The sequence below is a fragment of the Aeromicrobium choanae genome (genome assembly GCF_900167475.1).
Taxonomy (GTDB): Bacteria; Actinomycetota; Actinomycetes; order Propionibacteriales; family Nocardioidaceae; genus Aeromicrobium; species Aeromicrobium choanae.
This window is the reverse complement of sequence record NZ_LT796768.1, coordinates 1-904,732: the sequence shown is the minus strand read 5'-3', so window position 1 is coordinate 904,732 and position 904,732 is coordinate 1. Positions and strand designations below refer to the sequence as shown.

The 904,732-nt window shown below is 71.0% G+C and carries 873 protein-coding genes, 14 tRNA genes, 3 pseudogenes and 2 riboswitches (1 of these 892 cut by a window edge); of the genes and pseudogenes, 569 read left to right on the top strand and 321 right to left on the bottom strand.

Going from position 1 to position 904,732, the window contains the following annotated elements:
• Window positions 1–572, top strand: partial view of an SDR family NAD(P)-dependent oxidoreductase gene (locus B5D60_RS04420; RefSeq protein ID WP_172806253.1) — the 3' portion only. Its footprint begins 391 nt before the window's first position; the window shows 572 of its 963 coding nt (coding positions 392–963); its start codon lies beyond the left edge, outside the window; it ends in the stop codon at window positions 570–572.
• Between the two features lie 207 nt (window positions 573–779).
• On the opposite strand, the gene B5D60_RS04415 is transcribed toward B5D60_RS04420, so the two are convergent.
• Window positions 780–1,166 (bottom strand): nuclear transport factor 2 family protein, encoded by a 387-nt coding sequence (locus B5D60_RS04415; protein ID WP_078699023.1) that lies wholly within the window; start codon window positions 1,164–1,166, stop codon window positions 780–782.
• 8 nt (window positions 1,167–1,174) lie between these two features.
• Window positions 1,175–2,896, bottom strand: a complete 1,722-nt coding sequence (locus B5D60_RS04410; RefSeq protein ID WP_078699022.1) for a class I adenylate-forming enzyme family protein — start codon at window positions 2,894–2,896, stop codon at window positions 1,175–1,177.
• A gap of 133 nt (window positions 2,897–3,029) precedes the next feature.
• Between B5D60_RS04410 and B5D60_RS04405 the strand changes: the two genes are divergently transcribed.
• Both B5D60_RS04405 and B5D60_RS04400 read left to right on the top strand, forming a co-directional pair.
• A complete protein-coding gene (locus B5D60_RS04405; protein ID WP_078701282.1) occupies window positions 3,030–3,800 on the top strand; it encodes an SDR family oxidoreductase in 771 nt (256 codons plus the stop codon).
• Window positions 3,797–5,386, top strand: coding sequence for a long-chain-fatty-acid--CoA ligase (locus B5D60_RS04400; RefSeq protein ID WP_078699021.1), 1,590 nt, complete (start codon window positions 3,797–3,799; stop codon window positions 5,384–5,386). Before B5D60_RS04405 ends, B5D60_RS04400 begins: the two co-directional genes overlap by 4 nt.
• Before the next feature lie 54 nt (window positions 5,387–5,440).
• On the opposite strand, the gene B5D60_RS04395 is transcribed toward B5D60_RS04400, so the two are convergent.
• The 3 genes from B5D60_RS04395 to B5D60_RS04385 are packed head-to-tail and all read right to left on the bottom strand — an operon-like array spanning window position 5,441 to window position 8,678.
• On the bottom strand, window positions 5,441–6,160 hold the full coding sequence (locus B5D60_RS04395) for a VOC family protein (protein WP_078699020.1): 720 nt from the start codon (window positions 6,158–6,160) through the stop codon (window positions 5,441–5,443).
• Window positions 6,157–7,716: a long-chain-fatty-acid--CoA ligase gene (locus B5D60_RS04390; RefSeq protein ID WP_078699019.1), complete on the bottom strand. Its 1,560-nt coding sequence runs from the start codon at window positions 7,714–7,716 to the stop codon at window positions 6,157–6,159. The genes B5D60_RS04395 and B5D60_RS04390 overlap by 4 nt, the downstream gene beginning before the upstream one ends.
• Window positions 7,713–8,678, bottom strand: coding sequence for a winged helix-turn-helix transcriptional regulator (locus B5D60_RS04385; protein ID WP_078699018.1), 966 nt, complete (start codon window positions 8,676–8,678; stop codon window positions 7,713–7,715). Before B5D60_RS04385 ends, B5D60_RS04390 begins: the two co-directional genes overlap by 4 nt.
• A 104-nt stretch (window positions 8,679–8,782) precedes the next feature.
• On the opposite strand from B5D60_RS04385, the gene B5D60_RS04380 reads away from it, so the two are divergent.
• From B5D60_RS04380 to B5D60_RS04365, 4 genes are read left to right on the top strand one after another with little or no spacing between them, the layout of a single operon-like run.
• Window positions 8,783–9,688: an SDR family NAD(P)-dependent oxidoreductase gene (locus tag B5D60_RS04380; protein ID WP_078699017.1), complete on the top strand. Its 906-nt coding sequence runs from the start codon at window positions 8,783–8,785 to the stop codon at window positions 9,686–9,688.
• 11 nt (window positions 9,689–9,699) lie between these two features.
• The gene (locus B5D60_RS04375) at window positions 9,700–10,530 is read left to right on the top strand and encodes a DUF1295 domain-containing protein (protein ID WP_078699016.1); all 831 of its coding nucleotides are present in this window, start codon (window positions 9,700–9,702) and stop codon (window positions 10,528–10,530) included.
• Window positions 10,527–11,384 (top strand): acyl-CoA thioesterase, encoded by an 858-nt coding sequence (locus B5D60_RS04370; protein ID WP_078699015.1) that lies wholly within the window; start codon window positions 10,527–10,529, stop codon window positions 11,382–11,384. Before B5D60_RS04375 ends, B5D60_RS04370 begins: the two co-directional genes overlap by 4 nt.
• On the top strand, window positions 11,374–12,204 hold the full coding sequence (locus B5D60_RS04365; RefSeq protein ID WP_078699014.1) for a thioesterase family protein: 831 nt from the start codon (window positions 11,374–11,376) through the stop codon (window positions 12,202–12,204). Before B5D60_RS04370 ends, B5D60_RS04365 begins: the two co-directional genes overlap by 11 nt.
• Before the next feature lie 69 nt (window positions 12,205–12,273).
• Here the strand turns inward: B5D60_RS04365 and B5D60_RS04360 are convergent, their stop codons facing one another.
• Window positions 12,274–13,569 (bottom strand): citrate synthase, encoded by a 1,296-nt coding sequence (locus B5D60_RS04360; protein WP_078699013.1) that lies wholly within the window; start codon window positions 13,567–13,569, stop codon window positions 12,274–12,276.
• Window positions 13,570–13,804: 235 nt separating this feature from the next.
• Here B5D60_RS04360 and rplM point away from each other — a divergent pair, with 235 nt between their 5' ends.
• From rplM to B5D60_RS04335, 5 genes are read left to right on the top strand one after another with little or no spacing between them, the layout of a single operon-like run.
• Window positions 13,805–14,248: a 50S ribosomal protein L13 gene (rplM, locus tag B5D60_RS04355; protein WP_078699012.1), complete on the top strand. Its 444-nt coding sequence runs from the start codon at window positions 13,805–13,807 to the stop codon at window positions 14,246–14,248.
• Window positions 14,249–14,266: 18 nt separating this feature from the next.
• Complete coding sequence (gene rpsI / locus B5D60_RS04350; protein WP_078699011.1) at window positions 14,267–14,764, top strand: 30S ribosomal protein S9; 498 nt, start codon at window positions 14,267–14,269, stop codon at window positions 14,762–14,764.
• 13 nt (window positions 14,765–14,777) lie between these two features.
• Window positions 14,778–16,124 (top strand): phosphoglucosamine mutase, encoded by a 1,347-nt coding sequence (gene glmM / locus B5D60_RS04345; protein WP_078699010.1) that lies wholly within the window; start codon window positions 14,778–14,780, stop codon window positions 16,122–16,124.
• A gap of 2 nt (window positions 16,125–16,126) precedes the next feature.
• Window positions 16,127–16,585 (top strand): GNAT family N-acetyltransferase, encoded by a 459-nt coding sequence (locus tag B5D60_RS04340; RefSeq protein ID WP_231948970.1) that lies wholly within the window; start codon window positions 16,127–16,129, stop codon window positions 16,583–16,585.
• Window positions 16,586–16,623: 38 nt separating this feature from the next.
• The gene (locus B5D60_RS04335) at window positions 16,624–17,595 is read left to right on the top strand and encodes a GNAT family N-acetyltransferase (RefSeq protein ID WP_078699009.1); all 972 of its coding nucleotides are present in this window, start codon (window positions 16,624–16,626) and stop codon (window positions 17,593–17,595) included.
• A 12-nt stretch (window positions 17,596–17,607) separates the two neighbouring features.
• Here B5D60_RS04335 and coaA read toward each other — a convergent pair whose 3' ends face one another.
• Window positions 17,608–18,558: a type I pantothenate kinase gene (gene coaA / locus B5D60_RS04330; RefSeq protein ID WP_078699008.1), complete on the bottom strand. Its 951-nt coding sequence runs from the start codon at window positions 18,556–18,558 to the stop codon at window positions 17,608–17,610.
• A 45-nt stretch (window positions 18,559–18,603) separates the two neighbouring features.
• Between coaA and glmS the strand changes: the two genes are divergently transcribed.
• The 11 genes from glmS (at window position 18,604) to tsaD (ending at window position 29,012) form a co-directional block, all read left to right on the top strand.
• Window positions 18,604–20,448 carry a glutamine--fructose-6-phosphate transaminase (isomerizing) gene (gene glmS / locus B5D60_RS04325; protein WP_078699007.1) on the top strand — a complete coding sequence of 615 codons (1,845 nt, stop codon included), beginning with the start codon at window positions 18,604–18,606 and terminating at the stop codon, window positions 20,446–20,448.
• Window positions 20,449–20,452: 4 nt separating this feature from the next.
• A complete protein-coding gene (locus B5D60_RS04320) occupies window positions 20,453–21,901 on the top strand; it encodes an NAD(P)H-hydrate epimerase (protein WP_078699006.1) in 1,449 nt (482 codons plus the stop codon).
• Complete coding sequence (gene alr / locus B5D60_RS04315) at window positions 21,898–23,007, top strand: alanine racemase (RefSeq protein WP_078699005.1); 1,110 nt, start codon at window positions 21,898–21,900, stop codon at window positions 23,005–23,007. The genes B5D60_RS04320 and alr overlap by 4 nt, the downstream gene beginning before the upstream one ends.
• The gene (locus B5D60_RS04310) at window positions 23,004–23,987 is read left to right on the top strand and encodes an alpha/beta fold hydrolase (RefSeq protein ID WP_078699004.1); all 984 of its coding nucleotides are present in this window, start codon (window positions 23,004–23,006) and stop codon (window positions 23,985–23,987) included. The genes alr and B5D60_RS04310 overlap by 4 nt, the downstream gene beginning before the upstream one ends.
• A 25-nt stretch (window positions 23,988–24,012) precedes the next feature.
• The gene (tsaE, locus tag B5D60_RS04305) at window positions 24,013–24,975 is read left to right on the top strand and encodes a tRNA (adenosine(37)-N6)-threonylcarbamoyltransferase complex ATPase subunit type 1 TsaE (protein WP_078699003.1); all 963 of its coding nucleotides are present in this window, start codon (window positions 24,013–24,015) and stop codon (window positions 24,973–24,975) included.
• A gap of 56 nt (window positions 24,976–25,031) precedes the next feature.
• Window positions 25,032–25,670, top strand: a complete 639-nt coding sequence (tsaB, locus tag B5D60_RS04300; RefSeq protein ID WP_078699002.1) for a tRNA (adenosine(37)-N6)-threonylcarbamoyltransferase complex dimerization subunit type 1 TsaB — start codon at window positions 25,032–25,034, stop codon at window positions 25,668–25,670.
• Window positions 25,667–26,098, top strand: coding sequence for a ribosomal protein S18-alanine N-acetyltransferase (rimI, locus tag B5D60_RS04295; protein ID WP_078699001.1), 432 nt, complete (start codon window positions 25,667–25,669; stop codon window positions 26,096–26,098). The genes tsaB and rimI overlap by 4 nt, the downstream gene beginning before the upstream one ends.
• Before the next feature lie 76 nt (window positions 26,099–26,174).
• Entirely contained in the window at window positions 26,175–26,657 is a 483-nt protein-coding gene (locus B5D60_RS04290; protein ID WP_172806252.1) for a DedA family protein, read from the top strand.
• A 46-nt stretch (window positions 26,658–26,703) separates the two neighbouring features.
• Window positions 26,704–27,117, top strand: coding sequence for a DUF5709 domain-containing protein (locus B5D60_RS04285; RefSeq protein WP_078699000.1), 414 nt, complete (start codon window positions 26,704–26,706; stop codon window positions 27,115–27,117).
• Between the two features lie 43 nt (window positions 27,118–27,160).
• Complete coding sequence (locus B5D60_RS04280) at window positions 27,161–27,916, top strand: lysophospholipid acyltransferase family protein (protein WP_078698999.1); 756 nt, start codon at window positions 27,161–27,163, stop codon at window positions 27,914–27,916.
• A gap of 49 nt (window positions 27,917–27,965) precedes the next feature.
• Window positions 27,966–29,012, top strand: coding sequence for a tRNA (adenosine(37)-N6)-threonylcarbamoyltransferase complex transferase subunit TsaD (gene tsaD, locus B5D60_RS04275; RefSeq protein WP_197684401.1), 1,047 nt, complete (start codon window positions 27,966–27,968; stop codon window positions 29,010–29,012).
• A 61-nt stretch (window positions 29,013–29,073) separates the two neighbouring features.
• On the opposite strand, the gene B5D60_RS04270 is transcribed toward tsaD, so the two are convergent.
• From B5D60_RS04270 to B5D60_RS04255, 4 genes are all read right to left on the bottom strand, one after another.
• Window positions 29,074–29,928, bottom strand: a complete 855-nt coding sequence (locus tag B5D60_RS04270) for a 5-oxoprolinase subunit C family protein (protein ID WP_078698998.1) — start codon at window positions 29,926–29,928, stop codon at window positions 29,074–29,076.
• Entirely contained in the window at window positions 29,925–30,506 is a 582-nt protein-coding gene (locus tag B5D60_RS04265) for a 5-oxoprolinase subunit B family protein (protein ID WP_078698997.1), read from the bottom strand. The genes B5D60_RS04270 and B5D60_RS04265 overlap by 4 nt, the downstream gene beginning before the upstream one ends.
• Window position 30,507: 1 nt before the next feature.
• Window positions 30,508–31,227 carry a LamB/YcsF family protein gene (locus B5D60_RS04260; RefSeq protein WP_078698996.1) on the bottom strand — a complete coding sequence of 240 codons (720 nt, stop codon included), beginning with the start codon at window positions 31,225–31,227 and terminating at the stop codon, window positions 30,508–30,510.
• 86 nt (window positions 31,228–31,313) lie between these two features.
• On the bottom strand, window positions 31,314–32,474 hold the full coding sequence (locus B5D60_RS04255; protein WP_078698995.1) for a class I SAM-dependent methyltransferase: 1,161 nt from the start codon (window positions 32,472–32,474) through the stop codon (window positions 31,314–31,316).
• A 147-nt stretch (window positions 32,475–32,621) separates the two neighbouring features.
• Here B5D60_RS04255 and groES point away from each other — a divergent pair, with 147 nt between their 5' ends.
• From groES to B5D60_RS04235, 4 genes are all read left to right on the top strand, one after another.
• On the top strand, window positions 32,622–32,915 hold the full coding sequence (groES, locus tag B5D60_RS04250; RefSeq protein ID WP_078698994.1) for a co-chaperone GroES: 294 nt from the start codon (window positions 32,622–32,624) through the stop codon (window positions 32,913–32,915).
• Window positions 32,916–32,945: 30 nt separating this feature from the next.
• Window positions 32,946–34,547 carry a chaperonin GroEL gene (gene groL, locus B5D60_RS04245; RefSeq protein ID WP_078698993.1) on the top strand — a complete coding sequence of 534 codons (1,602 nt, stop codon included), beginning with the start codon at window positions 32,946–32,948 and terminating at the stop codon, window positions 34,545–34,547.
• Window positions 34,548–34,643: 96 nt separating this feature from the next.
• Window positions 34,644–37,022: an AAA family ATPase gene (locus tag B5D60_RS04240; protein ID WP_078698992.1), complete on the top strand. Its 2,379-nt coding sequence runs from the start codon at window positions 34,644–34,646 to the stop codon at window positions 37,020–37,022.
• Window positions 37,023–37,124: 102 nt separating this feature from the next.
• A complete protein-coding gene (locus tag B5D60_RS04235) occupies window positions 37,125–37,445 on the top strand; it encodes a hypothetical protein (protein ID WP_078698991.1) in 321 nt (106 codons plus the stop codon).
• On the opposite strand, the gene B5D60_RS04230 is transcribed toward B5D60_RS04235, so the two are convergent.
• The gene (locus B5D60_RS04230) at window positions 37,423–37,716 is read right to left on the bottom strand and encodes a helix-turn-helix transcriptional regulator (RefSeq protein WP_197684400.1); all 294 of its coding nucleotides are present in this window, start codon (window positions 37,714–37,716) and stop codon (window positions 37,423–37,425) included. The two genes, B5D60_RS04235 and B5D60_RS04230, sit on opposite strands and share 23 nt — an antisense overlap.
• Window positions 37,717–37,898: 182 nt before the next feature.
• Here B5D60_RS04230 and B5D60_RS04225 point away from each other — a divergent pair, with 182 nt between their 5' ends.
• From B5D60_RS04225 to B5D60_RS04190, 8 genes are all read left to right on the top strand, one after another.
• Window positions 37,899–38,819, top strand: a complete 921-nt coding sequence (locus B5D60_RS04225; protein ID WP_078698989.1) for an AurF N-oxygenase family protein — start codon at window positions 37,899–37,901, stop codon at window positions 38,817–38,819.
• Between the two features lie 38 nt (window positions 38,820–38,857).
• Window positions 38,858–40,498 carry a 4Fe-4S binding protein gene (locus tag B5D60_RS04220; RefSeq protein WP_078698988.1) on the top strand — a complete coding sequence of 547 codons (1,641 nt, stop codon included), beginning with the start codon at window positions 38,858–38,860 and terminating at the stop codon, window positions 40,496–40,498.
• A 59-nt stretch (window positions 40,499–40,557) separates the two neighbouring features.
• Window positions 40,558–42,063 (top strand): IMP dehydrogenase, encoded by a 1,506-nt coding sequence (guaB, locus tag B5D60_RS04215; protein WP_078698987.1) that lies wholly within the window; start codon window positions 40,558–40,560, stop codon window positions 42,061–42,063.
• A gap of 34 nt (window positions 42,064–42,097) precedes the next feature.
• The gene (locus tag B5D60_RS04210) at window positions 42,098–43,195 is read left to right on the top strand and encodes a GuaB3 family IMP dehydrogenase-related protein (RefSeq protein ID WP_197684441.1); all 1,098 of its coding nucleotides are present in this window, start codon (window positions 42,098–42,100) and stop codon (window positions 43,193–43,195) included.
• Window positions 43,192–43,962, top strand: coding sequence for a carbon-nitrogen hydrolase family protein (locus B5D60_RS04205; protein WP_078698985.1), 771 nt, complete (start codon window positions 43,192–43,194; stop codon window positions 43,960–43,962). The genes B5D60_RS04210 and B5D60_RS04205 overlap by 4 nt, the downstream gene beginning before the upstream one ends.
• The gene (locus B5D60_RS04200) at window positions 43,959–44,426 is read left to right on the top strand and encodes a GNAT family N-acetyltransferase (protein ID WP_078698984.1); all 468 of its coding nucleotides are present in this window, start codon (window positions 43,959–43,961) and stop codon (window positions 44,424–44,426) included. The genes B5D60_RS04205 and B5D60_RS04200 overlap by 4 nt, the downstream gene beginning before the upstream one ends.
• A gap of 65 nt (window positions 44,427–44,491) precedes the next feature.
• Entirely contained in the window at window positions 44,492–46,051 is a 1,560-nt protein-coding gene (locus B5D60_RS04195) for a succinic semialdehyde dehydrogenase (RefSeq protein WP_078701278.1), read from the top strand.
• A 16-nt stretch (window positions 46,052–46,067) separates the two neighbouring features.
• Window positions 46,068–47,765, top strand: coding sequence for a GMC family oxidoreductase (locus B5D60_RS04190; RefSeq protein WP_078698983.1), 1,698 nt, complete (start codon window positions 46,068–46,070; stop codon window positions 47,763–47,765).
• Between the two features lie 24 nt (window positions 47,766–47,789).
• On the opposite strand, the gene B5D60_RS04185 is transcribed toward B5D60_RS04190, so the two are convergent.
• On the bottom strand, window positions 47,790–48,371 hold the full coding sequence (locus tag B5D60_RS04185; RefSeq protein ID WP_231948969.1) for a 5-formyltetrahydrofolate cyclo-ligase: 582 nt from the start codon (window positions 48,369–48,371) through the stop codon (window positions 47,790–47,792).
• 18 nt (window positions 48,372–48,389) lie between these two features.
• Here B5D60_RS04185 and B5D60_RS04180 point away from each other — a divergent pair, with 18 nt between their 5' ends.
• The 8 genes from B5D60_RS04180 (at window position 48,390) to B5D60_RS04145 (ending at window position 55,057) form a co-directional block, all read left to right on the top strand.
• Window positions 48,390–49,766, top strand: a complete 1,377-nt coding sequence (locus B5D60_RS04180; RefSeq protein ID WP_078698981.1) for a UTP--glucose-1-phosphate uridylyltransferase — start codon at window positions 48,390–48,392, stop codon at window positions 49,764–49,766.
• A gap of 27 nt (window positions 49,767–49,793) precedes the next feature.
• Window positions 49,794–51,068 carry a molybdopterin molybdotransferase MoeA gene (locus tag B5D60_RS04175; RefSeq protein WP_078698980.1) on the top strand — a complete coding sequence of 425 codons (1,275 nt, stop codon included), beginning with the start codon at window positions 49,794–49,796 and terminating at the stop codon, window positions 51,066–51,068.
• Window positions 51,068–51,670 (top strand): GNAT family N-acetyltransferase, encoded by a 603-nt coding sequence (locus tag B5D60_RS04170; RefSeq protein ID WP_078698979.1) that lies wholly within the window; start codon window positions 51,068–51,070, stop codon window positions 51,668–51,670. The genes B5D60_RS04175 and B5D60_RS04170 overlap by 1 nt, the downstream gene beginning before the upstream one ends.
• Window positions 51,671–51,755: 85 nt before the next feature.
• The gene (sepX, locus tag B5D60_RS04165) at window positions 51,756–52,727 is read left to right on the top strand and encodes a divisome protein SepX/GlpR (RefSeq protein ID WP_153302870.1); all 972 of its coding nucleotides are present in this window, start codon (window positions 51,756–51,758) and stop codon (window positions 52,725–52,727) included.
• Between the two features lie 63 nt (window positions 52,728–52,790).
• A tRNA-Ala gene (locus B5D60_RS04160) sits at window positions 52,791–52,863 on the top strand.
• A 157-nt stretch (window positions 52,864–53,020) separates the two neighbouring features.
• Window positions 53,021–54,139 carry a hypothetical protein gene (locus B5D60_RS04155; protein WP_078698977.1) on the top strand — a complete coding sequence of 373 codons (1,119 nt, stop codon included), beginning with the start codon at window positions 53,021–53,023 and terminating at the stop codon, window positions 54,137–54,139.
• Between the two features lie 112 nt (window positions 54,140–54,251).
• A complete protein-coding gene (locus B5D60_RS04150) occupies window positions 54,252–54,704 on the top strand; it encodes a fluoride efflux transporter FluC (protein ID WP_231948968.1) in 453 nt (150 codons plus the stop codon).
• Window positions 54,701–55,057, top strand: a complete 357-nt coding sequence (locus B5D60_RS04145; protein ID WP_078698976.1) for a fluoride efflux transporter FluC — start codon at window positions 54,701–54,703, stop codon at window positions 55,055–55,057. Before B5D60_RS04150 ends, B5D60_RS04145 begins: the two co-directional genes overlap by 4 nt.
• 9 nt (window positions 55,058–55,066) lie before the next feature.
• Here the strand turns inward: B5D60_RS04145 and B5D60_RS04140 are convergent, their stop codons facing one another.
• From B5D60_RS04140 to B5D60_RS04125, 4 genes are all read right to left on the bottom strand, one after another.
• Window positions 55,067–56,107: an LLM class F420-dependent oxidoreductase gene (locus B5D60_RS04140; protein ID WP_078698975.1), complete on the bottom strand. Its 1,041-nt coding sequence runs from the start codon at window positions 56,105–56,107 to the stop codon at window positions 55,067–55,069.
• A 129-nt stretch (window positions 56,108–56,236) separates the two neighbouring features.
• Window positions 56,237–57,211, bottom strand: coding sequence for a DUF4349 domain-containing protein (locus B5D60_RS04135; RefSeq protein ID WP_078698974.1), 975 nt, complete (start codon window positions 57,209–57,211; stop codon window positions 56,237–56,239).
• A complete protein-coding gene (locus B5D60_RS04130; protein ID WP_078698973.1) occupies window positions 57,211–57,786 on the bottom strand; it encodes an RNA polymerase sigma factor in 576 nt (191 codons plus the stop codon). Before B5D60_RS04130 ends, B5D60_RS04135 begins: the two co-directional genes overlap by 1 nt.
• Before the next feature lie 52 nt (window positions 57,787–57,838).
• Window positions 57,839–59,353: a dolichyl-phosphate-mannose--protein mannosyltransferase gene (locus B5D60_RS04125; protein WP_172806251.1), complete on the bottom strand. Its 1,515-nt coding sequence runs from the start codon at window positions 59,351–59,353 to the stop codon at window positions 57,839–57,841.
• A 113-nt stretch (window positions 59,354–59,466) separates the two neighbouring features.
• Between B5D60_RS04125 and rsmI the strand changes: the two genes are divergently transcribed.
• Together rsmI and fgd are read left to right on the top strand one after the other, a co-directional pair.
• The gene (gene rsmI / locus B5D60_RS04120; RefSeq protein ID WP_078698971.1) at window positions 59,467–60,309 is read left to right on the top strand and encodes a 16S rRNA (cytidine(1402)-2'-O)-methyltransferase; all 843 of its coding nucleotides are present in this window, start codon (window positions 59,467–59,469) and stop codon (window positions 60,307–60,309) included.
• Window positions 60,306–61,334, top strand: a complete 1,029-nt coding sequence (gene fgd / locus B5D60_RS04115; protein WP_078698970.1) for a glucose-6-phosphate dehydrogenase (coenzyme-F420) — start codon at window positions 60,306–60,308, stop codon at window positions 61,332–61,334. The genes rsmI and fgd overlap by 4 nt, the downstream gene beginning before the upstream one ends.
• Window positions 61,335–61,340: 6 nt before the next feature.
• On the opposite strand, the gene B5D60_RS04110 is transcribed toward fgd, so the two are convergent.
• Together B5D60_RS04110 and B5D60_RS04105 are read right to left on the bottom strand one after the other, a co-directional pair.
• Window positions 61,341–63,320 (bottom strand): YhgE/Pip domain-containing protein, encoded by a 1,980-nt coding sequence (locus tag B5D60_RS04110; protein ID WP_078698969.1) that lies wholly within the window; start codon window positions 63,318–63,320, stop codon window positions 61,341–61,343.
• Complete coding sequence (locus B5D60_RS04105) at window positions 63,317–63,934, bottom strand: ATP-binding cassette domain-containing protein (protein WP_078698968.1); 618 nt, start codon at window positions 63,932–63,934, stop codon at window positions 63,317–63,319. The genes B5D60_RS04110 and B5D60_RS04105 overlap by 4 nt, the downstream gene beginning before the upstream one ends.
• Window positions 63,935–64,079: 145 nt before the next feature.
• On the opposite strand from B5D60_RS04105, the gene metG reads away from it, so the two are divergent.
• The 6 genes from metG (at window position 64,080) to B5D60_RS04075 (ending at window position 71,321) form a co-directional block, all read left to right on the top strand.
• Window positions 64,080–65,660: a methionine--tRNA ligase gene (gene metG, locus B5D60_RS04100; RefSeq protein WP_078698967.1), complete on the top strand. Its 1,581-nt coding sequence runs from the start codon at window positions 64,080–64,082 to the stop codon at window positions 65,658–65,660.
• Window positions 65,661–65,670: 10 nt separating this feature from the next.
• Window positions 65,671–66,522, top strand: coding sequence for a TatD family hydrolase (locus B5D60_RS04095; RefSeq protein WP_078701276.1), 852 nt, complete (start codon window positions 65,671–65,673; stop codon window positions 66,520–66,522).
• Between the two features lie 127 nt (window positions 66,523–66,649).
• Window positions 66,650–67,702 (top strand): resuscitation-promoting factor, encoded by a 1,053-nt coding sequence (locus B5D60_RS04090; protein ID WP_172806250.1) that lies wholly within the window; start codon window positions 66,650–66,652, stop codon window positions 67,700–67,702.
• On the top strand, window positions 67,675–68,565 hold the full coding sequence (rsmA, locus tag B5D60_RS04085; protein ID WP_231949012.1) for a 16S rRNA (adenine(1518)-N(6)/adenine(1519)-N(6))-dimethyltransferase RsmA: 891 nt from the start codon (window positions 67,675–67,677) through the stop codon (window positions 68,563–68,565). The genes B5D60_RS04090 and rsmA overlap by 28 nt, the downstream gene beginning before the upstream one ends.
• 72 nt (window positions 68,566–68,637) lie before the next feature.
• Window positions 68,638–69,555: a 4-(cytidine 5'-diphospho)-2-C-methyl-D-erythritol kinase gene (locus tag B5D60_RS04080; protein ID WP_331712496.1), complete on the top strand. Its 918-nt coding sequence runs from the start codon at window positions 68,638–68,640 to the stop codon at window positions 69,553–69,555.
• Window positions 69,555–71,321, top strand: a complete 1,767-nt coding sequence (locus tag B5D60_RS04075; protein WP_078698964.1) for an ABC-F family ATP-binding cassette domain-containing protein — start codon at window positions 69,555–69,557, stop codon at window positions 71,319–71,321. Before B5D60_RS04080 ends, B5D60_RS04075 begins: the two co-directional genes overlap by 1 nt.
• A 113-nt stretch (window positions 71,322–71,434) precedes the next feature.
• Here B5D60_RS04075 and B5D60_RS04070 read toward each other — a convergent pair whose 3' ends face one another.
• Window positions 71,435–71,920 (bottom strand): MarR family winged helix-turn-helix transcriptional regulator, encoded by a 486-nt coding sequence (locus B5D60_RS04070; protein ID WP_078701274.1) that lies wholly within the window; start codon window positions 71,918–71,920, stop codon window positions 71,435–71,437.
• Between the two features lie 104 nt (window positions 71,921–72,024).
• On the opposite strand from B5D60_RS04070, the gene B5D60_RS04065 reads away from it, so the two are divergent.
• A tRNA-Gln gene (locus B5D60_RS04065) sits at window positions 72,025–72,103 on the top strand.
• Window positions 72,104–72,108: 5 nt separating this feature from the next.
• On the opposite strand, the gene B5D60_RS04060 is transcribed toward B5D60_RS04065, so the two are convergent.
• The gene (locus B5D60_RS04060; RefSeq protein ID WP_078698963.1) at window positions 72,109–72,588 is read right to left on the bottom strand and encodes an SRPBCC domain-containing protein; all 480 of its coding nucleotides are present in this window, start codon (window positions 72,586–72,588) and stop codon (window positions 72,109–72,111) included.
• Between the two features lie 30 nt (window positions 72,589–72,618).
• On the opposite strand from B5D60_RS04060, the gene B5D60_RS04055 reads away from it, so the two are divergent.
• The 6 genes from B5D60_RS04055 (at window position 72,619) to pth (ending at window position 77,163) form a co-directional block, all read left to right on the top strand.
• Entirely contained in the window at window positions 72,619–72,930 is a 312-nt protein-coding gene (locus B5D60_RS04055) for an ArsR/SmtB family transcription factor (RefSeq protein ID WP_231948967.1), read from the top strand.
• Window positions 72,931–72,986: 56 nt separating this feature from the next.
• Window positions 72,987–74,438, top strand: a complete 1,452-nt coding sequence (glmU, locus tag B5D60_RS04050; RefSeq protein ID WP_078698961.1) for a bifunctional UDP-N-acetylglucosamine diphosphorylase/glucosamine-1-phosphate N-acetyltransferase GlmU — start codon at window positions 72,987–72,989, stop codon at window positions 74,436–74,438.
• 22 nt (window positions 74,439–74,460) lie between these two features.
• On the top strand, window positions 74,461–75,399 hold the full coding sequence (locus B5D60_RS04045; RefSeq protein ID WP_078701273.1) for a ribose-phosphate diphosphokinase: 939 nt from the start codon (window positions 74,461–74,463) through the stop codon (window positions 75,397–75,399).
• A gap of 7 nt (window positions 75,400–75,406) precedes the next feature.
• Window positions 75,407–75,775, top strand: coding sequence for a hypothetical protein (locus B5D60_RS04040; protein ID WP_078698960.1), 369 nt, complete (start codon window positions 75,407–75,409; stop codon window positions 75,773–75,775).
• A 171-nt stretch (window positions 75,776–75,946) separates the two neighbouring features.
• The gene (locus B5D60_RS04035; RefSeq protein WP_078698959.1) at window positions 75,947–76,597 is read left to right on the top strand and encodes a 50S ribosomal protein L25/general stress protein Ctc; all 651 of its coding nucleotides are present in this window, start codon (window positions 75,947–75,949) and stop codon (window positions 76,595–76,597) included.
• Complete coding sequence (gene pth, locus B5D60_RS04030; protein WP_078698958.1) at window positions 76,597–77,163, top strand: aminoacyl-tRNA hydrolase; 567 nt, start codon at window positions 76,597–76,599, stop codon at window positions 77,161–77,163. Before B5D60_RS04035 ends, pth begins: the two co-directional genes overlap by 1 nt.
• A gap of 12 nt (window positions 77,164–77,175) precedes the next feature.
• On the opposite strand, the gene B5D60_RS04025 is transcribed toward pth, so the two are convergent.
• Entirely contained in the window at window positions 77,176–77,928 is a 753-nt protein-coding gene (locus tag B5D60_RS04025) for a hypothetical protein (protein ID WP_078698957.1), read from the bottom strand.
• Between the two features lie 348 nt (window positions 77,929–78,276).
• On the opposite strand from B5D60_RS04025, the gene B5D60_RS17030 reads away from it, so the two are divergent.
• The 7 genes from B5D60_RS17030 to B5D60_RS03985 are packed head-to-tail and all read left to right on the top strand — an operon-like array spanning window position 78,277 to window position 88,289.
• A complete protein-coding gene (locus B5D60_RS17030) occupies window positions 78,277–82,299 on the top strand; it encodes a beta-xylosidase family glycoside hydrolase (RefSeq protein WP_197684399.1) in 4,023 nt (1,340 codons plus the stop codon).
• A 3-nt stretch (window positions 82,300–82,302) separates the two neighbouring features.
• Entirely contained in the window at window positions 82,303–83,349 is a 1,047-nt protein-coding gene (locus B5D60_RS04010) for an FAD-dependent oxidoreductase (protein WP_078698955.1), read from the top strand.
• Window positions 83,346–83,810, top strand: coding sequence for an acyltransferase (locus tag B5D60_RS04005; protein ID WP_078698954.1), 465 nt, complete (start codon window positions 83,346–83,348; stop codon window positions 83,808–83,810). Before B5D60_RS04010 ends, B5D60_RS04005 begins: the two co-directional genes overlap by 4 nt.
• Window positions 83,807–84,922 carry a DegT/DnrJ/EryC1/StrS family aminotransferase gene (locus B5D60_RS04000; protein WP_078698953.1) on the top strand — a complete coding sequence of 372 codons (1,116 nt, stop codon included), beginning with the start codon at window positions 83,807–83,809 and terminating at the stop codon, window positions 84,920–84,922. Before B5D60_RS04005 ends, B5D60_RS04000 begins: the two co-directional genes overlap by 4 nt.
• Window positions 84,919–85,983 carry a glycosyltransferase family 2 protein gene (locus tag B5D60_RS03995; RefSeq protein WP_078698952.1) on the top strand — a complete coding sequence of 355 codons (1,065 nt, stop codon included), beginning with the start codon at window positions 84,919–84,921 and terminating at the stop codon, window positions 85,981–85,983. Before B5D60_RS04000 ends, B5D60_RS03995 begins: the two co-directional genes overlap by 4 nt.
• A 4-nt stretch (window positions 85,984–85,987) precedes the next feature.
• Window positions 85,988–87,214 carry a lipase family protein gene (locus B5D60_RS03990; RefSeq protein ID WP_078698951.1) on the top strand — a complete coding sequence of 409 codons (1,227 nt, stop codon included), beginning with the start codon at window positions 85,988–85,990 and terminating at the stop codon, window positions 87,212–87,214.
• 10 nt (window positions 87,215–87,224) lie between these two features.
• The gene (locus B5D60_RS03985) at window positions 87,225–88,289 is read left to right on the top strand and encodes a glycosyltransferase family 2 protein (RefSeq protein ID WP_078698950.1); all 1,065 of its coding nucleotides are present in this window, start codon (window positions 87,225–87,227) and stop codon (window positions 88,287–88,289) included.
• Here B5D60_RS03985 and B5D60_RS03980 read toward each other — a convergent pair.
• The 4 genes from B5D60_RS03980 to B5D60_RS03965 are packed head-to-tail and all read right to left on the bottom strand — an operon-like array spanning window position 88,273 to window position 92,010.
• Entirely contained in the window at window positions 88,273–89,709 is a 1,437-nt protein-coding gene (locus B5D60_RS03980; protein WP_078698949.1) for a DUF4082 domain-containing protein, read from the bottom strand. The genes B5D60_RS03985 and B5D60_RS03980 overlap by 17 nt on opposite strands.
• Window positions 89,709–90,557 (bottom strand): glycosyltransferase, encoded by an 849-nt coding sequence (locus B5D60_RS03975; RefSeq protein WP_078698948.1) that lies wholly within the window; start codon window positions 90,555–90,557, stop codon window positions 89,709–89,711. Before B5D60_RS03975 ends, B5D60_RS03980 begins: the two co-directional genes overlap by 1 nt.
• Window positions 90,554–91,477, bottom strand: a complete 924-nt coding sequence (locus tag B5D60_RS03970; protein WP_078698947.1) for a glycosyltransferase family 2 protein — start codon at window positions 91,475–91,477, stop codon at window positions 90,554–90,556. The genes B5D60_RS03975 and B5D60_RS03970 overlap by 4 nt, the downstream gene beginning before the upstream one ends.
• On the bottom strand, window positions 91,474–92,010 hold the full coding sequence (locus B5D60_RS03965) for an acyltransferase (protein WP_231948965.1): 537 nt from the start codon (window positions 92,008–92,010) through the stop codon (window positions 91,474–91,476). The genes B5D60_RS03970 and B5D60_RS03965 overlap by 4 nt, the downstream gene beginning before the upstream one ends.
• 151 nt (window positions 92,011–92,161) lie before the next feature.
• Between B5D60_RS03965 and B5D60_RS03960 the strand changes: the two genes are divergently transcribed.
• Window positions 92,162–93,673 carry a lipopolysaccharide biosynthesis protein gene (locus tag B5D60_RS03960; protein WP_172806249.1) on the top strand — a complete coding sequence of 504 codons (1,512 nt, stop codon included), beginning with the start codon at window positions 92,162–92,164 and terminating at the stop codon, window positions 93,671–93,673.
• Between the two features lie 2 nt (window positions 93,674–93,675).
• Here B5D60_RS03960 and B5D60_RS03955 read toward each other — a convergent pair whose 3' ends face one another.
• The gene (locus tag B5D60_RS03955; RefSeq protein ID WP_197684397.1) at window positions 93,676–94,878 is read right to left on the bottom strand and encodes a glycosyltransferase family 4 protein; all 1,203 of its coding nucleotides are present in this window, start codon (window positions 94,876–94,878) and stop codon (window positions 93,676–93,678) included.
• Between the two features lie 140 nt (window positions 94,879–95,018).
• Between B5D60_RS03955 and B5D60_RS03950 the strand changes: the two genes are divergently transcribed.
• Window positions 95,019–96,284: a hypothetical protein gene (locus B5D60_RS03950; protein ID WP_153302868.1), complete on the top strand. Its 1,266-nt coding sequence runs from the start codon at window positions 95,019–95,021 to the stop codon at window positions 96,282–96,284.
• A gap of 4 nt (window positions 96,285–96,288) precedes the next feature.
• Here B5D60_RS03950 and B5D60_RS03945 read toward each other — a convergent pair whose 3' ends face one another.
• Together B5D60_RS03945 and B5D60_RS03940 are read right to left on the bottom strand one after the other, a co-directional pair.
• Window positions 96,289–97,659: an O-antigen ligase family protein gene (locus B5D60_RS03945; RefSeq protein WP_078698942.1), complete on the bottom strand. Its 1,371-nt coding sequence runs from the start codon at window positions 97,657–97,659 to the stop codon at window positions 96,289–96,291.
• A complete protein-coding gene (locus B5D60_RS03940; protein ID WP_078698941.1) occupies window positions 97,656–98,435 on the bottom strand; it encodes a YveK family protein in 780 nt (259 codons plus the stop codon). Before B5D60_RS03940 ends, B5D60_RS03945 begins: the two co-directional genes overlap by 4 nt.
• A gap of 200 nt (window positions 98,436–98,635) precedes the next feature.
• Here B5D60_RS03940 and B5D60_RS03935 point away from each other — a divergent pair, with 200 nt between their 5' ends.
• Together B5D60_RS03935 and B5D60_RS17330 are read left to right on the top strand one after the other, a co-directional pair.
• The gene (locus B5D60_RS03935) at window positions 98,636–99,319 is read left to right on the top strand and encodes a hypothetical protein (protein WP_078698940.1); all 684 of its coding nucleotides are present in this window, start codon (window positions 98,636–98,638) and stop codon (window positions 99,317–99,319) included.
• A gap of 607 nt (window positions 99,320–99,926) precedes the next feature.
• Entirely contained in the window at window positions 99,927–100,430 is a 504-nt protein-coding gene (locus B5D60_RS17330; protein WP_172806404.1) for a YMGG-like glycine zipper-containing protein, read from the top strand.
• Window positions 100,431–100,432: 2 nt separating this feature from the next.
• Here B5D60_RS17330 and B5D60_RS17325 read toward each other — a convergent pair.
• Window positions 100,433–100,933, bottom strand: a pseudogene (locus tag B5D60_RS17325) (DUF4082 domain-containing protein); the annotation flags it as partial.
• Between the two features lie 195 nt (window positions 100,934–101,128).
• Window positions 101,129–102,442 (bottom strand): glycosyltransferase family 4 protein, encoded by a 1,314-nt coding sequence (locus tag B5D60_RS03925; RefSeq protein ID WP_078698938.1) that lies wholly within the window; start codon window positions 102,440–102,442, stop codon window positions 101,129–101,131.
• Window positions 102,443–102,554: 112 nt separating this feature from the next.
• Here B5D60_RS03925 and B5D60_RS03920 point away from each other — a divergent pair, with 112 nt between their 5' ends.
• A complete protein-coding gene (locus B5D60_RS03920) occupies window positions 102,555–103,160 on the top strand; it encodes a serine O-acetyltransferase (protein WP_172806248.1) in 606 nt (201 codons plus the stop codon).
• Window positions 103,157–104,560: a class I adenylate-forming enzyme family protein gene (locus tag B5D60_RS03915; RefSeq protein ID WP_078698936.1), complete on the top strand. Its 1,404-nt coding sequence runs from the start codon at window positions 103,157–103,159 to the stop codon at window positions 104,558–104,560. The genes B5D60_RS03920 and B5D60_RS03915 overlap by 4 nt, the downstream gene beginning before the upstream one ends.
• Window positions 104,561–104,563: 3 nt before the next feature.
• Here the strand turns inward: B5D60_RS03915 and nadE are convergent, their stop codons facing one another.
• The 3 genes from nadE to B5D60_RS03900 are packed head-to-tail and all read right to left on the bottom strand — an operon-like array spanning window position 104,564 to window position 107,733.
• The gene (nadE, locus tag B5D60_RS03910) at window positions 104,564–105,529 is read right to left on the bottom strand and encodes an NAD(+) synthase (protein ID WP_078698935.1); all 966 of its coding nucleotides are present in this window, start codon (window positions 105,527–105,529) and stop codon (window positions 104,564–104,566) included.
• The gene (gene asnB / locus B5D60_RS03905) at window positions 105,526–107,466 is read right to left on the bottom strand and encodes an asparagine synthase (glutamine-hydrolyzing) (RefSeq protein ID WP_078698934.1); all 1,941 of its coding nucleotides are present in this window, start codon (window positions 107,464–107,466) and stop codon (window positions 105,526–105,528) included. Before asnB ends, nadE begins: the two co-directional genes overlap by 4 nt.
• Before the next feature lie 18 nt (window positions 107,467–107,484).
• Window positions 107,485–107,733, bottom strand: a complete 249-nt coding sequence (locus B5D60_RS03900) for an acyl carrier protein (RefSeq protein ID WP_078698933.1) — start codon at window positions 107,731–107,733, stop codon at window positions 107,485–107,487.
• Window positions 107,734–107,935: 202 nt separating this feature from the next.
• Here B5D60_RS03900 and B5D60_RS03895 point away from each other — a divergent pair, with 202 nt between their 5' ends.
• The 6 genes from B5D60_RS03895 (at window position 107,936) to B5D60_RS03870 (ending at window position 114,999) form a co-directional block, all read left to right on the top strand.
• On the top strand, window positions 107,936–108,775 hold the full coding sequence (locus tag B5D60_RS03895) for an SGNH/GDSL hydrolase family protein (RefSeq protein WP_078698932.1): 840 nt from the start codon (window positions 107,936–107,938) through the stop codon (window positions 108,773–108,775).
• Window positions 108,772–109,158 (top strand): holo-ACP synthase, encoded by a 387-nt coding sequence (gene acpS, locus B5D60_RS03890; protein ID WP_078698931.1) that lies wholly within the window; start codon window positions 108,772–108,774, stop codon window positions 109,156–109,158. Before B5D60_RS03895 ends, acpS begins: the two co-directional genes overlap by 4 nt.
• 50 nt (window positions 109,159–109,208) lie before the next feature.
• Window positions 109,209–112,688: a transcription-repair coupling factor gene (mfd, locus tag B5D60_RS03885; protein ID WP_078698930.1), complete on the top strand. Its 3,480-nt coding sequence runs from the start codon at window positions 109,209–109,211 to the stop codon at window positions 112,686–112,688.
• Window positions 112,689–112,759: 71 nt separating this feature from the next.
• The gene (locus B5D60_RS03880; protein WP_078698929.1) at window positions 112,760–113,779 is read left to right on the top strand and encodes an LCP family protein; all 1,020 of its coding nucleotides are present in this window, start codon (window positions 112,760–112,762) and stop codon (window positions 113,777–113,779) included.
• Between the two features lie 25 nt (window positions 113,780–113,804).
• On the top strand, window positions 113,805–114,428 hold the full coding sequence (locus B5D60_RS03875) for a SurA N-terminal domain-containing protein (protein WP_078698928.1): 624 nt from the start codon (window positions 113,805–113,807) through the stop codon (window positions 114,426–114,428).
• A gap of 1 nt (window position 114,429) precedes the next feature.
• Window positions 114,430–114,999, top strand: a complete 570-nt coding sequence (locus B5D60_RS03870; RefSeq protein WP_078698927.1) for a MazG family protein — start codon at window positions 114,430–114,432, stop codon at window positions 114,997–114,999.
• Window positions 115,000–115,178: 179 nt separating this feature from the next.
• Here the strand turns inward: B5D60_RS03870 and B5D60_RS03865 are convergent, their stop codons facing one another.
• Window positions 115,179–115,697 carry a cysteine hydrolase family protein gene (locus B5D60_RS03865; protein WP_078698926.1) on the bottom strand — a complete coding sequence of 173 codons (519 nt, stop codon included), beginning with the start codon at window positions 115,695–115,697 and terminating at the stop codon, window positions 115,179–115,181.
• On the bottom strand, window positions 115,694–117,196 hold the full coding sequence (locus B5D60_RS03860; RefSeq protein WP_078698925.1) for a purine-cytosine permease family protein: 1,503 nt from the start codon (window positions 117,194–117,196) through the stop codon (window positions 115,694–115,696). The genes B5D60_RS03865 and B5D60_RS03860 overlap by 4 nt, the downstream gene beginning before the upstream one ends.
• A gap of 194 nt (window positions 117,197–117,390) precedes the next feature.
• Here B5D60_RS03860 and eno point away from each other — a divergent pair, with 194 nt between their 5' ends.
• From eno to B5D60_RS03830, 6 genes are all read left to right on the top strand, one after another.
• Window positions 117,391–118,665: a phosphopyruvate hydratase gene (gene eno, locus B5D60_RS03855; protein ID WP_078698924.1), complete on the top strand. Its 1,275-nt coding sequence runs from the start codon at window positions 117,391–117,393 to the stop codon at window positions 118,663–118,665.
• A 3-nt stretch (window positions 118,666–118,668) separates the two neighbouring features.
• Window positions 118,669–119,220, top strand: coding sequence for an FtsB family cell division protein (locus B5D60_RS03850; protein ID WP_078698923.1), 552 nt, complete (start codon window positions 118,669–118,671; stop codon window positions 119,218–119,220).
• Window positions 119,217–119,711, top strand: a complete 495-nt coding sequence (locus B5D60_RS03845) for a DUF501 domain-containing protein (RefSeq protein ID WP_078698922.1) — start codon at window positions 119,217–119,219, stop codon at window positions 119,709–119,711. The genes B5D60_RS03850 and B5D60_RS03845 overlap by 4 nt, the downstream gene beginning before the upstream one ends.
• A 58-nt stretch (window positions 119,712–119,769) precedes the next feature.
• A complete protein-coding gene (locus B5D60_RS03840) occupies window positions 119,770–120,693 on the top strand; it encodes a Ppx/GppA phosphatase family protein (protein ID WP_197684395.1) in 924 nt (307 codons plus the stop codon).
• Entirely contained in the window at window positions 120,693–121,610 is a 918-nt protein-coding gene (locus B5D60_RS03835; protein ID WP_078698921.1) for an NAD(P)-dependent oxidoreductase, read from the top strand. The genes B5D60_RS03840 and B5D60_RS03835 overlap by 1 nt, the downstream gene beginning before the upstream one ends.
• Window positions 121,611–121,620: 10 nt before the next feature.
• Window positions 121,621–121,693 (top strand) — tRNA-Leu (locus B5D60_RS03830).
• 3 nt (window positions 121,694–121,696) lie between these two features.
• Here the strand turns inward: B5D60_RS03830 and B5D60_RS03825 are convergent.
• Complete coding sequence (locus B5D60_RS03825; protein ID WP_078698920.1) at window positions 121,697–122,146, bottom strand: hypothetical protein; 450 nt, start codon at window positions 122,144–122,146, stop codon at window positions 121,697–121,699.
• On the bottom strand, window positions 122,143–122,886 hold the full coding sequence (gene trmB, locus B5D60_RS03820; protein ID WP_078698919.1) for a tRNA (guanosine(46)-N7)-methyltransferase TrmB: 744 nt from the start codon (window positions 122,884–122,886) through the stop codon (window positions 122,143–122,145). Before trmB ends, B5D60_RS03825 begins: the two co-directional genes overlap by 4 nt.
• 35 nt (window positions 122,887–122,921) lie before the next feature.
• Between trmB and B5D60_RS03815 the strand changes: the two genes are divergently transcribed.
• The 4 genes from B5D60_RS03815 (at window position 122,922) to B5D60_RS03800 (ending at window position 125,817) form a co-directional block, all read left to right on the top strand.
• Window positions 122,922–123,428, top strand: a complete 507-nt coding sequence (locus B5D60_RS03815; RefSeq protein ID WP_078701271.1) for a DinB family protein — start codon at window positions 122,922–122,924, stop codon at window positions 123,426–123,428.
• 83 nt (window positions 123,429–123,511) lie between these two features.
• Window positions 123,512–123,838: a PadR family transcriptional regulator gene (locus tag B5D60_RS03810; RefSeq protein ID WP_078698918.1), complete on the top strand. Its 327-nt coding sequence runs from the start codon at window positions 123,512–123,514 to the stop codon at window positions 123,836–123,838.
• Entirely contained in the window at window positions 123,835–124,884 is a 1,050-nt protein-coding gene (locus tag B5D60_RS03805) for a hypothetical protein (protein WP_153302867.1), read from the top strand. The genes B5D60_RS03810 and B5D60_RS03805 overlap by 4 nt, the downstream gene beginning before the upstream one ends.
• Window positions 124,885–124,965: 81 nt before the next feature.
• Window positions 124,966–125,817 carry a Bax inhibitor-1/YccA family protein gene (locus B5D60_RS03800; RefSeq protein WP_078698916.1) on the top strand — a complete coding sequence of 284 codons (852 nt, stop codon included), beginning with the start codon at window positions 124,966–124,968 and terminating at the stop codon, window positions 125,815–125,817.
• Between the two features lie 67 nt (window positions 125,818–125,884).
• On the opposite strand, the gene B5D60_RS03795 is transcribed toward B5D60_RS03800, so the two are convergent.
• Window positions 125,885–126,796, bottom strand: a complete 912-nt coding sequence (locus B5D60_RS03795; RefSeq protein WP_078698915.1) for an SGNH/GDSL hydrolase family protein — start codon at window positions 126,794–126,796, stop codon at window positions 125,885–125,887.
• A gap of 56 nt (window positions 126,797–126,852) precedes the next feature.
• On the opposite strand from B5D60_RS03795, the gene B5D60_RS03790 reads away from it, so the two are divergent.
• Genes B5D60_RS03790 through B5D60_RS03775 form a run of 4 tightly spaced genes read left to right on the top strand, consistent with a single transcriptional unit; the run spans window position 126,853 to window position 130,794 of the window.
• Window positions 126,853–127,536, top strand: a complete 684-nt coding sequence (locus B5D60_RS03790; protein ID WP_078698914.1) for a tyrosine-protein phosphatase — start codon at window positions 126,853–126,855, stop codon at window positions 127,534–127,536.
• Window positions 127,533–128,447: a pirin family protein gene (locus B5D60_RS03785; RefSeq protein WP_197684394.1), complete on the top strand. Its 915-nt coding sequence runs from the start codon at window positions 127,533–127,535 to the stop codon at window positions 128,445–128,447. Before B5D60_RS03790 ends, B5D60_RS03785 begins: the two co-directional genes overlap by 4 nt.
• 38 nt (window positions 128,448–128,485) lie before the next feature.
• A complete protein-coding gene (locus B5D60_RS03780) occupies window positions 128,486–129,304 on the top strand; it encodes an SDR family NAD(P)-dependent oxidoreductase (protein ID WP_078698912.1) in 819 nt (272 codons plus the stop codon).
• Window positions 129,305–129,309: 5 nt separating this feature from the next.
• Window positions 129,310–130,794, top strand: coding sequence for a cytochrome P450 (locus B5D60_RS03775; RefSeq protein ID WP_078701270.1), 1,485 nt, complete (start codon window positions 129,310–129,312; stop codon window positions 130,792–130,794).
• Between the two features lie 10 nt (window positions 130,795–130,804).
• Here B5D60_RS03775 and B5D60_RS03770 read toward each other — a convergent pair whose 3' ends face one another.
• Window positions 130,805–131,227, bottom strand: coding sequence for a VOC family protein (locus B5D60_RS03770; RefSeq protein ID WP_078698911.1), 423 nt, complete (start codon window positions 131,225–131,227; stop codon window positions 130,805–130,807).
• Window positions 131,228–131,401: 174 nt separating this feature from the next.
• Here B5D60_RS03770 and B5D60_RS17280 point away from each other — a divergent pair, with 174 nt between their 5' ends.
• Window positions 131,402–132,673: a phage tail protein gene (locus B5D60_RS17280; protein ID WP_197684393.1), complete on the top strand. Its 1,272-nt coding sequence runs from the start codon at window positions 131,402–131,404 to the stop codon at window positions 132,671–132,673.
• Window positions 132,674–132,683: 10 nt separating this feature from the next.
• Here B5D60_RS17280 and B5D60_RS03760 read toward each other — a convergent pair whose 3' ends face one another.
• Both B5D60_RS03760 and msrA read right to left on the bottom strand, forming a co-directional pair.
• Complete coding sequence (locus tag B5D60_RS03760) at window positions 132,684–133,232, bottom strand: mismatch-specific DNA-glycosylase (protein ID WP_078698909.1); 549 nt, start codon at window positions 133,230–133,232, stop codon at window positions 132,684–132,686.
• A 4-nt stretch (window positions 133,233–133,236) separates the two neighbouring features.
• Complete coding sequence (msrA, locus tag B5D60_RS03755) at window positions 133,237–133,872, bottom strand: peptide-methionine (S)-S-oxide reductase MsrA (protein ID WP_078698908.1); 636 nt, start codon at window positions 133,870–133,872, stop codon at window positions 133,237–133,239.
• Window positions 133,873–133,933: 61 nt separating this feature from the next.
• Here msrA and B5D60_RS03750 point away from each other — a divergent pair, with 61 nt between their 5' ends.
• Window positions 133,934–135,070, top strand: a complete 1,137-nt coding sequence (locus B5D60_RS03750) for an AI-2E family transporter (protein WP_078698907.1) — start codon at window positions 133,934–133,936, stop codon at window positions 135,068–135,070.
• 9 nt (window positions 135,071–135,079) lie between these two features.
• Window positions 135,080–136,270 (top strand): threonine ammonia-lyase, encoded by a 1,191-nt coding sequence (gene ilvA, locus B5D60_RS03745; RefSeq protein ID WP_078698906.1) that lies wholly within the window; start codon window positions 135,080–135,082, stop codon window positions 136,268–136,270.
• A 72-nt stretch (window positions 136,271–136,342) separates the two neighbouring features.
• Here ilvA and greA read toward each other — a convergent pair whose 3' ends face one another.
• Window positions 136,343–136,834 (bottom strand): transcription elongation factor GreA, encoded by a 492-nt coding sequence (greA, locus tag B5D60_RS03740; RefSeq protein ID WP_078698905.1) that lies wholly within the window; start codon window positions 136,832–136,834, stop codon window positions 136,343–136,345.
• Window positions 136,835–136,899: 65 nt separating this feature from the next.
• Complete coding sequence (locus B5D60_RS03735; protein WP_172806247.1) at window positions 136,900–137,283, bottom strand: DUF4307 domain-containing protein; 384 nt, start codon at window positions 137,281–137,283, stop codon at window positions 136,900–136,902.
• A 74-nt stretch (window positions 137,284–137,357) separates the two neighbouring features.
• On the opposite strand from B5D60_RS03735, the gene mca reads away from it, so the two are divergent.
• Window positions 137,358–138,209, top strand: a complete 852-nt coding sequence (mca, locus tag B5D60_RS03730; protein ID WP_078701269.1) for a mycothiol conjugate amidase Mca — start codon at window positions 137,358–137,360, stop codon at window positions 138,207–138,209.
• Between the two features lie 7 nt (window positions 138,210–138,216).
• Here the strand turns inward: mca and B5D60_RS03725 are convergent, their stop codons facing one another.
• Both B5D60_RS03725 and B5D60_RS03720 read right to left on the bottom strand, forming a co-directional pair.
• On the bottom strand, window positions 138,217–139,833 hold the full coding sequence (locus B5D60_RS03725; RefSeq protein WP_078698903.1) for a phytoene desaturase family protein: 1,617 nt from the start codon (window positions 139,831–139,833) through the stop codon (window positions 138,217–138,219).
• A 73-nt stretch (window positions 139,834–139,906) separates the two neighbouring features.
• Entirely contained in the window at window positions 139,907–140,353 is a 447-nt protein-coding gene (locus tag B5D60_RS03720; RefSeq protein WP_078698902.1) for an SRPBCC family protein, read from the bottom strand.
• Between the two features lie 115 nt (window positions 140,354–140,468).
• On the opposite strand from B5D60_RS03720, the gene B5D60_RS17275 reads away from it, so the two are divergent.
• Genes B5D60_RS17275 through B5D60_RS03705 form a run of 4 tightly spaced genes read left to right on the top strand, consistent with a single transcriptional unit; the run spans window position 140,469 to window position 141,813 of the window.
• Window positions 140,469–140,591 (top strand): hypothetical protein, encoded by a 123-nt coding sequence (locus B5D60_RS17275; RefSeq protein ID WP_269456870.1) that lies wholly within the window; start codon window positions 140,469–140,471, stop codon window positions 140,589–140,591.
• 9 nt (window positions 140,592–140,600) lie between these two features.
• Window positions 140,601–140,819 carry a hypothetical protein gene (locus B5D60_RS03715; protein ID WP_078698901.1) on the top strand — a complete coding sequence of 73 codons (219 nt, stop codon included), beginning with the start codon at window positions 140,601–140,603 and terminating at the stop codon, window positions 140,817–140,819.
• Window positions 140,816–141,259 (top strand): ASCH domain-containing protein, encoded by a 444-nt coding sequence (locus B5D60_RS03710; RefSeq protein WP_153302866.1) that lies wholly within the window; start codon window positions 140,816–140,818, stop codon window positions 141,257–141,259. Before B5D60_RS03715 ends, B5D60_RS03710 begins: the two co-directional genes overlap by 4 nt.
• Window positions 141,260–141,270: 11 nt before the next feature.
• Window positions 141,271–141,813, top strand: a complete 543-nt coding sequence (locus B5D60_RS03705; RefSeq protein ID WP_197684392.1) for a GNAT family N-acetyltransferase — start codon at window positions 141,271–141,273, stop codon at window positions 141,811–141,813.
• Window positions 141,814–141,820: 7 nt separating this feature from the next.
• On the opposite strand, the gene B5D60_RS03700 is transcribed toward B5D60_RS03705, so the two are convergent.
• Window positions 141,821–143,566 carry a DUF2075 domain-containing protein gene (locus tag B5D60_RS03700; RefSeq protein WP_078698900.1) on the bottom strand — a complete coding sequence of 582 codons (1,746 nt, stop codon included), beginning with the start codon at window positions 143,564–143,566 and terminating at the stop codon, window positions 141,821–141,823.
• Entirely contained in the window at window positions 143,541–143,873 is a 333-nt protein-coding gene (locus B5D60_RS03695) for a nucleotide pyrophosphohydrolase (RefSeq protein WP_078698899.1), read from the bottom strand. Before B5D60_RS03695 ends, B5D60_RS03700 begins: the two co-directional genes overlap by 26 nt.
• A 111-nt stretch (window positions 143,874–143,984) precedes the next feature.
• On the opposite strand from B5D60_RS03695, the gene B5D60_RS03690 reads away from it, so the two are divergent.
• The gene (locus tag B5D60_RS03690) at window positions 143,985–145,979 is read left to right on the top strand and encodes a thioredoxin domain-containing protein (protein ID WP_078698898.1); all 1,995 of its coding nucleotides are present in this window, start codon (window positions 143,985–143,987) and stop codon (window positions 145,977–145,979) included.
• Between the two features lie 145 nt (window positions 145,980–146,124).
• Here B5D60_RS03690 and trhA read toward each other — a convergent pair whose 3' ends face one another.
• Entirely contained in the window at window positions 146,125–146,826 is a 702-nt protein-coding gene (gene trhA / locus B5D60_RS03685) for a PAQR family membrane homeostasis protein TrhA (RefSeq protein ID WP_078698897.1), read from the bottom strand.
• Between the two features lie 93 nt (window positions 146,827–146,919).
• Here trhA and B5D60_RS03680 point away from each other — a divergent pair, with 93 nt between their 5' ends.
• Window positions 146,920–147,681: an isoprenyl transferase gene (locus B5D60_RS03680; protein ID WP_078698896.1), complete on the top strand. Its 762-nt coding sequence runs from the start codon at window positions 146,920–146,922 to the stop codon at window positions 147,679–147,681.
• Between the two features lie 194 nt (window positions 147,682–147,875).
• Window positions 147,876–149,198 (top strand): PhoH family protein, encoded by a 1,323-nt coding sequence (locus tag B5D60_RS03675; protein ID WP_407922763.1) that lies wholly within the window; start codon window positions 147,876–147,878, stop codon window positions 149,196–149,198.
• A 169-nt stretch (window positions 149,199–149,367) separates the two neighbouring features.
• Here the strand turns inward: B5D60_RS03675 and pepN are convergent, their stop codons facing one another.
• The gene (gene pepN / locus B5D60_RS03670) at window positions 149,368–151,887 is read right to left on the bottom strand and encodes an aminopeptidase N (RefSeq protein ID WP_078698894.1); all 2,520 of its coding nucleotides are present in this window, start codon (window positions 151,885–151,887) and stop codon (window positions 149,368–149,370) included.
• 115 nt (window positions 151,888–152,002) lie between these two features.
• Between pepN and B5D60_RS03665 the strand changes: the two genes are divergently transcribed.
• The 7 genes from B5D60_RS03665 to B5D60_RS03635 all read left to right on the top strand — a co-directional run bounded on the left by B5D60_RS03665 (window position 152,003) and on the right by B5D60_RS03635 (window position 158,189).
• A complete protein-coding gene (locus tag B5D60_RS03665; RefSeq protein ID WP_078698893.1) occupies window positions 152,003–153,154 on the top strand; it encodes a glutamate--cysteine ligase in 1,152 nt (383 codons plus the stop codon).
• Window positions 153,151–153,759 carry a mycothiol-dependent nitroreductase Rv2466c family protein gene (locus tag B5D60_RS03660; RefSeq protein WP_078698892.1) on the top strand — a complete coding sequence of 203 codons (609 nt, stop codon included), beginning with the start codon at window positions 153,151–153,153 and terminating at the stop codon, window positions 153,757–153,759. Before B5D60_RS03665 ends, B5D60_RS03660 begins: the two co-directional genes overlap by 4 nt.
• A gap of 180 nt (window positions 153,760–153,939) precedes the next feature.
• Window positions 153,940–155,544, top strand: coding sequence for a CDP-glycerol glycerophosphotransferase family protein (locus tag B5D60_RS03655; protein ID WP_153302865.1), 1,605 nt, complete (start codon window positions 153,940–153,942; stop codon window positions 155,542–155,544).
• Between the two features lie 22 nt (window positions 155,545–155,566).
• Complete coding sequence (locus B5D60_RS03650) at window positions 155,567–156,025, top strand: ribose-5-phosphate isomerase (protein ID WP_078698890.1); 459 nt, start codon at window positions 155,567–155,569, stop codon at window positions 156,023–156,025.
• Entirely contained in the window at window positions 156,018–156,830 is an 813-nt protein-coding gene (locus tag B5D60_RS03645) for an Fpg/Nei family DNA glycosylase (RefSeq protein WP_078698889.1), read from the top strand. The genes B5D60_RS03650 and B5D60_RS03645 overlap by 8 nt, the downstream gene beginning before the upstream one ends.
• Window positions 156,831–156,839: 9 nt before the next feature.
• Window positions 156,840–157,955, top strand: a complete 1,116-nt coding sequence (locus B5D60_RS03640; RefSeq protein ID WP_153302864.1) for a PP2C family protein-serine/threonine phosphatase — start codon at window positions 156,840–156,842, stop codon at window positions 157,953–157,955.
• 33 nt (window positions 157,956–157,988) lie between these two features.
• Window positions 157,989–158,189, top strand: a complete 201-nt coding sequence (locus tag B5D60_RS03635; protein ID WP_078698887.1) for a hypothetical protein — start codon at window positions 157,989–157,991, stop codon at window positions 158,187–158,189.
• A gap of 12 nt (window positions 158,190–158,201) precedes the next feature.
• On the opposite strand, the gene B5D60_RS03630 is transcribed toward B5D60_RS03635, so the two are convergent.
• Window positions 158,202–158,277 (bottom strand) — tRNA-Gly (locus tag B5D60_RS03630).
• Window positions 158,278–158,323: 46 nt separating this feature from the next.
• Window positions 158,324–158,872, bottom strand: a complete 549-nt coding sequence (locus B5D60_RS03625; RefSeq protein ID WP_197684391.1) for a nucleoside/nucleotide kinase family protein — start codon at window positions 158,870–158,872, stop codon at window positions 158,324–158,326.
• Between the two features lie 61 nt (window positions 158,873–158,933).
• Between B5D60_RS03625 and B5D60_RS03620 the strand changes: the two genes are divergently transcribed.
• Complete coding sequence (locus B5D60_RS03620; protein WP_078698886.1) at window positions 158,934–159,176, top strand: MoaD/ThiS family protein; 243 nt, start codon at window positions 158,934–158,936, stop codon at window positions 159,174–159,176.
• A 10-nt stretch (window positions 159,177–159,186) separates the two neighbouring features.
• Here the strand turns inward: B5D60_RS03620 and moaA are convergent, their stop codons facing one another.
• The 3 genes from moaA to B5D60_RS03605 all read right to left on the bottom strand — a co-directional run bounded on the left by moaA (window position 159,187) and on the right by B5D60_RS03605 (window position 160,733).
• A complete protein-coding gene (gene moaA / locus B5D60_RS03615) occupies window positions 159,187–160,164 on the bottom strand; it encodes a GTP 3',8-cyclase MoaA (protein ID WP_197684390.1) in 978 nt (325 codons plus the stop codon).
• The gene (locus B5D60_RS03610; RefSeq protein WP_078698884.1) at window positions 160,161–160,601 is read right to left on the bottom strand and encodes a molybdenum cofactor biosynthesis protein MoaE; all 441 of its coding nucleotides are present in this window, start codon (window positions 160,599–160,601) and stop codon (window positions 160,161–160,163) included. The genes moaA and B5D60_RS03610 overlap by 4 nt, the downstream gene beginning before the upstream one ends.
• A gap of 55 nt (window positions 160,602–160,656) precedes the next feature.
• Window positions 160,657–160,733, bottom strand: a tRNA-Pro gene (locus tag B5D60_RS03605).
• Between the two features lie 134 nt (window positions 160,734–160,867).
• Here B5D60_RS03605 and tig point away from each other — a divergent pair.
• The 9 genes from tig (at window position 160,868) to B5D60_RS03560 (ending at window position 169,910) form a co-directional block, all read left to right on the top strand.
• On the top strand, window positions 160,868–162,247 hold the full coding sequence (tig, locus tag B5D60_RS03600) for a trigger factor (RefSeq protein WP_078698883.1): 1,380 nt from the start codon (window positions 160,868–160,870) through the stop codon (window positions 162,245–162,247).
• Window positions 162,248–162,464: 217 nt separating this feature from the next.
• The gene (locus B5D60_RS03595) at window positions 162,465–163,682 is read left to right on the top strand and encodes a lipase family protein (protein WP_078698882.1); all 1,218 of its coding nucleotides are present in this window, start codon (window positions 162,465–162,467) and stop codon (window positions 163,680–163,682) included.
• Window positions 163,683–163,798: 116 nt separating this feature from the next.
• The gene (locus B5D60_RS03590) at window positions 163,799–165,037 is read left to right on the top strand and encodes an esterase/lipase family protein (RefSeq protein WP_078698881.1); all 1,239 of its coding nucleotides are present in this window, start codon (window positions 163,799–163,801) and stop codon (window positions 165,035–165,037) included.
• A 104-nt stretch (window positions 165,038–165,141) separates the two neighbouring features.
• Window positions 165,142–165,624, top strand: a complete 483-nt coding sequence (locus B5D60_RS03585; RefSeq protein ID WP_078698880.1) for an SRPBCC family protein — start codon at window positions 165,142–165,144, stop codon at window positions 165,622–165,624.
• Window positions 165,621–166,097 carry an SRPBCC family protein gene (locus B5D60_RS03580; RefSeq protein WP_078698879.1) on the top strand — a complete coding sequence of 159 codons (477 nt, stop codon included), beginning with the start codon at window positions 165,621–165,623 and terminating at the stop codon, window positions 166,095–166,097. The genes B5D60_RS03585 and B5D60_RS03580 overlap by 4 nt, the downstream gene beginning before the upstream one ends.
• Before the next feature lie 96 nt (window positions 166,098–166,193).
• Window positions 166,194–166,769: an ATP-dependent Clp protease proteolytic subunit gene (locus tag B5D60_RS03575; RefSeq protein ID WP_078698878.1), complete on the top strand. Its 576-nt coding sequence runs from the start codon at window positions 166,194–166,196 to the stop codon at window positions 166,767–166,769.
• Window positions 166,766–167,365, top strand: coding sequence for an ATP-dependent Clp protease proteolytic subunit (locus B5D60_RS03570; RefSeq protein WP_078698877.1), 600 nt, complete (start codon window positions 166,766–166,768; stop codon window positions 167,363–167,365). The genes B5D60_RS03575 and B5D60_RS03570 overlap by 4 nt, the downstream gene beginning before the upstream one ends.
• Before the next feature lie 98 nt (window positions 167,366–167,463).
• Window positions 167,464–168,732, top strand: coding sequence for an ATP-dependent Clp protease ATP-binding subunit ClpX (clpX, locus tag B5D60_RS03565; RefSeq protein ID WP_078698876.1), 1,269 nt, complete (start codon window positions 167,464–167,466; stop codon window positions 168,730–168,732).
• A 20-nt stretch (window positions 168,733–168,752) separates the two neighbouring features.
• On the top strand, window positions 168,753–169,910 hold the full coding sequence (locus B5D60_RS03560) for a saccharopine dehydrogenase family protein (RefSeq protein WP_078698875.1): 1,158 nt from the start codon (window positions 168,753–168,755) through the stop codon (window positions 169,908–169,910).
• Between the two features lie 3 nt (window positions 169,911–169,913).
• On the opposite strand, the gene B5D60_RS03555 is transcribed toward B5D60_RS03560, so the two are convergent.
• The 3 genes from B5D60_RS03555 to B5D60_RS03545 are packed head-to-tail and all read right to left on the bottom strand — an operon-like array spanning window position 169,914 to window position 174,744.
• Window positions 169,914–170,681 (bottom strand): DeoR/GlpR family DNA-binding transcription regulator, encoded by a 768-nt coding sequence (locus B5D60_RS03555; RefSeq protein ID WP_078698874.1) that lies wholly within the window; start codon window positions 170,679–170,681, stop codon window positions 169,914–169,916.
• Window positions 170,682–170,736: 55 nt separating this feature from the next.
• Window positions 170,737–173,313: a valine--tRNA ligase gene (gene valS / locus B5D60_RS03550; RefSeq protein ID WP_078698873.1), complete on the bottom strand. Its 2,577-nt coding sequence runs from the start codon at window positions 173,311–173,313 to the stop codon at window positions 170,737–170,739.
• A 51-nt stretch (window positions 173,314–173,364) separates the two neighbouring features.
• Window positions 173,365–174,744 carry an FAD-binding oxidoreductase gene (locus B5D60_RS03545; protein WP_078698872.1) on the bottom strand — a complete coding sequence of 460 codons (1,380 nt, stop codon included), beginning with the start codon at window positions 174,742–174,744 and terminating at the stop codon, window positions 173,365–173,367.
• 148 nt (window positions 174,745–174,892) lie between these two features.
• On the opposite strand from B5D60_RS03545, the gene B5D60_RS17020 reads away from it, so the two are divergent.
• Complete coding sequence (locus tag B5D60_RS17020; RefSeq protein ID WP_197684389.1) at window positions 174,893–175,873, top strand: GNAT family N-acetyltransferase; 981 nt, start codon at window positions 174,893–174,895, stop codon at window positions 175,871–175,873.
• Here the strand turns inward: B5D60_RS17020 and B5D60_RS03535 are convergent.
• Entirely contained in the window at window positions 175,837–177,963 is a 2,127-nt protein-coding gene (locus B5D60_RS03535) for an MMPL family transporter (RefSeq protein ID WP_078698870.1), read from the bottom strand. The genes B5D60_RS17020 and B5D60_RS03535 overlap by 37 nt on opposite strands.
• Before the next feature lie 160 nt (window positions 177,964–178,123).
• Between B5D60_RS03535 and B5D60_RS03530 the strand changes: the two genes are divergently transcribed.
• The 4 genes from B5D60_RS03530 to B5D60_RS03515 are packed head-to-tail and all read left to right on the top strand — an operon-like array spanning window position 178,124 to window position 181,377.
• Window positions 178,124–179,467: a bifunctional folylpolyglutamate synthase/dihydrofolate synthase gene (locus tag B5D60_RS03530; protein WP_078698869.1), complete on the top strand. Its 1,344-nt coding sequence runs from the start codon at window positions 178,124–178,126 to the stop codon at window positions 179,465–179,467.
• Between the two features lie 5 nt (window positions 179,468–179,472).
• Window positions 179,473–179,799 (top strand): DUF4233 domain-containing protein, encoded by a 327-nt coding sequence (locus B5D60_RS03525; RefSeq protein ID WP_078698868.1) that lies wholly within the window; start codon window positions 179,473–179,475, stop codon window positions 179,797–179,799.
• Between the two features lie 53 nt (window positions 179,800–179,852).
• Entirely contained in the window at window positions 179,853–180,524 is a 672-nt protein-coding gene (locus B5D60_RS03520) for a metallophosphoesterase family protein (RefSeq protein WP_078698867.1), read from the top strand.
• The gene (locus B5D60_RS03515; protein WP_078698866.1) at window positions 180,517–181,377 is read left to right on the top strand and encodes a ParB N-terminal domain-containing protein; all 861 of its coding nucleotides are present in this window, start codon (window positions 180,517–180,519) and stop codon (window positions 181,375–181,377) included. Before B5D60_RS03520 ends, B5D60_RS03515 begins: the two co-directional genes overlap by 8 nt.
• A gap of 24 nt (window positions 181,378–181,401) precedes the next feature.
• Here B5D60_RS03515 and B5D60_RS03510 read toward each other — a convergent pair whose 3' ends face one another.
• The 5 genes from B5D60_RS03510 to B5D60_RS03490 all read right to left on the bottom strand — a co-directional run bounded on the left by B5D60_RS03510 (window position 181,402) and on the right by B5D60_RS03490 (window position 187,447).
• On the bottom strand, window positions 181,402–182,565 hold the full coding sequence (locus B5D60_RS03510) for an ABC transporter ATP-binding protein (RefSeq protein ID WP_078698865.1): 1,164 nt from the start codon (window positions 182,563–182,565) through the stop codon (window positions 181,402–181,404).
• A gap of 26 nt (window positions 182,566–182,591) precedes the next feature.
• Window positions 182,592–183,431, bottom strand: coding sequence for a carbohydrate ABC transporter permease (locus B5D60_RS03505; protein WP_078701265.1), 840 nt, complete (start codon window positions 183,429–183,431; stop codon window positions 182,592–182,594).
• Between the two features lie 2 nt (window positions 183,432–183,433).
• Window positions 183,434–184,369 (bottom strand): carbohydrate ABC transporter permease, encoded by a 936-nt coding sequence (locus B5D60_RS03500; protein ID WP_153302862.1) that lies wholly within the window; start codon window positions 184,367–184,369, stop codon window positions 183,434–183,436.
• A complete protein-coding gene (locus tag B5D60_RS03495; RefSeq protein WP_197684388.1) occupies window positions 184,366–185,652 on the bottom strand; it encodes an ABC transporter substrate-binding protein in 1,287 nt (428 codons plus the stop codon). The genes B5D60_RS03500 and B5D60_RS03495 overlap by 4 nt, the downstream gene beginning before the upstream one ends.
• Window positions 185,653–185,770: 118 nt before the next feature.
• Entirely contained in the window at window positions 185,771–187,447 is a 1,677-nt protein-coding gene (locus B5D60_RS03490) for a glycoside hydrolase family 13 protein (RefSeq protein ID WP_078698863.1), read from the bottom strand.
• Between the two features lie 38 nt (window positions 187,448–187,485).
• Here B5D60_RS03490 and ndk point away from each other — a divergent pair, with 38 nt between their 5' ends.
• Complete coding sequence (gene ndk, locus B5D60_RS03485; RefSeq protein ID WP_078698862.1) at window positions 187,486–187,893, top strand: nucleoside-diphosphate kinase; 408 nt, start codon at window positions 187,486–187,488, stop codon at window positions 187,891–187,893.
• A gap of 4 nt (window positions 187,894–187,897) precedes the next feature.
• A complete protein-coding gene (locus B5D60_RS03480; protein WP_078698861.1) occupies window positions 187,898–188,674 on the top strand; it encodes a 3-keto-5-aminohexanoate cleavage protein in 777 nt (258 codons plus the stop codon).
• On the opposite strand, the gene B5D60_RS03475 is transcribed toward B5D60_RS03480, so the two are convergent.
• Window positions 188,663–190,105, bottom strand: coding sequence for a CotH kinase family protein (locus B5D60_RS03475; protein ID WP_078698860.1), 1,443 nt, complete (start codon window positions 190,103–190,105; stop codon window positions 188,663–188,665). The two genes, B5D60_RS03480 and B5D60_RS03475, sit on opposite strands and share 12 nt — an antisense overlap.
• A gap of 110 nt (window positions 190,106–190,215) precedes the next feature.
• Between B5D60_RS03475 and B5D60_RS03470 the strand changes: the two genes are divergently transcribed.
• Window positions 190,216–191,523: a DUF2079 domain-containing protein gene (locus B5D60_RS03470; RefSeq protein WP_153302861.1), complete on the top strand. Its 1,308-nt coding sequence runs from the start codon at window positions 190,216–190,218 to the stop codon at window positions 191,521–191,523.
• A 167-nt stretch (window positions 191,524–191,690) separates the two neighbouring features.
• Here B5D60_RS03470 and B5D60_RS03465 read toward each other — a convergent pair whose 3' ends face one another.
• Genes B5D60_RS03465 through glpX form a run of 3 tightly spaced genes read right to left on the bottom strand, consistent with a single transcriptional unit; the run spans window position 191,691 to window position 195,072 of the window.
• On the bottom strand, window positions 191,691–193,085 hold the full coding sequence (locus tag B5D60_RS03465) for a class II fumarate hydratase (RefSeq protein ID WP_078698858.1): 1,395 nt from the start codon (window positions 193,083–193,085) through the stop codon (window positions 191,691–191,693).
• Between the two features lie 51 nt (window positions 193,086–193,136).
• On the bottom strand, window positions 193,137–194,060 hold the full coding sequence (locus tag B5D60_RS03460; protein WP_078698857.1) for an alpha/beta fold hydrolase: 924 nt from the start codon (window positions 194,058–194,060) through the stop codon (window positions 193,137–193,139).
• A gap of 4 nt (window positions 194,061–194,064) precedes the next feature.
• Window positions 194,065–195,072: a class II fructose-bisphosphatase gene (gene glpX, locus B5D60_RS03455; protein ID WP_078698856.1), complete on the bottom strand. Its 1,008-nt coding sequence runs from the start codon at window positions 195,070–195,072 to the stop codon at window positions 194,065–194,067.
• A gap of 75 nt (window positions 195,073–195,147) precedes the next feature.
• On the opposite strand from glpX, the gene B5D60_RS03450 reads away from it, so the two are divergent.
• Entirely contained in the window at window positions 195,148–195,681 is a 534-nt protein-coding gene (locus tag B5D60_RS03450) for a DUF4245 domain-containing protein (RefSeq protein WP_078698855.1), read from the top strand.
• Here B5D60_RS03450 and B5D60_RS03445 read toward each other — a convergent pair.
• Window positions 195,648–195,878 carry an exodeoxyribonuclease VII small subunit gene (locus tag B5D60_RS03445; RefSeq protein WP_078698854.1) on the bottom strand — a complete coding sequence of 77 codons (231 nt, stop codon included), beginning with the start codon at window positions 195,876–195,878 and terminating at the stop codon, window positions 195,648–195,650. The genes B5D60_RS03450 and B5D60_RS03445 overlap by 34 nt on opposite strands.
• On the bottom strand, window positions 195,871–197,094 hold the full coding sequence (xseA, locus tag B5D60_RS03440; protein WP_078698853.1) for an exodeoxyribonuclease VII large subunit: 1,224 nt from the start codon (window positions 197,092–197,094) through the stop codon (window positions 195,871–195,873). Before xseA ends, B5D60_RS03445 begins: the two co-directional genes overlap by 8 nt.
• Before the next feature lie 65 nt (window positions 197,095–197,159).
• Here xseA and B5D60_RS03435 point away from each other — a divergent pair, with 65 nt between their 5' ends.
• Window positions 197,160–198,149: a 4-hydroxy-3-methylbut-2-enyl diphosphate reductase gene (locus B5D60_RS03435; RefSeq protein WP_078698852.1), complete on the top strand. Its 990-nt coding sequence runs from the start codon at window positions 197,160–197,162 to the stop codon at window positions 198,147–198,149.
• A 3-nt stretch (window positions 198,150–198,152) separates the two neighbouring features.
• Here B5D60_RS03435 and ggt read toward each other — a convergent pair whose 3' ends face one another.
• Window positions 198,153–199,982 (bottom strand): gamma-glutamyltransferase, encoded by a 1,830-nt coding sequence (gene ggt, locus B5D60_RS03430; RefSeq protein ID WP_078698851.1) that lies wholly within the window; start codon window positions 199,980–199,982, stop codon window positions 198,153–198,155.
• 124 nt (window positions 199,983–200,106) lie between these two features.
• Here ggt and B5D60_RS03425 point away from each other — a divergent pair, with 124 nt between their 5' ends.
• On the top strand, window positions 200,107–200,511 hold the full coding sequence (locus B5D60_RS03425) for a hypothetical protein (RefSeq protein WP_078698850.1): 405 nt from the start codon (window positions 200,107–200,109) through the stop codon (window positions 200,509–200,511).
• On the opposite strand, the gene B5D60_RS03420 is transcribed toward B5D60_RS03425, so the two are convergent.
• The gene (locus B5D60_RS03420) at window positions 200,495–200,935 is read right to left on the bottom strand and encodes a DUF6542 domain-containing protein (protein WP_078698849.1); all 441 of its coding nucleotides are present in this window, start codon (window positions 200,933–200,935) and stop codon (window positions 200,495–200,497) included. The genes B5D60_RS03425 and B5D60_RS03420 overlap by 17 nt on opposite strands.
• A gap of 2 nt (window positions 200,936–200,937) precedes the next feature.
• Window positions 200,938–202,014, bottom strand: a complete 1,077-nt coding sequence (locus B5D60_RS03415) for a DNA recombination protein RmuC (protein WP_078698848.1) — start codon at window positions 202,012–202,014, stop codon at window positions 200,938–200,940.
• Window positions 202,015–202,124: 110 nt separating this feature from the next.
• On the opposite strand from B5D60_RS03415, the gene B5D60_RS03410 reads away from it, so the two are divergent.
• Window positions 202,125–202,574 (top strand): YdeI/OmpD-associated family protein, encoded by a 450-nt coding sequence (locus tag B5D60_RS03410; RefSeq protein ID WP_197684387.1) that lies wholly within the window; start codon window positions 202,125–202,127, stop codon window positions 202,572–202,574.
• A gap of 4 nt (window positions 202,575–202,578) precedes the next feature.
• Here the strand turns inward: B5D60_RS03410 and B5D60_RS03405 are convergent, their stop codons facing one another.
• Genes B5D60_RS03405 through B5D60_RS03395 form a run of 3 tightly spaced genes read right to left on the bottom strand, consistent with a single transcriptional unit; the run spans window position 202,579 to window position 204,984 of the window.
• Window positions 202,579–202,914 carry an antibiotic biosynthesis monooxygenase family protein gene (locus tag B5D60_RS03405; protein WP_194956247.1) on the bottom strand — a complete coding sequence of 112 codons (336 nt, stop codon included), beginning with the start codon at window positions 202,912–202,914 and terminating at the stop codon, window positions 202,579–202,581.
• Entirely contained in the window at window positions 202,902–203,660 is a 759-nt protein-coding gene (locus B5D60_RS03400) for a 50S ribosomal protein L11 methyltransferase (RefSeq protein WP_172806246.1), read from the bottom strand. The genes B5D60_RS03405 and B5D60_RS03400 overlap by 13 nt, the downstream gene beginning before the upstream one ends.
• A 37-nt stretch (window positions 203,661–203,697) precedes the next feature.
• Window positions 203,698–204,984 (bottom strand): lipase family protein, encoded by a 1,287-nt coding sequence (locus B5D60_RS03395; protein WP_078698846.1) that lies wholly within the window; start codon window positions 204,982–204,984, stop codon window positions 203,698–203,700.
• A 111-nt stretch (window positions 204,985–205,095) separates the two neighbouring features.
• Here B5D60_RS03395 and ychF point away from each other — a divergent pair, with 111 nt between their 5' ends.
• From ychF to B5D60_RS03375, 4 genes are all read left to right on the top strand, one after another.
• The gene (gene ychF, locus B5D60_RS03390; RefSeq protein ID WP_078698845.1) at window positions 205,096–206,184 is read left to right on the top strand and encodes a redox-regulated ATPase YchF; all 1,089 of its coding nucleotides are present in this window, start codon (window positions 205,096–205,098) and stop codon (window positions 206,182–206,184) included.
• Window positions 206,185–206,273: 89 nt separating this feature from the next.
• Window positions 206,274–207,893, top strand: coding sequence for an ABC-F family ATP-binding cassette domain-containing protein (locus B5D60_RS03385; protein ID WP_078698844.1), 1,620 nt, complete (start codon window positions 206,274–206,276; stop codon window positions 207,891–207,893).
• A gap of 58 nt (window positions 207,894–207,951) precedes the next feature.
• Window positions 207,952–209,646 carry an ABC-F family ATP-binding cassette domain-containing protein gene (locus tag B5D60_RS17270; protein ID WP_078698843.1) on the top strand — a complete coding sequence of 565 codons (1,695 nt, stop codon included), beginning with the start codon at window positions 207,952–207,954 and terminating at the stop codon, window positions 209,644–209,646.
• A gap of 39 nt (window positions 209,647–209,685) precedes the next feature.
• A complete protein-coding gene (locus tag B5D60_RS03375; protein WP_231948962.1) occupies window positions 209,686–211,179 on the top strand; it encodes a Ppx/GppA phosphatase family protein in 1,494 nt (497 codons plus the stop codon).
• Here the strand turns inward: B5D60_RS03375 and B5D60_RS03370 are convergent.
• A complete protein-coding gene (locus B5D60_RS03370; protein WP_153302860.1) occupies window positions 211,176–211,955 on the bottom strand; it encodes an adenylate cyclase in 780 nt (259 codons plus the stop codon). The genes B5D60_RS03375 and B5D60_RS03370 overlap by 4 nt on opposite strands.
• A 336-nt stretch (window positions 211,956–212,291) precedes the next feature.
• Between B5D60_RS03370 and B5D60_RS17315 the strand changes: the two are divergent.
• Window positions 212,292–212,396, top strand: a pseudogene (locus B5D60_RS17315) (DUF933 domain-containing protein); the annotation flags it as partial.
• Here B5D60_RS17315 and B5D60_RS17155 read toward each other — a convergent pair.
• The 3 genes from B5D60_RS17155 to B5D60_RS03355 form a co-directional block, all read right to left on the bottom strand.
• On the bottom strand, window positions 212,360–212,653 hold the full coding sequence (locus tag B5D60_RS17155) for a hypothetical protein (protein ID WP_172806201.1): 294 nt from the start codon (window positions 212,651–212,653) through the stop codon (window positions 212,360–212,362). The pseudogene B5D60_RS17315 and the gene B5D60_RS17155 sit on opposite strands and share 37 nt — an antisense overlap.
• A 263-nt stretch (window positions 212,654–212,916) precedes the next feature.
• Window positions 212,917–213,339, bottom strand: a complete 423-nt coding sequence (locus B5D60_RS03360; protein ID WP_197684386.1) for a hypothetical protein — start codon at window positions 213,337–213,339, stop codon at window positions 212,917–212,919.
• A 4-nt stretch (window positions 213,340–213,343) separates the two neighbouring features.
• On the bottom strand, window positions 213,344–213,667 hold the full coding sequence (locus B5D60_RS03355) for a hypothetical protein (protein WP_078698841.1): 324 nt from the start codon (window positions 213,665–213,667) through the stop codon (window positions 213,344–213,346).
• Between the two features lie 39 nt (window positions 213,668–213,706).
• Here B5D60_RS03355 and B5D60_RS03350 point away from each other — a divergent pair, with 39 nt between their 5' ends.
• Window positions 213,707–214,096: an SRPBCC family protein gene (locus B5D60_RS03350; RefSeq protein WP_078701259.1), complete on the top strand. Its 390-nt coding sequence runs from the start codon at window positions 213,707–213,709 to the stop codon at window positions 214,094–214,096.
• A gap of 3 nt (window positions 214,097–214,099) precedes the next feature.
• Here B5D60_RS03350 and B5D60_RS03345 read toward each other — a convergent pair.
• Window positions 214,100–214,522: pseudogene (locus B5D60_RS03345) on the bottom strand (flavin reductase family protein); the annotation flags it as partial.
• Between the two features lie 193 nt (window positions 214,523–214,715).
• Between B5D60_RS03345 and B5D60_RS03340 the strand changes: the two are divergent.
• Window positions 214,716–215,078 (top strand): SdpI family protein, encoded by a 363-nt coding sequence (locus tag B5D60_RS03340; protein ID WP_078698840.1) that lies wholly within the window; start codon window positions 214,716–214,718, stop codon window positions 215,076–215,078.
• Window positions 215,079–215,080: 2 nt separating this feature from the next.
• Here the strand turns inward: B5D60_RS03340 and B5D60_RS03335 are convergent, their stop codons facing one another.
• Window positions 215,081–216,568 (bottom strand): carotenoid oxygenase family protein, encoded by a 1,488-nt coding sequence (locus B5D60_RS03335; RefSeq protein ID WP_078698839.1) that lies wholly within the window; start codon window positions 216,566–216,568, stop codon window positions 215,081–215,083.
• A gap of 82 nt (window positions 216,569–216,650) precedes the next feature.
• Here B5D60_RS03335 and B5D60_RS03330 point away from each other — a divergent pair, with 82 nt between their 5' ends.
• Window positions 216,651–217,250, top strand: a complete 600-nt coding sequence (locus tag B5D60_RS03330) for a TetR/AcrR family transcriptional regulator (protein WP_172806245.1) — start codon at window positions 216,651–216,653, stop codon at window positions 217,248–217,250.
• A gap of 4 nt (window positions 217,251–217,254) precedes the next feature.
• On the opposite strand, the gene B5D60_RS03325 is transcribed toward B5D60_RS03330, so the two are convergent.
• On the bottom strand, window positions 217,255–217,590 hold the full coding sequence (locus B5D60_RS03325; protein ID WP_078701258.1) for a YnfA family protein: 336 nt from the start codon (window positions 217,588–217,590) through the stop codon (window positions 217,255–217,257).
• Between the two features lie 46 nt (window positions 217,591–217,636).
• On the opposite strand from B5D60_RS03325, the gene B5D60_RS03320 reads away from it, so the two are divergent.
• From B5D60_RS03320 to B5D60_RS03305, 4 genes are read left to right on the top strand one after another with little or no spacing between them, the layout of a single operon-like run.
• A complete protein-coding gene (locus tag B5D60_RS03320; protein ID WP_231948961.1) occupies window positions 217,637–217,951 on the top strand; it encodes a YchJ family protein in 315 nt (104 codons plus the stop codon).
• Window positions 217,948–218,175: a helix-hairpin-helix domain-containing protein gene (locus B5D60_RS03315; protein WP_078698837.1), complete on the top strand. Its 228-nt coding sequence runs from the start codon at window positions 217,948–217,950 to the stop codon at window positions 218,173–218,175. The genes B5D60_RS03320 and B5D60_RS03315 overlap by 4 nt, the downstream gene beginning before the upstream one ends.
• Before the next feature lie 14 nt (window positions 218,176–218,189).
• Window positions 218,190–218,399, top strand: coding sequence for a DUF4287 domain-containing protein (locus B5D60_RS03310; RefSeq protein ID WP_078698836.1), 210 nt, complete (start codon window positions 218,190–218,192; stop codon window positions 218,397–218,399).
• Complete coding sequence (locus B5D60_RS03305) at window positions 218,400–219,266, top strand: ATP-grasp domain-containing protein (protein WP_078698835.1); 867 nt, start codon at window positions 218,400–218,402, stop codon at window positions 219,264–219,266. It abuts the gene before it with no gap.
• A gap of 21 nt (window positions 219,267–219,287) precedes the next feature.
• Here B5D60_RS03305 and B5D60_RS03300 read toward each other — a convergent pair whose 3' ends face one another.
• On the bottom strand, window positions 219,288–220,499 hold the full coding sequence (locus tag B5D60_RS03300; RefSeq protein WP_078698834.1) for a YibE/F family protein: 1,212 nt from the start codon (window positions 220,497–220,499) through the stop codon (window positions 219,288–219,290).
• 9 nt (window positions 220,500–220,508) lie between these two features.
• Between B5D60_RS03300 and B5D60_RS03295 the strand changes: the two genes are divergently transcribed.
• The 5 genes from B5D60_RS03295 to B5D60_RS03275 all read left to right on the top strand — a co-directional run bounded on the left by B5D60_RS03295 (window position 220,509) and on the right by B5D60_RS03275 (window position 223,676).
• Complete coding sequence (locus B5D60_RS03295; RefSeq protein ID WP_231948960.1) at window positions 220,509–221,270, top strand: phosphotransferase; 762 nt, start codon at window positions 220,509–220,511, stop codon at window positions 221,268–221,270.
• 41 nt (window positions 221,271–221,311) lie between these two features.
• Window positions 221,312–222,202 carry a bile acid:sodium symporter family protein gene (locus tag B5D60_RS03290; RefSeq protein WP_078698832.1) on the top strand — a complete coding sequence of 297 codons (891 nt, stop codon included), beginning with the start codon at window positions 221,312–221,314 and terminating at the stop codon, window positions 222,200–222,202.
• A complete protein-coding gene (locus B5D60_RS03285; RefSeq protein WP_197684384.1) occupies window positions 222,195–222,476 on the top strand; it encodes a hypothetical protein in 282 nt (93 codons plus the stop codon). Before B5D60_RS03290 ends, B5D60_RS03285 begins: the two co-directional genes overlap by 8 nt.
• 83 nt (window positions 222,477–222,559) lie before the next feature.
• On the top strand, window positions 222,560–223,000 hold the full coding sequence (locus B5D60_RS03280) for a VOC family protein (protein WP_078698831.1): 441 nt from the start codon (window positions 222,560–222,562) through the stop codon (window positions 222,998–223,000).
• A 4-nt stretch (window positions 223,001–223,004) separates the two neighbouring features.
• Window positions 223,005–223,676: a winged helix-turn-helix transcriptional regulator gene (locus tag B5D60_RS03275; RefSeq protein WP_078698830.1), complete on the top strand. Its 672-nt coding sequence runs from the start codon at window positions 223,005–223,007 to the stop codon at window positions 223,674–223,676.
• On the opposite strand, the gene B5D60_RS16680 is transcribed toward B5D60_RS03275, so the two are convergent.
• Window positions 223,636–224,286 carry a TetR/AcrR family transcriptional regulator gene (locus B5D60_RS16680; protein WP_197684383.1) on the bottom strand — a complete coding sequence of 217 codons (651 nt, stop codon included), beginning with the start codon at window positions 224,284–224,286 and terminating at the stop codon, window positions 223,636–223,638. The genes B5D60_RS03275 and B5D60_RS16680 overlap by 41 nt on opposite strands.
• Before the next feature lie 230 nt (window positions 224,287–224,516).
• Between B5D60_RS16680 and B5D60_RS03265 the strand changes: the two genes are divergently transcribed.
• On the top strand, window positions 224,517–225,536 hold the full coding sequence (locus B5D60_RS03265; protein ID WP_078698829.1) for an alpha/beta hydrolase fold domain-containing protein: 1,020 nt from the start codon (window positions 224,517–224,519) through the stop codon (window positions 225,534–225,536).
• Here the strand turns inward: B5D60_RS03265 and B5D60_RS03260 are convergent.
• On the bottom strand, window positions 225,499–227,580 hold the full coding sequence (locus B5D60_RS03260) for a S9 family peptidase (RefSeq protein WP_153302859.1): 2,082 nt from the start codon (window positions 227,578–227,580) through the stop codon (window positions 225,499–225,501). The genes B5D60_RS03265 and B5D60_RS03260 overlap by 38 nt on opposite strands.
• A 52-nt stretch (window positions 227,581–227,632) precedes the next feature.
• On the opposite strand from B5D60_RS03260, the gene mshB reads away from it, so the two are divergent.
• From mshB to B5D60_RS03245, 3 genes are read left to right on the top strand one after another with little or no spacing between them, the layout of a single operon-like run.
• Entirely contained in the window at window positions 227,633–228,538 is a 906-nt protein-coding gene (gene mshB / locus B5D60_RS03255; protein ID WP_078698827.1) for an N-acetyl-1-D-myo-inositol-2-amino-2-deoxy-alpha-D-glucopyranoside deacetylase, read from the top strand.
• 47 nt (window positions 228,539–228,585) lie between these two features.
• Entirely contained in the window at window positions 228,586–229,119 is a 534-nt protein-coding gene (locus tag B5D60_RS03250; protein WP_078698826.1) for a flavin reductase family protein, read from the top strand.
• Window positions 229,116–230,813 (top strand): VanW family protein, encoded by a 1,698-nt coding sequence (locus B5D60_RS03245; RefSeq protein WP_078698825.1) that lies wholly within the window; start codon window positions 229,116–229,118, stop codon window positions 230,811–230,813. The genes B5D60_RS03250 and B5D60_RS03245 overlap by 4 nt, the downstream gene beginning before the upstream one ends.
• A 112-nt stretch (window positions 230,814–230,925) precedes the next feature.
• Here B5D60_RS03245 and B5D60_RS03240 read toward each other — a convergent pair whose 3' ends face one another.
• Window positions 230,926–231,831, bottom strand: a complete 906-nt coding sequence (locus B5D60_RS03240; protein WP_078698824.1) for a GNAT family N-acetyltransferase — start codon at window positions 231,829–231,831, stop codon at window positions 230,926–230,928.
• An 85-nt stretch (window positions 231,832–231,916) separates the two neighbouring features.
• Here B5D60_RS03240 and fdxA point away from each other — a divergent pair, with 85 nt between their 5' ends.
• Window positions 231,917–232,240: a ferredoxin gene (fdxA, locus tag B5D60_RS03235; protein WP_078698823.1), complete on the top strand. Its 324-nt coding sequence runs from the start codon at window positions 231,917–231,919 to the stop codon at window positions 232,238–232,240.
• Between the two features lie 17 nt (window positions 232,241–232,257).
• Window positions 232,258–233,343: a succinyldiaminopimelate transaminase gene (gene dapC / locus B5D60_RS03230; RefSeq protein ID WP_231948958.1), complete on the top strand. Its 1,086-nt coding sequence runs from the start codon at window positions 232,258–232,260 to the stop codon at window positions 233,341–233,343.
• On the opposite strand, the gene B5D60_RS03225 is transcribed toward dapC, so the two are convergent.
• Window positions 233,344–234,492, bottom strand: coding sequence for an ROK family transcriptional regulator (locus tag B5D60_RS03225; protein WP_078698821.1), 1,149 nt, complete (start codon window positions 234,490–234,492; stop codon window positions 233,344–233,346).
• A gap of 190 nt (window positions 234,493–234,682) precedes the next feature.
• On the opposite strand from B5D60_RS03225, the gene B5D60_RS03220 reads away from it, so the two are divergent.
• The 5 genes from B5D60_RS03220 to B5D60_RS03200 all read left to right on the top strand — a co-directional run bounded on the left by B5D60_RS03220 (window position 234,683) and on the right by B5D60_RS03200 (window position 239,789).
• Window positions 234,683–235,717, top strand: coding sequence for a substrate-binding domain-containing protein (locus tag B5D60_RS03220; protein WP_078701255.1), 1,035 nt, complete (start codon window positions 234,683–234,685; stop codon window positions 235,715–235,717).
• 76 nt (window positions 235,718–235,793) lie between these two features.
• Window positions 235,794–236,609 carry an ATP-binding cassette domain-containing protein gene (locus B5D60_RS03215; protein WP_078698820.1) on the top strand — a complete coding sequence of 272 codons (816 nt, stop codon included), beginning with the start codon at window positions 235,794–235,796 and terminating at the stop codon, window positions 236,607–236,609.
• Window positions 236,606–237,832, top strand: coding sequence for a sugar ABC transporter permease (locus B5D60_RS03210; RefSeq protein ID WP_078698819.1), 1,227 nt, complete (start codon window positions 236,606–236,608; stop codon window positions 237,830–237,832). Before B5D60_RS03215 ends, B5D60_RS03210 begins: the two co-directional genes overlap by 4 nt.
• Before the next feature lie 150 nt (window positions 237,833–237,982).
• Window positions 237,983–238,909, top strand: coding sequence for an ATP-binding cassette domain-containing protein (locus B5D60_RS03205; RefSeq protein ID WP_078698818.1), 927 nt, complete (start codon window positions 237,983–237,985; stop codon window positions 238,907–238,909).
• Between the two features lie 76 nt (window positions 238,910–238,985).
• Window positions 238,986–239,789 carry an ABC transporter permease subunit gene (locus tag B5D60_RS03200; protein ID WP_078698817.1) on the top strand — a complete coding sequence of 268 codons (804 nt, stop codon included), beginning with the start codon at window positions 238,986–238,988 and terminating at the stop codon, window positions 239,787–239,789.
• A 123-nt stretch (window positions 239,790–239,912) separates the two neighbouring features.
• Here B5D60_RS03200 and B5D60_RS03195 read toward each other — a convergent pair whose 3' ends face one another.
• From B5D60_RS03195 to B5D60_RS03165, 7 genes are all read right to left on the bottom strand, one after another.
• Window positions 239,913–240,737 (bottom strand): hypothetical protein, encoded by an 825-nt coding sequence (locus tag B5D60_RS03195; protein WP_078698816.1) that lies wholly within the window; start codon window positions 240,735–240,737, stop codon window positions 239,913–239,915.
• Window positions 240,737–241,678, bottom strand: coding sequence for a 2,3,4,5-tetrahydropyridine-2,6-dicarboxylate N-succinyltransferase (gene dapD, locus B5D60_RS03190; protein ID WP_078698815.1), 942 nt, complete (start codon window positions 241,676–241,678; stop codon window positions 240,737–240,739). Before dapD ends, B5D60_RS03195 begins: the two co-directional genes overlap by 1 nt.
• Before the next feature lie 10 nt (window positions 241,679–241,688).
• Window positions 241,689–242,345 carry a (2Fe-2S) ferredoxin domain-containing protein gene (locus tag B5D60_RS03185; protein WP_231948957.1) on the bottom strand — a complete coding sequence of 219 codons (657 nt, stop codon included), beginning with the start codon at window positions 242,343–242,345 and terminating at the stop codon, window positions 241,689–241,691.
• Complete coding sequence (locus B5D60_RS03180; RefSeq protein ID WP_078698813.1) at window positions 242,342–243,112, bottom strand: ABC transporter ATP-binding protein; 771 nt, start codon at window positions 243,110–243,112, stop codon at window positions 242,342–242,344. The genes B5D60_RS03185 and B5D60_RS03180 overlap by 4 nt, the downstream gene beginning before the upstream one ends.
• Window positions 243,109–244,077 (bottom strand): FecCD family ABC transporter permease, encoded by a 969-nt coding sequence (locus B5D60_RS03175; RefSeq protein ID WP_078701254.1) that lies wholly within the window; start codon window positions 244,075–244,077, stop codon window positions 243,109–243,111. The genes B5D60_RS03180 and B5D60_RS03175 overlap by 4 nt, the downstream gene beginning before the upstream one ends.
• 85 nt (window positions 244,078–244,162) lie before the next feature.
• Entirely contained in the window at window positions 244,163–245,173 is a 1,011-nt protein-coding gene (locus B5D60_RS03170) for an ABC transporter substrate-binding protein (protein WP_078698812.1), read from the bottom strand.
• A 58-nt stretch (window positions 245,174–245,231) separates the two neighbouring features.
• Window positions 245,232–245,411: riboswitch (cobalamin riboswitch) on the bottom strand.
• A gap of 31 nt (window positions 245,412–245,442) precedes the next feature.
• Entirely contained in the window at window positions 245,443–245,904 is a 462-nt protein-coding gene (locus tag B5D60_RS03165; protein WP_078698811.1) for a tRNA (cytidine(34)-2'-O)-methyltransferase, read from the bottom strand.
• A gap of 152 nt (window positions 245,905–246,056) precedes the next feature.
• On the opposite strand from B5D60_RS03165, the gene B5D60_RS03160 reads away from it, so the two are divergent.
• From B5D60_RS03160 to B5D60_RS03145, 4 genes are all read left to right on the top strand, one after another.
• Window positions 246,057–246,989: a MetQ/NlpA family ABC transporter substrate-binding protein gene (locus B5D60_RS03160; protein WP_078698810.1), complete on the top strand. Its 933-nt coding sequence runs from the start codon at window positions 246,057–246,059 to the stop codon at window positions 246,987–246,989.
• 1 nt (window position 246,990) lies between these two features.
• On the top strand, window positions 246,991–248,010 hold the full coding sequence (locus B5D60_RS03155; RefSeq protein WP_078698809.1) for a methionine ABC transporter ATP-binding protein: 1,020 nt from the start codon (window positions 246,991–246,993) through the stop codon (window positions 248,008–248,010).
• Entirely contained in the window at window positions 248,007–248,678 is a 672-nt protein-coding gene (locus B5D60_RS03150; RefSeq protein ID WP_078698808.1) for a methionine ABC transporter permease, read from the top strand. The genes B5D60_RS03155 and B5D60_RS03150 overlap by 4 nt, the downstream gene beginning before the upstream one ends.
• A gap of 133 nt (window positions 248,679–248,811) precedes the next feature.
• On the top strand, window positions 248,812–249,210 hold the full coding sequence (locus B5D60_RS03145; protein ID WP_153302858.1) for a hypothetical protein: 399 nt from the start codon (window positions 248,812–248,814) through the stop codon (window positions 249,208–249,210).
• A gap of 14 nt (window positions 249,211–249,224) precedes the next feature.
• Here the strand turns inward: B5D60_RS03145 and B5D60_RS03140 are convergent, their stop codons facing one another.
• From B5D60_RS03140 to B5D60_RS03130, 3 genes are all read right to left on the bottom strand, one after another.
• Complete coding sequence (locus B5D60_RS03140; RefSeq protein ID WP_153302857.1) at window positions 249,225–249,794, bottom strand: NYN domain-containing protein; 570 nt, start codon at window positions 249,792–249,794, stop codon at window positions 249,225–249,227.
• A 178-nt stretch (window positions 249,795–249,972) separates the two neighbouring features.
• The gene (gene katG / locus B5D60_RS03135; protein WP_078698806.1) at window positions 249,973–252,180 is read right to left on the bottom strand and encodes a catalase/peroxidase HPI; all 2,208 of its coding nucleotides are present in this window, start codon (window positions 252,178–252,180) and stop codon (window positions 249,973–249,975) included.
• Window positions 252,181–252,200: 20 nt separating this feature from the next.
• Window positions 252,201–252,629, bottom strand: coding sequence for a Fur family transcriptional regulator (locus B5D60_RS03130; protein ID WP_078698805.1), 429 nt, complete (start codon window positions 252,627–252,629; stop codon window positions 252,201–252,203).
• A gap of 86 nt (window positions 252,630–252,715) precedes the next feature.
• On the opposite strand from B5D60_RS03130, the gene B5D60_RS03125 reads away from it, so the two are divergent.
• Window positions 252,716–253,153, top strand: coding sequence for a nitroreductase family deazaflavin-dependent oxidoreductase (locus B5D60_RS03125; RefSeq protein ID WP_078698804.1), 438 nt, complete (start codon window positions 252,716–252,718; stop codon window positions 253,151–253,153).
• On the opposite strand, the gene B5D60_RS03120 is transcribed toward B5D60_RS03125, so the two are convergent.
• The 8 genes from B5D60_RS03120 to bcp form a co-directional block, all read right to left on the bottom strand.
• Window positions 253,087–253,698, bottom strand: coding sequence for a 4'-phosphopantetheinyl transferase family protein (locus B5D60_RS03120; protein ID WP_078698803.1), 612 nt, complete (start codon window positions 253,696–253,698; stop codon window positions 253,087–253,089). The two genes, B5D60_RS03125 and B5D60_RS03120, sit on opposite strands and share 67 nt — an antisense overlap.
• On the bottom strand, window positions 253,691–257,476 hold the full coding sequence (locus B5D60_RS03115) for a non-ribosomal peptide synthetase (RefSeq protein ID WP_153302856.1): 3,786 nt from the start codon (window positions 257,474–257,476) through the stop codon (window positions 253,691–253,693). The genes B5D60_RS03120 and B5D60_RS03115 overlap by 8 nt, the downstream gene beginning before the upstream one ends.
• Complete coding sequence (locus tag B5D60_RS03110; RefSeq protein WP_078698801.1) at window positions 257,473–258,363, bottom strand: isochorismatase family protein; 891 nt, start codon at window positions 258,361–258,363, stop codon at window positions 257,473–257,475. The genes B5D60_RS03115 and B5D60_RS03110 overlap by 4 nt, the downstream gene beginning before the upstream one ends.
• 15 nt (window positions 258,364–258,378) lie before the next feature.
• Entirely contained in the window at window positions 258,379–259,962 is a 1,584-nt protein-coding gene (locus B5D60_RS03105; RefSeq protein ID WP_078698800.1) for a (2,3-dihydroxybenzoyl)adenylate synthase, read from the bottom strand.
• Window positions 259,959–261,077, bottom strand: coding sequence for an isochorismate synthase (locus B5D60_RS03100; protein WP_078698799.1), 1,119 nt, complete (start codon window positions 261,075–261,077; stop codon window positions 259,959–259,961). Before B5D60_RS03100 ends, B5D60_RS03105 begins: the two co-directional genes overlap by 4 nt.
• Entirely contained in the window at window positions 261,074–261,832 is a 759-nt protein-coding gene (locus tag B5D60_RS03095) for an SDR family oxidoreductase (protein ID WP_078698798.1), read from the bottom strand. The genes B5D60_RS03100 and B5D60_RS03095 overlap by 4 nt, the downstream gene beginning before the upstream one ends.
• Before the next feature lie 54 nt (window positions 261,833–261,886).
• A tRNA-Leu gene (locus B5D60_RS03090) sits at window positions 261,887–261,969 on the bottom strand.
• A 36-nt stretch (window positions 261,970–262,005) separates the two neighbouring features.
• Window positions 262,006–262,482 (bottom strand): thioredoxin-dependent thiol peroxidase, encoded by a 477-nt coding sequence (gene bcp / locus B5D60_RS03085; protein ID WP_078698797.1) that lies wholly within the window; start codon window positions 262,480–262,482, stop codon window positions 262,006–262,008.
• Window positions 262,483–262,528: 46 nt separating this feature from the next.
• On the opposite strand from bcp, the gene B5D60_RS03080 reads away from it, so the two are divergent.
• The 4 genes from B5D60_RS03080 (at window position 262,529) to B5D60_RS03065 (ending at window position 264,827) form a co-directional block, all read left to right on the top strand.
• Window positions 262,529–262,798 (top strand): DUF3618 domain-containing protein, encoded by a 270-nt coding sequence (locus tag B5D60_RS03080; protein WP_172806244.1) that lies wholly within the window; start codon window positions 262,529–262,531, stop codon window positions 262,796–262,798.
• Window positions 262,798–263,118: a GroES family chaperonin gene (locus B5D60_RS03075; protein WP_078698795.1), complete on the top strand. Its 321-nt coding sequence runs from the start codon at window positions 262,798–262,800 to the stop codon at window positions 263,116–263,118. The genes B5D60_RS03080 and B5D60_RS03075 overlap by 1 nt, the downstream gene beginning before the upstream one ends.
• On the top strand, window positions 263,115–264,233 hold the full coding sequence (locus B5D60_RS03070; protein WP_078698794.1) for an FUSC family protein: 1,119 nt from the start codon (window positions 263,115–263,117) through the stop codon (window positions 264,231–264,233). Before B5D60_RS03075 ends, B5D60_RS03070 begins: the two co-directional genes overlap by 4 nt.
• Before the next feature lie 333 nt (window positions 264,234–264,566).
• Window positions 264,567–264,827, top strand: a complete 261-nt coding sequence (locus tag B5D60_RS03065; protein ID WP_078698793.1) for a hypothetical protein — start codon at window positions 264,567–264,569, stop codon at window positions 264,825–264,827.
• Between the two features lie 106 nt (window positions 264,828–264,933).
• Here the strand turns inward: B5D60_RS03065 and B5D60_RS03060 are convergent, their stop codons facing one another.
• Both B5D60_RS03060 and B5D60_RS03055 read right to left on the bottom strand, forming a co-directional pair.
• Complete coding sequence (locus B5D60_RS03060; protein WP_078698792.1) at window positions 264,934–265,803, bottom strand: HpcH/HpaI aldolase/citrate lyase family protein; 870 nt, start codon at window positions 265,801–265,803, stop codon at window positions 264,934–264,936.
• A gap of 10 nt (window positions 265,804–265,813) precedes the next feature.
• The gene (locus tag B5D60_RS03055) at window positions 265,814–266,863 is read right to left on the bottom strand and encodes an HpcH/HpaI aldolase/citrate lyase family protein (protein ID WP_078698791.1); all 1,050 of its coding nucleotides are present in this window, start codon (window positions 266,861–266,863) and stop codon (window positions 265,814–265,816) included.
• A gap of 156 nt (window positions 266,864–267,019) precedes the next feature.
• Between B5D60_RS03055 and B5D60_RS03050 the strand changes: the two genes are divergently transcribed.
• Window positions 267,020–268,294 carry an HNH endonuclease signature motif containing protein gene (locus tag B5D60_RS03050; RefSeq protein ID WP_153302855.1) on the top strand — a complete coding sequence of 425 codons (1,275 nt, stop codon included), beginning with the start codon at window positions 267,020–267,022 and terminating at the stop codon, window positions 268,292–268,294.
• A gap of 2 nt (window positions 268,295–268,296) precedes the next feature.
• On the opposite strand, the gene arsC is transcribed toward B5D60_RS03050, so the two are convergent.
• From arsC to mobA, 4 genes are read right to left on the bottom strand one after another with little or no spacing between them, the layout of a single operon-like run.
• Window positions 268,297–268,638, bottom strand: coding sequence for an arsenate reductase (glutaredoxin) (arsC, locus tag B5D60_RS03045; RefSeq protein WP_078698789.1), 342 nt, complete (start codon window positions 268,636–268,638; stop codon window positions 268,297–268,299).
• A gap of 14 nt (window positions 268,639–268,652) precedes the next feature.
• Window positions 268,653–269,783: a molybdopterin molybdotransferase MoeA gene (locus B5D60_RS03040; RefSeq protein ID WP_153302854.1), complete on the bottom strand. Its 1,131-nt coding sequence runs from the start codon at window positions 269,781–269,783 to the stop codon at window positions 268,653–268,655.
• Window positions 269,780–270,025, bottom strand: coding sequence for a DUF6457 domain-containing protein (locus B5D60_RS17010; protein ID WP_153302853.1), 246 nt, complete (start codon window positions 270,023–270,025; stop codon window positions 269,780–269,782). Before B5D60_RS17010 ends, B5D60_RS03040 begins: the two co-directional genes overlap by 4 nt.
• Complete coding sequence (gene mobA, locus B5D60_RS03035; protein ID WP_078698787.1) at window positions 270,012–270,575, bottom strand: molybdenum cofactor guanylyltransferase; 564 nt, start codon at window positions 270,573–270,575, stop codon at window positions 270,012–270,014. Before mobA ends, B5D60_RS17010 begins: the two co-directional genes overlap by 14 nt.
• Before the next feature lie 66 nt (window positions 270,576–270,641).
• Here mobA and B5D60_RS03030 point away from each other — a divergent pair, with 66 nt between their 5' ends.
• The 5 genes from B5D60_RS03030 (at window position 270,642) to B5D60_RS03010 (ending at window position 278,682) form a co-directional block, all read left to right on the top strand.
• Window positions 270,642–274,343, top strand: coding sequence for a nitrate reductase subunit alpha (locus B5D60_RS03030; protein ID WP_078698786.1), 3,702 nt, complete (start codon window positions 270,642–270,644; stop codon window positions 274,341–274,343).
• 73 nt (window positions 274,344–274,416) lie between these two features.
• The gene (gene narH, locus B5D60_RS03025) at window positions 274,417–276,081 is read left to right on the top strand and encodes a nitrate reductase subunit beta (RefSeq protein ID WP_078698785.1); all 1,665 of its coding nucleotides are present in this window, start codon (window positions 274,417–274,419) and stop codon (window positions 276,079–276,081) included.
• Window positions 276,078–276,707, top strand: a complete 630-nt coding sequence (gene narJ / locus B5D60_RS03020; protein ID WP_078698784.1) for a nitrate reductase molybdenum cofactor assembly chaperone — start codon at window positions 276,078–276,080, stop codon at window positions 276,705–276,707. The genes narH and narJ overlap by 4 nt, the downstream gene beginning before the upstream one ends.
• Window positions 276,707–277,468: a respiratory nitrate reductase subunit gamma gene (narI, locus tag B5D60_RS03015; RefSeq protein ID WP_078698783.1), complete on the top strand. Its 762-nt coding sequence runs from the start codon at window positions 276,707–276,709 to the stop codon at window positions 277,466–277,468. The genes narJ and narI overlap by 1 nt, the downstream gene beginning before the upstream one ends.
• Window positions 277,465–278,682, top strand: coding sequence for an MFS transporter (locus B5D60_RS03010; RefSeq protein WP_269456869.1), 1,218 nt, complete (start codon window positions 277,465–277,467; stop codon window positions 278,680–278,682). Before narI ends, B5D60_RS03010 begins: the two co-directional genes overlap by 4 nt.
• Here the strand turns inward: B5D60_RS03010 and B5D60_RS03005 are convergent.
• Together B5D60_RS03005 and B5D60_RS03000 are read right to left on the bottom strand one after the other, a co-directional pair.
• Window positions 278,654–280,228 carry an SLC13 family permease gene (locus B5D60_RS03005; protein ID WP_078698781.1) on the bottom strand — a complete coding sequence of 525 codons (1,575 nt, stop codon included), beginning with the start codon at window positions 280,226–280,228 and terminating at the stop codon, window positions 278,654–278,656. The genes B5D60_RS03010 and B5D60_RS03005 overlap by 29 nt on opposite strands.
• 74 nt (window positions 280,229–280,302) lie before the next feature.
• Window positions 280,303–280,623 carry a DUF503 domain-containing protein gene (locus B5D60_RS03000; RefSeq protein WP_231948955.1) on the bottom strand — a complete coding sequence of 107 codons (321 nt, stop codon included), beginning with the start codon at window positions 280,621–280,623 and terminating at the stop codon, window positions 280,303–280,305.
• 123 nt (window positions 280,624–280,746) lie between these two features.
• Here B5D60_RS03000 and B5D60_RS02995 point away from each other — a divergent pair, with 123 nt between their 5' ends.
• Window positions 280,747–281,547, top strand: a complete 801-nt coding sequence (locus B5D60_RS02995) for a crotonase/enoyl-CoA hydratase family protein (protein WP_078698779.1) — start codon at window positions 280,747–280,749, stop codon at window positions 281,545–281,547.
• Window positions 281,548–281,644: 97 nt separating this feature from the next.
• Window positions 281,645–282,430, top strand: a complete 786-nt coding sequence (locus B5D60_RS02990) for a crotonase/enoyl-CoA hydratase family protein (RefSeq protein WP_078698778.1) — start codon at window positions 281,645–281,647, stop codon at window positions 282,428–282,430.
• A 43-nt stretch (window positions 282,431–282,473) separates the two neighbouring features.
• On the opposite strand, the gene B5D60_RS02985 is transcribed toward B5D60_RS02990, so the two are convergent.
• Both B5D60_RS02985 and B5D60_RS02980 read right to left on the bottom strand, forming a co-directional pair.
• The gene (locus B5D60_RS02985) at window positions 282,474–282,965 is read right to left on the bottom strand and encodes a PaaI family thioesterase (protein ID WP_078698777.1); all 492 of its coding nucleotides are present in this window, start codon (window positions 282,963–282,965) and stop codon (window positions 282,474–282,476) included.
• Between the two features lie 161 nt (window positions 282,966–283,126).
• The gene (locus B5D60_RS02980) at window positions 283,127–284,944 is read right to left on the bottom strand and encodes an AMP-dependent synthetase/ligase (protein ID WP_172806243.1); all 1,818 of its coding nucleotides are present in this window, start codon (window positions 284,942–284,944) and stop codon (window positions 283,127–283,129) included.
• 394 nt (window positions 284,945–285,338) lie between these two features.
• Here B5D60_RS02980 and B5D60_RS02975 point away from each other — a divergent pair, with 394 nt between their 5' ends.
• The 13 genes from B5D60_RS02975 (at window position 285,339) to B5D60_RS02915 (ending at window position 298,108) form a co-directional block, all read left to right on the top strand.
• A complete protein-coding gene (locus B5D60_RS02975; protein ID WP_231948954.1) occupies window positions 285,339–286,097 on the top strand; it encodes an ABC transporter ATP-binding protein in 759 nt (252 codons plus the stop codon).
• A gap of 76 nt (window positions 286,098–286,173) precedes the next feature.
• The gene (locus B5D60_RS02970) at window positions 286,174–286,902 is read left to right on the top strand and encodes an ABC transporter ATP-binding protein (RefSeq protein ID WP_231948953.1); all 729 of its coding nucleotides are present in this window, start codon (window positions 286,174–286,176) and stop codon (window positions 286,900–286,902) included.
• Window positions 286,899–287,789, top strand: a complete 891-nt coding sequence (locus B5D60_RS02965; RefSeq protein WP_078698773.1) for a branched-chain amino acid ABC transporter permease — start codon at window positions 286,899–286,901, stop codon at window positions 287,787–287,789. Before B5D60_RS02970 ends, B5D60_RS02965 begins: the two co-directional genes overlap by 4 nt.
• On the top strand, window positions 287,782–288,903 hold the full coding sequence (locus tag B5D60_RS02960) for a branched-chain amino acid ABC transporter permease (RefSeq protein WP_078698772.1): 1,122 nt from the start codon (window positions 287,782–287,784) through the stop codon (window positions 288,901–288,903). The genes B5D60_RS02965 and B5D60_RS02960 overlap by 8 nt, the downstream gene beginning before the upstream one ends.
• A gap of 36 nt (window positions 288,904–288,939) precedes the next feature.
• Window positions 288,940–290,163: an ABC transporter substrate-binding protein gene (locus tag B5D60_RS02955; protein ID WP_078698771.1), complete on the top strand. Its 1,224-nt coding sequence runs from the start codon at window positions 288,940–288,942 to the stop codon at window positions 290,161–290,163.
• A gap of 133 nt (window positions 290,164–290,296) precedes the next feature.
• Window positions 290,297–291,076, top strand: coding sequence for an SDR family oxidoreductase (locus tag B5D60_RS02950; protein WP_078698770.1), 780 nt, complete (start codon window positions 290,297–290,299; stop codon window positions 291,074–291,076).
• Complete coding sequence (locus tag B5D60_RS02945) at window positions 291,077–292,795, top strand: acyl-CoA dehydrogenase (RefSeq protein ID WP_197684381.1); 1,719 nt, start codon at window positions 291,077–291,079, stop codon at window positions 292,793–292,795.
• On the top strand, window positions 292,792–293,628 hold the full coding sequence (locus tag B5D60_RS02940) for an MBL fold metallo-hydrolase (RefSeq protein ID WP_078698769.1): 837 nt from the start codon (window positions 292,792–292,794) through the stop codon (window positions 293,626–293,628). Before B5D60_RS02945 ends, B5D60_RS02940 begins: the two co-directional genes overlap by 4 nt.
• Window positions 293,621–294,841, top strand: coding sequence for an acetyl-CoA C-acetyltransferase (locus B5D60_RS02935; RefSeq protein WP_078698768.1), 1,221 nt, complete (start codon window positions 293,621–293,623; stop codon window positions 294,839–294,841). Before B5D60_RS02940 ends, B5D60_RS02935 begins: the two co-directional genes overlap by 8 nt.
• Window positions 294,841–295,578, top strand: a complete 738-nt coding sequence (locus tag B5D60_RS02930; RefSeq protein WP_078698767.1) for an SDR family NAD(P)-dependent oxidoreductase — start codon at window positions 294,841–294,843, stop codon at window positions 295,576–295,578. The genes B5D60_RS02935 and B5D60_RS02930 overlap by 1 nt, the downstream gene beginning before the upstream one ends.
• A complete protein-coding gene (locus B5D60_RS02925) occupies window positions 295,575–296,027 on the top strand; it encodes a MaoC family dehydratase (RefSeq protein ID WP_078698766.1) in 453 nt (150 codons plus the stop codon). Before B5D60_RS02930 ends, B5D60_RS02925 begins: the two co-directional genes overlap by 4 nt.
• A gap of 18 nt (window positions 296,028–296,045) precedes the next feature.
• Window positions 296,046–297,029 carry an NAD(P)H-dependent flavin oxidoreductase gene (locus tag B5D60_RS02920; RefSeq protein ID WP_078698765.1) on the top strand — a complete coding sequence of 328 codons (984 nt, stop codon included), beginning with the start codon at window positions 296,046–296,048 and terminating at the stop codon, window positions 297,027–297,029.
• A gap of 65 nt (window positions 297,030–297,094) precedes the next feature.
• Complete coding sequence (locus B5D60_RS02915; RefSeq protein ID WP_197684380.1) at window positions 297,095–298,108, top strand: MDR family oxidoreductase; 1,014 nt, start codon at window positions 297,095–297,097, stop codon at window positions 298,106–298,108.
• 6 nt (window positions 298,109–298,114) lie between these two features.
• Here the strand turns inward: B5D60_RS02915 and B5D60_RS02910 are convergent, their stop codons facing one another.
• Both B5D60_RS02910 and B5D60_RS02905 read right to left on the bottom strand, forming a co-directional pair.
• Window positions 298,115–298,711 (bottom strand): TetR/AcrR family transcriptional regulator, encoded by a 597-nt coding sequence (locus tag B5D60_RS02910; RefSeq protein WP_197684379.1) that lies wholly within the window; start codon window positions 298,709–298,711, stop codon window positions 298,115–298,117.
• Window positions 298,708–299,310 (bottom strand): TetR/AcrR family transcriptional regulator, encoded by a 603-nt coding sequence (locus B5D60_RS02905; protein ID WP_078701248.1) that lies wholly within the window; start codon window positions 299,308–299,310, stop codon window positions 298,708–298,710. Before B5D60_RS02905 ends, B5D60_RS02910 begins: the two co-directional genes overlap by 4 nt.
• A gap of 226 nt (window positions 299,311–299,536) precedes the next feature.
• On the opposite strand from B5D60_RS02905, the gene nhaA reads away from it, so the two are divergent.
• Window positions 299,537–300,787 (top strand): Na+/H+ antiporter NhaA, encoded by a 1,251-nt coding sequence (nhaA, locus tag B5D60_RS02900; protein ID WP_078698764.1) that lies wholly within the window; start codon window positions 299,537–299,539, stop codon window positions 300,785–300,787.
• A 1-nt stretch (window position 300,788) separates the two neighbouring features.
• On the opposite strand, the gene B5D60_RS02895 is transcribed toward nhaA, so the two are convergent.
• Both B5D60_RS02895 and B5D60_RS02890 read right to left on the bottom strand, forming a co-directional pair.
• Entirely contained in the window at window positions 300,789–301,094 is a 306-nt protein-coding gene (locus tag B5D60_RS02895; RefSeq protein ID WP_078698763.1) for a hypothetical protein, read from the bottom strand.
• The gene (locus tag B5D60_RS02890) at window positions 301,091–301,549 is read right to left on the bottom strand and encodes a MarR family winged helix-turn-helix transcriptional regulator (protein ID WP_078698762.1); all 459 of its coding nucleotides are present in this window, start codon (window positions 301,547–301,549) and stop codon (window positions 301,091–301,093) included. The genes B5D60_RS02895 and B5D60_RS02890 overlap by 4 nt, the downstream gene beginning before the upstream one ends.
• Before the next feature lie 77 nt (window positions 301,550–301,626).
• Between B5D60_RS02890 and B5D60_RS02885 the strand changes: the two genes are divergently transcribed.
• Both B5D60_RS02885 and B5D60_RS02880 read left to right on the top strand, forming a co-directional pair.
• Complete coding sequence (locus tag B5D60_RS02885; RefSeq protein ID WP_078698761.1) at window positions 301,627–301,869, top strand: helix-turn-helix domain-containing protein; 243 nt, start codon at window positions 301,627–301,629, stop codon at window positions 301,867–301,869.
• Window position 301,870: 1 nt separating this feature from the next.
• On the top strand, window positions 301,871–302,131 hold the full coding sequence (locus B5D60_RS02880) for an acylphosphatase (protein ID WP_078698760.1): 261 nt from the start codon (window positions 301,871–301,873) through the stop codon (window positions 302,129–302,131).
• Between the two features lie 44 nt (window positions 302,132–302,175).
• Here B5D60_RS02880 and B5D60_RS02875 read toward each other — a convergent pair.
• Window positions 302,176–302,251, bottom strand: a tRNA-Lys gene (locus tag B5D60_RS02875).
• Between the two features lie 72 nt (window positions 302,252–302,323).
• Between B5D60_RS02875 and B5D60_RS02870 the strand changes: the two genes are divergently transcribed.
• Window positions 302,324–303,052: a dienelactone hydrolase family protein gene (locus tag B5D60_RS02870; RefSeq protein WP_078698759.1), complete on the top strand. Its 729-nt coding sequence runs from the start codon at window positions 302,324–302,326 to the stop codon at window positions 303,050–303,052.
• On the opposite strand, the gene B5D60_RS02865 is transcribed toward B5D60_RS02870, so the two are convergent.
• Window positions 303,049–304,557, bottom strand: a complete 1,509-nt coding sequence (locus B5D60_RS02865) for a phytoene desaturase family protein (protein WP_078698758.1) — start codon at window positions 304,555–304,557, stop codon at window positions 303,049–303,051. The genes B5D60_RS02870 and B5D60_RS02865 overlap by 4 nt on opposite strands.
• 35 nt (window positions 304,558–304,592) lie before the next feature.
• Window positions 304,593–305,540 carry a PDDEXK family nuclease gene (locus B5D60_RS02860; RefSeq protein ID WP_153302852.1) on the bottom strand — a complete coding sequence of 316 codons (948 nt, stop codon included), beginning with the start codon at window positions 305,538–305,540 and terminating at the stop codon, window positions 304,593–304,595.
• 136 nt (window positions 305,541–305,676) lie between these two features.
• Between B5D60_RS02860 and glpK the strand changes: the two genes are divergently transcribed.
• From glpK to B5D60_RS02840, 4 genes are read left to right on the top strand one after another with little or no spacing between them, the layout of a single operon-like run.
• A complete protein-coding gene (glpK, locus tag B5D60_RS02855; protein ID WP_078698757.1) occupies window positions 305,677–307,185 on the top strand; it encodes a glycerol kinase GlpK in 1,509 nt (502 codons plus the stop codon).
• Window positions 307,182–308,240, top strand: a complete 1,059-nt coding sequence (locus B5D60_RS02850; protein WP_197684378.1) for an alpha/beta hydrolase — start codon at window positions 307,182–307,184, stop codon at window positions 308,238–308,240. Before glpK ends, B5D60_RS02850 begins: the two co-directional genes overlap by 4 nt.
• Window positions 308,241–308,259: 19 nt before the next feature.
• The gene (locus B5D60_RS02845; RefSeq protein ID WP_078698755.1) at window positions 308,260–309,987 is read left to right on the top strand and encodes a glycerol-3-phosphate dehydrogenase/oxidase; all 1,728 of its coding nucleotides are present in this window, start codon (window positions 308,260–308,262) and stop codon (window positions 309,985–309,987) included.
• Window positions 309,984–310,538: a nucleosidase gene (locus tag B5D60_RS02840; protein WP_078698754.1), complete on the top strand. Its 555-nt coding sequence runs from the start codon at window positions 309,984–309,986 to the stop codon at window positions 310,536–310,538. Before B5D60_RS02845 ends, B5D60_RS02840 begins: the two co-directional genes overlap by 4 nt.
• 2 nt (window positions 310,539–310,540) lie before the next feature.
• On the opposite strand, the gene B5D60_RS02835 is transcribed toward B5D60_RS02840, so the two are convergent.
• The 3 genes from B5D60_RS02835 to orn form a co-directional block, all read right to left on the bottom strand.
• On the bottom strand, window positions 310,541–310,963 hold the full coding sequence (locus B5D60_RS02835; RefSeq protein WP_078698753.1) for a DUF1801 domain-containing protein: 423 nt from the start codon (window positions 310,961–310,963) through the stop codon (window positions 310,541–310,543).
• A gap of 48 nt (window positions 310,964–311,011) precedes the next feature.
• A tRNA-His gene (locus B5D60_RS02830) sits at window positions 311,012–311,087 on the bottom strand.
• Between the two features lie 54 nt (window positions 311,088–311,141).
• Window positions 311,142–311,750: an oligoribonuclease gene (gene orn, locus B5D60_RS02825; RefSeq protein ID WP_078698752.1), complete on the bottom strand. Its 609-nt coding sequence runs from the start codon at window positions 311,748–311,750 to the stop codon at window positions 311,142–311,144.
• 87 nt (window positions 311,751–311,837) lie between these two features.
• Between orn and B5D60_RS02820 the strand changes: the two genes are divergently transcribed.
• Entirely contained in the window at window positions 311,838–312,593 is a 756-nt protein-coding gene (locus B5D60_RS02820; RefSeq protein WP_078698751.1) for a DsbA family protein, read from the top strand.
• Window position 312,594: 1 nt separating this feature from the next.
• Window positions 312,595–313,332 carry a DsbA family protein gene (locus B5D60_RS02815; protein ID WP_078698750.1) on the top strand — a complete coding sequence of 246 codons (738 nt, stop codon included), beginning with the start codon at window positions 312,595–312,597 and terminating at the stop codon, window positions 313,330–313,332.
• An 11-nt stretch (window positions 313,333–313,343) separates the two neighbouring features.
• On the opposite strand, the gene B5D60_RS02810 is transcribed toward B5D60_RS02815, so the two are convergent.
• Complete coding sequence (locus B5D60_RS02810; RefSeq protein WP_078698749.1) at window positions 313,344–313,562, bottom strand: amphi-Trp domain-containing protein; 219 nt, start codon at window positions 313,560–313,562, stop codon at window positions 313,344–313,346.
• A 21-nt stretch (window positions 313,563–313,583) separates the two neighbouring features.
• Window positions 313,584–313,660, bottom strand: a tRNA-Arg gene (locus B5D60_RS02805).
• Between the two features lie 58 nt (window positions 313,661–313,718).
• On the opposite strand from B5D60_RS02805, the gene B5D60_RS02800 reads away from it, so the two are divergent.
• From B5D60_RS02800 to secA, 10 genes are all read left to right on the top strand, one after another.
• A complete protein-coding gene (locus tag B5D60_RS02800) occupies window positions 313,719–314,879 on the top strand; it encodes a PrsW family intramembrane metalloprotease (RefSeq protein WP_078698748.1) in 1,161 nt (386 codons plus the stop codon).
• 44 nt (window positions 314,880–314,923) lie between these two features.
• Window positions 314,924–316,357 (top strand): adenosylhomocysteinase, encoded by a 1,434-nt coding sequence (gene ahcY / locus B5D60_RS02795; RefSeq protein ID WP_078698747.1) that lies wholly within the window; start codon window positions 314,924–314,926, stop codon window positions 316,355–316,357.
• Between the two features lie 2 nt (window positions 316,358–316,359).
• Window positions 316,360–317,061, top strand: coding sequence for an MtrAB system response regulator MtrA (gene mtrA, locus B5D60_RS02790; protein WP_078698746.1), 702 nt, complete (start codon window positions 316,360–316,362; stop codon window positions 317,059–317,061).
• Complete coding sequence (gene mtrB / locus B5D60_RS02785; RefSeq protein WP_078698745.1) at window positions 317,061–318,590, top strand: MtrAB system histidine kinase MtrB; 1,530 nt, start codon at window positions 317,061–317,063, stop codon at window positions 318,588–318,590. The genes mtrA and mtrB overlap by 1 nt, the downstream gene beginning before the upstream one ends.
• Window positions 318,587–320,239, top strand: a complete 1,653-nt coding sequence (locus B5D60_RS02780; RefSeq protein ID WP_078698744.1) for an LpqB family beta-propeller domain-containing protein — start codon at window positions 318,587–318,589, stop codon at window positions 320,237–320,239. The genes mtrB and B5D60_RS02780 overlap by 4 nt, the downstream gene beginning before the upstream one ends.
• Before the next feature lie 61 nt (window positions 320,240–320,300).
• Window positions 320,301–320,993 carry a ComF family protein gene (locus B5D60_RS02775; protein ID WP_153302851.1) on the top strand — a complete coding sequence of 231 codons (693 nt, stop codon included), beginning with the start codon at window positions 320,301–320,303 and terminating at the stop codon, window positions 320,991–320,993.
• A 41-nt stretch (window positions 320,994–321,034) separates the two neighbouring features.
• On the top strand, window positions 321,035–321,658 hold the full coding sequence (gene hpf / locus B5D60_RS02770; protein ID WP_078698742.1) for a ribosome hibernation-promoting factor, HPF/YfiA family: 624 nt from the start codon (window positions 321,035–321,037) through the stop codon (window positions 321,656–321,658).
• A gap of 28 nt (window positions 321,659–321,686) precedes the next feature.
• Window positions 321,687–322,349, top strand: a complete 663-nt coding sequence (locus B5D60_RS02765; RefSeq protein ID WP_231948952.1) for a response regulator — start codon at window positions 321,687–321,689, stop codon at window positions 322,347–322,349.
• Window positions 322,346–323,560, top strand: coding sequence for a winged helix-turn-helix domain-containing protein (locus B5D60_RS02760; protein ID WP_078698740.1), 1,215 nt, complete (start codon window positions 322,346–322,348; stop codon window positions 323,558–323,560). The genes B5D60_RS02765 and B5D60_RS02760 overlap by 4 nt, the downstream gene beginning before the upstream one ends.
• Window positions 323,561–323,569: 9 nt before the next feature.
• Complete coding sequence (gene secA, locus B5D60_RS02755; RefSeq protein WP_172806241.1) at window positions 323,570–326,311, top strand: preprotein translocase subunit SecA; 2,742 nt, start codon at window positions 323,570–323,572, stop codon at window positions 326,309–326,311.
• A 43-nt stretch (window positions 326,312–326,354) separates the two neighbouring features.
• Here the strand turns inward: secA and B5D60_RS02750 are convergent, their stop codons facing one another.
• The 3 genes from B5D60_RS02750 to B5D60_RS02740 form a co-directional block, all read right to left on the bottom strand.
• Window positions 326,355–326,798: an Rv3235 family protein gene (locus B5D60_RS02750; protein ID WP_078698739.1), complete on the bottom strand. Its 444-nt coding sequence runs from the start codon at window positions 326,796–326,798 to the stop codon at window positions 326,355–326,357.
• Window positions 326,795–327,277: a LysM peptidoglycan-binding domain-containing protein gene (locus B5D60_RS02745; protein WP_078698738.1), complete on the bottom strand. Its 483-nt coding sequence runs from the start codon at window positions 327,275–327,277 to the stop codon at window positions 326,795–326,797. Before B5D60_RS02745 ends, B5D60_RS02750 begins: the two co-directional genes overlap by 4 nt.
• 131 nt (window positions 327,278–327,408) lie before the next feature.
• Window positions 327,409–327,705 carry a MerR family transcriptional regulator gene (locus B5D60_RS02740; RefSeq protein ID WP_078698737.1) on the bottom strand — a complete coding sequence of 99 codons (297 nt, stop codon included), beginning with the start codon at window positions 327,703–327,705 and terminating at the stop codon, window positions 327,409–327,411.
• 69 nt (window positions 327,706–327,774) lie between these two features.
• Here B5D60_RS02740 and B5D60_RS02735 point away from each other — a divergent pair, with 69 nt between their 5' ends.
• Together B5D60_RS02735 and B5D60_RS02730 are read left to right on the top strand one after the other, a co-directional pair.
• Complete coding sequence (locus B5D60_RS02735) at window positions 327,775–328,239, top strand: Hsp20/alpha crystallin family protein (RefSeq protein ID WP_456236405.1); 465 nt, start codon at window positions 327,775–327,777, stop codon at window positions 328,237–328,239.
• Window positions 328,240–328,286: 47 nt separating this feature from the next.
• Window positions 328,287–328,778 (top strand): hypothetical protein, encoded by a 492-nt coding sequence (locus B5D60_RS02730; RefSeq protein ID WP_078698736.1) that lies wholly within the window; start codon window positions 328,287–328,289, stop codon window positions 328,776–328,778.
• On the opposite strand, the gene B5D60_RS02725 is transcribed toward B5D60_RS02730, so the two are convergent.
• Window positions 328,735–328,980 (bottom strand): helix-turn-helix domain-containing protein, encoded by a 246-nt coding sequence (locus B5D60_RS02725; RefSeq protein ID WP_078698735.1) that lies wholly within the window; start codon window positions 328,978–328,980, stop codon window positions 328,735–328,737. The genes B5D60_RS02730 and B5D60_RS02725 overlap by 44 nt on opposite strands.
• Window positions 328,981–329,082: 102 nt before the next feature.
• Here B5D60_RS02725 and B5D60_RS02720 point away from each other — a divergent pair, with 102 nt between their 5' ends.
• Window positions 329,083–329,715 (top strand): hypothetical protein, encoded by a 633-nt coding sequence (locus tag B5D60_RS02720; protein ID WP_078698734.1) that lies wholly within the window; start codon window positions 329,083–329,085, stop codon window positions 329,713–329,715.
• Window positions 329,712–330,827, top strand: coding sequence for an AAA family ATPase (locus B5D60_RS02715; RefSeq protein WP_078698733.1), 1,116 nt, complete (start codon window positions 329,712–329,714; stop codon window positions 330,825–330,827). Before B5D60_RS02720 ends, B5D60_RS02715 begins: the two co-directional genes overlap by 4 nt.
• An 8-nt stretch (window positions 330,828–330,835) precedes the next feature.
• On the opposite strand, the gene B5D60_RS02710 is transcribed toward B5D60_RS02715, so the two are convergent.
• Window positions 330,836–331,558: a hypothetical protein gene (locus B5D60_RS02710; RefSeq protein ID WP_078698732.1), complete on the bottom strand. Its 723-nt coding sequence runs from the start codon at window positions 331,556–331,558 to the stop codon at window positions 330,836–330,838.
• Between the two features lie 158 nt (window positions 331,559–331,716).
• On the opposite strand from B5D60_RS02710, the gene B5D60_RS02705 reads away from it, so the two are divergent.
• Together B5D60_RS02705 and B5D60_RS02700 are read left to right on the top strand one after the other, a co-directional pair.
• The gene (locus tag B5D60_RS02705; RefSeq protein WP_078698731.1) at window positions 331,717–333,123 is read left to right on the top strand and encodes a wax ester/triacylglycerol synthase family O-acyltransferase; all 1,407 of its coding nucleotides are present in this window, start codon (window positions 331,717–331,719) and stop codon (window positions 333,121–333,123) included.
• Window positions 333,120–333,422: a hypothetical protein gene (locus B5D60_RS02700; protein ID WP_078698728.1), complete on the top strand. Its 303-nt coding sequence runs from the start codon at window positions 333,120–333,122 to the stop codon at window positions 333,420–333,422. Before B5D60_RS02705 ends, B5D60_RS02700 begins: the two co-directional genes overlap by 4 nt.
• Before the next feature lie 3 nt (window positions 333,423–333,425).
• Here B5D60_RS02700 and B5D60_RS02695 read toward each other — a convergent pair whose 3' ends face one another.
• Genes B5D60_RS02695 through B5D60_RS02680 form a run of 4 tightly spaced genes read right to left on the bottom strand, consistent with a single transcriptional unit; the run spans window position 333,426 to window position 336,837 of the window.
• Entirely contained in the window at window positions 333,426–333,908 is a 483-nt protein-coding gene (locus B5D60_RS02695) for a DUF2505 domain-containing protein (RefSeq protein WP_078698726.1), read from the bottom strand.
• The gene (locus tag B5D60_RS02690) at window positions 333,905–334,651 is read right to left on the bottom strand and encodes a PspA/IM30 family protein (protein ID WP_078698725.1); all 747 of its coding nucleotides are present in this window, start codon (window positions 334,649–334,651) and stop codon (window positions 333,905–333,907) included. Before B5D60_RS02690 ends, B5D60_RS02695 begins: the two co-directional genes overlap by 4 nt.
• Window positions 334,652–334,687: 36 nt before the next feature.
• A complete protein-coding gene (locus B5D60_RS02685; RefSeq protein ID WP_078698724.1) occupies window positions 334,688–336,106 on the bottom strand; it encodes a sensor histidine kinase in 1,419 nt (472 codons plus the stop codon).
• Window positions 336,106–336,837 (bottom strand): response regulator transcription factor, encoded by a 732-nt coding sequence (locus B5D60_RS02680; RefSeq protein WP_153302850.1) that lies wholly within the window; start codon window positions 336,835–336,837, stop codon window positions 336,106–336,108. The genes B5D60_RS02685 and B5D60_RS02680 overlap by 1 nt, the downstream gene beginning before the upstream one ends.
• A 153-nt stretch (window positions 336,838–336,990) precedes the next feature.
• Between B5D60_RS02680 and B5D60_RS02675 the strand changes: the two genes are divergently transcribed.
• Genes B5D60_RS02675 through B5D60_RS02665 form a run of 3 tightly spaced genes read left to right on the top strand, consistent with a single transcriptional unit; the run spans window position 336,991 to window position 341,100 of the window.
• Window positions 336,991–338,730 carry an Ig-like domain repeat protein gene (locus B5D60_RS02675; RefSeq protein ID WP_078698718.1) on the top strand — a complete coding sequence of 580 codons (1,740 nt, stop codon included), beginning with the start codon at window positions 336,991–336,993 and terminating at the stop codon, window positions 338,728–338,730.
• A gap of 38 nt (window positions 338,731–338,768) precedes the next feature.
• The gene (locus tag B5D60_RS02670; RefSeq protein WP_078698717.1) at window positions 338,769–340,700 is read left to right on the top strand and encodes a TIGR03960 family B12-binding radical SAM protein; all 1,932 of its coding nucleotides are present in this window, start codon (window positions 338,769–338,771) and stop codon (window positions 340,698–340,700) included.
• A gap of 1 nt (window position 340,701) precedes the next feature.
• Window positions 340,702–341,100 carry a hypothetical protein gene (locus tag B5D60_RS02665; protein WP_078698716.1) on the top strand — a complete coding sequence of 133 codons (399 nt, stop codon included), beginning with the start codon at window positions 340,702–340,704 and terminating at the stop codon, window positions 341,098–341,100.
• A 7-nt stretch (window positions 341,101–341,107) separates the two neighbouring features.
• On the opposite strand, the gene B5D60_RS02660 is transcribed toward B5D60_RS02665, so the two are convergent.
• Together B5D60_RS02660 and B5D60_RS17005 are read right to left on the bottom strand one after the other, a co-directional pair.
• A complete protein-coding gene (locus B5D60_RS02660) occupies window positions 341,108–342,307 on the bottom strand; it encodes an MFS transporter (protein ID WP_172806240.1) in 1,200 nt (399 codons plus the stop codon).
• 2 nt (window positions 342,308–342,309) lie between these two features.
• Window positions 342,310–343,122: a CAP domain-containing protein gene (locus B5D60_RS17005; RefSeq protein ID WP_197684377.1), complete on the bottom strand. Its 813-nt coding sequence runs from the start codon at window positions 343,120–343,122 to the stop codon at window positions 342,310–342,312.
• A 64-nt stretch (window positions 343,123–343,186) separates the two neighbouring features.
• Here B5D60_RS17005 and B5D60_RS02655 point away from each other — a divergent pair, with 64 nt between their 5' ends.
• The 9 genes from B5D60_RS02655 (at window position 343,187) to B5D60_RS02615 (ending at window position 354,667) form a co-directional block, all read left to right on the top strand.
• Entirely contained in the window at window positions 343,187–343,963 is a 777-nt protein-coding gene (locus B5D60_RS02655; protein WP_231948951.1) for a TIGR03936 family radical SAM-associated protein, read from the top strand.
• A gap of 134 nt (window positions 343,964–344,097) precedes the next feature.
• Entirely contained in the window at window positions 344,098–346,443 is a 2,346-nt protein-coding gene (locus tag B5D60_RS02650) for an Rne/Rng family ribonuclease (protein ID WP_078698713.1), read from the top strand.
• Between the two features lie 96 nt (window positions 346,444–346,539).
• A complete protein-coding gene (gene rplU / locus B5D60_RS02645; RefSeq protein ID WP_078701245.1) occupies window positions 346,540–346,845 on the top strand; it encodes a 50S ribosomal protein L21 in 306 nt (101 codons plus the stop codon).
• A 12-nt stretch (window positions 346,846–346,857) separates the two neighbouring features.
• Window positions 346,858–347,112 (top strand): 50S ribosomal protein L27, encoded by a 255-nt coding sequence (gene rpmA / locus B5D60_RS02640; protein ID WP_078698712.1) that lies wholly within the window; start codon window positions 346,858–346,860, stop codon window positions 347,110–347,112.
• Window positions 347,113–347,192: 80 nt separating this feature from the next.
• A complete protein-coding gene (gene obgE / locus B5D60_RS02635; RefSeq protein WP_172806239.1) occupies window positions 347,193–348,773 on the top strand; it encodes a GTPase ObgE in 1,581 nt (526 codons plus the stop codon).
• Window positions 348,770–349,855, top strand: a complete 1,086-nt coding sequence (gene proB / locus B5D60_RS02630; RefSeq protein WP_078698711.1) for a glutamate 5-kinase — start codon at window positions 348,770–348,772, stop codon at window positions 349,853–349,855. The genes obgE and proB overlap by 4 nt, the downstream gene beginning before the upstream one ends.
• Before the next feature lie 69 nt (window positions 349,856–349,924).
• Window positions 349,925–352,915 (top strand): hypothetical protein, encoded by a 2,991-nt coding sequence (locus B5D60_RS02625; RefSeq protein ID WP_078698710.1) that lies wholly within the window; start codon window positions 349,925–349,927, stop codon window positions 352,913–352,915.
• A 56-nt stretch (window positions 352,916–352,971) separates the two neighbouring features.
• Window positions 352,972–353,511: a QsdR family transcriptional regulator gene (locus tag B5D60_RS02620; RefSeq protein WP_153302849.1), complete on the top strand. Its 540-nt coding sequence runs from the start codon at window positions 352,972–352,974 to the stop codon at window positions 353,509–353,511.
• 19 nt (window positions 353,512–353,530) lie between these two features.
• Window positions 353,531–354,667: a serine hydrolase domain-containing protein gene (locus tag B5D60_RS02615; protein WP_078698708.1), complete on the top strand. Its 1,137-nt coding sequence runs from the start codon at window positions 353,531–353,533 to the stop codon at window positions 354,665–354,667.
• Here the strand turns inward: B5D60_RS02615 and B5D60_RS02610 are convergent.
• On the bottom strand, window positions 354,639–355,691 hold the full coding sequence (locus B5D60_RS02610; protein WP_078698707.1) for an FUSC family protein: 1,053 nt from the start codon (window positions 355,689–355,691) through the stop codon (window positions 354,639–354,641). The genes B5D60_RS02615 and B5D60_RS02610 overlap by 29 nt on opposite strands.
• Window positions 355,692–355,726: 35 nt before the next feature.
• Between B5D60_RS02610 and B5D60_RS02605 the strand changes: the two genes are divergently transcribed.
• The 6 genes from B5D60_RS02605 (at window position 355,727) to B5D60_RS02585 (ending at window position 358,915) form a co-directional block, all read left to right on the top strand.
• Window positions 355,727–356,971 (top strand): glutamate-5-semialdehyde dehydrogenase, encoded by a 1,245-nt coding sequence (locus B5D60_RS02605; protein ID WP_078698706.1) that lies wholly within the window; start codon window positions 355,727–355,729, stop codon window positions 356,969–356,971.
• 13 nt (window positions 356,972–356,984) lie between these two features.
• Window positions 356,985–357,134: a hypothetical protein gene (locus B5D60_RS16880; protein ID WP_172806238.1), complete on the top strand. Its 150-nt coding sequence runs from the start codon at window positions 356,985–356,987 to the stop codon at window positions 357,132–357,134.
• A 2-nt stretch (window positions 357,135–357,136) separates the two neighbouring features.
• Window positions 357,137–357,763, top strand: a complete 627-nt coding sequence (gene nadD, locus B5D60_RS02600; protein ID WP_078698705.1) for a nicotinate-nucleotide adenylyltransferase — start codon at window positions 357,137–357,139, stop codon at window positions 357,761–357,763.
• Entirely contained in the window at window positions 357,760–358,119 is a 360-nt protein-coding gene (rsfS, locus tag B5D60_RS02595; RefSeq protein WP_078698704.1) for a ribosome silencing factor, read from the top strand. The genes nadD and rsfS overlap by 4 nt, the downstream gene beginning before the upstream one ends.
• Window positions 358,116–358,823: a histidine phosphatase family protein gene (locus B5D60_RS02590; protein ID WP_172806237.1), complete on the top strand. Its 708-nt coding sequence runs from the start codon at window positions 358,116–358,118 to the stop codon at window positions 358,821–358,823. Before rsfS ends, B5D60_RS02590 begins: the two co-directional genes overlap by 4 nt.
• Window positions 358,824–358,842: 19 nt before the next feature.
• Window positions 358,843–358,915 (top strand) — tRNA-Ala (locus tag B5D60_RS02585).
• A gap of 53 nt (window positions 358,916–358,968) precedes the next feature.
• Here the strand turns inward: B5D60_RS02585 and B5D60_RS02580 are convergent.
• Window positions 358,969–360,456: a helix-turn-helix domain-containing protein gene (locus B5D60_RS02580; RefSeq protein ID WP_078698703.1), complete on the bottom strand. Its 1,488-nt coding sequence runs from the start codon at window positions 360,454–360,456 to the stop codon at window positions 358,969–358,971.
• Window positions 360,457–360,564: 108 nt separating this feature from the next.
• Here B5D60_RS02580 and B5D60_RS02575 point away from each other — a divergent pair, with 108 nt between their 5' ends.
• The 10 genes from B5D60_RS02575 to B5D60_RS02530 all read left to right on the top strand — a co-directional run bounded on the left by B5D60_RS02575 (window position 360,565) and on the right by B5D60_RS02530 (window position 371,700).
• Complete coding sequence (locus B5D60_RS02575) at window positions 360,565–361,575, top strand: ABC transporter substrate-binding protein (RefSeq protein WP_078698702.1); 1,011 nt, start codon at window positions 360,565–360,567, stop codon at window positions 361,573–361,575.
• The gene (locus tag B5D60_RS02570; protein WP_172806236.1) at window positions 361,565–362,584 is read left to right on the top strand and encodes a FecCD family ABC transporter permease; all 1,020 of its coding nucleotides are present in this window, start codon (window positions 361,565–361,567) and stop codon (window positions 362,582–362,584) included. Before B5D60_RS02575 ends, B5D60_RS02570 begins: the two co-directional genes overlap by 11 nt.
• A gap of 11 nt (window positions 362,585–362,595) precedes the next feature.
• Window positions 362,596–363,630, top strand: coding sequence for a FecCD family ABC transporter permease (locus B5D60_RS02565; protein WP_197684376.1), 1,035 nt, complete (start codon window positions 362,596–362,598; stop codon window positions 363,628–363,630).
• A 33-nt stretch (window positions 363,631–363,663) separates the two neighbouring features.
• A complete protein-coding gene (locus tag B5D60_RS02560) occupies window positions 363,664–364,494 on the top strand; it encodes an ABC transporter ATP-binding protein (protein ID WP_078698700.1) in 831 nt (276 codons plus the stop codon).
• A 14-nt stretch (window positions 364,495–364,508) separates the two neighbouring features.
• Complete coding sequence (locus tag B5D60_RS02555; RefSeq protein WP_078698699.1) at window positions 364,509–365,450, top strand: quinone oxidoreductase family protein; 942 nt, start codon at window positions 364,509–364,511, stop codon at window positions 365,448–365,450.
• A gap of 78 nt (window positions 365,451–365,528) precedes the next feature.
• Window positions 365,529–366,077 carry a DUF4956 domain-containing protein gene (locus tag B5D60_RS02550; protein WP_078698698.1) on the top strand — a complete coding sequence of 183 codons (549 nt, stop codon included), beginning with the start codon at window positions 365,529–365,531 and terminating at the stop codon, window positions 366,075–366,077.
• Complete coding sequence (locus B5D60_RS02545) at window positions 366,074–366,829, top strand: polyphosphate polymerase domain-containing protein (RefSeq protein ID WP_078698697.1); 756 nt, start codon at window positions 366,074–366,076, stop codon at window positions 366,827–366,829. The genes B5D60_RS02550 and B5D60_RS02545 overlap by 4 nt, the downstream gene beginning before the upstream one ends.
• Window positions 366,826–368,448 carry a carbohydrate-binding domain-containing protein gene (locus B5D60_RS02540; RefSeq protein WP_078698696.1) on the top strand — a complete coding sequence of 541 codons (1,623 nt, stop codon included), beginning with the start codon at window positions 366,826–366,828 and terminating at the stop codon, window positions 368,446–368,448. Before B5D60_RS02545 ends, B5D60_RS02540 begins: the two co-directional genes overlap by 4 nt.
• A 62-nt stretch (window positions 368,449–368,510) precedes the next feature.
• Window positions 368,511–371,309 (top strand): esterase-like activity of phytase family protein, encoded by a 2,799-nt coding sequence (locus tag B5D60_RS02535; protein ID WP_197684375.1) that lies wholly within the window; start codon window positions 368,511–368,513, stop codon window positions 371,307–371,309.
• A 31-nt stretch (window positions 371,310–371,340) separates the two neighbouring features.
• The gene (locus B5D60_RS02530; protein ID WP_078698694.1) at window positions 371,341–371,700 is read left to right on the top strand and encodes a hypothetical protein; all 360 of its coding nucleotides are present in this window, start codon (window positions 371,341–371,343) and stop codon (window positions 371,698–371,700) included.
• A gap of 12 nt (window positions 371,701–371,712) precedes the next feature.
• Here the strand turns inward: B5D60_RS02530 and B5D60_RS02525 are convergent, their stop codons facing one another.
• From B5D60_RS02525 to B5D60_RS02505, 5 genes are read right to left on the bottom strand one after another with little or no spacing between them, the layout of a single operon-like run.
• The gene (locus tag B5D60_RS02525; protein ID WP_078698693.1) at window positions 371,713–372,282 is read right to left on the bottom strand and encodes a GNAT family N-acetyltransferase; all 570 of its coding nucleotides are present in this window, start codon (window positions 372,280–372,282) and stop codon (window positions 371,713–371,715) included.
• 12 nt (window positions 372,283–372,294) lie between these two features.
• Complete coding sequence (locus B5D60_RS02520) at window positions 372,295–373,647, bottom strand: TrpB-like pyridoxal phosphate-dependent enzyme (protein WP_078698692.1); 1,353 nt, start codon at window positions 373,645–373,647, stop codon at window positions 372,295–372,297.
• A 28-nt stretch (window positions 373,648–373,675) separates the two neighbouring features.
• A complete protein-coding gene (locus B5D60_RS02515) occupies window positions 373,676–374,860 on the bottom strand; it encodes an HNH endonuclease (protein ID WP_172806235.1) in 1,185 nt (394 codons plus the stop codon).
• 56 nt (window positions 374,861–374,916) lie between these two features.
• Complete coding sequence (locus tag B5D60_RS02510; protein ID WP_078698690.1) at window positions 374,917–376,125, bottom strand: MFS transporter; 1,209 nt, start codon at window positions 376,123–376,125, stop codon at window positions 374,917–374,919.
• A gap of 1 nt (window position 376,126) precedes the next feature.
• Entirely contained in the window at window positions 376,127–378,079 is a 1,953-nt protein-coding gene (locus B5D60_RS02505) for a M13 family metallopeptidase (protein ID WP_078698689.1), read from the bottom strand.
• Between the two features lie 19 nt (window positions 378,080–378,098).
• Between B5D60_RS02505 and B5D60_RS02500 the strand changes: the two genes are divergently transcribed.
• From B5D60_RS02500 to B5D60_RS02480, 5 genes are all read left to right on the top strand, one after another.
• Window positions 378,099–378,863 (top strand): siderophore-interacting protein, encoded by a 765-nt coding sequence (locus tag B5D60_RS02500; protein WP_078698688.1) that lies wholly within the window; start codon window positions 378,099–378,101, stop codon window positions 378,861–378,863.
• A 123-nt stretch (window positions 378,864–378,986) separates the two neighbouring features.
• The gene (locus B5D60_RS02495; RefSeq protein WP_078698687.1) at window positions 378,987–380,408 is read left to right on the top strand and encodes a bifunctional cytidylyltransferase/SDR family oxidoreductase; all 1,422 of its coding nucleotides are present in this window, start codon (window positions 378,987–378,989) and stop codon (window positions 380,406–380,408) included.
• 6 nt (window positions 380,409–380,414) lie between these two features.
• Window positions 380,415–380,888, top strand: coding sequence for an SRPBCC family protein (locus B5D60_RS02490; RefSeq protein ID WP_078698686.1), 474 nt, complete (start codon window positions 380,415–380,417; stop codon window positions 380,886–380,888).
• Between the two features lie 31 nt (window positions 380,889–380,919).
• Entirely contained in the window at window positions 380,920–381,861 is a 942-nt protein-coding gene (locus B5D60_RS02485; protein WP_197684374.1) for a threonine/serine dehydratase, read from the top strand.
• 55 nt (window positions 381,862–381,916) lie between these two features.
• Entirely contained in the window at window positions 381,917–382,747 is an 831-nt protein-coding gene (locus B5D60_RS02480; RefSeq protein ID WP_197684373.1) for an alpha/beta hydrolase, read from the top strand.
• 7 nt (window positions 382,748–382,754) lie between these two features.
• On the opposite strand, the gene B5D60_RS02475 is transcribed toward B5D60_RS02480, so the two are convergent.
• The gene (locus tag B5D60_RS02475) at window positions 382,755–383,381 is read right to left on the bottom strand and encodes a maleylpyruvate isomerase family mycothiol-dependent enzyme (RefSeq protein WP_078698684.1); all 627 of its coding nucleotides are present in this window, start codon (window positions 383,379–383,381) and stop codon (window positions 382,755–382,757) included.
• A 41-nt stretch (window positions 383,382–383,422) separates the two neighbouring features.
• Between B5D60_RS02475 and B5D60_RS02470 the strand changes: the two genes are divergently transcribed.
• The 4 genes from B5D60_RS02470 (at window position 383,423) to B5D60_RS02455 (ending at window position 387,243) form a co-directional block, all read left to right on the top strand.
• Window positions 383,423–384,430 carry an NAD(P)-dependent alcohol dehydrogenase gene (locus B5D60_RS02470; RefSeq protein WP_078698683.1) on the top strand — a complete coding sequence of 336 codons (1,008 nt, stop codon included), beginning with the start codon at window positions 383,423–383,425 and terminating at the stop codon, window positions 384,428–384,430.
• 39 nt (window positions 384,431–384,469) lie between these two features.
• Window positions 384,470–385,261 carry a PIG-L deacetylase family protein gene (locus tag B5D60_RS02465; protein ID WP_078698682.1) on the top strand — a complete coding sequence of 264 codons (792 nt, stop codon included), beginning with the start codon at window positions 384,470–384,472 and terminating at the stop codon, window positions 385,259–385,261.
• A 114-nt stretch (window positions 385,262–385,375) separates the two neighbouring features.
• Window positions 385,376–386,023 (top strand): hypothetical protein, encoded by a 648-nt coding sequence (locus tag B5D60_RS02460; RefSeq protein WP_153302848.1) that lies wholly within the window; start codon window positions 385,376–385,378, stop codon window positions 386,021–386,023.
• A complete protein-coding gene (locus B5D60_RS02455) occupies window positions 386,020–387,243 on the top strand; it encodes a PrsW family intramembrane metalloprotease (RefSeq protein WP_078698680.1) in 1,224 nt (407 codons plus the stop codon). Before B5D60_RS02460 ends, B5D60_RS02455 begins: the two co-directional genes overlap by 4 nt.
• A gap of 7 nt (window positions 387,244–387,250) precedes the next feature.
• Here the strand turns inward: B5D60_RS02455 and B5D60_RS02450 are convergent, their stop codons facing one another.
• A complete protein-coding gene (locus B5D60_RS02450; RefSeq protein WP_078698679.1) occupies window positions 387,251–387,670 on the bottom strand; it encodes a methyltransferase domain-containing protein in 420 nt (139 codons plus the stop codon).
• 83 nt (window positions 387,671–387,753) lie between these two features.
• On the opposite strand from B5D60_RS02450, the gene B5D60_RS02445 reads away from it, so the two are divergent.
• Window positions 387,754–388,350, top strand: coding sequence for a malonic semialdehyde reductase (locus B5D60_RS02445; RefSeq protein WP_078698678.1), 597 nt, complete (start codon window positions 387,754–387,756; stop codon window positions 388,348–388,350).
• A gap of 4 nt (window positions 388,351–388,354) precedes the next feature.
• On the opposite strand, the gene B5D60_RS02440 is transcribed toward B5D60_RS02445, so the two are convergent.
• Window positions 388,355–389,422 carry a tocopherol cyclase family protein gene (locus tag B5D60_RS02440; protein ID WP_078698677.1) on the bottom strand — a complete coding sequence of 356 codons (1,068 nt, stop codon included), beginning with the start codon at window positions 389,420–389,422 and terminating at the stop codon, window positions 388,355–388,357.
• Between the two features lie 264 nt (window positions 389,423–389,686).
• On the bottom strand, window positions 389,687–391,717 hold the full coding sequence (locus tag B5D60_RS02435) for an AAA family ATPase (protein ID WP_153302847.1): 2,031 nt from the start codon (window positions 391,715–391,717) through the stop codon (window positions 389,687–389,689).
• A gap of 229 nt (window positions 391,718–391,946) precedes the next feature.
• Between B5D60_RS02435 and B5D60_RS02430 the strand changes: the two genes are divergently transcribed.
• A complete protein-coding gene (locus tag B5D60_RS02430) occupies window positions 391,947–392,585 on the top strand; it encodes a hypothetical protein (protein WP_153302846.1) in 639 nt (212 codons plus the stop codon).
• 71 nt (window positions 392,586–392,656) lie between these two features.
• Here the strand turns inward: B5D60_RS02430 and B5D60_RS02425 are convergent, their stop codons facing one another.
• Window positions 392,657–393,430, bottom strand: a complete 774-nt coding sequence (locus tag B5D60_RS02425; RefSeq protein WP_078698674.1) for a trypsin-like peptidase domain-containing protein — start codon at window positions 393,428–393,430, stop codon at window positions 392,657–392,659.
• A gap of 151 nt (window positions 393,431–393,581) precedes the next feature.
• Between B5D60_RS02425 and B5D60_RS02420 the strand changes: the two genes are divergently transcribed.
• From B5D60_RS02420 to B5D60_RS02405, 3 genes are all read left to right on the top strand, one after another.
• Entirely contained in the window at window positions 393,582–394,202 is a 621-nt protein-coding gene (locus B5D60_RS02420) for a DUF6308 family protein (RefSeq protein ID WP_078698673.1), read from the top strand.
• A gap of 194 nt (window positions 394,203–394,396) precedes the next feature.
• Entirely contained in the window at window positions 394,397–394,855 is a 459-nt protein-coding gene (locus B5D60_RS02415) for a hypothetical protein (protein WP_172806234.1), read from the top strand.
• 1,198 nt (window positions 394,856–396,053) lie between these two features.
• On the top strand, window positions 396,054–396,350 hold the full coding sequence (locus B5D60_RS02405) for a DUF2277 domain-containing protein (protein ID WP_078698670.1): 297 nt from the start codon (window positions 396,054–396,056) through the stop codon (window positions 396,348–396,350).
• Here the strand turns inward: B5D60_RS02405 and B5D60_RS02400 are convergent.
• Entirely contained in the window at window positions 396,347–396,826 is a 480-nt protein-coding gene (locus B5D60_RS02400; RefSeq protein ID WP_078698669.1) for a hypothetical protein, read from the bottom strand. The genes B5D60_RS02405 and B5D60_RS02400 overlap by 4 nt on opposite strands.
• 278 nt (window positions 396,827–397,104) lie before the next feature.
• On the bottom strand, window positions 397,105–397,518 hold the full coding sequence (locus tag B5D60_RS02395) for a hypothetical protein (RefSeq protein WP_078698668.1): 414 nt from the start codon (window positions 397,516–397,518) through the stop codon (window positions 397,105–397,107).
• 77 nt (window positions 397,519–397,595) lie between these two features.
• On the opposite strand from B5D60_RS02395, the gene B5D60_RS02390 reads away from it, so the two are divergent.
• On the top strand, window positions 397,596–398,201 hold the full coding sequence (locus B5D60_RS02390; RefSeq protein WP_078698667.1) for a MerR family transcriptional regulator: 606 nt from the start codon (window positions 397,596–397,598) through the stop codon (window positions 398,199–398,201).
• A gap of 4 nt (window positions 398,202–398,205) precedes the next feature.
• Here the strand turns inward: B5D60_RS02390 and B5D60_RS02385 are convergent, their stop codons facing one another.
• A complete protein-coding gene (locus B5D60_RS02385; protein WP_078698666.1) occupies window positions 398,206–398,961 on the bottom strand; it encodes a glycoside hydrolase family 16 protein in 756 nt (251 codons plus the stop codon).
• A 38-nt stretch (window positions 398,962–398,999) separates the two neighbouring features.
• Between B5D60_RS02385 and B5D60_RS02380 the strand changes: the two genes are divergently transcribed.
• Window positions 399,000–399,644: a M23 family metallopeptidase gene (locus B5D60_RS02380; RefSeq protein ID WP_078698665.1), complete on the top strand. Its 645-nt coding sequence runs from the start codon at window positions 399,000–399,002 to the stop codon at window positions 399,642–399,644.
• Window positions 399,645–399,657: 13 nt separating this feature from the next.
• Here the strand turns inward: B5D60_RS02380 and B5D60_RS02375 are convergent, their stop codons facing one another.
• The 5 genes from B5D60_RS02375 to B5D60_RS02355 all read right to left on the bottom strand — a co-directional run bounded on the left by B5D60_RS02375 (window position 399,658) and on the right by B5D60_RS02355 (window position 403,768).
• The gene (locus B5D60_RS02375; RefSeq protein WP_078698664.1) at window positions 399,658–399,894 is read right to left on the bottom strand and encodes a hypothetical protein; all 237 of its coding nucleotides are present in this window, start codon (window positions 399,892–399,894) and stop codon (window positions 399,658–399,660) included.
• Between the two features lie 61 nt (window positions 399,895–399,955).
• Window positions 399,956–400,792 (bottom strand): sigma-70 family RNA polymerase sigma factor, encoded by an 837-nt coding sequence (locus tag B5D60_RS02370; RefSeq protein WP_153302844.1) that lies wholly within the window; start codon window positions 400,790–400,792, stop codon window positions 399,956–399,958.
• Window positions 400,793–400,857: 65 nt separating this feature from the next.
• Window positions 400,858–401,235 (bottom strand): nitroreductase/quinone reductase family protein, encoded by a 378-nt coding sequence (locus tag B5D60_RS02365; RefSeq protein ID WP_078698662.1) that lies wholly within the window; start codon window positions 401,233–401,235, stop codon window positions 400,858–400,860.
• An 11-nt stretch (window positions 401,236–401,246) separates the two neighbouring features.
• The gene (locus B5D60_RS02360) at window positions 401,247–402,854 is read right to left on the bottom strand and encodes an ABC transporter permease (RefSeq protein WP_078698661.1); all 1,608 of its coding nucleotides are present in this window, start codon (window positions 402,852–402,854) and stop codon (window positions 401,247–401,249) included.
• Window positions 402,851–403,768: an ABC transporter ATP-binding protein gene (locus B5D60_RS02355; RefSeq protein WP_078698660.1), complete on the bottom strand. Its 918-nt coding sequence runs from the start codon at window positions 403,766–403,768 to the stop codon at window positions 402,851–402,853. The genes B5D60_RS02360 and B5D60_RS02355 overlap by 4 nt, the downstream gene beginning before the upstream one ends.
• Window positions 403,769–403,886: 118 nt before the next feature.
• Between B5D60_RS02355 and B5D60_RS02350 the strand changes: the two genes are divergently transcribed.
• A complete protein-coding gene (locus B5D60_RS02350) occupies window positions 403,887–405,104 on the top strand; it encodes a DUF6544 family protein (RefSeq protein ID WP_153302843.1) in 1,218 nt (405 codons plus the stop codon).
• Here B5D60_RS02350 and B5D60_RS02345 read toward each other — a convergent pair.
• Window positions 404,995–405,336: a YciI family protein gene (locus B5D60_RS02345; RefSeq protein WP_078698658.1), complete on the bottom strand. Its 342-nt coding sequence runs from the start codon at window positions 405,334–405,336 to the stop codon at window positions 404,995–404,997. The two genes, B5D60_RS02350 and B5D60_RS02345, sit on opposite strands and share 110 nt — an antisense overlap.
• Before the next feature lie 107 nt (window positions 405,337–405,443).
• On the opposite strand from B5D60_RS02345, the gene B5D60_RS02340 reads away from it, so the two are divergent.
• Window positions 405,444–405,920, top strand: coding sequence for a nucleoside deaminase (locus tag B5D60_RS02340; protein ID WP_078698657.1), 477 nt, complete (start codon window positions 405,444–405,446; stop codon window positions 405,918–405,920).
• A 13-nt stretch (window positions 405,921–405,933) separates the two neighbouring features.
• On the opposite strand, the gene B5D60_RS02335 is transcribed toward B5D60_RS02340, so the two are convergent.
• Genes B5D60_RS02335 through B5D60_RS02325 form a run of 3 tightly spaced genes read right to left on the bottom strand, consistent with a single transcriptional unit; the run spans window position 405,934 to window position 410,075 of the window.
• The gene (locus B5D60_RS02335) at window positions 405,934–407,298 is read right to left on the bottom strand and encodes an NAD(P)-binding protein (RefSeq protein ID WP_078698656.1); all 1,365 of its coding nucleotides are present in this window, start codon (window positions 407,296–407,298) and stop codon (window positions 405,934–405,936) included.
• 42 nt (window positions 407,299–407,340) lie between these two features.
• Window positions 407,341–408,591: a hypothetical protein gene (locus tag B5D60_RS02330; protein WP_078698655.1), complete on the bottom strand. Its 1,251-nt coding sequence runs from the start codon at window positions 408,589–408,591 to the stop codon at window positions 407,341–407,343.
• A 26-nt stretch (window positions 408,592–408,617) separates the two neighbouring features.
• Window positions 408,618–410,075: an MFS transporter gene (locus B5D60_RS02325; protein ID WP_078698654.1), complete on the bottom strand. Its 1,458-nt coding sequence runs from the start codon at window positions 410,073–410,075 to the stop codon at window positions 408,618–408,620.
• A 112-nt stretch (window positions 410,076–410,187) separates the two neighbouring features.
• On the opposite strand from B5D60_RS02325, the gene B5D60_RS02320 reads away from it, so the two are divergent.
• Entirely contained in the window at window positions 410,188–410,889 is a 702-nt protein-coding gene (locus tag B5D60_RS02320; protein WP_078701239.1) for a TetR/AcrR family transcriptional regulator, read from the top strand.
• A 10-nt stretch (window positions 410,890–410,899) separates the two neighbouring features.
• On the opposite strand, the gene B5D60_RS02315 is transcribed toward B5D60_RS02320, so the two are convergent.
• Together B5D60_RS02315 and B5D60_RS02310 are read right to left on the bottom strand one after the other, a co-directional pair.
• Entirely contained in the window at window positions 410,900–411,670 is a 771-nt protein-coding gene (locus tag B5D60_RS02315) for an acyl-CoA thioesterase (RefSeq protein ID WP_078698653.1), read from the bottom strand.
• Window positions 411,667–413,028: an MFS transporter gene (locus B5D60_RS02310; protein ID WP_197684372.1), complete on the bottom strand. Its 1,362-nt coding sequence runs from the start codon at window positions 413,026–413,028 to the stop codon at window positions 411,667–411,669. The genes B5D60_RS02315 and B5D60_RS02310 overlap by 4 nt, the downstream gene beginning before the upstream one ends.
• A gap of 54 nt (window positions 413,029–413,082) precedes the next feature.
• Between B5D60_RS02310 and B5D60_RS02305 the strand changes: the two genes are divergently transcribed.
• From B5D60_RS02305 to B5D60_RS02295, 3 genes are all read left to right on the top strand, one after another.
• A complete protein-coding gene (locus tag B5D60_RS02305) occupies window positions 413,083–413,580 on the top strand; it encodes a winged helix-turn-helix transcriptional regulator (RefSeq protein WP_078698651.1) in 498 nt (165 codons plus the stop codon).
• Between the two features lie 109 nt (window positions 413,581–413,689).
• Window positions 413,690–414,352, top strand: a complete 663-nt coding sequence (locus B5D60_RS02300) for a histidine phosphatase family protein (protein ID WP_078698650.1) — start codon at window positions 413,690–413,692, stop codon at window positions 414,350–414,352.
• A 59-nt stretch (window positions 414,353–414,411) separates the two neighbouring features.
• Window positions 414,412–415,989, top strand: a complete 1,578-nt coding sequence (locus tag B5D60_RS02295) for an FMN-binding glutamate synthase family protein (RefSeq protein ID WP_078698649.1) — start codon at window positions 414,412–414,414, stop codon at window positions 415,987–415,989.
• A 138-nt stretch (window positions 415,990–416,127) separates the two neighbouring features.
• On the opposite strand, the gene B5D60_RS02290 is transcribed toward B5D60_RS02295, so the two are convergent.
• On the bottom strand, window positions 416,128–417,801 hold the full coding sequence (locus B5D60_RS02290; RefSeq protein WP_172806233.1) for a sigma-70 family RNA polymerase sigma factor: 1,674 nt from the start codon (window positions 417,799–417,801) through the stop codon (window positions 416,128–416,130).
• A gap of 215 nt (window positions 417,802–418,016) precedes the next feature.
• On the opposite strand from B5D60_RS02290, the gene B5D60_RS02285 reads away from it, so the two are divergent.
• Entirely contained in the window at window positions 418,017–421,535 is a 3,519-nt protein-coding gene (locus tag B5D60_RS02285) for an SdrD B-like domain-containing protein (protein WP_078698647.1), read from the top strand.
• Window positions 421,536–421,690: 155 nt separating this feature from the next.
• Here B5D60_RS02285 and B5D60_RS02280 read toward each other — a convergent pair whose 3' ends face one another.
• Both B5D60_RS02280 and B5D60_RS02275 read right to left on the bottom strand, forming a co-directional pair.
• The gene (locus tag B5D60_RS02280) at window positions 421,691–422,104 is read right to left on the bottom strand and encodes an ASCH domain-containing protein (protein ID WP_231948950.1); all 414 of its coding nucleotides are present in this window, start codon (window positions 422,102–422,104) and stop codon (window positions 421,691–421,693) included.
• Window positions 422,101–422,457 (bottom strand): TraR/DksA family transcriptional regulator, encoded by a 357-nt coding sequence (locus tag B5D60_RS02275; RefSeq protein ID WP_078698646.1) that lies wholly within the window; start codon window positions 422,455–422,457, stop codon window positions 422,101–422,103. The genes B5D60_RS02280 and B5D60_RS02275 overlap by 4 nt, the downstream gene beginning before the upstream one ends.
• Window positions 422,458–422,561: 104 nt before the next feature.
• Between B5D60_RS02275 and B5D60_RS02270 the strand changes: the two genes are divergently transcribed.
• Entirely contained in the window at window positions 422,562–423,143 is a 582-nt protein-coding gene (locus B5D60_RS02270; protein WP_078698645.1) for a TIGR03086 family metal-binding protein, read from the top strand.
• Window positions 423,144–423,147: 4 nt separating this feature from the next.
• Here the strand turns inward: B5D60_RS02270 and B5D60_RS02265 are convergent, their stop codons facing one another.
• Together B5D60_RS02265 and B5D60_RS02260 are read right to left on the bottom strand one after the other, a co-directional pair.
• A complete protein-coding gene (locus B5D60_RS02265; protein WP_078698644.1) occupies window positions 423,148–423,489 on the bottom strand; it encodes a DUF2200 domain-containing protein in 342 nt (113 codons plus the stop codon).
• A 20-nt stretch (window positions 423,490–423,509) separates the two neighbouring features.
• Window positions 423,510–423,953 carry a MarR family transcriptional regulator gene (locus B5D60_RS02260; RefSeq protein ID WP_078698643.1) on the bottom strand — a complete coding sequence of 148 codons (444 nt, stop codon included), beginning with the start codon at window positions 423,951–423,953 and terminating at the stop codon, window positions 423,510–423,512.
• A 93-nt stretch (window positions 423,954–424,046) separates the two neighbouring features.
• Between B5D60_RS02260 and B5D60_RS02255 the strand changes: the two genes are divergently transcribed.
• Complete coding sequence (locus tag B5D60_RS02255) at window positions 424,047–425,465, top strand: MFS transporter (RefSeq protein ID WP_078698642.1); 1,419 nt, start codon at window positions 424,047–424,049, stop codon at window positions 425,463–425,465.
• Between the two features lie 28 nt (window positions 425,466–425,493).
• On the opposite strand, the gene arr is transcribed toward B5D60_RS02255, so the two are convergent.
• The 4 genes from arr to B5D60_RS02235 form a co-directional block, all read right to left on the bottom strand.
• Window positions 425,494–425,913: an NAD(+)--rifampin ADP-ribosyltransferase gene (arr, locus tag B5D60_RS02250; protein WP_078698641.1), complete on the bottom strand. Its 420-nt coding sequence runs from the start codon at window positions 425,911–425,913 to the stop codon at window positions 425,494–425,496.
• Between the two features lie 81 nt (window positions 425,914–425,994).
• Window positions 425,995–427,197 carry a CDP-glycerol glycerophosphotransferase family protein gene (locus B5D60_RS02245; RefSeq protein WP_078698640.1) on the bottom strand — a complete coding sequence of 401 codons (1,203 nt, stop codon included), beginning with the start codon at window positions 427,195–427,197 and terminating at the stop codon, window positions 425,995–425,997.
• Window positions 427,190–428,359 (bottom strand): UDP-galactopyranose mutase, encoded by a 1,170-nt coding sequence (glf, locus tag B5D60_RS02240; protein ID WP_078698639.1) that lies wholly within the window; start codon window positions 428,357–428,359, stop codon window positions 427,190–427,192. Before glf ends, B5D60_RS02245 begins: the two co-directional genes overlap by 8 nt.
• Entirely contained in the window at window positions 428,352–429,314 is a 963-nt protein-coding gene (locus tag B5D60_RS02235) for a glycosyltransferase family 2 protein (protein WP_197684371.1), read from the bottom strand. Before B5D60_RS02235 ends, glf begins: the two co-directional genes overlap by 8 nt.
• A 71-nt stretch (window positions 429,315–429,385) precedes the next feature.
• On the opposite strand from B5D60_RS02235, the gene B5D60_RS17265 reads away from it, so the two are divergent.
• A complete protein-coding gene (locus tag B5D60_RS17265; protein ID WP_172806232.1) occupies window positions 429,386–430,906 on the top strand; it encodes a choice-of-anchor A family protein in 1,521 nt (506 codons plus the stop codon).
• Here the strand turns inward: B5D60_RS17265 and B5D60_RS02225 are convergent.
• Window positions 430,857–432,602 (bottom strand): CDP-glycerol glycerophosphotransferase family protein, encoded by a 1,746-nt coding sequence (locus tag B5D60_RS02225; RefSeq protein WP_153302841.1) that lies wholly within the window; start codon window positions 432,600–432,602, stop codon window positions 430,857–430,859. The genes B5D60_RS17265 and B5D60_RS02225 overlap by 50 nt on opposite strands.
• A 122-nt stretch (window positions 432,603–432,724) precedes the next feature.
• Here B5D60_RS02225 and B5D60_RS02220 point away from each other — a divergent pair, with 122 nt between their 5' ends.
• The 6 genes from B5D60_RS02220 (at window position 432,725) to B5D60_RS02195 (ending at window position 440,801) form a co-directional block, all read left to right on the top strand.
• Window positions 432,725–434,032 (top strand): TrkH family potassium uptake protein, encoded by a 1,308-nt coding sequence (locus B5D60_RS02220; RefSeq protein ID WP_231948949.1) that lies wholly within the window; start codon window positions 432,725–432,727, stop codon window positions 434,030–434,032.
• Entirely contained in the window at window positions 434,025–434,699 is a 675-nt protein-coding gene (locus tag B5D60_RS02215) for a potassium channel family protein (RefSeq protein WP_078698635.1), read from the top strand. The genes B5D60_RS02220 and B5D60_RS02215 overlap by 8 nt, the downstream gene beginning before the upstream one ends.
• Before the next feature lie 29 nt (window positions 434,700–434,728).
• Window positions 434,729–435,391 (top strand): DNA alkylation repair protein, encoded by a 663-nt coding sequence (locus B5D60_RS02210; protein ID WP_172806231.1) that lies wholly within the window; start codon window positions 434,729–434,731, stop codon window positions 435,389–435,391.
• A gap of 74 nt (window positions 435,392–435,465) precedes the next feature.
• On the top strand, window positions 435,466–438,276 hold the full coding sequence (gene leuS, locus B5D60_RS02205; protein ID WP_078698634.1) for a leucine--tRNA ligase: 2,811 nt from the start codon (window positions 435,466–435,468) through the stop codon (window positions 438,274–438,276).
• A 39-nt stretch (window positions 438,277–438,315) separates the two neighbouring features.
• A complete protein-coding gene (locus tag B5D60_RS02200) occupies window positions 438,316–439,206 on the top strand; it encodes an ABC transporter ATP-binding protein (RefSeq protein ID WP_078698633.1) in 891 nt (296 codons plus the stop codon).
• Window positions 439,203–440,801, top strand: coding sequence for an ABC transporter permease (locus B5D60_RS02195; RefSeq protein WP_078698632.1), 1,599 nt, complete (start codon window positions 439,203–439,205; stop codon window positions 440,799–440,801). The genes B5D60_RS02200 and B5D60_RS02195 overlap by 4 nt, the downstream gene beginning before the upstream one ends.
• A gap of 10 nt (window positions 440,802–440,811) precedes the next feature.
• On the opposite strand, the gene B5D60_RS02190 is transcribed toward B5D60_RS02195, so the two are convergent.
• Window positions 440,812–442,137, bottom strand: coding sequence for an MFS transporter (locus B5D60_RS02190; RefSeq protein ID WP_078698631.1), 1,326 nt, complete (start codon window positions 442,135–442,137; stop codon window positions 440,812–440,814).
• Window positions 442,138–442,326: 189 nt separating this feature from the next.
• On the opposite strand from B5D60_RS02190, the gene nirB reads away from it, so the two are divergent.
• The 9 genes from nirB to holA all read left to right on the top strand — a co-directional run bounded on the left by nirB (window position 442,327) and on the right by holA (window position 456,005).
• Complete coding sequence (gene nirB / locus B5D60_RS02185) at window positions 442,327–444,888, top strand: nitrite reductase large subunit NirB (RefSeq protein ID WP_078698630.1); 2,562 nt, start codon at window positions 442,327–442,329, stop codon at window positions 444,886–444,888.
• Window positions 444,885–445,247: a nitrite reductase small subunit NirD gene (nirD, locus tag B5D60_RS02180; RefSeq protein WP_231948948.1), complete on the top strand. Its 363-nt coding sequence runs from the start codon at window positions 444,885–444,887 to the stop codon at window positions 445,245–445,247. The genes nirB and nirD overlap by 4 nt, the downstream gene beginning before the upstream one ends.
• Window positions 445,244–446,371: a uroporphyrinogen-III synthase gene (locus B5D60_RS02175; protein WP_231948947.1), complete on the top strand. Its 1,128-nt coding sequence runs from the start codon at window positions 445,244–445,246 to the stop codon at window positions 446,369–446,371. The genes nirD and B5D60_RS02175 overlap by 4 nt, the downstream gene beginning before the upstream one ends.
• Window positions 446,372–446,527: 156 nt before the next feature.
• The gene (locus B5D60_RS02170) at window positions 446,528–447,244 is read left to right on the top strand and encodes a sirohydrochlorin chelatase (RefSeq protein WP_078698628.1); all 717 of its coding nucleotides are present in this window, start codon (window positions 446,528–446,530) and stop codon (window positions 447,242–447,244) included.
• Between the two features lie 2 nt (window positions 447,245–447,246).
• Entirely contained in the window at window positions 447,247–451,122 is a 3,876-nt protein-coding gene (locus tag B5D60_RS02165; protein ID WP_078698627.1) for a bifunctional nitrate reductase/sulfite reductase flavoprotein subunit alpha, read from the top strand.
• A gap of 35 nt (window positions 451,123–451,157) precedes the next feature.
• Window positions 451,158–452,000, top strand: coding sequence for a DegV family protein (locus B5D60_RS02160; RefSeq protein ID WP_078698626.1), 843 nt, complete (start codon window positions 451,158–451,160; stop codon window positions 451,998–452,000).
• Window positions 452,001–452,090: 90 nt separating this feature from the next.
• Window positions 452,091–452,816 (top strand): helix-hairpin-helix domain-containing protein, encoded by a 726-nt coding sequence (locus B5D60_RS02155; protein ID WP_078698625.1) that lies wholly within the window; start codon window positions 452,091–452,093, stop codon window positions 452,814–452,816.
• A complete protein-coding gene (locus tag B5D60_RS02150; protein WP_078698624.1) occupies window positions 452,797–455,013 on the top strand; it encodes a ComEC/Rec2 family competence protein in 2,217 nt (738 codons plus the stop codon). The genes B5D60_RS02155 and B5D60_RS02150 overlap by 20 nt, the downstream gene beginning before the upstream one ends.
• A 14-nt stretch (window positions 455,014–455,027) precedes the next feature.
• On the top strand, window positions 455,028–456,005 hold the full coding sequence (gene holA / locus B5D60_RS16670) for a DNA polymerase III subunit delta (protein ID WP_231948946.1): 978 nt from the start codon (window positions 455,028–455,030) through the stop codon (window positions 456,003–456,005).
• Window positions 456,006–456,055: 50 nt separating this feature from the next.
• Here holA and rpsT read toward each other — a convergent pair whose 3' ends face one another.
• Complete coding sequence (gene rpsT / locus B5D60_RS02140) at window positions 456,056–456,316, bottom strand: 30S ribosomal protein S20 (RefSeq protein WP_078698622.1); 261 nt, start codon at window positions 456,314–456,316, stop codon at window positions 456,056–456,058.
• 145 nt (window positions 456,317–456,461) lie between these two features.
• Here rpsT and B5D60_RS02135 point away from each other — a divergent pair, with 145 nt between their 5' ends.
• Both B5D60_RS02135 and lepA read left to right on the top strand, forming a co-directional pair.
• Window positions 456,462–456,803, top strand: a complete 342-nt coding sequence (locus B5D60_RS02135; RefSeq protein ID WP_078698621.1) for a hypothetical protein — start codon at window positions 456,462–456,464, stop codon at window positions 456,801–456,803.
• Window positions 456,804–456,849: 46 nt separating this feature from the next.
• A complete protein-coding gene (lepA, locus tag B5D60_RS02130; protein ID WP_153302839.1) occupies window positions 456,850–458,709 on the top strand; it encodes a translation elongation factor 4 in 1,860 nt (619 codons plus the stop codon).
• 123 nt (window positions 458,710–458,832) lie between these two features.
• Here lepA and B5D60_RS02125 read toward each other — a convergent pair whose 3' ends face one another.
• The gene (locus B5D60_RS02125; RefSeq protein WP_078698619.1) at window positions 458,833–459,768 is read right to left on the bottom strand and encodes a hypothetical protein; all 936 of its coding nucleotides are present in this window, start codon (window positions 459,766–459,768) and stop codon (window positions 458,833–458,835) included.
• A 292-nt stretch (window positions 459,769–460,060) separates the two neighbouring features.
• Here B5D60_RS02125 and B5D60_RS02120 point away from each other — a divergent pair, with 292 nt between their 5' ends.
• Genes B5D60_RS02120 through B5D60_RS02100 form a run of 5 tightly spaced genes read left to right on the top strand, consistent with a single transcriptional unit; the run spans window position 460,061 to window position 466,811 of the window.
• Window positions 460,061–461,896 carry an AMP-dependent synthetase/ligase gene (locus tag B5D60_RS02120; protein WP_078698618.1) on the top strand — a complete coding sequence of 612 codons (1,836 nt, stop codon included), beginning with the start codon at window positions 460,061–460,063 and terminating at the stop codon, window positions 461,894–461,896.
• Window positions 461,897–461,924: 28 nt separating this feature from the next.
• On the top strand, window positions 461,925–463,040 hold the full coding sequence (gene hemW / locus B5D60_RS02115; protein WP_078698617.1) for a radical SAM family heme chaperone HemW: 1,116 nt from the start codon (window positions 461,925–461,927) through the stop codon (window positions 463,038–463,040).
• A 40-nt stretch (window positions 463,041–463,080) separates the two neighbouring features.
• Entirely contained in the window at window positions 463,081–464,532 is a 1,452-nt protein-coding gene (locus B5D60_RS02110; RefSeq protein ID WP_078698616.1) for a basic amino acid/polyamine antiporter, read from the top strand.
• Between the two features lie 22 nt (window positions 464,533–464,554).
• Entirely contained in the window at window positions 464,555–465,805 is a 1,251-nt protein-coding gene (locus B5D60_RS02105) for an arginine deiminase (protein WP_078698615.1), read from the top strand.
• Window positions 465,798–466,811 carry a lysylphosphatidylglycerol synthase domain-containing protein gene (locus tag B5D60_RS02100; RefSeq protein ID WP_078698614.1) on the top strand — a complete coding sequence of 338 codons (1,014 nt, stop codon included), beginning with the start codon at window positions 465,798–465,800 and terminating at the stop codon, window positions 466,809–466,811. Before B5D60_RS02105 ends, B5D60_RS02100 begins: the two co-directional genes overlap by 8 nt.
• Here B5D60_RS02100 and B5D60_RS02095 read toward each other — a convergent pair.
• Both B5D60_RS02095 and B5D60_RS16665 read right to left on the bottom strand, forming a co-directional pair.
• The gene (locus B5D60_RS02095) at window positions 466,798–467,631 is read right to left on the bottom strand and encodes a DUF3097 domain-containing protein (RefSeq protein WP_078698613.1); all 834 of its coding nucleotides are present in this window, start codon (window positions 467,629–467,631) and stop codon (window positions 466,798–466,800) included. The genes B5D60_RS02100 and B5D60_RS02095 overlap by 14 nt on opposite strands.
• Window positions 467,624–468,052 carry a hypothetical protein gene (locus tag B5D60_RS16665; protein ID WP_153302838.1) on the bottom strand — a complete coding sequence of 143 codons (429 nt, stop codon included), beginning with the start codon at window positions 468,050–468,052 and terminating at the stop codon, window positions 467,624–467,626. The genes B5D60_RS02095 and B5D60_RS16665 overlap by 8 nt, the downstream gene beginning before the upstream one ends.
• 113 nt (window positions 468,053–468,165) lie before the next feature.
• Here B5D60_RS16665 and hrcA point away from each other — a divergent pair, with 113 nt between their 5' ends.
• From hrcA to era, 8 genes are read left to right on the top strand one after another with little or no spacing between them, the layout of a single operon-like run.
• Window positions 468,166–469,182 (top strand): heat-inducible transcriptional repressor HrcA, encoded by a 1,017-nt coding sequence (gene hrcA, locus B5D60_RS02090; RefSeq protein ID WP_078701234.1) that lies wholly within the window; start codon window positions 468,166–468,168, stop codon window positions 469,180–469,182.
• Between the two features lie 36 nt (window positions 469,183–469,218).
• Entirely contained in the window at window positions 469,219–470,367 is a 1,149-nt protein-coding gene (dnaJ, locus tag B5D60_RS02085) for a molecular chaperone DnaJ (protein WP_153302837.1), read from the top strand.
• 21 nt (window positions 470,368–470,388) lie between these two features.
• Window positions 470,389–470,733 carry a histidine triad nucleotide-binding protein gene (locus tag B5D60_RS02080; RefSeq protein ID WP_078698611.1) on the top strand — a complete coding sequence of 115 codons (345 nt, stop codon included), beginning with the start codon at window positions 470,389–470,391 and terminating at the stop codon, window positions 470,731–470,733.
• Window positions 470,734–470,750: 17 nt separating this feature from the next.
• Complete coding sequence (locus B5D60_RS02075) at window positions 470,751–471,773, top strand: PhoH family protein (protein WP_172806230.1); 1,023 nt, start codon at window positions 470,751–470,753, stop codon at window positions 471,771–471,773.
• Complete coding sequence (ybeY, locus tag B5D60_RS02070; protein ID WP_078698609.1) at window positions 471,751–472,215, top strand: rRNA maturation RNase YbeY; 465 nt, start codon at window positions 471,751–471,753, stop codon at window positions 472,213–472,215. The genes B5D60_RS02075 and ybeY overlap by 23 nt, the downstream gene beginning before the upstream one ends.
• Window positions 472,216–472,222: 7 nt before the next feature.
• A complete protein-coding gene (locus tag B5D60_RS02065; RefSeq protein ID WP_078698608.1) occupies window positions 472,223–473,503 on the top strand; it encodes a hemolysin family protein in 1,281 nt (426 codons plus the stop codon).
• A 22-nt stretch (window positions 473,504–473,525) separates the two neighbouring features.
• Window positions 473,526–473,858: a cytidine/deoxycytidylate deaminase family protein gene (locus tag B5D60_RS02060; protein ID WP_078698607.1), complete on the top strand. Its 333-nt coding sequence runs from the start codon at window positions 473,526–473,528 to the stop codon at window positions 473,856–473,858.
• A complete protein-coding gene (gene era / locus B5D60_RS02055; protein WP_078698606.1) occupies window positions 473,855–474,781 on the top strand; it encodes a GTPase Era in 927 nt (308 codons plus the stop codon). The genes B5D60_RS02060 and era overlap by 4 nt, the downstream gene beginning before the upstream one ends.
• A 16-nt stretch (window positions 474,782–474,797) precedes the next feature.
• Here the strand turns inward: era and B5D60_RS02050 are convergent, their stop codons facing one another.
• Window positions 474,798–475,679, bottom strand: a complete 882-nt coding sequence (locus B5D60_RS02050) for a LysR family transcriptional regulator ArgP (protein WP_078698605.1) — start codon at window positions 475,677–475,679, stop codon at window positions 474,798–474,800.
• A gap of 40 nt (window positions 475,680–475,719) precedes the next feature.
• On the opposite strand from B5D60_RS02050, the gene B5D60_RS02045 reads away from it, so the two are divergent.
• Window positions 475,720–476,319 (top strand): LysE/ArgO family amino acid transporter, encoded by a 600-nt coding sequence (locus tag B5D60_RS02045; RefSeq protein WP_231948945.1) that lies wholly within the window; start codon window positions 475,720–475,722, stop codon window positions 476,317–476,319.
• Between the two features lie 29 nt (window positions 476,320–476,348).
• On the top strand, window positions 476,349–477,362 hold the full coding sequence (locus B5D60_RS02040) for a PHP domain-containing protein (protein WP_078698604.1): 1,014 nt from the start codon (window positions 476,349–476,351) through the stop codon (window positions 477,360–477,362).
• Between the two features lie 99 nt (window positions 477,363–477,461).
• On the opposite strand, the gene B5D60_RS02035 is transcribed toward B5D60_RS02040, so the two are convergent.
• The gene (locus tag B5D60_RS02035) at window positions 477,462–477,908 is read right to left on the bottom strand and encodes a flavodoxin family protein (protein WP_078698603.1); all 447 of its coding nucleotides are present in this window, start codon (window positions 477,906–477,908) and stop codon (window positions 477,462–477,464) included.
• Between the two features lie 69 nt (window positions 477,909–477,977).
• On the opposite strand from B5D60_RS02035, the gene B5D60_RS02030 reads away from it, so the two are divergent.
• The 3 genes from B5D60_RS02030 to B5D60_RS02020 are packed head-to-tail and all read left to right on the top strand — an operon-like array spanning window position 477,978 to window position 482,157.
• Window positions 477,978–478,892, top strand: coding sequence for an AAA family ATPase (locus B5D60_RS02030; protein ID WP_078698602.1), 915 nt, complete (start codon window positions 477,978–477,980; stop codon window positions 478,890–478,892).
• A gap of 47 nt (window positions 478,893–478,939) precedes the next feature.
• Window positions 478,940–480,034, top strand: a complete 1,095-nt coding sequence (locus B5D60_RS02025) for a DUF58 domain-containing protein (RefSeq protein WP_153302836.1) — start codon at window positions 478,940–478,942, stop codon at window positions 480,032–480,034.
• The gene (locus tag B5D60_RS02020) at window positions 480,031–482,157 is read left to right on the top strand and encodes a transglutaminase family protein (RefSeq protein WP_078698600.1); all 2,127 of its coding nucleotides are present in this window, start codon (window positions 480,031–480,033) and stop codon (window positions 482,155–482,157) included. The genes B5D60_RS02025 and B5D60_RS02020 overlap by 4 nt, the downstream gene beginning before the upstream one ends.
• A gap of 3 nt (window positions 482,158–482,160) precedes the next feature.
• Here B5D60_RS02020 and B5D60_RS02015 read toward each other — a convergent pair whose 3' ends face one another.
• Window positions 482,161–483,138, bottom strand: a complete 978-nt coding sequence (locus B5D60_RS02015) for a glutathione S-transferase C-terminal domain-containing protein (protein ID WP_078698599.1) — start codon at window positions 483,136–483,138, stop codon at window positions 482,161–482,163.
• Window positions 483,139–483,328: 190 nt separating this feature from the next.
• Between B5D60_RS02015 and leuA the strand changes: the two genes are divergently transcribed.
• From leuA to B5D60_RS16660, 3 genes are read left to right on the top strand one after another with little or no spacing between them, the layout of a single operon-like run.
• Entirely contained in the window at window positions 483,329–485,062 is a 1,734-nt protein-coding gene (gene leuA, locus B5D60_RS02010; protein ID WP_078698598.1) for a 2-isopropylmalate synthase, read from the top strand.
• Between the two features lie 45 nt (window positions 485,063–485,107).
• A complete protein-coding gene (locus B5D60_RS02005; RefSeq protein ID WP_078698597.1) occupies window positions 485,108–485,758 on the top strand; it encodes a GntR family transcriptional regulator in 651 nt (216 codons plus the stop codon).
• Window positions 485,755–487,062 (top strand): ankyrin repeat domain-containing protein, encoded by a 1,308-nt coding sequence (locus B5D60_RS16660; RefSeq protein ID WP_231948944.1) that lies wholly within the window; start codon window positions 485,755–485,757, stop codon window positions 487,060–487,062. The genes B5D60_RS02005 and B5D60_RS16660 overlap by 4 nt, the downstream gene beginning before the upstream one ends.
• 115 nt (window positions 487,063–487,177) lie before the next feature.
• Here the strand turns inward: B5D60_RS16660 and B5D60_RS01995 are convergent, their stop codons facing one another.
• Window positions 487,178–488,065, bottom strand: a complete 888-nt coding sequence (locus B5D60_RS01995; RefSeq protein ID WP_078698596.1) for a LysR family transcriptional regulator — start codon at window positions 488,063–488,065, stop codon at window positions 487,178–487,180.
• A gap of 71 nt (window positions 488,066–488,136) precedes the next feature.
• Here B5D60_RS01995 and B5D60_RS01990 point away from each other — a divergent pair, with 71 nt between their 5' ends.
• The gene (locus B5D60_RS01990) at window positions 488,137–489,219 is read left to right on the top strand and encodes a saccharopine dehydrogenase family protein (protein ID WP_153302835.1); all 1,083 of its coding nucleotides are present in this window, start codon (window positions 488,137–488,139) and stop codon (window positions 489,217–489,219) included.
• Window positions 489,216–490,718 (top strand): L-piperidine-6-carboxylate dehydrogenase, encoded by a 1,503-nt coding sequence (amaB, locus tag B5D60_RS01985; RefSeq protein WP_078698594.1) that lies wholly within the window; start codon window positions 489,216–489,218, stop codon window positions 490,716–490,718. Before B5D60_RS01990 ends, amaB begins: the two co-directional genes overlap by 4 nt.
• Before the next feature lie 3 nt (window positions 490,719–490,721).
• Here the strand turns inward: amaB and B5D60_RS01980 are convergent, their stop codons facing one another.
• Window positions 490,722–491,654, bottom strand: coding sequence for a 1-aminocyclopropane-1-carboxylate deaminase/D-cysteine desulfhydrase (locus B5D60_RS01980; RefSeq protein ID WP_078698593.1), 933 nt, complete (start codon window positions 491,652–491,654; stop codon window positions 490,722–490,724).
• Window positions 491,655–491,707: 53 nt separating this feature from the next.
• On the opposite strand from B5D60_RS01980, the gene recO reads away from it, so the two are divergent.
• Both recO and B5D60_RS01970 read left to right on the top strand, forming a co-directional pair.
• Window positions 491,708–492,436, top strand: coding sequence for a DNA repair protein RecO (recO, locus tag B5D60_RS01975; RefSeq protein WP_078698592.1), 729 nt, complete (start codon window positions 491,708–491,710; stop codon window positions 492,434–492,436).
• Entirely contained in the window at window positions 492,436–493,191 is a 756-nt protein-coding gene (locus B5D60_RS01970; RefSeq protein WP_078698591.1) for an isoprenyl transferase, read from the top strand. The genes recO and B5D60_RS01970 overlap by 1 nt, the downstream gene beginning before the upstream one ends.
• A gap of 23 nt (window positions 493,192–493,214) precedes the next feature.
• Here B5D60_RS01970 and B5D60_RS01965 read toward each other — a convergent pair whose 3' ends face one another.
• Complete coding sequence (locus tag B5D60_RS01965) at window positions 493,215–493,658, bottom strand: MerR family transcriptional regulator (protein ID WP_231948943.1); 444 nt, start codon at window positions 493,656–493,658, stop codon at window positions 493,215–493,217.
• Window positions 493,659–493,693: 35 nt separating this feature from the next.
• On the opposite strand from B5D60_RS01965, the gene B5D60_RS01960 reads away from it, so the two are divergent.
• From B5D60_RS01960 to gltX, 3 genes are read left to right on the top strand one after another with little or no spacing between them, the layout of a single operon-like run.
• Complete coding sequence (locus B5D60_RS01960) at window positions 493,694–494,551, top strand: NAD(P)/FAD-dependent oxidoreductase (RefSeq protein WP_078698589.1); 858 nt, start codon at window positions 493,694–493,696, stop codon at window positions 494,549–494,551.
• Between the two features lie 10 nt (window positions 494,552–494,561).
• On the top strand, window positions 494,562–495,341 hold the full coding sequence (locus tag B5D60_RS01955; protein WP_078698588.1) for a fumarylacetoacetate hydrolase family protein: 780 nt from the start codon (window positions 494,562–494,564) through the stop codon (window positions 495,339–495,341).
• The gene (gene gltX / locus B5D60_RS01950; RefSeq protein ID WP_078698587.1) at window positions 495,334–496,803 is read left to right on the top strand and encodes a glutamate--tRNA ligase; all 1,470 of its coding nucleotides are present in this window, start codon (window positions 495,334–495,336) and stop codon (window positions 496,801–496,803) included. Before B5D60_RS01955 ends, gltX begins: the two co-directional genes overlap by 8 nt.
• Before the next feature lie 67 nt (window positions 496,804–496,870).
• On the opposite strand, the gene B5D60_RS01945 is transcribed toward gltX, so the two are convergent.
• From B5D60_RS01945 to B5D60_RS01935, 3 genes are all read right to left on the bottom strand, one after another.
• Window positions 496,871–498,202 (bottom strand): MFS transporter, encoded by a 1,332-nt coding sequence (locus tag B5D60_RS01945; RefSeq protein WP_078698586.1) that lies wholly within the window; start codon window positions 498,200–498,202, stop codon window positions 496,871–496,873.
• A 67-nt stretch (window positions 498,203–498,269) separates the two neighbouring features.
• Complete coding sequence (locus B5D60_RS01940; protein WP_078698585.1) at window positions 498,270–499,928, bottom strand: class I adenylate-forming enzyme family protein; 1,659 nt, start codon at window positions 499,926–499,928, stop codon at window positions 498,270–498,272.
• A 179-nt stretch (window positions 499,929–500,107) separates the two neighbouring features.
• Complete coding sequence (locus tag B5D60_RS01935; RefSeq protein WP_172806229.1) at window positions 500,108–500,935, bottom strand: TetR family transcriptional regulator; 828 nt, start codon at window positions 500,933–500,935, stop codon at window positions 500,108–500,110.
• Between the two features lie 57 nt (window positions 500,936–500,992).
• On the opposite strand from B5D60_RS01935, the gene B5D60_RS01925 reads away from it, so the two are divergent.
• The 3 genes from B5D60_RS01925 (at window position 500,993) to B5D60_RS01915 (ending at window position 502,910) form a co-directional block, all read left to right on the top strand.
• Window positions 500,993–502,609: a class I adenylate-forming enzyme family protein gene (locus B5D60_RS01925; protein WP_078698583.1), complete on the top strand. Its 1,617-nt coding sequence runs from the start codon at window positions 500,993–500,995 to the stop codon at window positions 502,607–502,609.
• A 111-nt stretch (window positions 502,610–502,720) separates the two neighbouring features.
• A tRNA-Gln gene (locus B5D60_RS01920) sits at window positions 502,721–502,792 on the top strand.
• A 42-nt stretch (window positions 502,793–502,834) separates the two neighbouring features.
• Window positions 502,835–502,910 (top strand) — tRNA-Glu (locus B5D60_RS01915).
• 157 nt (window positions 502,911–503,067) lie between these two features.
• On the opposite strand, the gene B5D60_RS01910 is transcribed toward B5D60_RS01915, so the two are convergent.
• From B5D60_RS01910 to B5D60_RS01900, 3 genes are all read right to left on the bottom strand, one after another.
• A complete protein-coding gene (locus tag B5D60_RS01910; protein ID WP_078698582.1) occupies window positions 503,068–503,778 on the bottom strand; it encodes a hypothetical protein in 711 nt (236 codons plus the stop codon).
• A complete protein-coding gene (locus B5D60_RS01905) occupies window positions 503,775–504,614 on the bottom strand; it encodes a hypothetical protein (RefSeq protein ID WP_197684370.1) in 840 nt (279 codons plus the stop codon). The genes B5D60_RS01910 and B5D60_RS01905 overlap by 4 nt, the downstream gene beginning before the upstream one ends.
• 218 nt (window positions 504,615–504,832) lie before the next feature.
• Window positions 504,833–505,423, bottom strand: coding sequence for a DUF1269 domain-containing protein (locus B5D60_RS01900; RefSeq protein WP_078698580.1), 591 nt, complete (start codon window positions 505,421–505,423; stop codon window positions 504,833–504,835).
• Window positions 505,424–505,635: 212 nt separating this feature from the next.
• On the opposite strand from B5D60_RS01900, the gene B5D60_RS01895 reads away from it, so the two are divergent.
• A complete protein-coding gene (locus B5D60_RS01895) occupies window positions 505,636–506,724 on the top strand; it encodes a peptidoglycan-binding domain-containing protein (protein WP_153302833.1) in 1,089 nt (362 codons plus the stop codon).
• A gap of 91 nt (window positions 506,725–506,815) precedes the next feature.
• Here the strand turns inward: B5D60_RS01895 and B5D60_RS01890 are convergent, their stop codons facing one another.
• Window positions 506,816–507,331 (bottom strand): MarR family winged helix-turn-helix transcriptional regulator, encoded by a 516-nt coding sequence (locus B5D60_RS01890; RefSeq protein WP_197684369.1) that lies wholly within the window; start codon window positions 507,329–507,331, stop codon window positions 506,816–506,818.
• 83 nt (window positions 507,332–507,414) lie between these two features.
• Between B5D60_RS01890 and B5D60_RS01885 the strand changes: the two genes are divergently transcribed.
• Window positions 507,415–508,053, top strand: a complete 639-nt coding sequence (locus tag B5D60_RS01885) for an FMN-dependent NADH-azoreductase (protein ID WP_078698578.1) — start codon at window positions 507,415–507,417, stop codon at window positions 508,051–508,053.
• 9 nt (window positions 508,054–508,062) lie between these two features.
• Here the strand turns inward: B5D60_RS01885 and B5D60_RS01880 are convergent, their stop codons facing one another.
• Window positions 508,063–508,410, bottom strand: a complete 348-nt coding sequence (locus B5D60_RS01880) for an ArsR/SmtB family transcription factor (protein WP_078698577.1) — start codon at window positions 508,408–508,410, stop codon at window positions 508,063–508,065.
• 105 nt (window positions 508,411–508,515) lie between these two features.
• Between B5D60_RS01880 and arsM the strand changes: the two genes are divergently transcribed.
• Genes arsM through B5D60_RS01865 form a run of 3 tightly spaced genes read left to right on the top strand, consistent with a single transcriptional unit; the run spans window position 508,516 to window position 510,790 of the window.
• Window positions 508,516–509,283: an arsenite methyltransferase gene (arsM, locus tag B5D60_RS01875; RefSeq protein ID WP_078698576.1), complete on the top strand. Its 768-nt coding sequence runs from the start codon at window positions 508,516–508,518 to the stop codon at window positions 509,281–509,283.
• Window positions 509,280–510,350: an ACR3 family arsenite efflux transporter gene (arsB, locus tag B5D60_RS01870; protein WP_078698575.1), complete on the top strand. Its 1,071-nt coding sequence runs from the start codon at window positions 509,280–509,282 to the stop codon at window positions 510,348–510,350. Before arsM ends, arsB begins: the two co-directional genes overlap by 4 nt.
• The gene (locus tag B5D60_RS01865) at window positions 510,347–510,790 is read left to right on the top strand and encodes an arsenate-mycothiol transferase ArsC (protein WP_078698574.1); all 444 of its coding nucleotides are present in this window, start codon (window positions 510,347–510,349) and stop codon (window positions 510,788–510,790) included. The genes arsB and B5D60_RS01865 overlap by 4 nt, the downstream gene beginning before the upstream one ends.
• A gap of 9 nt (window positions 510,791–510,799) precedes the next feature.
• On the opposite strand, the gene B5D60_RS01860 is transcribed toward B5D60_RS01865, so the two are convergent.
• Window positions 510,800–512,176 (bottom strand): MFS transporter, encoded by a 1,377-nt coding sequence (locus tag B5D60_RS01860; protein ID WP_078698573.1) that lies wholly within the window; start codon window positions 512,174–512,176, stop codon window positions 510,800–510,802.
• A gap of 110 nt (window positions 512,177–512,286) precedes the next feature.
• On the opposite strand from B5D60_RS01860, the gene B5D60_RS01855 reads away from it, so the two are divergent.
• On the top strand, window positions 512,287–512,745 hold the full coding sequence (locus B5D60_RS01855) for a winged helix-turn-helix transcriptional regulator (RefSeq protein WP_197684367.1): 459 nt from the start codon (window positions 512,287–512,289) through the stop codon (window positions 512,743–512,745).
• A gap of 73 nt (window positions 512,746–512,818) precedes the next feature.
• On the opposite strand, the gene B5D60_RS01850 is transcribed toward B5D60_RS01855, so the two are convergent.
• The 3 genes from B5D60_RS01850 to B5D60_RS01840 all read right to left on the bottom strand — a co-directional run bounded on the left by B5D60_RS01850 (window position 512,819) and on the right by B5D60_RS01840 (window position 518,367).
• A complete protein-coding gene (locus B5D60_RS01850) occupies window positions 512,819–515,521 on the bottom strand; it encodes an Ig-like domain-containing protein (RefSeq protein WP_078698571.1) in 2,703 nt (900 codons plus the stop codon).
• Window positions 515,522–515,655: 134 nt separating this feature from the next.
• Window positions 515,656–516,873: a fibronectin type III domain-containing protein gene (locus tag B5D60_RS01845; RefSeq protein ID WP_078698570.1), complete on the bottom strand. Its 1,218-nt coding sequence runs from the start codon at window positions 516,871–516,873 to the stop codon at window positions 515,656–515,658.
• Between the two features lie 36 nt (window positions 516,874–516,909).
• The gene (locus B5D60_RS01840) at window positions 516,910–518,367 is read right to left on the bottom strand and encodes a dicarboxylate/amino acid:cation symporter (protein ID WP_172806228.1); all 1,458 of its coding nucleotides are present in this window, start codon (window positions 518,365–518,367) and stop codon (window positions 516,910–516,912) included.
• A 159-nt stretch (window positions 518,368–518,526) separates the two neighbouring features.
• Window positions 518,527–518,648, top strand: a riboswitch (SAM riboswitch).
• A 15-nt stretch (window positions 518,649–518,663) separates the two neighbouring features.
• On the opposite strand from B5D60_RS01840, the gene B5D60_RS01835 reads away from it, so the two are divergent.
• The 3 genes from B5D60_RS01835 (at window position 518,664) to B5D60_RS01825 (ending at window position 523,697) form a co-directional block, all read left to right on the top strand.
• Window positions 518,664–520,013, top strand: coding sequence for an aminotransferase class V-fold PLP-dependent enzyme (locus B5D60_RS01835; RefSeq protein WP_078698568.1), 1,350 nt, complete (start codon window positions 518,664–518,666; stop codon window positions 520,011–520,013).
• Between the two features lie 116 nt (window positions 520,014–520,129).
• Window positions 520,130–522,019, top strand: coding sequence for an alkyl/aryl-sulfatase (locus tag B5D60_RS01830; RefSeq protein ID WP_078698567.1), 1,890 nt, complete (start codon window positions 520,130–520,132; stop codon window positions 522,017–522,019).
• A 4-nt stretch (window positions 522,020–522,023) separates the two neighbouring features.
• Window positions 522,024–523,697, top strand: a complete 1,674-nt coding sequence (locus B5D60_RS01825; RefSeq protein ID WP_078698566.1) for a SulP family inorganic anion transporter — start codon at window positions 522,024–522,026, stop codon at window positions 523,695–523,697.
• Here the strand turns inward: B5D60_RS01825 and B5D60_RS01820 are convergent.
• On the bottom strand, window positions 523,689–524,543 hold the full coding sequence (locus B5D60_RS01820) for a bile acid:sodium symporter family protein (protein ID WP_078698565.1): 855 nt from the start codon (window positions 524,541–524,543) through the stop codon (window positions 523,689–523,691). The two genes, B5D60_RS01825 and B5D60_RS01820, sit on opposite strands and share 9 nt — an antisense overlap.
• 148 nt (window positions 524,544–524,691) lie before the next feature.
• Between B5D60_RS01820 and B5D60_RS01815 the strand changes: the two genes are divergently transcribed.
• From B5D60_RS01815 to B5D60_RS01805, 3 genes are read left to right on the top strand one after another with little or no spacing between them, the layout of a single operon-like run.
• Window positions 524,692–525,069 (top strand): SHOCT domain-containing protein, encoded by a 378-nt coding sequence (locus tag B5D60_RS01815; RefSeq protein ID WP_078698564.1) that lies wholly within the window; start codon window positions 524,692–524,694, stop codon window positions 525,067–525,069.
• 55 nt (window positions 525,070–525,124) lie between these two features.
• The gene (locus B5D60_RS01810) at window positions 525,125–525,934 is read left to right on the top strand and encodes a tyrosine-protein phosphatase (protein ID WP_078701229.1); all 810 of its coding nucleotides are present in this window, start codon (window positions 525,125–525,127) and stop codon (window positions 525,932–525,934) included.
• A gap of 3 nt (window positions 525,935–525,937) precedes the next feature.
• Window positions 525,938–526,357 carry a DUF7144 family membrane protein gene (locus B5D60_RS01805; RefSeq protein WP_078698563.1) on the top strand — a complete coding sequence of 140 codons (420 nt, stop codon included), beginning with the start codon at window positions 525,938–525,940 and terminating at the stop codon, window positions 526,355–526,357.
• A gap of 27 nt (window positions 526,358–526,384) precedes the next feature.
• Here B5D60_RS01805 and B5D60_RS01800 read toward each other — a convergent pair whose 3' ends face one another.
• The 5 genes from B5D60_RS01800 to B5D60_RS01780 are packed head-to-tail and all read right to left on the bottom strand — an operon-like array spanning window position 526,385 to window position 530,764.
• Window positions 526,385–526,858, bottom strand: coding sequence for a GNAT family N-acetyltransferase (locus B5D60_RS01800; RefSeq protein WP_078698562.1), 474 nt, complete (start codon window positions 526,856–526,858; stop codon window positions 526,385–526,387).
• A 57-nt stretch (window positions 526,859–526,915) separates the two neighbouring features.
• Window positions 526,916–527,704 carry an ABC transporter ATP-binding protein gene (locus B5D60_RS01795; protein WP_078698561.1) on the bottom strand — a complete coding sequence of 263 codons (789 nt, stop codon included), beginning with the start codon at window positions 527,702–527,704 and terminating at the stop codon, window positions 526,916–526,918.
• Window positions 527,701–528,759, bottom strand: coding sequence for a taurine ABC transporter substrate-binding protein (locus B5D60_RS01790; protein WP_078698560.1), 1,059 nt, complete (start codon window positions 528,757–528,759; stop codon window positions 527,701–527,703). Before B5D60_RS01790 ends, B5D60_RS01795 begins: the two co-directional genes overlap by 4 nt.
• A gap of 2 nt (window positions 528,760–528,761) precedes the next feature.
• Window positions 528,762–529,628 carry an ABC transporter permease gene (locus B5D60_RS01785; protein WP_078698559.1) on the bottom strand — a complete coding sequence of 289 codons (867 nt, stop codon included), beginning with the start codon at window positions 529,626–529,628 and terminating at the stop codon, window positions 528,762–528,764.
• Window positions 529,625–530,764, bottom strand: a complete 1,140-nt coding sequence (locus B5D60_RS01780; RefSeq protein ID WP_078698558.1) for an LLM class flavin-dependent oxidoreductase — start codon at window positions 530,762–530,764, stop codon at window positions 529,625–529,627. The genes B5D60_RS01785 and B5D60_RS01780 overlap by 4 nt, the downstream gene beginning before the upstream one ends.
• A 165-nt stretch (window positions 530,765–530,929) precedes the next feature.
• Between B5D60_RS01780 and B5D60_RS01775 the strand changes: the two genes are divergently transcribed.
• The gene (locus B5D60_RS01775; protein ID WP_078698557.1) at window positions 530,930–532,138 is read left to right on the top strand and encodes a Bcr/CflA family efflux MFS transporter; all 1,209 of its coding nucleotides are present in this window, start codon (window positions 530,930–530,932) and stop codon (window positions 532,136–532,138) included.
• Here the strand turns inward: B5D60_RS01775 and B5D60_RS01770 are convergent.
• The gene (locus B5D60_RS01770) at window positions 532,122–533,033 is read right to left on the bottom strand and encodes a LysR family transcriptional regulator (RefSeq protein ID WP_172806227.1); all 912 of its coding nucleotides are present in this window, start codon (window positions 533,031–533,033) and stop codon (window positions 532,122–532,124) included. The two genes, B5D60_RS01775 and B5D60_RS01770, sit on opposite strands and share 17 nt — an antisense overlap.
• A gap of 148 nt (window positions 533,034–533,181) precedes the next feature.
• Here B5D60_RS01770 and B5D60_RS01765 point away from each other — a divergent pair, with 148 nt between their 5' ends.
• From B5D60_RS01765 to B5D60_RS01740, 6 genes are read left to right on the top strand one after another with little or no spacing between them, the layout of a single operon-like run.
• Complete coding sequence (locus B5D60_RS01765; RefSeq protein ID WP_078698555.1) at window positions 533,182–534,213, top strand: ABC transporter substrate-binding protein; 1,032 nt, start codon at window positions 533,182–533,184, stop codon at window positions 534,211–534,213.
• A gap of 10 nt (window positions 534,214–534,223) precedes the next feature.
• The gene (locus B5D60_RS01760) at window positions 534,224–535,036 is read left to right on the top strand and encodes an ABC transporter ATP-binding protein (RefSeq protein ID WP_078698554.1); all 813 of its coding nucleotides are present in this window, start codon (window positions 534,224–534,226) and stop codon (window positions 535,034–535,036) included.
• Entirely contained in the window at window positions 535,029–535,871 is an 843-nt protein-coding gene (locus B5D60_RS01755) for an ABC transporter permease (protein WP_153302832.1), read from the top strand. The genes B5D60_RS01760 and B5D60_RS01755 overlap by 8 nt, the downstream gene beginning before the upstream one ends.
• A gap of 19 nt (window positions 535,872–535,890) precedes the next feature.
• On the top strand, window positions 535,891–537,243 hold the full coding sequence (locus B5D60_RS01750; RefSeq protein ID WP_078698553.1) for an LLM class flavin-dependent oxidoreductase: 1,353 nt from the start codon (window positions 535,891–535,893) through the stop codon (window positions 537,241–537,243).
• On the top strand, window positions 537,236–537,757 hold the full coding sequence (locus tag B5D60_RS01745) for an NAD(P)H-dependent oxidoreductase (protein ID WP_197684366.1): 522 nt from the start codon (window positions 537,236–537,238) through the stop codon (window positions 537,755–537,757). The genes B5D60_RS01750 and B5D60_RS01745 overlap by 8 nt, the downstream gene beginning before the upstream one ends.
• Entirely contained in the window at window positions 537,754–538,260 is a 507-nt protein-coding gene (locus tag B5D60_RS01740; RefSeq protein ID WP_078698551.1) for a flavin reductase family protein, read from the top strand. The genes B5D60_RS01745 and B5D60_RS01740 overlap by 4 nt, the downstream gene beginning before the upstream one ends.
• Window positions 538,261–538,264: 4 nt before the next feature.
• Here B5D60_RS01740 and B5D60_RS01735 read toward each other — a convergent pair whose 3' ends face one another.
• The 3 genes from B5D60_RS01735 to B5D60_RS01725 form a co-directional block, all read right to left on the bottom strand.
• The gene (locus B5D60_RS01735; protein WP_078698550.1) at window positions 538,265–539,182 is read right to left on the bottom strand and encodes a DMT family transporter; all 918 of its coding nucleotides are present in this window, start codon (window positions 539,180–539,182) and stop codon (window positions 538,265–538,267) included.
• A gap of 169 nt (window positions 539,183–539,351) precedes the next feature.
• Entirely contained in the window at window positions 539,352–539,957 is a 606-nt protein-coding gene (locus tag B5D60_RS01730; protein WP_078698549.1) for an MBL fold metallo-hydrolase, read from the bottom strand.
• Complete coding sequence (locus tag B5D60_RS01725) at window positions 539,957–541,057, bottom strand: S-(hydroxymethyl)mycothiol dehydrogenase (RefSeq protein WP_078698548.1); 1,101 nt, start codon at window positions 541,055–541,057, stop codon at window positions 539,957–539,959. The genes B5D60_RS01730 and B5D60_RS01725 overlap by 1 nt, the downstream gene beginning before the upstream one ends.
• Window positions 541,058–541,217: 160 nt before the next feature.
• On the opposite strand from B5D60_RS01725, the gene B5D60_RS01720 reads away from it, so the two are divergent.
• The 4 genes from B5D60_RS01720 to B5D60_RS01700 all read left to right on the top strand — a co-directional run bounded on the left by B5D60_RS01720 (window position 541,218) and on the right by B5D60_RS01700 (window position 546,488).
• Entirely contained in the window at window positions 541,218–542,471 is a 1,254-nt protein-coding gene (locus B5D60_RS01720; RefSeq protein ID WP_078698547.1) for an HNH endonuclease, read from the top strand.
• Window positions 542,458–543,666, top strand: coding sequence for an AAA family ATPase (locus B5D60_RS01715; RefSeq protein ID WP_078698546.1), 1,209 nt, complete (start codon window positions 542,458–542,460; stop codon window positions 543,664–543,666). The genes B5D60_RS01720 and B5D60_RS01715 overlap by 14 nt, the downstream gene beginning before the upstream one ends.
• A gap of 939 nt (window positions 543,667–544,605) precedes the next feature.
• Window positions 544,606–546,030: an AlkA N-terminal domain-containing protein gene (locus tag B5D60_RS01705; protein WP_078698544.1), complete on the top strand. Its 1,425-nt coding sequence runs from the start codon at window positions 544,606–544,608 to the stop codon at window positions 546,028–546,030.
• On the top strand, window positions 546,027–546,488 hold the full coding sequence (locus B5D60_RS01700; RefSeq protein WP_078698543.1) for a methylated-DNA--[protein]-cysteine S-methyltransferase: 462 nt from the start codon (window positions 546,027–546,029) through the stop codon (window positions 546,486–546,488). The genes B5D60_RS01705 and B5D60_RS01700 overlap by 4 nt, the downstream gene beginning before the upstream one ends.
• 4 nt (window positions 546,489–546,492) lie before the next feature.
• Here B5D60_RS01700 and B5D60_RS01695 read toward each other — a convergent pair whose 3' ends face one another.
• Window positions 546,493–547,203 carry an IclR family transcriptional regulator gene (locus B5D60_RS01695; protein ID WP_078698542.1) on the bottom strand — a complete coding sequence of 237 codons (711 nt, stop codon included), beginning with the start codon at window positions 547,201–547,203 and terminating at the stop codon, window positions 546,493–546,495.
• Window positions 547,204–547,259: 56 nt separating this feature from the next.
• Here B5D60_RS01695 and leuC point away from each other — a divergent pair, with 56 nt between their 5' ends.
• Genes leuC through B5D60_RS01675 form a run of 4 tightly spaced genes read left to right on the top strand, consistent with a single transcriptional unit; the run spans window position 547,260 to window position 551,046 of the window.
• The gene (leuC, locus tag B5D60_RS01690; protein WP_078698541.1) at window positions 547,260–548,657 is read left to right on the top strand and encodes a 3-isopropylmalate dehydratase large subunit; all 1,398 of its coding nucleotides are present in this window, start codon (window positions 547,260–547,262) and stop codon (window positions 548,655–548,657) included.
• A gap of 11 nt (window positions 548,658–548,668) precedes the next feature.
• Window positions 548,669–549,268, top strand: coding sequence for a 3-isopropylmalate dehydratase small subunit (gene leuD, locus B5D60_RS01685; protein WP_078698540.1), 600 nt, complete (start codon window positions 548,669–548,671; stop codon window positions 549,266–549,268).
• A gap of 42 nt (window positions 549,269–549,310) precedes the next feature.
• Window positions 549,311–550,045 (top strand): lysophospholipid acyltransferase family protein, encoded by a 735-nt coding sequence (locus B5D60_RS01680; protein ID WP_078698539.1) that lies wholly within the window; start codon window positions 549,311–549,313, stop codon window positions 550,043–550,045.
• Window positions 550,045–551,046, top strand: coding sequence for an NAD(P)H-dependent glycerol-3-phosphate dehydrogenase (locus B5D60_RS01675; RefSeq protein WP_078698538.1), 1,002 nt, complete (start codon window positions 550,045–550,047; stop codon window positions 551,044–551,046). Before B5D60_RS01680 ends, B5D60_RS01675 begins: the two co-directional genes overlap by 1 nt.
• A gap of 15 nt (window positions 551,047–551,061) precedes the next feature.
• Here the strand turns inward: B5D60_RS01675 and B5D60_RS01670 are convergent, their stop codons facing one another.
• Window positions 551,062–552,090 (bottom strand): trans-sulfuration enzyme family protein, encoded by a 1,029-nt coding sequence (locus B5D60_RS01670; protein ID WP_078698537.1) that lies wholly within the window; start codon window positions 552,088–552,090, stop codon window positions 551,062–551,064.
• 34 nt (window positions 552,091–552,124) lie between these two features.
• On the opposite strand from B5D60_RS01670, the gene B5D60_RS01665 reads away from it, so the two are divergent.
• Window positions 552,125–553,177: a D-alanine--D-alanine ligase family protein gene (locus B5D60_RS01665; RefSeq protein WP_172806226.1), complete on the top strand. Its 1,053-nt coding sequence runs from the start codon at window positions 552,125–552,127 to the stop codon at window positions 553,175–553,177.
• 36 nt (window positions 553,178–553,213) lie between these two features.
• On the opposite strand, the gene B5D60_RS01660 is transcribed toward B5D60_RS01665, so the two are convergent.
• On the bottom strand, window positions 553,214–557,767 hold the full coding sequence (locus B5D60_RS01660) for an FtsK/SpoIIIE domain-containing protein (protein WP_078698536.1): 4,554 nt from the start codon (window positions 557,765–557,767) through the stop codon (window positions 553,214–553,216).
• 201 nt (window positions 557,768–557,968) lie between these two features.
• Between B5D60_RS01660 and B5D60_RS01655 the strand changes: the two genes are divergently transcribed.
• The 13 genes from B5D60_RS01655 (at window position 557,969) to B5D60_RS01595 (ending at window position 570,463) form a co-directional block, all read left to right on the top strand.
• Window positions 557,969–558,736 (top strand): SAF domain-containing protein, encoded by a 768-nt coding sequence (locus tag B5D60_RS01655; RefSeq protein WP_172806225.1) that lies wholly within the window; start codon window positions 557,969–557,971, stop codon window positions 558,734–558,736.
• A gap of 79 nt (window positions 558,737–558,815) precedes the next feature.
• Complete coding sequence (locus tag B5D60_RS01650) at window positions 558,816–559,595, top strand: hypothetical protein (RefSeq protein WP_078698534.1); 780 nt, start codon at window positions 558,816–558,818, stop codon at window positions 559,593–559,595.
• The gene (locus B5D60_RS01645; RefSeq protein WP_078698533.1) at window positions 559,595–560,902 is read left to right on the top strand and encodes a CpaF family protein; all 1,308 of its coding nucleotides are present in this window, start codon (window positions 559,595–559,597) and stop codon (window positions 560,900–560,902) included. The genes B5D60_RS01650 and B5D60_RS01645 overlap by 1 nt, the downstream gene beginning before the upstream one ends.
• Window positions 560,902–561,756: a type II secretion system F family protein gene (locus B5D60_RS01640; RefSeq protein WP_078698532.1), complete on the top strand. Its 855-nt coding sequence runs from the start codon at window positions 560,902–560,904 to the stop codon at window positions 561,754–561,756. Before B5D60_RS01645 ends, B5D60_RS01640 begins: the two co-directional genes overlap by 1 nt.
• Complete coding sequence (locus B5D60_RS01635) at window positions 561,753–562,658, top strand: type II secretion system F family protein (protein ID WP_078698531.1); 906 nt, start codon at window positions 561,753–561,755, stop codon at window positions 562,656–562,658. Before B5D60_RS01640 ends, B5D60_RS01635 begins: the two co-directional genes overlap by 4 nt.
• 25 nt (window positions 562,659–562,683) lie before the next feature.
• Window positions 562,684–562,887 carry a Flp family type IVb pilin gene (locus tag B5D60_RS01630; protein WP_078698530.1) on the top strand — a complete coding sequence of 68 codons (204 nt, stop codon included), beginning with the start codon at window positions 562,684–562,686 and terminating at the stop codon, window positions 562,885–562,887.
• Between the two features lie 4 nt (window positions 562,888–562,891).
• Entirely contained in the window at window positions 562,892–563,281 is a 390-nt protein-coding gene (locus B5D60_RS01625) for a TadE/TadG family type IV pilus assembly protein (RefSeq protein WP_078698529.1), read from the top strand.
• On the top strand, window positions 563,278–563,694 hold the full coding sequence (locus tag B5D60_RS01620) for a TadE/TadG family type IV pilus assembly protein (RefSeq protein ID WP_231948942.1): 417 nt from the start codon (window positions 563,278–563,280) through the stop codon (window positions 563,692–563,694). Before B5D60_RS01625 ends, B5D60_RS01620 begins: the two co-directional genes overlap by 4 nt.
• A complete protein-coding gene (locus B5D60_RS01615) occupies window positions 563,691–564,095 on the top strand; it encodes a Tad domain-containing protein (protein WP_078698528.1) in 405 nt (134 codons plus the stop codon). Before B5D60_RS01620 ends, B5D60_RS01615 begins: the two co-directional genes overlap by 4 nt.
• 19 nt (window positions 564,096–564,114) lie before the next feature.
• Window positions 564,115–566,766, top strand: a complete 2,652-nt coding sequence (locus tag B5D60_RS01610; protein ID WP_078698527.1) for a BTAD domain-containing putative transcriptional regulator — start codon at window positions 564,115–564,117, stop codon at window positions 566,764–566,766.
• Window positions 566,767–567,058: 292 nt separating this feature from the next.
• A complete protein-coding gene (locus B5D60_RS01605) occupies window positions 567,059–568,267 on the top strand; it encodes a cysteine desulfurase family protein (RefSeq protein ID WP_078698526.1) in 1,209 nt (402 codons plus the stop codon).
• Window positions 568,264–569,361, top strand: a complete 1,098-nt coding sequence (mnmA, locus tag B5D60_RS01600) for a tRNA 2-thiouridine(34) synthase MnmA (protein ID WP_078698525.1) — start codon at window positions 568,264–568,266, stop codon at window positions 569,359–569,361. The genes B5D60_RS01605 and mnmA overlap by 4 nt, the downstream gene beginning before the upstream one ends.
• Before the next feature lie 37 nt (window positions 569,362–569,398).
• Window positions 569,399–570,463, top strand: coding sequence for an NAD(P)-binding domain-containing protein (locus B5D60_RS01595; protein WP_231948941.1), 1,065 nt, complete (start codon window positions 569,399–569,401; stop codon window positions 570,461–570,463).
• Here the strand turns inward: B5D60_RS01595 and B5D60_RS01590 are convergent.
• On the bottom strand, window positions 570,451–570,981 hold the full coding sequence (locus tag B5D60_RS01590) for a GNAT family N-acetyltransferase (protein WP_078698524.1): 531 nt from the start codon (window positions 570,979–570,981) through the stop codon (window positions 570,451–570,453). The two genes, B5D60_RS01595 and B5D60_RS01590, sit on opposite strands and share 13 nt — an antisense overlap.
• A gap of 41 nt (window positions 570,982–571,022) precedes the next feature.
• On the opposite strand from B5D60_RS01590, the gene B5D60_RS01585 reads away from it, so the two are divergent.
• Window positions 571,023–571,955, top strand: coding sequence for a uroporphyrinogen decarboxylase/cobalamine-independent methonine synthase family protein (locus B5D60_RS01585; protein ID WP_153303088.1), 933 nt, complete (start codon window positions 571,023–571,025; stop codon window positions 571,953–571,955).
• A gap of 138 nt (window positions 571,956–572,093) precedes the next feature.
• Here the strand turns inward: B5D60_RS01585 and B5D60_RS01580 are convergent, their stop codons facing one another.
• The gene (locus B5D60_RS01580) at window positions 572,094–573,095 is read right to left on the bottom strand and encodes a DNA topoisomerase IB (RefSeq protein ID WP_078698522.1); all 1,002 of its coding nucleotides are present in this window, start codon (window positions 573,093–573,095) and stop codon (window positions 572,094–572,096) included.
• Between the two features lie 95 nt (window positions 573,096–573,190).
• On the opposite strand from B5D60_RS01580, the gene ligA reads away from it, so the two are divergent.
• A complete protein-coding gene (gene ligA / locus B5D60_RS01575) occupies window positions 573,191–575,482 on the top strand; it encodes an NAD-dependent DNA ligase LigA (protein WP_078698521.1) in 2,292 nt (763 codons plus the stop codon).
• An 82-nt stretch (window positions 575,483–575,564) separates the two neighbouring features.
• Here ligA and B5D60_RS01570 read toward each other — a convergent pair whose 3' ends face one another.
• Complete coding sequence (locus B5D60_RS01570) at window positions 575,565–576,278, bottom strand: cutinase family protein (protein ID WP_172806224.1); 714 nt, start codon at window positions 576,276–576,278, stop codon at window positions 575,565–575,567.
• Window positions 576,279–576,344: 66 nt separating this feature from the next.
• On the opposite strand from B5D60_RS01570, the gene gatC reads away from it, so the two are divergent.
• From gatC to B5D60_RS01535, 7 genes are all read left to right on the top strand, one after another.
• Entirely contained in the window at window positions 576,345–576,647 is a 303-nt protein-coding gene (gene gatC, locus B5D60_RS01565) for an Asp-tRNA(Asn)/Glu-tRNA(Gln) amidotransferase subunit GatC (protein ID WP_078698519.1), read from the top strand.
• Complete coding sequence (gatA, locus tag B5D60_RS01560) at window positions 576,644–578,149, top strand: Asp-tRNA(Asn)/Glu-tRNA(Gln) amidotransferase subunit GatA (RefSeq protein ID WP_078698518.1); 1,506 nt, start codon at window positions 576,644–576,646, stop codon at window positions 578,147–578,149. The genes gatC and gatA overlap by 4 nt, the downstream gene beginning before the upstream one ends.
• On the top strand, window positions 578,146–579,648 hold the full coding sequence (gatB, locus tag B5D60_RS01555) for an Asp-tRNA(Asn)/Glu-tRNA(Gln) amidotransferase subunit GatB (protein ID WP_078698517.1): 1,503 nt from the start codon (window positions 578,146–578,148) through the stop codon (window positions 579,646–579,648). The genes gatA and gatB overlap by 4 nt, the downstream gene beginning before the upstream one ends.
• 166 nt (window positions 579,649–579,814) lie before the next feature.
• Entirely contained in the window at window positions 579,815–580,105 is a 291-nt protein-coding gene (locus tag B5D60_RS01550) for a DUF1540 domain-containing protein (protein WP_078698516.1), read from the top strand.
• A 55-nt stretch (window positions 580,106–580,160) separates the two neighbouring features.
• Window positions 580,161–580,643, top strand: coding sequence for a pyridoxamine 5'-phosphate oxidase family protein (locus B5D60_RS01545; RefSeq protein WP_078698515.1), 483 nt, complete (start codon window positions 580,161–580,163; stop codon window positions 580,641–580,643).
• A 72-nt stretch (window positions 580,644–580,715) separates the two neighbouring features.
• Window positions 580,716–580,967: a type II toxin-antitoxin system Phd/YefM family antitoxin gene (locus tag B5D60_RS01540; RefSeq protein ID WP_078698514.1), complete on the top strand. Its 252-nt coding sequence runs from the start codon at window positions 580,716–580,718 to the stop codon at window positions 580,965–580,967.
• On the top strand, window positions 580,964–581,224 hold the full coding sequence (locus tag B5D60_RS01535) for a Txe/YoeB family addiction module toxin (RefSeq protein ID WP_078698513.1): 261 nt from the start codon (window positions 580,964–580,966) through the stop codon (window positions 581,222–581,224). The genes B5D60_RS01540 and B5D60_RS01535 overlap by 4 nt, the downstream gene beginning before the upstream one ends.
• Before the next feature lie 43 nt (window positions 581,225–581,267).
• On the opposite strand, the gene B5D60_RS01530 is transcribed toward B5D60_RS01535, so the two are convergent.
• The 3 genes from B5D60_RS01530 to B5D60_RS01520 form a co-directional block, all read right to left on the bottom strand.
• Window positions 581,268–581,654 (bottom strand): hypothetical protein, encoded by a 387-nt coding sequence (locus B5D60_RS01530; RefSeq protein WP_153302830.1) that lies wholly within the window; start codon window positions 581,652–581,654, stop codon window positions 581,268–581,270.
• 166 nt (window positions 581,655–581,820) lie between these two features.
• Window positions 581,821–582,402, bottom strand: a complete 582-nt coding sequence (locus B5D60_RS01525; RefSeq protein WP_078698511.1) for a dihydrofolate reductase family protein — start codon at window positions 582,400–582,402, stop codon at window positions 581,821–581,823.
• A gap of 48 nt (window positions 582,403–582,450) precedes the next feature.
• Window positions 582,451–582,684 (bottom strand): hypothetical protein, encoded by a 234-nt coding sequence (locus B5D60_RS01520; RefSeq protein ID WP_078698510.1) that lies wholly within the window; start codon window positions 582,682–582,684, stop codon window positions 582,451–582,453.
• Between the two features lie 111 nt (window positions 582,685–582,795).
• Between B5D60_RS01520 and B5D60_RS01515 the strand changes: the two genes are divergently transcribed.
• Window positions 582,796–583,176 (top strand): hypothetical protein, encoded by a 381-nt coding sequence (locus tag B5D60_RS01515; RefSeq protein ID WP_153302829.1) that lies wholly within the window; start codon window positions 582,796–582,798, stop codon window positions 583,174–583,176.
• A 196-nt stretch (window positions 583,177–583,372) separates the two neighbouring features.
• Here B5D60_RS01515 and B5D60_RS01510 read toward each other — a convergent pair whose 3' ends face one another.
• Window positions 583,373–583,696, bottom strand: a complete 324-nt coding sequence (locus B5D60_RS01510) for a hypothetical protein (protein WP_153302828.1) — start codon at window positions 583,694–583,696, stop codon at window positions 583,373–583,375.
• Window positions 583,697–583,861: 165 nt separating this feature from the next.
• On the opposite strand from B5D60_RS01510, the gene B5D60_RS01505 reads away from it, so the two are divergent.
• Complete coding sequence (locus tag B5D60_RS01505) at window positions 583,862–584,044, top strand: hypothetical protein (protein ID WP_078698507.1); 183 nt, start codon at window positions 583,862–583,864, stop codon at window positions 584,042–584,044.
• 264 nt (window positions 584,045–584,308) lie between these two features.
• On the opposite strand, the gene B5D60_RS01500 is transcribed toward B5D60_RS01505, so the two are convergent.
• Window positions 584,309–586,429, bottom strand: a complete 2,121-nt coding sequence (locus B5D60_RS01500) for an MMPL family transporter (protein ID WP_078698506.1) — start codon at window positions 586,427–586,429, stop codon at window positions 584,309–584,311.
• Between the two features lie 132 nt (window positions 586,430–586,561).
• On the opposite strand from B5D60_RS01500, the gene B5D60_RS01495 reads away from it, so the two are divergent.
• Window positions 586,562–587,692, top strand: coding sequence for a sensor histidine kinase (locus B5D60_RS01495; protein WP_078698505.1), 1,131 nt, complete (start codon window positions 586,562–586,564; stop codon window positions 587,690–587,692).
• A complete protein-coding gene (locus B5D60_RS01490) occupies window positions 587,692–588,357 on the top strand; it encodes a response regulator (RefSeq protein ID WP_197684436.1) in 666 nt (221 codons plus the stop codon). The genes B5D60_RS01495 and B5D60_RS01490 overlap by 1 nt, the downstream gene beginning before the upstream one ends.
• A 27-nt stretch (window positions 588,358–588,384) precedes the next feature.
• On the opposite strand, the gene B5D60_RS01485 is transcribed toward B5D60_RS01490, so the two are convergent.
• Genes B5D60_RS01485 through hrpB form a run of 3 tightly spaced genes read right to left on the bottom strand, consistent with a single transcriptional unit; the run spans window position 588,385 to window position 591,735 of the window.
• Window positions 588,385–588,738 (bottom strand): hypothetical protein, encoded by a 354-nt coding sequence (locus tag B5D60_RS01485; RefSeq protein ID WP_078698503.1) that lies wholly within the window; start codon window positions 588,736–588,738, stop codon window positions 588,385–588,387.
• A gap of 38 nt (window positions 588,739–588,776) precedes the next feature.
• Window positions 588,777–589,127, bottom strand: a complete 351-nt coding sequence (locus B5D60_RS01480) for a nuclear transport factor 2 family protein (protein ID WP_078698502.1) — start codon at window positions 589,125–589,127, stop codon at window positions 588,777–588,779.
• Window positions 589,128–589,149: 22 nt separating this feature from the next.
• Window positions 589,150–591,735: an ATP-dependent helicase HrpB gene (gene hrpB / locus B5D60_RS01475; RefSeq protein WP_078698501.1), complete on the bottom strand. Its 2,586-nt coding sequence runs from the start codon at window positions 591,733–591,735 to the stop codon at window positions 589,150–589,152.
• A gap of 30 nt (window positions 591,736–591,765) precedes the next feature.
• Here hrpB and B5D60_RS01470 point away from each other — a divergent pair, with 30 nt between their 5' ends.
• Window positions 591,766–592,140, top strand: a complete 375-nt coding sequence (locus tag B5D60_RS01470; protein WP_078698500.1) for a PaaI family thioesterase — start codon at window positions 591,766–591,768, stop codon at window positions 592,138–592,140.
• Window positions 592,141–592,160: 20 nt separating this feature from the next.
• Here B5D60_RS01470 and B5D60_RS01465 read toward each other — a convergent pair whose 3' ends face one another.
• A complete protein-coding gene (locus B5D60_RS01465) occupies window positions 592,161–592,706 on the bottom strand; it encodes a hypothetical protein (RefSeq protein ID WP_078698499.1) in 546 nt (181 codons plus the stop codon).
• A gap of 167 nt (window positions 592,707–592,873) precedes the next feature.
• Here B5D60_RS01465 and B5D60_RS01460 point away from each other — a divergent pair, with 167 nt between their 5' ends.
• The gene (locus B5D60_RS01460) at window positions 592,874–593,263 is read left to right on the top strand and encodes a hypothetical protein (RefSeq protein ID WP_078698498.1); all 390 of its coding nucleotides are present in this window, start codon (window positions 592,874–592,876) and stop codon (window positions 593,261–593,263) included.
• 644 nt (window positions 593,264–593,907) lie between these two features.
• Here B5D60_RS01460 and B5D60_RS01450 read toward each other — a convergent pair.
• Window positions 593,908–594,246, bottom strand: coding sequence for a hypothetical protein (locus B5D60_RS01450; RefSeq protein ID WP_078698497.1), 339 nt, complete (start codon window positions 594,244–594,246; stop codon window positions 593,908–593,910).
• Between the two features lie 134 nt (window positions 594,247–594,380).
• On the opposite strand from B5D60_RS01450, the gene B5D60_RS01445 reads away from it, so the two are divergent.
• The 3 genes from B5D60_RS01445 (at window position 594,381) to B5D60_RS16995 (ending at window position 596,823) form a co-directional block, all read left to right on the top strand.
• Window positions 594,381–595,361 carry a TIGR03557 family F420-dependent LLM class oxidoreductase gene (locus B5D60_RS01445; protein WP_078698496.1) on the top strand — a complete coding sequence of 327 codons (981 nt, stop codon included), beginning with the start codon at window positions 594,381–594,383 and terminating at the stop codon, window positions 595,359–595,361.
• Between the two features lie 432 nt (window positions 595,362–595,793).
• Window positions 595,794–596,390 carry an IS110 family transposase gene (locus B5D60_RS17000; RefSeq protein ID WP_197684364.1) on the top strand — a complete coding sequence of 199 codons (597 nt, stop codon included), beginning with the start codon at window positions 595,794–595,796 and terminating at the stop codon, window positions 596,388–596,390.
• Complete coding sequence (locus tag B5D60_RS16995) at window positions 596,341–596,823, top strand: IS110 family transposase (protein ID WP_231949077.1); 483 nt, start codon at window positions 596,341–596,343, stop codon at window positions 596,821–596,823. Before B5D60_RS17000 ends, B5D60_RS16995 begins: the two co-directional genes overlap by 50 nt.
• A 690-nt stretch (window positions 596,824–597,513) precedes the next feature.
• Here the strand turns inward: B5D60_RS16995 and B5D60_RS01430 are convergent.
• Window positions 597,514–597,933: a very short patch repair endonuclease gene (locus tag B5D60_RS01430; protein WP_078698494.1), complete on the bottom strand. Its 420-nt coding sequence runs from the start codon at window positions 597,931–597,933 to the stop codon at window positions 597,514–597,516.
• Between the two features lie 151 nt (window positions 597,934–598,084).
• Here B5D60_RS01430 and B5D60_RS01425 point away from each other — a divergent pair, with 151 nt between their 5' ends.
• Window positions 598,085–599,065, top strand: coding sequence for a DNA cytosine methyltransferase (locus tag B5D60_RS01425; RefSeq protein WP_078698493.1), 981 nt, complete (start codon window positions 598,085–598,087; stop codon window positions 599,063–599,065).
• Here B5D60_RS01425 and B5D60_RS16655 read toward each other — a convergent pair.
• Window positions 599,051–599,881 (bottom strand): HNH endonuclease, encoded by an 831-nt coding sequence (locus tag B5D60_RS16655; RefSeq protein WP_153302826.1) that lies wholly within the window; start codon window positions 599,879–599,881, stop codon window positions 599,051–599,053. The two genes, B5D60_RS01425 and B5D60_RS16655, sit on opposite strands and share 15 nt — an antisense overlap.
• A gap of 64 nt (window positions 599,882–599,945) precedes the next feature.
• Here B5D60_RS16655 and B5D60_RS01420 point away from each other — a divergent pair, with 64 nt between their 5' ends.
• The 12 genes from B5D60_RS01420 to ilvC all read left to right on the top strand — a co-directional run bounded on the left by B5D60_RS01420 (window position 599,946) and on the right by ilvC (window position 613,127).
• Window positions 599,946–600,905 (top strand): NaeI family type II restriction endonuclease, encoded by a 960-nt coding sequence (locus tag B5D60_RS01420; protein WP_197684362.1) that lies wholly within the window; start codon window positions 599,946–599,948, stop codon window positions 600,903–600,905.
• Window positions 600,906–600,943: 38 nt separating this feature from the next.
• Window positions 600,944–602,104, top strand: a complete 1,161-nt coding sequence (locus tag B5D60_RS01415; protein WP_078698492.1) for a DUF262 domain-containing protein — start codon at window positions 600,944–600,946, stop codon at window positions 602,102–602,104.
• Window position 602,105: 1 nt separating this feature from the next.
• Window positions 602,106–602,654 (top strand): hypothetical protein, encoded by a 549-nt coding sequence (locus B5D60_RS01410; protein WP_197684361.1) that lies wholly within the window; start codon window positions 602,106–602,108, stop codon window positions 602,652–602,654.
• 539 nt (window positions 602,655–603,193) lie between these two features.
• Window positions 603,194–604,228, top strand: coding sequence for a patatin-like phospholipase family protein (locus B5D60_RS01405; RefSeq protein ID WP_078698491.1), 1,035 nt, complete (start codon window positions 603,194–603,196; stop codon window positions 604,226–604,228).
• 46 nt (window positions 604,229–604,274) lie between these two features.
• Window positions 604,275–604,895, top strand: a complete 621-nt coding sequence (locus B5D60_RS01400) for a SatD family protein (protein WP_172806223.1) — start codon at window positions 604,275–604,277, stop codon at window positions 604,893–604,895.
• Window positions 604,895–605,578, top strand: coding sequence for a hypothetical protein (locus B5D60_RS01395; RefSeq protein ID WP_078698489.1), 684 nt, complete (start codon window positions 604,895–604,897; stop codon window positions 605,576–605,578). Before B5D60_RS01400 ends, B5D60_RS01395 begins: the two co-directional genes overlap by 1 nt.
• Before the next feature lie 42 nt (window positions 605,579–605,620).
• The gene (gene ilvD / locus B5D60_RS01390; protein ID WP_078698488.1) at window positions 605,621–607,315 is read left to right on the top strand and encodes a dihydroxy-acid dehydratase; all 1,695 of its coding nucleotides are present in this window, start codon (window positions 605,621–605,623) and stop codon (window positions 607,313–607,315) included.
• 180 nt (window positions 607,316–607,495) lie between these two features.
• The gene (locus B5D60_RS01385) at window positions 607,496–608,923 is read left to right on the top strand and encodes an SDR family NAD(P)-dependent oxidoreductase (protein WP_078698487.1); all 1,428 of its coding nucleotides are present in this window, start codon (window positions 607,496–607,498) and stop codon (window positions 608,921–608,923) included.
• A 4-nt stretch (window positions 608,924–608,927) separates the two neighbouring features.
• Window positions 608,928–609,470, top strand: a complete 543-nt coding sequence (locus tag B5D60_RS01380) for a GNAT family N-acetyltransferase (RefSeq protein WP_078698486.1) — start codon at window positions 608,928–608,930, stop codon at window positions 609,468–609,470.
• A gap of 258 nt (window positions 609,471–609,728) precedes the next feature.
• Complete coding sequence (locus B5D60_RS01375) at window positions 609,729–611,504, top strand: acetolactate synthase large subunit (RefSeq protein WP_078698485.1); 1,776 nt, start codon at window positions 609,729–609,731, stop codon at window positions 611,502–611,504.
• Window positions 611,504–612,034: an acetolactate synthase small subunit gene (gene ilvN / locus B5D60_RS01370; RefSeq protein ID WP_078698484.1), complete on the top strand. Its 531-nt coding sequence runs from the start codon at window positions 611,504–611,506 to the stop codon at window positions 612,032–612,034. The genes B5D60_RS01375 and ilvN overlap by 1 nt, the downstream gene beginning before the upstream one ends.
• 67 nt (window positions 612,035–612,101) lie before the next feature.
• Window positions 612,102–613,127, top strand: a complete 1,026-nt coding sequence (gene ilvC / locus B5D60_RS01365) for a ketol-acid reductoisomerase (RefSeq protein WP_078698483.1) — start codon at window positions 612,102–612,104, stop codon at window positions 613,125–613,127.
• Window positions 613,128–613,203: 76 nt separating this feature from the next.
• Here ilvC and B5D60_RS01360 read toward each other — a convergent pair whose 3' ends face one another.
• From B5D60_RS01360 to yczR, 3 genes are all read right to left on the bottom strand, one after another.
• Window positions 613,204–614,100 carry a universal stress protein gene (locus B5D60_RS01360; RefSeq protein WP_078698482.1) on the bottom strand — a complete coding sequence of 299 codons (897 nt, stop codon included), beginning with the start codon at window positions 614,098–614,100 and terminating at the stop codon, window positions 613,204–613,206.
• On the bottom strand, window positions 614,097–615,584 hold the full coding sequence (locus tag B5D60_RS01355) for an APC family permease (RefSeq protein ID WP_078698481.1): 1,488 nt from the start codon (window positions 615,582–615,584) through the stop codon (window positions 614,097–614,099). The genes B5D60_RS01360 and B5D60_RS01355 overlap by 4 nt, the downstream gene beginning before the upstream one ends.
• Window positions 615,585–615,679: 95 nt before the next feature.
• Entirely contained in the window at window positions 615,680–617,125 is a 1,446-nt protein-coding gene (yczR, locus tag B5D60_RS01350) for a MocR-like transcription factor YczR (protein ID WP_078698480.1), read from the bottom strand.
• Window positions 617,126–617,185: 60 nt separating this feature from the next.
• Between yczR and B5D60_RS17260 the strand changes: the two genes are divergently transcribed.
• A complete protein-coding gene (locus tag B5D60_RS17260) occupies window positions 617,186–617,317 on the top strand; it encodes a hypothetical protein (protein WP_269456868.1) in 132 nt (43 codons plus the stop codon).
• Window positions 617,314–617,916, top strand: a complete 603-nt coding sequence (gene yczE / locus B5D60_RS01345) for a membrane protein YczE (RefSeq protein WP_078698479.1) — start codon at window positions 617,314–617,316, stop codon at window positions 617,914–617,916. The genes B5D60_RS17260 and yczE overlap by 4 nt, the downstream gene beginning before the upstream one ends.
• Before the next feature lie 7 nt (window positions 617,917–617,923).
• Here yczE and B5D60_RS01340 read toward each other — a convergent pair whose 3' ends face one another.
• Complete coding sequence (locus B5D60_RS01340) at window positions 617,924–618,364, bottom strand: aromatic ring-opening dioxygenase LigA (RefSeq protein WP_078698478.1); 441 nt, start codon at window positions 618,362–618,364, stop codon at window positions 617,924–617,926.
• An 81-nt stretch (window positions 618,365–618,445) separates the two neighbouring features.
• Window positions 618,446–619,009, bottom strand: a complete 564-nt coding sequence (locus B5D60_RS01335) for an O-methyltransferase (RefSeq protein WP_153302825.1) — start codon at window positions 619,007–619,009, stop codon at window positions 618,446–618,448.
• A 483-nt stretch (window positions 619,010–619,492) separates the two neighbouring features.
• On the opposite strand from B5D60_RS01335, the gene B5D60_RS01330 reads away from it, so the two are divergent.
• Window positions 619,493–620,551 carry a 3-isopropylmalate dehydrogenase gene (locus B5D60_RS01330; protein ID WP_078698476.1) on the top strand — a complete coding sequence of 353 codons (1,059 nt, stop codon included), beginning with the start codon at window positions 619,493–619,495 and terminating at the stop codon, window positions 620,549–620,551.
• Between the two features lie 41 nt (window positions 620,552–620,592).
• Window positions 620,593–621,687 carry a branched-chain amino acid aminotransferase gene (locus B5D60_RS01325; protein ID WP_078698475.1) on the top strand — a complete coding sequence of 365 codons (1,095 nt, stop codon included), beginning with the start codon at window positions 620,593–620,595 and terminating at the stop codon, window positions 621,685–621,687.
• A gap of 148 nt (window positions 621,688–621,835) precedes the next feature.
• On the opposite strand, the gene B5D60_RS01320 is transcribed toward B5D60_RS01325, so the two are convergent.
• Together B5D60_RS01320 and B5D60_RS01315 are read right to left on the bottom strand one after the other, a co-directional pair.
• A complete protein-coding gene (locus tag B5D60_RS01320) occupies window positions 621,836–622,393 on the bottom strand; it encodes a LemA family protein (RefSeq protein WP_172806221.1) in 558 nt (185 codons plus the stop codon).
• Window positions 622,394–622,466: 73 nt separating this feature from the next.
• Entirely contained in the window at window positions 622,467–624,269 is a 1,803-nt protein-coding gene (locus B5D60_RS01315; RefSeq protein WP_078698474.1) for a DUF2207 domain-containing protein, read from the bottom strand.
• Window positions 624,270–624,340: 71 nt separating this feature from the next.
• Here B5D60_RS01315 and argG point away from each other — a divergent pair, with 71 nt between their 5' ends.
• The 8 genes from argG to argH all read left to right on the top strand — a co-directional run bounded on the left by argG (window position 624,341) and on the right by argH (window position 633,216).
• The gene (argG, locus tag B5D60_RS01310) at window positions 624,341–625,771 is read left to right on the top strand and encodes an argininosuccinate synthase (RefSeq protein WP_078701223.1); all 1,431 of its coding nucleotides are present in this window, start codon (window positions 624,341–624,343) and stop codon (window positions 625,769–625,771) included.
• Between the two features lie 5 nt (window positions 625,772–625,776).
• Entirely contained in the window at window positions 625,777–626,817 is a 1,041-nt protein-coding gene (argC, locus tag B5D60_RS01305; RefSeq protein ID WP_078698473.1) for an N-acetyl-gamma-glutamyl-phosphate reductase, read from the top strand.
• On the top strand, window positions 626,814–627,965 hold the full coding sequence (gene argJ, locus B5D60_RS01300) for a bifunctional glutamate N-acetyltransferase/amino-acid acetyltransferase ArgJ (protein ID WP_078698472.1): 1,152 nt from the start codon (window positions 626,814–626,816) through the stop codon (window positions 627,963–627,965). Before argC ends, argJ begins: the two co-directional genes overlap by 4 nt.
• 8 nt (window positions 627,966–627,973) lie before the next feature.
• On the top strand, window positions 627,974–628,936 hold the full coding sequence (gene argB / locus B5D60_RS01295) for an acetylglutamate kinase (RefSeq protein WP_078698471.1): 963 nt from the start codon (window positions 627,974–627,976) through the stop codon (window positions 628,934–628,936).
• A 2-nt stretch (window positions 628,937–628,938) separates the two neighbouring features.
• Entirely contained in the window at window positions 628,939–630,147 is a 1,209-nt protein-coding gene (locus B5D60_RS01290; RefSeq protein WP_269456885.1) for an acetylornithine transaminase, read from the top strand.
• Window positions 630,148–630,223: 76 nt separating this feature from the next.
• Window positions 630,224–631,147: an ornithine carbamoyltransferase gene (argF, locus tag B5D60_RS01285; protein WP_078698470.1), complete on the top strand. Its 924-nt coding sequence runs from the start codon at window positions 630,224–630,226 to the stop codon at window positions 631,145–631,147.
• 115 nt (window positions 631,148–631,262) lie between these two features.
• Window positions 631,263–631,772, top strand: coding sequence for an arginine repressor (locus B5D60_RS01280; protein ID WP_078698469.1), 510 nt, complete (start codon window positions 631,263–631,265; stop codon window positions 631,770–631,772).
• Entirely contained in the window at window positions 631,765–633,216 is a 1,452-nt protein-coding gene (gene argH, locus B5D60_RS01275) for an argininosuccinate lyase (protein ID WP_078698468.1), read from the top strand. The genes B5D60_RS01280 and argH overlap by 8 nt, the downstream gene beginning before the upstream one ends.
• 119 nt (window positions 633,217–633,335) lie before the next feature.
• Here the strand turns inward: argH and B5D60_RS01270 are convergent, their stop codons facing one another.
• Window positions 633,336–634,292 carry a DUF2804 domain-containing protein gene (locus B5D60_RS01270; protein WP_078698467.1) on the bottom strand — a complete coding sequence of 319 codons (957 nt, stop codon included), beginning with the start codon at window positions 634,290–634,292 and terminating at the stop codon, window positions 633,336–633,338.
• 128 nt (window positions 634,293–634,420) lie between these two features.
• Here B5D60_RS01270 and pyrH point away from each other — a divergent pair, with 128 nt between their 5' ends.
• The 7 genes from pyrH (at window position 634,421) to rlmN (ending at window position 642,159) form a co-directional block, all read left to right on the top strand.
• A complete protein-coding gene (gene pyrH, locus B5D60_RS01265; protein WP_172806220.1) occupies window positions 634,421–635,125 on the top strand; it encodes a UMP kinase in 705 nt (234 codons plus the stop codon).
• A gap of 38 nt (window positions 635,126–635,163) precedes the next feature.
• Window positions 635,164–635,718: a ribosome recycling factor gene (gene frr, locus B5D60_RS01260; RefSeq protein ID WP_197684435.1), complete on the top strand. Its 555-nt coding sequence runs from the start codon at window positions 635,164–635,166 to the stop codon at window positions 635,716–635,718.
• A complete protein-coding gene (locus B5D60_RS01255) occupies window positions 635,708–636,556 on the top strand; it encodes a phosphatidate cytidylyltransferase (protein WP_078698465.1) in 849 nt (282 codons plus the stop codon). Before frr ends, B5D60_RS01255 begins: the two co-directional genes overlap by 11 nt.
• A 3-nt stretch (window positions 636,557–636,559) precedes the next feature.
• A complete protein-coding gene (locus B5D60_RS01250) occupies window positions 636,560–639,034 on the top strand; it encodes a circularly permuted type 2 ATP-grasp protein (protein ID WP_078698464.1) in 2,475 nt (824 codons plus the stop codon).
• Window positions 639,031–639,906 carry a transglutaminase family protein gene (locus B5D60_RS01245; RefSeq protein ID WP_078698463.1) on the top strand — a complete coding sequence of 292 codons (876 nt, stop codon included), beginning with the start codon at window positions 639,031–639,033 and terminating at the stop codon, window positions 639,904–639,906. Before B5D60_RS01250 ends, B5D60_RS01245 begins: the two co-directional genes overlap by 4 nt.
• Before the next feature lie 61 nt (window positions 639,907–639,967).
• Window positions 639,968–640,960 (top strand): zinc-binding metallopeptidase family protein, encoded by a 993-nt coding sequence (locus B5D60_RS01240; RefSeq protein ID WP_078698462.1) that lies wholly within the window; start codon window positions 639,968–639,970, stop codon window positions 640,958–640,960.
• A 53-nt stretch (window positions 640,961–641,013) separates the two neighbouring features.
• Window positions 641,014–642,159 carry a 23S rRNA (adenine(2503)-C(2))-methyltransferase RlmN gene (rlmN, locus tag B5D60_RS01235; protein ID WP_078698461.1) on the top strand — a complete coding sequence of 382 codons (1,146 nt, stop codon included), beginning with the start codon at window positions 641,014–641,016 and terminating at the stop codon, window positions 642,157–642,159.
• Window positions 642,160–642,389: 230 nt separating this feature from the next.
• Here rlmN and B5D60_RS01230 read toward each other — a convergent pair whose 3' ends face one another.
• From B5D60_RS01230 to B5D60_RS01220, 3 genes are all read right to left on the bottom strand, one after another.
• Complete coding sequence (locus B5D60_RS01230) at window positions 642,390–642,707, bottom strand: hypothetical protein (protein ID WP_153302824.1); 318 nt, start codon at window positions 642,705–642,707, stop codon at window positions 642,390–642,392.
• A 283-nt stretch (window positions 642,708–642,990) separates the two neighbouring features.
• Window positions 642,991–643,650, bottom strand: a complete 660-nt coding sequence (locus tag B5D60_RS01225) for a response regulator (protein ID WP_331712495.1) — start codon at window positions 643,648–643,650, stop codon at window positions 642,991–642,993.
• On the bottom strand, window positions 643,638–644,789 hold the full coding sequence (locus B5D60_RS01220; RefSeq protein WP_231948938.1) for a sensor histidine kinase: 1,152 nt from the start codon (window positions 644,787–644,789) through the stop codon (window positions 643,638–643,640). The genes B5D60_RS01225 and B5D60_RS01220 overlap by 13 nt, the downstream gene beginning before the upstream one ends.
• Before the next feature lie 129 nt (window positions 644,790–644,918).
• Here B5D60_RS01220 and B5D60_RS01215 point away from each other — a divergent pair, with 129 nt between their 5' ends.
• The 11 genes from B5D60_RS01215 (at window position 644,919) to B5D60_RS01165 (ending at window position 655,321) form a co-directional block, all read left to right on the top strand.
• A complete protein-coding gene (locus B5D60_RS01215) occupies window positions 644,919–645,830 on the top strand; it encodes an ABC transporter ATP-binding protein (protein ID WP_078698458.1) in 912 nt (303 codons plus the stop codon).
• Entirely contained in the window at window positions 645,827–646,654 is an 828-nt protein-coding gene (locus tag B5D60_RS01210) for a hypothetical protein (protein WP_078698457.1), read from the top strand. Before B5D60_RS01215 ends, B5D60_RS01210 begins: the two co-directional genes overlap by 4 nt.
• 43 nt (window positions 646,655–646,697) lie before the next feature.
• The gene (locus B5D60_RS01205) at window positions 646,698–647,426 is read left to right on the top strand and encodes an enoyl-CoA hydratase (RefSeq protein ID WP_078698456.1); all 729 of its coding nucleotides are present in this window, start codon (window positions 646,698–646,700) and stop codon (window positions 647,424–647,426) included.
• On the top strand, window positions 647,426–647,884 hold the full coding sequence (locus B5D60_RS01200) for an AMP-binding protein (protein WP_078698455.1): 459 nt from the start codon (window positions 647,426–647,428) through the stop codon (window positions 647,882–647,884). The genes B5D60_RS01205 and B5D60_RS01200 overlap by 1 nt, the downstream gene beginning before the upstream one ends.
• Window positions 647,885–647,937: 53 nt before the next feature.
• Window positions 647,938–649,158 carry a 1-deoxy-D-xylulose-5-phosphate reductoisomerase gene (dxr, locus tag B5D60_RS01195; RefSeq protein ID WP_197684360.1) on the top strand — a complete coding sequence of 407 codons (1,221 nt, stop codon included), beginning with the start codon at window positions 647,938–647,940 and terminating at the stop codon, window positions 649,156–649,158.
• Entirely contained in the window at window positions 649,155–650,456 is a 1,302-nt protein-coding gene (locus B5D60_RS01190; protein WP_078698453.1) for a M50 family metallopeptidase, read from the top strand. The genes dxr and B5D60_RS01190 overlap by 4 nt, the downstream gene beginning before the upstream one ends.
• A gap of 17 nt (window positions 650,457–650,473) precedes the next feature.
• The gene (gene ispG / locus B5D60_RS01185; RefSeq protein WP_078701219.1) at window positions 650,474–651,604 is read left to right on the top strand and encodes a flavodoxin-dependent (E)-4-hydroxy-3-methylbut-2-enyl-diphosphate synthase; all 1,131 of its coding nucleotides are present in this window, start codon (window positions 650,474–650,476) and stop codon (window positions 651,602–651,604) included.
• A 42-nt stretch (window positions 651,605–651,646) separates the two neighbouring features.
• Window positions 651,647–652,513: a GNAT family N-acetyltransferase gene (locus B5D60_RS01180; RefSeq protein ID WP_078698452.1), complete on the top strand. Its 867-nt coding sequence runs from the start codon at window positions 651,647–651,649 to the stop codon at window positions 652,511–652,513.
• Window positions 652,514–652,521: 8 nt separating this feature from the next.
• Window positions 652,522–652,899 carry a DoxX family protein gene (locus B5D60_RS01175; protein WP_078698451.1) on the top strand — a complete coding sequence of 126 codons (378 nt, stop codon included), beginning with the start codon at window positions 652,522–652,524 and terminating at the stop codon, window positions 652,897–652,899.
• A gap of 70 nt (window positions 652,900–652,969) precedes the next feature.
• Window positions 652,970–653,494 carry an HNH endonuclease gene (locus B5D60_RS16650; protein WP_153302823.1) on the top strand — a complete coding sequence of 175 codons (525 nt, stop codon included), beginning with the start codon at window positions 652,970–652,972 and terminating at the stop codon, window positions 653,492–653,494.
• An 84-nt stretch (window positions 653,495–653,578) separates the two neighbouring features.
• Window positions 653,579–655,321, top strand: a complete 1,743-nt coding sequence (locus tag B5D60_RS01165) for a proline--tRNA ligase (RefSeq protein ID WP_172806400.1) — start codon at window positions 653,579–653,581, stop codon at window positions 655,319–655,321.
• 22 nt (window positions 655,322–655,343) lie between these two features.
• Here the strand turns inward: B5D60_RS01165 and B5D60_RS01160 are convergent, their stop codons facing one another.
• A complete protein-coding gene (locus B5D60_RS01160) occupies window positions 655,344–655,754 on the bottom strand; it encodes a DUF4439 domain-containing protein (RefSeq protein ID WP_078698448.1) in 411 nt (136 codons plus the stop codon).
• The gene (locus B5D60_RS01155; protein WP_078698447.1) at window positions 655,751–656,164 is read right to left on the bottom strand and encodes a hypothetical protein; all 414 of its coding nucleotides are present in this window, start codon (window positions 656,162–656,164) and stop codon (window positions 655,751–655,753) included. Before B5D60_RS01155 ends, B5D60_RS01160 begins: the two co-directional genes overlap by 4 nt.
• Before the next feature lie 73 nt (window positions 656,165–656,237).
• On the opposite strand from B5D60_RS01155, the gene rimP reads away from it, so the two are divergent.
• The 7 genes from rimP to B5D60_RS01120 all read left to right on the top strand — a co-directional run bounded on the left by rimP (window position 656,238) and on the right by B5D60_RS01120 (window position 663,610).
• Entirely contained in the window at window positions 656,238–656,702 is a 465-nt protein-coding gene (gene rimP / locus B5D60_RS01150) for a ribosome maturation factor RimP (protein ID WP_078698446.1), read from the top strand.
• Window positions 656,702–657,730, top strand: coding sequence for a transcription termination factor NusA (nusA, locus tag B5D60_RS01145; protein WP_078698445.1), 1,029 nt, complete (start codon window positions 656,702–656,704; stop codon window positions 657,728–657,730). Before rimP ends, nusA begins: the two co-directional genes overlap by 1 nt.
• Before the next feature lie 17 nt (window positions 657,731–657,747).
• A complete protein-coding gene (locus B5D60_RS01140; RefSeq protein ID WP_078698444.1) occupies window positions 657,748–658,020 on the top strand; it encodes a YlxR family protein in 273 nt (90 codons plus the stop codon).
• 158 nt (window positions 658,021–658,178) lie between these two features.
• Window positions 658,179–660,983: a translation initiation factor IF-2 gene (gene infB / locus B5D60_RS01135; protein WP_078698443.1), complete on the top strand. Its 2,805-nt coding sequence runs from the start codon at window positions 658,179–658,181 to the stop codon at window positions 660,981–660,983.
• Complete coding sequence (rbfA, locus tag B5D60_RS01130) at window positions 660,980–661,426, top strand: 30S ribosome-binding factor RbfA (RefSeq protein ID WP_197684433.1); 447 nt, start codon at window positions 660,980–660,982, stop codon at window positions 661,424–661,426. Before infB ends, rbfA begins: the two co-directional genes overlap by 4 nt.
• Window positions 661,427–661,535: 109 nt before the next feature.
• Window positions 661,536–662,348, top strand: a complete 813-nt coding sequence (gene truB / locus B5D60_RS01125; RefSeq protein ID WP_231948936.1) for a tRNA pseudouridine(55) synthase TruB — start codon at window positions 661,536–661,538, stop codon at window positions 662,346–662,348.
• 20 nt (window positions 662,349–662,368) lie between these two features.
• The gene (locus tag B5D60_RS01120) at window positions 662,369–663,610 is read left to right on the top strand and encodes a phospholipase D-like domain-containing protein (protein WP_078698441.1); all 1,242 of its coding nucleotides are present in this window, start codon (window positions 662,369–662,371) and stop codon (window positions 663,608–663,610) included.
• Window positions 663,611–663,688: 78 nt separating this feature from the next.
• On the opposite strand, the gene B5D60_RS01115 is transcribed toward B5D60_RS01120, so the two are convergent.
• A complete protein-coding gene (locus tag B5D60_RS01115) occupies window positions 663,689–664,666 on the bottom strand; it encodes a type IV toxin-antitoxin system AbiEi family antitoxin domain-containing protein (protein ID WP_078698440.1) in 978 nt (325 codons plus the stop codon).
• 256 nt (window positions 664,667–664,922) lie between these two features.
• On the opposite strand from B5D60_RS01115, the gene B5D60_RS01110 reads away from it, so the two are divergent.
• Both B5D60_RS01110 and B5D60_RS01105 read left to right on the top strand, forming a co-directional pair.
• A complete protein-coding gene (locus B5D60_RS01110) occupies window positions 664,923–665,333 on the top strand; it encodes a hypothetical protein (RefSeq protein WP_078698439.1) in 411 nt (136 codons plus the stop codon).
• The gene (locus tag B5D60_RS01105; protein ID WP_078698438.1) at window positions 665,333–666,193 is read left to right on the top strand and encodes a serine/threonine-protein kinase; all 861 of its coding nucleotides are present in this window, start codon (window positions 665,333–665,335) and stop codon (window positions 666,191–666,193) included. Before B5D60_RS01110 ends, B5D60_RS01105 begins: the two co-directional genes overlap by 1 nt.
• A gap of 1 nt (window position 666,194) precedes the next feature.
• On the opposite strand, the gene B5D60_RS01100 is transcribed toward B5D60_RS01105, so the two are convergent.
• Genes B5D60_RS01100 through B5D60_RS01085 form a run of 4 tightly spaced genes read right to left on the bottom strand, consistent with a single transcriptional unit; the run spans window position 666,195 to window position 669,120 of the window.
• Window positions 666,195–666,854 (bottom strand): response regulator transcription factor, encoded by a 660-nt coding sequence (locus B5D60_RS01100; RefSeq protein ID WP_078698437.1) that lies wholly within the window; start codon window positions 666,852–666,854, stop codon window positions 666,195–666,197.
• A gap of 1 nt (window position 666,855) precedes the next feature.
• Window positions 666,856–668,235 (bottom strand): sensor histidine kinase, encoded by a 1,380-nt coding sequence (locus B5D60_RS01095; protein WP_172806219.1) that lies wholly within the window; start codon window positions 668,233–668,235, stop codon window positions 666,856–666,858.
• 24 nt (window positions 668,236–668,259) lie between these two features.
• Window positions 668,260–668,571, bottom strand: a complete 312-nt coding sequence (locus B5D60_RS01090; RefSeq protein ID WP_078698435.1) for a hypothetical protein — start codon at window positions 668,569–668,571, stop codon at window positions 668,260–668,262.
• Window positions 668,572–668,628: 57 nt separating this feature from the next.
• Window positions 668,629–669,120, bottom strand: coding sequence for an Lrp/AsnC family transcriptional regulator (locus tag B5D60_RS01085; RefSeq protein WP_078698434.1), 492 nt, complete (start codon window positions 669,118–669,120; stop codon window positions 668,629–668,631).
• A gap of 118 nt (window positions 669,121–669,238) precedes the next feature.
• Here B5D60_RS01085 and hppD point away from each other — a divergent pair, with 118 nt between their 5' ends.
• From hppD to dapB, 15 genes are all read left to right on the top strand, one after another.
• The gene (hppD, locus tag B5D60_RS01080; protein WP_078698433.1) at window positions 669,239–670,438 is read left to right on the top strand and encodes a 4-hydroxyphenylpyruvate dioxygenase; all 1,200 of its coding nucleotides are present in this window, start codon (window positions 669,239–669,241) and stop codon (window positions 670,436–670,438) included.
• Between the two features lie 11 nt (window positions 670,439–670,449).
• Window positions 670,450–671,628, top strand: a complete 1,179-nt coding sequence (locus B5D60_RS01075) for a homogentisate 1,2-dioxygenase (protein WP_078698432.1) — start codon at window positions 670,450–670,452, stop codon at window positions 671,626–671,628.
• On the top strand, window positions 671,625–672,329 hold the full coding sequence (locus B5D60_RS01070; RefSeq protein WP_078698431.1) for a hypothetical protein: 705 nt from the start codon (window positions 671,625–671,627) through the stop codon (window positions 672,327–672,329). Before B5D60_RS01075 ends, B5D60_RS01070 begins: the two co-directional genes overlap by 4 nt.
• Window positions 672,326–673,474, top strand: coding sequence for a fumarylacetoacetase (fahA, locus tag B5D60_RS01065; protein ID WP_078698430.1), 1,149 nt, complete (start codon window positions 672,326–672,328; stop codon window positions 673,472–673,474). The genes B5D60_RS01070 and fahA overlap by 4 nt, the downstream gene beginning before the upstream one ends.
• Window positions 673,475–673,494: 20 nt before the next feature.
• Complete coding sequence (locus tag B5D60_RS01060; protein ID WP_078698429.1) at window positions 673,495–674,379, top strand: phenylalanine 4-monooxygenase; 885 nt, start codon at window positions 673,495–673,497, stop codon at window positions 674,377–674,379.
• Between the two features lie 33 nt (window positions 674,380–674,412).
• Window positions 674,413–675,345 carry a bifunctional riboflavin kinase/FAD synthetase gene (locus B5D60_RS01055; protein ID WP_231948935.1) on the top strand — a complete coding sequence of 311 codons (933 nt, stop codon included), beginning with the start codon at window positions 674,413–674,415 and terminating at the stop codon, window positions 675,343–675,345.
• Window positions 675,346–675,501: 156 nt separating this feature from the next.
• The gene (rpsO, locus tag B5D60_RS01050; RefSeq protein WP_153303087.1) at window positions 675,502–675,765 is read left to right on the top strand and encodes a 30S ribosomal protein S15; all 264 of its coding nucleotides are present in this window, start codon (window positions 675,502–675,504) and stop codon (window positions 675,763–675,765) included.
• Between the two features lie 272 nt (window positions 675,766–676,037).
• Window positions 676,038–678,254 (top strand): polyribonucleotide nucleotidyltransferase, encoded by a 2,217-nt coding sequence (locus B5D60_RS01045; protein ID WP_078698426.1) that lies wholly within the window; start codon window positions 676,038–676,040, stop codon window positions 678,252–678,254.
• A gap of 167 nt (window positions 678,255–678,421) precedes the next feature.
• Window positions 678,422–679,705 (top strand): ABC transporter substrate-binding protein, encoded by a 1,284-nt coding sequence (locus B5D60_RS01040; RefSeq protein ID WP_078698425.1) that lies wholly within the window; start codon window positions 678,422–678,424, stop codon window positions 679,703–679,705.
• A 93-nt stretch (window positions 679,706–679,798) separates the two neighbouring features.
• Window positions 679,799–680,701 (top strand): carbohydrate ABC transporter permease, encoded by a 903-nt coding sequence (locus B5D60_RS01035; protein ID WP_078698424.1) that lies wholly within the window; start codon window positions 679,799–679,801, stop codon window positions 680,699–680,701.
• Between the two features lies 1 nt (window position 680,702).
• Window positions 680,703–681,542 carry a carbohydrate ABC transporter permease gene (locus tag B5D60_RS01030; RefSeq protein ID WP_078698423.1) on the top strand — a complete coding sequence of 280 codons (840 nt, stop codon included), beginning with the start codon at window positions 680,703–680,705 and terminating at the stop codon, window positions 681,540–681,542.
• Entirely contained in the window at window positions 681,539–682,897 is a 1,359-nt protein-coding gene (locus tag B5D60_RS01025; protein ID WP_078698422.1) for a GH1 family beta-glucosidase, read from the top strand. Before B5D60_RS01030 ends, B5D60_RS01025 begins: the two co-directional genes overlap by 4 nt.
• Complete coding sequence (locus B5D60_RS01020) at window positions 682,894–683,898, top strand: LacI family DNA-binding transcriptional regulator (protein ID WP_078698421.1); 1,005 nt, start codon at window positions 682,894–682,896, stop codon at window positions 683,896–683,898. The genes B5D60_RS01025 and B5D60_RS01020 overlap by 4 nt, the downstream gene beginning before the upstream one ends.
• Window positions 683,895–684,968 (top strand): ABC transporter ATP-binding protein, encoded by a 1,074-nt coding sequence (locus B5D60_RS01015; protein WP_078698420.1) that lies wholly within the window; start codon window positions 683,895–683,897, stop codon window positions 684,966–684,968. The genes B5D60_RS01020 and B5D60_RS01015 overlap by 4 nt, the downstream gene beginning before the upstream one ends.
• Before the next feature lie 10 nt (window positions 684,969–684,978).
• A complete protein-coding gene (dapB, locus tag B5D60_RS01010) occupies window positions 684,979–685,725 on the top strand; it encodes a 4-hydroxy-tetrahydrodipicolinate reductase (protein ID WP_078698419.1) in 747 nt (248 codons plus the stop codon).
• Window positions 685,726–685,731: 6 nt separating this feature from the next.
• Here the strand turns inward: dapB and B5D60_RS01005 are convergent, their stop codons facing one another.
• The 4 genes from B5D60_RS01005 to B5D60_RS00990 are packed head-to-tail and all read right to left on the bottom strand — an operon-like array spanning window position 685,732 to window position 687,707.
• On the bottom strand, window positions 685,732–686,043 hold the full coding sequence (locus B5D60_RS01005) for an AzlD domain-containing protein (RefSeq protein ID WP_078701217.1): 312 nt from the start codon (window positions 686,041–686,043) through the stop codon (window positions 685,732–685,734).
• Window positions 686,036–686,728 carry an AzlC family ABC transporter permease gene (locus B5D60_RS01000; RefSeq protein ID WP_078698418.1) on the bottom strand — a complete coding sequence of 231 codons (693 nt, stop codon included), beginning with the start codon at window positions 686,726–686,728 and terminating at the stop codon, window positions 686,036–686,038. Before B5D60_RS01000 ends, B5D60_RS01005 begins: the two co-directional genes overlap by 8 nt.
• On the bottom strand, window positions 686,725–687,255 hold the full coding sequence (locus tag B5D60_RS00995) for a GNAT family N-acetyltransferase (RefSeq protein WP_078698417.1): 531 nt from the start codon (window positions 687,253–687,255) through the stop codon (window positions 686,725–686,727). Before B5D60_RS00995 ends, B5D60_RS01000 begins: the two co-directional genes overlap by 4 nt.
• Window positions 687,252–687,707, bottom strand: coding sequence for a hypothetical protein (locus B5D60_RS00990; RefSeq protein ID WP_078698416.1), 456 nt, complete (start codon window positions 687,705–687,707; stop codon window positions 687,252–687,254). Before B5D60_RS00990 ends, B5D60_RS00995 begins: the two co-directional genes overlap by 4 nt.
• Window positions 687,708–687,801: 94 nt before the next feature.
• On the opposite strand from B5D60_RS00990, the gene B5D60_RS00985 reads away from it, so the two are divergent.
• The 3 genes from B5D60_RS00985 to B5D60_RS00975 are packed head-to-tail and all read left to right on the top strand — an operon-like array spanning window position 687,802 to window position 689,514.
• Window positions 687,802–688,596 carry a thymidylate synthase gene (locus B5D60_RS00985; protein ID WP_078698415.1) on the top strand — a complete coding sequence of 265 codons (795 nt, stop codon included), beginning with the start codon at window positions 687,802–687,804 and terminating at the stop codon, window positions 688,594–688,596.
• A gap of 3 nt (window positions 688,597–688,599) precedes the next feature.
• The gene (locus B5D60_RS00980; protein ID WP_078698414.1) at window positions 688,600–689,088 is read left to right on the top strand and encodes a dihydrofolate reductase; all 489 of its coding nucleotides are present in this window, start codon (window positions 688,600–688,602) and stop codon (window positions 689,086–689,088) included.
• A gap of 57 nt (window positions 689,089–689,145) precedes the next feature.
• Window positions 689,146–689,514 (top strand): VOC family protein, encoded by a 369-nt coding sequence (locus B5D60_RS00975; RefSeq protein WP_078698413.1) that lies wholly within the window; start codon window positions 689,146–689,148, stop codon window positions 689,512–689,514.
• A 4-nt stretch (window positions 689,515–689,518) separates the two neighbouring features.
• Here B5D60_RS00975 and B5D60_RS00970 read toward each other — a convergent pair whose 3' ends face one another.
• Entirely contained in the window at window positions 689,519–690,304 is a 786-nt protein-coding gene (locus tag B5D60_RS00970) for a thioesterase family protein (RefSeq protein WP_172806218.1), read from the bottom strand.
• Window positions 690,305–690,354: 50 nt separating this feature from the next.
• Here B5D60_RS00970 and dapA point away from each other — a divergent pair, with 50 nt between their 5' ends.
• From dapA to B5D60_RS00895, 15 genes are all read left to right on the top strand, one after another.
• The gene (gene dapA, locus B5D60_RS00965) at window positions 690,355–691,266 is read left to right on the top strand and encodes a 4-hydroxy-tetrahydrodipicolinate synthase (RefSeq protein WP_078698411.1); all 912 of its coding nucleotides are present in this window, start codon (window positions 690,355–690,357) and stop codon (window positions 691,264–691,266) included.
• Window positions 691,263–692,942, top strand: coding sequence for a ribonuclease J (locus B5D60_RS00960; protein ID WP_153302821.1), 1,680 nt, complete (start codon window positions 691,263–691,265; stop codon window positions 692,940–692,942). Before dapA ends, B5D60_RS00960 begins: the two co-directional genes overlap by 4 nt.
• A gap of 78 nt (window positions 692,943–693,020) precedes the next feature.
• Entirely contained in the window at window positions 693,021–693,725 is a 705-nt protein-coding gene (locus tag B5D60_RS00955) for a sirohydrochlorin chelatase (protein WP_078698409.1), read from the top strand.
• Between the two features lie 66 nt (window positions 693,726–693,791).
• Window positions 693,792–696,227: an FtsK/SpoIIIE family DNA translocase gene (locus B5D60_RS00950; protein WP_153302820.1), complete on the top strand. Its 2,436-nt coding sequence runs from the start codon at window positions 693,792–693,794 to the stop codon at window positions 696,225–696,227.
• Between the two features lie 81 nt (window positions 696,228–696,308).
• The gene (locus B5D60_RS00945; protein ID WP_078698407.1) at window positions 696,309–696,620 is read left to right on the top strand and encodes a CD225/dispanin family protein; all 312 of its coding nucleotides are present in this window, start codon (window positions 696,309–696,311) and stop codon (window positions 696,618–696,620) included.
• A gap of 115 nt (window positions 696,621–696,735) precedes the next feature.
• Window positions 696,736–697,062 carry a DUF2752 domain-containing protein gene (locus tag B5D60_RS16990; RefSeq protein ID WP_269456867.1) on the top strand — a complete coding sequence of 109 codons (327 nt, stop codon included), beginning with the start codon at window positions 696,736–696,738 and terminating at the stop codon, window positions 697,060–697,062.
• A gap of 15 nt (window positions 697,063–697,077) precedes the next feature.
• Window positions 697,078–697,713 carry a CDP-alcohol phosphatidyltransferase family protein gene (locus tag B5D60_RS00935; protein WP_078698405.1) on the top strand — a complete coding sequence of 212 codons (636 nt, stop codon included), beginning with the start codon at window positions 697,078–697,080 and terminating at the stop codon, window positions 697,711–697,713.
• On the top strand, window positions 697,710–698,225 hold the full coding sequence (locus tag B5D60_RS00930; protein ID WP_078698404.1) for a CinA family protein: 516 nt from the start codon (window positions 697,710–697,712) through the stop codon (window positions 698,223–698,225). The genes B5D60_RS00935 and B5D60_RS00930 overlap by 4 nt, the downstream gene beginning before the upstream one ends.
• A gap of 5 nt (window positions 698,226–698,230) precedes the next feature.
• A complete protein-coding gene (locus B5D60_RS00925) occupies window positions 698,231–698,527 on the top strand; it encodes a helix-turn-helix domain-containing protein (protein WP_078701216.1) in 297 nt (98 codons plus the stop codon).
• Window positions 698,524–698,718: a DUF3046 domain-containing protein gene (locus B5D60_RS00920; protein WP_078698403.1), complete on the top strand. Its 195-nt coding sequence runs from the start codon at window positions 698,524–698,526 to the stop codon at window positions 698,716–698,718. Before B5D60_RS00925 ends, B5D60_RS00920 begins: the two co-directional genes overlap by 4 nt.
• A gap of 14 nt (window positions 698,719–698,732) precedes the next feature.
• Window positions 698,733–699,281 carry a type 1 glutamine amidotransferase domain-containing protein gene (locus tag B5D60_RS00915; protein ID WP_078698402.1) on the top strand — a complete coding sequence of 183 codons (549 nt, stop codon included), beginning with the start codon at window positions 698,733–698,735 and terminating at the stop codon, window positions 699,279–699,281.
• A 283-nt stretch (window positions 699,282–699,564) separates the two neighbouring features.
• Window positions 699,565–700,677: a recombinase RecA gene (recA, locus tag B5D60_RS00910; RefSeq protein WP_078698401.1), complete on the top strand. Its 1,113-nt coding sequence runs from the start codon at window positions 699,565–699,567 to the stop codon at window positions 700,675–700,677.
• Window positions 700,677–701,195 carry a regulatory protein RecX gene (locus B5D60_RS00905; protein WP_197684358.1) on the top strand — a complete coding sequence of 173 codons (519 nt, stop codon included), beginning with the start codon at window positions 700,677–700,679 and terminating at the stop codon, window positions 701,193–701,195. The genes recA and B5D60_RS00905 overlap by 1 nt, the downstream gene beginning before the upstream one ends.
• Before the next feature lie 25 nt (window positions 701,196–701,220).
• Window positions 701,221–701,754: a GNAT family N-acetyltransferase gene (locus tag B5D60_RS00900; RefSeq protein ID WP_172806217.1), complete on the top strand. Its 534-nt coding sequence runs from the start codon at window positions 701,221–701,223 to the stop codon at window positions 701,752–701,754.
• Between the two features lie 10 nt (window positions 701,755–701,764).
• Window positions 701,765–702,223 carry a hotdog fold domain-containing protein gene (locus B5D60_RS00895; RefSeq protein WP_078701214.1) on the top strand — a complete coding sequence of 153 codons (459 nt, stop codon included), beginning with the start codon at window positions 701,765–701,767 and terminating at the stop codon, window positions 702,221–702,223.
• A 1-nt stretch (window position 702,224) separates the two neighbouring features.
• On the opposite strand, the gene B5D60_RS00890 is transcribed toward B5D60_RS00895, so the two are convergent.
• The 5 genes from B5D60_RS00890 to B5D60_RS00870 form a co-directional block, all read right to left on the bottom strand.
• A complete protein-coding gene (locus B5D60_RS00890) occupies window positions 702,225–703,730 on the bottom strand; it encodes an amidohydrolase (protein ID WP_197684357.1) in 1,506 nt (501 codons plus the stop codon).
• Between the two features lie 31 nt (window positions 703,731–703,761).
• Window positions 703,762–704,616, bottom strand: a complete 855-nt coding sequence (locus B5D60_RS00885; RefSeq protein WP_078698398.1) for an amino acid ABC transporter permease — start codon at window positions 704,614–704,616, stop codon at window positions 703,762–703,764.
• Window positions 704,613–705,269 carry an amino acid ABC transporter permease gene (locus B5D60_RS00880; RefSeq protein WP_078698397.1) on the bottom strand — a complete coding sequence of 219 codons (657 nt, stop codon included), beginning with the start codon at window positions 705,267–705,269 and terminating at the stop codon, window positions 704,613–704,615. Before B5D60_RS00880 ends, B5D60_RS00885 begins: the two co-directional genes overlap by 4 nt.
• 76 nt (window positions 705,270–705,345) lie before the next feature.
• On the bottom strand, window positions 705,346–706,233 hold the full coding sequence (locus tag B5D60_RS00875; RefSeq protein ID WP_078698396.1) for a glutamate ABC transporter substrate-binding protein: 888 nt from the start codon (window positions 706,231–706,233) through the stop codon (window positions 705,346–705,348).
• 37 nt (window positions 706,234–706,270) lie between these two features.
• A complete protein-coding gene (locus B5D60_RS00870; RefSeq protein ID WP_153303086.1) occupies window positions 706,271–706,999 on the bottom strand; it encodes an amino acid ABC transporter ATP-binding protein in 729 nt (242 codons plus the stop codon).
• 272 nt (window positions 707,000–707,271) lie between these two features.
• Here B5D60_RS00870 and B5D60_RS00865 point away from each other — a divergent pair, with 272 nt between their 5' ends.
• Both B5D60_RS00865 and B5D60_RS00860 read left to right on the top strand, forming a co-directional pair.
• Complete coding sequence (locus B5D60_RS00865) at window positions 707,272–709,692, top strand: Ig-like domain repeat protein (protein ID WP_078698394.1); 2,421 nt, start codon at window positions 707,272–707,274, stop codon at window positions 709,690–709,692.
• Window positions 709,689–710,324 (top strand): DUF305 domain-containing protein, encoded by a 636-nt coding sequence (locus B5D60_RS00860; protein WP_153302818.1) that lies wholly within the window; start codon window positions 709,689–709,691, stop codon window positions 710,322–710,324. The genes B5D60_RS00865 and B5D60_RS00860 overlap by 4 nt, the downstream gene beginning before the upstream one ends.
• A gap of 5 nt (window positions 710,325–710,329) precedes the next feature.
• Here the strand turns inward: B5D60_RS00860 and B5D60_RS00855 are convergent, their stop codons facing one another.
• Window positions 710,330–710,749, bottom strand: coding sequence for a DUF6924 domain-containing protein (locus tag B5D60_RS00855; RefSeq protein WP_078698392.1), 420 nt, complete (start codon window positions 710,747–710,749; stop codon window positions 710,330–710,332).
• 79 nt (window positions 710,750–710,828) lie between these two features.
• On the opposite strand from B5D60_RS00855, the gene miaB reads away from it, so the two are divergent.
• From miaB to pyk, 4 genes are all read left to right on the top strand, one after another.
• Window positions 710,829–712,313, top strand: coding sequence for a tRNA (N6-isopentenyl adenosine(37)-C2)-methylthiotransferase MiaB (gene miaB / locus B5D60_RS00850; RefSeq protein WP_078698391.1), 1,485 nt, complete (start codon window positions 710,829–710,831; stop codon window positions 712,311–712,313).
• 117 nt (window positions 712,314–712,430) lie between these two features.
• Complete coding sequence (gene gltB / locus B5D60_RS00845; RefSeq protein ID WP_078698390.1) at window positions 712,431–716,969, top strand: glutamate synthase large subunit; 4,539 nt, start codon at window positions 712,431–712,433, stop codon at window positions 716,967–716,969.
• Window positions 716,962–718,428, top strand: a complete 1,467-nt coding sequence (locus B5D60_RS00840; protein ID WP_078698389.1) for a glutamate synthase subunit beta — start codon at window positions 716,962–716,964, stop codon at window positions 718,426–718,428. Before gltB ends, B5D60_RS00840 begins: the two co-directional genes overlap by 8 nt.
• 64 nt (window positions 718,429–718,492) lie before the next feature.
• On the top strand, window positions 718,493–719,959 hold the full coding sequence (gene pyk, locus B5D60_RS00835; protein WP_078698388.1) for a pyruvate kinase: 1,467 nt from the start codon (window positions 718,493–718,495) through the stop codon (window positions 719,957–719,959).
• A 94-nt stretch (window positions 719,960–720,053) separates the two neighbouring features.
• Here pyk and B5D60_RS00830 read toward each other — a convergent pair whose 3' ends face one another.
• Together B5D60_RS00830 and B5D60_RS00825 are read right to left on the bottom strand one after the other, a co-directional pair.
• On the bottom strand, window positions 720,054–720,905 hold the full coding sequence (locus B5D60_RS00830; protein WP_078698387.1) for a hypothetical protein: 852 nt from the start codon (window positions 720,903–720,905) through the stop codon (window positions 720,054–720,056).
• A gap of 182 nt (window positions 720,906–721,087) precedes the next feature.
• Window positions 721,088–721,170: transfer RNA gene (locus tag B5D60_RS00825), tRNA-Leu, on the bottom strand.
• Window positions 721,171–721,198: 28 nt separating this feature from the next.
• On the opposite strand from B5D60_RS00825, the gene B5D60_RS00820 reads away from it, so the two are divergent.
• Together B5D60_RS00820 and B5D60_RS00815 are read left to right on the top strand one after the other, a co-directional pair.
• On the top strand, window positions 721,199–721,807 hold the full coding sequence (locus B5D60_RS00820) for an ANTAR domain-containing response regulator (RefSeq protein WP_197684356.1): 609 nt from the start codon (window positions 721,199–721,201) through the stop codon (window positions 721,805–721,807).
• 149 nt (window positions 721,808–721,956) lie between these two features.
• Complete coding sequence (locus B5D60_RS00815) at window positions 721,957–723,216, top strand: ABC transporter substrate-binding protein (RefSeq protein WP_078698386.1); 1,260 nt, start codon at window positions 721,957–721,959, stop codon at window positions 723,214–723,216.
• A gap of 150 nt (window positions 723,217–723,366) precedes the next feature.
• On the opposite strand, the gene B5D60_RS00810 is transcribed toward B5D60_RS00815, so the two are convergent.
• Genes B5D60_RS00810 through B5D60_RS00795 form a run of 4 tightly spaced genes read right to left on the bottom strand, consistent with a single transcriptional unit; the run spans window position 723,367 to window position 727,393 of the window.
• Window positions 723,367–724,161, bottom strand: coding sequence for an ABC transporter ATP-binding protein (locus B5D60_RS00810; protein ID WP_078698385.1), 795 nt, complete (start codon window positions 724,159–724,161; stop codon window positions 723,367–723,369).
• On the bottom strand, window positions 724,158–725,069 hold the full coding sequence (locus B5D60_RS00805) for an ABC transporter ATP-binding protein (protein WP_078698384.1): 912 nt from the start codon (window positions 725,067–725,069) through the stop codon (window positions 724,158–724,160). The genes B5D60_RS00810 and B5D60_RS00805 overlap by 4 nt, the downstream gene beginning before the upstream one ends.
• Complete coding sequence (locus B5D60_RS00800; protein ID WP_078698383.1) at window positions 725,059–726,054, bottom strand: branched-chain amino acid ABC transporter permease; 996 nt, start codon at window positions 726,052–726,054, stop codon at window positions 725,059–725,061. Before B5D60_RS00800 ends, B5D60_RS00805 begins: the two co-directional genes overlap by 11 nt.
• A 1-nt stretch (window position 726,055) precedes the next feature.
• A complete protein-coding gene (locus tag B5D60_RS00795) occupies window positions 726,056–727,393 on the bottom strand; it encodes a branched-chain amino acid ABC transporter permease (RefSeq protein WP_078698382.1) in 1,338 nt (445 codons plus the stop codon).
• A gap of 219 nt (window positions 727,394–727,612) precedes the next feature.
• Here B5D60_RS00795 and B5D60_RS00790 point away from each other — a divergent pair, with 219 nt between their 5' ends.
• Both B5D60_RS00790 and polA read left to right on the top strand, forming a co-directional pair.
• Window positions 727,613–728,212: a GNAT family N-acetyltransferase gene (locus B5D60_RS00790; protein WP_078698381.1), complete on the top strand. Its 600-nt coding sequence runs from the start codon at window positions 727,613–727,615 to the stop codon at window positions 728,210–728,212.
• A 30-nt stretch (window positions 728,213–728,242) separates the two neighbouring features.
• A complete protein-coding gene (gene polA, locus B5D60_RS00785) occupies window positions 728,243–730,903 on the top strand; it encodes a DNA polymerase I (protein WP_078698380.1) in 2,661 nt (886 codons plus the stop codon).
• Here polA and B5D60_RS00780 read toward each other — a convergent pair.
• The 3 genes from B5D60_RS00780 to B5D60_RS00770 are packed head-to-tail and all read right to left on the bottom strand — an operon-like array spanning window position 730,844 to window position 734,583.
• Window positions 730,844–732,169 (bottom strand): lipopolysaccharide biosynthesis protein, encoded by a 1,326-nt coding sequence (locus tag B5D60_RS00780; protein WP_078698379.1) that lies wholly within the window; start codon window positions 732,167–732,169, stop codon window positions 730,844–730,846. The two genes, polA and B5D60_RS00780, sit on opposite strands and share 60 nt — an antisense overlap.
• Complete coding sequence (locus B5D60_RS00775; RefSeq protein WP_078698378.1) at window positions 732,166–734,106, bottom strand: acyltransferase family protein; 1,941 nt, start codon at window positions 734,104–734,106, stop codon at window positions 732,166–732,168. Before B5D60_RS00775 ends, B5D60_RS00780 begins: the two co-directional genes overlap by 4 nt.
• 33 nt (window positions 734,107–734,139) lie before the next feature.
• Window positions 734,140–734,583: a hypothetical protein gene (locus B5D60_RS00770; protein ID WP_153302817.1), complete on the bottom strand. Its 444-nt coding sequence runs from the start codon at window positions 734,581–734,583 to the stop codon at window positions 734,140–734,142.
• 78 nt (window positions 734,584–734,661) lie between these two features.
• On the opposite strand from B5D60_RS00770, the gene B5D60_RS00765 reads away from it, so the two are divergent.
• The 4 genes from B5D60_RS00765 to B5D60_RS00750 are packed head-to-tail and all read left to right on the top strand — an operon-like array spanning window position 734,662 to window position 740,170.
• Complete coding sequence (locus tag B5D60_RS00765; RefSeq protein WP_078698376.1) at window positions 734,662–735,369, top strand: nucleotidyltransferase family protein; 708 nt, start codon at window positions 734,662–734,664, stop codon at window positions 735,367–735,369.
• Entirely contained in the window at window positions 735,360–737,309 is a 1,950-nt protein-coding gene (locus B5D60_RS00760; protein WP_078698375.1) for an acyltransferase family protein, read from the top strand. The genes B5D60_RS00765 and B5D60_RS00760 overlap by 10 nt, the downstream gene beginning before the upstream one ends.
• Window positions 737,306–739,291, top strand: coding sequence for an acyltransferase family protein (locus B5D60_RS00755; protein WP_172806216.1), 1,986 nt, complete (start codon window positions 737,306–737,308; stop codon window positions 739,289–739,291). Before B5D60_RS00760 ends, B5D60_RS00755 begins: the two co-directional genes overlap by 4 nt.
• A 45-nt stretch (window positions 739,292–739,336) precedes the next feature.
• Window positions 739,337–740,170, top strand: coding sequence for a class I SAM-dependent methyltransferase (locus B5D60_RS00750; protein ID WP_078698373.1), 834 nt, complete (start codon window positions 739,337–739,339; stop codon window positions 740,168–740,170).
• A gap of 44 nt (window positions 740,171–740,214) precedes the next feature.
• Here B5D60_RS00750 and B5D60_RS00745 read toward each other — a convergent pair whose 3' ends face one another.
• Window positions 740,215–741,402: a polysaccharide biosynthesis protein gene (locus B5D60_RS00745; RefSeq protein ID WP_153302815.1), complete on the bottom strand. Its 1,188-nt coding sequence runs from the start codon at window positions 741,400–741,402 to the stop codon at window positions 740,215–740,217.
• A gap of 113 nt (window positions 741,403–741,515) precedes the next feature.
• Here B5D60_RS00745 and B5D60_RS00740 point away from each other — a divergent pair, with 113 nt between their 5' ends.
• The 6 genes from B5D60_RS00740 (at window position 741,516) to B5D60_RS00720 (ending at window position 753,387) form a co-directional block, all read left to right on the top strand.
• Window positions 741,516–745,604 (top strand): alpha-(1->3)-arabinofuranosyltransferase domain-containing protein, encoded by a 4,089-nt coding sequence (locus tag B5D60_RS00740; RefSeq protein WP_153302814.1) that lies wholly within the window; start codon window positions 741,516–741,518, stop codon window positions 745,602–745,604.
• A complete protein-coding gene (locus tag B5D60_RS00735; protein ID WP_078698370.1) occupies window positions 745,597–746,412 on the top strand; it encodes a glycosyltransferase family 2 protein in 816 nt (271 codons plus the stop codon). The genes B5D60_RS00740 and B5D60_RS00735 overlap by 8 nt, the downstream gene beginning before the upstream one ends.
• Before the next feature lie 10 nt (window positions 746,413–746,422).
• The gene (locus B5D60_RS00730; protein ID WP_078701212.1) at window positions 746,423–747,529 is read left to right on the top strand and encodes a glycosyltransferase family 4 protein; all 1,107 of its coding nucleotides are present in this window, start codon (window positions 746,423–746,425) and stop codon (window positions 747,527–747,529) included.
• Window positions 747,529–749,253 carry a hypothetical protein gene (locus B5D60_RS00725; protein WP_078698369.1) on the top strand — a complete coding sequence of 575 codons (1,725 nt, stop codon included), beginning with the start codon at window positions 747,529–747,531 and terminating at the stop codon, window positions 749,251–749,253. The genes B5D60_RS00730 and B5D60_RS00725 overlap by 1 nt, the downstream gene beginning before the upstream one ends.
• A 98-nt stretch (window positions 749,254–749,351) precedes the next feature.
• Complete coding sequence (locus B5D60_RS16645) at window positions 749,352–749,498, top strand: hypothetical protein (RefSeq protein ID WP_153302813.1); 147 nt, start codon at window positions 749,352–749,354, stop codon at window positions 749,496–749,498.
• A 91-nt stretch (window positions 749,499–749,589) separates the two neighbouring features.
• Window positions 749,590–753,387, top strand: a complete 3,798-nt coding sequence (locus B5D60_RS00720; protein ID WP_153302812.1) for an alpha-(1->3)-arabinofuranosyltransferase domain-containing protein — start codon at window positions 749,590–749,592, stop codon at window positions 753,385–753,387.
• On the opposite strand, the gene B5D60_RS00715 is transcribed toward B5D60_RS00720, so the two are convergent.
• Window positions 753,287–754,540 carry an acyltransferase family protein gene (locus B5D60_RS00715; RefSeq protein ID WP_153302811.1) on the bottom strand — a complete coding sequence of 418 codons (1,254 nt, stop codon included), beginning with the start codon at window positions 754,538–754,540 and terminating at the stop codon, window positions 753,287–753,289. The two genes, B5D60_RS00720 and B5D60_RS00715, sit on opposite strands and share 101 nt — an antisense overlap.
• An 18-nt stretch (window positions 754,541–754,558) precedes the next feature.
• Here B5D60_RS00715 and B5D60_RS00710 point away from each other — a divergent pair, with 18 nt between their 5' ends.
• The 4 genes from B5D60_RS00710 to B5D60_RS00695 all read left to right on the top strand — a co-directional run bounded on the left by B5D60_RS00710 (window position 754,559) and on the right by B5D60_RS00695 (window position 757,908).
• Entirely contained in the window at window positions 754,559–755,641 is a 1,083-nt protein-coding gene (locus tag B5D60_RS00710; RefSeq protein WP_231948934.1) for a GHMP family kinase ATP-binding protein, read from the top strand.
• Window positions 755,638–756,270, top strand: a complete 633-nt coding sequence (locus B5D60_RS00705; protein WP_197684355.1) for a D-sedoheptulose-7-phosphate isomerase — start codon at window positions 755,638–755,640, stop codon at window positions 756,268–756,270. Before B5D60_RS00710 ends, B5D60_RS00705 begins: the two co-directional genes overlap by 4 nt.
• Window positions 756,271–756,272: 2 nt before the next feature.
• Window positions 756,273–756,872: a D-glycero-alpha-D-manno-heptose-1,7-bisphosphate 7-phosphatase gene (locus tag B5D60_RS00700; protein ID WP_078698365.1), complete on the top strand. Its 600-nt coding sequence runs from the start codon at window positions 756,273–756,275 to the stop codon at window positions 756,870–756,872.
• 64 nt (window positions 756,873–756,936) lie between these two features.
• On the top strand, window positions 756,937–757,908 hold the full coding sequence (locus B5D60_RS00695; RefSeq protein WP_172806215.1) for a DUF3068 domain-containing protein: 972 nt from the start codon (window positions 756,937–756,939) through the stop codon (window positions 757,906–757,908).
• A 70-nt stretch (window positions 757,909–757,978) separates the two neighbouring features.
• On the opposite strand, the gene B5D60_RS00690 is transcribed toward B5D60_RS00695, so the two are convergent.
• Complete coding sequence (locus B5D60_RS00690) at window positions 757,979–759,082, bottom strand: glycosyltransferase family 4 protein (protein WP_078698363.1); 1,104 nt, start codon at window positions 759,080–759,082, stop codon at window positions 757,979–757,981.
• 212 nt (window positions 759,083–759,294) lie between these two features.
• Here B5D60_RS00690 and B5D60_RS00685 point away from each other — a divergent pair, with 212 nt between their 5' ends.
• The 6 genes from B5D60_RS00685 to rpsA all read left to right on the top strand — a co-directional run bounded on the left by B5D60_RS00685 (window position 759,295) and on the right by rpsA (window position 766,593).
• Window positions 759,295–759,987, top strand: a complete 693-nt coding sequence (locus B5D60_RS00685) for a class I SAM-dependent methyltransferase (RefSeq protein ID WP_197684354.1) — start codon at window positions 759,295–759,297, stop codon at window positions 759,985–759,987.
• Window positions 759,984–760,718, top strand: a complete 735-nt coding sequence (locus tag B5D60_RS00680; protein ID WP_078698361.1) for a class I SAM-dependent methyltransferase — start codon at window positions 759,984–759,986, stop codon at window positions 760,716–760,718. Before B5D60_RS00685 ends, B5D60_RS00680 begins: the two co-directional genes overlap by 4 nt.
• A 74-nt stretch (window positions 760,719–760,792) precedes the next feature.
• Window positions 760,793–761,725, top strand: a complete 933-nt coding sequence (locus B5D60_RS00675) for an NAD-dependent epimerase/dehydratase family protein (RefSeq protein ID WP_078698360.1) — start codon at window positions 760,793–760,795, stop codon at window positions 761,723–761,725.
• A gap of 9 nt (window positions 761,726–761,734) precedes the next feature.
• Window positions 761,735–762,985, top strand: coding sequence for a M18 family aminopeptidase (locus tag B5D60_RS00670; RefSeq protein WP_078698359.1), 1,251 nt, complete (start codon window positions 761,735–761,737; stop codon window positions 762,983–762,985).
• 14 nt (window positions 762,986–762,999) lie between these two features.
• The gene (locus B5D60_RS00665) at window positions 763,000–765,009 is read left to right on the top strand and encodes a CotH kinase family protein (RefSeq protein WP_153302810.1); all 2,010 of its coding nucleotides are present in this window, start codon (window positions 763,000–763,002) and stop codon (window positions 765,007–765,009) included.
• A 123-nt stretch (window positions 765,010–765,132) separates the two neighbouring features.
• Window positions 765,133–766,593: a 30S ribosomal protein S1 gene (gene rpsA / locus B5D60_RS00660; RefSeq protein WP_078701210.1), complete on the top strand. Its 1,461-nt coding sequence runs from the start codon at window positions 765,133–765,135 to the stop codon at window positions 766,591–766,593.
• Between the two features lie 75 nt (window positions 766,594–766,668).
• Here rpsA and B5D60_RS16875 read toward each other — a convergent pair whose 3' ends face one another.
• On the bottom strand, window positions 766,669–766,815 hold the full coding sequence (locus B5D60_RS16875; protein WP_172806214.1) for a hypothetical protein: 147 nt from the start codon (window positions 766,813–766,815) through the stop codon (window positions 766,669–766,671).
• Between the two features lie 81 nt (window positions 766,816–766,896).
• On the opposite strand from B5D60_RS16875, the gene B5D60_RS00655 reads away from it, so the two are divergent.
• Window positions 766,897–767,853, top strand: a complete 957-nt coding sequence (locus tag B5D60_RS00655; RefSeq protein WP_078698357.1) for a helix-turn-helix domain-containing protein — start codon at window positions 766,897–766,899, stop codon at window positions 767,851–767,853.
• A 6-nt stretch (window positions 767,854–767,859) separates the two neighbouring features.
• Here B5D60_RS00655 and B5D60_RS00650 read toward each other — a convergent pair whose 3' ends face one another.
• Window positions 767,860–769,185 carry a class I adenylate-forming enzyme family protein gene (locus B5D60_RS00650; RefSeq protein WP_078698356.1) on the bottom strand — a complete coding sequence of 442 codons (1,326 nt, stop codon included), beginning with the start codon at window positions 769,183–769,185 and terminating at the stop codon, window positions 767,860–767,862.
• A gap of 101 nt (window positions 769,186–769,286) precedes the next feature.
• Between B5D60_RS00650 and B5D60_RS00645 the strand changes: the two genes are divergently transcribed.
• Together B5D60_RS00645 and coaE are read left to right on the top strand one after the other, a co-directional pair.
• Window positions 769,287–770,180 (top strand): SH3 domain-containing protein, encoded by an 894-nt coding sequence (locus B5D60_RS00645; protein ID WP_078698355.1) that lies wholly within the window; start codon window positions 769,287–769,289, stop codon window positions 770,178–770,180.
• Window positions 770,181–770,190: 10 nt separating this feature from the next.
• Window positions 770,191–770,799, top strand: a complete 609-nt coding sequence (gene coaE, locus B5D60_RS00640) for a dephospho-CoA kinase (RefSeq protein ID WP_078698354.1) — start codon at window positions 770,191–770,193, stop codon at window positions 770,797–770,799.
• Between the two features lie 33 nt (window positions 770,800–770,832).
• On the opposite strand, the gene B5D60_RS00635 is transcribed toward coaE, so the two are convergent.
• The 3 genes from B5D60_RS00635 to B5D60_RS00625 all read right to left on the bottom strand — a co-directional run bounded on the left by B5D60_RS00635 (window position 770,833) and on the right by B5D60_RS00625 (window position 775,301).
• Window positions 770,833–771,729 (bottom strand): sigma-70 family RNA polymerase sigma factor, encoded by an 897-nt coding sequence (locus B5D60_RS00635; protein ID WP_078701209.1) that lies wholly within the window; start codon window positions 771,727–771,729, stop codon window positions 770,833–770,835.
• Window positions 771,730–771,831: 102 nt separating this feature from the next.
• Window positions 771,832–773,964 carry a S9 family peptidase gene (locus B5D60_RS00630; protein WP_078698353.1) on the bottom strand — a complete coding sequence of 711 codons (2,133 nt, stop codon included), beginning with the start codon at window positions 773,962–773,964 and terminating at the stop codon, window positions 771,832–771,834.
• A complete protein-coding gene (locus B5D60_RS00625) occupies window positions 773,961–775,301 on the bottom strand; it encodes a DNA polymerase IV (protein ID WP_078698352.1) in 1,341 nt (446 codons plus the stop codon). The genes B5D60_RS00630 and B5D60_RS00625 overlap by 4 nt, the downstream gene beginning before the upstream one ends.
• A 100-nt stretch (window positions 775,302–775,401) precedes the next feature.
• Here B5D60_RS00625 and B5D60_RS00620 point away from each other — a divergent pair, with 100 nt between their 5' ends.
• Window positions 775,402–776,886 (top strand): APC family permease, encoded by a 1,485-nt coding sequence (locus B5D60_RS00620; RefSeq protein ID WP_078698351.1) that lies wholly within the window; start codon window positions 775,402–775,404, stop codon window positions 776,884–776,886.
• On the top strand, window positions 776,883–777,182 hold the full coding sequence (locus tag B5D60_RS00615) for a helix-turn-helix domain-containing protein (RefSeq protein WP_078698350.1): 300 nt from the start codon (window positions 776,883–776,885) through the stop codon (window positions 777,180–777,182). Before B5D60_RS00620 ends, B5D60_RS00615 begins: the two co-directional genes overlap by 4 nt.
• Before the next feature lie 12 nt (window positions 777,183–777,194).
• On the opposite strand, the gene lepB is transcribed toward B5D60_RS00615, so the two are convergent.
• The 5 genes from lepB to B5D60_RS00590 form a co-directional block, all read right to left on the bottom strand.
• Window positions 777,195–777,764, bottom strand: a complete 570-nt coding sequence (gene lepB, locus B5D60_RS00610) for a signal peptidase I (RefSeq protein WP_172806213.1) — start codon at window positions 777,762–777,764, stop codon at window positions 777,195–777,197.
• Entirely contained in the window at window positions 777,761–778,453 is a 693-nt protein-coding gene (locus B5D60_RS00605) for a DUF305 domain-containing protein (RefSeq protein ID WP_078698348.1), read from the bottom strand. The genes lepB and B5D60_RS00605 overlap by 4 nt, the downstream gene beginning before the upstream one ends.
• 109 nt (window positions 778,454–778,562) lie before the next feature.
• Complete coding sequence (locus tag B5D60_RS00600; RefSeq protein WP_172806212.1) at window positions 778,563–780,647, bottom strand: copper amine oxidase; 2,085 nt, start codon at window positions 780,645–780,647, stop codon at window positions 778,563–778,565.
• Window positions 780,648–780,670: 23 nt separating this feature from the next.
• The gene (locus B5D60_RS00595; protein WP_078698346.1) at window positions 780,671–781,333 is read right to left on the bottom strand and encodes a hypothetical protein; all 663 of its coding nucleotides are present in this window, start codon (window positions 781,331–781,333) and stop codon (window positions 780,671–780,673) included.
• 228 nt (window positions 781,334–781,561) lie between these two features.
• Window positions 781,562–783,046 (bottom strand): hypothetical protein, encoded by a 1,485-nt coding sequence (locus B5D60_RS00590; RefSeq protein ID WP_078698345.1) that lies wholly within the window; start codon window positions 783,044–783,046, stop codon window positions 781,562–781,564.
• A 297-nt stretch (window positions 783,047–783,343) separates the two neighbouring features.
• Between B5D60_RS00590 and B5D60_RS00585 the strand changes: the two genes are divergently transcribed.
• The 7 genes from B5D60_RS00585 to B5D60_RS00555 all read left to right on the top strand — a co-directional run bounded on the left by B5D60_RS00585 (window position 783,344) and on the right by B5D60_RS00555 (window position 790,781).
• Window positions 783,344–783,886 (top strand): hypothetical protein, encoded by a 543-nt coding sequence (locus tag B5D60_RS00585; RefSeq protein ID WP_153302807.1) that lies wholly within the window; start codon window positions 783,344–783,346, stop codon window positions 783,884–783,886.
• A 49-nt stretch (window positions 783,887–783,935) separates the two neighbouring features.
• On the top strand, window positions 783,936–784,625 hold the full coding sequence (locus tag B5D60_RS00580) for a YcnI family copper-binding membrane protein (protein WP_078698343.1): 690 nt from the start codon (window positions 783,936–783,938) through the stop codon (window positions 784,623–784,625).
• On the top strand, window positions 784,622–786,271 hold the full coding sequence (locus tag B5D60_RS00575; protein ID WP_078698342.1) for a copper resistance CopC family protein: 1,650 nt from the start codon (window positions 784,622–784,624) through the stop codon (window positions 786,269–786,271). Before B5D60_RS00580 ends, B5D60_RS00575 begins: the two co-directional genes overlap by 4 nt.
• Window positions 786,268–786,849, top strand: coding sequence for a hypothetical protein (locus tag B5D60_RS00570; RefSeq protein WP_153302806.1), 582 nt, complete (start codon window positions 786,268–786,270; stop codon window positions 786,847–786,849). Before B5D60_RS00575 ends, B5D60_RS00570 begins: the two co-directional genes overlap by 4 nt.
• Before the next feature lie 109 nt (window positions 786,850–786,958).
• Window positions 786,959–787,927 carry a DUF4192 domain-containing protein gene (locus B5D60_RS00565; protein WP_078698340.1) on the top strand — a complete coding sequence of 323 codons (969 nt, stop codon included), beginning with the start codon at window positions 786,959–786,961 and terminating at the stop codon, window positions 787,925–787,927.
• Window positions 787,928–787,946: 19 nt separating this feature from the next.
• Window positions 787,947–789,422 (top strand): glutamate-cysteine ligase family protein, encoded by a 1,476-nt coding sequence (locus tag B5D60_RS00560; protein ID WP_078698339.1) that lies wholly within the window; start codon window positions 787,947–787,949, stop codon window positions 789,420–789,422.
• 102 nt (window positions 789,423–789,524) lie between these two features.
• On the top strand, window positions 789,525–790,781 hold the full coding sequence (locus B5D60_RS00555) for an RNA polymerase sigma factor (protein WP_172806211.1): 1,257 nt from the start codon (window positions 789,525–789,527) through the stop codon (window positions 790,779–790,781).
• A gap of 169 nt (window positions 790,782–790,950) precedes the next feature.
• Here the strand turns inward: B5D60_RS00555 and B5D60_RS00550 are convergent, their stop codons facing one another.
• Complete coding sequence (locus B5D60_RS00550; protein ID WP_172806210.1) at window positions 790,951–792,192, bottom strand: polysaccharide pyruvyl transferase family protein; 1,242 nt, start codon at window positions 792,190–792,192, stop codon at window positions 790,951–790,953.
• Between the two features lie 107 nt (window positions 792,193–792,299).
• Between B5D60_RS00550 and B5D60_RS00540 the strand changes: the two genes are divergently transcribed.
• Window positions 792,300–793,832 (top strand): phospholipase D-like domain-containing protein, encoded by a 1,533-nt coding sequence (locus tag B5D60_RS00540; protein ID WP_153302805.1) that lies wholly within the window; start codon window positions 792,300–792,302, stop codon window positions 793,830–793,832.
• Window positions 793,833–793,899: 67 nt separating this feature from the next.
• On the opposite strand, the gene B5D60_RS00535 is transcribed toward B5D60_RS00540, so the two are convergent.
• The gene (locus B5D60_RS00535) at window positions 793,900–794,130 is read right to left on the bottom strand and encodes a DUF7455 domain-containing protein (protein WP_153303084.1); all 231 of its coding nucleotides are present in this window, start codon (window positions 794,128–794,130) and stop codon (window positions 793,900–793,902) included.
• Between the two features lie 125 nt (window positions 794,131–794,255).
• Here B5D60_RS00535 and B5D60_RS00530 point away from each other — a divergent pair, with 125 nt between their 5' ends.
• Entirely contained in the window at window positions 794,256–796,310 is a 2,055-nt protein-coding gene (locus B5D60_RS00530; RefSeq protein WP_231949074.1) for a DNA gyrase/topoisomerase IV subunit B, read from the top strand.
• 60 nt (window positions 796,311–796,370) lie between these two features.
• Here the strand turns inward: B5D60_RS00530 and B5D60_RS00525 are convergent, their stop codons facing one another.
• Genes B5D60_RS00525 through B5D60_RS00510 form a run of 4 tightly spaced genes read right to left on the bottom strand, consistent with a single transcriptional unit; the run spans window position 796,371 to window position 801,748 of the window.
• Window positions 796,371–796,865: a beta-class carbonic anhydrase gene (locus tag B5D60_RS00525; protein ID WP_078698334.1), complete on the bottom strand. Its 495-nt coding sequence runs from the start codon at window positions 796,863–796,865 to the stop codon at window positions 796,371–796,373.
• Window positions 796,862–798,568, bottom strand: a complete 1,707-nt coding sequence (locus B5D60_RS00520; protein WP_078698333.1) for an MFS transporter — start codon at window positions 798,566–798,568, stop codon at window positions 796,862–796,864. Before B5D60_RS00520 ends, B5D60_RS00525 begins: the two co-directional genes overlap by 4 nt.
• 10 nt (window positions 798,569–798,578) lie before the next feature.
• On the bottom strand, window positions 798,579–799,265 hold the full coding sequence (locus B5D60_RS00515; RefSeq protein ID WP_172806209.1) for an LppX_LprAFG lipoprotein: 687 nt from the start codon (window positions 799,263–799,265) through the stop codon (window positions 798,579–798,581).
• A gap of 5 nt (window positions 799,266–799,270) precedes the next feature.
• Window positions 799,271–801,748 carry a DNA gyrase/topoisomerase IV subunit A gene (locus tag B5D60_RS00510; protein ID WP_078698331.1) on the bottom strand — a complete coding sequence of 826 codons (2,478 nt, stop codon included), beginning with the start codon at window positions 801,746–801,748 and terminating at the stop codon, window positions 799,271–799,273.
• Window positions 801,749–801,810: 62 nt separating this feature from the next.
• On the opposite strand from B5D60_RS00510, the gene B5D60_RS00505 reads away from it, so the two are divergent.
• Genes B5D60_RS00505 through B5D60_RS00490 form a run of 4 tightly spaced genes read left to right on the top strand, consistent with a single transcriptional unit; the run spans window position 801,811 to window position 806,852 of the window.
• The gene (locus tag B5D60_RS00505) at window positions 801,811–804,534 is read left to right on the top strand and encodes a bifunctional acetate--CoA ligase family protein/GNAT family N-acetyltransferase (protein WP_231948933.1); all 2,724 of its coding nucleotides are present in this window, start codon (window positions 801,811–801,813) and stop codon (window positions 804,532–804,534) included.
• Entirely contained in the window at window positions 804,531–805,106 is a 576-nt protein-coding gene (locus tag B5D60_RS00500) for a DUF5998 family protein (RefSeq protein WP_078698330.1), read from the top strand. Before B5D60_RS00505 ends, B5D60_RS00500 begins: the two co-directional genes overlap by 4 nt.
• Entirely contained in the window at window positions 805,103–806,194 is a 1,092-nt protein-coding gene (locus tag B5D60_RS00495; protein ID WP_078698329.1) for an alkaline phosphatase family protein, read from the top strand. The genes B5D60_RS00500 and B5D60_RS00495 overlap by 4 nt, the downstream gene beginning before the upstream one ends.
• A gap of 4 nt (window positions 806,195–806,198) precedes the next feature.
• On the top strand, window positions 806,199–806,852 hold the full coding sequence (locus tag B5D60_RS00490; RefSeq protein WP_078698328.1) for a thymidine kinase: 654 nt from the start codon (window positions 806,199–806,201) through the stop codon (window positions 806,850–806,852).
• A gap of 76 nt (window positions 806,853–806,928) precedes the next feature.
• On the opposite strand, the gene sepH is transcribed toward B5D60_RS00490, so the two are convergent.
• Together sepH and B5D60_RS00480 are read right to left on the bottom strand one after the other, a co-directional pair.
• On the bottom strand, window positions 806,929–807,807 hold the full coding sequence (gene sepH / locus B5D60_RS00485; RefSeq protein ID WP_078698327.1) for a septation protein SepH: 879 nt from the start codon (window positions 807,805–807,807) through the stop codon (window positions 806,929–806,931).
• A gap of 109 nt (window positions 807,808–807,916) precedes the next feature.
• Window positions 807,917–809,104, bottom strand: coding sequence for an MFS transporter (locus tag B5D60_RS00480; RefSeq protein ID WP_172806208.1), 1,188 nt, complete (start codon window positions 809,102–809,104; stop codon window positions 807,917–807,919).
• Window positions 809,105–809,206: 102 nt separating this feature from the next.
• Between B5D60_RS00480 and B5D60_RS00475 the strand changes: the two genes are divergently transcribed.
• From B5D60_RS00475 to B5D60_RS00465, 3 genes are all read left to right on the top strand, one after another.
• The gene (locus B5D60_RS00475) at window positions 809,207–810,247 is read left to right on the top strand and encodes a ferrochelatase (RefSeq protein WP_078698325.1); all 1,041 of its coding nucleotides are present in this window, start codon (window positions 809,207–809,209) and stop codon (window positions 810,245–810,247) included.
• Window positions 810,244–811,032: an inositol monophosphatase family protein gene (locus tag B5D60_RS00470; RefSeq protein ID WP_078698324.1), complete on the top strand. Its 789-nt coding sequence runs from the start codon at window positions 810,244–810,246 to the stop codon at window positions 811,030–811,032. The genes B5D60_RS00475 and B5D60_RS00470 overlap by 4 nt, the downstream gene beginning before the upstream one ends.
• A 162-nt stretch (window positions 811,033–811,194) precedes the next feature.
• Window positions 811,195–811,494 carry a DUF4193 domain-containing protein gene (locus B5D60_RS00465; RefSeq protein ID WP_078698323.1) on the top strand — a complete coding sequence of 100 codons (300 nt, stop codon included), beginning with the start codon at window positions 811,195–811,197 and terminating at the stop codon, window positions 811,492–811,494.
• Between the two features lie 64 nt (window positions 811,495–811,558).
• Here the strand turns inward: B5D60_RS00465 and B5D60_RS00460 are convergent, their stop codons facing one another.
• A complete protein-coding gene (locus B5D60_RS00460) occupies window positions 811,559–811,927 on the bottom strand; it encodes a DUF4235 domain-containing protein (protein ID WP_078698322.1) in 369 nt (122 codons plus the stop codon).
• Window positions 811,893–812,405 (bottom strand): DUF3093 domain-containing protein, encoded by a 513-nt coding sequence (locus tag B5D60_RS00455; RefSeq protein ID WP_172806207.1) that lies wholly within the window; start codon window positions 812,403–812,405, stop codon window positions 811,893–811,895. The genes B5D60_RS00460 and B5D60_RS00455 overlap by 35 nt, the downstream gene beginning before the upstream one ends.
• 46 nt (window positions 812,406–812,451) lie before the next feature.
• On the opposite strand from B5D60_RS00455, the gene dut reads away from it, so the two are divergent.
• The 4 genes from dut to B5D60_RS00435 are packed head-to-tail and all read left to right on the top strand — an operon-like array spanning window position 812,452 to window position 814,579.
• A complete protein-coding gene (gene dut / locus B5D60_RS00450; RefSeq protein ID WP_231948932.1) occupies window positions 812,452–812,922 on the top strand; it encodes a dUTP diphosphatase in 471 nt (156 codons plus the stop codon).
• On the top strand, window positions 812,922–813,551 hold the full coding sequence (locus B5D60_RS00445; protein ID WP_078698320.1) for a DUF3710 domain-containing protein: 630 nt from the start codon (window positions 812,922–812,924) through the stop codon (window positions 813,549–813,551). The genes dut and B5D60_RS00445 overlap by 1 nt, the downstream gene beginning before the upstream one ends.
• A 6-nt stretch (window positions 813,552–813,557) precedes the next feature.
• On the top strand, window positions 813,558–813,911 hold the full coding sequence (locus B5D60_RS00440; protein WP_078698319.1) for an OB-fold nucleic acid binding domain-containing protein: 354 nt from the start codon (window positions 813,558–813,560) through the stop codon (window positions 813,909–813,911).
• Between the two features lie 2 nt (window positions 813,912–813,913).
• Entirely contained in the window at window positions 813,914–814,579 is a 666-nt protein-coding gene (locus tag B5D60_RS00435) for a DUF3159 domain-containing protein (protein WP_078698318.1), read from the top strand.
• A gap of 10 nt (window positions 814,580–814,589) precedes the next feature.
• On the opposite strand, the gene B5D60_RS00430 is transcribed toward B5D60_RS00435, so the two are convergent.
• Entirely contained in the window at window positions 814,590–815,255 is a 666-nt protein-coding gene (locus tag B5D60_RS00430; protein WP_078698317.1) for a potassium channel family protein, read from the bottom strand.
• Window positions 815,255–815,920, bottom strand: a complete 666-nt coding sequence (locus tag B5D60_RS00425; protein WP_078698316.1) for a potassium channel family protein — start codon at window positions 815,918–815,920, stop codon at window positions 815,255–815,257. Before B5D60_RS00425 ends, B5D60_RS00430 begins: the two co-directional genes overlap by 1 nt.
• A 44-nt stretch (window positions 815,921–815,964) precedes the next feature.
• On the opposite strand from B5D60_RS00425, the gene B5D60_RS00420 reads away from it, so the two are divergent.
• The 8 genes from B5D60_RS00420 to B5D60_RS00385 all read left to right on the top strand — a co-directional run bounded on the left by B5D60_RS00420 (window position 815,965) and on the right by B5D60_RS00385 (window position 829,219).
• The gene (locus B5D60_RS00420) at window positions 815,965–817,974 is read left to right on the top strand and encodes an APC family permease (RefSeq protein ID WP_407922762.1); all 2,010 of its coding nucleotides are present in this window, start codon (window positions 815,965–815,967) and stop codon (window positions 817,972–817,974) included.
• Window positions 817,971–819,173 carry a class I SAM-dependent RNA methyltransferase gene (locus B5D60_RS00415; protein ID WP_078698315.1) on the top strand — a complete coding sequence of 401 codons (1,203 nt, stop codon included), beginning with the start codon at window positions 817,971–817,973 and terminating at the stop codon, window positions 819,171–819,173. Before B5D60_RS00420 ends, B5D60_RS00415 begins: the two co-directional genes overlap by 4 nt.
• Window positions 819,174–819,195: 22 nt before the next feature.
• A complete protein-coding gene (locus B5D60_RS00410) occupies window positions 819,196–821,697 on the top strand; it encodes an SCO7613 C-terminal domain-containing membrane protein (protein WP_153302804.1) in 2,502 nt (833 codons plus the stop codon).
• Window positions 821,698–821,838: 141 nt separating this feature from the next.
• Window positions 821,839–824,640: an aconitate hydratase AcnA gene (acnA, locus tag B5D60_RS00405; protein WP_078698313.1), complete on the top strand. Its 2,802-nt coding sequence runs from the start codon at window positions 821,839–821,841 to the stop codon at window positions 824,638–824,640.
• A gap of 93 nt (window positions 824,641–824,733) precedes the next feature.
• A complete protein-coding gene (locus B5D60_RS00400; RefSeq protein ID WP_172806206.1) occupies window positions 824,734–825,240 on the top strand; it encodes a flavin reductase in 507 nt (168 codons plus the stop codon).
• A 47-nt stretch (window positions 825,241–825,287) separates the two neighbouring features.
• Window positions 825,288–827,177 (top strand): 1-deoxy-D-xylulose-5-phosphate synthase, encoded by a 1,890-nt coding sequence (gene dxs / locus B5D60_RS00395; RefSeq protein WP_078698311.1) that lies wholly within the window; start codon window positions 825,288–825,290, stop codon window positions 827,175–827,177.
• On the top strand, window positions 827,174–828,070 hold the full coding sequence (locus B5D60_RS00390) for a proteasome assembly chaperone family protein (RefSeq protein WP_078698310.1): 897 nt from the start codon (window positions 827,174–827,176) through the stop codon (window positions 828,068–828,070). Before dxs ends, B5D60_RS00390 begins: the two co-directional genes overlap by 4 nt.
• 270 nt (window positions 828,071–828,340) lie before the next feature.
• On the top strand, window positions 828,341–829,219 hold the full coding sequence (locus B5D60_RS00385; protein WP_078701203.1) for an acyl-CoA thioesterase: 879 nt from the start codon (window positions 828,341–828,343) through the stop codon (window positions 829,217–829,219).
• 50 nt (window positions 829,220–829,269) lie between these two features.
• Here B5D60_RS00385 and B5D60_RS00380 read toward each other — a convergent pair whose 3' ends face one another.
• Together B5D60_RS00380 and B5D60_RS00375 are read right to left on the bottom strand one after the other, a co-directional pair.
• On the bottom strand, window positions 829,270–830,148 hold the full coding sequence (locus B5D60_RS00380) for a MaoC family dehydratase (protein ID WP_153302803.1): 879 nt from the start codon (window positions 830,146–830,148) through the stop codon (window positions 829,270–829,272).
• A gap of 1 nt (window position 830,149) precedes the next feature.
• On the bottom strand, window positions 830,150–831,481 hold the full coding sequence (locus B5D60_RS00375; protein ID WP_078698309.1) for a 3-oxoacyl-ACP reductase: 1,332 nt from the start codon (window positions 831,479–831,481) through the stop codon (window positions 830,150–830,152).
• A gap of 120 nt (window positions 831,482–831,601) precedes the next feature.
• On the opposite strand from B5D60_RS00375, the gene B5D60_RS00370 reads away from it, so the two are divergent.
• Window positions 831,602–832,951 (top strand): acetyl-CoA C-acetyltransferase, encoded by a 1,350-nt coding sequence (locus B5D60_RS00370; protein WP_153302802.1) that lies wholly within the window; start codon window positions 831,602–831,604, stop codon window positions 832,949–832,951.
• Between the two features lie 71 nt (window positions 832,952–833,022).
• On the opposite strand, the gene B5D60_RS00365 is transcribed toward B5D60_RS00370, so the two are convergent.
• Window positions 833,023–833,676 (bottom strand): TetR/AcrR family transcriptional regulator, encoded by a 654-nt coding sequence (locus B5D60_RS00365; protein WP_078698307.1) that lies wholly within the window; start codon window positions 833,674–833,676, stop codon window positions 833,023–833,025.
• A 93-nt stretch (window positions 833,677–833,769) separates the two neighbouring features.
• Between B5D60_RS00365 and B5D60_RS00360 the strand changes: the two genes are divergently transcribed.
• The 5 genes from B5D60_RS00360 (at window position 833,770) to B5D60_RS00340 (ending at window position 839,116) form a co-directional block, all read left to right on the top strand.
• Window positions 833,770–834,636, top strand: a complete 867-nt coding sequence (locus tag B5D60_RS00360) for an SDR family oxidoreductase (protein ID WP_078698306.1) — start codon at window positions 833,770–833,772, stop codon at window positions 834,634–834,636.
• Window positions 834,633–835,172 carry a carboxymuconolactone decarboxylase family protein gene (locus B5D60_RS00355; RefSeq protein WP_078698305.1) on the top strand — a complete coding sequence of 180 codons (540 nt, stop codon included), beginning with the start codon at window positions 834,633–834,635 and terminating at the stop codon, window positions 835,170–835,172. The genes B5D60_RS00360 and B5D60_RS00355 overlap by 4 nt, the downstream gene beginning before the upstream one ends.
• Window positions 835,173–835,215: 43 nt before the next feature.
• Window positions 835,216–835,788, top strand: a complete 573-nt coding sequence (locus tag B5D60_RS00350) for a dihydrofolate reductase family protein (RefSeq protein ID WP_078698304.1) — start codon at window positions 835,216–835,218, stop codon at window positions 835,786–835,788.
• A 57-nt stretch (window positions 835,789–835,845) separates the two neighbouring features.
• Complete coding sequence (gene uvrB / locus B5D60_RS00345) at window positions 835,846–837,930, top strand: excinuclease ABC subunit UvrB (RefSeq protein ID WP_078698303.1); 2,085 nt, start codon at window positions 835,846–835,848, stop codon at window positions 837,928–837,930.
• A 184-nt stretch (window positions 837,931–838,114) separates the two neighbouring features.
• Window positions 838,115–839,116: a TerC family protein gene (locus B5D60_RS00340; RefSeq protein WP_078698302.1), complete on the top strand. Its 1,002-nt coding sequence runs from the start codon at window positions 838,115–838,117 to the stop codon at window positions 839,114–839,116.
• Between the two features lie 16 nt (window positions 839,117–839,132).
• On the opposite strand, the gene B5D60_RS00335 is transcribed toward B5D60_RS00340, so the two are convergent.
• Window positions 839,133–840,539: an APC family permease gene (locus B5D60_RS00335; protein WP_078698301.1), complete on the bottom strand. Its 1,407-nt coding sequence runs from the start codon at window positions 840,537–840,539 to the stop codon at window positions 839,133–839,135.
• A 93-nt stretch (window positions 840,540–840,632) separates the two neighbouring features.
• Here B5D60_RS00335 and B5D60_RS00330 point away from each other — a divergent pair, with 93 nt between their 5' ends.
• A complete protein-coding gene (locus tag B5D60_RS00330) occupies window positions 840,633–841,916 on the top strand; it encodes a cytochrome P450 (RefSeq protein WP_231948931.1) in 1,284 nt (427 codons plus the stop codon).
• Between the two features lie 10 nt (window positions 841,917–841,926).
• Here the strand turns inward: B5D60_RS00330 and B5D60_RS00325 are convergent, their stop codons facing one another.
• Window positions 841,927–842,580 carry an MBL fold metallo-hydrolase gene (locus B5D60_RS00325; protein WP_078698300.1) on the bottom strand — a complete coding sequence of 218 codons (654 nt, stop codon included), beginning with the start codon at window positions 842,578–842,580 and terminating at the stop codon, window positions 841,927–841,929.
• 57 nt (window positions 842,581–842,637) lie between these two features.
• On the opposite strand from B5D60_RS00325, the gene uvrA reads away from it, so the two are divergent.
• From uvrA to B5D60_RS00275, 10 genes are all read left to right on the top strand, one after another.
• On the top strand, window positions 842,638–845,496 hold the full coding sequence (uvrA, locus tag B5D60_RS00320) for an excinuclease ABC subunit UvrA (RefSeq protein ID WP_078698299.1): 2,859 nt from the start codon (window positions 842,638–842,640) through the stop codon (window positions 845,494–845,496).
• An 18-nt stretch (window positions 845,497–845,514) separates the two neighbouring features.
• Window positions 845,515–847,458: an excinuclease ABC subunit UvrC gene (uvrC, locus tag B5D60_RS00315; RefSeq protein ID WP_078698298.1), complete on the top strand. Its 1,944-nt coding sequence runs from the start codon at window positions 845,515–845,517 to the stop codon at window positions 847,456–847,458.
• An 8-nt stretch (window positions 847,459–847,466) separates the two neighbouring features.
• Window positions 847,467–848,330 (top strand): RNase adapter RapZ, encoded by an 864-nt coding sequence (gene rapZ, locus B5D60_RS00310; RefSeq protein ID WP_078698297.1) that lies wholly within the window; start codon window positions 847,467–847,469, stop codon window positions 848,328–848,330.
• The gene (locus B5D60_RS00305; protein ID WP_078698296.1) at window positions 848,327–849,292 is read left to right on the top strand and encodes a gluconeogenesis factor YvcK family protein; all 966 of its coding nucleotides are present in this window, start codon (window positions 848,327–848,329) and stop codon (window positions 849,290–849,292) included. The genes rapZ and B5D60_RS00305 overlap by 4 nt, the downstream gene beginning before the upstream one ends.
• Window positions 849,293–849,343: 51 nt before the next feature.
• A complete protein-coding gene (gene whiA, locus B5D60_RS00300) occupies window positions 849,344–850,327 on the top strand; it encodes a DNA-binding protein WhiA (protein ID WP_078698295.1) in 984 nt (327 codons plus the stop codon).
• Between the two features lie 95 nt (window positions 850,328–850,422).
• The gene (gene gap / locus B5D60_RS00295) at window positions 850,423–851,421 is read left to right on the top strand and encodes a type I glyceraldehyde-3-phosphate dehydrogenase (protein ID WP_078698294.1); all 999 of its coding nucleotides are present in this window, start codon (window positions 850,423–850,425) and stop codon (window positions 851,419–851,421) included.
• Window positions 851,422–851,429: 8 nt separating this feature from the next.
• Window positions 851,430–852,626 (top strand): phosphoglycerate kinase, encoded by a 1,197-nt coding sequence (locus B5D60_RS00290; protein WP_078698293.1) that lies wholly within the window; start codon window positions 851,430–851,432, stop codon window positions 852,624–852,626.
• Window positions 852,627–852,702: 76 nt separating this feature from the next.
• Window positions 852,703–853,500 (top strand): triose-phosphate isomerase, encoded by a 798-nt coding sequence (gene tpiA, locus B5D60_RS00285; RefSeq protein WP_078698292.1) that lies wholly within the window; start codon window positions 852,703–852,705, stop codon window positions 853,498–853,500.
• Between the two features lie 14 nt (window positions 853,501–853,514).
• Window positions 853,515–853,751: a preprotein translocase subunit SecG gene (gene secG, locus B5D60_RS00280; RefSeq protein WP_078698291.1), complete on the top strand. Its 237-nt coding sequence runs from the start codon at window positions 853,515–853,517 to the stop codon at window positions 853,749–853,751.
• Entirely contained in the window at window positions 853,748–854,104 is a 357-nt protein-coding gene (locus B5D60_RS00275) for an RNA polymerase-binding protein RbpA (protein ID WP_407922770.1), read from the top strand. Before secG ends, B5D60_RS00275 begins: the two co-directional genes overlap by 4 nt.
• 72 nt (window positions 854,105–854,176) lie before the next feature.
• On the opposite strand, the gene pgl is transcribed toward B5D60_RS00275, so the two are convergent.
• From pgl to tkt, 6 genes are read right to left on the bottom strand one after another with little or no spacing between them, the layout of a single operon-like run.
• Complete coding sequence (pgl, locus tag B5D60_RS00270) at window positions 854,177–854,878, bottom strand: 6-phosphogluconolactonase (protein ID WP_078698289.1); 702 nt, start codon at window positions 854,876–854,878, stop codon at window positions 854,177–854,179.
• 2 nt (window positions 854,879–854,880) lie between these two features.
• Window positions 854,881–855,789 carry a glucose-6-phosphate dehydrogenase assembly protein OpcA gene (locus B5D60_RS00265; protein WP_078698288.1) on the bottom strand — a complete coding sequence of 303 codons (909 nt, stop codon included), beginning with the start codon at window positions 855,787–855,789 and terminating at the stop codon, window positions 854,881–854,883.
• Window positions 855,789–857,306 (bottom strand): glucose-6-phosphate dehydrogenase, encoded by a 1,518-nt coding sequence (gene zwf, locus B5D60_RS00260; RefSeq protein WP_078698287.1) that lies wholly within the window; start codon window positions 857,304–857,306, stop codon window positions 855,789–855,791. The genes B5D60_RS00265 and zwf overlap by 1 nt, the downstream gene beginning before the upstream one ends.
• Window positions 857,303–858,862 (bottom strand): glucose-6-phosphate isomerase, encoded by a 1,560-nt coding sequence (locus B5D60_RS00255; RefSeq protein WP_078698286.1) that lies wholly within the window; start codon window positions 858,860–858,862, stop codon window positions 857,303–857,305. Before B5D60_RS00255 ends, zwf begins: the two co-directional genes overlap by 4 nt.
• Before the next feature lie 2 nt (window positions 858,863–858,864).
• Window positions 858,865–859,953, bottom strand: a complete 1,089-nt coding sequence (gene tal / locus B5D60_RS00250; RefSeq protein ID WP_078701200.1) for a transaldolase — start codon at window positions 859,951–859,953, stop codon at window positions 858,865–858,867.
• 23 nt (window positions 859,954–859,976) lie between these two features.
• The gene (tkt, locus tag B5D60_RS00245; protein ID WP_078698285.1) at window positions 859,977–862,160 is read right to left on the bottom strand and encodes a transketolase; all 2,184 of its coding nucleotides are present in this window, start codon (window positions 862,158–862,160) and stop codon (window positions 859,977–859,979) included.
• 82 nt (window positions 862,161–862,242) lie between these two features.
• Between tkt and B5D60_RS00240 the strand changes: the two genes are divergently transcribed.
• From B5D60_RS00240 to B5D60_RS00235, 3 genes are read left to right on the top strand one after another with little or no spacing between them, the layout of a single operon-like run.
• Window positions 862,243–863,178, top strand: coding sequence for a heme o synthase (locus B5D60_RS00240; protein WP_231948930.1), 936 nt, complete (start codon window positions 862,243–862,245; stop codon window positions 863,176–863,178).
• Window positions 863,179–863,205: 27 nt separating this feature from the next.
• Window positions 863,206–863,571 carry a hypothetical protein gene (locus B5D60_RS16870; protein ID WP_172806205.1) on the top strand — a complete coding sequence of 122 codons (366 nt, stop codon included), beginning with the start codon at window positions 863,206–863,208 and terminating at the stop codon, window positions 863,569–863,571.
• A complete protein-coding gene (locus B5D60_RS00235; protein WP_172806204.1) occupies window positions 863,568–864,107 on the top strand; it encodes a GNAT family N-acetyltransferase in 540 nt (179 codons plus the stop codon). Before B5D60_RS16870 ends, B5D60_RS00235 begins: the two co-directional genes overlap by 4 nt.
• Here the strand turns inward: B5D60_RS00235 and B5D60_RS00230 are convergent.
• From B5D60_RS00230 to B5D60_RS00220, 3 genes are read right to left on the bottom strand one after another with little or no spacing between them, the layout of a single operon-like run.
• Window positions 864,001–864,873 (bottom strand): COX15/CtaA family protein, encoded by an 873-nt coding sequence (locus tag B5D60_RS00230; RefSeq protein ID WP_078698282.1) that lies wholly within the window; start codon window positions 864,871–864,873, stop codon window positions 864,001–864,003. The genes B5D60_RS00235 and B5D60_RS00230 overlap by 107 nt on opposite strands.
• Window positions 864,864–865,634, bottom strand: a complete 771-nt coding sequence (locus B5D60_RS00225) for an ABC transporter permease (RefSeq protein ID WP_078698281.1) — start codon at window positions 865,632–865,634, stop codon at window positions 864,864–864,866. Before B5D60_RS00225 ends, B5D60_RS00230 begins: the two co-directional genes overlap by 10 nt.
• Entirely contained in the window at window positions 865,631–866,575 is a 945-nt protein-coding gene (locus B5D60_RS00220; RefSeq protein WP_231948929.1) for an ABC transporter ATP-binding protein, read from the bottom strand. The genes B5D60_RS00225 and B5D60_RS00220 overlap by 4 nt, the downstream gene beginning before the upstream one ends.
• A gap of 31 nt (window positions 866,576–866,606) precedes the next feature.
• Between B5D60_RS00220 and B5D60_RS00215 the strand changes: the two genes are divergently transcribed.
• Window positions 866,607–867,695: an ATP-dependent DNA ligase gene (locus tag B5D60_RS00215; RefSeq protein WP_078698280.1), complete on the top strand. Its 1,089-nt coding sequence runs from the start codon at window positions 866,607–866,609 to the stop codon at window positions 867,693–867,695.
• A gap of 1 nt (window position 867,696) precedes the next feature.
• On the opposite strand, the gene B5D60_RS00210 is transcribed toward B5D60_RS00215, so the two are convergent.
• From B5D60_RS00210 to B5D60_RS00195, 4 genes are all read right to left on the bottom strand, one after another.
• Window positions 867,697–868,071, bottom strand: coding sequence for a DUF2510 domain-containing protein (locus B5D60_RS00210; protein WP_078698279.1), 375 nt, complete (start codon window positions 868,069–868,071; stop codon window positions 867,697–867,699).
• 105 nt (window positions 868,072–868,176) lie between these two features.
• A complete protein-coding gene (locus B5D60_RS00205) occupies window positions 868,177–869,241 on the bottom strand; it encodes a DNA polymerase domain-containing protein (RefSeq protein ID WP_078698278.1) in 1,065 nt (354 codons plus the stop codon).
• Window positions 869,242–869,256: 15 nt separating this feature from the next.
• Entirely contained in the window at window positions 869,257–870,144 is an 888-nt protein-coding gene (locus B5D60_RS00200) for a hypothetical protein (RefSeq protein ID WP_078698277.1), read from the bottom strand.
• Complete coding sequence (locus B5D60_RS00195) at window positions 870,138–870,656, bottom strand: hypothetical protein (RefSeq protein WP_153302801.1); 519 nt, start codon at window positions 870,654–870,656, stop codon at window positions 870,138–870,140. The genes B5D60_RS00200 and B5D60_RS00195 overlap by 7 nt, the downstream gene beginning before the upstream one ends.
• 126 nt (window positions 870,657–870,782) lie before the next feature.
• Between B5D60_RS00195 and B5D60_RS00190 the strand changes: the two genes are divergently transcribed.
• From B5D60_RS00190 to B5D60_RS00150, 9 genes are all read left to right on the top strand, one after another.
• Window positions 870,783–871,499 carry a helix-turn-helix transcriptional regulator gene (locus B5D60_RS00190; protein ID WP_407922761.1) on the top strand — a complete coding sequence of 239 codons (717 nt, stop codon included), beginning with the start codon at window positions 870,783–870,785 and terminating at the stop codon, window positions 871,497–871,499.
• A complete protein-coding gene (sufB, locus tag B5D60_RS00185) occupies window positions 871,496–872,932 on the top strand; it encodes a Fe-S cluster assembly protein SufB (protein WP_078698275.1) in 1,437 nt (478 codons plus the stop codon). Before B5D60_RS00190 ends, sufB begins: the two co-directional genes overlap by 4 nt.
• Window positions 872,929–874,119, top strand: a complete 1,191-nt coding sequence (gene sufD, locus B5D60_RS00180; protein ID WP_231948927.1) for a Fe-S cluster assembly protein SufD — start codon at window positions 872,929–872,931, stop codon at window positions 874,117–874,119. The genes sufB and sufD overlap by 4 nt, the downstream gene beginning before the upstream one ends.
• Window positions 874,116–874,442: a Rieske (2Fe-2S) protein gene (locus B5D60_RS00175; RefSeq protein WP_078698274.1), complete on the top strand. Its 327-nt coding sequence runs from the start codon at window positions 874,116–874,118 to the stop codon at window positions 874,440–874,442. The genes sufD and B5D60_RS00175 overlap by 4 nt, the downstream gene beginning before the upstream one ends.
• Entirely contained in the window at window positions 874,439–875,197 is a 759-nt protein-coding gene (gene sufC / locus B5D60_RS00170; RefSeq protein WP_078698273.1) for a Fe-S cluster assembly ATPase SufC, read from the top strand. The genes B5D60_RS00175 and sufC overlap by 4 nt, the downstream gene beginning before the upstream one ends.
• Before the next feature lie 2 nt (window positions 875,198–875,199).
• Window positions 875,200–876,432, top strand: coding sequence for a cysteine desulfurase (locus B5D60_RS00165; protein WP_078698272.1), 1,233 nt, complete (start codon window positions 875,200–875,202; stop codon window positions 876,430–876,432).
• A 1-nt stretch (window position 876,433) separates the two neighbouring features.
• Window positions 876,434–876,889, top strand: a complete 456-nt coding sequence (gene sufU, locus B5D60_RS00160; protein ID WP_078698271.1) for a Fe-S cluster assembly sulfur transfer protein SufU — start codon at window positions 876,434–876,436, stop codon at window positions 876,887–876,889.
• Window positions 876,886–877,245 carry a metal-sulfur cluster assembly factor gene (locus B5D60_RS00155; RefSeq protein WP_078698270.1) on the top strand — a complete coding sequence of 120 codons (360 nt, stop codon included), beginning with the start codon at window positions 876,886–876,888 and terminating at the stop codon, window positions 877,243–877,245. The genes sufU and B5D60_RS00155 overlap by 4 nt, the downstream gene beginning before the upstream one ends.
• A 227-nt stretch (window positions 877,246–877,472) precedes the next feature.
• Window positions 877,473–879,074 carry an ABC-F family ATP-binding cassette domain-containing protein gene (locus B5D60_RS00150; RefSeq protein ID WP_078698269.1) on the top strand — a complete coding sequence of 534 codons (1,602 nt, stop codon included), beginning with the start codon at window positions 877,473–877,475 and terminating at the stop codon, window positions 879,072–879,074.
• On the opposite strand, the gene B5D60_RS00145 is transcribed toward B5D60_RS00150, so the two are convergent.
• Complete coding sequence (locus B5D60_RS00145; RefSeq protein WP_078698268.1) at window positions 879,061–879,804, bottom strand: SURF1 family cytochrome oxidase biogenesis protein; 744 nt, start codon at window positions 879,802–879,804, stop codon at window positions 879,061–879,063. The two genes, B5D60_RS00150 and B5D60_RS00145, sit on opposite strands and share 14 nt — an antisense overlap.
• Window positions 879,805–880,086, bottom strand: a complete 282-nt coding sequence (locus B5D60_RS00140; protein ID WP_078698267.1) for a DUF3099 domain-containing protein — start codon at window positions 880,084–880,086, stop codon at window positions 879,805–879,807.
• 60 nt (window positions 880,087–880,146) lie between these two features.
• Here B5D60_RS00140 and B5D60_RS00135 point away from each other — a divergent pair, with 60 nt between their 5' ends.
• On the top strand, window positions 880,147–880,362 hold the full coding sequence (locus B5D60_RS00135; RefSeq protein WP_078698266.1) for a dodecin: 216 nt from the start codon (window positions 880,147–880,149) through the stop codon (window positions 880,360–880,362).
• Window positions 880,363–880,370: 8 nt separating this feature from the next.
• Here the strand turns inward: B5D60_RS00135 and serB are convergent, their stop codons facing one another.
• Complete coding sequence (gene serB / locus B5D60_RS00130) at window positions 880,371–881,603, bottom strand: phosphoserine phosphatase SerB (RefSeq protein WP_078698265.1); 1,233 nt, start codon at window positions 881,601–881,603, stop codon at window positions 880,371–880,373.
• A 50-nt stretch (window positions 881,604–881,653) separates the two neighbouring features.
• On the opposite strand from serB, the gene B5D60_RS00125 reads away from it, so the two are divergent.
• The 4 genes from B5D60_RS00125 to B5D60_RS00110 are packed head-to-tail and all read left to right on the top strand — an operon-like array spanning window position 881,654 to window position 884,722.
• Window positions 881,654–882,457 carry an ABC transporter ATP-binding protein gene (locus B5D60_RS00125; protein WP_078698264.1) on the top strand — a complete coding sequence of 268 codons (804 nt, stop codon included), beginning with the start codon at window positions 881,654–881,656 and terminating at the stop codon, window positions 882,455–882,457.
• 10 nt (window positions 882,458–882,467) lie between these two features.
• Window positions 882,468–882,917, top strand: a complete 450-nt coding sequence (locus tag B5D60_RS00120) for an NfeD family protein (protein ID WP_078698263.1) — start codon at window positions 882,468–882,470, stop codon at window positions 882,915–882,917.
• Window positions 882,918–884,003 (top strand): SPFH domain-containing protein, encoded by a 1,086-nt coding sequence (locus B5D60_RS00115; RefSeq protein WP_078698262.1) that lies wholly within the window; start codon window positions 882,918–882,920, stop codon window positions 884,001–884,003. It abuts the gene before it with no gap.
• Window positions 884,004–884,008: 5 nt separating this feature from the next.
• A complete protein-coding gene (locus B5D60_RS00110; RefSeq protein WP_078698261.1) occupies window positions 884,009–884,722 on the top strand; it encodes a lytic transglycosylase domain-containing protein in 714 nt (237 codons plus the stop codon).
• A gap of 2 nt (window positions 884,723–884,724) precedes the next feature.
• On the opposite strand, the gene B5D60_RS00105 is transcribed toward B5D60_RS00110, so the two are convergent.
• The gene (locus B5D60_RS00105) at window positions 884,725–885,252 is read right to left on the bottom strand and encodes a YbhB/YbcL family Raf kinase inhibitor-like protein (protein ID WP_078698260.1); all 528 of its coding nucleotides are present in this window, start codon (window positions 885,250–885,252) and stop codon (window positions 884,725–884,727) included.
• Window positions 885,253–885,270: 18 nt separating this feature from the next.
• Here B5D60_RS00105 and B5D60_RS00100 point away from each other — a divergent pair, with 18 nt between their 5' ends.
• A complete protein-coding gene (locus B5D60_RS00100) occupies window positions 885,271–886,071 on the top strand; it encodes a TrmH family RNA methyltransferase (protein ID WP_078698259.1) in 801 nt (266 codons plus the stop codon).
• Between the two features lies 1 nt (window position 886,072).
• Here the strand turns inward: B5D60_RS00100 and def are convergent, their stop codons facing one another.
• Window positions 886,073–886,678 carry a peptide deformylase gene (def, locus tag B5D60_RS00095; RefSeq protein WP_269456866.1) on the bottom strand — a complete coding sequence of 202 codons (606 nt, stop codon included), beginning with the start codon at window positions 886,676–886,678 and terminating at the stop codon, window positions 886,073–886,075.
• Between the two features lie 116 nt (window positions 886,679–886,794).
• Here def and B5D60_RS00090 point away from each other — a divergent pair, with 116 nt between their 5' ends.
• Complete coding sequence (locus B5D60_RS00090) at window positions 886,795–888,102, top strand: acyl-CoA dehydrogenase family protein (protein WP_231948926.1); 1,308 nt, start codon at window positions 886,795–886,797, stop codon at window positions 888,100–888,102.
• A gap of 14 nt (window positions 888,103–888,116) precedes the next feature.
• Entirely contained in the window at window positions 888,117–889,331 is a 1,215-nt protein-coding gene (locus B5D60_RS00085) for an acyl-CoA dehydrogenase family protein (RefSeq protein ID WP_078698257.1), read from the top strand.
• 30 nt (window positions 889,332–889,361) lie between these two features.
• Here the strand turns inward: B5D60_RS00085 and B5D60_RS00080 are convergent, their stop codons facing one another.
• On the bottom strand, window positions 889,362–890,381 hold the full coding sequence (locus B5D60_RS00080) for a zinc-dependent alcohol dehydrogenase family protein (protein WP_078698256.1): 1,020 nt from the start codon (window positions 890,379–890,381) through the stop codon (window positions 889,362–889,364).
• Between the two features lie 19 nt (window positions 890,382–890,400).
• Between B5D60_RS00080 and B5D60_RS00075 the strand changes: the two genes are divergently transcribed.
• Complete coding sequence (locus B5D60_RS00075; protein WP_078698255.1) at window positions 890,401–890,763, top strand: FKBP-type peptidyl-prolyl cis-trans isomerase; 363 nt, start codon at window positions 890,401–890,403, stop codon at window positions 890,761–890,763.
• 13 nt (window positions 890,764–890,776) lie between these two features.
• Here the strand turns inward: B5D60_RS00075 and hrpA are convergent, their stop codons facing one another.
• Genes hrpA through B5D60_RS00055 form a run of 4 tightly spaced genes read right to left on the bottom strand, consistent with a single transcriptional unit; the run spans window position 890,777 to window position 896,582 of the window.
• A complete protein-coding gene (gene hrpA, locus B5D60_RS00070) occupies window positions 890,777–894,367 on the bottom strand; it encodes an ATP-dependent RNA helicase HrpA (RefSeq protein WP_078701195.1) in 3,591 nt (1,196 codons plus the stop codon).
• An 11-nt stretch (window positions 894,368–894,378) separates the two neighbouring features.
• Window positions 894,379–895,119 (bottom strand): CPBP family intramembrane glutamic endopeptidase, encoded by a 741-nt coding sequence (locus B5D60_RS00065; protein ID WP_078698254.1) that lies wholly within the window; start codon window positions 895,117–895,119, stop codon window positions 894,379–894,381.
• 4 nt (window positions 895,120–895,123) lie between these two features.
• Window positions 895,124–896,023, bottom strand: a complete 900-nt coding sequence (gene ypfJ, locus B5D60_RS00060) for a KPN_02809 family neutral zinc metallopeptidase (RefSeq protein ID WP_078698253.1) — start codon at window positions 896,021–896,023, stop codon at window positions 895,124–895,126.
• Between the two features lie 19 nt (window positions 896,024–896,042).
• On the bottom strand, window positions 896,043–896,582 hold the full coding sequence (locus B5D60_RS00055) for a DUF937 domain-containing protein (RefSeq protein WP_078698252.1): 540 nt from the start codon (window positions 896,580–896,582) through the stop codon (window positions 896,043–896,045).
• Between the two features lie 82 nt (window positions 896,583–896,664).
• Between B5D60_RS00055 and B5D60_RS00050 the strand changes: the two genes are divergently transcribed.
• The 3 genes from B5D60_RS00050 (at window position 896,665) to B5D60_RS00040 (ending at window position 899,175) form a co-directional block, all read left to right on the top strand.
• On the top strand, window positions 896,665–897,927 hold the full coding sequence (locus tag B5D60_RS00050) for a DUF445 domain-containing protein (RefSeq protein WP_078698251.1): 1,263 nt from the start codon (window positions 896,665–896,667) through the stop codon (window positions 897,925–897,927).
• 379 nt (window positions 897,928–898,306) lie between these two features.
• A tRNA-Leu gene (locus B5D60_RS00045) sits at window positions 898,307–898,392 on the top strand.
• A gap of 129 nt (window positions 898,393–898,521) precedes the next feature.
• Window positions 898,522–899,175 (top strand): Type 1 glutamine amidotransferase-like domain-containing protein, encoded by a 654-nt coding sequence (locus B5D60_RS00040; protein WP_078698250.1) that lies wholly within the window; start codon window positions 898,522–898,524, stop codon window positions 899,173–899,175.
• 114 nt (window positions 899,176–899,289) lie between these two features.
• Here B5D60_RS00040 and B5D60_RS00035 read toward each other — a convergent pair whose 3' ends face one another.
• Complete coding sequence (locus tag B5D60_RS00035; protein WP_078698249.1) at window positions 899,290–899,553, bottom strand: GlsB/YeaQ/YmgE family stress response membrane protein; 264 nt, start codon at window positions 899,551–899,553, stop codon at window positions 899,290–899,292.
• Here B5D60_RS00035 and B5D60_RS00030 point away from each other — a divergent pair.
• Window positions 899,552–899,962: a hypothetical protein gene (locus B5D60_RS00030; RefSeq protein WP_078698248.1), complete on the top strand. Its 411-nt coding sequence runs from the start codon at window positions 899,552–899,554 to the stop codon at window positions 899,960–899,962. The two genes, B5D60_RS00035 and B5D60_RS00030, sit on opposite strands and share 2 nt — an antisense overlap.
• A gap of 411 nt (window positions 899,963–900,373) precedes the next feature.
• A complete protein-coding gene (locus B5D60_RS00025) occupies window positions 900,374–902,383 on the top strand; it encodes a DEAD/DEAH box helicase (RefSeq protein WP_331712494.1) in 2,010 nt (669 codons plus the stop codon).
• A gap of 7 nt (window positions 902,384–902,390) precedes the next feature.
• On the opposite strand, the gene B5D60_RS00020 is transcribed toward B5D60_RS00025, so the two are convergent.
• Together B5D60_RS00020 and B5D60_RS00015 are read right to left on the bottom strand one after the other, a co-directional pair.
• Window positions 902,391–902,999, bottom strand: a complete 609-nt coding sequence (locus B5D60_RS00020) for a TetR/AcrR family transcriptional regulator (protein WP_078698246.1) — start codon at window positions 902,997–902,999, stop codon at window positions 902,391–902,393.
• A gap of 2 nt (window positions 903,000–903,001) precedes the next feature.
• Complete coding sequence (locus B5D60_RS00015; RefSeq protein WP_197684352.1) at window positions 903,002–903,667, bottom strand: enoyl-CoA hydratase/isomerase family protein; 666 nt, start codon at window positions 903,665–903,667, stop codon at window positions 903,002–903,004.
• Between the two features lie 505 nt (window positions 903,668–904,172).
• Between B5D60_RS00015 and B5D60_RS00010 the strand changes: the two genes are divergently transcribed.
• On the top strand, window positions 904,173–904,409 hold the full coding sequence (locus tag B5D60_RS00010) for a hypothetical protein (RefSeq protein WP_078698245.1): 237 nt from the start codon (window positions 904,173–904,175) through the stop codon (window positions 904,407–904,409).
• A gap of 18 nt (window positions 904,410–904,427) precedes the next feature.
• On the opposite strand, the gene B5D60_RS00005 is transcribed toward B5D60_RS00010, so the two are convergent.
• The gene (locus B5D60_RS00005) at window positions 904,428–904,697 is read right to left on the bottom strand and encodes an HNH endonuclease signature motif containing protein (protein ID WP_153303080.1); all 270 of its coding nucleotides are present in this window, start codon (window positions 904,695–904,697) and stop codon (window positions 904,428–904,430) included.
• Window positions 904,698–904,732: the final 35 nt, after the last annotated feature.

Below are 904,732 nucleotides of genomic sequence, written 5' to 3'. Positions count from 1 at the left end.
GGGACACGTGGGAGACCTCGGCCGACGGCATCGAGATGAGCTGGGCGACGAACGTCGTCGGTCCCTACCTGCTCACCGAGCTGCTGCTGGAGCGCCTCGGCGAGTCGGCTCCCGCACGCATCATCGAGATGACCTCCGGCGGGGCCTACAGCCAGCGCCTCACCCTGGGCGAGCTGCGCGGCGAGGAGGAGGCGTTCGACCCGAAGGCGACGTACTCGCGCACCAAGCGGGCGCAGATCGTGCTGACCGAGCTGCGCGGGGCCGAGCTGGCCGACCGGGGGATCGTCGCGCACGTGACGCACCCGGGCTGGACGGACTCGCCGGGCCTGCGCGGGTCCGGTGCGATGCAGGGCTTCATCCGCCGCTTCGAGTCCGACTTCCGCACGCCCGAGCAGGGCGCCGACACCGCTGTGTGGCTGGCCGCCGCCCGTGAGCCCGCAACGACCACCGGCCTGTTCTGGCACGACCGCCGCCCCCGCGAGACCCACCGCACCGACGCCACGCGCGAGACCGAGCAGGACCGTCGCGAGCTCGTCGAGCTCCTCCGCCGGGCCACGGGCCTCGCCGGCTGACCTCGCGCGCCCCGGAACCACCACCGCCCCGCCCTGCCGCGTTCTAGCACCCGCCCCCCACTTTTGTGACGCGGTTCGGGTCGCGGCGAGCCCTCCGGCCGACTCGCGTCACAAAAGTGGGGCGTGGGCTGGGCGGGCGGGAGCGCCGCGGGCCCGGAACACCACCGCCCCGGACCCTGAGGGTCCGGGGCGGTGCTGGGTCCGCGGTCAGCTGCTGAAGCGCGTCGCCTCGGCGGAGTCGATGTACTCGTCGAGGCGCTGGATCAGGCCGTCCTCGCCGACGGTGACGACCACGCAGGCGTGCAGCGTGACGGGCTCGCCCGTGCGGACGTTGGTGCCGCGCAGGACGTGCTGCTGCACGACGCCGCCCTCGAACAGCTGGATCCGGCGGTCGGTGTACTCGCGGTCGGTGACGCGCTCGGAGATCCGGCGCAGCACCTTGGCGTTCTGCTCGACCGTCTGCTCGACGCCGTCGTGGTTGTGCCAGATGACGGCGTCGGGCGCGTAGACGTTGAACAGGTCGGCGGGGTCGCCGGCCTGGGCGGCCGCGATGATGCGGTCGAGCAGCTGGACGTACGGGTGTCGGTCGTTCATGGGTCTCCTCAGGGGTTGACGGGTCGGCGGAGCTCGCGCTTGAGCACCTTGCCCACGGGGTTCCGCGGCAGCTCGTCGCGGATCTCGAGCCGCTCGGGCAGCTTGTAGGAGGCGATCCTCGCCTCGCGCAGGAAGGCGACGAGCTCCTCCAGGGTCAGTGCGGCGCCCGGGTTCAGGGTCACGACCGCCGCGACGCGCTCGCCCATCTGCTCGTCGGGATCGCCCACCACGGCGACGTCCGCCACCGCGGGGTGCTCGCCGATGAGCGCCTCCATCTCGGCGGGGGCGATGTTCATGCCACCGCGGATGACCAGGTCCTTCGCGCGGTCCAGGTAGTGCAGGAACTGGTGGCGGTCGCCGGCGATCTCGAAGATGTCGCCCGTCATGAGCAGGCCCTCCTCGTCGAAGGGGTTCGCACGGGTCTCCGGGTTCAGGTAGCCGGCGAAGATCGTCGGCCCGCCGATGCGCAGCTCCCCGGGCACGCCGGGCTCGGTCACCTCCTTGCCGGTGGCGGGATCGACCAGCTTGATCCGCACCCACTCGGAGATCCGGGAGGACCACGTCACGCCGGGGGCGCCGTACCTCGGGAAGAACTGGGCCCGGTCGTCGGGGTCGGGGAAGTCCTCGACGCTGGACAGCAGGCCGATGCCCTCGTTCGAGCCGAAGAAGTTGATGACGCCGATGCCCAGCTTCTCCTGCCAGCCGCGGACCATGACCGGCTGCAGCGGCGCGGAGCCCGAGCCGATGCGGGTGAGGCTCGACAGGTCGATCTGTCCCAGCAGGTCGTCGTTGTGCAGCAGCATCCACAGCAGGGCGGGCGGGGCCACGGTGTAGGTGGCGCGCTCCACCGCGATCTGGCCCAGGAAGGTCTTCAGGTCGAAGGGATGGTGCTGCACGAGGACGCCGCCGGTGCGCAGCCACGGCAGGAACATGCCGTTGATGCCGGCCATGTTGACCATGGGGAACGGGTTGAGCAGGACGTCGTCCGCCGTCACCTGCGGGGCGTCGACGGTCGCGGTGCTGATGGCGGCCCACTCGAGGTGGGCGCGCGGCACGCCCTTCGGCTCGCTCTCGGTGCCCGAGGTCCAGCAGATCGTCGCGCAGTCGTTCGCGTCGTTCGGGTCGGCGGCGCGACGGGCCTCGACGCGGGCCCGCTGGTCGGCGGTGGCGTTCGTGGGCGACCACGCGATGAGCGCCGCGTCGAGACCCTCCAACTCCGACGCGTCGCCGAACGCGATGACGTGCTCCAGGGTGGGCACGCGGTCACGCAGCGCAGCGGCCTCCTCGGCCGGACTCCGGCCCGCGAAGGCCGGCGCGCCGACGAACGCGCGGAAGCCGGCCTGGTTCGCCATGCCGACGATCTCGTGCTCGCGGTACTGCATGGGAAGTGGCGACACGACGATGCCGAGCAGCCAGGCACCGAGGTAGACCTGCGCCAGCTCGATGGTGTTCGGCAGCTGCACGCCGAGCACGTCGCCGCGCTGGAGACCGAGGTCGTCGAGGCGGGCGGCCACCGTGAGGACCTCGGCGTCGAGCTCGCTCCACGTGAGACGGCGCGCGGCCGATCCCAGCAGGTCGGACCGGTTCGCCGGGTCGACGATGGCCAGGTGGTCGGCCCGTTCGGCGACCTGCTGGAGGTAGAAGCCGTCGAGGGTCTCCTCGGTCCACCATCCCTTCGCCTGGTACTCCCGGACCTTCGCCTGCGGATGCAGGCCCCTCGCGATCGCCATGGTCGCTCCTCGTGACACTTCAGTTGACAGTGTGATACAGATTACTACATTAAACGTAGTGAGTGCACCAAGGAAAGAGGAGTGCCATGACATCGACTTCCGAGCGTCCGGGGACGTCGCCGTGGAGGGCTCGATGAGCCGCGGCCGCAGGACCCCGGTCGCGGGCAGCACGGTCGTGGTGACCGGGGCCAACCGCGGCATCGGTCTGGCCTTCGTCCAGGAGGCGCTCGCCGCGGGCGCGGCCAAGGTCTACGCAGGCGTCCGCGACCTCGGCGACATCACACCCGAGCTCGCCGCGAGCGGTGCCGAGCCGGTCGCCCTGGAGGTGACCGACCCCGAGCAGGTGCGAGAGGCGGCGCGCCACTGCGCCGACGCCACGGTCGTGGTGAACAACGCCGGACTCCACGCGGGCGACCGCCTCGTCCAGGCCGCCGATCCCGGCGCCGCGCGCCGCGAGATGGAGGTCAACTACTTCGGCCCGCTCGAGATGACCCGAGCGTTCGCCCCGGTGATCGCGGGCAACGGCGGGGGAGCGATCGTCAACGTCCTGTCCGTCGCGGCCATCGCGCCGACCGCATTCATGGGCGGCTACTCGGCCTCGAAGGCCGCGGCCCTCTACCTGGGTGGCATCGCGCGGGCCGAGCTCGAGCCGCTCGACATCGGCGTGACCTCGCTCATCGTCGGCTCGGTCGACACGCGCATGGCGGCCCACGTCGACGGCGACAAGGAGGACCCGCGTGACGTCGCGCGGACCGGCCTGGCCGCCATGGCGCGCGGCGACTGGACCTGCGACACCGATCGGATGGCGATCGAGTCGCGCGCCCGCATGGCCCGCGACCCCATCCGCTACGAGCGTGGTCTCGGCCGGCTGCTCTTCGTCGACCAGCTCAGGACGAAGGGATGACCCTGTCCGGGTTCACCTGGAGCACCCACGGCGACGGCTCGGACTTCCGGCGGCTCGAGGACGTCCTGCGGCGCAGTGCCGCCGCGACGCCGGACGCGATCGCCGTGATCGAGCCCGGTGGCGCCACGACCTTCGCGCACCTGGACGAGGCCGTGAACCGCTTCGCCGCGGCGCTCGTGGCCGAGGGCGTCCAGCCGGGCGATCGGGTCTGCTACCTCGGCGAGAACTCGACGACCTTCTTCGAGGTGCTGCACGGCGCCGCGAAGGCGGGGGCGATCCCGGTGCCGCTGAACTTCCGGCTCGCGGCGCCCGAGATCGCCCACATCGTGGAGGACGCGGCGCCGCGCGTGGCCGTGCTGGGTCCCGGCATGGAGATCCACGCCGAGACGATCGCGGGAACGGGCGTGGAGTGTGTCCTCACGGAGGTCCCGCACCCCGGCTTCGCCGTCCTCGACGCGTGGCGCGCTGGGCATCCCGCGGTGGATCCGGGTCACGCCCGCGACCCCGAGGACACCGCGCTGATGTTCTACACGTCCGGGACGACCGGGCGCCCCAAGGGCATCGAGCTGAGCGGCCGGAACCTCAGCTCGGCCCTCGCCGGGCCGCTCGCCGTGGTCGGGTTCGACGCCGACAGCGTGGCCCTCGCACCCGTCCCGTTCTTCCACGTCACGGGCTTCGGGCTCGCGCTCATGGCGCACCTGAAGGGCGCGACCCTGCTCATGCTGAACCCCGACGGCCCCGCGGACCTGTGCCGGATCCTGCGGGAGCACCGGGTGAGCCACGCGGTGATGGTGCCGACCGTGATCCAGTTCCTGCTGGGCCTGCCGGAGGTGCGCGACGCCCACTGGGGCACCCTCAGCTGGATCATGTACGGCGGCGCCCCCATGCCCGAGCCGGTGCTGCGCGACGCGACCGAGGTGTTCGGCTGCGGCTTCTACCAGGGCTACGGGCTCACCGAGTCAACCGGCGGCGTCGCCCTGCTGGGGCCGCAGGACCATCGGCCGACTCCCGCGACCGTGCACCGACTGCGGTCGGTGGGACGGGTCGAGGGCAACAACGAGGTGCGCATCGTCGACCCCGCCACGGGGGCTGACCTGCCGCCGGGCGAGCGCGGCGAGGTCATCGTGCGCGGCGGCAACGTGATGAAGGGCTACTGGAGGCGCCCCGAGGACACCGCGGCCGCGATCGACGCGGACGGGTGGCTGCACACCGGCGACGGGGGATCGATGGACGCCGACGGCTACCTGTACCTGCACGACCGGCTGAAGGACATGATCGTGACCGGCGGCGAGAACGTGTACCCCGCCGAGGTCGAGAGCGTCCTGACCGGCCACCCGGGCGTCGCCCAGGTGGCGGTGATCGGAGTCCCGTCGCAGCGGTGGGGCGAGTCGCCCCTCGCGATCGTCGTGCGCGCCGCGGGAGCCGACGGCGAGGCGCTGACCGCCGAGTCGCTGATCGAGTGGGCGCGCGAGCACCTGGCGCACTTCAAGTGCCCCACCGACGTGGCGTTCGTCGAGGCGCTGCCGCTCAACGCGAGCGGCAAGCTGCAGAAGGTGCGGCTGCGCGAGGAGTTCGCGGGCCGCTGAGGACGTGCGAAGGGGCGGGACCGGATGCGGTCCCGCCCCTTCGTCCGGTCCCGCTCAGTCCCGCAGGACCCGCAGCGTGACGCGGCCGAGTTCGATGGCCTCGGGCAGGCCGGCGCCGGCGGGGGTCGCCCGCACGTCGATGGCGCTCATCCGCGGTGCCTCGTCCTGGACGAAGCGCACGGTCCGCGTGCCGAGCTCGATGACCGGGTGCCCGTCCTTCTCCAGCACGGGCACCCGGAACACCGCGGCCCAACGCTCGGCCCGGCCCTGCGGGTCGGGCGTGGCCAGGTCGATCCCCACCACGTCGTCGATCCACGGGTCGGGCGACGGCGGGTGCTCGAGGTGGTCCCAGAACCACTCGTCAGCGTCGGGGATCTCGTCGAGCTCGACCAGCAGTCCCATGTCGCCGGGATGCAGCTGGACGATCCGGCGCCCGTAGGCCTCGGCCTGGATGGCCAGGCGCACGCCGGCGGCCTCGATCGCCGCGAGGTGCGGATCGAGATCGGGGACCTGGACCGAGATGCAGTACCCCGACGTCCCGCCGACACGGTCCAGCCAGGCGTTGATGGAGGCGCGGTCGCTCAGCGGACCGACCAGCTCCAGGTGGGCCTCGGGCCCGACGGGGATGGTCTCGTCCGCGAGGTGCATCTCCTCCAGGAGCGGATCGGCGAAGCCGGGCTCGAGGTGGAAGGTCTCGCGCAGCTCGCGGCTGGTCGCCTCGAGGTCACGGGCGCCGATGACGACCTGGCGCAGGATCGGGAAGGGGCTGGTCATCCGATGGTCCTTTCTGCGGCGGCCCAGTGGGGCGCGCGCAGCTCTCGCTTGAGGATCTTCCCCGAGGGATTACGGGGAAGCATCTCGATCACCTCGACGGAGGTGGGGCACTTGAAGTGGGCCAGGTGCTCGCGCGTGAACGCGATGAGCTCCTCGGGCGTGACGGACTCGCCCTGCCGCGTCACCACGACGGCGTGCGGCGTCTCGCCCCAGCGCTGCGACGGGATGCCGATGACGGCGACCTCCTGCACGGCGGGGTGCGCCATGAGGACGTTCTCGACCTCGGCGGGGTACACGTTCTCCCCGCCGGTGACGATCATGTCCTTCAGCCGGTCCTTGAGGAACAGGTAGCCGTCGGCGTCCAGGTAGCCGGCGTCCCCGGTGCGGAACCAGTCGCCGTCGAAGAACGAGGCCTCCGTGGCGTCGGGCCGGCGCCAGTACGAGCGGGTCACCATGGCGCCGCGGACGACGACCTCGCCGACCTCGCCCGTGGGGACGTCCTTGCCCTCGCCGTCGACGGTCCGGATCTCGATGCCGGGCACGGCGCGACCGGCGGACTGCAGCTTGCTCTCGGGGCCGGTGACGTGGTCCTCGGGACGCAGGATCGTGGTCACGCCGATGGTCTCGGTGAGGCCGTAGCTCTGCGAGAGCTTGGCGTCGAAGATCTCCTGCGTGCCGAGCATGACGGTCTCCGAGATCGGGGAGCCGCCGTAGACCAGGTGCTCGACGCTGGAGTAGTCCGCCGCGGCGGCCTGGGGGTTGGAGATCACCATCTGCATGACGGTCGGGACCATGATCACGTGCGTCGCGCGATGGCCGACGAGCAGGCCCAGCATGCTCTGCGGCGTCACCTCGATGAACTGGATGATCCGGCCGCCGTGGGCCAGCGAGATGAGCGACCAGCCGCCCGCGGCGATGTGGTAGTACGGCGTCGGCACGAGGCTCACCGTGTCGGGCCCGACCTCGAACTGCGCGGCGAACGCGGCGACCGCGGCCAGCATCGCGTCGGACGTGGTGGTGACGCCCTTCGGCTTGCCCGTGGTGCCGGAGGAGTACATGAGCGACAGCAGGTCGTCGCCGCTCACGTCCTGCGCCGGGTCGGTCGTGGACTGCTGCGCGAGCCACTGCTCGTACGCGACCCAGCCCTGCGGGACGGTCGGCTCGCCCTCCTGGCTGAAGACCAGGCGCAGCCCGTCGAAGTCGGCCGGCACGAGGTCGGTGAGGTGGTCCTCCACGACGAGGACCGACGGCTCCGCGTCCGACAGGATCCAGGCGATCTCGTCGGCGGACAGGCGGAAGTTCAGCGGCACCACGGCGGGGCCGGACTTCGCCGTGCCGAAGAAGAGCTCCCAGAACTCCGTGCCGTTGCGGGCGAGGTAAGCGACGCGGTCGCCGCGCCCGAGGCCGTGGGCCCGCAGGCCTGACGCGACCTGGTTGGTGCGGGTGTCGAGTTCGCCGTAGGTGACGGTCCGTCCCTCTCCGACGATCGCGGACGAGTCGCGGTACGACCGGCTGCTCGCGCGGAGGAGGTCCGCGACGGTGCGTGCTCCGTTCATGCTGTTCCTTCATGTGTGGTCCGGTCCTCGATGACCGGGACGATCGTGATGGTGCCCGTGCGCAACGGCTGCCGGCACTGGTCGCAGGCCAGGTGCGCGAGGAAGTCCTGCCCGCACGCCGCGTGGGTCTGGACGAGCGCCGGTCCCTCGGGCGAGACGAACCACTTCTGGGCCCAGTGCAGGGACAGGGCCGTGATGGGGAAGAAGGCCCGTCCCTTGTCGGTCAGGTGGTACTCGGGGCGCCCGGGGTGGCGGGCGTGCTGGCGGGACTCCAGCACGCCGAGGGCGCAGAACGCGCGCAGTCGCTCGGCGATCAGCGTGGGGGGAGCGCCGAGGGCGGACTCGAACTCGCTGAACCGGACCATGCCGCGGAACGCCGCGCCGATCAGGGCCGAGGACCACCGGTTCCCGAAGATCTCCAGGGTCTGGGGGTACTGCGGGGAGACGGTGACCGAGTCCGGTCGCCGGCGCGTGGAGGACGCGGGAACCGATCGCTCCCAGCCGCCGCTGGGTCCCCAGGCCGCGCGGATGTCGCGGGCCTCGACCGGGGCGCCGCACGCTCGGCACGTCAGCAGGGGAGCGAACTCGGCGCCGCACGTGTCGTGGCGGCGACGGGGGAGGGCCTCGCCGGCGGGTCCGGTCCAGCGGCGCTCCCACTCCCAGATGGCCAGCATCATGGGCCACAGCGTGCGGCTGCGGGCGGTCGGCAGGTATTCGGCACGCAGTGGGTTGGTCCGGTAGATGCGCCGATCGAGCAGGCCGTGCTCGGCCAGCTGGGTCAGTCGGTGGGTCAGCACGGAGTTCGAGATCGGCATGGCGCGGCGGAACTCGCCGTACCTGGTCAGCCCGCGGGACGAGTGGCCCAGGAGCAGCAGTGACCACTCGTCGCCGAGGATGCCCAGCATGCGTCCGACGGCGTTCGTGCCGCCCGGCTCGAGCAGCGTGGGTCCCCCGTCGGTCATCGGCCGTTCCTCGAAGTCGTGCGGCTCCCCGCGTGGGGACTTGTCATCTGCGTCACACCGTACTACAACTAACGGAGTATCTCTATCAGTCGAAGTGAGGATTCATGAGTCGAGTTCTGGACGGCCGGGTCGCCGTGGTCACCGGTGGCGGCAAGGGCCTGGGGCGGGCGTTCGCCCTGGACCTGGCCCGCGCGGGAGCGGCCGTCGTGGTCAACAACCGCAACCGGCAGGTCGACGCCGACGGGCTGGGCCCGGCCGACCACGTGGTCGCCGAGATCCAGGCCCTGGGTGGACGCGCCGTGGCCAACCACGACGACGTGGCCGACCCCGCCATCGGCGAGCGCCTCGTGGCCACCGCGCTCGAGAGCTTCGGCCGGCTCGACGTGCTCGTGACCAGTGCCGCCGTCAGCGCGCCGCAGATGGCGCACAAGACCACCGCCGAGAGCTTCGGCCAGGTGCTCGACATCAACGTGACCGGCACGGTGCTGCCCGCCGCCGCGGCGATGGCGCACATGCGCGGCGCCGGGTTCGGACGGCTCGTGCTGATCGCCTCCACCGCCGGCCTGCACGGCGAGACCACGGTGTCGGCCTACGCCGCCAGCAAGGGCGCCGTGATCGCCTTCGGCCGCACGGCCGCCGTCGAGGGGGCCGGCAAGAACGTGCTCACCAACGTCGTGCTTCCGTACGCCACGACCCAGATGACCGAGGCCGGGATGGATCCGCGCCATGCCGACCGCATGCGCTCCGACCTCGTCGCCCCGCTCGTGACCGCCCTGGCCTCGCCGGAGAGCACGATCAACGGCCAGGTCGTCGTCGCCGCCGGCTCCGCGCTGCGCGCCGCCGACGCCGTCGAGTGGGGGACCGTCGGCTACGACGCCTCCGAGTCCCTCGACCCGGCCACCCTCGAGCGGCTGCTCGCCGACTCCCGCGCGAGGGACCCGCACACGTTCACCCACGCCCAGGACGCCTTCCAGAGCCTCGCCGCGGATCTCGCCGCGAGCACCCACTAAGAAGAGGACCGATGTACGACTACCCCTGGGGCGACTTCGCCCTCAACCTGCTGGTCACGGCCGTGGCCGTCGTGGTGTTCTTCGCGATCGTCATGGCGATCGCCCAGCGCGTGAACGACCACTCCATCATCGACATCACGTGGGGCCCGGCGTTCGTCGTGATCGCCGTGGTGTCCTGGCTGATGTCGGCCGGCTCCGACGGCGACGACACCCGACGTCTCATCGTGGTGCTGTTGACCGCGATCTGGGGACTGCGCCTGGGTCTCTACATCGGCAGGCGGAACATCGGCAAGGGCGAGGACCCGCGCTACACGGCGCTGCTGCGCTCCCGCAAGGGCCGCCCGCTGATCCCGTTCCTCGTCAAGAAGATCTACGGCATGCAGGCCGTGCTCGCGTGGGTCGTCTCGATCCCCGTGCAGTTCGCGGTCTACGTGTCGCGCGGCGTCGACGCCCTCGTGGTCGTCGCCATCGCCATCTGGACGATCGGCTTCCTCTTCGAGGCCGTCGGCGACTGGCAGCTCTCACGCTTCAAGGCCGACCCGGCGAACGCCGGCAAGCTGATGGACCGGGGCCTGTGGGCCTGGACCCGTCACCCGAACTACTTCGGTGACGCGTGCGTGTGGGTGGGCCTGTTCCTGCTGACGCTCGGCTCCCCGTGGGGCGTGCTGACGGTGTTCTCGCCGATCCTCATGACGTGGCTGCTCACCACCTTCAGCGGCGCGAAGCTCACCGAGAAGGGGATGCGCCGCAAGCGCGGCCCGGAGTTCGACGCCTACGTCGCGCGCACCAGCGGGTTCTTCCCCCGCCCGCCGCGCAAGGTGGCGTCGGAGCCGAAGGGGTGACCACGTCGGTGGCCTCGCTCGGGTCGATCCTCGACCTGGGCGGGGCGGGTGACGACGTCTGGATCGGCCACGGCGACGGCGTGCCGCTGCCGCAGCTCTACGGCGGCCAGCTGGTCGCCCAGTCGATCATCGCGGCGGGCCGCTCCGTCGACGAGGGCCGGCTCGTGAACTCCCTCCACACCACCTTCCTGCGACCGGGCCGCTCCGACCGGCCGATCCGCTTCGAGGTGGAGCGGCTGCGCGACGGGCGCCAGTTCTCCACGCGCGTCGTCGATGCCGTGCAGGACGACCGCCTGGTGTGCCGCTCGACGATCTCCCTCGTGGAGCCGCGTGACGGGCTCGCACACTCCCGCAGGCCCCCGCTCAGTGCGGCCGCCGAGGCCAGCACCGACCTGCGGGTGCTCGCGGAGCACGACGGCGGGCTGGGGGAGTACTGGGAGGGATTCAGCACGGTCGAGGTGCGGGTCGCGCCGGAGGACCCCGTCGCGCCGCCGCACTCGGCGGCCCCGGTCCAGAACATCTGGATGCGCGTCACCGAGGACCTGGGCGACGACCCGCTCCTGCACCAGGCCGCCATCGGCTACGTCAGCGACCTCATGCTGATGTCGATGGCCGTCGCCCCGCACGGCCACCGCGCCGGTCACGAGCGCTCCCTGGCCGAACGGTGGAGCGCGGTCTCCCTCGACCACACGCTGTGGTTCCACCGCCCGGCCCGCGCCGACGAGTGGCTGCTGTTCGAGCACGCCAGTCCCACGGCCCACGACGGCCGCGCCCTGGTCGAGGCGGCCGTGTTCGGCGACGCCGACGCCCAGGTGTGCCACGTCGTGCAGGAGGCTCTGGTCCGTGAGAACTGACGACGTCCCGGTCGGGTGCTACGAGCTCGCCGACCGCGGGCAGGACGAGCACGGCCGGGTGCGGGAGGTCTTCGCGCCCACGGCGGCCGCGGGCAGCCCGTGGAGCGACGACCTCCAGCACGGCGGCCCGGTCGGCGCGGTCCTGACGCGGTCGATGCGGCGGCTGCCGCAGTCCGTTCCCGGTCGCATCGCCCGGACCACGGTCGAGATCCTCGGCCCGGTCCTGATGGCCCCGATCGAGGTCTCGGCGTCGATCGCGCGGCCCGGCCGGAAGATCTCCCTGCTGTCGGCGGTCGCATCGCAAGGAGGGCGGCCGGTGGCGCAGGCCTCCGCCTGGTGGTTGCGCACCGCCGACTCCACCGATGTCGTTCACGTGCCGGAGGCGCCGATCGCCGCGCCGACGCAGCAGGAGCTGGATCACGGCGAGCTCGGAGTGCCGGCCAGCTGGCGCCGCGGCTTCGTGGGCTCGCTGGAGTGGGCCGTGCGCACGCAGATCGGCCGGATCGACGGTCCTGCCGTGGCGTGGGCCTCGATGCCCTACCCGCTCGTCGCGGGCGAGGACGACGACGAGCTCGAGCGGTCCATCGCGATCGCCGACGCGGCCAGCGGCGTCGGCTCGAGGCTGGACCCGCGGGACTGGGTCTTCATGAACACCGAGCTGACGGTGCACCTCGCCGATCGGCCCGCCGGGGTCTGGACCGGGCTCGTGGCCGAGTCGTCGATCGGGCGCGACGGCGTGGGCCTGAGCTCCGCCGTGCTCCACGACCTCACCGGACCCGTGGGACGTGTCGCCCAGTCGCTGCTGCTCGAGCGCCTCTGATCCACCCGCAGGAACGGCGAAGGCCGCGAACCCCGAGGGGCTCGCGGCCTTCGCCGTTGCTGCTTCAGCTCACTTCCAGCGCTCGCTGGCCGGGACGAAGTCCAGCTGGCGCCCGCCGGTGTAGATCTGCTTGGGACGGGCGATCTTCTGCTCCGGGTCGTCGACGAGCTCGAGCCACTGCGCCAGCCAGCCCGACGTGCGGGGGATGGCGAACAGCACCGTGAACATCTCCGGCGGGAACTGCAGCGCCTCGTAGATCAGGCCGGAGTAGAAGTCGACGTTCGGGTAGAGCTTGCGCTTGACGAAGTACTCGTCCTCGAGCGCGATCTTCTCCAGCTCCTGGGCGACCTCGAGCAGCGGGTTGACGCCGGTGACCTCGAAGACGTCGTCGCACGCCTTCTTGATGATCGTGGCGCGCGGGTCGTAGTTCTTGTAGACCCGGTGGCCGAAGCCCATGAGGCGCTCGTCGCCGTTCTTGACGCCCTCGATGAACGCCGGGACGTTCTCCTTGGTCTTGATGCGCTTGAGCATCTTCAGGACGGCCTCGTTGGCGCCACCGTGCAGCGGGCCGTACAGGGCCGCGATGCCGGCGGTGACGGCCGAGTACGGGTCGACCTGGCTGGAGCCCACCGAGCGCACCGCGTTGGTGGAGGCGTTCTGCTCGTGATCGGCGTGCAGGATGAACAGCACCTCGAGGGCCTTGGCCAGGCGCGGGTCCGGGTCGTACTTCGGCTCGCTCATCCGGAACAGCATCGAGAGGAAGTTCTCGGTGTACGACAGGTCGTTGTCGGGGTAGACGTACGGCTTGCCCTGCGCGTGGCGGAAGGACCAGGCACCGAGCGTCGGCATCTTCGCGATCATGCGCACGATCTGCTCGTGGCGGATCTGCGGGTCCTTGATGTTGCGGGCCTCGGGGTAGAACGTCGACAGGGCGCCGACGCTCGACAGCAGCATGCCCATGGGGTGCGCGTCGTAGCGGAAGCCCTGCAGCTGGCTCTTGAGGTTCTCGTGCACGAACGTGTGGAAGGTGATCTCGTGCACCCACTGGTCGTGCTGCTCCTTCGTGGGCAGCTCGCCGTGGATGAGCAGGTAGGCGACCTCCAGGTAGGTGGAGGACTCCGCGAGCTGCTCGATGGGGTAGCCCCGGTACTCGAGGATGCCCTTCTCGCCGTCGATGTAGGTGACGGCGCTGCGCGTGGAGGCGGTGTTGGTGAAGCCCGGATCGTAGACGGCCAGGCCCGGGTCGTCGTCGGACTTGCCGATCTTGCCCAGGTCCGCGGCGCGGATGCTGCCGTCGGTGATCTCGACCTCGTAGTCCTCGCCGGAGCGGTTGTCACGAATGGTCAGCGTCTGCTTGTCGGTCACGATTCGGGTCTCCTGTGACGTCAGAGAAGTAACGGCCGCGGGGGTGAGCGACCCACTCCAACCTAGTGTCCCCCGGACTCTCGCGCGAGAGCAGGGTCACGTTCTGGTGACCCGTTTTGACCCGCGCGGGTCCGGGCGGGTAATCTGGGCAGTCGTTGTGTTGCGGCATGTCACCGTGCCCGACAACGCGAGTCCCGACTTCACAGATTTCGATTTGCAGCGAGAAGGTCACGCCGTGCGTACGTACAGCCCGAAGCCTGCTGACATCACCCGTCAGTGGCACGTCATCGATGCCCAGGACATTGTCCTGGGCCGTCTCTCGGTTGCCGCGGCGACCCTTCTGCGTGGCAAGCACAAGCCCACCTACGCGCCCCATGTCGACGGTGGTGACTTCGTCATCATCATCAACGCCGACAAGGTCGCGCTGTCGGGCAACAAGCGCACCGACAAGAACGTCTACCGCCACAGCGGTTACCCGGGCGGCCTGAAGCAGATCGCCTACGGCGACCTGCTCGACAAGGACGCCCGCAAGGCGATCGAGAAGTCGGTGCGTGGCATGCTCCCCAAGAACCGCCTCGGCCGTCAGCTCATCACGAAGCTGAAGGTCTACGCCGGCCCGGATCACCCGCATGCCGCCCAGAAGCCCCAGCCGTTCGAGATCACGCAGATCTCCCAGTAAGCGAGAAGCAGGTTCATCGTGGCTGAGACCACCACCGAAGAGACCGAGTACACCACCAACTCCGAGGGTGTCGCCTACACGTCGGAGTCCTCCGGCGCTGCCGCGGCCGGCGAGATCAAGTCGATCATCGCCCCCGGGTCGGCGACCGGCCGTCGCAAGGAGGCCGTGGCCCGGGTTCGCATCGTTCCCGGCACCGGCGTCTGGACCGTCAACGGCAAGCCGCTCGAGGAGCACCTGCCGAACAAGCTGCACCAGCAGATCGCCAAGGAGGCGCTGGCCGTCACCGGCCTGCTGGACTCCTTCGACGTGATCGCTCGCGTCAGCGGTGGCGGCATGACCGGCCAGGCCGGCGCGCTGCGCCTCGGTGTGGCCCGTTCGCTCAACGCGATCGACGTCGACGTCAACCGACCCACCTTGAAGAAGGCCGGCCTCCTGACCCGCGACTCGCGGATCAAGGAGCGCAAGAAGGCTGGACTCAAGAAGGCCCGCAAGGCGCCGCAGTACAGCAAGCGCTGATCTGCCGGCGCGTATGGGCCGGATCTTCGGTACCGATGGCGTTCGGGGTCTGGCCAATCGGGACCTGACCGCCGAGCTCGCGGTCGACCTCTCGGTCGCCGCGGCCCACGTCCTCGGCGAGGCCGGTGCCTTCGCCGACCAGCGCCCCACGGCAGTCGTCGCCCGCGACACCCGCGCCTCCGGAGAATTCCTGGAGGCCGCGGTGGTCGCGGGTTTGGCGTCTGCGGGGGTCGACGTCCACCGCCTCGGCGTGGTGCCCACCCCCGGTGCGGCCTACCTGACCGCGTTCCTCGAGGCCGACATGGGCGTCATGATCTCCGCCAGCCACAACCCGATGCCCGACAACGGCATCAAGTTCCTGGCACGCGGCGGGGTCAAGCTCGACGACGCGATCGAGGCCGCCATCGAGCAGCGCCTCGAGGAGCCGTGGGACCGGCCCACGGGCGCCGACGTGGGTCGCGTCGGTGACAGCCACGCCGGACTCGGCGCCTACGTCCGCCACCTGCTCGACACCCTGCCCACCCGCCTCGACGGGATGCGTGTCGTCCTCGACTGCGCGAACGGCGCCACCCACGAGGCGGCCCCCGACGCCTTCGCCCGGGCGGGCGCCGAGGTCATCGCGATCCACGCCGAGCCCGACGGTCTCAACATCAACGAGCGCTGCGGCTCCACGCACCTGGACGACCTGCGTCGCGTGGTCGTGGAGCGCAGGGCCGACGTCGGCTTCGCGTTCGACGGCGACGCCGACCGCTGCCTGGCAGTCGACCAGTTCGGCGAGGTCGTCGACGGCGACCAGATCCTCGCCATCCTGGCCCTGCGCGGCAAGCGCGAGGGCCTGCTGGTCGACGACACGGTCGTGGCCACGGTGATGAGCAACGTCGGCTTCACCCGCGCGATGGATGCTGCCGGCATCACCGTCCTGCGCACGGCGGTCGGCGACCGCTACGTGCTCGAGGAGATGCGCGCCGGGGGCTACACGCTGGGCGGCGAGCAGTCCGGCCACGTCATCATGAGCCGCTACGCCACCACCGGCGACGGCACCCTCACCGCGCTCCAGCTGGCCGCCGAGATGGCCTCCACGGGCCGCACGATGTCCGAGCTGGCCTCGGCGATGCAGCGGCTGCCGCAGGTGCTCCTCAACGTCGGTGGCGTCGACCGCGACGGTGCGGCCAGCCACGAGGGCCTGCTGGCCGAGGTCGCGGCCGCCGAGGCGAAGCTGGGCGACTCCGGACGCGTGCTGCTGCGTCCCTCGGGCACCGAGCCGCTCGTGCGCGTGATGGTCGAGGCGCCCACCGCCGAGGAGGCCCAGGAGATCGCCGACCACCTCGCCGGCGTCGTCCGCACGACCCTCGCACTCTGACCGTGGTCACCGTGGAGCCGGGCGGGCTCGAACGCGACGACGTCCGGGCGTTGCTGTCCGAGCACCTCACCGACATGTTCGCCACCAGTCCCGCCGAGAGCGTGCACGCCCTCGACCTCGACGCGCTGCGCCACGAGGCGATCAGCTTCTGGACCGCTCGCGAGGAGGGCCGGCTGCTGGGCTGCGGAGCGCTCAAGGACCTCGGGTCCGGGCACGGCGAGATCAAGTCGATGCGCACCTCGGCGCTCGCCCGCGGCCGTGGTGTCGCCACCACGCTGCTCGAGCACCTCGTGCGGGCGTCCCGCGACCGCGGCTTCACCCGGCTGAGTCTCGAGACCGGGACCCAGCCGTACTTCGCGCCCGCCCGGCGCCTCTACGTCCGGCACGGGTTCGAGCCGTGCGAGCCGTTCGCCGACTACGCGCTCGACCCGAACAGCGTCTTCCTCACCCGCGCGATCTGAGGCTGTCCGCGCTCGTGCTTCGGTGCGAGAATGCCCGAATGAGCGTGACCATCGACGTGCTCGATCCCACCGACCACGGCAGCTTCGTGGAGTTCCACGACGTCTACCTGCGGTCCAACGAGCGCTACATCGACCAGCCGTGGTCGGCCGACGAGCTGCGGGTGCTGCTCATCGGCGACGCGTACACCCGCTGCGACTCCCTGCTGCTGCGCGACGGTGAGACCGTCGTCGCGGTGGCGCTGGCCGAGCTGCCCGAGCGTGACAACGCCACCACCGCGTTCGCGGAGGTGTGGGTCCCGCCCGAGCTGCGCCGGCGGGGCCACGGCACCGCCCTGCTGGAGCGCCTCGAGCTGCGCGTGGCGGAGGACGGCCGCGACCAGGTCCTCACCGAGACGCTGCGTCCGATCGAGGACGAGACCGGGTCCGGTCGTGAGTTCATGCTGGCTCGTGGCTACCGGTTCGACACGCAGCTGGTCCAGCGCGAGCTGGCCCTGCCGGCCGACGTGCCGCCCGCCGAACCGCGGGACGGGTACACCCTGACCGCGTGGCGGGGCGCCCCGCCGCAGCAGTGGCTCGAGCAGTACGCGCACCTGCGCGCGCTGCTCAACCAGGAGGCCCCGTCCGGCGAGACGCAGCTGGAGAACGAGTACTGGGACCCCGACCGCCTGCTGCACGAGGTCGACCAGTGGAAGCGCCAGCACCGGGTCGCCCAGACCGTGGTGGCGGTCGCGCCCGACGGCACGCTCGCCGGCCACACGCAGCTGCTGTTCCCGCACGGGACGCCCGAGGTCTACCAGTGGGACACGCTCGTGCTGCCCGAGCACCGAGGCCACGGGCTCGGCTTCTCGCTCAAGCAGCAGGCCATGCGCGAGGCCAGCGACCAGATGGCCGGCCGCCGCCGCGTCGTGACCTGGAACGACGCCCAGAACGACCACATGATCGCCGTCAACGAGGACCTCGGCTACCGCGCCAGCGCGTGGGCCGACCAGTGGGTCAAGCACCTCGGCTGACCCAGGGGGCGGTCAGAGCTTGCGGAGCCGGACCCACTCGACGGTGTGATCGGCCGACTTGCGCAGCACGAGGTCGGCGCGGCCGCGGGTGGTGGCCACGTTCTCGCGCAGGTTCGGCCAGTTGATCGTGTCCCAGAGCTCCTCGGCGCGCATGACGGCCTCGGAGTCGGTCAGGGTGCTGTAGCGGTGGAAGTACGACGCGGGATCGGCGAAGGCGGTCTCGCGCAGCCGCAGGAAGCGGCTGATGTACCAGCGCCGGATGTCGCGGCTGTTGGCGTCGACGTAGACCGAGAAGTCGAAGAAGTCGCTGATCGCCAGCCCGGGCGAGCCGTCGCCGCGGGTCCGTGGGGGAGCGAGGACGTTGAGGCCCTCGACGATGAGGATGTCGGGGCGCTTCAACGAGACGGTCTCGTCGGTGCGGTCGTAGGTGAGGTGGTCGTAGACCGGAGCCTCGATGTGCTCGGCGCCGCTCTTGGCCTGCATCACGAAGCGCAGCAGCGCCTTGCGGTCGTACGACTCGGGGAAGCCCTTGCGGTGCATGATGCCGCGCCGCTCGAGCTCGGCGTTCGGCAGCAGGAAGCCGTCGGTGGTCACGAGGGCGACGTGCGCGTGGTCGTCGTGCTGGGCCAGCAGGTCGCGCAGCAGGCGCGCGGTGGTGGACTTGCCCACCGCGACCGATCCGGCCAGGCCGATGATGAACGGCACGCGGTCGGGCTGGGGGTCGCCGAGGAACCGCTCGGTGGCCCGGTAGAGCGCCTCGGCCAGCCGCACGCGCAGGCTGATCAGCTGCGTCAGGGGCACGTAGACCTGCTGCACCTCTTCGAGATCGAGCTCCTCGCCCAGGCCTCGGACGCGCTCGATCTCCTCGCGGGACATCGGCTGGACGGCATCGCGTGCGAGCTCGGCCCACGCCGAGCGCTCGAGCTCCACGTAGGGGGACGGGTCCCGTGACATACCGACCATTGTTGCCAGCGACCTCGCCCACCGCTCAGTCGGTACCCTGAACCCATGTGTGGAATCGTCGGATACGTGGGCCATCGTCAGGCGTTGGACGTCGTGATGGGCGGTCTGCGACGGCTGGAATACCGCGGCTACGACTCCACCGGAGTCGGCGTCGTCGACGGTGACAAGATCGCCTGGGCGAAGAAGGCGGGCAAGCTCGCGAACCTCGACGCCGAGCTGTCCGAGCACCCGCTGCCGGCCTCCACCACCGGCATCGGCCACACCCGCTGGGCCACCCACGGCGGCCCCACCGACGCGAACGCCCACCCTCACCTCGACCCGGGCGAGCGGGTCGCCGTCGTGCACAACGGCATCATCGAGAACTTCATGGTCCTGCGCGACGAACTCGAGGGCGCCGGCTACGAGTTCGCGTCCGAGACCGACACCGAGGTCGTCGCCCACCTCCTGCACCGCGAGCTGCAGCAGACCGCAGACCTCCCCGACGCCGTGCGCGCCGTGTGCCGGCAGCTGCAGGGCGCGTTCACCCTCGTGTTCGCCGACGCCCTGAACCCCGGCGTCGTCGTGGGCGCCCGCCGCAACTCCCCGCTCGTGGTCGGTCGGGGTGACGGGGAGAACTTCCTCGGCTCCGACGTGGCCGCGTTCATCGACTACACGGCCGAGGCCATCGAGCTGGGCCAGGACCAGGTCGTCACGATCACCGCCGACTCGATCGAGGTCACCGACTTCGACGGCCACGAGGCCCCCACCACCGCCTACACCGTCGACTGGGACGTCACCGCCGCCGAGAAGGGCGGCTACGAGTGGTTCATGGCCAAGGAGATCGACGAGCAGCCCAAGGCGGTCGCGGACACCCTCCTCGGCCGCGTCGGCACCGACGGCCGCCTCCAGCTCGACGAGATGCGCCTCTCCGACGACGAGCTGCGCGAGATCGACAAGATCATCGTCATCGCGTGCGGCACGGCCTCCTACGCCGGCCTCGTGGCCAAGTACGCGATCGAGCACTGGACCCGCATCCCGTGCGAGGTCGAGCTCGCGTCGGAGTTCCGCTACCGCGACCCGATCATCGACCGCTCCACGCTGGTCGTGGCGATCAGCCAGTCGGGCGAGACCATGGACACCCTGATGGCCATCCGGTACGCGCGCCAGCAGCGCGCCCGGGTGCTGTCGATCTGCAACACCAACGGCTCCACGATCCCGCGCGAGTCCGACGCGGTGATCTACACGCACGCGGGTCCCGAGATCGCGGTCGCCTCCACCAAGGGCTTCCTGTCGCAGATGGTCGCCTGCTACCTGCTCGGTCTCTACCTCGCGCAGGTCAAGGGCGCGAAGTACGGCGACGAGATCAGCCACGTCATCGACGAGCTGCACGCGATTCCCGCGAAGGTGCAGCGGATGCTCGACGAGGGCGACCAGGTGCGCAAGCTCGCCGCCGACCTCGTCGACCGGCGCTCGTTCCTGTTCCTGGGCCGTCACGTGGGCTACCCCGTGGCGCTCGAGGGCGCGCTGAAGCTCAAGGAGCTGGCCTACGTGCACGCGGAGGGCTTCGCGGCCGGCGAGCTCAAGCACGGTCCGATCGCCCTGGTCGAGAAGGGCCTGCCGATGTTCGTCGTCGTGCCGCCCCGGGCCCGCGACCAGCTGCAGGAGAAGATCGTCAGCAACATCCAGGAGGTGCGGGCCCGCGGTGCCTACACGATCGTCCTGGTCGAGGACGGCGACGACTCGGTCGTGCCCTTCGCGGACGTGGTGATCCGGCTGCCGAGGACGCCCACCCTGCTCCAGCCCCTCGTGGCCACCGTGCCGCTGCAGATCTTCGCCGGCGAGCTGGCCGAGCTGCTGGGTCACGACGTCGACCAGCCGCGCAACCTGGCCAAGTCCGTCACGGTCGAGTGATCCGATGCTGACCGCCCACACCGTCGCGCAGGTGCGCGCGGCGGAGGAGGTCGCCGCCGCCCAGCAGGGCTGGGACGCCCTCATGCAGCACGCCGCCACGGCACTGGCGCACCGGGTGGCGCAGGTCGTGCCCGCCCACGAGCCGCTCGTCGTCCTGGTCGGCCCGGGCAACAACGGCGGCGACGCGCTGTTCGCCGCCGCGCACTGGTGCCGCGAGGGCCGGCGGGTCAACCTGTGCCTGCTCGACCCGTCGGCGGTCCACGCAGCCGGGCTGGAGGCCGCGCGCGAGGCCGGCGCCCGCGTGGTCGAGGGTCCCGAGGGCCACCGCTTCGTCGTCGACGCGATCTTCGGCATCGGCGCGCGCCCCGGGCTCGAGGGCACGGCGGCGGCGTGGGCGCAGTGGATCGAGCGCGAGCGGCCCTTCGTGGTGGCCGTCGACGTGCCGTCGGGCATCGGCGTCGACGACGGCCGGCTCGACGGGCCCGCGGTCCGTGCCGACGTCACGGTCACCTTCGCCACCGCCAAGTACGGCCTGCTGGCCGGTCCGGCGGCCGACCTGGCCGGCGACGTGCGGGTCGTCGACATCGGACTCGACCTCGCCGCGGAGCCCGCCCTCGAGTCACTCGGGCCGGGCGACGGTGCCCGGTTCCGCGATGCGATCGTGCCGGGCCGCGACGCCCACAAGTACACGCGTGGCGTGCTCGGAGTCCGCGCCGGCTCCCCGCAGTACGCCGGTGCCGCCCACCTGTGCGTCGCGGGTGCCCAGGCCGGTCCGGCGGGCATGATCCGCTTCGTCGGCGCGCAGGAGCTCGCGCGCCGCGTCGTCGACCGCGCGCCCGAGATCGTCGCCCGCCGCGGCCGGGTCCAGGCCTGGGTGGTCGGGTCGGGCGGCGAGGACACCCCCGCGCCCCTGGCCGCCGCGCTCGGCGACGGCGTGCCGGTGGTCGTGGACGCGACGGCGCTGCACCACCTGCCCGACTCCTTCGAGGTCGACGCCCTCCTGACGCCGCACGCCGGCGAGCTCGCCGCGGTCCTCGGCACCGACCGAGAGGCCGTCGAGGCCGACCCGCTGCGCCACGCCCGCGAGGCGGCCGCACGGTGGAACGCCACGGTGCTGCTCAAGGGGCCGCGCACGGTCATCGCCGCTCCCGACGGGCGCCTGCGGGTGAACCTCACCGGCACCCCATGGCTGGGCACGGCCGGCTCGGGCGACGTGCTGGCGGGGTTCATCGGCTCGCTGCTCGCCACCGGGCTCGACTCCTTCGACGCCGGCTCGGTGGGCGCGCTGCTGCACGGGCTCGCCGCCGAGCGCCTCGGCGGCCCTCTCGTGGCCTCCGACGTCGCGCGCGAGCTCCGGCCCGTCCTCCACGACTTCTGTGACAGTGTTCGCCCGGATCGGGCCCGCCAGACCGAATCCCGTCACGAAGGTCGAGCGGGAGGTGATCTTTCGTGAGCGCCAACGCCGAGCTCGTCGTCGACCTCGACCAGTACCGCTCCAACCTCGCGGCGCTGCGGGCCCACGCGCCCGGAGCGCTGCAGATGGCCGTGGTGAAGGCGAACGCGTACGGACACGGGATGGTTCCCGTCGCGCGCGCGGCCCGGCAGGCCCCGGTGGACTGGCTCGGCGTCGCCACCCCGGCCGAGGCGCTCGAGCTGCGTGCCGCCGGCGACCGCGGCCCGCTGCTGTGCTGGCTCGCGGTGCCAGGTGCGCCGTTCGCCGAGCTGATCGCTGCTGACGTGGAGGTCACCGCGTCCGGCGTCGACCAGCTCGAGGCCATCGCCGCTGCAGGCGACCGTCCGCGCGTCCAGGTCAAGGTCGACACCGGGCTGTCGCGCAACGGCGCCTTCGGCCCCCAGTGGGACGACCTCGTGGCCGCGGCCGCGCGGCTCCAGTCCGCGGGCCGGATCGAGGTCACGGGCGTCTGGTCGCACTTCGCCAGCGCCGACGAGCCCGACCACCCCGCGAACGACCAGCAGGAGGCCGTGTTCCGGGCCGCCGTCGACCAGCTGGCCGCGGCGGGCGTCGATCCGGCCCTGCGGCACCTCGCGAACTCCGCCGCCGCCGTGACGCGTCCGTCCTCGCACTTCGACCTCGTCCGCCTCGGCATCGCCAGCTACGGCATCGCCCCGGACCCCGCGGTGCCCGTGCCGGACGTGCGCCCGATCCTCACCGCGCGCACCGTGCTGGCGAACGTCAAACGGGTCCCCGCGGGCAGCTCCGTGTCCTACGGATGGCGCTGGAGCGCCGACCGAGAAACCACCCTCGGCCTCGTTCCGGTCGGCTACGGCGAGGGCATCCACCGCACCGCGTCGAACCGGGCGGAGGTGGGGTTCGCGGGCGGCCGCGCGCCCGTCCGTGGGACGATCTGCATGGACCAGCTGGTCGTCGACCTGGGCGACCGGCCCGCCCGGATCGGCGATCCGGTCACGGTGTTCGGGCCCGGCGACGACGGCGAGCCCACCGCGCAAGACTGGGCGGACGCCGCCGGAACGATCGCCTACGAGATCGTCACGCGCCTCGCCGGGCGCTGGTCCCGCACCTACCGAGGAGAGCGATGACATCGGTCGCAGGACGTGTCGCAGCCACCGCAGGCGCCTTCGCGGCGGCGGGGGTGGCCGGTGCCGCCGCGACGATCCTCAACAAGCGCAAGACCGAGCAGCGCCGTCTCCAACGTGGCGAGGAGGTCGCGTTCGGCACGGTCCGCGGCGACTCCTCCTACGTCTCGGCCGCCGACGACGTCCCGATCCACGTCGAGGTCGACGACGGCCCGGCGCCGACGATCGTCTTCGTGCACGGCTGGATGTGCGACCTCGACACCTGGCACTTCCAGCGCCTGGCCCTGCGCGACCACGCCCGCCTCGTCTTCATGGAGCAGCGGTCGCACGGACGCTCCGGACGCAGCGGGCCGCGCAACTCCTCGCTCCACGACATGGCCGACGACCTGCGCCGCGTGCTCGACGAGCACGCGGCCGAGGGCCCCGTGGTCATCGTCGGCCACTCGATGGGCGGCATGGCCGTCATGCAGCTGGCCCAGCTCGAGCCCGAGCTGTTCGACGACCGGGTGAAGGGCGTCGTGCTGATCAGCACGAGCGCCGGCAAGCTCATGCGCGGCAGCCCGGGCCTGCGCTTCGTCGTGCCGTTGGTGAAGGCCGCCACCCCGCTGCTGGACTGGGGCCGCGAGTTCAACAGCTACTCGATCATCCGCCGCTGGGCTTTCGGGCCTCACGCCGAGCCGTCGGTCGTCGACATGGCCGACGAGATGATCCTGCGCGCCCCCACCACGGTGGTGCTGAACTTCTACGACAACTTCGTCGAGCTCGACCTCGGGGCCGGACTGGACGCGATCTCGCGCTGCCGCACCTCGGTGGTGTGCGGGACGAAGGACGTGATGACGCCGTTCAGCCACAGCCGCTGGCTCGCGCGCCACATCGCCGGAGCCGAGCTCGTGCCGGTCAACGACGCAGGCCACATGGTGATGCTGGAGGAGCACGAGCAGGTGACGGAGGCGATCGAGCGCGTCCTCAAGGACATCGCATGAGTGAACGCGCCATGGAGGTGGCGGCATGAGGAACGAGCTCGACGTCACGCTGGTCGGCCCCGACCGCGCCGCCGAGGTCGTCGGGGTCATCCACCGTGCCTTCGCGGCGCGCCCGCCCCTCGATCCGCCCGCCACGGCCGGCGACGAGACGGTCGAGACGGTGGCCGCCTCGCTCGAGCGCGACGGCGGCCTGCTGGCCACCCGGCGTGGCCACCCGATGGGCGCGATCCTGTTCGACCGCTCCCGCCCGGGGATGCTCGGCCTGAAGCGCGTCAGCGTCGACCCCCTGGGGCGCGACCGCGGGGTCGCGTCCGTCATGGTCGGTGTCGCCGAGGACGTGGCCGAGGAGCAGGGGATGGACGGCATCTGGCTCACCGTGCGCGAGGAGCTGCCCGCCAACTACCGGTTCTGGAACCACCGGCTGTACCTGCCGGTGCGCCAGGACGGGCCCACGATCGAGATGGGCAAGACCCTGTGGCTGGCGCGCGAGGTGCCCGACGCCGACGCCATGCGCGACCTCGCGGCGCGCGTCGCCGGGCTGCTGGGGGCCGGTGACCTGCTCGTGCTGACCGGCGGCCTCGGTGCCGGCAAGACCACGTTCACGCAGGGTCTCGGCGAGGCCCTCGGCGTCCGCGGGCCCGTGACGTCCCCGACCTTCGTCATCGCGCGCACCCACCCGAGCGAGGTGGGCGGCCCGCCGCTCGTGCACGTCGACGCCTACCGCCTCGGCGACGCCGCCGAGATCGACGACATCGACCTCGACGCCACCACGGACGAGTCCGTGACGGTCGTGGAGTGGGGCGAGGGGATGGCCGAGCAGCTGTCCGACAGCTGGCTGTCGATCTCGATCGAGACCCGCGCGGCCAGTCCCGGGGACCCGCTCGGCACGGCCTGCGGCATCCCGTCGGACGAGATGCGCGTGGTCTCGATCCGCCCCCACGGCCGCCGCTGGCTCGAGGTCCCGCTGCGCAGCGCCCTGCTCGGCTGAGACCGGCGCGCCGAGCGCGTTCGGACCCAGCGACGTCCCGCAACTAGGCTGGCCCCGTGCTTCTGCTCGCGTTCGACACCGCCGCCCCGGCGATCTCCGTCGCCCTCCATGACGGCTCGTCCGTCGTCGCCGAGGCCACGGGGGAGGGCGCCATGGCCCACGGCGAGCTGCTGGCGCCCGCGATCCGCACGGTGCTGGAGCGAGCCGGGGCGGCTCCCGCCGACCTCACTGACGTCGCGGTCGGCGTCGGTCCCGGGCCCTTCACCGGGCTGCGTGTCGGGGTCGTCACCGCGCTCTCGCTGGGTCAGACCCTCGGCCTGGCCACGCACGGCGTGTGCTCGCTGGACATCCTCGCCGCCGAGGTCGCGGGCCGCTTCGACACCGACTTCGTCGTGGCCACGGACGCTCGACGCAAGGAGGTCTACTGGGGCCGCTTCCGCGCCGACGGCGTGCGCATCACCGGACCCGACGTCGACTACCCCGACACCGTCGCCGCGCTCGGGCTGCCCGTGGTGGGCCGCGGGGGAGTGCTGTACGCCGACCGGCTCGCGGCGGTCGAGGGTGCGCCGCTCGACCCGTCGGCCGCGGCCCTGGCCGGCCTCGTCGCCGGCGGGATGGCCGCCGAGCTCCCTCTCGAGCCGCTGTACCTGCGCCGACCCGACGCGATGCCTCAGGTCGCGCCCAAGCTGGCATGATCCGGTCCGCGGGCCTGCGTGACCTCGACACGCTGGAGTCGATCGAGAACGCGAGCTTCGGCCGCGACGCGTGGTCGTCCGCCCAGGTCCGCGACGAGCTGGTGGGCGACCGGATCGTCCTGGCGCTCGTCGACGAGTTCGGCGTCCGCGGCTACGCCTCGATCCGGATGTTCGCCCCCGACGCCGAGCTCATGCGCATCGCCGTGGGCCTGGGATCGCGACGGCAGGGCGTGGGCTCGCAGCTGCTCGAGGCCGTGCAGGACGCCGCCCGCGCGCGCGGCGCCGAGCGGCTCCTGCTCGAGGTCGCCAACGACAACGAGGCCGCGCTCGCGCTCTACCGGCGCGCCGGGTACCACGAGACCGGCCGCCGACGCGGCTACTACCGCTCGGGTGCGGACGCCGTGCTCATGGAGCGGAGTCTCATGTGAGCGAGCGCCAGCGAGCGAACGAGGGACGCCTCACGGCGTCGCCGTCGGATCGTCGTTTCTCCTCGGCGGTGACGCCGTGAGCGAGGTGCTCGACTCCATCCGCGCGTGGCCGTGGTTCTGGGCGTGGCTGACGTTCTTCGTCATCGTGCTGCTGCGCGCCGGCGCCACCTACGGGATCGGGCGCGCGATCGCCGCCGGGATGCTGCGCGAGCGTGAGCCCGGACCCCGCGTCCTGGCCGCCATGCGCCAGGTCGAGCGGTGGGGTCCTCCGGCCGTCACCGTGAGCTTCTTCACGGTCGGCGCGCAGACCGCCGTGAACCTCGGAGCGGGCCTCGCGCGCATGTCGTTCCCGCGCTACCTGACCGGTCTGGTGCCCGGCGCGGTGATCTGGGCGACCATCTGGTCGACGATCGGGATGAGTGCGTTCCTCGCTGTCTTCACGGGCGGATCCGAGCGTCTCGCGTGGCTGTTCGTGCTGCTCGTCGTGGTGGTCGTGGCGGTCCTGCTGAGGCGCTCGGTGAGCCAGTCCAACCCCGCTCGCGAGCCCGGCGCGGACTGAGCCGGCACGAACGGCGCGTGCTCCAGGTGCGTGGCAAGGTGGAGGCATGACTGATCCGCGCAACCAGCCCCCGGCCCCTTCCCAGTACCTGAGCCAGGACCAGGACCAGGACACGCTGCTCGGTCGCGAGACCCATGACCCGCTCGACGAGGGGCTGACCGCCCCCGAGCGCTGGTCGGCCGGCGAGGGATTCGGCACGACGGTCGACGAGCAGATCCAGGGCGAGTCGTTCGAGCAGCGCCTCTCGCAGGAGGAGCCTGACCTCGACCCCGACTCCGAGTGGAGCGAGGAGGACCTCGACGACGGCGAGGTCGGAGGTCGTCGCTCGGGCCGCCTCGTCGATCCCGAGGGCGGCAACGGCGTCGACCACGTGTCCGAGCTCGTCGGTGACGACGTCGGCATCGACGGCGCCGGTGCGAGTGCCGAGGAGGCCGCGGTCCACGTCGTCGAGGAGGAGTGACGAGGAGCCGCATCGGTGAACGCGCGTGCACTAGGGTTCACGCATGCGCGACGTGACGTACCCGCCCATCATCGGCACGGCCAAGACGCTCTTTCGGGTCCTGGGCATCAGCTTCCAGACGTCCGGCACCGAGCACGTCCCGCGTGAGGGCGGCGCCATCCTGGCCTCCAACCACGTCAGCTACGTCGACTTCATCTTCAACGGTCTGGCCGCCCAGCCCGCGGGGCGGCTCGTGCGCTTCATGGCCAAGAAGGAGGCGTTCGAGCACAAGGTCTCCGGACCGCTCATGCGCTCGATGCACCACATCCCGGTCGACCGGGCCCAGGGCGAGGCGTCGCTGCACGAGGCCGCCGAGTACGCCCGGCGCGGCGAGATCGTCGGCATCTTCCCCGAGGCCACGATCAGCCGGTCGATGGAGGTCAAGGAGATCAAGACCGGAGCGGTTCGCGCCGCCGCGGAGGGCGGTGTGCCGCTCATCCCGATGGTCGTGTGGGGCACTCAGCTGCTCAAGACGAAGGACCACGAGGCCGACCTGTGGGGCCGCGGCAAGACGATCGCGCTCCACGTCGGTGAGCCGATCCCGGTGACGGGCGAGGACCCGGTCGCCGAGACGGCCCTGCTGCACGAGTCGCTGACCGCCCTGCTCGACCGGGCGATCCGCGAGTACCCCGTGTCGCCCGAGGGTCAGTGGTGGGCGCCGGCCCGCTACGGCGGCACCGCGCCCACCCCCGACGAGGCCCGCCGCCTCGACCTCGAGGAGAGGGCCGCCCGCGACGCCAAGCGCGCGGCACGCGACTGAGCCCGCGGCCGACGGCACGGCGCTTCCTCGCCCACGGCACAATGGACCGGTGAGCGAACCGCTGGTGCTGGGCATCGAGTCCTCCTGCGACGAGACCGGTGTCGGCATCGTGCGAGGCACCACCCTGCTGGCGCACGCGGTCGCGTCCAGCGTCGAGGAGCACGTGCGCTTCGGAGGGGTCGTCCCCGAGGTCGCCAGCCGGGCGCACCTGGAGGCGATGGTCCCCACGCTCGAGCAGGCCTACGAGCAGGCCGGCGTCGACGTGCGCGACGTCGACGCGATCGCGGTCACGAGCGGTCCGGGCCTCACCGGCGCGCTGCTCGTCGGGGTCGCCGCGGCGAAGGCTCTCGCGCTGGCACACGACAAGCCGCTCTACGGGGTCAACCACCTGGCGGCGCACGTCGCGGTGGACCAGCTCGAGCACGGCCGGTACACCGAGCCGTCGATCGCGCTGCTGGTCAGCGGCGGCCACACCGAGCTGCTGCTGGTCAACGACATCGCCACCGACATCACGCTGCTCGGCGGCACGATCGACGACGCGGCCGGCGAGGCCTTCGACAAGGTCGCCCGGCTGCTCGGCCTGCCGTACCCCGGCGGCCCCGAGATCGACAAGGTGGCGCGCGACGGCGACCCCACCGCGATCCCGTTCCCGCGCGGCCTGACCACCGGGCGCGACCTCGAGCGGTACCGCTGGGACTTCTCCTTCTCCGGCCTCAAGAGCGCGGTCGCGCGCCACGTGCAGCACGAGCAGCGGATGCAGCGGCCGGTCGCCGTGGCCGACGTGGCGGCCTCGTTCCAGGACGCCGTCTGCGACGTGCTGAGCCGCAAGGCGATCAAGGCGTGCCTCGAGCACGACGTCCCCCGGCTGATCCTGGGCGGGGGCGTGGCCGCGAACGGCCGCCTGCGCCACTTCGTCCTCGAGCGCGCCGAGAAGGCCGGCGTCGAGGTCCGGATCCCGAAGGCCTCGCTGTGCACCGACAACGGCGCGATGGTGGCGGCGCTCGGCGCCGAGGTCGTCCGCCGCGGCATCGCCCCGTCCTCGCTCGACCTCGCCGTCGACTCCAGCCTGCCGGTCACCCGCATCGTCGCCGCCTGACCGCCCGACCCCGGTTTGCGCCACTCGGCGGACGGCGGGGCCAGCGACGGGCGGGCGGGCGTCAGGCGCGGTGGCGCCGGAAGCGCAGCGTGTCACCCGGCCGCAGCTGCGCGAGCACGTCGGTGTCGGCGTCGAGGACCACGCCGATCACGGGGTAGCCGCCGGTGACAGGATGGTCCGGGCCGAGCACCACCGGACGTCCCGAGGTGGTCACCTGGATGCTGCCGCGCACCACCGGCTCGCTCTCCAACTCCCCGTCGCGCGCACGGTCGAGCGCGGGCCCTTCGAGCCTCACGCCGATGCGGTCCGAGACCGGGTCGACGCCCCACCCGGTCGAGAGCAGCGTCGCGACGGCCGCGGGGGTGAACCAGTCGTCGCGCGGGCCCAGCACGACCCGGACCACCACCTCGCCGGTGGGCAGGAAGGGCGGCAGGCTCTCGAGCGAGACGGCGCCGGCGGGAGGACCCACCGCGAGCTCGTCGCCGGCCGCCAGGGCCGCCGGACCCAGCGAGGCGAGCGTGTCGTGGGAGCGGCTGCGCAGGACCGAAGGCACCGCGACCCCGCCCGCTACGGCGACCGTCCAGCGCAGGCCGGCGACCGGCGCACCGAGCCGGAGCACGTCGCCGCGCTTCAGGGCGAGCGGACGACCCGAGTCGACGGGCCGGCCGTCGACGGTCAGCGGGCCGGCCGCGCCCGTCACCGCGACCACGTGCGCCGCGCTGGCGACGAGCGCGAGGCCGCCGCCGAGGGCCTCCACCACGGCCGCGTCGCCGGGGTTTCCGACGAGGTGGTTCGCGGTGCGCAGGGCGCGACGGTCGAACGCCCCCGACGGGCCCACGCCGAGGTCGCCCAGCCCGGGGCGTCCGAGGTCCTGCACCAGGCTCAGCGCGCCCGGCTCCAGCACGCGCAGGCTCATCGCGACACCTCGACGAACCGGACGGTGTCGCCCGGGTGCAGCAGTGCCGGGTCGGCGCGCTCGAGGTCCCACAGCGGCGCGTCGGTGCGGCCGATGAGCCGCCAGCCGCCCGGGGACGCCCGCGGGTAGACGCCGCTGAACCGGCCGGCCAGGCCCACCGAGCCCGGCTCCACCCGGGGCCGGGGCCGGTCGAGCCGCGGGACCTCGAGGCGGGGGTCGCCCCCGGTCAGGTAGGCGAAGCCGGGTGCGAAGCCGGCGAACGCCACCGTCCACGGCGACGCGCCGTGACGGCGCACGACCTCGGCCGGGTCGAGTCCGCAGTGCCGCGCGACGGCCTCGAGGTCGGGTCCATCGTAGACGACCGGGATCTCCACCGCGGCCCCGGCGACGGCGGCCAGGTCGGCAGGGGTCGTGGCGCCGACGAGCGAGCGCAGCTCCTCGGGCCGTCCTCGCAGCAGCACGGTGGTCGCGCCGAGCGTCGCGCCGCGGTCGCGCAGCGCGGCATGCCAGCGGCGGGCCTCGTCGGCGTCCGCGCAGTCGAGCAGCACGGCGCGATCGCCGCAGGGCAGGATCCTCATCTCAGTGGAAGGGCTCGATCTCGACGCGGTGCTCCACGAGGACGCCGCGCACGTGACGCAGGAGGCGCTCGGCACCCGGGCTGTCGCTGTGCACGCACAGCGAGTCCACCGATCCCACGAGCCCGAGGGCCTGGGCGGCCGCCTCCGCGGGATCCGTCAGCACGGCACCCGGCTGATCGCGCGGCACGAGGCCGCCCTCGGAGGTGTACGCGCGATCGGCGAAGCCCTCGTGCACCACGTGGATGCCGGAGTCCGCGGCCATCTCGAGCGCGATCGACCCGGGCATGCCCACGAGGGGCAGGGGCGTCCCGTCGGCCAGCAGTGCCTCGACGACGGCCTCGGCCTGGTGGGGATCGTGACCGATCCGGTGGTAGAGCGCGCCATGGGGCTTCAGGTAGGTGACCAGCCCACCGGCGCGGTCCGCGAGCTCGCGCAGGTGGTCGAGCTGGCGCCGGACCTCGTCCACGAGGTCACGGGGCGGCAGGTCCACGAACCGGCGGCCGAATCCCTCGCGGTCGCGGTAGCCCACCTGCGCCCCGATCGCGACGCCGTGCTCGACCGCGGCCTCGCACGTCGCACGGATCAGGTCGTCGTCGCCGGCGTACGCGCCGCAGCAGACGTTCGCACTCGTCACGAGGGGGAGCAGTCGCTCGTCCTCGCCGGACGCCCACCGCTCGGGCGACTCGCCGAGGTCGACGTTGAGGTCCACGCGCCCTGCCATGGCCCGACGCTACCGCGCGCCGGGGCATCGCTGGCAGTGACGTTCCCGGGGTGCTCGCCGGCGTGTCGACGCCGCGAACGTCACGCTCAGCGCTGCCGCTCCACCAGGAAGGCGCGGGCCTCGTCGGCCACGCGGGTCAGCACGACCGTGGCGGTGCGGGACCCGGTGAGCTTGAGGCGGGCCACGAGCCGCTCGGGCACGACGTCGACGCCGCGCTTCTTGATCGTGAGGGTCCCGATGTCGCGCTCGCGCAGGGCGGCGCGCAGCTGCTTCTCGCGGAAGGGCAGTTCCTCGACGACGCGGAACGCGCGACCGAACGGTGCAGCGTCGGGGGAGTCCGTGGTGATCCACGCGATGCGGGGGTCGAGGAGGTGGCCGTCGAGATCCTCGGCGAGCTCGGCCACGAGACCGGCCCGGATCACGGCGTCGTCCGGCTCGACGAGGTGGGAGAGGACCTCGCCGACCAAGGCCTCGGCGCCGCGGCCCACGAGCGTGTCGCCGCTCGGGAGCACGGTGGCGCGGCGGGCGGAGTCCTGGTCGAACCCGGCGCCCCACAGGCTCGCCTCGACGAGGTCGCCGCCGTGCGAGACCCACTCGGCCTGCACGCCCGGCGGGACGGCGTCGTGGGCGATGCCCGGCATCACCTTGGCCACCGCGCGACCCTCGAGCAGGCCCGTGACGAAGTCCCAGGCCGGCACGAGCGCGTCGAGCCGGAACGTGCGGCCGGCGCCGTCGCGTCGCGCGGGATCGACGAACGCGACCTCGTCGACGGCGATGGGCGTCGTCGTGGCATCGCCCACCTCGACCGTCCCGGCGAGGCCGAGGGCCGCCAGGTTGGCCCGCGCGATCGCGGCGCGCACGGGGTCGAGCTCGACGCCGCGCACCTCGAGGCCGGCCCGGGCCCCGGCGATCAGGTCGCCGCCGATGCCGCAGCCGAGGTCGACCACGCGACGCGCCCCGAGAGCGGCCAGCCGGGCGGCCCGGTGCGCGGCCACGGGTGCACGCGTGGACTGCTCGAGGGCGTCGGGGGTGAAGTAGAGGAGCTCGGCGTCCGCCCCGAACTTCGTGACCGCGCGCCGTCGGAGGTGGTGCTGGGTGACGGCCGCCGCGACGAGCTCGGCCGGGTGGTCGCGCCGCAGCCGCGTGCCGAGCGCGAGATCGGACTCGCGCCCCGCAGCCTGCGCCACCTGTGCCAGCAGCGCCTGCCCGGCGGGGGCCTTCAGTTCGGCGAAGGTCTGCGCATCCACGCGCCAGAGTCTGCCACCGGGCGTCGCCCCACCCTCGGGTCTGGCACTCCGTTTGGTCGAGTGCCAGCCGGTGCTAGGCTGACAACTGGCACTCCCACTGAGTGAGTGCCAACCGAACGTTACTCATCCGAAAGGGGAGGTCGACCAGTGTCGGTCACCATCAAGCCGCTCGAAGATCGCATCGTCATCAAGGCCGGAGAGGCCGAGCAGACCACCGCGTCGGGTCTCGTCATCCCCGACACCGCCAAGGAGAAGCCGCAGGAGGGCGAGGTCGTGGCCGTCGGCCCCGGTCGCGTCAGCGACAGCGGCGAGCGCATCCCCGTCGACGTGGCCGTCGGCGACAAGGTGCTCTTCAGCAAGTACGGCGGCACCGAGGTCAAGCACGGCGGCGAGGAGTTCCTCATCCTCAACGCCCGCGACGTCCTCGCCGTCATCGCCTGAGTCCACCCAGCCAACCGTTAGGGAGCACTCGTGCCCAAGATTCTGGAATTCGACGAGGACGCACGCCGCGCCCTCGAACGCGGTGTCGACAAGCTCGCCGACACCGTCAAGGTCACCCTCGGCCCCAAGGGCCGTTACGTCGTCCTGGACAAGAAGTGGGGCGCCCCCACGATCACGAACGACGGCGTGTCCGTCGCGCGTGAGATCGAGCTGGACGACCCGTTCGAGAACCTCGGCGCCCAGCTGGCCAAGGAAGTCGCCACCAAGACGAACGACGTCGCCGGTGACGGCACGACGACCGCCACGGTGCTGGCCCAGGCCATGGTCCACGAGGGCCTGCGTGCCGTCGCGGCCGGCTCGAACCCGGTCGGCCTGAAGAAGGGCATCGAGGCTGCCGTCGAGGCGGTCACGAACGAGCTGCACTCGCGCGCCCGCGCCGTCGACTCGGTCAAGGACATGTCGGCCGTCGCCACGGTCTCGAGCCGCGACTCGGTCATCGGCGAGCTCATCGCCGAGGCGTTCGACAAGGTCGGCAAGGACGGTGTCATCACCGTCGAGGAGTCCAACACCATGGGCACCGACCTCGAGTTCACCGAGGGCATGCAGTTCGACAAGGGCTACCTGTCGCCCTACATGGTCACCGACACCGAGCGCATGGAGTCTGTCCTCGACGACCCCTACATCCTCGTGAACCAGGGCAAGATCTCGGCCGTCGCCGACCTCCTGCCGCTGCTGGAGAAGGTCGTCCAGTCGGGCAAGAGCCTGTTCATCATCGCCGAGGACATCGAGGGCGAGGCCCTGTCCACGATCGTGGTGAACAAGATCCGCGGCACGTTCACGTCCGTCGCGGTCAAGGCGCCGGCCTTCGGTGATCGCCGCAAGGCGATGCTGCAGGACATCGCGACCCTCACGGGCGCGACGGTCGTCACCACCGACGTCGGCCTCAAGCTCGACCAGGTCGGCCTGGAGGTCCTCGGCACCGCGCGTCGCGTCGTCGTCACGAAGGACGACACGACGATCATCGACGGCGGCGGCGAGCAGGCCGAGGTCGAGGGCCGCGTGGCCCAGATCAAGGCCGAGTTCGAGCAGACCGACTCCGAGTGGGATCGCGAGAAGCTCCAGGAGCGTCTCGCCAAGCTGTCCGGTGGCGTCTGCGTCATCCGTGTCGGCGCGGCCACCGAGGTCGAGCTCAAGGAGAAGAAGCACCGCATCGAGGACGCCGTCTCGGCGACCCGCGCGGCCATCGAGGAGGGCATCGTCCCCGGCGGTGGCTCGGCGCTGGTCCACGCGGTCGGCGTGCTGGACCAGGACCTGAACCTGTCCGGCGACGAGGCCATCGGCGTGCGCATCGTCCGCAAGGGCGCTGACGCTCCGCTGGAGTGGATTGCCCGCAACGGCGGCGTCTCCGGCGAGGTCGTGGTGTCGAAGGTCCGCGAGTCCGGTGAGGGCTACAACGCGGCCACCGACCAGTACGGCGACCTGCTCGCGCAGGGCATCCTCGACCCGGTCAAGGTCACGCGTTCGGCGCTCGCCAACGCGGCCTCGATCGCGGCCATGCTGCTCACCACCGAGACCCTCGTGGTGGACAAGCCGGCCGACGAGGCCGACGATCACGCTGGCCACAACCACTGATCGGTCCCTGCTGACGATCTCGTCAACACGAAGGCCCCGGGCACTCGCCCGGGGCCTTCGTCGTCGGTCGTGACCCTGTCGTAGCCTGCGAGCACCATGACGATCACGATCACCGAGGACCTCGCGCGCGCCCTCGAGATCTTGGAGTCGGGCGGGAATCTCTTCCTGACCGGCAAGGCCGGCACCGGCAAGTCCACGCTCATCCGGCACTTCATGGAGCACACGGATCGACGGGTCGTCGTCGCGGCGCCCACGGGCATCGCGGCGCTGAACGTCGGCGGGCACACGATCCACCGTCTGTTCGGCCTCCTCAGCACCACGACGATCGAGGACATTCGCTCGGGCCGTCACCGGGCGGGCCGCTTCGCGCGCACGCTCAAGTCCTTGCAGACCTTGATCATCGACGAGGCGTCGATGGTGCGCGCCGACCTGTTCGACCAGGTCGCCGCCGCGCTCGAGCGGTACGGGCCCCACCCCGAGCGGCCGTTCGGCGGGGTCCAGGTCGTCCTGGTGGGAGACCTCCTGCAGCTGCCGCCCGTGGTGCCGGACTCGCTGGACGTCTACTTCGCGACGAGGTACGAGACGCCCTACTTCTTCTCCGCCGACTCCTTCGACGCCGACGTCTTCCCGACGGTCGCGCTCACGACGGTGTTCCGCCAGCTCGGCGACGACCGCCTGACCTCGCTGCTCAACGCCGTGCGCGAGGGCGTGCTGCTCGACGAGGCCCGGGCCGAGCTCAACAGCAGGGTCGACCCCGACTTCGAGCCGCCCGAGGATGAGCTGTGGCTCACGCTCGCGCCGTCCAACCGGATCGTCAGCGCTCGGAACCGACAGCGCCTCGACCTGCTGCCGGGGGAGGAGTTCCGCAGCGTCGCGAGCGAGGTGGGCGACCTCTCGCTCTTTGATCCGCCGACCGATCGTGTGCTGTCGTTCAAGGTCGGCGCCCAGGTCATGATGCTGACGAACGATCCCTTCGACCGGTGGGCCAACGGCACGCTCGGGCGCATCGTCGAGGTCAGGGCCGAGGGCGAAGGGCACGAAGCCGTCGTCGAGCTCTCGGACGGCTCGCGGGCCGAGGTGGGCCGGTTCGCCTGGGAGGTGCTGCGGCCCGTGGTCGAGGACGGGCGGCTCAGCAGCGAGGTCGTGGGGGTGTTCACGCAGCTGCCGTTCAAGCTGGCGTGGGCCATCACGATCCACAAGAGCCAGGGCCAGACGCTGGACCGCCTCGTCGTCGATCTCTCGGGCGGGGTGTTCGCCACGGGGCAGGTCTACGTCGCGCTGAGCAGGGCCACCTCCCTGGCCGGGCTCGTGCTGAAGCGGCCCATCGAGCCGCGGCACCTGCGGACCGACCGGCGGATCCTGCGGCACCTGCACCGGTCGACGGTGCGCGGTCCGGCCCAGCACTGCGCCATCGCCGTCTGCCTCGTCGGGGACGAGGGCACCTTCTCGCGCCCCCGTCCCGTCGAGCTCGCGGTCGCCTTCGAGGACGGCACGGCCATCACGACGCTGATCAACCCCGAGCGCGACCTCGCCGGGGCCCGGACGGCCTATGGCATCAGCGCCGACGACGTCCTGCTGGCGCCCCACCTCGCGCAGGCCTGGGCGACGATCGCGCCGTTGCTCGAAGGTCTCGTGCCGGTGGGGATCGGCGTCGACGACACCCTGGGGACGATCGACTTCGAGCTGAAGCGTCTGCAGCGCACCTACCCGATGCCGATCGGGGTGGAGGTGCGTGGGGCGGACCTGACCGAGGAGGAGCGTCGTGGCGCCCGCTCCGGTCGCGCCCTCGACCGGGCGACGGCCGCGTTGCAGGCCCACCGGCGGCTCGGGGCCCCGGATCCGGGTTCGCCGTTCGAGCACGCCGTCCTGGTCGAGGACGAGCCGAGCCACCTGCTCAGCCGCGACCGGGATGTCCCGGTGCCCCGGTCGGGGGCGATGGCGACGCTGTCGGCGATCGTCGAGGTCAGCCGGGTGCTGGGCCACGCGGTGCTCGAGGGGACGCACTCCGGCGACCCCGTGCCGGTCGACGATGCCGCCCGGATCGCGGCCGGTTCGGTCGTGGCCGACCGGCTCGCCGCTGCGGCGGCACGAGCCTCACGGCTGTCACCTGAGCTGGTGCGACGCCTGCAGATCGTCGAGACGCTACTGGGCGTCGAGTTCGTCGAGCGGGTCGTGGACGCAGTCGCCGCGGCGGCCCCGCCGATCGACGAGGTGCTGGTCGCGGGGACGCGGGTCTGCTTCTCCGGCAGTGCGCTGGGCCGGCACGGCCGCGTCGTCTCGCGCGACGACATGAGCGAGCTGGCGTCCCGCCTCGGTCTCCTCCCGGTGGCCACCGTCACCAAGACGCGCTGCGACGTCCTCGTGGTCGCGGAGGCCGGGACCCAGTCCGGCAAGGCGCGCAAGGCCCGCGCGTACGGCACTCCCGTGCTGACGGCCGCCGAGTTCCTGGCGTGGGCCGACGACGACGCACTCTGAGTCTCCCGGCGACGTCGCGTGAGACGAGGGGAGGACAAGGCGCGTCGGGCCCAATAACCTAGGGGTCGCCCCGGTGTCCGCACCCGTTGATAGGACTGCCCCATGACGACGCCATCGACCACCTGCCCGTGGTGGTGCACCGACCACCGCTCCGGCGAGACGGCTGAGGACGAGCAGCACGCGCGGGTGTTCCCGGTGCCCGGGGGCGCCTGGGTGGCCATCCTGCACGGGACCCTGCCCGGCGACCGGATCGAGCTGGCCTACGGCGCCGAGGCGTACGCCGCGTCCGCGGGCGAGGGTCGCGCCTTCGCGGCGGCCCTGCAGCACGCGGCCGACGTGTTCGACCGGATCGTCGCCGACCTCGAACGGGCCGCCGGGCTGGCCGGCGACCGCAGGAGGGTCAGCGCTCGGCGGAGTCCATGAACTCGCGCACCTCGACCAGCAGCTCGCCCAGGGCCAGCCCGAAGGCCGCCTCGAGTGCCAGCAGCGTGTCCAGGCTCGGGTTGGCCGACGACCGTCCGGTGGCGTTGTTGTTGCGGTTGTTCTCCAGGTTCTGCACCTGGTTGCGGCTCAGGCCCGCGCGGTGCGCGAGGTCCTCCTGGGTCATGCCCGCCCCCTCGCGCCGGCGGCGCAACCAGGAGGCGAAGGCGCTGGCGACCTCGGCGGTGTGGGCCGTCGGTGTGCGTTTGGGCATGCACAACAGCATGGGCCCAATGGGCAGTCGGTGCAGCCCAATACGATGGTGCCCCTGGGTGGGCCGGCAGTGCCCGTGCGCGGTTCCCGCGGGCTGGCGGACAGCGAGCGAGAAACCTCGTGACGTGACTCACAACCTATGTTACATTCACAATGTCACATACCGCTGACCGAGGAGATCGCATGACCGTCACCGACGATCGCGCCGCTGTCGAGTTCCGCCAGTCCATCGACATGGACACCGAGCTGGAGCGACTGCTGGAGTCCGCCGCCGTCCTGTCGTACGACCCCGACCAGGAGATCGACTGGGCCAAGCCCCTCGACCCGACCAAGTACGGCCTGAACCCGGAGTGGTCCACCCTCTACGGCACGCCGCTGTGGGACTCCATGACCGAGCAGCAGCGCATCGACCTCACGCGCCACGAGGTCGGCTCCATCATGAGCACCGGCATCTGGTTCGAGACGATGCTGCAGTCGATGGTGCTGCGCTCGCAGTACTCCGCCGACTACGGCGACCCGGAGTTCCGCTTCGCCCTCACCGAGATCGCCGACGAGTGCCGGCACTCGCTCATGTTCAGCAAGACCTGCAGCAAGATGGGCGTCCCGCACTACCGCCCGCGCCGGCTCTTCCACGAGCTCGCCCGCGTGTTCCGCACCACCGCCAACGGCGAGATGTCCTACGCGTCCATCCTGGTCGCCGAGGAGGTCCTCGACGTCATGCAGCGCGACTGGATGCGCGGGGAGAACGTGCTCGAGGAGGTGCGCACCTCGAGCAAGATCCACGTGGTGGAGGAGGCGCGCCACATGAAGTTCGCGCGCATGGAGATCAAGGAGTACCTCGAGGGGATTTCCAAGCCGCGGCGTCACCTCGCGGCCTTCGTCATCTCGGTCGTCGCGGCGATCATCGTGGACTCGCTGGTCAACGACGATGTCTACGCCAACGTGGGCCTGGACCCCGAACAGGCCAAGGCGGCCGTGAAGGCCAACACGCACCACCAGAACCTCATGCGGATGAGCTGCGTCCACCTCATGGACTTCCTGTCCGAGGTCGGCCTGCTCACCCCGGCCGCGATGCGGATGTACCGCACCGTCCACATGCTCTGACCCGGCCCGGCCGACCCTCGAACCCGAAAGCACCCGCCGTGGCCTACGCGATCACCCAGTCCTGCTGCAAGGACGCCTCGTGCGTCTCGGTCTGCCCCGTGGACTGCATCCATCCCACTCCCGACGAGCCCGACTTCGGCACGACCGACATCCTCTACGTCGATCCGAAGGCGTGCATCGACTGCGGCGCGTGCGCCGACGCGTGCCCCGTGGCCGCGCCGAAGGCGATCGACCTGCTGCGCGGTGCCGAGGCGGTCTTCGCCGACCTGAACGCCGAGTTCTTCGAGCGACGTCCGCCTCGCGAGAAGCCCAAGACCCACACGTGGGACGAGATGGGCGGCGACCTCGAGCGCTCGCTGTCGATCGCGATCGTGGGCACCGGCCCGGCGGCCGCCTACACGGCGCGCCAGCTGCTGCTGTCCACCGACGCGAAGATCACGATGATCGACAAGCTGCCCGTGCCGGGCGGCCTGGTGCGCGGCGGGGTGGCGCCCGACCACACCGACACCAAGAAGTTCGCCGACCTCTTCCACTGGGCCTACCGCCATCCCCGCACGAAGATGGTGATGAACGTCGAGGTCGGCCGGGACATCTCCCACGCGGACGTGCTGCAGCACCACGACGTCGTGATCTACGGCGTCGGCGCCCGTCGCGACCGCGAGCTCGGCGTGCCGGGGGAGGACCTGCCCGGCGTGTACCCGGCGCCCGAGGTGGTCGGCTGGTACAACGGCGCGCTCGACGTGGCACCCGACGGGGTCGTGCTGTCCGGCGACCGCGTGGTGGTGGTGGGCAACGGCAACGTGGCCCTCGACCTCGCCCGCCTGCTGCTGCACGACCCCGAGGTGCTGGCCCGCACCGACATGCCCGACCACGCCGTCGCCGCCTTCCGGGGCCTCGACGTGCGCGAGGTCGTCCTGCTCGGTCGGCGGGGTCCCTCGGCCGCGGCGTTCACCCGGCCCGAGCTGCTGATGATGCCTCCGGGCATCGACGTGGTCGTGGCGCGCGACGAGTTCACCGAGGGCGAGCTGGCCGAGGCCGAGGCCGAGCCCGAGTCGAACGCTGCGGTGCTCGCGGCCCTGCCCCTGGTCGACGTCGACCTCACCGCACCGCCCGGCGACCGTCGCCGGCTGGTGTTCTCGTTCGGCCGCCAGGTCGTCTCGGTCGAGGGCGACGAGCGCGTCGAGGCCGTGCAGGTGGCTCCGTCCGGAGTGCCCGAGCAGGCCGAGAAGGTCCCGTGCGGCACCCTCATCCGCGCCACGGGTCACCGTGGCACCCCGGTCGCCGGGCTGCCGTTCGACGAGGCCACCGCCACCGTGCCGAACGAGCACGGGCGCGTGGTCGACCCGGCCACGGGCGAGGCCGTCCCGGGCACCTACGTCGTCGGCTGGATCAAGCGCGGTGCCACGGGTGGCATCGGCACGAACCGCACGTGCGCCCACGAGACGATCGCCACGATCGTCGCCGACGCGAACGCCGGGCTGATCCCGCCGGCGCCGAAGCGACGGCTCACCTTCGGGCCGTTCGTGCGCACCCGGGTCGACCGCGTCGTCGGCCGCCGGCGGATGCTCGCGATCGAGAAGGCCGAGGAGACGCGAGGCCACCGCGAGGGGCGCCCGCGCGTGAAGTTCGAGTCGGTCGACGAGATGCTCCGGGTCAGTCCCGCCACGAGCCTGCACTGACGGCTCAGATCACATCCCGCGCGTTCGGGAGCGGGGTCGGGCGCGGGTAGACTCGGCTCATGGTGGGCATCCCCGACAAGTTCTCCTCCCTCGGCCTCACGTACGACGACGTCCTGCTGCTTCCCGGCGAGACCGACGTCATCCCCAGTGAGGTCGACACCACGACCCGGCTGACGCGCGAGATCTCGCTGCGGATCCCGCTGCTGTCCAGTGCGATGGACACGGTCACCGAGTCGCGCATGGCCATCGCGATGGCGCGCGAGGGTGGCATCGGCATCCTGCACCGCAACCTCTCGATCGACGACCAGGCGTACCAGGTCGACCTCGTGAAGCGCACGCAGACGGGCATGATCCCCAACCCCGTCACGATCGGCCCGAAGGCCACGCTCGAGGAGCTCGACGAGCGCTGCGGCGAGTACCGCGTCTCCGGCCTCCCGGTCGTCGACGAGGACAACACCCTCCTGGGCATCGTCACCAACCGCGACCTGCGCTTCACGCCCGTCGCCGAGTGGGCCAGCACGCTCGTCCACGACGTGATGACCCACATGCCGCTGATCACCGGCCCGGTCGGCATCAGCCGCGAGGACGCCTCCGCCCTGCTGCGCCAGCACAAGCGCGAGCGCCTGCCGATCGTCGACGACCAGGGCAAGCTCGCCGGCCTGATCACCGTCAAGGACTTCGTGAAGTCCGAGCAGTTCCCGATGGCCAGCAAGGACGCCGAGGGCCGCCTGCTGGTCGGCGCCGCCGTCGGCTTCTTCGGCGACTCCTACGAGCGCGCCACCCGCCTCATGGAGGCCGGCGTCGACGTGCTCGTGGTCGACACGGCCCACGGTCACGCCCGCGCCCTGCTCGACATGGTGCGCAAGCTCAAGGCCGACCCGGCCTTCGGCGACGTGCAGATCATCGGCGGCAACGTGGCCACGCGCGAGGGTGCGCAGGCCCTGGTCGACGCGGGCGTCGACGCGGTGAAGGTCGGCGTCGGGCCCGGCTCCATCTGCACCACGCGCGTCGTCGCGGGCGTCGGCGTGCCCCAGATCTCCGCGGTGTACGAGGCCTCGCTGGCGGCCGAGCCCGCCGGCATCCCCGTGATCGCCGATGGCGGCCTGCAGTACTCCGGTGACATCGCCAAGGCCCTCGTCGCCGGCGCCGAGAGCGTCATGGTGGGCTCGCTGCTGGCTGGCTGCGAGGAGAGCCCCGGCGAGCTGATCTTCGTCGCGGGCAAGCAGTACAAGGCCTATCGCGGCATGGGCTCGGTCGGCGCGATGGCCTCGCGCGGCAAGAAGTCCTACTCCAAGGACCGCTACTTCCAGGCCGACGTCACGAACGACGAGAAGATCGTCCCCGAGGGCATCGAGGGCCGCGTCGCCTACCGAGGTCCGCTCTCCTCGGTCGCGCACCAGCTGGTCGGCGGCCTGCACCAGTCGATGTTCTACGTGGGCTCGCACACGATCCCCGAGCTGCGCGAGCGCGGCCGCTTCGTGCGCATCACGTCGGCGGGGCTCAAGGAGAGCCACCCGCACGACATCCAGATGACCGTCGAGGCACCGAACTACACGATCCTCTGACGCGATCGGCGCCCGATAGGCTGGGCCCGTGAGCATCGACATCGGACTGGCCAAGCGCGGCCGGCAGGGGTACCACTTCGACGACATCGCCATCGTGCCGAGTCGCCGCACGCGCGACCCGCAGGAGGTGTCGACGCACTGGCAGATCGACGCCTACCGCTTCGACCTGCCGATCGTCGCCGCGCCGATGGACTCGGTGATGAGCCCCGAGACCGCGATCGCTCTCGGCAAGTTCGGCGGCCTCGGCGTGCTCAACCTCGAGGGCCTGTGGACCCGGTACGAGGACCCGCGCCCGCTGCTGGAGGAGATCGCCCGGATCGAGCCCGCCCAGGTCACCCCGCGGCTGCAGCAGATCTACGCCGAGCCGATCAAGGCCGAGCTGATCACCGCCCGCCTGCAGGAGATCCGTGACGCCGGCGTCACCGTCGCCGGCTCCCTCTCGCCGGGCCACACCAAGCAGTTCGCCGACGCGGTCGTCAAGGCCGGCGTCGATCTCTTCGTCATCCGCGGCACCACCGTCTCGGCCGAGCACGTCTCGGGCAACGCCGAGCCGCTGAACCTCAAGGAGTTCATCTACGAGCTCGACGTGCCGGTGATCGTGGGCGGCTGCGCCACGCACCAGGCCGCGCTGCACCTGATGCGCACGGGCGCCGCGGGCGTGCTGGTGGGCTTCGGCGGCGGCGCCACCCACACCACGCGCAGCGTGCTGGGCGTCGCGGTGCCGATGGCCTCCGCGGTCTCCGACGTGGCCGCGGCGCGCCGCGACTACCTCGACGAGTCCGGCGGCCGCTACGTGCACGTCATCGCCGACGGGTCCATCGGCCGCAGCGGCGACCTCGCCAAGGCGTTCGCCTGCGGTGCCGACGCCGTCATGATCGGCTCGCCGTTCGCGCGCGCCACCGACGCGCCCGGCCAGGGCTTCCACTGGGGCGCCGAGGCCTGGCACGACGACCTGCCGCGCGGCGAGCGCGTCGAGATCGGCACGGTCGGCTCGCTCGAGCAGGTCCTGTTCGGCCCGTCGCACGTGCCCGACGGCACGATGAACCTCGTCGGGGCGCTGCGCCGCGCGATGGCCACCACCGGCTACACGGACCTCAAGGAGTTCCAGCGCATCGAGGTCGTCCTCGGGTGACGCTGCGGGTCGCAGCCGGCCAGTACGCCTCGGCCGGCGACGTCGAGGCCGACATCGCCACGGTGGTCCGGGCGATCGAGGCCGCGGGCGCCGACCTGCTGGTGATGCCCGAGCTCTTCCTGGGCGGCTACCGGATGCCCCCGATCGTGGTGGGCGAGACCGACCCGCGGCTGCGGCCGATCGCCGATGCCGCCGCGGCGGCCGGCACGGTGGCCCTCGTCGGCGCCTGCCTCGACGGGCCCGACGGCTTCACGATCTCCACGCTGGCGTTCGGTCTGGGTGACGACCCGGCGGGCCGGCGGATCTACGACAAGCAGAACCCCTGCGGTGACGAGGGCGACCACGTCGTGGCAGGCGCCCACAGCGTCGTCATCGACGTGAAGGGCTGGGCCGTGGGCCTGTCGATCTGCTACGACGGCTGCTTCCCCGAGCACGCCCGCGCGTTGGCGCTTGCGGGTGCCGAGGTGTACGCGGCCTCGGTGGCGTACTTCGCCGGCAGCGCCCACCGTCGCGAGGTCTACTACCGGGCGCGCGCGGTCGAGAACGGGATGTTCGTGGTGGTCAGCGGGCTCAGCGGCTCGGTGGCCGGTGCGCAGTTCGACGGCGGCAGCGCCGTGTACGACCCCGAGGGACGCGTCATCGCCGAGGTCCGGGAGGTCGAGGGGCTCGCCGTCGCCACGCTCGACCGGCCCCTGCTGAAGGCGACCCGCGCCACCCACACGATGCTGGCCGACGTGCGCGAGCCCGGCCCCGTGGTCCGCCGGTGACCGCGAGGATCGTCGAGGTCGACTTCCTCGACCCGCGGGCCGTCGCGCTGCGCAGCCGCATGGCCGAGGAGATGGCCGAGCTCTACGGCGAGGCCCGCCACGGCACCGGCGCCGAGGGGATCGACCCCGACTCGGTGCTGGCCTGCCTGCTCGTCCTCGACGGCGACGACCCCGTCGGCACCGTGAGCCTGCGCCGGCTGCGCGACCTCGTCGAGATCAAGCGGATGTACCTGATGCCGTCCACGCGCGGCACGGGACTGGCGGCGCGCCTGCTTGCCGAGATCGAGGCACGCGCGGGCGCGGTCACCGACCGCGTCGTGCTGCACACGGGGGAGCGGCAGCGCGCGGCGATCGCCCTCTACGCGCGGTCGGGCTACGAGCCCATCGAGGTCTACCCGCCGTACGACCGGGTCCCCGAGTCGGTCTGCTTCGCCAAGCACCTCGACGGCACCGACTCGGTGTAACCGTCGTTGACATGATGTGACAGACGCGGTGTCACATCATGCCGTTCCGGGGTATCGTCCTCTTCATGCCTGATGTCGCCCAGATCACAGTCGCGCCCGCGCGCACCGCCGAGCTCACCGCCCTGATCCGGGCCACGGGCACCGAGACCCGCACCACCGTCTCGCCGCTGACCGGCGCCGACGTCGCCACCGTCCCGGTCTCCACCGACCAGGACGTCCTCGACGCCTTCGCCGCGGCTCGCGTGGCCCAGCTCGACTGGGCTCGCACGCCAGTGCGCCGCCGCAAGAAGGCGCTGCTGCGCCTCCACGACCTCGTGCTCAAGCACCAGGCCGAGCTGCTCGACCTGATCCAGCTGGAGTCGGGCAAGGCCCGCTCCCACGCCTTCGACGAGGTGCTGCACTCCGCCCTGACCGGCCGCTACTACGGGCGCAGGCTCTCGCGGATCCTCGGCCCCCACCGCCGCAGCGGGGTGTACCCCGTCATCACGTCGGTCCGCCAGCACCACCAGCCGAAGGGCGTCGTCGGCCTGATCACGCCGTGGAACTACCCGCTCTCGATGGCGCTCGTCGACGGCCTCGCCGCGGTGGCCGCGGGCAACGCGGTGGTGCACAAGCCCGACAGCCAGTCGCCCCTCACGGCGCTGGCGATCATCGAGCTCATGCACCGCGCCGGCTTCCCGAAGGACCTCTGGCAGGTCGTCAGCGGTGCCGGCTCGGTCATCGGCTCTGTGATCATCGACCACGCCGACTACATCTGCTTCACCGGCTCCACGGCCACCGGCAAGCGCATCGCCGCGCAGTGCTCGCAGCGGCTCATCGGCTGCTCGCTCGAGCTGGGCGGCAAGAACCCGATGATCGTCCTGCCGGGCGCCGACGTCGAGAAGGCCGTCGAGGGCACCGTGACGGCGGCGTTCAGCTCGGCGGGCCAGCTGTGCGTCTCCATCGAGCGCGTCTACGTGCACGACTCGATCTACGACCGCTACCGCGACGGCCTGGCCGGGCGCCTCGCCCAAATGGCCTACGGGGCGAACGCCGACTGGGAGGTCGAGATGGGCACCCTCGTCTCGCCGTCGCAGCTGGCCACCACCCAGAAGCACGTGGCCGACGCGCTCGACCACGGGGCGACCCTCGTCTCGGGTGGCCACGCGCGTCCCGACATCGCGCCGTGGTTCCACGAGCCCACCGTGCTGGAGGACGTGCCCGAGTCGGCGCTGTGCTTCGCCGAGGAGACCTTCGGCCCGGTCGTCTCGCTCTACCGGTACCGCAGCATCGGCGAGGCGGTGCAGGCGGCGAACGACACCCCCTACGGGCTGAACGCCAGCGTCTGGGGCCCGTCGCGCCGGGCGCGCCAGGTCGCCACCCGGATCAAGGCCGGCACGGTCAACGTCAACGAGGGCTTCGCCGCCACGTTCGGCAGCATCGGTGCGCCGATGGGCGGGATGAAGGAGTCGGGCACCGGCCGCCGCCAGGGCGCCGAGGGACTGCTGCGCTTCACCGAGACCCAGTCGATCGGCGTCCAGCGGGTGATCCCCGTGGGAGGACCGTCGTTCCTGTCCAAGCGCACCTTCGGTGCCCTCCTGACCGTCGGCCTCATCGGCCTGCGTCGCTTCACCCGCCGGGCCTGAGAGAAGGAAGACGAGCATGAGCGAGTTCGACTACGACGTCGTCATCGTGGGATCGGGGTTCGGCGGCAGCGTCTCGGCGCTGCGGCTGACCGAGAAGGGCTACAAGGTCCTGGTCGTGGAGGCGGGCCGACGCTTCGCCGACCACGAGTTCGCGAAGAACTCCTGGCACCTGCGCGAGTACCTGTGGGCCCCGAAGCTGGGGTGCTACGGCATCCAGCGGATCAACCTGCTGCGCAACTCGCTCGTGCTGGCCGGCGCGGGCGTCGGCGGCGGGTCGCTGGTCTACGCCAACACCCTCTACGAGCCGCTCGACCCGTTCTACGAGGATCCGGCGTGGAGCCACATCACCGACTGGAAGAGCGAGCTGGCCCCCTACTACGACCAGGCCAAGCGCATGCTCGGCGTCAACCCGGTCACGCAGATGAGCCCGGCCGACACGGTGGTGAAGAACACCGCCGAGCGCCTCGGCTACGGCGACAGCTTCCACTTCGCGCCCGTCGGCGTGCTGTTCGGCGACGACGAGGGACGCGACGTGGGCGATCCGTACTTCGGTGGCGTCGGCCCGGCCCGCCGCACCTGCATCAACTGCGGCGAGTGCATGTCGGGCTGCCGCCACAACGCGAAGAACACGCTCGTGAAGAACTACCTCTACCTGGCCGAGCAGGCCGGCGCGGAGGTGCGCGACCTCACCACCGTGGTCGACGTCCGACCGGCGGGTGGCGGCTACGAGGTGCACACGCGCTCCACCCGGAAGTGGCGCGGGAAGCAGCCGGTCATCCGCGCCGAGCAGGTCGTCTTCGCCGCCGCCTCGCTGGGCACCCAGCGGCTGCTGCACCAGCTGCGCGACTCGGGCAGCCTGCCGAAGGTCTCCGACCGGCTCGGACTGCTCACCCGCACGAACTCCGAGGCCCTCATGGGTTCGGTGTCGATGCACCGCGACGTCGACTACACCCGGGGCGTCGCCATCACGTCCTCGATCCACCCGAACGACACGACCCACATCGAGCCCGTCCGCTACGGCAAGGGCTCGAACGTGATGATGTTCGTGCAGATGGTGCTGTCCACCGACGGCAGCGGGAACGGCAAGCCGAGCGTGCTGACGGTGCTCAAGAACATCGTGAAGATCGCGCCGCGGCTGCCCAAGCTCTACGACGCGTTCCACTGGTCGGAGCGCACCGTGATCGCCCTCGTGATGCAGGCGCGCGACAACTCGATCACCACCTACACGAAGCGGCGGCTGCTCGGCGGCCGCAAGATGACCACGAAGCAGGGGTCGGGGGAGCCGAACCCCACCTACATCCCCGAGGCGCACCGCGCGGTGTCGGAGATGGCCGACTACATGGACGGCGTGGCCGGCGGCATCGTCACCGAGCCGATCGGCATCCCCATGACGGCGCACTTCCTGGGCGGCTGCGCGATCGGCGACTCGCCCGAGACCGGCGTGATCGACCCGTACCAGCGCCTCTACGGCCACGAGGGACTCCACGTCATCGACGGCTCCGCGATCAGCGCGAACCTGGGCGTGAACCCCTCGCTGACGATCACCGCGCAGGCCGAGCGGGCGGTGGCGCTGTGGCCCAACCGCGGCGAGCGCGACGAGCGCCCCCCGCTGGGCCGGCCCTACGTCCGGCTGGAGCCGGTGATGCCGAAGAACCCCGTCGTCCCCGAGTCGGCGCCGGCCGCCTACCGCCTCCCGATCGTCCACGTCTCCTGACGCTCGCCCCGAACGGCTACGGGTCTACGTCCGTTCGGGGCGGAAGGTGCCCGAGGGCGTGAGGACGAGGTCCACGGGACGGTCGTGCGGCTCGCTCGGCACGTGCGGCAGCAGCTCGTCCTCGAACACCACGGCGCAGGTGACGCCGGTGAAGTCCGCCAGGGCGCGGTCGTAGTACCCGGCGCCGCGGCCGAGACGAGTCCCCGCGTGGTCCACGGCCAGGCCCGGCACCAGCGCCACGTCGCACGTGGCGAGGGCCTCGCGGCCGAGTGGGGGGCCCGTGGGCGCGGGCACGCCGAGCGCGCCCGCGACCACGTCGCCCGGCTCGTACGCGGCCCAGTCCAGCGACCGGTCGGGCAGGCTCACGGGCACCAGCACCTCGACGCCCCGTCCCACGAGCATCTCGAGCAACGGCTCGGTGCCGGGCTCGCTGGGCATCGACAGGTAGGCCGCCACGCGCCGCGCCCGCACGAGGGCGGGCAGGGCGGCGGCGTGCAGGGCGATCGCCTCGGCCGCGAGGGCTCGCTCCGGAGCCGTCCGGGCTCGTCGACGTGAGGTGATCGCTTTGCGGAGGTTCGACTTCTCATCCGCCATGGATGTCGACATGGCGCTAGCCTAGGGCCGATGAATGCACTGGCAGCCGCACAGGAGAAGATGCGCTCGGACGGACTGCCCGAGCAGGCCATCGACGTCTTCACGGCGTTCTACCACCAGCTCCACGAGGGCGCGTCCGGGCTCATCCCGGAGTCCGAGGTCGAGCCGCTGAAGGACGTCGCCAGCATCGAGTCGCTCGACTTCGACGCCGAGACCCTGCGCCGCGCGGCCGCCGAGACCGTGGTCATCAAGCTCAACGGCGGGCTGGGCACCACGATGGGGATGACGCAGGCGAAGTCCCTGCTGCCGATCAAGCACCGGCTCAGCTTCCTGGACCTCATCGTCGACCAGGTCTGGCACGTGCGCTCCACCTTGGGCGTCGACCTGCCGCTGCTGTTCATGAACAGCTTCCGCACCCGTGACGACACGCTCGCGACGCTGGCGCGGTACAAGGAGCTCCGGGTCGGCGACCTGCCGCTGGACTTCCTGCAGAACCGCGAGCCGCGCCTGGACGCCGAGACGCTCGAGCCCGTCGACTGGCCGGACGACCCGGCGCTCGAGTGGTGCCCGCCCGGCCACGCCGACCTCTACACGGCGCTCGACTCCTCCGGTGTCCTCGATCAGCTGATCGAGGCCGGCTACCGCTACGCCTCGATCTCCAACGCCGACAACCTCGGTGCCGTGCCCGATCCCGCGATGATGGCGTGGTTCGCCCAGACCGGGGCACCGTACGCGGCCGAGGTCTGCCGCCGCACCCCCGCCGACGTGAAGGGCGGCCACCTCGTGGTGCGCCGCTCCGACGGCCGGCTCATCCTGCGCGAGACCGCCCAGATCGCCGAGGAGGACCGCGAGGCCGCGGCCGACCTGTCGGTCCACCGGTACTTCCACACGAACAACCTGTGGTTCGACCTGGCGGCCCTGCGTGCCGAGCTCGACCGGGCGAACGGCGTGCTCGACCTGCCGCTGATCCGCAACCAGAAGAACGTCGACCCGACCGACCCCGACAGCCCGCAGGTGATCCAGATCGAGTCGGCCATGGGCGCTGCGATCTCGGTGTTCGAGGGCGCCACGGCGATCGAGGTCGACCGGGCTCGCTTCCTGCCGGTGAAGACCACCGACGACCTGATGCTGCTGCGGTCCGACGTGTACGACGTGGGTCCGGACTACCAGATGCGCGCGCGGGTGGACGAGGTCCCGGCGATCTCCCTGGACAAGCGCTACTTCGGCGCGATCAGCGAGTTCGACAAGCGGGTGCCGTTCTCGGTGGGTCTGCTGTACGCCTCGTCCCTCACCGTGCGCGGCGACTGGAGCTTCGGCGAGGGCGTGGTCGTGCGCGGCGACGTGGTGCTCGAGGACGAGGGCCGACCGCGCCACGTGGCCTCCGGAACGGTGCTGTCCGGGATCTGAGGCGGAACGGCCGTTAGGCTGGCACGCATGTCGTCAGGTCAGCTGCCTCCGCGGACGCGTCCCGTCAGCGTCGCCCCCGGGCGCCTGACGGTCGAGGACCATCTCGAGACGATCCTGCGGGGCGTCGGACCGCTCGCGGCCTACGATCAGCCCGTCGTGGAGTCGCTCGGCCTGACCCTGCACGAGGACGTCATCAGCAACGAGGACCTCCCGCGCTTCTCCTCCGCCGCGGTCGACGGGTACGCCGTCAACGCGACCGACGTCGTCGGGGCCCGCCCCGGCGACCCCGTCGAGCTGCCGGTCGTCGCGGAGATCGTGCCCGGCCTCGGCAAGCCCTTCGCCATCAGCGGTGGCTCGTGCGTGCGGATCATGGCCGGCGCGCCGCTCCCGCGCGGTGCCGACGCCGTCGTCGCGGCCGACTCCACCGACGGTGGCCGCACCCGCGTCGCCATCAGCCGTGCCGTCCTGGCCGGCTCGGGCGTGCGCCACGCGGCCGGCGACCTCTCCCGCGGCGGCGTCGCGCTACCCGAGGGCGCCGTCCTCGGCCCGCGCGAGATCGGCCTGCTGGCGGCCATCGGACGCGACCGCGTGCGCGCCCGGCCCCGCCCGCGCGTGGTGGTGATGTCCACCGGCCGCGAGCTGCGCGAGCCCGGGGCCCACCTCGACGCCGACTCGGTCCACGACGCGAACTCCTCGATGCTCGCGGCCGCCGTGCGCGACCTGGGTGCGATCGCCTACCGGGTGGGCGTCGTCGACGACGACCCCACACACTTCAAGCGCGTGCTGTCCGACCAGCTGGTGCGCGCCGACCTCGTGATCACCACCGGGGGCATCACCGGCGACGAGCGCGCGCTGGTCAAGAGCACGCTCACCGAGATCGGCGAGGTCACCTTCTCCGACATCGCCATCAGCCCGGGACGCACCCACGGCTTCGGTCGCGTCTTCGACGAGCAGACCCCGGTCATCACGCTCCCGGGCGAGCCCGTGGCGGCCTACGTCGGCTTCGAGGTCTTCGTGGTGCCGGCGATCCGTCGCATGCTCGGCCGCACGCCCTACCGGCGTCCGCAGGTGCACGCGGTGCTGGCCGAGGACCTGACCTCCGACACCGGCGTCCGCGAGTACCGCCCCGCGTTCTTCGAGGTCACGCACCGCGGTGCGAAGGTCACGCCGTTGCCGCACACCGGGCCTCATCTCGTGGGGGCGCTGGCCAAGGCCAACGCCCTGATCGTGGTGGGTGAGGACGAGAGCGCGCTGCACCTGGGCGACACCGTCCGCACCCTCGTGCTGGACCGCAACTTCTGATGGCGCGCGGCTGGCCGGCGACGCTCTCCGACGGCTTGATCGGGGTGCGACCCCTCACGCGGCGCGACGCCTCCACGTGGGCCCGGCTGCGCGCGGAGAACCTCGAGTGGCTGTCGCCGTGGGAGGCCACGCTGCCGCGCGGCGAGGGCACCGTCCCCGACTCGTACGGCGCCACGATCGCGGCGCTGCGGCGCAAGGCCCGCGAGGGCCTGGCCATGCCGTTCGCCGTCACGTGGGCCGGCGACATGGTCGGCCAGGTCACCGTCAGCGGGATCACCCGCGGCTCCGCCCTGTGGGCGAGCATCGGCTACTGGGTGGCCCGCAGCCATGCCGGCAAGGGCGTCACGCCCACCGCGGTGGCGCTCGTGTGCGACCACCTGTTCACCAAGGCGGGCCTGCACCGGATCGAGATCTCCATCCGCCCCGAGAACGCGGCGAGCCTGCGCGTCGTGGAGAAGCTGGGCTTCACCGAGTTCGGTCTGGCGCCGCGCTACCTGCACATCGCGGGGGACTGGCGCGACCATCGCGTCTTCCAGCTGCTCAAGGAGGACGTGCCCCACGGGGTGCTCGATCGGCTGCGCCAGGAGCGTCCTCCGGCCTGAGCCGGACGGGGCCGGCGTGAACTCTGGTGCGACACACCCGCCTCGCTCCCACGGATCGAGCGCCGCACGACCTACGGTTTCAAGCGTGGGTTCCAGCGGATTGATCGTCGCGTTCGTCGTCGCACTGTGGGCGGCGTACTTCGTGCCGCTCGTCCTGCGTCGCTACGACGAGGCGAGCAAGAACTCCTCGTTGGACCAGGACGGTCCGACCCGCCGCGTCGTCGAGCCCCGCCGGGTCTCCGTCGCCGCCGAGGAGCGTTCCGTGGACACTCTCGCCGTGGAGAAGAGCCCCGTGGTGCAGCAGCGCTCCGAGCCGGCTCCCACGCCTACGACTTCCCCTCGTGTCGACCGGACTTCTCCGGCGGTCGACACGCAGCGTCCGCGCGTCACGCGCGACGCCGCCCGGATCGCGGCCCGACGCCGTCGCAACGTGTTGCTGACGCTCGTGGCCGTGCTGGCGGCTCTCTCGGGCCTGGCCGTCGGCCGGCTCGTCCCGGTCTGGACCCCGGCCATCGGGGTGGGCCTCATCATCGGCTGGCTGGTCCTGTGCCGGGTCATGGTGCGCCAGGAGCGCGGCATCGCCCGCCGCTCCTCGCAGGGCCGTGTCCTGCGCGGGCTGCGCGCCGTGCCGGCCGCCACGGGCCGGGTCCTCGGCTGGGCCTCCGGCCGGGTGAGCGACCGCAGCTCGACCGCCGTGGGTGGCTCCGCCGCCGACGAGGAGATGACCGTCGTCGTCTCCGACCAGGTCGAGGATCTCGATCCCGACCGCCGCAACGTGATGGAGATGGACGCGCCCCTGGGTGCCGACGCCCTCGACGAGCAGCTGCAGATCGCCGTGCCCAGCGTCTCGGCCACCAACGGCGAGCCGCTGTGGGACCCGCTGCCGATCACGGTGCCCACCTACGTCAGCAAGCCCCGCGCGGGCCGCACGGTCCGCACCATCGAGTTCGGCCAGCCGGGTGCGTGGACCTCGGGTCACGTCGAGGGCGAGCAGACCGAGCTGCCCGGCGTGGACGAGGGCGACGCCGGCACCGACCAGCACGCCGTCGGGCACTGACCGACTCACCGACCCCGCGGGAGTGACTCCCTCGACGGTCTTGCTATCCTGAATCACGACCTTGGGGCATTGGCGCAGTTGGTAGCGCGCTTCGTTCGCATCGAAGAGGTCAGGAGTTCGAATCTCCTATGCTCCACGTCTGATCGACGCCCCCGGACCAGTTCCGGGGGCGTCGTCGTCTGTCCGGGGACCGTGGACCGTGAGGGCTCACCAGGCCGCATCGCGTGGTTCCTTGGTACTACGTTGGGACGAAAGTCCTCCCAGCAGTCACATGCGCCCCTAGGCTCACGCGCATGACCTCCCCGAAGAACCAGTACCGAGTCCTGTCCGGACTCCTCACCGGCGCCCTCGTCACGGGCGCCCTCGCGTTCGCCGCGCCCGTCGCGACGGCCGCTCCCGTCCCGCCGAAGCCCGGCGCCAAGATCGCCCTGCTCAACGACCCGAGCTTCGTCGACACCATCGACCTGGCCGACGTGGCCGAGAACGAGAGCCACGAGGCGGCCAACATGATCGTGGGCCTGCGCGCCGACGGCCACACGGTGACGCCGTTCACCGGCACGAGCGCCGCGGCCGTCAGCTCCGCGCTCAAGGGCCAGGACACCCTCGTCGTCCCCGAGCTCGAGCAGGGCGCGTGGGTGCCCGCGCTGGAGCCGGCCGCGAAGTCCGCCATCGTCTCCTGGGTCCGCGCCGGCGGCGCCATCGTCGTGGCCGCCGACTACGACACGACGCTCAACGGACTGTTCGGCTACGAGGTCGAGACCACCGGTGACTCCGAGTGGCTCAACGTCGCCCCCGCCGGCAGCCCCTTCCGCGGTGGCCCGGCGACGCTGCCGGACAACGACGGCTCGAGCTCGTACCGGGTGTCCACGCTGCCCGCGGGCGCCGTGACCCAGTACATCGACTCCGACAACGACAACGCCGGCGTCTTCACGACCCGTGAGGGCAAGGGCACCACGGTGGCGCTGGCCTGGGACTGGTACCACGCGAGCCCCGCGCAGGCCGACGGCCAGGACGGCGGCTGGCGCTCCGTCCTCGACACCGCGGTGCGCACGGGCATCAAGGCTCCCGTCGCCGTCGCGCCGGCGCCGAGCAACGCGTTCACGCTGCCCAAGGCCTCGGCCTACTCCCGGGCCGCTGCGGTCAAGCTGAAGATCCAGCTGCCGGGTGCCGGCCGGCTGACGGTCGGGTCGTCCAGGAAGGGCGCGCTCAAGACGGTCACGAAGAAGGTCGGCACGTCCGGCAAGGCCGCCGTCTGGGTCAAGCCGTCCCGGTCGACGATCAAGAAGCTCAAGAAGCAGCTCAAGAAGAAGGGCGTCGCCTCGACGAAGATCCGCGTCAAGGCCACGTACACCCCGACGGGCGGCAAGCCGCGCACCGTCACGAAGGTCTACGTCTTCAAGATGAAGCGCTAGTCCCTCCCCCCTCGCGCGGTGGATCGTGGCTCCGGCCACGGTCCACCGCGCTGTCGTTCCCGGGAGCGTAGGCTCGGCGCGCACCCGTGCCGTCATTACCGAGAGGACTCCCGTGCGCGCTGACGACGCCCTCGCGCGACCGCTCTTCCTGCAGCCCGCGGTGCTCGCGCTCGTGATGCTCGGCGGCGCGGTCGGCACGGCCGCTCGTGCCGTGCTCGCCGACGCCTTCCCCGTGTCCGACGGGGCCTGGCCGTGGGCGACCTTCGGGGTGAACGTGGCCGGGTCGTTCCTGCTCGGGCTGCTCGTGGCGCTGGTCGCGGTCCGTGGCGGCCGTTCGGGAGCGTGGCGGCTCGTGCGGCCGGCCCTGGGCGCCGGCGTGCTCGGCGGCTTCACGACCTACAGCGCGTTCGCGGTCGAGGTCGACCGGCTGCTGGGCGGCGGCTCGGTGGGACTGGGGCTCGCGTACGCAGGAGCGAGCGTCGTCGGGGGAGTCCTCGCGGCGGCGCTCGGAGTGCTCGCGGGCGGCGGCGTCCCCGCGCCGCGATCCGGGGAGGCCGGCTCATGATCGCGCTGATCGCCCTCGCCGGAGGCCTCGGCGCCGTTCTGCGCTTCGTCGTCGATGGCGCGGTCGCGCGGTGGGTCCGCTCGTCGGTTCCGCTGGGCACGTTCGTCGTGAACCTCAGCGGCTCCTTCGTGCTCGGCCTGGTCGTGGCGTCCACCGCGACGGGCTCCGACGTGCGCGCCGTCGTCGGCACGGGCCTGCTCGGCGGCTACACGACCTTCTCGGCCGCCAGCGTGGAGTCGGTGCTGCTGGCCCGCGCGGGCGGCGCCCGCGCCGTCACCGTGGCCGCCCTCCACGCCGCGGCGATGCTCGCCGCCGGCCTCGCCGCCGCCGCCCTGGGGCTCTGGGCGGGTTGACCGACAGCCTCAGAGCACCAGCTCGGCCATCATCCGCAGCGTGTCGGCGTCGCCGCCGACCATGAGGGTCGTGACGACGGACTCCTTCCACACGGCGAGGTCGTCGCGGATCTTCTCCTTCGGCCCGATCAGGGCGATCTTCTCGACGAGCTCCAGCGGGACCGCCGCGGTGGCCTCGTCCTTGCGTCCCTCGAGGTAGAGGTCCTGGATCTTCGCGCAGACCTCCTCGTAGCCCAGGCGCGCGACGGCGTCGAAGTGGAAGTTCGCGCCCTTCGCGCCCATGCCGCCCACGTAGAGCGCGATGAACGGGCGGATCCAGTCGGCCGCGGCCTCGAGGTCGTCCGAGACGATCACCTGCACGGGGCAGGCGATCTCGAACTGATCGCGGGGGAGGCGCTCGGGTGCGCGCCGGGCGAAGCCCTCCTCCAGCGCGGTGTGCGCGAAGTCGGCGTCCCAGGGGGAGTAGAAGAACGGCAGCCAGCCGTCGGCGATCTCGGCCGACAGGGCGATGTTCTTCGGGCCCTCGGCTGCGAGCAGCAGGGGGATCTGGTCGCGCACCGGGTGCAGGGTCGAGCGCAGCGCCTTGCCCAGGCCGGTGGACTTCATCCCGTACTTGTCGACGTAGGGGATCTGGATCTGCGCGCCGTCGTGTTCCACCCGCTCGCGGGCGATGGTCTGGCGCAGCACCTCGAAGTACTCACGGGTGCGGGCGAGCGGCCGCGGGTACGGCTGGCCGTACCAGCCCTCGACGACCTGCGGCCCCGAGACGCCCAGACCCAGCAGCACGCGACCGCCCGAGAGGTGGTCGAGGGTCATCGCGGCCATGGCCGTGGCGGTGGGCGTGCGCGCCGACATCTGCACGATGCCGGTGCCCAGCTTGATGCGGGAGGTGGAGGCACCGAGCCACGCGAGCGGTGTCAGCGCGTCGGAGCCGTACGCCTCCGCGGTCCACACCGAGTCGTAGCCGAGCTCCTCGGCCAGGGCCAGCTGTTCGGCCTGGCCCGGCGGCTGTCCCTTGCCCCAGTAGCCGAGGCTGAGTCCGAGCTTCATGCGCACCTCCGTGGTCCGGGCGGACGTCGCCCGTGTCGAGGCTCACGCTGCCACATCGAGGGGCGTCCCGTCCCAGGGGTGGTCAGACGAACCTTGATGCGTTCGGGCACCCGAGCGGGGCGGAATGCCTCATCGTTCGTCGCGCCGGGCCCGCCACCGCCGGAACGCCAGCGCGACGGCGGCCACGAGCCCCACCGGGAGCAGCCACGGCACGGCCACGCCGACAACGGTGACGAGGGCATCGACCGTGTCGACCAGCGCGTTCCAGCCGCGGGTGAGCCCTCCGACGAAGCCGTCGCCGGGATCGACCGACCGTGCGGTGTCGGCCGCGACGACCGACACGTCGATCGTGGCCAACGAGGTCTCGTCGCGCAGGGCCCGCCGCTGGGCCTGCAGGGACTCCAGCTCGCCCTGGCGCTGGGTCAGCTGCGCCTCGGCGTCGAGGAGATCGCGGGTGGTGGAGGAGTCCGCGATGATCGCGCGCAGCCGCCGGATGGAGGTCTCCAGCGACTCGATGCGGGCGTCGACGTCGGCGATCACGGTGGTCTCGTCGGAGCGCTCCAGGAAGACGCCGGAGAGGTCGCCGAGCTCGTCGAGCTCGCGACGCAGCGACTCGACCTCACCGGCCGGGACCCGCACCACGAGGCTCGCGCTCGAGCCCTCGAGGCTCTCGGAGTCGATCCGTCCGCCCGTGCCGCCGACGAAGGTGCGCAGCGAGGCGACCGCGTCGTCCACCTCGTCGACCTCGACCGACATCGACCCCCGCGTCACGACCGTCGTGAGGAAAGGCGCCTCCGCGTCGTCGGCCTCCGCGTCGTCGGCCTCCGCGCCGCCGGCGCTCGATCGGGAGCCCGACCCGGCGTCACTCGACTCCTCGGCGATCATCGAGTCCGATCCGCCGGTGGGCCCGCCGAGGCCACTCAGCCCGGCGCCCACGCCACCCACGACCACGACGGCCGCGGCAGCCGCCCCGGCCAGGGCGCCGCGCACCCGGCGGCGACGGCGTCGTGCCGCAGCGTCGTGCTCCGCGACGGCGTCCATGACGCCCGTCCTCATCCGCTCGATCCGCTCCGGCTCCAGCACCGGCAGGTCCGTTCCGGTCATCACGCACGCTCCTCACGCAGGTCGCCGCGCAGTCGGGTCCGCAGCCGCGACACGCGGTTGCGGACGGCGCCGTGGGTCACGCCCAGCTCGGCGGCCGCCTGCTCGTAGGTCAGGTCGCCGTCGACGCACAGCTCGAAGAGCCGGCGGTCGACGGCCGAGAGGCGGGCGACGGCCGCCTCGATCGCGGCCGCGACGGCGGCCTCCTCCACGTGGCCGGCCGGGTCGGCTCCCGCGTCGGCCGGGTCGTGATCCAGCGCCACGGCGCGCAGTCGCGCCCGCTTGCGGCCCGCGTTGAGTGCCGTGTAGCGGGCGGTGACCATGAGCCAAGGCAGGATCGAGCGGTCGACGATCGTGATGTCGCCGATCCGCCGCCACGCCGTGACGAAGGTGTCCTGGCAGACGTCCTCGGCCTCGTCGGCGTCGCCGACCACGCGGTGCGCCTGCCAGTAGACGGCACTGACGTGCCGGTCGAACAGGGCCGCGAACGCCCAGGTGTCACCGCGCTGGGCGCGAGCCAGCAGCGCGGCGTCGCTCACCGGCGCGTCGGTCGACGCGGGCTCGGCCGGTCCGGCCATCGTCTCGATCCTTGCCTCCACGACCTCACATGTCGCGGATGCGGTGATCGTCTCAGATCCAGCGGTCCCACCACATGCGTTCGCGCCACTGGTCGTACGTGATGATCCGGTTGGCCAGGATCGGGTAGAAGTACCAGAACGAGACGACGACGACGCCGAGGTAGGCACCCACGGCCGGCCACCACAGCCGGTCGGGGACGCGGCGGCGGATGGCGTTCAGCACGAGACACAGCGCCACGATCATGAACGGCACGATCGCCACGGCGTAGAAGGTGAAGATCGGGCGGCCCGAGGTGATCCACCACGGGGCCCACGTGGCGAGCACGCCCACGAGGGGCAGGCTCCAGCGCCACGTGGGGTTGCGGATCCAGGCCACCAGTGCGGTGACCAGGCCGAGCGTGCCGACCCACCACAGCGCGGGGTTGCCCAGCGTCAGGACCTGGCGGACGCACTTGGACTCGGCCGCCGCCCCGCAGACGTCGGCGGCGATGTCGAAGTTGGACGAGACGTTCGTGGGTCGCCACTGGATGAGCCAGCCGAAGGCGTTGGACTGGTAGGGGTGGGTCTTGGTGGCGAGGTAGTCGCCCGTGTGGAAGTCCAGCGTCATCACGTGGAACGCCCACAGTGAGCGGAACGCGTCGATCACGCCGCCCAGCGGGCCGCGCGTGGGATCGGAGACGCTGCCCCAGACGGGCTCCTCGCCGTAGCCGTGGCCGAACCGGGCCTCGAAGACGTCGTGGTGCAGCAGCCAGCCCGTCCAGGTCAGCAGGTAGACGACGAATCCCACGCCGACGAGCCAGCCGAACGCGGGCAGTCCGACACGCAGGACGCGGGTGGCGGCCTCCTGCCACGTGGTGACGCTGCCGCGGGCCCAGACCTCCCAGATGACCACGGTGACGCCGAACGCGGCGAGGACGTAGAGGCCACTCCACTTGGTGGCGACGGCCATGCCGAAGCAGACGCCGGCGGCCAGCTGCCACGGCCGCCACGCGTAGTAGCGCCGGTCGACGGCCAGTCGCTCGCCGAGCCAGTCGCGGTCGGCCGCGAGGCACGCGACGGCGCACAGGATCCAGAACGCCAGGAAGATGTCGAGCAGCGCGATCCGCGACAGCGTGAAGTGCAGGCCGTCGAGGGTCAGCAGCAGGCCGGCGATGCACCCGAGGGCGAGCGAGCCCGTGAGGCGCAGCACGAGCCGAGCCAGCACGAGCACCATGAGCGAGCCGACGACGACCGCCGCGAACCGCCAGCCCAGGGGCGTCAGGCCGTAGATCTTCTCGCCGATCGCGATCAGCCACTTGCCGCCGTCGGGGTGCACGATCCACGTGGGGTCCTGCGTGAAGACGTCGGTCTCGCCGTTGATGATGCGGCCGTTGGCGTCGTCCATGGCGTCGCGCGCGTAGCCGCCGTGGATCAGCCCCCAGGCGTCCTTGGCGTAGTAGGTCTCGTCGAAGGTGAGCGCATTGGGGCTGCCGACCTTCCAGATCCGCAGCGCGAACGCCACGAGGGCGATGGCGATCGGTCCGATCCATTCCCACGCGCGCAGGCTGATCCTGTCCAGCAGAGTCACTCGCACACCCTAGCCAGACCGGGCGCTCGGCGGGAGAGTCTGGCGAACTCGGAGTTACATTTCTCTCCCGCCGCCGGACCTGCGCCGCAGGGCCGCCGTGGCAGGATCGAGGGGTGCTGATCCTCGCCGCGACGCCCATCGGAACCGTGGCGGACGCGTCCGGACGCCTCGCCGTCGCGCTGGCCGAGGCCGACGTGGTGGCCGCCGAGGACACGCGGCGCTTCCGCCGGCTCGCCTCCGACCTGGGGGTCGAGGTGCCCGGGAAGGTGGTCTCGTACTTCGAGGGGAACGAGCAGCAGCGCACGGGCGAGCTGCTCGAGCACCTGCGCGACGGCGCCACGGTGGTGCTGGTCACCGACGCCGGGATGCCGAGCGTCTCCGACCCCGGCTACCGGATCGTGGCCGCTGCGGTGGCCGAGGACCTGCCCGTCACCGCGATCCCCGGACCCTCGGCCGTCCTCACGGCCCTGGCCGTGTCGGGGCTGCCGGTCGACCGGTTCTGCTTCGAGGGATTCCCGCCGCGCAAGCCCGGCGAGCGGGCCCGCGTCCTGGGCGCCCTCGGCTCCGACGAGCGCACGATGGTGTTCTTCGAGTCCCCGCACCGCACGGCCGCCACGCTCGAGGCGATGGCCGAGGCCTTCGGCCCGGACCGCCGTGCCGCGGTGTGCCGCGAGCTGACCAAGACCCACGAGGAGGTCGTGCGCGGGCCACTGTCCGAGCTGGCCGCGTGGGCCGGCGACGGCGAGCGCGTGCGCGGCGAGATCACGATCGTCGTCTCCGGCGCCGAGCCGCAGGCGCCCGCCGACCTCGCCGAGACCGACCTCGCCGCGATGGTGGCCGAGGTCCGCGCCGAGGGACTCAGCACGAAGGACGCCATCGCCGACGTCGCGCGGCGCACCGGAATCTCCCGCAAGGTGGTCTATGCCGCCGCCCACGCCCCGAAGGAGCCCTCATGAACGAGCGCCAGCCGCTGAAGTTGGGATACAAGGCCTCGGCCGAGCAGTTCGGTCCGCGCGACCTCGTCGAGTTCGCGGTGTCCGCCGAGTCCCACGGCATGGAGTCGGTCTGGACCAGCGACCACTTCCAGCCCTGGCGGCACACGGGTGGGCACGCACCGTTCTCGCTCGCGTGGATGACCGCGGTGGGGGAGCGGACCGAGTCGGTCGTCATCGGCACCTCGGTCATGACGCCGACGTTCCGCTACAACCCGGCCGTCCTCGCGCAGGCGTTCGCCACGATGGGCTGCCTGTACCCGGGACGGATCGTCCTGGGCGTCGGCACGGGTGAGGCGCTCAACGAGATCGCCACCGGCTTCCGTGGCGCCGGCGAGCAGGACTGGCCGCCGTTCAAGGAGCGCTTCGCGCGGCTGCGTGAGGCCGTGCGCCTCATGCGCGAGCTGTGGTCGGACGAGCGCGTCTCCTTCGAGGGCGAGTACTACTCCACGCACGACGCCTCGATCTACGACCGGCCCGACGAGCCCGTCCAGGTCTACGTGGCCGCGGGCGGCCCCGTCGTGGCCAAGTACGCCGGGCGGATGGGCGACGGGTCGATCTGCACCTCGGGCAAGGGTGCCGAGCTCTACACCGAGAAGCTGCTGCCGGCGTTCCGCGAGGGAGCCGAGGTGGCGGGGCGCGACCCCGAGGCCGCCGACCGGATGATCGAGATCAAGCTCTCCTACGACACCGACCACGACGCCGCGCTGGAGAACACGCGGTTCTGGTCCCCGCTGTCGCTGACTCCCGAGCAGAAGCACTCCATCACCGACCCGGTCGAGATGGAGGCCGCGGCCGACGCGCTGCCGATCGAGCAGATCGCGAAGCGCTGGATCGTGGGCTCGGATCCCGACGAGGTCGCCGCGATGATCGGCCAGTACGTCGACTGGGGCTTCAACCACCTCGTCTTCCACGCCCCCGGTCACGACCAGGAGCGCTTCCTCGAGCTGTTCGAGCGCGACCTCGCCCCGCGCCTGCGCGACCGCTGAGCCGCGTCAGAGCGCGATCTCGGGCTTGATCTGCGAGACGCGCCAGACCCGGCGGCGGTAGGCGGCGCCCGCGGAGACCGCGATGCCTCCCACCACGTAGGCGGCCAGCACCGCGATGTCGCGCGGCAGCGAGTCCAGGTTCGCCCCGTACATGAGGTGCCGGATCCCGTCGATCGCGTAGGTCATCGGCAGGACGTGATGGATCGACTGCAGCGTGGGCGGCAGCGTCTGCCACGGGAAGGTGCCGCCCGCGCTGGCCAGCTGCAGCACGAGCAGCACGAGCCCGAGCAGCTGTCCCACGGGACCGAGCCACGCGTTGAGCGCGTGCACGATCGCGACGAACGCCGCTCCCACCAGCAGCAGGAAGAACGCCACCTGGGTCGCGCGCAGGACGTCGATGCCGACGACCGACATCACCACGGCGAGCATGATCAGCACCTGAGCCCCGGCGAGCGCGGCGGGAGTGAGCCATCCGCCCAGTGCCGTGCGCCACGGGGACTGCCGCGCGGCGATGGCGCGGTTCGACAGCGGGCGGACCAGCAGGAACATGACGTAGCCGCCCACCCACGCGCCGATCGCGAGGAAGAACGGGGCCAGGCCGGCACCGTAGCTGTCGGCCGAGGCCTGGGCCACGTCCTCGGTCCGGATCGGCGAGGCGATCGTGCGGGCCGTCTCGTCGCGGCGCTGCTCGGAGAGGTCGGGGATCGACCGTACGCCGTCGGCCAGGCCGTCGGCCAGCTCACGGGACCCGTCGCGCGCGCTCTCGAGACCGGAGGCGAGCGTGCCCGCTCCATCGGCCAGCTGGTCGGCGCCGTCCTTGGCCTCGGTCTGACCCGCGAGCAGCTCGGCGTTGCCGTCGCGCGCGGTCTGCAGGCCGTCACGCAGCGTGCCGGCGCCGTCCGCGAGGCGGGTGGCGCCCGAACGGAGCTCGCCCGCACCGGACGCCACGCGGTCCGCCCCGTCGGCCAGCTCGTCGATCTGACCGGTGGTGGTCTGCACCCGGTCGTCGAGGTCGTCCAGGGGCTGGCGCAGGTCGTCGAGCGACGCGAGGATCGCCTCCTGCTCGGCCGGGTCCAGGCCGGAGGCGGCCAGCCGCTCGGCGATGTCGGCGCGCGCCTGGTCGAGATCACCGTTGGCCCGGGCGGACGCCTCCGCGATGCGGTCGGCGACGGTGGCCAGCTCGGCGTTGCCGTCGGCGACCTTCCGGGCACCGGAGGCGAGCTCACCGGCGCCGTCGGACAGGGTGTCGGCCCCGGAGGCCAGCGTGCCGGCTCCGGTCACGGCGTCGTCCAGGCCTGCGCCCAGGGCGCGCTGGCCCTCCACGAGCCTGGCCTCGCCCGCGGCCAGTTCGGTGGCGCCGGTGCTGAGCCGCTGGGCGCCGTCGTGCGCGTCGACGAGGCCGTCGGCGAGCGTCTCGGCGCCCTCGCCGGCCTCCTTCAGCTGGTCGTGCAGGGTCGAGAAGCCGAGCAGGAAGGAGGAGGCGGCCCGCTCGCTGACGTTCTCGGCGATGGACGAGCTGACCTTCGTCAGCACCTGCTCGGCGATGGTCGAGGAGAGGTAGTTGTTGGCCTCGTTGGTCGTGAGGATGAGCGTGCCCTGCGCCGGGTCGAAGTCCGCGGTCGACGCGAGGGCGGTGGAGAACCCGCGGGGGATCGTGAGGGCGAACAGGTAGGTGCCGTCCTCGACCCCGGCCGCTGCCTCGTCGGCACCGACCTGCTGCCAGTCGAACGAGCCGTCCTCGACGAGGTCGTGGGCCACGTCCCGCCCCGCGTGCACGGTGCCGCTCTGGGCGCTCTCGGCGGGCACGTCCTCGACGACGAGCGCCGCCTGCACGGAGGCGAGCTTGCCGTACGGGTCGTGGTTGGCCCACAGGTAGAGCGAGGCGTACATCGTCGGGATGAGCACGATCGCCAGCACGGCCAGCCGCGGCATCCGCCCCGCGGTGAGGCGGCGCAGTTCGCTCAGGGCGAGTCTCAGCGCGGTCATCGGGCACCTCCGAGGGTCGCGTGCGAGTCCCTGACGTTCCGCAGCGAGTTGGTCATCAGCTGGAGGCACACCGCGAGCCCGCGGTCGGCCAGCTCGCGCGCCACTCCGAGCGCCGCGTGGGGATCGGCGCCGTACCGGTCGGGACAGCACAGGACCAGGGCCGTCACGCCGGGGCGCCGGGCCGCGACGTCGGCCAGGAGAGCGAGCCGCACGTCGGCCGGCACGTCCTCCATCCGGGTGCGCCGCCACTCCAGCGCGCCGCGCTCCTCGAGCCACTCGCGCACGTCGTGGCGACCTGCGGGCCTGCGCGCCATCGCCAGCTCCTCGCCCATCGTGGTGGCCAGCGAGACCACGTCATCGGGCTCGGACACGTCGGGAACGTCCACCAGAGCCACCTCGTCGCGCAGTCGCTGCCCGTCGGCCTCGCCGTCGATGGTGACGTGTCCCGACGAGGGGACCAGGCGTCCGCCGATCAGCAGGCTGAAGGCCGTGTGGCCGGTGCCGGGCGGGCCGTCGACGACGGTCACCCCGCCGGACTCGATGGTGGCCGAGGTCGGCTCGAGCACCGCGGAGTGCGGGCCGTCGACCGACGTGGCGATCGCTTCGATTCTCATGGTTCTCGCTCTCGGGGCCGGGGAGGTGGCCCGACCTTCCAGTCTCCAGCGTCACCCGGGGTTGCCCCAGAGGCGAGGCGGGTGATTCCCGTTACCCACGCCGGGCGGTCCGGAAGGCGTCGGCGGGATCACTAGACTCGGACTCGTGCCCGAACCCACCTTCTACGCCACGACGCCGATCTACTACGTCAACGATGCACCCCACATCGGTCACGGCTACACGACCACGATCGGCGACGTCATCACGCGGTGGCACCGCCAGCGCGGCGAGCGGGTCCACTACCTGACCGGTGTGGACGAGCACGGCCAGAAGGTGCTGCGCAAGGCCGAGGCCAACGGCGTCTCGCCCCAGGCGTGGGTGGACCGCCTCGTGGAGAACGAGTGGCTGCCGATGCTGCGCACGATCGACGCGGCCAACGATGACTTCATCCGCACCACCGAGCCCCGTCACGAGAAGGGCGCCCAGGCGTTCTGGCAGGACCTCAACGAGCGCGGCGAGGTCTACCGGGGCGAGTTCTCCGGCTGGTACAGCGTCGGCTCGGAGGAGTTCGTGGCCGACGATTACGTCGCGGACGGCGAGGGCGAGGACGAGGGCTTCAAGGTCTCCACCCTCGACGGCAGCCGGCTCGAGCACGTCACCGAGGAGAACTACTTCTTCCCGCTCAGCCAGTACGCCGAGCGGCTGCTCGCGCTGTACGAGGAGCGCCCCGACTTCGTCCAGCCCGAGTCCGCGCGCAACGAGGTCATCGCGTTCGTGCGCGGCGGGCTCAAGGACCTGTCGATCTCGCGCTCCACGTTCGACTGGGGCATCCCGCTGCCGTGGGACGACTCGCACGTCATGTACGTGTGGATCGAGGCGCTGCTCAACTACGTCACGGCCGCCGGGTACGGGGTCGACGACGAGCGCTTCGAGGACCTGTGGCCCGCGAACGTGCACTTCGTCGGCAAGGACATCGTCCGCTTCCACGCGGTGATCTGGCCCGCGCTGCTGATGGCCGCCGGGCTGCCCGTGCCGCACCGCGTCTTCGCGCACGGCTGGCTGCTGGTCGGCGGCCAGAAGATGAGCAAGAGCAAGGCCAACGGCATCCACCCCACCGAGATCGTCGGCACGTTCGGCTCGGACGCCTACCGCTACTACTTCACCCGCGCCCTCACGTTCGGCAGCGACGGCTCGATCTCGTGGGAGGACATCGGCGCGCGCTACCACGCCGAGCTCGCCAACGGCTTCGGCAACCTCGCGTCGCGCGTGGCCGCCATGATCGGCAAGTACTTCGACGGCGAGCTGCCGCCGGCCGGCCCGCTGGGCGATGCCGAGCAGCACATCGTCGACACCGTGGCCGCCGCGGTGGCCGAGGCCGACGAGGCGATGGAGCGCATCGCGCCGCAGGACGCGCTCACCGCGATCTGGCGCATCGTCGACGCGCTGAACCTCTACATCACCGAGTCCGAGCCGTGGGCCGTCGCGAAGGACGAGTCCCAGCGCGAGCGCCTCGGCACGATCCTCAACACCGCCGCCGAGGGCCTGCGGGTCCTGGCCGTCACGCTGCACCCCGTGATGCCGAAGGCCACCGCCTCGCTGTGGGAGTCGCTCGGCGCCGAGCCCGGCCTGGGCGCGCTGGCCGACCAGCGCATCGACGAGGCCGCGCAGTGGGGTCGCCTGCTGCCGGGCGCCACCATCACCAAGGTGCCGTCGCTGTTCCCGCGCATCGACCTCGCCGAGGCCTGAGCCGGTGACGCTGACCGAGGGCTGGCCCGCCGCACCCGAGGCGCTCCCGCGCCCGGTCGTGGACAACCACTGCCACCTCGACACCCGCATCCGCGGTGGCGCGCTCATTCCCGTCGACGAGGCGCTCGACCGGGCCGCCGCAGTCGGGGTCACCCGCACGGTGCAGGTCGGCTGCGACCTGGAGGGCTCACGCTGGGCGGTCGAGGTCGCCCGGACCCACCCCAGCGTGGTGGCCGCCGTCGCGATGCACCCCAACGACGCGGCCCGCAGCGACACCCTCGAGGCCGACCTCGCCGAGATCGACCGGCTCGCCGCCGACCCCGTGGTGCGCGCCGTGGGGGAGACCGGACTCGACTACTTCCGCACCGGTCCCGAGCTGCGTCCCCTCCAGCACCACAGCTTCCGCGAGCACATCCGGATCGCGAAGCGTCACGACCGCTCGCTGGTGATCCACGACCGCGACGCCCACGACGACGTGCTCGCGATCCTCGACGACGAGGGCGTCCCCGAGCGCGTGATCATGCACTGCTTCAGCGGGGATGCCGAGTTCGCGCGGCAGTGCGTCGACCGCGGCGCGTACCTCTCGTTCGCCGGTACGGTCACGTTCAAGAACGCCGAGAACCTGCGCGAGGCACTGCGTGTCACGCCGCGCGACCGCATCCTCGTGGAGACCGACGCGCCCTTCCTCACGCCCATGCCGCACCGGGGCGAGCCGAACGCGTCCTTCCTCATCCCGCACACCGTGCGCTTCATGGCCGACGTGCTCGAGGCCGACGTCGCGGAGCTCTGCGAGGCCATCGACGAGAACACCGATCGGGCGTTCGGCGGACACTGGCCCGAGCGTTTCGCTACAGTCACTTGAGTCACAGGATTTGAAATTGCGGCCACCAACACGCATGGTGGAAAGGTTGTATCTCCAACCCCTGAGGTAGTTTGTGCCCCGTTTGTTGCCTGAAGTCACCCCCCGGAACACCGTCACGATGGCCCTGGTGGCCGTCGGTCTGGCCGTAGCCGTCGGCGGCGTCGTCCACGCCTCGACCTACGACGACCTCGTCCGCTTCGACGTCGATGGCGTCGTCACCGAGGTCCGCACCGAGAGCGAGACCGTCAGCGAGCTCCTCGCGGAGAAGAACGTCTCCCTGGATCCCGCCGACCAGGTCAGCCCCGCGCCGGCCACCGACCTCGACGACGGCGACGTCGTGAAGGTCCGCCGCGCGAAGGCCGTCACCCTCGTGGTCGACGGGAAGATCAGCCAGCGCACCGTGCACGACGTCGACGTCGCCAGCGCACTGGAGACCCTCGGCGTCCAGCCGAAGGAGGGCGCCGCGTTCTCGATGGCCCCCGACGAGCGCCTCGGCCTCGAGGGCAACAGCGTCGTCGTGAGCAACCCCAAGCCCGTCGTCCTCAAGGTCGACGGCAAGAAGCAGAGGCTCGTCACCGCCGCCCCCACCGTGCAGTCGCTGCTCCAGCAGCGCGGCGTGAAGGTCGGCGAGCTCGACGAGGTCAAGCCCGGACTCGGGTCGTACCTCAAGCCGCGGCAGTCGCTGCGCGTCGTGCGGATCGAGAAGGTCACCCGCAACGAGAAGATCGAGGTCGACCACACGGTCAAGTTCACTGACGACTCCTCGCTGTTCGAGGGTGACACCGAGGTCCTCAAGGAGGGCCGCGACGGCCTCGACCGCGCGAAGGTCGAGCTGATCCTGGCCGACGGCGAGGTCCGTGAGCGCCGCGTCATCTCGCGCAGCACGGTCCGCCCGCCGATCGCCGAGGTGCAGAAGCGCGGCACGAAGAACCCCGACACTGTCGACGGTGGCGTCTGGGACCGCATCGCCAAGTGCGAGTCCGGCGGCAACTGGAGCATCAACACCGGCAACGGCTACTACGGCGGGCTGCAGTTCTCGGCCGCCACGTGGCACAGCGTCGGCGGCCCCGGGCTCCCGCACCAGCACAGCAAGGCCACCCAGATCAAGTACGCCAAGATCCTGCAGGCGCGCTCCGGCTGGGGCCAGTGGTCCTGCGCGGCGAAGGTCGGCGTCAGCTGAGCGAGTCCGGAGCCGACAGCTCCGTCCGCCTCCTCGGCGCCGCCGACATCCGTCGGCTGGCGACCGAGGCCGGCGTGCGCCCCACGAAGCAGAAGGGGCAGAACTTCGTCATCGACGGCAACACGGTCCGCCGCATCGTCGACGTCTCCGGCGTGGGCCCCGACGACGTCGTGGTCGAGATCGGGCCCGGCCTGGGCTCGCTGACGCTGGCGCTGCTCGATCGCGCCAGTCACGTCACGGCCGTCGAGATCGACGACGTGCTGGCGGGCCGGCTGCCGGCCACGGTGGAGGAGTTCGCTCCCGGCGCCGCCGACCGCTTCGACCTCGTGGTCGCCGACGCGATGCACGTCCGCGAGCTGCCGGGGCCGCCGCCCACGGCGCTCGTGGCCAACCTGCCGTACAACGTGTCGGTGCCGGTGCTGCTGCACTTCCTCGAGACGTTCCCGTCGCTGCGCACCGTCCTCGTGATGGTGCAGGCCGAGGTCGCGCACCGGCTGGCCGCCGGGCCCGGCTCGCGCACCTACGGCATCCCCAGCGTGAAGGCCGCCTGGTACGCCGACGTGCGCCTGGCCGGCAACATCGGCCGCAACGTGTTCTGGCCGGCGCCCAACGTGGACTCGGCCCTGGTGGCGCTGACCCGGCGTGAGCCCCCGGCGGGCGATCGCAAGACCGTGTTCGCCGTGGTCGACGCCGCGTTCGCCCAGCGCCGCAAGACGCTCCGAGCCGCCCTGTCGGGCTACGCCGGCGGTGGCGACGCGGCCGAGCGCGCCCTCCTCGCGGCGGGCATCGACCCCCGCACCCGAGGCGAGCAGCTCACCGTCGAGCAGTTCGCCGCCGTCGCCGACGCGCTGCCCCCGCGCTGAGCCGAGTCCCTCGCGCGCGGAGTCGCGTCACCGCCCACGGTGCCGGTGGGACCGCCCGTTAGGTTGGTGCCCGTGGTGACGAGGGTGACCGTGCGCGTTCCGGCCAAGATCAACCTGTGCTTGGGCGTGGGACGCGTGCGCCCTGACGGGTTCCACCCGCTGGCCACCGTCTACCAGGCCGTGGACCTCCACGACGAGCTGCGCATCACGGCGCGCGAGGACGGCGAGCTGAGCGTCGCCGTGCACACCGAGTTCGACCTTCCCGAGGGCATGAGCGTCCCCGAGGGACCCGACAACATCGCGGTCCGCGCGGCGCAGCTGCTGCGCGAGCGGCTCGGCGACCCGGACCTCGGCGCGGACATCGCGATCCGCAAGGTCATCCCGGTGGCCGGCGGCATGGCCGGTGGCTCCGCCGACGCGGCCGCGGCCCTCGTGGGCTGCAACGAGCTGTGGGGAGGCGGGCTGGGCCGCGCCGACCTCGAGCCGCTGGCCGCCGAGCTGGGCAGCGACGTCCCGTTCCTGCTGCACGGCGGCAACGCCGTCGGCGGCGGCCGCGGCGAGACCGTCAGCCCCGTCCTGGCGCGCGGCAGCTACCACTGGGTGTTCGCCACGTCGTCCGAAGGACTCTCGACCGCCGCGGTCTACGCCGAGTTCGACCGGCTCAGCCCGGACGCGCCCGCCGAGCCCGAGGTGCCCGACGAGCTGATCAACGCCCTGCGCGCCGGCGATGCCCACGCTCTCGGGCGCGCCCTCTCCAACGACCTCACGGACGCCTCGCTGTCGCTGCGTCCCGAGCTGGCCGACACCCTCGAGGTCGGCCTCGAGGCCGGTGCGCTCGGCGCCGTGATCTCGGGCTCCGGTCCCACCACCGCCTTCCTGGCCGCCTCCGAGGAGCACGCGCTCGACCTCGCGATGGCGCTCGCCAGCACGGGGTCGGCGGCCGACGTCATCCAGTCCCGCGGGCCCGTTTCCGGGGCGCGGCTCGTCTGATGCCGCCCCTCGTCGTCGGCGAGCGCATCGCGCAGTCCTTCCCGTCCGGCACCGTCCTGTCCGACGTCACGATCGGCGTCGGCGACGGCGACCGGATCGGCGTCGTGGGCCGCAACGGCGACGGCAAGTCCACCCTGCTGCGCATCCTGGCCAAGCGGCTCGAGCCCGACTCCGGCCGCGTCACGTGGCGCCGCGACCTGCGCGTCGGCGTGGTCGAGCAGGACGACGTCCTCGACCCCGGCCTGACCGCGATCGGCTCCGTCGTGGGCGACCGGCCCGAGCACGAGTGGGCGTCCGACCCGGCGGTCCGTGACGTGCTCTCCGGGCTGATGGGCGACGTGGACCACCACGCGGAGGTCGGCACCCTCAGCGGCGGGCAGCGGCGCCGCGTCGCGCTGGCGCGCACGCTGGTGCGGCGCTGGGACCTACTGATCCTCGACGAGCCCACCAACCACCTCGACCTCGAGGGCGTCACCTGGCTCGCCGACCACGTGCGGCGGCGCAGCGAGGCGCTCCTCGTGGTGACCCACGACCGCTGGTTCCTCGACGAGGTCTGCACGCTGACGTGGGAGGTCCACGACGCGCGCGTTGACGCCTACGAGGGCGGCTACGCGGCCTACGTGCTGCAGCGCGTGGAGCGCGACCGGCAGGCCGCCGCGAGCGAGGAGCGGCGCCAGAACCTCATGCGCAAGGAGCTCGCCTGGCTGCGACGCGGTGCGCCCGCCCGGACGTCGAAGCCCAAGTTCCGCATCGACGCGGCGAACGAGCTGATCGAGCGCGAGCCGCCCGTGCGCGACTCGGTCTCCCTGTCCAAGCTCGCGACGGCACGGCTGGGCAAGGACGTCGTCGACATCCTCGACGTCTCGGTCTCCTACGACGACCGTCCCGTCCTGCGCGACGTGGAGTGGCGGATCGGCCCGGGCGACCGGGTCGGCATCCTCGGCCCGAACGGCGCGGGCAAGAGCACCCTGCTCGGCCTGGTGACGGGTGAGGTGACGGCCACCTCCGGCCGCGTCAAGCGCGGCAAGACGGTCAAGATCTCGGCCCTCACGCAGCACCTGGCCGACCTGGACGCCGTGGCCGACGATCGCGTCAGCGAGGTCGTCGGGCGCAGGCGCACGTCCTACGAGACCGAGGGCAAGGAGATGACGCCGGGCCAGCTGCTGGAGCGGCTGGGCTTCACGTCGGCCCAGCTGTCCACGCCGGTGCGCGACCTCTCGGGCGGCCAGAAGCGACGCCTGCAGCTCATGCTGATCCTGCTCGACGAGCCGAACGTGTTGATCCTCGACGAGCCGACGAACGACATGGACACCGACATGCTCGCGGCCATCGAGGACCTCCTCGACACGTGGCCCGGCACGCTGCTGGTGGTGTCGCACGACCGCTACCTGCTCGAGCGCGTCACCGACCACCAGTTCGCCGTCCTCGACTCGCATCTGCGCCACCTGCCTGGCGGGGTGGACGAGTACCTCCGGCTCCGGGCCGCCCAGCCCGCCGCCGCGGCCGAGGCGCCCGCGAAGCCGGCGGCGTCCGTGTCGCAGCGCGGCGGTCAGAACGAGCGCCAGCTGAAGAAGGACGTCATCCGGATGGAGCGCCAGATCGAGCGGCTCACCGAGCGGATCGCGGACCTCGACCGGGCGATGGTCGATGCCTCGAGCCAGCCCTCGCGCCTCATGGAGCTCGACGCGGAGCGCCGGCCGCTGGCCGAGGAGCTCGAGGCCACCGAGGAGGCCTGGCTCGAGGCCTCGGCCGAGCTCGAGTCCTGACGCGCGCCTGCCGTCCTCCGTCGCCACTTTTGGAACGCGTTGCACCCTTTCCCACTGCGGAACGGTGCAACGCGTTCCAAAAGTGGAGAGGGGGCGCGGATCCGCCGCGCGGGTCAGGCGCTGAAGTGGGCCGTGAGGGTGCGCAGCGCGTCGGCGACGTGGTCGCGCTCGGACTCCGGGAGGTTCTCCAGGATCGTGGTCTCCAGGGCCAGCAGCGTGTCGAGCGCGCCGTCGACGCGACGGCGGCCCTCCGGCGTCAGCCGCACCAGCACGCCGCGCCGGTCGGAGGGGGCGGGGCGCCGCTGCACCAGCCCGCGCTGGACGAGCCGGTCGACGCGGTTGGTCATGGTGCCGCTCGTGACCATCGTGGCCGCGACGAGCTGACCGGGGGAGAGCTCGTACGGCTCGCCCGAGCGGCGCAGCGCCGAGAGCACGTCCCACTCCCACACCTCGAGCTCGTGCGTGGTGAAGGCCTGCTTGCGCAGCCGCTCGAGGTGCTTGGCCAGCCGCATCAGCCGGCTGAAGACCTCCAGCGGGGAGACCTCGACGTCCGGGCGCTCGCGGCGCCACGCCGCGACGATCTCGTCGACCTCGTCCATGTCGCCACGGTAGACCATCAAGAATCTTGACGTAGAGATAGTTCCCGCGGAGCCCTCGCGGGGCGTCGGGAGCCCGAACGGCTCCGGTAGCCTGAGGCCACCGATCCCCGGTTGGTCTGCCGGCAGGGCCCGCCTGACTTTGAATCAGGACTAGCGACGTAGGTTCGACTCCTACCCGGGGAGCGAACTCAGCGGTAGAAGCCCTCGCGCAGGTTGATCCCGTGCTCGACCCACACCTTGAGGGCCGCGAGCATTCCCGTCCAGCCCTCGCAGTTGCCGAACGCGTTCCTGGCGCCTTCGGGCGTCACGGTCCACGACTGCTCGGTAATGGTCACGAGGGTGCGGCTCTCGTCGCCCTCGACGGGCTCGAGCTCGAAGGTCGTCCGCGTCGTGCCGGTGTCGCCCGTCGTCGCGCTGCCCTCCCACTCGATGACGAGGCGGCGGGGCGGGTCGGCCTCGACGACGGTCACGGGGAAGCGGCCGGGGTAGTCGTGGAAGTCCCAGCTCACCTCGGCGCCGGGTTCGAGGCGGCCGCGTGCGCCTCCCGTCGTGAAGTACCGCGAGAGCTGCTCGGGGTCGGCGATGGCCTCGTACACCTCGACACAGGGTCGGGCGATGCGGCCGGAGACGGTGAACGACAGGGTGTCGAGATCATCAGATGGGCTCATGTGTTGTAAATTTACAACATGAAGGCCGCCGTGAACAGGAGTGACGACGACCTCGTCTTCAAGGCCCTGGCCAACCCCGTGCGCCGCCGGATGCTCGACGCGCTGCGCGAGGAGCCCCTCACGACGGGCGCCCTGTGCGCGGTGTTCGACACCCTCGACCGCACCACCGTCCTGCAGCACCTGCGCGTGCTCGAGCGCGCCGAGCTCGTCACCGGTCGCAAGGTCGGCCGCGAGCGCCACCTCGCCCTCGCGCCGCTGCCGATCAAGCGCATCCACGACCGCTGGATCAGCGACTACGCCCGGGCGGCGGTCGACCTCATGGAGCGTCTCGACGGCGACTGACCCGCCGCGTGTCCGGGGGACACCTACACTCGGAAGGTCGTCAACCGAGGAGTGCCGTGAGCGAGCAGGTCACCGCGATCGTCCTGGCCGCAGGGGCCGGGACACGCATGAAGTCACGTCGGGCGAAGGTGCTGCACGAGATCGCCGGGCGTCCCATGCTGGGCCATGCGCTCGATGCCGTGCGGGCCGCCGGGATCGACCGGGTCGTCACCGTGGTGGGCCACGACCGCGAGCAGGTCGAGGCCGCCGTCGCCGCACTCGACCCCTCCGCCACGATCGCCGTCCAGACCGAGCAGCGCGGCACGGGCGACGCCGTGCGGGTGGCGCTCGACGCCGCGGGCGCGGACGCCGCCGCCTACCTCGTGACCTATGCCGACGTGCCGCTGCTGTCGGCCGACACCCTGCGCGCGCTCGTCGACGAGCACCGCGCGAACGGTCGCGCCGTCACGATCCTCACGTCCGAGCCCGAGGACCCCACCGGCTACGGGCGCATCCTGCGCGACGAGAGCGGCGCCGTCGTGGCGATCCGCGAGCACAAGGACGCGACCGACGCCGAGCGCGCGACCCGCGAGGTCAACAGCGGCATCCTCGTCGTCGACGGACCGTTCCTCGACCGCGCCGTGCGCGCCCTCAGCACCGACAACGCCCAGGCCGAGCTGTACCTCACCGACATCGTCGGCCAGGCCGTCACGGAAGGGCTGCCCGTCGGGGCCCACGTCCTGGAGGACGTCTGGCAGACCGAGGGCGTCAACGACCGCCGGCAGCTGGTCCGCCTCGGCCGCGAGCTGAACGCGCGGATCGTGAACCACTGGCTCGCCGAGGGCGTCACGATCCTCGACCCCGGGACCACGTGGATCGACACCGGCGTCACGATCGGCCGCGACACCACGATCCTGCCCGGCACGCAGCTGCTGGGCGCCACCACGATCGGCGAGGGCGCCACGATCGGCCCGGACACCACCGTGCGCAACCTGGAGATCGGCGACGACGCCTCGGTGGTGCGCACCCACGGCTCGGACTCCGTCGTCGGGCCCCGCGCCATGGTCGGCCCGTTCGCCTACCTGCGCCCCGGCACGGTCATCGACGAGGACGGCAAGGTGGGCACGTTCGTCGAGGTCAAGAACAGCCACATCGGCGCGGGCGCGAAGGTGCCGCACCTGTCCTACATCGGCGACGCCGAGGTGGGGGAGCGGAGCAACCTCGGCGCCGGCGCGATCACCGCGAACTACGACGGGGTGAACAAGCACCGCACCACCATCGGTGCCCACGTCAAGACCGGCTGCCACAACGTGTTCGTGGCACCCGTCGCCCTCGGTGACGGAGCGCACACGGGTGCGGGAACGGTCGTGCGCGAGGACGTGGCGCCGGGGGCGCTGGCCGTCCCCGCCGCCGGACAGAGGACAATCGAGGGGTGGGTCGCGAGCCGGCGACCGGGTACGCCTTCCGCGCTTGCCGCGGACCAGACCACGCAGGAGACCAGCGGTGGCCACGAACAAGAGCCTCAGTAAGCGCACGCCCACGAACAACCTCATGTTGTTCTCGGGCCGCGCGCACCCCACGCTGGCGAAGGAGGTCGCCGAGCTGCTCGAGGTCGACTGCGTTCCGACCACGGCCTACGACTTCGCGAACGGCGAGATCTACGTCCGCTTCGACGAGTCGGTCCGCGGCTGCGACGCCTTCGTGATCCAGAGCCACGCGGCGCCGATCAACGAGTCGATCATGGAGCAGCTCATCATGATCGACGCGCTCAAGCGCGCGTCCGCCAAGCGCATCACCGTGGTGCTGCCGTTCTACGGCTACGCCCGCCAGGACAAGAAGCACCTGGGCCGTGAGCCGATCAGCGCCCGCCTCATGGCCGACCTGTTCCTGGCCGCCGGCGCCGACCGCCTCATGACGGTCGACCTGCACACCGCGCAGATCCAGGGCTTCTTCGACGGCCCGGTCGACCACCTCCTGGCGATGCCGATCCTGACCCGCCAGGTCCGCAAGCGCTACGGCAAGAAGCCGCTCGCGGTCGTGTCGCCCGACGCCGGCCGCATCAAGGTGGCCGAGCAGTGGGCGCGCCAGTTCGACAACGCGCCGCTGGCCTTCATCCACAAGACCCGCGACGTCTCCAAGGCGAACGTCACCAAGGCCAACCGCGTCGTGGGCGAGGTCGCCGGCCGCACGTGCATCCTGGTCGACGACCTCATCGACACCGGCGGCACGATCTGCCAGGCCGCCGAGGCTCTCATGAACGACGGGGCGGCCGAGGTCGTCATCGCCGCCACCCACGCCGTGTTCTCGGGCGAGGCCATCGACAAGCTGAAGAACTCCGTCGCCACCGAGGTCATCGTCACGAACACGCTGCCGCTCGCCGACGAGCACCGCTTCGACAAGCTCACCGTCCTGTCGATCGCGCCGCTGCTCGCGCAGGCCGTCTCCGCCGTGTTCGAGGACGGATCGGTCACGAGCCTCTTCTCGGAGTGAGGACGAGGTGACCACGGGACAGGTGCTGCGCGCCGCTGCGCAGCTGGGCCTGCTCTACGCCGCGATCGGCGTCGCCGCCACGCTGCTGCTGGCGCTCGTGGGCGGCGGCCTCGACGGGACGCTGCTGCTGCCGCTGGTGGTGCTGGCCGTCGCGCTGTTCGTGGCCGCCACCTTCATCGTGCTGCTCGCCCGGCTGGCCGCGGGCTGGCTGCAGGGACGCGTGGGCGAGCCCGTCGCCGGCGCGATCATGATCGCGTCCGCGGTCGTGCTGCTCAGCGGAGCGCTCACGGTGCGGTCGCTCGGGGTCCTCGCGCTGGCCGTCTCGGCCCTGATGGCGCTCGCCACGCACCTCGTGCTGACCCGCCGCTGGGCCTGATCGCGGGCCCGCAGCCGATTTCGGCTCCTGCGCGGCGGTGGGTTAGACTCGTGGGGTTGCCTCGGCGAGGGTCCACCCGACCGTGATCGACAGGGCGCTCCACAGGAGTGCTGTGTCGAGCGCCGAGACCAAAGACTTCAGACTGAAATCCCCTCCAAGGAGAGAATCCCCGTGGCCGAGATCAAGCTTTCCGCCGAGCAGCGCACCGAGTTCGGCAAGGGTGCCGCCCGCCGCATCCGTCGCGACGACAAGATCCCCGCCGTCCTCTACGGACACGGCTCCGACCCCATCCACGTCACGCTGCCCGGTCACGACACGATGCTGGCGCTCAAGACCGCCAACGCGCTGCTCGCGATCGACCTGGGCTCGGACAACCACCTGGCCATCCCGAAGCAGGTCCAGCGCGACCCGCTCAAGGGCTTCATCGAGCACGTCGACCTGCTCATCGTCAAGAGCGGCGAGAAGGTCACCGTCGACGTCGCGATCACCGTCGTCGGCGAGCCCGAGCCGGGCGTCCTGCTCGTCACCGAGAACACCACCGTCTCCCTCGAGGTCGAGGCCACGCACATCCCCACCGACATCGAGGTGCCCGTCGCCGGCCTCGAGGTCGGCAGCCAGGTGCTCGCCTCGGACCTCGCCCTGCCCGAGGGCGCTTCCCTCGCGGTGGAGGACGACCTGCTGATCCTCAACCTGACCCACGCGCCCACCGCGGCCGAGGTCGACGCCGAGCTCGAGAGCGCCGAGGCCGATGCCGGCATCGAGCACGACCAGCCCGAGACGACCGCCGAGGCCGCCGCCGAGCCGGAGTCCTCCGAGGGCTGATGACCTGGTTGGTCGTCGGGCTGGGCAATCCCGGCCCGTCCTATGCCGCCACCCGGCACAACGTCGGGTATCACGTGACCGATGAGCTGGCCGCCCGCATGGGCGGCCGGTTCTCGTCTCTGAAGGCGGCCCGCGCCGACATCGTCTCCGGATTGCTCGCCGGCGAGCGCACGGTCCTGGGCCGGTCGCGCGCGTACATGAACGAGAGCGGCGGAGCCGTCTCGTCGCTGATGAAGTACTACGACGTCACGCCCGAGCGCCTCATCGTCATCCACGACGAGCTCGACCTTCCGCTGGGCTCACTGCGCTGCAAGTCCGGCGGCGGCGACAACGGGCACAACGGCCTCAAGTCGATCCGCCAGTCGATCGGCACGGGCGACTTCCTGCGCGTGCGGTTCGGGATCGGCCGCCCGCCGGGCCAGCAGCCGGTGCACGACTTCGTGCTCAAGCCGTTCGCCAAGACCGAGCGCACCGAGGCCGACATCGTCACGCAGGAGGCCGCCGACGCGGTCGAGAGCCTGATCTCGGTGGGCCTGGAGAAGACGCAGAGCGCCTTCAACTCCTGAGCGGGGAGGGCGTCAGAGGCGCTTGAGCTGGACGAGCTCGCCCTCGGCGAAGACGCCCACGTAGCGCGTCGCGACACCGCAGGCCGCGAACTCGCGCTCCTGGATCGAGCGCACGCCCTTCGCCGCGAGGCGACGCAGCGGCGCCAGCTCGGCGTTCGCCTGGGCCATCACGTTCGGGTCTCCCGCGTACAGCTCGGAGAGACGCGACGAGTGCTGGAGCACCTGCGACACGTCGACCCGCTCGAGGGCGCCCGGCGAGCGCATGAGCCGCTGGGCCTGGGCCAGCGAGGTGCCCTTCACGGAGGGCGAGTACGCCGCGTCCACCTTGAGCGCGCGCACGTCGGGCGCGGTGGCGCACGCGTTCTGGCGCACGACGAGCCGCAGGGAGCGGCGCGTGGTGCTGGTCCGTCCCTTGGCCTTCGACCTCACCTTGATGACGAGGCGGTAGGTGCCCGGCCGCAGGCTCACGGCTCGACGGTTCGCCTGGCGCAGCTTGCCGCCGCGGTAGACGTGGATCCGCTTCGAGACGACCTTGACTCCGGCCCCCTTGCTCACCAGCGGGGTGACCCGGACCGATCCGGACCAGCCGACCACGCGCTGGGTGGGGTTGGTGATCTTGACCTTGCCCTTCGGCACCTTCGCCGCAGCGGTGACGGTCCGCGGGGCGGGGGCGCTCGCCTTGGCGGACGTGATCGCACCGGCCACGAGCACAGCGGTCGCGACGGTCGCCACGAGCGATCCCAGAGCCCAGGTCTTGGTGTTCACCCCTGCAGTATGGGGCACATGGGACTCGCGTGACCACTGATATGCCAGATACGGATTGTTACTCGTGGTAAAGCAGAGGCTCGAAAGGAGTATCACGCGGGTCACGCAGGGCTCATGGGCAGCAAGATCGAACCGCCCGGAACGACGTTTCGAACCACATCCGTCGCACTGGTCACAACATTCGTGAAGGCGCCAAAGCGCAGTCGTTCCAGTCGTTAGGCTGCCTGTCACGGGGGGTGCTCGCGGTCGGGGACGTTCATGACGCGCCGCGCGGCAACAGTGTGAAGATTCGGGTCTCATGCGTCGCACAGGGCGGGAGTTGCAGAGGCCATCGGTAAGGACGGCGTGATGCTCCATCTCAACCCTCCCGGGCGACGCACGGCTGCCATCGCCGCCGCGCTGGTCGTCCTGACGGCGGCGCTCCAGGGCCCCGCCGCGGCGGAGACGGAGAGCCCCGGCCCCACCACGGCACCGACCTCCGCCCCCACCAGCACGCCGACCTCGCCGGCCCCGACCACGGCACCGTCCACGGCACCGACCACGGCACCGACCCCCGCCCCCACCAGCACGCCGACGCAGACCCCGCCCGCCTCCGCACTGACCGTCGCCGACTACAGCCGCTCCGTGCTCGACACGTCGCCGTCCCAGCTCGCTTTCGGCACCCGCCACACGGCGCAGTGCGAGGGCGCCCAGACCGTCTCGGTGGTCACCTGGACCGGCGACGACCTGCCGTGGGTCGCCTCGGCCGACGCGCCGTGGGTCACCCTGTCGGCCACCTCCGGGGTCAGTCCGGCCCAGTTCACGGTCACCACCGACTGCGACGACCTCGCCGTGGGCGTGCACTCCGCCCGGGTCACCGTGCGCGACGACGTGCCCGGTGTCGACCAGAGCCAGACCGTCGACGTGCGCGTCGTGGTCAATCCGTCCGGGCCCGTCGGCATCTCCACGTGGAAGGACGGCCACCGCGGCGCGTTCAGCTCCTCGACCGACGACAGCTTCTCCTCGGGCTACCCCGAGCTCAAGGCAGCTGGCATCACGGGCACCTTCGTGATGAACGGCGCCACGCCGCCGGCGGACTACCCGCAGATGTACGCCGACGGGATGGAGCTCGGGTCGCACCTGCTCTACCACCTGTGCACGCTGGTCAGCCGCACGAGCCTGATCTCGCACATGACCGGAAGCATCAGCGGCGTCGCCCAGGCGACCGGCTCGGCCGACGAGGTCTCCACCCTGGTGTGGCCCTGCGGCTTCCGGAACATCGAGTACGGCGTGATCGCCGCGGACCACTTCCTCTCGGCGCGTGGCTACAACTGGAACGCGCTGGAGGAGACCACGCCGACCGACTTCATGGACATGAAGAGCTTCAACTCCCACGAGCACGCGCCCACGCCGCCGGCCGACCTGAAGACGATCGTCGACCAGGCCCAGAGTCAGGGCAAGTGGGCCAATCTCGTGCTGCACGACATGACCAACGACGACGGCGCGATCGCCTACGCAGCCACGAAGGACGTGTGGAGCGCGCCCATCGGCACCGTCGTGAAGTACATCCACCAGCGCAACCGCACCGTGATCGACGACGTCGTCGACGGTGAGGACGCACTCGACTTCACGATCCGGCGCCTGGGTCTGCCCGAGGTGCCGCAGCGCGATGCCGAGGCGTTCGTCAAGTCCCGCGACAAGCTGACCTTCACGGTCGACGTCACGGGCGTGCCGCACGTCTCGGGCGTGCGCGTCGCCGGCGCCGCGGTGCCGTTCCGCATTCGCACCGACGGCGGCACGTCGACGCTGTACTTCTCCTCGGCGGTCACCGCCACCAAGCAGTCCGTGAAGGTGCTGAAGTCCGAGACGGTCCCGCCGATCCTCGACGCCGACGACGCGCCACTGAACCTCGCGGCCGCCGAGGGCGGCGCCCCCGTCGAGAAGTCGCTCGGTGTCCGCAACGCGGGCGAGGGCGCCTTGGAGTGGACCGCCGAGGTCCTCTCGGGCGAGTCCTGGCTCTCGGTGTCGCCGGCCTCCGGCACCGGCAACGGCTCGTTCACCGTCCGGGCCACGCCCGGCACGCTCGCCGCGGGATCGCACACGGGCTCGATCAAGGTCCACGCCGCGGGTGCCGCGGGCAGCCCCGTCACCATCCCCGTGACGCTCAAGGTCACGCCGCGCGGTGAGGCGAGATATGCGCTGACCTACCCCGACCGCCAGGCGCTGCTGGCCGACGGCTGGGACTTCCGGGCGAAGACCGCCGCGGGAGCCGTGCGCGACACCGAGCGCACGAGTGGTTCGGTCGTGGCCTACTCGGCCTCGGGGCTGCGCCTGCCCGTGGACACCGGCGACATCTGGTCGTCCATGAACAACTCGCGCAACTCGCTGCTGCGCGACCTGCCGGCCGGGTGGAACCGCGTCGAGCTGAACGTCTCGTCGTTCGCCCCGACGCGGAACTACCAGTCCGCCGGCATCGGCGTCTACGACGACGACGACAACTACGTGCTGCTGACCCGAAGCTTCAACGTGGGGCAGCGCGTCTCGCTGGTCAACGAGGTCGCCGGCAACGCCCAGATCGTCCTGGCCCAGACCTCGACCGCCACGAGCCTGAGGCTGCGCCTGACTCGTTCCGGGAACACGATCACGGCGGCGATGTCCACCAACGGCGGCTCCACCTGGACCCCCGCCGGGTCGGTCACGTCGACGCGGGCCTTCTCGCGCCTCGTCCTGCTGACCGGGGCCGATGCGCAGTCCACGTCGCAGCCGACCGCGCTCTACGACGAGGTCGTCGTCGCCTCCGCCGACGAGTCGACGCAGCCCACGACCCAGCCCACGACCCAGCCCACGACGCAGCCCACGACGCAGCCCACGACGACGCCGACCACGGTGCCGACGACGGAGCCCACGCCCACGACGCCGACGCCGACCCCGCCGGCGCCGAGCGCGGGCACGTTCTCGCTGGGCTACCCGAACCGCGCCGCCCTCGTGGCCGACGGCTGGGACTTCCGGGGCCGTACCGGCGCGGGTGTCGCCCGCGACACCGAGCGCACCTCCGGCGGCACGGTGACCTACTCAGCGCAGGGACTGGGCCTGCCCACCACGACGGGTGACCTGTGGTCGACGTCGAACAACTCCGACAACACGATCCTGCGTGACCTGCCCGGCAACTGGAGCTCGGTGCGGGTGCGCCTCTCGGCCGCGCCGGTCGCCAACTACCAGCACGCGGGCATCGCGATCTACGACAACGACGACAACTACCTCGAGCTCGCGCGCTCGTACCACTCCACCGCGGGCGGCCAGATCGTCATGGCGGTCAACGAGACGGCGGGCACCCCGGCGGCGCAGGCCGTCGCGGGCGTGGCGGCCACCGACCTGGAGCTGCGCTTCGAGCGCAACGCCTCGACGGGTCAGGTCGTCTCCTCGTTCTCCACGGACGCCGGGGCCACGTGGCGCACCGTCAGCACGGTGACCCGCCAGTTCACGTCACCGCGGCTGGCCCTGAACGCCGGTGGAGCCACGGCGGCCCAGATCACCGCGACGTTCCGCGAGGCGACGGTCCAGGTGCCCACGACGGTGGCCCCGAGCGAGCCCACGCCGTCGCCGACGACGCCCACCCCGACGCCGTCGCCGACGACCCCCACCCCGTCGCCGACGACGCCCACCCCGTCGCCGACGACGCCCACCCCGTCGCCGACGACGCCCACCCCGACGCCGACGCCGACGACCCCCACGCCGTCGCCGACGCCGTCGGCCCCGGCCGAGACGACGGACACCCACGTGCTCGACCACACGTCGCGCTCGGCACTGCTGGCGGCGGGCTGGGACTTCGCGGCGCGCACGGCGGCCGGAGCGGCGCGCAGCACCGAGAGCGCCACGTTCGCCCCCACCTACGCAGCGAACGGACTCGGCCTGGCCACCGGCCAGGGCGACCTGTGGCAGGCGATGAACAACACCACCAACACGGTGTTCCGCGACCTCCCGGCCTCCTGGACGAGTGTCACCGCCACGATGGCGTACGCGCCGACGGCGAACTACCAGCACGGCGGCATCGTGCTGTACGTCGACGACGACAACTACATCGAGCTGACCCGGGCCTACAACTCGGGCGCGAGCGGGCACACCGTGGCCCTCATCGACGAGCGCTCGGGCACCCCGATCGTGCAGCGTGTGCCCACCACCGCCACATCCCTGAGGCTGCGGTTCACCCGCGACCCGGTCACCCAGGTGATCACCGCGGCCTTCTCGGCCGATGGTGGCTCAAACTGGAGCGAAGTCGGTCGCGTCACACGTACGCTGACCAACGTGCGCATCGGACTCAACGCAGGCGGAGCCGTCTCGGGTGCGCCCGTGGCGCGGTTCGAGCGCGTCGTCGTCGGCCGGACCGCGAGCTGATCCATGCGCGTCGGAATCATCGGGGGCGGCTTCTTCGGCTTCCACATCGCCCAGCAGATCGAACGGCGCTTCGGCGACGTCCGGGTCGAGATCTTCGAGCGTGAGCCCACGCCGCTGATCGGCGCCGGCACGACCAACCAGTGCCGGCTGCACATGGGGTTCCACTACCCCCGGTCGGGCTACACGATCTACCAGTCGATCATGGGCTTCGACCGCTTCACCGCCGAGTACTCCGAGTTCCTCAGCGACGTCGACGAGAACCTCTACGCCGTGCACCACGACGGCCTCGTCTCGGTCGAGGAGTACCTCGCGGTGATGAGCTCGTTCCACCTCAAGTACGAGGTGCTGCCGATCACGGGGGAGCTGCTGCGCCGTCCCGACGACTACGGGCTGCTCATCAAGGTGCTGGAGAAGTCGATCGACGTGAAGGCCCTGCGCGAGCGGCTCGTGCGGCGATTCGACGGCGTGCTGCACGTGGACACGCCCGTCGACGAGGTCGACGCCGCGGCCGGCATGATCCGCAGCGGCACCCGCGAGTTCGGGCCGTTCGACTACGTCATCAACGCCAGTTACACCGACCCCAACATGGGCCTGCCGGCCGACAAGCACTTCCGGATCAAGTGGGAGCTGGCGGCCCTCGTGCTGGCCAAGACCTCGCTGCACTCGAGCATGGCCGTCACGATCATGGACGGCGACTACGTCTCGGTGTACCCGGCGTACGACGGCCTGCACACGCTGTCGTCGGTGGCCTACACGCCGATGCGACGCTACGACACCCACGCCGAGCTGATGGCCGACTACCCCCACCGTCACGAGATCGCCGAGCGCGAGCGCGTCGCGGCGAAGATCGCGCAGGACGTGGGGGAGTACCTGCACGTCGAGCACGACCAGAAGGAGCTGTGGGTCACCGCGAAGACCAAGCTGGCCACGGACATGGGCGACTCCCGGGTCACCGAGGTCCGCCACCACGACCGGCTCTTCTCGGTGCTCTGCGGCAAGATCGACGCCGTCTTCGAGGCCTCCGACGCCATCTTGCGAGAGATGCGGTGAGCGAGCCACGGCGGCTGTCGATCGGCATCCGCGACTCGACGTTCGGCGACGACTGCGTCGTGGCCGAGTGCGTCAACGTCTACGAGGCCACGTTCGGTGACAGATGCTTCGTGGGCCCCTTCGTCGAGGTCCAGAACGACGTCGTCTGCGGCACGAACGTGCGCATCCAGTCCCACACCCTCGTCTGCGAGGGGATGCGGATCGGTGACGACGTGTTCATCGGGCACGGCGTGATGACCGCGAACTCCCGGTACCCGCAGGCCGGTGCTGCGGAGTGGGCGTGCGAGCCGCCGGTCGTGGGCGACCGCGTCTCGATCGGCTCCAACGCCACGATCCTGCCCGGCGTCACGATCGGCGACGACGCCGTGATCGGGTCCGGCGCCGTGGTATCGCGCGACGTCGCGGCAGGCACCATCGTGGTGGGTACCAACCGTGTCCTCGAGAAGCCGGAGCGCGCATGACCGTCCCCTTCCTCGATCTCGCCGCCCAGCAGGCCGAGATCGCCGACGAGGTGCTGCCGCTGTGGCACGAGGTCTTCGCGTCCTCGGAGTTCATCGGCGGACCGCACGTCGAGGCGTTCGAGCGGGAGTACGCCGCCTACGTGGGCGTCGACCACTGCATCGCCGTCGCCAACGGCACCGACGCGATCGAGCTGGCGCTGCGCGCCGTGGGCGTCGTGGCGCAGGACGAGGTCGTGCTCCCGGCGAACACCTTCGTGGCCACCGCCGGCGCGGTCGCGAGGATGGGAGCGGTTCCCGTCCTCGTCGACGTGGATCCCGACCACCTGCTCATCGACCCGTCCGCCGTGCCCGCCGTGATCACCGACCGCACGCGGGCGATCGTCCCGGTCCACCTGTTCGGCCAGACCGCGCCCGTCGAGCTGCTGCCGCGCGTGATCGAGGGCCGCGGCATCGCGATCGTGGAGGACACGGCGCAGGCCCAGGGCGCCCGCTCGGCGGCCGGCACGGCGGGGGCCCTCGGCGACGCCTCCTCCACGAGCTTCTACCCGGGCAAGAACCTGGGCGCGGCCGGCGACGCCGGTGCGGTCCTCACCCACGACCCGGTCCTGGCCGAGGTGGTGCGCAGCACCGCGAACCACGGCAGCACGGTCAAGTACGTGCACGACCGGGTCGGCATCAACTCGCGCCTCGACGCCGTGCACGCGATCGTGCTGAGCGCGAAGCTGCGCCGCCTGGAGGTCTGGAACCAGGCCCGTCGTGCCGCCGCCCGGCGGTACACCGAGCTGCTCGACACGGTTCCCGGCGTCCGCACGCCACGCACCCGCCCCGGCAACGAGGACGTCTGGCACCTCTACGTGGTGCAGGTCGACGACCGCGACCGCGTCCTCGCGCGCCTGCACGAGGAGGGCATCGGGGCGGCGATCCACTACCCGACGCCCGTGCACCTCACCGACGCGTACGCGCACCTCGGCTACGGGCCCGGCAGCTTCCCGGTCGCCGAGGAGGCCTCCGGCCGGATACTGTCGCTGCCCATGCACCCGCACCTGAGCGCCACCGACCAGGACCGCGTCGTCGACGCGCTCGCTCGCATCGTGGGGGAGGGAGCCGCGTGAAGGTGCGCTGGCCGAGCCGCCCCACGGTCGGGCGACTGCCCCACGTCGAGGTCGTCGTGCCCTGCTACAACTACGGCCACTACCTGCCCGGCGCCGTCGAGGCGATCGTGCGGCAGCCGGGGGTCACCACCACCGTCACGATCCTCGACGACAAGTCCACCGACGACTCCGCCGAGGTCGCCGAGCGGCTGACCGAGCAGCACCCGAACGTGCGCCTCATCCGCAACGAGCAGAACCTGGGTGCCGTCCCCACGTTCAACAAGGGCGTCTCGCAGGCCGACTCCGACTACGTCGTCCTCATCTCGTCGGACGACCAGCTGGCGCCCGGCGCGCTGGGCCGCGCCACGGCGCTGATGGAGACCCACCCGAGCATCGGCCTGGTCTACGGCAAGACGCAGAAGTTCCTCACCGACCCGGTGCAGCGGCCCACGCGGCCCGCGGTCACCTGGACCACGTGGGACGGCGACGACTGGATCCGCATGCAGCTGCGCCGGTCGTGGAGCAACATCGCCTCGCCCGAGGCCGTCGTGCGCACCTCGGTCCAGCACGCGATCGGTCCCTACGACGAGGACCTGCCGTTCACGCACGACGCGCTGATGTGGCTCAAGATCGCGGCGATCGCCGACGTCGGTCACGTCAACGGCGTCGACCAGGCCTACTACCGCCGCCACCCGAGCAGCATGTCGATGCAGGTCGGCCTCGCACGTGACGCGTGGGAGCGCTGGCGGGCCTACGACCGCTTCCTCTCCTCGTGGCCGAACCGCGCCAGCGCCGAGCGCCTGCATCCACGCGTGCGCCGGCGGCTGGCCGACGAGGTCCTGCTCACCGCACTGCTCCTCGGCGCGGAGTCCCCGCTGACGGACGAGGCGTTCGACGAGGCGTTCGACACCGCTCGCCGGATCGACCCCGACGTCGTCGGCCGGGCCCAGTGGTCGGACCTCGAGGCCCTGCGCGACGGCCACCCCGCCGAGGGGCTGCCGGCGCACGCCCGGTCGGCGGCCCGGACGGCCGCCCTCAAGTCCCGCTGGCAGCGCTGGCACCGCTACCGCTACTTCGGGTAGGACGATGAGCTCCCTGCGGTCGCGGCTGTCGCGTCCGGTGGTCCTCGTGGCGATCGCGCTGTCGGTCGTCCTCGTCGCGGTCGCGGTGGTGGCGGTCCTGGCCACCCGCGGCGATCCCGGCGACGGCCAGCGGTCGACGGCGCCGCTGCCGCAGGAGAGCGGCGTGCTCCTGGAGGAGACACCCGTCGAGGGCGCGCCCGAGGGCAGCCGCGTCTGGCGCATCCTCTACACGACCACCGACCGCGAGGGCGCCACGATCGAGGCCACGGCCGCGGTCTACGCCCCCGCCGACACGTCCCTCACCGATCTGCCGGTCGTCGCGTGGGGCCACGGCACGTCCGGCTTCGCGCGCGCGTGCTCGCCCAGCCTCCAGGCCGACCCGATGGCCGCCGGCTCGATGTACGTGGCCGAGGAGGTGCTCGACCGCGGCTGGGTGCTCGTCTCGCCCGACTTCCCCGGGGTGGGCGACGACGGCGAGCAGCCCTACCTCATCGGCGAGGGCGCGGGCCGGGCCCTGCTCGACGCGGCGCGTGCGGTGCGCGGCCTCGACGACCTGGACACGTCGCCGAAGACGGTGGTGTGGGGCTTCTCCCAGGGTGGTCATGCTGCGCTGTGGGCCGGTGGGCTCCAGCCGACCTACGCCCCCGACGCCGAGCTGGCCGGCGTCGCCGCCCTCGCGCCGGCCACCTTCCTGCGCGAGACGTTCGACCGGCTCCCGGCGCAGGACCGGCTCTTCGCCGCCTACACGATGGCCTCGTACGACGCGGCCTACGACGACGTGCGGTGGAGCGACTACGCGACCGAGGACGGTGAGTCCTTCGGCCGCGAGGTGGCCGCCGAGTGCCTGCCGGACCCGCAGGCCTACTCCGAGCTGGCGACGGAGGTGATGTCCTTCCAGGACGGCGCGCTGTTCGACCGGTACTTCGCCAGTGGCGCGATGGGCAAGCGGCTGGCCGAGAACGAGCCGGAGCTGCCGGTCGAGGCGCCGCTGCTGATGGCGCAGGGCTCGGCCGACACCGTGGTCCTGCCCGAGCGGCAGGCCGAGTTCGCCACGCGGGCGTGCTCGCGCGGCCAGGTCCTGGAGTACGTCACGGTCGAGGGCCGTGACCACCTCGGCCTCGTGCTGGAGGACTCGCCCCTGTTCCCCGACCTGTTCGCCTGGACCGAGGCCCGCTTCGGCGGGACCGCGGGTCCTGCCGAATGCGTCCGGCGCACGGCCGGCCGCGGGTAGGCTCGGCGCGATGCTCGACTACGCCATCGTGGTGGCCACCCGGAACCGGCTCGACATGCTGCGCGTCTCGCTGCCGCTGTTCGTGGCGCAGACCCGGCCCGCCGCCCGGATCGTGGTGGTCGACCGCAGCGACGACCACGAGGCGGTGCGCGCCTACTGCGAGGCGGTGGCGCAGGAGACCGACATCCCCCTGATCGTGCGGTACGGCGACCAGGCGAACCTGCCGGCCCAGCGCAACCAGGGCCTCGACCTGGTGACCGAGCCGGTCACGATGTACCCCGACGACGACTCGCTGTGGTTCCCCGACACCGCCGAGCACCTCATGGCGGTCTACGAGGCCGACCGCAACCGCCGCTACGGCGCGATCTCGGCCACGCCGGTGGCCGCGGCCCCGCCGGGCGTCGACGTGCCGATCGCGCCCACCCGGCGGCTGACGAACGTGCCCGTCGTGATGGCGATCAGGAACCGCGTCGAGCGGCTGCTGGTGCCCGCCCCGTTCGTGCTCTTCGGCGCCGAGCGCACGAAGGCGCTGCGGTCCGGCGCCGTGCAGGACGGGCTCGACCACCCGCTCGTTCCCACCATCGGCGGCTACCGGATGACGTTCCGCACCGAGGTGCTGCGTGAGCTGCGCTTCGATCCCACGCTGGGCTCGCGCGTCGGGTACGCCACCCACGAGGACATCGACATCGGCCTGCGCGTCCTGGCCTCGGGATCCCTCGTCGCCGCGGCGCCGCGGTCGCTGGTGTTCCACTGCGTCGCCCCCGGAGCACGGGCGGCCGGGTTCGACTACGGGTTCTTCCACGTCCTGAACTACCTGTACATCTGCGCGAAGGTGATGCCCGAGCGGTCGCTCGCGCGGCGCCGGCTGCGGCGGTACCTGCGCTACAAGCTGTTCCTCTACGCGGCCAAGCGGCGCGACCAGTACGGGCGCGAGGTGCACCAGGGCGCGAAGGCGGCGTACGCCCGGTTCGACGAGATCATGGCGGCCGACCCGGCCGCGCTCGCCGTACTCTACGGGCAGGTCGCCGACGCCGAGCGCACGGCGTACGCCGCGTCGCTCACCGCCCGCAGCTGAGGGGCCCGACGGCGCTGACCTCGCCGCCCTCGGAGACCGACACGATCTCGTTGCCCGCGCCCCACGTGGTGCGGTCGCACGTGGTGACGTGCGAGGGCCCGTACTCCCACGAGTCGGCGATGACCTTCAGGCCCGAGACGCTGCCCGGGGTGCCGAGGCGGAACGCGAAGCCACCACCGCCGACGAGCACGTCCTCGACCGTAAGGCGCTCGTTGCCGGAGTTCTCGGGATGGAAGATCGCGCCGTTGCCGAGGCACCCCTCGTCGTGGTTCAGCAGGATCGTCGTGTCGCGGATCGTGACCGGCGCGGCGCTGTTGGCCTGGAACCCGTCGCCGTGCCAGTCGACGTCGGGGCAGCCGTCCGCCGGGGCGATGCTGAGGTAGGAGTCGTCGACCACGACGGGACCGCAGCCGTGCTCGGCGCCGCCGGCCCGCAGCCCCTCGGAGAGGCCGATGACCTTGACGCGGGTGGCCGTGTAGCCGCCGAACTGGACGGCCGGCTGGAACAGCTCGGTGTCGCCGCGGACGAAGCTGGAGTCCTCGATCACGAGGTCGTTGTTGCAGGCGTTCGCGTGCAGGTTGTCGATGCGGGAGCCGACGAACTCGACGCGCCGGATCGTGACGTCGGGGGCCCGTACGTGCAGCACGCCGTTGACGATCCGCACGTCCTCCAGCACGGTGCCCGGCTCGTCGATGTCCAGGTCGCCGGTGTACGTCTGCTGGGGCTCCCAGTCCTTCGGGACGCCGGTGTCGGCCGACGTGGGGAAGCCGGAGGCCTTGAAGTCGTCGGTGTCGACGATCTTCGGCACGGAGGGGGCCGCGGCCTCGGGCACCTCGCCGGCCGGCATGAACAGCGGGTCGACCCAGTACTGGCTGGACTCCCACGACTTCGTCGGGAAGGTGCTCTCGGCACCCTCGGCGTAGACGCCGCTCTTGCCCGGCTCCACCTCGAGCGCGCCGGAGAACGACTGGCCGGAGAAGCCGACCGTCTGGGCGAAGTGGCCCTGCGGCGCGTGGTAGGACACGACGTAGCGCTCGCCCTGGTCGATCTCGACGGGCTGGTCGAACCACGCGGTGCGCCACCCCTCCTGGCCACCGGCCTCGCCGAAGTCGACGGTGGCGAGCCGCTCGCCGTCGGGCGACCACAGGCTGGCCACGTGGGGCCCTGCGTTGCGCGGCGTCCACCAGAAGCGCACGCCGGCGACCGCGCCCTCGACCTTGCTGGTGAAGGCCGTGCCCAGCTCCACGGGATCTTCGTCGTTCACCACGTCGACGTGCGCCGGAGGGACCTCGGGCCACAGCGAGACGACATCGCCCGAGGGGGCACCGTCGTCGAACGGGTCGATCACGAGGAACGCGACGACGGCGAGCGCGACGAGGGCCGCGATGACCCCGAGGCTGATCAGCAGGAGCTTGCGCATCAGCGACCCGCTCCCGCGTCGACGGGTCCGCGCGAGGTCTCGTCGCGGTTCCACGCCCGCGTCGACCGCACCCGCGCGTGCAGGCGGGCGGCGACGGTGACCGCCACGTAGACGACGGCGGCGGGCAGCAGGCGCGGCTCCTCGCGGACGACGTCGCGCCACGTGGGCCGCGGTGCCTGCACCCGGTGGCCGAGGTGGGCCAGCTCCTGGTTGCCGGCGACGATGCGCACCTGGCGGCGGTACAGCGAGCGCAGCGTGCGCGGGGGGTGCACGGTGAAGGTGGCGCCGTCGGGGTTGTGGCGCTCGGCGTGCTCGAAGTGGGCGTAGACGAACCCGTCGTCGGCGATCACGTCGGGGAAGGCGCCGAAGCGCGCGCGGCCCTGCTCCGAGAGGGCGTAGACCCCGGCGCCGATCACGTGGTGGCGGACGTAGCCGAGCCGCGAGCGGATCGCGTAGTAGGCCCGGCACGGCAGCGAGAGGCCCGTCGTGTCGAACACCGGCCGCGGTGCCGCCGCGAGGTGCCCGGACTCGAGCGCGCCGACGACCGCCTCGAGGGCGCCCGGCGACAGCACGACGTCGGCGTCGAGGTAGACGCGTGGGAACGCCGAGACGGCCGCGTCGCCGGCGTTCAGGGCCGCGGTCTTGGAGGCGGTGGGGATCTCGACGACCCGGACCCCGTCGTACGCCGCCGCCACCTGCGCGGTGGCGTCGGTGGTGGCGTTGCAGACCACGACGGTCTCGAAGGCGGCCGGGTCGAGCCCGGCGAGCGCCGCCTCGATCGTGCGGCCGATGACGCGCTCCTCGTCGTGGGCGGGGATCACGATGCTCGCGCGGAGACCGGTGCTCATCGGGCCTCCCCGGGGAAGCCGTTCCACCACTCGTCGCGGCGACGCCACGTGGCGAGCCACTTCGCGCCGCGGCCGGTGAGCCGCGAGCCGAGGGCGCGCAGGCCCACTCCGGCCCGCAGCAGCCCGACGCCGAGGACGGCGCCCCGACCGTGGTGGGTGCGAGCGTAGGTGATCTTGCCGGCCAGCAGGAGGGGCTTGCTGCCCGCCGTGCCCTCGGACGAGCGACCGACGGCGTGGACGACCTCGACCGCGGGATCGATGACGGGCCGGGCGCCGAGTGCGCGGGCGCGGGCACTGAGGTCCGCGTCCTCGCCGTAGACGAAGTAGCGCTCGTCGAAGCCGCCCAGGCGGTTCCACAGCCCGCGCTCGACCAGGAGCAGGCAGCCGGTGATCATGCCGACCTCGCGCACGGTGTCGCGCGGCCAGCGGCCGAGCGACTCGGGGTCGAAGAGGGTCGAGTGGCCGAAGGCGGTGGACAGGCCCGACGCGAAGCAGAACGTGCTCCACAGGCTCGGCAGCCCCCAGCACGAGGAGGGCTCGAGATCGCCCTCGGTGGTGAGGGTGCGGCCGCCGTACATGCCGTGCTCGGGGTGGCGGCGGGCGAAGTCGACGAGCTCGGCGAGCGAGCCGGGGCGGGCGTCCATGTCGGGGTTGAGCATCAGCACCCACGGTGCCGCGCTGGCGGCGGCACCCTGGTTGACGGCGCGGGCGAAGCCCACGTTGGCGTCGTTGCGCAGGAGCCGGGCGTGCGGAGCGTGACGCTCCACGACCTCGGCGCTGCCGTCGGCCGACGCGTTGTCGACCACGACGAGCTCGGCCGTCAGGTCGCCGAGCGCCGCCGGGAGCGAGTCCAGGCAGCGGCCCACCCAGTCGGCGCTGTTGTAGGTGACGATGACGATCGCCAGGTCGGCCGTGCTCACGTCGCGGCACCGCGGCGGCGCACGACCTTGGCGGGGACGCCGGCCGCCACGGAGTCGGGCGGCAGGTCGCGGGTGACCACCGCGCCGGCGGCCACGATGGTGCCGTCGCCGATCGTGACGCCCGGCAGCACGACGACCCGCGTGCCCAGCCACGTGTTCGCCCCGATCACGACGTCGGCCTCCCGCTTCGGCAGGTCCATGACAGGACCCGGCCCCGCGTCGAAGTCGTAGTTCGAGGCGGTGATGAAGACGTCGGGGCCGAGGAGGGCGTGGTCGCCCAGGGTGATGCGGCCGCTGGAGTCGCCGGCCCACAGGCAGCTGCCCTGGCCGATGTGCGAGCCTTCCCCGATCGTGACGCGGCTGCCGTTGCGCACCGAGACGGTGGGGGAGAGGCGCACCCCGGCGCCGATCGTGGCGTCGTCGATCGAGGCGCCGTCGTAGCCGGCGAAGTTCGCCATCCGCGCCCAGCGACGCCACGTGCGGGGGCGCAGGACGCGTCGCGCCGCACTCGAACCCGGTCGACCGTCGCTCATGAATCGGTCCTCTCGACGTCGCCCGCGAGGTGCGGGCGGTCTGCGCATTCGGCCTCTGACGGACAGTGCCGCGCAGTACAGTGTATTGCGGTCGGCCGCTGCCTTTCCGCGGTTTGGGGCGATGGACCGAGGTCCGTGCGATGGGGTGGGAATGAGCGACGACACCGGACTCGCCCGGCACACCTCCATCAGTGTCCTGTGGATGACCGCGCAGCGCTGGATCACCCGCCTCGGCGGCTTCCTGACGATCATCATCCTCACCCGGATCCTGTCGCCCGAGGACTTCGGCGTCGCCGCCACTGCCACGACGCTGCTCCCGCTGATCTACGTCCTGGCCGATGCCGGCTTCTCGGCGTACCTCGTCCAGGCCGACGAGGTGGACGAGCGCACGCTCGCGACCGCCTTCTGGTTCTCGCTCGTCTCCGGTGCGGCACTGGCCGGGGCGATCGCGGTCGCGGCGCCGTTCATCGGCGCGGCGCTCGACGTGCCCGAGGCCGCCCCGCTGCTGCAGGTCATGGGACTGTCCGTGCTCGCCGTCGCCGTCGGGTCCGTGCCGATGGCGCTGCTGCGCCGGGCGATGGAGTTCCGCAAGCTTGCGCTGATCGAGGCCAACGCGGCCATCATCGCCCAGGTCGTGGCGATCACCGTCGCGGTCACCGGCGGGGGCGCCTGGGCGCTGGTCCTGCAGGTCCTGTGCGGCCAGGTGATCGTGCTGGTCTCGGTGTGGATCGTGGCGCGCTGGCGGCCGCGCCCCGGCTTCTCGCTCGCACGGTTCAAGGTGATGGTGGCGTTCGGCTCGCACGTCGTCGGCAGCGGGCTCGTGTACGCGCTGCGCGTCTGGGCCGAGACGGCGATCGTCGTCGCGGGGCTCGGCGTGCGCGAGATGGGATTCCTCTCGATCGCCCAGCGACTGGTGCAGACCGCCCAGGACCTCTCGATCTCGGCGCTGCTGCCCGTCTCGATGGCCGCGTTCGCGAAGATCCGCGACTCCGTCGACCGCCTGCGCGGCTTCTACCTGCGCGCGTCGGCGGTCGCGTACGCCGTGATCACGCCGCTGATGGTCTTCCTCGCGGTCGCGGCGCCCGAGGTGGTGGAGCTGCTGTTCGGTGCCGACAAGTCCGAGAGCGCGCTCGTCGTCCCGGCGCTGGCGATCATGGCGATCGCCGGCGTGGGCTGGGCCGTCGACCAGGCGCTCCTGGTGGGAACGGGTCACCCGGGCCGCTGGTTCGCCTTCATCGCGGTGATCTACAGCCTCGCGCTGCTGGTCTCGCTGTACCTCGTCCAGTTCGGGCTGATCGCGGTCGTCACCGGGTGGGCGGCCATCGCGATCGCGGAGGCCCTGCTGCGCTCGATCCCCGTGGCGCCGATCATCGGCGCGACGCGGTGGCAGGTCATCGCGCCGTTCGTCAGCGTCGTGCCCACCGCCGTGCTGGCGGGGGCGGCCGGCTGGGGCGTGCTGTGGCTGGCCGACCCGCTGCCGCTCCTCGTCGAGATCTTCCTGGGCGGGATGGCGGTCGTCGTCACGTACCTCGTGGGGATGGCCCTGCTGAAGCCCGCGACGACGGCCACGGTGCTGTCGGTGCTCCCCGGCCGCATCGCCGGTCCGATCCGATCCGTGCTCGGCCGTCGCCTCCGGGTCGGCGACGAGGCTCCCGGCGCCTGAGGTCAGCGACCGTCGAGGGCCCGGCGGTAGAGCGACTCCATGTGCTCGATGCGGCTGTCCCAGAGCGAGACCTCCGCGCTGCGCTCCCGCGCTCCCGCGGCGAGGCGGGCCCGGAGGCCGGGATCGGCGCAGAGCCGGACGAGGGCGTCGGCCAGGTCGCGGGCCAGCTGCTCGGGATCGGTGACGGGCACCCGGATGCCGCAGTCGTCGGTCACCGTGCTCGACGGGCCGCCGCGGTCGCACGCCACCACCGGCAGCCCGTGCGAGAGCGCCTCGATCACGACGATGCCTCCGGCCTCGCGATAGCTGGGGAACACGAAGACGTCGGCGGCTGCGTAGAAGTCGTCGACCGCCTCGTGGGGCACGCGGCCGTGGAAGCGGACCAGGTCGGCGATGCCGAGCTCGGCGGCCAGAGCCTCGCAGGCGGCCCGGTCGTACCCGTCGCCGACGACGTCGAGGGTGGCGGTGCCGCGGGGGAGCAGGTGCAGGGCGCGGACGGCGTCGCGCACCCCCTTCGTGCGGATGACGCGCCCCACGTACAGCAGCCGCACGCCCTCGGTGCGGTCGGAGCCGGGGGCGGCCGGGGGCAGGACCTCGATGCCGGTGTCGCTCATCGTGGTGAAGTCGCGCACGGCGATGTCGCCCAGCTGGTCGCGGACGTAGTCGGCGATGCCCACGACGAGCGAGGCGTTCGCGAAGGTGGCGCGCAGGGCGGGGCTGTGCCGCAGGCGGAACCGGTCGAGCCGGCGCAGCCCGGTGAACCACGGGGCGCCACCCTCCTGGTCGGCGAAGGCCGGCGGCGACTCCAGGCTGCCGCCGACGGGCCCGATCACGTACGGGATGCCCGCGTCCCGCAGCGGCGAGGCGAAGCGCAGCGACACGGGCGTGACCTGGTGGGCGAGGTCGAATCGCTCGCCGCGGGCGAGCGCCCGGCGGATCCAGCGGCGTGCCCGCCACGCGAAGGGGTAGTAGCCGGGGTTCAGCATCGCCTTGAAGCGCTCGTGGCGCCCGATCAGCGGAGGCTCGTCCCACTCGACGATGCGCGCGCCCTCGACCGTGCCGGTCAGCGGCAGGCCGGCCCGCTGGCGGTAGCACAGGACGGTGACGTCGTGGCGCTCCGCGAGGCGCCGGATCCACTGGTGGGCGATCCACGCCTCGCCGACGGACTCGGGGTGCGCCGTGGAGACGACCAGCAGGAGCCTCACGCGCCGCTCCCCGCGTGGACGGGGGCGAGGAGGACCTCGGGATCGGACATCGCAGCGCTCACCTCGGCGTCGGGGACGGTGGGCCACATCGTATCGGCGAGACGCCCTCGGGAGGGCGAATCCGCGACTAGGCTCGGGCCATGGCAGATCCATCGCGGCTGGTGCCGATCGCCGGGATCGACCGGCTCCTGGGCGGCTCGCGCATCCGCCAGTCCTTCAGTCCTCTCGACGTGCCACCGCTGGAGCTGCTGGGTGACGCGCTCGTGCGGCTGGCCGCCCATGGCCCGCACACCCGGGCCGGCTTCGTGAAGGCCGACGACGAGCACTGGCGCTACCTCGGTGCGGGCATCGCCGAGCGGCTGCCCGAGATCTTCCGCGTCGTGCCCGAGGGCACGGCCGAGTCGGCCCAGGACTGGCTCGCGGCCCACCTCGTCGACGACCTCCCGCTGCAGTTCGCCGTCAAGGGGGACGAGCTCGCCACCGCCTTCGACCACGTGCTGCTCGACGCCCCGCTCGCCTCCAGCCTGCCGACCATCCTCGTGACGATGGCCGGCGGAGCGCCGGTCCCGGCACTGTTCGACACGGTCACCGAGCGGCCCGTGACGCGCGCGCTGTGGAACACCTTCGGTCGCCACCCCGGCAACGCCCTGGCGCTCGTGCGCAGCCGCGGCTCGGCCCCCGTGGCCGCGCTCCCCGCCGGCCCGGCCGAGAACGAGGACGATCGCATCCCCCTCGTCGATCCCGGGCACCTGACCCATCGCCTCCACCGCACGTGCGACGTCGGTCAGATGGCCGGGGTTCGCGAGTGGGGCGCGGCCCACGGCCTGGGGATCAGTCCCACGATGCTCCTGCTGGCCGCCGCGGCCACGGAGCAGGCCGGCATCCCCATCGAGCCCCAGGGCGACCTGGTGGTCGACCTGCGCCGCTACCTGCCGAAGGGCGTGACGACCGGCGGGAACTTCATCACCGGAGTGTCGGTCCCCGTGTGGGGCGAGGGCTTCGAGCCGCCGATGCTCGGCGGGCGGCTCAGCGCGATCCTCGACTCCGGCCGGCCGCTGGCGGCGGTGGCCGCGCGGCTGCTGCGGGCGAGGCGACGTCCGCCCGCGACCCCCACCTCCACCGACTCGGTGGCGCGTCCGGTGCGCGCCCGGACCTCCGTCAGCAATCCGGGCGTCCTGAGCATCTACGAGGCACTCCCGTGGAAGGTGCCGCCGGCCGAGCGCCGGGTCGTGCACGGCACCGACGGCATCGCGCCGAACGCGATCGGGTGGATCAGCTCGACCGACGCCGGACAGTTCCGCGTGTCGGTGTCGTTCCGCGCCGACGTGTTCGACCCCGAGCTCGTCGACCGGGCCGCCACGCTCATGTTCAGCGATCCCGCGGGCGTGCTCGACGCGATGGTCTGACGCCTCAGCGCGCGCGACGCAGCCGCCGGCGCACGGCACCCACCCAGCGCCGCGGGTGCGGGACGGCAGGCCTGGTCTGCGCCAGCGCCGCGGGACGACGTGGCTCGAGCACGACGATCCGGTGCACCGCACCGGCCATGCCCAGTAACAGGAAGTACGTGCCCATCGTCATCGGGAACGCGAACGAGTCGAACAGCGCCATGCCCGTGGCGCCGGCGGCGATGGCGGCCAGCAGGGACAGGCCCAGGTCGCGCGTGTCCTCGTCCTCGGCCAGCAGGCGCACCCGCAGCGACACCCAGAGCCCGGCCACGGCGAGCAGCAGGAAGGCGAGCGTGCCGACCAGTCCGATGCTGACCATGAGCAGCAGGTACTGGTTGTCGAAGATCCGGTACTTGGGCAGGAACGAGCCGAGGCCGCGGCCGAAGAACGGCGACTGCGCGATGTACGCCCACGCGATCTCGTAGCTGTCGGTGCGCGACGTGATGCTCGGATCGGTGCCGACGTTGCGAAACAGCGACTGGATCGTGCCGAACAGCCGCGGCACGGCGGCGAACAGCACCACGGCCATCGCGAAGGCGCCGGCGAGGAACAGCCGGCGGCGCTCGCGCGGCCAGCCGATCACCAGCACCGCCGCGGCGACGGCGGCGCTGACGTACGCGGAGCGCGAGAAGGTCAGGGCGATCGTGACGCCCACCATGAGCGTGGGGATCCACTGCAGCAGCCGTCGCCCGTGCGTGGTGTGGAACGCCGCGTGCAGCGTGAACGGCAGCATCATCGCCATGATCACGCCGAACTCGATCGGGTGCGTCGCGGTGGCCGAGGGCCGGATGGTCTCGCCGCGCGTGAACACCTCGAACTGCGCGGCGGACAGGCCCGGGATGGAGATCCGGTTGATGATGGGGTCGCTCGTGACGACCTGCAGGATGCCCAGGAACGCCATCAGGCCGCCGGCCCAGGCCAGGCCCGTCGCCAGGGTGCGTGCGCGCTCCATCGAGGAGATGCCGTCGTGGGCGACCAGCAGCGTGCCCGACCACGAGAGCACGACCGCCATCGCGACGTTCACGGGGCTGATCTCGTCGAAGTCGATCGGCCGGGACATCGCCACGACGTAGGTGATCGCGACGCAGGCCACGAAGCCGAACAGGGCGCGCCGGACGGGCAGCACCTCGCGCGCGTGACTCTGGCTGGTGGTGCGCCCCACCTGGTAGAGCGCCCAGCCGCCGAGGCTGATCAGGCCGACCAGCATCGACGGCGATCCGGCGCTGCCGAGCGCGGGGACGACCAGCCGCGACGGGATCGCGTACAGGATGGTCAGGTAGAGCAGGAGCCAGGTGACCGAGTCCATCCGCGCCGGAGACCGGACGGACGAGCTCATGGCGGGGTGAGGCTCCGGGGGCTCTGGGCGGCGAGCTCCTCCTCCGGGGGCTCCCACGTCTGCTCGTTGCCGGGCGCGTCGGTGCCTCCGTCGGTGTCGGTCGAGTCGGAGGTGACCGCACCCTCGGACGCGTCGGCCGGCGCGGCCTCGGCCTCGGCCTGACGGCGACGTCGCGCGCGCAGGCGACGGGCGATCGCGTCGACGCCGGCGGTGGCGCCGGCGGTCAGCGCCAGGCCCACGGCGACCGCCGCCACGACGGCTCGCGTGGTGGCGCGGGTGACTGCCGTGGCCTCGAGGTCGGCGGCGAGCTGCATGGAGGTGATGGAGTCACCCTTCGGCACGTCCTGCTGACGCTGCAGGTCCGCCAGCGCGGTCGGCGCGGCGGCCAGGACCTGCTCGAGGGTGTCCACGGTGGCCTTGGCGCTCTGCGCCGAGACCTGGACCAGGACCACGGGTCCACGCATCGTCGGGTCGGTGGTGACCTCGTAGAGCGCGCCCGGCTGGTCCTCGAGGATCTGCTCGCGGACCTCGTCGCCGTTGAGACGGGCCACCACGAGCGACGTCGGCACGTCGAGGTTGTTCAGCTGCAGGAAGGGGTTCTTGATGCCCTCTCCGCTGACCTGGTCCTCGGGCGGCAGCAGCAGCACCGTGCCGCTCGCCTCGTAGACCGGGGGAGTGGACGAGTACGCCGCGTAGCCCAGGACTCCCGTGAGCAGCAGGCCCGCCACGACGACGTACCAGCGCCGCAGCACCGTCTTGATGACTTCTACCAGCATCGATTCCCCAGTGGATCTCGTTCCCCGACTCCCGCGCGATGACCCTGTGCCGGCCGTCGTGGTCCCATCGTAACGAGGGGATCGCGATGTCGGGGGCTTTCGGCTCCGCGGTGGAACACCGCGATCGGCCCGGAACGACGGGTGTGCGTGACAGACTGGAGGGCGAACGCGGACGCTCGGGCCGCCGGAGGAGGAGTGACGTGGTCTTCTGGGACGTGCTGGTCGCCGCCTTCCGGCGCTGGTACGTCGTCGTCCTGGGGCTCGCGGTCACGTACGTCGCGGTCGCGGCGGTCGACACGGCCCCCGACGTGTACTACCTGCGAGGCCAGGCCGTCTTCGTCGCGCCGGCCAGCCAGGTCTACCCGAACAAGCTGCGCGTCAACGCCGCCGACCTGATCACGGTGGCCGGGGTCGTCGGCAAGCGGATCAACGGCATGGACGCCCTGCCCAAGACGGCGTCGTCGGCCGCGACGATGGTGGGCCGCGGCGTGCGCGACGGCGTGCTGATCACGCTGCCCGACAACGGCGTCCAGTGGGCGCCGTACTTCGACACCCGCGCCCTCTACATCGAGGTGGCCGCGCCCGATCCCGAGACCGCGCGAGCCCGGCACCGCGAGGCGCTCACCGAGATCTCCACGGAGCTGCAGACCCTGCAGGACGAGCAGGACGTCGCCGCGAACGAGCGCGTGACGATCGCGCCCTCGCCGGAGTCGCCGGCCGTCGTGCGCCTCGGCGGGCAGCCGATGCTGGCCAAGATCATGGTCCTCGCCCTCGGCGGAGGTGCGACCCTGGGGGCCGTGGCTGCGCTCGAGCGTCGCGCCCAGCGTCGTCGCGACCGTGAGCCGGTGGCTCCCGACGACGACCGCGAGCTCGCTCGGGTCTGACCCCTCGCACACGGACGAAGCCCCGCGCACCGGATCGGTGCGCGGGGCTTCGTCGTCACGACGGGCGGTGCGGGGTCAGCCGCGGAAGCCCAGGCACGAGAGCGGGCGACTGGACGACCAGGCGCCGGTGCCCTCGTTGTAGTTCACGTACTCGTTCCCCGCGCCCCAGGTGATCCCGGCGCCGCAGGCCTGGTTGTGGCTGGGCCCGTAGATCCAGGAGTCCTCGGCCACCTTGAGGTTGGTGACCTGGCCCGGGGTGTCGAGCCGGAAGACGAAGCCGCCGCCGGACACGAGCACGTCGTCGATCACGGCGCTGGTGTTGCCCTGGGTGGGGTAGAAGAACGCCGAGTTGCCGATGCAGTACGGCGTCGGGTTCAGCTTGAGCACCGAGTGCCGCACGGTGACCTTCGCGCCGTTGTAGCCCTGGAGCGCGTCGCCGTGCCAGTCGATGCCGCTGCCGGCACGCTCGCAGCCGGCGTAGGCGTTCACGCTGACGAACGAGTCCTCGACCCGGACCTCGCCACAGCCGTAGTCCTTGCCGCCGACGCGCAGGCCCTCGGACGGACCGTCGATCTTGACCCGTCGGGCCGTGTAGCCGCCGAACTGGATGGCCGGCTGGCCGATGTCGTTCGCACCGCGCAGGATCGTCGTGTCCTCGATGACCAGCCCGTTGGAGCACTGGCGGCTGAAGACGTTGTTGATCTGCCCGCTGCTGATCTCGACCCGCCGCACGGTGACGTTCGCCGCGCGGATGTTGAGGTTGCCGTTCACGATGCGCAGGTTCTCCACCACCGCGCCGGCCGTGGTGACGTTGTGGTCACCGTTGATCGTCCGGGTGGGGGTCCAGCCCGACGGGGTGCCCGTGTTGGCGCGCGTCGGGAAGTTGCGGCTTCCCGGAGGCGTCGTCGGAGCAGTCGTCGGGGCCGTGGTGGGTGCCGTCGTCGGGGCCGTGGTGGGTCCCGTGGTCGGGGCGCTCGTGGGCGCGGTCGTCGGGGCCGTGGTGGGCGCCGTCGTGGTGGGCTCCGAGGTCGGAGCCGTGGTCGGCGTCGTGGTCGGCGGGGGCGTCGTGGGTCCGGCGTCGCCCGTGGAGACCACCACGTCGACGTGGTAGTTCGAGGCGCGGTACGTCCGCGTGGGGTAGTTGCCGAGGCGGCCGCTGTAGACGCCAGCGTCCGGGGCGGCCCGCAGCACGCCGTTGCTCACCGCGCGGGTGAACTGGCGCTGGTCCTGGGGCTGGCGGCCCTGGGGCGCCGAGTAGGACACGACGTAGTTCTCACCGGGCTCGAGCAGCACAGGGGAGTCGAGGTCCACCGTCTGCAGGCCGGTCTGGCCCGACGCCGGGAAGGTCGCGGTCGACAGCGGCGAGCCGGTGGGCGACCACAGGGTCGCGATCGTGCCGCGGCTGAGGGTCTGGCTCCGGTACACCTGGATCGACTCGGCGTACGCCGGGCGGGTGACCTGGAACTTCAGCCCCACCTCCCATGGACGGGAGTCGCCGAGCGCGCGGGGGCGCAGATCGTCGGGGAGGAGGCTCTGGGTCTCCGCAGCGGCGGAGGTGCGCTCCGTGGCGGCGAACAGGGCCGGGGTGGTCAGTGTGACGGCGAGCAGCGCCATGACGAGGCTGCGTCGCGAGAAGGAGAGTTTCCGCTTGGCCGAGATCCTGCGGTGCTTTCGGGGGGGACGTGGGGTCAACGGCATGGAGATAGGCCTTGATGTAGAGGCGTGAACCCGCCAACCCTCGCACGCCCCGACACGGCGATGCAAGCGAAATGGCAGGGAGAACCGGCCCTCGGGTGAGGGTGGAGTGACTCAGGATGCAGGCGGGATCGGGCCCCGGGAGAGCACGAAGCGCTCGAGCTCCTCCGGTGTGACCAAGTCCACATAGTCCTTTCTGACCGGGCCGGCATCGACCGTCCCACCGAGCAGGGACCTCCAGACGCCGACGTAAGCCTCCGACTGCGGTTTCCAGTCCAAGTGGGTCGCCACCCGTTCCCGGGCCTCACGGGCGAGCCTGACGCGTAGTTTCGGGTCGTCGAGCAGGCCCTCGACGGCATCGGTGAACGCCGCGATGTCGCCCGATTCGACGAAGAGGCATGTCTCACCAGCCGAGACCCGGGTCTCCACGAGGTCGAACGAGACGGTGGGCAGCGCGTACGCCATGTACTCCATCGTCTTGTTCATCGTGGAGACGTCGTTGAGCGGCGTCTTGAGGTCGGGGCACAGGCCCACCGTGGCGGCGCTGAGGTGCCGAGCGATCTCGGGCGGCCCGACCCGACCGGTGAAGGTGACGACGTCGTCCAGCCCCAGCTCGGTGGACCGCCGGCGCAGGTCCTCGTAGCAGTCGCCGAAGCCCATGAGGACGGCGTCGACATCGGTGCGTCCACGCCGGTGCACCAGCTCGTCCATGACGTCCAGCACGGTCTCGACCCCGTCCTGCGGGCCCATGATCCCGAGGTAGGCCAGCGTGTGCCGGGTCGGCGCGGGAGCGTCGGGGTCGTGGATCGGCCGCATCGTCGAGGTGTCGGGTCCGCTGCGCACCACGGTGACGTCCTCGGGGCTGAACCCGCCGCGCTCGATGGCGATCCGCTTGTACGACTCGTTCGTGGAGATGACGTGGTCCGCGGTGGCGTACGTGCGGCGCTCGAGCCACTTCAGGAAGGCGAACTGCAGCCGCTGCATGAGCGAGTCGGGCTCGCCGAAGCGCGAGAGGAACAGCTCGGGATTGAGGTCGTGCTGGTCGAACACGAACGCCACGCCGCGCCGCCGCCACAGCCGGGCCAGAGCCCAATAGGTGTCGGGCGGGTTGCAGGCCTGGATGGCCTGGAAGGGGCGCTCGCGCCACACGCGCAGCGACAGCCACGCGGTGCGCAGCCACGAGTAGACGAACTCGACCAGGTAGCCCAGGGCGCCCGAGGCCTGGGGCGCGGGCCGGTACTTGTGGATGCGGACCCCGTCGAGGGTCTCCGCGGACGGATCACCGGGGCCCTTCGGGCAGATCACGCTGACGTCGAATCCGGCGGCGATCAGCGCCCGGCACTCCAGCCAGACGCGGCGATCCAGGGGGACGGGCAGGTTCTGGACGATCACGAGGACGTGCGGCCGGGATGCGGGCGCGTTCGACATGGGCACCAGCGTAGGCAGTCCGCCCGGCCGTCGTGGCGAAACCGCGAGTCTGTCCCACCGGGCGCGATTCGGGGCTCGACCCGCGGCCCCCGTCCGGTGCCATACTCCTGCCATGACGACAGACCAGGAGCCCGCGAAGCCGACGGCGCCGGTCGTCACCGCACCCACGGAATGGGACATGTCGACGTGGCAGGGACTGCTCGACATCGTTCACGAGGACATGGCCTCGCACGCGCCCGGCTGGCTCGTCCCCGCCAAGCACATGCTCGCGGTGCACCGCTTCGGCGAGTGGGTCCACGCTCCCGGGCGGGGCGTCCTCGTGCGCCGCCTCGGCCGGGTGCTCTACAAGTTCGTCAACGCCGCCTACGTGCGGAACGTGCTGGGGTTCGAGGTCAGCCACGACACGGCGATCGGCCATCGGGTGGTCTTCGTCCACCAGAACGGCGTGGTGCTGCAGCCCGGTGCCGTCATCGGCGACGACTGCATGATCTATCACGGCGTCACCCTCGGCCGGCGGTGGGAGCCCGACCACGCGGAGTCCTACTACGCGCCGCCGCGGATCGGTCGTGGCGTCCACCTCGGCGTGGGCAGCGTCGTCATCGGAGCGGTGCGCGTCGGCGACGGCGCGAAGGTCGGTCCGAACGCGGTCGTCGTCACCGACGTCCCGGCCGGCGGCAGCGTGGTGTCGCCCCCCGCCCGGTCGCTGAGGCTGCGATGACGGGTGCCTCGTTCGCCGACCTGCTGAGGTGGACCGACGACCCGCAGCGCGTCGCGGTGATCGACGGCGAGACCACCCTCACCCGGGGCGAGCTGTTCACGCGGGCCTTCGAACGGGCCGAGCACATCGCGGCCACCGTGCCCGCGGACGAGCGGGTCGCCCTGTCGGGCGCGGGGCACGAGGCCGTCGTCGACATCGTCGCGGTGCTGCTGTCGGGCCGCTCGCTCGTCATGCTGCCGCGCCCCACCCCCGAGCGCACCCGCGAGCTCGCGGCGCGGTCGCGGTGCCGCTTCGACCTTTCCGCCGGCGCCCTCGAGCCGTTCGGCGTCGAGCCGTCGGCCGACCCGCGCCACCATCCCGCTGATGGCATCGAGGTCGTGGGCTCGCCCGAGGCGCTGCTCCTGTTCACCTCCGGCACCACGAGCGAGCCCAAGGGCGTGCGGCTGTCGTCGCGCAACGTGGCCTGCAACGTCACGGCGGTGAACCAGGTCGTGCAGCCGTGGGACCCGGACGAGGACGTCCTCGGCTTCATCCTCGACCCGACGCACTCCTACGGGTTCTCGATGGTGCTGCTGGCGCTGATGCGCTCGGTGCCCCTGCTCATGACCGCGGGCACCCTGCCGTCGCGACCGCTCGCCGAGCTCCTCGACCACCACGGCGTGACGATCCTGCCGTGCGTCCCGTACTACCTGCGCCTCGTCGCGCGACGCTTCTCGCTCGGCGAGGACTTCGCGCCCGCCCTGCGCATGCTCCTGCTGGCCGGTGGCGGGGTGTCTGACGCCTCGCTCGCCGAGCTGACGCCGGGGTTCCACGGCGGCACGCACCTCATGTACGGGCTCACCGAGGCCACCGCCCGGGTGGCCGTGCGGCCGCTGGGCAGCACCGCCCCGGCCGACTCGGTGGGGCTGCCCCTGCCGGGCACCACGGTCGACCTCGTCGACGCCGACGGTCGCGTCACGGTGGGCGGGGAGGGACGCCTTCGCGTCACCGGGCCCTCGGTCTTCATGGGCTACCTCGGTGACCCGGTCCGCGAGCCCGGCACGCCGCTGGTCACCACCGACCTCGGCCGGATGGACGCCCACGGCCACCTCACCGTGACCGGCCGGCTCGCGGAGATGATCAACTTCCGCGGGAACCGCGTCTCGGCCGTGGCGGTGGAGGCCGAGGTCGCCCGCGTGGACGGCGTGGCCGGCGCGCTGCTGCTGGCCGACGACACGGTCGAGGACGCGCAGTGCTCGCTGTTCGTCGAGCTGGCGCCCGACGCCGATCGCGAAGGGCTCACCCGGCGCGTGCTGGCCGCGGTCGACCCGCGCGGGCTCGTGCGTGAGGTGGTGGTGGTCGACCGTCTCCAGACCACGCGCACCGGCAAGCTGGTCAGGCGCCGCCCGGCCGGCGCCTGAGGGTCACAGCGACGTCAGCAGGTACTCCGCGTACAGCGCCCGGCGCGTGTAGAGCTCGAAGAACTTCTCCACGTCCGAGGTGCGCAGGCCGAGGCGGTCGGCGGTGGCCGCCGGGTCCTCCTCCTGGTCCCAGGCCAGCCACAGCTCGTCGTTGGTGCGCACCGACGTGCCGTAGAAGTACTCCTCCTGGCTCTGGGGCGCGCTGAACGTGTCGGTCGTGGGCGGCCTCTTCTGCACCGACTCGGGCACGCCGATGTGGGCGGCGACCTCGTACACGTGGGACTTCAGCAGGTGGCGCAGCGGGAAGACCTCGCCGCAGCCGTCGCCGTGCTTGACGTAGAAGCCCTGGTCGAGCTCGAGGCGGTTGGACGTGCCCACGACGATCTGGTTGCGCTCGTCGGCGATGCGGTAGGTGGAGAGCATCCGGATCCGCTGCTTCTGGTTGGTCGCGGCCATGATCGTCAGGAAGTCGCGGCCGCCGAGGCGGTGCATCGTCTGCTCGCCGCCGCGGATCACGTTGAGACGGAAGGACTGGAGCTGCTCGTCGTTGCCCAGGGCGGGATCGAACTCCACCGAGTAGCGGTCTCCGGCGTCGGCGTCGAACTCCGGCACGATCCGCTGGACCACGGCGAGGCGGTCGTCGTAGCAGCCGAGGGCGTCCAGCGGGGCGGTGATGTCGCGGTGCAGCAGCTCGACGCCGAACGCGTCGGCGACCTCCTGGGCGTAGCCGACGGTCTCGCCCGAGCTCTCCTTGTCGGGCAGCGTCAGCGCCACGACGCGCTTCGCGCCCAGCGCGCGCACGGCCAGGCCCAGGCAGGCGGAGGAGTCGATGCCGCCGCTGAGCGCGACGATGGCCCCGGTGCGACGGAAGTGCCGCGCGGTGTCGCGGATGGACGCGACGAGCAGGTCGGTGGTGGCGCCCACGTCCTCGAGGTCGATCCGGCGGCTCAGTTCCTGGATGTCGGTCATGCGGTTCCCCTTCGAAGGTCGGCGTCCGCGTCCGCGAAGCCGTAGGTCTGGACGAGCATCGTGGTGCTGAGGATCCACACGAGCGCGAGGTCGTCGTGGAAGCTCGTGCGGCTGCGATGCGTCTTGTCGATGAGCCAGGCCACGCGCCGGGGGTCGAAGACCCCGGTGTCGGCCACGGCGTCGGGCGAGAGGTAGCGGTCGAGCAGCGCGCGGCCGGTGGGCGAGCGGAAGACGCCGCCCTCGGGCGCGGTGTACGGCTGCTTGACCCGCTCGGTGACCGCGGGCGGGAGGTGGGCGCGCACCGCCTCCTTGAGCACGAGCTTCTCGTTGAGGTCGTGCAGCTTCGAGGCCTCGGGCAGCGTCAGGGCGAAGTCGATGACGTCCTCGTCGAGGAACGGGTACCGGCACTCCACGCTCTGGGCCATGAACGGCCGGTCGCACTGGGTGGCCAGCAGCGAGGTGCCCAGGAAGTAGGTGGCCTCGAGATACTGCGCCCGCTCGACCGTGGACCAGCCGTGGAAGGCGTCGGGCAGCCGGTCGCGGACGCGCCCGAGAGTCCCCTCGAGCGAGGTCTGCTCACGCAGCGGCTCGGCGAGGTACTGGGTGATCCGGAACGCCGCCGACCAGCGGTGCAGGTGGGAGAACACCGGGTCGTCGTGCTGCTCGAGCCCGCGCTCGTAGAACGCCGCACTCGCTCCGCGCCCCAGCTGCGCCTGGTGGGCCAGCGCCTTCTCGAGCAGCCGGGCGAACGCGGGGGAGTCGGGGTCGGCGGCCCACGCGTCGCGGATGGACGCCACCTTGAACACGTCGTAGCCGCAGAACAGCTCGTCGGCGCCTTCGCCACTGAGCACGGCACGCGAGCCGCTGTGCTTGATCCGCTCGGCCAGTGCGATCGAGGACCCCGGCGCCGTACGCATGAGCGGCAGCTCGGCATGGCGCGTGATCAGCTCGAGGGCCGAGGCGACGGACTCGTCGTCGCACACGATCGCGTCGTGGTGGGTGCCGAAGTGATCGGAGACGAGGGCCTGGAAGGGAGCCTCGTTGAGCCCTTCCTGCGCGAACTGGATCGAGAAGCTGTCGATCGTCTGGTCGGGCCGGATCGAGCGCAGGGCCGCGAGGACGGCGCTGGAGTCCAGGCCGCCCGACAGCAGCACGGCGGGGTCGCCGTACTGGGGGACCCGGCGCTCGACCGCGGCGGTGAGCAGACCGAGCAGCTCCTTGGCCTGGTCGTCGACGCTGCGGTCGTCACGCTGCTCGGCGAACTCGAAGCGCCAGTACCGCGAGGTGCTCTCGCGGCCGTCGTGGGACTCGACGAAGCCACCGGCCGGGACGGACGAGACGCCGTGGAACGCGGTGCGGCCCGGGTGCAGGCCCCACAGCACCCCGGCGTCGACGATGTCGTGAAGCGACATGGGCGTGCGCAGGCCGGCGTCGGCGAAGGCCTTGACCTCGGAGGCGAAGACCAGCTCGTCGGCCGGCGTCCGCGTCCAGAAGAGCGGGACGATGCCGAGCCGGTCGCGCGCCAGCAGCAGCCGGCGACGGTCGGCGTCCCAGAACGCGATCGCGAACTGGCCGCGGAATCGGGCGAACGCGTCGCTGCCCCATTCCATCAGGGCGTGCAGGACGACCTCGGTGTCACCGGCGGTGCGGAACGTGTGGCCGGCCCCTTCCAGCGCGGACCGCAGCTCGGCGAAGTTGTAGACCTCGCCGTTGAACGACAGGAGGTAGCGCCCCGCGTCGTCGGCCATCGGCTGGCGGGACGTGGGCTTGTCGACCAGCGCGAGCCGGACCGTGCCGAAGTGCGCGGCGCCCGAGCTGGTGGAGAGGCTCTCGTCCGGGCCGCGGTGCGCGATGCTGGCCAGCATCCGCTCCACCGACCGGAGTCGGTGGGCGTCGTCGTGGGACGCCGCTGCGACGATCCCCGCAATTCCGCACATGGCCGGTCCGGTGAGGTCTCAGCCGTGCTTGACGATGAAGTCGACCACGGAGTCCACGGACGCGAAGGTGGCCCGGGTCTCCTCCTCGGCGGCGAGCGGCCGCCCGATGTGCTCCTCGACGAACACGGCGACCTCGGCGATGCCGAGCGAGTCCAGGACGTCGTCCACGAGGGGGGAGTCGTCCTTCAGCTCCTCGGGATCCAGGGGGATGAGCTCCCCGAGGATCAGCTCGCGCAGCTCGGTCACCAGCTCTTCTCGCGTGGCCATGGGCACTCCTTTATCTTCTGTCACACCTGCCGATGCCAGCCCGGGTTCGACCGACCCGGTGTCCGGACACTACCAGTCGAATTACGGCGAATTCGCGGGTTCCGGGCAACGGTGGGACGGTACGATCGGGGCACCGGATCACGTATCTCCCACGAGTCCCGCGCCTCCTTGGTGATACCGCCCCGACGAGAGGAGTTCGACGATGCGCAAGGCCTGGGTCATCCTGGTGGCGCTGCTGGCCGCCGTCGCTCTTGCCGCCGGCGTGGGAATCGCCGTGGCGGCCGATGTCGACGAGGTCGCCGGCGAACCCTTCACCCCGGTCGAGGCGAGCGAGGCCGACATGGAATCACTGGGAACCACCAAGGTCTTCTTCGCGCACCAGTCGGTGGGCGACGACGTCCTGCGGGGCATCGGACTCATCCACGAGCAGGAGGGCCTGCCCGCACCCGAGGTCACCGAGGCCACCAGCGTGGCCGGCCCGGGGATCACGCACATGCACGTGGGCACCAACGGCGATCCGCTGGGCAAGATCGAGGAGTTCGACTCGGTGGTCCGTGCCGGCGTCGGCGATCAGGCCGACGTCGTCGTGTTCAAGCTCTGCTACGTCGACCTGTGGGCGTCCTCCGACCTCGACGAGGTCTTCACGGCCTACCGCGAGACGTTGCGCTCGCTGCAGGAGGCCTACCCCGAGACCACCTTCATCGCCACCACCGAGCCGGTCACCACGCGGCGCGGCTGGAAGGGCTGGGTGAAGAAGGCGATCGGGCGCGACGACGGCCTCGCGAACGAGAACAACATCGCCCGCGAGCGCTACAACCAGATGATCCGCGCGGAGTTCTCCGAGCCCGGCGAGCTGTGGGACGTGGCCGCGATGCAGTCCACCACCCCCTCGGGCGAGCGGGTCGCCGCCTCCGAGGACGGCCAGACCTTCTACTCCCTGTACGACGGCTACGCCCGCGATCCCGGCCACCTGAACGAGGCCGGCAGCATCGTCGCCGCCCACAGCTTCCTGGCCACCGTGGCGGCGGCGAACCGGTCGTGACCCCCGGCGTCGCCTGCGGGGTCGACATCGTGTCGGTCGACCGCATCCGGGCCGCCGTGGAGCGCTCGGGCCCGCGGTTCCTGGAAAAGTACTGGACCCAGGACGAGCTCGCCTACTGCGCGGGACGGCCCGAGCGGCTGGCGGCCCGGTGGGCGGCGAAGGAGGCCGCGATGAAGGTCCTCGAGGGCGGCTTCGACCGGTTCGACCCGCTCTCGATCGAGGTGCGCCGCGACGCCGGGGGAGTGCCCCGGCTCGAGCTCGCGGCCGACGCCGCCGACCACGCGCGCGAGGTCGGCCTCGCGTCGTGGTCCCTCTCGCTCTCGCACGAGCGCGAGCACGCGGTCGCGATGGTCACGGCGCTGCGCTGGCCCACGTCGTCCTGAGGCTCGCCCGGCGGGTCCCGTGCGGCGCCTGCCCGTAGTCTTGACAGGCCATGGCACAACCTGAATTGACCGCGGCGGTCGCCGCCGAGCCCCATCTCGTCGAGTTCGCCTCCGCCCTGCGCGGAGGCGCCGCGACGGCGCAGCTGACGGCTCCTCCCGCGTTCCACCCGTTCGTCGCCGCGGCCCTGTCCGGCGACGAGTCCGTCGTCGTGGCCGTGACCGCCACCGAGCGCGAGGCCGACGACCTGGCCGCCGCGGTCGGTGCCCTGATCGGCCCCGAGCTGGTCGCGTCGTTCCCCGCGTGGGAGACGCTGCCGCACGAGCGGCTGTCGCCGCGCTCCGACACGGTGGGTCGCCGGCTCGCCGTGCTGCGTCGCGTCGTCCACGGGGGCGACGAGCGCCCGCGCGTCGTGGTGGCGCCGATCCGGTCGATCCTGCAGCCGCAGGTCAAGGGCCTGGCCGACCTCGAGCCGGTCGAGCTGCGTGCTGGCCAGGACGTCGAGCTCGACGACATCGTCGCCCGCCTGGCCGCGGCCGCCTACACCCGCGTCGACCTGGTCGAGCGGCGCGGCGAGTTCGCCGTCCGCGGCGGCATCGTCGACGTCTTCCCGCCCACCGAGGACCACCCGCTGCGAGTGGAGTTCTGGGGCGACACGGTCGACGAGGTCCGCCGGTTCGCCGTGGCCGACCAGCGCACCCTCGAGCCCGTCGACCGCCTGTGGGCGCCGCCGTGCCGCGAGCTGCTGCTCACCGACGAGGTCCGCGCCGCCGCCGCGCGGTACGCCGTGAGCCACCCGTCGCTGGGCGAGCTCTTCACGAAGCTCTCCGAGGGTCACGCCGTCGAGGGCATGGAGTCGCTCGCACCCGTGTTGGCGGGGGAGATGGAGCTCTTCGTCGACCTGCTGCCGCCGGGGTCGACCATCGTGACGTCCGAGCCCGAGCGGATCAAGGCGCGCGCCGCCGACCTGTTCGCCACCAGCGAGGAGTTCCTCGCCGCGTCGTGGGCCACCGCGGCCGGCGGCGGAGAGAGCCCGATCGACCTCGGCTCGGCGGGATTCCACGAGCTCGACGACGTCCGGCAGCACGCCGCGAAGCTCGGGCTGGGCTGGGGCGAGGTCTCGTCCTTCGCCCTCGACGAGTCGCACGTCGTCCAGGCCGAGCCGGCCCCGCAGTACCGCGGCGACACCGACGCGGCGTTCGCCGACATCGTGAAGTGGCGGTCCGAGGGTCGCCACCTCGTGCTCGTGGCCCCGGCGCACGGGCAGGCCCAGCGCACCGTGGAGTGGCTCGCCGAGCACGACGTCCCCGGCGCGATCGTCGACCGCGCCGACGGCACCGACGGCATCGAGCGCGGCGTCGTCCAGGTGATCTGCGCCGAGATCGGGCACGGGTTCGTCTCGGACTCGCTCGGCCTCGTCCTGCTGACCCGCGACGACCTCGTGGGCCAGCGCGCCGCCGAGCGCACGACGAAGTCGATGCCCGCGCGGCGCCGGCGGCAGATCGACCCCCTCGAGCTCAAGCCGGGCGACGCGGTCGTGCACGAGCAGCACGGCGTCGCCCGCTACGTCGAGCTGGTCAACCGCGTCGTCCACGGCGCGGCCCGCGAGTACCTCGTGCTCGAGTACGCGCCCAGCAAGCGCGGCCAGCCGGCCGACCGGTTGTTCGTCCCGATGGACCAGCTCGACCAGGTCAGCCGCTACATCGGCGGCGAGTCGCCGTCGCTCGACCGCCTCGGCGGCGGCGACTGGTCGAACCGCAAGTCCAAGGCCCGCAAGGCGGTGCGCCAGATCGCCGACGAGCTGATCAAGCTCTACGCGGCACGCCAGTCCACGAAGGGCCACGCGTTCGGTCCCGACACCCCGTGGCAGGCCGAGCTCGAGGACGCGTTCGCGCACGTCGAGACGCCCGACCAGCTGGCCACGATCGACGAGGTCAAGCGCGACATGGAGCGCACCGTCCCGATGGACCGCCTCGTCTGCGGCGACGTCGGCTACGGCAAGACCGAGATCGCCGTGCGGGCGGCGTTCAAGGCGATCCAGGACGGCAAGCAGGTCATCCTCCTGGTGCCCACGACGCTGCTCGTGCAGCAGCACTACGCCACCTTCGCCGAGCGCTTCGGCCAGTTCCCGGTCACGATCCGGCCGCTCTCGCGGTTCCAGACCGACAAGGAGTCCAAGGCCACCCTCGAGGGGCTGGCCGACGGCTCGGTCGACCTCGTCATCGGCACGCACCGGCTGCTCCAGCCCGGCGTGCGGATCAAGGACCTCGGCCTCGTGATCGTCGACGAGGAGCAGCGCTTCGGCGTCGAGCACAAGGAGGCGCTCAAGCACCTGCGCGCGGCCGTGGACGTGCTGAGCATGTCGGCCACGCCGATCCCGCGGACGCTCGAGATGGCCGTCACCGGCATCCGCGAGATGAGCACGATCGCCACCCCGCCGGAGGAGCGCCACCCGGTGCTGTCCTTCGTCGGGCCGTACGACGACAAGCAGGTCACGGCGGCGATCCGGCGCGAGCTGCTGCGCGAGGGTCAGGTCTTCTACCTGCACAACCGCGTGCAGAGCATGGACAAGACGGCCGCCCACATCCGCGAGCTCGTGCCCGAGGCCCGCGTGGCCGTGGCCCACGGCAAGATGGGCGAGCACCAGCTCGAGGAGGTCATGGTCGCCTTCTGGGAGAAGCGCTTCGACGTCCTGGTCTGCACCACGATCGTCGAGTCGGGTCTGGACGTGTCCAACGCGAACACGATGCTCATCGAGCGGGCCGACACGCTCGGCCTCTCGCAGCTGCACCAGCTCCGTGGCCGCGTCGGCCGTGGCCGCGAGCGCGCGTACGCCTACTTCCTCTACCCGCCGGACAAGCCGCTCACCGAGACGGCCCACGACCGGCTGGTCACGATCGCGCAGCACTCCGAGCTCGGCGGCGGCATGGCCGTGGCGATGAAGGACCTCGAGATCCGCGGAGCGGGCAACCTGCTCGGCGGCGAGCAGTCCGGGCACATCGCCGACGTCGGCTTCGACCTCTACATCCGGCTCGTCGGCGAGGCGGTCGCGGAGTTCCGTGGCGACGCGGCGCCCGAGAAGGAGGTCAAGCTCGAGCTGCCCGTCGAGGCGCACCTGCCGCACGACTACGTGCCCAGCGAGCGACTGCGCCTGGAGATGTACAAGCGGCTCGCCGACGTGCGGGCCACCGCCGACATCGACGAGCTGCGCACCGAGCTGCAGGACCGCTACGGCAAGCTGCCCGACTCCGTGGAGGCGCTGCTCGACGTGGCGGCGCTGCGGGTGAAGGTGCGGGCGGCGGGCCTCACCGAGGTGACCTCGGCCGGGTCGAACATCCGGTTCAACCCCGTCACGCTCCCCGAGTCCGCGAAGCTGCGCATCAACCGGATCTACCCCAAGAGCCTGTACAAGGAGGCCGTCAAGGTCCTGCTCGTGCCGGCCCCGCGAGAGCCCGGGATCGGCGGCAGGCCGCTGCGCGGACGCGAGCTGCTCGACTGGGTGGCGCGAGTCGTCGACACCATCGTCGGCTGACTCCGGCGCAGCCTCCTGAGAGGTTGCTGAATCCGCGGAAACACCGGCGGATTCTCGGTTACTGTCAGGCGGTGACCGACACCGAAGCCCCCGTCGCCGCGGCGCCCAAGCCGCGCTGGCGGCGCGTGCTGCGGAGCCTGGTGATCGTCACGACGATCGTCGTCACCGTCGCGGTCCTCGCGGCCCTCGGCGCCGGCGTGTGGGTCCAGAGCCGGCTGGGCGGCCAGGTCGAGCACCTGCCCTCGGCGATGCCGGTGGGGGAGCGTCCCGCGGAGTCCGCCGGGGACTCGATGAACATCCTGCTGATGGGCAGCGACAAGCGCGTCGACGGCTCCGTCGCCGGCCAGCGCAGCGACACGATGATGGTGGTGCACGTCCCGTCCGACCGCAGTGGCGTCGGCGTCGTCGGCATCCCGCGCGACTCCTGGGTGCAGGTGCCCGGACACGGGCCGGCCAAGATCAATGCCGCGTTCGCCTGGGGCGGCCCGGCACTCGCGGTCGAGACGGTCGAGAACCTCACCGACGTCCGCATCGACCACGTGGCGGTCATCGACTGGGAGGGCTTCAAGGCCCTCACCGACGCGATGGGCGGGGTTGAGATCACGGTGCCGGCCACCGTCACCGACGGGTACTCCGGCCGCACGTGGCAGGCCGGCACGCAGCGCATGGACGGCGCGACCGCGCTGGACTACGTGCGTCAGCGGGCCGGGCTCGCCGGCGGCGACTTCGACCGCATCAAGCGCCAGCAGAACTTCCTGCGCGCGCTGATGGCCCAGGTGCTGTCCACGCGAACCTTCGCCAACCCCTTCCGCCTGTACGACGCCCTCGACGCGGTCACCGCGAACCTCACCGTGGACGAGGGCTGGAGCACCGGGGACCTGCGCGACTTCGCGTGGTCGCTGCGGTCGATCCGTGCCGAGGACGTGGCGTTCACGACCGTGCCCGTGAAGGGCACGGGCATGGAGGGGGACCAGAGCGTCGTCTACCTCGACCGCCAGGCCGGCGAGGAGATGTGGCAGGCCGTCCGCGAGGACGCGGTGGCCGAGTGGATCGCCGAGACCGGCGCGGGCCTGCCGGCTGACGTGAACTGAATCACGGTCCCGGTACGCTGACGCCATGTCGAAGACCCGCCTGGCCGTCCTCGGGCTCGCCGCGCTGCTGATGGCGGGCTGTGGCCCCGTCAACCCCGGTGCCGCGGCCGTCGTGGACGGCACCCGGATCCCCATGTCCGACGTCGAGGACGTCGCCGACGTGTACTGCACCGCCTCCCTCTCGGGCCAGAGCGGCAGCGCCGCCGGCATCGACTCGGCCGCCCTGCGCCGCCAGTCGGTCGCCGACCTGGTCTCGGGCGAGGTCGCCGACCAGGTCGCGAAGGACCGCGGCTACGACGTCACCGTGCCGTCGCTGGGCTCCGCCGAGCAGGCGCAGCTGGAGCAGATGTTCGGTGACGAGCTCCCGGCCGCCCTGGACCTGATCGAGCGCAACCAGCGCACCGGCGTGATCGCCCAGGAGATGGCGCGCGAGGCCGACGCCTCGATCCCGGAGGGCGAGCAGCTGCTCCAGGCCGGCCAGCAGCTGCTGGCCCGGGCCACCGCCGAGGCCGACATCTCGGTCGACCCGCGCTTCGGCCTCGACGAGACCATCCAGCAGATCGCCGAGACCGGATCGCTGTCGGTGTTCGGCGGCGAGCTGGACGCCACGGCCACCGAGGACCGGCCCGCGGCGCTCCAGTGCTCCTGACGTGAGCCGGGAGTTCGACCGCCTCATCGAGGTGATGCGCCGGCTGCGGACGGAATGTCCGTGGACCCGTGAGCAGACCCACGCGTCGCTGCGTCGCTACGTCATCGAGGAGGCCTACGAGACCGCCGAGGCGATCGACCTCGCCGGCTCGGGGCACCTGCGCGAGGAGCTGGGCGACCTGCTGATGCAGGTCGTCATCCACGCCGCCATCGCCGAGTCCGACGACGAGGGCTGGACCACCGACGACGTGGTGCGCGAGATCGCGGACAAGCTGGTGCACCGCAACCCCCACGTGTTCGGTGACGTCACGGTGACGTCCGCGGCCGAGGTCGACGCCAACTGGCAGCGCCTCAAGGCCGAGCGCAAGCAGCGCACCCATCCCACCGAGGGCATCCCCGCCGACCTCCCGGCGCTCATGGCCGCCGACAAGGTGCTGGGCCGCGTCGACCGCCCGGTCGAGGGCGACGACCTCGGCGCGCAGCTGCTGAGGCTGGTGGAGCAGGCCCGGGCCGCGGGCCTGGACCCGGAGGCCGAGCTGAGGCGAGCCACCCGGCGCCACGCCGACGGCTGACCACCGGGCTGCGATCTCGATACACCGTCTCGCTGCGCTCGCCGGCACTCGATCGCCGGGCCGCTCGGTGGTCGAGCGGGCGTATCGAGACCATGCGTGCCGGTACCGGATCGCCGGGCCAGTCGGTGGTCGAGTAGCTCCGCGAGGAACGAGCGGGCGTATCGAGACCACGCTCGGCCTCAGACGACGGTGATCTGCGGACCGTAGAGCGCCATGACGTCGAGAGCCTTGGCGTGGTTCTCCGGCGTCGACCCGGCGCAGGCCTGCGCGACGACACGGATCGTGGCGCCCGCGTCCGCGGCGGCCAGCGCCGTCGAGATGACGCAGCAGTCGGTGGCCACCCCGGCCAGCACCAGCTCGGGCGCTGGCCCCGTGACACTCTCGAGCGCCGGCCACTTGCCGAAGGTGGTGGCGTCGACGGTGCCGCCGGCGGCCAGGTCGGCCACCTCGGGCACGAGGTCGAACAGGGCGTCCTCGGGCGGGCGGTCGGCGAAGGGCCACGCCTCGAAGTACGCGTTCCAGCCGCCCACCCGCTCGTCGCCCGCCGCCGGAACCCACCGGGTCACGATCGTGCGGTGCCGCGCCGCGAGCTCGCGCACCGGCTCGACGATCGACCCGAACAGGGGCGAGCCCCACGGCGAGTCCGGCGCCGCGAAGACCCGCTGCGGGTCGATCACGACGAGCCAGGGCTCGCTCACGCGCGCTCCTCCTGGCGGGCCACCCGCCCGCGCTGCAGCAGCAGGGTGGCGAGGAAGCCGATGGCGAAGGCCAGCAGGACGCCGAGGTTGGCGTAGGCCCAGTTGCCGTCCCAGTACGACCCGTCCTCGACCCACGTGCCCAGGCCGAGCGGCTCGATGAGGTACCCCTGCCAGTTGTTCCAGGACGCGTCCTGGGCGAAGTTGTTCACGACCAGGCCCCAGCCCACCACCGACGCGACCGCCATCGTCGCGACGGCGACCCAGTTGACCGAGCCGTACCGGCCCCGGCTGTCGAACAGGTCGACGTCGTCGTAGTCCCGTTGGCGCAGGGCGATGTCGGCGATCATGATGCCCGCCCACGCCGCGATCGGGACGCCGAGCGTGATGAGGAAGCTCTGGAACGGCGCCAGGAAGCTCTCGGCGAAGAACACGACGTAGATCGTGCCGAGCGTCAGGATCACGCCGTCGACGAAGGCGGCGGTGGGCCGCGGGATCTTCACGCCGAGGCTCAGCAGGGTCAGCCCGGAGGAGTAGATGCCCAGGACGGCGCCGCTCACCAGCGCCAGCACGGAAGCGACCAGGAAGGGCACGAGGTACCAGGTCGGCAGGACCGTGGCGAGCGTGCCGATCGGATCGATCGCGATCCCCTCGGAGAGCTCGGGGGAGGAGCCGGCGAGCAGGATGCCGTAGAGCACCAGGATCACGGGTGCGAGTGCCCCGGCGAGGGTGTTCCACGCGACGATCTGCGCGCCGGGGGTCTCGCGACGCTGGTAGCGCGACCAGTCGGCGGCGATGTTGATCCAGCCGAAGCCGAAGCCCGTCATGACCATGACGAACGCGCCGATCACGGCCTGGCCCGAGCCGTTGGGCAGGGAGGTGACGGCGTCGAGGTCGACCTCGTCGAGCGTGAGCGCGATGTAGCCGATCGTGGCGAGGCCGGTCAGCCAGGTCAGGACCGACTGCATGCGCATGATGATGTGGTAGCCCGCCACGGAGGCGGCCACGATGAGCGCTGCGACGACGATCATCGCGATGATCTTCACCGCGTCGCCACTGCTCCAGCCGAGCTCGCGGAACACCGTGGCGGTGGCGAGCGTGGCCATGATCGCCAGGAAGGTCTCCCAGCCGATCGAGATCAGCCAGCTGAACACGCCCGGGATCTTCTGCCCGGTGACGCCGAACGGCGCCCGCGACAGGATCATCGTGGGCGCGGAGCCGCGCTTTCCGGCGATCGCGACGAGGCCGCAGGCGGCGAACGAGACCACGATGCCGAGCACCGCGACGAGGCTGGCCTGCCACAGGGAGATGCCGAATCCCAGGACGAAGCTGCCGTAGGAGATGCCGAAGACCGACACGTTGGCCGCGAACCACGGCCAGAACAGGTCGGAGGGCTTGGCGGTGCGCTCGCTCTCGTCGATGATCTCGATGCCGGTGGTCTCGATGCCCGCGCGGCGGACCGCCTCGAGACCGCCGCCGGGCCCCTCGCTGTGAATCGTCATGTCCGTCCTCCTGCCGATGCCTGGGCTCACTGTCCCACGCAGGGGACGGAGGATGAGGCATTCGGCCCCGCTGCGGTACCCGAATGCATCATCGTGCGTCCGGCGGGCGCGGGGTCACCCCGGCAGCGGTGCTCACGGCGCTACGCTGGGGCTGCTCGACTCCCACACTTCCGCCACCCACCGAGGAGCCTGCCGTGGCCATCATTCATGACGTCGCCGCCCGAGAGATCCTGGACTCCCGGGGCAACCCGACCGTCGAGGTCGAGGTCGTCCTGGACGACGGCACGCTGGGCCGCGCGGCGGTCCCCTCGGGCGCGTCCACCGGCCAGTTCGAGGCCGTCGAGCTGCGCGACGGCGGCGACCGCTACCTCGGCAAGGGCGTGCTCAAGGCCGTCGAGGCCGTCAACGGCCCCCTGGCCGAGCTCCTCGTCGGCTTCGACGCCGACGACCAGCGCGCGATCGACGAGGCGATGCTCGACCTCGACGGCACGCCCAACAAGGGCCAGTACGGCGCGAACGCGATCCTGGGCATCTCGCTCGCCGTGGCCCACGCGGCCGCCGAGTCGGCCGGCCTGCCGCTGTTCCGCTACGTCGGCGGCCCCAACGCCCACGTGCTGCCCGTGCCGATGATGAACATCGTCAACGGCGGCGCCCACGCCGACTCCAACGTCGACGTGCAGGAGTTCATGATCGCGCCGATCGGCGCCGAGAGCTTCGCCGAGTCGCTGCGCTGGGGTGCCGAGGTCTACCACGCGCTCAAGGGCGTCCTGCACGACCGCGGCCTGTCCACCGGACTGGGCGACGAGGGTGGCTTCGCGCCCAACCTCGAGAGCAACCGCGCCGCGCTCGACCTCATCGCGGTCGCGGTGGAGAAGGCCGGGTTCACGCTGGGCTCCGACATCGCGCTGGCGATGGACGTCGCCGCCAGCGAGTTCCACGGCGATGCCGGCTACACGTTCGAGGGCGTGGCCAAGTCGACCGACGAGATGATCACCTACTACAGCGAGCTCGTCGCGTCCTACCCGATCGTGTCGATCGAGGACCCGCTGGACGAGGAGGACTGGGCCGGCTGGACCGCCATCACCGCGGCCCTCGGCGACAAGACGCAACTCGTCGGCGACGACCTGTTCGTCACGAACGTCGAGCGACTGGGCCGCGGCATCGCCGAGAAGGCCGGCAACGCGATGCTGGTGAAGGTCAACCAGATCGGCTCGCTGTCGGAGACCCTCGACGCCGTCGACCTCGCGCACCGCGCCGGCTTCCACAACATGATGAGCCACCGCTCGGGCGAGACCGAGGACGTCACGATCGCCGACCTCGCCGTCGCCACGAACTGCGGCCAGATCAAGACCGGCGCTCCGGCCCGCTCGGACCGTGTCGCCAAGTACAACCAGCTGCTGCGCATCGAGGAGCTGCTCGGCCCCGCCGCCAGCTACGCGGGCGCGAAGGCCTTCCCGAGGTTCGCCTGAGTCATGGCCGGACGCGGATCGTCCCCGTCGTCGCGCCGACCCACGGGTCGGCGTGACGGTCGGTCGACCCCGCGCACCACGTCACGCCCCACCACCGCACCGGTCGTCGCGGCGGCGCCCGGCGGCTCGGGCACGAAGTTCACCACCCGGGCGCTGATCCTGCTGGGCGTGGCGGTCATGCTGATCGCCTCGTACACGGCCTCGGTGCACGCGTGGTGGCAGCAGCGGTCCGAGATCGCCGCGCTCGAGGCGCAGAACCGTCAGACCAGCGCCGAGATCGAGCAGCTCGAGGACCAGCAGCGGCGTTGGAGCGACCCGGCCTACATCCGCCAGCAGGCGCGCGAGCGCTTCGGATGGGTCATGCCCGGCGAGATCGGCTACCGCGTCATCGGCGTCGACGGTGAGCTGAAGGGCCAGTCCTCGCGGCTCGAGGAGCCCGAGGTCGCGCCGCGCCGCCCGTGGGTCGAGCGGCTGTGGGGGTCGGTCGAGGCGGCCGGCACCCCCGAGCAGGAGTCCGCGCCGCAGGGCGATCCCGAACTGGAGACCGACGAATGATCGACCCCGCCGACATCGCCGCGATCACCGAGCAGCTCGGCCGGCCGCCCCGCGGGATGATCGAGATCTCCTCGCGCTGCCCGTCCGGGCACCCGAACGGCGTGAAGACCGAGCCGCGGCTGCCCGACGGCACGCCGTTCCCCACGCTCTACTACCTGACGTGCCCGCGGCTGACCGGCGCGATCGGCACGCTCGAGGCCTCGGGGCTGATGGCCGAGATGACCCAGCGGCTTTCCGAGGACGCCGAGCTCGCCGCGGCCTACCGCGCCGCCCACGAGTCGTACCTGGCCGAGCGCGAGGCGATCGGGCACGTCGAGGAGATCGACGGCATCAGCGCCGGTGGCATGCCCGACCGCGTCAAGTGCCTCCACGTCCTGGTCGGTCACTCGCTGGCGAAGGGCCCGGGCGTGAACCCCCTCGGCGACGAGGCGGTCCGCCTGCTCGGCGACTACTGGGGCCACTCGGCCTGCGCCCCCGCCGATCCCGCCTGAGCCCGATCCGCCCGCACCGGCGGGGAGCCGGGCGGCGGCGCCCCGATAGCCTGACGGCATGGCTGTGAGCACGGTGGCGGCGATCGACTGCGGGACCAACTCCATCCGACTGCTGGTCGCGCAGATCGATGGCGGCACCAAGACCGACCTGCTGCGTGAGATGCGCGTGGTGCGACTGGGGCAGGGCGTCGACGAGTCCGGGACCCTCGCGCCCGAGGCCGTCGAGCGCACGCTCGAGGCCTGCCGCGAGTACGGGCGGGTCATCGAGGCCATGGGCGTCGACGTCGTCTCGTTCGCGGCCACCTCGGCGGTGCGCGACGCCGACAACGCCACCGAGTTCTCCGACCGGGTCGCTGAGATCCTCGGGGTGCGACCCCGCGTGCTGAGCGGCCAGGAGGAGGCCCGCGCCTCCTTCGAGGGCGCCACCGGCGACATCGCCGAGGCCCTCACGGCCGTGATCGATCTCGGCGGAGGCTCGACGGAGGTCGTCCAGGGGCTCGGCGCGCCGTCGTTCTCGCACTCCTTCGACCTCGGCTCGGTGCGCATGACCGAGCGGTTCCTGTTCACGGACCCGCCGTCCGTGGGCGAGGTCACCGCCTGCATGAGCCACCTCGACGCCGTGCTCGCCCCGGTGCTCGGCTCGCTGCCGCCCTCGGACGAGATCGTCGGGGTCGCCGGCACGATCACCACGATCGCCGCCCACTCCTTGGCGCTGCCCTCCTACGACAGCGAGAGGATCCACCAGGCACGCATCCACGTCGACGACGTGCGAGCGGCCTGCGGCAACCTCATGCAGATGCCCGTGGCCGACCGCCGCGCACTCCCGTACATGCACCCCGGACGGGCCGACGTGATCGCCGGGGGAGCCCTGATCCTCGACCGCGTCCTCGAGCACCTGCCGCGCCACACCGACGAGCTGGTCGTCAGCGAGCAGGACATCCTCGACGGCATCGCCTGGGCCGCCGCGAGGGAGGTCGCCTGATGCGCGTCTCCGTCCCCGACGAGTCCTGGCAGGACGTCCTGGCCGACCTCCCGGTCGACGTGATCGTGTGGGACGGTCGCGCGCCCCAGCCCGAGGGCCGCATCGACCTCGCCGTCTGGCCCTACACGCTCGACCCCTCCGACATGGCGGCTGTCGACGCCTCGCGCATCGGCCTCATCCAGGGGCAGTCGCTGGGCTACGACGGCGTCGCGTCGGTGCTGTCGGCAGGCGGCCGCTACGCCAACGCGGTGGACGTGCACGAGGACTCCACCGCGGAGCTGGCGGTGGCGCTGCTCCTGGCGGCGGTGCGCAGCCTCGACGTCTTCGGGGCCCAGCAGGCGCAGGGCCGCTGGAGCAAGAGCTGGACCACCAGTCTGCTCGACCGACGCGTGATGCTGCTCGGCGTCGGCGGCATCGGCCGCCGGGTCGCCGCACGCCTCGACGGCTTCGGCTGCGAGATCGTCCGCGTCGGCTCGCGGGCCCGCGACGACGAGCACGGTCACGTGCACGGCACCGGCGAGCTCGCCGACCTGCTGCCCACGGTGGACGCCGTCGTCGTGGCGGTGCCGCTCACCCCCGACACCGAGGGGATCGTCGACGCCGGGTTCCTCGCGCGGCTGCGCGACGGCGCGATCGTCGTCAACGTGGCGCGCGGCCGCACCGCCGTCACCGATGCCGTCCTGGTCGAGGCGGGACGCGTGCGCTACGCCTCCGACGTGTTCGACCCCGAGCCGCTGCCCGAGGGCCACCCGCTGTGGTCGGCGCCCGGCGTGATCATCACGCCCCACATCGGCGGCATGACGTCGGCGATGGCTCCGCGCATCCAGGCCGTCGTGCGCGGCCAGGTGGAGCGGCTGCTCGCCGGCCAGGAGCCGGCCGACGTCGTCGTGGACCACCGGGACGCAGCGGGATCGTAGGCTGGGCCAGGCTCCCGTAGCCCAACGGCAGAGGCAGACGGCTTAAACCCGTTTCAGTGCGGGTTCGAATCCCGCCGGGAGCACCCTCAGGACTGCGCGAGCTGCACCGCGGACCACGTCTCGTCCAGGGCGGTGGGCTCGGTGGTGGTCCAGCCGTACTCGTCCACGCCGGTGCGCAGGATCGGCAGGGGCAGGGCGTCGGTGGGGTAGAGCACCCAGACCCGCCCGATCGAGCCGAGTCGCGGCAGCACGTCGTCGAGCCGCATGTGGAACTCCTGGGTGTTCGACACGGCGATGAGCGCGGTGTCGATGCCCGAGGGCTTGTCACGCTCGGCGGGCTCCTCCTGGTTCTCCGCGCCGGTCCAGGTGTCGTCGAACCAGCGCTCGCTCTGCTCGGGCTCCTCGTCCTGGTAGGTCTCGACACCGTCGGGGAGGGGGTCGAGCAGCGCGGTCTCCTCGATGGAGTCGCCCACGATCCAGACCAGGGTGCCCGGCTCGATCCCCAGCAGGTCGGCCGTCGTCTGCTCCTGCGTCATGCGGTCATCCTAGTGGCGCTCAGATCCCGGATCGTGCGTCCCTTCGCCGTGCCCTTGGCCTCGAAGCGGGTGACGGGGCGTCCCGCGAAGCGCTCGGCCCAGTCGCCGGAGGTGGTGAAGCCCTCGGCACGGCCCAGCACCTCGAGCATCTGGTCGGCGTAGTCCTGCCAGTCGGTGGCCAGGCGCCACGTGCCACCCGGCCTCAGGACGCGGCGCACGAGGGGGACGAAGTCGTCGGTGACCATGCGGCGCTTGTGGTGGCGCGTCTTGTGCCACGGGTCGGGGAACCACACCCGCAGCTCCTCGAGGCACTGCTCGGGCAGCATCCGGGTGAGGGCGGGAACAGCGTCCACCACCGCCAGTCGCACGTTCTCCACGCCTGCGTGTCGCAGCCCGATGAGCGTCTGCGCGACGCCCGGCACGTAGACCTCGAGGCCGAGGAAGTCGGTGCCGGGGTTCTCCCTGGCGGCGTGCACGAGGGACTCGCCGCGCCCGCTGCCGATCTCGAGCACGAGCGGCGCGCTGCGGCCGAACAGCTCGGACGGGTCCAGCGTGAAGCCCTCCGCGACCGAGGTGCTCGTGCGCCCCCGGGGCACGTCGACGACGAACCGCTCGGCAACGTCGTCCCAGGCGTCCTGCTGCCGCTCGGAGAGGCGACCTCCCCGCCGGGTGAACGACACGATCTCGCGCCGGAAGGGCTCTTCGTCTCGATCCGTGCGGTCTTCGGCGGTTTCGGGCATGGTCCGAACCTATCGAGCCTGCCATCGTGGCCGGCATGGCGATCATCCCTGACACCAAGGACTGGACGTGGGTGCTGGAGCGGACCTGTGAGGAGTGCGGCTTCGACCCGGCCGCCGTCGACCCGCCTCGGGCGGGGGAGGAGGTCGCGGCGATGGTGCCGCGGTGGCGCGCGGCGCTCGAGCGGCCCGACGTGTGGAAGCGGCCCGACGACGCCACGTGGTCGGTGCTGGAGTACGCGTGCCACGTGCGCGACGTGCTCCTGCTGTTCGCCGAGCGCCTGGAGCTGATGCGCGAGCACGACGGCCCGGAGTTCGCGAACTGGGACCAGGACGCGAGCGCGGTGGGGTACGCCGGCGAGTCCCCGGCCGCCGTCGCCGCCGAGCTGGCCCCGGCCGCCGACGCCTTCGCGGCGCAGATCGAGGCCGTCACCGACTGGGCGCGCCCGGGGTACCGCTCCAACGGCTCGGCCTTCACCACCGACACCCTGACCCGGTACGCGCTGCACGACCTCGTGCACCACCTGTACGACGTCCGGGCCTGACGGGAAGCCTCCGTCGGTCGCGACACGCCACGCCGGTGTCGTGTCGTGCACACTAATGCGGATTGCGTGGTACTGTCCGACGCATGGATGCGACCCAGCTGCTCAAGGGAGTGCTCGACGTGGCCGTGCTGGCCGTGGTCGAGGGCGAGGACGGCTACGGCTACGACGTGGTCCGCCGGCTGCGCGCCGCCGGACTCGAGGAGGTCGGCGACGCCTCGGTGTATGGCACGCTCCGGCGGCTGTACTCGGCCGGCGCCCTGACCTCGTACGTGGTGCCCAGCGAAGAGGGCCCGCACCGCAAGTACTACGGCATCACCGACCAGGGTCGGTCGATGCTCGCCGCGCAACGCAAGACGTGGGCCGAGTTCGCCCGCACCATGGACCGCATGCTCGAAGGGAACGCCGCATGAACGCCACCACCCTGCCCGCCGAGATCATCGCGTTCGCGGCCGCAGTCCGCACCGCTCTCGCCGACCTGCCGGCCGACGAGGTCGAGGAGCTCACCGACGGGCTCGAGGCCGACCTGGCCGAGGCCTACGCCGAGGACCTGGCGCGCGAGCTGCCCGATCCGGCGGCCTACGCCAACGAGCTGCGCGGCGCCGCCGGCCTGCCGACACCGGTCGTCGAGCGCGGCAGCCGCCTCCGCGCCGTCGTGGAGCCCTTCTCCGAGATCGTCCGCGACCTCGACCGCAACCTGCGGCGCAGCCCGGCGATGGCCGCCGTGCTCGACTTCCTGGTGACCCTGCGCCCGGCGTGGTGGATCGTGCGCGGCTGGGCCGCCTACCAGTGCGTCGGCGCCTTCTTCGGGTTCGAGGGCGACCTGCTCCCCTCCGGTGCCCACTGGCTCGTGCTCGCCGTGCTGGTCGCAGGAAGCGTGGGCGTCGGCCTGGGCCAGTGGCCCGGCTGGGTCCGGGTGCTCATCGCGATCGGCAACGCGATCGCCGTCGTGGCCACCGTGGTGGGTCTCGCCCAGGTGCCGTCGAGCGAGGACGTGAATCGCGCCTGGTCGTACGCCGACTCCGCCTACGAGAACGACAGCGCGATCGTGGGCCCCGACGGCACCGGCATCTGGCTCAACGGCACCGAGGTGACGAACATCTTCGCCTACGACGCGAAGGGCCAGGTGCTCGAGGGCGTCCAGCTGTTCGACCAGGACGGCAAGCCGCTGGCCACGTCGGTCCCCGGCGGCAACGGCTGCCTCGCCAAGGACGAGTGGGAGGAGTGCACCACCCCGGGCGCGTGGGTTCCGACGCAGCTCGAGACCGGCGCGACCGCCTGGAACGTCTATCCGATGCGGATGGCCGAGTCCAGCTTCGAGGACCCCACCACGCCGCTCTCCGGCGCCGTGCCGCAGGACCGTCCGGCGCCGTTCGTCAAGGTCCCGGCCCTCATGACGGTCGCCCCCGCGGCGCAGGAGCCCGAAGCCGAGGGGAAGTCACCCGCACGGGAACAGTGAACGTGCTGGATGGGTTGGATAGTGTAGGAACACCGACCCCGCCACCACCGGCGCGCGGGGCCAGATTCTCCGGAGGAGATCATGAGGAGCAGCAACCCCGTCTTCGCCAGAAGCGAAGAGTTCAACGGTCGCAACACGACCCAGTACGCCGACCCGTCGCAGTGGAAGATCGATCTGTCCGGCTCGGGTGACGGCTCGCAGGCAGCGGGTCTGCAGGCTCCCACGTCCCCTGGACGCATGACCCTCGACACCGTCGTGGAGAAGACCGCCATCACGCTCGGCCTCGTCGTGCTCGGTGCCGCGGTCGCGTGGTTCCTGATCGGCGACATCGACTCCGACGCCGCGCTGGCCACCGCGTGGACGTTCTCCATGGGCGGCGCCCTCATCGGCTTCGTCCTGGCGATGGTGAACTCGTTCAAGAAGGTCATCAGCCCCGCGCTGGTCATGGTCTACGCGCTCGTCGAGGGCGTCTTCGTCGGCGCCTTCTCCAAGATCGTCTCCACGTGGGTCGGCGACGCCGGGATCGTCTTCCAGGCCGTCCTCGCCACCTTTGTGGCTGCCGGTGCCACCTTGGCCGCCTACAAGTTCTTCAACATCCAGGTCACCCCGAAGTTCCGCCGCGTCGTCATGATCTCGCTCTTCGCGTTCATGGGCGTCATGGTGCTCAACCTGGTGCTGAGCCTGTTCGGCGTGTTCCCCAACGGCGGCCTGCGCAGCATGGACAACCCGATGCTGGCGATCCTCGTCGGTGGCGTGGCCATCGTGCTGGGCGTCCTGTGCCTGATCATGGACTTCGACTTCGTCGAGCGCGGTGTCGCGGCGGGCCTGCCCGAGCGCGAGTCCTGGCGCGCGGCGTTCGGCCTGACCGTCACGCTGGTCTGGCTCTACCTCGAGATCCTGCGCCTCCTCGCCATCTTGCGCGGGGACAGCTGATCCACTCCGCACGAAGGCCCGTCACCGTGAGGTGGCGGGCCTTCGTCGTGCCGGTCGGGTAGAGCGCTCAGCGGCGGCGCAGGACGGCGGCCCAGCGGCGGCCGCGCGGCGCGGGCGCCACCTCGGTGCCGCCGTGCTCGGAGGCCCATTCGGCCGCCTCGCCGAGCGGCATCTGCTCGACGGTCCCGACCTCGACCGGCTGCTCCTCGCGGGAGCGCCACTGCGCCGCGCCCGCCGCGACGAGGAAGCCGCACACGGTGGAGTAGCCGTCGGCGCTGGGATGGAAGCGGTCGTCGCCGAAGAGGGCGTCGCCCTTGACCAGCAGCAGCGGCTCCAGCACGTCGGCCAGCGACACCACGCGCGCGCCGGCCTCGACGGCCGCCACCGTCTGGCGCCGCGCGAGATGGCGGCTCCAGTAGCGGCACACGGTGCGCAGCGGGTCGGGCAGCGGCTTGATCGTGCCGAAGTCTGGCACCGACCCCACGACGACCTCGGCCCCGAGGGAGCGCAGCCGCGAGACGGCCGCGGCGAGGCGCCGGGCCGAGCGCTTCGCGGGCACCTGGTGGGTGATGTCGTTGGCGCCGATGAGGATGAACGCCAGGTCGGGCCGCTGCTCGTCGGAGGCCGTGATCTGGTGCATGAGGTCGCGCGATCGTGCGCCCACGGTGGACTCGTTGCGGATCCTCACCGGACGGTCCAGCAGGTGCGACAGTCCGGTGCCGACGAGGGCCGACGGGGTGTGCGCGAGGTCCTTCACCCCGTAGCCCACCATCGTGGAGTCGCCCAGCAGCAGGCAGTGGAGCGGCTCGCCCGCGAGCTCGTCGCCGTAGAGCCCGTTGCCCGAGGGCGGACGGTCGGCGGTGGTGCCGATCCGCTTGCGTGCCAGGAGCGCCTGGGCGACCAGGATCGCGTAGGTGCCGAGGCTGACGCCAGCCGTCCTCGCGGCGGCCTTGGCGGTGGTCCTCGCTGGGCTGGGCACGCATCCAGTGTAGGAACTCGCGCCAGAGGGTCGGACCCGGTTCCTAGGATGGGGGAGTGAACGAGACCGTCCCCAACCTTCGCGACCTCGGTGGAACCCCCGTCGAGGGCGGCGTGATCCGCCCGGGTCGCCTGCTGCGCAGCGCCCTGCCCCTGCACGACGACGTCGCCCCGCCCGAGATCGAGTGGCCGCCGTCGGTGGTGATCGACCTGCGCTCGCTCGCCGAGACCGAGCCCGAGCACCCCTTGGCCGCGCCGGGGGTCACGGTGCTCAACTTCCCGCTGCTCAGCGCGCTGCGGCCGGGGGTGGCGCCGCCGGAGTCGCTCGCCGAGCTCTACCAGCTGATGCTGCGCACCACGGCCGATCACCTGGTCGACGTGGTCGACGCGGTCGCCTCGGCCCAGGACGCCACCACGCTGGTCCACTGCGCCGCGGGCAAGGACCGCACGGGCGTCAGCATCGCGATGGTGCTGGCGCTGCTGGGGGCCAAGCGCGACGACATCGTCGAGGACTACCTCGCCACGGCCCAGCACGAGGAGGAGATCCAGGCGCGCTTCCGCCGGCTCTACGGCGAGCGCCGCGCCGAGCTGCCGGTGGCCTACATCGCCGCGCCGGTCGAGGCGATCAGCGGCGTCCTCGACACGTGGGACGAGCACCCCGGCGGGGCGATCGGCTGGTTCCATCGCTGGGGCGGCAGGCCCGAGACGATCGACCGCCTCCGCACTACTCTGATGGAATGAGTGCTGGTGCTGGTGCGATGAGTCCCGACCGGACGATCGAGCCGCGTGAGGTCCCTCTCGGCGGCCTTCGCGGACTGCTCGTCCACCGCACCCTGCCGAGCAAGGAGATCCCGCTCATCGGAGCGTGGTGCTTCCTCGACCACTTCGGGCCCACCGACCATCGGATGCAGGTGCTCCCGCATCCGCACACCGGCCTCCAGACGGTCACCTGGCCACTCGTGGGGCGGATCCGCCACCGCGACAGCCTCGGCAGCGACCTCGTGCTCGAGCCGGGCGAGCTCAACCTGATGACCTCGGGCGACGGGGTGTCGCACTCGGAGTTCAGCGAGGGCGAGCCCGGCCCGATGCACGGCCTCCAGCTGTGGGTGGCGCTGCCCGACCACCGGCGCGGTGGGCCGGCCGCGTTCGAGCACCATCCCGACCTGCCCGAGGTCGAAGGGCCGGGCTGGAGCGGCGTCGTCCTCGCGGGCTCGTTCGCCGGCGCCACGTCGAAGGCCACGGTCCACACGCCACTGGTCGGTGTCGAGCTGCGGCTGGAGCCCGGGCGCCACGAGTTCGACCTCGATCCGGCGTTCGAGCACGGCGTGCTGGCCGTCGACGACGCCGTCACGGTGGCGGGCCGGTCCGTGCCGCACCGGTCCTTGCAGTACCTGGCGCCCGGCCGCGCGCGGCTGGCGCTCGAGGTCGAGCGGCCCACGATCGTGCTCCTGATCGGCGGTGAGCCGTTCGAGGAGGAGATCGTCATGTGGTGGAACTTCATCGGCCGCAGCCACGAGGAGATCACCGCGGCGCGCGAGGACTGGGAGGCCCACGAGCCTCGCTACGGGCACGTCGACGGGCACGACGGTCAGGTCATCCCGGCGCCTCCGATGCCCCACGTGAGACTGCGTCCGCGCGTTCGTCGCGCTTGAGACCGATTTTCGGATACTCTCGGTATCCGGAGGTGGGTATGACGTACTTCACAGGCAAGGTCGCGGTCGTCACCGGCGCGGGATCGGGCATCGGCAGGGCCCTCGCGATGGGGCTGGCCAAGCGCGGCGCCCGGGTGGCGATCAGCGACGTGGACGCCACGGGTCTGGCCGAGACGGCCCATGCCCTCGATGCCCTCGGGGCCACCGTCCGGGCCGATCACCTCGACGTGTCCGAGCGCGAGCGCGTGCTGGCCTACGCCGACGAGATCGCCGGGCACTTCGGCGTCGTCCACCAGGTCTACAACAACGCCGGCATCGCCTTCACCGGCGACATCGAGGCGATGGACTTCAAGCACCTCGAGCAGGTGATGGACGTCGACTACTGGGGCGTGGTCAACGGCTCCAAGGCCTTCCTGCCCCACCTGATCGCGTCCGGCGACGGGCACGTCGTCAACATCTCGAGCGTCTTCGGGATCATCTCGGTGCCTACGCAAGGGGCGTACAACGCGGCCAAGTTCGCCGTGCGCGGCTTCACCGAGGCGCTGCGCATGGAGATGGTGGCGCGCGGACGCCCGGTGAAGGTGACGTGCGTGCACCCGGGCGGCATCAAGACCAACGTGGCCCGCAACGCCGGCCAGGTGGACGGGCTCGACCACGACTCGCTGGCCTCGTCCTTCGACCGGGTCGCGCGCACCACGCCCGACCAGGCCGCCGACGCGATCCTGCGCGGCGTGGAGAAGGGCAAGGCGCGCGTCCTCATCGGCGCCGACGCCCGCGTGATCGACCTGCTGGCCCGGGTGACCGGCCCGCACTACCAGCGCCTCGTGGCGCGCTTCGCCGGGAAGGCCGGACTGTGAGCCTGATGACCGTCAAGAACAGCTGGGGTGGCCAGCGGTTCCCGCACCCGCCCGGCCGTCGACCGATCGCGTACGACGCGCTCACGATGCGCACCGGCACGCCGCTGGCCAACGTCATGCGCGTCGGCAAGGACCTCGGGCCGCTGTTCGAGGTGCGTGTGTTCGGGCAGAAGTTCGTGTTCGTCACCGGCGCCGAGCTGGCCGCCGAGATGTGCGACGAGACCCGGTTCCACAAGAACCTGCCGCCGGCGCTGGTGGCGCTGCGCGAGTTCGTGGGCGACGCGCTGTTCACCGCGTTCGACCACGAGCCGAACTGGCAGACGGCTCACGGCGTGCTGATGCCGGCGTTCTCGAAGGCCGCGATGCGCGGCTACCACGGCACGATGCTCGAGACCGCGGCCGAGATGTTCGCCGTGTGGGACGACCTCGAGGGGCCGATCGACGTCACGGCCGACATGACGAAGCTGACGATGGAGACGATCAGCCGGTGCGCGTTCAGCCGCGACTTCGGCTCCTTCACCTCGCGGGAGCGGCACCCGTTCGTCGACGCCATGATCGCGGCGCTGATGACCGGGATGCAGAAGTCGTCGCTCGACTCGATCCCCGGCGGGAAGCGGATCGCCCGGCGCATCGACGAGCAGAACGCCGAGCACCGCGCGTACGTCGACGAGCTGGTCGACGCGATGGTGCGCGAGCGGCGCGCCTCGGGGGAGCGGCGCGACGACCTGCTCGACCGCATGCTCTACGAGGCCCATCCCGAGACGGGCGTCCGGCTCGACGACCAGAACATCCGCGAGCAGATCCTCACCTTCCTGGTCGCGGGTCACGAGACGACCTCGGGCGCGCTGAGCTTCGTGCTGTACTACCTGTCGCGCGACCCGGAGCTCCTCGCGAAGGCCCAGGCCGAGACGGATGCCCTGCTGGGCGACGACCCCGAGGTGGAGCCCACGTTCGAGCAGGTGCCGCGGTTCCGCTACCTGCGCCGCTGCCTCGATGAAGGGCTGCGCCTGTGGCCGACGGCCCCGGCGTTCGCGCGCTCGCCCCGCGAGACCACGACCATCGCCGCGGGGACCGACCACGAGGCCGTCATGACGCCCGACGACTGGGCGATCGTGGTGCTGCCGATGATGCAGCGCGACCCGGCGGCCTGGGGGCCGACGGCGGAGGAGTTCGACCCCGACCGCTTCCTGCCGGAGAACTCCAAGGGCCGGATGAAGAACGTCTACAAGCCGTTCGGCACCGGCGACCGCGCCTGCATCGGGCGCCAGTTCGCCCTCCACGAGGCGATCCTCGTCCTGGCTCGGCTGCTGCACCGGTACGACATCACCGGCGACCCGGACTACGAGCTGCGGATCGACGAGCGCCTCACGATCGTGCCGAAGGGCTTCGAGGTGACGCTGACGCGGCGCACGCCGGGGGCACGGCCCGAGATCGAGCCGGCCGACGCGGGCCCCGCAGAGGTCGTGTCGGGCTGCCCGGTGGCCCACTAGGGCCCATCGCTCAGCGCAGCGTCGTGCGCCCGTCCTCGTGCACGGTCCAGAACGGGTTGTGCGCGATCTCCCACAGGTGGCCGTCGGGGTCGGCGACGTAGCCCGAGTAGCCGCCCCACTCGGCCTCCCGGGCGGGCTTGAGCACGCGCGCTCCGGCGGTGCGCGCCTGCTCGATGACGGCATCGACCTCGTCGGGTGAGCCCACGTTCTGGGCGAGGGTGATGCCACTGAAGGCGGCGCCCGTGTCCTCGACGGCCGCGTCGGCCGCCAGCCCCTCTCGGGTCCACAGCGCGAGGACCAGCCCGGGCAGCTGGTAGAACACGATGTCGTCCTCGTCGTTGTCCTTCGTGAACCCGAGCCCCTCCTCGTAGAAGGCGCGGGCGCGCCCGAGGTCGGCGACGCCGAGGGTGATGAGGCTGAGTCGTTGGTCCATGTCGCTCACGCTAGCCGCCGCCTCGGACACCTCGCGGCCGCTCCGCCGACGAGATCACACGAGCAACTTCTGCAACAGGGGCACCCTGTCGTCACATCGTCGGTAACCTCCGACCCGGGTACGCCGAACCGATCGGCCATGCTGCTGTGCCCGAAGAGCGAGTGGAGGGCGAGGATGAGCTCCTTGCGGACGGTGTTGGCGTGCGGTGCGGTGTCGGCGGTGATCGGAGCCGGATCGGCCCTGGTCGTCACCACGACCTCGAGCGACGACGCGGTACGGGTCAGCTCGCCGATGTACGGCTGCATGGACGTCGCTGAGGGATCGCTCTACCTGTCGGACGCGTCGGACTCGTGCGCGGACGACCTGGTCCCCGTCACGTGGCAGGGCTCGGAGGAGGCCGCCGACGGTTCCGACGGCCAGGACGGCTCCGACGGTGAGGACGGCTCCGACGGCCTCGATGGCGCCGATGGTGCTGCGGGCGACGACGGCGGCTCCGGTGCGAAGGGTGCCGATGGCCAGGACGGCGCCGCGGGCGACGAGGGCGCGAAGGGTGACGATGGCGCCACCGGCGCGAAGGGCGACAAGGGTGACCCCGGCGCTGCGGGTGCGGCCGGCGCCAAGGGTGACGACGGCGCGACCGGCGCGGCAGGTGCTAAGGGAGACAAGGGTGACAAGGGCGACGACGGTGCTGCGGGTGCGGCCGGCGCCAAGGGTGACGACGGCGCGACGGGTGCCAAGGGCGACAAGGGCGGCGACGGTGCCGCGGGTGCGACCGGCGCGAAGGGCGACCAGGGCGACGACGGAGTCGTCCCGTGGAGTGCCGTGTCCACGTGGAGTGCCTCGACCGCCTACAGCGCAGGCCCGCCGGCCTCGGTGGTGACCCGCGGGGGCAGCACCTACGTGGCCGCCCGGTCCTCGATCGCGGCCGACCCGGCCACCTCGCCCGCGGATTGGATCCTCGTCGCGGCAGCCGGCGCCAAGGGCGACAAGGGCGACCAGGGTGAGAAGGGTGTCGATGGCGCGGCGGGCGCGACCGGCGCCGCAGGCGCCGAGGGAGCGACCGGGCCCGCCGGCCCGGTCGGCCCTGCGGGCGATAGCGGTCCTGCCGGACCGACCGGTCCGATGGGACCCGCCGGACCGCAGGGCCCCGCCGGCAATTCCCTGCTCTCCGGGCAGTTCAACCAGTGGCAGGGCTCCGGTCGCGCGTTCCGCAATGACTACGACTGCACGATGGGCAGCATCGTCCTCGGCGTCGGTTCGCGCGGCATCCCGGCCGACGGTCGGCTGCTGGCGATCGCGCAGAACTCGGCGCTGTTCTCCCTCATGGGCACCACGTTCGGCGGGGACGGCGTCAACACATTCGCGGTTCCGGATCTGCGCGCCGTGACCCCCAACGGACTGCGCTACAGCGTCTGCTCGATCGGCATCTATCCGTCTTCGGAGTGACGGACGCGCCTCACACGAGCAGCTGCGCGGCCTGCGCCGCCTCACGGTAGGCGCGGGCCAGTGACTCCACGGTCTCGTGGGCGTTCAGGCCGCTCGGGTTCGGCACGACCCAGACCTGCGCGCCCGCGAGGTCCTCAGGCTGGCGTCCGGGGCGCGCGCCGCGCACGCCGAACGCGGTGCGGTACGACGTGATCCCCGCGATCGCGACCACGCGAGGCCGTCGCGACAGCACGAGCTCGGTCAGGTGAGCGCGGCCCTCGACCAGCTCCGCCGGGTCGAGCTCGTCGGCGCGCGCCGACGCCCGTGCCACCAGGTTGGTGATGCCGACGCCCCGGGCGCGCAGCTGGTCGGCTGCGGCCGCGGGATCGTCGGTGTCCACCAGCCCGGCGCGCACGAGCGCCGGGTAGAAGCGGTTGCCGCGACGGGCGAAGTGAAGGCCTGTCGCGGCACTCACCAGCCCCGGGTTGATGCCGACGAACAGCAGTCGCAGGTCGTCGGGCATCAGGTCCGGGATCGTGCTCCCGGCGAACGACTCCAGCTCGGCGCGGCTCCAGCCCACGCGATCAGGCGTAGCTGACGCCGGTGGCGTGCAGCGGGCAGTAGCCGTACGGGTTCTTCACCAGGTACTGCTGGTGCGGCTCCTCGGCGTAGTAGTACGCGTCGAGGGGTCGGATCTGTGTGGTGATCTGTCCGTAGCCATGGGCCGTCATCTGCTGCTGGTAGGCGTCGCGGGACGCCTCGGCCTCGGTCTGCTGCTCGGCGCTCGTGGTGAGCACGATCGAGCGGTACTGCGAGCCGCGGTCGTTGCCCTGGCGCATGCCCTGCGTCGGGTCGTGGTTCTCCCAGAACACCTTCAGCAGGTCGGCGTAGCTGGTGACCGAGGGGTCGAAGATGACCTTCACGACCTCGGAGTGACCCGTGCGACCGGTGCACACCTCCTCGTACGTGGGGTTCGGCGTGTGGCCGCCGGCGTAGCCCACCGAGGTGGACCAGACGCCGGGCTGCTCCCAGAACGTCTTCTCCTCGCCCCAGAAGCAGCCGAGGCCGAAGACGGCGACGCCGAAGCCCTCGGGTCCGTCGGTCTCGATGGGGTTGCCCGTGACGAGGTGGCGGTCGCCGACCTCGAAGGGGCGGGTGTCGCGGCCGGGCAGGGCCGCGTCGGCCGTGGGCAGCGTGGACTTGTCGAATCCGAATCTCATGGAACCTCCTGTGTCGTCGTCAACACCATGCAGCTTCCGCGTGTTCCCGTAGCCTCGAATCGTGAGTGACGAGACGCCACGCGGTTCCGGGCGATACGAGGTTCCCATCGGCGTCGAGATCGCCGCGGCGTGGGCGTGGCGGATCGTCGTGATCGGCTTGGCGCTCTACGTCCTGGCCATGGGACTCGGGCACTTCTCCGAGGTCACGATTCCCATCGCCGTGGCGATCCTGCTCGCGGCACTGACGGTCGGAGGCGTCGACTGGCTGGTGCGTCACGGGGTGCCACGCCTGCTCGCCTCCCTGGGGGTCGTGCTCGCGCTCGTGCTGGCGCTGGTGGGCATGCTCGGACTCGTCGGGCAGCAGCTCTCCACGCAGTTCGACGACCTGCGCGACAGCGTCGTCGAGGGCATCTCCCAGCTCCAGGACTGGGCGCGCACCGGTCCGCTGAACCTGTCCGACCGCCAGCTCGCCGACTGGATCGACCGGATCCAGAGCGCGATCTCGGAGAGCGACTCGTCGGTGGTCACCCAGGCCACCGAGGTCGGCACCCAGATCGGCCACTTCGTCACCGGGTTCTTCATCGCCCTGTTCGCGCTGTTCTTCTTCCTCTACGAGGGTGCCCGCATCTGGTCGTGGGTCGTCACGCTGTTCCCGCGTGGTTCGCGGCCCCGGGTGAGGTCGTCGGGCCGGGCGGCCTGGGGCTCGCTGACCGCGTTCGTGCGGGCCACCGTGCTCGTGGCGCTCGTCGACGCGATCGGCATCGCCGGCGTCGCGCTGATCCTGCAGGTGCCGCTGGCTGCTGCCATCGGCGTCCTGGTGTTCCTCGGCGCCTTCGTCCCCATCGTCGGTGCGCTCCTGTCGGGGATGGTCGCCGTCCTCGTCGCGCTCGTCGCCCAGGGCCCGGTCACGGCCCTGTTCATGCTGGCCGGGGTGATCGCGGTGCAGCAGCTGGAGTCCCATGTGCTCCAGCCGTTCCTGATGGGCGCGATCGTGGCGCTGCACCCGCTGGCGATCCTGCTGGCGATCGCCACCGGCCTCGTCGTCGCGGGAATCGTCGGTGCCCTGCTCTCGGTCCCGTTCGCGGCGTGCCTCAACAGCGTGGTGAGACACCTCGCCTCGGGGGAGCCACCCGACACCGACGGCATGCTGGGGGAGGAGTCCCGAGACCTCGGCGACCCGCCTCCGGCCACGGCCTAGGGTGGATCCGTGGACCTCGACGATGCGCGCGCGGCGCGCGAGCTGCTGGACGGGGTCAGTGAGGTCACTCCGCTGACCCACTCGCGCTGGCTGCACTCGCTCACCGGCCGCGACGTCCGGCTCAAGTGCGAGAACCTGCAGCGCGCGGGATCCTTCAAGATCCGTGGCGCCTACACCCGGATCGCCCGCCTCTCGGAGGAGGAGCGCTCGCGCGGCGTCGTGGCGGCCAGCGCCGGCAACCACGCCCAGGGCGTCGCGCTCGGCGCCGCCCAGCTCGGCGCGCACGCCACGATCTTCATGCCTCACGGGGCCGCGCTGCCCAAGGTGGCGGCCACCCGCGGCTACGGCGCCGACCTCCGCTTCCACGGCACCGGCGTCACCGAGTCGCTCGTCGCGGCCGAGGAGTTCGCGGCGGAGACCGGCGCCACGCTGATCCACCCGTTCGACCACCGCGACATCGTCGCCGGCCAGGCCACCGTGGGCCTCGAGATCATCGAGCAACTGCCCGAGGTCGCCACGATCCTGGTGCCGCTCGGCGGTGGCGGCCTGGCCGCCGGCATCGGGCTGGTCAAGACCGAGCGTCCCGACATCCGGGTGATCGGCGTGCAGGCGGAGGCCGCCGCGGCCTATCCCGACTCGCTCGCCGAGGGCATGCCGGTCCAGGCCGAGCTCGGCGCCACGATGGCCGACGGCATCGCGGTCGCCCGCCCCGGCGAGGTGCCCTTCGGGCTGATCCGTGAACACCTCGACGACGTCGTCACCGTCTCGGAGGAGTCGATGAGCCAGGCGCTCATCGGCCTGCTCGAGCGGGCGAAGCTGCTCGTGGAGCCGGCGGGCGCCGTGGGCGTGGCCGCCCTGCTGGAGCACCCCGACCGGTTCGAGGGACCGATCGTGCCGGTGCTCTCGGGCGGCAACCTCGACGCGCTCCTGCTGATGGAGGTCATCCGCCACGGCCTGGCGTCCGGCGGGCGCTTCCTCATGTTCCGCGTGCGGATCTCCGACCGACCCGGCGAGCTCATGCGCCTGCTGACCGCGCTGGCCGAGATGGACGTGAACATCCTCAACGTGCACCACGACCGCGGGTCCGAGGCCCTCGGCGTGCGCGAGGTGGAGGTGGCCCTGCAGGTCGCCACCCGTGGCCTCGACCACCGCGCCGAGGTCTGGCAGCGGCTCGAGGAGCTCGGGTACGACCCGATCTGAGCGCCCGCACACGACAACGCCCGCCACTCGAGGAGTGGCGGGCGTTCGTGCACCGCAGGGGCGGCGCGGGGATCAGAAGGGCTTGGCCTCGACGATCTCGACGGTGATCTTCTTGCCGTTGGGCGCCTCGTAGGTGGCGGTGTCGCCGGCGGACTTGCCCATGATGGCCTCGCCCAGGGGCGAGGTGGGGGAGTACACGTCGAGGTCGACGGAGGAGTCCATGCTCAGCAGCTCGCGCGAGCCGAGCAGGAACGTCTCGGTGTCGGTGTCGCCCTCGAAGCGGATCGTGACCTTCATGCCGGCCTCGACGAGACCGTCGTCGGCCGGGACCTCGCCGACCTCGGCCCGGCGGAGCCGGTCCTCGAGCTGGCGGATCTGCGCGTCGGTCTTGCCCTGCTCCTCGCGAGCGGCGTGGTAGCCGCCGTTCTCCTTCAGGTCACCCTCTTCGCGCGCGTTGGCGATCTTCTGGGTGATGTCGGGCAGGACCTCGTTCTTGAGGCGGTTGAGCTCGGCGACGAGTCGGTCGTAGGCCTCCTGCGTGACCCAGATGGTCTCAGTCGACATGGCTGTTCTCCTCACTACGTACGACACCCCGGGACCTCCCGGGGTGAAACCTCGAGTCTACAGCATCAACGTGCTTCGCAGGAGTCCAAGACGGCGGTCACGGCCCGCCGTTCCGTGCGGATCTCCGCGACCACGCGGACCTGGGCGGCGTCCGAGGCGGGCACCTCGATCGTCTTCTCGCCGACCACGACCTTGTCCTGACTCTGCGCGAAGACGCGGCACGACAGGGCCACCGGCTCGTCGCGGAAGATCTCCAGGTCGACCTTGGTGGTGCGGGCGTCGACGACCTCGTAGGAGTGGACGCGCGCCTGGTGGACGGGGACGTCGGTCCAGGACGCCCACGCGGCCCACGCCACGCCGAGGGTGATGCCGACGGCGGCGACGACGGGCCACAGCCAGCGCGGAGTCGTGCGGCGGTGGCGTCCGTAGCGTGCGTCGAGGTCGGTCACGACATCCATTGTCTCAGGGGCGTGGAACACTAAGGGACGTGGTCGAGAACGCCGAAGCCGGCACCCTGCGTCTGATGCACGTGCACGCCCATCCCGACGACGAGTCGAGCAAGGGCGCCGCGTCCACCGCCAAGTACGTCGCCGAAGGGGTCGACGTCCACGTCGTCACCTGCACCGGTGGCGAGCGAGGATCGATCCTCAACCCGGCGTTCGAGCATCCGGGGATCCTCGAGAACCCCGAGCTCATCGCCGAGATCCGCCGCGAGGAGATGGACAAGGCCCGCGAGATCCTGGGTGTCACCCAGGACTGGCTCGGCTTCGTCGACTCCGGATGGCCCGAGGGCAACCCCAAGCCGCCGCTGGAGGAGGGCTGCTTCGCGCTGGTGCCGATCGAGGAGGCCGCCGCCCCGCTCGTGCGGCTCATCCGCTCGTTCCGTCCCCACGTGCTCACCACGTACGACGAGAACGGCGGCTACCCGCACCCCGACCACATCAAGTGCCACGAGGTCAGCGTGTACGCGTTCGAGGCGGCCGCCGACCCCGAGCGCTACCCCGAGCTGGGCGAGCCCTGGCAGGTCAAGAAGCTCTACTACCACCACGGCTGGTCGCGGGCGCGGATCGAGGCGATCAACTCCGCGATGGAGCGTCACGGCCTCGAGTCGCCCTACAAGGACTGGCTGGACGAGCGCGAGCTCGACCCCGAGCGCGAGAAGCGGATGACCACGCGCGTCCCCTGCTCCGAGTACTTCGACGTGCGCGACCGCGCGCTCATCGCGCACGCCACCCAGATCGACCCGAACGGGTTCTGGTTCGCGGTCCCGCGCGAGGTGCAGGCCGAGGCGTGGCCCACCGAGGACTACGAGCTGGTCACGTCGTTCGTCGACTCGCACGTCCCCGAGGACGACCTCTTCGCCGGACTGCGCTGAGTCCCGCTCAGCGGCCCAGCGCCCGGCGCGCGAGACCGCGCACCGGAGCGAGCGCCGTGCCGATGCGTCCGTGGGCCAGCGCGGCGCGCGCCGCGTTCATCCCCGGGGCGCCGTGCACCCCGCCGCCGGGGTGGGCCGACGCCGAGCCGAGGTAGAGCCCGCCGATCGGCGTCTCGGCCCGCCCCAGGCCAGGGGTGGGCCGGAAGAACAGCTGCTGGTGCAGCTGCGCCGTGCCGCCGTTGATCGCCCCGCCGACGAGGTTCGCGTCGCGAGCCTCGAGCTCGCGCGGACCCAGCACACGGCGCGTCATGATGCGCGACCCGAAGCCGGGCGCCAGCGCCTCGATCCGGGCCTGCATGCGGTCGGCGAACCGCTCGACGTCGTCGTGGTCCCACGTGCCGCGGATCGACCCGTCGCCCGCGTCGGCCACGGTCCTCTGCGGCACGTGCGTGTACGCCCAGACCGACTCGGTGCCCGCCGGTGAGCGGGTGGGGTCGGTCGTGGTCATCTGCCCGGCCAGCAGGAACGGGTGAGCGGGCACACGGCCGGCGTGCACCTGCTGGAGTGCCTGGGTCATCTCGAATCGCGAGTCGGCGACGTGGAAGGTGCCCGGGGCGTACTGCGGTGGCGCGGCCCACGGGATCGGCCCGTCGAGAGCCCAGTCCACCTTGACCGTGCCGGGATCGAGCTGGAAGTCCTCGAGCCGCCGGTGCACGCGAGCGGGCACGTCGGAGGGGTCGAGCAGGTCGCCGTAGAGCTGCGTGGCGATGACGTCGGCGATCACGGCGCGGGTGGCGGTGTGGTTCTCCCCGTCGGCCGTGCGCACCCCGGTGGCCCGGCCGCCGGCGACGTCTATGTGGGCCACGCGGGTCGACGTCTCGATGCGTCCGCCGAGCGACTCGAACCGGCGCGCCATCGCCTGCGTCAGCATCCCGGCACCACCCTCGGGGACGGGGAATCCCACGGTCTGGCCCAGCATCGTCATCATCAGGCCCATCAGCCCGGAGCCGGGGGCGTCCAGCGGGATGTCGGCGTGTCCGGCGTTGCCCGCCAGCAGGAGCGCGGGCGAGGGGCCGCGGAAACGAGTGTCGGCCAGGCCGATCACGGGGCTGAGGAGCGTCTTGACGAAGTCGAGGCCGCCGACCCGGGGCAGCTTCGCGAGGGCGCCGAGGCCGCCGCGCACGGGTGGGAACGGGGTCAGCAGCGATGTGATGAGCGCGTCGCCGATCGTGTCCCAGGTGGCGCACAGCTCGAGCCACGCGTCGCCGTCGCCGGGCTGCTGCTGCTCCATGAGAGCCGCAGTGATCGAGCGGTCGCGGTGCAGCATCGCCCACTGGCCGTCGGGGGAGGGGTGACCCAGAACCGCGGGGGCGTGACGCCAGACCAGCCCGTGCTCCTCGAGGTGGAATCCCTGGATCGTCCGTGACGCCGCTGCCAGCGGGTAGAAGGTGCTGAACGTGTCGTGGACGAAGCCCGGGTGGACGTCGTCGGCGCTGCGCACCGCTCCGCCGACCGTGTCCTGCTCCTCCAGCACGAGCACCGACCAGCCGGCGTCGATGAGGTGGTTCGCGGCGACCAGGCCGTTCGGCCCGGCGCCGATGACGATCGCGTCGTACGTGCTCATCGGTGGTCCACCTCTCGCAGCAACGACTCGAGCCTATCCGCCGCACGCGCGGCGGCGAGCACGACGGGAGGCGTCATGAAGTCGGCAGCTCGCGCCGCTCGGCGATGAAGGCGAGACGCCGCAGCGACTCGGAGTTGCGCCAGCGCAGCGACAGGCCGCGCACCGGCTGCGGGATCAGCGTGGCGGGTCCGCTGACCGGCTCCTCCTCGATCGTCACCAGCGTGCCGGCGCCCTGGGGCGAGAGGGTGATGACCACCTCGGCCGCTCCGGCGGGCCATCCGCGGGCGTGCAGCTTGATCCGGCGACCGGGGTCGGCCTCGAGCACGCTGGTGCTGTCGTCGATGAGGGCCGGCCACACGCCCACCGAGTGGTGCAGCTCGGCTCCGACCTGGGGCCACTGGCTGTCGACGTCGCGCATGCGTGAGGCGCCCACGACCCACAGCGGGTACAGCCAGCCGTCCGAGAGGACCTCCCAGACGCGCTCGGGGGTGGTCTCGACGAGTCGGGTGTTGGTGCTCATGCCTCGCAGGTACCCACCGGCGCGCGCCGCACACGCCGCCGCGGTGGCCGCCCGGTTGCCGGAATCGCCTACGCTGCGTGATGACAACAGTTTTCGACAGTGAGGATGCGAGCCCATGTGCTCTCCGGTCCCGTGCAGGCAGTGCGGCAAGACGACGTGGCGAGGATGCGGCGAGCACGTCGACCAGGTCCGTGCGGCGATCCCGGCCGACCAGTGGTGCGGTCACGAGCAGGACTAGGCTGATCCGGTGACCATGCTGGATCTCGCGGTGCTCGCCGCTCAGGAGATCGACCCCAAGGGCAACCAGTCGATCGGCTGGCTGGCCGGCCTCTACACGCTCGGGCTGTTCATCGTGATCGGCCTGCTGCTGTGGTCGTTCACCAAGATGGCCAGGAAGGCCCGCGAGCCGTGGGAGGGCGAGGACACCGACGCCCGCCGGCCCGAGGACGATCCGCCGGCGCCGTGACCGACCTGCCCCGCCTCTGGCACGAGTTCGTCGAGGCGCACCCCGAGTTCGCCGGCGAGCGCCCGGAGGTCGAGCCGTTCGGCGACACCCCCGAGATGGCCGACCGCCTCGGGCAACTGGTCCTGGCCGGGACGAAGCGCGCGACCGCCGGACCCGTCGAGGAGGGCGTGCCCCCGGACGGCGCGCACTGGGTGCTGCTCGACGGTCGTGGCGAGGCTGTGGCCGTCATCCGCACCACCGAGATCCGCATCGGCCGGCTCGACTCGGTGGACGACGCGTTCGCCTGGGACGAGGGCGAGGGCGACCGCACCCGCGACTGGTGGCTCGACGCCCACCGCGGCTACTTCCGTCGCCGCCTGCCCCACGTGACCGACTTCGACGCGCTGCCGACCGTGTTCGAGCGGTTCACCGTCGTCTGGCCGCCCGCCCTGGCCGACTGATCGGGGGCTTCGTGACCGAGCTGACGACCGAGCGCCTGACGTTGCGCCCGTGGACGCCCGCCGACCGCGAGCCGTTCGCCGAGCTCAACGCCGACCCCGAGGTGATGGAGTACTTCCCGTCCACGCTGGACCGCGAGGCCAGCGATGCCCTCGCCGATCGGATCGAGACCCGCATGGCGCACCAGGGCTGGGGCCTGTGGGTCGTGGAGGCCCCCGACGGCCGCTTCGCCGGGATCGCTGGGCTCAATCCGGTGCCGCCGGATGTCCGTTCCCTGCTGCGCGGCACGCCCCCGGTCGAGGTCGGCTGGCGCTTCGCCCGCTGGGCCTGGGGCCACGGCTGGGCCACCGAGGCCGCCACCGCCGCCGTGAGCCATGGCTTCGACATGCTCGGCCTGGTCGAGATCGTCTCGTTCACCGCGACCGGCAACCTGCGCTCGCGGGCGGTCATGGAGCGCCTCGGCATGACCCGCGACGAGGCCGACGACTTCGACCACCCGGCGCTGCCGGACGACAGCCACCTGCGTCGGCACGTGCTGTATCGCCTGTCCCGCTGAGGGGGGGTCATGGGTGGAGCAGCGGATGCGGCGGCGACGGGAAGAACCTGCGCAGCTTCTCCCGCAGGGCTGGATCGCAGACGTAGATGTAGGTGCCGCGGATTCCACGCGTGAGCAGGACGCGGTAGACGTTGACCACGTAGTCGAGCAGGTCGTCATCGGTGTAGCTCTGACCGAGCGCGACGTTGTTCTTGGCACCGTTTCGGTCGTGGTAGTTCTGTCGGACGAACACCACGCTCTGTCTGGTCTCATCCCAACTGAGCTCTGGGCCGATGATGACTCCTGCATAGTTCAGGTCGTAGCCCTGACTCGTGTGGATGCAACCCACCTCCTCCAATGCCGTCGGCGAATTGATCCAGTCCTTGTCGGTGCGATTCCAGAACATCGAGAGGCCGTCGATGCTGATGTCGGGTGTGTGCTTCTGCTTCTTGCTCACCCACGGCCAGGCGAACCCCGCCAACATTCGCGACAGACCGACTTCGGCATCGCGTTCGAAGATGTCCTGACGCATTCTGTGAATGTCGTCGTAGAAGCGCAGGTCGTAGTCGACGAACTCGATTCGATGGTCCTGATGCAAGGTCAACGCGTTCACGACGTAGTCGACGTACTCGTCGCCTGCCAGGCTGCGCATCTGAGTCCACAAGCGGATGAAGCGCTCCTGGACGCGGGCCTCGTCGATCAGGTCTGCCACGACGGAGGCTGGCAGGTCCGCCATCGGGCGCACGGACTGCTTGGCGTCGAGCAACAGGATGGGGAATCGGCTCTTCGCGCGGATCCAATCGAGCTGGGTGTGGACAGTGCCCTCGAGGTCATCGGGGAAGAGTTCGCGGTTGATCCTGCGGAACCGGCTGCTGTTGGTCTGTAGGGCGCCGGAGAACTGCTGAAGTCGATGAGCCTCATCGACGAGGAGCACGTCGAAGCCGGCTTCGTCCTCAGCAGCTTCGAAGGCCGTGATCACCGGCACCGAGTCGAGCGCGGGGATTCCTTCGAAGACCTTCTTCAAGGTGTTCCGCAGCGACTGTTGAGGTACGACGAATCCGATCCGCAGGGTTCTCACCGCGGCTGGTGCCACCGCGTCCGTGTCCTCGGCAAACGTCTCTTCATCAAGTGCGGGGTCGAACGTGTCATGCAGGTCAGCCAGCAGCTTGGCCAAGAACACACCCACCACGGTCTTGCCCGTCCCCGGATCGCCCTGCACGACGATCGGCTCGGAGATGTTCGTGCTCGTGCTTTCCTGGACGATGGCGAGAATCGCTTCGACGGCTACTGCCTGGGTCTGCGTGAGGGAGACGAAGGGCGAGAGTTTGAAGAGGTTGCTGTTCTCCAGCTCGTCGAGTCGCTTCGTGTCGAAAAGGCCCTGATCGCGTAAAGCCTCGAATATCGCGGTGAACCGCGTTCGATATTGCGCACGGTCGTAGTAGTTGCTGTTGCGGGAGTTCGTCTGCTTGTTCAGCACTGTGAACCGCTGGTCGGCGGCAAACAGACGGATGAGGTAGGTCTCGAGGTCCAGGCAGACGGACTTGTTGAACGTGTCGTCGAGCACGACGTGGAACCTGTCGAGCAGGTGTGCCTTGGGCGAGTCGAGGTGCTGCCGCATGCGGGTTGCCGCGTTGACGGACTCGCCGATGTAGACGTGGTCGGACCCATCGATGGCGTACACGACGGGCCAGTCGTCGTGGGCGACCTCCAACTTCGCCCAGTGAGCGACCGCATCGTGGGAGAACCGGTCACGCTTGATCTTGAAGCCGGTCATACTTCTCGCTCGTGCCGCGTGCCAATTCCGGGGGGTACTTCTCGCGCGTCTTGGCCAACTTGTTCATGACGATCTCGTTCACGTCAGCGTCGAGTCGGTCGGCCAAGAGCACGGCGTAGGTCAGGACATCGGCCAGCTCGTCCAGGACTTCGTCACGGTCGAACGAGTCGTCCCACTGGAAATGTTCGAGCATCTCCGCGCTTTCGATCACGATGCTCTTGGCCAGGTTCGCAGGGGTGTGGAACTGGCTCCAATCTCGTTCCGCCACGAACTGGCGAAGCTGTTCGACGACGTCCGGCCTGACCATGCCGTCACCCTATCCACGGTGAAGGCAAGGGACTGTAGAACAGCAGGAAGTTGAGGAAGTCCGGCTCCTCGCTGGCGAGTGGGCGCTGGGTTTCGCCGGTAGCGTGACGAAATGGCCAATCGACTCGCTCAGTCCCAGTCGCCGTACCTGCTGCAGCACGCGGACAACCCCGTCGACTGGTGGGAGTGGGGGCCCGAGGCGCTGGCGGAGGCCGAGCGGCTCGACCGGCCGATCCTGCTGAGCGTCGGGTACGCCGCATGCCACTGGTGCCACGTGATGGCGCACGAGTCGTTCGAGGATGCTTCGACCGCCGCGTACATGAACGAGCACTTCGTCAACGTGAAGGTCGACCGCGAGGAGCGGCCCGACATCGACGCCGTCTACATGCGCGCCACGCAGGCCATGACGGGCCAGGGCGGCTGGCCGATGACGTGCATCCTGACCCCGACCGGCGAGCCGTTCTTCGCCGGCACCTACTTCCCGCCGGAGCCGACCGCGGGGCACCCGGCGTTCAGCCAGATCCTGCAGGCGCTGGCCGACGCGTGGGAGAACCGGCGCGATGAGGTGATGGAGTCCGCTGGCCAGGTGCGCGACTTCCTGGGCGCCGAGGACGACCTCGGCGGCGACCCACTGAGCTCGGCCGACCTCGACGAGGCAGCCACGGCGCTGCTGCGCCAGTTCGACGCGGAGGCCGGCGGCTTCGGCGCCGCGCCCAAGTTCCCGCCCTCGATGGTGCTGGAGTTCCTGCTCCGTCAGCACACGCGCAGCGGCGACGAGCAGGTGTGGACCGCCGTCGGCCGGACCTTCGAGGCGATGGCGCGCGGCGGCATGTACGACCAGCTCGGTGGCGGCTTCGCGCGCTACAGCGTCGACCGGAACTGGCGCGTGCCGCACTTCGAGAAGATGCTCTACGACAACGCGCTGCTTCTGCGTGCCTACCTGCACTTGTTCCGCGCCCTGCGGGCCCAAGGTGAGGGTGGCGCGGACGTGGCGCTGGCCGAGCGCGTGTGCCACGAGACCGCCGACTTCATGCTGCGTGAGCTGCACACCGACGAGGGCGGCTTCGCGTCCGCGCTCGACGCCGACAGCGACGGCCACGAGGGCACCTACTACGTCTGGAACCCGCACCAGCTGATGAAGGCACTCGGCACGGGCGACGCGGCGTGGGCGGTCCAGCTGCTCTCGGTCACCGGCGGCGGCACCTTCGAGCGCGGCCTGTCGACCCTGCAGCTGCTGCAGGACCCCGACGACCCCGAGCGCTGGGCGCGGGTGCGCGAGCGCCTGCTCGAGGTGCGCGCCGAGCGCACCCGGCCCGCCCGCGACGACAAGGTCGTCTCCGCCTGGAACGCCTACGCGATCACCGCCCTGGCCGAGACCGGGATTCTGCTCGAGCGGCCCGATCTGGTGGAAGCGGCCACCGCGGCCGCCACCCTGCTGTGGGACCTCCACATCGAGCCCGGCTTCGTCCGGACCTCCCTGGGAGGCGTGCGCTCGGGCCATGCTGCCGTGCTCGAGGACCACGGCGCCGTGATCGAGGCGTTCGTCGCGGTCCTCGGGGCCACGGACGACGATCGCTGGCTCGACCGCGCCCGCCACGTCGCCGAGCGCGCGATCGCGCACTTCCGCGCGGAGGACGGCGGCTGGTACGACACGGCCGATGACACCGAGGCACTCCTCGTCCGGCCGCGCGACGCTGCGGACAACGCGCACCCGTCGGGGGCATCGGCGTTGGCGCACGGACTGCTCGCGCTCGCGGCGGTCACCGGCGACCACGAGATCCGCGCCGCCGCGACCTCCTGCGTGGAGTCGGCCTCGGCCCTGGCCACGGGCGCGCCGCGGTTCGCCGGCTGGACGCTGGCCGCGGGGGAGGCCCTGCTCGACGGTCCCGCCGAGGTGGCTGTGGTCGGCGAGGTCGGTGGTCCGATGCACCGTGCCGCACTCGGGCTGCTCGCGCCGGGTGCCGTGGTGGTGGCGACCCGCAAGGGATCCTCGCTGCCGCTGTTCGAGGGGCGCGAGGCCATCGACGGGAAGGCGACCGCCTTCGTGTGCCGCGACTTCGTGTGCGCGCTGCCGGTCACCGATCCGGAGGCGCTGGCGCGTCGGTGACGCTCAGTGCCTCGCTCCCGCCCGACTTTTTGTGACGCGGTTCGCCCTCTGGAGACCGAGCGGGCCGAACGGCGTCACAAAAGTTGAGTCGGGGCAGGCGAGGGGGACGCTCGCACACCCGGCCATGGCCAACGCGCGCTGAGGGTCAGGACTGGCCGTAGACCAGGAAGCTGACGCCGATGTAGTGGACGATGAACGCCGCGATCGTGAAGACGTGGAAGACCTCGTGGTAGCCGAACCAGCGCGGGCTGGGGTTCGGCCACTGGAAGGCGTAGACGAGGGCGCCGAGGGTGTAGAGCAGGCCGCCGACGCAGAGCATCACGAACACCACGGTGGACGCGGCCGCGTAGAAGTCGGGCAGGTAGATCAGCGCGGCCCAGCCCAGGGCCATGTAGAGCGGGACGTAGACCCATCGCGGGGCCGACATCCAGAAGATCTTGAACAGCACGCCGAGCAGGGCGCCGCCCCACACGAGCGAGAGCAGCGTGAGCATGTCCTTGCGGTCCAGCAGCAGCAGGGAGAAGGGCGTGTACGACCCCGCGATCATCACGAAGATGTTCGAGTGGTCGAGGCGGCGCAGGGTCTGCTTGGCCCGCTCGCGCCACGGGACCGTGTGGTAGACGGCGCTGACACCGAACAGCAGCAGCGCGCTCAGCATGAACACGGCGGCGCCGAGGCGTGCGGCCCGGCTGTCGGCCAGCACGAGCAGCACCAGGAACGAGATCAGGGCGAGGGGAGCGGTCGCGGCGTGGAGCCATCCGCGCAGCTTGGGCTTGATCTCCTCGACGGTTCCTCGGAGCCGTTCACCGACCTCGTCCGCGAGGGAATCCTGCTGGGGGGCCGCCATGCGCCGATTCTAGTCCCTGCTGGGAAGCAGGCGAGTCGGACGAACGCGTGATGGTCGTCCCATCACCCGACGGCAGCCGCGTACTCTGGCCGCATGCCGGTCAGCGATCTCCTCTACGGCGCGTACGAACGTCGTCTCGCCAAGGGGCTCGATCCCGCCAACCTCCCGCGACACGTCGGTGCGATCGTCGACGGCAACCGCCGCTGGGCCAAGGGCGCGGGTGCCCGCGTCGACCTCGGCTACCAGGCCGGCGCCGACAAGATCACCGAGTTCCTGGGCTGGTGCGACGAGCTCGGCGTCGAGATCGTCACCCTGTGGCTGCTGTCGACCGACAACCTGCGCCGCCCGGCCGACGAGCTCTCGGCGCTGCTGGTCGTGATCGAGCGACTCGTGGAGGACCTCGCCGCCCTGGGCTACCGGATCCGCCTGATCGGCAACCTCGACATGCTGCCGGCGGAGTCGGCCTCGCGGATGAAGCGCGCCGCCGACCTGACGGCCGACCAGGACTCCAGCCTCTCGGTCAACGTGTGCGTGGGGTACGGCGGACGCCAGGAGCTGACCGACGCGATGCGCTCGCTGCTGCTGGAGCAGGCCGCCGCGGGCAAGAGCCTGCAGGAGGTGGCCTCCACCCTCGAGGTCGACGACATCGCCGAGCACCTCTACACGAAGGGCCAGCCCGATCCCGACCTGGTGATCCGCACCTCGGGCGAGCAGCGGTTGAGCGGCTTCCTCCTGTGGCAGAGCGTGCACTCGGAGTTCTACTTCTGCGACGCGATGTGGCCCGCCTTCCGGCGCGTGGACTTCCTGCGCGCGATGCGCTCCTACGCCGGGCGCGAGCGCCGCTTCGGCACCTGACGCGACGCGCCGGGAGTTCACGCAATCGTCACGAAGACACGCGGTGAGCCTTCCCGGATCCGATGGCTCACGGTCGTACTTTCGGGGTGTGCCCAAGCTCGATCCCGAGCCCTTCGTCCCCCGACAGGCTCAGGCCCCCACCCACTAGTGAGGGCTGGGCGCCGGGCGCGCGCATGGCTCTCGAGGAGATTGCCGTGGCTGCTTCGAAGAGCGTGACCCTCCGCCCCGATCACCGCACCTACGTCCTCGACACGAGCGTCCTGCTGGCCGACCCGGCCGCGATGCAGCGCTTCGGCGAGCACGAGGTGGTCATCCCGATCGTGGTCATCACGGAGCTGGAGGCCAAGCGCGCCCACCCCGAGCTCGGGTACTTCGCCCGCAACGCCCTGCGTTTCCTCGACGACCTGCGTGTCCAGCACGGCACGATCGACGTCCCGATGTCGATCGGCGACGAGGGCGGCACCCTGCGGGTCGAGCTGAACCACACCGACGCCGGCTCGCTGCCGTCCGGGTTCCGCCTGGGCGACAACGACACCCGGATCCTCTCGGTGGCCCGCAATCTCGCGAACGAGGGCAACGACGTGGTCCTGGTGTCCAAGGACCTCCCGATGCGCGTGAAGGCCTCGGCCGTCGGGCTGACCGCCGAGGAGTACCGCGCGGAGTGGGCGCTGGAGACCGGCTGGACGGGGATGACCGAGATCGACGTCGAGAGCGCCGACCTCGACGACCTCTACGAGCACGGCACGATCGACCTCGAGTCCGCTCGCGATCTGCCGTGCCACACCGGGATGGTGCTGCTGTCGGACAAGGGCAGCGCGCTCGGCCGCGTCACCCCCGACAAGCAGGTGCGCCTCGTCCGCGGCGACCGCGACGCCTTCGGGTTGCGCGGCCGCTCCGCCGAGCAGCGCGTGGCGCTCGACCTGCTGCTCGATCCCGAGGTGGGGATCGTGTCGCTCGGCGGTCGCGCCGGCACGGGCAAGTCGGCCCTGGCGATCTGCGCGGGCCTCGAGGCGGTGATGGAGCGCCAGCAGCACCAGAAGGTCATCGTGTTCCGGCCTCTCTACGCCGTGGGGGGCCAGGAGCTCGGGTACCTGCCCGGCAGCTCCGACGAGAAGATGGGCCCGTGGGCGCAGGCCGTGTTCGACACGCTCGGCGCGGTCGCCTCGCCGCACGTGGTCGAGGAGATCATCGACCGCCAGATGCTCGAGGTGCTGCCGCTGACGCACATCCGCGGGCGCTCGCTGCACGACGCGTTCGTCATCGTCGACGAGGCCCAGTCGCTCGAGCGCAACGTGCTGCTGACGGTGCTGTCGCGCATCGGCGCCAACTCCAAGGTGGTGCTGACGCACGACGTCGCTCAGCGCGACAACCTGCGGGTGGGCCGCTACGACGGCATCGTCGCCGTGGTCGAGAAGCTCAAGGGCCATCCGCTGTTCTCGCACGTGACCCTGACCCGGTCGGAGCGGTCGCCCGTGGCGGCGCTCGTGACCGAGATGCTGGAGGACGTGACCCTCTAGCGGGGTGATCTCGATACGCCGGCTCGTTCCTCGCCGCGCTACTCGATCACCGGACAGCGGGGGTGATCTCGATACGCCGGCTCGTTCCTCGCCGCGCTACTCGATCACCGGGTGACGGGCCCGGTGATCGAGTGCAGGCGAGCGAAGCGAGACGGTGTATCGAGATCGATCAGTTGACGGCGCGGGCCGCGAGGGCGCGGCGCAGGTCGTCGCGGCCCTCCAGCACGTAGCGCCGCGCGGCGGCGGGTGCCTTGGTGCACTCGAGCCAGGCGTCGACCTTGTCGAGGGCGCCCTGCGTCGGGTTGGCCAGCGGGAACAGGTGGATCAGCGCGTTCTGCCCGATCCACACGCCCATCTCGTCGATGACGGTGTCGGCCATCGTGAGGTAGCGGTCGACGTAGGGCTCCAGCAGCTCGGCCTGACCGGGCACCTGGAAGCCCTCCGCGATCTGGCGGCGCGTCTCGTTGGGCGTGGAGGCGTCCTCCACGACCTTGCGCCACGCCTCGGCCTTCGCCTCCGCGACGGGACGACGGGCGCGCGCACCGGCCGCGTTCTCGCGGCCCTGGTTCGTGTCGTCGCGCGCCAGCTCGGCGTCGATCTCGGCCTCGTCGGCATCGCCCAGACGCGCGAGGCCGCGGATGTACGTCCACCGCAGGTCGGCATCGAGCTCGAGTCCCTCGACCGACCCGCCCAGCACCTGGCGCAGGAGATCCGCGGAGGTGGCCGCCGAGGCCAGCGCTCGCGCGAAGGCCAGCTGGTGGTCGCTGCCCGCCTCGGCGGAGGACAACAGCTCGGCCACGCCCTGCTCCCAGTGCCGCGCGAGCGCGGGACGGTTCTCGTCCGAGGTGAACAGGTTGATCGCCGAGTGGCCCTGGCGCAGCAGCGACGACACGGCCGTGAGGTCGGACTCGGTGCCGACGCCCGCCAGCACGAGATCGACGAACCGTGCCGACGGCAGCTCCGCGTCACGCGTCATGTCCCACGCCGAGCCCCAGCACAGCGCCCGCGGCAGCGACTCGGCGAAGTTCCCGATGCCCGCGAGCAGCGTGTCGAACGACCCTTCGTCGAGGCGGATCTTGGCGTACGTCAGGTCGTCGTCGTTGAGCAGGATGAGGTCGGGACGGCGCTGGTCCACGAGCTCGGTGATCGTCGTGCGCTCGTCGCGGACGTCGGTCTCGATGCGCTCGGTGCGCACGAGGCGGCCGTCGTCCCCACGGTCGTACAGGCCGATCGCGATGCGGTGGCGGCGCAGCGTGGGGTACTCGTCCGTGGCCGTCTGCACCACGTCGAAGCGCGTGAAGCGGCCGTCGTCGTCGACGTCGAAGTCCGCGCGGAGCGTGTTGACGCCCGAGGTCTGGAGCCACTCGGCGGCCCAGCTGTCGAGCTCGCGGCCCGACGCCTCGGACAGCTCGACGAGCAGGTCCTTGAGCTCGGTGTTCCCGTACGCGTGCTTCGTGAAGTAGGCGCGCAGACCGGCGAAGAAGTCGTCCTCGCCCACCCAGGCGACCAGCTGCTTCAGGGCGGAGGCGCCCTTGGCGTAGGTGATGCCGTCGAAGTTCGCCTCGACCGCGTGCAGGTCGTAGTTGTCCGCGGCGATCGGGTGCGTGGTGGGCAGCTGGTCCTGGCGGTAGGCCCAGTTCTTGCGGCTGTTGGTGAAGCCGGTCCACGCCTCGGTGAACCGGGTGGCCTTCACCGAGGAGTGGTGCGCCGCGAACTCGGCGAACGACTCGTTCAGCCACAGGTCGTCCCACCACTTCATCGTCACGAGGTCGCCGAACCACATGTGGGCCATCTCGTGCAGGATCGTGTTCGCGCGCTGCTCGTAGGCCGAGACCGTCTGACGACTGCGGAAGATCATCTCGTCGCGGAAGGTCACCGCGCCGGCGTTCTCCATCGCGCCCATGTTGTACTCCGGCACGAACAGCTGGTCGTACTTGCCGAACGGGTAGCCCATCTCGAAGGCGCCCTCGAAGAAGTCGAAGCCCTGCTTCGTGATCGCGAAGATGTCGTCGGCGTCGAGGAACGGCACGAGCGACTGGCGGCAGAAGACGCCGAGCGGGATCTCGCCGTACGCGCCGGCGTAGGTGTCGCGCACCTCGTGGTAGTCGCCGGCGACGAGCGCCGTGATGTAGGTGCTCATCGTATTGGTGGGCTCGAAGTTCCACACGGCGCTGCCGCCGTCGAGCGTGATGGGCTCGGGCGTGGGGGAGTTGGAGACGACCTTCCAGTGCGCGGGCGCCGTCACGTGGAACGTGAACTGCGCCTTGAGGTCGGGCTGCTCGAAGGTGGCGAACACGCGGCGGGCGTCGGGCACCTCGAACTGGGTGTAGAGGTAGACGCGGTCGTCGGTGGGGTCGACGAAGCGGTGCAGGCCCTCGCCCGAGTGGGAGAAGAGGCACGTGCCCGTGACCACGAGCTCGTTGCTGGCCTCGAGGCCGTCGATCGCGATCCGGCTGTCGGCGTAGGCCGACAGGTCCAGCTCGCGGCCGTTGAGGGTGACCGAGGTCAGCTCGCCGTCGACCAGGTCGACGAAGGTGGAGGCGCCGGGCTGCGCGGCGAAGGTCAGGGTGGTGACCGAGCCGAATCGCTCGCCGTCGAGGGTCAGGTCGAGCGCCACGTCGTAGGACGCGTCCGAGACGACGGCTGCGCGCTGGCGGGCTTCTTCACGGGTGAGGTTGGTACCGGGCATGCGCCCCACTCTTCCACCCGCCACCCACGAATGTCACAGCCAGCATCCGCACGATGTGGGTCACACCGGCGCCTTTCGTCGCGGCATGGTGCGACGGGTCGGGCAGGATGGGGGAATGCACATCCCGTTCGCGGCTTCCGAGCGCTCGACGATCGGCATCGAGTGGGAGCTGGCGCTGGTCGACCAGGACTCCGGCGACCTGCGACAGGTGGCCCAGACCGTGCTCGACGCGGTGGCGCCCGCGGACGGCGGGGAGCACCCGCACATCAAGCAGGAGCTGCTGCTCAACACGGTCGAGGTCGTCAGCGGCGTGTGCCACACCGTGCGCGAGGCCACCGACGACCTGGGCCGCAGCATCGAGCAGCTGCGCGGGGTCATCGATCCGCTCCGGGTCGAGCTGATGTGCGCGGGCACGCACCCGTTCGCGCGCTGGACCCAGCAGAAGGTCACCGACAAGGAGCGCTACGCCACCTTGATCGACCGCACGCAGTGGTGGGGCCGGCAGATGCTGATCTACGGCGTCCACGTGCACGTGGGCATCGAGGACCGCGACAAGGTGCTGCCGATCAGCCGGGCGATGCTGACGCACTACGGCCACTTCCTCGCACTCAGCGCGTCCAGCCCGTTCTGGGGCGGCCAGGACACCGGCTACGCCTCGAACCGCGCGCTGATGTTCCAGCAGCTGCCCACGGCCGGGCTGCCGTTCCAGTTCGACCACTGGCACGAGCTCGAGCAGTACGTCGACGACATGATGCACACCGGCGTGATCGACCACTTCGACGAGATCCGCTGGGACATCCGACCCTCGCCGAAGTTCGGCACGCTGGAGATGCGCATCTGCGACGGCATCCCCTCGATGTCGGAGCTGGCCAGCATCGCCGCGCTCACGCACTGCCTGGTCGAGCACCACTCGCGTGAGCTCGACGCCGGCCGCGAGCTGCCGTCGATCCCGTCGTGGTTCGTCCAGGAGAACAAGTGGCGCGCCGCCCGCTACGGCATGGACGCGATCCTCATCCTCGACCGCGAGGCCCGCGAGGAGCTCGTCACCGACGACCTCGAGCGGCTGCTCGTCCAGCTCGAGCCCGTGGCCGAGGACCTCGCCTGCGCCGAGGAGCTGCAGGGGATCCGCGAGATCATGCGGGCCGGCGGCGCCTCCTACCAGCGCCAGCGTGCCGTGGCCGCGCAGAACGGCGGCGAGCTCGATGCGGTGGTCGCGGCGCTCGTGGAGGAAATGCGGGTGGGTCATCCGGTGTTGGACCGGACATGACCACCACCGAGACCGTCGACCTCTGGTTCGACCCGCTCTGCCCCTGGGCCTGGATGACCTCCCGCTGGATGCTCGAGGTCGAGCAGGTCCGCCCGGTGCGGACGTCCTTCCACGTGATGAGCCTGTCCGTCCTCAACGAGGACAAGGACGTGCCGGACGAGTACAAGGAGATGATCGAGCGCGGCTGGGGTCCGGTGCGGCTGTGCATCGCCGCCGAGCAGCAGCACGGCACCGAGGTGCTGCGCGACCTGTACACGGCGCTCGGCACCCGCCACCACGTCGAGGGCCGCGACTTCGACCGCGCGCTCTACGAGGAGTCCCTCGCCGAGGCCGGCCTGCCCATCGAGCTGGCTGACGCCGCCGACGACACCTCGCTCGACGACGCCGTGCGTGCCTCGCACACCGACGGCATCTCGCGCGTGGGCGAGGAGGTCGGCACCCCGGTCATCGCGATCGGCGACACCGCCTTCTTCGGCCCCGTCGTCTCGCCCGCCCCCAAGGGCGAGCAGGCCGGCACCGTGTTCGACGGCGCCCGCGCGCTGGCGTCCTACGACGGCTTCTTCGAGCTCAAGCGCACCCGCACGCGCGAGCCGATCTTCGACTGATCCCTCCGTTCGCGGAGCGTGATCTCGATACGACCGTCTCGCTCCGCTCGCCGATCACTCGATCACCGAGTTCAGCCGCCCGGTGATCGAGTGCCGGGGCGAGCGCAGCGAGCTCCCGGTGTATCGAGATCACGCGGCGCTCCACGGGCCCGCGAGTCCCAACCGCTAGGTTGGAGGGCGATGTCGACATTGCTGGAGCGGGTGCGCGGACACCTCGACCGCCGGAAGCACCGGATGCAGCACCGCTTCCGCACCGACGTCGCCAGCCGCAACCGGATCCTCGCGTGGTCGACGGCCGCCCTGGTCGCCGTCGCCGCTCTCGCGCTCCTGGTTCGGCTGCTCCTCGAGCTGCCGATGCTGGCCGGTGTCGTGGCCGCCGTGATCGGCGTGCTGGTCGTCCGGGCGGCGATGCTCCGACCGGCTGCGCCGCCCCACGTCCACGGCCTGCCCGGCGTTCCGGAGCCGAAGGTCTGTCCCGCACCCGAGCCGGCCGACCGCGGCCCGTTCGTCGTCGCCGTCCGGTGGCTCGGGGCAGTGGCGGCGCTGACCGTCGCCCTCGCGCCGCCGCTCGTCGTGGGCCTCGCCGTCCTCCTGCTCGTGGCGGCGGCCGCACCGGTCATCGCCGACAAGGTCGTGCTGTGGCGGGCCCGCCTGACGCTGCGGCGGGCGCTGAAGGCCTACGAGCCGCGCTTCGTCCTCGGCTACGGCGGCTACGGCGGCGGTCCCATCCACGTGGGCATGTGGGAGCCCCACCTGCTGGCCTCGGGCGACCGGGGCGTCATCGTCGGCCTGCGCAGCCACTACTGCGCCGAGCTGCGCGCCGCCATCCGTCCGTCGATGCCGTGGATCTCCGCCGGGTCCGACGTGCTGGGCGACATGCGCGTCCTCACGGTGCCGAGCGTCACCACCTTCTTCTACGTCCACAACGCTCCCGGACACCTCAAGCTCATGGGCATCCGCTCGGTGCGCCACGTGTGGCTCGGCCACGGCGACTCCGACAAGGCCGGGAGTCACCACACGCGCCACCTGCGCTACGACGTCCTGGTGGCGTCGGGCGAGGCCGCGATCGACCGCTACACCCGCCACGGCGTGCAGATCCCGCGCGAGCGGTTCGTGCTGCTGGGCCGGCCCCAGTCGGGCGACGTGCTGCCCGCCGCCGTGCCCGTCACCGAGGTCGCCCGGCCGACCGTGCTCTACGCGCCCACGTGGACCGGCAACGGCAAGATGACCGACTTCTCGTCGATGCGGGTCGCCGACCGCATCCTGCAGGCCCTGCTCGACGCGGGCACGGACGTGGTCTTCCGCCCTCATCCCGTGTTCCTGCGTGACGCGTACTGGTCCGGGCGGCTGGAGGAGCTCAACGCCATCCTCGCCGCCGACCACGAGGACCCCGCCACGCCGGGTCGTCACGTGTGGGGCGAGGAGGCCGTACGGGGCTGGTCGGTGGCCGAGTGCATGAACCACGCCGACGCCCTCGTGTCGGACGTCTCCAGCGTCGTCTCGGACTGGCTGGCCTCGGGCAAGCCCTACCTCATGGTGAGCATGGTTCACGACCTCGACGAGTTCGCCGAGGCCGTGCCCGTGGCCGCCGGCGGCTACATGGTCGACCGTGATCTCACCGGCCTGCCCGACGTGCTCGCGCGGATGCTGCACGAGGATCCGCTGGCCGCGCGTCGGCGCGAGCTGAAGGTGCACGTGCTGGGCGAGTTCGAGGGCGACGCGTCCGCCCGGGCGTTCGCGGAGTGGGTCCACGAGATGGCCCACACGCCGATGGTCCGCGGCTGATCCCACCTGCGAGAATGGCCGCATGCGCGTCCACCTCGGTGCCGATCACGCCGGCTACGAACTCAAGAACCACCTCGTCACCTGGCTGCGGGAGAACGGCCACGAGCCGATCGACCACGGCGCCCACGCCTACGACGAGCTCGACGACTACCCGCCCTTCTGCATCGACGCGGCCCAGGGCGTCGTCGACGACCCGGGCTCGCTCGGCATCGTCATCGGCGGCTCGGGCAACGGCGAGCAGATCGCCGCGAACAAGGTGCCCGGCATCCGGTGCGCGCTGACGTGGAGCGTCGAGACCGCCCAGCTCGCCCGTCAGCACAACAACGCCCAAGTCATGGGCATCGGCGCGCGCATGCACTCGGTCGAGGAGGTCGAGTCGATCGTCGAGGCGTTCCTCACCACGCCGTGGAGCGAGGCCGACCGTCACCAGCGTCGGATCGACCTGCTGGCCGAGTACGAGGAGAAGGGCACTCTTGCCTGAGGGACACACCCTCCACCGGCTCGCGCTCGACCTGACCGGCACGTTCGGCGGCAAGCGCGTCCGTTCGTCCAGCCCTCAGGGCCGGTTCGAGTCGGCCGCCGGCTTCGACGGCCGTGAGCTGCTCGAGGCCACCGCCCACGGCAAGCACCTGTTCGTCGCCTTCGCGGGCACCGAGGAGCAGGTGCACGTGCATCTCGGCCTGTACGGGTCCTTCAACCTCGTCGACGACCCCGCGCCTCCGGTCGTGGGGCAGGTGCGCTGGCGGCTCGCCTCCGACCGGGCCAGCGCCGACCTGCGCGGCCCCACGGCCTGCGAGGCGCTGGGCCCCGACGAGGTCGATGCCGTGCTGGCGCGGCTCGGCGAGGACCCGCTCGACCCCGAGGCCGACGTGGAGCGGGCGGCCGCGCTGGTGGCGCGGTCGCGCGCCCCCATCGCGACCCTCCTGATGGACCAGCGCATCGTCGCGGGCGTCGGCAACGTCTACCGGGCCGAGGTGCTGTTCCGGCACCGCATCGATCCCAGGACGGCCGGACGCGACCTGCGCCCTGTGACGTTCCTCACACTGTGGTCCGACCTCGTCGACCTGATGGGGGAGGGTGTGCGCACGGGACGGATCGACACGGTGCGCGCCGAGCACGAGCCCGAGGCCATGGGCCGCCCGCCACGGGTGGACGATCACGGCGGCGAGGTCTACGTCTACCGCCGCGCCGGACAGCCCTGTCACGTCTGCGGGACGAAGGTGCGCACCGAGGTCGTCGCGGCGAGAAATCTGTTCTGGTGCCCGCGCTGCCAGCGGCGCCGATAGGGTCAGTCCGTGAGCACGGCGCGAGGGGTGAGACGCGACCCGGTCGGTCGCTACCTGTCGTCCAACGCCCGCGAGTGGCGCTCGGGGTCCAAGGACGGCCAGATGGCCGTCCTGGCGGCACTGCTCCTGGTCACCGTGGTGATGTTCATCATCAGCCTGACCTGGTACGCGATCATGCCGGCCTCGATGTTCATCGTGCCGATCATCGTGGGCGGCATGCTGCTCCAGTGGTGGCCGCAGGCCTCCCTCACGTGCATCGTCCTGTTCGCCGCCACCGTCTCGTCGCTGGTCTACACGCTCGACAACGGGTGGAACGCCGCCCGGCCGGCATCGCTGCTCTCGGTCTACATCGGCGGCGCGATCCTGCTCTACAGCGCGTCCCGCACCCGGTCGGGCCTGCCGGCCGCCCTCGGCGAGGCGATGCTGATGGAGCTGCGCGACCGTCTCCAGACCCAGGGCGCCGTGCCGAGGCTCCCGCAGGGCTGGGTCAGCGAGTCGGCGATGGAGTCGGCCGGATCGGCCAAGTTCGCCGGCGACTTCCTCGTGGCGAACCTCTCCAAGGACGAGAAGTACCTCGAGATGGTGCTGGTCGACGTCTGCGGCAAGGGCGTGGCCGCGGGCACCCAGTCGCTCCAGCTGGCCGGCGCGCTCGGCGGCCTGATCGGCTCGCTGCCCCCGATGGGGCTCTTCGCGGCCGGCAACGACTACCTCCTGCGTCAGTCCTGGGACGAGGGCTTCGCCACGGCGGTGCACGTCTTGGTGAACCTCGAGACCGGTGGCTACGAGGTGCTCAACGCCGGGCACCCGCCGGCGATGCACTGGAAGCCCGACGAGGACGAGTGGGTCGTCTCGGGCGCCCGTGGCCTGGCGCTGGGCATCATCGACCGCCCCGAGTTCCGCGGCGCCTCCGGCGTGATCGCGCCCGGTGAGGCGCTGATGTTCTACACCGACGGCGTCGTCGAGACGCGCACGCTCGACCTCGCCGTGGGCATCGAGTGGCTGCGGGGTGCCGCGAAGATCGCGATCAGTCACGGCATGGACGGTGCGCCGCGCCGCATCCTCGACCAGACCGAGCCCGGCGAGGACGACCGCGCGGTGCTCATCCTGCACCGCCTTCCCGACTGACCCGCACGGCTCGGCCGTCGTAGAGTCCGGGGCATGGACGACTCGCCGCGCGGACTCGCCGACCAGTGGCCGCTGCTCGCCACCGCGGCGGGAGTCGTGCTGATGGGGGTCTTCATCCTGACCAGCACGAGCGACCCCGACAAGGGCTGGATCTTCGTGGTGTTCGGCGCGGCCTGGATCGCGGTGACCGTGGGGCGCAGCCTGATCGATCGCGCGCGGGGCAGGCGCCCCTGAGGCGCCGGTGCGTGGAGCGGACGACGAGATTCGAACTCGCAACATCCTGCTTGGAAGGCAGGGACTCTAGCCATTGAGTTACGTCCGCGTGGCGCCGAGGCGCCGCCTCCATGATGCCACAACCGCGCGAGGAGTCAGGACCCCGTCGACACGATCAGGTCGGCTGCCTCGGGCGTGTGGTCGGTGGCGATGTACTGCTCCTCCTGCGCGGCCCACACGTCCCACCACGGGGCGTAGGTGTCGCCGTCGCGGGCGAGGGCCCGTCGGCGCCGTTCCTCCTCGGGCGCCTCGAGCCACACGAGGTGGCTCAGGAACGGGCGCAGGGCCGTGGCGCCGGCCCCCACTCCCTCGATGATGAGGTCGTTCGTCGGTCGCACGGTCAGCCACCGGCCGGGTGCGTCGCTCGCCCAGTCCCACTGGCGGGCGCGGCCCTTCTCGCCGATCGCCAGGTCGGCCAGGAGGGCACGGACGATCGCGGGCGTCCTGGCCAGGCCGTGCCAGCCGGGGTAGAGACGGTCAAGGTGCAGGATGGGTGCGCCGATCTGGTCGGCGAGGTCCAGCGCGAGCGCCGTCTTGCCCGATCCGCTGCGACCGTCGATCGCGATGACGCGGGTGCCTCCGCAGGCCGGAGCGCGGCCGCGCACGCGCGCGGCGAGGAGCTCGGGAAGGCTGGAGGGGTCCACCGGGTCGACGCTACCCGTTCGTCGGATCGTGGCCAGACCGCGTGGACGATAGTTTGGCTGCATGCAGCCCGTGCGAGTGCGACTCTTCGCCGCCGCCCGTGAGGCGGCGGGCACGTCCGAGACGACGGTCGAGGCCGCCACGGTCGGCGACGTCCTGGACGCGTTGACCGCGAGGTTCGAGGACCTCGGGCCGGTGCTGACGCGCTGCTCGGTCCTGGTGGACGGCACCCGCACGACCGACCGGTCGGCGCCCGTCCCGGCCGGCGGCCCCGTCGACGTGCTGCCGCCCTACGCCGGCGGCTGACCCGCGCGGCTCAGCCGCCGATGGCGCTCATGGGGCGGTCGGGCTGCACGAAGGTGGGGGAGTCGATCCCGTGGCCTGCGCGCTTGGCGGCGATCGAGCCGCTGATGATCCGCACCAGGTCCTCGTCGCTGCCGCCGCCGCGCAGGACCGGCACGAGGTCTGACTCGTCACGCGCGAAGAGGCAGTTGCGCACGTGCCCGTCGGCGGTGATCCGGATCCGGTCGCAGGCGGCGCAGAACGGCGCCGTGACCGAGGCGATGACGCCGACCGAGCCGGGGCCGCCGTCGAGCGTCCACGTGTCGGCGGGGGAGGAGCCCCGGCCGGGGATCGGCTCCAGCCGGAAGCGCGTGCGCAGCCGCTCGAGGATCTCGTCGCCGGTGAGCATCGCGGCGCGGTCCCACGTGTGACCCGCGTCGAGCGGCATCTGCTCGATGAACCGCAGCTGCGCACCCTGGCCCACGGCGAACTCCACCAGGTCGACCAGCTCGTCCTCGTTCACGCCGCGCATCGCGACGGCGTTGAGCTTGAGTGGCGTGAATCCGGCGACGCGCGCCGCCTCGATGCCCGCCAGCACGTCGTCCAGCCGGTCGCGGCGGGTGAGCTGGGCGAACCGCTCGCGGTCGAGGGTGTCGATCGAGATGTTGAGCCGCGCCAGCCCGGCCTCGCGCAGGGGCTGGGCGAGCTCGGCGAGGCGCAGGCCGTTGGTGGTCATCGAGACCTCGGGACCGAGCGCGGCGAGACGGCGGACGACCTCGACGGCGTCCTTGCGCACGAGCGGCTCGCCGCCGGTCAGCCGGATGCTCGTGACCCCGAGATCGACGCACACGCGCGCGATCCGCTCCAGCTCGTCGGTCGTGAGGATGCTGTCGCGCTCGATCCACGGGACGCCCTCGGCGGGCATGCAGTAGGTGCAGCGCAGCGAGCACTTGTCGGTGAGGGAGATCCGCAGGTCGCGGTGCACGCGGCCGAAGCCGTCGACGAGGGTCACAGGCCGACCCAGTCCGACCGGCCCTCGGTGTCGGTCTGACGCTTCCAGATCGGGACCTCGGTCTTGATCAGCTCGATCAGCGCGCGGGTGGACTCGAGGGCCTCCCGGCGGTGGGGGGCGGCGCTGGCGATCACCACGGCGACGTCGCCGACGCCGAGCGAGCCGTGCCGGTGCGAGACGGCGACGGTGGCGCCGGTGTTCAGCGCGACCTTGCCGGCCAGCGCGGCCAGCATGCCCTCGGCGTCAGGGTGCGCCTCGTACTCGAGGCGCGCCACGGCGCCGGCGACGTCGGGGTCGTGGTCGCGGATGGTGCCGACGAACACGTCGGTGGCGCCGGTCGCGGGTCCGGTGACGGCGGCCAGGTGCTCGGCCACGTCGAGCGGCTCGTCGACCACGCGGGCGTGGACGACCCGTCCGGTCACCGCGTCGGTCGTCATGCAGACAGCCTAGGTGCCCGCACCGAGATCGGCCGGGCTCGTCCCGTTCGGGACCTGGTCGGGATGACAGGATTTGAACCTGCGGCCCCCTGCTCCCAAAGCAGGTGCGCTACCAAGCTGCGCCACATCCCGTGGGCACGGATCAGTGTAGGCCGCCCGGCGGCAGCCCGTTTGACCCGCCACCACGGGCGCCCCGTAGACTGGACGCTGGCCTGCGTGAGGACTCCGTGGGCTTGCCACGAGCCCAACGACGCAGGAGTCATCACGTGAAGAGCAGCACCGAATCGCTGAGCCCCACCCGGGTCAAGCTGACCATCGAGGTGCCGTTCGAGGAGTTCAAGCCGAACCTCGACAAGGCCTACAAGACCATCGGTGCGCAGATCCAGGTCCCCGGATTCCGCAAGGGCAAGGTCCCCTCGGCGATCATCGACCAGCGCGTCGGCCGCGGTGCCGTCCTCGACGAGGCCCTGAACTCGGCCCTCCAGGGCTGGTACGCGCAGGCCCTGCAGGAGACCAAGACCACGCCGCTCGGCCAGCCCGAGATCGACCTGACCAAGTTCGAGGACGGCGAGACCATCGAGGTCACCGCCGAGCTCGACGTGCGTCCCCAGCTCGAGATCCCCGACGCGTCCGAGATCGCCGTGACGGTCGAGGACATCGAGGTCGGCGACGACGACGTCGCCGAGCAGCTCGACCAGCTCCGTGAGCGCTTCGCCACGTTCAGCGAGGTCGACCGCCCGGCCGCCGACGGTGACTCGATCACCATCGACCTGTCGGCCGCGCGCAAGGACGGCTCGCTCATCGACGAGGCCCAGGCCGAGGGCCTGCCCTACGTCATCGGCAAGGCCACCATGCTCGACGGCCTCGACGAGGCCGTCACCGGCCTGTCGAAGGGCGAGTCGGCGACCTTCTCCACCACGCTGGTCGGCGGCGACCTCGCCGGCGAGGAGGTGGACGTCACCGTCAAGCTGCAGGACGTGCGCCAGACCGAGCTGCCCGAGCTCGACGACGAGTTCGCCCAGATGGCGTCGGACTTCGACACGATGGACGAGTTCCGTGCCGACCTCGTCGAGCGCCTGACCCGCGGCAAGCGGATCGAGCAGGCCGCCGAGGCCCGCGACCTCGTCCTCGAGGAGCTCGTCAGCAAGATCGACGCCCCGATGCCCGAGGGCCTCGCCGAGGGCGAGCTGACCAACCGTCGCCAGCAGATGGACCAGCAGCTCGCGATGGCCGGCCTGACCCTGGAGGACTACCTCACCGACCAAGAGGACGGCAAGACCGTCGAGGAGTTCGAGGCCGAGCTCGAGCGCGACGTCCGCGAGTCGATCGTGGCGCAGTTCGTCCTGGACCAGCTGGTCGAGGAGAACGAGTACCCGCTCGACAACGACGAGCTGAGCCAGCACATCATGCGCCGTGCCCAGCAGTCCGGCGAGGACCCGAACTCCTACATCCAGCACATCATGGAGCACAACCACGTGCCCGAGATGATCAGCGAGGTGCTGCGCGGCAAGGCGCTCGCCGCGCTGGTGGAGTCGGCGAAGGTCACCGACAAGTCCGGCAACGGCGTCGACCTGGCCAACCTGCGCGCCGACGGCACGATCGGTGGCGACGAGGACGAGACCGAGTCCGAGTCCGACTCGCAGTGATCGTCGGTGGGCTCGTCCCACCGCCCGGAAGAACCGGTACCCCGCTGGGGTGCCGGTTCTTCTCATTTCCGGGCGTTCTCGCGGGGCGTGTCCACCCACGGGGACAGGGGCTTGACGTGAGCCACCTCACACGGAACTGTAACTCCTTGTTACATGTAACTAGAAGTTACAGGTCGTTCCTCCCCTCGGCGGCGACCAAGGACCCTCAGGAGAGAATGTGAAGAATCCACGCCCCCTTGCCGCGACCTTCGCGGCGACCGTCGTCGTCACGCTCGCGGTGACGACCATGTCCTCACCCGCGCACGCCGCCGAGGACGTCTACACCCCGCCGGCCACCGTCTCCGGCGCCCCCGGCGCGATCCTCAAGCAGGCACCCGGCACGTACGCCTTCGACAACCTCGGCCTGAACAAGGCCGATGCCACGGTCACGAAGGTCCAGTACGTCTCCACCGGCGCCCGCGGAGCCAAGACCGCCGTCACGGGCACGGTCATCGTCCCGAAGGCAGCCTGGACCAAGGGTGGTGAGCGTCCGATCATCTCGCTGAGCCCCGGCACGCAGGGGCTCAACGACAAGTGCGCCCCGAGCAAGCTGATCGAGACGGCCCGGCTGTACGACGGGAACTGGCTCAAGCAGTTCTACGACGCCGGCTACGCCGTCGCGATGACCGACTACGAGGGCCTCGGCACGCCGGGCACCCACCCGTACGCCAACAACATCGCGCTGGGCCAGAACGCGCTCGACGTCGTGCGTGCCGCGCAGAACCTCGGCTATTCCAAGACCGCTCCGGTCTTCCTCCAGGGCTTCTCCGAGGGCGGCGGCGCCACGGCGGGCGCCCTGGAGCTGGCCCCGACCTATGCGCCCGAGCTGAAGATCAAGGGTGGCCACGCCACGGCGCCCACGGTCGACCTGGGTGCGGTCGCGAGGAACATCGAGCACAGCGCCTACCAGACGTTCATGCTGTTCGCGGTCAAGATGCTCGACGTCACGTACCCCGAGCTGGGCATTCGCGCCCTGACGAACGAGGCGGGACAGAAGCTGCTCGACGGCGCGGACACCGCCTACGGCTGCCTGCCCGAGAGCCTGCCCAGCGGATGGCTCGACACCAAGACGCTGACCAAGGAGGGCAAGACGATCACGTCCTACCTGTCGCGGGCCGACATCGCGAGCCGCCTCAGCCAGCTGAAGCTCGGTTCGAAGAAGATCGGCGTCCCGTTCAAGGTCACGTCCTCGTGGGCCGACGACGTCATCCCGAACTCGACGGTGAAGCAGGCCTCCAAGGACTGGTGCGCCAAGGGCTCGAAGATCTCCTACAGCACCCTGTTCGCCCCCACCCACGTGGCCTCCGGCTACGAGGGCAGCGGCCAGGCCGTCGGGTTCTTCAACGACATCGTCGCCGGAAAGGCCTTCGCCTCGAACTGCGGCTGGATCTTCTGAGGTCCGTCCGTCCACGGTGCGACACCGCCCCCGCGAGCTCCGGCTCGCGGGGGCGGCTGCGTTCACGGGACGAGATCGCGCGCCTGCGATGCGAGGGCGTACGGCACCATGGGTCCATGTCCTCCACGGCGCGCACCACCGATGTCGCCGCGCTGGCCCTCGAGTATGGCGACCGGCTCGTCCTCGGCACGGTGCGCGAGGTCCACGGAGCGATCGCCCGCCGTGCCTTCCGGGCGACGCGCCTGGTCGGAAGCCGGGTGCCCGAGTCCGTGCACGACGCGGTCGCGGGCTCGATCTACGGTGGCATCTCCGGCGCCCTGCGGCTCTCCGGTGGGGCCGCCCGCGCGCTGGCCGCCCGCGGCGTGGGCGCGCCGGTCGACGACTCCCGGCTCGGACGTCAGGTGCGATCCGCCGTCAACGGGCTGGTGGGCGACGAGCTGCGGCTGCTGGGCGACCCGCAGGCGATCACGATGTCGCTGCGCCACGACGGCACGGACATCCCCGCCACGCCCTGGAAGCTGCGCCAGGCGTACCCCGATGCCACGGGTCACCTCGTGGTCTTCGTGCACGGCCTGTGCGAGAACGACGAGTCCTGGTCGCGCAGCAGCCGCGAACGGCCCACGTACGCCGACCGCGTCGCCGCCGACACCGACGCGACCCCGGTGCTCCTGCGCTACAACACCGGCCTGCACGTCTCGGAGAACGGCCAGCACCTCGACGAGCTGCTGGAGCAGCTCGTCGAGGCGTGGCCGGTGGCGGTCCACCGCATCACGCTCGTGGGTCACTCGATGGGCGGACTGGTCGTCCGCGCCGCCACCAACCGCGCCACGGTGTCCGGGCACCAGTGGGCCCACCGCGTGAGCGACGTGGTCTGCCTCGGGACGCCGCACGCCGGCGCGAACCTGGAGAAGGCCGCGCACCTCGGCTCGCGCATCCTGCGGATCTGGCCGCAGTCCACGCCGTTCGGCGCGATCCTGGACTCGCGCTCGGCCGGCATCGTCGACCTGCGCCACGGCTACATCACCGCCGACGAGTGGGAGGGCCAGGACCTCACGGCCCGGTGGGGCCTCGACCGGATCGCCGCCGCGCCGCTGGCGCACGCGGAGTACCACTTCGTGGCCGCCACCATCGGGGCCACACAGCGTCACCTCCTCAGCACGGTGCTGGGCGACATGATCGTGCACTTCTCCTCCTCGGCCGGCATCGGCCGCAGGGGCCCGGTCGTGGCGCACGCCCGGCTCGAGTACCTGCCCTCGACCCACCACCAGGCGCTGCTGAACCATCCGCGGATCGCGGACTGGCTCGTCACGTGGGTGACCTCGCGTCCGCGGCGCACGCGGGCGCTGGAGTCCTGAGCGGCATCGCTCACACTGTGAGCGGGATCACCCCCATGTGACAGTTCTGGTGTCACGGTCGACTAGGCTCGCGCCGAGCAGTGACCGCGACGAAGGAGAGCAGCATGGCCAACCGTGACGAGATCTCGGCGACCATCGACATCGAGGCACCCCCCGAGCGCGTGTGGGAGCTGGTGAGCAACCCGGACCACATGCCCCGGTGGAGTCCGCAGTGCCGCAAGATGATCGTCCGCGGCAAGGGACCCGTCGGCGTGGGCACCACCACGATCAACGTGAACCGGCGGGGCCCGCTGTTCTGGCCCACGCGCTCGAAGGTCAAGGAGTTCGTGCCCGGGAAGCGGTTCGCGTTCAAGATCGCCGAGAACGGCACGATCTGGTCCTACGACCTCGAGGCCACCGCCACGGGCACCCGCCTCACCGAGAGTCGTCACGCGCCCCACGGCGTCTCGTCGCTGTCCAACTTCCTCACCCGGCGCGTCCTGGGCGGCACCGAGAACTTCGAGGACGAGCTCGAGGCGGGCATCCGCCAGACCCTCGAGCGCATCAAGGCCGCGGCCGAGGGCAGTGACCTCGTGGGAAAAGCCTGAGCGGGGGAGTCCCGCCCCTCGAGACGTCCCTGCTCGTCGCCGGCCCGCCCGAGAAGGTCTGGGACGTGCTGAAGGACCAGCGGCGCATGCGTCGCTGGAGCCCCGAGACGTGGCGGCAGTTCTTCTACCCCCGCCGGCTCAGCCACAACCAGGTCTCGCTCAACCTCAACAAGCGCAAGGCGTTCGTCTGGCCCACCGTGAGCCGCTATGTCGACGTGGTGCGCCCGCAGCGGCTGGCGTTCCAGGTCTACGGCCCGGCCGCGCGCTGGAGCTACCGCCTCGACCCCGAGGACGGTGGCACCCGCCTGACCCTGCGACGCGACCTGGCAGGGGGCCGACGCAGCCTGGTCAGCCGCCTCGTGGCCACGCTGGCACTCGGCGGGATCGAGAGTCACGACGAGGAGCTGCTCGCCGGCATGGACCGCACGCTCGCGGCCATCTCGGCCGAGGTCGACGCGCACGTGGCCCACTGACCCTGTACGCCGATGGCGAACACGGGGGTCGGGCGCGTGTCTGCGTCGGTTCCGCGGTCTAGGGTCAATGACGTGAACGCACCCATGAGCCCCCAGATGGCCGTCGAGGCGGGTCCCTCCGATCTCGACGGGCACATCTACAACCGTCTGCTGAAGGAACGCATCGTCTTCCTCGGTTCGGAGGTCCGCGACCAGAACGCGAACGCGATCTGCGCGCAGCTGCTGCTGCTCAACGCCGAGGACCCCGAGGCCGACATCTACTTCTACATCAACAGCCCCGGCGGCTCCGTCGACGCGGGCATGGCGATGTACGACACGATGCAGTTCATCTCCAATGACATCGTCACCGTCGGCATGGGCCTGGCCGCCTCCATGGGCCAGTTCCTGCTCGCCGCCGGCACCGCGGGCAAGCGCTACGCGCTGCCCCACACGCGGATCATGATGCACCAGCCCTCGGGCGGCATCGGCGGCTCCGCGTCCGACGTCAAGATCCAGGCCGAGCAGTCGATCCTGCTGAAGAAGCAGCTCAACCAGCTGCAGGCCCAGCACACCGGCCAGAGCGTCGAGCAGATCGAGGCCGACGCCGACCGCGACCGCTGGTTCACGCCCGCGCAGGCCAAGGAGTACGGATTGATCGACGAGATCGTCAACACGGCAGGAGACGTGCGATGAGCTATTACATGCCGCAGTGGGAAGAGCGCACGTCCTACGGCTTCCGCCGCATCGACCCGTACACGAAACTGTTCGAGGATCGCATCATCTTCCTCGGCACCCCGATCAGCGACGACGTCGCCAACGCGGTCACGGCCCAGCTGCTGTGCCTGCAGTCGATGGACCCCGACCGGGACATCAGCATCTACATCAACAGCCCGGGCGGCTCCTTCACGGCGCTCACGGCGATCTACGACACGATGCGCTACATCAAGCCCGACGTGCAGACGTTCTGCCTGGGCCAGGCCGCCTCGGCCGCCGCGGTGCTGCTGGCCGCGGGCACGCCGGGCAAGCGCTTCGCGCTGCCGAACAGCCGGATCCTCATCCACCAGCCCTACACCGAGGGCACGGGCGGCCAGATCTCCGACCTCGAGATCCAGGCCAACGAGATCATCCGGATGCGCGAGCTGCTGGAGAAGATGCTCGCCGAGGCCTCGAACAAGACCGCCGAGGAGGTCAGCCGCGACGTCGAGCGCGACAAGATCCTGACGGCCGCCGGTGCTGTCGAGTACGGGATCATCGACCAGGTGCTCGACACCCTCAAGCTCCCGGTCTGAGCGACACGGCCCGACTCAAACGCCGGTGACGGGTCCCCCACGATGAGCAGGTGTGGCATCGTGGGGGGACCGTTCGGAAACGACAGGAAACTACTCGCATGGCACGCATTGGTGAGACCGCCGACCTTCTGAAGTGCTCCTTCTGTGGCAAGAGTCAGAAGCAGGTCAAGAAGCTGATCGCCGGACCCGGCGTCTACATCTGCGACGAGTGCATCGACCTGTGCAACGAGATCATCGAGGAGGAGCTGGCCGAGGGCGCCGAGGTCAGCCTCGGCGAGCTCCCGAAGCCGGCCGAGATCTACGAGTTCCTCAACACCTACGTCGTGGGCCAGGAGGGCGCCAAGAAGTCGCTCGCCGTGGCGGTCTACAACCACTACAAGCGCGTGCAGGCGCAGGCCTCGGGCCGGATCAACAAGGACGAGACGGTCGAGCTGGCCAAGTCGAACATCCTCATGGTCGGCCCCACGGGCTGCGGCAAGACCTATCTCGCCCAGACGCTGGCGCGCATGCTCAACGTCCCGTTCGCGATCGCCGACGCCACGGCCCTCACCGAGGCCGGCTACGTCGGCGAGGACGTCGAGAACATCCTGCTGAAGCTCATCCAGGCCGCCGACTACGACGTCAAGAAGGCCGAGACGGGCATCATCTACATCGACGAGATCGACAAGATCAGCCGCAAGAGCGAGAACCCCTCCATCACCCGCGACGTGTCGGGCGAGGGCGTGCAGCAGGCGCTGCTGAAGATCCTCGAGGGCACCACGGCCTCGGTGCCGCCGCAGGGTGGGCGCAAGCACCCGCACCAGGAGTTCATCCAGATCGACACCACCAACGTGCTGTTCATCGTCGGTGGCGCCTTCGCCGGGCTCGACCAGATCATCGAGCAGCGCAGCGGCAAGAAGACCCTCGGGTTCAACTCCGACATCGCTCCGGTCGTCGACGAGAACGACATGCAGAAGCTGTCGAAGGTCGTGCCGACCGATCTGCTGAAGTTCGGCCTGATCCCCGAGTTCATCGGCCGCCTGCCGGTCATCGCCGCGGTCAACAAGCTCGACAAGCCGGCCCTGATCTCGATCCTCACCGAGCCGCGCAACGCGCTCACCAAGCAGTACATCCGGCTGTTCGCCATCGACGACGTCGAGCTGGAGTTCACCGAGGACGCGTGCGAGGCGATGGCCGACCTGGCGCTCGAGCGCGACACCGGTGCGCGAGGCCTGCGGTCCATCGTCGAGGACGCCCTGCAGGACGTCATGTACGAGATCCCCAGCCGCGAGGACGTCGCGAAGGTGATCGTCACGGCCGACACCGTGCGCCACCACACGCCGCCGCGTGTGCTCACGCATGACGAGGCCGACAAGAAGGCGAGCTGACCCCGGTATAGCGTCGACCCATGGTCGATCTCACGCTCTTCGGGGCCACCGGGTTCACCGGCGGTCTCACCGCCGACTACCTCGCCGTCCACCTGCCCGCCGACGCCACGTGGGCGATCGCGGGCCGCTCGCGCGCGAAGCTCGAGCAGGTGGCGGCGCGCATCGCGGCCACCGGGCGTGAGGCCCCCGCGATCGTCGTCGCCGATCTGGCCGACGATGCCTCGATGGCGACGATGGCCGCCGGCACGCGTGTCCTCATCAGCACCGTCGGGCCCTACCTCGAGCACGGCGAGCCGGCGGTCAAGGCCGCGGCGGAGGCCGGCATCGACTACGTCGACCTGACGGGCGAGCCGCAGTTCGTCGACGAGATGTACCTGAAGTACCACGAGACCGCGGTGGCCTCCGGCGCCCGGCTCGTGCACGCCTGTGGCTTCGACTCGATCCCGTACGACCTGGGCGTCTTCCACACGGTGCAGCAGCTCCCCGCCGACGCCCCCATCACCATCAAGGGCTACATCCGCGCGAAGGCGTCGTTCTCGGCGGGCACCTACCACTCGGCGCTGGGGCAGATCGGCCAGTTCCGCGGCTCCAAGGCCGCCGCCAAGCAGCGCCGCGCCCGCGAGGGACGGCCCACGGGCCGCCGGGTGCGCGGCGGCGGACGCGTCGGTCGCGCCGAGCCGCCGGTCAAGGGGTTCGGGGTGCCACTGCCGACGATCGACCCGCAGATCGTGCTGCGGTCGGCACGGGCGCTCGAGCGCTACGGCCCGGAGTTCACCTACGAGCACCACGCCCACTTCAGGACCCGCCGGATGATGGCGCTGGCCGCCCCCGTGCTCGGCGCGGTGGCGGTGGGCGCGCAGATCCCGCCGGTGCGGGCCCTGCTGGTCAAGCTCAAGGCGGCCGGCGACGGTCCGAGCGAGGAGCAGCGCGCCAAGTCGTGGTTCACTCTCACCCTGGTGGGACTCAGCGGCGACACCAAGGTGGTCACCACGGTCCGCGGCGGCGATCCGGGCTACACCGAGACCGCCAAGATGCTCGCCGAGTCGGCGATGTCCCTGGCCTACGACGACCTGCCCGAGGTCTCCGGCCAGACCACCACCGCCGTCGCGATGGGCGCCGCGCTGGTCAACCGCCTGCAGAACTCCGGCATCGACTTCGCCACCCAGCCCGCCGAGTAGCGGTCAGGCGACGACGACCTCGACGCCGGCGTCCTCGAGCATCGCGCGGTCGCGCCCGGTGATGCCGTCGTCGGTGACCACGGCGGAGGCGTCGCCGAGCTCGGCGAAGGAGAACACGCGGTGCGGGCCGAACTTCGTGGAGTCGGCGAGCACGACGCGGGTGCGGGCCGATCCGAAGAGGGCGCGCTTGACGGCGGCCTCCTCCGAGTCGGGCGTGCTGAAGCCGTGGTCGGCGGCGATCCCGTTCGTGCCGATGAAGGCCACGTCGGCGCGCGTGCCGCGCAGCGCCTCCACGGTGGTCTGGCCCACGGCCACCCCGGTGACCTCGCGCACCCGACCGCCCAGCGTGTGCAGCGCGATCCCGTCATGGCCGACTAGCAGGTGGGCGATGGCGACGCTGTGCGTCAGCACCGTCAGGTGGCGATCGGCCGGCAGGACCTCGGCCAGGTGCGCCACCGTGCTGCCGCCGTCCAGCAGGATGCTGCCGCCGGTGCCGGGCAGGAACTCCAGGGCGGCCGCCGCGATGCGCGACTTCAGCTCGGGCCGCTCGCCCGTGCGCTGGGCGAGGCTGGCCTCGATCCGGGCGTACGCCGTCGAGAGCACCGCGCCCCCGTGCACGCGCGTGGCGGTCCCGGCGCGCTCCAGGACATCGAGGTCGCGACGGATGGTCTCGGTGGACACCGACAGCTCCGCGGCCACCTCGTTCACCGAGAGCCGCCCGTGGCGGCTGAGGCGCTCGGCCAGCAGCACCTGACGTTCAGCGGCGTACACGTGACCTCCCGACCTGCGTGTGGGACTCTGTGGCTTTCGCTGGGAGTTTACGCGGTCAGGACTCCGCCAGCGTGGCGTCGACCTTCAGCGAGCCCTCGCCGGCGGTGGTGACGACCTCGCCGACGACGCGACCGGCCGCCCGCACGTCGGGCAGCGCCCCGGCGAGCAGGTCGAGCGTGGCGGCGTCGCCGGAGATCTCCACCTGCGTGACCTCGGTGCGCTGGCTGACCTTCGCCGTGGACTTCGCGCCACGGATGCCGGCCAGCGCCTCGCCCGCGATCGCGAGCAGGCGGGCGTCGAAGACCTCGATCGCGAGGTCGTCGGCGGTCGGCCACGCGGAGCGGTGGATCGACCCCTCCTGCCACCACGACCAGACCTCTTCGGTGACGTAGGGCAGGAACGGCGCGAGCAGGCGCAGCTGCACCGAGAGCGCCAGCACGAAGGTGGCCTTGGCCGAGGTGCCGGAGGCGTCCTCGGCGCGGGCGCGCTCCTTCACGAGCTCGAGGTAGTCGTCGCAGAAGTCCCAGAAGAACTTCTCGGTGACCTCGAGCGCCGAGGCGTAGTCGTAGGCCTCGAAGTGCGCGGTGGCGGTCTCCACGACGTCGCGCAGGCCCGTGAGCAGTGCCCGGTCGAGCGGCTCGGTGACGAGGGAGGGGTCGAGCAGGGAGGCGTCGGCGCCGAGGCCGTACTGCTCGACCGGGGCGACGACGAACTTGCTGGCGTTGAGCACCTTCATCGCGAGCCGGCGACCGACCTTCATCTGCGTCTCGTCGAAGGGCGAGTCCGCACCCGGGCGGGCGCCCGCGGCTCGCCAGCGCACCGCGTCGGCGCCGAACTTCTCGAGGATCTCGTCCGGGACGACCACGTTGCCCTTGGACTTGCTCATCTTCTTGCGATCGGGATCGACCACGAAGCCCGAGAGGGCGGCGTGCTTCCACGGCACGGTGCCGAACTCCTGGTTGGAGCGGACCACGGAGGAGAAGAGCCACGTGCGGATGATGTCGTGGCCCTGCGGGCGCAGGTCCATCGGGAAGGTGCGCTCGAACAGGTCGAGGTCGCGCTCCCACCCGCACACGAGCTGGGGGCTCAGGGACGACGTGGCCCACGTGTCGAGCACGTCGGGATCGGCGATGAAGCCGCCCGGCTGGCCGCGCTGGGACTCGTCGAAGCCGGCCGGGGCCTGCGACGCGGGATCCACCGGCAGGTCGTACTCGGGCGCGAGGATCGGGTTGTCGTGGTCGGGCTCGCCGTCCTCGTCGAGCAGGTACCAGACGGGGAACGGGATGCCGAAGAAGCGCTGGCGGCTGACCAGCCAGTCGCCGTTGAGTCCCTCGATCCAGTTCGCGTAGCGCGACTGCATGTAGCCGGGGTGCCAGTCGATGTCGTCACCGAGCGCGACCAGGTGCTGGCGCAGCTCGGCGTCGCGGCCGCCGTTCTTGATGTACCACTGGCGGGTCGAGACGATCTCGAGCGGCTTGTCGCCACGCTCGTAGAAGTTCGCCATGCGCTGGGTGGGCGTGGGCTCGCCCTCGAGGTCGCCCGACTCCGCGAGCGCGGCCGCGATGGCCTCGCGCGCGCTGAAGGTGGTCTTCCCGGCCAGCTCGGCGTAGACGCTCTCGCCCGGACCGCCGGCGATCCACTCGGGAACCTCGCGCAGGATGCGGCCGTCGCGCCCGATGACCGTGCGGTTGGGCAGGTCGAACTCGCGCCACCACTGCACGTCGGTGAGATCGCCGAAGGTGCAGCAGTGGACGATGCCCGAGCCCTTCTCGGGATCGGCCAGCGTGTGCGCCAGGACGGGCACCTCGACGCCGAAGAGCGGCGAGTGGGCGGTCGTGCCGAACAGGTGCTGGTAGCGCTCGTCGTCGGGGTGCGCGATGAGCGCCACGGCGGCCGGGGTCAGCTCGGGACGGGTGGTCTCGATGAACACCTTCTGGCCGTCGGCGAGGTGGTAGGCCACGCGGTAGTAGTGGCCGGGGTAGTCGCGTGCCTCGAGCTCGGCCTGGGCCACCGCGGTCTGGTAGGTGACGTCCCACATGGTCGGCGCGTCCTGGCTGTAGGCCTCGCCGCGCGACAGGTTGCGCAGGAACGCGCGCTGGCTGGTGACCTGGGCGTCGTGGCCGATGGTCGTGTACGTCTGCGACCAGTCCACCGAGAGACCGAGCGTGCGCCACAGCTTCTCGAAGACCTGCTCGTCGCGCACGACCAGCTCGTTGCACAGCTCGATGAAGTTGCGCCGGCTGATCGGGATCTGCTTCTTCGGGTCGGGCTTGGCCGGGGGAGTGAAGTCGGGCTCGTACGGCAGCGAGGGATCGCAGCGCACGCCGTAGTAGTTCTGCACGCGGCGCTCGGTGGGCAGGCCGTTGTCGTCCCAGCCCATCGGGTAGAACACCTCGAGGCCACGCATGCGCTTGAAGCGCGCCATGAGATCGGTGTGGGTGTAGCTGAAGACGTGACCCACGTGCAGCGAGCCCGAGACGGTGGGCGGCGGGGTGTCGATCGAGTACACCTCGTCGCGCGTCTTGGTGCGGTCGAACGCGTACGTCCCCTGCTCGGCCCATACGTCCACCCACTTCTCCTCGAGGCCTTCGAGGACGGGCTTCTCCGGGACGCGGTTCTGTGCAGTGGTCACGGTCGTCGATTCTACGTGGCATCGCCGGTGACATCCGCCGCGGGAGCACGGTCAGGCGATCGGGCTCCACGGCTCGGGGATCGCGATTCCGGGGTTGAGGATGCCGTCCGGGTCGAACGCCTGCTTGACGAGGCGGTGGGCGCGCGCGGCGGAGGCGTCGAGCTCGGTCCCGAGCCAGGCCCGCTTGAGGGTTCCGACGCCGTGCTCGCCGGTGATCGTCCCGCCCAGCTCGAGGGCGCGTGCGGTGATCTGGTCGAAGGCGCGGAGCGCGGCGGCGCGGCTGTCGGGTCGACCCTCGTCGTAGATGATCGTCGGATGCATGTTCCCGTCCCCGGCATGGCCGAAGACGCCGATCACCAGGTCCTCACGCGCGGCGATGTCCTCGACGGAGGTGATGAGGTCGACGATGCGGGTCCGGGGCACGCAGACGTCGTCCAGCAGCCAGTCGCCGAGCCGCTCCAGTGCCGGGAGTGCCAGCCGTCGCGCCTGGAGGAGCAGGTCTGCCTCGCGGCCGTCGTCGCTGACGACCGCGTCCTCGGCGCCTGAGGCACGGCAGACGTCAGCGGCGAGGGCCGCGATCGAGGCGCTGTCGGGGTCGTCGCTCTGGGCGAGCAGGATCGCGGCGGTGCCGGTGTCGAAGCCGAGCGGGCTCATCGACTCGATGGCGCTCAGCGTGGTGCGGTCCATGATCTCCAGCAGCGACAGCCGCACGCCCGCCCTGGTCAGCTGCTGGACCGCGGCCCCGGCCGCGGCGAGCGTGCTGAACGTGGCCAGCACGGTGGTGGGGGGCGCGGGCCGCGGCACGAGTCGCACGGTGATCTCGGTGATCACGCCGAGCGTGCCCTCCGAGCCGACCAGCAACGAGGTGAGGTCGTAGCCGGCGACGCCCTTGGCGGTCCGGCGGCCGGTCCGCATGATCGAGCCGTCGGCCAGGACCACCTCCAGCCCACGGACGAAGTCGCGCGTGACGCCGTACTTGACGCAGCACATGCCACCGGCGTTCGTGGCGACGTTCCCCCCGATGGTGCAGCTGTCGACGCTGCCCGGGTCCGGCGGGTAGAAGAGGCCGTGCTCCGCCACCGCGGCGCGTAGGTGGCCGGTGACGACGCCCGGCTGGACCACGGCGATCTGCTCGTCGGGGTCGATGGAGACGATGGAGTCGAGCCGGTGGGTCGAGAGCACGATCGATCCGCGCTGGGCGTTGGCCGCGCCGCTGAGACCAGTTCCAGCGCCGCGGGTCACGACCGCCAGCCCCCGTCGAGCGGCCTCGCGCAGGACCTCGGCGACCTCCTCGGTGCTCGCGGGCGCGAGGACGGCCTCCGGCAGCGCGTGCTCGGTAAACCGGGACTGGTCCCGCGAGTAGCTCGCCATGACATCGGGATCCGTCGACACGAGCGCGGGTCCCCAGCTCCGGAGGTCGGCGTCGTCCATGGGTCGATCCCTCCCTCGCTCCGGGTCGCGGGCGGCTCCGCAGCCGCACGAGTGTCAACCTAGCCAACCCGCGGCGGGTGCGTCCTGGGCCGGTCGGGTGACCGGCCCCGGCCCGTGGTCGAGCAGGATGGGGACCGGAGGCGATCAGATGAGGGAGGACGACAGGCCGACGATCCACGTGGTCGCGGCGTTCACCACCGACGCGCAGGGGCGGATCCTCATGGTCCGCAAGCGTGGCTCGGAGGTGTTCATGCAGCCCGGTGGCAAGCCCGAGCCGGGCGAGGACGCAGTGCCGGCGCTCGTGCGCGAGCTGGCCGAGGAGCTGCTCGTCGAGGTCGCCCCGGACGACCTCACGGCGTGGGGCCGGTTCGAGGCAGACGCCGCGAACGAGCCGGGTCACCACCTCGTGGCGGAGGTGTTCGCGCTGCGCCTCGACGGCGAGGTCACGGCGGCGGCCGAGATCGCGGAGGCGCGCTGGTTCACCCGCGACGAGGCCCGGGCGCTCGGCGAGCGCCTGGCCCCGCTGGCGCGGCGCATGCTCGAGGTGCCCGAGGTCCGCTCGCACTTCCGGCCCTTCCGCTTCACCGAGCCGATCGAGACGGCGCGGCTGCGGCTGCGGCCGATCACGTTGGACGACGTGGACGCCTTCCACGCCTACCAGTCCCGCGAGGACGTCGCTCGCTTCATGCTGTTCGAGCCGCGCAGCCGCGAGGAGATGGCCGCCAAGGTGGCGGAGTGGTCGGCGCACACCGATCTGGAGCGGGACGGCGACTACCTGGAGATCCCCGTCGAGCTCCGCAGCGACGGACGCATGATCGGGCATCTCTACCTGAGCCTGCGCAGCGTCGACCACCTCACCGCCGAGATCGGGTGGGGTCTCCATCCGGACTTCCAGGGGCTGGGGTTCGCCGAGGAGGGCGCCCGCGCACTGCTCGAGCTCGCCTTCGAACGGATGCGCCTGCACCGCGTCATCGCCGAGCTCGACCCCCGCAACGACGCCTCGGTGGCCCTGTGCCGGCGCCTGGGCCTGCGGGAGGAGGCGTTCTTCCGTCAGGACATGTGGTTCAAGGGCGCCTGGGCCGACACCGGCGTCTACGCGATGCTCGCGGGGGACTTCTCCTCGCGCTGAGGCTCCGGCGGCTCGGCGCCGTCGGTCCGGCCGAGCCGGCTGGGCCACCAGATCGACTTGCCGATGTCGAGGTTCAGCGCCGTGACCAGCACCGAGCGGACGATGATCGTGTCGAGCAGGACGCCGATCGCGACGGCGAAGCCCAGCTCGGCCAGGAACACGATCGGCAGGGTGGCCAGCGCGGCGAACGTGCCCGCCAGCACGAGGCCGGCCGAGGTGATCACGCCACCGGTGGCCGCGAGCCCGATCAGCGCACCTCGGCGCGTCCCGTGCAGCAGCGCCTCCTCGCGCACGCGGGTCATCAGGAAGATGTTGTAGTCGATGCCCAGCGCCACCAGGAACACGAACGCGAAGAGGGGGAACGACGAGTCGGCCCCCGCGAAGTCGAACACGTAGTGGAACACCAGCGCGCTGATGCCCATGGCCGCCGCGAACGACAGCACGACCGTCAGCAGCAGGATCAATGGCGCGGCGATGGACCGCAGCAGGAGCATGAGGACCAGCAGCACGACGAGCAGGATGATCGGGATGATCAGCCGGTTGTCGGCCGACGACGCCTCCTGGACGTCGAGGTTGAGTGCGGTGTTGCCGCCGACGAGCGCATCGGCGCCCTCCACGTCGTCGAGCGCCGTGCGCGTGTCCTGCACGGCGGTCTTCGCCGCGTCGGAGTCGCTCGGGACGCTCAGGGTGGCCTCGAAGTACGCCAGGCCGTCCGCGACCTGCGGCTCGGTGACCGTGGCAGGGTCCACGCCCTCGACCCCGGCGACGACCTCGCGAACCTCGGCGACCTGGTCGGCGTTGGAGATGATCTGGAGCGGGTCGCCCGCCCCCGCCGGGAAGTGCTCGGCGATGCGCTCCTCGGCGACCACCGAGGGCTGGGTGGTGGTGAACGCCTCGGCGTTGCTCAGGCCCGTCGCGTCGAGCTTCACGATGCCGAACGACAGCGCCACGAGGACGAGGCTGGTCACGACCCAGACCGCGCGGGGCGCCCGGGCGATCCGCGTGCCGACCTTCGCCCAGAAGCCGGTGTCGGTGCGCTCCGGGTCGCCGAAGTGCGGGACGAAGGGCCAGAACACCCAGCGGCCGAAGATCACCAGCAGCGCGGGCAGCAGGACCAGCATGGCCAGCAGGGCCACGGCGATGCCCGCGGCGCCCACCGGGCCGAGCCCGGCGGTGGAGTTCATCTGCGCGAAGAGCAGGCACAGCAGGCCGATGATCACGGTGCTGCCGCTGGCGAACACGGCGGGCGCGGCCCGGTGCAGGGCGTGCGCCATCGCCTCGTGGCGGTCCTCGTAGCGACGGAGCTCCTCGCGGTACCGCGCCACGATCAGCAGCGCGTAGTCGATGCCCGCGCCCAGCACGAGCACGCTGAGGATGCCGGCGCTCTGGCCGTTCACCGTCAGGCCGCCGTACTTGGCCAGCAGGTAGACCAGCCCCTGCGAGGCGAAGACGCTCATCAGGCCGCAGAACAACGGGATCAGCCACAGGATCGGGCTGCGGTACGTCAGCAGCAGCATCACGACGACGACGCCCACAGCGGCCGCCAGGAGGATCCCGTCGATGCCGGCGAACGCCTCGGCCTGGTCGGCGCCGAGCGCGGCCGGGCCGCCCACGTCGACCCGCAGGTCGGTGCCCTCGACCGCGTCCTCCGTCGCCTCGGTCACGTCGTCGATCCAGTCGGGCAGCTCCTCCCAGCCCTCCTCGTCGAGGGTGATGGGCACGATCAGCTGCGCGGCCACCCCGTCCTCGCTGGGGATCGGCCCCGCGACCTCGCCGACCGGCACGTCCTCGAGCGCGCCGATCGCGGTGGCGGCCTCCTGGGCGGCGGCCAGGTCGGCCGGGGTCAGCGGCTCGTCCGACGTCAGCAGCACGATCGCGGGCGCCATGTTCTCGTCGTAGAAGGAGCCCGCCTGCTGGATCACCTGGGTCGACTCGGCCTCGTCGGGCAGCCACGAGGCGATGTCGTTGTCCTGCACGCTCGTGAGCTTGGCCCCGAACGAGCCGAGGCCGCCGAGGATGACCAGCATGAGGGCCAGCACGACCCACTTGACCCAGCGATGGGTGATCCAGCCCGCGATCTGACGGTTCATTCGTTCAGTCTGTGACCGTCCGGCGGTGCCTGACCATGGGGGAAGACCCCGATTCTCGAAACCGTTCCAACCACGCGTCACTGCAGGCCCGGGAGCCCCAGCAGTGACGCGACAAACGCCTGTGGCGCCGCGCGATGCCCGGGCTGGGATACTGGGGACGATGAGGCCCACCTACCCCGATGTCGAGCTCGCCCTGCTGTCCCGCTGGCCCGAGACGCGGCTCGAGCCGTCGCTCGACCGGATCCGCGCCATCTGCGAGCTGATGGGCGATCCGCAGAGCGCCCAGCCGGTGATCCAGCTGACCGGGACCAACGGCAAGACCTCGACCAGCCGCATGATCGACGCCCTGCTGCGCGCCCTCGACCTGCGCACGGGCCGCTTCACGAGCCCGCACCTGCAGCGCATCAACGAGCGGATCTGCGTGGACGGCGAGCCGCTCTCGGACGAACTCTTCGTCGACGCCTACGCCGACGTGGCGATCTACGCCGACCTCGTCGACCAGGGCCAGCCGCACCCCTTGAGCTTCTTCGAGATGCTCGTGGCGATGGGCTACGCGGCGTTCGCCGACGCGCCCGTCGACGTCGCCGTCGTCGAGGTCGGCATGGGCGGCGCGTGGGACGCCACGAGCGTCGCCGACGCGTCGGTCGCCGTGATCACTCCGATCGACGTCGACCACGCCTCCTTCCTGGGCGACACGCCCGCCGACATCGCGGTGGAGAAGGCGGGGATCATCAAGCCCGGCTCGCGCACCGTGCTCGCCTCGCAGCCCGAGGAGGTCCTCGAGGTCATCATGGGCCGCGCCAACGAGGTCGGCTCGATGCTCGTGCTCGAGGGTGCCGACTTCGGGGTCGAGTCCCGCACGGCCGCCGTCGGCGGCCAGGTGCTCACGATCCAGGGCGTCAAGGGCCGGTACGAGGACATCCTGCTGCCCCTGCACGGGGCGTTCCAGGCCCGCAACGCCGCGCTCGCGCTGGCCGCCGTCGAGGTCTTCACCGGCGACGCCGAGCTCGATCCCGACCTGATCCGCACGGGCTTCGGCGCCGTCACCTCCCCGGGCCGGCTCGAGGTCGTGCGCCGCAGTCCCACCGTCGTCCTGGACGCGGCCCACAACCCGCACGGTGTGCGGGCCATGGTCGAGTCGATCAGCGAGGAGTTCGCGTTCAGCCCGCTCATCGGCGTCGTCGGCATCATGGCCGACAAGGACGCCGAGGAGATCCTGCGCGAGCTCGAGCCCGTGGTGGCCCACCTCGTCTGCACGCAGAACAGCACCGAGCGGTCGCTCGCGGCCGCCGACCTCGCCGAGGTCGCGAGCGGGGTCTTCGGGCCCGAGCGGATCACCGTCGTGCCGCGGCTCGACGACGCGCTCGAGCGGGCCATCGGCCTCGCTGACGCGTCCGGGGAGGACTTCGGCGACTCGATCGGCTCCGGCGGCGTGATCGTCACGGGGTCGGTCGTCACGGTGGGCGAGGCCCGCACCCTCCTGCGTGGCGGTGAGTCGCAGTGAGGCACATGTGCGCGGCGATGCTGTCGCTCCAGGCGATCATCCTGGGCCTGTCCATCCCCGTGATGATCGCGGTGGAGGACGTCTCGGCGCCGCTGGCCTCGCTGATCGGTGGCGGCCTGGCCGTGCTGTGCCTCGTCGTGGCGGGGCTGCTGCGGCACCCGTGGGCCTACTGGGTCGGTCACGGGATCCAGGTGGCCACGATCCTCACGGGGTTCCTCGTGCCGATCATGTTCTTCATCGGCCTGATGTTCGCCGCGCTGTGGCTCGGCGCGTTCTTCCTCGGCCGCAAGATCGCGGCCGACAAGGCCCGCTGGGCCGCCGCGGAGGAGTAGGACGAGTCTCGCGATGTGACCTGGCTCACCATGTTCCCCGGTACGGTGGAGCCATGGTGCGCGTGCTCGTGGTCGCTGACGAGATCTCGCCGGTGATCCACGATGCCGGCGTCCGTCGGCTGCGCCCCGACGTCGTGCTCGGCGCGGGCGACCTTCCCTGGGACTACCTGGAGTTCCTGTCCTCGATGCTCGACGTGCCCGTCGTGTTCGTCCCGGGCAACCACGACCCCGCGGTGGAGGCGCCGCTCTCGGGATTCCGCGGCTGGCTGACCAGCAACGGCCTGCCCCAGGAGGATCCGCGCCCCCTCGGCGGCGTCAACGCCGACGAGTCGGTGGTCGACGTGGCCGGCCTGCGCGTCGCGGGCCTCGGCGGCAGCATCCGCTACAACGAAGGCCCCAACCAGTACACCCAGGACGAGTTCGCCAAGCGGGCCAAGCGCCTGATGAAGGTGGCCGCCAAGCGCGGGGGAGGGGTCGACGTCCTGCTCACCCACTCGCCGCCGCGCGGGCTCGGCGACGGCGACGACCCGCCCCACCACGGCTTCGAGGCGCTGCACGAGGTGATCGAGACGCTACGGCCCACGTGGCACCTGCACGGGCACATCCACCCGTTCGGCCAGCCCCAGCCCGACCGTCTCGTCGGCGGCACCACGATCCGCAACGTCGTGCCGTACAAGCTCCTCGAGATCGAGTCGGTGCTCGACCCGGTGGGCGGTCATGGCTGAGTCCGGCTCTCCCCGGATCGACGCCGAGAGCGACTTCCTGCGGGCCCGGCGCCTGCAGACGCTGTCCGCCCTGGCCGCGCGCCTGCGTGGCGAGGGGGGCGAGGGCACTCGCGCGCTCTCGTTCGACGAGGTGGTCGACGCGCTCGGCCGGCGCGGCGAGCGCAGGATCGGGCTGCACCTGATCCCGCTCGACGCAATCATCGGCTCGGTCGACAAGGTGCGCGACTTCGACCGGCGGTTCCGGCCCACCTCGGACAAGAGCCGGGCGCGCTGGGAGCGGATCGCGCGCGCCAGCCGGATCGGTGAGGAGATCCCGCCGATCGACGTCTACAAGCTGGGCGACTACTACTTCGTGCGCGACGGCCACCATCGCGTGTCGGTGGCGCGCGCCCTGCGGCTGCGCCTCATCGAGGCCGAGGTCACCGAGGTGCAGACCCTGCTGGAGCCGCGCGACATCGGCCGCCGCGAGGACCTCGAGCTGAAGCACTGGCGCAAGATCTTCCTGCAGCGCGTCCCGCTGCCCACCGGGGTGCGCGACAAGGTCCGCGTGACCAAGCCCCACGGCTACGGCGTGCTGGCCGAGATGGTGGAGGCGTGGGCCGCGCGGACGATGCAGGCCGAGGCCCAGCTGATGGACAAGAAGACCATGGCGCAGCGCTGGATGGACGAGGAGTTCGTCCCGGTGCTCGAGCTCATCGCGGAGGCCGGCCTCAAGGGCGAGGACGAGACCGAGGGCGACGCCTACATGCGCGTGGCGGGGGAGCGGTACCGGCTGATCCGCGAGCACGCGTGGGACCGCGACATCATGAAGCAGGTGGCCGCGGGCAAGCGGCGGCGGCGCAAGTCCCGCTGACCTGCGCCGCGCCCGCCCCGGGTCTCAGTGGGCGATGTTCTCGCCGGACTGGGCGTCGAACACCTGGATCTTGCTGGAGTCGACGAACAGCTCGGCGTTCTGGCCGCCGGCGACCTTCGACTCGGCGCTGAGCCGGGCGTTGACCTGCGTGCCCTCGCCCGCCATGTCCTGGCCGGTGTCCTTGGCCAGGTCGTCGAGATCGGCGTTCGCCGCGCCGCCCTGCACCGTGAAGTAGGCGTACACGTCCGAGCCCATCTGCTCCACGAGGTCGACGTTCACGTCGACCCGCGCACCGGCCACGTCCGACGCCACGAGCGAGGCGTCCTCGAAGTGCTCGGGCCGGATGCCGACGATGACGTCGCGGCTCGCGCTGCCCGAGCGCAGGGCCGGACGGTAGGCGTCGGGGATCGGCAGCTCGCCGATGGAGGTCGACAGCGACTCGCCCTCGATCGTGGCCGGCAGGAAGTTCATCGACGGGCTGCCGATGAAGCCCGCGACGAACAGGTTGTTCGGGTTGTCGTAGAGGTCGGTCGGCGAGCCCACCTGCTGGATCTTGCCGGCGCGCATCACCACGACCCGGTCGCCGAGCGTCATGGCCTCGGTCTGGTCGTGCGTGACGTAGACCGTGGTGGTGGCGAGGGTCTTCTGGATCCGGGCGACCTGCGTGCGCATCTGCACGCGCAGCTTGGCGTCGAGGTTCGACAGCGGCTCGTCCATGAGGAACGCCTTCGGGCTGCGCACGATCGCGCGACCCATGGCGACGCGCTGACGCTGGCCGCCCGACAGGTTGGACGGCTTGCGGTCGAGGTGCTGCTCCAGCTCGAGCATCCGCGCGGCCTCGCCGACCTTCTCCTTGATCGTGGACTTGTCCACGCCGGCCAGGGTCAGCGGGAACGCCATGTTCTCGTAGACGGTCATGTGCGGATACAGCGCGTAGGACTGGAACACCATGGCGATGTCGCGGTCCTTCGGCGCCTTGTCGTTGACGACCGTGCCGTCGATCTTGAGGTCACCGGTGGTGATGTCCTCCAGCCCCGCGATCATGTTCAGGGTGGTGGACTTGCCGCAGCCGGACGGGCCCACGAGGATGATGAACTCGCCGTCGGCGATCTCGAGGTTGAAGTCCTCCACGGCGAGGGCTCCGTCGGGGTACCGCTTGACCACGTGGTCCAGAACGATTTCAGCCATGATGTTTCCCTTCTGAAACGGTGGAGTCAGCCCTTGACGGCGCCGCTGGTGAGGCCGGCAACGATCCGGCGCTGGAAGAAGAGGACGAAGATGACGATCGGGATGGTGATGACCACTGCTGCTGCGGCGATCGCCTGGGTCGGCTTCTCGAACGTCGTGGCGCCGGTGAAGTAGCTCAGGGCCGCCGGCACGGTGCGAGAGCGCTCACTGGAGGTCAGCGAGATGGCGAACAGGAAGTCGTTCCAGCAGGAGATGAAGACCAGGATGGCCGTGGTGAAGACGCCGGGCATCGCCAGCGGAGCGATCACCTTGCGGAACGCCTGGTAGGGCGTCGCGCCGTCCATCTTGGCCGCCTTCTCCAGCTCCCAGGGGATCTCGCGGAAGAAGGCGCTCAGGGTGTAGATCGCCAGCGGGAGGGCGAACGTGATGTAGGGGATGATCAGGCCGAGCCAGGTGTCGAACAGCCCGATGCCGGTGAGGATCTTGAACAGCGGCGTCACCAGGGCGATCTGCGGGAACATCGCGATCATCAGCGAGGCACCCACGACGAACTTCTTGCCCGGGAAGTCCAGGCGGGCCACGGCGTAGGCCGCCATCGTGCCCACGACGATCGCGATGAACGTCGAGATCAGGCAGATGCCGATCGAGTTGATCAGGGCGCGGGTGAAGCTGTCGTTCTGGAAGATCGCCTCGTAGTGCTCCCCGGTGTACTGGCTCGGGAAGAAGCTGCCGTCGTTGAGGATGGCGTCGGGCTTGACCGACAGCGAGATGATCCACAGGACCGGGATGAACGCGTAGATCAGGACGATCGCATTGACGCCCCACCAGATCGCCTTGCGCTTCGGGGTCTCCACTGCCGTGCTCATCGTCATCGCCTCCCTTCATCGGAGCCCGGCGCCGCGGCGCCGAACAGCTTCACGAAGATCACCGCGATGATCGCGATGGTGATGAAGATCAGCACCGACATCGTGGAGCCGATGCCCAGGTTCAGGCCTCGGATCAGGTTGTTGTACGCCACGATCGACACACTCGAGGTGTCGTTGGCTCCGCTGGTCAGCACATAGATGTTGTCGAAGACGCGGAAGGCGTCCAGCGTGCGGAACAGCACCGCGACCAGGATCGACGGCTTGATGAGCGGCACCGTCACCTTCCAGAACCGCTGCCACGGGGAGGCGCCGTCGATCGAGGCCGCCTTGAGCAGGTCCTCGGGAACGAGCGCCAGCCCGGCCATCAGCAGCAGTGCCATGAAGGGGATGGTCTTCCAGACCTCGGCCAGCACGATGATCCAGAACGAGGACCAGTGGCCGGTGAGGGGCGCGCTGTCCCCGGCCAGCCAGCCGATGTCCTGGCTCCAGGCGAAGCGCCAGCTGAACGCCGCGACGACCGTGACGATCGCGTAGGGCACCAGGGCCGAGGTGCGGATCAGGCCGCGGCCGACGATCGTCCGGTGCATCACGAGGGCCAGCCCCATGCCCAGGATGAGCTCGAAGACCACGCTGACCACGGTCAGCAGGAGGGTGAACCCGAAGGCGCTCCACCAGATGTCGCTGGTGAGGACCGTGACGTAGTTGTCCAGCCCGACGAACTTGTTGTCGTCGGGAGTGCGCAGGTCGGCGCGGAACAGCGACAGCCAGATCGCGTAGCCGATCGGGTACGCCGTCACGGCCACCATGAGGATCACGGCGGGCGCCACGAGCATCAGGCCCAGCCGGCGCTCGGCCTTCTTGCCCTCGCTGTAGCGCTGGCGCGCGATCTCGGCGCTGTCGTCGTCCGTGCCGGTCCCGACCGGTGCGGTCGTGGTCATGGCAGGATCCCCTTCCCCTCGATGGCGTCGTTGATCGCGGTGTCGAGCTCCTCGGCGGTGTTCTCGCCGTCGATGCTCGACGGGGGCGAGAGCGTGGAGGAGATGATCGTCGAGATGTTCTGGTAGACCGGCGAGATCGGTCGCGAGCTGGCCGACTCGAGCGAGTCCAGCAGCACCTGACCCTGCGGGTAGGCCTCCTTGAACTCCGCCTCCTCGAACACCGACTCGATGACGGGCGGCTCACCGGCCGTCAGCGAGTGCTTCAGCTGGTTCTCGGGGGAGCGCAGGCACATGGCCGCCTCGAACGACTCCTCCGGGTGCTCGCTGAACTTGCTGATCGCGAAGTTCATGCCGCCGACCGTGACCTTGGACGGCTGGCCCTCGACCGTGGCCGGGAACGGCGCGAACGCGAGGTCCTCGGCGATCTCGGGGCTGGCCTCGCGCATGGCACTGAGGACGTAGGGCCAGTTGAGGCTGAACGCGGAGGCGCCGTTCTGGAGCTGGGCGAAGACCTCGGGCTCCTGCGAGTTCGACAGCGACGCGTTCGACAGGCCCGACGTCGCGAGCTTGTTCAGGAGGTCCAGCGCCTGCACGGTCTTGTCGTCGATCGTGGTCTCGGTGCTGTCCTCGTTGACGATCGTGCCGCCGAACGAGGAGAGGATCGTGTTGAACCCGACGACCAGGCCCTCGTAGCGGGCGCCGGTGAAGCCGATCTCATACGGATCGCCCTCGGCCTTGAGCTTCTCGGCCATGGCGAACATCTCGTCCCACGTCTTCGGCGGCTCGCCGTTGCCCACCTTGTCGACGAGCGACTTGCGGTACCACATGAGCTGCGCGTTGGTGTGCTTCGGGATCGCGTAGAGCTTGTCCTTCCACGTGGCCGTCTCGAGCGGCACGGCGAGCGTGCCCTCGGACGCCTCGGCCCGCTGCTCGTCGGTGAGGGGGAGGATCCAGCCGGCCTCGGCGAACTCGGCGGTCCAGACGACGTCCATGCCGATCACGTCCATGCCGGCGTCACCTGCGGCGAGGCGCCGGACCATCTGCTCGCGCTGGCCGTCGGCGTCGCTGGGGACGAGGTTGCCCTCGATCTTCCACTTCCCGTCGGCCTGCTCGTTGCAGCCGTCGATCAGGTCCTGGAAACCGGTGGCGGACGCGCCGCCGAACAGGTTGATGGTGGGGACGCCGCCCTCGTCACCGCCGCCGCAGGCAGCCAGGGTCGCCATGAGGGTCGCGGCCGCAGCCAGACCGACTCCTCGGCGCGTGTTCTTCGATCGTCTCGTCACGTGCACCACCCGACCTTCCCCCGAGAGCCCGCGGCGTGCGACTCGTGGAAATGTGACGCCGCTCACACGAAACTACGGCGGGCGGAAGAACGCCGCAAGTCGGCGTACGGGGCGGAGGTCAGCCGGGCGCGATCCAGGCCGTGGTGTCCGTCGGCAGGCGGTGCCCGTCGAGGGGACCGCTCACCGCGAGCAGCTCGCCGTGGGGCAGGTCGAGCGGCGCCTCGCCGAAGTTCGTCACCACCTGCACCCGGCGACCGCCGGAGCCGGCCACCGTGAACGCCAGGAGGTCGTCGGAGCCCTCCTGCCAGTGCAGCTCGCCACGCCCGAGGCCGTACTTGCGGCGCACGGTGAGCAGGCGCCGGTAGAACTCCAGCGTGCTGCCCGCGACGCCGTCCTGGCGGTTGGGCGCGAGGTCGCCGTAGACCTCCGGCTGCGGCAGCCAGCTGCGGCCGGAGGGGGAGAACCCGAACGCGGGCTGGTCGGCGTGCCACGGCACGGGAACGCGGCAGCCGTCGCGGCCGACGTCCTTGCCGTTCGTGCGCACGAAGGTCGGGTCCTGGCGGACGTCGTCGGGCAGGGTCGTGGCCTCGGGCAGGCCGAGCTCCTCGCCCTGGTAGAGGTAGGCCGATCCCGGCAGCGCGAGCATGACTCCCGTGGCGGCCCGCGCGCGGCGCAGGCCGAGCTCGGCGTCGGGCTGCGGATCGTCGGGACCGATGCCCAGCACGCGGGTCGCGCGCTCGATGTCGTACGAGAGTCGTGACGCGTGACGCGGCACGTCGTGGTTCGACAGCACCCACGTCTGAGGCGCGCCGACGGCCGCGGTGGCCTCGAGCGCGGAGGTGATGGCCTCTCGCTGGTGCTGCGCCCTCCACGGAGTCATGAGGTAGCCGAAGTTGAACGACTGGTGCAGCTCGTCCGGCCGGACGTACTTCGCCAGCGACTCGGGCGGGACGACCCACGCCTCGGCCACCAGGATGCGGTCGGCGTCCTGGCCCTCGACGCGGTACTCGTCGACGAGGCGGCGCCAGTCGCGGTACACCTCGTGGACCGCGGGCTTGTCCCACATGGGCTGAGCCGAGGTCGGGTGGTTCGCGAGGTCGTAGTCCTCCGGCGCGTCCGGCAGGCCGGGCTCCTTGTGCAGGCCGTGGGCCACGTCGATGCGGAAGCCGTCGACGCCGCGGTCGAGCCAGAAGCGCAGGATCGAGCGGAACTCCTCCTGGACCTCGGGGTTGTTCCAGTCGAAGTCGGGCTGGCTCGGGTCGAACAGGTGCAGGTACCACTGGCCGGGCGTGCCGTCGGGCTTCTGCAGGCGGGTCCAGGCCGGGCCGCCGAAGTTGCTCTCCCAGTTGTTCGGCGGGAGGTCGCCGTTCTCGCCGAGGCCGTCGTGGAAGATGTAGCGCGCGCGCTCGGGGCTGCCGGGCTCGGCTGCCAGCGCCGCCTGGAACCAGGCGTGCTGGTCGGACGAGTGGTTGGGGACCAGGTCGACGATGACGCGCAGGCCCAGGTCGTGGGCGCGGGCGGCCAGCGCGTCGAAGTCGGCGAGCGTGCCGAACAGCGGATCGACGTCGCGGTAGTCGGCCACGTCGTAGCCGGCATCGTTCTGCGGGCTCGTGTAGAACGGCGACAGCCAGACGGCGTCGACGCCGAGCGCGACGAGGTGGTCCAGGCGTGCCGTGATGCCCGGCAGGTCGCCGATGCCGTCGCCGTCGGAGTCCGCCCACGAGCGGGGGTAGACCTGGTAGATCACGGCGTCCCGCCACCAGGCGGGGGTGGTGGTGTGGGTGCTGTCGACCATGGGAACTCCTTGGCGAGCGCGGAGGATAGGTTGGGCACATGACGCAGCGCACGCTTGTTCTCATCAAACCCGATGCCGTGGCCCGGGGCCTCGTGGGGGCCGTGCTCTCACGGTACGAGGCCAAGGGACTGCGCATCGTGGCGATGGAGCACCGGGCGATCGACGCCGAGATGGCCGACGCCCACTACGCCGAGCACACCGAGCAGCCCTGGTACCCGCCGCTGCGGGACTTCGCGGTCTCCGGGCCCCTCGTGGCCCTCGTGCTCGAGGGCGACGAGGCGATCGAGGTCGTGCGTGCCCTCAACGGCGTCACCGACGGCCGCAAGGCGGCGCCCGGCACGATCCGGGGCGACCTGTCGCTGTCGAACCGCGAGAACCTCGTGCACGCGTCGGACTCCGAGGAGTCCGCGGCGCGCGAGACGAGCCTGTGGTTCCCGGGGTTGTGACCCCATGGGCCCGCCGTTGATCCAGGCCTGCATCAACGGCGCGCGTCCACCCGCCGCTCATCCGGCACTTCCCGTCACGCCGGTCGAGATCGCCTCGGACATCGCGGCGGTGCTGCGTGCCGGAGCCGACGGCGTCCACCTGCACCCCAAGGACGTCGACGGTCTCGACACCCTCGATCCCGATGCCGTCGACGCGGTGATCACCGCGGCCCGGTTCGTCCTCCCCTCGAGGCCGATCGGCGTCACCACCGGCGCGTGGGCGCTGCGCGACCCCGCCGCACGGGTGGCGGCGGTCCGCCGCTGGAGCGTCCTGCCCGACCTGGCCTCGGTCAACTGGCACGAGTCGGGGTCCGAGGCGGTGACCGCGGCGCTGCTCGAGCGAGGCATCGCCGTCGAGGCCGGCCTGTGGACGGTCGAGGACGTCCGGGAGTGGGCCGTGTCGCCCCTGCGTGACCATGCCGTGCGGGTCCTGCTCGAGCTGCCCGAGGGGATCGGCGACGCGCAGGTCGTCATCCTCGCCCAGGAGATGCTCGACCGGGTGCGCGCGGTCGCGCCCGACATTCCGGTGCTCCTGCACGGCGAGGCGCACTCCGCCTGGCCGGCGCTGCGACATGCCCTGCGGCTCGGCCTGCAGGCCCGCATCGGGCTGGAGGACACCCTGCGGCTGCCGGACGGCTCGGTCACCCCGGACAACGCCGCCCTGGTCCGGGCGGCGCGGTCGATCGCCGACCAGCAGGCGGTCGACGTGGGCCTGCCCGAGCAGGACGACTCAGCGTCCTGAGGGAGCCTGCTCCGCGAACTCCCCGTCGAGCCACGCGACCCGGCGCTCCAGCCAGCGTCGCAGCAGGTCGACCTCGTTCCGCCAGCCCTCGCGTACGTCGACGGCCGGGTCGGAGTTGGCGAACACGTACACCTCGGGGTCGTCGTCGAGGGCACCGGCGGCCACGGGCAGACCGGGCCCGTCGACCTCCGGCGGGCTGAAGTTGTCGACCGCGTCGTCGGCGATCACGGTCGCGCGCTCGTCGACGAAGTCGCCGATGGTGGACAGGTCGTCGGAGACCTCGGACCACCGCTGCGCCACCCGGCCGGCGAAGTCGGGATCGGACATCAGCACGTTGAAGTAGTGACCCTCGCGCTCGTTCCAGACCTGCGTGGGCGAGAACGCGCGACGCCACGCGGGGTCGTCGCTGATGGCGTACCAGGACCGCTGGAGCCACCATCCCTTCGGATGGTCGAGGCGCCACGACCCGTTCCTGCGGTTGCCCTGCGAGGCCGAGAAGTCCCACGGCGGCCCCATCGCCAGGGTGCCGTCGCCGCGCAGCACGAAGTACACGTCGTCGTAGAGCGGGCTGCCCAGGTTCTTGGTCACCTCGTTCAGCAGGTACCAGTCCACGAACGAGTCGACGTCGATGCGGTCGCGGTAGCCGTTGTCGGGGAAGGCCGGGTCGTAGAGCAGGTCCTCGACGGCCTGGAATTCGGCGGCGACGTCCTGCGGGTCGGCTGCCTCCGGCTCGACGACGTGGACCTGCAGGCCCCGCTCGGTGCGGAAGCGCGGACCCTCGAGGTCACGCGCGTCGGCCAGCAGCAGGACGTCGTCGTCGGCGAGATCGGCGCGACCCTCCTGCGCGGTGGGGAGCTCGCCGAACGAGTAGAGACCGCAGGGCGTGCCGTTGATCTCGAGGTTCGCCGGGACGAGCCGCGGCACCCAGTCGATCCCCAGGCGCCGGGCGATCTCCATCGCGGAGGTCGTGCGCAGAAGGGACCGGTCGGCGAACTCGTCGAGCAGCGCCCAGTCGCGCGAGGCGGGGAGCCCGAGCACGGAGGCGGGGTCGGCCAGCTCGAGGGTGTAGGGGCGCTTGAGGCCGTTGAACGGGTTGGCCGTGGGGGAGACCCGGACCTCGGCGTCGAGTCCCTGCACGGCGCCGTCGGCGCCGGTGACGGCCAGCTCGACGGACTGGGGGTCGTCGGTGCTCGTGACGAGGTCGCTGCACGGGGCCGCGGGCTCGGTGGCGAAGTCGTCGGTGGGGACGGTGAGCCGCATGGTGGCGACTCCGTCGACCGCCACCTGCGGCTGTTCGCCGGTGGCCTCCTCGGTGGCCTCCGGGGCAGTGGTCTCGGGCGCCGAGCGGACGTTCACCACGATGACGAGCGCGAGCAGCGCCAGGGCCAGCAGCGAGGCCAGCGCCATCGTGATCATCCGGGTCCGGCTCATGGCCCCGACGATACGTCCCACGTGTCACGGGAGCACTCAGGAGCCCCCGCTGGCGAGACGGACGGCGAACGAGCCGCAACCAAGGGTTACCGACCGGTACGGTGTCGAGCGTGAACCGATGGATGCCTTGGGCGTGGGCCGCGGTCGTCGGCCTGCTCTACAGCCTGGTCTCGCTGCTGTCGTGGCGGCGCCTGACCGTGAACTCGTGGGACAACGCGATCTTCGAGCAGGCCGTCAAGGCCTACTCGCGGTTCGAGGCGCCGATCGTGCCGGTGAAGGGCCCGGGCTACAACATCCTGGGCGACCACTTCTCGCCGATCGACGCCCTGCTCGCGCCGGCGTACTGGCTGTTCCCGTACGGCCAGACACTGCTCGTCGCGCAAGGACTGCTGATCGGCCTGTCGGTGGTGCCGATCACGCGCCTCGCGGTCGACCGGCTCGGCACCCGCGTCGGTTGGACCATCGCGCTGATGTACGGGCTGGCCTTCGGCTTCGGCAACGCCGTGGTGGCCGACTTCCACGAGGTCGCGTTCGCGGTGCCGATCCTGGCGATGGCGGGCGTGGCGTTCGTGGAGCAGCGGTACAGCGCCGTCATCTGGTGGTCGCTGCCGCTGCTGCTGGTCAAGGAGGACATGGGCGTCACGGTCGCCGCCGTGGGTGTGGCCCTGTGGCTCGCCGGCGAGCGGAGGCGCGGACTGCTGCTCGCCCTGGGCGGCGCCGTCGCGCTCGTGCTGGTCGTGTGGGTGATCATCCCGGCCTTCAACACCGGCGGCGGCTACGACTACACCGGAAACCTGGGCGGCGAGGTGGGGGTCTGGGAGACGCTCACCACCGAGGCCGACCGCAAGCTGCTGACGCTGCTGCTGACCTTCGGCGTCACGGGCTTCGCGGCGCTGTGGTCGCCGTGGGCCGTGGTCGCGGCGCCCACGTTCCTGTGGCGATTCCTCGGCGACGTCGAGTACTACTGGGGCACCGAGTGGCACTACTCGATCGTCATCATGCCCATCGTGTTCGTCGCGATGATCGACGCGATCGGCAAGCGCCCCCGGCTGGAGTGGCCGGGCGTCGTGCTGGGCGCCGCGGTCAGCGGATACCTGCTGGCCGGCGGGCCCGTGGTCAAGCTGCTCGAGCCCGAGACGTGGGAGGCGTCGCCGCGCCGCGAGGCGATGCAGGAGGCGATCCGCACGATCCCCGAGGACGCCGTCGTCGAGACCGACATCGCGGTCCTGAAGTACCTCACCGGCAGCCACGACGAGGCCTACTGGCTCGGCACGATCGGCGACGTCGTGCCCGACTACATCATCTTCGACCGCAACCTCACCCAGACCGACCCGATCCAGCACGGCGCCGAGCACGGCGCCTCGTACGAGGTCGTCTTCGAGCGCGACAACTACGTCGTCGCCCGCAAGGTCGGCTGAGGCCCGTCCCCGGCAGTGGTCTCGATACGCCGCTCGTTCCTCGCGAGCTACTCGATCACCCGGTGATCGAGTAGCTGGCGAGCGCAGCGAGATATCGAGATCACGCCCACGAACGACGAACGCCGCCCGCTCCAGCAGGAGCAGGCGGCGTTGTCGGGCTCAGGCCGTCACGGGTGAGTCATGCTCATGACGTCGAGGGCGGCGTCGAGGTCGGCCTCGCTGAGGTCGCCGCGCTCGACGTAGCCCTCCTCGATCACGACCTGGCGGATCGTCTTGCGCTCCTTGACCGACTTCTTGGCGATCGCGGCGGCGTTCTCGTAGCCGATGTGGCGGTTGAGCGGCGTCACGACCGACGGGCTCGACTCGGCCAGCTCGAGGCAGCGCTCGACGTCGGCGGTGATGCCGTCGATGCAGCGGTCGGCCAGCGTGGTGGAGGCGTTGGCCAGCAGGCGCATCGACTCCAGGATGTTGCGGCCGATCACCGGCAGCATCACGTTGAGCTCGAACGAGCCCGAGGCACCGGCGAACGCGATCGCGGCGTCGTTGCCGATGACCTGGGCGCACACCATGAGCGTGGCCTCGGGCAGCACCGGGTTGACCTTGCCCGGCATGATGCTCGAGCCGGGCTGCAGGTCGGGCAGGTGGATCTCGCCGAGACCCGTGCGAGGGCCCGAGCCCATCCAGCGCAGGTCGTTGTTGATCTTGACCAGGCTCACCGCGATCGTGCGCAGCTGACCCGACATCTCGACCAGGCCGTCGCGGGCGCCCTGCGCCTCGAAGTGGTCGCGCGCCTCGGTCAGGGGCAGGCCGGTGCGCTCGGCGAGGATCTCGATGACGCGCTGCGGGAAGCCCTTCGGGGTGTTGATGCCCGTGCCCACGGCGGTGCCGCCGAGGGGGACCTCGGCGGTGCGGGGCAGCGAGGCCTCGACGCGCTCGATGCCGCGGCGGATCTGCGCGGCGTACCCGGCGAACTCCTGGCCGAGGGTGACCGGCGTGGCGTCCATGAGGTGCGTGCGGCCGGACTTGACGACCTCGGCGAACTCGGTGGCCTTGGCCTCGAGGCTCTTCGCGAGGTGGTCGAGCGCGGGGATGAGCACCGTGAGGGCCGACTCGGTCGCGGCGACGTGGATGGACGTGGGGAACACGTCGTTGCTCGACTGCGAGGCGTTGACGTGGTCGTTCGGGTGGACCTCGATGCCCGAGTTCCTCGTCGCGAGGGTCGCGATGACCTCGTTCGTGTTCATGTTGCTCGACGTGCCCGAGCCGGTCTGGAAGACGTCGATCGGGAAGTGCGCGTCGTGGGCGCCGGTGGCGACCTCGTCGGCGGCGGCGACGATCGCGTCGGCCATCGCCTGGTCGAGGATGCCGAGCTCGGCGTTCGCGGTCGCGCAGGCGGCCTTGATCTGGGCCAGCGCGCGGATCTGCGCCGACTCGATGGGCGTTCCGGAGATCGGGAAGTTCTCGACGGCGCGCTGCGTCTGGGCGCGATAGAGGGCGTCGGCGGGGACCTTGACCTCGCCCATGGTGTCGTGCTCGATGCGCCACTGAGTGTTGTCGGTCATGCCTCGCACCTTAGTGGGCCGACCTCGTCACGACGAGGAGAGGTCGGGGGCTCAGCGGGCGCGGGCGGCGGTGGCCGCGATGGCGTCGACGAAGGTCCCGTACAGCTGGGCCGGCAGGTCGTGGCCCATGCCGGCGATCTCGAGCAGCTCGGCGCCGTCGATGGCCGCGGCGGTGGCCCGGCCGCCCGAGCGGTGCACGAGCAGGTCCTTCGAGCCGTGGATCACCTGGGTGGGCACCGTGACCGCGCCGAGGCGCTCGGTGCGGTCGGGCTGGGTGAGCACGGCGAGCATGTGGCGCGAGACGCCGCTGGCGATCCAGCCCCGGTCGTAGGTCTCCAGGGCGCGGGCGTGGGCCACGTCGTCGGGGGTCGGGAACGCGGGCGAGGCCACGGCCTTGCCGTTCCTGACCGAGAGCTCGGCGTACTCGGGACGGGTGCGGCCGGCCGGCGCGAGCATCGTGCGCATGACGAGCGGGTGGATCCAACCGACCCGACGGCGACCCGTGGTGGACATGATCGACGTGAGCGAGCGGACGCGGTCGGCATGCTCCACGGCGAGGGTCTGCGCGATCATGCCGCCCATCGAGACGCCCACGACGTGGGCCGAGTCGATGCCCAGGTGGTCCAGCAGCGCCGCGGCGTCGTCGGCGAGGTCGTCGAGTCCGTACGGAGCCGAGCCGCGGCCGAGGTAGGCCTTGACGATGTCGGTCCGGGACACCCGGTGGTGGCGCAGCTTGGTGGAGCGGCCGGTGTCGCGGTTGTCGAACCGGATCACGTGGAAGCCGCGGGCGGCGAGCTGCACGCAGAACGCCTCGGGCCACCACGTCATCGGGCCGCCGAGGCCCATGACCAGCAGGACCGGCTCGTCCTCGGGGTGCCCGAAGGTCTGGTGGCACAGGTCGAGTCCGCTGGGCAGGTGCGCGAACGACTCCTCGGAGACCGCGACGGACTCCTCGCGCGCCGGCCCGGGACCCATCGGCTCAGTGCTCGTAGTCGATGGAGGAGAAGGCCATCAGCTTCTGCAGGCGGTGCTCGCTGCGGATCGTGCGGATCGTGCCCGAGCGGGACCGCATGACGATGGACTCGGTGGTGGCGCTGCCGGCGCCGTAGCGCACGCCACGCAGCAGGTTGCCCGTGGTGATGCCGGTGGCCACGAAGAAGCAGTCGTCGGCGGTGACGAGGTCCTCGGTGGACAGGATCCGATCGAGGTCGTGGCCGGCGTCGATGGCGCGCTGGCGCTCCTCGTCGTCCACGGGGGTGAGGCGGCCCTGGATGACGCCGCCGAGGCACTTCATCGCGACCGCGGTGATGATGCCCTCGGGGGTGCCGCCGATGCCCAGCAGCAGATCGACGCCGGAGCCGGGCCGGGCGGCCGTGATGCCGCCGGCGATGTCGCCGTCGACGATGAACTTGATGCGCGCGCCGGTCTCGCGGATCTCCTGGACGAGCGCGTCGTGGCGGGGGCGGTCGAGCACGCAGACCGTGACGTCCTCCACGTCGAGGCCCTTGGCCTTGGCGACGATGCGGATGTTCTCCGCGGCGGGCAGGCGGATGTCGACCTTGTCGGCGGCCTCGGGGCCGGCGATGAGCTTCTCCATGTAGAAGACGGCGGAGGGGTCGTACATCGAGCCGCGCGGCGCGACGGCCATGACCGAGATGGCGTTGGGCAGGCTCTTGGCCGTGAGGGTGGTGCCGTCGATCGGGTCGACCGCGACGTCGCATTCCGGGCCCGTGCCGTCGCCGACGCGCTCGCCGTTGTAGAGCATGGGCGCGTCGTCCTTCTCGCCCTCGCCGATCACCACGACGCCGTCCATCTCGACGGTGTTGATCATCGACCGCATCGCGTTGACCGCGACCCCGTCGGCTCCGTTCTTGTCGCCTCGCCCGACCCAACGGCCGGCGGCCATGGCCCCGGCTTCGGTCACCCGGACGAGGTCCAGGGCGAGGTTGCGGTCGGGGGCGGCCTCAGCGGGCTTCAGTCGGTCCACGCGGTCATCCTATCGGGCTCGAAGGCTAGGCTGGCCAGCGCGACCGAACGGTCCTTCCGGCACGACAGGAGCACGATGAGCGGGTATTCGCGCGGCAATCCGGCGATGGGCGACGTGGTGCGCTCGGTGCTCGTGCTCGGTGCCATCGTGCTGGGCCTGTGGCTGGTCGGGCGGCTGTTCACCGAGACGCCCGACAACCCCACCTCCGAGGTCGACTGGCGCGGTGCCGCGTCGGGCGTGGAGGTGCGCGCCGGGTTCGTGCCCCTCGTGCCCACTGAGCTGCCCGAGCGTTGGCGCGCCACGCGGGCGGAGCTCATCGACGACCGCTGGCAGCTGAACGTGGTCACGGACGAGGGCGAGTACGTGGGCCTGACGCAGCGGATCGGCGAGGCCGACGACCTGCCCCGGCTCGTGGAGGACCGCGCGGCCGGCAGCAAGCCCGACGGCGAGCAGAAGATCGCCGGCACCACGTGGCAGGTGTTCTCCGGCCCCGACGACGCCGTCACCTTCGGCGCGGTGGTGGGCACGGACCTCGTGGTGGTGACCAGCGGTGCCGAGCGCCCCGTGGTGGAGGACTACGTGGCGTCGCTGGAGCCCTTCGCGTCCTGACCCGGCTCCACCCGGGCGCGCGCGCCGTCGAGCCAGCGCTGGCACGCCTCCGCGAGCGCCTCGCCGCGCTCCCACAGCGCCAGCGACTCCTCGAGGGTGGTGCCCCCGGTCTCGAGACGCTGGACGATCGAGACCAGCTCGTCGCGGGCCTGCTCGTACGAGAGCTCGGACGGGTCGGTGGGCGTGGGTTCACTCATGCGGGTGCTCCTGCAGGTCGGTGACGCGGACGGTGGCGTGACCGTCGGTGAGGTGGAGGACGAGGTCGTCGCCGGGGGTGAGCGACTCCATGGACGTGACCGCACGGCCCGACGGGTCGAGCGCGACGGCGTAGCCGCGCTGCATCGTGGCCAGGGGCGAGAGGGCGCGGACGCGGGCCAGGTGGTGGCCGACCTCGTCGTGGGCCCGGTTCAGCCGGGCGCGCATCGCCAGCCGGGCACGCTCGCGCTGGGCGGAGACCACGTCCTGCTGGGCGTCGACGAAGGCCGCGGGGGAGCGGAGCACGGGACGGCTGCGCAGGGCGGCGAGCCCCGCCGCCTCACGGTGCAGGTGCGCGGAGACCGCCTGCCTGGCTCGTTCGCGCGTGGCGGCCAGCCCGGCCAGCTCGTCGCCCACGTGGGGCACGACGCGCTTCGCGGCGTCGGTGGGCGTGGAGGCGCGCAGGTCGGCGACGAGGTCGAGCAGGGGGACGTCGGGCTCGTGCCCGATCGCGCTGACGACGGGAGTGGTGGCGCCGTGGACGGCCCGCACGAGCGCCTCGTCGGAGAACGGGAGCAGGTCCTCGAGCGAGCCTCCGCCGCGGGCGATGACGATGACGTCGACGTGCTCGGCCGCGTCGAGCTCGCGCAGGGCCCCGATGACGGCCATCGCCGACTGCGACCCCTGCATCAGTGCGTGGCGCACCACGATCGAGGCGCCCGGCCAGCGGTCGTGCACGTTCTGCAGGACGTCGCGCTCGGCGGCCGAGCCCTTGCCGGTGACCAGCCCGATGGAGCGCGGCAGCAGCGGCAGCGGGCGCTTCCAACGGGCCTCGAACAGGCCCTCGGCGGCCAGCAGCTGACGGCGCCGCTCGAGCTGCGCGAGCAGCTCGCCCTCGCCGGTGGGGCGGATCTCCAGCACCTTGAGCGAGAGGCGGCCGTTCGGGGAGTAGAACTCCGGCTTGGCGTGCACGATCACGCGGGTGCCGTCGGTGACGGGGGTGGCGCTGGACTCGATCACGCCGCGGAACGCGATGGCGCTGATGCTCATCGTGGCCGTGAGGTCGCGCAGGGTGAGGTAGTACGTGTTGCCGCTCAGCTTCGGCTGCACGACCTCGGCCTCGACCCACACCGCGCCGAGGCGCGCGATCCAGCCTTGCAGCGCCAACGAGATGGAGCGCAGGGGAGCCGGGTTGTCCGCGCTCGTCTCCAGGGCCATGCGCCCACCCTATGAGGCGGCGCCGACGCTGCGGTCGTCATCGGCGGGTCGGTAGGCTGGGCGTCATGTCCACTCAGGTCAATCTCGGCATGCCCGGAACGTCGGGCCAGGTTCTGTTGGCCGACCCGCGCGGTTACTGCGCGGGCGTCGACCGAGCGGTCATCACCGTCGAGAAGGCGCTCGACCTCTACGGCGCCCCGGTCTACGTCCGCAAGCAGATCGTGCACAACAAGCACGTGGTCAACGACCTTGCGGCGCGCGGCGCGATCTTCGTGGAGGAGCTCGACGAGGTGCCGCACGGCGCCACGGTCGTCTTCAGCGCCCACGGTGTCTCGCCGGCCGTCCACGCCGAGGCGTCCGAGCGCAGCCTCAAGACGATCGACGCCACCTGCCCGCTGGTGACCAAGGTGCACCACGAGGCACGCCGCTTCGCCTCCGACGGCTACCGCATCCTGCTGATCGGCCACGCCGGTCACGAGGAGGTCGAGGGCACCGCGGGCGAGGCCCCCGAGCACATCACCCTGGTCGAGCACCCCGACGACGTGGCCGCGCTGGAGTTCCCCGAGGGCACCCGGCTGAGCTGGCTGAGCCAGACCACCCTGAGCGTCGACGAGACCATGGAGACCGTCCGCCGGCTGCGCGAGAAGTTCCCGCAGCTGGAGGATCCGCCCAGCGACGACATCTGCTACGCCACCCAGAACCGCCAGGTCGCGGTGAAGGAGATCGCCAAGGACGCCGATCTGGTGATCGTCGTGGGCTCGGCGAACTCCTCGAACTCGGTGCGCCTCGTCGAGGTCGCCCTCGAGGCCGGCGCCAAGGCGTCCTACCGCATCGACGACATCACCGAGATCGACGAGGCGTGGCTCGAGGGCGTCAGCACGGTGGGCGTCACCTCCGGCGCGTCCGTCCCCGACGACCTCGTGCAGGACGTGCTCGGCTACCTCGGCGATCGCGGCATCGGCAACGCCAGGGCCGTCCGCACCGCCGACGAGTCGCTCATCTTCGCGCTGCCGCCCGAGCTGCGCCGCGACATGAAGGCCGCGGCGCAGGCCTGAGCGTCAGCGACGACGGACCGGCTTCACCACCAGGGCCGTGCCGCCCCCGCGGCGCTGCGGCTCGGCCGCCGCGGTGATGAGGCCTCGGCGATCCACCTCGATCGTGGCTGCCGCGCCGATCTCCGCGGCCGACGTGAACGTGTCACCTGAGGGCACGAGCCGCTGACCGAACGGCGCGAGGTCGTCCTCGTACTGCTCGATGAACGCCGGCTCGGCCGGGGTCGTGGCCGCATTGCGCTGCGACGCCCTCGGAGCCGCGACCGCCTCGGGCAGGGTCATGCCGAGGTCGATCCGGTTCATCAGGATCTGCAGCACGGTCGTGATGATCGTGGCGCCGCCGGGCGAGCCCACCACGAACCGCACCTGGCCGTTCTTCGTCACGATCGTGGGCGACATCGAGGAGCGAGGGCGCTTGCCCGGCTCGATCCGGTTCGGGTCGATCGCGACGTACGTGGTGCTGAAGTCGGTGAGCTCGTTGTTCAGCAGGAACCCGCGACCGGGGACGGTGATGCCCGATCCGCCGGTCTGCTCGATCGTGAGCGTGTACGCCACCGCGTTGCCCCACCGGTCGACCACGGAGAGGTGCGTGGTGGAGACGTTCTCGGTGTCGCGCATCTCCTCGAAGGACGCCGTGGCGCAGCCGGAGCCGTCGAGCGCGCCCGCCGGGACCGGACGGGTGGACGCCTGGTTCGGATCGATCGTGCAGTCGCGCGAGTCGGCGAACCGCTGGCTCAGCAGCGTGCGCGTGGGCACGTCGACGAACGCCGGGTCGCCGAGGTAGGCGGCACGGTCGGCGAAGGCCCGTGCCGACGCCTCGAGGTAGAGGTGCAGGCTCTGGCCGATCCGGGAGCCGCCGCCGAGACGGTGGTTCTCCAGGATGTTGAGCGCCTCACCGACGGCGATGCCGCCGGACGACGAGGGCGCCATCCCGTAGACGTCGTACCCCCGGTAGTTCACCTTCGTGGGCTTCTGCAGGCGTACGGAGTAGCCGGCGAGGTCGCGCGTGGTCATCGACCCGGGCGGCACCGGCAGCGTGGTGTCGGGGCTCTTGGGCGGAGCCTGGACGGTCCGGGCGATGTCCTCGGCGAGCGCGCCGCGGTAGAACGCCTGCGGCCCGCGCCGCGCGATGAGGGAGTAGGTCCGCGCGAGATCAGGGTTGCGGAAGCGTGAGCCCACGACCGGCAGCTGGCCACCCGGCAGGAACAGCCGCGCGGTCTCCGGGAATGCAGCGAAGCGCGTCGCGTTGTCCTTGGTCTGGTTCTGGAACGTCTGGTCGACCGTGAAGCCGCGGGCGGCCAGCGACGTGGCCGGCGCGAGGTTCCGCTTGAGGGAGCGCTTGCCGAACAGCCGGGTCGCCTTGTCCCACGTGGCCACGGTGCCGGGGACGCCGACGGAGACGCCCGAGGAGACCAGGTCGGCGAACGGGCGCGGCTGGTTGGTGGCCGGGTCGTAGAACGTGGTGGGGGTGACGCCCGCGGGAGCGGTCTCGCGGCCGTCGATCGTCGAGACCTTGCCGGTGCGTCCGTCGCGGAACACGAAGTAGCCGCCTCCGCCGACGCCGGCGCTGTAGGGCTCGGTGACCCCGAGTGCGGCGGCGGTGGCCACCGCGGCGTCGGCCGCGTTGCCGCCGGACTTCAGGACGGAGAGTCCGACCTGGCTGGCGTCACGATCGACCGAGCTGACGGCACCGCCGTAGCCGTGGGCCGTCGGGCCGGCCGCGGTGGGGCGATCGGGGTGGTGACCCCCGCGGGCCTGGGCGGGAGACTGCAGGGCCACCGCGCCGGCGGCCAGGGTGAGGGCCGACAGGGCGGCGACGGAACGGCGAACGAGCATGATTTCCCCCCGGGAAAGTGGTCGTCCTGCCACGGTAGGTCTGGTCCGGCAGCCGGGCAACCGGGTCGTAGGGTGGGGGCCGCCTCGGGGAGAGGCGAGCCGGTACCGAGCGAAGGGGAGTTCCATGCGCCGCGAGCAGACGCTGCTGCTGACCAAGGTGATCTCGTGCGTGGTGGCCGCGGGAGTGCTGCTGTACCTGCCGATCCTCATCGACGAGTCCGATGATCCCGAGTCCGGCCTGCTCTTCCTCACGCTGCTGATGTCCGGCATGGTCGCCGGCGTTCCGGTGCTGGTCAGCGCGGTCGTTCACGGGTGGGCGGGTCGCGCCGACACGTGGACGCCGCTGGTGGCGTCGGCGGCCACGGTGGCCGCGACGATCATCCTGCTGTCGAAGGGCGGTCGGCCCGGGAACCTGGTCCCCACGGCGTTCGTCCTCATCGCGATCTTCACCGCGCTGATGTTCGTCGGAGTGTGGGTCGCCCGCCGGGTGTCGGGCGGCGGAGCGAGAGGGATCAGCGCCGGGCGCTGAGGATCCGCGCCACGATCACCGCGATGGCTAGGGCGTGCCCGATCAACAGGGGCACGCCGTGGGCGATCGTGGCGTTCAGCGTCAGGCCGAACACGCCGGTGGCCTCGGGCAGCCCCTCGATCACGATCGCGTCGGGGACGGTGGAGGCGAGCAGCAGCAGGGCGCCGACCAGCAGCACCGGCGGCAGGACGCCGACGGTGAACAGCCCGCGCTCCTGCACCGCGGCCGCGGCGGTGAGGACCACCAGGACGAAGCCGACGGCGAAGGCAGGGCCGAGGCGCCCGTCGATGAGGTCGAGCCCGGTGACGGCGGCGAGGGTGAGCACGGCGCAGACGACCGTGGCACGCGGCGTCAGGTCGTACCTGGAGGCCGCGGCCGGAGTCCTGGCCAGGGCCATGACGGCGCCGGCTGCCGGCGAGCTCATGGTCATGAACTTAGTTCATCGAGCAGCTCGGGCGCCGTCATGACGCGGGGTGTCGCCTCGATCACACGCGGGTGGAACGGCGGGGCGTCGTCGACCTTCAGGTCGTGCAGCCGGCGGGCGCTGACGAGCAGGCGGGACTCCACCGAGGCGACCGTGTCGTTGTACGACCGCACGGCGCGCTCGAGCGAGGAGCCCAGCTTGTCGACGTGCCCGGCGACGGTGCCCAGCCGCTCGTAGAGCTCGCTGGCGACGCGGTGGATCTCGCGGGCGTTCTCGGCGAGCGACTCCTGCGTCCACGCCAGGGCGACCGTGCGCAGCAGGGCCACGAGCGTGGTGGGCGAGGCCAGCACGACCTGCCGCTCGGCGGCGTGCTCCAGCAGCCCCGTGTCAGCCTCGAGGGCCGCCGAGAGGAAGGACTCGCCGGGCACGAACAGCACCACGAACTGGGGCGCCGCGTCGAACTGACGCCAGTAGGACTTGGCCGCGAGCTGGTCGACGTGGGCGCGCAGCTGGCGGGCGTGCCGGTCGAGGTGGGCCTCGCGGACGTCGGGATCGTCGCTGGCGGTGGCGTCGAGGAAGGCGTCGAGCGGGACCTTCGCGTCGACGACGATGTCGCGTCCGCCGACCAGCCGGACGACCATGTCGGGCCGGAGGCGGCCGTCATCGGTGGTGACCTGCAGGTCGAAGTCGCAGTGCTGCGTCATGCCGGCGAGCTCGGCGGTGCGACGCAGGTGCATCTCGCCCCAGCGGCCCCGCACCTCGGGCCGGCGCAGGGCCGTGGACAGCGAGGCGGTCTCGCGGCGCAGTGCCTCGCCCGTGACGCGCACCGACTCGACCTGCTCGCGCAGCTGGGCGTGCCACTCGATGCGGCTGGACTCGAGGTCGCGCAGGCGCGAGTCGAAGCGGTCGAGGCTCTCGCGGACGGGCGCGACGGCGCGGGAGGTGGCGGCGGTGGCGATCTCGACGTCGTGCGCCGACGCGGTGCGCGTGCGGGTGCCGAGGAGGTAGCCGAGCGCACCGGCGAGGCCGGCGACCAGGAGCAGGACGAGCAGCGCGGTCAGGCTGGGGAAGGTGGCCATGCGGCCATGGTGGCGAGGAGCACCGACAGTTCCGGCTCGTGGGGACGGAGGGTGGACACCGCGCGGTGCCGCGCGGAACGATCGAGGCACCAGCCCACCCAGGAGGCACCATGCCGAAGATGACACTCGCGATCAGCACGACGCTGGAGCCCCGCGGGCCCGCGGCGGCCGTGATCCTCACCGACGAGCAGGTGGCCTCGTTCGGCGCCGGGAAGTCGTTCCCCGTGCGGATCACGATCGGCTCGGTCACCGAGCCGGCGCGACTCGCACGGATGGGCGACGAGAACCTGATCGGCCTCAGCAGGGCCAAGCGCGAGGCGCTGGGCGTGCAGATCGGTGACGAGGTGGACGTGCGGATCGAGCTGGACGACGCGCCCCGCGAGGTGGACGTGCCTGACGTGCTCGCGGAGGCGCTCGCCGCCGCGGGGCTGCGCGAGGCCTTCGAGGCGCTGGCCTACTCGCGCCGCAAGGAGCTCGCCCTCTCGGTCGCCGAGGCGAAGAAGGACGACACGCGGGAGCGCCGGGTCCAGAAGGTCCTCGACGCCCTGCGCGAGTCGTGAGGGCTCAGCCCTGCGAGAGGTCGGCCACCTCGTAGCTCCAGACCTCGCTGTGGGTGGACACCGGCTTCGGGGCCTCGCCGCCGGACCGCTCGGACTCCGAGCGGTGCCCGTGGCCGAACGCGGGCGAGCTCAGCCACGCCTGGAACGACTCCTCGTCGCGCCAGCGGGTGACGACGAGCCACTGCTCGCGGTCGTCGGTGGGCTTGAGGAGCTCGAACCCCTCGAAGCCCTCCTGTCCGTCGACGGCTCCGGCGCGCTTGGCGAAGCGGTGGGCGAGCTCGTCGCCGGCGGACGTGGGCACGGTGATGGCGTTGATCTTGATGACGGTCACGCCAGCCATGATCCCACCGACTCCGGATCGAGGACCAGCACGGCGTCCTCGTCGTCCTGCCACGCGATGCGGCCGGGGACGTGCGCGGCCTGCTCGACCGACAGCAGGGTGACGAAGGCGCCGCCGGGCGCGAGCCAGGCGGCGAGCGGCGCGACGACGGCGCGGAGGTGGTCGAGGCCGTCCCCGCCGCCGTCCACGGTCGATCGCGGCTCGTGGGCGCGGAAGTCGGGGTGGATGCCGTCGACGCGGGCGCTCGGGACGTGGGGGAGGTAGCCGACCGCGAGGTCGACCCGTCCGCGCAGGCTGCGCGGGAGCCCGGCCCACCAGGAGCCGTGGTGGGCGGTGAAGCCGAACCGTCGGCCGTTGGCGCGGGCGACCACCACCGCGGTGGGGTCGAGGTCGACGGCGTGGACCTGGGTGGCAGGCAGCAGGCGGGTCATCGCCGCGGCCAGCGCCCCGGATCCGCAGCCGAGGTCGACGACGATGCGGGCGTCGGGCCGGTGGGCGGCTGCCGCCTCGGGGATCGCCTCGGCCCGGCGGCGCGGGACGAACACCCCCTCGGCGACCGCGACGGTGACGCCGTCGAACTCGGCCACGCCCACGGCCTGCTCGAGCGGGACGCCGGCGACGCGGGCCGTGACCGCGCGCTCGACGTCACCGGGATCGACGAGGTGGCGGCGCACGAAGGCGGCCTCGCGCTCGGCGAACACACAGCCCGCTGCGCGCAGCCGGGCGATGATCGGGTCGCTCTCCACGACTCGATCATCGCCCGGTCGGCTCATCGGGCTGCCGTCAGGGCAGCAGCCACAGGGAGCTGCAGTTCGACCTCACGGTCTTGCCCGTCAGACGGTCGGCGAGCCAGTCGTGGGTCTGACCCAGGCGGGTGATCGCCGGACCGAGGTGGTTGAGGGCCGTGCCGCCGGTGCCGACGAGCTGCACCACGGGGGTGTAGGTGACGTTCACGCCCTTCGCGCACCAGTCCTTCGCCAGTTGCTTGGCCTGCGCGTGGTCGACGATGTCGTCCTTGGTGCCCGTCAGCACCTGCACCGGCACGTTGGGCTTGAGCCGGCCGATGCGCTGGGCGTCGACCGGGGCGCGCAGGGCGGGGTCGGCCTTGAGGATGTCGTAGAGCGACTGGCCCGTGGTGGTCCACTTCGAGGTCTTCTGGAACCCGTACGAGAACAGCGTGCCGCCGATGCACTGGGTCTTGACCTTCTCCAGCGCCTCCTTGCCGGCCGGCGTCGCGAGCGTGTCGAGCGCACCCTGCAGCTCGGGGTGGTAGGGCGTGATGCCGTTGATCGCGTACGCGATGACGCCCGTGAGGTCGGTGCCGTCAGCGGACTTCAGCACCTCGACCAGGTTCGCCGGGGGAGCTCCGGCGTAGGCGCCCTTGAGGTTCAGCTCGGGAGCGTAGGTGGGAGCGAGCTCGGCCGCGGAGCCGGCCGCGCCGCCACCCTGGGAGTAGCCGTAGAGGCCGATCGGCGAGGACGTCGTGACCGACGTGTCGGGCAGCTTCAGCGCGGCGCGGGCGGCGTCGAGCAGGGCCTGACCCATGTCGAGGCGGTTCGTGTAGGTGTGCACGCGGTCGGTGGTGCCCAGGCCGATGTAGTCGGTCAGCACGACGGCCATGCCGCGGTTGAGGAAGTCGTGGATGCTCGGGATCTCGTAGCCGATGCCGAACTCGTCGCCCTCGACGTTGAGGAAGGTCTCCAGCGACTTGGAGGGCGCGCACGCGTCGCCCTGGCCCTGGGTGCCGGCGGCGACCGCGACGAGCGGGCGGGGGCCGGTGCCGGTCCACTTCTTCGTCGGCTCGATGTACGCGCCGCTCACGGCGGCGGGCGCGCCGGCCTCGTCGGTGGAGGTGTACATGATCCGCGTGGCCTTGCCCGGGAGGTAGAGGCCGTTGAAGGTCAGCGCGAGCTTCATCGGCTCGGTGCGGATGACCGTGCCCTTGCCGGCCGGGAGGTCCGAGGGCGGGTCGTAGAAGGTGGGCGCGGCGGTGGCCTGCGGGGCCGCGGCGAGGCCGGCGACGAGGGCGCCGGCGGCTGCGAGGCCGAGGAATCTTGCGGAACGGAACACGGGGTACTCCCAAGTAATGTGACGCTGGTCACGCGAAAGGTATCACGGAGTTACACCTGAGCGACATGGGGATTCCTCCGCCTTGGACTCGCGGCAGTAGGCTGGTTCCCCGTGGCCCTCACCATCGGAATCGTCGGACTTCCCAACGCCGGCAAGTCGACGCTCTTCAACGCCCTGACCAAGAACGACGTCCTCGCGGCGAACTACCCGTTCGCGACGATCGAGCCGAACGTCGGAGTGGTCGGCGTCCCCGACTCCCGCCTGGAGAAGCTGGCCGAGATCTTCGGCTCCGAGCGGATCCTGCCGGCCACGGTCGAGTTCGTGGACATCGCCGGCATCGTGCGCGGTGCGTCCGAGGGCGAGGGCATGGGCAACAAGTTCCTGTCCCACATCCGCGACTCCGACGCGATCTGCCAGGTGACCCGCGTGTTCCGCGACGAGGACGTCACGCACGTCGACGGCGACGTGAACCCCGCGAGCGACATCGAGACGATCGCGATCGAGCTGATCCTGGCCGACCTCCAGACCGTCGACAAGGCGCTGCCGCGCCTCGACAAGGAGTCGCGCAAGGACAAGTCCCTCGTGGCGCAGTTCGAGGAGGCGAAGAAGGCCAAGGAGGCCCTCGAGGCCGGCACCGGCGTGCGCAACGCCGGACTCGACCTCGAGGCCCTGCGCGACCTGCACCTGCTCACCGCGAAGCGCTTCCTCTACGTGTTCAACTGCGACATCGACGAGCTGTCCGACGAGGACCTCAAGGCGAAGATGCGCGAGATCGTCGCGCCCGCCGAGGCCGTCTTCCTCGACGCCAAGAGCGAGGCCGAGCTGGTCGAGCTGGGCGACGACGAGGAGGCCGAGCAGATGCGCGCCGAGATGCTCGCCGACCTCGGCATCGAGGAGCCGGGCCTCGACCAGCTGGCGCGCGTCGGCTTCGACACCCTCGGCCTGCAGACCTACCTCACCGCGGGCCCCAAGGAGTCGCGCGCCTGGACGATCAAGAAGGGCGCCACCGCCCCCGAGGCCGCCGGCGTCATCCACACCGACTTCCAAAAGGGCTTCATCAAGGCCGAGATCGTGTCCTTCGACGACCTGGTCGCCGCCGGCTCGATGAACGACGCCAAGGCCGCCGGCAAGGTCCGGATGGAGGGCAAGGACTACGTCATGGCCGACGGCGACGTGGTGGAGTTCCGCTTCAACGTCTAGAACCTCTGGCAGCCGCCCTCGGCTGATGACGGAGCTGATGCTCGCGGACCCGTGGGCTGAGGGGTGAGCCAGCCTGACAGGCTTCTGTCATGGGTCACGTCGACGTCGCACACCTGGAATACGTCCTGCCGGACGGGCGGTTGCTGCTCGGTGACGTGTCGTTCCGCGTGGGGGAGGGGTCCGTCGTGGCGCTGGTCGGCCCGAACGGGGCCGGCAAGTCGACGCTGCTCAGGCTGATCGACGGCTCCCTGAGGCCCGACTCGGGCACCGTGAATGTCTCCGGTGGCCTGGCCGTGATGCCGCAGTTCGTCGGCACGGTTCGTGACGGGTCGACGGTGCGTGACCTGCTGGTGAGTGTGGCGCCCGACCGGATCCGCAACGCCGCGCGGGCGGTCGACGCCGCCGAGGCCGCGCTGGCCTCGAACGACGACGAGGCCACGCAGATGGCCTACGCCCAAGCGCTCTCGGACTGGGCCGAGGCCGACGGCTACGACTACGAGAACACCTGGGACATGTGCACGATCGAAGCACTGGGTGCCTCGTACTACTCCGTCATGGACCGCGAGGCCGTGACGCTGTCGGGCGGCGAGCAGAAGCGGGTCGTGCTGGAGGCGTTGCTGCGCGGGCCGGCCGAGGTGCTGCTGCTCGACGAGCCCGACAACTACCTCGACGTGCCCTCCAAGCGCCGGCTGGAGCAGCAGCTGCGCGAGACCCGCAAGACCGTGCTGCTGGTCTCGCACGACCGTGAACTGCTGTCGGAGGCCGCTGACAAGATCCTGTCGGTCGAGCCGTCGCCGGCCGGGGCCGACGTGTGGGTGCACGGAGGCGGTTTCGCGTCCTTCCACGAGGCCCGCACGCAGCGCTTCGCGCGGTTCGAGGAGCTGCGCAAACGGTGGGACGAGCAGCACGCTCGCTTGAGGAAGCTGGTGGTGAGCCTGCAGCAGGCTGCCGCCGTCAGCCATGCGATGGCGTCGCGGTACGCCGCGGCGCAGACCCGGCTGAGGAAGTTCGAGGAGATCGGGCCACCCCCTGAGCCGCCGCGCGATCAGGACATCACGATGCGCCTGAAGGGCGGCCGCACCGGCGTGCGGGCGATCACCATCGAGAAGCTGGAGCTGACGGGCCTGATGATGCCGTTCGACCTCGAGGTGTTCCAGGGCGAGCGGGTGGCCGTGCTCGGCTCGAACGGCTCGGGCAAGTCGCACTTCCTGCGCCTGCTGGCGGGCCAGCCGGTCGACCACTCGGGTACGTGGAAGCTCGGCGCGAGGGTCGTGCCGGGTCACTTCGGACAGACCCACGCCTACCCCGAGCTCGAGGGCCGCACGCTCCTGGACATCCTGTGGGCCGAGCATGCGCTGCAGCGCGGGCCGGCGATGTCGTCACTGCGTCGCTACGAGCTGGAGCAGCAGGCCGAGACCACGTACGAGCGGCTCTCGGGAGGGCAGAGGGCGCGGGTGCAGATCCTGCGCCTCGAGCTCGGCGGAGCGACGTCGCTGCTGCTCGACGAGCCCACCGACAACCTCGACCTGGAGTCGGCCGAGGCGCTGCAGTCCGCGCTCGAGTCATACGAGGGCACCGTCCTGGCCGTGACCCACGACCGTTGGTTCGCCAAGACCTTCGACCGATTCCTGGTCTTCGGGGCCGACGGCGTGGTGCGCGAGAGCTCGGAGCCCGTGTGGGACGAGGGACGCGTGCAGCGCGACCGCTGAGAAACTGGACTGTCCGGAACCGCTGCCCACACGCCGCTCGACTCCAGAGGAACACCGCATGACCGCAACACTCGTCGCCACCGGACTGGCCGGTGGCCACGCGCACCGGACGCTCTTCGACGACCTCGACCTGACGGTCGCGCCGGGCGACGTCGTCGGCGTGGTGGGTGTCAACGGGGCTGGAAAGTCGACCTTGTTGCGCATCCTGGCCGGAGACCTGGAGCCGCAGGCCGGCACGGTGCAGCTCGCGCCGGCCGACGCGTTCGTGGGAAGTCTGCTGCAGGAGCACGAGCGGGTCCCGGGCGAGACGATTGCGCAGTTCGTCGCGCGCCGCACCGGCTGTGCCGCCGCGACCACCGACATGGACGCCGCGGCCGTGGCGCTGGGCGACACCGAACCTCCCGCTCCTGACGCGCCCGACCCCGCCGACGTCTACCAGGCGGCGCTCGACCGCTGGATGGCCAGCGGCGCTGCCGACCTGGAGGACCGACTCCCGGCCGTGCTCGCCGAGTTGGGGCTCGTGCTGGAGGACTCAGCCGACCCGAACGCCGGTGCGCTCTCGCCCGACAGCCTGATGACGTCGCTGTCCGGCGGCCAGGCCGCGCGCGTGGGCCTGGCCGCGCTGCTGCTGTCGCGGTTCGACATCGTGATGCTCGACGAGCCCACGAATGACCTGGACCTGGACGGCCTCGAACGCCTGGAGAAGTTCGTGCAGGGCCTGCGCGGCGGCGTCGTGCTGGTGAGCCACGACCGCGAGTTCCTGGCGCGCTGCGTGACCCGCGTCCTCGAGCTCGACCTCGCCCAGCACAGGAATCGGGTGTTCGGTGGCGGCTACGAGTCGTACCTGGAGGAACGCGAGATCGCCCGCCAGCACCAGCGCGACGAGTACGAGGAGTTCGCGGCCAGGAAGGCAGACCTGGTCGGGCGCGCCCGCGTGCAGCGCGAGTGGTCCAGCCAGGGCGTGCGCAATGCGATGAAGAAGAACCCGGACAACGACAAGATTCGCCGCAAGGCCGCGTCGGAGTCGAGCGAGAAGCAGGCGCAGAAGGTGCGGCAGATGGAGAGCCGCATCAGCCGGCTCGAGGAGGTCGAGGAGCCGCGCAAGGAGTGGAAGCTGGAGTTCACGATCGGCGCAGCGCCGCGCTCGAGTTCCGTGGTGTCCACGCTCAACCACGCCACGGTGCGGCAGGGGGAGTTCACGCTCGGCCCGGTCTCGGTGCAGCTCAACGCCGGCGAGCGCATCGGCATCACCGGCCCGAACGGTGCCGGCAAGTCAACGCTGCTGCGGGCGCTGCTGGGTCGGCAGGAGCTGACGAGCGGAACGGTCGGGCTGGGTGCGTCCGTCGCGATCGGCGAGGTGGACCAGGCGCGCTCGTTGTTCACCGGAGCGGCCACGCTGACCGACGTGTTCGAGAGGCTCGTGCCCGACATGTCGCCGGCCGACGTGCGCACCCTGCTGGCGAAGTTCGGGCTGAAGGCCGATCATGTGACCCGACCCGTCGGCGAGCTGTCGCCCGGCGAGCGCACCCGCGCCGGACTCGCGCTGCTGCAGGGCCGCGGCGTCAACGTGCTGGTGCTCGACGAGCCCACCAACCACCTCGACCTGCCCGCGATCGAGCAGCTGGAGCAGGCGCTCGAGACGTATGAGGGCGCGCTGCTGCTGGTGACCCACGACCGTCGCATGCTGAGCACGGTGCGTCTCGACCGTCGCTGGCACGTCGAGGCCGGGCGGGTCACCGAGCTCACGGCGTAGTCTGGCGTCGAGCGTCCCCAGTCGGAGGTGGTCCTGATCGTGACCGAGACGACCCCGCGATGGGAGTGGCGCAGCTTCGCCGCCTCAGCCGTCGACATCGGGTCGGCGCAGATGCTCTCGCCTCCCGACCGGATTCAGGAGAGCGACGAGCTCTACCTGCTGTCGGCCGAGGGAACCGACACCGTCAAGATCCGCGACGACCTGATGGACGTCAAGCACCTCGTCGCCGTGGACGAGCGTGGGCTCCAGCAGTGGTCCCCGGTGATGAAGGCTGGCTTCCCCCTGTCCTCGGCCGACGTCGGCACCGTCATCGCCGCTCTGGGCGTCGTGTCGCCGCCTCTGGCACGGGACATGTACACGCTGGGCCAGTTCATGGACGAACTGGTGCACCCCCACCCCGACGTGGTCGCGGCCGACGTGCACAAGAGGCGGGAACGCCACACCATCGGAGGTTGTCTGGCCGAGCTGACCGAAGTGGGCAGCGGGGAGGGATCGACCCGCACCATCGCGATCGAGTCCGAGGACCCGGCCATGGTGATGGCCGCACTCCGCGAGCTCGGGTTGCCACCGATGCCCAACGTGAGCTTCCCGCGCGGTCTCAAGTCGCTCCTGCGACTCGGCACGGAGCGCTATGGCGTCATCGACGTGGGCACCAACTCGGTCAAGTTCCACCTCGGCGAACGAGACGCTGACGGACGCTGGCGGACGGTCGCCGACCGCGCACGGGTCACGCGGCTCGGGGAAGGCCTGCACGAGACCGACCGACTCAGCCCGGACCCCATGGGACGGACGGTGGAGGCCATCGTCGCCATGGCGGACGAGGCCGCACAGGCAGGCGCCGCGGAAACAGTCGCGGTGGGCACCGCCGGCATGCGGATCGCCTCGAACAGCGAGGACCTCATCGCCGCCGTCCGCAACAGGTGTGGTCTGACGATCGAGGTCGTCTCAGGGGACGAGGAGGCGCGACTGGCCTATGTCGGGACGAGAGCAGGGATCGGACCGGCACCGGGTTCCCTCGTGGTCTTCGAGACCGGCGGCGGGAGTTCGCAGTTCACGTTCGGGCACGGTGACCAGGTCGACGAGCGGTTCAGCGTGGACGTGGGCGCTGTTCGGTACACGGAGGCACACGGCCTCGCCGCGGCAGTCTCTGAAGACGCCCTGGCCGAGGCGTTCGCAGCGATCGCTGCGGACCTCCGCCGGCTCGACGACCGGCCGACACCGAACCTGCTCGTGGCGATGGGTGGCGCTGTCACCAACATGGCCGCCGTCATGCACGCCCTGGGGGAGTACGACGCCGACATCGTCCACGGCACGGTGCTCGACAGGACCGAGATCGACCGGCAGATCGAGCTCTACCGCACGCGCTCCAGTGACGAGCGTCGTTCGATCATCGGCTTGCAGCCCCAACGGGCCGACATCATCCTCGCGGGTGCGTGCATCGTGCGAACGGTGCTCGCCGCGTTCGGCAAGGAGTCGCTCACGGTCAGCGATCGCGGCTTGCGACACGGCCTGCTGGTCGAGAGATTCGGCTAGTCACTCCCCGAAAGCTGGGCGGAGAAGTACTCGAGCGCCGTCTTCGTCTTCGTCTGCTGCTCGGTCGACAGGTCAAGACCTTTCATGGCCAGGAAGGCCCTCAGCTCGGCCGCGGCCTGAAAGGTCTCCGCCGGCGGGCACTTGGCCGAGAGCTCGAGGATCCGAGAGCCATCTGGGTAGAGCCAGAGCTCCGCGACGAGACGCATGCGCAGCTCGGGTGGATGCAGCTTCAGCTTGAGCACGGTGATGGGGCCGAGGATCGACAGGTCGTCCAGTTCGACACCATCGGGCGCATGGGCCGTGAAGAACGATCGTTGCTCCTTGGAGTACGCCTTGTGGATCGCCTTCGCGCCTGAGGCGACCTCCTTCACCAGGGTCGGTTCCCACGTGGCTTTCATGGACGCCGAGCAGACGAAGCCCCCGGGCATCGCGTCGACCTCCACCCCGAGGTTGTCCGAGGCCCACGCCTCCTGGATGTGAGCCGGCGCCACGGGCCTCAGCTTGACCACCGAGTCGTCTCCCCGCCGCTGCGCTCGGCGGGCCCGGACGACGACACCGTGCTCGTCGAGCCTCAGGTCAGGAGTGTCGAAGAAGTACACCTGGCGAATCTGGGCATCGAGCGCATCCATCCCCAGGGCCACCACGGCAGCGCGTCGATCCGAGTCCGGCACGGTCATCTTGAGCTCGACGCTGTCCACGTCCCTGGTCAGCGCGAGCAGCTCGGCGACCTGCGCATCCGAGAGTCGGCCCTGCGATTGATCGGTCACGTTCGGCACCTGTGCCTTCCGGACGGTGGAGGTCGCGCCGTTGCGACACCGCACCCCCGTCAGCCACTGTGCCGCGTGGCGAAGAGCAGGACATCACCCACCGCAGGTGAGGGGCGGCCCGGCCTGCCCGCGATGGCCGTTGGCGCCGGCGGCAGGCGCAGGCGCTGCTGGAGCTCTTCGTCGCGACCTAGGCTGGCGCCGTGACGGACACGACGGGCATCCCCGGCGAGTTCCTGCAGTGACGGTCAGCGAGCGGCCTCCGACGTTCGAGCCGTACGGCAGCGTTCCCCAGAAGGCGACGCCGCTGGCCGCGTGACGGATCGGGCCGGGAATCGTGTCCTTCGGGACCTGGTCGCTGCCAGCTCGATGAACGACGCGAAGGCCGCCGGCAAGGTGCGCATGGAGGGCAAGGACTACGTCATGGTTGACGGCGACGTGGTGGAGTTCCGCCTCAAATGTGTGAGTTGCCGCTCCGGTCGCCTGCCGCCGTCGACGGCCACCCGGACCAACGTGGTGCCGACGAGCAGATTCAGGGGCACCAGCAGGAGGTAGGGCAGGATCACGCTGGGAAACTCGTTCGACTCGCCAGCGCCGGTGTGGAAGGTCGAGGTGTAGAACAGCACCCCGGCGACGACCGCGCACACCTTGAACCACTGACGGCGTGTCGGCGCGAGGAAGGTGCCGATGAGGCAGCAGGCCGTGGCCACCCCGAGTGACCACTCCGGGCCGACAGTGCCGAAGGGGAGTCACCGGATGTCGAACGGCAGCTCCACCTCGTGGTAGTCGATGGTCGCTGAGACCACGGCGACGAGCGCGAGCGCGGCGAGAGCGATCGACCAGCGTCACGAGACGGTGAGCATGCCTGATCGTGCCACGCGGGCCGCCTGGTGCGTCGCGGTTCGCGATCTTGTGCCGTTGACGCCCACATTTGGGCTCAATCGACACAAGATCGGGCCAGTCGGGCGGAGATTCAGCGCTGGTCGGGCAGGGTGCCGAAGCTGTTGTGGTACTCCCGGCCGGGCTTCGGGTGCGTGAAGCGCAGCGCGCTCCAGGTGGCGTCGACGGACAGGCACGTGCTCTCCACGAGGCCGTGGTCGTAGCCGATCTCGATCACGGTCGGCAGGGTCAGGTCGGTCCCGAGCCGGCGGCCCTTCGGCCACGACAGCCAGAGCTTGCCCTGCGGCGCGAGGTGGGGGACGAGTCGCGGGAACTCGTCACGCATCTGCTGCTGGGTCGTGACGAAGAGGTGGAGGTAGTCGACCTCGCCGCTGAGCGCGACCAGCTCGAGGTCGGGGAGACCCATCGACTCCGGCACGCCGTCGGGAGCGTTCACGAAGTGGGCCGTCCAGCCCGCTCGCAGGCCCATCTTCTCGGCGACGCTCCGCGTGCTCACGCGCTCAGCCCGGACCCAGGTCGAGGTCGGCGCCGGTGACCTCCCAGTGGTCCACGTGGAGGTCCTTCTCAACGAGCAGCTCGTCGTCGCCGGGGTAGAACACGGCGACCTCGGGCTGCTCGCCGGCGAACCGGCGGACGTCGTCCATCGAGTCCCAGAGCGAGAGCGTGACCACCTCGACGAGGTTGCCGAGCGGCCTTCGCAGCACGAAGACCCCGCGGTTGCCCGGGGTGGCGCGGTACTCGCGTACGCCGGTGTCGTCCTGGTGGGCGAGGTAGGCGTCAGCGTCGTCCGCCCTGACCGCACCCCGCCACCGCCGCATGATCACGGGTCCATTCTTCTCCCAGTCGGTGGCATGCTGCACGGTATGGAGTCTCGCCACGTCAGCCGGGTCATCGCCGCTTCGCCGCAGGACGTGTACGAGTTCGCGGTCGCCCCCGCCAACTTGCCGCGCTGGGCCTCCGGGCTTGCGGAAGCGGACGTCGAGGTGAAGGACGACCACCTCGTGGTGCAGTCGCCGATGGGGGAGGTGCGCGTGCGCTTCGTCCCGCGGAACTCCTTCGGCATCCTCGACCACGACGTGACGCTGCCGTCCGGCGCGACGGTCACGAATCCGCTCCGGGTCCTCGCCCACCCCGACGGCGCCGAGGTGGTCTTCACCGTCCGTCAGCTCGACCTCTCGGACGAGGAGTTTGAGCAGGACGCCCGCACGATCGCGAAGGACCTCGACGCGCTGGCGGCCCTGCTGGAGTCCTGACGGTCAGGGGTGCACGGCGCGGCTCTCGGCCGGGTGGCCGGGCTCGAGGTGGTCGGCCGCCGACACGCGCAGCGGCGTGAACGGGTCGCCCGCGTGGGCCGACACGACGCGCGACGCCAGGCACACGTGATCGCCGCCGTCGTCGAGCAGGGCGATCCGCTCGAGCACGATGCGGTTGGGGCAGTCGCGCAGCAGCGGGACCCCGTGCTCGTCGGTGTCCACGTCGAGGCCGTCGAACTTGTCGGTCTCGGCACTGCAGGTGGTGCCGAACCGCTCGGCCAGCGCGAGGTCGCGGTCGGTGAGGAAGTGCACGGCGAAGTGGGTCGCGCGCAGGCCGGTGCGGTAGGTGTGGTTCGCCTTGGACAGCCACACGCTGTAGTGCTCGGAGTCGATGCTGGACTGCGCGTGGAACCCGACGAGGCATCCCGCGCTCGTCCTCGGCGGCTGTCGTCACCACCACGAGCGGCTGGTCCACCGAGGCCATCAGCGTCTCGAACGCGTCGTCGTCCACGCGACGACCCTACGTCCGCGCGGCCCAGCCCGCAGGGGACGAACGATGAGGCATTCGGGTACCTGAGCGGGGCGAAAGGCATCATCGTTCGTCGCCTACGGTGGACGGGTGACCGAGGAGATGTTGGGCCGGGCCGTGGTCGGCCTCGTGATGCTCGGCGTCGCCGCCCTGCTGTGGTGGATGGCGCGCGCCGCAGCCGCGGGACGACTGGAGCGCAACGCCCTCGTCGGCATCCGCACGCCGAGCACCATGGCGAGCGACGAGGCGTGGCTGGCCGCTCACCAGCGGGCCGAGCGACCGACCAAGGCAGCGGCGATCACCTCCGCGGCCGTCGCCGCGGCATGCCTCCTCCCGATGCCGGAGGCAGCACTGATCACGGTGGTGCTCGGCGGGTGCGCCGCCATCCTCGGGCTCGCGATCCACGCCGCCGTGGTCGGCGGTCGGGCCGCCCGAGCCACGTCGGCCGACTGACCTCACACGTCCGCGAGGTCGGCGCCCTCCGGGGCCCAGTTCCCGTGGAAGCCGGCCGGCACCCGGCCGGGCAGGTGCACGGTGGCCACGTCGTCGAGCGTCGCTGCGTCGAGCACCCGCAGCTGGCTGCGCCCCTCCGCGCGGTCGTGCACGTAGCCCATCAGCACGCCGTCGTCCTCGGCCGTGCCGTCGGGGTTCGGCACGAAGCAGAACTCGCTCGCCTCCAGGCCCGCGCCGAGGCGGCGCGACTCCGTGGAGCCGGTGTCGAGGTCGTGACGCAGCAGCGTGTCGCCCGGCGCGCCGTCCTCGAAGCCGACCGCCCAGCCATAACGGTGCCGCCGTCCCGTGAGCCGCTCGTCGTGCCGCGGGAACTCCTGCGAGCGCTGGTCGATGCCGGTCTCGCGGGCCTGTCCCGTCCGCAGGTCGAGGGTGAACCGGGTGAGGACCGCGGGTCCCTCGTTCGGCCCGTTCAGCACGGTCGCGAACATCGTCGGGTGGCGGATCACGTCGACCACCACGGTGTCGCCGTCGTCGTACGCGTTGAGGGTGTGGAACACGTAGCAGGGCGCGATCTCGAACCAGCGGACGGAGGCGCTGTCGCCGTCGCGCGGCATGATCCCGATCCTCGCCGGGTAGTCGGGGTTCCAGCGGTAGGGGAGGGAGACCGCGTCGCCGCCGCGGGCGATCCGCGCGATCACCGGCTCGGGCAGCGGGTTGCGCCCGATGACGCGGTTGAGCAGCCCGCGCACGAGGGGCCGGACGAGGCGCGGCACGTCCTCGGTGGCCGTGGCGATGTCGAACGTGACGGGCAGGTCGAGGATCACGACGTGACGCTCGGTGAGGGCGAAGTCGTGCATCATCGGGCTGCCGTGCACCTCGACGTCGACGCTCCGCCTGATGCGACCGTCGTTCCCGAGCACCGAGTAGGCCACGCGATTTCCGGCCGTCCAGTTGTAGGAGAGGGCGTGCAGCTCGCCGGTGCCCGGGTCGCGGTGGGGGTGCGCGGCGTAGCCCGGGCGGCCGGGGATGCTCGGCAGGGTGCCGCCGAAGTCGCACGGCCCGACCGTGTCGAGGTCGTGGGTCAGCTCGTAGGGAGGTGCCCCGGCCTCGACGAGCGCCAGGGTGCGGCCGTGGTGCTCCAGCACGTTCGTGTTCGCGGCGAAGTCGCGCTCGCCGGGCGTCCCACGGTGCGGCTCGCCCAGGCTGTCGGCGACGGCGGCCGAGCGCACCCAGCGGTTGCGGTACCACTCGGCGTGCCCGTCTCGGATCCGCACGCCGTGCACCATGCCCTCGCCGAGGAACCAGTGGTGCTGGTCGCCGGGGTCGTCGAGCGGGTTGGGGCCGATGCGCAGGTAGCGGCCGTCGAGGTGGTCGGGCAGGCGACCGGTGACGGTGAGGTCGGTGGCGGTGAGCTCCTCGCGCACCGGCGCGAAGTTGTCGCGGAGGTACCGGTTGGCGGACTCGGTGGTGGGGTGGATGGTCTCGGTCATGACGTCTCTCCTGGTGACGCGCGCCCGAGCCGCATAACACTGTTATCGACGACCATAACGCTGTTATGTCATGCTGTCGAGTATGAGTTCTGTACCGGGCCCGGAGGCGCCTGCCGTCCGTGCGCGGCTCCTTGAGGAGGCGGCGCGGATCCTCGACGAGGAGGGACCCTCGGCGCTGTCGACCCGCCGGCTGGCCAACGGCGCGGGTACGTCCACGATGGCCGTCTACACGCACTTCGGGAGCATGGGCGGGGTGGTCGACGCTGTCGCGACCGAGGGATTCCGTCGCCTCATCGACCGGGTGGGTGCCGTCGACAGGACCGACGACCCCGCGGCCGATCTGCTGGCGGCCGCAGTGGCCTACCGCGAGAACGCCCTCCAGAACCCTCATCTCTACGCGGTGATGTTCGGGGCGATCAGCGTGCGGGGTCTCGGCGGCCAGGGGCCCGACGCGGACGTGGCGTACGCGGCGTTCCGGCAGCTGGTGACCTTCGTGGAGCGGGCGATGGACGCAGGCCGACTGCGCCCCGACGACCCGAAGGCGGTGGCGGCGCAGTGGTGGAGCGCGCTCCACGGCTACATGATGCTGGAGCTCGCGGGAATGGATCAGGTGGTGAAGGACCCCGAGCACCACGTGCTGTGGGAGCTCATGGGGAACCTGCTCCGCTCGCTCTCGGTCTGACGCGTCAGGCGCTGCGCGGCGCGTACATGATCACGGCCACGCCAGCCAGGCAGATCGCGGCGCCGGCAAGGTCCCAGCGGTCCGGCCGGAAGCCGTCGAACAGCATCCCCCAGGCCAGCGACCCCGCCACGAAGACGCCGCCGTAGGCGGCCAGGATGCGGCCGAAGTTCGCGTCGGGCTGCAGCGTGGCCACGAACCCGTAGAGCCCGAGCGCGACGACGCCCAGTCCCATCCACATCACGCCGCGGTGCTCGCGGACGCCCTGCCAGATCAGCCATGCGCCGCCGATCTCGGCGACCGCGGCCACGGCGAACAGGCTGATCGAGCGCATCACGTCCATGCCGCGATTGTGCCGTGCGAGGTTGGAGCCGTGCGAGGCTGGAGTCGTGACGGACCAGCCACAGACCGCCGAGGCGCTCATGCGCTCGCGGTTCGAGGCGTTCAGGCGCGCCGACCGCGACTGGCTGCTCGCCACCTGGCACCCCTCGACCCGTCCCGCCGAGCTGGACCTCTCCGACAACCCGCGCTGGCGCGGGCTCCAGATCGTGGACACCGACGCCGGCGAACCGCAGGACGACAGGGGAGTCGTGGAGTTCCGCGCGACCTACATCGCCGACGGCGAGCTCGAGATCCTGCACGAGCGGTCGACGTTCGTGCGCGAGGACGATCGTTGGTACTACCTGGACGGAGAGGTCAGATGACGAACCCCGATGCACCCCGACCCAGCGGTCTTCCCGCGTCGATCGGGCGCCCCGCGACGAACGCTCTCGCCGCGCAGGGCATCACCTCGCTGGAGCAGGTCGCCGGGCTCACCGAGTCCGAGCTCCTGGCCCTGCACGGCGTGGGTCCGAAGGCCGTGCGCCTGCTCGGCGAGGCGCTCGCCGCCCAGGGGCTGGAGTTCGGATCCCGGAGCACGGGGGACTGACTAGGCTCGGGGCCATGAGTGAGGACGTGAAGGGCCCCGCCTCCTACTTCCCGGCGATCGAGAAGAAGTACGGCGAGCCCATCGAGCACTGGATGCGCCAGTTGGAGTCGGTCGTGACCGCCAAGCACATGGAGCAGGTCGCGTTCCTGAAGAACGACTTCGGGTTCGGGCATGGGCATGCCAATGCAGTGGTCGCGGTGTTCCGCAAGGAACGGGGCCTCTGAGTGGCACGCATCGCCTTCGCCACCTGCGACAGACTCGCTGACGGGTTCGAGGACGACCACGAGGCCGCGCGCCTCGTGGGCGCGGAGTTCGTCGTCTGGAACGACCCCGACGTCGACTGGTCGGCCTACGACCACGTCGTCATCCGGTCGGCCTGGGACTACACGATCCAGCGCGAGGCGTTCGTCGTGTGGGTGCGCTCGCTCGGCGACCGTGTCTCGAATGCCCCCGACCTGGTCGCCTTCAACTCGGACAAGGCCTACCTCGGCGCGCTCGGTGTGCCCACGGTGCCCACCGCGTACGTGGTGCCCGGGGCCGAGGCGCCGCAGCTGCGTGGCGAGGTCGTCGTGAAGCCCACGGTCTCGGCCGGCGGGCGCGACACGGGCCGCTTCGACCCCGATCACCACGACGACGCGCGTGAGCTGATCTCGCAGATCAACGCGTCGGGTCGCGTCGCGATGGTCCAGCCGTACGTCGAGGGTGTCGACGCCGCGGGCGAGACGGCCGTGGTCTTCATCGGCGGCGAGGTCTCGCACGTGCTGCACAAGAAGCCGGTCCTGCGCGAGCAGGGCACGGCCGCGCTGCTCGACCCCGACGACCCGGCCTCCGAGGCCGCGATCATGCACGACGAGGACCTCGTCACCGCCGGCGATGCGGCACCGGAGTACCTCGACCTGGCGAACGCCGCCCACGGCGAGCTGGCCGCGCGCTTCGGCCTGCCGCTCTACGTGCGCGTCGACCTGGTGCCGGGCCCGGCAGGCCCGGTGGTCATGGAGATCGAGGCCGTCGAGCCGTGCCTCTACCTCGACCTCGTCCCGGGTGCGGCGGAGCGCTTCGCCGCCGCGATCAGGGCGCGTCTGGAGCGCTGAGCGTGACGTTCGCGGGGTGCTTCACGGCGTGTTGACCCCGGAAAGGTCACGCTCAGCGATGCGGGCGGGCGCGAGCCACACGGCGATCACCGTGGTGATGGGCACGGCCAGCACGAGGCCGATCGCGCCCACGAGGGTGCGCACCACCTCCTGCGCGATCCCCTCGGTGACGGCGACCTCGAGCAGCGGGCGCTGGTAGGCCGAGATCAGCAGCAGCGTGGTCATCGCCGTTCCGGCGTACGCGAAGACGAGCGTGTAGACGCTCGAGGCGATGTGGTCGCGGCCGATGCGCATGGCCGAGCCGAACAGCTCGGCGCGGCCGGCCGTGGGCTTGAGGGCCCGCATCTCCCACACCGCGCTCGCCTGCGTGACGGTGACGTCGTTGAGCACGCCGAGTCCGGCGATCACCATCGACGCCGCGACGACACCCGCCAGACTCATCTGCGGCGCCGTGGCGAGCAGCAGGTGGTCGTCCTCGGACCCGACCCCGGTCAGGTGGGCCCAGTCCGTCGACATCGCGCCGACGAGGGCCGTGAAGCCGATGCCGAACAGGGTGCCGAACAGGGCGGCGGTGGTGCGGATCGACACGCCGTGGGCCAGGTAGAGCACGGCCAGCATGATGACGGTCGAGCCCGCCACCGCCACCGCGATCGGCGGCTGGTCGGCCAGCAGTGCCGGCAGCACGAACCGCAGCAGCACGAGCAGGGTGATGCCGATGCCGACGAGGGCGAACAGTCCGCGCCAACGGCCCACCACGGCGACGAGGATCGCGAACACGATCGCCAGGATCATCAGCTGGGGACCGCGCTGGTGGTCGTAGAACTCGTACGTGGGCTGCTGGCCGTCGGGGGCGACCTCGATGACGCGGATGTCGTCGCCCTCCTGCACCGCTCCGCCGACGTAGCGCGTCGGATCGAGGGTGAACACCGCCGACGTCCCGCGCTCGGTCTCGGCCGTGACGTTCGCGCACGAGCCCTCGACCATGGGGATGTTGTCGGGGCCCGTGCCCGTGCTGTTGCAGTCGAACGGGGTGACCTCGGTGACGGTGGCGTCGAGGATCGCGACCGCGCCGTACGGGTCGGCGCCCTGCGGGACGTCGTCGGGGTCGGGCCACAGGGCGGCCACGGCGCCGAAGGCCACGAGGGCCACGGCGAGCACCGCGGCGGTCAGCGACCACGCGAGGCGGGGTCGGGGCGGTCCCTCGGCAGGCTCGATCGCGTGGTGGTGTGTCACGATGCCAGCGTGGCACGTGGTGAAGAGATCCCCGAACACCTCCCCGGTGGCTCCGGCGGCGTGTGGCGCGTGGGCCGCACCGTCCGGCGCCCCACGGGACCCTGGACGCCTGCCGTCCACGAGCTGCTGGGCTGGCTCGCCGACGAGGGCCTCGGCGGCATCCCGCACGTCTCAGGACTGGACGAGGACGACCGCGAGATCGTCTCGTACATCGAGGGTCGCGGCGTGCCCGTCGACGACGAGGTGGTGCTGGACACGGTGCTCGTCGAGGCGGTGGCGTGGCTGCGCGACTTCCACGACATCGTCGAGGAGTTTCGCCCCGACGGCCCGCGCACGTGGCGCCAGGCCGGTGAGGTCGAGCTGGGCGATGACGAGATCATCTGCCACAACGATCCCGGCGCCTACAACTGGATCATCCAGAGCGGGCACTTCGTGGCGATGATCGACTGGGACCTGGCCGGGCCGGGGCAGCGCATCGACGACCTCGCCTTCCTGTGCTGGACGGCGATCCCGCTCTACCGCGAGATCCCGCTCGAGGACGTCGTCCGGCGACTGGACCTCGTGGTCGACACGTACGCCGAGTGGGGACCGATGGCGCTGCTGGACGCGGTGGTCGCCCGGATGACCACCGCCACCGAGCGCATCGCCGCCGGCATCGAGCGGGGTGACCCCGGCATGCTCAACCTCGCGCGCAAGGGCGAGCCGCAGCGCACGCGCGACCGGCTGGCCGCCTTCGAGGCCCGCCTGCCGGCCATCCGCGCCGCACTCTGAACCGACCCGGAATGTGACACCCGTCACGTAGGGTGTCGGCCATGGATTCGATGCTGTCGACCGTGGGCCTGCCGATCGCCCTCGGGATCATCATGTTCGGTCTCGGGCTGTCGCTGACCGTCGCGGACTTCGCGCGGGTGCGGAGGTCGCCGAAGGCCGTCGCGATCGCCCTGCTGTGCCAGCTCGTGCTGCTGCCGGTCGTGTGCTTCGGGCTCGTGCTGGCGCTCGACCTGCCGCCCGTGCTCGCGGTGGGCATGCTGCTCCTGGCCGCCTCGCCCGGCGGCAGCACCGCGAACCTGTTCAGCCACCTCTTCCGCGGCGATGTCGCCCTGAACATCACGCTGACCGCCATCAACTCGGTCGTCGCGATCGTCTCACTGCCGATCGTCACGAACCTGGCGATGGCCTACTTCGACCTCGGGGACGAGGTCACCCTGCAGTACCGCAAGGTGGTCGAGGTCTTCGCCATCGTGCTCATCCCGGTCGTGCTCGGCATGTGGGTGCGGGCCAAGAGCCCGGACTTCGCCGACCGCATGGACAAGCCCGTCCGGATCGGCTCCGCGCTGGTGCTGTTCATCATCATCGTGGGCATCGTCGTCGACCAGCGCTCGAACGTGGGGGACTACGCGGCCTCGGTCGGCCTGGCGGTCGCGATCTTCTGCGCCGCGAGCCTGGTCATCGGGTTCGTGGTGCCCGCCTGGGCGGGCGTCACCGAGCGACAGGCGGTGGCGTGCTCGTTCGAGATCGGCGTGCACAACGCCACGCTGGCGATCTACGTGGCGGTCGAGGTGCTCGACAGTGTGGAGCTCTCGGTGCCGGCGGCCGTCTACGGCCTGGTGATGTTCGTGATGGCGGCGCTGTGGGGCCTCGCGCTCACCCGGTGGATCCTGCCGCGGACGGAGGCCCGGACGCTACCGTCGCACCATGGCTGACGTGCACTTCGACGAACGCGACGACGCCGAGGCCTTCGCCTCCGTGCTCGGGGCCGAGGGCATCGCCTGCCGGCTCCACCGCGACGAGTTCGCGGGCGAGGACGACTTCGAGGACGCCGCCTGGCTCGTCGAGGTCGCCGACTCCGTGCCGGCCCTGGCGCACCGTGCCGAGGAGGCCGGGGGATGGGTCGTCGTCGCGCCGGAGCCGCCCTCCGCCGCGCCGGCGCCGCTGCCCGCCGAACCTCGGCGCATCAAGCGATCGCAGCACCATTGACGAGTTGCTTGTTTTTTGCAAGTGTGGGATCACGGCACTCCGCAGACGGCGCTGGGCCGCTCGTCATCGACTGGAGTTCGATCATGACCGACATCTTCGTGAACCTGCCCACCTCCGACCTCGACCGCGCGAAGGCGTTCTACACGGCGCTGGGCGCCAGCCTCAAGCCGGAGTTCACCGACGACAACGCCGCGTGCGTCGTGTGGGACGAGCACATCTACTTCATGGTGCTGACCCGGGAGTTCTTCTCGACCTTCACCGACAAGCAGGTGGCCGACCCGGCCACCACCGCCCTGGTCTCGACGGCCTTCAGCCGCACGTCCCGCGAGGAGGTGGACCGCGTCGTCGAGGCCGGTCTCGCCGCCGGGGGCTCCGAGCCGCGCGAGGTGCAGGACTACGGGTTCATGTACAGCCGTGACCTGGACGACCCGGACGGGAACAGCCTGAGCTTCCTGTACATGGATCCGGTGGCCGCCGAGCAGGGTCCCGAGGCGTACCTCGCCGAGCAGGGGCAGCAGGCCTGACACGGTGGTGGCTCGCAGCTACGACCAGTACGACGGGGTCACCGCCGCGGTCGAGGTGATCGGCGAGCGGTGGGCGCTGCTCATCGTGCGCGACCTGCTGGTCGGCGCGCGGCGCTACACCGACCTCAAGCAGGGACTGCCGCGGATCCCGACCAACATCCTCTCGGCGCGCCTCAAGGACCTGCAGGAGGGCGGCGTCGTCCAGCGGGTGCCGCTGCGCCACTGCGGGCTCGTCTACGAGCTCACCGAGGTCGGACGGAGCCTCGAGCCGATCGTGCTCGCCCTGAGCCGGTGGGGTGTCGAGCGGCTGGGGGAGCCGGGCGCCGAGGACCTCACGACCGCGGACGGGCTCACGGTGGCGCTCCGGGCGGCGTTCCGGCCCGAGATCGCGGCGTCGGCGACCCCGACCGACTACGAGCTGCGGGTCGAGGCGGTCGTGCTGCGGGTGGGGGTGGGCGACGGGAGCCTGGTGATCCACCAGGTCGCCCCGCCGGCACCGCCGGTGGCGGGGACCGTTCCCGAGGGCGAACCGGACGTCGTCCTGGTCGCGGGGCGCGACCTCCTGCGCGGCGAGCTGCCGCGGGTGGCGGCGGGCGACCCGGAGCTGGCCCAGCGGTTCGCCGGGAGCTTCGCGCTCAGGTGGGGACCGCGGTCTCCTCTTCCGGCAGTTGGATGATGCCCTCGAAGATCGTCACCATCATCTGGTCGAGCACGGTCTCGCGGTCGAACGGCCGCTCGGTCCACCGGGCCATCTCCGCGGTGAACCACAGCGCGCCGAAGACCTTCTCCATGCCCAGCCGGACGTCGATGTCGTCGCGCATGAGATCGGGGATGCCGCTGACGGTGATCGCCGTGGCCACCTCGAAGAGTGCGTCCAGGCGCTCGATCAGCTTCGTGCGGACCGGCGACTCCGGGCCGAAGCCGGTGGCGCCGATGAGCGGGCCGAGGTCGACGGCGAGGTCGAGCAGGTCGGTGAAGAACTTCCGGATGCCGTCCTCGATGTCGGTGGCCGAGCCGGCGAGGTCGCGGCTGATGCCCCGGGCGTTCTCCGTGGCTCGCACCATCGCCGCGTCGATCGACTCGAGCACGGACGCCTCGAAGAGCTCCTCCTTGGAGGGGAAGTGGCGGTAGAGCATCGCCTCGTTGATGCCGGCCTCGGCCGCGATCTCTCGCGTGCGGGTGGCGGCGAACCCCTTCTGGGCGAACACGTGACGCGCCGAGTCGATGATCTGGGCACGGCGTCGCTCCGCGCTCATCCGCCGCTTGGGGCCTCGTTCAACGGTCACGGCTGAAACCGTAGGACACGCACCCGCACCAGGGGAGTGGAGCACTGATACCAATGGGGGACATGTGACCAATGTGACTGGATTGACGAAGAAATGTCGCCGGAATCACAAATTCTCAGGTTTCGATTGCACGTGGCGTCATCGCCGCCCTAATCTGGCGTCACTTGCTTGAAGTCAATACCTACTTACTTAGGTCGGATGCTGCCCCGACCTTCGCGAAGGAGAAAGACATGAGCGTTCCGAAGCCGCTCGTCCGTACCCGCCTACTGCTGGCGCGACCCGTGATGCACTCCACCCGCGTCAGCCTCGGTGCCAAGCGCACCATGGCCGACTCGATCGCCTCTGCTGCCCGTGCCCCTGAGGGCGCGATCTACGACTTCGACGTGATCGCCGGACTGCCCGTGCAGTTCGTCACCGTCGAGGGCACCGGTCCGGCCACCGGCCGCGCCACCATGATCTACCTGCACGGCGGCGGTCACGTCGTCGGCAGCTCGCGTGCCTACCGTGCCTTCGCCGCCCACGTGGCGATGCACGCCGGCATGGACGTCCTGCTGCCCGAGTACCCGCTCGCTCCCGAGAGCCCCTACCCGGCCGCGCTGGACATGCTCATCGCGCTCTACCGGGCGCTCCCGTCCTACGGCGTCGACCCGAGCACCGTCGTCCTCGCGGGCGACGACGCCGGCGCCGGCCTGGCCCTGGCCATGGCGCTCGAGATCCGCGACCTCGGCCTGCCGATGCCCGCGGCGATCGGCATGATCAGCCCCTGGCTCGACATGAACGCCGACATCGAGCGCTCGCGCCCCTCGGCCTCGGACCCGTGGTTCACCCCGGCCCTGGCCACCCGCTGGGCCCGCACGTACCTGGGCGGCGCCGATCCGCTCGATCCCGGCGTCTCGCCGCTGCACGGCGATTTCGACGGGCTGCCGCCGATCGTCGTCCACTACAGCGGCCTCGACCCGCTGCGCACGGACTCCGAGGCGTTCCTGCAGAAGGTGACGCTGAAGTCCGACAGTCCCCGCGTCATCGCCCGGGAGTACCCCGAGATGTGGCAGTCCTTCCACCTGCAGGCCGGCCGCCTCGACGCGGCCGACCAGGCGGTCGAGGAGTTCGGCAAGGCGATGGCCTCACTCGTCGAGGTCCCCGGCGGTCACGGCGACGTGGTGCCGATCAACCGTCCGGTCGCCGGCCAAGGTGGCCGTCGCCTGCGGCTGGTCAAGCCAGCTGCTGCCGCAGGAACTCCATCTGTATGAGCTTGAGGTTCTCCGCGACCTCCTCCTGAGGCGTCATGTGGGTGACCCCCGACAACGGCAGGACCGTGTGGGGGCGCCCCGCCGCCAGCAGGGCTGACGACAGCCGAAGCGTGTGCGCCGCGACCACGTTGTCGTCGGCCAGGCCGTGGATGAGCATGAGCGGACGCTCCAGCCGCGGCGCCAGCGGCAGCAGCGAGTTGGCGTCGTAGACGTCGGGCTGCTCGTCGGGGTGTCCGAGGTAGCGCTCGGTGTAGCAGGTGTCGTACAGCCGCCACTCGGTGACGGGAGCGCCGGCGACCGCCGCGTGGAAGACGTCGGGACGGGCCATCACGGCCAGCGCCGCCAGGTACCCGCCGTAGGACCACCCGGTGATGCCGACGCGCTCGGGATCGATGTCGTCGGGGAACCGCGCGGCGACCGCGGCGACGGCGTCGACCTGGTCCTGCAGCGTGACCTCGGCGAAGCGGTCGCGGATCTCGCGCTCCCACGCGGAGCCGCGCCCCGGCGTGCCGCGCCCGTCGGCCACGACCACGCAGAAGCCCTGGTCGGCCATCCACTGGGCCTCGAGGAACATCCGTCCCGAGGCCAGCACGCGCTGGGCGTGCGGGCCGCCGTACGGATCCATCAGCAGCGGGAGGCGCCGCGACCCGCGCACGTGGTCGCGGGGGAAGAGCACCGCGGCCCGGAGGTCGCGCTCGCCCAGGTGGACGATCTCGACCTCGGGAGTGAAGGGTGCGGGCTCGGCGAGGACGCGGATCGCGCCCGTGGCGTCGCCGGCGTGGACGGAGATCGTGGCGGACGAGGAGTCGAGGCCGTGACGCACCACGACGGTGGTGCCGCCCTCGGCGACGGCACCGTGCACGGCCGCGCCCTCGGTCAGCACCTCGGCGGAGCCGTCGGCCCCGAAGCGCACGAGCTGGACCTCGGTGGGCTCGGCCGAGGCGGTGGTGAGGATGCCCGCCTCGTCGATCGTGACGATCGAGCGCACCTGCCACTCGTCGCCGCTGACGGGGGAGCCGTCGAGGCACACCCGCCGGCGGTCGGCGACGTCCTCGAGCGTGACGAGGCGGCCCTGCGCGTCACGGCGGGGTGCCGAGGACAGCTCGACCCAGGCGTCGTCGGTCAGCTCGCGCAGGGTGCGGGTGGCGCCGGTGGCGGGATCGGCCTCGAGGACGAGGCTGCTGCGCTGGTCGCGGCTGATCACCTGCAGGACGGGGTCGTGGCCCTGCGACCAGTCGACCCGCGCGAGGTACTCGAAGGCCTCGTGGTCCCACACGATCTCGGTGGGCGCCTCGCCGTCGAGGCCGACGTGCCAGAGGGTGACCGTGCTGTTCGTCGTGCCGGCGGCGGGGTAGCGCTGCTCCACGGCGGGCTGGTCGGGGTTCGCCGGATCGGCGATGTGCCACACCTGGACGTCGGCGTCGTCGTACCGCTCCACCAGCAGCGATCGACCGTCGGGCGCCCACCAGAAGCCGCGGAAGCGGTCCATCTCCTCGGCGGCGATGAACTCGGCCCGGCCCCAGGCCTGCGTGGCGGAGTCGGGGCTGACCAGGGCGCGGTCGTCGGTCCCGGCCACGCCCACCACGCGCAGCTCGCCCGCGGCGTTGGCGTACGCGACGTGCCGGCCCGTGGGATCGAGGCGCGGGTCGATGACGGCGCCGGACGCCGGCAGCTCGCGCACGGCGCCAGCGCCGAGGTGGATCGCGAAGAGCCGTCCCGACAAGGGGAAGCAGGCCCAGCGGCCCGTGCCGTCGACGTCGTAGGAGACGAGGCCACCGGCGCCCTCGCGGCTGCGCTCGCGGCGGGCGCGCTCCTCGGGGGAGAGGTCCTCGTCGGCGCCGCCGAGCACGTCGACCGGGTCGGCCAGGAGGGACTCCTCGCCGGTGGCGACGTCGTACTCCCAGAGCGCGCCCGAGCGCGTGACGCCGTCGGGCGTGCGGATGAAGCGCACGGTGGCGCCGTCCGGCGAGACCGTCAGGTTGCGGGGGATGCCGAGGGTGAAGCGCAGCGTGCGTGCGGCCAGTCGGGGGTAGGACTCCGTCATGCCTCCCATCCTGTCAGGGCGGGCTGTCACCGTCGGCCCCTACATTGGGGGCATGTCCGATCGCCGACTGCTCCTCGTGCACGCCCACCCCGACGACGAGTCCATCCAATCGGGCCTCACGATGGCCAGGTACGTCGCCGAGGGGGCCCACGTCACGCTCGTGAGCTGCACCCTGGGCGAGCACGGGGAGGTCCTCGTCCCCGAGCTGGAGCACCTCGCCGCCGAGCAGGAGGACCGGCTCGGTCCCCAGCGGCTCATCGAGCTCAGCGACGCGATGGCCCAGTTGGGCGTCACCGACTTCCGCCGGCTCGGCGGCGACGGCACGTATCGCGACTCCGGCATGGTCTGGGACGAGAACGGCAACGCCGCCGCGATGGAGGAGATCGACCCGCGCGCCTTCTGGCGCGCCGACCTCCTCGAGGCCGCGAACCACCTCGTGGCGGTGATCCGCGAGCTGCGCCCCCACGTGCTGGTCACGTACGACGAGTTCGGCAACTACGGCCACCCCGACCACATCCAGGCGCACCGCGTGGCGCACTACGCCGCGGCGCTGGCGGCCGTCGAGTCGCACCGGCGCGACCTTGGCCCGGCGTGGGACGTGCCCAAGATCTACTGGACCGCCGAGTCCGCCTCCCGCATGCGCGAGGGCGCCAGGATGATGGCCGACGCCGGCCAGCCCCCGCCGTTCGAGATCGACCCGGAGAACCTCCCGCCGATGTTCATCGAGGACGAGGACCTCAGCACGGCCGTCTCGTCCACCCCCGAGCACGTCACCGCCAAGCTCGACGCGATGCGGGCGCACGCCACGCAGATCACCCCCGACGGGGTCTTCTTCGCGATGGGCATCGACCTCGCGGCGATCGCCTGGGGCACCGAGTACTACCGGTTGGCGAAGGGTCGCCGGGGCCCCGTCGGCGAGTCGGGATTCGAGGAGGATCTGTTCGCCGGTCTTGACTGACGGTCGGGCCGAACTGCCGCTTGGGCCGCAGCCCGTAGGCTTGGCGGGTGGAGAAGTCCGTCGATCAAGCTGCTTTCCGGGGTGCGCTGTCGCGATTCGCCAGCGGAGTGACCGTCGTGTCCACCCAGCACGACGGCATCGATCACGCCATGACCGCGAGCGCGTTCACGTCCGTGTCCCTCATTCCCCCGCTCGTCCTGGTGTGCTCGAACAAGGGCAGTCGCTTCCACGACGCCGTCCGCGAGTCGCGCCGGTGGGGCGTCTCGATCCTGTCCGAGCACGGCCGTGAGACCTCGGCCTGGTTCGCCCATCGTGGCCGCCCGCTCGACACGCAGTTCGCCGGCATCGAGCATCACCGCAGCCCGGGTGGCCTGCCGTTGCTCGACGACGCCCTGGCCTGGCTCGAGTGCGAGACCGAGGCCGAGCACGACGGCGGCGACCACCTGATCCTCATCGGGCGCGTCACGTGGGCGCAGTACCAGGACGAGACCGACGACCCGCTGCTGTACTACCGCTCGCACTACGGCTCGATCATCCGCCAGGACGACTCCGAGAAGACCGTCTACCGAGGGGGCGCATGAGTCGCCGTCGCGGGCTGATCGCCCTCGGCGCCGTCGTGTCCGTGCTCGCGATCGCCTACGTTGCCGGCTACGTGATGACCGGCCAGCGCCTGCCCGCCGACACCTCGATCGCCGGGGTGGACGTCGGCGGCATGAGCCCCGACGCCGCGGAGGACGCCCTCACGCAGGGTCTGGCCGATCGCGTCGACGAGCCGATCGTCGCCACGTTCGAGGATCGCGAGATCGAGATCCAGCCCACGCAGGCCGGTCTCGCGGTGGACGTCCCCGCCAGCGTCAAGTCCGCCGGTGGCCGGTCGTGGGACCCGCGCGACATGATCGCCCTCGTCGCCGGCGGCTCCGCCCACGATCCCGTGCTCGACGTGGACACCGCGAAGCTCTCCGCAGCCGTCGCGTCGATCGCCGAGACGGTCGACCAGCCGGTCGTGGAGGCGCAGATCACCTTTCCCGACGCGAAGCCCAAGGCGCGCCGACCGAAGGCCGGCAACGAGGTCCCGCAGGACGAGTTCGCCGCGGAGATCCGGGACGCGTGGCTGACCACCGACGAGCCCGTCGAGGTCCCCGTGGAGTCCGTCGCCCCGGCCGTCGACGTGGCCGGACTGCGCCAGGCCCTGCGCGACATCGCTGAGCCGGCCGTCGCCGGCCCCGTGGCGCTGAAGGTGGGCGACTCCACGGTCGACCTGCCCGTCACCGCCTATGCGCCCGCACTGTCGGTGGTGGTCAGCGACGGGACGATGGTCCCGGTCGTCGACGCGAAGGACCTGGCGAAGCCGCTCACCAGCTCCACCACGGGCATCGGCAAGCGCGCGGTCGACGCCTCGTTCCGCTTCGAGGGCGGCAAGGCCGTGGTCGTGCCCAGCAAGGCCGGCGTCGGCCTGGATCCCGACACCATGGCGAAGCAGCTGGTTCCGGTGCTGACGAAGACCGGCGCCGCTCGCTCGATCACGGTCGAGGCCAGCGCGGTGCAGCCCGAGTTCACCACGAAGGACGCCCAGGCCCTCGGCATCAAGGAGAAGATCGGCAGCTTCACCACCGAGTACCCGCACGCCGACTACCGCAACACCAACCAGGCCGAGGCCGCCCGCCGCATCGACGGCGTCATCCTCGAGCCGGGCGAGACCTTCAGCTTCAACGACATCGTCGGCGAGCGGACGGCGGCCAACGGGTTCGTCGCGGGCTTCGTCATCAACGGGGGAGTGTTCCGCGAGGAGCTGGGCGGTGGCGTCTCGCAGGTCGCCACCACGGCGTACAACGCGGCGTTCTTCTCCGGCCTCGACGACATCGAGCACCATCCGCACGCCTTCTACATCGACCGCTACCCGGTGGGCCGCGAGGCGACGATCTACTACGGCAGCCTCGACCTGCGGTTCCGCAACCCCTACAAGACCGGCGTCGTCATCCGCGCCTGGGTCGACAAGAGCACCCCGGGCACGGTCGGCCGGATGAACGTGGAGATGTACGGCACGAAGGTCTACACGGTGAAGTCGCGCTCGAGCGAGCGCTACAACTTCCGCGAGCCCGGCACGCAGTACGACGACACCGACGCGTGCGTCAGCCAGGCCCCGGTCACCGGCTTCGACATCGACATCCACCGCGACTTCTACCAGGGCGGCAAGCGCGTCAAGACCGAGAAGGACACCGCCTACTACCAGGCGGCCGATCGCGTCATCTGCGGCAAGAAGCCCAAGGCCGACTGACCTCGCGCAGACGGTGATCTCGATACACCGTCTCGCAAGCTCGCCGGCACTCGATCACCGGTGGTTGAGTAGCACGGCGAGGAACGAGCCGGCATATCGAAACCACCGCGGGTCAGCCGGGTGTGAGGTAGCGGTACGCGTGGTGCGTCGTGAAGCCGTAGGGCTCGTAGAGCGCGAGGGCGGGGGCGTTGTCGCGCATCGTCTGCAGGTAGGCCTTGTCGGCGCCGTGGGCGACGGCCCAGGCCAGCGAGGTCTCGACGATGCGCCGGGCCAGTCCGCGGCGCCGGTGGGCGGGGTTGACCTCCACGGCGGCCAGCCCGGCCCACTCGCCGGTCACCACCACGCGCCCGATCGCCACGTCGCCGATCGACACGAACCCCACGGTCGCGGGCCCCTCCATCACGGCGCGCGCGGCGGCGGGATCGCGAACGCGCCCGTAGAGCGCCAACCACGCGTCGGTGGCGTGATCGCGGACGACTGCCTCGGGGTCCGGCTCGGGTGCCGAGCGCAGGTCGGCCACCTGCACGATCGCGCCCGGGGGCTGGTCGACCACACCGGTCCAGCCCGCCGCCACGAACCGCCGGTGCCAGGGCGAGTCCTCGACCAGCTGCACGAGCGGCCGCAGGCCGCGCGTCGTGTAGAAGTCGATGACCGCGCCGAACGGATCCTCCACGCCGGAGTCGCCGTGCACGGCTGCGGAGTTCGCCCGGCCGGTGAACCCGTCCGACGCCCGCAGCTCCCAGTCGCCCAGCGGCGCGGACTCGACGGCGGGCCAGCCGCGCGACGTGATCCGGGTGAGGTCCTCGGGGGAGACGGCGGTGGCAGGACGGGTGCGCACGGGCCGATCCGGGACCACGCGCATCGCCAGGACCGTGCCCGCGGGAACGAACGCGAGGTCGCCGTCGCGCCGCTCGATGCGCAGCCCGTCGGGGTCGGCGCTGAGCACGCGGCCGACGACGTCGCGCACCCCACCCGCCGCACGATGCCGCACGGAGACGCGGCGTCCGACCAGATCCACGACGCCACGATCTCATGAGGCGAACCCGCCCAGCGCGACTCGGGTCGGGCACGCGATACTGGAGCAGAACCGAAGGAGCAAGCCCGTGACGTATGTGATCGCCCAGCCGTGTGTCGACATCAAGGACCGTGCCTGTGTGGACGAGTGCCCGGTCGACTGCATCTATGAGGGCAACCGCATGCTCTACATCCAGCCCGACGAGTGCGTGGACTGCGGCGCCTGCGAGCCGGTCTGCCCGGTCGAGGCGATCTTCTACGAGGACGACACCCCGGACGAGTGGAAGGACTACTACGACGCGAACGTGCACTTCTTCGACGACCTCGGCTCGCCCGGCGGCGCGGCGAAGATGGGCGTGATCGACGACGACCACCCGCTCATCAAGGCGCTGCCCCCGCAGAACCAGGAGTGACGGTGCCAGGCGTCCGGGTGTCGGAACGGTTCCCCGACTTCCCCTGGGACACGATCGCCGCCGCCAAGGCCCGCGCGGCCGAGCACCCCGACGGACTCGTCGACCTCTCGATCGGCACCCCGGTCGACCCGACCCCCGAGGTCGCGCGGCAGGCCCTGATCGCCGCCGCCGACTCGCCGGGGTACCCCACGGTCCTGGGGCCTGAATCGCTGCGCCGCGCGGTCGTCGACTGGCTCGAGCGCCGCTTCGCGATCACGGGGGTGGGCACTGAGAACGTGCTCGCCACGATCGGCAGCAAGGAGCTCATCGCCAACCTGTGCGTGCAGCTCGGCGTCAGTCCCGGCGACGTCGTCGGACTCCCGGAGACGGCCTACCCGACCTACGCCGTGAGCGCCGCGTACGCGGGCGCCACCGCGATCCCCACGGACTCGCGCGTCGCGTTCGGTCCGCAGCGGCCGAAGCTGGTCTTCATCAACTTCCCCGCGAACCCGCACGGTCGCGTCGTGGGGCGCGAGCACCTCAAGGCGTGGGTGGACTTCTGCCGCGAGTCAGGCGCGCTGCTCGTGAGCGACGAGTGCTACCTGGAGTTCGTCTGGGAGGGCGAGCCGGTCTCGGTGCTCGACCCCGAGGTCAACGGCGGGTCGCTCGACGGCATCATCGCGCTGCACTCGCTCTCGAAGCGGTCCAACATGGCCGGCTACCGCGACGCGTTCGTCGTGGGCGACAGGTCGGTGGTCGCCGAACTGCTGGCCGTGCGCAAGCACCTGGGCTTCATGCTGCCCACGCCGGTGGCCGCCGCGATGCAGGCCGCCCTGGGCGACGACGTCCACGTCGACGAGCAGCGCGAGCGGTACCTCGCGCGCCGCTCCACGCTGCGCGCCGCGCTGGAGGGCGCGGGCTTCCGCATCGACCACTCGCAGGGGTCGCTCTACCTGTGGGCCACCCGCGGGGAGCCGTGCCGCGAGACGGTGGACTGGCTCGCCGATCGCGGCATCCTCGTCGCACCGGGTGACTTCTACGGGGCCACGGGCTCGCACCACGTGCGGTTCGCGTTCACGGCCACCGACGAGCGCATCGCCGCCGCGGCGGCCCGGCTGGCCTGATCAGCCCGGCAGCTCGACGGCCTCGAGGGCCATCAGCACGCTGCCCACGCACGAGGGGCGCCCGGTCAGTTCCGAGCCGGTGACCCGCACCTCGCGGGCGACCGGGGTCAGGGCGTGGCGGCGCATCGAGGCCCGGACCTCGTCCAGCAGCAGGTCGCCGGCGGCCGCCAGGTCGCCTCCGATCACGACGACCTCGGGGCCCAGCAGGTTCGCGACCGCCGCGACGGCCTCACCGAGGTGGCGGCCGGCGTCCTCGATCAGTCGGCGGGCGCCCTGGTCGCCGCGCAGGGCCCGCTCGACGAACCCCGGAACGTCCAGCTCTCCGCCGGTGGGGGCGTACTGGGCGATGAGGGCCGCGCCGCCGACATAGGCCTCGAGGCAGCCGCGGCTGCCGCACCGGCACAGGGGACCGGACTCGTCAATAGTCAGGTGACCGAGTTCGCCGGCGGTGCCGAGGCCCCCGTGGTGGATCCGGCCGTCCAGGACGAGCCCGCAGCCGACGCCCGACGCGATCTTGATGTAGACGAGGTCCTGATGACCGCGCCCGGCGCCCAGCCTCCACTCGGCCAGGGCGCTGAGGTTGGCGTCGTTGTCGACGACGGTGGTGCGCTCGAAGACCTTCTCGGCGGCGGCGCGGGCCTCCACGCCGACCCACCCGGGCAGGATCGAGCCGGAGTCGATGATCCCGTCGCGACCGATCGGGGCGGGGATCGCCATGCCCACCGCGCGCAGGCTGTCGTGGCCGAGGCCGGCCGACCCGAGCAGGTCGTCGATCATCGTGCGGGCCAGGGCCAACGAGCCGTCGCTCGGGGCGTCCGGCGCGAGGGGGGCCAGGCGCGAGTCGCTGATCTCGCCGCCGAGATCGGCCAGCGCGACCTGCAGGTGGGCGTGGCCGAAGTCCACGCCCGCCACGACGCCGGCACCGCGCGAGACCGTGACGGTCGCGCCACGGCGCCCGGCACCGCCTTCGGACTGCAGGAAGCCGGCGGCCACGAGCTCGCGGATGATGCCCGACACGGTGGCCGGGGCCAGTTGCGTCCGGCGGGCGATCTGGGCCTGGCTGAGGCCACCGGCCTCGCGTACCGCCTGTACGACCCGACTCTGGTTGGAGGCGCGCAGGGCGGCGGTCGAGCCGGGGCTGGTGGACATGGCGTCCACTGTGACTGACGTCGCAGTTGTCGTCAAGACCTGAAGGCAACGTCATGCCTTACGGTGTAGCGACCGGATTTGCGTTCATCTCTTGACGTCAAAGTTGTGACGTAGTTCACTGGTCATGCCCCACGCCGACGTGGGGTCGACATTTCTTGGAGGAACTGTGAACACCATCTCCCGTGTCGCCATGGTGACGGCGACCCTGACGATCGGCCTCGGCAGCCTCGCTGCTTGCGGCTCCAACGACGACGGCGACAGCGGCTCGGACGAGGGCAAGACCATCGCTCTCCTGCTTCCCGAGACCAAGACCACCCGTTACGAGAGCTTCGACAAGCCGCTCTTCGAGGCCAAGGTCAAGGAGCTGTGCGACGACTGCAAGGTCGACTACCTCAACGCCGACCAGGACGCGTCCAAGCAGCAGCAGCAGGCCCAGTCCGCGATCACCAACGGCGCGTCCGTGCTGGTGCTCGACCCGGTCGACGGCAAGGCCGCGACCACGATCGTCAAGTCCGCCCAGGGCTCCGACGTGCCGGTCGTCGCGTACGACCGCTTCATCGAGGGCGCCGACTACTACATCTCCTTCGACAACGAGCGAGTCGGCCAGATGCAGGGCGAGGCCCTCGTGGAGGCCACCGGCGACAAGGGCGACATCCTCATGCTGAACGGCTCGCCCACCGACCCGAACGCCGCGCAGTTCAAGAAGGGCGCGCACTCGGTGCTCGACGCCAGCGGCCTGAACATCGTGGCCGAGTACGACAACCCCGACTGGAGCCCGGACAACGCCCAGAAGTTCACCAGCTCGCAGTTCAACAAGGTCGACCCGGGCGACCTGGCCGGGGTGTACGCCGCCAACGACGGCCAGGCCGGTGGCGTGTTCGCCGCGTTCAAATCCGCCGGCGCCGGCGACGTCCCGCCGATCACCGGGCAGGACGCCGAGCTCGCCGCGATCCAGCGCATCATCGCCGGTCAGCAGTTCATGACCGTCTACAAGCCGATCAAGGCCGAGGCCGAGCAGGCCGCCGAGCTGGCCGTCGACCTCGTCAACGGCGAGGACATCAGCGGCACCGAGGACTTCCAGGGCGTGCCCTCGTTCATCCTCGACCCGATCTCGGTCAAGCAGGACAACGTGGGCGACACGGTCGTCAAGGACGAGTTCTACACCGTCGACCAGATCTGCACCGCCGAGTACGCCGACGCGTGCACGAAGGCCGGTCTGTCCTGAGTGAGCCACGGTGGGGCCGGCCCGGCCGGCCCCACCGTGCTTCCTCTTCCTCACTCGTCCGACCCCAGGAATTCCCATGACCACACCCGTGCTTTCCCTGCGCGGCGTCGGCAAGCGGTTCGGTGCCGTCCAGGCGCTCACCGATGTCGACTTCGACGTGCGACCCGGCGAGGTGGTGGCGCTCGTCGGAGACAACGGCGCCGGCAAGTCCACGCTCGTCAAGATCATCTCCGGCGTCTACTCCGCCGACTCCGGCGCGATCGAGGTGGAGGGCCGCGAGGTCCAGATCCACGGTCCGAAGTCGGCCCAGGCCCTCGGCATCGCCACGGTCTTCCAGGACCTGGCCCTGGCCGACAACCTCGACGTCGTGGCCAACCTGTTCCTCGGCCAGGAGGCGACCTCCGCCGGCGTCCTCGACGAGGAGACGATGGAGTCGCGCAGCTGGGAGCTGCTGCGCCAGCTCTCCGCCAAGATCCCGTCGGTGCGCATCCCCATCGCCGCCCTGTCCGGCGGTCAGCGCCAGACCGTGGCCATCGCCCGCAGCCTGGTGGGCGAGCCGAAGATCGTCATGCTCGACGAGCCGACCGCCGCCCTCGGCGTCGCCCAGACCGCCGAGGTGCTCAACCTCATCGAGCGGCTGCGCGAGTCGGGGCTCGGCGTCGTGGTGATCTCGCACAACATGGCCGACGTGCAGGCCGTGGCCGACCGGATCTACGTCCTGCGACTGGGCCGCAACGCGGCCGAGTTCACCATCGACGAGGTCACCACCGACCAGCTGGTCGCGGCGATCACCGGCGCCTCGGACAACGTCGTGGCCGCCCGCCGCGCGCGTGCCGAGGGAGCCGACGTGTCCCCGATCCCGCAGGTCGACCTCCCCGAGGAGCAGTCATGAGTTTTGCGGACCGCGCCGACGAGCGCCTCGTCCAGGACACGTCGCCGAAGGCCCTGCTCGGCAACCTGAGCCGGCGCCTGCGATCGGGCGACCTCGGGATGATCCCCGTGATCGTCGGACTGGTCGTCATCTGGATCGTCTTCTACGCGATGAACCCGCGGTTCCTGTCGTCGCGCAACCTGGTCGAGCTGAGCCTGGACTCCGCCACGATCGGCATGATCTCGGTGGGCATCGTGCTGGTGCTGCTGCTCGGCGAGATCGACCTGTCGGTCGGATCGGTGTCGGGTCTCTCGGGATCGATCCTCGCGGTGCTGCTGGTCTACCAGGGCTGGCCGCTGCTCGGCTCGATCCTGGCTGCGCTGTGCGCGGGCCTGCTGATCGGTGTCTTCTACGGAGTGCTCTACACCCGCTTCGGCGTGCCGAGCTTCGTCATCACCCTGGCGGGACTGCTGGCCTTCCTGGGAGCCCAGCTCCAGGTGCTCGGCTCGAACGGCACGGTGAACCTGCCCGGCGACTCGGCGCTGATCGATTTCGCCAACTTCACGTTCCTGCCGCCGTGGCTCTCGTACGTCCTGGCGGGCGTCGTGGGCCTGGCGTACCTGCTCGCGCGGGTGCGGACGATCCGCCGCCGGTCCGCGGCGAACCTCTCGACCCCGGGCCTGCAGTCGGTGGTGGTGAAGGCCGTGCTGATCACGGCGGCCGTCGCCGGCGTCGCCTGGTACCTCAACATCGACCGTGGCATCGGCGCGATGCCGCTGCTGTGGGTGGGCGTCATCATCGGGATGGACTTCCTGCTGCGCCGCACCACGTGGGGCCGGCACGTGTTCTCCGTCGGCGGCAACGAGGAGGCCTCGCGTCGCGCCGGCATCGGTGTGGACCGCGTGTACATCTCGGTCTTCGCGCTGTGCTCGATGTTCGCCGCCTTCGGTGGCGTGCTGGCGGCCGGACGCCTGCAGGCCGTGAGCCAGACCAGCGGCGGCACGGACACCAACCTGATGGCGATCGCCGCCGCGGTGATCGGCGGCACCAGCCTCTTCGGCGGTCGCGGCTCGGTGTACTCGGCGCTGTTCGGGATGCTCGTGCTGCAGTCGATCACCAGCGGCCTGAACCTCGTCGGCGTCGACGCCTACGTGCGCTACATGGTCACGGGTGCCGTGCTGCTGCTGGCCGTCACCATCGACTCGCTGTCTCGCCAGGCGCGCAAGAGCAGCGGTAGCGGCTGAGCCGTCGCCGCCGCCCTGCGTCGTCCCCCCGGCACGGCGAGCGGCGCAGAATCGCCCGTCACTCACGCGGTGGCGGGCTTTTCTGCGCCACTCGCGACACGGGCTTGCACCGCTCTCGGACCAAACTGAACCTGACGTTAGGGTCGAGACATGCGAACCGAGACCGACATCGTCGTCGATCACCTGACCAAGCAGTTCGGTTCCGTCAAGGCCGTCGATGACCTGAGCTTCACCGTCCGCCCCGGCGCGGTGACCGGATTCCTCGGCCCCAACGGTGCCGGCAAGACCACCACCCTGCGCATGCTGCTGGGGCTCGTGAAGCCCACCGGCGGCCACGCCCTCATCGGCGGGAAGCGCTACGAGGAGATCCACCAGCCCGGATCCACGGTCGGCGCCGCGCTGGAGGCCTCGAGCTTCCACCCCGGCCGCACGGGCCTGGACCACCTGCGCGTCTACGCGCCCCAGGTCGGTGCCACCGACGCGCGCTGCCACGAGCTGCTGGAGCTGGTCGGCATGACCGACGCGGCCAAGCGCCGCGTCGGCGGCTACTCGATGGGCATGCGCCAGCGCCTCGGCCTGGCCTACGCGCTGCTCGGCGATCCCGAGGTGATCCTCCTCGACGAGCCGGCCAACGGTCTCGACCCGCAGGGCATCGTCTGGCTGCGTCACCTGCTGCGCGCCTTCGCCGCCGAGGGCCGCACCGTGCTGGTGTCGAGCCACGTGCTCAGCGAGGTGCAGCACACTGTCGACGACGTCGTCATCATCGCCGGCGGGCGCCTCGTGCACGCCTCGCCGCTCCAGGGCCTGCACGCCCTCGTGGAGTCCCGCGTGCGCCTGGCCGGGCCCGCGCCCGACCGCATCGAGGCGCTCGCCGCCGAGCGGAGCTGGCGCCGTGAGCCCGTGGCCGGCGGCGTGGACATCATCGACGTCCCCGCGGCCGAGGTCGGCGCCGCCGCCTTCGGCGCGGGCATCGAGGTGCACCAGCTGGCCGACGTGGGCGTCGGCCTCGAGGACGTCTTCCTGCGCCTGACCTCCAGTCCCGACGCCCCGGCGTCGCGAGGGGGTGTCGCGGCATGAGCGAGCGACAGCGAGTGAACCAAGGAGATCTCATGCCGGCGCCGACGTACTGTGCCTTTTCAAGGGAGGTGACGGCATGAGCACGGCGATCAAGGCAGAGGTGAGGAAGCTCTTCAGTACGCGTCTCTGGTGGCTGCTGGCGCTCGTGCTGGTGGCGTACCTCGTGTTCATCGGCGTCGTGATGGCGTTCTCGTTCACGGTGGACATGGGCGAGGACATGACCGGTGGCGCTGCCCTGGCGGAGGGGGAGGAGCTGGCGAAGCAGATCTACTCCCTGACCAGCCCGATCGGCTACGTCTTCCCGCTCATCATCGGCAGCCTGCTGTTCACGGGCGAGTTCCGGCACAAGACGATCACGGCGTCCCTGCTGGCCCAGCCGAACCGCTCGGTGCTGATGGCGGCGAAGCTGGTCGCCGGCCTCGTCGTCGGCGTGGTCTACGGCGTCATCGGCACGCTCTCCACGGTGCTCGGTGCGGCGCCCGTCCTGGCGTGGCGCGGCGACGGGGCGTACCTCGGCTCGAGCGACGTGCTCGTACTGCTCGGCATGTCCGTGGTCGTCATGACGATCTGGGCCATCCTGGGCACCGCGGTCGGCAGCGTGCTGACCAACCAGGTCGCCGCGATCATCGTGATCCTGGCGTTCACGCAGTTCATCGAGCCGATCGCCCGAGTGGCTCTCGGCGCGTGGGACGCCACCTCCGAGGTGGCCAAGTTCCTGCCCGGCGCGGCGGCCGACGCCGTCATGGGCTCGAGCTTCTTCGCGTCCGACGCGTCCGCCGACCTGCTGTCGCGGGGCGCAGGCGCCGCCGTGCTGCTGGGATACGTCGTGGTGTTCGTCCTGCTCGGACGCTTCATCACGCTGCGTCGCGACGTCGGCTGACCCGACTCCCGCGGCGTCCCCGGCCACTTTTGGAAACGGATGCACCTTCTTGCTCAGGCAGAAGGTGCATCCGTTTCCAAAAGTGCGGCCAGGGGGCGAGGGGGCACCCGCGCGGCGCCGGGGTCAGCGACGGACGAAGCGCACCTCGGTGCGGCTGGCGTCCTCCGTGGGCTCCCAGCCGGGCTCGCTCTGGCCGGCCTCCCAGCGCATGTCGTCGAAGGTGACCTCGCTGATGCGGAACTCGGTCGAGTTCGCGACGAGGAACTGCGCCAGCGCCCAGCCGCGCGAGTCCACGTCCTCGCCCGTGAGCGCGATCGCGCTCTGCCCCGACGAGGGGTCCGAGTCCACGCGCACGCGGCCGAACGCAGCATTGAGGTAGTCCTCGAGGTCCGCGGACGTGCTCGACTCGGTCGTCAGATCGGTCGAGCAGGCGAACGCGGCGGGGGAGAAGCCGCGCAGCGAGGAGGCGAGCACGCGCGCATCGGCCTCGTGGTCGGCGTACGCCTCGGGGAAGCCCGAGCGCTGCACGGCCTGGGCCGCGTCGGTGATCTCCATCGACTCGTAGTCGTCGAGCTTCTCCAGCGCGTCGTAGAACTTCGTGATCGAGTATTGCGGGTCGAGGATCTGCTCGACGGTGCCCCAGCCCTGCGAGGGCCGCTGCTGGAACAGGCCCACCGAGTCGCGGTCGCCGTAGTCGATGTTGCGGATCTTCGACTCCTGGTAGGCCGTCGCGATGGCGATCGTGGTGGCCCGCGGCGGCAGGCCGCGTTGCTGGGCCTTGGCCGCCATGAGGGCCGCCCACTTCGCCTGCTCGAGGTCGACCTCGACCGTGCGGTCGCCGACCGTGGCGACACAGAAGCCGCGCGCGTCGGAGCCGCTCTCGAAGACCTTGAAGACGACGAGCACGAGCGCCACCGTCGCGACGACGGTGGCGACGATCCAGCGCATCAGTTGGCGTGCAGGTCGGCGTTCAGCTCGACGCCGGTGCGGCCCCCGCGGGGACGCGCCTCGATGGCGCCGGTCTGGCTGTTGGTCAGGAAGAGGATGCCGTCCGAGCCCGACAGCTCGGCCGCCTTCACCACGGTGCCGTCGGGCAGCGTGACCTTGGAGCCGGCGGTGACATAGGTGCCCGCGGCGACGACGCAGTCGTTGCCCAGCGAGATGCCGATGCCCGCGTTGGCGCCGATGAGGCAGTTCTCGCCGACGCTGACGACCTCCTTGCCGCCGCCGGACAGGGTGCCCATGATCGAGGCGCCGCCGCCGACGTCGGACCCGTGGCCCACGACGACGCCGGCCGAGATGCGGCCCTCGACCATCGCGTGCCCGAGCGTGCCGGCGTTGAAGTTGACGAAGCCCTCGTGCATGACGGTGGTGCCCTCGGCCAGGTGCGCCCCGAGGCGCACGCGGTCCGCGTCACCGATGCGCACGCCGGTGGGCACGACGTAGTCGGTCATGCGCGGGAACTTGTCCACGCTGGTGACCGCGACGGTGAGCCCGGCGGCGCGGGCATGGGCGCGCACGTCCTCGAAGGCCTCCACCGGGCACGGGCCGATGGTGGTCCAGACGACGTTGCTGAGCAGTCCGAAGACGCCGTCGAGGTTCTGCCCGTGCGGCTGCACGAGGCGGTGCGACAGCAGGTGCAGGCGCAGGTAGACGTCGTACGCGTCGGTGGGCGCGGCGTCCAGGTCGGCGATCTCGGTGTGCACCACGCGGGTCTCGACCCCGCGGATCGCGTCCTCGCGAGCGGCGGCCACCAGGGCGGACGGCTCGGTGGTGGTCTCCGGGGCGGAGCCGAGCAGGGGCTGCGGGTACCAGACGTCCAGGACGGTGCCGTCGGGCGTGACGGTGGCCAGGCCCCAGGCGTGGGCGGATCGGGGGGAGTCGCTCATGTGCCCAAGGCTATCGAGCCACCTCGCGCGGCAGGACTCCCGGCAGCACGGTGCCGGCCAGGAGATGGTCATCCACGAGCTGCCGGGCGCGCTCGTGGTCGACCTGCCCGTACCAGGTGTCATCGGGATGGACGACGACCACGGGTGCGTGGTTGCACGGGAACAGGCAGCCGGTCTGGGTCACCAGGACCTCGTCGTCACCCAGTCCTCGCTCGGCGAGCGTGTCGGCCAGGGCCGATGCCGTCTGCGCCGCGCCTCGGGCGGTGCAGCGAGGTCCGCGGCACACGAGGACGTGGTGGCGATGCGCGGGCACGCTCTCCCACGCAGGCGACTGCAGGGGCGCCTCACGGCCGGTGACGGCTCGTCCCGCGACGAGCACCTCGGTTCCCGGCCGCTCGCGCACCCAGTGTGCTGCGACCCGGCGCAGCCACGACCGTGCCGGCGTCGTGGCACCCACGGGTGCGCGCACCAGACGGATGCGCGAGACGCCCCCGTCGGCGAGGCGGTCGAGCTCGTCGACCAGTGCCGGAGCCCCCTGCTGCAGGTAGGCGACGGTCGCGCCGATGGCGGCGCCGAGCTCGTCGAGCTGTGCGGCGTGGCCGTGGGCGTCGACGCCCATCGCGACGAGCATTAGGGCCTCCGTGGGCATGGCGTTCGCGTCGTTCATGCCTGGGTCCCGATCCACGTGACGCGAAGGCGGTCGGCCACGGCGTGCCGGTCCACCGCGGCCCGCACCCCGTAGACCGATGCCAGCAGCGCAGGCGTGAGGACGGTGTGCGGATCACCTCCGGCGACGACGCGACCACGCTCCATCACGACGACCTGGTCGCAGAATGCCGCCGCGAGATCGAGGTCGTGCAACGCCGCGACGGCGGTGATGCCGAGTCCACGCACGAGCTCCATGAAGCCGATCTGGTGGCCCAGGTCGAGATGATTCGTCGGCTCGTCCAGCACGAGCACGGACGGCTCCTGGGCGAGCGCCCGCGCCAGCTGGACACGCTGACGCTCTCCACCCGAGAGCGTCGACCACCGTCGATCGGCCAAGGCCTCGACCTCGCCGACCCGCATCGCCCGGGTCAGGGCGGCGTCGGTGCCGGGACGCGCCGATGGCCAGCGTCCGCGGTGCGGGATGCGCCCCAGCTCCACGACCTGCCGGACGGTCAGGTCCAGGCCGGTGTCGGCGTGCTGCTCGACCACGGCCAGGTGACGGGCTCGCTCGCGACGACGCAGCTCGTGCATGCCGCGACCGTCGAGGGTCACCGTTCCCTCGTCGGGGACCTGGGTGCCGGTCAGCAGGCGGAGCAGGGAGGTCTTGCCCGAGCCGTTGGGACCGAGCAGGCCGGTGAACGTGCCGGGCGCACACTCGATGTCGACGCCGTCGACGATGCGACGTCCGCCGGCCGACCACGCGAGTCCGTGACCTCGGAGCCTCATCGCTGCCTCCTCAGCAGGATCGCGAAGACCGGAGCCCCGACCAGTGCCGTGACGGCTCCGACCGGTACTTCGGTGCCCTCGACGATCGTGCGTGCGATCAGGTCGGCGCCGACCGCGAGGATGGCGCCGATCACCGCCGTGGCGGGCAGCAGGCGCAGGTGCAGCGGGCCGATCGCGAGACGGGCGATGTGCGGCACGACCAGCCCGATGAAGCCGATGGCGCCGACGTTGGCGACGAGCGCCGCGACGAGCAGTGACGTCAGGATCAGCAGGATCCAGCGGACGAGGACGACGTTGACGCCCAGCGAGTCCGCCGCGTGCTCGCCGAACGCGAACGCGTCGAGGTCGGACGCCATGAACATCAGGGCGACCGCGACCACGGTCGTCACGATCACGAGGAAGACCGCGGTGCTCCACCGCACGCCGCCGAAGGAGCCCAGGGTCCAGGCCAGGACGCGATGAGCGGCATTGGGCTGATCGCTCACGATCACGACGAACGCCGTGAAGGCGGCACACACCTGGGCCACCGCGACGCCGGCCAGGATCGTCCGAGCCGGCGGCAGACCTCCGGTGGGGTCGGTGGCGAGCGCCAGCACGGCCAGCAGGGCCGCGATGGCCCCGGCGAAGGCGGCGACCGTGAGCATCGCCGTGCCTCCGAGGCCGGCGACCGCGAACCCGAGGACGATCACGAGGACCGCCCCGACGGTCGCACCGGAGGAGACGCCCAGCAGGTAGGGATCGGCCAGGGCGTTGCGGGTCAGCGACTGCAGCACCACTCCGCTCATGGCCAGGCCCGCACCGGTCGCGGCGGCACCGAGCACGCGCGGCAGGCGCAGCTGCCAGACGATCTGGTCGTCCCGCAGGCTCACCTGCGAGCCCTCGATGAGCCCGAGTCGCCGGCCGATCACCGCGATGACGTCCCCGAGGGGGACATGGATCGCCCCGACGGCCAGCGCCGTCAGCATCGTCGCGACCAGGGCGACCAGCGCGACGCCGAGGAACGTCGGCGCCCCGACCCGGCGCAGGGCCGGGGCGTCCGCGACGACGGCCTCAGCGGTCAAGATCGAGCGCTTCGAGCTGCTCGGACATGTGCTGCGCGCCGTCGACCACGCGCACGCCGGGCGTCGTCTCGGAGAAGGGCAGCGTGACGAAGGCGCCCGAGCGCACCGCCGTGAGGCGACTCAGCGCCGGGTCCTTCCTGAGGAAGTCGATCTTCTCCTTCGCGGTGGACCACTCGGCATCGGCCAGCACGATCACGTCGGGATCGGCGTCGACGACGTCCTCCCACGGCACGTAGTCCCACGTGCCCTTGACGTCGGCGAACGCATTCGTGGCCCCGACCGTCTCGATGATGAGCTGAGGCGCTCCGGTGCCCGCACCGGTGTAGGGGGACTTGGTCTCGGAGTCGTACCAGAAGACCGTCAGGCCCTCGCCGGCCTGCTCGGCCGAGATGTCGGCGATCCGCTTCTTCTCGTCGGCGATGTAGCTGCGCGCCGCCTTCTCGGCGTCGAAGATCGTCGCGATGTCGCCGACCTCCTTCCAGATCTTGTCGAAGGAGGCGGGTGTCTGGTCCTTGCGCTCGATGCAGCTGGACTCCGAGACGTAGCTGGCGACGCCGAGATCCTTGAGCTCATCGCGATCACCGGCCTTGTCGGCGTCGAACGCGCTGATGTAGGAGGCGTAGGCGAAGTCGGACTCGTGCTTGAGCAGCTCCTCGCGTGACAGGGCGCCGTCGCCGAGGACGTCGATCGCGTCGTACGGCTCCTTCCACCGGTCGGCGACGGCGTCGTCGAGGCCCGTCGTGCCGATCATGTGGTCCTGCAGCCCGAGCGACAGCATCACCTCGGTGGCGCCCTGGAAGATGCTGACGGCGCGCGACGGTGCCGCGTCGTAGGTGATCTGGACGCCACAGTTCTCGACCGTGACGGGGTAGTGGTCGCTCGCGGCAGCAGCCGAGGCGTCGCTCTCGGGGGCTCCGGCGCAGGCGGCCAGGGCCACCGACGACAGCAGGAGCGTGGCCAGCACGCGGGTGGGCAGGGTGGTGCGACGGAATGGGGACATGGACCCCTCGTTTCTGTCCTGGCTCTTGTCGCGGAGCCTGATGGCGGATGTGACGCGGGGTGGAACCCCACGGCCAGCAGGTCTTCGGACTCGGGATCATCCGGACGAGGCACCTTCCCGGACACGAAGTCCAGTGGCGTGTTGCCCCGCCCGTCACCCTTACCGCTGCGCGTCAGTCCCGGGTTCGCACCGGGTTCCCTGGCTCACGAGGAGCGCGACTGGCAACCGCACCGTATCAGCGGCCGATGCGTGCCGGTCCGAGACCTTCGTCACACGCCGCCGGCGAACCCGTGCTGCCGCCACGCCTCGTAGACCGCGATCGAGGCGCAGTTGGCCAGGTTCATCGACCGGCGCGACGGCAGCATCGGCAGCCGCAGCCGGTCGGTCACGCGGTCGTCGGCGAGGACGTCCTCGGGCAGGCCGGTCGGCTCGGGCCCGAACAGCAGCACGTCGCCGGGCTCGTAGGCGACGTCGGCGTACCCCGTGGTGGCGGCTGTCGTGAACGCGAACACCCGGGCCGGCAGCAGGGCCTCGTAGGCCTGCTCCAGCGTCTCGTGCACCGTGACGACGGCGAGGTCGTGGTAGTCCAGACCGGCGCGGCGCAGCTTGCTGTCCTCGAAGTCGAAGAGCGGATCCACGAGGTGCAGGTGGCTCCCGGTGGCGGCGGCCAGCCGGATCGCGTTGCCGGTGTTGCCCGCGATCCGCGGCTCGAAGAACAGGATCCGGAACACGAACCCACAGTAGGCGCTATCACTTCGGCGACCGTGCGGACGTCCGTTCTTGATGGGTGAGACGTGGTCGCAGGGGTGTGGGGGACCTGCCTACGGTCTTCGTGGCTCCCCCCACAAGGACCGGGGCCGTCGCACCATCGAAAGGAACCACCGTGTCCGACCAGAACTCCCCCCTCATCGAGGCCCCCAAGCGCCGCGGACCCGCGATCGCGCTGGCGGTCGTCGTGATCGCCGTCATCGGGGCCCTGATCGCCTTCGCCCTCACCCGGGGCGGCGACAGCGCCGGCGGCGACCTGACCAAGGTCAAGCTGGGCACCGTGGGCGCGAGCGACCCCTACTGGAAGACGCTCACCGAGGAGGCCGAGAAGGAGGGCATCGACCTCGAGGTCGTCGACTTCGCCGACTACGCCCAGCCCAACCCGGCGCTGACCGAGGGCGAGATCGACATCAACCAGTTCCAGCACATCGTCTACCTCGCGGACTACAACGTCGCCAACGACCAGGATCTCGTCCCGGTCGGCGCCACCGCGATCTACCCGCTGGGCCTGTACTCGCAGAAGGTCGACTCGGTCGAGGAGATCAAGGCCGGCGACACCGTCGTCGTGCCCGACGACGACAGCAACCAGGCCCGTGGCCTGCTGATCCTGCAGTCGGCCGGTCTGATCAAGCTCAAGGACGGCGGCTCGATCTTCTCCACGCTCGCCGACGTCGACAAGGACGCCTCCAAGGTGAAGGTCAAGGCCCTCAAGGCCGACCTGACGCCCACCTCGCTGCCCGACGTGGCCGCCGCGATCGTCAACAACGACTTCGTCGAGAAGGCCGGTCTGAAGTTCTCCGACGCCATCGCGCAGGACGACCCGTCCGACCCGAACGCCGTCCCGTACATCAACGTCTTCGCCGTCCGCGCCGAGGACAAGGACAACGAGACGTACAAGAAGCTGATCGAGATCTACCAGAACAGCCAGCCCGTCCTCGACGGGGTCCAGGAGGTCTCGGGCGGTACCGCGCAGCTGCTGAAGACGCCGGCCGCCGACCTCCAGGCGTCGCTGGCCGACGTCGAGGCGGACACCCGCGCGCAGGGCTGACATGGCACTGGTCGAGCTGCGCGACGTCCACAAGACGTTCGCGCCGACGAAGAAGGGCGGCGCCCCGATCGAGGCGATCCGGGGCGTCGACCTCGACGTCGAGGCCGGGGAGATCCACGCGATCGTCGGCTACTCCGGTGCGGGCAAGTCCACCCTGGTGCGACTCGTCAACGCGCTGGAGCAGCCGACCTCCGGCAGCGTCACGGTGGACGGGACGCGGCTCGACCAGCTGGGCGAGCGCGACATCCGCCGGGTGCGGCAGGGCATCGGGATGATCTTCCAGCAGTTCAACCTCATGCGGTCGCGCACCGTGTGGGGGAATCTGGAGTTCCCGCTGAAGCTCGCCGGGGTCGACCAGGCGGAGCGGCAGCGGCGGATCTCCGAGCTGCTGCACTTCGTCGGTCTCGCCGACAAGGCGCACGCCTACCCCGAGCAGCTCTCGGGCGGGCAGAAGCAGCGCGTCGGCATCGCCCGGGCGCTGGCGACGAACCCGTCGATCCTGCTGGCCGACGAGTCGACCAGCGCTCTCGACCCCGACACCACGCGTGAGGTGCTGTCGCTGCTGCGCAAGGTGAACGAGGACCTGGGCATCACGATCATCGTCATCACCCACGAGATGGACGTGGTCCGCACGCTGGCCCACCGGGTCAGCGTCATGGAGCACGGGCGCGTCGTGGAGTCCGGCGACGTCGCGGAGGTCTTCGCGCGCCCGCGCGAGCAGGTGACGCGCCGCTTCGTCGCGACGCTCGTCGACGAGGTGCCACAGGGCGCCGAGCTCGAGGCGCTCCGCGAGCGCTTCGGCGGCCGGCTGCTCGTGGTGGACGTCGAGGGCCACACCAGCCAGGCGGAGGTCTTCGCGGCACTGGCCGCGCGTGGCGTCTCGGTCGAGGTCGTCCAGGGCGGCGTGAACCGCGTCGGCTCGTCCGTCTTCGGGCACGTGACGCTGTCGGTGCACGGTGAGGACGTCGACGCCGTGGTCGCCCAGGTGGGCCGCCTCGACGGCGTGGAGGTGCTCGCATGATCGCGCAGGACACCAACCTTCCCGAGCTCTGGCCGCTCATCGGCGAGGCCACGTGGGAGACCGTCTACATGGTCGCGATCACGGTCGCGATCGGCGGCGTCCTCGGCCTGGCTGTGGGGCTCGCGCTCTACGCCACCCGGTCGGGCGGGCTGTTCGCGAACCGTGTCGCGTTCACGGTGCTGAACGTCGTGGTGAACTTCTTCCGCCCGATCCCGTTCGTCATCTTCATCGCGGCGGTCCAGCCGCTGGCGCGCGTCGTGGTGGGGATCGGCATCGGCAACAAGGCGATCATCTTCGCGATGACGCTGGCGGCGATGTTCGGCATCGCGCGCATCGTCGAGCAGAACCTCGTCACCGTGGAGCCCGGCGTGATCGAGGCGGCACGGTCGATGGGCGCGAGCCGGCTGCGGATCCTGACGACCGTCGTCGTCCCCGAGGCCCTCGGGCCGCTGATCCTGGGCTACACGTTCGCCTTCGTGGCCATCGTCGACATGAGCGCCATCGCGGGCGCGATCGGCGCCGGCGGACTGGGCGCGTTCGCGCAGCAGTACGGCTACCGCCAGTTCGACACCGTGGTGACCTGGACGGTCGTCCTGATCATCGTGGCCTTCGTCCAGGTGGGGCAGTTCTTCGGCAACACGCTGGCCCGCAAGGTCCTGCGCCGCTGACCACCCCGTGGGCTGCCCGGTGAGTGGGGTTGGCTATCACCCGATCGACCACATCCTGAGATGGTCCGTCGCGTTTGGTTGTACATGAATGACTGAAGTCCCATTCACGAGCACCCGTCCGGAGGTGACCGTCATGACCGAGCCGATCCGACGCCCGGTGTCGCAGCTGCGCGCCGGCGACCTGATCGCCCTGGATGACGAAGGGACCGCCCTGGTGGTGTGTGCCGTGTCGCAGCCGCTCGGCGCGAGCCGGCGCGTGGAGCTGGCCGAGGCGAGCACCGGGCGGCCGGTGCCGTGGGTGCGGCTCGACCTGCACGAGGCGGTGCTGACGCTGCCGGGCCGCGCGCGGTGGGTCGTCGCCACGGACGCGCAGGGTCACGCCGAGCAGCTGGTCGCCGGGGACGACTTCCAGGCCTCGGCCGGCGACGGCCGGTCGTACGCGTGGTGGCCGGTCGAGGTCGATCCGCTCAGCCGGCCGGGCTGGGAGGAGCTGCGCCGGGGTCCCCGCCGGGACGAGGCCTCGGCCGCCTGACCGGCGGCGCACGCTCAGAGGAAGTCGAGCGGGTCGAACTCGTCGATCGGGATGATCTTGATGCGCGGCAGCGGCACCGTGAAGGCGTCCACGTCGTGCTCGAGGTCGAAGCACTCGAGGCCCCGGGGGACGAGGGCGGCGAAGCGGGAGTTGCGGAACTCCTCGAACCCGAGCACCGCCACGCGGCGCGAGCCGCTGACCAGCGCCTCCACCTGCGGGACGAAGTCGCCGTCGTTGCTGGCCAGCATGACGTCGGCGTCGCGGCGGGCGATCTCCTCCAGCGTGCGCTGGATGGCCAGGTCGACGACCTTCTGGTCGGGCGTGCCCGACAGTGGCACCGGCCGGTAGCCGATCGAGGTCAGTGCCTGCACGAACGGCATCGGCAGCTCGGTGTCGACGGCCAGGAAGAACAGGCCGTGGACGGGCTGCTCCCAGATGTCCTCGGCAAAGCGCAGCAGGCGGTCCCAGCGCGGTCGCTCCTGCGGCTGCGGCCGCCGCCCCAGGATCGACATGCCGAGGGTCGCGTCGATGTTCTCGCCGTCGACCAGGAGGTAGGTCTGGCCGCCGGGGGCGCTGTTGGTCACGGCACGACCCTACGCGGCCGTCCGGGTCCCGTGGCCGCGCGCTCCCGCCACTTTTGGAAACCGTTGCACGTCAATCGACTCCGGCGAGGTGAAACCGTTTCCAAAAGTGGAGAGGGGGCGGCGGGGCGAGACGCACGACGCCCCCGGGGGATCCCGGGGGCGTCGTGGCGGACGTGCCTCAGACGAGGTCGTAGCGGTCCAGGTCTACGACCTTGGTCCACGCGGCGACGAAGTCCTTCACGAACTTCTCCTTCGCGTCGGCGCTGGCGTAGACCTCGGCCAGCGCGCGCAGCTCGGAGTTCGAGCCGAACACCAGGTCGGCGCGGGTGCCGGTCCAGCGGCCGTCCTTCGTGGCGAACTGCGTGCTCGTCTCGTCGGTGGCGGTCCACTCGGTGTCGATGTCGAGCAGGTTGACGAAGAAGTCGTTCGTCAGCGCGCCGACACGGTCGGTGAGGACACCGAGGTCCGAGCCGTCGTAGTTCGCACCCAGGACGCGCAGGCCACCCACCAGCACGGTGGTCTCCGGAGCGGTCAGGGTCAGCAGGTTCGCGCGGTCGATGAGCTCGTACTCGGCCGGCATGCCGCCCTTGCCCTGGTAGTTGCGGAACCCGTCGTGACGCGGCTCGAGGTAGCCGAAGGACTCGACGTCGGTCTCCTCGGCGCTCGCGTCGACGCGGCCCACGGTGACCGGCACCGTGATCTCCACGCCGCCCTCACGCGCGGCCTGCTCGATCGCGGCAGCACCGGCGATCGCGATGACGTCGGCCAGCGAGACCTTCGTGTCGTAGCCGTCGGCGATGCCCTGCAGGACCGAGATGACCTTCGCGAGCTGCGCCGGGTTGTTGACGGCCCAGCCGTTCTGCGGCGCGAGGCGGATGCGGGCGCCGTTGAGGCCACCGCGCTTGTCGCTGCCACGGAAGGACGACGCGGCCGCCCAGGTGGTGGCGACGAGCTCGGAGACGGTCAGGCCGGTCTCGAGGACCTTCGCCTTGAGCGCGGCCACGTCGGCGTCGCCGATGACCTCGCCCTCCCCCGCCGGCAGCGGGTCCTGCCACAGCAGGTCCTCCTGCGGGACCTCGGGACCGAGGTACCGGGCCTTGGGGCCCATGTCGCGGTGCGTCAGCTTGAACCAGGCGCGGGCGAACGCATCGCCGAAGGCCACGGGGTCGTTCTTGAACCGCAGGGAGATCTCGCGGTAGGCGGGATCCTCGCGCAGCGCGATGTCCGACGTCAGCATGCGGGGCTCGCGGCGGCCGGAGCCGTGCGCCTCGGGGACCATGTCCTCGCCCATGCCGTTGACCGGACGCCACTGGTGCGCACCGGCGGGGGACGTGAACAGCTCCCACTCGTAGGCGAACAGGATGTGGAAGAACTCGTTGTCCCAGCGCGTCGGGTGGTAGGTCCAGGTGACCTCGAGGCCCGACGTGATGGTGTCGGCGCCGTGGCCGGTGCCGTGGGTGTTCTTCCAGCCCAGGCCCAGCTGCTCGATGGGCGCGCCCTCGGGCTCGGGCTGCAGGTGGTCGGCCTCGGCCGCACCGTGCGTCTTGCCGAAGGTGTGGCCGCCGGCGATCAGGGCGACGGTCTCCTCGTCGTTCATCGCCATGCGGCCGAACGTCTCGCGGATGTCGCGCGCGGAGGCCACGGGGTCGGGGTGACCGGCGGGGCCCTCGGGGTTGACGTAGATCAGGCCCATCTGCACCGCGGCGAGCGGGTTCTCGAGGTCACGGTCGCCGCTGTAGCGATGCTCGTCGCCCAGCCACTCGGTCTCGGCGCCCCAGTACACGTCCTGGTCGGCCTCCCACACGTCCTCACGACCGCCGGCGAAGCCGAAGGTGGCGAAGCCCATGGTCTCCAGCGAGACGTTGCCCGCGAGGATCATCAGGTCGGCCCAGCTGATCTTCTGGCCGTACTTCTGCTTGACGGGCCACAGCAGGCGGCGGGCCTTGTCGAGGTTGACGTTGTCCGGCCAGGAGTTGAGCGGGGCGAACCGCTGCTGACCGGCGCCCGCGCCGCCGCGACCGTCGGTCACGCGGTAGGTGCCGGCGCTGTGCCAGGCCATGCGGATCATGAGCGGGCCGTAGTTCCCGAAGTCGGCCGGCCACCAGTCCTTGGAGTCGGTCAGGACGGCGGCGATGTCGGCCTTGACGGCCGCGAGGTCCAGCGACGAGAACTCCGCGCGGTAGTCGAAGTCGTCGTCCAGCGGGTTCCGGACCGGCGCGTTCTTGGCCAGGATCTGCAGGTTGAGGCGCTCGGGCCACCACTTGCGGTTGGCGTCACCGACCGTGGGGGCCGGCAGCTGGTTGTGGACGACGGGGCACTTGCCCTTCGCCTCGTCCGGGTCGTTGACCTCGGCGAGAATCGCGTCGTCGTGGTTCTTGTCAGACATGCTGGTCCTTTCGGGGTTCTTCAGGCGTTCGTGGAGGAGCAGGAGGGGCACAGGCCCCAGAAGACGACCTCGGCCTCGTCGATCACGAAGCCGTGGTCCTCGGCGGGGGTGAGGCACGGCGCGGCACCGACCGTGCAGTCGATGTCGACGATCCGGCCGCAGGACCGGCACACCAGGTGATGGTGGTTGTCGCCCGTGCGCGACTCGTAGCGGGCCACGGAGCCGGCAGGCTCGATGCACCGCACGAGTCCCGCGTCGGTCAGTGCCTTCAGCGCGTCGTACACGGCCTGGTGGGAGAGCTCGGGGATCGACTCGCGTGCGTGGTCGATGATCGCCGAGGTCTCCGCGTGAGGGTTGGCCGCGACGGCCTCGAGGACCGCCGTGCGCTGACGCGTGACCCGCAGCCCGGCGTCGCGCAGCGACTGCTCGGGAGCGGGGGAGAGGGGCATGCCTCCACCCTAGTGAGTTTTCTTGAATGGATCAAGAAAACTGCGAGGGTGTCGCGCCGCGGGGCTCGCGCGGGCAGACTGGCCTCATGCCACTGACCGGAGAATACGAACCGAGCACGTCCGAGTGGGCGCGCACCCAGGCCGAGACCTTCGAGGCGACCGACGGCCGCGAGGCCAACACGCTCCAGGGGGTGCCGATCATCGTGCTGACGAGCGTCGGCGCGAAGTCGGGCAAGCTGCGCAAGACCGCGCTCATGCGGGTGGAGCACGACGGCGACTACGCGGTCGTCGCCTCCAAGGGCGGCCATCCCGAGCAGCCGAACTGGTACTGGAACATCAAGGCGAACTCGCACGTCGAGCTGCAGGACGGCGCGGAGAAGAAGGACTACCGCGCCCGCGAGCTGGAGGGCGACGAGTACGAGACCTGGTGGGAGCGCTCTGTGGCCGTGTGGCCCGACTACGCCGAGTACCAGAAGAAGACCGACCGGAAGATTCCCGTGTTCGTGCTCGAACCCATCGGCTGAGTCGTGCTCGAACCCATCGGCTGAGTCGTGCTCGAACCCATCGGCTGAGTCGCGGTCGACACGGTCGCCGCACCGTCGCGCCACGTCCGCAGGTCGAGGCCGCGCACGGTGCCGGCGAGCACGTCGAGCGAGCCCGCCTCGTCGAGGTCGGCGACCCCGGCCTTGACGAGGGCCTCCTTGCGCGTCCACAGGTGGGCGAAGTCGCCGCCAGCGGCGAGCCACGCGGCCTCGGCGTCCGTCAGTGCGCGGCGCGGCGGCTTCCCGGTCACGGGTGGCTCCACGTCGATCCCGCACGGGCCGTGGGCGGCCAGCGCGACGACGTGCCCGCGCGCGTGTGACCAGCTGACCCCGACCTCGGGATGGTCGACGACGGAGGGGCGCCCGTGATCGTCCTCGTCACACGTGGGGCACCGCTGGGCCAGTCGCACGCGCGACACGGGGATCGCGAGGAGTTCGCCCACGCACGCCCGCGCCAGGTCGCGGGCCGCAGTGAAGGCGGCCCGGTCGACGGGGTCGACCAGCCGGTCCCGGCGCGCGCTACGCATCGCCCACCAGCGCGGCGATGATCCCGCCCACCTCGTGCGCGACCGGCGCCCGCACCAGGTCGCCGTGGGAGGCGTCCACGGTCACCGAGCGGAGGTCGCCGCTCACGTACGGGCGCCACCCCTCGGCCCAGAGCCAGTCCTCGGGGCGAGGCCGCGCCGCGACCACCACGGTGGCGTCGCCTTCGAGCACGGCGTGCTGCGAGGTCCGCGTGACGCGGGCCGCCTCCGCCACCGAGGCCAGGCAGCCGGCAAGGGTGCGCTCGGGCAACCGGCCCACGGCGCTGCCCGACTCGCGCAGCATCCGCACCGCCGTCTCGCGGTCGAGGTCGGTGCCGTCCGGCGACTCCAGCCCGCCGAGCCGCAGGACGCCGCGCAGCGCCTCCGCCTCGGTGGGATCGGGGAGGTGCCGCCACTGGTCGGCGGGGTAGGCGTCGAGCAGCACGACCGCGCCGACCTCCTGACCGTCGGCACGGGCCTGCGCCGCCACGGTGTGGGCCGCCATCCCGCCGAGCGACCAGCCGGCGACGTGGAACGGTCCCGTCCCGACGATCTCGCGGATCGCGGCCAGCTGGCGCTTCGCGAGGGACTCCAGGTCGTCCACCGGCTCCGGCACACCCTGCTCGAGGCCGGGGGCCTGGATCGTGTGCACGCCGAGCCCCGGCGGGAGCGCGGGCAGCAACGAGGCGTAGCACCAGCCGAGGCCGCCGGCGGGCGGCAGCAGGATCAGGGGCGCCTCGTCCGGCGCGCCCCGCCGCAGCGTCAGGATCTCGCCGGTCTCGGCGGCCGGCCCGCCGGCGGCGACACGGCGCGCGAGGCGAGCCGGGGTGGGTGCGTCGAACACGTCGGCCAGCCGTAGCTCGACCCCGAGGTCGGCCTCGATCCGGTCGAGCAGCCGCAGGACGCGCAGTGAGTCGCCGCCGAGCGCGAAGAAGTCGCGATCGGCGCCCACCCGCGGCAGTCCGAGGACGTCGGCGAAGGCGCCGCAGACGCGCTGCTCCAGCAGCCCGGACGGCGAGTCGCCCCCGGCGTCGGCGGGCGGCTCCCACGACCGGACGAGTGCTCCCCGGTCGACCTTCCCGCTTGTCGTGAGTGGGACCGACGGCACCCGAATCCAGTGGTGCGGCAGCACGGAGGCGGGCAGCACCGCGGCGGCGCGCTCGCGCAGGTCGTCCACCTTCACCGCGTTCGGCGCCACGAACCACACCACCAGCAGGTCGCCGACCATCGCGGCGGCACAGGCGTCGACCTGCTCCGCCACGGCCGCCTCGACCTCGCCGAGCTCGATGCGCTGGCCCCGGACCTTGACCTGGTCGTCCACGCGTCCGAGGTAGGTCAGCGCACCGTCCGATCGCCACGCGGCGAGGTCGCCGGTGCGGTAGAGCCGGTCGCCGTGCGTGCGCAGCTCAGCGGGTGCCTCGACGAACCGGCCGGCCGTGAGGTCGGGGCGCCCCACGTAGCCGTCGGCGAGCTGCACGCCCGCGAGCCAGAGCTCACCGGTGGCACCCACGGGACGCGGGCGCATCCGGTCGTCGAGCACGAAGCACGCCGTGTTCCACACGGGCCGTCCGATCGGCACGGTGACCTCGTCCGGCGCGCACTCCCAGTGCGTGACGTCGATCGCGGCCTCGGTGGGCCCGTAGAGGTTCACCGGCGGCACGCCGAACACGTCGGCGCAGCCAGCGACCAGGCCGGGAGTGAGCGCCTCTCCACTGGTGACCACGTGCCGCACCGACGGGGTGGCCGCCGCTGCGACCCGGTCGGCCAGGTGGGCTCGCAGCATCGACGGCACGAAGTGCAGCACGTCCACCTCGTGCCGATCGACGAGCTCGGCGATCGCGCGCGGGTCGCGATGGGCACCCGGCGGGGCGATGACGAGCGTCGCCCCGGTCTGCAGCGGCCAGAAAAGCTCCCACACGGACACGTCGAACGAGATCGGCGTCTTGTGCAGGACACGATCGCCGGGCCCGATCGGCAGCCGGTGCTGCATCCAGGCGAGACGGTTGTCGATGGCCCGGTGGCCCACGAGCACGCCCTTCGGGCGTCCCGTGGAGCCCGAGGTGAAGAGCAGGTAGGCCGGCGCGTCGGGGTCGTCCGGCGGCGTCGGCGTGGTGGGGGAGTCGGCCGTGAGGAGGTCGGCCGGTCCGACGACGACGGCGCCGGCATCCTCGACCATCGACGCGATGCGCGCCTCGGGGAGGTCGGGATCGAGCGGGAGGTACACGGCGCCGATCAGCGCGATCGCGTGGACCGCCTCGATCAGCCCGGCGGAGCGCTCGAGCGCGACGCCGACGACGTCGCCCGGGCCGACCCCCCGCCCTCGCAGGTCGGTGGCGAGGGCCCCGGCGCGCCGGGCCAGCTCCGCGTAGGTGCGGGTGGTCTCGCCGTCGACGACCGCCACCGCGTCGGGAGTGCGGGCCGCCTGGTCGAGGAAGCGCCGACCGAGGGTGGATGACGACCGGTCCACGTGGGTGGCGTTGAACCGGTGCACGACCGCGTCGAGCTCGTCCGGGGTCGTCAGCGCCAGGTCCGTCACGAGGGCGTCGCCCGGTGCCGCCGCCCACGTCTCGAGCCACGCCGCGATCCGCTCGAGGTGGCGGTGGGCCTCGTCCGGCCCGTAGAGCCGCGGGTTCGCGTCGATCTCCAGGCGGACCGAGCGCCGCCGGCCCGGCGTGCCGCGCAGGCAGACGGTCATGTCCTCCACGGGCCCGGCCGTGAGGTTGCGGACGGAACCTCGCGCGTCGCCGAACCGCAGCGACAGGCCGAACGGCACGAGGTTCGCCTGGACGCCGAAGAGCTGGCGCCCGTCCGTGCGCAGGACGCGGGCGAGGTCCTCCTGCCGGTGCAGCGGGTGGGCGCGGACCTCGGCGTGGTCCTGCGCCGTCGCGCGGACGGTCTCGGCCACGGTGCCGTCCGCCGGCACGCGCACGGGGAGCACGTTCATCGCGGTGCAGGCGGTCGTGGCGGCCGGGAGCACACCGGCACCCGGCCGGGTGCGGTTCATCAGCGGGACCCCGAGCCGCGTCTCGTCGGTCCCCATGAAGCGGGCGACGTAGGCGCCGAGGGCCGCGACGAAGACGTCCGGCCAGGACTCGCCGAGCCGCGCGGCCGCCTCGACCAGCCGGGCCTGTGCCGCGTCGTCGAGCGCTCGGCTCGCGCGCAGGGCCCGCGGAGCCGCCGATGCCTCGCGTCCGGCGGGGGAGACGACGCCGGTCATCTCGTCGAGCCGAGCGTGCCAGAAGTCGTCGGACGCGACGGCCTCCTGGTCGATCCGGTTGGCCTCGACGAGATCGGTGAGGGGGACCGGCGGTACGGGTGCCGCGCCGTCGTACAGGTCGGCCACCCGACGCAGCAGCTGCTGGGCGCCGTAGCCGTCGAGGACGACGTGGTGCGCCGCGTGGTACCACCAGCAGCGCCCGTCGGGCAGGGTCAGCAGCGCGGTGCGGCAGGGGCCGGTCCCCAGGTCGAGCGGGCGCGCGAGGTCCGCGTCGAGCCACGCCTGCGCGGCCGCGTCGTCGGGCACGTCGACGACCTCGAGGACGTTCGCGGTCGTCACCACACGTTGCTCGGGCCCGGCCGGGGTGAGGCGGAAGACCGTGCGCAGCTGCTCGAACTCGGCATGGGCCGCCTCGACCGCCGCAGCCAGCCGGACCGGGTCGACGGGTGCGTCGAGCTCGACGACCTCCGCGGTGGTGTGGCAGGGGTTCGCGGGATCGAGGTGATGGGCGAAGAACAGGCCGCGCTGCGCGGAGGTCAGCGGCAGCCAGCCGGCGTCGGTCACCGCTGCGCCGGCATCCGGCCCTGCTCCAGCAGGAACGCCAGCGTGGGCCGGCGGACCAGCTCGCCGAAGTCGATGTCCACCCCCGCGTCGGCGAGGTCGTCGAGCAGCTCGAAGGCCTTCAGCGACGACAGCCCGACCGCGAAGAGGTCGGCCTCGGGATCGGCCAGCGCCGAGGTCAGGGCCGCGGCGGGAAGCGCCCGGGTGAGCGCGTCGCGCACGACGGCCTCCCAGCCCGACTCCTCGGCGACCGGGGCGAGCCGACCGACCACGGCATCCGTGAGGGTCACGACGCCGCACGAGTCGGCGACGATGTCGAGGGCCCTGACGTGCTGGTCGTGGGTGAACGCGGCGATCGCGTCGGCGGGCACGAAGGGGTGCACCTCGCGCTGGAACGCGTCGAGGGCCGTCGCCGTGATGCCGATGTGCGCGTACACGCCCGTGATGACGAGCTGGTCGCGCCCGGCCGCCGCCAGCTGCTCGGCCAGGTCGGTCTTGGCGAACGCGCTGTAGCGACGCTTCGTGACGAGGCGGTCGCCCGGTGCGGGCGCGACCTCGGGGACGATCGCGGTGTCCGACGCGACGGCGCGCATCCCCGGACCCCAGAGGTCGCCCTGCAGGCCGCGGTCGGAGTGGTCGCCGTCCTGGGCCGTGTAGAACACCGGCACCCCGGCGGCGCGGGCCGCCGCGAGGATGCGCGCGGTGCCGTCGAGGGTCGTCGTCAGGGCCGGGCACGCGCGGTCGAACGGGCGCAGGAAGTACTCCTGCAGGTCGTGCACGAGCACCGCGGCGCGCGAGGGATCAAGGTCCCAGCGCGCCTTGCTGTCCGGCAGCACGCGGGCGGGCGGCAGGGGCGCCGCGTAGTCGATGAGGGTGGGCAGAGCGGTCATCGAGGTCTCCTGGGGTCAGGCCGACCAGCGCCGGGCGAGCACCCGGCGCAGGTCGCGGCGGCTGTTCTTGCCGACGTGGGTTTCGGGCAGGGCGTCGAGGAAGCGGAACTCGTCGGGAAGCTTGTGGGTGGCCAGGCCGGCGGCGCGCAGGTGGTCCGCGAGGTCGGTGGGCTCGGGGCGCCCGGGCTCGATCCGCAGAGCGACGCAGAGACGCTCGCCGAGCAGGTCGTCAGGAACGCCGACGGCCACGGCGTCGAGGACGTCGGGATGCGCCAGCAGCGGGGTCTCGATCTCGTCGGGACCGATCTTCTCGCCGCCTCGGTTGATCTGGTCCTTCTCACGCCCGGTCACCACGAGGTGCCCGGTCGGGAGCCGGCGCACGAGGTCGCCCGTGCAGTAGAAGCCGTCGTCGGTGAAGCTGTCGCGGTCGGCCGCCTCGGCACGGTAGTAGCCGCGGATCGTGTACGGACCCCGGGTCTGCAGCCGGCCCTCGCCGTCGACCCGCACCTCGTCGTGGTCCGACATCGGCCGGCCCTGCGTGGTGAGGACGAGCTCGTCGGGATCGTCGGGGCGGGTGTAGTTGACCAGCCCCTCGGCCATGCCGAACACCTGCTGCAGGCGGCCGTGCAGGACGGGCTGCACCTGCGCGGCGACGGCGTCGCTCAGCCGGGCGCCGCCGATCTGCACGAGGCGCAGGCTCGACAGGTCGGGCTCGCGCCGCCGGGCCGCCGAGATCCAGGCCTGGGCCAGAGGCGGCACGAGGGGCACGATGTCGACGCGCTCGCGCTCGATGAGCGTGAAGGCGGTGCGCGGGCTGGGATCGCGGGCGAGGACGACGGTGCCGCCGGCGTGCCAGACGCCGAGCACCCCCGGCGAGCTCATCGAGAAGTTGTGCGAGACGGGCAGCGGCACGAGCATCACGGTGGTCTCGTCGAGCTCGCAGATCGTCGCGGACCGTCGCACGGAGTAGAGGTAGTCGGCCGCGGTCCGCGGGATCAGCTTCGAGAGGCCCGTGGTGCCGCCGGAGAGCTGCAGGAAGGCCACGTCCTCGGCGCTCGTGTGCTCCGGTGCGGCGGGCTCTGCCTCCTCGGCGAGGTCCCATCCCGCCACGTCGACGAGGGCGGGCGGCGCGACGCTCACGTGGGCCGAGACCTTGTCGTGCAGGTCGGTCGGGTCGGCGTCGGTGCCGCACAGCACGAGGGCGGCGGCGTCCGCGACGTCGCAGAAGTGCGAGAGCTCGGTCTCGCGGTGGGTGGGCAGCGCGAACACGGGCAGGGCCGCCATGCGGAACAGCCCGAGGACCACGGCCGCGTACTCGACGACGTTCGGCAGCGCCACGACGACGCGATCGCCGGGCGCGACCCCCGCGCGACGCAGCCGGTGGGCCGCCGTGTTCGCCTGCCGGCCCAGCTCGGCGTAGGTCCACCGGAGCTCGGTGCCGTGGGCGTCGCGACCCACGACGGCGGTGCGGTCGGCGAACCGGGTGGTGCGGTCGGCGACGAAGTCCGCAAACGTCTCGTCGGTCCACAGCCCGAGGTCGCGGTAGCGCTGGCGGGCCTCCTCCGGCCAGGAGCGGACTGGCGCGAGCGGCGACCTCACAGGCCCACCGCCCGCGTCATCGTGCTGAGCTTGGCGGCGGTCTCGTCGGCCTCGGCCAGCGGATCCGACCCGGCGACGATGCCGGCGCCGGCGAAGAGCCGCAGCCGCTCGCCGTCGAGCACCCCGGCGCGGATCGTCACGGCGAGCTCGCCGTCGCCGTCGGCGTCCATCCAGCCGACGAACCCGCCGAACGGCCCGCGCAGGTCGGGCCCCTCGAGCTCGTCGATGAGCTCGGTGGCCGTCGGCGTGGGGACGCCGCCCACCGCGGGGGTGGGGTGGAGCAGCTGCGCCAGGTCGAGCGCCGTGAGGTCCTCCGGCGCGCGCAGACGGCCGCGGATCGGACTGGCGAGGTGCCACATGGAGTCGGTGGCGAGCACCTCCGGAACGGCCGGGACCTCGAGCCACTCGCACACGGGCGACAGTGCCGCGGCGATGTGGTCGACGACGAAGGCGTGCTCGGCGAGGTCCTTCGCCGAGTCGGCCAGGGCGGCCGCGCGGCGGGAGTCCTCGTCCGGGTCGGGGGAGCGGGGCACGGACCCGGCCAGCGGGGTGCTGGCCAGCTCGGCACCACGGCGCCGCACCAGCAGCTCGGGGCTGGCGCCCACGAGCCACCGCGCGTCGGGGCGGTCGTCGAGCGGCAGGCAGAAGACGTAGCGGCCGGGCCGGCGGTCGAGCAGGGTGGCGGTGACCTCGGCGGGCGACAGGGCGGGGCTGCTGTGCACCTCGAGGCACCGGCCCAGCACGACCTTGGCGACGTCCGTGCCCTCGATGCGGTCCAGCGCCGTGGCGACGAGGTCGACGTAGGCCGAGCGGGCTGGCTCCGGCACGACGTCGTGCACGCGCGCCTCGACGGGGGACGGCTCGGCGTGCTCGAGTTCCCGCGGGGTCACGAAGTGGGCCACGACGGGCCCGTCGGCGCGGAACGCGGCGCTCACGACGGCACGCTCGCCGGGCTCGAGCGCTCTCAGGACGCGGCACGCCAGGTCGGGATCGCCGGTGCGCGCGTGCAGCGTGCGACGCACCTCGTCGGCCGCGAACGGATCGGATCCCGCGAACACGAGGGGCGAGCGGCGCAGCGCGGACGCCGAGCGGGTGGGCTCGAGGGTGGGGTTCACAGGGAGGCGCCTCCGTCGACGAGGATCTGCTGGAGCGTGATGTGGCGGGCGTCGGGCGAGACGAGGAACGCCACGAGGGCGGCGACGTCGTCGGGGTCGGCGATGCGTCGCAGCGGGATGCCCACGCGGTAGGTGCCCGGATCGCCATCGAGGGCGGCCCGCCGGCCGGCCTCGGGGTCGGGCCACAGGTCGCGCTGCATGGCCGTGTCGGTGGAGCCGGGCTCGACGACGTTGCAGCGGATCCCGCGCGCGGCGAGCTCGAGTCCGGCGGCGCGCACGAGGGCCGCGGTGGCCGCCTTCGACGCCGAGTACGCGAGCATGCCGGTGCGCGGCACGCGGGCCGCGTTCGAGCCCACCACCGCGACGGCGCCGCCGTCGTTCAGGTGCGGCTCCGCTGCCTGCAGGCAGTGCAGGACGCCCGTGGTGTTGACGTCGAAGTGTCGCTGCCAGTCGGCGGCGGTCGTGTCGCGCAGGCCACCCGGGACGAGCACGCCGGCGGCGCACGCCAGCGCGTCCAGCGGGCCGAGAGCGTCGGTGATCGCCGTGACGGCGCGACCCACCTCGTCGGCCGAGCGGACGTCGGCCACCTCGGCGTGGGCCGCGTCCAGGCCGGCGGTCGTCCGGGCGAGACCTTCGGCGTCGAGGTCGATCAGCCCGAGCGTCCAGCCGGCGGAGTCGAGCCGCTCGGCGACGGCGCGTCCGATGCCCGACGCGGCGCCCGTGACGAGGGCGGTCCGCCCCCCGGTGGATTTCATACGACGATGGTAAGGCAAGCCTTAACTACGTCGTCAACGGGGACGTCCGCTCCGTGCCGGTGACAGGACTTGAACCTGCACGCCCGTGAGGACACCAGGACCTAAACCTGGCGCGTCTACCATTCCGCCACACCGGCAACTGGCCCCAGCGTAGGGCCGGGGCGGGCGACGCCTCAGGCGGCGTCGAGACCCAGGTCGCGTCGCAGCTTCGCGACGTGCCCGGTGGCCTTGACGTTGTACTGCGCCACCTCGACGACGCCCTCGGCATCGATCACGAAGGTCGAGCGGATGACGCCCTGGACGACCTTGCCGTAGAGCTTCTTCTCGCCGAACGCCCCGTACGCACCGAGCACCTGCTTGTCCGGGTCGGACAGCAGCGTGATGCCCAGGCCGTCGCGCTCGCGGAACTTCGCCAGCTTCTCGGGCTGGTCGGGGCTGATGCCCAGGACCTCGAAGCCCTCGGCCTGCAGGCGGTCGATCGAGTCGCTGAAGTCACAGGCCTGCTTCGTGCATCCCGGCGTCATCGCGGCGGGGTAGAAGTAGACGATCACGCGACGTCCGCGCAGGTCGGAGAGGGTCACCGACCTCCCGTCATCGGTGGGGAGGGTGAAATCGGGTGCCGGATCGCCGGGCTGCAGTCGCGTCGTCATGGGCACTATCCTGACAAGGCATCCCGCACCGATCGAGAGGACTCCCGTGGCACGAGGAAATCCGGACCCCGCCCAGACGTCCCCCGACGTGATCGTCGATGAGCTCGAGGTGCTGCTCACGCGGTTGAGCGGCAACATCGACGAGCTCGTCGACCGGGTCAAGCCCGGCAACGTCGCCAAGCGACAGGTGCAGCGCGTCAAGGAGTACTTCGTCGACGAGCAGACCGGACCGCGATTCGAGCACATCGTCCCGGTGGTCGTCGGCACGGTCGGCACGATCGCCGGCTTCGCGTTGCTGCGTCGACTCCTGAAGTGATGGACGCCAAGCTCCCGATCCGCATGCTGCACGACCGGCTCCTGGTCGCGCTCGACACGGAGGCCGGCGACCGCCGCTCGTCCGGCGGCATCGTCATCCCCGCCACCGCGGCGATGGGTCGCCGGCTCGGGTGGGCCCGCGTCGAGGCCGTCGGGTCCCAGGTCCGCGCGGTCGAGGTCGGCGACCGGGTGCTGTTCGACCCGGAGGACCGTGCCGAGGTCGAGGTCCGCGGCGAGAGCTTCATCCTGCTGCGCGAGCGCGACCTGCACGCCGTCGCGTCCCCGCGCATCGACGAGGGCCAGACCGGCCTGTACCTGTGACCACCAGCGACCGGCTCCCGTTCCGCCGGTTGCGCCTGCCCCACTCCGACGTCTCGGTGCGCGACCGCCTCGAGCGCGTCCGTCACAGCTGGCGGCTGCTGCTGCGTCTCGCGGTGGCCACCGGCGGGTCCTACGCGATCGCCACCTACGCCTTCGGGCACACGCAGGCATTCTTCGCCCCGATCGCCGCCGTCATCGCGATGACGGCCGGAGCCGGGCGACGCCAGCGCGTGGTCTTCGAGCTGGTGCTCGGAGTCGCCTTCGGCGTGCTCGTCGGGGAGCTGCTGATCCTGGCCATCGGTCGCGGCACCTGGCAGATCGCGCTCGTCGCCTCGCTGACCGCGGTGGTCGCGATGCTGTTCAACCTCACCGGGATGGCGCTCACGCAGGCGATCAACTCCGGCCTCCTGCTCGCGGCGGTGGTCCCGTTGGCCGGCGCGTCGAACCCGGCCATGACGCGCTTCATCGACGCCCTCGTCGGCGGCCTGTGCGGGTTCGCGATGATGCTCGCGCTGCCGCGCAACACGAAGCGCGACATCGACGAGAGCCTGCAGAAGCTGCTGGCCGGACTGGCCGAGGTGCTGGCGCACGTCGGCGACGCGATGCGCACGCACGACGTCGCGGTCGCCGAGAAGGCACTCACCGAGGCTCGCGAGACCCAGCCCGTCATCGAGTCGCTGCAGGCCACGGCCACGAATGTCAGCGAGATCGCCCGCCTCGCACCCATGCGCTGGAACCAGCGCGCCGACGTCGCTCGCTACGCCGGAAGCGTCAACGACCTGGACAACGCCCTGCGCGACGCGCGGGTGCTGGCTCGCCGCGTCGCCTCCATGCTGCGCCACGGGGAGCGGGCGCCCGAGCGTCTGACCGAATCCGTGGAGACCCTCGTGACCGCCGTGCGGATCTACGCCGACGAGTTCGCCTCGGCCGTGGACCTGGAGCGGGCGAACGAGCGGCTGGTCCACGCCTCCGACCTGGCGATGCACGCGATGGGCGACCGGCTCACGGTCAACACCGCCTCGATCGCCGCCCAGGTCCGGTCGCTGGCAGCCGATCTGCTGATGGCCGGGGGAGTGCCGCGCAGCGCCCTGGATGACCTCCTGGACGTGGACTGATGGAGCCGCGCCACCTGCTCGAGGAGCTGCGTCGACGTCTCGGACTACTCAGTCCGGAAGAAGATTCGCAGAAACACGCCGAAGAGACCTCGACAGAGGACGACTGAGTCCACTATCTTCGATGAGTCGCTTCGATCGGAGTGACACAGCACACAGCAGGAGGTGAGCCCCGATGACCAAGTTCTTCGCGCTCACGAACGCCCCCGGGCGTCGCTCCGTTGTGTTGCTGACCTAGTCGATTCTGTCGACACGTATCACCAGCCGCTTCGGACGCTCGTCCGGAGCGGCTCTTCTTTTGCCCACCCATCCCACGAATCAGAAAGGAGGCGCGTCATGACCACGACTCTCACCCACCTCATGCCCGCGAACACCACTGCCCCGACCACAGTCCCGAACCCCGGGACCGTCCACGCGGAGGCGACCACGGGAGAGGAGGTGACCTCCATGTCGTTGTTCGAGTTCAAGAGTCAGCCGCGACCGCGCGCCGACCTCGATCGAATCGTGGTCCTGGAACGGATCAGGCAGCGCCGACGCGCTGAGCGCCAGGCGTCAGCCGTCTACAGCCAAGTCTGGGGCATTCGCGCGAACCGGTGAAAACCGCCGGTCGAGTAGCTGGCGAGCGCAGCGAGCGGCGTATCGAGACCACGTCACGTGATCTCGATACGCCGCCTCGCAGGCTCGGCGGCTACTCGATCACGTCTCAGCGACCCTGCAAGGCCTCGGCGTAGGCCAGGATCCGCTTCGCGTCGCGGATGTGCAGCTCCTCGATCATCTTGCCGTTGTACGTGGCGACGCCCTTGTTCTCGGCGGCGGCCTCGTCGAAGGCGGCGATCATGCCCTCGGCGCGCTCGACGTCGGCCGCGCTCGGCGCGAACGCCTCGTTGGCCGGCTCGACCTGCGAAGGGTGGATGAGCGTCTTGCCGTCGAAGCCCATCTCGCGGCCCTGGCGGGCCTCGGCGGCGAAGCCCTCGGCGTCCTTGACGTCGTTGTAGACGCCGTCGATGACGACCTTGCCCGCGGCGCGGACGGCCAGCAGCGTCCACGCGAGGGACGTGAGGACGAGGGCGTTGCGCCCGGGCACGTGCAGGCCGTACGTCTCGTTGACGATGTCGTTCGTGCCCATGACGATCACCGTGAGGCGCTCGTGCGCGGCGGCGATCTCCTCGGCGTGCAGTAGCGCCTTCGGCGTCTCGATCATGGCCCACAGCTGCGTGGACTCCGGCGCGCCGGCGGCCTCGATGGCGGCGACGAGTTCGCGCACCTGCTCGGCCGACTCGACCTTGGGCACCAGGATCGCGTCCGGGCCGGCCTTGGCGGCGGCGGCGATGTCGTCGTCGTGCCACTGCGTGCCGATCGAGTTCACCCGGATGGCGAGCTCACGGTGGCCGTACTCGCCCGAGGTCACGGCGGCGCACACGTTGGCGCGGCCGGTGTCCTTCGCGTCGGGCGAGACCGAGTCCTCGAGATCGAGGATCAGCGCGTCGGCGTCGATCGACTTGGCCTTCTCCAGTGCGCGCTCGTTGGCGCCCGGCATGTAGAGGACGGAACGGCGGGGGCGGATCTGCGTCATCTCAGGCTCCTCAGAGGTCGTAGGCCGTGGCCAGGTCGGGATCGCGCTCGGCCAGGGACCGGGCCAGGTCGAGCATGACGAGGCACTGCTTGCAGGAGGCGTCGTCCTCCATCTTCCCGTCGATCATCACGGCACCGGAGCCGTCGCCCATCGCCTCGACGACGCGCTTCGCGTGCGCGACGTCCTCGGGGCTGGGGGAGAAGACCTTCTTGGCGATGTCGATCTGCACGGGGTGCAGGCTCCACGCGCCGACGCAGCCGAGCAGGAAGGCGTTGCGGAACTGGTCCTCGCACGCGACGACGTCCTTGATGTCACCGAACGGGCCGTAGAACGGGAGGATGTCGTTCATCGCGCAGGCGTCGACCATGCGCGCGATCGTGTAGTGCCACAGGTCCTGCTGGTACGTGGTGCGGCCGACGGTGAGGTCCTCGCCGGTCGGGTCCTGGCGCACGATGTAGCCGGGGTGCCCGCCGCCGACGCGGGTGGTCTTCATGCGGCGGCTGGCGGCCAGGTCGGCCGGGCCGAGGCTGATGCCCTGCATGCGCGGGCTGGCCGCGGCGATCTCCTCGACGTTGGCGACGCCCTCGGCGGTCTCGAGGATGGCGTGCACGAGGATCTGGTGGTCGAGGCCGGCGCGGGCCTCGAGCTGGGCCAGCAGGCGATCGACGTAGTGGATGTCCTGGGCGCCCTCGACCTTCGGCACCATGATGACGTCGAGCTTGTCGCCGATCTCGGTGACGAGGGTGATGATGTCGTCGAGGACCCACGGGGAGTCGAGGCTGTTCACGCGAGTCCACAGCTGGGTGTCGCCGAACTCGGTCGCCTTCGCGATGTCGACCAGGCCCTGGCGCGCGGCTTCCTTCTTCTCGGTCTTCACTGCGTCCTCGAGGTTGCCGAGGATGATGTCGACCTTCTTCGCGATGTCCGGCACCTTCGCGGCCATCTTCTCGTTGCTCGGGTCGAAGAAGTGGATCATCCGGCTCGGGCGGAACGGGACGTCGGAGCTGGGCTTCGGGGCGCCGACGGCGAGCGGACGCAGGAAGGCACGGGGATTGCGCACGGGAACTCACTTCCGTGGGAGTCAGGGTCGGGGCCAGTATGGCGCGCCGGCTCCGAAGCGGCGCGACGGGTCCGGAATCGGTGGCACCCGATGCTTGTTATGTTGGGCCCAATACGCTAGACTTGGCACATCAGTTCGAAACGGATCGGGGGATGCGTGGACGTCGTCGGTGGGCTCAGATCGGGGCAGCGGTTCCTGGCTGAAGCGCGCTCGCGCGACCTGGGTTCGCTGAGTCCCGAACAGTTGGCGGCCGAGACGGTTGCCCTCCACTCCCTCGAGCGCGAGGTCGGTGCGCTCAGGATGGCGCTGCTCGCTGCGGCGGACCAGAGGGATGCCCACCGCGCCACGGACGCACCGAACCTGACCGCGCTCGTGGCCACGGGGTCTGGTGTCACGCGGCGCGAGGCGGCGCGGGAGATTCGTCTGGCGCATCGGATCGAGGCGGCGCCCCGGGTGAAGGACGCGATGGCGGCGCCGGGCATGTCGACGGCCAAGGCCGCGATCGTGACCGACGCGCTCGACACGTTGCCTACCGGACTGACGGCGCAGCAACGCGATCAGGTCGAGCAGGACATGGTCGCCGCGGCGCAAGTGATGACCGCGGAGCAACTCCGCCGCAAGGCCCGCCGGGCCGTCGAGGTGGTCGACGTCGAACGCGCCGACCGGATCGAGAACAGCCAACTCCAGAGGGACGAGTCCGCCCAGCGTCAGCTGCGGGAGTTCTGGATCGGCCGGCCCGACGAGACCACCGGCCTGGTCCCGTTCGGCGGGAAGACGGACGCGGTCACCGCGGACATGCTGCGCGCCGTGGTCGAGTCCAAGACCAGCCCGCGCCGCCGCGCCCTCACCGAGACCGGCGTCGAGGACCCGCACCTGGAGCCGCGCGAGAAAGCCGGCGAGGCGTTCGCCGAGATCGTGCGCCACCTGCCGCGCGAGGGGTACGGCAACCACGGAGGCGTCGCCGCCACGCTCGTGGTCACGGTCGACGAGAAGACCCTGCGCGGTGAGACCGACCGGGCCGGCGTCACCGAGTTCGGCACCACGGTCAGCGCGGGCCAGCTCCGCAATCTCGCCTGCGGCGCCGGGATCCTCCCGGTCGTGATGAACGGGGCCAGCCAGGTGCTCGACGAGGGCCGAGTCAAACGCCACCACACGGCGGCCCAAAGGATCGCCCTCGCGCAACGCGACCAGGGCTGCGCATTCCCGCAGTGCGACCGGCCACCGGGCTGGACCGAGGCCCACCACGCGATCCCCTGGAGCGAACACGGCCAGACGAACCTCGACACCGGGGTCCTGCTCTGCTCACACCACCATCACCGCGTCCACGACGCCCACATCGCGATCAGGTTCAGCACCGACGACGGCACTCCCGAGTTCAGGCTGCACGGCCAGTGGCAGCGCAACCGCCGCTACCGACGCGTGGCCGCATGACGTCAGAGGATCTCGTCGACCGACTCGATCGGTCGGGCCAGACGTGTGCCCTTGTCGGTGACGACGAAGGGCCGCTCGACGAGCACGGGATGCTCCACCATCGCCGCGAGGATCTGCTCGTCGGTGGCGTCGGCGAGGCCGAGCTCGGCGTAGTGCGGGTCGCGCTTGCGGACGGCCTGGGCCGGGGTGAGCCCGGCGGCGGCGAACAGGTCGCGCAGCTGCTGCTCGGTCCAGCCCTCGTCCACGTACTTCACGATGGTCGGCTCGATCCCGGCCTCGCGGATCCGATCGAGCGTCTTGCGTGAGGTCGTGCAGCGGGGATGGTGATAGATCGTCGCGTCCACGACTCCGACGGTACTCACCAAACGCGGGGCAGCACGTCCAGCCGCTCGCCGGGTGCGATGCCCGAGCGTGGCACGACGGCGACGACGTCGGCCTCGGCCAAGCCGCGCAGCATGTGCGGTCGGCTGGTCCCGGCCGGGACGACACCGTCCGGGGTGCGCACGGCGGGGACGAGAGTGGTGCCGGCCCGGCCCTCGAAAGCCGCTCCCGCGACGGCCGCTTCGGGCTCGGGAAGGGCGCCTCCCGTGAATCCGGCGACCAGTGCCGGCACGAACGAGAGTGCCGTCAGCGCCGCGGCCAGGGGATTGCCGGGCAGGGCCAGCCAGGGTCGCCCGTCCGGCAGGACCGCCAGGGAGACGGGGTGCCCCGGCCGCACGTCGACGCCACGGAAGCGCACGTCGGCGCCGAGGGCCGACCAGGCGCCCTCGATCGGGTCGGCCGAGGAGTGACCGGTGCCGCCGGCGCTGACCAGGAGGTCCGCGTCGCTCGACCGCGCGGTGCGGGCCACGGCCGTCGCCTGGTCGTGGACGTGCTCGTGGTGCGCGGTCTTGGCGCCGAGTGCGGCGAGCAACGGGGGCAGCATCGGCGTCATCACGTCGCGCACCTGACCCGGCTGGGGGAGGCCCGATCCGACGAGCTCGTCGCCGGTGACGAGCAGGTGCACGAGCGGCGCGCGGCGGACCCCCACGTGGTCGTGGCCCGTGGCGGCCAGCACGGCGAGGCGCGCCGGGGTCAGCATCGACCCCGCGGGGACGATCACGTCGCCGAGCGCGGCCTCCTCGCCCGCGGGTCGCAGGTGCCGGCCGGGCGAGGGAGCTTCGCCGTGGAGCAGGTCGCCCTCGACCCGGCCGAGCTCGGAGGGCAGCACGGCGTCGGCGCCCTCGGGGGGAACGCCTCCCGTCACGATCGACCGGGCGCCACCGGGCGCGAGAGGGCCGTCGGACGTGTCGAGACGCCACGGTCCGTGACCGACGACGGCCCACCCGTCCATCGCCGAGGTGGTCGCGTGGGGAACGGGCCCGAGGGCGCACAGATCCTCGACGGCCGTGGTGCCCAGCGCCTCGGTGACGAGGAGCTCGATCACCTCACCCGGGCGGATCGAGGCCCTGGCGATCTCGCGGGCCTCGGTCCAGGACGGGTGGGTCACGCGAAGTCCTCGGCGGCGCGCTCGGCGCGGGCGATCAGGTCGGCGAGCCCGTCCCGGTCGGCGTCGGCCAGGCCGGCGGCGTAGCCGACGAGGAACGTGGTCAGCGGCGCGGCGGGTCGCACGACGGAGTGGGCCGCCGTGCCGGCGAGGTCCAGCAGGGCCTCGGGGTCGGCGTCGGGCGAGATGCCCAGCTCGGTCGTCAGGGCCTGCCACCAGCGTGCGAGCGTCTCATCGGTCGTCATCGGCGTACTCCTCCAGGTCGTCGGGGGTGTCGACGTCGGCGCCGGCCTCGGTGCTGACGGGGACGTCAGCCGGGTCGAGCCGGCCGATCAAGGATCGCAGGGAGAGACCTTCGGTGGGCTGCGACGCGACCGCGGCAGCCAGGTCGCTCGCGATGACCCGGCTCGCTGCCCACTGCCGACGACCCGAGGGGTCGACGGCCACCCGGTTGCCGGTGCCGTCGCGCAGGGCCGCCACGAGGAGGTCGGGCCGGACGTGATCGGCAGCGAGGACGAGCACCTCGTCGTCCTCGCCCGGAGCCAGCGCGGCCAGGCCGGCGGCCACCGCATGTGCGGGACCCGCGAACGGTGGGTCCTCCCGCACCCAGACGACCTCGCGGCCGAGATCGAGGTCGCGTCGTGGGCCCACGACGGCGATGGCCCCCGCGCCCGCGACGGCGTCGATCGCCCGCGCCAGCAACGGCCTTCCGTCCACGGGGACCAGGACCTTGTCGATCCCGCCCAGCCGGCTCGCCCGCCCGCCGGCCAGGACGATCGCGTGGAAGCGGGGCATGGCCTCATCGTGCCCCAGGTGACACGAGGGTTGCGTGTGACCCACCCCAGCGTCTTGGTTGGAGTCATGGCGAAGCCTCCCGATGGCCCCGCAAGCGCTGCACTGCTGCGAACCGGCCGCTTCTTCACGCGCTGGGACGAGACGGACGACGGAAGGGCGGTGTTCCGCGAGGGCGGACGCCGCGGCGACGTCTTCTACCGCGACCGCTGGAGCCACGACAAGGTCGTGCGATCCACCCACGGGGTGAACTGCACGGGATCGTGCTCCTGGAAGATCTACGTCAAGGACGGGATCATCACGTGGGAGGCCCAGCAGACCGACTACCCCTCCGTCGGACCCGATCGCCCCGAGTACGAGCCGCGCGGCTGTCCTCGGGGCGCTGCCTTCTCCTGGTACACCTACTCGCCGACCCGCGTCCGCTACCCGTACTCGCGCGGCGTGCTCCTCGAGATGTACCGCGAGGCCAAGGAGCGCCTGGGCGATCCGGTGCTCGCGTGGGCCGACGTGGTCGGCGACCCGGAGCGCCGCCGCCGCTACCAGCAGGCCCGCGGCAAGGGCGGCTTCGTCCGCACCAACTGGACCGAGGCCGTCGAGATGGTCGCCGCCGCACAGGTGCACACCATCAAGGAGCACGGCCCCGACCGGATCGCGACCTTCAGCCCCATCCCGGCGATGTCGATGGTGTCGCACGCCGTGGGCGCCCGCTTCACCCACCTCCTCGGCGGCGCGATGACGTCCTTCTACGACTGGTACGCCGACCTCCCCGTGGCGAGCCCGCAGGTGTTCGGCGACCAGACCGACGTGCCCGAGTCGGGCGACTGGTGGGACTCGACCTACCTGATGATGTGGGGCTCGAACGTGCCCGTCACCCGCACGCCGGACGCGCACTGGATGGCCGAGGTCCGCTACCGCGGCACGAAGGTCGTCACGATCAGCCCCGACTTCGCGGACAACACGAAGTTCGCCGACGAGTGGCTGCCCGCGCAGGCCGGCACCGACGGCGCGCTCGCGATGGCGATGACCCACGTCATCCTCAAGGAGTTCTTCGTCGAGCGCCGCGTGCCGTTCTTCGTCGACTACGTCCGCCAGTACACCGACCTGCCGTTCCTCATCACGCTCACGCCGAACGAGGAGCACGGCGGACTGGTGCCCGGGAAGTTCCTCACCGCGCGGGACCTCGGCGACGAGGCGCCCGAGGGTGCGTGGAAGACGGTGCTGATCGACGCCGCCACGGGCGAGACCGTCGTGCCGAAGGGCTCCCTGGGTCACCGGTACTCCGAGTCGGGGGAGGGCAACTGGAACCTCGACCTCGAGGGCGTCACCCCCGCGCTGTCCCTGCGCGACGCGAAGCTCGAGCCGGAGGTGGCCGAGGTGCTGCTGCCCTCGTTCGCCGGCCTCGACGGCGAAGGAGAGGTGCTGCGTCGCGGCGTGCCGGTCACGCGCATCGGCGACCGGCTCGTCACCACGGTGTTCGACCTGATGCTGGCCCAGCACGGGGTCGGCCGCCCCGACCTGCCCGGCCAGTGGCCGGCCGGGTACGAGGACGCCGAGTCCCCGTACACGCCCGCGTGGCAGGCCGAGATCACGAGCGTCCCCGCGGAGGCGTGCCTGCGCATCGCGCGCGAGTTCGCCACGAACGCCGAGGAGTCGGGCGGCCGTTCGATGATCATCCTCGGCGCGGGCGTGTGCCAGTGGTTCCACGCCGACGCCACGTACCGGTCGATCCTCTCGATGCTGCTCCTGACGGGTTGCATGGGCCGCAACGGCGGCGGCTGGGCGCACTACGTCGGCCAGGAGAAGTGCCGTCCGATCACGGGCTGGATCTCGCTGGCGAACAACCTCGACTGGAGCCGGCCGCCGCGCACCATGACGGGTACCTCGTACTGGTACATGCACACCGACCAGTGGCGCACCGACGGCTACCGGGCGGACGCGCTCGCGTCGCCGCTGGCCGAGGGGCACCTCTCCGGCATGCACACCGCCGACACGATCGCCCAGTCGGCGCGGATGGGGTGGATGCCGTTCTACCCGCAGTTCGACCGGAACCCGCTCGATCTCGCCGACGAGGCCCAGGCGGCGGTCGACGCCGGCACTGCCGCGGACGTCAACGACTACGTGGTGCAGCGGCTCAAGGACGGATCCCTCAAGTTCGCGATCGAGGACGTCGACGCCCCCGAGAACTGGCCGCGCACGCTCATGCTGTGGCGGTCGAACCTGTTCGGCTCGTCGGCGAAGGGCAACGAGTACTTCCTCAAGCACCTGCTGGGCACGCACTCGAACGCCGTGGCCGTCGACGGCGAGCCGGCCGTCCGCCCGAAGGACGTGGTCTGGCGCGACCAGGCGCCCGAGGGCAAGCTCGACCTGCTCGTCTCGGCGGACTTCCGCATGACGTCCACGACCTTGCTCTCGGACGTCGTGTTCCCGGCCGCGACCTGGTACGAGAAGCACGACCTGTCCTCCACGGACATGCACCCGTTCGTGCACGCCTTCACCCCGGCGATCGATCCGCCGTGGGAGTCCAAGACGGACTTCGACCTGTTCCACCACGTCGCCCGCAAGTTCTCCGAGCTCGCCAGGACCCACCTGGGCGTGCGCAAGGACATCGTCGCCGTGCCGATGCAGCACGACACCCCGGGAGAGACGGCGCAGCCCGGGGGCGTGGTGCTGGACTGGAAGCGCGGCGACGTCGAGCCGATCCCCGGACGGACGATGCCGGCGCTGCACGTCATCGAGCGCGACTACACGGCGGTGGCCGACAAGCTCAAGGCGATCGGTCCCCTGGCCGACCGGCTGGGCTTCGGCGTCAAGAACGTCACGTTCGACCTGTCGAAGGCGCTCGACATCCTCGCGAGGTCCGGTGGCGTGTTCGACTCGGGTCCCGCGGCCGGCCGGCCCGCGATCGACACGGACTCCAAGATGGCCGAGGCGATCCTGACCCTGTCGGGCACGACGAACGGCGAGCTGGCCACGCAGGGCTTCCACACGCTGGAGAAGCGGGTCGGCAAGAAGCTCGCCGACCTCGCCGAGGGGTCGGAGGAGAAGCGGATCACCTTCGCGCAGACCCAGGCGGCGCCCGTGCCGGTCATCACCTCCCCGGAGTGGTCGGGCTCCGAGACCGGCGGCCGGCGGTACGCGCCCTTCACCGTCAACGTCGAGCGGCTCAAGCCGTGGCACACGCTCACCGGGCGGATGCACTTCTTCCTCGACCACGACTGGATGCGCGACCTCGGCGAGGCGATGCCGATCTACCGGCCACCCCTGGACATGAGCCGACTGTTCGGCGGGCCGCGCCTGGGCGACAACGGCGAGCGCGAGATCACGGTGCGCTACCTGACGCCGCACTCGAAGTGGTCGATCCACTCCGAGTACCAGGACAACCTGCTGATGCTGTCGCTCTCGCGCGGTGGCCCGACCGCGTGGCTCAGCCGGGAGGACGCCGCCGCGATCGGGGTCAGCGACAACGACTGGATCGAGTGCTCGAACGCGAACGGCGTGTTCGTGTGCCGGGCGATCGTGACGCACCGCCTGCCGGAAGGCGTCACCTTCGTCCACCACGCGCAGGAGCGCACGATCGACGTGCCGAAGTCGGAGTTCTCCGGCCGCCGCGGCGGCATCCACAACAGCGTGACCCGGGTGCTGGTCAAGCCGACGCACCTCATCGGCGGCTACGCGCAGCTGTCCTACGCGTTCAACTACCTGGGTCCGACCGGCAACCAGCGGGACATCATCGCGACGATCCGTCGCCGTTCGCAGGAGGTGACGTACTGATGTCCGAGCGCAGCGAGGAGGTAGAGCAGGTCGCTCTGCGACCGCGTCGAAACTACGAATGCGAGGGACGAGCATGAGAGTCATGGCCCAGATGGGCATGGTGATGAACCTCGACAAGTGCATCGGCTGCCACACGTGCTCCGTCACGTGCAAGCAGGCGTGGACGAATCGCGCGGGCACCGAGTACGTGTGGTTCAACAACGTGGAGACGCGGCCCGGCCAGGGCTATCCGCGGCGCTACGAGGACCAGGAGCAGTGGAAGGGCGGCTGGGAGCTGAACGGCCGCGGCAACCTCGTGCTCAAGGCCGGCGGTCGCCTGCGCAAGCTGTTCGGCATCTTCGCCAGCCCGGTCCAGCCCGAGCTGAGCGACTACTACGAGCCGTGGACGTACGACTACTCCACGCTCATCGACGCGCCGCTCGGCGACGACTTCCCGGTGGCGCGGCCGAAGTCGCTCATCACGGGCGAGGACACCAAGATCTCGTGGTCGGCCAACTGGGACGACAACCTCGGCGGCACGAGCGAGATGGGGCACCTCGACCCGATCGTGGAGAAGGTCCGGCGCGAGAGCGAGGACAAGATCCAGTTCGAGTTCGAGCAGACCTTCATGTTCTACCTGCCGCGGATCTGCGAGCACTGCCTCAACCCGTCGTGCATGGCGTCGTGCCCGTCGGGCGCGATCTACAAGCGCGAGGAGGACGGGATCGTCCTGGTGGACCAGGACCGCTGCCGCGGCTGGCGCCAGTGCATCACCGGCTGCCCGTACAAGAAGATCTACTTCAACCACAAGTCCGGCAAGGCCGAGAAGTGCACGTTCTGCTACCCGCGGATCGAGGTCGGCCTGCCCACGGTGTGCGCCGAGACGTGCGTGGGCCGGCTCCGGTACCTCGGGCTGTTCCTGTACGACGCGGACGCCGTCACCGACGCCGCGTCCACGCCCGATCCGCAGGACCTGTACGAGGCGCAGCTCGACCTCATGCTCGACCCGGACGACCCCGAGGTGGCGCGTGCGGCCCGCGAGCAGGGCATCCCCGAGGACTGGATCGCCGCCGCCCGCCGCTCGCCGGTGTACGCGCTGGCCAAGAAGTACCGCGTCGCGCTGCCCCTGCATCCGGAGTACCGCACGATGCCGATGGTCTGGTACGTCCCGCCGCTGTCGCCGATCGTCGACCTCCTGCGCGAGCAGGGCCACGATGCCGAGGCGCCCGCGACGCTGTTCGGGGCGATCGACGCGCTGCGGATCCCGGTGGAGTACCTCGCCGAGCTGTTCACCGCGGGTGACACCCAGGTCATCACCGAGGTCCTGAACAAGCTCGCGGCCATGCGGTCGTACATGCGCGACGTCAGCCTCGGCCGCGAGGGCGACGCGTCGATCCCCGAGGCCGTCGGGATGACCGAGGAGTCGATGTACGAGATGTACCGGCTGATGGCCATCGCGAAGTACGAGGATCGCTACGTCATCCCGAAGGCGCACGCCGAGCAGGCGCACGACCTCGAGGAGCTCGGCTGCTCGCTGGACTTCGACGAGGGGCCCGGCATGGGCGGCTCGGGCCCGTTCGGCGAGGCCAGCGGTGGTCCCGTGCCGGTCGCGGTCGAGACCTTCCACGCGCTCAAGGACCGGCAGGAGGGCGACTCGCTCGCGAGCGACGAGCAGCTGAGGGGCCGGGTCAACCTGCTGAACTGGGACGGCAACGGGACGCCGGCCGGGATGTTCCCCGATCGGGGCGCCGACTCGTGAGCGCGCGCATCGTCCACCAGGTCGCCTCGTGGGTGCTGTCGTACCCGCACGACGACGTCGTCGACGCGCTGCCCGGACTGGCCGACGCCCTGCGCGAGCAGCGCCGGCCCACGGAGGCCGTGCGCGAGCTGCTCGCGGTCGTCGAGGCGCTCCAGCAGATCCCCCCTGAGACGCTGCGGCACGACTACGTCGAGACGTTCGACCTGACCCGGCGGCACGCGCTGCACCTGTCCTACTGGACCGAGGGCGACACGCGTCGCCGCGGTGAGGTGCTGGCCGCGTTCAAGCAGGTCTACCGCGACAGCGGCCAGGTGGTCCGGCTCGACGGCGAGTTGCCCGACCACCTGCCGGTGGTCCTGGAGTTCGCGGCCGTCGTCGACCCGGAGACGGGCACCGCCCTGCTGCAGAAGTACCGCGCGAGCCTGGAGCTGCTGCGCATCGAGCTCGAGGACGACGCGTCGCCGTGGGCCGGTGCGGTTCGCGCCGTCTGCGCGACGCTGCCGGGGGCGTCACCGCGCACGAGGACCGAGGCGATGGCGCTGGCCGGCCCGGTCCAGCCGGTCGAGTCGGTGGGGCTGGAGCCGTACGACCCACGGCTCCTGCCGTTGGCGGAAGGAGCGCGCTGATGGACGTCCTGCTGTGGGGAGTGCTGCCCTACGTGATGCTCGCCGTGCTCGTCGGCGGCACGATCTGGCGCTACCGCTACGACAAGTTCGGCTGGACGACGCGCTCGTCACAGCTCTACGAGTCGAGGCTGCTGCGGATCGGCTCGCCGCTGTTCCACTTCGGCATCCTCATGGTCGCGGTCGGGCACTTCGGCGGCCTCGTGATCCCCAAGAACTGGACCGAGGCGCTCGGCGTCTCGCAGGACCTCTACCACTTCAACGCACTGTTCTTCGGCTCGATCGCGGGCGTCGCGACGCTCGCCGGCATCGTGCTGCTGATCTACCGCCGCCGCACCACCGGGCCGGTCTTCATGGCCACGACGACGAACGACAAGGTCATGTACGTCGTGCTGGTCTCGGCCATCGTGCTGGGACTGTGGACCACGCTCGTGTCGGTCGGTGCCGGGCACGACGCCCACGACTACCGCGAGACGGTCTCGCCGTGGTTCCGCTCGATCTTCCGGCTCCAGCCGGACGTCGAGGCGATGGCCGCGGCCCCGTACCAGTTCCACATCCACGTCCTGGTCGGGATGCTGCTGTTCACGGTCTGGCCGTTCACCCGGCTGGTCCACGCGTTCACGGCACCCCTGCACTACCTGTTCCGTCCCTACATCGTCTACCGCAGTCGCGATGTTCCGCGCGGCGCCGGGGCCCGCGCCCCGCGGGCGGGATGGGACCCCGTCGGCACGCGCGACAACGCGCGCGGAAGGAGATCACGGTGACCGATCTGCAGCACGAGCTCGAGGCTGGCCGGGGCAGGAACCTCGCCCTGGCCACCCTCGCCTTCGCGATCAGCTTCTGGGCGTGGAACGTCATCGGGCCGCTGGGCGTGCGCTACGCCGAGCAGCTCGACCTGTCGGCGGGGCAGAAGTCCCTGCTCGTGGCCACTCCCGTGCTGGTGGGGTCGCTCGGGCGGATCCTGGCCGGAGCGCTGACGGACCGCTTCGGCGGCCGGCTCATGTTCCCCGTCCTGATGGTCCTGTCGGCGCCCTTCGTCCTGCTCGTCGCCTTCGCGGGCGACCGGGGCTCCTACCCACTGCTGCTGGTGTTCGGGTTCTTCCTCGGCATCGCGGGCACGACGTTCGCGGTCGGCATCCCGTTCGTGAACGCGTGGTTCGAGAAGCCGCGGCGGGGCTTCGCCACGGGCGTCTTCGGCGCCGGCATGGGCGGCACGGCGCTCTCGTCGTTCTTCACGCCACGCATGGTGGAGTGGTTCGGCTACGGGCTCACGCACGTGCTGATCGCGGCGGCGCTGGTCGCGGTCGCGGTGCTGTCGTGGGTGATGATGCGCGACTCGCCCGCGTGGACCTCCAACACCGACCCGGTCGCGCCGAAGCTGGTCGCCGCCCTGAAGCTGCCGATCACGTGGCAGATGTCGTTCCTCTACGCCGTGACGTTCGGCGGCTTCGTCGCCTTCTCGACCTACCTGCCGACCTACCTGAAGGACGTGTACGACTTCGACCTGGCCGCCGCGGGCACGCGCACCGCCGGGTTCGCGCTGGCCGCCGTGGCCGCGCGCCCGCTCGGCGGCACCCTGTCGGACAAGCTCGGCCCGAAGGTCATCACGGGCGTCTCGCTCGTGGGCACCGTGGTGATGGCCGGTGTGGTGGCCCTGCAGCCGGTGCCGGAGATCCCCGCCGGCGCCTCGTTCATCCTGCTGGCGCTCTTCCTCGGCCTCGGCACCGGCGCCGTGTTCGCGTGGGTCGCGCAGCTGGCACCGCCCGAGCGGGTCGGCAGCGTGACCGGGATCGTCGGCGCCGCCGGCGGCCTGGGCGGGTTCTTCCCACCGCTGGTGATGGGCGCGACGTACGACGCCCAGGACCACAGCTACACCGTCGGGCTGGTGCTGCTCATGGCCGTGGCCCTGGCCGCGTTCGTGTTCTCCCAGTGGGGGATCCGGAAGCGGGTCAGCCGATCCCCAGCAGGTTCGCCATGACGGTGACGCCCGTGACGATGATGACGATGCCGATGATGTCGAACACCAGGCCCGAGCGCAGCATCTTGGTGATCGGGACCATGCCGGTGCCGTAGACGATCGCGTTCGGGGGCGTCGAGACCGGCAGCATGAACCCGAACGACGCGCCGAAGATCGCGGCGAGCACGGGGATCGCCGGGTTGACGTCGGCGGCCAGCGCCAGTTGGGCGGCGATCGGCGCGACCACCACGACGCTGGCGGTGTTGCTCGTCGTCTCGCTGATGATCACGGCGATGACCGTGGCCAGGATGGTGATGCCGACGAGCGTCTCGGTGCCCAGCAGGTCGCCCAGCGAGGTGCCCATCGTCTCGGCCAGGCCCGTGGACGACAGCAGCCCGCCGAGGGCGATGCCGCTGCCGAACAGGATGATCGTGCCCCAGTCGATCTTGACCGCGTCGTTCCAGTTCATCGTGAACTCGCGGCGGCCCCAGTTCAACGGCAGCAGGAAGAGCAGCGAGGCCGCGAAGATCGCGACGGCACCCTCGTCGAGGTGCTCCAGCAGCCAGTCGTAGGTCGCGGACTCGCCGCCCGTGACCAGGCCGACCGCACCCGGCAGCACCCACAGGGTGACCGCGACACCGAACGCGATGAGGGTGTTGCGCCCGCCGGTGCCCATCGAGCCGAGCTTCTCGCGCTCCTCGGTGATGTAGCCCTCGACGCCCTCCACGTGCTTGAGCTCGGGCTTGTTGAGTCGCATCAGCAGGACGCACAGGACGAGGAACATCACCAGGACGAGCGGGAACGCCAAGACCATCCACTGGAAGAACGGGATGGTGATGTCGAGCTCCTTCTCCAGGTAGGCCCGGCCGATGAGGTTGGGCGGGCTGCCCACCGGCGTGAGCAGGCCGCCGACGCTGGCGCTGTAGGCGACCATCAGCATCAGGGCGGTGGCGAACCGCAGGCGCTGGGGGTTCACGTCGACGTCTCCGTCCCCGCTGCGTCGCATCGCCGAGGCCATGAAGCCGACGATGCCGGCGGCGATCGGCATCATCATCGCGGCGGTGGCCGTGTTGGAGACGAAGCCGCTGAGCACCGCGGTGATCGCGCCGAAGGCCACGACGATCCGTGTCGTGGAGCTGGCGATGCCGGGCAGGCTCAGGATGCCGAACGCGAAGCGCCGGTCCAGCCCGTGCTTGCTCATCGACTCGGCCAGGATGAAGCCGCCGATGAACACGAAGATCGTGCTGTTGCCGAACGAGCCGAAGACGTCGTCGGCGGGCGCGATGCCCAGCGCGATGACGGCGGCCATCGCCAGCATCGCCGTCACGGGGATCGGGATGGCCTCGCAGATCCAGTAGACGGCCACCCAGGCCAGGACGCCCGCCAGCCGCTGGGCCGGCTCGTCGAGCGAGCTGCATGCGAGGTAGGCCACGATGCCCAGGACGGGCCCGGCGAACAGTCCGGTCGTGCGGCGGATGCGCTCGAACCGCTGCTCTGCCGGACTCAGGGTCTCCTGGACCTCGTCGAACGTGCGGTAGGTGGTCGGTCGTTCCTCGGCCGTGCTCATCGCGCCCCCTGGTAGGTGGTGATCGGAGTCACATCAGCCTAGGGAGGCCCACCGGATTGCGCGAACGGAGCGGCTCAGCCGAAGGGGAGCTCGCCCTGGTCGTCCTCGTCGTCGGCGCTGCTGGCCAGGTGGCGGTGGGCCTGGAGGATCTCGACCTCGGGCCGGTCGGCCATCCAGCGCTCGACGGCGTCCAGCACCTCCACCACGTGAGAGCGGTCGATCGACACGAGCGAGCCGCCGATCCCGGCGCGGCGGTACAGGTCGAGGGAGTCCGTCTCGGCCGTGGACACCGAGAACCGGCGCCGCAGCTCGTTGACGATGGGTCGCACGATCGCGCGCTTCTCCTTGAGGGAGTGCACGTCACCGAGTCGCAGATCGAATTCGATCCATCCCACCCACACAGGCTCAGTCTGGCAGGTCGTCAGGCCTGAGCCGCGCTGGGAGACGCCACGCGCGCGAGCCGACTAGACGATACAGTCTAGTCACTGCCACCCGTTCCACGTCCCCGAGGAGATCCCATGAGCACCGAAGAGAACCGTCCCGATGGCGTCGTCAGGACCGAGGTGCGAAGCAACGTTCTCGTCATCACCCTGTCCCGTCCGGAGAAGCTCAATGCGCTCAACGCGAACCTGTTCGATGGGATCTCGGCTGCGTACGCGCGGTACGAGGCGGACCCGGATCTGCGTTGTGCGCTGTTGCGTGCCGACGGCTCCTCGTTCTCGGTGGGGGCGGACCTGACGGTTCTCCCGGCGATGGTCGAAGCCGGCGACGAAGCCGCCGACCCGGATCGGTTCGACCCGTTCGGCCTGGAGGGCCGACGACTGAGCAAGCCCGTCGTCGCGGCGGTCCACGGGATGTGCCTCGCCGGAGGTCTGGAGATCGCTCTGGCGGCCGACATCATCGTCGCCGCCGAGGGCACGAGGCTCGGACAGCCCGAACCCGTGCGCGGGCTCTTCGCCTTCGGGGGAGCGGTGATCCGCTGGCAGCAGCGCGTCGGCTGGGGCAACGCGCAGCGCTACCTGCTCACCGGTGACCTGCTCGGCGTGGACGAGGGTCACCGCATCGGCCTGGTTCAGGAGGTCGTGCCCGAGGACCAGCTCTTCGACACCGCTTTCGGGATCGCCCAGCGCATCGCCGATGCGGCACCTCTGGGAGTCCGGTACGGGCTCGAGGTGAGCCGGGCCGCAGCGGACCAGGGCTTCGAGGCCGCCGTGCACCTCCTGGTGGCGCGCCGTGCCGAGATCGTGCGGACGCAGGACGTCGCCGAAGGGCTGCAGTCGTTCATGGAGCGTAGGCCGGGACGCTATGTCGGTCGCTGACGCGGGCGGGAAGCACGAAAGGTTTGACGGCGTCGTCTAGACGATCTAGTCTAATCTTACGAACCGCGCCGAGTTCCCTCGGCCAGAAGGAGAGAACATGAGCCCCGACACTGCTCCCGGCGAGGTCACCCTGCGCACCGAGGGCCACATCGCCATCATCACCGTCGCGAACGAGGCGAAGAAGAACAGCTACTCGCCGGACATGATGCGTCAGCTGGCGGGGCACCTCACCACGTTCGACGAGGACGACGACCTGTGGGTCGCCGTCTTCAACTCCGCCGGGGACCACACGACGGCCGGGCTGGACATGCCGAAGTTCTTCGGGCCGGATGCTGATGCTGACATCGATCCCGCCCTGGTCGATCCCTTCGCGATGGGTCGCCGGACCACGAAGCCCGTCGTCGCGGCCGTCCAGGGCATCACCTTCACGATTGGCATCGAGATGATGCTGGCGGCCGACATCGCCGTCGCGGCCGACTCGGCGGTCTTCCAGCAGCTCGAGGTCGCGCGCGGCATCGCGCCGCTCGGTGGCGCCCACTTTCGCTACCTCACGCGCACCGGCTGGGGCAATGCGATGTACCACCTGATGCGTGCCGATCGCTTCGACGCGCAGCGTGCATTGGAGCTCGGGTTCGTGCAGGAGGTCGTCCCGCACGGTCAGCAGCTGGACCGGGCGCTCGAGCTCGCGCATGAGATCGCCGCCAATGCGCCGCTGGGCGTGCGCGCGACCAAGGAGGCTGCGCTGCGGTACATCGAGCACGGCGAGCAGGCTGCGATCGCGGCCATCGACGATGTCCGGGCGAGCGTGTTCGACAGCGAGGACTTCAAGGAGGGCATCCAGTCCTTCATCGAGCGCCGCCCCGCCAACTTCCAGGGCTACTGAGCAGCTCCCACCGCCTCACCCCGGGCTGACACGCAACCCGGGGTCACGAACCGCGCCTCATGATGAGGCAGCTGGCGATGGCGCGGGCGATGACCCGGCCGGTGGGATCGGTGATCTCGGCCTCGGCGGTCGCCGTGCGCCGGCCCATGGAGACGACGCGGCCCTCGCATCGCAGCAGGCCGCTGTCGATGGTTGCGGGGCGGGTGAACTTGATCGTCAGGTCAAGCGATGTGTAGGCGGCGCCCTCCGGCAGGTTGGAGTGGACCGCGCATCCGAGCGCGGAGTCCGCGAGCGTGGCCAGGATGCCGCCGTGGACCGTGCCGATGGGGTTGTAGTGCCATTCCATCGGCTCGAGCTCGAAGACCGCGCGGCCGTCGACGGCCTCGACCAGCGACATGCCCACCGTGGCGTTGATCGGTGGCGCGGGCAGCTCGGCCTTGACGAGTCGTGCGAAGAAGTCGCGGCCGTCATGGTGCTGGGCGGCCTCCGCCAGCTCCTTCGGGTCAGTCCAGGCGTAGGCGCGCTCGCGGCTCATCGTGCTCCTTGGATGTCGCAGGTTCTGTCAGTTGGGACGAGGTCGACCCTAGCGACAGGGACTGCGCCGAGTTCGAGGAGACGACGCCGGGATGGAGCGACGCAGTGCGTCAATCCATCCCGGCGTTAGCCCCTGACGGCTCGAGAAGTCGCGTGATCCGCTCAGGTGCGCGACCGCGTGTAGAGCTCGTCGATCTCGTCGCTGAACACTTGGTGGATGGCGCTGCGCTTGACCTTGAGGGTGGGCGTGAGGGTCCCCTCCTCGACCGAGAACCCGCGGGGGAGCAGCTGCCAGGACTTCACCTGCTCGGGGCGGGAGAGCTTGGAGTTCGCGTAGTGGACCTCGGCGGCCACCGCCGCCTCGACGACCGGATGGGTGAGGAGCTCCTCGAACGTGCCCTCCAAGCCGTGGGTCCTGGCGAACATCGTCAGCAGGTCCGGGTCCGGAACGATCAACGCGACGATGTAGGGACGGGCGTCGCCCACGGCGAGTGCCTGGCCGATGAAGGACCGCCCGACCAGCAGGTTCTCGATGGACTGCGGCGGGACGTTCTTGCCCGTGGCGGTCACGATGATCTCCTTCTTGCGATCGGTGATCCTGAGCCGACCGGCTTCGTCGATCCGCCCGATGTCGCCCGTGCGCAACCACCCGTCCTCCGCGTACAGCTCGGCCGACTTCTCAGGAAGGTGGAGGTAGCCGGGGGTGTTTCCGGGGGAGCGGAGGAGGATCTCGCCGTCGTCGGCGATCTTCATCTCTCCGCCCGGCAGGGGGATCCCGACCGTTCCGAGGGCGGGGACGGTGTCGGGACGCTCGGTGATGACCGGTCCGCTCGTCTCGGTGAGTCCATAGCCCTGGATGACACGGATGCCGATGGATGCGTAGAACTCGATGGTCTCGTCACGCAGCCCGGCGGCCCCGGAGCAGCAGAACGCTCGTTCGAGCCCGAGGAACTCGCGTACCTGGCGAAGCGAGCCGCTCCGGGCGAGTGAGGCTCGTTGCGAGAGCTCGGCCGAGATGGGCTCCTCGTTGAGCCGCTTGCGCCAGTGCTCCAGGAGCACTTCGCGATCGGCAGCGATCTCGTCGGCGCGGTCGGTCATGCTCGTGGAGATGAAGACCTGCGCGGCGGTTGCGAACTTCTCCCAGATGCGCGGGACGGCCATGAAGAAGCTCGGTCGGAACACCTTCAGCGTGGGCAGGAGCTGTGCGGCGTCCGGGCAGCAGAGCACCTCGCCGCCGGTCCGCAGCGCTAGGTAGATGGACCAGACCCGCTCGGTGATGTGCGCGAGCGGCAGGAAGCACACGGACTTCTGGGCGTAGTCGACGATGCCGGACTGGATCAGCGCCTCGACGTCCCACAGCAGGTTGCGGTGCGTGATGATCGTCCCCTTGGGCATTCCCGTCGTGCCTGAGGTGTAGATCAGGGTGGCCGGGTCGTCGAGGTCGACCGCGAGCGCACGGCGAGCGATCTCCGATGCCGCTTCGTCCCGGTGCGCGTGACCCCGTACGAGCAGCTCGCCCCAGTTGGAGGAGCTGGCGGTCGTCGCGTCCGCGTCGATGGTGATCACGGCCGGCTCGGACTCGATGAACCAGCGAAGGCCGCTGAAGCGCTCGACGACCGCGTCACCCTCGAGGATCAGCAGGCTCGGCGAGCAGTCGCTGAGAATGTGCTGGGCCTGTTCGGTCGACATCGTCACGTAGAGGCTCACTGGAACCGCGCCACACAGCCGGATCGCGTGGTCGGCGATGAGGTGCTCGGGGCGGTTGGAGGCCAAGATGCCCACGCGCTCGCCCGCCTGGACGCCGGTCGCCACCAAGCCGGCGGCGACGTCCTGGACCAGCTCGTGGAGCTCGCGCCAGGTGTGACTGCGCCGCTCACCCTCCTCGAGCCAACTCAGAGCGGGATCGTTGCCGACCCTCTCGGCGTTGGTGGCCAGCATCGTGGTGAAACCGGTCGTCGTCGTGGTGCTCTCTGCGGTCATGGTGCTCATCGGGCACCGCCCGGTGTGGCGCGGGTGCAGGTCGATTCGAGCATGAGAATTCCTTCCTGTCTGCGGGGTGTGGTCGCCCTCACATCGGACTAGACTAGACCGTCTAGGGGGAATCGTCTAGGCGCCGGGATTCGGCTCGACGAGCACTGGACATCTGTGACGGACGTCTCTAGACTATCTCGTCTAGACGGAAACGTCCATCGCGTTTCCGCCTGAAACTGCAGTGGTATTCGACTGTGCTCCGTATGTGCGGGCCTTCCGCGCGTCGCGGCCGATCGACCGGCTGAGCCAACGAGAGAGAGGGACACATGCACTTCCACCCCATGGACATCTCGCCAGAATGCGACCGGCCACGCCCTCGCCATGCGGGCGTCAGGCGGCCCGCGTGCTGACGATCAGGAGCCTCGACGTGATCTACGGGCGCAGCATCTCTGCACTCGAAGGAGTCGACCTGGAGGCCAGGTCCGGTCGCGTCACCGCGATCCTCGGCACGAACGGCGCCGGCAAGTCGACGCTGATGCGAGCCGTGACCGGCGTGCTGGGCGCGAGCGGTGGATCGGTCACGTCAGGGAGCATCGTCTTCGAGGGGCAGGACATCACGTCCGCACCTCCCGGCGCGATCGCCGCGGCCGGGATCTCGCTCTCGCCCGAAGGCAGGCGAGTCTTCGCCGGCCTCACCGTCGAGGAGAATCTCCGGGTCGGCGGACGTCTGGTCGACCGGAAGAGGCGTGTCGAGAACTACGAGCGCGTCGTCGACCTCTTCCCTGTGCTCGAGGAGCGCCGGAGGCAACCCGCCGTCCTGCTCTCGGGCGGCGAGCAGCAGATGCTGGCGATCGGTCGAGCGCTGATGTCCTCGCCCCAACTCCTGCTCCTGGACGAGCCATCGCTCGGACTGGCCCCGGTGGTGGTCCAGCGGATCGCCAACCTGATCGTCGAGATCAACCGTCAGGGAACGGCGGTCCTGCTGGTCGAGCAGAACTCCCGGATGGCGCTCGCGGTCTCCGACGATGCCGTGGTGCTCGAGACGGGAAAGGTCCAGATGTCCGGGTCCGCGGCGGACCTCGCCTCCGATCCGGCCATCCAGTCGCTCTACCTCGGCGACGCGGCCGCCGACTCCGACGCGTGGGGGGCGACTCATGCGTGAGCACCTTCGTCAGCCATCCACCCTTCACGTCGATGGAGTCACCGTCCGGTTCGGTGCGGTCACCGCGCTGAACCACGTGAGCTTCGACGTGGAGCCCGGCACCATCCACGCGGTCATCGGACCCAACGGCGCGGGGAAGTCGACGCTCTTCAACGTCCTGACCAGCGTCTACCGGGCCAGCGAGGGGAGCGTGCGATACGCCGATCACGAACTCACGGGGATGCGTCCTCACGCCGTGGCCGGACTCGGGATCGCGCGGACCTTCCAGAACATCGAGCTGTCCCACACGACCGTGGCGGGGAACTTCCTCCTGGGCCGCCATCAGCAGATGCGACAGGGCACGGTGGCCGCAGCCCTTCGACTGCCGGGGGTGCGGCGAGAAGAGCGCGAGCAACGTCGTGCCATCGAGAAGATCGCCGAGTTCGTCGGTCTTCGGGACCGCATGGACGTGCTGGCCAGCGAGCTGCCCTATGGCGACCAGAAGCGCGTCGACCTGGGCCGTGCCCTGGCAGCCGATCCCTCCGTCCTGCTCCTGGACGAGCCTGTGGCGGGGATGACGCGCCATGAGCGGAGCGACATCTCGGCGCTGATCCGCCGCACGCACGAGGAGCTGGGGCTGACGGTCGTGCTCGTGGAGCACGACATGCCGCTGGTCATGGGGCTCGCGCAGGTGTGCACCGTCCTGGACTTCGGCACGGTCATCGCGACCGGAGAGCCCCGCGCCATCAGATCCAACCCAGCCGTGATCGAGGCCTACCTCGGCGGAGTCCCGACCACGGCCCCTACCGACAAGGCGACGACGTGAACCAATTCCTCTCCTTCCTCATCAACGGAGTGTCGCTGGGCGCCATCTACGGATTGGTCGCCATCGGCATCGTGCTCATCTACAAGGCCAGCCACGTCGTCACGTTCTCCCACGGTGCGCTCGTGCTGCTGGGCGCCTTCGTGACCGCCAGGGTCAGTCAGGAGACGTCCTTCGCCCTCGCGGTCGTGGCCGGTGTCGTCGTGACGTCACTCGTGGCGTTGCTGGCTGAACGTCTCGTGATCCGCGGGATGCGGGGGTCACCCGTGATCAACCTCAGCATCGCCACGATCGGCATCGACCTGCTCCTGGTCACCTACCTGACCGGCAGCATCGGGTCCACGGTGCTGAACATCAGCCATCCGTGGGGCGCGTCCAACCTCTCCCTCTCGGGCGTTGGCGTCGGGTGGAACCGCGTGCTGGCGTTGACGGTGGCCTTGGTGCTGATCGGGTCACTGCTGGCGTTGTTCAAGTTCTCGACGTGGGGCGTCGCGATGCGTGCCGCCGCTCAGGACGGCGAGATCGCCTCCCTGATGGGCATCAGCCTCTCGAAGGTCAGTGCGCTGACGTGGATGGTGGCCGGTGCCCTGGCCTGCGTGGCGGGGATCTTCCTGGCCGGCGCTCCGACGCCGGGCGTGACGGTCTCGTTGGCCGCCATCGCCTTCCGCGCATTTCCCGCGGCGATCCTGGGCGGACTCGACTCCGTCGGGGGAGCGCTGGTCGGAGGCCTGGTGATCGGCGTCCTCGAGGCGCTCGTGGCCGGGTACCAGGACCAGCTGGCGTTCCTGGGCCATGGCGCGAGCCAGGTCGTTCCCTACGTCGTGATGTTGGGCGTGCTGCTGATCCGGCCGTCCGGTCTCTTCGGAAGCAAGGAGCTGACTCGTGTCTGACACTCTCGAGAAGATCGAGGTGCCCACGGTGGCGCCTCGCCGCCGGGGCCGGCATCTTCGGTCGGTCGCCATCGTCGTCGTGGGGATCCTGCTGATCCTCGCACCGCTCAGTCTCTCCTCGTTCTGGTTGCAGATCGGCCTGGCGATCGCCGGTGCCGGCCTCGGAGCCATCGGTCTGAACCTCCTGGTCGGCTCGACCGGTCAGCTGTCCTTCGCGCATCCGGTCTTCGTCGCGGTCGGGGCAGTCGGCTACGCGTGGCTCGCGGGATCGGCCGAGGACGGGGCGGGGCTTGGTGGGCTGGGTCTTCCTCCCCTTCTGGCCGCGATCCTCGCGGTGGTCGCCGCCGGCGTGGTCGGGATCGTGATCAGCCCTCTGGCGTCGCGACTCAAGGGCATCTACCTGGGTGTGGCGACGATCGCGCTGATCTTCGTCGCCCAGCACGTCCTCGACAACTGGCGGTCGGCGTCGGGCGGCTACAACGGACGGATCTCACCAGAGCTGTCGATCTTCGGCTTCTCGTTCGCCGACGGCATGTCTGAGCTCACGATCGCCGGAGTGCCCTTCGGTCGTGACGAGAAGCTCTGGTACGTCGGCCTCGTGGTCCTGTTCGCCGGCATCGTCGTGGCGCGCAACATGCTCGACAGCCGTCTGGGCCGCTCCATGGCGGCGGTCCGCGACAGCGAGGTGCTGGCCGCCATGAACGGCATCGACGTCCGACGCTGCAAGCGGCACGTCTTCGCGATCTCGGCGATCTACGCGGGCACCGCCGGGGTCATCTACGCGCTGGCGGTCGGCAGCGTGACCCCCGAGGCGTTCGACCTGCCGATGTCCATCAACTATCTCGCGATGATCGTGATCGGAGGCCTCGGCTCGGTCTGGGGCAGCGTGCTCGGAGCGGCGCTCGTGACCGCCCTGCCGCTGTTGCTGCAGCAGCATGCGGCATCCCTGCCGATCATCACCGCCACCGGTGAGTCCGGTGGCGTCGATGCTGCCGCGGCCGCCAGGTACATCTTCGCGCTGACGATCATCGTCGTCCTGCTCCTCCAGCCCCGGGGGCTGGCCGGGCTGGTCCAGGACCTCGGTCTGCGAATCCGTCGATTCAGCTCCCGCTGAACGACGTCAACCCCCCCCTGTAGGAAAGGCACCACCATGTCCAGAAGCAAGAAGCTCGCCGCGGTGTCCACCGCGGCACTCGTCCTCGCGATGGGAGCCTGTGGAAAGTCCGGAGGCGACGCGGAGACGGCCGACGGAGTGAAGCTCGGGCCGGGCGTCAAGGACGGCACGATCACGCTGGGAGTCCTCACCGACCTGTCCGGCGTGTTCGCCCCCTTGGGCAAGGACAGCATGTCCGGCTACAAGCTCTACTTCGACCAGGTCAATGCCGACGGTGGCGTCTGCGACGCGTACGACGTCGAGCTCAACGTCCAGGACGGCGGCTACGTCGTCCAGAAGTCGGTGCAGCAGTACGGCGCCGTCCACGATGACGTCGCCGCGCTGATCGGGACGATGGGCTCGCCCGCGAACATCGCCCTGCTCCCCAAGGTGGAGGCGGACGAGATGACGAACCTGACGATCTCCTGGGATCGGAAGGTCACGGAGTGGAAGGGCAACCTCATCCTGGGCGGTGCCTTCGACGTGGACATCGCGAACGGCGTCGACTACCTCGTCCAGGAGTCGATCATCGAGTCCGGTGACACCGTCGGGCACATCCACTTCCAGGGCGACTACGGCGAGTCGGCGTTGGCCGGCACGGAGTTGGCGGCGAAGAAGCACGACCTGAAGGTCGTCAAGGCGCAGATCGACCCGACGGACTCGGACATGTCGGCCCAGGTCACCCGGCTGAAGTCCCAGAACGTCGATGCCATCATCCTGAGCGCGAGCCCCACGCAGACCGCGTCGGTCATGACGGCGGCGAGCGGCCAGGGCTGGGACGTCCCGGTGCTCTCGAGCATGCCCGGCTTCGCCCCCGGCCTGATGGACAGCCCGGCGGCGGACGCGCTGGAGAAGAACTTCTACCTCGCCAGCCCGCTGGCCACAACGCTCCCGGCCGACTCGACGTTCCGGAAGCAGTTCGAGCAGGCGAACAAGGGTGCGGAGGCCAACAACTCCGTCGCCGGCGGCGTCGCCGGCGCCCAGATCATCCACGCGATCCTGGAGAAGGCGTGCGACGAGAAGGACCTGAGCCGCAAGGGCATCCTCGACGCGAAGCTCTCGATGGGCGAGTTCGACACCGACGGGCTGGTCGTGCCGCTGGACCTCTCGAAGGTCGGGGCGTCGCCCACGCTCAAGACGAACATCCAGCGTCCGTCCGGCGAGCCCGGCGGTCTGACCGAGGTCGCCACGGCATTCCAGGGCGAGTCCGCGGTCGAGTGAGCCGGTGGTGGGTGGTGCCGGCGCGACGCCGGCGCCACCCGCCGTCATCTCGCCGCAGGACTCTTGACGAGATCGTCTAGACGAAATAGTCTAATGACCGTCACCCGATAGTGCCGAACGAAGGAAATGAAGCATGACCACTGACCTGTTCTCCGTCGCGGGAAAGACCGTCGTCATCACCGGAGGCACGCGGGGCATCGGCTACATGACCGCCGAGGGCTTCCTCAAGGCCGGCGCCAAGGTGTACGTCACCTCGCGCAAGGCCGATGCCGTCGAGGCGGCGACCGCGTCCCTGTCGCAGTTCGGCGAGGTCGTCGGCCTGCCCTGCGACGTGAGCGACCCGGAGAGGTCGGCCGAGCTCGTCGAGCAGATCGGCTCCCGCGAGTCGGCCGTCCACGTCCTCGTCAACAACGCCGGCGCGACCTGGGGCGCCGGATTCGACGAGTTCCCGGCGTCGGCGTGGGACAAGGTCATGGGCCTGAACGTCAAGGCGCCGTTCATCCTGACGCAGCAGCTGCGGCCCCTGCTCGAGGCCGGCAGCACCGAGGGGGACCCGTCGCGCGTCATCAACATCGGCTCCATCGACGGCATCGCCGTCCCGGGGTACGACAACTTCTCCTACGGTGCCTCGAAGGCAGCGGTCCACCACCTCACGAAGCACATGGCCTCGGAGCTGAGCCCGTCGATTCTGGTCAATGCGATCGCGCCCGGTCCGTTCCCGACCAAGATGATGGCCGCATCGCTGGCCGAGCAGGGCGACGAGATCGTGGGCGCGAATCCGGTGGGGCGCATCGGTACGCCGGAGGATGCCGCTGGGCTCGCGATCTTCCTGTCGTCGCGCGCATCGACGTACATCACTGGTGCAACCATCCCCCTCGACGGGGGACTCAGCACCACGATGAAGGTGATGTGAGTGGCGTACAAGGCGCCGGTCGCAGATTACGACTTCTTGTGGCGGCACGTCCTCGACGCGGAGCGGCAGCTCCTTGACATGACCGGCGGTGCGCTTGGCGTGGACGATGCGGCCGCAGTGTTCGCCGCGGCGGCGGACTTCGCCGTCAGTGAGCTCCACCCCCTGAACGCGTCCGGGGACCGCGAAGGGTCCGTTCTGCGGGACGGCCGGGTCGTCACGCCGACAGGATTCGACGAGGCCTTCCGGGGTTACGCGCGCGGGGGCTGGATGGGCGTGGAGATTCCGACCGAGCTCGGTGGCGAGGGGATGCCTCACCTGCTGACTGCCCCGATGGGCGAACTGTGGTCTGCGGCCAACTCGGCGTTCGGGCTGTGCACCGGCCTGACGGTGGGCGCGATCCATGCGATCGGGGCAGTCGGGTCACCGGAGCAGAAGCAGACGTTCCTGTCGCCCATGGTCGAGGGCCGATGGACCGGCACCATGAACCTCACCGAGCCCCAAGCAGGGACGGACCTCGCCGCCATCCGCACGACGGCGACGCCGAACGAGGACGGCTCGTGGCGGGTCAGGGGTCAGAAGATCTTCATCACCTGGGGCGATCACGAGTTGAGCGAGAACATCGTGCACCTCGTCCTGGCTCGCACACCCGGGGCTCCGGACGGACTGGCGGGACTGTCGCTGTTCATCGTGCCGAAGTTCCGGCTCGACGCCAACGGAGCGGTGGGCGAGCGCAACGACATCACGACGGTGGCGTTGGAGCACAAGCTGGGCATCCATGCCAGCCCGACCTGCGTCCTGGAGTACGAAAACGCCACGGGCTACCTGCTCGGTGATCTCCACCGAGGCCTCACCTCGATGTTCGTCATGATGAACGTCAGCCGCATGGGCATCGGCGTCCAAGGACTGGGCATCGCGGACCGTGCCCATCAGCAGGCCCGGGACTATGCGCAGCAGCGTCTCCAGGGAACGCCGGTCGGGCGGGACCGGGGCACTCCCATCGCCGGGCACCCTGACGTGGCGCGGCTCCTGACGTCCAGCGCGAGCCTGATCAGCGCGGCACGCGGCGTGCTGGTCCAGGTGGCGCTGTGGCAGGACCTCGCCGAACAGGGCGACGAGACCGCCCGCGCCGCGGCCGACTTCTTCTCGCCGATCGTGAAGGGCTGGTTCACCGAGGAGTCCGTCCGCATCACCTCCGATGCCGTGCAGGTGCATGGCGGTGCCGGGTTCATCGAGGAAACGGGCGTCGCCCAGCACTACCGCGATGCACGCATCACCCCGATCTACGAGGGGACCACCGCGATCCAGGCCAACGACCTCGTCGGTCGCAAGGTGATCCGCGACTCCGGAGCCGTGGCCTCGACGCTGCTCGACGCCATCGACAAGGACATCGTCGACCTCCGTGCGGTCGACCACGAGGTCGTCGACCGGACGGTCGAGCGGTTGGAGCGCGCCGTCGCCCTCGTCCGTCAAGCCACCGCGACCCTGGTCTCGCGATCCGAGGAACGTCCACGGGACGTACAGGCCGCCAGCGTCAACTACCTCACCATGTGGGGCCTACTCGCCGGCGGATGGATGCTGGCCAGATCCGTCACCGCCGCCCTCCGCGTCGACGATGTCGACACGCGGCGGCGCACGGTCGAGGCCGACTTCTACGGAGCACATCACCTCAGCCGAATCGCCTCCCTCCACGAGGCCTTGATCGCAGGAGAAATCGCATGACTGAACTGACCATCGACGTCTACACGTCACCGTCCTTCGAGCTGGCGAACGGAGGGCTGTTCTCGCCGACCACGTCGACGCTGGTGCTCGGCCCGACCGAAGCCCTGCTGGTCGACACCCAGTACCTTCCCGAACACGTCGAGGAGGTGCGACGCCGCATCGAGGCCTCGGGTCGCACGCTGACGACGATCTTCATCACCCACGCTCACTACGACCACTTCTTCGGTCTCGAGACGCTCCTCAAGTCGTTCCCGAACGCCAAGGCGATCGCGACCGCCGCCGTGGCGTCCGAGGCCGCGTCCGGGCTGGAGGACAACCGCGAGGCGGCGAGGGACTTCTTCTCGGGCGCGGCCGTCGACACCACGGTCGTTCCCGCGGCCTTCGAGGGTGACTCCTTCACCGTCGACGGCGAAGAGGTCCGGATCGTCGAGCTGCCCCAGGCGGACATCCATCCCACCGCCGCACTGCACATCCCCAGCATCGGTGCCGTCATCGCCGGCGACGCCATCTACAACGGAGTGAACCCGTTCCTCGCTGCCTCGACGGTCGAGGAATGGCCGCGGTGGATCGAGAGCACCGACATCATCGCCGCGCTCGAGCCCACGCTGGTCGTCGCCGGGCACAAGCGGCCCGAGCTGGCAGACGACCCGAAGGCGATCGGCGAGACGAAGGCGTACCTCAACGCCTTCATCGAGGGCCACGAGCAGTTCGACTCCACCCGTGACCTGGTCGGCCACATGCAGGCCAAGTTCCCCGATCACGACAATCCGTCCGCGTTGCTGTTGTCGGCTGCGCTGGCGATGAAGGCGAAGAAGAGGTTGAACCATGGTTGAGGCAGTCATCGTCTCCACGGCTCGTTCCCCCATCGGGCGGGCCGTGAAGGGATCCCTGAAGGACCTGCGTCCCGACGACCTGGCCACCCGCATGGTCGAGGCGGCGCTGGGCAAGGTGCCCGAGTTGGACCGCGCGGACATCGCCGATCTGCACCTCGGTGTCGGACAGCCCGCAGGCGAGAGCGGCAACAACCTGGCCCGTGTCGTCGCCGTGCAGGTAGGCATGGACCACGTTCCGGGCGTCACCGTGAACCGGTACTGCTCGTCGAGCCTGCAGACGACCCGCATGGCGATGCACGCCATCCGCGCCGGCGAGGGTGACGTCTTCATCTCGGCCGGCGTCGAGACGGTCTCTCGATTCGGCAACGGATTCTCCGACAACCCCGAGGGCTTCAATGACGGAGTCTTCGGTGACGCGATGAAGCGCACGGAGTCCCGGTCGTCCGAGGGAGCGGCGCCGTGGACCGACCCACGTCTCGACGGCCGGATCCCGGACGTCTACATCACGATGGGCCAGACCGCCGAGAACGTCGCCCAGAAGATCGGCATGAGCCGGCGCGAGCAGGACGAGTTCGGGGTCCGCAGCCACAACCTCGCCGAGCGGGCGATCGCGGACGGCTTCTGGGCCAAGGACATCACGCCGGTCACGCTGCCCGACGGCACCGTCATCAGCCAGGATGACGGACCCCGGCCGGGAACGACGTACGAGGCCGTGTCCCAGCTCCGGCCGGTCTTCCGGCCCGACGGCACGGTGACGGCCGGCAACGCCTGCCCGCTCAACGACGGCGCCGCGGCCGTCGTCATCATGAGCGACGTCAAGGCCAAGGAGCTCGGCCTCACGCCGCTCGCCCGCATCATCTCGACGGGCGTGACCGGTCTCTCGCCCGAGATCATGGGACTGGGCCCGATCGAGGCAACCAAGCAGGCCCTCGGGCGCGCCGGACTCACGATCGACGACATCGACCTGTTCGAGATCAACGAGGCGTTCGCCGTGCAGGCGCTGGGCTCGGCTCAGGCGCTGGGCATCCCGCTCGACAAGCTGAACGTCAACGGCGGAGCCATCGCCGTCGGCCACCCGTTCGGCATGACGGGCGCGCGGATCACCTCGACTCTCATCAACTCGCTTCAGCACCACGACAAGCAGCTCGGTGTCGAGACGATGTGCGTCGGTGGCGGCCAAGGCATGGCAATGGTTCTCGAGAGGCTCAGCTGATGAGCAATCTGACCTTCGACTTCGCCGGACGATCGGTGATCGTGACCGGCGCGGGCCAAGGCATAGGCCTCGAGATCGGACGCACGTTCGCCCGCGCGAACGCCACCGTGTTCCTGGTCGACTTCGACCAACGTGCTCTCGACTCCGCGACGGAGGAGCTCGGATGTCATGGAGTACTGGCCGACGTCAGCAGGAGCGAGGACGTGCGGCGAGTCGTCGACACCGTGATCGAGCAGACCGGGCGGATCGACGTGCTGGTGAACAACGCCGGCATCCTGCGCGACAAGCTGCTCTGGAAGATGAGCGATGACGACTACGAGTCCGTCATGGCCGTGCACTCAGGGGGCACCTTCCGATTCACGCGCGCCTGTGTTCCCCACTTCCGGGCCCAGGGCAGTGGGCGGGTCATCAATGTCACGTCCTACACGGGGCTCCGGGGCAACATCGGCCAGTCCAACTACTCGATGGCCAAGGCCGGAATCATTGGCTTCACGAAGACCGTGGCCAAGGAGCTCGCGCGGTTCGGGGTCACTGTGAACGCCATCTCACCCAATGCGGACACCCGCATGATCGCCAGCATCCCGCAGGAGAAGCGGGTGGGGCTCGAGGCCGCGATCCCGCTCGGTCGGTTCGCCCCGCCGAGCGAGATCACCGGCGCAGTTGCATTTCTCGCCTCGGACGAGGCTTCTTACATTACGGGCGTCGTACTGCCCGTCGACGGAGGGATTTCCATATGACCACGTTCAACTCGCTGGAAGAGCTGCGGAACGCCGAGGGCACGGATCTCGGCGCCAGCCGCTGGTTCGAGCTCACCCAGGACCGTATCGACGTCTTCGCCGACAACACCGAGGACCGCCAGTGGATCCACATCGATCCCGAGCGTGCCAAGGACGGCCCCTTCGGCGCCACCGTGGCGCACGGCTTCCTCACCCTCTCGCTGGTCGCAGCGATGTTCGGCGACATCGTCGACGTCAAGGGCGTGTCGGCCGGCATCAACTATGGCCTCAACAAGGTGCGCTTCCCGGCTCCTGCTCCGGTTGGCTCCCGCGTGCGGGGACACGGCAAGATTCTCGAGGTCACCGACATCCCCGGGGGCGTCCAGATGGTCACTGCGGTGACCATCGAGCGTGAAGGCTCGGACAAGCCCGTGTGCGTCGCCGAGTCCGTCAATCGAATCCTCGGCTGACGGAACAGAGTGACTCCTGTGATCACGACTGAGTTCACCACGTTGTTCGGGGTCGAGCACCCCATCGTCTGTGGAGGGATGACGGGCTTGGGCACCGCGCCGCTGATCAGCGCAGTGGCCAACGCCGGCGCCCTGGGCTTCCTGACAGCCCTGACCCAGCCGACCCCTGAAGCCCTGGTGCGGGAGATTGAGCGCACGCGCGATCTCACCGATCGTCCCTTCGGCGTCAACCTCACCATCCTGCCGGCCATGGTGCCGCCGCCCTACGACGAGTACCGGGCGGCGATCGTCGAGTCGGGAATCACCGTGGTCGAGACGGCCGGCTCGTCGCCCAAGCCGCATCTGCCCGACTTCCACGGCGCCGGGATCAAGGTGATCCACAAGGCGACGAGCGTGCGTCACGCGCTGTCTGCCCAGCGTGCCGGCGTCGATGCCATCAGCATCGACGGATTCGAATGCGCGGGGCATCCCGGGGAGGATGACGTCCCGGGATTGGTGCTGATCCCCGCCGCTGCGCGCGCGTTGGACATCCCCATCGTGGCGTCGGGCGGGATCGCCACCGGCGCCGGACTCGTTGCCGCGCTCGCTCTGGGTGCATCAGCCGTCAACATGGGCACGAGGTTCATGGCCTCCGACGAGGCGCCGATCCACGACAACGTGAAGCAACAGATCGTGCAGAACGACGAGCGGGACACCGTGCTCGTGTTCCGCGAGTTCCACAACTCGGCGCGGGTCGCGCGCAACACGATCAGCGCGCAGATCGCCGAGATCGGAGGAAGGCCTGGGGCCGTCTTCGACGACGTGGCCGAGCTCGCCTCCGGTGCCCGCGGCCGTGCGCAGGTCCTCGAAGCAGGGGACATGGACGGCGGCATGTGGTGGGCCGGACAGGTCCAAGGCCTGATCCACGACGTTGCCCCGGTCGCGGAGGTCGTCGACACGATCATCCAGGCGGCGGAGACCATCATCACCGGCCGTCTGTCGAAGGTGACGACGGCCGTCTGAATCATCGCCTCGCGGAGTGACCTCCGCCGGCTTGCTCGACCTCATCGCGTCAGGAAAGGACGAATGTGAGCACCCCACCCAGCAAGGAAACGCAGTTCACCGCACTGGTGGTCGACGAGGCCGCTGAGGGCCGCACCGCCGCAGCGCCCCGGCAGCTGACACTCGCCGACCTGCCCGATCTACCGGTACTGGTCGAGGTCGAGTACAGCTCCCTCAACTACAAGGACGGCCTCAACGTCTCGGGCGCCGCCAAGATCGCGCGGCGGACCCCGCTGGTCGCCGGCATCGACCTCGCCGGCGTCGTCGTCGAGTCGGCGGACCCGAACTGGTCGGCGGGCGATCGGGTCGTCGTCAACGGCTGGGGGCTCTCGGAGACCCAGTCGGGCGGCTACACGCGCTATCAGCGGGTCAAGCCCGAGTGGCTCGTTCGTCTGCCCGACGCATTCACGACCCTGCAGGCGATGGCGATCGGCACGGCGGGCTACACCGCTGCGCTCTGCGTCGATCGGATCGTCGGACACGGGACGCCCGCTGGCTCCGAGGTCCTCGTCACCGGCGCTGCCGGCGGTGTCGGCTCGTTCGCGACAGCGCTCGCGACAGCTGCGGGCTACCGCGTCATCGCATCCACTGGTCGCTCCGAGACCCACGAGTACCTGACCGGGCTCGGTGCCAGGTCGTTCATCGATCGGTCGGAGCTGCAGGGCAAGGGCCGAGCCCTGGGCGCGGAGAGCTGGGCCGCCGCCATCGACTCCGTGGGCGGATCGACACTAGTCAATGCCATCGCCCGGACGCAGTACGGAGGGGCCGTGGCCGCCTGCGGGATGGCCGAGTCGCCGGGGCTCCCCGACGCAACCGTGATGCCTCACATCCTGCGCAGCGTCGCGCTGCTGGGCGTGGACTCGGTCATGGCGCCGGCGCACCTGCGCGCCAAGGCCTGGGAGCGGCTGGAGCGCGACCTCCCGGACGATCTCTTCGCCTCGGTTCCGAGGGTGGAGCCGCTCTCGACGGTGCCGGCCCTGGCTCGAGAGATCCTGGCCGGTCAGGTCCGCGGCCGCGTGGTCGTGGACGTCACGGCCTAGGAGCGCTCAGGCGGCGATCGACTCCGCGATCGCCGCCGAGACCGTCTCCAGCCCGCGCTCGTCGCGCGTCGACTGCGCCACGACGAAGGCGCCCTCGATGTAGGCATTGATGGTCGCACTGAGCTCGGCGACATCACGATCCGTGCGGACGTCACCGCGCGCCTGGCCGTCGCGGAGGATCTGCTCGACGGTGGTGCGCCAGCGCCCGAGCTGCTCGGCGAGGATGACCCTGATCGACTCCGAGCCGTTGGCGATCTCGGTGGCGAGCTTGCCGATGAGATCGACGTGCGTGAACCCCGAGCTCACGAAATGCTCGACCAAGTCCTGGAAGTAGCCGGACATCATCTCCGCGGTGGACAGTTCTTCGCGACTGCTCCACTTCTCCAGGAGTCGCTGATGGAAGCGGTCGTAACGCTGCAGGACCGCCACGACGAAGCTCTCCTTGTCACCGAAGTGGTGGTAGAACGACCCCTTCGGGACTCCCGTGGCATCGAGCAGGCCGTCCACCGTCGTGCCGTGGTAGCCATGGATGAAGAGCTGATTCAGGCCTTCGCGCAGGAGCGCGTCTCGGTGCGACGTGCGCGCAGGAGCAATGTCGGTCACGAACGCGTCCGCGGAGAGATCAGGTCGGTGAGGCTGGCCGTCACCGCGTCGAGGTAGTCCCGGTCGCGCAGGGCCAGCGCTGCCACGAAGGCACCTTGGATCAACGCTAGGCTCGCATCGGCCAGCTCCTCGGCCGTGCGGTCTTCGCGGACCTCGCCACACTGCTGGCCCTCGCTCAGCATCGCGGCGAGAGCATCGCGCCAGGCGACGAACCCGCGGGCGAGCCCATCGCGATAGGACTCCGAGTTGGCCGCCAGCTCGTTGGAGAGCTTTCCCGCCAGGCACGCCCAGCGCCAGTGGCTGTCGACGAACGCATCAACGGCCGCGCGATGGTAGCCGGCGAGCCGCTCGGGGACGGTGAGCTCCTCCTTGACGGCCCACGAGCGCAGCCGCAGCGCCTGGAGGTCGTCGTAGCGCTCGAGGACCTCGCGGCCGAAGCGCTCCTTTGAGCCGAAGTGGTGGTAGAACGAGCCCTTGGGGGCCTCGGCCTCGGCGAGGATGGCGTCCACGCTGGTCCCGTTGTAGCCACGGTCGTAGAGCAGGCGAATTCCGGCGCGCAGCAACCGTTCCTTGTGGGGAACCTTGACCGACGTCGACATCATCGCTCCTCGTTGATCGACCGATGTGGCGGGTGCCAGGGTCAGACACGGGCGCCACCCTTATAGACTATTGCGTCTAGACGAACATTGCCAAGAGCGCCGTACACCCGTGCGGCGGACGCCCCTCCTCGGCGAAGCGAGCAGGGGAGCCTCCGCCCGTTAGGGTGGTGACAGGTGTGCCGGGAAGTCTGGTCGGCGTCCTGCCGCCGACCCCTCGAGGATTCCCATGAGCTCACCTGGACTGTTCACCCGCGGCAGCTGGCCGGAGGCCTCCCGCGTCGCCGACGTGCTGCGCCGCGAGACGGTCGGCGGCACGATCCTGCTGGTGGCCGCGATCGCGGCGCTCGTCCTGGCCAACTCGCCGTGGTCCGACGCCTACTTCGACCTGGCCGCGACGCGCGTCGGGCCCGCCTCCCTGCACCTGGACCTCACCGTCTCGGCGTGGGCGGCCGACGGCCTGCTGGCGATCTTCTTCTTCGTCGTGGGCCTCGAGCTCAAGCGGGAGTTCGTCGCGGGCGACCTGCGTGACCCACGCCGCGCGATGCTTCCGGTCGTGGCCGCGATGGGCGGCATGGTCGCGCCGGCGCTCATCTTCGTGGCGATCAACGCCGGCCACGGGACCACGCACGGCTGGGCGATCCCGACCGCGACGGACATCGCCTTCGCGGTCGCGGTCCTGGCGGTGCTGGGCACCTATCTCCCGATGGCGCTGCGCACGTTCCTGCTGACGCTCGCCGTGGTCGACGACCTCCTGGCGATCACCGTGATCGCGGTGTTCTACACCGAGTCGCTGGACCTGGCCATGTTCGCCGCGGCGTTCGTCCCGCTGCTGGCCTTCGCGGTCGTCGCGCGCCGCGCCCCGCACTGGTGGTGGCTGCTGATCCCGTTCGCCGTCGTGACGTGGGTGCTCATGCACGAGTCGGGCGTCCACGCGACGGTCGCGGGCGTGCTGCTCGGCTTCACCGTGCCCGCCCACGGCCACCGCAGCGTCGCCGAGCGGATGGAGCATCGCGTGCGCCCGGTCTCCACGGGGTTCGCCGTGCCGGTCTTCGCCTTCTTCGCGGCCGGGGTGGCGGTGTCGGGGGAGGTGCTCTCGGGTGCCTTCGACTCCCCGGTGACGTGGGGCATCGTGCTCGGCCTCGTGCTGGGCAAGCCGCTCGGCATCGTCGGCAGCTCGATGCTGCTGGCGGCGACGACCCGCGCCCAACTGGACCCGAGCATCCGCTGGATCGACGTGGTCGGGGTGGCGATGCTCGCGGGCATCGGCTTCACGGTCTCACTGCTGATCGGGGACCTCGCGTTCGTCGACGAGGGCCTCGAGGAGTACGTGAAGATCGGCGTCCTGGCCGGCTCCCTGGTCGCCGCGGCGCTCGCGGCGGTGGTGCTGCGGGCACGGAACCGCCACTACCGCGAGGTCGAGGAGCAGGAGTCGCGCGACGAGGATGCCGACGGCGTCCCCGACGCGTTCCAGCGCTGAGTCAGAGCACCCAGACGAAGCCGGCCACGCAGAACGACAGCAGCAGGACGAGCCACGGCGTGGTCCGCCAGCTGATCGGCGGCTTGTCGAGGATCACCACGGTGACGCCGTAGATGATCATCGCCAGCGGCACCGAGACGACCAGCAGGATGATCTGGTCACTGCGCCGGTCGTCGCCGAGGGCGTAGGCGGCGCCGATCGCGCCGAACAGGCCGTGGATCGACGTGACGACCCACGTGATCGCCATGATCCGGCGCCGGACGATGTTGAGGGACTCCTCCGAGGCGTCGGGGAGGCGCTGGCTCATGCCGTGGTCCTTTCGTGGGCGCGGTCGGCCCGCTCGATGAGCTCGTGCAGCCACCGGTTGACCTGCTCCAGCTCGGCGACGTCCATGTCGAACCGCTCGAGCATCGTGGCCGGCACCGCGAGGGCGCGCTCGCGCAGAGCCCGGCCCTCGGGCGTCACGGCGAGGGCGAAGGCGCGGTCATCGCCCGCGCGGCGGTCGCGGCGGACGAGGCCCGCGGTCTCCAGCCGCTTGACCAGGGGCGAGACGGTGGCCGGCTCGAGGCGCAGCTTGTCGCTCAGTCCGCGCAGGGTGAGCCCGTCGTGCTCCCACAGTGCGAGCATCACGAGGTACTGCGGGTGCGTGAGGCCGAGAGGCTCCAGGACGTCGCGGTAGCAGCCGATCACGGTGCGCGAGGCCACGGACAGCGCGAAGCAGACCTGCTCGTCGAGGGACAGCGGATTCGGGGCCGAGGACATGACATCAGTGTACTAATGGTTCGTGGGCTCACGAAATCGCCCGTGCGCTTGGTCCCTGGTGGTCGTAGGTTGACCCCATGGCCTTCCGCCACCGTCGGGAGTACGACGAAACCGTGCCGCAGGCACTCCGTGCCGCGCGTGAGTCGTACGACGCCGCCTCGGCCGAGTACGAGGAGGCGATCACCCGCGCGAGGCGCGACTGGGCCGCCGCCCTGGCGACCGCCATCGAGGCGGGCATGTCCTACCAGGAGATCGCCGACGAGGTCGGCGTCTCGCACACCAGCATCAGCCGGGCGATCAAGCAGTACGGCTCCAGCTGACATGAGGCGCGTCGGCGTCGTGGTGCGCGGGACCGTCCAGGGCGTGGGCTACCGCTACTGCCTGCGCGTGGTCGCCGAGCGCGCCGGCGTCTCGGGCTGGGTGCGCAATCGCGCGGACGGAAGTGTCGAGGCCGAGCTCGAAGGAGCCGATCTCGACACGGTGCTGGCGTGGATGGCGGAGGGCCCTCCCGGCTCCCGGGTGACCTCGCGCGACGTCACCGACCTGCCCACGGAGGGCACGCAGGGGTTCGAGGTGCGCTGAGCGACGAAACGCCGAAGGCCCCGGCGAACCGGGGCCTTCGGCGTTGGTACACCCCCTCGGACTCGAACCGAGAACCCATTGATTAAGAGTCAATTGCTCTGCCAATTGAGCTAGGGGTGCTCGCGCGCTGCGCGATCACCAACTCTACCGCATACCTTCACGCGAGATGAAATCGAGTGCCATGCTTCCGCCATGACAGCGCTCGAGCGGTGGGTCCACGGCACGTTCACGCATGACGGGATCACCCACGAGACGTGGCGGCAGGGCACCGGACCGGGCGTCGTGGTGATCCACGAGATCCCCGGGATGACGCCCGAGGTCATCGCCTTCGGCCAGGAGATCGTCGACCACGGCTTCACGGTGGTGATGCCACAGCTCTTCGGCGAGCCCGGCCGCCCGATGTCGGCGGGCTACACCGTGAAGTCCCTCGTCCGTGGGTGCGTCAGCAAGGAGTTCACCGCGCTGGCGCTGCGCCGGACCGCCCCGGTCACCCGGTGGCTGGCCGCGCTGGCGAGTGACCTGCACGGCTCGGTCGGCGGACCGGGCGTCGGCGCGGTGGGGATGTGCTTCACCGGCGGGTTCGCCCTCGCGATGATGGTGGACGATGCGGTCGTCGCGCCCGTCCTGGCGCAGCCCTCGGCACCGTTTCCGTTCACCCCGGCCCGCTCGCGAGACCTCGGGCTGTCACCGGCCGACCACGAGACCGTCGTGGCGCGCGTGAACGCGGGCTGCCCGGTTCTCGGCCTGCGATTCGAGGGCGATCCTGCCGTGGGTCGCCGCTTCCAGGTGCTCCACGACGAGCTGGGGGAGAACTTCAGGGCCGTCGAGTTCCCGGGCCGCAAGCACAGCACCCTCACCCTGCACCGGCAGGAGCGCGGGGTCCGCGCGGTCCTGGACTTCCTCGACGAGCGCCTCCGCTAGGACAGCAGCGCCTGCGCGGCGTTGTGGCCGCCGAGTCCGCTGACCGCGCCACCGCGACGCGCCCCGCTGCCGCACAGCAGCACACGCGGGTGCGCCGTCGCCACACCCCAGCGCTGGGCGGGCGTGTGCGGACGCTCGTCCTCCTCGAGCCACGGCCACGTGAGGTCGCCGTGGAAGATGTGCCCGCCTGGCATCCACAGCTCGTGCTCGATCTCGGTGGGCGTCTTGGCCTCCAGCCCGAGGATGAGGGGCTCGATCGGCTCGGCCAGGTGGGCGTCGAGGGCGGCGAGCACGCGCGCGACGGCCTCGTCCTTGGCGCCGGGGGCGTCGAGCACGCCGGGCGGCGTGTGCAGGCCGAAGTACGTGAGCGTCTGCGCGTCCGAGTCGCGCAGGTCAGGGCCGAGGATCGAGCGGTCGGTCAGGGTGTGGCAGTAGAACTCGCCCGTGGCCGGGGGCAGGTCACCCGCGGCGGCGGTCGACCACGCCAGCTGCAGCTGCTCGTAGGACTCGTCGAGGTGGAACGTGCCGGCGAACGCGACCGCCGGGTCGGCACCGGACTTCAGCGCCGGGAGGCGGGACAGCAGCAGGTTGAGCTTGAGTTGCGCGCCCGCGGGCTTGGCCGTGGGGGTGTGGCCCAGCAGCCGCTCGAGCACGTAGGGCGCCGCGCCGAAGAGCACGTGGTCGGCGCGCTCGACGAACCCGTCACCGCAGACGGTCACGTCGACGTCGCTCACGTCGATGCCGTCGACCTCGGCGTTGACCCGGATCGTCGCGCCGGCCTCGGTGGCGACCCGCGCCAGCTCGGCGGTGACCGCGCCCATGCCGCCCACGGGCACCCGCCACTCGCCCGTGCCGTTGCCGATCAGGTGGTAGAGGAAGCAGCGGTTCTGCACGAGGGACAGGTCCTCGAGGGAGGCGAACGTGCCGATGAGGGCGTCGGTGGCCACCACGCCACGGACGACGTCGTCGGCGAAGCGACGCCGGATCGCCGTGCCGATCGGCTGCTCGACGAGGTCGGTCCAGATCGCCATCTCCACCCGGTCGCGCAGGTCGCCGATGTGGGGGAGCGGCTGCATCAACGTGGGGGCGATCGCGTCGGCGAGGGTGCCGATCTCGGCGTAGAAGCGGTTCCAGGCCTCGAGCTCGTCGTCCCCTCCGGTGAGCTCGGCGAAGGACGCGCGGGTCGCCTCCCCGGGGGCGGTCTCGACGAGGAGGCCGCCGTCGCGCCCGGCGCGGTGCCACGGCGTGAACGAGGCGGTGTCGCGCGACCGCAGCTCCAGCTCGAGGCCGAGGTCGTCGATCAGCGCCTGCGGGAACAGGCTCACGAGGTAGGAGAACCGCGAGAGCCGCGCATCGTGCTCGGCGAACGGCGCGGCACTCACGGCGGCACCGCCGACCCGCCCGAGCCGCTCGAGCACCAGCACCTCGACCCCCGCGCGGGCGAGCAGCGCCGCCGCCACGAGCCCGTTGTGTCCCGCTCCGACGATGACGACGCGTTCGGCCATGCTTCACCCTATGACGCCGGGGGACCGTCCTTGCGTCATACGGAGCGGTCGACCGCACCACCGCTGCGTATGACGTCCGGCCCTGCTTGCCAGCCACCTCGCACGAGCGCCTCCCGGACCTGCGCGAGGAACTCGGCGGGCGCGACGCGGAGGCCGAGGTTCGGCACGCGGATGACGGTGGAGCGGTGCAGCACGAGGTGGTTCTGGCGCAACGCGTCGTCCACCATCACCGGTGCGCTCAGGTGCTGCACTCCGTCGATCTCGACGACGACGTCGTACTCCGGCCACTCGACGTCGAGGTAGGCCGAGCCCCGCGCGGTCCTGCGCTGCGACTGACGGGTCGGCTCGGGCAGCCCGTGCTCGCGACACAGGCGGGCGAAGTCGAGCTCGCCGATCGCGCGCACGCCGTCGACCAGCTGCGTGGACACGTCGAGCAGCAGCCGGCGGCGGGCGTGGCGCCGGATCTCCAGGGCCGCCCGGGCCACGTCCTCCGCCCGGCAGAGTCGCTGCTGGACGCTCGCGGTCAGGAAGAACGCCGCCTGCCGATCCGAACGGGCCCACAGCGCGGCGCGGACGGCGGCGACATCGGGGCGGACGCGGGGGAGTCCCGGTCCGACCAGGTCGCGCCGGGTGAGGCGGCGGGTCTGCCGAACCGTCACGCCGGAGATCCTCGGGGTGCGGGCGCCTCGCGGCACCGACACGCGCACGGTCTCGACCTCGATGCCGGTCAGGCCGGCCGCCTGCAGCGCGGACACGCCGTCGAGCATCGCCCGCGGCCCGGCCTCGATGACGGCGCGCCACCACACCGCTCGTTGTGGCAGGGGCCCGGAGTGCAGGCAGATCGTGTGCCGCCCCCACGACCTCCAGCGGCCGGCGCTCAGCTGCGCTCGCAGGGTGGCGCGCGTGACGCCCGCGGCGAACAGCTGCCGCCGGCTCACCACCTGCTCCTGTGCCGCGGCGGTGGCGTGCAGGCTCGGATCCATGCCGTGAGGGTGGCGGTTCCACCGTGCCGGGGTCGATCAGGCGTCCACAGCCATCGGGGACGTCATACGGAGCGGTGGCCAGCGCGACCCCGGCGTATGACGCAACGGGCGCTTCCGCGTGGTTAGGGTGAGGCCCATGTCACAGCAGTTCGTCGGCGCGATCGACCAGGGCACCACCAGCACCCGCTTCATGGTGTTCGACCACCGGGGCGAGGAGAAGGGGCGGCACCAGGTCGAGCACGAGCAGATCCTGCCGCAGGCCGGCTGGGTCGAGCACGACGCCAAGGAGATCTGGGAGCACACGCGCGAGGTCGTCGCGAAGGGCCTCGAGGCCGCGGGGATCACGGCCGCCGACCTGGCCGCGGTCGGCATCACGAACCAGCGCGAGACCACGGTCGTGTGGGACCGGCGCACCGGCGAGCCCTACGCCAACGCCATCGTGTGGCAGGACACGCGCACGGCCGACCTGGCCAAGCGTCTCGACGAGGACGGCAGCGGCAAGGTCATCCACGCGAAGTCCGGGCTGCCGCCCGCGGCGTACTTCGCCGGCGGCAAGCTGCACTGGATCCTGGAGCACGTCGACGGGGTGCGCGAGGACGCCGAGGCCGGCCACGCTCTCTTCGGCACGATCGACACCTGGCTCATCTGGAACCTCACCGGCGGTCCCGACGGTGGGGTGCACGTCACCGACGTCACCAACGCAAGCCGCACCATGCTGATGAACCTCGAGGACCTCGAGTGGGACGACGAGCTGCTCGAGATCTTCGGCGTCCCCCGGGCGATGCTCCCCGAGATCACGTCGTCGTCGCAGGAGTTCGGCCGGACCACCGAGGACGGGCCCTTCGGCGCCGAGGTGATCCTCGCCGGCAACCTCGGCGACCAGCACGCCGCGCTCGTCGGGCAGGCCTGCTTCGAGCCCGGGATGCTCAAGAACACCTACGGCACCGGCAACTTCCTGGTGCTCAACACCGGCCCCGAGATCGTGCGCTCGGAGCGCGGGCTGCTGACGACGGTGGCCTACCGCTTCGGCGACGAGCCGCCCGTCTACGCGCTCGAGGGGTCGATCGCCGTGACGGGCTCGGCCATCCAGTGGCTGCGCGACCAGCTCAAGGTCTTCACCGAGGCGGCCGACTCCGAGGCGCTCGCCGAGACCGTCGAGGACAACGGCGGCGTCTACTTCGTGCCGGCCTTCAGCGGCCTCTTCGCGCCGTACTGGCGATCGGACGCGCGCGGCGTGATCGTGGGCCTCTCGCGCTTCAACACCGTCGCCCACGTGGCCCGCGCCGCGCTCGAGGCGATCTGCTACCAGAGCAAGGACGTCGTCGACGTGATGGTCGCGGACTCGGGCATCGAGCTGGAGGTCCTCCGCGTGGACGGCGGGATCACCGCCAACGAGCTCTGCATGCAGATCCAGGCGGACATCCTCGACATCGAGGTCAGCCGGCCGGTGGTGCCCGAGACCACGTGCCTGGGCGCCGCCTACGCGGCCGGGCTCGCGGTGGGCTTCTGGTCGAGCACCGACGAGCTGGTGGCCAACTGGGCGGAGTCGAAGCGCTGGACCCCGAAGTGGGACGACGAGCAGCGGGAGGCCGGCTACCACCAGTGGAAGAAGGCCGTCGAGCGCACGCTGGGATGGGTCGAGTGAGCGCCGCGACGCGGCACGGCCTCTCCGCCGCGCTGAAGGCCGAGCGCTCGGTGGTGCGTGGCTTCGCCCGGCTGCCCGACTCGGTGGTCGCGCGGCTCGGCCGGCACGCGCCGGTCAACCGCGACGGCGAGACCCTCTCGCCCGAGATCGCGGTCGCCCTGCGGGTGATGAACCGGATCCCCGGGGGCGACTTCACGCAGCACCCCGTGGAGCAGGCGCGCCGCATGCTGACCGACGAGGCGCTCGTGTTCGCCGACGTGTTCCCCGACTTCGCCGTCGAGGAGGACCTCGTGATCCCGAGCGCGGCCGGCCCGATCCCGGCCACGCGGTACCGCGCGACCACCGAGTCGAAAGGCCTCGTCCTGTACTTCCACGGCGGGGGATGGGTGCTCGGCAGCCGTGTCAGCACCGACTCGGCCGTGCGCTTCCTCGCGCTGGAGGCCGGGGTCGACGTCCTCTCCGTGGACTACCGACTCGCGCCCGAGCACCCGTTCCCCGCGGCCACCGAGGACGCGCTGGCGGCCTGGGACTTCGCGGTGGAGCACGCGCCGGGCTGGGGCCTGGACCCGCGGCGCATCGTGGTCGCGGGCGACAGCGCCGGTGGCAACCTGAGCGCGGTGCTGGCGCACGACCTGCGCGGGCGCGACGTCGTCCCCGCCCTGCAGGTGCTGCTGTTCCCGGTCACCGACCTGTCCACCAAGCACCCGTCGTACGCCGAGTTCTCCGAGGGCTTCTTCCTCACCGAGGGGCACATGGACTGGTACCGCGAGCGCTACCTCGCCGATCCCGCCGACGCGCTCGTCCCGCGCGCCTCGCCGCTGCTGGCCGAGGACCTCACAGGGCTGCCGCCGGCCTACGTCGCCGTGGCCGGCTTCGACCCGCTGCGCGACGAGGGCATCGCGTACGCCCGCCGGCTGGAGGAGGCCGGGGTTCCCACCACGTTGGCCCGCGAGGGTGCGCTGATCCACGCGTTCATCAACATCACCGGCGTCAGCCGCCCGGCGAGGGAGGCGACGCTGCGGATCGCGAGCGCGATCACGGCAGCCATGGCGTGACACTGGTTGACTGGAGCCCATGCGACCGGTTGCCCTCTCCCCGCAGCACCGCCAGGAGGCGCTCGACGCGCTGGCCTCGGAACACCTCGACATCCTCGTCATCGGCGGCGGGGTCGTCGGAGGTGGTGCCGCGCTCGACGCCGCCACGCGAGGCCTGTCCGTCGGACTCGTGGAGGCCCGCGACTTCGCCTCCGGCACCTCCAGCCGCTCGAGCAAGCTCGTGCACGGCGGCCTGCGCTACCTCGAGATGCTCGACTTCCGCCTCGTCGCGGAGGCGCTCGGCGAGCGCAGCCTGCTGATCGACAAGCTGGCGCCCCACCTCGTGAAGCCGGTGCCGTTCCTCTACCCGCTGACGCACCGCGTGTGGGAGCGCTTCTACGCCGGCTCCGGCGTGGCTCTCTACGACTCGATGGCGCTGCTCTCGGGTCGCTCGCGCGGTGTCCCTCGGCACCGTCACCTCACCCGCACCGGCGCCCGGCGAGTCATGCCGGGCCTGCGCAAGGACGCCCTCGTGGGCGCCCTGCACTACTACGACGGCCAGGTCGACGACGCCCGCCACACGATGTTCCTGTCGCGCACGGCCGCGGCCTACGGCGCCCACGTCGCCAGCCGCACCCGCGTGATCGACCTCGTGCGCGAGGCCGACCGGGTCGTCGGCGCGCGGGTCAAGGACCTCGAGACGGGCCGTGAGATCGAGATCCGCGCCCGCCAGGTCGTCAACGCCACGGGCGTCTGGACCGACGAGACGCAGTCCTTCGCCGCCGAGCGCGGGCAGTTCAACGTCCGGGCCAGCAAGGGCATCCACCTCGTGGTGCCGCGCGACCGGATCCGCGGCGAGTCCGGCCTGATCCTGCGCACCGAGAAGTCGGTGCTGTTCGTCATCCCGTGGGGGCGTCACTGGATCATCGGCACGACCGACACCGACTGGTCGCTGAGCAAGGACCACCCGGCCGCGAGCGCGAAGGACATCGCCTACCTGCTCGACGAGGTCAACAAGGTCCTCGTCGAGCCGCTCGTGCCCGAGGACGTCGAGGGCGTCTACGCCGGGCTGCGCCCGCTGCTGGCCGGCGAGGACGAGGCCACCAGCAAGCTGTCGCGCGAGCACGCGGTCTCGACCTCGGTGAAGGGTCTCGTCGTCATCGCCGGCGGCAAGTACACGACCTACCGCGTCATGGCGAAGGACGCGATCGACGCCGCCGTGCAGCAGATGGGCTCGCTGCTCGACCGTCGCGTGCCCGAGTGCGTCACCGACGACATCCCGCTGCTGGGCGCCGACGGGTACTCCGCCCTGTGGAACCAGCGCCAGGTGCTCGCGGCCCAGCACGGCCTCGGCGTCGGTCGGATCGAGCACCTGCTGAACCGGTTCGGCACCCTCGCCACCGAGGTGCTCGACCTCATCGCCGACCGGCCGGACCTCGCCGAGCCGCTCACCGGCGCGGACGACTACCTGCGCGCCGAGGTGGTCTACGGCGTCACGCACGAGGGGGCCCGGCACCTCGACGACATCCTCGCGCGGCGCACCCGGATCTCGATCGAGACGTTCCACCGCGGCACCGAGTGCGCGGCGGAGGCAGCCGAGCTCATGGCCGAGGTCCTCGACTGGTCCGACGCCCAGCGCGAGCGCGAGGTCGACCACTACCTCAAGCGGGTCGACGCCGAGCGCGAGAGCCAGACGATGCCCGACGACGAGACGGCCGACGCGGCGCGGATGGGCGCTCCCGACGTCGTCCCGGTGGCGCACCCGTGAGCCTCGACCCGGCGAAGGTCCTCGTCATCGCGGCGACGAAGGCCGAGGCCGCACACCTGCCCACGGAGGTGCCGCTCGTCCTCACCGGGATCGGGAAGGTCGAGGCCGCGGCGGCCGCCACGGAGGCCATCGCCGCCCTGCGTCCCGAGCTGGTCCTCAACGTCGGCACGGCGGGCGCGCTGCGTCCCGGGCTGACGGGGCTCTTCGTGCCGTCGCTCGTGGTCAACCACGACTTCTCCGCCGATGCGATCCGCGCGCTGGGACACGACGCCGTCGACGAGATCGACCTCCCCGACGGGGACGGCACCGTCCTGGCCACCGGCGACCTCTTCGTCACCGACCCGGTGGCCCGCGACGCCATCGCGGCGCGCGCCCACCTGGTCGACATGGAGGGCTTCGCCGTGGCGCGGGCGTGCCAGCGCGCCGGCGTGCCGTGCCGCCTCGTGAAGATCGTGAGCGACGCCGCCGACGACTCCGCGCTGGAGTGGACCGCGGTGGTCGACGCCTGCGCGCGGCTGCTCGGGCACTGGGTGCGCGAGCAGCTGGCCTGACGTCACGGCTCGGGGTCGTCCTCGCGCTCCCACGCGATCGCCACGAGCCTGCGCAGCACGCCGAGGTCGACGTCGTCGAGCCTCTTGACGTACACGCAGCCCGCGCCCTCGGTGTAGGCGCCGAGGTCGGGCAGGAGCTCCGCACCCTCGGGCCGGTCCTTCAGGCCGTAGATCGTCAGCGCCGCCTTGCGGGGCGAGAACGCGACCTTCGGCCACGTCCCCCGAGTGCGCGGATTCGCGGGGGAGACGTAGCGGTAGCTGCCGTAGCCCACCATCGAAGGGCCCCACATCACCGGATCGGTGCCGGTCACCTCGCGGAGGAGTCCGGCCAGCCGCTGACCGTCCTCGCGCCGGCGCGCGGGGGTCGCGGCAGCGAGGAAGGCGTCCACGTCGGCGTCGGTGGGCTGCGTCTTGGGCTCGGCCATGGCTCCATCATGACGAACGGCCCGGAATCATCGATTCCGGGCCGTTCATGGGGTGGATGACGGGACTTGAACCCGCGGCCACCGGCACCACAAGCCGGTGCTCTACCAACTGAGCTACACCCACCATGTGCGCCTCGCGGCACAGCGCGACGAGTCTACCGGACGTCTCGCGCAGGTCCTACTCGGAGGGGGTGCTCCCGGTGATCTCCGCAGCGACGGTGCGCGCGGTCTCGGTGTCGACGCCCGGATCGGGGGTGAAGACGGTCCGGCGGTAGTAGCGCAGCTCGTCGATGCTCTCGCGGATGTCGGCCAGGGCGCGGTGGGCGCCGCCCTTCTCGGGTGCCGCGAAGTAGGCGCGGGGGAACCAGTGGCGCGCCAGCTCCTTGATGGAGGACACGTCGATCACGCGGTAGTGCAGCCACGTCTCGAGCTCGGTCATGTCGCGGGCCAGGAAGGCGCGGTCGGTGCCGATCGAGTTGCCGGCGAGCGGGGTCTTCCCGGGCTCGGTGGCGTACTGGCGGACGTACTCGAGCACCTGCTCCTCGGCCTCGCGCAGCGAGATGCCACCGGCCAGCTCGTCGAGCAGGCCCGAGGAGGTGTGCATCCGCGTGACCACCTCGTTCATCTGGTCGAGGGCCGCCTGCGGGGGCTTGATGATGAGGTCGACCCCGTCGCCGAGGACGTTCAGGTCGTAGTCGGTCACGAGCGCCGCGATCTCGACCAGGGCGTCGTCGCGGATCGACAGGCCCGTCATCTCGCAATCGATCCACACCAGCTTGTCGTTCACCCCGCCACCCTAGTGCGCGCCACCGACGGATGGGCCGGGCCGGGTAGGCTTCCGGCCGTACCGCGTCCATGTCCCGAGGAGCCGCACGTGACGAACGACCGCCAGGCCCGCGCCGCCCGCGCCGAGCAGATGCGCAAGGAGCGCGAGAAGGCCGAGCGCAAGCAGCGCAACAAGATCACCGTCGCGATCGTCGTCGTGGTCCTCGTGCTGATCGCCGCCGCCGGCTGGGGGATCAAGTCCCTCTCGGACGACAACGCGAAGAACACCGAGGTCATCGAGCCGGCCAACCTCACCGAGGGCGGCGTCGACTTCCCGGCCACCGAGGGAGCGGCGAGCGCCGACGCCCCGGTCGTCGAGCTCTTCGAGGACTTCCTGTGCCCCGCCTGCGGCTCGTTCGAGCAGCTCAGCGGTCAGTTCCTGCAGGACCAGGCCGCGTCGGGTGCGATCACCCTGCGCTTCATGCCGTTCTCGTTCCTGCACAACCAGAGCACCAACGACTACTCGCGCCGCGCGACCAACGTGGCGATGTGCGCCGTCGACCAGGACGGCCCGGAGGCCTTCTGGAAGGTCCACGACGCGCTCTACGCCAACCAGCCCTCCGAGGGTGGCGCCGGTCCCGAGGACGCGGAGCTGATCGACCTGGCCACGGAGGCCGGTGTCTCGGACGTCGAGTCGTGCGTCCGCACCGAGAAGTTCGTCCCGTGGATCGACGAGATGCAGAGCACCTTCGCCGACGAGCGCGACGTCTCCGGCACGCCCACCGTGCACATCGACGGCAAGGCCTCCGAGGCCCGCACGCCGCAGGAGCTGCAGGCCGCGATCGCCGAGGCCTCCAAGTCCTGACGTGACGAACGACCGCAAGGCACGGGGAGCCCGGGCCGAGCAGGCACGCCTCGAGCGTGAGCGTGCGGAGCGCCGCAAGCGCACCACGCTCACGCTCGCGGCGGTCGTCGGAGCCCTGGTGCTCGTGGCCGGGATCGCCTGGGGCGTCTCGGCACTGGGCGGCGACGACGCGGCCGACGGTCCGGTCGTCGAGCCGCGGAACGTGACGTCCGGCGGCGTCCAGCATCCCGGCGCCGCTCCGGCCGGCGCGGCCGTGGTGGAGGTGTACGAGGACTTCCTGTGCTCCCACTGCGCCGACTTCGAGGCCGAGCACGGCGCGTGGCTGGCCGACCGGGCCGAGCGCGGCGACATCGTGCTGCGCTTCATGCCCATGACGATCCTCGACGGCACGGCCGACACCGGCCCGGCGCACGACGCGATGAACGCGGCGTTCTGCGTCGCCGACGCGCAGGGTGCGGAGGCGTTCTGGGCGATGAAGTCGGCGCTGTTCGCGGCGGGCTACGCCTCGGGCGACGAGGAGCCGTCCGACGGCGCGCTCGCGGGCCTGGCGCAGGACGCCGGTGTCCCCGGCGCCGACGCGTGCATCCAGGACGGCACGTTCGTGCCCTGGCTGAACGAGGCGCGCGAGACCGCGCGCGAGCGCGGCGTCACGGGCACGCCGTCGGTGTACGTCGACGGCGAGAAGCTCGACGACGTCTTCGAGGTGCGCTCGGCCGTCGAGGACGCGCTAGCGTCCTGACGGCCCTCAGCTCACCAGCGCAGCTCGATCTCCAGCTCGTTCTCGTCGCCGATCTCCACCTCGACGGTCAACTCGACCTCGTCGGGCACGTCGACCGTGATGCGGTGGCCGTTCTTCTCGAACTCCACCGAGTTGTGGCGCGCGAGCGCGTCGGCGAGGGCGTGCAGCTTGGCGGCGGCCTCCTCGCGGCGGAGTCGCTGGGTCTGGTCGATCTCGAACAGGTCGCTCACGGTTCTCTCCTTCGGTTCGGCTGGCGCGCCCGGCAGGATTCGAACCTGCGACCTAGAGATTAGAAGGCTCTTGCTCTATCCAACTGAGCTACGGGCGCCTGCGGGCCCACACTATCGGGGGCGTTCGGTGTGGTGGCGTCGCTCTAGGCTGTCCACGTGACGACGACCGAGGCGCCCGCCGCGCTGCCGCGCGAGGACGACCCGTTCCGCCAGCGCGGTCGCAAGGTTCTCGTGGTGCTGGTCTGGATCTCGGCGCTGCTCGGCGCGGCCGGTGCGATCTTCCTGGCCTCCACGTCGGGCTCGGTCACCGGCGCCTCCCTCGCGGTCGTCTACGCGCTCGTCCCGCTGCCGGTCGCGCTGGCCATGTACTGGTGGCTCGACCGCGTCGAGCCCGAGCCGTTCCGCTACAAGGCGGCCGCGTTCGTCTGGGGCGCGGTGATCGCCGTGGCGATCGCGCTGCCGATGGAGATCGGGATGTCGCGCCTGGGCATGAGCGAGGACTGGCTCATCGCGTTCGGGGCGCCGGTCGCCGAGGAGTTCGCCAAGGGCCTGTTCGTCGTGCTCACCCTCGTTCGGCTGCGCCGGATCATCGACGGGGTCCTCGACGGCCTCATCGTCTCGGGCCTGGTCGCGCTCGGCTTCGCCGCGATGGAGAACGTCGGCTACTACGCCGCGAGCTACCTGGGCTTCGACGAGGTGCCCTACTCCGGCACCGAGATGGCCACCGCCACGTTCGTGGTCCGCGGCCTGTTCAGCCCCTTCGCCCACCCGCTGTTCGCGTCGGCGATCGGCATCGCCGTCGGCCTGTCGGTCTCGCGCACCTCGCGGGCCCAGCGCTGGGGACTGGTGGCGCTGGGCTACCTCGTCAGTGTCGGCCTCCACGCGCTGTGGAACGGCTCGATCGTGATCGGGGGCGGCGTCGGCTTCCTGCTGGCCTACGTCGTGCTCGCGTGCCTGCTGCTCGGCCTGGGCATCACCGCGGTCGTGCTGCGGATGCGCCAGTTCGACGTGATGGTCCGCTCCCTGGGCGACATGGCGCGGCGCGGCTGGCTCCACCCGGCCGAGGTGCCGTGGCTGGTCCGCTTCGGCCGCCGGCGCCAGGCCCGCATCTTCGCGGCCGGCTACGGACCCATCGCCGTGGAGGCCGTCGACCGCTACCAGCAGCTCGCCACCGAGGTGGCCTTCCTGCACGACGCGGTGATGACCGGACGGGCCAAGCCCGAGGGTCCGGACCGCACGTATGCCCTGCTCGACCGCATGTGGCACCTGCGTCCGTTCCTGCGGTTCCCGCCCGCCCTGCCGCCCGGCTCCAGATGAGTGTCGCGTCGATTCGTTGAGGCTCGGTACTCGCCGGTACGCTGATGGGTATGGATTATCGCGTCAAGGACCTGTCCCTCCACGAGTACGGCCGCAAGGAGATCGAGCTCGCGGAGCACGAGATGCCGGGCCTGATGGCCATGCGTGAGCGCTACGGCGACACCAAGCCGCTGGCCGGCGCCCGCATCGCCGGATCGCTGCACATGACGATCCAGACCGCGGTCCTGATCGAGACCCTCACCGCCCTGGGCGCCGACGTGCGCTGGGCGACGTGCAACATCTTCTCCACCCAGGACCACGCCGCCGCCGCGGTCGTCGTCGGCCGGGACGGGACGCCGGACGATCCGCAGGGCACGCCGGTCTTCGCGTGGAAGGGCGAGACCCTCGCCGAGTACTGGGACGAGGCCGAGAAGGTGTTCGACTTCGCCGAGGGCGGACCCAACGTGCTGCTCGACGACGGTGGCGACATCACGATGCTGCTGCACCTGGGCGTCGAGTACGAGAAGGCCGGCGCCGTCCCGCCGCAGGACAGCACCGACAACGAGGAGTTCAAGGAGGTGCTGCGCGTCCTGGCCCGCTCGCTGGAGACCAAGCCGCAGCACTGGACGAACATCGCCAAGGACATCAAGGGTGTCTCCGAGGAGACCACCACCGGCGTCCTGCGCCTCTACGACCGCTTCCGCGAGGGCACGCTGCTCTTCCCGGCGATCAACGTCAACGACTCGGTCACCAAGAGCAAGTTCGACAACAAGTACGGCTGCCGCCACTCGCTCATCGACGGCATCAACCGCGCCACCGACGTCATGATCGGCGGCAAGGTCGCGGTCGTGTGCGGCTACGGCGACGTGGGCAAGGGCTCGGCCGAGTCGCTGCGCGGCCAGGGCGCTCGCGTCATCGTCACCGAGATCGACCCGATCTGCGCCCTCCAGGCCGCGATGGACGGCTACGAGGTCAAGCGCCTCGAGTCGGTCGTGGAGACCGCCGACATCTTCATCACCACGACGGGCAACTTCGACATCATCCGGGTCGAGCACTTCGAGAAGATGAAGCATCAGGCGATCGTGGGCAACATCGGCCATTTCGACAACGAGATCAACATGGCCGGCCTGGCCAAGATCCCCGGCATCGTCAAGGACGAGATCAAGCCCCAGGTCCACCAGTGGATCTTCCCCGACGGCAAGAAGATCATCGTGCTGTCCGAGGGCCGCCTGCTCAACCTGGGCAACGCCACGGGCCACCCCTCGTTCGTGATGTCGAACTCCTTCACGAACCAGGTGCTGGCGCAGATCGAGCTGTTCAGCAAGGCCGACCAGTACGAGCTGGGCGTGCATGTGCTGCCCAAGCACCTCGACGAGGAGGTCGCCCGACTGCACCTGGACGCGCTCGGTGTCGAGCTCACCGAGCTGTCGAAGGCCCAGGCCGAGTACCTCGGCGTCGACGTGGCAGGTCCGTACAAGTCGGACCACTACCGCTACTGAGCATGACGCAACGTCGCCCCAAGAACGATCGGGTGCTGGTCGTCGACGATGACGCGTCGTTGGCGGAGATGCTCACGATCGTCCTCGAGGGGGAGGGCTTCCGTACGTCGGTCTGTCGCACCGGCGACGCGGTGATGGAGGCCTTCGAGGCCTTCAAGCCCGATGTCGTGCTCCTTGACCGGATGCTCCCGGGTCTGGACGGCATGGAAGTGTGCCGCCGGATCCGGGAGGTCTCGGGCGTCCCGATCGTCATGCTGACCGCCAAGGGCGACACGCGCGACATCGTCGACGGCCTCGGCGTCGGGGCCGACGACTACATCACCAAGCCGTTCCGCAACAGCGAGCTGATCGCGCGCATCCGCGCCCGGCTGCGCCGCAGCGACCCGATGGGCGCCCGGATCGAGTTCGGCGGGATCGTGCTCGACCCCCAGGCCCACACCGTCACCCGTGACGGCCGCCCGGTGTCGCTCACACCGCTGGAGTTCGACCTGCTCGCGTGCCTGATCTCCGCGCCCGAGCAGGTCTTCAGCCGCGAGGCGCTGCTGGAGAAGGTCTGGGGCTACCACCATCCCGGTGACACCAAGCTGGTCAACGTCCACATGACCCGCCTGCGCCAGAAGATCGAGGACGACGCCGACAACCCCAGCGTCATCCGCACGGTCCGCGGCGTCGGCTACCAGGCGATCGATCCGGCGACCCCCTGATGCGCCGGCTCGTCGGGCTGTGGCGCCGTTCGCTGCGGACGCGAGTCGTCATCAACACGCTCCTGCTCAGCATCGCGGTCATCATGATCGTGGGCTGGGCGCTGCTGCGCGACGTCGCCGGCGGGCTGGCCGACAACCGTCGTGACGCCGCCATCGCGGAGGCCCGCGCCGGCCTGGAGCAGGCGCAGTCCCAGCTCGACGCGGCGGTCGACAGCGAGCCCGCGCGCCAGTCGCCGGCCCTGACCCAGCTGGTCGACTCGCTGGCCGCCACGCGCGGCGAGAACCGCGCCTACGAGCTCGTCCTCCAGGGCCCCCTGGCCGAGGCCGGTGGCGCGCCCGTCCGGGCCTCGGGCAACGTGGGGATCGAGGAGGTCCCGAAGTCCCTGGTGGAGCGGGTCAGTGCCGACCAGGGCACGTTCTGGACGTTCTCCGAGCTGGCCCCCTTCGGCGCGGGCGACGATCTCCCGGTCGTCACGGTCGGCGGCCGCGTCACCGCCCAGGGCTCCAACGACCAGTACGCGCTCTACTACGTCTTCTCGATGGCCGACCAGCAGGAGACGCTCGACCTCGTGCGCACGGCACTGCTCGCGGGCGGCGCCGCCCTGCTCGTGATGGTGACCCTGGTGGCGTGGCTGGTGGCCCGCCAGGTCGTCGAGCCCGTCCGCCTGGCGCGCCGGATCGCGGAGCGCTTCGCCGCGGGCAACCTCGAGCAGCGCATGCACGTCAAGGGCGAGGACGACATCGCCCGCCTCAGCACGTCGTTCAACCAGATGGCCGAGAGCCTGCAGAGCCAGATCCGCCGCCTGGAGAACCTCTCGCGGCTCCAGCAGCGGTTCGTCTCCGACGTCTCCCACGAGCTGCGCACTCCGTTGACGACCGTGCAGATGGCCGGACAGGTGCTGTTCGAGGCGCGGCCGAAGTTCGACCCGCAGACCGCGCGGGCCGCCGAGCTGCTGCACACCGAGGTCGGCCGCTTCGAGGCGTTGCTGTCCGACCTGCTCGACCTCAGCCGGTTCGACGCCGGCGCGGCGACCCTGGAGCTCGACCCGGTCGACCTGGCCTCCGTGGCCAGGGCGGCGGCCGCCGACGAGGTTTTGGTGCGGGCGGGGATCGTGGGTCGTGCGCGAGGTGTCGGCGTCCCGGCCGTCGTCGACGCCGACATCCGGCGCGTGGACCGCATGGTGCGCAACCTGATCGTGAACGCGGCGCGCTACAGCCGGTCGTCGCGGGTTGAGGTCATCGTCGCGCAGGCGCCCGACCGGGTCTCGCTGGCGGTCCGTGACCACGGCGTGGGCATGGAGCCCGAGGAGGTGCGGCGCGTCTTCGACCGGTTCTGGCGCGGCGACCCGGCGCGGTCGCAGGGTGGCACCGGGCTGGGCCTGGCCATCGCGCGCGAGGACGCCGCCCTGCACGGCGGCACGCTGGAGGTCTGGTCGCGCAAGGGCCAGGGCACGGAGTTCATCCTCACCCTCCCGCGCGTCGCCGGCGAGCGCGTCTGGTCGCCCGTCACGAGGTCGGTGTTCGCATGACCCGCCGCTCCGTCGCCGTGGCGCTCACGCTGGTCGCCGCCCTCCTGGCCGGGTGTGCGGGCATCCCCACGTCCGGCCCGGTCGAGCGTGTGGAGGACGAGGCGGGCCTGGGCGAGAGCACCGTGCGCTACACCCCGTCCGGTCCCACCCCCGGCATGACCGAGGCCCAGACCGTCCGCGGGTTCCTCGACGCGATGCTCGCCTACCCCGTGACCCACCGCGTGGCCGCGGAGTACCTCACGCAGGATGCCGCGCAGCAGTGGCGGCCCGGCCGCGGCACCACCGTCTACACCGAGGCCCAGGTGTTCTCCGAGTCGGTCGGCTCGAGCCGGATCGACCTGGCGACCGACGTGCGTCTCGACGAGCAGGGCCGCCTGACGCCTGCGGAGGGCAAGCGCCGGATCGAGTTCGACCTCGCCCGGATCGACGGTCAGTGGCGCATCTCCAACCCGCCCGACGGGGTGCTGGTCAGCCGCGACTGGTTCGAGGACTACGTGCGCGCCTTCGACCTGTACTTCCTCGACGAGACCGGCCGCCACGTGGTGCCGGTGCCGGTGCACGAGGTCGTGGGCGACCAGCTGGCCACCTCCCTCATGACGAGCCTGGCGCTCGGGCCGCAGCCCGACACCGTGCCAGGCCTCACCACCGCCGTGCCGCCCGCCGAGGACCTGCGCGCCTCCGTGCCCGTCGTGGCCGGGGTGGCCCAGGTCGACTTCTCGCGGCGCGTCGGCGAGCTGTCGACCACCACGCAGAAGCGCATCTCCGCCCAGGTCGCCTGGACGCTGCGGCAGGTCCCGGCCGTCACGGACATCCAGATCACCGGCGACGGCACGGTCGTGGCACCCACCGGTGATCTCGTGCAGGATGCCGGCGGCTGGGCCTCCTTCGGGCCCGACAAGTCGCGGCGCTGGGCGTACGTGGCGGCCGGCGGCATCGTGCACCAGGTGGGCCCGCGCGCGCAGCAGCCGGTGCCGGGCGCCTGGGGCCGCGACGACGGGGGAGCCTCCGCCGTGGTCGTCGCCGAGGACCGGGCGGTCGGGGTGTGGGCCGACCGGGCGCGCATCACCGCCGCCGACGGGTCCGACCCGCTCGAGGTCTCGGGGCAGGGCTTCCTGCGCCCGGTGCTCGACATCGACGCGCAGGCCTGGCTCGTCGACCGCTCCGGCGGTCGCGCCCGCGTCAGGGTCCACGACGGCACGTCGCTCTCGCTCGTGCCGAGCCCGGGCCTCACCGAGGTCTCGTCGTTCGCCGTCTCGCCCGACGGCGCCCGCTACGCGGCCACGGCCGGGGGTCGGCTCCTGCTCGGCGGGGTCGTGCGTGCCGAGGGCCAGGTCGTGCGCCTGACCCGCCCGGTGGAGCAGGCCACACAGGACCCGGCGCGCCAGGTCGTGTGGGTCGACGGCTCGCGGGTGGCGCACCTCGGGCCGCGCGGCACGCAGATCCGCTCCGTGCGCATCGACGGCACCGGCGCCGTGGACGCGTGGCCCGGTGGTGGCCAGCTGCTGCCCGACATCGTCCCCGTCGGCCTCGTCGCGACCGCCGCGGCGTCGTCCGACCTCTACCTGCTCGACAGTGTCGGAGGCGTCTGGCTGCTCGACCGCACGCGCTGGGTCCCGGTCGACGTGCCCGTGGCGCGCGGCATCGCCTGAGCCGTCCACAGGCCCGGCGCGCGCTCTGGCCCGGCGGCTGGCACCCGCCCACACTGGGCCGATGGAGCGGTGGTGGCAGGCGGCGGCCGACCTCGTCCTCGGTGCGAGCTGCCCGCTGTGCGGGTCGCCCGGCGGCCGGGTGTGCCGGCGATGCGCGGCGAGCCTCCCGCCTGAGCCCGCGCAGGTGTCGCTCGAGGGACTCGACGTGGTGGGCGCGGGGATCCACGTCGGCTCGCGGCGTGACGCGCTCCTGGCCTGGAAGCTGGGCGGCACCCACACCCTCGACGCGCTCATGGCCCACCACCTCGCCGCCGCCGTGATCACGCTGCTCGGCGCCGAGCGGTCGGTGACGCTCGTCCCGGTGCCGTCCACCCGCCGGTCGCGTCGCGAGCGGGGACGCGATCTCGTGGCCGACCTTGCAGCCGCCGCGGCGCGTTCGCTCGGCACGATCGGGGTCGACGCCACCGCCGTCGGCTGCCTGAGGCTCGTCCGCGAGACCGGTGACCAGCACGCCCTCGGCCGCGTCGAACGATCGCGGAATCTCGCTGGGAGCATGTGGTCGATCGCCGTTCCGGAGGGGCCCGTGGTGATCGTCGACGACGTCGTCACGACCGGCTCCACGGCCCGTGAGGCGGCGCGTGCACTCGTGGCGGCAGGGGCCGTCGAGATACTCGGTGCGGCGGCGGTCGTGGTGGCCTCAGCGGGGTCTCCACCGGTGGCGGGTCACCCTCCGGACGGGCTACGGTCGAGGTAGCCGAGAGCTCGGAACCTCGGACACTGGAGAAGGAGTCGGACATGGAAATCGTGGTCACCGGACGCAACAGTGAGATCTCGGAGCGGTTCCGCTCCCATGTCGCCGAGAAGCTCCAGCGGATCGAGAAGTTCGACGGTCGTCAGCGGATCAATCGGGTCGAGGTCGAGGTGACCCACGAGAAGAACCCGCGCCAGCACGACAAGGCCGCCAAGGTGGAGATGACGCTGCACTCGCGCGGTCCCGCCGTCCGGGTGGAGGCGGCCTCCACCGACCAGCACTCGGCGCTCGACGCCGCGGTCGACAAGCTGGAGGGGCGCCTGCGCAAGGTGGTCGACCGCAAGATCCGGCACCGCGACAAGCACGCCCCCGGAACCCTCGAGGAGGCCACGGCCGACCTGAAGGTGGCCGGGTCGCCCGACGAGGACTCCGACGACCCGCTGGTGCGCCAGGTGGCCAGCATCGAGGTGCAGGGCGACGGCCCGCTCGTCGTGCGCGAGAAGGACCACACCTCCGTGGCGATGACCCTCGACCAGGCCCTCTACGAGATGGAGCTCGTCGGGCACGACTTCTTCCTCTTCGTGGAGAAGGACTCGATGCGACCGAGCGTCGTCTACCGCCGCAAGGGCTACGACTACGGCGTGATCCGGCTCAAGGTCGAGGGGTGAAAGTCGCCGAACGTGGCATGATCGTGCCGTGACTACGAACGCGGATGCCATCCGGGTGCTCCTGGTCGATGACCAGGAGCTCTTCCGGCGCGGCGTCACCATGGTTCTCGGTGCCGACGGCGGATTCGAGATCGAGGACGTCGACGACGGCGACGCGGCCCTGGAGCGGATCGCGGAGGAGCCGTTCGACGTGGTGCTGCTCGACGTCCGCATGCCGGGACGCAGTGGCGTGGAGATCTGCGGCGCCATCAAGGAGACCGCGCCCACGACGGGCATCATCATGCTCACGGCCAGCGATGACGAGGCCGACCTGTACGAGTCGATCAAGGCCGGTGCCGCGGGCTACCTGCTCAAGGACGGCTCCACGTACGACCAGGTCGCCGAGGCGGTCAAGCTGGTCGCCGCGGGACAGTCGCTGATCAGCCCGAGCATGGCCACGAAGCTGCTCGACGAGTTCGTGCACATGGCGAAGGGCCCGGCCCCGGCCACCAGCCTGACCGCCCGCGAGCTCCAGGTGCTGCGCCTCGTCGCCCACGGCAAGAGCAACCGCGACATCGCCGGAGAGCTCTTCATCAGCGAGAACACGGTCAAGAACCACATCCGCAACATCCTGGAGAAGCTGCAGATGAAGTCGCGGATGGAGGCGGCCATGTACGCCGTCCGCAGCAAGCTCATCGACGACGTGCTGTGACCCCACGCCTCTCGGCGTTGCAGGCGCGACGCATCGCGCTCGCCGCCCAGGGGTTCACGCGGACGCAGCCCGCGCAGGTCCGCCGCGAGCACGTCGCGCGCGTCGCGCAGCGGCTCGGGTTCTTCCAGATCGACTCGGTCAACGTGCTGCAGCGCGCCCACTACCTGCCGCTGTACTCGCGGCTGGGACCCTACGACACCGAGCTGCTGCACCGCGCGGCCGGCCGGGCCCCGCGACTGCTGTTCGAGTACTGGGCGCACGAGGCGTCGCTCGTCGACGTGGACCTGTGGCCCGCGATGAGCCACAAGATGCGCTCGGGGCGGGGCATGTGGGGAGCGATGGCCCGCACCGCGGACGACAACCCCGACCTGATCGACCAGGTCGAGTCCGCCGTCGCGCAGTGGGGCCCGATCACGGCACGCGAGCTGGAGGCCCGGCTCGGTGCCGAGGAGCGCGATCGCACGCACTGGGGCTGGAACTGGTCGCAGACGAAGCAGGCGCTGGAGTACCTCTTCTTCGTCGGTCGGGTGTCGTCCGCCCGGCGCAACGCCGCCTTCGAGCGCGAGTACGACCTGCCCGAGCGCGTCCTGCCCGCCCGCGTGCTCGCCCTGCCGGAGCCGTCCGACGAGGAGGCGCACGTGACCCTCGTCGGCCACGCCGCCCGGGCCCTGGGCGTCGCCACGGTGCAGTGCCTGCGCGACTACTTCCGCCTGGCGCCCGTCCCCACGGCCTCGGCGGTGAGCGCCCTGGTGGCCGACGGCACCCTCGAGCCGGTGACCATCGACGGGTGGAAGCGCCCGGCCTACCTGCACGCCGAGGCGGCGCGCCCGCGCCGGGTGGAGGCGCACACGCTGCTCAGCCCCTTCGATCCGCTGGTGTTCGAGCGCACGCGCACCGAGCACCTCTTCGACTTCCGCTACCGGATCGAGATCTACGTGCCGGCCGCGCGACGCGTGCACGGCTACTACGTGCTGCCGTTCCTGCTGGGCGACCGCCTCGTCGCGCGGGTCGACCTCAAGGCCGATCGGGCGCGCGGCCGGCTGCTGGTGCCGGGGGCCTTCGCCGAGCCCGGTGCGCCCGACTCGACCGCCGCCGAGCTGGCGCAGGAACTGCACCGTCTCGCCGGATGGCTCGGGCTGGAGGGCGTCGAGGTGGGGGAGCGCGGAGATCTCGCTCACGCGCTGGCGACGGAGTGTGCCCGCCCGCACTAGGATGGCCGGGTGCCGAAGATCATCGACAGTATCCTGCGGGCCGGCGAGGGCAAGATCCTCAAGCGCCTCGACCGCATCGCCGACCAGGTCAACGCCCTGGGCGACGAGTTCTCCGCCTTGAGCGACGCCGAGCTGCGCGCCATGACCGACGAGTTCAAGGAGCGGCTCGAGGCCGGCGAGTCCCTCGACGACATCCTGCCCGAGGCCTTCGCCACGGTCCGCGAGGCCGCCACGCGCGTGCTCGGCCAGCGCCACTTCGACGTGCAGATCCTCGGTGGCGCCGCGCTGCACCTGGGCAACATCGCCGAGATGAAGACCGGTGAGGGCAAGACCCTCGTCGCGACGCTCCCGTCCTACCTGAACGCGCTGTCCGGCAAGGGCGTCCACGTGGTCACGGTCAACGACTACCTGGCCAAGTACCAGTCCGAGATGATGGGCCGCGTCCACCACTTCCTCGGCCTCACGGTCGGCGTCGTCGTCGCGGGCCAGACGCCCGTCCAGCGTCGCGAGGCCTACGCCTGCGACATCACGTACGGCACGAACAACGAGTTCGGCTTCGACTACCTGCGCGACAACATGGCCGACTCCCTCGAGGAGTGCGTCCAGCGTGGCCACAACTTCGCCATCGTCGACGAGGTCGACTCGATCCTCATCGACGAGGCCCGCACGCCGCTGATCATCTCGGGCCCCACCGAGGACGAGGTCAAGTGGTACGGCGAGTTCGCCCGCATGATCGACGCGATGCGCATCGACGAGCACTACGAGGTCGACGAGAAGAAGCGCACCGTCGCGGTCACCGAGAAGGCCATCGACGTGGTCGAGGACCAGCTCGGCATCGCGAACCTGTACGACGCGGTCAACACCCCGCTCATCGGCTTCCTGAACAACGCCGTGAAGGCCAAGGAGCTGTTCAAGAAGGACAAGGACTACGTCGTCATCGACGGCGAGGTCCTGATCGTCGACGAGCACACCGGTCGCCTGCTCGAAGGCCGCCGCTACAACGAGGGCCTGCACCAGGCGATCGAGGCGAAGGAGGGCGTCCGGATCCGCGAGGAGTACCAGACGCTGGCCACGATCACCCTGCAGAACTACTTCCGTCTCTACTCCACCCTCTCGGGCATGACCGGCACGGCCATGACCGAGGCGGCCGAGTTCGACAAGATCTACAAGCTCGGCGTCGTGCCCATCCGCACGAACAAGCCGATCCGCCGCGACGACCTGCCCGACCTCGTGTACCGCACCGAGGACGCGAAGTTCAACGCCGTCGTCGACGACATCGCCGCGCGCCACGCCAAGGGGCAGCCGGTGCTGATCGGCACCACCAGCGTCGCCAAGAGCGAGCGGCTCAGCAAGCAGCTGAAGAAGCAGGGCATCGCCCACGAGGTCCTGAACGCCAAGCACCACGACCGCGAGGCCGCGATCGTCGCCCGCGCCGGCCACAAGGGCGCCGTCACCGTCGCCACCAACATGGCCGGTCGCGGTACCGACATCATGCTCGGCGGCAGCGTCGAGTTCCTGGCCGACGCCGAGTTGCGCAGCAAGGGCCTCGACCCCGTCGAGACCCCCGAGGAGTACGACGCCGCGTGGCCCGACGCCCTCGAGCGCATCGAGAAGCAGGTGGCGGCCGAGAAGGACGAGGTCGTCGCGGCCGGTGGCCTGGCCGTCATCGGCACCGAGCGCCACGAGTCCCGCCGCATCGACAACCAGTTGCGTGGCCGCTCCGGCCGTCAGGGCGACCCGGGCTCCACCCGCTTCTACCTGTCGCTCGAGGACGACCTCATGCGCCTGTTCAAGGGCGAGTGGGTCAACTGGATCCTGCAGACGATGAAGATCCCCGACGACGTGCCGATCGAGAACAAGCGCGTCACGAAGTCGATCGCGTCGGCGCAGGGCCTGGTCGAGGCGCAGAACTTCGAGACCCGCAAGAACATCCTCAAGTACGACGACGTCATGAGCGCCCAGCGTGAGGTCGTCTACTCCCAGCGCCGCCGCGTGCTCGAGGGCGAGGACCTCGAGCCGCGCGTGCGCCAGATGATCGAGGACGTCACGGGCGCCTACGTCACCGCCGCCACCGACGGCTACCCCACGTCGTGGGAGCTCGACAAGCTGTGGACCGCACTCGGCACCCTCTACCCGATCTCGCTCGACCACGAGCAGGTCGTGGAGGAGGCCGGCGGACTGGAGCGGCTCGACGCGGCCACGCTGCGGGCACGGATCGTCGAGGACGCGCTGTCGGCCTACGACAAGCGCGAGGCCGAGCTGGGCGACGAGGTCGCCCGTGAGCTGGAGCGCCGCGTCGTGCTGAGCGTGCTCGACCGCAAGTGGCGCGAGCACCTGTACGAGATGGACTACCTCCGCGAGGGCATCGGCCTGCGCGCGTACAGCCAGCGTGACCCGCTGGTGGAGTACCAGCGCGAGGGCTACGACCTGTTCAACGCGATGATGGAGGGCATCTCCGAGGAGTCCGTCGGCTACCTGTTCAACCTCAGCGTCGAGATCGAGGTCGACGAGGACGACGAGGGGGACGAGCCCCCGCACATCTCGGCCAAGGGCCTCGAGCCGGACACGACGCCCAAGCAGCTGTCGTACTCGGCGCCGTCGGAGGACGGCTCGGCCATGGCGGTCGAGGAGTCGGTCGTCGACGAGGACGAGGACGTCGACGCGAACGAGCTGGCGCGCCAGAACAAGGCCAAGGATGCCGCTCGTCGCAAGGCGAAGGCCGCCCGCCAGTCGCGCAAGAAGAACCGCTGACCCTCGCCTGCACGGCGTGCTGAGGGGCTCACGCCCACTCTGCTCACGCCCACTCGGCCGCCGTGCAGCGCCATGTCGTGCGCCCCTGGTGGTCGCGGCCGCGCTGCAGGCGCACCGCCAGCGCGTGGGACCGGCCCCGGTGCACCATCCGGGCCGCGATCTCCGCCGCGCCGGGGTCGACCATGGCGATGTGCACCGAGACGACGCGCGGGCTGTGGCGTGGCCCGCCGGCGACGAACCGCTCGGTGACGTACCGGTGCAGCTGCTCGTAGACGTCGCGGCTCAGCCACGGACCCAGCTGGCGGACGGGACGGACTCCGGTGATCACCTCCGCGAGCGCCTGCGTGAAGCGCGCGCAGCGATGCCGGAGCTCGCTGGCGTCGCCGCGCTCGACCGGGACCGGCACGAGCGGCGGTGAGGGCGCGAAAGGCAGGGGGACCTGCCGGGGCGCGAGCGGATCGGTGGCGAGTGCGGTGGCGGTGATCATGGTGCTCCTGGCGGATCGAGGCGTTGGCCGGGCTGGATGAGGTCGGGGTCGTCCCCGATGACGTCGCGGTTGGCGCGGTACCACCGGTCGACAGCGGCACCGAGGCTGGTGTCGTCGGCGCCGGGGGACCGGCCGCGGACGATCGACCAGAGGCTGTCGCCGGGAGCCACGACGTGCACCGGTGGCTCGGGTGCGGACGTGGCGGGTGCCGGCGCGGTCGTCAGGGGCCGGTCGGGCAGGGCGAGACCTTGCAGGCTCTCGACGCCGCCAGGTGTCGCGCGGGCGGGCGACTGCACCGAGACGACCACGCCGGTGACCAGCAGCGCACGCAGCAGGGGAGGGGCGAGCCGCGCCGCGAGCCGCCGGTCGGCCAGCGCCAGCAGCAGGCCCAGACCCCACCACATGGCCCACAGCGCGAGCACCCCGGTGAGGACGACGCGCAGCGCCTCCTCAGGCCCTGAGGTCGACAGGTCGAGCATCCGATCCCCCGATCGCGGTCGTCAATGGCGTCCGATGAATGCATTTGACGACAGATGGCGTGATGAGGGACCAGCGAACCGCATGCCAAGGACCCCGTCAATGCTCATGACGGGAGGGTGTGGACGAGCCCTCAGGGCGAGGTGGGGCGGCGCCTCATGCGCTCGTTCTCGTGGCGGAGCCGCGCCACCTGATCCTCCAGGGCCAGGACGCGCTCGATGCCGGCCAGGTTGAGCCCGTCGGCGAGGAGGTCGCGGATGCGGACCAGCCGCCGGAGATCGGCTCGGCTGTAGCGGCGGGTGCCGCCCGCCGTTCGGAACGGCTCGAGCAGTCCCCGACGTTCGTAGACGCGGAGGTTCTGCACCTGCATCGACACCATCTCGGCGGCCACCGAGATGGCGTAGACGCCGTCCTCGTCGTCCTCGCGCATGATCGTCCTCCTCAGTACCTGAACTGTACTTGACAAGGAATATGAAATGGTGAATATAGGTTTTGACGGATGAGAACCACCATCACTCGCAAGGAGGAATCGACGATGATGATCCGCACGACCGACCCGTTCCGCGACTTCGACCGCATCACCCAGCAGCTGCTCGGGACCACCAACCGGCCGGCGTTCATGCCGATGGACGCGTGGCGCGAAGGTGACACCTTCGTCGTGGAGTTCGACCTCCCCGGGGTGGCGAAGGACAGCATCGACCTCGACATCGAGCGCAACGTCCTGACGGTGCGCGCCGAGCGGGTCGCCCGCAACGGCGACTGGGAGATGCTGGCGTCCGAACGCCCGCGCGGCGCCTTCAGCCGCCAGCTCGTGCTGGGCGACAACCTCGACCTGGAGCGCATCGAGGCCACCTACGAGGACGGCGTCCTTGGCCTGCGCATCCCCGTGGCCGAGCGCGCGAAGCCGCGCAAGATCGAGATCGGCGGCGCCCGCAGCGGCGACAACGCCGCCATCGAGGCCTGATCCGCACGACACCGTAGGGCCTTCGCCGAAGGCCCTACGGTGTCCTCATGCGCTGGGACCGACTGTTCGCCGACCTCGAGGGTGCGGCGATCGACGAGCACGCCGACGAGCGTGACGCCCTCGCGGACGACCTGCGCGAGGAGCAGTGGGGCGCCCTGGGCTGGACGGACCTGCTCGGCGGGCCGGACGTCCGCCTCGACGTGGCGGGTCTCGGCGAGATCGGGGGCCGGGTCGCCGGAGTCGGCGACGTGCTCCTCGTCGAGGACGCAGGTCGTCGCGTCATCGTGATGCCGGAGGCGGTCACCGCGGTCTCGGGCCGCGACGGCCGGGCCGCGGCCGCGCCTCCGACGGCGCGGACCCGTCGACAGGTCGCCCGAGCCGTGAGGGACGCCGGGGTCGAGGTGCGCGTCGTCCGACGCGATGGCCGGGCCGTCGAGGGCTCGATCGTCGCGGTGGGAGCCGACTTCGTGCAGGTGGCCGCGGGGGAACGGCGCGTCAGTCTGCCCTGGGCGTGGATTGCGGCTCTCGTGCAGCGCTGACCCCGGTGTCGCGCGCCGTGCGCTCGTACTGGCGCGCGATGTAGTCCTCGAGCGCGCTCGCCTCGATGCGCCACATCTTGCGCCCCCCGACCTGGAAGCCGCGCAGCTCGCCGGACTTCAGCAGACCCCAGACGACGCGAACGTCGACCTTCAGGGTCTCGGCGACGTCGTTCGCCGTGAGGAACTGGTGCTGGGGGGCCATGACCTCATTCTCACACGCAGGACCTGCGACGAGGCGCAGGTCACGACCGGACTGTGGACGACCGGTGGCCGGGCCACGGCGCGACCCCGTATGACTTGGCACATGCATGTCACGGGGGGTGACACGTCCCGGCGCGCGCTCGCCCGGCGCACCTCGATCTCCAGATGGCGCAATCCACGACTCGTCCTGGGTGCCGTCCTCGTCCTGGTGTCCGCGGTCGCCGGCGGCTGGCTCGTGGCCACGGCACGCGACTCCACCGACTACTGGCTCGTCCGCGCCGAGGTCCGGGCCGGCGAGCCCGTCGACCCGGCCGATCTCGCACCCGTCTCGGGCCGCCTCGAGTCGGCCGCGGCCGCGGGCCTGCTGGCCACGCGCGACGGCGTCCCTCGCGGGGTGTGGGCGCGCGATGCCGCTCCCGGCACGCTCCTGGTGCGCGACGCGATCGCCGACTCGGTCGATCGTGGGCGGGAGCTGGCGATGGCCGTTCCCTCGGGGACCGCACCACCGGACCTCGAAGCGGGGGAGCGGGTCGACGTGTGGGCCGGCCCCGGCGAGTCCGGTGACCTGAGCGCCCGCACCCGCCGCGTGCTGGTGGACGTCGCCGTCGTCTCGATCTCACGTGTCGACGGCACGGGCACCCGCACGCTCGTCGTGGACGCAGGCCGTGGGGGTCCGGGCGCCGACGTGGTCTCCGCCCTGTCCACGGGGCACCTGACCGTCGTGCGGGTCCCGTGAGCGCGACCGAGCCGATGCGCGTCGCGGTCGCGGCGTGCGGGGCGCACTGGGAGGCCGCGGCCCTCGCCGAGATCGAGCAGGACGCGCGGATGCTGCTGGTGCGCCGGTGCGTCGACGTCGCCGACCTCCTCGCCACCGCGGGCACGCACCGGCTCGACCTCGCGCTCGTCGCGGTGGGCAGCCCCGGGCTCGACGCCGGGGTCGTCGAGCGCCTCGTCGAGCTGGGGGTGCGGTGCGCGGCGGTGGACGGCGACGGTGCCGCGCTCGGCATCGACCACGAGGCCCGGCTCGGCGACCTCGCCGCCGCGGGGTCGGTGCCCGTGGCACCACGCGAGCGCGATGCCGATCCCGGGACGCTCGTGGCGGTGTGGGGCGCCACCGGTGCACCCGGCCGGAGCAGCCTGGCGGTGTCGCTCGCGGCGGCCTCCGCCGCGGGTGGTCGCCGCACCGCGCTCGTGGACGCCGACGTGTACGGCGGGTCGATCGGTCAGCTGCTCGGCGTGCTCGACGACGTCAGCGGCGTGATGGCCGCCTGTCGCGAGGTGACCCGTGGCCGCGCGGCGTCCGCCGACGCCCACCTGCTGAGCCTCGGCCCGCACTGGGACGTGCTCACCGGCCTGCCGCGGTCCGACATGTGGCACCACCTGCGCCCCGACGCCCTGGAGACCGTCCTGCGCGCGTTGCGGCGCGACCACGACCTCGTCGTGGTCGACTGCGGCTTCGGCGTGGAGGCTGCGATGGGTCAGGGGCCGTCGCGCGACCAGGTGACCCGCCGCGTGCTCGACCTCGCCGACGAGGTGCTGGCGGTCGGCCGGGTCGATCCGGTCGGGCTGGCCCGGCTCGTTCGCGCGCTCGACGACGCCGGTCCGTGGCGGCGCCCGCCGCGCCTCGTGCTGAACGGGTTCCGCGCCTCCCTGGGCTGGACCGAGCGTGAGGTCGCCCAGACGCTGCGCGAGCTCACCGGGCACACCCCGTGGGCGTTCCTCCCTCAGGACGGACCCGGACACGACCTCGCGCTGATGACCGGACGGCCGCTGCGTGAGGTGGTGCCCACGTCGGGCTACGTCACCCGGGTGGAGCGGCTCGCCACCGAGCTGGTGACCACGCGATGAGCCGGCCGTCAGCGCAGCAGGTAGCGGCCCTCGCCGACCGTGTCGTAGATCGCGACGATCTCGGAGGTGAGGATGACGGCCCCGGCGACGAACAGCGCCGCCAGGGCGCCCCGCGCGAGCCACGCGCCCGCCCCGGGCATGCGCTGCCCGGCCCAGCGCGCGAGGAGCCAGGCCCCGACGAGCAGGACGGTGGCGGGAAGCAGAGGGAACACCCATGGCACGAGTCCGACCCACGCCCACCGGCCGCGCAGCAGGGAGCCCCCGTCGACCACGAGACGGTCCACCGACGGCGGCATGACCAGCAGGAAGACGAGCGGAACCCCGAGCGTCAGGACGATCGCCGCCCACGTGGGCTCGAGCAGGGTGAAGTCGGGCCCGTCCTCGTGGACGATCGAGGCCCCCACCATGACGGTGCCGCCCACGGCTGCGCACGCGCGGCGGAACCACACCGGCCCGGGCGCCAGTCCGCGCAGCCCCAGGTAGATCCCGGCGCCCAGCACCCCGAGGACGGTCCCGGTGAGGAGCAGCTGGATCGTGCCGGCGGTGGTCACCTCGCCGATCGGGAAGCCATCGCTCGTGATGACGCCGTGGTCCTCGCGGTTGAGGCTCGCGAGCAGCCCCATGAAGAGCCGCCCGCCGACCCCGCCGACGAGCAGACCCAGGACGGCGCCGACGCACGACGCGGCGGCCAGTCGCTTCGCAGCCAGTGCCGCGTCCGTCCGCAGGGCCATCGTCCGTCCTCCGTCCTCCTTCGAGGCAGGATGGCACGGCAGCGGGTCCGCTGTCAGCGACTCGCGCCGCTTTCCGAAGCCCCTCGGGTGGCCGGACCGGGTGGTAAGTTTCGGGGCTACCGGCGGACCGGATCCACGCCAGGACAGCAGGGGAGCGCATGCAACGACTGAGTCCTCTCGACGCGATGTTCCTGCACCAGGACCATCCCGAGACGCCCCGCCACGTCGCGTCGCTGGCGATCCTCGCGCCCGGAGACCGGCCCCTCGACTACGACCGCCTGATACAGGTCATCAACGACCGGATCGACCTCGTGCCGCGCTACCGCCAGGTGCCGCGCCGCATCCCCGGTGGCGTCGGCATGCCGGTCTGGGTCGACGACGAGCACTTCGACCTCTCCCTGCACGTGAGGCGTTCGGCGCTGCCCCGCCCGGGCGGGCGCGACGCCCTGCACGACCTGGTGGGCCGGCTCATCGCGCGCCGGCTCGACCACGAGCGTCCCCTGTGGGAGCTCTACCTGATCGAGGGACTGCAGGGCGGCGAGCTGGCGCTGCTGTTCAAGTCGCACCAGGCGCTCGTCGACGGCTCGCACACGGTCGACCTCGCGCAGGTCCTGCTGGAGGAGACGCAGCGCGACCGCACGATCCCGCACGAGGAGTGGACCCCGCGGTCCGCCCCCGGCACCCTCGAGCTGCTCACCGGCTCGGTTCGCTCGCAGCTCAGCCACCCGGCCGAGCTGCTGTGGAGCGGCGAGTACCAGTGGTCGAGGGTCGTCTCGCACCTGCCGGGCCTGGGTCCCGACGCGACGTCCCACGGCCCGCTCACCGCCACTCCCTCGCGGCACCGCCGGTTCACCTCGGTCAGCGCCCCGCTCACCGCGTTCCGGCGGGTCCGCGACGAGCACGGTGGCACGGTCAACGACGTGATCCTGGCGGCGATCGCCGGGGGCCTGCGCGGCTGGATGCTCACCCGGGCCGAGCCCGTCACCGCCAAGACCAGCTTCCGCGCGATGGTGCCGATGTCGGTGACCCGCGACGGGCTGGCGGAGGGCGGTCACCCGACCTCGCTCGGGCCGCTCGTGCGCGGCCTCATGCTGAACCTGCCGGTGGGCGAGTCCAACGCCGTCGTGCGGCTGCACCAGGTCTCCTACGCCCTGAAGGGCCACCGCGAGACCGGCTCGGCGGTGGCGGCCAACAAGCTCGCGAACCTGCCGGGCTTCGCCACCTCCACGTTCCACGCGGTGGGTGCGCGCGTGGCCACCGACGAGGCGAACCGGCCGTACCACCTGGTCATCACGAACGTGCCCGGCCCGCAGGACCCGGTGTACATGGCGGGGCAGCAGCTGCGGGAGATCTTCCCGGCCATCCCGCTCACGGGTCACCGGGCGGTCTCGGTGGGGGTCACGTCCTACGACGGCCGCGTCTTCTTCGGCATCGTCACCGATCGCGAGTCGGTGCCGGATGCCGACGTCCTGGGGCAGTGCATCCTGGAGGCGTTGGAGGAGCTGACCGAGACGATCGGTCCCCGGCGCGCGCGTGCCCCCCGCGGACGGAAGAGGCCCACATGAGTCGTACCCGCGTCTACGCGGCGGCCGATGCCGCCCTGCTGCGCACCCTCGCCGAGGACGAGCCGGTCACGCCCGAGCGCGTCACGGCCGCCTCGCAGGACGAGGAGGACGAGTACGACGCGCTGCTGACCGCCGCCGAGCACGGCCCGGTGGTGGTGTGCGCCGAGCTCGACGACGCCGACGCGCCGATCCGGCTGCGTGACGTGCAGTCGTTCCATCTCGACGCCGACGGCAGCGGCGACCTGGCCTGGTACGCGCCGCAGGAGCTCGACGAGGTCATCGAGCTCCTGGGCGGTTGAGGCTCAGATCTGGGTCTTGCCGTACTCGACCTCGTCACGCAGCGAGGCCGTGATCGCCTTGGCGACCTCCGGCTCGATGCGACGGCCGATGAGCGGCAGCGACACCTTGACGTCGCCGTCGACCGACATGGTGCTGACGTTCCCGGACCCGGCGATCGTGGAGGTGCCGAGCATGCGGGCGGGCTGACCGTGGATGTCCACCGAGACCTCGGCGGTGCGGGTGCCCGCGGCGTCGGCCGGGCCCCACTTCTCGACCTGCGTCACGGTGACCGAGTCGCCCGTGAGCTTCTTGATGAAGTCGGGCATGTCCGACTCCATGGTGCGCACGATCGTGACAACGGTGGCGCCGCCCTGCTCCTCCACCGTGACGGAGTAGTCGCGGGCGCCCTGGCGCTCGCACGACCGCTCGCGGAAGCCCTGGTCGCTGACGAGGCCGAAGACCTGCTCGGGGCTGGCCGGGTACTCGAACTTCTCGGTGAGCTTCACGCGTTCTCCTCGGGGGTGGGGGTGCCCTGGCCGAGCCCCTTGAGCTCGGCCAGGCGGGCCTCGACCTCGAGCTGGCCCGCGTCGGCCTCCAGCTCGGCGAACTGCGAGTCGAGGCTGGACGCGGCGAGCTCCTGGTGGCCGAGGACCTGGGCCTCGACGCGGCGCACACGATCCTCGTAGCGGCTCAGCTCACTGGTGGGATCGAGGATGTCGATCGACTTGATCGCGTCGGTGACCTGCGCCTGCGCCTCGGCCGAGCGGTGGCGGGCGACGAGCTCGTCGCGCTTGGAGTTGAGCTCGGTGAGCTTGCCCCTCATGCCGACCAGGCCGGTCTTGAGCTTCTCGACGACCTCGCCCTGCTGGGCGATCATCGGTGCCGCCGCCTTGGCCTCGTTCTCGGCCGCGATCTGCTTGCCCAGCGCGAGCTTCGCGAGCTGGTCGAACCGGTCGGCCTCGCCGTCGTGGCCCTCCCGGCGCAGCTGGTCGGCCTTGTTCGACGCGGCGATCGCCTTGCCGCCCCACTCCTTCGCGGAGGCGACGTCCTCGGCGTGGTCGGCCTCGGCCAGCCGCAGGTTGCCGATCGTCTGCGCGACCGCCTGCTCCGCCTCGGCGATGGAGTTGGTGTAGTCGCGGACCATCTGGTCCAGCATCTTCTGCGGATCCTCCGCCTTGTCGAGCAGCGCGTTGATGTTCGCCTTCGTCAATTGGGAGATGCGTCCGAGGATGGACTGTTTCTGAGCCATGCGTCGATCATGGTGCACGGTCCAAACTGGCCGCAACTACTCGGCGGCGAAGGTCAGCGTGAACGTCGTGTCGCCGGGCCGGCTGGCCAGCGACGCCTCGCCACCGTGGGCGAGCATGATGGCGCGCACCAGGGACATGCCCAGTCCGGCGCCGCCGGCCGAGCGGGTGCGCGAGGACTCGCCGCGTGTGAAGCGCTCCCACACGACGGGCTGCAGCTCCTCGGGGACGCCCGGCCCGTCGTCGTGGACCTCCACGCGGGTCGGATCGGCCAGAACGAGCACCGTCACGGTCGTTCCCTCAGGCGTGTGACGGGTGGCGTTCGTCAGCAGGTTGGTGAGGGCCTGGTGCAGGCGCAGCTCGTCGCCGACGACGGTCACCGGCTCCGGCGGCACCTCGAGCCGCCAGCGCCGCTCGGGGTCGACCACGCGAGCGTCGGCCACCGCCTCCACCACGAGGTGAGTGAGGTCCACCTCGCGTTGCTCGAGGGGACGTCCCGAGTCGAGTCTGGCCAGCAGCAGCATGTCCTCGACGAGCGTCGTGACCCGTCCGACCTCGGACTCGATCCGGGCCATGGCCTCGGTCGGGTCCGCGTCGGTGCGGCGGCTCAGCTCGGCGTAGCCGCGGATCGTCGTCAGGGGGGTGCGCAGCTCGTGGGAGGCGTCGGCGAGGAACCGGCGCACCTGCTGCTCGCTGTCGTGGCGTGCCCGCAGCGCGTCGTCGACGTGTCCGAGCATGTGGTTGAAGGCGGCGCCGACCTGGCCCACCTCGCTGGACGGGTCGGTGAGCTCGTCCGGCACTCGCGGGAGCGAGGCCACCGCGCCCGAGGCCAGGGGCGTCTCGGCCACCTCGTGGGCCGTCGCCGCCACCTGCCGCAGGGGCCGCAGCTGGTGGCGGACGATCTGTCGCGCCCCGACGGCGGCGACGCCGATGCCCAACAGCGAGAGCAGGATCTCCCAGCGGACCAGGCTGCCGATCGTGTCGTCGACGCCGGCAGTGGGCAGGCCGAAGGCCACGCGGTCGCCGGCGGCGTTCGTCGTGGCGGCGACCCGGTACGAGCCGACGCCCGGCAGGTCCATGGTGCGCGGCTCGTCGCCGACCTCGGCCTCGCTCATCTCGTCGACCGCCTCCGGCGGCAGCTGGCTCAGCCCGCCGGCCGCGGTGATCTGGACGCCGATGCGGCAGGCGGACCCGAAGACGGCCGTCACGCTTCCGGCGTTCTGGCCCGGGGGCAGCGTGGGCAGCTCGCCGCAGTCGGTCACGAGCGCGCCGCCGCCGCGGCCCGGCCCCTCCACGCGCTGGGCGCGCTCCACCGCCTGCTGGAGGTCGCCGTCCAGCCGCTCCATCAGCGTCGACCGCATGATGACGGTGGCGGTCAGGGCCACGAGCAGGCAGACCACCGACACCAGGGCCACGGCGGAGGCGATCAGCCGCCCCGTCAGGGTGCGGGGGCGCATCACGGTGCCGCCGGGGCGGCCTTGAGGATGTAGCCCGCCCCGCGCTTGGTGTGGATCATCGGCTCGCGCCCGGCGTCCACCTTCTTGCGCAGGTAGGAGATGTACAGCTCGACGATGTTGTCGTTGCCGCCGAAGTCGTAGTCCCACACGCGGTCGAGGATCTGGGCCTTCGACACGACACGGCGCTCGTTGCGCATGAGGTAGCGCAACAGCTCGAACTCGGTGGCCGTCAGCTCGATGGGCGTCCCGCCGCGCGTGACGTCGCGGCTGTCCTCGTCGAGCTCGAGATCGCCGACGACGAGCGTGGAGCTGGGGTCCTGGCGGCGTCCGCCGGCACGCCGCAGCAGCGCGCGCAGCCGCGCGACCACCTCCTCGAGGCTGAACGGCTTGGTCACGTAGTCGTCGCCGCCCGCCGTGAGTCCGGCGATCCGGTCCTCCACGGCATCGCGGGCGGTCAGGAAGATCACCGGGACGTCGGGGGAGAGGGCGCGCACCTTCGCCAGGACCTCGAGGCCGTCGTAGTCGGGCAGCATCCAGTCCAGGATCATCGCGTCGGGCGCGAACTCGCGCGCTGCCGCGACGGCCTTGCGTCCCGTGCCGGCGGTGCGCACCTCGAAGCCCTCGTAGCGCAGGGCCATCTGCAGCAGCTCGGCGATGTTGGGCTCGTCGTCCACGACCAGCACCCGCAGAGGGGTGCCGTCCGGACGGGTCAGGTCGGACGCGACGCTCATGCGTCCAGTCTCGCGCCTGAGGGGTCGAATCGGTTGAGCGTCGGCTGTGGAGTGGCTGTGAGCCTGAAATGACAGCGGTGTCATTAACACATCGGAACCCTAAAGTTCAACTTTAAGTTCATTTCGGCGTGTCGGTGTCGTAGGCTGTCCGCCATGCGTCGTTTGGGACTCGTGGGACTCGTGTGCCTTTTCGTGGTGTCGGGGCTCTCGGCCACGACCACGTCGGCCCAGGCGTTCACCCTGATCTGCACGGCCAAGACCAAGGCGCAGGTCGCCAAGTGCGACACCTCCGGGTACGCCGACGTCATGCACCTCATGCACTGGCGGATGTACGCCGGGCACAACTGCACGAACTACGCCGCCTGGCGGATGAAGAGGGCCGGCGTCCCCGAGCCCCGGATCCTCATGGGCAACGCGCGCGACTGGCACACGAACGCCAAGAAGCTCGGCTACCCCGTCGACAACCGTCCCGCCGTCGGCGCGATCGCGCAGTGGTCGAAGGCGGCCAGCCACGTCGCCTACGTCGAGCAGGTCGGCTCGGGCTTCCTCGTGCTGTCCGAGGACAGCTACACCTCGAAGACCTACCGCCGGTACCGGGTCAACACGGGCGACTCCTGGTACCCCGAGCGGTTCATCCACTTCAAGGACCAGAGTGCGCCGGTCTCCCCGGAGCCCGTCGAGCCGTCGCCCGCACCCGCGCCGACGGTGGCGTCGGCCGTCTCGGTCGCCGCGCCGGCGAAGGTCAGCACCCGGATCAAGCCGAAGGTCACCGTGCGCGTGAAGGCTTCCAAGGGCGTCGTTCCGGAGGGCAAGGTCCGCCTGCGTCGCGGCGGGGTGACGGTCAAGACCGTCACGCTCAAGCCGGGTCACGCGGGCTCCATCGCGGTGACGCTCCCGCGGATGAAGCGCGGCAAGCAGTGGGTCTCCGCCGTCTTCGACGGCAACGCCAAGGTCCGCAAGTCCACGAGCCGCACGATCAAGGTCGTCGTCACGAAGCCCCCGAAGGTCGTGTCGGCGAAGACCACGATCACCCTGCCGTCGACGACCGTCGCCGCCGGTTCGCGTCCGGTCGCCACGGTCGCCGTGACGCCGACCGACGGCCGCACCACGACGAACGCGGTCTCGGTGTACGTCGACGACCGGCGCATCGCCTCGCCAGTCCTCACCAAGGCGCGCCGCGGCAAGGTCTCGGTGCGCCTGCCGGCGCTCACCGCTGGCCGGCACACGATCCGGGCCACCTACTGGGGCTCCAAGACCGTGAAGCGCTCCTCGGCCCGGGCCACGGCGTTCTCGGTCGTCGAGCCCACCACGGTGGCGGCCGCGGTCGCGAAGCCGACGGTGCGCTCGACGGAGCCGGCGCAGGTCGTCGCCACCGTGGCCACCGCGCGTCGCGTCGCTCCCACCGCGGGCGAGGTCTGGGTGCTCGCCGACGGCGCGAAGGTCGCCGCCGCGACCCTGACACCCGCGGCACGCGGCACGCTGACGATCCCCGTGCCGGGTCTGGCGCCGGGGACGCGGAGGATCTCGGTGCAGTACCGCGGTGCGCCCTACCAGCTCGCGTCCTCCAGCGCCGAGGTCCCGCTCGTCGTCCAGGAGCCCACGACCACGGCCACGGCCCTCTTGGCCACCTCGGTGAAGTCCACCGCGCAGGCGAAGCTGACGATCTCGGTCCTGTCGGCCAGCAAGGTCGGGATCACGTCCGGATCGATCGTCGTGATGGACGGCACGAAGCGCATCGCCACCGCCACGCTCACGCCTGCGTCGAAGGGCAAGGTCGTCGTGACGCTGCCGAAGCTCGCGGTCGGCAAGCACGCGATCACCGCCTCGTTCGGCGGCACCGACCTGATGGAGCCCTCGGCCAGCGGCGCGCGCACCCTGACCGTCACGAAGTAGCGTCCGGGCCACTGCTCGCGGCCACGTACGCTGGTGTCATGCCTGTCGACTCCGTCTACCCCCGGCTCGAGCCGCTGCTCGCGGGGGTCTCCAAGCCCATCCAGTACATCGGCGGCGAGCTGAACTCGACCGTCAAGGACTGGGACGAGGCCGACGTCCGCTGGGCGCTGATGTACCCCGACGCCTACGAGGTGGGCCTGCCGAACCAGGGCGTCCAGATCCTCTACGAGGTCCTCAACGAGCGCGACGGCATCCTCGCCGAGCGCACGTACGCGGTCATGCCCGACATGGAGGCCGTGCTCCGCGAGCACGACATCCCGCAGTTCACCGTGGACGCGCACCGCCCGGTGGGGGCGTTCGACCTGTTCGGGCTCAGCTTCTCCACCGAGCTCGGCTACACGAACATGCTGACCGCGCTCGACCTGGCCGGCATCCCCCTGCACGCGGTCGACCGCGACGACTCGCACCCGATCGTGCTGGCCGGCGGGCACAGCGCCTTCAATCCCGAGCCGATCGCCGACTTCGTCGACGCCGCCGTGATGGGCGACGGCGAGGAGGTCGTGCTCGCGATCAGTGAGGTCGTGCGCGAGTGGAAGGCCGAGGGCCGTCCCGGAGGCCGTGACGAGGTGCTGGCCCGGCTGGCCGCGTCCGGCGGCGTCTACGTGCCGAAGTTCTACGACGTCTCCTACCGCCCCGACGGGCAGATCGGCGCGATCGCGCCGAACCGTCCCGGGGTCCCGGTGCGGGTCGCGAAGCACACGCTGATGGACCTCGACAGCTGGCCGTACCCGAAGAAGCCGCTCGTGCCGCTCGCCGAGACGGTGCACGAGCGCTTCAGCGTGGAGATCTTCCGCGGTTGCACGCGCGGCTGCCGCTTCTGCCAGGCGGGCATGATCACCCGCCCGGTCCGCGAGCGCTCGATCCAGACGATCGGCCAGATGGTCGACAACGGCCTGAAGGAGTCCGGCTTCGAGGAGGTCGGCCTGCTGAGCCTCTCCAGCGCCGACCACTCCGAGATCGGCGAGGTCGCCAAGCAGCTCGGCGACCGTTACGAGGGCACCAACACGTCGCTCTCGCTGCCGTCGACCCGCGTGGACGCCTTCAACATCACCCTGGCCAACGAGTTCAGCCGCAACGGCCGCCGCTCGGGCCTCACGTTCGCGCCCGAGGGCGGCAGCGACCGCCTGCGCAAGGTCATCAACAAGATGGTCAGCGAGGACGACCTGATCCGCACCGTCTCCGCCGCGTTCTCGCACGGCTGGCGCCAGGTGAAGCTCTACTTCATGTGCGGCCTTCCCACCGAGACCGACGAGGACGTGCTGCAGATCGGCGAGCTCGCGAAGCGCGTCATCGACACGGGCCGCGAGGTCTCGGGCCGCCGCGACATCCGCTGCACCGTCTCGATCGGCGGCTTCGTGCCCAAGCCCCACACGCCGTTCCAATGGGCCGCGCAGCTCGACCACGAGACCACCGACGAGCGCCTGCGCAAGCTGCGCGCCTCGGTGCAGTCCGACAAGCGGTACGGCAAGGCGATCGGCTTCCGCTACCACGACGGCAAGCCGGGCATCGTCGAAGGACTGCTCTCGCGCGGCGACCGCCGCGTCGGACAGGTCATCGAGGCGGTGTGGCGCGACGGCGGCCGCTTCGACGGCTGGAGCGAGCACTTCAGCTACGACCGCTGGGCGCAGAAGTCGGCCGAGGTGCTCACACCGCTGGGCGTCGACCTCGACTGGTTCACCATCCGCGAGCGCGAGCACGACGAGGTCCTGCCGTGGGACCACATGGACTCCGGCCTCGACCGCGAGTGGCTCTGGGAGGACTGGCAGGACTCCATCGATCCCGACGGTGCCGCCGAGGTCGAGGACTGCCGCTGGACGCCGTGCTTCGACTGCGGCGTGTGTCCTGAGATGGATCTGGAGATCCAGATCGGCCCGACCGGGCAGAAGCTCCTGCCGCTGTCGGTGGTCTGAGGTGGGGAAGCAGTCGCCGCGCCAGTCGCTGGCGTTCGCCGTGCTCACCGGTGTCGCGTCGATCGTGCCGATCGGCCGGGCCCCGCGCGGGGTCAGGGCCGCCGTCGCCGGTGGCTCGGGCGTCCTGGCCGGGGGAGCGACCTACGTCGCCCTGAACCGCCCCGACGTCATCGCCGCCCCTCGCGAGCCGGTGCCGGCCCAGCAGTCGGCCGCGATCGGCGCGGGGGTGGGCGCCCTCGTCGTCGGAGTGACCGTCGTGGGGTTCGTGGTGGACCGCGCGTTCGAGCAGGCGCTCGTGCGCCGGAACGTGCCCCATCCCCGCCTGGTGCTCGGCGCCGCGGCGGCGGTGCTCTCCTACGGGCTCGACGTGATCGACCGCCGGTTCGACACGGCCGACTGACCGGCCGTTAGCGCAGGGTGTCCTCGAGCATGCGGGGGCGGCTGATGACGACGCCTGCCGTGGTGATCACCACGGTCGAGGCAATGAGGGCGATGAGGGGCGCGTCCCATGAGCCGGTGGCGTCGTGGAGCGCCCCGACGCCGAACGGGCCGAGTCCTGCCAGCAGGTAGCCGAGCCCCTGGGTCAGCAACGAGAGTGCCGTCGTCGCGGCGGGCGTGCGGGTGCGCTTGCCGATCATCGCCAGGACCCACGTGAAGGCGCCGCCGCCGAGCCCGAGCAGCACCGACCACAGCACCGGGAGGCTCGCCGGCGCGATCAGCACGCCGAGCCAGCCCGCGGCCGTGACGGTTCCGAAGAACAGTGGCAGCACGGGCGTGTCGCCCGTCCGGGCCATGAGCCAGGGCAGCGCCAGCGTCAGGGGGATCCCGACGCCCGTGATGACCCCGAGCAGCACGCCGGCCTGGTGCTCGCCGACGCCTCCGTCGATGAGGATCTCGGGGTACCAGCCGAACTGCGCGTAAGCCCCGGCCGACTGGGCTCCGAAGCACGCGACCATCGCCCACGCCAGGGGCGAGCGCACGATCTCCCTCATCGGCAGGCGGTCGCCCGTGGCGGGGCCGGTGTGGACGTCGTGCCGCAGCAGGGTCAGCCACGGCAGGATCGTGAGGGCCGCGAGCAGGGCCCAGGCCGCCAGCCCGGGGCGCCAGCCGCCGAGTGCCTCGCTGAGGGGAACGGTCGTGATCGACGCGATCGTCGCGCCCGCCATGATCGCGGCTCCGTAGAGAGCGCTGATCAGGGGGATGCGATCGGGGAAGTGCACCTTTGCCAGGGGCGGCAGGATGACGTTGCCGACCGCGGCACCGGCCAGGGCGATGGCCGTCGTGCTGAGGAACAGCACGGTGTCGTCGAGCAGGGTCCGGGCGACGAGACCGGCGGCGAGCAGGGCCAGCAGCGCCACGGTGGCGTGGTGCAGCCCGAACCGGCGGACGAGCCCGCCGGAGCTGAAGCCGATCACGGCGAAGCACAGCACCGGGAGGGTCGTCAGCACTCCAGCGGTGGTGGGGGTCATGGCCAGGTCCTGGCGCACCTCGGGCAGGACGACGCCCAGGCTCGCCACGACGACGCGAAGGTTCAGGGCGAGCAGGACGATGGCCGCGCCGACGAGCCAGCGGCCGCCGGTGGTCGGCGTGGTGGGGGAGGAGGTCACGGTCAGCGCGGCGTCCCGAAGTCCTGGACCCAGTACGTCCCGTACCGGGTGTCGCCCGTGGCGTAGCCGACGCCGAGCTCGGTGAACGGGCCCATGATGTTCCTGCAGTGGCCGGGGCTCGCCAGCCAGGCGCCGACGACCTGCTTCGGCGACTGCTGGCCGGCGGCGATGTTCTCGCCGAGCCGGGACCAGTCGTAGCCCTGCGCGTCGACCCGGTCGCTCAGGTCGGATCCGTTCGAACCGGTGTGGCTGAAGAAGTCGTGCGTCGCCATGTCGAGGGCGTGACGTTGCGCAGCGGACGAGAGACGCGACTCGAGGCGCACGGGACCTCGCGCGGCGAACGGCTCCGAGCCGCACGACCGTGCCGTCGAGCGAGCCTCGTTCACGAGCGACAGGATCTCCTTCGATCGCGCGTCGGGCGTCCAGGGAGCCCGGACGGTGACCTTCTTGACGCTGCTGTTCACGGCGCGCAGCCGGCCCTTCGCGGCGACCCGGACCCTCAGCTTCGTCGCGACGCCCGCCTTCGTGCCCACGCGGTGGCGCAGGACGACGCGCCCGTAGGCGTTGGTGCGGGCGCGGTCGGCGCGCACCCACCGGCCGCCGACGTGCCGCTGGAGCGAGACGACGCGACGCGCCGACGCCCGGCCCTTGGCGGTGACCTTGACCGAGAACCGGACCGAGGCGCCGGGAGCGGCGGTCTGGCTCTTCGCGGTGAACCCCGCGACCTTGGTGGGAACCGTCGCCGCTGCCCCCGCGGGGGCACTGGCCACGACCAGGGCGGACGCGGTCAGGAGCAGGGCGATCGTGTGACGCATGGGACCCACGGTAGCGGCGCGGACGGGACCGCGGTCCCGGAGCGGGCCGCCGTACGCTGGTGGGGTGAGCAACGACGGCAGCAGGACCCTGGAAGGCACCCCGAACCCGGAGGCCCCGAACCCGCAGCTGCCGATCGTGCAGAAGCTGCGCCTGAGGTACGCCAAGCGGGGCCGGATGCGATTCACCAGCCACCGTGACTTCGCCCGCGCCTTCGAGCGGGCCATCCGCCGCGCCGGCCTGCCGATCGGGCACTCCTCGGGCTACACGCCGCACCCCAAGATCTCCTACGCGGGCGCCTCCCCGACCGGTGCCGCCAGCGAGGCCGAGTTCGCCGAGATCGGGCTGACCCGGCCGATGGACCCGGCCGAGGTCCGCGCGGCCCTCGACGCGGCGCTCCCGGACGGGCTCGACGTCGTCGACGTGATCGTGTCGCCCGGCGGAGCGCTGGCCGACCTGCTCGAGGCCAGCCGCTGGTCGATCGAGCTGCCCGAGGTCCCGCCCGAGGCTGCCCGGGCCGCGGTCGAGGCGTTCCTCGCGCGGGACGAGGTGCTCGTCGAGCGCATGATGAAGCGGGGCCTGCGCACCTTCGACTGCCGGGCGGCCGTGGTCCGTCTGGACGTCGATGACCGGACCGGCGCGCAGGGGTGTGCGATACTGGACGTGGTCGTACGCCATGACACCCCGTCGGTACGACCGGACGACGTGATCACCGGACTGCGCACCCTGTGCGGCCTGCCGATCGAGAAGGCGCCGCTGGCGACCCGCTCGAGCCAAGGGCCGCTGGATGTTCGGACCGGTACGGTCGGCGATCCGCTCGCCACCGGCCGCGACGCACCGTGAGGTGTCGACCGCGGCAGGTCGGGTGGAGAGTCGAGTGACAGGCCTAAGCGCCGTCCTGAGACAGACTTGAGGTCCCGCGGGACCATTGACCAGCCCGGTGGGTGGCTGCGCCGCTGCCGGGCGAAGGAGAGCACATGCTCGATCCGAACGACGCGGCCGACACGCCCGAGACCCCCACCGACGACGCCGCCGAGGCGCCGCTGGTCACCACCACCCGCACGCGCCGCCGCGCCGCGGGTCGTCCGGCCGGCCCGCCGGCGGCGGTGTTCGCCCCGCCCGCGGAGGAGGCCCCCGAGCCCGATCCGGTGAGCGACGTGGACGAGGACGAGGACGCCGAGGACGAGCAGGACGAGGTCACCGAGACCGCCCCCAGGGTCTCCACGCTGCCCCCGGTCGGTGCGATGTTCCAGGCGCCCCCGGCCGAGCTGGCGCCCCCGCGCGAGCGCAAGCGCGTCGAGCCGCAGGACGACGCCGACGGCGACCAGGATGACGACGAGGACGGCTCCGGCGACGACGACGGGGGCGAGGGCGGACGCCGCCGGCGCCGCCGCGGAGGACGCCGCCGTCGCAAGAGCGACCAGGACAACGGCGACGACGACGGCGATTCCGGTTCCGACGAGTCCGACGACTCCGAGTCCGGCGATGACGACCAGTCGAGCTCCGGCTCCTCCACCACCACCCGTCGCCGTCGCCGCCGTGCGCGTGCCGGCGAGGGCGCCGAGGGATCGCCCGACGACCCCGAGAACACCGTCGTCAAGGTCCGTGAGGGCCGCACCGCCGAGGACGAGATCACCGGCGTCACCGGCTCCACCCGCCTCGAGGCCAAGAAGCAGCGCCGCCGTGAGGGCCGCGAGGCCGGCCGTCGCCGGGCGCCCATCGTCAGCGAGGCCGAGTTCCTGGCCCGCCGCGAGGCCGTCGACCGCGAGATGGTCGTGCGCCAGCGCGACGACTACACGCAGATCGCCGTGCTCGAGGACGGGGTCCTCGTGGAGCACTACGTCGCCCGCGAGTCCCAGACGTCGCTGATCGGCAACGTGTACCTGGGCAAGGTCCAGAACGTGCTGCCCAGCATGGAGGCGGCGTTCGTCGACATCGGTGCGGGCCGCAACGCGGTCATCTACGCCGGCGAGGTCGACTGGTCGAACATCCAGAACGGCAAGCAGCGCAAGATCGAGGACGCGCTCCAGCCCGGCCAGACCGTGCTCGTGCAGGTCTCCAAGGACCCGATCGGCCAGAAGGGCGCCCGCCTGACCAGCCAGGTCAGCCTCCCGGGACGCTTCCTGGTCTACGTGCCCGGCGGTGGCAGCAACGGCATCAGCCGCAAGCTCCCCGAGAACGAGCGCGCGCGCCTCAAGGGCCTGCTCAAGGAGGCGCTGCCCGAGAGTGCCGGCGTCATCGTGCGCACGGCCGCCGAGGGCGCCACCGAGGACCAGCTGCAGCGCGACATCGCCGCGCTGACCGCGCGCTGGGAGGACATCGAGAGCAAGGTGGCCGCCGGCAAGGCGCCCCAGCTGCTGTACTCCGAGCCCGACCTGATGATCAAGGTCATCCGCGACCTGTTCAACGAGGACTTCGCGTCGCTGACCATCCAGGGTGACGAGGCCTGGGACATGGTAGCCGGGTACATCGCCCACGTCGCGCCCGATCTCGAGGAGCGCGTGAAGCGCTGGGACCCTTCGACAGGCTCAGGAGGGACGGGCGACGACGACATCTTCGCCGCCCGACGCCTCGACGAGCAGATCCACAAGGCGCTGGACCGCAAGGTCCACCTGCCCTCGGGCGGGTCGCTCGTCATCGACCGCACCGAGGCGATGGTCGTGGTCGACGTCAACACGGGCCGCTTCACCGGCTCGGGCGGCAACCTCGAGGAGACCGTCACCAAGAACAACCTCGAGGCGGCCGAGGAGATCGTGCGCCAGCTGCGCCTGCGCGACCTCGGCGGCATCATCGTCATCGACTTCATCGACATGGTGCTCGAGAGCAACCGCGACCTCGTCATGCGTCGCCTCGTCGAGTGCCTGGGCCGCGACCGCACGCGCCACCAGGTCGCGGAGGTCACCTCGCTGGGCCTGGTCCAGATGACGCGCAAGCGCATCGGCACGGGCCTGCTGGAGTCCTTCAGCCACGACTGCGAGGAGTGCCAGGGTCGCGGCGTCGTCATCCAGGACGCCCCGGTCGAGCCGAAGAAGGACGAGGGCCAGCGTCGCGGACGCCGCGGTGGTCGCTCGGGCCGTGGCGGCAACGCCGGCGGCGGCAACGGCAACGGCAACGGTGGCGGACGCCAGCAGCGCCAGGGCAAGGGCGAGGAGTCCAAGTCCGACGAGCCGAAGGCCGAGGAGCCCAAGGCCGAGGAGCCCAAGGCCGACGAGCCCCGGAGCGAGCAGCCCCAGGTCGATCAGGCGCCGGAACCGCAGCCCGTCGCAGAGACGCCGCAGGCCCAGGAGGCACCCGTTTTGACCGAGGACGGGGCGCCCGAGTAGAATCGAGAGTCGGTGCGCTCAGCGTGCTGCTCAGACTCTTTTGCAGGACCCAGTTCACGACCCAGTCTTTTTCAGTACAGAGTGAGGAATCCCGTGGTGTACGCAATCGTGCGCAATGGCGGCGGCCAGGCCAAGGTCGCGGTCGGCGACGTCATCTCGATCGACCAGGTCCAGGCGACCGAGGGCGACACCGTCCAGCTCGCCGCGGTCATGGTGGTCGACGGTGACCAGGTGACGGCCGGTGCCGACGCCTCCAAGGTCAAGGTCGACGCTGAGGTGATCGGTGGGCTCAAGGGCCCCAAGATCATCATCCAGAAGTACAAGAACAAGACCGGTTACAAGAAGCGCCAGGGGCACCGTCAGAAGTACACCCAGGTCAAGATCACCGGAATCTCCAAGTAAGGGACTGACGACATGGCACACAAGAAGGGCGCAGCCTCTACCAAGAACGGGCGCGACTCCAACTCCCAGCGCCTCGGCGTCAAGCGTTTCGGCGGCCAGCTCGTCAACGCGGGCGAGATCATCGTCCGTCAGCGCGGCACCCACTTCCACCCCGGCTCCAACGTGGGCCGTGGCGGCGACGACACCCTCTTCGCCCTCGCCCCCGGCGCGGTCGAGTTCGGCACGAAGCGCGGCCGTCGCGTCGTGAACATCGTTCCGGGGCAGTGACGCGCAGATCTTCCTGAGGAGGGGCGGTCCGCTGATGCGGGCTGCCCTTTCTCTTTTCCACCCACCGTCCAGGAGAACCCATGGCGATCCCCTCGTTCGTTGACCAGGTGACCCTGCACGTGTCCGGAGGCAACGGCGGCAACGGTGTCGCCTCGGTCCACCGCGAGAAGTTCAAGCCGCTCGGCGGTCCCGACGGCGGCAACGGCGGGCACGGCGGCGACGTCATCCTCGTGGTGACGCCCGACGTCACCACGCTGATCGACTACCACCACGAGCCCCACCGCAAGGCCACCAGCGGCGCGCCCGGCGCGGGCTCGAACCGCAGCGGCTCCAACGGCGAGGACCTCGTCCTCAGGGTCCCCGACGGCACCGTGGTGCGCGACGAGAACGGCGAGGTCCTGGCCGACCTGGTCGGCGCCGGCACCGAGCTCGTCATCGCGGCCGGCGGCCGCGGCGGGCTCGGCAACGCCGCGCTGGCCTCCAGCAAGCGCAAGGCCCCCGGCTTCGCGCTCAAGGGCGAGCCGGGCGAGGAGCGCACGGTCACGCTCGAGATGAAGGTCGTGGCCGACATCGGCCTGATCGGATTCCCGTCGGCCGGCAAGTCCAGCCTGATCGCGTCGCTGTCGCGGGCCCGTCCCAAGATCGCCGACTACCCGTTCACCACGTTGGTGCCCAACCTCGGCGTCGTGCGCGCGGGCGAGACCACGTTCACCGTGGCCGACGTCCCCGGCCTCATCGAGGGTGCCAGCGAGGGCCGCGGCCTGGGTCACGACTTCCTGCGGCACGTCGAGCGCTGTGCCGCCCTCGTGCACGTGATCGACTGCGCCACGGTCGAGCCGGGACGCGATCCGCTCACCGACCTCGACATCATCGAGGCCGAGCTGACCCGCTACGGCCAGTACGCCGACGTCGACTTCTCCGACCGGCCCCGCCTGGTCGCGCTCAACAAGACCGACGTCCCCGACGCCGCCCAGATCGCCGAGTTCGTCATCGGCGAGCTGCGCGAGCGCGGCCTGCGGGTGTTCGAGGTCTCCGCCGCGAGCCACGCCGGCCTGCGCGAGCTGTCGTTCGCGATGGCCGAGATCGTCGCCGCCCGTCGCGCCGCCGAGCCCCACCGCGAGGCCACCCGCATCGTGCTGCGCCCGCCGGCCCCCTCGGGCGTGGGCCGCGAGTTCGAGGTCCGCAAGATCGACGGCCGCTGGCACGTCATCGGCGAGAAGCCCGCTCGCTGGGTGCGCCAGACCGACTTCAGCAACGACGAGGCCGTCGGCTTCCTGGCCGACCGGCTCAACCGGCTCGGGGTCGAGGACCACCTGCTGTCCCTCGGTGCGAGCGCCGGCGACGACATCGTCATCGGGGCTGCCAACGAGCTCGAGCTGGGCCGCGACGAGGTCGTCTTCGACTTCGATCCCACGATCACGGCCGGCGCCGAGGTGCTCGGCCGCCGCGGCGAGGACCTGCGCCTCGACCAGAGCAACCGTCGCACGAACCAGGAGCGCCGTGAGCTGCTGGCCGCCCGCCGCGCGTGGGAGCTGGAGGCCGTCGCGCTGCGCGCCGAGGGCCACGAGCCCGAGCCGTTCGACCCCAGCACGATCATCCCGGACTGGACGATCGGTGAGGAGTACCCCGGCGACGACGAGCTCGACGAGGACGACCGGTGAGGGTCGTCGTCAAGGTCGGCTCCTCGTCGCTGACCACCCCCGACGGTCATCTCGACCCCGACCGCATCGGCACGGTGGTCGACGCCGTCGTCACCGTGCGGGCGCGCGGTGACGAGGTCGTCCTGGTGTCGTCGGGCGCCATCGCCGCGGGCCTCGGGCCGCTGAACCTGGCCCGCCGTCCCCGCGACCTGCCCACGCAGCAGGCCGCGGCCGCCGTGGGCCAGCGCGCGCTCATCGCGCACTACTCCGAGTCCTTCGCCGCGGCCGGGCTCGTGGTGGGCCAGGTGCTGCTCACGGTCGACGACGTCAGCCGTCGCAGCCACTACCGGAACGCCCACCAGACCTTCGCGAAGCTCCTCGAGCTCGGGGTGGTGCCGGTGGTCAACGAGAACGACACCGTGGCCACGTCCGAGATCCGCTTCGGCGACAACGACCGGCTCGCCGCGCTCGTGGCGCACCTGGTGCACGCCGACGAGCTGCTCCTGCTGTCGGACGTCGACGGCCTCTACACCGGTCATCCCGACCTGCCCGACTCCCAGCCCATCCGCGAGGTGCGGTCCGAGGCCGACCTGGCCGGCATCGACGTGGCCCGGGTCGGATCGGCCGTCGGCACGGGCGGCATGGTGACCAAGCTCGAGGCCGCACGGATCGCCACGGCGGCCGGCATCCCCGTGCGGCTCACCTCGGCGGCCCGTGCGGTGGAGGCCGTGGAGGGCGAGCCCGTCGGCACCCTGTTCACGCCCACCGGCAAGCGCCGGGCCGCTCGGCTCATGTGGCTGGCGCACGCCAGCGAGACCCGCGGGCGTCTCGTGCTCGACGCGGGTGCGCGACGTGCCCTGGTCGAGCGGGGCGCCTCCCTGTTGGCTGCCGGGATCGTCGCCGTCGAGGGCGACTTCGCCGCCGGCGACCCGGTCGACGTGGTCGACCCCGAGCGCGTCGTGATCGCCCGAGGGCTGGTCAACTTCGACAGCGACGAGCTGCCCGAGATGCTGGGTCGCTCCACCGCGGACCTGGCGGCCGAGCTCGGTCCCGAGCGCGAGCGCGAGGTCATCCACCGCGACGACCTCATCCTCATGTCCTGACCCTGACGCATCACGGGCACTTGCCACGGTCTCTCCAGGGGTGACACGGTCACCAAGGGGAGGTCGGTCATGCCCGGTCAGCACGCCAGCAAGGTCGTCATGGAGCTGCGGGTGCACGGCGTCCGGGGCACGCCGACCGACTCGATGCTGGGCGTCGCGCCCGAGGACGTCGTCCAGGTGGCCGGCGACCGGCTCACCGGTTTCTACCGGATCGCCGACGGCGCCCACCCGCCGCTGCGCACCCTGCCGGCCGGCCTGTCGCTCGAGGCGTACTCGTGGGGCGAGCTGACCTCGGGCGTTCGCGGGGTGCTGGGCTGGGTGACCCGCGTGCTGTGGCTCGTGCTGCTGCCGTTCGCCCTCGTCAACCTCGCGTTCTGGGCGCGGACGCAGGCCGGCGAGGACAGCGGGCAGGCCCGGTGGGGCATGCGCGCGGTCCGGCTCAGCGCCGTGATCCTCACGGTGATCGCGATGCTCACCGTGAGCTTCATCGCGATCGACCTCGTCGCGTGGCAGTGCTTCCGGGCGAACGCCATCGCGTGCCCGGTGCTGCCCGACTGGATGGACCGGATCGCCGGACTGTCCGCGGGCGCCCGCATCGCCGTGATGTCGCTGGTGCCGCTCGGCGCCCTGCTGGCGCTCGTCGCCCTGTCGTTCCAGAGCCTGGCGCGGTACGAGGCGGCGGTGCACGAGTCCGAGGTCACGATGACCGACGCCGACCGCGACCAGTCGCGCGCCAGCATCCTGGAGCACCCGCTGATGTGGCGCGGCGAGCAGCGCACGCGACGCCTGCAGCGGCTGCACATCGCGGCCGCGCTGAGCACGGTCGTGCTCTACACCGGGATCCACATGCTCGTGCGTGGCGGCGGGGGATGGCTGTGGCCGACGACGTCGGCGGCGGCTCTCATCATGGCGCTGGTCGTGCTGCGGACCATGACGGTCGACGAGGACGACCTCGAGTACCGCGACGAGCCGCACCTGGGCCGGCTCACGCGCCGCGTGTTCCCGTGGACCGGTCCCGGCCGCCTGATGCGCCGCCTGCCGCTGGACGCCCTCGCGTGGACGGCACTGGGCGTGGTCGCGGCGCACCTGGCGGCGCTGTGGACCGCGGAGCTCTCGTTCACCCAGCAGGAGCTCGCCTGGTACGGCTCGAACCTGTGGTTCATCGGGCTCTTCGTCCTGCTCACCGTCGTCCACGTCATCGTGTTCGTCGGCGGCCGCGTGCGGCTGCGGTGGACCTTCCTGGTGGTGCTCGGGGTGTTCGCGCTGGTGGTGTCGGGCTGGTTCGTCCCGGCCGGGTGGCTGGCGGTGGAGACCCTCGCGGCGTGGGGGCTGCTGCTGCTGTTCCATCGCAATCGCAGCCGGCTGGCCGGGAACCGGTGCGTCGCGTGGGGTGGCGCGGGCGCGTCCGTGATGCTGGGCGCCGCCACGATGGTGGCGCTGCTGTTCACGTCCGCGGGCGCGGTCGCCGCGGCGAACTTCCTCAACGGCGACTCGCAGACCGTGGCCGACCTCATCACCGTCCGGAACGAGCGGTCGCCGGTGTCGGCGCAGGGCGAGCCGCGGCTCGTCGCCGCCGGAGACGTCCGGCTCGACGGCGCCCGGGTGGTCCTGGAGAACGGCGCCGTGCGGGTCACCCACGGCACGGTCCGGACCGACGCGCTCGCGCGCGAGAGCGACGGGGTGGCGTCGTACGCGACGGCGTCGACCATGGTCGACAAGGCGGTGCTGCTGCTGCCGCCGGGGACCACCACCGTGCAGCTGGTCGGGTCCTGCTTCGGTCGCGGCGACGATCCCGCCTACCCCGCGCAGGAGCCGTGCACCGGCGAGTCCAAGGGCTTCCGCACGGCGGGTGCGCTCGACGTGTCGCCCTCGTGCATCCTCGACCGGGCCCTGGTGCCGTGCCTGCGCGTCGTGGCGGCCGACGGCAGGGTGGCGCTCAAGGTCAACGATCCGCCGCAGACGCCGATCGTCGTGCCGCAGGTGCTGGTGTGGACCCCGCTGATGCTGTCGTCGATGCTCGTCCTCGGTGGGCTCCTGACCGCGGCGATGGTCGTCCTGTACCGGACGAAGGCCGCACCGGCGATCCGCGAGCTCGTCGGTGGTGACAGTCCCGAGGTCCCCTCGCAGGACCGCGACGGTGTCACGGACGCTCGCGTCGCGGCCGGCCTGGCCCACCGGGCCGAGCGCCTGCTCGACGGCTCGGGCACGCTGACGACGGCACTGGCGCTGACGACGCTGGCCCTCTCGTCGGGCGGTCGTGCTCCGTGGTCGGTGTACCCGGGACTGCGGGACGTCGCGACGATCTCGCTGTACATCGCCCTGCTGGGCAGCATCGGGCTGATGATGGCCGGCGCCCGGGTGCGACGCTCGCCCACGGCGCGCCGCAACGTGGGCATCCTCTGGGACGTCACCACCTTCTGGCCCAGGGCGGCCCACCCCTTCGCTCCGCCCTGCTACGCCGAGCGCGTGGTCCCCGAGATCACGGCGCGGGCGCGCTGGGCACTCGGGGACGACCCCACGCGTGCCGTGGTGCTGTCGGGACACAGCCAGGGCTCGCTGATCTGCGTCGCGGTCGCGTGCCGGCTCAACGGCCGGGCGAAGCAGCTGAGGCTGCTCACCTACGGCAGCCAGGTGCGGGCGATCTACGGGCGCGTCTTCCCGGCGGCCGCAGGACCCGACGCGCTCGGCTACGTGCCCACGTCAGGCCCGACGCGGCTGCGGGCGGCCTGGCCGGACGTCCCCGACAGCCGACCGCACGGAACGCCGGCAGGCACCGGCCTGAGGTTCCTGCTGGCCAGGCCCGACCACTGGGTGAACCTGTTCCGGCGCGGCGATCCCCTCGGGTACCGGGTGTACTCCGACCGCGACCACCCCGTCTACGACAGGCCCACGCTCGAGGTGCGCCCCAGCGGGTCGGGGGATCCGGGATCGCTCGTGATGACCCACGGCGGGTACCAGCACTCGCCGGAGTACCGGGCGGCCATCGCGCGGTGGACGGGCGAGCCGGTGCACGTGCCGCCGACGGACCCGGCGCTGGCGGTGCCGCTGCCACCGGCCTGATGCAACAAATCTGAAAAACATTGCACGGACGTCGAGTTTCGGGCAGGATGCGTGACGTGGATCACACGACGCAGGCCATCGTGCGCGCGGCCCGGCACGCACTGATCGCCGGCGAGCCCGTGGACGTGGGACGCGTCGCGGCCGAGGTCGGGGTGGACCGCAGCACCGTCTTCCGTCGCGTGGGCCGCCGCGACCGCCTGATCGCCGAGGCGCTCTGGGCGACCACCGAGACGCTGGCCTGGCCTGCCTGCATCGAGGCGTATCCGCCCGGCACGCGGCACCGGGCCGCTCGCGTCCTGCGGGCCTACGTGCGGATGCTGATCGACGAGCCGTGGTTCCGGGAGTTCCTGCACCGCGACCCGGCGCGGGCCCTGCGGATCCTCACCACCGCCGAGCTGCCGACGCAGGGCCGCATGCTCGCGCTCGTGAGCGGGCTGATCGCGAGCGAGCCGCCGGGGCCGGTCGACCTGGCGCCGGAGGCCCTGGCGTTCGTCGTCGTCCGCATCGCGGAGTCGTTCATCTACGCCGACCTCATCACCGGGGCAGCCCCCGACGCCGATGCGGCGTACCGAGTTTTCGTCGCCCTCCTCGGGTGACCGGATGAAGGAGAGAGACATGACCGTTCACGGAGACGCCGATCCCCGATTCGACCGGCTGCGCGAGGTCTTCGCCGCGAACCTGGAGTCGGGCGAGGAGCTCGGCGCCGCGATCGCGGTCGACCTCGCCGGCGAGACGCTCGTCGACGTGTGGGGAGGCCACGCCGACGTCGCCCGCACCCGCGCGTGGGACCGGGACACGATCGTCAACGTCTGGTCGACCACCAAGGAGGTGACGGCCCTGGCGATGCTGACGCTCGTCGAGCGCGGGCTCGTCGACGTGGACGAGCCGGTGGCCACCTACTGGCCCGAGTTCGCCAAGAACGGCAAGGAGGACGTGCTGGTGCGCCACGTCATGTCGCACACCTCGGGCGTCTCGGGCTGGGACCAGCCCTTCGTCGTGGAGGACATGTACGACCGTGAGGAGTCCACCGCGCGGCTGGCCGCCCAGGCCCCGTGGTGGGAGCCGGGCACGGCCTCGGGCTACCACGCGATGAACCAGGGTCACCTGCTCGGCGAGATCGTCCGTCGGGTGACCGGCAGGACCCTGACGCAGTACGTCGCCGAGGAGATCGCCGGGCCGCTCGGCACCGACCTGCAGATCGGCGAGAAGGAGCAGGACGACGACCGCATCGCCGAGATCGTGCCGCCGCCGCCGCTGCCGATCGACTTCTCGCAGATCGACCTCGAGTCGCCGATGGCCCGCACCTTCATGGGCCCGATCGCGGACGCGGCCGCCGCGAACACGATCGCGTGGCGCCGGGCCGAGCTCGGTGCCCTCAACGGGCACACGAACGCCCGGGCGCTGGCACGGACGTTCTCCGTGGTCTCGCGCGGGGGAGAGGTGGACGGGGTCCGGCTGCTGTCGAAGTCGACCATCGACCTCATCTTCCGCGAGCAGTCGCGGAACGTGGACCTCGTCCTCGGCGTGCCCCTGCGGTTCGGCATCGGGTTCGCGCTGCCCGAGCCGGAGACGCTGCCCTACATCCCCGACGAGCGGATCTGCTTCTGGGGCGGCTGGGGCGGGTCGCTGACCGTGATGTTCCCCGACCGGGGCCTGACGATCTCCTACGTCATGAACAAGATGGCGCCGGGCATCATCGGCTCGGAGCGCTCGGCGGGCTACGTCAGCGAGATCCTCGCTGCCGTGGGGTGAGCCAGCGGTCCCACGCCAGCACCACCGCCAGACCGACGGCGACGCCCAGGACGGTGTCGAGCACCCGGTCCACCACGAGCGTGGACGCGGGAACGGTCGACCCGAGGCTCACCATGAGCAGCGCCGTCGGCGTGATGGCGACGAGGGCGACCGCGTAGTTCCGGCCCACGAGGAGCTCGGCGACCATCTGCAGGACGATCACCACGAGAATCGTCGCGAGCACGGGCAGGTCGAGGGCCAGCAGGCCGCCGGCGACGACCACGCCGGCGATCGTGCCGACGGCGCGGTGCAGGCCGCGCTGGACCTGGTGGCCGGTGCTCGGTCCCGAGGACACGGCGGCCGCGCCCACGGCAGCCCAGTAGGCGTGCCCGAGATCGAGTGCCGTGGCCACCGCGGCGGCCAGGCCCACGACCAGGGCCACCCGGGCGACCTCCTCTCCGGTCCTCGGCGACCGGAGGGCGGCGTGCAGGGGAGCGTCCCACGGCTGCCGGGGTCGGTGGCGCGCCGGAGTGAGCACACCCGCGGATCCCACGACGATGGCCAGCACGGCAGTCAGGGCGGCCACGGCCACGTGCAGCGCGATGTCGCTCCCGTCCACGCGCGCGCCGGCCGTGGCGCCGACGGCGAACACGGGGAAGAGGGCACCCGGAGGATGCCAGGCCCACGCCAGGGACGCGAGCATCGCCAGCGCGGAGGCCACGGTGAGCGCGAGGGCGGCCCACCACGGACCGGCGCCCACGGCGCCCAGCGAGGTGCCGAGAGCGACGCAGGCCACGAGCACGCATCCCGCCGAGGCCTGCATCACGGCTCGGGGGCGGTGGGCGTTCGCCCGCCCGTAGAGCGCGGTGAACGCGCCGAAGGTGGCCGGCAGGACGAGATCGAGGCGATCGATCCACCAGAGCAGGAGCAGGGGGACGCCGAAGCTGACGCCGGCGCGCAGCGAGACCCAGTGCGCGTCCCCGTGGGGAGCGAAGGCCGTCAGCGAAGCCCACGCGCGGCGCGGGAGCGACGAGGGGGACGGCACTCCCCGAGCCTAATTCGTCGAACTAGACTCACCGCATGGGTACCGAGGTCCGCGAGGCCGCTCTCCGCGCGCGTGACGCCGCGCGCGTCCTGGCACTCGCGACGCGCAAGGACAAGGACGCGGCACTGACCGCGATGGCCGAGGCGCTCGTCGCGGGCACCGAACGCATCGTCGCCGCGAACGCCGACGACGTCGCTGAGGCGCGGGCGGAGGGGACGCCCGAGAACGTGATCGATCGGCTGGCCCTCGACGCCGGCCGCGTCGCCGCCTTCGCGCAGGGCGTGCGCGACATCGCCGCGCTGCCCGACCCGATCGGCGAGGTCGTGCGCGGCTCCACCCTGCCGAACGGCCTGCAGCTGCAGCAGATCCGCGTGCCGATGGGCGTCATCGGGATGATCTACGAGGGTCGTCCCAACGTCACGGCCGACGCCGCGGCGATCTGCCTCAAGGCCGGCAGCGCGTCGCTGCTGCGCGGCTCCCGCTCGGCCCGGCGCTCGAACGCCGTGATCGTGGAGATCATGCGAGAGGCCGTGGCCTCGACGGGTCTGCCTGCGGACGCGATCCAGGCGATCAGCGCCGAGGACCGCAGCACGTCGACCGACCTGATGACCGCCCGCGGTCTCGTCGACCTGGTGATCCCCCGCGGGGGAGCGGGCCTGATCCGCACGGTGGTGGAGCAGTCCACCGTGCCGGTCATCGAGACCGGCACCGGCAACGTGCACGTTTACGTCGACGCCGAAGCCGACCTCGACATGGCGCTCGACATCGTCCTCAACTCCAAGACTCAGCGCAACAGCGTGTGCAACGCGGCCGAGTCGCTGCTCGTGCACCGTGCGGTGGCCGACGAGTTCCTGCCGCGCGTGGTGAAGGAGCTGCAGCACCGCGGTGTCACGATCCACGGCGACCAGGCGTTCCGTGCCTTCGACGGCGTCGACGAGGCCACCGACGACGACTACGCCACCGAGTACCTCGACGCCCAGATCTCGGCGCGCGTGGTCGACTCGGTCGACGAGGCGATCGACCACGTGCGCCGCTTCAGCTCGGGCCACACCGAGGCCATCGTCACGCGATCGCTGGAGGCCTCCCGCCGCTTCACCATGGGCGTCGACTCGGCGGCCGTCATGGTCAACGCGTCCACCCGGTTCACCGACGGCGGGGAGTTCGGATTCGGTGCCGAGATCGGCATCTCGACGCAGAAGCTGCATGCCCGCGGACCGATGGGACTGACCGAGATGACCACCACCACCTACGTGGTGACCGGCACCGGTCAGACGCGCTGATAGATTGTCGCCCATGCTCGATCTGATGCTGGCCGCCGAAGAGGTGGCTGAACACGGCGAGGCCGCCATCAACCACTGGGTGGTCGGCGGGATCGCCCTCGGAGTCCTGTTGGTGCTGCTGCTCATCACCTTCCTCTTCGGATTGGGTCGCGAGCACACCTGAGCATGACCGACCGTCGCCGCCGCATCGGCGTGATGGGCGGCACGTTCGATCCCATCCACCACGGACACCTCGTTGCCGCCAGCGAGGTGCAGTCGTGGTTCGACCTCGACGAGGTCGTCTTCGTCCCCACCGGCCAGCCCTGGCAGAAGTCCGAGCGCCAGGTCTCGCCCACCGAGGACCGCTACCTCATGACCGTCATCGCCACGGCGGCCAACCCACGCTTCACCGTGAGCCGCGTCGACATCGACCGACCCGGACTCACGTACACGATCGACACCCTGCGCGACCTCGCCGCGCGGTACCCCGACGACGAGCTGTACTTCATCACCGGCGCCGACGCGATGGCCGCGATCCTGACCTGGCGCGACCACGCCGAGCTGTTCGATCTGGCGCACTTCGTCGGCTGTACCCGTCCCGGGCACGAGATGGACGAGTCCACGCTCGAGGGACTGCCCAGGGAGCGGGTCACCCTCGTGGAGATCCCCGCCCTGGCGATCAGCTCCACCGACTGCCGCACGCGGGTGCACAGCGGCGAGCCCGTCTGGTACCTCGTGCCGGACGGCGTCGTCCAGTACATCGGCAAGCACGGCCTCTACCAACCGCACGACCAACCGAAGGACCCCTCATGACCGCCACCGATCACGCGATCGAACTGACTCGGGCCGCTGCACTCGCCGCCGCCGACAAGCAGGCGGCCGACATCATCGCCTTCGACGTCTCGGAGCAGCTGGCCATCACCGACGTCTTCCTGCTGTGCTCGGCCGCCAACCAGCCGCAGATGAACGCGGTGAAGGACGAGATCGAGCGGAAGCTGCTCGAGATCGGCGCCCGGACCATCCGCCGCGAGGGCCAGCGCGAGTCGCGCTGGATCCTCATGGACTACGGCGACATCGTCGTGCACGTGCAGCACTCCGAGGAGCGTGCGTTCTACGCCCTCGAGCGGCTGTGGAGCGACTGCCCGACCATCGACCTGAAGCTGCCGTGAAGCCGGGATCGAACCCGGGCCGCCGGGTCATCCTGTGGCGGCACGGTCGCACCGAGTGGAACGTCGCCGGCCGCGTCCAGGGCCAGACCGACATCCCGCTCGACGAGGTGGGGCGCCAGCAGGCCGAGGAGGCCGCCGCGCGCCTCGCGTCGCTGCAGCCCGCCCGCATCGTCAGCTCCGACCTCTCGCGCGCCGCTGACACCGCGCAGGCGCTCGCGGCCCGCACCGGTCTCGAGGTCGAGCTCGACCCGCGCCTGCGCGAGCTGGCGTTCGGTGCGCGTGAGGGCCTGACCTGGCGTGAGTCCTGGGAGCGCTTCCCCACGCAGATGCAGGCGTGGGCCGACGGCGACGAGACGCGCATCGAGGGCGCCGAGACGCACGCTCAGGCGGGCGCCCGTCTCGACGAGGCGCTGCGTGAGCACATCGAGCAGCTGCCGCTCGGGGAGACGCTCGTCGTGGTGGCCCACGGCGCCGTCCTGCGGACCGGTGCGCTCACCTTCCTCGGGATCGCCGAGCAGTCGTGGCGCCAGTTCGGCGGTCTGTCGAACTGCCACTGGTCGGTCCTGCAGGAGGCGCGGTGGGAGGACATGTCGCAGTGGCGGCTGGCGGAATGGAACTCCGGATCGCTGCCCGAGCCCGTCATGTCCGACGACGAGGCGGACGAACCCGACCCCGGTTTGGGGAACTCGGGGGCGAGCAGGTAATCTTGCGGAGGTTGTTAGCGGGGCATTGGCGCAGTTGGTAGCGCGCTTCCATGGCATGGAAGAGGTCAGGAGTTCGAATCTCCTATGCTCCACCGAACAGAGGCCGACCCACCGGGTCGGCCTCTTCGCTTTCCCCTCGGGCTCCCTACGCCGAGCTCGCGACCTGGCGCGGGACGACGCGCTGCTGGTACTGGCGCGGCGTCAGGCCGTGTGTGGCCGTGAAGACCTGGCCGAAGCCCGCGCTGGTGGCGTAGCCCAGCACCCGCGACGCGGCGAGCGGCGTCGACCCGTCGCGCAACAGCTCGCGCGCGAGGCTCATGCGGACGTCGGCTCTCCATCGAGGGAAGTCGCGACCGGTCTGGTGGACGAACTCGTGGCCGAGCCGTCGCACCGGCTCCCCGACGGTCTCGGCCCACTCCGCGAGCGACCTGGGGTCCGCCGGCGCGAGCCGCAGCGAACGCGCGATGACGGCCACCGCACCCGTCAGCGCACCTGTGTCCTGCTCGGGCGAGTCGTGACCGAACTGCTCCTCGAACAGCACGTCGGCCAGCGCCTCGCGGTCGCCCTCCTCGACGGGCTCGAAGAGCGTGTACTCCGCGACCACCGTGTGCAGGAGGTACGGGACCGCCAGGTCCTGCAGGTCGAGGACGCGCAGGTCGGCGGGTGCCACCTCGGCGCCGCCCCGACGGTTCCCGAGGGGAAGCAGGATCGAGCCGTCGCCGCGTTCGTCCACCGACGCCGAGCACCCGGCGGGGATCCAGACGGCCTGACCTGCGCGCAGCACCACCTGCCGGGTGCCGATGCGCATGGCCACCTCGCCCCGGTAGACCCACCACAGGACGTGCCAGTCGTAGACCCAGTTCCACACGCGACGCGGCGGGACGGGCGGCGGCTGTCGCTCGAGCGCCGGCGCGACGCTGACGGCCCCGCTGCGGGGGTAGTCCTTCGGCGCGACCCCCACGTGACGGCGGAACGCGCGGGTGAAGCCCGCAGAGGTCTGGAAGCCGACGTCCCGCGCTGCCCACCCGATCTCGCGGCCGTCCGCGAGCAGCGATGCGGCCACGGTGACGCGAGCGCGGGTGCGCCACTCCGACAGGGGCAGCCCCGTCTCGTCGTGGAACTGACGCTGCAGGGTGCGGAGGCTGACGTTCTCGCGTGCGGCAAGGTCCGACACCTGTACGAGGTCGGCCGGCGACCTCAGGAACCCCTCCGCGACGGCTCGGGCCTGCCTGGAGGAGGGCATCGTGAGCGACGGCAGCTCGGGGGCGCCCGACCCCTCGCCGGCGACGAGCGCCAGCAGCTCCAGTGCACCGGCGTCCTCGTCCTGGGTGTGGTGCCGGTTGAAGTCGAACTGGGACACGAGCCAGTCCGCCCAGGTGTCCGGCACCCGGACGACGCGCACGTCCGCGGGGGCACCGGGCAGGGCGGGGGTGCTCGGGAGGATCGGGAGGACCACGGCGCCGGCCTCCGTGCGGGTGCCGTGCTCGGTCCCGGCCGGGACCCAGAGCGCCTCGCCGGCGGTCAGGACGTGGCTCGTGCCGGCGGCCTCGATCGTCGCCGTGCCGGTGTGCACCCACAGCAGCACGGGCAGCTGGTCCTCGGTGGTCCGGCCGGTGGCGAGCGGTGGGAACACAGGATCCTCCGGCAACTAGTAGAAAGCGACACCTCGGGACAACCCGAACGACTTAGGCAAGGCTAATCTAGCGGTCGTCGTCTTCCGCCCCCCGACCCAAGGATCTGGATGACCCACTCACGAGTGCGCCTGCGTGCGCACGCCCTCGTCGCCGCGACCATCGGCCTCGCCCTCACGCTCGCTGCCTGTGGCAGCGACGAGCCCGAGACCGCCAGCGGCGGCGCCACGATCGACACCGCCTACGGCGAGATCACCGTGCCGGAGAAGCCGGAGCGCATCGTCGCCCTGAGCGGCCGCCACCTCGAGCTGCTCACGCTGCTCGACGAGACGCCGGTCGCCTTCACCGACTACGGCGCGGACGACGCGGCGCTCATCGCCTCGTACCCGTGGATGAAGGGCACCTACGAGGGCAAGGCCACGCCCGAGCTCTTCACGGCGGACTACCAGCCGTCGCCCGAGGAGATCGCCGAGCTCGACCCGGACCTGATCCTGACCACCATCTGGCAGACCGACGAGCAGCTCTACAAGCAGCTCTCGAAGATCGCGCCCACGTACGCCGGCATCGAGACCGACACCAACACCACCTGGCAGGACGACCTCGCGGCTCTCGCGAAGCTCACGGGGAACGATCCCGCGATCGTCGACGAGGTCGAGGCCGACTACGAGAAGGACCTGGCGAAGACCGCGGAGCAGGTGCCCGGACTCGAGGGCGCCACGTTCCAGGTCGCCGCTCTCGGTGACGGGGAGCAGTTCTTCCTCACCGAGTACGCCGCAGCTCCGCTGCTCGGCCTGGGCCTGGAGGCCGGGGAGGGTCAGCCCGTCGACGGTGAGGGCGGCGCGGCCGCGACCGGCTTCTCGCAGGAGAACATCGACCGGCTCACCGCCGACGTGGTCCTGATCGCGGCGGAGAACCGGGACCCGAGCGGCAAGATCCGTGCGGCCGTCGAGGCGGACCCCCGCCTCGCGGACCTGCCGGCGTCGAAGAACGGGACGCTGATCTTCCTGGAGTCGGGCCAGTGGAACGCCCTCAACGGCGGCACGGCGACGAGCGTCCTGTGGGCGCTGGACCAGATCCTGCCGACCCTGTCCGAGTCACCGCTCAACCAGGGTGGTCAGTAGCCCCAGCGTCGCGGTCACGTCGAGGCACGTCCTCACCCTCCTGCTCGCGACGGTGGGGCTGGGATTCCTCGTGCTGCTGAGCATCGCGGTCGGCTCACGGGACATCCCACTCTCCGTCGTGATCGACGCGCTCCGCGACGACACGGGCCGCGGCGACGCCTTCGTCGTGTGGGACCTGCGGGTTCCACGCACCGTGACGGGCCTGGCCGTCGGAGTCGCCCTGGGCGTCGCCGGCGCCCTGATCCAGGCGCTCACCCGCAATCCGCTCGCGGACCCCGGGATCCTCGGGGTCAACGCCGGAGCGGCGTTCGCGGTGGCCCTGGCGGTCGGTGTCTTCCACGTGACCTCCGTCGGGGGGTACGTGTGGTTCGCGTTCGCCGGCGCCATCGTGGTCACCGTCGCGGTGTACGCCATCGGGTCGGCCGGCCGCGGGGGAGCCGACCCGATCCAGCTGACCCTGGCCGGGGTGGCGCTCAGTGCCGTGCTGTCCGGCGTCGTGACCGCGATGGTCCTGGCGAGTCCGCGCACCTTCGAGCACATGCGCACGTGGAACGCGGGCACGTTCGCCGGCCGGGGCTGGGACGTGCTGCTCCCGGTGCTGCCGTTCCTGGTCGTCGGCGTCGTGCTGGCCCTGTCGGTGGCGGGATCGCTGAACGCGATCGCGCTCGGCGACGACCAGGCCAGGTCGCTCGGCGCCCACGTGAACCGCACACGGATCGTCGTGATCCTCGCGGTGACCCTGCTGGCCGGCGGGGCCACCGCGATCGCCGGGCCGATCGGCTTCGTCGGGCTCATGGTGCCGCACATCGCCCGGTGGCTCACGGGCCCCGACCAGCGATGGATCATCGCCCACACGCTCGTCCTGGCGCCGGCGCTGGTGCTCGCGGCCGACATCCTCGGCCGGGTCGTGGCCCATCCCGCCGAGATCCCCGTCGGCATCGTGACGGCGTTCGTCGGCGCGCCCGTGCTCATCGCGCTCGTGCGACGCCGGAAGGCGAGCGGACTGTGAACCAGCGGACCGTGACCGAGCGGACCCTCGTCGTACGGCGCCGGCGCATCGCCCTGCGCTGGCGGGTGCGCTCCATCGTCGTGGGCGCGGTGCTCCTGGCGCTCACGCTCGCGGTGACGGTGGCGGCACTGGTTCTCGGCGGCTACTCCGTGTCGGCGTCGCAGCTCTGGTCCGTGGTCACCGGTGACCCCGACGCGGGCTTCGCCAGCGTCGTGATCCTGGAGTGGCGCGCGCCGCGGGCCGTGGCGGCGGTGACGTTCGGGGCGGCGCTCGGTGCGTCGGGGGCGGTGTTCCAGTCGCTGACCCGCAATCCACTCGCGTCGCCCGACATCATCGGGTTCTCGGCCGGCTCCTACACCGGCGCGCTCGTCGTGATCATCCTGGTCGGCGGCACCTATCCGGAGCAGGCCGCCGGTGCCGTCGTGGGCGGGCTCCTCACGGCGGCGGTCGTCTACGTCCTGGCATGGCGGGACGGAGTCCAGGGCTTCCGTCTCATCATCATCGGGATCGCGGTCGCGGCGATGCTGGTCTCGTTCAACACGTGGCTGATGCTCACCGCCGAGATGGAGGTCGCGATGTCCGCGACGTCCTGGGGTGCCGGTTCGTTCACCGGGATCGGCTGGGAGGAGACGGCCATCGGCAGTGCCCTCGTCCTCGTCCTCCTGGGGATCCTCGCGCTGCTCGCGCCGGGCCTGCGGCAGCTCGAGCTCGGCGACGACGCCGCACGCTCGACCGGTGTTCGCGCCGAGCCGGTCCGGCTCGCTGCCATCGTGGTCGGCGTCGCGCTGACCGCCACCGTCACGGCGGCTGCCGGGCCGATCGCCTTCATCTCCCTCGCAGCACCGCAGATCGCCCGCCGGCTCACGCGGTCACCGGGCGTGGCCGTCGCGTCGGCCGCACTCACCGGCGCGCTCCTGCTCGCGGCGGCCGACGTGGCCGGCCAGCACCTGTTGCCCACCGCGATGCCCGTCGGTGTCGTCACGGTCGTCGTGGGCGGTACCTATCTCGTCTGGCTCATCGTCCGCGAGGTGCGGCGCCGTGCCTGAGCCAGCCCCGTCCCTCGTAGCCTCGGAGTCGCCATGACCACTCGCACCGCCCCGACCGGCGCGCGCCTGCGCGCCGACTCCGTCACGCTCGCCTACGACCGGCGCGTCGTGTCGACCGGCCTGACCGTCGAGGTGCCCGACGGCGAGTTCACGGCCGTCGTCGGACCGAACGCGTGCGGCAAGTCGACCCTCCTGCGGGCGCTCGCGCGCCTGCTGCGCCCGACCGAGGGGCGCGTGCTCCTCGACGGCGCCGACCTGCACGCCTCCCGGGCCAGGGAGGCCGCCCGGCAGATCGCCCTCCTGCCGCAGACGTCGGTGACGCCCGACGGGATCACGGTCGCCGACCTCGTGGCCCGCGGACGGTACCCGTACCAGCGGCTGCTTCGGCAATGGACCGAGGAGGACGAGCAGGCCGTGGCGGACGCGATGCACGCGACCGGTGTCACCGAGCTCTCCGCGCGGCTCGTCGACGAGCTGTCCGGCGGGCAGCACCAGCGCGTCCGCGTCGCGATGGCGCTGGCCCAGCAGACGCCGATCCTGCTGCTCGACGAGCCCACGACGTTCCTCGACATCACCCACCAGATCGAGCTCATGGAGCTCTTCACCGATCTCCACCTCGGCGGCCGCACCCTCGTGGCGGTGCTGCACGACCTCAACCACGCCGCCCGCTACGCGACCCACCTGATCGCGATGAAGGACGGTGCCGTCGTCGCCGAGGGCCCGCCGCGCGAGATCGTCACGGCCGACCTCGTGGAGGAGGTCTTCGCCCTGCCCTGCGTCGTCGTGCCCGACCCGATCGCCGGCACACCCCAGGTCGTCCCGCGTGGTCGCGACCGCGCGGCGCCCTCGCCTCATGTCCTGTGAGACAAACTGTTCCCATGGCGCGCTACGTGACGTACTCCCAGACCGGCGGACCCGAGGTCCTCGAGCTGTCCGACGGCCCTGAGCCCACCCCCGGCGAGGGCACGGTGGTCGTCGAGGTCCGGGCCGCGGGCGTGAACCCGATCGACATCAAGCTGCGGGCCGGCATCCGTCCGTCGCCCCCGTTCGACGAGCCGCGCCGTGCGGGCTTCGACGGCGCGGGCGTCATCTCCGCCGTCGGTCCGGGTGTCGACGGCTGCGGCGTCGGCGACGCCGTGGTCGTGCAGAACACTCAGGGCACCTACGCGACCCACGTCGTGGCCTCCCCGGGGAACCTGACGGCGCTGCCCTCCGGTGTGGACTTCGAGGTCGCGGCCGCGCTCGGCGTGCCGGTCTCCACCGCCTACCAGGTGCTGCGCTCGCTCGGCGTGGAGACGGGCGACCGGCTGCTCGTCCACGGCGGGTCCGGGAGCGTGGGCCAGGCCGTCATCCAGCTCGCCCGCTCGCTCGGAGCCCAGGTCGTCGCGACGGCGGGGGAGCGCAACCACGAGCGCCTGCGCGAGCTGGGCGCCGTCCCGGTCGCCTACGGCGAGGGTCTGCTGGACCGCCTGCGGGAGGCCGCGCCCGAAGGCTTCACGGTCTCGCTCGACTGCGCGGGCACCGAGGAGGCGCTCGCGGTGAGCATGGAGCTGGTCGACCACACGCGGATCGGCACGATCGTCCAGGGCGCGCAGTACCACGAGCTCGGCCTGCAGGCGTGGTCCGGCGGCTCGCCGGAGCCGCTGACCCCCGAGCAGCAGGGGTGGCGTGACGAGGCCGTCGCGGCCGTCCTGCCCCTCGTCGCCGCAGGCGCGTTCGAGGTCGAGATCGGGCGAGTCATGCCGCTGGACGACGTCGCCGAGGCGCACCGGATCAGCGAGCGGGGAGCCGTGCGGGGCAAGATCGTCCTCGTTCCCTGATCCTCCCGCGCCGGCGTCCACAGCCGGCCCACAAGCGAGCCACAAGGGTCGCTGACGCCGCGTTGGTGTGCTGTTCACATGAACTCGTACCTGGGCTACGCAGCCGATCTCGTCGCCGTCACCGTGATGGTCTTCGTCCTGTTCCTCCCACGCGGCGGCCGCCGCGAGCTGGTGGTGGCCTACCTCGCGGTCAACGTCGGCGTCCTCGCCGTCGCCGCGGTGCTCTCCTCGAGCGGGGTGAGCGCCGGGCTCGGCCTGGGCATCTTCGGCGTGCTGTCGATCATCCGGCTTCGTTCGGAGGAGCTCTCGCAGCGTGAGGTCGCCTACTACTTCGTCGCGCTGGCGCTCGGCCTGCTGGGCGGGCTCGCTCCCGCCGACTCCTGGCTCGCGCCGGGCCTGATGGTGGCGTTGTTGGCGGTGCTGTGGGTCGGTGACCACGGGCGGCTCGCCGGTGGCAGCAGTGGGCAGGAGCTCGTCATCGACCGGGCGATCACCGATCCGTCGGAGCTGGCGGCCCACCTCACGGCCCTCCTGGGCGCGGAGCCCGCGAAGATCGAGGTCCGACGGACCGACCTCGTCAACGACACGACGACGCTCGTCGTCCGTGGCCTGGGCGGCTCCCGATGACCCTCCTGGCGCAGCGCCTGGAGCCGATCGGGCTGGCCGAGCTGGTCGAGGACGCCGCGCTGCTGACGCGGGTCGACCGCAAGTACCTCGTTCCGACGGACGAGGTCGCGGAGCTGCTCGCCGAGGCCCCGGCCGGCAGCCGCGAGCTGGAGATCGACGGTCGCCGCGCGTTCGCCTACCGCTCGACCTACCTCGACACCCCGGACCTGGCCGCCTACCACCTGGCCGGCCGCGGGCGGCGCCGCCGCTTCAAGGTCCGGTCGCGCTCCTACGAGGACACGGGCACCACCTGGCTCGAGGTGAAGGTCCCCGGACCGCGCGGCACGACGGTCAAGGAGCGGATCGAGCATTCCGATCCAGGGCGAGCACCGCTCGGACACGAGGCCCGCACGTTCGTCGACGCGGCCCTGTCGAGAGGCGGAGTCACCGGTGTGCGCGCAGCCGCCCTGGAGCCCGTGGTCGTGACCTCGTACCGGCGGCGCACGCTGTTGCTGCCCGAGGGGAGTCGCGTGACGATCGACCTCGACCTCGGCTGGACCGACGTGCGCGGGGGCCACGGGACCGGCCTCCATCGGCCCGGCCTGGCGATCGTCGAGACCAAGAGCCCGTCCACCCCGTCGGCGTTGGACCGGCTGCTGTGGCGCCGCGGGCACCGACCCACCACCCTCTCGAAGTTCGCGGTCGGCCTGGCCGCGCTCGACCCCGACCTGCCGCCCCTGAAATGGGCGCGAACCCTCAAGGAGATCCGATGACCACCCTGAACTGGAAGCGTCGCGTCGCGGCGTCCACCGCCGCCGCCGGACTGCTGCTGCTCGCTGCCTGCGGAGGCGGCGACGACGCGGCCCAGGGCACCACGACCGGGGCCGTGTCGGCCCAGCAGGCCCTCGCCGACAATGCCGCGCCGCACGCGGACCGCGACGACGCCGAGGACGCCGCGGGGTACGACGCGGCGAGCGCGACCACCATCACGCTGGACGACGGCGCGTCCACGACCTCGGACGACAGCGCGGTGGCGATCGACGGCGACACCGTCACGATCGGTGCGGCGGGGGCGTACGTCCTTTCGGGCTCCCTCCGCGACGGACAGGTCGTGGTCGCCAGTGAGGGCGACGGCGAGGTGAAGCTGGTGCTCGACGGGGTCGACATCACCTCGGAGTCCGACTCGCCGCTGGTGGTCACGCAGGCCGACGAGACGACCGTCGTGCTCGCGGAGGGGTCGCAGAACAAGCTCGCCGACGGTGCGGACTCCGCGGCCGACGACGAGGGCGAGGACGCCGCCAACGCGACCCTGTGGTCGTCCGACGACCTGACGATCGCGGGCGACGGCGCGCTGACGGTGACCTCGCAGGCAGCCGACGGGATCACGGCCAAGGACGGCCTCGTCGTGCTGGGTGGGGAGATCAGCGTCGAGGCCGGCGACGACGGCCTCCGCGGCAAGGACTACCTGGCCCTTGACGGTGGGAGCATCTCGATCACGGTTGGGGGCGACGGGCTGAAGTCCGACGACGACACCGACGCGGGCACGGGGTACGTCCTGATCGACGGTGCCGCCGTGACCGCGGACGTCGGCGACGACGGCGTCTCGGCCACCACGGACGTGCTGGTGGCATCGGGCTCGCTGGACGTCACCGCGACGGCCCCGTCGACCGAGGAGGACCCTTCGCCGAAGGGCCTCAACGCGGGCGCGGTCGTCGCCATCTCCGGGGGAGACGTCGTGGTCGACGAGTCCGAGGAGGCCGTCCAGGGCGCGGTCGTCAGCATCACCGACGGAACGGTGGACCTCACGGCGACCGACGACGGGATCAACGCGTCCAGCGGCTCCGGCGAGTCGATGGCGGCCGAGGACGGGGTCGAGCTGGTGATCTCGGGCGGCACCGTGACGGTCGACGCCGAGGGCGACGGGCTGGACTCGAACGGCATCACCACGATCACCGGCGGAACGGTGGTGGTCGACGGGCCCACCCGTGACGGAAACGGGGCCCTCGATGCCGCCGGAGGCACGACCGTCGACGGTGGCTCCCTGCTCGCGGTCGGCAGCGGTGGGATGGCCGAGGCCCCGGCGGACGGCTCGGAGCAGGGCTGGCTGCAGGCGAGTCTCGGCACGGCGGCGGCCGGCGCGACGGTCACCGTGCTCGACGCGGACGGCAACGAGGTCGCGACGCACACGCTGGTGAAGGCGGCTGCGAACCTCGTGGTCGCGAACGACGACATCGAGGCCGGGGAGTCGTACACGGTGCAGGTCGACGGCGACGAGGTCGCCACCGTCACCGCGGGCGAGGGCACCGGGGGTGGGATGCAGGGCGGGCCCGGCGGGGGAGGCCCCGAAGGCCGGCCCGGCGGCGACATGGCGCCGCCCGACCGTCAACGCTGAGTTCACGCGACGTTCAGCCGGGTGCGGCCCGGTGTTGGCGCGAGACCGACACAGTGACGCCCGTGTCACGTTCCCTCGCAGCCCTCGCCGGCGCCGCCGTGCTGGCCACGGCCCTCCCGCTCCTGTCCACCTCGGTCGCCGACGCGGCCCCCGAGAAGTCGTTCCACCGGCTCGCGACGTACCCGGTCTTCCAGAACGTGCCCCCGGGCACCCCGGCCTCGGCCGCCACGGTCGCCGAGATCTCCGCGGTGTCCGACGACGGCAGGACGCTCGTCTACACCGACGCCCTCGGCAAGCGCATCGGCTTCCTCGACATCAGCGATCCGTCGAACCCCCGTGGTGAGGGCTCGCTGTCGCTGGAGGAGCTCGGCGACGCCGACGACCAGCCGACCTCGGTGAGCATCGTCGGGAAGTACGTCCTGGTCGTCGTGGACACCTCGGCGTCCTTCACCGAGCCGAGCGGTCGCCTCGACGTCGTGCGGCTGTCCGACGGCGTCCGCGTCCGGAGCATCGACCTGGCCGGCCAGCCCGACTCCATCGCGTTCGATGCGAAGAAGTCCGTCGCGGCCATCGCGATCGAGAACCAGCGCGACGAGGACTTCACGCCCGCCGGCCGCGCCAAGGGAGACCTGCCGCAGGCCCCGGGCGGCTTCGTGCAGCTGCTCGACCTGGAGGGCGGCCCCGCCGACTGGAGCCTGCGCCGCGTCGACCTCGACGCCGACACGCTGGCGGCGGCCGGGATCGCGGAGCCGACCGACCCCGAGCCCGAGTACGTGTCGATCAACAGCAAGGGCACGCTCGCCGTGACCCTGCAGGAGAACAACGGCATCGTCCTGATCGACACCGCCACCGGCCGGATCACGAAGGCCTTCAGCGCGGGGTCGGTCGACCTCACCGGGATCGATGCGAAGAAGGACGGCAGGATCTCGCTGACCGACTCGCTGCCGTCCGTCGTGCGTGAGCCCGACGCGATCGCGTGGATCGGCGACGACCACCTCGCCACCGCGAACGAGGGCGACTGGAAGGGCGGCAGCCGCGGCTGGACCGTGTTCGACACCGACGGCGAGGTCGTGTGGGACGCCGGCAACACCTTCGAGCGCCTCGCGGTGAAGCACGGCCTGTACAACGACGACCGCGCCGCGAAGAAGGGCTCCGAGCCCGAGGGCCTGGCCGTCGCGGAGTTCGACGGCACGCCCTACGCCTTCGTCGGCTCGGAGCGCAGCAACTTCGTCGCCGTCTACGACGTGAGCGACCCCGCGAAGCCTGAGTTCGTCCAGGTGATGCCGACGACCAACGGCCCCGAGGGCCTGCTGCCGATCCCGTCGCGCGGGCTGTTCGCCGTCTCCAGCGAGACCGACGACGCGAGCGTCTCGGTGCGCGCCACGGTGGGTCTGTACGCCTGGAAGCCCGGCAAGGCGGCCTTCCCGTCGATCGTCTCGGACGAGAAGGACGGCGCCCCGATCGGCTGGCAGGCGCTCGGCGCGCTGTCCGCCGATCCGAAGGACGCGAAGACGCTGTGGACCGCCGCCGACACGGTGGTCAAGAACGGCACCCTCTACCGGGTCGACGTCTCCGCCTCCCCGGCGCGGATCACCGAGTCGGTGGCCGTGACGGACGGTGGCGCGCCCGCCGCGCTCGACATCGAGGGACTGTTCAAGCGTCCGCAGGGCGGCTTCTGGCTGGCCTCCGAGGGTGCCACCGGACCCGCGAACGCGCTCGTCCGCACCGACGACGCCGGTGCGGTGCAGGAGCGCGTGAGCCTGCCCGCCGACATCACGGCGAAGCTCGGGAAGTGGGGCCTCGAGGGCGTCACCGCCACGACGGACGCCGACGGAGAGCACGTCTGGTTCGCGCTCCAGCGCCCGCTCACGGGCGAGGACGTCGCGCGGATCGGCCGCTACGACGTCGCCGACCAGACGTTCCACTGGTTCGGCTACGAGCTCGAGAGCCCGCTGCGCGGCAGTGGCGACTGGGTCGGCTTGTCCGAGATCACGGCGATCGACGCCGACACGTTCGCGGTCATCGAGCGCGACAAGCTGAACGGTCCGGCCGCGCGCAACAAGCGCATCTACACCGTGACGATTCCGAAGGACTCCGCCGAGGAGCTGCCGGTCCTGCAGAAGCGTCTCGCGATCGACGTCCTCCCGCACCTGCGGGAGACGCAGGGCTGGACGCAGGAGAAGCTCGAGGGCTTCACCATCGCGGCGGACGGCTCGCTCTACGGCATCACCGACAACGACGGGCTCAAGGACGCCACGGGCGAGACGGTGTTCCTGCGGCTCGGCAAGGCGGCCGACGCCTTCGGTCAGGAGCTCGCGACCACGACGGGACTGCGGCTGTCGGCCTCCCGGGCCGAGTACGCGCAGCGGATCACCGCGACGGTCTCGGTCGGGGGAGCCGCCTCGGGTGCGGTCGAGCTGCGTGAGGGGGCGAAGGTCGTCGCCCGCGCTCGCGTCACTGCTGGAAAGGCCACCGTCGCACTGCCGCGACTCACGGTCGGACGCCACAGCCTGACGGCACGATTCACCGGATCCGCGCTCGCGGCCGGCTCGACCAGCACGCCGGTGAGCGTCACCGTCGTGAAGGCCTCGAGCCGCACCTCGCTCGCGGTGAAGGCGACGGTGAAGCGCGCGAAGCCTGTCAAGGTCGTCGCGACGGTGCGCGCGGCGGGCCACCAGCCCACCGGCAAGGTCCGCTTCATGGCCGGCTCGAAGGTCCTGAAGACGGTGCGGCTCACGGACGGCAAGGCCGTCGCCACGGTGAAGCTCCGCTCCAGCCAGTGGATCCGCGCGGTGTACCTCGGGTCGGCCCAGACCAAGGGCTCGGGCTCGACGCGGAAGGCGGTCACGGTCAGGCGCTGACCGAGGGCCGGAATTCTGACAGGGTTGGCGCATGCTGCCCGAGGGATGGATTCCGCACCGCCGCGCTGACGGCGAGGTGGTCGGGTGGATCGAGCTCGACGGCGACGACATCGCCGCGTTCGATCTGCTCGGCCGTCGCGTCACGCCCCCGGGCGCCGACTGGCACGAGGCCGAGCAGGCGCTCGACGAGCGGGGGATCGGCTACCTGGCCGACCAGTACACGCTGACGACACCCGAGGGCGAGCATCTGCCGGTGCGCATCGGCGAGGCCACCACCGAACAGGTCACGGTCGTGGAGGACGAGTTCGGTGGCGCCTCGGTGATCGGTGCCGATCCCGCGACGCACGTCCTGCCGTTCCCGGTGCCGGAAGACCTGCTGCGGGCTCGCTGACGCCGTGGCCGGTCAGGACAGGTTGAGCCGCATCAGCACACGCGGGAACCCGCTGAACACCGAGTCGGTGTCGGCGGCTTTCTCGAAGCCGGCGCGCTCGAACATGGCCCGCGTGCCGACGTACGCCATCGTGAGGTCGATCTTGGCGCCCTGGTTGTCCACCGGGTAGCCCTCGACGGCCGGTGCGCCCTCGGAGCGAGCGAACTCGACCGCGCCCGCGACGAGGTGATGGGCGATCCCACGCTTGCGGAAGCCGGGACGCACGCGTACGCACCACAGGCTCCAGACGTCGAGGTCGTCCACGTGCGGGATCTTGCGGTTGCGGGCGAAGTTCGTGTCGGCGCGCGGATGGATGGCCGCCCACCCGACCACCTCGTCGCCCTCGTAGGCCAGGACGCCGGGCGGGCCCTGCTTCATCAGCTCGCGGACGTACTCGCCGCGGGCCTCGCGGTGGAGGTCCTTGGCGATCTTGTTCGGCACGCGATAGCTGATGCACCAGCACACGTCGGCGTCAGGCCGCTTGGGCCCGACCATCGTGCGGACGTCGTCGAACACCTGGGCAGGACGAACCTCGATCGTCATGCCCTGAATCAATCAGATGACGGGCACGTTCGCCAGGGCCGCCTGCAGGTCCTCGTCGGACAGCGGATCGTCCTCGAGGCGACCGTTGAGGTACGAGTCGTAGGCGCCGAGCTCGAGCAGGCCGTGGCCGGACAGGCCCACGACGATGACGGGCTCGGTGCCGTTCTCGGTGGCCTCGAGTGCGGCACGGCGCGCCTGGGCCAGCGCGTGGGACGACTCGGGCGCGGGCACGATGCCCTCGGTCCGCGCGAACTCGACCGCGCTGTCGAAGCACTCGCTCTGGTGCAGCGCCACCGCCTCGACCAGGCCCTCGTGCACCGCGTGGGACACCAGCGGTGCCATCGCGTGATAGCGCAGGCCGCCGGCGTGGATCGGCGAGGGAACGAAGTCGTGGCCGAGCGTGTACATCTTCATCAACGGGGTCATGCCGCCCGTGTCGCCGAAGTCGTACCGGTACTCGCCACGGGTCAGGGTGGGGCACGACGACGGCTCGACGGCCAGGATCCGCGGGGACTGGTTCCCGGCCAGCTTCTCGCGCAGGAACGGGAACGTGAGGCCGGCGAAGTTCGAGCCGCCGCCGGCGCAGCCGATGACCAGGTCGGCGCCGGACTCGCCAGCCATCGCGAGCTGCTTGAGCGCCTCCTCGCCGATGATCGTCTGGTGCAGCAGCACGTGGTTCAGCACCGAGCCCAGCGCGTACTTGATCGTCTCGTCCTGGGCCGCGACCTCGACGGCCTCGCTGATCGCGATGCCGAGGGAGCCGGTGTGGTCCTCGGGCAGCGAGCGACCGAACTCCGTCAGGCGGCTGGGGGAGCGGTGGACCTTGCCGCCGAAGACCTCGATGAGGGTGCGGCGCTGCGGCTTCGTGTCGAACGAGGCGCCGACCTGCCAGACCTCGCACTCGAGCCCGAACAGCGAGCAGGCGTACGCCAGCGCGGTGCCCCACTGTCCGGCTCCGGTCTCGGTGGTCAACCGGGTGATGCCGTTGAGCGCGTTGTAGTAGACCTGCGGCACGGACGTGTTGGTCTTGTGCGAGCCGGCGGGCGAGACGCCCTCGTACTTGTAGTAGATCCGGGCGGACGTGCCGAGGGCCTTCTCCCATCGGCGCGCACGCACGAGAGGCGATGGCCGGTACTGGCGGTACACGTCGCGGACCGGCTCCGGGATCTCGACGAAGCGCTCGGTGGTGACCTCCTGGGCGATCAGCTCAGGCGGGAACAGTGCGGCGAGGTCGTCGGGACCGACCGGCTGGTGCGTTCCGGGGTGCAGCGGCGGAGGCGGCGGCGTCGGGAAGTCCGGGACGATGTTGTACCAGTGCGTGGGCATGTCGGACTCGGAGAGCACGAACCTGATCTGATCGGTCACGCGGCGAGCCTAGTGGGCATGACGCCCGTCACGCGGGAACGGCGCGATAGATCACGGGCGCACCCCGCAGGTAGGGCTCGGCGAACTGCACCGGGGGCCGGAGGTGGCGCCGATGGAGGTGGCCGTGCGACTTCATGTTGTGGTGCCGACGGCACAGGGATCTCAGGTTCTCGGCCGAGGTGGTGCCGCCGCGGTCGTAGGCCAGCTCGTGGTCGAGGTCGGTGTCGCTGATGTCGGCCTGGCAACCGGCGACCCGACACGTCCCGTCGCGCCAGCGCAGTGCCTCGCGGAGTGAGTCGCTGGGCTGGTAGCCGAGCTTCGTGGTGTCCATGACGTTCCCGAGCGGGTCGAGCACCAGCCGGCGCAGGAGGGTGTGCTCGCTGGTGACCAGCTCGCGCGCCCACTGCGCGGGGACCGGCTCGCGGTCGCCGCGGGTGAATCCGGCGCCGGTGGTGAGGCCGATCAGGTCGGTGGTGTCGATCGTGATGGCGACCTCGGCCCGGATGTCGGTGGAGGTGCCCTCGCTGCACGTGAGCCAGTGGGCGACCAGGTCGGCCTGCTTCTGGTCGCGGGTGCGACGGTCGGGCTCGCCGGTCTCGGGGTCGATCTTGGGCAGGGCCTTGGCCGCGGCACGCAGGCGGTTTCCCACGGCGACGGCGACGCCGGTGGGCAACAGCGCGCTGAGCCAGGACGTGCCGTCGTCGTTGTGGGAGATCTCGACCTGGCGCTGCTCGGTGGCGCGGGCCGCCTCGTCCTGGAACTGCTCGGGCTCGAGCCGGGCCCGCAGTCGCTTCAGCCAGCTGCGCAGCTCGCCCGGCGTGTGCTCGGCCGCGTAGCCGACAGCCGTCTGGTCGAGGGCCTCGATCGCCTCGGGGGAGCGGAGCTTCGCCCCGGTGTCGGCGATGAGGCCCACCCGGCGTGCGTCGAGGACGCCGTCGCGGAACGCCTCCCAGACGGCGGGAGTGCGATCGCGGACCTCCTCGCCCTGCACGACGATGCGCCAGACCGAGTTCTCGGTGATGCCGAGCAGCTGCGCGATCTCGAGCGCGATCCCGCGCCGCGCGAGCTCCTTGCTGATCGACACCTCGTCGCCGGAGTCGATCCTGCGGATCTCCTGCGCGCGGTGCGTCAGCACGAGGTTCCACTCGGCGAACTCGGCCCGCGCTCGCTCACGCCGCACCTGCGCGAAGGCATCGGCAGCGGGCGAAGTCATGTCAGCCATTCTAGAACAGATGTTCGATGTTGGGCAGAATTCGTTGGGCTTTCTCGTCAGGTGAGACTGCGCGCCGGTGGGCGCGATGCCACCAGGATCGCCGCGACCACCGGCATCGTCAGGAGCGCCGCCACACCGGTGAGCGCCCCGAAGCTCCACAGCGCCACCACGACCCCGGCCACGAGTCCGCCGGCCGCGCCGGCGAGGTTCATCGTCAGGTCGCTGAAGCCCTGGACGAGGGGCCTGACCTCGGCGGCGACGCTGCGGGTGAGCAGGGCGGCGCCCGCGATGACCGACATCGACCAGCCGACGCCCAGCAGCACCAGGCCGACCGTGATCTGCACGTTGGAGTCCCCGGCCGTGCCGGCGATGCCGCACGCGAGGATCAGCACGGCCTGGCCCAGCAGGATCGTGGGCTCGGCGCCCCAGCGGTCGGTCATCCAGCCGAAGACGGGGGAGAGGGCGAACATGCCCGCGATGTGCAGGCTGATGGTGAACCCGATGATCGACAGCGACGCCCCGTGGCCCGACATGTGCACCGGGGTGAGCGCCATGACGGCCACCATGACGGCGTGCGACAGGGCGACCGAGGCGATCGCGACGGCCGTGGTGCCGCGGACGTGAGGAAGCGCGGCGGCGATCCGCGGCGGGGGCGGGGCGGCGGCGTCGCGACGGTCGATCGGATCGGGTCGCAGCAGCACCCACGTCAGCAGCCCGGCGCCGGTGAACGCGATGGCGGAGAAGACCTGCGGACCGGCGAGCTCGGGGATGCCGAGCGCCCGGGCCACCGAGGCGCCCGGGCCGGTGAGGTTCGGGCCGGCCACCGAGCCGATGGTCGTGGCCCACACGACGAGCGAGATCGAGCGGCCCACGGCCTCGGGCTCGGCACGGTCGGCGGCGGCGAACCTCGACTGGAGGTTGGCCGCCGTGCTGGAGCCGAACAGCAGGAAGCCGAGCAGCAACAGGGGCAGGGACGCCAGCTCCGCACCGATGACGACGGTGACGGCGCCCAGGGCGCCGCCCAGCCAGCCGGCCGTCAGCGCGGGCCGGCGCCCGCGATGCACCGCGAAGTTCGACAGCGGGATGGTGAAGCCGGCGGCGCCGAGAGTCATCGCGACGACGGAGAGACCGGCCCAGCCCGCCGAGCCCGTGACGTCCTCGATCAGCAGAGCGCCGACCGCGAGCCCGGCACCGTTGCCGATGCCGCCGACCACCTGGGCGAGGGCCAGCGTGCCGACCGTGCGGCGCTGCGCGGGCCAGGTCACCTCAGGCCCAGATCGTGACGCGCTCGGCCGGGTTGAGCCACAGGGCGTCGTCCGGCTTCACGTCGAAGGCCTCGTAGAAGGCGTCGATGTTGCTGACGACCTGGTTGCAGCGGAACTCCGGCGGCGAGTGCGGGTCGACCGTGAGGCGACGGATCGTCTCGGCCGGGCGCACCTTGCCCTGCCACGCGCGCGCCCACGCGAGGAAGAAGCGCTGGTCGGGGGTGAGCCCTTCGATGGGCTCCGCGGGCTTGTCCTGCTGCGCCAGCCTGAACGCGAGGTGGGCGATGCCCAGGCCGCCGAGGTCGCCGATGTTCTCGCCGATCGTGAGGGCGCCGTTGACCTTCTGGCCGTCGGCGTTCTCGGGGCTGAGGTCGTCGTACTGCGCGATGATCCGCGCCGCGAGGGCGTCGAAGGCCGCGCGGTCCTCGTCGGTCCACCAGTTGCTCAGGGCACCGGTGCCGTCGTACTGCGAGCCCTGGTCGTCGAAGCCGTGGCCGATCTCGTGGCCGATGACCGAGCCGATCGCGCCGTAGTTCACGGCGTCGTCCGCCCGCGCGTCGAAGAACGGCGGCTGCAGGATGGCGGCGGGGAAGACGATCTCGTTCATCGTCGGGTTGTAGTAGGCGTTGACCGTCTGCGGCGTCATGTACCACTCGTCGCGGTCGATCGGCTGGCCGATCTTGGCCAGCTCGCGGTCCATCGCCACCGACTGGGCACGGCGGGCGTTGCCCACCAGATCGGTCGGGTCGGTCTCGAGGGCGTCGTAGTCCTTGAAGCTCTCGGGGTGCCCGATCTTCGGGGTGAACGCGTCGAGCTTGGCCAGGGCGCGCTGCTTGGTCTCGTCGCTCATCCAGGGCAGCTCGCGGATGCTGATCCGGTAGGCCTCGAGCAGGTTCGCGATGAGCTCCTCCATGCGGGCCTTGGCCTCGGCCGGGTACTCGGTGCGCACGTAGATCTTGCCGACGGCCTCGCCCATCGAGCCCTCGACGAAGCCGATCGCGCGCTTCCAGCGCGGGCGAAGCTCGTCGGTGCCCTGCAGGGTCTTGCCGTAGAACGCGAAGTTCTCCTCGACGAAGTCGTCGGACAGGAACGGCGCCGCGCCGTGAACCAGCTGCCAGCGCAGCCAGTCCTGCCACGCGGGCAGGACGTCGTCGGCGAGGAGCGTCTGGAGGCCCTCGAGGTAGGACGGCTGCGAGACGACCGCCTCGGCGAGCACGGCCTGCTCGATGCCGGCCGCCTCGGCCCAGGAGCGCCAGTCGAACGCGGGCGTCAGCGCGCCGAGCTCGTCGAGCGTCTTGAGGTTGTAGGTCTTCTGGGCGTCGCGCACCGCGACCCGGTCCCAGTGGTGCGAGGCGATCCGGGTCTCGAGGTCGAGCACGCGACCGGCGCGCTCGCTGGCGTCGGAGAACCCGGCGAGCTCGAGCATCGTGGCGATGTGGGCCCGGTAGGCGTCGCGGACATCGGCGAACTGCTCGTCGCGGTAGTACGACTCGTCGGGCAGTCCGATGCCGGCCTGCACGACGTGGGTGACGTAGCGGTCGGGGTTGCCGCGGTCGGGGGCGATGTAGAGGCCGATGACGCTGTTGAGGCCCTCGCGCTCCAGGACGCCGACGGTTCGGACCAGCGAGGGCACCGAGTCGATCGCGTCGATGCGGGCGAGGTCGTCGGCCAGCGGGGCGACGCCGAGCTCCTCGATGCGCTCGGTGTCCATGAAGCTGGCGAAGAGGTCGCCGATCTTGCGCTGCTCGTCGTCCTGGGGCTCGGCGGCGCACTTCTCGACGATCGACCGGACGAGGATCTCGGCCTCGTCGACCAGGTCGACGAACCCTCCCGCGGTGGCCCGGTCGGGCTTGATCGGCGTCTCGCGCAGCCACGGCCCGTTCACGTGTCGGAACAAGTCGTCCTGGGGGCGGATCTGGGAGTCGAAGGTCGAGGGATCGAGGCCGTTGGTCACGCGGTTTAGGCTACACAGCGTGGCTCAGAAGACCGAGGTTGAACTGATCGTCAATCGCACCGAGGACCTGGCGCCGCGACTGCGCCGCGTGGTGCTCGGCGGTCCCGCGTTCGAGGAGTACCTCGCGCACCACCTCGACTCGACCGACACCTACGTCAAGCTCGTCTTCGCCGACGGCGACGACACGGTGCTTCGGACCTACACGGTGCGATGGGTCGACGCCGAGGCCGGCGAGCTGGCGATCGACTTCGTCACGCACGGCACCGAGGGCCTCGCCGGCCCGTGGGCGCAGCGCGCGAAGCCGGGGGACACGCTGCGGTTCCGCGGCCCCGGTGGCGCCTACCGACCCAGCCCTGATGCCGACCACCACCTCTTCGTGGGCGACGAGGCGGCGCTGCCGGCGATCGCCGCGTCGATCGAGGCGCTCGAGCCGGATGCGGCGGCCACGGCCTTCATCGAGGTGGACGGACCCGGGCACGAGATCGACCTGCCCAGCCCGGCGAGCGTCGAGGTGAACTGGCTGTACCGCGACGGCGACGCGCCCGGCTCCACCACGCTGCTCGACCAGGCGGTGCGCGCCTGGCCGTGGCCCGAGGGTCGCGTGCAGGCGTTCGTGCACGGCGAGTCGGCGCTGCTGAAGTCCGTGCGCCCCTACCTGATGGACGGCCGCGTGGCCCGCTCCGACATCTCCGTCTCGGCCTACTGGCGCTGCGGCGAGACCGAGGAGGGCTTCCGCGCCTGGAAGAGCCAGCAGCAGGACGCGGTCATCCGCCCCGGCGCCTGACGCTGGTCTCGATACGCCCCTCGCTGCGCTCGTGAGCTACTCGACCACCGGTGATCGAGTGCCGGCGAGGGGAGCGAGACGGTGTATCGAGATCACGTGACGCCTCACCGGTAACCTCGACGGGTGACCGAATTGCGCAACGTGGCCGTGATCCTCGCCGGTGGCACCGGGACCCGTGTGGGCCTGGCGATCCCGAAGCAGCTGATCAAGATCGCCGGCAAGACGATCCTCGAGCACACGATCTCCGTGTTCCAGGCCGCCGACACGATCGACGAGATCATCATCCTGATGGCGCAGGGTCACCTCGATCCGGTGCACGCGATCGTCCGCGACGGCGCCTACCCGAAGGTCACGCAGGTCCTCGAGGGCGGCTCGACCCGCAACGAGACCACGAGCCTGGCGCTGAAGGCGCTCGGCGAGGAGGAGTGCAACGTCCTCTTCCACGACGCCGTCCGCCCGCTCGTGTCGCAGAAGATCATCACCGACGTGGTCGAGGCGCTCGGCACGTACGAGGCCGTCGACACCGCGATCCCGTCGGCTGACACCGTGGTGCAGGTGCACGACGAGCGCACCGGCGACCTCGACACGATCTCCGACGTGCTGCGCCGCGACCTGCTGCGCCGCGGCCAGACCCCGCAGGCGTTCCGCGCGTCGATCATCCGCGACGCCTACGAGAAGGCCTGGCAGGATCCTGACTTCACCGCCACCGACGACTGCACCGTCGTGCTGCGCTACCGCCCCGACGTGCCGATCGCGGTCGTCCAGGGGCACGAGCGGAACATGAAGGTCACCGAGCCGATCGACGTCTACATCGCCGACAAGCTCTTCCAGCTGGCCTCGGCCGAGACGCCGGAGGAGCTCGACGACGAGGGCTACCGCGCCGCGCTCGAGGGCAAGACGATGGTGGTGTTCGGCGGCTCCTACGGCATCGGCGGCGACATCGCGAAGCTGGCCGAGTCCTACGGCGCCCAGGTGTTCGCGTTCTCGCGCTCGTCCACGGGCACCCACGTCGACCGCCGCGAGGACGTCGCCGAGGCGGCCCGTGAGGTGATCGAGAAGGCCGGCCGTGTCGACTACGTCGTGAACACCGCGGGCGTCCTGCCGATCGGCGACCTCGCGGACACGTCGGAGGAGACGATCTGGGCGGCCACCGAGATCAACTACCTCGCGCCGATCTTCATTGCGCAGGAGTTCCGGCCGCTGCTGGCCGACTCGAACGGCTCGCTGCTGCTGTTCACGTCGTCGTCCTACACGCGGGGCCGCAAGGGCTACTCGCTGTACTCGTCGGCGAAGGCCGCCACGGTCAACCTGACCCAGGCGCTGGCCGACGAGTGGGCCGGCGAGGTGCGCGTGAACTGCGTGAATCCCGAGCGCACCGGCACCCCGATGCGCACCAAGGCGTTCGGCGAGGAGCCCGAGGGCACGCTGCTGTCCTCGGAGGAGGTCGCCCGCCGCTCGCTCGACGTGCTGGTCGCCTCCATGACCGGCCATGTCATCGACATCCGTCGCGAGGCCGGCCCGGCCGCCATCGGTGGGGGTCACTGAGGCTCGATGCCCCAGGTCACGGCGGAGGCGTGGGTCCCGGTCCCGCCCGACACGGCGTTCGCGGTCTCGCAGACCACGGGCGTCATCCGGATGCTCTGGGACCCGTTCATCCGTGAGCAGCACCTGATCGACGCCGACCGCCCGGCCAAGGGCGTGCGCACGCACACACGCGCCCGAGTCGGGCCGCAGATGGTCTCGGAGTACGTCTCGTACCGCCCGCCGACCTCGGTGGGCATGACGATGGTGACCGGCCCGTGGTTCTTCGCGTCGTTCGGCGGCGGCTGGCGGTTCGTGCCCGACGTCCGGGACGGGCGCGACGGCACGCGCGCCGTCTGGAAGTACACCTACTCCGTGCGCCCGTCGTGGCTGCGCTCCGTCGCCGAGCCGATCGGTCAGTGGCTGCTCGGTCGCGAGATCCGCGAGCGGATCGCGGCGTGGGCGCGCGCGTGCGAGGACCCGGTCGTCCTCGACTCCCTCTGAGCGCGTCGTGGCCGGTCGCGATACTGGGAGCGTGACGGTGACGAGGCAGGACGTGCAGGCAGCAGCGCAGCGCATCGAGGGCCGCGTGCGGCGCACGCCGCTGTGGCGGGCGTCCGCCGACGACTCGCTGCGGCTGAAGCTCGAGCACCTCCAGCACTGCGGCGTGTTCAAGACGCGCGGCGCGTTCAACCGCCAGCTCGCCGGGGTCGAGGCCGGGGAGATCACCGAGGCCGGCATCGCCGTGGCGTCGGGTGGCAACGCCGGACTGGCCCAGGCCTTCGCGGCCCGGGAGCTGGGCCTGAGGGCCACCGTCTTCGTGCCCGAGTCGGCGCCCCAGGTGAAGGTGGATCGCATCGCCGCCTACGGGGCCGAGGTGCGGCGGGTCGGCAGCGAGTTCGCCGAGTCGTACCGGGCGTCCGTCGACTTCGCGGAGCAGTCTGGCGCGGTGCTCGCGCACGCGTACGACCAGGTCGAGGTCGCCGCGGGCGCCGGGACGCTGGCCGAGGAGATTCTCGAGGACGAGCCGTCGATCGACACGATCATCGTCGCGGTCGGGGGTGGCGGGCTGTTCGCCGGCGTCGCGGCCTCGGCGCTCGGTCGGGCCCGGGTCGTTGCGGTCGAGCCGGAGCGGTGCCCCACCCTGCACCGCGCGATGGAGGCCGGCGGGCCGATCGACGTGTCCGTGTCGGGAGTGGCGGCCGACTCGCTGGGTGCGCGCCGGCTGGGCGATCTCGCCTTCGCAGCGGTCGAGGCCGAGGCGCCCGTGCCGGTCCTGGTGACCGACGACGAGATCGTCGCGGCCCGGACGGCGCTGTGGGACGAGTTCCGTGTGCCGTCCGAGCACGGGGCCGCGGCTGCCTACGCGGCGCTGCACTCCGGACGGTACGTGCCGCAGTCCGGTGAGCGCGTCGCGGTCGTCGTCTGCGGAGCCAACACCGACGCGGCCACCTTGGCCTCGCGGTCTGCTTCCTGACCCGAGTTCGCTTCCGCGCGGTTGCCCCGACCGGGTCCCGCCGCGAGCATGAGGGATGACCACGCCGCTGAGCAGGAGGCTGATGGTGGTCCTTCTCGTGACGCTGCTGATCGTCGGGACGGGTGTGCTCGCCGTGTGGTTCCTGCAGCGCCAGCTGATCTACTTCCCCGACTCCGAGCCGGTGCCCTCGGCCGTTGAGGTCGTCGATGGCGCTCGGGACGTCACGCTGCACACCGAGGACGGACTCGACCTCGACGCCTGGTTCGTCCCGGCGGCGGAGGCGACGGACACGGGACTGGCGGTCCTGGTCGCTCCGGGCAACGGCGGAAACCGGCTGAGCCGGGCGGATTTCGCGAAGGCGCTGAGCCGGCGGGGCATGGCGGTCCTGCTGATGGACTACCGCGGCTACGGCGGCAACCCCGGGCGGCCCAGTGAGTCCGGGCTCACCGCCGACGCGGACGCCGCCGCGGCCGCGTTGGAGGAGCTCGGCTACCCGCCCTCGCGGACGATCCACTTCGGCGAGTCCCTCGGCACCGGCGTCGTGGCGGCGCTCCAAGCCAGGACGCCTCCGGCGGGCGTGGTGCTGCGGTCGCCGTTCACCGAGCTCGCGGACGTCGGGGCACACCACTACCCGTGGCTGCCGGTGCGTCTCCTGTTGCGCGACCGGTTCCCGGTGAGCGAGCACCTGGCGGAAAGTGACGTGCCCGTCACGGTGATCTACGGGAACCGCGACTCGATCGTCCCCACGGCACTCAGCGAGCAGGTCGCGGACGAGGCCCCGTCGCTGTTCGAGCGCGTCGTGCTGACGGCCGACCACAACGACTCCGTGATGTTCGGGGCACCGGTCGCCGACGCCGTCCTGCGCCTGGCCAACGACGTCGGGTGACAGCTCCTCAGCGAAGCTCGGCGGAGAGGGGCTCCAGCCCCGGTCCCTCGAGGTCGTCGAGCGCGATCGTCCGTCCGGTCAGCACGAGCAGCAGTGACAGCGCCGGACCGCTCACCGCGAGGCCGGAGCCGATCGCGACGTCCGAGTCCGTCGCCGTGAGGCGCGCGTGCTCGAGGAGCTCCTTCCCGCCACCGAACGACCGTGGTGTGCGGGACTGGAGGTGGATCGCTCGCTCGACGGCCTCGAGCGGGTAGGAACGGGCGATGCCCAGCGGCCGTCGGATGTCCTCGCCATGGACGATCGCCTCCACGAGCCGGCTGTCGAGCGGCGCGGGTGGTGTGGTCGTCCGCTGCGCGACGGCACGGAAACGGGCGAGGGTCTCACCGGGAGTCGCGCCGCGATGGCGCCGGACGCCCCGGTCGTTCTGGCGGTCGAAGTCGAACCGTGCGCGCGCCAGGCCCAGCACGAACCCGACGCGGGTGGTGAGCGCCGTGTCCACGAGGTGCGCGACGACGTCGTGCACCGTCCACCCCTCGCACAGCGACGGGATGTCCCACTCGGCGGCGGGCAGCTGCTCGAGGTCGGCAAGGAGAGCGTCGCGCTCGGCGTGGACGATCGGCCAGACGTCGGTCATGGCGCCAGACTACGGACCCACCGTCCACTACGGTGCCGAGCATGAGAGCCGTCCTCCAGAGCCACTACGGGTCGGTCGACGATCTGAGCGTGGGGGAGATCGATCGCCCGGAGCCTGCCGACGACGAAGTGCTGATCCGGGTGCGGGCCGCCTCGGTGCACCCGGACGTGTGGCACGTCGTGGCGGGGCAGCCCGCCGTGCTGCGGCTCATGGGCTCGGGGGCGAGGCGTCCCCGCCAGCAGGTGCCGGGCACCGACGTCGCGGGCGTCGTCGAGTCCGTGGGTCTCGCGGTGACGCGGTTCAAGCCGGGCGACGAGGTGTTCGGCGAGACGATCCGCGGCGTCCAGTGGCGCAACGGAGGCGCCTACGCCGAGTTCGCCACCGCTCCGGAGGCTGGGCTCGCGCACAAGCCTCCCAATGTCACCTTCGAGGAGGCATCGGCGGTGCCGACGGCCGGCCTCATCGCCCTCAACAACCTCCCGCAGCGGTGGGTGCCCGCGGGGTCGCGGGTGCTGGTCAACGGCGCGGGCGGGGGAGTGGGCGCGATCGCGGTGCAGCTCGCGAAGGCCTACGGCGCCGAGGTCACGGGGGTCGAGCACCCGAGCAAGCTCGACCTGGTCCGCTCTCTCGGCGCCGACCGCGTGATCGACTACACCGCCGAGGACTTCACGCGCAGGGGCGAGCCCTGGGACGTCGTCTTCGACGTGCCGGGGAACCATCCATTCCGCGAGGTGAGGCGCGTGCTCGCCCCGGGCGGTCGCTACCTGCTGATCGGGCACGACGCGTTCGGCGCGGGCGGGCACCACTGGCTCGGCGGGATCCCGCTCCAGCTGGGGCTCATGGCGCGCTCCGCGGTGAACCCCCAGCTGCGCGGCCCCTCGTTCGCGTCGCCGGACAAGCACGAGCTGATGGGAACACTGACGCACCTCATGGAGACCGGGGCGTTGCGCGTGGTGGTCGACCGGACCTTCCCGCTCGACCAAGCGCCCGAGGCGCTGCACCACCTCATGTCGGGGCAAGCAGTGGGGCGGGTCGTCATCCGTCCGTGAGCCTGTCGCATCGGCCCCGGCCGGGCGTACGCTCCGAAGATGAGTGCGGATGAGCTGCTGCCACCCCTCCCGTCCGACGCCTTCGAGCGCGTCCTGTGCGTCGTGGCGCACCCCGACGACGTCGAGTACGGCACGTCGTCGGCGGTCGCGCGGTGGACGAGCGAGGGCATCGACGTCGCCTACCTGCTGCTGACCCGCGGCGAGGCCGGCATGGACGCGCTGTCGCCCAGGGAGACGGCCGTGCTGCGGCAGCGCGAGCAGATCGCCGCCTCGGAGATCGTGGGCGTCTCGGACGTGCAGTTCCTCGACTACCCCGACGGGGTCCTCGAGTACTCGCTGGCGATGCGCCGGGACATCTCGATGGCGATCCGGCGCTTCCGGCCCGACGCGGTGCTCGTGGGCTCGTGGGAGGTGGAGTTCGTCGCGGGACTGAACCAGGCCGACCACCGGGTCGCCGGGCTGGCGGCCCTCGACGCACTGCGCGACGCGGGCAACCGGTGGGTGTTTCCCGAGCTGCTCTCGGAAGGACTCGAGCCGTGCTCGCCGCGGTGGCTGCTGGTCTCGGGCGACTCGGCGCCGACCCACGGTGTCGACGTCACGGGCGAGCCGCTCGAGAAGGGGATCGCGTCGCTCGAGGCGCACGGCCAGTACCTTGCGGGCATCGAGGGTCACCCGCCGCCGCGTCCCATGATCACGGGCATCACGGCGATGCAGGGACGGCAGCTGGGCGTCGCCCACGCCGTGCTGTTCCGAGCCTTCGACTTCCACGCTCCGCCGCCGATCGCGCGCGAGGCCATGCGACTGGCAGGGGAGACGCAGCCGGGCGAGTGACGCACCTCTCGACCACGCGTGCAGGTCCAGTTGGCGGCGGGTTCCGACGACCCGTAGCGTGATCGCTCGAGTGCACAGTGCCGACGCTGGGCACCTCAGGATCGAGGAGCGTCCATGCCGGCCAGTACTTCCCCCACCCGTCGGGCTCGCGTGCCTGTCGAGCACCGCATTCTCGGTCTCGACCGGCGGTCTTTCCCGCCCGCGCTGTTCGTCATCGCAGTGTTCCTCGTGGCGACCGTCGTGGTCCCGCGGATCAACGACGCGATCGAGTGGGACGACCCGGTTGGGGCGGGCGAGGAGCTCGCACTGACGGACACCATCTCGCTCACCCCGGCGACCGGGTGGAACGTCGAGAGCGGCTACCGGGTGGGCGACGGCGGCTCCGCAGTGTCGAGCGGCGAGGCGACCGTTGCCGGCGAGGGCGTGACCTTCGACATCGTGCCCGACAAGTTCGACGGCACGGCGAAGGAGCTGCTCACCCAGGTGGAGAAGGTCACCACCCGCACCTCCGACCCGACGTTCAAGGTCGCGAGCGACCCCGCCAGCACGACGACTCAGTCGGGCGAGGTGGGTGTGATTCAGACCTACAACAGCGTGCTCGGCGACGGCGTCATCGCGGCGTTCGTCATCGACGGCACCGGCCTGAAGATCACCGCCTACGGACCGCCGGCGCAGATGCGGGTCGCGGCTGATGAGATCGACGACATGATCGCCAGCATCCGCTCCGATGACGCGGACAACCAGGACGGGGACGCCGCATGAGCGACGCAACGCTGACGACGGACCCCACTGCAGGAGCGGACGAGGCCCGACGCCGTCAGGTCGACGCCCTCGAGATCTCGGGCTGGGGTGAGCGATTCGTCTTCTTCCAGCCCCGGAACCTGTGCTTCTGGGTCTACGTGGCACTCACCGCGCTGGGGGCCTTCCAGGCGTGGAGCTTCTTCGGTCCCGGGGCAGGGCTGTACGGCGGCGCCTTCGCGGTCGCCGCGTTGCTGTGCGGGCTCTGCGGACTCGCGTGGTGGCTGTGGTTCCGGCACATCGACCGGTGGGAGCGCCAGCCGCTGGGCCTGATCGTGGCCGGGCTGGTGTGGGGCGCGATCCCCGCGACGTTCGCCTTCGCGATGACCGTCAACACGGCACTGCTCGGCATCTACCCCAAGCTCTTCGGCCAGGACTGGGCAGCCAACTGGGCCGCCGGTGCGATCGCTCCGTTCACGGAGGAGGCCGCCAAGCTGTGCGGCTTCGTCCTGCTGCTCGGCCTCGCGCCCCGGCTCGTCCGGACGGCGAACGACGGCCTGATCCTGGGTGCCTTCATCGGCCTCGGCTTCGCGGCCTTCGAGGACTTCCTCTACGCCGCACAGTCCGCGAGCACGGCGTTCGGAACCGACCCGGTCGGCAGCGCGGAGCACATGGCGCTGACCCGCATCGCGTTCAGCTTCGTCTCGCACCCGTTGTTCAGCGCCCTGGTCTGCTGCGGCGCCGTCTACCTCATCGGCACGGCCGCCCAGCCGCGCAGGATCGGGCGCGGCATCGCGTTCGTCCTCGCCGGCATGTTCCTGCACTTCACGTGGGACGACGCCGGTGGACTCGGCTTCGGGAACGGCTTCGCGACCTTCGGGGTCATGCTCGGCTCGATCATCCTGGGCTTCACGGTGCTGAGCATCGCGTTCCGGCGGGCTGCTCCGCGCGAGCACGACTTCGTCCGCGACATCCTCGCGCCCGAGGTGGCTGCCGGGACAGTCACCGCGGCGGAGGTGGAGTCCGTGGTCGACAAGAAGGCACGCAAGGCGCTCAAGAAGTCCGCGCCGAACCACCGCGGGCGCAAGGCGATCAAGCACCTGCGTCGGGCGATCCTCGACCTCACCCACGATGTCGCCGAGGCGAAGGGGGCCGACAGCGAGGCCGTCCTCCACTCGCGGGCCGAGGTCGAGCGGCTCCGCGCGATCGCGACGACGGGTCAGAAGGCCGCAGCCGGGAAGTGACCCGGGTTCACGACCAGAGCCGGCCGTCGACGTAGAACGGCGCGCCGGGCACCGTCGCCGCGGTGATCGCCTCGAGGGCGAGTTCCGCGGCGGCGGGCCGGCGTCCGTCGAAGGCGCCCACGCGGTTGGCGATCGCCAGGTCGAAGGGCGGCTCGCCGGGCTCGAGGGCGAACGACTCCACGGACGAGCGCCTGACGCCCAGGAGTCCGGTGCGGATCTCCGCGGCGCAGGCTCGCTCGGTGGCCGCCGTGCCGCGTTCGGAGCGGTCGACCACGAGGACGAAGCCAGTCGGCGCCACGCGCGCGGCGATGGCCCGGGCGAGCGGGCCGGGTGCGCCACCGATCTCGAGAACGCGCAGTCCGGGCCGCAGCGGCAGGACGTCGAGGATCTCCGCGAGGCGTGACGAGAGCTGCGGGCTCGGGTCCATGCGGCCATCCTCGCAGCGGAGCGTGAGGCGGGACACGCCCCGGATGTGGAATCCTCGGGTCGGCGTGTCGCGTTAGTTGAAATGTGAACGATTCTCTGCGACTGTCCCCCGAAGCCCAGGACCTGCTGTTCCGTGAGGCCCGCACCGCCAACTCCTTCACCGACGAACCGGTGACGGACGAGCAGGTCGCGGCCATCCAGGACCTCGTGAAGTTCGGGCCGACCGCGATGAACTGCCAGCCCCTGCGCGTCGTGCTGATCCGCAGCGACGAGGCCCGCTCGCGCCTGCTGAAGCACATGTCGGACGGCAACCGCGACAAGACGGGTTCCGCGCCGCTGGTGGCCGTGCTCGCCGCCGACACAAACTTCAACGAGCACCTGCCCACGGTCTTCCCGCACGCGGAGGGCGCCAAGGACTGGTTCCCGGACGCGGACGCCCGTGAGGCGACGGCTCGCTTCAACGCCGCCATCCAGGTGGGCTACTTCGTGATGGGCGTGCGCGCCGCCGGCCTGGCCGCGGGCCCGATGACCGGGTTCGACGCCGCCGGCATCGACGAGGACCTGCTGGCCGGCACCGGCTACAAGTCGATGGTCGTCGTGAACATCGGCCACCCCGGCGAGAACGCCTGGTTCGACCGCCTGCCGCGCCTCGAGCACGCGCAGGTCGTCACCGCGCTCTGAGTCGTCAGGGGAGCGGGCGGGTCGTCGGGGGAGCGTCCTCGGCGTCCGGCCCGTGACCCCGCCGCGTGACTTCGGCTCGCGCTCGGTCGATGCCCCCGTGCTCGAGCGCGGCGAGGTGCGACTCGCCCTCCCACATGACGCTGCCGCGGTGCCGCACGGTGACCCTCATGTGCGCGCCGAGGTGCTCGATCGCGCCGGGCACGTTGCGTCGCTCGAGTGGGAGGGGCACCGGCAGCACGTGGGCGCCGGCGAGGCTGCCCGATCCCTCGATGTCGACGCGCCAGCGGGCGCTGCGGCCGTGGAGTGACCAGCGCTCGTCGGTGACCTCCGCGCGCACGGGCGAGACGACCGGGTCGCCGAGGCGGATCACCGAGCTGTCGGGCAGCCGCACGACCGCGGCTGTGACGGTGGTGCGCAGCGGCCCCGCGGAGACCTCGCCGCCGGCGAACGCGACGCACACCGACGGGTCGGCGAAGCCCTGCGCCTGGCCCCACCACCACGAGTCGGGGAACCCGCCCTTGCCCCAGTTCTTCTCGGCGTAGACCGACCAGCCGTCCAGCTCCCAGGTCTCGTCGCCGACCACGGCCGTGCCGTGCGCGGACCCGCCGAGCAGCCACGGGTGCCAGTACTGGTTGAGCCCGGGGACGGACTGGAAGATGCTCGACCCGCCGAAGCTGCGCCGCGGCCACGGCACGGGGTTCGTGACCCGGACGTCGAGCCGCGCGTTCGGCGCGAGGTCGACGTGGAGGCTGTCGGCGGTGCCGCGGAATGCATCGCCCGAGGTCACGCCCAGCGCTTGTTCGTCGGCGTGGCCTTCGGGATGGGTCGTGGTGTGAAGGAAGCCGTTCGGGTGCGCCGCGAGCCCGAGGGTCGACCACATCCCGTCGGCCGCCCGATTCACCCCGTTGAGCGCGATCACCACGCGCCCGGAGGCCGGGTCGGTGAACCGCCAGAAGTAGCCCTCCATCGCGACTCCGTGCGCAGGAAGCGGATCCCCGAACGGCCGATCCGCCCCGCTGCCCCGGTACGCGCGCTGCAACGATCCGACGGCGCGACGCAGCGGCGAACTCATATCGGCACTATCGCAGAGGTGCTGCTCAGCGGCATGTGCCCGAGCGACCACCGGCACGTCATCCCGCCCAGATTGTCGCGCCTGAGTCAGCGCCACGCGTGCCGATACAGGCGCGACAAGTGGTCTCGGAGAGCGTCGTGCGCCAAGACTGCGAGGACCTCTTCGACCGACATATCGATCTGGGGCAAGCCAACATGCGCTCAAGGTGACTGGATGCCTGGTCTCGCTGTTCGGGTTGAGACTTTGATGACCGGAGCCTGATCGTCAGCGGGCGGGACCGTCAGCCCTTCTCCCCGCCCGCAACGCATCCGGAATTGCAAGGAGTCCTTCAAATGATGCGAGAAGTGATTCGATTCTCTCCCGGTAGGTCTCCGAATAGACGCGTCGCCAGGGCGTCGCGCTCGAGGGTTGCGGTTCGTGGGAAATGTCGACCACTCGCTGAGCAACGGCGGCTTTGTCAGGAGGTGTCAACCCGCGAGCGGCGCACCACGACGCGACCGACTTTGTCACCAAGTTCGAACTGAGATCAGACTCGGTAAATGCCTCATGCAGCTGTGCATTCCAGAATCGAAGTTCATCATCTACAGCCCGTGCGTATATCCCCGGATCGATGAGATCTTCCAGTTCCAGCGCCATTCCGTCAGACGGGTCGCCCAGCACGACGATCCGGTCTTCTGGGATTCCACCTTCGAGCAGTTTTTGGCGATTCGCCAAGCCCCCTGGATCGCCGTCTACGACGAAAGCAAGCCGCCCCGCTTGAGCCTCCAGATCTGCAACGCCCGCGGCGGCCACGATCGCGATCCCTGGAACGACCTGGAAGGAGAGTTCGTCGTGACTCGTTACTTGTCTAAGCAAAGTCGGGAGCAGGATCGCCTCTCCGGGCCCCTCACCAACAATGGCCTTCCGACTGGGTGTGAATGAAACAGCGGCGGCACCCATCGCCGACAACAGCGGGGTGAACCCGGCCCCGTCATTCCAGAAATCGTTCCGAAGCATCGACGTCGACGCATCAATGGGCTGAACTGAGCGAACACCATTTCCGAGATCGTTTGGCAGGCATCCGAACGAATGCGTTGTGAATATCACTTTCGAAGTAAACGCCTGCTCCGACAAGACGCTTACGAGATCGGCCTGCGCGTCGTAATGCAGGTGAGTCTCGATCTCGTCTGCGAGGAGGATCGGTCTGCCCTCCCAATTGTGTGCATACGCGAGAAGCGCGGCGAACCAGCGCATGCCTTCGCTTCGCTCCTCGATACTCGAAACGCCCTCATCTCCCGGCGTGGTCGCTTGAATATGAAGGCCCGTTCCCCGGAGGGCCACCTGCACCGCAACGCCTTCCTGGTTCCAACTTTCGTCGAAGACTTCTAGGAGGCGCGCGTTGGCCTTTCTCTCTGCTGTCGTCACGTCCGCAATCCCGATTTCACCGGCTAGAGCGTCGTCTCGCACCCTACGCAGATCTAGGCCGGCGAGAGATGCCAGGTGTTGAAGCGCCGCCGGAGGGCTATCTGCGTCGTCAACCAGCTCGTAGAACGTCCTCAGATCTCGGTCCTGTTGATCAAAGAACTGGATTCGCGGAATCCGCGGCTCCAGCGCTTCCCGAACGAGCACGCTGGGGCTTGGGCGAGACTCGAGCTCGATGAGACTCTCAAGAGTGCTCAGAAGCGAAGCCGCGCCACTCAAGTACGTGACGAGTTCATCGATTGGTTCGCCCTCGGGGTCGAGGTCGTCCCCGCCTCGCTCAACGTCGGGAACCGCGCTTAGCATCGCCGCCAGGTCACGGAGTTGTCCCATTCCTTCGGTAGCAAGCGTGTCGGCGTCCTCGTTTAGTGCCTCAGCAACCATCTCTGGGAGGTCGGCAGGGTATCCAAGCGCCTCCGCATCTTGAGAGAAGTGAGGCGAGGCGCGCATGGTCAAGAGGCCGAGCGCGGGCGCTTCACGCGGCGCTCGGTCCCGCCAAGGTGTGGTCGGATGGAACGTCCACTCCTTCGATCCGTCGGCGGATTTGGTAATCGTCACCTTCTCGACCTGTTGCGAGTTTGGCACGCTAGAGAAGCTGGCCTTGTCCTCGGCGCTGAGTTGAAGTTGCCAGGACAAGCGCGGCTGCCGATTACGTCGCCGAGGCGCCTCGTTCCGCTCAAACGGCTCGGAGTGGTTGAGGTGCGCCAAGGCGCGCAGCAACGAACTCTTCCCCGCTTCATTCGGACCGACAACAGCAATCATCCGTCCGTAGAGTTTGATCGACGTCTTCTCAACGAATCGGCGATAGCCCTCCACCGAAAACACAACGAGGTCCATCCGCGACACGCTATCGGTGTGGCCGTCCGGTCGGCGCGATTCCAGATGAACTGGTCAAGCGCGCTGACCGAAACTCTCCGCCACCATCGAACGCGATACCCCGGCGGGGGCTGCGTCACTCCACCGCCTACCGGCGCACGCCGAATTGATCCCGATGTGCCGGCGGAGATGTCAGGCTTCGACGGTGGGAAGCTGACCATGCTCACTGAGGAAGCAAGGTGATACGACTGTGGCTGATCGAAACGCCGTGAGTGCCCGTCGGCGCGCGCCGTCAGATCCAGAGCTCCTTGGCTTGTTCTGTCAGCTCGTCGGGGAGTACGACCGCTTGGGTGCAGCGTTCCCAGTCTCGGTCACATCCTTCGAGCTGACGCCCGAGAACTACTTGGACGACACCGAGCGATGGCACCGCATCGTCAGAGCGATGGCGCTCCGGAAGTTCGTCCTCGGACAACAGGATCACGTCCGCGCCGATAAGGTTCTGGCCGCACTTCGCAACTGCCTGAGGGACCCGGCGGATGCCGTTCTCCTTGAGCGGTGGTCCGAGAACTTCAGAGCTACTGGGACCAAAGTGCAGATCGATGAGGGCGCCGACGCGCGACGGACTTTGACCGAGGTCCTCGAAGACCTGATCTACGGCTCGTATCTGCACGGCGACCTGGATCGATGGAAACGAAGCACTAGCCGATCGCAAGCAAGCGTCGACCTTGCCCTTTGGATGTTTTCCGAAGACGCCGAGTACTACATTCGGCGGCTCCGGACCGTGGTCCTAGTCGCGGCGCGGGAAGGTCGCCTTACGGACGAAGCCACCGCCTCCGTCCATGGCGAAGCGGCCATTCGGCCACTCACGGACCGGACGCGGCGAGGATAGGTGCGTTACTCCGCTGCGATCCGCGCAGGTTCGCATGTGTGCGCAGTCGCAGGCCACAGCACCGCTTTCCTTCAAAGCGCTGACGAGGTCTTCGCGCCAGCGAGCACGTCCTTGATCGCCTCCGGCGTCCACACTCGTCCGAGGTCACTGTCAGGGTTCACGCGTCCGGAGTAGACACCCATGAATCGAGTCACAGTCGGACCTGAAGCTGTGAGTACGTTCTGACCCCGACCCGCCGGATAGATACCTGAGGACGAATGAAAGATCACAGGTGAACCACTCTGTCCCTCCCTCGTGCGCGCATCGATGAGGAAGCAGGGCGATTCTTGGAAAGGCAGATCGGGGTAGGTCGCTGCAAAGGCTGTCGTCCACACCGGCAATCCCTGCGCTGAACTAATTCCGAAAGGGAACCCGATCACGTTCAGGCGCTCGCCTGGGACAACATGTACGGGCGAGTCCTCGACCTCCAGTGAGTACCCGTCTAGCAACATCCGGTCAGTCGTTGTAAGCGGCAATCCGGCGACGTCAACCTGGCGTCCAAGAGTTGGGTGTTCAAGCCAGATCGCGACGCCATCTTCATCGCGGCAGGGCTCGACAACTTCAGTCCTCGTGGCGAGCGGCGTGCGAAGCACATGTTGGATACGGAGGGCATCAGGCGTCGCCCCGCTCGAATGGAGTGGCGCTCCCGTCCCACTATGCCGACCGGCCAGGACATGCCAATTCGTCACGAGATAGGTCGTCCCCTCGAACCAAACTACAAATCCAGTAGCGCTCGAGAGGTCCTCACCATTTGCCATGGGTGTGACCAAAAGCGACCGCAGATCCTCGACGACAATTTCAGTCATCGTTCGATTCTCGCCGATCCGGCGGCAAACGTGGGAATCTTGCCGGTGGGATCGCGTCTTTCCGCCGCGAAGCGCGCGACGATCGAAGGCGAGCCTGGGGAATTCAGGAAGTTCGCCCCAACTGCAGACTTAGCGTGCGATCGTCGCAGTCGTGCGACTACCTCAGGCTCTCCAAGTCCCCGATGATGACGGAGCTATCGCGGCTCTCACGCGCTACTACGGCACCTCTAGGAATCTCGGTTCGTTCACCGGAGCACGTTTCGACGCTTGGGACAGCACTGGCACCAGGTGGGCCAACACCAACCGCTTCACTGCCGACGACCTGGTCGCGGTCACGTTTCTGTCTGTGAACGTGACCGCTCCAGCCGCCATCAAGCTCCTTGACACTCGCGCCGAAGTGTTCAGCTCGCTTCTGACAGAACTCGGCCCAGACCGCGACCTCGCCGAGGAGCACGAAGAATGGCGAGACGATTGGGCCGGCTGGACGCTTTGGCAGGAACTCATCGAACTGCCCGGAGTCGGTCCAACGACAGCTAGCAAACTTCTCGCACGGAAGAGACCGCGCCTCAGGCCAATCTACGACTCTGTCGTTGCGAACGTGTTGGGCTCACAGCGGCTCTGGGAGCCCCTGCGGCTACAACTCACCTCCGAACCGGCTCTTCAGGAGAGACTTCTCCGATTACGTCGGGATGCCGGTCTGGACGAAGCCGTGTCGGCTTTGCGCGTGTTTGACGTGATCGCGTGGATGGAGGGCAAGTTCGGCCCGCCGTGACCGTCGTCCCGCTCACCGCGACGGGTGGCTTTCTAGTCACAAACCGGCGTTCTGACTACGACGAGACGGCTGACGGTTGTCCGTCGTGCGTGTGTGGAGAGCGGCAACTCTTCAATCAGTGGCTCTATTCGCAGTACGACCCCAGGAGGACTTGCATGTTGATCGGCGCATACGGAACGCATTGGGATAGGGACGTGTATGAGTGGAACCGCGTCGCCAGGCGGCAGCTACTTGGCGAACGGTACGGCGAGGTCGTCGACTTCTCGGCGGCTCGTGGCATTTACGTCCTCCACCGGGGACCCGAGATCTACTACGTCGGCCTCACTATCGAATACGGTCGGATGAGTGGGCGTTTGTCCGATCACGCGAAGCCGACGAGTCGACACTCCGGGAACTGGGACGCCTTCTCTTGGTTCAGTTTCGATGGTCCCGGCGAGCACGTCGATCCCCCCGGATTCACCGAAGTGGATGATGACTGGGACCACTATGACCTGACAATCGCCGGCGCAGCGAAAGGTCTCGAAGCCATCCTGATCGAGATCCTGGCACCTTCTGGAAACAGGCGGGTCGAGAAGCACGGTGACGCAGAGCGTTGGGACCAGGTTCACACTTTCGACTGGTCGAATAAGGCGGACAGACGCCCACGAGGGTGACGCCAATAGGCCGATGCGTCTTGTAGACGAGTCCGTCAGAGATGGTCGGTCGGAACCTCCGTCACTGCGACGGCGTACTTCGAGCCGCAATCGGGCCCACTCGACTTCGCAACGGCCACGACAACTACTAACCAGCGGGACTCGCGTCTTTTCGCCGCCTGTCGGCGCGGTGCCAAAGGCACACATCCGGCCGACGGGAGCGCGATAGCGTCTCCGCATGACAGTCGGCGAAGAGCTACCTTTCGCGGTCCGTGCGAACGCCGTGACCAGGTCCTCCGTGATTCCCAGAAGGCGACGGTTCTTCACCTACGACGTCCTCTTCGCGGATGGTCGACTTGTTCGCGAGGTAGACGTGGACGCAGCGCTGCAGGGCCGTCCCCTGCCAGCCGACGCATCGGCAACGAGGAAGGCCGCCGAGCAGGCTTGCCCAGAGGTCGGGCAAGGGGACTGGGTCGAGTACCCAACGGGACGTCGCGTCCCCGACTCCTCCGAAACCTAAGGCAACGCACTCACATGCCGCGATCCGGGCGGTTATACCGGCGCGTCTTTCCGCCGCGAATGGGGCGACATACTTCTGAATCGCTCCTAACCTCAACGAGTAATGCGGAAGCCCGCTGAGAACTTGCGGGCGCCTAAACCGGCCAAGGTCCACAAAAGCGAAGACTCGGAGAGTTCTGACGCGTAGCGTGCCCACGTGGCAGCCTCATCTCGACGTTCCAAGAAGCCCCGTCCGCCGATGTCGGTACGTACTCGCCTTGCCCTGGGAGTGTTCCTCGCTGTGGTGGGAATGGTCCTCATCGGGAACGGGAAGGACGCTGAAGCGAGACACGAGGAGGCCTTGGCGCAATATCGCGAGCAGGTGGCGCAGCTCGAACCAGGCGCCGATCTCCCGGACCCACTGGTTCCTGACTCCGGAGGTCCAGCGCCCTTGGTGGGAGTAGTGCTGGTGATGGTGGGTGGAGCCCATGCTGTGATCGCACTGGTGGCGATGGGTGTGCGCGCTGCCGAGCGCGAGCGCGAGTGGCTGGCTGCCACGGAGGGGCTTCCGAAGGTGCCGCTTCGCTGAAAGCGGCACATCAACGAGCCCGACAGGTCTCACGAGTTTGTGCCGTGGGCTGCTCCGGACTCGTCCTTTGAGTGTGGGACGCGGTGTTCTCGTGCCTATCGCGCTCACGAAGAACGGGGTTACCGTCGGAGCATGTGCCGAAACATCAGGGTGCTCCACAACTTCGAGCCCGCGACGACCGATGACGAGGTGCGCGAGGCGGCGCTGCAGTTCGTGCGGAAGGTCAGCGGGTCGACGCGGCCGTCGCAGGCGAACGCCGAGGCGTTCGAGCGGGCGATCGACGAGATCGCGGAGGCGACGCGGCGGCTGCTCGACGACCTCGTGACGAAGGCGCCGCCGAAGAGTCGCGAGCGCGAGGCGATCAAGGGGCGCGAGCGTCACGAGAAGCGGATGGAGCGCGAGGTCCGGAACCGGACCGCGACCGCCTAGGCCGAACTTGTCGCCGTGTCGTGCACCAGGTGGTGCCACACGAGCGCATGCCCGAGCGCGACCAAGAGGACCAGCAGGAGCGCCTCGGCCTGGATCGGGCGCAGGCCCACGAGGTCGGCGGCACCGGGGAACCCGCCCATGAGCGCCACCAGCACGTAGACGGCGATGGAGCCGACCCGGATCGCGGTGAGGGCGGGCTCGCGGTCGGAGGTGAGCAGGCGCACGGTCGCGAGGCAGCCGGCTGCGGCGATGACGATGAAGCTGACCCGCCAGATGGCCGGCTGCTCCACGCCGCCGACCTGCGCGAACAGTCCCATCAGCGCCGGCAGCAGGAAGGCGAGGTAGACCCCGCCGATCGCGCGGCGGCGCACCGGGTCGCCCACCCAACTGGTGTCACGCAGCGTCACGCCCCACCACAGCCCGACCAGCGTGAAGCAGGTGGCGGAGAAGACCGCGTAGAACGTGTTGACATCCATCGTGTCTCCCCCGGAGCGCTCAGCCCCAGTGTGGCGCGACTGCGGCCGCTTGGACAGACCCGCTGGCGTTGGGGCCGCGACCGCCCCGTCGAGGGTGCCGTCTCCCTGAGCACCAGACCCACCGCACCGGTCCGTAAGGACCAGGACTCGCCCCCACGGTCCTCGCGGCGCGGTCGCGGCGCAACGGGTCACGTGCCCCGTTGCGACCAGCAAGTACCCCGTCAGGAGGCGTTCAACGCCTGAATGCCTTGATCTTGGTGCTCCTCGGCAACTCGGGCTCAGGCGGTGAGCAGCCCGATGCCGAGCGTGGTGAGGCTGACCGCCAGCAGGAGCGCCCCGGCGAAGACCATCAAGATGAACCGGTTCGGCTCGGTGCGGCCGCGGCCCATCGACGCGAAGAAGAAGCCGCCCGGCATGAGCAGCGCGGACACCGCGACGCCGGTGCGCGCCAGCCACTCCCAGATGCCGGTGAGCTCGGTGGCGTCGACGAACGGCTGGCAGACCAGCGCGAGCACCAGCAGCACGCCGGCGTGCGCGTGCCCGGCGCGGGCGAACTTCTCCTGGAACGGCGTGGCCCGCTCGCGACCCGTGACGATGCGGACCATGTAGAGGCCACCCGTCTCGACCGTCACGAGCGCGAGGAACAGGATGCCGGCGAGCTGGCGCGACTCGTCGGAGAGCAGGGATTCCATGGAGACTCCAATGTTCGGATAGTGGAACTATCCCATTTATTGGAGACCTTGACTATCCCATCTGTCAAGATGTCGTCATGCGCCTCGCCGAACTCGCCGCCCGCAGCGGCCTACCGACCGCGACGATCAAGTACTACCTGCGGGCCGGACTCGTCCCGCCCGGCGCGACCGAGGGCGCCACCTGGGCGCGCTACGACGAGTCGCACCTGCGGCGGCTGCGCCTGGTCCGCGCCCTCACCGACGTGGCCGGACTGGCGCTCGACGAGGTCCGCGCCGTGGTCGCGGCGCTCGACGCCTCCGGGTCGCAGCACGAGGCCCGCGGCGTGGCTCAGTGGCACCTCTCACCGCCCGTGGAGGAGGAGCCGTCCGAGGAGTCGCGGCGACAGGTGGAGGCCCTGCTCACCCGCCACGGCTGGGACCTCGAGCCCGAGAGCCCGCACCGTCGGTCGCTGGCTGCCGCGCTCGACACCCTCGACGAGCTGGACTTCGCGGCGACCGACGAGGTGTTGGACGCCTATGCCGAGGCCGCGGCGTCCGTGGCGGCCGTCGACGTCCCGAGGGTCACCAGCGAGACCGATCCCATCGTCGCCGCGGAGAAGCTCATCATCGGCACCCTGCTCTACGAGCCCGTGCTGACCACACTGCGGCGGATGGCGCACGAGGCGGACTCGGTCGGTCGGTAGGCGGTCAGGGCCGCTCGCGGATGCGGTCCACGACCAGCCGGGGCACGTGATCGGGGTCCGAGCCGGGCGCACGCTCGGGGAAGTCGAAGACCGCGAGGATCACCTGCATCGGGTAGGTCGGCGGGCTCGCGCACGTGCGCAGCGGCTCGCCGTCGACCGAGAACCGCACCTCGTCCGCGGTCCAGTCCAGGGCGTACGTGTGGAACTCGCCGACGTCGATCGGCAGCCGCGTCGTGGCGAAGTCCTCGGGCACGTCGGGGTCGCGGAAGGCGTGCAGGCCGGCGCCCACCTCGGCGGAGCCTGGCGCGAGGGTGTCGCCGAAGACCTCGAAGAGGCAGATCTCGGCGGACTCGCGCGGATCGAGCTCGCGCCCCACGAGCCAGCACGAGGCCATCGAACGCGGCGAAAGGTCCATCCGCGCCACCACCTCCAACGATGTGAGGCGTGGGGTCCAGCCCCAGAAGGTCTCCTGCTCCTCCCGCACGGTCAGGCCGTCGCGGAACGGCTGCTGGCCGGTCGTGCTGCCGACCGGCCCCGAGTGGTTGCCGCTCTGCACGCCCGAGACACGCAGCGGCGGGTGATGGTCGTCGGCGCACCACAGGCCCTGCTCGGGCCCGATCCGCAGGGTCAGGCAGGAGTCGCGGACCTCGAAGTCCGCCGCGGAGGCTGCCCGCGAGCTCCACGCCGGGAGGTAGTGGGGGAGCCACACCGATCGGTCGAGGTCCGGCCCGTCGAAGTCGTCGTCGAAGTCACGCGGCATGCCTCATGGTGCCCGCGCCGGGTGCCAGAGTGGAAGCCATGACGGACGGTCACGGAGCGCCCATCGAGCTGGCGTATCCCTTCACCGGCCGGTGGCTGGCCCGCAACAGCCCGGTGCGGCGCGTGCCGAGCCACGGCACCCACCTGATGGGGACGACCTACGCGATCGACTTCATCCCGGTGGACGAGCGAGGCAGGTCCGCGCCGCGGAGCTGGCGGGCGGTGGTGGCCACCGAGCCGCCCGAGGGCTTCGCGGGGTTCGGCGTCCCGATCCTGGCGCCGTGCTCGGGGCGCGTGGTGGTGGCCCACGACGGCGAGCCCGACCACGAGGCGCGACGGTCCGCGCCGTCGCTGCTGACCTACGCGCTCACCCAGGCGCGGCGGGTGCGGGCCGGCGCCCCGGCGATCGCCGGCAACCACGTGGTGATCGCGATGGGGGAGGGCGGACCGTTCGTCCTGCTCGCCCACCTGCGGCAGGGGTCGGTGCGGGTGGCCGTCGGTGACGAGGTCGTCGAGGGACGAGCCGTGGGCGCGTGCGGGAACTCGGGCAACAGCACCGAGCCGCACGTGCACCTCCAGGTGACCGACAGCCTCGACTGGGCCTCGGCACGGGGACTGCCACTGGCCTTTCGAGGGCCCGACGGCCCCACCCTCCCGGACGAGTCCGAGATTGTTCGCGCGTGAGCGCGACCCCGGGTCAGTCCTCGGGCAGGTCGGCGAACTTCTTCTTCATGTCGTTGTACCAACCGAGCGACTTCTTCGGGTGGCGCCAGCGACCCTTCATGGCGTCGCGCGCCTCCTGGTGGGTGGCGTCGCCAGCCTTCTCGGCGGCCTTCAGGTGCTTGTCCTGGGCGTTGATCACGGCGTCGGCGTCCTCGCCCCGGTGGGCTTGGTCGCAGGGTCCACCGAGATCGCGGCAGGTCATGGTCTTCATGGTCTTCTCCTTCGTTGGGCCTTCATCTGTCTGACGATCGGGAGGGTGTCGGTGTGACCGATCAGGTGCGGGTATTGCCACCGTCGCGGCGCTGCACCGTCTCCAGCACCTCGGGGGCGGCGCGGAACGTGATGGCCTGCACGAGGCCGTCGCGCACGGTGAAGTCGAACACGACCTGCGCGGCTCCCTTGAGGAACCACGCGGTGCCGGGTCGGTCCTCGACGAACACGGGCAGGGCCGCATGGGCGCTGCCGTTGAAGAACGCCGCCACCTCTCCGCGCCCCTCGATGCGCTCGGGGGTGCCGACCAGGATTGCCGCATCGTCAGCCGAGACGAGGGCGTCGGGCGCCAGCAGCTGAAGCAGGCGGTCGAACTCGCCGTTCCTCGCCGCGGCCATGAACGCGTCCACCACCTCCCAGTCGGTGAGGCTGTCCTCGGGGCGCGGCTGGCTCACCTTGGCGCGGGCGCGCGAGGCGAGCTTGCGCGCCGCCGCCGGCGTGGTGTCGAGGACCGCGGCGATCGTGCCGAACTCGAAGCCGAAGCTGTCGTGCAGCACGAAGGCGACCCGCTCGCGCGGGGCCAGCCGCTCCAGCACGACGCTGAGCGCGATCCCGACCGTGTCCGCGAGTGCGACGTCGTCGGCCGGGTCGCCCTCGGTCTCGCCGGGGTCGACGTCCTCGAACGGCACGGGCGTGCGGGACTTCAGCCGGTCGAGGCACAGCCGCGTGGTGACCGTGGTCAGCCAGGCCGGCAGGTCGTCGATCGGGGTCTCGTTGCGGTGCAGGCGCAGCCACGCCTGCTGGACGATGTCCTGCGCCTCGGCCGGGTCGCCGAGCACGCGCCCGGCGATCGCGACGAGGCGCGGTCGCTCGGCCTCGAACTGTTCCGTCTGGTCCACGGCGTCCACCCTTCCATCTCGTTCGGTCATCCTGTTGACGATCGGGACGCGCCGGATGTGACCGGTCAGAGCGGTGTCGTCGAGAACTCGAGGAAGTCGTGCACGTCCATGGCGCGCAGGATCGCGGCGATGGGTGCGGGCACGTCGGCGTGGGCGTCGGTCCGGCGGCGCGGGTCGCTGATGGCGTAGGTGCGACCGGCGCGGACCATCTCGCCCTGACCCGCCGCGAGCAGGTTGAGCGCCCAGTTCGGGTCGTGACCGTACGTGAGCGCCACGATGAAGCCGCGACCGGTGGCGAAGGCCATCACGGGCGCCTCGAACGTGCGGCCGGTGCGCCTGCCGAAGTGCCGCAGCACCACCAGCGGAGGCACTTTTCTCGCCAGCGGCAGCATGTACGGGTTGAGGACCCGGGGGAGGGCCGGGAACCGGCCGAGGAAGGGCATGGGAACTCCTGTCAGGTGCGGGCGATGTCGCGCCGGCGGAAGCCGGCGAAGCCGATCGTGGTGAACAGAGCGATGAAGCCGGCGAGCCAGGCCAGGCCGCTCCACTCGGGCGACGCGGACGTGACGTCGGGGACGTGGCGCAGCGGGCTGATGTCGAGCACCCAGTCCCACAGGTTGAAGGTGGGGCCGAGGATCGTGAGGCCGAACGTGGCGACCACGCCGAGCCAGCCGACGAGGCGCTTCGCCGGCGCCGCTCCCACCACAGCCAGTGCGAGCGCGACCAGGACCCACACGCCGGGGATCGTCACCGCGGCCTGCGCCACCACGTCGCCGAACGCCACCGTGTCGTCCTCGGCCGACGCGACGAGACCGAGCGTGGTGCCCGCGACCAGCATCGCCACCGCCGTGGACCCGAACGCCACGAGGGCATTGCTGGCCAGGTAGGTCGGCCGCCGCAGCGACGTGGCCAGCAGCGGGTCCACGCGGACGTCCATCTCCTCGGCGTGGATACGCAGCACGATCTGCACTCCCATGGCGGCGGCGATGATCGCGATGATCTGCAGGATCGTCATGAGGAACGCGAAGGTCAGGCTGCTCGAGCCCCCGGCGGCCAGCACGGCGCCGATCGCCGGGTTCTCGGCGATGAGGTCGCCGATCGAGGTGGCGATGTTGCCGAAGAGCAGCCCGAGGCCGGCGAAGCCCACGAGCCAGGTCAGCAGGAGGCCTCGGTGCAGCCGGAACGCCAGGCCCCACGCGCTGCCGGCCAGCCCGGCGCGCGCCGGCCCCGGGCGGGTGGCGACCATGCCCTGACCGAAGTCGCGGTGGCCCTGCAGGGCGAACGCCGCGAGGACGAGCAGGATCGCGAAGGCCAGCGCCAGCAGCAGCGGCCACGGGTCGTTCTCCGTGGCGGGCCGGGTCTCCTCGAGCCACCCCAGCGGCGTGAGCCACGTGACCCAGTCGGGGAAGTCACTCGAGTCGATGTAGCCGCGCAGGACGTAGAAGACGCCGAGCGTGCCCACGGCCATGCTGCTGGCGGTCCGCGCCTCCGACGCGAGCTGCGAGGTCACCGCCGCGACGCCCGCGAACATCAGCGCCGACGCGGTGAAGCTGGCCGAGAGAATCAGCGTCGGCACCAGGCCGCCGCCGCACAGGACCGTGACGACGAAGCAGAACACCCCGAGCGCGACGGCCGCGACGGCCGCCATGAGCACGGCGACGGCGAGCCGCGAATGGCGCGCGATCACCCCCGACGCGATGAGCTCGGCCTGCCCGGAGTCCTCGTTGGCGCGACTGTTGCGCACCACGATGAGGATCGCCATCAGACCGGCGAAGAACGCGCCCAGCTGGCCGGCGCGCCAGGCGTTGAACCCGTCGGCCGTCATGAGGTCCCGGGCAGGTCCGAAGACGAGCGACAGTGCCGGATTCGAGCCGAGCGTCGCCGCCAGCGCGTGACGGTCGTCCGCGTCGGGGAACACCCACGCGTAGGCCAGGATCGACGACGCCGACAGCACGGAGATCAGCACGACCCAGGGCGCGATGAGGCGAGCGTCCTGGTGCAGCGACACCTTCAGCAGCGGGCGGGTCCCGGTGAGCGGCGCGGCCCTGACGGCGGTCGTCATCCGGCGTCCTCGCCGGTGTCGCCGTACTGCCGCAGGAACAGGTCCTCCAGCGACGCCGGAGACACCGTCAGTGCCGTCATCCCGAGGGGCGTCAGCGCGGCCATCGCCTCGTTGATGCGGGCGGGCTCGACGGTGGCGGTCAGCCGCTGGTGCTCGTCGAGGTGCACGTCGTGCAGGACGTCGAGGCGCTCGTGCGGCACCCGCGACAGCGTGGCGCTGATCGTGAGGCGCGTCTGCCCGCGGAGGTCGTCGAGCGTGCCGGTCTGGACCACCCTCCCGGCGCGGATGATGCTGACGCGGTCGGCGAGCGCCTCGACCTCGCTCATGATGTGGCTCGACAGCAGGATCGTGCGGCCGCGTGCCTTCTCCTGCGCGATCTCGTCCTGGAACACCGCCTCCATGAGCGGGTCGAGGCCGGACGTGGGCTCGTCGAGGATCAGCAGCTCCACGTCGGCGGCCAGCGCCGCCACGATCGCCACCTTCTGCCGGTTGCCCTTGGAGTACTGGCGCCCCTTCTTCGTGGGGTCCAGCTCGAACCGCTCGAGCAGGTGGGCGCGTCGCCGCTCGTCGAGGCCGCCGCGCAGGTTCCCGAGCAGGTCGATGGCCTCGCCGCCCGAAAGGCCCGGCCACAGCACGACGTCGCCGGGCACGTACGCGAGCCGGCGGTGCAGGGCAACGACGTCGCGCCACGGGTCGCCGCCGAGCAGGCGCACGGTGCCCGAGGTCGCGCGCAGCAGGCCGAGCAGCACGCGGATGGTCGTGGACTTGCCGGCACCGTTCGGGCCGAGGAATCCGTGGACCTCGCCGGCCGCGACGCTCAGGTCGAGTCCGTCGAGCGCGGGGAACGAGCCGAATCGCTTGACGAGTCCGTCGACGAGGATCGCCGGCTCACCATCGGTGGGGGAGTGCGGCATCGGTGCTCCTCTCGTCCTCCCGTCGATCGTCGTGGACGGGAGCCCGGCTTGTACAGGGTGCGCGTTCGGTGGCGGGTGACCCGCTCCGGGAGGACAGTGGAGGAAGGGAGTGATCTCGATGACGAATCTCCTTCGGTGGACCGTCGTGGCGCTGGTGACCGTCCACGGCCTGATCCACCTCCTGGGGGCCGCCGAGAGATTCGGATGGGCCGACGATCCCACCCTCGAGAAGTCCACCGGGCTGGGCCTGCTGTGGCTCGTCGCCGCGGTGCTCCTGCTGGTCACGGCCCTGTTCGCCGCCCTCGGGCGGGTGGTCGGCTGGTGGCTGCTGGCGGTGGTCGCGGCGGTGGTCTCGCAGGTCGCGATCCTGACCTCGTGGGACGTCTCGGGCTCCGGCACCGTGGTCAACGTCTTCCTGCTGGTGGTGGCCGCGTACTCGTTCCTGCTGCGGGGCCCGTTCAGCTTCCACGCGCAGTGGCACCAGCAGGTGCAGGAGGCGCTCGCCCAGGCGGACGCGCTCGCTCCGGTGATCACGGAGGAGGACCTCGACGGCCTGCCCGCGCCCGTCGCGGCCTACGTCCGCAGCTCGGGTGCCGTCGGCCGGCCGCGACCCACGAGCGTCCGGGCCGAGTTCACCGGTCGCATCCGCACCGGCCCGGACGCACCGTGGATGGACTTCGCGGGCAAGCAGGTCAACACGTTCGGCGCCGACCCCCGCCGCATCTTCCTCATGGAGGCCAGCCGGTACTCGCTGCCGGTGCTCGTGCTGCACGGCTACGCCGGGGCGCGGGCGTCGATGCGGGCCAAGGTGCTCTCGGTGGCCACGGTCCTCGACGCCTCGGGACCGGAGCTCGACCAGGGCGAGACGGTCACGGTCTTCAACGATCTCGTGGTGCTGACCCCGGGCGCGATCGTCGGGGCGCCGATCCGGTGGACCCCGCTGGACGACCGTCAGGTGCGGGGCGAGTTCACGAACGGGCGGCAGACGGTCACGGCGGTGCTGACGTTCGACGGGGACCGGCTGGTCAACTTCGTGTCCGACGACCGCTTCCGTGCCTCGGAGGACGGGACGGAGTTCGTGCCGCAGACCTGGTCGACGCCGCTCGCCGGCCACACCGACGACGAGGGCCACCACGTGGTCTCCTCAGGAGTGGGCCGGTGGCGCGACCCGCGGGGCTGGTTCACGTACGTGGAGATCGAGTTCGAGGACGTCGACCTCGACCCGGTCAGGTCCGGGCGCTCGGCAGGAGCTCGCGCACCTCTTGGTCGCACCGGCAGGCCGCCGCGATCTCGGCGGCCCACTCCAGGGCCTCCTCGTACGTCCGCACCTCGATGAGCGCGAAGCCGGCGATGGCGCCGTTCGCGGAGGGCTCGGGATCGTCGACGAGAGTGCGCTCGGGCGTGACGAGGGTGGCCTCGGAATGGTTCTTCAGGCCACCGCCGAGGATCCAGACGCCGGCGTCCTTGGCCTCGTCGACCACGGCGTGAGCGGCCATCACCACCTCGGGCAGCTCGTCCTCGGAGACCTGCATCGCGCCCTCAACGAACGAGATCAGAAATTTCGCCATCTCACGCTTCCTTCCGGGAGCCACGACCCGTCGGGCTGACAGGCCGCTACTGGCCATTGTGGACCCGGAAGGACTCAGCGGCGGTGAACAGCGTTTACGCTCGCCCCATGACGGACCCGGACGACGCGCGCTGGCTGACCATGGCGATCGATCTCGCGGTCGAGAACGTGGAGGCCGGAGGTGGTCCGTTCGCGGCCGTCCTGGTGCGCGACGGAGAGCTGGTCGCCGCGGGCCAGAACCGGGTCACCCGCGACTTCGACCCCACGGCCCACGCCGAGGTCGTCGCCATCCGTGCCGCGGGCCGGGCGCTCGGTGACTTCTCCCTGTCCGGCATGACGCTCTACGCGTCCTGCGAGCCGTGCCCGATGTGCCTGGCAGCCTCACTGTGGGCACGCGTCGACCGGATCGTCCACGCGGCCGATCGCGACGACGCCGCCGACGGGGGATTCGACGACCGCGAGTTCTACGAGCTGTTCGCCCGCGACCGGTCGACGTGGGGCGTCCCCGTGGTGAGCGCACGCACGGACGCCGCGGCACGACCCTTCGAGGCGTGGCTCGGCCGTGCCGACCGGGTGCGCTACTGAGCCGGTCGCGCCGTCACACGAGCTGCGCGAGGCGCTCCATCCCGGGGCCGCCGTGGGCCGCGAGGCGCTCGCGCGCGTCGTCCAGGGCTGCTGAGGAGTATCCCTCGGGAATGCGTGCGGGATTGAGGGCGACGCCGTTCGACCACGCCTTCACATCGGGCTCGGAGGTCGCCGCGGCGGCAGAGCGGCCGCCGAGGACCGTCATCGCGATCCACTGCCGCATCGAGTCGCCGTAGGGCGTCGGGGCGCAGAGGCGGTTCTTCGCGCCATCGTCGTCGCGGGTCGCCTCCACGTAGCCGGCGAGCGCCGCCCCGAAGCACGGGAAGCCCGCGCGGATCGGCTGCAGCGTGATCGCGTCCGGGCCCCAGATCGGCACCAGCGGCGGGTACTTCAGGCCGTCCGCGGCGCAGTGGACCACCACGGCGTCGGGCGCCACCCGCACGGACGCGTCGGCGAAACCGAGGCGCCCGGGAGCGACCGAAGTGAGGTGGCCGTGGCGGACGACGTGCTCGAGGGAGCGCAGCTGCTCCAGCTCCCAGCGGCCGAGGGTGGGGCACTTCGCCATCGTGGGCGCCACGTCGCGATCGATCCGCAGCATGATCCCAGCGTCCTCGAGTCGCAGGAAGAGGTCCTCGGGCGAGGCTGCCCCGCGGGCGGCCTCCATGAGGTCGGCGACCATGCCCAGGAAGATCGCGGGATCGGGCTGGATCGCGGCGCGGTCGAACATCCACGGATCCCGGGGGCGCACCCACGTGATCCGGTCAGGATCCACGCCGTGCGCCAGGAGCCAGATGCAGGCGTCCGTCGCGGTCTTGCCCGCCCCGGCGATGACGTACTCGCTCGGCGCCTCCTCCAGCCGGGCGAGGTCGTTGACCGCGATCACGCGTGCCCCGTCCTCGACCGCGAAGGGCGGCGGCTGCTCCGCCGGGATGCTCGGGGCCAGGTAGTGGGCGTCGACGATCCGGCAGTGCTCCGGCACGCTGAACCGCTCTCCGGAGACCAGCGACACCACCGTGTGGTCGCCGGTGTACTCGCAGCCGGACAGGAACTGCACCCGGCCGGAGTCGGTCAGCGCCGTCAGGACGGACTCGAAGTAGCGGCAGATCTCGTTCCGGGTGGCGCGCTCCTGCAGGCCTTGCTCGGGGCCGCTCTCCTGCAGTCGCCCGCCGCCGAGCAGGGTGGACGCGACGCCGTAGAACGCGGAGGCCTGGTGCAGCCGGACGAACGGGTACGCCTCGAGCCAGTGGCCGCCGGCGGCGTGCCGGCGGTCGACGAGGGCGACGCGTGCGTCCGAGTGGTCGACCAGGGCGTCGGTGAACGCCATCCCCATGGCCCCGGCGCCCACCACGAGGTAGTCCACGTCGAGCTGGGTGCTCATCCGTCCACGGTGCTCCTGCGCGTGCGCGGCGTCAACGGCCCATCAGGACCTCCGGGTGATCCGGTAGTCCAGGACGAGGAATCCGAAGCCGAAGAGCCGGAACGCGTGCTCGGCGCGCAGGGCGCCGTCGCGGACGAACACGTCGAGCTCCTCCTCGAAGCCGGGTACGGCCAGGGTGGTCAACTCGTCGGCGGTCGTGTCGACGTAGGAGAGGTAGTGCCCGGCCTGGCCGTCGTCGACGCGACTCGTGAGGGTGAGGCCGCCGTCGGGTCGTGAGCGCGGGCGCAGCGTGGCGGTGAAGCTGCCCTCGGGGAGCGGGAAGCCGACGCTGACGTAGCCCGCTCCCTCGTGGGCGTAGGTCGTGTAGATGCCGAGCATGATCGGCTCGTCGTCGTCGGCGAACGACCGGATCCAGCCGCGGACGGACACGGTGCCGTCCACGCCCGAGATCGTGTCGATGCGGCTGCGGATGCCGCGCTGGGCCTCGCGCTGGTTCATCGGCATGCTCGCCTGACCCAGCGGGCGCGCGACGAGGCGGCGGTAGAGGAGGTAGCCCGGGCGGACCCAGGCGCGCCACCGCGGGACGATGTCGAGGGCGAACCGGGTGGTGTGCTCGTAGAACTCCCGCACGAGCGGGTCGACGTGCTGAGGGTCGAACCCCGGTCCCGCCAGGGCGTCGAGTGAGGCGACGATGCCGGTGTCCCCGTGATCGGCGGTGTACTCCCCGCCGATCTCGTCGGCGAGCTCGCGGACGTAGTCGGTGCCGACGAACCTCGACCGGGCGGGGCGGGGGACCACGAACGGCAGGTCGGCGGCGTGGGCGCGCTCGGCGAGCAGGCTCACCTGCGGGTCGCGGAAGACGAGTGCCGAGGCGCCGCGCTGGACCACGACCGTCACGGCAGCCGTCAGCGCGCCGGAGGCTCCGCTGCGGTTCAGTGCCTGGCCGACCGCGGCACCGACCACGGGACCCATCGCCACCTTCTGCGGTCGAAGGCCGAGTGCGCCGATCGCCGCGCCGGTGACCGTGCTGATCGCCCTCGGTCCGGCGCCGGCCCGATCGGCCACCCAGCCGAGCGGTGCCGCGAGCGCCGCGCTCACGGCGATCCGCTGCCACAGGGCCGGGATCTCGTCCTTGCCCTGACGAGCCCGGGCCACCGCCTCGGACGCGGCGAGTCCGGCTGCTCCTGCGGCCGACGCGACCGCGACCGCACGAGCGCCGCGCCCCGAGGCGAGGGCGGCCCCGGCGAGACCTCCGACGATCGCGGCGAAGCCGACAGAGTCACGCGTGCTCACGCTCGCGAGCCTAGTGCGCGGTGCGCTCAGGCGGGGTGCTCCTCGGTGGAGCGTGAGTCCGTCAGGGTGAGCGCGCCCCAGCCGGCCACGAGGCCGACCACGACCGCCAGGGTCGCGTAGACCAGGCGCTCGCCGTGGAAGAACGAGGCCACCAGCTCGCTGCTCCAGACCCCGTTCGGGAGCGTCGTCGTCACCAGCACGGCGATGAGCGTGCCGACGATGGCCGTGCCGACGCTCGTGCCGACCTCCTGCGCGGTGTCGTTGAGCGCGGCGGCGACCGACGTGCGGTTCTCCGGCATCGCTGTCACGAGGGCGACCGCACAGATCGTCATGACGGTGCGCAGGCCGATCGTGAAGGTCACCATGAAGAAGGCGATCGGGAGGTAGCCGTGGTCGACGGACCATGCGAAGCCCGCGAGGGAGCCGGCGAGGAATCCAGCGCCGACGAGGCAGGCGATGCGGTGCCCGTAGCGCTTCGCCAGCGACTCGGAGATCGGGGTCGCGAGGATCATGGTGGCGATCAGCGGCAGGTTCGCCAGGCCGGCCCGGACCGGGCTCCAGCCCCACGCGTACTGGAAGTGCAGGATCAGTCCGAACATCACGCCGGCCATCGCGATCGACGTGCCGACCTGGGCGAGAGCGGCACCCCGGATGGTGCCGGAGCGGAACACCGAGAGGTCGAGCATCGGCTGAGCGGTGCGCCGCTCGTGCATGACGAAGGCGGTGAGGGCGAGTCCCGACCCGAGCACGCAGGCCCACGTGACGGCTGACCACCAGCCGTGCTCGACGCCGCTGGTCAAGGCGTAGCAGGCCAGGCCGATCGTGGTGATGCTGAGGACGGCGCCGGGCACGTCGAGCCTGTCCTGCGTCAGGTCCTCGGGCCGGTCGGCGGGCACGCCCAGCCGCACGCCGATCCAGGCGATCAGCGCGATGGGGGCGTTGACGGCCAGCAGCCACTCCCACCTGAAGTGGGCCAGGACGGTGCCGCCGAGCAGCGGCCCGAGGATGAAGCCACTCATGCCAGTGACGATCATGACGGTCATCGCGCGCATCCGCAGGGTCTCGTCGTCGAACAGCCGGAAGACGAGCGAGTTGGTGATCGGGGCCATCGCGGCGGCGGTGAGGCCGAGCGCGGCGCGCAGGGCGATGAGCTCGCCGGCGGAGCTCACGACGATGACGGCCAGGCTGACCAGGCCGAACGCGGCCAGGCCGACGAGCAGGACGCGGCGGCGCCCCAGCCGGTCCGCGACCGACCCAGCCGTCAGCAGCAGCCCGCCGAACGTGAGGGAGTACGCGCCCGTGACCCACTGCAGGGCGGTGGTGCCGCCGCCGAGATCGCGCCCGATCGTCGGCAGCGCGATCGTGAGCAGGGTGTTGTCGACCATCTCGACGAAGAAGGCCAGACACAACGCCGACAGAGGGATCCACGCGGACGTGAGTGTGGGGTAGGTGCGGCTCGGCGCGGTGGCGGTGAGTGAGTTCATGCAGGGGATCTCCAGTCGAACGCTGTTCCATAATGGAACACTGTTCGATACGATAGAACGACGTTCGATCCGATGCAAGGCCCGAGCACGAGGATGTGATGTGATGGTCGCCATGTCAGCACCACAACGCCGTTCCGAGGGCGCGCGACGGCGTGCCTCGCACTCGATGGAGGCCGTGATCGGCGAGGCCGTCGCGATCCTTGACGAGTCGGGCGAGTCGGCGCTGACCTTCCGGGCCCTCGCCTCGCGGATCGGCGGGGGCGTCGCCAGCATCTATTGGTACGTCGCCAACAAGGACGAGCTGCTGGACCGGGCCACGGACCACGTGCTGGCCGGAGTGCTCACCGAGACGGAGCCGTTCGCAGGAGGCGCCGATCCGATCGACGACCTGCGTGCCATCGCCGTCACGCTCTTCGGTGCGATCGTCGATCGGCCGTGGCTGGCTGCGTACTTCATGCGCAATGTCGAGGTCCAGCCCAACGCCCTCATGGTCTACGAGCGGATCGGCGAGCAGGTCCTGCGACTCGACCTCACGCCGCGCCAGTCGTTCCACGCCGTCTCGGCCGTCCTGGGGTACGTCATCGGCGTCGCCGCCGACCTGGGGCGGCAGCCCTCGCAGGAGATCCTGGCCGGCGAGCTGGATCGCGACACCTACATCGCGCAGTACGCCGACCGGTGGAGGGCGCTGGATCCGCAGCAGTACCCGTTCCTGAACCTGATCGCCGACGAGTTCGAGGGTCACGACGACGCCGACCAGTTCCGAGCCGGCCTCGATCTGTTGCTCGAGGGGCTCCGGTTGGAGGCCGCCCGCTGATCAGGGCCGGCTAGCGCAGGGTCCGCAGCTGCGACGACGTCGCCAGCGGCACCCCGTCCGGGGTCCAGATGCGGATGTCCTCGGTGAGCCAGCCGTCGCCGCTCGCGTCGACCGTGGTGGAGTCGACGAGGACCCAGTCCACTTCTTCCGTGGCCACCTCGGGCGTGAAGCGGACGGTGGTGCGCACCGTGGGGATCCGACGCTCCTGGCTGAGGACGGCCGAGAACGACGGGGCGAGCGCGTCGGCGAGGATGAGCAGCCGCTCCCACGGGTCCTCGATCCGCTCGTTGATCCGGATCCACGCGCACAGGTTCGGATCGGTGGATCCGGAGAACGGCAGGGGAGCGGTGGCGGGCCGGATCTCGATCCGGGTGCTGATGGGCACGAACTCCGGCGGCACCACGAAGCGCCGGGCCTCCTCTAGAGGGAAGTCCACGACGGGTGGCCGGCCCGGGTCCGTCGGGACGTCCGGACGGCGCGGCGCCGCCAGCACCGCCGTCGCCACGGCCGCGGTGCTGTCGCCGGAGGTGGCGATCGCGGTGGCGAGCTTCGTCGAGCGACCGTCGTGCGTGAGCTCGGGCCGTACCCGGAGTCGCTCAGTGACCGGTCGCATGATGTGCGCCGTCAGCTCGATCGGGACGAGGTCGGGAGACGCCACCGCGCGCATCTCGCGCAGGAGGATGGCGGCGACGACCCCGCCCTGCAGGCCGCCGAAGCCGTTGAACGGCTGCAGGTCGACGTCGTGGGCACCGTCGAGCACGTCGGCGATCACGGCGGTCATCGCGTGGACCGTCCGATCGCGGTGAGGCTCGCCGCGAGGGCGAAGGCGGCGGTCATCCACCAGGCGACCTGGAAGGCGTCCGCACCCACCGGCTGCGCGGTGAGGACAGCGACGAGAGCGGCGACGCCCACCGCGATGCCCACCTGGCGCGCGGTCTGCAGGACGGCAGACCCCGTGCCGTGGTGCTCCGGTGGCAGCTCGCTGCAGCCCAGGGCCATGGAAGGCGGCACCACGAGTCCCACTCCGATGCCGGTCAGCAGCATGCCGGGCAGGATCGTCGCGGCGTACGAGGTCGAGGGTCCGGCGAGCAGCGCCCACGACGCCACGCCGATGGCGAACACGGAGGTGCCGAGCGCGATCACGGCCCGTGGGCCGATCGCCGACACCAGCCGGCCGCCGTAGACCGCCACGAAGGGCACCAGGAGCGGACCCGGTGCCACGCCCAGGCCGGTCTGGAGCGCTGAGAGGCCCCAGACGTCCTGCAGCCACAGCACGACGGACAGCAGCATCGCGCCGAACGACACGTGGAAGGCCAGCAGGGTGAGGCTCATCGAGGCGAAGTGCGGCGTCCGGAGCAGGTCGAGGCTGACGATCGGGTCCGCGGATCGCGCCACGGCCCACGCGTTGAGCGCGAGCCCGAGCACCACGATCGCGGCGACCGTCAGGGTCCGCGTCGAGGTCCAGCCCCACTCGGAGCCCTCGACCAGGAGCAGGACGAGGGTGGCGACGGTGACCACCAGCAGCAGGGCTCCGACGAAGCCGGGGCGCCGGCCGGGATGCCCGACCGTCTCGGGCAGCACGCGCCAGCCGACGACCGCCGCCGCGATCCCCAGGGGGACGTTGACCAGGAAGATCCACCGCCAGTCGGCCTGCACGAGGACGCCGCCGACGACAGGGCCGAGGGCGGCGCCGACGCCACCGAGACCTGCCCACAGCCGCACCGCGCCCGCGCGGCTCTCGGCCGGGAAGGCGGTCAGCACGAGGCCCAGCGACGAGGGGATCATCAACGCCGCGCCCGCGGCCTGCACGATCCGGAACGCCACGAGGGTGCCGAGTCCCGGACTGAACGCGCACGCGGCGGACGCCAGCGTGAACACCAGGAGGCCGGCCAGGAACCCGTTCTTGCTGCCGATGAGGTCGCTGATCCGGCCGGCCGGCACGAGCAGCGCCGCGAAGGTGATCGCGTAGGCGTTGAGGATCCAGGACAGGTCGGCGAGGTCGCCCTCGCCGAGCGAGGCGGCGATGTCGCCGAGCGCGACGTTGACGATGAACAGGTCGAACCCGGAGAGCAGGACGCCCACGGCGACGACCGCCATCACGGCGCGGGGCGGGGCGGTCCGCGTAGTCAGTTGTGTCACGCAACGCACAGTAGACCTAGTGCGTTGCGTGGTGCAACTGACTACAGTGAGGGCATGCGCCGCAGCAGCTTCTCCGAGATGAACTGTTCGATCGCCCAGAGCCTCGAGGTGATCGGCGAGTGGTGGACCCCGCTCATCCTGCGCGATGCCCTGATGGGCGTGACCCGCTTCGAGCAGTTCCAGTCGCGCCTGGGGATCGCCCGCAACGTCCTGTCCGCGCGGCTGCAGACGCTCGTCCAGCACGGGATCCTCGAGGAGGTGCAGTACTCGGAACGGCCCCCGCGGTCGGAGTACGTCCTCACGCAGAAGGGGCGCGACCTGTGGCCCGTCCTCACGATGCTGCGCCAGTGGGGCGACCGGTGGCTCGCTCCCGAGGGCGCGCCGGTGGAGATCGTCCATGCCTCCTGCGGCCACGTCGCCCACGCCGAGCTGACGTGCTCCGACTGCGGTGGGCGGCTGCGCGGGCGTGACCTGGAGCTGCGGCACGGACCCGGCGCCCCCGACGGCGGGATCGTTCCCGAGCGAGTCGACAGCGGCCGCGCGAGGGCCTAGACCAGCGCCACGCCCCCTCCCCACTTTTGGAACCAGATTCACGCGGATTCGCGATTGGCACGTGGAACCCCTTCCAAAAGTGGCAGGCCGCGGATGACAGGGTGGAGGCATGCGACTCCTGCTGCTGCGCCACGGCCAGACGCCGTCCAACGTGAACGGGCTGCTCGACACCGCCGTCCCGGGCGCCGGGCTCACGGATCTGGGTGTGAGGCAGGCCGAGGCCGTTCCCGACGCGCTCCGGGCGCGAGCGATCGACGCCGTGTTCGTCTCGAACCTGCAGCGCACCACCCTGACGGCCACGCCACTGATCGCGGCCAGGTCGCTCGAGCCGACCGAGCTGGACGGCCTGCGTGAGATCGGCGCGGGCGACCTCGAGATGGCCGGTCACCACGACGCTCACATGACCTACCTCCACACGGCCTTCGCCTGGGCGCGCGGCCGGCTGACAGCACGGATGCCCGGTGGCGAGGACGGCCACGAGTTCCTCGACCGCTACGACGCGGCGATCGCCGACATCTCGAGGTCGGGTGCCGGGACGGTCCTGGCCGTGTCGCACGGTGCCGCGATCCGCACGTGGACCAGCGCGAGGGTCGAAGGCCTCGACGCCGACTTCGTCGAGCGCTCGCCGTTGCCCAACACGGGGCTGGTCGAGCTCGAGGGAGATCCGCGGAGCGGGTGGACCCTCGTGGACTGGCCCGACGGTCCCGTGGGCGGCGCCCACCTCGACGTCCGGAAGGACGACCCGACCGGCGAGCCCGTCGACGAGGACTGACGACCTCGCCTCCTGCCCGTCGAGTCGACAGCGGGCACGCGGGGGGTTAGACCTGAGGCATGGAACCAGTCACACGGGCGGGTGCGGGTCTCGCGGGGCTGGCGGCCGCCGCGCTCGGCGGCGTGGTCGCCTACGACCTCACGCAGAAGAAGCACGCGATCCTGCGCAACTTCCCGGTCCTCGGGCACTTCCGCTACTGGGTCGAGACCGTGGGTCCCGAGCTGCGCCAGTACATCGTCACGAGCAACGACGAGGAGCGCCCGTTCTCGCGTGACCAGCGGCGTTGGGTCTACGCCAGCTCCAAGGGCGAGAACAACTACTTCGGGTTCGGCACCGACAACGACGTCGAGCACGTGGTCGGCTACCCGATCATCAAGCACCGCACGTTCTCCGGACCCGGCGCCACCACTGCACCGCACGGCAGTGAGGGGATGCCGCTGCCGTCCGCGAAGGTGCTCGGTGGGCCTCGTGGCAGGCGGCACGCCTTCCGTCCCGCCTCGGTGGTGAACATCTCGGGGATGAGCTTCGGCGCCCTGTCCGCGCCGGCCATCCAGGCGCTCAACGCCGGCGCGGCCATCGCGGGGTGCATGCAGAACACGGGGGAGGGGTCGATCGCTCCGGCGCACCTTCACGGCGGCGACCTCGTCTTCCAGATCGGCACCGCCTACTTCGGCTGCCGCGACGAGCACGGGCGGTTCGACCTCGGCCGGCTCGTCGACCTCGTGCAGTCGGCGCCGGTCCGCGCCATCGAGATCAAGCTCTCGCAGGGTGCGAAGCCCGGCCTCGGCGGGATGCTCCCGGGGGCCAAGGTCGACCGGACGATCGCCGGGATCCGCGGCATCCCCGAGGGCGTGGACTGCGCCTCCCCGAGCCGGCACACGGCCTTCGACGACGTGGACTCGATGCTCGACTTCGTCGAGGCCGTCGCCGACGCCACCGGACTCCCGGTGGGAATCAAGTCGGCCGTGGGGAACATGGACTTCTGGGACGAGCTGATCGACCGCATGGGGCCCCGGGAGCGCGGGGTCGACTTCGTCAACATCGACGGCGGCGAGGGCGGCACGGGCGCGGCGCCGATGATCTTCGCCGACTCGGTGGCCTACCCGTTCCGGATCGCGTTCACCGAGGTCTACAAGCGCTTCGCCGTGGCGGGCCTGACCGACGACCTCACGTTCATCGGCGCGGGCAAGCTGGGCCTCACCGAGAACGCCCTGGTTGCCTTCGCGCTGGGCGCCGACATGGTCAACGTCGGGCGCGAGGCGATGCTGTCGATCGGCTGCATCCAGGCCCAGAAGTGCCACACCGACCACTGCCCGGTGGGGGTCGCGACGCAGAACCCGCGGTACACCCGCGGGCTGGACCCGACGTCGAAGAAGGACCGGCTCGCGAACTACGTGCTGGCCCTGCGGCGCGACCTGCTGAAGGTCTCCGAGGCCGTGGGCGTCGTGCACCCGGGGCTGATGACCGCCGACGACATCGACATCCTCGACGGCCAGCGCTCGTCGGAGTCGCTGCGCGATCTCTACGGCTACGAGAAGGGGTGGGGCGAGCTCGGCCCGAGGCTGCAGGCCGAGCTGGTCGACGTGATGGCCTCCCTCGGCGAGGACCAGGCGGAGGAGGGTCAGCGCCTCCGCTGACCCGGCGTCGCTGGCCGCGCGCCCACCTCGGACCCCACTTTTGTGACGCCATTCGGCCCGGGTGAGCTCTGGCGGCCGAACCACGTCACAAAAGTGGGTGCAGGGCTTGGGCAAGGGCTGGGCGGCGGGCGCCACCGATCAGAACTGGCGCGAGTCCGACGACGGGTCGGGGTCGGCGTTGCCCGCGCCACGGACCGTGACGGTTCCCGAGGGCTCGACGGACATGAGCACGAGCTGCAGCGGCGCCACGGCCTGGCCCGGCTGGTACGTGTACTCGCACGTCACCGACTCGAAGAAGTAGGGCTCGCCGTTCGAGCCGCCCTCCTCGATGGGGCCGCAGCTCCACCCGGCCGAGCGCCGCCCCACGAATCCGGCCACGCCGTTCATGGTCAGGTCGACGCTCAGGGTGAACGACTCGGCGGCGGCACCCTCCTGCGCGAGGATCGGGACGGTCAGCTCCCACTGGAGATCCTCGCCCGTCGCCACGACGGTGGGCTCGCCGACACCGAGGTCGACCGGCTCGGCCGGCGGCTGCTCGGTCGGCTGCTCGGTCGGCTCCGGCTCGGTCGGCTCCGGCTCGGTCGGCTCGGGCTCGGTCGGCTGGGGTGTGGGGGCCGGGGTGGGCTCGGGTGCTGGGTCGCGCGCGGGCGCGTCGTTCGACGGCGGGGGATCGGTGGGCGAGGGCGCCTGCGGCTCGTCCTCACCGGACGGCAGCTCCGTCACGCCGAGCGGCGTCGAGAGGAGGCCCAGGGGTCCCGCCGTGGGGAGGGCCGGGGTCGTGGGCTTCGCGCGGGCTCCCTCGCCGACGGAATCCAGGACAGGAGTCACCGCTGGGGTCGCGGACGGCTCGGCCGAGCTGGTCGTCAGCCAGAGGGCACCGGCCGCCACGACGGCGACGAGGGCCACGATCCCGGCGGCGACGGCGGCCACCGGTGCGCCCGCGACGACTCCGCCGGCACTCGTGCCGGCGCCGGTGCCCGAGCCGGAAGGACCTCCCGACGGCGGTGGCGACACGGCAGCGCCGACCGACCACGGGAACCCACCCGCGGACACGCCTCCCGCGAGCACGAGGGGCCACACGAAGGCGCCCAGCTTGGTGTTGAGCCGGTGGAGGTCGTCGTAGAGCGCGGCGCACTCGGCGCACTGGTTGAGGTGGAGGTGGACCTTCGCGGTCGCGCGCGAGCTCAGGCTGCCCCGCGCGAGCCGGCTGAGGCGGTCGCGCGTCCACTCGCAGCGACCGTCGTCGGCGCGGGGCACGTGCTGCTCGAGGTACGCCACGCGTAGGCCCTCGCGCGCGCGGTAGACGGTGCTCGAGACCGAGGCCACGGGGATGGAGAGCTCGCGAGCGACCTCGGCGGGCTTGTTGCCCTGGACGTCGAGCTTCCACAGCAGCTGCTGCCAGTTGTCGGGCAGGGAGCGCAGGGCGCGAGCGGCCAGATCGGCGTCGACGTCATCGAAGCTCTCGGGCTCGGCCTCGTCGATCGAGTCGAGCAGCCACGGCTTGTCGGATGCCGCCTGCTCACGTCCGGCCCGGCGGCGCCGCTCGATGTTGAGGTTGCGGATGACGGTGTGGAGGTAGGGCCGGAAGCCCGACGTCGGGCCGCCGCCCTCGGTGATCTTGGCGATCACGCGGGCGAACGCCTCGGCGGCCAGGTCGTCGGCGTCGGTGTCCTGGCTGACGATCCTGGCCACGCGCAGCGCGTCCGCACGGTGGCGCTCGTACAGCTGCGCCATCGCGTGCTCGTCCCCGGACCGCACCCCTGCCACCAGCTCGGCGTCAGGTGGCGCGGCGAGCGTGTGTTGATCCGTCATCGCCTGCTGAGCGGGCCGTGTCCCGGCCCTGCTGTGCCTCCCCTTCGGCCGCCACGTTACGACACCATCTGGAACAAAAGTCTCGTTTCGTCCCAATGTGAACAGGGACACGTTGTTTCGTTTTTGCGCGAGATTCTCGCCCCCGCCACTCCAGTAAACGTTCAGACATTCCCGTTCTCGGGGACGAGAAGCTCCACCACGAAGGAAACACATCGATGAGACGAACTCTGTCGGCCGCCCGGATCGCGGTCGTGGCGGCACTGGCGCTGCTGCTGACCGTGCTGGCACTTCCCGCGGTCGCCGCGACCTCGGGGATCACCTCGAGCCTGCTGCTCAACGGGGCCACGTATCACGGCACCGACGTCGTCGACGAGGGCGACGAGCTGACGCTGCGGGTGCAGTACAACACGCAGGTCCAGCCGGGTGCGACCGTGGACTTCGAGCTCGGTCCGAACGTGAAGGTCACCGGCGTCCCGTCGGCCAACACCGCGATCGAGTCGGTCCGCCAGGACGGCAACAAGGTCGCGATCAGCTTCAAGGACCCGTGGCCCACCGGCGTGAATCAGGGCGTCTTCGATCTGAAGTTCACCGTCAACGAGGTCGAGGGCAGCGCCGAGGACACGATCGTCTGGAAGGTCGACGGCGAGGAGACCTCGATCGAGGTCATCGTCCGTGACAAGGGCGACGAGTTCGCGAACGTCTCGGAGGGCTTCTCGAAGGGTGTCGCACCGGGCCACCTCGACAGCTTCGTGACGGTCGTCGACGGCACGGTCCGGCTCAAGCCCGAGATCGTGGACCAGGACCTCACCTACACGCTGCGGGTCAACTCGCCCGAGGCGCGCGACGACTTCGAGATCGCCGACCGCCTCCCCGCGGGCCTGGGCTACGTGGCGGGCTCCTTCAGCGGTCAGCTGACCAGCTGGGACGCCGCCGGACTGAACCGGAAGACCGCGCCGTTCACCTTCGCTCCGGCCGTCACCGGCCAGCAGTTCAGCGGAGCGGTCGACCTGCCCGGCCCGTCGATCCTCGCGATCACCTACCGGGCCGAGGTCACGGACGTGGCGGCGATCGAGGCACTCCTGCAGGCGCAGTACGACCGGCTCGCCGGTGGCTACGGCCAGTTCGAGACGGTGCTGACGAACACGGCGTCCTTCGGCTCGGCCTCGGTCGTGCGTGAGGCGGGCGTCCGCCTGCGGCACTCCGTGGCCAACCCGAACCCCGGACCCAACGTGGGCGCGCTCTTCGGCAAGACGGCTGCCTGGAGCACGAAGAACGTCGTCACGGACGAGCAGGGCAACCTCGCTCCTCCGGCCGACCTCACCTACACGCTGAAGGCCGACCTGCGCGGCTGGGACGGCAGCAACCCGAACAAGGTCCTGAGCCGCAACGTGGTCATCAGCGACGCGCTGCCCACCCAGGCCTCGTGGCGCATCGACGCGGACGACTTCATCACCGCCACCGGCATCACCCTGACGGAGGCCGAGACCTGCCCCACGAGTCCGGCGGCCTTCGCCGGTGACGCGTTCGTCGGCCAGTACTGCGTCGACGGGCAGCGTCTGCTGGTCAACGTCGGCAAGGACACGACCACCAACGCCTCGATCGCGGTCAAGGCCCAGCTCAACACCGTCGACGGCCTGACCGTCGCCGGCAGCACGACCATCAAGGACGCGACGCCGTACCGCTGGCGCAACGTGGCCGACTTCCACTACCGCGACGGCAACCCGCACTCCGTGACGCGCGACGTCACGGTGGTCGCCCTACCCGACACGACCGGTGGGGTCAACGACCCGAGCGTGTTCACCAAGGCCGGCGCAGCGCGTCAGCAGTCGGTCGAGCCGGGCGAGTCCGTCACGGTCGACTACACGTTCACGGTCGCCGCCGGCAAGGGCATCGACGCCCGCGAGAGCCGCATCGTCGATCACGTCGACACCGACGTCTTCGAGCTCGGCGACCTCTCCGGCGTGACCGTCAAGGGCACGTACGACGGTGTCGCGCTCGACGCGTCCCACTTCGACCTCCGGACGAATGCCGACGAGGACCTCGTCATCGACCTGAGCGCGGCCGGCGACGCCGTCGTCAGCGCTCGCGGTGCCGACAAGCGCTTCCAGGTCACGATCGCGCTGACCACGAAGAAGTTCGTCGGCAAGGAGACGAGGACGATCAAGAACAAGGCCACGCTGTTCGGCCTGGACGACGTCCCGCTGCACTGGTCCGACACGGTCAGCGAGGCGACCTCCTACGGCGACGAGGCCGAGGTCCGCAAGCGCATCTGGGACAACGTCGCGCAGGAGTGGACCGAGTCGATCTCGGCGCAGATGGACGGGTCGGGCTCGCTGGTCCAGGACCGCTACGTCTACCGGATCGAGTTCATCCCGCACGGCAGCTACGACCAGGTCGTCATCCTGCCGGTCGTCGACGAGCTGCCCGGCGCGGTTGACTTCCTCGGGTTCGTCGACGAGGCCGACCGGGCCACCGGCGCCGGCGCCACGACCGGGCCGGTCGACATCGGCGGCAACCTGGTGGCGTCGTACGACGCCGGCAGCGAGTCCGTCACGATCAGGCAGAAGGACGGCACCCGCCTGCAGGCCGGTGGCTCGCTCGCGGCCTACGTGGCTGTGAAGGTCAACGACGCCTCCGCCCCGATCGTCAACCAGATCGGCGACACGTTCGCCGAGATCGTGCCCCTGCGCTCGGTCTCGGTCGGCGACTTCGTGTGGGTGGACTCCGACCGCGACGGCCGTCAGGACGACGGTGAGCCCGGCATCGAGGGTGTCGTTCTCGAGGTCGTCGGACCCGACGGCAAGCCCGTGGTCGACGTGTTCGGCCAGCCGGTCGGCCCCGTCACGACGGGTGCGGACGGTGCGTACACCTTCGACCACCTGCCCGCGCTGACCGGCGATGGGACGTACACCGTCCGGATCGACCGGGACGCGTCGGCGGAGGCGCTGAAGCCCTACGTGCCGACCAAGGCCGGCGCGGGTGACCGCGTGCTCGACTCGTCCACGTGGGAGGCCGCCACGGTCCCCGGCGAGCTGCACGAGGACGGCGATCGCGACCCGACGCTCGACTTCGGCTTCGTCACGAAGACGTACGCCATCGGCGACCGCGTCTGGATCGACACCGACAAGGACGGTGTCCAGGGTCCCGGCGAGAAGTCCCTGCCGGGCGTCACCGTCGAGCTCCTCGACGAGGACGGCGCCGTCCTGGCGACCACCACGACGGATCGCGACGGCCGGTACGCCTTCGACGAGCTCGCGGCGGGCACCTACCGGGTGCGCTTCACGCTGACGCCCGAGCAGCAGCGGACGTACGAGTTCACGCAGCGGGACGCTGGGGGCGACGACGCCCTCGACTCCGATGCCGACCCGGCGAACGGCCTCACCGTGGTGATCGTCCTCGATGACTCGAACGCGGCTCTGCAGGGCGACTACGAGCACCGCGAGATCACCGCGACGCAGGGCATCGACCCCACGTGGGACGCCGGTGTCGTCGTGAAGACCCCGCCGACGGAGATCGGCACGGGGGAGGAGACGTGGGACCCGGAGGGTGACGACCCTGCGGTGTCCGAGGAGTCGGGTTCTGGGGGACCCGACTCGAGCGAGCCCGCCGAGGCGTCGGATGGACAGCTGTCCAGGACCGGCACCAGCATCGGCTTTGGGCTCGTGGCGCTCATGCTCGCCCTCTTCGGGGTGGGCGGAGCGATCCTGTGGAGCGGCCGGCGCCGCGCGCTGTAGCCAGCGAGCGACGCGACCGCCTCACAGCATGGGGAGGTGACGGTGCCCCGGTCGAGAGACCGGGGCACCGTTGCGTCCGGGTGGTCCGGCGGTGAGTCCTCGGGGGCGACATCTTGGTACCAAGATGTCGCCCGGGCGACCCGAAGGTCGAAGGATCAGGCGCCGGGCTCGACCACGTCGACGAGCGTGAACCGGATGCACACGATCGGGGTGTCGTCCTCGACCGGTGAGCCGGCGTCCTCCCAGAAGCCGCGGTGGCCGGCGCGCCACTCGTCGAGGTCGGCGTCGCCCTCGCCCTCGGCGGCGGCGAAGTCCCACGGGACCTCGATGAAGGGGTGGATCGAGAGGCCGGTGACCTCCACGGTCCCGATCCGGTGACCGTCGTCGTCGAGCAGGGCGAGTCGCTCGCCGACGTGCTCGAGCTCCTCCTTCTCGACCTCGTACTCCGTCAGGATGCCCGCGGTCGCGCGCTTCTGGCCGGCGAGGACGAGCCCGTTGAGGCGGGCGCGCATCTCGCCGCGGGAGCCCAGCTCGAGGCCCCTCATCCCGTCGACCCGCGGCCACGTCATCGCTGGCTCTCCTTCGCCGAGGCGCAGGCGATGCACAGTCGCGCGACCGGGCGAGCCTCCAGGCGCGCCTCCGAGATCTGCTGGCCGCACGACTCGCAGGTGCCGTAGGTCCCGGCGGCGACCCGCTCCATGGCGGCGTCGATCTCGACCAGGTGCTGGCGCGTCTGCTGCAGCATCGAGTCGACCTGCGAGCGCTCGAATGCCACGGTGGACCCGTCGGGGTCGTGCTCGTCGTCGGCGTTGGAGTCCAGCGAGGCCTCCACGACCTGGTCGAAGTCCCGCATCAGCCCGTGAAGCTGACCCCGGGTCCGCTCGCGTTCGGCCTCGAGTCGCTCGAGGGTCTCGTTCGTCATGGGGACCTCCGTTCCGCGCCGCGCACGCGCCGCCCATCCATGATGCCGCGTCCCACGGCCGCGAGGGGGTTCCGCCGCGAGCGAGCCGCGACGACACTCGTGACATGAGCACCGTCGATCTGCACCCGGCCGCCCGGGCCCTGCGTGCAACCGTCCAGGGCATCGAGGACGAGCACCTCGACCGCGAGACCCCGTGCGAGGGCGTGTCCGTGGGGCAGATGCTCCACCACGTCGTCGGGCTGTCGCAGGCGTTCCGCGCCGCCGCCGACAAGGAGTTCGGGCCGCTGACCGACACCGCGCCGGAGCCCGAGGCCTCCCCGACGGTGGCGGACGGCTGGCGCTCCGAGCTGGACGATCACCTGGACCGGCTGCTGCTGGCCTGGCGCGAGGCCGCGGCGTGGGAGGGCATGACGCGGGCCGGTGGGGTCGACCTCCCGGGCGACGTCGCCGGGATGGTCGCGCTCGACGAGGTGGTGCTGCACGGCTGGGACCTCGCACGCGCGACGGGCCAGGAGTACGTCCTCGACGACGCGACGGCGGCCGCGTGCCTGGCGTTCGTGCAGCAGTTCGACCCGTCCGGCACCCCGGGGCTGTTCGGTCCCGCCGTCACCGTGCCGGACGACGCTCCGGTCCTCGATCGACTGGTGGCTCGGGCCGGGCGCGATCCGCGCTGGGCGCCACGCTGAGGCGTCAGGCCCGCAGGACCTTCTCCATCGCCTTGCCCTTGGCGAGCTCGTCGACGAGCTTGTCGAGGTAGCGGATCTTCTGCATCAGCGGGTCCTCGACCTCCTCGACGCGCACGTGGCACACGACGCCCGTGATGAGGGAGGCGTTGGGGTTGAGGTCGGCCTGCGCGAAGAATTCCTCGAAGGTCGTCCCGGCGTCGAGGTGCTTCTGCAGGGTGCTCGCGTCGAAGCCGGTCAGCCACTCGATGACCTGGTCCAGCTCGGCCTTCGTGCGCCCCTTCTTCTCGACCTTCGTGACGTAGTGCGGGTAGACCGAGGCGACGCTCGTGGTGAAGATCCGGTGCATCCGCCGATTCTAGGTCCGGTTCAGGCGTCCGCGGCGGCCGCGACGAACGCGTCGGCGAAGGTGCCGAACTGCTCGAGGAACCGAGCGCGATCGGCGCGGGGGAGGGCGTCCAGGGCGCGGTCCAGCAGGCCGAGGTGCCGGTCGAGTGCCCGGGCGAAGTCCGCGAGCGCGCTCTCGTTGGCCGTGAAGTGCCACGCGCTCTGACCCGGCTCCCGCGACCGCTCCAGCAGCCCGGCCTTGAGGGCGGCGTTCGCCTGGCGGTTCACGGTGGACTGCTCGAGCCCGAGCTCGTCCGCGATCTCGCGGAGGGTGCGCGGCCGCCCGTCGGAGAACATCCAGAGCAGCCGCTGGTCGGCGTGCCCGCGCGGTCCGACGACTGCGCGCTGCCCCCGCTCGAGTCGCGAGATGGCGGTGAGCGCGGACCAGGCCGGGTTGGCCCTGGCGGCCTCGGTGATGGAGGTCATGCTGACTCCGGTGGTCGGGGGACGGTCGTCATGTGTAGTCTACACAAGTTGAATGTGTAGGTTACACATCGCTGTTTTCGACAGGACCCATCCATGCGCTCTCCCTCCGTCGTCGACGAGACCGTCGCGACCCGCTTCCCGCCGATCGCCGTGATCCTCGTGCTGTGCTTCGGCAGCCTCGCCGGCGCGCTCATGCAGTCGCTCGTCATCCCGATCCAGAGCGAGCTCCCGCGGCTGCTCGGCACCGAGCCGGGCAACGCGTCCTGGGCGGTCACGGCCACGCTGCTCGCGGCAGCGGTGACGATGCCCGTCACCGGGCGCCTCGCCGACATGTACGGCAAGAAGAAGGTCATGGTCGTCTCGGCGGGGATCCTCGTGGTCGGCTCGGCGATCGCCGCGATGTCGAGCTCGCTCGCGCCGTTCCTCGTCGGCCGCGCCCTGCAGGGCGTGGCCATGGGCTACATCCCCGTCGCGATCAGCATGGTGCGCGAGGTCGCCCCGCCCGAGAAGCGCGCCACGGCCGTCGCCGCGGTCAGCGCGACCCTCGGCGTCGGCGGCGCCCTCGGCCTGCCGCTCGCCGCGTGGATCGCCCAGGACTACTCGTGGCACGCGCTGTTCTGGTTCTCGTCCGTGCTGGCCGCGATCATCCTCGTCGCGACGGCGGTCGTCGTGCCGAGCGTCCACGACGAGCACCCCGCCCGGATCGACGTCGTCGGGGTCATCGGACTGGCCATCGGCCTGGTCTCGGCGCTGATCGGCGTGAGCAAGGGCAGCGAGTGGGGCTGGTCCGACGGCCGCACGATCGGCGCGATCGTGGGCGGCGTCGTCGTCCTGCTGCTGTGGGGCTGGTTCGAGCTGCGCCACCACGACCCGCTCGTGGACCTGCGCACCAGCGCCCACCCGCCCGTGCTGTTCACGAACCTCGCGGCCGTCCTCATCGGCTTCGGCATGATGGCGCAGTCCATCGTGCTGCCGCAGCTGCTTCAGCTGCCTGAGGAGACCGGATTCGGCCTCGGCCAGACGATCCTCCAGGCGGGCCTGTGGATGGCGCCGGGTGGCCTGATGATGATGTTCTTCGCGCCCGTCTCGAGTCGGCTGATCACCTCGATCGGTGCCCGCCTCACGCTGTCGATCGGTGCCACGGTCCTGGCCGTCGGCTACCTCGTGACGCTGTTCCTGATGAACGCGCCGTGGGAGCTCATGCTCGGCTCGCTCGTCGCCTGCGCGGGTGTCGGCATCGGTTACGCCGCCATGCCCACGCTGATCCTGGACAACGTCCCGGAGTCCGAGTCGGGCTCGGGTGTCGGCCTCAACGCGCTGATGCGCTCGGTCGGCACCACGATCGCCGGCGCCGTCATGGCCGCCGTGCTGACCAGCAGGACGGTGGAGTTCGCCGGACACGCGATCCCCGACAAGGGAGCGTTCCAGCTCTGCTTCGTCATCGGCGCGGGGGCCGCGTTCGCAGGTGCTCTGGTGGCCCTGCTGGTGCCCCGTCAGGGCGCCAAGGCCTGAGCCGGCGCCGCACCCGGGCGGGGCGAGGTCAGTCGTCGATGACGACCTCGCCCCGCTCCTTCATGGCGGCGAGGCTGTCGAGCATGTGCTGGAGGACCTCCGGCGGATGGGGCTCCCACCCGACGACCTCCTCCACCACCCGGATCGCTTCCTCGCTGCGGTACGAGCGAGTGGGGTTCCCCGGGAACTTCTTGTCGGTGAGGTTCGGGTCGTCCTCGAAGGGCCCGGTCGGCTCGACCCGGTAGATGTGCCCGCGGCCCTCGCCCACGGACAGCTCGGCGCCCCACGTCGCCGCGTCCAGCGTGGCGGTGAAGTAGATGTGGCCGGCGGTGCGGTTCTCGCCGAAGTTCGACCTGCGACCGGGCTCGAGCAGAGCGCCGGGGGAGAGGACCGCCTTGGTGCCGTGGAAGAAGGGCCCGTCGTCGGGGCCCAGTCGATCGTCGGACATACGGTCAGGATCGCCCACGGTCACGCATCTGGGTACCCAGATGCCGCCAGGACGACCGCAAGGACGAAGGATCCGTCCCCGTCAGGGTCCGGTGGCGCCGCGCTCGCGGTGCTCGGCCCAGGCGCGGTCGCGCAGGTCCATCGCGTCGGTGCAGGCCTGCAGGAACCGCTCGGTGGCGGCGCCGGGCCTCGTGTCGCCGAGGTAGTACTCGATGAGGTCGCGGCGAGCCGCGGCGCTCGGGTCGTCCGCGAGGTGCCGAGCCACGAGGGCCGCCACGTCGGCGTCCTCGTCCAGCAGCGGCAGCGTGTCCATGAGGCGGGACGGAGGCACGGGCACGCGGGGGCGGCACACGAGCACTGGCTTGCCGCTCGGGAGCCAATTGAGGGTCACCGCCGAGACGTCGGTGATCAGCAGGTCGGCGTCCGCGAACGACTGCTCCAGCGGAACGTCGGTGTCCACCCGGTCGGCGCGGGAACGGATCGCGGCATCGGCCTCGCCGTAGGCCGGATCGATGACACCGTTCAAGGGGTGCGGGCGGTAGACCACGCGGTAGGTGCCGGCGAGGGCGTCGAGGACGGCGGCGCCGTGGGTGAGCAGCGAGCCGTACGAGACCGACGGCTGTGACGCCTCCCAGGTGGGGGCGTAGAGGACCGTCGGACGGGACGGGTCGGGCTGCGGCACCGGCGCGGGAGCGTCGAGCTGCGGCTGGCCGATCAGCACCGAGCGGGCCGGCGCGTCGTAGAGCATCACGCCGGCGCTCGTGCGGTCGAGCGCCGCCTGCCCGGCCAGGAAGCAGAAGTCGTAGGCCTTCACCTGGTTCGACACCGAGACGCCCTTGTCGCTGTCGCCGTGCCCCAGGTAGACGTGCACGAGCGAGGTGAAGCGCAGGCACTCGAAGTTGATCGGGTCGTGGTTGACGTACAGGGCCAGCTTCACGTCGCTGAGGGCCAGGATCTCGTCGAGCTGGCCGTAGCGGGCGAGGGTGACGCAGTCCAGGCCCGACTCGGCGCGCACGGCCGCGGCGGTGCGCGAGTCCTTGAACACCGCCACCACGCCGTGCGCGGCATCGAGCGCCTTCAGCGCCGCGAACCACGGGCGCAGCTGGTAGAGCGCGTCGGCGCCGTTGGGGAAGTAGACCAGGACCGACTGCGTGAACGCGCGACCGAGGCGGTGCTCGTCGGTGCGCTTGTCGGGCATGCCGACGGGCAGGAGGCGCGAGCGGCGCAGCCGCCCGATCGCCCACTGGCGGAGCCGGGGAACGATCCCCGCCCGCGAGTCAGCCACGGACGAGACCCGGCCGCAGGACGTTGTCGACCATCGACAGCGCCGACGCGATCGCCATGTGCATGTCGAGGTACTGGTAGGTGCCGAGGCGCCCGCCGAAGTGCACCTGCGACTCCTGCTCGGCCAGCTCGCGGTAGGCCTTCAGGGCCGTGCGGTCGTCCGAGGTGTTCACCGGGTAGTACGGCTCGTCGTCGGTGCCGGCGTTCGCGAAGCGGCTGAACTCGCGCATGATCACCGTGGCGTCCGACGGGTAGTCGCGCTCGGGGTGAAAGTGACGGAACTCGTGGATCCGCGTGTAGGGGATGTCGGTGTCGGCGTAGTTCATCACCGGGGTGCCCTGGAAGTCGCCGATCGGCAGCACCTCGGACTCGAAGTCCAGGGTGCGCCAGCCGAGCGGCCCGTGCGCGTGGTCGAAGTACCGGTCGAGCGGACCCGTGTACACGATCGGCAGCCGCCCGACGGTGGCCGACTTGTTGTACGGCTGGGAGGCGTCGAAGAAGTCGGTGTCGAGGCCGATCGTGATGTTCGGGTGGTCGGCCATCCGCTCGAGCCATGCCGTGTAGCCGTCAGTGGGCAGGCCCTCGTAGCGGTCGTTGAAGTAGCGGTTGTCGTAGGTGTACCGCACCGGCAGCCGGGTGATGATGTCCGCCGACAGCTCGGTGGGGTTGGTCTGCCACTGCTTGGCGGTGTAGCCCTTGATGAACGCCTCGTAGAGGGGGCGCCCGATCAGGCTGATCGCCTTCTCCTCGAGGTTCTGCGCGGCCGCGGAACCTCCGGAGAGGGCGGCACCCGCCTGCGCGGCGACCCACGCGCGCGCCTCGTCCGGCCCCATCGCCGAGCGGGTGAACTGGTTGATCGTGCCGAGGTTGATCGGCAGCGGGAACACCTCGCCGCGGTACGTCGAGTAGACGTGGTGGCGGTAGCCGGTGAAGGTCGTGAAGCGGTTGACGTAGTCCCAGACCCGCTCGTTCGAGGTGTGGAACAGGTGCGCGCCGTAGCGGTGCACCTCGATGCCGGTGGTGGGCTCGGCCTCGCTGTAGGCGTTTCCGCCCAGGTGCGAGCGGCGGTCGATCACGTGGACCTTCAGCCCGGGGTCGTTCGCCAGCTGCTCGGCCACGGTGAGGCCGAAGAAGCCCGACCCGACGACGAGGACGTCAGTCATCGCGGCCGCCTTCCAGCGCAGGCATCGGCTGCCAGGAGCGGTCGGCCCAGATCCTGCGGCCGTCGCGCCAGCCCTTGACGAGGGAGGAGAAGCCGCGGAAGGAGCGCTCGACGACGATGAGCCGCACGATCTCCTTGGCGAAGGTCAGCGCGGTGCCGAGGGCGAAGCCGGGCCGGCTCAGGTGGCCGTGCTCGTCGAAGTAGCGGCCGACGTAGGCCCGGTTGCGCATCACGTGGTACTTCGCCAGCGGACTGGAGTCGTTGAGGTGGCGCACGCCGAGGCTGACCTGCTTCTGCTCGCGCTTCTTCTGCAGCACGAACTCGTCGACGTAGACGACCTCGGTCTCGAGGGAGGCCAGCCAGGCGTAGATCGCGTCGTCCCACGAGATGAAGAAGCGCGGGTCGGGCAGGCCGATCCGGCGCACCACGTCGGCGTGCACGAGCATGCCCTCGAAGGTGCCGGAGTTGGTCACGGCGTAGCCGTCGGTGTTGAACGTCTTCACCGAGTAGGGCAGCGGCACGCCGAGCCACTGGTTGAACTTCGCCTGCCAGTAGAACGGGGTGCCGTCGACGTCGTAGCGGCGGCCGTGGATGACCTTGAACCGCGCCATCCAGGGGGCGAACCGCTCGAGCGCGTCGGGCAGGATCTCGACGTCGTCGTCCATCAGCCAGACCCACTCGGCGCCCAGTTCGAGCGCGACCCGGGTGCCCTCGCTGAAGCCGCCGGCGCCGCCGGTGTTGGTCTCCATGCGGTGGTTCACGAGCATGCCAGGAGGGAATTTCGCCTCCCACGCGGTGACGACCTCCTGCGTGTCGTCGGTGCTGGCGTTGTCGACGACGATGATGCGATCGGGGGGTGTCGTCATCGCCAGGGCGCTCTGCAGCAGCTCGTCGAGCAGTGCGGAGCGGTTGAACGTGACGATGGCGATCGCCAGGGTGCCGGTCGTCGAACTCACCACGACAGGCTATCGGCCCGGCTGCCCGATCCGTGAATCCCACCTACGATGGCGAAATGGCGCTGCGCACCGTGGGTAGGACTCTGACCGTTGCGGGAATTCTGGCGGCGGCAGCCGGTGCGAGCCTGGTGGTCTCGCCGCCGGCGTGGGCCGTCGGGCCGGTCAATCCCGTGGTCATCGATCCCGCAGCGCCGGCCAACGACGGCTTCCAGGTGCTCGTGGAGGGCGACGTCTCCCTCAGTGGTGGGCAGATCGGCGGCTCCCTCGCGGTGGGGGGAGATCTTGCCTTCAGCGCCACCCACGAGATCGCGGGCTCCACCATCGCCGAGCCGCCCGAGGGCGTCGCGCTCTACCTCCAGGGCGACCTCGCCTTTCCGTCTGCGGGCTCCGACGCCGTCCTGCGGGTGAACGGGGGTGAGGCGCGCGTCCTCGGCCAGGACAGCTTCGACCCCTACGACACCGGTCCCGGGCTGGAATTGGTTCCCCCGGGTGCCGCTTCCGGAAGCCTGCCCCGGGTCGATGTCCAGCTCCACGAGGACCCGGCCACGCTGTCCGAGCCGCTGGACGATGTCGACATCGCCGCAGCGTTCGGCGAGTACCGGGTCCTCAGCACCCGCATCGGCACGTGCGAGACGACCGTGCCCTTGACGGAGGCGAACGGGACCGAGCTGGAGCGTCCCCTGGCGCCGGGCTCGACCGCCTATGTCTCCATGGAGTCCGGACAGACGAACGTGCTCGACCTGACCGCGGAGGAACTCGCCGGACTGGGCGGCATCACCTTCCGCGAGCCCGTGCCGTCGGCGGACGCGCCGCTGGTGGTCAACGTGTCGGGCAGCAGCTTCTCGGGCACGATCCCCCAGCTTGCGGGCGTGGGCGCCGCGCAGGCGCCCTACATCCTGTGGAACTTCCCCGATGCGACGTCGGTGGAGGTGACGGGAGGCGCTCAGCTGCTGGGCACCCTCTACGCGCCGAACGCAGCCGTGCGCTGGGCTTCGCAGAGCCCTCTGGACGGCAACGTCATCGCGGCCTCACTGCGCCACGGTGGCGACGCGGGAGCGGCCGGCCGGATCGACGAGGTGCCGTTCGCCGGGCTGATCGAGTGCGCGGAGCCGACGACCGAGCCGACCACGGAACCGACGACCGAGCCGACCACTGAGCCGACGACTGAGCCGACGACTGAGCCGACGACTGAGCCGACGACTGAGCCGACGACTGAGCCGACGACTGAGCCGACGACCGAGCCGACGACTGAGCCGACGACCGAGCCGACGACTGAGCCGACGACCGAGCCGACGACCGAGCCCACCACGGAGCCGACGACCGAGCCCACCACGGAGCCGACGACCGAGCCGACGACCGAGCCGACGGACGAGCCGACGGACGTCGCGGCGGGTGGCGACGAGCAGGGCCCGGGCTCGGACGACTACTGGAGCTCCGGCGGCGGCGGAGGAGGCACGGGCCTGGCCGACGCCGGCGGACCGGGAGCCGCGATCCTCGTGGGCGGCGCGGTGGTCACCGCGGCCGGACTGCTGCTCCTGCTGCTCAGCGGTAGATCGAGCGCTCGGCGTCCGAACGCTGCACGAAGGCCGTGACGGCGTCGCGGAACGCCTCGAGCGTGCGCTGCTCCGGCGCGCCGAGCAGGTAGGTCGCGAGCTTCGACCGGTACTCGGCCAGCAGGTCGGGGCCCCGGCCGGTGATCACGTCGAGGAACTCGTCGACGCCCTGCGCGTTGCCGTCGAGCAGGGTGGCGGCGGCGCTGGACGGGTAGTCCTCACGGAACTCCTTGGTCGAGATGCCCGCGTGGTTGAACACGGCGTACGGCTTCTCGCCCGCGAGCCAGTCCGAGAGCACGCTCGAGATGTCGCTCACCAGCGCGGTGGACTGGTTCATCCAGCCGGTCAGCGATCCGCTCGTGACGACGCGGTGGTCGATGCCCGTGCGGGCCTTGGCGTCGTCGAGCCGGCGCGCGATCACCGCGTGGGCGATGCGGTACTTGGCGTCGCGCTGTCCGGTGAACGGGTGCGGCTTGTAGACGACGCGCACCGACCCGTCGGCCAGCAGGGCGTCGATCAGCTTCACGCCGATGGCCCGCAGCGAGGAGTACTCCTGGTGTTGGTTCACGCCCTCCCACGTGGGGGCGTAGAGCACCGTGGGGATCTCGGCCTCGCCGACGCGGGGCGTGCGCTCGACGGCGTGCACCTGGGGCCGGCCGACGAACCGGTACTGGTCCTCCGGGATGTGCATGCCGGAGCGGCGGTAGCGGTCTGCGCCGGCCTCGCCGGCGACCCACAGCTCGTCGTAGACACGTGAGAACGGGTTGTTCGACGCGCTCTTGTCGCTGTCGCCGTGACCGATGAAGGCGCTCATCATCGTGGGCAGGCGGAGCAGGTGGATGTTGTTGCCCGTGTTGCTCGGGTACAGCGCCACCTTGACCATCGAGAAGTCGAGCATCAGCAGCTCGCCCGGCGCGGGCAGCGACAGCGTGGGCAGCGACGAGGACGCCATCCGCTCGAACAGGGGATGGTCGCGCAGCACCACGAAGACGCGCTGGTCCAGATTCTCGAGGGCCTCGATCCAGGTGTTGATCTGGTAGGCCGCGGTGTCGGGGCCGGAGAGGTGGACGACCACCTCGGGGCGGTACTCGTCGAGGAACTTCTGGACGGCCGAGAGCTGGGGGGTGAAGCCCGTGGCCCGCTTGGCGGTGCGCATGCGCCAGCTGGCGAGCACGTCGGGCACGGTCCCGGCGGCCAGGACCGCGAAGGCGGCCACCCCGACGGACAGCACGATCCACCACGGGGCGCCGAGGATCGCCGGCGCGAGGGCGGCGAGCTGGACGACCGTCACGAGCACGGGACGGGTGCGGGGCTCCTCGGCGATGTACGTGTCGCCCGGGATGTGGCGGGTGCGCATCGGCTTGAGGGGGCCGATCCGCCGGTACTCGGCGTGCAGGGCGCGCGCGCACAGGCCGGTGACGATCAGGAGGGTGACGAGCAGGAAGGCGTGCAGCGCCGTGTCGTCGGCGAACTGCGACGAGGCCGTGGCCGCCACGATGACGCGCAGCGCGAAGCGCAGCGGAGGTCCGGCCGACGCCTGGCGCAGCAACATCGACGACAGGGGCGAGCGGCGCTCGAGGAGCCACTCGGAGAGGACCGAGACGATCAGCGCGATCGCGGCGGCCAGGTCGAGGTCCAGCACGACGAGCAGCAGCGCCAGCAGGATCGTCCCGTTGACCAGCAACAGGCCCGGAAGCTCCGCGCTGTGACCCACCCGCGCGACGAGAGAACGCACGAAACGCGCCGGGGAAGCCATGGGCGGCAATCTACCGCGTGTGACGGTTGTGGCCGGTGTACCGTCGGGGCGTGCCTTGGGGACGTCGCCGATTTCGCCTCCCGGCGTCGATCGCCCATCCCGTGCGATTGCTGCCGCTGGCCTTCCTGACCCTCATCCTCGCCGGCACCCTCCTGCTGCTGCTGCCCTTCGCCCGCGAGGGGGAGCAGGATCCCTCGTTCATGGACGCGTTCTTCACGTCCACCTCGGCCGTCACGGTCACCGGCCTGGCCACCGTCGACACGGGCACCTACTGGTCGATCATCGGGCAGGCGATCATCCTGGTCCTCGTCGAGATCGGCGGCATCGGGATCATCGCGATGACTACGGTGCTCGGCCTGTTCGTGGGCGGCCGGCTGGGCCTGCGCACCCGCCTGGCCGCGCAGACCGACATGCACGTCGTGAGCCTCGGCGACGTCGGCCCGCTGTTCAAGCGCGTGGCCTTCACGACACTGGTCTTCCAGGGCGTCACCGCGGCGATCCTCACGTGGCGGTACTACACCGGCTACTTCGACTCGTTCGCGTACTCGCTCTGGCACGGCATCTTCGACGCGGTGATGGCGTTCAACAACGCCGGCTTCTCGCTTCACCCCGACAGCCTGACGAGCTATGCCGGCGACTACGCCGTCATCCTGCCCATCTCGGTGGCGGTCTTCGCCGGCGGTGTGGGCTTCCCCGTGCTGGCCGAGCTCTACCAGGAGTGGCGCTCGCCGAAGACGTGGACGATCCACACGCGGCTGACCGTCTGGGGCTCGCTGGCGCTGCTGGCGATCGCCTCGGCGATGTTCGTCCTCGTCGAGTGGAACAACTCCGCCACGATCGGCGACCTGAGTCCCATCGACAAGCTCGTGACCGGCATCGAGGGCGGCATCATGACGCGCTCGGGCGGCTTGGCCAGCTTCGACTGGGGCGCGGTCGAGCCCGTCACCCTGAACACGGCGATCATCATGATGTTCATCGGCGGCGGCAGCGCGTCCACCGCGGGCGGCATCAAGGTGACGACCTTCCTGCTGCTGGGCTACGTCATCCTGGCCGAGCTGCGCGGCGAGGAGCAGGTGCGCATCGGCTCGCGCGCGATCAACCCCCGCACCATCCGCACGGCGCTGAGCATCGCGCTGATCGCCGTGGGTTTGGTCACGGGCGGCGCGATGGCCCTCATGATGGTCGCGAACACCGCCTACGCCGACAGCCTCTTCGAGTCCGCCTCCGCCTTCGGCACCGTGGGCCTGTCCACCGGTTTGACCCCCGAGCTCAACATCCCGGGCCAGCTCGTCCTCATCGTCTTGATGTTCATCGGCCGAGTGGGCACGATTACGGCAGCCTCCGCGTTCGTGCTGAGGCGGCGCCAATCCAGGTATCACCTTCCCGAGGAGCAACCGATCATTGGGTAACACCGACCCCCTCACCGCGCCCGTCCTCGTCGTGGGACTCGGGCGGTTCGGCTCCGCCGTCGCACGGTCGCTGGTCCGGCTCGGCCACGACGTCCTGGGCGTCGACGAGGACGCCCAGCTGGTGCAGCGCTTCGCCAGCGAGTTCACCCACGTCGTCTCGGCCGACACCACCGACACCGAGGCCCTGCGCCAGATCGGCGCCGAGCAGTTCGACCGCGCCGTCGTGGGCATCGGCACCGACATCGAGGCCAGCGTCCTGACCGTGCTGAGCCTCGTGGAGCTGGGCGTCTCGGAGGTGTGGGCCAAGGCCATCAACGCCAAGCACGCCCGGATCCTCGAGCGGGTCGGCGCCACGCACGTCGTGCGTCCCGAGTCGGCGATGGGGGAGCGCGTGGCCCACATGGTCACCGGCGCGATGATCGACTACATCGAGTTCGACGACGGCTTCTCGATCGCGCGCACGCGGGCGCCGAAGCTCGCGGCCGGGCGCACGCTGCTGGAGTCCCAGCTGCGGGCCAGGTTCGGGGTCACCGTCGTCGGCGTGAAGCGCCGGGGCGAGGACTTCACGTACGCGCGTCCCGAGACCTCGATCGCCGCCTCCGACGAGCTCATCGTCTCCGGCCCCACCCGCAAGGTCGAGACGTTCTGCGCGCTGAGGAACGAGTAGTCCTCGGTGCCGACCCCAGGGTGACTCCCTTGACCTCGACCGCGGCTGACCTCCTGCGGGAGCTGCGCGATGCCGCGGACCCTGCCGCGCATCCGCAGCGGCACTACCACGGCGGCGCCGGCGTCCTGGGAGTGCGGATGGGCACGGTCTTCGAGCTCGCCAAGCGACACAGCGGCATGACGCTGGGCGACGTCGGCCGGCTGCTCGACGAGCGCGAGTACGAGCCGCGGCTGGCGGCGTTCTGCGTCGTCGACTTCCAGGTGCGCCGCAAGGGCATCACGGATGCGGAGCGCGAGGAGCGCTACGACCTGTATCTCGCCCGGCACGACAGGATCGACTCGTGGGACATGGTCGATCGGGCCGCTCCGCGCGTGGTCGGTCAGTTCCTGCGCGACCGGTCGAGGGAGCCGCTGTTCGCGCTGGCCGCGTCGCCCGACCCCCTGCGTCGTCGCACGGCCATGACGGCGCCGCTGGCGTACACGCGCCCGGCGCACCCCGAGGGCATCGCCGACCTCCTGCGTCTCGCCGAGCTGCTCGCCGCCGATCCCGACCCGCTCGTCTCCAAGCCCGTCGGGATCGCGCTCAAGCACGCGGGCGCCGTCGCACCGGACGAGGTGCGCGCCTTCCTGGATCGACTGGGCGACCGGCTTCCCGCGCCCGTGCGCCGCGAGGCCCGGGCCAAGCTGCCGTAGCGAGCGCTGGGGCCTCGGCGGTGCGGCGACCGCCGGTGCACCGGGTGGGTCCGGTCGCCGGATAGTGTTGACCGGTGAACTACCAGACCCCGGAGGGTGCGGCACCCGAGAGCGCGACGCACCGGTACACCAGCGAGTACGCCGGCCGCATCGAGACCGCGTGGCAGGACCGCTGGGAGGCCGAGGGCACCTTCGAGGCGCCCAACCCGGTCGGTGACCTCGCCACCGACGACACCCGGCACAACGCGGGCGGCTCCAAGTACTTCCTGATGGACATGTTCCCGTACCCCTCGGGTGCGGGCCTGCACGTCGGCCACCCGCTGGGCTACATCGCCACCGACGTCGTCGGCCGCTTCCGCCGCATGCAGGGCGACAACGTGCTGCACGCGCTGGGCTACGACGCGTTCGGCCTGCCCGCGGAGATCTACGCCGTCCAGACCGGCCGCCACCCGCGCGAGACGACGCTGGAGAACATCGCGAACATGCGGCGCCAGCTGCGCCGCCTCGGCCTGGCCCACGACGAGCGCCGCTCGTTCGCCACGATCGAGCCCGAGTTCATGCGCTGGACGCAGTGGATCTTCCTGCAGATCTTCAACTCCTGGTACGACCCCGAGCAGGGCCAGGCCCGTCCCATCGCCGAGCTGATCGAGGCGCTGGGCACCGACGACCCCGAGGTCATCGACCAGCACCGCCTGGCCTACATCAGCGAGTCGCCCGTGAACTGGTGCCCGGGCCTGGGCACCGTGCTGGCGAACGAGGAGGTCACCGCCGACGGTCGCAGCGAGCGCGGCAACTTCCCCGTCTTCAAGCGCAGCCTGCGCCAGTGGAAGATGCGGATCACGGCCTACGCCGACCGCCTCATCGACGACCTCGACCGCGTCGACTGGCCCGAGCCGGTCAAGCTCATGCAGCGCAACTGGATCGGCCGCTCGCACGGCGCGAGCGTCGTGTTCGACTCCTACGCGGGCCCGATCGAGGTCTTCACCACGCGTCCGGACACGCTGTTCGGCGCCACGTACATGGTGCTGTCGCCCGAGCACCCGCTGGTCGAGGCGCTGACCGCCGACGCGTGGCCCGAGGCCGTCGACCAGCGCTGGACCAGCGGGGCGCCCGATCCCGTCACCGCCGTCGAGCAGTACCGCCGCGAGGCCGCCGCGAAGTCCGACGTCGAGCGCCAGGAGAACAAGGAGAAGACGGGCGTCTTCACCGGCTCCTTCGCCACGAACCCGGTCAACGGCGAGGCCATTCCCGTGTTCATCGCCGACTACGTCCTCATGGGCTACGGCACCGGCGCGATCATGGCCGTGCCTTCCGGAGACCAGCGCGACCACGACTTCGCCACGGCCTACGACCTGCGGATCGTGCCCACCCTGGAGGAGCAGCGCGGCCTCGATCACGCCTACGCGGGCGCGGGCACGGCCGTCGACTCCGACAACACCGGCCTCTTCGGCGACGAGGGCGTCAGCCTCGACGGCCTGGCCGTCGACGACGCCAAGGCCGCGATCATCGCGTGGCTGGAGCAGCGCGGCCTCGGCGAGGGCACCACCACCTACCGCCTGCGCGACTGGCTGTTCAGCCGCCAGCGCTACTGGGGCGAGCCCTTCCCGATCGTCTACGACGAGGCCGGCCACGCGATCGCGCTGCCCGAATCGATGCTGCCGGTCGAGCTGCCCGAGGTGCCCGACTACTCGCCCAAGACCTTCGAGCCCGACGACGCCACGAGCGAGCCCGAGCCGCCGCTGGCGCGCGTGCCCGAGTGGGTCGAGGTCGAGCTCGACCTCGGCGACGGCCCGAAGCGGTACCGCCGCGAGACCAACACGATGCCGAACTGGGCCGGCTCCAGCTGGTACGAGCTGCGGTACACCGATCCGCACAACAGCGACGTGCTCGCCGACCCGACGAACGAGCGCTACTGGCTCGGTCCGAAGGCGCCCGGCGAAACCGGCGGCGTCGACCTGTACGTCGGCGGCGTCGAGCACGCCGTCCTGCACCTGCTGTACGCGCGCTTCTGGCACAAGGTGATGTTCGACCTCGGCCACGTCAGCAGCGAGGAGCCGTTCCACCGCCTGTTCAACCAGGGCTACATCCAGGCGTACGCGTTCACCGACGAGCGGGGCACCTACGTGCCGGCCGACGAGGTGGAGGAGCGCGACGGCGGCTGGTTCTTCGAGGGCAGGCCCGTCAACCGCGAGTACGGGAAGATGGGCAAGAGCCTCAAGAACATCGTCACGCCCGACGACATGTACGAGGCCTACGGTGCCGACACGTTCCGCGTGTACGAGATGAGCATGGGCCCGCTGGACGTGTCGCGTCCGTGGGAGACCCGCGCCGTCGTGGGCGCGCAGCGCTTCCTGCAGCGCGTCTGGCGCCTCGTCGTCGACGAGGAGACCGGCGAGGTCGTCGCCGACGACGCCGAGCCCGACACCGCGGCCCTGCGTGCCCTGCACCAGGCGATCGCCGGCGTCACCGAGGACATGGGCGAGCTGCGGTTCAACACCGCGATCGCGAAGCTCATCGAGCTGACGAACCACCTCACCAAGGAGTCGGTGCGCTCGCGCTCGGTCATCGAGCCGCTCGTGCTGATGCTGGCGCCCGTCGCCCCGCACCTGTCCGAGGAGCTGTGGTCACGTCTCGGCCACGAGGAGACCCTCACGTACGAGGCCTGGCCCGTCGCCGACGAGCAGTACCTCGTCGAGGACCTGGTCACGTGCGTCGTGCAGATCCAGGGCAAGGTCCGCGGCAAGCTCGAGGTCCCCGCCGACATCAGCGACGAGGACCTCACCGCCCTGGCGCTGGCCGAGCCCAACGTCGTGCGCACCATCGGCGACCAGGAGATCCGCAAGGTGATCGTGCGGGCGCCCAAGCTGGTCAGCGTCGTCGTCTGAGCCTGCTGGAGGAGGTCACTCGCGTGTCACGATGAGCGAGTGACCGCCATCGAGCTGAGCAACGTCGTCAAGAGCTTCGGTGCCGTGCGCGCCCTGGACGGTGTCGACCTGTCGGTCGAGGCCGGGGAGGTCCATGGCTTCCTCGGGCCGAACGGTGCCGGCAAGTCGACCACGATTCGTGTCCTCCTGGGTCTGCTGAAGGCCGACTCCGGCACGGCCCGGCTGCTCGGTGGGAACCCGTGGAGCGAGGCGGCGGAGCTCCACCGCCGGATCGCGTACGTTCCCGGCGACGTGGCCCTGTGGCCCGGCCTCACCGGCGGCGAGGTGATCGACGTGCTGGCCCGGATGCGCGGAGGCCTGGACGAGGCACGTCGCGCGGAGATGATCGAGCGGTTCGAGTTCGATCCCAGCAAGAAGAACCGAACCTACTCCAAGGGGAACCGGCAGAAGGTGGCGCTCATCGCCGCGCTGGCCAGCCGGGCCGAGCTGTACCTGCTGGACGAGCCCACGTCGGGACTCGACCCTCTCATGGAGGCGGAGTTCCAGAGGGCCGTCCTCGAGCTGAAGGGCGAGGGTGCGACCGTGCTGCTGAGCTCGCACATCCTGGCCGAGGCGGAGGCGCTGTCCGACCGGATCAGCATCATCCGGGCCGGTCGCGTCGTGCAGAGCGGCTCGCTGGCCGAGCTGCGGCACCTGACCCGGACGACGGTCATCGCCGAGACCGCTCGGCCCGCTGCGCTCATCTCGGAGGTGGAGGGGGTGCACCATCCCCGGTTCGACGGCGCGCGGGTCACCTTCGACGTGGAGTCGGTCCACCTCGACGCAGCGGTGCAGGCGCTCGCACCGCTCGGTGTGCTCTCGCTCGCGGCCCATCCGCCGACGCTGGAGGAGCTCTTCCTGCGTCAGTACGGCGAGGAGGTGCCGTCGTGAGCTCGCCCTTCACGGGGACACGGCATCTCCTTCGGCTCGTCCTGCGGCGTGACCGGCTGATCCTGCCGCTGTGGATCGCTGGCCTCGGAGGCACGATCGCGGCCAGCGCGCTGGCCGTCCCGTCGATCTACGACACCCCCGGGAAGATCGCCGGGTACGCGAGCGCGGTCGGGGCGAGTCCTGTCAGCTTCCTCATGAGCGGCCGCCAGGCCGGGATCGACACCCTGGGCGGCATCGTCGCGAACGAGATCTCGCAGGTCGCGCAACTGGGCATCTGTCTCATGGTGATGTTCCTCGTGGTTCGCCACACCCGGGCCGAGGAGGAGACCGGTCGTGCGGAGCTGGTGCGCTCCACGGTGGTGGGCCGCCACGCCGCGACACTCGCGGGTCTGCTGTACGGCGTGTCCGCGGCGCTGCTGATCGGCCTCGTCACGACCGTCGCGATGCTCGCGGTGGACCTGGACCCCGTGGGCAGCCTGACCTACGGCGCGGGCCTCACGCTGCTCGGACTCAGCTACGTCGCCATCACGCTGGTCGCCGTGCAGCTGTCGACGTCGGCGCGTGGCGCCCTCGCGCTGGCCGGGGCGGCGATTGCGGTGGGCTACCTGGTCCGCGGCCTGGGAGCGATGCAGGACAACGCGCTCGTGTGGGTCTCACCCTTCGGGTGGGCGCAGCGCATGGACGCCTTCGGCGACGAGCAGTGGTGGCCGGCCGTGCCCCTGGTGCTGCTGACGGCGGCGATGCTCGTCGTGGCCGGCTGGCTCACCGTCCGTCGCGACTTCGCCGGTGGCGTGCTGCCGGCTCGCCCCGGCCGGCCGCGCGCGTCCCGGTTCCTCAGCACGCCGCTGGGCCTGGCCCTTCGCCTCCAGCGCGGCCTGGTCATCGGCTGGGCGATCGGCGTGACGGCGCTCGGACTGCTCTACGGGGCGGTCATCCCGACGATTCCGGACCTCGTCGCCTCGAACCCGGACATCGCCGAGGTCATCGGCGCGTCGCCCGACGTCGAGGATCAGCTCATCGACGCGTTCCTGCGCTACATCTTCCTGTTCATGGCGGTGGTCTCCTGCGGCTTCGCGGTCACATCGGTGCTCCGGCTCCGCGCGGAGGAGGAGTCCGGCCGCGCGGAGCTGGTGCTGGCCACGGGTGTCAGGCGGGTCTCGTGGATGACCGCTGCCGTCTCGGTCGCCTTCGCCGGTGCACTGCTCCTCTCGCTGCTGATGGGTCTGGGCCTCGCCGTGGGCTACGCGGTCGGGCTGGGGGAGTGGGACCGGATCGTCGAGCAGGTGGGCGGGCAGGTGAGCTACCTGCCGGGCGTGCTCGTCGTGGCCGCGTTCGCCGTCGCCCTCTTCGGCGTGTGGCCGCACCGGTCCCTGCTGGCGTGGGCGGTCGTGGCATTCGTCGCCCTCCAGGTCATGCTCGGCGAGACGCTGCGGCTCCCGGACTGGGTCGACTCCCTCTCGCCGTTCACGCACCTGCCCGAGGTGCCGGTCGAAGGGTTCGAACCGGTCCCTGCGCTGGTCGAGATCGTCCTGGCGGCGGCCCTGGTGGTGGCGGGCCTGTGGGCGTTCCGGCGCCGCGACATCACGACCGGATGATCCGTCCGCCTCAGACCCGCGCCGCGGCCGTCTCGGTGCCGGGGCGGGCGTAGACGCCCCAGGCCACGACCAGCATCACGGCGTACACCCCGGCGAAGGCCCACAGCCCGCCGGTGATGCCCAGCTCGGCGAACGTCCGGGGGACGAAGAAGGAGCCCAGCGCGCCGACGGCGCCCGCGATGCCGATGCAGCCGGCCGCCGCCCGGTGCGCCCGCGCCTTCGCGGCGTCGTCGTCGGCGCCGATGAGGAACGCGATCGGGATCATCCGGTAGACCGAGCCGTTGCCGATGCCCGCGGCGCCGAACAGCAGCAGGAACAGCCCCAGGAAGAGCCCGAAGCCGGCCTCGTCGAGGGTGAGCACCAGGCCGACGACGCCGACGCCCATGGCCATGTACGAGCCCATCGTCACGCGCGTGCCGCCGAACCGGTCGGCCAGGGCGCCGCCGAAGGGGCGGGTCAGGGCGCCGGTGGCCGCACCCAGGAACGCCACCGCGATCGGCACGTCCGGGTGCATCGCCTTCATGAGCGTGGGGAATGTCAGCGAGAAGCCCAGGAACGACCCGAACGTGCCGATGTAGAGGAACGAGATCACCCAGGTGTGGTGGTTCTTCACGGCGAGCGCGTAGCTGCGCAGGTCCGACTTCGCGTTCGACAGGTTGTTCATGAGCACGAACGCCGCGAGCGCCGACAGGATCGCGGCGGGCACGAAGATCAGGCCGGCGCGCTCGAGCGCGATGCCCGCACCCGAGGTGATGATGAGCGGCACCACCAGCTGCACGATGCCGGTGCCGAGGTTGCCGCCGGCGGCGTTGATCCCGAGCGCCTTGCCCTTCTCGCGCTGCGGGTAGAAGAACGAGATGTTGACCATCGACGAGGCGAAGTTGCCGCCGCCGAGACCCGCCAGCGACGCCACCAGCAGCATGACGCCGAACGAGGTCGTCGGGTCGCTGACCGCCCACACCAGCCCGAGCGACGGGATGAGCAGCAGCAGCGCCGAGATCACCGTCCAGTTCCGGCCGCCGAACACCGGCACCATGAACGTGTAGAGCACGCGCATGGCCGCGCCCGTGAGTCCGGGCAGCGCGATCAGCCAGTAGAGCTGGTCGGTCGTGTACGCGAACCCGGCCGCGCCGAGGTTGGGCACCACCACGCTCCACACGCCCAGCATCATGAAGCCGAAGAACTCGGCGAAGACCGACACGGCGAGGTTGCGGCGGGCGATCGCGCGTCCCTCGCCCTCCCACTGGTCGGCGTCCTCGGGGTTCCAGCCGTCGATCCAGCGGCCGGGGCGGTGGACGAGTGACGAGGTCTGCAGGTCGGTCTTCACAGTGGTCATCAGGGCTCCTGACGCGGGGCGGGTCGGACGTCCCGACGCTAGGAAGGCCGCATTTCACCCACGCGCTCCTTCGGGTAACCGGGCGGGAACGTTCTGCTCACAGGCCACCTCGTGCCGGTGTGAGACCGATGTCATTGTTTGTTACATCCAGATATCGGGTCGGAAACCTGCGACACCGAGGCTGGATGCATGACACGCAAGAGACTCATCGTCGTCGGCGCCGGCATGGTGGCGCGCCGCCTGGTCGAGGCACTCGTCGAGCGCGGCGCGACCGCGCAGTGGGACATCGACGTGTTCGGGGAGGAGAGCCGCCCGCCGTACGACCGTGTGGCGCTCACCTCCTTCTTCACGGTCGCCGACCCCGACGACCTGCTGCTCGGCGACCAGGGCCTGTGGCGCACGCCGGGCGTCCGCCTGCACCGTCACGCCCAGGTCAGGGGCATCGACCGGGAGTCCCGCACGGTCACGGTGCACGGTCGCGAGGAGCACTACGACGAGCTCGTGCTGGCCACCGGCTCGTACGCCGCGGTGCCGCCGATCGACGGTGCCGACCTGCCGGGCTGCTTCGTCTACCGCACGGTCGACGACGTCACCGAGCTGCGCACGTGGGTGCGTGACCGCGGCGAGCAGCTCGGTCATCCTGCCCGCGGCGTCGTCATCGGCGGCGGCCTGCTGGGCCTCGAGGCCGCCGGCGCCCTGCGCGAGCTGGGTGCGGAGTGCACGGTCGTCGAGTTCGCCGACCGCCTCATGCCCGTGCAGCTCGACCTCGCCGGGGGACAGGCGCTGCGCCGCCTCATCGAGGGGCTCGGCGTCGAGGTGCGCACCTCCACCGCGACGAAGTCCGTACGCACCGGCCGGGGCACGAAGAAGGTCGGCCGGATGACGTTCGCCGACGGCGAGACCATCCCGGCCGACGTCGTCGTCTTCGCCACCGGCGTGCGTCCCCGCGACGAGCTGGCCCGCGAGGCGGGGCTCGAGGTGCACCCGCGTGGCGGCATCATGGCCGACCCGGCGTGCCGCACCAGCGACGACCACATCTGGGCCATCGGCGAGGTCGCCTGCATCGCCGACCGCGTCTGGGGCCTCGTGGGTCCGGGTTACACGATGGCCGAGGTCGTGGCGGACCGGCTGCTCGGCGGCTCGGCCGCCTTCACCGGCGCCGACCTGTCCACCAAGCTCAAGCTGATGGGCGTCGACGTCGCCAGCTTCGGCGACGCCTTCGCCGCGAAGGGTGGCAGCCTCGAGGTCGTCTACGCCGACCCGCTCGCGGGCGTCTACAAGAAGCTCGTGATGAGCGACGACGCCTCCACGCTGCTCGGCGGCATGCTCGTCGGCGACGCCTCGGCCTACACGAGCCTGCGGCCGATGGTCGACGCCGAGCTCGGCAGCGATCCCGCGGCCTGGCTCATGCCCGACGGCGTGGAGCCGCCGACCACGGGTGCCCTGCCCGACGCGGCCACCGTCTGCTCCTGCAACAACGTGTCGGCGGGCACCATCCGGTGCGCGATCAGTGGCGGTGAGTGCACCGACCTCGCCGGCGTGAAGGCATGCACGAAGGCCGGCACCAGCTGCGGTTCGTGCGTGCCGCTGGTGAAGCAGATCGTCAACGCCGAGCTCGAGTCGCAGGGCATCGCGGTCAGCAACGCGCTGTGCGAGCACTTCGACCTCAGCCGCGCCGAGTTGTACGAGGTCGCCCGCATGACGGGCATCGGCTCGTTCAGCGAGCTGATCGCCAAGCACGGACGCGGTCACGGCTGTGACATCTGCCGGCCCGTCGCCGCCTCGATCCTGTCCACGCTGGGGCGCGGCCACGTGCTCGACCGCGAGAACGCGCGCCTGCAGGACACCAACGACCACGTCATGGCGAACCTGCAGAAGGACGGCACGTACTCGGTCGTGCCCCGGATCCCGGGTGGCGAGGTCACGCCCGAGGGGCTCATCGTCATCGGCCAGGTCGCCGCCGACTTCGGGCTCTACACCAAGATCACCGGCGGTCAGCGGATCGACCTCTTCGGCGCCCGCATCGACCAGCTGCCGGCGATCTGGAAGCGCCTCGTGGACGCCGGCTTCGAGTCGGGTCACGCGTACGGCAAGAGCCTGCGCACCGTGAAGTCGTGCGTGGGCCAGACCTGGTGCCGGTACGGCGTGCAGGACTCCGTCGGCCTGGCCGTCGAGCTCGAGCTGCGGTACCGCGGCCTGCGCTCGCCGCACAAGATCAAGCTCGGCGTCTCCGGGTGCGCCCGCGAGTGCGCCGAGGCCCGCGGCAAGGACGTCGGGGTCATCGCCACCGACCACGGCTGGAACATGTACGTCGGCGGCAACGGCGGCTTCATGCCCCGCCACGCCCAGCTCTTCGCGGAGGATCTCACCACCGAGGAGCTCATCCGGGCCATCGACCGGTTCCTGCTCTACTACGTGCGCACGGCCGACCGGCTGCAGCGGACGGCGCCGTGGATCGAGTCGATCGAGGGCGGCATCGAGCACGTGCGCGACGTCGTGCTGCACGACTCGCTGGGCATCGGGGAGGAGCTGGACGCGCAGATGGCCGAGCACGTCGAGAACTACGCCGACGAGTGGGCGCAGACCCTGGCCGACCCGGAGAAGCTGGCGCAGTTCGGCTCCTTCGTCAACGCCCCGGACACCCCCGATCCCGACCTGTCCTACGTCGAGGAGCGGGGCCAGCGCCGGCCCGCCGACCCCGTCGTGATCGCCGGCGGCACGCTGCCCGTGCGGACGGAGGCTGTGCAGTGAGCGCGGCCTTGTCGGAGACGGTCTCCGAGTCGGCGTGGACCGCCGTGTGCACGATCGACCGGCTCTGGGTCGACCGGGGCGCCGCGGCGCTGGTGAACGGCGAGCAGGTGGCGCTCTTCCGAGTCGGCGACGGCGAGATCCTCGCGGTGGGCCACCGCGACCCGTTCACGGGCTCGAACGTCATCGCCCGCGGTCTCGTCGGGTCGCGGGGCGACGTGCCCACGGTCGCCTCACCCCTGCACAAGCAGGTGTTCGACCTGCGCACCGGCGTCTGCCTCGACGACCCCGAGGTCTCGCTGGGGCACTGGGACGTGCGGGTCGTCGACGACGTCGTGTGGTTGCGGCGGGGGGACGCGTGACCCCTCACGGGCCGGTGCTCGCCGGAACCCGCATCCTCGTCACGGCGCAGCGCCGCGCCACCGACCTGGCGAGCGCGCTGGTGCGCCGCGGCGCGCAGGTGCACATCGCCGCGACGCTCGGGGTCGAGGCACACATCGACGAGGACACGCTCGTGCGGCGCACGCAGGAGCTCATCGCCGACCGCCCGGACGTCGTGGTGGTCACGACCGGCATCGGCTTCCGCAGCTGGCTGGAGACGGCCGAGTCCGTCGACCTGCTCGAGCCGCTGCTCGAGGTCCTGGCGGCGGCGCGGATCGTCGCGCGAGGGCCCAAGGCCCGAGGCGCCATCCAGGCCTCGGGGCTCGTGGCGGACTGGGTCGCCGAGTCCGAGACGTCGCGTGAGATGGCCGAGTACCTCGTGGCCGAGGGCGTCGAGGGGATGCGGATCGCGGTGCAGCACCACGGTGCCGGCGACGACGGGCTGGAGTCCGCGGTCACGGCGGCCGGCGCGTCCACGGTGCCCCTCGTGGTCTACCGGTGGGGCCCGCCGCCGGATCCCGAGGCCGTCGAACGGTCGGTGCGCGACGCCGCGTCCGGTGGCTTCGACGCGATCGTCTTCACGTCCGCCCCCGGTGCGAGCGCCTGGCTGTCCGTCGTGCGCGACCTCGGCGAGCGGGCCACCCTGCTGGAGCTGGCGCGGGAGGGACGACTCGTGCTCGCCGCCGTCGGGCCGGTCACCGCCGAGCCCCTCGTCGTCGCGGGCTTCGAGCCGCTCGTGCCCGACCGCGGCCGCCTCGGTGCCCTCGTGAGGTCGATCGTCCTGCACTTCGGCGGCGACGACCTCGGCGTCGACGTCGCCACCGGCCGGCTGCGCCTGCACGCCACGGCGGCCACCCTCGACCACGCGGTGCTGCCGCTCCCGCCCGCCGGACTGGCCGTCCTGCGGCTGCTGGCGTCCGACCCCGGCGCCGTCTTCACCCGCGACCAGGTGCTGTCGGTGCTGCCTCGCGCCACCGACGACCACCATGCCGCCGACGTCGCCGTCGGGCGCCTCCGGGAGGCCCTCGGCGACCGCAGCCTCGTCAAGACCGTCGTCAAGCGCGGCTACCGCCTCGAACCACTCCACCGGGAGGACATCGCATGAGCGAGCGTCAGCGAGTGAGCATCAGAGAAATCATGACGGCGCCGACATACTCTGCCCTTTCCACGGAGGTGGCGTCATGAGCGAGCGTCAGCGAGTGAGCATCAGACAAGTCATGACGGCGCCGACGTACTCTGCGCTTTTCACGGAGGTGGCGTCATGAGGATCGCGTCACGGCCCGTCCTGATCGCCTGCAGCCACGGCACCCGCTCGGCCCGGGGCGCCGCCGCGGTGGCCGCCCTCGTCGAGGCCGTGCGCCGGGCGCTGCCCTCCGTGGAGGTCCGCGACACCTGGGTCGACGTCCAGGAGCCGGCCCTGCCCGAGGTCGCCGCCTCGGTGGCCGACCGACCCGCCGTGGTCGTCCCGCTGCTGCTGTCGGCCGGCTACCACGTGCACCACGACATCGCGGGCGTCGTCACGAGGCGGCCCGGTCACGTCGCGGCCGACCCGCTGGGACCGCACCCCGCCATCACGCGGACGCTGGTGTCGCGCCTGCACGACGAGGGCCTGCGACCCGACGACACGGTGGTGCTGGGTGCCTCCGCGTCCAGTGACCCGCGCGCGCTGGCCGACCTCCGCGCGACGGCCGCCGATCTCTCGGTCCGGCTCGGCCGTCGCGTCGAGCTCGGCCACGTGGGCCACTGCGGCACGCCGCTGGGCGAGGTCGTGGCCGCCGTGAGGCGCCCGGGCCGACGGGTGCTGGTCGCCAGCCACCTGCTCGCGCCCGGTCACTTCCACGACGCTCTCGGCCGGGCCGGGGCCGACGTCGTCACCGCCCCCCTGCTCGACGAGCGCCGGCCCGACGAGCGACTGGTGTCCCTCGTGCTGGAGCGGTACGCCGCCGCCTGCGCCCACGACCTCGCGACCGCGGTGTGACGATGGTCGACACCGTCTGCGGCTACTGCGGCGTCGGGTGCGGACTGACGCTGCAGGTCGAGCGGCGGCACGACACGGTGCGGGTCACCGGCGCCGTGGGCACGGCCGGTCACCCCGCCAACGCCGGACGGCTCTGCACGAAGGGCGCCACCACCGCCGACCTGCTCGCCGCACCGGGACGCATGGAGAAGGCATCGGTGCGGTCCGACCGGGGAGCCGAGCGGGTCGAGGTCGGGATCGAGGCGGCGCTCGACGAGGCGGCCACCCGGTTCCGCACGGTGATCGACGAGCACGGACCCGATGCGGTGGCGCTCTACGTCTCGGGCCAGATGTCACTGGAGGCGCAGTACCTCGCCACCAAGCTGGCCAAGGGCTACCTGCGCACCGTCAACATCGAGTCGAACTCGCGGCTGTGCATGGCCAGCGCGGGCACCGGCTACAAGCAGTCGCTGGGCGCCGACGGCCCGCCCGGCTCCTACGACGACTTCGACCACGCCGACCTGTTCCTGGTGATCGGCTCGAACATGGCCGACGCCCACCCGATCCTGTTCCTGCGGATGATGGAGCGAGTCAAGGCCGGTGCGCGCCTCGTCGTCGTCGATCCCCGCCGCACCGCGACCGCCGAGAAGGCCGACCTCTTCTGCCAGATCCGGCCCGGCACCGACCTGGCCTTCCTGAACGGGCTGCTGCACCTGCTGCTGGAGGCGGGGGCCGTCGACCGCGAGTTCGTCGACCACCACACGCGCGGCTGGGACGACGTCGAGGCGATGATGGCCGACTACGCGCCCGACGCCGTCGCCGCCACGACCGGCATCGCCGCCGACGACCTGCGCACCGTCGCCGGGTGGATCGCCGAGGCGGGCGACTGGATGACCTGCTGGACCATGGGCCTCAACCAGTCCACGCACGGCACCTGGAACACCAACGCGATCTGCAACCTGCACCTGGCCACCGGGGCGATCTGCCGCACCGGCTCGGGCCCCTTCTCGCTGACGGGCCAGCCGAACGCGATGGGCGGCCGCGAGATGGGCTACATGGGCCCGGGGCTGCCGGGGCAGCGCTCGGTGGTCTCGGCCGCCGACCGCTCGTTCTGCGAGGACGTGTGGGGGCTCTCCCCGGGCGCGATCCGCGACGAGGTCGGCCGCGGCACGATCGACCTGTTCGAGCAGCTGGCGGCGGGCGAGGTCAAGGCGGCCTGGATCATCTGCACCAACCCCGTGCACTCCGTGGCGAACCGCTCCACCGTGCTGGAGGGGCTGGCCGCGGCCGACCTCGTGGTGGTGCAGGACTCCTACGCCGAGAACGAGACGCTCACCCACGCCGACATCGCCCTGCCCGCCGCGCTGTGGACCGAGGCCGAGGGCGTCATGGTGAACTCCGAGCGCAACCTCACGCTGTGCCGGCCGGTCGGACCGCCGCCGGGCGACGCCCGCCCCGACTGGAGGCTCATCGCCGACATCGCGACCCGCCTCGGCTTCGGCGAGGCCTTCGCCTTCGACAGCGCCGAGGAGGTGTTCGAGGAGATCCGGGCGTTCGCCAACCCGGCCACCGGGTACGACCTGCGCGGTGCGACCTACGAGCGTCTCCGCGAGGGTTCGCTGCAGTGGCCGTGCCCGCCGGGCGGCGAGCGCCGCAACCCGGTCCGCTACGTCGACGACGCCGGCATCTCGTTCCCGATGCCCGACGGGCGCGCCGTCTTCCACGCCCGGCCCCACCTGCCCCCGGCCGAGCTGCCCGACGACGACTTCCCCGTGGTCCTCAACACCGGGCGGCTGCCGCACCAGTGGCACACCATGACCAAGACCGGCAAGGTCCCGCGTCTGAACCGGCTCAACCCCGACCCCTTCGTCGAGGTCCATCCCGACGACGCGGCGGCGCTCGGGATCGGCGAGGGGTCGCCGGTGCGGATCGTCTCGCGGCGTGGCGAGGCGGTGCTGCCGGCCGTCGTCACCGACCGCGTGCTGCCCGGCACCTGCTTCGCGCCGATGCACTGGGGCGAGATGACGGGGGAGGGGCTGGCGGTCAACGCCGTCACGAACGACGCGGTCGACCCCGATTCGCTGCAGCCGGAGTTCAAGGCCTGCGCGGTGCGCCTGGAGCGCGCGCCGATCCGGCTGCCGGTCGCGCCACCGGTGGGCACGGAGCCGTCCGAGCTGGAGACGGCCTGGCTCGCGGGCTACCTGGCCGCGATGACGCACCAGGCACCCACGCTGCCGCCGTCGGCACCGGTCGCGCCGGAGGTGCGGGCGTGGTTCGCCGAGGTGCTCGCCGCCGTTGCTCCCGACCCGCAGGACGCCTCGGCCGACGTCACAATCCTCACCGCGTCGCAGACGGGGCGCGTGGAGGACCACGCCCCGGAGCTCGTCCGCCTCCTCACCGGGAGGGGCCTGACCGCCGTCCACCGCTCGCTCGCCGGCGTCCGCCCCGAGGACCTCACCGGCACGGTCCTGTTCGTCACGAGCACGACGGGCGACGGCGACCCACCCACGGAGGCGGCGGCGTTCTGGCGCCTCCTCGCGGCAGACGCGCCACGCCTCGTCGGGCTTCGGTACAGCGTGCTGGCCTTCGGCGACTCCACGTACGCCGACTTCTGCGGGTTCGGACGGCGCCTCGACGAGCGCCTGGCCGACCTCGGTGCCGAGCGCCTCGCCGCACGCGCCGACTGTGAGCCGGCCTTCGACGCCCCGGCCTCGGCCTGGCTCGACTCCGTGGGCCGCGCGCTGGGCGCCGTCGACGCGATCACGGTGACCGAGCCCGACACCCCGGCGTACGGCCGCAACCGACCTCTCGTCACGAGGCTGACGCGCAACGAGCTGCTGACGGCGACCGACTCGTCCAAGGAGGTGCGACGGTTCGGCTTCCACCTGCCCGAGGGCACGCTCGAGTACGAGCCGGGCGACGCGCTCGCGGTGGCGCCCCGCGTGGACCCGGCCTACGTCGACGCCTGGCTGACGCTCACCGGGCTCGACGGCGACGCCCTGCTGGAGTCCGACGGCGAGCCGGTGCGCCTCGCCGACGCGCTGGCCGAGCGGTACGACCCGGTCACGATCACCCCGGCCGTCGTGCGGCTCGTCATCGACCGCCATCGCGGTGCCGTGAGCGGCCTGCCCGACCCCGACGACCGGCTCGCGGTGCAGGAGTGGGCGTGGGGTCGGCAGATCGTGGACCTGCTGCACGACCACCCCACACTGGCGCGACTCGACCAGTGGCTCACCGTGCTCGGCCCACTCACGCCGCGGCAGTACTCGATCTCGTCCAGCCCGCTCGAGGACCCGAGCGAGGTCCAGGTGACCGTCTCGGTGGTCCGGCACCGCGTGCACGGCCTGCGGCGGCACGGCATCTGCTCGAGTCACCTCGCCGACCGGGCGGGGGAGCAGGACGTCAGCATCCACGTGCAGCGCCAGCGTCACTTCCGCCCACCGAGCGACCCCGGCGCCGCCGCGATCATGATCGGCCCCGGCACCGGCGTCGCGCCGTTCCGCGGGTTCCTGAAGCACCGCGCGCTCGCCGGCGAGCCCGGCCCGAACTGGCTGTTCTTCGGCGACCGCAACGCGACCACGGACTTCCTCTACCGCGACGAGCTCGAGTCGTTGCGCCGCGACGGCGTGCTGACCCGGCTCGACACGGCGTTCTCGCGCGACCAGGACCGCCGTGTCTACGTGCAGGACCGGATGCGCGAGCAGGGCCTCGACCTGTGGCGCTGGCTCGACGAGGGTGCTCACCTCTACGTGTGCGGCGACCGCGTGCACATGGCCAAGGACGTCGAGGCCACGCTGCTGCACCTGGCCGAGCGCCACGGAGGCCTGTCGCGCGACGGTGCGCGCGACTGGCTCGCCGGGCTGGCCGAGGAAGGGCGCTACGCGAAGGACGTCTACTGACGACGGTGCCCACCCTGCTGGGTAGGGTTTCGGCCATGACCGTGGCCGTCGTGACCGATTCCACCGCGTCGTTGGATCCCGACGACGCGGCGCGCGAGGGCATCACCGTCGTGCCCACCACGGTCATCATCGGCGCGCGGGTCTACACCGAGGGTGTTGATGTGACCTCCCAGATGATCGCCGACGCACTGACCGAGTCCGTCCCCGTGAGCACCTCGCGGCCGTCGCCCGAGACGTTCCAGGCCGTCTACCGCGCCCTCGCGTCCACCGGCGTCGACGAGATCGTGTCGGTCCACATCAGCTCGAAGGTCTCCGGCACCGTGGACGCGGCGCGGCTCGCGGCCGACCGGGTCGACGTCCCCGTGCGCGTCGTGGACACGATGCAGGCGGGACTGGCCACCGGGTTCGCGGCGGGCGCCGCGGCCCGCGCGCGCGACGCGGGCGGCACCGCCGAGCAGGTGGAGGCTGCCGCGGTCGCCTCGGCCCGCTCGGCCCGCGTGCTGCTCTACGTCGACACGCTCGAGTACCTGCGTCGCGGTGGCCGCATCGGCCGGGCCGCGGCGCTCATCGGGTCCGCGCTGGCGGTCAAGCCGATCCTCACCCTCGAGGACGGGGTGGTGACGCCCCTGGAGAAGGTCCGCACGTCGTCCAAGGCGCTGGCCCGCCTCGTCACGCTCGCCGTCGAGACGGTGGGCACCTACCCGGGGGACTTCGACATCGGCGTGCTGCACCTGGCCAGTGAGCCGGTGGCGGTGGGGGTGGCCCACTCCCTCGCGCAGAAGCTGGACCGCGCCGAGGTCGCCGTGGACGAGGTGGGCGCCGACATCGGGGCGCACGTAGGACCCGGCATGATCGCCGTCACCGTCAGCGCCCGCTGACCGTCCACAGGGCCGCCGCCGCGCGGCCCGCGGTCCACAGGCCGCGCGCGAGTGGTTCCGCCGGGCGCAGGGCGTTCCTAGGGTCGCGACATGGCTCCCGTCCCGCCCGAGACCCGCGCCCAGGTCGCACGGCAGCGCCTCGCCGAGCTGGCCGCGACCTTCGACGCCACCCTCCCCGACCCTGACCGTCCACCGCCCGGCCGGCGTCGCAGGCCCGATCCCTCCCGGCGCCTGCTGCGGCCGGGGCACGTGCGGTTCGCGGCGGTCGTGGGCGGGGCGGCGGCGGTGCTCGTCGTGTGGTGGCTGCTGGCGGGGCGGCCCCACGAGGTGACGGTGCCGACGTCGTCGGGGGTCGAGGTGGCCGGCACCACGCCGTCCGCGGGGGCCACGTCGGGCACGCTGGTGGTCGACGTCGCGGGCCGGGTGCGCCGCCCCGGGATCGTCACCCTGCCGCCGGGGTCGCGCGTGCACGAGGCGATCAAGGCCGCGGGCGGCACCAAGGGCAAGGTCGACACCGCGTCCCTCAACCTCGCGCGCGTGCTCACCGACGGTGAGCAGGTGGTGGTCGGTGCCCCGGCTGCCGCACCGTCCGGGGGAGCGGCGAGCCCGTCGGGGCAGGCGGAAGCCGTCGTGAACCTCAACTCGGCCGACCTCGTGGCCCTCGACTCGTTGCCCGGCGTCGGACCGGTGACGGCCGAGGCGATCGTCGCGTGGCGCGAGGAGAACGGCCCGTTCCGCTCCGTCGACGACCTGTTGGACGTCAAGGGGATCGGCGAGGCGACCCTGGCCGACCTGCGTGACCGGGTCTCGGTCTGACCTGCGCGTCGTCCCGGCCGCCCTCGTGGCGTGGGCGACCGCAGCCGGGCTCACCCGGGCCCCGGTGGCGGCCTCGCTCGCCGTGGCGGTGGCCGCCGTGGTGGTGCTCGTCTGGGGGTGGCGCCGGCCCCTGCTGGCGTTCCCGGCGGCGGTCCTGGTCGTCGTCGCGGCCACCTGCGGGTGGCGCCTGACGGCTGTCGAGTCCTCCCCGGTGACGCTGCTGGCCGAGCGCGGAGCGACAGTGCGCGCTGAAGTGCACGTGCGCGAGGACGCGCGCGTGTTCTCGGGCGCCGGCGGACCGGGGACGGTGGTGCCGGTGACGGTGCGCGTCGTGGAGTCGCGCGGTCGGACCTGGCGTGTGCGCGTGCGGGCGACGGCCTTCGTCGAGGGCTCCGAGCGGTTCGTCACGGGAACGCGGCTGCTGGTGCGCGCCGGGCTCGAGCCGTCGGACGGCAGCGACGAAGCGGCCGTGCTGCGGGTGCACGACTGGCGCCGCGCGGGGGCCGGTCCGTGGTGGTGGCGGTGGAGCGAGGTGGTGCGCGACGGCGTCCGCGACGGCGTCGACCACCGTGGCGACCAGGCCGCGGCGCTGGTGCCCGCACTCGTCGCGGGGGACGAGTCAGGCCTCTCCGACCGCACGCGCGAGGAGTTCGCGACCACGGGCCTGACCCACCTGCTCGCGGTGTCCGGCGCGAACCTGACGATCGTGCTCGGCATCGTCCTGCTGGGCCTGCGCGCCGTCGGGGCTTCGCGTCGCACCGTGCTGCTGGCCGGCGTGCTGACCGTCGTGGCGTTCGTGGTCGTGGCGCGTCCCGAGCCCAGCGTCCAGCGCGCCGCGGTGATGGGCTCGGTCGCCCTCGCCGGGCTCCTCGTCGGCAGCGCCGGTGCCGGACTGCGAGCTCTCGCGTGGTCGGTCGTGGCGCTGGTGGTGCTGGACCCGTGGCTGGCGACCCGGCCCGGCTTCGTCCTCTCCGTGTCGGCCACGGCGGGCATCATCGCGTTCGCACCGCCGCTGGCCCGCCGCCTGCACTGGCTGCCGCTACCCGTCGCCACCGCCGTGGCGGTGCCGATCGCGGCTCACCTCGCGTGCCTCCCGGTCGTCACGTCGCTGAGCGGCGAGATCTCGATGGTGGCCGTGTTCGCGAACGTCCTCGTGGCGCCCGCGGTCGCGCCGGCCACCGTCGCGGGCCTCGCGGCCGGGCTGGTCGACCTCGTGGCGCCCGCCCTCGCCCCGGTGCCGGGCACGGTCGCGTGGGCGGCGGCCTCGGTGATCGTGCGGGTCGCCCGCCTCGGCGCCTCCTTACCGGGCGCCGCGATCGCGTGGCCGTGGCCGTGGTGGACGCTGATCCCCGTCACGCCGCTGATCGGGTGCGGCGTGTGGTGGCTGCTGCGACGCCCCGCGCTGGCGGTCGGCATGACCCTCGGGCTGCTGGTCGCGATCGTGCGCACGCCGACGCCGGGCTGGCCGCCGCGCGACGTGGTGGTCGTGGCGTGCGACGTCGGCCAGGGTGACGGGTTCGTCGTGCCCACGGCGCCGGGGGAGGCGATCGTGATCGACGTCGGCCAGGAGCCCGGTCCCATCCACCGCTGCCTGACCGAGCTCGAGATCGATCGCATCTCCCTGCTGCTGTTCACCCACGGCGACGCCGACCACGTGGACGGTTGGCGTGGAGCAGTGCGCGGGCGGGAGGTCGACGTGCTCGCCGACGGACCCTCGGGTGGTCCGTCCGTGCCCGCCGCGCGTCGGATCCGGCTGCTCGCCGGCCAGCGCGTGAAGGTGGGCGGCGTCGACCTCGAGGTGCTCTGGCCGCGTGCCGACACCGGCCGCGTCGCGCCCGAGGCCCGCAACGACGCGAGCGTGGTCGTTCGGGCCACCGTGCGCGGCCACCGGATCCTGTTCACCGGCGACCTGGGGGAGGAGGCCCAGCGCGGCCTCGGCCGGCTCAACGCCGACCTGTCCGCCGACGTCCTCAAGGTGGCGCACCACGGGAGCGCCGACCGCTGGGAGGGTCTGCTCGAACGGGTCGCTCCGTCGGTCGCGCTGATCGGCGTCGGGGCCGACAACCCGCACGGCCACCCGACCTCCGCGGTGCTCGACGACCTCGCGCGTCAGCGGGTCGCGGTGTGGCGCACCGACACCTCCGGCACGATCGCCGTCCTCGATCGCGACGGGCACCTCGTCGTGTCGGCGCGGTGACCTATTCTCGGGACGTGGCGAACCCGTTCGGCAAGATCCTGCTGGTCACCGGCAACTCCGAGTTCCTCTCCGACCGCGCCAAGCGCCAGGCCGTGGCGCAGGTCCGTGAAGCCGCTCCCGAGGCCGAGATCGCCCAGACCGTCGCCTCGGCCCTGGCGCCCGGCGAGTTCACGGCCCTCACCAGCGCCTCGCTGTTCAGCCAGGCCACCGCCGTGGTCCTCACCGACCTGCAGGACCTGGGCGAGCAGGTCGCCGGCGAGCTGCTCCAGTACGCCGCGTCGCCGTCGGACGACACGGCCGTCGTGCTCGTGCATGGCGGGGGAGCCAAGGGCAAGGGCCTGCTCGACAAGCTGCGCAAGTCCGCCGCCGTCTCCGAGGTCTCCCAGCAGGCCCCGAAGTACGAGCGCGACCTCATCGCCTGGGTGCGCCAGGAGGCCCGCACGCTCGGCCGCGCCATCGACGACGAGGGTGCCGCCCTGCTCGTCGCGGCCGTCGGCTCCGACCTGCGGTCGCTCGCGGCCGCCGTCGACCAGCTCGTCACGACGCTCGGCGAGGGGGAGCGGCTCGACGCCACCGTGGTCGGCCGCTACTTCGGCGGCCGGGCGGAGGTCCGCGGCTACGAGATCGCCGACGCCGCCCTCGACGGCCGGCTCGACCTCGCTCTCGAGCGGGCGCGGTGGGCCGAGGCCGCCAAGGTCGCCCCGCTGCTGATCACGGCCGCGCTCGCCTCGGGGCTGCGGCAGCTGGCCCGGGTCGCCACGGCCGATCCCGGCCTGCGCGACGCCGACCTGGCGCGCGAGGTGGGCGCACCGCCGTTCAAGATCCGCTCGCTGCGCCAGAGCGCTCGCGGCTGGAGCGAGGCGTCGCTGCGCCAGGCGCTCGACGCCGTCGCGCACGCCGACCTGCAGGTCAAGGGCGGCTCGGCCGAGCCCGGCCACGCGGTCGAGCGAATGATCATCGACATCGCCGTGGCGCGCGCCCGAACGTCGTAGGGAACGCGAAGACGCCCCGCACCATCAGGTGCGGGGCGTCTGCGTGAAGATCAGAGCGAGGCGGCCTTCTTGGCGATCGCGGACTTGCGGTTCGCGGCCTGGTTCTTGTGGATGACGCCCTTCGAAGCAGCCTTGTCGAGCTTCTTCGCGGTGTCGGCGGCGAGGGTCTTGGCCTCGTCGGTGTTGCCGGCCTCGACGGCCTCCTGGAAGCGGCGAACGGCCGTCTTCAGCGCGGAGCGCACGGACTTGTTGCGCTCGCGAGCGGCCTCGTTCTGCCGGTTGCGCTTGATCTGCGACTTGATGTTCGCCACGGCAAACCTGTTCTTTCGTCGTTCCGGTGATGAGAAGTCTTGGTCGCGCCCGAGCCCGTCGTACGGTGGGCTGGACACGCAATCGTCAATGCTACCAGCGGGAGCGCCCGGTCCTCAAATCCGCTCCGTCTCGTACGCTCGGGTCGTGCAGCTCTTCTACGACATCCTCGTCTGGGTCCACATCGCGTGCTGGGTCGCAGCCCTCGTCCTGTGGGCCATGTCGCTCCGCGCTCCCCGCGTCCCCAAGGGCATGGCGCACGCCGTCGCCACCGCCCTGGTGATCGGCATCGTGCTCACCGGAATCGGCTCGGCCAGCGAGGCCGTCCACGACCCCAACAACGCGAAGGTCGGCGTCAAGCTCGTCATCGCGGCGGTCGCCACGGCGCTCGCGTTCATGAAGCAGAAGCTGCCCGCCCCGAACCCGTGGGGCCACGTCGTCGCGGCCCTGGTCGTGGTCAACGTCGTCATCGCGTACGCCTGGCGATGATCGTTGGTCACGACCTGTGCGCAGGTCGTGGACAATGGACCTCACCATGACGCGCTCCACTCCTGCCCCCACCGTGGGGTCGACTCCGCCCGAACTGCTGCGGAACTTCTGCATCATCGCGCACATCGACCACGGCAAGTCGACCCTCGCCGACCGGATGCTCCAGCTCACCGGCGTCGTCGACGAGCGCGCCGCCCGCGCGCAGTACCTCGACCGGATGGACATCGAGCGCGAGCGCGGTATCACGATCAAGAGCCAGGCCGTGCGGATGCCGTTCACCAAGTCCGACGGTGACGACGACGGCACGACGTACATCCTCAACATGATCGACACCCCGGGGCACGTGGACTTCACCTACGAGGTGAGCCGGTCCCTGGAGGCGTGCGAGGGCGCGATCCTGCTGGTCGACGCGGCGCAGGGCATCGAGGCGCAGACGCTGGCGAACCTGTACCTGGCGATGGACGCCGACCTGCACATCATCCCCGTGCTCAACAAGATCGACCTGCCCGGCGCGCAGCCGGAGAAGTACGCGGCCGAGATCGCCGGGATCATCGGTGGCGAGCCCGACGACGTGCTGCGCGTCTCGGCCAAGACGGGCCAGGGCGTCGAGGCGCTGCTGAACCTCATCGTCGACGAGGTCCCGCCGCCCCAGGGCGACCCCGACGGCCCGCCCCGCGCGCTGATCTTCGACTCGGTCTACGACACCTACCGCGGCGTCGTCACCTACGTCCGCGTGGTCGACGGCAAGCTCAGCCACCGCGACCGGATCAAGATGATGTCCACCGGCGCGGTGCACGAGATGCTCGAGGTCGGCGTCATCAGCCCCGAGCCCGTGAAGGCCGACCACCTCGGCGTCGGCGAGGTCGGCTACCTCATCACCGGTGTGAAGGAGGTGCGTCAGAGTCGCGTGGGCGACACGGTGACCTCGGCCACCAAGCCCGCCGCGGAGCCGCTGAGCGGCTACCAGCACCCGAACCCGATGGTGTTCTCCGGCCTGTACCCGATCGACGGCGACGACTTCTCCACCCTGCGCGACGCGCTGGAGAAGCTGCAGCTCAACGACGCCGCGCTCGTCTACGAGCCCGAGTCCTCCGGCGCGCTCGGCTTCGGCTTCCGCATCGGCTTCCTGGGCCTGCTGCACCTCGAGATCGTGCGCGAGCGGCTCGAGCGCGAGTTCAACCTCGACCTCATCTCGACCGCGCCGAACGTGGTGTACCGGGTGAAGCTCGAGGACGGCAGCGAGCACACCGTCACGAACCCGAGCGAGTACCCGAACGCCGGCAAGATCTCCGAGGTCTACGAGCCGATCGTGTCCGCCACGATCCTGGCGCCGTCGGACTACATCGGCACGATCATGGAGCTGTGCCAGGCGCGCCGCGGCCAGCTCGGCGGGATGGACTACCTGTCCGACGACCGTGTCGAGATCCGTTACACGCTGCCCATGGGCGAGATCATGTTCGACTTCTTCGACGCGCTGAAGTCGCGCACGAAGGGCTACGCCTCACTCAACTACGAGCTGTCCGGCGAGCAGGCCGCCGACCTGGTGAAGGTCGACATCCTGCTGCAGGGCGAGCCCGTGGACGCCTTCAGCGCCATCGTGCACCGCGACAGCGCGTACTCCTACGGTGTCGCGCTGGCCGGAAAGCTCAAGGAGCTCATCCCGCGCCAGCAGTTCGAGGTACCGATCCAGGCCGCCATCGGCGCGCGGATCATCGCCCGCGAGAACATCCGCGCGATCCGCAAGGACGTGCTCGCCAAGTGCTACGGCGGCGACATCAGCCGCAAGCGCAAGCTGCTGGAGAAGCAGAAGGAGGGCAAGAAGCGCATGAAGATGGTCGGCCGCGTCGAGGTCCCCCAGGAGGCGTTCATCGCCGCGCTCTCCACCGGCGACTCCAAGCAGTCCTGAGTCGGGCGCGGGGCGACAGCCGCCGACCCGCCCCTCTCCACTTTTGGAAGCGGATTCACGCGGTTCTGACCTCCCGAGGTGAATCCACTTCCAAAAGTGGAGGAAAGCGGAGGGCGGCACGAGTCAGCCCTTCGGTGACCGAGTGAGCTCCTCGAGCTGCCACGGTGCGAACCGTGGCGGAGGGCCCGTGTAGCCACGCGAGACCATCGAGCGCCAGACGCGGCCGATGAGGCTGGCCGGCCGTTCGAGGTCACTCGAGACCAACACGATCACGAGCCAGCCGGCGGCTTCGAGGGCTTCGCGTCGCAGGATGTCCTTGTGCCGCTGAGCCGCTGAGCGCTCGTGGTACCAGCCGTCGTACTCCAGGACGATCCGCCAGGGCCGAAGGACGAGATCTCCGCACGCGAGATGCGCGCCGGTGTCATCGAGGAGGTCGAGGTTGACCTCCGCCTCGGGCAGGCCCGCCACAGCCAGCAGGAGCCGCAGGTCGGTCTCCCGGAACGACCAGACGCGCTCGCGGACGCGGCCCGCGTTCATCCGCGAGCGGCGCACGCCGTGGAGGTGCCGACCCCAGGCGTACGCCGCGAAGTGCTCGGGCGTCGTCAGGCCGGCGGCGACCAGGGCGTCCGCGATGCGAACGATGTCCCGGTGGCTCAGCGTGATCGCCGCGTCGACCAGGCAACGGTGAGCCGGCAGGACCGGAATCCCGTCGAGCACCACGGGTCGCAGGGGCGCCTGCCTCCGGTGCAGTGCAATGCCCGCGAGGCTTCGCCTGGTCGTCGAGTTGGTCGACCAGTGACGGGTGGCGTGTCCCAGTTCGACGCCGTGCAGCTGGAGGCCGGTGACGTGACTGACGACGGCATCGGCGGGCATCACGAGCCGGTCGGCGCGGAGCAGGAACCGCAGGTCGCGGGGCTCGCCGGACACGGCCCACACGCCACGCCCGCGGTGAATCCGATCGAACCGCGGCCCGTCGAGCATGCGTCGCGTGACACCGGCCGCGAGCGCCTCCGCGGTGGTGAACGCCCGTCCTCGAAGCTCGTCCGGAACATCTGCCATCGACCGAGAGTCGTCCTTGTCGAGCCGTCGCCGACAGGTTCCGGACGGTGCCTGTGGACGCCCGAACTCGCGGGTGCGGGCCTGTGGACGCCACTTTTGGAAACGGATCAACGTCCTCAGCCCTGAATCACGTGAATCCGTTTCCAAAAGTGGCAAGGGAGCGTTCGGATGGCACGGGCGGCGGGGCCGTCTCGCGCCCGGGTCGATTTCGTGACTGTTCGGTAACGAGGCCCTCCGCGCGTATAGGGTGACGTGCATCACACGCTTGCCGACCGTCCCCGGGAGAACTCCAATGGCTGTTTCCGAAGCCGACCAGCTCTTGATCGTCCAGAACCGTGCTCGCAACGTCGGCGAGCTGTTCTTCGGCCGCGTCGAGGCCTCAGGGCCTCGCGAGGCGTTCCGCTACCCCGATGCCGACGAGAACTGGCACTCGCTGACCTGGAACCAGGCGGGTGAGCAGGTCACGAAGCTCGCGGCGGGCCTGGTCGCCCTGGGTATCGAGCCCGAGGAGCGGGTCGCGATCGCGTCCGGCACCCGCATCGAGTGGATCCTGTCCGATCTCGCGATCAACGCCGCGGGCGCGGCCACCACCACGGTCTACCCCAGCACCGTGACGACCGACGTCGTCTACATCCTGTCCGACTCCGAGAGCCGCGTCGTGTTCGCCGAGGACGACGCCCAGATCGCGAAGCTGCGCGACGGTCGCTCCGAGCTGCCGCAGGTCATGAAGGTCGTCGCCTTCGAGGGTGAGACCGACGGCGACTGGGTGATCTCGCTGGAGGAACTGATCGCCGAGGGCGAGAAGTACCTCGCCGACCACCCCGGCGTCGTCCAGGAGCGCGTCGCCGCCACCGGCCCCGAGTCGCTGGCGACCCTGATCTACACGTCTGGCACCACCGGACGTCCCAAGGGCGTCCGCCTCGTCCACGACTGCTGGACGTACGAGGGCGCCGCCGTCGCCGCTCCGGGCCTGCTGACGATCGACGACCTCGAGTACCGCTGGCTGCCCATGGCGCACTCGTTCGGCAAGGTGCTGCTCACGACGCAGCTCGCCGTCGGATTCCCGTGCGCCGTCGACGGCCGCGTGCCGAAGATCGTGGAGAACCTCGCCGTCGTGAGGCCCACGTTCATGGGCGCCGCGCCGCGCATCTTCGAGAAGGCCTACGGCCGCATCGTCGGCATGATGGAGGAGGAGGGCGGCGCCAAGCTCAAGCTCTTCCACTGGGCCGAGCGCGTCGGCCTGCAGAAGTCGCGACTGGAGCGGGCCGGAAAGCCCGTGCCGCTGCCGCTCAAGGCGCAGCACGCCGTCGCCGACAAGCTGGTCTTCTCCAAGGTCCGCGACCGCTTCGGCGGCCGGGTCCGCTTCTTCATCTCCGGTGCCGCGGCGCTGTCCACCGACATCGCCGAGTGGTTCCACGCCGCGGGCATCCTGGTCCTCGAGGGCTACGGCCTGACCGAGACCTCGGCCGGCGCCGTCGTCGGCCACCCCGACGACTTCCGCATCGGCACGGTCGGCCGCCCCTTCCCGGGCACCGAGGTCAAGATCGCGACCGACGGGGAGATCCTCATCAAGGGCCCCGGCGTCATGCGTGGCTACCACAACCTCGAGTCCGAGTCCGCCTCCGCGCTGGTCGACGACGGCTGGCTCGCCACGGGCGACATCGGCGAGTTCGACGCCGACGGCTACCTGCGCATCACCGACCGCAAGAAGGACCTCTTCAAGACGTCGGGCGGCAAGTACGTCGCGCCGTCGCACATCGAGGGCGCGTTCAAGGCGGTCTGCCCGCTGGCCAGCCAGATGGTGGTCCACGGCAACGACCGCAAGTTCTGCTCGGCGCTCATCACGTTGGATCCTGACGCCGTCGACGCCTGGGCCGCGAACCACGGCATGGAGGGCAAGTCCTACCAGGAGATCGTCTCGTCGCCGGGGATCCAGCAGCAGATCGCCCAGGACGTCGAGGAGCTCAACGCCAAGCTCAACCCGTGGGAGACGATCAAGAAGTGGGCCGTGCTGGACCACGACCTGTCGATCGAGTCCGGTGAGATCACGCCGAGCATGAAGGTGAAGCGGCGCGTCGTGGAGGACCGCTACTCCGACGTCCTCGACGGCTTCTACGCCGGGGCCTGACCGCGGGGCCGCCCCGTACGCTGGGGGCGTGGCGTTCGGCATCTACCTGCACGTGCCGTTCTGCTCCGTGCGGTGCGGCTACTGCGACTTCAACACGTACACCGCCGACGAGCTCGGCGGGCCCGACGTCGTCGGCGCCTCCCGCTCCACCTACATCGAGGCGGCGCTGAGCGAGCTGGCTCGCGTTCCCGAGCGCACCGTGGACACGGTGTTCGTGGGCGGCGGCACGCCGTCGCAGGTGCCCGCGGCCGACCTCGTGCGCTTCCTGCGTTCCGTCGACGACCGTCTCGGTCTCGCGCCGGGCGCCGAGGTCACCACCGAGGCCAACCCCGACAGCGTCTCGCCTCAGTCCCTGGCCGAGCTGCGCGAGGGCGGGTTCACCCGGATCTCGTTCGGCATGCAGTCGGCCGTGCGGCACGTGCTCTCGGTGCTCGACCGCACCCACGATCCCGAGCGCGTCCCGCAGGCCGTCGCGTGGGCGCGCGAGGCAGGCTTCGAGCAGGTCAGCCTCGACCTGATCTACGGCACGCCGTCGGAGTCGATGGACGACTGGCGTCACACCGTCGAGTCGGCCCTGGAGATGCAGCCCGACCACATCAGCGCCTACGCCCTGATCGTCGAGGACGGCACCGCGTTCGCCCGCAAGGTGCGCCGCGGCGAGGTGGTCATGCCCGACGACGACGAGACCGCCGACAAGTACCTGCTGGCCGACGACCTGCTCGAGGCCGCCGGGCTGCGCTGGTACGAGCTCTCGAACTGGGCCCGCGACGAGGCCGCGCAGTGCCGTCACAACGTGGGCTACTGGAACGGTGGCGAGTGGTGGGGCGTCGGCCCGGGCGCCCACTCGTTCGTCGACGGCGAGCGCTGGTGGAACGTCAAGCATCCGGCCGCCTACGCCCAGCGCCTCGCCGCGGGGGAGTCGCCGCGTGCCGACGGCGAGCGGCCCGACGCTCAGGCCCGCCACCTCGAGGACGTCATGCTGCGCATCCGGCTGGCCGAGGGGATCGAGCCGGCACTGCTCGGCGACGTCGCGCCGTTCATCGCGGCGGGCTGGCTCGAGCCGCTCGGCGACCGCGTCGTGCTCACGCGCTCGGGCCGGCTGATGGCCGACCGCGTGGTCCTGGAGGCCGTCGGCGGCGAATAAGGCCTGTTCGGCGCCCACCGCGCTGCGCTAGGTTCGCATCATGGCTGATGCTGACGTCACCACCGCCCAGGGCGGGACGGCCGCCAAGGTCAGTCGTCCGGTCCTGACCGCGATGGTCATCGGCTCGATGGTCGGGGCAGGGGTGTTCTCCCTCCCGGCCCGTTTCGGCACGGCCACCGGCGTCGCGGGCGCCCTCATCGCGTGGACCATCGCCGGCACCGGCATGCTCATGCTCGCGTTCTGCTTCCAGACCCTCGCGATCCGCAAGCCCGAGCTCGACTCGGGCGTGTTCATCTATGCGAAGGCGGGCTTCGGCGACTACGCCGGCTTCAACTCCGCGGTGGGATTCTGGGCCAGCACGATGGCGGGCAACGCGTTCTACTGGGTCTTCATCACTGCCACGCTCGGGGCGTTCTTCCCCGACTTCGGCGACGGCGACACGCTGCTGGCGGTCGCGCTGTCGACGGCCGGGGTGTGGATCTTCCACTTCCTCATCGCCCGCGGGGTGCGCGACGCGGCCGTGATCAACCGGATCGTCACGATCTTCAAGATCCTGCCCATCCTCGTGTTCATCGTGGTCCTGGGCGTCAACTTCGACGCCGGCACCTTCCGGGACAACTTCTTCGCCTACGACGACCTGGGCTCCATGTCCGAGCAGGTCAAGAACACGATGCTCATCACCACGTTCGTCTTCATCGGCATCGAGGGCGCCAGCGTGTACTCCCGGTACGCGCAGCGACGCGAGCACGTCGGCCAGGCCACGGTGCTCGGCTTCCTCAGCGTGCTGGCGATCTTCTCGCTCGTCACGATGGTGTCCTACGGCGCCTTCGGGCAGGCCGAGATCGCGGGGACGCGGCAGCCGTCGATGGTCGGGCTGTTCGAGCAGACCGTGGGGCCCTGGGGCGAGTGGTTCATCAGCGCCGGGGTCATCGTGTCGGTCCTGGGTGCTTACCTCGCGTGGACGCTCATGGCCGCGGAGGTCGCCTTCATCCCCGCGCGCAGCAACGACATGCCGCGCTTCTTCGCCCGGGAGAACGCCGCCGGCACGCCGATCACCGCCCTCATCGCCACCACCGTCGGCGTCACGGTGCTGCTGGCGGTGACGCTGTTCGTCGAGGACTCGCTCAACTTCATGCTGGACCTCACCACGAGCCTCGCGCTCGTGCCGTACCTGCTGGCGGCGGCGTACGCGCTCAAGCTCACCCTGAGCGGCGAGACGTACGAGGCGCAGGACTCCTCCGCGCGGCGCAAGCACCTGGTGTTCGCCGCCGTCGCCTCCGCCTACGCGATCTTCCTGTTCTTCGCGGCGGGCCTGGAGTTCCTGCTGCTGTCGTGCCTGCTCTACGCGCCCGCCGCGGTGCTGTTCGTCATCGCGCGCCGGGAGCGCGGCCTGAGCGTGTTCACCCGCGCCGAGCTGGCCCTCTTCGTGGTCATCGTCATCGGCGCCGTGATCGCCCTGTACCAACTGCTCACCGGTGGGATCATCGTGTGAACCCACGTTCCGAAGGAGTCTCATGACGCAGCCCTCCGACGCCTACGGCGTCCACTCCGAGGTCGGCCGCCTCCGCAAGGTGCTCGTCTGCTCGCCCGGACTGGCCCACGAGCGGCTCACGCCGTCGAACTGCGACGACCTGCTGTTCGACGACGTCCTGTGGGTGCAGAACGCCCAGCGCGACCACCAGGACTTCGTCGACAAGATGCGCGAGCGCGAGATCGACGTGGTCGAGCTGCACGACGTGCTCTCCGCGACGATGGCCGACCGCACCGCCCGAGAGTGGCTGCTCGACCGCAAGATCGTGGCGAACGAGGTGGGGATCGGCCTCGTGGAGGAGACCCGTGGCTACCTCGACGAGCTGCCGGCCGACGAGCTGACGAAGTTCCTCATCGGCGGCCTCTCCACCCGCGACCTCCCGCGCGAGCTCGCGCCGGGCTACCGCGCCCTCGTCCGCGAGGCGCACGGCGGCCACGAGTACCTTATGCCTCCGCTGCCGAACACGCTCTACACGCGCGACACCACGTGCTGGGTGCACGGCGGCGTGACGCTGAACCCGCTGTACTGGGCCGCCCGCAAGGACGAGACGCTCCTGATGAAGGCGATCTACGAGTTCCACCCCGACTTCGCCGGGTCGAAGGTCTGGTGGGGCGACCCCGAGGAGAACTGGGGGACCGCCACGGTCGAGGGCGGCGACGTCCTGGTGCCGGGCAACGGCGTCGTGCTGGTCGGGATGAGCGAGCGGTCGTCGCGCCAGGGCATCACCCAGCTGGCGAAGGCGCTGTTCGACCAGGGCGCGGCCGAGAAGGTCATCGTCGCGGGCATGCCCAAGCTGCGCGCGGCCATGCACCTCGACACGGTCTTCACGTTCGCCGACCGTGACGTCGTCACGATCTACCCCGAGATCGTCAACACGATCCACGCGTTCACGATCCTGCCCGGCGACGGACTGCCCGGCATCGAGGTCATCGACCACGAGGACGCGCTGTTCGTCGACGTCGTCGCGCAGGCCCTCGGGGTGGAGAAGTTCCAGATCGTCGAGACCGGCGGCAGCGAGTACGACACCGAGCGCCAGCAGTGGGACAGCGGCAACAACCTCGTCGCGCTGGAGCCGGGCGTCGTCATCGCCTACGACCGCAACACCCACACGAACTCGCTGCTGCGCAAGGCCGGCATCGAGGTGATCGAGATCGTCGGAGCCGAGCTCGGACGCGGCCGCGGAGGCGGGCACTGCATGACGTGCCCGATCATCCGCGACCCGCTCGATGCCTGACGCGACAGGAGCACGCCGCCGCTGGGTGCGGCTCGGACTGATCGTCGTCCTGCTGGCGGTCATCGTCGTGGTCATCCGCGGGCTCCTGGGCGACATCGACTGGGAGCAGGTCCGCACGGCGATCGCGAAGCTGGCGCCGTGGCAGTTCGCCGTCCTCGTGGGCGGGCTGCTGGTGCGTCAGTTCCTCAACGCCCTGCCGCTGGCGCTGTTCATCCCCGGCTGCCCACCGGTGCGGGCCATGCAGAACGACCAGGCGGCGATCCTCATGACCACGGTCGCACCGCCGCCCTCCGACGTCGTGCTGCGCCTGGCGATGTTCGGGTCCTGGGGGATCCCGGCTTCGGCGGGCCTGGCTGGCACCGTGATGAACACCGTGACGTTCTACGTGGTGCGGTTCGGCGCACCGCTGCTGGGGATCGCGCTGATGCTCGCGCTCGGCACGTTCCACCTCGGCGAGTTCGTCCCCGCCGTCGTGAGTGGCTCGGTCAGCGCGGCCCTGCTGGCCGTCGTGTGGCTGGCGTTCCGCGGCGAGGCGTTCACGGTGGGGTTCGCCCGCAGGCTGGCCCGGTTCGTCGGAAGGATGCGCAGCGGGGTCGACCCCGCTGCGTGGGCCGCCTGGGCCGCGGACTTCCGGGGCCGCGTCGTCGATCGCGTCCCGTGGGCGCTGCCGCGCTCGGTGCTCGCCCTCGTGGCGATGGTCGTCGTCGATGCGGCGCTGATCGTGGCCTCGCTGCGGTTCGTCGGGGTCACGGCGTCGGAGGTGCCGGCGATCGAGGTGCTCGTGGCCTTCCTCGTCGCCTACCCGCTGACGCTGTTCCCCTTCTCGGGCCTGGGCATCCTCGACGCGGTCGTCGTGGCGACACTGCTGGCGATCGAGGCCGGCGCCAACGAGGCCGAGCTCGTGGCGGGGTTCGTGATCTGGCGCACCATCACGATCGCGGGGCCGCTCGTGCTGGGGCTGCTCTCGGTGGGCCTGTGGAAGCTGCAGCTGCTCAGGGCAGGGTGACGAAGTCGATGAGCTCCTCGACGCGGCCCAGGAACGCGGGCTCGAGGTCGGTCCAGGAGTCGACGCGTCCGAGGATCGCCTTCCAGGCCCGCGCGATGTCGGCCTGGTCGTCGTGCGGCCAGCCCAGGTGGGCGCAGATGCCGCGCTTCCACTCGATGCTCCGCGGGATCGTGGGCCACGCGTCCATGCCGAGTCGCTGCGGCTTGATCGACTGCCACACGTCCACGTAGGGGTGGCCGACCACGAGCAGGTGCGGCACGTGCGCCACCTCGTCGGCGAGGCGCTGCTCCTTCGAGCCGGGCACGAGGTGGTCGACGAGCACGCCGAGCCGGCGCTTCGGACCGGGGGAGAAGTCGCGGACGATCGCCGCCAGGTCGTCGATGCCGTTGAGGTACTCCACCGCCACGCCCTCGGCGCGCAGGTCGTCGCCCCAGACCTTCTCGACGAGCTCGGCGTCGTGGCGGCCCTCGACGTAGATCCGGCTGGGCAGCGCGACCTTCGCCCGGGTGTCGGCGGCGATCCGCGAGCCCGAGGCCGTGCGGGTGGGCGCCGCCTTGCCCTTCGGCGTGGGCGCGACCAGCACGACCGGCTTGCCCTCCATGAGGAAGCCGGGGCCGAGCGGGAAGACCTTGCGCCTCAGGCGCCGGTCCTCGAGCTCGACGGTGCCGAGGTCGCGCTCGACGCGCATGATCTCGCCGACGAAGCCCGTGGAGGCCTCCTCCACGACGAGGCCGGTGTCGGCGGCCAGCTCGGTGGAGCGGCCGCGGGCCGGCCGGCGCCAGTCGCCGGACAGGACGTCGGAGCCGTACCGGTCAGCCATGGCCGAACCACACGCCCAGGAGTCGCTGGTGGAAGTCCTCGATCTCGTCCTTCGTGCCGCTGTCGAGGGTGTCGCGCACGATCAGCCCGATCGCCAGGTCGACCGCCGCCGGCCAGCTCTCGGGCACGGTGGCGGGGATCTCATCGGTGACCAGCGCGCCCAGCGCGACCTCGGGGGCGTGGCCCGGCCGGGTGGCCACCATGACGAGCTCGCCGCCCTCGGGCCCGTGGCCCAGGTGGCTGACCTCGACGAAGGCCTCGCCCACGGCGCAAGCCCAGACCGCGGCCATCGTCCCGCCGCGCGACTCGTGCGCGACGGTCGTCCCGTCGGGCGCCGTCACGGCGTAGGGGGTGTAGACGAGCACCTGGTCGCCGTCGGCGACCTCGATCGCGCCGTCCGGGCGCACGGAGACCTCACTCACCCCGACAGGTTGCCATGCCGGTGGACGCCCTCCGCGCAGGCGCACCGCCCTCGGGATCCTCGGTAGACTGGCACTGGTCAGGGTGGAGTGCCAGCAGCGTGGGAGGTGACAGCGTGATCGAGGACCGTCGACTCAACGTCCTGCGAGCCATCGTCGAGGACTACGTCGCCACGCAGGAGCCGGTGGGCTCCAAGGCGCTGGTGGAACGTCACCGCCTCGGCGTCTCGTCGGCCACGATCCGCAACGACATGGCGGCCCTCGAGGACGAGGGCTACCTCACCGCGCCGCACACCAGCGCCGGCCGCATCCCCACCGACAAGGGCTACCGGATGTTCGTCGACCGGCTGGCCGAGGTCAAGGCGCTGTCGGTCGCCGAGCGCCGCGCCATCGAGACGTTCCTCTCGGGCGCGATCGACGTCGACGACATCGTCATGCGCAGCGTGAAGATCCTCGCGCAGCTGACGAACCAGGTCGCGATCGTCCAGTACCCCTCGCTGACGCGCTCCACCGTCCGCCACGTCGAGCTCGTCGCACTCGAGGGCTCGCGCGTGCTGATCGTCGTGATCACCAGCAGCGGCCGCGTCGAGCAGCGCATCGTCGAGCTCGCGCAGACCCCCAGCGAGGGCCTGCTCGGCGACCTGAAGTCCCGCATCGTCCGCGCCACGCTGGGCGAGCGGCTGCCCGAGGCCTCGCTGCGGCTGGCCGAGCTGATCGACACGTTCGCCTCCGACGACCGCCCCGTCGTCACCTCGATCGTCACGACCCTGGCGAACACGTTCTCCAACGAGCGCTCCGACGAGCGCGTGGCCGTCGGCGGCACGGCGAACCTGGCGCGCTTCGGCGCCGACTTCGACACCGCCATCCGTCCGGTGCTGGAGGCGATGGAGGAGCAGGTCGTGCTGCTGCACCTGCTCGGTGAGGCCACCGTCGGACCGCACGTGCGGATCGGGCGCGAGACCGGTCGCGACGACCTGTCGGGCACGGCCGTCGTGTCCAGCATGTACGGCCCCGACGGCGAGAGCTTCGCCCAACTGGGCACCATGGGACCGACGCGCATGGACTACCCCGCCACGATGGCGGCCGTCGGCGCCGTCGCCCGCTACGTCGGGCGGATCCTCGCCGACGGCTGAGCGATCCACCCAGAACTTGCGAGAGAGAAAGAGACCTTGGACTACTACGAACTGCTGGGCGTGTCCCGCGAGGCGACCCCGGAGGAGCTGAAGAAGGCGTACCGCCGGTTGGCCCGCCAACTGCACCCGGACGTCAACGACGCCCCCGACGCGTCCGAGCGCTTCAAGGAGGTCACCACGGCCTACGAGGTGCTGTCCGACCCGCAGAAGCGCGCGGTCTACGACCGTGGCGGCGACCCGCTGTCCGCCGGTGGCGGCATGGGCGGCGGCTTCGGCCAGGGCTTCAGCTTCGACGACATCATGGACGCGTTCTTCGGGCAGACGTCCTCGCGTGGTCCGCGCCCGCGCATGCAGCGCGGCCAGGATGCGCTGCTGCGCCTGTCGATCACCCTCGCGGAGGCCGCGTTCGGCGTCAGCCGCGAGATCAAGGTCGACACCGCGGTGACGTGCGAGGTCTGCGACGGCACCGGGGCGAACGAGGGATCCGAACCGGTCACGTGCGGCACCTGCCACGGCCACGGCAACGTCCACCACGTGCAGCGGTCGCTGCTGGGCGACATCCGCACCTCGCGCCCGTGCCCCACGTGCCACGGCTACGGCACGGTCATCCCCGACCCCTGCCGCGAGTGCAACGGCGAGGGCCGCGTCCGCTCGCGCCGCAGCCTGCAGGTCAACGTCCCCGCCGGCGTCGACGACGGCAACCGGATCCAGCTCGCCGGCGAGGGCGAGGTCGGCGCGGGCGGCGGCCCGGCCGGCGACCTCTACATCGAGGTCAAGGTGGCCCGCCACCCCGCCTTCACGCGCCAGGGCGACGCCCTCGCGTGCCAGATCACGGTGCCGATGACCGCAGCCGCGCTGGGCACCCGGATCGACCTGCCCACCCTCGACGCGGAGCGCGAGGACGTCGACGACGCCGAGCGCTCCGTCCCGATCGAGGTGCCGGCGGGCACCCAGTCGGGTGAGACCGTGGTGGCACGGGGCTTCGGCGTCCCGCGCCTGCGCGGCTCGGGCCGCGGCGACCTCACCGTTCACGTCGTGGTGGAGACCCCGCGCGACCTCGACGCCGAGCAGCGCGAGCTGCTCGAGAGGCTCGCCACCGTGCGCGGCGAGGAGCACGTCGACCCCGTCGTGGGCCACAACTCCCGCTCCGGCGTCTTCGGCCGCATCCGCGACGCCTTCAAGTGAGCCGGTCGCTAGAGTCGGCCCATGGCTGCTGACTGCATCTTCTGCAAGATCGTCGCGGGCGAGATCCCGGCCGACGTCATCGCCGAGTCCGAGCACACGATCGCGTTCCGCGACATCAATCCGAAGGCGCCCGTGCACGTCCTCGTCGTGCCCAAGGTGCACGAGCGCGACGCGGCCTCCCTCGCGAGCGCCGAGCCGGCCGTCGCGGCCGAGCTGCTGGCGCAGACGCGTGTGGTGGCCACGCAGGAGGGGTACGAGGACTACAACCTGGTGTTCAACACCGGGGCGAATGCGGGACAGACCGTCTTCCACGCGCACGTGCACGTGCTGGCCGGCGTCGACGTCTCGAAGCTGTTCCTGGCCTGACGGTACGCTGGAGGGGTATGACTGACGACACTGCACAGCCACGACACACGGTGACGATTCCCGCGTCCGTGCCCCTGGTCTCCCTGTTCGGGCCCGCCGACGAGTTCCTGCGCCTGATGGAGTCCGCCTTCGAGGCGAAGATCCATGCGCGCGGGAACGAGGTCACGATCACGGGCGAGCCCTCCGAGGCCGCCCTGGTCGAGCGACTCCTCGACGAGCTCGTGACGATCCTGCGCACGGGTCAGGCGCTCAGCGCCGAGACCGTGGAGCGCAGCATCGGCATGCTCCGCACCGAGACGCAGGAACGCCCGGCCGACGTGCTGAGCCTCAACATCCTGTCCAGCCGGGGGCGCACGATCAGGCCCAAGACGCTCAACCAGAAGAAGTACGTCGACGCGATCGACGAGCACACGATCGTGTTCGGCATCGGTCCGGCCGGCACCGGCAAGACCTACCTCGCGATGGCCAAGGCCGTCCAGGCCCTGCAGGCCAAGGAGGTCACCCGGATCATCCTGACGCGTCCGGCCGTCGAGGCCGGTGAGCGGCTCGGCTACCTGCCGGGCACCCTCAGCGAGAAGATCGACCCGTACCTGCGGCCGCTGTACGACGCGCTGCACGACATGCTCGACCCCGAGTCGATCCCGAAGCTGCTGACGTCGGGCGTCATCGAGGTGGCGCCGCTGGCGTACATGCGCGGCCGCACCCTCAACGACGCGTTCATCATCCTCGACGAGGCGCAGAACACCACCGCCGAGCAGATGAAGATGTTCCTCACCCGCCTGGGCTTCGGCTCCAAGATGGTGGTCACGGGCGACGTCACCCAGGTCGACCTGCCCGGCGGGGCCACCAGCGGCCTGCGCGTCGTGCAGCAGATCCTCGACGAGGTCCGCGACGTGCACTTCAGCCGCCTGACCAGCCACGACGTCGTCCGCCACAAGCTGGTCGGCCGCATCGTGGCCGCGTACGACGACTACGAGGCGAACGGGCGCAGTCGCTCCGAGGTCGCCGGGGGAGCGCATGACCGTCGACGTCCTCAATGAGTCGGGGGTCGACGTCGACGTCGCCTCCCTCACGTCGCTGTGCCGCTTCGTCATGCGTCGCATGCGGCTGCACCCCCAGACCGAGATGACGCTGCGGCTCGTCGACGTCGACACCATCGCGGTCCTGAACCGGCAGTGGATGGGCAAGGAGGGTCCCACCGACGTCCTGTCGTTCCCGATGGACGAGCTGACGCCGGGCCGCGACGACGAGGAGCTCGACGCGGGCTACCTCGGCGACATCGCCCTGTGCCCGCAGGTCGCCGAGCAGCAGGCTCCCGCCGCCGGACACGAGCGCGACGACGAGATGGCGCTGCTCACCGTCCACGGCATCCTGCACCTGCTGGGCTACGACCACGCCGAGCCCGAGGAGCACGCCGAGATGTTCGGCATCCAGGGCCGGCTGCTGCTCGAGTGGGCCGACCCGGCCCTGCGGGAGCAGTGATCCCCGCATGAGTGGCCCAGCCATACTCCTGGCGGTCTTCCTGGTCGTGCTGGCGGGTGTGCTCGTCGCCGTGGAGGCCGCCATCTCCACCTTCTCCAAGGCGCGCGCCGACGAGCTGACCGAGGCCGGCGTCGGCGGCGCCAAGCGGCTCGTCCGGATCCTCGAGGATCCCGCGCCCTACCTGAACTCCGTCCTGCTGCTGCGCATCGTCGCCGAGACCACCGGCATCGTGCTCGTCGCGGCGATCGTGGCCGACGAGGTCGCCGGCTACTGGCAGAACGTGCTGATCGCGGCCGGCGTCATGTCGGTCGTGTCGTTCGTCGTGATCGGCGTCGGCCCGCGCACCCTGGGCCGCCAGCACTCCGAGAGCATCGCGGTCGCGTCGGCCGGGCCCGTGATCTGGCTGACCGTGCTGCTCGGTCCCGTGCCGCGACTGCTGATCTTCCTGGGCAACGCCCTGACCCCGGGCCGCGGCTTCGCCGAGGGACCGTTCGCCTCCGAGGTCGAGGTGCGCGAGCTCGTCGACCTCGCCGCCGCCAGCTCGGTGATCGAGTCCGACGAGTCGAAGATGATCCAGTCGGTGTTCGAGCTCGGAGACACGATCGCGCGCGAGGTCATGGTGCCGCGCCCCGACCTGGTCTACATCGAGCGGCACAAGACGCTGCGCCAGGCGATGTCGCTGGGCCTGCGCAGCGGCTACTCGCGCATCCCGGTGATCGGCGAGAACCTGGACGACGTCATCGGCATGGCGTACCTGAAGGACATCACGAAGCGCGTCTTCGACAACCACGCGGCCGAGACCACCGAGAAGGTCGAGTCGATCTGCCGCCCGTGCGTCTACGTGCCCGACACGAAGCACGCCGACGACCTGCTGCGCGAGATGCAGGCGCAGCGCACGCACGTGGCGATCGTCATCGACGAGTTCGGCGGCACCGCCGGCATGGTGACGATCGAGGACATCCTCGAGGAGATCGTCGGCGAGATCACCGACGAGTACGACGACGAGCCCGACGAGCGCGAACAGCTCTCCGACGGCGCCTGGCGGGTCAGCGCACGCTTCGACGTCGACGACCTCGAGGAGCTCTTCGGCATTCCCGTGGAGGACGAGGACGTCGACTCCGTGGGCGGCCTCATGGCAAAGCACCTCGGCACGGTGCCGATCCCGGGTTCGGTCGTCGAGGTCGACGGCCTGCGCCTCGAGGCCCAGGCCCCGCAGGGCCGCCGCAACCGCATCGGCCGCGTCGTCGTCTCGCGCGTCGAGCCGCTGGACGTCACGGCCGACGCCTGAGCCCGGCCGGTACATTCGTCGCATGGACCTGACCCCCGAGGACGCCAAGCTCGTGACGCTCGCCCGGACCTCTCGTGCCCGTCTCGGCGTGGCGCAGGGGGCTGCCGTGCGCGACCTCGACGGGCGCACGTACACGTCGGCCACGGTCCACCTCGACACGCTGCGCGTCTCGGCCCTCGACCTCGCCGTCGCGATGGCTGTCTCGTCCGGTGCCAAGGGCCTCGAAGCGGCCGCGCTGGTCACCGAGGGCGACGTCCCGGTCGGCCTGGACTCGGTGATCGAGTTCGGCGGCGCGGGCGTCACCGTGGTGGTCGCCGACCCGGCCGGTGCCGTCGACACGGTGCTGTCCACATGAGCACCCCCGAGGGCTTCCGCTCGGGCTTCGCCTGCTTCGTCGGCCGTCCCAACGCCGGCAAGTCCACGCTGACCAACGCGCTCGTGGGCGGCAAGGTCGCGATCACCTCCTCGCGCCCGCAGACCACCCGCCACGTCATCCGTGGGCTCGTCCACCGCGACGACGCCCAGCTCGTCCTCGTCGACACACCGGGCCTGCACAAGCCGCGCACGCTGCTGGGCCAGCGCCTCAACGACCTGGTCCGCACCACGTGGGCCGAGGTCGACACGGTCGGCATGTGCCTGCCGGCGAACGAGAAGATCGGCCCGGGCGACCGGTACCTCATCAAGGAGATCGCCGCGCTGCGCCGCAAGCCGGTCTTCGCGATCGCGACCAAGACCGACCTCGTGACCCCGGCCCGCCTGGCAGAGCACCTCATGGACATCGCCGCCGCCGGTGAGGAGGCCGGGCTGACGTGGCGCGAGGTCGTGCCCGTCTCGGCCGTGGCGGGCGAGCAGGTCGACCTGCTCGCCTCGCTGCTGATCGACACGCTGCCGGCCGGACCGCCGCTGTACCCCGAGGGTCAGCTCACCGACGAGCCCGAGGAGACGCTGATCGCGGAGATCATCCGCGAGGCCGCGCTGGAGGGCGTGCACGACGAGCTGCCCCACTCGCTGGCCGTCGTGGTCGAGGAGGTCGTGCCCCGCGAGGACCGCCCCGCCGAGAAGCCGCTGCTCGACGTGCGCGCCAACGTCTACGTGGAGCGCGACAGCCAGAAGGGCATCATCATCGGCAAGAAGGGCTCGCGGCTCAAGCAGATCGGCATCGACTCGCGCGGCCAGATCGAGCGTCTGCTGGGCACGCCCGTGCACCTGGACCTGCACGTGAAGGTCGCCAAGGACTGGCAGCGCGACCCGCGTCAACTGCGCAAGCTCGGCTTCTGAGCCGGGCGGTTCGCCCTCAGGTCGTCCTGGGAGCATGGGCGAGCACGCTCTCGCTCATCCGGTCGAGCAGGTCGGAGTTCAGCTTCCAGCGCTGCCAGTAGAGCGCCACGCGGGTCACCGAACGCCCGAGCCGGACGAGCCGGGCGTCGTCGAGCGCGGCTCGCGCCTGCGACTCGGGCAGCAGCCCCCAGCCGAGCCCGGCCTCGACGGCCGCACGGAAGTCGTCCGACGAGGGGACCTCGTGGACGACGGCCGGATCGGCGTCGGTGTGGCGGCGCAGCTCCTCGTGCTGGAGGCGGTCCTTCGCGTTGAAGACCACCATCGGCATGGCCGACCAGTCGGGACGCCCGCCGGGCCCGAGCAGGCGCGGATGCGCGACCGGGAGGTACCGCATCGTCCCGAGGGGCGTCACCGAGCAGCCCTGGACCGGCGACGGGTCGCTGGTCACCGCGGCCACCACCTCGCCGCGGCGCAGCAGGTCGTGGCTGTGGCCCTCGTCCTCCACCCGCAGGCGCAACGCGACCCCCTCCCACGTGGCCACCTCGGCGAGCACGGGCCGGAACCACGTGGCGAGCGAGTCGGCGTTGACGGCCAGCGCGAGGTCGGTCGGGCCCTCGTTCCACGCCTCGGCGAAGACCAGCTCGAGCTGGCGCCCGAGGCGGACCAGGTCGGCGCCGGCGTCCGTGGGCACGCAGGGCGTCCCGCGGCCGACGAGCACGCGTCCGACGGTGCTCTCGAGGGCGCGGATCCGCTGGCTGATCGCGCTCGGCGTCACGTGGAGGCGGGCGGCGGCGGCCTCGAACGAGCCGGTGTCGGCGATCGCGACCAGGGCGGCGAGCCGAGCGGGGGAGAGCTCCACCACCCGAGTTAAGCACTCCTTCACCGCATGCAGAAACATTCGTTGGACTTCATCGCCTCCCGGAACCTACGGTCGAAGCGTGGTGAGCCCCTTCCTGACCGGCATGGTGACCGGACTGTCCCTCATCGTCGTGATCGGCGCGCAGAACGCGTTCGTCCTGCGCCAGGGGATCCGGCGTGCCCACGTGGCCGTCGTGGTCGCGATCTGCGCGGTGTCCGACCTCGTGCTGATCCTGGCGGGCGTCGCCGGCATCGGCGCGATCGTCGACCGTGCGGGCTGGGTGATCGATGTCGTCACGTGGCTCGGCGTCGCCTTCCTGGTCTGGTACGGGATCGGGTCGATCCGGCGCGCGTTCCGGCCCGAGCAGCTCGAGGCCGCGGGCCGGGCGGCCGGCACGGTGCGCACCATCGCGTTGCAGGCCCTGGCGCTGACGTGGCTCAACCCGCACGTCTACCTCGACACCGTGGTGCTGCTCGGCTCGATCGCCCAGACGCATGGTCCCGTGGGTCGCTGGTGGTTCGGGGCGGGTGCCTCGGTGGGCAGCGTCGCGTGGTTCTCCGCGCTGGGCTTCGGGGCCACGAGGCTGGCGCCGTTGCTGGCCCGGCCGCGCGCATGGCAGGTGCTCGACCTGCTGATCGGCCTGGTCATGTTCGTGATCGCCGCGTCCCTGGTCTGGTGACCGGCGCCCATCTCTAGCACGATGGGGGAGTGGACCCCGTCGAGGCGCTGCGCGAGACCGCGTTCTGGTTGGAGCGCGAGCGCGCGTCCACCTACCGGGTCGAGGCGTTCAGGAAGGCCGCTGGCGCGCTGGGCGACCTGACCGCCGAGGACATCGCGGAACGAGCCGGCTCCGGCGCGCTCGCGCGGATGAAGGGTCTCGGCCCGCGCACCACCACCGTCGTGGAGCAGGCGCTGGCCGGCGAGGTCCCCGCGTACCTGTCCGACCTCCGGGAGCGCAACACCGAGCCCCTGGCCGAGGGCGGTGCCGAGCTGCGGGCATTGCTGCGTGGCGACCTGCACAGCCACACCGACTGGTCCGACGGCGGCAGCCCGATCGACGAGATGGCCCGGGCCGCCGCCTGGCGGGGGCGGGAGTACCAGGCGATCACCGACCACTCGCCGCGTCTCACGGTGGCGAACGGGCTGAGTCGCGAGCGGTTGGAGGTGCAGCTCGAGGTCATCGCGGACGTGAACGCGGGCGACCCCGGCGTCACCCTGCTGACCGGCATCGAGGTCGACATCCTCGACGACGGCGGGCTCGACCAGGACGACGACCTGCTCGGACGGCTCGACGTGGTGGTGGCCAGCGTGCACTCGAAGCTGCGGATGGATTCCAGCGCGATGACCCGCCGGATGGTGGCGGCCGTCTCGAATCCGCACACCGACGTCCTGGGGCACTGCACCGGCCGCCTCGTCGAGGGCTCGCGCGGCACCCGCAAGCAGTCGCAGTTCGACGCCGAGCAGGTCTTCCGCGCGTGCGCCGACCACGGCGTCGCCGTCGAGATCAACTCGCGCACCGAGCGGCAGGACCCGCCGGACGAGCTGATCGACCTGGCCAACGAGCTCGGCTGCCTGTTCTCGATCGACACCGACGCGCACGCCCCGGGCCAGCTGGACTTCCTCGACCACGGCGCCGAGCGCGCGGCGGCCCGCGGACTCGACCCCGACCGCATCGTCACGACCTGGCCGCTCGACCGCCTGCGCGACTGGCTGAGCCGCTGAGTCCGATGGTTCCGATACGCGGCTCGTTCCTCGCCTGCTACTCAACCACCGAGGCCGGTGATCGAGTAACGGGCGAGCGAAGCGAGACGTGTATCGAGATCACATGAGCAGGGCCGCGAGCGTGCCGCCGAGCTCGGTGGCCTCCTCCAGGTGCGGCTCGACGTCGCCGGTGAAGACCAGCGGCGGCGCGGCGAGCGACCATTGCAGGCCCGTGGTGATCGACTCCATCGCGCGCTCGGCGCCGATCGTGTCGTAGCCGCCGCGGATCCAGTACGAGAACGGCCGCTTCGCGGTGGGCTCGCGCACGTCGTTGTAGACGGTGTCGAAGAAGTGCTTGAGCGCGCCCGAGATGTAGCCCAGGTTCGCCGAGGTGCCGAGGAGGTAGCCGTCCGCGGAGAGCACGTCGTCCACCGTGGCATCCAGGGCGGCTCGCACGACGACCTCGACCCCTTCGATCGCGTCGTCGCGCGCGCCGGCGAGCACGGCGTCGCCCAGCTGGGCCAGGCGAGGGGTGGGGCAGTGCTGGACGACGAGGAGGCGGGGCATGGCGTCACGCTATCGCCGGGTCGTCCTGTTCGCGTGTCCGATATTGCTCGGTGTGCCTAGGATCAGGCCATGGACTTCGCTGCGGCTGCTCAGTCCGTGCTCGACAACGTCGCCAAGGTGATCGACGGCAAGGAGCACGCGATCGAGACCGCCCTCGTGGTGATGCTCGCGGAGGGTCACCTGCTGATCGAGGACGTCCCCGGCGTCGGCAAGACGGCGCTCGCCCGGGCGTTGGCGAGGTCGGTCGACGGGTCGGTGCGCCGCATCCAGTTCACACCCGACCTGCTGCCGTCCGACGTCACCGGCGTCTCGGTGTTCAACCAGGCCAGGTCCGAGTTCGAGTTCAAGCCCGGAGCGGTGTTCGCGAACATCGTGCTCGGCGACGAGATCAACCGCGCCTCGCCGAAGACCCAGTCCGCGCTGCTCGAGGCGATGGAGGAGCGGCAGGTCTCGGTCGACGGAACCACGTACCCGCTGCCGGCGCCGTTCATGGTGGTGGCCACCCAGAACCCCTTCGAGATGGAGGGGACGTACATCCTCCCCGAGGCGCAGCGCGACCGGTTCATGGCGCGCATCGCGCTGGGCTACCCCGACGTCGACGCCGAGCTGGCGATGCTGCGCGACCGCGACGTCAGGGATCCCGCCGCGCTGCTCGAGCCGGTGATCCTGGTGGATGACCTGCAGCAGATGGTCACGCACGCGCGCGGCATCCACGTGGCCGAGTCGGTCGAGCGCTACGTCGTCGCTCTGGCCCGCGCCACGCGCGAGTCGGGCGACCTGCGGCTCGGCGCCAGCCCGCGCGCCACGCTCCAGCTGGTCCGGGCGGCCAAGGCGCTCGCGGCGGTCCGCGACCGCGAGTTCGTCCTGCCCGACGACGTCGTCGAGCTCGCCCCGGTGGTGCTCAGCCACCGCCTCGTCCCCCTCCGCGGCGGTGGGAGCTCGGACGAGATCGTGGCCGACGTCCTGCGCCGGGTCCCGGTCTGACCATGTGGCTCACTGGACGGTCCGTCGCACTGATCGCGGCCGCTGTCGTGAGCCTTCTCCTGGCCGCCATCGCCGGCATCCCCGCTCTCCTCTACGTCACCGGGCTGTGTGCCGGGCTCGTGGCCGTGGCCGTCGTCCTGGCGCTCCTGGCGCGACCCCGACTCGACCTCACGCGCACCGTGATGCCGGCGATCGTGGAGCCCGACGAGGTCGTCGAGGTCGAGATCCGGGTCGGCGTGCGCTCCGGCGTCCCGGTGGTGGCGGGGCACTGGCGCGACCGGCTCCCCAGCACCGTGCTGGGCGAGGCCACGGGCACGGTGCCGGTCACCGACGGCCCGTACGCCACCGTCGGGTACGAGGTGCGTGGCCGCCGTCGCGGCAGCCACGAGCTCGGTCCCTTCTCCGTCGTCGTGGGCGACGCGTTCGGCCTCGTGCAGCGCTCGCTGAGCACCGGCGACCGCGACCGCTTCATCGTCCTGCCGCGCCGCAGCCCGCTCGACGTCCGCGTCGGTCCGGCGGGAGCCACCGACGGGGCCACGCGGCTGCACCCGACCTCCGGCCTGGGCCAGGACGACGTGATCGCGCGCCCCTACCTGCCCGGCGACGCCTTGAAGCGGTGGCACTGGAAGGCGACGGCGCACCACGGTGAGCCGATGGTCCGGCAGGAGGAGTCCGAGCTGCGCCCCAGCGTCCTCGTCGTCCTCGACGCCGACCCGCGCGTGCACGACCAGGCGGGCTTCGAGTGGAGCGTCTCGGCCGCCGCCTCGGTCGTCGCGCACTACGGCACGCGCGGGTTCGACGTCGACCTCGCGACCGGCACGCAGTCCGTCTCGCTGGAGTCCGGGCACGGCCTGCAGGACGCCCTCGTCGTGCTGGCGCTGGCCGAGCCCGACTCGACGCCCCTCGTCATCCCAGCCCGCGAGCGGACCACGTTCGTGCTGACCGGATCACTCGACACCACCACGGCGGCCCGGCTCCTCGACGCCGTGCCGTCGCGCGACACGATCGCCTTCGTCGCGCGCGGGACCACCGAGGGTGGACGCGACATCCTGGCGGCGGCCGGGTGGCACGTCGTCGCGCGCGACGCCGGCGACGGGCTCGAGCAGGCCTGGCTGGCCGCGACCGGGGTGACATCGTCATGAAGCGCGAGCGCATGGAGGAGCTGACCGACACGCTCGTCGTGCTGGCCGCCACGGTGATCCTGCTCGGCGGCTTCGCGCCGCTGTTCGAGGGTGTCCGGTGGGTCATCGTGGTGCTGTCGCTGCTCGTGCCCGTCGCGGCGGTGACCGCGACGGTCCGGATGTGGGCGCCGACCTGGGCGACCCCGGCCGGCGCGCTCGCCGCGGTGGTCGGCCTCGTCTGGACGTTCGCGCCCGGCACCACGGTCCTCGGCGTGCCGACCCCGTCCTCGCTCGCTGCGCTGTCCGACCTCCTCGGCGAGGCCCGCACCGTCATCGTGGAGGAGGTCGCGCCCATCGTGCCGCCCGATCCGGTGGTCATGCTCGTCGCGGTGTCCTACCTGGTGATCTTCGTGCTGTCCGACGCCGTGGCCCGGCAGGTGTGGAGGGTCCCGCTGCTCGGCCTGCTCTGGACCACGATGCTCGTGGTGCCGAGTGTCATCGCGATGGAGATGCCGCCGTGGTGGATCTTCGCGGGCACGGCGATCGCCTGGCTGTGGCTGTGGTGGTCGGAGTCCCCGCACATGGGCGCCATCCCAAGTGGTGCCGCCGCGCTCACGGGCGCCGGCGCGCTGGCGGTGGCGCTCGCCGTGCCGGTGATGGGTCCGGACATCGAGCCCACGTCGAGCGACTTCGGGGTCGCCGAGAGCCAGGTGTTCGGCACGGGCATCAACCCGATGATCGAGCTGGGCCGCAACCTGCGCCAGTCCCAGGCGCGGCGGGTCCTCTCGTACTCGACCGAGGGCACGGCGGGGCAGTACCTGAAGGTCGCCACGCTGCGACAGTTCAACGGACGCACCTGGAGCCCGAGCCCCGTGCAGAGCGACCTCGACGTGGAGGGTGTCGACGACATCGACGAGGACGTCGAGACGCAGGAGCGGACGACGAGCATCCGCATCGAGAGCCTGCAGTCGAGCTTCCTTCCGGTGCCGTACCCGGCCACCCGGATTCGCGGACTCGAGGGCGACTGGCAGTGGCTCCGCGACGGCAGCACCGTGCGCGGCCAGAACCGCACGACCACCGAGGACCAGACCTACACCGTCACTAGCCTCGACAGGCTGCCCACGGCCGACCAGATCCGTGAGGCCGGCTACGCGGGGCGCTCCCTCGACTCCTACCGCTCGCTCCCGCAGGAGGTGCCCGAGATCGTGACGCGTCTGGCGCGCCAGCAGGCCGCGGGCGCCGGCAACGACTACGACCGCATGGTCGCGCTGCAGGACTGGCTCCGGACCGACTTCTCGTACTCCGTCGAGGCTCCGGTGAAGGACGGCTACGACGGCAACGGGCTCGACGTCATGGGGGAGTTCCTGCGCCAGCAGACGGGCTACTGCGTGCACTTCGCGTCCACGCTGGCAGTCATGGGGCGCGTCCTCGACGTGCCCACGCGCGTCGCCGTCGGCTACGCACCCGGCGACAGCCTGCTCGGCCGCACCGTGGACGGCGCCACGTTCGGCGTCGACTCCGACGACCTCCACGCCTGGACCGAGGTCTACTTCCGCGACATCGGCTGGATCGCGTTCGACGCCACCCCCGGCATCGGCGAGCCCACCGAGTTCGCCGAGGAGATCGACCCGTCGGGTGGTTCGGGCGAGGACTCCGAGGTGCCCGAGCAGGAGTCGCGGGAGGACCGCGAGCTGAACGCCGAGGATGACGAGACCGCGGCCCAGGCGCAGGCGAGCAGCGGCACACCGTGGCGACCCGCGCTGCTCGCGATCGCCACCGTGGCGGTGCTCGGCGCCGTGCCCGGCGTGGTCCGCCAGTTCCGTCGCCGGCGCCGCTGGAGTGCCGGGCAGGCGTCGAGCGAGCCGCTGTGGAGCGAGGTCTCCGACACCGCGCGCGACCTCGGCATCGGACTGGATCCCACCGAGACGCCGCGCGGGTTCGCCGGGCGGCTCGAGACCTACGGAGCGGGCGGCACCGACCTCGTCGACCTCGTGGACCAGGTGGAGCGTGACCGGTACGCCGTCAGCGGGCCCGGGACCCCGCGCGTCGACGAGGCGCAGCGGGTGGTCGACTCGCTCCGGGCGGCCAGCACCCGGCGCGCCCGGTGGTGGGCGCGGCTCGCGCCGCGCTCGCTGCTCAAGTGAGGCTCAGCCCCAGATCGAGGTGTCGGGCCCCTTCGGCACGATCTGCGTGGGGTTGATGTCGGTCTGCACCATGTAGTAGTGCTGCTTGATCTGGTCGAAGTCGGTGTTGCCGCCGAACGCGGGCTGCGCGTAGAGGTCGCGCGCGTACCGCCACAGGTTCGGCATCTCCGTCAGCTGGTTGCGGTTGCACTTGAAGTGACCGTGGTAGACCGCGTCGAACCGCGCCAGCGTCGTGAACAGGCGGACGTCGGCCTCGGTGATCGTCTCGCCCATGAGGTAGCGGCGGTCCTTCAGGCGATCCTCCAGCCAGTCCATCGTCGCCCACAGCCGGTCGTAGGCCGCCTCGTACGCGTCCTGCGATCCGGCGAAGCCGCAGCGGTAGACGCCGTTGTTCACCTCGGTGAACACCCGCTGCATGACGTCCTCCATCTCGTCGCGCACGTCGGCGGGCCACAGGTCGGGCGCGTTGGGGGAGTGGTGGTCGCGCCATTCGAAGAACAGGTCGTGGGTGATCCACGGGAAGTCGTTCGTGACGACCTGGCCCGAGGCGATCTCGACGATCGCGGGCACCGTGATGCCGCGCGGGTAGTCGGGGTACCGGGCGAAGTAGGCCTGCTGGAGGCGCTCGAAGCCCAGGACCGGGTCGACGCCCCCGGGGTCGAGATCGAAGGTCCAGCTGCGGGAGTCGTGGGTGGGCCCCGGCAGCCCGGCACTGATGACGTCCTGCAGTCCGAGCAGGTCGCGCACGATCAGCGCGCGCGTCGCCCACGGGCAGGCCTTGGCCGCGACGAGACGGTAGCGGCCCGGCTCGACGGGCCACGTGGGCGCGTCCTCCACGGACGGCTTGCCCGTTCCGGCGCGGTCGTCCAGCGGGGCTCCACCGGTGCGCGTGATGCGGTCGGGGATGTAGTTCATGTCGCGGTCGAAGGCGGCTCCGGCCTTGACGTACGAACCGGTCGTGGCGTGCGCGTCGTCGGGCATGCTCCGACCCTAGCCACCGAGCGCGAGGATCGCCCCCGCCAGCCGGTGATACGCTGGTCCCATCATGCGGATCGCGAACCTCCTCCTTCGCCGCCGCGTCGAGGTCCTCTGAAGGTCGGACCCCTCGGCGCGGAGTCAGTCATGACCGGCCGCTGAACCGCTCTCCGAGCCATCCGAGGAAGACCTCCACATGTTGAACAACCCCGTCTCGCCCCAGCAGCCGTCGCCGATGCCGTTCGGCCGCTACCAGCCCTTCGCTCCGATCGACCTGCCCGACCGCAGGTGGCCGAGCCAGCAGGTCACGCAGGCCCCGCGGTGGCTCTCCACCGACCTGCGCGACGGCAACCAGGCGCTGATCGACCCGATGACCCCCGCCCGCAAGCGCCGCATGTTCGACCTGCTCGTGCGCATGGGCTACAAGGAGATCGAGGTCGGCTTCCCGTCGGCCAGCCAGACCGACTTCGACTTCGTCCGCTCGCTGCTCGAGGGTGACGCGGTGCCCGAGGACGTCACGATCTCGGTGCTGACGCAGGCCCGCGAGGACCTGATCGAGCGCACGATCGAGTCGCTGGTCGGCGCCCCCCGCGCGAACGTGCACCTGTACAACGCCGTGGCGCCGCTGTTCCGCCGCGTGGTCTTCAACGTCGACCGCGACGAGTGCCGCGCGATCGCCACCCGCGGCACCGAGATGGTGATGAAGTACGCCGAGCAGCTGCTCGGCGACACGGCGTTCGGCTACCAGTACAGCCCCGAGATCTTCACGGGCGCCGAGCTGGAGTTCAGCCTCGAGGTGTCCGAGGCGGTCATGGACGTGTGGCAGCCCGAGGGCGACCGCGAGATCATCCTGAACCTGCCGGCCACGGTCGAGATGGCCACGCCGAACACGTACGCCGATCAGATCGAGTGGTTCGGCCGCCACATCAGCCGCCGCGACGCCGTGGCGATCTCGCTGCACCCGCACAACGACCGCGGCACCGCCGTCGCCGCCACCGAGCTGGCGATGATGGCCGGCGCCGACCGCGTCGAGGGCTGCCTGTTCGGTCACGGCGAGCGCACCGGAAACGTCGACCTGGTGACGCTGGGCATGAACCTGTTCAGCCAGGGGATCGACCCGCAGGTTGACTTCTCCGACATCGACGAGGTGCGCCGCACCGTCGAGTACTGCACCAACCTGCCGGTCCACCCGCGCCACCCCTACGCGGGCGACCTGGTCTACACGGCCTTCAGCGGCTCCCACCAGGACGCCATCAAGAAGGGCCTGGAGGACCTCGACCGCATCGCGGCCGAGCGGGGCGTGCCGGTGTCGGAGCTGCAGTGGGAGGCGCCCTACCTGCCGATCGACCCGCACGACGTGGGCCGCACGTACGAGGCCGTCATTCGCGTCAACAGCCAGTCCGGCAAGGGCGGCGTCGCGTACATCATGAAGACCGAGCACCAGCTCGACCTGCCGCGCCGCCTGCAGATCGAGTTCAGCCGCGCCATCCAGTCGATGAGCGAGGGCGAGGCCGGCGAGATCCAGCCCGACCAGATCTGGGGCGCGTTCACGCGCGAGTACCTGGAGCGCGACGAGCCCTACGCGCTGACGAAGTTCAGCTCGGTCACCACCGAGGACGGCCGCGACGAGCAGGTCGTCGACCTCGTCGTCCGCGGTGAGGAGCGCTCGTTCAAGGGCGAGGGCAACGGGCCGGTGGCGGCGTTCGTCGACGGCATGCGCCAGGCCGGCGCGGACATCCGCGTCCTGGACTACAGCGAGCACGCTCTCAGCTCCGGCGGCGACGCGAAGGCCGCGGCCTACGTCGAGTGCGAGATCGCCGGCGAGGTCGTGTGGGGCGTCGGCATCCACGAGAACATCGTGACCGCGTCGCTGCGGGCCGTGGTCTGCGCGGCCAATCGCGCCGAGGCCACCACCATCCCCACCAGCTGAGGCTCGAGCGACGGACCATGAGGGCCGTTGGTATACCGTTTTGGTATGCCAACGGCCCCCGCTCCGTACCGCCCGCTGCGTGACGACGTCCGCGACCGCATCCGCGACCGCATCGTCGACGGGTCCTACGCCCCGGGCACTCGCCTCGTCGAGCGCACGATCGCCGCGGATCTCGGGGTGTCCCGCATCCCCGTCCGTGAGGCGCTCCAGGCCCTGGTCCTCGAGGGCTTCGCGGTCGACCGCGAAACCCGCGGGATCGCCGTGAGGACCTACGACGCCCGCGAGATCGCCGAGCTGGCCGGGGTGGGCGCCGCACTGGAGCGCGTCTTGGTCGGGCACGTCGTCGACTCCGTCACCGCAGAGGGCCTGGCGCCGCTGAGGGCGGTCCTCGACGAGGCCCGGGCCGCGATCGACCGGAGCGACGTCGAGGCCGCCGTGACGGCCAACAGCCGCTTCCACGACGTCCTGGCCTCGCTCGGCGAGGGCACGATGGCCCACGAGGTGCTGACGATCGTGTCCCAGCGGCGCCGCTGGCTGCTGGCCCAGCACAGCGATCCGGCGCCCATCCACGCCGAGCACGTCGAGCTGTTCGAGGCGATCGCGACCGGCGACCGCGTCCGGGCGCAGCAGATCACTGAGGACCATGTGCGGACCACGATCGAGAACGCCCTCCGCGCGGAAGGCACCGCCCCGTGAGGTCGCCACGATCGGCCGCCGTCGTCGCCACCGCATCGGTGGCACTCCTGCTCGTCGGCTGTGAGTCGACCGAGCGGTCGCAGCCCGACCGGTCGGCGACCGCCAGCACCGCGACGCCGAGCACCGCTCCGCCCAGCTCCACGCCCAGCTCCACGCCGACCCCGACGGAGGCGAACCCGTTCATGGACCTCGACCAGGCCGAGCTCGACTCGCGGCTCATCGCCGCGGCGTGGGACAACGACGTGCCGACCGCCCGCCGGCTGATCGCCGCCGGAGCCGACGTCAACGCCAAGGACGACAGCGTCCAGAGCGCGTACCTCATCGCGACGAGCGAGGGCCACCGCGCACTGCTGGGCCTGACGCTCCGTCACGGCGCCGACGTGGACAGCCTGGACTCGTTCGACGGCACGGGGATCATCCGCGCCAGCGAGCGAGGGCACGCGGGCATCGTCGGGCGGCTGATCCGGGAGGGCGTCGACCCCGACCACGTCAACAACCTCGGCTGGGTGGGCCTGCACGAGGCGCTCGTCTTCGCCAAGCCGGATCGCGCTCGCGCCTACGCGGACACCGTGCGGGTCCTCGTGGCGGGCGGTGCCGACGTGCGCATTCCGTCGCGCCGGGACGGGCTGACGCCGGTGCAGCTCGCCGAGCGGGCCGGCCTGGAGTCCCAGACGCGGATCCTGCGGACGGCGGCTCGGGCCCAGGAGATCAGCCGGGATGTCGCCGACCGCCGCCTCCTCGCGGCGGCTCGGGAGGGCGACGCCGACGCGGCCGCGCTCGCCCTGCGCGCCGGCGCCGACCTGGAGACCCGCAACGAGCTGCGGCAGACGCCGCTCCTGCTCGCGTCGACCCACGACCACGTGGCCGTCGCCCGCCTGCTGGTGGCGCTGGGCGCCGACCCTGACGCCCTCGACCACCAGCACGACACTCCCTGGCTGGTGACGGGCGTGACGGGCAGCGTGGCGATGCTCGAGGCCCTGCTGCCGGCCCGGCCCGACCTGACGATCAAGAACCGGTACGGCGGCCTGTCGCCGATCCCCGCGGGCGAGCGCGGCCATGCCGACTACATCCGCCGCGTGGTGAAGACGGACGTCGACCTGGACCACGTGAACGACCTCGGCTGGACCGCGCTCCTCGAGGCCGTGATCCTCGGTGACGGCTCGAAGCCCTACGTCGAGATCGTCACGACGCTCGTCGAGGCCGGCGTCGACGTCGACATCGAGGACAAGAACGGGCGCACGGCGCTGGACCACGCGAGGGCGCAGGGGTACGCCGGCATCGTGCGGGCCCTCGAGCGGGCCTGAGGAGTCGCCCGACTTTTGTGTCACCTCTCGGCCCGAGCGGTCACTCTGGACCGAATGGCGTCACAAAAGTGGCGAAAGCCGTCACAAAAGTGGGGCGGGGCGCGGCGGGGCGGGGTCAGGCGGACTTCAGGGCCTCGGTGACGGCCTTCAGGAGCGGGCGGTCGCGTTCGCCCGAGCGGACGGCGGCGCGGATCTCGCGGCCCAGCCGCACCCCGGCGGGGATCGCGGTGTGCAGGCCGGGCGGGTCCACCTCGATCGCCAGCTGGGGCAGCAGCGTGACCCCCTGGCCGGCCGCGACCGCGCGCGACAGCAGCTGCAGGTCGTCGGTCTCCCAGCGCACCTGCGGCTCGAACCCGGCCTGGCGGCACGCGTAGCGCACCGACTGCCCGCACGCGGCCTCCGGCGGTGGCATCACCCACGGCGCGTCGGCGAGATCGGCCAGGGTGGTGCCCTCCGGGAACGGCTCGCGCCCGATCAGCACGAGCGGCTCGCGGTGCACGGTGGTCGCCGACACCCGGGGCGGGATGGGCATCGGGGCGTGCTCGTACACGTCGACCAGGGCGAGGTCGATGCGTCCCTCGTGCAGGGCGGCGAGGCTCGAGTGCGGCTCGGCCACGGTGACGATCGCGTCGATGTCGGGGTGCAGGCGCCGCAGGTGGGTGAGCGCCGGAAGCACGAGGGCCTGGGCCGCCGAGGCGATGGTCCCGATGCGCACGCGCCCGACGAGGTGGTCGTCGAACCCGTCGATGTCGCCCCGGGTCGCCTCGAGCAGCCGGACGAGACCCCGTCCTCGCTCGGCCAGGACCTCGCCCGCGGCGGTCAGCGCGACGCCGCGGGGGAGCCGCTCCAGCAGGGGGACGCCGCACTCGCGCTCCAGCGTGGTGATCTGCTGCGAGACCGCGGAGGCCGTGATGCCGTTGGCGCGCGCGGCGCCGGCGATCGACCCGTGGTGGGCGACGTCCACGAGCAGCCGGAGCCGGTTCGGATCGGGCAGGTCGCGCATGGTCGACTCCTCGAAACACGTTAGAAGAACTTACGCTGGACAGTCTGCCGCATCAGGCAGACGATGGGGTGGTGAGGATCGAGAGCGTCGCCGTGTTCGGACTCGGCAAGGTCGGAGAGCTCGTCGCGCACCTGCTGGGTCGCGCCGAGTTCAAGGTGGTGGGATTCGACTCGCGCGAGCGCGAGGTGCCGAACCTGCAGACCCGGGTCATGGACGTCGCCGACGCGAGCGCGCTGCGCGACGCCCTGCGCGAGGTCGACGCCGTGGTGTCGTGCCTGCCATACCACCTCAACATCGCCGTGGCCGAGGCCGCGCACGACACCGGGGTGCACTACTTCGACCTCACCGAGGACGTCCCCACCACGAACCGCGTCATCGAGCTGTCCAAGGACCGCCCGGACAGCGCCTTCGTGCCGCAGTGCGGCCTGGCGCCCGGCCTCATCGGCATCGTCGGCGCCAGCCTGGCCGCCTCGTTCGACTCGATCCGCAGCATCGAGCTGAAGGTCGGCGCGCTGCCGCAGAACCCCACGGGCCTGCTCGGCTACGCCTTCAACTGGTCGGCCGAGGGCGTCGTCAACGAGTACCTCAACGACTGCGAGGTGCTGCGCTCGGGCGAGCGCCGCTTCGTGCCCGCGATGACCGAGAAGGAGCGCGTGGTGATCGGCGGCATCGAGCTCGAGGCCGCGCTGACCTCCGGTGGCCTGGGCACGATGTGCCAGAGCTACGAGGGCCGCGTGCAGCGCCTCGACTACAAGACGATGCGGTACCCCGGGCACTTCCGCCAGATGCACTTCCTCTTCGAGGAGCTGAACCTGCGCGACGAGCGTGAGCTGGTCGGCCGGATCCTCGTCGACGCCAAGCCGCCGGTGAACGACGACGTCGTCTACCTGCACGCCGCGGTCGAGGGCATCCACACCGGTCAGCCGTTCCGCCGCAACCACGTCCGCGCCTACCGGCCGCTCGTCATCGACGGCCAGACGTGGCGTGCCATCAGCTGGACCACCGCCGCCAGCGCGGTCGCCGTCGTCGAGCTCGTCGCCACCGGCAAGCTCCCGTCCAAGGGCTTCGTCCGCCAGGAGGACATCTCCCTGGACGACCTGCTCGCGACCCGCTCCGGCAGCCTCTTCGACACCCACGGAAAGATCGACGCATGACCATCGCAGCGCACGTCACGAGCATCTTCGAGCGGATCGGGGCGCCCGTCGGGTTCGACTCCGAGGGCGACATCGTCTGCAGGACGCCGATCGACGGCTCGGAGCTGGGCCGCCTCCAGGCCGACTCCGCCACCTCGGTGGGCGAGAAGGTCGGCCGGGCCCACGCCGCGTTCGAGCAGTGGCGCACCGTGCCCGCTCCCACCCGCGGCGCCTTCGTGCGCGAGCTGGGCAACCTGCTGCGCGAGCACAAGGACGACCTCGGCGCGCTCGTCACGATCGAGGCCGGGAAGATCCTGTCCGAGGGCCAGGGCGAGGTCCAGGAGATGATCGACATCTGCGACCTGGCCGTGGGCCTCTCGCGCCAGCTGCACGGCCTGACGATCGCCAGCGAGCGACCGGGTCACCGGATGATGGAGCAGTGGCACCCGCTGGGCGTCGTGGGCGTCATCAGCGCCTTCAACTTCCCGGTCGCCGTGTGGTCGTGGAACGCGGCACTCGCCTTCGTGTGCGGCGACAGCGTCGTGTGGAAGCCGTCGGAGAAGACCGTGCTGACGGCCCTGGCCTGCCGCGCCATCGCGGACGAGGCCGCGCGTCGCGCCGGCGCCCCGGAGGGGCTGCTGCAGGTCGTCGTGGGCGCCCGTGAGGTGGGCGAGGCCCTGGTCGACGACCCGCGCGTGCCGCTCGTCTCGGCCACCGGCTCCACCCGGATGGGCAAGGAGGTCGCGCCCCGCGTGGCCGCTCGCCTCGGTCGCAGCCTGCTCGAGCTCGGTGGCAACAATGCCGCGATCATCGCGCCCACCGCCGACCTCGACCTCGCGGTGCGCGGCATCGTGTTCTCCGCCGTCGGCACCGCCGGCCAGCGCTGCACCTCGCTGCGTCGCGTCATCGTGCACGAGTCGGTCAAGGACGAGCTGCTCCAGCGACTCGTCGCGGCCTACGAGACCCTGCCGATCGGCTCGCCGCTGGACTCCGGGACGCTCGTCGGCCCGCTGATCGACGGCTCCGCCGCAGCCGGGTTCGAGAAGGCGCTCGACCAGGTCCGCTCCGACGGTGGCACGGTGCTCACCGGCGGCACCCGGGCCGAGGCTGTCGAGGGCGGCCACTACGTGCACCCGGCGATCGTCGACATGCCCGAGCAGACCGAGATCGTGCGCACCGAGACGTTCGCGCCGCTGCTGTACGTGCTGACCTACCGCGACCTCGACGAGGCCATCGCGCTGCACAACGCCGTCGACCAGGGCCTGTCGAGCGCGATCTTCACGATGGACGTCCGCGAGGCCGAGCTGTTCGTCTCGGCGACGGGCTCGGACTGCGGCATCGCCAACGTCAACATCGGCACTTCTGGCGCGGAGATCGGCGGCGCGTTCGGCGGCGAGAAGGACACCGGCGGCGGCCGCGAGTCCGGCTCGGACGCGTGGCGGAACTACATGCGCCGCACGACCAACACGATCAACTACTCCACCGAGCTGCCGCTGGCCCAAGGCGTCGACTTCGGCTGAGCCTCAGACCAGGGCGGTGCGGTAGGCGAAGAGGGACGGCCCGCCGCCGGTGTGCATGAACACCGTGCGGCGGCGCAGCTCCGGATCGCTCGGGAGTGCTGCGTAGGCCTTGGCCGTGTAGACGGGGTCCAGGACGATCCCGGTGGTCGTGGCGAGGCGGCGGATCTCCCGCAGTCCCGCCTCCGACGGGATGCCGTAGCCGTCGCCGAACTGCGAGTCGTCGAGCACCCAGCGGTCGTCGTCGGGCACGGCCACGCCGAGCTCGTCGCACGTCTGCGTCAACAGGTCGCGCAACGCGGCCTCGGTCTGCTCGCGCGAGTGGTAGACGCACACGCCGCGCACCACGGTGTCCACGTCGGCCGCGGCCAGCCCGATCACCAGGCCCGCCATCGTGCCGCAGGTGGAGGCCGCCACCACGACCTCGTGCGGGTCGAACTCGAGCTGGCCGTAGAGCTCGAGCGCGGAGTCCACGTGGCCGAGCGTGCCGATGCGGTCCGATCCGCCCGGCATCACCACGGCGAGGTCGTCGCCGTGCTCGGCCATCAGCTCAAGCGCGAGGGCGCTCGCGGCGTCGTCGTCGGGCACGACGTGCCGCGTGGCCCCGTACAGCTCGGTGAGGAAGGCGTTGCCCGACGTCGTGTAGTCGGCGTCGGTGCGCGGTACGGCCTGCACGGCGACGGCCTCGAGCCGCAGGCCCAGCCGGGCGCACGCCGCGGCGGTGGCGCGCACGTGGTTCGACTGCAGGGCACCGAACGTGACCACGCGGCTCTGGCCGCGCGCGATCGCCGCCCCCAGCAGGAACTCGAGCTTGCGCACCTTGTTGCCGCCGAAGCCGAAGCCACTGAGGTCCTCGCGCTTCATCCACAGTCCGTCGACGTCGTGAAGGGGAGTGGGCCACACGCCGAGGTGGGCGCGCGGGCGATCGCTCAGGTCCATGGATCCGAGCGTGCCACACCGGCGAGCGACCGCGACTGGGGCAGAATGGAGCGGTGGGCACCTATCGCGACTCCGGTGTCGTCCTGCGCACCCAGAAGCTGGGCGAGGCCGACCGCATCGTCACGATGCTCACCCGCGGTCGCGGGGTCGTGAGGGCCGTGGGTCGCGGCGTGCGCAAGACCTCCAGTCGCTTCGGTGGCCGCCTCGAGCCCTCCATGCACGTCGACGTGCAGTTCGCCGAGGGCCGCTCGCTCGACGTCATCGCCCAGGTCGTCACGATCGATCCGTTCGCCTCGCACCTCGGCGCCGACTACGCGGCCTACACGGCGGGCACGGCGATGCTCGAGACCGCCGAGCGCCTCGTCGCCGACACCGCCGAGCCCTCCGTGCCGCAGTACCACCTGCTGGTGGGAGCGCTGCGCGCGCTGACCGAGCACCGCCAGCCGCCCGACGTCCTGCTCGACTCGTTCCAGCTGCGGTCGCTCGCGATCGCGGGCTACGCGCCCTCGTTCGACGGCTGCGCGCGGTGCGGACTCGAGGGACCGCACCGGCACTTCCACGCCGGCTCGGGCGGGATGCTGTGCGACGCCTGCCGCGTGCCCGGCTCGTCGGTGCCCTCGGCCACCACGGTCGCGTTGCTGGCGGCCCTGCTGGTGGGCGACTGGACGGCGGTCGGGCTGGCCGACGACCGCTCGCGCCGCGAGGCCGGCGGCATGGTCGCCAACTACCTGTCCTGGCACCTCGAGCGCGGACTGCGCTCCCTGGCCCACGTGGACCGCTGATGCCGCGCAAACCCACCCCGCACCCCTCGGGTGCCACCGCCCCGCGCCTCGCTCCCGGCCAGGTGCCGCAGCACGTCGCGATCGTGATGGACGGCAACGGCCGCTGGGCGCAGGAGCGCGGCCTGCCGCGCACCGAGGGCCACAAGGCCGGCGAGGCCGCCCTGTTCGACGTGGTCGAGGGCGCCATCGAGGTCGGCGTGAAGGCGGTCAGCGCCTACGCGTTCAGCACCGAGAACTGGAAGCGGTCGCCCGAGGAGGTCAAGTTCCTCATGGGCTTCAACCGCGACGTGATCCGCCGTCGCCGCGACGAGATGCACGAGTTGGGCGTCCGCGTGCGCTGGGCCGGTCGTCGCCCGCGGCTGTGGCGCAGCGTGATCCGCGAGCTCGAGGAGGCCGAGGAGCTGACGAAGCACAACACCGTCTGCACCCTCACGATGTGCGTCAACTACGGCGGTCGCGCCGAGATCGCCGATGCCGCCGCCGCGCTGGCCCGCGACGTGAAGGCGGGGCGCCTCAACCCCGAGAAGATCACCGAGGCCACCTTCGCGCGGTACCTCGACGAGCCGTGGATGCCCGACGTCGACCTGTTCTGGCGCACGTCCGGCGAGCAGCGCACCAGCAACTTCCTGCCGTGGCAGGCGGCCTACGCCGAGCTCGTGTTCAGCGACATCGCCTGGCCCGACGTCGACCGCCGCGCGCTGTGGGCCGCGGTCGAGGAGTACGCCACGCGTCAGCGCCGCTACGGCTCCGCCTGACCTCCCGCACGGGCTCGCGCCGCTCAGGCGGTGGCGGGGCCGTCGAGCGACCAGGGGGTCGTGCCGGCCAGCACGTCGGAGATGAAGCCCTGGAACCTCGGGCACTGCGTGATGTCGTGCGAGCGGCAGCGCAGGGCGTGCTCGGTCATCTCGCGCGACCGCTCCATCTCGCGCATCCTCCGGTCGAGGTCGGCGATGTGCGACTCGAGCACCTCGTGCCGTGACGGGGCCTCCTCGTCCAGCAGGACCGCGATCTGCTCGAGCGACATCCCGGCCGCCTTGCTGCGCAGGATGACCGCGATCCGCACGAGGTCGTCGTCGCCGTAGCGGCGCCGGTCGGCACCGTCACGCGCGGGCCGGAGCAGGCCCACGTCCTCCCAGTGCCGCAGCACGTGGGTCTCGATCCCGAACCGCGCGGCGACGTCCCCGATCGACTGACTTGACTTCATGTTGACCTGAAGTCGCACGCTCGTCTCGTTATTCCATTCGAGAGAGGAACACCATGTACGACGCACTCGTGATCGGCGGCGGCCCGGCGGGCCTGCAGGCCGCACTGACCCTCGGCCGCATGCACCGCACGGTCGCCCTGGTCGACTCGGGCCGCTACCGCAACGACACGGTCGAGCACGCCCACAACTTCCTGACCCACGACGGCCGCGCGCCCGAGGAGATCCGGCGCCTCGCCCGCGAGGACCTCGACGAGTACGACACGGTCGAGCTGCGCGAGACGACCGTCCACCGCGTGCGCGAGGAGGGCGACGGGTTCGTCGCCGAGACCGACGGCGGCACGATCGAGGCGCGCACGGTCGTCCTCGCGACCGGCCTGAAGGACGACCTGGCCGACATCCCCGGCCTGGAGGAGGCGTGGGGCAAGGAGGTCGCGGCCTGCCCCTTCTGCCACGGTCACGAGCTGGCCGGACGGGTCATCGGCCTGGTCGGCGACGGGCCTCACGTCCCGACGATGATCCAGATGCTCAGCCCCATCGGCTCGGAGGTCGTGCACTTCGCCGACGGCGAGGTGACCAAGATCGAGCGCACCGCCGACGGCGTGCTCGTCCACCGCGCCGCCGCCGACCCGGTCGCCGTGGCCGGACTCTTCGTGCACCCGACCTTCGCCCAGTCGGCGCCGTTCGCCGAGCAGCTGGGCCTCGAGATGCTGCCGTCCGGCTGCGTGCGGGTCGACGTCCTCGGCCAGACCAGCCGCCCGCGCGTGTTCGCGGCGGGGGACCTCGCCCACGTGGAGGCGCTGCCGATGCCGATGGCCTCGGTGCTCCTCGCCGCGGCCGCCGGACAGGTGGCCGGGTCGAGCGTCGTGCGGTTCCTCGCGGTCGAGTCGGCCGGACGGAGCGAGGCCCCGTAGTCTGGAGCCCATGCGCGTGGCCCGATTCGCCGGTGACGACGACCCCCGTTACGGGGTCGTCGGTGCCGATGGCGACACCCCCATCATCGCTCCCCTCAAGGGAGACCCCCTCTACGCTCCGCTGGAGCTGACCGGCGAGAAGCTGGCGCTGGAGGACGTCCGCCTGCTGGCGCCGGTCATCCCGCGCAGCAAGGTCGTGTGCGTCGGCAAGAACTACGTCGCGCACGCCGCCGAGATGGGCGGCAACGTGCCCGAGGAGCCGCTGATCTTCCTCAAGCCGAACACCTCGGTGATCGGCCCGGGCGAGCCGATCTTCTACCCGAAGCAGTCGCAGGACGTGCACTTCGAGGGCGAGCTCGCGATCGTCATCGGACGGATCTGCCGCAACCTGACGGCCGAGGACGCCCCGAAGGTGATCTACGGCTACACGGTGGCGAACGACGTCACGGCGCGCGACCTGCAGGCCAAGGACGGCCAGTGGGCCCGCGCGAAGGGCTTCGACACGTTCTGCCCGCTCGGGCCGTGGATCGAGACCGACTTCGACCCGTCCGACGTCCGCGTGCGCACGACGCTCAACGGCGAGACCAAGCAGGACGGGCGTACGTCGGACATGGTCTTCGACGTCACCACGATCCTGCAGTACGTGACCAGCTTCATGACCCTCCTGCCCGGCGACGTCGTCCTCACCGGCACGCCCGACGGCGTCGGCCCCATGCAGGCCGGCGACCACGTGGCCGTGACGATCGACGGCCTGGGCACCCTGACGAACCCGGTGGTGGCAGATGACTGAGACCCGTTGGACGACCGCGACCGGCAGCGACGTGGTCGCCCGGTTCTGCCCGTCCCCGACCGGCAACCCGCACGTGGGGATGGCGCGCACCGCGCTGTTCAGCTGGGCGTTCGCGCGCCACCACGGCGGCCGCTTCGTGTTCCGCATCGAGGACACCGACGCCAGCCGCGACTCGCAGGAGTCCTACGACCTGCTGCTCGACGTCATGCGGTGGCTGGGCCTGGACTGGGACGAGGGCGTCGAGGTCGGCGGCCCGAACGGTCCGTACCGCCAGAGCCAGCGCATGGACGTCTACGCCGACGTCGCGCAGCGCCTGATGGACGCCGGCTTCGCGTACAAGGCCTACGACACCGCCGAGGAGCTGGAGGAGCGCCGCAACGCCGCGCGCGCCGCCGGCCGCCCGAGCGGCTACGACGGCCTGCACCGCGACCTCACGCCCGAGCAGCAGGCGGCGTACGAGGCCGAGGGCCGCCAGGCGGTCATTCGCTTCAAGATGCCCGAGCGCGACTGGACCTTCGACGACCTCGTCCGCGGGGAGATCACCTTCGGCGCCGAGAACGTGCAGGACTTCGTCATCGTCCGCGCGAACGGCCAGCCGCTGTACACGCTGACCAACCCCGTCGACGACGCGCTGATGGGGATCACCCACGTGTTGCGCGGCGAGGACATTCTGTCGTCCACCCCGCGCCAGATGGCGCTGTACGAGGCGTTCGCCGAAATCGGCGTGGGCTCGGGCTTCACCCCGCGCTTCGGCCACCTGCCGTACGTGATGGGCTCGGGCAACAAGAAGCTCTCGAAGCGCGACCCCGAGTCGAACCTGCTCGGCTACCGCGACCAGGGCTTCCTGCCCGAGGGCCTGCTGAACTACCTCGCACTGCTCGGCTGGTCGATCGCCGAGGACCGCGACATCTTCTCGCTCGAGGAGATGGTGGCGGCGTTCGAGGTGGAGCGGGTCAACCCGAACCCCGCACGCTTCGACCTGAAGAAGTGCGAGGCGATCAACGGCGACCACGTGCGCCTGCTGTCGCCCGAGGAGTTCGTGCAGCGGCTGCTGCCGTACCTGCCTGAGGGCGTCGACGTCGACCTCGTCGCGCAGGCGGCACCGCTGGTGCAGGAGCGCAGCAACCTGCTGACCGAGGCCGCCGAGATGCTCGCGTTCCTGTTCGCCGGCGAGGAGTTCGCCGTCGACCCCGACGACGCCGCGAAGCAGCTCAACGAGGACGGCCTCGAGGTCGCCAAGGCGGCCCGCGAGGCGCTGGCCGGACTGGGGGAGTGGACCACCGAGTCGATCGAGGCGGCCCTGCGCCAGGCCCTGGTCGAGGAGCGCGGCCTCAAGCCGCGTCTCGCGTTCGGCCCGGTGCGCGTCGCTGTCACCGGTCGCCGCATCTCCCCGCCGCTGTTCGAGTCGATGGAACTGCTGGGACGCGAGGCCTCCCTGGCCCGTCTGGACGCGGTGCTCTAGACCCCGCACCGACGACGACGCGGTCCGCCCCCGAGGGGACGGACCGCGTCGTCGTTCAGTGGGTGGGTCAGACGCGGTCGGCCTCCGTGCCCATCTGCAGCGAGCGGATGTTGTCCTTCGCGTAGTAGCCCTTGAGCCCGACCAGCACGGCCACCAGGCCCACCGCGGCGAACAGGACGACGTAGTACGCCGGCGAGATCGGGTCCCCGGTCCGGGCGATCAGCCAGGTTGCGACGAGCGGTGCGGTGCCGCCGAGCAGGGCGAACGCCATGTTGTACGCCAGGGCGCTGGCCGTGTAGCGGATCTCCGGCTTGAACAGCTCCACCATCAGCACCGGGGTGACGAGGGCGACGCTGCCGGCGAAGATCGCGTACAGGCTCTGGCCCAGCATCGCGCTGCCCAGGCCGCCCGCGCCCATGATGTGGAACGACGGGATGGCGACGACGCCGAGGCCCACGGCGGCCACGATGCCCACGGGGCGACGGCCCCAGCGGTCGGCCGCCAGACCCGCGATGGGGCAGGCGATGGCGAAGACCACGAGCGCGACGATGTACGACGTCAGGGCGTCCGAGCGCTCGAGTCCGAGCTCCTCGGTGTTGTAGGCCACCATGTAGCCGCCGAGCAGGTAGAAGCTGACGGCCGTGACCATCGACCAGGCGAACAGCACCACCATGGGCTTCAGGCCGTCCTGGAAGGCGCGGACGATCGGCGGGTGCACGGCCTCGCGAGCCGCCTCCTTGACCGCCTCGAACTCGGGGGTCTCCTGGATCTTCAGGCGCAGGTACAGGCCGACCAGGCCGACCGGGCCGGCGATGAGGAACGGGATGCGCCAGCCCCAGCTCTCCAGGCTCGCCGTGTCCATCGCCTGCGTGACGATGAGGCCCACCGAGGCGCCGGCGGCGGTGCCGAGCGCGACCGAGACCGGGTTGACCGAGCCGAACAGCGCACGACGGTTCGAGGGCGCGTACTCGATGATGAAGCTGCTCGAGCCCGCGTACTCGCCGCCGGCCGAGAGGCCCTGCAGGATGCGCCAGGCCACGAGCAGGACCGGGGCGAGCAGCCCGATGGTCGCGTAGCTCGGGGTCAGGCCGATCGCGACGGTCGCGGCGGACATCAGCAGGACGGCGCCCGACAGGGCGGCGCGTCGGCCGACGCGGTCGCCGATGTTGCCGAAGATGACGCCGCCGATCGGCCGGGCCAGGAAGCCCACGGCGAAGGCCGCGAAGCCGGACAGGAGCGACGCCGTCGGGTTGTCACTGGGGAAGAACTTCATGCCGATGATGGTGATGAACTGGGCGTAGATGCCGAAGTCGAACCATTCGACGAAGTTGCCGATGCCGGCGGCGGATACGGCTTTCTTGCGTGCGCCGGCGATCTCGGCGGTCTTGAGGTCGGTCATGACCCGGGCCTTTCTGAAGTGGTTGAGTCGAGTGAGTCGGGGCGTGGGCAGGAGCCCACGCGAGGCGTCAGCGCAGCTCGCGACGCAGGATCTTGCCGGTGACGGACTGGGGGAGGCGGTCGAGGATCTGCACCTCGCGCGGGTACTTGTAGGCGGCCATCCGCTCCTTGCAGAACGCGATGAGCTCATCCGAGGTCGTGTGGGCGCCGGCGTGCAGGGCGACGAAGGCCCTCACCGTCTCGCCGCGGTACTCGTGCGCGACGCCGACGACCGCGGCCTCCTTGACGGCCGGGTGCGAGTAGAGCACGTCCTCGACCTCGCGTGGCCACACCTTGTAGCCGGAGGCGATGATCATGTCCTTCTTGCGGTCGACGATGAAGAACCAGCCGTCCGCGTCCATGAAGCCCATGTCCCCGGTGCGGAGCTCTCCGTCGACGATCGCCTCCGCGGTGGCCTCAGGATTCCTCCAGTAGCCGGGGATGACCTGCGGGCCCGAGGTGGCGAACTCGCCGATCTCCCCGACGGGGACCTCGACGCCGGCCTCGTCGACCACGCGCACGTGCGTGTTGAAGACCGGAAAGCCGACCGCGAGGGCTCCGGAGACCGGGTCGACGGGGGCCCGCAGGCCGCGCGGGACGCCGTGCGTGGGCGACGTCGTCTCCGTCATCCCGTAGAAGTTGTGGGCGTAGAACCCGAACTCCTCCTCGATGCGGTCGGCCACCGCGGGTGGGATCGGCGCACCGCCGGAGTAGACGACCTCGAGGGACGTGAAGTCGTCACGCGTCGCGCCGCCGGCGCTGGTCAGGGCGACCAGTGCGGTGATCGCGCCGATCGTGAAGAAGGGGCGGTGCTCGCGGATCGCGTCGAGCATCGAGTGCGGCTCGAAGCGGTGCGTCAGGACCAGTGGTCCAGCAAGCAGCATCGAGAGGGTGGCGTGCCCGACGAGTCCGGTGATGTGGAACAGCGGCGCGATGGCCAGGACGCCGGCACCCTCGGGAAGATCCATCCAGTCGCGGTAGACCTGCGTGTTGAACGCCATGGCGCCGTGGGTGTTCATGGCGCCCTTGGGCAGGCCGGTCGTGCCCGAGGTGTAGGTGAGGACGGCGACGCTGTCGCGGTCCAGGTCGGGGGAGGGGGCACGGCGTCCGGCGTGCGTCGTCGCGAGATCGGTGAGGCGCAGTGTCCCGTTCGTGTCGACGGGGTCGGAGTCGAGCACGCGTGCGTCGTTCCGGCTCTGGAAGTCGGTCGCCGACGTCGTGATCACCGTGGAGACGGAGGTCCGCCCGGACTCCACGACCTCGCGAGCCACCGAGTCGTAGAGGTCGTCGAGGGTGAGCAGGGCAACGGCACCGGAATCGCGTAGCAGGTTGTCGACCTCGCGCTGCTTGTTCATCGGGTTGATGAGGACGGCGATGCCGCCGGCCTTCCATGCCGCGACCAGGCCGAGCAGGAAGGCCGGGTCGTTCTGGAGGTAGAGGGCCAGCCGGTCGCCAGGACGGAAGTCACGCTCGACCAGTGCTGCCGCCATGGCGTCGGTCAGGGAGTCGACCTCCGCGTAGGTGAGGATGCCGTCGAAGTAGCGGATGGCGGGTGCGTCGGCGCTTCGGGCGACGGCGGCGGAGAACATCTCCAGGCACGTGCCGTACTCGGGCGTGATGGTCGCCGGCTTGCCGTCCGGGTAGCCGGAGAGCCACGGGGGACGGGTCGGGGTGACGGAGTCGGGCATCGGGGGATCCTCGTGACCTGGTCGGACGGTGCTCGCTTGGGGCTGAACCCTGGTGCTGAACACAGCGAACGACCGTTCGGGTGTGACGCAAGGAACATTAATCACGGCTCGCCAGGCGACAAAACCGTCGCCACCGAGTTCAGTTGTTCAGTTCAGCGGACCTGAACTCGGGGCATTCGTCAGGGCCGCAGGACTGCCTGGGCGAGAGTCACAGGAAGGGCGCTTCTGCCTCGGATCCCGGGCGGGATCAGCCACGAGACCCCAGCGAGGCGCAGGACGGCTGCGCTGAACTCGTCTGCCGACATCGGGGCGGCGGCCGACGTGTTCAGGGCCTCGTCGGCATGAACCCTCAGCGTGTCGTAGATGGTGCGGCTGCGAGCGGTGATGCGACTGCTCTCGGGCTCGTCGAGGCTGCGAAGCTCCGAGTCGGCCACGCTCGAGAGCTCAGGATGCTGGTCGCGGAAGACGCTGACCGCCTCGACGATGTTCACCACGCGATCGTGGGGCGACGTGCCGTCGGCGGCGGCCGCGGCGACGCGCGCCTGCAGCTCGTCGAGCAGCAGGTCGTAGACGGACACCAGGATGCTGTGCTTGCTCCGGTGGTGGTGGTAGACGCCGGCGACGCTCAGCTGGGCCGTCGCCGCGATCGCCCGCATGGTCGCTCCGTGGTACCCCGCTTCGTGGAACACCGTGACGGCGGCGGCGGTAACGTTGTCCAGGCGGATCGTCGACGAGGCGCGCCATGGACGCGACCGCTCCTGCGGCGCGGACCCCGCCGGTGCTCGCGATGGAGGCTGCATGACCAGATGGGCGGTCTCGGTGCCCAGCGCCGAGGCGATCTGCGAGAGGCGAGCGATGCTGACGCCCACCTTGTCGTTCTCGATCGCGCTCATCGTCCCGGCGCTGACCTGGATGGAGCCGGCGAGGTCCCGCAGCGTGATGCCGGCGGCCTGGCGAGCCCGCCTGATCGCGACGCCGACGGTGGGAGTTCCGGGCGACTGCGTCACACAGCGGACTCTACCGACCGACCCGGTGCTCACCCCGGGACCGCGAGGGCAGGAGCCATGAGCGCGGACGGCCAGCGGCCGTGGGTCGCGTGGTACCCCGAGGGCGACGTCGAGCTCGACACCTCGGGCACGACCCTGATGGACCACTTCGACGCCACGGTCGCGCGGCACCCGGGCCGGATCGCGGTTCGCTACTTCGAGGGAGCGATCACCTACGGCGAGCTCGACACCATGGCCGACGCCCTGGCGGCCCACCTGCGCAGCGCGGGACTGGGCCCCGGGTCCACGGTGGCGCTGCTGCTGCAGAACAACCCGGCCTTCCTCGTCGCGATGGTGGCTGCGTGGAGACTCGGAGCCGTCGCCGCGCCCCTGTCTCCGCTGGCCACCTCGCCCGAGCTCAGCCACCTCCTCGACGAGTGCGGCGCCGACGCCGTCGTGATCCTCGACGAGCTGATCCACCTGCACGGCTCCCGGGTGTCGCGGCTGCGTGACCTGCCGGTGATCGTGACGTCCCAGTCGGACTTCGGCGACGCCTCGGTGGCCGCCTTCGGGGCCGAGGATGCGGCCACGTCCTTCGCCCGCATCGTGGCGGCCCCGGCGGATCGCGTCCGCGTGACGGTCGATCCGCAGGCACCGGCGGTGTTCGTGCCGACGTCGGGGACGACGGGGATGTCGAAGTTCACCGTCAACTCGCACGCGAACCTGGAGTTCGGCGCATCGGTGTACCGGCAGTGGGCCCGTCTGCGGGACGGTGCCGTCGTCCTGGGTCTGAGTCCGATCTTCCACGTGACCGGCCTGATCGGGCACGTCGCGCTCACCTTGCGGATCGGGGGCACCCTGGTGCTGACCCACCGGGTACGCCCTGAGCTCATCATCGAGGCGATCCGCCGCCATCGTCCCGAGTTCACGATCGCGGTGATCACGGCCTACATCGGCCTGGCGGACCTGCCGGACGTCAGTGCAGAGGACTTCGCGAGCTTCCGCGAGCTCTGGTCCGGTGGCGCGCCCATCGAACCCGGCGTCGCCGAACGGCTGGGGAAGCGCTTCGGCCGGCCGATCCACAACGTGTACGGCCTCACGGAGGCGACGTCGGCCGTGGCGGCCGTGCCGCGGGGGCTGCGGACGCCGGTGGACGAGGACACCCGCACGCTCTCGATCGGGATCCCGGTCCACCACACGACGGTCCGCATCGTGGGCGAGGACGGTGCCGAGCTGCCGGCCGGCGCCGTGGGGGAGATCGTCGTGTCGGGGCCTCAGGTGGCCGCGGGCTACCTGGACAAGCCGATCTCCACGGCGGAGGTGTTCGGCGGTGGCAGGCTCCGGACCGGTGACGTGGGCTTCATGGACCCCGACGGGTGGTTCTACGTGATCGATCGCAGCAAGGACATGATCAGCGCGAGCGGCTTCAAGGTCTGGCCGCGCGAGATCGAGGCGGCGCTGATGACCCACCCGCACGTCCGCGAGGCCGCGGTCGTCGCCATCCCCGACCAGTACCGCGGGCAGTCGCCGAAGGCGTACGTGGTGCTCGAGCCCGACGCCTCCGTGTCGGAGTACGAGCTCATCGAGTTCAGCCGCTCGATCCTGGCGCCGACCAAGTACCCGCGTGAGGTGGAGTTCGTGGCGGAGCTCCCGCGGACGGCCACGGGGAAGATCCGGCGCTCCGCCTTGGGGTGAGCCGTCGGAGACGGCGACTCGCGCGGCCCGGTTTGGGCAGTCGGGGAGGTGTCCGGTAAAGTCATCTCTTGGTTCGGAGCGCTGCCGCGAGGCAGGGATCCGATACCCCCATGGGGTATGGTGTAATTGGCAACACAGCGGTTTCTGGTACCGCCATTCTAGGTTCGAGTCCTAGTACCCCAGCGAGGACGCACTGGAGTCGATCTGGTAGCGTTTCTCATCGCTGGCCCCGTTGTGTAGCGGCCTAGCACGTCGCCCTCTCAAGGCGGTAGCGCGGGTTCGAATCCCGTCGGGGCTACCAGCGAAAAGGCCCCCGATCCTCGGATCGGGGGCCTTTTTCACGCTCGGTGGGGGCCCCGGGTGCCACCCATCTTTCGACCTTCGGGTCGCCCCGGCGGCACCTTGGTACCAAGATCCGGTGCGGCTGGCCTCTCCGCTTCCGTTACGGGATGAGTGCGCTAGAGGGCGTGCGAGTCGGGCACGAGGCCGGTGGCGCCATCCCAGGAACCGTGCTCGGACAGCGGCCGGAATCGAAAGGTCGCGAACTCATGGTGGAAGTCGCGGCGTTCGCGTTCGCGCATGGCATCCGCGTGCCGCGTCGGGTCGGGCACGCTCGAGCGACCGTGAACCATCTCCAGCATCTGACGCGTGCTGTGCCAGACCGTGAAGGTCGAGATCGTCCGTGGTGGACGAAAGGCGGCGACGGCGAGACTGACGCCGGGATGGTCGCGAACGAGGCGCTCCACGGGCCTGCCGTGGCGGAGAAAGCGAGGAATCTCCGGCGTCCGCATCCGGGCCAGTGTGACCGCCACGACCTGCTTGTCCTGATCCCAGGTGCCGGATCGAACAGGCAGCCCGGGAAACGCGGCAAGGCTCGACCAGCGGCGCAGGTACTCCATCCGCACGTGCCATCCGGCGGCGAGGGAGGGGCCCAGCGGGTCGCGGACCAGGAACCGATCGAGGGCCGCTTCCTCCTGCCACTGCGCGAAGACGGCCAGCCTTCGCAGCTGAAGTCGGTCGGGCGACACCACCGGCGCGCCGAGCCGCATGAGCGACAGGCACTCGAGGTGATCGAGTCCTGGCGCGGTGGCCGGTGTGGGCGGGCGCAGCAGCGCCCTGGCTCCAGTCCTGCGAGAGACCTCGGCGAGGTGAAAGCTGTGGATCGTCATGACGCACGGTCCAGCCTGTAGTGCAGTCGCAGGGCCGCTGCACCCCAGACCCGCAGCTCGTGGTCAGTGCGCAGCACTCCGTGCGGATCGACGTAGACGCGGAACGTCTCGTGCAGCGGGACTCGTGCCGCGTGCGCGCCGGCTCCGCGTACGACGACGTAGGCTCCGTTCTCCCCGAAGCTGCCGCGAGGCGACTCCAGGAGGAGTCCTCCGTCGGCGGTGACCGAAGGGCGCAGGAACACCTGGAGGTTGCCTGACTCCAGAGGGAACGCCACATGGACGCTCGGGCTCTCGGCACCCGGGAGCGTCCGCGCGGAGTAGGCGCCGCTGAACACCGTCCGACCGCTCTCGCGCAGGGTTCGAGTCCAGGCGGACGCGATCTGGACGCCGTCGTGGTTTCGTACCGGCGTGACGCGGCTGTCCATGCCGTGCGCGACGTCGAGCGGACGCATCGGCAGGGCAAGCTGCTCGACGCGACGGCCCCACAACCGCGAGACCATCTCGCCGGCCGGCCAGAACACTGGGGTCCATCCTGACCACACGTCCATCCGCCACGTCGAGGTGTGCTCGTAGAAGTCGCGGATCAACGGGTTCAGCCGGTCCGCCGCGAATCCGGGACCGTCCAGGACGGACATGGACGGCAGCAGTCCGGCGTCGGGGTCATCAGCTCCCAGCACGCCGCCGTGCCGTGCTGCCTCCGCGCCGATCCACTCCGTGCCCACCCGTGCCGAGGAGCTCACCGGCGCATCCAGCCACTGCTCGGAGCCGTCGAGATCGACGCGACGGCCCGTGAGCTGCCAGAAGCTTCGGGACGCGAGGTCAAGCACGTGGGGCACGACCGCATTGTGCCCCATCCGCGCCAAGGTGTGCTCGTGTCCCGATATCCGCATCCTGCTGCGGTGAGCATGCGGATGCTGGAAGGTTTGCGCTACCGGATCCGGCAGTGAGGGAGGTCTTGCGATGGACCGTGCGAGTCGCCTGCGGCGGAGTCCGTCGTCGGTTCGTGGCGCGTTCGCTGCGTCCTACGCCCTCACGCTGATCAGGCCGCCGTGGCTCAGGCCTTCTCGCTCTCCGAGTCGGACTCGGCTTCCTTCGCCGCGGCCTTGATGTCGCGGGCCGCCACGTCGTCGACCGCGGACTCCACGATGGCGTCGGCGAGCGCGAGGGCCTTGCGGATCTCGACGGCACCGGGGTCCGAGACGAGCGCCACGATCCCTGAGTGTCCCGGCTGGATGGCGGCCTCCAGCTCGTCGGACAGCTCGCTGCGGTTGCGCAGCTGACGGGCCTTGCCCACCGCCGCGCCCATGGCGCCCACCGCAGCGGCACTCCCGATGATCGAGGGCGGGAAGACCAGGCCCAGGGCCACTCCGCCGACCAGTCCCCAGGTGAGGCCGCGTCGGGTGCTGTGGTCGGTGGCCTTCTGGATCTCCAGCTTGCCGTCGGCCTCCCGCTTCACGACGATGACTCCCTCGAGCTCCACCGAACGACCGTCCTCCACCGACTTGAGCGACTCGTAGGCCTGCCAGGCGGTGCTGGTGTCGGAGAAGTCGGCGATGAAGAGCGTGTACGCGCCGTCGGTGACGGCCGCGGCGACGACCTCGGTCTCGCTCGTGGTCTCGGCGTCGGTGTTCTGGTTCTCTGACATGGGTTCTCCTCGGGTGGATGGAGCGCGGAGTCCCGACGCTAGTTCACGACGGGGGCAGGCGACCTCATCCCGCAGGACCGTTGTCGAAGGTCCCCGGGCCCGCTACGTTGACCGCGGAAGCCAGGAGGCCCGCCATGCCACGAGTCGCGAGACGACGAGACGCCCGCCTTCTTCGCACGCCGGTGGCACTCGCCGCGGCAGGTGCAGCGCTGATGCTCACCCTGGCGGGCTGTGGCGAGGGTGACGGAGACGATCCGGTGAAGGCTGCGGAGGCCCGCGTCCAGGCCAAGGAGAAGGCCCTCGCCGACGCGAAGGCCGAATTTGCGGAGCAGTCCGAGGAATTCTGCGACGCGAGCGAGGACTACATCACCTCGCTCGACCGCTACGGCGACGTGCTGACCGAGACCACCACCACCGTCGGCGACGTCCGGGACGCGGGGGCCGAGCTCGAGCAGCCCCGCGCCGAGGCGATGGACGGGGCGGAGGCGGCCGTCGACGCGCAGCGGGCCGTCGCGGACGCGAGGCAGGAGCTGGCCGAGGCCGAGGCGGCGCTGGCCGTCGCGAAGGACCCGTCCGCGAAGACCACGGCCCCGGCGTCGAGCAGTCCCGACCCGCTGGCGCCCGCAGCCACGGTCGATCGCGTCGAGCAGGCGGAGTCGCAGTTCGCCACCGCGCAGGAGGGCATCACGGACGCGACCCCGCTGGCGCAGGCATCGGAGCAGTTCAACGCCGCCGCCGTGGCCCTCGAGCTGTCGTGGTTGCGGCTCTTCGCGGATGCCGGCTGCCTCACCGACGAGCAGGCGGTGCAGGCCGAGTCCGCGGTTCGCGAGTACACCACGACGCTCCAACGGTCGCTGTCCGAGGCGGGTCACTTCGACGGCGAGGTCGACGGCGTCTACGGCCCGGCGACGGTCGACGCCGTCAAGGCCCTGCAGGAGGCCAGCGGCCTGCCGGTGACCGGAGTGGTCGACAAGGCGACCGCTGCCGCGCTCCAGGCCGACCTCGCCGCGCAGGGCGGGGCGAGCGCCCAGGAGGACACGGCCTCCACGGCCGCGCTCCAGCAGACCCTCAGGCTCGCCGGATTCTGGGACGGGCCGGTCGACGGGGAGTGGACGCCCGAGCTGACCGAGGCCCTCGAGGACTTCCAGGACGAGCTCGACGTCGAGCCGACCGGCACCGTCGACGCGGCCACGATCACGGCGCTGGAGAAGGCGATCGCCGAGGCTCAGGAGGCCGACGAGGAGTCCCCGGGCCGCACCTCCGCCACCGCGAGCCCGTCGGCCAGTCCTCCGTCCGACTAGCGAGCGCCGCGACTCCGGCTGGACGGACAGCACGGCCGGGCGCTGGTCCCTGGCGACACCTTGGCACCGAGCCCCGTCCACGCGGGGCGGTTCAGCAGGTGGCGTCCTCGGTGCAGGTCTCGGCCGTGCGCTCCTGGGCCGCCGCGGCGATCGCGCGGGCCGCATCGCCGAGCACCGTCAGCTGCTCGTCGGTGAGTACGTCGATCACGAGGCGGCGCACCTCGCGCACGTGCGCGGGCGCGATGGCCTCGATCTTCGCCAGGCCGGACTCGGTGAGTCGGGCGCGCATGCGGCGGCCGCCGGTCTCCGCGGGGCACCGCTCGACCCAGCCGGCCTTCTCCAGGCGCGTGAGCGCGTGTGAGAGTCGCGAGAGCGAGCCGCGCGCCTCCTCTGCCAGCACCGACAGACCGATCGTGTGGCCGGGGGACTGCGACAGGGTGGCGAGCACCTGGTACTCGTAGGTGTTCACACCGGCGTCCCGCTTGAGCTGTGCGTCGATCGCGGTCGGCAGGGTCGCGAGCATGCCGAACAGCGAGCGCCACTGCTGCTGCTGGTCGTCGCTCAGCCACGGCACGTCGGTCTCGGTGGCGCTCGTGTCGTTGATCACAGGAGAAGTCTACCCGGTCACTTGAACATTCAAGTCGAATGCGTAGACTGACTTGAACATTCAAGTTCACCTGAGGAGAACCCATGTCCCTGCTTCGTGTCGATGCCAGCATCCAGGGCCCGATGTCCGCCAGCAGTGCGCTGGCCGACGTCGTGGTCGACGAGTTCGTCGCCGCCCGCCCCGAGGTGCCGGTGGTGCGCCGTCACCTCGGACGGGAGCCGCTGCCGGCCGACGTCTGGGCGGGAGCCGTCGGCGGTGGCTTCACTCCGGAGGAGAACCGCAGTCCCGCCCAGCGCGAGGCGATCGTCGTCGCCGGCCAGGTGGCCGCCGAGCTGCAGCAGGCCTCGATGGCCGTCCTCGCGCTGCCGCTCTACAACTTCGGCATCTCCCAGCACGCCAAGACCTGGATCGACGTCGCCCTGGCCGGCGCGCCGCAGGGCACGCGGCTGCTCGAGGGGACGCCGACGGTCCTGGTGACCACCCGTGGCGGCGCCTACGGACCCGGCACCCCGCGCGAGGGCTGGGACCACAACACCGACTTCCTGCGCCGCATCCTCGTCGACATCTGGGGCGCCGACCTGACCGTGGTCGAGCGCGAGTTCACCCTCGTCGGCGTGAACCCGGCTCTCGACGAGTTCACCGAGATGGCGTCGATGATGCGCAAGGCCGCCGAGGAGGCCGCTGCGACGGCAGGCGCGACGCTCGCGGCTCGGGCGGCCTGACGGCCCGGACTAGGGCGTGAGGGCGGCGCCGAGCGACGCGAGGGTCTCGTCGACCACGCGGTAGAAGGCCCAGCGGCCTCGCTGCTCGCGCGTCACGAGGCCGGCGTCGACCAGCTGCTTCATGTGATGCGAGACCGTGGGCTGGGAGAGTCCGACCGGCTCGGTCAGGTCGCAGATGCAGGCCTCGCGGTCCGCGCCGGCCGCGATGATCGACAGCAGCCGGACGCGCGTGGGGTCGCCGAGCGCCTTGAACATCTTCGCGAGGCGCTGCGCCTCCTCGGCATCGAGCACGCCGCCGGTCACGGGGGAGCAGCAGGCGCCGTCGTCCAGCAGGGGGAGTGCCGTGCGCGTGGTCATGGACCCATCCTGCCAGACGTATTGACAAACGTCGATACATCGAAGAATCTCGATACATCGACATCCGCCGATACGACATGGATGCACGGAGCCCGAGGAGCGGTCATGACCACCACGCAGAAGTCCCCGCAGGAAGTCCAGGAGGAGGTGCGCGCCCGGTACGCCGAGGCCGCCCTGAAGGTCGAGGGAGACGGCTGTGGCGGCTCGTCGTGCTGCGGCGGGGCCGTGGATGTCGACGAGTCCTTCGGCGCGGTGCTCTACGACACCGACCAGCAGCAGGAGCTGCCGGCGGAGGCCGTCGCGGCCAGCCTCGGCTGTGGCAACCCCACGGCCGTCGCCGCGCTGGCCGAGGGGGAGCGCGTGCTCGACCTCGGCTCCGGTGGCGGCATCGACGTGCTGCTCTCGGCCCGTCGCGTGGGTGAGTCCGGGTTCGCCTACGGCGTGGACATGACCGAGGAGATGCTCGACCTGGCCCGCCAGAACGCCGCCAAGGCCGGCGCGACCAACGTGGAGTTCCTCAAGGGCACCATCGAGGACGTGCCGCTGCCCGACGCGTCGGTCGACGTGGTGATCTCGAACTGCGTCATCAACCTGTCGGTCGACAAGCCGAGGGTGATCGCGGAGATGTACCGCGTGCTGGTGCCCGGCGGGCGGATCGGCATCTCCGACGTCGTCGCCGAGGACCACCTCGACGCGGGCGCGCGGGCCGATCGCGGCTCGTACGTCGGCTGCATCGCCGGCGCCCTGTCGCGCTCGGAGTACCTCGACGGCCTCGCCGCGGTCGGATTCGTCGATGCCGAGGTCGAGTTCACCCACGAGGCCGTGCCGGGGATGCACGGGGCCATCGTCCGCGCCACGAAGCCGACCGCATGACGGTGGAGGCGCCGGTCGGACAGCGGCTGTCCACGCTCGACCGCTTCCTGCCGGTCTGGATCGGCCTGGCGATGCTCGCCGGACTGGTCCTCGGCAGGGCCGTTCCCGGGGTGGCGACGGCGCTCGATGCGGTGACGATCGGGTCGGTGTCGCTGCCGATCGCCGTCGGCCTGCTCGTGATGATGTACCCGGTGCTGGCCAAGGTCCGGTACGACGAGGTCGGCGCGGTCGCCCGCGACACCCGCACGATGGTGCTGTCGCTGGTGCTCAACTGGCTGATCGGGCCGGCGCTGATGTTCGCGCTCGCCTGGCTGCTGCTGCCCGACCTGCCCGAGTACCGCACCGGCCTCATCATCGTGGGGCTCGCCCGCTGCATCGCGATGGTGATCATCTGGAACGACCTCGCGTGCGGCGACCGTGAGGCGGCGGCGGTCCTGGTGGCCGTCAACTCGGTCTTCCAGGTGCTCGCGTTCGCCCTGCTGGGCTGGTTCTACCTCGACGTGCTGCCGGGCTGGCTGGGCCTGTCCTCCGCGGGCCTGGACGTCTCGCCGTGGCAGATCGCCGGGAGCGTGCTGGTGTTCCTGGGCATCCCGCTGGCGGCCGGCTACCTCACGCGCGTCGTGGGGGAGCGCCGCCGCGGACGGCAGTGGTACGAGGAGCGCTTCCTGCCGAGGCTGGGGCCGTGGGCGCTCTACGGCCTGCTGTTCACCATCGTGCTGCTGTTCGCGCTCCAGGGCGACCAGATCACCCGCCAGCCGCTCGACGTCGCGCGGATCGCAGTCCCGCTCGTGCTCTACTTCGCGATCATGTGGGCGGGCTCGCTGTGGCTCGCGCGCCTCGCGGGGCTGGGCTACGCCCGCTCGACCACGATCGCGTTCACCGCGGCCGGCAACAACTTCGAGCTCGCCATCGCCGTGGCCATCGCGGTCTACGGCGCCACCAGCGGTCAGGCCCTGGCCGGCGTCGTCGGGCCGCTGATCGAGGTTCCCGTCCTCGTCGGGCTCGTCTACGTCAGCCTGTGGGCGCGCCGCTTCTTCCCCGACACCCGCCAAGGAGTCACCCCATGACCGCAACGCACCAGCCCCAGGTCGTCTTCGCCTGCGTCCGCAACGGCGGACGCTCCGTGGCGGCGCGCCTGCTGACCGAGCACTACGCCCAGGGCCGCGTCGTCGCGCTCTCGGCGGGCACGCAGCCGGGCGAGCACGTGCACCCGGAGGTCGCCGCCGCGCTCGAGCAACTCGGTCTGGACACCTCGCGCGAGCGCCCGAAGCACTTGACGCGCGAGATGATCGCCGCCAGCGACCTGGCCATCACGCTCGGCTGCGGCGAGGAGTGCCCGTACGTCCCCGGCGTCACCTACCGTGACTGGCCGGTCGACGACCCGGGCGGCCAGGACGAGACCACCGTGCACCGGATCATCGCCGACCTCGACGCCCGCGTCCGCGACCTCCTGGGGGAGATCGCGCCGGATCTCGAGCTGGCGCCGTCGGTGACGCGCGCCCGGTGACGTGTCCGCCTAGACGCTGAGGGGGTCGTGCGCCGGGCGCATGAACACCGTCGTACCGGTCGCCACGAGGCTCGCGATCGTCACGGCGAGCCACGCCCCGCTGAAGTCGTCGACCAGCACGCTCGCGCCGGTGATCGCCACCAGTATCGAGACGCCGAGGGCGGAGCCGACCTGACGCGCGGTGTTGATGATGCCCGTTCCCGCAGCGAACTCCGAGGACTCCAGCCGGCTGGTGCCCGCCGCGAGGAAGCCGACCTGTCCGGAGCCCGCCCCGAGTCCCGAGACGACCATTCCCGCGAAGAACACCGGGAGCGAGGTCGTCTGCGTGTCGAGGAGCACGAGCCACAAGAGGCCGGCCAGCGCGAGGAGCAGGCCACCCACCGCGGCCAGCAGCCGCGGGGACATGTCGGTGCGACCCATCGTCACGGCGGTGACGCCTGCCGTCAGGGGCCCGAGCGAGAAGATCAGTCCGGCGGTCAGGGGATCCAGGGCCCAGACGCGGGTCAGCATGAGGCTTCCGCCGAGCAGCAGGATCGCGAAGCCGACGAAGTAGGTCGCGATGCCGAACGTCGCCCAGGCGAACGTCGCGTCCTTGAACACGCTCAGGTCCAGGGCGGGCACGGGCTGCGTCATGCACCGGCGCGTGAACCACGCCAGGGCGATCGCGGAGACGGCGAACAGCGCGAGGAGTCCGGGGTCGGTGAGGCCGCGGTCCCGGACGTACGACAGGCCCGCGACCAGCGTGCCAACGCTCACGGCGAGCAGCGCCGAGCCCGCCAGGTCGGGTACCCGCGTCTCCTTCTTCGGAGTCTCCGCCAGGGTGACCGACGTGGCCAGCGCGACGAGGATCACCGGAAGGCTGATGAGGAAGATCCACCGCCAGTTCACCTGCGTCAGCGCGCCACCCAGGATCGGACCGCCCGCGGCGGCCACCGACCCCACGGCGGTCCACACCGCCAGCATCGACGTGTGGCGCGAGACGGGGGACGAGGCCAGCAGGAGGGCCAGCCCGGTCGGGACGAAGAGGGCTGCTCCCATGCCCTGCAGCCCGCGTGCCGCGATGAGCACGAAGACGTCGCCCGAGAGCGCGGCGCCGAGGGCGCCCACGGCGAAGACCGAGAGCCCGAGCCGGAAGAGCTTCCGGCGTCCGTACTTGTCGGCCAGGCGTCCCGCCGGCACGAGGAGTGCCGCGAAGACCACCGCGTAGGCGTTGATCACCCACGACATCGTCTGGGGAGCGGCTTCCGGGAAGTCCGAGCTGATGGCCTCGAAGGCGAGGTTGATGACGAACAGGTCCATCGCGATCAGCACGGCGGCGCAGCTCACGGCGACGGCGGGCAGGAAGGTGCCGCCGGAGCGGTGGCTGGCGCGGAGGGAGTCGGTCACGGTGGCAGCCTAGAAGGGTGACTTGCTTGAAGCAAGTGAGTAGCATCGACTCCGAAGGAAGGTGAGGCCTCGTGGTGCTGCGCTCGGACTGGTCAGGCAAGGCGTGCCCCATGGCACGGGGGATCCACGTCCTCGGCGACCCGTGGGTCCTGCTGGTCCTGCGTGAGCTGTTCGCCGGGGCCAGCCGCTTCGACGAGCTGCGCGACCGCACCGGTGCCGCCGACAACGTGCTCACGAAGCGCCTCGCCGACATGATCGAGGCGGGTCTCGTGGTGCGCGAGCCCTACCGCGACGGCGCCAGGCCCCGCTACGACTATCGGCTCACCGAGGCCGGCGCGGACGCACTGCCGGTGCTCCACGCCTACGCCCTCTGGGCCGAGAAGCACGATCCGCCCGCGGAGGCGTCGGGCCACTTGCGCGTGATCTGCCGCAGCTGTGGGCAGGAGAGCACGCAGGGCGAGTCCTGCAGCGCCTGCGGGGCGCGCCTGACCACCGACAACGCGGCGTGGGTCAGGCCGGGCTCCACCAGCGTGACGCCGCGGCCACTCTCCGGGCCGGTCCGCTCGTGACCGTTCCACGCTGAGACTGCGACGAGGGGCCCCGACCGATGACGGTCGGGGCCCCTCGCTCAGTGCCGGCGGGTCAGCCCTTGACCTTCACCTTCGTGGTGACGGTCCTGCCCGTGTAGGTGGTGCTGCCCAGGTACGAGACCTTGGCGGTCCACGTGCCCTTGGTGAGCTTCGGCAGCTTCACCGTGGCGCGACCCGAGCGGACGGTGGCCACCACGGCCTTCGTGCTGGAGCCGCGCTTCAGGACGATCCTGACCTTGCCGGTGGCCTTCGCCAGCCCGCTGGGCGTCGCGACCGTCACCGTGGCGGCCGTGACCTTCTTCGCGCGGACCGTCTTCCTCGGCTTGAGCTTGACGGATCCGACGGCGCCCTTGGCGACGGTCACCCGGCTCGTCGTGCTGGCGGCCCGCACGTTGGCGTCGCCGCTGTAGACGATCGTCAGCGCGTACGCCTTCGGCGTCAGCGTGCGGGGCAGCGCGACCGAGGCCGCACCCGCGCCGCTCACGCGTCCGACGTACGACTTCCCGCCCGTCGTGACGGTGACGGTGCCGGTGGGCGTGACTCCCGCGGGGCCGGTGACGGTGGCCTTCACCACCGGCGCCGTTCCGTAGCGGGTCCCGGCGACCGTGGCCTTGAGCGCGGCGTTGGCCTTGCCGACGACGAGCTCGACCGGCTCGGACTCCGACGCACCGAACCTGTCGTCACCGGTGTACCGGGCGAGGAGCGTGTAGCGGCCTGCCGGCGTCGAGGTGGGGACGGCCAGCGACGCGACGCCGTTCTCGATCGTCCCGGTGACCGGGTCGCCGGGCAGTCCCTGCAGCCGCACCGAACCCGTCGCACCCTCGGTGACCGTGGCGGTCACCGATCCGCCGGTCCCGAAGGTGAGCGACGGGGGAGCGGCGAGGGTGGTGGTGGAGGGGTCACCGGCCACCGCGAACGACACCGTCGTCTGGGACGGATCGATGACGTCGCCGCGCCCCAGGTACCGGACGGTCAGGTCGCTCTCACCGGCCGGCTGGGCCGGGAGGGTGATGCTGGCGGTGCCGTTGCGCTTGAGACGCGCCTGGCCCACCTTCTCGGCTCCGTCGAAGACCGCGACGAGCCCGGAGGGCCTGCCGGTGTCGGTCAGCAGCGCCGTGTTGGCGTTGGCCGAGTTGAGCGAGATGAACGGCGCGTAGCCCGCCGCGGCGACCGACACGTCGAGCGTCGGCGTTCCGCCCACCGAGACCGGGCCGACCTCGGCGACGGTCGTGGTGCTGGCGTGCGACCGGCCCGCCAGGCCGCGGAACACGGTGTCGATCTCGGCGACGGCCTCCTTGGCGAAGGCACGCTGGCTCTGCAGGGAGTTCGCGCCCGCCTCGCTGGCGGGGTTGAGCGAGCCCCGGAGGGCCGCGTCGCCCAGGGGCAGGTCGCGGCCGGCCACGTACCACCACTCGGTCATGTGCTCGGTGTTGCCTCCGTCGTCGTTCCGCCGGATGGCCTGGTCCACGACGGGCGCGCGCTCACCGAGCGCGTCCACGTGGTCCTTGTTGTAGGTGAGCACGTGGCCGACCTGGATCTTGCGGGCCTGCTTCGCCGTCTTCGACGTGTCGCCACCGGGGAAGTACGACACGGCGTTGACGCTGCCGCCCCCGAGATCCGCGACGTCCTGGGTGGTCCGGTACTGGGTGATCGCGTTGGTCAGGCGATCGTTGACGAGATCGCCGTACAGGTGCGAGGGACGCGAGACCTTCGTGACCCCGTCCTCGGTGGTGGGCAGCGCGTTGTCGCGGATGTGACCGAGGTCAGACCCGCCGTTGCCGGTCGAGAACAGCGAGAAGTCGAAGTTGTAGACCGTCCTGACCCCGTAGGTCTGCGCGTCGGCATTCACCTGCTTGATGATCGCCCGCGTGTTGTGGCACCACGTGCCGCCGAACAGCAGCGGGATGTCCCCGGGCTGGTCGAGCAGGTGGAGCAGCTCGGGGTAGGTGACGGTCTGGATGCGGAAGCCGTCCGTGGAGTCGGCGTCGGTGAGGATCTCCCCGCCGTGGGTCTCGGCGTTGGGGTAGGACGCGCTGTGGCGGCGGTTGACCTCGTCCTTCTGGAAGGTGAAGTTCGTGTTCGTCGCGTACGAGCCGACGCTGCCGAGCGTGGCCTCGACCTGGTCCTCGTAGGCGTCGACCTCGGCCGGCGTGTCCAGGTCGGCCGCGGTCTTCGCGCCGGCGAGGGCGGCCACGATCCGGTCCTCCACACCGCCGACCTGACGGTCCTTGTTGTAGACGAACAGGTAGGGGTCCGTCGCCGCGTTCTTCGTGAACGTGGTCTCGACGTCCTTGTTCAGGTAGTCCGTGATGAGACGGTTGCCGACGTTCCCGTAGAACGTCCGGCCGGCCTCGCTCAGCCCCGAGTCGGCCAGGTCCCAGACGTTGAGGGAGTCGCCGTCGAGCTTGGGCGTGAAGTTGTAGATCTTCGAGATGCCCCGCGCCTTCGCGACCCGGTTCACGTGGGCGATGGTCGCCTGGCTGGAGGGGTCGGACGGGTCGCCGATGAAGAAGGCGACGTTGCCTGTCTGGTTCTTGAGCAGGTACTCGAACCGCTCGATCGTCACGGTCTCGAAGACGCTGCTGGCGCCGAGGTCGTCGTACACGTCGTCGAAGTAGTCGACGGTGACGCCGACGGTCGGGGTGGGGGCGGCCTGGGCGGTCGCCGGCGTGATGGCGAGCAGCGAGGCCGTGAGGGCGCCCACCGCTGCGGCCGCGAGGCCGCGGCGCAACGGGAGGCGAAGGGGGGTGGTCATGGTGATGGTGTCGCTTTCTCCTGCCACACTGGGCAGGCCGGTTCAGAAGAGAGATCTCGTGAGTCGGTGGGCTGGATTGCCGGGCGTGCGGATGTCGGGCAGTCCAGCCGTCCCGTTCCTGGGAGGCGCCGTGCTCAGGCGACCACCCCCGCCAGCCGGCTGCGGGCGGCGCGGCGCCGGCCCGTCAGGACGTGCCAGAACAGGGAGAGCCCGCCGGCCAGCGCCAGCGCCACCAGCAGGGCCAGGCCGGTGTGCGGAGGAACGGTCTCGACGACCTCGTCGACCGCGGCGGCCGCGACGATCTCGCCGCCACCGACCTCGACCGGGGTGCTGGTGATCTCGGTCCCCTCGAAGAGCACGACGAGCGAGTGGTCGCCCGCCTCGACGGTCTCGGGGATCGTGACGGCCGTCGTGAAGGAGCCCTTCGCATCCGTCGCGACGGTGCCCAGGACGACCGGGGTGGAGTGCAGCTCGATCGTCAGCTCGGGCACGTCGGTGGCGAAGCCCGTGCCGGTGATCGTGACGGCGGCGCCGGGCTCGAGGTCACCGGTCACGGCGACGGTGCCGACGACCTCGGTGACCGGAGCGCCGACCGTGGCGATCTCGGACGGGGGCGAGGAAGGCGACTCGCCGGTCTCGTTCACGGCGCGCACCGCGGCGCGGTAGGTGCCGTCGGGCTGGTCGGTGAACGTGTGCGTCGTGGTGGTGGCGTCCAGCTGGACCGGGTCGGCGCCGCTGAAGCGCAGCACGTAGCCGGTGACACTCTCCAGCTCGGCGTCGGGGCTGGGCTGCCAGGTCACGGTGACGTCCTTGCCGTCGACCTTCAGCACCGGCGCGGCCGGGGCGGAGGGAGCGCCCTCGGCGACGACCTCGTTCTCGTCGACCCCGAGCTCGTCGGCGCCCGCCGCGGGAGCGCCCGTCCCCGTGGTCTTGTCCGTGGGCTTCGTCGTCGGCTTCGCGGTGGGCTTCGTGGCCGGCTTGGTGGTCGGCTTCGTCGTGGGCTTGGCCGTCGGCTTCGGCGCCGGCTCCGCCTTGATCTCGTCGGCGTACTTCACGTCCTTCGGGTTGCCCTGCCAGATGCCGGTCTTGCGGCTGGGGAGGACGTACTTGCCGTCGTCGTCCTGGTAGCAGCCGTTGATCGGGGTGCACCACTGGTCGCTGGGCAGGGCGTCGAGGGCCCGGCCGTTGTCGTCGTTGAGGCACGGCTGGTCGTCACCGCCGTCGACCCACGTGATGCTCGCGGCCGACGCGGGCACGAACAGGCCCTGACCCGACAGCAGGATCGTGGTGCCGAGCAGGAACGCCAGGAGCAGGTGCAGGGGCCGGGGGAGACGGCGCTGGGTGGTGGTCACGGGGGGACTCCTTCGGAAGAGGTGTGGGTCGGGTGGTCAGCGGGCGCCGAGGGATCGGCGCGGTTCGGTGGGGCGGTCGTCGATCGAGCAGGCGCCGACCGGCACCCCCGACGGGACGGTGACGTCGCCCAGGGCGGCGTCGAGGCGCTCGCGCGCCGAGGCCTCGTGGGGGACGACGGCCTGCTTGCGACCGGCGAAGACGTCGTCGTCGAGGCGGCCGGCCCGGCGGGCGACGACGGTGGTGACGACCGCCGCGGCCGTCACGTTCGTCATGGTGCGAGCCATGTCGACGATCGCGCTGATGGGCAGCGTGAGGATGACGACCTCGAGCGGGAGCCCGGCGGCGGCCAGCACGGTGGTCGCGACGATCGTGGCCGTCCCGGGCACTCCGGCAGTGCCGATCGACACCACGAGGCACAGCACCACGAGCAGCGCGTAGTCGGCCAGGCCGTAGCTCAGGCCCAGCCCGTTGACGGCGTACACGGCCAGCATCACGGGCCAGATCCCCGCGCAGCCGGGCATCCCGATGGTGGTGCCGAGCGGCGCGGTGAAGCCCGCGATGTCGGACGGCACGCCCACGCGCTGGGTGAGGACCATGGTGGTGACGGGCAGCGTGCCCGCGCTGCTCTGGGTGGTGAACGCGGTGCTCTGCGCCGGGAAGATCTTGCGGAAGAACGCCAGCGGGCTCACGTGGGCCGCGGAGCGCAGGATCACGGCGTTGACGACGAACGTGTGGGCGAAGCAGGCGACGTAGCCGACGATGAGCAGGCTCAGCAGCGACAGCAGCTGGTCGCGCCTGCCGACGGCCGAGGAGGCGGCGCCGGCGGTCAGCACGAGCACGGCGTAGGGCGTCAGGGCGATGACGAAGCCGACGGCCCGGTAGATGATCACGCGGCCGGCCTCGACGAGGCTCAGGAAGGGCGCCACCTTCTGGGGCGAGCGCTCGGCCACCAGCGCGGTCGCCACCGCGATCAGCAGCGTGAAGACGATGATCGGGATGATGTTGTTCTCCGACACGTCCTTGACGATGTTCGTCGGGAAGAAGCCGATGAAGACCTCGGCGAACGGCTTCTGGATCTCGTCGAGCGACCGCGTGTCGACGCCCGCGGTCTCCAGGTCGGCGTTCCTGCCGATCCCCAGCTCGAGGGTCAGGCCGAGCGTGAGCAGGATCGCGATGAGGTTCGTCCCGAGCAGCCACAGCGTCGAGGAGACGCCGATCGTGCGCAGCTTCGCGGTCGATCCCAGCGACGTGACGCTGGACAGGATCGAGACGATCACCAGCGGCGCCACGATGGCGAGCAGCAGGTTGATGTAGATCCGGCCGATCGGCGCGAGGTAGTCGACGTGGTCGCGGAACACGACCCCGACGGCGGCGCCGACGACCAGCGCGCCGATCGTGAGCACGGCGAAGTTGACGCCGATGCGTCCCAGGACCCACACACCCGCGAACAGGCCGAACGTCACGGCCAGGGCCACCAGGTTCCACGTGTCCACGTGGCTCCTCCTCGAGATCGGCGCGGGTCGGATCCCGAGCGCTGAGGCTGATCCTGTCGGTCCGCCGCGCCGTCTCCGACGCATCTCAGAATGAGAGACAGCGTCCGCATGTTGAGATATGCCGTGGTAGCCGAGCAGCGCTGGCAGGCTCCTGCCCACGGTCACGAGTGCCAGCGCGTCTCGACGCACAGCCCCGGCTTGCTGGTCGGCAACCCTCCTCGCGGTGGGGTGCTCCGGGTGACGACCGGGCCCCGGCCGACCGGCCTGGGCAAGCGCGAGTCTCCCGGAGGTCCTCCATGTCGTCTTCCCTGTCCCACGTCGACTGTCCGCTGCTGCCCCTGGTGGGCGCCGACGTCACGGTCCCGCTCGTCGACGGGCGCGTGGTGCGTCACGTCAACCTCGACGGCGCCGCCAGCGCGCCGGCGCTCGTCTCGGTCGCCGAGCGCGTCAACGCCGTCCTGCCCTGGTACGCCAGCGTCCACCGCGGCGCCGGCTACGCCTCGCAGGTGTCGACCGCGCTGTACGAGCAGGCGCGCCGCGCGGTCGGCGCCTTCGTCGGAGAGCGGTCCGGGGACGTCACGATCTTCACCCGCAACACCACGGACGCGACCAACCTGCTGGCCGGGGCGGTGCCCGGGCGCGTGCTGGTGCTCGACGTGGAGCACCACGCGAACCTGCTGCCGTGGCGCCGCAGCCTCGGTGGGTGCGAGGTGATCGGCGTCCAGCCCACGGTGGCCGCCTCGCTGAAGGCGCTGGCGTCCGCGCTCTCGAGCCGGCAAGTTGCCCTCGTGGCGGTGACCGGGGCGTCGAACGTGACCGGCGAGTCCCTTCCGCTCGACGCGCTCGTCGACCTCGCCCACCGGTACGGCGCGCGGGTCTTCGTCGACGGCGCCCAGCTGTTGGCCCATCGTGGGCTCTCGCTGGCGGAGTCGGGGGTCGACTACGTCGCCTTCTCCGGCCACAAGCTGCACGCGCCGTTCGGCGCCGGGGCGCTCGTGGGACGCGGCGACTGGCTCGAGGGAGTCGAGCCCTACCTGGCGGGTGGCGGTGCCGTCCGTCGGATCACCGAGGACGAGGTCGAGTGGACCGACGGCCCGGCGCGGCACGAGGCGGGCACCCCGAACCTCATCGGCGCGGTCGCGCTCGCGTCCGCGGCCGAGGCGCTCTCGTCGCTGCCGCCCGAGCGGGTCGCCGCGCACGAGTCCGCGCTCCGGTCGAGGCTCGTGGAGGGGCTGGCCGACGTGCCCGGCGCCGAGGTGGCGCGCATCTGGACGGACTCGGCCGAGCCGATCGGTGTCGTCACCTTCCGCGTCGAGGGGGTGGATCCCGGGCTGCTCGCGGCGTTCCTGGCCGCCGAGCACGGCGTGTCCGTCCGCGACGGCCGCTTCTGCGCCCACCCGCTGCTCGACCGCCTCGGCTGGGGCGAGGGCGCGATCCGTGCGAGCGTCGGCGTCGGCAGTCAGGCCGAGGACGTCGAGCGCCTGCTGGACGGAGTGCGCGCCTGGGTCTCGGGGGAGCGGTCCGCCGAGTACCGCCGTGAGGCGGGCGTCTGGGTCGTCGCGAACGACCCGCGGCCCACGCCGGCCTCGCTCGACGTCGACCGGCTCGTCGCCACTGCCGCCGCCTGCGCGCCGGTCGGGGTCTGACGGGCGGGGCGCAGAAGCGCCTCATCCCGACGGAATGATGCGAGCCGGGCGCGTCCGATCCACGATGGAGGGGCGGACATCTTCGTCCCCTGTCGAGACCGAGAGGACCACGCATCATGGCGACGACGCCGAAGGATCCCGAGCCCACGATCGTCGACCAGCAGCGCGACGTGCTCGAGCGGCTCCCCTTCTCCGACACCCGTGACTTCGAGGACGCCGAGCGCGGACTCATCGCGCGGCTCGAGCCGGGCGCGATCCGCAACGCCGCCGGCGACGTCGTCTGGGACGGAGACACCTACGACTTCGTCGGGGGTGAGGCCCCTGACAGCGTCAACCCCAGCCTGTGGCGTCAGTCGACCCTCGTGGCCCGCCAGGGACTCTTCGAGGTCGTCGAGGGGATCTACCAGGTGCGCGGGTTCGACCTGTCGAACGTCACGTTCGTCGAGGGTGACACGGGCGTCATCGTCATCGACCCGCTGATTTCGCAGGAGACGGCCGCTGCCGCCATCGCGCTGTACCGCGAGCACCGCGGGGACCGTCGCGTCACGGCGGTGATCTACACGCATTGCCACGTCGACCACTTCGGAGGCGTCCGCGGCGTGGTCGACGAGGCCGACGTGACGTCCGGACAGGTGCCGATCCTGGCGCCCGAGGGATTCCTCGAGCACGCGGTCGCCGAGAACGTCTACGCCGGCCCGGCGATGGGTCGTCGCGCGGGCTACATGTACGGCGCGGCGCTGGCGCGCGGGCCTCGCGGACAGGTGGGCGCCGGGCTCGGACAGACGACGTCGACCGGCACCGTCACGCTGATTCCCCCGACCCTCGACATCACCACGACCGGCCAGGAGGAGGTCGTCGACGGGGTGCGGATCATCTTCCAGATGGCTCCCGGCTCCGAGGCGCCAGCGGAGATGCACTTCTACTTCCCCGAGTTCAGGGCGCTGTGCGCCGCGGAGAACGCGACCCACACGCTGCACAACATCCTGACGCTCCGCGGTGCGGTGGTGCGCGACCCGCACGAGTGGTCCGGCTACCTGACGGAGGCGATCGACCTCTTCGCCGCCGACACCGACGTCGTCTTCGCGTCCCACCACTGGCCGACGTGGGGGAACGACCGGGTGGTGGAGTTCCTCACCGCGCAGCGCGACCTGTACGGGTACCTGCACGACCAGACCCTGCGGATGCTGAACCAGGGCATGGTCGGCCCGGAGATCGCTGAGGCGATCGAGCTGCCGCCGGCGCTGGAGAACGCTTGGCACGCGCGCGGCTACTACGGCTCCGTGAGCCACAACGTGAAGGCGATCTACCAGCGCTACCTGGGCTGGTTCGACGGCAACCCGGCGCACCTGTGGGAGCACGTCCCGGTCGAGCGTGCGAAGCGCTACGTCAGGCTCGCCGGCGGCATCGACGCGATCGTCGCCGCGGCCGAGGAGGCGTTCGCCGAGGGCGACTACCGCTGGGCCGCGGAGATCGGCAATCACGCCGTGTTCGCCGAGCCGGAGCACGCGGGAGCCCGGGAGGTGCTCGCCGACACCTACGAGCAGCTCGGATACGGCTCCGAGAACGGCACGTGGCGCGACTTCTACCTCTCCGGCGCCGTGGAGCTGCGCGACGGCCAGTTCGGAACGCCCACGGAGACCAACGCGCCCGACGTCCTCGGTCAGCTCACGCCGGAGATGCTGTTCGACGCGATCGCGATCCAGGTCAACGGACCTCGTGCGTGGGACGCGAAGCTCTCGATCGACGTCGTGCTGACGGACGCCGACCAGCGGTACCGGCTGTGGCTCGCGAACGGCGTCCTCACCTACAGTGCCCGGCCCCAGAAAGGTGATCCCGACGCCACGATCACGGCCACGCGTCGCGCACTCCCCGCGCTCGCGGGCGGGCTCGACGCGGCCGGTCTGGCGGCCGCCGGGATCGAGATCAGCGGTGACGCGAGCGCTCTCGGCACGCTGACCTCGGTCCTCGATCCGGGGGACAAGAACTTCGCCATCGTCACCCCGTGACACCGTGAACCCGTCGAAGCTGGGCAGGCCCACCCGACAGGACGCCGTCTCGGGATTCGTGACGGGGCTCTTCAGCATCCCCGAGGGGATGGCCTACGCCAGCATCGGCGGGTTCAACCCGCTGCTGGGCCTGTACTCGGGCATGGTGTCGACCGCGGTCGGCGCGGTGTTCAACCGCACGGTGCTCATGGTCACGACGCTGACCTCGGCGATCGCGCTGACCTCGCAGAGCGTCCTGTCCGAGGCGGGGCTGAAGGCCGACGACATCGGCAATGTGGCGATGCTGACGGTGCTCGTCGGCGTCATCATGGTCGTGTTCGGGCTGCTGCGGATGGGCTCGCTCATGAGCTTCGTGTCCAACGCGGTGATGACGGGCTTCACGACGGGCATCGCCGTGCAGATCATCGCGGGGGTGATCGGGGACGCGACGGACTACGAGACCGATCGGCACAACACGCTCGCCAAGTTCGTCGACGCGGCCACCCACGTCGGTCAGTGGGACCCGGTCGCCGTCGCGGTCGCCGTCGGCACGGTGATCGCCTGGGCGCTGGCGCACGCGGTGCGGCGGCTCGAGCCGTTCGCGATCCTCATCGCGCTGGTGGTGGCCACCGTCGCGGTGGTCGTCGTGGGGGCGGACGTGGAGCAGGTCGGTGACATCGGGGCCATTCCGAACGCCCTGCCGGCTCCCGTCATGCCCGACTGGTCGGCGATCCCGGACCTGCTGGTCGGGGCGGTGGCCGTGGCGCTCGTCGCGCTGGCGCAGGCCGCCGGCATCGGCGCGGCGGTCCCGAACCCGGACGGCTCGCGCACCAGCGTGTCCGGCGACTTCACGGCCCAGGGCGTGGCGAATCTCGCCGGCGGCTTCTTCCAGGCACTCCCGACGGGCGGTTCGCTCTCGCGCACCGGTGTCGCGACCAGCGCCGGGGCGCAGACGCGCTGGGCCGGGATCTTCGCCGGCATCTTCCTCGCCGCGATCGTGCTGGTCGCCGGCAGCACGGCCGAGCTGATCCCGATGCCCGTCATCGGCGGCCTGATCATCGTCATCGGCGCCGAGCTGATCGTGGGCAGGCTCCCGGACATCAAGCTCGTGCTGCGCACGGGCGTCCTGCCCGCCGTGGCCATGGTCGCCACCTTCCTGGCCACGACGGAGCTGCCGCTGCAGCAGGCGATCCTGCTCGGGGCAGGCATCTCGATGCTGCTGTTCTGCGTGCGCGCCCAGCAGCAGGCCCGGATCCGCGCACTCGTGCGCGACGACGACGGGCACTGGCGGACCGAGGACGTCCCCGAGGTGCTCGCGCCGTACTCGGTCACGGTCCTGCACTACGAGGGTGTGAGTCTGTTCGCCGAGGTCAACCGGCTCGACGAGTCCTGGCCATCCCTGGCCGACACGCACGACGCCGTGGTCATCTTCCACGTCCGCACGCTGCCGGACGTGCCGTCGTCGACCTTCCTCAAGGCGATCGAGAACCGCGCCACGAAGCTGGCCGAGCACCACTGCCGGCTCATGGTCGTGGGGATGGATCCGGGCCTCAGGCGGGTGGTCGAGCGCACCGGGGTGGCCGCCGCGCTGGGTCCGGAGAACCTCGTGGAGCGCACCGACGTGTTCTTCCAAGCCCTCGACCGGGCCCACGAGGAGGCGCAGGCCTGGGTCGACGCTCGACGGGCGGCGTCAGGCTGAGTCGGACTCGGCGCCGCGCCGCTTGCCCAGTTCGCCGGCCAGCACGATCAGCAGGATCGGTAGGACGAGTGCGGCGACCAGTGTCGTGACGACGACGTCCGGGCCGAGCGACGCGGCGATCACGAGCGCGGCGGAGATGTTCCGCTGTGCCGCACCGAGACCCAGGACGAGCCGGTCCCCGGACTCCCGGCCGAGCCCACCGGCCCAGCCGGCCACCAGCCCGGCCACGATCACGACGACGGTCCCGACGAAGATCCACGAGCCGATCGACGCGAAGACCTCGCGCCACGTCACGAGCAGCCCCGACACGATGCCGACCGCAAGGCCCACGGTCGAGGCCTGCGTGAAGCCGCCGACGACGTCGCCCGCGAAGCCGGCGTAGCGCGCCCTGACCACGAGTCCCAGGCCGAGCGGGACCAGCATGAACAGGATGAGCGACTGGGCGATGTCCCCCGCGGAGACGGTGGCGCCCTCGACCGCCAGTGGCACGACCACCGGGGCGAACGCCACGGTCACGACCATCAGCAGGACCATCACACCGACCGCGAGTGGCTGGCTGCCGTGCGCCAGCTTGGCCAGGGTCGGCAGGAACGGGGCGCCGGCACAGCACCCCACGAGGATGATCGCCGCGCTCGTCGCGTCGTCCATCGGCAGAGCGCGCGCCGCGACGATCGCGACGAGCGGGACCACCACGAAGTTCGCGGCAAGCGCACCGACCACCAGGCGAGGGTCCTTCAGCGGCGTCAGGACCTGCTGCATCGTGAGGCCGAGCCCGAGCCCGGCCATGCCCGCCACCACGAAGGTCAGGATCCCGACCTGGGTGATCACGGTCAGCACGTCGGCCATGGGCGCTCTCCTTCGTCTCGGCCGTCTTGGCCGTCTTGGGACAGGTTGGACCGGCAGGACCCGACGCGCACCACCCGGACGAGATGATCCGAGGACTCACCCACGCTGAGTGATTACGGGGGGAGTGCCAAGGTGCCAGAGTCGGTCCATGGACAGTTTCTGGGAGTTCTTCTGGTGGACCGTGTCGATCTTCCTCTTCATGGGCTACCTGATCGTCTTGTTCCACGTCATCATCGATCTGTTCCGCGACAACGAGCTGTCGGGGTGGTGGAAGGCGATCTGGGTCTTCTTCCTCATCCTCGTGCCCGCGCTCGCGGCCCTGGTCTACCTGATCGCGCGCGGCGGCGGCATGGCCCGTCGCTCGGCCGCCGAGATGAACCAGGCCCGTGCCGAGACCGACGCCTACATACGTACGGTGGCGTCGACGTCGCCCGCGGACCAGATCACCTCGGCCAAGCAGCTGCTCGACTCCGGCGCGATCAGCCAGGAGGAGTTCGACGTGCTCAAGGCGAAGGCGCTGGCCTGAAAGCCGAGCGTCGCGACCTGCGGGCCGGATCGTGATGAGCCACGACCGGGCCCCGATGACCAGCCGGAGCGATCCGAGCCGGCTGGCGTCCGCGCCGAACCTTCGCGATCTCGGCGGCTGGCCCGTCCGCGGCGGGGGCACGGTGCGTCGCGGTGAGGTCTACCGGTCGGCCGGACTGGGACGGGTCACGCCTGAGGACCTGACCGTGGTGACGGGCCTGGGACTTCGCGCGGTCTACGACCTCAGGACGGTCGCCGAGCGCGACCTGCACCCCGACGTGCTGCCGATCGGGGTCGACGCCGTGGCGCTCGACGTGCTCGCCGACAGCAGCCAGAACGCGGCGGCGTCCATCGACGAGCTCCTGGGCGACCCGGTTGCGATCAGCGCAGTCCTCGCCGACGGTCGCGCGACCGACCTGCTGGCAGAGGCCTACCGCGACATCGTCCGGCTGGACTCCGCTCGCCACGCCTACGGAGAGCTCTTCACCCGGCTCGCCGACGGCGCGAGGCGGCCTGCCCTGTTCCACTGCACGACGGGCAAGGACCGCACGGGCTGGGCCGCGGCCGTGCTGCTCCTGCTGCTGGGGGTCGACGAGGAGCACGTGCGCGCGGACTACCTGCGCACGAACGACGACCTGCTCCCCGCCCTGCAGCCGATGCTCGACGACTTCGCCGGTCGGGGCGGCGATCCGGAACTGCTGCTGCCGGTCCTGGGAGTCCGGGGGGAGTACCTGGACGCCGCGCTGGCCCAGCTGCGCACCGAGCATGACTCGGTCGAGGACTACGTCCGCAACGGGCTCGGCGTCGCCGGGTCCGCGCTCGACGCGCTGCGGACGGGATTGATCGATGGACAACCGAAGGAGTGAAGGATGAGCGACTACCAAGCCCCCAAGCCCACCGAGCGGGAGAACGCGATCTCTTCGGGCGTGCTCGCCTTCGCAGGCGCGATGCTGGCGACGGTCGGCGTGTTCCAGGTCCTGGCCGCGATCTCGGCCCTGGCGAAGGACGACCTCTACGTGGCCGGGCAGGAGTACGTCTACCAGCTGAGCCTCACGGGCTGGGGGTGGATCCACCTCGTCATCGGCGGCCTCGCGATCGCCGTCGGCGTGTGCCTGCTGCTGGGCAAGGCCTGGGCCGTCCTGACCGGCGCCGGGCTCGCGGCGATCGGCGCGATCGTGTCCTTCGCGTGGATGCCCTACTACCCGTGGTGGTCGGTCATCATCATCGTCTTCAACGTCGTGGTCATGTGGGCCACGGTGACCCAGATGAACGCTCGCGACCGCACCTGACGCCGGGGGTCAGTGCCCGGCAGGTGGTCAGAGCGGCAGCTTGAAGCCCTCGTGGCTGGCCTCGTACCCGAGGGTCTCGTAGAAGTGGTGGGCGTCGGCGCGACGCTTGTCCGACGTGAGCTGGGCGAGCGTGGCGCCGCGCTCCACGCCCCACGCGTGGGCCCGGGCGAAGAGCGCCGTCCCGAGACCTGAGCCGCGCGTCGACGACGCGACGCGGACGCCCTCGATCAGCAGCCGCTTCGTGCCGCCGCGAGACAGTCCCGGGATGATCGTCAGCTGCATCGTGGCGACGACGGTCCCGGCCTCGTCGCGTGCCGCCAGCAGGAGGTGCGCGTCGTCGCGGTCGATCTCGTGGAACGCCTCGACGTACGGCGCGAGGTCCGCCGACTCGCGCCCGGCCCCGATGGCGTCGTCCGTCAGCAGCCCGACGATCGCCGGCACGTCCGCCTCGGTGGCCCGCGCGAGCTCGAAGACCTGACCGTCCAGCGTGAGGGTGTCCATGTCCCGAGTCTGGCAGGGCGCACACGAACCCCCGACGCACGGATCTGGCACCGGGCGTCAGTGGCGGATGGCCTCCCGCACCCGCGCGGCGAGGGCGGCGAACTCGGGCAGGGCGCGCAGCTCCTCCGGCGCGACCTGGTGCTCGGCGGTGGAGAAGCGCGCGGACTCGTCGAGCACGACGCGCCCCGGGCGCGGGCTCATCACGAGCACCCGCGTGCCGAGGAAGACGGCCTCCTCGACGTCGTGCGTGATGAACAGGATCGTCTTGCCGGTCTCGCGCCAGATCGTGAGCAGCTCGTCCTGCAGGCGCTCGCGCGTGAGCGCGTCGAGGGCGCCGAACGGCTCGTCCATCAGCACGATCTCGGGATCGTTGGCCAGCACCCGCGCGATCTGGGCGCGCTGCTGCATGCCACCCGAGAGCTCGTAGGGGCGCAGGCCAGCGGCGTCGCCGAGACCCACGAGCTCGAGGTAGCGGTCGGCGATCGCCAGGCGCTCGGTCTTCGAGGCACCCCGCAGCCTCGGCCCGAGTGCCACGTTCGCCCGCACGTCGAGCCAGGGGTAGAGCGTGGGCCGCTGGAAGACGACGCCGCGCTCGGCGCCCGGCCCCGAGACCGGGCGGCCGCCCACCGTGATCGACCCGCCGGTGGGCGACTCGAATCCCGCCACGAGCCGCAGCAGGGTCGTCTTGCCGCAGCCGGACGGCCCCGCGAGGGTCACGAACGCGCCGGGCTCGATCACCAGGTCGATCCCGGCGAGGGCGTGCACCTCGCCGTCGCGGGCGCTGAACCGGTGGTCCAGGCCCGCGACGGCGACCGCGAGGTCGTGCCGCACGGTGTCGACGGTCATGACGCGGCGGCCTCCGCGGGCGCCGGGTTCACGCCGCCCGTGTAGACCGACTCGTCCTCGACCTTCGAGATGCCGTCCTGCGTCAACAGGAACTTCGCCGTGCTGAACAGGTCGGCTCCGAGCTTGCCGCCCAGGTAGTCCGGCTCCGCCTGCTCGGCCGCGTCGAGGAACACGAAGCCCTCGAACAGCTGCTGGGCCTCCTCGGTGGAGACGCCCACCTCGACCGCGACGCTCTCGGCCGCCTTCTCCGGCTCGTCCTTGATCTGCTTGACCGCGTAGTCCTGCGCCCTCGCCCAGACCTCGAGCACCTCCGGGTTGGCCTCGACGAACGCGTTGTCGGCGATGGCGAGGTCGAACGTGGGCTTGCCGGCCTTCGCGGTGTCCTCGCTGGAGAGGATCACCTCGCCGCCCTGCTGGCGCAGCTCGCTCAGCGTCGGGTCCCAGATCCACGCCGCGTCGATGTCGCCACGGCCCCAGGCGGGAGCGATCTGCTCGGGCTCGGAGTTGATCAGCTTGTAGTCCTTCGCGTCCTCACCGGCGTCGGCGATCGCCTGCAGCAGCGAGAAGTGCGCCGTGGAGCCGAAGGGCGTGGCAATGGTCCTGCCCTTGAGGCCGGCGATGTCGGTGGCGTCCACGCCGTCGCGCACGATGAGCGACTCGGCCGTGCCGATGACGTCGTGGATCCACACCACCGAGACCGGCAGGTTGAGCGGCGCCGAGAGCGCCTTGGTGCTGGGGGAGGAGCCCGCCAGGCCGATGTCGAGGCTGCCGCCGCCGAAGGCCTGGACGACGTCGCCGCCGGAGGCGAAGTTGCTCCACTTCACGGTGGCGTTCGGCAGGCAGTTCTCGAGCACCCGCTGGTCCTTCACGATCACGTCGCCGTTCGGGATCTTCTGGTAGCCCAGGCGGAGGGTGCCGGTGAAGTCCTCGTTGGCCTCGAACGGGCAGTCGCCGGCGGAGGCCTCGGCCTCGTCGCCTCCGACTCCGCAGGCGCCGAGCGCCAGGGTCAGCACGGTCGCGGCGGAGGCCGCGAGGATCTTCAGGGGGACGTGCATGGTCAGTCCTTCCCTCGCCACGGGACGAGTGCTTTCTCGATGGTGCGGATGAGTGCGTCAAGGGCGATCGCGGTGAGGCCGATGACGATGATGCAGGCGACCGACAGGGCGATCTTGTTCTGCGTTCCCGAGAGGTAGGCCAGGCCCCCGATGCCCGGGATCCCGTTCACCAGCTCGGCTGCGACGACCGTGGTCCACGCGAACCCCACGGCGACGCGCACGCCGCTGAGGATGTCGGGGAGGGTGGCCGGCAGCAGCACCGTGGTGACCGTCTGGCGCCGGGTGGCGCCGAGCGTGCGGATCGCGTGCAGCTGGTCCTCGCGCACCCCGCGCACGCCGTTGACCGTGGCCAGGGCGATGGGTGGGAACGAGGCGAGGAACAGCAGCCAGATCTTCGAGGCGTCGTAGATCCCGAACCAGGCGACGAGGAAGCCGATGTAGGCCAGCGGCGGGATCGAGCGCAGGAAGTCGACGTAGGGGCCGAGCAGGGTGCCCGCCCAGTCGACCGTGCCCATGAACAGCCCGAGCGGGATGCCCACGACGATCGCCGCGGCGAGACCCGCGCCGATGCGCTGGAGGCTCACCAGCAGGTGCTCCCAGAGGAAGTAGCCCTCCTCGCCGCGCACCACCCGGTCGACGCCACCGCCGATCGGGTGGTTCGTGTTCGCCCGGACGAAGGCGTCCCAGACCTCCCGCGGGCTCGGGGTGAGGTAGCTCGGGGAGACCACGTCGGACGCCGCCACGACGGACCACACGAGCAGCAGCACGGCGAGCGTGGCTGCGTGCGGCCACCAGCGGCGGACGCGGGAGGGGCGCCGCGCCGGGCGGGTGCGCGGCGCGGCGGTGGCGGTGGCGGTGGCGGTGCTCACGTCACGAGTCCGCGACGGCGCAAGATCGGCAGGACGCCCTCGGCGAACCAGTAGGCCTCCTCGACGTGCGGGTAGCCCGACATCACGAACTCCTCGATCCCCACGGCGGCGTACTGCTCGATCAGGTCGGCCGCCTCGGTGTGGCTGCCGACCAGTGCCGTGCCGGCGCCGCTGCGCATGAGGCCCACCCCCGCCCACAGGCCGGGGTGCACCTCGAGCGAGTGCGCGTCGCCGCGGTCGAACGTGCCGCCGTGCAGTTCGCGCATGCGGCGCTGGCCCTCGGACTCGCTCGCGGCGAGCGTCTCCTGCGCCTTCGCGACAGCGGCGGGATCGAGCCCGGCGAGCATGTCGTTCGCCACCTGCCAGGCGTCCTCGGACCGGTCGCGGGTGATCGAGTGCAGCCGCACCCCGAAGCGGACCTTGCGCCCCTCGTCCTCGGCGAGCTTGCGGATCCACTCCACCTTCTGGGCCACGGCCTCGGGCGGCTCGCCCCAGGTCAGGTAGACGTCGGTGTGGGCCGCGGTCACGGGTCCGGCCGCGGCGGACGACCCTCCGAGGTAGATCTCGGGCACGACGCCGGGCTGCCGCGTCCGCGCGTCGGTGACGTCGTAGTACTCGCCGGTGAAGTCGCTGCCCGCCTCGGTGAAGGCGTCGCGGAAGACCTGGATGAACTCGGCGGCGCGGTCGTAGCGACCGTCCTTCTGCACGCGGTCGCCGAACCGGAGCTGCTCCGACGGATCTCCGCCGACCACCACGTTGAGCAGCAGCCGGTTGTCCGAGATGCGCTGGAAGGTCGAGGCCATCTGGGCCAGCAGCGTGGGGCTGATCAGGCCGGGGCGCAGGGCCACCAGGAACTTCAGCCGCGTGGTCTGGGGGATGAGCGCGGAGGCCACGACCCAGGCGTCCTCGCACGGCGTGCCGGTGGGCGTGAGCACGGCGTCGAAGCCGAGGTCCTCGGCCGTGCGGGCGACGTGGGCCAGGTAGCGCAGGTCGGGCTCGCGGTAGCGACCGGCGGTGTCGGGGGTGCCGCCGTCGCGACCCAGGTCGGTGGGCACGCTGTGGCCGCCGCCGACGAGGGCACGGCTGTCGCCGGTCGTGGGCAGGAACCAGTCGAAGGTCAGGGACGCGGCGGTCATGGGAGGTCCTTCGGTCGGGGACGAGGTGAAGCGGTTGTCCAGTAAACCGCAAGACTTACTCGTCTTTGACGGTGTCCATCTGGTGAGCGGCGAGGCCGCGCACCCCTGCGGACATGCCGTGCGGCGCAGGGGAATGGATCGTCCGGGCCGGGCACTGACTCGCACATGACCCTGACGACCACGACTCCCGCGCGCTCGCGTCCTGCGACCCTGTCGACGCGGCGACTCGCGCTGTTCGCCTTCATCGCGGCCGCCTCACCGCTGGCGATCGATCTCTACCTGGCGAGCTTCCCGGCGATCGCCGCGGACCTGCGGACCACCCCGGCGATGGTGCAGCTGACCCTGACGGCGTACATCGCGGGAGTCGCGATCGGCCAGCCGATCTGGGGTCCGCTGTCCGACCGGTACGGCCGCCGCCGGCCCCTCGTGGTCAGCAACGCGCTGACGCTCATGGCCTCGCTCGTGGTGGTGCTGGCGCCGACGATCGAGACGCTCGTGACGGCTCGCTTCGTGCAGGCGCTGGCGGCGGCCGCGGGGATGGTCGTGGTCCGCGCGATGATCTCCGACCTCACCGAGGGGCTCGAGGGCGTGCGGGCGCTGGCCCTGATGATGACCGTCCACGCCGTCGTCCCGGTGGTGGCGCCCGTCCTCGGCGGCGTGCTCGCCACGGTGCTGCCGTGGCGCGGGGTGCTGGGCGTCTTCGCGGCGTTCGTGGCGCTGCAGCTGGTGGCGTCGGTGCTGCTCGTGCGCGAGTCGCTGCCGCCGGCCAGGCGCGCGCGGCGGCTCTCGTACCTCGACCTCGCGCGGGTGATGCGACGCGGCGCGTTCGTCGTGCACTCCACCACCGTCGGCCTGGCGGTCGGCGCGGTGATGACCTTCATCGCGACCTCGTCGTTCGTCTACCAGGAGGTGCTGGGTCTCACGCCGCTGCAGTTCGGGCTCAGCTTCGGCGCGAACGCCTGCGGGATGGTGGCCGCCGGCCTGCTCTCGGCACGCCTGGCGCGTCGCGGGGTGCGTCCCACCCGCACGATGGCGGCGGGCTTCGCCGGGGCGGTCTCGGGCGGCGTGCTGATGATCGCCGCAGCCGCGTCCCCGTGGCCGGTGCTCCTCGTCGGGCCGGTGATGGCGCAGGTGTTCTTCCTGAACCTCGTGATGAGCAACGGGATGGGCCTGGCGATGGCGCAGGCCCGCGGCCTGAGCGGCGCCGGGTCGGCGATGCTCGGCTTCTGGATGTTCGGCATCAGCGCGCTGGTCACGCCCCTCGCGGGGATGGTGGCCGGGTCGCGGCCCGAGATCGCGATGGCCGTGGTGATGACCACCCTGGCCACCGCGGCGGGCGCGGTCTTCTGCCTCGGCCTCAGGCTCGCGCGCTGACCCGGCGGGAGCCGTGGTGCACGAGGAGGTCGAACAGGTCCTGGGCCGCCTTCGTCGGACGCACGCCCCGTCGCCTCAGGATCGCGAGCCGGATCACGGTGCCCTCGTCGTCGATGGGCCGGAACGCGATGGCGCCGCCCGTCTCGAGCGGGTCGTCGAGCAGCGTGAAGTCCGGCATGAGGGAGACGCCGATCCCCGACGAGACCATCTGCTTGCAGACGTCGGCACTGTCGGCGGTGTGCCACTTCAGGGGCGGTGAGTCACCGAAGACCCGGTGGGCGACCCGGTGCATGAGGTACCCGGCCCGCGCACCCACGAACACCTCCTGGCGCAGGTCGTCGACCGTGACCGTGGACCCCTGCGCCAACGGGTGGTCGCCCGGCAGCACCGCCATCGGCCGGCCGTGGAAGAGCTCGGTGGCGACGAGGTCGGGATGCACGTCGTCGCCGGGCAGCAGCGTCACCAGCCCGATGTCGAGCGACCCGTCGCGCAGTCCGTCGCGGACCTCGCCGTGGCGCAGCTGGCGCAGGTCCACCGAGGTGTGCTCGTGGTCGAGCTCGTGACCGCGCATCGCCGGCAGCACGATCGACGTCACGCCGAAGTAGACGCTGCCCACCCGGGTGGGGCGGTGGAACTGCGACTCGCCGCGGGCGGCCGCGCGCAGGCGGTCGGCGGCGTCGAGGACCTCCAGGATGCGGGGGAGGAGCTCCTGGCCGGTTCCGTTGATCCGCGTGCCCGAGCGGTGCCGGTCGACCAGCGTGACGCCCAGCTCGCGCTCGAGCTTCGTGACCGCCTCGCTGAGCGCCGGCAGCGAGACGTGCAGGTGCTCCCCGGCGCGCCGCAACGAGCCCTGCTCGCTGACCGCCCTGACGTATTCGAGCTGCTCCAGTCGCATGCTCACCTCCCCGTTGACCGGTGAGGCTACGTGAACGGCGACGCCTGTCGGGTGATCTCCCGCCTCGTGAGACGTGGCCGTCGCCGGTGCCCGGATTCGTAGCGTCGTCGTCACGCAACAGCGTCCCTCACGAGAAGAAGGCACCCGCATGAATCACGTCCGATCCCCACGCTTCACCCGCACCCTGGTCGTCACCGTGGCCGCAGCACTCGCCGCGATGGGCCTCGGCGCCTGTGGCAGCGCCGGCGCGGACTCCGGGAAGGAGGTGACCACGATCCGGTACCAGAGCTACGCCGGGGCGGTGGACGCCTTCCTGCTCGCCGACGCCCTCGGCGAGTTCGAGGGACTCACGCTCAAGCGGGTCGGTGACATCACCGGTGGCCCGCAGGCCCTGCAGGCACTCGTGTCCGACCAGACCGACGTCGGCGGCTCCGCGTTCTACGGCGCGATCGCCCAGCTGGTCGCCACGGGCGCGCCCATCAAGGCCGTCATCCCGTTCTACGGCTCGAACGAGACGACGAACTCCTCCGTCTCCGTCCTGGAGAAGTCGGACATCCGGACCGCCCGCGACCTGGTCGGCAAGAAGATCGCCGTCAACACGCTCGGCGCGAACCAGGAGGCCGTGCTCGACACCTGGTTCGACCAGGAGGGCCTCAGCAAGGCCGAGCAGGACAAGATCACGCTCGTCCCGCTGCCCCCGCTCAACACGCCCGAGGCACTCGGCAGTGGCAAGGTCGACGCCGCCGTCCTGAGCTTCACCGGCAAGAAGCAGACCGAGGCGCAGTACGCCCTCCGCACGCTCGTGCGCGACATCGACGTCGTCGGCGAGCCGTACGCCGGCGGTGGCATCACGCTGCGCGAGGAGTTCATCGCGAAGAACCCGAAGACCTCGCGTCAGATCGTCGAGGGCGTCGCGGCCGCGATCGAGTTCCTCGAGACCCACGACAAGCAGGAGGTCTTCGACGTCTACTTCCCGTACTTGGAGGAGGAGGGCTACGGCGACTACATCGAGCCGATCAGGACCAACTTCCCCGGCACGCTCGGCATCGACGCCAAGCCCGTCATCAAGGACGAGGACATCCAGCGCTGGGTGGACTGGCTCGACAGCCGAGGCGACATCGACGCCGAGGACATCGACGTCAAGGACGTCTACACCAACGAGCTCAACCCGAACGCCTGAGGAGGCAGCCATGAGTTCACGCATCGAACTGAGGAACGTCGGCCAGACCTTCTGGGTCCGCGGCGACGAGGACAAGAAGCTGCGCGAGTTCGTCGCGCTCGACGGGCTCGACCTGGACATCCGGGCGGGGGAGTTCCTGACCCTCGTCGGGCCGTCCGGCTGCGGCAAGTCGACCGTGCTCGACCTGATCTCGGGGCTCTCCGCGCCGACCTCGGGCTCCATCACGGTCGACGGGACCCCCATCACGGGCCCCGGCCTGGACCGCAGCGTCGTGTTCCAGCAGTACACGCTGCTGCCGTGGCGCAGCGCCCAGGCGAACATCGAGTTCGCGCTCGAGGCCAAGGGCGGGCTGTCCAGGGCGCAGCGTGCCGAGACCGCTCGCGAGTACCTCGACCTGGTCGGGCTGAGCGAGTTCGCCGGCCGCTACCCGCACGAGCTGTCCGGTGGCATGAAGCAGCGGGTCGCCATCGCGCGCAGCCTGTCCTACCAGCCTCAGGTGCTGCTGATGGACGAGCCGTTCGGCGCCCTCGACGCCCAGACCCGCGAGCGGCTCCAGGAGGAGCTGGTCCGGATCTGGCAGCACACCGGCACCACCGTCGTGTTCATCACGCACGACATCGAGGAGGCCGTCTTCCTGGGCCAGCGGGTCGCCGTCATGAGCGGTCGCCCGGGGCGGATCAAGGAGATCGTCACGGTCGACCTCGATCGCTCGCTCGCCCAGGACGAGGACGTCCGCGCGACGCCCGAGTTCGCCGCGCACCGGCACCACATCTGGTCGCTCCTGCGCGATCGGTCCGCCGTGAAGGAGCTCGCCCATGTCTGACCTGCTCTCCGAGAAGACGCAGGCCCGGCCGAACCCGCGCCAGGAGGAGGCCGCCCGGGCGAAGGGCGCGTCACTGCGCCGGACCCGCACGGTCGCCGTGGCGCGCGGCGCCGCCGGACTCGTGGCGCTCGCCCTGATCTGGGAGTTCGCTCCCCGGTGGGGCCTGGTGGATCCGTACTCCATCCCGCCGCTGCACGTCGTGCTGCAGGAGTGGTGGTCGATGGTCCTCGACGGCGAGCTGTGGAAGCACGTCTCGGCCAGCCTGAAGCGGTCGGTCGTCGGCTTCTCGCTCGCGATCGTCCTGGCCATCCCGCTGGGTGCGGCCATCGCCTGGTACCGGCCGGTGCGCGAGTTCTTCACGCCGTCGCTGGAGCTGTTCCGCAACACCGCGGCGCTGGCGATCCTGCCCGTGTTCATCCTCCTGCTGGGCCTGGGGGAGACCTCGAAGATCGCGATCGTGCTCTACGCGTGCTTCTTCCCGATCCTGCTGTCGACGATCGCGGGCGTGGCCAGCGTGGACGCCCAGCTGCTGCGGTCGGCACGCGTGCTCGGCCTCTCGCCGGTCGCGACGTTCCGCAAGGTGGCGTTCCCCGCCGCCGTGCCCACGATCTTCACCGGCATCCGGATCTCGGGTGCCGCGGCGATCCTGGTCCTCATCGCCGCCGAGATGATCGGCGCGAACGCGGGCCTGGGCTTCCTCATCAACTACGCGCAGTACAACTTCCTGATCCCGAAGATGTACGCCGCCATCCTCACCACCTCCCTCCTCGGCGTGGCCGTCAACTACGGACTCGTCGCCCTCGAGCGCCGCTTCTCGCGGTGGCGCGCCGTCTGACCTTCGAAAGAGAGACATCATGACCCGTCAGCTCAGCCTCAACGCCTTCCTCCACGACACCGGTCACCACGAGGCCTCGTGGCGCCACCGCGACTCGGCCGTCGACCGCATCCACGACATCGACTTCGACACGCAGAACGCCCTGATCGCGGAGGAGGCGAAGCTCGACGCGATCTTCTTCGCCGACGCCCCCGGGCTGTGGGGTGCCACGCCCTTCCGCCCGGCAGGACACCTCGAGCCCATCACTCGGCTCGCGGCCATCGCCGCACGGACCGAGCGGATCGGCCTGATCGCCACCGCGTCGACCACCTTCTACGACCCCTACAACCTGGCCCGGCTGTTCTCCTCGCTCGACACGATCTCCAGGGGCCGCGCCGGGTGGAACATCGTGACCACCCAGTCCGAGGCGGTGGCGCGGAACTTCAGCCTGTCGGAGCTGCCCAGCGCCTCGGAGCGCTACATCCGGGCGCAGGAGTTCATCGACGTCGTCACGAAGCTCTGGGACAGCTGGGAGGACGACGCGATCCTCGCCGACCGCGAGTCGGGCCGGTTCTTCGACCCGGAGAAGGTCCACTCGATCCACCACGTGGGCAACCACTTCCAGGTCGAGGGAGCGCTGTCGCAGCCCCGCTCGCCGCAGGGTCGCCCCGTGTACGTGCAGGCCGGCTCGTCGAACGACGGACGCGCCTTCGCGGGTCGCAACGCCGAGGCGATCTTCACCGCGCACCAGACGATCGAGGACGCGCAGGCCTTCTACTCCGACATCAAGTCGCGGGCCGTCGCGTTCGGCCGCTCGCCCGAGGACGTCAAGATCCTGCCCGGCCTCAGCCCGTTCATCGCCGACACGCGAGCCGAGGCCGAGGAGCTGCAGCGGTACGTCAACTCGCTGACCGTCCCGGCCTACGGCATCGCACAGCTCGAAGGGCTGGCCGGCGTGTCCCTGGCCCACCTCGAGCTCGACGAGCCCGTTCCGCTGGAGGTCTTCGGCCAGGCCGGCGACGTCCTCGACAACAACCGCAGCCGTCTGCAGGTGATCGCCAACATCGTCGAGCGCGACCGCCCGACGCTGCGCGGGCTGCTGCACCGGCTCGCGGGCGCCCGCGGCCACAACGTGGTGGCCGGCACCCCGACCGACGTCGCGGACATCATCACCGACTGGTTCCAGAACGGTGCCGCTGACGGCTTCAACGTGATGCCGCCGCTGTACCCGCAGCTGCTCCAGGAGTTCACGCAGAAGGTCGTGCCGATCCTCCAGGACCGGGGGCTCTTCCGCACCGAGTACACCGGCTCCACGCTGCGCGACCACTTCGGTCTCGCCCGCCCGGAGTCGCTGTACGGCGCGGACGCGACCGAGGAGGCCCACGTTGTCTGAATCCCTGGCGTCTCACTTGCGCACGGCGGTCGTGGTCGGCAACCCGAAGCCTGCGTCGCGCACCCTGACCGCCGCGACCCACGTGGCGCGCGAGCTCACCGGGGCCGACCCGGACCTCGTGGTCGACCTCGCCACGCTGGGGCCGGCCGTCATCGACTGGGGGTCGACCGAGGTCGCCGAGCTGGTCGGCCAGGTGGGTGGGGCCGACCTCGTGGTCGTCGCGTCGCCGACCTACAAGGGCACCTACACCGGGCTGCTCAAGGTATTCCTCGACCGGTTCGCCGGTGGCACCGGACTGCGTGGGCTGGCCGTGCCGCTGATGCTCGGCGCCGGGCCGGCCCACGCGCTGGCGCCCGAGCTCACGCTGCGACCCGTCCTGACCGAGCTCGGGGCCACGGTCCCCGGACGGGGCCTGTTCGTGCTGGACTCGCAGTACGGCGACGCGGCCGCCTACGATCCGTGGCTGGAGGCGACGCGGCCCCTGGTGCGTTCGGTCCTGCAGGCGGCGGCATGACCGCGTTCTTCCCCACGAACCAGGACCTCGATCCGGGGCGGCTGCGCTCGGCCTTCGGGAACTTCCCGACGGGCGTGGTCGTGGTGGCGGCCGAGGTCGACGGCGCCCCCGTCGGCCTGGCCGCCAGCAGCTTCACCAGCGTCAGCCTCGATCCGCCGCTCGTGTCGATCAACCTGGCCGCGACGTCGAAGACGTGGCCCGACCTGAGTCGCGCGGACCGGCTGGGGGTGACGGTGCTCGCGAGCCACCACGGACCGCTGTGCCGCCAGCTCGCGGGGCCGGTGGAGCACCGGTTCGAGGGGATCGACTACAGCGTCAGCCCCGAGGGCGCGATCTTCATCGACGACGGGATGGCCACCTTCGACACCACGATCCATCGCGAGGTCCCGGCCGGTGACCACATCCTGGTGCTGCTGGAGCTGCACGCCGTGGACCACCGCGTCGACGGCGGCCCGCTGCTCTTCCACCGCAGCGTGTTCGGCCAGCTGGCCGTGGCCGAGTAGCCGGTCAGGCCGCCACGGGGCGTTCATCCTCGGGACGCAACGCCACCACGGCGCACAGGATGAGCGCGGCGCCGACGAGGCCCGCCGCGCCGAGCCGCTCGCCGAGCAGCACCGCGGCGAGGGCCGCGGCGGAGATCGGCTCCACCAGGGTGGCCACGGTCGCCGCCGAGCCCGACGTCGTGCGGAGCCCGGCGTAGAGCAGTCCGTACGACAGCGCCATCGTCGCGATGCCGAGGTAGAGCAACAGGGCCAGCGACGTGGGGGAGGTGCCCGCGACGGGCTCGCCCGATGCGGCCGCGACCACGAGGAACGGCGCCAGCAGCACGGCGCCCGCGCCCGTGGCGCACGTGGTGAGCGCGACCGGCTCGAGCCGTGGGGCGAGCACGTGACCCAGCACGGTGGTGGCGGCGTACGTGGCACCCGCGGCCACCGCGAGGACCAGGCCCAGCACCGGGCGGTCGCCGGGTGCGGACGTGCCGTGCCCGGCCGTGGCACTGATCAGCACCAGCCCGGTGAGCGCGGCGGTGAGAACCGCGACGTCGCGGAGGGTGGGCCGGGTCCCGGCACGCAGGTGCTCCCAGGCGGCGGCCAGGACGGGCGCGAGGCCCAACGAGACCACCGTGGCGACGCTCACGCCGACCATCAGGACCGAGACGAAGTACAGGCCTTGATATATCGCCGTGCCGCAGCCGATGACGATCGCGGCGACGGGGTGCGACCGCATCGTGTCGCGCACCGCCCGGGCGCGGCCGGTCAGCTGGACGAACGCGACGAGGGCCACCGCCGCGATGAGCATCCGCCAGGCACTGACGGTCATCGCACCGACGCCGTCGCGCTCGTGCAGCACGGTCACGACCAGGCCGCCGGTACCCCACAGCACGCCCGCCGCGCACACCTGCAGCAGCCCGAGACGCGCGTTCACCCGCTCAGGTTAGGGGTTGCTCGTGGTGGTCTCGATACACCCTCTCGTTCCTCGAGGGCACTCGACCACCGGGCGGACCCGGTGATCGAGCGGGCCGCGGACCCGGTGATCGAGTAGCACGCGAGCGCAGCGAGCGGCGTATCGAGATCACCCCAACCTGCGAGCGCCACTACGTCCGGTCGCGCTCCGCACCGATGGTGGTGTCGGGGCCGTGGCCCGTGTGCACCACCGTCTCGGGCAGCAGGGTGAACAGCCGCTCGGCGATGGAGGACCGGATCACGTCGGCGTCGCTGTACGAGCGACCCGTCGCGCCGGGTCCGCCGTTGAACAGGGTGTCGCCGGTGAAGACGCAGCCCAGCTCCTCGGAGACCAGGCACGTGGCACCGGGGGCGTGCCCCGGCGTGTGGATCGCGGTCAGCGTGGTGCCGCCGACGGTGAACTCCGTGCCGTCGACGAGGTCGTGGTCCCACGACTCGCCCGGATGCGTCAGCTCCCACAGGGGGCGGTCCTCGGGGTTCAGCCAGATCGGCGCGCCGGTGCGCTCACGCAGCTCCGGAGCGATGCGGCAGTGGTCGTCGTGCGCGTGCGTCAGCACGATTGCGGTGACCTTCCGCCGTCCGATGAGGTGCAGGATCGCCTCGACGTCGTGGGGTGCGTCGATCACGAGGCACTCGGTGTCGTCGCCCACGATCCACACGTTGTTGTCGACGTCGTGGGTCTCGCCGTCGAGGCTGAAGGTGCCCGAGACGACGCCGTAGTCGATGCGCGCGGCCATCAGAGCACCACCACCGAGCGCAGCACGTCGCCGTGATGCATCTTCTCGAACGCCGCCTCCACGTCCTCGATGCCGATCTCCTCGGTGACGAACGCGTCGAGGTCTAGGCGGCCCTGGCGGTAGAGGTCGATCAGCATGGGGAAGTCGCGGCTGGGCAGGCAGTCGCCATACCAGCTGGACTTGAGCGCGCCGCCGCGTCCGAAGACGTCGATCAGGGGCAGCTCGGGCACCGTCATGTCCGGCGTCGGAACGCCGACCAGGACCACGGTGCCCGCGAGGTCGCGGGCGTAGAACGCCTGCTTCCAGGTCTCGGGACGGCCCACCGCCTCGATCACCACGTCGGCGCCCTCGGCGCCCTCGTAGGTCTCGGCGCAGATGCGCTTGATCTCCTCGACGGGATCGGTCTGCGACGAGTCGACCGTGTGGGTCGCGCCCATCTTCCGCGCCGCCTCGAGCTTCGCGGGGTCGATGTCGACGGCGATGATCGGGCTGGCTCCGGCCAGTGCGGCGCCGGCCACGGCGGCGACGCCCACACCACCGCAGCCGATGACGGCGGCGGAGCGGCCGCGCGTCAGGGCTCCGGTGTTGATCGCCGCGCCGATGCCGGCCATCACGCCACAGCCCAGCAGGCCGGCCGCCGCGGGACGGGCCTCGGGATCCACCTTGGTGCACTGCCCGGCCGCCACGAGCGTCTTCTCGATGAACGCGCCGATGCCCAGCGCGGGGGAGAGCTCGGTGCCGTCCTCGAGCGTCATCTTCTGCTTCGCGTTGTGGGTGGCGAAGCAGTACTGCAGGTCGCCGCGCTTGCAGGCGCGACACTCGCCGCACACGGCGCGCCAGTTGAGGACGACGAAGTCGCCCGGTGCGACCTCCGTGACCCCCGCGCCGACGGCCTCGACGATGCCCGCCGCCTCGTGGCCGAGCAGGAACGGGAACTCGTCGTTGATGCCGCCCTGGCGGTAGTGCAGGTCGGTGTGGCAGACGCCGCAGGCCTGGATCGTCACCACCGCCTCACCCGGGCCGGGATCGGGAACGTTGATGGTGACCAGTTCGACCGGCGCGTCCTTCGCTCGAGCGATGACGCCCTTGACCTGCTGCACGGCTGTCTCCTTGCTTCGGGGGTTCTCCTGCGAGCCTGCCAGAGAGGCCCGTGGGTTGCGAGAGGTCGCTCGTGCGATGTGGGCCATAAGCCTCACTGTCAACCTGAAATGGCAGTGGAAAACGCATGAACATCGAACAGATGTGCGGTAGGGTTCAGGCATGTCTTCGGGGGATGACGGTGTGGGCGCGGCCATGGGCCGCTGCGCGCTTGTCCTGCAGTCCGTCACCTCCTCGGTCCACGACGAGGCGCGGGCGCTGGCGGCGCTGCGCGACGCGGCCGAGGCGGCGCTCGCCGAACGGCTCGACGAGATCGAGCGAACGAAGGCGTACGTCGCCGAGGACGCGTCCAGCGCGGCCACCTGGGCGCGACGCGAGCTGCGCCAGGACGCGCGCCGCACGCGGCAGCTGATCCGAGCGGCCGCCACGATGCGTGAGCTGCCGCTCGTCGGCGAGTCGGCCCGTGCGGGGCGCATCTCGGCCGACCACGTCGCGCGCTTCTCGTTCGCCCTCGCTCACGTCGACGACGTCGAGGTCCGTCGGATCGAGGCGCATCTCGTGGCCGTGGCCGAGCAGCACCCGCCGTCGCGGGTGAAGTCGCTCGTCGACCGTCTCCGCTCGATCGTGCATGCCGAGGAGCTCGACGACGCGTGGATCGCCGGTGCCGACAAGGCGCACGTCGGCCTGAACGCCCTGCCCGACGGCTGGCACGTCACGGGCTTCCTGCCGATCGAGGTCGGCGCCAGGCTGAACGCCGTCCTCGAGGCCGTTTCGACCCCGCGCGAGGGAGGCGACCGGCGCTCGGCTTCCGAGCGTCGCATCGACGGGCTCGACCACCTGCTCACCCGCGTCCTGGCCGAAGGCCTGCCCACCGACGGCACCGTTCGTCCCCAGGTTCACGTGCTCGTCGACGCCGGCACCCTGCAGAGCGCGCTCGCGCCCGAGACGCCTGGCGCCTTCGAGCCCGACCAGCCCGCTGTCCTGGAGGGGTTCGGCCACATCGGGGCCAACCTGCTGGCCCACCTCACGTGCGGCGCCGACCTCATTCCGGTCCTCGTCGATCGGATCGGGCCGAACCGGTCCGTGCTCGACGTGGGTCGCCGCCACCGCGACGCCACGCCGAAGCAGCGCCACGCGGTCTGGATCCAGCAGGACGGGCGCTGCGCCACCGAGCACTGCCACCACGCCGTCGACCACGTGCACCACCGACGGCGATGGGCGGACGGCGGTCCCACCGACCTCGCCAACCTCGTCGGACTCTGCTCCGCGTGCCACCGCCACGAACATCGCCATGACCCTACGAACCTGGCGGAGGGCGCACAAGGGTCTGGTCAGCTAGTGACTCTTCCACCGCGGGGGCGAACCGCTGCCGCGGAACGTACGGGGCTACTAGGGTTGTCCTGTGGCGGAACCTGAGTCGAATCCCTTCCAACCCCGTTTTCACGCGATCGAGCTGACGAACTTTCTCTCGTACAAGCACGCGCGTCTCGAATTTGGCGATCTCATCGCCTTGGTCGGACCAAATGCAAGCGGCAAGTCGAATCTCGTTGCTGCGATCAAACTGCTCCGCGAGATCCCGATTCACGGACTCCCGGTAGCCCTAGCCCGCCGCGGTGGCTTCGACCAACTGCGGCACCGCAGCGCCGGACGACCATATGATCCCGGTCTTCGGATTGAGTTCACCTTGGGGGATTCATCCCGCATCTCCCACTATGAACTCAGACTTGGTGCGGTAAAGCCTCGAAATTATCGAGTGAAGCTGGAATCCGCCACAGTCTATGTGGATGACGAGCAGTACGACTTTGAGAGTGACGGCGAGCGGGTAGCGACCACGGAGATCGAGTATGTGCTCGACCAAGACGGGGACATAAGGAACCGCGCAGGTGAATCGTTCAAGGTTGATCGGGTGCGCCGACGGTTCCCGATCCCCCCAGCGCAGAGCGCGCTTCCGAATGCGGGTTTCGCAGGATTCGTCGTACTGCAAGCGCTCCAACGGATGCAGACCATTGAAGTGAATCCCGCGAAGGTCGGCGAGCTGCAGGAACCGTCGTCTACACAGGACTTCGAACCAGACGGCGGCAACACAACTAGCATCTTTGAACTGCTTGAACCGCGCCTGAAGAATGAGCTGGTGGATGAGCTCTCTGCGATCGTGCCCGGAATCGTCCGTATTGAAGTGCAGCGGCTCGCGGATCGGCACACACTGAAGTTCGTACAAGAGACTGCAAGTGGCAATCGTGAGTTCTTCGCTAAGCAGATGTCCGACGGCACCCTCCGTGCCTTCAGTATCTTGCTCGCGATGAAGCAGCCTTCTCAGCCAGCACTTTTCGTTATCGAAGAGCCAGAGATCGCCATTCACCTCGGAGCCCTGCGAACATTGGTGGATATCCTCGAGCAGGAAGCCGAGGAAACGCAGATCATTCTCACGACGCACAGCGCAGACATCGTGGACTCTGTGGACGTCGAGGCTCTCAGGGTCGTATGGAACGACGGCGGAGATTCGCGAATCGGCACTGTCGCACTTCACACGATCGAGACGGTGAGAAGCGGCCTGATCACGCCAGGTCAGTTACTCAGGTCTGACTCGCTCGACCTGGAGACTGACGAGTGACCGCATCGCCCAATCACCCGCATGTGGGCTTGGTGGTTGAGGGCGCTGGTGACCGCGGAGCAGTACCCGTCCTCCTGCGTAAGCACCTAGAGAGCAAGCTCGACTTCCGGGACATCCTAGGAAAGCCCGTGCCCGCGCACGGGCGGCCCAACGCAACAGTGGCAGGAGGCTTGGAAGGTTATGTCGCGACGGCCGCCGCCCGCCCTGGGTGTGTGGGTGTCCTTGTAGTGCTGGACGGAGATGATGATTGTGTCGCGAGACTTGGTCCGGAGCTTCTTGAGCGAGCCGCAAGCACAACCGGGAAGCCGGTGTATGTATCGCTCGCTGAACGTGACTTCGAAGACTGGCTGCATGCATCCGCGGAAACGCTAGGACTAGAGTTGGAGTTTGATCCGTCAAAGAACGGCAAGGCGACAATCCCAAAAGCGTTGAAGCCGGCGAAGTACGTCAAACCCACACTTCAACCTCGCCTAGCAGCACGTATGGATCTGGATCTGGCCACATCGAGGTCGCAAAGCCTCGCTCGGCTGTTACTCAAGTTTGACGAACTGGTCGAAATGGTGTTGTAGAGCCGCGCCGAGTTCGCGATCAAGCGGTCCGGGAATGGCCGTGCCCTGATTTCGCCTATCACCCCGCTTGCCACGCTCGTACTTGAAACAAGATGTCGTTCGATGCCCCGTATCCGGGCGGGATGCCTGTGGCAGCCTGTATTCCTCCGGGACTGTTGCGGGAACTAGATGCATGGCGTTGACGCCTGTCGGCAGCCTGGATGAACCTCTTGTGCAGATCTCGAAGCTCTGGAAAGTCCGTCTCGAACGCGTGCCGGTGGTCGCTCCCAACGCGGGGGTGACGTCGCCCTCGCCCGAGCCGGATGAGAGGCCTGACGGTCGTGTCCGATTCCCGCGAGAATCCGTCAGGCGCGTGCGTCAGGATGGAGTCATGGACCCGAACGACTGCTACCGCGCCGTGAGTGCGCGCGACGCGCGGTTCGACGGGGTCTTCTACACGGCGGTCCGCACCACGGGGATCTACTGCCGACCCTCGTGCCCCGCGATGACCCCGCGACAGGCGAACGTCACCTTCTATCCCTCGGCCGCGGCCGCGGAGCGATCGGGCTACCGTGCCTGCCGGCGCTGCCGGCCCGACAGCACACCAGGATCGCCGGAGTGGAACGCCCGGGCCGACGTGGTCGCCCGTGCCGTGCGCCTGATCGGCGACGGCGTGGTCGAGCGTGAGGGAGTGAGCGGGCTCGCCGGCCGCCTCGGCTACAGCGAGCGCCAGGTCAACCGGCTCGTCACCACCGAGCTCGGCGCCGGCCCCCAGGCGATCGCCCGCAGCAACCGGGCGCGCACGGCACGCATCCTGCTCGAGACCACCACGATGCGGGCGGCCGACGTCGCCTTCGCGGCCGGGTACGGATCGGTGCGCCAGTTCAACGACTCCATCCGCGAGTCGTTCGACCTCACCCCGCGCGAGCTGAGGGCGCGCTCGAGCCGGGCCGCGCACCCCGGCGCCGGGCGGCTCCGGCTCGAGCTCGCCCTGCGACCCCCGTTCCACGCCGACGCGCTGCTCGACTGGCTCGCCCCGCGCGCGATCGAGGGCGTCGAGGCCATCGACGGTCGCACCTACGCCCGCGTGCTGAACCTGCCCCACGGGGTGGGAGCGGTCGAGCTGACCCTCGGCGACGACAGCGTCTCGGCCGAGCTCGAGCTCACCGACCTGCGCGATCTCGCGCCGGCGGTGCAGCGGTGCCGTCGGCTGCTCGACCTCGACGCGGACCCCGTCGCGATCGATGAGGCCCTCGCGGTCGATCCGCTGCTCGCCGACCTCGTCCGCGAGGCACCCGGCATGCGCCTGCCCGGACAGGTCGACGGGTTCGAGATGGTGATGCGCGCGATCGTCGGCCAGCAGGTGTCCGTGGCGGGAGCCCGCACGATCCTGGGCCGGGTCGCGCGGTCGCGCGGCACCGAGGTCGACCTCGAGCTCGCGCGGCGCCACGGCCTCACCCACGCGTTCGCCACCGCCGAGTCGGTGGCCGAGGCCGCCCCGGAGGAGTTCGCGATGCCGCGCGGCCGAGCCACCGCGATCATCTCCGTGGCGCACGCCGTGGCGTCCGGCGAGCTCGACCTGCACCCCGGTGCCGACCGCGAGGCCGCCCGGGCGAGCCTGCTCGCGATCCGGGGCATCGGGCCCTGGACCGCCGACTACGTCAGGATGCGGGCCCTCGGGGACCCCGACGTCCTGCTGGAGACCGACCTCGTGCTGCGCCGCGTCCTCGCGCGCGAGGGCCTGGACCGGACGCGAACCGAACGGTGGCGGCCCTGGCGGTCGTACGCCTCACTGCATCTTTGGAGAGTGGCATGAAGACACGCTGGATGGACACGCCCATCGGGGGCCTGCGACTGCACGTCGACGCCGGGCTGCTCACGGCGATCGACTTCGGGGCCGAGCCGCGGGGGGAGCGGGTCGAGGACGCCCTGCTCGACCAGGTCGAGCGGCAGCTGGACGAGTACTTCGCCGGCGACCGCCGCGACTTCGACCTGCCCGTGGCCGCCGACGGCACGGAGTTCCAGAAGAAGGTGTGGGCGTACCTGCGCACGATCCCCTACGGCGAGACGGTCACGTACGGGCAGGTCGCGACCGACCTCGGCTACGAGGTCGGCATCTCCCGGGCCGTGGGCGCGGCCAACGGCGCCAACCCGATCCCCATCGTGGTCCCGTGCCACCGCGTCATCGGCTCGAACGGGAAGCTCACGGGCTACGCCGGCGGCCTCGACCGCAAGACGACGCTGCTCGAGCTCGAGCGACCCGGGCTGTTCTGACGCGTCAGCGGCGCAGGTTCTGCGAGAGCCGCTCGGCCGCGGCCACCACGGCCGGGGCGTGCATGCGGCCGGGCTGGCGCGTGAGCCGCTCGAGCGGGCCCGACACCGACACGGCGGCGACGACCTTGCCGCTGGGGGAGCGGACCGGAGCGGAGACCGAGCCCACGCCGGGCTCGCGCTCGCCGACGCTCTGGGCCCAGCCGCGCTTGCGCACGGCCGACAGCTCTGCGGCGGAGAAGGTGGCCTTCATCAGGCCCTTGTTCATGCGCTCGGGGTCCTCCCAGGCGAGCAGCACCTGGGCGGCCGAGCCACCGGACATCGTCAGCTGGCTGCCCACGGGGATCGAGTCGCGCAGGCCAGTGGGCCGATCGGCGGCCGAGACGCACACGCGGTGGTCGCCCTGGCGGCGGAACAACTGGGCGGACTCGCCCGTGATGTCGCGCAGGCGGGCCAGCACGGGGCCGGCGGCGGCGAGCAGACGGTCCTCGCCCGCGGCAGCGGCCAGCTCGGACAGGCGCGGGCCTAGGATGAAGCGACCCTGCATGTCGCGCGCGACGAGCCGGTGGTGCTCCAGGGCGACTGCGAGGCGGTGCGCGGTGGGCCGCGCCAGGCCGGTGGCGGTCACCAGGCCGGCCAGCGTCGCCGGCCCCGGTTCCAGCGCCGCCAGCACGAGGGCCGCTTTGTCGAGAACGCCGACTCCGCTAGAGTTGTCCATGTCTTGATACTGCCGTATCGCATTGTGAGACGCAACCCCCGAAGTTGGAGAGAATCATGGGCAAGACGCTCGCCGAGAAGATCTGGGACGACCACGTCGTCCGTTCCGCGCCGGGAGAACCGGACCTGCTGTTCATCGACCTGCACCTCCTTCACGAGGTCACCAGTCCGCAGGCGTTCGACGGTCTGCGCCTCTCCGGCCGCCAGGTGCGTCGCGCCGACCTCACCCTCGCCACCGAGGACCACAACATTCCGACCACGGATCTCGACAAGCCGATCGCCGACCCGGTGTCGCGCACGCAGGTCGAGACCCTGCGCCGCAACGCCAAGGAGTTCGGCGTCCGCCTGCATCCCATGGGTGACATCGAGCAGGGCATCGTCCACGTCGTCGGCCCGCAGCTGGGCCTGACCCAGCCGGGCATGACGATCGTGTGCGGCGACTCGCACACCTCCACGCACGGCGCCTTCGGCTCGATCGCCTTCGGCATCGGCACGAGCGAGGTCGAGCACGTCCTGGCCACCCAGTCGCTGTCGCAGGCCAAGCCCAAGATGATGGCCGTCGAGGTCGTCGGCGAGCTGCCGCCGGGCACCACCGCCAAGGACCTGATCCTCGCGCTCATCACGCAGGAGTCCACCGGCGGCGGTCAGGGCTACATCGTGGAGTACCGCGGTGAGGCGATCCGCGCGCTCTCGATGGAAGAGCGCATGACGATCTGCAACATGAGCATCGAGTGGGGCGCGAAGGCCGGCCTCATCGCTCCGGACCAGACCACGTTCGACTACATCGAGGGTCGCCCCCACGCGCCGCAGGGCGCCGACTGGGACGCGGCCGTCGCGTACTGGACCAGCCTCGTCACCGACGACGACGCGCACTTCGACAAGGTCGTCATGATCGACGCCTCGAAGGTCACCCCGTGGGTCACGTGGGGCACGAACCCCGGCCAGGGCGTGGCGCTGTCCGGCCTGGTCCCGACGCCGTCCGACTTCGAGGACGCCGACGAGCGCGAGGCCGCCGAGAACGCACTGCGCTACATGGGCCTCGAGGCCGGCACGCCGATGCGCGACATCACGGTCGACACCGTCTTCGTCGGCTCCTGCACCAACGGCCGCATCAGCGACCTGCGCCGGGCCGCCGAGCTGATCAAGGGCAAAAAGGTCGCCGACGGCACCCGCATGCTCGTCGTCCCCGGCTCGGTGCGTGTGCGCCTGCAGGCCGAGGAGGAGGGCCTCGACGTCGTGTTCAAGGAGGCCGGCGCCGAATGGCGTGGTGCGGGCTGCTCGATGTGCCTGGGCATGAACCCCGACCAGCTCACGCCGGGCGAGCGCAGCGCCTCCACCTCCAACCGCAACTTCGAGGGCCGTCAGGGCAAGGGTGGCCGCACGCACCTGGTCTCGCCCGATGTCGCCGTCGCCACCGCAGTCACCGGCCACCTGGCCTCGCCCGCCGAGCTCTGAGGACGATCACCATGGACAAGTTCATCTCCCACACCGGAGTCGGCGCCCCGCTGCGTCGCAGCAACGTCGACACCGACCAGATCATCCCCGCGGTCTACCTCAAGCGCGTCACCCGCACGGGCTTCGAGGACGGCCTGTTCGCCGCGTGGCGGAACGACCCGGAGTTCGTCCTGAACCAGCCGGTCTACGAGAACGCCACCGTGCTCGTGGCCGGTCCCGACTTCGGCACCGGCTCGTCGCGTGAGCACGCCGTCTGGGCGCTGCAGAACTACGGCTTCAAGGTCATCATCAGCCCGCGCTTCGGCGACATCTTCCGGGGCAACTCGGGCAAGGCGGGGCTGCTCGCGGCGCAGGTCGACGAGAAGGTCGTCGCGGCTCTGTGGGCGTACCTCGAGGCGAACCCGGGTGCCGAGATCTCGGTCGACCTGGAGTCCCGCACGGTCTCGGCCGGCGAGGGCGTCGACCGCATCGAGGACTCGTTCACGATCGACGACTACACCCGCTGGCGCCTGCTCGAGGGCCTCGACGACATCGGCATCACGCTGGGTCACGCCGATGCCATCTCGGCGTACGAGGCCCGTCGGCCGAGCTTCAAGCCCGCGACCCTCTGACGCCTGCCTGTCGCGGCCTCCCGGTCGTACTAGGGTCGTCCCATGTCCCGCACCCGCCCGTTGCCCCCGGTGCTCCGGGTCGTCGTCTGGGTGCTGCGCCCGCTGTTCATGGTGGTCACGAAGCGCGACTGGCGCGGCGACGAGCACCTGCCCACCTCGGGTGGCTTCGTGCTGGCGCCCAACCACCTGTCGTACATCGATCCGTTCCTGTTCGGGCACTGGCTCGTCGACCACGACATCCCGCCGCGCTTCCTGGTCAAGGACCCGCTGTTCGCCGTGCCGGTGATCGGCCGGCTGCTGCGCCGCGCCGAGCAGATCCCGGTCTACCGGGGCACCGGTGCGGCGGCCGACTCGCTGCGCGCCGCGATCGACGCCGTGGAGTCGGGCTCGATCGTCGCGATCTACCCCGAGGGCACGATGACGCGCGATCCCGCCGCCTGGCCGATGTCGGGTCGTGACGGCGCCGTCCGCACCGCACACGCCGCCGGTGTGCCGCTCGTGCCCGTGGCGCAGTGGGGCCCGCAGGAGATCATGTGGCCCTACCGCCGCGAGTTCCGGCCCTTCCCGCGCAAGACGATCCACGTGCGGGTGGGCGCCCCGATCGACCTCTCCGACCTGGGCGAGAGCCCCACGCAGGAGCAGATCCACGCGGCCACCGAGCGCCTCATGGACGAGATCACCGCGCTGCAGGCGCAGATCCGTGGCGAGTCGCCCACGACCCCGCGGATCGACGTGCGCACGCTCAAGAAGCCCAAGACCCGATACGAGGAGAGCTGATGGTCACTGCAGCAGTCATGGGAGCCGGGTCCTGGGGCACCGCCTTCTCGATCGTGCTGGCCGACGCCGGCCACGACGTCCACCTGTGGGGCCGTCGCGACGAGACGTGCGCCAACATCAACGAGCGGCACGAGAACACCGAGTACCTCCCGGGCCAGGAGCTGCCGGGCACGATCCGCGCCACCACCGACCCCGCCGAGGCGCTCGCCGAGGCCGCGATCGTGGTGCTGGCCGTGCCGTCCCAGACGCTGCGGTCGAACCTCGAGTCGTGGGGCCACCTGATCGAGCCCTCGGCCGTGATGGTGAGCCTCATGAAGGGCGTCGAGCTGGGCTCGCACATGCGGATGAGCGAGGTCATCGCCGAGGCCACCGGCGCGGGTCCCGAGCGGATCGCCGTGATCACCGGCCCGAACCTCGCCAAGGAGATCGCGCGTCGCGAGCCGGCCGCCGCGGTGGTCGCGTGCGAGGACGAGTCCGTCGCGCTGCAGCTGCAGAAGTACCTGCACACCCCGGCGTTCCGCCCCTACACGAACACCGACCTCGTGGGCTGCGAGCTCGGCGGCACGGTCAAGAACATCATCGGCCTCGCGGTCGGCGTCTGTGACGGACTGGGCTTCGGCGACAACACGAAGGCGTCCGTCATCACGCGCGGGCTGGCCGAGACCGCTCGCCTCGGCATGGCGATGGGTGCCGACCCGATGACCTTCATGGGCCTCGCGGGCCTCGGCGACCTCGTGGCCACGTGCTCGTCGCCGCTGTCGCGCAACCGCACGTTCGGCGAGAAGCTCGGCCGCGGCATGACCGTGGAGGAGATCACCTCGCAGACCCGCCAGGTCGCCGAGGGTGTGAAGTCGTGCGTCTCGGTGGCCGAGCTGTCGGCGATGCACGGCGTCGAGATGCCGATTGTCGAGCACGTACGCGCGCTCGTCGACGGCAACATGACGCCCACCGAGCTCGTCAACGCCCTCATCAGCCGCTCCGCCAAGCCCGAGACCCGCTGACGTCGCCGCCCGGGCTCAGCCCAGGGCGGCCTCGATGTCGGACCAGAGGTCCTCGACGGCCTCGATGCCGACGCTCAGGCGGATCAGCCCGGCCGGGATCGTCTCGGGCTCGGCCGGGAAGCGGCGGCGCCGCTCCCACGTGGACTCCACGCCGCCGAGACTGGTGGCGTGGCTGATGATCCGGCTGGACTCCGTGGCGCGCTGGGCGTGCTCGGCGTCGTCGACGACGAAGCACACCATCGATCCGAACCCGGGATAGCGCACCTGCGCCACGGCCGGGTGCGCCTTCAGCCGGTCCGCGATCACGGCGGCACTCGCCTCCGCGCGGTCGAGTCGCACGGCCAGCGTGCGCACGCCGCGCGCCGCCAGGAAGCACTCGAGGGCACCGGGGATCGCGCCGTGCAACGAGCGGTGCGCGAGCAGCCGCTCGAACAGGGCGTCGTCGCGCGTGGCCAGGACGCCCAGCACGAGGTCGCTGTGACCGCCGAGCAGCTTCGAGGCGGAGTGGCACACGATGTCGGCGCCGTAGGTGAGCGGCCGGTCGCGCAGGGGAGTGCGGAACGTGTTGTCCACCGCGACGAGGGCTCCCGCGTCCTTCGCGGCGGCCACCAGCGTGGGCAGGTCGCCGACCTCCATCGCGGGGTTGGTGGGGGACTCGAGCCACACGAGGTCGGCCCCGGCGAAGGCCTCGATGCTGCCGGCGGTGTCGGACGGGTCGATGAGGCGCACCTCGTAGGGGCCGCTCTCGACGAGGCTCGTGGTGCCGTTGTAGCCGTGCCGCGGCAGGACGACCACGGCGCCGGGCTCGAGGAGCCCGAGGGTGGCGGCGGAGGTCGCGATGCCCGAGGCGAAGGCCAGGGCCCGCCCGCCCTCCAGCTCGCCGAGCACCGCCTCGAACGCCTCGTAGGCCGGATTGCCGTGCCGGCCGTACTCGGAGGCGCCGCCGGGGACGAAGGCGCTCGCCAGGGTGATGGGGGCGTTGAGCGGCGCGCCGGGCTGCTTGGCCGGGCGACCTGCGATGACGGTCACGGTGTCGGGCTGCATGGTTCCAGTGTCACAGGCGGGTAGAGTCGAGCCGATGCGCACCACGATCGCCGTCGTCTTCGGAGGCCAGTCCAGTGAGCACGGCGTCTCGTGCCTGACCGCGCGCGAGGTCCTCGCCGTGATCGATCGCGACCGCTATGACGTCGTCCCCGTCGGGATCACCCCCGACGGCCGCTGGGTCGAGGAGACCGCGGTCTGGGACGACCTCGAGCCGGGCGCTCTCCCGACCGTCCGTGACGGGTTCCCGCCGTTCTCCTGGGACCGCGTCCGCGACGTCGACGTCGTGTTCCCCCTCCTGCACGGCCCCTGGGGCGAGGACGGCACGATCCAGGGCCTCTTCGAGCTCGCCGGGGTCCGCTACGTCGGCGCCGGCGTCATGGCCAGCGCCGTGGGCATGGACAAGCCGTTCACGAAGACCGTCTTCTCGGCCGCCGGGCTGCCGCAGCTGCCCTACGTGACGATCCAGCCGTGGGAGTGGGACGCCAAGCGCGACCGCGCCGAGGCGCGCATCCACGCACTCGGCCTGCCGGTCTTCGTCAAGCCCGCGCGGGCCGGCTCCAGCTCGGGCGTGACGCCCGTGCACGACTGGGCCCAGCTCGAGGACGCCGTCCTGGCCGCGCGGAAGTTCGACCCGAAGGTCATCGTCGAGGCCGCCGCGCACGCCAAGCGCGAGGTGGAGTGCGCCGTCATCCAGGACGAGCGCGGCATGCCCGTCGCCAGCGAGGTCGGCGAGATCCTCGTGGCCGCGGACACCGATCACGAGTACTACGACTTCGAGGCCAAGTACCTCGACGGCACCAGCACGAACGTCGTCCCGGCCGACCTTCCCGAGACGGTGCGCCAGCGCATCCGCGAGTACGCGCTGCAGGCGTTCGACGCCATCGGCTGCGAGGGCCTGGCCCGGGTGGACTTCTTCCTGACCAGCAGCGTCGGCGGTGGCCTCGTGATCAACGAGATCAACACGATGCCGGGCTTCACGCCCTTCTCGATGTTCCCCAAGCTCTGGCAGGCCTCCGGCGTGGAGTACCCCGAGCTGGTGGAGCGCCTCATCCAGCTGGCCCTCCAGCGCCCCCTCGGCCTGCGCTGAGACGTACCCCCCGCCCTGGAGGCGGGATGCGGGCGGTCAGGCCTTGGGGACCTGGACCCAGCGGTAGCCGGTGGGGGTGACCAGGAGGCCGCGGCCGGGCGGGACCGAGGCACCCACCGAGCGGGGCAGGCGGGCGTTGAGGACGTCGCCGTCGTTGGAGGCGCGCGGCGACAGGATCAGGCCGGTGCGGCCGCGCTTGAGGTCGGACGGCAGGCCGCGGTAGACCGACCCGAGCTCGTCGATGCCGCCGGCGATGATCATGGCGTTGGGCGTGTCGCGCATGGCGCCGTAGGTCTCGCCGAGCAGCTGGCCCAACGGCGAGTCCGCGCCGAGAACCTCGAAGTCGTCGACGACGATCAGGTGCTGGGTGCGCAGGCGGGAGAGCCCCTCGCGGATCTCCTCGATCGGCTCGGCGCCCGTGAACAGCTGCAGGCGCCGGTCCTCGAGGTCGCGCAGCGGGGAGCGGCGCGGCGCGATGACGAGGACGTCGCGACGGTGCGCGAGGTGCTGGCTGATCGGCACGACCAGCGTCGAGCTGCGCCCCGATCGCGGAGGACCGGCCACGAGGAAGCCCGGCCCGGTTGACAGCGGGTCGAAGCCCTCGAGGGCGAGGGTGTCGCCGCCGACGCCCACGGGGATGAAGCTCGGGCTCAGCGCGGCCTCGGACGGCTCCATCGTCAGCGCCTCGTCCAGGCCGATCGCCACGGGCAGCTCGTCGATGCGGTGCGGACGCAGGCCGCGCGGCAGGTCGCCGTAGCGCTCGGCGACGGCACGTCCGAGCTCGTGGATCGCCCGCACCTGGGCGGTGCCCTCGCCGGAGGCGTCGATCATCGCGAACTGGACCTCCTGCGGCCGCTCGCCGGCCCGGAAGCCGCGGCCGGGCGGGATGTGCGAGGGCACCTGCTTGGTCGGCAGGCCCACCACCGAGTAGTCGGACGGGTCGCTCATGGACAGCACGATCCGGTCGTCGACGAGCAGCGAGTAGCGGCCGAGGATGCCGGAGCGGTCGGCGCCGATGACGACTCGGATGCCCGCGCCGACGCCCTCCTGCAGCAGGCCCACGAGCCGCTCGAGGAGCACGCCGCCGTCGACGGACTCGAAGGCCGTGGTGAAGCCCTCGAGGCGGTCGAGCAGCACGACGAGGTAGGGCATCCGGTCGGGACCGTCGACCGCAGCACGCTGCTCGGCGATGTCGGCGAAGCCCTGCTCGGCCAGCACCTGCTGGCGCCGGGTCAGCTCACGCCCGAGGTGGTCGAACAGCCGGAAGATGCGGTCGGTCTGGGTGCGCGTGACGACCGCGCCGACGTGCGGCAGCGAGACCAGGGGCAGCAGCGCATTGTTGCCCGCGTCGATGCCGAAGACATGCACGTCGGTGGGCGCGGTCTGGCGGGCGATCGCGGCGGCGATGGCACGCAGCGACCACGAGCGACCCGAGCGGGACTGGCCGGCGATCACGAGGTGCCCGGCACGCTGGAGGTCCCAGCTCGCGACCTCCTGCTGCTGCAGGTGGGGCAGGTCGCCGCGGCCGAACACGATCGGCGGGATGTCCGCGAGCTCGCCGATGCCGGGGGCGGTCTCGACGGGGAGGTCGTCGAGGGTCAGCGTCTCGGGCAGCGGGGGCAGCCACGGCTTGCGCATCGGCTCGAGGCCGATCAGGTCGTTCGCCTCGCGGACCGCGCCCACGAGCGTCGCGAGGTCGGTGGGGATCGACACGTCCTCCTCGTCCGAGCCGGCGGCCTTCGGCGGCGCCACGAGCTCCTCGACCCCGAAGCCGCGCGTGCGCAGCTCGGCGCGCTCGGTGCCGACCGGCCGGCCTCCGACGCGCGAGCTCTGGAACGGCGTCAGCGACGAGTGGCCGAGGCGCGCGTACGCGCGACCGGGGAAGGACTTGGGGATCTCCGCGGCGACCTTCGACTCGATCACGTCGTCCGAGTCGTTCGCGTCGGTGACGCGCAGGGCGATGCGCAGGTTGGTGTTCGACTTGATCTCGGCGTTGACCACGCCGGCGGGCCGCTGCGTGGCCAGGATCAGGTGCACGCCGAGCGAGCGGCCGCGTCGGGCGACGTCGACCAGGCCGGTGACGAAGTCGGGCAGCTCGGCCACGAGGGCGGCGAACTCGTCGATGATGATGAGCAGGCGCGGCATCGGCTCGTCGCCGGGCTGCCGGGCCGCGAGGTAGTCCTCGATGTCCTTCGCGGCGGCGTCGGCCAGCTGGTGCTCGCGATGCCGCAGCTCGGCGCCGAGCGACTCGAGCGCCCGGGTGGTCAGGTGGCCGTCGAGGTCGGTGACCATGCCGACGGTGTGGGGCAGGTGCTGGCAGTCCATGAACGCCGCGCCGCCCTTGTAGTCGATCAGGACGAAGTTGAACTCGTCGGGCCGGTTGCCCACGGCCAGCGACGCGATGATGGTCTGCAGCAGCTCGGACTTGCCCGAGCCGGTGGTGCCGGCGATGAGGCCGTGCGGGCCGTCGGCGCGCACGTCGATCCGGAACGGTCCGTCGAGCCCCTCGCCGATCACGGCCTTCGTCGTGCGGCCGCCGCCGGACCAGGCGCGGACGAGGTCGTTGCCGGTGGGGGAGTCCAGGCCGAGGACGTCGAGCAGTCGGCTGGCGGCCGGGAGGCTCGAGCTGAGGTCCTCGGTGCTGACGTCGCGGATGGGCGCGAGCGCGCGACCGAGCCGCTCGAGCCAGACGCCGTCCACCACGTCGCGGCGGACGCCGTCGATGTGGCGCTCGGCGGTGGTCTCCAGGTCGAGCAGGTCGCCGTGCAGCTCCACCACGGCGCGGCACTCCTCGGGCAGCTCGCGCGGGGTGCGGTCGAGGCAGATGAAGTAGACGTGGACGAACGCGCCCGACTTCAGCAGCGAGGTCATGCCCGGAGCCATGCGCAGCTCGCGGGCGCCGTCGAGGACGACCACCATCGAGGGCAGCGCCTCCCGCTCGTCGGTGTCGAGCTCCTTGCGCCGGTCGACCAGCGCCGTGAGCTCGGAGATCATCGAGGCCCGGTCCTCCTCGTCGAGGGCGAGTCGCGCCGCGCGCGGGTGGTCCTCGCTGGTGCGCGAGTGCGGCAGCCACTTCGTCCACTCCCAGGCCGTCGCGTTCCCGCGGTCGGTGAAGATCCACACCGAGGCGTCGGTGGGGGAGTGCAGCGCGGCGACCTGGGCGATGAGCCACGAGGTCGTCGAGAGGCACTGGTCGGACGGGCCGCACACGCCCAGCACCGCGGTGGGCGCCAGCGGCACGATCACCGGGACGTCGGGTGCGGTCCAGCGCAGCGGTCCCTCGTGCTGCTCGCGGGTGGAGTCCTTGACCACGACGTCGGACGGCAGGTCGCTCGTGCCGAGCCGCAGCTCCAGGAAGTCGGGGTCCCAGCGGCGGCGCTCCCACAGGCGGGACCGCGGCCCGGTGGCGAACAGCAGCACGGAGGCGGGGTCGGGGTAGATGGAGCGACGCTGCCCGCGCTCGTCGGCCAGCGACGTGACGGCCGCCTTCTCCACGTCGGCCCGCCGGCGGTGGAACTCCGCCAGCTGCTCCTGGTAGCGCGCCTTCTGCTGGCGGCGCGTGCCCGACGCGTTCAGCAGCATCATGAGGGGCATCAGGATCATGAACATCAGCGAGTAGATGGAGCCGGTGCGCCAGTACATGAAGCCGCTCATCAGCAGCGGCGACAGCATCATCACCATCGGGATGGGCGCCTTCTCGGGCTTCTTGGGCTCGGTGGGCAGCGAGAACTCGCGCGTGCGGGCCGGCGGGTGCAGCCGGGGCGGGCGGTTGTAGTCCAGCTCCGGGCCGGTGGCCGACGGCGAGAGGGAGGCGTCGGGCGCGCTCACCGAGCCCAGCTCGTAGAGCACGTCGGCGACGCCCAGGACGGCGCCCTCGGCCCAGGTGACCGACGTCGTCACCGGCTCGCGGTCGAGGCGGACGAGGGGCAGCGGAGCGGTGGGGTCGACCTGGCGACCCTGCTCCAAGGCGCTCAGACCGGGCTTGCGGCGCCGGAAGCGGCGCTGCTGGCGAGTGGCGACGCTGGCCTGCAGCACGATCGGCTCGGTGGGCGGCTCACGGCGCTCGGGGATGGGCACGGTGAGGTCGCGCGCGGTCTCGTCGGCCGTGACCACGACGCGACCACGAGCATCGACCTCGAGGCGGGCCGCCACGTCGGGGGCGTCCTGGACCCGGATCGCGCAGTGGCTCGCCGAGCCGATCGTCCAGGTGCCGATGCCGAGGCGGTGCACCCGCCCGGCGCCCCGGCCGGAGCTGACGCGAACCTCCACCAGCCCCTGCGGCTCGCGCTCGTGGTGCCGGCTGGGTCCACCGAGACCGACGACCACGCCGTGGCGGATCCCGGCGCTGGCCAGGGTGGCGTCGGGATCGAGGCGACGGGAGCCCAGGAAGACCCCCGGTCCGCTGCGCTCGACGCCTCGGCGACTGTCGAGATCGATGACGTCGGCGACGTCGGCGTGAGGGCGGCGCATCCCGAACAGCTGCTGCAGCACGGACTCGAGGTCACCGACCGTGCTGGCGGCCGAATACGCCACGATGGCATCGCGGATCTCCCCCGACGATGCCGCCTCGGCAGTGACGAGCAAGCGCATGGGCCTCAGCGTAGAGGGTCCGGCGCCACGGGCCCGGCGGAGCGCGGGAACCGCCCGCGGGTGCCGTACGTCACCTGGCAGGACGAGATGGTCGGGTGGGGCTAGACTGTGGTGGTTCCTGCGGGGGGCTGCGCGAGGGAGCACGTCTCGGCCCGTCCCAGGACGCACCTACGTCTGCAAGGGGGAGCCGTTCTCATGGCGATGCGCACCAGTACCGATTCGGTCGGCGATGCGGTCCAGGACCGTCAGCGTGCCCGCACCGCACGCGGTGTCGGAGGTCGCGCCGCGCCCGCGGGCTCGCGCCCCACGCCCCCGCGTCGTCGTCGCCCCGCCGTCGCCCTGCTCGGTGTCCTGCTGATCCTCGGCGGCGCCGCGCTCGCCGGCCTGCTCGCGCTGCGGATGGACTCGCGCGAACCGGTCCTGGTGGTGAAGGCCGACATCCCCGCCGGCACCGAGCTCACCCGCGACATGCTCGGCGAGACCAACGTTGCCTCCGAGTCCGACCTCATCGTCCCGGTCGGTGCCGAGAACAACGTGCTGGGCACCTACGCCCGCGTGCCGCTGAACGAGGGCCAGCTCCTCGACACCTCGATGCTCGTGCGCACCAACCCGCTCAGCGGCGGTCAGCGCGCCGAGGTCGGCGTGCCCCTCGTCGAGGGCCGCGTGCCCGACGACCTCGACTCGGGCGACCTCGTCCGCGTCGTCCGCATCGGCGAGGGCGACCGGCCGAGCCAGCCGCTCGCGCTCGCCCTCGTGATCCGGCCCCCGGTCTCCTCCGGCGGTGGCGGCGTACTCGGCGGCGGCAACGACGCGGAGGGCTCGGCGGCCACGCTGCTGGTCCCGCTCGAGGTCGCCGACGCGATCGTCGACGCGGCGGGCAACAACCGCATCGGCATGTCGCTGGTCGACCGCGGGGTGGCGGTGACCGACACCGATCGGCTCCGCAGCCTGGCGGGTGCGACGCGATGAGCGAGCGCCAGCGAGTGAAGGATTCCATGCCTCGCATCGCGTCATCGGCCTACTGTGCCCTTTCCGAGGCGGTGGCGCGATGACCGTCATCAGCTTCATCTCGGCGAAGGGTTCGCCGGGCGTCAGCACGGCCGTCATGGGCCTGGCTGCGCGCTGGCCCCAGCCCGTCGTGGTCGCCGACCTCGATCCCGTCGGCGGCGACGTCGCCATCCGTGAGCGCGACGTCGACGACAACGCCCTCGACGAGCAGCGTGGCCTGGTCTCACTGGGCGCCGCGGTGCGTGCGGGCGACGAGGTCGACCTCGTGGACCACCTCCAGGAGACGAAGTACGGCATCGACGTGCTCGTGGGCGCGTCCGGACCCCGCCAGGCCCAGAGCCTCGGCCCGGCCTGGCCGCACCTGCAGCGCACGCTGCGGGCCCACCGTGGGGGTGACGTCCTGGCCGACGCGGGTCGCTTCATCGCCGGCTCGCCGGCCGGCCCCGTCGTGGAGGGCTCCGACGCCGTGGTGTTCGTCGTCCGCTCCGAGATCGCCGCGGTGGCGCACCTGCGCGACCGCCTCTCCACCGTGCGCGAGCCGTGGGCGCTGGGCCGTGCCGGCTCCACGCCGGTGGGCGTCGCCGTGGTCGGAGACCCCCGCGACAAGCGAGCCGTCGACGACATCGGCCGACTGCTGGCCGCCTCCGAGCTCGACGTCACGATGCTCGGCACGATCGCCTTCGACCCGAAGGTCGTCGCGCGGGGCGCCGCCTCGCCGTCGCGCGCCGTGCTGCGCTCCCTGTTCTCGCGGTCCCTCGTCGACCTGGTGCCCCGGGTCCGCGCCCTGGCCGCCCCCACCGCCGTCGCGCAGGAGATCTGATGGACCAGCAGCTGTTGCGCACCCTGCGCGAGGAAGTCGCCGACGCGCTCGCCCGCCAGCGTCGTGAGGACGCCGCCGCCGGCCTGCCCCAGATGTCGTCCGAGGACGAGCGCCAGTTCGCGCGCGCCATCATCGCGCGCGTCCTGGAGTCCTACGCCCGTCAGGAGATCGCCGCGGGGCGCGCCCCGATCTCGAGCGCCGAGGAGGCCGAGCTCGCCGACGGCATCCACGCCGCGCTGTACGGCGTCGGCCGCCTCCAGCCCCTGCTGGACGATCCCGAGGTCGAGAACATCGACATCAACGGGTACGACAACGTCTTCGTCGGCTACGCCAACGGCGAGGAGCGCCGCATGCCTCCCGTCGCCGAGAGCGACGACGAGCTCGTCGAGCTCGTGCAGGTCCTTGGTGCCTACTCGGGCCTGACCAGCCGCCCGTTCGACACCGCCAACCCGCAGCTCGACCTTCGCCTGCCCGACGGCAGCCGCCTGTCGGCCGTCATGGGCGTCACGCCCCGACCGTCGCTGTCGATCCGCCGCGCGCGCCTGGCCCGGGTGTCGCTCGACATGCTCGTCGAGAGCGGCACGATGACGCCCGAGCTGGCGTCGTTCCTGTCCGCCGCGATCGCCGCGCGCAAGAACATCATGATCGCGGGCGCGACGAACGCCGGAAAGACCACGCTGCTGCGGGCGCTCGCCAACGAGATCACCCCGCAGGAGCGCCTCATCACCGTCGAGCGTGCGCTCGAGCTCGGCCTGGGGGAGTTCCCCGACCTGCACCCGAACGTCGTCGCGTTCGAGGAGCGGCTGCCGAACTCCGAGGGTCAGGGCGCCATCCACATGTCCGAGCTGGTCCGCCGCTCGCTGCGCATGAACCCCAGCCGCGTCATCGTCGGCGAGGTCCTGGGCGACGAGATCGTCACGATGCTCAACGCGATGAGCCAGGGCAACGACGGGTCGCTGTCGACGATCCACGCGAACTCCTCGCTCGAGGTGTTCAACCGCATCTGCACCTACGCGATCCAGTCCGCGGAGCGCCTGCCCGCCGACGCCACGATGATGCTGATCGCCGGTGCGATCGACTTCGTGATCTTCGTCGAGCGCCGCAACGAGTTCCAGAGTGGCGGCGGCCTCCGCCGTGTCATCACGTCCGTCCGTGAGGTCAACGGCGTCGACGGTCGCGTGCTCTCCAGCGAGGTCTTCGCCGAGGGTCCCGACGGCGTGGCCCACGCGGCCGCGGCGGTCAGCTGCATCGAGGACCTCCAGATGCACGGCTACCGCCCCAACGCCTACGAGGGTCAGGCGTTCTGATGATCTCCCTGGCCCTGATGGTGACGCTCCTGGGCGCCGTGATCGGCGCCGGCATCCTGCTCGTGGTGGTCGGCATGTCCGAGCACGACGAGCCGGGTCCCCGTCGCCCCGGGGTCTCGCTGCGCGACCGTGTCCAGGGCAGCGCCCGCCGCGCCCTGCTCGGCGGTGCCGCCGGCCTGGTGATCCTGCTGCTCACGGGGTGGCCCGTGCTGGCGATCTCGGTCGGCGCGCTGGTGTGGTTCGCGCCGATGCTGTTCGGTGGCCTCGCCAGCGAGAAGCGCGCCATGGCCAAGCTCGAGGGCCTCGCGGCCTGGACCGAGTCCCTGCGCGACACGATCGCCGGCGCGGTCGGCCTCGAACAGGCCATCCCCGCCACCGCCTACGCGGCGTCGCCCGCCATCAAGCCCGCCCTGATCCGGCTCACCGACCGGCTGCGCGTGCGTACGTCGCTGTCCACCGCGCTGCAGGGCTTCGCCGACGACATCGACGACCCCAGCGCCGACCTCATCGTCGCCACCCTGATCCTCAACGCGCGGCTGCGTGGCCCGGGCCTGCGCGAGGTGCTGACCTCGCTGGCCAAGTCGGCCCGTGCCGACCTCGACATGCGTCGCCGGATCGCGGCCAGCCGCTCCAGCACGCGACGCAGCGTCCAGATCGTCATGGGCATCACGGTCGCGTTCGTGCTGTTCCTGTCGATCTTCAACCGCAGCTACGTCGAGCCCTACTCCACGCCGATCGGCCAGGTCGTCCTGCTCGTGGTGATCGGCCTCTTCGCCGCCGGCTTCGTGTGGATGCGCCGCCTGTCGGAGTTCGAGACGCCCGAGCGCTTCCTGCTGTCGAAGGAGGCGTCGTGATCCCCATCCTGATCGCCGGGGCCCTCTCCGGCGCCGGCGTCTGGCTGCTCTTCAGCCGCTCGCCCTCCTTCAGCGCCACCGCCGCCTCCGAGCTGGCGCGGCTCGACGTGCAGCGCCGCCGTGGCGGCGCGCGCCCCTCGCAGGCCTCACTCGACGAGGACGAGTCGCGCACCCTGCGGTTCGGCACGGTCGCCACCGCCTTCCTGAACGATCGCGGCATCGAGCTGCCGGCGAGCATCCGGTCCGACCTGGCCGTCGTCGACCGCTCGGTCGAGAGCCACCTGGGCAACACTCTCGTGGCCGCGATCGTCGGCGCGTTCGCGCCCGCGCTGATGCTGTCGCCGTTCATGGTGGCCGGCTGGGTGAGTCCGGTCCTGCCGCTGTGGCTCGCCGTCCTGGGCGCGCTGGGCGGTGCCGTGCTCGCACAGCTGCAGCTGCACTCCGAGGCCACCGACCGCCGTCGCGACTTCCGCCACGTCGTCAGCGCGTTCCTCGACCTCGTGTCGATGAACCTCGCCGGTGGCCGTGGTGTCCCCGAGGCGCTCTCGGCCGCCGCGGGCGTCAGCCAGGGCTGGGGCATGGTCCGCCTGCGCGAGACCATCGAGAACGCCCGGCTGCAGGGCATCACGCCCTGGGCCGCGCTCGGACGCCTCGGCGACGACATGAAGGTCGAGGAGCTGCGCGACCTCGCCGCCGCGCTGGCCCTCGTCGCGGAGGACGGTGCCAAGGTGCGCGACTCGCTCACGGCCCGCGCCTCCTCCATGCGCCAGCGCGAGCTGGCCGACTCCGAGGGTCGCGCTCAGGAGCGCTCCCAGTCCATGCTGGTCGCACAGCTGCTGCTGGCCGCCGGCTTCCTCGTCTTCCTGATCTACCCGGCGCTCTCCGGCATCGCCGGGCTCTGAAACCACCGCACCGAAGGAGAAGCACATGTTGAACCCCGCACTCGGTTACCTCGTCACGATGCTCGGTGGCCGCCTGGACAAGGCGCGTCGCGAAGAGGGCGCGTCCGCCGTCGAATGGGTCGTCATCGCCGCCGTGCTCGTCACGGTCTGCGGCATCATCGGCGTCATCCTCACCCAGGCACTCCAGGGCGAGGCCAACGAAATCGGCAACAACATCCAGAACCCCTGATCTGATGCGTTCTCGGGCACGGGACGAGCGGGGGGCCAGCGCGATCGAGCTGGTCCTCTACACGCCCCTGCTCATGATCGCGATGATCATCACGATCCAGTTCGCGCTGACCTACCTGGCCAAGCAGTCGGCGAGCGCGTCGGCCCGCGAGGCCTCGCGCGTCGCGCGCGTCACCGGCGACCCCGCGCAGGGCCGCGCGAAGGGCATCTCCTCGGCCCAGACCCTCGGGCAGGGCGTCCTGCGCAGTCCTCAGGTCACGGTCGTTCGCGACGGCGACTTCATGCGGGCCACCGTCTCGGGCCGGGCCAACCAGCTGCTGCCCTTCATCGGGTCGCCGCGGGTGGAGGAAGTCGCGCGGGGCCGGATCGAAGAGTTCGAGGAGGACGCGCCGTGACCCGGGGGCTGCGAGAGCGCGAGCGTGGCTCGATGTCCGTCGAGGTCGTGCTGATGGTGCCGATCCTCGTCATGTTCCTCATGCTCGTGCTGGCCGGCGGCCGCTACGTGGCCGTCCGCGCCGACATCGAGTCGGCGGCGCGCGACGCCGCCCGGGCCGCCTCGTTCGAGCGCAGCCAGTCCGAGGCGTTCTCGGCGGCCTACGCCGCGGCCAACGCCAGCGACGTGGACGACCGGTTCTCCGAGTGCGTGGTGTCCGACATCACCGGCTCGTTCGAGGCCGGCGGCGTCGTCGAGGTGTCGGTGCGGTGCCGCGTCTCGAACGACGGACTGGGATTCATCGGCCTCGGCGGCAGCGACGACTTCGAGGCCAGCAGCAGTGCCCCCATCGACCGCTACCGGAGGTTCGGATGAGCAGGCGAGAGCGTGGCGGAGCCACCATCTTCGTGCTGAGCATGTCGCTCGTGCTGATGCTGTGCGCCGGCCTGGTGGTCGACGGCGGCATGGGCATCAACGCCCGGATGCGCGTGGCCGACGACGCCGAGCAGGCGGCGCGTGCGGGAGCCAACGCGGTGAACGTCGACCAGCTGCGCGGCGGTGGGGCACTCGCGGTCGACCCCGGACTGGCCCGCCTGTACGCGCAGGACTTCCTCAGCGCGCGGGGCTATCCCGCCGCCCAGTTCTCCATCACGGTCAACGCCAACACGGTCGCGATCGAGGTGCGCGACACCAGCGAGACCACGTTCCTGAAGCTCATCGGCATCAACGAATACCCGGTCACGGCGCGAGCCACCGCGACGGCCGCCACCTCATGACCTCGACGAGGAGCCACCCATGACTGATCCCACGACCACCCCGGACGCGAGCCGGTTCGAGTCGCTCGCGCCCGCGCCGGCGGAGGAGTCCTCCTCGGCAGCCGCGCGGGCCGGCTCGGCGCTCGCCCTGGTGGCGCTGCTCGTCGGCCTCCCCGTCGCCCTGCTGCTGCTCGGCGGTGCGCCCCCGATCCCCACCGAGCTGCCGAGCCTGCGTGACCTCGCCCGCCAGCTGAGTCCCGAGGACCTCGTGTCGGTGCTCGTCGGCATCGTGTGGCTGATCTGGCTCGTCTTCGTCGTCTGCGTCGTCCTCGAGGTCATCGCCACCCGCCGCGGTGGACTGGCCCGCACGGTGCCGTTCGCCGGGCCCCTGCAGCACCTGGCCCGTGCCCTCATCGGAGGCCTGCTGGTGACCGGCCTGGTGGCCGGCCCGGCGGCGAACGCCTCGGGCCCGTCCGAGTCCGACATCGCGCCGCAGACCGGGGCGGTCGCCACCGCCGTGGTCGAGGCCGTGACGCCGGCCCCGGAGGAGAAGCCCACGGTCGCCGACAAGATCGAGAACCGGCTCGAGGGCGAGCTCGTCTACACCGTGAAGGCGCCCAAGGACGGGTACCACGACAACCTCTGGGACATCGCCGAACGCCACCTGGGCGACGGCTTCCGCTACAAGGAGATCTACGAGCTCAACAAGGACAAGGTCCAGCTCGACGGCCGCAAGCTCGAGCTCGCTCGGCTGATCCAGCCCGGCTGGCAGCTGGCCATGCCCGCCGACGCCGTCGGTGTCGACCGGATGCCGGTCGAGCAGGCCCCCGCCACCCCGGCCCCCGCGGGCTCGCAGGGCGGCGGCGGCAGCAGCGCCTCCGGCGCCGGGGGAGTGGAGTCCGACTCCACCGCCCAGGCTCCCGAGTCCACGGCGTGGTGGATGGGCGCAGGCCTCCTGGCCAGCGGACTGCTCGCCGCGCTCGCCGTGGCGCGTCGGCGCCGGCCCGGTGGCGAGCCCGACGAGGCTGCTCGCGAGACCGAGGCCGACCTGCGCCTGGCCGCCGACCACGAGCGGGCCGCGTCGCTGGAGACCGCGCTGCGTCACCTCACCCACGCCTGCGCGCGTGCGGGCGTCGACGTCCCGTCGGCCTACGCCGCGGTCGTCGGCCACGACGACGTCGAGCTGCACCTCGCTCCCGCCGTCCCCGAGGCGGTCGAGGGCTGGGAGGCGCTCGAGGACGGGGCCATCTGGCGACTCGCCGACGACCTCGCCACCCTCGAGGCGCCCGAGGACGTCGAGCCCGCCTACCCGTCGCTGGTCAGCCTCGGCGTCGACACCGAGGGCCGCGACGTCCTCGTCGACCTCGCGTCGTCCGGCGGCCTCATCACCGTGGGTGGCGACCTGCACGTCAGCGCCGAGGTGATCACGTCCCTCGTCCTGCAGGCCGCGGTCAGCCCGTGGTCGCGTTCCGTCCGGGTCCTGGCCACCGGCCTGCCGGCCGCGGTCGCGTCGGTCGCCGAGCGGGTCACGCTGGTCCCCGACGTCGAGACCGCGGCGTCCGCGCTCGAGGCCTCCCGCGCCGACGACGTCCTCACCGGACGCCGTCGCGATGACGCACTGACGCTGCTCGCCGTCGGCACCTCCTCGCCGGGCTTCGCCCTCGAGCGCCTCGCCGGCGTCGCGGGTGCCAACCCCGGCACCGCCGCGATCGCGGTGGGCGACCACGATGCCGCACGCTGGCGCCTCCACGTCGACGAGCACGGCACGCTGCACGTCCCGCAGCTCGGCCTGGCCGTCACCGCCAACCGCATCGGCTCGCACCACGCCGAGTCCGTGGCCGCGCTGTTCGCGTCGGCAGGGCTCACCACGCGTCCCGGCGACGACAGCGATCGCGTCGCGATCTCCCTGCCGCGTCGCGACGCCGACGACGCCGCGTGGCTCACGGCCACCAGCCGGGTCGGCATCCTCGGCCCCGTCATCGTCGACGGCCCGGGGGAGCAGGCCGAGCGACGCGCCACGGTGCTCACCGAGATCGTCGCCTTCCTGGCGCTGCATCCCGAGGGCGTCCACCCGACCGTGCTGGCCGGCGCCGTGTGGCCGCTGGGCGTCACGCCCGAGGTGCGCGACGCCAACATCGAGCGCGCCCGCGTGTGGCTCGGCTCCGACCGTGAGGGGCACCACCGCCTGCGCGAGAGCCTCGACGGCCGGCTGTCCCTGGGCCCCGACGTCGTGTGCGACTGGGACGCCTTCCGCCACCTGGTGATCGCGAGCCGCCGGGCCGAGTTCCCGCGTGACGAGATCGACCTGCTGCGCCGGGCGCTCAAGCTCGTGCGGGGTCAGGCGTTCGAGGACGCCCCGCGAGGCCGCTACGCCTGGTCGGCCACGCTCGGACTGTCGCGCACCGTCGGCGAGCTTGTCATCGACGCGGCGCTGCGCCTGTCGACCCTGCTGCAGGACGGCCGCGACCCGGCCGGCTCGGCGGCTGCGGCCGGCGCCATCCTGCGGATCTACCCGACGCACGAGGAGGCGTGGAGGATCATCCTGCGCGCCCGCCACGAGACCGGCGGCACCACCGGCGTCGCCGCCGCGGTCGAGCAGCTGCTGGTCGCGCTCGACGGCGAGCCGATGGATCCCACCACGGCCACGCTCGTCGACGAGCTGCTGCCCCAGGGCGGGTCGCAGGTCTCCTGACCGCGACCCGGCGACGGTGTGGTCTCGATACACCCGGCTCGTTCCTCGCCGAGGTACTCGACCACCGGTCTCGGTGATCGAGTACCTCGTGCGGGCGGACTAGGTGATCGAGTAGCTCGTGCGGGCGGTCTCGGTGATCGAGTGGCTCGGTGCGGGCGGTCTCGGTGATCGAGTGGCTCGGTGCGGGCGGTCTCGGTGATCGAGTGGCTCGTGAGCGCAGCGAACGGCATATCGAGATCAGGTGGGTGACGGCCCGCGGCGGCTCTCGTGCGGCCCCATTACGCTGGAGACGATGACCACGACCCCCGATCGCGTCTACCTCGACCACGCGGCCACCACCACGATGTGGCCCGAGGCCGTCGAGGTGATGCACGACGAGCTGCAGCGCACGGGCAACCCGTCGAGCCTGCACGAGGCCGGCCGCCGGGCCCGTCGCGTGGTGGAGGAGTCGCGCGAGTCGATCGCCGAGCGCCTGGGCGCCCGGCCCAGCGAGGTCGTGTTCTGCTCCGGCGGCACCGAGGCCAACAACCTCGCGATCAAGGGGCTGTACTGGTCGCGCCGCTCGGCCGACCCGCGCCGCGACCGCGTCGTGTTCAGCTCGATCGAGCACCACGCCCTGCTCGACCCCGTCACGTGGCTCGCCGCGCACGAGGGTGCCCGCATCGACGTCACGCCCGTCGACCGCCAGGGCCGCGTGAGGATCGACGCGCTGCGCGAGTCCATCGAGTCGAGCCCCGAGGACGTCACGGCGATCACCACGATGTGGGCGAACAACGAGATGGGCACGATCCAGCCCGTCGCCGAGGTCGTCGAGATCGCCCGCCGGCACGGCATCCCGGTGCACTCCGACGCCGTCCAGGCCGCGGGCTACCTGCCGCTCGACTTCGCCGCCACGGACCTCGACGCCATGACCGTCACGGCCCACAAGCTCGGCGGCCCCGTGGGCGTCGGCGCGCTGGTGATCCGGCGCGAGGTCGAGGCCACGCCGCTGCTCCACGGCGGTGGCCAGGAGCGCGACCTGCGCTCGGGCACCGTGGGCGTGGCCCTCATCGCCGGGTTCGCCACCGCGCTCGAGCTCACGGTGCAGCGCCAGGCCGAGAACACGGGCCGCATCGAGGCACTGCGCACGCGGCTCGTCGAGGGCATCGTCCGCGTCGTGCCCGAGGCCGTCGTCAACGGCGACCCGCTGCCCGGGGCCGCCCACCGCCTGCCGAACATCGCGCACGTGACGTTCCCCGGCTGCGAGGGAGACGCCCTCCTGATGCTGCTCGACGCGCAGGGCATCGAGGTCTCCACCGGCTCGGCGTGCCAGGCCGGTGTGCCGCAGCCCAGCCACGTGCTGCTCGCCATGGGCTTCGACGACGCCGCCGCGCGCGGCTCGCTGCGCTTCAGCCTCGGGCACACCTCCACCGAGGCCGACGTCGATCGCCTGATCGAGGTGCTGCCGGCCGTGCACGAGCGGGCCCGCACCGCCGGACTCGTCCGGAGTCGTACCCGATGAGGCTCATCGCCGCGATGTCCGGCGGCGTCGACTCCGCCGTGGCGGCAGCACGCGCCGTCGACGCGGGCCACGACGTCACCGGCGTGCACCTGGCGCTGAGCCGCAACCCGAAGTCGTACCGCTCCGGGGCCCGCGGCTGCTGCTCGATCGAGGACGCCGGCGACGCCCGCCGTGCCGCCGACGTGATCGGGATCCCGTTCTTCGTGTGGGACATGAGCGACGAGTTCGCCGACGAGGTCGTGGACGACTTCATCGCCGAGTACACCGCCGGCCGCACGCCCAACCCCTGCCTGCGCTGCAACGAGAAGATCAAGTTCGCCGCGGTGCTCGAGCGCGCGGTCGCGCTGGGGTTCGACGGCGTGGTCACCGGCCACTACGCGCGCCTCGTGACCTCCGAGGGCACCGCCGGCGAGGTCGTGGAGCTGCACCGCGCGGTCGACCACGGCAAGGACCAGTCCTACGTCCTCGGCGTCCTCACACAGGACCAGCTGGCCCGCTCGGTCTTCCCGCTCGGCGACGACCCGAAGACCCTCGTGCGCGAGGAGGCCGCCCGGCGCGGGCTGCAGGTGGCCAACAAGCCCGACAGCCACGACATCTGCTTCATCGCCGACGGCGACAACGCCGGCTGGCTGGCCGACAAGCTCGGTCCGCGGCCCGGCCCCATCGTGGACGAGACGGGTGCCGAGGTCGGCGCGCACGACGGCGCCTACGCGTTCACGATCGGGCAGCGCAAGGGGCTGCGGCTCGGCGTCCCGGCAGCCGACGGCAAGCCTCGCTTCGTGCTCGACATCGAGCCCGTGTCGGGCACCGTCACGGTGGGTCCGCGCGAGCACCTCGCGATCGACGCGATCGAGGGGATCAAGCCGCTGTGGTGCGACGAGCCGCCCGTCGGTCCACTCGCGTGCACGGTGCAGCTGCGTGCCCACGGCGACGAGCACCGGGCCACGGTCACCGTGGACGGCGACGTCGTCCGCGTCGAGCTGGCCGACCCCGCCACGGGCATCGCCCCGGGTCAGGCCTGCGTGATCTACGAAGGCACGCGCGTCGTCGGCTCGGCCACGATCGCGCGCACCAGCCGCTCCGTCGCCGCCTGAGGGGAATCCGCGCGGCTCCGGGTGCGTTGAACCGGGCGTGTGGGACAGCATCGTCATCGGAGCCGGCCAGGCCGGTCTGTCGACCTCGTTCCACCTCCACCGGCTGGGCGTGCGGCACCTCGTCCTCGACGCGAACACGCGGCCGGGCGGCGCGTGGCAGCACCGCTGGGATGCCCTGACGATGTCCGACGTGCACGGTGTCGCCGACCTCCCCGACGCGCCGCTGCCCGCCACCCACGGGCCCGAGGCGGCCAACACGTTCGTCCCGGACTACTTCACCGACTACGAGACGCGGCACGACCTGCCCGTCGTCCGCCCCGTGGTGGTGCGAGCGGTGCACGACGAGGGCGAGGCGCTGCGGATCGAGGCCGAGGACGGCCGGACGTGGCACGCCCGCACGCTCGTCAACGCGACCGGCACGTGGCGGCGCCCGTTCGTGCCGTACTACGCGGGGCGCGAGGTCTTCGCCGGCGAGCAGCTGCACACCGTGGACTTCGGCGACGTCGAGCGCTTCCGCGGGCGGCGGGTCCTCGTCGTCGGCGGGGGAGCGTCGGCAGTGCAGTTCCTCGGCATGCTTCGGCCCCTCACCGACACGCTGTGGGTCACCCGCCGCGAGCCGGTGTGGCGCACCGACGAGTTCGACCAGGACGCGGGCCGCGAGGCCGTGGCGCTGGTCGAGGAGCGGGTGCGGCAAGGCCTGCCGCCGCGCAGCGTCGTCAGCGTCACCGGTCTCATGCTGCGCCCGCAGGAGCAGGAGGCGGCCCGGCTGGGTGCCTACGAGCGACGGCCGATGTTCAGCCGGATCGAGCGCGACGGGGTGCGCTGGGCCGACGGGACGTTCGAGCGGGTGGACGTGATCCTGTGGGCCACCGGATTCCGCCCCGACGTCGAGCACCTCGCCCCGCTCGGGCTGCGCTCACCCCTCGGCGGGATCCGGCTCGGCGACACGACGTCGACCTCGACCACGGCGGTGGCGGACCCGCGCGTCCAGCTCGTCGGGTACGGCCCGTCGGCGTCCACGATCGGCGCGAACCGAGCGGGTCGGGTGGCCGCGCGTGCGGTGGCCCGCCGGCTGGAGCAGGCCGGGGCTCAGGCCAGCTGACGCTCGAGGACCAGGTCGTCCTCGGTGTGCCCGCCCACGACGAAGCGCCGCTCGCCGACGACTTCGAAGCCGTGCTTGGCGTAGAACCGCTGGGCGCGGGCGTTGCGGCCGTTCACTCCGAGCCAGACGCTCGCGGCGCCCGCCGCGCGGGCGGCCTCGACGACGGCCTCCATGAGGTGGGTCGCGACCCCCGTGCCGTGGGCGGCTGGGTCGGCGTAGCACTTGCTGAGCTCGATGGTCGGGCGCTGCCGCACGATGGCGGCGAGGTGCTCGTCGTAGGGCTCGCGCGAGAACGTGAGCGTGTAGCCGGTCAGGGTGCTCGCGTCGTCCTCCGCAACGAGGACCTCGGCCTGCTCCGCGGCGAGGTACTCCTCGAACCGCTCGGGCGACAGGTGCTCGGCGACGAAGGCCGCCATGCTCTCCTCGGGCATGCCGGGCGGGCAGGCGAGGGGGAACGTGCGGGCGGCGAGGTCCGCGAGGGCGGGCACGTCGGTGCTCGTGGCGGGTCGAACGGTCACCGGATGATTCTCACACCAGGTGGTGGGGGATGATCGTGGGCATGCGCGCCACGGGGATCGGATCGATGCCGGGCGACGAGTTCTCCCCGGTCGCCAGGTACGTCATCGAGACGTTCGGCGCCGACGGCATCGTCTTCGTCCCGGAGCTGCCCGACCGCGGTGCGCCCTCGGCGATGCTCGGCCGCACCCTCGGCGTCCTGCCGCTGCCGATCGACCTGCAGCCGGCGGGCTGGCGCCTCGCTCCGGGCGAGGGCATGGACCAGCGCCGGGCCCGTTCGGCCCTGCGTCAGGACCTCGACGTCCTGGAGGAGCTGCTCGCCGGGCAGACCGTGACCCTCAAGCAGCAGCTGACCGGCCCGCTGACCCTCGCCGCCACCGTGGAGCGTCCGCGTGGGGACAAGGTCGTCTCCGACCACGGCGCGCGGCGCGAGCTCGCCGAGGCGTTGGGCGCGGCGGTGGGGGAGCACCTCGCCGAGCTGCGGCGCCGCTTCACCGGTGACCTCGTCGTGCAGGTGGACGAGCCCGCGATCACGGCCGTCCTGGCCGGCAGCATCCCCACGGCGAGCGGCTTCGGCCGTCACCGCTCCATCGACGCGCCCGGGGCCGACGCCCTGTTGCGGCCGGTCGTCGACGCCATCCGCGACGCGGGGGCCCGACCCGTCGTGCACACGTGCGCGCCCGACGTGCCGGTGTCGCTCCTGGCCGGCGCCGGGTTCGAGGCGATCGCGTTCGACCTCTCGCTCGCCGAGCCCTCCGACGTCTGGGCGCAGGTCTTCGAGGCCGGCACCGACCTGTGGTTCGGCGGCGAGGGTGCCGCCCGGATCGAGGAGTTCATGAGCCGCCTCGGCTTCGCGCCCGAGTCGTTCGCCGGCCGCGCCGCGGTGACCCCGGCGTGCGGCCTCGCCGGCCGCTCTCCGGCCGACGCCCGCCGCGCCCTCGAGCAGGCCGCCACCGCCGCCCGCTCCTTCGGCTGATCTCGATACGCGGGCTCGTTCCTCGCCCTGCTACTCGATCACCGACGGCCCGGTGATCGAGCCGTATGGCGGAGAGCTCCCGGCTGCCGGTGATCGAGTGCCGGCGAGCGCAGCGAGACGGTGTATCGAGATCAGTGATCAATCGACGTCGCGCAGCAGCCGCAGCGTCTCGCGCTCGATCGCGTTGCGGCGCTCGAGGGCGTCGATCTCGCTCTCGAACGACTGGCGCGGTATCACGGTGCCCGACTCGTAGAGGCTGATGAGCCGCGGGTCGACGTAGGAGCTGCGCACCACGGTGGGCGTGTTGCCCAGGGCCAGCGAGACCTCGGTCATCGCGGCGCGCACCGCCCGCGCCCGCGAGGCCTTGGTGTCACCGGGCTCGTCCGAGAGGGCCAGCACCTCGGCCGCGAGCACCGTGGCGGCCCACGTCCGCAGGTCCTTCGCGCTGATCTCCAGGCCCGTCTGCTCGCGCAGGTAGGTGTTGACGTCGGAGGAGTCGAGGGGGAACCGCGAGCGGTTGGCCAGGTACTCCAGCAGCCGCGGACCACCACCGCGTCGCCGCCGCATGCGGTTCACCGCGTCCACGACCGGCTCGTCGTCGAGGACCACGCTGTGCTCCACTCCGGACTTGCCGACGAAGGTGAAGACCAGCGTGTCGCCCTTGGTGCGCACGTGGCGCCGTTCGAGGGTGGTCAGGCCGAAGCTGCCCTGCTTGGCGTAGACGTCGTTCCCGACGCGGAACGAGCCCGAGTCGAGCATGCGCACCGCGACCGCCGCGGCGTGCTCGCGTGAGCCGTCCCGTGCGGTGATGTGGTCGGCGACCAGCTGGCGGAGCCTCGGCAGCTCGTGGGCGATCTGGCTGATGCGGTCGAACTTCTCGAGGTTCCTCCGGCGCACCCAGTCGGGGTGGTAGAGGTACTGGGTCCGGCCGGCCTCGTCGACGCCGGTGGCCTGCAGGTGGCCGTTCGCCCACGGGCTGATCCAGACGTCCTTCCACGCCGGAGGGATCACGAGGGCCTCGATGCGCTCGCGCTCCTCGCCGGTGATGGTGCCGCCGAGCTCGTCCAGGTAGGTCCACCCGCGCCCCGCGCGGCGCCGGGTCCAGCCCCGGGTGCGGGTCGTCACGCGGCGAAGTCTCATGCTCCGCACCCTAAATCGGTGGGCGCGCGGGGCAACTCGACGCCGTGCGGCGCACCTGCGTGGCGCTGTCGGAGGGTCGCACTAGGCTCGTCGCCATGGCGGAAACACCCGGAACAGCACCCGGAACTGCAGTGCCCGACGACGATCCCGGGCCCGAGGCCGCCCGCGCCGAGGCGGCTGAGCTCGTCGAGCAGATCGAGCGCGCGCGGGATGCCTATTACGGCCAGGACACCTCGTTGGTCGACGACGCCACGTACGACGGCTGGATGCACCGCCTCGAGGAGCTCGAGCGGCTCCATCCCGAGCTCCAGGGCCAGGACTCGCCCACCCTCGTCGTCGGTGCCGCCACCGGTGCCACGGCCCTGCCGCCGATCCAGCACGCCGAGCGGATGCTGAGCCTCGACAACGTCTTCTCGCCCGAGGAGCTGCGCGAGTGGTGCGCCAAGACGCAGCGGGCCGCCGGGCGCCCGGTCCGATGGCTCACCGAGGCCAAGATCGACGGGCTCGCGCTCAACCTGCGCTACGAGGACGGCGTGCTGGTCTCGGCCGCCACGCGCGGCGACGGACGCGTGGGCGAGGACGTCACGGTCAACGCCCTCAAGGTCGCCGGGATCCCCGAGCGGCTCGCGGGCGACGGCCATCCGCCGCTCGTCGAGGTCCGTGGGGAGGTCTTCATCGGCATCGAGGAGTTCGAGCGGCTCAACGCCTTCCAGGCCGAGCTGCGCGAGCGGGCCGTGGCCGAGTCCACCGCCCGCGGAGTCGCCGAGGAGCGCGCCACCGCCAGCGCGGCCCGGCGCTTCCCGGCCTTCGCCAACCCGCGCAACGCCGCCAGCGGCGGCCTGCGCCAGCAGCTCGACAAGAAGTCCGGGCTCGAGCTGGAGGCCGGCAACGAGCGGATCGCCGTGCTGAACCTCTACGTCCACGGCATCGGTGCGTGGGAGCGTCCGCCGGTCTCGGCCCAGAGCGAGGTCTACGACCTGCTGCAGGGGTGGGGCCTTCCCACCAGCCCGAACACGCGCGTCCTCGACGACGTCGACGACGTGCTCGAGCGCGTGGCCGAGCTGGGCGGCCAGCGGCACTCGCTCCAGCACGAGATCGACGGCCTGGTGGTCAAGGTCGACGAGCTGGCGCTGCACCCCGAGCTGGGCGAGACCAGCCGCGCGCCGCGCTGGGCGATCGCCTACAAGTACCCGCCCGAGGAGGTCCAGACGACGCTGCTCGACATCGTGGTGTCGGTCGGCCGCACGGGCCGGGCCACGCCCTACGCCCAGATGGAGCCCGTCCGCGTGGCCGGCAGCGTCGTGCGCCAGGCCACCCTGCACAACCAGGACGTCGTCAAGGCCAAGGGCGTCCTGATCGGCGACACGGTCGTGCTGCGCAAGGCCGGCGACGTGATCCCCGAGGTCCTCGGCCCCGTGGTCGAGCGCCGCGACGGAAGCGAGCGCGCGTTCGTCATGCCCGAGGGCTGCCCCGAGTGCGGCACGCCCCTGCGCGCGATGAAGGAGGGCGACAAGGACCTGCGCTGCCCGAACGCGCGCACGTGTCCCGCCCAGGTGCGCGGCCGGGTCGAGCACGTCGGCTCGCGCGGCGCCCTCGACATCGAGGCGCTGGGCGAGGTCACCGCCGCCGCGCTCACGCAGGGCACGGGTGCGCCGCTCGACTCCGAGGCCGGCCTGTTCTCCCTCACGCTCGAGCAGCTCGTGCCGATCGAGGTCACCGTGCGCGACGCCGAGACCGGCGAGGCCAAGCTCGACGAGAAGACCGGGCAGCCCGTCGTCCGCACCCCGTTCCGGGTCAAGACGGGCGACGCGTCCAAGCAGGCCCAGGTCCTGCTCGACGAGCTCGAGAAGGCCAAGACGAAGGACCTGTGGCGCCAGCTCGTCTCCCTCAACATCCGTCACGTGGGCCCGGTGGCCGCGCGGGCCCTGGCTCAGTACTTCGGCTCGATCGACGCCGTCCGCGCCGCGTCGCGCGAGGAGCTGGCGGCGGTCGAGGGCGTCGGCGGGATCATCGCCGACTCGGTCATCGAGTGGTTCGAGGTCGACTGGCACCGCGAGATCGTCGACCAGTGGCAGGCCGCGGGCGTCCGCTTCGCGATCCCCGACCATCCCGGCCCGGGCGCGGCCTCGACGGCCGGGGGAGTGCTGGACGGACTCACGGTGGTGGTCACCGGCGGGCTCGAGGACTTCACCCGCGACTCGGTCAAGGAGGCGATCATCGCCGCCGGCGGCAAGGCCTCCGGCTCGGTCAGCAAGAAGACCGACTTCGTCGTCGTGGGCGAGAACGCCGGCTCGAAGGCCGCCAAGGCCGAGGAGCTGGGGCTGACGATCCTCAACGAGGACCAGTTCAAGAAGCTGCTGGAGGGCGGCCCCGAGGCCCTGACCTGAAGCGCTGGCAGTGACGTTCGCGGGGTCGACACGCCGGTGGAGACCCCGCGAACGTCACCGCCAGCGTCTTCGTTGGCCCGCGTCACTCGGCCAGAGCAGTCGCCGCGGCGGCCGCGATCGCTCGCGCGACGTCGGGCTCCTCGTAGGCGTGCCGGTGGATCGTGTCGTCGGGCGAGCTGCCTGCCGCGCACACGGCATCGCCGGTGATGCAGGCCTCCACGGTCCGCTCGGCCAGCTCGCCGAGGTCAGGCCCCGGCCCCAGGCGGCCGGCGCCCGGCGGTACGCCACCGGGCAACGACACGGGCTCCACCGCGGAGGACGGGTCACGCAGCGGACTGCCCACCAGTACGAGCACGTCGACGTGTCGGGCGAGGCGTGGGTCCGCCGCCAGCTCCTCCCGGGCGATCTGCGATCCCTGACTGAAGCCGATCACCGCGATCCGCGTCTCCGGGCAGTCGGAGACGATCGACCGCACCTCGTCATGGAGCCGCTCACGCCCGTCGCGGACGTCCTCGAGGTACTGGTCCCAGCTCCCGAGGCGGCTCGCGTGCCGGATCGCCGTCGTCCGCACCGTGCCGAGGGACCCGAGGTCATCGGCGAGGGCACCGGAGATCCGCGAGACCTCGGTGCCGAGCCCGTCGTTGGCCTTCAAGGACTGGCCCTGACCTCGGATGCCCACGATCTCGACGGCCGGGCACCCGGACGGCTCGGCCTCGGCAGGGGTTCCCGAAGGTGCCCCGTGACAGCCGGCGAGCGCGACGATGGCCACCGCGAGCACCACCGTCCTGCCGAGCATGGCCGCCATCCTCGTCCATCGCGACCGGCGCGGGGCGCGACTGGCCGCCCGACTAGGATGAAATCCATGTCGTCACCCGAGATCTCCCGCGACGATGTCGCCCATCTGGCGAGCCTCGCGCGGATCGAACTGTCCGGCTCCGAACTCGATCGACTGGGTGCCGAGCTGCCCGCGATCCTCGACTACGTCCAGGTGGTCCAGCAGGCCGCCGGCGACGATGTCCCCGCGATGAGCCACCCCGTGCCGGTGACCAATGTCTTCCGCCCCGACGAGGTCGCGCCGAGCCTGACGCCCGACGCAGCCCTCGCCGGAGCCCCCGCCAGCGAGGAGCAGCGCTTCCTCGTCCCCAAGATCCTCGGAGAAGCATGAGCGACCTGACCCGTTCGACCGCGGCCGATCTCGCCGCGGCGCTCGCCGCCGGAACGGTGACCTCCGTCGAGGTCACGCAGCAGCACCTCGACCGCATCGCCGCGGTCGACGGTGAGATCCACGCCTACCTGCACGTCGACGCCGAGGGCGCTCTCGCCACGGCCGCCGACGTCGACCGTCGCCGCGAGGCGGGGGAGTCCGTGCACGACCTCGCCGGCGTGCCGATCGCCGTCAAGGACGTCCTGACCACCACCGGGCTGCCCACCACGTGCGGCTCGAAGATGCTCGAGGGCTGGGTCCCGCCGTACGACGCCACGGTCGTGTCGCGCCTGAAGGCCGCGGGCCTGCCGATCCTGGGCAAGACCAACATGGACGAGTTCGCGATGGGCTCCTCCACCGAGCACTCCGCGTACGGCCCCACCCGCAATCCGTGGGACACGAACCGGATCCCCGGTGGTTCCGGCGGCGGCTCCGCGGCCGCGGTGGCCGCGTTCGAGGCGCCGCTCGCTGTGGGCACCGACACCGGCGGATCGATCCGCCAGCCCGGCGCCGTCACCGGCACCGTGGGTGTGAAGCCCACCTACGGCGGCGTCTCGCGCTACGGGCTGGTGGCGATGGCCAGCAGCCTCGACCAGGCCGGCCCCGTCACCCGCACCGTTCTCGACGCAGCGCTCCTGCACGAGGTCATGGCCGGTCACGACCCGCGCGACTCCACCAGCCTCGACGTCCCGGTGCCGCCGGTCGTGGAGGCGGCGCGTCGCGCCGACGTCGCCGGCCTGCGCGTCGGAGTCATCCGCGAGCTCGGCGGCGAGGGCTTCCAGCCCGGCGTGCGCCAGCGCTTCGAGGAGTCGATCGAGATGCTGGCGAAGGCCGGCGCCGAGATCGTCGAGGTCTCGTGCCCGAGCTTCGCGCACGGCCTCGCCGCCTACTACCTCGTGATGCCGAGCGAGGTCAGCAGCAACCTCGCCAAGTTCGATGCCATGCGGTACGGCCTGCGGGTCGCGCCCCCGGGCGTCGACAGCCCCAGCGCCGAGCAGGTCATGGCCGCCTCGCGCGACGCGGGCTTCGGTGACGAGGTCAAGCGCCGCATCATCCTGGGCACCTACGCCCTCTCCAGCGGCTACTACGACGCGTACTACGGCTCGGCCCAGAAGGTCCGCACGCTCATCGCGCGCGACTTCGAGGCCGCGTTCGAGCAGGTCGACGTGCTCGCCTCGCCCACCTCGCCGGCCGTCGCGTGGCCGCTGGGGGAGAAGCTCGACGACCCGCTGGCCATGTACGCGCAGGACATCGCCACGATCCCGGCCAACCTCGCCGGCGTGCCCGGCATCTCGCTGCCGATCGGCCTGTCCGAGGGCCTCCCGGTGGGCCTGCAGTTCCTGGCGCCCGCCATGGCCGACGACCGCCTGTACAACGCCGGTGCCGCTCTGGAGCGGTTCGTCGCCGAGCGCGACGGCAGCCCCTTCGCCGCACTCGCCCCCGAGTTGGAGGTCGCCCGATGAGCACCACCGCCACGAAGCTCGTCCCGTTCGACGAGGCGCTCAGCCGCTACCAGCCGGTGATGGGCCTCGAGGTCCACGTCGAGCTCAACACCGCGTCGAAGATGTTCTGCGGCTGCTCCACCGAGTTCGGCGCCGAGCCGAACACCCAGATCTGCCCCGTGTGCCTGGGCCTGCCCGGCGCGCTGCCGGTCGTGAACGCCAAGGCCGTGGAGTCCGCGATCCGGATCGGTCTCGCGCTGAACTGCGAGATCGCCGAGTGGTGCCGCTTCGCGCGGAAGAACTACTTCTACCCGGACATGCCGAAGAACTTCCAGACGTCGCAGTACGACGAGCCCATCGCGTTCGAGGGCTACGTCGACCTGGACGTCGACGGCGAGACGTACCGCATCGAGGTCGAGCGCGCGCACATGGAGGAGGACACGGGCAAGTCGCTGCATGTCGGCGGCAGCACCGGCCGGATCCACGGCGCCGAGTACTCGCTGCTGGACTACAACCGCGCCGGCATCCCGCTGATCGAGGTCGTCACCAAGACGATCGAGGTCCCCGGCGACAAGGCCCCGGCGGTCGCCCGCGCGTACGTCAACTACCTCCGCGACCTGATGGTGGCGCTCGACGTCTCCGACGCCCGGATGGACCAGGGCTCGCTGCGCGCCGACGTCAACCTGTCCCTGAAGCCGCTCGACAGCGACACCCTCGGCATTCGCTCGGAGACCAAGAACGTCAACTCGTTCCGCTCGGTCGAGCGCGCGGTCCGTTACGAGATCGGCCGTCACGCGGGCATCCTCGACGCCGGGGGATCGGTCGTGCAGGAGACGCGTCACTTCCACGAGTCCGACGGCTCCACGTCGGCCGGCCGCGAGAAGTCGGACGCGGACGACTACCGCTACTTCCCCGAGCCTGACCTGGCCCCCGTGGCGCCCGACCGCGCGTGGGTCGACGAGCTCCGCGGCACGCTGCCCGAGCCGCCCGCCGAGCGCCGCAAGCGCCTCCAGGCCGAGTGGGACTTCAGCGACCTCGACATGCGCGACACGGTGGGTGCCGGCGCGCTCGACCTCGTCGCCGAGACCATCGCGGCCGGCGCCACGCCGCAGGCCGCGCGCAAGTGGTGGCTGGGCGAGCTGGCCCGCACCGCCAACGAGCGCGGCACCGACGTCACCGCGCTGGCGATCACGCCCACCCAGGTCGCGCAGATCCAGGGCCTCATCGACGCCAAGCGGATCAACGACAAGCTGGCCCGCCAGGTGTTCGAGGGCGTGCTGGCCGGCGAGGGTGAGCCCGAGCAGGTCGTCGTCGCCCGCGGCCTCGAGGTCGTGTCCGACGACGGTGCGCTCGGCGACGCGGTCGACCGCGCCATCGCCAACGACCCCGACGCGGCGCAGAAGATCCGCGACGGCAAGCAGGCCGCCGCCGGTGCGCTGATCGGCTTCGTCATGAAGGAGATGCGCGGCCAGGCCGACGCCGGCCGCGTCCGCGAGCTGATCCTCGAGAAGCTCTCCTGACCTGAGCTGCTCGGCCACCGTTCCGGTGGTCGAGCAGCTCAGGTGCCGGTGGTCGAGTAGCTCGCGAGCGCAGCGAGAGGCGTATCGAGACCACGCCGTTCTGAGTCTTCCCTCACCACAGGGGCATCGTCGTACCGTCGAGGCAGGACCACTGTTGGAGGCGACCATGACCGTCCAGGAACTGCCACCCGTCCACGACTGCGCCGTCGAAGGCTGCTCGTACAACGCCGATCACGAGTGCCACGCCGGAGCGATCAACATCACCGGTGCCGAGGCCGGCTGCGGCACGTTCATCGACATCAGCGTCTCCGGTGGCCTGCCCACCGCGACCGCGATGGTCGGCGCGTGCCACCGGACCGACTGCACCCACAACGACGCGCTGGAGTGTCACGCGGACTCGATCCGCGTCGGCCCGGGCGCCGACGTGGCGGACTGCCTGACCTACCAGGTGGCCTGAGCGACCGCTTCCCGCTCGGGAGGCGGCGACCCGGTGCGGGTGCAAGGGTCGAGGCATGACCACTCATGACGACCAGACCCAGACCGTCACGGCGATCATGCGCGACACCCGGATCGCCGTGCTGACCTACGTCTCGCAGGAGGGCGCCCTCGTGTCCACCCCGATGGGCACGCAGGACTTCGAGCACCCCGGGACCACGTGGTTCCTCACCGAGCGCAGCAGCGAGAAGGTGCGAGCGCTCGAGGCCGACCCCCGCGTGAACGTGGCCTATGCGAGCGACGCCGGCTGGGTGTCGCTCAGCGGCACCGCCCATGTGGAGCAGAACCGCGGCAAGGTCGAGGACCTGTGGGACGCCTCCGCCGGCGCCTTCATGTCCGGCGGCCCCGAGGACGAGGACAACATCGCCCTGCGCATCGACGCCACCACGGCGGAGTACTGGGAGTCCCCGGGCAAGGTCGCCGCGGCCGTCCAGTTCGTGAAGGGCCTCGTCACCGACTCCCAGCCCGACCTCGGCGACAACGACACGATCAGGCTCTAGGGGTTCTGAACAGACTCTTGGTTCCCTCCGCCCCTTGGCGTACAATTTTCTGTACCTGAGGGAGGTGTCGTCATGAAGACCATGTCGTACAGCGAGTCGCGCCGACGCTACGCCGAAGTGCTCGACTCCGTCGTGGACGATCGCGAGGAGGTCGTCATCACTCGTGCCGGCCACGAGCCGGCGGTGATCGTCTCGCTCGACGACTACGAGTCCCTCAAGGAGACGGCTTACCTGCTGCGTAGCCCGGCGAACGCGCGTCGCCTCTTGAGTTCCATCGAGGAACTTGAGGCCGGACGTGGTGCGAAGCAGGAGCTGCTCGATTGAGCGTCGTCTTCAGCTCGACGGCTTGGGACGACTACCTCTGGTGGCAGCAACAGGACCGCAAGGTCCTGAAGCGGATCAATCTGCTGATCCGCGATGTCGAACGGAACGGCAACGAGGGGATCGGGAAGCCAGAGCCGCTCAAGCACGGGTTCCAGGGCTACTGGTCGCGGCGCATCACCGACGAACACCGACTCGTCTACAAGGTCGACGGCGACGATGTGCGGATCGCCGCCTGTCGATACCACTACACCGACTGACGAGCGCCGTCTGAGAGGGGCGTTCTCGGCGGAGTTCGGTCGATCAGACGGATCGTGGGTTCTCCGTGCGCGTCTCGGCCCGGAGGCGACGCCACCACCGCGTGAGCCCGAACTGGAGCCAGGCGAGGGGCACACCGAAGACGGTGACGATGGCGAACATCCACGCCGCCAACTCGAGCGACTCGCGGCCGGCGTGGATGACGTCTTGGTACACCTTCGTCCGACCGTTCTTGGTCACTCTGATGACCTCGACCCGCTCGCCGACCTTGTTCCAGTTGCACGTGCCCTCCTCGAGGAACTCGGTGGGCAGCCCACGGGGCGGGTTCTCCGACTTCCACGAGACGTCCCATCTCGGGTCCCCACCCAGCCCACGGCTGCCGTTTGAACAGGTGCTCGGTCCGACTTCGCGGCGAGCGATGACAGTGGCCATCTCTCGAGTGCCGTCATCCGACTGTCTGAACTCCCAGTAGCTGGCGAGTCCGATCAGAAGGGCGAACGCGAGGCCGAAGGCGATGGCCGTGCGGGTGGGCCGGTCGTTCCCTGGACGAATGAGGTTCCAGAACTTCAGCACGGCTCACCGGGGCTGCTCGGGTCGATCACCGGCGCACCCGGTAGCGCAGGTGGAGCACGCGGTCACCCTGGATCACCGCGTCCGGGTCCTCCAACAGGTGCTGCGCGTCGACCGAGCCGAAGTAGCGCTTGCCGGACCCGAGCACCACGGGCACGACGTCCATGCGGACCTCGTCAACGAGGCCCGCGGCGAGCACCTGGCCACCGACGTCGCCCGAGGCGACCTCGACCCAGCGGTCACCCGCGAGCTCCTGAGCCTTGGCCACCGCTGCCTCGACCCCGTCGACGAAGTGGAACGGCGCGCTGGAGTCCCAGCCCTCGGGCGGCGGTCGGTGCGTCACGACGACCACGTGCTCGATGCCGCTCGGGGGCGTCCCTTCCCAGCCGTCCGTCAGGTCGAAGACGTGGCGGCCGGCGATCGTCACTCCGATCTCGTCCCAGTAGGGCCGGATGTAGTCGTGGGACGCCTGCGACACCTTGAGGAATCCGCTGTCGTCCAGCGGGACGTCACCGCTGGTCAACCAGTCGAACAGGGGACCGGGCTCATCGTTCTCGTCGGCGATGAAGCCGTCCACCGAGACCGAGCTGTACATCACGACCTGGCCCACGGTGCTCTCCTCTGCTTGGCAAATCCCAAACTAGTGCGATCCGAATGCTCAGTCATCGACGCGGAGTGAGGCGGCACCTGGGTCGCGCCGCTCCTGCTGTCGACGGAACCAAGAAATCACGGCGAAAGCCGCCACCGCCAGGCAGGCCGGCAGCATGGCTTCTCCGGGATCACGGATGAACGAGACGATCCCTGCGGTGATGACGATGAGTGACGTCGTCCCGAGCGCGAGGCCAAGCACGACCGACCCGGCCTGCTTGACCGCGGCGAATTTCGAGGTCACCTCCGAATAGTCCCGCAGGTGGGCCCTAAAATCTCGAGGAACGCGGACGAACTCCTCGAGTCATTCGCGGCGGTAGGACGCGTTCCCAGAGCAGACCGAATCGGGTCAGGCATGATTTCACTCGTGGCAAATGGCACCTCCTTAACGGACGCGTTGAGAACTCTGGTGCCGCTCCGGATCCAGGCGGTCGAGTTCAATAACGGGACCTTGGTGTTGATCGGGGAGCGCTGGTCGCTCGCGGTAGTCGGCGAATGGATGTGGATTCGTGAGGGCGTGCTTGAGACGGACTGGAGTCAAGCCGGAGCCGAGGACACCGTCTGGAACTTGTGCGGAGTTCATCTACTCGGGGCCGAATTCTCCGATCCGGTGTTTGCCGGGGATTGTTCGTTCAGGCTTTCCGATGGAACCCTCGAAATCAGGTCCGACCGGACTGGATGGGAGACGTGGACCTTCCGCCACGAGGTTCTCGGCATCATCTATGTCGGGTGCTGACACGATTGAGATCGGCATACTCCCTGTCTCGCTCGCGGTGAAATGCTCCAATACCGGCTGCCCCAGTCCGCGTCGTCACGCCCGATTGTCCTGCAATCAACAGGCCCGGCCAGACCCGCCGACACCAATCTCGGCGCCCGGCCCTGTACCTACCGGTCAATTCGTTACGTTCCGCGTTCCCGGATGTTCCCTGCGACTAAAGCGGCTCGCCACAACTCCGGCACGTGTCCTCACCGCGGTCGTACATCATCCCGCAGCAATAGGACGTGCCGCGGGAGTCGCCGTCGCTGCCGAGATTTTCAGCGATCTCGGCTTGGAAAACCCGCTCAGCTTCGTCCCGCTCATCCTGGGCATTGGCGCTCTCGAATTCGATAGCGTCGAGCGCGGCACGCCACGCGGCCTCGGACTCGTAGTCATCCGAGCTGTCCTCGATGACACTCAGCTTGTCCAACAGTTGGCGGACCTTCTCATCCGCAGCGTTGGCAGCAACCATCGCTTCGTTGATCTCCTGCTGTCCCATGAGCATCAGTATGTTGATGTACGAGGATCCACTTGCTGGAATCTGCGAACATGGCCGGAACGCGGCGGAATGCAGTCACCGCCTCGCAGAGCCGGCTCAGAATGCACGCGTCTTTCCGGGTGGAGCGAAGGACACCGCACCCAGCTGGCTGCGAAACTGTCCCGTATGAGGATCGCACTCAAGACACTGTGTGTGCTCACGATTCCCGTCATGCTCATCTCATTTGTCGCGTCGGAGCGAACGGGGAGCCCCCTCGCCAGCATTGCGTTCACGGTGACGCTGGTGGTGACGGGATTCGGGCTCCTGAACATCGCCACTGAGTATGCGTGGGCTGACGACGAGGACTGAGCGACACCACCTCCAACCATCGTCTACGTGGTCCGCCTCCCCGTCTCCCAAGTCGAGGAGATGAGCCTGGAAGAGGCCGAGACAGCGTGGGCAGATCACACTTCCGGACCTTCACCGGAAGTCTGACCTCCGGTCGGCGGACCAAGCGCGTCGGCTACCGCCCCCGCGGAGTGCTTCGACATCGATCTTGTGCTCCTCGTTTTCCGGGCGTCGTCCAGGCTGAGCCCTCGCACGTCTCGGAGGCGCAGCCTGGACACGACAGGCCTAGGAAAGCTGACGCGGGAGGTCCGCCGCTTCCTCCACCGGCGTCTCCTCCCACGCGTGGTCCAGCTCCGGCAGCAGCCGATCCAGCCACCCCGGCAGCCACCAGTTCGCGTCGCCGAGGAGCTTCATGGTGGCGGGGACGAGCACCAGGCGCACGACGGTCGCGTCGAGGAAGATCGCCGTGGCCAGTCCCACTCCCATCATCTTCACGACCGGGTCACTGCCGAGCACGAAGCCCGAGAAGACCGCCACCATGATCAGCGCGGCTGCGGTGATGGTGCGCCCGGTCCCGGCGATCCCCGCGATCACCGCGCGGGTGTTGTCGCCGTGGCGGCGGTACTCCTCGCGAACCCGGGACAGCAGGAACACCTCGTAGTCCATGGAGAGGCCGAACAGGATCGCGAACATGAACAGCGGGATGAACGACACGATCGGCACCGTCGACTCCACCCCGATCAGGCCGGCCGCCCAGCCCCACTGGAAGACCATGACGAGCACGCCGTAGGCCGCGCCGACGCTCAACAGATTCAGCAGGACCGCCTTGAGCGGCACCAGCACCGACCGGAACAACACCGTGAGCAGGAGGAACGACAGCACCAGCACGGCCACCACGAAGCGCGGCATCCGCTCCTGCACGCGTTCACCGAGGTCGGCGAAGGTGGCGGTCTGGCCGCCGACATGGGCGGTCGCCGCGCTGCCGTCGAGCACGGTCGGGAAGACCTCGCTGCGGAGCCTCGCGACGGTCTCCTGGGTGGCTTCGTCCTGGGGCGACGTGGTCGGCTGCGCCACCAGGGTCGCCACGCCCGCGGTGGTGTCGATGGTCGGCTCGCCGACCGAGGCGATGCCGGGGTCGGCCGCCATCGCGGTGGCCAGCGGCGCCACGACGGACCCATCCTCGGAGATGTCGACGGCGATCACCAGCGGCCCGTTGGCGCCGGGGCCGAACCCGTCGGCGATCAGGTCGTAGGCGCGGCGTTCGGTCCTCGACTCGGGCTTGGTCCCGTCGTCGGGGAAGCCCAGGTTGAGCGCGAGGACGGGTGTGGCCAAGGCGATCATGAGTACGGCTCCTCCGACGAGGTACGCCGTGGCGTTGCGGGTCACGTGAGCGCCCCACCGGTACCAGCCGGTGCTCGGCCGGTGGGGCCTGCGCCGGCGTCCGTTGATCCGGTGTCCCGCCAGCCCGAGAAGAGCCGGCAGCAGGGTGACCGAGGCGAGCACCATCACCAGCACCATCGCGGAGATGGCGATGCCACCGCCGGTCACGAAGGGGATCCCCGCGACGAGCAGCCCGAGGATCGCCACGACGACCGTGCCGCCCGCGAAGATCACCGCCTGCCCTGCTGTGGCCAAGGCTCGGCCGACCGCCTCGGCGACCGGCATCCCCAGGGCCAGGTTCTCGCGGTGCCGGGTGACCATGAAGAGCGCGTAGTCGATGCCGACGCCGAGCCCGACCATGGCCGCGAGCTGTGGCGCCCAGGCCGGGATGTCGATCAGGTATGTCACCAGCTTCATCGAGGTGGCGCCGATGACCAGGCCGAACAGCGCCATCCCGATCGGCAGCCCCATCGCGACGAAGGAGCCGAAGGCGATCAGCAGGACGATCATCGCGACGGCGATCCCCGCGACCTCGCCGAGCCCGGTGGGTGCCTCCTCGAACGCGAAGAACAGGTCGCCTCCGGCCTCCAGCGTCAACGACGACTCGGCACGCAGGTCGGCGACGGCGTCCTTGAGGTTCTCCAGGTCGGAGGCGTCGAGGTGCTCGATCGCGGGGTACTGCACGCGCACGAGTGCGACGGTGCCGTCCGGCGAGACGTCGCTGCTCGCCCCGACCACGTGCGGGAGTGCCTCGAGAGTGGCCTCCACCGGCGGCAGCTGCGCCGCAGCGTCCTGGGCCTCGAGGACGACGTGGGCGGTGACTCCGCCCTCGTCGGACTGGGCCTTGGCGAGCAGCTCCGAGGCCTGGTGGGAGTCGAGGCCGGGCGCCTCGAAGCTCTCCTCGAGATCGCGCCCGAAGGCGACCGAGGAGGTGACGACGACGACTGCGAGAACGACCCAGGCGCCGATGGCGATCCAGGGTCGGGTGGCAGCGGACCGGCCGAGCCGGTAGAGGAGATTCGACATGCCTCCACGCTGGCCCGGCGGCGAGCGACGCACATCGGGCCCAGGAACGGGGGAGTCCTCGGCCGAAAGGACCGGAAGCGGCTCGTGCTTGTGTCCGGTACGACGAGGGCCGCCGATCCCTAGGCTGGGGAGGTGCTCCCCGCCAACATCGGCTCGATCCTTGCCGAGCCCCGTGCGCCGGACCCGCCGGCGCGGGTGTGGTGGGACTGGGTCCTGGTCGGTGCCCTGCTGGTGACGGCTGCGGGTGAGGCGATCTTCCGATCCGACGTACCGGTGCGCCCCTTGTCCACCGTGGTCGCGTTCCTGGTGATCCCGGTCCTGCTCTGGCGGCGCACTCATCCACTCCTGGCGACCGCGGTCGGCTTCGGCGGCGCGATGGTGCTGCACCTCCCGCTGATCCTCGACGACATCCCCGACGCGGGGCTCTACTCCATGATCGCCGTCCTGCTTTTCCCCTACTCCCTGTACCGCTGGGCTTCCGGGCGCGAGGCCCTGATCGGCACGGCGATCGTCGCCGTACCGGTCGTCTTCGGTCTCGCGGCCAGCCAGACCCTCGGGGACCTGATCGGTGGCACCACCGTGGTCGTCGCCTCGTTCGCTCTCGGGGCCGCGATGCGCTACCGCGCGGTGGCGCACCAGCGCGAGGTGCAGCAGGTTCGGACCCTCGAGCGCGGTGAGCTCGCCCGCGAGCTGCACGACACCGTCGCGCACCACGTGTCGGCCATCGCGATCCAGGCCCAGGCGGGACGGGCGGTGGCTGCCACCGACCCGACTCTGGCGGTCGAGGCGCTGGCCGTGATCGAGGCGGAGGCGTCGCGCACCCTCTACGAGATGCGCACGATGGTCCGCGTGCTCCGCGACGGCGAGGCGGCCGACTTCGCTCCGCAGCGGGGCATCGGCGATCTGGACGAGCTGACCCGGATGAGCCCGGTGGTGGAGGTGCACTCCGACGGCGATCTCGCTGGCCTGCCGCTCCCCGTGGAGGTGGCGGTCTACCGAATCTGTCAGGAGTCGGTCACCAACGCGATCAGGCACTCGCTCAACGCCACGGCGGTCACGGTGGAGGTCACCGGCGACGTCGGCGTCGTACGGTTGCGTGTGCACGACGACGGAGAGGCAACCCGACCGGCGACCACGGTGGGCTACGGCCTGCTCGGCATGGCCGAACGAGCCAAGCTGCTCGGCGGCGCCTGCGAGGCCGGGCCGGACCAGGCCGGCGGCTGGACCGTCGAGGCGACCCTCCCGCGCGAGGTGCCCCAGTGATCAGCTCTGCGACCATCCGTGTGGTGGTCGCCGACGACCAGCTCCTGGTCCGCACCGGGCTCACCATGATCCTCAACGCGCAGCCCGGGATCGAGGTCATCGGTGAGGCGACCGACGGTCACGAGGCGGTGGCGGTGGCACGCGAGCTGCGTCCCGACGTCTGCCTCTTCGACATCCGGATGCCGGGCATCGACGGCGTCGAGGCCACCCGCCAGCTCGCTGGGCCGGGCGTCGAGAACCCCATGGCCATCGTGATCATCACGACCTTCGATCTCGACGAGTACATCCACGGCGCCCTCAAGGCCGGCGCCCGAGGCTTCCTCCTCAAGGACGCCGGGCCCGAGCTGCTCGTCCAGGCGATCCACGCCGCCGCGAACGGCGATGCGCTCATCTCGCCCGACATCACCCGCCGCCTGCTCAGCACGCTGGCGGGACTGGAGCGAACCTCCCGGCCTGCCCAGCCGATCGAGCCGCTCACCGAACGCGAGGAGGAGGTGCTGCTCACCGTCGCCCGCGGCCGCACCAACGCCGAGATCGCCGACGAGCTGCACATCAGCCTGAGCACGGTGAAGACCCACGTCGGCGCGCTGATGAACAAGCTCGGCGCCCGCAACCGCGTCGAGGTCGCGATGTGGGCCTACGAGACCAAGCGCGTCAAGGGGTAGAGCCGACCGCTGAGCACGCAGCGAAAGTCAGTGCGTGCCCGCGTGATGCTCACGGTACGGCTTGTACAGGCGGCGCAGGAAGGCCTCCAGCTCTGCCCTGAGTTCGCCCTCCAGCGAGGTGAAGGAGAAGGTCGCCTTGCCGGTGCGCAAGGATCTGAACGTCTCTGAGGAGCCCTCGAGCGTCTCCGGCCACGTGTCCACAGCGACGGCGTAGAGGCTCACCTTGCGCGCGCTGCGCTTCACCGCGGCGAAGTAGTCGTGACCGCCAGAACCGGGCCAGCGCAGTGAGGGCATCCCGTAGATCGTCGCGTCCTCGAGCTCAGCCCTGTAGGGGGCGAGCAACGTCCAGATCCCGTCTTCGACAGCGTCCAGGTCCACCATCGACGCAGTCTATGACCGGATCGCTCGCGGGCGCTCTCCTACTGCTCGATCGTCATGCGCTGGACGAGAGGTCCGACGAACTCATGGACGTGAGTCACCTCGGATCGCTCCAGCACGCTTCCGGCCGGGTCGCGAACGACGAGGCGGACGTGGGCCTCGACCGTTCCATCGGGGCGATCCAGGATGTGTCGCACGATGGTCATCGGGCGAATCTCGCTCCACTGCCGTTCCCAGTACTCACGCACCTCGTCGCGCCCGAACAGCCTTCCGCCCTCCCAGCCGTTGGGCCAGTCGACGTCCGGCGCCATCGCGGCGAGAGCAACGTCGAGATCACGTTCGTTGAACGACTGGTACAGGGCTCGCACGCTGTCGGCGCGTCCGGTGGCCATAGGGTTGATGATGGACCGCCGCTCACCGTCGCGGGCGAGGTTGGTTCGTCCGTCGGGTGGCGGGCGCGCTGCGGGGATCGTCGGGCCAGGAGTGCTTGGGGTAGCGCCCGCGCAGGTCGGCACGCACGCCCGGGTAGCCGTTGTCCCAGAAGGAATCCAGGTCTGCCGTGACGGCGGCCGGACGCCGGGCAGGGGAGAGCAGGTGCAGCAGGAGCGGGACCCTGCCGTCCGCGAGACGCGGCACTTCGTCCCAGCCGAAGACCTCCTGCAACCGGACGGCGAGCACCGGCTGCTCCTGCGAGTAGTCGATCCGCACGATCGACCCGCTGGGCACCTCCACCCGCTCCGGGGCCAGCTCGTCGAGCCGGCCTGCCTGGGGCCACGGGAGCAGCGCCCGCAGTGCACCGCCGACGTCGATGCGGCGCAGGTCCTGCGCCGAGCGGACCCGCGCCAGCTGCGGCCCCAACCACGACTGGAGGTTCCGCGTCAGTGCGTCGTCGCTCACGTTGGGCCAGGGCTCACCGAGGGATCGGTGCAGGAAGTCGAGGCGAGCGCGCAGTGCCGTGGCGGCCTCCGACCAGGTGAGCAGCCCGATCCCTTCGCTCTCCAGCGCATCGCGGATGGCATTGGTCACCGCCTCCACCGGTGGGTCGCTGAGCGGGACGGAGCTGAGCTCGATCGCGCCCAGCAGCGTGCGCCGGCGAGCCAGGACGCGACCTCCGGTCCAGCCGACCTCGTCCACCTCGGTCCACAGCGAGCCCGCTGCCTCCAGCGCCAGGTCCTCGGTGAGCGGGGCCGCCGACCGGATGCGCGCCTCGCGCTGCCCGGACCGCCGATCCGCATCGGCGACCGCGAGCCACTCCAGGCCGGACAGGGGCCCCGGGTCTCGCTGGTCGAACGCCGCGCCCGTCCCGGACGTCATCAGATAGCTCGACCCACCGGAGCGCTTGCGCGCGATCCGGTCCGGGTGTGCGAGCGCCACCACCAAGCCCACCGCCACGTCATCGGTCAGCGCCTGGGCGTGCCGATCGGCACCCTGATCCTTGGCACCGTGCTCCTTCGCGACGTCCTCCAACCGGGTGACCTGGCTGCGCCACGAGCCTGACCGCTGGCCTCCGCGAAGCGCACGGAGCGCAGCAACGAGGTCTCCGCCGGGAGCACGAACGTCCTCGCTGAGCATCGCGACGACCTCGGCGGCCCGTTTGGTCCCGACGAGGCCGGCCCCGTCGATGAGGGCCCGCGCCAGCCTGGGATCGACCGGCACGCCGGCGATGACCCGACCCCGAGGGGTGGCGGTCCCGTCCTCGGCGATCGCTCCAAGGTCGACCAGCACCTGCCGGGCTGCCGACAGGGCGTGCGGCGGCGGCTGGTCGAGCAGCGCCAGCTCGCGGACGTCGTGACTTCCCCAGCACGCCACCTCGAGGGTGAAGGCGGTCAGGTCGGCGGTGGCGATCTCGGGCTCGGGGTGAGGGGCCAGGTGTGCGTGCTCCGCCTTCGACCAGCACCGCAGCACGGCGCCCGGTCCGAGTCGACCGGCGCGTCCCGCTCGCTGGTCGGCCGCGGCCCGGCTCACGGCGACGGTGACCAGCGAGGCGAGTCCGCGACGGTGGTCGGTGCGCGGCTCGCGTGAGAATCCGGCGTCCACCACGACGCGCACGCCGGGCACCGTCAGCGACGACTCGGCGACCGCGGTGGAGACGATCACGCGGCGACGCGGGCCCTCGGTGAGCGCGCGGTCCTGCTCGGCGCCGGGCAGACGTCCGTGGAGGGCGTGCACGTAGGCGTCCACGCCGGCCAGGCGACGGATCGTCGCGTCGACCTCCGCGACACCCGGCACGAAGACCAGGACGTCACCCTCGTGCTCCGCGAGGGCACGCCGGACGGTGGCGGCGACGTGGTCGTGGAAGGCCGGGGTGATGCCCCGGTCATCGGTGCGGCGCGACCCCGGTGGAAGCGGGCACCAGACCGTCTCCACCGGGTGCAGGGCACCCGGGACGGTGATCACCGGCGCGGGCTCGTGGCTTTCACCGAGCAGCGACGCCGTGCGCTCGGCCTCGATGGTGGCGGACATCGCCACGAGGGTCAGGTCGTCGCGCAGGTTCGCCCGGATGTCGACGAGCAGCGCCAGGGTCAGGTCGGCATCGAGATGGCGTTCGTGCACCTCGTCGAGGACGACGGCGCCGACGCCCGCCAGTTCGGGATCGTGTTGGATCCGTCGCAGCAGCAGGCCGGTGGTCACCACCTCGACCCGCGTGCGTCGACTGGTGCGGCGGTCGCCGCGCACGGAGTACCCGACCGTCTCACCGACCGGTTCTCCGAGCAGGCTCGCCAGTCGACGGGCAGCGGCGCGGGCTGCGATGCGACTCGGCTGCGTGACGACGACCCGTCCGGCGACGACGCCGGCGACCGCGGGCGGGACCAAGGTCGTCTTGCCGGTGCCAGGAGGCGCGTGCACCACCGCGACGCCCCGGGTGCGGAGTGCCTCGTCGAGAGCGGCCAGGCCCGCGGTGACCGGGAGGTCAGGCGGTGCGGCGAGCAGGCTGCGCAGCGGGTCGGACACTCCTGCAGTCTGCCCGACGTGCCGCGTCCCACCCCGTCTCGGACGCATCTTCGCGGACGCAGCGGGTACAGAGACCACGTGACTGACACCAACCACGGCTTTCTCACGACGATCGGCGCGCATGCGCCGGAAGCAGCCGACGGACAGACGACGCTGACCATGGACGTCGATGACCGGCATCTCAACGCCGCCGGCACCGTTCACGGCGGACTGCTCGCCACCTTGGTCGACACGACGATGGGCGCAGCCATCCTCAGCCTCGTGGAGAACGAGACGCCTGCCACCAGTCAGCTCACGGTCACCTACCTCCGACCCGGCAAGCCGGGACGGATCACGGTCACCTCCACGGTGCGCAAACGTGGCGACAGGCTCACCATCTGCGAGTCCGAGGTGGAGCAGGACGGGAAGTCGCTCGTGCACGCGCTGGCCACCTTCGCGCTCAAAGAGTCCTGACACGCCTACCTGACCCAAGCTCAGATCGTCCGGTTACCTCGATAGAGGTTGCGCTCGTGAACCGCCCAGGCGGTTCCGTCGGCCGAGACGACGTAGTGCGTTGTCGCGGAGAGGAATCGGCGTGCCTGGCGCCGAGTGACTGGCAGGCCAGTCAGGTTCCTGACCGCGGCGAGAACGTCGTCCCGCCGAGGTCGGGTTTCGCGGCTCACTCGCCAGATCTTGAGGGACGCGACAACCGTTCCGGCCGCCGCGACCGCTAGAGCGACGAGCGTGACGATCCGCCCCCGCGAGGACCAGCCGTTGTCGGCGACGACCGAAGTCGCGAGGAGCACCAGAGTTCCGATGCCGCAACAGAGAATGCTTGCGCACCACCATGCCCACAGATCGGGCGAAGCGATGGGTGGCATGGCCGGGACGGTCGTTCGGGACGGGGCCAGGATGTAGGACCTGTCGTCGCTTCGAATGTGGAGCGTTCCGTCATTGCCGACCTCGGAGAACGTTCCCCGCTCGAAGTCGAAGTCGATCCCTCCGGCGAAACCTGCTTGCCAGCTCGGACCGAACAACATGACGCAAGTGTCCCGGGCCAAGGACCGTCGTGTCTGAGCATCGACTGGAATGACTCCCCTTCGAGTGGTCAGCGATTCGGCTGCGCCCAGCGCATTCGCACTGCCAGCATGGGCGGATGCAGTCCGCCGCCGGTCTGGAGCCACGAACTCGGTATACGAGGGCAGGGATGATCGTCTCGGTCGTCTCCGGTTTTGCGGGCACAGCTTGGTCGATCCTCTGCCTCGGGCTGTACGCCTCCAGTGACCGCCAGGTCATCAGTGGCGTCACCTTCGAGCCCGAACCGAGCGCACGACTCCTGGTCACGATCGGCGCCATGGTCGGACTGAGCCTGCTTCCAGCGCTCTTGGGTCTGGCGGGTTTGCGCGGCAAGCCACTCGGTAGGAACCGCCGGCATTGGTGGCTGGTTTCGCTGATCTTCGGTGGCTGGTTCTTGGCGGCAGCCCTCGATGGTGGGACGACCCTCCTCAGCTCACTCCTGTCGCTGTTGACGGGACTTGCCGCCGGGCTGGTCGCCCTCACCCTGCCTGGACGGAGTGCAGCCAGGCCGCGTGAATAGGCCACCGATCCACGCGCGCTCGGAACCCGAACCGCCACATGCGTGCGGCAATGCGGTGAGTCCGTCGCGGCCCCGCCGCTGGTGGCGCGATTGATGCAGACTCTGTAGATGGACTGGACACGTACGGGTCTCGCATCCGCTGGATTCAAGGGTTTCGTGCCGTTCAACGAGCTGCCCATCGCGTCAGTTCCTCGTGGTGCTGGCGTCTACGTCGTGCTACGTGAAAAGGACGAAGCCCCTGGGTTCCTGGCGGCGAGTCCTGCAGGGCACTTCAAGGGAAAGGACCCGTCCGTTGATCGACCTTCCCTCGAGGACGCGTGGGTTCGGAGTTCGCGAGTCCTCTACATCGGAAAGGCGTCAGTCGGAACCTCAGGCCGACGTGGGCTCGCCAAGCGGCTTGACGAGTTCCGACGCCATGGCGCTGGGGAGCCGGTCGGTCACTGGGGCGGCCGCTACCTCTGGCAACTAGCGGACAGTGACGAGTTGCTGGTCATGGCGAGAGACTCCGGATCGAGAACCGGAAGACGTCGAGTCGGAGCTCATCGCCCAATTCGTCACCGACTTCGGAAGTAGACCGTTCGCGAACCGGAAGGTGGGCCGGCGCCTGGCCCCGGGGCGGTGAAGAGGGCGGATTGACCCACCGCTCAGAAGGAAACCGGTCGCCAGGTCACATCTTCGCGCCAGCCAGGAATCTCGCACGCCCAGCCTGCAATCAATGAATGTGCCGTGCGCATGTCTTGAGCGTCAGCACCGAAGTGGCGGTCAGGACGGCCGTCGCGGTACTCGACGATGTACGTGCCGTCGTCGTTGCGTGCGCTCTGCGCGTACGTCTGTCCCGTCGCGTCGGTCAACGACTCGACGATGAGATATGTGCTGTCGCCCGCCTCGAGGTCTTCGAACATCATGAACAGCGCATCTTCGGAAGGATCGAGGATCACATCGCCTGACTCCGATGTCGCACGCAGTACCGGCTCGCGACTCATGGCTCGAAGTCTTTCACCCCTCACGCGCTAGTAGCCGGCGATTCCAGATTCTCGTGACGAAGTGCCAGCGGATGGCTCATCCGCGATGTCGCACGGCCGAGAGTGAGTCGTGCCCTCGCGGGTACACGATCAGCATGAGCCTCTCCATCGGATGCACCCTCATGTGCGAGCAGTCCCCGCCCACGAAGCTGGTGAAGTACGCCCAGACCGCCGAGGAGGTGGGATTCCCGTTCGCCGTCATGAGCGACCACTTCAACCCGTGGCTCGACGAGCAGGGCCACAGCCCGAACGCGTGGGTGACCCTCGGCGCGGTCGCCAACGCCACGCAGACGCTGGAGTTGATGACATACGTGACGTGCCCGATCGGGCGCTATCACCCGACGGTCGTGGCGCAGCAGGCCGCGACGCTCGGCGTTCTGAGCGAGGGACGGTTCTCGCTCGGCCTGGGCGCGGGGGAGAACCTCAACGAGCACGTCATCGGTGAGGGCTGGAACCCGGTCAACGTTCGCCACGAGCGGTTCGCCGAGGCGCTCCAGATCATCAGCGAGCTCCTCGACGGCGGGTACGTCAACTTCGTCGGCGACCACTACCGAGTGGACTCCGCGAAGCTCTGGGACCTGCCGGAGACGCGGGTGCCCATCGGCGTCGCGGTCAGCGGCCTCCAGTCGATCGAGATCGCCGCTCCCTGGGGCGACTTCATGATCGCCGTCGAGCCCGATGGCGATGCGGTCAAGGCCTTCGACGAGGCGACCACCGCGAAGAAGCCGGCACGCAAGGTCGGTCAGCTGCCGATCTCGTGGGACTCCGACCAGGACAAGGCGCTGACTCGAGCCCATGAGCAGTTCCGCTGGTTCGCGGGCGGCTGGAAGGTCAACGCCGAGCTGCCTGGCCCGTCCGCGTTCGACGCGGCCACCCAGTTCGTCCGCCCCGAGGACGTCGCGGGCCAGATCCCCTGCGGCAACGACATCGACGCGGTGCTCGAGGCAGTCCGGCCGTTCGCTGAGGCTGGTTTCACTGACCTCGCGTTACTTCAGATCGGCGACGAGGGGCAGGACCAGTTCTTCGAGGCTGCGCCAGAGATCTTGGCGGCCTTGAAGCAGGAGTTTGGCGCCTGATCGGCTCGGTTAGTCGGGCCGATGCACGTAGTTCTGATGCGATCGCGAGACGTGGAAGCGACGCGCGCGCAGCGGCATTCGCGGCTACTAGACGATTCCGTTAGGTCCGGTGTCTGGCCAGACTCGGACCAGGTGATCGGCGGGCAGCTCTCTATGCGGCTGCCCACCGCGGAACTGGTGTGGCTCACTTTCGGTCTGCAGCCCGCCGGTCACCGTGACGAGGCGTGGCTCAAGAAGGGACTGCCCTGCTCGTAGTAGCAATGCCCACCTCGCCGTCCATCCACGGGAACGAGCACAGGCTGGAGCAGCAGATGGAGCACGTCATCATCGGGGTCGATCCCCACAAAATCTCAGCGACGATCGAGGTCGTCGACCAGCACGAACAGCTACTTGGCGCCGGCCGGTTCACCACCGACCGGGCCGGCTACAGCCATGCTGAGCTACGCGAAGTCCTGGCCGGACCGAGTCTGGGCGGTCGAAGGAAGCAACGGCGCGGGCCGACCACTCGCTCAACGGCTCCTCGAGAACGGTGAACAGGTCGTCGACGTCCCGGCGAAGCTCGCCGCACGGGTCCGGCTCTTCGACACCGGCCACAACCGCAAGACCGACGCCCACGACGCTCACGCGGTCGCCGTCGTCGCAGTGCGGACCAGCACCTTGCGGGTGCTGCAGCTCGACGGCGAACTGGAGGCGCTGCGGATGCTCACCGACCGCCGCGAAACCCTCACACGCCGGCGGATTCAGACCGTCGACCGGCTCCAAGCGCTGCTGGCAGAACTGCTGCCAGGACAGGCCAAACGTGACATCACCACCGGACAGGCCAAGCCATGCTCGCGTCAGTTCGGCCCCGTGACATCGCCGGGAAGACCCGCCGGCGGATCGCCGCCGAGGAACTTGCCGAACTGGTCGGGGTCGAAGCCAAGATCAAAAGGCCACCGCCGGACTCAAAGCCATCGTCGTGGCCCGCGGCTCGCACGTGATGGACATCCACGGAGTCGGCCCGGTCGTCGCAGCGCGGATCCTGGCTGACGTCGGCGACGTCACACGCTTCGCTGACCGGAACCGGTTCGCGTCCTGGACCGGCACCGCACCCTTGGACGCGTCCTCCGGCGAGCAGAACCGACACCGGCTCTCGAGGGCCGGGAACCGGCGCATGAACCACATGATCCACATTGCCGCGATCAGCCAGATCCGACTCGACACCGACGGCCGCGACTACTACCGACGCAAGCGCGCCGAAGGCAAGAAATCACTCGAGGCGATCCGGTGCCTCAAACGAAGGATCTCCGACGCCATCTCTCGCCAACTCCTCGACGACGCCCAAAAAGCCGCTGGCACGGGCCCGGGAGGGCACTGCGGGGCGACTCAAGAATCCAGCGCGGTCGACCTGCCCCCGCCCATCGACACTTCGGATCAGCCACTTCCCGGACCCGCTGAAAAGACGTTACGCCGGACCGGTTGACAACAGAAGGGAGCCGGAATGACCCGTCCCTCGAGCGTGCGACTGCGCACGCCGATTGCACACTACGGCGCTTTCCGGGAGCCCACCTCCTCGGTCGATGCCAAGGTGAAACACTGGCGAGGTTGAGATGAGCCGGGCTTGCCCGACACGGACCCGCTTCATTGCCACAGCAGTTTCTGCTTCATGCTGTCTTCGGTTGTCTTCGACCTGGTTGGACGGGACACGACAGGAAGGTAAATGGTCCGCATGACCGCTACCGCTACTTAAATGATGCTCCAGGGCATCTTCGCCTCTGCACAGGTCGCAGCCGACCTCTTGGTCAACGCTGCTGTCATCGCAGGGTCAGGCTGAGCTCAACAAGAAAAGACCGCGGCACGCGAGGGTGGACCTTTCTGCCGCGCGCAAAGTGGCTGCCTCCGTTGTGTCCCGATTAGCATGAGTATTTTGCGGCGCTATGGCGAAGGTCAGCGTGTCGAACAGCGCATGGCACCCCGGAGAGGTTTCGAGGTGGGCGAGGTTGAGTTCGGTGAGTTTTCGATCGTCGCCGCATCTGTCGGTCCGCGTAGTCGGCGACCTCGGCACGAGCGCTAGCCTGCGAGTTGGCAGGAGGCTCTGATTCGCTTTGGACACATGCGGTTGTCCCGCACGAAGTCATTCCTGGAGTGCCGATCCGAAGCCGTTCGAAGGTCTTCATACCGAATGGGCTACTGCCGACTCAATAGAAGCGACAATGTCAGTTACTTGTTCGTGCTCCCAGAAACGCAGCACATGCCACCCGTCCCCCGCGAGCGCGTTATCTTGTTCCCGGTCGCGCGCGCGATTCCGATCCAGCTTCGGATTCCAGTACCCCTGATTCCGCTGCGGGCGAGATCCGTGTACGGGGCAGCTGTGCCAGAAGCACCCGTCGATGAACACGGCAAGGCGCTTCCGGGTGAAGACGATGTCGGGCCGCGCCTTGACAGTGGGAGTCTTGACCACCAGGTCTTTTCGAAACCGGTGTCCAGCCCGATGGAGGGCCGATCTCACGGCGACCTCGATCCGGGTGTCGGTCCCTCGGATAGCTGCCATGTTTCGTGATCGGCCGGGTGTCGTCGTCTCCTGGTACTCCATATATCAACGGTACGAACCTTGGCTCTCAGTTCACCACCCCTGGACCAAGGACGGATCGCTTTGCCGAATTACGTCGGTGTAATCTGAGACCATCGGATGTAGTGGGCTCCAAGTCGCGTGCCCGCCGTCTAGAACCGAGCTGGAGGATTGAATGAAGCTCACGAGCGTTGAGATCTGCGCCGGTGCTGGGGGACAGTCTTCGGGGCTTGAGAAGGCGGGATTCGAGCACTCGGCTGTGGTCGAACTTGATCCAGATGCCTGCGAGACCCTTCGACTGAACCGACCGGAGTGGGACATCATCGAAAAGGACGTCCACGACTTCGATGGACGTCCATACCGGGGTGTCGACCTCCTCGCTGGTGGCGTGCCATGTCCCCCGTTCTCCATCGCGGGCAAGCAGCTCGGTGCAGACGACGAGCGCGACCTATTCCCGGAGGCACTGCGGCTTGTGGAGGAGATTAGTCCGAAAGCCGTACTGCTAGAAAATGTTCGGGGTCTCGCTGGATCACGGTTTGACAATTACCGGACACAGATTCTGGAGCGCCTCGAGGACCTCGGTTACCACCACCACTGGCACCTATTCAATTCGAGCGAGTTTGGTGTCCCGCAGCTGCGGCCGCGTTTTATTCTGATCGCACTCAAGCCCGACGTTGACTCATTCTTCGACTGGCCTAGTGCCGTGACGACCGCTCCGACGGTCGGCGAGACACTGCATGAACTCATGGCGCAGGACGGATGGAGTGGCGCTGATGCCTGGGCTGAGCGGGCGAATGGTATCGCGCCGACTCTTGTCGGCGGATCGAGAAAGCACGGCGGGCCAGACCTTGGACCGACGCGTGCTCGGGCAGGGTGGCTCAAGCTCGGAGTCGATGGTCGCAGCATCGCAAATCACGCTCCGACGGCAAGTGATCCGATTGAGCACACCCCGAAGCTGACACTTGACATGACAGCTCGCATCCAAGGATTCGACCCTGCCTGGAAGTTCTTTGGCAAGAAGACCGCCGCCTACCGGCAGATCGGTAACGCGTTCCCGCCACCCGTCGCTCAGGCGATGGGCGAGTCTGTGGCCACTGCCATAAAGGAGGCCGCGAGCGCCGAGCGCCGCGCAGCCCTCAGGTCAGTTGCTAGCTAAGACTTCCAGTTTGCGGCGTTGGGCCTCGTGCTTGATTGCCGTCGCGATGTTCGCGGGCCACGGAGCGGATTTCGTCAACCGGTAAAAGGACCACGTCCGTTCGCCGACGTCGAGCTTGCGGTTGTGATGTTCGTAGTCCCAGCCCAGAAAACGAAGGTCTCGGAGTCGTCGCTGCCAGTCGTCCTGGTACTCCCGGGCACAGGCAACGGCTTCGATCAGGTCGGCGCGTACCCAGTCGGGAGACATTGCCCGAAGTAGTTCGCCTATCCGCTGACGCGGATCTGCCATCGCGACAGCTCCTCTGATCCTGTCCGCGATGTGGTCCCACTTCGCGAAGAATTGTTGCCGACCAACGTTGCACTCCTCGCACAGCGCCTCGAGGTTGTCACGGTGCGGCTCGCCACCCCAGTTGATCGGGATCTTTTGAACAACTGCGAGGCGTGCTCCGTCTCGTTTGGGCGTCCTCCCGCACTGCGCACACCGCTGTGAAGCGAGCACCTCCGCGCGCAGCCGCAAGCTGACCGATGATCGACGACTCGCTGACGCAGCCTTGGCTGTCCAACCGACGAGTTCGAACGTCACGTCGGGGGCAGCGTTCCGTCGGATATCGAAGTACGCGTCGAGAGGGCTGAGCACTTCATCCAGCGAGCAAAATTCCTCTCCAGCTACGTTCTCGATAAAGAACCGCATTTCATGCTCCGTCGGTGGATTACCTCTCCGCCGAAACAGCAAGCCGTACACGGCGCGCTGTCGCTCTCCGGCCACAATGCTCCGCAGCTGATCGCTGAGCGGATCGGGAAGCGCGGCATTTACCATATTTCGACGCTAGCCGGCTGTCACGTCTCTATTCTGGGTTTCAGAACAGCATGAAGGAGGCCTGGTGTCGGATGAGCGCGTCACCTTGAGTCCGGCGCGTGGCATCGATCCTGAGCTCGACGCGGTCACTGATGAGCTTTATCGCCTTGACTCAACCGGCGACCGCGTGGCCGCGGTGCTTCGCGAGACCCTTGATCAGCTTTACGACGGTCAGCACACGGGCCGATGGAGCTTCGTCCAACTCCACAAGACCGAGAAGACCCACATGGGCACACTCGTCGAAATCAACCTTCATCGCGAGTTTGATTTCATTGACGGCGACGCCACGGATTACGAGATCGCGGGTGTAGAGGTCGACTGCAAGTACTCAATGGCGGGCTCCTGGACACTGCCGCCTGAAGTGGTTGGGCATCTGGCCTTGGTGCTGACGGCGAACGATCCGTCAGCTCAATGGATGGCAGGTCTCGTGCGCGTCACCGCAGACAAGCTCAATCCCGGGCGCAATCGGGACGCAAAGGGCACGCTTTCGGTGCACGGGCGTTCGCAGATTCGTTGGCTTTGGCCCGGTCATCCTGGATTGACTCCCAATCTCTTCCATGAGCTCCATCATGAGGACCGCGAGGCGATCTTCGACGCCAAAGCACGACGCGGAAACCAACACGGGCAGGCACGAGTCAACGAGTTATTCCGGCGTGTGCAGCGACGGATAATCCGTCGTGCGGAGTTGGCGACTGTCGCACAACAAGACGATTTCATGAAGCGCGCGCGGGGAAACGGAGGTGCCCGGACGGCGCTACAACCCGAAGGCATCGTCGTTCTCGGGCACCAGGACAACGATCCACGTGTCGCCGAAGCGCTCGGGCTGCACGTACCGCGCAAGGGGGAGTTCATCTCGGCTCGAATCGTCCCTGCCGAAGTGCCACCGCGCGGCATGGTCGCCGAGATTAACGGCGGGACGTGGCGTCTTGCTGAGCCGGAGGACGCGGTTGTCGAAGCGCCGACGATCAATCGAACCTGGGGATAGTTCGAGTGTGGGATCGTGCCGAAGTCTACGGTTGATCCATGACTGAGCCCACTGGCGCGTCTCCGCCGAGCCAAGACGATGTAGTCGACGAAAGCCTTGAAGACGACGAAGGCCTCTATAAGATGAAGGAGTCGTCGCTCTCCTACTTTGGGGCTGACTTTGACGTCCGAGGACTAGTGCAGCGTCTTCGCGACGACGACATCGTTATCCCTCGCTTTGACCCAGATGAGTCAGACGGCGCGAGCCTCGCAGGTTTCCAACGCCAGCGCGTTTGGACGAAAGCGAAGATGGAGCAGTTCATCGAGTCGCTTCTTCTGGGTTGGCCAGTTCCCAGCATCTTTCTCGTTCTCGATGAGGACCAGAGGTACCTCGTGCTGGACGGTCAGCAACGCTTGACAGCCCTTGAGTACTTCTTTGCTGGCAAGTATCCAGACGGGAAGGACTTCGCTCTCGCCGACGTCGCCGAACACTTGCAGAACGCGACATACGAAACGCTGTCTTCAGAAAGCAAGCGAAAGCTGAACAACACATTCATCCAGGCAACGGTCATAGAGCCGCGCGGGGAGGATGGACCGGAATCCGTCTACCGCTTGTTCGGTCGCTTGAACAGCGGCGGAGTGTCGTTGACTGCTCAGGAGATCCGTGTGGCGCTGTTCCTTGGCCCAGCGGTTGACTGGATTCGAGATCTGAACCGTGACGGCTTCTGGCGTGCGCTATTTGGCAAACCGAGTCCGCGTCTAAAAGATCACGAGCTGATTCTCCGGGCATTGTCGATGTTCGAGGTGTTGAACGATATCGCTGGAAATTGGGACGACGATGAGTTGCGACGAATGGCATACGAGCCGCCGATGTCAGACCACCTCAACTCCTACCTCAGCTCACACCGCAAGCTCCAGGACCTGGACACTCAAGCGATCGGCGATGCATTCCAGCATGCCACGGCCCATCTGTTTGCAGCAGCCGACCGCGACGGGCTTCGATTCAACGGCCGCATCAACGCTGCTCACGTGGATGCGACGATCTCGGTGCTGATGTGGCTCCACCTCCACGAAAAGATGCCCAGCCGAACTGAGTTGCGCGACGGCCTCAACAAGCTCCGCGACGATGATCAATACACCGAGTACGTCACCCAAAGTACGTCGCATCGGGAGAACGTCTACGGTCGTTTGCGCCTCGCCTTGAGCGCCCTGGAGAAGTGACATGACTGCAGGGGCCCGATCGGAGGCGCATGCATTCTGGGCTCGTCTTGAAGCGGAGTACCAGCGATACCAATCAGCGGTCCGTGTGCTGCCTGCCGGAAACGAAAAGATTCAAGAAGACCTGCGGCGCTATCTCTGTCTGCGGTGTGCAGGTTTCCTCGAACAGGTGACATTCATCATCATCGACGGATACCTCGAGCAGAAGGCGGGCGGTCCGGCGCTGAGCTTCTCGCGCTCCTGGTTCAAGCGTGCCCCAAACCTCACGGTCGATGCTTTCACGAAGCTGATCGCTCGATTCGGCGAGAATCACGCGGTGTCCTTTGACTTGTTCCTCACAGCGGTGCGCCGGGATGCGCTGGGAGACCTTCTCGGCATACGGAACGATGTTGCGCACGGCAAAGTCTTCAACGGGCAGAGGCTCGCGCCGGAAAGATATGTCCAACTATGCGAGGACATCTACGACTGGCTCGTCGAGACCTTCCTGGGAGAGAGCGTTGAGGTGATCGACGCTTCGGGCACTCGGACGCTGGCGTACGAGAAATCCCCGTGAAGGTTAGTTTCCTATCGCGTCACGAGGCACCCAGTGGGCCGGGTTGACAACTGACGGCGCTGATCCATCGTCCCGGTGGTGACAAGCGAGTGCCCGTCTCCCCACCGGCTGGATCGGTAGGTCCTACGACTGGCCGGATGTGAAAGGTCGGGGTCCCACGACAACCTGTCGTCTCGGTCAGGGGCAACCAAGAAGTAACGACCGATCGAGATTTACCTCGATCGGGCCGTACTTGCCGCCAGCGTGGTGGACCCGGCTTCGAGCCCAGTATCAATAGAGCTTGGCACCTGAAGAACGCGCGCCTGTCGGCGAGGACAGCGGGTGACGTTGCGACGAACACGACAATCCATCTGTCCAAGACTACGAAGATGCGTGACCGGAGCAGTGCCAGCTGCAGCTTGCCAGCTGCAATGCGAAGACGTTCGGGCAGCGCCAGCGGCGTTCTCCATGTAGCCGTTACTGGGCGGAATGACGCGACTTCGCTGAGCGCCCACGGCGTCCCCGGAGCCATGTCCGCGTGCACGCCATAGAGTCGAACCGTGGAGCAGACGCGCGCGGTCGACCTCGTTCTCGAGGGCGGGGGAGTCAAGGGGATCGCCCTGGTGGGCGCCGCGACCGCGCTCGCTGAGCACGGCTACACGTTCCCCCGGATCGGCGGGTCGTCGGCCGGGGCGATGGTCGGCTCCGTGATGGCCGCGATGCAGCACGCGGGGGAGCCGTTCAGTCGCGTCGACGACATCATGCGCACGATCGACTACAGCGCGTTCCTCGACCGACGCAAGCGCGGCGCGATGCTGGGGTGGTGGCCGCGGGCCGCCGACGCGTGGGGCGTGATGTTCCACCTCGGGGCGCATCCCGGCCGCCACATGGAGCAGTGGCTGAAGGGCGTCCTGGGCGACCTCGGAGTGCGCACCTTCGGCGATCTCTACTTCGACGACCCGGGCAGCGCGCTGCCGCAGGGCCAGTCGTACCGCCTCGTGGTCACCGCGAGCGACCTCTCTCGCCAGCGGGCCATGTTCCTGCCCTGGGACCTGCCCGCCCACGGCCACGACCCGGACGAGTACTCGGTGGCGCGGGCCGTGCGCGCCTCGGCCGCCATCCCGTTCCTGTTCGAGCCCGTCCGGCTGAAGTCGAAGTACGGCACCCTGACGCTGGCCGACGGCTCGCTCCTGCGCAGCTACCCCATCGAGCTGTTCGACCGACGCGACGGGCTGCCCAGCCGCTGGCCCACCCTCGGCGTGCGGCTCAGCTCGCCGGCGGGGGAGCGGGCGAAGGCCAAGCCGGTCACCTCGCCGCTGTCGCTGCTGACCAACCTGATCTTCACCACCGTCGACTCCACCCAGGTCCGTCATGTGAGCGACCCGGCCGCGATCGACCGCAGCATCTTCGCCAAGCCGAAGGGCGTCCGCTGGACCGACTTCGACCTCACCCCCGAGCAGCGCGCGAGCCTGTTCGAGTCGGGCCACAAGGCGGCCACCGCCTGGGTCCAGCGAAACCCGTCCGGGCCGCCGGTGCCAGAGCCCGTCGAGGCCGGCGACGTCATCCCCGCGTGGCGTCCCGAGCCCATCGAGTGAAGTCGAGGGCTTCATTTTCCAGTAATGAAGGTATATGCTTCATTCCATGGAAATGAAGGTTTCACCTTCACAGACCGTGGCGCTGATCGGCGACCTCGTGGCCTCACGGCAGGCCACCTCGCGCGCCGAAGCGCAGGAACGGCTCATCGACGCCTTGGCCGCCGCGGCCGAGCTCGTCCCCTCGGAGCAACCGCCCGCACCCACGATCGGCGACGAGTTCCAGTCCACCCACGCCACACTGCATGACGCCCTGCTCACCGCGCTCGTCGTGCGGCTCGCGCTCCCGGAGGGGATGGACGCGCGTGTCGGCGTCGGCGTCGGCACCTTCGAAGTCGTCGGTCGCTCCGAGTACGGTCTGACCCAGGACGGGCCGGCCTGGTGGAACGCGCGCGACGCGATCGGCGAGGTCGAGCAACGTGTCGCCCGCCAGTCGGGGCTGCGCACGTGGGTGCACGAAGGGGGAACCGTGAACGCATATCTGATGGCTCGCGACCAGGTGGTCAGCGGGTTCGACGGCCGGCAGCGCCGACTGACCCTGGGCCTGCTGCAGGGCCGCACCCAGCGCGAGCTCGCCGTGGCCGAGGGCATCTCCGCGTCCGCGGTCTCCCAGTCGCTGCGCCGCAGCGGCGCCCTCGCGGTCGTCGACGGTGTGGAGCTGGTGCGCTGATGGCCCTGCTCGCCCTCGTCCTGCTCGCGATCTGCCTCGCCGAGTACCTGCGCCACGTCGACCGGATGTGGGTGGTCGTCGTCGAGGTCGTCGCCATGGTCGCGATCGTGATCCTCGCGGCGTACGCCCTCGGCTACGGCCCGGGCGCCGGCTGGCTGCCCGCGATCGTCGGCCTGTGGTGGGCCAGCGCCCGCACCGTGCCCTCGTGGCGGATCCCCGGCATGGTCGTCTCCGGCATCGGCGCGCTGCTCGCGCTCATCGCGTCACCCGCGATCGATCGCAACCAACCCCCGATGCTCGACTGGTACGAGTCGCTCGACGTGCCGGCACTGGCCGAGGTCAGCCTCGACGAGATGGTGCTCGCCGTCGTCACCGCCGTGGCGATGATCGGTCCCGCCAACGCCATCGTCCGTGAGGTGCTCGACCGCGTCGGCCGCGGCCTGCTCGCCGAGGAGCGCCGGCTCAAGGGCGGCCGGGTCATCGGTCCGCTCGAGCGGGTGCTCGTCTTCGGCTTCGCCATCGGCGGCAACTACGGGGGAGTGGCGGCGATCCTCGCGGCCAAGGGCATCCTGCGCTTTCCCGAGATCTCCAAGGACGAGGGCGACGGGTCGCGAGCCGAGTACGTGCTCGTCGGCAGCTTCGTCAGCTGGTTCCTCGCGCTCGCGCTCGTGCCGCTGTTCTGACCACCGGGACCGCACGCTCAACACCGGTCGTACGATGCCCGTATGGCCGAGACCCCCGACACGCCCGACATCGACATCAAGCCGCGCAGCCGCGACGTCACCGACGGCCTGGAGAAGACCGCCGCGCGCGGCATGCTCCGTGCGGTCGGCATGGGGGACGACGACTGGGTGAAGCCCCAGATCGGCGTCGCGTCCAGCTGGAACGAGATCACCCCGTGCAACCTCTCCCTCGACCGGCTCGCCAAGGCCGTCAAGGAGGGTGTCCACACCGGCGGCGGCTACCCGCTCGAGTTCGGCACGATCAGCGTCTCCGACGGCATCAGCATGGGCCACGAGGGCATGCACTTCTCCCTCGTCAGCCGTGAGGTCATCGCCGATTCGGTCGAGGTCGTCATGTCGGCCGAGCGTCTCGACGGCTCAGTGCTCCTGGCCGGCTGCGACAAGAGCCTGCCCGGCATGCTCATGGCCGCCGCGCGCCTCGACCTCTCCAGCGTCTTCCTCTACGCCGGCTCCACCCTGCCGGGCAACGTCGACGGCAAGGACGTCACGATCATCGACGCCTTCGAGGCTGTCGGCGCCTGCATGAAGGGCCTCATCACCCGCGACGAGGTCGACCGCATCGAGCGCGCGATCTGCCCCGGCGAGGGTGCCTGCGGCGGCATGTACACCGCAAACACGATGGCGTCGGCCGCCGAGGCGCTCGGCATGAGCCTGCCCGGCTCGGCCGCCCCGCCGGCCCCCGACCGCCGCCGCGACGAGTACGCCCGGAAGTCCGGCGAGGCCGTCGTCGAGCTGCTGCGCAAGGGCATCACCGCGCGCGACATCATGACGCTCGAGGCCTTCGAGAACGCCATCACCGTCGTCATGGCGCTCGGCGGCTCCACCAACGCCGTGCTGCACCTGCTGGCGATCGCCCGCGAGGCCGGCGTCCCGCTGACGCTCGAGGACTTCAACCGCGTCGGCGACAAGGTCCCGCACCTGGGCGACCTCAAGCCCTTCGGTCGCTACGTGATGAACGACGTCGACAAGGTCGGCGGCATCCCCGTGATCATGAAGGCGCTGCTCGACGCGGGCCTCATGCACGGCGACGTCATGACCGTCACCGGCAAGACGATGGCCGAGAACCTCGCCCACATCGATCTCGGCCTCGACGGCGACGTCATCCGCCCGCTCGACAAGCCGATCCACAAGACCGGCGGCCTCACGATCCTTCACGGCACGCTCGCCCCCGAGGGCGCGGTCGTCAAGAGCGCTGGCTTCGACGAGTCGGTCTTCCGCGGCACCGCCCGCGTGTTCGACGGCGAGCGCGCCGCGATGGACGCGCTGGAGGACGGCACCGTCGTCGCCGGCGACGTCGTCGTCATCCGCTACGAGGGCCCCAAGGGCGGCCCCGGCATGCGCGAGATGCTCGCCATCACCGGCGCCATCAAGGGCGCCGGCCTCGGCAAGGACGTCCTGCTGCTGACTGACGGTCGCTTCTCCGGCGGCACCACCGGCCTGTGCGTCGGCCACGTCGCCCCGGAGGCCGTCGACGGCGGCCCGATCGCGTTCGTGCGCGACGGCGACCCGATCACGCTCGACGTCGCGAACAAGCGCCTCGACGTCGAGATCGACGAGGCCGACCTCGAGCAGCGCAAGGTCGGCTGGGAGCCGAACCCGCCGAAGTACACCACCGGCGTCCTGGCCAAGTACCGCAAGCTGGTCAGCTCGGCAGCCCACGGCGCCGTCACGGGCTGACGCTCGTCCGGCGGTTCGTGATCTCGATACGCCGGCTCGTTCCTCGCCGTGCCACTCGATCACCGGGATGCCCGGTGGTCGAGTAGCTCGTGAGCGCAGCGAGCGTGGGGGCACCTCCCGCTTGCGGGGGAGTATCGAGACCAGTCGAGACGGCGGGGAACGGCACCGTAGAATCACTCGGTGCCGAACTTCACCGACGACGAGCTCGCGACCGCCCTCAAGGTGCTCAGCGAGGCGCAGCACCTCGGTGACGAGGACGAGGCCTACGTGGCGCTGCGCCGCGCCTGTGGCAAGTTCTACAAGGACGTCAAGAAGCAGCGCCGCAAGGCCAAGCGCGACGCCGTCAACGAGGCCGACCGCGAGGTCGTCTCGCTGACCGCCACCGGCTCGCCGCGTCGCATCGACGACGAGACCGCCGGCATCCCGCTGGTCTCCACCGCGCGCGGCGCGTCGGCGGGTGTCCTGCAGGTGGCGCGCGGCTGCTACATCTGCAAGGACAAGTACACGGTGGTCGACGCGTTCTACCACCAGCTGTGCCCGAAGTGCGCCGCCCTCAGCCACGCCAAGCGCGACCAGCGCACCGACCTGACGGGCCGTCGCGCGCTGCTCACCGGCGGCCGCGCCAAGATCGGCATGTACATCGCACTGCGGCTGCTGCGCGACGGCGCACACCTCACGATCACCACGCGCTTCCCGCGCGACGCCGTGCGCCGCTTCAGCGCCCAGCCCGACAGCGACGAGTGGATCGGCCGGCTCAAGATCGTCGGCATCGACCTGCGCGACCCCGCCCAGGTGATCGGCCTGGCCGACGAGATCGCGGCGTCGGGACCGCTCGACATCCTCATCAACAACGCCGCCCAGACGGTGAAGCGCCAGCCCGGTGCCTACCAGGCCATCGCCGACGCCGAGGCGCAGCCGCTGCCCGAGGGCTACGTGCCCGAGCTGATCACCTTCGGGCACACCAGCGACGCCCACCCGGCGTCGCTCGTCGGCTCGGTCAGCTCGCACCCGGCGCTCGCCGGCGACGCCGTCACCGCCGAGGAGCTCACCGCGATCGCCCTCGAGGCCGGCTCGGCCGACCTCGAGCGCATCGACGCGGGTGGTCTGCTGCCCGACTTCGTCGACACCAACAGCTGGGTCCAGCACGTCGGCCAGGTCGACGCGCTCGAGCTGCTCGAGGTCCAGCTGTGCAACAGCGTCGCGCCGTTCATCCTCATCAGCCGGCTGCGTCCCGCGATGGCCGCGTCGGCCGCCCGCCGCAAGTACGTCGTCAACGTCTCGGCGATGGAGGGTCAGTTCTCGCGCGGCTACAAGGGCCCCGGGCACCCGCACACCAACATGGCCAAGGCCGCGCTCAACATGCTCACCCGCACCAGCGCCCGCGAGATGTTCGAGGCCGACCAGATCCTGATGACCGCCGTCGACACCGGTTGGATCACCGACGAGCGCCCCCACGTGACGAAGCAGCGCCTCGCCCAGGAGGGATTCAAGGCCCCGCTCGACCTCGTCGACGGTGCCGCCCGCGTCTACGACCCGATCGTCCAGGGCGAGGAGGGCGTCGACCTCCACGGCGTCTTCCTGAAGGACTTCGAACCATTTCCATGGTGAGCCGGTGAACTACCAGCACCTGACCACCGAGCGGCTCGACCTGACCGCGGTGTCGTTCGCGGACCTGGCCGAGCTCCACACGCTGCACGCGGACCCGCGGGTCTGGACGCACCTGCCGTCGGGCGTGCACACCACCGAGCAGCGGACCCGGGCCGACCTCGAGGCCTACACGGCGGACTGGGAGCGGGACGGCCTCGGCTACTGGACCGCCCGGCGGCGCGACGATGGTGACCTGGTGGGCATCGGGGGAGTGCGGCTGCGGCCCACCGGCACCTGGAACCTCTACTACCGCCTGGCCCCGGACCACCAGGGCCAGGGATACGCCGCCGAGCTCGTGCGCGCCGCGATCGAGGCGGCCACCGCATACGACGCCGAGACCCCGGTCGTGGCCTACCTGCTGGACCACAACGAGGCGTCGCGACGCACCGCCGAGCGGGCCGGGCTGGAGCAGGTGTGGCGAGGTCCCGACCGCGACGTCCCCGGCGGCGTCCGCCTCGTCTACGCCGACCGGAGCCTGCCTCCGGAGACCGTCGAACGCCTCCACTGACCACACCTCGTGTCCGCATGGTGGACGCCGAGTCTCAATACTTGACCACTTCGCGTCCGCGGCGCACACTGGTTCCATGCATGCGCTGCTCCTCGTAGTCCACTGACGCACGGCACTTCGCCGCGCGTCTCGCCCTCGTCGCCTCACGGCCGAGGGTTTTTTCATGCGATGAATGGACGAGAAGGAGCAGGGAATACGATGGGGAACCGAGCACCGGCCGCGATCACGGGGTGGCCGGCAGACGAGACGGGTAGGGCCATGACCGAGACGGCACCGGAGACGATGACCGGGGCGCAGAGCCTCGTCCGATCGCTGGAAAAGGCCGGGGTCGAGGTCATCTTCGGGATTCCCGGAGGCGCGATCCTGCCCGCCTACGACCCGCTGTACGACTCCTCGATCCGCCACGTGCTGGTCCGTCACGAGCAGGGCGCCGGCCACGCCGCGCAGGGCTACGCGATGGCCACCGGCAAGGTGGGCGTCTGCATGGCCACCTCCGGCCCCGGCGCCACGAACCTCGTCACCGCGATCGCCGACGCCTACCTCGACTCGGTGCCGATCGTCGCGGTCACCGGCCAGGTCGCCAGCAGCGTCATCGGCTCGGACGCCTTCCAGGAGGCCGACATCCGCGGCATCACGATGCCGATCACCAAGCACAGCTTCCTGGTCACCGACCCGGCCGAGATCCCGCGCGTCGTGGCCGAGGCCTTCCACATCGCCTCCACCGGCCGTCCCGGCCCCGTGCTGGTCGACGTCGCCAAGGACGCGCTCCAGGCCGTCACCACCCACGAGTGGCCGCACGAGCTCGCGCTGCCGGGCTACCGCCCCACCACACGCCCGCACAACAAGCAGGTCCGCGAGGCCGCCCGCCTCATCGCCGAGGCCAAGAAGCCGATCCTCTACGTCGGCGGCGGCGTCATCAAGGCCGACGCGTCGGCCGAGCTCAAGATGCTCGCCGAGCTGACCCAGATCCCGGTCGTCACCACGCTGATGGCGCGCGGCGCGTTCCCCGACTCCCACGAGCTGCACCTGGGCATGCCGGGCATGCACGGCACGGTGGCCGCGGTCGCCGGCCTCCAGCGCTCCGACCTGCTCATCACCCTGGGCGCGCGCTTCGACGACCGCGTCACCGGCAACCTCGACACGTTCGCGCCCGACGCCAAGGTGATCCACGCCGACATCGATCCGGCCGAGATCAGCAAGAACCGCGTCGCGGACGTGCCGATCGTGGGCGACGCCCGCGAGGTCATCGCCGACCTCATCCGTGCCCTGCAGAAGCAGTCGCAGGACGACGGACTCACGGGCGACTACACCGCGTGGCGCGAGTACATCCTCAACGCGAAGGCGCAGTTCCCGGTCGCGTACGACAAGCCCGCCGAGGGCCTCGCGCCGCAGACGGTGATCGAGCGCATCAGCGCGGCCGCCGGTCCCGAGGCCATCTACACCGCGGGCGTCGGCCAGCACCAGATGTGGGCCGCGCACTACGTCCAGTACGAGCGCCCGCGCCAGTGGCTCAACTCCGGCGGCGCCGGCACGATGGGCTACGGCGTCCCGGCCGCGATGGGCGCCAAGGTCGGCGATCCCGATCGCGTCGTGTGGGCCATCGACGGTGACGGCTGCTTCCAGATGACCAACCAGGAGCTGGCCACCTGCGCGATCGAGGGCATCCCGATCAAGGTCGCGGTCATCAACAACTCCTCGCTGGGCATGGTGCGCCAGTGGCAGACCCTCTTCTACGAGAGCCGCTACTCCAACACCGACCTGAACACCGGGCCGGAGTCGATCGGCGCCCGCCGGATCCCCGACTTCGTCAAGCTCGCCGAGGCCTACGGCTGCGTGGGCCTGCGCTGCGAGAGCGAGGACGAGCTCGACGAGGTCATCGCGAAGGCGATGAGCATCAACGACGTGCCCGTCGTGATCGACTTCGTCGTCGAGCGCGACGCGATGGTCTGGCCCATGGTCGCCGCCGGCACGAGCAACGACGACATCAAGATCGCTCGCGATCTCGCCCCCGAATGGGAAGACGAGGACCTCTGATGCCCCAACACACCCTCAGCGTGCTCGTCGAGAACACGCCCGGCGTCCTGGCTCGCGTGTCGAGCCTGTTCATGCGGCGCGGCTTCAACATCGACTCCCTCGCGGTCGGTCCCACCGAGATCCCCGAGATCTCGCGCATGACCATCGTCGTGAACGTCGAGGAGCTGCCGCTCGAGCAGGTCACGAAGCAGCTCAACAAGCTGGTCAACGTCCTCAAGATCGTCGAGCTCGACTCCGGCAACGCCGTCGAGCGCGAGCTGATGCTGATCAAGGTCAAGACCGACCAGCAGACCCGCGGCCAGGTCCTCGAGACCGTGCAGCTGTTCCGCGCCAAGGTCGTCGACGTGGCCCAGGAGTCGGTCACGATCGAGGCCACGGGCGACGCCGGCAAGCTCACCGCGATGCTCAACGTTCTCGAGCCCTTCGGCATCCGCGAGATCGCCCAGTCCGGACGCGTCGCGATCGGGCGCGGCTCGCGGTCGATCACCGACCGCACGCTGCGCACCGTCCCCGGCACCGCCGCGGGCTGACCCCACCCCAGTACTGCGCCGGCGCACGCACCTGCGCCTTCGACCCTCAACCAAGGAGAACCCCATCGTGGCTGAACTGTTCTACGACGACGACGCCGACCTGTCCCTCATCCAGGGCAAGAACGTGGCCGTGATCGGCTACGGCAGCCAGGGTCACGCCCACGCGCTCAACCTGCGCGACTCGGGTGTCGACGTCCGCATCGGCCTGGCCGAAGGCAGCAAGAGCAAGGCGAAGGCCGAGGCCGAGGGCCTGCGCGTCCTCCCGGTCGCCGAGGCGGTCGAGGAGTCCGACGTCATCGTCATCCTCACGCCCGACCAGGTGCAGCGTCACGTCTACACCGAGTCGATCGCCCCGAACCTGACCGCCGGCGACACGCTGGTGTTCGGCCACGGCTTCAACATCCGCTTCGGCTACATCAAGCCGGCCGAGGGCGTCGACGTCATCATGGTCGCCCCGAAGGCCCCCGGTCACACCGTGCGTCGTGAGTTCGTCGCCGGCCGTGGCATCCCGGACATCATCGCGGTCGAGCAGGACGCCTCGGGCCAGGCCTGGGACCTCGCGCTCTCCTACGCGAAGGGCATCGGCGGCACGCGCGCCGGCGTCATCAAGACCACGTTCACCGAGGAGACCGAGACCGACCTCTTCGGCGAGCAGGCCGTGCTGTGTGGCGGCGTGTCCCACCTGGTCCAGGCCGGGTTCGAGACGCTCACCGAGGCCGGCTACCAGCCCGAGATCGCCTACTTCGAGGTGCTGCACGAGCTCAAGCTCATCGTCGACCTCATGTGGGAGGGCGGCATCGCCAAGCAGCGCTGGAGCATCTCCGACACCGCCGAGTACGGCGACTACGTCTCCGGCCCGCGCGTCATCGACGCCGGTGTGAAGGAGCGCATGGTTCAGGTGCTGGGCGACATCCAGTCCGGTGCCTTCGCCGAGCGCTTCATCGCCGACCAGGACAACGGCGGCAAGGAGTTCCTCGAGCTGCGCGAGAAGGAGGCCGGTCACCCGATCGAGGCCACCGGCAAGGCCCTGCGCTCGCACTTCTCGTGGAAGCAGGCCGACGACGACTACACCGAGGGCAGCGCGGCTCGCTGAGCCTCGTCCCGTCGCCCAGCGCGGCGTCCCGTCCGACTCACGTCGGTGCGGGGCGCCGCGTTCGTGCGTTGGGCGGTCAGGAGGCCTGAGCGCGAGGCCGGGGGAGCAGGATCACCGGAACGGGGCTGTGGTTGACGATCCGCGTCGCGGTGGAGCCCATGAAGACCCGGGCCACCGGACCGTGACGGCTCGACCCGACCGCCAGTAGGTCGCCGGGACGCCACTCGAAGGACTCCAGTGCCAGTGACCAGCGCTCGGCGGAGGTGACCTGCGTGGTCGTGACCTCCACCTCCGGCGCCTGCCTCCGGATGCCCTCGGCCAGCTGCTCCTGGTGCGTGCGCACGAGCGTCGACCAGGCTTCGCGGACGCCCTGGTCGGAGAACGCCGCGAACGCGGTCCGCGAGCCGCTCCGCACGGCGAACGTCACGATCTCCACCGGGACGCCGAGCCAGGTCGCGAGCGCGGCGATCGGTGCGTCCAGAGTGGCGTCGGAGGCGGTGGGGTCGACCGCCACGACGAGGCGCTCGATGCCGCCCTCGTGGGCGTGGAAGCCGCGCGGCGCCAGCGCCACCGGGATCGCCGAGCTGTGCGCGAGACGGCCGTTGGTGCTGCCGAAGGCGATCCGCCCGAGCGCGCCGTGCGAGGCCGATCCGGCCACCACGAGGCGCGCGCCCCGAGCGCGGCTCTCGTCCAGCAGCGCCTGCGGCACGGACGACGCCGTGCGCGAGACCGTCACCACCTCGGCCTCGTCGCCGAGGTGCTCGCGCGCCGTCGCCAACGCCTCACCCGCTTGGTCCCGGACGGACCGGCGCCACTCGTCGTCCACGCCGGCGAAGTCGCGCAGCGAGTCCCAGCTGTCCTGGACGACGCTCGTGATGACGAGCTCCTCGCCCGTGGTGCGGGCGAACTCGGCGGCCAGGTCGAGGGCGGCGAGGCTCCTGGTGTCGCTGCCGAAGCCGACGACGACGCTCACGCGGGATCACCCTCGCGGGCGCGGTTCAGCCGCGAGTGCCGGTAGCCGTAGGCGAAGTAGACGACGAAGCCCAGCAGCAGCCACACGATGAAGCGCAGCCACGTATCCACCTTGAGACTCGCCATCAGGCCGATGCAGGACGCCACCGTGACGATGGGCAGGAACGGCACCCACGGCGTGCGGAACGGACGATTCATGTCGGGCTGGGTGCGCCGGAGCACGATCACCGCGATCGCCACCACGACGAAGGCGAAGAGCGTGCCGATGCTCACCATCTCGGCCAGCACCGAGATCGGCACGAACCCGGCGAGCAGGGCCACGGCCACCACCGTCAGCCCGGTCATCAGCACGGGGGTGCCCCACGTCGGGTGGATGCGCCGGAAGGCCTCGGGGAGCAGGCCGTCACGGGCCAGCGCGAAGCCGATCCGCGGCATGGCCACGAGATCGACCAGGATCACCGAGGTCAGGCCGGCGATCGCGGCCACGCCGATGAGGATGCCCGCCCATTCGAGGCCCACCTGGTCGAACACGTCGGCGACGGCGTCACCCTCCGACAGGTCGGAGTAGTGCACCATGCCGGTGATCACGATGCACACGCCGACGTAGAGCGCCGTGCAGATCGCCAGCGTGCCGAGCAGGCCCAGCGGCATGTCGCGCTCGGGCTTGCGGGTCTCCTCGCCCAGGTTGGCCACGGCCTCGAAGCCCGAGTACGCGAAGAAGACCACGGCCGCGGCCACGAAGATGCCGGTGACGCCGAACGTCGCCGGCTCGACGCCCGAGAGGAACTGCCACAGCGGCGCGTGCAGGCTGCTGGAGGAGTCGCCGGCGGGAGGCTGCGAGTCCGGGATGAAGGGCACGAGGTTGCCGGTGTTGACGTAGAACGCTCCGACCGCGATCACGAAGAGGCAGACCAGGACCTTGATGACGACGAGGCCGTTGGTCACCCAGGCCGACTCGCGGATGCCGCGCATGGCGACCCAACCGAGTAGCAGGACGATGAAGATCGCCCCGACGTTCACGACGGAGCCCTCCTCGGCGAACCACTTCTCGGGCAGGTCGAAGACACCGGCGACGTAGCCCGACCAGCCGCGCGCGACCACCGCCGATCCCAGGGCGAACTCCAGGATGAGGTCCCACGCGATGATCCAGGCGAAGATCTCGCCGATCGTCGTGTAGCTGTACGTGTAGGAGCTGCCCGCCGTCGGCACGGCGGAGGCCAGCTCGGCGTAGCAGAGCGCGGCCATCAGGGCGACGGCTCCGGCGATGAGGAACGAGATCATCACGGCCGGGCCGGCGTTCTCCTTCGCCTGCAGGCCGGTGAGGGTGAAGATGCCCGTGCCGATGACGATGCCGATGCCGAAGCCGATGAGGTCGATCGGTCCGAGGTGCTTCTTCAGCCGGCCGTGCTCCTCGGCGGCGCCCTCGGGCAGCTCGTCGTTCTGGTGGATGACGTCGTCGACGTTCTTCTTCCTCAGGACATCCATGCGCTGCTCCTCCGCGGGTCGTGCCCCGGCGGGGCGATGGCCTGCACAGCACTTTGCGGGGTCGGGAGGGACCCCGCAACACGACGGGATGCCCGTCAGGCGATGAGGTCGACCGCGTCGGGGTCGCGTGCGGTGCCCGACTGGCCGCTCGTGACCCGGTCCCACGCGCGGGCCAGGCGCGCCACGGCGTCCTCGAGCAGGTCGGGGGCGAGGGCGTAGGGCAGGCGCAGCCGGCGCTCGCCGGCTGCCGGGGTGGCGACGAAGAACCGCGGGCCCGGCGTGAGGGTGAGGCCCTCGTCCTCGGCGACGGCGACGAGGGCCGAGCTGAGCGGGGCCGGAAGGGTCGCCCAGCACGTGAGGCCGCCCTCGGGACGCGTCACCGACCAGTCGGGAAGCCTGGCCTCCACCGCGGCCAGGAGGGTGTCGCGCCGGTGGCGCAGGTCGGCCTTCCGGGTCCTCAGGTCGAGGTCGCCGTCCTCCAGCGCCGTGGCCATGACGAGCTGGTCCAGCGCGGCCGTGCCGAGGTCGCGGATCATCCGCGCCTGCACGAGGCGGGGGACCAGGCTCCTCGGGGCCCGGATCCAGCCGATGCGCAGGCCGCCCCACAAGGACTTGGCCGCCGATCCCACGAGGACGGCGCCGGGGTCGTGCACGGCGTAGTGCTCGGGGAGGGGCGTGTCGCCGAGGCTCACGTCGCGCAGGGTCTCGTCGATGATCGTGGTGACGCCGGCGCGCTGGAGGATCCCTGCCACCTCGCGACGCGTGGACGAGGGCATGAGCTGCCCGGTCGGGTTGTGGAAGTCCACCACCAGGAGCGCCAAGGAGGCGACCGGGGCGAGGCGCGCGATCTCCTCCACGGGCCAGGGGTCGACCCCGGCCGGGAGCGGCAGCAGGCGCGCACCGGCGCGCGACACGAGGTCGAACGAGTGCGGGTAACCGCATCCCTCCACCAGGACCCGGTCCCGTGGCCTCACGAGCACCGAGACCAGCAGCGACAGCGCGCTCTGAGCTCCCGTGGTCACGACGATCTGCTCGGGGTCGGTGGGCAGCCCGTGGCGGGTGTAGCGCGCGGCGAGGCGCTCGCGCAGCACGGGGAGGCCGTCAGGCAGGTAGCCGTCGGTGGCCAGCACGGCCGGCAGACTCGTCATCGCGCGCTGGATGAGGGCGGCGAAGCCGTCGGGCGCCTCGGAGGCCGCAGCGGTGAGGGCGATGCCGTCGTGGCGCGGCGACCGGGCGAGCATGCTGGTCGAGCCCGCTGCTCCGACGGGCAGCTCGACCGTGGTGCCCGAGCCCTGGCGGGTGCGGACGAGCCGGCTCTCGCGCAGGACCTCGTAGGCGCGGGTGGTGGTGGTGCGGCTCAGGCCCGTCGCCTCGGCGAGCGATCGTTCGCTGGGCAGCGTCGTCCCGGTGGGGATGCGCCCGTCCATCACGGCCCCGCGGATCTGGGTGGCGAGGCGGCGGTACGCCGGGCCCGAGCCGGCCTCGGACGGGCCGAGCATCGCGGCGAGACGGCGCGCGGACAGGGACGGTGCAGATGCCATGAGGCCACTTTCGCAGAATTGGCCATGGAAATGAAGTCCAATCAGGCGCACAGTGAGAGGGTGATCCTGTGCATCCTCCTGGTCGCCCTCGCCGTGTGGGGCTCCGTCGCCACCGTCCGGACCGTTCGCCGCGACGGCCTGCGTCGCATCCCGAACGCGCCGATCGCCCGCCACGCCGGGGGACGTCGATGACGCGCCGCCTCGTGCAGCTGATGGTGGGCCTGTGGCTCTACGGCGCGACCATGGCCCTGATGGTGCGCGCGGGTCTGGGCCTCGACCCGTGGGACGTCTTCCACGAGGGCGTGACGCACCACGTCGACCTGACCTTCGGGCAGGTCGTGATCGTGGTCGGTGCCCTGGTGCTGCTGGCCTGGATTCCCTTGCGTCAGCGACCCGGGATCGGCACCATCGCGAACGTCCTGGTGATCGGGGTCGCCGCCGACGTCACGCTCGCGATGCTCCCGGAGGCGTCCAGCCTCGCGACCGGCGTGGTCATGCTCCTGGCCGGCATCGTGGGCAACGGCCTGGCCGGCGCGATGTACGTCGGCGCCGGCCTCGGTCCGGGTCCTCGCGACGGGCTGTGGACGGGGATCGTCCGCCGCACGGGTGCGAGCGTCCGCCTCGTGCGCACCGGACTGGAGGTCGCGGTGCTGGTCACCGGCTTCGCGCTCGGCGGCACCGTCGGCGTCGGCACGGTGCTCTACGCGCTGGCGATCGGACCGATCGTGCAGCTCTTCCTGCCCTGGTTCGAGGTCCGCAGGGCGCCGGCCGCCGAGCCGGCCCCCGCGTGACCCCGGGTCAGGTCGTGAGCTTGCGCAGCGACCAGCCCATCAGGATCCACATCAGTCCCATGCCCGCGGCGAACAGGGCCACGCCGTAGGCCACGACGGACGTGAACAGCGAGGCACGCAGGAACGAGGCGTTCATCGCGGTCTCGCGCAGCGGGTCGTCCTGCTCGAGCTCGGCGTACGTCTTGCCGCCGGTCGCCTCGAGGGCGTGCTTGTCGATGATCTGGGCCTGGGAGTAGGCGGTGAGCGGGCCGTTGACCTGGTCTCCACCGAACCAGTCGGCGTCCTCGGACACGGTGATGTTCTGGGCGGCGAGCTGGTCGGTCACCACCCACCACGTGGCGGCTCCGGCAACGATGAGGACGAGTCCGGCGATGATCGAGAGCAGTCCGACGGTGCGAACTCCCTTGTGGCGCGGTGCGCTGGTGTAGGTGGGGGTCGGATCGGACATGGTGCTTCCTTCCGTCGGGGCCTCAATGACCCTCTGGGGCCGAGACTAGGGGAGGGAAGGGTCAGGCGGCGAGGGGCGACGTCAGCGTCGCGTGGCGATGATGAGGCTCGCGTCGGGGTCGATGAGCATCTCGACGGCGATGAAGCGCTCGTCGGTGAGCCACTGCTCGCGCACGGAGTCGACCTGACCGTCGACGATCGGCGGCCAGAAGGGCGAGGGCACGAAGTCGTCGAGCACCGCGATCCCGCCGGGCTCGAGCAGGTCGGCCAGGACGTCGATGCTGGCCATCACGTCGCGGACGTCGACGAACAGCAACGAGAACGGGGCGTACTGCTCCAGCACGGTCCAGTCGCCGCAGGTCACCTCGACGTTCGCGGCGTCGTGGAAGATGCCCTGCACGTCCTCGGCGAGCCCGGGATCGAGTTCGGCAGTGACGATGTGGGCGCCCTTCGGGGCACCGCTGGAGAGCCAGGCCGAGCCGACTCCGCAGCCGGTGCCGAGCTCGGCGAGGGTGCCGTGGCGGGTGGCGGCCAGGGTCGCCAGCAGGCGGCCCGTCTCACTGCGCGTCGAGGTGATGAAGCCACGGCGCCGGGACAGGTCCAGGGCGCGCGCGACCAGATCGGGGACCTCAGCCGGTGCGCTCATGGGGCCAGTGTTCCACGTCATCCGCGCCCTGGCGGCCATGGTCGATCGCTGAGACGCCCCGACCCCCTGACAGCGGCCCGAATCGCCGTGTATGCTCGCGGCCATGCGGAAGCAGCTCGTACTCATCGCTTGCCGCGGCAGGACCTCCTAGGGCCACACCTGCCGCGGAGTTTCGGCGTTGGCTCGACGACTCTGCAGCAGATGTTCTGGACCAGGACCTGGTTCTCTCCTCTGAAACGCTGATCGACGTCACCCGTCGCAGCACGTGGCCCCGCAGGGTCGTCGGTCCCGTCGGATCCCGCACCGACCACACCACTGCCACTTCAGAGGAGCTCTCATGTTCGACCCGACCATCGCCATCGAATGGGGACCCGCGCACCTGCGCGACGACGCCGAATTCGATGGGACGCCCGACGACAACTGATGACCGGATCGCGAGACCCGAGTTTCAGTATCTGAGATCGACAGTTCTAGGATGGACCCATGACCAGCTCCTACTCGCTCGCGGTCGTTGCCGGTGACGGCATCGGCCCCGAGGTCACCGACCAGGCCCTGAAGGTTCTCGACGTCGTCGCGCAGGACGCCGGACTCACGTTCGAGCGCACGGCGTACGACCTCGGTGCTCGCCGGTGGCACGCCACCGGCGAGACCCTTCCGGACTCCGTGCTCGAGGAGATTCGCGGGCACGACGCGATCCTGCTCGGCGCCGTCGGCGACCCGTCCGTCCCCTCGGGCGTGCTGGAGCGCGGCCTGCTGCTGCGGCTGCGGTTCGAGTTGGACCACTACGTCAACCTGCGGCCGTCGAAGCTGTTCCCCGGCGTCCCGACCCCGCTGGCCGACCCGGGCGACATCGACTTCGTCGTCGTCCGCGAGGGCACCGAGGGTCCTTACGTGGGCAACGGCGGCGCGATCCGCGTCGGCACGCCCCAGGAGGTCGCCACCGAGGTCAGCCTCAACACGGCCTTCGGTGTCGAGCGCGTCGTCCGCGACGCCTTCGCCCGCGCGCAGGCGCGCCCGCGCCGCAAGCTGACGCTCGTGCACAAGAACAACGTGCTCGTCCACGCGGGTCACCTGTGGAGCCGCACGGTCGACGCCGTCGCCGCCGAGTTCCCCGACGTCTCGGTGGACTACCTGCACGTCGACGCCGCCACGATCTTCCTGGCGACCGACCCGGCGCGCTTCGACGTGATCGTCACCGACAACCTGTTCGGCGACATCCTCACCGACCTCGCCGCCGCCATCACCGGTGGCATCGGCCTGGCCGCGAGCGGCAACGTGAACCCCGACCGCACGTCGCCCAGCATGTTCGAGCCCGTCCACGGCTCGGCGCCCGACATCGCGGGCCAGTCCAAGGCCGATCCGACCGCCGCGATCCTGTCGGCCGGCCTGCTGCTGGAGCACCTCGGCCACGCCGAGCAGGCCCAGCGGATCACCGAGGCCGTCGAGGCCGACATCGCCGCGCGCGACGGTCAGCCGCGGTCCACGCAGGAGGTGGGGGAGGCCATCGCGTCGCGCGTGGCCGGAGCGGTACCGGTCGCCTGACGACCATCCCCTCCACCACCGAAAGGACTATCGTGTCCGCCATGACCACCCCCGCGTTCACCCCCCGGATCGAGACCAGTCCGAACGCGCGCAGCTCCGCCGAGCGCGCCGGGATCCTCGCCGATCCCGGCTTCGGCAACCACTTCACCGACCACATGTTCCTGACCGAGTGGACTCCCGAGCAGGACTGGCACGACCCCCGCGTCGTGCCGTACGGCCCGCTGTCCCTCGACCCGGCCACCGCGGTCCTGCACTACGCGCAGGAGATCTTCGAGGGGCTCAAGGCCTACGCCCACGCCGACGACTCGGTGTGGCTGTTCCGTCCCGAGGCGAACGCGGCGCGCATGCAGCGGTCCGCCGCGAGGCTGGCGCTGCCGCAGCTGCCGATCGAGTGGTTCACCGGCTCGGTGAAGGCGCTCATCGAGGCCGACCGCGCGTGGGTGCCCACGGGTGAGGAGCGCAGCCTCTACCTGCGGCCCTTCATGTTCGCGTCCGAGGTCTTCCTCGGTGTCCGGCCCAGCCAGCACGTCACCTACTCGGTGATCGCGTCGCCGGCCGGGGCGTACTTCGCCGAGGGCGTGAAGCCGGTCGACATCTGGCTGTCCAGCGAGTACAGCCGCGCGGGCGCCGGTGGCACGGGTGCTGCCAAGTGCGGTGGGAACTACGCCGCGAGCCTGCTGCCCCAGCAGGAGGCGGCCTCGCACGGGTGCGCGCAGGTCGCGTTCCTGGACTCGGTGGAGCACCGGTGGGTGGAGGAGCTCGGTGGCATGAACCTCTACTTCGTCCACTCCGACGGGTCGATCGTCACGCCCGAGCTGAGCGGCTCGATCCTCGAGGGGATCACCCGCGACTCGATCCTCACCATCGCGCAGGACCTCGGCCACGACGTGATCGAGCGCAAGGTCTCGATCGACGACTGGCGCGACGGCGTGGCCGACGGCACGATCACCGAGGTCTTCGCGTGTGGCACGGCCGCCGTCGTGACCCCGGTCGGGAAGCTCAAGTGGGACGGTGGTGAGGTCGTCAGCGCCGAGGGCGAGCCGGGCAAGGTGACCGCCGACATCCGCGGAGCTCTCGTCGACATCCAGTACGGCCGCGCCGAGGACCGCCACGGCTGGATGACCCGCGCGGTCTGACCTCTCCACTGGTCTCGATACGCGGGCTCGTTCCTCGCCCAGCTACTCGACCACCGGGCCGGTGATCGAGTAGTTCGCGAGGGCTACGCGGCTCCCGTGCCGGTGATCGAGTAGCTCGCGAGCGCAGCGAGCGGCATATCGAGATCCGTCAGAACTGCACGGTCGGCGGGGTCTCCTGGCCGGCCGGGGCGTCGTAGAAGGTGCGCTCCTTGACGCCGGCGAGGCCGGAGAAGAACATCCAGGGGATCGTGCGGACCAGCTCGTTGAGCGCGCGGACCGCGTCGTTGTAGTACTGGCGGGCGAACGACAGCTTGTTCTCGGTGTCGCTCAGCTCGGACTGGAGCTGCTGGAAGTTCGCCGAGGCCTTGAGGTCGGGGTACGCCTCGGCCACGGCCATGACGTCCACGAGTGCGCGCTCGAGCCGCACCTCGGCCGTGGCGCGCTGCTCCACCGAGCCGGAGCCGGCGGCCTGCTGCACGCCGGCGCGGGCCGCGGTGACCTCCTCGAAGACGCCGCGCTCATGGGCCGCGTAGCCCTTGACCGTGCTGACCAGGTTCGGGATGAGGTCGGCGCGACGGGTCAGCTGCACGTCGATGCCGCCGAGGGCCTCCTGCGCGCCGATGTCGGCCGTGCGCAGGCGGTTGAAGGCGACGACCCCGAACAGCGCGACGGCGACGACGATCGCGACGATGATCCAGATCAGCACGGGTACCTCCGAAGTCGGGAACTGGTCGAGACTCTACTGGCGCGGCCGGCGGGCCCGGCCGCGAACGTGACGATCACCACGAGCCGCCGCCGCCACCGCCGCCGCCACCGCCGCTGAACCCGCCTCCTCCGCCGCCGCCACCACCGCTGCTGCCGGAGGAGGACGACGCCTGGCTCGCCGTGTAGGCGCTGATGGAGCTGGCGACAGCGCGCTCGAAGTCGCTGAACGGATCTCCGCCGAGAGCGCTTCCCGCCGGGGTGTGATGGCCCCCGCCGGCGTACCAGACCGGCAGCGGCGCGGCCTGTCCCGTCGCGACCTCGTACTTGCGGGCCCAACGGTCGGCGACCCCGAAGGCGACGGCGTAGGGGATGTAGGCGGTGTACAGGTCCTGGCGGCCGCTGAAGTCGAAGCGGTCCTGCGACGCGTCGGTGCCCAGGAAGCGCTCGAACCCGCCGGCGCGCGACCACAGGTCACGGCCCTGGGCGGTGCGGCGTGACCCCGCGCCCGGCATCAGGACCCCGACCGCGCCGACGGCGAACGCGGCGAACGGCAGCAGGTAGATCCCGGTGACGCCGAGGAACGTCCCGACGACGACGGCCGCGACGGCGATGCCGAACAGCACCCGCCACGTCCACTCGCGGCGGGCCGGGACGGTCGCGCCCGTGGTGGTCGCCCACGCCCGGGTCACCCCGGGAATCGCGGACGTCACGGCGGACAGCTTCTTGCCCGAGCTGACGGACCCATTCGCGCTGAAGGTCGGGCCGTTCTGGCCGCGGAGCCCCAGACCCGAGACGACGTGGCGAGCCACGGGGTCGAGGGTGTCCCAGGCGTCGTTCGCGAGAGTGCCCTTGACGGTCCAGTTCCCGTCGTTCTGGTGGAGGGTGACGTGACCCTGCTCGGCCAGGTGCAGGAGCGTCGCTGTGAGGGCGCGTCGAGGGACCCGCTCGTCCACGATGTACGCCGCCTGCACCGGGCCGAGCCCCGCGGGCGGCTCGAACATCACCGGGAGCCCGGGGCGGCGCTCACGCGACAGCCGGTCGAGCACGTAGCCCACCGCGAACGCGAGGGCGGCGAGCGCGAGCGCCACGAGGAACGGCGGCAGGGTCGTCCCGAACAGCCGGTCCCAGCCGATCGACCAGGGCACCTGGCCGCGATCGGGGGCCGGCTGGTCCATCGCGGCGCGGAGCAGGACCGAGGTGTTCGGCGGCAGGTCGGTGGCGCTGATCCGCAGTGCGGTGGTGCCCTCGCCCTGCACCGTGCACGGGCGCCCGTCGCCGATCGAGCACTCCAGGCGATCGGTGACGGCGGGCAGGTTGACGGTGAGTTCGGCCTCGCGGATCGGCATGCTCCAGCCGGCGGCGACGACCTGCCAGACGAACTCCGAGCGGTCGGCGTCGCCCCCGGTCCAGCTGGCGTTGGCGTCGGCCACGCGCTCGGGGTTCGGGGCGAGGACGCCGTCGATCCGGTAGCTGATCGTGTAGGTGTGCGGGCCGGGGGAGAGGTACTGGTCGGCACTGCCGATGCGCGCCACCCGGAAGCGCCGTCCCTGCTCCCACGAGCGGTCGACCTCGACGGAGTCGCCGTCGAGCCGGATGCTCACGTCGCGCGGCCGGTAGCGGACCGTGTGGTCGGCGCGGTCGGCCAGGTCCCAGTAGCGGAAGATCCCGTGACGACCCCACGGGAAGTCGGCGGTGATCGTCTCGGTGGCGTTCAGGGTGCCGTCCTCGTCGACGTCGTACGTGGCACGGTAGGACGTGATGGTCACCGGATCGGCCACGCTGCTGCTCGCGGAGTTCGACATCGTCGCGAGGGCGGGGACGAGCAGGACGCCCACGAGGATGACGGCGGTCACCAGGCGGAGCACGAGACGGGCCATGGCCGGATACTAGGGGAGCGGGACCGGACCCCGTCTGCAAAGAATTGCAGAGATGTGCAAGAATGTTCCGCATGTCCAAGGTCCTCACCAGTCTCCCCGTCGGCGAGCGCGTCGGCATCGCCTTCTCCGGCGGACTCGACACGTCCGTCGCCGTCGCGTGGATGCGCGACAAGGGCGCCGTCCCCTGCACCTACACCGCCGATCTCGGCCAGTACGACGAGCCGGACATCTCCGGCGTCCCCGGCCGCGCCATGGAGTACGGCGCCGAGCTGGCCCGCGCGATCGACTGCAAGCGTCCTCTCGTCGACGAGGGCCTGGCCGCGCTGGCCTGCGGCGCCTTCCACATCAAGTCCGCGGGCCGCACCTACTTCAACACCACGCCGCTGGGCCGCGCCGTCACCGGCACGCTGCTCGTGCGCGCGATGCACGAGGACGGCGTCAACATCTGGGGCGACGGCTCCACCTTCAAGGGCAACGACATCGAGCGGTTCTACCGCTACGGCCTGCTGGCCAACCCCGAGCTGCGCGTCTACAAGCCGTGGCTCGACGCCGACTTCGTCCACGAGCTGGGCGGCCGCACCGAGATGAGCCAGTGGCTCGTCGAGCACCAGCTGCCCTACCGGGACAGCCAGGAGAAGGCCTACTCGACCGACGCGAACATCTGGGGCGCCACCCACGAGGCGAAGACGCTCGAGCACCTCGACGTCTCGCTGGAGACCGTCGACCCGATCATGGGCGTGAAGTTCTGGGACTCCTCGGTCGACATCGACTCCGAGGACGTCACGATCTCCTTCGAGGAGGGCTGGCCGGTCGCGATCAACGGCACCCGGTTCGACGACCCCGTGGCACTCGTCCACGAGGCCAACACGATCGGCGGCCGTCACGGGCTGGGCATGTCCGACCAGATCGAGAACCGGATCATCGAGGCCAAGAGCCGGGGCATCTACGAGGCGCCGGGCATGGCGCTGCTGTGGATCGCCTACGAGCGGCTCGTGAACGCGGTGCACAACGAGGACACCGTCGCGAACTACCACGCGCACGGCCGCCGGCTGGGCCGGCTCATGTACGAGGGCCGGTGGCTCGACCCGCAGGCGATGATGCTGCGCGAGTCGATCCAGCGCTGGATCGCCTCGCTCGTCAGCGGCTCGGTCACGCTGCGGCTACGGCGCGGCGACGACTACACGATCCTCGACACCCAGGGCCAGAACTTCTCCTACCACCCGGAGAAGCTCTCGATGGAGCGCACGGAGAACGCCGTGTTCGGTCCCACCGACCGGATCGGTCAGCTGACGATGCGCAACCTCGACATCGCCGACTCGCGCGCCAAGCTCGAGATGTACGCCGCGCAGCCGCTCGACCAGGGCCAGGTCCTCGTCGAGAACGGCACGCTGTTCGGCGAGCTGCCGGCCGGCGGTGCCATGCGCATCGAGGCCAACCCGGCGGTCGAGGGTGACGAGGAGGTCGCGCTCGACGCGGCCGCCATGGAGTTCGGGACGGACTGATCGCCATGATCAAGGTCGCCGTCACCGGTGCCACGGGCTACGCCGGGGGAGAGGTCCTCCGGCTGCTGCTGGCGCATCCCGAGGTCGAGATCGGCGCGCTGACCGCAGGGTCCAGCGCGGGATCGCGGTTCGGGGAGCACCAGCCCCACCTGCTCCCGCTGGCCGACCGCATCGTCGCCGAGACCACCGCCGATAACCTTGCAGGTCACGACGTCGTGTTCCTGGCCCTGCCGCACGGCGCCTCCGGAGCCGTCGCCGCGCAGCTGCCGGACGACGTCCTGGTGATCGACTGCGGTGCCGACCACCGGCTCGAGAGCTCCGACGACTGGGCCGCCTACTACGGCGGTGACCACGCGGGCACCTGGCCGTACGGGATGCCCGAGCTGATCACCGGCTCGTCGCGCCAGCGCGACGCGCTCGCGGGAGTGCGCCGGATCGCCGTGCCGGGCTGCAACGTCACCGCCGTCACGCTGGGCCTGCAGCCCGCCGTGGCCGCCGGGATCGTCGAGTCGACCGACCTCGTCGCGGTGCTCGCCAACGGCTTCTCCGGAGCGGGCAAGGCGCTCAAGACGCACCTGCTGGCGTCGGAGGGACTCGGCTCCGCCTCGCCCTACGGGGTCGGCGGCACGCACCGGCACATCCCGGAGATCGCCCAGAACCTCGGCCGGGCCGGGGCCGACGAGGTCACCATCTCGTTCACCCCCACGCTCGTGCCGATGGCGCGCGGCATCCTGGCCACCGCCACCGCGCGGCTGGCGCCGGGCGTCGATGCCGACGCCGCCCGAGCCGTCTACGAGAAGGCCTACGGCGCCGAGCCGTTCGTCCACCTCCTGCCCGAGGGCCAGTGGCCCACCACGGCCGCCACGCTGGGCGCGAACGTCGCCCACGTGCAGCTCGCGGTGGACGAGCGCGCCGGTCGCCTCGTCACCGTCACGGCCATCGACAACCTCGTCAAGGGCACGGCGGGCGGCGCGATCCAGTCGATGAACCTCGCCCTGGGCCTGCCCGAGACCACCGGACTCACCACGATCGGAGTCGCGCCATGAGCGTCACTGCTGCGCAAGGCTTCCGGGCCGCGGGTGTCACCGCGGGCCTCAAGGACTCGGGCAAGCCCGACATCTCCCTCGTCGTCAACGAGGGCCCGTCGTCGGCCGCGGCCGCGGTCTTCACCTCGAACCGCTGCAAGGCGCACCCGGTCATCTGGAGCGAGCAGGCGATCAAGGGCGGCAGCGCCCGGGCGATCGTGCTGAACTCCGGCGGCGCCAACTGCTACACGGGCCCCGAGGGCTTCGCCGCCACGCACCGCACCGCCGAGCGCGTCGCGGAGCACCTGGGCATCGGGGCGATCGACGTCCAGGTCTGCTCGACGGGCCTGATCGGACGCCTCCTCGACGAGCCGAAGGTGCTGGCCGGGGTGGACGCCGCGGTGGCCGCGCTGTCGCCCGACGGCGGCCTCGACGCAGCCACGGCGATCATGACCACCGACACGGTCAACAAGCAGGCCACCGCCGAGGGCGACGGCTGGGTGATCGGCGGCATGGCGAAGGGCGCGGGCATGCTCGCGCCCGCGCTCGCCACGATGCTCGTCGTCATCACGACCGACGCCGACCTCGACTCCGCGACGCTCGACACCGCGCTGCGGTCGGCCACGGCGCTGACGTTCGACCGGCTCGACTCCGACGGCTGCCAGTCCACGAACGACACGGTGCTGCTGATGACCTCCGGCGCCTCCGGGGTCACCCCGGACGTCGCCGAGTTCACCGAGGCCCTCACCACGGTGTGCCGCGACCTCGCCCTGCAGCTGCTCGCCGACGCCGAGGGCGCCGACCACGAGATCGCGATCACCACGATCAACGCCGCGAGCGAGGACGACGCGCTGGAGGTCGGCCGCTCCGTCGCGCGCAGCAACCTGTTCAAGTGCGCGATCTTCGGCAAGGACCCGAACTGGGGCCGCATCCTGGCGTCGGCCGGCACCACGACCGCCGCGTTCGACCCGCTCGACCTCGATGTCGCGGTCAACGACGTGTGGGTATGCCGCAACTCCGGCGTGGGGGAGTCGATCGACCTCGTCGACCTCGAGCCGCGCTCGGTCACCGTCACGATCGACCTGAAGGCCGGTCCCCACAGCGCCACCATCTGGACGAACGACCTGACCCAGGCCTACGTCCACGAGAACTCCGCCTACTCGACCTGAGGAAGCACATGAGCGACAACAGCATGACCGAATGGGCGCCCGAGGACTGGGCCGCCGCCACCACGAAGGCCGCGACGCTGGCCCACGCCCTGCCGTGGCTGAAGGCGTACCACGGCAAGATCGTGGTGGTGAAGTACGGCGGCAACGCCATGACCGACGACAAGCTCAAGCGCGCGTTCGCCGAGGACATCGTCTTCCTGCGCCTCGCCGGGTTCAAGCCCGTCGTCGTGCACGGCGGCGGTCCGCAGATCAGCGCGATGCTCGACCGGCTCCAGATCGAGTCGGAGTTCCGCGGCGGCCTGCGCGTCACGACGCCTGAGGCGGTCGAGGTCGTCCGCATGGTGCTCAAGGGCCAGGTCGGTCCCGAGCTGGTCGGCCTGCTGAACCAGCACGGCGACCTCGCGGTGGGTCTGTCCGGCGAGGACGGCGGCCTGTTCCGCGCCCAGCGGACGATGCCCCTGGTCGACGGCGAGCCCGTCGACGTCGGACTGGTGGGCGAGGTCGTGGGCGTGCGCCCCGAGGCGGTGATCGACCTCATCGAGGCCGGCCGCATCCCCGTGGTCTCCACCGTCGCGCCCGACGCCGACGGCCAGGTGCTGAACGTCAACGCCGACACGGCCGCGTCCGCGCTCGCCGTCGCCCTCGGCGCAGAGAAGCTGCTCGTGCTCACCGACGTCGAGGGCCTCTACGCCGACTGGCCGAACAGCAGCGACGTCATCGGCGAGATCAGCCCGGAGTCTCTCGAGGCGATCCTGCCCGAGCTGGCCAGCGGGATGATCCCCAAGATGACCGCCTGCCTCGACGCGGTCCGCGGCGGCGTCAAGCGCGCCACGGTCGTCGACGGCCGTGAGCCGCACTCGGTGCTGCTCGAGATCTTCACCGACGAGGGCGTCGGCACCCAGGTGCTGGCCGGTGCGCGGACCAAGATCCGCTCCGCCCTCTACACGACCAGCGCGAAGGAGACGTCGTGAACCTGCCCGAAGGAGTCGTCATCCACGGCCGTGAGCCCCGGCTCGGCGGCCCGGAGTGGACCGAGCGCTACCGCGGTGCCGTGATGAACACGTTCGGCGACCCCCAGCGCGTCCTCGTGCGCGGCGAGGGGTCCCACGTCTGGGACGCCGACGGCAACAAGTACCTCGACCTGCTCGCGGGCATCGCCGTGAACGCGCTCGGTCACGGGCACCCGGCGATCCTCGAGGCGGTCACGCAGCAGCTGCAGACCCTCGGGCACATCAGCAACTTCTTCGCCTCGGCCCCGCAGGTCGAGCTCGCGGAGAGGCTGGTCGGGCTCCTGGGCGGCGAGGGTCGCGTGTTCTTCGCGAACTCCGGCACCGAGGCCAACGAGGCGGCGTTCAAGGCCACCCGTCGCACGGGCCGCACCACGATCGTGGCGGCCGAGGGCTCATTCCACGGGCGCACGATGGGCGCGCTCGCGCTGACCTCGAAGGCCGCCTACCGCGAGCCGTTCGAGCCCCTGCCCGGTGACGTCCGCTGGGTGCCGTACGGCGACGCCGACGCGCTGGCCGCGGCCGTCGACGACACGGTGGCCGCGGTCATCCTCGAGCCGATCCAGGGCGAGGCCGGTGTCATCGTGCCCCCGGCCGACTACCTCGCGGCGGCCCGCCGCATCACCTCCGAGCACGGCGCGCTGTTGTGGCTCGACGAGGTCCAGACGGGCATGGGCCGCACGGGCGACTGGTTCGGCCACACCCCGTCCGGCGTGACCCCCGACCTGGTCACCCTCGCCAAGGGCCTCGGCGGCGGCATCCCGATCGGTGCCTGCGTGGCGCTGGGCGACGCGGCCACCCTGCTCGGTCCCGGCAACCACGGCACCACCTTCGGCGGCAACCCCGTGGCCACGGCCGCGGCGCTGGCCGTCATCTCGACGATTGAGTCCGGGGGGCTGCTGGAGGCCACGCGCGTCCGCGGCGACCAGCTCGCCGACGGCCTCTCCCTCAACGCCCGGGTCGAGTCGGTCACCGGCCGCGGCCTGCTGCGGGGGGTCGTGCTGAGCGAGCCTCGCGCGGCCGAGGTGCAGAAGGCCGCGCTCGACGCCGGTCTCATCATCAACGCCCCCACGCCCGACCGCCTCAGGCTCGCGCCGCCGCTCGTCCTCAGTGAGGACGAGGCGGCCGACGCCGTGCGCACCCTCTCCACGATCATCGACGAGGTGCTGGCATGAGCGAGCGCCAGCGAGTGAACATCAGCACGGGCATGGCGTCGTCGCCGTACCATGCACTTCTGACGGAGGCGACGTCATGACGAGACACCTGCTCCGGGACGACGACCTGAGTACGGCCGAGCAGGCCGAGGTGTTGGCGCTCGCCGCCGAGCTCAAGGCCGAGCCGTACTCGCGCCGCCCGCTGACCGGGCCGCAGTCGGTGGTCGTGCTGTTCGACAAGTCGTCCACCCGCACCCGGGTCTCCTTCGCGGTGGGCATCGCCGACCTCGGCGGCAACCCCGTGGTGATGGACACCGGCGTCACCCAGGTGGGCCGCGGCGAGCCCATCGCCGACACGGCCCGCGTGTTCGGCCGGATGGCGAGCGCCGTCGTATGGCGAACCTACGCGCAGGCGGGCCTCGAGCAGATGGCCGAGCACGCGGGCGTGCCCGTGGTCAACGCGCTCTCCGACGACTTCCACCCGTGCCAGATCCTGGCCGACTGGCTCACCGTCATCGAGCACAAGGGCGCGCTGTCCGGACTGACGGTCGCCTACGTCGGTGACGGTGCCAACAACATGGGGCACTCCTACCTGCTCGGTGGCGCCACGGCGGGCATGCACGTGCGTGTGGGCGCTCCCGAGGGATTCCAGCCCGACCCGGCGATCGTCGCCGACGCCGAGCGGATCGCCGCGCAGACGGGTGGCTCGGTCGCCGTCACCGCCGACCCGGCCACCGCCGTGGCCGGCGCCGACGTGGTCATCACGGACACGTGGGTCTCGATGGGCCAGGAGGACGAGAAGGCCGAGCGGGTCGCGCTGTTCGGCGACTACTCCGTCACCGCCGAGCTCCTGGCCAAGGCCGATCCCGAGGCGATCGTGCTGCACTGCCTGCCGGCCTACCGTGGCCTGGAGATCGCCGCCGACGTCATCGACGGCCCGCAGTCGGTCGTGTGGGACGAGGCCGAGAACCGGGTCCACGCCCAGAAGGCGATCCTCGCCTGGCTCCTGGAGCACCCGTGATCTCGATACGACGTCTCGCTGCGCTCGCCGCCACTCGATCACCGGGACGGTCCCGGTGGTCGAGTAGCTCGGCGAGGAACGAGCCGGCCTATCGAGACCACACCGAGGTCCGCTCATGATCCCCGGCACCAAGGCCGCGCGCCAGGCGCTGATCGTCGACCTGCTCGGCACGTGCGACGTGCGCTCGCAGGGCGACCTCGTCGACCTGCTCCGCGAGCGCGGGGTCACGGCCACGGCGTCCACGGTGTCGCGCGACCTTGACGAGCTCGACGCGGTGCGCGTGCGCCAGGGCGACGGCAGCCTCGTCTACGCCGTGCCCTCCGAGGGCGGCGACCGCAGCGTCCGCGCGGCGCCCGACTCGTCGGCCGCCCAGGTCCGGCTGCAGCGGCTGCTGCGCGAGCTGCTGGTCTCGTCGCAGTCCTCGGCGAACCTCGTCGTCCTGCGCACCCCGCCGGGCGCCGCCCAGTTCCTGGCCTCCGCGATCGACCACGTGCAGATGAGCGAGACGCTCGGCACGATCGCCGGTGACGACACGGTGATGCTGATCGCCCGTGACCCGGCCGGCGGCGAGGCCCTCGCCGCCCACCTCACCTCCCTCGCCCGTAAGGTGCCCACCGATGACTGACTCTCCCGACCTGACGCCCGCCGTGCCCGGCCCCACCGACGTCGAGGCCGCCGACTCGCGGCTCTGGGGCGGCCGGTTCGCCTCGGGGCCGTCGCCCGAGCTGACGGCCCTGTCGCGGTCCACGCACTTCGACTGGCGCCTCGCCCCCTACGACCTGGCCGGCTCGCGGGCGCACGCCCGGGTGCTGCACTCCGCCGGCCTGCTGACCGACGACGACCTGACCTCGATGATGGACGGCATCGCCGCCCTCGACGGCGACGTGCGGTCGGGGGCGTTCCGTCCCGAGCCCGGCGACGAGGACGTCCACTCGGCGCTCGAGCGCGGTCTCATGGAGCGCCTCGGCGCCGACCTCGGCGGCCGCCTGCGCGCGGGCCGTTCGCGCAACGACCAGGTCGCCACGCTCTTCCGCGCCTACCTGCGCGACCACGCCCGCCAGGTCGCCTCGCTCGTGCGTGAGCTCGTCGAGGCGATCGCGGGACAGGCCGAGCGCCACCTCGGTGCGCCGATGCCCGGGCGCACACACCTCCAGCACGCCCAGCCGGTGCTGCTGTCGCACCACCTGCTGGCCCACGCGTGGCCGCTCGTGCGCGACCTCGACCGCCTGCGCGAGTGGGACGCCCGCGTGGGCTCGGAGTCCCCGTACGGCTCGGGCGCGCTGGCCGGCTCCTCGCTCGGCCTCGACCCCGAGGCGGTCGCGGCCGACCTCGGCTTCACCGGCTCGGCCGCCAACTCGATCGACGGCACCGCCGCGCGCGACTTCGTCGCCGAGTTCGCCTTCGTCGCCGCCCAGATCGGCGTCGACGTCTCGCGGCTCGCCGAGGAGATCATCATCTGGAACACGAAGGAGTTCGACTTCGTCACGCTGCACGACGGGTACTCCACCGGGTCGAGCATCATGCCGCAGAAGAAGAACCCCGACATCGCCGAGCTCGCGCGCGGCAAGGCGGGCCGGTTGATCGGCAACCTGTCGGGGCTGCTCGCCACGCTCAAGGCTCTGCCGCTGGCCTACAACCGCGACCTGCAGGAGGACAAGGAGCCGGTGTTCGACTCGATCGACACCCTCGAGGTCCTGCTGCCGGCGTTCACCGGGATGGTCGCCACGCTCGAGTTCAACACCGCCCGGATGGCGGCGCTCGCGCCGCAGGGCTTCGCGCTGGCCACCGACGTGGCCGAGTGGCTCGTGCGCGAGGGCGTCCCGTTCCGCGTGGCCCACGAGCTCTCGGGCGCGTGCGTCCGGGTGTGCGAGGAGCGCGGCATCGAGCTGTGGGACCTGACCGACGAGGACTTCGCGCAGATCTCGCCGCACCTGGCGAACGCCTCCGAGCCCGGGGGAGTGCGCGAAGTGCTGACCCTCGCCGGCTCCATCGCCTCGCGCGACGGCCGCGGCGGCACCGCCCAGGCGCGCGTCACCGAGCAGCTGGCCGAGCTCCGCTCGCGGCTCTGACGCGGGTCGAAGTTTCCCCGGTTAACAGGGGAATCCACCGCTATGCGGGGGAAGTTTCCCCCGCATAGCGAGGGGAAACCACGCACGGTCGAGGCTCAGGGACGCGTGGTCGCCGTGCCTCACCAGCGGTTGCGCGCCTCCTCGGCCCAGCCGACGAGACCGTCCAGCCGGTACTCCACGCCCTTGCCGCCGCGCGCCCATCCCGACCAGCGTCCGAAGGCCTGGTGGGTGCGCGACGCGATCACGCCCAGCTGGGTCGAGGCGACGCGACGGTGGAAGGGCGTCAGGACGGCCTCGACGTCGGGCCCCGTGACGGTCCATGGCGACTCCGGGTCCTCGAGGTCGTACTCCCATTGCAGGTCGTCGATCCAGTGGTGCAGGCGACCGTCGACGAACAGCCCGTTCTCGGTCTGCTCGGTCCCGTCGGTCCACTTCCCGCCGAGCTGCAGGCCGATCCGGCGCCCGGAGACCTCGCCGCTGCCGGCACCCCAGTTCCACGTCATGCGGTAGGGCCAGATGCCGCGGCCCCGGTCGAGCACGCCCCAGCCGGCCACCACGGCCTCGCGCTCGCCGTCGACCTCGATGGTGCCGCTGACGGGCCGGACGGGGTCCTTCAGCGTGTACTGGAAGCGGCGCGGGCTCCACGGCACGACGACCCCGAGCGCGTCGTCGCCGCCCTCCGCCTCCAGCGCGACCCTCACCCGCTCGTGGTCCACCCTCAGGCGCGTGCCCCGGCCGTGGTCGGCGAAGGTCAGCGGCCCGCTCGAAGCGGTGATCGGCGGCAGCGCGTCGGACAATCCAGGACGCAGGGGGCCCAGCTTCGTCGTGTCGAGGCTGACCTCGTGGCGGCGCAGCCGGTCGTAGGCGTAGACCTGCGTGAGGTTCGCGTAGTCGAGGTCGGCGATCGTCAGCCCGAGCACGAACCTGCGGGTGACGACGCCCCAGTACTCCCAGCGCTTCGTCCGGCCCGTCCACGGCAGGTCGGTGCGGTGCAGCGGTCGCCGGGTCCAGCCGACGGCCTCGGGGTTCAGGCGGCGGCCCACGGCCAGGTCGACGGGCTCGACGATCTCGGGCATGCCCGCAGCCTAGGGGGCACCGAGCGGTGTGAACGGCCGAGGAGGCACCGTCTCCGACGCCCCGGACCGTCACCGCGATGGCGACGCTGCGTGTACCGGGACGGGCGCCATCCTCTAATCTGGTGTCCATGGCTCGCCGCGTACTCCTCAAGCTCTCCGGTGAGGTCTTCGGAGGAGGTGCGATCGGCATCGACCCCGATGTCGTGAACGACGCCGCCTCCCAGGTCGCCACGGCCGTCCGCGAGGGAGTCCAGGTCGCGATCGTCGTCGGCGGCGGCAACTTCTTCCGCGGCGCCGAGCTGAGCCAGCGAGGCATGGAGCGCACGCGCGCCGACTACATCGGCATGCTCGGCACCGTCATGAACGCCCTCGCCCTGCAGGACTTCATCGAGAAGCAGGGCGTCGAGACCCGCGTGCAGTCCGCCATCGCGATGTCCCAGGTCGCCGAGCCCTACATCCCGCGCCGTGCGATCCGCCACATGGAGAAGGGCCGCGTCGTGATCTTCGGCGCCGGCGCCGGCATGCCGTACTTCTCCACCGACACGGTCTCGGCGCAGCGCGCCCTGGAGATCAAGGCCGACGTCGTGCTGATGAGCAAGAACGGCGTCGACGGCGTCTACGACTCCGATCCGCGCCGCAATCCCGAGGCCCAGCGCTTCGACAGCCTGACCTTCAACGAGGCCCTCCAGCGCAACCTGCAGGTCGTCGACGCGGCCGCCTTCGCGCTGTGCATGGAGAATGAGCTGCCCATGATGGTGTTCAACATGAACGACGAGGGTGCGGTCACACGGGCCCTGCGTGGTGAGATGATCGGAACACTCGTCCACGCGTGAGCGTGGGCACCCCCGACGATGCAACGGAGCATGACGTGATCGACGAGACACTGCGCGATGCCGAGACCCGGATGAAGAAGGCGGTCGAGCACACTCGCGACGAGTTCGAGGGAATCCGGACCGGACGCGCCCACCCGGCGATGTTCGCCCAGATCACCGCCGACTACTACGGCTCGCCCACGCCGCTGCAGCAGCTGGCCAGCTTCCAGGTCCCCGAGGCTCGCACCGTGATCATCGCGCCCTACGACGCCGGCGCGAAGCCCGCGATCGAGAAGGCCATCCGCGACTCCGACCTCGGCGTCAACCCGTCCGACGACGGCAAGGTGCTGCGCGTGACGCTGCCCGAGCTCACCGAGGAGCGCCGCAAGGAGTACATCAAGCTCGCCCGCTCCAAGGCCGAGGACGGCCGCATCGCGGTCCGCGGCGTGCGTCGCAGCGCCAAGCAGGCGCTCGACCGGGCCGAGAAGGACTCCGAGATCAGCAAGGACGACAACACCGGCGCCGAGAAGCGCCTCGACGGACTGACGAAGAAGCACGTCGACGAGATCGACGAGGCGCTGAAGTCCAAAGAGGCAGAGCTCCTTGACGTCTGAGGTTCCGACTCCCGACGCGGCAGGCGAGAAGAAGACCGGCCGCGCCGGCCGCGACCTCCGCGCGGCGATCACCGTGGGCGTCAGCCTCGTGGTCCTCGTGCTGCTGTCGCTGTTCTGGGTCAAGGATCTGTTCGTCGCGGTCGCGGCCGTCGCCCTGGTGGTCGCCGCGATCGAGATCTCCCGTGCCCTGGCCACGTCCGGGATCCGCGTGCCGCTGCCGCCCGTGCTGGTCGGCGGCCTGGCGATGCTGGTCGTGGCGTTCTACGACGAGATGGACACCGCCGCGGCGATCATGGCGCTCACCGTCATCGCCACCATGGCGTGGCGCCTGCGCTCGGGCAGCGACGGCTTCGTCCGCGACGCCACCGCCGGCATCTTCCTGCTGTCGTACCTGTTCCTCATGGGCGTGTTCGTCATGCGCATGCTGGCGCCGGACGACGGCACGTGGCGGGTCGTCGCGTTCATCCTGGTGACGATCGCCTCCGACATCGGCGGCTACGCCGCAGGCGTCCTGTTCGGCAAGCACCCGATGGCACCCACGATCTCGCCCAAGAAGTCCTGGGAGGGCTTCGCAGGATCCATGCTCGCCAGCGTCGCCGCGGGCATCCTGATCGTCGTCTACGCCCTCGAGGGCCCTTGGTGGGCCGGCCTCGTGCTCGGTGTCGCCGGCGTCTGCTTCGCCACCCTCGGCGACCTGTGCGAGTCGCTCATCAAGCGCGACCTCGGCATCAAGGACATGGGCGACCTGCTCCCCGGCCACGGCGGACTCATGGACCGGCTCGACTCGCTCATCGCCGTCGCGCCGGTGGCGTACCTGGTGATGTACCTCCTGGTCTGATCCATGACCGTCCTGCGTGACTACGCCGCCTCGGTGATCCAGCCGGCGTTGGGCCAGTCGGCTGCCCTCTACGACGAGGTGGCCAGTCCCGACGGCACTCTGCGCAACGCGTGGAAGCGGCTCGCGGCCGAGGCGGTCGACCTGACGCTGCCCGAGCTCACCCGCGTCGGTGACGAGATCGCGCGGCTGCTGGCCGACGAGGGCGCGGTCTACACGCCGCCCGGCGGCGCGCAGCGGTCGTGGCGGCTCGATCCCGTGCCGCTGGTCATCGCGGCCGAGGAGTGGGCCACGCTCGAGAAGGGCCTGGCCCAGCGGGCCGAGCTGCTCAACGCCGTCTCGCTCGACCTCTACGGCCCGCAGGAGCTGCTCTCCAGCGGCACCCTGCCGCCCAGCATCGTCTTCGGCCACAGCGGCTTCCTGCGGGTGGTGGCACGCGCGAGCGCCGACCACCGCCGCCAGCTCGTCGTCACGGGCACCGATCTGGGCCGCACTCCGACGGGGGAGTGGCAGGTCATCGCCGACCGGACGCAGGCTCCCTCGGGGATCGGCTTCGCGATGGAGAACCGCCGCGTGCTGTCACGCGTGCTGCCCGTCGCCTATCGCGAGGCGGGCCTGCACCGGCTGGCGCCGTTCTTCCAGGCCCTGCGAGCGTCCCTGACCCAGGCGGCGCCCCACGGGCGTGAGAACCCGCGCATCGTGGTGCTGTCGCCGGGCCCGACCTCGGAGACGGCCTACGACCAGGCGTTCATCGCCACCGCGCTGGGCTTCCCGCTCGTCGAGGGCAGCGACCTCGTCGCGCGCGACGGCTCCATCTGGATGCGGGTGCTCGGCCGCCTCGAGCGGGTCGACGTCGTGCTGCGCCGCGTCGACGCCGAGTGGAGCGACCCCCTGGAGCTGCGCGGGGAGTCGCAGCTGGGCGTCACCGGCCTCACCGAGGCGGTCCGCCGCGGCACGGTCACCGTGGTCAACGGCCTCGGCTCGGGTGTCCTGGAGAACGCCGCGATGCTGCCGTTCATGTCGGCGATGTGCGAGCGGCTGCTCGACGAGCCGCTGCGACTGGCCGGCGTCCCCACCGTCTGGGCGGGCACGCGCGAAGGCCGCGACCAGCTCCTGGACCGGCTCGACGAGCTCGTGGTGCGCCGGATCGACGCGCCGTTCGAGGTCGCCGGGCTGTCGCGCGCCGAGCTCGTCGCCGCCATCACCGCGGAGCCGCACCGCTACGTGGGCCAGGAGGTGGCCGCCGTCTCGGTCTCGCCCACCCTGGACCGGGGACGCCTGCAGCCCCACGCGGTCACCCTGCGGGCCTTCACGCTGCGGCACGGGTCCAGCTACCGTCCGATGATCGGCGGGCTGGCCACCGTCGCTCCCGTGGGCACCTCGCCCGACGAGATCAGCACCAGCAAGGACGTCTGGGTGCTCAAGGAGTCGCCGGAGGAGCCCGACCAGGGCCTGCTCGACACCGCGCCGGTCGCCCACGCCCGCGCTCCGCTGACCCCCGTGCCGCGCGTGCTCGACGACCTCTTCTGGCTCGGCCGGTACGCCGAGCGGGTGGAGGACCTGCTGCGGCTGGCGATCGTCACGCACGAGCTGGCGGAGGACTTCCAGGGTCGTCCGCGCTCCAGCGGCGGACAGACCCTCGCCGTGGTCGCGCGGCTGCTGCGTTCCCTCAGCCCGTCGTCGCACGACTCCGTCGACTTCGAGGGCGACCTGCGCTCCATGCTGCTCGACGCCCACCGCTCCGGCTCCGTCGCGCAGACGGTGGCGCGGCTCAAGGAGATCGCCCAGAGCGTGCGCGACCAGGTCTCGCCCGACCTGTTCCGCGTCTTCGGCGCGATGGACCGGGCCCGGGGAGCGCTGGCGGCCAACCCGCACGGCTGGCAGATCGGCGAGAGCGCCGGCCGTATGCTCACCGACATCCTCGCGCTGCACGGCGTCACCGGGAACATGGTCCGCGACGAGGGCTGGCACCTGATGGAGATCGGGCGGGGGATCGAGCGCAGCCTCCAGCTGTGCCACCTGATCGGCCCCACGCTCTCGGTGCGCCGCGGCATCGACGTCGATCGGAACGTCCACAACGCCGTCCTCCAGGCCGCCGAGAGCGCCATCACCCACCGCCGTCGGCACCGTGGTGTGGTGAGGGGCGCGTCCGTGCTCGACCTGCTGCTGCTCGACGAGTCGAACCCGCGCTCCCTGCTGTTCAACCTGCGCGCCATCGACGCCTCGCTGGCGACGCTGCCGGGGTCGAGCGGCTCCACGCGGCCCGAGCGCCTCGTGGACGACCTGCTGGAGGAGCTGGACCGGCTCGACGTCGCGGCGCTGATGGCGATCGACGGCGAGAACCGGCCGAACTTCGTGCGGTTCGCGCAGGCCACGGCGCAGCAGCTGATGCGACTGTCCGACGCGGTGGCCGAGGTCCACTTCGCCACCGGTCCCACGCCGCGCTCCCTGGCCTTCGCCACGGTGGGGGCGGGCTCATGAGGTACCGCGTGTGGCACCGCACCACGTACACGTACGACGACGACGTCTCGAACAGCTACGGTCTGGCCCACGTCGTGCCGAGGCCCTCGTCGTGGCAGCAGGTGGAGTCGGTCGACGTGCGCATCGAGCCCACGCCCGGCGACACCTCCCGCGACACCGACTACTACGGCAACACCGTCACGTACTTCCAGGTCACCGACCCGCACCGCACGCTCGTCGTGGACGCCACGAGCGAGGTCGAGGTGCAGGTGCCGGTGCACGATGCCGAGGCGCTGGCCACGCCGTGGGAGCTCGCCCGCCCGGCCGAGCGATCCGACGTCGAAGGGGCGTGGCGCGCCGTCGACCTCGCGCTGCCGTCGGCGCTGGTCGACCAGACCGAGCAGGCGCGCGCCTACGCCGCCGTGTCGCTGACTCCCGGGCGCCCGGTCGGCGAGGCGGTCACCGACCTGATGCACCGGATCCACGCCGACTTCCGCTACGACAAGACCGCCACCACGGTGACGAGCCGGATCGACGACGTCTTCGAGCAGCGGGCCGGCGTCTGCCAGGACTTCGCCCACCTGACCCTTTCGTGCCTGCGGTCGCACGGTCTGGCCGTGGCCTACGTCAGCGGCTACCTCGCCACCACCCCGCCGCCGGGCAAGGAGCGTGTCGTCGGTGCCGACGCCTCGCACGCGTGGGCGGCCGTGTGGTTGCCCGACGGCAGCTGGCTCGCGCTGGACCCGACGAACGACCACTGGGCCGACGACCGGTACGTCACGGTCGCGTGGGGTCGCGACTACAAGGACGTCCCGCCGGTGAAGGGCATCATCTACACCGACGCGCGGTCCTCCACCCTCGACGTGCAGGTGGACGTGGCCCCGCTCGCGTGATCTCGGCCTCGGCGGCCGTGTCGGACTGGCGCCCAGGCGCTCGCGGGGGAAGGGTGGGGTCGTGCGTGCCTTCGAGTGTCGTCAGTGCGGCAACCCCCTCTACTTCGAGAACTCCACGTGCGTCTCCTGTGGCACGAAGCTCGGGTTCTCCCGCGAGGAGAAGGCGATCGTGCCGGTCGACGACCGCGGGAGGTACGTCGACGCCGAGGGGCTCGTCTGGTGGCTCTGCGCCAACCGCGAGCTCTCGGCCTGCACCTGGCTCACCCGCTTCGAGGGCTCGCTGTGCTTCAACTGCGGGCTCACCCGCACGCGCCCGGCCGATTCCGATGCCGAGGGCATGCGAGCGTTCCCGGCGGCGGAGTCGGCGAAGCGCCGGCTGATCGTCGAGCTGGACGCGCTCGAGCTGCCGATCGTCACGCGCGCCGAGGACCCGAACGCCGGCCTCGCGTTCGACCTCCTGTCGAGCGCGAACGTGCCGGTGACGACGGGACACCAGAACGGCATCGTCACGATCGACCTGGCCGAGGGCGACAGCGTGCACCGCGAGCGGCTGCGCCGGGACCTCGACGAGCCCTACCGCACCCTGCTGGGGCACTTCCGCCACGAGACCGGGCACTACTACGAGGAGCAGCTGGTCCACGGCGATCTCCGCCAGCGCGCCCGCGAGCTGTTCGGCGACGAGCGCCAGGACTACGGCGAGGCCCTCGACCGGCACTACGCGCAGGGTCCACCGAAGGGGTGGCGCGACCGGTACATCAGCGCGTACGCCACGATGCACCCGTTCGAGGACTTCGCCGAGACGTTCGCGCACGTCCTGCACATCGCCGACACCATCGAGACCGCCCAGTCCTTCGGGCTCACCGGCGTCGACACGGGCGCCTTCCGGTCGTTCCGTGATCTGGTGACCGGTGTCTGGATCCCGCTGTCGGTCGCGCTGAACCAGATCAACCGCTCGATGGGCAAGGACCCGCTCTACCCGTTCGTGATCGCCGGACCGGTGCTGGACAAGCTCGAGTTCGTCGCCTCGCTATCACCGCGCTACCGCTCGCTCTGAGGAGCCGCGCCGCGGATTCGTTGCGGGTGGGCGCCATCTGGGACACTGGAGGCATGGCCAACGAGGTGAATGTCGCGGACGTCAATCCGAAGCCGCTGCCCCTCGTGATGGCACCGGCCCGCGGGCGGGGCAAGCCGCCGCGCCACCTCGCCGACCTCTCGGGCGACGAGCGCAAGGCCGCGGCCGAGGAGCTCGGGCTCAAGCCGTTCCGGGTCAAGCAGGTCGCGCACCACTACTACGCGCGCCACGAGCGCGACCCCGAGCTGATGACCGACCTCCCGGCGAAGGAGCGCGACGCGATCGTCGGTGCGCTGCTGCCGCCGCTGCTGTCGCAGGTGCGCGTGCTCGAGGCCGACAAGGGCACCACCCGCAAGACGCTGTGGCGCCTGTTCGACAACGCGCTGGTCGAGTCGGTGCTGATGCGCTACCCCGACCGCGCCACGATCTGCGTCTCCAGCCAGGCCGGCTGCGGCATGGCCTGCCCGTTCTGCGCCACCGGCCAGGGCGGCCTGCAGCGCAACATGAGCACGGCCGAGATCATCGACCAGGTCGTCGACGCCGCCCACCAGATGTCCTCCGGCGCGATTCCGGGTGGCCCCGGCCGGTTGTCGAACGTGGTCTTCATGGGCATGGGCGAGCCGATGGCCAACTACAAGGCCGTCATCGGCGCCGTCCGCCGCATGGTGGCGCCCGCGCCCGACGGCCTGGGCATGAGCGCCCGCAACATCACCGTCTCCACCGTGGGCCTCGTGCCGCGGATGCGTCAGCTGGCCGAGGAGGGCATCCCGGTCACCCTCGCGCTCAGCCTGCACGCGCCCGACGACGAGCTGCGCAACGAGCTGGTCCCGATCAACAACCGCGCCAGCGTCGCCGAGACGGTCGAGGCCGCGTGGAACTACGCGAAGACCACGAAGCGCCGCGTCTCGATCGAGTACGCGATGATGCGCGACATCAACGACCAGGCTTGGCGCGCCGACATGCTGGGCGACGTCCTGAACTCCTACGGCGACTGGGGCTGGGTGCACGTCAACCTCATCCCGCTGAACCCGACGCCCGGCTCGATGTGGACCGCATCGCGCCGCGAGGACGAGCGCGAGTTCGTCCGCCGCCTCGAGGCCAAGGGCATCCCGACGACGGTCCGCGACACCCGCGGCTCCGACATCGACGGCGCCTGCGGCCAGCTCGCCGCCGCCGAGTAGCAACACCCCGCCCCGCCCCCACTTTTGGAAGCGGATTCACCTGATGCGCGTCGGGTGACGTGAATTCGTCTCCAAAAGTGGGCTGGGTGGGTCCGCGCCGGTCGACGCTCACGCTTCTCTCTTGGCTCTGTCGTCGTCGAGGTCCATACTGTTCACGTCTGGCGCATTCCGCGTCAGGAAGTGAACCCGAGACCCGTCCGGACGGACGTGGCGCTCGGGTTTCGCGTTTCTCAGACCGTACGGACGTCGCTGACCACGGGGTTCACCCGTCGCCGCCAGTCCCCGCCGCGCGCCCAGCACCAAGCGATCACGTCGGGCAGTGCCAGCAGAGGTTGCATGCCGAGCGACTGGTGGCTGTACGTGACGGATGGCGACCTGGCATCGCGTACCGCGGCGGACAGAGTCCTCGCGTCGCGTGCGATCAGCGTCTGGTCGAGGTCCAGGATCAGATGGGCGGCGCCCTCAGGAGCCGCCAGTGCGACGAGATCTCGAAGGGCCCGCTCGCGACGCACCAGTTCCGATTCGGGGCCACGACCGGCATCGAGCACCCAGGCGCGGACGCCGGCATGACGCAGGTCGCAGACGACTGCGGCAATCTGACTTCGTCGGCGGGGTGCTCTCGTTCTTCATGTGGAGCGCGCGTTGTCCGGGAAGGACCAGATTCCCGAGCGCTCTTCGGGACACGTTGAGTGCCGCGTCCGGGCACGCGACCGCGACGACCACATAGCCCTTGGCCTTGGTCTCGTCGACGAAGAAGTGAGTGCCCACGCCCGGAGCATCTCGCGCGAGGCCGACAGCGATCCGCGACTCGGGGGTCGCAGACGGCTGCCCTCAGAGGCGGCCGGCGTCGTGCATCGTGATGGCCACCTGCACGCGGTTGGTGGCGTCGAGCTTGGCGAAGATCCGCGAGATGTGCGCCTTCACCGTGGCCAGGCTCATGAACAGCTCGCCGGCGATCTCGGCGTTGGAGCGGCCCTGTCCGACGGCACGGGCGACGTCCAGCTCACGCTCGGTCAGCGTGGCGACGAGCCGCTCGGCGTCGGTCCGGCGGTGGTCGGTCGAGTCGGCGGTGACCTGGCGGATCAGGTTCTGGGTCACGGCGGGCGACAGCATCGGCTCGCCGGCCATGACGGCCTCGATCGCCTTGACGATCCGCGGGGGAGGGGTGTCCTTCAGCAGGAAGCCCGCCGCGCCCGCGGCGAGCGCCCGCACGACGTGGTCGTCGGCGTCGAACGTCGTGAGCACCAGGACCTTGGGTGCGCGCGGCTCCGCGGAGATCGCACGGGTCGCCTCGATGCCGTCCATCACGGGCATGCGCAGGTCCATCAGCACGAGGTCCACGGGCTGCTCGCGCACGGCCGCCACGGCCTCGCGTCCGTTCGCCGCCTCGGCGACGACCTCGATCGTCTTCGCGCCCCCGAGGATCAGGGCCAGGCCGGCGCGGACGAGCGGGTCGTCGTCGGTCAGCAGGACTCGGGTCAGGCGCTCCACGGCAACCACACTCTCAGGACGTGGTGGCCGGACACCATCCCATGGTGCAGCCGGCCACCGGCGAGCTCGGCACGCTCGGTCAGGCCCACCAGTCCGAGGCCGGATGCCGGGAAGTCGGGCGATCGGCCGCCGGCCGGCAGGGGGTTGGACACCTCGATCACCAGGCCGTCGTCCGAGCCGCCCGTCACCAGCAGCGTGACGCGCGCGTGCGGCGCGTGCTTCGAGGCGTTGGTCAACCCCTCCTGCACCACGCGGTAGGCGGTGCGCCCGATCAGGTCGGGGATCGTGGCCGGATCGATCCGGTCGTCGTACTGCAGGTTCATGCCGGACTCCCGGAACTGCGCGACGAGTCCGGCGATGGCGCCGGCGGTGGGCTGGGGCGGCTCGGGGGCGCCGTCGCCGACGTCGTCACGCAGCACGCCGAGCACCTCCCGCAGCTCGATCAGCGCGAGCCGCGAGGTCTGCTCGATGACGGAGGCGGTGCGCTTGATCTCCTCGGCCGCGAGGTCGTCGCGGAAGGTGAGGGCGCCGGCGTGCATCGTCACCATCGAGATCCGGTGGGCGAGGACGTCGTGCATCTCGCGGGCGATGCGGGCACGCTCGGCCGTGCGTGCTTGGGAGACTCGCGCGGCCTGCTCGGACTCGGCGCGCTCGGCGCGCTCCTTCAGCGTGGCCAGCAGCTCGCGCCGCGAGCCCACGTACATGCCCCAGCCCACGGTGACGCCGACGATGGCCACCACGAACCCGGCGCTGAACAGGCGCAGGCCGGGGTCGGTGGTGGGATCGATGCCCACGAAGATGAAGGCCCCGACGAGGGTGGCGGCGCTCACCGGGATGATCTCCCGCCAGCGCCGGCGGGTGGAGAGCGAGAACAGCGCCAGCGTGGCCGGACCGCCGGCCGTGGTCGCGAACGCGCTCGAGAGGTTGGTGATCACGCCCACCGTGACGGGGTACCGCCGTCGCCAGAACACCAGGACGAAGCTGGCGAGCCCCACGGTCAGGTCGAGCCACCACCACCAGCGGGCGTTCTCCCACTGCCACAGGAACACCGGCGACCAGGCCACGGCCGAGATGGAGATCACCAGGACCGTCCGCCACGTGTGTCCCCAGACCGTGAGGGGCGGGGGCGGGGGCGTCACCGCCTCAGGATAGGTGGGCCGCGATCCACGTCGCATCGACCCGAGGACCGGCCGACCCCCTACTTTCGGCTAGCAGGAAAAGCGTGTCGGGGGCTGTCTGGTGTCGGTCGGACACGGCAGGGTGGACCCATGATCGAAGTCCAGAGTCTGTCCAAGTCGTACGGCGACTTCCGCGCCGTCGACGACGTCTCGTTCGTGTGCCGGCCAGGGCGCGTCACCGGGTTCCTCGGACCCAACGGTGCCGGCAAGTCCACGGCGATGCGCATGATCGCCGGCCTGACGCGTCCCACCGGCGGCACCGCGACCGTCGGCGGCTCGGCGTACGCCGACATCCCCAACCCCGCCACGCAGGTCGGCGTGCTGCTCGACGCCTCGGCCCAGCACGGCGGCCGCACCGGTCGCGAGGTGCTCGTCATCGGCGCCCGCGCCATGGGCCTGCCCATGACGCGCGTCGACGAGATGCTCGCCCTGGTCGGCCTCACGCCGAAGGAGGCCAAGCGCCGCGTCCGCAACTACTCGCTCGGCATGCGCCAGCGTCTCGGCATCGCCCACGCGCTGCTGGGCGACCCGAAGGTCCTCATCCTCGACGAGCCGGCGAACGGCCTCGACCCGGCCGGCATCCACTGGATGCGCCAGCTGCTGCGCGACTACGCCAACCGCGGCGGCACCGTGATGCTCTCGTCCCACCTGCTGCACGAGATCCAGATCATCGCCGACGACCTCATCGTCATCGGTCACGGCCGGATCGTCGCCAGCGGCACGAAGGACGAGCTGCTGAAGACCGCCGGCACCCGGGTCCGCGCCCGCGACCAGGTCGCCCTCGTCGAGGCCCTCACGGCCGCGGGCCTGGAGTCGATCCTCGCGTCCGACGCGATCACGTCGCCGGCGTCGCCCGAGGAGGTCGGCCTGGCCGCCGCGAAGGCCGGGGTTCCCCTGCTCGAGCTGCGCGAGGCCGACGGAGCGGGCCTGGAGGCCATGTTCCTGCAGCTCACCGCCGAAGACCAGCGCGATCTCATCGCCACCGAAGGAGTCCAGTCATGAGCACCACCACGACCGGGTCGACGATCGACCTGTCCCGCCCCGCGATCCCGTTCGCGCGCGAGGTGAGGGTCGAGCTGCGCAAGATGTTCGACACCCGGGGAGGCCTGTGGCTGTTCATCATCACGGGCGGACTCCTGCTGCTGGCCATGGCGCTCACGCTGCTCGTGCTGGCCCTCAACGACGACGTGACGATCACGGCCTCGGGCTTCGCCCAGATCATGACCATCCCGCTGTCGATCCTGCTCCCGGTGTTCGCGATCCTCACCGTGAGCAGCGAGTGGAGCCAGCGCACGCACCTGACCACCTTCACGCTGCAGCCCAACCGCGGGCGCGTCATCGGTGCGAAGTTCGCCGCCGTCACGCTGCTCGCCCTCGGCACGCTCGTGCTGGCGGCCGTCTTCGGTGCCCTCGGCAACGTCCTCTACGGCCTGCTGACCGACCACGATGTCGTCTGGAACCTCACGGGCAAGGAGCTGTTGTGGACCGTCGTGCTGCAGTTGGCGTTCTTCTGGATGGCGTTCGCGTTCGCGTCGCTGCTGCTGAACACGCCGGCCGCGGTGGCCAGCTTCTACGTCGTCGCGCTGATCCTGCCGGTCGTGGCGTACCCCATCTTGATGGCGCTCTTCGGCTGGGCGCGTGACCTGCTGCCGTGGCTGGACTTCAACTACGCGGCCACGCCGCTCATCGCGGGCGAGGACGTCATGGGCGAGCCGGTCGACGTGGGAGCGCTGGAGTACCTGCGCTTCGCGTTCACCTTCTGCCTCTGGGTGGTCCTGCCGGGCGTGCTGGGCTTCCTGAGGATCCAGCGCACCGAAGTGAAGTGAGGCCGAGCCGTCCGCGCGGTGGTCGATCGCTAGGTTGGATCGCATGTCCGACCTGCTGACCACCGCGCGCGACGGCGACGTCGTCGTGCTGACCCTGCGCCGGCCCGACCGGCGCAACGCCCTCAACCTGGCGCTGTGCCGCGAGCTGCACGAGGCGGCGACCGTTGCGGTCGAGCAGGGCGCGCGCGTCCTCGTCGTGACCGGCGAGGGGTCGGCCTTCTGCGCCGGCGCCGACCTCGACGGCGTCTACGGCGACGAGTTCATCGAGGCGCTCTACCGGATGCTGCACCACCTGGCGAAGGTGCCGGTGCCCGTCATCGCCGCCGTCAACGGCCCGGCGATCGGCGCGGGCACGCAGCTCGCGATCGCCTGCGACCTGCGCGTGGTGGACGAGCGCGCCAGGTTCGCCGTCCCCACCGCGCGCAACGGCATGGCGGTCGACGCGTGGACGATCCGCACGCTGGCCGACCTCGCCGGCACGGGGCGCGCCCGCCGCGTCATGCTCGCGGCCGACACCATCGACCGCGACGAGGCGCTGGCCTGCGGACTGGCCGATCGCGCGGGAACCCTCGACGACGCGATCGCCTGGGCCCACGAGATCGCCCGCCTCGCACCGCTGACGCTGGCCCACAACAAGCTCGTCCTGAACGGCTCGACCGACGACGACGAGCGCATCACGCAGAGCTTCGACGACGTCTGGGCCAGCGAGGACGTCAAGGAGGCGGCCCTCGCCCGTACGGAGAAGCGCGAGCCGATCTTCAGGGGGAACTGATGGCACGACCGCAGAGCATCGCCTTCCGGGCCCTGGACTCCCACGTCGTCGCGGGGCGGGCCGACGAGCTCGCGCTCGTCACGCCGGCCGGCTCACTCTCGTACGCGCAGCTCCTGCACGAGTCGGCGTCGCTCGCCGGCGGCCTGCGCGACCTCGGCCTGCGTGCCGGGGCGCCCGTGCGGCTCTCGGTTCCCGACCGCCACACCTGGGTCGTGAGCGTGCTGGCCGTCGTGCGCCTGGGCGCCGAACCCTCGGGCGACGCCTCGTTCACGATCGAGGGCGATCCCGCCACGATCCACGACGGCGAGGAGGAGTACGAGTTCGATCTCGTCCTGCGCGCCGGCCGCGTGGACCCGGCTCCGGCCGCGGTGCACGACGAGGGCGACTACGGCGAGCGGATGGAGCGCACGTACGGCGACGTGCTGGCCGCCCTCCTGCACGGCGGCACGCTGACCTGATCGGTTCGCGGGGGACGGCCCCGCGTTCGCCCGCCGGTGCCACAATGGACCCCATGAGTTCGCGGGTGGTCGTCCTGGGCTCCACCGGGTCGATCGGCACGCAGGCGCTCGACGTGGTGCGAGCCAATCCGGACCGGTTCGACGTGGTGGCGCTGGCCGCTGGAGGCGCCGATCCGGCGACCCTGGCTTCCCAGGCGATTGAGTTCGACGTCGAAGTGGTCGCGGTCGCCAACGCCACGTCCGCGCAGGACGTGCAGCTGGCCCTCTACGCGGAGGCGCAGCGACGCGGCTGGTCGGCGGGGGAGTACCGCCTGCCCCGGCTCGTCACCGGCCCCGAAGCGGCCGTCCAGGCCGCGCGCGTGCCCGCCGACACGGTCCTCAACGGCATGACCGGCGCGGTCGGCCTGATGCCCACGCTGGCCGCGCTGGAGACCGGTGCCACGCTCGCGCTGGCGAACAAGGAGTCCCTCATCATCGGCGGCGACCTCGTGCTCGACGCCGCGAAGCCCGGCCAGCTGGTGCCGGTCGACTCCGAGCACTCCGCGCTGGCCCAGGCCCTGCGAGGCGAGGAGCCCGAGGACGTGAGCCGGCTCGTGCTGACGGCCAGCGGCGGTCCGTTCCGCGGCCGCACCCGCGAGGAGATGCGCGACGTCACGCCCGAGCAGGCGGCGGCACACCCCACGTGGGACATGGGCCCGGTCATCACGATCAACTCGGCCACGCTCGTCAACAAGGGCCTCGAGGTCATCGAGGCGCACCTGCTCTTCGGGATCGGCTACGACCGGATCGAGGTCGTCGTGCATCCCACCTCGGTGGTCCACTCGATGGTCGAGTTCGTCGACGGCTCCACCATGGCGCAGGCGTCCCCGCCCGACATGCGTCTGCCGATCGCGCTCGGCCTGGCGTGGCCCCGCCGGGTCCCCGGTGCCGTCCCGGCCTGCGACTGGAGCGCGCCCACCGCGTGGGAGTTCTTCCCGCTCGACGACTCGGCGTTCCCGGCGATCCGGGTCGCCCGCCGTGCCGGAGAGTTCGGACGCACCGCCCCCGCCGTGTTCAACGCCGCCAACGAGGTCTGCGTCGACGCCTTCGTGGCCGGCGAGCTCGACTTCCTCGGCATCGTCGACACTGTCGCGGAGATCGTCGACGACCACCTCGCCGACCCCGACGCCGCCGCAGGGGACCTGTCGGTCGCCCGCGTCCTCGAGGCCGACGCGCGCGCCCGCGATCGCGCTCGCGAGGTCGTGGCCTCACGGGCCGAGGTGACCAGCCGATGATGTACGCCCTCGGAGTCGTCCTCTTCCTCCTCGGCGTGGCGGTCTCGATCGCGCTGCACGAGGTCGGGCACATGTGGCCCGCGAAGAAGTTCGGCGTCAAGGTCACGCAGTTCTTCGTCGGCTTCGGCCGCACCGTCTGGTCGGTCAAGCGTGGCGAGACCGAGTACGGCCTCAAGGCCATCCCGCTCGGCGGCTTCGTGAAGCTCGTCGGCATGCTCCCGCCCGAGAGCGAGCAGCGCGACCGCGAGGGCCACCTCGTCGTGCGCTCCTCGAACACCGGACTGTTCACGCAGATGGCGTCCGACGCCCGGGCCGCGGAGTACGAGGACATCGACCCGTCCGAGGAGGACCGCCTCTTCTACCGCAAGCCGTGGTGGCAGAAGGTCATCGTCATGGCAGGCGGGCCCACGGTGAACCTGTTCATCGCCACCCTGCTGTTCTCGATCTCGTTCATGGCGTTCGGGGTGCCCACGCCGACCACCACGGTCTCGGCGGTGTCCGACTGCGCGATCACCGACGCCGAGGCCGGCCGCGCGTGCACCGACGCCGACCCCGTCACCCCGGCGCGCCAGGCCGGCCTCGAGCCGGGCGACGTGCTGACGACCTTCAACGGCGAGCCGCTCGACGACTGGACCGAGGTCACCTCGCTGATCCGCAGCAACGGCGACAGCGAGGCCACGATCGGGTTCGAGCGCGACGGCGCCGAGCGCGAGGTCACGGTCAACACGTCGGTCCTCGCGCGGGCCTCCGTCGACGACCCCGAGCGCACGGAGAACGTGGGCTTCCTCGGAGTCTCGCCGACGTTCGTCACCGAGCGCCAGGGCCCGGGCTTCGTCGTCGTCCAGATGGGCGACATGATCGGCGCCACCGCGAACGCGCTGGTCCACCTGCCGGTGCGCATGGTCGACGTCGCCAAGGCGGCGTTCGGTGCCGAGCGCGACGCCGAGGGCCCGGTCAGCGTGGTCGGCGCCAGCCGGGTCGCGGGAGAGCTCGTCACCTACGACGACCCCACGTGGGCCGAGCGCACGCAGCGCCTCATCAGCCTGCTGGCCAGCCTCAACCTGTTCCTGTGGCTGTTCAACCTGATCCCGCTGCTGCCGCTCGACGGCGGGCACATCGCCGGCGCCCTGTGGGAGCAGATCCGCCGCACGATCGCCCGCCTGCGAGGGCGGCCCGATCCGGGCTTCGTGGACGTCGCGAAGATGCTGCCGGTCGCCTATGGGGTTGGGCTCGTCCTTATAGTCATGGGTGTGGTCCTGATCTATGCCGACATCGTCAATCCGGTGAGGCTCTCGTGACCGGCATCGACCTCGGAATGCCCGAGGCCCCGCCGCCGGTGCTCGCCCCCCGCCGTCCCACCCGCAAGATCAAGGTGGGCTCGATCGACGTGGGCGGTGACGCCCCCGTCTCGGTGCAGTCGATGACCACCACGCTGACCTCCGACATCAACTCCACGCTGCAGCAGATCGCCGAGCTGACCGCCGCCGGCTGCGACATCGTGCGCGTCGCGTGCCCCAGCCAGGACGATGCCGAGGCCCTGCCCGCGATCGCGAGGAAGTCGCAGATCCCGGTCATCGCCGACATCCACTTCCAGCCCAAGTACGTGTTCGCCGCGATCGACGCCGGCTGTGCCGCGGTGCGCGTCAACCCGGGCAACATCCGCAAGTTCGACGACCAGGTCGGCGCGATCGCCAAGGCTGCCAAGGACGCGGGCGTCTCGCTGCGCATCGGCGTCAACGCCGGCTCGCTCGACAAGCGCCTGCTGGAGAAGTACGGCAAGGCCACCCCCGAGGCGCTCGTCGAGTCGGCCGTCTGGGAGGCCTCGCTCTTCGAGGAGCACGACTTCCACGACTTCAAGATCTCGGTCAAGCACAACGACCCCGTCGTGATGGTGCGCGCCTACGAGATGCTCTCCGAGCGCGGCGACTGGCCGCTGCACCTGGGCGTCACCGAGGCGGGTCCCGCCTTCCAGGGCACCATCAAGAGCGCCACCGCGTTCGGTGCGCTGCTCAGCAAGGGCATCGGCGACACGATCCGCGTCTCCCTCTCGGCCCCGCCGGTCGAGGAGGTCAAGGTCGGCATCCAGATCCTGCAGTCGCTCAACCTGCGCCCCCGCAAGCTCGAGATCGTCTCGTGCCCGTCGTGCGGGCGAGCCCAGGTCGACGTCTACACGCTGGCCGAGCAGGTCACGGCCGGTCTCGACGGCCTCGAGGTGCCGCTGCGCGTCGCCGTCATGGGCTGCGTCGTCAATGGTCCGGGCGAGGCCCGCGAGGCCGACCTCGGCGTCGCGTCGGGCAACGGCAAGGGCCAGATCTTCGTCAAGGGCGAGGTCATCAAGACCGTGCCCGAGAGCCAGATCGTCGAGACCCTCATCGAAGAGGCGATGCGCATCGCCGAGACGATGGAGCCGGTCGACGGCGGCTCGGCATCCGTCTCTGTCTCCTGAAGTCCTCGATCCCTCGTCTGACGCACGGGTAGGCTTTCGTCCATGACCGAGGTCTGCGATCCGCCCGCAGCGACGTCCTCCTATGTGAGGCCGTTGGGCCGCGCCGACCTCGATCTCATCCACGAGGTGCTCGATCGCGAGCCGCTCGTCGACATGTTCGTGCGCCATCGCGTCGACTCCACCCGCCTCGACCGTCGCTGGTTCGGCGCGGAGCTGTGGGGCTACTTCGAGGACGGCGAGGCCGTCTCGCTGCTGCACGTCGGGGCCAACGTCGTCCCGGCCCAGGCCACGCCCGCGGCGATCGAGGCGTTCAGCGACCGACTGCTCACCCACGGCCACAAGCCCAGCTCGCTCGTCGGTCCGGCCAAGGCCGTCCTGCCGCTGTGGGACCGCGTCAAGCACGAGTGGGGCCCGGCCCGCTCGCCGCGACCCAACCAGCCGTTCATGGTGCTCAAGCACGACAGCGACGTCCCGCTCGACCCGCGGGTGCGTCCGGTCGGGATCGACCAGGTCGACACGCTCTACCCGGCGTGCGTGGCGATGTTCACCGAGGAGGTCGGGATCCATCCCGAGTCGGTGGGCTCGCCGAGCGGCTACCGCGCCCGCGTCACCCAGCTGGTGACGATGGGCTGGTCCTACGCGATCATCGAGGACGGCACGGTGCTGTTCAAGACCGAGGTGGGCGCCGCGACCGACACCGGGTGCCAGCTCCAGGGGGTGTGGGTGCACCCCGACCTGCGGGGCACCGGCGTCGCCGCGCCGGCCCTCGCCTCGGTGATCCGCCAGGTGCGTCGTTCCGTGGCGCCCGCCGTCACCCTCTACGTCAACTCCCACAACGTCCCTGCCCTTCGGACCTATCAGCGTGTCGGCTTCCGCCACGTCGAGACGTTCGCCTCGATCCTGCTCTGAGAGGTCCCATGACCCGCCGTACCGACCTGGCGCTCGTCGCCGTCCCCTTCGCCGTCTCCGGCGTCATCCACCTCGTGCGGCCCCAGGTCTTCGAGCGGATCGTGCCGCGGTTCCTGCCACGCCACCGCGAGCTGGTGCTGGCCTCCGGCGTGGCCGAGCTGGTCTGCGCGGCGGCCGTGATCGCTCCGCCCACCCGCCGCGTCGGCGCGCTGGCGTCCGCGGGCCTGCTGGCCGCGGTGTTCCCGGCGAACGTGCAGATGGCGGTCGACGTGGTCGGCAGCCGCCGGGCCTCTCCGGCCTACAAGGCCGGCGTCGTCGCGCGCCTGCCGCTGCAGTGGCCGCTGATCCGGGCGGCGCTCAACCTCGCGCGCTCCGCACGCTCCTGAACCCGTCGGGCGGCCACGGCGGCCCGCATTGAGGGTAGTCAGCAGCCACTTTTGGTGTCATTGTCCGCCCATGACCAGCGACCGACCCGCAATTCCTGCCGACTTGGAGCGAGCGCTTTTCGCGGAGAGCGGTTATCGCTGCGCCGTCCCTGCATGCGGCGTCACATCACCTCTGCAAGTCGAACACATCGTTCCTTGGGCTCAGGTTCAAGAGCACGCCTTCGAGAACATGATCGTGCTCTGTGCGAATCATCATGGGCAGAAGAAGATTGGCGGCGGTCCTCGCCAGCTTGACCAGAAGGCACTCCGAACGATTAAGCACAACCTCGCACGTCTGAATGGGCGGTTTGGTGATGTTGAGCGCCGCGTGCTCGACTACTTCGTTGAGAACGCAGAGGAGGAATCGCTCAAGTTGCCTGGGCACATGGAAGTGCTTCTCATGCGACTGATTTCGGACGGGCTCTTGGATGGTCCTGAAATGGCGGGAGGAATGGCGTTGGGGGACAAGGTGCTGATGCGGAACGACAAGTACACGCTCACGGACGCGGGACGCGAGGTAGTGGCTCAGCTCCGAGATGCGATGTCACTCGACTAGGTAGCGGAGTCAATCCGACGCCTCCTGAACCCGTCGGGCGGCCACGGCGGCCGGTGCCCCAGCCGATAACCTCGTGCCATGCGCATGAGCCAGCTGTTCCTCCGAACCCTGCGCGACGATCCCGCCGATGCCGAGGTGCCGAGCCACAGGCTGCTCGTCCGCGCCGGCTACGTGCGTCGCGTCGCCCCCGGCATCTACTCGTGGCTGCCGCTGGGACTGCGGGTGCTGGCGAAGGTCGAGGCGATCGTCCGTGAGGAGATGGCCGCCATCGGTGGCCAGGAGGTGCGCTTCCCGGCGCTGCTGCCGCGCGACCCCTACGAGGCCACCGACCGCTGGACCGAGTACGGCGACAACCTCTTCCGGCTGAAGGACCGCCGCGGCAACGACATGCTGCTCGGTCCCACGCACGAGGAGATGTTCACCCTGCTGGTGAAGGACACGTTCTCGTCCTACAAGGACCTGCCGGCGATCCTCTACCAGATCCAGACGAAGTACCGCGACGAGGCGCGTCCGCGCGCGGGCATCCTGCGCGGCCGCGAATTCATCATGAAGGACTCGTACTCGTTCGACGTCACCGACGAGGGCCTCGAGCAGGCCTACCAGGCCCACCGTGCCGCCTACATCCGCGTGTTCGACCGGCTGGGCTTCGACTACGTGATCGTCCAGGCCGACTCCGGTGCGATGGGCGGCTCGGCGAGCGAGGAGTTCCTCGTCGTCTCCGAGACCGGCGAGGACACGTTCGTCCGCTCGCCCGGCGGCTACGCGGCCAACGTCGAGGCCGTCACGACCGTGGTGCCCGAGACGATCCCGTTCGACGGCCTCCCCGCCGCGCACGCCGAGCAGACGCCCGACACGCCCACGATCGAGACTCTCGTCGACCACGCGAACGCCGCGTTCCCGCGGGACGACCGTCCGTGGACGGCCGCCGACACGCTCAAGAACGTGCTCGTGATGCTGCGCCACCCGGACGGCTCCACCGAGCCGCTGGCGGTCGGCCTGCCCGGCGACCGCGAGGTCGACACGAAGCGGCTCGAGGCCCAGGTGTCGCCCGCCGAGATCGAGCCGTTCGACGACGCCGCGTTCGCGAAGCACCCGGCGCTGGCCAAGGGCTACATCGGCCCTGGCGTGCTCGGTACCGAGAACGCCACGGGCATCCGCTACCTCACCGACCCGCGCGTCGTCGACGGCTCGAGCTGGATCACCGGCGCCGACGTGAACGGCTCCCACGTCTTCGATCTCGTGGCCGGCCGCGACTTCACCTCCGACGGCACGATCGAGGCCGCCGAGGTGCGTCCCGGCGATCCCGCGCCCGACGGATCGGGTCCGCTCGAGCTGGCCCGCGGCATGGAGATGGGCCACATCTTCCAGCTCGGCCGCAAGTACGCCGAGCGGCTCGGCCTGCAGGTGCTCGACGAGAACGGCAAGCTCGTCACCGTCACGATGGGCTCGTACGGCGTCGGCGTCTCGCGCGCCGTGGCCGCCGTGGTCGAGGGCTCGTACGACGAGTCGGGCATCGTCTGGCCCAAGGAGGTCGCACCGTTCGACGTGCACCTCGTGGTGGCCGGCAAGGCGCCCGAGCTGTTCGAGGGCGCCGACGCCATCGTCGCCGACCTCGAGACCGCCGGGTTCGACGTGCTCTACGACGACCGGCCGAAGATGTCACCCGGCGTGAAGTTCAAGGACGCCGAGCTGATCGGCGTGCCGACGATCGTCGTCGTGGGCAAGGGCCTGGCCGACGGTGTCGTCGAGCTGAAGGACCGCGCCACCGGCGAGCGCACCGACGTGCCCGTGAGCGAGCTCGTCGCCACCCTCATCGCGCGCGCCTGACGACTGCCGCGCCCGGGGCGCGTCAGTCGAGACCGGGGAACGGGTCGGGCTCGCCGCCCCAGCGGACCTCGGCCACCGCGGCCGCGCGCAGACCACGCACCGCTCGGTCGCGGGCCTGGTCGGTGGTGGCCGCGACGAGCCGCACGCAGGCCGCGGCGATCCGGGACTCGACGTCGCGCACCAGGGTGCGCCCAGTCGCCGCGTTCGTCGGCTCGGCGACGTCGTAGGACGGTTGGGTCGCGACGGGGGAGCCGCCGAGCTTGCGGACCGCATCGCTCAGGCGGTCGCGCGTGGTCGAGTGGGTCGCGAGCGCGTCCTCCGCGGCGTCGGCCAGCGCGGGCACGCGGGCCCCCACCAGGCCCAGGGTCCAGATCGCCTCGTGCTCGAGGGCGAGCCAGCGCTGGGTCAGGCGCAGCTCGGTCGCGGTGCTCATGTCAGCGTCACCGCCTGGGCGAGGCCGGCGGACATCGCGGCCAGCACCTGCGCGAACTCGGGTGCGATCGCGGCACGGGCGTCGATGGCCCGATGGCGGGACGCGGTGCGCAGGGCCGCGGCGAGATCGCCGGCGCCTGTCTCGGTGCCCGGTGTCGCGCCGAGCTGCTCCAGCTGGGCGGAGAGCAGCGTGACCGCGGGCTCGTTCGCGGCACCGCGGGCGACGGCCAGCACGCGCTGCTGGTCCTCGATCACGGCCCGCATGAGCGAGGTGTCCTCGGGCCGGGGGAGCGGCTTCGGCGTCGCGCCGACGGCACGCAGGGCGTCGTCGAAGGTGTCGGTGACGAACAGTCCGGCCAGGCCCACGGCCGCTCCGCCCGCGGCGGCGATCACGACGCGTCGGCTGCTCACGACCGCAGACTACCGACCGCGACCACTTCGATAGGGTGGGGCAGTACGGAAGACAACTGAAGAGGAGCACCCGATGACCACTTCCCCCACGGACCGGATATCGAGTCTCCTCGAGCCCGTCGTCACCTCGCTGGGTCTCGACCTCGACGAGGTCGAGCTGCTCGGCAAGAACGAGAACCGCCGCCTGCTGGTCGCCGTCGACCGCGACGGCGGTGTCGACATCGACACGATCGCCCAGGTCACGCGCGCCGTCTCCGCCGCCCTCGACGAGTCCGACGTCATGGGCGAGAGCCGCTACACGCTCGAGGTCGCCTCGCGTGGTGTCGACCGTCCGCTCGTCGAGCCCCGCCACTGGCGCCGCAACGCCGGCCGTGTCGTGGCCGTCGAGTTGGTCGACGGCGAGCGCTTCGAGGCCCGCATCCGCGCCAGTGACGACACCGGTGTCGACCTGGCCGTCAAGGGCGACACCACCCGCTTCCCGTACGACGAGATCGTCAAGGCCGTCGTGCAGATCGAGCTGAACCGGAAGGACGTCTGATGGACATCGACATGTCCGCGCTGCGGATGCTGGAGCGCGAGAAGGGGATCGGCTTCGACCTCGTGGTCGACGCGATCGAGACCGCACTGCTCTCGGCGTACCACAAGACCGCGGGTGCCCAGCAGCACGCGCGCGTCGAGCTCGACCGCAAGACCGGCCACGTCACGGTGTGGGCCCGCGAGCGCCTCGAGGCCCCCGCCTCCGAGGACGGCGAGAAGCCCGCCGCCACCTTCACCGAGGAGTTCGACGACACGCCCGAGGACTTCGGCCGCTTCGCCGCGTCCGTCGCGCGCCAGTTGATCATGCAGCGCATCCGCGACGTCGAGGACGAGCGCAAGTTCGGCGAGTTCTCCGGCAAGGTCGGCGACATCGTCTCCGGCGTGATCCAGCAGGGTCGCTCGCCCGGCGACGTGCTCATCGACCTGGGCTCGATCGAGGCCGTGCTGCCCCTGAACGAGCGGGTCCCCGAGGAGCGGTACGCCCACGGCGAGCGCATCAAGGCCTACGTCTACGAGGTCGAGCGCGGCCTGCGCGGCCCGCGCGTGAAGGTCTCGCGCACGCACCCGAACCTGGTGAAGCTGCTGTTCGCCCTCGAGTCGCCCGAGATCGCCGACGGCTCGGTCGAGATCGCGGCGATCGCCCGCGAGGCCGGCCACCGCACGAAGATCGCCGTGCACGCCACCGCCGCCGGCGTGAACCCCAAGGGCGCCTGCATCGGCCCCATGGGCCAGCGCGTTCGCGCGGTCATGACCGAGCTGCACGGTGAGAAGATCGACATCGTCGACTTCAGCGAGAACCCGGCCGAGTTCATCGCCTACGCGCTGTCCCCGGCGCAGGTGAAGGGCGTCACGATCGTCGACGAGACCACGCGCTCGGCGCGCGTCGTCGTGCCCGACTTCCAGCTGTCGCTCGCGATCGGCAAGGAGGGCCAGAACGCCCGCCTCGCAGCGAAGCTGACCGGTTGGCGGATCGACATCCGACCCGACACGGCGCCCGCGCCGGGTGGCGATTCGGCGTCCTCTCGGTAGAGCCGCTAGACTTGACTGTGGTGATTCGTACGTGCGTCGGCTGTCGGCAGCGTGCGGAGAAGTCCACCCTGGTGAGAGTCGTCGCCGGCCGAAGCCCCGCGGGAAGCACCGTGGAGCCCGACCCAGACGGATCTCAGCCGGGCCGCGGTGCGCATCTGCACCCCGCGGAACGGTGCCTGCAACTCGCCCTCGACCGGCGGGCGTTCGTCAGGGCCCTTCGTCTCGAAGGTCCCACCGACACCGACGCCGTCGCTGAATGGGTGCGAGCCGAGGCCCAACGCAGAGCCTGACCACTGTGGCACCGACCGGTGCCGCTCGAAACGGAAATCGGAGCACACGCTCATGAGCACTCGATGAGTACTGCGCAATGAAGATGCACTGCGCAATGAGCCTGTACGTCAACTACTGATCCGTGCCTCCTTCGGGGCCGGATCCCTGAAGGAGAAGAGTGGCTGTAAGAGTCCACGAGCTCGCACGCGAGCTCGGTGTCGAGAGCAAGGTCGTCCTGTCCACCCTCAAGGAGATGGGCGAGTACGTGAAGTCGGCGTCCTCCACCGTCGAGGCGCCTGTCGTGCGCCGTCTGAAGGAGGAGCACGGCGACCGCCTGCGCGAGCAGGGCGCCAAGAAGGGTGCCAAGAAGGCCTCCGCCAAGCCGGCGGCGCCCCAGGCACCCCAGAAGACCCCCGAGTCCACGCCCACCGAGGTCGCCGCATCGCCGGCCGCCCCGTCGGCCCCCACAGCGCCGAAGCCGGGTCCGGCCCAGGCGCCCACCCCCGAGGCTCCCGCCCCGGCTCCCCAGGTCGTCGAGGCTCCCGCCCCGGCCGCGCCTGAGGCACCGGCGCCCGAGGCTCCCGCCGCGGCGGCTGCCGCGCCGACGCGTACCCCGGGCCCGCGCCCGGGTCCCGCTCCGGCGCCCGCTCCCCGTCCGGGCCAGGCCGGCGGCCTGCCCACCGGCGGCGGTCCCCGTCCCGGCCCGCGCACGCCTGCCGCGCGCCCGGGCAACAACCCGTTCTCGTCCAAGCAGGGCATGCAGCAGGACCGCGCACCGCGGCCGCCTGCCGCACGTGAGGGCGGCGCCCCGGCACGTCCGGGCATGCCTCGCCCCAACCCCGCGATGATGCCGAAGCAGTCGTCGGTCGGTCCCGCGCGCCCCGGTGCGCGTCCCGGTCCCGGCGGTCGCGCCGGCGGTCCGGGTCGTCCCGGTGGCGGCGCTGGTCGTCCCGGTGGCGGTGGCGGCGGCGGCGCCGCTCGTCCCGGCGGCTTCAGCGGCCCTCCCGGTGGCGGACGTCCCGGCGGCGGTCCCGGTCGCAACCAGCGCGGTGGCACCCAGGGTGCCTTCGGTCGCGCCGGTGGCCCCGTGCGCCGCGGTCGCAAGAGCAAGCGCGCGAAGCGTCAGGAATTCGACCAGATGCAGGCGCCGTCGATCGGCGGCGTGCGCGTCCGCAAGGGCGACGGCCAGATCGTGCGCCTGGCGCGCGGCGCCTCGCTGACCGACTTCGCCGACAAGGTCGGCGTCGACGCGGCATCGCTCGTCCAGGTGCTGTTCCACATGGGCGAGATGGTGACCGCCACGCAGTCGGTCAACGACGAGACGCTGCAGCTGCTCGGTGAGGAGCTGAACTACGACGTCCAGGTCGTCTCGCCCGAGGACGAGGACCGCGAGCTGCTCGAGTCCTTCTCGCTGGAGTTCGGCGAGGACGAGGGCGACGAGGAGGATCTCGCGGCCCGCCCGCCGGTCGTCACCGTCATGGGTCACGTCGACCACGGCAAGACGAAGCTGCTCGACGCGCTGCGCAAGGCGAACGTGGCGGCCAAGGAGGCCGGCGGCATCACGCAGTCGATCGGCGCCTACCAGGTCGCCACCGAGGTCGACGGCAACGAGCGTCGCATCACCTTCATCGACACCCCGGGCCACGAGGCGTTCACCGCCATGCGTGCCCGTGGTGCCCAGGCGACCGACATCGCGATCCTCGTGGTCGCGGCCGACGACGGCGTCATGCCCCAGACGGTCGAGGCGCTCAACCACGCCAAGGCCGCCGGTGTGCCGATCGTCGTCGCGGTCAACAAGATCGACAAGGAAGGCGCCGACGCCACCAAGGTGCGCGGTCAGCTGACCGAGTACGGCCTGGTGCCCGAGGAGTACGGCGGCGACACGATGTTCGTCGACGTCTCGGCCAAGGCCGAGCTCGGACTCGACGCCCTGCTCGAGTCGATCGTGCTCACCGCGGACGCCGAGCTCGACCTGCGCGCCAACCCGAACCAGCGGGCCGAGGGCCTCGCGATCGAGGCTCACCTCGACCGCGGTCGTGGCCCCGTGGCCACCGTGCTGGTCCAGCGCGGCACGCTGCGCGTCGGCGACTCGCTCGTCGCCGGTCCGGCCTTCGGCCGTGTCCGCGCGATGCTCGACGAGTTCGGCGACAACATCGAGGAGGCGACCCCGTCGCGTCCGGCGCTCGTGCTCGGCCTGACGGCCGTGCCCGGTGCGGGTGACAACTTCATGGTGGTCGAGGACGACCGCATCGCCCGTCAGATCGCCGAGAAGCGCGAGGCGCGCGAGCGCAACGCGCTGCTGGCGAAGCGCTCGGGTCGTCGCACGCTCGAGGACTTCATGTCCTCGATGGAGAAGGGCGAGGCCGACGAGCTGCTGCTCATCCTCAAGGGCGACGGCGCTGGTTCGGTCGAGGCCCTCGAGGACTCGCTGGCCGGCATCGACATCGGCGACGAGGTCTCGCTGCGGGTCATCGACCGTGGCGTCGGCGCGATCACCGAGACCGACGTCAACCTGGCGGCGGCGTCCAACGCGGTCATCATCGGCTACAACGTCCGCCCGCAGGGCAAGGCGACGGAGCTGGCCGACCGCGAGGGTGTCGAGATCAAGTACTACTCGGTCATCTACCAGGCGATCGACGAGATCGAGGCGGCCCTCAAGGGCATGCTCAAGCCGATCTACGAGGAGCAGCAGCTCGGTACTGCCGAGATCCGCGACATCTTCCGCTCGAGCAAGGTCAAGGGCGGCAACATCGCGGGCTGCATGGTCACCAGCGGCTCCATCCGGCGCAATGCGAAGGTTCGCATCGTGCGGGACGGCTCGGTCGTGGCCGACAACCTCGACGTCCTGTCGCTGCGCCGTGAGAAGGACGACGCGTCCGAGGTCCGCGAGGGCTTCGAGTGCGGTGTCGTGGTCTCGTACTCCGACGTCAAGGTCGGCGACACGATCGAGGCCTTCGAGCTGGTCGAGAAGAAGCGGGACTGACCGTGGCCAGCCCTCGTCAGGCGAAGAAGTCCGATCGCATCAAGGAGATCGTGGCGACGATGCTCGAGCGGCGGGTCAAGGACCCGCGGCTCGGCTTCGTCACCATCACCGACGTGCGGATGACCGGAGACGGTCAGCACGCGTCGATCTTCTACACCGTGATGGGCGACGACCGGTCCCGGGAGGACACCGCCGCGGCGCTGGTCAGCGCCACGGGCCTGATCCGCTCCGAGGTCGGCAAGCAGCTCGGGGTGCGGCACACGCCGTCCCTGGAGTTCTTCCTGGACTCCGTCCCCGAGACGGCTCGCGAGATCGAGGACCTGCTGGCGAAGGCCCGCGAGTCCGATGCGCGCGTCGCGGAGGCGGCCCAGGGCGCCATGTACGCCGGCGAGCCCGACCCGTACAAGCAGCACGAGGACGAGGACGAGTCCACTGAGCAGTGAGGATCCGCGGTCGCGGCACACCGACTCGCAGCAACGCGAGCGGCGTGCCGCGACCACGGCCTCGGGCCTGGTCGTCGTCGACAAGCCCATCGACTGGACCTCGCACGACGTGGTCGCGCGCACGCGCCGGCTCGCCGGCACGCGCAAGGTCGGTCACGCCGGCACCCTCGATCCCATGGCCACGGGCGTGCTCGTGCTCGGGGTCAATCGCGCCACCCGGCTGCTCGGCCACGTGGCCGGGGCCGACAAGGAGTACCTCGCCACCATCGCCCTGGGTGCCACGACCGTCACGGACGACGCCCAGGGTGATGAGACGTCGGTGGCGGATGCCTCGGCTCTCACCGCCAACGACGTCCTGCGCGAGATCGCACCGCTGACCGGCGCGATCGAGCAGGTGCCCTCGTCGGTCTCGGCCATCAAGGTCGACGGCAAGCGAGCGTACGCGCGTGTGCGGTCGGGCGAGGAGGTCGAGCTGAAGGCACGCGCCGTGACGGTGGAGACCTTCGAGCTGACCGGGTTCGAGCCCGGCGAGCGCGCCATCGCCCACGTGCGGGTGGTGTGCTCGAGCGGCACGTACGTGCGTGCCCTCGCGCGCGACCTCGGCCGTGCGCTGGGCGTCGGCGGCCACCTCACCAGCCTGCGCCGCACGCGCGTGGGCGGGTTCGGCCTCGACCAGGCCCGCACGCTCGACCAGCTGGCCGAGTCGTTCGACATGGTCGGACTCGACGACGCCGCTCGGGCCGCGTTCCCCGGCCTGGACCTCGACGAGGACCAGGCCCGCGACGTGCGGTTCGGCCGCGCACTCCCTGCGGTGGCCCTTCCGGCCGACGGCCCGGTGGCGATGTTCGCCCCCGACGGATCCTTCCTCGCGTTGTACGAGACGGCTGGTGCCGGTGCGCGCCCGGTCGCGGTCTTCGTCTGAGACCACCTAGGCTGAGCGCCATGCGCTTCCGGTCGTCACCCCCACGCGGCCTGCTCCGCCGCTTCCTGATCGGCAGCCTCTTGGTGCAGCTCGGCGCCGTCGTCTCGCTGATGACCGCCACCTCCATCCGCAAGCGGCTGCGCGGCAAGGGCACCGAGCCGCTCCCGCGCATCGAGGCCGAGCACTTCACGATCGGCGGCGGCAACGAGGTGCAGGTGTACGTCTCGGGCGAGGCGCTGTACGACGACATGCTCGCCGCGATCGCCGGAGCGCGCCGGCGCATCCTGCTGGAGTCCTACATCATCAAGGGCGACGAGATGGGCCGTCGGTTCCGCCGGGCCCTGCGCGACGCCGCCGACCGCGGCGTCGAGGTCTGCGTGATCTACGACGGCTTCGCCAACCTCGTGGTGCCGCCGTCGTTCTTCCGGTTCGGCCACGGGGTGCACATGATGCGCTACCCGATCCTGCCGCACCGGCTGGCGTTCTTCACCCCGCGCGCCTGGGGCCGCAACCATCGCAAGATCCTCGTGGTCGACGACTCCATCGGCTTCGTCGGCGGCTACAACATCGGCAGCCTCTACGCCGACGAGTGGCGCGACACCCACGTCGCGGTCACGGGTCCGGCGGTGTGGGACCTGGAGAACGCGTTCATCGACTTCTGGAACGACGTGCGCCCGCACGAGTCGATGAAGGCCCTCTCGGAGGCCACCTGGGACCCGCACGTGCGCGCCCACCGCAACGTCCCCCGGCAGCTGATCTACCCGATCCGTGGGATGTACCTCGAGGCGATCGACCGGGCGACGAAGTCGATCGAGATCACGCAGGCGTACTTCATCCCCGACCAGAACATCCTGCAGGGGCTCATCGACGCCAGCCATCGCGGCGTGCAGGTGCGCATCCTCGTCCCGAAGGTCTCGAACCACGTCGTCGCCGACTTCGTCGCCCGCGGCTACTTCGGCCAGCTGCTCGACGCCGGGGTCGAGATCCTGCGCTACAGCGACCACATGGTGCACGCGAAGACGATGACGATCGACGGCGAGTGGTCGACCATCGGCACCGCCAACATCGACCGTCTGAGCCTCACCGGGAACTACGAGATCAACCTCGAGATCCTCGACGACGGACTCGCGGCCGGCATGAGCCGCATCTTCGACCGCGACGCCCAGAGCTCCCAGGTCCTCGACGCCCAGGCCTGGCGCGAGCGCCCCACGATCGCCCGGCTCTACGAGCGCCTCCTCAGCCCCTGGCGGCCGCTGGTGTGAAGTTTCCCCGGTTAACAGGGGAAACCACCGCTATGCGGGGGAAGCTTTCCCCGCATAGCGATGGGAAACCCCGCTCGGTCACACGATGATCGTGCGCGGGGGCGGCCCGTAGCGGCGTCGTGACTGTTCCATCGCGGCCGCGATTCGCCGGCACGTCGCGGTAGGTGTGTGGAGATCGCGCCAGATCCAACGACTCATCCCGCGCGAGAGCTCGCGGACGGAGTCCTCGCGGAGCTTCTCGTCGACCAACACCTGGCCCGGCATGGAGGCGGCATGTGGATTGAGTCGGCCGTACTTCTCAAGGCCGTCGAACTCGCCGCAATGGTGGAAGTCCTCCCAGTCGAAGTCGACGCGAGCGATCTCCCTGCCGTCCGCGCTGAAGAACGTCACCTGCATCCGCGGGATGGGAAGGTTGCCGCGGCGGAACATGCACACCGATCGGATTTCTCCAACGGACTCGCACGCAGGCGCCGCCCACAGAACGGACAGGCGCACCGCGTTGAATCCTGGCCATCGGCGCATCGCCTCCAGCCGCTCGTGCAGTTCCCCAGCGTCCACGCCGGCCCGGAGCACGAGTGACGTCTGGATCATGCCCGCCTCGGTTCCCGCCATCGAAGCGGCTTCCAACGCGGCTCGAGCAGGTACGACGACGGGACGCCCCTCGACCCGGGCTACGTCGGACTCGGAGAGCGCGCCGGCGTGGTGGATCACGCCGGACTCTGGGCGCTGACTCCGACCATCGAGGCGCGTCACATGAACCGTCTCCAGGTCGAAGCCCCACGTGACGCCGGTGTGGATGGCCGCGGCCGACTGATGGCTGAGGACAACGCCGGAGGGGAGCTTGTCCAGCACGGCGAAGCAGAGCAGGCGGTACTTCTCCTCCGCTCTGAGCTTCTGATGGGATTGCGGCGCGTAGGTCCCCACACGGAGTCGCACCAGGGTGCCGGCGTCGAGTGCCTGCCGGATGTGCCTGTCCTTGTAGCCGAGGTCGAGCAGGTCCGGCCGCAGGATGTATCCGCCACGAAGGCTTGCGATCGAGTCGAGGTCCAGCGTCATGCTGCAAGAGTCCCGGTGCCGGCATGCGCGGGCCAGATCGTGGCTCGAGCTTGTGGATGGGGAGGGCTTCATGCACAGGTTCGACCCCCACCGTGCGGGGTTTCCTCACGCTATGCGGGGAGAACTTCCCCCGCATAGTGGTGGATTCCCCTGTTAACAGGGGAATCTTCGCCACATGAGAGTCCTCTCACGAACGCTTCATGGAGGCCTCACGAGCGGTCGCGAGAGTGAGGGCATCAACTCTCGAGGAGGACTCATGAAGAACAGTGTGCGTACGGGAATCGCAGCCCTGGCCGGAACCATCGCCCTCACGACCGGTGGCGTCGTGGTGGCGCAGGCGGCGGTCGGAGCGCCGTCCGATCCGGTCAAGCGCGAGGACACCAGCACGGGCGTCGTGACGACCGTGACCGACGACCCCACGCCGGATCCCGATCCGACCACGGGCCCCACGGACGACCCGACCCAGAACACCCTCAACACCCGCGTCTCCGCGCAGACGAAGGCCGGTGCCGCGGACGACCCGACGGCGAACACGGTGCAGTCGCGTCAGACGGTGCAGTCGCGGGCCAGCGCCCCGTCGCGTCAGACGGTGCAGACGCGCCCGAGTGCCCCGTCGCGCCAGACGGTCGCCTCGAAGCAGTCCGCCCAGACCCGCGGCACCAACTGATGTCGAACGATCTCGCGCCCGGCACCCCGGCGGCAGACCTGCCGCCGGGGCTGGTGGGTCTCTCCGAGCTCGGCGGGGGACTGCACCACGAGGTCTGGCTCGCGTACGACGAGTCGCGGCTCGCGCCGGTCGTGGTGAAGATCCTGCGTCCCGAGCTGGTCGGCAACGCCGACGCCGTGGGCGCGGCGCTGCGCGAGATCGACGTGCTGGCCCGGCTGGCGCACCCGTCGATCGTGCGGCTGTACGACTTCGACGACGCGGCCGAGCGCCCGTACATGGTCCAGGAGCACCTCGACGGCCCCACGCTGTCGTCCCTCATCTTCCGCGACGGACCCGTGCAGCTGCACCAGCTGCTGCCGCTCGCGCTGGAGCTCGCCGGCAGCGTGCACTACCTGCACGCGAACGGCCTGCTCCACCTGGACGTGAAGCCGAGCAACGTCATCATGGGCGCGCCGGCGAAGCTCATCGACCTCAGCCTGACGCTCGACCTCGACAGCGCGGCGGCCCTCGACTACCCGGTCGGCAGTGACGAGTACATGCCGCCGGAGCAGTGCGATCCGCGCGCCCACGGTCCGGTGGGCCCCGCGGCCGACGTGTGGTCGATCGGCGCCACCTTGTACCGCGCCGCGGTCGGCCACCGCGCCTGGCGCGCGGGCGCCGAGGAGCGCTGGCCCCAGCTGACGACCCGGCCCAAGCCGATGCCCGACTTCGTTCCCGGCGCGATCCGCGACCTGGTGATGGACTGCCTCGCGTTCGATCCCGCCGCCCGCCCGACCACGCTCGACCTCGTGGAGCGGATCGAGCCGCTGATGGCGGCCCTGCCCACGGCGCGGCTCGCGGGCTTCAGCCTGCGCCGCTGACTCAGCCGGCCCGGTAGCCGACGCCGCGCACCGTGGTGACGAGCTCCGGGCCGAGCTTCTTGCGCAGGTAGCCGACGTACACGTCGACGATGTTCGAGCCGGGGTCGAAGTCGTAGCCCCACACGTGCGACAGCAGCTGCTCGCGCGAGAGCGCCTGCCCACGGTGGCGCAGCAGGACCTCGGCCAGCGCGAACTCGCGCGCCGACAGGTCCACCTCGCGGTCGCCGACGAAGGCGCGCCGGCTGCGCACGTCGAGCCGCACGTCGCCCGCGGCGAGGTCCTCGTTCACGACCGTCTGCCCCGTGGCGCGCAGCCGCAGCCGCACCCGCGCGACGAGCTCGGCGAAGCGGAACGGCTTGCTCATGTAGTCGGCGGCGCCGCCCTCGAGGGCCGCGACCGTGTCGGTGACCGAGTCGCGAGCGGTGAGGACGATCACCGGCAGGGTGGAGCGCTCCTCGCGCAGTCGCTCGAGCACGGTGTAGCCGTCCATGCCGGGCAGGCCGATGTCGAGCACGATGAGGTCGAACTGGCCGCTGAGCGCGTAGTCGAGGCCCGTGATGCCGTCGGAGACGACGGTGGGCGTGAACCCCTCGGACCTCAGGCCCTTCGCGACGAACGAGGCGATGCGCTCCTCGTCCTCGACCACCAGGATCCGGCTCATGTCACCGATCCTCCTCCCTCGGCAGCCGCAGCCGGAACACGGCCCCCGAGCCGGCGGGCGAGTCGTCGAGGGTCACGCTGCCCCCGTGCGCCTCGGCGATCGCGCTCACGATCGACAGCCCGAGGCCGAAGCCGTCGTGCGAGCTGGTCGTGGTGAAGCGGTCGAAGATCTCGTCACGCAGCTCGGCCGGCACCCCGGGCCCGCTGTCGGCCACCCAGAACTCCACGATCGTGGGGGAGGACTTCGACCCGATGGTGATGAGGTCGCCCTCCTGCGTGTGGCGCGCGGCGTTGTCGGCGAGCTGCAGGAGTGCCTGCGTGACCCGCTGCCCGTCGAGCAGGGCCTCGCCCTCGGCGGACAGGTCGGTGCGCCAGTCGCGGTCGGCCAGTGCGCGGCACCGTGCCGCGACCCCGTCGCCGAGGGTGGGAAGGTCGACCGTCTCGAGACGGATGAAGTCGGGGCGGCGGGCCTTGGCCAGCACCAGCAGCTCGTCGACGAGACGGGACATGCGGTCGATCTCGTCGAGCAGCAGGGCGCGGGTCTCCTCGACGTCGGCCGGGTCGTCGGGCGCCATCACCTCGAGGTGCCCGCGCAGGACCGTCAGGGGCGTGCGCAGCTCGTGGCCGGCGTCGTCGAGCATGCGTCGCTGCGTGGCGAAGGCCGCCTCCAGCCGGTCGAGCATCGCGTTGAACGTGATCTGCAGGTCGGTGAGGTCGTCGTGGCCCGTCACCTCCAGCCGCTCGTCGAGCGAGCCGGCACTGATGTCCCGGGCGGTGTCGCGCAGGAGGGTCAGCGGGCGCAGCAGGCGGCCTGCCAGCCAGGACGAGGCCGCCACGACCACGACCAGCGCGAGCAGGCCGACGAGTGCGTAGGTGATGAGCAGGTCGTTGAGCTGCTCCTGCGCCTGCGTGCGGTCGCGGCTCACCACGAGGGCCGCGGTGCGGTCGCCCTCCTGCACCGGCAGGACGCCCACGCGGTATCGGGCGTTGGCGGTGGTGAAGGTGCGCAGCCCGCCGCGTGCGCGCAGGTCCTCCACGAGCGCCGAGAAGCGCGGGGAGTCCAGCAGGTTCCGGTCGGAGTCGCCGATGTACTTCGGCCCGCCGGTGGTGGGGTACATCCAGACGATCTCGCCGTCGTCGGGCAGCGTGCGGGCGAGGAACGACTCGAGCTGGGCATCGGCACCCACGGCCGCGTCGGCCGCGGTGGCGGCGCGGAACTCGGCGAACTCCTGCGAGATCGCCGCATCGATGCTCTGGTCGATCCGGCGCGACTCCACGACCCACATCGCGACGCCGGCCGCGAGCAGCGCGGCGCCCACGAGCACCGCGATCGCGACGATCAGGCGGCTGCGGACGGAGAACGCGACGCGCGGCCGCCTCACCACGCCCGGCTCCGGCCGCGCGACTCAGTCGTCATCGCGGTCATCGCGGTCGTCGTCATCACGGTCGTCCGGGCCGTCGTCGTCGTCATCATCATCGACCGACTTCGGCGTGGGCTTCACCTGGCTGGGCTCGGTGGGCGCCGGAGTGGGCGGTGTCGCCGTGGGCTTCTCGGTGGCCGGGGGCTGCGTCGTGGCCGAGCCGGTCGGGGTGATGACGACCGGCACGACCGTCCCGTCGGTGCCCGACGCGGGCATCAGGCGTCCCGCCAGCACGGCGCCCAGCGCGAGGACCACCGCACCGAGCAGGCCGGCGATCATGAGGGAGCGGGAGCGCATGGCTCCATTCTCCCCGTTCGGGGCCCGATCCGAATGAGCGCTCGATGAGAGTCCTGCTCAGCGGAACGCGGGCGCGCGCGGGGGAGGGTCGGCCGCACCCTTGCGCAGCATCGGCAGCACCCGGGCCGGGACGAGCTCGGACAGCACGATCACGCTGCTGGTGCGCGCGACCGAACCCGAGCCGCTGATGTGGAGCAGCGTGTCCTTGAGGTCCTCGTGCGAGGTCGCGGCGATCTTGCAGACGATGTCGGCGTCGCCGCTGGTGATGAACGCCTCCAGGACGTTCGGCAGGGACTCCAGCTCCTCGGTGACGTCGGCGATGGAGCCCTGCACGATCTGCAGCGTGACGAACGCCTGCACGGGGTGGCCCGCGGCGGCCAGGTCGATGTCGGGGGCGTAGCCGGTGATGATGCCGGCCTGCTCCATCTTGCGCAGCCGTGAGGCGACGGTGGCGCGGGCGACCCCCAGCAGGCGCGACAGCTCGAGGTCGCCGACGCGGGGATGGGTGTGCATCGCGTCGATGAGCGCGACGTCCAATCGGTCCAACATGTCCTGAGCCTAGCGATCTGTACACCTCAGCGCCCCAGTTCGTGCACGCAATGTCTCGACTGACCACCTCCACATGCGCCGGTTGCCCAGTCGCCAGGATGAGTGTGTCCTGAGTCACATGAGCCTTGACCTCACCGATGCCGAGCGCCTCGCGCACCTCGACCTCGAGCAGCTCCAGCAGCTGGTCGGCCTGGTCGAGCACGACTCCTCCACCGACCCGTTCCCGGTGACGGGATGGGACGCGATCGTGTGGAACGTGGGCAATGCGACGCAGTCCGCCCACTTCTTCATGTCGGCCTACGCGATGGACCTCGTCGCCTACTCCGGGCCCGAGACCGGCAACCGCGACCACCACGCCTACGTGCTCGCCAGCGGCGCCGTGCGATTCGTGCTGAAGGGCGGCGTCGACCCGAACAGTCCTGTCATGGACCACCACCGCCGCCACGGCGACGGCATCGTCGACATCGCGCTCGAGGTGCCCGACGTGGACACGTGCGTGAACCAGGCGCGGGCCACGGGCGCGACGATCCTCGAGGAGCCGCACGACGTGACCGACGAGCACGGCACGGTGCGGATGGCCGCCATCGCGACCTACGGCGAGACGAGGCACTCGCTCATCGACCGGAGCCGCTACACGGGGCCGTACCTGCCCGGCTACGTCGCTCGGTCGTCCACGATGAGGCGGCCCGAGGGCGCGCCGGAGCGCATCTTCCAGGCACTCGACCACGTCGTGGGCAACGTCGAGCTCGGTCGCATGGACGAGTGGGTCGACTTCTACCGCCGTGTCATGGGCTTCACGAACATGGCCGAGTTCGTCGGCGACGACATCGCCACCGAGTACAGCGCGCTGATGAGCAAGGTCGTGGCCAGCGGCAACCACCGGGTCAAGTTCCCGCTCAACGAGCCGGCGATCGCGAAGAAGAAGTCGCAGATCGACGAGTACCTGGAGTTCTACGACGGGCCCGGCGCGCAGCACCTGGCGCTCGCGACCAACGACATCCTCGCCACCGTGGACTGGCTCCGCGACGCCGGCATCGAGTTCCTCGCGACGCCGGACTCCTACTACACCGACCCGGCCCTGCGGGAGCGGATCGGCGAGGTCCGGGTGCCCATCGAGGAGCTGCAGAAGCGCGGCATCCTCGTCGACCGCGACGAGGACGGCTACCTGCTGCAGATCTTCACCAAGCCCATCGGCGACCGGCCGACCGTGTTCTTCGAGCTGATCGAGCGCCACGGGTCCCTCGGGTTCGGCAAGGGGAACTTCCAGGCGCTGTTCGAGGCGATCGAGCGCGAGCAGGCACGGCGAGGGAACTTCTAGGGAGTCCGCAGATGGCCCACTACCGCAGCGCCGGGCTCGTCCCGCCGAAGCGCCACACCCAGCACCGGGCGGCCGACGGCTCGCTGTACCGCGAGGAGCTGATGGGGGAGGAGGGCTTCAGCTCGGACTCGTCGCTGCTCTACCACGTGGGCGTGCCCTCGGCGATCGTCGAGGCGCGCACGTGGGAGCTGCCCGACCAGGCGACGACGCCCAACGAGCCGCTGCTGCCGCGGCACCTCAAGCTGCACGACCTGTTCACCGACGCCGAGAGCGACCTGGTGCGGGGGCGCCGGCTCGTGCTCGGCAACGCCGACGTGCGCATCTCCTACGCGGTCGGTCACCGGGTCTCCCCGCTTTACCGCAACGCCACGGGGGACGAGTGCGTGTTCATCGAGTCCGGCAGCGGCGTGCTGGAGACGGTGTTCGGCCACCTGCCGTTCGGGCCCGGCGACTACCTGCTGGTGCCGCGCGCCACGACCCACCGCTGGGTCCCCGTCGGCGAGGTGAGGGCCTACTGCATCGAGGCGAACAGCCACATCGGCCCGCCCAAGCGGTACCTGTCGCGCTTCGGCCAGCTGCTCGAGCACGCGCCCTACTGCGAGCGAGACCTGCGCGGCCCGGGCGAGCCGGAGGTGCGCGACGAGGCCGAGGTGGAGGTCTACGTCAAGCACCGCGGCTCGGGGCCGTCCGGTCTCTCCGGCACCGTCCACGTGGTGCCGCGGCACCCGTTCGACGTCGTCGGCTGGGACGGCTGCCTCTACCCCTACGCGTTCAACGTGCGCGACTTCGAGCCGATCACCGGTCGCGTGCACCAGCCCCCGCCCGTGCACCAGGTGTTCGAGGGGAGCAACTTCGTCATCTGCAACTTCGTGCCGCGCAAGGTCGACTACCACCCGCTGGCCATCCCGGTGCCGTACTACCACTCGAACGTCGACTCCGACGAGATCATGTTCTACGTCGCCGGCGACTACGAGGCGCGCAAGGGATCGGGCATCGGGAAGGGCTCGATCTCGGTGCATCCGGGCGGTCACTCGCACGGCCCGCAGCCGTCGGCGATCGAGGCGAGCCTCGGCGCGGAGTCCTTCGACGAGCTCGCCGTCATGGTCGACACCTTCCGCCCGCTCGAGCTGGGCGAGGGCGGTCGAGCCGTCGACGACGGGGTCTACCACCTCTCGTGGGGGCGGGGATGACGGCGGCGGCCTTCGAGGCGCTGTTCGACGACGCGGCGATCTTCCCGCCGGGGAACGCGCCGGTGGACGTCGCGGTGAAGGACCACCTCGCGCGGGAGGCGACACCCGACGGGGCGCGCGTCGGGCCGCTCGTGTGCGACGTCGGGCGACTCCCGGCACTGCTCGACGCGGCCGTGCGGCCGGTGCGCGTGTCCGTCGTGGGCAGCGTCGAGGAGCTGGCACCCGCGCTCCGGCGCCTGATGGGATCGCCGGTCGAGCCCGTCGGCGCCGAGCTGCGCGGGCCGATCTCGCTCCTGCCCGACCTGCCGGTGCACTCGATCGCGGTCGAGATGCCGTGGGGAACCGGATTCCACGTGCCGCCGGGTGCGCTGCTGAAGCTGCGGTGCGGTGGGGACCAAGTGCCGACGGTGGACGAGCTGGCCGCCGCGATCGTGCACTGCGTCGAGCACGGGCTGCAGTTCAAGCTGACCGCAGGCCTGCACTCGGCCCTCGCGCACGACGGCGCCCACGGCTTCGTGAACGTCATGGCCGCGGTGGTCGCGGCCACGCGGGGCCAGGACCCGGCGCCGGTGCTGACGGCCGCGGCGGAGGACCTCGACCTGGAGTCCCTGGGCGAGTCGCGTCGCCTGTTCCGGTCGATCGGCACCTGCAGCATCGACGAGCCGCTGGCCGATCTGCGCACGCTGGGGCTGCTGGAATGACGGAGTTCACGGCGGGAACGCTCCCGTACTGCAGCTTCACGGCACCCGACCTCGACGGGCCGCACGTGGGCGTGGGAGTGGGCACCCGCGTGCTGGACGTGACCGCGCTGGCTCCGCGGGTCCTGCCCGAGTACGCGGACCTGTTCACGGCGGGCACGCTCGACGCGCTGCTCGCCGCCGGACCCGACGCATGGGCGGCGGTGCGGTCGGCGCTGCTCGAGCACGTCGCCCGGTCGCCGGCGACGCGGCCCGCCGACGACGTGCGGCTGCTGCTGCCGTTCACGGTCGCCGACTACGTGGACTTCTACGCCTCGCGCCACCACGCCACGAACGTCGGCCGCATCTTCCGGCCCGACGGCGAGCCACTCACGCCCAACTGGGACCACCTCCCGATCGGCTACCACGGCAGGGCCGGGACCGTCGTGGTCTCGGGGACTCCCGTCCGGCGACCGTCCGGCCAGACGCGCGCCCTCGACGGCTCGATCTCCTTCGGCGCGAGCGCGAAGCTCGACATCGAGGCCGAGATCGGGTTCGTGGTCGGTGCCGGGTCCGAGCTCGGTGAGCCGGTCGGCGTCGGCGCGTTCGAGGACCACGTCTTCGGCGTCTGCGTCGTCAACGACTGGTCGGCCCGAGACATCCAGGCCTGGGAGTACGTGCCGCTCGGCCCGTTCCTCGGCAAGTCCTTCGCGACGTCGGTGTCGCCGTGGATCGTGCCCTGGGCCGCGCTGACAGACGCCCGCATCGACCCGCCGGCCCCTCATGCCGACCTCCAGGAGTACCTGCGCCCCGCGGGCCACGGCCTCGACCTCGAGCTGACGGTGTCCGTCAACGGCACGGTCGTCTCGCGACCGCCGTTCGCCACGATGGCGTGGACGCCGGCCCAGATGCTGGCCCACCTGACGGTCAACGGTGCCTCGCTGCGACCAGGCGACCTGTTCGCCTCGGGCACGGTCAGCGGTCCCGAGCGCGACCAGCTCGGGTCGCTGCTGGAGCTGACCTGGAACGGCACGGAGCCACTGAAGCTGGACGACGGGAGCGAGCGGTCGTTCCTGCTCGACGGGGACCGCGTCACCATCGCGGCCGCGGCCCGCACACACGACGGACGACTGCTGCCGCTGGGCGAGGTCGACGGAGTCGTGGCCTGACGGCCACGGGGAGGAGAGTCATGTTCGAGGAAGGCCAGTACTTCGCGCCGATCGTCACGAAGGGCGACGGCAGCGTCTCGGTGCAGCTGGGGGAGGGGCATCCCGGGCTGGAGGATCCCGAGTACCGCGAGCGCCGCGACCGCATCGCGACTGCGGCGGCGCAGTGGAGGCCGGGCGACCCGGCGCCGCTCATCGACTACACCGACGCCGAGCACGAGGTCTGGCGGGTCGTCTGCGCGGACCTACACGAGAAGCACCGGGAGTACGCCTGCCGGGAGTACCTCGACGGCAAGGAGGCGTTCGGCCTGGCCGAGGACCACGTGCCCCAGCTGCACGAGCTGTCCGAGGCGCTCGCGCCGCTCACCGGCTTCGCCTACCAGCCCGCGGCGGGTCTGGTGCCGCTGCGCGACTTCTACGGCGCGCTCGCCGACAAGAGGTTCTGGGCGACGCAGTACGTGCGCCACCACTCCGTGCCGCTCTACACGCCGGAGCCGGACGTGCTGCACGAGGTCGTGGGGCACGGGAACACGCTCGCCGACCGCCGGTTCACCGACCTCTACGAGGCGGCGGGCGCGGCGGCCCGACGCGTGGAGTCCGACGAGGCGCTGGAGTTCGTCAGCAAGGTCTTCTGGTTCACCCTCGAGTTCGGCGTGGTCCACGAGTCCGACGGCCTGAAGGCCTACGGCGCGGGGATCCTGTCCAGCCCTGGGGAGATCGAGGAGTTTCGCCACATGGCGATCCGGCCGCTCGACCTCGCCGACATGGGCACGACCGACTACGACATCACGCACTACCAGGAGGTGCTGTTCGCGGCGTCGTCGTTCAGCCAGATCCAGGACGTCGTCGGCGGCTTCTGGGACACCTGCACCGACGACTCGATCGCCGCGTTGAAGGTCGCTGCCTGAGGACGGCCGGGGCGGATGTGGCACAGTGTCGCCGTGGCGATCTGGAAGGCGGTCGACGGTGCTCCCGACACCTCGGTGTCCGAGCCGACGGCCGTGACGATCGGCAACTTCGACGGCGTCCACCGCGGGCACCAGTCCCTGCTCGCCGCCACGCGCGCCGTGGCCGGCGACCTGGCCACGGTGGCGATCACCTTCGATCCTCACCCCGTCGCGATCTTCGCGCCCGACCGCGCGCCCGTGCGTCTGACCACGCTCGAGCGGCGCATCGAGCTGCTGCACCAGCACGGCGCCGATCACGTGCGCGTCCTGGACTTCACGCGCGAGATGGCGTCGTGGTCGCCCGTCGAGTTCGTGCAGGCCGTCGTGCTCGACCAGTGCCACGCGCGCGCCGTCGTCGTGGGGGAGGGCTTCCGCTACGGGAGCCGTGCCTCCGGCTCGATCGAGACCCTGGCGGCCTCGGGCGTCGAGCACGGCTTCGTCGCGCAGGAGGCCGCGCTCGCCGGCGACGAGGAGGCCTTCTCCTCCACGCGGGTGCGCGCGGCGGTGGCCGCGGGCGACGTGGAGAGCGCCGCCGAGCTGCTCGGCCGTCCGCACGAGGTCGGGGGCGTCGTGGTCGAGGGCGACCGCCGTGGCCGCGAGCTCGGGTTCCCCACGGCCAACGTCCCGGTCGACGACACCTACGCCGTTCCGCCCGACGGCGTGTACGCCACCCGGCTGGTGCTGCCGGACGGCACGAGGCTCCCCGGAGCCACCTCGGTGGGCACCAACCCCACGTTCGAGGGCGTGGTGGGACGACGCGTCGAGACCTACGTGCTCGACCGCGACGACCTCGAGCTGTACGGCCAGCAGGTGCGCGTGGAGTTCGTCGCGCGGCTGCGCGAGATGGTCGCCTACGACTCGCTCGACGCGCTCGTCGAGCAGATGCACCGCGACGTCGCTCAGGCGCGCGACGCCGTCGCCGACTGACCGCCGGGCGATTGGCCCAGCGCGGGGCGACGCTGATACTCTGATGGTTGCCGTAGATCGGCCACGGAACGAGAGTGCCCCGGTGAACAGGCCCGGGCGCGCCGTGCAACGGACATCCCAAGGAGAAACGTGTCGAAGAAGACTGCTGCCCCCACGGTGGCGAACCTGTCGAAGAGCGAGATCATCGCCGAGTACGCCACCAGCGAGGGCGACACCGGATCCGCGGAGGTCCAGATCGCGCTGCTCACCGGCCGCATCTCGCACCTGACCGGACACCTGCAGGAGCACAAGCACGACCACCACAGCCGTCGTGGCCTGCTGCTGCTCGTCGGCCAGCGTCGCCGGCTGCTGAACTACCTGCAGAACGAGGACATCGAGCGCTACCGCTCGCTCATCGAGCGACTCGGCCTGCGCCGCTGACATCGCGGGCGGTCATCCCCTCGGGGATGGCCGCCCGTTCCGCATCACCCCAGCGTCACATCACCACCGCTTCACATCACGACAACTGCATCTGAATCACCCATGACGAGGTCGGCGATTGCTCGGTCCTCGGTAGTGGCCCTCGGAGCCCCTCGGGGTGGCCGCGGGCCTCGATCGAAGACCGGCCCGGCCCGGGTCCGAACGCGGACCGCGCCGGCGCAGCCGCCTCGTCCCGACAGCGCGGGGGAGCATCCCCTGCAGAAGGGACATCCATGTCCGACATCACCTCCGTGGAGACCGTGATCGACAACGGTCGATTCGGCACCCGCACCATCCGCCTCGAGACCGGCCTGCTCGCCCAGCAGGCGGCCGGCTCCGTCTCGGCCTTCCTGGACGACGACACGATGCTGCTCTCGGCCACCACGGCCGGCAAGCAGCCGAAGGACCACTTCGACTTCTTCCCGCTCACGATCGACGTCGAGGAGCGCATGTACGCCGCGGGCCGCATCCCGGGCTCGTTCTTCCGTCGTGAGGGTCGCCCGTCCGAGGACGCGATCCTCACCTGCCGCCTGATCGACCGCCCGCTGCGCCCGACCTTCAAGAAGGGCCTGCGCAACGAGGTCCAGGTCGTCATCACGGTCCTGGCGCTCAACCCCGACACCCCGTACGACGTGCTGGCGATCAACGCCGCCTCGGCGTCCACGCAGATCTCGGGCCTGCCCTTCAGCGGCCCGGTCGGCGCCACGCGCGTCGCCCTGATCGACGGCCAGTGGGTCGCGTTCCCGACGCACAGCCAGCTCGAGGAGGCCGTGTTCGACATGGTCGTCGCGGGCCGCATCGCCGGCGACGACGTCGCGATCATGATGGTCGAGGCCGAGTCCACCGAGAAGACGTGGGAGCTCGTCCAGGGCGGCGTCCAGGCGCCCACCGAGTCGATCGTGGCCGGTGGCCTCGACGCGGCCAAGAAGTTCATCCGCCAGCTGTGCGAGGCGCAGGCCGAGCTGGCCTCCGCCGCCGCGAAGCCCGTCCAGGACTTCCCGGTCTTCCTCGACTACGAGGACGACGCCTACGAGGCCGTCCGCGAGATCGCGTCGGCCGACATGACCGAGGCCCTGACGATCCTCCGCAAGGCCGACCGCGAGGTCCGCGAGTCCGAGATCAAGGCCAACGTCATCGAGCAGCTCGGTGAGCGCTTCGAGGGCCGTGAGAAGGAGCTCGGCGCCGCGCTGCGCTCGCTGACCAAGTCGCTCGTGCGCGATCGCGTCCTGCGCGACAACGTCCGCATCGACGGCCGTGGCCTGGCCGACATCCGCGCCCTGTCCGCCGAGGTCGGCATCGTCCCCCGCGTGCACGGCTCGGCGCTGTTCCAGCGTGGCGAGACCCAGATCATGGGCATCACCACGCTGAACATGCTCGACCTGGAGCAGAAGCTCGACACGCTCTCGCCCGAGACCACGCGTCGCTACATGCACAACTACAACTTCCCGCCGTTCTCCACCGGTGAGACCGGACGCGTGGGCTCGCCCAAGCGTCGCGAGATCGGCCACGGCGCCCTGGCCGGCCGGGCCCTGCTGCCCGTCCTGCCTTCGCGCGAGGAGTTCCCCTACGCGATCCGTCAGGTGTCCGAGGCGCTCAGCTCCAACGGCTCCACCTCGATGGGCTCGGTCTGCGCGTCCACCCTGGGCCTGCTGAACGCCGGTGTGCCGCTGCGCGCTCCGGTCGCCGGCATCGCGATGGGCCTCATCTCCGGTGAGGTCGACGGTGAGCAGAAGTTCGTCACGCTGACCGACATCCTCGGAGCCGAGGACGCCTTCGGCGACATGGACTTCAAGGTCGCCGGCACGCGCGACTTCGTGACCGCGCTGCAGCTCGACACCAAGCTCGACGGCATCCCCGCCGACGTGCTCGCCGGTGCGCTGCAGCAGGCGCACGACGCCCGCCAGACGATCCTGGACGTGATGGCCGAGGCCATCAGCGAGCCCGACGAGATGAGCCCCTACGCTCCGCGGATCATCACGGTGAAGATCCCGGTCGACAAGATCGGCGAGGTCATCGGCCCGAAGGGCAAGATGATCAACCAGATCCAGGACGACACCGGCGCGAAGATCTCGATCGACGACGACGGCACCGTCTACGTGGGCGCCGACAACGGCGACTCGGCCGAGGCGGCCAAGCAGGCCATCAACGCGATCGCCAACCCGACGATGCCCGAGGTCGGCGAGCGCTACCTCGGCACCGTCGTCAAGACGGTCGACTTCGGCGCGTTCATCTCGCTGCTGCCGGGCAAGGACGGCCTGCTGCACATCAGCAAGCTGCGTGAGCTCAACGGCGGCCAGCGCGTGAACAACGTCGACGACGTCGTCAAGGTCGGCGACAAGATCCAGGTCGAGATCGCCGAGGTCGGCGACCGCGGCAAGCTCTCGCTGATCCCCGTCTCGGACAAGTCCGAGGAGACCGAGGAGCCGGCGCAGGAGTCCACCGACGCCTGATCGTCCGTCCCGTACGAGGCCCCGCACCAGTTGGTGCGGGGCCTCGTCGTTCCCGTGGACGCGGATATGGGAGCGTTCCCAAATTTCTCTTGACTCTGGCATGTGACGCAGGCCACACTGAGTGGGAGCGCTCCCATGACCGGTGGGGGACCGACGGAAGGCACGACGTGAACACACGACGAATCGCCGCCTCACTTGCCGCAGTCATCGCCCTGGGCGGCCTCGCCGCGTGTGGTGGGAGCGACTCGGGCGAGGACGGGGACGACATCACCCTGCGGGTGAACCTGTTCGGCAAGTTCGGGTACACCGAGGCGTACAAGAAGTTCGAGGAGGACCACCCGGGGGTCAAGATCGTCGAGACCGCCGAGGGCGACCTCGGCAAGTACAACACCAAGCTCACCCAGCAGATCGCCGCCGGCGGCGACGCCGGCGACGTGGTGGCGATCGAGGAGGGCCAGACAGTGGCGTTCCTGGCCGCCCCCGACAAGTTCGTCAACCTGCAGGACGAGGGCGGCAACGACGTCAAGGACCGCTGGCTCCCGTGGGTCTGGGACAAGGCCACCACCGCCGACGGCAAGACCACGATCGGCTACGGAACCGACGTCGGCGGCCTGGCGATGTGCTACCGCCGCGACCTGTTCGAGAAGGCGGGCCTGCCCACCGATCGCGAGGAGGTCGGCAAGCTCTGGCCCACGTGGGACGACTTCATCGCCACGGGCAAGAAGTTCCAGTCGGGCATCAAGGACGACAAGGTGGCGTTCATCGACTCGTCGACGAACACCTACAACTCGATCCTCATGCAGCAGGGCGACCACACGTACTTCGATCGCGACGACGAGCTGGTCTTCGACACGAACCCGGCCGTCAAGACCGCGTGGGACTACGCCGTCGAGATGACCGAGGCCGACCTGTCGGCGCAGCTGAAGGCCTTCAGCGACGAATGGAACGCGGGCTTCAAGAACGGCTCGTTCGCCGCGATCGCCTGCCCCGCCTGGATGACCGGCTACATCAAGGACCAGTCCGGTGAGGAGAACGCCGGCAAGTGGGACATCGCCACCGTGCCCGGTGGCGGCGGAAACTGGGGCGGCTCCTGGCTGGCGGTCCCCACCTCGAGCAAGCACCAGGACATGGCGCTGGAGCTGATCGAGTTCCTCAGCAACGAGGAGGGCCAGATGATGGCCTTCGAGGCCGAGGGACGTCTGCCCTCGCTGCCCGCGCTGTACGACCAGCCGGAGCTGAAGGAGGCCACGAACGCCTACTTCAACGAGGCGCCGATCGGCCAGCTCTTCGTGGCCGGCGCCTCGCAGCTGGAGCCGGTCTACCTCGGCACCAAGAACGTTCCCGTCCGTGACGCGGTGGAGAACGCACTGCGCAGTGTCGAGAACGGCGAGGTCCCGCCCGCCCAGGGCTGGGACGACGCATCGGCGGCGGCTGAGAAGGCCGCACGCTGACGCACCCCTGACGCGGCCGGTGTCCGCGCGTTCCTCCAAGGCGCGGACACCGGCTGCCCACGTCCCGGACCACTGATCGGAGAGGATCTCGCCATGGCACGCAAGCGGCTCGCACGGCAGCAGGGCGCCGGGCTCTCGTTCGTCTCGCCGTACTTCATCGTCTTCGCGGTGTTCGGCCTGTTCCCGCTCGTCTACACGGCCTGGGTCTCGATGCACGAGTGGACCCTGCTGGCCGGCAAGGTCGAGTTCATCGGGTTCGACAACTACACCGAGCTGCTCGGCGACTCGGCCTTCTGGCGGGCCCTGGTCAACACCTTCGGGATCTTCGTGCTGGCCACGGTGCCCCAGCTGGTGCTGGCCACCGTGCTCGCGCAGATGCTCAACACCGCGCTGCGGGCCCGCACCGGCTGGCGGATGGGCGTCCTGCTGCCGAACGTCGCCTCGGTGGCGGCCGTCGGCATCATCTTCGGCCTCATCTTCGCCCGTGACTACGGCATCGCGAACTGGCTCCTGGGGTTCGTCGGCGTCGAGAACATCGACTGGCGCGCCCACCGCTGGTCGTCGTGGCTCGCGATCGCGACGATGGTGGACTGGCGCTGGACGGGCTACAACGCCCTCATCCTGCTCGCGGCGCTGCAGTCGGTGCCCAAGGAGCTGTACGAGGCGGCCCGGATCGACGGGGCCTCCGCCTGGCGCCAGTTCTGGTCGGTCACGGTGCCGATGCTGCGCCCCACCCTGATCTTCGTGACGATCATCGCCACGATCGGCGGGATCCAGCTCTTCACCGAGCCCTTGCTGTTCAACACGGGCGCCAACGCGATCTCCGGCGGCAACCGCGGGCAGTTCCAGACGGTGGCGATGTACCTCGTGCAGCAGGCCTTCACGGGCCAGCGGTTCGGGTACGCCTCCACGATCGCGTGGGTGCTCTTCCTCATCATCGCCGTCGTGGCGGCCATCAACCTGCTGCTGATGCGGCGCATCCGATCGGCGGACTGACATGAGCACGACCACGCGCTCCACCGGCGCCTCCCCGATGATGTACGTCACCCTGACCTTCGTGGTGCTGCTGTCGGCCGCACCCCTGTACTTCATGCTCGTCATGGCCTCGCGCGCCAACAGCGACATCCTGGGCATCCCGCCGCCGCTGCTGCCCGGCGACCAGCTGGCCATCAACATCGAGCGGGTCTTCGCCAACGACGACGTCCAGTTCGCGAAGGCGCTGCTGAACACCCTCGTGGTCGCCACGGTGGCCACGGTCTCCGTGGTGGTCACGTCGGCGCTGGCCGGATTCGCCTTCGCGAAGCTGCGGTTCCGCGGCCGCGACGTGCTCCTGGTGGTCGTGGTGGCCACGATGATGGTGCCGGTGCAGCTGGGCCTGATCCCGCTGTACATGCTGATGACGAAGCTCGGCCTCGCGGGCGGGCTCGCCTCGGTGACACTGCCGTTCCTGGTCAGTGGGTTCGGGGTGTTCTTCATGCGCCAGTACGCCATCCAGGCCATCCCCGACGAGCTGATCGAGGCGGCGCGGGTCGACGGCGCCTCGACCCTGCGCATCTTCTGGTCGATCGTCTTCCCGGCGCTGCGGCCGGCCGCGGCCGTCCTGGGGCTGCTGACCTTCATGGAGCGCTGGAACGACTTCCTGTGGCCGTACATCGCGCTCGACATCAACCACCCCACCGTCCAGGTCGCGCTCTCGCGCCTGTCCGGCGGGTACTACACCGACCAGGCGCTGGTGATGGCCGGGACCCTCATGGGGACCCTGCCGCTCGTCGTGGTCTTCATCGTGTTCGGCCGCCAGATCGTCGGCGGCATCATGGAAGGCGGCTTGAAGTCATGAACGGTCTGAACCAGCGATTCGACCCCGGCTTCGTCTGGGGCGTGGCCACCTCGGCCTACCAGATCGAGGGAGCCACGAGCGAGGACGGCCGCGGCCCCTCCATCTGGGACACGTTCGCCGCCAGTCCCGGGCGCACGTTCGAGGGGCACACCGGCGACGTGGCGGTGGACCACTACCACCGCTGGCCCGAGGACGTCGCCCTCGTCCGTGACCTCGGCCTGGGCGCCTACCGGTTCTCCGTGGCCTGGCCCCGGATCCAGCCCGAGGGTCGGGGGCCCGCCGAGCCGCGAGGGCTGGCGTTCTACGACCGCCTCGTCGACGGACTGCTCGAGGCGGGCATCGAGCCCTGGCCCACGCTCTTCCACTGGGACCTGCCGCAGGCCCTCGAGGACGCCGGCGGCTGGCCCGAGCGCGAGACGGCCGAGCGCTTCGCCGACTACGCCGCGATCGTCGTGGACGCCCTGGGCGACCGCGTGCGGAACTGGACCACCCTCAACGAGCCGTGGTGCGCCGCGTTCCTGGGCTACGGCGCCGGGATCCACGCTCCCGGCCGCACGGAGCCGGCGGCCGCGCTCGCCGCCTCGCACCACCTGCACCTCGCGCACGGCCTCGCGGTGCCGCGGATCCGTGAGGGCCGCCCCGAGGCACGCGTCGGTGTGACGCTCAACCTCTACGCGGTCTCCCCGGCCGACGACACGGGTCGCCACGACGACGCGGCCCGCCGCATCGACGGGCTGATGAACCGCTGGTTCCTCGACCCGGTCCTGCTCGGCCGCTACCCGCAGGACGTGCTGGACGATCTCGCCGGCTCGACGGGCCTCGACGCCATCCGCGACGAGGACCTCGACGTCATCTCCGCGCCGCTGGACTTCCTCGGCATCAACTACTACTCGCGCCACGTGGTCGAGGCCTCGCCGTGGCCCGGGGCCTCGGAGGTCGGGTTCGTCGACCGCGTCTGGCCCAAGACCGCCTCCGGCTGGGACATCGACCCCGCCGGGCTCGGCGAGGTGCTGCGCCAGGTCGGCGCGGACTACCCGTCGATCCCGATCTACATCACCGAGAACGGCGCCGCGTTCGACGATGCCGTGTCCGAGGAGGGGACGGTCCAGGACCACGACCGCATCGACTTCATCGCCGGGCACCTCGCGCAGGTGGCCGACGCGGTCGACGCGGGGATCGACGTGCGGGGATACTTCGCGTGGTCCCTGTTGGACAACTTCGAGTGGGCGGAGGGGTACGCGAAGCGCTTCGGGATCGTCCACGTCGACTTCGACACCCTGGCCCGCACCCCCAAGGCCAGCGCTCGGTGGTTCGCCGAGCTCGCCCGGACCAGCAGCACGAAGGAGAGGGCATGACTGACAGTCGCCAGCCGACGCTGGAGGAAGTGGCCCGGCTCGCCGGGGTGGGGCGCGGCACGGCGTCGCGAGTCGTCAACGGCTCCGAGCACGTGTCGCCGCACACCCGCGACGCCGTGGAGCGTGCCGTGCGCGAGCTGGGCTACGTGCCCAACCAGGCGGCGCGGGCGCTCAGGACGCGCCGCACCGACACCGTGGCGCTCGTCATCGCCGAGGACGAGGAGCGCGTGTTCGCCGAGCCGTTCTTCGCCGGCCTCGTGCGAGGGATCTCGCGCGCCGTCGATGCGACGTCGAGGCGCCTCGTGCTCTCGATGGTGCCCGATGAGTCGCACCTCGACCGGCTCGGCCAGTTCCTCACGCCGCAGCACGTCGACGGCGTCATGGTCGTGTCGATGCACGACGCGCTCAGCCTCCCGGAGAGCCCCGACCTGCCGATCGTTCACGTCGGCCGGCCCCGCGACGCGGGCGCCTGCTACGTCGACGTGGACAACCTCGGGGGAGCGCGCCAGGCCGTGGACCACATCATCGGACGAGGGCGTCAGCGCATCGCCTGCATCACCGGCCCGCAGGACCTGGCCTCCGGACGCGACCGTCTCGAGGGCTACCGCGAAGCGCTGGCCGCGGCCGGGCTGCCGTTCGAGGAGCGACTCGTCGAGGCCGGGGACTTCAGCGACGCCAGCGGCGTCAGGGGTACGGCCGCCCTCGTCGAGCGGTGCCCCGACCTCGACGCGATCTTCGCCGCGAACGACGTGATGGCGCTGGGCGCGATGCGCGAGCTCGCTCGCCGTGGGCTGAGGGTCCCCGAGGACGTCGCGGTGGTGGGCTTCGACGGCTCGCCCGCGGCCGCGGCCTCCACGCCCGTGCTGACCACGGTCCACCAGCCCCTCGCCGAGCTGGGCACCACCGCGGTGGAGGTGCTGGCGCATCGCATCGACGACCCCGGCGCGGAGGTCCGGTCGGTCGTCCTGCCGGCCGAGCTGCGAGCGGGGGAGTCCGCATGAGCCGCGTCGTGTTCGACGGGGCGACCCGCCTGTTCCCCGGCCAGGAGCGCCCCGCCGTCGACCACATCGATCTCGAGGTGGCCGACGGGGAGTTTCTCGTGCTGGTCGGCCCGTCCGGCTGCGGCAAGTCCACGACGCTGCGCATGCTCGCGGGGCTCGAGGACGTCGACGCCGGACGCGTCCTCATCGGCGACCGCGACGTGACCCAGGTGCCGCCGAAGGAGCGCGACATCGCGATGGTCTTCCAGAACTACGCGCTCTACCCGCACATGACGGTGGCCGAGAACATGGGTTTCGCGCTGCGGATCGCCAAGGTCTCGAAGGCCGACATCGCCACTCGGGTGGCCGAGGCGGCCGACCTGCTCGGCCTGACCGACTACCTCGACCGCAAGCCCAAGGCGCTCTCGGGCGGCCAGCGCCAGCGCGTGGCGATGGGCCGCGCGATCGTGAGGTCGCCGCAGGTGTTCCTCATGGACGAGCCGCTGTCGAACCTCGACGCCAAGCTGCGCGTGCAGACCCGCACCCAGCTGGCCGCCCTCCAGCGCCGACTCGGCACCACCACCGTCTACGTGACCCACGACCAGGTCGAGGCGATGACGATGGGCGACCGGGTCGCGGTGCTCAAGGACGGCGTCCTGCAACAGGTCGCGGCCCCCCGCGAGCTGTACGACCGGCCCGTCAACCTCTTCGTCGCGGGCTTCATGGGATCGCCGGCGATGAACCTGCTGGAGCTGCCCGTCAGCGACGGGGGAGTGGCGTTCGGCACGACCACCCTGCCCGTGCCGCGCGAGGCGCTCCTCGCGACCAGCGCGCCCACGATCGTCGTCGGGGTCCGTCCGGAGAACCTGGCGATCGCGCCCGAGGGCCTGCCCATCGTCGTCGACGTCGTGGAGGAGCTGGGGTCCGACGCGTACCTCTACGGGCGCGCCGACGGAGTGACCACCCCGGTGGTGGCGCGCACCGACTGGCGGAACCCGCCGGTGAAGGGGACGCCCACCCACCTGGCCGTCCTCGACCCCGAGGCGGTGCACCACTTCGACCCCCGCACGGGCCTGAGGCTCGGTCGATAGCATCGGGCGCATGACACGCGTGGCGGTGCTGGGTGCGAAGGGCCGGATGGGATCGACGTCGGCGGCGGCGATCGAGGCGGCCGAGGGGCTCGAGCTCGTGGCGGGGATCGACGTCGGCGACGACCTCGACTCGCTCGTCGGCGCCGGCGCTGAGGCGGCCCTCGTCTTCACGACACCCGACGTCGCGTTCGACCAGGCGCGCTGGTGCGTCGAGCACGGCATCTCGGTGGTCATCGGCACGTCGGGCTTCGGCGACGACAAGGTCGCCGAGCTCCGTGAGGTCGTGGGCCGGCACGACGGTGTGGGCGCGCTCGTCGTCCCCAACTTCTCCATCGGCGCGGTGCTGATGATGCGCTTCGCGGCGCAGGCGGCGCCCTTCTTCGAGTCGGTCGAGGTCATCGAGATGCACCACCCCGACAAGGTCGACGCGCCCTCGGGCACGGCCGTCCGCACGGCCGAGGTCATCGCGCATGCCCGTCGTGACGCCGGCTCGGCGGCGCTGCCCGACGCCACCACGACCGACCCCGACGGAGCTCGCGGCGCGAAGGTCGAGGGCATCCCGGTGCACGCCGTCCGCGCGCGCGGCTTCATCGCCTCGCAGGAGGTCGTCCTCGGTGATCCGGGCGAGATCTTCACGATCCGTCACGACTCGTCCACGCGGGAGTCGTTCATGCCCGGCGTCGTGGCGGCGCTGCGCTGGATCCCCGGGCGCACCGGAGTCACCGTCGGGCTCGACGAGGTGCTCGGCCTCGAGTGAGGCGACTCAGCCGGCGATGAGCCGGACGAGCGCGGTGGACGCGGCCGCGGCGATCAGCATCGGCAGGAACGACACGTTGCGCCACAGCAGCACGGCGGCCACCGCGAGCCCGACGACCCGGGCGTCCAGCACGACCTCCTGGCCGTCGGTGAAGCCCTGCACGGCGACCAGTGCCGCGAGCAGGCCGACGGGTATGAACCCGGCCGCCCGCTCGGTGAGCGGGTGCTCGAGGACCTTGTCGGGCACCGAGAGGCCCAGCAGCTTCAGCGCGTAGCAGCCCACGGCCACCGCCAGGACGCCCCACCAGAGGTCACTCATCATGGCCTCCCGGGCTCGTGGGGACGAACCGCAGCCCCACCAGGACGGCCACGATGCCGCCGATGATGATCGGGGCGCCGGGAGGCGTGAAGGGCACGAGGCCGAGCGCGACCGCGGCGGCCAGCAGCGCCAGCAGGCGCGACGGCGTGGAGTCCAGGCGTGGCCACAGCAGGCCGAGGAAGGCCGCGGCGACCGCGGCGTCGAGCCCGATCGCGCGCGGGTCGCCGATGCGCTCGCCCGCCACGGCGCCGATGAGGGTCATCAGGTTCCAGATCGCGAAGATGGTCAGGCCGGTCCAGTAGAAGCCCAGGCGGCCCTGTCGCGGGTCCTCGCGCACGACCGACATCGCCGTGGACTCGTCGATCACGATGTGGGCGGTCGCGAGGCGCCGCAGGCCCTTCACGCGCAGGACGGGGGCCAGCGTGATGCCGTAGAACGTGTTGCGGATGCCCAGCAGGACGGCGGTCAGCGCGCCGGTCATCGGCGCGCCGCCGGAGGCGACGACACCCAGGAACGCGAACTGCGACGCCCCGGTGAAGGCCAGGAACGACAGGGCGCACGCCTGCCACACCGACATGCCGCCGGTCGTGGCGAGAGCGCCGAAGGTGATGCCGTAGAGACCCACCCCGATCCCCACTCCGAGGGAGTCGGCGATGATCTCGCGGTCGGTGGTGGGCTCGCTCACGTCAGCATCGTGTGGAGGCGGACCTGCTTGAGGGGACCGGTCGCTCCGGCGAACTCGCGGTGCGCCCCGTCGGCGTCCCAGCCCGAGGCGACCAGCCAGGAGCGCAGGGCGTCGTCGGTGGGGGAGACCCACCAGACCGCGCGCTCGAACCCGTCGGCCCGCACGGTGTCCACGCAGGCGTGCAGCAGCCGCGATCCGTGCCCCTCGCGCTGGTGGTCGGCGGAGACGACGAACTCGCCGATCTCGGCGTCCCGGACCTGGTCGGCGTCGGGGTCGTGGCACGGGTGCACGAGGGCGAAGCCGCGCAGGGCGGCGCGCTCGAGGGCGACGAGGGTGCGCATGCGCGCGTCACGCGGGGCGCTGATGAGCTGGGCCCAGCGCTGCGCCATCACCGACTCGTCGAGGGCCTCGAGCTCGGCCGGGTCGACCGTGCTGGCATACGTGCGCACCCAGTGCTCGCGCTGGACCGCGGCGATGCGGGCGCTGTCGTCGGGCCAGGCGAGACGGACGGAGACATCGGCGCTCATCGGGCGAACGCCTCGCGCAGGCCCGAGCTCGCGCCGTCGCGCTCCAGCGCGGTGGCGAACCGGTCGACGTTGCGTCGCGTCGGCCACGTGCCGAAGACGAGGGCGGCCAGGGCCGCGACCACGGTCACGAGCATCACCGCACCGCCGATCAGGCCGGCCAGGCCGAGCACGGCGGAGAGCACGAGGGGGATCTCGAGGACGAGGAACGAGCGCGCGACGTGGGACGAGAGCCGGCGCACCGAGGACTCCTGCGGCGTGGGGTCGTCCGCCGCCAGGGGAGCGGGGCGCGACCAGGCGCGGGAGACGAACGCGCCCGCCACGAGGACGAGGGCGAAGAGGGCCAGCGCGACCCACCAGCGCGCCGCGGGCTCGTCCCCACCGCCGAACACGACGACGACGAGCGCGGCGAACAGGACGGTGACCCCGAGTTGGAGGGCGACGAATCGCTTCACGTCAGCAGGAGTCGGAGTGGTGGGTTCCGGCACGCCGGCCAGTATCTCACGCCGGTCGGGCCCGACTGTCGGGGCGCGTTGCTAGTCTGCCGACATGCAGGCCTACCTCGATCTCGTCCGCCGGATCCTCGACGAGGGGGTGGCGAAGGGCGATCGCACCGGCACCGGCACGCGCAGCGTCTTCGGGCACCAGATGCGCTTCGACCTCGCCGACGGGTTCCCCGTGGTCACCACCAAGAAGGTGCACCTCAAGAGCGTCGTCGCCGAGCTGCTGTGGTTCATCGCCGGCGACACGAACACGCAGTACCTGCGCGACAACGGCGTCACGATCTGGGACGAGTGGGCCGACGATCAGGGCGACCTGGGGCCCATCTACGGCTACCAGTGGCGCTCGTGGCCGGCGCCCGACGGCCGGCACATCGACCAGCTCAAGGCCGTCATCGAGGCGATCAAGGCCGACCCGAACTCGCGCCGTCACATCGTGAGCGCCTGGAACGTGGCCGACCTCGACGCGATGGCGCTGGCGCCCTGCCACGCGTTCTTCCAGTTCTACGTCGCCGACGGCAGGCTGAGCTGCCAGCTGTACCAGCGCTCCGCCGACGTGTTCCTCGGCGTCCCCTTCAACATCGCGTCCTACGCGCTGCTGACGCAGATGGTCGCCCAGGTCACCGGCCTCGAGCCCGGGGAGTTCGTCTGGACGGGCGGCGACTGCCACCTCTACGTCAACCACCTCGACCAGGCGCGCGAGCAGCTCACCCGCGATCCGCTGCCGCTGCCCACGCTGCGTCTCGACCCCTCGGTCACCGACATCGACGACTTCACGCTCGAGTCGATCACGATCGAGGACTACCGCTCCCACGCCGCCATCAAGGCCCCGATCGCGGTCTGAGGCATGACGGTCACGATTGCGGTGGCGGTCGGCGCGAACGGCGTCATCGGGTTCGACGGCGGGATGCCCTGGCCCCGCACGGGCGACATGCGCCAGTTCAAGGAGCTCACGTGGGGCCATCCCATCGTGATGGGCCGCGCCACCTACGCCTCGATCGGCCGGCCGCTCCCGGGCCGTACCTCCGTCGTGCTCACTCGCCAGCCCGACTTCGACCCGGGCGATCCAGCGGTCATCGTCGCGAACGACCTCGACACGGCCCTGGCGCGGGCGCGCGAGCTGGACGACGAGGTGTTCCTCATCGGCGGCGCGGCGGTGTTCGACGAGGCCCTCGCGCGCGACCTCGTCGACGCGTTGGTCGTCACCCACGTACCGCTGAGCCCACCGGGCGACACGTTCTTCGGGCCCGTCGACCCGGACCGCTGGACCGAGACCGACCGGCAGCGGCACGCGGGCACGCCCGACTACGAGATCGCCACCTACGTGCGCCGCTGAACCCCTTGTCGTGGGCCCGTCCCCGTTCGACACTGGCGGGAAGGACAGGAGACACCCATGGCACACGGCGACATCACGCACGTCGACATCCCGGTCGGCGACTACAAGCGCGCGCAGGACTTCTACGGCAGCCTCTTCGGCTGGCAGATCGCGGAGGTCCCCGGCTTCGAGGGCTACCCGATGTGGCAGGCGCCCAACCAGATCAGCGGTGGCGGCCTCGCCCCGAGGTCCGAGGGCTTCACCCAACCGCGCTCCTACGTGGAGGTCGACTCCATCGAGGAGACGCTCGCGACGGCGCAGGAGCACGGCGCACGCGTCGTGATGGAGAAGAACCCGATCTCCGAGACCAGCTGGTGGGCGATCTTCGAGGACCCCGACGGCAACGTGATCGGCCTCTACGAGGGCACGACCGAAGCGGGGGAGTGAGACCTCAGAGCAGGATGGCGAGCTGACGCGACTGGGCCACGAGGCGGCCCTGGTCGTCCCACAGCTCGCCGTCCTCCTCGTGGAAGCCGTCGGCGAGGTGACGGGTCGTGAAGCGCGACGCCACCCACGAGCCCGGCTCGGGCAGGCGGTGGAAGTGCACCGTGAGCTGCACCGTCATCGAGACGAGGTGACCCAGCTCAAGGACCGGCGGGGGACTGGCGTCGACCAGCAGCCCCACGGCGGGCCAGTCGATCTCGGAGCCCCCGTCGAGGCGCTGCCACAGCGTGGTCGTCGGGTCGCCCGACGGCTTGCCCTGCGACCAGCCCGGGGCCTGGGCCATCCGGTACTCGACGCGCCCGAACAGGCCGTCGGCCGGCATGCCGCCCTGGCGCGGGTCGGGCAGGGTCCCGGGGTCGGGCAGCTCGGGGGCCGCGCCCAGCTCCTGGGTCGGACCGTGGTGGTCACGCGCGAAGCTGGCCGTCATCCGCGCCAGCGGCTTGCCCTCGCACGCCAGGTCGACGTCCACCGTCTGCACCCGCCGGCCCAGCTTGACCGGCGTGACGGTCAGGGTGGCCGTGGTGCCGGCCTCGGGGGAGGCGAAGTAGGTGATCGCGGCGACCACCGGGCGGCCGACGTCCGTGTGGTCCATCGCCGCACGCAGCATGGACGCCAGCACCCAGCCGCCGTTCGGCTTGCCCAGCGGGGTGTTCCAGCGGTCGGTCACGGGGAGCGTCAGTGTTCCGTCGTCGTCGCGGGTCGCGACGGTGTCCTGCGGGTAGTGGTCGGTCACCCGGTTCATCCTGCCCGAGGGCCCCGACGCGTTGACGGTAACCTCGGAACATGACGTCTCCGCTGGCGACCGAGGCCGCTCCGTTCGGCCGGCTCCTCATTGCGATGGCCACCCCGTTCACCCCGGACGGCGGCCTCGACCTGGATGCCGCTGCCGCGCTCGCGACCCACCTGGTCGACACCGGGGCCGACGGCATCGTCGTCAGCGGCACCACCGGCGAGTCGCCCACGACCACCGGCGAGGAGGACGGCCGGCTGCTGGCCGCCGTGCTCGAGGCGGTGGGCGACCGGGCCACGATCGTCGCGGGCGTCGGCACCAACGACACCCGCCACACCGTCGAGCTGGCGGAGCAGGCCGTGCGCGTGGGCGCCCACGGGCTCCTGCTCGTGTCGCCGTACTACAGCAAGCCGCCCCAGTCGGGCATCCTGGCCAACATCGACGCCGTCGTCGACGCCGCCGGCGACACGCCGATCATGCTGTACGACATCCCCGGCCGCACCGGCGTCGAGATCTCCGAGGCGACCTATGCCGAGCTGGAGTCGCGACGCACGGTCCTGGCCGTCAAGGACGCCACCGGCGACCTGGCCCGGGCCGCCCGACTGCGTGCGAGCTCGCGCCTGGCGATCTACTCGGGCGACGACGTCGTGAACCTGCCGTTCTTCGCCATCGGCGCGGTCGGCACCGTCAGCGTCGTCGGCCACGTCGCCAGCGCCCGCATCAAGCAGATGATCGAAGCGGTCGACGCCGGTGACCTGGCGCGCGCCCGCGAGATCGACAACGAGATCCTCCCGCTCACGGCCGCCGTCATGGGCCAGACGCAGGGTGCCATCGCCGCCAAGGTGGCCATGGTCGAGCTCGGCATCATCCCCAGCGCGGCCGTCCGGCTGCCGCTCACTCCCGCCACGGACGACCAGGTTGAGGTCATCCGCACCGCTTTGAAGGACGCAGGTCTGCTCGCATGAGCCATATGCACACCGAACTTCCCACCCCGCCCCCGCTCGAGGCCGGCGCGATGCGGGTCGTCCCGCTCGGCGGCCTCGGCGAGATCGGTCGCAACATGACCGTCTTCGAGTTCGACGGCAAGCTGCTGATCGTCGACTGCGGCGTGCTCTTCCCCGAGGAGCACCACCCCGGCGTGGACCTGATCCTGCCCGACTTCGGCCCGATCCGGGAGCGCCTCGACGACATCGTGGGGCTGGTCCTGACGCATGGTCACGAGGATCACATCGGCGGTGTGCCGTACCTGCTTCGCGAGCGCGGGGACATCCCGGTGATCGGCTCGAAGCTGACGCTGGCCCTGCTGGCGCCGAAGCTCAAGGAGCACCGCCTGAAGGACGTGCCCACGTACGTCGTCTCCGAGAACGACGTCCAGTCGTTCGGCCCGTTCGAGTGCGAGTTCGTCGCGGTGAACCACTCGATCCCCGACGCCCTGGCGGTCGCGATCAAGACCGCCGCCGGCGTCGCGCTGCACACCGGCGACTTCAAGATGGACCAGCTGCCGCTCGACGGCCGGATCACCGACCTGCGCGCGTTCGCGCGGCTCGGCGAGGCCGGGGTCGACCTGTTCCTCACCGACTCGACCAACTCCGAGGTGCCCGGCTTCACCACGGCCGAGAAGCAGATCACCCCCGCGATCGACGCCGTCTTCGCGCGCAGCAAGAAGCGCATCATCGTCGCGTCGTTCGCCTCGCACATCCACCGCGTCCAGCAGGTGCTCGACGCGGCCGTGAAGCACAACCGCAAGGTGGCCTACGTCGGCCGCTCGATGGTGCGCAACATGCAGATCGCCCGCGAGCTGGGCTACCTCAACGTGCCCGACGGCGTGGTGGTCGACAAGATCGACGCCGCCCCGCCGGAGCAGATGGTGCTCATGTCCACCGGCTCGCAGGGTGAGCCGATGGCCGCGCTGTCGCGCATCGCGAACCGCACGCACCCCCAGGTGCACCTCGAGCCCGGCGACACCGTCCTGCTGGCGTCGTCGCTGATCCCGGGCAACGAGAACGCGATCTACCGCGTGATCGACGGCCTCACCAAGATCGGCGCCAACGTCGTGCACAAGGGCAACGCCCTCGTCCACGTCTCGGGCCACGCCTCGGCCGGCGAGCTGCTGTACTGCTACAACATCGTGCAGCCGTCCAACGTGATGCCGGTGCACGGCGAGATCCGCCACCTGCACGCCAACGCGGCGCTCGCGCAGCAGACGGGCGTGCCCAACACGATCATCGCCGAGGACGGCTACGCCGTGGACCTCGTCGACGGTCACGCCAGGATCGCCGGGGCGTACGACGTGGGCTACGTCTACGTCGACGGCTCGTCCATCGGCGACGTCACCGACTCCGACCTCAAGGACCGCCGCACGCTCGCGGCCGAGGGCTTCATCTCGGTCATCGCCGTGATCGACTCCACCACCGGCAAGATCGTCACCGGCCCCGAGATCCACGCTCGCGGGCTGGCCGAGGACGACTCGGTCTTCGACGCGATCCAGCCGAAGGTGGTCGCCGCCCTCGAGGAGGCGCTCGCCGACGGCGCGCGCGACACCGCCGCGCTGCAGCAGGTCATGCGCCGTGTCCTCGGCTCGTTCGCGGGGCGTCGCCTGCGCCGTCGCCCGCTCATCATCCCCATCGTCCTGGAGGCGTGAGACCGCCCCTCGCCAGTCGTTACGCAACCTCGCCAGCGGCGTAACCCCAGCGAAACAGTCCCTCTCCACGCTGGGCGTGTGAGCACTCGGATCATCGTCTGCGGGCACGGGACGACGTCGCACCTCGGCCGCTCGGCCCTCGCGTCGCTCGTCAACGCGATTCGCCGCCATGCCCCGGGCTGCGAGGTGGTGGACGCCTTCGTCGACGTGCAGCAGCCGTCGCTGGCCGACGTGGTGGCCGAGACCTCCGGTCCCCGCGTCATCGTGCCCCTGCTGCTCAACCACGACTGCGCGACCGCGCGGCTGATGAACGAGGTGGCCGCGGATGATCCCCTCGTCCGCGTCGCGCCCGCGATGGGTCCGGACTGGGTGCTGGCCGAGATCGGCGTCCGCCGCCTGATCGAGGCGGGGGCGAAGCCGTCGGACACGATCGTGATGGTGGCGCCCCAGGCCGACGGGTCGAAGGCGCTGGCCGACGTCTCGAAGGCCGCCCGGCTGCTCAGCGCGGTGTGGGGAGGCCCGGTGCACGTGGGCGTCGTCGACGGCGTCGGCACCCCGGTGGAGGACGCGCTCGACGTGGCCCGGGCGCACAGCCACCGGGTCGTCGTCTCGATGTACGCGCTGGCGTCGGGGGAGGGCGCCTCGGCCATCGGGCGGCTCGGCGCCGATGTCGTCACCGCTCCGCTGCTGGGCGCGGGAGCACCCGATCCCCGCCTCGTCTCGTTGGCCCTGGAGCGCGCGCGGGTGCTGCAGGCACCCGGTCACGTGGACTCGGCCATCTGAGGACCGTGCCTGCGCCTGCGGCGTGGGTCCGTGAGAAGTCTCAGGTTCTGGTTTAGCCTTGCGATCATGGCGACCCGAACGTCTTCCCCGCCGCGCAAGCGGCCGTCCGGCAGCCAGGCCCGCAAGAAGAAGCCCGCGGCGCGCAAGCCACCTGCGCGCAAGCCGGCACCCCGCACGGGTCCTGGTCCACTCAGTGCTGCCCTGCACGGCATCATGCGCGCCTCCACGGCCTTCTGGCTGGGACTCGCCGGTCTGGTGGGCGCGATCGCCCGCAGCATCGGCCACGGTGCGAAGGAGCTCGACGCCGAGCAGCGTCGCGACGGGGTCGGCCTCGCGCTGGTCGCACTCGCCCTGGTGACGGCCGCCGCGGTCTGGTGGGACGTCACCGGCGGTCTCGGCGCCGGCGTGCGCCGCGTCACCACCGGCTCGGTCGGCGTGCTGGCCTGGGCCGTCCCGATCCTGCTGGCCGTCGTGGCCTGGCGCACCCTGCGCCACCCTGACCGCAACGGCCCCGCCGGCCGCCAGCTGATCGGCTGGGGAGCCATCGTCGGTGGCGTCCTGGGCCTCGTGCACCTCGCCCACGGCACTCCGCGCCCCAGCGACCCCGACATGTCCGAGGCCGGGGGAGCCGTCGGCTTCCTGTTCTCGGCGATCCTCGTCGACCTGCTCAAGACCGGGTGGGTCGTCGCCCCGATCCTGGTGCTCGTCGTGGTCTTCGGCGTCCTCGTCGTCACCGCGACCCCGCTCTACGCCGTCCCCGAGCGCGTGCGCTCCGTCATGAACCGCGCCCTCGGCCGCGACAAGCAGCCGGAGGCCGAGGCCGCTCCCGAGCCGGTCAAGAAGCGCCACCCGCGCACCATGCCGCTGGTCGACGAGCCGTTCGAGAACCCACTCGTCGACGGTCCCGACGAGGATCGGCAGGTGCCCGTCAGCGTCCCGCCGCCGGTCCCGGTGCTCTCCGAGCCCGAGCCGCAGCCCGACCCGCGTCCGCTCGAGCCGCTGCCCGTCCGCGCCGAGCAGCTCGCGCTCTCGGGCGACATCGTCTACACGCTCCCGGAGCCGAGCGCCCTGAAGGAGGGCACCCCGCCCAAGGCGCGCTCCGCCGCGTCGGACGAGGTCGTCGGCCGCCTGACCGAGGTGCTCGAGCAGTTCCAGATCGACGCCACCGTCACCGGCTACACACGTGGCCCGACGGTCACCCGCTACGAGGTCGAGCTCGGCCCCGCCGTGAAGGTCGAGAAGGTCACGGCGCTGAGCAAGAACATCGCCTACGCGGTGGCCTCCAACGAGGTGCGCATCCTGTCGCCGATCCCGGGCAAGAGCGCGATCGGCGTCGAGATCCCCAACGTCGACAAGGAGATGGTCTCCCTCGGCGACGTCCTGCGGTCGAACAAGGCCCGCAGCGACCACCACCCGATGGTGATCGGCCTGGGCAAGGACGTCGAGGGCGGCTACGTCGTGGCCAACCTCGCGAAGATGCCCCACCTGCTCGTCGCGGGTGCGACCGGCTCGGGCAAGTCGAGCTTCGTGAACTCGATGATCTCCTCGATCCTCATGCGGTCCACCCCCGACGAGGTGCGCATGATCCTGGTCGACCCCAAGCGGGTCGAGCTGAACGCCTACGAGGGCATCCCGCACCTGATCACGCCGATCATCACCAACCCGAAGAAGGCCGCCGAGGCGCTGGCCTGGGTCGTGCGCGAGATGGACCTGCGCTACGACGACCTGGCCAACTTCGGCTACCGCCACATCGACGACTTCAACAAGGCCGTCGTCTCGGGCAAAGTGCAGGCGCCGCCCGGCAGCGAGCGGGTGCTCACGCCGTACCCGTACCTGCTGGTCGTCGTCGACGAGCTCGCGGACCTCATGATGGTCGCCCCGCGCGACGTCGAGGACTCGATCGTGCGCATCACGCAGCTGGCGCGCGCGGCGGGCATCCACCTGGTGCTGGCCACGCAGCGACCCAGCGTCGACGTCGTCACGGGCCTGATCAAGGCCAACGTGCCGAGCCGCCTGGCGTTCGCCACCAGCTCGCTGGCGGACAGCCGCGTCATCCTCGACCAGCCCGGTGCCGAGAAGCTCGTCGGCCAGGGCGACGGACTGTTCCTGCCGATGGGCGCGAACAAGACGATGCGCATGCAGGGTGCCTGGATCACCGAGGCCGAGATCGAGAAGATCGTCACGCACTGCAAGGAGCAGCTGCAGCCGTCGTACCGCGACGACGTCACCGTGCCCCAGCAGGCCAAGCGCGAGCTGGACGACGACATCGGCGACGACATGGACCTCGTGCTGCAGGCCGTCGAGCTCGTCGTGAACACGCAGTTCGGCTCGACCTCGATGCTGCAGCGCAAGCTGCGGGTGGGCTTCGCGAAGGCGGGCCGGCTCATGGACATCCTGGAGAGCCGCGGCGTGGTCGGTCCGAGCGAGGGCTCCAAGGCGCGTGACGTCCTGGTCAAGCCCGACGACCTCGCCGACGTGTTGGCCAGCATCCAGGTCGGCTGAGCCACTAGGCTCGCCGGAACACCCGCCTCATGTACCCACCGTGTTCGCCCTCGGGGTGAACGCGAACGCGAAAGGAATCGCATGACCTACAACGCTCCGCCGCCGCCCTCGGGACCGGTCGGGGGGACGCCGCCGCCGAACAACCTCGTGTGGGCCATCCTCACGACGATCTTCTGCTGCCTGCCGCTCGGCGTCGTCTCGATCGTGTACGCGGCCCAGGTCAACGGCAAGTTCGCCGCCGGCGACCTCGCCGGGGCCCAGGAGTCCTCGCGCAAGGCCAAGCAGTGGGCCATCTGGTCCGCGGTCACGGCCATCGTCCTGACCGTGATCTACATCATCGTCATCGTCGTGATCGCCTCCAGCGGCGACAGCACCTCCTCGACGGGCTTCTGACCTGATCGACGTCAATCAGCGCCCCGCCGCCGCCGGAGAGACCCGGCGGCGCGGGGCGCTGTCCTTCGCCGGGGTCACCGTCGCCGGGCTCGCGGCCACGGCCGTCCTGGCCTCCGTGTCGCCCGAGGAGCCGGGGCACTACCCGACGTGTCCCTTCCTGGCGGTGAGCGATCTCTACTGCCCCGGCTGCGGCAGCCTGCGCGCCGTGCACGCCCTGACCCGCGGAGACCTCGCCACGGCGTGGGACCGCAACCCCCTCGCGGTGCTGCTGCTCCCCGTGGTCCTCGTCGCCTGGGTGGCCTGGGGCCTGCGCCTGCTCGGCCGTCGCGCCTGGCATCCGACCCGCATCCCGGCGCCCTGGATCTGGGCGCTGCTCGGCGTCGTCCTGGCGTACTGGGTGGCCCGCAACGTGCCCGGCTGGACCTGGCTCTCACCTGCCTGAGCCATACTGAGCCCCATGGACTCGTCTCGCCCGGCCGACAAGCCGAGCAACCTGAACGTCCCGAACGTCCTCACGGTCATCCGCATCCTGGGTGTCCCGGTCTTCGGGTGGCTGCTGCTCCACGACGGCGGCGAGTCCATCGGCTACCGGATCGCCGCGTGGGCCGCGTTCGTCGTGCTGATGGCCACCGACAAGATCGACGGCGACATCGCCCGCAAGCACAACCTGATCACCGACTTCGGCAAGATGGCCGACCCGATCGCCGACAAGGCGCTCACCGGGATGGCCTTCATCGGGCTGGCGATCATCTTCACGGACCAGTCCTGGGGCACGGTCTTCTGGATCGCGGTCGTGCTGATGCTGGTGCGCGAGTGGGGCATCACCGTGATGCGCGTGGTCATGGTCCGGCGCGGGTTCGTCATGCCGGCCGGGCGCGGCGGCAAGCTCAAGACCGTGCTGCAGTCCGTCGCGATCGCGGGCTACTGCCTGCCGTTCGAGATCTGGGACGGCGTCGTCCCGACCGTGCTGCTCGCGCTGACGCACGTCGTGATGGCCGCAGCGCTGGTCCTCGCCCTCGTGACGGGCGTGCAGTACGTCCTCGACGCGCGTCGGCTGGCGGCGCAGACTCCCGCCGGAGGCGCCTCGCGGTGAGCGACCGGGTCGACGTCGCGGCGCTCGTGGCCGACCTGCGCTCGGCCGGGCACACCGTGGCCATCGCCGAGTCGCTCACCGGCGGCCTGGTGTGCGCCACGCTCGTCGAGGTGCCGGGCGCCTCCACGGTCGTCCGCGGCGCCGTCGTGGCCTACCAGCCCGACGTGAAGTCGGGCCTGCTCGGCGTGGAGCCCGATCTGATCGCCGAGCACGGCACCGTGAACGCGCCGGTCGCCGAGCAGCTGGCCGCCGGTGCCCGCGCCCGCCTCGACGCGACGTGGGGTCTCGGCACCACGGGAGTGGCCGGACCCGGGCCCGCCGAGGGCCGGCCCGCGGGCACGGTCTTCGTGGCTGTCGCGGGTCCCGACGGGGTCACGTCCCGGCGACTCGAGATCTCCGGCGATCGCGAAGTCGTCCGACGTTCGGCGGTCCGCGCCGTCCTGGCGGACCTGCACTATAGGCTGGGGAAGAACAACGGCGCGACGAACGTTGATGCAGGCAAGGGAAGGTGATGGCGATGACCGCGATGCGTGAACTCATCGGTGACGTGCTCCGAGCACGTCGTCTCGCCGAGGGCCTGACCCTGCGCGACGTCTCCCAGCGCGCCCGCATCAGCCTGGGCTACATCTCCGAGGTCGAGCGCGGCCAGAAGGAGGCCAGCTCCGAGCTGCTCGCCGCCCTGGCGCAGGCGCTCGAGGTCCCGCTGAGCAAGGTGCTGCTCGACGTCAGCTCCCTGCTCGAGCTCGAGGAGGCCGCCGACCTGGCCACGGTCTCGTCCATCGCACGCGACGAGGCCCGGGCCTCCGCGGCGTGAGGCACAGCGACTTCTGGCAGCGCATGGAGGCTGCCCTGGGGCCGTCCTATGCCGCCTCCTGGGCGCGCCAGCAGACCATCACCGCGCTCGACGGACGCACACCCGTCGAGGCACTCGACGCCGGCGTCGATCCCCAGCGGGTCTGGCGCGCGGTCCACGCCACGCTCGAACTGCCGGCCCGCGAACGTTGAGTTAGCGTCGAGGGATGAGCGATCTTCCCGACCTGACAGGCAAGCGTGTCGCGATCGTCGCGACCGACCACTTCGAGGAGTCCGAACTCACGACGCCGCGTGACGAGCTGGAGGCGGCCGGGGCGGACGTGCGGGTCTTCGCCCCGCACGAGGGCTCGCTGCAGGCGATGCAGGGCGATGTCGAGCAGACGATCTCCGTGCGCGTGGACGGCACGCTCGACAGCTTCGACCAGCAGTGGCCGGACGTCATCGTGCTGCCCGGCGGCACGGTCAACGCCGACCACCTGCGCACCGACCAGCAGGCGCAGGGCATCGTCTCCACGGCGCTGGAGTCCGGACTCCCCGTGGCGGCCATCTGCCACGCGCCGTGGCTGCTCGTCTCGGCGGGCCTCGTCGACGGCCGCCGGCTGACGAGCTTCCCGAGCCTCGCCGTCGACGTGCGCAACGCCGGTGGCGACTGGGTCGACGAGACCGTGGTGGTGGACCGGAACCTCATCACGAGCCGCAACCCCGACGACCTCCCCGCCTTCGTCGACGCGATCGGCAAGGCCCTGACCGCTTAGGAGATCCCGTCTGTCCCGAGAAGTGCTCCGACTTCACCTCTGAGCCCCGTTCACAGGTGGAAGGCGGAGCACTTCTCGTGGGGAGGATCTCGCGAGTCCCTGTTCGGCGTGTCGTGCTTCCATCGAACAGGTGTTCGGCCTAGGCTCGTTCCACAGGCCGACGGTCAGGTCGGGCGTCATCCACAGGCGAGTCGACAAGGCTCATTCATGTCAGTGGGTCCGCCTACCGTCGAAGATGGCCCGCCACCCCGACCAGAGCGGTCGACGACACGAAGGACGCAGCATGGCTAAGACCAGCACCACCCCCCCGAACAGGGACATCGCCAAGGAGCGAGCCAACAAGGACAAGGCGATCGAGAACGCCCTGGCCCAGATCGACCGCTCGTACGGCAAGGGCGCCGTGATGCGCCTGGGCGACCAGGCTCGCGCCCCGATCGAGGTCATCCCCACCGGTGCCGTCTCGCTCGACGTCGCGCTGGGCATCGGAGGACTGCCGCGCGGCCGTGTGGTCGAGATCTACGGCCCCGAGTCCTCGGGCAAGACCACGGTCGCCCTGCACGCGGTGGCCAACGCCCAGAAGGCCGGCGGAGTGGCGGCGTTCATCGACGCCGAGCACGCGCTCGATCCCGAGTACGCCCGCAAGCTGGGCGTCGACACCGACGCGCTGCTGGTGTCCCAGCCCGACTCCGGCGAGCAGGCCCTCGAGATCGCCGACATGCTGATCCGCTCCGGCGCGCTCGACATCATCGTGATCGACTCGGTCGCCGCCCTCGTGCCCCGCGCCGAGATCGACGGTGAGATGGGTGACAGCCACGTGGGTCTGCAGGCTCGCCTGATGAGCCAGGCGCTGCGCAAGATGACCGGTGCCATCAACGGCTCGGGCACCACGGCGATCTTCATCAACCAGCTGCGCGAGAAGATCGGCGTGATGTTCGGCAGCCCCGAGACCACCACGGGCGGCAAGGCGCTGAAGTTCTACGCCTCCGTGCGCCTCGACGTGCGCCGGATCGAGACGCTCAAGGACGGCACCGACATGGTCGGCAACCGCACCCGCGTCAAGGTCGTCAAGAACAAGATGGCGCCGCCGTTCAAGCAGGCCGAGTTCGACATCATGTATGGCCAGGGGATCAGCCGCGAGGGCAGCCTGATCGATCTGGGCGTCGACGCAGGCTTCGTCCGCAAGGCCGGTGCCTGGTACACCTACGAGGGCGACCAGCTCGGCCAGGGCAAGGAGAACGCGCGCAACTTCCTGCGTGACAACCCCGACCTCGCCGACGAGATCGAGAAGCGCATCAAGGAGCACCTCGGTGTCGGGGCGCGGGTCGACGAGCCGGCCGCGGATCCCGCGGTCGTGGTCGACGACCTCGCGGGCGACCTCTCGGCCGCTGACTTCTGATGATCGACCCCACGGATCCGGACACGGATCCGCGGGCGGTCATCGTCGCGGGCCGGACGATCGCGATGGATCGTCTGGCCGCGCGCGACCGCAGCCGCGGTGAGTTGCTCGACGCGCTCGCGCGTCGCAGGTTCCCCGAGGACGTGGCCACCGTCGTCGTCGACCAGCTCGAGTCCGAGGGACTGGTCGACGACGAGCGGTTCGCCCGCACGTGGGTCGAGCAGCGCAGTCGTGCCAAGGGGCTGGCCCGCTCGGTCCTGCGGATGGAGCTGCAGCGCAAGGGCGTGGCCTCCGAGGTCATCGACGTCGTCCTGGACGACGTCGACCCCGACGCCGAGCGGCGGGCCGCTCACCTCCTCGTCCAGCGCAAGCTGCGGACGGTGCAGGGGCTCGACCAGTCCGTCCAGGTGCGTCGGCTGACTGCGATGCTCGCCCGCAAGGGCTACGCGCCCCAGGTGGCCTTCGACGTGGTCCGCGCCGAGCTCGACGCCGATCACGTGGCGATCGAGTCCATGTAGGTCGGGCCCGCTCTACGCTGTCAGCGTGTTCGCGTTCCGCCCCCTGGTCGAGGCCGACCTGGGGGCGGTCGTGTCATGGCGCAGTCAGCCGCACGTGCTGGCGTGGTTCCCCGAGGCCCTCGTCGACGTCGAGCACGCGCGGCGACGCCTCGCCCGTCGGCTGACGGGCGAGGACCCGGTCCGGATGTGGATCGCCGAGCTCGGGGGAGTGCCGGTGGGCTACCTGCAGAGCTTCGTCGTCGCGTCCGACGACGACCTCACGGTGCGCTGCCAGGATCCCGAGGCGGTCGCGTTCGACTACCTGATCGGTGATCCGGACCTGGTCGACCGAGGACTCGGCACCGAGATGATCCGGAGCTTCTGCCGCGACGTCCTCGTGCCGGAGTATCCGGACGCGCCGCGCTTCCTCGCCGCCCCCGACGCCCGCAACCATCGCTCGATCCGGGTGCTGGCCAAGTGCGGCTTCGTGGCCGGCCTGTGGATCCAGCCCGAGGGCGCGCCGTGGGCCGACGTCGTGTGCACGGCCCAGCGCCGTCTCTTCGAGCCTACTGTCGAGTAACATGTGGGGCATGCCCTCCACCTATGCGGTGTACCGCCAGCTCTCGGCCCTCCCGAAGGGCCGCGCCGTGTTCGGCGCCTTCTTCACCCGAGCGGCGCCGTACTTCGCCAGCGCCCACCTGCGCGTCGTCGACATGGCGCCCCACCACGGCGAGGTCGTGGTGCCGCTGCGTCGCTCGACGAAGAACCACATCGGCACGGTGCACGCCATCGCGGCATGCAACGGCCTCGAGGCGGCGATGGGCCTGCTGGCCGAGGCCACCTGCCCGCCGGACCACCGCTGGCTGCCGAAGGGCATGGAGGTCCGGTACCTCGCCAAGTCCGACTCCGACCTCGTCTGCACCGCCGACAGCGTCCCGGCCGACTGGTCCGGCGGACCGGAGGTGCCGATCACGGTCCGGGCCACGCGCGCCGACGGCACGGTCACGGTCGAGGGCACGATCCACCTGTGGGTGACGACCCGGAAGTGACTCAGGGCCGCAGGCTCGCGGCGGCGTACGTGAGCCGCCCCGCGCGCATCGTCGCCTCCACCTGCACGGCCCGCAGGTGGGCCGCCACGGCACCGGAGCCGCCCCGCGGCTCGAGCGGGTCGCGGTCCAGCAGCACGAGGTCGCCCCGCTGGCCCACGGCCAGGGTGTCCGCGCCGTCCACACTGGCCGCGAGCGCCTCGCCGGCGCTGATGGCCTCGGCGGGGTTCCACGGGGACCGCTCGTCCGCCGAACGGTGCACGGCCGCCGCCATGGCGATCCAGGGATCGAGGGGAGCGACGGGTGCGTCGGAGCCGAAGACCAGGTCGACGCCCGCGTCGAGCAGCCCGCGCCAAGGGAAGCAACGATCGGCGCGATCGGCCCAGAGCCGCTCGGTGACGTCTCGGTCGTCGAGCAGGTGGGCGGGCTGGACGCTCGCGCGGACGCCGAGCTCGGCCAGCTGCGCGATGTCGCCGCGAGTCAGCAGCTGGGCGTGCTCGATGCTGCCGGCGGCCCCTGTCGCGCGGAAGGCGGCGAGCGCCTCGTGGGCGGCGGCGTCGCCGATCGCGTGGACGGCGGCGCGGAAGCCGGCCGATCGGGCGCGGGTGAGCAGCTCGATCAGGTCGGCCCGGTCGTGGTTCTGGACGCCCCGGTCGGACCCGCCACCGTAGGGCTCGTGGCAGTAGGCCGTGCGGGTGTTCAGGGAGCCGTCGGAGATGATCTTCAGCGGCCCGACCGTGACGGGTCCGCCGGGCGTCACGGACGAACCGGTGCGCAAGCCCGTCGCGATCATGTCGTCGAGGTACTCGGGATAGACCGCCGAGCGCACCCAGAGAGCGTCCAGGCCCTGCTCCAGGCGCTCGCGCCACGTGGACAAGGGCTCGGCCCACTCGAAGTCCACGACGCCCACGACACCCCGCGACGATGCGGCGGCCATCGCGTCCGCCACGGACTGGCCGCCGTCCTGGGCGGCGTTGCGCTGCACCACGTCGGCCATGAGCGCGAACCACGGCGCCTCCGTGAGCGGCCGGTCGGTGAGCGGTGCGCCGAGCGCCGTGAGCGCGGCCGAGTTCAGCCATCCCGTGTGGGCGTCCCCGCTCGTGACGACGACGGGTCGGCCGCCCGTGACGGCGTCGAGCTCGGCGACGGTCGGCTCGCGCCTCCAGTCGGCGAGCCGGAACCCGAACGCGAAGAGCCAGTCGCCCTCGGCCACCGAGGGCAGGTGCCTGCGGATGATCTCGACGGCCTCGGAGGGGTCCTGGGCGGGGGACACGTCGAGGCGCGTCCGCGTCTGGGCCCACTGGGTGAAGTGGACGTGCTGGTCCCACAGGCCGGGAATCGCCCAGCGCCCGTCGGCCTCCACGACCCGGTCGCCGGGTTCAGGCCGCAGGTCGGCTCCCACGGCGACGACGGTGCCGTTGGCGACGCGCAGCGACGTCGGACCCGCGGGCGCGGGCGCGCGGACGGGCACCACGCGGACGTGGCGCAGGAAGAGGGGACTCACACTCACCGCACCATTGTGACTTTGCCCGGTGGACCGGTCAGAGGCTGGTGGTGCCGCCGTGGTCGGCACCCGTGCGCGCGGGCTCCAGGTCGACCGCTTGGACGGTCTTGGACTCGGTCAGGCGCTTCTGCACGTAGACGCCGATGCGCGACAAAATGACGTTGAGGACGATGTAGATCGCCGCCAGGACGATCGCCGTCGCGAGCCGGTTGTCGAACTCCCGCCAGATCTCCCGTCCCACGGTGGTCAGGCCCGGAGCCAGGATGTAGTAGCCCAGCGACGTGTCCTTCAGGACGACCACGCACTGGCTGATGATCGACGGTGTCATGATCTTGATCGCCTGCGGCAGCTGGACGATGCGCATCACCGCTGACTTGCGCAGGCCGAGCGCGTACGCCGCTTCGACCTGGCCACGCGGAACGGCGTTGATCCCCGCGCGGAACACCTCGGCGAGCACCGATCCGTTGTAGAGCGTCAGACCGATGACCAGTGGGGCGATGATGCCGACGCGCGTGTCGAAGCCCCAGAACCAGATGAAGATGATGAGCAGCAGCAGCGGCACCGCGCGGAAGAACTCCACGACGGTCCAGGCCACGGCCCTGACGGGCGCGTGGTCGGAGAGCTTGGCAACGCCGAAGAACACGCCGAAGAACACCGAGAGCACGATCGAGATGACGGCCACGCGAAGCGTGTCGAGCACCGCCCGTCCGATGATCTTCATGTAATCGGGAGTGATGAAGACCTCCCACTTGTCTGACGTGAACTGGTCCTCGACCGCGAGCTTCCACACCACGGCAGCAGCGAGGAGCACGAGGCCGATGATGGTGACGACGCCGGCGATCGCGTGGCGCCGGCGCGCGCGGGGCCCGGCGATGTCGTAGAGGACACTCATCGTGCGACCACCTTCCAGCGGCGTTCCAGCATGGTGGCGAACGCGCTGATGACCGCGACGAGCACGATGTAGCCGAAGGCGAAGCCGAGGAAGATCTGGAGCATCTCGGTCGCGTAGGTGTTGAGGAAGCCACGCATGCGGAACGTCGCCTCGGCGATGCCGAAGACCGCCGCGAGCGAGGTGTTCTTGGCCAAGGCGATGAACGCGCTGGCCATCGGCGGCACGGTCAGTCTGAAGGCCTGCGGCAGCACGACCTGGCTCATCGTCCGGGTGAACGGCATGCCGATCGCGCGGGCAGCCTCGGCCTGGCCCACGGGCACGCCGTTCAGACCCGAACGGAGCGCCTCGCACACGAACGCGGCGGTGTAGAGCCCCATGGCCAACGTGATGTTCCAGAAGAAGCCGAAGTCGATGCCGATCTCGGGCAGGCCGTAGTACGTCAGCAGGATGAGGACCAGCAGCGGCGTGTTCCGGAAGATCGTCACGTACCCCGATCCGACCCCGCGCATGATCGGGACGGGTGCCACGCGGGCGACTGCGACCAGCGTGCCCACGACGAGGGCCAGGATGCCGGACGCCACCGTGAGGCGGGTCGTCATCCAGAAGCCCTCCAGGTACAGCTGCCAGCCGTTGTCAGTGAGCAGCCAGTCCACAGGTCACCTCCAGGTCATCGATGTCAGACCGCCGTGGGGCGGGGGAGAGGTCCCCCGCCCCACGACGGTCGTGCGGTCACGCGCAGGGATCGAGCGTGGGCGGATCGCCCGCCTCGCCACCGCCCTTGCCGAGCGTGGAGTCGAACGCCTCCTCCCACGTGCCATCCTCGAACGCGGACGTCAGGCTCTCGTTGATGAACTCGCACAGCTCCGGGCTGTCCTTGCTGTAGCCGATGCCGTAGCGCTCCTCGGAGAAGGGCTCACCGACGACCTTGAGGTCGTCCGGGTTCTCCGCGGCGTAGCCCAGCAGGATCGCGGCGTCCGTGGTGACGGCGTCGACCGACCCGTTGAGCAGCTGGTCCACGCACTCGGAGTACGTGTCGAAGCCGGCCGGGGTGGCCCCGAACTCCTTCTCCACGGTCTCGATGGAGGTCGAGCCGGTGACGGAGCAGACCTTCTTGCCCTCCAGGTCGTCCGGCCCGTTGATGGAGTCGTCGTCCTTCGCGACCAGCAGCGACTGGCCGGTGACGTAGTACGGGCCCGCCTGGCCCACCACCTGACGGCGCTCGTCCGTGATCGAGTACGAGGCGATGACGAAGTCGACCGTGCCGTTCTGCAGGAACGGCTCGCGGTTGGCCGAGACGGTCTCGACCCACTCGATGTCACCCGCATCGATGCCCAGCTTGGCGGCGAGGATCTTGCCGACGGACGGGTCGAAGCCGGTGGGGGTGTCCGAGGCGGCCGACTTGAAGCCGATGCCCGGCTGGTCGAACTTGACGCCGATCTTGACGGTGCCGCCCTCCTGGAGCTCGGCCATGCGGGTGCCGGCCTCGAACTCCTGGTCCTCGACCTCGACGTCCGGGCCCGAGCCCTCGTCATCGCTGCTGCCGGCGTCGCCGCAGGCGCTCAGTGCCAACAGGCCGGCGGCCAGGACGGCCGCGAACCGTGTCCTTCGTGCTTTCATGTTTCGTCCTCCCCCTTCGGGATCATGCGTGGTGAAATCAGTGCTTGAGGATCTTGCCGAGGAAGTCCTTGGCGCGATCGCTCTGCGGGTTGGTGAAGAACTCGTCGGGAGTGTTCTCCTCGACGATGCGCCCGTCGGCCATGAAGACGACGCGGTCGGCGGCGGTGCGCGCGAACCCCATCTCGTGGGTGACCACGACCATGGTCATGCCGCCCTTGGCGAGGTCGACCATGGTGTCGAGCACCTCCTTGATCATCTCGGGATCGAGTGCGGAGGTGGGCTCGTCGAACAGCATGACCTTGGGGTCCATCGCCAGCGCCCGCGCGATCGCGACGCGCTGCTGCTGGCCGCCCGACAGCTGGGCCGGCAGCTTGCCGGCCTGCGAGCCGACGCCGACGCGGTCGAGCAGCTCGCGGGCGCGCTGCTCGGCCTCGCCCTTGCGCTGGCCCAGGACCTTGATCGGGCCGAGGGTGACGTTCTCGAGCACGGTCTTGTGGCTGAACAGGTTGAACGACTGGAACACCATGCCGACCTCGGCACGCAGCCGGGCGAGCGCCTTGCCCTCCTCGGGCAGCGGGACGCCGTCGATCGAGATGTCGCCCTCGTTGATCGGCTCGAGGCGATTGATGGCTCGGCACAGGGTCGACTTGCCCGAGCCTGAGGGTCCGATCACCACGACGACCTCGCCCGGGGCGACGTCGAAGTCGATGTCCTGCAGCACGTGCAGGTCGCCGAACCACTTCTGGACGCCGGTCATGTGGACCATCGGCTCCGTGCTGACTCCCATGTCGCCTTACCCAACCGCAGCGCCACCGCGCGCGCAACCGTTGGACTGGCGCGGTGGGGGACCGCAACCGGATCGCAACCCGGACCCTCCTCGGTTGGTGCGGGCGCGGCGCCAATTTTCCTTGGAATTCTCTCTCAAATGAAGTTTGACCGGCCCCGCGTAGCAACCAGGCAACAAAACTCTTCTAACATCAGCCCCAACGGACGTACGAGACGTACGTCACGTTCGACCCCTTGTAGTGAGGACTTCCCTTGAGATCCGTACACCTTCGCCGCACCCTCAGCGCGGCAGCCCTCGTCGCGCTGGGCCTCGGTGCCCTCGCCACGCCGGCCGTGGCCGACCCACTCGTCCCGGAGACGCGCGAGCAGGCCCGCATCCTCGGTGATGGCAGCGGCAGCGCCGACGTCACCGCCGAGGACGAGAGCAACGGCTCGATCGCCCCCGGCGGCGTCCCGTTCGTCCCGATGGACTTCACCCGGATGCCGCTGGCTTCCGGTGAGGAGGAGTCGACGGCGAACGTCGAGAAGGTTGCCTCCGTCCCGCTGCAGGAGGGTCAGGCGACGATGTCGAACCTGGCGTTCAAGGGCGACTACGTCTTCCAGGGCAGCTACAACGGCTTCGTGGCGTACGACGTCGGCGATCCCGAGGCACCGCAGGTCGTGTCGAACACGATCTGCCCCGGCTACCAGGGTGACCTCTCGATCGCCGGCGACCTGCTGTTCTTCTCGGTCGACCAGCCGCGCAACGGCTCGGAGTGCGGCGCGGCCGTCGTGGCCTCCTCGAACGCCGCCGCGTGGGAGGGCATCCGGATCTTCGACATCAGCGACCCGGCCTCGCCCCAGTACGTCGGCAACGTGAAGACCCGCTGCGGCTCGCACACCCACACCCTCGTCCCCAAGCCGGGCGACGACGGCAGCGTCTACCTGTACAACGCGGCCTACGACGTCTCGGCCAGCGCGTACTACTGCAAGCCGCCTCACCAGCAGCTCGAGATCATCGAGGTCGACCTCGACGATCCGGCCGGCGCGCACATCGCCAAGGAGGTCTCGCTGTGGGACGCGGAGAACCCCGCGTTCACGGCGGCCGACCGTGTCGACGGTGGCGCCAGCACCTCGGTCACCAACGGCTGCCACGACCTGACCGCCTACCCGGCGAAGGACCTGCTGGCCGCGGCGTGCATGGGTGACGGCGTCATGGTCGACATCTCCGACCCGCTCAACCCCGCGGTCACCGAGCGCGTCCGTGACGAGAACTACGCGTTCTGGCACACCGCCCAGTTCAGCGACAACGCCAGCAAGGTCGTCTTCCAGGACGAGCTCGGCGGCGGCTCCTCGGCCACCTGCCTGCCCGGCACCCCGCAGTACCGCGGCGCCAACGCGATCTACACGCGTGAGGGCGATGAGCTGACGCTGCGCAGCTACTTCAAGATCCCGCGCCGTCAGTCGACGCGCGAGAACTGCGTGGGCCACGAGGGCAACCTCATCCAGCTGGCCGACCGTGACGTCATGATCCAGGGCTGGTACCAGGGCGGTGCCTCGCTGATCGACTTCACCAATGCCACCAAGCCGAAGGAGATCGGCTACTTCGATCGCGGTCAGCTCGGCGAGAGCGGCCCCATCTCCCTCAGCGGCTACTGGGCCGTGTACAGCCACAACGGCTACCTGTACGGCTCGGAGATCGGTCGTGGCTTCGACGTGCTGAAGCTCAAGGGCGACGAGTTCGCCGACGCCGTCCGTCACCGCCAGGACGTCCGCAACCCCGCCACGCAGGAGCCCATCACGTGGGACTGGAAGACCGCCCCGGTCGTCCCGTCGTTCGGTGACCTGCCCGCCGCGACGGTCGCGCCGGAGAGCGCTCGCGCCGGCACCGACCGGGACTTCACGGTCTCGGTTCCCGCCGGCACGTTCGACGAGGGCGAGTACGTCGACGTGTGGAGCACCGGCGCCGACGCGAAGGTCGTGGCCTCGGGCCGCGCCGACGCCGAGGGTGCCATCGCGCTGACGGTGTCGGTCAAGGCCTCCGAGCCCGCCGGTACGAAGCGATTCGTCGTCCGCGGCGACGCCGAGCTCGACGAGGCCCTGTACGCCGCGTCGCTGGAGCTGAGCGCCGTCAGCACCACGACGGCGCTGTCGGTCAGCCCGGCGTCGCAGGTGTTCGGGTCGAACCCCGCCACCCTGACCGCCACGGTCACGGGTGAGGGTGCCGAGGGAACGGTCACGTTCACCCGCGGTGGCGCGGTCATCGCCAAGGGCGTCAAGGTGTCCGGTGGCAAGGCCAGCGTGAAGCTGCCCCGCGACCTCCCGGTCGCCACGCACGCGCTGCGTGCGGCGTTCGTGCCGGCCTCGGCCGGCACCGAGGCCTCGACGTCCTCGGTCGTCTCCTTCCGCGTGGTCAAGGCCACCGCGAAGGTCAAGGCGGCCTCGGTCACGAAGGTCAAGGCGCTCAAGGGCGGCAAGCTCACCGTGAAGGTCACCGCCACCGGCACCACGCCGACCGGCAAGATCACCGTCACCGTGGGTGGCAAGAAGGCCGGCGCCGTCCTGAAGAACGGCAAGGCGACGATCAGCCTGCCGCGTCTGAAGGCCGGGAACTACCGCGCCAACGTCGCCTACGGCGGCAGCGGGTCGGTGGCTGCCGAGAGCATCAAGGTGACGATCAAGGTCACCAGGTGACCTTGGTCCGTCGAGCTGTGGCCACGGTGGGCGTCGTCCTGACGCTCACCGTGGCCGCGGCGTGCTCGGGGGACGAGGAGAAGAGCGGTCCGGTCGTCAACGTGCCGGGCAAGGTGGGGGAGTCGAGCAAGACCGTCGACCCGGACGACCTCACGACGCCGCAGGACGAGTACAACGACGTCGACCGCGAGTTCGTCAAGATGATGGTGCCGCACCACCAGCAGGCCGTCGAGATGTCGGCCCTCGCGGCGAAGCACGCGAAGGATGCCGCGGTGGCCGGCTTCGCGCAGCGGATCAGCGACACCCAGAAGAGCGAGATCGACGTCCTCCAGGGGTGGCTCGAGACCCGTGACCTGCCGAAGGCGTCCCTGACGCCGACCGGAGATCACGCCACGCACATGGACGGCATGCTCACGCCGGAGCAGATGGACGAGCTGGCTGCTGCTCGCGGCACCGCGTTCGACCGCCTCTTCGTCCGCCGCATGATCGCCCACCACGAGGGCGCGCTCGCGATGGCGGACCAAGCGCTCAGCGACGGCATCGACACGACGAACCGTGGCTTCGCCGCGGACGTCGCCGCGTCGCAGTCCGCCGAGGTCACCCGGCTCCAGCAGATCCTGCAGACGCTCTGACCCGGTCAGCGGAAGCCGCGGAACACCCCGTCGGGGTCGACTCGCCCAGCGAAGTCCTCCCAGTCGAGGTTGGCCAGCTGCGCCACATTGATCTCCACGATGGCGACGTGTTCGGCCTCGACCCGCATCTGCTCGGGCGGCACGGTGCCATCGGCCCGCAGCAGGAGCAGCGGGAGTCCGGACTCGGTCATCGCGTGTTGGTCGGCGACGATCACGAGGCTCAGTCCCGTCGGCGACGGATGGAGGGCCGCGAGCTCCGCGAGGGAGAGCGTCGCGAGAGTCGGGTCGTCGACGGTCTCGACGTACGCGAACTCATCGCGCTCCTGGGCGCGGGTCACCACCTCGGCCAGCACGGCCTGCCACGCCGCGTGGTCGCCGAACCAGGTGCGGACGAGAGGAGTGGCGCCCTCCGGGAACTCGAACATCGCGCCACCGTAGCGCGAACCGACAGCCCCCGACGCGGTCAGCGGTCGGGCGCCACGCCCCACGTACCATGGGACGGTCATGACGAAGACCTATGAAGTCCGTACGTACGGCTGCCAGATGAACGTGCACGACAGCGAGCGGCTGTCGGGTCTGCTCGAGACCGCCGGCTATGCCGCGGCGCCGTCGGGGGAGACCCCGGACCTCGTCGTCTTCAACACGTGCGCCGTGCGCGAGAACGCCGACAACAAGCTGTACGGCAACCTCGGGCACGTCGCGAGCCTCAAGGCCAAGAAGCCGGGCATGCAGGTGGCCGTGGGCGGCTGCCTGGCGCAGAAGGACAAGGACACCATCACCACGCGGGCGCCGTGGGTGGACGTCGTCTTCGGCACCCACAACATCGGCTCGCTGCCGGTGCTGCTGGAGCGCGCCCGGATCGCCGAGGAGTCCCAGGTCGAGATCCTCGAGTCGCTCGAGGTCTTCCCGTCGACCCTGCCCACGAAGCGCGACTCGGTGTTCGCCGCGTGGGTCTCGATCAGCGTGGGCTGCAACAACACCTGCACGTTCTGCATCGTCCCGGCGCTGCGCGGCAAGGAGCGCGACCGCCGCCCGGGCGACATCCTCGCCGAGATCGAGGCACTCGTCGCCGAGGGCGTCGTCGAGGTCACGCTGTTGGGCCAGAACGTCAACAGCTACGGCGTCGAGTTCGGCGACCGCGAGGCCTTCTCCAAGCTGCTGCGCGCCTGCGGCCAGATCGAGGGGCTGGAGCGGGTGCGCTTCACCTCGCCGCACCCGGCCGCGTTCTCCGACGACGTCATCGCCGCCATGGCCGAGACGCCCAACGTCATGCCGCAGCTGCACATGCCACTGCAGTCCGGCTCCGACCGGATCCTCAAGGCGATGCGCCGCTCCTACCGCAAGGAGCGATTCCTGGGCATCCTCGACCGCGTCCGCGCGGCGATGCCCGAGGCCTCCATCACCACCGACATCATCGTGGGCTTCCCGGGCGAGACCGAGGAGGACTTCCTCGAGACGATGGACGTCGTCCGCAAGGCCCGGTTCACCAGCGCGTTCACGTTCCAGTACTCCCAGCGTCCCGGCACGCCCGCGGCCGACCTGCCCGACCAGCTGCCGAAGGCGGTCGTCCAGGAGCGCTACGAGCGTCTCGCCGCGCTCGTGTCGGAGGTCGCCTGGTCCGAGAACCAGCGCCTCGAGGGTCGCGTCGTCGAGCTGCTGGTGTCCGACCAGTCCCAGGCGGGCGGCCGCAAGGACGCCGAGACCCATCGGATGAGCGGCCGCGCACGCGACAACCGCCTCGTGCACTTCGTCCCGGGCGGCCACGCCGTGCGCCCCGGCGACCTCGTCGTGACCACGGTGACGAAGGCGTCGCCGCACCACCTCGTCGCCGACGGCGAGCCGATCGAGGTGCGCCGCACCCGCGCGGGCGACGCCTGGGAGGCCCGGCAGGGTCGCACCTCCGTCACCCCGGGCTCGGTGGGCCTGGGGATGCCCTCGGTCGGCGTGCCCGCGCCGCTGCCACCGGCCCCCGCCTGCGCTCCCGCCTGAGGCGCGGGGCCCGGTGTTCGGGTCGCGCGAAATCTTGAGGTAATCTGAATCCGCTGATGAGGCCAATGTCGTCCTCGCCCAGTTCCTTCCGCATGGCATCGACGACAGGTTCTCTCCATGGATCGTCCTCTCTTCTCGGCCGCGCCCCCGGCGCAAGGCCTCTACGACCCCGCCAACGAGCACGACAACTGTGGCGTCGCCTTCGTGGCCACGCTCACCGGCGTCCCCAGCCACGAGATGGTCCAGCACGGCCTGACCGCGCTGCGCAATCTCGACCACCGTGGCGCCGTCGGCGGCGAGCCCAACACCGGTGACGGCGCCGGTATCCTCATGCAGGTCCCCGACCGGTTCCTGCGCGGTGTCGCCCCCGTCGAGCTGCCCGAGCTCGGTCACTACGCCGCCGGCATGGCGTTCCTGCCGCGCGACCGCGTCACCGCCGCCAAGGCCGACGTCGAGGCCATCGCCGCGGAGGAGGGCCTCGAGGTCCTGGGCTGGCGCGACGTGCCGGTCGAGCCCTCCATCCTCGGCTCGATGGCATACGCCGCGATGCCCGCGTTCCAGCTCTTCTTCGTCACGACGCCCGACCGCTCGGCGGCGGGCATCGAGCTCGACCGCCTCACGTTCGCGGTCAACAAGCGCGCGCACCACGAGGTGGGCGTCTACTTCCCGTCGCTGTCGTCGCGCACCCTCGTCTACAAGGGCATGCTCACGACCGAGCAGCTCGACGTGTTCTTCCCCGACCTGCTCGACGAGCGCATGGAGTCGGCGCTGGCGATCGTGCACAGCCGCTTCTCCACCAACACGTTCCCGAGCTGGCCGCTGGCGCACCCGTTCCGGTACCTGGCGCACAACGGCGAGATCAACACGGCCCGCGGCAACCGCAACTGGATGCGGGCCCGCGAGGCGCTGCTCGAGAGCGACCTGATCCCGGGCGACCTGACGCGCCTGTACCCGATCTGCAGCCCTGACGGCTCCGACACGGCGTCGCTCGACGAGGTGCTGGAGCTGCTGCACCTCGGCGGTCGCTCGCTGCCGCACGCGGTCATGATGATGATCCCCGAGGCGTGGGAGAACAACGCCGAGATGGATCCCGCACGCCGCGCGTTCTACGAGTTCCACTCCACCGTGATGGAGGCCTGGGACGGCCCCGCGGCGGTCTGCTTCACCGACGGCACCCAGATCGGCGCGGTCCTGGACCGCAACGGCCTGCGCCCCGGCCGCTACGTCATCACCGAGGACGGCCTCGTCGTGCTCGCCTCCGAGGCGGGCGTGCTCGACATCGACCCCAAGACGATCACCCGCAAGGGGCGTGTCGAGCCGGGCAAGATGTTCCTGCTCGACCTGGCCGAGCACCGCGTCGTCGAGGACCACGAGATCAAGGGCTCGCTCGCGAGCGAGCAGCCCTACGAGGAGTGGCTCTACTCGGGCCTGGTCCGGTTCGAGGACCTGCCCGACCTCGAGCACATCGTGCACACGCACGCCTCCGTCGCCCGCCGCCAGCAGGTGTTCGGCTACACCGAGGAGGAGGTGCGCAAGCTCGTCGCGCCCATCGCGCGCACGGGTGCCGAGACGATCGGCTCGATGGGCACCGACACGCCGATCGCGGCGCTGTCCGAGCGTCCTCGCCTGCTGTTCGACTACTTCAGCCAGCTGTTCGCGCAGGTGACCAACCCGCCGCTCGACGCGATCCGCGAGGAGGTCGTCACCTCGCTCGCCGGCACGATCGGTCCCGAGAAGAACCTGCTCGACCCGAGCCCGGCCTCGTGCCGCATGCTCCAGCTGCCGTTCCCCGTGATCGACAGCGACGAGCTGGCCAAGATCCGCCACATGAACCGAGACGGCGACATGCCCGGTTTCAGCGTGCACGTCGTCCGCGGCCTGTACGACGTCCTGGGCGGGGGAGAGGCCCTCGCGAAGCGCCTCGAGGAGATCTGCGCCGAGGTGTCGGAGGCGATCGTCGAGCGCGGCGCGCGCATCATCGTGCTGTCCGACCGTCACTCCAACGTCGACCTGGCCCCGATCCCGTCGCTCCTGCTCACGGGCGCGGTGCACCACCACATGGTGCGCGAGCGGCTGCGCACGCAGGCTGGCCTGCTGATCGAGGCCGGTGACGTCCGCGAGGTCCACCACGTGGCCCTGCTCATCGGCTACGGCGCCACCGCGGTCAACCCCTACCTCGCGCTGGAGACGGCCGAGGACCTGGCTCGCGAGGGCGTCTACGTCGAGGCCGTCGATCCCACCAAGGCGGCGCGCAACGTGGCCTACGGGCTGGGCAAGGGCGTCCTGAAGGTGATGAGCAAGATCGGCGTCTCGACCGTCTCGTCGTACACCGGCGCGCAGATCTTCGAGTGCGTCGGCCTGGCGAACGACGTCATCGAGCGCTACTTCACCGGCACGTCGAGCAAGCTCGGCGGCGTCGGCCTCGACGTCATCGCCGAGGAGGTGCACGCGCGCCACCTCAAGGCCTACCCGACCAAGGGCATCGCCGGGACGCGCCGCCAGCTCGAGGTCGGCGGTGAGTACCAGTGGCGCCGTCAGGGCCCCGAGCACCTCTTCGACCCGGACACCGTCTTCCGCCTCCAGCACTCCACGCGCACGGGCCGGTACGACATCTTCAAGCAGTACACGGAGAAGATCGACGACCAGGCCAGCCGCCTCATGACCCTGCGCGGCCTGATGAAGTTCAAGGCCGAGCGCCAGCCGATCTCGATCGACGAGGTCGAGCCGATCTCGGAGATCGTGAAGCGGTTCTCCACCGGCGCGATGTCCTACGGCTCCATCAGCCAGGAGGCGCACGAGACCCTCGCCATCGCGATGAACCGCCTCGGCGGCAAGTCGAACACCGGCGAGGGCGGCGAGGACCCCGAGCGCCTCTACGACCCCGAGCGCCGCTCGGCGATCAAGCAGGTCGCCTCGGGCCGCTTCGGCGTCACGAGCGAGTACCTCACCAACGCCGACGACATCCAGATCAAGATGGCCCAGGGTGCCAAGCCCGGCGAGGGCGGCCAGCTGCCCGGACCGAAGGTGTACCCGTGGGTGGCCAAGACCCGTCACTCGACGCCGGGCGTGGGCCTCATCAGCCCGCCGCCGCACCACGACATCTACTCGATCGAGGATCTCAAGCAGCTGATCCACGACCTGAAGAACGCCAACCCGTCGGCCCGCGTCCACGTGAAGCTGGTCTCCGAGGTCGGCGTCGGCACGGTCGCGGCCGGTGTCTCGAAGGCCAAGGCCGACGTGGTGCTGATCTCGGGTCACGACGGTGGCACGGGCGCGTCGCCGCTGACGAGCCTCAAGCACGCCGGCGGCCCGTGGGAGCTCGGCCTGGCTGAGACCCAGCAGACGCTGCTGCTCAACGGCCTGCGCGACCGCATCGTCGTGCAGGTCGACGGTCAGCTCAAGACCGGCCGGGACGTCGTCATCGCGGCGCTCCTCGGCGGCGAGGAGTTCGGCTTCGCGACCGCGCCCCTGGTGGTGTCGGGCTGCATCATGATGCGCGTCTGCCACCTCGACACCTGCCCCGTGGGCGTCGCCACGCAGAACCGCTCACTGCGCGAGAAGTACTCCGGCAAGGCCGAGTACGTCGTGAACTTCTTCGAGTTCATCGCGCAGGAGGTCCGCGAGATCCTCGCCGAGCTCGGGTTCCGCAGCATCGACGAGGCCGTCGGTCACGCCGAGGTCCTCGACGTGCGCGAGGCGATCGACCACTGGAAGGCCAGCTCGCTGGACCTGACGCCGGTGCTGTACGTCCCCGAGCTGCCCCAGGGTGCCTCGCTGCGACGCTCCACCTCGCAGGACCACGGGCTCGAGCGGGCGCTCGACAACGAGCTCATCGCGCTGGCCGGTGACGCGCTGGAGAAGGGTGAGCCCGTCCGGGCCCAGCTCGAGATCCGCAACGTCAACCGCACCGTCGGCACGATGCTCGGCCACGAGGTCACGAAGCGCTACCGCGGAGCGGGCCTGCCCGACGACACGATCGACATCACGTTCCTCGGGTCGGCGGGCCAGTCGTTCGGCGCGTTCGTGCCGCGCGGCATCACGCTGCGACTCGAGGGCGACGGCAACGACTACGTCGGCAAGGGCCTGTCGGGCGGCCGCATCGTGGTCCGCCCGCCGCGCGAGTCCCAGTTCGCCGCCGAGGCGCAGATCCTCGCCGGCAACGTGATCGGCTTCGGCGCCACCGGCGGCGAGATCTTCCTCCGCGGGAAGGTGGGCGAGCGCTTCTGCGTCCGCAACTCCGGCGCCACGGCGGTCGTCGAGGGCGTGGGCGACCACGCACTCGAGTACATGACCGGCGGCCGCGTGGTGATCCTCGGCCCCACGGGACGCAACGTCGCCGCGGGCATGAGCGGCGGGTCGGCCTACGTGCTCGACCTCGATCCCGACGTGGTCAACCCCGAGATGGTCGAGCTGCGCCCGGTGCCCGAGGGCACGGGCGCCGAGCTGGAGGCCATCGTGCGCCGTCACTTCGAGGAGACGGGCTCGGTCGTGGCCGAGCAGCTGCTCCGCGACTGGACGGCCAGCCTGGCCCGCATCACCGAGATCATGCCGGTCAACTACCGGCGGGTCCTGGAAGCAAAGGCCTCGGCGGAGTCCGAAGGACTCTCCGAGGACGAGACGACTGCACGCATGATGGAGGTGGCAGCCCGTGGCTGATCCCCGAGGTTTCATGACCACGCCCCGCCAGGTGGCCGAGCGCCGCCCGGTCGAGGAGCGGGTGAACGACTGGAACGAGGTGTACCCCGGCGGTGCGGGCCGAGCCCTGCTGCCGATCATCTCGGAGCAGGCTGGACGCTGCATGGACTGCGGCATCCCGTTCTGCCACCAGGGCTGCCCTCTGGGCAACCTGATCCCCGAGTGGAACGACCTGGTCTGGCGCGACGACTGGGAGGACGCGATCGATCGCCTGCACGCGACGAACAACTTCCCGGAGTTCACGGGGCGCCTGTGCCCCGCGCCGTGCGAGACGGCCTGCGTGGTGGGGATCAACCGTGATCCCGTCACGATCAAGAACGTCGAGGTCTCGATCATCGACAAGGCCTGGGACATGCACAACGTCAAGCCCGAGACGCCCGAGTGGCTGACCGGCAAGACGGTGGCGGTCGTGGGCTCCGGCCCCGCGGGCCTGGCGGTCGCGCAGCAGCTGACGCGTGCCGGCCACACCGTGGCGGTGTACGAGCGCGACGACAAGGCCGGCGGTCTGCTGCGCTACGGCATCCCCGAGTTCAAGATGGAGAAGTCGCACGTCGACCGCCGCGTCAACCAGATGCAGCGCGAGGGCACGGTCTTCCGTACCGGCGTGGCGGTAGGCGAGGCGATCACGGGCCAGCAGCTGCGTGAGCGCTACGACGCCGTCGTGCTCGCGATCGGCTCCACCGTCCGTCGCGACCTGCCCGCGCCCGGCCGCGAGTTCGCCGGCATCCACCAGGCGATGGACTACCTGCCGCAGGCCAACCGCGTCGCGGTGGGCGAGACGGTCGAGGACCAGATCCTCGCCACCGGCAAGGACGTCGTCATCATCGGTGGCGGCGACACCGGCGCCGACTGCCTCGGCACCGCGATCCGCCAGGGCGCGCGCTCGGTCACCAGCCTCGAGATCATGCCGCGCCCGAGCGAGGAGCGTGCCGACGCCCACCCGTGGCCGACGTACCCGATGATCTACCGCGTCGCGTCGGCCCACGAGGAGGGCGGCGAGCGGGTCTACGCGGTCTCCACCAAGGAGTTCGAGGGCGACGAGGACGGCAACGTCAGCGGCCTGCGGATCACCGAGGTCGAGCTCGTCGACGGCCGCTTCCAGGAGGTGCCGGGCAGCGAGAAGGTGCTCCCGGCCCAGCTGGTGCTGTTCGCCATGGGCTTCACCGGCCCCGAGACGGGCGGCGTCGTCGAGCAGCTCGGCGTCGACCTGGACGAGCGCGGCAACATCAAGCGCGACCTGGACTACATGTCCAGCGTCGAGGGCGTCTTCGTGGCCGGCGACGCCGGTCGAGGCCAGTCGCTCATCGTGTGGGCCATCGCGGAAGGGCGCGGCGCAGCCGCCGGCGTGGACGCCTGGCTGACCGGCTCGACCACGCTTCCCACGCCGATTCCGCCCACGGCGCGACCGCTGGTGGTCTGATTCCGACCGGGCCGCGGGTCAGGTGACTCGCGGTTCGGTTCGGGACAGGACTAGGGTGGCTGATGTGCGTAGAGCCAAGATCGTCTGCACCCTGGGACCCGCGACCGACACTGCTGAACGCATCCTCGAGCTGGCGATAGCCGGCATGGACGTGGCTCGGCTCAACATGAGCCACGGCGAGCAGAGTGAGCAGCTCCGCCGGCTCGAACGCGTCCGCCAGGCGGCGGACGCCACCGGCAAGGCGATTGCCGTGCTGGCCGACCTCCAGGGCCCCAAGATCCGCCTCGGGCGGTTCTCCGACGGACCCCACGAGCTGAACTTCGGCGACCGCTTCACGATCACCACGCGTGACGTCGAGGGCGTCCGCGACGAGTGCTCGACGACCTACTCGGGCCTTCCCGGCGACGTCCAGGCCGGCGACGAGATCCTCATCGACGACGGCAAGGTGCGCCTGCGCGCCACCGAGGTCACCGACACCGACGTCGTCACCACGGTCGAGGTGCCCGGCGAGGTCAGCAACAACAAGGGCATCAACCTGCCCGGCGTGAACGTCAGCGTGCCGGCGATGAGCGAGAAGGACATCGACGACCTGCGCTGGGCGCTGCGCGCCAATGTGGACTTCATCGCGCTGTCGTTCGTGCGCAGCGCCGAGGACGCCGCCGACGTGCGCGCGATCATGGACGAGGAGGGCATCCACCGCCCGATCATCGCCAAGATCGAGAAGCCGCAGGCCGTGGCGAACCTCGACGAGATCGTCGACGCGTTCGACGGCTTCATGGTGGCCCGCGGCGACCTGGGCGTCGAGCTGCCGCTCGAGGACGTCCCGATCGTGCAGAAGCTCATCATCGAGAAGGCGCGTCGCAACGCCAAGCCGGTCATCGTGGCCACCCAGATGCTCGAGTCGATGATCTCGGCACCGCGGCCCACCCGCGCCGAGGCCAGCGACGTCGCGAACGCGGTGCTCGACGGCGCCGACGCGGTGATGCTCTCGGGCGAGACCAGCGTGGGTCGCTTCCCGATCCAGACCGTGCGGATCATGGCGCGGATCGTCGCGTCCACCGAGGACCACGGCCTCCCGCGCATGGCCGCGTTCACGTGGGAGCCCAAGACCACCACCGGCATCATCTGCCGGGCCGCCTCCCAAGTGGCGGCGTCGGTCGAGGCCGACCTGATGGTCGCCTTCACCACCACGGGCGACTCGGCCCGCCGCATGGCGCGCTACCGCTCGTCGATCCCGGTCCTGGCGTTCACGCCGCACACGCTCGTGCGCAACCAGCTCGCGCTCACGTGGGGCGTGGAGACCTTCCTGACCCCCGAGATCAGCCACACCGACCAGATCGCGCTCCAGGTCGACCGCGAGCTGCTGGGCCAGCAGAGGTGCGAGCAGGGCCGCCGCGTCGTCATCGTGGCCGGTGCCCCTCCGGGCATCCCCGGCTCCACCAACGCGCTGCGCGTGCACAAGATGGGCGACGCGGTCAACCGCGTCGTCGCGGCCTACGACCCCGACGAGGCGCCGCCCACCATCGCCTGACGGGGACGGATCTTTCGACCTTCGGCACCCTTGAGGGGACGCATCTTGAGACCTTCAGGTCGTCCCAGCGACATCTTGGTACTACGTTCCCTCCTCACGGGCGGGCGGCGCGCCGCAGTTGGTCGATCACGAGGTCCCGTTGGTGCCGGATGGCGAACGACGAGAACACGAGCACGCGCCGGCCGTCGATCACCAGCTCGTTGGTGCGGTGCAGGTCGTCGCTCCACTGCTCGACCGCCAGGTGGGGGATCCCGTGGATCTCGACGGCGAGGTGAGACTCCTCCCACCACACGTCGAGGTAGTACCGATGGTCCTGTCCCTCAGCCCTGACCTGGCGGCTCGGTCGGGGGAGTCCAGCGAGAAGTCGGATCTCGTCGAAGTCGCGCTCGGGCAGTGACTGGATCCCGCCGGCTGCGTCGAGGATCGACTGGATGATGACTGCGCGATGCCGGCAGGGACCGCGTCGGCTCAGTGCGTCGCGCATGCGACGGACATTCGTCAGGCGCTGCTGGAACGCGGCGATGACGAGGACCCGAGCTGCTTGCTTCGTCGAGGCCCAGCTCGCCGCGTCGATGACACTGCGTTCGAGGCTGGTCATGCGAGGCGAGCGGTTGGCCGGGACGTCCTCCGTTCCGAGCATCGTGCTCCAGTGGACGACCGCGGCCGTCGAAGGGCGCTTGGCTCCCGAAGGCAGGACAACGTGGACCTGGCTGGGCTCGAATCCTCGGAGCCCGAGGCGCGTGGCGGCGGTCAGGCCGGCGAGCGCCGAGCCCGGGGGACAGGCAGCCAGCACCACGCGCTCGCGCTGATCTGCCGTGAGGGGGCCACTGTGGGTGACGATGACGCCACGAGTCGGTCGTTGCCATCGCCCGGTCGCGAGCCGGTGGCGGACGGCGGAGCGTCCGTGGAGTGAGTTCGCCTGCGCAGTGGTGAGGACGTCGGCCATGCAGCTGACCGTGGCGCGCGCAAGACGTTCCGGGGAGGGGCGTGCATCCGGCTGTGGACGGTGAGTGCCGGCCGAGGCCCCCTGTGGAAACGCATCTTGGTACCAAGATGTCGTTGGAACGACCCGAAGGTCGAAAGTTCCGTCGCTACAGGTGGCGGAAGGTAGAAAGATCAGTCTCAGGGTGCCGAGAGCGGGACTCGAACCCGCACGCCCTTTCGGACAATGGTTTTTGAGACCATCGCGTCTACCATTCCGCCATCTCGGCGCACTGTCGTGCCCGATAACCTTACGGGGTGACCGACCCAGAACGCTCGACCGCCCCCGCGCCTCGTGTGGTGATCGCCGAGGACGAAGCCCTCATCCGGATGGACCTCGCCGAGATGCTCGTCGAGCAGGGCTACGAGGTCGTCGGTGAGGCCGCCGACGGGCAGGTCGCCGTCGATCTCGCCCGCGAGCACCGCCCCGACCTGGTGATGATGGACGTCCAGATGCCCGGCGTCGACGGGATCACCGCGGCGTCGCAGATCGCGGCCGAGCGCATCGCGCCGGTCGTGATGCTCACCGCGTTCAGTCAGCGCGAGCTGGTCGAGCGCGCTCGCGAGGCCGGCGCGATGGCGTACCTCGTGAAGCCGTTCACCGCGTCCGACCTGGTCCCGGCGATCGAGATGGCCCGCAGCCGCTACGCCGAGCTGCGCGCCCTCGAGGGCGAGGTCGGCGACCTCCACGAGCAGCTCGCCACGCGAAAGGTCGTCGAACGGGCCAAGTCGGTGCTGCAGGAGACCCTCGGACTGACCGAGCCGGAGGCGTTCCGCTGGATCCAGAAGACGGCCATGGACGTGAGGCTGTCGATGCGGCAGGTGGCCGAGGCCGTCATCGAGAACGGGCCGTCGTTGCAGGGTTGAGCATCCTCGCGCAGCAACGGTTACAAGTTGGCTACGAAACCTCCCAATCACGCAGCATGCGAGATTTGGAAACTTCTGGCGACTAGGTTGTGGGTCACATCGTGCCGGGCGAACCGTCCCGTGCTCGGATTAACTCACACGGAGGATTGATGAAGCGCTCCACCACGACGCTCCGTCTGGCCGCTCTGGCCAGTGCCAGCGCACTCGTCCTCGCTGCCTGTGGCGGCGGCGACGACAGCTCTGACGACACCGACAAGTCCGTAGCGAAGGGTGACGGCGAGTTCGTCGTCGGTTCGCTGCTCCCGCAGACCGGCAGCCTGGCCTTCCTCGGCCCGCCGGAGTTCGCGGGTGTGGACCTCGCCGTCCAGGAGATCAACGAGGCCGGTGGCGTCCTGGGCAAGGACGCGCGCCACGTCAAGGGCGACTCGGGCGACACCGACTCGGGCATCGCGCCGACCGAGACCGACAAGCTGCTCAAGGCCAAGTCCGACGTCATCGTCGGTGCCGCCTCGTCCGGCGTCTCGCTGACCGTCATCGACAAGATCCTGAGCGCGGGCGTCGTCCAGTACTCGCCGGCCAACACGTCGACCGACTTCGACACCGGCAAGTACGCCGAGCCCGACCTCTACTTCCGTACGGCTCCGTCCGACATCCTGCAGGGCGCCGTGCTGGCGAACCTGCTGGTGCAGGACGGCCGTCAGAACGTCGCGATCCTCGCGCGCCAGGACTCCTACGGTGAGACCCTGGCCGAAGAGGTCAAGAAGGGCCTCGAGGCCGCCGGCTCCAAGGTCGCCGTCACGTCGTTCTACGGCGAGAAGGCTCCTTCGTACGACTCGCAGGTCGACGACGTCGCCGCGGCCAAGCCGGACGCCGTCCTGCTGATCGCGTTCGACGAGACCAAGAAGATCATCCCGCAGCTGGTCAGCAAGGGTGTCGGCCCGCAGGACGTCTCGACGTACTTCGTCGACGGCAACGTGTCGGACTACTCGAAGGAGTCGTTCGCCGGCGAGCTGAAGGGCGTCAAGGGCACGGTCCCCGGCGCCGAGGCTGCCGACGACTTCAAGGACCGTCTGCTCGCCGTCGATCCGGAGCTGAAGGACTTCTCCTACGCGGCGGAGTCCTACGACGCGGTCGTCACCTCGGCGCTGGCGGCCATCGCGGCCGACAACGACTCGGGCGAGGCCATCGCCTCCGAGCTCGTCGAGGTCACGAAGGGCGGCGAGAAGTGCACCACGTTCAAGCAGTGCGCTGATCTGCTGGCCGACGACAAGGACATCGACTACGACGGTGTCTCCGGTCCGATCGAGCTGGGCAAGACGGGCAGCCCGACGTCCGCCTCCATCGGCATCTACGAGTACGACGCCAAGGGCGGCTACGCGGCGGTCGACTACATCGCGGGCGACATCTGAGTCGACTGACTCACTCTCCGCACACAGGAGGGCCCGGGGCACACGCCCCGGGCCCTTCGCCTTTCCCTCCCACGGGGGAGATGAGCACAGACGAGAGCGCCGCCTCCCTCAGGGGAGGCGGCGCTCTCGTCGTGTGCTCTGGGTGCGGTGTCAGCCCGCCTGACGGCCCAGGGTGCCGAGGTAGAGCTCGATCACCTTGGGGTCGTTCGCCAGCTCGCGACCGGTGCCGCTGTAGGCCGTGGTGCCCTGGTCCAGGACGTAGCCGCGGTCGCAGATCTGCAGGCAGCGGCGAGCGTTCTGCTCGACCATGATGATCGAGACGCCGGCCTGGTTGATCTTGCGGGTCTGCACGAAGACCTCGTCCTGCATGACGGGGGACAGGCCCGCGGAGGGCTCGTCCAGCAGCAGCACGGAGGGCTCCATCATGAGCGCCCGGCCCATCGCCACCATCTGGCGCTCACCACCGGAGAGCGAGCCCGCCCGCTGCTTGGCCCGCTGGCCGAGCGTGGGGAACAGGTCGGTGACGAACGCGAACCGGTCCTTGAACTTCGAGGGAGCCTGGTAGCAGCCCATCTCGAGGTTCTCCTCGATCGTGAGGCTCGGGAACACGTTGTTCGTCTGGGGGACGAACCCGATGCCCTGGCTGACCAGGACGTCGGCGCGCTTGTTCGTGATCTCCTCGCCACCGAGCAGCACCGTGCCCGAGTGGATCTTCACGAGTCCGAACAGGGCCTTGAGCAAGGTGGACTTGCCGGCGCCGTTCGGGCCGATGATGCCGACCAGCTCGCCGGGCTGGCAGTACAGGTCGGCGCCGTTGAGGATGTTCACGCCCGGCAGGTAGCCGGCGATGAGGTTGTCCGCGCGCACGACGGCGCCGTCGGCGCCCTCGATGTGCTTGCGGCGCTCGGCCTCCGGCGTCTGGGGGGTGGGGATGGCGTCGCTCATTTGTCGGTCTCCTCGGCTTCGATCTCGGCCTCGACCTGCGCGGCGAGCTGCTCTTCGTCCAGCTCGGTGAGGTCCTCGTCGTGGTGGGCGCCCAGGTACGCGTCGATGACGCGCTGGTCGGCCATGACGGCCTCCGGGGTGCCCTCGGCGACGATCTGCCCCTGGGCCATGACGATGACCCAGTCGGAGATGTCGCGGACCATGTCCATGTCGTGCTCGACGAACAGGACCGTGCGGCCCTCGTCGCGCAGCGACTTCACGTGACCCAGCAGGGACTGCTTGAGTGCCGGGTTCACGCCCGCCATCGGCTCGTCGAGCATGATCAGCTCGGGGTCGACCATGAGCGCGCGTGCCATCTCGAGCAGCTTGCGCTGACCGCCGGACAGCGAGCCGGCGAAGTCCTCGCGCTTGGCATCGAGCTTGAAGCGGGCGAGGAGGTCGTCCGCGCGAGCGGTGATCTCGTCCTCCTGGCCACGCCACAGCGTCTTCAGGATCGACGGGAAGAACCTCTCCCCGCGCTGGCCCGTGGCACCGAGGCGCATGTTCTCGATGACCGTGAGCTTCGAGAGCACCTTGGTCAGCTGGAACGTGCGCACCATGCCCAGGCGCGCCACCTTGTAGGCGGGCACCTTGGCCAGCGAGCTGTCGTTGAACGCCCACGAGCCGCTGTCGGGGATGTCGAACCCGGTGAGCAGGTTGAACAGCGTCGTCTTGCCGGCGCCGTTCGGGCCGATCAGCGCGGTGATGACGCCGCGCTGGATCTCGACGTGCTGGACGTCGACGGCCTTGAGTCCGCCGAACGTGCGGGTGATGTCGTCGCCCACCACGATCGGATCGGGCTTGCTGACGCCCGGATCGTTGGGCAGGGCGGCGAGTGCCTCGCGGGCACTGGTGATGTCAACGGTCATCGAGCGCGATCTCCCTTCGGTCGCCGAAGATCCCCTGGGGTCGGTAGATCATCAGCAGCATGAGGCCGAGGCCCATGAGGATGTAGCGGATCAGGCTGGCCTGCGTGTCGGTCATGACCGAGGCCGGGATCAGCGGGTCGACGCCACTGGTGGCCTGGCTGAAGAACTCGCCGAGGCCACTGATGAGGAACCAGAAGATCATCGAGCCGACGACGGGTCCGAGCACGCGGGCCGCGCCACCGATCAGCAGTGCCGTGTAGGCGAAGAACGTCAGGTTGGTGCTGTAGTCCGACGGGACGACCGAGGCCTGCTTGAGGGCGTAGAAGATGCCGCCCAGGCCGCCGATCATGCCGCCGAGCATGAGCGCCTGCATCTTGTAGAGGAAGACGTTCTTGCCCAGCGAGCGCACGGCGTCCTCGTCCTCGCGGATCGAGCGGAGCACGCGACCCCACGGGCTGCGCATGAGCGCCCAGGTCAGCAGGCAGCACAGGGCGACGACGGCCCAGCCGACCGTCATGGCCCACAGGTCGTTGCGACCCCAGGACGCGAAGCCCACGTCGATGCCGCCGGTGTAGGGGTTGAGGCTGTTCCACGTGTCGGTGAAGCCGTTGAGGCCGTTCGAGCCGCCGAACACGGCCTTGGTCTCGACGGCGCCGAACACGAGGCGCAGGATCTCCGCCGCCGCGATGGTGACGATCGCCAGGTAGTCGGCCCGGAGTCTCAGCGTGGGTACGCCGAGCACCAGGGCCAGCAGCAGCGACGCGAGCAGGCCGGCCGCGATGCCCACGGGCAGCGGCAGGTCGAGCCGGACCATCGTGACCGCGAGGCCGTAGGCGCCGACCGCCATGAAGCCGGCCTGGCCGAAGTTCAGCAGTCCGGTGTAGCCGAAGTGGATGTTGAGGCCGATCGCGGCGAGCGCGAACACGATCGCCTGCGGGCCGAAGGCGTTGGAGAACGCCGCATCGATGATGTTGCCGATGTCCATGTCAGCCGATCCTCTCCGCGCGGCCCAGGATGCCCTGCGGCCTGATGAGCAGGATGAGGATGAGCACGATCAGCGCGCCCACCTCCTTGATGGAGCTGGGGACGCCCAGCAGTGGCCCGACCTCGGTGATGATGCCGATGATCAGCGAGCCGAGGACGGCGCCCCAGACGGTGCCGAGGCCGCCGAGGACGGTGGCGGCGAACACCATGAGCAGCAGCTGGTAGCCCATCATGAAGTTGACCTGGCTGTTGACGCCCAGCAGGACGCCGGCCAGAGCCGACAGTGCGGCTCCCATCGTCCAGACCGAGGAGATCACGCCGTCGACACGCATGCCGGACGAGGCCGACAGGGCCGGGTTGTCCGAGACGGCACGCATGGCCTTGCCCAGGCGGGTGCGGGTCATGATCGTGGCGACGATGGCGATGGCGACGATCGCGGTGCCCATGATCGCGATCTCCTTGTTCGACAGGTCGAACAGGCCGAAGTCGCGGGCGCGCTGGGACGTGTACTCGTTGTACGAGCGCGTCGAGGCGCCGAAGGAGAACTGGTACAGGTTGCGCAGCAGCAGGCCCAGACCGATGGAGACGATCATCATCGCGATGATGCCGGTGCCGCGACTGCGCAGTGGCCGCCACAGCACACGATCCTGACCCCAGCCGAACAGGCCACCGATGCCGATCGTCAGCAGGCCGGCCAGGATGAGTGGCAGTCCGAGCGTCACGTTGAGGAAGTACGCCGTGATCGCGCCGAAGGTGATCAGCTCGCCGTGGGAGAAGTTCGTCAGGCCGGTCGTGCCGAAGATCAGTGACAGTCCCATCGCGGCGAGCGCGATGATCAGGCCGTACTTGATGCCGGAGATCGTGCTGTCGACGAGGCGCTCGATGAACGGCGTGGCCTCGACGACCTTGCCGTTCAGCGGGAAGGCCACGTTCTGGCCGGAGGCGAGGTTGACCGTGAGGTCGAGTGACTTCTTGCCGGTGAGCTTGACGCCCGCGGGAAGGGTCGACTCGTCGATCGTGACCTTGTACTTGCCCTTGCCGGGGATCGCGACGGCGGCGACGCCCGTCTCGTTGGTGACGGCGCTGCCGATCTCGGTGCCCGACTCGTCGGACACGGTGACGGTGACGTCGGGGACAGGCGGCGGGTTGTCGCCGGCCTTGCCCTCCTTCTGGTCGAGCAGCCGCACGCGGATGGCCGGACCTGTCACGGGGGCATCGGAGGCCGGCGCTGAGGCGCTGGGTCCGGGGGTGGGGGACGTGGTCTCAGCCATCGCCGGGTTCGCGAGAAACACGAGCCCGGCGAAGATCACCGAGAGCAGCGCCGCTGTTCGCAGTCGCACACATTCTCCTGTCGATGGCTGCGCGCCGGGGTCAGGCGCGCCAGAAGTCGATCCTGAAGAGCATAGCCATCAGAGCGATTCCGCGCGTCGCTCTCGCGGGTCCCGTAGGTAACAGTTCGGTTTCGATTGACGACCCGCCACCAGCCATTCCCAGGTGACGACTCGGGGCGTAGGCTGTCGCCCGTCCCCGTCCGTCCCCCGCCCGGAGGTTCCACGTCGATGGCATTGCGCCAGCCGGTCGAGATCCGCGATGTCGAGGTCGACGACGCAGCGTCCCTCATCGAACTGTGGTCCGCGTGTGCCGAGGCCGTGCGCGACGAGGGCTCCGAGGCGTTCACGCAGCAGGGTCTGTGGAGATGCCCCACCGAGGCCGAGGCGCGTGAGGCGATCGAGTTCAACGCCCGCGAGCACCGCCGCCGCTTCCTGGTGGCGATCGTCGGCGGCGAGATCGTGGCCGCCGCGGCCGCCGACCTCGCCACCCTCAACCCCATCACGATGTCGCGGGTGATGATCGTGTCCGACCTGCAGGTGCGGCCCAGCCACCGCCGCCGGTCGATCGCCTCCGGTCTGCTGGCCGTCATCGCCGCCCATGCCGAGGAGGAGGACTGCGAGCTCGTGCTGGCGTCCTCCGCGGCCCACGCGCGCGAGCCCAACCGCTACCTGACGAAGCTGGGCTTCAACCAGATCGCCGTCCTGCGAGCGATCCCCGTCGGCAAGCTCAACGCGCGGCTCGCGGCCAAGGCCTCCGGCTCGCGCGAGACCGGCCGGCTGCTGGCCGTCCGACGCTCGCTGCGACGTCGCGCGGCCGTCCGCGGCTGACCTGTCGGAGGGGCCGACTAGGGTCGTGGCGTGGACCGACTCCTGCTGATCGACGGACATTCGGTGGCGTACCGCGCCTTCTTCGCTCTGCCCGTCGAGAACTTCGCGACGACGACGGGCCAGAGCACCAACGCGGTCTTCGGCTTCACCTCGATGCTGATCAACGTGCTGCGCGACGAGCAGCCGACGCACGTGTGCGTCGCGTTCGACCTCTCGCGCCACTCGTTCCGCACCGAGGAGTACGCCGAGTACAAGGCGAACCGCTCGAAGTCGCCCGAGGAGTTCAGCGGCCAGGTCGAGTTGGTCAAGGAGGTCCTCGACGCGATGGACATCCGTCACGTCGACAAGGCCGGCTACGAGGCCGACGACATCATCGCCACCCTCGCCACGCGGGCCGAGGCGGCCGGCATGGAGGTCCTCGTCTGCTCGGGCGACCGCGACGCGCTGCAGCTCGTCACCGAGCAGGTCACCGTGCTCTACCCGCGCAAGGGCGTCTCGGACCTGGCGCGGATGACGCCCACGTCCGTGCAGGAGAAGTACGGGGTGCTGCCCGAGTTCTACCCCGACATCGCAGCCCTGGTCGGCGAGACCAGCGACAACCTGCCGGGCGTGCCCGGCGTGGGCCCCAAGACGGCCGCGAAGTGGATCAACTCCTACGGCACGCTCGAGGCCCTGATCGGCCGCGTCGACGAGGTGCCGGGCAAGGCCGGGCAGTCGCTGCGCGAGCACCTCGACTCGGTGATGCGCAACCGCCGCCTCAACGCCCTCGTCCGCGACCTCGACCTCCCGCTCGGGCCGGCCGACCTGCACCTGGACACCGCGTTCGATCGCGAGAAGGTCCACACGGTCTTCGACTCGCTCGAGTTCACCGCGTTGCGCGAGCGGCTCTTCACGACGTTCCCCGGCACCACCGACGAGGTCGAGCCCGAGGCGGGCTTCGCCATCTCCGGCCGCACCCTGGCGTCAGGCGAGGTGGCCGCGTGGCTCGAGCAGCACGCCACGGTCGACGTGGGCCTGCACGTCCAGGGATCGTGGGGTCGCGGCGGTGGCGATGTGATCGCCCTCGCCGTCGCCTCGCCGGACGAGGCCGCCTGGATCGACGTCGAGCAGATCTCGCCCGAGGACGACGCCGCCCTCGGGGCCTGGCTGGCCGACCCCGAGCGGGGCAAGGTGCTGCACGACGCGAAGGGCCCGATGCTGGCGTTGGCCGAGCGCGGATGGCGCCTGCGCGGGCTGCGGGCCGACACGGCCCTCTCGGCCTACCTCGTGCGCCCCGACCAGCGCTCGTACGACCTGGGCGACCTGTCGGTGCGCTACCTCAAGCGCGAGCTGCGCGACGACACCGCCGACAGCGGTCAGCTGTCGCTGGACACCGACGACGACGCCGAGATCGCGATGCTGCGCGCTCGTGCCGCGCTCGATCTGTCCGCCGCGCTCGCGCGGGAGGTGGAAGAGGCCGGTGGCACCCGGCTGCTGGCCGAGGTCGAGCTGCCGCTCGTGTCCACCCTGGCCCGGATGGAGCAGGCGGGGATCGCCGTCGACGACGACGCCCTGCTCGAGCTGGAGTCCGAGTTCGCCTCACGTGCGCAGCAGGCGGCCGACGCCGCGTACGAGTCCATCGGCGGCAAGGAGATCAACCTCGGCTCGCCCAAGCAGCTGCAGGTCGTGCTCTTCGAGGACCTCGGCATGCCCAAGACCAAGCGCACCAAGACGGGCTACACGACCGACGCCGACTCGCTGCAGCAGCTGTACGCCAAGACCGAGCACCCGTTCCTCGAGCACCTGCTCGCGCACCGTGACGTCACGAAGCTGCGTCAGACGGTGGAGACCCTCCGTCGCTCGATCTCCGACGACGGTCGGATCCACACCACGTACGCCCAGACCATCGCGGCCACGGGGCGGCTCAGCTCCAACGACCCGAACCTGCAGAACATCCCGATCCGCACCGCGTCGGGGCGTCGGATCCGCGAGGCGTTCGTCGTGGGGAAGGGGTACGACACCCTCCTCACCGCCGACTACAGCCAGATCGAGATGCGGATCATGGCCGACCTGTCCGAGGACGCCGACCTGATCGAGGCGTTCAACTCGGGCGAGGACTTCCACACCGTGATGGCCGCGAAGGTCTTCGAGCGCGATCCCGACGACATCGGCACCGAGCTGCGTGCGCGGATCAAGGCGATGAACTACGGCCTGGCCTACGGGCTCTCGGCCTACGGCCTCAGTCAGCAGCTCTCGATCTCCACCGGCGAGGCCCAAGGCCTCATGGACGACTACTTCCAGCGCTTCGGCGGCGTCCGCGACTACCTGCGCAGCCTCGTCGACGAGGCCCGCCAGACCGGCTTCACCGAGACGATCATGGGACGCCGGCGCTACCTGCCCGACCTGCAGAGCGACAACCGTCAGCGGCGCGAGATGGCCGAGCGGATGGCGCTGAACGCCCCGATCCAGGGCTCGGCGGCCGACATCATCAAGGTCGCGATGCTCAAGGTGGAGCGCGCGATCGACGAGGCCGGCCTCGAGTCGCGGATGCTGCTGCAGGTGCACGACGAGCTCGTGCTCGAGACCACGACGGCCGAGCTCGACGAGCTCACGACCCTGGTCCGCCGCGAGATGGCAGCGGCCGCGGACCTGTCAGTGCCGCTCGACGTCTCCGTCGGAGTCGGCCGCACCTGGCACGAAGCCGGTCACTGAGTCCTCGGCAAGCGCTGAGCCCTCGGCAAGCACCGGGTCGTCGGCAGAGGCCTGCGCTGGGGCGTCATGGCCCCGCATCGGTCGCAGTAGGGGCCAGGCCAGCAGCAGGGCCGCGACCACGGCGCCGACGCAGGCCATGGTGACGACGAGTCCGACGATGCCGATCGACCAGAACCAGGCCACGGCGAACACCGTGCCCGACGCCACCCACAGCAGCACGGCCACGCCGGTCGAGCGACGCGCCAGGGCGTCGAACACCAGCAGGTAGACGATCGCCAGGAACGTCCCCGACAGCGCGAACAGCCACAGGTCGTCGGCGACCTCGCCGTACTGGTCGCCGCCCACGAGGATCAGGGCCAGCTGCGGCAGCACGGCACTGCCCGCGACCACGAGCAGACCGAGCACGGCCACGAGGCCGGCGGCCCGCAGCCGGGTGCGGTGCGACGAGTCGCGCGCGAGGCTCGGGAAGAACACCACGCTCACGAACTGCGGCAGGAACAGGGTGGACTTCGTCAGGATGAGGCCTGACGCGTAGAGGCCGCTGTCGTGTGCCTCGAAGCCGCCGCGGGCCAGCAGGGCGTCGACGTTGCTGAAGGCGAAGTAGGCGAGGAGGGTGGACGCCGAGGCCACCGTCTCGAAGACCAGCGGGCGACGACTGTGCACGTCACCCGTGCCGCTGGTCTTGAGGAGCCCGGCGCCGAGCAGGACGGGCAGCCACGCGCCGATCGCCAGTCCCATCATGGCGCTCGTGGCGGAGGGCTCGATGAGCACGCCGGCGACGCCACCGAACAGCCGGCCCAGGCCGTTGCCGACGTAGAGCGCGGCCAGCTTGCCCCACCGTCCGGTGCCCTGGGCGACGCCGAGCTGGGCTCCGGCGAGCGTGAGCGGCACGAGCATGGCGCCGCACCAGATGACGGCCCACATCGAGTCGAAGGAGAAGGCCGGAGTGAGCACCGGGCTGGACAGTGCCACCGCGAGTCCGACCGCGAGCGAGACCGCCAGGGCCACGCGTGACGCGGTGAGGACGATCTGCGCCGTGTGGTCCGGGTGCACCGAGATCCGACGGGCGATCGATGCCTGCAGGGCCAGCGCGACGACGTTCGCGATGAGGATGAGGCTGAGCAGGGCCGTGAGGGCGCCGAACTCGGCGGGTACCAACAACCGGGCGGCGGCGAGGTTGAAGCCGTAGGTGGCGACGTTCATCACCATCATGGCGACGGCGACGATCGAGCCGCTGGAGACGGTGGCCCGGGTGGATCGGTTCATGAGGCCTCCCCGTGGACGGCATCGGCGAAGCGCAGCACCTGCGGCATCATCCAGGCCCACACGTGCGGCGCCGACTCGTTGGTGAAGTGCAGCCCGTCCTCGTAGAGCGGGTCGTTCCCGAGCAGCGGCTGGTACCCGTTCGGGCAGAGGGCGGCGTACGAGTCGATCACCGGGACGTCGTTCTCGGCGGCCCAGGCGGTGGCGATGGCGTTGACGCGCTCGACCCGCTCGATGTCGTTGAGCTGCTGCATCTCGACCTTGTCGAACGCGGGGATGTCGTGGCACGCGAGGGTGGACAACGCCAGCTTGCCCGCGTCGCCGCCCTTGCGGTCGACCTCGTCGAGCGCCTCGCGGACGAGACGCTCGTGCTCGGGGGAGCCGAACTCCGCGACCTCGTCGCCCTTCACGAGGTCGGACAGGAAGGTCTGCGGCACGAAGAACAGCAGCACGTCGGGCTGCTGGGCCGAGACGAGGGCGGGCCACTCATCGCGCCATTCCAGGCAGCTGCGCGTGGGTTCGGTGGTCTCGCCGTCGACCCGCTTCTGCAGCGCGAACGGGTCGCACCCGAGATGGGTGGTCTGGCTCATCGACAGCTGCCGGAACTCGTGGGTGGCCACGTTCCGGTAGAGGCTGTACGGGATCGAGTTGCCGAGCAGCATCGTCGAGCGCCGCGCCTCCGCCGTGTACGGATCGGGCGTCAGCTTCAGCGGCTTCTGGCCCGGCTTCAGCGCGTAGCCCGAGAGCTCGCCCTGCGGGGGCTCGGAGTGGGCGACGACGAAGGCGCTCGCGACGACGAGCGGCGCAGCCAGCACGGCGACCGCGCGGGAGAAGCCGCGCGCCGAGCCGAAGAACGGGCGGCGACCGCGGACGGGGCCCTCGATGAACCGGTAGGTGAGCCACGCCAGCAGCACCGACAGCCCGACGCGGACGGCGTCGAGCGCCAGACCGTCGAGGCCGACGACCCCCTCGTGGACGAACACGATGATCGGCCAGTGCCAGAGGTAGAGGGGATAGGAGATCAGGCCGATCCAGCGGGGGACCGGGCTGCCCAGGACCTTGGTGAAGGTGCCGTTCGTGCCGCTGGCCGCCGCGAGGATCGCCACGAGGGCGGCCAGGCAGATGACGACGAGCCCGCCGCGGAAGACGATGCCGGACTCGGAGTCGAGCCCCACCATGGCCGCGACGACCACCGCGAGACCGGCCCACGCGGTGACGTCGGTCAGGACGGGGGAGCGGCGCTCGCGGAAGGCTGCGTGGCCCAGGAACAGGGCCGCGCACACGCCGATCAGCAGCTCGAACGCTCGCGTCACGGTGCTGTAGTACAGCGTCGTGATCTCGGTGCCGTTCGCGTAGCCGGTGGCCATCGCGGCGGCCGAGGCGAGAGCCAGTACGGCGAAGACCAGTGCCTGCCCGCGCCGCTTCCGCACCACGAGTCCGACCGCGATGAGCAGCAGCGGGAAGACGATGTAGAACTGCTCCTCGATCGACAGCGACCAGGTGTGCCGGACCGGCGAGGGGATCGAGAGCTGGTCGAAGTACTGCTCGTCGCCCAGCATGAAGCGCCAGTTCGAGACGTAGAACAGCGACGAGACGATGTCCCACGCGACGGCGGTGCGACGGCCGGGGACGGTCCAGATCCACGCCGCGACCGACACGGCCAGCAGCACCGTGACCAGCGAGGGCAGCAGGCGCCGCATCCGCGCGCCCCAGAAGCGCACGACGCTGATCCGGCCCCACCGCTCGCGTTCGAAGACGAGCAGGTTGGTGATCAGGAAGCCCGAGAGGACGAAGAACAGGTCGACGCCCAGCCAGCCGCCGGGCAGGGCGCGCTCGTCGAGGTGGAAGACGAGCACGCCGGCGATGGCGACGGCGCGCAGGCCGTCGAGCGCGGGCCGGTAGGGCAGGCGCGCACGCGTCGAGGGGACAGGAGCCGACATGGGAGAGGAGGCAGCGGGCGGGGCCCGCGGGACTCAGCGGCCGTCTTCGAGGAGCCGGCGGCGGGCGCCACCGTCGGCGAGGTCGTCGCGGTCGTCGTAGCGGTCGGCACGGTCGTCGTAGCGGTCGTGGTCCGACGCGGATTCGTAGCTGCCCCGGTGGTCGGAGCGGCTGCCCCGGGCGCGCTCCACCTGGTGGCTGAAGCCGAACAGCGCCGCGCCGACGCCGGCGATGCCCACCGCCGCGATGATCGCGGCGAGCGCCCGGTAGAGGTACTGCGTGTTGATCGGGCCGCAGACCCCTTCCTGGAACTTGTCCGAGGGCGGCTGCAGCGCGGATCCGCACTCGAAGATCGCTCCGGAGCTGGTCTGGATGTCGGTGATGGGCGTCAGCAGCAGGTAGATCCCGTAGGCCAGGAACGGGATCGCCGCGAGGATCGCGACCTTCGTGCCGAGGTTCGGCACGGGACGAGAACGCACATCAGGGTCGTCGAGCATGTGACGCATACTACTATGACCAGCGCCGTGCGTACGCGCGGGTAACCAAGAGTTAGGGCAGTGTCTGTGCGCCGTGGGATCGTCCTCGCTGGGGGTCTGGGGACCCGTTTGCGAGTCGCGGTCGGCGACCTGCCCAAGCCGCTCGTCGACGTCGGGGGCGAGCCCCTCGTCGCCCACCAGATCCGCCGCCTCGTCGAGGCGGGCGTGCCCGACGTGGTCGTCGCCGTGGGGTTCGGCGCCCAGCAGGTGCAGGACGCCCTGGGAACGGGCGACCGCTGGGGCGCCCGGCTGACGTACAGCCGAGAGGACCAGCCGCTCGGCACCGGCGGCGCGCTCGCCCTCGCCGCGCGGTCGGTCGACGCCGAGGACACCGTGGTCGTCGTCAACGGCGACCTGCTGTCGCGGCACGACCTCGCCGCGCAGGTCGCCGCCTTCGAGCGCTCGGGCGCCGCCGGCTCGATCCACGTCCGCGAGGTGCCCGATGCCCGCGCCTACGGTGTCGTCACCCTCGACGACACCGGGACGCGCGTCGCCGGCTTCCACGAGAAGCCCGTCGAGCCGGGCCCGGGGCTCGTCAACGCCGGCACCTACGTGATGCGCGGCGACGTCCTGCGGGGACTGCCCACCACGGTGCCGCTGTCGCTCGAGGTCGACGTCTTCCCCGGGCTGGTCGCGAGCGCCGACGTCCGAGCCCACCGCGACGACGCCGCCTTCCTCGACGTGGGCACACCCGAGGCACTCGAGCAGGCGCGGCAGTCGTGGGGGTGACGGCGACGCCGGTGCGCCGCCGGGTCGCCTCCCTCGACGGCATCCGCGGCGGCTTCATGGCGCTCTTCATGGCGTACCACTTCGGGCTGACGGCGCTGACCGGCGCCTGGACCGGGATCAACGTCTTCTTCGTGCTCTCGGGCTTCCTCATCGCGCGGCTGCTGATCACCGAGCGCGAGCGCTTCGGGCGAGTCGACCTCCTCGGGTTCTACCGCCGTCGTGCACGTCGCCTGCTGCCGGCGCTCGTCGTGCTGCTGCTCGTGGTCGCCACCTGGGCGCTGCTGCTGGCCGACGACGCCACGCGCCGCCAGCTGCGGGGCGACATCGTCGCCACGCTGGGCTTCGTCATGAACTGGCGGCTGATCGCCGAGGCCGACCAGTACTTCGCCGAGTTCGGCTCGGCGTCGATGCTGCGCCACGCGTGGACGCTGTCGGTCGAGGAGCAGTTCTACGTCGTGGTGCCGCTCCTGCTGGCGGCGCTCGCCTGGATCGGCTCACGCCGAGTCGCGATCGCGGTGCTCGCACTGCTGGCCGTCGGCTCGGCGTGGTGGACCGCGCAGGTCGGGCTCGACGGTGCCTCCGCCCAGGCGCACGCCTACTACGGCACCGACACCCGCCTGCAGTCCCTGCTGGTCGGCGTCCTGCTGGCGCACCTGCTCGCCGGCCCGGCCGCCCTGCGCACGCCCTCACGCGCGGTGCTGGAGCCGGTCTCCTGGCTGTCGCTCGGCGCCCTGCTCGCGGCCCTCGTGCTGGTGGACCCGATGTCGCCCCTGTTCTTCGAGCAGGGCGGGATGCTGGTCCAGTCGGCCGTCGTCGCGGTGCTGGTGTGGGCGTGCGTCGCGCGCCCCGACCTGTCCGTGCACCGGGTGCTGGGCTGGCGACCACTGGCCTACCTGGGGGAGCGCAGCTACGGGCTGTACCTCTACCACTGGCCGGTCAAGCTGTGGCTGGAGCGCGAGGTGCCGGGGATGTCCGCCGCGGTGGAGATCGCGGTCGGCTGCGTCGTCACCACGGCGCTGGCAGCGCTGAGCTACCGCTACCTCGAGCGTCCCGTCCTCGATCATGGACTGCGCGGCCTGGTGCCGCGGCTGCGACGGCCGGGGTGGCTGGCGGTGGCCGGCCCGGCGGCCGTCGTGGTGATGGCCGTGGTGGTCGGGCAGGTGCCTGCGACGGGAGAGACCGTCGCGCGCCCTGACATCCCATCGCTGAAGGCCGACCAGCCCGTCTACGAGGCCGCGGACGAGACCACCCGCGTCGCGATGTTCGGCGACTCCCTGCCCGACCGGCTGGCCGAGGTCTTCCCGCAGGAGCAGTACGAGGACCTCTCGGTGGTGTCGCTCGCGGTGCCCGGCTGCGACCTGCTCGAATCGCGCATCGCGTACCGCGAGCTGCAGCAGGACGAGCCCTGCCGCGCGGCCAAGCGCGACTTCGCGGCGAACCTGCGCGAGTCCGGTGCCGACACGGCGCTGGTCATGCTGCCGACGTTCGCGGCGATCCCGCACGAGGATCCCGACGGCAACCCCATCTGGCTCGACTCCCCGCGGTTCCGCCGCGAGGTCATCGAGGCGCTCGACCGGCTGCGCGACGACGCCTCGGAGGCGCAGGTCGGGCTGCAGGTGGCCACCCTGCCGTGCCGTGACCCGCGCCAGATGGCCACGATCCCGGGCATCGCGGCCTACGTCGCCGACCATCCCGAGGTCATCGACGCGACCGCCGAGCCGACCGTCGTGAACGAGTGGGTCCGGGCCTGGGCGAGGTCCCGCTCCGTGCCACTCGTCGACGTCTACGAGGCCTTGGGCTGCGGGGACGGTCCCGTGAGAGAGGTCAACGGCATCACCTTGTTCAGCGACGGACTGCACTTCGACGACGAGGCCGCGGCAATGGTCTGGACCTGGCTCGCGCCGCTGGTCCGCGACCAGGCGGGGGAGGCGGCCCGGTGAGCAACACCTTCTCCCTCAGGACCAGCCAGGGCACCCGCAGCGCCACACTCGACGGGGTGCGGGGGCTCGCCGTGGTGGTGCTGCTGGCCTACCACTTCGGCATCGAGGCGCTGCAGGGCGCGTGGGTCGGGATCAGCCTGTTCTTCGTGTTCTCCGGCTACGTGATCGTCACGATCATGCTCAAGGAGCACGCTCGGTCGGGCCGGATCGACGTCGTGCAGTTCTTCCGGCGCCGCGCCCGGCGCCTGCTCCCCGCCCTGACGATCATGCTGCTCGTCATCGCGACGTGGGCGGCGCTCGCCGCCGACCACGCGACGCGCCGGTCGATGCGCGGCGACATCTTCGCCACGATGGGCTTCGTCATGAACTGGCGGCTGGTCCAACAGGCCGACCAGTACTTCGTCGAGTGGGCGAACCCGTCGTTCCTGCGCCACGTGTGGACCCTGGCGGTGGAGGAGCAGTTCTACCTCGTCGCTCCGTTCCTCGTGCTGGCGCTGATTCGCTTCGTGCACCGCCGCCTCACGCGCGTCCTGATCGTCTCCGGACTGGCCACCGCTTCCGCCGTGTGGACGGCGATGATCGGCGTCGGCTCCACGGAGGCCCAGGCGCACGCCTACTACGGCACCGACACGCGCGTGCAGGCGCTGCTCGCCGGCATGGCCGTGGCGTTCGCCGTCGGTCCCGACCGCGACGGCCGCCGGCCGGCCGACATGCGGCCGCGCGTCGCCGGCTTCTGGGCGTGGGCGGCCACGCTGACCTCGATCGTGTGCTTCTTCGTCGTGCCGCCGCTCTCGCCGTTCATGTTCGAGTCCGGCGGGATGCTCATGCTGGCCGCGCTGACGGCGGTCGGCCTGGCCGGTGCGGTGCAGGTCGGGTCTGGCCTGTTCCGGCGCGTCTTCACGATCGCCCCGCTGGTCTACCTCGGCATCCTCACGTACGGGCTCTACCTGTGGCACTGGCCGGTCAAGCTGTGGCTCGACCGCTACGCGCCCGAGCTGCCGCTCGAGGGCACGCTGATCCTCGGCTCGCTGGTGACCCTGGCGCTGGCCGCCCTGAGCTTCCACCTCGTGGAGGTCCCCGTGATGCTCGGCGGGCTGGCGCGGCTCACCGGCGGGATCGACCGTGGTCGCGTGCTCGCGGTCGCGAGCACCGTGGCCGTGCTGTTCGCCGCCGTGCGGGTGGGCGACGTGCCCACCGTCGAGGAGGACATCGCCGCGGGACGCGTGCCCGCGCTGGTCGACGGCACCCCGGCCTACGCGCCCGCCGGGGAGACGGTGCGCGCCGCCCTCTACGGCGACTCCGTCGCCCACTACCTCGCGCAGGGGTTCCCCGACCGGACCTTCGCCGACCTCGAGGTCACCGACCTGGCCACCGAGGGCTGCAGCCTGCTGCCGCTGCCGATCCACTGGACGCCGCGCAACCAGGAGCAGATCTCCGACGACTGCCGCGAGGGACGCGAGAACCTCACGGACGACCTGCGCGACGCGGATGCCGACGTGCTCGTGCTGATGGTCGGCTCGGTGCTGGGCGTCCCGCACCAGCTCGAGGACGGCACCCTGCTGGAGGTCGACGACCCCGGGTACCGCGAGATGGTGGAGGAGCAGCTCGACGGTCTCCTCGCCTCGGCGCGCTCCGCCGATGTCGAGCAGGTGCAGATCGCCACCCTGCCGTGCCGCGCCGACTCCATTGGGGACTATCAGATCGACCCGCAGGACGAGGACTGGTTCGCCGAGCGGCCCGAGATCGCCGAGACGGTGATCGATCCGCGCCGGATCAACACGTGGCTCACGCAGTGGGCCGAGCGCAACGCGCTGCCCGTGCTGGACCTCTACGACGCCCTGGAGTGCCAGCGGGGGTTCGCCCGCGAGCGTCATGGGATCGTGATGTTCCGCGACCAGCTGCACTTCTCCGACGAGGCCACCCCGATGGTGTGGACCTGGCTGGCACCGGCCATCCGTGAACGTTGGCAGACCCGGGCGTGAACCGGCTTCTTTCCCTATAGGCTGATCGCCGCACGAAAGGCACCCATGGACACCTCCGCATTCTTCGACCGAGCTCCCACCCTCTTCCCCGGCGATCCGCAGGACACCGATCCGATCGATCCGTACTGGGACCAGGTCAAGGGCGACGTCGCGGGCTTCACCTCCTCCAACGAGCTGGCTATGCTCAACCTGGCCGCCGCGATCATGCCCGCGGACGAGGCCTACCTCGAGGTCGGCACGTTCAAGGGCCGTTCGATGTGCGGCACCGTGCGCGACAACGCGGACAAGGTCTTCTACGCCATGGAGAACTTCCTCGAGTTCGGGATGGCCGGCCAGGAGGCCCGCACCGAGCTGATGGAGAACCTGGCGAAGTACGGCGCCGGCGCCGACGTGCGCCTGCTCGAGGGCGACTGCTTCAAGCTGATGGCCGTCCGGGGCGTCATCGACCGCCCCGTCGGCGTCTACTTCTACGACGGCGAGCACACGCTGCTGGCGCACTACCTCGCGCTGGCCGTGGTCGAGCCGCTGCTGGCCGACGAGGCGCTCGTGCTGATCGACGACGCCACGTGGCCCGTCGTGCAGCGTGCCCACCGCCTCTTCCTCGACCGCCACCCGGGCTGGACGATCGACGCCACGTGGGACGCGAAGTCCGACGACGACCCGCGCTGGGCCAACGGCCTGCACGCGCTGACGTTCCGCCGCACGGCCCCTTCGGTGCTGAGGGGCCGCGACGAGTGGCTGCGCCGCTACCAGGTGCACGTCCAGAACCGCCTCAACCGGATCGCCTGGAAGGCCGCCACGAAGTTCCCCGGCGTCATGAAGTTCGGCGCCCGCATCATCATGGGTCGCTCGCGCGCGATCGAGCAGAAGCAGGACTGAGTCGTCAGGGGCGGCGGTCGGGCGTACTCACGCCGGCCGCCGCCTCAGGCGTGCTGCAGGCGCCGCGAGCGCACGAGCGCCGCACCGACGATCGCGGCCGCGCCCAGGGCGCTGACCCCGACGATCTCGTACGGGGTGTCGTGGAACCACAGCACCACCAGGGCGCACTGCGCGGCCACCACGCACCAGGTGAACCGGCCCAGCCACGGGCTGTCGAGGCCCATCTCGGCGAACAGCGACACCTGGACCAGCGCCCACAGCACGCCGAGGGCGACGCAGGCGACGGCGAGCGAGCCGAACTCGGCGTACTCCGCACCGCCGGCGAGCCGGACCCAGAACTCCGGGGCCGCGGCGATGACGACGATGCCGACGAGCCCGAGCAGCAGGATCAGGCCGAGCGATCGGCGGAACGAGCGAACCGCGCGCGGACCCTGCATGCGCGGGACCAGCAGGAGCGCGACGAACTGCGTGCCCCAGCCCATCGCGCGGCCGAACGTGGCCGCGAGGGCATAGCCGCCGGAGTCGTGGTCGCCGAGATAGGCCCGGGCGAGCGTCACGTCGATGTTCGTCAGCGCGATGAAGGCACCCAGCGACATGGTGGCGCGGATCAGCTCGGCGCCGAGGCGGCGATCGTCGGCGAGCGTGAGGTCGTCGCGACAGAGCCACGCGCCGAGCACGGCGACGGCGGCCGCGACGAAGAGCAGCAGCGCGAAGACCTGCGCCACGCTGAGGCCCAGCGCCGCACCGCCCGCGCCGGCGGCCAGCCGCCCGGCTGCCGTGGCCACGTAGATCACGGACAGCGCAACGAGCCGGTCGCGCCCGAGCAGGATCCCCTGGAAGGCTCCCGTGAGCGTCATCGGGACGAGCGTCAGGCCGAGCCAGACCGCGGACCAGGCCGTGTCGAGCCGGAAGGCGCTGGACAGCAGGGGAGCGGCGACGATCGTGGCCGCGGCGAGGGCGACGCCCACACCGAGGGCGGTGCGCACCCCGCGCGAGTCGTGGGACGCACCCGCGACGTGGCGCGCGACGATGACCTGCAGCGCCCCGGCCGGGACCGACAGGACGATGCCGTACGCGGAGAGCGCCGAGAACCCGCCGAAGTCCGAGGGGCCGAGGGCGCGTGACAGGACCAGCACGAAGACGTAGCTGAGGAGATTGGCCAGCGCCATCGTGATGCCGAGGGCCGCTCCGGAGCCCGAACGCGTGCGTGAGGGGGATGACGGGCGGGGCATGGCGCCCTCAGGCTACCGGCTTCGTGACTCTCCGGTAACAGGATGTGTGATGCGGGCTATATTGGACGACGCTGTGCCCGCGGCCGCTGCGGCCGAACCCTGAGGGAGTCCCTGTGCGTCTGTTCACCCACTACCGCTTCGTGGTGGGCTCGGCGATCCTCGCGCTGGCTCTCGTCATCGGCCTCAACGGCTGGGGCACCTTCTACACCGACATCAAGCCCGAGGTCTACGTCCGGCCCTGGCAGATGCTCGGCCAGTACCTGTCGTCGTGGACCTCCTCGCCGTACCTGGGCTCGCCGAACTTCAACGTCGGGCTCGCCCCGGTGCTGCTCGTCCTGTCCGCGCTGCGGGGAATCGGCCTGTCGCCGGAGATGACCTTCAAGGTCTTCCACTTCGTCCTGTGGCTGGTGGCCGCGTGGGGCGCGGCGCGCCTGACGCGCACGATCGCGCCGCAGGTGGGCCGCTGGGGCGGGCTCCTGGCTGCCGTGCTCCTGCTCGCGAACCCCTACACGATCAGCGCCGGCGCCACCTTGGCCATCGCGCTGCCGATGGCCCTGCTGCCGTGGCAGCTGCTGTGCCTCATCCACGGCCTGCGGCGCCCGGCCAGCTGGGCCTGGCCGGCGTTGTTCGGCCTGACCTTCTTCGCGATGAGCGGCATGAACGTGGCGGTCGTGCCACTCCTGCAGCTGCTGGCCGTCATCCCCGTGGTCCTGGCCATCCGCGCCAGCGACGGCCTGCGGTGGCTCGACGCGCTGCTCGTGCTGGCGAAGTCGGCCCTGTTCGTCGTCGTGCTCTCCCTCTACTGGCTGGTCCCGGCGTTCGCCGCCCTGACCACCGGAGCGCAGATCGTCGAGGGGTCCGAGTCCCTCACCGGCATCGCCAAGGTCTCGTCGTTGACCGAGGTGCTGCGCGGCCTCGGGCTCTGGCCGCTCTACGGCTCCAGCTCCACCGGGCCGTGGGTCCCCGAGCACGCCGTCTACGTCGTGAGCCCGCTGATCATGCTGCTGACCGCGGCGTGGCCGGCACTGGGGCTGATCGCCCTGGCGTGGGCGCGCACCCGCGCCCGGGTGTTCGTGTCCGTGGCCGTCTTCGGCGCCGCGATCGTCATGGTCGGCGTCTTCCCCTCCGAGGACGGGCCGGCGTCGCCGTTCGGCCGTCTCCTGGGCGAGATCCTCCAGATCCCCGCGCTCTCGGCGTTCCGCACGACCAACAAGATCGGCGCGGTGCTGGCGGTCGCCATGACGATCGGCATCGTCATCACGGTGATGCACCTGGGGCCACGCGTGTGGCGCTGGCACCCCGCGCGCACGGTGGTCGTGGTCGTGGCCGCGAGCATCTTCGCGGCGTGGTCCCTGCCGGCGCTGGCCGGTCGCCTCTACATCTCGCCGATCGACATCCCCGACTACTGGAGCGAGGCGGCCGCCTCCGTCGACGAGAGCAGCCAGCCCGGCTCCGTCCTGGTCCTGCCCGGTCAGGTCCGGCCCTTCTACCGCTGGACCGAGGAGCGCCCCGACGACGTCGTGAACGCGCTGTTCGACCGTCGCGCGGTGGTGCCCGAGACCACCCCGAACGCGTCGCCGCCCGGCGTCAACTTCCTGGCCGCGCTCGACGGGTCGGTGCAGTCCGGCACGTCCACCGGGGCCGCCGTGTCGACCATGGCGCGCTACCTCGGCGCCGGACAGGTCCTGCTGCGCAACGACGTCGTGTGGGAGAACACCGGCGGCGCTCGTCCCGCGGAGATGAACCGGCTGATCGCGAACGACCCCGGCCTGTTCGGTCGCCAGAACTTCGGCGTCCCCGGTGAGAACACCCTGTCGCCCGCGATGGAGGACCCGTTCTTCCACGGGGAGAACCTGCTGCCGCCCGTCCAGGTCTACGACGTCGGCGGGGCACGCGAGTCCCTGCGCGCCGTGCCGCTGGACGGACAGGTCATCGTGGCCGGCGACGGCTTCGCGTTCCCGGCGCTGGCCGAGGCGAGACTGCTCGACTCGTCGCCGCTCGTGCGGTACGCCCAGGACCTCTCCACCGACGAGTTCTCCAGCGCCCTCGACACCGCCGGCCGGATGGTCCTGACCGACACGAACGCGCGACGCAGCGTCATCGCCAACCGGCTGACGGTGGGCCAGGGCCCCCTGCTGCGCGAGGACCAGGACCCGGGTGCCACCCGCACCCTGGGCACCGACACCGACGACCAGACGGTGCGCGTGGACTCGGTCGTGAAGGTGACCACCTCGCGGTCGGGCGGCACGTTCTTCGACCTTCCGTACGGCACCGGCGACTTCGCGGTCGACGGCGACCTCACCACGGGCTGGCGCTTCGGCGACTTCGGCACGGCTGCCGGCCAGCGTCTCGTGGCCACGCTGGACGAGCCCGTCGAGTTGGACGAGGTGCCGATCGCCCAGCTGCCGATCGGTGACGTCCAGATCGACGAGGTCACCGTGTCGGCGGGCGGACGCAGCGACACGATCACCCTGCCCGAGACGGGACTGGCCACGGCGCGACTCGGGGGAGTGGAGGCCGACGAGGTCACCGTCACGATCGACTCCACCCGCGGCGAGGGCTTCAACTTCGTCGGCATCGCCGAGATCGGTCTCGACGGCCGGAAGGCCCACGTGGCCGGCCGGACCCCGCTGACCCTGTCGAACACCTACGACGAGCTCGACTCCTCCGATCGCCTGCGGTTCTCGCGGACGCCGCTCGACGTGCTGCTGACGCGCGTGCAGAACACCCCGTCCACGAGCGACGACTCCGAGCGCGCCCTGAACCGCGTGGTGACCCTGCCCGACCGGCGCGCCTTCGAGACCAGCGCCCAGGTGCGCGTCAGCGGGCCGGTCGAGGTGATGTACGACCGGGTCGAGGGACGCGGCAAGGACGTGGAGGCGGAGTCGAGCGGCTTCTACTTCGACAACCCGGCCAACCGTGCGTCGCGCGCCGCCGACGGCGATGCCGACACGGGCTGGGTGCCCGGCGGCACCACGCGGGGCGCCTGGTGGGAGATCCGGGGAGAGCCGCGCCGGATCGACCAGATGCGCCTCGTGCAGGAGGCCGCCGAGATCGCCGACGAGCAGACCCGGCACCACGCCACGCGCGTGACGGTCAGCGTCGACGGCGTCGACGTGGCGGAGTCCGAGATCGGACTCGGCGAGACCACGATCGACCTCGACCGGCCGGTCCGCGGCTCGGCCGTGCGGGTGACGATCGACGGGATCGAGGGCGACCCGAACGGCGTCCCGGCCACCTTCACCACGATCGACACCGGACTCGAGGTGCCGGAGGCCGACGGCGGAGACCACTGCCTCCCGGTGGCGGTCCTCGACGGCGAGGGGCTGCTCATGCGCCCGCAGACCAGCCTGCTCGCGCGCAGCGACCAGCAGGGCACCCGGTGGGTGGGCTGCGAGCCCACCCGGCTGGAGGCCGGCGAGCACACCATCGACGGCAACCCCGCGTTCGTCCTCGACTCGCTGGAGCTGAGCGACACGCGCGAGTCGCTGGAGCGGTTCGGGTCGCCGATCATCTCCGAGATCACCCGCGAGGGCGACGCGCGCATGACGCTCGACGTCGAGGTCGCCGACGGTCCGTACGCGGTGGTCACCGGCCAGAGCCACAACCCGAACTGGAGTGCCACCGCCGACGGCAAGGATCTCGGCGCCCCCGTGATCCTCGACGGGTTCTCCTCGGGCTGGATCGTCGAGGACGGTGCCGCCGCCACCATCGACATCCGCTACACGCCCCAGCTGTGGTCGAACATCGCGCTCGGCGCCAGCGGTCTCGGGCTGCTCGCTGCGCTCGCGCTCGTCGTCACGGCGCTGGTGCGCCGTCGTCTGTTCGCCCTCCCCGACGGCGTCGCCGGACCCACGGGTCTGCGGCCGCGCTGGGCCACGGCACGCGTCCTCACCGCGGTGGGCGTGGTCGGCGCCGGCCTGCTGCTGGGCTGGGGCGGACTCGCCGGAGCCCTTGTCGCCGCCGTGCTCACGTGGGTGCGCCCGGTCGACCCGCGCCGCCTCGTGTACGCCGGCTCGGCGCTCACGTTCCTGTCGGTCGTGGCACTGCTGGTCGTCCAGGTCCGCCGCGACGGCATCGGCGAGCTGTCCGCCGACGTGATCTCGGCGAGCCTCGTCCCGCACCACGTGGCCGCCGCCGGGCTCGTGCTGGCGATCGCCGGCAGCCTCATCCTGCTCGCGCGGAGGTCCGACGATGACTGAGCCCCTGGTGTCCGTGATCGTCCCGACGCGCAACAACCGCCGCACCATCGAGCGGTGCCTGGCGTCGGTGCGGGCCCAGGACCACCCGCACGTCGAGCTGATCGTGGTGGACAACCACAGCTCCGACGGCACCGACGAGATCGCGCAGGGACTGGCCGACGTCGTCATCACGGCCGGGCCCGAGCGCAGCGCCCAGCGCAACCGCGGGATCCGGGCGGCCGAGGGTGTCTGGATCCTGTGGCTCGACAGCGACATGTACCTGCCCGCCGACGCCCTGAGCGCCGCGGTGCGCACCGCGGCACGGACCGACGCCACCGGCGTGGCGCTGCCCGAGCGGACCATCGGCGACGGCTTCTGGACGGCGTGCCGTGCCCTCGAGCGTGAGTGCTACCTCGACGCACCGTGGCTGCACAACCCCCGGCTGCTGCGCCGGGCCGACATGCTCGCCGACGGCTTCCATGAGTCCATGTCCGGACCTGAGGACGCCGACCTGCGGTTCCGGATCCGCGACGCGGGGGGCACGGTGGCGCTGGCGCCGGTCGTGGTCGACCACGACGAGGGCCGCCTCACGCTGAGCGACATCTGGCAGAAGCGCTACTACTACGGATTGAGCCTTCCGACGCTCGTCGATCGTCACGGCGGCGCGATGGCCGACCAGGGCAGCGGGGTGCTGCGGGCCTACGCGCAGAACTGGCGCCGTCTCGTGCGACGGCCCGTCCACGCCCTCGGCATGGCGGGCATGCGCGTCATGGAGGCCGCCGGCTACCTGTGGGGCGCCCGTGCGGGTCGCCGCCGGGCCGGGGTGTGAGGATCGTGGGGTGACGCGCGAACTGCTCTGGGTCTCCCTGCCCGACCAGCGGCCGCGTCGCGAGCTCTTCTACATGTCGCTCATGGGCGACACGCACGTCACCGCCCTCGCCCGAGACGAGCCCGTCGGCGACCTCACCTGGGTGCCGAGCACCTACCGCCGCCCGATCAAGCGGTTCATCGAGGCCGGCGCGCTGGCCTGGGTGAATGAGCTCCGCGACCAGGACCCGGCCGAGTTCGACTGGGTCGCCTCGCTCGAGCTGTGCTCGCTGGTGACCGGCCAGGCCGCGAAGTGGCGTCGGAAGGGCACGGGCCGGCGACCGTTGCAGGCCGTCGTCACGTGGGAGAACCTCGCGCGACAGCCGCTGTACCGCGTCCCGCCCTACCGCCAGGCGCTGGAGTCCTGCCGCCGGGCCGAGCTGCTGCTGTGCATGGTCGACGCGGCGCGCGACCACCTGCTGGAGAACCGCTTCGACGACGCCGTGATCCGCGTCGTGAAGCCCGGGGTCGACACCGAGATCTTCACCCCGGCCACCGAGCCCGTCGAGCACCCGCGGGTCGTCTTCGTCAGCCCGCTCGCCGAGAACAAGGGCATCGACCGCATCCTCGCGGCGATGGAGCTGGTGCGCCGGCAGATCCCCGAGGCCGAGCTCGTCGTGGCGGGCCGAGGGCCCCTCGAAGCCCTGGTCCGAGCGGCGGCCGACGACCCGCGCAGCGGTGTCACCCTCGTCGGAGGTCTGGACGCGAACGGCGTCGGCGACCTGCTGCGCAGCGCGGCCGTCTTCACCACGGCGCCGCGCCCGACGTGGAAGTGGGAGGAGCAGTTCGGCCTGGCCTACGTCGAGGCGCAGGCGTGCGGCCTCCCCGTCGTCACGACGCGCTGCGGCAGCAACCACGAGGCGATCGCGCCGGGCAACGACCTGCTCGACGTCGAGGGCCCCGGCCAGGTCGAGGCCCTCGCCGCCGCCCTGGTGGGGTGGCTCTCCGACCCCGCGCGCCGCGAGCGCCAGGGGGAGGCGAACCGGGCCTGGGCCACCGAGCACCACGACCTGCACAGGCAGTGCCGGCGGATGGGCGAGGCCTTCGCCGAGATCGAACTCCTGCACGGGGCGCGCTGATGAGACGCTTCACGACCCCGGCGTTCGTGGGGGCCGCCACCGGCCTCGTGGCCGCCGCGCTGATCCTCGGACCGGCGCTGCTGCCGGGACTGCAGCTCAACTACGACATGGTCTTCGTGCCGCACCTGGGCTTCGGCGAGCGGACCCTGGGAGTGGACGGGTCCGTTCCGCGTGCCGTCCCGAACGACCTCGTCGTCGCGGCGCTCTCCACCTTCCTGCCCGGCTGGCTCGTCCAGAAGGTGCTGCTCGTGACGGTGTTCGTGGCGGCTGGTGCCGGAGCCGGGGCGTTGCTGCCCGGGCGCAGCGCCGCCGTCGCGGGAGCCCTCGTGGCGTGCTGGAACCCGTGGGTCGCCGAGCGCCTCGCGATCGGGCACTGGGGCTACCTGCTCGGGTACGCGTCCCTGTTCTGGGTCGTGCGCATCGCCGGGCGCCTGCGCCGGGGCGAGTCGCCGACCGGCGCCCTCGGTGTCGTGATGGCCCTGGCCGGGCTCTCCGGGTCGACCGGCGCGGTGCTGGCCGTCATCACCGCCACCGCCGTGCTGCTCGCGGGATCGCGCTGGCCCCGGGCGTGGCGCGCGTGGGGTTGGGCGATGGCGGTCTCGGTGCTGGTCGCCGCGTCATGGTGGTTCCCGTTCCTGCGGTCGCAGGCGTCGTCCTCGGCCGACTCGGCGGGCGTCGAGGCCTTCGCCGCCCGCGGCGACACCCCGTGGGGCATGGTCGGCTCGGTCCTCACGGGCGGCGGCATCTGGAACCAGGCCAGCTGGTTCGCCGAGCGCCAGAGCCTCCTGCTGTCCGGCGTCGCGCTGCTGGGCGTGCTGACCGCGGTGGGCGTCGCGTGGTCCGACGCCCGGGTCCGGTCGAGGCCCGAGTACCTCGGCGCCGCCGTGGCCGGGCTGGTCGGCCTCGTCGCGGCGATCGTCGCGGGCCTTCCCGGCGGTCGTGAGCTCGTGTCGTTCGTCGTCCTTCAGCTGCCGGGCGGGGGACTGATCCGCGACGGCCAGAAGTTCGCCGCGCTGTGGATGGTCGCGGTCTCCCTCGCGGTCGGACTCTGCGCCGCCCGCCTCGGCGCGGCCGCCACGCGGCGTGGAGTGAGCCGGTGGATCGCCGGGGGCCTGGCCGCCGCCACGGGCATGGTCGCCGTGGTCACCCTGCCGGGCCTGGCATGGGCCGGAGGCGGTCGCTGGGGCTCGGTCGACCTACCCGTCGACTTCACCTTCGTGGCCGAGCGCCTCGAGCAGGCCGAGCCCGGGGCCGTGGCCGTGCTGCCGTGGACCCAGTACCGCCGGTACGACTGGAACGACGACCGCGTCGTGCTCGACCCCTGGCCCCGCCTGCTCGAGCGGGACGTCCGGGTCAACGACGCCCTGCCGCTGCGCGACGGCCTGGTCGCGGGGGAGGACCCCAGGGCCGCGGAGGTCACGCGGGCCCTCGCTGCGCCCGAGGGCGACGTCCTGGCCGCGTTGCGGGCCGCCGGCGTCCGACACGTCCTGCTCCAGACCGATCAACCGGGACCCACGCTGAACGCCCTGCAGCTGGGCGGAGCGGACCTGCGAGTTCGCACCGAGGCGCTGGAGTGGTGGGACCTCGGCGACGAGGGGCTGGCGCCCGTGGAGGAGGCGCAGCCGATCGACCACCTCGGCCTCGTGCTGGGCGCCCTGGGCCTCGCGCTGGCGGCGGCCGGAGTGCTCGCGCGGGCCCTGCGCCGGCGCGATCCGGCGGCCTGATCCGGCTTGTCCCACCGGTGTGTCATCCGCGGGACAAGCCGCCAGGGGGCTGCTAGGCTACCCGTAAGTATTTCCTCGACTACGGAAAACAGGGGCACATGAGCGAGAACGCAGTCTGGACCATCGGCGGCAGCGCTGCCGGGATCATTCTCGGAATCCTTGCGGTCTTGGGCATCGTCGCGAGCCAGACCGCCGTCAAGCAGGATCAGACGCACTCGTCCGTCATCGCGTACGACGAGTCCTGATCGATCCGGGGTGACACACCCCACCACCGACGAACCCCGCGCGACGCCAGACGTCGCCCAGAGGGTCAGAATCGCCGCCAGCACCTTGCTGGTGGCGATTCTTCCGTGGGTCGTCGCGCCCGGGCGCACCCAGCCCGACACCAAGCTCGACCTCACGGTCGCCCCGTGGGACTACCTCGCGCGTGCCCTGTCCGCGTGGAACTCCCATGCCGGCCTCGGTGAGCTGCAGAACCAGGCGTACGGCTACCTCTTCCCGCTCGGCCCCGTCATGGGCCTCGCCGATGCGGTCGGCCTTCCCGGCTGGGCCGCCCAGCGGCTCTGGTGGAGCCTGCTCCTGGTCGTCGCCTTCACCGGCACCTACCTCCTCGCGCGGCGCCTCGTGGGCCTGCGCCCCGACGTCGCCCTCGTCGCGGCGGCGCTCTACGCCCTCGCGCCGCGGGTCGTCACCGTCCTGTCCGAGATCTCGGTCGAGGCCTGGCCCGGCGCCGTCGCGCCGTGGCTCGTGCTGGCGGCCTGGACCATGGTGCGACCGTCCACCGACCGCAGGGTGCTCGTCCGGGCTGCGGCAGGCACGGGCCTGCTGACCTTCGCGCTCGGTGGCGTCAATGCCACGGCCTCGGCGGTCGTGCTCCTCCTGCCGCTGATGGTGATTCTCACGGCCCCCCGCGCCGCACGCCGGGGGCGCGCCCTCGCGGCGTGGTCGATCGCGGTGCTGGTCGGCGCCGCGTGGTGGGTCGTGCCGCTGCTCGTGCTGGGCCGCTACGGCTACCCGTTCCTGGACTTCATCGAGACCGCCCGGATCACCACGGCGGTCACGTCGGTGCCCAACGTCCTGCGCGGCGCCGACCACTGGATCGCCTACATCCTCGACGCCGAGTCCCACCCCGTGTGGCAGTCCGGCTGGGTGCAGGCCCAGGACCTCGTCGCCATCGTGAGCGGGATGGTGGTCGCCGGCGCCGGCGTGGCCGGTCTGGTGGTCCTCTCGCGCGACGGTGAGCGGCGCGACGTCACCCGATTCCTCATCGGGTCGGCCCTCCTGGGCACGCTCCTCATGTCGATCGGCCATGCCGGTGTCGTGGGCTCGCCGGTGGCCGAGGGAGTCCGGGCCTTCCTCGACGGGCCCGGGGCGGCACTGCGCAACGTCCACAAGGCCGACCCCCTCGTGCGACTCCCGCTCACGCTCGGGGTCGCGGTGCTGGTGTCGCACGGGCTGGGCCGGTCACGCCGTGCCCCGAGGGCAGCAGTCGCGGTCGTGCTGGCGGCCGCGCTGCTGTCCCCGACCGCGCTGTGGGCCGGACGTGGCGGCGACGCCAACAGCTACGAGGAGATTCCTGCCACGTGGCGCCAGGCCGCCGAGGAGATCGACGTGCTGCACGAGCAGGACGGCGGCTCCACCCTGGTGCTGCCGGCCGCCCGCACCGCGGAGTTCACGTGGGGAAAGACGTCCGACGAGCCGCTCGTCGCCCTGGCCGAGTCACCGATCGTCGTCCGGCCGGCGGCGCCCCTGGGGCATCCCGGCGCCACGCGCCTGCTCGACCGGATCGACGCGGTCGCCGCCACGGGCGTGGCGCAGCCCGGACTCGCCGATCTGCTCGCCCGCATGGGAGTGGCGCGCGTCGTCGTCCGCGACGGGGTGCTGCCCCTCGTGCAGGCGCAGCCCGCCGACCTCGTCGAGCGGACCCTCGAGCGGTCGCCGGGGTTCGCCGAGCACGAGCGATTCGGCGACCTCGCGGTGTGGACCGTCGGCTCGGGGGCGGCGCCACTCGTCGAGTCGATGGCGGCCGACGCCGAGATCGTCGTCTCCGGCGGGCCCGAGGCGCTCGACGACCTCACGTCCCTGGGCCTTCCGTCGCGGTCGTGGACCACGATCTCTCCCGCTGCGCCCGACGCGGACGTCGTCACCGACTCGCTGCGCTGGCGCCAGTTCAACAGCGGGCGCCCGGCGCAGCTGGCGTTCGGTCCCACGCTCGACGCTGCGGACGACTCGCCCGAGCCGATCGGTGCGCGCGACCTGCCTCCTGCCGGCGATCGCTCCGACCAGCCCGTGCGCGAGTGGCTCGGTCTGGCCTCGGTCGAGGCGTCCAGCTCGGGCGCCGATCCGTTCGCCGCGGCCTGGGCGGGCACGGACGCAGGGCCCGCCGCCGCGCTCGACGGCGACCGCTCCACGACCTGGCTCACCGACGAGGATACCGACGGGCGGCTCACCCTCGTGCCGGACCAGCCCGCTCCGCTGGGTCGGGTCACCGTGGTCCCGGCCGCGACGACGCCATCGGTCGACAGCGTCACCCTGCGCGCCCGTCGCGCCGACGGGACCACCCGCGTCATCACCGTCGACCTCGCCGCGGGCCGCGGCACGGCCGACTTCGGCACCGAGGAGTTCGAGCGGCTCGATCTCGTGCTGCCGACCGCTCCGCGGGCGGTCGTGCGGGGGATCGCCGAGGTCAGCAGCGACGTGCAGGAGTGGGGCTCGCGGATCCGCTTGCCCGGCGAGGTCGACCCCCGCCGCACCAGCATCGTGCTGAGCCCGCTCGCCGAGGACGCGGCGGCCCCGCGGTGGGCCTTCGAGTCCACGTCGTCGGCGCGCGTCCCGCTCGAGGTCACGGCACGGTCGCGCCCGGGCCCGGACCTCGAGGCCCTGCTCGACGCGCCCGCGCGGTTCACCTCCGGGGACCGCGTGGGGGAGGACGCGACGAGTCGCCCGGGGGCGGCCTTCGACGGCGATCCGTCCACCGCCTGGCGGGTGCCGGCCGGTCGCGACGCGGCCACCGTCGAGATCGCGCTGCCGGCCACCACCTCGATCGGCCGGATCTCCACCGGCGGCACGGGCCTCGCGGGGATCCGGGCGTCGGTCGGCGGTCGGGTCACGATGCTGCCCCGCACCGGCGGGGTCGTCGAGGGTGAGGGCGATCGGGTCACCCTGACATTCGTGCGCACGGCCGGCGAGGGCGAGTGGACCGTTCCCGAGATCGACCTCGACGCCGTCGGCGCACCCGGGCCCGCCCGCGTCCCCTGTGCGGCCGTGACCGTCGGCACGTCCACCGTGCGCGTCGGCGGCGAGGTGGATCGGGAGCGTCTGGTGAACGGCGACCCCGTGACACTCGAGCCCTGCGGCGGCTCCGAGGCGGTCGTCGCGCCGGGCACGGTCGACGTCCGCACGGACCTCCCAGCCGCCCTGCAGGTCGAGCGCGTCGTCCTCGGCCCCACCGATTTCGTCTCCGGCGCCGGTCGCTCGGTGCTGGCACGGGAGGAGGCCCCCGGTCGCATCGTCGCCTCGGTCAGCGGGGGACGGGACGCGGTGCTCGCCCTCGTCCAGGGCGCCAACGCGGGCTGGCGCGCGACGACCTCCTCGGGCCGCGAGCTCGAGCCCGTCACGATCGACGGATGGCGGCAGGGCTTCCGGATGCCCGAGTCCCTGTCGGGAGAGGTCGTCATCGACTTCGCCCCGTCGGCCGCGCACCGGTGGGGCCTCGCGGCCGGTCCGGTCGCGCTGCTGCTGCTCCTCGGAGCGCTCGTCGCCACACGGCGCACCCGCCTCCCGTGGGAGCGGTGGCCGGCGCCGGTCAGCGCGGTCGACCGCAGGATCGGCTGGGCCGTGTCAGGCGCCCTGGGCTTCCTGTGCGGAGGACTCGCCGGGCTGGTGCTCGCCGGCGCCGCGTGGGTGTTGCCGCGCCGACGGGTGGTGGTTGCCGCGATCTCGGCGATGGCGGTCGGCGCGGTGGCCATGGCCGCGCTCGGCGTGGTCGACCGCACCTCGGCCGGCACGGTGCTGGGTCAGCTGGCCGGTCTGTTCACGCTCTCGCTGCTGGCGCGGGCGCTGTTCGACGGCGGACCGCGGCGAGGATCGGGCGCTCCACCAGCCACCACGACAGCGACGCCAGCGCCACGCTGAACCCGGCCACCGCGTAGAGCGTCCACCAGAAGCCCGTGGCGAAGAGCGTGGCACCGGTGACCTCGAACAGGACCTGCAGCACGACCACGTGCCAGAGGAAGACGCCGTAGGAGATGTCACCGAGCCAGCGGGTGACGCCCCAGCGCGCCACCGCGTCCGCGGGCGTGCCGGGCTCGGGCTCCTGCACGCACGCCGCCAGCAGGAGCAGGGCGAACAGCGCGTAGAGCGCCTCCTTGGCCACGGCCTGGCCGGCGGTCGGCAGGGTGAGGTCGCGCGGTCCGGCCAGCGGCGAGGAGGCCACGACGAAGACCACCACGGCGAGCAGGACGAGCGTCGGGCGCGAGCGCCACACGGCCAGCAGGCCCGGACGCGTGGTGAGAGGCCCGACGCCCCGGCGATGTCCTTCCGCGAGCAGGGCCACCGCGGCACCCGCGCCGAACCAGGCGAGGTGACCGACGACGCTGGTGGCGAGCACCCCGGCACCCCCGTCGGACCCGGCGCGGCTCCACGCGGCGGCCACGGCCTGGGCGAGGAGTCCGACGACGGCGACGAGGGCGGTGACGGCCACGAGCGCTCCGACGCCACGGGCGCCGCCACGGCGCCACAGCCCCCGGGTCAGCAGACCGCCGAGGACGGGAACGAGGACGTAGAACGTGACCTCGGTCGTGAGGCTCCAGCTCTGCGTGAACGACTGGTAGTAGTCGCCGGTGTAGCCCTGCAGGACGAGCACGTGCGCGGCGACCTTCGCCGGGCCGCCCGCGCCTCCGGTGAGCCAGACGGCCGCGGCCAGGACGCCGGCGAGCGCGAGCCAGTACGCCGGCAGGATGCGCGCGGCGCGGCGAACGGCGTAGCGAGCGGTCGCGCCGGCCTCGTGCCCGGTGCCGTCCAGGCCGCGCGCGATCGCGGGCCGCAGCAGCAGGAACGCGGAGATGGCGAAGAAGACCGCCACGCCGGCGTCGCCCCGGGCGACGAGCCCCCCGACGAGGTCGATCGAGGAGGCCCCGGTCCAGAATCCGACGTGCGAGACGAGCACCAGGCCAGCGGCGACGGCACGCAAGCCGTCGACGAGACGCAGGTGGCCCATGTGCCCTCCGGGATCGAGTCGGATCAGGTAGGTTGACGTGGCACTGCGCCCGGCAGGGCGATGCGTCACCTCTGGAGGCTAGTACGGATGACACAGCAGTCCCACCCCGTGTCGCCCGATCCCGGCGCCGCCGACGTGCGCCGTCCGGTGCTCCGGGCGCGGGCCCCGCTGCGGATCTCGTTCGCCGGTGGTGGCACCGATGTCGCACCGTTCCCCGAGCGTGAGGGCGGCGCCGTGCTGTCGGCCACGATCTCGGCGTACTCCTACTGCACCCTGCGTCCGCGGGCCGACGGCCAGGTCACGATCAAGTCGCTCGACTACGGTTACTCCGTCGGGTTCAACGTCGACGACGACCTCGAGCTCGACGGCCAGCTCGACCTGCCGAAGGCCACCATCGCGCGCCTGCGGCAGTACCCCGGCGCCGTCTCGGCCACCGGCTTCGACCTCTTCATCCACACCAACGCCCCGCCCGGCTCGGGCCTGGGCTCCTCGAGCGCCGTGATGGTCGCGGTGATCGGCGTGGTCGCGCAGCACCTCGGCCTCGACCTGACCGAGTACGAGGTCGCCGAGCTGGCGTACCGGCTCGAGCGCGAGGACCTGCAGATCCCCGGCGGCGCCCAGGACCAGTACGCCGCCGCGTTCGGCGGGTTCAACTACATCGAGTTCGCCGACCAGGTCGTCGTCAACCCGCTGCGCATCCGCGACTCGACGATCCACGAGCTCGAGCACAACATGCTGCTGGCCTACACCGGCAACACCCGCGTCAGCGACCACATCATCGACGACCAGGTGTCGCGGTACGAGCGCGGCGAGGAGTCCGCCCTGGAGGGCCTGCGCGCCCAGAAGGAGCTCGCCGCCGAGATGAAGCTCGCGCTCGTGCGCGGCGAGGTCGACACGCTCGGACGCCTGCTGGGCCGCGCCTGGGACGAGAAGCGCAAGATGTCCGACCGGATCGCCACGCCGCTCATCGACCAGGCCATCACGAAGGCCCTCAAGCTGGGCGCGCTGGGTGGCAAGGTCACCGGCGCCGGCGGCGGCGGCCACCTGGTCTTCATCTGCGAGTTCGAGCGCCGCCACGTCGTGGCCGAGGAGCTCACGCGGATGGGCCTGGGCGTCTCGGAGTTCACGTTCTCGAGGGAAGGTCTGGTCACGTGGAGGGGACAGAGTTGACGGTCCAGCACCAGTTGCACAGCGCGTCCGAGGACGCGGTCACGCAGGTCGTCGCCCAGCGCCAGACGCTGGGCATCGAGGCGTGGGCCGTCCTGGCCCGTGCGCTCGAGGAGCCGGCGCTCGTCGAGCAGGTCGACGCCGCCGGCCGCGCCGTCGTCGAGACGCTGCGATCCGGGGGCATGATCCTGGTGGCCGGGAACGGCGGCAGCGCCGCGATCGCGAGCCACGTCGCCGCGGAGTTCGTGGGCAAGTGCATCCTCGACCGGGCGCCGCTCCCGGCGGTCTGCCTCGCCGACTCGCTCACCTCGATCACCGCGGTCGGCAACGACTACGGCTTCGACGACGTCTTCGTCCGGGGCGTGCAGTCGCTGGGTCGCCCCGGCGACCTGCTCATCGCGATGTCCACGAGTGGTCGCAGCGCCAGCATCCTGCGCGCGCTCGACGCCGCCCGCGAGCGGGGCCTGGCGACCGTCGCCCTCACCGGGGAGTCCGGCGGCGACCTGCCGGGCCGCGCCGACCACGTGCTGCACGTGCCGTCGGACTTCACGCCCCGCATCCAGGAGGTCCACATGCTGTGGGCCCACGCCTGGTGCGAGGCGGTCGACGTGCTGTCGCAGCCGACGTCCTGACCATGTGGTCGGCCGAGGCGCTGCTCGGGCGTGACGCCAGCGAGATCCCGCCGCCGGAGCACGAGGTCCCGTGGGACCTCGTGCTGCTCGACCGCGACGGCACGCTCAACGTGCACCGTCCGGGGTACATCGCGTCCCCGGCCGAGCTGAGGCTGCGGCCCGGCGCGGCGCGCGCCGTCGGCCAGCTGACCCGCGCCGGCGTGCGCACCGTGCTCGTCACGAACCAGCGAGGGCTCGCCACCGGACTGCTCACCGAGCCGCAGCTCGTCGACGTGCACACCGCGCTGCTGGCGCGACTCGCCCGGGCCGGCGGACGGCTCGACGCGATCGAGGTCTGTCCCCACCAGACCGGCACCTGCTCGTGCCGCAAGCCGCTCCCGGGGATGCTGCTTCATGCCCTGGAGCGAGCGCCGTGGGCGCGACCGGAGCGCGTCGTGATGGTGGGCGACCAGCCCAGCGACGAGGCGGCCGCGCACGCCGCCGGAGTCGCGTGGCTCGACGCCGGACCCCGTGGCGTGGGGAGCGCTCGCATCGCCGACGTACTCATCAGTAGGGATCCGCACCAGAGGGGTTCCGTGGTGCTACGCTCTCGCGAGAGGTAACTCACAAATACTGTTTTGCATGACCTATTCGGAGGCACTTGTGCGGAAGTTTTCTCGTGGCGCGGTGGCGTTCCTGACGCTCGGAGCGTTCCTTCTGACGCTGGGCGTCGCGATGAAGGTGTACGCGTACGACCGGCTCGCCGTGGTCCCCCTGGACCAGAACACGCAGCAGGTCCTCGGCGACGACAACGCGAACTTCTTCGACGCCGACAACGTGGCCCCCGGCTCGGGCGCGATCACCACCATCGCGACCGTCATCGGCGATCCTGACCTGGCCGAGGAGGCTGCCGACGAGAACGACGGCGCCAACGTCGGCGTGTTCACCAAGGGTCAGAGCACCGACAACAACGACCAGGCCCCGCCGATCGACTTCCTCGAGCAGACGTTCGCGATCGACCGCTTCACCGGCGAGGCCGTGCCGTGGTCCGGCAACTCCCAGAACGGCGAGCCCGTCGACTACGAGGGCCAGATCATCAAGTTCCCGTTCAACACCCAGAAGAAGAGCTACGAGTACTGGGACGCGACCGTCAAGGCGCCCATGACGATGGAGTACGAGGGCACCGAGAAGGTCGAGGGCACCGACGGCTCGATCGACACCTACCGCTTCACCGGCTCGGTCCCCGAGACCGAGTTCGGCATCCGTGAGGTCCCGCGCGGCATCTTCGGTCTCGAGGACACCAACTCGGTCGAGGCGACGCGCACCTACCAGAACGACCGCACCATCTGGGTCGAGCCCGAGACCGGCGTCATGGTCAAGGTCCAGGAGGCCCAGAAGCAGTGGCTCAAGCTCGACGAGCCCGGCGCCGAGGACGTCGTCGCGATGGACACGGTGAGCGCGTCCACGCCCGAGACCGTCCAGGCCACGATCGACGACTACGGCTCCAAGGTCGGCGTCCTGAAGGCCGTCCGCACCTGGCTCCCGCTGGCCATCGGTGGCCTCGGCGTGCTGTTCATCGTCGTGGGCATCGCGTTCGCGGTGCGGTTCCGCAACCAGCGCAACTCCGACGTCGACGACGAGGCCTACGCCACCGTCTGACGCATCGCAGACAGCAGGGCCGCCGTCCCCCTCGGGGGCGGCGGCCCTTCTCGTCGTGTGGGGTGCAGGCTCAGGGACGCGCGACGCGCTCGACGAGGTCGGTCAGCTCGTGGCCCGTGCGGTCCCAGTCGAAGCGCAGCGCGAACTCGCGGGCCGCGGCGCCCAGCTTGGCGCGCTCGTCCGGATCGGCCAGCAGGCGGCCCAGTCCGGCGATGAACTCCTCGTCGGTGTCCACGAGCAGGCCCGTGTGGCCGTCCTGGACCGACTCCTGCGTGCCGCCGGCGTAGCGGAAGGCGACGGTGGGCACGGCGTGGTAGCCGGCCTCGAGGATCGTCAGGCCCCAGCCCTCCTTGATGGAGGGCATCGCCAGGGCGGCCGCCCCGGCCAGGAGGGCGTGCTTCTCGTCGTCGCTCACGTGGCCGTGGAAGACGACCCGGTCGCTGACGCCCGCCCGTCGGGCGTGCTCGACGAGGGAGTCCATCCAGTCGCCGCCGCCGATGACGTCCAGCGCGATGTCGGGGTACACGCCGGCCAGCGCGGCGACGGTGTCGATCGCCAGCTCGACGCGCTTGTGCGGGACGAGGCGGCCCAGGCACGCGAGGCGTGTGCCGCGCTCGGGCTCGGGCTCCTCCTCGAGCACGTGGTCGGGTGCCTCGTTGCCGCTGTAGACCACGGAGACGCGGGCGGGGTCCACGCCGACGGCGGCGAGCTCGCGGCGGGACGCCTCCGACACCGTGACGTATTGCTGGCGGCGGTAGACGAAGGGCGCCACGTGGGACTCCAGGAACCAGCCGACCGAGGAGATGGGGCGGGGGAAGAAGGTGAACCACTGCTCGCGGTGGACGTGGTGGACCACGGCGAGCAGCGGCTTGCTGAAGACCAGGGGAGTCCAGAAGGGCACGCCGTTCTGGACGTCGATGACGATGTCGTAGTCGCGGCGGAGGCGCCACACGTGCCACAGGCCCCGCGGGTACACCGTGAACCGCCCGCCGGCGCGCACGATGCGGAAGCCGTGGCGCTCGGTCCGGGGCGAGCCGCCGGGGAAGGAGGACGCGAACAGCACGACGTCGTGGCCGCGCTCGGCCATGGTGGCCGCCGTCCGCTCGGCGAACACCTCGGCCCCTCCGGCCTCGGGGTGCTCCAGGTCACGCCAACTGAGGATGGCGATGCGCAATCCGCTGATAGCGTGCTCTCCTGTCCGTGCGAGGGGTGAGGTGGCCGATGTCCTGTGAGGTGTGTTCGACACCGACGACGTCCGTGACCCTGCGGGACGGTCGATCGGTGCTGCAGACCTGTCCGAAATGCTCTCACATCGAACGCGATCCGAAGGCCGCTCCGGCGCATCCGCGTGACGTCGCGTACGGCGGGGACCCCGGTCTCGACCGGGTGCGCCTGGCCCTGACGTCGCGCACGCTGCGGCACGCGGCCCCGCTGGATCCCGGTGCGCGCGTGTTCGAGATCGGCTTCGGCGGCGGTGCGATGCTGCGGCGCTACCTCGACGAGGGTCATCCGGTCGCCGGCTGCGACCCCGACCAGCTCCACGTCGAGGTCGATGCGCAGGTGCGGGCGCAGGCGGAGCTGTACCCGTGCGGGATCGAGGAGGTCCCGGCGTCGGCCGAGCCGGCCGACCTCGTCTACGGCGTCCACGTCGTCGAGCACGTGCAGGACGTCGGTGCCCTGGCGGCGGCCGCGCTCCGGCTGCTGCGCCCGGGCGGACGCGTGCTGTTCCTGACCCCCGCGGCCGACAGCGTCTCGCTGCGCGCGTTCTCCGATGCCTGGTGGCTGCTGGAGGACCCCACGCACGTGCGGTTCTTCTCGGCGGCGTCGATCACGCGGCTGCTCGCGGACGCAGGCTTCCGCGACGTCCGGGTCACCCGGTCGCTCACCGACAACCTCACGATGGAGGGTGCCAGCCTCGTGCGCCGGCTCCGGCCGCACGACCGCCCGGCCGGGGTGCTGGCCTCGCGTGCCACGCGCTGGCTCGCCATGGCCCTCGCTCCCGCGGCGCTGCTGCTGCGGCTCGTGCACCCGCGCTGGCGGCCCACGCTGGTCGTCACGGCCACCCGGGCGGCCCGATGAGCCCCGACGGCCTGCGGCGCTCGGTCCGGCTGTTCCGCGCCTTCCTGGTGGAGCAGACCGAGCCCGAGCACTTCTACGGCACCCTCGCGCGCGACTCGGCCGACCTCGTCGAGCAGCAGATGTCGCTGCGCGGCAGGCTCGTCGTGGACGTCGGCGCGGGGCCGCTGGAGTTCGCCCGGGAGTTCCGCCGTCGCGGGGCACGCTACGTGGCGGTCGACCTCGATCCCGACGTGCCGGCGCTGGCCGACGGGGGAGTGGCCGCGGACGCGGCGGCGCTCCCGTTCGCCTCCGGCTCGGCCGACCTGGTGTTCAGCTCGAACCTGCTGGAGCACGTGCGCTCGCCGCAGGTCGTGGCCGACGAGCTGTTGCGGATCGCCCGGCCCGACGGCCTGGTCTTCCTCTCCTACACGAACTGGTGGTCGCCGTGGGGCGGTCACGAGACCTCGCCGTGGCACTGGCTCGGGGGTCGCCGCGCGATCGCCCGGTACACGCGACGGCACGGTCACCCGCCGAAGAACCGCGTCGGCGAGACGCTGTTCAAGGTCTCGGTGGCGTGGGGGATGCGGTGGGCCCACCGGACCCCCGGCGTGCGGGTCGTGTCGGCGCGACCTAGGTACCTGCCACGCTGGGCCGCCTTCATCGTGCGCGTCCCGGTCGTGCGCGAGGTCCTGTCGTGGAACCTGTTGCTGCTGGTCAGACGAGAAGATGGCGAGAGCCCCCGTCAGGACTGAAACGCGGGGTACCCTGTGAACTGAGTCCTACTCGCCAGTAGAAACCTGGCGGGCTCCGACGAAGGGAAGCACGGATGCGCGCGTTGGTTGCTGGCGGCGCCGGTTTCGTCGGGTCGCACCTCGTGGAGCGCCTCGTCGACGCAGGGCACGAGGTCGTCGTGGTCGACGACTTCAGCACGGGTCGGCGCGAGAATCTCGCCGCCGTGTCGCACCAGGTCACGATCGTCGATGCCGACATCGCCGATGCCGCCGCCGTCGACGCGATCGAGGGCCCGTTCGACCAGGTCTACAACCTCGCCTCGCCGGCCTCCCCGGTCGACTACCACCGGCTGCCGATCCACACCCTGATGACGGGGTCGATGGGCGTGAAGAACACGCTCGACCTCGCTCACGCGCACGGCGCGCGCTACCTGCTCGCCTCCACCTCCGAGGTGTACGGCGACCCGCAGGTGCACCCCCAGCCCGAGACGTACCTCGGTCACGTCAACCCGGTCGGCCCCCGCTCGGTCTACGACGAGGCCAAGCGCTTCGGCGAGGCCATGACGGCGGCCTACCGGCGCGAGTTCGGCGTCGACACGAAGATCGTTCGCATCTTCAACACCTTCGGCCCGCGCATGCGCGTCGAGGACGGTCGCGCCATCCCGAACTTCGTCCACCAGGCCCTCACCGGCCGTGAGATCACGGTGGCCGGCGACGGTCACCAGACGCGCTCCATCTGCTACGTCGACGACCTCGTCGGCGGACTCGTCGCGATGATGGAGTCCACGGCCACCGGCCCGGTCAACCTGGGCAACCCCGAGGAGATCTCGATGATCGACCTCGCCACGTGGATCTGCGACCTGGCCGAGTCCAGCTCGCAGATCGTGCACGTGCCCCGCCCGGTCGACGACCCCCAGATCCGTCGTCCCGACATCACCCTGGCGGGCGAGCTGCTGGGCTGGTCGCCGTCCACCACGGCCGAGATCGGCCTGAAGGCCACGATCGAGGACTTCCGCAACCGTCGTTAGGGTGGCGCCATGCACGCAGCGGACCGACTGATCTCCTTCGTCGACGCATCACCGACGCCCTTCCACGCCTGCGAGACGGCGGCCGCGCGACTGCGCGAGGCCGGCTTCAGCCAGGTGGATCCCCGCGACGCGTGGCCCGCCGGGGCCGGGAGCCACTTCATCGTCACCGGCGGAACGCTCGTCGCGTGGTCCACGGGCGAGGAGGCCCCGCCGCACGCCGGCTTCCGGATCGTCGGCGCCCACACCGACAGTCCCAACCTGCGCCTCAAGCAGCACCACGACGGCTGGCGCGAGGGTCAGGCCACGGTCGCCCTCGAGCCCTACGGCGGCCCGCTGCTGGAGTCCTGGCTCGACCTCGACCTCGGCATCGCGGGCCGGGTCGCGCTGCGCGACGGCAGCACGCGCACGATCCGGGTCGACGAGCCCCTGCTGCGAGTGCCCCGGCTGGCCATCCACCTCGACCGCGACGGCTCCAAGCTGGACCGGCAGCGCCACCTCGACGCGCTCGCGGGGCTGACCCGCCGGCCGTTCCTCGAGGTCGTGGGGGAGCGCGCCGGCTTCGCCGCGGGTGACGTCACCGGGTTCGACCTCATGGCCTTCGACCTGCGTCCGGCCGGCCGCACCGGTCCCGACGGCGAGCTGGTCGCCGCACCGCGCCTGGACAACCAGGCCACGTGCGCCGCGGCCCTCGACGCCCTGCTCGGCGCCGCCGAGGCCGCCGACCCCACGGCGCGCCTCGTCATGGTGCTCTTCGACCACGAGGAGGTCGGCAGCACGTCCGAGCGGGGCGCCGACTCACCGCTGCTGTCCTCGGTCCTCGAGCGCATCGTGCTGGCCTCCGGCGGCACACGGGACGACCTCTTCCGCGCGGTGGCCGACTCCGTCTGCGTGTCGGGCGACATGGCGCACGCCACGCACCCGAACCAGGCGGACAAGCACGAGCCGCTGCACCGGATCGAGCTCGGCGGTGGACCCGTGCTGAAGGTCAACCAGAATCTCCGGTACGCCACCGACGGCGTCGGCGCGGCGGTCTTCGCCGCCGCCTGCGAGGCCGCCGGGGTGCCGCTGCAGCGCTACGTGCACCGGGCCGACCTGCCGTGCGGCTCCACGATCGGGCCGATCAGCGCCGCCAGGACCGGTATCCTGACGATCGACGTCGGGGCGCCCCAGCTCGCGATGCACTCCGCGCGCGAGGTGATGGCGGCGGCCGACGTCGAGACCTACGGACGGGCCCTGCGCTCCTTCCTGACCTCGGACTGAATCGGAGCGATCGCATGAGCCGGGCCCTTCGCCCCCTGCTGTGTGGCCTGAGTGGTGTTCTGGTGCTGGCGGGAGTGGTGGCGGCCGCACCGGCGCAGGCGGCGCCGACCGCGTCGCTCACGGCATCGCGCTCCACCGTCATGCCCCACGAGAAGTTCACGATCGTGGTGAGGACGGGCACGCGCGTGAAGCGGCCGGTGGTGCTCAAGCACCGCGACGGAAGGAAGTGGCGGTCGTTCCGTACCACCACCGACGCCCGCGGAACCGCCCGCGTCACCGTTGCGACGGCGCGTCGCGTCGAGTTCCGCGCCGGTGTCCCGAAGGTCACGGTCCGCGGGAAGAAGTACCAGGCGCTCTCGACGAAGCGCGTCGTGGTGCGCACGGCAGCCCCGGCCGCGACGGTGTCCGTGGTGACCTCGCCGGGCCGGGTCGGCGTGACCGGCCGGGCGACACCGGCCCGGAAGGGTCGCAAGCTCAGTCTCCAGCGCCTCGACGGGGGGACCTGGCGCACGATCGTCGCGGGCCGTGCGGGCAACGCCGCCGGTCGCGTGGACTTCGGCACCCTGGGGACCCAGCAGGACCTCGGTGGACGGTCGTTCCGCGTGGTCGCCGGCGCGTGGAAGGGCGCCCCGCGGGTGATCGGGGTCGCGAGGGCCGTTCCCACGCTGCCGACTCCACCGCGGGAGGTCGAGATCGAGGAGCCGGTGGACGAGCCCTCGCCTGAGCCCACGCCCGAGCCGGCGCCACCGGTGACGCAGCTGTCGGTCACGATCCGCGGCGTCGGGGACCTGGACCCCTGCACCGAGGTCATCACGACCAAGACCGACTACGTCAGCGGCACGATGACGTTCCGTGACCGCAACGGCGGCGCGCCGACGTCGGTCGTGGCCCGCCTGCGGGTGCGCGGGAACTCGACGGCCTCCATCGCGCGGAAGCGTCCCTACAAGGTCAAGCTCGACAAGGCGGCCTCGCTGCTCGGCATGCCCGGCAGCAAGGACTGGGTCCTGCTGGCCAACCACTTCGACCGGTCGATGCTGCGCAACGACGTCGCGATGCGGTCGGCGCGGATGCTCGGTGCCCCTTGGGCGCCGCGGCTGGAGTCGGTGGACCTGCGCATCAACGGCCGGCTCTGCGGGGTCTACCAGTTCGGCGAGGGGATCGAGGCCGAGGACGGGCGCGTGGAGCTGGAGGCCGGCGACACGCTGCTCGAGGCCGACACGAACGACGACACGGATCCGCAGTTCCGGACCGACCGTGGCCTGCGCGTGTTCCTCAAGGCCGGCGAGACGAGCCACCCGCACCCCGTCGCGGAGGCGTTCCAGGAGGTCGAGGACCTGCTGTACGACGAGAGCTTCCCCGACAACGGCTACCGCGACCGCATCGACGTCGACTCCTTCGTGACGATGTACCTGGTCAACGAGCTCACCAAGAACCTCGACGCGGGCTTCCGCAACAGCGTGTACCTGGTGATGCGCGCGGACGGCACGCTCGCGATGGGCCCGCCGTGGGACTACGACGTCTCGCAGGGCCTCGTCGACCTCGGGTACGCCGGGGACCTGCACCAGCCCGCGGGGTGGTGGATCGGCCGTCTGTTCCACCCCCTGTTCCCCGACGACGCCTGGCGTGAGGCGCTGCTGCCGTCGCAGCTGTGGAGGGAGCCGGGAGGTCACTACTACAACCGGCTGCTCACCGATCCGTGGTTCGTCCAGCAGGTCCGCGACCGCTGGCGCGAGGCGTCGCCCGCGCTCGCGACGCTGGCCGGGCACGTCGACGACGAGTCGGTGCGTCTGCTCGACAACGCCGCGGCGAACTTCACGCCGCGCGAGGACGGGGGAGCGGGTCAGCTCGTCTGGGCCGCGCCCGAGGAGATCGGCTCGTGGACCCCCATGCTGCAGTTCGCGAGCGAGCCCGACTCCGGCGTCGCGCCGGGCGAGGGATGGCTGAAGGAGACGGCGCGTCTGCGTGACTGGATCGCCGGCCGGACCACGTGGATGGACGCGCAGTTCGCGCCGTCCGGCCGCTGAGCCGCCGGTTTTACGCGGGCCCCCGCCGTGCCGTAGACTGACAGTTGCTCTGGTTCTGGCATGCCCGGAATCGGCGCGAACATCCTGTCCACACTCAATTCCATCCACTCGGAGCCCAACTACATGACTTCCGGCCTCGCAACTCCTTCTGCGGCCCCGCAGGTTGCGGTCAACGACATCGGCAGCGAAGAGGACTTCCTCGCCGCGATCGACAAGACCATCAAGTACTTCAACGACGGCGACATCGTCGACGGCACCATCGTCAAGGTGGACCGCGACGAGGTCCTGCTCGACATCGGCTACAAGACCGAGGGCGTCATTCCCTCGCGTGAGCTGTCGATCAAGCACGACGTCGATCCGAACGAGGTCGTCCAGGTGGGCGACTCCGTCGAGGCCCTCGTCCTCCAGAAGGAGGACAAGGAAGGCCGTCTGATCCTGAGCAAGAAGCGTGCTCAGTACGAGCGCGCCTGGGGCGACATCGAGAAGATCAAGGAAGAGGACGGCGTCGTCGAGGGCACCGTCATCGAGGTCGTCAAGGGCGGCCTGATCATGGACATCGGCCTGCGTGGCTTCCTGCCCGCGTCGCTCGTCGAGATGCGTCGTGTCCGCGACCTGGACCCGTACATCGGCCAGAAGCTCGAGGCGAAGATCATCGAGCTCGACAAGAACCGCAACAACGTGGTCCTGTCGCGCCGTGCGTGGCTCGAGCAGACCCAGTCGGCCGTGCGCCAGAACTTCCTCAACGAGCTCAAGAAGGGCCAGGTCCGCAAGGGCGTCATCAGCTCGATCGTCAACTTCGGCGCCTTCGTCGATCTCGGTGGCGTCGACGGTCTGGTGCACGTCTCGGAGCTGTCCTGGAAGCACATCGACCACCCGAACGAGGTCGTTCAGGTCGGCGACGAGGTCACCGTCGAGGTGCTCGAGGTCGACCTGGAGCGCGAGCGCGTGTCGCTGTCGCTCAAGGCGACCCAGGAGGATCCGTGGCAGCACTTCGCCCGGACCCACCAGATCGGCCAGATCGTCCCGGGCAAGGTCACCAAGCTCGTCCCGTTCGGCGCGTTCGTGCGTGTCGAGGAGGGCATCGAGGGCCTGGTGCACATCTCCGAGCTCGCCGAGCGTCACGTCGAGATCCCCGAGCAGGTCGTCCAGATCGGCGACCAGGTCATGGTCAAGATCATCGACATCGACCTCGAGCGTCGCCGGATCTCGCTGTCGCTGAAGCAGGCCAACGAGACCGAGGTCGCGGCCGAGGCCGACAGCTTCGATCCCACCCTGTACGGCATGGCGTCGTCCTACGACGATCAGGGCAACTACATCTACCCCGATGGGTTCGATCCCGAGACGGGTGAATGGCAGGAGGGCTTCGACGAGGCCCGCGCCACGTGGGAGCGTCAGTACGCCGAGGCGCACGACCGCTGGGAAGCCCACAAGAAGCAGGTCGCCGAGGCCGAGAAGGCCAACCTCGAGGCCGGCGAGGTGGGCGAGTACACGTCCGCTCCCGCCGAGGAGGAGCAGACCGGCGGCTCGCTGGCTTCCGACGAGGCCCTGCAGGCCCTGCGTGAGAAGCTGACCGGCGGCGAGTGATCTCCCGCTGAGCACGACGAAGGCCCCCGACCACGTGGTCGGGGGCCTTCGCCGTTCCCCAGGTGTCGCGGACAGTCAGGAGTCGTACGACGCACCGAACGTGTCGCGCGGGTGGCTGCGGGGGCCGGGGCGGACACCGAGTCCGTCGTGGGTGATGGTCGTCCACAGTCCCGCCGTCGTCAGCGCGGCGGTCGTGGCCAGCAGGAGGAGCAGAATGATCATGTCTCCAATCCTGCGATCAATGGTATTCTGCCACCAGTGGCGGGAATGCCAGTTCCCGTCGATATCCCGCCAGGAGGCGCCATGACCAAGGTCGCGATGATCGTGCCCGAGCAGGCCGAGCCGTTCGGCATGGGCGTGCTGGCCGAGGTCTGGGCCGAGCCGCACCACCCCGACGACGACAACCCCGTCTTCGAGTTCGTCGCGTGCACCCCGGTGCCGGGAATCGTCTCCGGCTCGTCCGGGTTCGACTTCGTCGTGCGCCACGACCTGTCCGCGCTCGCCAACGCCGACCTGGTGGCCGTGGCCGCCAAGCGCGACTACCTCGTGGAGGATCCCCGGATCAGCGAGGCCCTGCGCGCGGCCCACGCCCGCGGCGCCACGATCATGGCCTCGTGCACGGCCGCGTTCAGCGTCGGCTATGCCGGACTGCTCGAGGGTCGTCGCTGCACCACGCACTGGCGCTACGGCGCCGAGCTGGCCGAGCGGTTCCCCGAGGCTGACGTGGACATCGACGTGCTCTACGTGGAGGACGCGGGCATCGTCACGGGAGCGGGCTCGGCGGGCGGCATCGACGCGAACCTGCACCTGCTGCGCCAGTGGTACGGCTCCCGGGTCGCCGCGACGGCCGCGCGCCGCATCGTGGTGCCGCCGCACCGCGACGGGGGCCAGGCGCAGTTCGTCCGCGCGCCGATGCCCGCCATCGAGGCCGAGACGCTGGCCCCGGTCCTGGACTGGGCGCAGCAGCACCTCGCCGAGCCGCTCACGGTGGCCGCGCTCGCCCAGCGGGCCCATCTCTCCGAGCGCACCTTCGCCCGCCGGTTCCGCGACGAGACGGGGACCACGCCGTGGCAGTGGCTGCTCGGCCGCCGTGTGGCGATGGCCGAGGAGCTGCTGGAGACCTCCGAGCTCTCGATCGAGCAGATCGCCCACCGCGTCGGGTTCGGGAACGCCGCCACCCTGCGCCACCACTTCGGCGCCGTCCGGGGCACCAGCCCGCAGGCCTACCGCCGGTCCTTCACGTGCGTCGAGTCGGCGTGAGGCTGCTCAGAGCTCGGTGCGCCTGACCTTGCCGGTGGCCGTGCGGGGGAGGGCGTGGACCCGCTCGTAGGACTTCGGGCGCTTCGGGGGTGCCAGGCGCTCCTGCGCGGTGGCCCGGAGGTCGGCCTCGGCGGCGTCGCCGACCCAGGCCGCGACGACCCGCTGTCCCCAGCGCTCGTCGGGACGGCCGAACACCGCGATCTCGACCACCCCGGGCACCTCGACCAGAGCGGCCTCGACCTCGGCGGGGTAGACGTTGACGCCGCCGCTGATGATGAGGTCGGTGCGGCGCGAGTCGAGGTGGACGAAGCCGTCCTCGTCGACGCGGCCGAGATCACCCACGGTGAACGCCGGGCCGTTCTCGGTCGGTCGCCATGCCTGCGCGGTGCGGTCGGGGTCGTTCCAGTACTCGAAGCGCCCCCAGGCGGGCACGGCGCACCACAGCTCGTCCTCGTGGTCCACGGTGATGACGCGGCCGGGTCGCGCCCGGCCCACGGTGCCGGGGTGCTGCTCCCACTCCGTGGCGGGACACGCCGTGAACTGGCCCTCGGTGGACCCGTAGAACTCCCACACCACGTCGGTGCCGAACAGCGCGTGGGCCCCGCGGCGGATGGGGTCGGGGCACGGCGCCCCGGCGTGCGCGACGAGGCGGAACGAGGAGACGTCGGTCGTCGCGCCGGACTCGAGGTGCGCGAGCAGTCGCTGCAGGTGGGCCGGCACGCAGAACATCGTCGTGGGGCGGACCGCCCGGACCGCCTCGCAGAACGCCTCCGGCGTGAACACCGGGAGGACCACGACGGAGCCACCGGCGAGCGCCGTGCCGAGCGCGAAGCGCAGGGGAGCGGAGTGGTAGAGCGGCGAGACCACCAGATTCACGTCCGAGGCGGCGAAGCCCCAGAGGTCCCGCTCCTCCAGGACGGCGGACTCGGCGTCTGCGGCGTCCCAGAATCCCGACCACACGCCCTTGGGGCGCCCGGTGGTGCCGGAGGTGAAGTGCATCGGGCGGCAGCGGGGAAACGGGTCGAGCTCGGCAGGATCGTCCGCGAGCAGCTCGGCGAACCGCATGAGCGAGTCCAGCACCAGAGCGGGGGAGACGTCGGCCAGGATCGGCTCGCGCTCGTGGGGCGTCAGCCGCGGGTCGAGGGGCACCGGGATGCGGCCCGAGGCGACGCAGCCCCACACCGCGGCCAGCAGCTCGACGCTGTTCGGCAGGCTGACGACCACGCGATCGCCCTCGGCCACGCCGGCGCGCTCGACGCCGGCGGCGAAGCGGCCCGCGAGGCGGCGCAGGTGTTCGGCGGGGACGGCCACGGGCTCGGCCGGGTGTGACATCGCTCATTCCTCTCGCGGCGGTTCGGCGGACTCGCTGGGATCCGCGTCCTCAGTATGGTTGACTGGCGAACGGCCGTTCCCCCGACTCCGTATTGGTATCGATGACCCAGACCCCCAAGCCCGGACACCGGCGCAAGCCCGTAGTCCGCGACCCTTGGTACGTCCGTGCCCGTCGGCACGGTGCCATCGCGACCGGTGTGGCCTCCGTCGGCGTGGCAGCGGTCGCCGCCCTCAGCACCTCCTCGGTCACCATGGCCGACGCCGCCGACAGCGCCGACGCAGCGCTGGTCTCCCAGGGCGACATCGTCACCGAGTCCCTCGGCGGCACGGCCCCCGCTCGCGCCTCGCGCAGCAGCGCCGAGCGCCCGCCCCTGCCGTCCGCGGCCGAGGCCGATGCCCTGGTGAAGGGCTCCCTCTACGCGCAGAAGACGGTCCCGGTCCGCGCCGATGCCTCCGACGACTCCCCGGTCCTGGCCACCGTGGCCAAGGGCAAGACGCTCCAGATCACCGGCGAGACCCGCGGCGGCTGGACCCAGGTCATGCACAACGATCTGCCGCGCTGGGTCTCCAGCAAGCTCGTCGCCAAGGAGGAGCCCAAGCTCGGGCCCACCGAGGGTGCGATCTCCACGGCAGCGTGCCTCCGCGGCTCCGGTGTCGAGTCGGGCCTGCAGCCCGACACCGTGCGCGTCTACCGCGCCGTCTGCGCCCGCTTCCCCGAGGTCGCGAACTACGGCGGCCTGGCCGGCCGTGGCGAGCACGCCACCGGTCACTCGCTCGACATCATGGTGCGCGGCCAGCTCGGCTGGGACATCGCCGCGTTCCTCCAGGCGAACCGCACCCAGCTCGGCGTCGACTACCTGATCTACGAGCAGCGCATCTGGACCGTGGAGCGCGGCGGCGAGGGCTGGCGGGGGATGAGCGACCGCGGCGGCGCCACGGCGAACCACTACGACCACGTCCACGTCACCACCGTCGGCAGCGCCGGCACCCTCTGAGCCAGCGCTGATGGCACGACGCGTCGGGCTGACGGGCGGCATCGCCTCGGGCAAGAGCTCCGTCAGTGGTCGCCTGGCCGAGCTCGGAGCCGTCGTCATCGACTACGACCGGCTGGCTCGTGAGGTCGTCGAGCCCGGCAGTCCCGCGCTCGACCTGATCGCGCAGCGGTTCGGCGCCGACGTGATCGCCGCCGACGGCACGCTCGACCGGCCGCGACTGGGCTCGCTCGTGTTCGCGGATCCGGCGGCGCTGAAGGACCTCGAGGCGATCACGCACCCCGCGATCCGCGACCTGGCCGCGCTGCGCGAGCGGCAGGCCGGCGAGGACGCGATCGTCGTGCACGACAACCCGCTGCTCGTCGAGATGGGTGCGGCCGCGGCCTGCGACGTGGTGATCGTGGTCGACGCTCCCGAGGACGTGCAGATCGCCCGCATGGTCGCCGACCGGGGCATGACCGAGGACGACGCCCGGGCCAGGATCGCGGCGCAGGCGTCGCGTGAGGTGCGCCGGGCCGCGGCCGACGTCGTCATCGACAACACCGGCACCCGGGAACAGCTGAGCGCCCGGACCGACGAGGTCTGGAAGGACCTGGTCGAGCCGGGCGCTCGCTGGGCCTGACGCCGCTGCAAGGCGTCGGGCCGGGGATGGCCGCTAGGCGGCCAGTTCGGGATCGGCGATCTCTCGCAGTCGCGCGATCGCCTGGCGCTCCACCTGACGCACGCGCTCGGCGGAGATGCCGTGGCGCTTGCCGATGTCGGCGAGCTTCTGCTGACGACCGTCGAGCAGGCCGTAGCGGGCCTTGACGATGTCGGCCTCGCGGGCGTCGAGGCGATCGACGAGCGCGAGCAGCTGATCACGGGCGTCGTGGTCGAGCATCGCCAGGTCGGGACCGGGCGTGCTGTCACGGGCGATCAGGTCGCCCAGGCTCGTGTCGCCGTCCTCGTCCACGGGGGAGTCGAGGCTGACGTGGTCACGGCCCCAGGCGAGCAGGTCGATGACGCGCTCGACGTCCATGCCGAGCTCGGCCGCGATCTCGGCGGGCTCGGGATCGTGCCCCAGCTGACGCTCGAGGTTGCGACGCGCGCCGGAGACCTGGTTGAGCTCCTCGACGACGTGCACGGGAAGGCGCACGACGCGAGCCTGCTGGGCCACGCCGCGCGTGATCGCCTGGCGGACCCACCACGTGGCGTAGGTCGAGAACTTGAAGCCCTTGGCGTAGTCGAACTTCTCGACCGCGCGGATGAGGCCGGTGTTGCCCTCCTGGATGAGGTCGAGCATCGGCATCTGGGCGCGCCCGTACTTGCGCGCGATCGACACGACGAGGCGCAGGTTCGCCTGGACGAACTCCTGCACGGCGCGGTCGCCCTCCTCGGCGATCCACTCCAGCTCCTCGCGGGTGGCGCGCTTGGGTGCGCCGCCCTTGGCGCGTCCGACCCGGCCGGTCTCGAGCAAGTGGCGGGCGAACAGCCCGGCCTCGATCGTGCGGCTCAGCTCGACTTCGCGCTCGGCATCGAGCAGCGGGGTGCGCGCGATCTCGGACAGGTACATGCCGACGCTGTCCTTGCCCTCGAATTCACGGTCTTCCACGGTGATCCTCCTGACGGTGGCTTCACCCGGTACAACGACCAAGGAAGCGCTGGGATTCCGTTCTCAGGACTTTCTTGGAATGGCCGATGTGACCCGCGTCGCAGTGTCGATGATCCAGGCCAGCTCCCAGGCCCGCTGACGCCACGCGGCGTAGCGTCCGCTGACCCCGCCGTGGCCCGCGGCCATCTCGGTGCGCAGCAGGACCGACCGCTCAGCTCCGGTGACCTCGCGCAGGCGGGCGACCCACTTGGCAGGCTCGACGTAGAGCACGCGCGTGTCGTTGAGCGAGGTGCCCGCGAGGATCGACGGGTACGCGACGTCGGCGACGTTCTCGTAGGGCGCGTAGCCCTTCATGTACGCGTAGACCTCGGGGTCGTGGAGGGGGTCACCCCACTCGTCCCACTCGATCACCGTCAGGGGCAGCGAGGGGTCGAGGATCGTGGTGAGCGGGTCGACGAACGGCACGTCGGCGAAGATGCCGGCGAAGGCGTCGGGGGCGAGGTTCGCCACCGCGCCCATCAGCAGGCCGCCCGCGCTGCCGCCCTCGGCCACGAGCCGGTCGGCCGAGGTCCAGCCCTCGTCGGCCAGGTGGCGGGCGCACGCGACGAAGTCGGTGAAGGTGTTCATCTTGGCCAGCTGCTTGCCCTGGTCGTACCAGGCGCGGCCGAGCTCGCCGCCGCCGCGGACGTGGGCCACGGCGTACACGAACCCGCGGTCGAGCAGGCTCAGCCGCGAGATCGAGAAGTCGGGGTCGAGGCTGATCTCGTACGAGCCGTAGCCGTAGATCACCCCGGGCGCGGAGCCGTCGCGCGGCGTGCCCTTGCGGCAGACGATCGACAGCGGCACCAGGGCGCCGTCGTCGGCCCGGACCCACGCGCGGTGCTGCTCGTAGTCCTCGTGATCGAAGTCGCCCAGCACGGGCGCCCGGCGGCGCAGGATCCGCTCGCCGGTGGTGGGGTCGAGGTCCCAGATGGTCGCGGGCTCGACGTAGGAGGTGTAGCCGATGCGCAGGTAGCGCGGGTCCCACTCGGCGTTGCCGGCCAGGCCGCACGTGAAGAGCTCGGCTTCGAAGTCGAGCTCCTGCGGCTGGCCGATCCCGTCGTCACTGATCGACATGAGGGCGAGCCGCGTGGTGGCGTCGCGGCGGTATGACAGCACGAGGTGGCGCGCGAACGCGTCGGCGGCCTCGAGCCGGACGGCGTCCGAGTGCGGTACGAGCACGGAGGTGGCGGTGGGGTCCTCGAGGGGTGCCAGCACGAGCTCGAAGTTGATCGCGCCGTCGTTGTGCAGGATCGCCAGCTGGTCGCGGCCGCCCACCACGAGGTGCTCGACGGAGTAGTCCACACCCTCGCGTCGCGGCCACACGACGTCGAACTCGCCCGTGGGGTCGTGGGCGTCGAGGAGGCGGACCTCGGTGGTGACCTTCGAGCCCACCGCGATCACGAGGAAGCGCTCGGAGCTGGTGCGGCCGAGCCCGACGAAGTACCGCTCGTCGGGCTCCTCGAAGACGAGCACGTCGTCGTCGGTGGAGCCGAGCTCGTGACGCCACACCCGGTGCGGCCGCCACGCGTCGTCGACCGTGACGTAGAAGAGGTGGCGACCGTCGGCCGACCAGGTGGCGCCGGGTGCGGCGCCCTCGATGTGGTCCTGGAGGACCTCGCCCGTGGAGAGGCGCCGGACCCGGATCGCGTACCGCTCGTCGCCCTGGGTGTCGACCGACCACGCCAGCAGGTCGCCGTCGTCGGAGACGCTGAAGGCGCCGAGGGAGAAGAACTCGTGGCCCTCGGCCTCGTCGTTGGAGTCGAGCAGGACCTGCTCGCCCGGCAGGGTGGCGCCGGGCTCGACCACGGGCGGGTCCCAGTCCTGCGGGCCGGCGATCGGGACGCGGCAGCGGATCGCGTACTGGCGGCCCTCGACGGTGCGGGAGTAGTACCACCAGCGGTCGTGCCGGACGGGCACCGACATGTCGGTCTCGAGGGTGCGGTCCTTGATCTCGGTGAAGACCTGCTCGCGCAGGTCGGCCAGGTGCGCCGTGGTGTCCTCGGCCCAGGCGTTCTCCGCCTCGAGGTAGGCGATCGTCTCGGGATCGTCCTTGTCGCGCAGCCACTCGTAGGCGTCGACGACGGTGTCGCCGTGGTGCGATCGCTCGCTGGGGCGGCGGGGGGCTCGGGGGACGGCAGGCCGCGGGTCGGTCATTCCCCGACCGTACCGGCCGGGTGCGACACGGGCTCCTGATGGCCGGGCGCGAGGTCGGGGTCGTCCGCGCGCAGGGTCCGTACGGGCCCGATCGGCGTGTGGCGGGTCTCGAACCGCACGGTGACGAGCCCCATCCCGCGGCCCCACACCCAGCCGTCGCCGTGCTCGGCGTGGTGCACGTCCATCCCGGGGGACCACTCGCGCGGTCGCTGCGGCTCGGGCGTCTCGTCCACCGCCTCCTCGAGGACGCCGTCCGGGTCCGGATCGGCCTCCTGCGCGAAGAGGTCGTCCTGCACCCAGTCGGCGAGTCCGCTGATGCCCACGCCGAGCAGGCGCAGGCCGCCGCCGACGTCGGTGGCGTCCAGCAGCCGGCGTGCCATGGCCACGATCGTCCGGGTCTGGTCGGTGGGCGCGGGGAGGCTGGTGGACCGCGTGTGGGTGCTGAAGTCGTGGTAGCGCACCTTGAGGGTGACCGTGCGTCCCGAGAGTCCGGCGCGGCGCAGTCGCTCGGCGGTGCGGCGGGCCATCGCGTCGCAGATCAGGCCCAGCTCGGTCCGGTCGACGATGTCGGTCTCGAACGTGTCCTCCGAGCTGACGGACTTGTTCTCGCGGTGTGAGCTGACCGCCCGGTCGTCGATCCCGCGGGACAGCCGGTGCAGCGACGCGCCGGCCGCGGAGCCGAGCAGGTCGACGAGCTCGGACTCGGTGTGCCGCCACACGTCGCCGACCCGCGTGATCCCCACGTGGTGCAGCCGTGCCGCCGTGGCGGGGCCGACCCCGGCGATGACGGTGATCGGCATGGGCTCCAGGAGGTCCTTCTCGGTGCCCGGCGCGACGATGAACGAGCCGTCCGGCTTCTCGATCTCGCTGGCGATCTTCGCCATGAGCTTCGACGGTGCGACCCCCACCGAGGCGGTGAGACCCTCGGTGAGGCGCGTGACGTCGGCGCGCAGCTCGGCGACGAGCTCGGGCACGGCGCCGGGATCGAACGCCTCACCCGCCGCCAGGTCCACGAACGCCTCGTCCAGCGAGAGCGGCTCCACGGCGGGGGAGAGGCGGCGCAGGCGCTCCATGACGATCGCCGAGGCCGCCCGGTACGCGTCGAACCGGCCGGAGAGGAACGCCGCGTGCGGGCACCGCGACCGGGCCTCGGCCATGCTCATCGCGGAGCGGACGCCGTAGCGCCGGGCCTCGTACGACGCGGTCGAGACGACGCCCCGCTGGCCGATCCCGCCGACGATCACCGGCTTGCCGCGCAGCGACGGCTTGTCCCGCTGCTCGACCGAGGCGAAGAACGCGTCCAGGTCCAGGTGCAGGATCGAGGCCGTCGGACGCATGCGCCCATTCTCCCCGGTGGCTCCCGGCGGCGACGGCTTTCGCGGGGCGACACGGAGGCGTAACAGGCAGGACACGCGTCGTCCCTAGCCTGACGCCATCATGAGGCGCCCCTCCGACTCCCGCGCGCTCGCGCGCGCGATCGCCGACCCGCCGTCGGTGCCGGACGTGCGCGCCCAGTCGGACCTCGTGGGGCTCGACCGGCGCTCCGTGCGCCCCGAGGACCTGCTGGCGAACTCCGTGGCCGTGATCGCTCCGGCCGCGAGTGCCCTCAGCGTCCCGTTCGTCCTGATGCGGGTCGTGGGTCCCGGCGCCTGGCTGAGCGCGGTCCTGGGGTTCGGGCTGGCCCTGCTGCTGGCGGCGGTGTTCTCCCAGTTCGCGACGCGGATCGCCGCGGCCGGCTCGATGTACACGTGGGTTACGCGCTCCCTGGGACCGTTCGCCGGGCTGCTCGTGGGCACCTCGATGCTGCTCGGCTACGGGATCCTCGTGGCGTTCGGGATCTCGCAGGCGATCCGCCGGTCGAGCGAGGCCGTCACGTCGGGCTCGACGGGTGGCGTGTCGGTGGACGCGTGGTCGCAGTGGTGGATCGGCGTCGCGGCGATCGCGGTGTGCCTGCTCGTGTCGGTGCGAGGCGTGCGCGTGGCGACCCGTCTCGCGCTCGTGGTCGAGACCGCCCTCGTGGTGGGACTGCTCGTGCTCGTCGCGCTCACGATCATGCGCGAGGGCCTGCCGTCGGCGTCCGTGCTCTCCCTCGACGGGGCCGACCCCTGGCGGATCGTGCTCGGAGCGACGGTGGTGATGGGGATCACGGTGGGGTTCGAGTCCGCGGCCGCCCTCGCGGGCGAGGCCGAACGACCGTTCTGGAGCATCCCCCGGGCGATGACGGGCGCCGTCCTCGTCGCGGCCGTCCTCTACGCGCTGGGATTCCTGGCGGCGAGCGCGCCGCTCGTGGCCGGCGACCACCGACGCGGCCCCGCCCAGCGCTGGTTCCCCGACTCGATCGACGTCCACGTGGCCGACGCGATCCTCAGCAGCCTGCTGGCGCTCTCGTTCCTCGCGCTCGCCCTGTGCGCCTGGAACGCCCTCGCCCGGGTGATCTTCTCCCTGGCGCGGGAGGGTGCGCTGCCGGCGTCACTCGGGCGCACGCACACCCGCTGGGGCTCGCCCGTCGCGGCGCTGGCCGTGATCACGCCGTTCGCGATCGCCCCGGCCACCGTGACCCTGCTGCTCGGCCGCGAGGTCGGTGAGCTCTCCATGACGCTGCTCAGGTCCGCGGTGCTGGTCCTGATCGTCGCGTACGCCCTCGTCGCGCTCGCCCTCCCGGTCTTCCTGTTCCGCATCGACGAGATCACTCCCGGTCCCGTCGTGGTCGCGGCGCTGGCGGTCGTCCTGACGATCACGCTCGCGGCGCTCGACACGGTCGAGGACGTCCGGCAGGGGGATCGGGGCGGACTGGTGCTCACGGCCGCGACCCTGGTCGGCGGTGTCCTGTGGTTCGCGTGGCTGCGCTCGCACCGCCGTCGTGCGTTGCGGCGGATGGGCATCCACGACGAGACGATCACGACGGACCTGCTGGGCGCATGAGCAGCGACACGCCCTCGAAGGCGCCACCCACGCCCTTCCGCGGCCGCGAGCCCGGTGCCGTGGACAACGCCTTCGCGATCCTCGAGCAGGTGGCCCGGTCGGGGGCCGGGGTGTCGGCGCGCGAGATCGCCGAGAGCCTCGGCATGCCGCGCGCCACCGCCTACCGGATCCTCAAGCACCTCGTGCAGCAGGAGTACCTCGTGCGCAGTCCCGACCTCTCCGGCTTCGCGCTCGGACAGCGGGTGCGCAACCTCGCCGGGGCGGTGGCTCCGCTCGACCCGACGGGCGGGCCCTAGGAGGGCGGCGCCTCACGGCCAGCCGAGCAGGACCCGCGCCCTGACGGTCGAGAGCGGAAGGAAGCCCGACTCGCCGGGGCGGGCCCGCATCGCGCGCGAGTCGAAGGACCGGCGCCGGTTGTCGCCCAGGACCCACACGTGGCCGGGCGGCACCGTCACGTCGTAGGTGCCGTTCGCGACCTCGGTCGACGGCTCGGCCAGGTAGGGCTCGTCGAGCACCCGGCCGTTGCGCAGGAGGGCGCCGCCGGGAGCGCAGCACGTGACGCGGTCGCCCGGGAGGCCGATCACACGCTTCACCATCGCGTCGGTCGCGGATGCGTCGGCCGGGGCGGTCCCGAGACGCTGGCGCTCGGCGTCGCTCCAGCTCCGTGGCAGGTCGAACACCACGACGTCGCCGTGGTCGAGCCGGCTCGTGCCGAGGGTGGTCGTGACCAAGGTGCTCCCGGCATCGTGCGCCGGTGCCATCGACGGGGACGTGACCGTGGCGTGGCCGACGAGCCCCGTCGCGAGGGACAGGGTGACGAGCCCCGCGAACGCCGCTCCGGCCCACCATCCGAGATGGCGGGGACGGCGCAGGCTCACGGCCGGGTGCACGTGGCCGGTCCGTCCTTCTCGCACCACTGGTCGAGCAGGTTCCGCATGTACTTGATCTCGGTGGTCTGCTCGCTGATGACGTGGGTCGCGGTGCTGCGGACGAACGCGTTCGACTGCTCGGGCAGGTAGTCCTGCGACATCGTGACGGCGCCCTCGTGGTGCTCGATCATCGCTCGCAGGAACGCGACCTGGGCCTCGGGGGGATCGAGCTCGGTGATCTCGTCGACCCGCGCCTGCGGAAGCATGCCCGGCATGGCGTTCGCGTCGTGGTCGTGGTCGTCCGACGCGGAGCCGGTGTCCTGCCAGGCGCGCAGCCACGCCTTCATGGTCGTGATCTCGTTCTTCTGGTCCTGGATGATGAATCGCGCCGACGAGCCGACCCGGTCGTCGAGGTCCGTGTGCCCGCGCACGTTCTCGGCCAGCTCGATCGCCTGGCGGTGGTGCATGATCATCTCCCGCGTGAAGACCACGTCGGCCGCGCTCGGCGGCTCGGCCTTCTGCAGGCGCGGGAACGCCTTGACGGTGCCCCAGGGGCGCTCGACGGTCTCGCGCCGCTCAGCGGTGTCGGCGGCCTTCGTGCCGCCGAGCGCGATCTGCTGGGGCTCGGTGCCGCAGGCGGCGAGGGTCGCGGCCGCCAGGGTGAGGGCGGCGGTTCGCAGGAGGACCTGGATGCGCATGAGGGCTCCGTCGTCGGGGGAGGTGCGGGGATCACGGCGAGCCGTGAGAGTGGGGTGGACCGGGGCGCCGCCCGTGGGTGACGCCCCGGTCCGTCGGATCAGCGCACGGTCACTTCTTGACCGTGAGCTTCACCGAGGTGCTGGCCGCCTTCACGGTGGAGCTGCCCGCGTAGGACACCTTCACCGCGTAGCCCTTGGCCTTCTTCGGTGCCGTGAACGTCAGGTTGGCCTTGCCCTTCACCAGGGTCAGGGTCCTCACCTTGCCGTCCACCGTGATCGACACCTTGCCGCTGACGGGCTTGCCACCGGCGGTCACCGTGACGGCGACCTTGTTCGTCCGGCCGGGCTTGACCGTCTTCGCCGCGAGACGCACCGACAGCTTCGGCGTCGACTTCACGACGGGCTTCGGCGTCGGGGCCGTGGTGGGCCTCGTCGTCGGTGCCGTCGTCGGGGCCGTGGTCGGCTCCGTCGTCGGCTCGGGCGTCGGCTCCGTCGTGGGCGGGGTGCCCCAGACGATCGCGTCGGACTCCGCGACGTTCGTCGGGAAGCCGGTGGCGGACGCGCTCACCTTGACCGTGATCGACGCGTTCATGTCGGCCTCGGTCAGGGTGTAGTCCTGACCGGTCGACACGGCCTCGCCGTTGCGGAACCAGGTGTGCGCGTACGTCAGCCGCTGCGCGGCGCTGCGCCACGTGCCCGTGCTGGACGTCAGGACCTTGCCGACCGCCGGCACGACCGCGGCGGCGCCGTCGGCCTTGTCGCTGATCTTCGGCTTGACCGTGTTCTCCGGGGTGCACGGCTTCGTCACCGCGTTGACCGAGGAGAACGGGCCGTTGATGCACTTGCGGGAATCGGTGATGGTCGGCTTCTGCGCGAAGAAGTCACGCGGCACCAGCTGGAACTTCTGCCAGTGGATCGGCATCGGCGACTGGTCCTCGTCCTTGTCCGTGTGGTGGAACCCGACGTTGACCCACGCGACCGGATCGGTCAGCTCGTGGGTGTCGCCGGCCACGTAGTCGAGGATGCTCTTGCCAGGGCAGCCCGCGTTGAGGTTGTCCGACGCGTACTCCTCGCACGAGCGGTAGTTCGTGAACGTCACCGAAGGCGCCCAGTCAGGGATGAGCTCGTTCGACGTGTTGTTGTTCACGATCTCGTAGGAGCGGGCGTGGCCGTCCTTGTTCTTGCTGTTGGGATTGAGCACCCGCCACCAGCTGAGCTGGTCGTGGTCGTCGTTCTCGATCGACGTGAAGGCCGAGCTCTTGACCGTTCCCGTGCCCTCGACGATCGGCGCCCGCGTACCGGCACCGGGGCTGGCGAAGTCCCACTGCTCGACGGTCTGCTTCTCGCCCTTGTCGATGCCGAAGTCGACCTTGAACATCGCGTTGTGCCAGTGCGAGCCGGCGTACGACTGGATCTCCTTCGTCGTGGTCTCGCCGCCGGTCGTCGTGGTCACCGACGACTTGCCCGAGAGCGGCCAGCCGGTCTTCGGGTTGTTGCCGAAGAACGCGTTCCCGCTGTCGGAGGCCCAGCCCGGGGCGATGTCGCCCGTGGCGCCGAGGCCGACGTCGATCTGGCCGTGGTCGTCGAAGGTCACCCGCTGCTGGTACTCGTACCAGCTGATCTTCGAGATGGACGAGACCGCGAGGGCCGTGCCCTGGTCGGCGTACAGCGTGCCGCCGCCGATCTGGGTCTCCTGGGCGTGCGTGACGAGGCCCATCGGGTCCTCCTGCACGCAGATGCCCGGGACGGTCCGCTCGACCAGCCGGCCGCTGTACGTGAACGACTGGTCCACGTCCATCGCCTCGCCGCTGCACACCTCGGGGCCCTGGGTCATCAGGTACTGCTTGCCGAACCCATAGGAGGTGATGTCGTTGTACTGGACGTGGCCGGTGTCGTACGGCACGTTCAGCTGGGCGATGTTGAGCTGGTCCAGGACCCGCTTGTACCCGGCGTACTCGTACTCGCCGGTCGCGGGCTTGAACTCGATCTGCTCGAGGATGAGGCCCTTGATCGGGTGGATGCGCGCGCACATCCGCCACGCGGAGCCGTTCTCGAGCTTCTTCGTGATCGCGCTGTCCGCGCAGGCCAGGGGCGAGTCCTCGGCGGCGGCTGCCGACGAGGGCAGGGCGGACACGAGCCCTGCTGTGAGGAATGCGGTCGCGCCGGCGGCGACGATCCGCGTCAGTGTCTTCATTCGCATCGGACTTCTCTTCCTGCTCACTGGGTGCGGACGATCTTCTGGGTGGACAGGTTGACGACGAAGTCGAAGGTGTTGAGGTACACCCCGGACGCGGTCGAGACCATGAGCTGGGCGCAGCGGTCCTTGCCGCACTCCTGGCCCTTGGACGTGGTCTTGTTGAAGACCCAGGCGCCGGCGACGTAGTCGACCTGGTCGGGATCGATGAGCGGGACGCCCATGTTCTCCTCGAACTCGGTCTTGAAGCCCAGGTCGGCGTCGGACTCGATGGCCAGCTTCATCGCCAGGTCCGCCTCGGTGGCGGAGGTCGGCGGCTGGGCCGTGCCGGACTTCTTCGTCTCGATGACCTGGCCTGCGCCCAGGTCGACGACCTGGTCGTACGTCACGTCGTGCGTGTAGTCGTAGAGGGCGACCACGGCGGTACGGCCGGTGTGGCCCTCACTGAGGTCCGGCAGGTCGGCGTAGAGGAACTCCGGTCCGGGCTTGCCGCGGACGTCGGTGGCGTCCGAGGGGACGCTCGAGTCCGTGGAGGCCACGTGGATCGCGTAGCCGGTCTCCTCGGCGGAGAGCCCGGCGCGGTCCTCGCCGAGCTTCGGCTTCTTGGTGGGCAGGTCTCCGTCGCCGACGACGTTGAACTTCGTGCTGTTGCCGGAGTCGGTGCCGCTGACGTCCTGCTGGGCCATGACGTAGGTCGTGGCGGCGGCAGTCAGTCCGAGAGCGAGGGCAGCGACGGCGACTTTGCGTGTCCTCCAGGGCACGCGCTGTGACGCATTCACATGGTCTCCTTGTGGGGCTGGAAGTGATCGACACCGGAAGGCACCGGGTCGTCGGGACCGGGTCGGGGAGCCGGTCCCTCGGTCCGCCGACGGGACGTCGGACCGAGGACTGGGGGGAGCCGCAGGGGCGGGGGATCAGCGCACGGTGGCCTTCTTCTTGAGGGAGGCACCCGAGGTCGAGGCGTCGCCGCTGTAGACGACGCGGACCGTGGCCCGGCCCTTGCGCAGGCCGGTGACCGTGATCGTCCGGGTGCCCTTGGCGAGCGTCGCCCGCTTGACCTTGGTCCTGCCGCCGACCTTGACGGTCACGGTGACCCGGCCCGTCCGCGCTCCGGCGGAGGAGACCGTGGCCTTGACCTTCAGTCGGCCCTTGCGCGGCGACGAGGCGCTGACGCGGATCCGCGACGTGGCCTTCGCGACGACGCGCACCGCGCTCGTGGCCGTGGCGGAGCCCCCGGCGTTCGTGGCCGTGACGACGACCGCGATCCGCCGGCCGGCGTCGGCGGCGGTCAGGCGGTGGGTGCGGGCCTTGGCGCCGGGGATCGTGGCGCCGTTGCGCGTCCAACGGAACGTGTGTGACGCCGCGGTGCTCCAGGAGCCGGTGCTCGCGGTGACGGTGCTGCCGACCCGGGAGGTGCCGCTGACCGTGGGCTTCGCGGTGCTGACGGGAGCGGAGACGACCGGGGCGGCGGCGATCGATCCGAACGGGGCGGACTCGCTCACGGCCGAGGTCCAGGCCGACTTGGTCGCGGTGGCGCGGACGATCAGCTGCGAGCCGATGTCGTCGACCGTGGTCCGGTACGTCGGCCCGGTTCCCACGACCGTGTCGCCGCGAAGCCACTGCAGGCTCACGCTCGCGTCGGCGGGCGCCCAGGTCCCGGCAGTGGCGCTCAGCACGGAGCCGGCGACGGTCGATCCGCTGATCGACGGCCTCGCCGTGTTCGCGATCGTCTGGACGGGCGGGGTGCCGCCCGTCACGGGGGCGGTAGGCGTGCTCGTGGCGGACTCGTGGGCACCCTGGACGGTCGCGATCACCCGGACCGAGATCGCGCGTCCGGAGTCGGCGTCACGGAGTCGGTAGGTCGACGCCGTCGCCCCCTCGATCACGACGCCGTTGCGCAGCCATTGGTAGCCGAAGTCGACGCCGACCGTGGGGAACCACGTGCCGCGCGCCGCCGTGAGGACCGAGTCCACGGCGGCGGTGCCGCTGATCGTGGGCCGGACGAGGTTCTCGCTGATCTGCGTGAGATAGGCGTTCGCGACGAACGTCTGACCGGTGCCGAGGCTGATGGGCGTCGCCTGGGGCTTGTCGGGCCGGTTGTCGTACCACTCGCTGACCGCCTCGTTCTGGTTCTCGAACCAGATCGTGTAGGAGCCGGCGTCGAGGCCACGGAACTCGTACGCGCCGGCGGCCGAGTCGGCGACGGTGGCGGCGACGAACTCGCCGGTGGACCGGTAGAGCGACACGTCGATGCCCGGTGCGATCACGTGGCCCGTCTCCAGGACGGTGCCTCGGATCACGCCGGTGCCGTCCTCGTGCGCCGCCGTCGCGGGGAGCGCCAGCGCGGTCGTCGCGACGGCCGCTGCGGTGAGGTGGGACAGGACTCGTGTGACTGACATGCGGGGAAGTTCCTTCGGCTGGGGACGATTCGGCCCTCAATCTGGCGGCGACGCGTTTCGGGAGGCGGTCGTCGCGCGAACCGGCGCGTTACGGGAGGCCTCCGGATGTGAAGGTGTCGCGATGGTGAATGAGACACCGAATGGGAATGTCCCGCCGTTCCAGCCGTTGTGCCGGCCACGAGCGGCACGCCGCTCAGGGGTGTCGGCGTCCGGGCGCGCCACCCCCGGCGTGACGGCCGTGTAAACATCGCGTCAAGGAGTACGGCCACGAGTTCGGCTGCCCGTACGATGACGACCGTGTCAGCCCCCTCTGCCCCGATCGCGCGCCTCGTCCGCGCCGCGTCGGTGAGCCTGTGGGCGACCCTCATGGCCGTCGGCGCCCACGTGGCCGGCAGCGGTGAGCCCCCGCCCGCCGTCGCCGTCGTCCCGGTCGTGGTGGCCGGGGGAGCGCTGGCCTGGTGGGCCGCCGCGCGGCGCATCGGCTTCGCCTCGGCGCTCGGCCTGCTCGCGGTGCCGCAGGTCGCCATCCACGTCCTGGCGGGCTACGTGCACGGGCATCAGGTCCTGCCCGGCCCGTCGATGGCCGTGGCCCACGTCGTCGGCCTCGTGCTGGTGGCCGCCGGCATCGCCGTGGCCGAGCGACTCTGGTGGGCCTGGTGGCAGCGCGTCTCCTTCGTCCTGAGGCTCGGGCACCGTCGAGCGGTTCCCGCGCGCGTGCCCCTCCCGTTCCTGACGACCGGACCGGTGTCCGGCGTCCGCCTCCTCGAGCACGTCGTGGTGCGGCGTGGTCCGCCTTCCTCCTGGGTCGTCATCGCCCCGGTCGCCCGCCCCTGCGGGTGACCTCGTGCCGCCTGTCCGCGGGCGGCTCCCCGAACTCAGGAGAAGAACCATGTCCCTTGCACGTCATGCTGCCCGGACGGCAGCACTCACCCTCACCTCGTCGGCCCTCGTCGTCTCCGCCGCCGCAGTGGCCTCGGCCCACGTCAGCGTGACCCCGTCCTCGACGGCGGCAGGCGCTTACAGCGTGCTGACCTTCTCGGTCGGCCACGGCTGTGGCACCTCGCCCACGACGCGACTGACCGTCCAGCTGCCCGAGGAGATCATCGCCGTCACGCCCACGGTCAACCCGAACTGGACGGTCGAGAAGAAGATCGAGAAGCTCGAGTCCGCGGTCGACAACGGCCACGGCGGCGAGTACACCGAGCGCGTGGCCGAGGTCGTCTACACGGCGAAGACCCCGCTGGAGGACGGCCTGCGCGACACCGTCGCGCTGCAGATGCCGTTGCCGGAGGAGGAGGGCACCAAGCTCGTCTTCCCCGTGATCCAGACCTGCGAGGAGGGCGAGACCGCCTGGACCCAGACGTACGACGAGGGCCAGGACGAGCCCGAGTCCCCGGCGCCCTTCATCGAGACCACGGCCTCCGAGGGTGACGGTCACGGCGCCACGGACGAGGAAGCCGCGGATCACGAGGAGGCCGGCACCGGCTCCAATACGCTCGGCTGGGTGGGCGTCGTGCTCGGCGCCCTCGGCCTGGCAGCGGGCGGGCTCGCGCTCGGCCGCACCCGGAGCCGCGGGTGACCCACGCCCCGGTGGCCCGGAGGGCACGGCTCGCCGCCGTGCTCTCCGGGCTGCTCCTGCTCCTGGTGTGGCCCGTCGCGGCCTTCGGCCATGCGTCGCCGATCGGGAGCAACCCCGCCGACGGCCAGGTGCTCACGCAGTCACCGGCCGAGCTGACGGTCACCTTCACCGAGCCGGTCAGCCTCGCCGGCACGGGCAACGCGGTGCTCGACGCCGCCGGTGAGACCGAGGCCGCGGAGTTCTCCGTGCGCGACACCGTGCTGCGGATCCGGCCGGCGGAGCCGCTGGCCGACGGCACCCACGTGGTGACGTGGCGCGTCGTGTCGGCCGACTCCCATCCCGTCAGCGGGGGATTCACCTTCGCCATCGGCGCGGCCACGCCCGGTGCCATCGGGGTCCCGACCACGGAGACCGAGCGCGAGCTCGTCGTCGCGCGGACCGTCGTCGAGGCGCTCAGGTACGCCGGTGCCCTCGGCGTCGCCGGTCTGGTCGTCTTCTCGCTCTTCATCGCCCCCGGTGCGGCGCGCCGTCAGCCCGGCGTCGAGCGGCGCACACGGCGCACCACGGCCGGCCTCGGTGCGCTCGCGGTGCTCGCCGCGGTCCTGCTCATGCCGCTCACCGCCGTCTGGGAGTCCGGAGGGCCGCTGTCGTCGGTGATGACCGCCGAGGCGTGGCGCGACGGTGCCACCTCCTCCGCCGGGCTCGCCGCGCTCGTGCTGACGGCCGGGGTTGCGGCCGCGCTCCTGGGCCGTGCACGCGAGCCCGTCCTCGCCGCGGTGGGTGCGGCCCTCGTCGTCGCGTCACTGCTCCAGGTCGGTCACACGCGCAGCTACGGCCCGTGGTGGCTCGTCCTGACAGCGGACCTCGTCCACGTGAGCGCCGGCGCCCTGTGGTGGGGTGGCCTGCTGGGCCTGGGCCTCGTGCTCGCGGCCGGTCCGGCGCTGCGGGTGCAGGACCGCGCCGCGGCCGTCGCCCGCTTCTCGGCCGCCGCCGGAGTGACGCTCGTCGCGCTCGCCGTCGCGGGGGTCGTCCTCTTCTGGCGGATCGCCGGGTCGTTCCCAGCGCTGTGGGAGACCGGCTACGGCCGAGCGGTGCTCGTGAAGGTGCTGCTGCTCGTGCCCGTCGTCGCGGTGGCCGCCTGGAACCGTCGCGTGCTGGTCGGCCGGTTGAGCGGGCGTGAGGCCTCGTCGGCCGCGGAGTTGCTCCGCCGCACGGTCTCGTTCGAGGCCGTCGTGGTCGCGGCCGTGCTCGTGGCCACCGGCGCGCTGGTCGGACAGACCCCTCCGGCCAGGTCCGACACGATCGTGCAGGACGTCCCCACCGTGCAGCGGCTCGAGCTCGACCTGGGGGAGTCCCACCGGGTGGACGTGGTCGTCTCGCCGGTGCGTCAGGGCACCAACGCCATCCAGGTGACGCTCACCGACACGGCCGGCGACGTCGTCGACCTCGAGGAGACGCCACGCCTCCAGATCGCGCTCGAGGAGGCCGAGGTCGGGCCGATCAACCGGCCGCTGGTCCGCACGAGGGCCGGTCACTGGGAGGGCACCGCCGACCTGCCACTGCCGGGCGCGTGGCGCCTCTCGGTGTCCGCGCGACTGACCCGGTTCGACGAGCCCGTGGTGTCCGGAGAGGTGGAGATCCCATGAGCCGACGACACGCGCCGATGCGGGCCATTGCGCTCGTGGCCGCCCTGGTCGCGGTGCTGCTCGGCCCGGCCGCGCCGGCGCTCGCGGATGTGGCGATCGACGAGGTCCTGCCCCAGGGCAACGGCACGTCCGTCCTCGTCGTCACGGTGGAAGGCGGGTGCGAGTCGTCGACCACCGGTCTCGCGCTCGAGCTTCCGGAGGACACGTCGGTGATCGACGCGACGGGACCCGACGGGTGGAACCGGGTCCTGGACGGGCGCCGGATCGAGTTCGCCGGGCCCGGCCTCCCGCCCGCGCAGGTGACCGAGTTCCTGCTCACCTCACGCATCGGGGCCGAGTCGGGGGAGTTCGTCACCGTGGCCGCCGAGCAGCGGTGCGAGGGCGTGACCGACGCGGTGCGCTCCGAGCCCCGGTTCGAGGTGACGGCCGAGGCGGTCGACCCGAGGATGACCGTCCGGGAGCCGCCCCGGGTGTCTCCGGGCGCCGACAGCGCCCAGGTCGCCCTCGTGATCGCCGTGTTCGTACTCGCCGTGGCGTACGGCGCCGTGTCGGCCCGGAGACGGACCGCCCGGCGCTAGGAAGGGCGCCGGCCTCCGCCGTCCACAGGGCCGGCGGAGCGCCGCCGCTCGTCCACAGGGGCGCGGCGAGGGGTACAGCCGGACCCTCGCCAGGCACGAAGGTCGTCCCATGCCTGACGACGTGTTCCGCGCCCACACCCATGAAGACCTCCTCAACGCGCTGCCGACGTTCTTCGGCTTCGTCCCCCGCGAGTGCGTGATCGCTCTCGCGGTGTCGGGCCCGAACTGCCGGTTCGGGTTCAGACTCCGGCACGACCTGCCCGATCCGGGGTTCGAGGACGACCTCGCGGCCGACCTCGCGGGGCATCTCCTGCGCAACGGCGACGAGGGCTTCTTCCTCTTCGCGCTGTCCGAGGACGCGGAGCGGGCTCGCACCATGGCCCTCGCCCTGCGCGATGCGCTGCCGCCGCGCCGGGACTGGCTGACGCTCTGGGCGGACGGCGATCGGTACTGGGCCGATCTTTCCGGCCACCCCGAGGGCGGTCTGCCGTACACGCTCGACGAGCACCACGAGGCGATCGTGCACGCCGTCGCGCAGGGCCAGGTGATCGCGCGCGACCGATCCGACCTGGCCGCCGAGGTGGCACCCGCCCGGGGGCAGCGGCAGCGGTGGCTCGAAGCGGCCCATGAGGAGGTGCTCCAGCGCTTCATGGCGCGGGCACTCACGACGGACCCGGAAGCCTTCCTGTCGCGCGAGCAGGAGACGGTCGCCCGACTCACCGAGCGCTTCCTCGTCGAGGAGCGGCTCACGGACGGTGACCTCGTGGAGCTGGCCGTCCGGGTCTCGGGCCGGCAGGTGCGCGACTCGGCCTGGCTGGGCATCACCCGGCAGAACGCCATGCCGATGTACGCCCTGTGGGCCGCGGTCTCGCGGGTCGCCGCCGCGGACTTCGCGCCGGCCTCGCTGTGCCTCGCAGGCTTCGCTGCCTGGCAGATGGGCGACGGCGTGCGGGCGCGCTTCGCGCTCGAGCGGGCCCTCGCACTGGAGCCGCACTACCGCATGGGGCTGCTGCTGCACGGCGCGCTCGAGGCGGGCCTGCATCCTGACCGCTGGTCGGCGGCCGATGCGAGCGCCTGATCGGCCCTAGGCTGGCTGCATGGGACAAGACGTCGAAGCCCGTGAGTTCACCGGCGAGGACCGTGCGAGGTATCGCGCCAAGGTGCGCCGGAACCTCGACGTGCTGGCGGCGATGCTGGGGGAGCAGGACTTCTCCGTGCCCGACCCGCACGTCGGCATCGAGATCGAGTTCAACCTCGTCGACGAGAGCGGCGACCCGGCGCTGCGCAACGCCGAGACGCTCGACGCCATCGCGACCGAGGACTTCCAGACCGAGCTGGGCCAGTTCAACGTCGAGATCAACGTGCCCCCGTCGCCCGTGGCGGGGCGGGGCCTGGCCGACATGGCCGACAGCATGCGCGACGACCTGAACGCCGCCCAGCAGAAGGCCCAGACCGTCGGCACCGGGCTGATGATGATCGGCATCCTCCCCACGCTCGACACGCAGCACCTCACCCGCGAGGCGATCTCGTCCAATCCGCGGTACCACCTGCTGTCGGACCAGATCCTCACGGCGCGCGGCGAGGACATCCACCTGGTCATCAACGGGGTCGAGCGTCTCCGCACGACGATCGACACGATCATCGCCGAGGCCGCGTGCACGAGCACCCAGCTGCACCTGCAGGTCGAGCCCGACGACTTCGCGCCCACGTGGAACGCCGCTCAGGCGATCGCCGGGGTCCAGATCGCCGTGGGCGCCAACTCGCCGTTCTTCCTGGGCCGCCGGCTGTGGCAGGAGACCCGCATCGCGCTGTTCGAGCAGGCCACCGACACGCGCACCGACGAGCTCAAGGCGCAGGGCGTGCGTCCCCGCGTGTGGTTCGGCGAGCGGTGGATCACCTCGGTCTTCGACCTGTTCGAGGAGAACTCGCGCTACTTCCCGGCGCTGCTGCCGATCGTCGACGACGAGGACCCCGTGACCGAGATCGAGGCGGGCCGGATTCCGACCCTGCCCGAGCTGCGGCTGCACAACGGCACGATCTGGCGCTGGAACCGCCCGATCTACGACGTCGTCGACGGCAAGCCGCACCTGCGCGTGGAGAACCGGCTGCTGCCCTCGGGCCCCACGGTGAAGGACACCGTCGCCAATGCCGCCCTCTTCTACGGGCTGGTGACGGCGCTGACCGAGCAGGACCGTCCGGTGTGGAGCCAGCTGTCGTTCCGCGCCGCGGAGGAGGGCTTCCACGAGGCGGCGTCCGCCGGGATCGAGGCCGAGGCCTACTGGCCCGGCATCGGCACGGTGCCGGTCCGTGAGCTCGTGCTGCGGCACCTGCTGCCCCTGGCCCACATCGGGCTGGAGCGACGCGGGGTCGACGGCCCGGTGATCGACGAGTTCCTCCAGATCATCGAGCGGCGCTGTGTCACGGGCCAGAACGGCTCCTCGTGGATGACGGCCCAGTTCGACCGTCTCCACACGCGAGGCTCCGACGTCTTCGACTCGATGCGTGCCCTGACCCGGCGCTACGCCGAGCACATGCACACCGGCGAACCCGTGCATTCCTGGCCCGTCGACTGAACCGGTACCCGGGTGTTTCGGGCACCGTGGCAGACTTGACCCAGAGGTTGACCGCAGGCCTCATTGTCATGCCCGAAACGACGTTGTGAGGTTGATGTTCCGGTGACTCGAGCCGCCCAGACCGCGAAGGCAGCGACCGCGAAGAAGGCGCCCGCCAAGAAGGCCGTCGCCAAGAAGGCCCCGGCGAAGAAGGCACCGGCCAAGAAGGCCGCGAGCGGCGCCAAGGAGGTCGTGCTCGGAGACCAGGTCGATCTGGCCGACGTGCTCGAGACCAAGCCGGCCGTCGACGCCGACGGCAAGAAGGTCCTCCCCGACATCGCCGACGAGGTCTTCGAGAAGGATCTGGCCACCGATCCGACGCTGAAGGAGGACGAGGAGGCCAGCGCCAGCTTCACGATCTCCTCGGCCGACGACACCGACGAGCCCGCCGTCCAGGTCACCGTCGCCGGCGCCACGGCCGATCCGGTCAAGGACTACCTCAAGCAGATCGGCAAGGTCGCGCTGCTGACCGCCGCCGAGGAGGTCGAGCTCGCCAAGCGGATCGAGGCCGGCCTCTTCGCCGAGGAGAAGCTCGCCAAGTCCAAGCGCGTCACGGAGAAGATGCGCGAGGAGCTCGACTGGATCATCATCGACGGTCGCCGCGCCAAGAACCACCTGCTCGAGGCCAACCTGCGACTCGTCGTCTCGCTGGCCAAGCGCTACACGGGTCGCGGCATGCTCTTCCTGGACCTGATCCAGGAGGGCAACCTCGGCCTCATCCGCGCCGTCGAGAAGTTCGACTACACCAAGGGCTTCAAGTTCTCGACCTACGCCACGTGGTGGATCCGCCAGGCGATCACCCGCGCGATGGCCGACCAGGCCCGCACGATCCGCATCCCCGTCCACATGGTCGAGGTCATCAACAAGCTGGCCCGTGTCCAGCGCCAGATGCTGCAGGACCTGGGCCGCGAGCCCACGCCCGAGGAGCTGGCGGTCGAGCTGGACATGACGCCCGAGAAGGTCGTCGAGGTCCAGAAGTACGGCCGTGAGCCGATCAGCCTCCACACGCCGCTGGGCGAGGACGGCGACAGCGAGTTCGGCGACCTCATCGAGGACTCCGAGGCCATCGTCCCGGCCGACGCCGTGTCGTTCACCCTCCTGCAGGAGCAGCTGCACGCGGTCCTGGACACGCTCAGCGAGCGCGAGTCGGGCGTCGTGTCGATGCGCTTCGGCCTCACCGACGGCCAGCCCAAGACCCTCGACGAGATCGGCAAGGTCTACGGCGTCACGCGCGAGCGCATCCGCCAGATCGAGTCCAAGACGATGAGCAAGCTCCGTCACCCGTCGCGCTCGCAGGTCCTGCGCGACTACCTCGACTGAGTCACCGCTCCACCAGAACGGCCCGCGACCTCACGGTCGCGGGCCGTTCTGCGTGACGCGGGGAGTGACCTGATCTCGATACGACGTCTCGCCGCGCTCGCCGTCACTCGATCACCGGGCTCGCTGGTCGAGTAGCTCGCGAGCGCAGCGAGCGGCGTATCGAGACCGGTCAGGGCAGCCGGCGGCGCACGGCGCGAGCGAGACGCCGGGCGGGAGACACCGGTCCGGCGTCCGAGCGGACCACCGGCGGGTAGCCGGGATCGGCGGCGACGGCGGCCACGGCCGCGTCGAAGCGCTCGGTCCCGCCGTCCGGACCGAAGCCGTGGCGCAGTCCGTGCCGCTCGAGGAACGCCGCGTAGGTGTCCCAGCGCTCACGGTGCCCCTCGACCAGTGCTGCCCAGTCGGCCTGCGCGAACAGCTCGGGCACCGAGATATCCGCGGGGTCGTGCTGGTCGAGCCGCACGAACGGGATCCGGTGGTACCGAGCCAGCTCGAGGGTGCGCGAGTCGTGCGCGAGCAGGACCGCGGGCGTGCCGGAGATCAGCGACACGATCGTGCCGTGGATGCGCGTGCCGTACGTGAAGCGCTGGCCGCGCAGGAACTCCTGCCACGCCGGGATGTTGAGCGGGAACACGGTGCGCCCGGGCGCGAACACCGGGTGCTCGGGCGACAGGGGGAGCCGTGCGTCGTCACCCGTGAGCGGGGTCCCGCGCAGCAGCAGCCGCAGCGTGTGGATGTCCTGACCGATGTAGGTGAGCCGGCGGTGCCGGCGCAACCCCTGCTGCAGGATCGGGCCCATCTCGCGCACGTAGGGGGAGATGGTGATCGCGATCGGGTCGTCGTCGCCGACCGACTCCGGCAGGCGCAACGGCAGCTCGGGGCCGTGCAGGAACATCGAGGGGCAGCCGATGACGTCGACCTCGGCGTCGTCGAACCCCAGGTCGACCAGGTACTCCTTCGTGAAGTCGCCCCGGACCCCGATCGAGGGGCCCCGCTCCAGCACGGCCCGCACGAACCGGCGCGTGGCCGCCTCCACGGCCTCACGCTCGTCGCGCGGCGCGTTCCCGTCGAGGTCGGCCTGCGCCCCGACGCCCAGGACGGTGAAGCCGGTGGTGAGCTGCTCGATCGCCGCGGACTGGCGGTCCAGCGCCTTGAGGTTCGAGGCGCGGAAGTGGTTCGCGAGCGGGAAGACGACATGGTCGAACTCGCGGTTCACCCGGGCGGGATCGGCGAACCAGGGGCCGGTGGGCGCCGCGGTCACGGCGTCGCCGGGATGGGTCAGGAGTCGCTCGGAGGCGAAGCTGAAGGCCAGGTTCCCGACGTTGTTCCCGATGAGATTGCGCTCGAGGACGCTGGTGGCGTCGGCCGGGTCCAGAGCCGCGTGGTGGACCTTCAGGAGAATGCGCGCCACCCGCCGGACTATACCGTCGCAGCACCCGCGGCCGCGGTCCCCGGACCCCGCGTGACCATGGGTTAGTCTGTTGCGACCGCTTGTTTTCGTCTCGGGGGAGTTTCACCGTGTCCGTCAGTCATCGACTTCGACTCGCGAGTGTCGCCACCCTCGGTGCGCTCGTGCTGCCGCTCGTCGCCGCGTCCACCACCTTCGGTGCCGACGAGGCCGAGGGCGCCGCGGCGGCTCCGGCCGCCGTCGAGCCGCAGGCGGACCCCACCGAGGCACCGGCCGCCGAGGCCCAGCAGGCCGCGCCGCAGGCCGTCGCGGCCGCCGTCCGCAAGCGCCCCTACGGCGCCTCGTACCCCGTCGAGGTCGAGGGCAACTTCGCGCGTCCGTACTTCGACAAGGGCGGTCGCAACCGTGACTACACGCTGCTGAACGACCTCGAGCGCCTCATCCGCGGCTCCTACAAGACCCCGGCGGGCAAGCTCAAGTCCAAGAAGCAGCGCCGCGCCACGTCGGTCTACGCCGCGAACTCGCGCATGGAGGACTCGGTCCGGGTCGGCCGTGAGCTCGTCCGCGCCGCGAAGGCCGGCGTCAACGTGCGGTTCATCCACCCGAACGCCCACCAGTCGGGTGCGTCGAAGAAGCTGCGCAGCCAGCTCAACAAGACCAAGTACGGCAAGTTCAAGATCTGCTCCAACGGCAAGTCCATGGCCTGCCTCTCGCGCGTCAACGGCGCGATCATGCACTCCAAGATCGTCATGGTCAGCGACACGTACACCCGCAGTGGCCGTCGCGCCAAGGGCGTCGTGTGGACCGGCTCGTCGAACTTCGGCGGCCGCAGCGCCGAGCGCACCTACAACAACGGCAGCACCGTCTACAACGACAAGAAGCTCTGGTACCAGATGCGTGGCGTCTGGAAGGACATGTGGGCCGAGCGCCGCGTCGGCAACGACTACGGCCGCTACATCGCCAAGCGCAGCACGCGCTACGGCTACCGCACCGCCACCCGCGACGGCTACTCCAGCGCCTACGCCAAGAAGGGCCTGCTGTACTCGAACCTGGCGAACTACACGATCCACGTGACGCCGCTGCGCGCGACGCCCACGAACGGTCGTGACCCGATCCTCAACATGCTCAACCGGATCGTCCCGGACGAGCAGTGCCGCATCCGCCTGATGGAGAACCGCTTCAAGTACCGCCGCATCGCGCTGGCGTACAAGCTCGCGGCCCTCAACAACGCCGGCTGCCGCGTCTCGGTGGTCGCGTTCAAGGACGACTGGAAGAAGAACTACCTCGAGCACTGCCGCCAGCTGCTGCGCGTGTGCAAGCCCGTGCTCGACGTCCTGAAGACCTCGCGCACCGAGGTCGACGCGGCCTACGCCCAGGTGCACGACAAGACGATCCTGGTCGACGCCAAGCTCAAGCGGAACCGGATGAACCCCGAGGAGCGCCTCCCCAGCGGCGGCGTGTGGCCCAAGTCGGGCGCTCGCGTGAAGGTCGTCCTGGCCGGCTCGGCGAACCTCACCGGCTCCAACCTGGTGGCCAGTGACGAGATCACGACCATCACGACCGACCCCGACGTGTACGACTCGTACGTCGAGCACTGGCGCTCGGTCACGCAGACGAAGGCCTACGGCGTCTTCAAGTACTGAGGACGACGAAACGGCGCCGAGCCCCCAGGGGCTCGGCGCCGTTCTCTGTCGGCTGGAGGGCGGACCCTCAGACGCTCAGGCTGTCGCTCTCGTCGCGGTAGGCGATGGCGATCTCGCGCAGGCGCGTCTCGTGCTGGCGGGCGTGGTGACCGCAGAAGACCAGGTCGGTGCCCGAGGGCAGTTCGACGCGGACCAGGGCCTGCGCGCCGCAACGATCGCAGCGGTCGGTAGCGGTGAGGGCGGGGAACTCGGCAGTGGCCGTCACGGTGTCCTCATTTCGTCGGGTGTCGTCGAACATCACCATGAATACTCCCTCACGGCGCCAAACGCGTGTCGGACGCGCCGACGCCGCGTGTCACGTGCGATCCGGTGGGGCCGGCTCGATACCGTGGGGGCCGGGGGACCGATGAGGAGGAACCGGACATTTCGACCTACGACGCACGCAATCTGCTCGTCCTCGAGGGACTGGAAGCGGTACGCAAGCGACCGGGCATGTACATCGGCTCCACCGACACGCGCGGGCTCATGCACTGCCTCTGGGAGATCATCGACAACTCGGTCGACGAGGCGCTGACGGGGCACGGCTCCCACATCGCCGTCGTCCTGTACCCGGACGGGTCGGTCGAGGTCCGCGACGACGGCCGCGGCGTCCCCGTCGACATCGAGCCCAAGACCGGCCTGACCGGCGTCGAGGTCGTCTACACGAAGCTGCACGCGGGCGGGAAGTTCGGCGGCGGCTCCTACAACGCCACCGGCGGCCTGCACGGCGTGGGCGCGTCGGTCGTGAACGCGCTCTCCGCGCGCCTGGACGTCGAGGTCGACAAGGGCGGCGCCACGTGGGCGATGTCCTTCCGTCGCGGGGTCCCCGGCGTGTTCGCCGGCGACGGCGCCGACGCGGACTTCACCCCCGACAACACGCTGCGCAAGATCGGCAAGGTCGCGAAGTCGCGCACCGGCACCCGCGTCCGCTACTGGGCCGACCCGCAGATCTTCATCAAGGGCGCGAAGTTCGCCTACGACGAGCTGGTCGGCCGCGCCCGCCAGACCTCGTTCCTCGTGCCCGGCCTGCGCATCGCGATCCGCGACGAGCGCGAGGCGGAGGTGCGCGAGGAGGACTTCTTCCACGAGGGCGGCATCTCCGAGTTCTGCGAGTTCCTCGCCTCGGACACGGCCGTCAACGAGGTCCTGCGCATCCAGGGCGAGGACACGTTCGTCGAGACGGTCCCGGTGCTCGACTCGAAGGGCCACATGACGCCCCAGGACGTCGAGCGCACGCTCGGCGTCGACATCGCACTGCGGTGGGGCACCGACTACGACTCGGTCGTGAGGTCCTTCGTCAACATCATCGCCACCCCCAAGGGCGGCACCCACGTCTCGGGCTTCGAGCGCGGCGTCACCAAGACCTTCAACGAGGTCCTGCGGAACTCGCGGATGCTCAAGAACGGCGACCCCGACGTCATCAAGGACGACGTCCTCGAGGGCCTGACCGCGGTCGTCACCGTGAACCTCGCCGAGCCGCAGTTCGAGGGCCAGACGAAGGAGGTCCTCGGCACGCCCGCCGTCACGCGCATCGTGAACAAGATCGTCGCGCGCGAGCTGAAGGCGTTCCTGACCTCGACGAAGACCGCACAGAAGGCCAAGGCGCGCCTCGTGATGGAGAAGGTCGTCGGGGCGTCGCGCACGCGCCTGGCGGCCCGCCAGCACCGTGACACGCAGCGTCGCAAGAACGCGCTCGAGTCCAGCGCGCTGCCCGCGAAGCTGGCCGACTGCCGCAGCAACGACGTCGACCGCTCCGAGCTGTTCATCGTGGAGGGCGACTCCGCGCTCGGCACCGCCAAGTCGGCGCGCGACGCGGAGTTCCAGGCCCTGCTGCCGATCCGCGGCAAGATCCTCAACGTCCAGAAGGCCAGCATCGGCGACATGCTCAAGAACGCCGAGTGCTCGTCGATCATCCAGGTCGTGGGCGCCGGCTCGGGCCGCACGTTCGACCTCGACACGGCGCGCTACGGCCGGATCATCTTCATGGCCGACGCCGACTCCGACGGCGCACACATCCGCTGCCTGCTGGCGACGCTGTTCTTCCGCTACATGCGGCCGATGGTGGAGGCGGGCCGGGTCTACACCGCCGTGCCGCCGCTGCACCGGATCGAGCTGGTCTCGCCCAAGAAGGGGCAGGACAAGTACATCTACACGTACTCCGACCCCGAACTGCAGCGCACGCTGGCGCAGCTGAAGAAGCGCAACGTCCGCTGGAAGGACGCGCCCCAGCGCTACAAGGGCCTGGGCGAGATGGATGCCGATCAGCTGGCCGAGACCACGATGGACCCGCGCCACCGCACCCTGCGCCGGCTCACCGTGGACGACGCCGAGGCGTCGGCCGAGGTCTTCGAGCTCCTCATGGGCAACGAGGTCCCGCCGCGCAAGGAGTTCATCATCCAGGGCGCCTACGAGATCGACACCGAGCTCATCGACGCCTGAGGTGCCTCGTGCACGGCGGAGCGTGATCTCGATACGCGTATCGAGATCAGTTGACCGAGATCAGTCGACCGGGGTCATGAGACCCGAGTCGACGTCGTAGATGAAGCCGGCGACCTCGACCGAGTCGGGGACGAGCGGGTGGCTGTGGACGCGGTTGACGTCGGCGCGCACGGTGGACTCCTGGTCCTCGATGACGCCGATGGTCATCCAAGAGGCATCGGTGCCGCTCTTGTCGCCGATCCGGGCCTTGACGTCGGCCTCGGTCGAGGACGCCATGGCGCAGCGAGTGTGCTCGACGACCAGGACGCGGTCGACCTTCAGCATGGACACGCCGAGCACGATCGCGACGAGCACCTGGTCGGTCACGCGGCCGCCGGGGTTGCGCAGGATCTTGGCGTCGCCGGGCTTGAGGCCGATCATCGCGAGGGGCTCGATGCGCGAGTCCATGCAGGTGACCATCAGGACACCCGCCTGTGCGATGCCGTCGAAACCTCCCTCGTGCGTCTGGGCGTAGTGCCGGTTGGCCTCGAGGAGATCGTCGAATGCGGTCGTCATGAGGAAAAAGTAGCGCGCCGCCGCAGGAGCAGCAGAGCGAGGGCCGCGGCGATGAACGCGGCCACCGCGGCGCCGGTGAAGACGGCCTGCAATTGCGCGATCCCGGCGTCGCGCATGGCCCCGTTGTAGGCACGGCAGGCGGTGGTGGCCCCGCTGCAGAGCTCCTCGATCGGCGGGATGTCCGCGACCGCCGCCCGGAAGGCGCGCAGTCCCAGGGAGGTCAGCGCCGAGATGCCGATGAGCATGCCCACCATGCGCGCGACGACCAGCAGGGCGCTGGCGAGGCCGTGCACCTCGGCGGCCGTGTGCTCGAGCAGCGCGGCGTTGACGGGGGCGATCGCCAGGCCGAAGCCGAGGCCGCAGGCCGCCAGCACGACGGTGGCGCCGAACGTCTCCAGGGACTTCGCGTCCCACGACGCCATCACCAGGAAGCAGGCACCCGAGAGGGTGAGCGCCGCGGCCGTGAGCGGACCGGCGGGCACGCGGCGCAACAGCCAGCCGCCGGCCACGGCGCCCACGGGCAGGGCGACGAGGAAGCGCAGCAGCACGAGCGCCGCCTCGAGCTGGTCGTCGGGCGCGATCGTCAGGCGGGCGAAGAACGGGATGTCGACGAGAGCGGCGATCAGGGCCGAGCCGACGAAGAACGAGACGGCGATGGAGCCCCACGCTGGGGCGGCGGAGAGCGACCCACGGGGGATCAGGGGATGGGCGGCGTGCCGCCCGCGCCACACGAACAGCGCGAGCGCGATCGCGGCGACGGGCAGCAGGACGATCGCGTCGTCGGCGAGCACCGCCCGCTCGGGCTCCGCGCTGGCGAACGTGAGGATGACGGCGCCGAGGGCCACCGTGAGCGCGGCCGCGCCCCAGAGGTCGGTCTGGCGGGCCACCTGGCCCCACTCGCGCCAGGCGATCAGGGGCCGGGCCGCCGTCGCCTGCCGGACGACGAACGCGGCACCGAGGCCGTAGGCGACGAGCGCCAGCGGCGTGAGCCACCGCGACTCGCCCACGACCGGGAGGAACGCCAGGCCGCTCGTGACGCCGGTCGTGAGGGACTCCGGCTCGAGCATCACCAGCAGCAGGCAGCCACCGGTGAGCAGCGCCAGCACGAGCCCCGGAACGTCCCATCCTCGGTCGGGTCGCGGGGGCCGGTGGCGCAGCAGGGCGGCCGCGATCACCAGGCCGACGGCGGCGTTGACCCAGAAGATGTCGTGCCACGTGCCGAAGGCCAGGATCGCGGCGCCCCACAGGGGTCCTACGACGCTGCCCAGCTCCTGCACCGCGCCGACGATGCCCAGCGGCAGGCCACGGCGCTCAGCAGGCCACGTGTCGGCGATCAGGGCCAGCGTCGGCGGGATCAGCCCGCCGCCGCCGATGCCCTGGATGAACCGGCCCAGCACGATCGAGGTGAGGTCGTACCCCGCCGCGGTGATGACCGAGCCGATGGCGAAGACGACGAGGCAGCCGATCAGCACGGGGACGCGGCCGCGCAGGTCGGAGACCCGCCCGATGAGCGGCAGCACCGCCACGTAGCCCAGCAGGAACCCCGAGATGATGGGAGCCGCCCGCTGGAGGTCGGCGACCGTCAGCCCGGCCGCGGTCATCATGTCGGGCAGCGCCAGCACGACGACGTAGGTGTCGGCCGCAGCGAAGCCGATCGCCACCGCGGCGAGCGCGAGCAACCCGCGCGACGCGAGCTCCCTCATCGGCACGGGATCAGGGCGCCTCGATGCCGGCGGGCTCGTCGCGCGGTGAGAGCCGCAGCGTGTAGGTCACGTCCTCGCCGCCGTAGAACGGGCCCGAGATCTTGGCGTCGTGGAGCTCGTCGTCGTCGGTGAGGCGGTAGACGACGTCGAAGTCCTCGGTCGCGTCGGCCGTGGGGATGAGCTGGGCGATGCGGTCGCCCGGGAGCTCTCCGCTGATCTCGGTGAGCACGAGGTCGCCGTCGCGCGACTTGTCCTCGACCTCGGGATCGGTGGTGGCCTTCAGCAGTGCGCCCAGGCCCGAGTCGGCGTCCGTGCCCACGAGCGCCGCCGGATCGGGCGCGCCGAGCGTGGACGGGTCGAGCGGGGCCCACACGGGCGAGAAGCCGGTCTTGGCGTACGTCTTGCCGTCCACGGAGATGACCTCGGCGGCCAGCGTCGCGCCGCCCGCCACGACCTTCACGTCGCCCTCGAAGGCGGGGGAGTGGTCGCCGATGCCCTCGGCCGAGAGGAGCCCGCGCGTGCCGCTGGGCAGCGCCTCGGTGCTCAGGGAGATGTCGAACGACTCGGCCTCCGTGAGGGCCTCGGAGGCCGCGTCGAGCCTCTGGGCGGCGTCGCCGGAGTCGGAGTCGTCACCGGTGCAGGCGGTCAGCAGCAGGGCGCCGCTCAGCACGGTCGCGGTCAGCAGTCGAGAAAACACGCTGGTCAGTCTGGCACGTTTCGCGCTCCCGGCAGCGTGGCTGCGGCCGATGAGACGCCTGTGATCGGCTGGCCGACCGGAGTGCCCGACGCATCGCGCCGTTCGACGACCTCGGGGAGGTCGACGGGGGACCCGCTCGCGGCGGAGGCGACGGGCATTCCGTCGCCGACCCAGGCGAACACCAGGGCGTCCTCACCGCTGAGCAGCCGCTGGCAGCGCACGCCGCCGGTGCCGCGCCCCTTGCCGGGGTAGACGGAGAAGGGCGAGACCTTGACCGAGCCGGCCTGGGTTCCCGGGAGGGCGGAGGAGCTGCCGGCGACGGTGACCACGTGGGCCGACTCGACGTCGGAGACGGCACCGAACGCGACGACGTGGGCGCCCGCGCCCAGCTTCACGCCGGCGACGCCGCCGCCGCTGCGGCCCTGGGGTCGCACGAGCGAGGCGGGGAAGTGCAGCAGCTGAGCCTCGGACGTGACGAACGCGAGCTCCTCCTCGCCGGTGACCAGCGGGACCGCGCCCACGACCCGGTCGCCGTCGTCGAGCCGGAGGAGCTCCCACGAGTCGCGGTTGGAGAGGTGGTCGGGCTTGACCCGCTTGACGATGCCGTCCCGGGTGCCCAGGGCGAGGCCCGGGACGTCCTCGGCGAAGGTCATCAGGGTCAGCGCGTCGCCGTCGAGGCTCACCAGCTCGCCCAGCGGGACGCCGCCCTGCAGGCGCGGGGAGTCGGCCGTGGGCGGGAGTGCCGGCAGGTCGATGACGTCGAGGCGGTGGACCGTGCCGGCCGACGTGACCACGCCGACCTGCCCGCGCGCCGTGGCGCGGACCGCCGCCACGACCGTGTCGTGCTTGGCCCGGCGGCCGTGGTCGCCGAGCGGCTCGGCGTCGGACGTGCGCGCGACGAGGCCCGTGGAGGACAGCAGGACCCAGCACGGGTCGTCGGGCACCTCGAGCGACCCGCCGGCGGCGGCTGGGGCGGGGACGCCCGCGGACTCCAGCAGGACGGTGCGTCGGGGGGTGCCGAACTGCTGGGCCATCTGGGCCAGCTCGTCGCCGACCAGGGTACGCAGCACGCTCTCGTCGGCGAGGATCGCGTCGAGCGCCTCGATCTGGCGCCGCAGCTCGTCGGCCTCACGCTCCAGCTCGAGACGCGAGAACTTCGTGAGGCGACCCAGCTGCAGGTCGAGGATGTAGTCGGCCTGGAGCTCGGACAGGTCGAAGACCGAGATCAGCCGGCCGCGGGCCTCGCCGCGGTTGTCCGACGAGCGGATCAGCTGGATGACCTCGTCGATGTCGAGGATCGCCACGAGCAGCCCGTCGACGAGGTGCAGCCGGTCGGCCGCCTTCCCGCGGCGGTACGTGGTGCGCCGGCGGACGACGTCGATGCGGTGCTCGAGGTAGACCGTGAGCATCTCGCGCAGGCCCAGCGTGCGCGGCTGGCCGTCGACGAGCGCGACCGCGTTGATGCCGAAGGAGGACTCCAGCGGGGTCTGGCGGTACAGCTGCTCCAGCAGCGCCTCGGGGACGATGCCGTTCTTGATCTCGATGACCAGCCGCAGGCCGTGCTTGCGGTCGGTGAGGTTCTTCAGGTCGGAGATGCCCTGGATCTTCTTGGCCTGGACGAGCTTCTTGATCGACTCGATGACCTTCTCGGGGCCCACGTTGTAGGGCAGCTCGGTGACGACGATGCCCTTCTTGCGCGCGGTGACGCTCTCGACGCGCGTGGTGGCGCGCATCTTGAACGAGCCGTTGCCCGTGGCGTAGGCGTCGCGGATGCCGTCGAGGCCCACGATCTTGCCGCCGGTGGGCAGGTCGGGGCCGGGCACGAAGCGCATGAGCGCGTCGAGGTCGGCGTCGGGGTGGGCGATGAGGTGGCGCAGCGCCTGCACGACCTCGATGAGGTTGTGCGGCGCGATGTTCGTGGCCATGCCCACGGCGATGCCGGACGCGCCGTTGACGAGCAGGTGGGGGATGGCGGCCGGGAGCACGGTGGGCTCCTGGAGCCGGCCGTCGTAGTTCGGCTTGAAGTCGACCGTGTCCTCGTCGAGCGACTCGGTCATCGCCTCGGCGGCCCGGTCCATCCGGATCTCGGTGTACCGCATCGCGGCCGGCGGGTCGTCGGGCGAGCCGAAGTTGCCGTGCCCGTCGAGCAGCGGCAGGCGCAGCGACCAGGGCTGGACGAGACGCACGAGCGCGTCGTAGATGGCGCTGTCGCCGTGCGGGTGCAGCTTGCCCATGACCTCGCCCACGGGGCGGGCGCTCTTGACGTGGGGTCGATCGGGCCGCAGGCCCATGTCGTCCATCGTGTAGAGGATGCGCCGCTGGACGGGCTTCATCCCGTCGCGCGCGTCGGGCAGGGCCCGCGCATAGATCACCGAGTAGGCGTACTCGAGGAAGCTCGAGCGCATCTCGTCGCCGACGTCGGTGTCGAGGATGTGCTCCTCGAAGTCCACGGTCTCGATGCCTGATCCACTCACGCGGGCCATTCTCCCGCGCCGCGTCGCCGGGGGTGCGCCCGACCCGCCGCTCGCGGGGTAGGTTTGTGCCCGTGAGTGGCAGCGAACCGGTCGAGATGGCGAGCCTGATGCCCCACCCGGTCCCCGCGTGGGAGGCCGATGTCCTGCTGAAGGACGGGCGCGTCGCGCAGATCCGCCCCATCGTCCCCGAGGACGCCCCGCGGTTCGTGGAGTTCTACGACCGCGTCTCGGCCGAGTCCAAGTACTTCCGCTTCTTCGCGCCCTACCCGCGGCTCTCCGACCGCGACGTGGCGCGCTTCACCACCGTCGACCACGACAAGCGCGTGGCGTTCGTGGTCACCCAGCAGGACGACATCATCGCCGTCGGCCGGTACGACGCCGTCTCCGACGAGGAGGCCGAGGTCGCGTTCCTCGTCGAGGACGCCCACCAGGGCCGCGGCATCGGCCAGCTGCTGCTGGAGCACCTCGCCCAGGCCGGTCGCGAGCGCGGCTTCACCGAGTTCATCGCCGAGGTCCTGCCCGAGAACGTCCGGATGCTCCAGGTCTTCCGGGAGATGGGCTACACGATCAGCGGCACGCTCGAGGACGGCGTGCAGCGGCTCACGTTCGAGATCAACCCGACCGACTCGGCGCTCGGCGTCATGCGCTCGCGCGAGCAGCGTGCCGAGGCCGCCTCCATCGCCCGCATCTTCGGGGCCCGCAGCGTGGCCGTGGTCGGCGCCAGCCGCCGCCAGGGCTCGATCGGCCAGGCGATGGTGCGCAACCTCGTGCTCGGCGACTACGGCGGCACCGTCTACGCGGTGAACTCCCAGGCTGAGGCCGTCTCGGGCCTGACGGCCTACCCGACGGTGCGCGACATCCCCGGCGAGGTCGAGATCGCGATCGTCGCCGTCCCGGCCGAGCACGTGAACGACGTCGTCCTGGACTGCGCCGCCAAGGGTGTCCACGGCCTCGTCGTGATCTCCGCCGGCTTCGCCGAGGAGGGTGCCGAGGGCCGCGCCCGCCAGCAGGAGCTGCTGCACTCGTGCCGCATCCACGGCCTGCGCCTCATCGGCCCCAACTGCCTGGGCATCATCAACACGGCCTCCGACGTGCAGCTCAACGCCTCCTTGTCGGCCACGATGCCCCCGCCCGGACGCGCCGGCTTCTTCTGCCAGTCCGGTGCCCTCGGCTCGGCGATCCTCGAGACCGTCGCCGCCCGCGGGCTGGGGCTGTCCACCTTCGTCTCGGCCGGCAACCGCGCCGACGTCTCGGGCAACGACCTCCTGCAGTACTGGCAGCAGGACGACAGCACCGACGTGGTGCTGCTGTACCTCGAGTCCATCGGCAACCCGCGCAAGTTCTCGCGCCTCGCCCGCCGCGTCTCCGAGGTCAAGCCGATCGTCGCGGTGAAGTCGGGCCGGTCCACCCAGGGCGTGCCCGTCGGCCACACCGTCCGTCGCAGCTCGGCGCCCCAGCAGGCCGTCGACGCGATGTTCCGCCAGGCCGGCGTCATCCAGGTGGAGAACCTCGACGAGATGTTCGACGTCGCCCAGCTGCTGGCCCACCAGCCGCTGCCGCGCGGCAACCGGATCGCGGTGGTCGGCAACTCCGACGCCGTCGGCCTGATCGTCACGGACGCCGCGAAGTCGCAGGGCCTGCAGGTGGCTCCGCCCATCGCCCTGGGTGCCACCGCGGGCGCCGAGGAGTTCGAGGTCGCCATCGAGGCGGCGCTCGCGCGTCCCGACGTCGACGGCCTCGTCGTGGTCTACACGCCCCCGATCACCACCGACAGCGATGCGGTCGCCACCGTGCTCGCGGCCATCGGCGAGCAGTCCGACAAGCCGATCGTCTCCACGTTCCTGGCCAGCAAGGGCATCCCGGTGCTCCTGCGGGTGCCCGACCTCGAGGGCGGGTCCGCCGGCCGTGGCTCGGTGCCGTCCTACGCGGCGCCCGAGGCGGCGGTCAAGGCGCTCGCCCGGGCGGTCAACTACGCCGAGTGGGCCGCGCGCGACCACGGCGAGTACCACGTGGCCGCCGAGCACCGCTCGGGCGACGCGAAGGCGCTCATCCGTGACGTGCTGACGATCGCCCCGCGCGGTGCCGTGCTGTCCACCGAGCAGGTCCACTACCTGCTGTCCTGCTACGGCATCGACCTGTGGACCTGGACGAACGTGCACAGCAAGGAGGAGGCCGTCGCGGCCGGCGAGAAGCTCGGCTGGGACGTCGTCCTCAAGGCCGGCAGCGAGCACCTGCGGGCCCGCCCCGACCTCGCCCACGTCTGGCGCGGCATCCACGACGCCCAGGACATGGCCGAGGCGTGGGACGAGATGACCACGTGGAGCGGCATCCGGGCCGACACCACCTTCTTCGTGCAGCGGTCCGCGCCCGCCGGCGTCCAGGTCGCCTTCCGTGCCACCGAGGACCGGCTCTTCGGTCCGCTGGTCTCGTTCGGCATCGCCGGCGCGCCGAGCGAGCTGCTGGAGGACCGCAGCTACGGCATCCCGCCCCTCACCGATGTCGACGCCCGCACGATGGTCAGCGGCATCCGGGCCGCGCCGCTGCTGTTCGGGCACCACGGCAGCGAGCCGGTCGACGTGGCCGCCCTCGAGGACATCGTGCTGCGCCTCGCGGCGCTCAAGGACGACCTGCCCGAGGTCGTCTCGCTCGACCTGGAGCCCGTGCTGGTCAACCCCGACGGGTACACCGCGCTGAGCGCGCGCGCGAAGGTGATCCCCTCGTCCGACAGCCGGGGCGACTGGTTCGTCCGGCGGCTGAGCCAGCCCGACGTGGCGGCGGATACGCTGGGTCGGTGACGCAGACCAGGGACCGGACGAAGGACCTCTATGAGTCGATCTCGCGCAGCGGGTACTACCCCGAGATCGTCGCGGGAGCGCTCGAGGACGCGCTGGCCTCCGAGCCCGTGGAGTCGTTCGTCGTCCACCACGAGCCCACGTTCGACCGCGAGGAGATCCGCCGGCACATGTCGGTGCTGGTCCTCACCCCCACGCGCCTGCTGCTGACGCACACCGACGAGCACCCCGGCGACACGCTGCTGCCGAAGCCCTACACGTCCACGTCCGTCGAGGCCGTACCGCTGTCGCGCGTCTCCGGCGTCGTCGTCACGCGGATGGTGTCGGCCCAGACGCAGCAGCTGGAGGAGGCCCTCCTCACGATCGGATGGGGCGCCGTCGCCCGCGTCGAGCTCGAGCCCGCCCGCTGCGACGATCCCGAGTGCGAGGCCGACCACGGCTACACCGGCTCGATCAGCGGCGACGACTTCTCGCTGCGGCTGAGCGCGGCGGCGGAGGGTGGCGCCGCGGTCGTGGGCCTGCTGGAGTTCGCCCGCGCGCTGACCGCGGCCACCACCGTCACCGAGGCTCGATGACCGCGCCGCACGCCGGCATCCACGAGGTGATGACCTCGGTGGGCGGCGCTCTCGGAGTGCCGGGCTTCACCGACGTCCTCGGACTCCCCGAGTCCAGGCGCTACGTCGTGCTGCTCATCGACGGACTCGGACTCGACCTGCTGCGCGAGCATGCCGAGCTGGCCCCCTTCCTGTCGTCGTGCCTCAACGTGGAGAACGTGCTGGCGGGGATCCCCTCGACCACCTCGGTGAGCCTGACCTCGCTGGGTACGGGCCTGCGTCCCGGGCAGCACGGCATGTCCGGCTACACCTGCCGGATCCCGGGCACGTCCCGGTTCCTCAACACGCTGAAGTGGGACGACCGCATCGTCCCCGAGCAGTGGCAGCCGCACCCCACGGTCCTGAGCCGGCTGGCCGACGAGGGGGTCGCGGTCACGGTGGTCAACGACGCGCGGTTCGAGCTCAGCGGCCTCACGCGCGTCAGCCAGCGCGGGGTGCCCTTCGTGGGCGTCCGGCACGCGTGGGACCGGCTCACGGCCGTCGTGGAGGCGGTCGAGCGTGACGACCGCGCGCTGGTCTACGCCTACGAGTCCGCCGTCGACCACACCGGGCACGGCTCGGGCGTCGACTCCGACGAGTGGCGCAAGGCGCTCGTGGAGGTCGACCGCGACGTCGCCGACCTGCGCGCCGCCCTGCCGCCCGACGTCGTCCTGCTCGTCACCGCCGACCACGGCATGGTGGACGTCCCGACGGACGGCCGCTTCGACCTCGTCGACCATCCGAAGCTGCGCGACGACGTGGTGCTCGTCGCCGGCGAGGCCCGGTTCCGCCACGTGCACACCCGCTCGGGTGCCGAGGCGAAGGTCGCCGCCCGCTGGCGCTCCGCGCTCGGCGACCGCGTGGAGGTCCGTCTGCGCGACGAGGCGGAGGAGTGGTTCGGTCCCATCGACCCCACCGTCCGCGGTCGCTTCGGCGACGTGGTGGTGGCGGCACTCGACGACTTCGCCGTCTTCGCCTCCGACGCCTTCTCCGTGGAGCTGCTGCTGCGCGGCTTCCACGGCTCGATCACCGCGCGGGAGCGTCGCATCCCGGTCCTCGTGGCGGGCTGACGCCGTGGCGGAACTGGTCTTCTACTCCGGCACGATGGACTCGGGCAAGAGCACCTTGGCGCTCCAGCTCGACCACAACCACCGCGCCCGCGGGCGCGTGGGCCGCATCTACTCCTCGCACGACCGCGCGGGTGCCGCCACCCTCTCGAGCCGGCTCGGCCTCTCGACGCCGGCGATCGAGGTGGCCGAGGACCTCGACTTCTGGGCCGACGTGGTCGGCGAGCTGACCGGGGGAGCGCGGATCGACTACCTCGTGTGCGACGAGGCCCAGTTCTACACCAGCGCGCAGGTCGACCAGCTGGCCAAGGTGGCCGACGAGCTGGCGATCGACGTGTTCTGCTTCGGCATCCTCACCGACTTCCGCACGCAGCTGTTCAGCGGCTCGCGGCGGCTCGTGGAGATCGCCGACCGGGTGCTGACGCTGCAGGTGGAGGCCCTGTGCTGGTGCGGTGCCCGTGCCACCCACAACGCGCGCACCGAGGACGGCGAGATGGTCACCGAGGGCGAGGTGATCGTGGTGGGAGACGTCGAGGACCCCGACCGACCGACGCCGCAGGTCGGCTACGAGGTGCTCTGCCGCCGGCACCACCGCAAGCGGATGACCGCGGCGCGGGCGAAGGCCGGGGCGCTGTCGCCCGACGTGCTGCCGTTCGACTGATCTCGATACACCATCTCGCTGCGCTCGCTGGCACTCGATCACCGGCCGCGCATCGCGATGATGTATCGAGACCTGTTCAGTCCGAGGAGCCGCCGAACATGATCTCGTCCCAGCTGGGGACCGAGCGGCGCGAGTGCTTCTTGCGGGGCTTGGGCGTGTCCGGGACCGCGATGCGCTCCTCGAGGGCCTGGTCCTCCACGTCCTCGACGACCTCCTCGGCCGGCTCCTCGAAGACGGCCTGCTCGAGCGCGCGGCGGTCGCGGGCCTCCTTGATGGAGCGCACGAGCGGAGCGTGGTCGGTCGGCTCGGCGATCGCGCCGCCGTACCCCTCGGGGGCGTCGGTGACGAGGTCGGCCAGCGCCATGTCGTGCTGGTCCTGCGTGGCGAGGTCGCCCACGAGGCCGCGTGCGGCGTCGTCGTCGGCGATGACGTAGCGGCTCTTGGGGTCGTAGAGGAACGACGCGGAGCCTTCCTCGAGATCGACGCGCACGGTCCAGCGGCCGTCCTCGCGGCGGAACGCGTCCCACTCGGCCTTCTCGGGCGCGATGCCGCGCTCGGCCAGGGCCGCGTCGGCCAGCTCGGCCAGGGCGACGGCGGCGCCGCCGACGTGCTTGCGGCGCACCGAGGTGGCGCGGGCCGACTGGGCCATCCACTCGCGCTCGGCGATGACGGGCACGGCGAAGCCGTGCACCCGCTCGACCGTGATGCCGGCGGCCTCGGCGACCTCCTCGACCGACTCGCCGCGGCGGATGCGGGTCTGGATGTCTCGGGGGGTGAGCGAACTCTCCATCGGAATCTCCATCTGTCCTGAACGACTCGACCCTACGGGGGTGCGGTCAACCAGTGAGGTGAGCCGGCGGTCGATGCTGAGCCGGAAGCGTTCTCCGGTGGTCGCGTCCCGGGCGACGAGGAAACGCCCGTCGTCGCTGAGTCCCACGGTCGCGAGTTCCCGCATGTTCGAGCCTCCCCGTGTCGCTTCTGCCACCGACTTCAAGGCTAGTGAAAGCCCACGGCGATCCGGGGAGACGCGCCGGGTCGGGGACGGGTTTCGGAGCCCGTCGCCATCAGCTCGCGACGTGGTCGCGCCGGGGGAGCGGAGCGCGGTAGAGCATGGCCACGGTGGTCGTCATCAGCGCCGCCACGATCGGTAGGACGAAGCCGGCCGAGGCCGACCAGCGGTCGACGATGAGGCCGGCGAGGGCCGCGCCGCCGGCGGTTCCGGCGGACATGCCCGTGGTCGTCCAGGTGAGCGCCTCGGTGAGACGCGAGTGCGGCACGGTGAGCTCGACGAGGTGGACCGCGGTGATGAGGGTCGGCGAGAGCATGAGCCCCGCCAGCCCGAACCCCACGGCGAGCAGGGCGATGTTCGGCGCGAACGGCAGGGGCGCCAGGAAGACCAGCAGCCCCAGTGTCGAGAGCCGCAGCCGCCGGATCGGGTCGGCAGGAGGCGGCTGGGCCCCGATCACCAGGCCCGCGGCGAGGCTTCCGGCCGAGAAGATGGCCAGGACGAGTCCGGCGGCGCCGGGACGCCCCTGCTCCTGCGTGAACGCCACGACGAGGACCTCGGCGGCGCCGAACAGCACGCCGAGCCCGCACGCAGCGACGACCAGCGGGCCGAGCAGGAACCAGGGCAGCGGCTCGCGGGGGCCGTCCGCCTGGGGCCGGTGCCGGGGCTGGGTGGAGCGCTGCAGTGCCAGGCCCCACGCCCCGACGATCGCCGCGACGCCCGCCACGGCGAGCCCCGACCAGTCGAGGACGCTGAGCGTCAGGATCGTGACGAGCACGGGTCCGACGATGAAGACGACCTCGTCGAGCACCGCCTCGAGGGCGAACGCGGTCTGCAGGCGGGAGCGGTCGGGAAGCACGTGCGTCCATCGGGCGCGCACCATGTTCCCCGTCTGCGGTGCCCCGAGCCCGGCGATCACCGCACCTGCCGCGGCACCCCACAGCGTGACGTCCACCGTCGAGAGCAGGATCACGATGCCCGACGCGAAGAGCGCGCCCGCCGCGACCAGGACGGGTGCCTGCCCCATGCGGTCGGCCAGCCTGCCCTGGACGGGGGCGAAGAACGCCGAGGTGACGACGTAGACCGCCATGACGAGGCCGGCGGGCGCGTAGTCGCCGGTGCGACCCGAGACCAGCAGCACGATCCCGAGCCCGGTCATGGACAGCGGGAGACGCCCGAGTGCGCCGGTGGTCGTGAAGGCCGGGGCGCCGGGCGTGGCCAGGATCGTGCGGTAGGCGGAGAACATGTCGAGACTCATCTTGGACCACGGTCGGCGAGGGCTGGGGGAGGGCTGGCGGCGGCGTGCGCCCGAAGGGTGTGCCACGAGGCCCCGTGGAAGACTGGCGGCATGGACGCACGCCCCTACGACGCCCTCCTGCTGGTCTCCTTCGGTGGTCCCGAGAAGCCCGAGGACGTGGTCCCGTTCCTCGAGAACGTCACGCGGGGCCGGGGCATCCCGAAGGAGCGCCTCGTCGAGGTCGGCGAGCACTACTTCGGCTTCGGTGGGAAGTCGCCGATCAACGACATCAACCGCGCGCTGCTGACCGCGCTGCGCCAGGACTTCGCCGACCAGGGCCTCGACCTGCCGGTCTACTGGGGCAACCGCAACTGGGACCCGTACCTGGCCGACGCGTTCGACCAGATGGAGGCCGACGGGGTCGAGCGGGTCGCCTGCTTCATGACCAGCGCCTACTCGTCCTACAGCAGCTGCCGCCAGTACCGGGAGAACCTCTTCGAGGTCTCGCACGACCGCCCGATCCGGGTCGACCGCCTGCGCCACCACTTCAACCATCCCGTGTTCGTCGACCTCTTCACCGAGTACACCCGTGCAGCGCTGGCCGAGGTGGGCGAGGACGCCCGCGTGGTGTTCGTGACCCACTCGGTGCCCGAGCAGATGAACGACGCCAGCGGCGGCCCCGGGCGCCGGCTGTACGAGCGCCAGCACCTCTCGGTGGCAGGGCTCGTGGCCGACGCCCTCGACCTGCCGACGTGGTCCCTCGCCTACTGCTCCCGCTCCGGGCCGCCCAGCCAGCCGTGGCTGGAGCCGGACGTGAACGACCACCTCGAGGAGCTCGCGGAGCAGGGGGTGACCGGGGTCGTCCTGGTCCCCATCGGCTTCGTGGCCGACCACATGGAGGTCGTGTACGACCTCGACACCGAGGCGAAGGCCACCGCCGAGCGCCTCGGCCTGCGGTTCGCCCGCGCCGCCAGCCCGAATGCCGACCCGCGCTACGCGGCGATGGTCCGCGAGCTGCTCCTGGAGCGCGCCGCGGCCGAGCGCGGCGAGAAGCCGGAGCGGCCCGTGCGGGGCGAGTTCGGCCCCAAGGCCGACACCTGCCCCGGCGACTGCTGCGTCAACCCGAGGTCACTGCGGCCGGTCCTGGCGTGACCGAGCTGATCGACCTGGCCCGCCGGGTCGCGGCCGAGGCGGTCGAGCACGTCGCCTCGCTCCGCCCGCAGGGACGCGTGGGCATCGCGGGCACGAAGTCGAGTCCCACCGACCTCGTCACGCTGATCGACCGGTCGTGCGAGGAGCTGATCCGCGAGAGGATCCTCGCCGCACGTCCCGACGACGCCTTCGTGGGGGAGGAGGGCCAGGACGTCCCGGGCACCTCCGGCGTGGAGTGGGTGGTCGATCCGATCGACGGCACGGTGAACTTCGTCTACGGCATCCCGCGCTACGCCGTGGCGATCGCGGCCCGGATCCACGGTGCCGACGAGGTCGGCGTGGTGGTGAACATCGCCACGGGCGAGTCCTACGAGGCGGTGGCCGGCGAGGGCGCGTGGCGCACCGACGAGGCCGAGGCGCGGCGGCTGACGGGGCCGCCCGTCCTGCCGCTCGACCAGATGCTCGTCGCCACCGGGTTCAACTACGTCCCGGAGGTGCGCGAGCACCAGGCCCGTGCCGTCGGCGCGATGTTGCCGCACGTGCGCGACATCCGCCGCATCGGCGCCGCCGCGCTCGATCTCACCGACCTCGCGGAGGGGCGTCTGGACGCCTACGTCGAGCAGGGACTGCACGTCTGGGACCACGCCGCCGCCGGCCTGATCGCCCGCGAGGCCGGGCTCGTGGTCACCGGTCCGGACGGGTCGCCGAGCGAGCGACTCCTGGTCGCGGCGCCCGCCGGGAGCATCGATCCGTTCCTCGCGCTCGTCGCGCGCTGCGGGTTCTGAGAAAAGCCGTCCGCACGACTGGCGCGGGCGCCCCGGCAGTGGGAGCATCGGCGCCACGAGGGGGATTGCGTCCGGGTGCGGGCAGATTTGGTCCATGTGGTTGAATCTGCGCGTTCCACAAGAACACGACCACAGTTCCACGAGAACGAGCATGGAGAAGTGATGGCAACCGATTACGACGCGCCCCGCAAGACCGATGAGGAGCAGTCCGAGGACAGCATCGAGGAGCTGAAGGCGCGTCGCCACGAGAAGAACTCGGGCAAGGTCGACGAGGACGAGGTCGAGGCGGCAGAGTCGTTCGAGCTCCCCGGCGCCGACCTGTCCCACGAGGAGCTCGCGGTCAAGGTCGTGCCCAAGCAGTCCGACGAGTTCACCTGCATGTCCTGCTTCCTGGTGCACCACCGCAGCCAGCTGGCCACCGAGAAGAACGGCATGGCGATCTGCAAGGACTGCGCCGACTGAGGTCCGCGCCCCGACTCACGACGTCCGGCGTCGCCGCTCACGCGGCGAGCCGGACGTCGTCGTCTCAGACCTCGGTGTCCTTCGTCGACTTCATGCCCGGCGGCAGCCCTCCGGTGGACCTCACCCAGTAGCGGGCGGCGCTGCGCCGCGCGACGATGCGGACGACCTGCACCGTGGCGCCACCGATGGCGGCCCACGCGACGGCCTCGGTCGTGCTCAGCTCGGGGTTCCGCGTGTTCCGCGGCGGCTTGCGGCCCGTGACGGCCCGCCAGGCCAGGTTCGAGACGTGCGGGGCGAGCGAGGCCGCGAGCAGGGCGGACCCGGCGTCGAGGGCCCGCCAGGCGCCTCGGCCTCGTCCCTTGGAGACATCCGCCTCGGCGGGCGAGGTGGTGGCGGGGTCAGGCGTCGCCTTCGTCGCGCGCTTCCGGGCCATCGATGATCCTTTCGTCGGGAGCAGGACCAGTGTGGCCCACGGCACGCGCGAGCGCGTCGGGACGCCGGGTCGAGACGAGCCAGTAGGGCGTCGGGTCGGCCGGGTCGGCCACCTCGACGCGCACGCCGCGGTCGATCCATGGGCGGGTCAGCAGGAAGGCCCGGTCGGTGCCGGCCCGGGAGAGCGCGGCACGCCAGGCAGTCGGGTCGAGGGCGACGACCTCGCCGAGATCGGGCGCCTCGAGGTGCGCGTCGCCCGCGCGGAGCCGGCCGGGCTCCGCGACGATCGGCAGCGAGCCGTAGCGCCACAGGCCCGCTCCCGCGACCAGCAGGGTGAGCAGCGCGACACCGCCCGCGACGGCCGGGCTGGTGGCGACGAGCAGCAGCCAGCCGATCGCCACGGAGATGAGGACGACGGCGCCCCACCACGGGCCCGGCGCCAGGAGGCGCTCACGGTGGTGGGCAGGGTTGCTCTTCACGAGTCCACTGTGCCCGATGGGGTCTCGCGCCAGTATCGTCGCCACCGTGACCGAGGTGCAGATCCGCCGGCTCGACGCCGGTGTTCCCCTTCCCACGTACGCCCATCCCGCCGACGCCGGCGCCGACCTCGTCTCCACGGTCGACGTCGAGCTCGCGCCGGGGGAGCGCACCCTCGTGCCCACGGGCCTCGCGATCGCCCTCCCGGAGGGGTTCGCCGGGTTCATCCACCCGCGGTCGGGCCTCGCGCTGCGGCACGGTCTCTCGGTCGTGAACACGCCGGGCACGATCGACGCGGGTTACCGTGGGGAGATCAAGGTTCTCCTGGTGAACCACGACCTGCGCGAGCCGGTCCGCATCGCACGCGGTGACCGGATCGCCCAGCTGGTCGTCCAGCGGGTCGAGCACGTGCGCTTCGTGGAGGTGGACGGTCTCGAGGACTCGGTGCGAGGCGAGGGCGGGTACGGTTCCTCGGGTGGTCACGCCTCGATCGAGGCATCGACGGAAGGAAGTCTGTGATGTGGGGTCGCAAGAACGCGGGAGCCGACGCGGCGACCGCCCCCGCTGCTCCTGAGAACGTCGAGGTCACCGGCCCGAGGGCCGACGGCCCCTTCGACGTCACGGAGCGCCCGAACGAGTCCCACGACGAGTACGTCGATCTGGGCACCCTGCTGATCAAGATGCGCGGCGACATCGAGGTGCAGCTGCCCACCGAGGACGACGTGGTCACCGCGGTCCTCGTGACCTCCGGCGGCTCCGCCGTCGAGCTGCGCCCCTTCGCCGGAGCCCGCAGCGGCGGAACCTGGGACGGCGTGCGCGCCGAGCTGCGCGACGAGGTCGACAAGCGCGGCGGCACGTACACCGAGGTGGACGGCCCGTTCGGCACCGAGGTGCTGGCCCAGTTCCCCGCCACCGCGCCCGACGGCAGCGCGGGCGTCCAGCCCGCCCGGTTCATCGGCATCGAGGGGCCCCGCTGGGTCGTGCGCGCCACGATCCTCGGTGCGGCCGGCCTCGAGTCCATCGACTCCGGCGTCTTCATGGAGATCCTGCGCGAGCTGCGCGTGCGTCGCGGCGACGAGCCCCGCATGCTGCGCGAGTCGCTGCCGATCGTCCTGCCGCCCGACGCGCAGCGCATCCCCGAGGAGTAGGCCGAGATGGCAGGTGTGGTCTCGCGCTGGCTCGATCGCTTCTCGGTCGAGAGCCAGGAGGACACCGAGCTGCGCGGCCGCGCCACGGCCGCCGGGTGTGCCGCGATCAAGGACGTGCCCGAGCGTGAGCGCGTCGACGTCCACGGCGTGCTGCAGGACGTGACCCTCCGGCCCGTCGGCGACGTCACGGCGCTGGAGGCCTCCCTTTACGACGGCACGGGGACGGTCACGCTCGTCTGGCTCGGCCGGCGCCGCATCGAGGGGATCTCGGCCGGACGCTCGCTCACCGCCACGGGCCGGATCGGCCACCGCGGTGCTGAGCGCGTCATCTTCAACCCGGCCTACCGGCTGGACGCGTGAGCATGTCAGAGCCGGCGAAGGCCGACGCCGCCACTGTCGAGCAGGTCGTGCGCCAGCGCCTCGCCGAGGCCTTCGGCGGGGTCCGCGGGATCGTCGAGGCCGCCGTCCCGACGATCACCTTCACGCTCTGCTACCTGACGACGCGTGACCTCAGGCTCAGCCTGATCATCGCCTCGGCGCTCACGGCCGTCCTGCTGATCGTGCGGGTCGTCCAGCGCTCGAACCCGCAGTTCGTCATCAACGCGCTCGTCGGCATCGGCATCGCGGCGCTGTTCGCGTCGCGCTCGGGCGAGGCGCGCGACGTGTTCCTGCCCGGCATCCTCTACAACGCCGGCTACGCGGTGGTGCTCGTCGCGACGGTGGTCATCGGCTGGCCGGCGATCGGGGTCATGATCGGCGCCCTGGTCGGTGACCCGAGCGGATGGCGTCGCGATCCGGGCATGCGTCGCCTGTGCAGCAGGCTCACCCTGCTGTTCGCGCTGCCCTGCGTCCTGCGCGTGCTCGTGCAGTACCCGCTCTACGCGGCCGACCAGATCGGCTGGCTGGGCACCTCGAAGGTCATCATGGGCTGGCCCCTGCAGATCGCCACACTCGCCGCGATGGTGTGGCTGCTCAGCCGGAACAGCACGCCGGTGGCCGACCTGCGGGACGAGCCGCGCGAGGTCTGAGCCGCCCGGCTCAGTCGTCCTGGGACGACAGCTGAGCCGCGAGCTGCGCCTCCGCCTCGGCGGGAGTGACGAAGAGCAGCTCGTCACCGGCCTCGACCGTGCGGTCGGGCTCGGGCAGCAGCGACTGCTGGAGCCGCAGGATCGCCACGGGCGCGACGCCGTCGGGCCACGTGATGCCACCGAGGCGGCGGCCGACGTAGGCCGAGTCCTCCGGCACGGTCAGCTCGACGAGGTTCGTGTTGCTCTGGCGGAACGTGAACAGGCGGACGAGGTCGCCGACGGACACGGCCTCCTCCACGAGCGCGGCCATGATGCGCGGCGTGGACACGGCCACGTCGACGCCCCACGACTCGCCGTAGAGCCACTCGTTGCTCGGGTTGTTGACCCGGGCCACCGTGCGGGGGACCGCGAACTCGGTCTTGGCCAGCAGCGACGTGACGAGGTTGGCCTTGTCATCGCCCGTCGCGGCGATCACGACGTCGCAGGTCTGCAGCTGGGCCTCTTCCAGCGTGCTCATCTCGCACGCGTCGGCCAGCAGCCACTGGGCTCCGGGCACGAGGTCGCTGCGGATGGAGGTGGCTGCCTTGTCGATGAGGAGCACCCGGTGACCGTGGTCGACGAGCTCCTGGGCCACGGAACGGCCGACGGCACCGGCTCCGGCGATCGCGACGCGCATCAGTCCTCCTCCTTCGGCCCGTTGGCCAGTGCCTCGAGCACGCCCTCGGCCTCCTCCGCGACGAGGAACATGCTGAGGTAGTCACCCTCCTGGATCACCGTGTCGCCGGTGATCTGCTGGCCGGTGCCCAGGCGCGTGATGAACGCGACGCGAGCCCCGGTGTGCGCCTCGAGCGCCGCCACGGTGCGCCCCACCCACGCGAACGGGGCGTAGGCGTTGTCGAGCCGGAGCCGACCGGAAGGATCTCGCCAGGCCGGCTCGGAGCCGGCGGGCAGCAGGCGGCGCAGCATCTGGTCGGCCGCCCACGGGACGGTGGCGACGGTGGGGATGCCGAGGCGCTCGTAGACCTCGGCGCGCCGGGGGTCGTAGATGCGCGCGACCACGTTGGGCACGCGGAAGACCTCGCGGGCGACCCGCGCGGCGATGATGTTCGAGTTGTCGCCGCTGGACACCGCGGCGAAGGCGTCGGCCTGCTCGATCCCGGCCGAGAGGAGCACGCCCCGGTCGAACCCCATGCCGGTGACGGTGGACCCGGCGAACGAGGGACCCAGGCGCCGGAAGGCGTCGGGGTTCGAGTCGATGACGGAGGTCGAGTGGCCGCGTGACTCCAAGCTGCGGGCCAGGGACGCGCCGACGCGCCCGCACCCCATGATCACGATGTGCACACCGGCGACGGTACACCGGGCGGATCGGGTCTAGCATCGGTCGGGTGGGATTGACCGGGGCGCTCAAGCGCGCTCTCATCGGACAGAAGCTGCGCACCTCCCAGATGGGCGAGACCCTGCTCCCCAAGCGAGTCGCGCTGCCGGTGTTCGCCAGCGACGCACTGTCGTCCGTGGCCTATGCGCCGGACGAGATCTTCCTGACCCTGTCGATGGGCGGGCTGACGGCGTACGCGTTCAACTGGCAGATCGGACTCGCGGTCGTCGTGGTCATGCTCACGGTGGTCGCCTCCTACCGCCAGAACGTGCGCGCCTACCCCAGCGGCGGCGGCGACTACGAGGTCGCGACCGTCAACCTCGGGCGCAACGCCGGGCTCACCGTGGCCAGTGCCCTCATGGTCGACTACGTGCTCACGGTGGCGGTCTCGATCTCCTCGGGCGTCCAGAACGCCGCCGCGGCGCTGCCGTTCCTCAAGGGGCACGAGGCCACGACCGCGGTGGGCCTCGTGGCGCTGCTGACCGCCATGAACCTGCGCGGCACGAAGGAGTCGGGGCGCGCGTTCGCGATCCCCACCTACCTCTTCATGATCGCGATCGCCCTGATGGCGGGCTGGGGCTACATCGAGTACGCCATGGGCACCCTGCCCGACGTCGAGAGCGCGAAGTACGACATCGCGGCCGAGGATCCGTTCACCGGCGCGATCTCCGGGATCGCGATGGCCTACCTGCTCGCGCGCGCCTTCTCGTCCGGCTGCGCGGCGCTCACGGGCGTCGAGGCGATCAGCAACGGCGTGCCGGCCTTCCGCAAGCCCAAGAGTCGCAACGCCGCCACGACCCTGCTGCTGCTCGGGACCATCTCGATCGCGATGCTGATGAGCATCATCGTGCTGGCCGACCTGATGAACCTGCGCTACGTCGAGGACCCGGCCCACCAGCTGCTCCTCGACGGACAGCCGGTCGGCGAGGGGTATGTCCAGGAGACCGTGATCGGCCAGCTCGCCGGCGCGCTCTTCCACGACGTGCCGCCGCTGTTCTACTTCGTCATCGCGTGCACGGGCGTCATCCTCGTCCTCGCGGCCAACACGGCGTTCAACGGCTTCCCGGTGCTCGGCTCGATCCTCGCGCGCGATGGCTTCCTCCCGCGCCAGCTCCACACGCGCGGCGACCGGCTCGCGTTCAGCAACGGCATCCTGGCCCTCGCGGCGGCCGCCTCGGTGCTCATCGTGGCCTTCGACGCCGAGGTCACCAAGCTGATCCAGCTCTACATCGTGGGTGTCTTCGTCTCGTTCACGCTGAGCCAGCTCGGGATGATCCGGCACTGGACGCGCCACCTGCGGACCGAGTCCGACCCGGGGGAGCGGGGCCGGATGCGGCGCTCGCGCGTCGTCAACGCCTTCGGCCTGGCGATGACGGCCACGGTGCTCGTGATCGTGCTGATCACCAAGTTCCTGGCCGGGGCGTGGATCGCGATCCTGGCGATGGTGGTCGTGTTCGTGATCATGCGCGCCATCGCCCGCCACTACGACCGCGTGGCGGTCGAGCTCGCCGTGGAGGACGCCGACGTCGCCCTGCCGGCGCGCGTCCACGGCGTCGTCCTCGTCAGCAAGCTGCACAAGCCCGCGATGCGCGCGATCGCCTACGCCCGGCTGGCCGGCTCCGGGACGCTCGAGGCGGTCACGGTCGACCTCGACCCGGACGAGACCGCCGAGCTCACGCGTCGGTGGGACGAGCTGAGGGTGCCGATCCCGCTGCGCGTGCTCGACTCGCCCTACCGCGAGGTGGTGCGCCCGGTGATGCGGTACGTGAAGGCCCGGCGCTCGCAGAACCCGCGCGACCTCGTCACGGTCTACGTCCCCGAGTACGTCGTCGGCCGCTGGTGGGAGCAGCTGCTGCACAACCAGACCGCCCTGCGCCTCAAGGCCCGCCTCCTGTTCGTGCCGGGGGTGCTCGTCGTCAGCGTGCCGTTCCAGCTGGCTTCGGCGAAGCGGATGGCCGCGACCGACTCGCGGCCCACCGCCGGCGACGTCCGGCGCGGCATCGGCAGGGAGGAACGGTGACCGGCGATCCCGTCGTCACGGTGGGGCCCGTCGCCCACGGTGGTCACTGCGTGGCCCGGCTGGACGGCCAGGTGGTGTTCGTGCGGCACGCCCTGCCCGGCGAGGTCGTGCGGATCCGCGTCACCGACCGGACGAAGCGCTTCCTTCGCGCCGACGCGATCGAGATCCTGGAGGCGTCGCCCGACCGGGTCACGCCGCCGTGCCCCCTGGCGCGCCCCGGCCTGTGCGGCGGCTGCGACTTCCAGCACGTCTCCCAGGAGGGTCAGCTGACTCTCCTGACCGACGTGGTCCGCGAGCAGCTCCAGCGGCTCGCCGGAATCGACTGGGACGGTCGCGTCGAGTCGGTCGGCCCCCTGCTCGACTGGCGCACCCGCGTGATCTGGTCCGTCGCCGAGAACGGGATGGCCGGCCTGCGGAGGCACCGCAGCCACGACGTCATCCCCGTGGAGGACTGCCCGATCGCGCATCCCGAGCTGCCCGACGTCAGCCGTCAGCTGTGGGACGAGCCCCGCGTGGAGACGATCGTCTCCTCCACGGGCCAGCGGCTGCTCGTGACGGACGCGAGCATCGGCGACGAGCTCGAGGGGCAGGTGGACGGCGTCGTGGCCTCCGACGGCACGGTCCGCGCCGGCACGGGGACCCTCGTCGAGGAGGTCGCGGGCCGGCGTTTCGCCGTCAGCGGGTCGGGCTTCTGGCAGGTGCACCCCGCGTCCGCCACCACCCTGGTCGACGCGGTCCTCGCCGGCGCCGACGTCCGGCCGGGCGACCGGGTCCTCGACCTCTACGCGGGGGCGGGCCTGTTCTCGGCGTTCCTCGGCGAGGCCTGCGCCCCGGGCGAGCTGGTGAGCGTCGAGGGCAACCGCCGCGCCTCGGCCGACGCGGGGGAGAACCTCCGCGACCTGCCGAACGCGGCCGTCGTCCACGCCCCGGTGGAGCGGGCGCTGCGGCGCGGCACCCTGGGGGCCAAGGCCGACGTCGTCGTCCTCGACCCGCCGCGCACCGGCGCGAAGGAGGCGGTCGCGGCCATCGCCGCGCTGGAGCCGCGACGGATCGTCTACGTCGCGTGCGACCCGGCCGCGCTCGCCCGCGACCTGGCCACCTTCGGCTCCCTGGGCTACGGCCTGGAGTCGCTGCGCGGCTTCGCGCTGTTCCCCATGACGCACCACGTCGAGTGCGTGGCGGTGCTTGCGCGGGCGTGACCCGTCCGGTTGAGTCACCACCGTGACGTACGCCGACCCCCACGCCTGTCCCGCCTGCCGGGGGATGATCAGCGACGCGATGACCTGTCCCCGCTGCGGGTTCGACCTCCGCTCTGTCGAGGCGCAGCGGCTGTGGGGGCTGTTCGTCGAGGCTGACCGGCTCGTGGCGCAGGGACGCGCGCGCCAGCAGGTCGCCGCGACGACGCCCGCTGCCGCTCCGGCGGGCTCCACGGCAGGTGCGGCGCCGCTCCCGACCGCCCCGATGGCGACGCCGACGCCGACGCCGGCTCGCACGTGGTCGACGGGCTCGATCCTGCTCGGCCTCGGCGCCGTGTGCCTGGTCGTCGCGGGCATCATCTTCGCGACCGTGGCCTGGGGCTCCCTCGGTGTCCTCGGAAGAGCCGCCATCCTGCTGGCGGTCACCGCGCTCGTCGCCGTCGCCGCCCGCTGGGCCACCCGCCGCGGGCTCGACAACACCGCCGAGGCCCTCTGGGCCGTCTTCCTCGGCTTCGTCACGGTCGACCTCCTGGCCGCCGTCGCCGAGGGACTCTTCGGGCTCGGCTGGTCCGACTTCGCCCTCGTCTCGGTGGTGTGGACCGCGGTGCTCGCCGCCGCGGGAGTGGCGATCGTCCGCTGGGGCGAGGCGCCGCTGGGTCGTCGCCTCGTCACCCCGCAGCTGGCGGCGGGCTTCGCGCCGTTCGTCAGCGCCCCGGCCGTGATGGTGAGGCTGGGGGAGCTGGGGGAGGGCGACGACCACTGGTTCTGGGCCGCCGCCGTGGCCCTCGTGCTGCCCCTCGCCGTGGCCGCCGTCGCCCATCGCACGCGCCTGCAGTGGATGCTGTGGCCCAGCGCGGTGCTCGTACTGCTCTTCGCGGTCGCGCTCGTGGCCCTCGCGATCGACGCGTCGCAGGCCGGGTCCCCGGTCCTGCGGCCGTCCGAGGCGCTGCCGACCGTCGCGCTGGCCGCCCTCGCCGCAGCCGGGGCCGTCGTGCTGCCCCGTCTTCGCGTCTGGCTCACCGCGTTCGCGGTGTCCGCCGTGCTCTACCTCGTGGGCGTCGCGGTCCAGGGCGGGGCGTGGAGCGCCGACGTCGCCACGTCGGCTGCGGGCCTGGCCGCCGTCGCGGTGGTCGTGGCCCTGCTCGCGTGGCTCGTCGTCCGTGAGGACGCCTGGTCCCTGGGCGCCCGGTGGGCCGCGGTCGCCGGTGGCACCGCCGCGCTGCTCTGGTGCGGTGCGGTGGCGTTCTCCAACGTCGAGCGCGCCGAGCAGGCCGGCTGGTTCTCCTCGCCCTCCGACGTGTGGGTGCGCCCCGACCAGCTCGACATCACCGAGGGGTGGTGGGTGCTGGCGGTCGCCGTGCCCCTGATCGCCGCATGGCTCGCCACGGCACGCTGGCCGTCCCCGACGCTCGCTCCGCCGGAGTGGCGGGTCCCGGTCGCCCTCGTCGCGGCCGGCGCCGCCGTGGTCACGGCGGTCAGCGCGTCGACCCTGCCGTTCCTCGTGCACGCCGTCGCGCTGGTCGCGGTCGGCGCCGCGCTGGCGGTGGCCCTGCGCAGCGCTCGCTGGGAGTTCTCGATCGTGCCCGTCGCCGTCGTCGCGCTCGCGATGGTCGTCGTGCCGCTGGGCGGCCCGGTCACCGCCTGGGCGTGGGGCATCGCCGCTGCCGGTGCTCTCGTGTGTGCCGTCGTGGGTCTCGAGGAGCCTCCGGGTCCCCGCCGGGCGATCTCGGCCGCCGCCGCCGGGCTCACCGCGTTCGCGATCGTGGCCACGGTCGCTCAGGTCGCCGACCTCGCCGACGTCGCCCCCGGCGCGTGGGGGCTGATCGTCGTGGGGGTCGCGGCGGGACTGCTGCTGTTGACGCTCGCGCTCGACGAGCTGCCTTGGCACCGTACGGCCGTGGAGGTCGTGGTCGCCGCGACGCTGCTCGTCACGGTGGTGCGCGAGGGCGACGACCTGGCCCTGGTCTCCCTGCTGCTCACGATCGGTGCGGTCGCCTCGGCCGTGGTGGGCCTGCTCGACGACGACCGGATCCACCTGCGCTGGGTCGCCGCCGGACTCACCGGCGCCGCCTGGGTGGCGCGACTGGCCGCCAGCGACGTGGAGACCGTCGAGGCGTACACGGCGCCGTTCGCCGTCGCCGTCCTCGCAGCCGGCTGGTGGCACCTGCGCTCCGACCCGACGAGTCGCACGTGGAGCGCCCTCGCGCCCGGGCTCCTGCTGACCTTCCTGCCGTCGCTGCCCCAGGCCCTGGAGGACCCGACGAGCCTGCGCGCGCTGCTGCTCGGCCTGGTCGCCGCCGCCTCCCTCGCCACCGGACTCGTCCTGCGGTGGGGAGCACCGGTCATCGCCGGAGCGGCGGTCCTGCTGGTGCTGGTCCTGGCGAACGTCGGCCCGACGGCCCTCGGGCTCCAGCGCTGGATCCTCATCGCGATCGCCGGGCTGATTCTGCTCGTGGTGGGTACCACGTGGGAGAAGCGAGTCGCCGAGGGACGCGCCCTGCTGGTGCGCATCGCGGCGCTGAGGTGAGGGTCACCTGAGCGGCGCGCCCTCGCACATCGTTTGATATCGTTTATCTTGACATCAAGATAACTGGGACTTAGGCCATCCTGAACGCCCCCGGGCGGCCCCACGGGGGGCAGGATGGGAACACCAGTGAAGGAGAAGCCCATGAGCGTCGACACTTTCCAGGCCAAGGACTCCTTGGCGGTCGGGGAGAAGTCCTACGACTACTACCGGCTCGATGCGGTCCAGGGCGAGGGACTCGACGTCGCCTCCCTGCCGTTCAGCCTCAAGATCCTGCTCGAGGCGCTCCTGCGCACCGAGGACGGTGCGGACATCACCGCCGAGGACATCAAGGCGATCGCCTCGTGGGACCCCGAGGCGGACCCCAGCAAGGAGATCCAGTTCACGCCCGCCCGCGTGATCATGCAGGACTTCACCGGCGTCCCGTGCGTCGTCGACCTCGCCACGATGCGTGAGGCGATGGCCGACCTCGGCGGCGACCCCTCCAAGATCAACCCGCTCGCGCCCGCCGAGATGGTCATCGACCACTCCGTGATCGCCGACGTCTTCGGCACGCCCGAGGCGTTCGAGCGCAACGTCGAGATCGAGTACGAGCGCAACGGGGAGCGCTACAAGTTCCTCCGCTGGGGCCAGGGCGCCTTCAGCGACTTCCGCGTCGTCCCGCCGGGCACCGGCATCGTGCACCAGGTCAACATCGAGAAGCTCGCCCGCGTCGTGTTCACCCGCGACAGCGACGGCGGCGTCGTGGCCTACCCCGACTCCTGCGTCGGCACCGACTCGCACACCACGATGGTCAACGGCCTGGGCGTCGTCGGCTGGGGCGTGGGCGGCATCGAGGCCGAGGCCGCGATGCTCGGCCAGCCGATCAGCATGCTCATCCCGCGCGTCGTCGGCTTCAAGCTCTCCGGCGAGCTGCCGCAGGGCGCCACCGCCACCGACCTCGTGCTGACGATCACCGAGCAGCTGCGCGAGCACGGCGTCGTCGGCAAGTTCGTCGAGTTCTACGGCCCCGGCGTCAGTGCCGTCCCGCTGGCCAACCGCGCCACGATCGGCAACATGAGCCCCGAGTACGGGTCGACCATCGCGGTCTTCCCGATCGACGGCGAGACCACGAAGTACCTCGAGCTCACCGGCCGCTCGGCCGAGGAGATCGCCCTCGTCGAGGCCTACGCCAAGGCCCAGGGCCTGTGGCACGACGCCGACCACGAGCCGCGCTACAGCGAGTACCTCGAGCTCGACCTCGCGGACGTCGTCCCCTCGATCGCCGGCCCGAAGCGTCCCCAGGACCGCATCGCGCTGACCGACAGCAAGACGGCCTTCCGCTCCTCGCTGCGTGACTACGTCGACCACACCGAGCAGCAGCTCAACGGGTACGACGAGGCGGTCGACGACTCGTTCCCCGCCTCCGACACGCCCAAGACGTCCACGTTCGCCAACGGCGGCGAGGGTCCGAGCGATCATGCGACCGGTGCCCCCGGTGAGCGGGTCCGCAACCCGCAGAGCGTCACGCTCGAGGACGGCACCTCGTTCGAGGTCGACCACGGCGCGGTCACCATCGCGGCCATCACGTCGTGCACCAACACGTCGAACCCGTCGGTCATGATCGGCGCCGGCCTGCTGGCCAAGAAGGCCGTGGAGAAGGGCCTGCAGCGCAAGCCGTGGGTCAAGACCACCCTGGCGCCGGGCTCGAAGGTCGTCACCGACTACTACGAGAAGTCGGGCCTGAACGTCTACCTCGACAAGCTCGGGTTCAACCTCGTCGGCTACGGCTGCACCACGTGCATCGGCAACTCCGGTCCGCTGATCCCCGAGGTCAGCGCTGCCGTCAACGAGGGCGACCTGGCCGTCACCGCGGTGCTCTCGGGCAACCGCAACTTCGAGGGCCGCATCAACCCCGACATCAAGATGAACTACCTCGCGTCCCCGCCGCTGGTCATCGCGTACGCGCTCGCCGGCTCGATGGACGTCGACCTGTTCAACGACCCGCTGGGCCAGGACGCCGACGGCAACGACGTCTTCATGAAGGACATCTGGCCGTCGCCGTCCGAGGTCGAGGACGTCATCGCCAGCTCGATCGACGCCGACACCTTCAGCCGTGAGTACGCCGACGTGTTCGCCGGTGACGAGCGCTGGCAGAACCTGCCGACCCCCGAGGGCGACACGTTCGCGTGGGACGAGGACTCCACCTACGTCCGCAAGGCGCCGTACTTCGACGGGATGGGCCTGGAGCCCGACGCCGTCACCGACGTCGAGGGCGCTCGCGTCCTGCTGAAGCTGGGCGACTCGGTCACGACCGACCACATCAGCCCGGCCGGTGCGATCAAGAAGGACAGCCCCGCCGGCAAGTACCTCATGGAGAAGGGCGTGCAGCCGCGCGACTTCAACTCGCTCGGCTCGCGCCGCGGCAACCACGAGGTCATGATCCGCGGCACGTTCGCCAACATCCGCCTGCGCAACCAGATCGCACCCGGCACCGAGGGCGGCTTCACCCGCGACTTCACCGCCGACGGCGAGGTCACCTCGGTGTTCGACGCCTCGCAGCACTACCAGGACGCCGGCATCCCGCTGGTCGTCCTGGCGGGCAAGGAGTACGGCTCGGGCTCGTCGCGCGACTGGGCGGCCAAGGGCACGGCGCTGCTGGGCGTCAAGGTCGTCATCGCCGAGTCGTACGAGCGGATCCACCGCTCGAACCTCATCGGCATGGGCGTCCTGCCCCTGCAGTTCCCCGAGGGCCAGACGGCCGAGTCGCTGGGCCTGACCGGCGAGGAGACCTTCACGGTCACCGGCGTCACCGAGCTCAACGACGGCACCACGCCGCGCACAGTCAAGGTCAAGGCCGACGACGTCGAGTTCGACGCCGTCGTCCGCATCGACACCCCCGGTGAGGCGAACTACTACCGCAACGGCGGCATCATGCCGTACGTGCTGCGCTCGCTGCTCGACTGAGCGAGACGCCCTGAGCTGCCCGCCACCGCTCCGGTGGCGGGCAGTTCTGCGTCACGGGGTGTCCGGTGCGGCCGCGGATGGTGGGATGGGGGAGTGACGATCCACTCGGAGCACCCGTTCGTGCCGGCCGACCGCGACAAGGACGCCTTCCGCCGGCTCCGGGGCCGCCTCCCCGCGCCGGTCACGATCGTCGCCACGGGCACGGGCCGCGCCCGCGCCGGGCTCACGGTCTCCTCCGTGCTGCTGGTCGACGGGGAGCCGCCCCGGATCGAGCTGCTCGTCGACCCCGACTCCGACCTGGGGGAGTCACTCGAGGTGGGCGCCCGCGCCGCCGCCAGCGTGCTGCAGCCCGGCGACGACTACCTCGCCGAGGTGTTCGCGGGCCTGGCGCCCGCCCCCGGAGGCATGTTCACGGTGGGCCGCTGGGCCGACTCCGCGTGGGGACCGCGCCTCGAGGAGCGTTCGTGGTGCGGGCTCACGGTGGACGAGCTGACGGAGATCGGCTGGTCGCTGCGCGTGACGGGAACCGTCCACGAGGTCGCTGTCGAGGCGGCCACCGGGGCGGCCCACGCCCGCGGCCGCTTCCACGACCTCGGCTGACGGCCGGTCGCGAGGCCGCGCTGGTCGGGCGTCGTTACGATGGAGGAATGGCGTCAGTGCTCAGTTCCGTGTCCGGTCCCGCCGACCTGCGACGCCTGGACGACGAATCGCTGACGCGGCTCGCTGCCGAGGTTCGTGAGTTGCTGATCGAGTCGGTGGCCGCCAACGGCGGGCACCTCGGTCCCAATCTCGGCGTGGTCGAGCTGACGATCGCGCTGCACCGCGTCTTCGACTCCCCGAACGACAAGATCGTGTGGGACACCGGACACCAGGCGTACGTGCACAAGATGCTCACCGGCCGCGCCGACCAGTTCGGCGACCTGCGCAAGGAGGGCGGCCTCTCTGGCTACCCCAGCCACGCCGAGTCGCACCACGACTGGGTCGAGAACTCGCACGCCTCCACCTCGCTGTCCTACGCCGACGGCCTCGCGCGCGCCAACGCCGTGCAGGGCAAGGACGACCACGTCGTCGCGGTCATCGGTGACGGGGCGCTCACCGGCGGCATGGCGTGGGAGGCCATCAATAACATCTGCGCCGACAACTGCCGGCGGGTCGTGATCGTGGTCAACGACAACGGCCGCTCGTACACGCCCACCGTGGGCGGCCTGGCGAACCGCCTCACGCAGATCCGCACGAACCCGCGGTACGAGCCGGCCCTGAGCGCGATCCGCGAGCGGATGACCACCGGGCCCAAGGTCGCCGGAGTCGCCTACGAGGCGCTCCACGCGATCAAGAAGGGCTTCAAGGACGTCCTCGCCCCGCAGGGCATGTTCGAGGACCTCGGGATCAAGTACCTCGGGCCCGTCGACGGTCACGACCGCAGGGCCATGGAGCAAGCGCTGACGGCGGCCCGCAACTTCGCTGGTCCCGTGCTCGTCCACGCGATCACGACCAAGGGTCACGGCTACGACATCGCCGTCGCCAACGAGAACGACCAGATGCACCAGGCGACCCCGTTCGACCGCGCCACGGGCGAGGCCATCAGCATCGCGCCCGCCGGCTGGACCTCCGTCTTCCGCGACGAGATCGTGCGCATCGCCGACGACCGTCCCGACGTCGTGGGCATCACCGCGGCCATGCTGTACCCCACGGGACTGGACGCCTTCGCCGACAAGTTCCCCGACCGCGTCCTCGACGTCGGCATCGCCGAGCAGCACGCCGTCACCAGCGCGGCCGGCATGGCGATGGGTGGCCTGCACCCGGTCGTCGCGGTGTACGCCACGTTCCTGAACCGGGCGTTCGACCAGGTCCTCATGGACGTGGCCCTGCACCGCCAGGGCGTCACGTTCGTGCTCGACCGCGCCGGCGTCACGGGCGACGACGGTGCCAGCCACAACGGCATGTGGGACCTCTCCCTGATGCAGCTCGTGCCCGGGCTGCACCTGGCCGCCCCGCGTGACGGCAGCCGGCTGCGCGAGCTGCTGCGCGAGGCCGTGGAGATCGATGACGCGCCCAGCGTGGTGCGCTTCGCCAAGGGCCCGGTGGCTCCCGACCTCGAGGCCGTCGACCGCGTCGGCGCGGTCGACGTGCTGCACCGGTCCGACGACGCGCAGGTCCTGGTCGTCGGCGTGGGCACCATGGCCGCGATGGCGGTCGACGTGGCCCAGCGCCTCGAGCAGGAGGGCGTGTCCGCGACGGCGATCGACCCGCGCTGGATCAAGCCGCTGGACCCGGCTGTGCTCGACCTGGCCGCCGAGCACCGCCTCGTCGTCACGATCGAGGACAACGGCCGCCAGGGCGGCGTGGGGTCCACGATCCTGCACGCCGTGAGCGACCGGGGCCTGGACGTGCCGGTGCGGATCCACGCCGTCGCGCAGGAGTTCCTCGACCACGCGAAGCGCGACGTGATCCTCAAGCGCCTCGGCCTGACCCCCGAGTCGATCACGCAGGACGCGCTGGCCCGGCTCGGGGAATGTCCCGAGGGTGACCGGCGTTGACTCCGAAGTGGTTCTCACGACGACGTTCCGATGAATACGAGCGCGACCCGATCCCGCTGATCGTCGCCCTCGACGGCTTCCTGAGCGCGGGCTCCTCCTCGGTCCTCGCGGCCGAGCAGCTGCGCACCGGCGAAGGCGAGGTCGTGCACGAGTTCGACCTCGACTCGATGTTCGACTATCGCGCCCGGCGGCCCCCGATCACGTTCCGCCGGGACCACTACGTCGACTACGTCGAGCCGGTTCTGCAGATCACTCGTCAGACCGACCGCGTGGGCACGCCGTACCTGCTGCTCGCGGGCCCCGAGCCCGACTTCGGCTGGGAGGCCTTCGCGGCCGAGACGATCGACGTCATCAGCGAGTTGGGCGTCCCACTCACGGTGGGCCTGGGCGGCGTGCCGATGGGCGTGCCGCACACGCGGCCGCCGCTGCTGACGATGCACGGCACGCGGCCCGAGCTGGTCGACCGGAAGAACTTCTGGAACGCCGAGGTCACGGTGCCGTCGTCCGCGCAGTCGCTGCTGGAGTTCCGGATGCGTGAGCACCGGCTCGACGCGATCGGCTACGTGGTGCACGTGCCCCACTACCTCGCGCAGATCGAGTACCCGACCGCGGCGATCGCGCTGCTGGAGGCCGTGGGCCTGCGCCTGGGCCTCGAGTTCGACCTCGAGGACCTCCGGGCCCGCCAGCCGGAGTCGATCACCGAGATCGAGCAGCAGATCGCCGAGCAGGACGGCGAGCAGGTGCTGGCCGGCCTGGAGGAGCAGTACGACATCTTCAGCCGCGGCGCGGCCGAGTCGCTGCTCGCCGACGACGCCAGCCTGCCGACGGGCGACGAGCTCGCGAGCCAGCTGGAGCAGTTCCTTGCGCGCCAGCGCAAGGACGATCAGGGCTAGCCTGGCGCGCCAGCGCAAGGACGATCAGGGCTAGCCAGCGCTGCGCGTGATCTCGATACACCGCCTCGCTTCGCTCGTCGGCACTCGATCGCCGGCGGCCCGGGCCAGTCAGCGCTGGGCGCGACGCTCGATCGCCGGCCACCGGTGATCGAGTGCCGGGGCGAGCGCAGCGAGCTCCCGGTGTATCGAGATCACCTGTGACGACGGTTACGGCTCCGCCGAGCCGTCGTCGGACCGGTGACGACGGCGGACTTCGATAGGATCGCGACCGTGCCTGCCTCCGTGAACGAACTCGTCGACCTGCTGCAGATCGAACAGCTGGAGGTCAACCTGTTCCGCGGCGGCCAGCCCAAGGCCTCACGTCTGCCGCGCGTCTTCGGCGGCCAGGTGGCCGGTCAGGCCGTGAGCGCGGCCCAGCGCACCGTCACCGACGGGAAGCACCTGCACTCGCTGCACGCGTACTTCATCCTCGGCGGCGATCCGAGCATCCCGATCATCTACGACGTGGAGAGCGTGCGCGACGGTCGTTCCTTCGCCACCCGCCGCGTTTCGGCACGCCAGCACGGTGAGGTCATCTTCTACATGACCGCCTCGTTCCAGCGTGACGAGGAGGGCTGGGACCACCAGGACGTCCTGCCGCCCACGCCGGGCCCCGAGGAGGCGACCTCGATGCTCGACCTGGTGAAGTACATCAGCCCCGACGGGGCCGAGCAGTGGAAGCGTGAGTGGGGCGGCTTCGACATGCGCTACGTCGGTGACCCGCGGCCCGAGGACGACGCCACCCGCCCGTACTACCCGGTCGTGCAGCGCATGTGGTTCCGCGCCAGCGACGCGCTCCCGGACGATCCCGAGCTGCACCGCGCCGCGTTCACCTACTACAGCGACTTCAGCCTGCTGGGCGCCGCGCTGGTGCCGCACGGCCTGGTGATCAGCTCGCCGAAGGTGCAGCCGGCCTCGCTCGACCACGTGGTCTGGTTCCACCGGCCGTTCCGAGTGGACGAGTGGCTGCTGTACGACCAGTCGTCGCCGTCGGCCTCCGGCGCCCGCGGCCTCAGCACGGCGCGCGTGTTCACCCAGGACGGCGCGCTCGTCGCCACGGTCGCGCAGGAGGGCCTCATCCGCCCGGCCAAGCCCCGCGACGAGCGCTGACACGCGAACGGGCCCGCCACACACGACGTGTGGCGGGCCCGTTCGTTCGTTCACGCAGGCGTGATGCGCCCGACGAGGTGGGGGACGGACGAGCGGGCGTCGCGGACGCCGAACGTCGTCACGGCACCCTCGGCCTCGGTGCCGAACACGACGGTGGCGGGCAGCAGGACGGGCTTCTTGAACTCGACGTCCACCGTGTAGGCGTCGGGCAGCCGGTTCTGCAGCGCGGCGAGGCTGTGCGCCTTCGTCCACATGCCGTGCGCGATCTGGCGCGGGAAGCCGAACGCCTTGGCCGTCCACGGGTAGAGGTGGATCGGGTTCCGGTCGCCCGAGACGGCGCCGTAGCGACGACCGAGGTCGCCCCCGAGCTTCCAGTGCACGACTCCCTCAGGGGCGTCCACGCCCGCCAGCGGGGGTACCGCCGGCTCGTCGCCGCCCTTGCTGCTGCGGAACAGGACCGTCATGGTCTCGTCCCACACCAGTTCGCCGGCCACGTGCGCCTCGCTGACCAGCGAGATCAGCCGGCCCTTCGGGTGCGGGTCGTCCGCGGTGGCCCGCAGCGTGAGGTCGTAGATCTCCTCGCGGCCGATGGGGCGGTGCTGGGTGATCCGGTTGCGCAGGTGCACCGCACCCATGGGCGGGAACGGGAAGGCCGTGTCCGTCATGAGGCTCAGGTGCAGCGTGTGCGCCGCGATGTGCGGGTAGGTGGCCGGGAGCGTCTCGGCACGTGCGAAGCCGCACACCTCGTTGTAGCGGTCGAGGTGGGCCAGGTCGGTGGTGACCCGGGTCCGACGCAGCGTGACGTCGGGCAGGCCGCCCCGCTCGTGCCGGATGCCGGGCAGGCCGCCGACGACCGGGATCGCCGGCAGCGCCGCCTTGAGCATCAGGGGCAGCCCCGCGGGCGCCTTGTCGAAGGTGCGCGTGGTCACGTCAGGCACCGAGGAAGCCCTGGCCGCAGACCCGCACGACGTTGCCCGAGATCGCCGACGAGCCCGGGTGGCAGTACCAGGCGATCGCCTCGGCGACGTCGACCGGCTGGCCACCCTGCGACAGCGAGCTGAGGCGGCGCCCGGCCTCACGGATGCCCAGCGGCATCGTCTTGACCATGTCGGTCTCGATGAAGCCCGGGGCGATCGCGTTGACCGTGATGCCGTCGCCGGCGACCCGGGGAGCCAGCGCCTGGACGAAGCCGATGACGCCGGCCTTGGCCGTGCCGTAGTTCGTCTGGCCGTTGTTGCCGGCGATGCCCGCGATCGACGAGATGCCGATGACACGGCCACCGGGGCGGATGAGCTTCTGCTCGAGCAGGTGCGCCGTGATCCGCTCCGGCGCGCCGACGCTGATGTCGACGACCTTGGCCCAGTTCTCGGCCTTCATGTTCTTGAGGCGCTTGTCGCGGGTGATGCCGGCGTTGTGGACCACGAAGTCGACGCCGTCGCCGAGGCCGGCCGCGATCGTCTCGGGAGCGTCGTCGGCGGTGATGTCGCAGACGATCGAGGAGCCGCCGAGCTCCTCCATGAGCGCGTCGAGGTCCTCCTGCAGCGGCGGGACGTCGAGGCCGATGATGGTGGCGCCGTCGCGGTGCAGGGTGCGGGCCATCGCGGCGCCGAGGCCGCGGGAGGCGCCCGTGACGAGCGCGACCTTGCCGGCGAGCGGACGCGCCGGGTCGGCGGGGGAGTCGGCCTCGGCGAGGTCGGTGGTGCCGAGGCGGACGACCTGGCCGTCGACGAACGCCGACTTGGCCGAGAGCAGGAACTGCAGGGTCGAGCCCACGGCGTCCTTGGACTCGGGAGTCACGTAGACGAGGTTGGCGGTGCTGCCGTTCGCGCCGATCTCCTTGCCGAGGGAGCGGACGAAGCCCTCGAGGCCGCGCTGCGCGATGGCGGCGCCGACGGACTCGGCGCGCTCGGGCAGCAGGCCGATCACGACGATCTTGGCGCTGCCGGCGAGGCTGCGCAGGACCGGCGTGAAGAACTCCTGGAGGGCCAAGGTGCCGGCGGCCGAGTCGATCCCGGAGGCGTCGAGCACGAGGCCCTTGTAGCGGCGATCCTCGGCCCGCACGGTGGTGGTGTCGATGCCGGCGCCCTTGAGCAGCCCGGGCAGCGAACCCACGACGAGTCCCTCGCCGCCGACCAGGACGGGACCGTCGACCAGCGCACCGCCTCGGTAGCGCTCCAGCTCCGGAGGGTTCGGCAGGCCCAGGTTCTTCGCCAGGAACTGACCGATCGGGTTCTGGATCATCGACTTGTAACGGTCGCTCATCGCAGGGTGTGTCCTATCTCTCGGATACCATCGGTATCTGAACGCGTTAAGGTGACTCTAGCCTGCACGGCAGCGCCACGGCAAAGGAAAGCGACGCACGTCGCAGACGAAAGGTTCCGCATGGCTGACAAGCCCTCCACGAAGGCCGCGAAGGCCCCCAAGGCCGCGTCCCAGGACGCCGCCACCATCCGTCGCGTCGCCGTCATCGGTGGCAACCGCATCCCGTTCGCGCGCTCGAACTCGGTCTACTCGGGCGTCTCCAACCAGGAGATGCTGACCGCCGCGCTCGACGGGCTCGTCGACCGCTTCGGCCTCGAGGGCGAGCGGGCCGGCGAGGTCGTCGCCGGCGCCGTCCTGAAGCACGCGCGCGACTTCAACCTCACCCGCGAGGTCGTCCTGGGCTCCAAGCTCTCGCCCGCCACGCCCGCCACCGACATCCAGCAGGCTTGCGGCACGGGCCTGCAGGCGGCGTTCCAGGTCGCGAACAAGATCGCGCTCGGCAAGATCGAGTTCGGCATCGCCGGCGGCACCGACACCACGTCCGACGCCCCGCTGGCCGTCAACGACAAGCTGCGCAAGATCCTGCTGCAGGCCAACCAGGCGAACGCCAAGGGCGACAAGAAGGCGCTGGTCAAGCTGCTGACCAAGATCCGCCCGAGCTACCTGGCTCCCGACCAGCCGCGCAACGCCGAGCCCCGCACGGGCCTGTCGATGGGCGACCACCAGGCGCTCACCACCCACGAGTGGGGCATCACCCGCGAGGCCCAGGACGAACTGGCCGCCCGTTCGCACCAGAACCTGGCCGCCGCGTGGGAGGCGGGCTGGCAGGACGACCTGGTCACGCCGTTCAACGGCGTGGAGCGGGACAACCACCTGCGCCCCGACTCCACGGTCGAGAAGCTCGCCAAGCTCAAGCCGGTCTTCGGCAAGCAGCTCGGCGACGCCGCCACGATGACCGCCGGCAACTCCACGCCGCTGTCCGACGGCGCCTCGGTGGCGCTGCTGGCCTCGGAGGAGGAGGCCACGCGTCGCGGCTGGGACGTCAAGGCCTTCCTCGTCGACTACGAGACGGCCGCCGTCGACTACGTCAACGGCGGCGAGGGCCTGCTCATGGCTCCGGCCTACGCGGTCCCGCGCATGCTCGAGCGCAACGGCCTGACGCTGCAGGACTTCGACTTCTACGAGATCCACGAGGCGTTCGCCGGACAGGTGCTGTCCACGCTTGCGGCGTGGGAGGACGCGGACTTCTGCAAGCAGCGCCTGGGCCTCGACAGCCCGCTGGGGTCGATCGACCGCAGCAAGCTCAACGTGAAGGGCTCGTCGCTCGCCGCGGCGCACCCGTTCGCGGCCACGGGCGGGCGCATCATCGCCAACCTGGCCAAGCTGCTGGAGGAGAAGGGCTCGGGTCGCGGCCTGATCTCGATCTGCGCCGCCGGTGGCCAGGGCGTCGTGGCGATCCTCGAGCGCTGACACGACGGACGAACGAAGCGGGGCCGGTGGCATCAGCCACCGGCCCCGCTTCGTCTTCGTTAGGGGGAGCGTCAGTCCTGGACCTCGACGATGGCGCGCACCGAGCGCTTCGCGAGGTCGAGCACCTCGGTCGTGGGCAGGTGCTCCATCGTCGGCAGGCCGGAGTTCAGCTCGCGGATCGAGCGCTGGAACGTGACGAGGTTCAGGATGCCCAGGCCCTGTGTGTACATGATGTTCGCGACGAGCTCGGGGTCCTTGACGTCGAAGTCGCCGCTCGCGTTGCCGGCCAGGATCGCCGAGGTGATGTGGTCGAAGCAGCGGTTGATCGCGGCGCCCAGCTCGGTGAGGCGGTCGAGGCTGATCTGCTCCAGCAGCTCGGAGCCGCGGTGGCGCAGCAGCGACTGCGCGCAGTCGACGAACGCGGGGTACTCGCTGCCGTAGGAGAGGAACTCGACGGTGATCGTGTCGATCCGCTCGATCGGGCTCAGCTGGGGATCGTCCGACTTGGCCAGGCGGGTCTCGAGCTGGTTGAGGTAGTCAACCAGCGTCATCGCGAAGAGCTCTTCCTTCGTGGTGAAGTGGCGGTAGATGATCGCGCGGTTGATGCCGACGGCGCGGGCGATGTCCTCGATCTGTGCGTCCCGCATCCGGCGTTCGTCGAACAGGGCGCGGGTCGCATCGAGGATCTCGCGCGTGCGTTGCGCCCTGCGCTCGACGATGGCCATACCGACGACCTTATCGGCTCGGTCGGCGAAAGTGACGCCCGGCACCGCGCGCGCGTCAAGAGGATGTGAGGCACAGCACGTAGGGTGTCCTGCATGGCGAAGTTGGACATACGTACCAAGCAGTGCCTCGTGACGGGTGCCGCCGGTGGGATCGGAGCGGCCACGGCGCTCGCGCTGGCTCGCGCCGGCGCGCGTCTGGTGCTCACCGACCTCGACCCGGTCGGACTCGAGCGCACGGTGGAGCAGGTCAGGGCATCTCGGGGCCAAGTCGTGCTCAGCCGTGCGGTCGACCTCACCGACGCCGACGCGGTCCGTCGCTTCGCCGTGGACGTGCAGCGGGAGGTGGGGTCGCCCGACGTGCTGCTGAACATCGCCGGGATCTCGATCTGGGGCACGATCGACCGGCTTCAGGAGGAGCACTGGCGCCGGCTCATCGACGTGAACCTCATGGGGCCGGTCCACGTCATGTCGTCGTTCCTCCCGGGCATGATCGAGGCGGGCCGCGGAGGTCACGTGGTCAACGTCTCCAGCGCCGCGGGGATCTTCGGACTTCCGTGGCACGCGGCCTACAGCGCCAGCAAGTTCGGGCTCCGCGGCGTCTCCGAGGTGCTGAGGTTCGACCTGCGGCGGCACGGCATCGGCGTGAGCCTGGTCTGCCCCGGCGCGGTGGCGACGCCGCTCGTGCGCGACCTGGAGGTCGTGGGGGTCGACCGGTCCGTACCGTCCTTCCGTGCGATCGAGGACCGGTTCCTCCAGCACGCCATCAGCCCCGAGGTCGCGGCGGACGCCATCGTCAAGGGACTCGAGCGACGGCGCTACTGGGTCTACACGTCGCGCGACATCCGGCTCGGCCACTACGCCCAGCGCTGGTTCCCCTGGGGCTACGGGCTGGCGATGCGGTACCTCAACCGGGTGCTGACGCGAGCCGAGGCGCGGGCGATGAGCGGGGGGAAGCGATGAGGGCGCCGCGCGTGACGCCCGGCGGGCGTCGGCAGCTCGGGCCGGTGAACCACCTGCTCGGCCGCCTGCTGTCGCGCGGGGCGGGCGTGCGGGACGCCCACCTGTTCACCACGCTCGGCCGCAACCGCGGACTGTTCCGCGCGTGGCTGCTCTACTCCGGTGCGCTGATGCTGCGCGGCCGGCTGCCGCGGCGGGAGACCGAGCTGGTGATCCTGCGGGTCGCCCACCGTTGCGACAGCGAGTACGAGCGGCAGCACCACGTGCGCCTCGGCGCCAGGGCGGGCCTCGCCCGCGAGGAGATCGAGCGGGTGCGCGCGGACGATCTCGCGGGGTGGAAGCCGTCCGACGCCGTGCTGCTCGCGGCCACCGACCGGCTGCTCGACGAGGACGATGTCGACGACGCGACGTGGCGTCGGCTGCGGGCCTTCTGGGACGAGCCCCAGGCGATCGAGCTGTGCCTGCTCGTGGGTCAGTACCGCGGGCTGGCCACCACGATCCGCACGCTCGGCATCGCGCCAGACCGCTCGACGGACTGACGACTGTCGTCGTACGGTCGGACCACTGGGACGGGGAGGCGCGATGCACGACGTGACGTACTCGATGGGCCTGTCGCTCGACGGCTTCATCGTCGGGCCGGACGGGGGATTCGACTGGGGTGCGCCGGAGGAGCAGATCAGGGACGTCATGGAGATCTCGATCGACGAGATCCAGGGCGTCTCCACGCACCTCATGGGCCGGCGGATCTACGAGACGATGCTCTACTGGGAGACCGCCGCCCAGGACCCCGACCTGGAGGAGCAGGAGCGCCGTTGGACCGAGCTGTGGAACCCGCTGCCCAAGGTGGTGCTCTCCCGCACGCTCACCGAGGTGCAGGGTGCTGCGCGACTGGCCACCGGCACGCTCCGGGAGGAGATCGAGCGGCTCAAGTCCGAGCCGGGCGACGGTGACATCGCGATCGCGGGGGCCACGCTGGCGGCGCAGGCCGCCGACCTCGGCCTCATCGACGAGTACCGCCTGCGGGTCAGCCCGGTGCTCGTCGGCGGTGGCATCCCGTACTTCTCGCACGGTCGCCGGCCCGTCGACCTCGAGCTCGTCGAGAGCCGGGAGTGCGCCGCCGGCCTGATGTACCTGCGATACCGCGTGCGGCGGTGATCCCTCCGCTGGTCCTTCCGCGAGATTCTGTCGGAGTCCACCCGTAGGCTCGAAGGCATGAGAGCCATCTCCGAACTCACGCGGCAGGTCGCACCGTTCGAGGTCGTCTCCGACTACCGGCCCGCCGGCGACCAGCCGGCCGCGATCGCCGAGATCACCCAGCGCATCCAGGGCGGCGCCGACGACGTCGTGCTGATGGGTGCCACGGGCACCGGCAAGACCGCCACCACCGCGTGGCTCGCCGAGCAGCTGCAGCGCCCGATGCTCGTGATGCTGCCGAACAAGACCCTCGCCGCCCAGTTCGCCAACGAGCTGCGCGAGCTGCTGCCGAACAACGCCGTCGAGTACTTCGTCTCGTACTACGACTACTACCAGCCCGAGGCGTACATCGCGCAGAGCGACACCTACATCGAGAAGGACTCCTCGATCAACGAGGAGGTCGAGCGGCTGCGCCACTCGGCCACGTGGTCGCTGCTCACGCGGCGCGACGTCATCGTGGTGGCCACCGTCTCGTGCATCTACGGCCTCGGCTCGGCGCAGGAGTACCTGAACCGCATGATCGGGTTCAAGGTCGGTGACGAGATGGGCCGCGACCACCTCCTGCGCACGCTCGTGCAGGCGCAGTACGTCCGCAACGACGTCAGCTCCACGCGCGGCACCTTCCGCGTCAAGGGCGACACGGTGGAGATCTTCCCCGTCTACCAGGAGATGGCGGTGCGGGTCGAGTTCTTCGGCGACGAGATCGAGCGCCTGATGACCCTGCACCCGCTCACCGGCGAGGTGCTCAGCGACGACCAGGAGCTCTTCGTCGGCGCCGCGACGCACTACGCGGCCGGCCCCGAGATCATGGTGCGCGCCATCGAGCGCATCAAGCTCGAGCTCGAGGAGCGACTCGCGGTGCTCGAGCGCGAGAACAAGCTGCTCGAGGCCCAGCGCCTGCGCATGCGCACCACCTACGACCTCGAGATGATGGAGCAGGTCGGCACCTGCTCGGGCATCGAGAACTACTCGCTGCACATGGACGGCCGGCCGCCGGGATCGGCGCCGAACTGCCTGCTCGACTACTTCCCGCAGGACTTCGTCCTGGTCGTCGACGAGTCGCACGTCACGATCCCGCAGATCGGCGCGATGTACGAGGGCGACATGAGTCGCAAGCGCTCGCTCGTCGAGCACGGCTTCCGGCTGCCCAGTGCGATGGACAACCGGCCGCTGAAGTGGCCCGAGTTCCTGCAGCGGATCGGCCAGACCGTCTACCTCTCGGCCACGCCCGGCGACTACGAGATGAACAAGGTCGAGGGCGACGTCGTCGAGCAGGTCATCCGTCCCACCGGCCTGATCGACCCCGAGGTCGTCGTCAAGCCGACGAAGGGCCAGATCGACGACCTCATCGGTGAGATCAACGACCGCGTCGCCAAGAACGAGCGCGTCCTGGTCACCACCCTGACCAAGAAGATGTCCGAGGACCTCACCGACTACCTGCTCGAGGCGGGCATCCGCACCCGCTACCTGCACAGCGAGGTCGACACCCTCCGCCGCATCGAGCTGCTGCGCGAGCTCCGGATGGGGGAGTACGACGTCCTCGTCGGCATCAACCTGTTGCGTGAGGGCCTCGATCTCCCCGAGGTCAGCCTCGTGGCGATCCTGGACGCCGACAAGGAGGGCTTCCTGCGCTCGGGTCGCTCGCTGATCCAGACGATCGGCCGCGCGGCGCGCAACGTCTCGGGTCAGGTGATCATGTACGCCGACCGCATCACCGACTCGATGGAGAAGGCGATCGACGAGACGAACCGTCGCCGGGCCAAGCAGGTCGCCTACAACACCGAGCGAGGCATCGATCCGCAGCCGCTGCGCAAGAAGATCGGTGACATCACCGACATGCTCGCCCGCGAGGACGAGGACACCCGCGCCCTGCTCGCCGCGACGGGCGACCACAAGCGCAAGGGTGCGGCCGTCCCGCTGGGCCAGCACACCAAGGACCTCGCCGACCTGCCCTCGGGCGAGCTGGCGTCGCTCATCGACCAGCTCTCCCAGCAGATGCACCAGGCTGCGGCCGACCTGCAGTTCGAGGTCGCCGCGCGCCTGCGCGACGAGATCAGCGAGCTCAAGCGGGAGCTCCGCGGAATGATGAGCGCCGGCACCTGAGTTGGCGCCGCCTTCGGAGCGCTGTCAGACTGTTCCGCGGAGGGGAGTATTCCCATCACCGGCGTGTCGTCAGCACGGGGGTCATCGTCGACCACCCCGGGGCGCCGGACCGGCCACATCTGCATTCCGGTGGAAGAGACCTCCGAGTCCTTGATGACCCGGAGAGAGAAGCAGAGGAACGCCTGTGAACGTCAGCACGCTCGAGTGGGGTGTCACCATCGGGGTGACGATCGCCATCCTGCTGTTCGACATCGTCGTGATCGCCCGCAAGCCGCACGAGCCCACCACCAAGGAGTGCGCGCTCTACCTGTCGTTCTACATCGGCCTGGCCGTGGCGTTCGGTGCGTGGGTCTGGGGGTTCCACGGCAGTCAGTACGGCGTGGAGTTCTACGCGGGCTGGCTCACTGAGTACAGCCTGTCGATCGACAACCTGTTCATCTTCATCATCATCATGAGCAGCTTCGCCGTCCCGCGGAAGTACCAGCAGGAGGCGCTGCTCGTCGGCATCATCCTGGCCCTGATCTTCCGTGGCATCTTCATCGCGCTCGGCGCGGTGGCCATCAACGAGTTCTCCTGGGTCTTCTACATCTTCGGCGCCTTCCTGCTCTACACGGCGGTCAAGCTGGCGAAGAACGACGACGAGGACGAGGACGTCGAGAACGCCGTCGTCCGGTTCGCCCGCAAGCGCTTCAACATGAGCGACCAGTGGGACGGCCTGAAGCTGGTCGTCCGCGAGAACGGCAAGCGCGCGATCACGCCGATGGCCCTGGTCATCATCGCGCTCGGCACGACCGACATCCTGTTCGCGCTCGACTCGATCCCGGCGATCTTCGGCCTCACGCAGGAGCCGTACATCGTCTTCACCGCGAACGTCTTCGCGCTGATGGGCCTGCGCCAGCTGTACTTCCTGCTCGGCGACCTGCTGCAGCGTCTGGTGTTCCTGTCCTACGGCCTGGCGTTCCTGCTGTTCTACATCGGCATCAAGCTCGTCCTCCACGCGCTGCACGAGAACGAGCTGCCGTTCATCAACGGCGGTGAGCCGGTGCACCACATCGGCCCGATCCCGATCCCCGAGGTGCCCACGCTGCTGAGCCTGGGCGTCATCATCTCGACGCTCACGATCACGGCCGTGGCCAGCCTCTGGTACTCCAACAAGTACCCCGACCGGGTGGGCGGCGGCCACTGACCCCGAGCGGCTGGGGTCAGGGGATGTCGTGCGGCGGAAGGTCGTCCGGCGCCCCGACCTCCAGCCGCTCGCCCCGGCGGCGGCTCAGGAAGTACATCGGCACCGACAGCGCGAGGCCGATCACCAGCAGGATCCCCGCGATCTCGTACTGCTGGCCCGGCCGGCCCGACAGCGGCGTCACCAGGTAGACGCACGTCACGATGCCCAGCACCGCGATCGGCGCCCGGGTCGAGAAGTGGGAGTGCTCCACGGTGTCCTTGCGCAGCACCAGCACCGCGGTGTTCACGACGGCGAAGACCGCCAGCAGCAACAGACTCGTGGTGCCGCCGAGGATGGCGACCGCCTCGGTGCTGGCGTTCGAGACGTAGGCGATGAGCCCCAGCGCCAGGCCGGTGGTCAGCGCGATGGCCGCCCACGGGGTCTGGCGCCGGCTGATCTTCGACAGCCCGCGCGGGATGATGCCCTGCTTCGCCATGCCGTAGAGGAGCCGGCTGGCCATGAGCATGTTGATCAGGGCCGAGTTCGCCACGGCGAACATCGAGATGAACGGCAGGATCTGGTCGATCGGGACGCCGGGCGCGCCCTGCTCGACCACGGTCACCAGCGGGGTGTCGTTCCCGGCGAGCTCGCCGACGGGCACGATCGCCACGGCGCAGATCGAGACGAGGATGTAGATCACGCCGGTGATGCCCAGGCCGGTCAGCATGATCTTGGGGAAGATGCGGTTGGGCTCGTGGCACTCCTCGGCCATGTTCACGGCGTCCTCGAAGCCCACCATCGCGAAGAACGCCAGTGAGGTGGCGGTGGTCGCGGCCAGGAAGACGTTCTTGTCGTCGGGTGTCTCGAAAGCCACCACGGCGCCCCAGTCGGCGTTGCCGCCCGCGATGGCCCACAGTCCGACCATGATCACCAGCATCAGGCCGGAGACCTCGATGAGCGTCAGGACGACGTTGGTCTTCACGCCCTCGCTGACGCCGCGCAGGTTGATCGCGGCGACCATGAGCATGAAGGCCAGCGCGATCAGCATGATCTGGAAGTTCGACGCCTCCCAGTCGATGCCCACGGCGAGGTTCGCGGCGAAGGCGCGCGCCGCGGTGGAGGCCGACGTGATGCCCGAGCACATGACGGTGAAGGCGACCATGAACGTGAACAGGTGGATGCCGAAGGCCTTGTGCACGTACAGCGCGGCGCCCGCGGCCTGCGGGTACTTCGTCACGAGTTCGAGGTAGGAGAGCGCCGTCAGCAGCGCCACGCCGAAGGCGACGAGGAACGGCAGCCAGGCGGCGCCGCCGACCTCGGCCGCGACCTGGCCGGTGAGCGCGTAGACGCCCGTGCCGAGGATGTCGCCGATGATGAACAACAGCAGGAGCTTGGGTCCGAGGACCCGCCTGAGCTCGGTGGGCTGGTCGGTGTTGGTGGCCATGGCTCCCCCTCGTAGGTTGCCTACAGCGTCGTCCCACACGCCCGATAGGGCAACCGGACGCGGATCGGAACTTCGGACCGATATCGTGTGCGGGTGAGACTGCTGCGGGGAATCCGCTCGAAGCTCGTGTCGTCGGTGGCCCGCCGGCACGTCGCCAAGCGCGGCATCGACCTCGCGAGCTTCTCCTTCATCCCCGAGCCCACGAAGGCTCCGCTGCAGCGCGTCGGGCTCGATCCGGTCCCCGAGATGGCCCGCATCCGGAGCGAGGAGCCGCTGCACCGGCTCGACCTGCCGTTCGACTTCACCGCCTACCTGGTGACGGGGTACGAGGAGGGGCGCCAGGTGCTGACCGCGCGCGACACGTACTCCACCGACATCCGCCACCTGTTCTCAGGGGACGGGCCCGCGACGTCGGACGACATCGGGGGACTGGGCTTCACCGACCCGCCCGTGCACACCCGGCTGCGCAAGATCATCACGCCGGAGTTCACGATGCGCCGGCTCGCCCGCCTGGAGCCGATGATCGAGCAGATCGTCGACCGCTCGCTCGACGACCTCGAGGCGGCCGGCCCCCACGCCGACCTCGCGAAGACCTTCGCGTTTCCCATCCCGTTCAACACGATCTGCGCGCTGCTGGGCCTGGACTACGAGGACACGCAGGCGTTCTCCAAGCTGGGCAGTGCCCGCTTCGACGCGACCAACGGGGGAGCGGCGGCCTTCGGCGCGGTCTCCGAGCAGCGTGAGTTCCTCTTCGACGCGGTCGCCCGCCAGCGCAAGGAGCCCGGGCCCGGGCTCATCGGCCAGATCATCCGCGACGAGGGCGACCTGATCAGCGACCGCGACCTCGCGGGACTCGCCGACGGCGTGTTCACGGGCGGCTACGAGACCACCGCCGGGATGATCGCGCTCAGCACGATCATGCTGTCGCGCGATCGGGCCTACGCCGATCTCGTGCGCTCGGGCAACCGCGAGACCCTCGACCGGGTCATCGAGGAGCTGCTGCGCTACTTCTCCGTCGTGCAGGTCGCGTTCCCGCGATTCGCGAAGCAGGACATGGAGCTGTTCGGGACCCAGGTGAAGGCCGGTGACGTCCTGCTGGTGTCCCTCAGCACCTCCAACCGTGACGAGTCCAGCGCCGGCGCGGGCGCCGACGCCTTCGACCCGCTGCGGATCCCCACGAGCGGCCACCTGGCGTTCGGGCACGGCATCCACCGGTGCATCGGCGCCGAACTGGCTCGCATGGAGCTGCGGATCGCCCTGCCGAAGCTGCTGCGCCGCTTCCCGGACCTGCACCTGTCAGTGCCCGAGTCCGAGCTGGAGTTCCGCCAGCTCAGCTTCGTCTTCGGCATCGAGTCCCTGCCCGTCACCCTGGCGTAGCAGCCGCAGGCTACCAACCCCGAGCGCGCCAGTCCGGCACGCTCGGTCGCTCCGCGCCCAGCGTGGAGTCGTCGCCGTGGCCCGGGTAGAACCACGTGTCGTCGTCGTACCGCGCGAACAGCTTGGTCTCCACCTCGCCGCACAGCCGCATGAAGTCGTCGGGCGACCACGTGCGGCCCACCCCGCCCGGGAACAGGGAGTCGCCCGTGAAGAGGTGGGTGACGCCGTCGGGGTCGTCGTACACCAGCACGATCGAGCCGGGCGTGTGGCCGACGACCTCGATCACCTCGAGCTCGCACGAACCGACCCGCACCCTCGCGCCCGTGCGGACCCGGACGTCGACCTCGACGGGCAGCTCGTCCGCGTCGTCCTCGCCCGCCACGGTCTCGGCGCCGGTCGCGGCCACGACCTCCGCGAGCGCCTGCCAGTGGTCGGCGTGCCGGTGTGTGGTGATCACGCGCGCGAGGCCGCGATCGCCGACCAGCTCGAGGAGTCGTCCGGCCTCGTCGGCGGCATCGATCATCACCTGCTCGCCGGTGAGCGCGCACCGCAGCAGGTAGGCGTTGTTGGCCATGGGTCCCACGGCGATCTTCGTGATCACCAGGTCGCCGGCCTCGCGGGTGTCGGGGGCGCCGCCCACCGTGACCTCTCCCGTGTACGTCATGGCGTCGACCCTACTCGTCAGGAGGTTTCTGTCAGGACACCTCAGTACGCTGGACAGGTGAACGATCGTCTCGTGGTGAGGGGTGCGCGCGAGCACAACCTCAAGGATGTCTCCGTCGATCTGCCCCGTGACTCGCTCATCGTGTTCACGGGCCTGTCGGGCTCGGGCAAGTCGTCCCTGGCGTTCGACACGATCTTCGCCGAGGGACAGCGCCGCTACGTCGAGTCGCTCTCGGCGTACGCCCGCCAGTTCCTGGGTCAGATGGACAAGCCCGACGTCGACTTCATCGAGGGCCTCTCGCCCGCGGTGTCGATCGACCAGAAGTCCACGTCGCGCAACCCGCGGTCCACCGTCGGCACGATCACCGAGGTCTACGACTACCTGCGCCTGCTCTACGCGCGCGCCGGCCGTCCCCACTGCCCCACGTGCGGCGAGCCGATCGCCCGCCAGACGCCCCAGCAGATCGTCGACCGCATCCAGGACGACGAGGAGGGCACCCGCTTCCAGGTGCTGGCCCCGGTGATCCGCGGCCGCAAGGGCGAGTACCTCGAGCTCTTCCGCCAGCTCCAGCAGTCCGGCTTCAGCCGCGCGATCGTCGACGGCGAGATGATCATGCTCGCCGACGAGCCGCCCAAGCTCGCGAAGCAGAAGAAGCACACGATCGAGGTCGTCGTCGACCGCCTCACGGTCAAGCCCTCGTCCAAGCAGCGCCTCACCGAGTCCGTCGAGACGGCGCTCGGCCTGGCCGACGGCATCGTGATCATCGACTACGTCGGCCTCGACGAGAAGGACCCCGCGCGTCGACGCCGCTTCTCCGAGCGCCTGGCGTGCCCCAACGACCACCCGCTGCAGGTCGACGAGCTCGAGCCGCGCTCGTTCTCGTTCAATGCCCCGTACGGCGCGTGCCCCGAGTGCCACGGCCTCGGCTCGCGCAAGGAGGTCGACGCCGAGCTCCTCGTCCCCGACCCCGAGAAGACCCTCGCCGAGGGCGCGATCACGGCGTGGACCTACACCCAGGTGTCCGACTACTTCCTGCGCCTCATGCGCTCGCTCGGCGACGAGCTCGGCTTCGACATCGACACCAAGTGGGCCGACCTGAAGCCCGAGTTCCAGGACGCCCTGCTGAACGGGCACTCCACGAAGGTGCACGTCCAGTACAAGAACCGCTACGGCCGGCAGCGGTCGTACTGGGCGGAGTTCGAGGGCGCGAAGGCGTTCGTCGAGCGCCGCCACGCCGAGACCGACTCCGACACGAGCCGCGACCGGCTCGAGGGGTTCATGCGCGAGGTCCCGTGCCCCGCCTGCGGCGGCACCCGCCTCAAGCCCGTGATCCTGGCCGTCACGCTCGAGTCCGAGCGCTTCGGCGCCAAGAACATCGCCGAGGTCTGCCACCTGTCGATCGCCGAGGCGTCCGACTTCCTGCAGGACCTCGTCATGAGCGACCGCGAGCGCCAGATCGGCGCGCGCGTGCTCAAGGAGATCCACGAGCGCCTGCGGTTCCTGCTCGACGTCGGCCTCGACTACCTGGCGCTCGACCGCGCCGCCGGCTCTCTGTCGGGCGGCGAGGCCCAGCGCATCCGGCTCGCCACCCAGATCGGCGCCGGCCTCGTCGGCGTGCTGTACGTGCTCGACGAGCCGTCGATCGGCCTGCACCAGCGCGACAACCATCGCCTCATCGAGACGCTCGTGCGGCTCAAGAACCTGGGCAACACGCTGATCGTCGTCGAGCACGACGAGGACACCGTGCGCGCCGCCGACTGGGTCGTCGACATCGGCCCCGGCGCGGGCGAGCACGGCGGTCAGGTCATCGTGTCGGGCCCGGTCGAGGACCTGCTCAACAGCCCCGACTCGCTCACCGGCGCGTACCTGTCGGGCCGCAGGTCGATCCCGGTTCCCGAGGTCCGCCGGCCCCGCGACAAGAGCCGTCAGCTCGTCGTGAAGGGCGCCCGTGAGAACAACCTCAGGAACGTCGACGTGGCGTTCCCGCTCGGCCAGCTCGTCTCGGTGACGGGCGTGTCGGGCTCGGGCAAGTCCACGCTGGTGAACGACATCCTCTACACGTCGCTCGCCCGCCAGATCTACAAGGCGCGCACCATCCCGGGCCGCCACCGCACGATCGAGGGCACCGACCAGGTCGACAAGGTCATCCACGTCGACCAGTCGCCGATCGGGCGCACGCCGCGGTCCAATCCGGCCACCTACACGGGCGTCTTCGACCACGTGCGCAAGCTCTTCGCGCAGACGCCCGAGGCGAAGATGCGCGGCTACCAGCAGGGCCGCTTCTCGTTCAACATCAAGGGCGGTCGCTGCGAGGCCTGCCACGGCGACGGCACGATCAAGATCGAGATGAACTTCCTGCCCGACGTCTACGTGCCGTGCGAGGTCTGCCACGGCGCTCGCTACAACCGCGAGACGCTCGAGGTGCGCTACAAGGGCAAGACGATCGCCGAGGTGCTCGACATGCCGATCGAGGAGGGTGTCGAGTTCTTCGAGGCCATCCCCGCGATCGCGCGCCACCTGCGCACCCTCGTCGACGTCGGCCTGGGCTACGTCCGTCTGGGCCAGCCCGCGCCCACGCTGTCCGGAGGCGAGGCGCAGCGCGTCAAGCTGGCCTCCGAGCTGCAGAAGCGCTCCACCGGCCGCACGGTCTACGTGCTCGACGAGCCCACCACGGGCCTGCACTTCGAGGACATCCGCAAGCTCCTCATCGTCCTGCAGCGCCTCGTCGACACCGGGAACTCGGTCATCGTCATCGAGCACAACCTCGACGTCATCAAGGCGTCGGACTGGCTCATCGACATGGGTCCCGAGGGCGGCAGCGGCGGCGGCATGGTCGTCGCCCAGGGCACCCCCGAGGACGTGGCGGCACATCCCGACTCGCACACCGGCCGGTTCCTCAAGCCCCTCCTGTCATGAGCGGGCGGGGGAGCATCCGTGGCTGATCCGTCCACCTACCGGCCGCGGCCGGGAGAGATCCCGACCAACCCGGGCGTCTACCGGTTCCGCGACGAGCAGGGCCGGGTCATCTACGTCGGCAAGGCCAAGAGCCTGCGGCCGCGCCTGAGCTCGTACTTCCAGGACCTGGGCAACCTCCACCCGCGCACGCACCAGATGGTCACCACCGCCGCGTCGGTGGAGTGGACCGTCGTCAACACCGAGGTCGAGGCGCTGGCGCTGGAGTACTCCTGGATCAAGGAGTTCGACCCGCGCTTCAACGTCAAGTACCGCGACGACAAGTCCTACCCGTGGCTCGCCGTCACGGTGGGCGAGGAGATCCCGCGCGTCCTGGTGATGCGTGGCGCCCAGCGCAAGGGAGTCCGGTACTTCGGTCCCTACGGGCATGCCTGGGCGATCCGCGACACGGTCGACACCCTGCTCCGGGTGTTCCCGATGCGCTCGTGCAGCGCGGGGGTGTTCAAGCGGGCCAAGGCCGCGGGCCGGCCGTGCCTGCTCGGCGACATCGGCAAGTGCTCCGCGCCGTGCGTCGGGCGCGTGTCGCCCGAGGAGCACCGCGAGATCGTCGACGACTTCCTCTCGTTCATGGGCGGCCAGACCGCCGGCTTCGAGCGGGGGATCGAGCAGCGCATGCGCGACGCGGCCGCGGCGCAGGAGTACGAGCTGGCCGCCAAGTACCGCGACGACCTGATGGCCATGCGCCGTGTCCTGGAGAAGCAGTCGGTCGTCCTGGGCGACGGCACCGACGCCGATGTCCTCGGCTTCGTCGACGACCCGCTCGAGGTCGCCGTCCAGATCTTCAACGTCCGCGGTGGTCGCATCCGGGGTCAGCGCGGGTGGGTCGCCGACAAGGGTGACGACGCCGGGCTGCCCGAGCTCGTGCAGAGCGCCCTGATGACGCTGTACGCCGATGTCACACCCGCGGCGATCCCGCGCGAGGTGCTCGTCCCGGCGCTGCCCGCCGACCACGAGGCGGTCGCCGAGCTGCTCTCCGAGCGCCGCGGGGCGAAGGTCACGATCCGCGTCCCGCGCCGTGGCGACAAGCGGGCCCTGCTCGACACCGTCGAGCAGAACGCGAAGCAGGCGATCGCCCGCCACAAGCTCAAGCGCTCGGGCGACCTCACCACCCGCAGCCGGGCCCTGGAGGAGATCCAGATGGCCCTCGACCTGCCCTCGCCGCCGCTGCGGATCGAGTGCTTCGACGTCTCGAACCTGCAGGGCACCGAGATCGTGGCGTCGATGGTGGTCTTCGAGGACGGCCTGCCGCGCAAGTCCGAGTACCGCCGCTTCACCGTGCGCCACGAGGGCCAGAGCGACGTGGCCGCGATGCACGAGGTCATCACGCGCCGGTTCACGCACCACCTGCGCGCCCTCGAGCGCCAGGGCGACGCGGAGCCGGGCATCGATCCCGAGACCGGCAAGCCGCGCCGGTTCGCCTACGCGCCCTCGCTCGTCGTGGTCGACGGCGGTCCGCCCCAGGTCGCCGCCGCGAAGCAGGCCATGGACGCGCTCGGCATCAAGGACGTCGCCCTGTGCGGCCTGGCTAAGCGCCTCGAGGAGGTGTGGCTCCCCGATGAGGAGGACCCGGTGATCCTGCCGCGCACCAGTGAGGGGCTCTACCTGCTCCAGCGCGTGCGCGACGAGGCCCACCGCTTCGCGATCACCCACCACCGCCAGCGGCGCAGCAAGTCGATGGTCGAGAGCCTGCTCGATCCGGTGCCGGGGCTCGGCGACAGCCGGCGTCGGGCGCTGATGAAGCACTTCGGCTCGCTCAAGAAGCTGCGTGCCGCGACCGTGGAGGAAATCACGGTCGTGCCCGGGATCGGCCCGGCTACGGCAGAATCCATCGTGGCGGCGCTCCACGAGGGAGAGCCGCCGGCCCCGGCCGTGAACATGGCCACCGGCGAGATCCTGGAGGACTGAGACCGACCATGACCAAGCTCACCGAGTTCGTCCTCGTCACCGGGATGACCGGCGCGGGCCGCAGCACCGCGGCCAAGGCGCTGGAGAAGCTCGGCTACTACGTGGTCGACAACCTTCCGCCGGGCATGCTCGACGAGCTCGTGTCCTCCGTCGACGCGGCCGAGGACATCGACCGGCTCGCGGTCGTCGTCGACTCCCGGTCCCGCACGTTCTTCTTCGGCCTGGTCGACGCGATCGAGTCGGTGCTCGACCTCGGCGTGAGGGTCCGCACCCTCTACCTCGAGGCCTCCGACGAGGTGCTCGTCCGGCGGCAGGAGGCGGCCCGACGGCCCCACCCACTGAGCCGCCAGGGCCGTCTCATGGACGGGTTCGTGCGCGAGCGCGAGCTGCTGCGCACGATCCGGGGCCGCGCCGACATCGTCATCGACACCAGCCGCCTCAACGTCCACCAGCTGGCCCACCGGGTCCGCCAGGCCTTCGAGCTCGAGGACGAGCGCGGGCTCCACGTCACGATCGTGTCCTTCGGCTTCAAGTACGGCATCCCGATCGACGCCGACATGGTGGCCGACATGCGCTTCCTGCCCAACCCGTACTGGGTCGACGAGCTGCGTCCCCTCAGTGGCCTGGACGCCCCGGTGGCCGAGTACGTCCACCGCCAGGAGCGCTCGCAGGAGTTCCTCGACCGCTACGTCGAGCTGCTCTCCATGATCACCAACGGCTTCCTGCAGGAGGACAAGCTCTTCCTCACCGTGGGGATCGGCTGCACCGGCGGGCGCCACCGCAGCGTGGCGATGTCCGAGGCCCTCGCCGACCGGTTGCGCGACCGCGACGTCCGCACGCTCGTCGTCCACCGCGACCTGGGCCGCGAATGACGCAGGCGCGGTCCGGGGGCCCCGCCGTCGTCGCCCTCGGGGGAGGGCACGGACTGGCCGCCACGCTGTCGGCCCTGCGCCGGGTCACCACCCGGCTCACGGGGATCGTCACGGTCGCCGACAACGGCGGGTCCTCGGGGCGCCTGCGCACCGAGCTCGGCATCCTCCCTCCGGGCGACCTGAGGATGGCGCTGGCCGCGCTGTGCGGCGACGACGACTGGGGTCGCGCGTGGGCCGAGATCCTGCAGCACCGGTTCGGGGGAGACGGTCCGCTGGCGGGACACCCCGTCGGGAACCTGCTCCTCGCCGCGCTGTGGGACATGGAGCGCGACCAGGTGGCGGGGCTCGACCTCGTCGCTGAGCTGCTGGGAGCGCGGGGCCGCGTGCTGCCGATGGCGAACGTGCCGCTCGACATCGAGGCCGACGTCGACTTCGGTCCGCCCCAGGGGATCGAACTGGTGCGCGGCCAGGCCGAGGTGGCCACGACGCCCGGCCGGATCCTGGGCGTTCGGCTCGACCCCAGCGATCCGCCGGCCTGCCCCCAGGCCGTCTCCGCGCTGGAGACCGCCGACTGGGTCACGATCGGACCGGGCTCGTGGTTCACCAGCGTCATGCCCACCCTGCTGGTGCCGCAGTTGCGCCAGGCCCTGCTGCGCACGCCGGCCCGCCGCTGCCTGGTCCTCAACCTCGTCGCCCAGCCCGGCGAGACCGAGCACCTCACGCCGGAGGAGCATCTCGACGTCCTCGCGGCGCACGCCCCCGACCTGCACCTCGACGTCGTCGTGGCCGACACGTCGGCCGCCCGCGACATCGACGCGCTCGCGCGCGGGGCCGCCCGGCTCGGCGCGCGGCTGGTGACGGCCGAGGTGCGCGCCCCCGGCCTGTCAGGCCAGCACGATCCGGCCGCGTTGGCCGAGGTCTTTGCCACCACGTTCGCCCCGGCGTCACCGGCACAGGCATAGAGTGGCCCGAGCGGACATCTCGGGACGCTGGAACTGGAGGCTGATGAAGCGATGGCGATGACGGCACAGGTGAAGGCGGAAGTGGCCCGGATCCCCGTGACGAAGGCTTGCTGCCGCAAGGCCGAGGTCTCGACGATCCTGCGCTTCTCCGGAGGCCTGCACATCGTCTCGGGCCGGATCGTGATCGAGGCCGAGCTCGACACCGCCGCCGCCGCTCGCCGGCTGCGCCAGGAGATCGCCGAGGTCTACGGGCACGAGAGCGAGATCATCGTGCAGCAGGGTGCCGGGGTCCGCAAGACCACGCTCTACGTCGTGCGCATCGCCCGCGGGGGCGAGCTCCTCGCTCGCCAGACCGGCCTCGTCGACGGCGGTGGTCGCCCCGTCCGCGGCCTCCCGCCGCAGGTCGTCTCGGGCCCGTCGTGCGACGCCGTCGCGGCCTGGCGCGGGGCGTTCCTGGCCCGCGGCTCCCTCACCGAGCCGGGTCGCTCGTCGGCGCTGGAGATCGGCTGCCCCGGCCCCGAGGCCGCGCTCGCGATGGTCGGTGCCGCGCGTCGCGTCGGCGTCTCGGCCAAGGCTCGCGAGGTGCGTGGGGGCGACCGCGTCGTCATCCGCGACGGTGAGGCCATCGGTGCGCTCCTGACCCGCCTCGGCGCCCACGAGACGCTGCTGGCCTGGGAGGAGCGCCGGATGCGCCGTGAGGTGCGCGCCACCGCCAACCGGCTCGCCAACTTCGACGACGCCAACCAGCGTCGCTCCGCCCGCGCCGCCGTCGCTGCGGGGGCTCGTGCCCAGCGCGCGCTCGACATCCTCGCCGACGAGGTCCCCGACCACCTGCGCATGGCCGGCGAGCTGCGCGTGCAGCACCGCGAGGCCAGCCTCGAGGAGCTCGGCCAGCTGCACGATCCGCCGCTGACGAAGGACGCGATCGCCGGTCGCATCCGCCGCCTGCTCGCGATGGCGGACAAGCGCGCCCACGATCTGGGCATCGAGGACACCGAGGCGGGGCTCAACCCCGATCAGTACGCGGACGGCTGAGCGATCTCGTGCGGCGACGCCCGGTGCATCGCGCCGGGGGACGTCGGTAGGGTGAGGACGTAACGAGTCTTTCACCCGGCAACTCAGGAGCAACCGTGACTGTTCGCGTAGGTATCAACGGATTCGGCCGCATCGGCCGTAACTTCTTCCGCGCGGTGCGTGCCGCCGGTGTCGACGTCGAGATCGTGGCCGTCAACGACCTGACCGACAACAAGACGCTGGCCACCCTGCTCAAGTACGACTCGATCCTGGGTCGCCTCGACGCCGACGTGAACTTCGACGACACCGCGATCTACGTGGGCGACCAGAAGATCGTCGCCTTCGAGGACCGCGATCCGGCCAACCTCGACTGGGCCTCGGTCGGCGCCGACATCGTCGTGGAGTCCACCGGCTTCTTCACCGACGCCACCGCGGCTAAGGCCCACATCGACGGCGGCGCCAAGAAGGTCATCATCTCGGCTCCGGCCAAGAACGAGGACATCACGATCGTCATGGGCGTCAACGACGACCTGTACGACCCCGCCTCGCACACGATCATCTCGAACGCGTCGTGCACCACGAACTGCCTCGCGCCGATGGCCAAGGCCCTCAACGACGGCATCGGCATCGAGCGTGGCCTGATGACCACGATCCACGCCTACACGCAGGACCAGAACCTGCAGGACGCGCCGCACAAGGACCTGCGCCGCGCCCGCGCCGCCGCGCTGAACATCGTCCCCACGTCCACCGGCGCCGCCAAGGCCGTCAGCCTCGTGCTGCCCGAGCTGAAGGGCAAGCTCGACGGCTACGCGCTGCGCGTGCCCACGCCCACCGGCTCGGCCACCGACCTGACCTTCACGGCCAGCCGTGAGACCTCGGTCGAGGAGATCAACGAGATCGTCCGCAAGGCCGCCGAGGGCTCGACGTACCTCAAGTACAACGAGGACCCGATCGTCTCCACCGACATCGTCACCGACCCGCACTCGTGCATCTTCGACGCGCCGCTGACCAAGGTCACCGGCGACCTCGTGAAGGTCGTCGGCTGGTACGACAACGAGTGGGGCTACTCGAACCGCCTCGTCGACCTGGCCTCCCTCGTCGGCAAGTCGCTCTGAGCTCGCTCGTGAAGACGATCGATGACCTGGGCGACCTGAAGGGCAAGCGTGTCCTGGTCCGCAGCGACCTGAACGTGCCCCTCGACGGTGCCACCATCACCGACGACGGCCGCGTGCGGGCGAGCGTCCCCACGATCCGGAAGCTGATCGACCAGGGCGCCCGGGTCCTCGTCGCCGCGCACCTGGGGCGGCCCAAGGGCGCGCCCGACCCGCAGTACTCGCTGTCTCCCGTCGCAGTCCGGCTGAGCGAGCTGCTGGGTGAGACCGTGCGCTTCGCGTCCGACACCGTCGGCGTGGACGCCCAGCGGACGGCGCAGGAGCTGAAGAACGGTGAGGTCGCCCTGCTGGAGAACGTCCGGTTCAACGCCGGCGAGACCAGCAAGGACGACGCCGAGCGCGGCGCCTTCGCCGACGAGCTCGCGGCCCTGGCCGACGTGTTCGTCTCCGACGGCTTCGGCGTGGTGCACCGCAAGCAGGCCAGCGTCTACGACGTGGCCCAGCGGCTGCCCGCGGCCGTGGGCGGTCTCGTGCAGGCCGAGGTCGAGGTCCTGCAGCGGCTCACGGCGTCTCCCGAGCGGCCCTACGCGGTGGTCCTGGGCGGCTCGAAGGTCTCCGACAAGCTCGGCGTCATCGATCACCTGCTCACCAAGGCCGACACGCTCGTGATCGGTGGCGGCATGGTCTTCACCTTCCTCGCGGCCCAGGGCCACGGGGTCGGGACGTCGCTGCTCGAGCAGGACCAGATCGACGTCGCCAAGGGCTACCTGGATCGCGCCAAGGAGCTCGGCGTCTCGATCGTGCTGCCCACCGACGTCGTCGTGGCGCCGGAGTTCGCCGCCGACGCCCCGGCCACCACGGTCACGATCGACGCGATCCCCGACGACCAGATGGGCCTCGACATCGGCCCCGAGTCGGCTGACGCGTTCGCCGAGGTCATCCGCGGGTCGAAGACGGTGTTCTGGAACGGTCCGATGGGCGTGTTCGAGATGGCGGCCTTCGCGGCCGGCACCCGCACGGTCGCGCAGGCCCTCACCGAGGTCGACGGCCTGTCGGTCGTCGGTGGTGGAGACTCCGCCGCCGCCGTGCGCCAGCTCGGCTTCGAGGACGCGCAGTTCGGCCACATCTCCACCGGTGGCGGCGCGAGCTTGGAGTACCTCGAGGGCAAGACCCTGCCCGGACTGGCCGTACTGGAGGAGAGCGAATGAGCGAGCGCCTGCGAGCGAACATGATGTCGGGCATGACGGCACTGCCAAACTGTGCTCTTCCGAAGGCGGTGCCGGCATGACGCGTACGCCGCTGATGGCGGGCAACTGGAAGTCCAACCTGAACCACCAGGAGGCGGTGGTCCTCGTCCAGAAGCTGGCGTGGACCCTGTCGGACAAGAAGCACGATCACGCCAAGAGCGAGGTCGTGGTGATCCCGCCCTTCACCGACCTGCGCAGCGTCCAGACGCTCATCGACGGCGACAAGCTGCCGATCGGCTACGGCGCGCAGGACGTCTCGGCGCACGACGGTGGCGCGTACACCGGCGAGATCTCCGCCGCGATGCTGGCGAAGCTCGGCTGCTCGTACGTCGTCGTCGGTCACTCCGAGCGCCGCGAGTACCACGGTGAGTCCGACCAGCTCGTGAACGAGAAGGCCGCCAAGACGCTCGCCGCGGGCATGACCCCGATCGTGTGCGTCGGCGAGGGTCTCGACGTCCGCCAGGCGGGTGAGCAGGTCGCGTACACACTGGCCCAGGTCGACGGCTCGCTGGCCGGGTTCACCGCCGAGCAGGTCGCCGGGCTCGTCATCGCGTACGAGCCCGTGTGGGCCATCGGCACCGGTGAGGTCGCCACTCCCGAGGACGCCCAGGAGGTCTGCGCGGCCATCCGTGGACGCCTGGGGGAGACCTGGGGTACCGAGGCGGCCGACCAGACCCGTATCCTTTACGGCGGATCGGTCAAGGCGGCGAACGTGGCCGCGATCATGGCGAAACCCGATGTCGACGGAGCGTTGGTCGGCGGGGCGAGCCTGGTCGCGGAGGAGTTCGCCGGGATCGCCCGGTTCTACGACATGCCAGACCTCCAGGGGTCCTGACCGAAGGGAGAGACGTGGTCATCGCGTTCTCCGTGCTGCTCGCCCTGAGCAGCGTGCTCATGATCGTCCTCGTGCTGATGCACAAGGGCCGAGGCGGCGGTCTGTCCGACATGTTCGGTGGCGGTGTCTCCAGTTCGCTGAGCGGCTCCTCCGTCGCCGAGCGCAACCTCGATCGCATCACCGTCGGCACCGCCGTCGTGTGGGTTGTGTGCGTCTTCGCGCTCGGCCTGCTGCTGAAGGTGAGCAACTGATGGCCGCCGGAGCGATTCGCGGCAGCCGCATCGGCTCGGGCCCCATGGGCGAGGCCGAGCGTGGCGAGGCCGCACCGCGTCAGGCGATCTCGTACTTCTGCGTGAACGACCACTCGGTCACGCTGAACTTCGCGATCGAGGCCGAGGTGCCCGCCGAGTGGGACTGCCCGAAGTGCGGCATGCCCGCCAGCATGGACTCGGACAACCGGCCCGACGCGCCCAAGACCGAGCCGTACAAGACCCACCTGGCCTACGTGAAGGAGCGCCGCTCCGAGACCGAGGCGGCCGACATCCTCAAGGAAGCCCTCGACACCCTGCGCAGCAAGCGCAAGACCGGCGAGATCATCTTCTGAGGACACGCGCCTGACGACGACGCGGCCACCCTGCTCCGGCAGGGTGGCCGCGTTTCGTCGTGCGGGGTCGGCTCAGCGCGGCAGTCGCGAGGCGGCGGCGGTGTCGAGGAACCACACGGTCTCCTCGAGCCCACGCGCGCCCGCGGCCGGCGCCTCGTCGATCGGCGTGCCGGTCATCGCCTTCGCGACCGCCTCGGCCTTGTCGGCGCCCGACACCACGAACCAGGTGGCCCGGGTGTGGTTCAGCGCCGGGTAGGTCAGCGAGATGCGCTCGGGCGGCGGCTTCGGGGAGTCGAAGACCTCCACGGCGAGACGCTCGGTCTCGTGCACCTGCGGGTGGCCGGGGAACAGCGACGCGATGTGCGCATCGGGTCCCACGCCGAGCAGCACGACGTCGAACGGGTCCTCCGGCAGCGTCTTCGCGTAGGCGTCGGCCGCGTCGGCCATCGAGAGGTCGCAGCCGTGCGCCGGCATGGCGTGGACGTGCTCGTCCGGGACGCCCAGGCGGTCGAGGAAGCCCTCACGCGCCTGGCGGTCGTTGCGATCCTCGTGGCCCTCGGGCACGAAGCGCTCGTCGCCCCACCAGTACTCGGCCACGCGCCAGTCGGCGTTCTCGCCGGACAGGCGCCCGTAGATCCTCGTGGCGATCGTCCCGCCGGTGAGCACGAGCCGCGGGGTGCGTCCGGCGGCAGCGACGGACTGCACGCGCGCCGCCAGCTGGCGCGACACGGCCAGGGCCAGGTCGTTCGCGCTGTCGAAGATCTCGATCGTCATCCTCAGTCCTTCCCGGTGTGCAGGTGCTGCAGGGTCTCGCCGTAGATCTCGTCGGCGTCGAGGCGGCGCAGGTCCTCGGCGAGCAGCTCGGGGATCGTGCGGCGGCGGATCGGCACCACGCGCGGCGACGAGCCGGGCACGCTGAACTCGCAGCTCATCTCGCTGGTGCGCCTGATGTCGATGTCGCCCACGTCGGTGAACAGCGTGACCTGCTGGATCTGCGAGCCGGAGTCGTCGTCCACGAACTCGATCGGCACGCCGAGGCGGCACTCGAGCCACGCCTGCAGCAGCACCGCCACGGGGTTGACGTCGTCGGCCAGGATGCGGCCGCCGGTGGCCGAGCCCGAGGTCTGGTCCAGCGCCGCGGCGAGCAGCGCGCGCCACAGCGTGAGTCGCGTCCAGGCCAGGTCGGTGTCACCGGGGTCGTAGCCCGGTGCGAGCTTGTGCAGCCACTGCACCGGCGCGGGCGTGCGCTCGGAGTCGGTCAGGCGCCGACGGGCGAGGCGTCCGATGGGATCCAGGGAGGGCTCGAGCGGCCCGACGCCGGGCCACCAGACCACGACGGGGGAGTCGGGCAGCAGCAGGGGCAGCACCGCGGACTCCGCGTGCTTGACCAGCGGGCCGGACATGCGCAGCAGCACGGATTCGCCCGGAGAGCCCGCGCCGACCCGTACGCGGGCATTGAGGCGCGGCTTGCCCCGTCCGTCGCCCAGGATGACGCCCAGGACGCGGGAGGGGTGCTCGTGCTGCAGGACGTTGGCGGACTTCATCGCGTCGGCGACGTTCTCGTCGTCGGTGACGATGAGCAGCGTCAGCACCATGTCCATGGCGGGGCTGCCCGCGAGGGAGCGTCCCTTGGTCAGCGCCTTGGCGACCGCCGCGGCGTTCGTGTCCTCGAGGAGCAGGTCCATCAGGGTCGCCTCCAGACGCGGCCGTCGCGCGCCAGCATGTCGATCGCCGACTGCGGGCCCCACGTTCCGGCCTGGTACGTGTCGATCGTGCGCTTGCGCGACCAGTGCTCCATCACGGGATCGAGGATCTCCCACGAGAGCTCGACCTCCCGGTGCTGCGGGAACAGCGGCGGGTCGCCCAGCAGGACGTCGAGGATGAGCCGCTCGTACGCCTCGGGGCTGCTCTCGACGAACGAGCCGCCGTAGACGAAGTCCATGTTGACGTCGCGGATCTCCATCGTGGTGCCGGGCACCTTGGCGCCGAACCGCATGGTGACGCCCTCGTCGGGCTGGATGCGCATCACGAGGGCGTTGTGCCCCAGCTCGGTGACGTCGTTCCTCTGGAAGGGCAGGTGCGGAGCCTTCTTGAACACCACCGCGACCTCGGTGACGCGCCGGCCCAGTCGCTTGCCGGTGCGCAGGTAGAACGGCACGCCCGCCCAGCGCCGGGTCTCGATGTCGAGTCGCAGCGCCGCGAAGGTCTCGGTGAGGGACTTCGGATCGGTGCCCTCCTCCTCGAGATAGCCCACGACGGGCTGGCCGCCCGCCCAGCCCTCGACGTACTGCGCGTGGGCGGTGTGCTTGTCCAGGTCGTCCGGGAGCCGCACGCTGCGCAGGACCTTCTGCTTCTCGAGCCGCAGGCTGGCGGCGTCGAACGCGACTGGCTCCTCCATCGCGACGAGGGCCAGCAGCTGCAGCAGGTGGTTCTGGATGACGTCGCGGGCGGCGCCGATGCCGTCGTAGTAGCCGGCGCGCGAGCCGATGCCGATGTCCTCGGCCATCGTGATCTGCACGTGGTCGACGTAGTTGGCGTTCCAGACCGGCTCGAACATCTGGTTGGCGAAGCGCAGGGCCAGGATGTTCTGGACCGTCTCCTTGCCCAGGTAGTGGTCGATGCGGAAGACCGACTCGGACTCGAAGACGTTGCCGATCAGCTGGTTGAGCTCCTTGGCCGACTCGAGGTCGTGACCGAAGGGCTTCTCGATGACCACGCGGCGCCAGCCCATGCCGGGCTTGGCCAGGCCGTGCTCGTCGATCTTGGACACGACCGTGGGGAACAGGCCCGGCGGGATCGAGAGGTAGAAGGCGTGGTTGCCGCCGGTGCCCTGCCGCTCGTCGAGCTTGGTGAGGGTCTTGGCCAGCTCCTCCCAGGCGTCGTCGTCGTCGAACTGCCCGGGCACGAACTTGATGCCGGCGGCCAGCTGCTTCCAGACGGTCTCGCTCCACTCGGTGCGGGCGCCGGCCTTGGCGGCCTTCTTGAGCAGGGCCGCGAAGGTGCCGTCGCCCCAGTCGCGGCGGGCGAAGCCGACGAGCCCGAAGCCCGGGGGCAGCAGGCCGCGGTTGGCCAGGTCGTAGATCGCGGGGATGAGCTTCTTGCGCGCAAGGTCGCCCGTGACGCCGAACATCACGACGGTGCAGGGTCCCGCGATGCGCGGCAGACGGCGGTCGCGCGGATCGCGCAGGGGATTGGGGCTCATGCCAGGGAGTCCTTGATCGCTCGCAGTCCTGCCTCGACGTCGTGCAGGTGCAGGCGCAGGACCGGGCGTCCCTTGTCGCGCAGGACCTGGGCGTCGCCGGCGGCCTGGGAGACGATGAACTGGCCGAGGGTGAAGTCGCGCCCGGGGACGGGGAGGTCCTCGACCGGGTCGCAGGTGACCTGGAGGAACACCCCGACCGGGGTGCCGCCCTTGTGGTACTGGCCCGTCGAGTGCAGGAAGCGCGGACCCCAGCCGAACGTGACGGGCCGAGAGAGCCGGCCCGCGAGCTCGGGCGCCAGCGACTCCAGCCCCTTCAGGGCCCAGCGGTCGAGGTAGAACTGCAGCGCGACGTACTCCCGCTCGCCGACCCGGCCGAGCAGCTCGGCGATGGCGTCCTCGATGCTCTGGGCCGACGATCCGTAGATGTCGGCCACCTCGCCGGCGTGGTCGGGGTCGGGGAGCGAGGCGTCGCCGCCCAGCAGCTCGCGTGCCGCCGCCTTCGCGCTCTCGACGTCGGGCTGGTCGAACGGGTCGATCGACAGCAGGCGTCCGGCGACGGCCGTGGCGACCTCCCAGATCAGGAACTGGCCACCGAGGGATCCCTTCACCGCTGCCGCCCAGGGGGCGTCGGGCACCTCGTCGGTGCCCAGGTGCACGACGAACTCGTCGGCGGTGGTCGGGTCGGACGCCGACTGCGCCACGACCGGGAGGATGCCGGTGGCGTCCTTGCCCGTGGACTCCGCCACGAGCTGCTCGATCCAGTCGCCGAGGCCGTGACCGTCGTGGTCGAACAGGACGACCTTGTCGACTCCCTCGCGCGCGGCCACGCCGAGCGCGGCGCCGAGCACGAGGCCGTCGTTGTCGGCGGTGTCGTCGTCCAGGGAGGGCACGAGCTCGCCGGCCTGGTCGAGCAGCGCGCCGATGTCGGCGCCGGCCAGACCGCTGGGAACCAGCCCGAACGCGGTGAGGGCCGAGTAGCGGCCGCCCACGTGGGGATCGGCCCGGAAGACCCGATAGCCCGCGGAGGTGGCTTCCTCGTCGAGAGGCGAGCCCGGGTCGGTCACGACCACGATGTGTCCCGTCGGGTCGAGACCGGCGTCGGTGAACGCCTGCTCGAAGATCCGGCGCTGGCTGTCGGTCTCGACGGTGCCGCCCGACTTGCTCGACACCACCACGACGGTGCTCTCGAGGTCGTGGACCGCCGACCGCACCATGTCGGGCTGCGACGAGTCCAGGACGTCGAGCGGGACGCCGGCGGCGGCGCAGATGACCTCGGGCGCGAGCGACGAACCGCCCATCCCGCACAGCACCACGCGGGTGATCCCGCGGGAGGCCAGCTCGTCGCGCAGGGCGACGATGTCGGGGACGAGCGCGCGCGAGGACTCGTGCAGGGTCACCCAGGAGAGCCGGATGGACGCCTCGGACTCCGCCTCGGGACCCCAGAGGGTCCCGTCCTCGGCGAACAGCCGTGAGGCGAACCGTTCCGAGACGAGCGCCTGGACGGCGCCGTCGACCGACTCGTGCTGGGGCGGGTGGACGCGGAGCCGGTTCGTCATGCTCAGGCCTTGTCGAGCTCGGCCCGGACGGTGTCGAGCAGCTCGGCCCACGAGTCGTCGAACTTCTGCAGCCCCTCGTCCTCGAGCTTCTCGACGACCTCGTCGTAGGAGATGCCCTGCGCCTCGAGGTCGTCGATCACCTGCTGGGCCTCGGCCGCACGCCCGGTGACCGTGTCGCCGGTGACCTCGCCGTGGTCGGCGAAGGCATCGAGCGTCTTCTCGGGCATCGTGTTGACCGTGCCCTGCACGACCAGCTCGGTGACGTAGAGCGTGTCGGAGTAGGCCGGGTCCTTGACGCCCGTGGAGGCCCACAGGGGGCGCTGCGGGTGCGCGCCCTTGGCGAGCAGCTCCTTGGCGCGGTCGGACCCGAAGACCTCCTCGTAGGCCGCGTAGGCCAGCCACGCGTTCGCGAGCGCGGCCTTGCCACGCAGCGGGCTGTCCTGGGGGAGCCGGCCGTCGACCTCGGCGTCGACGCGGCTGACGAAGAACGACGCGACCGAGTGGATCTTCGACAGGTCGCGACCCTCGGCCGCCGCCTGCTCGAGTCCGTAGAGGTACGCGTCCATCACGCCGCGGTAGCGCTCGAGGGAGAAGATCAGCGTGACGTTGACGCTGATGCCCTTGGCGATCGACGCGGCGATCGCCGGCAGGCCCTCCCGGGTGGCGGGGATCTTGATCAGCAGGTTCGGGCGGTCGATCTCGTTCCACAGTCGCTCGGCCATCTCGACCGTGCCGTCGGTGTCGCGCGCGAGCCCCGGCTCGACCTCGATCGACACGCGGCCGTCGAAGCCGTCGGTGGCGTCGTAGACCGGGCGCAGGATGTCGCACGCGTCGCGCACGTCCTTGGTCGTGATCGCGAAGACCGTGGCGTCGACGTCGGCGCCGGAGGCCTTCAGCTCGGCGACCTGCTTCTCGTACTTCTCACCCTTGGCGAGCGCGGACGCGAAGATCGTGGGGTTCGTGGTGACGCCCACGACGTGGCGATCGGTCACCAGCTGGGCGAGGTTGCCGGTCTCGATCCGCTCGCGGGAGAGGTCGTCGAGCCAGATCGACACCCCCGCGTCGCTGAGAGCCTTCAGTCGTTCGGTCATGTCGATCACTCCTGTGATGGTGGTCAGTGGGTCGTGTCGGGGAGCACCGGGCCGGTCGGTCGGGCGAAGACCGGCACGCCCCCTTCGTGCTGGGCGGCCTGGATGGACTCCGTCGCCGCGGCGGCCGTGGAGGCGGCCGTGATGCCGAAGCGCTCGTAGAGCTCGCTGTAGTTGGCCGAGGCACCGAAGTGCTCGAGGGAGACGATGCGTCCCGCGTCGCCGACGATGTCACGCCAGCCGAAGGCGACACCGGCCTCGACGACCACGCGTGCCCGCACGTGGGGCGGGATCACGCTGTCGCGGTAGGCCTGGTCCTGCTCCTCGAACCATTCGCGGCACGGCATCGAGACGACGCGCGCGCCGATGCCCTGCTCGGCCAGCGTGCTGCGTGCCTCGACGGCGAGCTGCACCTCCGAGCCGGTGGCCACGATGATCACGTCGGGCGTGGCGTGGTGCAGCTCGGCGGGGGAGTCCAGCAGCACGTACGCGCCCTTGGCGGCCTCCGAGGCCGGCGCGTACTCGCCGTCGCGCGGGAAGACCGGCAGGTTCTGCCGGCTGAGCGCGAGCGCCGCGGGGCGGTGGTGGCGCTGCAGGATCGTGGACCAGACGGCCACGGTCTCGTTCGCGTCGGCCGGGCGGACCACGTCGAGCCCGGGGATCGTTCGCAGCGCGGCGAGGTGCTCGACCGGCTGGTGCGTCGGACCGTCCTCGCCCAGGCCGATGGAGTCGTGCGTCCACACGTACGTGACGGGCAGCTCCTGCAGGGCGGCGAGGCGCACCGCGGGACGCATGTAGTCGCTGAAGACCAGGAACGTGCCGCCGTACGGCCGGGTGGGGCCGTGCAGCGCGATGCCGTTCATGATCGAGCCCATCGCGTGCTCGCGGATGCCGAAGTGCAGCACGCGTCCGTACCAGTCGCCGGAGAACTTCTTGGTGGAGTTCTGCGGCGGCAGGAAGGACGGCTGGTCCTTCGGGGTCGTGTTGTTCGAGCCGGCGAGGTCGGCCGAGCCGCCCCACAGCTCGGGCAGGTGCGGTGCGGCGGCCGACAGGAAGTCGCCCGACGCCACGCGCGTGGCGACGCCCTTCTCGTTCGGCTCGTAGACCGGGAGGTCGGCGTCCCAGCCGTCGGGGAGCTCGCGCGAGGTCAGGCGGTCGAGCAGGGTCTTGCGCTCGCCGTTCGCGGTGACCCAGAGGTCGAAGCGGGTCTGCCACTCCTCACGGGCGTCGGCACCGCGCTGGATCGCGCCGCGGGTGTGCTCGAGCACCTCGTCGTCGACGGCGAAGTCGACCTCGGGGTCGAAGCCGAGCAGTTCCTTGGTGGCCTTGATCTCGTCGGCGCCCAGTGCCGAGCCGTGTGCCGCGCCGGTGTTCTGCGCGTTCGGCGCGGGCCACGCGATGATCGTGCGCAGCACGATGAGGCTCGGGCGGTCGGTGACCAGCTTCGCGGAGGCGAACGCGTCGGCGAGGGCGTGCACGTCCTCGCGGTACTCGCCGCCGCCGTGGGTCCAGTCGACGGTCTGCACGTGCCAGCCGTAGGCCTCGTAGCGCAGGGCGACGTCCTCGGTGAACGCCACGTCGGTGTCGTCCTCGATGGAGATCTTGTTGTCGTCGTAGAGCAGGGTGAGGTTGCCCAGCTCCTGCAGGCCGGCCAGCGAGGAGGCCTCGCCCGAGACGCCCTCCTGCAGGTCGCCGTCGGAGCAGATCGCGTAGATGTCGTGGTCGAACGGGCTCTCGCCCGGACCCGCGAAGGGATCGAACAGGCCGCGCTCGCGGCGGGCGGCCATCGCCATGCCCACCGCGTTGGCGACGCCCTGGCCCAGCGGGCCCGTGGTCACCTCGACGCCCGGGGTGTGGCCGTACTCGGGGTGGCCGGGGGTCTGGCTGCCCCACGTGCGCAGGCTCTTGAGGTCGTCGAGCGACATGGGGTAGCCCGACAGGAAGAGCTGGATGTACTGGGTCAGGCTCGAGTGGCCGCACGACAGCACGAACCGGTCGCGGCCGATCCACGACGGATCGGCGGGATCGTGGCGCATCAGCTTCTGGTAGATCAGGTACGCGGCGGGAGCCAGGCTCATCGCGGTTCCGGGGTGGCCGTGTCCGGCCTTCTGGACGGCGTCGGCCGCCAGCAGACGCGCCGTGTTCACGGCGCGGTCGTCCACGTCCGACCAGTCGATCGTCGGTTCAGTGGCATGGGGGGCGTTGGTCACCGCGGCACTCCTGGGTCGTCACGTGGTTGGTCGAACGAGGTCTGCGTCTTGAGCCTATCCGTCGGGCATTAGACTCTGCCATGTGACCGTCACTCCGCACGCCTCCGACGAGCACACCCGAATCGATCGGCCCAGCCGCCGCGATGTGGTGCTCGCCTACGTGGCCCTGACCAAGCCCCGCATCATCGAGCTGCTGCTGTTGACCACCGTTCCGGTGATGTTCCTGGCCCAGAAGGGCGTTCCGGACCTGTGGCTCGTGGTGGCGACCCTGATCGGCGGCTCGCTCTCGGCCGGATCGGCGAACGCGCTCAACTGTGTCGTCGACGCCGACATCGACCAGAAGATGCGACGCACGGCACGTCGCCCGCTGCCCCGTCACCAGGTGGGCACGCAGGCCGCGCTGAAGTTCGGGCTCATCCTCGGCGTGCTCTCCACGGCCTGGCTCGGCCTGACGGTCAACTGGCTCTCGTCGGCGCTCGCGCTGGCCGCCAACGTCTTCTACGTCGTGGGCTACACGATGATCCTCAAGCGGCGCACCACGCAGAACATCGTGTGGGGCGGCGCCGCGGGCTGCTTCCCGCCGCTGATCGGCTGGACCGCCGTCACGAACGAGCTGGCCTGGACCCCCTTCCTGCTGTTCCTGGTGGTCTTCTTCTGGACGCCGCCGCACTTCTGGGCGCTGGCGATGCGCTACCGCGAGGACTACGCCGCCGCCGATGTGCCGATGCTGCCCTCGGTCGCCCCGTCGGCCGAGGTCGGCCGCCAGATCGTCCGCTACACGTGGGCCACCGTCCTGACCTCGGTGCTGGTGTGGCCGGTCGCCGACACGGGCTGGTTCTTCCCGTCGATGGCGATCCTGCTGGGCATCGTCTTCCTGCTGGAGGCCTACGACCTGCGGGCCCGCGCCCGCGAGACCGAGGACCTGTCGGTCATCAAGCCGATGCGGCTGTTCCACTTCTCGAACGCGTACCTGGCCCTGCTGTTCGTGGCCGCCGCGATCGATCCCTTCATCGGCTGAGCGCCCCGCGCGCCGTAGGCTCGGGCCATGCGCGCCTTCCTCTCCTGGATCCTCCCGGCCGTCGCCACGTTCGCCGCGTGGTGGCTCTTCCTCGGCACGGACGAGAACGACAACTACTCCGTGCTCCAGGTGGCCGGCCTCGTCGTCGTCCTGATCGTGATCGGCATCGCCGCCGGATGGCTCGCACGCAGCAGTGAGCTGCTCGGCGTGATCGTCTCCGCGGTGGTCGGGGTGGCCGCCGCCTGCTGGGCCAGCTGGTCCGACGACGAGTCGGGTCTGTTCGTCGTCGGCTGGGGGATGGTCGTGTTCGGCACGGTCTTGAGCACCGTCCTGGTGGTGATGATCACCTCGGCGTTCCGCCAGTCGAGGCAGCGCCGCGACGCCCAGCCGTGACGGCCCGGATCCGGCCCGTCGAGCCCGACGACTGGTCGCGCTGGCGCGCGATCCGGTTGCGTGCCCTCGACGAGGACGCCCCCGCGTTCGCGTGCAGCGCCCACGCGTGGTTGGACGGCGGCGACACCGAGCAGCGCTGGCGGGAGCGGATCGCCGCGCCGGGCCGGCTCTTCCTCGCGACGATGGACGGCCGGGACGTCGCGATGATCGGACTGGCCCCCGGAGACGAGCCCGAGCTGATCTCGATGTGGGTCGCGCCGGAGGCCCGCCGCAGCGGGATCGGCGTGGCACTCGTCGAGACGGTCGTGCGCGAGGCGGGTGCGCGGGCGCTGAGCCTGCGCGTCATGGCGCTGAACGCCGGCGCGATCGCGTTCTACGAGAGGTGTGGCTTCGTGCTGACCGGTGATCCGGTCGACGACGAGGGCACGCTCACGATGCGGCGGGACGGGCCGACAGCCACCACCACGTGGTCACCGCCAGCAGAACGGCCGCGCCGACCAGGTGGGCCGCCACCAGCACGATCGGCAGATCAGTGAAGTACTGCACGTAGCCGATCAGCCCCTGGGCGAGCCCGGCCACGAGCACGAGCAGGCCGATGCGGCGCGCCCGGTCGCGCAGCAGCACGATGGCCACGACGGTCAGGATGAGGAACAGCCACACGGAGATGGCGTGGGTCCGGCTCCACCAGGCGGGATCGAGGTCGTTGCGCGGGGCATCGGCGTCGCCCGCGTGCGGGCCGCTGCCCGTCACGATCGTCCCCAGGTAGATCGCCGCGAGCAGCACGACGTACGCCGCCCGCACCACCCAGGCGGCCCGGGGCTCCACCGTGCCCTCCGCCTCGCGCAGGGACACCAGGAACACCGTGGACGCGACGACCAGCGCCATCGACAGGATCAGGTGCAGCGAGACGATCCACGGGTTGAGGTCGGTCAGCACCGTGATGCCGCCGATGACGCCCTGGAACGGGATGCCGACGGCGATGCCCAGCACGAGGCGCAGCTGCGTGCGCGTGGCGTCGGTCCAGCGCCACGTGGCGACGACGGCGCCGATGGCGACGACGACCAGGACGTAGGTCAGCATGCGGTTGCCGAACTCGATCGCGCCGTGCCAGCCAAGGGCACCGTGGGGGACGAACGACTCGTCGGTGCAGCGGGGCCACGTGGGGCAGCCCAGGCCCGAGGCGGTGAGCCGCACCAGGCCCCCCGTCAGGATGATCAGGGTGTTGGCGACGAGGTTGGCCCACGCCCACTTCTCGACCGTCGACTTCGACACGGTGCGTCGCGAGACCGCGCTCACTCCCATCGGAACCACCTTCCGGCGGCTGCCGCGGCACCCACGGCCCACGCGGCGATCACCGCCACGGAGAACGTACCGGGAGAGCCGGTCATGAATGCATCGCGCAGCCCTTCGCCGAGAGCGCCCGAGGGCAGCAGCGACAACAGGCCGCGGACGGCCTCGGGGTACTGGTCGAGCGGCAGCAGCAGGCCGCCGCCGACCAGGAGCAGCACGTAGACGAGATTGGCCAGGGCCAGCGTGGCCTCGGCGCGCAGCGTGCCGGCCAGGAGCAGGCCGAGCCCGCCGAACGCCACGGTGCCGAGCAGGCCCAGCACGAGGAGCCAGCAGGTGCCGGCGACGGGAGCCTCGGGCCGCCAGCCGAGGGCGACGGCCAGTCCGCCGAGGACCGCGAACTGCGCGAGCTGCAGGATCGCAACCGCGCCGACCTTGCCGGCGAGCAGGCCGCCGCGGGACAGGGGAGTGGCGCCGAGGCGCTTGAGCACGCCGTAGCGGCGCTCGAACGCCGTGGCGATCGCGAGCGACGTGAACGACGTCGAGACGATGGCGAGCGCGAGCACGCCGGGTGCCAGCACGTCGAGAGGGCGGTCGCTGTCGATGAACCGGTCGGACCGGGAGCCGACGACGAGCAGCAGGATCGGGATCACGAAGGTGACCACCATCTGCTCGCCGTTGCGGACCGTGAGCTTCAGCTCCATCGCGGTCTGGGCCCACGTGCGGCGCAGGCGCGACGCGGCGCCCGGCGCGGGGGAGAGGTCGAGGGACGTCATCGCAGCTCCCGCCCGGTGAGCTCGAGGAACCGGTCCTCGAGGGTCTGGTGCTCGACCAGGACGGACTCGATCAGCACGTCGTGGGCCGCGCACCAGCCGGTGATGCGGTGCAGGACGGCCGGGTCGACCTCCGTGGTGAGGACGTACTGTCCCGGCTCGGGCTCGGCCACGGCGGCGCCCTCGGGCAGCTCCTTGGCCAGCGAGTCGCGGTCGAGGCCCGCGCGCGTGCGCAGGCGGATCGTGTTCTGGGCGCCCGCGGCCACGAGTTCGGAGGGCGTTCCCGAGGCGATCACGCGGCCGGCATCGACGATGTGGACGTGGTCGGAGAGCTCCTGGGCCTCGTCCATGTAGTGCGTCGTCATCACGGTCGTCACGCCGTGGCGGCGCAGCTCGTCGACGAGCTCCCACGTGGCCCGTCGCGACTGCGGGTCGAGGCCCGCGGTGGGCTCGTCGAGGAACACCAGCTCCGGGCGCCCGACGATGGCCATCGCGAGGGACAGCCGCTGCTTCTGGCCGCCGGAGAGGCGCCGGTACGAGGTGCGGCCGAACGACGCCATCCCGAGCCGCTCGACGAGTGGCTCGACGGGCAGCGGGTCGGCGTACAGCGAGGCCATGTGGCGCAGCATCTCGCCGGCGCGGACGCCCAGCCAGGCGCCGCCGGACTGCAGCATCACGCCGACGCGGGGGCGCAGCTCGGCCGCGTCGGCCACGGGGTCGAGTCCCAGGACACGCACCCGGCCCGACTGCGGGCGGCGGAACCCCTCGCAGGTCTCGATCGTGGTGGTCTTGCCCGCGCCGTTGGGGCCGAGGATCGACGTGACGGTGCCCGGCTCGACCGTGAGGGTGAGTCCGTCGACCGCGCGGACCTCCGCGCCGCCGCGGCCGTAGCGCATGACGAGGTCGCGAACCTCCACGGCGGGAGTCGTCGTCGTCGAGGGCACCAGAACATTCTAGGTGTGGCAGGTTGAAGCCATGGACCTGCCCGTGATGCCGCCGCTGGCACCGATGCTCGCCAAGTCCGCGAAGCAGGTGCCGCACGCCGACGGCCACCTGTACGAGCCCAAGTGGGACGGCTTCCGCGCGATCGTCTTCCGCGACGGCGACGAGATCGAGATCGCCAGCCGGTCGACGAAGTCACTGACCCGCTACTTCCCCGACGTCGTCGAGTCGATCCGGCAGAACGCGCCCGGGCGCTGCGTCCTCGACGGCGAGATCGTGATCGCCAGCGACGGACGGTTGAGCTTCGACCTGCTCTCGAATCGCATCCATCCCGCGGAGTCGCGCGTCACGATGCTCGCCCGTGAGACGCCCGCCTCGTTCGTGGCGTTCGACCTCCTCGCGCTGGACGACCGCTCCCTCCTCGACGAGCCGCTGTCAGTCCGGCGTGAGGCGCTGGTGCAGGCGCTGTCGGGCGCGCAGCCGCCGGTGCATGTCACCCGAGTCACCGAGGATCCCGAGGAGGCCGAGCGCTGGTTCACGACCTTCGAGGGTGCCGGACTCGACGGCGTGATCGCGAAGCGTCTCGACGGGGCCTACGTGCCGAACGGCCGGTCGATGCTCAAGGTCAAGCACGCGCGCACGGCCGACGTCGTGCTCGCCGGCTACCGGCTCCACAAGAACTCCACGGCCGAACGGCCGCTGCTGGGCTCGATGCTGCTCGGGATCCACGCGGACGACGGACGGCTGCAGCACGTGGGCGTCGCCGCCTCGTTCACCGAGGCGCGACGAGCGGAGCTCATCGACGAGCTCGCGCCGCTGGAGCTGGCCGAGGGGGAGTCGCACCCGTGGGACCTCTGGCGCGACGAGCAGGCCCAGGCCTCGGGTCGCCTGCCCGGGGGTCAGAGCCGGTGGACGGGCACGAAGGACCTGTCGTTCGTGCCCCTGCGCCCCGAGCGGGTCCTGGAGGTCGCCTACGAGCACATGGAGGGCGAGGGCGATCAGGCCCGCTTCCGGCACATGGGCCGGTTCCAGCGCTGGCGTCCGGACCGCGAGCCGGAGTCCTGCACGTACGACCAGCTCGAGGAGGTCGCTCGCTACGACCTCGGCGACGTGCTGATCTGACTCACCAGTCCTCGAAGTCCTCGATCTCGAAGGTCTCCACCTCGGTGGGAACCGGCTCGGACGAGGAGTCGCGCGCGACGGTGCTCATGAGGAAGAGCAGGGCGACGGCCGCGGCCGCGATCAGGCCCGCGATGACGAATCCGCTGATCCGGGCTCGTTGCTGGTGGGGCTGAGAGCCACGGATCGGCACCTGCTGGCCGTTGAGCAGCATGTACCCGTCGGGGATGCGGTCCCGCGAGCCCGTCGCGCGCTGGGTCGTCGCCGCGGAGCGGCCTCCCTCGACGCGGTCGGTCCACACGGAGCCGTTCCAGTAGCGGCGTCCGCCACTGCCGGCCGGATCGTCGTACCAGCCCGCGGGAGCCTGCTGCTGTGTCACCCGATGAGAGTAGCGAACCGCCCCGCCGGAGGGAGTCCGACGGGACGGCCCGTGACAGTGGAACGGGTCAGGGGCCAGAACATGACGTAACCCTCAGTTGCGTCGTCAGTCCGGCTCGTCGGCCTTCTTGCGCGACGGCTGCACCCGGCGCGGCTCGCCCGGCATCTTGGGATAGTCCGGCGGATAGGGCATCTCGCCGAGGCCGTTCTCCTCGTCGCGGTCGTACCAGTCGAGCAGGGTCTGCAGCGAGTGGTGGACGTCGTCGATCTCCGCCCACGGGTCGGGTCGTTGCTCCAGCAGCTGGGGCACGGTGGTCAGGTTGAGGTCGCGCGGGTCCTCCACGTCGAACAGCTCGTCCCATGTCAGCGGCGTGGAGACGGGCGCGCCGGGCTTGGGGCGCAGGCTGTAGGCGCTGGCGATCGTGCGGTCGCGCGCGTTCTGGTTGAAGTCGACGAAGATCGCCTCACCCCGCTCCTCCTTCCACCAGGCGGTGGTGACGGCGTCGTCGCGGCGCTCCAGCTCACGGCCGAACGCCAGCGCCGCGTGACGGACGTCGGTGAACGTCCACTTCGGCTCGATTCGAGCGAAGATGTGCACGCCGCGGTTGCCGCTGGTCTTGGCGAAGCCGCGGATCCCGATCTCCTCGAGCAGCTCCTTGGCGACCTTCGCGACCCGCTGGGCGTCGTGGAAGTCGGTGCCAGGCTGCGGGTCGAGATCGATGCGGATCTCGTCGGGGTGGTCGACGTCGGCGCGGCGTACGGGCCACGGGTGGAACGTGATGGTGCCCATGTGGGCGGCCCAGGCGGCGACGGCGATCTCGGTGGGGCAGATCTCGTCGGCACGGCGGCCCGAGGGGAAGTGGATGCGCACCGTCTCCAAATACGGGGGAGCACCCTTCGGGACGCGCTTCTGGTAGAACGCATCGCCGTGGCCGTCGGCGCGCGTGGCCATCACCATGTCCTCGCGGACGCCCTTGGGCCAGCGCTCGAGCGTGGTGGGGCGCTCGCGCAGTGCGCGCATCAGCCCGTCCTCGACGGCCACGTAGTACTGGACCACCTCGAGCTTGGTGATGTCCGGCGTGCGGTCGGTCTTCTCGTAGATCACGCGGTCGGGGCTGGAGACGCGCACGGCGCGCCCCCCGGCCTCGATCTCGGCTGCGGCTACCCCCATGGGGCGACCCTACTGTCAGTCGACCTCGGTGACGATCGACTGGACCTCGAGGACCGGCACGGCGGCGGTGGCCGTGGTGCTGATCGTGAGCAGGTCCTGGGCCCCGGCCGGGACGTCGATCACCTGTCCGCCCATCTCGAAGCGGATGTCGTACGTGATCGTCATCGTGGCCTGGTAGTTCCCGGCACGCCGGAACATCATGGAGCACTCGTCCGACTTCTGCGTGACCAGTGGGCAGTCGATCGTCTGGCCCCCGGCGCTCACGGTCATGCCGCGCGGCGAGGCGATCGCGCGCATCCCGAGGGCGGGGGAGCCCACGACCTCACCGGCGGGGGCGCCCTCGGCCCACCACCAGGTGTCCAGGTTCACCAGCGTGCGCGTGGGCGGGTTGAACTCCGCCGTGATCGTGGGCAGGTTCAGGGCACCGCGGGCCGCCTGGATCCGGTCGAGGATCGTCACCATCTGGAACTCGGAGTCCCAGTAGTAGGTGCGGACCTCCTCGGCGTCGGCGCTCTCCTTGCAGGACGTGAAGATGAGCTTCTCCGCGTCCTCCGGCTTGTCCTTCAGGCTGGGGTCGTCCTCGCGGGCCTTCTCGATGTCCTGGATCGCGGCGGGGTCGTTCATGTAGCAGGCGCGATTGCCCTGGCAGAACTCGTTCCAGAGATCGAAGAAGGTGCACTGGGGCGTCGTGGGCGTGCCTCCACCGCCACCGTCACCGCCGTCCTCGCCGCCGTCGCTGCCGCCGGACCAGGCGACGCAGCCGTACTGCAGACCGTCGGCGGCCGGATCGGTGTCGCCCCACGCGGTGCAGACCGGGTCGGCGTGGGCGGGGGTCATCAGCAGGAAGAGCGCCACGATCGCGGAGGCCAGCATGGCGCCCATGCGCCGGACCAGCGTCAGCACGAGATCCCACTCGGGGTCTCGGCGCTGCCGGCGATGAGCCAGGCGCCGTCGGTCTGCTCGAGCCGGTGGCTGCTGGCGTACCAGCCGGCGGCCTCGGGCTCGACGACCTCGCCGTCGGCCTCCGCGCCCCACTCGTCCTCGTTGACGCAGACCGTGGCGATCGCGGTGTCGCCGTCGACCGTGGCGGTGTAGTCGCGCAGCTCCGGCGCCCCGACCCGTCGGAAGTTCCCGTCCTCGAACTGGGCGTAGCGCGCCTGCATCGGCTCGGACTCCGCGGGGGACAGGATGCGGGAGAAGTCGGCGGTGTCGTAGGCGCCCGAGGTCTCCACCCGGACGCGCTCGCTCCAGTAGGCCTCGAGGACGGCGACGGCCTCGTCCTGGGCCGAGGCGGTCGGCGACGGCGCCGTGGTGGCGGGCGTGTCGGAGCCGTCGTCGCCCCCGCAACCGCCCAGCAGCAGCGCTCCGGACAGTGCCAGCGCGCACGTCGTGACGCGCATCCCCCTTGCAAGCATGGGCACGATTGTAGTGAAGATCCGTCGTCAGGTCTCCTCGGCCACCGGCGGGCGTTCGGGTGAGGCGAGGCTCACTGAGGCGAGCCTTCGTTGAATGCGGGGAATCAATAACGCAACAATGGTGTTGTGAAATACGTGAGCGTGGATCATGAGGTGTCGTCGGTCGACGACCTCTCCACGCGCGATCGCGTCGCCGAGAGCATCCTGGAGAACGGTCCCAGCACCGCCACGAGCCTGGCCACCCGCCTCGGACTCACCCCCGCCGCCGTGCGTCGTCACCTTGAGCACCTCGTCGAGCACGGCCTCGTGGAGTCGCGCGAGGAGCGCGTCCGCGGCCAGCGTCGCCGGGGCCGCCCGGCCCGGGTGTTCGTCCTGACCGCCGCCGGCCGCGACACGTTCGCGCACACCTACGACGACCTCGCGGCCGATGCCCTGCGCTTCCTGCGCGCCACGGGCGGCGACACCGCCGTCATGGACTTCGCGCGGCACCGCCTGGCCGAGTTCCGCAACCGGTACGAGCGGCTGCTGGCCGACGTCCCGGTCGAGGAGCAGGCCTCGGTGCTCGCGCGTGCGCTGACCGACGACGGCTTCGCGGCCTCGGCCAGCTCCACCCCGCTCGGCGAGCAGATCTGCCAGCACCACTGCCCGGTGGCCCACGTCGCCGAGGAGTTCCCCCAATTGTGCGAGGCCGAGACCGAGGTCTTCGCCGAGCTGCTGGGCTCGCACGTCCAGCGCCTGGCGACCATCGCCCACGGCGACGGCATCTGCACCACGCACCTGCCTCGCGCCACCCAGTCCACCCATGTCACCGCTGTGTCTCCAACTGAAGGGGAGTCGTCATGACGACCACGAACGACACGACCTCGATCGAGGACCTGAACCCGGGTCTGAAGGATGTCGGCAACTACGAGTTCGGCTGGCACGACGCCGACGTCGCCGGAGCCAGCGCGCAGCGCGGCCTCAGCGAGGCCGTCGTGCGCGACATCTCGGGCAAGAAGAGTGAGCCCCAGTGGATGCTCGACCTGCGCCTGAAGGGCCTCAAGCTCTTCAACCGCAAGCCGATGCCCACGTGGGGTGCCGATCTCGACGCGATCGACTTCGACAACATCAAGTACTTCGTCCGGTCGACCGAGAAGCAGGCGACCACGTGGGAGGAGCTCCCCGAGGACATCAAGAACACGTACGACCGCCTGGGCATCCCCGAGGCCGAGAAGCAGCGCCTCGTCTCCGGCGTCGCCGCGCAGTACGAGTCCGAGGTCGTCTACCACCAGATCCGCGAGGACCTGGAGCAGCAGGGCGTCATCTTCCTCGACACCGACACCGCGCTGAAGGAGCACCCCGAGCTCTTCGAGGAGTACTTCGGCACCGTGATCCCCGTCGGTGACAACAAGTCCGCCGCGCTGAACACGTCCGTGTGGTCGGGTGGCTCGTTCATCTACGTGCCCAAGGGCGTCCACGTCGACATCCCGCTGCAGGCCTACTTCCGGATCAACACCGAGAACATGGGTCAGTTCGAGCGCACGCTGATCATCGCGGACGAGGACTCCTACATCCACTACGTCGAGGGCTGCACCGCGCCGATCTACAAGACCGACTCGCTGCACTCGGCCGTCGTGGAGATCATCGTGAAGAAGGGCGCCCGCGTCCGCTACACGACGATCCAGAACTGGTCGAACAACGTGTACAACCTCGTCACCAAGCGCGCCACCTGCGAGGCCGGCGCGACGATGGAGTGGGTCGACGGCAACATCGGCTCCAAGGTCACGATGAAGTACCCGGCCGTCTACCTCATGGGCGAGCACGCCAAGGGCGAGACGCTCTCGATCGCGTTCGCCGGCGAGGGCCAGTACCAGGACACCGGCGCCAAGATGGTGCACGTCGCGCCGAACACGTCGAGCTCGATCCTGAGCAAGTCCGTCGCCCGCGGCGGCGGCCGCACGTCCTACCGCGGCCTTCTGCAGGTCAACGAGGGCGCCTACGGCTCGGCCAGCACGGTCAAGTGCGACGCCCTGCTGGTCGACCAGATCAGCCGCTCGGACACCTACCCGTACGTCGACGTCCGTGAGGACGACGTGACCCTCGGCCACGAGGCGACCGTCTCCAAGATCAACGACGACCAGCTCTTCTACTTCATGCAGCGCGGCATGGAGGAGGACGAGGCCATGGCGATGATCGTCCGCGGCTTCGTCGAGCCCATCGCTCGCGAGCTGCCCATGGAGTACGCGCTGGAACTGAACCGACTCATCGAGCTGCAAATGGAGGGTGCTGTCGGATGACGACCGCAACTGTCGAGGGAACCGACAACGGCATGGCGGCCGCGCTGGAGCTGGACCACGTCCAGAGCCACCTGCACCCCGAGCCGTCGTACGACGTCGAGGCCCACCCCAAGCCCACCGGCCTGGAGGAGATCTGGCGCTTCACACCGCTCAAGCGGCTGCGTGGACTGCTCGACGGCACGCCGTCGGACGCCAGCCTGGAGTGGAAGGACGAGCTCCCCACGGGCGCCACGCTGACCACGATCACCACCGACGAGGCGAAGGCGATCGGCGGCATCGCGCCGCTCGACCGCCTCGCGGCCCTCGCCGTGCAGAACGCCGGCGGCGCCACGCTGCTGTCGATCGACGGCGAGCTCGACGCCCCGGCGCGCATCCGGCTGACCGGCACCTCGGTCGAGGAGACCGTGTGGGGCCACATCGTCGTGAAGGTGGCGCCCTTCTCCAAGGCCACGATCGCGTTCGACCACATCGGCTCGACCACCTACGCCACGAACGTCACGTACGTCGTCGGCGACGGCGCCCAGCTCGACGTCGTGAACCTGGTCGACTGGGAGGACGACGCCGTCCACGCCGTGCAGAACGGCATCAGCGTCGGCCGCGACGCGACGGTCCGCTTCTTCGAGTTCACCCTCGGTGGCGACCTCGTCCGCTCGTCGACCAACGTCGACTACCGCGGCCCCGGCGGCAGCGTCGACCTGCTCGGCATCTACTTCGCCGACGCGGGCCAGCACCTCGAGCACCGCCAGTTCGTCGACCACACGGCGCCGCGCACCCGCAGCAACGTCGAGTACAAGGGCGCGCTGCAGGGCCAGGACGCGCACACCGTGTGGATCGGCAACGTCCTGATCCGCAAGGTCGCCGAGGGCATCGACACGTTCGAGCAGAACGACAACCTCGTCCTGACCGACGGCGCGCGCGCCGACTCGGTGCCGAACCTCGAGATCGAGACCGGCGACATCGCCGGCGCGGGCCACGCGTCCACGACCGGCCGCTTCGACGACGAGCACCTGTTCTACCTGCAGAGCCGCGGCATCGACCCCACCGAGGCCAAGCGCCTCGTCGTGCACGGCTTCTTCAACGACATCATCCGCCGGATCGGTGTCGAGGACCTGCAGGAGCGCCTCCTGTCGGCGATCGAGCTCGAGCTGGCCGCGGTGGTCGGCAACCCCGCGGCGGTGACCGCATGACCTTCAAGGAGGTCGCGAAGCTCGCCGACGTCCCCGAGGGCGCGGCGCTGGGCATCGAGTTCGAGGGTCTCGACCTGGCCCTGGTGCGCGACGGCGACACCGTCTACGCCATCCAGGACTGGTGCTCGCACGCCGAGATCCCGCTGTCCGACGGCGACGTCGAGGGCTGCGAGATCGAGTGCTTCCTGCACGGGTCGCGCTTCGACCTGCGCACCGGCAAGGCGCTGGGCCTGCCGGCCACCGAACCCGTTCCCGTCTACCAGACCAAGATCGAGGGAGAGACCGTCTGGGTCGACCTCCCGAACCAAGGAGAAACAGCATGAGCACCCTGGAGATCAAGAACCTCCACGTGTCCGTCGACACTGAGGACGGTGCCAAGGAGATCCTCCGCGGCGTCGACCTGACCATCAACTCCGGCGAGGTCCACGCCATCATGGGCCCCAACGGCTCGGGCAAGTCCACGCTGGCGTACTCGATCGCCGGACACCCGAAGTACACCGTCACCGAGGGCGAGGTGCTCCTCGACGGCCAGAACATCCTCGAGCTGAGCGTCGACGAGCGCGCGCGTGCGGGCCTCTTCCTCGCGATGCAGTACCCGGTCGAGATCCCGGGCGTCTCCGTCGCGAACTTCCTGCGCACGGCCAAGACCGCCATCGACGGCGAGGCCCCCAAGCTGCGCACGTGGGTCAAGGACGTCAACGCCGCGCTCGAGCGGATGACGCTCGACCCGACGTTCTCGTCGCGCTCGGTCAACGAGGGCTTCTCCGGCGGCGAGAAGAAGCGCCACGAGATCGCCCAGCTCGAGCTGCTGAACCCGAAGTTCGCGGTGCTCGACGAGACCGACTCCGGCCTGGACATCGACGCCCTGCGCGTCGTCTCCGACGGAGTCAACCGCTACTCGTCCCAGGGCGACCGTGGCGTGCTGCTGATCACGCACTACACGCGCATCCTGAACTACATCGAGCCCGACTTCGTCCACGTCTTCGTCGCCGGCAAGCTGGCGCAGACCGGTGGGCGCGAGCTCGCCGAGCTGCTCGAGGCCGAGGGCTACGACAAGTTCACCAAGGCGGCCGTCTGACCATGACCGGCTACGACGTCGAGGCGATCCGCAAGGACTTCCCCATCCTGTCCAGGACGATGGCGGGAGACCGCCCTCTCGTGTACCTGGACAGCGCCAACACGTCGCAGAAGCCGCGTCAGGTCGTCGAGGCGATCGAGCGTCACTACCTCGAGCACAACGCGAACGTCGCGCGGGCGATGCACCAGCTCGGTGCGGAGGCCAGCGAGGCGTTCGAGCTCGGGCGCGACAAGGTGGCGGGGTTCATCAACGCGCCGCGTCGCGAGGAGGTCGTGTTCACCAAGAACGCCTCCGAGGCGCTCAACCTGGTGGCTCGCGTCCTCGGCGACGCCGGTCGCGTGGGTGCCGGTGACGAGGTCGTGGTGACCCAGATGGAGCACCACTCCAACCTCGTGCCGTGGCAGCTGCTCGCGCAGCGCACGGGCGCCGACCTGCGCTGGTACGGCGTCACGCCCGAGGGCCGGCTCGACCTCGACTCGCTCACGCTCACCGAGCGCACCAAGGTCGTCTCGGTCACGTGGGTCTCGAACATGCTCGGCACGATCAACCCGGTCGCGGAGATCGTCCGGCGCGCCCACGAGGTGGGTGCGCTGGTCGTCATCGACGCGTCGCAGGCCGTGCCGCAGCTGCCGGTCGACGTGGCCGCGCTGGGCGCCGACTTCGTCGCGTTCACGGGCCACAAGATGGTCGGTCCCACGGGCATCGGCGTGCTGTGGGGTCGGTACGACCTCCTCGCCGAGCTGCCGCCGTTCCTCGGTGGCGGCGAGATGATCGAGACCGTGTCGATGGAGCACACCACCTTCGCCGCGCCGCCGCACCGCTTCGAGGCCGGCACGCCGCCGATCGCGCAGTCCGTGGGTCTTGGCGCGGCCGTGGACTACCTCCGCGAGCTCGGCATGGAGAACGTGGCCGCGCACGAGCAGCGCATCACCGCCTACGCGCTGGCGGCGATGAACGAGCTGCCCGGTGTCACGATCGTCGGGCCGAAGGAGCCGGTCGACCGCGGGGGAGCGATCAGCTTCACGATCGATGGCGTGCACCCCCACGACGTGGCGCAGCTGCTCGACTCGCAGGGCGTCGCCGTGCGCGCGGGGCACCACTGCGCGAAGCCGCTGCACGCCCACTTCGGCGTGCAGTCCACGACGCGCGCCTCGTTCTACCTGTACACGACCGAGGCCGAGATCGACGCGCTCGTCGCGGGGATCCGCCACACCCAGTCGTACTTCGGAGCCTGAGATGAACGCTTCCAACGTCGATGCGCTGTACCAGGAGATCATCCTGGACCACTACAAGCACCCGCACGGCGCGGGTCTGCGCGACCCGTACGAGGCCGAGGTCCACCACGTCAATCCCACGTGCGGCGACGAGATCACGCTGCGCGTGCACCTCGCCGGCGACACGGTGGCCGACGTCTCCTACGACGCCGTGGGCTGCTCCATCAGCCAGGCGTCCGCCTCGGTGCTGAACGACCTCGTGGTCGGCAAGGACGTCGACCACGCACTGACCACACTCAACGCGTTCCAGGAGCTCATGCAGGGCCGCGGCCACGTCGAACCCGACGAGGACGTGCTCGAGGACGGGATCGCCTTCGCGGGCGTCGCCCAGTTCCCCGCGCGCGTCAAGTGCGCGCTGCTGTCCTGGATGGCCTGGAAGGACGCCGTCGCGCAAGCTTCGGCCAAGGAGGATTCATGACCACCGACCACAGCGATCTGCCCGACGTCGCCGTCCAGCCCGGAGCCACCAGTGACGAGGACGTCTGGGAGGCGATGAAGGACGTCGTCGACCCCGAACTCGGCATCAACGTCGTCGACCTGGGCCTCGTCTACGGCGTTCACACCGACGAGCACAGCAACGCCATCCTGCAGATGACGCTGACGTCCGCGGCCTGCCCGCTGACCGACGTCATCGAGGACCAGACCCGCGCCGCGCTCGACGGCCTGGTCAACGACTTCCGCATCGAGTGGGTCTGGATGCCGCCGTGGGGCCCGGACAAGATCACCGACGACGGCCGCGAGATGCTGCGCGCCCTCGGCTTCAACATCGGCTGACCCCCCGCCCCTCTCCACTTTTGGAAACGGATCCACGTCTCTCAGGCCTCTGAGCGTGGATCCGTTTCCAAAAGTGCGGAAGTGTGCTCCGTCGCCGGCGAACGATTTCGCGCCACGGGGGATCGCTCCGTAGACTGGCTCGGTGGACATGATCCGGCTGGAGTGACGCGCGAGCACCTGCTCGACCCCTGCGTCCTCGCCCGTCCATCCCTCACGAAGGCTCTTCCATGATCACCGCCTCCTCCGTGGAGCTGCGCTTCGGCGCCCGCGTCCTGATGTCCGACGTCTCCTTCCAGGTCGCCAAGGGCGACAAGATCGGGCTCGTCGGCCGCAACGGCGCCGGCAAGACCACGCTGACCAAGATGCTGGCCGGGGCCGGCGGCGAGCCCGCCGAGGGCACCATCACGCGCACCGGCACCGTGGGCTACCTCCCGCAGGACCCGCGCGTCGGCGACCCCAACGTCACCGCCCGCGACCGCATCCTTTCGGCCCGCGGCCTCGACGAGGCGCTGCGCAAGATGCGCAAGGCCGAGAAGGAGATGGCCTCGGAGGACTCGGCGCTTGCCGAGGACGCGATGCGCCGCTACTCCCGCGCCGACGCCGAGTTCGGCGCCGGTGGCGGCTACGCGGCGGAGTCCGAGGCGGCGACGATCGCCGTCGCGCTGGGCCTGCCCGAGCGCGTCCTTGAGCAGCCCCTCAGCACCCTGTCGGGCGGCCAGCGCCGCCGCATCGAGCTGGCGCGGATCCTGTTCTCCGACGCCGACATCCTGCTGCTCGACGAGCCGACCAACCACCTGGACGCCGACTCGATCGTGTGGCTGCGTGGCTTCCTGAAGAGCTTCTCCGGTGGCCTCGTGATCATCAGCCACGACGTCGACCTCGTGGAGGAGACCGTCAACAAGGTCTTCTACCTCGACGCCAACCGCGGAGTCATCGACATCTACAACATGGGCTGGCGGCCCTACCTCAAGCAGCGCGAGGCCGACGAGGCCCGCCGCAAGCGCGAGCGGGCCAACGCCGTGAAGCAGGCCGAGCGACTGATCGACCAGGGCAACCGCATGCGCGCGAAGGCGTCCAAGGCGACCGCCGCGCAGCAGATGCTCAAGCGGGCCGAGAAGATGATGGCCGGCCTCGAGGACGAGCGCGCGGTGGACAAGGTCGCCAAGATCGCGTTCCCCAAGCCCGCCCCGTGCGGCAAGACGCCGCTCATGGCCACGGGCCTGTCGAAGTCGTACGGGTCCCTGGAGATCTTCACCGACGTCGATCTCGCGATCGACCGGGGGAGTCGCGTCGTCGTGCTCGGGCTCAACGGCGCGGGCAAGACCACGCTGCTGCGTCTGCTCGGCGGTGCCGACCGGGCGGACACGGGCGAGATCATCGCGGGCCACGGCCTCAAGATCGGCTATTACGCGCAGGAGCACGAGACCCTCGACACCTCGCGCTCGGTGCTGGAGAACATGCAGAGCGCGGCGCCGCACCTCACGGACACCGAGGCACGCAGCGTGCTGGGCTCGTTCCTGTTCACCGGCGACGACACCGCCAAGCCTGCGGCCGTGCTGTCCGGTGGCGAGAAGACCCGGCTGGCGCTGGCCAGCCTGATCGTCTCGAGCGCCAACGTGCTGCTGCTCGACGAGCCCACCAACAACCTCGACCCCGCGTCGCGCGAGGAGGTGCTGGCGGCGATCCGCTCCTACGAGGGCGCCATCGTGCTGGTCACCCACGACGAGGGCGCCGTGCACGCGCTCGAGCCCGACCGTGTCCTGCTGCTGCCCGACGGCGACGAGGACCTCTGGTCGGACACCTACGCCGACCTCGTCAGCTTGGCGTGACCGCTTCCGTCGCCTTCGGGCGCCGCTCGCGCAGTTCGGCGCGGACGAACAGGCCGTAGCCGAAGACCGCCAGTGCTGCGAAGAAGTACCACTGGATCGAGTAGAACAGGTGCGGTCCGGTGCCCAGGTCGGGCTCGGCGGGGCCCTCGAGCCCGTCCTGCTCGGGTGAGGTCATCGCGACGAAGCCCGGCATCGGCTCGGTGCCGAGGAAGTCGGTCCACCGCTCGCCGTTGACGGCGCGCACCTGCCCGTCGCGCGGCGTCGTGGCCGCCTTGTCGGCGGTGCTGGCGGGCTGGAGCCATCCCGTGACGGTCACCGGACCCGTCGGGGCGGCCGGGACGTCCTCGGGCGCCTCGCCGTTGCGCGGACCCTCGATCCAGCCGCGGTCGACCAGCACGACGGTGCCGTCGTCGAGCCGCAGCGGGGTGACGACCTGCACGCCCGGCCGGCTGTCGCGATGGGCGAACCGCACGGTGAGCTCGTGCGCGGCGTCGAACGTGCCGGTGGCCGTCACGGAGCGGTACTCGAGGTCGGGGTCCCAGCCGTCGGCGAGCACCTCACCGACGGGCGCCGGGTCGGCCTTCAGGTTGGTCTCGACGACGGCGTTGTCCGCCTTGCGCTGCTCCCAGCGGTCGTACTGCCAGCCGCCGAGCATGAAGCAGGTGACGGCCATGACGACGACGAAGACCGCCAGCCCGATCCAGCGCGGGCTTGCCAGGAAGCGCAGCACCTACTGGTCCAGCTGCTTGCGGTCGACCCCGAAGGGCGACGGCCCGTCGCCCGAGCTGCGGATCGCCGAGTTGCCGATGACGACGGCCACGTAGGGCAGGAACACCGCGCCGACGAGGAGCACCCAGCGGATCCAGTGGTCGACCGCGACGAAGCCGATGAAGCAGGCCACACGGACGGCCATGGAGATGAGGTAGTTGCGCTCGCGATGGTCCACCTGGGCGCTGAAGGGCTCGCGCGCACTGGTGATCGAGTGCACCTCTTCGGGGTCGCGCCGGGCCATGTCCCCAGTCTACGCCGTGGGTCCCGCGCGCGACCCGCGACCGGGTGGGACGATGGCCCCATGAGCAACCGCACCTACCGTGTCACCGAGATCGTCGGAACGTCCCCGGTCGGGGTCAGCGAGGCCATCGACAGCGGCATCGCCCGGGCCTCCCAGACCCTGCGCCACCTCGACTGGTTCGAGGTCGTCGGCATCCGGGGCCAGGTCGAGGACGACAAGGTCTCGCACTACCAGGTCACGCTGAAGCTGGGCTTCCGCCTCGAGGACGACGAGTAAGCAGAAGGTCAGGTCGCCGGCGGCGCATCCGCGGCGTCGGCCGCCTCGACCTCCTCGCGCGTGATGCCCATGAGGTACACGATCGCGTCGAGGTAGGGCACGTTCACGGAGGTCTGCGCCTGGTCGCGCACGAGGGGCTTCGCGTTGAACGCGATGCCCAGCCCCGCGGCCGCCAGCATGTCGAGGTCGTTGGCGCCGTCGCCGATGGCCACCGTGTTGCGCACGTTGATGCCGGCCTGCTCGGCAAAGTGGCGCAGCGCCTCGGCCTTGCCGGCCCGATCGACCACGCGTCCGAGCACCCGGCCGGTCAGCGCGCCGTCCTGAACCTCGAGGTCGTTGGCGGCGAAGTAGTCGATGCCGAGGTCGGCCGCGAGGCGCTCGATGATCTGCGTGAACCCGCCGCTGACGAGCGCGAACCGGTAGCCGAGCCGCTTGAGCGTGCGGATCATGGTGCGCGCGCCCGGCGTGAACTCGAGGTTCCGGTAGACCTCGTCGAGGGCGGACGCGGGCACACCGCGCAGCTGGGCCACTCGCTCGTGCAGCGACTCGGCGAAGTCGAGCTCGCCGCGCATCGCCCGCTCGGTGACGTGAGCCACCGCCTCCTCGCAGCCGGCGTGGGCCGCGAGCATCTCGATCACCTCGCCCTGGATCAGCGTGGAGTCGACGTCCATGACGACGAGGCGCTGTGCGTGACGCAGGATGCCGTGCTCCTGCACCGCGACGTCGGTGCCGAACCGGTGGCCGATCGCGGCCAGCTCGGACTGCAGGGCGTCGGGCGCGGCGCCCGAGACCTCCATGCGGATCGCGGTGACGGGGTAGCGCGCCATGCGGACGATCCGGTCGATGTTGCCGCCGAGCTCGTTGATGCCCTCGGTCAGGGCCGCGAGCGCATCGGGCATCAGCGGCGCGCCGAGGACGACGACCTGGGCGCGGCCGATCCGCCGAGGCCGGTTGTCGCCGGTGCCGTGCACGACCTCGACCTCCAGGCCGAGGTCGGCGCCGACCGATCCGAGGTCGGCCTCGAAGCCGGGCACCTCGTCGGGGACGGTCACCAGGACGCTCAGCACGAGTCGGCCTCGCACGACCAGCTGCTCGACGTCGATCACCTCGACGTCGTGGGCGTCCAGCGCGGAGAAGACCCGCGTGGAGACGCCGGAACGGTCCGGGCCGCTGAAGGTGACCAGCACCGTGGGCTCGGTCAGGTGCAACGTGGGGACGTGGCCCGGGGCTGGCGTGCTCATCGTGTCGAGGGTATCGCCAGGTCGTTGCGGCCAACCGATAGGTTGGACGTGTGACCGCCGTGTTCGACCTGACCGACGTCACGATCGTGCGCTCGGGCAAAACTCTCCTGGACCGCGTCTCGTGGCGCGCCGAACCGGGGGAGCACTGGGTCATCGTGGGCCCCAACGGTGCCGGCAAGACCACGCTGCTGCAGGTCGCCTCCGCGAACATGCACCCCACCTCCGGCACCGCCGAGATCCTGGGGGAGCGACTCGGCTCCGTCGACGTCTTCGAGCTCCGGCCCCGCATCGGCCACACCAGCGCCGCGATCGCCGAGCGTGTGCCCGCCGACGAGACGGTGCGCAACCTGATCCTGTCGGCCGCCTACGCCGTGCTCGGCCGCTGGAACGAGGAGTACGACGACGAGGACCACCGCCGCGCGATGGCGATGCTGGCCGAGCTCGGCATCGCACCGCTGGCCGACCGCACCTTCGGCACCCTGTCCGAGGGTGAGAAGAAGCGCGTCCTGCTGGCACGCTCCCTCATGACCGATCCCGAGGTGGTCCTGCTCGACGAGCCCGCCGCCGGCATGGACGTCGGCGCCCGCGAGGACCTGGTCGAGAGCCTCGAGGCCCTCGCGTCCGACGAGTTCGGTCCCTCGCTCGTGATGGTCTCGCACCACCTCGAGGAGATCGCCCCCGGCTTCACGCACGCGCTCCTGCTGTCAGGTGGCTCCGTGGTGGCGTCCGGGCCCATCGCCCAGGTGCTCACGTCGGAGAACCTCTCGCTGGCGTTCCGCCAGCGGCTCGAGGTCACGCACGACACGGGACGATTCTCGGCACGGCGCCCGCCGCTGCGGCGGCGCGCAAACTAGGAGGGGACACATGGACTGGTTCGGCGACGACATCTGGGTGACGTGGGCGGCGCTCGGCGTCCTCATGTGCCTCATCGAGCTGGCCAGCGGCGAGCTGATCTTCCTGATGTTCGGCATCGCGGCCTTCTCGGCCGCGGTGGCCGCCGCAGCCGGCGCGCCGATGGCGCTGCCCCTGGCGATCTTCGGCGTCGTCTCGGTCGCGCTGCTCGCTCTCGTCCGCCCGCGGATCGCCGCCCGGGTCCACGACGGACCGTCGCTGCCCGTCGGCCAGCAGGCCCTCGTGGGCCAGCTGGCGATCGTCGAGGAGGTCGTCAACCGTCACGCCGGCCGTGTCCTCATCGGCGACGTCCACTGGACCGCCCGCCCGGTCGACCCCGAGGCGACCTACGAACCTGGCGACGAGCTGCTCGTCGCCGCCATCGACGGTGCGATCGCCCGCGTCGTCCGGAAGGAGAGCTGAATGTTCGCATCCGCAATGCTGGTCTTCTTCATCCTGCTGGTGGTCCTGCTGATCGTGACCGCCGCGATGAGCCTGAAGATCATCCCGCAGAACTTCGCCGGGATCGTGGAGCGCCTGGGGAAGTACCGCACCACCCTGACGCCCGGGCCGCACCTGATCGTGCCGTTCCTCGACCGCGTGAAGTACCGCGTCGACCAGCGTGAGCAGGTTGTCTCGTTCCCGCCGCAGGGCGTCATCACCGAGGACAACCTGACGGTCGAGATCGACACCGTCATCCTCTACACGGTCAACAACCCGGTGGCCGCGACGTACGAGATCGTCAACTACATCGAGGGCATCCACCAGCTCACGACCACCACGCTGCGCAACATCATCGGTGGCATGACGCTCGAGCACGCGCTCACCAGCCGTGATCAGATCAACCGCACGCTGAGTGCCGAGCTCGACGCGGCCACGGGCCGTTGGGGCATCAAGGTCAGCCGGGTGGAGCTCAAGAGCATCGATCCGCCGCCGACCATCATCGACGCGATGGAGAAGCAGATGCGCGCCGAGCGCGACAAGCGCGCGGCCATCCTCACCGCCGAGGGCGATCGCCAGTCCGCGATCCTCAGTGCCGAGGGCCAGAAGCAGGCGGCCATCCTGCGGGCCGAGGGCGAGAAGACGGCCGCGATCCTGACCGCCGAGGGCGAGAAGACGGCGGCCATCCTCACCGCGCAGGGCGAGGGCCGCGCCATCGAGACCGTCTTCCAGGCGATCCACGACGGCAACCCCGACCAGAAGCTGCTCTCGTACCAGTACCTGCAGACGCTGCCGAAGATCGCTCAGGGCAACAACGCCTCGACGTGGATCATCCCCGCGGAGGTCACCGCGGCGCTGAGCTCCATCGGCAACGTGGTCGGCTCGATCCCCGTCGACGGGGGCGGCTCGCACAAGCGCGTCGACCTCGACGAGCCGGTGGAGACCGAGGGCCAGTCGCCGGCCGAGACCACCAGCGCCGTGGAGGAGGCCATCCGCGCCGCCAAGCAGGCCGAGTCGCCGATCTCCACCCAGGACGATCCGCCGACCGGTCAGCCGCCCACGGCCTGAGCCGGATGGACCGGACCCGGATCATCGTCCTCGGGGCCGCGGCGCTCGCCACGGTGGCGATCGTCGTGGCCTGGCTCGTCATCGACCGTTCGGACGACGCCGATCCGATCAGCGGACCTCCGGCCGAGCAGGCCGAGGAGGTCCCGCTGGCCGCCGGCTCCACGACCGAGCCCGACGAGGACTGGGTGACCCGGACGGCCGCCGATCGGCAGATCCCGGTGCGGGCGATGCAGGCCTACGCCCGCACCGAGATCAGCCAGCGTGAGAGCGCGCCCGCGTGCAACCTGCGCTGGAACACGCTCGCGGGCGTCGGGTCGGTCGAGTCGGCCCACGGCACGCTGGGCGGCGCCGGGCTGGACGCGGCGGGGGTCCCGAGCCGCCGGATCATCGGGCCTCCGCTCAACGGCGAGAACGGCACCCGCGCCATCGAGGCGACCAAGGAGTCCACGGCACTGCACGGCGACGAGCAGTGGGACCGTGCCGTCGGGCCGTTCCAGTTCCTGACGTCCTCGTGGGACCTGTACGGCGCCGACGCGGACGGTGACGGCAGGGCCGACCCGCACGACATCGACGACGCGGCCCTGGGCGCCGCGCGCCACCTGTGCGCGAAGGAGCGCGACCTGGCGGGCGCCGGCTGGGTGCCGGCGGTCTTCGCCTACAACAACTCGATGGCCTACGTCGAGAAGGTCCGCGGCATCGCCGACAGCTACGCGAAGTAGCGTCAGAACTGCCAGGTGCCGTGGATGATCGCGCGGCCGAGCGTCTTGAACGCCAGGTTGAACCCGACGACGGCGGGGGAGGCGGAAGAGTCCACGCCCAACGTCTCCTCGCCGACGGCGTGGACCACGAAGAAGTAGCGGTGCGGCTGGTCGCCCTCCGGCGGAGCGGCGCCCATGAAGTTCAGGCCGCCGCCGTCGTTGCGGACGTGGAAGGCACCGCCGGGCAGGGAGTCGTCGCTCGCGCCTGCTCCGGTGGGCAGCTCGGTGACGTCGGCCGGGATGTCGACGGCCACCCAGTGCCAGAACCCCGACACGATCGGGGCATCGGGGTCGAAGCAGGTGACGACGAACGACTTCGTTCCCTCGGGTGCACCGCTCCACGCCAGGTGGGGCGACGTGTCGCCGTGGGCGTTGACCTGGTCCTGCTTCAGTGGGGCGCCGTCGTTGACGTCGTCGCTGACGACGGAGAACGAGGCCGCGGCGGGCAGCAGCGGGTACGGATCGGGAGTCACGGGTCGATCGAGGCTCATGCCACCTAACCTAGTGCGGTGGCCGACCTCATCGCACTCGACGACCCCCGCGACGAACGGCTCCGGGACTACACCGACCTGCGCGACGTGCAGCTGCGCCAGAGCGTGGAGCGGGAGCGTGGGATCTACATCGCCGAGGGGACGAAGGTCATCGAGCGGGCGGTGGCGGCCGGGCACGAGCCCAAGTCGCTGCTGCTGGCACCGCGCTGGCTCGGCACGCTGTCGGACATCCTCGAGGCGACCGACGCACCTGCCTACGTGCTCGACGAGAAGTCCATCGAGCGCGTGACCGGGTTCCACGTCCACCGGGGTGCTCTCGCGGCCATGCACCGGCCGGCCGAGCGCCGCGTCCACGACGTGCTGGCCACCGCCCGGCGCGTGCTCGTGGCCGAGGACCTGGTGGACCACACCAACATCGGCGCGATCATGCGCAACGTGGCGGCGCTCGGCTTCGACGCGGTGCTGCTGTCGCCGCGGTGCGCCGACCCGCTCTACCGTCGCTCGATCAAGGTGGCGATGGGAGCGGTCTTCTCCCTGCCGTGGGCGCGGATCGACGACTGGTACGCCGCCCCGGCGCTGCTGCGCGAGCACGGCTTCACGACCTACGCGATGACCCTGGCGGACGACGCCGTGCCGATCGACGCGGTCGAGCCGGCGGAGCGCTCGGCGGTCATCGTCGGATCCGAGGGTCCCGGACTCAGCGAGCACTGGCAGCGCGAGTCGGACCACCGCGTGATCATCCCGATGGCCGCCGGCATCGACTCGCTCAACGTCGCGGCGTCCACCGCGATCGCCTGCTGGCAGTTCCGTCGCCGCTGAGTCAGTCCTCCTCGGGCTCCTCGCCGACCGGCCAGTCCTCGTCGTACTCGTCGGCCAGCTGCTCGTGCTGCTTGTAGAGCTTCTTGCGCGCCTTCTCGGGGACGCGGTCGCCGAAGACCGTGCCGAAGAGGTGGTCGGTCTCGTGCTGGAGGCAGCGGGCCAGCAGGCCGGTGCCCTCGAACTCGACCGGCTCGCCGTGGTGGTCGAAGCCCGTGACCCAGGCGTGGTCGGGCCGGCCGCACTCGGTGAAGGCACCCGGCAGCGAGAGGCACCCCTCGTCGGCGACGTCGAGCTTGCGCTCGGTACCGTCGGGGAGGCGGAGCACGGGGTTGCACACGACTCCGGTGATCCGCTGGTGATCGGCGTCGGGGCAGTCGAACACGAAGACCTTGAAGTCCTCGCCGACCTGGTTCGCGGCCAGGCCGACGCCCTCGGCGGCGTACATCGTGGCCACCATGTCGGCGACGAGGTCGGCCAGGTCGTCGTCGAACGCGGTGACGTCCTTCAGCTCGCGGTGCATCACGGGCGTGCCCCATCGGGTGATGGGTCGCACCGAGCCTCCGGAGGGCAGGGGGCGGGACTGGTCGGCAGAGGGCGTTTCGGTCACGCTTCAGCCTATCGAGAGGCCGACACGCGCAGGCGCTGGCAACCGGGTCCCGATTCAGATACCATCGGTATGCGAAACTGTAAACGACAGTTTCTGCAATCACTGAGGGAGTGAACGTGGCGGGTAAAGACCCCATGGCCTACGGACTGCGCGCGCTGAACAAGCTGGCCGCGTCCGAGACGCTCGACCGCATCGGCCTGCGCAAGTTCGCCGAGCGCGCCGTGCACGGCTCGACCAAGGCTGGATTCCAGGCGATCGGTGCCGCCCAGCGCACGTTCACGAAGGTGTCCGGAAGCTCGCAGGGCAGCCGCGCGGCGGCCACCGAGCCGTCCGGCGTGTTCGACCTGACGCCCACCGAGGACCAGCAGATGATGGTCGACGTCATCGGCGAGTTCGCCGCCGAGGTGCTGCGCCCCGGTGCCGAGCAGGCCGAGGCCGCCGACGACACGCCCAAGGAGGTGCTGGCCCAGACCTCCGAGTTCGGCCTGAGCCTGCTCAACATCCCCGAGCCCCTCGGGGGCCTTGCCGAGCAGCGCTCGGCCGTCACCGGCGTGCTCGTGGCCGAGGCGCTGGCGAAGGGCGACATGGGGCAGGCCGTGGCCTGCCTCGCACCGTCGGCCGTTGCCACGGCGATCTCGCTGTGGGGCACCGAGGGCCAGCAGCAGACCTACCTGCCGTCGTTCACCGACGGCGACGTGCCCGCCGCTGCGCTCGTCGTCGCCGAGCCGGTGCCGATGTTCGACCCGCTGTCGCTCACCACGGTCGCGAAGCGCGCCGAGGGCGGCTACGTCCTCAACGGGCTCAAGTCCGGTGCCGTGCGCGGCGCCGAGGCCGAGCTGCTCGTCGTGGCTGCCGACGTCGAGGGCCGCGGCCCGTCGATGGTGATCGTCGAGGCCAGCACCGAGGGCGTCGCGGTCGCGGCCGATCCCGGCATGGGACTGCGTGCCGCCGGGCTGTCGCGGATCCAGCTCACCGACGTCCACGTCGGCGAGGACGCGATCCTCGGATCGGCGCAGGACTACCGCGAGATGATCCGCCTGTCCCGCCTGGCGTGGGCCGGGCTCGCGCTCGGCACGGCACAGTCGGTGCTCGACTACGTCAAGGAGTACGTCACCACCCGGGAGGCGTTCGGCGAGCCGATCGGCCATCGCCAGGCCGTGGCCTTCACCGTCGCCGACATGGCGATCGAGCTCGAGGGCATGCGGCTGGTCACGCTGAAGGCCGCCTCGCGCGCCGAGCGCGGCGTCGAGTTCGCCCGCGAGACCGCGCTGGCCCGCCGTCTCACCACCGACTACGGCATGAAGATCGGCACCGACGGCGTGCAGATGCTGGGCGGCCACGGCTTCGTGAAGGAGCACCCGGTCGAACGGTGGTACCGCGACCTGCGTGCCGTCGGCGTGATGGAAGGAGCAGTCCTCATCTGAGGACGGGAGAGATCATGATCTACCTCGAGACCCCCAAGAAGTTCCGTGGCTTCGTCCAGCAGGCCCACGACGTCGCCAACGAGTTCCTGCGCGCCAACTCGCGCAAGTACGACCTCGCCGAGCACAGCTACCCCAAGGAGCTCGACCTCTTGGCCTCGTTGATCGACGGCCTGAACGAGTCGGGCAACAGCACGGGCGCCGGCGCCGCGGGCGTCCGCGTCAAGGAGGACAAGAAGAAGGACAAGGGAGTCCGCAACGCCACCAACATGGCGTCGGTGCTCTCGGTGATCGAGATGTGCTGGGGCGACGTCGGCCTGCTGCTGTCGATGCCGCGCCAGGGCCTGGGCAACTCGGCGATCGCCTCGGTCGCCACCGACGAGCAGGCCGAGCGCTTCAAGGGCACGTGGGCCTCCATGGCGATCACCGAGCCCAGCTTCGGCTCGGACTCCGCCGCGATCAGGACCACCGCCACCAAGGACGGCGACCACTACATCCTCAACGGCGAGAAGATCTTCGTCACCTCGGGCGACCGCTCCGATTCCGTCGTCGTGTGGGCCACCCTGGACAAGACGCTGGGCCGCGCGGCGGTGAAGTCGTTCGTCGTGCCGAAGTCGCTGCCCGGCATCCGGGTGGAGCGCCTCGAGCACAAGCTCGGCATCCGGGCGTCGGACACCGCCGTCATCGTGCTCGACAACTGCCGCGTGCCGGCCGAGAACCTGCTGGGCGACCCGGAGATCGACACCTCCAAGGGCTTCGCCGGCGCGATGGCCACGTTCGACAACACAAGGCCGCTCGTGGCCGGCATGGCCGTGGGCTGCGCCCGCGCCTCGCTCGAGGTCATGCGCGACCTCATCGAGCAGGCGAGCCTGACGATCGACTACGACCGCTCGCCGGCCCTGCAGCCGCACGTGGTGGCCGAGTTCCTGCGGATGGAGGCCGACTGGGAGGCCGCGCTGCTGCTCACCCTCGAGGCTGCGTGGATGGCCGACAACCGCCAGGCGAACTCGCTGCAGGCCTCGATGGCCAAGGCGAAGGCCGGCCGCTCGGGCAACGACATCACGCTCAAGTGCGTCGAGCTGGCCGGCTCGCTGGGCTACAGCGAGACCGAGTTCCTCGAGAAGTGGGCCCGCGACTCCAAGATCCTCGACATCTTCGAGGGCACCCAGCAGATCCAGCAGCTCATCGTCGCCCGACGGCTGCTGGGGCTCACCAGCTCCGAGTTGAAGTGAGCCCCGAGATCTGAAGGCGGTGGGCCGCGATCAGGGACGCAGCAGCGCCTTGATCGCGGTTCGCTCGTCCATCGCCCGGTAGGCGTCGGACACCTGGTCCAGCGCGAACGTCTGGTCGAAGACGGCACCGGGCTGCAGCGCACCCGACAGCACATCGGGGACCAGCTCGTCGAGGTAGCGGCGGACGGGAGCCACGCCACCGGCGAGCGCCTGGTTGCGACCGAACATCGCCGGGACGTTCAGCTCGACGCCGTGCGGCACGCCGACGTAGCCGACGGTGCCGCCGGGACGCAGGGACAGGAACGCCTGCTTCATCGACTCGCCGGTGCCCACGCACTCGAGCACCGCGTCGGCGCCGATGCCGCCGAGGATCTCTCGCACCTCGGCAGCGCCCTCCTTGCCGCGCGTCTCGACGATGTGGTCGGCACCGAACTGGCGGGCCAGTTCCTGGCGGTCGGCGTGCCGCGACATCGCCACGACGGTGGCGGCGCCGAGCCGCTTGGCGGCGAGCACGCCGGACAGGCCCACCGCGCCGTCGCCGACGACCGCGACCGTGGAGCCGGCCGTCACGCCGGCGCTGTACGCCGCGTGGTGGCCCGTGGGGAACACGTCGGTGAGGGCGAGCAGGTGCGGAAGCAGCTCGTCATCGACCTCGCCGGGAACGGCCACCAGCGTGCCGTCGGCCTGGGGAACGCGCACGAGCTCGGCCTGGCAGCCCTCGTAGCCGCCGCCGTTGACGCACGAGGTCTGCACGCCGTTGCGGCAGTGCGCGCACGTGTTGTCGCTGTACATGAAGGGCGCGATCACGAAGTCGCCGACCGAGATGCCCGAGACGTCCGTGCCGACGCGCTCCACGATGCCGACCTGCTCGTGGCCGATCTGGTGCGCCTCGGTCTGGGGCTTGTTGAGGCCGCGGTAGGGCCACAGGTCGCTGCCGCAGACGCAGGCGGCCACGACGCGGACGATCGCGTCGGTGTCGGCCTCGACGTCGGGATCGGGCAGGGTGTCGAGTCGGATGTCGCCGGGGGAGTGAAGGACTGTCGCGCGCATGCGTGCAAGGATGGCAGACATGAGTGAGAAGCCCGAAGTCGATTTCACCCCCGGCCCCGCCCCGACCGATCTGGTCATCGAGGACATCACCATCGGTGAGGGCGATGAGGCCGTCAACGGCGGCGTCGTCGACGTCCACTACGTGGGCGTGGACTTCGAGACCGGCGAGCAGTTCGACTCCTCCTGGGACCGCGGCCAGTCGGCTCGCTTCCCGCTGCCGCAGCTGATCGGCGCCTGGCAGCAGGGCATCCCCGGCATGAAGGTCGGCGGCCGTCGCAAGCTCGTCGCCCCGCCGGAGCTGGCCTACGGTCCCGCCGGCGGCGGACACCGCCTGTCGGGTCGCACGCTGGTCTTCGTGATCGACCTGCTCGGCGTCGGCTGAGCCGACAACCCCTTCAGAGCTGCGACGCGAGCGCGTCCAGCGCCTTCGCGACCCGTTGGGCCGAGATCGGCCCGACGGCGCGCAGCTCCTGAGCGAAGATGCTCACGCGCAGCTCCTCGAGCATCCACCGCACCCGCTGCACGGGCGGCGCCAGCCGCTGCCACGGGCGCAGGTCCCGCGTCTGCTCGTGGAACCGGGCCTCGAGCTCCCAGACGGGAGCCGGGTCCTTGGTCGAGGTCAGCCGCTTCGCCGCCGCCCTCAGGTAGACCGCGAGGCGCCCGACCTGCTCGGCGCCCATGTCGCGGATGAACCCCGGGTGGACGAGCCACGAGAGCTGCACGCGCACGTCCTCGCCGGCCTCGTCCGTGCCGGGATCGAGGTCGCCGAGCGCCTGGAGCGCTCCGATCACCTGACGCACGATGCGCTCCGTGAGCGGCACCGCGTCGGCACGCACGAGGTCGCGAAGGCGCCGGTAGGCCTCCTCGTCGCGAACGGGACCTCCGTGCTGCACGACGAGGTGGTCCAGGGCGGTCAGCCACGACTCCTCGATGACCGCCGCGGCGTCCCCCTGGGGCGACGTGGCCAGCAGCAGCTTGTCCTGCAGCGACAGCGTGCGCCCGACCGTCCCCACGGGCGAGCCGGTGGACAGCGCGATGAGCCGTGCGGTGCCCCGGATCGTGGCGACCCGCTGCTCCGTCTTCGTGCGCAGCACGCGCAGCGCCACGCTGGAGCCCTCGTCGACGATGGCCGGGAAGCCCGTCACCTGGCCGGCGGTGATGCTCGGCTCGAGCGTGCGGAAGTCCCAGTCCTTGATGCCGGTGCGCTCCTCCTGGCGGGCGCGCTGCTGCAGGTCGCGACGCAGCCGCGGCTCGAGCTCGCGACGGAGGCCGTCGAGGTCCTTGCCCGCCGCCAGCTCCTTCGTCCCGTCGACGACCCGGAACGTGGGCCGCAGGTGCGCCGGCAGCGCCGTCAGGTCGATCAGCGAGGGATCGACCTCGAGGGCCCGTCCGAGCTCGGTGTGCAGGTCGCGTGACGTGTCGAGCGTGGGCAGCACCCGCTCGGCCGACTGGGCGGCAGGGGCGAACCGGCGCCGCTCGGACTTGGGCAGCCCGCGGATCAGCTCGGTGACCAGCTCGAGCCGCCGGCCCGGGACGCCCCAGTCGAACTCGGCGCCGTCGATCGTCAGCAGGTCGTCGACGGGCACCGTGATCGTGATGCCGTCGTCCGCGGCCTGCGGGTCGAACCGGTACGAGACGTCGAGGACGGCGTCGAAGTCCTCGCTCTGCGAGGTCCACGAGGTCGGGAAGGCGTCGGCGTCCACGTCGGCGCGGAAGAGGTCGTCGGTGAAGTCGAGGATCCGCTTGTCCGGCTGCTTCTTCCACCAGGCGTCGAAGTGCCGCACCGAGACGACGTCGGCGGGGATCCGTGCGTCATAGAAGTCCACGAGGGACTCGTCCTCCACGCGGATGCCACGGGTGCGGACGCGCTCCTCCAGCTCCTCGATCTTCGCGAGGCGGTCCTGGTTGCGCTGCCAGAAGCGGTGGTGGGTGCGCCAGTCGCCGCCCACCAGCGCGTGGCGGATGAACAGCTCCCGGGCCAGCGGGGCGTCGTGCTGGGCGAGCATGACCGTGCGGTCCACGACCACCGGCAGGCCGTAAAGCGTCGAGCGCTGCGTGGCCACGGCTGCACCGCGCCGCGCCGACCACCGCGGCTCGGAGTACTGATGCTTCAGCAGGTGCCCGGCGGCCTGCTCGACCCACGCCGGATCGATGCGGGCGTTGTCGCGGGCGAACAGGCGCGAGGTCTCGACCAGCTCGCCGGCCATCAGCCACCGTGGCGGCTTCCTGGCCAGGCCCGAGCCCGGGAAGATCGAGAAGCGGGCGCCACGGGCGCCGAGGTAGTCGCGGGTCTCGGCGTCGCGCAGGCCGACGTGGGACAGCAGTCCGTGCAGCAGGGCCCGGTGGATCGCGTCGGCGTCGGGCTCCTTGCGGACCTTTCCGGGCTTGAGCCCGAGCTCGCGCGCCGTGCGCCGCAGCTGGGAGTTGACGTCGGCCCACTCGCGCACGCGCAGGTAGTGCAGGAACTCGTCGTGGCACATGCGCCGGAACTTGGAGTGCGAGAGATCGTCGCGCCGCTCGTGCAGGTAGTCCCAGAGCTTCAGCAGGCTGAGGAAGTCCGAGTCGGGCTGGGTGAAGCGGGCGTGCTGGATGTCGGCGGCCTGCTGCTTGTCCAGCGGTCGCTCGCGGACGTCCTGGATGGAGAGGCCGGCCACGATCACCAGGACTTCGGGCAGGACGCCGAGGCGGTCGGCGGCCAGCACCATGCGGGCGTGGCGCGGGTCGAGGGGGAGCCGCGACATCGTGCGGCCGATCTTCGTGAGCCGGTCGGTGCCGTCGAGGCGTGGCGCCAGGGCGTCCAGCTCGCGCAGGAGCGCGAGCCCGTCCGCGACGGCGCGGTGGTCGGGGGAGTCGAGGAACCCGAAGTCGCGGATGTCACCCAGGTCGAGCGCGGCCATCTGCAGGATGACGCTGGCGAGGTTGGTGCGCTGGATCTCGGGGTCGGTGAACTCCGGGCGGGACTCGAAGTCCTCCTCGTCGTAGAGCCGGATGCAGATGCCGTCGGCGACTCGCCCGCACCGGCCGGCGCGCTGGGCGGCGCTGGCCTGCGAGATGCGCTCGATGGGCAGGCGCTGCACCTTCAGCCGGGCGCTGAACCGCGAGATGCGGGCCAGCCCGGGATCGACGACGTAGCGGATGCCCGGCACGGTGATCGAGGTCTCCGCGACGTTGGTGGCGAGCACGATGCGACGGCGCGAGCCGGTCTGGAACACGCGCTGCTGCTCGTGCGCGGCGAGGCGGCCGTAGAGCGGCACGACGTCGCCGAGCGACTGGCCCTCGAGCACCTCAGCGGTGTCGCGGATGTCGCGCTCGCCGGGGAGGAAGACCAGGACGTCGCCCTCGCGAGGCAGCTCGCGGACGGCGCTGACGATCCCGTCGATCACGTCGTCGTCGCGGTCGAGCGGGCGGTAGCGGACCTCGACCGGGTAGGTGCGCCCGCTGACCTCGATGATCGGCACGGGGCGCTCGGGCGTGGCGAAGAGGTTGGCGAAGCGGTCCACGTCGATCGTCGCGGAGGTGACGATGACCTTGAGGTCGGGACGGCGCGGCAGCAGCTCGCGCAGGTAGCCCAGCAGGAAGTCGATCGACAGCGACCGCTCGTGGGCCTCGTCGATGATGATCGTGTCGTAGCGCTCGAGCCGCCGGTCGTGCTGGAGCTCGGTGAGCAGCAGGCCGTCGGTGACGAGCCGGATCACGGTGTCGGCTCCCGACCTGTCGTCGAAGCGCACGGCGTAGCCGACCTCGGCGCCCAGCTCGACGTCGCACTCCTGCGCGATGCGCGCGGCGACCGACCGCGCGGCTATCCGGCGCGGCTGGGTGTGGGCGATCTTCGTCCGGCCGAGCTCGGCGGCGATCTTCGGCAGCTGCGTCGTCTTGCCCGATCCGGTCTCGCCGGCGATCACGACGACCTGGTGGTCGCGCAGGGCGTCGCGGATCTCGTCGTGCCGTGCGGCGATCGGGAGGGCGGGATCGAACTCGAGCTTCATCGCTCCCATTCTCACCGGAGCCCGATGGCGTCGGCGAAGAGGGCGTACCCGACGAAGGCGACGACGTCGAGGATCGTGTGGGCGATGACCAGGGGCATCACCCGGCCGGTGCGGTGGAACCACCAGGCGAACACGACGCCCATCGCGGCGTTGCCGACGAACTGCCCGAAGCCCTGGTAGAGGTGGTAGCTGCCCCGCAGCAGGGCCGACGTGGCGATGATCGCGGGCAGGCCCCAGCCGAACTGCTTGAGGCGGGTCATCAGGTAGCCGACGACGATGACCTCCTCGAGCAGCGCGTTCTGCAGCGCCGAGAGGACCAGGATCGTGACCGACCACCAGTAGAGTTGCTCGGGGCTCGTGACGATGTTCGCCGTGACCCCCAGCGCGCGGCCCCCGAAGTAGACGCCGAGCCCCGGGATGCCGATCACCGCGGCGAGGCCCGCACCGAACGCGAGGTCACGCCAGGGCCGGCTGCCGTCGAGGCCGAGGCGCCGCAGCACCGGGGGAGCGTCGTCGAGGCTCAACAGGTACAGCGCGAGCGCGACGGGGACCAGGGCGAAGCCGATCGACAGCAGCTGGTAGGTCAGGTCGAGCCATGGCACGGTGTCACGGGACGGGTTGAGGGTGGCCGTGGAGTCGCGCAGCGAGCCCTCGCTGAGCTTGCGCGCGAGACTGACGACCGAGTAGACGGCCGACTGGCCCAGGGAGAGGCCGAGGACGATCCAGACCTCGGCGCGCAGGCGCCGGGTCACGCGGTCACAGGTCGTTCGTCGAGAAGGTGTCGCACGAGTTCAGGTTGCCCGACTCGTAGCCCGTCTGGAACCAGCGCTGGCGCGACTCGCTCGAGCCGTGCGTCCACGTGTCCTGGTTGACCCGGCCGCCGCCGAGCTCCTCCTGGATGTGGTCGTCGCCCACGGCCGCGGCCGCCGACAGCGCCGAGTCGATGTCGGCCTGCGTGAGCGGCTTGATGAGCGTGTTGCCCTGGGCGTCCTGCGTGGAGGCGGCGTGGTTCGCCCAGACGCCGGCGAAGCAGTCGGCCATCAGCTCGATCCGCACGCCACCGCTGCGCGGGCCGGTCTGGCCGTCCTGGCCCTTGGCGAGGATGCCGAGGATGTTCTGCACATGGTGGCCGTACTCGTGCGCCACGACGTACATCTGGGCGAGGTTGCCGCCGTCGGCGCCGAACTGGCTGCTGAGCTGGTCGAAGAAGGACGCGTCGATGTAGACGCGCTCGTCGGACGGGCAGTAGAACGGGCCGGTCTGGTTGGAGGCTGTGCCGCACGGCGACTGGGTGGCGCCGGAGTAGATCACCGTCTGGGCCTCGCGGTACTGGCGGTTGATGTCGGCCGGGAGCGCGTCGGTCCAGTAGTCCTGCGCGCTGTTGACGGTGCCGATGATGCGGCAGACGTCGTTCTCGTTGGCGTCGGCGCCGGTCTTGCACTCGCTGACGTCGATCGAGGACGACTCGCTGCCGCCGGTGAGGACCTGGTTGACGTCGAATCCGGACGACGTGCCGCCATCGAGCGGGTTGCCGCCGAGGAACGCCACCAGGAGCATCAGCAGCAGGCCACCGATGCCGCCGCCGACGATGGCGCCGCCCTTGCCTCCGCCGGTGACCTGGCTGGTGTCGAGGTTCGCACCCTCGTTGAACGTCATGGCCAGATTCTAGGGACCCTCAGCGCTTGCCGCCGCCGAGCAGCCCACCGAGGAGGCCGCCGAGGGCGCCCTCGAGGCCGCCGGAGGAGCCGGAGCCACCGCCGAGGAGGCCTCCGAGCAGGTCCTCGATCCCACCGCCGGCCGAGCCCTTCTGGTCGCCGCCGGTGACCCGCTTGGCCAGGTAGGCCATGACGATGGGCGCGAGGATCGGCAGCAGCTTCTTCACGAGGCCCGCGTCCTGGGGCCCGCTCGTCGCCCCGAGTGCCTGGGCGACGTCGTCGGTCCTGTCGCCGAAGACGTTCTTGACGATCTTCTCGCCGTCGTCGGTGTCGATGGCGCCCACGTCGACGCCACCGTCGATGAGGGCGGTGTCCTTCGTGGCGATCGCGCCGCCCAGCGAGGCGGCTCCGGCGGGGTCCTTGGCGTTCGCGTCGAGTCCGCCGAGCAGCGCGGGGAGCGCCGCGTCGATGCCCTGCTGGGCGGTGGCCCTGTCGACGCCGAGGCGCTCGGCGATCTGGTCCACGGGGATGAGCGTGCGCAATTCGTCGAGACCGGCCATGGCGACTCCTTCGTCGTGCGGCCCGCCGTCGGACCGGCGCTCCGATCGTATCGCCGGGCGCGATCCTGCCTAGGGTGGCGACATGACGGATCTGATGAGCCCGGTGCTGCCGATCTCGGGTGATGACGAGGCGCGGCGCGCCGGGCTGCGGCGGATGCGGACGCTCGCCACGTCGCTGCTCGTGCTCGCGGCGATCGTGTTCGTGCTGACGCACGGCCGCGACGGCGCCTGGGGCTACGTGAACGCGGCCTCCGAGGCGGCCATGGTGGGCGCGATCGCCGACTGGTTCGCCGTCACGGCGCTCTTCCGTCACCCGCTGGGCGTGCCGATCCCGCACACGGCGCTCATCCCCAAGAAGAAGGACCAGCTGGCCGCGAGCCTGCAGGACTTCGTCGCCGAGAACTTCCTGCGCGAGGACGTCATCCGCGACCGCATCGCCGCAGCCGGCCCGGCCGAGCGCGTGGGGCACTGGATCGGGGTGCCCGGACGCGCCCACCGACTCGTGGACGAGGGCGCCCGCGTGGCGTCCGACCTGCTCGGCCGGGTCAAGGAGGAGGACGTGCAGGCGGTCGTGACCGAGCTGATCGTGCCGCGCATGCTCGAGGAGCCGCTGAGCCCGGCAATCGGCCAGCTGCTGGGGGAGATCCTCGACGAGGGCGCCCACACCGGCCTCGTCGATCTCGGCCTGGACGAGCTGCACGGCTGGCTGGAGCGCCATCCCCACCGCATCACCGACCTGATCGTCGCTCGCGCCCCCGACTGGGCGCCCCGGTGGGCCAACACGCTGATCGCCGAGCGCCTGTTCCGCGAGGTGCTGACCTGGGTCGCGGACATCCGTGACGACCCGCAGCACGACGCCCGGGCGGCGCTGGACCACTGGCTCGTCGAGCTGGCGGACGACCTGCAGCACGATCCCGAGGCGATGGCGCGTGCCGAGCGACTCAAGGAGCGCCTCCTCACGCAGACGAAGGCGGCCACGACGGCCGTGAAGCTGTGGGACTCGTTCCGCCGAGGCCTGCTCGACGCCCTCGCCGCCGAGGACGGCGTGCTGCGACGCCGCGTCCTGGAGGAGATCGAGCGGTTGGGGGAGCGGCTCCAGTCCGACCCGGTGCTCGCGGCCCGGATCGACGGCTGGGCCGGCGACGCCGCCGCGTACGTGGTGGAGCACTACGGCGGCGAGATCGCCACGGTCATCTCCGCGACCGTCGAGCGCTGGGACGGGCAGGAGACCGCAGAGCGCATCGAGCTGCACGTGGGCCGCGATCTGCAGTTCATCCGCATCAACGGCACGGTCGTCGGCGGCCTCGCCGGACTCGTGATCCACGCCGTCGCGCAGGTTCTCTGATCCACAGCTGTGGACGACGCCTGTGGACGACCTGTGGACCTGAGCGGCGCCGCGTGTGGAGAACCTGTGGACGCGAAAATAGTTGGAATCTCTTGGCGAAAAGCACTTGTGGTGCGGGTCACAGTCCCCTAGAAATGACTCACGCACTCCTCCGGGAGAGCGGGAAGGAAGCCCCGATTCCCTCCACGCAGACGGTGCAAACCGAACGCAGACGCCTGGTGATGCAGGTGTTGGAGAGAACCTCACGGGCGACCGGATTCGAAGGCAGCCATCACGCACCATCGATTCTGAAGGCCCCGGGAACTCATACTTCCCGGGGCCTTCTTCATCGCCTCGTGAGGGGTTTGCTAGAGTTCAGTGCTGCATGAAGTTCGCACCTGTCCGGGTGGCGGAATTGGTAGACGCGCTAGCTTGAGGTGCTAGTGCCCTGTTAGGGGCATGGGGGTTCAAGTCCCCCCTCGGACACTGCAAGACCCTCTCACTCTCGCCGGTGAGGGGGTTTTGTGCTTTCTCACGACTTGGTCGGTGTGACCGTTGTCGGAGACGGCCCCTTCTGGGAAAGTGACGCATCGACCGAGTCCAGGGAGCCGCATCGTGAAGCTTCTTCTCACGTCCGGAGGCATCACCAACACGAGCATCAGCGACGCGCTCGTCGATCTGCTAGGCCAACCGATCGCCGACTCCACCGCGCTCTGCATCCCCACGGCCCTGTGGGGCAACCGGCGCGGTCCGGTCTCGGTGCCGGACGTCCTGCACGGGCGCGCTTGGGGCGGCATGACTTCCCTGGAGTGGAAGTCGCTCGGCGTCCTCGAGTTGACTGCGCTCCCGACGATCGGCGAGGACTGCTGGGTGCCCTGGGTCCGGGAAGCCGACGTGCTGCTGGTTGCCGGTGGTGAGGCCACGTACTTGTGCCACTGGATGCGGGAGTCGGGCTTGGCCGACCTCCTCCCGTGGCTGATCGACACGGTGTGGGTTGGGGTCAGCGCGGGCAGCATGGTCCTGACCCCACGGGTCGGCGAGGAATACGTGGGGTGGCCCTCTGCGCCGGACGACCGCACCCTCGGCGTCGTGGACTTCTGCATCTTCCCGCACCTTGACGTCTTCCCCGAGAACACCCTGGCCGAGGCGGAGCGCTGGTCGGCCGGGATCGAGGGACCTGCCTACGCCCTCGACGACCAGTCCGCCATCACCGTGAAGGGCAACACGGTCGACGTCGTCTCCGAAGGACGGTGGAAGCTGCTCAAGTAGTCGGACGACCCGAAGACGGAACCCTGACCGCCCCGCTCGTCGCCCACACGTGTGCGGCGGGTGGCCCGAGTCTCCTCAGGCCACCCGCCGCGATGGTGAAATGTGTCGATGTGGTCAGGCGCGCGTGGTGTTGCGCTTTCCGGCCAGGCCCTCGGCGACGCCGATGAGCAGGACGGCAGCGATCACCGCGAGGACGAAGCCCAGGATGTTGAGCTCCCAGATGTCGCCCGTTCCGAAGAGCTGGGCGATCAGGCCGCCGATGAGGGAGCCGACCAGCCCCAACGCCAGCGTGGCGAGGATGCCGAGATTCTGCTTACCGGGCTTGATGAGTCGCGCGAGCGCACCGATGATGAGGCCAGCGACGAGGAATCCGATCATGTTCAATTTCTACCGGGATTCGGCGGAATGGCACCTCGAGGGACGTCGATGTGACAAAGCCGACGAACTGCCGAGCGGAAGGAGGCAGCCGATCCTGTCGGCGATCCTCGCGACCGGCGCGGCTCTGGGCCTGTTCGCCATGACCTCGCAGGTCATCCTGGGGCTGGCGTGGGCAGCAGCTGCCATCGCCGCGGGTTCTGCCGCCTTGACGCTCAGGGATCCTCTGCCTCGAGTCTCGTTCGGCCTGACGGCGTTGCTCACGGGCTATCTCGCCTGGGTCGCCCTGGGGCCATCCGCGGATGAGGAGCTCGTCTACCCCTTCACCGCTCTGCGCCTGTTCCCTGTCGTCGCGATTCTCTACGTGCTGGCGTTCTGGGCGGTGGTCCGGACCGAGCGATCGGCAACTTAGGGAGAGGGCGGGGGCGATCCCTCGCGGGATGTGGACGCGCGCCGGGGTAAACTCCCACTGTCAGGGCGTCTTCCATGCCCAGCCGGTCTGCGCTGGAATGGGGACGCAACGGACACCAGTGGGTGTCGGTCGACCGCGGCGCGGCGGCTCTCGCTCCTCATCTGGTCACCAGATCCGCGGCTGCTCGGGTGGCCGCTCCCTCGGCTCGTCGGCCGCGAGACGACCGAGCAGCGACCTCGTGAGAGGTCCCACGGTGCTGCCGCCACGAAGCGGTCAGCACGTCACTCAGAGGAGAGAAGTTTGGCCAGACGAGGCCGGAGTCGGTCAACCTCCACCGGGGCCGCACCCCGAAGCCAGCGCAGTGGACGTGCCGTCGACAACGAGGGCATCATCCCGGTGCTCGCGCGCGCCGTGCGCGAAGTCGAGGCAGGCGTGCAGCGCGGTCGCGCGAACCCGTCGATCCGGACGAAGTTCCAGACCGTCGCCCTGCTGGCCCGCGAGGAGCGTACGCGGGTCAGGACCGCCACGACCTTGAGCGAGTCCCAGCGCGCCGAGCAGCTCAAGCGCCTCGACGGCATCGGGACGATCCTGGCGAAGACCGCCGCCCTGGACTCCTCATTGCTCTCGCTGCTCGCCGAGGACGCCGAGGTGTCCGATGCGGCCAAGGACCTCAGGCGGGACATGCTGATCGCGGCAGGAATCGAGCTCCCGGACGAACCGGAGACGCCGGTCGAGGAGAACCCCGCGCCCACGGCCGCCGCGCGGCAGGTGGTTCCCCAGTCGGTCATCTCGCGCCGCCTGGCCGACCCCTTCCTCGCGCCTCAGTTCGAGACCGTCGAGCGTCGCACGCCTCCGCCCCGGCGTCTGGCCAGCTGGGAGCTGATCGGCCCGCTGCTCTCGTCGTTCGAACGCGCCTCCAGCGGGTCGGCGGCGTGCATGGACCTGCCCGACCCGATCCCGGTGTCCGTGCCGGACGGCAAGCAGCTGATGCGCCACCAGGCCGAGCTCGTCGCCGCTGCCGCCGATGGTCACCGGACCTTCCTGCTGGCCGACGAGCCGGGACTGGGCAAGACCGCTCAGGCGCTCCTCGCGGCGCAGGCCGCCAACGCCTACCCGCTGCTCGTGGTGGTCCCGAGCGTCGTCAAGTCCAACTGGGCCCGCGAGGCGGCCATGTGGACCCCGCAGCACAAGTCCACCGTGATCCAGGGCGACGGCGACACGATCGACGGATTCGCCGACATCGTCATCGTCAACTACGAGGTGCTGGACCGACACGTCGGCTGGCTCGGCGACCTGGGCTTCCGGGGGATGGTCCTCGACGAGGCGCACTTCATCAAGAACAAGTCGTCGCAGCGGTCCCAGCACGTCCTGCAGCTGTCCGAGCGCATCCGCTCGCGCACCACCCGGCCGCTCCTGATGGCTCTGACCGGCACTCCGCTGATCAACGACATCGAGGACTTCCGCGCCATCTGGCAGTATCTCGGCTGGATCGACGAGAAGAAGCCTCGCCCCGAGCTGCTGCACGCGCTCGAGGAGACGGGACTGACGCCGCTCGACCCCGGCTTCTTCCCTGCCGCCCGCTCCCGCGTCATCGAGATGGGCATCGTGCGACGCCGCAAGGTCGAGGTCGCCGCCGACATCCCGGCCCGGCGCATCGCCGACCTCCGCGTCGAGCTCGACGACGAGGCCGGTCGCTCGATCCGCGCGGCCGAGCGTGAGCTCGTCCAGCGGCTGGTCTCGCGGTACGAGCAGGCGCTCGAGACCCGCGGTTCCGGGGCGACCGACGGCATCGATCACGACCTCGTCCGCCGGATCGCCGCTCGCGAGCGGGAGGAGTCGGCCAAGACCGAGGAGAACGTCTTCGCGATGATGCGGCGCATCGGCCAGGCGAAGGCCGGGCTCGCCGCCGACTACACCGCGCAGCTGGCCCACAGCGTCGGCAAGGTCGTCTTCTTCGCCAAGCACGTCGACGTGATGGACGTGGCCGAGAAGACCTTCGAGAAGCGGGGGATCCGGTACTCGTCGATCCGCGGCAACCAGACGCCGTCGGCACGTCAGAAGAGCATCGACGCCTTCGTCAACGATCCGGACGTGGCCGTCGTGGTCTGCTCGCTCTCGGCAGCCGGCGTGGGCGTCAACCTGCAGGTCGCCTCCGACATGGTGCTCGCCGAGCTGTCCTGGACCGACGCGGAGCAGACCCAGGCCATCGACCGGGTCCACCGCATCGGGCAGGAGGAGCCCGTGACCGCGTGGCGGATCATCGCCTCGCGGACGATCGACACCAAGATCGTCGAGCTCATCGACAGCAAGGCCGGCCTCGCCGCCCGCGCGCTCGACGGCTCCGACGAGGAGATCGTCGAGTCTGCCGACGTGCAAGTGGAGACCCTCGTCGCCCTCCTGACCGACGCGCTGTCCTCCTGACGGAGGGTCAGGTCGGCGGCGCGGCGCTCGTGATGCCGCGCACGGCTTCTCGTAGTGCGTGGTGCGCGAGCGTGCTGTCGAGGCGGTCGGCGCTGAGCAGCAGCTTCCCCGGCAGGTCGACGACACAGATCCTGACGAGGGCGACGGCTCGGCGATCCGTGCGCTGCCAGAGCTGCTCGGCGAGTCCGGTGATGAGGTCGCCGAGCTCGAGCCGGAGCCGTTCGACCTCGTTCCTCTCGTCCGCGCCCACGTTGCCGCTGAGGAGGTCCTTGGCGTCGACCGCGAGCAGGAGACGGGCTGCCTCCGGGTTGGTCCGGGCGTAGGTCGCCAGCGACAAGGCGGCGACGGCGACACCCTCGCCCGGCCCGTCCGCGAGCACGGCGGCGTCGACGAGGTCACGCTGGTAGCGCAGGAACGCGACCGCCTCACGTACCCATACCAGCGCCAGCAGGTTGCTGCGTGAGCCGAAGGCGTTGTAGAGGACCCCGTTGCCGGCCCCTGCACGGGCGCTCAGGGCGCGCATCGTCACGCCCGTCGCGCCGTGCTCGACCCAGAGCGCTCGCGCGTGGTCGAGCAGGGCGTCGGGCTGGTGCTCCCGTGGACGGCCGCGGGTCATCCTCAGTTCACCCGCGGCTTCAGCGCTTCGATGGCCCCGGCGTACATGACCTGCTTGATCTTGCCGAGGGTGGTGCGGTCCTTCCCGGCCAGCGGAGCGACGCGCGCGGCCGCCGTCTCGACGAGCGCCTCCTGCGAGGCGACCGCATCCACGAGGCCCGAGCCCTGCGCCGCGGGGCCGTCGTACCGGCGGCCGGTCGTCATGGACTCGACGGCCGCCGACGGCGTCAGCTTCGCCTGGATGAGCGCGGCCATGCCCTCCGTGAACGGGATGTGGATGTCGACCTCGGGGAAGCAGAAGTAGCCGCGATCCTCGCGCATGACCCGGAAGTCGTGCGCCATCGCGAGCATCGATCCGGCACCGAAGGCGTGACCGTTGATGGCGGCGATCGTGGGGACGGGCAGCGTGAGGACCGCGGCGAAAAGCCCGTGCACCCGGTCGACGTAGGCATTCAGCTCGTCCGGGTGCTGCGACAGCCACTCCAGGTCGAGTCCGTTCGAGAAGAACTTGCCGGTGCCCGTCGTGACCAGCACGGCGGGCTCGCTGCTCTCGGCGAGGCCTTGAAGGTCCTCCGTCGCCTGAGCGAGCAGATCTGGTGAGAACCGGTTCTCGTCGTCACCGAGGTCGAGCGTCCACACCGGTCCGTCGTGGTTCGTGAGCATCGTCATGCGGCCAGATTAACGGAACATATGCTCCAAAAATAGAACCGGGGTCCGCGGCTCATTCCCCCGCGACTGAGGTCTTCGCCCTACCCCTCGTCGTTGGACTTAGTCGGGCGTCGTCACGACTACCCGGGTCTCCCGCTGTCGCGCGTTTCGTCCCGCGTCCTTCAGGTCTCGTGAATGATGGGATCAGCGCGAGAGTGTTGAGCGGGGCCGGGGAGGGTCGCATGGTGAGGGAGAGGACGAGGGATGAACGCCAGCGACTTGAAGGCATCGTTCGGCGCCTGATTGCCGGTGACTACGAAAGCGACGCCGCCCTCGATCTCGACATGGTGCAATTCACTGCAGCCGTCCCGCATCCCCGAGCGTCATCTATTTCTGGGACCAAGAGTTCGACCGGGAGCCGTCTGTCGAGGAGGTCGTGGATCGAGCTCTCGGGTATGACCCTCGAGAGCTCTAGCTGCAGTGGGTCGACGCAGACAAATTCGTGCCCGTGAGGAGGAGTCACCGAATGGCCATCGTCCTGAGGGGTAGATCGGTGTGCCACCTCTGTGGCCGCGTCATGCGGTCGGAAGACGACATCGCGCTCTTCCCGCCGGGGCTTTTCGTAGCTGACTCAGTGTTTGCGCACTTGAACGACGCCAGCGTGCACCGATTCTGCCTGGAGGGCACGGCTCAGTCGAACGAGGCGCTGGACGCGCTTGCGGAGTACGAAGCGACGGGGTGGCATGACTGCACCGATGCCTGAGAAGTCGTGTGACCCTCGTCAGGCGGTGCGGCGCGGGACGACGATGTCGAGCTCGATGAGGAACGGTGGAGGGGGCAGGTAGTTCTCGATGTGTCTGATGGGCGCGTCGAGGTACCGGTCGTCGAGGTGACCGTGGGACTTCATGTTGTGGTGCTTGCGGCAGAGACAGCGGAGGTTGGATCCGCTGGTGGTGCCGCCGCGGTCGTAGGCCTTGGCGTGGTCGAGGTCGGTCTCGTGGACGGGTGCACGGCAGCCGGCGACTCTGCAGGTGCCGTCTCGCCATCTCAGTGCTTGGCGAAGTGACTCCGGTGGTCGGTAGCCCA

Bases quoted from the DNA above. Each gene is read 5' to 3' on its own strand.
- B5D60_RS04415 (WP_078699023.1), bottom strand. From the start codon at position 1,166: ATGAACGACCGACACCCGTACGTCCAGCTGCTCGACCGCATCATCGCG.
- B5D60_RS04410 (WP_078699022.1), bottom strand. From the start codon at position 2,896: ATGGCGATCGCGAGGGGCCTGCATCCGCAGGCGAAGGTCCGGGAGTAC.
- B5D60_RS04405 (WP_078701282.1), top strand. From the start codon at position 3,030: ATGAGCCGCGGCCGCAGGACCCCGGTCGCGGGCAGCACGGTCGTGGTG.
- B5D60_RS04400 (WP_078699021.1), top strand. From the start codon at position 3,797: ATGACCCTGTCCGGGTTCACCTGGAGCACCCACGGCGACGGCTCGGAC.
- B5D60_RS04395 (WP_078699020.1), bottom strand. From the start codon at position 6,160: ATGACCAGCCCCTTCCCGATCCTGCGCCAGGTCGTCATCGGCGCCCGT.
- B5D60_RS04390 (WP_078699019.1), bottom strand. From the start codon at position 7,716: ATGAACGGAGCACGCACCGTCGCGGACCTCCTCCGCGCGAGCAGCCGG.
- B5D60_RS04385 (WP_078699018.1), bottom strand. From the start codon at position 8,678: ATGACCGACGGGGGACCCACGCTGCTCGAGCCGGGCGGCACGAACGCC.
- B5D60_RS04380 (WP_078699017.1), top strand. From the start codon at position 8,783: ATGAGTCGAGTTCTGGACGGCCGGGTCGCCGTGGTCACCGGTGGCGGC.
- B5D60_RS04375 (WP_078699016.1), top strand. From the start codon at position 9,700: ATGTACGACTACCCCTGGGGCGACTTCGCCCTCAACCTGCTGGTCACG.
- glmM (WP_078699010.1), top strand. From the start codon at position 14,778: ATGGGCCGGATCTTCGGTACCGATGGCGTTCGGGGTCTGGCCAATCGG.
- B5D60_RS04335 (WP_078699009.1), top strand. From the start codon at position 16,624: ATGAGCGTGACCATCGACGTGCTCGATCCCACCGACCACGGCAGCTTC.
- coaA (WP_078699008.1), bottom strand. From the start codon at position 18,558: ATGGTCGGTATGTCACGGGACCCGTCCCCCTACGTGGAGCTCGAGCGC.
- glmS (WP_078699007.1), top strand. From the start codon at position 18,604: ATGTGTGGAATCGTCGGATACGTGGGCCATCGTCAGGCGTTGGACGTC.
- B5D60_RS04320 (WP_078699006.1), top strand. From the start codon at position 20,453: ATGCTGACCGCCCACACCGTCGCGCAGGTGCGCGCGGCGGAGGAGGTC.
- B5D60_RS04310 (WP_078699004.1), top strand. From the start codon at position 23,004: ATGACATCGGTCGCAGGACGTGTCGCAGCCACCGCAGGCGCCTTCGCG.
- tsaE (WP_078699003.1), top strand. From the start codon at position 24,013: ATGAGGAACGAGCTCGACGTCACGCTGGTCGGCCCCGACCGCGCCGCC.
- rimI (WP_078699001.1), top strand. From the start codon at position 25,667: ATGATCCGGTCCGCGGGCCTGCGTGACCTCGACACGCTGGAGTCGATC.
- B5D60_RS04285 (WP_078699000.1), top strand. From the start codon at position 26,704: ATGACTGATCCGCGCAACCAGCCCCCGGCCCCTTCCCAGTACCTGAGC.
- B5D60_RS04280 (WP_078698999.1), top strand. From the start codon at position 27,161: ATGCGCGACGTGACGTACCCGCCCATCATCGGCACGGCCAAGACGCTC.
- B5D60_RS04270 (WP_078698998.1), bottom strand. From the start codon at position 29,928: ATGAGCCTGCGCGTGCTGGAGCCGGGCGCGCTGAGCCTGGTGCAGGAC.
- B5D60_RS04265 (WP_078698997.1), bottom strand. From the start codon at position 30,506: ATGAGGATCCTGCCCTGCGGCGATCGCGCCGTGCTGCTCGACTGCGCG.
- B5D60_RS04260 (WP_078698996.1), bottom strand. From the start codon at position 31,227: ATGGCAGGGCGCGTGGACCTCAACGTCGACCTCGGCGAGTCGCCCGAG.
- B5D60_RS04240 (WP_078698992.1), top strand. From the start codon at position 34,644: ATGACGATCACGATCACCGAGGACCTCGCGCGCGCCCTCGAGATCTTG.
- B5D60_RS04235 (WP_078698991.1), top strand. From the start codon at position 37,125: ATGACGACGCCATCGACCACCTGCCCGTGGTGGTGCACCGACCACCGC.
- B5D60_RS04230 (WP_197684400.1), bottom strand. From the start codon at position 37,716: ATGCCCAAACGCACACCGACGGCCCACACCGCCGAGGTCGCCAGCGCC.
- B5D60_RS04225 (WP_078698989.1), top strand. From the start codon at position 37,899: ATGACCGTCACCGACGATCGCGCCGCTGTCGAGTTCCGCCAGTCCATC.
- guaB (WP_078698987.1), top strand. From the start codon at position 40,558: ATGGTGGGCATCCCCGACAAGTTCTCCTCCCTCGGCCTCACGTACGAC.
- B5D60_RS04195 (WP_078701278.1), top strand. From the start codon at position 44,492: ATGCCTGATGTCGCCCAGATCACAGTCGCGCCCGCGCGCACCGCCGAG.
- B5D60_RS04190 (WP_078698983.1), top strand. From the start codon at position 46,068: ATGAGCGAGTTCGACTACGACGTCGTCATCGTGGGATCGGGGTTCGGC.
- B5D60_RS04185 (WP_231948969.1), bottom strand. From the start codon at position 48,371: ATGTCGACATCCATGGCGGATGAGAAGTCGAACCTCCGCAAAGCGATC.
- B5D60_RS04180 (WP_078698981.1), top strand. From the start codon at position 48,390: ATGAATGCACTGGCAGCCGCACAGGAGAAGATGCGCTCGGACGGACTG.
- B5D60_RS04175 (WP_078698980.1), top strand. From the start codon at position 49,794: ATGTCGTCAGGTCAGCTGCCTCCGCGGACGCGTCCCGTCAGCGTCGCC.
- B5D60_RS04170 (WP_078698979.1), top strand. From the start codon at position 51,068: ATGGCGCGCGGCTGGCCGGCGACGCTCTCCGACGGCTTGATCGGGGTG.
- B5D60_RS04155 (WP_078698977.1), top strand. From the start codon at position 53,021: ATGACCTCCCCGAAGAACCAGTACCGAGTCCTGTCCGGACTCCTCACC.
- B5D60_RS04145 (WP_078698976.1), top strand. From the start codon at position 54,701: ATGATCGCGCTGATCGCCCTCGCCGGAGGCCTCGGCGCCGTTCTGCGC.
- B5D60_RS04140 (WP_078698975.1), bottom strand. From the start codon at position 56,107: ATGAAGCTCGGACTCAGCCTCGGCTACTGGGGCAAGGGACAGCCGCCG.
- B5D60_RS04135 (WP_078698974.1), bottom strand. From the start codon at position 57,211: ATGACCGGAACGGACCTGCCGGTGCTGGAGCCGGAGCGGATCGAGCGG.
- B5D60_RS04130 (WP_078698973.1), bottom strand. From the start codon at position 57,786: ATGGCCGGACCGGCCGAGCCCGCGTCGACCGACGCGCCGGTGAGCGAC.
- fgd (WP_078698970.1), top strand. From the start codon at position 60,306: ATGAACGAGCGCCAGCCGCTGAAGTTGGGATACAAGGCCTCGGCCGAG.
- B5D60_RS04110 (WP_078698969.1), bottom strand. From the start codon at position 63,320: ATGACCGCGCTGAGACTCGCCCTGAGCGAACTGCGCCGCCTCACCGCG.
- B5D60_RS04105 (WP_078698968.1), bottom strand. From the start codon at position 63,934: ATGAGAATCGAAGCGATCGCCACGTCGGTCGACGGCCCGCACTCCGCG.
- B5D60_RS04075 (WP_078698964.1), top strand. From the start codon at position 69,555: ATGCCGCCCCTCGTCGTCGGCGAGCGCATCGCGCAGTCCTTCCCGTCC.
- B5D60_RS04070 (WP_078701274.1), bottom strand. From the start codon at position 71,920: ATGGACGAGGTCGACGAGATCGTCGCGGCGTGGCGCCGCGAGCGCCCG.
- B5D60_RS04060 (WP_078698963.1), bottom strand. From the start codon at position 72,588: ATGAGCCCATCTGATGATCTCGACACCCTGTCGTTCACCGTCTCCGGC.
- B5D60_RS04045 (WP_078701273.1), top strand. From the start codon at position 74,461: ATGTTGTTCTCGGGCCGCGCGCACCCCACGCTGGCGAAGGAGGTCGCC.
- pth (WP_078698958.1), top strand. From the start codon at position 76,597: ATGACCTGGTTGGTCGTCGGGCTGGGCAATCCCGGCCCGTCCTATGCC.
- B5D60_RS17030 (WP_197684399.1), top strand. From the start codon at position 78,277: ATGCTCCATCTCAACCCTCCCGGGCGACGCACGGCTGCCATCGCCGCC.
- B5D60_RS04010 (WP_078698955.1), top strand. From the start codon at position 82,303: ATGCGCGTCGGAATCATCGGGGGCGGCTTCTTCGGCTTCCACATCGCC.
- B5D60_RS04000 (WP_078698953.1), top strand. From the start codon at position 83,807: ATGACCGTCCCCTTCCTCGATCTCGCCGCCCAGCAGGCCGAGATCGCC.
- B5D60_RS03990 (WP_078698951.1), top strand. From the start codon at position 85,988: ATGAGCTCCCTGCGGTCGCGGCTGTCGCGTCCGGTGGTCCTCGTGGCG.
- B5D60_RS03985 (WP_078698950.1), top strand. From the start codon at position 87,225: ATGCTCGACTACGCCATCGTGGTGGCCACCCGGAACCGGCTCGACATG.
- B5D60_RS03980 (WP_078698949.1), bottom strand. From the start codon at position 89,709: ATGCGCAAGCTCCTGCTGATCAGCCTCGGGGTCATCGCGGCCCTCGTC.
- B5D60_RS03975 (WP_078698948.1), bottom strand. From the start codon at position 90,557: ATGAGCACCGGTCTCCGCGCGAGCATCGTGATCCCCGCCCACGACGAG.
- B5D60_RS03965 (WP_231948965.1), bottom strand. From the start codon at position 92,010: ATGAGCGACGGTCGACCGGGTTCGAGTGCGGCGCGACGCGTCCTGCGC.
- B5D60_RS03960 (WP_172806249.1), top strand. From the start codon at position 92,162: ATGAGCGACGACACCGGACTCGCCCGGCACACCTCCATCAGTGTCCTG.
- B5D60_RS03950 (WP_153302868.1), top strand. From the start codon at position 95,019: ATGGCAGATCCATCGCGGCTGGTGCCGATCGCCGGGATCGACCGGCTC.
- B5D60_RS03945 (WP_078698942.1), bottom strand. From the start codon at position 97,659: ATGAGCTCGTCCGTCCGGTCTCCGGCGCGGATGGACTCGGTCACCTGG.
- B5D60_RS03940 (WP_078698941.1), bottom strand. From the start codon at position 98,435: ATGCTGGTAGAAGTCATCAAGACGGTGCTGCGGCGCTGGTACGTCGTC.
- B5D60_RS17330 (WP_172806404.1), top strand. From the start codon at position 99,927: ATGGCCGGCTGGCCGATGTCGTTCGCACCGCGCAGGATCGTCGTGTCC.
- B5D60_RS03925 (WP_078698938.1), bottom strand. From the start codon at position 102,442: ATGTCGAACGCGCCCGCATCCCGGCCGCACGTCCTCGTGATCGTCCAG.
- B5D60_RS03920 (WP_172806248.1), top strand. From the start codon at position 102,555: ATGACGACAGACCAGGAGCCCGCGAAGCCGACGGCGCCGGTCGTCACC.
- B5D60_RS03915 (WP_078698936.1), top strand. From the start codon at position 103,157: ATGACGGGTGCCTCGTTCGCCGACCTGCTGAGGTGGACCGACGACCCG.
- nadE (WP_078698935.1), bottom strand. From the start codon at position 105,529: ATGACCGACATCCAGGAACTGAGCCGCCGGATCGACCTCGAGGACGTG.
- asnB (WP_078698934.1), bottom strand. From the start codon at position 107,466: ATGTGCGGAATTGCGGGGATCGTCGCAGCGGCGTCCCACGACGACGCC.
- B5D60_RS03900 (WP_078698933.1), bottom strand. From the start codon at position 107,733: ATGGCCACGCGAGAAGAGCTGGTGACCGAGCTGCGCGAGCTGATCCTC.
- B5D60_RS03895 (WP_078698932.1), top strand. From the start codon at position 107,936: ATGCGCAAGGCCTGGGTCATCCTGGTGGCGCTGCTGGCCGCCGTCGCT.
- mfd (WP_078698930.1), top strand. From the start codon at position 109,209: ATGGCACAACCTGAATTGACCGCGGCGGTCGCCGCCGAGCCCCATCTC.
- B5D60_RS03875 (WP_078698928.1), top strand. From the start codon at position 113,805: ATGTCGAAGACCCGCCTGGCCGTCCTCGGGCTCGCCGCGCTGCTGATG.
- B5D60_RS03860 (WP_078698925.1), bottom strand. From the start codon at position 117,196: ATGACGATTCACAGCGAGGGGCCCGGCGGCGGTCTCGAGGCGGTCCGC.
- B5D60_RS03850 (WP_078698923.1), top strand. From the start codon at position 118,669: ATGGCCGGACGCGGATCGTCCCCGTCGTCGCGCCGACCCACGGGTCGG.
- B5D60_RS03845 (WP_078698922.1), top strand. From the start codon at position 119,217: ATGATCGACCCCGCCGACATCGCCGCGATCACCGAGCAGCTCGGCCGG.
- B5D60_RS03840 (WP_197684395.1), top strand. From the start codon at position 119,770: ATGGCTGTGAGCACGGTGGCGGCGATCGACTGCGGGACCAACTCCATC.
- B5D60_RS03835 (WP_078698921.1), top strand. From the start codon at position 120,693: ATGCGCGTCTCCGTCCCCGACGAGTCCTGGCAGGACGTCCTGGCCGAC.
- B5D60_RS03825 (WP_078698920.1), bottom strand. From the start codon at position 122,146: ATGACGCAGGAGCAGACGACGGCCGACCTGCTGGGGATCGAGCCGGGC.
- trmB (WP_078698919.1), bottom strand. From the start codon at position 122,886: ATGCCCGAAACCGCCGAAGACCGCACGGATCGAGACGAAGAGCCCTTC.
- B5D60_RS03815 (WP_078701271.1), top strand. From the start codon at position 122,922: ATGGCGATCATCCCTGACACCAAGGACTGGACGTGGGTGCTGGAGCGG.
- B5D60_RS03810 (WP_078698918.1), top strand. From the start codon at position 123,512: ATGGATGCGACCCAGCTGCTCAAGGGAGTGCTCGACGTGGCCGTGCTG.
- B5D60_RS03805 (WP_153302867.1), top strand. From the start codon at position 123,835: ATGAACGCCACCACCCTGCCCGCCGAGATCATCGCGTTCGCGGCCGCA.
- B5D60_RS03800 (WP_078698916.1), top strand. From the start codon at position 124,966: ATGAGGAGCAGCAACCCCGTCTTCGCCAGAAGCGAAGAGTTCAACGGT.
- B5D60_RS03785 (WP_197684394.1), top strand. From the start codon at position 127,533: ATGAGTGCTGGTGCTGGTGCGATGAGTCCCGACCGGACGATCGAGCCG.
- B5D60_RS03780 (WP_078698912.1), top strand. From the start codon at position 128,486: ATGACGTACTTCACAGGCAAGGTCGCGGTCGTCACCGGCGCGGGATCG.
- B5D60_RS03775 (WP_078701270.1), top strand. From the start codon at position 129,310: ATGACCGTCAAGAACAGCTGGGGTGGCCAGCGGTTCCCGCACCCGCCC.
- B5D60_RS03770 (WP_078698911.1), bottom strand. From the start codon at position 131,227: ATGGACCAACGACTCAGCCTCATCACCCTCGGCGTCGCCGACCTCGGG.
- B5D60_RS17280 (WP_197684393.1), top strand. From the start codon at position 131,402: ATGAGCTCCTTGCGGACGGTGTTGGCGTGCGGTGCGGTGTCGGCGGTG.
- msrA (WP_078698908.1), bottom strand. From the start codon at position 133,872: ATGAGATTCGGATTCGACAAGTCCACGCTGCCCACGGCCGACGCGGCC.
- greA (WP_078698905.1), bottom strand. From the start codon at position 136,834: ATGTCGACTGAGACCATCTGGGTCACGCAGGAGGCCTACGACCGACTC.
- mca (WP_078701269.1), top strand. From the start codon at position 137,358: ATGCACGTGCACGCCCATCCCGACGACGAGTCGAGCAAGGGCGCCGCG.
- B5D60_RS03725 (WP_078698903.1), bottom strand. From the start codon at position 139,833: ATGAGCACGTACGACGCGATCGTCATCGGCGCCGGGCCGAACGGCCTG.
- B5D60_RS03720 (WP_078698902.1), bottom strand. From the start codon at position 140,353: ATGAGCACCAACACCCGACTCGTCGAGACCACCCCCGAGCGCGTCTGG.
- B5D60_RS17275 (WP_269456870.1), top strand. From the start codon at position 140,469: ATGTGCTCTCCGGTCCCGTGCAGGCAGTGCGGCAAGACGACGTGGCGA.
- B5D60_RS03700 (WP_078698900.1), bottom strand. From the start codon at position 143,566: ATGACCGGCTTCAAGATCAAGCGTGACCGGTTCTCCCACGATGCGGTC.
- B5D60_RS03695 (WP_078698899.1), bottom strand. From the start codon at position 143,873: ATGGTCAGGCCGGACGTCGTCGAACAGCTTCGCCAGTTCGTGGCGGAA.
- B5D60_RS03690 (WP_078698898.1), top strand. From the start codon at position 143,985: ATGGCCAATCGACTCGCTCAGTCCCAGTCGCCGTACCTGCTGCAGCAC.
- trhA (WP_078698897.1), bottom strand. From the start codon at position 146,826: ATGGCGGCCCCCCAGCAGGATTCCCTCGCGGACGAGGTCGGTGAACGG.
- B5D60_RS03680 (WP_078698896.1), top strand. From the start codon at position 146,920: ATGCCGGTCAGCGATCTCCTCTACGGCGCGTACGAACGTCGTCTCGCC.
- pepN (WP_078698894.1), bottom strand. From the start codon at position 151,887: ATGCCCGGTACCAACCTCACCCGTGAAGAAGCCCGCCAGCGCGCAGCC.
- B5D60_RS03665 (WP_078698893.1), top strand. From the start codon at position 152,003: ATGCACATCCCGTTCGCGGCTTCCGAGCGCTCGACGATCGGCATCGAG.
- B5D60_RS03660 (WP_078698892.1), top strand. From the start codon at position 153,151: ATGACCACCACCGAGACCGTCGACCTCTGGTTCGACCCGCTCTGCCCC.
- B5D60_RS03655 (WP_153302865.1), top strand. From the start codon at position 153,940: ATGTCGACATTGCTGGAGCGGGTGCGCGGACACCTCGACCGCCGGAAG.
- B5D60_RS03650 (WP_078698890.1), top strand. From the start codon at position 155,567: ATGCGCGTCCACCTCGGTGCCGATCACGCCGGCTACGAACTCAAGAAC.
- B5D60_RS03635 (WP_078698887.1), top strand. From the start codon at position 157,989: ATGGACGACTCGCCGCGCGGACTCGCCGACCAGTGGCCGCTGCTCGCC.
- B5D60_RS03620 (WP_078698886.1), top strand. From the start codon at position 158,934: ATGCAGCCCGTGCGAGTGCGACTCTTCGCCGCCGCCCGTGAGGCGGCG.
- B5D60_RS03610 (WP_078698884.1), bottom strand. From the start codon at position 160,601: ATGACGACCGACGCGGTGACCGGACGGGTCGTCCACGCCCGCGTGGTC.
- B5D60_RS03590 (WP_078698881.1), top strand. From the start codon at position 163,799: ATGTCCTCCACGGCGCGCACCACCGATGTCGCCGCGCTGGCCCTCGAG.
- B5D60_RS03585 (WP_078698880.1), top strand. From the start codon at position 165,142: ATGGCCAACCGTGACGAGATCTCGGCGACCATCGACATCGAGGCACCC.
- B5D60_RS03575 (WP_078698878.1), top strand. From the start codon at position 166,194: ATGGCCGTCGAGGCGGGTCCCTCCGATCTCGACGGGCACATCTACAAC.
- B5D60_RS03570 (WP_078698877.1), top strand. From the start codon at position 166,766: ATGAGCTATTACATGCCGCAGTGGGAAGAGCGCACGTCCTACGGCTTC.
- clpX (WP_078698876.1), top strand. From the start codon at position 167,464: ATGGCACGCATTGGTGAGACCGCCGACCTTCTGAAGTGCTCCTTCTGT.
- B5D60_RS03560 (WP_078698875.1), top strand. From the start codon at position 168,753: ATGGTCGATCTCACGCTCTTCGGGGCCACCGGGTTCACCGGCGGTCTC.
- B5D60_RS03545 (WP_078698872.1), bottom strand. From the start codon at position 174,744: ATGGACGACGCCGACCTCCGGAGCTGGGGACCCGCGCTCGTGTCGACG.
- B5D60_RS17020 (WP_197684389.1), top strand. From the start codon at position 174,893: ATGAGGGAGGACGACAGGCCGACGATCCACGTGGTCGCGGCGTTCACC.
- B5D60_RS03535 (WP_078698870.1), bottom strand. From the start codon at position 177,963: ATGAACCGTCAGATCGCGGGCTGGATCACCCATCGCTGGGTCAAGTGG.
- B5D60_RS03530 (WP_078698869.1), top strand. From the start codon at position 178,124: ATGAGGCCCACCTACCCCGATGTCGAGCTCGCCCTGCTGTCCCGCTGG.
- B5D60_RS03525 (WP_078698868.1), top strand. From the start codon at position 179,473: ATGTGCGCGGCGATGCTGTCGCTCCAGGCGATCATCCTGGGCCTGTCC.
- B5D60_RS03520 (WP_078698867.1), top strand. From the start codon at position 179,853: ATGGTGCGCGTGCTCGTGGTCGCTGACGAGATCTCGCCGGTGATCCAC.
- B5D60_RS03515 (WP_078698866.1), top strand. From the start codon at position 180,517: ATGGCTGAGTCCGGCTCTCCCCGGATCGACGCCGAGAGCGACTTCCTG.
- B5D60_RS03510 (WP_078698865.1), bottom strand. From the start codon at position 182,565: ATGGCTGAAATCGTTCTGGACCACGTGGTCAAGCGGTACCCCGACGGA.
- B5D60_RS03505 (WP_078701265.1), bottom strand. From the start codon at position 183,431: ATGAGCACGGCAGTGGAGACCCCGAAGCGCAAGGCGATCTGGTGGGGC.
- B5D60_RS03500 (WP_153302862.1), bottom strand. From the start codon at position 184,369: ATGACCACGACCGCACCGGTCGGGACCGGCACGGACGACGACAGCGCC.
- B5D60_RS03490 (WP_078698863.1), bottom strand. From the start codon at position 187,447: ATGGTCGACAGCACCCACACCACCACCCCCGCCTGGTGGCGGGACGCC.
- ndk (WP_078698862.1), top strand. From the start codon at position 187,486: ATGACGCAGCGCACGCTTGTTCTCATCAAACCCGATGCCGTGGCCCGG.
- B5D60_RS03480 (WP_078698861.1), top strand. From the start codon at position 187,898: ATGGGCCCGCCGTTGATCCAGGCCTGCATCAACGGCGCGCGTCCACCC.
- B5D60_RS03475 (WP_078698860.1), bottom strand. From the start codon at position 190,105: ATGAGCCGGACCCGGATGATCACGATGGCGCTGGCCTCGCTGCTGGCC.
- B5D60_RS03465 (WP_078698858.1), bottom strand. From the start codon at position 193,085: ATGACCGACAACACTCAGTGGCGCATCGAGCACGACACCATGGGCGAG.
- B5D60_RS03460 (WP_078698857.1), bottom strand. From the start codon at position 194,060: ATGGGTCCCGGGCCGGCGCGCGAGGAGTCCGTCGCGGTCTCCGAGGAG.
- B5D60_RS03450 (WP_078698855.1), top strand. From the start codon at position 195,148: ATGAGCGGGTATTCGCGCGGCAATCCGGCGATGGGCGACGTGGTGCGC.
- B5D60_RS03445 (WP_078698854.1), bottom strand. From the start codon at position 195,878: ATGAGTGAACCCACGCCCACCGACCCGTCCGAGCTCTCGTACGAGCAG.
- xseA (WP_078698853.1), bottom strand. From the start codon at position 197,094: ATGGCCCTGGAGACGAGCGCGGACAACCCGGCTCCCCTGCGCTCCATC.
- B5D60_RS03435 (WP_078698852.1), top strand. From the start codon at position 197,160: ATGTCCACTCAGGTCAATCTCGGCATGCCCGGAACGTCGGGCCAGGTT.
- ggt (WP_078698851.1), bottom strand. From the start codon at position 199,982: ATGCTCGTTCGCCGTTCCGTCGCCGCCCTGTCGGCCCTCACCCTGGCC.
- B5D60_RS03425 (WP_078698850.1), top strand. From the start codon at position 200,107: ATGCGCCGCGAGCAGACGCTGCTGCTGACCAAGGTGATCTCGTGCGTG.
- B5D60_RS03420 (WP_078698849.1), bottom strand. From the start codon at position 200,935: ATGAGCTCGCCGGCAGCCGGCGCCGTCATGGCCCTGGCCAGGACTCCG.
- B5D60_RS03415 (WP_078698848.1), bottom strand. From the start codon at position 202,014: ATGGCCACCTTCCCCAGCCTGACCGCGCTGCTCGTCCTGCTCCTGGTC.
- B5D60_RS03410 (WP_197684387.1), top strand. From the start codon at position 202,125: ATGCCGAAGATGACACTCGCGATCAGCACGACGCTGGAGCCCCGCGGG.
- B5D60_RS03405 (WP_194956247.1), bottom strand. From the start codon at position 202,914: ATGGCTGGCGTGACCGTCATCAAGATCAACGCCATCACCGTGCCCACG.
- B5D60_RS03385 (WP_078698844.1), top strand. From the start codon at position 206,274: ATGGGTCACGTCGACGTCGCACACCTGGAATACGTCCTGCCGGACGGG.
- B5D60_RS17270 (WP_078698843.1), top strand. From the start codon at position 207,952: ATGACCGCAACACTCGTCGCCACCGGACTGGCCGGTGGCCACGCGCAC.
- B5D60_RS03350 (WP_078701259.1), top strand. From the start codon at position 213,707: ATGGAGTCTCGCCACGTCAGCCGGGTCATCGCCGCTTCGCCGCAGGAC.
- B5D60_RS03335 (WP_078698839.1), bottom strand. From the start codon at position 216,568: ATGACCGAGACCATCCACCCCACCACCGAGTCCGCCAACCGGTACCTC.
- B5D60_RS03330 (WP_172806245.1), top strand. From the start codon at position 216,651: ATGAGTTCTGTACCGGGCCCGGAGGCGCCTGCCGTCCGTGCGCGGCTC.
- B5D60_RS03325 (WP_078701258.1), bottom strand. From the start codon at position 217,590: ATGGACGTGATGCGCTCGATCAGCCTGTTCGCCGTGGCCGCGGTCGCC.
- B5D60_RS03315 (WP_078698837.1), top strand. From the start codon at position 217,948: ATGACGAACCCCGATGCACCCCGACCCAGCGGTCTTCCCGCGTCGATC.
- B5D60_RS03310 (WP_078698836.1), top strand. From the start codon at position 218,190: ATGAGTGAGGACGTGAAGGGCCCCGCCTCCTACTTCCCGGCGATCGAG.
- B5D60_RS03290 (WP_078698832.1), top strand. From the start codon at position 221,312: ATGGATTCGATGCTGTCGACCGTGGGCCTGCCGATCGCCCTCGGGATC.
- B5D60_RS03285 (WP_197684384.1), top strand. From the start codon at position 222,195: ATGGCTGACGTGCACTTCGACGAACGCGACGACGCCGAGGCCTTCGCC.
- B5D60_RS03280 (WP_078698831.1), top strand. From the start codon at position 222,560: ATGACCGACATCTTCGTGAACCTGCCCACCTCCGACCTCGACCGCGCG.
- B5D60_RS03265 (WP_078698829.1), top strand. From the start codon at position 224,517: ATGAGCGTTCCGAAGCCGCTCGTCCGTACCCGCCTACTGCTGGCGCGA.
- B5D60_RS03260 (WP_153302859.1), bottom strand. From the start codon at position 227,580: ATGACGGAGTCCTACCCCCGACTGGCCGCACGCACGCTGCGCTTCACC.
- mshB (WP_078698827.1), top strand. From the start codon at position 227,633: ATGTCCGATCGCCGACTGCTCCTCGTGCACGCCCACCCCGACGACGAG.
- B5D60_RS03245 (WP_078698825.1), top strand. From the start codon at position 229,116: ATGAGTCGCCGTCGCGGGCTGATCGCCCTCGGCGCCGTCGTGTCCGTG.
- B5D60_RS03225 (WP_078698821.1), bottom strand. From the start codon at position 234,492: ATGTCCACCAGCCCCGGCTCGACCGCCGCCCTGCGCGCCTCCAACCAG.
- B5D60_RS03220 (WP_078701255.1), top strand. From the start codon at position 234,683: ATGGTGACGGCGACCCTGACGATCGGCCTCGGCAGCCTCGCTGCTTGC.
- B5D60_RS03215 (WP_078698820.1), top strand. From the start codon at position 235,794: ATGACCACACCCGTGCTTTCCCTGCGCGGCGTCGGCAAGCGGTTCGGT.
- B5D60_RS03210 (WP_078698819.1), top strand. From the start codon at position 236,606: ATGAGTTTTGCGGACCGCGCCGACGAGCGCCTCGTCCAGGACACGTCG.
- B5D60_RS03205 (WP_078698818.1), top strand. From the start codon at position 237,983: ATGCGAACCGAGACCGACATCGTCGTCGATCACCTGACCAAGCAGTTC.
- B5D60_RS03200 (WP_078698817.1), top strand. From the start codon at position 238,986: ATGAGCACGGCGATCAAGGCAGAGGTGAGGAAGCTCTTCAGTACGCGT.
- B5D60_RS03195 (WP_078698816.1), bottom strand. From the start codon at position 240,737: ATGCGCTGGATCGTCGCCACCGTCGTCGCGACGGTGGCGCTCGTGCTC.
- dapD (WP_078698815.1), bottom strand. From the start codon at position 241,678: ATGAGCGACTCCCCCCGATCCGCCCACGCCTGGGGCCTGGCCACCGTC.
- B5D60_RS03185 (WP_231948957.1), bottom strand. From the start codon at position 242,345: ATGAACGACGCGAACGCCATGCCCACGGAGGCCCTAATGCTCGTCGCG.
- B5D60_RS03180 (WP_078698813.1), bottom strand. From the start codon at position 243,112: ATGAGGCTCCGAGGTCACGGACTCGCGTGGTCGGCCGGCGGACGTCGC.
- B5D60_RS03175 (WP_078701254.1), bottom strand. From the start codon at position 244,077: ATGCTGACGGCGCTGGCCGTCGGGGCGATCCATGTCCCCCTCGGGGAC.
- B5D60_RS03170 (WP_078698812.1), bottom strand. From the start codon at position 245,173: ATGTCCCCATTCCGTCGCACCACCCTGCCCACCCGCGTGCTGGCCACG.
- B5D60_RS03155 (WP_078698809.1), top strand. From the start codon at position 246,991: ATGGCACTGGTCGAGCTGCGCGACGTCCACAAGACGTTCGCGCCGACG.
- B5D60_RS03150 (WP_078698808.1), top strand. From the start codon at position 248,007: ATGATCGCGCAGGACACCAACCTTCCCGAGCTCTGGCCGCTCATCGGC.
- B5D60_RS03145 (WP_153302858.1), top strand. From the start codon at position 248,812: ATGACCGAGCCGATCCGACGCCCGGTGTCGCAGCTGCGCGCCGGCGAC.
- katG (WP_078698806.1), bottom strand. From the start codon at position 252,180: ATGTCTGACAAGAACCACGACGACGCGATTCTCGCCGAGGTCAACGAC.
- B5D60_RS03130 (WP_078698805.1), bottom strand. From the start codon at position 252,629: ATGCCCCTCTCCCCCGCTCCCGAGCAGTCGCTGCGCGACGCCGGGCTG.
- B5D60_RS03125 (WP_078698804.1), top strand. From the start codon at position 252,716: ATGCCACTGACCGGAGAATACGAACCGAGCACGTCCGAGTGGGCGCGC.
- B5D60_RS03120 (WP_078698803.1), bottom strand. From the start codon at position 253,698: ATGCGTAGCGCGCGCCGGGACCGGCTGGTCGACCCCGTCGACCGGGCC.
- B5D60_RS03110 (WP_078698801.1), bottom strand. From the start codon at position 258,363: ATGACCGCTCTGCCCACCCTCATCGACTACGCGGCGCCCCTGCCGCCC.
- B5D60_RS03095 (WP_078698798.1), bottom strand. From the start codon at position 261,832: ATGAAATCCACCGGGGGGCGGACCGCCCTCGTCACGGGCGCCGCGTCG.
- bcp (WP_078698797.1), bottom strand. From the start codon at position 262,482: ATGACGACGCGACTGCAGCCCGGCGATCCGGCACCCGATTTCACCCTC.
- B5D60_RS03075 (WP_078698795.1), top strand. From the start codon at position 262,798: ATGGACGCCAAGCTCCCGATCCGCATGCTGCACGACCGGCTCCTGGTC.
- B5D60_RS03065 (WP_078698793.1), top strand. From the start codon at position 264,567: ATGACCACGACTCTCACCCACCTCATGCCCGCGAACACCACTGCCCCG.
- B5D60_RS03060 (WP_078698792.1), bottom strand. From the start codon at position 265,803: ATGACGCAGATCCGCCCCCGCCGTTCCGTCCTCTACATGCCGGGCGCC.
- B5D60_RS17010 (WP_153302853.1), bottom strand. From the start codon at position 270,025: ATGACGACCGATGAGACGCTCGCACGCTGGTGGCAGGCCCTGACGACC.
- mobA (WP_078698787.1), bottom strand. From the start codon at position 270,575: ATGCCCCGCTTCCACGCGATCGTCCTGGCCGGCGGGCGGGCGAGCCGG.
- B5D60_RS03030 (WP_078698786.1), top strand. From the start codon at position 270,642: ATGGCGAAGCCTCCCGATGGCCCCGCAAGCGCTGCACTGCTGCGAACC.
- narH (WP_078698785.1), top strand. From the start codon at position 274,417: ATGAGAGTCATGGCCCAGATGGGCATGGTGATGAACCTCGACAAGTGC.
- narI (WP_078698783.1), top strand. From the start codon at position 276,707: ATGGACGTCCTGCTGTGGGGAGTGCTGCCCTACGTGATGCTCGCCGTG.
- B5D60_RS03005 (WP_078698781.1), bottom strand. From the start codon at position 280,228: ATGAGCACGGCCGAGGAACGACCGACCACCTACCGCACGTTCGACGAG.
- B5D60_RS02995 (WP_078698779.1), top strand. From the start codon at position 280,747: ATGAGCACCGAAGAGAACCGTCCCGATGGCGTCGTCAGGACCGAGGTG.
- B5D60_RS02990 (WP_078698778.1), top strand. From the start codon at position 281,645: ATGAGCCCCGACACTGCTCCCGGCGAGGTCACCCTGCGCACCGAGGGC.
- B5D60_RS02985 (WP_078698777.1), bottom strand. From the start codon at position 282,965: ATGAGCCGCGAGCGCGCCTACGCCTGGACTGACCCGAAGGAGCTGGCG.
- B5D60_RS02980 (WP_172806243.1), bottom strand. From the start codon at position 284,944: ATGACCGCAGAGAGCACCACGACGACGACCGGTTTCACCACGATGCTG.
- B5D60_RS02955 (WP_078698771.1), top strand. From the start codon at position 288,940: ATGTCCAGAAGCAAGAAGCTCGCCGCGGTGTCCACCGCGGCACTCGTC.
- B5D60_RS02950 (WP_078698770.1), top strand. From the start codon at position 290,297: ATGACCACTGACCTGTTCTCCGTCGCGGGAAAGACCGTCGTCATCACC.
- B5D60_RS02940 (WP_078698769.1), top strand. From the start codon at position 292,792: ATGACTGAACTGACCATCGACGTCTACACGTCACCGTCCTTCGAGCTG.
- B5D60_RS02935 (WP_078698768.1), top strand. From the start codon at position 293,621: ATGGTTGAGGCAGTCATCGTCTCCACGGCTCGTTCCCCCATCGGGCGG.
- B5D60_RS02930 (WP_078698767.1), top strand. From the start codon at position 294,841: ATGAGCAATCTGACCTTCGACTTCGCCGGACGATCGGTGATCGTGACC.
- B5D60_RS02925 (WP_078698766.1), top strand. From the start codon at position 295,575: ATGACCACGTTCAACTCGCTGGAAGAGCTGCGGAACGCCGAGGGCACG.
- B5D60_RS02905 (WP_078701248.1), bottom strand. From the start codon at position 299,310: ATGTCGACGTCGGTCAAGGTTCCCCACAAGGAACGGTTGCTGCGCGCC.
- nhaA (WP_078698764.1), top strand. From the start codon at position 299,537: ATGAGCTCACCTGGACTGTTCACCCGCGGCAGCTGGCCGGAGGCCTCC.
- B5D60_RS02895 (WP_078698763.1), bottom strand. From the start codon at position 301,094: ATGAGCCAGCGCCTCCCCGACGCCTCGGAGGAGTCCCTCAACATCGTC.
- B5D60_RS02890 (WP_078698762.1), bottom strand. From the start codon at position 301,549: ATGTCCTCGGCCCCGAATCCGCTGTCCCTCGACGAGCAGGTCTGCTTC.
- B5D60_RS02885 (WP_078698761.1), top strand. From the start codon at position 301,627: ATGGCCTTCCGCCACCGTCGGGAGTACGACGAAACCGTGCCGCAGGCA.
- B5D60_RS02880 (WP_078698760.1), top strand. From the start codon at position 301,871: ATGAGGCGCGTCGGCGTCGTGGTGCGCGGGACCGTCCAGGGCGTGGGC.
- B5D60_RS02870 (WP_078698759.1), top strand. From the start codon at position 302,324: ATGACAGCGCTCGAGCGGTGGGTCCACGGCACGTTCACGCATGACGGG.
- B5D60_RS02865 (WP_078698758.1), bottom strand. From the start codon at position 304,557: ATGGCCGAACGCGTCGTCATCGTCGGAGCGGGACACAACGGGCTCGTG.
- B5D60_RS02860 (WP_153302852.1), bottom strand. From the start codon at position 305,540: ATGGATCCGAGCCTGCACGCCACCGCCGCGGCACAGGAGCAGGTGGTG.
- glpK (WP_078698757.1), top strand. From the start codon at position 305,677: ATGTCACAGCAGTTCGTCGGCGCGATCGACCAGGGCACCACCAGCACC.
- B5D60_RS02845 (WP_078698755.1), top strand. From the start codon at position 308,260: ATGCGACCGGTTGCCCTCTCCCCGCAGCACCGCCAGGAGGCGCTCGAC.
- B5D60_RS02835 (WP_078698753.1), bottom strand. From the start codon at position 310,963: ATGGCCGAGCCCAAGACGCAGCCCACCGACGCCGACGTGGACGCCTTC.
- ahcY (WP_078698747.1), top strand. From the start codon at position 314,924: ATGGGTATGGATTATCGCGTCAAGGACCTGTCCCTCCACGAGTACGGC.
- mtrA (WP_078698746.1), top strand. From the start codon at position 316,360: ATGACGCAACGTCGCCCCAAGAACGATCGGGTGCTGGTCGTCGACGAT.
- mtrB (WP_078698745.1), top strand. From the start codon at position 317,061: ATGCGCCGGCTCGTCGGGCTGTGGCGCCGTTCGCTGCGGACGCGAGTC.
- B5D60_RS02780 (WP_078698744.1), top strand. From the start codon at position 318,587: ATGACCCGCCGCTCCGTCGCCGTGGCGCTCACGCTGGTCGCCGCCCTC.
- B5D60_RS02775 (WP_153302851.1), top strand. From the start codon at position 320,301: ATGGAGCGGTGGTGGCAGGCGGCGGCCGACCTCGTCCTCGGTGCGAGC.
- hpf (WP_078698742.1), top strand. From the start codon at position 321,035: ATGGAAATCGTGGTCACCGGACGCAACAGTGAGATCTCGGAGCGGTTC.
- B5D60_RS02750 (WP_078698739.1), bottom strand. From the start codon at position 326,798: ATGATCACCGCCACCGCACTCGCCACCGATCCGCTCGCGCCCCGGCAG.
- B5D60_RS02745 (WP_078698738.1), bottom strand. From the start codon at position 327,277: ATGCTCGACCTGTCGACCTCAGGGCCTGAGGAGGCGCTGCGCGTCGTC.
- B5D60_RS02740 (WP_078698737.1), bottom strand. From the start codon at position 327,705: ATGCGCGAGGACGACGAGGACGGCGTCTACGCCATCTCGGTGGCCGCC.
- B5D60_RS02735 (WP_456236405.1), top strand. From the start codon at position 327,775: ATGAGAACCACCATCACTCGCAAGGAGGAATCGACGATGATGATCCGC.
- B5D60_RS02730 (WP_078698736.1), top strand. From the start codon at position 328,287: ATGCGCTGGGACCGACTGTTCGCCGACCTCGAGGGTGCGGCGATCGAC.
- B5D60_RS02725 (WP_078698735.1), bottom strand. From the start codon at position 328,980: ATGGCCCCCCAGCACCAGTTCCTCACGGCGAACGACGTCGCCGAGACC.
- B5D60_RS02720 (WP_078698734.1), top strand. From the start codon at position 329,083: ATGCATGTCACGGGGGGTGACACGTCCCGGCGCGCGCTCGCCCGGCGC.
- B5D60_RS02710 (WP_078698732.1), bottom strand. From the start codon at position 331,558: ATGGCCCTGCGGACGGACGCGGCACTGGCTGCGAAGCGACTGGCCGCC.
- B5D60_RS02705 (WP_078698731.1), top strand. From the start codon at position 331,717: ATGCAACGACTGAGTCCTCTCGACGCGATGTTCCTGCACCAGGACCAT.
- B5D60_RS02700 (WP_078698728.1), top strand. From the start codon at position 333,120: ATGAGTCGTACCCGCGTCTACGCGGCGGCCGATGCCGCCCTGCTGCGC.
- B5D60_RS02690 (WP_078698725.1), bottom strand. From the start codon at position 334,651: ATGGCTCAGAAACAGTCCATCCTCGGACGCATCTCCCAATTGACGAAG.
- B5D60_RS02685 (WP_078698724.1), bottom strand. From the start codon at position 336,106: ATGCGCCCCCGCACCCTGACGGGGCGGCTGATCGCCTCCGCCGTGGCC.
- B5D60_RS02680 (WP_153302850.1), bottom strand. From the start codon at position 336,837: ATGAGCGTCGCGTCCGACCTGACCCGTCCGGACGGCACCCCTCTGCGG.
- B5D60_RS02675 (WP_078698718.1), top strand. From the start codon at position 336,991: ATGCGTCGTTTGGGACTCGTGGGACTCGTGTGCCTTTTCGTGGTGTCG.
- B5D60_RS02670 (WP_078698717.1), top strand. From the start codon at position 338,769: ATGCCTGTCGACTCCGTCTACCCCCGGCTCGAGCCGCTGCTCGCGGGG.
- B5D60_RS17005 (WP_197684377.1), bottom strand. From the start codon at position 343,122: ATGCGTCACACGATCGCCCTGCTCCTGACCGCGTCCGCCCTGGTCGTG.
- B5D60_RS02650 (WP_078698713.1), top strand. From the start codon at position 344,098: ATGCTCGATCCGAACGACGCGGCCGACACGCCCGAGACCCCCACCGAC.
- rpmA (WP_078698712.1), top strand. From the start codon at position 346,858: ATGGCACACAAGAAGGGCGCAGCCTCTACCAAGAACGGGCGCGACTCC.
- obgE (WP_172806239.1), top strand. From the start codon at position 347,193: ATGGCGATCCCCTCGTTCGTTGACCAGGTGACCCTGCACGTGTCCGGA.
- B5D60_RS02625 (WP_078698710.1), top strand. From the start codon at position 349,925: ATGCCCGGTCAGCACGCCAGCAAGGTCGTCATGGAGCTGCGGGTGCAC.
- B5D60_RS02615 (WP_078698708.1), top strand. From the start codon at position 353,531: ATGACCGTTCACGGAGACGCCGATCCCCGATTCGACCGGCTGCGCGAG.
- B5D60_RS02605 (WP_078698706.1), top strand. From the start codon at position 355,727: ATGGGTACCGAGGTCCGCGAGGCCGCTCTCCGCGCGCGTGACGCCGCG.
- B5D60_RS16880 (WP_172806238.1), top strand. From the start codon at position 356,985: ATGCTCGATCTGATGCTGGCCGCCGAAGAGGTGGCTGAACACGGCGAG.
- nadD (WP_078698705.1), top strand. From the start codon at position 357,137: ATGACCGACCGTCGCCGCCGCATCGGCGTGATGGGCGGCACGTTCGAT.
- rsfS (WP_078698704.1), top strand. From the start codon at position 357,760: ATGACCGCCACCGATCACGCGATCGAACTGACTCGGGCCGCTGCACTC.
- B5D60_RS02575 (WP_078698702.1), top strand. From the start codon at position 360,565: ATGACCCACTCACGAGTGCGCCTGCGTGCGCACGCCCTCGTCGCCGCG.
- B5D60_RS02560 (WP_078698700.1), top strand. From the start codon at position 363,664: ATGACCACTCGCACCGCCCCGACCGGCGCGCGCCTGCGCGCCGACTCC.
- B5D60_RS02555 (WP_078698699.1), top strand. From the start codon at position 364,509: ATGGCGCGCTACGTGACGTACTCCCAGACCGGCGGACCCGAGGTCCTC.
- B5D60_RS02550 (WP_078698698.1), top strand. From the start codon at position 365,529: ATGAACTCGTACCTGGGCTACGCAGCCGATCTCGTCGCCGTCACCGTG.
- B5D60_RS02545 (WP_078698697.1), top strand. From the start codon at position 366,074: ATGACCCTCCTGGCGCAGCGCCTGGAGCCGATCGGGCTGGCCGAGCTG.
- B5D60_RS02540 (WP_078698696.1), top strand. From the start codon at position 366,826: ATGACCACCCTGAACTGGAAGCGTCGCGTCGCGGCGTCCACCGCCGCC.
- B5D60_RS02530 (WP_078698694.1), top strand. From the start codon at position 371,341: ATGCTGCCCGAGGGATGGATTCCGCACCGCCGCGCTGACGGCGAGGTG.
- B5D60_RS02525 (WP_078698693.1), bottom strand. From the start codon at position 372,282: ATGACGATCGAGGTTCGTCCTGCCCAGGTGTTCGACGACGTCCGCACG.
- B5D60_RS02515 (WP_172806235.1), bottom strand. From the start codon at position 374,860: ATGACTTCGCCCGCTGCCGATGCCTTCGCGCAGGTGCGGCGTGAGCGA.
- B5D60_RS02490 (WP_078698686.1), top strand. From the start codon at position 380,415: ATGCCCCAGGTCACGGCGGAGGCGTGGGTCCCGGTCCCGCCCGACACG.
- B5D60_RS02480 (WP_197684373.1), top strand. From the start codon at position 381,917: ATGACCACGCCGCTGAGCAGGAGGCTGATGGTGGTCCTTCTCGTGACG.
- B5D60_RS02475 (WP_078698684.1), bottom strand. From the start codon at position 383,381: ATGACCGACGTCTGGCCGATCGTCCACGCCGAGCGCGACGCTCTCCTT.
- B5D60_RS02470 (WP_078698683.1), top strand. From the start codon at position 383,423: ATGAGAGCCGTCCTCCAGAGCCACTACGGGTCGGTCGACGATCTGAGC.
- B5D60_RS02465 (WP_078698682.1), top strand. From the start codon at position 384,470: ATGAGTGCGGATGAGCTGCTGCCACCCCTCCCGTCCGACGCCTTCGAG.
- B5D60_RS02460 (WP_153302848.1), top strand. From the start codon at position 385,376: ATGCCGGCCAGTACTTCCCCCACCCGTCGGGCTCGCGTGCCTGTCGAG.
- B5D60_RS02455 (WP_078698680.1), top strand. From the start codon at position 386,020: ATGAGCGACGCAACGCTGACGACGGACCCCACTGCAGGAGCGGACGAG.
- B5D60_RS02450 (WP_078698679.1), bottom strand. From the start codon at position 387,670: ATGGACCCGAGCCCGCAGCTCTCGTCACGCCTCGCGGAGATCCTCGAC.
- B5D60_RS02440 (WP_078698677.1), bottom strand. From the start codon at position 389,422: ATGAGTTCGCCGCTGCGTCGCGCCGTCGGATCGTTGCAGCGCGCGTAC.
- B5D60_RS02435 (WP_153302847.1), bottom strand. From the start codon at position 391,717: ATGGACCTCGTTGTGTTTTCGGTGGAGGGCTATCGCCGATTCGTTGAG.
- B5D60_RS02425 (WP_078698674.1), bottom strand. From the start codon at position 393,430: ATGACTGAAATTGTCGTCGAGGATCTGCGGTCGCTTTTGGTCACACCC.
- B5D60_RS02405 (WP_078698670.1), top strand. From the start codon at position 396,054: ATGTGCCGAAACATCAGGGTGCTCCACAACTTCGAGCCCGCGACGACC.
- B5D60_RS02400 (WP_078698669.1), bottom strand. From the start codon at position 396,826: ATGGATGTCAACACGTTCTACGCGGTCTTCTCCGCCACCTGCTTCACG.
- B5D60_RS02395 (WP_078698668.1), bottom strand. From the start codon at position 397,518: ATGGAATCCCTGCTCTCCGACGAGTCGCGCCAGCTCGCCGGCATCCTG.
- B5D60_RS02390 (WP_078698667.1), top strand. From the start codon at position 397,596: ATGCGCCTCGCCGAACTCGCCGCCCGCAGCGGCCTACCGACCGCGACG.
- B5D60_RS02385 (WP_078698666.1), bottom strand. From the start codon at position 398,961: ATGCCGCGTGACTTCGACGACGACTTCGACGGGCCGGACCTCGACCGA.
- B5D60_RS02380 (WP_078698665.1), top strand. From the start codon at position 399,000: ATGACGGACGGTCACGGAGCGCCCATCGAGCTGGCGTATCCCTTCACC.
- B5D60_RS02375 (WP_078698664.1), bottom strand. From the start codon at position 399,894: ATGAAGACCATGACCTGCCGCGATCTCGGTGGACCCTGCGACCAAGCC.
- B5D60_RS02365 (WP_078698662.1), bottom strand. From the start codon at position 401,235: ATGCCCTTCCTCGGCCGGTTCCCGGCCCTCCCCCGGGTCCTCAACCCG.
- B5D60_RS02360 (WP_078698661.1), bottom strand. From the start codon at position 402,854: ATGACGACCGCCGTCAGGGCCGCGCCGCTCACCGGGACCCGCCCGCTG.
- B5D60_RS02355 (WP_078698660.1), bottom strand. From the start codon at position 403,768: ATGCCGCACTCCCCCACCGATGGTGAGCCGGCGATCCTCGTCGACGGA.
- B5D60_RS02350 (WP_153302843.1), top strand. From the start codon at position 403,887: ATGACGAATCTCCTTCGGTGGACCGTCGTGGCGCTGGTGACCGTCCAC.
- B5D60_RS02345 (WP_078698658.1), bottom strand. From the start codon at position 405,336: ATGGCGAAATTTCTGATCTCGTTCGTTGAGGGCGCGATGCAGGTCTCC.
- B5D60_RS02340 (WP_078698657.1), top strand. From the start codon at position 405,444: ATGACGGACCCGGACGACGCGCGCTGGCTGACCATGGCGATCGATCTC.
- B5D60_RS02335 (WP_078698656.1), bottom strand. From the start codon at position 407,298: ATGAGCACCCAGCTCGACGTGGACTACCTCGTGGTGGGCGCCGGGGCC.
- B5D60_RS02325 (WP_078698654.1), bottom strand. From the start codon at position 410,075: ATGAACTCACTCACCGCCACCGCGCCGAGCCGCACCTACCCCACACTC.
- B5D60_RS02320 (WP_078701239.1), top strand. From the start codon at position 410,188: ATGTCAGCACCACAACGCCGTTCCGAGGGCGCGCGACGGCGTGCCTCG.
- B5D60_RS02315 (WP_078698653.1), bottom strand. From the start codon at position 411,670: ATGACCGCCGTGATCGCCGACGTGCTCGACGGTGCCCACGACGTCGAC.
- B5D60_RS02305 (WP_078698651.1), top strand. From the start codon at position 413,083: ATGCGCCGCAGCAGCTTCTCCGAGATGAACTGTTCGATCGCCCAGAGC.
- B5D60_RS02300 (WP_078698650.1), top strand. From the start codon at position 413,690: ATGCGACTCCTGCTGCTGCGCCACGGCCAGACGCCGTCCAACGTGAAC.
- B5D60_RS02295 (WP_078698649.1), top strand. From the start codon at position 414,412: ATGGAACCAGTCACACGGGCGGGTGCGGGTCTCGCGGGGCTGGCGGCC.
- B5D60_RS02290 (WP_172806233.1), bottom strand. From the start codon at position 417,801: ATGACGGATCAACACACGCTCGCCGCGCCACCTGACGCCGAGCTGGTG.
- B5D60_RS02285 (WP_078698647.1), top strand. From the start codon at position 418,017: ATGAGACGAACTCTGTCGGCCGCCCGGATCGCGGTCGTGGCGGCACTG.
- B5D60_RS02280 (WP_231948950.1), bottom strand. From the start codon at position 422,104: ATGACGTGGCCGCGGGTCGACGGGATGAGGGGCCTCGAGCTGGGCTCC.
- B5D60_RS02275 (WP_078698646.1), bottom strand. From the start codon at position 422,457: ATGACGAACGAGACCCTCGAGCGACTCGAGGCCGAACGCGAGCGGACC.
- B5D60_RS02270 (WP_078698645.1), top strand. From the start codon at position 422,562: ATGAGCACCGTCGATCTGCACCCGGCCGCCCGGGCCCTGCGTGCAACC.
- B5D60_RS02265 (WP_078698644.1), bottom strand. From the start codon at position 423,489: ATGCACCGGATCTTCACCACGAGCGTCGCCTCGGTCTACCCGCACTAC.
- B5D60_RS02260 (WP_078698643.1), bottom strand. From the start codon at position 423,953: ATGACCTCCATCACCGAGGCCGCCAGGGCCAACCCGGCCTGGTCCGCG.
- B5D60_RS02255 (WP_078698642.1), top strand. From the start codon at position 424,047: ATGCGCTCTCCCTCCGTCGTCGACGAGACCGTCGCGACCCGCTTCCCG.
- arr (WP_078698641.1), bottom strand. From the start codon at position 425,913: ATGTCCGACGATCGACTGGGCCCCGACGACGGGCCCTTCTTCCACGGC.
- glf (WP_078698639.1), bottom strand. From the start codon at position 428,359: ATGACTGACGTCCTCGTCGTCGGGTCGGGCTTCTTCGGCCTCACCGTG.
- B5D60_RS02190 (WP_078698631.1), bottom strand. From the start codon at position 442,137: ATGACCACTGTGAAGACCGACCTGCAGACCTCGTCACTCGTCCACCGC.
- nirB (WP_078698630.1), top strand. From the start codon at position 442,327: ATGACACGCAAGAGACTCATCGTCGTCGGCGCCGGCATGGTGGCGCGC.
- B5D60_RS02170 (WP_078698628.1), top strand. From the start codon at position 446,528: ATGAGGATCGCGTCACGGCCCGTCCTGATCGCCTGCAGCCACGGCACC.
- B5D60_RS02165 (WP_078698627.1), top strand. From the start codon at position 447,247: ATGGTCGACACCGTCTGCGGCTACTGCGGCGTCGGGTGCGGACTGACG.
- B5D60_RS02160 (WP_078698626.1), top strand. From the start codon at position 451,158: ATGACCGTGGCCGTCGTGACCGATTCCACCGCGTCGTTGGATCCCGAC.
- B5D60_RS02155 (WP_078698625.1), top strand. From the start codon at position 452,091: ATGGCTCCCGTCCCGCCCGAGACCCGCGCCCAGGTCGCACGGCAGCGC.
- lepA (WP_153302839.1), top strand. From the start codon at position 456,850: ATGACGCGCTCCACTCCTGCCCCCACCGTGGGGTCGACTCCGCCCGAA.
- B5D60_RS02125 (WP_078698619.1), bottom strand. From the start codon at position 459,768: ATGGCAGATGTTCCGGACGAGCTTCGAGGACGGGCGTTCACCACCGCG.
- B5D60_RS02120 (WP_078698618.1), top strand. From the start codon at position 460,061: ATGGCTGTTTCCGAAGCCGACCAGCTCTTGATCGTCCAGAACCGTGCT.
- B5D60_RS02110 (WP_078698616.1), top strand. From the start codon at position 463,081: ATGGCTGATGCTGACGTCACCACCGCCCAGGGCGGGACGGCCGCCAAG.
- B5D60_RS02105 (WP_078698615.1), top strand. From the start codon at position 464,555: ATGACGCAGCCCTCCGACGCCTACGGCGTCCACTCCGAGGTCGGCCGC.
- B5D60_RS02100 (WP_078698614.1), top strand. From the start codon at position 465,798: ATGCCTGACGCGACAGGAGCACGCCGCCGCTGGGTGCGGCTCGGACTG.
- B5D60_RS02095 (WP_078698613.1), bottom strand. From the start codon at position 467,631: ATGGCTGACCGGTACGGCTCCGACGTCCTGTCCGGCGACTGGCGCCGG.
- B5D60_RS02080 (WP_078698611.1), top strand. From the start codon at position 470,389: ATGGCTGCTGACTGCATCTTCTGCAAGATCGTCGCGGGCGAGATCCCG.
- B5D60_RS02075 (WP_172806230.1), top strand. From the start codon at position 470,751: ATGACTGACGACACTGCACAGCCACGACACACGGTGACGATTCCCGCG.
- ybeY (WP_078698609.1), top strand. From the start codon at position 471,751: ATGACCGTCGACGTCCTCAATGAGTCGGGGGTCGACGTCGACGTCGCC.
- B5D60_RS02065 (WP_078698608.1), top strand. From the start codon at position 472,223: ATGAGTGGCCCAGCCATACTCCTGGCGGTCTTCCTGGTCGTGCTGGCG.
- B5D60_RS02060 (WP_078698607.1), top strand. From the start codon at position 473,526: ATGGACCTGACCCCCGAGGACGCCAAGCTCGTGACGCTCGCCCGGACC.
- era (WP_078698606.1), top strand. From the start codon at position 473,855: ATGAGCACCCCCGAGGGCTTCCGCTCGGGCTTCGCCTGCTTCGTCGGC.
- B5D60_RS02050 (WP_078698605.1), bottom strand. From the start codon at position 475,679: ATGTTTCTGCATGCGGTGAAGGAGTGCTTAACTCGGGTGGTGGAGCTC.
- B5D60_RS02035 (WP_078698603.1), bottom strand. From the start codon at position 477,908: ATGCCCCGCCTCCTCGTCGTCCAGCACTGCCCCACCCCTCGCCTGGCC.
- B5D60_RS02030 (WP_078698602.1), top strand. From the start codon at position 477,978: ATGGACTTCGCTGCGGCTGCTCAGTCCGTGCTCGACAACGTCGCCAAG.
- B5D60_RS02020 (WP_078698600.1), top strand. From the start codon at position 480,031: ATGAAGCGCGAGCGCATGGAGGAGCTGACCGACACGCTCGTCGTGCTG.
- B5D60_RS02015 (WP_078698599.1), bottom strand. From the start codon at position 483,138: ATGCCCGACGACGCGCACGCCACGACCGGTTCGTACGTCAAGGCCGGA.
- leuA (WP_078698598.1), top strand. From the start codon at position 483,329: ATGTTGAACAACCCCGTCTCGCCCCAGCAGCCGTCGCCGATGCCGTTC.
- B5D60_RS02005 (WP_078698597.1), top strand. From the start codon at position 485,108: ATGCCAACGGCCCCCGCTCCGTACCGCCCGCTGCGTGACGACGTCCGC.
- B5D60_RS01995 (WP_078698596.1), bottom strand. From the start codon at position 488,065: ATGCGCGACCTGCCCGATCCGAACCGGCTCCGGCTGCTCGTGGACGTC.
- amaB (WP_078698594.1), top strand. From the start codon at position 489,216: ATGACCATCGCAGCGCACGTCACGAGCATCTTCGAGCGGATCGGGGCG.
- B5D60_RS01980 (WP_078698593.1), bottom strand. From the start codon at position 491,654: ATGGACCTGAGCGATCGCCCGCGCGCCCACCTCGGCGTGTGGCCCACT.
- B5D60_RS01970 (WP_078698591.1), top strand. From the start codon at position 492,436: ATGCCGCGCAAACCCACCCCGCACCCCTCGGGTGCCACCGCCCCGCGC.
- B5D60_RS01960 (WP_078698589.1), top strand. From the start codon at position 493,694: ATGTACGACGCACTCGTGATCGGCGGCGGCCCGGCGGGCCTGCAGGCC.
- B5D60_RS01955 (WP_078698588.1), top strand. From the start codon at position 494,562: ATGCGCGTGGCCCGATTCGCCGGTGACGACGACCCCCGTTACGGGGTC.
- gltX (WP_078698587.1), top strand. From the start codon at position 495,334: ATGACTGAGACCCGTTGGACGACCGCGACCGGCAGCGACGTGGTCGCC.
- B5D60_RS01945 (WP_078698586.1), bottom strand. From the start codon at position 498,202: ATGACCGACCTCAAGACCGCCGAGATCGCCGGCGCACGCAAGAAAGCC.
- B5D60_RS01940 (WP_078698585.1), bottom strand. From the start codon at position 499,928: ATGCCCGACTCCGTCACCCCGACCCGTCCCCCGTGGCTCTCCGGCTAC.
- B5D60_RS01925 (WP_078698583.1), top strand. From the start codon at position 500,993: ATGAGCGCGGACGGCCAGCGGCCGTGGGTCGCGTGGTACCCCGAGGGC.
- B5D60_RS01910 (WP_078698582.1), bottom strand. From the start codon at position 503,778: ATGACGATCCACAGCTTTCACCTCGCCGAGGTCTCTCGCAGGACTGGA.
- B5D60_RS01900 (WP_078698580.1), bottom strand. From the start codon at position 505,423: ATGTCAGAGAACCAGAACACCGACGCCGAGACCACGAGCGAGACCGAG.
- B5D60_RS01895 (WP_153302833.1), top strand. From the start codon at position 505,636: ATGCTCACCCTGGCGGGCTGTGGCGAGGGTGACGGAGACGATCCGGTG.
- B5D60_RS01885 (WP_078698578.1), top strand. From the start codon at position 507,415: ATGTCCCTGCTTCGTGTCGATGCCAGCATCCAGGGCCCGATGTCCGCC.
- B5D60_RS01880 (WP_078698577.1), bottom strand. From the start codon at position 508,410: ATGACCACGCGCACGGCACTCCCCCTGCTGGACGACGGCGCCTGCTGC.
- arsM (WP_078698576.1), top strand. From the start codon at position 508,516: ATGACCACCACGCAGAAGTCCCCGCAGGAAGTCCAGGAGGAGGTGCGC.
- arsB (WP_078698575.1), top strand. From the start codon at position 509,280: ATGACGGTGGAGGCGCCGGTCGGACAGCGGCTGTCCACGCTCGACCGC.
- B5D60_RS01865 (WP_078698574.1), top strand. From the start codon at position 510,347: ATGACCGCAACGCACCAGCCCCAGGTCGTCTTCGCCTGCGTCCGCAAC.
- B5D60_RS01855 (WP_197684367.1), top strand. From the start codon at position 512,287: ATGGCACGGGGGATCCACGTCCTCGGCGACCCGTGGGTCCTGCTGGTC.
- B5D60_RS01850 (WP_078698571.1), bottom strand. From the start codon at position 515,521: ATGACCACCCCCCTTCGCCTCCCGTTGCGCCGCGGCCTCGCGGCCGCA.
- B5D60_RS01835 (WP_078698568.1), top strand. From the start codon at position 518,664: ATGTCGTCTTCCCTGTCCCACGTCGACTGTCCGCTGCTGCCCCTGGTG.
- B5D60_RS01830 (WP_078698567.1), top strand. From the start codon at position 520,130: ATGGCGACGACGCCGAAGGATCCCGAGCCCACGATCGTCGACCAGCAG.
- B5D60_RS01820 (WP_078698565.1), bottom strand. From the start codon at position 524,543: ATGGCCGACGTGCTGACCGTGATCACCCAGGTCGGGATCCTGACCTTC.
- B5D60_RS01815 (WP_078698564.1), top strand. From the start codon at position 524,692: ATGGACAGTTTCTGGGAGTTCTTCTGGTGGACCGTGTCGATCTTCCTC.
- B5D60_RS01810 (WP_078701229.1), top strand. From the start codon at position 525,125: ATGACCAGCCGGAGCGATCCGAGCCGGCTGGCGTCCGCGCCGAACCTT.
- B5D60_RS01805 (WP_078698563.1), top strand. From the start codon at position 525,938: ATGAGCGACTACCAAGCCCCCAAGCCCACCGAGCGGGAGAACGCGATC.
- B5D60_RS01800 (WP_078698562.1), bottom strand. From the start codon at position 526,858: ATGGACACCCTCACGCTGGACGGTCAGGTCTTCGAGCTCGCGCGGGCC.
- B5D60_RS01795 (WP_078698561.1), bottom strand. From the start codon at position 527,704: ATGACCGTCGACACCGTGCGGCACGACCTCGCGGTCGCCGTCGCGGGC.
- B5D60_RS01790 (WP_078698560.1), bottom strand. From the start codon at position 528,759: ATGCACGTCCCCCTGAAGATCCTCGCGGCCTCCGCCGCGACCGTGCTG.
- B5D60_RS01780 (WP_078698558.1), bottom strand. From the start codon at position 530,764: ATGACCGCCGCGTCCCTGACCTTCGACTGGTTCCTGCCCACGACCGGC.
- B5D60_RS01775 (WP_078698557.1), top strand. From the start codon at position 530,930: ATGACCCTGACGACCACGACTCCCGCGCGCTCGCGTCCTGCGACCCTG.
- B5D60_RS01770 (WP_172806227.1), bottom strand. From the start codon at position 533,033: ATGCGACTGGAGCAGCTCGAATACGTCAGGGCGGTCAGCGAGCAGGGC.
- B5D60_RS01765 (WP_078698555.1), top strand. From the start codon at position 533,182: ATGAATCACGTCCGATCCCCACGCTTCACCCGCACCCTGGTCGTCACC.
- B5D60_RS01760 (WP_078698554.1), top strand. From the start codon at position 534,224: ATGAGTTCACGCATCGAACTGAGGAACGTCGGCCAGACCTTCTGGGTC.
- B5D60_RS01755 (WP_153302832.1), top strand. From the start codon at position 535,029: ATGTCTGACCTGCTCTCCGAGAAGACGCAGGCCCGGCCGAACCCGCGC.
- B5D60_RS01750 (WP_078698553.1), top strand. From the start codon at position 535,891: ATGACCCGTCAGCTCAGCCTCAACGCCTTCCTCCACGACACCGGTCAC.
- B5D60_RS01740 (WP_078698551.1), top strand. From the start codon at position 537,754: ATGACCGCGTTCTTCCCCACGAACCAGGACCTCGATCCGGGGCGGCTG.
- B5D60_RS01730 (WP_078698549.1), bottom strand. From the start codon at position 539,957: ATGGCCGCGCGCATCGACTACGGCGTCGTCTCGGGCACCTTCAGCCTC.
- B5D60_RS01720 (WP_078698547.1), top strand. From the start codon at position 541,218: ATGTCTTCGGGGGATGACGGTGTGGGCGCGGCCATGGGCCGCTGCGCG.
- B5D60_RS01705 (WP_078698544.1), top strand. From the start codon at position 544,606: ATGGACCCGAACGACTGCTACCGCGCCGTGAGTGCGCGCGACGCGCGG.
- B5D60_RS01700 (WP_078698543.1), top strand. From the start codon at position 546,027: ATGAAGACACGCTGGATGGACACGCCCATCGGGGGCCTGCGACTGCAC.
- B5D60_RS01695 (WP_078698542.1), bottom strand. From the start codon at position 547,203: ATGGACAACTCTAGCGGAGTCGGCGTTCTCGACAAAGCGGCCCTCGTG.
- leuC (WP_078698541.1), top strand. From the start codon at position 547,260: ATGGGCAAGACGCTCGCCGAGAAGATCTGGGACGACCACGTCGTCCGT.
- leuD (WP_078698540.1), top strand. From the start codon at position 548,669: ATGGACAAGTTCATCTCCCACACCGGAGTCGGCGCCCCGCTGCGTCGC.
- B5D60_RS01680 (WP_078698539.1), top strand. From the start codon at position 549,311: ATGTCCCGCACCCGCCCGTTGCCCCCGGTGCTCCGGGTCGTCGTCTGG.
- B5D60_RS01675 (WP_078698538.1), top strand. From the start codon at position 550,045: ATGGTCACTGCAGCAGTCATGGGAGCCGGGTCCTGGGGCACCGCCTTC.
- B5D60_RS01670 (WP_078698537.1), bottom strand. From the start codon at position 552,090: ATGCAGCCCGACACCGTGACCGTCATCGCAGGTCGCCCGGCCAAGCAG.
- B5D60_RS01665 (WP_172806226.1), top strand. From the start codon at position 552,125: ATGCGCACCACGATCGCCGTCGTCTTCGGAGGCCAGTCCAGTGAGCAC.
- B5D60_RS01660 (WP_078698536.1), bottom strand. From the start codon at position 557,767: ATGCGCTTGCTCGTCACTGCCGAGGCGGCATCGTCGGGGGAGATCCGC.
- B5D60_RS01655 (WP_172806225.1), top strand. From the start codon at position 557,969: ATGCGCACCAGTACCGATTCGGTCGGCGATGCGGTCCAGGACCGTCAG.
- B5D60_RS01650 (WP_078698534.1), top strand. From the start codon at position 558,816: ATGACCGTCATCAGCTTCATCTCGGCGAAGGGTTCGCCGGGCGTCAGC.
- B5D60_RS01645 (WP_078698533.1), top strand. From the start codon at position 559,595: ATGGACCAGCAGCTGTTGCGCACCCTGCGCGAGGAAGTCGCCGACGCG.
- B5D60_RS01640 (WP_078698532.1), top strand. From the start codon at position 560,902: ATGATCTCCCTGGCCCTGATGGTGACGCTCCTGGGCGCCGTGATCGGC.
- B5D60_RS01630 (WP_078698530.1), top strand. From the start codon at position 562,684: ATGTTGAACCCCGCACTCGGTTACCTCGTCACGATGCTCGGTGGCCGC.
- B5D60_RS01625 (WP_078698529.1), top strand. From the start codon at position 562,892: ATGCGTTCTCGGGCACGGGACGAGCGGGGGGCCAGCGCGATCGAGCTG.
- B5D60_RS01615 (WP_078698528.1), top strand. From the start codon at position 563,691: ATGAGCAGGCGAGAGCGTGGCGGAGCCACCATCTTCGTGCTGAGCATG.
- B5D60_RS01610 (WP_078698527.1), top strand. From the start codon at position 564,115: ATGACTGATCCCACGACCACCCCGGACGCGAGCCGGTTCGAGTCGCTC.
- B5D60_RS01605 (WP_078698526.1), top strand. From the start codon at position 567,059: ATGACCACGACCCCCGATCGCGTCTACCTCGACCACGCGGCCACCACC.
- mnmA (WP_078698525.1), top strand. From the start codon at position 568,264: ATGAGGCTCATCGCCGCGATGTCCGGCGGCGTCGACTCCGCCGTGGCG.
- B5D60_RS01585 (WP_153303088.1), top strand. From the start codon at position 571,023: ATGCGCGCCACGGGGATCGGATCGATGCCGGGCGACGAGTTCTCCCCG.
- B5D60_RS01580 (WP_078698522.1), bottom strand. From the start codon at position 573,095: ATGAGACTTCGCCGCGTGACGACCCGCACCCGGGGCTGGACCCGGCGC.
- ligA (WP_078698521.1), top strand. From the start codon at position 573,191: ATGGCGGAAACACCCGGAACAGCACCCGGAACTGCAGTGCCCGACGAC.
- B5D60_RS01570 (WP_172806224.1), bottom strand. From the start codon at position 576,278: ATGCTCGGCAGGACGGTGGTGCTCGCGGTGGCCATCGTCGCGCTCGCC.
- gatC (WP_078698519.1), top strand. From the start codon at position 576,345: ATGTCGTCACCCGAGATCTCCCGCGACGATGTCGCCCATCTGGCGAGC.
- gatA (WP_078698518.1), top strand. From the start codon at position 576,644: ATGAGCGACCTGACCCGTTCGACCGCGGCCGATCTCGCCGCGGCGCTC.
- gatB (WP_078698517.1), top strand. From the start codon at position 578,146: ATGAGCACCACCGCCACGAAGCTCGTCCCGTTCGACGAGGCGCTCAGC.
- B5D60_RS01550 (WP_078698516.1), top strand. From the start codon at position 579,815: ATGACCGTCCAGGAACTGCCACCCGTCCACGACTGCGCCGTCGAAGGC.
- B5D60_RS01545 (WP_078698515.1), top strand. From the start codon at position 580,161: ATGACCACTCATGACGACCAGACCCAGACCGTCACGGCGATCATGCGC.
- B5D60_RS01540 (WP_078698514.1), top strand. From the start codon at position 580,716: ATGAAGACCATGTCGTACAGCGAGTCGCGCCGACGCTACGCCGAAGTG.
- B5D60_RS01530 (WP_153302830.1), bottom strand. From the start codon at position 581,654: ATGGCCACTGTCATCGCTCGCCGCGAAGTCGGACCGAGCACCTGTTCA.
- B5D60_RS01515 (WP_153302829.1), top strand. From the start codon at position 582,796: ATGATTTCACTCGTGGCAAATGGCACCTCCTTAACGGACGCGTTGAGA.
- B5D60_RS01510 (WP_153302828.1), bottom strand. From the start codon at position 583,696: ATGGGACAGCAGGAGATCAACGAAGCGATGGTTGCTGCCAACGCTGCG.
- B5D60_RS01505 (WP_078698507.1), top strand. From the start codon at position 583,862: ATGAGGATCGCACTCAAGACACTGTGTGTGCTCACGATTCCCGTCATG.
- B5D60_RS01500 (WP_078698506.1), bottom strand. From the start codon at position 586,429: ATGTCGAATCTCCTCTACCGGCTCGGCCGGTCCGCTGCCACCCGACCC.
- B5D60_RS01485 (WP_078698503.1), bottom strand. From the start codon at position 588,738: ATGGTGGACCTGGACGCTGTCGAAGACGGGATCTGGACGTTGCTCGCC.
- B5D60_RS01480 (WP_078698502.1), bottom strand. From the start codon at position 589,127: ATGGCCACCGGACGCGCCGACAGCGTGCGAGCCCTGTACCAGTCGTTC.
- hrpB (WP_078698501.1), bottom strand. From the start codon at position 591,735: ATGCGTCCGAGACGGGGTGGGACGCGGCACGTCGGGCAGACTGCAGGA.
- B5D60_RS01465 (WP_078698499.1), bottom strand. From the start codon at position 592,706: ATGTTGTTCGGTCCGAGCTGGCAAGCAGGTTTCGCCGGAGGGATCGAC.
- B5D60_RS01460 (WP_078698498.1), top strand. From the start codon at position 592,874: ATGATCGTCTCGGTCGTCTCCGGTTTTGCGGGCACAGCTTGGTCGATC.
- B5D60_RS01450 (WP_078698497.1), bottom strand. From the start codon at position 594,246: ATGAGTCGCGAGCCGGTACTGCGTGCGACATCGGAGTCAGGCGATGTG.
- B5D60_RS01445 (WP_078698496.1), top strand. From the start codon at position 594,381: ATGAGCCTCTCCATCGGATGCACCCTCATGTGCGAGCAGTCCCCGCCC.
- B5D60_RS17000 (WP_197684364.1), top strand. From the start codon at position 595,794: ATGCTGAGCTACGCGAAGTCCTGGCCGGACCGAGTCTGGGCGGTCGAA.
- B5D60_RS16995 (WP_231949077.1), top strand. From the start codon at position 596,341: ATGGACATCCACGGAGTCGGCCCGGTCGTCGCAGCGCGGATCCTGGCT.
- B5D60_RS01430 (WP_078698494.1), bottom strand. From the start codon at position 597,933: ATGGAGTACCAGGAGACGACGACACCCGGCCGATCACGAAACATGGCA.
- B5D60_RS01425 (WP_078698493.1), top strand. From the start codon at position 598,085: ATGAAGCTCACGAGCGTTGAGATCTGCGCCGGTGCTGGGGGACAGTCT.
- B5D60_RS16655 (WP_153302826.1), bottom strand. From the start codon at position 599,881: ATGGTAAATGCCGCGCTTCCCGATCCGCTCAGCGATCAGCTGCGGAGC.
- B5D60_RS01415 (WP_078698492.1), top strand. From the start codon at position 600,944: ATGACTGAGCCCACTGGCGCGTCTCCGCCGAGCCAAGACGATGTAGTC.
- B5D60_RS01410 (WP_197684361.1), top strand. From the start codon at position 602,106: ATGACTGCAGGGGCCCGATCGGAGGCGCATGCATTCTGGGCTCGTCTT.
- B5D60_RS01400 (WP_172806223.1), top strand. From the start codon at position 604,275: ATGGAAATGAAGGTTTCACCTTCACAGACCGTGGCGCTGATCGGCGAC.
- B5D60_RS01395 (WP_078698489.1), top strand. From the start codon at position 604,895: ATGGCCCTGCTCGCCCTCGTCCTGCTCGCGATCTGCCTCGCCGAGTAC.
- ilvD (WP_078698488.1), top strand. From the start codon at position 605,621: ATGGCCGAGACCCCCGACACGCCCGACATCGACATCAAGCCGCGCAGC.
- B5D60_RS01375 (WP_078698485.1), top strand. From the start codon at position 609,729: ATGACCGAGACGGCACCGGAGACGATGACCGGGGCGCAGAGCCTCGTC.
- ilvN (WP_078698484.1), top strand. From the start codon at position 611,504: ATGCCCCAACACACCCTCAGCGTGCTCGTCGAGAACACGCCCGGCGTC.
- B5D60_RS01355 (WP_078698481.1), bottom strand. From the start codon at position 615,584: ATGGATGTCCTGAGGAAGAAGAACGTCGACGACGTCATCCACCAGAAC.
- yczR (WP_078698480.1), bottom strand. From the start codon at position 617,125: ATGGCATCTGCACCGTCCCTGTCCGCGCGCCGTCTCGCCGCGATGCTC.
- yczE (WP_078698479.1), top strand. From the start codon at position 617,314: ATGACGCGCCGCCTCGTGCAGCTGATGGTGGGCCTGTGGCTCTACGGC.
- B5D60_RS01340 (WP_078698478.1), bottom strand. From the start codon at position 618,364: ATGTCCGATCCGACCCCCACCTACACCAGCGCACCGCGCCACAAGGGA.
- B5D60_RS01335 (WP_153302825.1), bottom strand. From the start codon at position 619,009: ATGAGCGCACCGGCTGAGGTCCCCGATCTGGTCGCGCGCGCCCTGGAC.
- B5D60_RS01330 (WP_078698476.1), top strand. From the start codon at position 619,493: ATGACCAGCTCCTACTCGCTCGCGGTCGTTGCCGGTGACGGCATCGGC.
- B5D60_RS01325 (WP_078698475.1), top strand. From the start codon at position 620,593: ATGACCACCCCCGCGTTCACCCCCCGGATCGAGACCAGTCCGAACGCG.
- B5D60_RS01315 (WP_078698474.1), bottom strand. From the start codon at position 624,269: ATGGCCCGTCTCGTGCTCCGCCTGGTGACCGCCGTCATCCTCGTGGGC.
- argG (WP_078701223.1), top strand. From the start codon at position 624,341: ATGTCCAAGGTCCTCACCAGTCTCCCCGTCGGCGAGCGCGTCGGCATC.
- argC (WP_078698473.1), top strand. From the start codon at position 625,777: ATGATCAAGGTCGCCGTCACCGGTGCCACGGGCTACGCCGGGGGAGAG.
- argJ (WP_078698472.1), top strand. From the start codon at position 626,814: ATGAGCGTCACTGCTGCGCAAGGCTTCCGGGCCGCGGGTGTCACCGCG.
- argB (WP_078698471.1), top strand. From the start codon at position 627,974: ATGAGCGACAACAGCATGACCGAATGGGCGCCCGAGGACTGGGCCGCC.
- argF (WP_078698470.1), top strand. From the start codon at position 630,224: ATGACGAGACACCTGCTCCGGGACGACGACCTGAGTACGGCCGAGCAG.
- B5D60_RS01280 (WP_078698469.1), top strand. From the start codon at position 631,263: ATGATCCCCGGCACCAAGGCCGCGCGCCAGGCGCTGATCGTCGACCTG.
- argH (WP_078698468.1), top strand. From the start codon at position 631,765: ATGACTGACTCTCCCGACCTGACGCCCGCCGTGCCCGGCCCCACCGAC.
- B5D60_RS01270 (WP_078698467.1), bottom strand. From the start codon at position 634,292: ATGCCCGAGATCGTCGAGCCCGTCGACCTGGCCGTGGGCCGCCGCCTG.
- pyrH (WP_172806220.1), top strand. From the start codon at position 634,421: ATGGCTCGCCGCGTACTCCTCAAGCTCTCCGGTGAGGTCTTCGGAGGA.
- B5D60_RS01250 (WP_078698464.1), top strand. From the start codon at position 636,560: ATGACCGTCCTGCGTGACTACGCCGCCTCGGTGATCCAGCCGGCGTTG.
- B5D60_RS01245 (WP_078698463.1), top strand. From the start codon at position 639,031: ATGAGGTACCGCGTGTGGCACCGCACCACGTACACGTACGACGACGAC.
- rlmN (WP_078698461.1), top strand. From the start codon at position 641,014: ATGGCCAACGAGGTGAATGTCGCGGACGTCAATCCGAAGCCGCTGCCC.
- B5D60_RS01215 (WP_078698458.1), top strand. From the start codon at position 644,919: ATGATCGAAGTCCAGAGTCTGTCCAAGTCGTACGGCGACTTCCGCGCC.
- B5D60_RS01210 (WP_078698457.1), top strand. From the start codon at position 645,827: ATGAGCACCACCACGACCGGGTCGACGATCGACCTGTCCCGCCCCGCG.
- B5D60_RS01205 (WP_078698456.1), top strand. From the start codon at position 646,698: ATGTCCGACCTGCTGACCACCGCGCGCGACGGCGACGTCGTCGTGCTG.
- B5D60_RS01200 (WP_078698455.1), top strand. From the start codon at position 647,426: ATGGCACGACCGCAGAGCATCGCCTTCCGGGCCCTGGACTCCCACGTC.
- dxr (WP_197684360.1), top strand. From the start codon at position 647,938: ATGAGTTCGCGGGTGGTCGTCCTGGGCTCCACCGGGTCGATCGGCACG.
- B5D60_RS01190 (WP_078698453.1), top strand. From the start codon at position 649,155: ATGATGTACGCCCTCGGAGTCGTCCTCTTCCTCCTCGGCGTGGCGGTC.
- ispG (WP_078701219.1), top strand. From the start codon at position 650,474: ATGCCCGAGGCCCCGCCGCCGGTGCTCGCCCCCCGCCGTCCCACCCGC.
- B5D60_RS01180 (WP_078698452.1), top strand. From the start codon at position 651,647: ATGACCGAGGTCTGCGATCCGCCCGCAGCGACGTCCTCCTATGTGAGG.
- B5D60_RS01175 (WP_078698451.1), top strand. From the start codon at position 652,522: ATGACCCGCCGTACCGACCTGGCGCTCGTCGCCGTCCCCTTCGCCGTC.
- B5D60_RS16650 (WP_153302823.1), top strand. From the start codon at position 652,970: ATGACCAGCGACCGACCCGCAATTCCTGCCGACTTGGAGCGAGCGCTT.
- B5D60_RS01165 (WP_172806400.1), top strand. From the start codon at position 653,579: ATGAGCCAGCTGTTCCTCCGAACCCTGCGCGACGATCCCGCCGATGCC.
- B5D60_RS01160 (WP_078698448.1), bottom strand. From the start codon at position 655,754: ATGAGCACCGCGACCGAGCTGCGCCTGACCCAGCGCTGGCTCGCCCTC.
- rimP (WP_078698446.1), top strand. From the start codon at position 656,238: ATGACCACTTCCCCCACGGACCGGATATCGAGTCTCCTCGAGCCCGTC.
- nusA (WP_078698445.1), top strand. From the start codon at position 656,702: ATGGACATCGACATGTCCGCGCTGCGGATGCTGGAGCGCGAGAAGGGG.
- B5D60_RS01120 (WP_078698441.1), top strand. From the start codon at position 662,369: ATGCGCTTCCGGTCGTCACCCCCACGCGGCCTGCTCCGCCGCTTCCTG.
- B5D60_RS01115 (WP_078698440.1), bottom strand. From the start codon at position 664,666: ATGACGCTGGACCTCGACTCGATCGCAAGCCTTCGTGGCGGATACATC.
- B5D60_RS01110 (WP_078698439.1), top strand. From the start codon at position 664,923: ATGAAGAACAGTGTGCGTACGGGAATCGCAGCCCTGGCCGGAACCATC.
- B5D60_RS01105 (WP_078698438.1), top strand. From the start codon at position 665,333: ATGTCGAACGATCTCGCGCCCGGCACCCCGGCGGCAGACCTGCCGCCG.
- B5D60_RS01100 (WP_078698437.1), bottom strand. From the start codon at position 666,854: ATGAGCCGGATCCTGGTGGTCGAGGACGAGGAGCGCATCGCCTCGTTC.
- B5D60_RS01090 (WP_078698435.1), bottom strand. From the start codon at position 668,571: ATGCGCTCCCGCTCCCTCATGATCGCCGGCCTGCTCGGTGCGGTGGTC.
- B5D60_RS01085 (WP_078698434.1), bottom strand. From the start codon at position 669,120: ATGTTGGACCGATTGGACGTCGCGCTCATCGACGCGATGCACACCCAT.
- hppD (WP_078698433.1), top strand. From the start codon at position 669,239: ATGAGCCTTGACCTCACCGATGCCGAGCGCCTCGCGCACCTCGACCTC.
- B5D60_RS01075 (WP_078698432.1), top strand. From the start codon at position 670,450: ATGGCCCACTACCGCAGCGCCGGGCTCGTCCCGCCGAAGCGCCACACC.
- B5D60_RS01070 (WP_078698431.1), top strand. From the start codon at position 671,625: ATGACGGCGGCGGCCTTCGAGGCGCTGTTCGACGACGCGGCGATCTTC.
- fahA (WP_078698430.1), top strand. From the start codon at position 672,326: ATGACGGAGTTCACGGCGGGAACGCTCCCGTACTGCAGCTTCACGGCA.
- B5D60_RS01060 (WP_078698429.1), top strand. From the start codon at position 673,495: ATGTTCGAGGAAGGCCAGTACTTCGCGCCGATCGTCACGAAGGGCGAC.
- B5D60_RS01045 (WP_078698426.1), top strand. From the start codon at position 676,038: ATGTCCGACATCACCTCCGTGGAGACCGTGATCGACAACGGTCGATTC.
- B5D60_RS01035 (WP_078698424.1), top strand. From the start codon at position 679,799: ATGGCACGCAAGCGGCTCGCACGGCAGCAGGGCGCCGGGCTCTCGTTC.
- B5D60_RS01030 (WP_078698423.1), top strand. From the start codon at position 680,703: ATGAGCACGACCACGCGCTCCACCGGCGCCTCCCCGATGATGTACGTC.
- B5D60_RS01025 (WP_078698422.1), top strand. From the start codon at position 681,539: ATGAACGGTCTGAACCAGCGATTCGACCCCGGCTTCGTCTGGGGCGTG.
- B5D60_RS01020 (WP_078698421.1), top strand. From the start codon at position 682,894: ATGACTGACAGTCGCCAGCCGACGCTGGAGGAAGTGGCCCGGCTCGCC.
- B5D60_RS01015 (WP_078698420.1), top strand. From the start codon at position 683,895: ATGAGCCGCGTCGTGTTCGACGGGGCGACCCGCCTGTTCCCCGGCCAG.
- dapB (WP_078698419.1), top strand. From the start codon at position 684,979: ATGACACGCGTGGCGGTGCTGGGTGCGAAGGGCCGGATGGGATCGACG.
- B5D60_RS01005 (WP_078701217.1), bottom strand. From the start codon at position 686,043: ATGAGTGACCTCTGGTGGGGCGTCCTGGCGGTGGCCGTGGGCTGCTAC.
- B5D60_RS00995 (WP_078698417.1), bottom strand. From the start codon at position 687,255: ATGAGCGCCGATGTCTCCGTCCGTCTCGCCTGGCCCGACGACAGCGCC.
- B5D60_RS00985 (WP_078698415.1), top strand. From the start codon at position 687,802: ATGCAGGCCTACCTCGATCTCGTCCGCCGGATCCTCGACGAGGGGGTG.
- B5D60_RS00980 (WP_078698414.1), top strand. From the start codon at position 688,600: ATGACGGTCACGATTGCGGTGGCGGTCGGCGCGAACGGCGTCATCGGG.
- B5D60_RS00975 (WP_078698413.1), top strand. From the start codon at position 689,146: ATGGCACACGGCGACATCACGCACGTCGACATCCCGGTCGGCGACTAC.
- dapA (WP_078698411.1), top strand. From the start codon at position 690,355: ATGACGTCTCCGCTGGCGACCGAGGCCGCTCCGTTCGGCCGGCTCCTC.
- B5D60_RS00960 (WP_153302821.1), top strand. From the start codon at position 691,263: ATGAGCCATATGCACACCGAACTTCCCACCCCGCCCCCGCTCGAGGCC.
- B5D60_RS00950 (WP_153302820.1), top strand. From the start codon at position 693,792: ATGGCGACCCGAACGTCTTCCCCGCCGCGCAAGCGGCCGTCCGGCAGC.
- B5D60_RS00945 (WP_078698407.1), top strand. From the start codon at position 696,309: ATGACCTACAACGCTCCGCCGCCGCCCTCGGGACCGGTCGGGGGGACG.
- B5D60_RS00935 (WP_078698405.1), top strand. From the start codon at position 697,078: ATGGACTCGTCTCGCCCGGCCGACAAGCCGAGCAACCTGAACGTCCCG.
- B5D60_RS00925 (WP_078701216.1), top strand. From the start codon at position 698,231: ATGACCGCGATGCGTGAACTCATCGGTGACGTGCTCCGAGCACGTCGT.
- B5D60_RS00915 (WP_078698402.1), top strand. From the start codon at position 698,733: ATGAGCGATCTTCCCGACCTGACAGGCAAGCGTGTCGCGATCGTCGCG.
- recA (WP_078698401.1), top strand. From the start codon at position 699,565: ATGGCTAAGACCAGCACCACCCCCCCGAACAGGGACATCGCCAAGGAG.
- B5D60_RS00905 (WP_197684358.1), top strand. From the start codon at position 700,677: ATGATCGACCCCACGGATCCGGACACGGATCCGCGGGCGGTCATCGTC.
- B5D60_RS00895 (WP_078701214.1), top strand. From the start codon at position 701,765: ATGCCCTCCACCTATGCGGTGTACCGCCAGCTCTCGGCCCTCCCGAAG.
- B5D60_RS00885 (WP_078698398.1), bottom strand. From the start codon at position 704,616: ATGAGTGTCCTCTACGACATCGCCGGGCCCCGCGCGCGCCGGCGCCAC.
- B5D60_RS00875 (WP_078698396.1), bottom strand. From the start codon at position 706,233: ATGAAAGCACGAAGGACACGGTTCGCGGCCGTCCTGGCCGCCGGCCTG.
- B5D60_RS00870 (WP_153303086.1), bottom strand. From the start codon at position 706,999: ATGGTCCACATGACCGGCGTCCAGAAGTGGTTCGGCGACCTGCACGTG.
- B5D60_RS00855 (WP_078698392.1), bottom strand. From the start codon at position 710,749: ATGTTCGAGTTCCCGGAGGGCGCCACTCCTCTCGTCCGCACCTGGTTC.
- miaB (WP_078698391.1), top strand. From the start codon at position 710,829: ATGACGAAGACCTATGAAGTCCGTACGTACGGCTGCCAGATGAACGTG.
- gltB (WP_078698390.1), top strand. From the start codon at position 712,431: ATGGATCGTCCTCTCTTCTCGGCCGCGCCCCCGGCGCAAGGCCTCTAC.
- B5D60_RS00830 (WP_078698387.1), bottom strand. From the start codon at position 720,905: ATGGCCGACGTCCTCACCACTGCGCAGGCGAACTCACTCCACGGACGC.
- B5D60_RS00815 (WP_078698386.1), top strand. From the start codon at position 721,957: ATGAAGCGCTCCACCACGACGCTCCGTCTGGCCGCTCTGGCCAGTGCC.
- B5D60_RS00810 (WP_078698385.1), bottom strand. From the start codon at position 724,161: ATGAGCGACGCCATCCCCACCCCCCAGACGCCGGAGGCCGAGCGCCGC.
- B5D60_RS00805 (WP_078698384.1), bottom strand. From the start codon at position 725,069: ATGACCGTTGACATCACCAGTGCCCGCGAGGCACTCGCCGCCCTGCCC.
- B5D60_RS00800 (WP_078698383.1), bottom strand. From the start codon at position 726,054: ATGGACATCGGCAACATCATCGATGCGGCGTTCTCCAACGCCTTCGGC.
- B5D60_RS00790 (WP_078698381.1), top strand. From the start codon at position 727,613: ATGGCATTGCGCCAGCCGGTCGAGATCCGCGATGTCGAGGTCGACGAC.
- B5D60_RS00780 (WP_078698379.1), bottom strand. From the start codon at position 732,169: ATGAACCGATCCACCCGGGCCACCGTCTCCAGCGGCTCGATCGTCGCC.
- B5D60_RS00775 (WP_078698378.1), bottom strand. From the start codon at position 734,106: ATGTCGGCTCCTGTCCCCTCGACGCGTGCGCGCCTGCCCTACCGGCCC.
- B5D60_RS00750 (WP_078698373.1), top strand. From the start codon at position 739,337: ATGGACACCTCCGCATTCTTCGACCGAGCTCCCACCCTCTTCCCCGGC.
- B5D60_RS00745 (WP_153302815.1), bottom strand. From the start codon at position 741,402: ATGCCCCGCCCGTCATCCCCCTCACGCACGCGTTCGGGCTCCGGAGCG.
- B5D60_RS00735 (WP_078698370.1), top strand. From the start codon at position 745,597: ATGACTGAGCCCCTGGTGTCCGTGATCGTCCCGACGCGCAACAACCGC.
- B5D60_RS00725 (WP_078698369.1), top strand. From the start codon at position 747,529: ATGAGACGCTTCACGACCCCGGCGTTCGTGGGGGCCGCCACCGGCCTC.
- B5D60_RS16645 (WP_153302813.1), top strand. From the start codon at position 749,352: ATGAGCGAGAACGCAGTCTGGACCATCGGCGGCAGCGCTGCCGGGATC.
- B5D60_RS00710 (WP_231948934.1), top strand. From the start codon at position 754,559: ATGACACAGCAGTCCCACCCCGTGTCGCCCGATCCCGGCGCCGCCGAC.
- B5D60_RS00700 (WP_078698365.1), top strand. From the start codon at position 756,273: ATGTGGTCGGCCGAGGCGCTGCTCGGGCGTGACGCCAGCGAGATCCCG.
- B5D60_RS00680 (WP_078698361.1), top strand. From the start codon at position 759,984: ATGAGCCCCGACGGCCTGCGGCGCTCGGTCCGGCTGTTCCGCGCCTTC.
- B5D60_RS00675 (WP_078698360.1), top strand. From the start codon at position 760,793: ATGCGCGCGTTGGTTGCTGGCGGCGCCGGTTTCGTCGGGTCGCACCTC.
- B5D60_RS00670 (WP_078698359.1), top strand. From the start codon at position 761,735: ATGCACGCAGCGGACCGACTGATCTCCTTCGTCGACGCATCACCGACG.
- B5D60_RS00665 (WP_153302810.1), top strand. From the start codon at position 763,000: ATGAGCCGGGCCCTTCGCCCCCTGCTGTGTGGCCTGAGTGGTGTTCTG.
- rpsA (WP_078701210.1), top strand. From the start codon at position 765,133: ATGACTTCCGGCCTCGCAACTCCTTCTGCGGCCCCGCAGGTTGCGGTC.
- B5D60_RS16875 (WP_172806214.1), bottom strand. From the start codon at position 766,815: ATGATCATTCTGCTCCTCCTGCTGGCCACGACCGCCGCGCTGACGACG.
- B5D60_RS00655 (WP_078698357.1), top strand. From the start codon at position 766,897: ATGACCAAGGTCGCGATGATCGTGCCCGAGCAGGCCGAGCCGTTCGGC.
- B5D60_RS00650 (WP_078698356.1), bottom strand. From the start codon at position 769,185: ATGTCACACCCGGCCGAGCCCGTGGCCGTCCCCGCCGAACACCTGCGC.
- B5D60_RS00645 (WP_078698355.1), top strand. From the start codon at position 769,287: ATGACCCAGACCCCCAAGCCCGGACACCGGCGCAAGCCCGTAGTCCGC.
- coaE (WP_078698354.1), top strand. From the start codon at position 770,191: ATGGCACGACGCGTCGGGCTGACGGGCGGCATCGCCTCGGGCAAGAGC.
- B5D60_RS00635 (WP_078701209.1), bottom strand. From the start codon at position 771,729: ATGTACCTGTCCGAGATCGCGCGCACCCCGCTGCTCGATGCCGAGCGC.
- B5D60_RS00630 (WP_078698353.1), bottom strand. From the start codon at position 773,964: ATGACCGACCCGCGGCCTGCCGTCCCCCGAGCCCCCCGCCGCCCCAGC.
- B5D60_RS00625 (WP_078698352.1), bottom strand. From the start codon at position 775,301: ATGCGTCCGACGGCCTCGATCCTGCACCTGGACCTGGACGCGTTCTTC.
- B5D60_RS00620 (WP_078698351.1), top strand. From the start codon at position 775,402: ATGAGGCGCCCCTCCGACTCCCGCGCGCTCGCGCGCGCGATCGCCGAC.
- B5D60_RS00615 (WP_078698350.1), top strand. From the start codon at position 776,883: ATGAGCAGCGACACGCCCTCGAAGGCGCCACCCACGCCCTTCCGCGGC.
- B5D60_RS00605 (WP_078698348.1), bottom strand. From the start codon at position 778,453: ATGCGCATCCAGGTCCTCCTGCGAACCGCCGCCCTCACCCTGGCGGCC.
- B5D60_RS00600 (WP_172806212.1), bottom strand. From the start codon at position 780,647: ATGAAGACACTGACGCGGATCGTCGCCGCCGGCGCGACCGCATTCCTC.
- B5D60_RS00595 (WP_078698346.1), bottom strand. From the start codon at position 781,333: ATGGCCCAGCAGGACGTCAGCGGCACCGACTCCGGCAACAGCACGAAG.
- B5D60_RS00590 (WP_078698345.1), bottom strand. From the start codon at position 783,046: ATGTCAGTCACACGAGTCCTGTCCCACCTCACCGCAGCGGCCGTCGCG.
- B5D60_RS00580 (WP_078698343.1), top strand. From the start codon at position 783,936: ATGTCCCTTGCACGTCATGCTGCCCGGACGGCAGCACTCACCCTCACC.
- B5D60_RS00570 (WP_153302806.1), top strand. From the start codon at position 786,268: ATGAGCCGACGACACGCGCCGATGCGGGCCATTGCGCTCGTGGCCGCC.
- B5D60_RS00565 (WP_078698340.1), top strand. From the start codon at position 786,959: ATGCCTGACGACGTGTTCCGCGCCCACACCCATGAAGACCTCCTCAAC.
- B5D60_RS00560 (WP_078698339.1), top strand. From the start codon at position 787,947: ATGGGACAAGACGTCGAAGCCCGTGAGTTCACCGGCGAGGACCGTGCG.
- B5D60_RS00535 (WP_153303084.1), bottom strand. From the start codon at position 794,130: ATGTTCGACGACACCCGACGAAATGAGGACACCGTGACGGCCACTGCC.
- B5D60_RS00525 (WP_078698334.1), bottom strand. From the start codon at position 796,865: ATGACGACCGCATTCGACGATCTCCTCGAGGCCAACCGGCACTACGCC.
- B5D60_RS00520 (WP_078698333.1), bottom strand. From the start codon at position 798,568: ATGAGGGAGCTCGCGTCGCGCGGGTTGCTCGCGCTCGCCGCGGTGGCG.
- B5D60_RS00510 (WP_078698331.1), bottom strand. From the start codon at position 801,748: ATGGCCCGCGTGAGTGGATCAGGCATCGAGACCGTGGACTTCGAGGAG.
- B5D60_RS00495 (WP_078698329.1), top strand. From the start codon at position 805,103: ATGACCGCGCCGCACGCCGGCATCCACGAGGTGATGACCTCGGTGGGC.
- sepH (WP_078698327.1), bottom strand. From the start codon at position 807,807: ATGCGGGAACTCGCGACCGTGGGACTCAGCGACGACGGGCGTTTCCTC.
- B5D60_RS00480 (WP_172806208.1), bottom strand. From the start codon at position 809,104: ATGTTCTCCGCCTACCGCACGATCCTGGCCACGCCCGGCGCCCCGGCC.
- B5D60_RS00475 (WP_078698325.1), top strand. From the start codon at position 809,207: ATGGACGCACGCCCCTACGACGCCCTCCTGCTGGTCTCCTTCGGTGGT.
- B5D60_RS00465 (WP_078698323.1), top strand. From the start codon at position 811,195: ATGGCAACCGATTACGACGCGCCCCGCAAGACCGATGAGGAGCAGTCC.
- B5D60_RS00460 (WP_078698322.1), bottom strand. From the start codon at position 811,927: ATGGCCCGGAAGCGCGCGACGAAGGCGACGCCTGACCCCGCCACCACC.
- B5D60_RS00445 (WP_078698320.1), top strand. From the start codon at position 812,922: ATGTGGGGTCGCAAGAACGCGGGAGCCGACGCGGCGACCGCCCCCGCT.
- B5D60_RS00440 (WP_078698319.1), top strand. From the start codon at position 813,558: ATGGCAGGTGTGGTCTCGCGCTGGCTCGATCGCTTCTCGGTCGAGAGC.
- B5D60_RS00435 (WP_078698318.1), top strand. From the start codon at position 813,914: ATGTCAGAGCCGGCGAAGGCCGACGCCGCCACTGTCGAGCAGGTCGTG.
- B5D60_RS00430 (WP_078698317.1), bottom strand. From the start codon at position 815,255: ATGCGCGTCGCGATCGCCGGAGCCGGTGCCGTCGGCCGTTCCGTGGCC.
- acnA (WP_078698313.1), top strand. From the start codon at position 821,839: ATGAGCGTCGACACTTTCCAGGCCAAGGACTCCTTGGCGGTCGGGGAG.
- dxs (WP_078698311.1), top strand. From the start codon at position 825,288: ATGGCGTCAGTGCTCAGTTCCGTGTCCGGTCCCGCCGACCTGCGACGC.
- B5D60_RS00375 (WP_078698309.1), bottom strand. From the start codon at position 831,481: ATGAGCGACCGTTACAAGTCGATGATCCAGAACCCGATCGGTCAGTTC.
- B5D60_RS00370 (WP_153302802.1), top strand. From the start codon at position 831,602: ATGGCTGACAAGCCCTCCACGAAGGCCGCGAAGGCCCCCAAGGCCGCG.
- B5D60_RS00365 (WP_078698307.1), bottom strand. From the start codon at position 833,676: ATGGCCATCGTCGAGCGCAGGGCGCAACGCACGCGCGAGATCCTCGAT.
- B5D60_RS00360 (WP_078698306.1), top strand. From the start codon at position 833,770: ATGGCGAAGTTGGACATACGTACCAAGCAGTGCCTCGTGACGGGTGCC.
- B5D60_RS00355 (WP_078698305.1), top strand. From the start codon at position 834,633: ATGAGGGCGCCGCGCGTGACGCCCGGCGGGCGTCGGCAGCTCGGGCCG.
- B5D60_RS00350 (WP_078698304.1), top strand. From the start codon at position 835,216: ATGCACGACGTGACGTACTCGATGGGCCTGTCGCTCGACGGCTTCATC.
- uvrB (WP_078698303.1), top strand. From the start codon at position 835,846: ATGAGAGCCATCTCCGAACTCACGCGGCAGGTCGCACCGTTCGAGGTC.
- B5D60_RS00335 (WP_078698301.1), bottom strand. From the start codon at position 840,539: ATGGCCACCAACACCGACCAGCCCACCGAGCTCAGGCGGGTCCTCGGA.
- B5D60_RS00325 (WP_078698300.1), bottom strand. From the start codon at position 842,580: ATGACGTACACGGGAGAGGTCACGGTGGGCGGCGCCCCCGACACCCGC.
- rapZ (WP_078698297.1), top strand. From the start codon at position 847,467: ATGACCAAGCTCACCGAGTTCGTCCTCGTCACCGGGATGACCGGCGCG.
- B5D60_RS00305 (WP_078698296.1), top strand. From the start codon at position 848,327: ATGACGCAGGCGCGGTCCGGGGGCCCCGCCGTCGTCGCCCTCGGGGGA.
- whiA (WP_078698295.1), top strand. From the start codon at position 849,344: ATGGCGATGACGGCACAGGTGAAGGCGGAAGTGGCCCGGATCCCCGTG.
- tpiA (WP_078698292.1), top strand. From the start codon at position 852,703: ATGACGCGTACGCCGCTGATGGCGGGCAACTGGAAGTCCAACCTGAAC.
- pgl (WP_078698289.1), bottom strand. From the start codon at position 854,878: ATGACGATCGAGATCTTCGACAGCGCGAACGACCTGGCCCTGGCCGTG.
- B5D60_RS00265 (WP_078698288.1), bottom strand. From the start codon at position 855,789: ATGGACCTGCTCCTCGAGGACACGAACGCCGCGGCGGTCGCCAAGGCG.
- zwf (WP_078698287.1), bottom strand. From the start codon at position 857,306: ATGAGCCCCAATCCCCTGCGCGATCCGCGCGACCGCCGTCTGCCGCGC.
- B5D60_RS00255 (WP_078698286.1), bottom strand. From the start codon at position 858,862: ATGACGAACCGGCTCCGCGTCCACCCGCCCCAGCACGAGTCGGTCGAC.
- tal (WP_078701200.1), bottom strand. From the start codon at position 859,953: ATGACCGAACGACTGAAGGCTCTCAGCGACGCGGGGGTGTCGATCTGG.
- B5D60_RS16870 (WP_172806205.1), top strand. From the start codon at position 863,206: ATGCGCGCCTTCCTCTCCTGGATCCTCCCGGCCGTCGCCACGTTCGCC.
- B5D60_RS00230 (WP_078698282.1), bottom strand. From the start codon at position 864,873: ATGGGAGTGAGCGCGGTCTCGCGACGCACCGTGTCGAAGTCGACGGTC.
- B5D60_RS00225 (WP_078698281.1), bottom strand. From the start codon at position 865,634: ATGACGTCCCTCGACCTCTCCCCCGCGCCGGGCGCCGCGTCGCGCCTG.
- B5D60_RS00215 (WP_078698280.1), top strand. From the start codon at position 866,607: ATGGACCTGCCCGTGATGCCGCCGCTGGCACCGATGCTCGCCAAGTCC.
- B5D60_RS00205 (WP_078698278.1), bottom strand. From the start codon at position 869,241: ATGGGGGTAGCCGCAGCCGAGATCGAGGCCGGGGGGCGCGCCGTGCGC.
- B5D60_RS00195 (WP_153302801.1), bottom strand. From the start codon at position 870,656: ATGCTTGCAAGGGGGATGCGCGTCACGACGTGCGCGCTGGCACTGTCC.
- sufB (WP_078698275.1), top strand. From the start codon at position 871,496: ATGACGACCACGAACGACACGACCTCGATCGAGGACCTGAACCCGGGT.
- sufD (WP_231948927.1), top strand. From the start codon at position 872,929: ATGACGACCGCAACTGTCGAGGGAACCGACAACGGCATGGCGGCCGCG.
- B5D60_RS00175 (WP_078698274.1), top strand. From the start codon at position 874,116: ATGACCTTCAAGGAGGTCGCGAAGCTCGCCGACGTCCCCGAGGGCGCG.
- sufC (WP_078698273.1), top strand. From the start codon at position 874,439: ATGAGCACCCTGGAGATCAAGAACCTCCACGTGTCCGTCGACACTGAG.
- B5D60_RS00165 (WP_078698272.1), top strand. From the start codon at position 875,200: ATGACCGGCTACGACGTCGAGGCGATCCGCAAGGACTTCCCCATCCTG.
- sufU (WP_078698271.1), top strand. From the start codon at position 876,434: ATGAACGCTTCCAACGTCGATGCGCTGTACCAGGAGATCATCCTGGAC.
- B5D60_RS00155 (WP_078698270.1), top strand. From the start codon at position 876,886: ATGACCACCGACCACAGCGATCTGCCCGACGTCGCCGTCCAGCCCGGA.
- B5D60_RS00150 (WP_078698269.1), top strand. From the start codon at position 877,473: ATGATCACCGCCTCCTCCGTGGAGCTGCGCTTCGGCGCCCGCGTCCTG.
- B5D60_RS00140 (WP_078698267.1), bottom strand. From the start codon at position 880,086: ATGGCCCGGCGCGACCCCGAAGAGGTGCACTCGATCACCAGTGCGCGC.
- B5D60_RS00135 (WP_078698266.1), top strand. From the start codon at position 880,147: ATGAGCAACCGCACCTACCGTGTCACCGAGATCGTCGGAACGTCCCCG.
- serB (WP_078698265.1), bottom strand. From the start codon at position 881,603: ATGAGCACGCCAGCCCCGGGCCACGTCCCCACGTTGCACCTGACCGAG.
- B5D60_RS00120 (WP_078698263.1), top strand. From the start codon at position 882,468: ATGGACTGGTTCGGCGACGACATCTGGGTGACGTGGGCGGCGCTCGGC.
- B5D60_RS00115 (WP_078698262.1), top strand. From the start codon at position 882,918: ATGTTCGCATCCGCAATGCTGGTCTTCTTCATCCTGCTGGTGGTCCTG.
- B5D60_RS00110 (WP_078698261.1), top strand. From the start codon at position 884,009: ATGGACCGGACCCGGATCATCGTCCTCGGGGCCGCGGCGCTCGCCACG.
- B5D60_RS00105 (WP_078698260.1), bottom strand. From the start codon at position 885,252: ATGAGCCTCGATCGACCCGTGACTCCCGATCCGTACCCGCTGCTGCCC.
- B5D60_RS00085 (WP_078698257.1), top strand. From the start codon at position 888,117: ATGATCTACCTCGAGACCCCCAAGAAGTTCCGTGGCTTCGTCCAGCAG.
- B5D60_RS00080 (WP_078698256.1), bottom strand. From the start codon at position 890,381: ATGCGCGCGACAGTCCTTCACTCCCCCGGCGACATCCGACTCGACACC.
- B5D60_RS00075 (WP_078698255.1), top strand. From the start codon at position 890,401: ATGAGTGAGAAGCCCGAAGTCGATTTCACCCCCGGCCCCGCCCCGACC.
- hrpA (WP_078701195.1), bottom strand. From the start codon at position 894,367: ATGAAGCTCGAGTTCGATCCCGCCCTCCCGATCGCCGCACGGCACGAC.
- ypfJ (WP_078698253.1), bottom strand. From the start codon at position 896,023: ATGACGTTCAACGAGGGTGCGAACCTCGACACCAGCCAGGTCACCGGC.
- B5D60_RS00055 (WP_078698252.1), bottom strand. From the start codon at position 896,582: ATGGCCGGTCTCGACGAATTGCGCACGCTCATCCCCGTGGACCAGATC.
- B5D60_RS00050 (WP_078698251.1), top strand. From the start codon at position 896,665: ATGACGGATCTGATGAGCCCGGTGCTGCCGATCTCGGGTGATGACGAG.
- B5D60_RS00030 (WP_078698248.1), top strand. From the start codon at position 899,552: ATGTTCAATTTCTACCGGGATTCGGCGGAATGGCACCTCGAGGGACGT.
- B5D60_RS00035 (WP_078698249.1), bottom strand. From the start codon at position 899,553: ATGATCGGATTCCTCGTCGCTGGCCTCATCATCGGTGCGCTCGCGCGA.
- B5D60_RS00020 (WP_078698246.1), bottom strand. From the start codon at position 902,999: ATGACCCGCGGCCGTCCACGGGAGCACCAGCCCGACGCCCTGCTCGAC.
- B5D60_RS00015 (WP_197684352.1), bottom strand. From the start codon at position 903,667: ATGACGATGCTCACGAACCACGACGGACCGGTGTGGACGCTCGACCTC.
- B5D60_RS00010 (WP_078698245.1), top strand. From the start codon at position 904,173: ATGGCCATCGTCCTGAGGGGTAGATCGGTGTGCCACCTCTGTGGCCGC.